An 838,383-nucleotide genomic window follows, 5' to 3' on the forward strand; every position below is an offset into this window, starting at 1 on the left:
ATGTGCGACATCGAGTCGACGTCGCGCACGACGCCGTCGCGCAGCCGTGCGTCGTCCATCATTTCCGCGCGCAGGCGCATCCGCGCAAGCGGCGTGCGCAGGTCGTGCGCGACGCCGGCCAGCATCACCGCGCGATCGCTTTCGGCCTGCGACACCTGTTCCACCATCTGGTTGAAGCCGTGCGTGAGCTGGCGCAGCTCGCGCGGGCCGCGTTCGCGCAGCGGCGGCACCGGCTGCCCGCGGCCGAAACGCGCGACCGCACGTGCGAGCGAGCGCAGCGGCTGCTGCAACTGCCAGGCCGCGAACAGCGCGGCGATCACGCCGGCCGAGAAGATCGTGCCGAGCCACAGCAGCATCCGGTCGAGCGAGCGCGGCGGCCGCAGCGGCTGCACCGGCACCACGATCCAGTTGCGGTCGGCCGGCTCCTTCACCCACAGCACCGGCGGATGGCCGGGCGTACCGATCTCGACCTGCGTGCCGGGCGGCATGCGCTCGCTCACGTCGTCGCGGAACCGCTTCAGCGGCGGCGGCAACCCCGAATCGCCGCCCTTCGGCACATCGGGGCTGTCGGGCGCCACGAGCCGCACGCGCGACGGCAACGGCTGGTCGGGCGTGCGCTCGACGTGCTGGCGCACCGCATCGACGAGGAACGCGGCCTCCTCGACCGCGTAACGCGTCTGCATCTGGTTGCGCTCGAGCCGCATCGCGAAGAACCACGCGAAGTGCGACAGGAGCAGGACACCGACGACGAGCAGCGCCAGCCGCCCGAACAGCGAATCAATGGGTTTGCGCATGAGCCTCGCCGTCGGGCACGAACACGTAGCCGCGCCCGCGGACCGTCTGGATGAAGCGCGGCGTCGACGGATCCGTTTCGAGGATGCGGCGCAGGCGCCACACCTGGACGTCGATGCCGCGGTCGGTGCCGTCGTACTCGGGCCCGTGCAGCAGCTCGAGCAGCCGCTCGCGCGTGAGCGTGCGCAGCGCATGGTTCACGAATATCTTCAGCAGCGCGAATTCGCTGCTCGACAGCGTGGCCGGCTTGCCGTCGACCGACAGCGTGCGCGCCTGGAAGTCGAGCAGGAAGCGGCCGAACGCGAACGGCTCGCGCTGCTCGGGCGCGGCCGCCGACGGCGTCGCGCGGCGGCGGCGCAGCACGGCCTGCACGCGTGCGAGCAACTCGCGCGGGTTGAACGGCTTGCCGAGGTAGTCGTCCGCACCGAGCTCGAGCCCGACGATGCGGTCGACGTCGTCCGCCCGCGCGGTCAGCATGATCACGGGGATGTCGTCGCCGGCCGCGCGCAACTGGCGCAGCGCGGTCAGGCCGTCCACGCCCGGCATCATCAGGTCCAGCACGATCAGGTCGGGCCGCTCGCGCTCGAGGCGCTTCTCGAGCGTCGCCGCGTCGTGCAGCACGGACACTTCCATCCCCTGGCGCACGAGATAGTCGCGCAGCAGGTCTCGGAGTTCTTGGTCGTCGTCGACGATGAGGATCTGGGTAGTCATGGCTCGAAGTTTACCGCGCGAGGGCGGAGTCGAAGAACGAAACAAAGGGACGAAAGGGTTACTGCGGGTTACCGCGCAAGGGAACTGTAATGCTCGGTAACCGGGCCGCCACCCCGCGTAACACCCGCCGGGGCCTGCATCGCTAACCTGCGTCTTACCGGATGCGGCACCCGACTTTCCCGGCGCCGCATCGCCGGACCCTTTGGATACAAGGAGTTTCTGAAATGTATAAGAAGACTTCCCGCGTGGCCATCGCGGCCGCCACCGTGCTCGCTCTCGCATTCGGCACCGCGCATGCCGCGCCGCCCGACGACATGCCGCCGCCGGGCGGCCCCGGCATGCACCGGATGCACGGCGGGCACGAAGGCGGCCCGTTCGGCGCGATCATGAAACTGCACGACCAGCTGAAGCTCAACGCGTCGCAGGAACAGCAGTGGCAGGCGGCCGTCAACACGATGAAGCAGAACCGTGACGCGATGCGCAAGAGCCACGAGCAGATGCGCGAGCAGTTCAAGGCACAGCAGAACCAGCCGATCCTGGACCTGAGCGCGATGCATTCGGCGCGCCAGCAGGCCGAGCAGCAGAACGCGCAACTGCGCGAGCAGACGTCCGCCGCGTGGCTCACGTTCTACAACGGGCTGAACGACTCGCAGAAGACGATGGTCAGCACGGCGCTCAAGCAGCAGTTCGCGAAGATGGAACAGCGCCACGAGAAGATGAAGGAGCGCTGGGAACAGCACCGCGCGGTCGCCAAGGGCGCATCGGCGCCGGCGCAGTAAGCCGGCGGGCCGCTCCCGCAGCGGCCTCGAACGGGGACGCAGGCACCGGCCTGCGTCCCCTTTTTCATTTCAGGCGACGTCGAACAGCAGCACCTCGGCGGTCCGGCCGCGCGCGAACGCCACCGCGTCCACGCCGCCGATCCGCGCGCCGTCGCCGGCGGCCAGCGCGCGGCCGTTGACCTCGACCTCGCCGCGCGCCACGTGCACATAGACGCTGCGCCCGGCCGGCACGTCGAACGCCGCCGTCTCGTCGCCGTCGATCAGTCCCGCGAAGATGCGGGCGTCGGCCCGCATCGACAGCGCGCCGTCGCCGCCGTCGGGCGCCGCGACGAGCCTGAGCCGGCCGCGCTTCTCGTCGTCGGCGAAGCGCCGTTCCTCGTAGCCGGGCCGCCCGCCCGGCTCGGCCGGCTGCAGCCAGATCTGCAGCAGATGCAGCGGCCGGTCGCGCGATGCGTTGGTTTCGCTGTGCTGGAGCCCCGTGCCGGCGCTCATCCGCTGGATGCCGCCGGGCCGGACGATCGCGCCGCAGCCGAGGCTGTCGCGATGCGCGAGCGCGCCATCCAGCACGTACGTGACGATCTCCACGTCGCGGCGCGGCTGCATCCCGAAGCCGCGCGTCGGTGCGATCAGGTCCTCGCTCAACACGCACAGCGCACCAATGGGCGGACGTACCGGCGCATGCTCGGTGTGGCAGGCGGACGAAAAGCTGTGACTCGATTCGAGCCAGCCGTGGCGCGTGCGGCAGCGGTCTTCGGCGCGCAGGATCTGGAACATTGGGGAGGACGCTCGGGGGCGCAGATGTTCTGTTCGGGTTTACCTCCACTGTAGGGGGAGACCGAAAGCGCCACAATCCGCCGCCGGCGCACCGCATCGTTGCACCCGCGCAAACAATTGCCAAAATATTCGTTGCGAATACCACGATTGCCGCAACAGCCGAATCGAGGAATCGGTCGATCGCGCCGGATTGCCGTTTTCCGGATATCGCGTTCGGGTAAAATACCGCCCTTTTGGCGTTCGCCGTTCCGGCGGCCGCCAGCGCCAGAGCGCCGATCGGCGATTTTTGGCCGTCTAGAATACGCCGCGGCGCCCGGTCCGACCGGCCGCGAGCGCCCCCGGAAAGTCAGCAACAGAAGGATGGAAATGAAGAAGGCCGCCCTGTGCGCCGCCCTCGCCCTCGTGGCGGGCAGCGCCTTCGCGAAGGAGTGGAAGACCGTGCGGATCGGCGTCGATGCCAGCTACCCGCCGTTCGAGTCGACCGCACCGAGCGGCGAGATCGTCGGTTTCGACGTGGATCTCACCAAGGAAATCTGCAAGCGGATCAACGTGAAATGCGTGTGGGTGGCGCAGGATCTCGACGGGATCATTCCGGCGCTGAAGGCGAAGAAGTACGACGTCATCGTGTCGTCGCTGACCGTCACGGACAAGCGCCGCGAACAGATCGACTTCTCCGACAAGGTGTACGACGCGCCCGCGCGGATGATCGCGAAGACCGGCTCGCCGCTGCTGCCGACGGTCGCGTCGCTGAAAGGCAAGCGCGTCGGCGTCGAGCAGGGCTCGACGCAGGAGACCTTCGCGAAAGCGTACTGGGAACCGCAGGGCGTGACGATCATTCCTTACCAGAACCAGGACCAGGTCTATGCCGATCTCGGCTCGGGGCGCCTCGACGCGACGCTGCAGGACGAGTTGCAGGCCGACTACGGCTTCCTGCGCACGCCGCGCGGCAAGGGTTTCGCGTTCGCCGGCCCGGAAGTGAAGGATCCGAAGACGATCGGCGACGGCACCGCGATCGGCCTGCGCAAGGAAGATACCGATCTGAAGCTCAAGATCAACCGGGCGCTGGCCGACATGCACAAGGACGGCACGTACGACCGGCTGTCGCACAAGTACTTCTCGTTCAGCGTCTATTCGGCGCCGGCCCGCTGAACGCCGACGACGAGAAGCAGCGGATGCGGGGGCGGCCCCGCGGCCGCGCAGTACAGGCAGTCAACCACGCGCCGCCCGCCCCCTTGCCCGCCGCTCGCGCGACGGGCAGGCCTGGCACCGTTGCCGGGGCGGACGGTCATGATACGTACGGGGCGTTCCGCGCAGCTTGGCGGGCGCGTCTTTCGCGGCGCACTGCGTGCGCCCTCAGGGACCACACCAGGGACCACATATGTTTCTACAAGGTTACGGCCCGCTGATCCTCGCTGGCACCTGGCAAACCGTCAAGCTGGCGGTGCTTTCGCTTGCGCTGTCGTTCCTGCTGGGGCTGCTCGGCGCCGGCGCGAAGCTGTCGCGCAACCGCGTGACGAACGGCGTCGGCACCATCTACACGACGCTGATCCGGGGCGTCCCCGATCTGGTGCTGATGCTGCTGCTGTTCTACAGCCTGCAGATCTGGCTGAACATGGCGACCGATGCACTCGGTTGGGACCAGATCGACATCGACCCGTTCCTCGCCGGCGTGCTCGTGCTCGGCTTCATCTACGGCGCGTACTTCACCGAGACGTTCCGCGGCGCATTCCTGTCCGTGCCGCGCGGCCAGCTCGAGGCCGGCAGCGCGTACGGGATGACGAACTGGCAGGTGTTCACGCGGATCATGTTCCCGCAGATGATGCGCTTCGCGCTGCCGGGCATCGGCAACAACTGGCAGGTGCTCGTGAAGTCGACCGCACTCGTGTCGATCATCGGCCTGGCGGACGTCGTGAAGGCGTCGCAGGACGCCGGCAAGGGCACGCTGCGGTTCTTCTTCTTCACGCTGATCGCGGGAGCGGTCTACCTCGCCATCACGACGATCTCGAACTTCGTGCTGATGTGGCTCGAAAAGCGCTACTCGACCGGTGTCCGCAAGGCTGACCTATGATCGAACTCATCCAAGAATACTGGCGCAACTATCTCTACACCGACGGTTATCGCATCACCGGTGTCGCGATCACGCTGTGGCTGCTGGTCGTGTCGATCGGCCTCGGCTTCTGCCTGTCGGTGCCGCTCGCCGTCGCGCGCGTGTCGAAGCGGAAGTGGCTGTCGGGCGCGGTGTGGCTGTACACGTACGTGTTCCGCGGCACGCCGCTCTACGTGCAATTGCTGCTCTGCTACACAGGCCTCTACAGCCTGCAGGCCGTGCGCGGCACGCCGATGCTCGACGCGTTCTTCCGCGACGGGATGCACTGCACGCTGCTCGCATTCACGCTGAACACCTGCGCGTACACCACCGAAATCTTCGCGGGCGCGATCAAGGCGACGTCGTACGGCGAGATCGAAGCCGCGCGCGCATACGGAATGTCCACGTTCACGATGTATCGCCGCGTGATCCTGCCGTCGGCGCTGCGCCGCGCGCTGCCGCTCTACAGCAACGAAGTGATCCTGATGCTGCACGCGACGACGGTGGCCTTCACCGCGACCGTGCCGGACATCCTGAAGATCGCGCGCGACGTGAACTCGGCGACCTACATGTCGTTCCACGCGTTCGGCATCGCCGCCCTGCTCTACCTCGTGATCTCGTTCACGCTCGTGTGGCTGTTCCGCCAGGCCGAGCGCCGCTGGCTCGCGTATCTGCGCCCGCAAGGCAAGTAAGTTTTCGCAGGACTATTGATGAATTCCCAGACCCAGAAGCTTTTCGTCGACGATCTCCACAAGCGGTACGGCGACAACGAGGTGCTCAAAGGCGTGTCGCTGAAGGCGAACTCGGGCGACGTGATCAGCGTGATCGGCTCGTCCGGCTCCGGCAAGAGCACGATGCTGCGCTGTATCAACTTCCTCGAGCAACCGAACGCGGGCCGCATCTTCGTCGACGGCGAGGAAGTACGCACCGCGCTCGACAAGACGGGCGCGCTGCGCGCGGCCGACTCGAAGCAACTGCAGCGCGTGCGCACCAAGCTGTCGATGGTGTTCCAGCACTTCAATCTCTGGTCGCACATGAACGTGATCGAGAACGTGATGGAAGCCCCGGTGAACGTGCTCGGCATTCCGAAGAAGGAAGCGGAAGACCGTGCGCGCGAGTATCTCGAGAAGGTCGGCCTCGCGCCGCGCGTCGAGAAGCAGTATCCGTCGCATCTGTCGGGCGGCCAGCAGCAGCGCGTGGCGATCGCGCGGGCGCTCGCGATGCATCCGGACGTGATGCTGTTCGACGAACCGACGTCCGCGCTCGATCCGGAGCTCGTCGGCGAAGTGCTGAAGGTCATGCAGAAGCTGGCCGAGGAAGGCCGCACGATGATCGTCGTCACGCACGAGATGGGCTTCGCGCGCAACGTGTCGAATCACGTGATGTTCCTGCACCAGGGCCGCGTCGAGGAAGAAGGCGTGCCGGCCGAGGTGTTCGCCAATCCGAAGAGCGAGCGCCTGCGCGGGTTCCTGTCAGGCAGCCTCAAGTAACGCGTCCGTCACGCACGACGCCCGAACGGGCGCCTCGCGGTTCGCCGCGCGGCGCCCGTTTCGCGTTTACGCGGCGCTCACCGGCGTGCCGTCGGCAAACGCGCGCAGTGCGTCGCCCGCCAGCCGGTAACGCACCCATTCGCTCTGCGGCGCCGCGCCGACGCGCTCGTAGAAGCGGATCGCCGGCTCGTTCCAGTCGAGCACGCTCCATTCGAAACGCCCGCAGCCCGACTCGACCGCGATCCGCGCGAGCGCCTTCAGCAGCCGCAGCCCCGCGCCGGCGCCGCGAAAACGGGGCGACACGTACAGGTCCTCCAGATACAACCCCTGCCGCGCGAGCCACGTCGAATACGAGAAGAAATACACGGCGAAGCCGGCCGGCTCCCCATCGACCTCGCACATCAGCGCACGCGCCGGCGAGCCTTCGCCGAACAGGCTGCGTTCGAGCGATGCGGGCGTCGCGACGACTTCGTGCTCGGCCTTCTCGTAGACGGCCAGTTCGGTGATGAAGCGCAGGATCAGCGGCACGTCGGCGACGGTGGCGGAACGGATATCGATTTGCACGGGTTGAGCCCTCCTCCGGCCCGGATATGAAAAGGGAAAGCGGCGCCGCGCACCCGCGCTGGCGCCGTTCGAACCAGCATGCTACGTTCACGTCCTGCCTGCAGGAAGTGCAGTTTCTTCATCCAGACCTGAACATGATGCATCCCGATCTGCGCCGCCTCGACCTGAACCTGCTGCTCGTATTCGACGCGCTGTATCGCCACCGGTCGGTCGCGGCGGCCGCGCACGAGCTCGCGTTGAGCCCGTCGGCGTTGAGCCACGCGCTCGCACGGCTGCGCGACGCGATCGGCGATGCGCTGTTCGTGCGCCTCGGCAACGAGATGCAGCCGACCGTGCGCGCCGACGACATCGCCACGTGGGCCGGCGACGCGCTCGACGCGATGTCGAAGGGGCTCGCCCGCGCACGCCGCTTCGATCCCGCGCAAAGCGACCGGACGTTCGTGTTCGCCGCGACCGACTACACCGCGTTCGCGGTACTGCCGGCGTTCCTGGCCCGCATCCAGCACGTCGCGCCGCGCCTGCGGATCCGCGTCGTGCATTCGGACCGCAAGATTTCCGTCGACGCGCTCGCGGCCGGCCGGATCGACTTCGCGCTCGGCTACCACGAGGAAACGGCCGCCGACGCGCCCGGCATCGAGGATTTCGACTGGTTTTCCGACGACTACGTCGTGATCGCGAGCGCCGCGCATCCGGAGATCCGCCGGCGGCTGACGCTCGACCAGTATCTGGCGGCCCGCCACGTCGTCGTCACGCCGTGGAACGAGTCGCGCGGCGTGGTCGACTACGTGCTCGACCGGCTCGGCCTCGCACGGCACGTGGCCGTGCAGTTGCCGACCGTGCTGGCCGCGCCGTTCGTGATCGCGGAGTCGGCACTCCTGATGACCGTGCCGAACCGCGCCGCGCAGGCGCTGCGGCATGCAGCGCCGATCCGCATCTTCCCCGCACCATTCGAGATCCCGCGCTACACGGTGAAAATCTACTCGCACGCGAAGCATGCGCGCACCGATGCGCACCGCTGGATTCGCGCGCAGCTGCTCGACGCGCGGCCGAGCCCCGACTAAGCGCGGCGCGTGGCGGAACGGGCATCGCCAGCGTCGATCGGCGCTGACGGCAATCGCCCGAATCATTACGAAATACTTACCAATTTCGCGACTTTCGCGCTTACGCCGGCGCCTTTGGAACGTCAATAGTGGCAATCCTTGACCCACGCCCGCGGAATCCATGTCTCCCTTGTGGCACAAGGGTTTTCCGGTAATCGGGAACCCTTGGGTCCGCTGTCGCGCACCGTGTTGCATGGCAATTTGGCGACAGCGGTTAGTCAAACAACGATTTCCATCGCCACAAAATTGTATTTTTGCTAAATTAGTAACCAAAGTAGCAAAACGAAGTTCGTGAAATGTAGTTTAGCTTCACGACACTACAAGGAGACCCGCAGGCCGACCCGGCTGCGCGGGACCGCTCAACGGGTTTTCCGTCCGCTTGCCCGCGTGCCGCGCTTACCGGCCCTGCACGAGGTCTCCCTGGTTATCCCGCTTTTGCCCGGTGCGTGCCGCGCCGGGCATCTCGTGCAGTTCTGGGTTGACTTTTTGACAGGGTATGGAGGAGACGATGAAGAAAGCTTTGGTCGCGGCCGCGCTGATGGCTGCTGGGGTGGTGACGGCGCACGCACAGAGCAGCGTCACGCTGTATGGCCGCCTGGACGCAGGCCTTGAGTACCTGAACGGCCTGCAAAACGGCCACCAAGTGCGCGCGGAAAGCGGCGACTGGGGCACGAGCCTGTGGGGCTTGAAGGGCAGCGAAGACATCGGCGGCGGCAACAAGATCCTGTTCCACCTCGAAGGTGCGTTCAACACGATGAACGGCGGCTTCAGCGGCTCGATCTGGGATCGTTTCGCGACCGTCGGTATCTCGAACGACCGCTACGGTACGCTGCTGTTGGGTCGCGAGCTCGCGATCGCCAACGGCGTGTGGGACTTCGACCCGTTCGGCCAGTCGGCCTGGTCGACGGCCTCGCTGGTGCGCGGCCGCAACTGGAACAAGACCAGCAACAACGTGTCGTACCAGTCGCCGTCGCTGTACGGCCTCGACTTCTACGGCCAGTTCTCGTTCTCGAACTCGACCAGCTTCAACGGCAACACGACGGCCGGCCAACCGGGCCGTGCAATGGGCGGTCAGGTTACCTACACGAATTCGCTGTTCCAGTTGCGCGGTATCTATGACGAAACGCGCGACAGCAACGGCCGCTTCTCGGACGTGTTCAACTACTCGCGTGAATACTTCGCGGGCGTGAACGTGTTCCTCGGCCAGTTCAAGGTCCAGGCGGCCTACCAGGCATCGCGCGCCGACGGCAGCGGCGGACCCGCAGTGAACGCCGGCGTGACGGGTACGCAACAGGTCTGGGGCGGCGTGACGTGGCAGGCCACGCCGGCGGCGGCGCTGATCGCAGCCGTGTATCACGTGAACGCGAACCATGGCGGCGGCAACGCGAACATCTACACGGTCGGCGGCTCGTACAACATCTCGAAGCGCACGCTGTTCGACGTCCAGGTCGCGACGGTGCGCAACAGCTCGACGGCCAACTTCGGCCTGAACGCGAACGGCGCCGGTACGGCCGTGTCGACCGGCAACCCGCATCCGGGCGGCAGCCAGACCGGCGTCTACGCCGGTATCCAGCACCTGTTCTGATCAGGCGCCGTCAAAGAACGATTCGACAACACTTTCCACGCTGCTGCGAGAGGCGCGTATCGGTGCGGTACCCAGACGGGTATCCGCACCGTTTTTTCTTGGCGGGCCGGCTCGGGCCTGCCGCGCCGATCGACGAATGCGGCGCTCAGACGGCCGCTTCGTTCTCTTCGCCGGTGCGAATGCGGATCACGCGCTCGACGTCCGACACGAAGATCTTGCCGTCGCCGATCTTGCCGGTGCGCGCCGCACCGATCACCGCGTCGATCACCTGATCGACCTGCGCTTCCGCGACGACCACCTCGATCTTCATCTTCGGCAGGAAGTCGACGACGTATTCGGCGCCGCGATACAGCTCGGTATGGCCCTTCTGGCGGCCGAAGCCCTTCACTTCCGTCACGGTCAGGCCCGTGAGACCCACTTCGGCGAGCGCTTCGCGGACTTCGTCCAGCTTGAACGGCTTGATGATGGCGGTGATGCGTTTCATGATGGTTGTCCCTCAATGCTCGTTTGGATGAAAAATCGCGATCCCGATTGTAAGCCGGCGGGCCGCATCCGGCCCAGCACCGCTCAATCGAGCCGTTCGGTGAAGCGTGACGTGATCGGGTAGCGCCAGTCGCGCCCGAATGCGCGATGCGTGACGCGGATGCCGATCGGCGCCTGGCGGCGCTTGTATTCGTTGATCTTGATGAGCCGCGTCACGCGCTCGACGTCGGCCTGCGCGTAACCGGCCGCGACGATCTCGGCGAGCGGCCGGTCTTCTTCCATGTACATCCGCATGATCGCGTCGAGCACGTCGTACGGCGGCAGGCTGTCCTGGTCGGTCTGGTTCTCGCGCAGCTCGGCCGACGGCGCGCGCGTCAGGATCCGCTCGGGAATCACGTCGCGCAGCCCGTAGTCGGCCGTTGCGTTGCGATAGCGGCACAGCCGGTACACGAGCGTCTTCGCGATGTCCTTGATCACCGCGAAACCGCCGGCCATGTCGCCGTACAGTGTGCAGTAGCCGACCGCCATCTCGCTCTTGTTGCCGGTCGTCAGCACGATCGAGCCGAACTTGTTCGACAGCGCCATCAGCAGCGTGCCGCGAATGCGCGCCTGGATGTTCTCCTCCGTCGCGTCTTCCGCGCGGCCCGCGAATTCGCCGGCGAGCGCGGCGCGGAACGCATCGAACATCGGCGCGATCGCGATCTCGTCGTAGCGCACGCCGACGCGCCGCGCCATCTCCGCCGCGTCCGTCGTCGAGATGTCGGCCGTGAAGCGCGACGGCATCATCACCGCGCGCACGCGCTCGGGCCCGAGCGCATCGCATGCGACGGCCAGCACCAGCGCCGAATCGACGCCGCCCGACAGCCCGATCAGCACGCCGGGAAAACCGTTCTTGCCGATGTAGTCGCGCACACCGGTCACCAGCGCGCGATACACCTGCGCGTCCGTCGACAGCTCGGGCGCGATCGCGCCGGGCAGCGGCCGCGCGCCGTCGAATTCGACGATCGCGTGCCCTTCGTCGAACTGCGGCATCTTCGCGACGAGCGCGCCCGCGCCGTCGAGCACGAACGACCCGCCGTCGAACACGAGCTCGTCCTGGCCGCCGACGAGGTTCACGTACACCATCGGCAAGCCGGTCTCGCGAATCCGCGCGCGCAGGATGTCGATGCGCACCGCCTCCTTGTTCAGGTGATACGGCGAGCCGTTCGGGATCAGCAGCACCTGCGCGCCGGCCGCCTTCGCGATCTGCGCGGCCGACGCATGCCACGCGTCCTCGCAGATGATCACGCCGTATTTCACGCCGTTCAGCTCGAACACGAGCGGCTCGGTGTCGGTCGCGAAGTAGCGCTTCTCGTCGAACACCTCGGCGTTCGGCAGGTCCTGCTTGCGGTAGGTGCCGACGATCTCGCCGCCGACGATCAGCGACACCGCGTTGAAGGTGTCGGTGGGCGGCACGCCGCGCTCGATCGGGCGGTTTGCATTACCATCGACGGCTGACGCGCCCGGACCGCTGCCCGCACCGCTGCCCGCACCGCGCAACGGATGGCCGACCAGCACCGCGAGCCCGTCGAACGCCTTCAGCGCGTCGGCGAGCGCGTCGAGCGCGGCGGCGGCGGCCGCGTAGAACGCGGGCCGCAGCAGCAGGTCTTCGGGCGGATAGCCGGACAGCGCGAGTTCGGGGGCGACCATCAGTTGCGCACCATCGTTGTGCGCGGCGCGTGCGGCCGCGACGATCCGCGCGACGTTGCCGGCGAAATCGCCGACGGTGACGTTGATCTGGGCGAGAGCGAGTCGGGTCTTCATGGCGGGAGCGGCGCAACCCGGCGGCGCGCCTTGAACGGCTGACGAAATCGATCCGGGCGCGGGCCACGGCGGCCCGCATCCGGCAACATCCAACGGTACGGATTCACGCTTGAAACACGAACGCATCGATTATCGCACGGGCATCCTGTCGTCCCCCGCCGAGGTGCCGGCCGACGAATGGAACGCACTGCTCGCGCGCGACGCGCAGCCCACGCCGTTCCTGCGCCACGAATTCCTCGACGCGCTGCACGTCGCGCGCTGCGCGGTGGACGACACCGGCTGGTCGCCGCACTTCGTCACGCTGACCGACGCGGGCACCGGCCGCCTCGCGGCCGCCGCGCCCGTCTACGCGAAACAGCATTCGTACGGCGAATACGTGTTCGACTGGGCGTGGGCCGACGCGTACCAGCGCAACGACCTGCCCTATTACCCGAAGCTGCTGTGCGCGGTGCCGTTCACGCCGGTGCAGGGCACGCGGCTGCTCGCGGCCGACGACGACGCGCGCCGCCGGCTCGCGGCCACGCTGCTCGCGTTCGCCGAGCAGAGCGACGTGTCGTCGTTGCACGTGCTGTTCCCGACCGGCGACGAAGCGCGGCTGCTCGAATCGATGGGGATGATGCTGCGCGAGGGCGTACAGTTCCACTGGCTCAACGACGGCTACCGGCACTTCGATGATTTCCTCGGCACGCTCGAGCAGAAGAAGCGCAAGAACATCCGCGCGGAGCGGCGCAAGGTGCACGACGCGGGCGTGACCTTCCGGCGGCTCACCGGCGACCGCATCACCGATGCCGACTGGCGCTTCTTCTCGCGCTGCTACCGGCAGACCTACCGCGAGCACTATTCGAGCCCGTACCTGAACCTCGACTTCTTCCGCACGATCGGCGCGACGATGCCCGAGAACCTGCTGCTCGTGATCGCGGAAGCCGACGGCCAGCCGATCGCGAGCGCGCTTGCCGTGTATCGGCGCGGCCAACACGGCGGCGGCACGCTGTACGGACGCTACTGGGGCGCGATCGAGCACGTGCCCTGCCTGCATTTCGAAACGGCCTATTACCAGTTGCTCGAATTCTGCATCGAGGCCGGGCTCGACACGTTCGAAGGCGGCGCGCAGGGCGAGCACAAGCTTGCGCGCGGTTTCCTGCCGACCGTCACGCATTCCGCGCACTGGCTCGCGCATCCGGCGTTTTCCGACGCGGTCGCGCGCTTTCTCGAACGCGAGACCGCGCATATCCACGCATACGTCGACGAACTGCGCGAACACGATCCGTTCCGGCGCAGCACCGGCTAGCGCGATCCGGCGCGCCGGCATGCGGCGAAGCCACGCATGGCCTCGCCGCATACGGCACGATCGTCGCCGGTTCAGTGCGCGGCGAGCGTCACCGTCTGCGACAGCGCCTGCGGGTCACGCGACGACGCGGCCGCCGACAGCCCATACGTGCCCGCGCCGATCCGCCATGCGTGCGCGCTCGCATCCCACACCGCGAAGCGCTGCGCCGGCACCGCGATGCTGACCGTGCGCGCCTCGCCCGGCTGCAGCGCGACCTTGGTCCAGCCGACGAGCCGCTTCGGCGGCTCGCCGAGCGACGCGGGCAGCGCCGCGTAGATCTGCACCGTTTGCGTACCGGCGCGCGCGCCCGTGTTCGTCACCGTCACGCCGACCGTCACGTTGCCCGCTGCGTCGGCCTGCGCGGACATCGCCGACAACGCATACGTCGTGTACGACAGCCCGTAGCCGAACGGGAACAGCGGCTCGATCGCCTTCGCGTCGAACCAGCGATAGCCGTACGCGAGCCCTTCCGCATAGACGTTCCGCAGGTTCGACGGATCGATCGTCGGCTGCGGCAGGTCGGCCTCCTGCTTCGGGAACGTCAGCGGCAGCCGGCCCGACGGGTTCGCGTCGCCGAACAGCAGGTCGGCGATCGCCTGGCCGCCCTGCGCGCCCGGATACCACGCGTCCAGCACGCCGTGCACGTTCGCGAGCCACGGCATCAGCACCGGGCTGCCGTTCTCGAGCACGACGATCACGCGCTTGGCCTTCGCGGCGACCGCGGCGATCAGCGCGTTCTGGTCGTATTGCTGGTTGGACGGGTCCGCCTTCGCATCGGGCAGCGACAGGCTCGCGAGGTCGAGCCCCTCAGTCTGCCACTGCGTGGCGAACACGATCGCGACATCGGCCAGCGCGGCCGCGCTGGCCGCGGCGTTCGCGTCGGTGCCGTCGAGATAGCTGACCGATGCATTCGGCGCCTTCGCGCGGATCGCCGCGAGCGGCGCGGACTTGTACCAGGTCGCGCACCCGCCGAACAGCGTGTCGGCCGGTTGCTGGCAGGTCGTCACCGCGTTGCCGTCGATCGCCGGCACCGCACCCGAGCCGCCGCCCGACAGCACGCCCGCGTCCGCATGCCCGCCGATCACGACGACCGACTTGAGCGTGCCGGCGGCCAGCGGCAGCACCGGCTGCGTGTCACCCGGCGCGGCCGCGTTCTTCAGCAGCACCGCCGCTTGCCGCGCGATCGCGAGCGCGTCGGCATTGCCGGCGGCCTCGTCGATCGCGCCGCCCGGCTTCGGCGGCGCATCCATCACGCCGATGCGGATCAGCGTGCGCAGCTTGCGCTGCACCATGTCGTTCAGCCGCGCGACCGACACGCTGCCGGCCTGCAGCGCCGCGCGCAGCTTCGAATTGAAATACGAGCCGAGCGGCGCGTTGCCGTCGTCGGCCGCGCCCGGCTGCTCCTCGTCGAGCCCGGCCTGCACGGCCGCGACCGTCGAATGCGTCGCGCCCCAGTCCGACTGCACGACGCCCTTGAAGCCCCACTCGTTCTTCAGCACCGTCGTCAGCAAATACGGGTTCTCGCACGCATACACGCCGTTCAGCTTGTTGTACGCGCACATCACGTTGCCCGGCTGGCCGTCCTTCACGCCGATCTCGAATGCGAGCAGCTCGGCCTCGCGCATGGTCCGCTCGTCGACGACCGAATCGACCGTCATCCGGTTGGTTTCCTGGTCGTTGAACGCGAAATGCTTGATCGTCGCGATCACCTTCTGCGCCTGCGTGGCCTGCGTGCGCGCGGCGCTCAGCGTGCCCGCGAGCACCGGGTCCTCGCCCATGTATTCGAAGGTGCGGCCGTTGCGCGGCTCGCGCGCGAGGTTCACGCCGCCGCCGAGCCCTTCCGCGAAACCGAGCGCGCGCAGTTCGAGCGCGATGCGCGTGCCGTAGGTGCCCGCGAGCGCCGGGTCCCACGTCGCCGCGAGCGCGACGGGCGCGGGCAGCGCGGTCACGCGCGCATTCTTCACGTTCACGCCACCTGCCGAATCGGCGCTGCTGACGGCCGGAATGCCGAGCCGCGGCACGCCCGGGATGTAGCTCGCGCCGTTCAGCGCGTCGGCCGGAAACGGGCCGCCCAGGCTGAGCGCGGGCATGCCGGTGCCATGCACGAGCTGCAGTTTCTCGTCGGTCGTCAGTTGCGCGACGAGCGCGGCCGCGCGCTGGTCGGCTGCCGCGTCGGGGTCGGTCGGCGCATGGATGTCGTCGCCACCGCACGACGCGAGCAGGACCGTGAGCGCGCACGCGGACGCAATCGTCGAACACCGGAACAGCGAAGTTTTCATTGATCCTCCAGAATCGTTCTGTTGTACTTGTCGCCTCACTCCAGCGTCCGAGTCTAAAAATCAACCGGTCACCACGCTTGACCGGCAGGAGCATGCGTTGACCTCTCGCAGCGGGGACAAACCCGAACGGCATGACGACAGGGAGACAGACATGGAGTTGCAACAGAAATCGGTATCGGTCCGGATCTACCGCTGGCTGTGCGAAGACGCGCGTGCGAACGGCATCGATCCCGCACCGCTTTACGAGACGCTCGGCATCGGGCCGGCCGAACTCGCCGACGACACGCGCCGCATCGCGGGCGACCGGCACGTGGCCGCGATGCAGTTGACGAGCGGCTGGCCGCTGTCGTGGCATCGCCCGCCGCCGGAGGTCGTGCCGTGGCTCGTGCCGTTTCCCGAGCTCGCCGGCATCACCTGCAACGCGGCGACGCTGCGCGACGCGTTGCACGGCTACCTGCGCTATCGCGAGCTGATCGGCAACGTCGACTGGGTCTTCGCGCACGAGAACGGCGACGCGATCGCGATCGACTACGTGAACGAAGGAGACGGCCGGCACGCGGGCAGCGCGTTCGCGAACCTCGCGATCCTCGCGGCGCTCGCGCGCCTGTACGACCCGCAGGTGCGCATCGACGACGCCGAATTCGCCGGCCGCGCGTTCGCGCCCGTTGCCGCGCTGCGCGACATGCTCGGTGCGCCGGTCTCGTTCGATGCCGCGCACAACCGCATCGTGCTGCGCTCCGCGCACATCGACACGCCGTTCGAGCGCTACAACGCACCGCTGGCCGGCATCCAGCGCCATGCCGCCGATGCCGCGCGCGAGCGCGTGCGCGCCCGCTCGACGTTCGGCTCGTCGGTCGAGCAATGCGTGCGCGACTGGCTGCGCACCGCCGACGACGCCGACGTGCCGACCGATACGCTGATGCAGCACGTGTGCACGCGCTTCGCGATGTCGCGCTGGACGCTGCGCCGGCGGCTGCATCGCGAAGCCGTCGGCTTCCATGCGCTCGTCGCGCAGGCGCGGCTCGGCGAGGCACGCGACCTGCTGCTCAATACGCGGTTGCCGATCGGCGAGATCGGCGTGCGCGTCGGCTTCCGTTCGACGAGCGCGTTCACGCGCTTCTTCACGCGCGAACTCGGCGCGGCGCCAAGCCGCTTTCGCGACGGGCACGGCGACCGGTGGCGTTGACGCCGGTTTTTTCTGAGACACTGGCGGCTTCGCATCCCGCCGCTCCGCCATGTCCTGGTTTCTGTATCTGATCGAATGCGCCGACGACAGCGTCTACACGGGCATCACGACCGATGTCGCCGCGCGCTTCGACGAACACGCGTCCGGCAAGGGCGCGCGCTACACGCGCTCGCGCAAGCCGCGCGCGGTGCTCGCGTCGTTTCCACTGCCCGACCGGTCGAGCGCGTCGCGCGCCGAATACTGGGTGAAGCGGCTCACGCCCGCGAAAAAGCGCGAGCTGGCGGCGGGTTTGCGTACGCTGGAATCGGTGTTGCCGGCGGCGGTCGCGCTCGACGAGCGCGGAGATACGGCCGGGACGAAGGCCACGGCGCGCGGGCGGAAGAAAGAGCCGACGGAAAACACCGACGATGCGGCGAAGACTGCGGCAACGGAACAGGTCGCCGGGAAAAAGCCGAAGGCCGGGAAAGTTGCCGGGTCTGCAACGGCCGCGAAGACGGCGAAGCCCGCAAAGGGCACACCAGCGTCGAAGTCGAAGTCGAAGTCGAAGTCGACGCAATCAAATCAAGCCGCACCGGACGCGAAACGTGCAAAAGCCGACGGCAACGCTGCTGCAAAAAAGACCTCGTCGCGTGGCGCACCGGTAAAGAAAACCGGCTCGCCCTCTTCCGCGTCGTCGAAAAGGAAGGTACCGGCCACTGCCGGCAAGCCGACCGCGAGCGTACGCGACGAGGCCGCTTCCGCACCGGCCCGGCGCCGTCCAGCGGCCAAGAAAGCGGCCGCTGCGAGCGCTCCGTCCGTTGCCCCGCCGCGCGCGAAACGCGCGAAGAATGCACCGGCCACCCCGCCCCTGCCTGCGTCCCCGCCGGCCCGCCGGAAAACCGCACGCGCAAAACAAAACCGCGCGGCCTCCTGAGGAGACACGCGCGGTTTGCGTTCCGTACGAACCGGCCGTCGGCCGGCACGCCGCTTACTTCTTGTAGTTCGCGGCGCCGTCGGTGATTTCCTTGTGCGCGGCTTCGATGCCGGCCCAACCTTCGACCTTCACCCACTTGCCCTTCTCGAGCGCCTTGTATTGCTCGAAGAAGTGCTTGATCTGGTCCTTCAGGTACTCGGGCACGTCGTCGATCGTCTTCAGGTTCGCCGTCATCGGGCAGATCTTGTCGTGCGGCACCGCGACCAGCTTCGCGTCGACGCCCGACTCGTCGGTCATCTGCAGCATGCCAAGCACGCGCGAACGCACGATCGAGCCGGCCAGCAGCGGGAACGGCGTGATCACCAGCACGTCGACCGGATCGCCGTCGCCCGACAGCGTCTGCGGAATGTAGCCGTAGTTCACCGGGTAGCGCATGCCCGTGCCGATGAAGCGGTCGACGACGAGGAGGCCCAGTTCCTTGTCCGCCTCGTACTTCACCGGATCGCTTTGCGCGGGAATCTCGATGATCACGTTGAAATCTTGCGGCAGGTCCTTGCCGGCCGGAACATGATTGAAGCTCATGAGCACTCTCTGTAGGTCGATGGGAATTCGGGACAGGGCGCCGCGGCCGATGCCGCCGCGGGCGTCCCCCAAAAGGAATGCGCCATTATAGCCAATCGACCGGTGGCGTCCGGATGACGATCGGCGCGATAATCGTTCCGGATGTCCGGGCGTCGGGCCGGCTGCGTTGCACGTCAATCACAAGGTATGGAACCCGAGCAAGCGCTGAAGCGCCAACCTGGGTCGACCGCGATGCATGGGACCCGAGTAACCGCTGAAGCGCTAACTCGGGTCGACCGCGATGCATGGGACCCGAGTAACCGCTGAAGCGCTAACTCGGGTCGACAGGAGGAGACATGGAAGAAGCGAAGCACTTCATCGCGGGCGAATGGACGTTGCCCGCGCAACTGGAAACCATCCCGGTCGTCGATCCGTCCGACGGCCAGCCGTTCGCGACGATCGCGCGCGGCACCGCGCCCGACATCGAGCGCGCGGTCGCCGCGGCCCGCGACGCATTCGCAGGCCCATGGGGCGCCGCGAGCGCCGCCGAGCGCGGCCGCGTGCTGATGCGGCTGTCGGCGCGCGTGACCGATTCGATCGAGGAACTCGCCGCGATCGAGGCGCGCGATACCGGCAAGCCGCTGAAGCAGGCGCGCGCCGATGCAGCCGCGCTCGCACGCTACTTCGAGTTCTACGCGGGCGCGGCCGACAAGCTGCACGGCGAAACCCTCCCCTACCAGGCCGGCTACACGGTGCTGACGGTGCGCGAACCGCACGGCGTCACGGGCCACATCGTGCCGTGGAACTACCCGATGCAGATCTTCGGGCGCAGCGTCGGCGCGGCGCTCGCGGCCGGCAACGCGTGCGTGGTCAAGCCGGCCGAGGACGCGTGCCTGTCCGTGCTGCGCGTCGCCGAACTCGCCGTCGAGGCCGGGCTGCCGGCCGGCGCGCTCAACATCGTCACCGGCTACGGCCATGAAGCGGGCGCCGCGCTCGCCCGCCATCCGGGCATCGACCACATCTCGTTTACGGGTTCGCCGGCCACCGGCAAGCTGGTCACGCAGATGGCCGCCGAGAACCACGTGCCGGTCACGCTCGAACTCGGTGGCAAGTCGCCGCAAATCGTGTTCGCCGATGCCGACCTCGACGCCGCGCTGCCCGTGCTCGTGTCCGCGATCGTGCAGAACGGCGGGCAGACCTGCTCGGCCGGCAGCCGCGTGCTGATCGAGCGCGCGGTGTACGAGCCGCTCGTCGAGCGTCTCGCCACCGCGTTCAACGGGCTGCGCGTCGGCCCGAGCCGCGCCGATCTCGATTGCGGCCCGCTGATCAACGCGAAGCAGCAGCAACGCGTGTGGGATTTCCTGTCCGACGCGCAGCACGACGGCATTCCGATGGCCGCGCACGGGCAGGTCGTCGCCGATGCGCCCGAAAGCGGCTTCTATCAGGCGCCCGCGCTGTTGCGCGACGTGCCGCCGTCGCACCGGCTCGCGCAGGAGGAAGTGTTCGGCCCGGTGCTCGCGGCGATGCGTTTCGTCGACGAGGACGAAGCCGTCGCGCTCGCGAACGGCACGCCGTACGGCCTCGTCGCGGGCATCTGGACGCGCGACGGCGCGCGCCAGATGCGTCTTGCGCGGCGCCTGCGCGCGGGCCAGGTGTTCATCAACAACTATGGCGCGGGCGGCGGCGTCGAGCTGCCGTTCGGCGGCGTCGGCCATTCGGGCCATGGCCGCGAGAAAGGCTTCGAGGCGCTGTACGGCTTCACCGCGCTGAAGACGATCGCGATCCGGCACGGCTGAACGCACGGCACGCGACGGGCGGCCGCTAGCACCCGGCCGCCCGCCGACACACGACGACTCGCACTACCTGCACAGGAGACACACCATGCGGTTGACCGGCAAGACGGCCATCGTCACGGGCGGCGGCTCGGGGTTCGGCGAAGGCATCGCGAAGACATACGCGCGCGAAGGCGCGAACGTCGTCGTCAACGACCTGAACGGCGCGGCGGCCGAGCGCGTCGCGAGCGAGATCGCGCTCGCGGGCGGCAAGGCGATCGCGGTGGCCGGCGACGTGTCGAAAAAGGACGACTGGCGCACGCTGCTGCAGGCCGCGCTCGACGATTTCCACGCGGTGCAGATCGTCGTGAACAACGCCGGTACCACGCACCGCAACAAGCCCGTGCTCGACGTGACGGAGGCCGAATTCGACCGCGTGTACGCGGTCAACATGAAAAGCCTGTTCTGGTGTGTGCAGACCTTCGTCCCGTATTTCCGCGCCCAGGGCGGCGGCGTGTTCGTGAACGTCGCGTCGACGGCCGGCGTGCGGCCGCGCCCGGGCCTCGTCTGGTACAACAGCACGAAGGGTGCGATGATCACCGCGAGCAAATCGCTCGCGGCCGAGCTCGGCGCCGACCGCATCCGCGTGAACTGCATCAACCCGGTGCTCGGCGAAACCGCGCTGATGACCGAGTTCATGGGCTGCGAGGACACCCCGGACAATCGCCGCCGCTTCCTCGCGACGATCCCGCTCGGCCGCTTCTCGACGCCGCAGGACATCGCGAACGCCGCGCTTTACCTGGCATCCGACGAAGCGGAATTCATCACCGGCGTCTGCCTCGAAGTCGACGGCGGACGCTGCATCTAGTCGTACCCGGCCGCACGATCGCCCCGTATTGCTTCGCACGAAACCGGATCGGGCATCACCGCGCCCGATCCGGCCACTACAAGGACAGCGGTGCATCCGATCCAGGCAATCGCGCAAGCGCTCATCCGGATCGACAGGAGACAACATGGCAACATCGACGCAGTCGCTGCCGGGCTCGTCCGGCGCATTCGAGGAAGCAACCTACCGCAAGGTGTCGTGGCGGCTCGTGCCGCTCCTGCTGCTGTGCTACGTGGTCGCGTATCTCGATCGCGTGAACGTCGGGTTCGCGAAGCTGCAGATGGCGAGCGACCTGCACCTGAGCGATACCGTGTACGGGCTCGGCGCCGGGATCTTCTTCTTCGGCTATTTCCTGTTCGAGGTGCCGAGCAACATCATCCTGCACCGGGTAGGCGCCCGCGTGTGGATCGCCCGCATCATGGCGACGTGGGGCGTGATCTCGATCCTGACGATGTTCGTCACGACGCCCGCGATGTTCTACGTGATGCGCTTCCTGCTCGGCGTCGCCGAAGCAGGCTTCTTCCCCGGCGTGATCCTCTATCTCACCTACTGGTATCCCGCGCACCGGCGCGGCCGGATGACGACGTTCTTCATGACGGCCGTCGCGCTGTCCGGCGTGATCGGCGGGCCGATCTCGGGCTTCATCCTGAAGGCGTTCGACGGCGTCAGCGGCTGGCACGGCTGGCAATGGCTGTTCCTGCTCGAAGGCATCCCGTCGGTGCTCGCCGGCGTGCTCGTGTTCTTCACGCTCGACGAGCGGATCGCGAAGGCGACGTGGCTGACCGACGAAGAAAAGGCGCTGCTCGCCCGCAACGTCGACGCGGAGGAAGCCACCAAGGAGGACCTGCCGCTCGGCGCCGTGATGTCGAGCCCGCGCGTGTGGCTGATGGCGTTGATCTATTTCTCGTTCGTGATGGGGCTGTACGGCGTCGGCTTCTGGTTGCCGACAATCATCAAGGCGACGGGCGTGACCGACACGTTCATGATCGGCCTGCTGTCCGCGATTCCGTATGCGGCCGCGGTGGTCGCGATGATCCTGATCGCGCGCAGCGCGGACAAGCACCGCGAACGCCGCTGGCACCTCGCGATTCCGGCCGCGATCGGCGCGATCGGCCTCGTGCTGTCGGTGATCTGGGCGCACCAGACGGCGCTCGCGATGCTCGGCCTCACGCTCGCGACGATCGGCATCCTGACGACGCTACCGCTGTTCTGGAGCCTGCCGACCGCGTTCCTCGGCGGCGCGGCGGCCGCCGCCGGCATCGCGATGATCAACTCGATCGGCAACCTCGCCGGCTTCCTGAGTCCGTACCTGATGGGCTGGCTCAAGCAGGTGACGGGCGCCAACGATGCGGGCATGTACATGCTGGCCGGGTTCCTCGTGCTCGGCGGGCTGCTGGCGCTGTCGGTGCCGAAACGGCTCGTCGACAAGTGACGACGCGCGGCGCGTAAACGCGCGCCCGGATCGATCGAACATGCCGGCCGATTTCCGGCCCGTTTTTCCCCGATACGCCCCGCCGTCCGGCATTGCCGGTCGCCGGGGCGTTTTCGATTCCGGACAGGCACACCCCGGATCGGCTGAACGTCTCGCCCATCCGGCGACATCCCATTAATGACAAAATTGTTCCCTTATAGTCCTTTTTATATGGAACAATAAAGACAGCCAAAGGAATCTCCTACCCTACAATTCATGTTCCACACCGTCGAAGACACCGCCGCCCGCCTGCGCGTCCATCCGAAGACCGTCCTGCGGTTCATTCGCGACGGCAAGCTGCGCGCGACGCGGGTCGGCCGTGCATACCGCATCCTCGACGCGGACCTCGCCGCGTTCGCCCGGACGGAGCCGGCCTCGCCCGCGCCGCGTGCGGTGCGTGTCACCAGCATCGTCGACATTCCCGATGCGTCGCAGTCGCTGCACCAGTACCTGTCGCGGTCGCTGCACGCAATGGCGTCAGGCCGCGCATCGTACGTCGACCCCGTGCGAATCGACGTCACGTTCGATCCCGCCTCGAGCGTGGTCAAGATCATCGTGACCGCGACACCGGCGGACACGGCCGCGCTGATGTCGTCGCTCGACATGCTGCTCCAGCAAAGCGGGACATGAGCGCAATCTTCAAGTCGCCCCGCCATGCCCGTGCGATTCGCGCCGCGTACGCGGCCGCGCTGTCGCACTGGCCGGCCGGGCATCGGCGCGTCACCGTGCAAACGCGTCATGGCGCGACGCACGTCATCGTCTGCGGCCCCGAACACGCGCCGCCGGTCGTGCTGATCCACGGCGCACAGACGACGGCGGCAAGCTGGCAGCATCACGCGGCCGACTGGTCGACGCACTTCCGGCTCTACGCGATCGACGTGATCGGCGAAGCGGGACCGAGCGCGCCGGCGCGGCCGCCGCTCGCAGGCGACGCCTATGCGCAGTGGCTCGACGACGTGCTCGACGGCCTGCAGGTGTCGCGCGCCGCGTTCGTCGGCATCTCGCTCGGTGCGCGAACGGCGCTCGACTTCGCGTTGCGGCGGCCGCCGCGCGTCACCCGGCTCGCGCTGCTCTGCCCGTCCGGCATCGGCAGGCAGAAGCCGTTTCTGTGGTGGGCGCTGCCGCTGATGCTGCTCGGCGATGCCGGGCGTGCATGCGTGCGGCGGCGCGTGCTGGGTCGCCTGCCCCCCGCATCGACGCCGGCCGAACGGGACGCGCTCGCCCTGATGCGCGCCATCGATCGCGGCTTTCGGCCGCGCATCGAGCCGGTTCCGGTATTCGACGACACCATGCTCCGCACGTTGTCGATGCCCGTGCTGGCGATCGTCGGAGGCCGCGACGTGATGCTCGATTCCCGCGACACGCGGGATCGCCTGACGCGCCTCGTGCCGCACGCGCAGGTGCGGTTTCTTCCCGAACAGCCTCACTTCATCCGCGGGCAACGCGACACCCTGCGCACTTTTCTCTCATCGACGGACACGTTCGACATGCCCCATCGAATCGTTCAGGCCGCCGGCAGCCGCGTGCTGGTCCGCGATCCTTCCGCCGGCCTCGTGCAACGGGAAAGCGACGCGCTCGATCTCGTCGCGCTCGCGCGCGAGCATGAAGCCGACTGGATCGCGGTCGCCGCGGACATGCTGCACGACGACTTCTACCGGCTCGACAGCGGGCTGGCCGGCGCCGTGCTGCAAAAGCTGACCAACTACGGCGTCCGGCTCGGCGTGGTCGGCGACATCGACCGCCGGCTCGCGCGCAGCGAAGCGCTGCGCGCGCTCGTTCGCGAGTGCAATCGCGGAAAATCGGTCTGGTTCGTCCCGAGCGAGGACGACCTGCTGCGCAGGCTCGGCGCGTAACGCGCCGCGGGCCGCCCGCGCCTCGCTACGGGCAAAAAAAAGCCCCGAAGGCCGATCGGCGTTCGGGGCTTTTTACGCTGCGCGGCGCAGCGCCGCGTCACACCACGGTGATCGCGAGCGCGCTTTCGCGGTAGTGCTTCGCGGCCTTGTCGGTTTCGCCGAGATGCTCGAACAGACGGGCGAGCGCACGATGCGCCCGCACCTTCAGCGCCTCGTTGTCGGCCAGCTTCAGCGCCGATTCGAGGAACGACTGCGCCTTGCCCCACAGCTGCTGCTGCTGGCAGAGGCGGCCGAGCGCGAACAGCAGGTCGGCATCTTCCGGATGATCCTTCTTCCAGCCTTCGGCCTTCTGGATCAGCGGCAGCGCATCGGCGCCGGCCGTGTCCGGGTAACGGCGCAGCAGGCGTGCATCCCAGTTGTGCGCGAGCGCGTCCTCGACGATGCGGCGCGCTTCGTTGCGGCGATCGAGCGGCACGAGCAGTTCGGCCGCGAGATCGGCGAGACGCGGCGACTGGCGCTCGACCGGCGACAGCGACTGCCACACTTCGAGCAGCGCGTCCGGATCGTGCCGGCGTTCGCGCAGCAGGTTTTCCGCCGCCTGCTGGCGCAGCCGCACGGCCGCGGCCGGATGCAGCGCCTCGCGCTTTTCGAGCGCCTTCGCGAGCTTCAGCACCTCGGCCCAGTTCTTCAGTTGCTGCTGCGCCCGCAGCGCGACCTGCTGCGCATGAATGCGCTTGCCGCCGGCCTGCATGTCGGCCAGCGCGGCGAGCGCGCCGTCGGCGTCGCGGGCGTCCGCGCGCATGTCGGCGGCGGCGAGCAGCCGCGCATCCTGCCATTCGGGCGCGTCGATCTTCGACAGCCAGTCGTCGCGGCGCGTGTACTCGTGCATCCGGTGCGCGGCGGTGGCCGCGACGAGACTCGCGGCGCCCAGGTTCGCGTCGACGGTCAGCGCTTCACGCGCGGCCTTCTCCGCACGCGAGAAGCGGCCCGCGTACAGGTTCGCGATCGCATCGCGCAGCGATGCCTGCGCCTTCTCGTTGCGCGCACGCGCCCGATACGCGGCGACCCGCTGCGGCATGCGCCAGATATTGCGCACGATGCGCAGCAGTGCGTACACGACGATGAACAGCACGACGATGGCGATCACGAACAGGTTCAGCGACACGTCGATCCGGTACGGCGGATAGACGAGCAGCACCTGCCCCGCGTCGAAACGGCCGACGGTGGCGAGCGCCGCGGCGATCGCGAACAGGACCGCGAGCCAGACGATTCCTCGAAGCGTCATCGTTACCCCCGGCTCTTGAACTGCTGAACGGCGGTCAGGCTCGTGTTCAGGTTCGGCACCGCGACCGTCAGCGACGCGCCGTCAACCTGCTTGAGCAGATCCTCGACGGTCTGCGTGTCCTTCGATGCCTGATCGAAATACTTGCCGAGCGATGCCTGTGCGGCGTGCAGGTCGGCCTTCATCGCGCTGTCGTTGCGCGCCAGCAGCGACAGCCGTGCGGTGAGCAGGCGCAGCTTCACGTTCTCGCGCACGAAGTAGCCCTGGTCGGGCGACGCGAGCATCGCGTCCGCGTTGTCGATCCGGCGCACCTGCACGAGCCCCTTCAGTTGCTGGCCGAGGCCGGCCGAGAAGTCGTGCCACCACACCTTCCAGCGCGGCTCGCCGGCGGCGACCGACGACGCGGCGTCGACCGGCGCGGCCTTCGGCGCCGCGTGCGGCACGATCGCCTCGCCGGACAGCGGCAGCGCGTCGATCTTCGCGATCGCGTCGTCGAGCTTGATCGCGAGGCCGGTGAGATCGGCTGCCGGCGCGGCCTTCAGCTTCTCGATGTCCTGCGCGAGCGCCTTGCGCACCGTGACGGCCTGCGCGCTCTGCGACGTCGCGAGACGCGCGTCGGCGTTCTGCAGCGCGATCAGCGCGAGCTGCGTGTTGCCGGTCAGCTGAAGCTGCTGGCTCGCGCTCGACAGCATCTGATCGACTTCCTCGAGCATCCACGCATCGCGGTTGCGCGACAGGTCCTGGTATTGCTGCTGCAGCGCCTGCTGCGCGCTCTGCGCATCGGCCAGCTTGCCGTCGAGCTGCGCGAGCTGCGTGTCGACCTGGTGCGTGCTGGCGAGCGCCTGCTCGGTCTTCATCCGCGTTTCGGCCGTCTGCGCGTCGAGCGCCTTCTGGCGCGCGACGAACGTACCGTCGAGCCGGTCGATCTTGCGGTTCAGCGCGTAGCCGCCGACCCCTGCCGCGCAGCCGAGCACGACGACGACGAACCACAGCACCGCGCTGCCGCCGCGGCGTGCGGGCGGCTCGGGCGCGAGATAAGGGGGGCTGGTCGGCGGTGCGGATGCAGCGGCCGGCTGGGAAGCGACGCTTTTGGAATCGTTGGTATCTGTCATGCGTTTAGTCACCGGAGCGGCTGTCGCCGGTTGGACGGCCTCGTCGGCCATCGTTCGAAACGCGCGGACGATGCGCTCATCGCCCGCGCCGGTCAGCGTAATCCTATCAAAACCCAATGCGCGCGCGGACTGCTCGATCCGCGGGTGCGGCGTCACGAGCGGCGCATGCTTCAATGCGTCGATCTCGGCATCGTTCAGGTGGGCCCGCGCGAGCTCGTGCAGGTTGCGCACGCCTTCCGAGCTCGTGACGAGCCACGCGTGCGGCTGGCCGTCGAGCAGCGCGTGCACGCGCTCCCACGCGCCGACACGCGGCTCCGGCACGACGCGCCGGTACGCGGCGACGAGCGTGACGTCGGCCCCGGCCTCGCGCAGCCGCTCGGCGAGCCATTCGCGCCCGCCGTCGCCGCGCACGATCAGCACGCGCTTGCCTGCCAGCGCCGGCGCGCCGCCGAACGCGGCCTCGATGCTCGCGAACAGGCTTTCCGAATCGTAATGAGGCACGCCGCCGTCGGCCGGCGCCTGCGGCGCGATCACGCGATGCGCGGGCGCCGCGATGCCGTGACGCTCGAGCGCCGCGACGCTGCCGGGCCCGACCACGCCGACCGGCAGCGCATTCGGCCAGATCGCGCCGTACCGCGCGAGCGCGCGGTCGATCGCGTTCGGCGACACGAAGATCACCAGCGCGTAGTCGGCCAGCGCCGCGAACGCAGCGTCGAGCGGCGCCGGATCGTCGACCGGCGCGATGTCGATCAGCGGGAATTCGAGCACGTCGCAACCGGCATCGGCCAGTTGCGCCGCAAGCGCGTCGGACTGGCCGTCCGGACGCGTCAGGACAGCGGTGAACGCGCGCGCGCCGCCCGCCATCAGGCGTCGCCCTTGCCGGCGGCCTGCGAGCCCGCGAGCAGCGCCTGGACGATGTCGAGCGCGCCTTGCGCCTCGAGCTCGTCGGACACCGCGCGGCCGAGCGCGAGCGCATCGGCGACGGTCACGACCGCGCCGCACTCCTCGGCCGTCAGCACGCGCTTGCCGTCGGTGGTCGACACGCGGCCCGTCAGGTACAGCTCGCCCGCGCGCCACACCGCATGCGCGGCAAGCGGCACCTCGCAGCTGCCGCCGAGCGCGCGCGACACCATCCGCTCGGCCTCGACCGCGAGCGCGGTCCGCGGGTCGTGCAGCGGCGCGAGCCACGCGGCGACGTCGTCGCGGTGCGCGGCGATCTCGATGCCGAGCGCGCCCTGGCCCGCTGCCGGCGGACTGGCTTCGACGTCGAGCAGCGCGCGGATCCGCGCTTCGAGGCCGAGGCGTTTCAGGCCAGCGGCCGCGAGGATGATCGCCGCGTAGTCGCCGCGGTCGAGCTTGGCGAGCCGCGTATCGAGGTTGCCGCGCAGCGGCAGCACCTCGAGATGCGGGTAACGCGAACGCAGCATCGCTTCGCGGCGCAGGCTCGACGTGCCGACGACCGCGCCGGCCGGCAGCGCGTCGAGCGACGCGTAGTCGTTCGACACGAACGCATCGCGCGGGTCTTCGCGCTCCATGATCGCGGCGAGCGCGAAGCCGTCGGGCAGCGCCATCGGCACGTCCTTCAGCGAATGCACGGCGAGATCGGCGCGACCGTCGGCCAGCGCGGCCTCGAGTTCCTTCACGAACAGGCCCTTGCCGCCGACCTTCGACAGCGTGCGATCGAGAATCTGATCGCCGCGCGTCGTCATCCCGAGGATTTTCACGTCACAAGCTGGATATAATTTGCGCAGCGCATCACGCACATGTTCGGCTTGCCACATCGCCAGGCGGCTCTCGCGCGAAGCAATCGTCAACGTCGCGGGCGGCTGTGCCTGTTGCGGCCCGGCCGCGGGGGTCTCGGAATTCATTGCTGGAACATCGAAGGACGGGATTGAAGATCGAACAATGGTAGCACGCACGCCCCAGCCCGCCCGGGCCCGGAGCCTGCGCCCGGCCTGCCTCCGTGCGGGTCGCGGCGCCGTTGTGCGGATGTGCCGCACGTAGCTGGTTGCTTGACCGCAGTTCCCGCAGTTTCCGCAGTTCCTTTTGACTCGAGCTTTCCCAAGGAAACCCATCGTGAAGTCTTCCGGATCGGCGCGTACGGCGCGCCGCAATGCTGCCTTGCCCTCCCCCGACGCCCCGACGGGCACCCTCGCCACCGCCGCGAACGGCCGTGCGAAAACGGCAACGAAACCGAAAGACCCGATACATCAGACAAAATCCGCGACGAAAGCCGCCGGCGCCCCCGCCCGCAAGGCCGTCGCACCGAAGGCCGGCACCCGCACGCGCGACGACAAGGACGGCCCGCTGTTCGAGGACATCCGCTTCCTCGGCCGCCTGCTCGGCGACGTCGTGCGCGAACAGGAAGGCGATACGGTGTTCGACGTGGTCGAGACGATCCGCCAGACCGCGGTCAAGTTCCGCCGCGAGGACGACAGCGAAGCCGCGCAGACGCTCGAGAAGAAGCTGCGCAAGCTGACGCCGGAGCAGACGGTGAGCGTCGTGCGCGCGTTCAGCTATTTCTCGCATCTCGCGAACATCGCGGAAGACCGCCACCACAACCGCCGCCGCCGCATCCACGCGCTGGCCGGGTCCGCGCCGCAGCCCGGCACGGTCGCGTACGCGCTCGACCAGCTGAAAACCACCGGCAACGCGTCGAAGCGCCTGCTGCAGCGCTTCTTCGACGATGCGCTGATCGTGCCGGTGCTGACCGCGCACCCGACCGAAGTGCAGCGCAAGAGCATCCTCGATGCGCAGCACGACATCGCGCGCCTGCTCGCGGAGCGCGACCAGGAGCTGACCGCGCGCGAACGCCAGTACAACGAAGCGATGCTGCGCGCGCGCGTGACCGCGCTGTGGCAGACGCGGATGCTGCGCGACTCGCGCCTGACGGTCGGCGACGAGATCGAGAACGCGCTGTCGTACTACCGCGCGACGTTCCTCGACGAACTGCCCGCGCTGTACGGCGACATCGAGGCCGCGCTCGCCGAGCACGGCCTGTCGGCCCGCGTGCCCGCGTTCTTCCAGATGGGCAGCTGGATCGGCGGCGATCGCGACGGCAACCCGAACGTGACCGCGGCGACGCTCGACGAGGCGATCAACCGCCAGGCCGCGGTGATCCTCGAACATTACCTGGAACAGGTGCACAAGCTGGGCGCCGAGCTGTCGGTGTCGAACCTGCTGGTCGGCGCGAACGACGCGGTGAAGGCGCTCGCGGCCGCATCGCCCGACCAGTCGCCGCACCGCGTCGACGAACCGTATCGCCGCGCGCTGATCGGCATCTACACGCGGCTCGCCGCGAGCGCGCGCGTACGTCTCGGCGAAGGCACGGTGCCGGTGCGCAGCGCGGGCCGCGGCGCGCCGCCCGTGCGTGCGATTCCATACGAGGATTCCGAAGCGTTCGTCGCCGATCTCAAGGTGCTGACCGCGTCGCTCGACGAGCACCACGGCGCGTCGCTCGCCGCGCCGCGCCTCGCGCCGCTCGTGCGCGCGGCCGAAGTGTTCGGCTTCCATCTCGCGAGCATCGACCTGCGCCAGAGTTCCGACATCCACGAGGCGGTGGTCGCCGAACTGTTCGCGCGCGCCGGCGTCGAGGCCGACTATGCGGCGCTCGCGGAGGAAGACAAGCTGCGCGTGCTGCTCGCCGCGCTCGCCGATCCGCGCCCGCTGCGCTCGCCGTACCTCGAATACTCGGCGCTCGCGCAGAGCGAGCTGGGCGTGTTCGAGAAGGCGCGCGAGGTCCGCACGCAGTTCGGTGCGCGCGCGGTGCGCAACTACATCATTTCGCATACGGAAACCGTCAGCGACCTCGTCGAGGTGCTGCTGCTGCAGAAGGAGACGGGCCTGCTCGAAGGCACGCTCGGCGTGCCGGGCCGCGACGCGAAGAACAGCCTGATGGTGATCCCGCTGTTCGAGACGATCCCCGACCTGCGCGACGCGTCGCGCATCATGCGCGACTACTTCGCGCTGCCGGGCATCGACGCGTTGATCGCGCATCAGGGCGCCGAACAGGAAGTGATGCTCGGCTACTCGGACAGCAACAAGGACGGCGGCTTCCTCACGTCGAACTGGGAGCTGTATCGCGCGGAACTCGCGCTCGTCGACCTGTTCCGCGAGCGCAAGATCACGCTGCGGCTGTTCCATGGCCGCGGCGGCACGGTCGGCCGCGGGGGCGGCCCGACCTACCAGGCGATCCTGTCGCAGCCGCCGGGCACCGTGAACGGCCAGATCCGCCTGACCGAACAGGGCGAGGTGATCGCGAGCAAGTTCTCGAACCCGTCGATCGGCCGGCGCAACCTCGAGACGGTCGTCGCCGCGACGCTCGAGGCGTCGCTGCTGCCGCAGTCGAACGCACCGGCGCAGTTGCCCGCGTTCGAGGCCGCGATGCAGACGCTGTCCGACTCGGCGATGGCCGCGTACCGCGCGCTCGTCTATGAAACCCCGGGCTTCACCGACTACTTCTTCTCGTCGACGCCGATCACCGAGATCGCCGAGCTGAACATCGGCAGCCGGCCGGCGTCGCGCAAGCTGCAGGACCCGAAGCAGCGCAAGATCGAGGATCTGCGCGCGATTCCGTGGGGCTTCTCGTGGGGCCAGTGCCGGCTGCTGCTGACCGGCTGGTACGGCTTCGGCAGCGCGGTGAGCGCGTATCTCGACGGCGCGCCGGACGCCGCCGAACGCACGAAGCGCGTCACGCTGCTGAAGAAGATGAACAAGACCTGGCCGTTCTTCTCGAACCTGCTGTCGAACATGGACATGGTGCTCGCGAAGACCGATCTCGCGGTCGCGTCGCGTTATGCGCAACTCGTGTCCGATCGCAAGCTGCGCAAGCACGTGTTCGAGCGGATCGTCGCGGAATGGGAACGCACGTCGCAGGCGCTCGCGGAAATCACCGGGCACGAAGGCCGCCTCGCGACCAACCCGCTGCTCGCGCGCTCGATCAAGAACCGCTTCCCGTATCTCGATCCGCTGAATCACCTGCAGGTCGAGCTGATCAAGCGTCACCGCGCGGGCGACACGAACGCGCGGCTGCGCCGCGGGATTCACCTGACGATCAACGGGATCGCGGCCGGCCTGCGCAACACCGGCTGATCCGCGGGCGGCGCGGGCACGCTCCGCGCCGCCCGGGATAACGAAAGCCGCGATACGCGTCGATGCGTATCGCGGCTTTTTTCATGCGACGACAAACGGCGCAGCGTGCGCCGCGCCGCACGCTCAGTGCGCGTCGATCAGCAATGCGTCGTGCTCGAACGAGCCGTCGGCCTGCACCGCGTAGTAGCCGCGCACCTCGTCCGGTGCATGCGCCCACAACGCGCGAATGCCGGCGACGCTGTCGGCCGGCGTGCGAATGCGCGCGACCCACGTGTCGAAATCGATCGGCAGCCGCCAGCGGCTGTGCACCTGCGCGTCGAAACCGGCTGCGCGGAACATCGCGAGCCATTCGTCCGCACGGTAGTCGCGCACGTGCGACGCGTCGCGCAGCACTTCCGCGGCCTGCAGGTACGTATCGAGGAGCGGATGATCGTTGCCCGCGATGTCGATCATCAACACGCGGCCGCCCGGCTTCAGCACGCGACGCACCTCGGCCAGCGCCGCATGCATGTCGTGCCAGTGGTGCGCGCTCATCCGGCTCACGACCCAGTCGAACGTCGCGGTGTCGAACGGCAGCCGCTCGGCCGGCCCCTGCTGCGTGCGGACGTTCGCGAGCCCGCGCTCGCGCGCGGCCGCGTCGACGGTCGCGAGCATCGGCGCGGCGAGATCGTACGCGACCACGTCGCGCACGTGCGGCGCGACCGCGAAGCTCGCGTGACCGGCGCCGCAGCCCAGATCGAGCACCGCGGCGTCGGGCGTCGCGCTCACCGCGTCGGCGAGCGTCTGCAGGTCGGCGCCCGTCGCATGAACCGTGCTCGTCAGATAGGCGGCGGCCGTCGTGCCGAAGGCGTCGGCGACCTGGTCGTGGTGTTTCATCGTTCGCTCCTTTCCTTGATGCAGTCGGCCGGCCCCGGCGCTTCAACGCCCGATCCGGCCCCGTGCATCGCATTGTGGGGGACGCCCGCTGCCCTGCCAGCGCGCGAGCCGCTACAATAGGCCTGCGTGTGTACCAGTACAAGTTAAGCAGTTATTCTGGTATTTGATCCACCTGTCTGATCGTTGCCGCGTTTTCGCCTTCACTTCGCCGTTTCCGCATGAACCAGCCGTCCTCCGCCTCCGTCCCGCCACTCGACGCCACGCCCGCCCGCGCGCTCGGCGAATTCATCCGCGCCCACCGCGAGCGGCTGTCGCCGCAGGCCGTCGGCCTGCCTCCCGGCCCGCGCCGCCGCACGCCGGGGCTGCGGCGCGAGGAAGTCGCGCAACTGTGCGGCGTCAGCCCGACCTGGTACACGTGGATCGAACAGGGCCGACCCGTGTCGGCGTCGGCCGACGCGCTCGCGCGGATCGCCGTCGCGCTGCAACTGTCGAAGGCCGAGCGCGCATACCTGTTCGAGCTGGCCGCGCAGCGCGACCCGGCCGAGCCCGACGTCGCGGGCGGCGACCTGCCGCCGACGCTCGCCGCGACCGTCGCGGCGATCGCGACGCCCGCCTACGTGCTCGACCGCCAATGGAACGCGCTCGCATGGAATGCGCCGGCCGCCGCGCTCTTTTCCGGCTGGCTCGATGGCGAGCACGACCGCAACCTGCTGCGCTTCACGTTCATGGCGCCGGCCGCCCGCACGCTGATCGTCGACTGGGAAACCCGCGCGCGGCGGCTCGCGGCCGAATTCCGCGCCGATGCGATCCGCCACCTGACCGACGCGCCGACGCGCGCGCTGATCGACGCGCTGACGGCCGGCAGCGACGCGTTCGCGCAGTACTGGGCGTCGCAGGACGTGTTCGAGCGCGAAGGCGGGCTGCGTGAATTCGACCATCCGGCCGACGGCCGTCTCGTGTACCAGCAGATCACGCTGAAGCCCGCGCACCGCGAGGACCTGAAGCTGGTCGTGCTGGTGCGCGACTGAGCGCGGCTCAGAAGCTGATCGTCGCGGTAATCGTGTCGCTGTAGTTGCCGGGCGCCGGCGTCGCTTGCGCGGGCACGCGGCCGTACACGGTGATTGCCTGCGCGAACCCGCTGCCGGTGCCGGTCGCCATCGACGTGCCGGCGGTGCCGTCGCCCCATGGCTGCGTGAAGCCGCTGTCCTGATAGAGCTGATAGCTGACCGACCCGCCACCCGCGCGCTGCATCGTGCGAGCGGCGACGTTGCCGCTGCCGCCGCCGTTCAACGCGATCCGGAATGCGTCGCCGTTCGTGCAGCGCGCGCTGATCGAGCCGCTCGCGGTCAGCGCCGACGCCAGCACGCCTGCCGCCGGAAACGCCACGCCGGTCGCGCTGATGATGCAGTTGTTGATGACGGTGGCGGTCGTGGTAACCGTCATCGTGCCAGCCGTCGACTGCGACGCACACGGCGTCGGCAGCACGCCGAGCAGCGAAAAACTGTAGCTGTACGCGGCCTGGTTGCCGCTGAAACTCTGCGTGTAGACGGTGCTGCCGTTGTTCACGGTCGGCACGGTCGGCTGGTTCGGCGCGATGCGACCATAGATGGTCACGTTCGCACTCGCGGACGTGCCGAGCACCGGTTTCGTCAACGTCACCGATATCGGCGTCGTGCCGCTGCTCACGGCGCCCCAGGCTTGCGAGTAGCCCGCGTCCTGATACAGGTCGTACTGCATCTGGTTCGTCCCGTTGCTCAGGTAGCGCGGACTGGTGCCGCCGAGGTTCACGCACACGAGCACGCCGGTGTTCAGGCTCAGCGTGTCCCACGTGCAGTTCACGGTCATCGTCGCGGTCGTCGTATAGGCCTGTTGCGTGATCGGACTGACCGAGCCGAAGCTCGGCACCGGCGGCGTCACCGTGCACGTATCCGCACGCGCCGACATCCACGGCATGCCGAGTACCGCTGCCAGCAGCAGGTACGCGAGCGCGCGCATCCAGCGGCGCGCCAGGTCGAAGCGGTCATCCGCCATGCGCCTCCCCGAAAAAAACCGTCCGCCCGATCGGGTTCGCGGATCGGGCCGCGCCATCATCGTATCGGTCTGCGCATCGATCGTTCGCACTGTTACTTGATCCATGTCAAATAGGCCGATGGAATCCGTCCGCTCCCCGGACAATGCACGCCAGGTCGGCGTTTTCTCCATTGCGCGCGACCGAACCCGTGGAGTAGTCTTCCACCAACGACAGAGCGGTAACGGCGACCGGCGACAGACCACGCGGCAGGCACTCCGCGGCCGGGCGACCCCTTGAACGGCAGGAGACAATCATAATGACAGATTCCCGACGTCGTGTTTTTTCAGCCATGCTCGCAGCCACGTTCGCATTCGCGCCGGTGCTGCAGCCCGTCACCGTTGCCGCAGTCTATTCGAACGGCACGGCCACCGCGCAATTCAACGTCACGCTCACGATCCAGGCGAACTGCACGATCGCCGCGAACCCGCTTGCATTCGGCACGACCGGCGTACTCGCATCGACGGTCAACCGGCAGACGACGGTCTCCGTCACCTGCACGAACTCGACACCCTACAACGTCGGGCTCGACGCCGGAGCGGTAACCGGCTCGACCGTCGCCAGCCGGCTGATGGGCGGTACCACGGCCGGCAATACCGGCACGACGGTCGGCTACCAGCTCTACCAGGACTCGGGCCACTCGACGATCTGGGGCAACACGCAAGGCACCGACACGGTCGGCGGCACCGGCACCGGTTCCGCGCAGGTGCTGAACGTGTACGGCCAGGTGCCCGCGCAGGCGACGCCGAAGCCCGACACCTACGAGGCCTCGGTCACCGCCACCGTCTATTTCTGACGGGCCGTGCGATTGTTCCCGCGCGCCTTTGCCGCGCTGTGCGTCGGGTGGGCGGCGGCCGTCTCGCATGCCGCCACGCTGCAGATCACGCCCGTGACGATCGAACTGCCGCCATCGGCGGCCGCCGCGAGCATGACGCTCAGCAACCCGGGCGCCCGGCCGATCTACGGCCAGGTCCGCACCTATCGCTGGACGCAGGAAAACGGTACCGACGTGATGACGCCGACCGACGCGCTCGCCGCGTCGCCGCCGCTGCTGCAGATCGACGCGAACGCCGAGCAGTTGATCCGGCTCGTGCGCACGAGCCGCGGCTCGCCGGCCGCCGAGGAGAGCTATCGCGTGCTGATCGACGAACTGCCCGCGCCGGGCACGCCGGTCGACAACGGCGTGACGATCCGGCTGCGCTATTCCGTGCCCGTATTCATCGAGCCCGATGCCGCGCAAGCGTCCCCGCGCCTCGACTGGCGCGTCGAACCCGACGGGACCGGCATGCAGCTCACGGTCGACAATCGCGGCGGACGGCGGGCGCAGATTTCCGCGGTCCGGTTGGTCGATGCGCGAGGCGGCGTCCACGAGATCACGCGCGGGCTGCTCGGCTATGCGCTCGCGAGCAGTACGCGACGCTGGCCGCTCAAGCTCGACGCCGGCACGCGCTTCGTCAAGATCCAGGCGACCGTCAACGCGCAGCCGGTCGAAGCCCGGTTGACGCCGCCCTGAGCCCCCCGAGCAGGATCGCACGACGTTGCCCGTGCCGCCGCCGAGCAAGACCCTCCGGACCGACTGCCCCGTGCGACACGCCGGGCCGGCCCGGCCCACCGCCGCGCCGCTCGCGCTGGCGTTGATACTGGCGCTGCGCGCACTCGCCGCATGCGCGCAGCCGGTACCGCCCACCGCCGTGTCCGACGCCGCGGCGCAAGCCGACGGGTTGTATCTCGACGTGTCGCTCAATGGCGAACCGACGCACCGGATCGCCCGGTTCCGGCAGATCGACGGGCGGCTGTACGCGGCCTCCGCCGACCTGAACGATCTGGGCATCGCGACCGGCGGCCCCGCGAACGCACCGTCGAACACGCTCGTCGCACTCGATACGCTCGCGGGGCTGCACTACGCTTACGACGCCGGCCGGCAAACGCTCGACCTGCGCGTGCCCGACGCACTGCGCATTCCGCACACGTTCGATACGCGCGCGCTCGCCGCCGCGCCGCCGGCCACGTCCGGCCGCGGCTTCGTGCTGAATTACGATGCCTACGCGCAAACCATCGCGCGCGCACCGCTCGCGGTCTGGAGCGAGGCGCGCTATTTCGATCCGGCCGGCGTACTCAGCAGCACCGGCATCGCGTACCTGTACGACGACCGTCGGCGCTACGTGCGCTACGACACGTCATGGACCCGTTCGAATCCCCGCACGCTCACGACGACCCAGATCGGCGACACGATTTCGTCGTCGCTGTCCTGGACGCGCTCGCTGCGCCTGGGCGGCGTGCAGTGGCGCAGCAATTTCGGCCTGCGCCCCGACCTCGTCACGTTTCCGGTGCCCGCGCTGTCCGGCAGCGCGGTCGTGCCGACGTCGGTCGACCTGTACGTGAACAGCGTGCGCCAGTTCAGCGGCGACGTGCCGAGCGGGCCGTTCGTGATCAACAGCGTGCCGGGCATCACCGGCGCGGGCAACGCGACGGTCGTCACGCGCGACGCGCTCGGCCGCTCGATCGCGACGTCGATTCCGCTGTACGTCGATACGCGCCTGCTGGCCCCCGGCCTCGTCAGCCATTCGCTCGAAGCCGGTTTCCTGCGCCGCGCGTACGGCACCGATTCGTTCGACTACGCGCGCACGCCGGCGGCGAGCGGCTCGCTGCGCTACGGGATCAGCGAGCGGCTGACCGTCGAAGCGCACGGGGAAGCGACGGCCGGCGTCTACAACGCCGGCGCCGGCGTGCTCGTGCGCCTCGGCGAACGCGGCGTGGCGAACGCGTCGCTGGCGCTCAGCGCGCCGGGCAGGACCGGCGTGCAGGCGGGCGTCGGCTACCAGTACGTGACGTCGCGCTTCTCGATCGACGCACAGACGCTGCGCGCATTCGGCGACTACGTCGACCTGGGCAGCCGCGAAGGCGTGCCCGTCTCGCGCGCCACCGATCGCGTGACGGTATCGTTCCCGTTCCTGCGCGCGCAAACGCTGTCGTTCAGCTATCTGGCCCTCAAGTATCCGGGCATCGCCGCGTCGCGGATCGGCTCGATCGCTTATCTCGTCAATCTCGGCGGGCTGACCTCGATCGCGTTCAGCGGCTTCCAGGACTTCCGGCAACGCGACGCGCGCGGCTTCTTCGCGAGCCTGAGCATCGGGCTCGGCGGCAACACGTCCGTCTCCGCGAACGCCGGGCGGCAGAACGGCGAATCGACCTACGCGCTCAATGCATCGCGGCCGCCCGACTACGGCGGCGGCTTCGGCTGGAACGTGCAGGCCGGCACCAACGCGGGCACGCGCTACGGGCAGGGCCAGTTGCAGTATCTCGGCCGCGCCGGCCAGGTCACGCTGCTCGCGCAATCGTTCGACGGGCGCAGCAACGCGGCGGTCGACGTCACGGGCGCGTTCGTGCTGATGGACGGCCGGGTGATGACGGCGCGCCGCGTCGACGACGGCTTCGCGCTCGTCTCGACCGACACGGGGCGCGTGCCCGTGCTGCACCAGAACCGGCTGATCGGCGCGACGGACCGGGCCGGCTACCTGCTGGTGCCCGACCTGAATGCGTACCAGAACAATCGCGTCGCGATCGACGGCAGCGCGCTGCCGGCCGACGCGCGGATCGCCGACACGACGCTCGACGTCGTGCCGCAGGCCCGCTCCGGCGTGCTCGCGCACTTCGCCATCACACGCTACAGCGCCGCGTCGATCGCACTGCGCGCGCCGGACGGCACGCCGCTTCCGCCGGGGCTCGAGGTCCGCCACGTCGAAAGCGGCCAGCGCACGATCGTCGGCTACGACGGCCTGACCTTCGTCGACGGCCTCGTCGCGAACAACCACCTGCAGATCTCCGGCGGCGGCCGCGACTGCACCGTCGAATTCGCGTACCGGCGGCCGGACGACGGCACGCTGCCGCGCATCGGCCCGCTGACCTGCGGCCCGCGGTAGCGCGCGCCGGCCGCCCGCGTCGCGAATGTTAGAATCGCAAGATTCCCTCGGCGGCGCCCAGCCGCCCAACTCCCCTTCGAAGAATCGCCATGACGTCCCAACTGCACAAAAAGGGCGAGGCCTGGTCGGCCCGCTTCTCGGAACCGATGTCGGAGCTGGTCAAGCGCTACACGTCGTCGGTGTTTTTCGACAAGCGCCTCGCGCTCGTCGACATCGCCGGCTCGCTCGCGCACGCGAACATGCTCGCCGCGCAGAAGATCATCAGCGCCGACGACCTGGCCGCGATCGAACGCGGGATGGCGCAGATCAAGGGCGAGATCGAGCGTGGCGAATTCGAATGGCAGCTCGACCTGGAAGACGTCCACCTGAACATCGAGGCGCGCCTGACCGCGCTGATCGGCGATGCCGGCAAGCGCCTGCACACGGGCCGCTCGCGCAACGACCAGGTCGCGACCGACATCCGCCTGTGGCTGCGCGGCGAAATCGACCGCATCGGCGGCCTGCTGAACGACCTGCGCGGCGCGCTGATCGATCTCGCGGAACAGAACGCCGACACGATCATGCCGGGCTTCACGCACCTGCAGGTCGCGCAGCCCGTCACGTTCGGCCACCACCTGCTCGCGTACGTCGAGATGTTCACGCGCGACGCGGAACGCATGCGCGACTGCCGCACCCGCGTGAACCGCCTGCCGCTCGGCGCGGCCGCGCTCGCGGGCACGAGCTACCCGATCGACCGTCACGCGGTCGCGAAAACGCTCGGCTTCGACGGCATCTGCGCGAACTCGCTCGACGCAGTGTCCGATCGCGACTTCGCGATCGAATTCACGGCCGCGTCCGCGCTCGTGATGACGCACGTGTCGCGCTTCTCCGAGGAACTCGTGCTGTGGATGAGCCCGCGCGTCGGCTTCATCGACATCGCCGACCGCTTCTGCACCGGCAGCTCGATCATGCCGCAGAAGAAGAACCCGGACGTGCCCGAGCTCGCACGCGGCAAGACCGGCCGCGTGAACGGCCACCTGATGGCGCTCCTCACGCTGATGAAGGGCCAGCCGCTCGCGTACAACAAAGACAACCAGGAAGACAAGGAACCGCTGTTCGATACGGTCGACACCGTCGCCGACACGCTGCGGATCTTCGCCGAGATGGTCGCCGGCATCACCGTGAAGCCGGACGCGATGCGCGCGGCCGCGCTGCAGGGCTTCTCGACCGCCACCGACCTCGCCGACTACCTCGTGAAGCGCGGCCTGCCGTTCCGCGACGCGCACGAAGCGGTCGCGCACGCGGTGAAGATCTGCGACGACCGCGGCATCGACCTCGCCGACCTGACGCTCGACGAAATGAAGCAGGAACTGCCGAACGTCGCGCACCTGATCGGCGACGACGTGTTCGGCTACCTGACGCTCGAGGGTTCGGTCGCGAGCCGCAACCATCCGGGCGGCACCGCGCCCGACCAGGTGCGTGCGGCCGTCAAGGCGGCCCGCGCCGCGCTCGGCAAGTAACGGCTTGCGATTCCGGACGGACGCCTTCGGCGTCCGTTTTTCATTCGGGCAGCCAGCGCGCCGCCCGTCGCCTTCCCCGCTTCACGGACGCCCCCGATGACCTTTTCCGCCGCGCTCTTCGACATGGACGGCCTGCTCGTCGATTCCGAGCGGACCATCATGAACACGTGGATCGACGTGTCGAATGCGCACGGCGTCGTGCTGACCGAGATCGATTACCTGCAGATCGTCGGCCGTTCGTTCGCCGAAGGCCAGGTGATCCTGGCACGGCTGATCGGCGACCCCGCTACGTTCGACGCGGTGCGCATCCGCGTGCGCGAACAGCTCGCGGCGCCCGAGCCGCATCCGAAGTTTCCGCTGAAACCCGGCGCATTCGCGCTGCTCGACGCGCTCGCGCAGGCCGGCATTCCGTGCGCGGTCGCGTCGTCGTCCGCGGGCGACGTGATCCGCGCGCGGCTCGGCGCGGTCGGCGTGCTGCCGTTCTTCCGCGCGATCGCGGGCGGCGACGAAGTCGCGCGCGGCAAGCCCGACCCGGCCGTCTACCGGCTCGCGGCCGAGCGCCTCGGCGTGCCGGCCCACGCGTGCGTCGCGTTCGAGGACAGCGACTTCGGCGCGCAGTCGGCCGCAGGCGCAGGCGCGGCGGTCGTCACCGTGCCCGATCTGAAGGCGCCGACGCCCGAGATCGTCGCGCTGAGCCTGCACGTGCTTGCGTCGCTCGACGACGCGATCGCGCTCGTGCCGTCGTGGTTCGGGTTGCAAGGCACGTCGCAGCCCGCGTAGGCAGCCCACCGCGCCATGCAAAACGGGCACCCGAGGGTGCCCGTTCCGTCGTGTCGCCCACTCGAAAGCGGCGCGCCGTTACCGGTTGCCGGCCGTCTCCGACAGCCGCTTCATCGTCGCGATGCGCGCGCCGATCAGGTCGACGCGGCCATCCTCGCCGACGAGCGGCGCCGTCGCATCGCGGAACGCCACCCACGCGCGCTGCGCGCGCACGAGCGTCCCGGCCGAATGCGCGGGCATCTTGCGGCGCAGCTTCTGGTAATAGCGGTTCAGGTCGAACAGCGCATGCTCGCACGCGGCATCCTGCACGCACGGTCGCACGCGGCGCACCGCCGGCTCGCGCGGCGCGTTCGCCGGCTTCGTACCGGCCGGCGCGGCCGCCGCAGCCGCACCGCCCTGCGCACCGCTCGTCGCCGCAACCGGCACGGCGGCGGGCGGCGGCGCATAGCGATCGGCCGCCCCGCGCAACGCCAGCGCGCGATCGCGCACCGGCTGCAGCTGCAGGTCGGCGCTCGACATCGCATACGCGGTGCCGCGCGTCGTGTCGTACACGGCCTTCAGCAGCAGCACTTCGTCCTTGCGCCACGTGAGCCAGCGGCGCTGGCTGTCCTGCCAGCCGCGCTTCGCGTCGGCCGGCGCGTCCTTCAACAGGCGCTGGTACGCGCCGTCCATCACTGTCTGCCACTGCTGCTGCGCTTCGCCCATGCACTGGATCTGGCCGGCCGGCGACGACCGGTCGCGCCGCGCGAGACACTGCCGCATCGCGACGTCGATCGGGTCGGCCGCCGCGACTTCCGCATGGGCGACGCCCGCGCCCGCGAGCCCCGCCAATCCTGCCGTCCAGACGACGAGCGCGGCCAGCGCCGCGCGCATCGCCCGGAGTCGTCCGTGCGTCGCCATCAGTCGCGCACGCAGTCGACGAAGTACTCGACGCGGCCGTTCACCTCTTCCGCGACGAGGCCGTGGATGTCGGTGTGGAAGCCCGGGAAGCGCTCGTTGAAGTCGCGCGCGAACCGCAGGTAGTTCACGATCGTCTTGTTGAAGCGCTCGCCCGGAATCAGCAGCGGAATACCCGGCGGGTACGGCGTGAGCAGGATGCTCGTCACGCGGCCTTCGAGCTCGTCGAGCGGCACGCGGTCGATCTTGCGGTGCGCGAGCTTCGCGAACGCGTCCGACGGCTTCATCGCCGGCTCCATGTCCGACAGGTACATCTCCGTCGTCAGGCGGGCGATGTCGTTCGCGCGGTACACGTCGTGGATCTGCGTGCACAGGTCGCGCAGGCCGACACGCTCGTAGCGCGGATGCTGCGCGACGAATTCCGGCAGCACGCGCCACAGCGGCTGGTTGTTGTCGTAGTCGTCCTTGAACTGCTGCAGCTCGGTCACCATCGAGTTCCAGCGGCCCTTCGTGATGCCGATCGTGAACATGATGAAGAACGAGTACAGGCCGGTCTTCTCGACGATGATCCCGTGCTCGGCCAGGTACTTCGTGACGATCGCGGCCGGAATGCCGGTCTCGCCGAACTCGCCGTCGACGTCGAGCCCCGGCGTGATGATCGTCGCCTTGATCGGGTCGAGCATGTTGAAGCCTTCCGCGAGCGGGCCGAAGCCGTGCCAGTGGTCGTTCGGCTTCAGCATCCAGTCCTCGCGCGAACCGATGCCTTCCTCGGACAGGTTGTCCGGGCCCCACACGCTGAAGAACCAGTCGTCGCCGTATTCGGCGTCGACCTTGCGCATCGCGCGACGGAAGTCGATCGCCTCGGCGATCGATTCCTCGACGAGCGCGGTGCCGCCCGGCGGCTCCATCATCGCGGCCGCGACGTCGCACGACGCGATGATCGCGTACTGCGGGCTCGTCGACGTGTGCATCAGGTACGCCTCGTTGAAGCGGTGCTTGTCGAACGTGCGGTTCTCCGAATCCTGCACGACGATCTGCGACGCCTGCGAGATGCCCGCGAGCAGCTTGTGCGTCGAGTGCGTCGCGAACACGAGCGCGCCCGTGCGCGGCCGGCCGTCGCCGATCGCGTGCATGTCGCGGTAGAAATCGTGGAACGTCGCGTGCGGCAGCCACGCTTCGTCGAAGTGCAGCGTGTCGAGCAGGTCGCCGAGCAGGTCCTTGATCATCTCGACGTTGTAGACCACGCCGTCGTACGTGCTTTGCGTGATCGTCAGGATGCGCGGCTTCATGTCCGGGTTCTCGCGCAGCGCCTCGCGCGCGAACGGGTTCGCCTCGATCTTCTTGCGGATGTTCTCCGGCTTGAATTCGTCGCGCGGGATCGGCCCGATGATGCCGAAATGGTTGCGCGTCGGCGTGAGGAACACGGGGATCGCGCCCGTCATCGTGATCGCGTGCAGGATCGACTTGTGGCAGTTGCGGTCGACCAGCACGATGTCGCCGGGCGCGACCGTCGCGTGCCAGACGATCTTGTTCGACGTCGACGTGCCGTTGGTCACGAAGAACAGGTGGTCGGCGCTGAAGATGCGCGCCGCATTGCGTTCGGACGCCGCGACCGGGCCGGTGTGGTCGAGCAGCTGGCCGAGTTCGTCCACCGCGTTGCACACGTCCGCGCGCAGCATGTTCTCGCCGAAGAACTGGTGGAACATCTGGCCGAGCGGGTTCTTCAGGAACGCGACGCCGCCCGAGTGGCCCGGGCAGTGCCACGAGTACGAGCCTTCGTCCGCGTACTTGACGAGCTCCTTGAAGAACGGCGGCGCGAGCGAATCGAGATAGACCTTCGCTTCACGGATGATGTGGCGCGCGACGAATTCCGGCGTGTCCTCGAACATGTGGATGAAGCCGTGCAGTTCGCGCAGGATGTCGTTCGGCAGATGGCGCGACGTGCGCGTCTCGCCGTACAGGAAGATCGGGATGTCCGCGTTGCGGCGGCGCACTTCGGTGACGAACGCGCGCAGCTCGATGATCGCGGTCGCGAGCTCGGGCAGCTCGCCGTCCGGGCCGGTTTCGCCGAGCATGAGTTCGTCGTCGTCGATCGACAGGATGAAGCACGACGCGCGGCTCGATTGCTGCGCGAACGACGTCAGATCGCCGTAGCTCGTGAGGCCGAGGACTTCGACGCCCTCCTTCTCGATCGCTTCGGCCAACGCCCGGATGCCGGAGCCCGAGATGTTCTCGGAGCGGAAATCTTCGTCGATGATGACGACGGGGAAACGAAACTTCATGGGCGATTCTCCAAAAAGAACGACCGCGGCGCGTCACGCGCAGCGGTCACCCGGAAACTGGTGAGACGTTATGCAACCAGATCAGGTTTTCGGCAGCGTGACACCGCGCTGCCCCTGATACTTGCCGCCGCGATCGGCGTACGACACGTCGCACACCTCGTCGCTTTCGAAGAAGAGCACCTGCGCGACGCCTTCGTTCGCGTAGATCTTCGCGGGCAACGGCGTGGTGTTCGAGAATTCCAGCGTGACGTAGCCTTCCCACTCGGGTTCGAACGGCGTCACGTTGACGATGATCCCGCAGCGCGCGTAGGTCGACTTGCCGAGGCAGACGGTGAGCACGGTGCGCGGGATGCGGAAATATTCGACGGTGCGGGCCAGCGCGAACGAGTTCGGCGGGATGATGCACACGTCGCCCTTGAAATCGACAAACGAACCCTCGTCGAAGTTCTTCGGATCGACGATCGTCGAGTTGATGTTGGTGAAGATCTTGAATTCGTCCGCGCAGCGGATGTCGTAGCCGTAGCTCGACGTGCCGTAGCTGACGATCCGGCGGCCGTCCTCGGACGCGCGGACCTGATCGGGCACGAACGGCTCGATCATCTTGTGCTCTTCGGCCATGCGCCGAATCCATTTGTCGGACTTGATGCTCATGCCAGCCTCCGCAGGGCCGTCCCGAGGAGGCTGGCCGTCCCCTCGGGGGACAGCGAACGAAGTGAGCGTTGGGGTCGTTTCATATCAGGGCGCCTGGAAACGCTGCGTGACGGTCAGGGAGGGCCGCTCGCGCAAGGCGGCGGCCGGGAAAGGCGGACATTTTACGCGATCATCGGCTCGCGCACGCGGCGGCCGTCAACGGATCACGCCGCAGGCCAGCGCGGGCCCCGCGCCATGCTGCGCAAACGCCGGGTCGCTCGCGTCGCGATGCACCAGCGCCGCACGGTTCATCGCCGAGCGCACGCCATCGAGGGCCAGATCGGGTGCGACGATGAAGCCGGCCGCGACGCCGTTCGCATCCGCATGGATGTTGCCGAGATCGCCGGCAACGCGCGCGCCGGCGCGCAGCCGGTCGGCGGCCGGCGCGAACACCTGGCCGGCGCTCGAGCCGTCGCCCGCATTGCAGTCGCCGCGTTCGTGCACCTGCAGCGCGTGATCGCTGTTCGGCGGCAGGCCGACCAGGTTGTAGGTGACCTGCACGCCGTCCGGGCGCTCGACGAACGTCACCGCACCGCGCGCCTGCGAGCCGACCGTCGGCTGCAGCTGGGCGTCGGCCCGTTTTTCGTGCGACGAGGAAAAGGAGGTACAGCCGGCCAGCAGGCCCAGCGCGGCGGCGGCCAGCAGCGCGCGCTGCGCGCGGCCGGCGCGCACGCCGTGATGTCGTTGTTTCATTCGATCCTCATGCCGGCTGACGGCCGTTTGACACGGCGGCCGCGCCGGGCGGGTAAAGGGACCCGGGAAAAGTCGCCATGATACCGCGCCTCGCGGCGCCGTAAACAGCGTGAGGCCCCGCCCCGCAAGGGTTTTACGTATTTTGAACAACGATCGACGGGAACTTCGACGTCATGTCGCGCGATCGCTCGGCAATCGCCAGCGCCACCCCGCGCGCGATGTCGCGGTAACGACGCGCGAGCGCGCCGTCCGGCTCGGCCGCGACCGTCGGCGTGCCGCTGTCGGCGCGCTCGCGGATCGCGATGTCGAGCGGGAGGCTGCCGAGCACGTCCACGCCGTAATCCTGCGCCATCCGCTCCGCCCCGCCCGCGCCGAAGATGTGCTCTTCGTGGCCGCAGTTCGAGCAGATGTGGATGCTCATGTTCTCGACGATGCCGAGGATCGGAATCCCGACCTTCTCGAACATCTTCAGCCCCTTCTTCGCGTCCAGCAGCGCGATGTCCTGCGGCGTCGTGACGATCACCGCGCCGGTGACGGGCACGCGCTGCGCGAGCGTGAGCTGGATGTCGCCCGTGCCGGGCGGCATGTCGACGATCAGGTAGTCGAGCTCGCGCCAGTTGGTCTGGCGCAGCAGCTGCTCGAGGGCCGACGTCGCCATCGGGCCGCGCCACACCATCGGGTTGTCTTCCTCGATCAGGAAGCCGATCGAGTTCGCCTGCAGCCCGTGGCCCACCAGCGGGTTCATCGACTGGTTGTCGGGCGACTCGGGGCGCTGGCCGTGGATGCCCAGCATCGTCGGCAGCGACGGGCCGTAGATGTCGGCGTCGAGAATGCCGACCGACGCGCCTTCCGCGGCCAGCGCCAGCGCGAGGTTCACGGCCGTCGTGCTCTTGCCGACGCCGCCCTTGCCCGACGCGACCGCGACGATGTTCTTCACATTCGGCAACAGCTTCACGCCGCGCTGCACCGTATGCGCGACGATCTCCTGCGACACGGCGACGCGCGCGTCGCGCACGCCCGGCACGGCCTGGAGCGCCGCGGCGACGCGTGCACGCACGTCGTCGTGCTGGCTGCGCGCCGGATAACCGAGCACCACGTCGAGCGCCACGACATCGCCGTCGATCGCGACGTTGCGCACGCCCTTGTTCGCCGCGTACGGGCGGCCGGTATTGGGGTCGACGACTGCCGCCAGCGCGGCGTCGACTTGTGCCCGGTCAATGCTCATCGAAACTCCGTGAAAACGTTTTTCTCGCGCGCAAACGTCAAAAAATATCAAATTACGCTGCGAAAATCGGGAAAAGTGAAAGAATCTGTTGCACGCCATTGCGCGAACGCGCGACCCGGCGCACTCTTCGCGTGCGGCACGCTATAGGGCCAAATCGGCCACTAACCGCCTATATTGTAGAGGCTGACGCGTCGCGCTGTCCGAACAGCCACGCTGACGGACAGGGCATGCGACCGCCTCGGCGGCTGCCGCGAGCGCAGGCTGGCCTTCCTTTTTCGGACGGCCCGCGCAGGGAGCCGTAACTGTTGTTTGTCGTCGTTGTCGACTCGTTCAACCAAGAGAGGAATCCAAGATGAACATGAAAATCGCGACTCGCCTGTCCGTATTCGCACTCGCCGGCGCACTGCTGGCAGGCTGCGCCACGCAGCAAGGCAACAATACGGCCGTCGGCACCGGCACGGGTGCGGCGCTGGGCGCGGGGATCGGCGCGCTGGCCGGTGGCGGCAAGGGCGCGGCGATCGGCGCGGGCGTCGGCGCACTGGTCGGTGGCGTGACGGGTTACAACTGGCAAGCGATCAAGAACAAGCTCGCACCGTCGGCAGCGCAGACGGGCACGCAGGTGACCGAGCAGCCGGACGGCTCGCTGAAGCTGAACGTGCCGAGCTCGGTCACGTTCGCGACGAACCAGTACGCGATCACGCCGGCGTTCACGCCGCTGTTGAACGACCTCGCGACGACGCTGAACCAGAACCCGCAAGTGACGGCATCGATCGTCGGCTACACGGACAGCACGGGCTCGGCCCAGCTGAACCAGACGCTGTCGCAGAATCGCGCGCAAAGCGTCGTGAACGCGCTCGTGCAGCGCGGCGTGAACGGCGGCCGCCTGTCGGCGCAAGGCATGGGCGCATCGAACCCGATCGCGGACAACGCGACCGAAGCCGGCCGCGCACAGAACCGCCGCGTCGAGATCTACCTGCGCGCACCGCAACAGCATCAGTAAGCGCGACCACGAGAGGAATCGTGCGGGCAGCCTGCCCGCACAGCCCCGCCTGGCAAGGCTTTGGGCGGGGCCGGTAACAAATCGAAAAAATTTTCGAACTTCTGTCGCAGGCCGTGGTCAGTATTTACGGTACGCGGCTGGTGTTGCCGGCGCGTCACCATTCTCCTCTTGTCGTTGTTGCTCCGGGGCCGTATCCGCCCCGGTTTTTTTTGCCCGGAGAATTCGTGCTGCGCTGCAGCACAACGTCGCCGGGCATGCCGCGTGTGCGCCCTCGCCCCTTCCGCCGCCCGGTCCGCGGCGCGGGCCCGCCGCGCTGGCCCGCGCCCCTGCTAGAATCGCAGTTTCCCGTCGTTTTTCCCGCTGTTCTTCTCCAGATCCTATGTCCGCATCCGACCTCACTTCCGTGCAGGCTGCGGCGCCGCAAGGCAGCCGCCAGATCCTCGTTACGTCCGCACTGCCCTATGCCAACGGGCAGATCCACATCGGCCACCTGGTCGAGTACATCCAGACCGACATCTGGGTGCGGGCGCTGCGAATGCATGGCCATGAGGTCTACTACATCGGCGCCGACGATACGCACGGCACGCCGATCATGCTGCGCGCGGAGAAGGAAGGCCTGACCCCGAAGCAGCTGATCGACCGCGTCTGGACCGAGCACAAGCGCGACTTCGACAGCTTCGGCGTGTCGTTCGACAACTTCTACTCGACCGATTCGGACGAGAACCGCGTGCTGAGCGAGAAGATCTATCTCGCGCTGCAGGAAGCCGGCCTGATCGCCGAGCGCGAAATCGAGCAGGCGTACGATCCGGTCAAGGAAATGTTCCTGCCGGACCGCTTCATCAAGGGCGAGTGTCCGAAGTGCCACGCGAAGGACCAGTACGGCGACAACTGCGAAGTGTGCGGCTCGACCTACCTGCCGACCGAACTGCTGAACCCGTATTCGGTCGTGTCCGGCGCGACGCCGGTGCGCAAGACCTCGAAGCACTACTTCTTCCGCCTGTCCGACCCGCGCTGCGAATCGTTCCTGCGCGAATGGGTGAGCGGCCTCGCGCAGCCCGAAGCGACCAACAAGATGCGCGAATGGCTCGGCGACGCGGGCGAAGCCAAGCTCGCCGACTGGGACATCTCGCGTGACGCGCCGTACTTCGGCTTCGAGATCCCGGGCGCGCCCGGCAAGTATTTCTACGTGTGGCTCGATGCGCCGGTCGGCTACTACGCGAGCTTCAAGAACCTGTGCGAGCGCAACGGCATCGATTTCGATGCGTGGATCCGTCCCGGCTCGAACGCCGAGCAGTACCACTTCATCGGCAAGGACATCCTGTACTTCCACACGCTGTTCTGGCCCGCGATGCTCGAGTTCTCGGGCCACCGCACGCCGACCAACGTGTTCGCGCACGGCTTCCTGACCGTCGACGGCGCGAAGATGTCGAAATCGCGCGGCACGTTCATCACCGCGCAGAGCTACATCGACACCGGCCTGAACCCGGAGTGGCTGCGCTACTACTTCGCCGCGAAGCTGAACGCGACGATGGAAGACATCGACCTGAACCTCGACGACTTCCAGGCGCGCGTGAACAGCGATCTCGTCGGCAAGTATGTGAACATCGCGAGCCGCGCGGCCGGCTTCCTGATCAAGCGTTTCGACGGCCGCGTGCAGGACAGCGCGATGAATCATCCGCTCGTCGCGAAGCTGCGCGATGCGATTCCACAGATCGCCGCGAGCTACGAAGCGCGCGAATACGGCCGCGCGCTGCGCCACACGATGGAGCTCGCGGACGAAGTGAACGCATACGTCGACGGCGCGAAGCCGTGGGATCTCGCGAAGGATCCGGCCAACGCGGTCGCGCTGCACGAAACCTGCAGCGTGAGCCTCGAGGCCTTCCGCCTGCTGTCGCTCGCGCTGAAGCCGGTGATGCCGCGCGTCGCCGCAGCGGTCGAGGCGTTCTTCGGGATCGCGCCGCTCGCGTGGGCCGATGCCGCGAAGCCGCTGTCGTCGGCGCAGCCGATCAAGGCGTACCAGCACCTGATGACGCGCGTCGATGCGAAGCAGATCGAAGCGCTGCTCGCCGCGAACCGCGATTCGCTGCAGGCCGATGCAGCCGGCGCGGCCGCCGGCGGCGCCAATGCTGCGAAGGACGCGAAGAGCAACGCCAAGGCGAACGCGAAGCCGGCCGTCGTGAACGGCGCCGACGACGCGCCGATCTCGATCGACGATTTCGCGAAGATCGACCTGCGCATCGCGAAGATCGTCGCGTGCCAGGCGGTCGAAGGGTCGGACAAGCTGCTGCAGCTCACGCTCGACGTCGGCGAGGAAAAGACCCGCAACGTGTTCTCGGGCATCAAGTCCGCGTACCAGCCCGAGCAGCTCGTCGGCAAGCTGACCGTGATGGTCGCGAATCTCGCGCCGCGCAAGATGAAGTTCGGCCTGTCCGAAGGGATGGTGCTCGCCGCGTCGGCCACCGACGAGAAGGCGGAACCGGGCCTCTACATCCTCGAACCGCACAGCGGCGCGAAGCCCGGCATGCGCGTGAAGTAAGCAGAACGCACTGCTGCCGCCGCAAAAAGCCCCGCACGATGTCGAATCGTGCGGGGCTTTTTTATCGCTGCCCGGTAAGCCGCATCCGCCGTCACCGCTGCCCGAACCAGCGATCGAAGCGCCGCGTGTAGTTCAGGTCGACGCCCTGGAACGTGCCGCCGTACGCGGACACCGACCAGAAGCGCGTCAGGTTGATCGTCGCCTTGAACGCGTTGCTCGCCGATTGCAGCCCCTGCTCGAAGCCGAGCACGAACCGCTCGTTGATCGCCTTCGACACCAGCACGACCTGCGGATCGGTCAGGCCGACTTCGCTACGGCCGACCGACACCTCGTCGAGGCCGAAGGTCTGCGCGACGCGCTTGCCGGTCACGCTGCCGAGCAGCCCGAGCGCCGCCGTCATCGCGCCCTGCTGGCCGACGTTGTTGCCCTGGTCGGTGCCGTGCCCGAACAGCAGCCACGACAGCTTTTCGTTGTCGGTGACGTTCGGCTCCGACACGAGCTTGACGGTCGGCGACTGGATCGTGCCCGTCACCTGCACGCCGGCCTCGACCTCCTGGTTGCGCCGCATCGCGAGGATGTTGACGCCCGGGTTCGATACCGGGCCGTTGAACGTGAAGAAGCCGTTCTCGATCGCGAGCTTGCGGCCGAACGTCGTGTACGTCGAACCTTCGGTCACACGCACGTTGCCGACCGCGCGCAGCGGCACGCCCGGCGCGCTCATCACGGTGATCGTGCCGCGCAGCCCCAGATCCGCGCCGTGCCCCTTGAAGCGGAAGTTGTTGCCGAGCCCGACGTCGATGTTCGCGCGCGGCGCGAGCGATGGCGCCGGCTTGTCCTCGACCGCCTTCGGCTTCGCGACCGCGGTGCCGGTCGGCGTCTCGCCGCGCACCGTGCCGTCCGGCTGCACGATCACGACGTCGTCCGACAGGTGCGGCGCCGATTGCTCGGGCAGGTCGAACAGCGCGCGGTCGACCACGAACTTGCCGTCGATCGACAGCGCGCCGCGCGGCCCGTCGTTCGCGACGGTGGCCTTGCCCGACAGCGACAGCTTGCGATCGGGCGCCGCGAACAGTTCGAGCTTGTCCGCGACGATGCTCGCGGTCAGGTCCGGCGCCTCGCCGTCGAGGCGCACGCGGCCGAGCGCGCGCAGCGTGCCGTCGCCGCCGTGAAATTCGACCTGCTGGAATTCGACGAGGTTGTCCGACAGCTTCACGCGCACGATGCCGTCCTTCAGCTGCACGCCCTGGTCGATCAGCGTCGCGGACAGCTCGTCGCCCGTCAGCGTCCCCGACAGGTTCGGTTTCACCGGCGTGCCGGAAACCGTCAGCTTCAGCGCCGCGCGCCCGCCGAGCAGGTAGCTCGGCCCGAACAGGTTGCCGGTGGTCTTCAGCGCCGGGATGTCGGCATCGATGCGGCCCGACAGCGGACCGTCGTCGACGATGCCGAACACGCCGTCGCGCAACGCGAACGGCACCGTGACGTTCGCGTCGAGCGTGCCGATCCGGCTCGCCTTCGCGAGCGCCGTCACGTTGAGCCGGTTGCCGGGCGCGAAGCTCGCCCGGGCGGACAGATCGGTCAGGCCGAGCGACGCGATGCCGCGCCCGCTCTCGATCGTCACGTCGCCGCCGCGGCGCTTCACCTGCACGTGGCCCGTCGCGTTCGCACCGAGCGAGAAATCCCAGTCGGCATCGACCACGACGTCGGTCCGCACTGGCGGCCGCTGGCTGGTCAGCGTCTGGCGCACCTCGAGGAAACGCGCGACCGATGCGCCGGTCACGGTGCCCGCCGAGCGCATCTGGCCGCGATCGAACACGAACGATTTCAGGTCGATCGCCGCGCCTTCGAGCGTGAGCCGCGTCGCGCCGAGCGTCACGCGACCGGCGCCGGCCGATATCGTCAACGGCGCCTGCAGCGCGAGCGCCGGCGTGCCGCGATTCGCGAGACGCGTGACGGTGCCGTCCCAGCGCATGCCGTCGCGGTTCTCGACCACGCCGCCGTTCGCCGCGAGCGTCAGGTCGATCACGCGGCCGCTGGCCATCCCGAGCGCCGACGCGTCGAGCGTGTGCTTCGCGCGCGTGCCGTCGAGGTTCGCGCGCAACGACTTCAGCTTGAACGAGCCGAGCGCGATGTCGGCCGCGTCGGCCGTGAACACGAGCGCGCCGTGCGCGCCGTCGCGGATGTCCGCGCGGCCCTGGGCGGTGCCGATCCGGTTCGAGCCGACGACGACGTGCTCGGCCTTGTAGGTCGCCGTCACGTTCGGATGCGCGAAGCTGCCGGTCAGGTCGCCCTGCGCCTGCACGAGCCCTTCGATGCCGAAGCCGAGGCGGTCGAGCTGCGGCGCGTCGACGACGAAGCGCAGCCGGTCGCCGGGTGCGCCGAAGCTGCCGCGCAGGTCGACGTGGTTGCCGGCGATCGACAGGTTCGCGTTGCTCGGCAGGATGCGCGAGCCGGCGAGCTGCACGACGCCGGCGCCGGTCAGCGGCACGCCGTCGTACAGGCTGTCGGCGAGCTTGAAGGTCGCCTTCGTCGAGACCTGCGGCGCGAACGCGCCCGACGCGGTCAGCGTGCCCGACACGCGCGTTTCGCCGCGCTTGGCCGGGGCCTTGGCGGCCTTCGCCGGCGCCTTGCCGCCGCCCGCCTTCGGCGCGCTCATCGCGGCGAGCAGCAGCGGATCGAACGCGGTCAGCGTCGCCTTCGCGTCATAGCTCGAGTGCGCGTCGTGGCGGAACACGCCCGTCAGGTCGATGCGCCCCTTGGCCGCAGTCACGCGCGTATCGGTCAGCACGGTCTGCTGCCGCGTGAGCGCGATCTTGGCGCGCGCGCCCAGCGCGAGCTTCGGATCGTTCAGGTTGAAATCGACGGTCGTCACGTCGCCCGCGAGCGTCACGCCGAGCGGGCCGCCGAGGCGCATCGGCCGCAGTTCGGCGACGAACGCGTTCAGGTCGAGGTTCGCGACCTTCAGGTCGAAGCGGCCCTTGCCGCCCGTGAGCGTGCCGCCGCCCGTCACGCTGCCGTCCCGGATCAGCTTCAGCGCGAGGCCGTCGATCCGCTGCGCGTGCGCGTCGAGATGCACGGTCGCATGCGCGTCGATCACCGGCAGCAGATGGTCGCCGAGCGTACCGGGTTTCGCGTTGACGATCGACACCGGGCCCGTCACCGCGAAGCCCTTCGCGGGCGCCGAGCCTGCCGGCGCGGTCACTGGTGCGAGTTCGGCGCGCACCGCGAGATCGGCTGCCGGCGCGCCGGGCGACAGTGCCTGCGGATTCACGTGGTCGAACGCGAGCGACGCACGCGTGAGCGGCACCGTGCCGAATGGCGCGGCCTCGACGTGCGCGCGCCCGTTCAGCTTCATCCCGCTCGCGTCGACCTCGGCGACGAGCGCCTCCAGCGAGCCCGACACACGGGCCCGCGCGTCGACCGCTTCGTCGGACAGCTTGCCTGCGTAGGTGGCTTCGCCCGTCAGCGCGAACGGCTTCACCCCGTCGAGCTTCGCGCGCGCGGTCAGCGCGCCGTACGGCGTATCGACGCCGTCGAGCACGAGTTCATGGTGACGGCCGTCGCTGCGGCCGTTCAGCGCGAGATGGTCGAGCTGCGTCGTCGAGCCGCCTTCGTGAATCGCGAGGCGATCGACGCGCAGGTCGTCGATCCGCACCTGCAGCGGCAGGCTCAGGTCCTGCGGCGTCGTACTCGGCGTCGACGGCCCCGGCGCGATCCGCACGTCGATCGTGCCGGCGCGCAGATAGGCGATGGACAGCCGCCACGGCGCACGCGTCAGTGCCCAGCGGCCGTCGAGCCGGTCGATGCGGACCTCGGTGCCGGTGCCGTCGGGGCTGGTCCACGCGAACCCGCGCAACCGCACGCCGGTCGCGAGCGAGCCGCCTTCGAGCGTGCCCGCGAGCCGTGTCCCGAGCACCTTGCCGGCCACCTGCCACGCGAGTCGCGTCCCGCGCTCGGTCGTCACCACGCCGGCCACGAGCCCCACTGCCAGCACGACGAGCAGCACGACCGTCGCAAGCGTCCACGCGACGACACGCCACGCACGGCCACGGCGCGGCGCGCGCGGCGGCGTGTCGGGCGCACCGTCGGGCGAATCCGGATCGTGAGGCGGCGGCGTGTCGTTCGGGTCCTTCGTCATGCGGTTCGTCGTGCGGGTCGTCAGGTCGTCAATAGGGCGGCAGGTTCAGAAAGCGATGCCGAGCGTCAGGTACGGGCGCACGCTGTGGTTGCGCAGGCCGTACGCGACGTCGACGTTGATCGGGCCGACCGGGCTGCGCCAGCGCGCACCGACGCCCACGCCCGGGTAGAACACGCGCTCGCCCCACGCATCGGTCGCGGTGCCGATGTCGAAGAACGTCGCGGCGCCCCAGTCGCGGTTGAACCAGTGCTGGTATTCGGCCGTACCCGTCATCAGGTACTTGGTCGGCAGAACGGAGCCGTCGACGCTGTTGCCGATGCTCTGGTAGCCGTAGCCGCGCACCGAGTTCGAGCCGCCGGCGCGGAACAGCAGCGACGCCGGCACGCCGGTCGAGCTGCCGCTCGTAAACACGCCGCCGAGCTCCGCGCGGAACACGAACAGGTCGCGCTTGCCGATCGGCAGGTATTGCTGCCCGCGCGCGTAGCCGCGGATGAAGGTCTCGTCGGCCAGCACGCCCTTGACCGCGACGCCGGCCTCCGCATGAATCAGGTTGCCCGAGCGCGGAAACAGCGGATCGTCGACGTTGCGGCGGGTCCACGCCCATTGCGGCACGAGCGCGCGGCTCGTGGTCGGCCCCGCGCCGTTCTGGTCGAGCCGATCCTGGTAGTACATCAGCGAATACGAATAGTCGATGAACTGCCCGGTGCGCGTACGCTGCACGCCGACCCGCGCGCTGTAGATGCGGGTGTCCGACACGTTGGTGTTCGTGTACGACGCGAGCACGCTGTTGGTCCAGCCCTTCTCGCCCGGCGGCATCGACAGCTGGACCTGCCCGTACTGCTGGATCTGGTCGAGCCGGCCCGAGACGGTCAGCGGCCACGCGGCGCCGAACGTGTCGAGATACGTATAGGAGCCTTGTACGTGCGGCCCCGTATCGGTGGCGAAGCCGACGCCGCCGCGGATGTTGTTGTACGGGAATTCGCTGACCTTCACGTGCACGGGCGTGCGCTCGGGCTTCGACGTATCGTCGCCGACGTCGATCGCGACGCTCGCGTAGTACGGCGTGTTCTGCAGCTGCCGCTGCAATTCCGCGATCCGCTGCACGTCGTAGATCTCGCCTTCCGACAACGGATTGACGTTCGTGACGATCTTTTCCGGATAACGACGCACGCCGTCGACATCAACCTTGCCGATCGTGAACGTCGGGCCGCTGTCGAACGTGACCGCGAGCGTCGCACGCTGCGTGCGCGGATCGATGCGCGCCTCGGACGACGCGATCTTCGCGCCGAGATAGCGGCGCGCCTGCAGTTGCCGCAGCGCCGCGTCCTTCGCGCTGTCCCAGTCGGACTGCGTGAACGGGTCGCCCGGCTTCATCGAGAACGCGAAACGGGTGGCGGTCTCCTGCTTCGGATCCTCGGTCTCGACCGGCCCCTTGAACGTCAGGTCGACCGTCGACACGACGGTCTGCTTGCCCGGGTCGACGGCGATGCGCACGTCGCGCTTGCCGTCGCGCGTGCGCACGTCGGTGCGCACGACCGGCGAGAAATAGCCGGCCGTCGCGGCCAGGTCGCGCACCTGCTGCGGCGTGGCGGTCACGAGGAAGTCGAACTGGTCGTCGCTGATGTCGTCGCGCTTCGCGAAGCGCGCGATGTCGAGATGGGTCTTGAGGAGCTTGCGGATCGAGCGCGGCGCGTCGATGTCGACGTCGTACTTCGCGTGGGCCGGCACCGCGAAGCACGCGGCCAGGCAACCCGCGAGGGCCGCCCGCGCGACGCGGGCCGCGGCGCCGGCGCGAGCGCGTGCCGCGCGCGGGCCCGCGTCATGCGCCGTGTGTGCTTGCTGGTTCGACTGCCCCGCCAAATATGACCTCGCCGTCCTGGATTGTCACGGTTTCGTGGAAAACCCTGTATTTGACCACAGGGCGCGGGCGTCACAGCCAAACGATTGTGAAAGAGTGCTAGGCACCGGCCCGCGGTTTCGACGCGCGATTGGCGCCGGCTGTTCCCCGTGATGCGGTAAAATCCCGCCATCGCGAATCCGGCGCGTCGTGCGCCGCCCGAAACGGAAGATCCAGCCATGCCGTACCAGTCCGACGTCACGCAGTTCCTGAACCAGCTCAAGCAGCAGAAGCCGACGCTCGAAGAAGAGCAGCGCAAGGGCCGTTCCCTGCTGTGGGACAAGCAGCCGATCGATCTCGAAGAGCGCGCCGAGCAGCAGGAATCGCGCGTGAAGCAAACGCCGTACGTCTACTACCAGAACTTCTGACGACGTGAGCGCCGCCGACGAGGCCAGCGCCGCCCGGCAGGACGACGCGATCGCCGCGCCCGCGGGCGCCGATTCGACGCCCGACACGGTCGACGGTGTCGCGGCGTTCGCACGCCTGTACGGCGAGCCGCTCTTCAAGCTGCCGCAGGACCTCTACATCCCGCCCGATGCGCTCGAGGTGTTCCTCGAGACGTTCGAAGGCCCGCTCGACCTGCTGCTGTACCTGATCCGCAAGCAGAACTTCAACGTGCTCGACATCCCGATGGCGCAGGTCACCGCGCAATACCTCGGCTACGTCGACCAGATCCGCGCGTCGAACCTCGAGCTCGCGGCCGAGTACCTGCTGATGGCCGCGATGCTGATCGAGATCAAGTCGCGGATGCTGCTGCCGGTCAAGAAGGCCGACACCGGCGAGGAAGCCGAGGATCCGCGCGCCGAACTCGTGCGCCGGCTGCTGGAGTACGAGCAGATGAAGCTCGCCGCGCAGCGGCTCGACCAGCTGCCGCAGCTCGGCCGCGATTTCCTGCGCGCCGAGGTGTACATCGAGCAAAGCGTCACGCCACGCTTTCCCGACGTGAATTCGGACGACCTGCGCGCCGCGTGGGCCGACGTGCTCAAGCGCGCGAAGCTCGTCCAGCACCACAAGATTTCCCGCGAGGAGCTGTCGGTGCGCGAACACATGAGCCTGATCCTGCGCCGGCTGCAGAACGCGCGCTTCATGGAGTTCGCCGACCTGTTCGACACGTCGCGCGGCGTGCCGGTCGTCGTCGTGAACTTCATCGCGATGCTCGAACTCGCGCGCGAATCGCTGCTCGAGATCACGCAGGCCGAGCCGTTCGCGCCGATCTACGTGCGTCTCGCGTACCTGCCCGCATAAGGGCCGCCCCCGTCGCCTCCCGTTCCCGGTTCGCTCCGACGCTCGCCGCTTCGCCGCGGCGGGTGGCCGTCCGGCGCGTATCCGACACGTATCCGGCAAGCCTCGATAAAAAGTGAACGATCGTTCTTTTATCGATGCGTCGCGCGGCCAAATCCTCTACAATCCGCCGACGCCCGATGCGCCGCCCGCGCGCCGGCGTTCTCCGCTTCGACCCCGACGCCGCTGCTGCGGCGCCAACGCGCGCCTGCGCGAGGAACCCGCTACCCGATCATGAAAGTCATCAGCTCGATCCAGGAACTGCGCGACCAGCTGCGCGGACAGAACCGCACGGCGTTCGTGCCGACCATGGGCAACCTGCACGAAGGGCACCTGTCGCTGATGCGCCTCGCGCGCCAGCACGGCGACCCGGTCGTGGCGAGCATCTTCGTCAACCGGCTGCAATTCGGCCCGAACGAGGATTTCGACAAGTACCCGCGCACGCTCCAGGACGATATCGAGAAGCTGCAGCAGGAAAACGTGTACGTGCTGTTCGCGCCGACCGAGCGCGACATGTACCCTGAGCCGCAGGAATACCGCGTGCTGCCGCCGGACGATCTCGGCGGGATTCTCGAAGGCGAGTTCCGGCCCGGCTTCTTCGCCGGCGTGTGCACGGTCGTCACGAAACTGATGTCCTGCGTGCAGCCGCGCGTCGCCGTGTTCGGCAAGAAGGATTACCAGCAGTTGATGATCGTGCGCCGCATGTGCCAGCAGCTCGCGCTGCCGGTCGAGATCATTGCGGCCGAGACCGTGCGGGATGAGGACGGCCTCGCGCTGTCGTCGCGCAACCGCTACCTGACGCCCGACGAGCGCAGGGAAGCGCCCGAGCTGGCGAAAACGCTGCAGCGCGTGCGCGACAGCGTGCTCGGCGGCGAGCGCGACCTCGGCAAGCTCGAGCAGCACGCGCACACGCACCTGGCCGAACGCGGCTGGGCGCCCGACTACATCGCGATCCGCCGCCGCGCGAACCTGATCGCACCGAGCGCCGCCGAACTCGAAGCCGGCGAGCCGCTCGTCGTGCTCGCGGCCGCGAAACTCGGCGCGACGCGCCTCATCGACAACCTGGAAATCTGACGGGCGGCCCGCCCGCGCCTCTCACGACGCATCACGGAGACACCATGCAGCGCCACATGCTCAAATCGAAGATCCACCGCGCGGCGGTCACGCACTGCGAACTGCACTACGAAGGTTCGTGCGCGATCGACGAAGACCTGCTCGAAGCGGCGGGCCTCATCGAAAACGAACGGATCGACATCTGGAACATCAACAACGGCGAGCGTTTCTCGACGTACGCGATCAAGGGCGAGCGCGGCAGCGGGATGATCTCGCTGAACGGCTCGGCCGCGCGCCGCGCGCAGCTCGGCGACCTCGTGATCATCGCGGCGTTCGCGATGGTCGACGAGGCCGAACTGCAGGCCGGCTGGAAGCCGAAGCTCGTGTTCATCGACGAAGGCAACAAGATCAAGGGCCACCGCGATCATGTGCCGACGCAGAACTGGACGTGACCTGAGCGGCATGCCCGCGTGCCGTGGCGCGCGGTGCAGCGATGCCGCTGGCGACCGAAGGGCCGGATACCGCACGCGACGGGATCCGGCCCTTTCTCATTGGAGGTCGCGCCGGCCGGACGGCCGGGCGTTCAGGACGCTGCCTTGGCGGCTTTCTCGGCCTTCGGCGCGCGGCGTTCGGCCCATTCGACGATCGGCCGCCACTGTTCGAGATCCTTCTCGACGCGGCTTTTCGCGACGTCCCACAGCGTCAGGCCGTGCGCGGCGATCTGCACGTAGTTCTGCGTGTCGCGCACGTAGCCGAGCACCGGCAGGCCGAGCCCCTCGACGAACCGGTGCAACTGGTCGGACGAGCGCGTGCGCGCGTCGACCCGCATCCCGACGATCCCGACCTCGACGCTGCCCTTGCGCACGGCCTTCTCGCCGGCGAGGCGCTCCAGAAACTGCTGGGTCGCAAGAATATCGAACATCGACGGCTGCAGCGGCACGATCACCTTGTCGGCCAGTTGCAGCGCGACGTTGAGCCGCGTGCCGTGCAGGCCGGCCGGCGTATCGATCACCGCATATTCCAGCCCGCGCGGCGGCTTCGATGGCGCCTCCGGATCGAGATCCCACGCCTCGATCGCCGGCAACCCGGCCGGCCGCAGGTCGAGCCACGCATGCGCGGACTGCTGCCGGTCCAGGTCGGCCAGCGCGACCCATGCGCCTTGCGCCGCGAAATAGCCGGCTAGATTGGTGGACAGCGTGCTCTTGCCCACGCCGCCCTTCGGATTCGCCACCACGATGACCGTCATGAATTCCCCCGAAAAAGCCGCGCGGCGCCGGCCGCATGGCAGGCGCCGCTCGATTGCGGATACAGGGAGCGATGATATCGGCAAACGGGGTGTCACCGGAACCGGTCACGCCGAACCGCGTGCCGGTTTCGTCGGCTTTCCGTCAGGTCATGCGCGCTGGAGCGCGGCCTCCCGCGTGCCGAGCGCGAACGCGCCGCCGCCCAGCAGGGCCTGCACGGCCAGCGTGACGGCCCAGAACGCCGGATATTCCCAGCCGCCGTGCGGCGATGCGAAGCTCCAGCCGTTCGGCAGATGCGCGGCGACCGCGCCGAGCATGAACGGCAGCAGCACCAGCGCGGCGATGCGCACGCGGACCCCCGCGAGCAGCGCCAGGCCGCCCGCCAGTTCGACGAACGTGGTCAGGTAGGCGAGCCAGCCCGGCAGGCCGATCGACGCGAAGAACTGCACGGTGCCGGGCAACGTGAAAACAAAGACCTTCTGTGCGACGTGCGCGAGGTACAGCACGCCGAGGGCGACGCGCAGCAGCGTCGCGGCGAAATCGTTCAGGCGGTTGGCGTTCATGACGGATTCCTTCGTGAGTGGATGGGAGTGAATCGCACTCTATTCGAATCGATTCAGCCGATAAACACGCAATCTCGCTTAAATTGATTCCATTTAAGAACGAATTGAATCGCAAAAAAGAGCATGACCGATCATGCCCCGCATCCCGCTCAGTAACCGCTCTTGCCTTGCGTGGCGTCGCCGCCGGACTGGCCACCGCCCGGCGCATACGAATCGCACGCCTGCGCCACCGCCGACACGCCCAGCAGCACCGCGAGCAGGACGCCCCACCACCGTCGAGCCCTCTCGTCGCCCTCCTTCGGGCGGACCTCCGCCCTCCTCTGTTGTACGCGATCGAGCGGAAAAAGCGAGGGCCGGCCTCAACGAAACTCGGCGTACAGCGCGTCGAGGTCGAGGTGCGCGGCGAACGTGTCGGCCAGCCGTTCCAGCGAAGCCTCGCGCAGCGCCGGGTAGTCGATGCGGGCCGCGCCGTCGAGCCCCGCCCACGCGAGCAGCGCCGCGCAGGCGTCGGGCGCGTCGAACAGCCCGTGCACGTAGGTCGCGAGAATCTGGCCGTCGGCCGACAGCGCGCCGTCGGGACGCACGCCCTCCCGCACGCCGTCCCGCGCGGCATCGGCGGCCAGCATCAGCGCGGGCGTCTCGAGCGCCGGCCCGCGCGTGTCGCCCATGTGAATCTCGTAGCCGCGCACGGCGGCCGCGCCCGGCAGCGCGAGTTGCCCGGTCACGTTCTTCAGCGTCTTGTCGGGTTGCAGCGTCGTGTCGAAATCGAGCAGCCCGAGCCCCGGCACGCTGCCGGGTGCGCCTTCGAGGCCGAGCGGATCGTCGAGCGTGCGGCCGAGCATCTGCATGCCGCCGCAGATGCCGATCACCTTGCCGCCGTAGCGCAGATGGCGCCGGATCAGCGCGTCCCAGCCCGCGTCGCGCAGCCACGCGAGGTCGCGCTGCACGCTCTTCGAACCGGGCAGGATCAGCAGGTCGGCGTCGGGCACGGGGCCGCTCTTCCAGTACGTGAATTCGACCTGCGGATGCGCGCGTAGCGGATCGAAATCGGTGTGGTTGCTGATGCGCGGCAGCGCGGGCACCACCACGCGCAGCACGCCGGCATCGCCCCGTGCGGCGGCGCTGCGCGCCTGCGCGGGCAGCATGTCCTCCGCGTCGAGCAGCAGCCCGTGCAGATACGGCAGCACGCCGAACACCGGCTTGCCCGTCCGCGCGCGCAGCCAGTCGAGCCCTGGTTCGAGCAGCTTGAGGTCGCCGCGGAAGCGGTTGATCACGAAGCCGCGCACACGTGCGCGCTCGCTGTCCGACAGACATGCGAGCGTGCCGACCAGATGCGCGAACACGCCGCCGCGATCGATGTCGGCGACGAGCACGACCGGGCAGTCGACCCGCTCGGCAAACCCCATGTTCGCGATGTCGCCATCGCGCAGGTTGATCTCGGCCGGACTGCCGGCGCCTTCGACGATCACCGTGTCGTAACCGGCGCGCAGGCGCGCGTACGATTCGAGCACCGCATCGAACGCGACCGGCTTGTAGTCGTGATACGCCCGCGCGTCGAGGTTCATGCGCGCCTTGCCGTGAATGATCACCTGCGCGCCGCGGTCGCTCGTCGGTTTCAGCAGCACCGGATTGAAATCCGTATGCGGCGCAACGCCGGCGGCCAGCGCCTGCAGCGCCTGCGCACGGCCGATCTCGCCGCCATCGGCCGTCACCGCGCTGTTGAGCGCCATGTTCTGCGGCTTGAACGGGGCCACGCGCGCGCCGCCGCGGCGCGCGAGGCGGCACAGGCCCGCGACGAGCGTGCTCTTGCCCGCGTCGGACGTCGTGCCCTGGATCATCAGCGTGCCGCGCGGCCGCGGCTCGGGTGCATTCATCGTGTCAAAGGTCGTCGCGAAGCAAAGGCGGCATTATCGCCCGCGCCGGGTCGTGCGCGCCGTTACAATCACGCGATGATTCCGCACGACCTCACCTTCGTCCTCGGCGGCGCGCGCTCGGGCAAGAGCGCGCATGCCGAGCGGCTCGCCGCCGACAGCGGCCGCCCCGTTACCTACATCGCGACCGCCACCGCCGCCGATGCCGATGCCGAATTCGCGCAGCGCATCGCGCATCACCGCGCGCGCCGGCCGGCCGAATGGGGGTTCGCCGACGCGCCCATCGATCTCGCGGGCACGCTCGCGCGGCTCGACGATCCGCACGCGTGCCTGCTCGTCGACTGCCTGACGCTGTGGCTCACGAACCTGCTGTGCCCCGCCGACGGCGAACCGCTCGACGATGCGCAATACGCGGCGCAGGTCGAGCGGCTCGAGCACGCGTTGCGCGGCGCACGCGCGAAGGTGATCGTCGTCAGCAACGAGATCGGGCTCGGCGTCGTGCCGCTCGGGTCGGTCACGCGCCGCTACGTCGACGAGCTCGGGCACCTGAACCAGCGCGTCGCCGCGCTCGCGACGCGCGTCACGCTGCTGGTTGCCGGGCTGCCGCTCGACCTCAAGGCGGGAGCCCGGTCATGCTGATGCTGTCGCTGCCGGTCGTCGCGATGCTCGCGGTCGCGGCCGCGATCGTCGACCGCGCCATCGGCGAGCCGGCCGGCTGGCATCCGCTCGTCGCGTTCGGCCGCCTCGCCGCGCGCATCGAAGCCGCGTTGAACACGGGCCGGCGCGGCCGTGTGATCGGCGTCGCCGCGTGGCTCGCGGCGGTCGTGCCGCCGGTGGCCGTCGCGGCATGGCTCGTCGCCGTGCTGCCCTGGCCGTTCGCCGCTGCGCTGCACGTCGCGCTGCTGTGGTTCGCGCTCGGCGCGAAGAGCCTCGCCGAACACGTCGCGCCGATCGCTGCCGCGCTGCTGCGGCGCGACCTCGACGCGGCACGTGCGCTGACCGCGCGCATCGTGTCGCGCGACACCAGCAACGCGGACGAAGGTGCGCTGTCGCGCGCGGCCGTCGAATCGGCGCTCGAAAACGGCAACGACGCGATCTTCGGCGCGCTCTTCTGGTTCGTCGTCGCGGGCGGCCCCGGCGCATTGCTGTTCCGGCTCGCGAACACGCTCGACGCAATGTGGGGCTACCGCACGCCGCGCTTCCTGACCTTCGGCTGGGCCGCCGCGCGCCTCGACGACGCGCTGAACTGGATGCCCGCGCGGCTCACCGCCGCGAGCTACGCGCTGCTCGGCGACACGGCCGCCGCATGGCGCTGCTGGCGCACGCAGGCGCGCCACTGGGACAGCCCGAACGCGGGCCCCGTGATGGCCGCGGGCGCCGGCAGCCTGAACGTGCAGCTCGGCGGCCCGGCCGTCTATCACGGCGAAATCGAGGATCGCCCGGTGCTCGGCACCGGGGCCACGGCCACCGCCCTTCACATCGTCGCCGCGCTGTCGCTCGTCACGCGCACGCTCGCGCTGTGGCTCGCGCTGCTGGTCGCGAGCGGCGCACTCGTCATGGCCACCCATCATGTCTGATTCATCCATCGCGCACGGCGGCAACCTGCATGAAGCCGCCCGCCGCCACGGCATTCCGTACGACGCGTGGCTCGATCTGTCGACCGGCATCAATCCGGTCGGCTACCCGGTGCCCCCCGTGCCGGCCAACGCCTGGCGCCGGCTGCCCGACGACGGCGACGGCCTCGCGGCCTGCGCCGCGCAGTACTACCACGCGCCCGATCCCGCGCACGTGCTGCCGGTCGCCGGCAGCCAGGCCGCGATCCGCGCGTTGCCGGCGTTGCTGCCGGCCGGCGACGCCGGCGTCGCGGCGCTCGCGTACGGCGAATACGCACCCGCGTTCGCGCGCCACGGCCATCGCGTCGTCGCGCTCGACATCCACGCGGATACGCTGCCCGCGACGCTGCGTCACGTCATCGTCGGGAATCCGAACAATCCGACCGCCGAATTCGTGCCGACCGCGCGCCTGCTCGGCTGGCATGCGCAACTGGCGGCACGCGGCGGTACGCTGATCGTCGACGAAGCGTTCGCCGACACGGGCGCCGCCCCATCGCTCGCGCCGCACGCCGATCGTCCGGGGCTCGTCGTGCTGCGCTCGGTCGGCAAGTTCTTCGGGCTCGCCGGGATTCGCGCGGGCTTCGTGCTCGCGTGCCCGACTCAGATCGTCGCGTTGCGCGACACGCTCGGCGCGTGGACCGTCGGCGGCCCCGCGCGCCACGCGGTCGCCGCGGCATTCGCCGATCGCGCGTGGCAAGCTGCCGCCCGCGAGCGACTCGCGGCAGACGGCGAACGACTGGCCGCGCTGCTGCGCGCGCACGGCTTCGCGGTCCGCGCGACACCGCTCTTCAGCTGGACCGACGACCCGCGCGCCGCGGCGCTGCATGCGGCGCTCGCAACGCACGGGATCTGGACGCGGCACTTCCCGGCCCCGTCGAGCGTGCGCGTCGGCTTGCCGGGCAGCGAAGCCGAATGGCAGCGCCTCGGCGACGCGCTCGCGCAATGCGTACCCCTGCTGCAGGCGTCCGCATGAGTCCGCGCATGTTCCGTCGGCTCGCGCCGGCCGCGCTGCTGACCGCGCTCGTTCATGCGCCGCTCGTCCACGCCGACGTCTCGACGCGCGACGACGCCGGCAATACGGTCACGTTACCCGCGCCTGCCCAACGCGTGATCAGCCTCGCGCCGCACGCGACCGAACTCGTCTACGCGGCCGGCGGCGGTGCGAAGCTCGTCGGCACCGTCACGTACAGCGACTATCCGCCCGCCGCGCAAGCGGTGCCGCGCGTCGGCGACAACAAGGCGCTCGACCTCGAACGCATCGCCGCGCTAAAGCCCGACCTGATCGTCGTCTGGCGGCACGGCAACGCCCAGCGGCAGACCGACGCGCTGCGCGCGCTGCACATTCCGCTGTTCTTCAGTGAACCGAAGCATCTCGACGACGTATCGTCGTCGCTGCGCCGGCTCGGCACGCTGCTCGGCACGCAACCGACCGCCGATGCCGCCGCGGCCGCCTTCATGCGCGACATCGCGGCCCTGCGCGCACGCTACGCGGCACGCCCGCCCGTCTCGATGTTCTTCCAGGTGTGGGACCGCCCGCTGACGACGCTCAACGGCACGCACCTGATCAACGAAGTGTTCGAACTCTGCGGCGGCCGCAACGTATTTGCGTCGCTCAAGCCGCTCGCGCCGACCGTGACCGACGAAGCCGTGCTCGCGGCGAATCCGGAAGCGATCGTGACAACGAGCGCCGGGGCGACCCGTTCGAACGAACCGCTGCCGAGCCTCGCGCGCTGGCGTGCGTGGCCCGCGCTGACGGCCGTGGCGCGCAACAACCTGTTCGCGATCGACGGCGATCTGCTGACGCGGCCGTCGCCGCGCATCGCGCAGGGCGCGGCCGCGCTGTGCGAGGACCTGGATGCCGCGCGTGCGCGGCGGCCGGCGCGCTGATGTCCGGCGGCGGGCGGGTGCATCGCGCGTCGATATCGGATGCGCCGGGCGAGCGCGACGGATCGGTCCTGCGCGGCGTCGGTCATCTGCAGACGCAACCGCGCCTACGCGTCCCAGTGCACGACTTCCGCTGCATGTGCGTCGTCGTCCGCGCGCAGCCAGACGGCCCCGCCCGTCGGCACCGGCCGCGACAGCAGCGTATCGAGCGGCACACGCAATAGATGCGACGCGAACGCGCGGATCACGCCCGCATGCGTGACGACCCATTGCGGGCCGTCGAGCTTCGCCATCGCATCGGCCTGCCGCGCAATCCGCGCGACGAATCGCGCCACGCTTTCGCCGCCGTGCGCGCACGCATGCATCAGGTCGGCCGCCCATGCATCGAGTGCCGCGCGGTCGATATCGTCCCAGCGCTGCATTTCCCACGCGCCGAAATCCATTTCCTGCCAGTCGGCATCGCGCCGCAGCGGCACGTCGAGTGCCCGCGCGAGCCGTTCGGCAATCGACGCGCAACGCGTCAGCGGGCTCGTCCAGACCTGTTCGGGCAACGGCGCACCGAGTGTCGACAGATGCGCACGCACGGCCTGCGCGCCGCCATCGGCCGATTCGGCGAGCGGCACGTCGCTGCGCCCGTAGCAGATGCCCGGCTCGATGCCGACGGCCGGATGGCGGATCAGGACGATGTCCATCCGAGCACCACGAGATAGATCGCCAATTCGCCCAATTGCTGCGCGAAACCGAGACAGTCGCCCGTATAACCGCCGATCCGCTTCACGAAGTAGCGGGCCAGCCACGCGCGCACCAGGACGAGCGCCACGCATGCGGCAACGCCCATGCGCCAGTCCGGCCAGAACAGCCACGGCAGTCCGAACACCGCCGCGACGCACGCCGCGCGTGCGTCCATCCGTTGCGCGACCGGCTTCGCCTTGCCTTCGGGCCGCACGTAGTCGAGCGTCATCAGCAGGCTCACGGCCATCGCGCGGCTCGCCGCATGCGCGGCGATCATCGTCCATGCGGCGCGCAGCGGCAGCATCGACGTCAGCGCCTGCCATTTCAGCCCGAGCGCGATCAAGAGCGCGACCGCACCGAACGTGCCGATCCGCGAATCGTGCATGATGCGCAGCACGTCGTCGCGCGTGTAGCCGCCGCCGAACGCGTCGCAACTGTCGGCGAGGCCGTCTTCGTGGAAGGCGCCGGTCGCGAGCAGCGTCGCGGCCATCGACAGCCCGACCGCGATCGACGGTGGCAGCGCGCGCAGCGCGACGAGATAGACCAGCGCGCCCCATGCGCCGACGCAAGCGCCGACGAGCGGGAAATAGCGCGCGGCCTGGTCGAGATCGCCGGCCGCATAGCCGATCGAGCACGGCACGGGCACGCGCGTGAAATAGCCGAGCGCGACGAAGAAGTAGCGCAGTTCGGCCCGCATGCCGCGCGCGCGCTCAGGCGTCACGATTGTCGACACCGGCGGATTCGAAACTCGCCATCTCGCTCAGGAACGCGGCCGCCGCGCGCACCAGCGGCAGCGCGAGCGCGGCGCCCGTGCCTTCGCCGAGCCGCAGGTCGAGCGCGAGCAGCGGCTTCGCGCCGAAATGCTCGAGCATGCGCCGATGGCCGGCCTCGTGCGACGTATGCGAGAACACGCAGTAGTCGCGCACGCCGGGCGCGATGCGCTCGGCGACGAGCAGCGCGGCGGTCGCGATGAAGCCGTCGACGAGGATCGTCATCCGCTCGCTCGCGGCCGCGAGGTACGCGCCCGTCATCATCGCGATCTCGAAGCCGCCGAACGTCGCGAGCACGTCGAGCGGCGCGATCGCATGCGAATGCTTGACGAGCGCGCGGCCGAGCACCGCGCGCTTGTGCGCGAGGCCCTGATCGTCGAGCCCCGTGCCGCGGCCGACGCATGCGTCGATCGGCACGTCGAGCAGACGGCTCATCAGGCACGCGGCCGACGACGTGTTCGCGATCCCCATCTCGCCGAAGCCGATCACGTTCGTGCCGAGCGACGCGTGCAGGCGAACGCGCGCCGCGCCGGCGGCCAGCGCGGCCATCGCCTCGTCGCGCGTCATCGCCGGCTGCGCCGCGAAGTTGCGCGTGCCGCGCGCGACCGGCAGCGACACCAGCCGGTCCGACAGCGGCAGCGGCGACGCGACGCCCGCATCGACGATCTCGAGCGTGCTCTGCGCGACACCCGAAAACGCGTTGATCGCCGCACCGCCGGCCAGGAAGTTCGCGACCATCTGCGCGGTCACCGCCTGCGGATAAGGACTGACGCCCTCGGCCGCGATCCCGTGGTCGCCCGCGAACACGATCGTCGCGGGCCGCTGCACGACCGGCCGCTCGGTGTGCTGGATCAGGCCGATCTGCAGCGCGACCGCCTCGAGCTGACCGAGGCTGCCGGGTGGCTTGGTCTTGTGGTCGATCACATGTTGGAGACGCTTGCGCAGTGCGTCGTCGAGCGGCGCGATCGCGGGCGGGAATTGGGTCGGAGTCGTCATCGAGGAGCCGTGTCGTGCGCGCGGCATGCGCCGCGCATCGGAAAAATCGGAACGGGAAACGTCATTGTCGCGCAGGCCATGCGGGCAGCAGCGCATCGCGGCCGTTCTCGCGGATCAGCACGAGCGGATAGCCGAACGCGTCGCTCGCGCGCTCGGGCGTCAGCACGTCGTGCACGCGGCCGGCCCACGCTTGGCCGCGGCCGTCGAGCAGCAGCGCATGCGTCGCGAAACGCCGCGCGAGATTCAGGTCGTGACACGAAAACACCACCGTGCGCGGGCCTGCCGCGAGCCACGCGGCGAGCGCGGTCAGGCAGTCGATCTGGTGATGCAGGTCGAGATGCGCGAGCGGTTCGTCGAGCAGCATCAGCGGCGCATCCTGGCACAGCGTCGCGGCCAGCGCGACCCGCTGCCGCTCGCCGCCCGACAGCGACATCACGTCGCGCGCCGCGAGCGGGCTCAGGTCGAACGTCGCCAGCGCATCGCGCGCGGCCGCGCGGTCGTCGTCGCGCTCCCAGCCCCAGCCGCCGAGATACGGAAAGCGGTTGAGCAGCACCGTGTCGAACACCGTCGCGCTGAACGCATCGTGCAATTGCTGCGGCATCAGCGCGCGGCGCTGCGCGAGGTGCTCGGGACGCCACGCGGCAAGCGGCCGGCCGTCGATCTCGACGTGTCCGCCAGCGGGCGGCTGCAATCCCGCGAGCGTGGCGAGCAGCGTCGTCTTGCCCGCGCCGTTCGGGCCGGCGACGCACCAGATCTCGCCGGGGCGGAACGCGTGCGTGAAGCGATCGAGCAGCGTGCGCGCGCCGGCCTTCAATGTCAGGTCGACGGCCCTGTAGTGCATGTCGCCGGCGGCGGCGTACGATGTGGCGCCCGTCATCGCATCGGCCTCCTCAGCAACATCCACAGGAACACCGGCACGCCGATCAACGCGGTCATCACGCCGACCGGCAGTTGCGCGGGCGCGATCGCGGTGCGCGCGAGCAGGTCGGCCGCCATCACGCCGCCACCGCCCGCGAGCATCGCGGCCGGCAGCAGCATCCGCTGGTCGTTGCCGAACGCGAGCCGCAGCGCATGCGGCACGACGAGCCCGACGAAGCCGATCGTGCCGGCCGTCGTCACGGCAGCGGCGGCGGCCAGCGACGCGACGAGATAGATCCGCACGCGCAGCCGCGCGACCGGCACGCCGAGCGCCTGCGCGGTCGCGTCGCCGCGCAGCAGCACGTTCAGTTGCGACGCGGCCGGCAGCGCGACGCACGCGCTCAGCAACAGCGCGCCCCACGCGAACCACGGCGCCGTCGCGCCGTTCAGGTCGCCCGTCAGCCAGAAGATGATGCCGCGCAGCCGCGCATCGGGCGCGAGCGACAGCAACAGCGTGACGAGCGCGCCCCATCCCGCCGCGATCACGACGCCGGTGAGCAGCAGCCGCGGCGATGCGTCGCGCGATTCGCCGCGCCACAGCTCGCGTCTGGCGAGACCGAGCACGAGCGCGACCGAGACGAGCGAACCGGCGAACGCGGATGCGTCGACGAGCCACCACGCGCCGCCCGCGATCATCGCGACGAGCGCGAAGCCGGCCGCGCCGCCGGACACGCCCAGCACGTACGGCTCCGCGAGCGGATTGCGCAGCAGCACTTGCAACAACGCGCCGGCCAGCGCGAGCAGCGCGCCGCACGCGAAACCCGCGAGCGCGCGCGGCAGGCGCAGCGTGCGGACGATATCGGCAAACAGGGTATCGCCGCCGTGCGGCACGAGCGAAGCGAGTGCCTGCCACGGCGACATCGGCACGCTGCCGATCGACAGCGACGCGACGAACAGCAATGCGACCACGGCGGCCAGCGCGGCCCAGATGACAGTGGCGCGTGCGGCGCTCATGCGGCGCACGGCCGCGCGCCCGACGCACGGCGCATCCGCTTGCAGGGGCCGGCCGGGCGCGACGGGGGCGCGTGGCGGACGATTGGGGTCGGCATCGAAGAACGTTCCGTGAAGCATTGCGCGCCCCGCTTCCCCGCAGGCCGCGCGTCATGGAGCCCGTGCGGGCTCCCCGTCTCGGCCGGTATCCGGGCTGGCGGCGGTCCGGCTCGCCTTCCCGCGCGATGACGCGCAGTGGCCCGCGCCCGCGTGCGACCTGCACGCGAAACGCGCCCGAGCCGGCCTGCGTCATGCGACGCGGCCGCTTACCGTTGCGGGGGCAGCGCAGGTTGACGCGCTCGCGGAGCCCGCACCCTGCTTCCCGTTTAACCGCGCGTCCTGCGCGCGAGCACCGAGGCGGCGCCAGTTTAGGAGCCGGTCGCGCGAGCGTCAAGGAAGCGTCCGGAGACACGCGGGACGCGCCTATTCGCGGCAAGAAGCAGGGGTGTTACGACTGGAAACGTTACAGATGTCGGATTGCGCGTTATTCCGCGCTAAAATGCTGGGTCTTTAGAGGACGCAGCAAATGCTCAACGAACTCGAAACCCTATCTCAAAATATTGGCCGTCTGATTTCGCTGAACAAGCGCTATCACTCGGAACGGCTCGCGCTCGAGGAGCAGGTCGCGCAATTGCGCGCGGAAGCGGACACGGTCCGCGCGGAACTCGCGCAGCTGCGCGACGAACGCAATGCGCTCGCGGCCGAGCGCGACACGCTGTCGGCGAAGATCGACGACGCCCAGGTGAAACTGAACGCGATTCTCGAAAAGCTGCCGCGCTCGAAGAGCGCGGAGCAAGCCGACAACCAGCTCGACCTGCTGGATGCGCAGGCGCGCACGGATGGCGATGACGCGGCCAGCCACGGAGAACATGCATGAGCACCAAGCAGATCGAAGTCTCGATTCTCGGTCAGCCCTATCGGCTCGCCTGTTCGGCCGAGACCGAAGCGGCGCTGCTCGAAGCGGTCGCGCGCGTCGACGCCGAAATGTCGAAAATCCGCTCGAACAGCTCGGTACGCGGCACCGATCGCATCGCGGTGATGGCGGCGCTGTCGCTCGCATCGGAATTGCTGCGGCTGCAAACGAGCGTGCGGCATGGTGAAGCATTTCCGGCGGAGGAAATCCGTCGTACAATGCACCAGATGAACGAACAACTCGGTGCGGTGCTCGCACAGCACGAGACGCAGTAACGTTTCAAACGATGCGTCGATTCCCCTTGATCTCGACGGTCAACGGTGGTCAAATTGGCGCATCGAATCACAGTTCAGTCAGCTTCCCTGCCTGGTTCGCCAAGGTCATATATTCCTTGAACCAATGCCATGTGCACGGTTGCGGAAATTTGTAGCACGGGCGCGCGCGTCACTCTGTCTGATGTACCCGAAGTGCTGCTAACTGCGACCAATTCTGAACCTCAGGTTCAGGATGCCGGCCTAGCGGCCAAGGCGGGGGCCTATCCAACGGCATCGGGAACTTCCGATGCCGTTTCCTTTTGAGGGTCTGTTTGCATGCGGAACGCGCATGCGAATGCCCGAAATCGCTCGTCCCCCGAGGGGACGTCCTTGCGGGGCGCAGGCAAGAAGCGAGGAGCGCCGTTTGGCCGAGCCAAACAAGTGACGAGCGACGCCGCCATACGGGCGATTTCGGGCATTCCCGTGGATTGAATTTTTAGTTTGGGTTGCCACGAGAACGGCCGTCCTCGTGGCAACGCATGCGCGTTCCGCATGCAAACAGACCCTCATGCCCATTCTGCGTCGATTACGATCCATGCAATACTGGCTGATGAAGTCCGAACCGGACGAAGCAAGCATCGACGATCTCGCCAACGCACCGCAGCGCTCGCTGCCGTGGACCGGCGTGCGCAACTATCAGGCGCGCAATTTCATGCGCGACACGATGAAGATCGGCGACGGCGTGCTGTTCTATCACTCGAGCTGCCCCGAGCCGGGCATCGCGGGCCTCGCCGAAGTATCGTCGACGCCCTACCCCGATCCCACGCAGTTCGATCCGAAAAGCCCCTATTACGATCCGAAATCGACGCAGGAAGCGCCACGCTGGCTGCTCGTCGACGTGCGCTTCGTGAAGAAGTCGCCGCTCGTGCCGCTCGCCGCGCTGCGCGAGCACGACGAGCTGGCCGACATGCGCGTGCTCGCCCGCGGCAACCGGCTGTCGATCACGCCGGTCACGCGGGCGGAATGGCGCTTCATCACCGAAAAGTTGATGAAGTAGGCCGCGCGCCAAAGGTCAAATCTGGTCAGTACACGCCGCCGCGACGGAACTCGCGGCCGGTTCGCACGGCCTAAGCAACCGCTGTCGGCCGATCGGGCCGGCTGTCGTTTTTTTCGTCGCGCGGTACGCCCGCGTCGTGCACGCGTGATCCGCGTGCGCGCCCTCGCACAAGGAGTCCAACAATGACCAAGAAATCCGCACTCGCGCTGTCGCTCGCCCTTGCCGCCGCCGTTCCCGTCGCGCTGACGCTCGCGTCGCCCGCCGCGCACGCCCAGACGGCGAACCCGCACTTTCCGGAGCCGGCGGGCGTGCTGTCGCTTTCGTCGCAGGCCAGTGCCGACGTGCCGCAGGACATCATTCATATCACGCTGTTCTACGAGCAGCAGGCCAAGGATCCGGGCAGCCTCACCGCGCAGCTGAACCAGCGCGCGGACGCGGCGCTGTCGCAGGCGAAGGGCGTGTCGGGCGTCACCGCGCATACGGGTGCGTTCTCCGTGTATCCGAGCACCGATCGCGACGGCAAGATCTCCGCATGGCGCGGCCGCACCGAGGTCGCGCTCGAATCGCGCGATTTCGCCGCGGCGTCGAAGCTGGCAGGCCAGTTGTCGAACCTGATGCAGGTCGCGAACGTCGAGTTCTCGTTGTCGCCGGAAGCGCAGCGCGCGGCCGAGCAAAAGCTCACGACGGAAGCGATCAAGTCGTTCCGCGCCCGCGCGGACGAAGCCGCGAAGGCGTTCGGCTACAGCAGCTACACGATCCGCGACGTGAACGTCGGCAGCGGCCGCAACGTGCAGCCGTACACGCGCATGATGGCGATGGCCGCGGCGCCGATGGACAGCGCGAAGATGAGCGCGCCGATCGCGGTCGAAGGCGGCAAGGCCACCGTGTCGGTCACCGTCAACGGCTCCGTGCAGATGAAGTAACGCGCGTCGCGCAGTTGTCGGAAACGAAAACGCCGGCCCGAGGGCCGGCGTTTTTCATGTACCTCCGTGCAGCCGATGCACGCGCCGATCACGCGTGCATCGATACCGCGTCACGTAATCACTTCATGCAGCCGCATTCGCGTTCGCCGCGCGGCGGCGATACGCCCAGACCATCATCGCGATCCCCGCGACGATCATCGGCAGCGACAGCCACTGCCCCATCGACAGGCCGAGCGCCAGCAGACCGAGGAAGTCGTCGGGTTCGCGCGCGAACTCGACCGTGAAGCGCGCGAGGCCATAACCGATCAGGAACAGTGCCGATATCGCGCCCATCGGCCGCGGCTTGCGCGCGAACAGGAACAGCACGAAGAACAGTGCGATACCTTCGAGCGCGATTTCATAGAGCTGCGAAGGATGGCGCGGCAGCATCTGGTATTGCATGAACACGTCGGCGAGATGCCACTTCTCGACGAGTGCCGGGTGCTTCGGCAGCCATGCCGCATCGTCGCGCATCGCGCCCGGGAACAGCATCGCCCACGGCGCCGTCGGATCGGTCACGCGGCCCCACAGTTCGCCGTTGATGAAGTTGCCGAGCCGCCCCGCCGCGAGCCCGGTCGGCACCATCGGCGCGACGAAATCGGTGACCTGCAGCCAGTGCCGCTTGCGCTGCCACGCGAACAGCATCATCGCGAGCGTCACGCCGAGGAAGCCGCCGTGAAATGACATGCCGCCTTCCCACACCTTGAACACGTCGAGCGGGTGCGAGAAGTAGAAATCGGCCTTGTAGAACAGCACGTAGCCGAGCCGGCCGCCGAGCACGGTGCCCAGCACGCCGTAGAACATCATGTCGTCGATGTCCTTCGCGGTCCAGCCCTGCGCCGCGACGTACGGCAGCTTCAGGCGGATCCGGCCGACGACGATCGCCGCGATGAAGCCGACGAGATACATGAGGCCGTACCAGCGCACGGCCAGCGGCCCGAGATGGATCGCAACGGGGTCGAAATTCGGGTGAATGATCATGGGTTAGCGAAGAAGTTTTCGAATACGGTACGGCCGTCGCACGCGCAGCACCGCGCGTTGGACGGCGCCCGCGCGCCATCGTTCACGTCACGCGGCAAGACCTTGTGCGCGCACGACGTCGATGAAGCCGGCGAGCACAGGGCTCACGTCGCCGGTGCGCCACACGAGCCCCGTCTCGACGACCGGCGCAGAGCCGGCGAGCGGCCGGTAGACCACGCCGGTGCGCCGCAGGTTACGCAGCGATTGCGGCACCAGTGCGACGCCCATGCCGGCCGACACGAGGCTGACGATCGTCTGCATCTGGATCGCCTCCTGGCCGATGCGCGGGGTTGCCCCCGCCGCGCCGTAGCAGCCCGTAATGATGTCATAAAAGCCGGGCGCCAAACGGCGCGGAAAGATCACGAGCGGCAACGCGGCGACATCGGCAAGCTGCACGGGCGCGTCCTCGGGCGCATCGGACGCCCCGGCCGGCATCGCGACCACCAGCGGCTCGCGCACGACCGGCAGGTACGACAGCCCGGCCGCGTGACGCGGCGGCACGGGCGGAATGACGAGCCCGGCGTCGATGCGCCCGGCGACGAGTTCGTCGATCTGCACGTCGCTCGTCGCTTCGGCGAGCTGCAACCGCACCTGCGGGTAGCGCGCGCCGAACGCACGCAGCAAAGACGGCAACAGCCCGTAATCGGCGGTCGACACGAATGCGAGCGACAGCGAGCCGGCCTCCCCGCGTGCGAGCCGTCGCGCGAGCGGCGGCAGTGCATCGGCCGACGCCAGCAGCCGGTGCACGTCCGGCAACAACGCCGCGCCGACCGCCGTCAGCGCCACCGAGCGCTTGGTGCGCACGAACAGCGCGACGCCCAACGCGTCCTCGAGCGCGCGGATCGCCTGCGACAGCGGCGGCTGCGTCATCGACAGGCGCTCGGCCGCGCGACCGAAGTGGCGCTCGTCGGCGACGGTCGCGAAATAGCGCCACTGGCGCAGGTCGGGGATCGGATCGGCCATGTTCGACTCATTCGAAAAACGACTTAATAGGCGACAAATAATATATTGGACATCCCAATCGGGAAACTCCATGCTTGTTCGATCCGAACCGGCGCGCCCTTCAGGGTGACGCCCATACAACGATGGAGTCCCCCATGTCGTACAACCGCCGCTCGAAGCACATCACGCAAGGCGTGGCCCGTTCGCCGAACCGCTCGATGTATTACGCCCTCGGCTACCAGAAGGACGATTTCGACAAACCGATGGTCGGCATCGCGAACGGCCATTCGACGATCACGCCGTGCAATTCCGGCCTGCAGCGCCTGTCGGATGCGGCCGTGGCGGCCGTGAAGGCGGCCGGCGCGAATCCGCAGATCTTCGGCACGCCGACGATTTCGGACGGCATGTCGATGGGCACCGAAGGGATGAAGTATTCGCTCGTGTCGCGCGAAGTGATCGCCGACTGCATCGAGACCTGCGTGCAGGGCCAGTGGATGGACGGCGTGGTGGTGGTCGGCGGCTGCGACAAGAACATGCCGGGCGGCATGATCGCGCTCGCGCGCCTGAACGTGCCGGGCATCTACGTGTACGGCGGCACGATCCGCCCGGGCAACTGGAAAGGCCGCGACCTGACGATCGTGTCGTCGTTCGAGGCCGTCGGCGAATTCACCGCGGGCCGGATGTCGCAGGAGGATTTCGAAGGCGTCGAGAAGAACGCGTGCCCGACGTCGGGTTCGTGCGGCGGCATGTACACCGCGAACACGATGAGCTCGTCGTTCGAGGCGCTCGGGATGTCGCTGCTGTATTCGTCGACGATGGCGAACCCCGACCAGGAGAAAGTCGATTCGGCCGCCGAATCGGCGCGCGTGCTGGTCGAGGCGGTGAAGCGCGATCTGAAGCCGCGCGACATCATCACGAAGGAATCGATCGAGAACGCGGTGTCGCTGATCATGGCCACCGGCGGGTCGACCAATGCGGTGCTGCACTATCTCGCGATCGCGCACGCGGCCGAGGTCGACTGGACGATCGACGACTTCGAGCGCATCCGCAAGCGCGTGCCGGTGATCTGCGACCTGAAGCCGTCCGGAAAGTACGTCGCGACCGACCTGCACCGGGCCGGCGGGATTCCGCAGGTGCTGAAGATCCTGCTCGATGCGGGGCTGCTGCACGGCGACTGCATGACGATCACGGGCCGCACGATCGCCGACGAGCTGAAGGACGTGCCGAGCGTGCCGCGCGCGGACCAGCACGTGATCTTCCCGATCGACCGCGCGCTGTACAAGGAAGGCCACCTGGCGATCCTGAAGGGCAATCTCGCGGAAGACGGTGCGGTCGCGAAGATCACCGGCCTGAAGAACCCGGTGATCACGGGCCCGGCGCGCGTGTTCGACGACGAGCAGAGCGCGATGGACGCGATCCTCGGCGACCGGATCCGCGCGGGCGACATCCTCGTGCTGCGCTACCTCGGCCCGCAGGGCGGCCCCGGCATGCCGGAAATGCTCGCGCCGACTTCCGCGATCATCGGCAAGGGGCTCGGCGAATCGGTCGGCTTCATCACGGACGGCCGCTTCTCGGGCGGCACCTGGGGCATGGTGGTCGGCCACGTCGCGCCGGAGGCGTTCGTCGGCGGCACGATCGCGCTGGTGCAGGAAGGCGATTCGATCACGATCGACGCGCACCGGCTGCTGCTGCAACTGAACGTCGACGAGGCGGAACTCGCACGCCGCCGCGCCGCGTGGCGGCAACCGGCGCCGCGCTATACGCGCGGGGTGCTCGCCAAATTCGCGGCGCTCGCGCGGCCGGCGAACCAGGGGGCGGTCACGGGCTGAGGCAGGGACACCATCGCATGCGGCCCCGATAAAGGGGGGCCGCCTGGGGAACGCGCAAAACCTGCTTCCCCTTTGCTTCTATAATGCGCGGACCATGAAGCCGGCCGTCCCCGCCGGCGGAGAACCGCATGAAACAGACGATATTGCGCGTGCTGCTCGCGATGCTGCTGACCGGCAGCGCGGCGGCGGCGCGTGCCGACCAGGCCGACGGGCTCGCCCTGGCGCAGCGCAGGAACTGCATGGCCTGCCATGCGATCGGCAAGCCGCTGATGGGCCCGGCGTTTCGCGACATCGCCGGCAAGTACGCGGCGCGTGGCGATGCGGTCGATTACCTCGCGCAATCGATCGTGAAAGGCAGCGTCGGCGTGTGGGGCAGCGTGCCGATGCCCGCCAATACGCAACTGACGAGCACCGAAGCGCACACGCTCGCGCAGTGGGTGCTGTCGGTACGCTGAACCGGATAGCGGCGCGGCGCCCCCCCGTCGTGTGCAGGGCGCCGCAAGAAGGCAGCCCTGTAACGACTGGCCAGCGCCTTCCCGGCGGCTTCACAGGCGCTTACCGCACCTGCTCCCCGTTCGCGAACGATGGCCCGTTCAGCCGGAATGACCGGCGCGACGACGGGCGATCTCTTCATCGACCGCATCGCGCACCCAGTCCATCACCTCGGTTTCCAGCGCGAGCGCGACTTCGCGCGTGACCTGGCCGACCAGCCAGGCCGAATGCTCGTGCAGCGCATCGCGACAACGCGCTTCGATGGCCTCGCGCCCGGCCCCGGTCAGATAATTCGTCAGGCGATTGCGCAGCCGTTCGGCGATGTGCTGTGCATCTTCCGGCGTCAGCCCGTCCGCGGCCTGCGCGTCCGGCTGCGGCGCTGCGCTCGGCAGGACCGCCTCCGGCATCGCCGTATCGGGCGCGTGCCCGGCCGCTTCGTGCGCCATCGCGGCGAACGTGGGCTGCGGCAGGTCGTCATTGACCAGCGACGAGCGCAGCGGCGCCATCGTCGCCCCGGCCTCTTCGGCGACCACGCGCTCCGCGGCGCCGGGTTCGGCCGGCGCATCGGTCTCCCCCGCCGCGGCCGGCGTCGCCACGTCGCCCGGCAGCTCGACGGCCGGCACGTGCGGCGTCGGGACGCGTTCGACCACGACGGAATCGGGGTCGGCTTCGGTTTGACGGGAATCGGCCGGCGCGGCAGCGGCGGCGCCCGGTGCGATCACGTCGGTGAGCACCGGAATCGCCGCGCGGTCGTGCGGCGCGGCGGCGGCGGACGCGGACGAACGCGCCGACGCCGGCTTGCCCGGCACCAGCACGTCGGTCAGTGTCGGGATCGAGGATGAATCGGCTTCTGTCACGGGAACACTCCGTCGACGGTTGCGGCTAGCCGCCCTGCTTGTAGTTGTTCAGCGCGTAGCCGCGGTCGCGGTAGAACCGGTAGCGGGCGCGGCCCGCGGCCAGCTCGTCCGGCGCGTTGCCGACCACTTCGAGCAGGCGCTCGAAGCGGGCGAACTGCGCGGGCACGGTCGCGCCGAGGTTCAGCAGCACGTGATGATGCGGCGCGCGATCGAGATCGGCGGCCAGCACGATCGGCGTGCCGGCTGCATGCTCGCTGTCGACGCCGCAATGCGGGATGAAATCGAGCGGCGAGAACGTCCAGAGCCGCTCGTCGAGCGCGCGCAGGCGCGCGGGCTCCGCGAGCACGACGACCGGCTGCCCGGCCTGATAGGCCTTGCGCAGCAGCCGGCACGCGTACGCGAGCGAATCGCCGACGTTCGAGTGGAAATCGATCCGCGTCATGGCCCGCGCACCCGCAGCGTCGTCAGCCCCGCCATCACTGGCCGGCGCGGTCGATCAGGAACTGCGCGAGCAACGGCACCGGACGGCCCGTCGCGCCCTTCGCGGCACCGCCCTTCCACGCGGTGCCCGCGATGTCGAGGTGGGCCCACGGGTAGCTCTCGGTGAAGCGCGACAGGAAGCACGCGGCCGTCACGGCGCCGGCCGGGCGCCCGCCGATGTTCGCGAGATCCGCGAAATTCGACTTCAGCTGATCCTGGTACTCGTCGTCGAGCGGCATGCGCCATGCCGGGTCGTTCGCCTCGCGCGACGCGTCGAGCAGTTCGCCCGCGAGCGCGTCGTTCGTCGAGAACAGCCCGCTGTTGTGGCCGCCCAGCGCGATCACGCAGGCGCCCGTCAGCGTCGCGACGTCGATCACGGCGGCCGGCTTGAAGCGCTCGGCATACGTGAGTGCGTCGCACAGGATCAGGCGGCCTTCGGCGTCGGTGTTCAGCACCTCGATCGTCAGCCCCTTCATGCTGGTGACGATGTCGCCCGGCTTCGTCGCATTGCCGCCCGGCATGTTCTCGCAGGTCGGCACGATCGCGACGACGTTGATCTTCAGGCCCATCTCGGCGACCGCGCGGATCGTGCCGAGCACCGAGCCCGCGCCGCACATGTCGTACTTCATCTCGTCCATGCCCTCGCCCGGCTTCAGCGAGATGCCGCCCGTATCGAACGTGATGCCCTTGCCGACCAGCACGACCGGCGCGGCCTTCGCGGCGGCGCCCTGGTAGTGCAGCACGATGAACTGCGGCGGCTCGACCGACGCGCGCGCGACCGACAGGAACGACCCCATCTTCAGCGCCTGGATCTGCTTGAGCCCGAGGACTTCGGCCTTCAGGCCCCAATCCTTCGCGATCTTCTTCGCGGTGTTGCCGAGATAGGTCGGCGTGCAGACGTTGCCCGGCAGGTTGCCGAGGTCGCGGGTGAGATCCATCCCGTTCGCGAGCGCGACGGCCTGCTTGACCGCGACCTTCGCGGCCTTTTCGTCCGCCGGGTCGACGCTGAACACGACCCGCTTGAGCGTGTGCGACGCCGGTTCCGGCTTGCTCTTCATCTGCGTGAAGCGGTAGGTCTCGTTGCGCAGCGCGAGGATCGCGGCGCGCACGCCCCAGTCGGAGCTGCGCTCGTCGACCGGCAGTTGCGCGAGCGAGAACGTGACCTGGACGACCTTGGTCGCCAGCAGCGCGCGCCAGGCGGCCGTCACCGCATCGTTATAGGCTTTCTGATTGAAAGCATCCTGCTTGCCGAGCCCGACCAGCAGCACGCGCGACGCGCCGATGCCCGACACTTCGTGCAGGAACAGCGTCTTGCCGCGCTTGCCGTCCATGTCGCCGGCCTTCACCACGCGCGAGATCAGTCCCTTGGTGGCCGTGTCGATGTCGAGCGCCGCGCCCGACAGGGTCTGCGCCTCGAAGATGCCGAGCACGATGCAGTCGGACTTCCCGGTCAGGAACCCCTTGGCCTCGCCTTTGCTCCAATCACAGCCTTTTATGCTAAAGTCCATCGCGCTTGTCCTCGGATAAAATCTGGGCTAAGGATGAAAGCCGCAATTATCCGCTATTTTTCCCGTGGCGGCGCGAGCGCTCCACCACGCGTGCGCAGCCTCCCGCCCTCTTCTCATCAAGAATGATCTTCGAACGCTCCCTCCAGCGCGAGCTTGCGTATACGGCTGGCGCCGTGTTCATGGTGCTGCTCACGATCATGCTCACGACGATGATGATTCGCATCGTCGGCTACGCCGCGTCCGGCGAAATCGATCCGCGGGACGTGCTCGTGCTGATCGGCCTGACCGTGATCGGCTATCTCGCCGTGATGCTCGTCGTCACGCTGTTCGTGTCGATCCTGTTCGTGCTGACCCGGTGGTACCGGGACTCCGAAATGGTGGTGTGGCTCGCGTCCGGCGTGAGCCTCACGCGCCTCATCAAGCCGATCGGCGTGTTCGCCGCGCCGATCATCCTGCTGATCACCTTCTTCGCGTTCGTCGGCTGGCCGTGGTCGAACCAGCAGAGCAAGATGATCAAGGCGCGCTTCCAGCAGCGCGACGAAATCTCGCTGCTCGCGCCGGGCCAGTTCCGCGAATCGGCCGCGAACCATCGCGTGTTCTTCATCGAGAAGATGTCGCCGGACCAGAGCAAGGTCCAGAACGTGTTCGTCACGTCGACGGAAAACGGCAAGGTCAACGTGGTCGTGTCGCAGACGGGCCATACGGAAACCTCGAAGGACGGCGATCGCTTCGTCGTCCTCGAGGACGGCCGCCGCTACGACGGCACGCCCGGCCAGCCGAACTTCAAGATCATGGAGTTCGAGCGCTACGGCGTGAAGATCACGAGCAAGCCGGTCACCAACGTGCAGACCACCAACAGCACGCCCACGCCCGACCTGTTGCGCAACCCGACGCGCGACAACCTCGCGGAATTCGCGTGGCGCGCGGGGCTGCCGCTGATCGCGATCAACCTGATGGTGCTCGGCATCCCGCTCTCGTACCAGAACCCGCGCCGCAGCCGCACGATCAACCTCGTGATGGCCGTGCTGATCTACCTCACGTACTCGAACCTGCTGAACGTCGTGCAGGCGCAGATCGAGCAGGGCAAGATGTCGTTCGGCGTCGGGCTCGTCGGGCTGCACGTCATCGTCGCGGCGATCGTCGCGTTCATTTTCTGGTTGCGCGTGCGCAATCGTCCGTTGTTGACACGCGCGCTGTTCGGCCGCTCGGGAGCATGATCGATGCGGCTCTATGAAAAGTACTTCGCGCGACAGATCTACATCACGTTCATCTTCATCCTGTTCGCGTTCTCGGGTCTGTTCTTCTTCTTCGACCTGATCAGCGAGCTGAACTCGGTCGGGCACGGCAACTACAAGTTCGGTTACGCGGTGCTGCGCGTCGCGCTGCAGACGCCGTCGCGCTTCTACGAGATCATCCCGGTCGCCGCGCTGATCAGCGCGATCTACGTGTTCGCGCAGATGGCCGCGAACTCGGAATTCACGATCTTCCGCGTGTCGGGCCTCGCGACCAACCAGGCGCTGCGCTCGCTGCTGAAGATCGGCGTGCCGCTCGTGATCGTCACCTACCTGATCGGCGAATTCGTCGGCCCGTACGCCGACCAGTTGTCCGAACGCGTGCGGCTGCAGGCGCTCGGCGCATCGGTGTCGTCGAACTTCCAGTCGGGCGTGTGGGTGAAGGACACGCTCGCGGCCCGCGAGAACGGCGAGCAGGTCACGCGCTTCGTCAACGTCGGCAGCCTGTCGCCCGACTCGACGATCAGCAACGTGCGCATCTACGAATTCGACTCGAAATTCCAGCTGCGGAACGTGCGCATCGCGCAGACGGGCCGCTACGAGCCGCCCGGCCACTGGCTGCTGAAGGGCGTCACCGAGACGGAGCTGACGCCGATCAAGCCGATCAGCGGCCAGCCGGCCGATGCGCTGAACCCCGTGTACCGGTCGCAGCAGGTGTCGCTGCCCGAATACCGGCTGCGCTCCGACCTGACGCCGCAGATCCTGTCGGTGCTGCTCGTGTCGCCGGAGCGCATGTCGATCATCAACCTGTTCCGCTACATCCAGCACTTGCGCGAGAACCAGCAGGACACGCAGCGCTACGACATCGCACTGTGGCGCAAGCTGCTGTATCCGTTCGCGGTGTTCGTGATGCTCGTGCTGTCGCTGCCGTTCGCGTACCTGCATACGCGCGCCGGCGTGGTCGGCGTGAAGGTGTTCGGCGGCATCATGCTCGGCATGAGCTTCCAGCTGCTCAACACGCTGTTCTCGCACATCGGCACGCTGAATACGTGGCCCGCGCCGCTCACCGCGGCGACGCCGGGCCTCATCTATCTCGCGCTCGGCCTGTTCGCGCTCAAGTGGGTCGACCGGCACTGAGCGCCGCGTCGCGACGGAGGCTTCGACATGCATTCGCACGGTATCGTCCTGTTCGGCCACGGCGCCCGCGACCCGCGCTGGGCCGAGCCGTTCGAGCGGCTGGCCGCGCGGCTGCGCGGCGCCGGCTCCCCTGCCGCGCAGGTGTCGCTCGCCTTCCTCGAACTGATGACGCCGTCGCTCGGTGACGCCGTGGCCGCGCAAGTCGCGGCCGGCTGCACGCGCATCACCGTGGTGCCCGTATTCTTCGGCCAGGGCGGCCATGTCCGCCGCGACCTGCCGCAGCTCGTCGACGCATGCCGCGCCGCGCATCCGGGCGTCGAGATCCGCTGCGCGACGGCCGTCGGCGAAGACGACGGCGTGCTCGACGCGGTCGCGCGCTATTGCGTCGGGCAACTCGGCGGCGACGCGTAGGCCGCGCTTTCCGCGCAGCCAAAGAAAAAGCGCTGGCGGTTGCCAGCGCTTTTTTCGTTTCGGACCGCGTTCGAGCCGCGCTCAGGCGGCATTGCGCACCGGAGCCCCCCCCCTGCGCCAGCCGTGCGCGTTCGGCGAATGCATCGCCGATCATCAGCAGGCTCGGTTCCGCCGGATCGAGCCACGCCTGCGCGTCGCCGGCCGCCATCTGCGCGAGCGTGAGCGTCAGCGTGCGTTCGCGCGCGGTGCTGCAGGCCTCGACGATCGCCACCGGCGTCGCGGGCGCACGGCCGGCGTCGATCAGTTCCTGCGCGATGCCGGGCGCGCTGTCGCGGCCCATGTAGTAGACGATCGAATCGGCACGCGCGGCTTCGCGGATCTCGTCGCTGCCCGGCGCGCGGCTGTGCGTCGCGAACGCGACGCTGCGCGACACGCCGCGCAACGTGAGCGAACGCTTGAGCGTCGCCGCGCCGGCCAGCGCCGCGGTGATGCCCGGCACGACCTCGTAGTCGATGCCGGCCGCCTCGAGCGCGCGCATTTCCTCTTCGGCGCGGCCGAACAGCATCGGATCGCCACCCTTCAGCCGCACGACGCACGCGTGCTCGCGCGCCGCGTCGACGATCTGCTTGTTGATGAAATGCTGCGCGGTCGAGCGCTGCCCGCAGCGCTTGCCGACCGCGATCTTGCGCGCGTTCGGCGCATAGTCGAGCATCGCGGGCTCGACGAGCGCGTCGTGCAGCACGACGTCGGCCTGCTCGAGCAGCCGCATGCCGCGCACCGTGATGAGGTCCGCGGCGCCCGGCCCTGCTCCGATCAGATACACCTTGCCCATGTTTGTCGCTTCGTTAGGGTCCTGCCGCGGCGGCCGGTTCGCCGCCGCGCCGATTGACGATTACGCCGAGAACGCGCGGATCATGCCCGCGGCGACCGTGTGGTGGGTCGCCTCGTCGATCAGCACGAACGCGCCCGTACCGGGATGCGCATCGTAGGTGTCGCAGACGATCGGCTTCTGCAGCGTTAGCGCCACGCGGCCGATGTCGTTCATCTTCAGTTCCTGACGGTCGGTCGCGTGCGACAGCGTATGCACGTCGAGCACCTGCTTGACCGCGCCGATCTTCGCGAACACCGTGCTGGTGGTCTGCTTCAGCAGGTACTTGCGCTGCGGCGACAGCGGCGCCTCGTCGAACCAGCACAGGTCGGCCTCGAGCTTCTTGGCCGGCTCGACCGGCTCGGCGGTCGTGACGAGCATGTCGCCGCGCGACACGTCGACATCCTGTTCGAGACGGATCGTCACGGTCTGGCCCGCGAACGCGTGCGCAACCGCCGCGGTGCCGCCGGGCACCGGCGCGACGATCTCGGCCACCGTCGCGGTGCGGTTCGACGGCAGCACGACGATCTCGTCGCCGACCTTCACTTCGCCCGACTCGATCCGGCCCATGTAGCCGCGGAAATCGTCGGCCGAGCTGCCGTCCTGGCGCGCGACCCACTGCACCGGGAAGCGCAGCGCGTCATGCGCCTGCGTCTCGACCGGCAGCGATTCGAGCACGTCGAGGAGCGGCTCGCCCGCGTACCACGGCATGCGCTCGCTCGCGCCGACGATGTTGTCGCCCTTGAGCGCCGACACCGGCACGAAGCGCACGTCGGTCAGGCCGAGTTGCTTCGCGAGCGCGACGTACGCGTCGCGGATCTCGTTGAAGCGCGCCTCGCTGTAGTCGACGAGGTCCATCTTGTTGATCGCGACGATCACGTGCTGCAACCCGAGCAGCTTGACGATCGCGCTGTGGCGCTTGGTCTGCGGCAGGAGTTGCACGACGCCGTTCTCGACCGTGATGCGCGTCGCGTCGACCAGGATGATCGCCGCGTGCGCGGTCGACGCGCCCGTCACCATGTTGCGCGTGTACTGCTCGTGGCCCGGCGTGTCGGCGATGATGAACTTGCGCTTCGCGGTCGCGAAGTAGCGGTACGCGACGTCGATCGTGATGCCCTGCTCGCGCTCGGCTTCCAGACCGTCCGTCAGCAGCGCGAGGTCCAGTTCGTCGCCGACCGTGCGCTTGTTCTTCGCGCGCGACAGCGCGGACAGCTGATCGGACAGCACGGCCTTGCTGTCGTACAGCAGGCGGCCGATCAGCGTGCTCTTGCCGTCGTCGACGCTGCCCGCGGTGATGAAGCGCAACACGCCGAGGTCTTCGGTGTTCTCGATGATGCTCATGATGTGAATGTCCTCGTGTGCTTCAGAAATAACCTTGCTTCTTGCGCTGTTCCATCGCGGCTTCGGAGGCCTGATCGTCCATCCGGGTCGCGCCGCGCTCGGTGATCTCGGTCACCGCCGTCTCGGCGATGATCTTCTCGACGTCGTCCGCGTCGCTCTCGACCGGGCACGTGCAGCTGATGTCGCCGACCGTGCGGAAGCGCACCTGCGCCAGCTCGCTCGTCTCGCCGTCACGCATCGGCGTGAGCGGCGTGACCGGCACGAGCAGCCCGTTGCGGCGCACGATCTCGCGCTGGTGCGCGTAGTAGATCGACGGCAATTCGAGGTTCTCGCGCGCGATGTACTGCCACACGTCGAGCTCGGTCCAGTTCGAGATCGGGAACACGCGCAGGTGCTCGCCCTTGTGCAGGCGGGCGTTGTACAGGCTCCACAGCTCCGGGCGCTGCGCCTTCGGGTCCCACTGGCCGAATTCGTCACGGAACGAGAAGATGCGCTCCTTCGCGCGCGCCTTCTCTTCGTCGCGGCGCGCGCCGCCGATCAGCGCCGTGTAACCGTGCTGCTCGATCGTTTCCAGCAGCGTGACGGCCTGCGCGGCGTTGCGCGAATCGGTTTCGCGGCGCAGCACGACCGTGCCGCGCTTGATCGAATCCTCGACGTGGCCGACCACCAGCTCGGCGCCGAGCTCTTGCGCACGGCGGTCGCGGAAGTCGATCACTTCCTCGTAGTTGTGGCCCGTGTCGATGTGCACGAGCGGGAACGGCAGCGTCGTCTTGCGGTTCGCGCCGAGGCCGAACGCCTTCAGCGCGAGGTGCAGCACGACGACCGAGTCCTTGCCGCCCGAGAACAGCAGTGCCGGCTTGCTGCATTCGGCAACCAGTTCGCGCAGGATGTGGATCGACTCGGCTTCGAGCCAGTCGAGGTGGCCCATGCGGCTGTCGGCGCCGGTGGGCGGGGCAAAGGCGGATTGCTCGAGCGTCGTGCTCATGATTTCAGTCCTTCTCTTCTGGGTTCGTGCCGCCCGCTGTCGCGGGCGACGCAATATTCAGTTTCTTGTCGGCTTTCAGTGCGCGGCGCCGGCTTCGGCATTCGCGGGAATCGGCGTGATCGTCGTGATGTGCAGCCCGCATTCCTTCGTGTCGCGCGACTCCCACCACCAGCGGCCCGCGCGGCTGTCCTCGCCGGGGCGGATCGCACGCGTACACGGCTCGCAGCCGATGCTCGGGTAGCCGCGCGCATGCAGCGGATTGACCGGCACGTCAAACGCCTTAAGGTACGCCCACACGTCGGCTTCCGTCCAGTCGGCGAGCGGGTTGTACTTCGCGATCCCGCGCGCTTCGTCCTGTTCTTCCTCGTGCAGCTCCGCGCGCGTGACCGACTGCTCGCGGCGCTGGCCGGTCACCCACGCGCCGACGTCGGCCAGCGCACGGTTCAGCGGCTCGACCTTGCGGATGTGGCAGCACGACTTGCGCAGCTCGACGCTCTCGTAGAACGCATTCAGGCCGTGCTCGGCAACGTACCGGTCGACCGCGTCCTGCTGCGGATGGAACTGCTCGATCTCGTAGCCGTAGCGCTCGCGCACCCGGTCGATCATGCCGAGCGTTTCCGCGTGCAGGCGGCCCGTGTTCAGCGAGAAGATGCCGATCGGCACGCCCTTCGACAGGATCGCGTGCGTGAGCAGCATGTCTTCCGCGGCGAGGCTGCTCGCGAACTTCACCTTGTCGTGACGCTCGCCGATCTGCGCGAGCAGCGCGTCGAGGCGCTCGACCTTCGCGGCGAGTTCCGGCGTCAGCGCGGTGGCGGTCGCGGTGCTCATGCGTTCACCTTGGCGTCGGACGCGGCCTCGCGGCGGCGGAACAGCGGCGCCGGCTCGTCGAATGCGCCCTGGTAACGCTGCGTGAATTCGGTGAACGCATTCAGCGCGTCGTGGATGTCCTTGTCGGCACGCACCGCGAACGCGTCGAAGCCGCAACGCGACATGTACAGCAACTGGTCGCGCAGCACGTCGCCGATCGCGCGCAGCTCGCCGGTCCAGCCATGACGCTCGCGCAGCAGGCGCGCGATGCTGTAGCCGCGGCCGTCCGCGAAGCGCGGGAAATCCACCGCGATCAGCGAGATCGCGTCGAAGTCGGCCACGAGATCGGCCGGCTCGCTGTCCGGCGCGAGCCACACGCCGAGTTCGTCCTTCGTCTTCGCGGCGACGAGCGCCGCACGCTCGGCCTGCCACAACGCGAACGGCACCAGCACCTTGCCGGCCGGCAACGCGTCGACCGCGGGCAGCGCACCGTCTTCCGCCGCGCGCACGACCTGCCATGCATCGTCGATCACTGCGCGGTTCTTGATAATCGAAGCCATCTGCAAATTCCTTCTACCCGGTTGGTTACGCGTTCACTGCCTGGCGCGCCGCATACACGCGCTCCTTGAACGGCGCGATGCCGATGCGGTCGTACGTGTCGACGAAGCGCTCGCCGTCGAGGCGCGCCTCGACGAACGTATCGATCAGCTTCGCGATCACGTCGGGCACTTCCTCGGCCGAGAACGACGGCCCGATCACGCGGCCGAGGCGCGCGCCGTTCTGGCCCGTGCCCTGCTCGCCGCCGAGCGACACCTGGTACCACTCGGCGCCGTCCTTGTCGACGCCGAGGATGCCGATGTTGCCGACGTGGTGGTGACCGCACGAGTTCATGCAACCGGAAATGTTCAGCGACAGTTCGCCGAGGTCGTACACGTAGTCGAGATCGTCGAAACGCTGCTGGATCGCCAGCGCGATCGGGATCGACTTCGCGTTCGCGAGCGAGCAGAAGTCGCCGCCCGGGCACGCGATGATGTCGGTCAGCAGGCCGATGTTCGGCGTCGCGAAACCGGCCGCCTTCGCCTTTTCCCACAGCGCGAACAGGTCGCGCTTCTTCACGTTCGCGAGAATCAGGTTCTGCTCGTGCGACACGCGCAGCTCGCCGTACGAGTACGCGTCGGCCCAGTCGGCGACCAGATCCATCTGCGCGTCGGTCGCATCGCCCGGCGCCACGCGGTGATCCTTCAGCGACAGCGTGACGGCTGCGTAACCGGGCACCTTGTGCGGCGCGACGTTACGCTCGACCCAGCGCGCGAACGCCTTGTTCTCGAGCAGGTGCTGTTCGAACGACGCGTCGGTGTCGGCCAGCTTCTCGTAGACCGGCGGCTTGAAGTACTGCGACACGCGATCGAGCTCGGCCTGCGTGAGCGTCGACGGGCCGTCCTTCAGGTGCTGCCATTCTTCCTCGACCTGCTGCGCGAACTTCGCCGGCGACAGCGCCTTCACGAGGATCTTGATCCGCGCCTTGTACAGGTTGTCGCGGCGGCCGTAACGGTTGTACACGCGCAGCACGGCTTCGCAGTACGTGAGCAGGTGCTGCCACGGCAGGTCTTCCTTGATCACCGCGCCGATGATCGGCGTACGGCCGAGGCCGCCGCCCGCGAGGATGCTCGCGACCACCTCGCCCTGCGCGTTCTTCTTCAGGTACACGCCGAGGTCGTGGATCTGCACGGCCGCACGGTCACGCTTCGAGCCCGACACCGCGATCTTGAACTTGCGCGGCAGCCACGCGAATTCGGGGTGGAACGTCGACCACTGGCGCAGGATCTCGGCCCACGGGCGCGGATCGATCTCTTCGTCCTGCGCGACGCCGGCGAACTGGTCGGCCGTGATGTTGCGGATGCAGTTGCCCGACGTCTGGATCGCGTGCATCTGCACCGACGCGAGCTTCGCGAGGATCTCGGGCGTCTCTTCGAGCTGCACCCAGTTGAACTGGATGTTCGAGCGCGTCGAGAAATGGCCGTAGCCGCGGTCGTGTTCGCGGGCGATGCGCGCCAGCATCCGGAGCTGGTCGCTGCGCAGGTTGCCGTACGGAATCGCAATGCGGTGCATGTACGCGTGGCGCTGCATGTACAGGCCGTTCTGCAGACGCAGCGGACGGAATTCGTCTTCGCTCAACTCGCCCGACAGCCGGCGGCGCACCTGATCGCGGTACTGCGCGACTCGCTCGTCGACGATCGTCTGGTCGTATTGGTCGTACTGATACATTCGGGGACCCCAGGGTTTTCGTGGTGACCGCGCGACGTCCTAGCCACGTCGCGCCCGAATCTCCGTTCCGCCGCACCGCCGCATCCGCTGCCGGCTGGATTGCTAATGACGAAAACAGATATCCATATTTGAAAAACTCCGGTGAATCGTAATAAACTCGCCTTATATTTCAAACGACTAAAAAATTCTGTTGATATGCGGAAGGGTTATAAATGAACCTGCACCAATTTCGCTTCGTGCGCGAGGCCGTCCGGCAGAATTTCAACCTCACCGAGGCCGCCAAGGCGCTCTACACGTCGCAACCGGGGGTATCGAAGGCGATCATCGAGCTCGAGGACGAGCTGGGCGTCGAGATCTTCACGCGGCACGGCAAGCGCGTGCGCTCGCTCACCGAGCCGGGCCGGATCATCCTCGCGTCGGTCGAGCGGATTCTTCAGGAGGTTGAAAGCCTCAAAAGGGTCGGGAAGGATTATGCGGCGCAGGACCAGGGCAACCTGACCATCGCGGCGACCCACACGCAGGCCCGCTACTCGCTGCCGGCCGCGATCGCCGAGTTCAAGAAGCGCTTCCCGAAGGTGCACCTGTCGATCCTGCAAGGCAGCCCGACGCAGGTGGCCGAGATGGTGATCCACGACCAGGCCGATCTCGCGATCGCGACCGAGGCGATCTCCGACTACAAGGAACTCGTGTCGCTGCCCTGCTTCCAGTGGCACCACGCGGCCGTCGTGCCGGCCGACCACCCGCTGCTCGAACGCAAGCCGGTCACGCTGGACGATCTCGCGCAGTACCCGCTGATCACGTACGACGACGCGTTCGCTGGCCGCAAGAAGATCAACCATGCGTTCGCGCTGCGCGGGCTGTCGCCGGACATCGTGCTCGAGGCGATCGACGCCGACGTGATCAAGACCTATGTCGAGCTCGGCCTCGGCGTCGGCATCATGGCCGACATCGCGTTCAACCCCGAGCGCGACCGCGGCCTGCGGCTGATTCCGGTCGGCCACCTGTTCGGCAGCAACGTGACGCGCGTCGCGCTCAAGCAGGGCGCCTACCTGCGCAGCTATGTGTATACGCTCGTCGAACTGCTGTCGCCGACGCTGAACCGCAAGCTGATCGAGCAGGCGCTCAAGGGCGAAGCCGAATCGTACGAGCTTTGACGGACAGGTATGAACACGGGGGCGCGCATTGCGCCCCTTTTCGTTGCCCGACGGAGATGGAGATTCCCGCATGACGCTTCCCGCCCTGTTGCGCCGCACCCGCCTCGCCACCGGCGCCGCCCTCGTGCTGGCATGCGCGGCCGCGCATGCCGACCTGAAGGTCGGCGTCGACCTGTCGTCGACCGGCCCGGCCGCCGCGATCGGCATCACGAGCAAGAACGCGATCCTGATGTGGCCGAAGACGATTGCCGGACAGCCCGTGCAGGTCACGGTGCTCGACGACGCATCCGACCCGGGCGCCGCGGTGCGCAACATCCGCAAGCTGGTCGACGAGGATCACGTCGACGTCGTGGTCGGCCCGAACATCACGCCGGCCGCGCTCGCGGCGCTCGACGCAGTGGCCGCCGCGCAGACGCCGATGATCACGCTGGTCGGCTCCGGCTCGATCGTCGAGCCGCAGGAAGGCGCGCGGACCTGGGCGTTCAAGATGGCGCAGAGCGACCGCGCGATGGCCGACGTGATGACGCGCTACATGGCCAACCACGGCGTGAAGACGGTCGGCTTCATCGGCTTCGCGGACAGCTACGGCGACAGCTGGCTCAACGAATTCACGCGCTTCGCGGACCTGCGCAAGATCCGCGTGATCGCGACCGAGCGCTTCAACCGCACCGACGCGAGCGTCACGGGCCAGGCGCTGAAGCTGATCGCGGCGAAGCCCGACGCGATCCTGATCGCCGGCGCGGGCACGCCGACCGTGCTGCCGCAGCGCACGCTGATCGAGCGCGGCTACAAGGGGCCGATCTACCAGACGCACGGGATCGCGACGCCGGAATTCATCAAGCTTGGCGGCAAGGACGTCGACGGGACGCTGTTCCCGACCCAGCCGGTGGTCGTCGCGCGCACGCTGCCGGCCGACCACCCGGCCCGCCAGGCCGCGCTCGCGTTCGTCGATGCGTACGAGGCGAAGTACGGCGCCGGCACCGTCACGCAGTTCGCGGGCGATGCGGCGGGCGTGTACCCGCGCCTCGCCGACGCGGTCGGCCGCGCGCTGAAAGCCGCGCAGCCCGGCACGCCGGCGTTTCGCGCGGCGCTGCGCCGCGAGCTGGAACGCGCGCATGAGCTGGTCGTACCGAACGGCGTCGTCAACACGAGCGACAAGGATCATGTGGGGCTCGATCAGCGCGCGAGCGTGATGGGGATCGTGAAACAGGGCCGCTTCGTCTACCTGAGCCAGTAATGTGCGTGCCGGGCATCGGCGCAGCTTGCCCGGCATCCGGATTTCCGCCATAATCCGCGTTTCGCCGCGCACCACCGCATGCGCGGCCAGGATCAAGCCCAGGTGGTGAAATTGGTAGACGCAGGGGACTCAAAATCCCCCGCCGCAAGGCGTGCCGGTTCGATTCCGGCCCTGGGCACCAGTATTTCGCAGCGTCACGCGCTGCATCTGTCGAAACCCGCGCAAGCTGCCGCTTCGCGGGTTTTTTATTTTTGCCGCGCGTTCCGCCCCGCACCGGGCGACCGACGGTGGCCTGCCGCCGATCTCCCTCCCACGATACGCTCAGACCGTCAGCTCGCGGACGAAGTCGAGAAACACCCGCACCTTCGCGGCCACGAGGTTCGACGCGTGGTGATACGCGTAGAGCGGAAATGTCTCGTCCGTCCACTCCGGCAGCAGCAGGACCAGTTTCCCGTCGGCAACGATGTCCCGCGCGTAGAGTTCCAGCAATTGCGCGATGCCCGCGCCACCGACGCACGCGCCGAGCAGGCCGCCCGTATCGTTGACCATCAATCGTCCACCGGCATCGAACGGCACCACTTCCTTGCCCCGATGAAATTCCCATTCGTACGGCCGCCCCGTTACCGGGTCGCGGATCAGCACGCAACGATGCCCGTGCGCGAGATCGCGCGGATGACGCGGTTCGCCGTGACGCTCGACATAGGCCGCCGATGCGCAGGTCAGCACGCGCGTCTCGAGCAGTAGCCGCGCACGGTATGACGACGGCTCGGGCACGCCGAAGCGCACGGCCACGTCGAATCCGTCGGCGACGAGGTCGCCCATCCGGTCGCGCACGCTGATCTCGACGGACAGGTCGGGAAAGCGGTCGAGAAACTCCGCCATCCTCGGCGCCAGCACGTAGTGGCCGAACGTGCCGTCCACGTTGACCCGCAGCCGCCCCCTGACGCGTGCCTTCGATCGGCCGGCGTCGATCGCCGCGTCCTCGATGCCGGCCAGCAGCGGCGCGACCGCCTCGTAGAAGCGCCGCCCTTCGTCGGTCAACGTGATCGCGCGCGCCGTCCGGTTGAAGATCCGGATGCCGACCCGCTCTTCCAGCCGCGCGACGGCACGGCTCACCGCCGGCTGCGTCAGGCCCATCGCCTCCCCGGCACGCGCGAAGGTGCCCGCCTCGATCACCGCCGAGAGCACGCCGATTCCGCTCAGAAGCCTGCTGTCGAATGCCATAAGACATACTTTTAGTCATGTATTAACTGAGCATTATTCATTATTTTTATTGATCGCAGAAGCCTACATTTGTCCCTGTCGCCGGATCGAACGGCATTCATCCATTCACCAGGAGCAGGACATGAACACATCGGAACAGGTCGCCCTCGTCACGGGTTCGTCGCGCGGCATCGGCGCGGAAATCGCCCGCCAACTCGCCCGGGACGGCTTCCGGGTCGTCGTCAACTATGCCGGCAGCGCCGGCCCGGCCCGCGAAGTGGTCGACGCGATCGTGGCCGACGGCGGCCATGCCGTCGCGGTGCAGGCGAACGTCGCCGACCCGGCGGCCGTGGCCGCGCTGTTCGATGCCGCCCGCGACGCATTCGGCAGTCTGGATGTGGTGGTCAATTCCGCGGGCGTGATGAAGCTCGCGACCATCGCCGACTGCGACGATGCGCTCTTCGACGAAACGTTCGCCATCAACGTGAAGGGCACCTTCAACGTCTGCCGCGAAGCGGCAAAGCGGGTGCGCGACGGCGGACGCATCATCAACCTGTCGACCAGCGTGATCGGCATGCGCATGCCGACTTACGGCGTGTACGTCGCCAGCAAGGCAGCGGTCGAAAGCCTCACGCAAGTGCTCGCGCAGGAAATGCGCGGGCGCGGCGTCCGCGTGAATGCCGTCGCGCCGGGACCGGTCGCGACCGAGTTGTTCCTGCAGGGCAAGAGCCCGGAACTCGTCGACCGGCTCGCGAAGCTGAACCCGCTCGAGCGGCTCGGCCAGCCCGACGACATCGCGCGCGTCGTCGCGTTCCTCGCCGGCCCGGACGGTGCGTGGATCAACGGCCAGATCCTGCGCGCCAACGGCGGCATGTGCTGACGGCCGCTCGCTGCCACCCTATCTTTCCGCCAGGAGATCGCTCATGAAGGAAGTCGTCCTCGTCACCGGCGCGTCCAGCGGCTTCGGCTTGCTGACGGCCCAGGCGCTCGCCCGCGCCGGTCACACGGTCTACGCGTCGATGCGCGAGAGCGCCGGGCGCAATGCGCCGCGCGCCGCCGCCGTCGCGGCCTATGCGCAAGAACACGGCGTCGACCTGCGCAGCCTCGAACTCGACGTCGGCGACGATGCGTCGGTCGACGCCGCCATCGAGCGCGTGATCGCCGACCACGGCCGTCTGGACGTCGTCGTCCACAACGCCGGCCACATGGTGTTCGGGCCGGCCGAAGCGTTCACGCCCGAACAGCTTGCGCAGCTCTACGACGTCAACGTCGTGTCGACCCAACGCGTGAACCGCGCGGCGCTGCCGCACCTGCGCGGCCAGCGCCGCGGCCTGCTCGTCTGGGTATCGTCCTCGTCGGCGCGCGGCGGCACCCCGCCGTTCCTCGCGCCCTACTTCGCTGCAAAGGCCGCGATGGATTCGCTCGCCGTGTCCTACGCCGCCGAACTCGCCCGCTGGGGCATCGAAACGTCGATCGTCGTGCCGGGCGCGTTCACCCGGGGCACGAATCACTTCCTCCATGCGGGCAAGCCGGCCGATACCGCCGTGCAGGCCGCCTACGACAGCGGGCCGTACGCGGGCGTCGCCGATCAGGCGTTGCGCGGTCTCGCCGCGCTCGAACCGGCGGACGCCGACGCGGGCGCCGTCGCCACGGCGATTGCCGAGCTCGTCGCGGCGCCGGCCGGCAAGCGCCCGTACCGCGTGTTCGTCGATCCGTCGCAGGACGGCGCCGAGGAAGTGTTCCGCGTCGGCGATCGCATCCGCCGCGAGATGTTCAGGAACATCGGGCTCGCCGACCTGCTCGCGCCGCGCGTCGGCGGTTGATCCTTCGCGCGCCGGGCCGGCCGGCGCGCGTCACCCGCGCCCGCAGAACCGGAGAATCGCGTCCGCGACCGCCGCCGCGGATTCACGCTGCGGGAAGTGCCCGATTCCGTCGAGCACCTGCCGCTCGTAGCGCCCGGAGAAGAACCGCTCGCGCCCGGCCGAGCTGTCCGGATGATTGCAGGTGTCCGCGCCGCCGTGCAGCACGAGCGTCGGCACCGCCAGCACGGGCGCCGGGTTCAGCCGCGCGTCGTCGTCGGCATAGGCCGGCGTGCCCGGCGCGAAGCCCCAGCGCTGCCGGTACGAATGCAGCACGACGTCGATCCAGTCGGGTCCGTCGAACGCAACGGCCGCCGCGTCGAAATCGCCGTCGCGATACCAGCCCGGCGGCGACCACGTATCCCACATCAGGCGCGCGAACGCACGGCGGTCGTCGCGCAGCGCCTGCTCGCCGCGCGGCGTCGCCATGAACCAGTGATACCAGTAGTTGCGCGCCTGCTGCAGCGACAGCGGCTGAGCGGGATCGTTGGTGCCGTACCCGACCGACAGCATCACGAGCTGCGATGCGACACCGTCGCGCAACCCGCACGCGTTCGCGGCCGCGCGGGCGCCCCAGTCGTGTCCGACCAGCAGCGGCCGCTCGATGCCGAGCGCATCGACGAATTCGAGCAGGTCGCGCCCGAGCGCCGCGAGCTGGCCGCTGCGCGGCACGGACGCGTCGCGAAAGCGCGTCGGCGCGAAGCCGCGCAACGCGGGCGCGAGCACGCGGTAGCCGCGTGCGGCGAGCGCCGCGGCCACCGCTTCCCAGCCGACCGGGCTGTCCGGCCAGCCGTGCAGCAGCACGGCCGCGCGTTCGCCGCGCGGGTTCCATTCCAGATAGGCAATATCGAGCGACGCGGTGGCCGCATGCGCGTAGGTCGTCATCGTGTACTCCGTGAGGTCAGCCTGAACCTACGATGGTAGGCCGGTCTTTCATCACGATTCACGGAGTATCATGATTCATTCCTCATATTTCGCGTCGAATCGATCCATGGAACCGCCGACCGATCCCGCGTCGACCGCGCTCGACATCGCACTGCTGCGCACCTTTCTCGAAGTCGTCGACCGCCGCGGGTTCGCGCCGGCCGCGGAGCGCCTCGCGCTGACGCCGTCCGCCGTCAGCGGCCACATCAAGCGGCTCGAACAGGCGGCCGGCACCGTGCTGCTGGCGCGCACGACGCGCCGTATCGCGCTCACGCAGGCCGGCGACACGCTGTACGCCTACGCGCGCAACATCGTCGACATGGAGCGGGAGGTGCGCGCGCGGCTGCGCGGCGCGCCGGCGCACGGACCGTTGCGGGTCGGCGCGTCGGAGGACTTCGCCGGCGCGTGGCTGCCGCACGTGTTGCGCACGTTCCGCGACCGCCACCCGCACACGTCGATCGAGCTGAAGGTCGGGATCACCGCGTCGCTGCTGCGCGAGCAGATGCTCGGCCGGCTCGACGTCGTATTCGGCAAGCAGTGCCGGCAGGTCGACGCGCCGGGCGAGCTGCTGTGGGAAGAGCCGCTCGTGTGGGCGTTCGCAGCGGACCGCCCGCTCGACGCAGGCGGCGAAGTGCCGCTCGCGCTGTTTCCGCAGCCGTGCGTCTATCGGGAAGCCGCCGTCGCGGCGCTCGCCGCCGCGCTGCGGCCGTTTCGCGTACTGTTCGAAAGCGGCAGCATGGCCGGTTGCGTGTCGGCCGCGCTCGCCGGCTTCGCGGTCACCGCGCTGGCGCGCAGCCAGCTGCGCGACGGCTTGCGCGAATGCGGGCCGCAGGACGGCTTGCCGGCGCTGCCGGCCGCGCGCTTCCATGCGTTCGCGGCGAAACCGGACGGCCCCGGCGCGGCGTTGATCGAGGCCGTGCGGGACATCGGGCGCGACCGGCGGTTCGCCACGCAGCCCGACTGAAGAGCCGCGCGCGCCGGCCTGCCGGTCAGTCGCCGTCCGAACTCGCTGCTTCGCCGGTCCCCGTCAGCGCATCGGCCATCAGTTCCCCGAACCATTCGATGAACGCATTGAGCCGCCTCGACCGGTGCCGGCGGTGCGGATACACGGCCGACACGTCCATCGGCTCGGCGCGATGGCCGGGCATCACGTCGACGAGCGCGCCGCTTGCCAGCAGATGCTCGACGTCGAAGCGCGGAATCTGGATCAGCCCCATGCCCGCGATGCAGCTGGCGATATAGGTTTCGGCGTTGTTGACGATCACGCGGCTCGGCAGCGTCAGCACGCGCCGCTGCCCGTCCGCGCAGTATTCCCAGCCGAGTTCGCGCCCCGTCGTCGGCGACGCATAGCCGATCGCCCAGTGCCCGTGCGCGAGCGCGTCCGGATGCTCGGGCACGCCGCACTCGCGCAGGTAGTCGGGGCTCGCGCAGTTGATCAGCGTGAACTGCCCGAGCGGCCGCACGACGAGGCTGCTGTCCGCGAGCCGCCCGACGCGAATCGCGCAATCGACGCCCTCCTGCACGAGGTCGATCGAGCGGTCCGTGGAGCCGAGCGACAGCTGCAGCTTCGGATAGCGGCGAAACAGCGACGGCAGCGCGGGCGCCACGACGCGCCGCGCGATCCGGCTCGGCACGTCGACGTTCAGCCGCCCGACCACGTCGTGGTCGCGGCGCCGAAACAGGCGGTCGAGTTCATCGGCCTCCGCGAGCAGGCGCCGGCCGCGCTCCAGCAGCAGCGCGCCGTCGGCAGTCAATTGCACCTGGCGCGTCGTACGGTGCAACAGACGCGTGCCGAGCGCCGTCTCCAGTTGCTGGACGGCCGCCGACACGGTCGCGCGCGGCGCGTCGAGCGCATGCGCGGCCTTGATGAAGCTGCCCATCTCGGCAACCTGCAGGAAGATCCTGACCTGATCCAGCTTGTCCATCGGCGGGAAACCCGGGTTCGAACGACGGTCACCGCCGGCCGCCGCGCATCGCGACCGGCTTCGGCGGCACAGAGAAAACGGGCGCGCGGCCTCGTGGCTGCGCGCCCGTCCATTGTCCACGCAAACGCGCCAGTGCGGTGCGCCGCGCGGCCGCGAGCGGCCCGGTTACTTGGTCGTGTAGCCGCCGTTGATCAGGATCGTCTGGCCGGTGATCCACCAGCCGTCGGTCACCAGATGGCGGATGAACGGGACGACGTCCTCGATGTCGGTCAGCCCCGTCTTGCTGAACGGCGACAGCGCGGCGGCCGTCTTGTGATACGCGACCGCGTCGGCGCCTTCGGCCGGATAGAAGAACGGCGTGTCCATCGGGCCCGGCCCGACGGCCGTCACCGAGATCCCGCGCGCGCCGTACTCCTTCGACGCCGCGCGCGTGAAGTGCTCGACCGGCGCCTTCGACCCTTCGTACGCCGCGTAGAACGGCGTGAACGCGCCGAGCAGCGACGTCACGAGCGTGACGAGCTTGCCGTGATCCTCGAGATGCCGGCCTGCTTCCTTGATGAAGAAGAACGCCGACTTGCTGTTGACCGCGAACATCTCGTCGTACTCGGCCTCGCTGATCTCGGTGAACGGCTTCTTCAGCACCTTGCCGACCGTGTTGATCGCGATGTCGATCTTGCCGAAGCGCTGCTTCGCGTCGTCGAACAGCTTCTCGACCGCGGCGGCCGTCGTCAGGTCCGCCTGGAACGTCGCGGCTTCCGCGCCGGCCGCACGGACCGCCGCGGCGGTCTCCTCGGCCTGCGCCTGCGATGCCGCGCTGTTGTAGTGAATCGCCACCGCCTTCGCGCCGTGGCCCGCCAGGTCCCGGGCGATCAGGCCACCGAGATTCTTTGCCCCGCCTGCGATCAGGACGACCTTGTCTGCGAGCGTATGAGTTGCCACGGTTGACTCCTTTTTTCGTTGGACGAAGCTAGGAGTGTAGGCATCCGCGCCCGGTCGATCAGCCGGCTGCGGCTGGATGGATTATCCAGAAAACCGATCCAATCCGAGCCGCGCAATGTGGCGTGCCGCACCGACGGCGGCGCCGGATTCCGGCATGCCAATGCGCGAGCGCCGGCCGACTCAGCGCGCGTACAGCGCCGCGTCGATCTTGCCGAGCAGCCACTGCATGCCGGCCAGGTGCTGCTGATCGTGGCTGCACAGGTAATGGACCAGCCCGCGCACGGTCAGCGAACCGTAGCCGTCGAACTCGCCGGTACGCGCGAACTGTTCGGGCGTGAGGCGCGACAGCAGCGCCAGCGTCTCGCGTCGTGCGTCGCGAATCGCCGCGAGCACGTCGGACGCATACGCGTCGTCGTAGCGCCGCTCGATCGCGAGTGCGTCGCCGTCGAGCGAGACCAGCAGCGGCCGGTCTTCGTCGAGCATGCGTCGCAGCCGTACGTGATAGCCGTCGATCTCGATGTCGCGCACATGGCAGAGTTGCCCGAGCGGCGAGAAATGCTCGCTCGGCATGCCGGACCAGTCGTCGGGGGTCCAGCGCGCATAGCCGTCGGGCACGGCCGCGAAATGCGCTTCGAGCTGACGGGGAAAATCGGCGAGTGCGTCGAGCGTCGTCGGATTCATGCGGGAGACTCCCTGTCGGATAAAGGCGGGCGGCAACCCTGGCACGGGCCTGCCGCCGCCGTTGCGTCACTTCACGCTGAAGCCGTACGCGCCCTGCGTGCGATGCCCGTCGGTCGCGACGGCCACCCACTTCACCGTGTACGCGCCCGTACCGGGCGCCGCGAGCGGCACCGTCATCCGCTTGCGGTTCGACGCGTCGATGCGCGCGCGGCCGTCCGACACCGTCTTGCCGGCGCCGTCGACGACGACGATCGAGCTGAATGCCGGCTCCAGCGGCTCGGTGAAGTCGATCGTGACGGCGGCCGGTGCGGCAGCCAGCGCCGCGCCCGCCACCGGGTCGCTGTGCGCGAGATGCGCGTGCGCGAACGCGGCCGACGAAACGGTCGCGGCCACGATGACGGCGGCAACGTGTCGGCCGAACGGGAACGAATCGAAAGGCATGGACTTTCCGTGAAGAATGAACGGGGCGCCGCGCACCGCGCAGCGTTCCGGCAGCTTACCAGCGCACGCGCGTTCATGCCGGCCGGGCGCCGGTGCTTGATAGAATGCGCGCGCTATGGATCTCGAAAGCATTCTCTACACCCAGGGCTTCGGCTCGCGTCGCCAGTGCCGCGGCCTGATCGAAGCCGGCCGCGTCGCCGTCGCGGGCGCCGCCGCGACCGACCCGGACGCCGCGTTCGACACCGACGGCCTCGTGTTCTCGGTCGACGATGCGGCATGGCCGTTCCATGCGCGTGCGTATCTCGCGCTCAACAAGCCGGCCGGCTACGAGTGTTCGCGCGATCCGCAGCACCATGCGAGCGTGTTCAGCCTGCTGCCCGCGCCGCTCGTCGCGCGCGGCGTGCAGTGCGTCGGCCGGCTCGACCAGGACACGACCGGCCTGCTGCTGCTGTCCGACGACGGCCAGTTCGTGCACGCGTACACGTCGCCGAAGCGCAAGGTGCCGAAGACCTACGTCGCGACCGTGCGCCACCCGCTCGACGACACGCAACTGCACGCGCTGCGCACCGGCGTGCAACTGCACGGCGAGCCGAAGCCGATCGCGGCCGTCGCGGCCGACGCCCGCGCCCCGCACGCGCTCGCGCTGACCGTCCTCGAAGGCAAGTACCACCAGGTCAAGCGGATGGTCGCCGCGGCGAGCAACCGCGTCGAATTGCTGCATCGCGAAAGCATCGGCGGCTTCACGCTGCCGGCCGACCTCGCGCCCGGCGCATGGCGCTGGCTCGACGAAGCCGACCTTGCCGCACTGCGCAATCCCGTCAAAACCCTGTAAGGGAAAATCCGCACGACCGTTCGGTGTCCGGCCGCCTCTTTGCCGCAGGTTCCCCCGCTATACTGAAATCACAAGCTGCAAGAGCAGCGATGCAGGGGAGACATCATGAACATCGACCATTCTTTCGAACTGTCGTCCGTGATGATCGCGTTCGCGGTCATCGGCGTCATCGTGATCGGCGGCCTGCTGGCCGCGATGCATCTGAAGCACAAATATCACCCGAACCTGATCGGCGCGCTGATCGGTGCGCTGCTGTGCTTCCTGCTGATCGAGGCGTTACCGGCGCTCACCTGACGCGCTGCCCGGCGCGAGCGTTTGAAGGAAATCGTCTACGGTCGGATAGCGCAACGTCACGCACAATTCGGCCTTGAGCCGTGCGTTGGACAGGCGCCGCGACTCGCGCATGAACGACAGCAGCGTCGGCTCGAGCAGACGCTCGGCGTCCGCGCGGCTGACGCGCGGCGGCCTCGGCAGGCCGAGCACCTGCGCGACCCGGTCGAAATACTCTCCCATCCGCAGTTCCGTGTCGTCCGACGCGTGCACGACGCGCGCCGGCTTGCCGCGCACGGCCGCACGACGCAGGATCGCCGCGAGATCGTCCGCGTGGATGTGGTTCGTGTATACGTCGTCGGCCGGCTCGAGCGCCGGCGTGCCGCGCTCGAGCCGCGCGACCGGCAGGCGGTTCGCCGCGTAGATGCCGGGGATGCGCACGATGCGCGCGGACAGCACGCCGCGCACCGTCGCCGCACGCAGTTGCCGCTCGGCCGACACGCGCCGGAACGCGCGCGGATTCGCCGGGCGCAGCGGCTGCGTTTCGTCGATGCGCGCGCCGCCGCAGTCGCCGTAGACGCCCGTCGTACTGGCGTAGACGAGCGTCGGCGCGCGAAGACCGTCGGGTACAATACGCGCTGCCCGAACGGGCGCGCCGGCCTGTCGGGCCGCGGTGCGCAGCGTTCGGAGCCGGCCGACCGCCGGGGCCGGCGGTGCCGCCGGCCGACGCGCGGGCATGGACGTTGCGGCGATCAGCGCACGCGTGCGCCGGTCGTCGCGGCCGTCGGATGGCGGCGGGGCGAGATGCAGGATCGTGCGGGCGAGGCCCGCGAGACGGCCGAGCGTCGCCGGGCGATCGAGGTCGCCGACGATCGGCGTCGCGCCCGCGGCGCGCAGTTCGTCGCGGCGGGCCGAGTGGCTCGTCAGCGCGAGGATGCGCAGATTGCGGCGCGCGTCACGCCATTGCGCGACGCAGCGCATGCCGACGTCGCCGCAGCCGACGATCAGTACGCGCGGCCGGCGCAGGATTCGTGTCGCGATCATGTTGGTTGCGAAATCAGTAGCCGCCGTTGCGCGACGCGCAGCGGTTTTGCATTGTAGCTGCCGTGCGCGACATGCACGGTCCCCCCATTTTGTTCTAGTTTGGTTCTATGGCATTCAACGTCACTCTCAAGCAAAGCGGCCGGCAATTCCAGGTCGAGTCGGACGAAACCGTGCTGGCGGCCGCGCTGCGCCAGAACGTCCATCTGCCGTACGGCTGCAAGAACGGCGCGTGCGGCTCCTGCAAGGGCCAGATCGTGTCGGGCCAGATCGAACAGGGCCCGCACGCCGCGTCGGCGCTGTCCAACGACGAACGCACGCGCGGCCTGGCGCTGCTGTGCTGCTCGAAGGCGCAATGCGACCTCGAGATCGACGTGCGCGAGATCGCCGGCGTCGACGGCGTGCAGGTCAAGAAGCTGCCGTGCCGGATCGCCGCGCTCGAACGCAAGGCGGACGACGTGATGGTCGTGAAGCTGCAGTTGCCCGCCAACGAACGCCTGCAGTACCTCGCGGGCCAGTACGTCGAATTCATCCTGAAGGACGGCTCGCGCCGCAGCTACTCGATGGCGAACGCGCCGCACGAGGAAGGCCCGATCGAGCTGCACATCCGCCACATGCCGGGCGGCAAGTTCACCGACCACGTGTTCGGTGCGATGAAGGAGCGCGACATCCTGCGCTTCGAAGGCCCGCTCGGCACGTTCTTCCTGCGCGAAGACTCCGACAAGCCGATCGTGCTGCTCGCGTCGGGCACCGGCTTCGCGCCGATCAAGGCGATCATCGAGCATGTGAAGCATTCGGGCATCACGCGCCCGATGACGCTTTACTGGGGCGCGCGCCGCAAGAAGGACATCTACCTCGCCGAGCTCGCCGAGCAGTGGGCGCGCGAGATCCCGAACTTCAAGTACGTGCCGGTGCTTTCCGAGCCGGACGACGCCGACCAGTGGACGGGCCGCACGGGCTTCGTCCATCGCGCGGTGATCGAGGATCTGCCCGACCTGTCCGGCCACCAGGTGTACGCGTGCGGCGCGCCGGTGATGGTCGAATCCGCGCAGCGCGACTTCACGCAGCACCACGCGCTGCCGGCCGACGAGTTCTACGCGGACTCGTTCACGAGCGCCGCCGATCTCGCGCATCCGGTCTGAACACCGGGCGCGACCGCACCCCGCCGTGCGCCGCCGCGTCACATCCGTGGCATCGCGGCGGTTTACAGTGGGGCGCGGGATGCCTTATGCTTGCGCACATGAACCGCTTCCTGTCCGCTCTCCGACGTCGCCGCTCGCCGCTCCGCCCGGATGCCGCCGGCTCGTCACGGACTCGCGCGTAACCCTCCTCCGCTTCATCGGTTACGCACAAGCTGTTCGACCCACCAGCCACGGCCTTCCGTGGCTTTTTTATTGCCCGTTTCCCTTTCAACGCCCGCTGGAGTCTGCTGCCATGCCCCTGAACGATTATCCGATCGACTCGCTGATGTACATCACGAACCGCCCCGACATCGTGTTTACGCACGGCAAGGGTTCGTGGCTCTACGATCACACGGGCAAGCGCTATCTGGACTTCATCCAGGGCTGGGCCGTCAACAGCCTCGGCCACTGCAACGACGGCATCGTCGAGGCGCTGAAGACGCAGGCCGACAAGCTGCTGAACCCGTCGCCCGCGTTCTACAACGAGCCGATGGCGAAGCTCGCGGGCCTGCTCACGCAGCACAGCGTGTTCGACAAGGTGTTCTTCACGAACAGCGGCGCGGAAGCGAACGAAGGCGCGATCAAGCTCGCGCGCAAGTGGGGCCGCAAGTTCAAGAACGGCGCATACGAGATCATCACGTTCGACCACAGCTTCCACGGCCGCACGCTCGCGACGATGTCGGCCAGCGGCAAGCCGGGCTGGGACACGATCTACGCACCGCAGGTGCCGGGCTTCCCGAAGGCCGAGCTGAACAACATCGCGTCGGTCGAGAAGCTGATCACCGACAAGACCGTCGCCGTGATGCTCGAACCGATCCAGGGCGAAGGCGGCGTGATTCCGGCGACGCGCGAATTCATGCAGGCGCTGCGCGCGCTGACGAAGCAGCACAACCTGCTGCTGATCGTCGACGAAGTGCAGAGCGGCTGCGGCCGCGCGGGCACGCTGTTCGCGTACGAGCTGTCCGGCATCGAGCCGGACGTCATGACGCTCGCGAAGGGCATCGGCGGCGGCGCACCGCTCGGCGCGCTGCTGTCGAAGGCCGACGTCGCGGTGTTCGAGGCCGGCGACCAGGGCGGTACGTACAACGGCAACCCGCTGATGACGGCGGTCGGCTATTCGGTGATCTCGCAGCTCGTCGCGCCCGGCTTCCTCGAAGGCGTGCGTGCGCGCAGCGAATACCTGAAGCGCAAGCTGCTCGAACTGTCGGAGGAGCGCGGCTTCGAGGGCGAACGCGGTGAAGGCCTGCTGCGCGCGCTGCTGCTCGGCAAGGACATCGGCCCGCAAATCGTCGAGAAGGCGCGCGACATGCAGCCCGACGGCCTGCTGCTGAACGCCGCACGCCCGAACCTGCTGCGCTTCATGCCCGCGCTGAACGTGACGACCGAAGAAATCGACCAGATGATGGCGATGCTGCGGTCGATCCTCGACACGCTGTAAGGAGACCGCCGCGATGGATGCCGCCGCCGATGCTGTCGCTATCCGCCCGTTCGAACGCGCCGACACCGATGCCGTGCTCGCGGTATGGCGCGACGCGTTCCCGCACTACGACGAAGCCGGTGCGCCGCCGCACCGCGATCCGCTGCGATCGATCGAGCTGAAGCTCGCGACCCAGCCGGAACTGTTCTTCGTCGCGACCAGCGGCGCGCGGGTCGTCGGCACGCTGATGGCCGGTTTCGACGGACATCGCGGCTGGCTCTACTCGTTCGGCGTCGCGAACGACGCGCGCCGGCTCGGCGTCGGCCGCGCGCTGATCGCGCATGCGGAAAGCGCGCTCGCCGCGCGCGGCTGCCTGAAGATCAACCTGCAGGTGCTGCCCGGCAACGACGACGCATGCCGCTTCTATGCGGCGCTCGGCTATCGCGTCGAGGAACGCATCTCGTTCGGCAAGACGCTGCCGGCCGCGTAAGACCGCCGCCGGCCGATTCAGCGCGTGATCGGCCCCGCGCCCGGCAGCGGATTGCCGAGCGCGTCGGTCGGCACGGCCTGCTGCTCGAACGCCGCGAAATACGCGGCCCACTGCGATTCGCTCACGCGCACCAGCAGCGCGCCGTCCTGCCACACGTCGTTGTGGTCGTTGTGGTCGTCGCCCGCGCGATGCAGGTAGTGCGGGCCCGTCGAGCCCTGGTTCATGTGCGTGTCGTGGATGCCGTTGCCTTGCGCATAGGTGCGTCCGAACACGACGACGTCGAGGCCCTGCGACTGCGCGGCGCTCACCAGCCGCAGCAGCGACGGGATCGGCTCCGGATGCTCGGTGCCGTCCATCACCGCGCTCGCGCGCCACGCGCCCGTCTCGTTCAGGATGTCGCTGCGCAGGTAGTCGAGCGCGGGCAGCGCGGTCTGCCCCGTCAGATCGGTATAGCCTTCGGCCGCGGCGGCGAGCGTCTGCGTGACCGGATGGTGGAAATCGTAGACGAGCTTGTAGTTCAGCAGGTCGTCCGCGTCGTTGGTGCCGACGTTGATCGCGACATCCCAGTCGCCCGCCGGCAGCGCCAGCGTCAGGTGAACGTGATACTGGATCTCGCTGCCGTGCGGCGAGCCCTTCAGCTTCGCCACCGACGTCACCTTCGCCTTCACGAAACCGTAGTCCAGACTCATGCGTGTTCTCCGTGTCCCGATGGGTCATCGATGCTACGCAGCCCGTGTGTCGGTTTGCCGACGGCCGGCCGCGGTGTCGCCGGCACGCGATGCAGCCTGCGCAGTGCAACAGTCGAATGGAGTCGCCTTTGCGCGCACAGTTCGACGCGAATCGCGCACGACGAAAAAAACCGTCACGGTTTCCCGTGACGGTTTTTCGACAGCCCGGATGCGCCATGCGCAACCGGGCCCGCGCGTTCGATCGCTTACTCGCCCAGATACGCGGCGCGCACCTTCGGATCGTCGAGCATCTGCTTCGCGTCGCCTTCCATCGTGACCGTGCCCGAATCCATCACGTAGCCGCGGTCGGCCGCCTGCAGCGCGAGGCGTGCGTTCTGCTCGACCAGCAGCACCGTGATCCCCTCCTTCGAGATCTCGCGCACCACTTCGAAGATCTTCTCGACCATGATCGGCGACAGGCCCATCGACGGCTCGTCGAGCAGCAGCAGCTTCGGCTTGGAGAGGATCGCGCGCGACATCGCCAGCATCTGCTGCTCGCCTCCCGACAACGTGCCCGCGAGCTGCGTCGCCCGCTCCTTCAGGCGCGGGAAGAAGCCGAACATCCGGTCGACGTCCTTCTTGATCTGCTCGTTGTCGTTGCGCAGGTACGCGCCCATCTGCATGTTCTCGATGATCGACATCCGCGCGAAGATCCCGCGGCCTTCCGGCACCATCGCGAGGCCGCGCTTGAGCAGTTCGTGCGGCGGGATGCCCTTGATCGACTTGCCGTCGTACTCGATGTCGCCCGCCGAGTACGGCTTCAGGCCGGTGATCGCCTTCATCGTCGTGGTCTTGCCGGCGCCGTTCGCACCGATCAGCGTCACGAGCTCGCCCTGACGGACTTCCATGTCAACGCCCTTGACGGCCTGAATGCCGCCGTAGTTGACCTGCAAGCCCTTGATTTTCAACATTGCCGCTGCCATCAGTGCACCCCTGCGCCGAGATATGCCTCAATCACCTTCGGATTCTTCTGCACGTCCTGCGGCAGACCCTCGGCGATCACCTTGCCGTAATCGAGCACCGTCATCCGGTTGCACAACCCCATCACGAGCTTCACGTCGTGCTCGATCAGGAGAATGGTGCGGCCGTCCGAGCGGATCTTGTCGAGCAGGCGCGTGAGTTCGACCTTCTCGGTCGCGTTCATCCCGGCCGCCGGCTCGTCGAGCGCGAGCAGCTTCGGGTCGGTCGCGAGCGCGCGGGCGATTTCGAGACGACGCTGGTGACCGTACGACAGGTTGCGCGACGTGTAGTCCGCGTACTGCAGCACGCCGACGTATTCGAGCAGCTCGATCGCGCGCTCCTTGATCTCGCGCTCTTCCTGACGTTCGGCCGGCGTCTGGAACACCGCGCCCAGCAGACCGTGCTTGGTGCGCACGTGGCGGCCCACCATCACGTTCTCGAGCGCCGTCATCCCGCCGAACAGGCGGATGTTCTGGAACGTGCGCGCGATGCCGGCCTTGGCCACCTGGTGCACGGCCGTCGGCGTGTAGTTCGTGCCGTCCAGCTTGAAGTCGCCGGAGTCCGGCGTGTAGAGGCCCGTGATCACGTTGAAGAACGTCGTCTTGCCGGCCCCGTTCGGGCCGATCAGACCGTAGATCTCGCCTTCGCGGATCTGCAGGCCGACGTCGGACAGTGCCTGCAGCCCGCCGAAGCGCTTGTTCACGCCCGAGACGGACAGTCGGATTTGCTTGTCGCTCATGTGTGTATCCCCTTGTCCGTAGGTTAAGCGCGCACCGGCTTCTTGCTGTTGCGCTTCGCCAGTTTCGCGATCTTGTCCTCATGCTTCGGCGCGGGCCACAGGCCTTCCGAGCGGTACAGCATGATGATCACCATCGCGAGGCCGTACAGCGCCTGACGGATCACTTCGGTATCGACGATGTCGTGACCGAACAGCGCGTGCTGCAGCGGGCTCATCGTCGAGCGCAGGAATTCCGGGAAGATCGCGAGCAGCACCGCGCCCAGGATCACGCCCGGGATGTGGCCCATGCCGCCGAGCACCACGCAGGCGAGCACGACGATCGATTCCCAGAACGTGAACGACTCGGGCGACACGAAGCCCTGGAACGCGCCGAACATCGAGCCCGACAGGCCGCCGAACGACGCGCCCATCGCGAACGCGAGCAGCTTCACGTTACGGGTGTTGATGCCCATCGCCTTCGCGGCGATTTCGTCTTCGCGGATCGCGGCCCACGCGCGGCCGATACGCGAGTGCTGCAGACGCGTACACACCCAGATCACCAGCAGCGAGCAGAGCACGAACAGGTAGTAGTACATGTACACCGACGGCAGCTGGAAGCCGAACAGCGTATGCGTCTGCGACAGGTTGAAGCCGCCGACGTGCACCGGATCGATGCCCGTGATCCCCTTCGGGCCGTTGGTGATGTTCACCGGACGGTCGAGGTTGTTCATGAAGATCCGGACGATTTCACCGAAGCCGAGCGTGACGATCGCCAGGTAGTCGCCGCGCAGGCGCAGCGTCGGCGCGCCGAGCAGGATCCCGAAGGTCGCCGCCAGCGCCATCGCGATCGGCACGATCAGCAGGAACGGCACGTGCAGGCCGTTCGGCGCGAGCGCCGCGATCCACTCGAACTGCGAGGTCAGGTGCGGCGAGCTCAGCAGCGCCGCCGTGTAGGCGCCCACCGCGTAGAACGCGATGTAGCCCAGGTCGAGCAGGCCGGCGAAGCCGACCACCACGTTCAGGCCCAGCGCGAGCATCACGTACAGCATCGCGAAGTCGAGCACGCGGACCCAGTAGTTGCCGCCGGCCGAGCCGATCACGATCGGTGCGGCGATCACGAGGACGGCAGTGAGGAGGCCGATGACGACGGTCTTGGCGGTGTTGCGCTCTTCGACCAGCGACGTCGACGATTCGATCGGTTGAATGGATGTCATGTTGTTTGCTCCCCTTCCGTTACGCGCGGTCCGCGACACGTTCGCCCAGCAGGCCCGACGGACGGAACACCAGCACGATGATCAGCACGATGAAGGCGAACACGTCCTGGTAGTTGCTGCCGAATACGCCACCCGTAAGGTTGCCGATGTAGCCGGCCCCGAGCTGCTCGATCAGGCCGAGCAGCACGCCGCCGACCATCGCGCCGCCGAGGTTGCCGATCCCGCCGAGCACCGCCGCGGTGAACGCCTTCATGCCGGGGATGAAGCCCATGTAGAAGTGCACGTTGCCGTATTCGGACGCGATCATCACGCCGGCCAGCGCGGCGAGCGCGGAGCCGATCATGAACGTCGCCGAGATCACGAAGTTCGGGTTCACGCCCATCAGGCTTGCCGTATTCGGGCTTTCGGCGATCGCGCGCATCGCGCGGCCGAGCTTGGTCTTGTGCACGAGCAGCAGCAGGCCGCCCATCACGATGAACGCGACCGCGATGATCACGATTTCCGTGACCGAGATCACGGCGCCGGGCGTCGTGTCGGTCGCCTTGATCACGTTGATCGGGTCGGTCGGCAGCAATTGCGGGAACGGCAGCGGGTTGCGCGACCAGATGATCATCGCAGCCGTCTGCAGCAGGATCGACACGCCGATCGCGGTGATCAGCGGCGCGAGACGCGGCGCGCGGCGCAGCGGCCGGTACGCGACGCGTTCGATCGTGAAGCCGACGAACGCACAGACGACCGCGGCGATGCCCAGGCCGATCGTCAGCGTCGCGACGTTGCCGAGTCCGGGAAAGTGGTTCTGCAGCACGGTGATGGCCGACAGCGCAACCATCGCGCCGATCATCAGCACGTCGCCGTGCGCGAAGTTGATGATGCCGAGAATGCCGTACACCATCGTGTATCCCAACGCGATGATGGCGTACACACTGCCGAGCACCAGCCCGTTGAGAACCTGCTGGACGAAAATATCCATTTAAAGCTCCTTGGCCCGTGCTGCCGGAGGACGTTGCGCCCCGCGGGTAAGCGAGGAATCGCGCCTTCTCGGCGACACTGCGGGTACTAGTCGATACCGGTAAGGGTGGATCGTCCCGGCGCGCGCCGCCCGGCCTGTACGGCCGGACCTGCCGCCGGAGCGGATACAAAAACGGCACCGCACTGTTCCGGTGCCGTCATGAGTCCCGTCGCTAAATCGTCACGACATCGAGGACGGTGTTCGTGGCCTCCTTGAAGTCGTGGGGCAGCATGCCGAGACGGCCGTCGTCCGGTTTCCCGGCATCCGTGCCTTGGCCCGTCCGGCGCCGCGCAAGCAGCGCGCCCGGACGGATCGGATTCCGCGCCGCGTCGCCCGGCAGGGCGTTGCGGCAGTCGCGCCCGACTTTCGTCAGGACTGCATCGGAATCCATCGTACGAACCAGACTGCGCGTCACGACACGGTCGGTCGCGGCGGCGCGCTGTTTCGTCGAATCGAATTGAAGGGGGGACAGTGGCTTCGGCACGCTGCCGGCAACGCCGCGATCATCCGGCATCCGTCGACCGGCGGCTTGCCGCGACGCAGTCTGCATGCCCGCTGCCCGGCCCGTCGTCAGGCCAAGCGCGTTGATGTCCTCGATCGTCAAACCTGCCCCGTTTTCCTTGTCCCTGCCCAGTTGCGCGATACGGCGCGCCGATGGCGCCGCACGTCCGGCTCCGGCGACGCGCACGCCGCTGGCCGATGATGCCGCGATTACCGCAGCGTCCCTGCCCGCCCCGTCGTCGCTCTTTTTGCTGCAGCCGGCAAGCATTGCAACCGGTGCGGCGACGGACACGGCGTAAGCCAACTTCACATGCATTGAATGGTCTCCCGCGCCTTGCCAAAACCCGATTTCAAAGCCATTCCGGCTTGAAAACGGGCGCATTGTAACTCCATTTATAGGACGCCAATAATCCTGATTCGATGGGGTTTTCCTGCATTGCAACCAATTTTGAGAAACGATTGGATGAGGCGGGAGCAACCGGGTTGCACCATGATTGGGAATAATGGTTGCGATTACAATTTCGAGACACCAAAAAAAAGCGCGCCGGGAGGCGCGCTTCGGTGTTCCGCGGGTGCGATGCGGCAATCAGGCGGCGGGCGGCAGGTTCAACCCGCGCGGCAGCGGAAACGACACGTTTTCCTCGATGCCGTCGAGTGCGCGGACGTTGCGCACGCCGAGCTCGCGCAGCCGCGCGATCACGGCCTGGGCGAGCACCTCGGGCGCCGACGCGCCGGCCGTCACGCCGATGCGGCGCTTGCCGGCGACCCACGCCGGATCGATCTGGTCCGGTGCATCGACCATGTACGCGGCCACGCCGCGCTTCTCGGCCACTTCGCGCAGCCGGCTCGAGTTCGAGCTGTTCGGACTACCGACCACGATCACGACATCGCATTGCGGCGCCATGAACTTCACCGCGTCCTGGCGGTTCTGCGTCGCGTAGCAGATGTCCTGCTTCTTCGGCTCGCGGATCTTCGGATACTTCGCCTTCAGCGCGCCGATGATCTCGGCCGCGTCGTCGACGGACAGCGTCGTCTGCGTGACGAGCGCGATGCGCTCGGGATCGGCGAGCTCGAGCTTCTGCACGTCCTCGACACTTTCGACGAGGTGCATGCCGCGCTCGACCTGGCCCATCGTGCCTTCGACTTCGGGATGGCCCTTGTGGCCGATCATCACGATGTCGACGCCGTCCTGGCGCATCTTCGCCACTTCGACGTGCACCTTCGTGACGAGCGGGCAGGTTGCGTCGTAAATGCGCAGCCCGCGCACGTCGGCCTCGTCGCGCACGGCCTTCGACACGCCGTGCGCACTGAAGATCACGGTGTTGCCGGCCGGCACTTCCTCGAGTTCCTCGACGAAGATCGCGCCCTTCTTTTTCAGATCCTCGACCACGTACTTGTTGTGGACGATTTCGTGACGCACGTAGATCGGCGCACCGTGCATCGCGATGGCGCGCTCGACGATCTCGATCGCGCGATCGACACCCGCGCAGAAACCGCGCGGCTGGGCCAGCAGGATTTCGGCGTCGGCGGCGACGGTCTGCCCGGACAGCGTATCGGTGGTACTCATGATTACAGGATTCCGATGATTTTCACTTCGAACGTGAGCGCCTGGCCCGCGAGCGGATGATTGAAGTCGAACAGCGCCGAGGTCTCGCTGACTTCCTTCAGCACCCCCGCGTAGCGACCGCCATCCGGTGCGTTGAACTCGATGAGTTCGCCCGGCGTGAAATCGTCGCCGACCATCCCGTTCTCGCGCAGCGTCGCCAGCGTCACGCGCTGGAGCATGTCGGGATTGCGGGGGCCGAACCCCTGATCGGGGGCTAGCTGAAAAGTCGAATGGTCGCCGACCCGGAGCCCGAGCAGAATCTGTTCCAGCGACGGCGCCAGCTGCCCCGCGCCCAGCAACAGCGTGGCCGGCTTGTCCGAAAAGGTGTTGACGATGTCGGCGCCGTCGGCCAGTGCCAGCCGGTAATGCAACGTGACGTGGGAACCGGGCTTCACTTCGGATAGATCGATGAGGCTCATGAATTACTCGTTCAGTCGGCGCCCGCTACGGCCGAATGGCCCGGCGCAAAGCCAATATTGTAAGTCACCTGAGCGTGCAAGGCGGAAAGTGCGACGACGTTGCGCACGCCGCCCGCCGCCAATGGAGTTCCGACCATGCTGTCACCCTGCCTCATCGCGCCGCCGGCCGAATGCCGCGACACCGCCGACACGCCGGCCGATCCGCCCGGCCGCGTGATCCCGATCAACCGTCGCAGGCGCCGCCCGGGCGACTGGCGGCCCGAGCGGCCACGCGAGCGATTGCTGGAGCGCGGGCCGGCCGCGCTGACCGACGACGAGCTGATCGCGCTGCTGCTCGGCACCGGCAAGCCCGGTCACGACGTCTTCGTCACCGCCCGCGCACTGGTCGAGCAGTTCGGCACGTTGCGCGGGCTGCTCGAAGCGAGCGCCGACGATTTCGAGGCGTACCCCGGCATCGGCCCCGCACGCTCCGCGCGACTCGTCGCGGTCACCGAGATCGCGCGGCGCATGCTGGTGGAGAAAGCGGAAGAACGGATGCCGATCGACTCGCCCGGCGCGGTCGAGGATTGCTTGCGACTGAAGATCGGCACGCGCCAGTACGAAGTGTTCATCGCGGTCTATCTGGATGCGCGCAACCGCCTGATCGACATGGAGGAAATCGCGCGCGGCTCGCTCACGCGCATGGCCGTCTATCCGCGCGAGATCGTGCGCCGCGCGATGAAACACAACGCCGCGGCGCTGATCGTCGCGCACAATCATCCGTCGGGCGCGGTACAGCCGAGCGCGGAAGACCGCCGCCTGACCCGCGTGCTGAAAGACGCGCTCGAGCTCGTCGACGTGCGACTGCTCGATCACGTCGTCGTCGGGGTCAGCGATACTTTCTCGTTCGCGCGGGCCGGTTGGCTGTAGACTGTGGCGCGGCGGCCCGTCCCAGGGCGCCGCAACGACGAAGCGAAATTGGGTTTGATTTTTCTGAACTTTTTCTGCTAGAATCGTCGTCTGTCTTTTTTCCAACCAGTTCTAGCCATCGAAGGGCCTTGTCTGTAAGGGCTACGGCGTTCTGAGTGCAGCCATGGATCACGTGGCGGTGCGATGGAACCTTCACCGGCGATCGAACCCCGAATTTAGCGTATTAGGAGTGCTCTCATGGCACGCGTATGCCAAGTAACTGGGAAAGCGCCGATGAGCGGCAACAACGTTTCCCACGCCAACAACAAGACGAAGCGTCGCTTCCTCCCGAACCTGCAGAACCGCCGGTTCTGGGTTGAGAGCGAAAACCGCTGGGTGCGCCTGCGCGTCTCGAACGCCGGCCTGCGCCTGATCGACAAGAACGGCATCGATTCCGTGCTCGCTGACCTGCGCGCACGCGGCGAAGCCTAAGCCCAAGGAGCACAATCATGGCAAAAGGCGCCCGCGACAAGATCAAGCTCGAGTCGACCGCTGGTACGGGTCACTTCTACACGACCACGAAGAACAAGCGCAACATGCCGGAAAAGATGGCGATCAAGAAGTTCGATCCCGTCGTCCGCAAGCACGTTGAATACAAAGAAACCAAGATCAAGTAATCTCCGGTTTCTGCCAGCCTGACGGCGACCGAAAAGCCCCGCACATGCGGGGCTTTTTGTTTTGCGCGGTTTTTGCGCGCACGCGTGAGCCCGACGCGGTATGCTCTCCCCTTTCCGCGGCCGCGGTCGACGGAACGCAAGATCAAAAGCGTAACGATGGAGATGCAGCATGAAATTCGACGTGGCGATCGTCGGCAGCGGCCTGGCAGGGCTGTCGGTCGCACTCAATCTGGCCAGCACGCGACGTGTCGCGCTGATCGCGAAACGTTCGATGATGGAGGGGGCGAGCGATAACGCGCAGGGCGGCATCGCGGCGGTCCTCGACTCGGCGGACAGCATCGAGAACCACGTCGACGACACGCTGGTCGCCGGGGGCGGCCTCTGCGACGAAGGCGCGACGCGCTACATCGTCGAGCACGGCCGCGAAGCCATCGAATGGCTGATCTCGCAAGGCGTGCCGTTCACGAAGGACGACGCGGCCGAACTCGGCTTTCACCTGACGCGCGAAGGCGGCCACAGCCATCGCCGGATCATCCATGCGGCCGATGCGACCGGCCATGCGGTGCTCGCGACGCTGTCGGCGCGCGCGCGCCAGCATCCGAACATCACGTTCTTCGAAAATCATCACGCGATCGACCTGATCACGTCGGATCGGCTCGGCCTGCCCGGCCGCCGCTGCCACGGCCTGTATGCACTCGACGTCGACAACGACCGCACGATCACGATCGAGGCGCCGCACACGGTGCTCGCCACCGGCGGCGCCGGCAAGGTCTACCTGTACACGACGAACCCCGACACCGCGACCGGCGACGGCATCGCGATGGCGTGGCGTGCCGGCTGCCGCGTGTCGAACATGGAATTCATCCAGTTCCACCCGACCTGCCTGTTCCATCCGTACGCGAAATCGTTCCTGATTTCGGAAGCCGTGCGCGGCGAAGGCGGCCTGCTGAAGCTGCCTGACGGCACGCGCTTCATGCCGTCGCACGATCCGCGCGCCGAACTCGCGCCGCGCGACATCGTCGCGCGCGCGATCGACTTCGAGATCAAGAAGCGCGGGATCGACTGCGTGTATCTCGACATCAGCCATCAGCCGGAAGCGTTCCTGCGCGAACATTTCCCGACGATCCATGCGCGCTGCCTCGAATTCGGCATCGACATCGCGAAAGAACCGATCCCGGTCGTGCCGGCCGCGCACTATACGTGCGGCGGGGTCGTCACCGATCTCGCCGGACGCACCGACCTCGCCGGCCTGTACGCGGTCGGCGAAACCTCGTACACGGGGCTGCACGGCGCGAACCGGCTCGCGAGCAACTCGCTGCTCGAATGTCTGGTGATCGGCCGCGCGGCAGCCGAGGCGATCGAGGCGGCCGGCTTCGACGTCGACACGCCGGCCGCGCTGCCCGCGTGGGACGAAAGCCGCGTGTCGGACGCGGACGAGGAAGTCGTCGTGGCCCACAACTGGGACGAACTGCGCCGCCTGATGTGGAACTACGTCGGCATCGTGCGCACCGACAAGCGCCTCGAGCGCGCGAAACATCGCCTGTCGCTGCTGCGCGACGAGATCCACGAGTACTACGCGAACTTCCGCGTGACGCGCGATCTGCTCGAACTGCGCAACCTCGTCGACGTGGCAACGCTGATCGTGAAAAGCGCGCACTCGCGCCGCGAAAGCCGCGGGCTGCACTACAGCCGCGACTGGCCGCATACGCTGCCGAAAGCATTGCCGAGCGTGCTCACGCCGCGCGTGCGCCGCTGAGCGGCGCGCCGCCCTTCCGCGGCCGCGGCAGCACAAGAAAAAAGCCGTTGGCGCTTGCGCGCCAACGGCTTTTTGTCTGATCGGATGATGTTCGGTCAGTCGACGATCCGCATCGAATAATCGGTCGCCCGCACATCCTTCGTCAGCGCGCCGATCGAGATGCGATCGACGCCCGTCTCCGCGAACGTGCGGACCGTCTCGAAATTGACGCCGCCCGAGACTTCGAGCACGGCCTTGCCATCCGCCACGCGCACCGCTTCGCGCATCATGTCGAGCGTGAAGTTGTCGAGCAGCACCGACTGCGCCCCGTGCGCGAGCGCCGTGTCGAGCTGCGCGAGCGTCTCGACTTCGACCTGCACGGGCACGCCCGATTTCAGCGCGAACGCCGCATCGAGCGCCTCGCCGACACCGCCTGCCGCCGCGATGTGGTTCTCCTTGATCAGGATGCCGTCGTACAGCGCGAGACGCTGGTTCTCGCCGCCGCCGACCCGGACCGCATACTTCTGCGCGAGCCGCAGCCCCGGCAACGTCTTGCGCGTATCGAGGATCTTCGCGCGCGTGCCTTCGACGCGGTCGACGTAACGGCGCGTCGCCGTCGCGACGCCCGACAGCAACTGCAGGAAGTTCAGCCCGTTGCGCTCGGCCGTCAGCAGCGCGCGTGCCGGCCCTTCGAGTTCGCAGACGGTCGAATCGGCCGTCATCCGGTCGCCTTCGCGATAGCGCCAGTGCACGACGATCGACGGATCGATCCGTGCGATCACGGCCTCGAACCACGGTACGCCGCACAGCACGGCTTCCTCGCGCACGATGATCCGCGCGCGGCGGTGCTCGCCGGCCGGCACGAGCCGCCCGGTCTGGTCGCCGGCACCGACGTCTTCGGCGATCGCATCGGCCACGTTGCGCGCGATCGCTTCGTCGAATGCCGCGCCGTACTGCGCGCGGACGGCTTCGAACAGCGGGGATACGGCGTTGCTCATGCGGCCCCCACGTTCGCGAACAATTGCTGGTCGCGCTGCAGGTCGCCGCTCGCCTGCACGCGCTTCTTGTGCGCAGCCGCGAATTCGAGCATCCGGTCGATCGGCAAACGCGCGCGCTCGCCGATCGCGGGATCGACGAAGATCTCGTTGTGACCGCGTTCGAGCACGTCGGCGAGGTTCGCGAGGCCGTTCATCGCCATCCACGGGCAATGCGCGCAGCTCTTGCAGGTCGCGCTGTTGCCGGCCGTCGGCGCGGCGATGAAGGTCTTGCCGGGCGCGGCAAGCTGCATCTTGTGCAGGATGCCGAGATCGGTCGCGACGATGAAGCGGGTCGCGTCGAACTTGACGGCCGCGTCGATCAGCTGCGTGGTCGAGCCGACGACATCGGCCTGCGCCACGACGTTTTCCGGCGACTCGGGATGGACGAGCACCTTCGCGTCCGGATATTCGGCGCGCAGCAGGTCGAGCTCGATGCCCTTGAACTCGTCGTGGACGAGGCACGAGCCCTGCCACAGCAGCATGTCCGCGCCGGTTTTCTTCTGGATGTAGCTGCCGAGATGGCGGTCCGGCGCCCAGATGATCTTTTCGCCGCGCGCGTGCAGGTCGGCCACGATCTCGAGGCCTATCGACGACGTGACCATCCAGTCCGCGCGCGCCTTCACGGCCGCGCTGGTGTTCGCGTAGACGACGACGGTACGGTCGGGATGCGCATCGCAGAATGCCGAGAATTCGTCGACCGGGCAACCGAGGTCGAGCGAGCAGGTCGCGTCGAGATCGGGCATCAGGATCCGTTTGTTCGGGCTCAGGATCTTCGCGGTTTCGCCCATGAAGCGCACGCCGGCGACGACCAGCGTCTGCGCGTCGTGATCGCGGCCGAAGCGGGCCATTTCGAGCGAATCCGCCACGCAGCCGCCCGTTTCGTCGGCCAGTTCCTGCAGTTCGGCGTCCACGTAGTAGTGGGCGACCAGCACGGCCTTTTCACGGGCAAGCAACGCCTTGATGCGTGCTTTCAGCGCAGCGCGTTCCTCGGCGGACGGCGCATCGGGCACCTTGGCCCATGCCTGCCCCACGCCGCACACGGTCCCGGCTGCGACGGGCCGGTCGTACTCGACGGGTTTGATCGTCGATTGCATCTCCATATCTCCTGTCGATCAGCGTTGGCGCTTGAGCGCTTACCCTGATCCCATGCTACGCGGTCGATCGGCGTTGGCGCGTTCGCGCCTGCCCCGATCCCATCCCTTTCATTCGCCCCGGGACACCACCCGCCACGGCCCCAAGCGTCAGACAAATCCCGGCCCGCCGACGCGCTTCACAAACCGGCGGCCCAAATGAAAAAACCCCGCCAACGCGGGGTTTGTGACGTCCTGAGATTCTAATCGATTTCGAATCAGGCGTAGCGACGCAGGCGCGTCGCGAATTCCTGCAGCGCCTTGATGCCGCTTTGTTCTGCGCGATGGCACCAATCCTGCAATTGCGCGAGAAGCTGTTCGCGCGACGCGGTCGAACGATCCCAGATCGCGGCCAGATCCTGGCGCAGCTGGAAGTACGTATGCAGCTTCTGGCTGTTCGCGAAGATTTCCGGCAACAGCTTCTTCTGCGGCTCGTCGAGACCGTCGGCGTCCTTGTGGAACCACTTGCGGGCACCGCGCATCAACTGGTACTTCTCGCTCGAACCGAGTTCCTTCAGGTGCGCGAGCTCCTGGCGGTACGCACGCTTCACGGCCTTGCCGTAGCTCGCCATCACTTCGTAGCGGTTCGACAGCACGGCCTGCAGCGTTTCCTGATCGAGCACCGTCTTCGGCTTGTTCAGGCGCGGCGTCGGCGCGACCTTCTTCACCTTCGCGAGACCGAAGGCCGACATGATGCGGATGTACATCCAGCCGATGTCGAACTCGTACCACTTGTTCGACAGCTTCGCCGACGTCGCGAACGTGTGGTGGTTGTTGTGCAGCTCTTCGCCGCCGATCACGATGCCCCACGGGAACAGGTTCGTGCTCGCGTCGGCCGAGTTGAAGTTGCGATAGCCCCAGAAGTGACCGAAGCCATTGACGACACCGGCCGCCCAGAACGGGATCCACACCATCTGCACGGCCCAGACGGTCAGGCCGAGCACGCCGAACAGCGCGACGTCGATCACCATCATCAGGCTCACGCCGAGGATCGGGTACTTCGAATAGAGGTTGCGTTCGATCCAGTCGTTCGGCGTGCCGTGGCTGAACTTGCGCATCGTCTCTTCGTTCTTCGCTTCCGCGCGATACAGCTCGGCGCCCTCGAGGAACACCTTCCAGATGCCGCGCGTCTGCGGGCTGTGCGGATCTTCCTCGGTCTCGCACTTCGCATGGTGCTTGCGGTGAATCGCGGCCCACTGGCCGGTCAGCATGCCGGTGGTCATCCACAGCCAGAGACGGAAGAAGTGGCTCGCGATCGGATGCAACTCCAGCGCGCGGTGCGCCTGGCAGCGATGCAGGTAGACCGTCACACCGATGATCGTGACGTGCGTGACGGCGAGCGCGAACAGCGCGACCTGCCACCACGAAAAATGCAGGAGCCCGTGGGAAAGAAAATCGAGCAGGGAATTCAACAAGGCAGTTACCTGTGATGAGAGCGACGCCGCACCGGCGTCAGAAGAATGAAAGCATACCGCGTGTAGACCAGAATTTTACTTCAACCGTTCCAAGTCTTTGTAAAAAATGAATATTTTCTTGCCCTGACGCAATCCGCGCGGTCCACGGCCGGACTGGGAAAGGCCCGCGATCCGGTTCCGACCGCGGAATCGGTACGATTGACCGCCCGCACCCGCTACGCGGCCGGCGCGCGCCCGTCCAGCGCACCGTTGGCGGCGGCCGAATCGTGCCCGGCCGCCACGCCGGCCGCGGCGAAGCCGTCCGGCAACCCGACCACGCGCACTTCGCGCTGCGGAAACGGAATCGAAATCCCGTGCTCGCTGAAGAGCCGCCAGATGTTGCGGTTCACGCTCGAACGCACGCCCGACGTGCCCTTCGCCGAATCCTCGATCCAGAAGCCGAGCTCCAGGTCGATCCCGTCCGCGCCGAAACTCACGAGGTACGGGGTGGGCGCCGGCTCGGCCAGCACGCGCGGCACGTCCTTCGCCGCGTCGGCGAGCAACGCGAGCGCCTGCTCGACGTCGCTCGTGTACGCCACCTGCACCGCCACCTTCGCATAGCCGCGCGTCAGGTACGACGACTGGTTCTGCACAACGTCGGTGATCAGCTTCTCGTTCGGGATCAGCGTCTCGTTGCCGTCGAGGCCGCGCACGACCGTGTAGCGCGTGCGGATCTGGGTGACCACGCCCTGCAGCCCGCCGACGCTGATCGCATCGCCGAGCCGCAGCGAGCGGTCGAGCAGGATGATGAAGCCCGACACGTAGTTGCTGGCGATCTTCTGCAGCCCGAACCCGAGGCCGACGCCGACCGCGCCGCCGAACACGCCGAGCACCGTCACGTCGATGCCGACGAGCGACAGCCCGATCAGGATCGCCGCGAACACGAGCAGCGCGCGGCCGACCCGCGACAGCACGACCTTCAGGTTCGCGTCGAGCGTGCTCGCGCGCGACAGGCGATCCTCGAGCACCGAGCCGAGCCACATCGCGACCATCAGCGTCACGCACACCCACAGCGCGCCGGAAATCACCGACAGCAGCGTGAGGTGCGCGGTCGCGACGCGGAACTGCACGCTGTCGAGCCAGCCGAGCACGTCGCGCTGGATGCCGAGCACGGTCATCACCATCGCGGCCCACACGACGGTCGACACGATCTTCTCGACGATCGACAGCCATGCGTGCGTGTGGCCGTCACGCGCGAACACGCGCCGCGCGAAGAAGAACAGCACGTAGATCAGCCCGATGCCGAACAGCGGCACGAGCGCGAGCGACAGCAGCGACGTCGACATGAACGGGTCGAACGCGAGCTGCGCACCGCCGACGAACACGCTGCCGAACAGCGGAAACAACGCGCGCTTGAGGCTTTGCGCGCCCGCGCCCGGCGCGCGTCCGGCCGCCCGGCGCCGCGCATCGATCCGGCCGTGCACGAAGCGCGCGGCGACCCACGCGAAACACAGCGCACCGACGAGGATCGCCGCCTGCCAGATCATCACCGGCTGGTGGAAATCGCGAATCACCGAGGCCAGCCGGTGCGACAGCAGGCGGCTCTGCAGGTTCTCCATCGTCCGTCCGGGCGGTCGTTACTGCGCCGCGCGGCGCTCGAGCACCGCGGCGAAGAAGCCGTCGGTCGCGTGACGGTGCGGCCACAGCGACAGATAGTCGCCCGTCTCGAGCTCGATGCGCTGGTCGGCCAGCACCTTCTGCGCCGGCACCAGCACGAATTCCGGATGGTCGGCCAGGAACTGTTCGACGATGCGCTCGTTCTCGGCATCCAGCACGCTGCAGGTCGCGTAGACGAGCCGGCCGCCCTTCTTCACGAGCCGCGCGGCGCTCGCGAGGATCGACGCCTGCTTCGGCGTCAGTTCGTCGATCGCGGTGCGCGTCTGGCGCCATTTGAGGTCCGGATTGCGACGCAGCGTGCCGAGGCCGCTGCACGGCGCATCGACCAGCACGCGGTCGATCTTGCCGGCGAGGCGCTTGATCTTCGCGTCGTGCTCGCTGTCGATCAGCACCGGGTTCACGTTCGACAGCCCGCTGCGTGCGAGGCGCGGCTTCAGCTTCGCGAGACGCTTCTCCGACACGTCGAACGCATAGAGGCGCCCGGTCGAGCGCATCATCGCGCCGAGGGCGAGCGTCTTGCCGCCCGCGCCCGCGCAGAAATCGACGACCATCTCGCCGCGGCGCGGCGCGACCAGCGAGCACAGCAGCTGGCTGCCTTCGTCCTGGACCTCGATCGCGCCCTCCTCGAACAACTTGAGGCGCGTCAGCGCCGGCTTGCCGACCACGCGCACGCCGAACGGCGCGAACGGCGTCGCGCCCGCATCGATGCCGCTCACGCGCAGCGCTTCGATCACCTGGTCGCGGCTTGCCTTCTGCGCGTTGGCACGCAGGTCGAGCGGCGCCGGGTAGTTCAGCGCGGCGGCGAGCTGCGCGAGCTCCTCGGCATCGAAACGCTCCGACAGCGCCTGGTGAATCCAGTCGGGCAGGTTGGTGCGAATGCGCACCGGCAGGCTCGCCGGATCGATCTTCGACACGTGCTCGAGCCACGCGGACTCGGTGTCGGACAGGAACGGCTTCAGCGCATTGCGGCCGACCGTCTGCATCAGGCCGAGCAGCGTGAGGCGTCGCGCAGGCGTGCCGGTGCCGCTCTCGGCCAGGTGCGAAAACTCCATCTTCCGGCGCAGCACCGCGAACACGGCCTCGGCGATCACGCCGCGCTCCGCATGCCCGAGCTTCGGGTGCGCGCGGAAGAACCGGCTCGTCGTCGCGTCGGCGGGGCCGGCGAACTTCAGCACCTCGGCCAGCAAAGTCTCGGTCTGGCCGATCAGGAATCCGTGCAGCTTCATACGCCCTCACTCGTTTCGGTTTGCGGTTGGTCCGCGAAAATCCAGCGCGCCTCTTCGGGCGCCACCACTGCGCGGCCGTTCTCGAGGCGCAACCGCCCGTCGACGAACCAGCGCACCGCACGCGGATACAGCACGTGCTCGACCGCCAGCACGCGCTGCGCGAGCGCGGCCGCGTCGTCGCCGGCGCGCACGGGCACCGCGCCCTGCGCGACGATCGCCCCGCTGTCGAGCTCGGGAATCACGAAATGCACGCTCGCGCCATGCAGCGCGACGCCGGCGTCGAGCGCCTGCTGGTGCGTGTGGATGCCCTTGAAGCTCGGCAGCAGCGACGGATGGATGTTCAGCAGCCGGCCTTCGTATCGTCTGACGAATGCGGGCGTGAGGATGCGCATGAAGCCGGCGAGGACGACGAGATCGGGCGAGAAGCGGTCGATCTCGGCGGCGAGCGCCGCGTCGAAGCTGTCGCGGCCGTCGAACGACCGGTGGTCGACCACCGCCGTCGCCACCCCGTGCGACGCGGCAAAAGCCAGTCCGGCCGCATCGGGCCGGTTGGCGATCACGGCGGCAATCTCGGCCGGCCAGCGTTCCTGCGCGCACGCGCGGACGATGGCCTCCATGTTGCTGCCGCGACCGGAAATCAGGATCACGAGTTTTTTCATCCGCGAATTTTACCATTCGCCCCCGCGTTTCCCGCCTTCTCGGCCGCCGGCCCGCCCGAACGTTTATAATCTTCTGCTTTGCGGCATCCCACCGCCCATTCCCCCGACGCTGCATCCGCTATCGTGAAAGTCTTCCGCGGCCTGCCCAACGCCGAGAGCCGCGCCCCGTGCGCGCTGACGATCGGCAACTTCGACGGTGTCCATCGCGGCCACCAGGCCCTGCTCGCGCGCGTGCGCGCGGCAGCGGACGCGCGCGGCCTGCCCGTGTGCGTGATGACGTTCGAGCCGCACCCGCGCGAATTCTTCAATCCGGCCGGCGCGCCGCCGCGCATCGCGATGCTGCGCGACAAGCTCGAAGCGCTGCGCGATCACGGTGTCGACCGCGTCGTCGTCGAGCACTTCAACCACACCTTCGCGAGCCAGTCGCCGCAGGCGTTCGTCGAGCGCACGCTGGTGAACGGGCTGCATACGCGCTGGATGATGGTCGGCGACGATTTCTGCTATGGCGCGAAGCGCGCGGGCACCTTCGACACGCTGAAGGCGGCCGGCGAGCAGCACGGCTTCGAGGTCGAGCAGATGGGCACGGTGGCCGGCAGCGACGGCACGCGCATTTCCAGCTCCGGCGTGCGCGCGGCGCTCGCCGCGGGCGATCTCGACGCGGCCGCGCAGGCGCTCGGCCACGGCTACGCGATCAGCGGCCACGTCGCGCACGGGCTGAAGCTCGGCCGCGATCTCGGCTTCCCGACGCTGAACCTGCCGATCGCGCACAAGCGGCCGGCGCTCGCGGGCATCTTCGTCGTGCAGGTGCACGGCCTCGGCCCCGAGCCGCTGCCGGGCGTCGCGAGCCTCGGGCTGCGCCCGACCGTCGACGATTCGGGCCGCGTGCTGCTCGAAGTTCACCTGCTCGACTGGCACGGCGATGCGTACGGCAAGCTGATCCGTGTCGAATTCCTGAAGAAGCTGCGCGACGAGGCGAAGTTCGACGATCTCGAGGCGCTGTCGCGCGCGATCGCGCTGGACGTCGCGAATGCGCGCGCGTACTTCATCGAACGCGACCGTGCGCCGGGCAGCCGCGCGACGGGCTTCGCGACGTCGGCTACCGACCGAATTAGCTGATCCGGACGGCGGCGCGCGGGCGCCGCCCCCCTCGCGCCGCCCCCTCGCGCGCATCCCCGATTCACGACGCCCGAGCGTCCCCCGATTGAGATAGCGATCCCATCATGAGCAACAAGAAAGCCGATTCGAAACCGCAGGCCAAGTATCCGGTCAACCTGCTCGACACGCCGTTCCCGATGCGTGGCGACCTGCCCAAGCGCGAGCCGCAGTGGGTCAAGGAGTGGGAAGAGCGCGGCATCTACGACAAGATCCGCGCGGCCAGCCAGGGCCGGCCGAAGTTCATCCTGCACGACGGCCCGCCGTATGCGAACGGCGACATCCACCTCGGCCATGCGGTCAACAAGATCCTGAAGGACATCGTCGTCAAGTCGCGCAACATGGCCGGCTTCGACGCGCCGTACGTGCCCGGTTGGGATTGCCACGGGATGCCGATCGAGATCCAGATCGAGAAGCAGTTCGGCAAGTCGCTGCCGGCGGCCGAAGTGATGAGCAAGGCGCGCGCATACGCGACCGAGCAGATCGAGAAGCAGAAGGTCGGCTTCAAGCGCCTCGGCGTGCTCGGCGACTGGGCGAATCCGTACAAGACGATGAACTTCGTGAACGAGGCGGAAGAAATCCGCGCGCTCGGCAAGATCATCGAGAAGGGCTACGTGTACCGCGGGCTGAAGCCGGTGAACTGGTGCTTCGACTGCGGCTCGGCGCTCGCGGAAGCGGAAGTCGAGTACAAGGACCGCACCGATCCGACGATCGACGTGATGTTCGCGTTCGCGGAACCGGAAAAGACCGCGCAGGCGTTCGGCCTGCCGGCGCTGCCGCGCGCCGACGGCGGCATCGTGATCTGGACCACCACGCCGTGGACGATTCCCGCCAACCAGGCGCTGAACCTCCATCCGGAAATCGTCTACGCGCTGGTCGACACCGAGCGCGGGCTGCTGATCATCGCGGAAGAGCGCGTCGAAGCCTGCATGAGCGACTTCAAGCTGACGGGCCGCATCATCGCGACCACACCCGGCGTGAAGCTCGCGAACCTACGCTTCCACCACCCGCTCGCATCGGCCCACCCCGGCTACAAGCGCACCGCGCCCGTCTACCTCGGCGACTACGTGACGACCGACACCGGTACCGGCGTCGTGCACTCGTCGCCCGCGTACGGTATCGAGGACTTCATGTCGTGCAAGGCGCACGGGATGACCGATTCCGACTTCATCAACCCGGTGATGGGCGACGGCCGCTATATCGAATCGCTGCCGCTGTTCGGCGGCCTGTCGATCTGGGATGCGAACCCGAAGATCGTCGACGCGCTGAACGCGGCCGGCTCGCTGCTGCGCAGCGAGAAGTACACGCACAGCTACATGCACTGCTGGCGCCACAAGACGCCGATCATCTACCGCGCGACGTCGCAATGGTTCGCCGGCATGGACGTGACGCCGCGAGACGGCGGCAAGACGCTGCGCGAAACGGCGCTCGAAGGCGTCGACGCGACCGCGTTCTACCCGTCGTGGGGCAAGCAGCGCCTGTTCAGCATGATCGCGAACCGTCCGGACTGGACGCTGTCGCGCCAGCGCCAGTGGGGCGTGCCGATGGCGTTCTTCGTGCACAAGGAAACCGGCGAGCTGCACCCGCGCACGCTCGAGCTGCTCGAGGAAGTCGCGAAGCGCGTCGAGCAGTCGGGTATCGAGGCGTGGCAATCGCTCGACCCGCGCGAGCTGATCGGCGACGACGCGAACCTGTACGAAAAGAACCGCGACACACTCGACGTGTGGTTCGACTCGGGCACGACGCACTGGCACGTGCTGCGCGGCTCGCACAAGGATCAGCTGCAGTTCCCGGCCGACTTGTACCTCGAAGGCTCGGACCAGCATCGCGGCTGGTTCCACTCGTCGCTGCTGACGGCCTCGATGATCGATGGCCGCGCGCCGTACAAGGGCCTGCTCACGCACGGCTTCACGGTCGACGGCGAAGGCCGCAAGATGAGCAAGTCGCTCGGCAACGGCATCGACCCGCATGAAGTCGCGAACCGCCTCGGCGCGGAAATCATCCGCCTGTGGATCGCGTCGACCGACTACTCGGGCGAGCTCGCGATTTCCGAGGAAATCCTGAAGCGCGTGACCGAAGGCTATCGCCGCATCCGCAACACGCTGCGCTTCCTGCTCGCGAACCTGTCGGACTTCGACTTCGCGCAGCACGCGGTGCCGGTCGACGAATGGCTCGAGATCGACCGCTATGCGGTCGCGTTCTCGCAGCAACTGCAGACGGAACTGCTCGGCCACTACGAGAAGTACGAATTCCACCCGGTCGTCGCGAAGCTGCAGACGTACTGCTCGGAAGACCTCGGCGGCTTCTACCTCGACGTGCTGAAGGATCGCCTGTACACGAGCGCCGCCGATTCGCGCGCGCGCCGCTCCGCGCAGACCGCGCTGTACCACCTGACGCACGGCTTGCTGCGCGTGCTCGCGCCGTTCCTGTCGTTCACGGCGGAAGAAGCGTGGAAGGTGTTCCAGCCGGCGAGCGACACGATCTTCACGGAAACCTACTATGCGTATCCGGAAGTCGCCAGCTCGGCCGCGCTGATCGACAAGTGGGCGCTGCTGCGCGACGTGCGCGGCAACGTGACGAAGGCGCTCGAGGAAGCGCGCACCGCGAACCGCATCGGTTCGTCGCTGCAGGCCGAAGTCACCGTCCATGCGAGCGGCGCGCGCTACGACGCGCTGACGAGCCTCGGCGACGACCTGAAGTTCGTGCTGATCACGTCGGCCGCGACGGTCGTCAAGGTCGACGACGAAGCGCAGGAAAGCGTCGACGTGGCCGCGTCGAAGTACCAGAAGTGCGAGCGCTGCTGGCACTACCGCGAAGATGTCGGCGCGCACGCCGAGCATCCGACGCTGTGCGGCCGCTGCTTCTCGAACCTGTTTGAAAACGGCGAAATCCGGAGCGCTGCGTAAATATGGCGAAGACCCTGTCGAAACCGGCCAGCGGCGCGCTCGCGCCCTGGCTCGGCATTTCGCTGATCGTGATCCTGTTCGACCAGCTGTCGAAGATCGCGATCCTGAAAACGTTCGCGTACGGCGCGCAGCATGCGCTGACGTCGTTCTTCAACCTCGTGCTGGTGTACAACCGCGGCGCCGCGTTCGGCTTCCTGTCGACCGCGAGCGGCTGGCAGCGCTGGGCGTTCACCGCGCTCGGCGTCGGCGCGACGCTCGTGATCTGCTTCCTGCTGAAGCGCCACGGCCACCAGCGGCTGTTCAGCGTGTCGCTCGCGCTGATCCTCGGCGGCGCGCTCGGCAACGTGATCGACCGGCTGGTCTACGGTCACGTGATCGACTTCCTCGATTTCCATCTCGGCGCGTGGCACTTCCCGGCGTTCAACCTTGCCGATTCCGCGATCACGATCGGCGCGGTGCTGCTGATCTACGACGAGCTGCGGCGCGTGCGCGGTTCGCGCTGAGCGCGCATACTCCGTGTCGACGGCCGGCTTCGCGCCGGCCGTTCCGTTTGACCCCAGGAGGCCTGAGTTGGCACACGCAGAACTCGCAGGAAAACACCTCGTTCTCGGCCTGACGGGCGGCATCGCCTGCTACAAGATCGCCGAGCTCACGCGGCTGCTCGTGAAGGCCGGCGCGACCGTGCAGGTCGCGATGACCGACGCCGCCACCCAGTTCATCACGCCCGTCACGATGCAGGCGCTGTCGGGCCGGCCCGTCTATACGAGCCAGTGGGACGCGCGCATCGACAACAACATGGCGCACATCGACCTGTCGCGCGAAGCCGACGCGATCGTGATCGCGCCCGCGTCGACGGATTTCCTCGCGAAGCTCGCGCACGGGTTCGCGGACGATCTGCTGTCGACGCTGTGCGTCGCGCGCGACTGTCCGCTGCTGGTCGTCCCCGCGATGAACCGCCAGATGTGGCAGAACCCGGCCACGCAACGCAACGCCGCGCAACTGCGCGCGGACGGCGTGTCGGTGCTCGGCCCGGATTCGGGCGCGCAGGCGTGCGGCGAAGTCGGCGACGGCCGCATGCTCGAGCCCGAGGCGATCTATGAGGCGATCGTCGCGCACTTCGCGCCGAAGGTGCTCGCGCACCGGCGCGTGCTGATCACGGCCGGCCCGACGTTCGAACCGCTCGATCCGGTGCGCGGCCTGACGAACCGCTCCAGCGGCAAGATGGGTTTCGCGCTCGCGCGCGCCGCGCAACAGGCCGGCGCCGACGTCCATCTGGTCGCCGGGCCGGTCGCGCTCGACACGCCGTGGGGCGTGTACCGCCAGGACGTGCAGACCGCGCAGCAGATGTACGACGCGGTGATGCATGCGGTCGCCGATGCCGACATCTTCATCGCGGTGGCCGCGGTCGCCGACTGGCGCGTCGACCAGCCGGCCGAGCAGAAGATGAAGAAGACGGCCGACCGCAAGATGCCGGCGCTCGCGTTCGTCGAGAATCCCGACATCCTCGCGTCGGTCGCGGCGCTGCCCGATGCGCCGTTCTGCGTCGGCTTCGCGGCCGAAAGCGGCGACCTCGACGTGCACGGCGACGAGAAGCGCAAGCGCAAGAACGTGCCGCTGCTCGTCGGCAACCTCGGCCCGCTGACGTTCGGCCGCGACGACAACGAAGTCGTGCTGTTCGAGGCCGCCGGCCTCACGCGCCTGCCCCGCGCGCCCAAAGACGAACTCGCGCATGCGCTCGTCGCGGAAATCGCGAAGCGCCTGCCCGACAACCGCCTGATCTGATCACCCGCGCGGCGGCGCGTGCCGCTGCGCCCTTCCCGACCGATTCGACGACCGCATGAAACTCGACCTGAAGATCCTCGACGCGCGCATGCGCGACTACCTGCCCGCCTACGCGACCACCGGCAGCGCGGGCCTCGACCTGCGCGCGTGCCTCGACGCACCGGTCACGCTGCAGCCGGGCGAGACCACGCTCGTGCCGACGGGCCTCGCGATCCACCTTGCGGACCCCGGCTATGCGGCGCTGATCCTGCCGCGCTCGGGCCTCGGCCACAAGCACGGGATCGTGCTCGGCAACCTCGTCGGCCTGATCGACTCCGACTACCAGGGCCAGTTGATGGTCTCGACATGGAACCGCGGTCAGACCGAGTTCGTGCTGAACCCGTTCGAACGCCTCGCGCAGCTCGTGATCGTGCCGGTCGTGCAGGCGCAGTTCAATATCGTCGACGAATTCACCGAGAGCGATCGCGGCGAAGGCGGCTTCGGCAGCACCGGCCGCCACTGAACCTGAGCCACGCAGCACGAAAAAAGGGGCCTCGCGGCCCCTTTTCTTTGGCACGCACCCGTCACTTGCCGGCTGGTTGCGCGATCCGCGCGGGCACCGGTTCGCGACGCCGCGCCTGCGTGATGCTCGCATAGGCGACCATCGCGACCAGCACGCCCGACAGCACCACCGACGAGCCGACCGTGCCGAGCGCGAGGCCGCCCTTCGCGACCGGCTTCGTCAGCAGGTCGCCGACCGTCGCGCCGAACGGCCGCGTGAGCACGAACGCGGCCCAGAACAGCAGCACGCCGGAGAGGTGCGTGAAGTAGTGCGCGAGCACGATCGCCGCGAGCAGGCCGCCGATCAGCAATGCGCCGCCGCCGAAGCCGAGCCCCGAGCTGTCCGCGAGGAAGTCGCCGAGCGCGGTACCGAGCGTGTTTGAGAACAGGATCGCGATCCAGTAGAGCAGCTCGACCTTGCGTGTACGGATCCGGTCGACCGACAGCGATTCACCGCTGACGCGCCAGACCGCGAAGATCGCCAGCAGGATCGCGACGAGGATCGACGAGCCGGCCGCATAGCCGAGGCCGAGCGTGCGATCCATGAAATCGGACATCGTCGTGCCGGCCGTGCTCGTCGCGACGATCACCGCCCAGTAGATCGCCGGGCGATAGCGCGTCGTCCTGAGCTGGGCGCCCAGCGTCACGAGAAAGAAACCGAACAGCAGGATCGAGCTGACCGCGTAGCCGACGTTCAGCGTCATCGACAGCAGATCGCCGCCGGTCTCGCCGAGCGTCGTCGCACAGATCTTCATGATCCAGAACGCGAGCGTGATTTCGGGAAGTTTGTTCATTCGAACCCCTTTTTGCAGGAAGCGGCGTGCCGGTGCGGACCGGCACGCATTGCAGACAGGATCGAATGTAGTCGCCGCTCGCTTAACGGAACCTTAGCGACTGGAGAACGGCGTGGGCGGCCGCCCCGGCGCGGTCAGCGCGCGTGCTGGTGCCGGTAATGCAGTGCGTAGGCGAGCGTCAGCAGCACGACGAACACGACGCCGACCACCATCGTCATCCGGAATTCGCGCGTGAAGGCGGTCGTCAGCAGGATCGCCGCGACGAGCCCCGCGCCGAGCAGGCTGCCGAACGGGTGCCCCCACATCCGGAATGCGAGTGCGGGGCCGCGATACTGCGAGCGGAACCGCAAGTGCGTGACGAAGATCATCAGCCACGTGAACAGCGCGCCGAACATCGCGATCGCCATCATCACGGTGAACGCGGTGTCGGGCGCCACCGCGACCAGCACGGCCGCCACCGCGACGCCGCTCGTCGAGATCCACAGCGCCGCGCGCGGCACGCCGTTCGCGCCGAGCCGGCCGAACACTGCGGGCGCGAGGCGCGCGCGCGACAGGCTGAACATCATCCGCGTCGTCACGTAGAGCTGGCTGTTCATCGCCGACAGCGCCGCGATCAGCAGCACGAAATTGATCACGCCGGCCGCATACGGCACGTGCGTCGCGGCCATCACCTTCACGAACGGGCTTTCGTCGGTGCCGGCCTGCGTCCACGGGACGATCGCGAGCATCAGCGACAGCGTCAGCAGGTAGAACAGCACGAGCCGGAACACGGTCGAGCGGAATGCGCGCGTGACCGCGTGCTGCGGATCGCGCGCTTCGCCGGCCGCGATCGCGACGGCTTCGATGCTCATGTAGCTGAAGATCGCGACGATCACCGCGACCCAGGTGCCCCACGGTCCCTTCGGCATGAAGCCGCCGTGCGCGGTGTAGTTCGCGAAACCGATGCCCGACGCGGCCGGCGCCGCCCACACGAGATAGGCGCCGAGCACGATGAACACGACGATCGCCGCGATCTTCAGCAGCGAGAACGCGTATTCGACCGTGCCGTACAGCGTGACGCTCGCGAGGTTAACCGCGATCAGCAGCGCGGAGAAGCCGATCACCCAGTACCAGCCGGGCACCGCCGGGAACCAGTACTTCATGAACACGGCGATCGCGCTGATCTCGGTGCCGATCGCGAACACGACCGCGAACCAGTACGCATAGCGCACCAGGAAGCCCGCGAGCGGGCCGACGTAATGCTCGGCATACGCGCCGAACGAGCCGGCCGTCGGATGCGCGACGGTCATTTCCGCGAGCGCGCCCATCAGCAGCAGCGCGATCAGCGCGCCGATCGCATAGGAAACCAGCACGCTCGGGCCGGCGAGCCCGATCGCGAACCCGCTGCCGAGGAACAGCCCCGTGCCGATCGCGCCGCCGATCGCGATCATCGCCATCTGCCCCGACGTCAGCGCGTGGCGCAACCCTTGTTCGCGCGCGACGATAGCGTCGAACGACCGTTGTTGTTGTGTCACTGCGTTACCACTCCCCTGCACCACCATCGCGCCGCCGGCGCCGGATAAAACGAAACGGCGCGGAGACCTTCCCGCGCCGTTCGCATGAACAACGAATTATCGCTTACTCGACTTCGACCGTCTCTTCGTTCGGCTTGTGCGGCGGATTCGCCAGCTTGTCGAACGACAACTGCACCTTGTCGCTTTCGTCGACGTCGACCGTCACGTGGCCGCCGTTGAGGAGCTTGCCGAACAGCAGTTCGTCGGCCAGCGCACGCCGGATCGTGTCCTGGATCAGCCGCTGCATCGGCCGCGCGCCCATCAGCGGGTCGAAGCCGTGCTTCGCGAGATGCTTGCGCAACGCGTCGGTGAAGAGCGCGTCGACCTTCTTCTCGTGCAGCTGTTCCTCGAGCTGGATCAGGAACTTGTCGACCACGCGCATGATGATCTCCTCATCGAGCGAGCGGAAGCTGATGATCGCATCCAGGCGGTTGCGGAACTCCGGCGTGAACAGGCGCTTGATGTCGGTCATCTCGTCGCCCGTTTCGCGGCGCGTCGTGAAACCGATCGTCGCCTTCTGCATCGACTCGGCGCCCGCGTTCGTCGTCATGATGATGATGACGTTGCGGAAATCCGCCTTGCGGCCGTTGTTGTCCGTCAGCGTGCCGTGGTCCATCACCTGCAGCAGCACGTTGAAGATGTCCGGATGCGCCTTCTCGATTTCGTCGAGCAGCAGCACGCAATGCGGCTTCTTCGTGACGGCTTCGGTCAGCAGGCCGCCCTGGTCGAACCCTACGTAGCCCGGCGGCGCGCCGATCAACCGGCTCACCGCGTGACGCTCCATGTATTCCGACATGTCGAAGCGGATCAGCTCGATGCCGAGCGTGAACGCGAGCTGGCGCGCCACTTCGGTCTTGCCGACGCCCGTCGGGCCGGAGAACAGGAACGCGCCGATCGGCTTGTCCATCTTGCCGAGACCCGCACGCGCCATCTTGATCGAGGCCGCGAGCGCGTCGATCGCCGGATCCTGGCCGAACACGACGCTCTTCAGGTCGCGGTCGAGCGTCTGCAGCTTGCTGCGATCGTCCTGCGACACGCTTTGCGCCGGCACGCGCGCGATCTTCGAGATGATTTCCTCGATCTCGCTCTTGCCGATCGTCTTCTTCTGCTTCGACTTCGGCAGGATGCGCTGCGCGGCGCCCGCCTCGTCGATCACGTCGATCGCCTTGTCCGGCAGGTGACGGTCGGTGATGAAGCGTGCCGACAGCTCGGCCGCGGCCGACAGGGCGCCCGACGAATACTTGACGCCGTGATGCTCCTCGAAGCGCGACTTCAGCCCGCGCAGGATCGCGACCGTCTGCTCGACGCTCGGCTCCGTCACGTCGACCTTCTGGAAGCGCCGCGACAGCGCCGCATCCTTTTCGAAGATGCCGCGATATTCGGTGAACGTCGTCGCGCCGATGCACTTGAGCGTGCCCGACGACAACGCCGGCTTCAGCAGGTTCGACGCATCGAGCGTGCCGCCCGACGCGGCGCCCGCGCCGATCAGCGTATGGATTTCGTCGATGAACAGGATCGCGTGCGGGCGCTCCTTCAGCTCTTTGAGCACCGTCTTCAGGCGCTGCTCGAAATCGCCGCGATACTTGGTGCCCGCGAGCAGCGCGCCCATGTCGAGCGAGTACACCTGCGCGTTCGCGAGGATGTCCGGCACTTCGCCGCGCGTGATCCGATACGCGAGCCCTTCGGCGATCGCGGTCTTGCCGACGCCGGCTTCGCCGACGAGCAGCGGGTTGTTCTTGCGGCGACGGCACAGCACCTGCACGACGCGCTCGACCTCGGGCTCGCGACCGATCAGCGGATCGATGCGGCCGTCCTTCGCCATCTGGTTCAGGTTCTGCGTGAACTGCGCGAGCGGCGTTTCCTTCTGCGCATTCGCGTCTTCGCTTTCCGCGTTCGCGTCGGTCGACTTCGCGGCTTCGCCGTTGTTCGTCTTCGCGATGCCGTGCGAAATGAAGTTCACCACGTCGAGGCGCGTGACGCCCTGCTGCTGCAGGTAGTACACGGCGTGCGAATCCTTCTCGCCGAAGATCGCGACCAGCACGTTCGCGCCGGTGACTTCCTTCTTGCCGTTCGACGTCGACTGGACGTGCATGATCGCGCGCTGGATCACACGCTGGAAACCGAGCGTCGGCTGGGTATCGACATCGTCGGTGCCCGGGACGGTAGGTGTGTTGTCGTGGATGAAATTGCGCAGGTTCTGACGCAGGTCCTCGATGTTGGCCGCGCACGCGCGCAACACCTCGGCTGCCGTCGGATTATCCAGCAGGGCCAGCAGCAGATGCTCGACCGTAATGAACTCATGGCGCGCCTGGCGTGCTTCCATGAACGCCATGTGCAGGCTGACTTCCAATTCCTGGGCAATCATGCTTCCTCCATCACGCACTGCAGCGGATGCCCTGCCTGCCGCGCATGGGTAACGACTTGCTCAACCTTGGTCGACGCGATGTCCCGCGTATAGACCCCACAAACCCCTCGCCCTTCGCGATGGACCTTCAGCATGATCTGCGTGGCCGTCTCGCGATCCTTCTTGAAATACTCCTGGACCACCATCACGACGAACTCCATCGGCGTGAAGTCGTCGTTGAGCAGCACCACCTTGTACATCGAAGGCGGCTTGAGCTTCTGCTGCTTGCGTTCCAGGACGGTACTGTCCTGCTTGTCCGGGATAATCGCCATACACCCATTCTAAACAACTCGGACAGGCCCGCAATCCTGCCATTACCCGACCGACCGGCCGGCGCCCTCCCCGGTATCCCGGAACACGCGCTCGTCTTCGCGCCATACGAAAGCCGGCTGCGGTGCCGGCTTTCACGCATGGCGCGGAACACGAACCGTCAGGGGGAATCGCACCGGAACGTCGTGTCCGCATCCAGTATCCCACAAGCCGGGACGACTCGAACGCGTGTCACTCGAGCCTGGTATATGAGCCGATTATGCGGCTTTTCAAGCCCCCGCGCTTGGCCGCATGCTGCAAAGCAAAGCCGGAAAAACCCTGAAAATGGGTTCTTTACAACGACCCTCTAAACGTCTAAAAATTCCACTTGACACTCCAATAAAGAGCGCCAACAATCAAGCTGGCACTTTTTTCAATTTGCCGGTTGGCGAAACGAAAGAGGCCGAGGTGAGCTTGTGAGGGGGGAACGGCTGCATTTTCCGGTCGTTTAGCTTTTCGAGCGTGCTCGTGGTAAGTAGCAGCGACTGTGTGACAGGGGAAGTAGGAAATGGCAACTGGTATCGTTAAGTGGTTCAACGACGCGAAGGGCTTCGGTTTCATCACTCCCGATGAGGGCGGTGAGGATCTGTTTGCGCACTTCTCGGCTATCACCATGAATGGCTTCAAGACGCTGAAGGAAGGCCAGAAGGTGAGCTTTGACGTCGTCCAAGGGCCGAAGGGCAAGCAAGCGTCGAACATCCAGGCCGTATAAGGCATCGGATATCTGACGAAGAAACCCGGCGCATTTGCGCCGGGTTTCTTTTTTTGTGGCCGGCCAATCGATAATCGATTGGCCGGCCTTTTCGTTCAATCCCGATAATTGAACACACATTGTCTTGTCACGCATGCAGATCGGATATCGAATCCGCACGTGAAACAGTTTCGCGGCTTCGTTACACGACCTTCAGCGTCCCCATCATCCCGAGATCCTCGTGTTCGAGAATGTGGCAGTGAAACATGCGCTCGCCGGGCATGTCTTGGGTGACCAGAATCGACACGGTTTCACCGCTGCGCACGTTCACGGTATCGCGCCACGCGCGGAACGGTTCGCTCGTGCGCGAACCGGCCGACGCCCGCTCGATCACCTGGAACTGCGTGCCGTGCAGATGGAACGGATGGTCCATGTCCGTCGTATTGCGGATCTCCCAGCGCTCGACGTCGCCGCGCCGGCTCGTCAGCGTCGCACGGTGCGGCGCGTAGGTGTCGCCGTTGATCGTGAAGCGCATGCCCGCCGGCCGGCCGTGCGCCGCGCCCTTCATCATCGCGTCCATGTCCATTTCCTCGCCGAACGCGACCGTCTTGTGCGCCACCGGTTCGCCCAGCGGCGCCACCGCGCGCAACGTGGCAGGCAGCGCGCGGGCCTCGGCGGGCGCGAACGCGACATCGGCCAGCGCCAGCGCCGGATCGGGCGGCAGGCTGCCGTGGCCGGCGTCGTGCGACATCGCCATCTTGCGGCGGTCGTACTCGGCCGCCTGCAGCACCGCGCGCGACGCGCGGTCGCCGGCACGCACCAGCAGTTCCGCGCGCTCGCCCGGCGCGATCAGCAGCGACGTCACGCGCCGCGGCGCGTCGAACAACCCGCCGTCGGTGCCCACGTGCTCGAACGCGCGGCCGTCGTCGAACGCGATGCGCAGGTAGCGCGCGCTGCACGCGTTCCAGACCCGCCAGCGTTCGTCACCCGCGACGTCGATGCGCGGCCGGCGCGCGCCGTTGACCAGCACGAACTGGCCTTCACGGCCGTTCATCCAGTCCATCATGTCGTTCGGCGCAATCGTGCCGTCGCGTGCAAGCTTCAGGTCCGACACGAACAAGTGGCGCTCGGGCCAGCCGGCAAGCGGATCGTCCGCGGCGCGCACGACGAACGGGCCCGCCAGCCCGCGGAACACCTGCTCGGCGGTCATCATGTGCGGATGCGGGTGGTACCAATAGGTACCGGCGCTGCCCTTCGGCAGCGTGAAGCGATACACGCGCGACGCGCCGGGCGCGACGGGATCGGACGGATTGCCGTCCTGGTCGGGCGGCACAGGCAGGCCGTGCCAGTGAATCGTCGACGGCTGCGGCAGCTTGTTGACGAACCTGATCTCGACCGTATCGCCCTCGCGCACGTCGATCAGCGGGCCGACGACGGGGCCTTGCGTGCCTGCGCCGAACTGCCAGAACAAGGTCGGCCGCGCGCCGTGCAGCAGCGGTCGCGCCACCGGTTGAGCAACCAGCGTGGCCCGGAACGTGCCGGGCTCGCGGCTTTCGTTGGCGAGCGTGCGCAACGTCGCGAGCGGCGCGCCGGCCGGCAGCGCGTCGGCGGCCGCCAGCGCGGCCGGCGCGGGCTGGCCGTGCGCCGACATCCCCGACATGCCCGGCATGTCGTCCATCGCATCCATGCCGGCCATGCCCGCGTGACCGGCATGCTGCGCCCACGCGGTGCGCGCGAACAGCGATGCGGCCGCGACACTGACGGCACGCGACAGGAAAGTTCTCCGTCTCATCAATCGATCCTCGTTGTTCATGCAGCGCCGCGCGACAGCCGCGGCGGTCGCGTCATCATAACCGCAGGGCCGGATCGGAAAACGCCGTCGCCGGGCGGGCGGCGATACGCCGCAGCGAGCATCGCCACCGTGCCGGATGCGGCGCCACCCTGGGCATCGCCGAGCGGCGCCTCGCCAGCGGTCGCTCCTCGTCCGCCGTCCCCTTGCGCGTTGCCCCCGCCCCCACGTTTCCACCCGCTGCATCGACGATCCGCAAACCCGTTAATTTTTCACGATGCGGAACAAGTCACTGCGTTATAAAAATTCGTGGTGCAGGGCACAAATTTCCCGTTTCGCGATGCCGAAAAACGTTCCGCAATACAAAACGATCGAAATAATTATTTGTTTTTAAAAGAGAATTTTTGCTTCGAGAAGCCGTTCTACATGCACCATCCGGGCGGGTCGCGGACGTAGACTTTGTTCCATGCACTGACGCTTCGCCACGACGGTCCGACACGGAACGCGGCGCAGGCAGCCAGTCGGGCCACCGCCGGCCGAGCCGGCAGGCGGCACAACAGAATCGCTCGTCATCAGAAAGGGAGAACGGAAATGAAGGGATTTCGCTTTGGTTCAGCGCTCGGGTCGTTCTACATCCTGCCGGGTAACGGCGGCTGGGAAGCGACGTTCGGCAACGCCCTGCTCGGCGCATTCTCGTGCCCCGAAGTGGCGGCCGACCACATCTCCCGCGGCGACTGCGAGCAACTGTCCGAACTCGACACTGCAACGCTCGAAGTGCCGCACGAAATCGCCGAATGGGAAATCGTTCACGTCTGAATGGCACGCCTGCAACGAAAAACGCCCCGGGCGACCGGGGCGTTTTCATTGGATGTCGGGCGGCGAACGGCTGACCGCGCCGCGTCGACACGCGCATCGGCTCGCGCGAGTGCGCGCCCGGCGTCAGGCGACCGCGTCGACGATGCCGTTCAGCGTCGCGCTCGGGCGCATGGCCTGGCTCGTCAGGTCGACGTTCGGACGGTAGTAGCCGCCGATCGCCTGCGGCTTGCCCTGCGCGGCCGCCAGTTCCTCCAGGATGCGCGCTTCGTTGTCGGACAGCGCCTTCGCCACGCCCTCGAACTGCGCCTTCAGCGCGGCGTCCTCGGTCTGCTCGGCCAATGCCTGCGCCCAGTACAGGCACAGGTAGAAGTGGCTGCCGCGGTTGTCGAGGCCGCCGACCTTGCGCGCCGGCGACTTGTTCTCGTCCAGGAACTTGCCGGTTGCCTGGTCGAGCGTCTTCGCGAGCACGAGCGCCTTCGGGTTCTGGTACGCGTTGCCGAGGTGCTCGAGCGACGCGGCCAGCGCGAGGAATTCGCCGAGCGAATCCCAGCGCAGGAAGCCTTCCTCGACGAACTGCTGCACGTGCTTCGGCGCGGAGCCGCCCGCCCCCGTTTCGAACATCCCGCCGCCGGCCATCAGCGGCACGATCGACAGCATCTTCGCGCTGGTGCCGAGTTCCATGATCGGGAACAGGTCGGTCAGGTAATCGCGCAGCACGTTGCCGGTGACCGAGATCGTGTCCTTGCCCGCGCGGATGCGCTCGAGCGAGAAACGCGTGGCGTCGACCGGCGTCATGATCCGGATGTCGAGGCCGTTCGTGTCGTGATCCTTCAGGTAGCGTTCGACCTTCGCGATGATCTGCGCATCGTGCGCGCGCGCCGGATCGAGCCAGAACACGGCCGGGGCGCCGGTCGCGCGGGCGCGGTTGACCGCGAGCTTGACCCAGTCCTGCACCGGTGCGTCCTTCGTCTGGCACATGCGCCAGATGTCGCCCGCCTCGACCGCGTGCTCGAGCAGCACGTTGCCGGCTTCGTCGGTGACGCGCACGACGCCGTCCGCCGGGATCTGGAACGTCTTGTCGTGCGAACCGTATTCTTCGGCCGCCTGCGCCATCAGGCCGACGTTCGGCACGCTGCCCATCGTGACCGGATCGAACGCGCCATGCTGCTTGCAGTCCTCGATCACGGCCTGGTACACGCCTGCGTAGCAGCGGTCCGGAATCACGGCCTTCGCGTCGTACAGTTGACCGTCCGGGCCCCACATGCCGCCCGAATCGCGGATCATCGCCGGCATCGATGCATCGACGATCACGTCGCTCGGCACGTGCAGGTTCGTGATGCCCTTGTCCGAGTTGACCATCGCGAGGCGCGGGCGCACCGCGTACTCGGCCTTGACGTCGGCCTCGATCGCTTCGCGCGTGTCGGCCGGCAGGTCCTTCAGGCGCGCGTACAGGTCGCCGATCCCGTTGTTCGGATTGAAGCCGGCCTTCGCCAGCACGTCCGCGTGCTTCGTGAGCGCGTCGCGGTAGAACACCGACACGAAGTGACCGAACAGGATCGGGTCCGAGACCTTCATCATGGTCGCCTTCAGGTGCACCGAGAACAGCACGTCCTGCGCCTTCGCATCGGCGATCTGCGCTTCGATGAAGCTGCGCAGCGCGTTGCGGCTCATCACCGATGCGTCGATCACTTCACCGGCCTTCACGGCCGTCTTCTCCTTCAGCACCTTCTTCGCGCCGTCGGTCGTCGTGAGTTCGATCTTCACGCTGCCGGCCTCGGCGATCAGCGCCGACTTCTCGCTGCCGTAGAAGTCGCCTTCGCTCATGTGCGCGACGTGGGCCTTCGACGTGGACTTCCACGCGCCCATCTTGTGCGGATGCTTGCGTGCATAGTTCTTGACCGACAGCGGCGCGCGACGGTCGGAGTTGCCTTCGCGCAGCACCGGGTTCACCGCGCTGCCCTTGATCTTGTCGTAGCGCGCCTTGACGGCCTTCTCTTCGTCCGTCGACGGATCTTCCGGATAGGCCGGCAGCGCGTAGCCCTGCGCCTGCAGTTCGGCGATCGCGGCCTTCAGCTGCGGCACCGATGCGCTGATGTTCGGCAGCTTGATGATGTTCGCTTCCGGCTTCAGCGTGAGCTGGCCCAGCTCGGCCAGATCGTCGGAACCCTTCTGCTCCGACGGCAGGACGTCTGCGAATGCCGCGATGATGCGGCCGGCGAGCGAGATGTCGCGCGTTTCGACGGCGACGCCGGACGAACGCGTGAAGGCCTTGACGATCGGCAGCAGCGAATAGGTCGCGAGCGCCGGCGCTTCGTCGGTGAGGGTGTAGATGATCTTGGGCGAAGTGGACATGGTGGTCAAAGCATTGCTACGTAATGGTGGGACTGAAGAGCGCCGGCGGTAACCGGCGGGGAGCGACCGGGTCGATCGCGAAAGGGGCGCGCCGGCTCAGCCGGGCGGAGGTGTTGCGAGGGCCGTCATGTTCTACCTTGCAGGGCATGCGGGCCGCATCGCGGCGCCGCGGCCCGCATGCCGGACCGCCCTGCCAACAAACCTGCCATCCACGAAACGCTCCGGCGCCGGCAGTCAGCGCCGGGGCGGCCGGCAACGTGCCGGCCCACCCCGGAAGGGGTCTTACATGTTCTCGATCAGCACTTCGCCGAAGCCGGAGCACGACACCTGCGTCGCGCCTTCCATCAGGCGCGCGAAGTCGTACGTGACGCGCTTCTGCAGGATCGACTTCTCCATCGCGGCGATGATCGTGTCGGCTGCTTCCGTCCAGCCGAGGTGGCGCAGCATCATTTCCGCCGACAGGATCTCGGAACCCGGGTTCACGTAATCCTTGCCCGCGTACTTCGGCGCCGTGCCGTGCGTCGCCTCGAACATCGCGACCGAATCCGACAGGTTCGCGCCCGGCGCGATCCCGATGCCGCCGACCTGCGCGGCCAGCGCATCGGAGATGTAGTCGCCGTTCAGGTTCAGCGTCGCGATCACGTCGTATTCGGCCGGGCGCAGCAGGATCTGCTGCAGGAACGCGTCGGCGATCGAATCCTTGATCACGATCTCGTTACCCGTCTTCGGGTTCTTCACGCGCATCCACGGGCCGCCGTCGATCAGCTCGCCGCCGAATTCCTTCTGCGCGAGCGCGTAGCCGGCGTCACGGAACAGGCCTTCCGTGAACTTCATGATGTTGCCCTTGTGCACCAGCGTGACCGACTTGCGATCGTTGTCGATCGCGTACTGGATCGCCTTGCGCACGAGCCGCTCGGTGCCTTCCGTCGACACGGGCTTCACGCCGATCCCGGAGGTTTCCGGGAAACGGATCTTCTTCACGCCCATCTCGTCCTGCAGGAACTTGATCACCTTCTTCGCCTGCTCGGAGCCCGCGGCCCATTCGATGCCCGCGTAGATGTCTTCCGAGTTCTCGCGGAAGATCACCATGTCGATCTTCTGCGGTTCGCGCACCGGCGACGGCACGCCCTTGAAGTACTGGACGGGGCGCAGGCACACGTAGAGATCGAGCTCTTGGCGCAGCGCGACGTTCAGCGAACGGATGCCGCCGCCGACCGGGGTCGTGAGCGGCCCCTTGATCGACACCACGTATTCCTTCAGGACCTGCAGCGTTTCGTCCGGCAGCCACACGTCCGGACCGTACACCTTGGTCGCCTTCTCGCCCGCGAAGATCTCCATCCAGTGGATCTTGCGCTTGCCCTTGTACGCGTGCGCGACCGCCGCGTCGACGACCTTGATCATGACCGGCGTGATATCGAAGCCCGTACCGTCGCCTTCGATATAGGGAATGATCGGCTGATCGGAAACGTTGAGCGAGAAGTCCTTGTTGACGGTGATCTTGTCACCGCCCTCCGGAACCTTGATGTGCTGATACGGCATGATCGACTCCAGTGACGTGGCTGAGCAGGTGATGCTGGTCGAAGCTGCGCGCGCGGCGGGGGCGCGGCATGGCCACCCCGTGACGGCAACAGCGAGCCGCTATTCTAGCGCCCCAACCGGGCACTTCGGCGTGAACCGCGGCACTGCGTATCAAGACCTCACTTATGTCTTATATAAGACAGAGGACTTGCCGTTCCGTATTATGCATTAAGATTCCGCCATTTGCCATAGACCGCCCGCTCCCGCCTCCCGCGGTGCGCCGGGCGGGCGCCCTGCCATGAACCTCATCGCCCTCAACAAGCCGTTCGGCACGATTTGCCAGTTTTCCGCGCACGAGACGCGGCCCTCGCTCGGCGACTGGGTCAAAACGCCCGGCGTGTACGCAGCCGGCCGGCTCGACGCGGACAGCGAGGGGCTGCTGCTGCTCACCGACGACGGCGCGCTGCAGGCGCGCATCGCGGAGCCGCGCCACAAACTGGTGAAGCGCTACTGGGCGCAGGTCGACGGCGCACCCGGGCCGGCCGACCTGAAGGCGCTCGCCCGCGGCGTCGACCTCGGCGACTACGTGACCCGCCCGTGCCGCGCCGAATTCATCGAGCCGCCCGACACGCTATGGCCGCGCAACCCGCCGATCCGCTACCGCGCCGCGATTCCGACCACGTGGATCGAGCTGGCGATCACCGAGGGCAAGAACCGGCAGGTGCGCCGGATGACGGCGGCCGTCGGGTTTCCGACGTTGCGCCTCGTGCGCGTCGGCATCGGCGCACTCGATATATTCGCGCTCGGCATTGCGCCAGGCGAAACAATTGCCCTGCCGCCGCGCGCGCCATGGGACGGTTTCGCGCCCGCCGGATGACGCATCCGGGACGCGCGAATTTTTCGTCATCTTTTTCGTCAACCGCCTGCGGAGATCGTGCGTTAAACCACGCAGATGCCAACCTTAGCTATCCGGCATTGGCAGCCGAACCCGTGTTTGCGTCACGAAAGCGACGTTTTATTCGAATACGATTCGGCGCCCGCAGCGCAAAGAGAAATTTCTCGAAGCGTCTGTCAACCGAAAGGTGGATGGCACCGTTAGACGACATGACTCCTATTGCCGGGTCATTTGGTTAATTAACTAAAGCTGAGGAACACAACATGAACAAACTGATCGCCGCTCTGGTCGCTGGCCTCTTCGCAACGGCTGCTTTCGCACAAGCTTCGGCTCCGGAAGCTGCTCCGGCAGCAGCAGAAGCTGCTTCGGCACCGGCTAAGCACGCTGCCAAGAAGCACCACGCTGCCAAGAAGCACCACAAGGCATCGAAGAAGGCTGCAGCAAGCGACGCAGCAGCACCGGCAGCTGCTTCGAACTAAGTAAGCAAGCTGTAATAACGCAGTCAAGAACACGCAGTCTTGCCGTTCTTACGGCGTTGAAAGGCAGATCACCGCAAGGCGATCTGCCTTTTTCTTTTTTGTGCCCGCCGGCGCGCATCGCGTACCATGCGGGTCTTGTTTTCCAGACAGGAGCCATGCTGTGCACTTCTCCCTGCGCCCGTCGCTCGGCCGCCTTGCGCGTGCCGCCGTGTTTCCCGCCGCGCTCGCCGTCCTCGCGCTCGGCATGCAGGCCGCCGGCGCGCAAGTGCCGTCCGGTGCCAAGCAGCCGAGCGAGTTCCCGCGCGTGAAGCTGCGCGCCGGCATGTACGTGATCGACGCGGCCGTCGCCGCGAACGACGCCGACCGCGAACAGGGGCTGATGTACCGTTCGCAGCTCGCGCCGAACGAAGGCATGCTGTTCGTCTTCAACGAGAACGCCGTGCACTGCTTCTGGATGAAGAACACGCTGATTCCGCTGTCGATCGCGTTCATCCGTGCCGACGGCACGATCACCGACATCGACGAGATGCGCGCGGAAACCACCGACAACCACTGCCCGCGCAACAACGGCGTCTATGCGCTCGAAATGAGCAAGGGCTGGTTCGCCGCGAAGGGCATCAAGCCCGGCATGAAGCTCGACGGCCTGCCGCGGGCCCAGTAACCGCCCCGGCGCGCGCGGCGGCACCGCGCCGCGCACCGACCGAAAGCCGGCCGCCCGTCATTTGTCGTCGGGCGCCGGTTTTTTTTCGCCCGCCGGCGGCGCCCGCCTTGATTCGGCACCCGCTGCCCGCATCTGCAAAAGCCACGGACAAGCGCTATCCTTTAAATCTCGCTAGTTCCAGCCCGGGCCGGCACCCAATCAGACGGCCCGCTTACGATCCGAACCACCAGGAGGTTCACGTGCCCCGCAAAACCCCCATCGAGCGCTATCGAAATATCGGGATCAGCGCTCACATCGATGCCGGCAAGACCACGACGACCGAGCGCATCCTGTTTTACACCGGCGTGAGCCACAAGATCGGTGAAGTGCACGACGGCGCGGCCACGATGGACTGGATGGAGCAGGAGCAGGAACGCGGCATCACGATCACGTCGGCGGCGACCACCGCCTTCTGGAAGGGCATGGCCGGCAACTATCCGGAACACCGGATCAACATCATCGATACGCCCGGGCACGTCGACTTCACGATCGAGGTCGAGCGCTCGATGCGCGTGCTCGACGGTGCGTGCATGGTCTACGACTCGGTCGGCGGCGTGCAGCCGCAATCGGAAACCGTGTGGCGCCAGGCGAACAAGTACAAGGTGCCGCGCATCGCGTTCGTCAACAAGATGGACCGGATCGGCGCCGACTTCTTCCGCGTGCAGAAGCAGATCGGCGAGCGGCTGAAAGGCGTCGCCGTGCCGATCCAGATTCCGATCGGCGCGGAAGACCATTTCCAGGGCGTCGTCGATCTCGTGAAGATGAAGGCGATCGTGTGGGACGACGAAAGCCAGGGCGTGAAGTTCACCTACGAGGACATCCCCGCGAACCTCGTCGAGCTCGCGCACGAATGGCGCGAGAAGATGGTCGAGGCCGCGGCCGAAGCGAGCGAGGAACTGCTCGAGAAGTATCTGCACGACCATGAATCGCTGACCGAGGACGAGATCAAGGCCGCGCTGCGCAAGCGCACGATCGCGAACGAGATCGTGCCGATGCTGTGCGGCAGCGCGTTCAAGAACAAGGGCGTGCAGGCGATGCTCGACGCGGTGATCGACTACCTGCCGTCGCCGGTCGACGTGCCCGCGATCCTCGGCCACGACTTCGCCGATCCGGAAAAGCCGGCGGAACGTCATCCGAGCGATGACGAGCCGTTCTCGTCGCTCGCGTTCAAGATCATGACCGACCCGTTCGTCGGCCAGCTGATCTTCTTCCGCGTGTATTCGGGCGTCGTCGAGTCGGGCGACACGGTGCTCAACGCGACGAAGGACAAGAAGGAGCGGCTCGGCCGGATCCTGCAGATGCACGCGAACGAGCGCAAGGAAATCAAGGAAGTGCGCGCGGGCGACATCGCGGCGGCCGTCGGTCTGAAGGAAGCGACCACCGGCGACACGCTGTGCGATCCGGCCAAGCCGATCATCCTGGAAAAGATGGAATTCCCGGAACCGGTGATCTCGCAGGCCGTCGAGCCGAAGACGAAGGCCGACCAGGAAAAGATGGGCCTCGCGCTGAACCGTCTCGCGCAGGAAGATCCGTCGTTCCGCGTGCAGACCGACGAAGAGTCCGGCCAGACGATCATTTCGGGGATGGGCGAGCTCCACCTCGAAATCCTGGTCGACCGGATGAAGCGCGAGTTCGGCGTCGAGGCGACGGTCGGCAAGCCGCAGGTCGCGTATCGCGAAACGGTGCGCACGACGGCGGCCGACGTCGAAGGCAAGTTCGTCAAGCAGTCGGGCGGGCGCGGCCAGTACGGTCATGCGGTGATCACGCTCGAGCCGAACCCGGGCAAGGGCTACGAGTTCCTCGACGAGATCAAGGGCGGCGTGATTCCGCGCGAGTTCATCCCGGCCGTCGACAAGGGCATCACCGAGACGCTGAAGAGCGGCGTGCTCGCGGGCTACCCGGTCGTCGACGTGAAGGTGCACCTGACGTTCGGTTCGTACCACGACGTCGACTCGAACGAAAATGCGTTCCGGATGGCCGGCTCGATGGCGTTCAAGGAAGCGATGCGCAAGGCGAAGCCGGTGCTGCTCGAGCCGATGATGGCCGTCGAGGTCGAGACGCCCGAGGAGTTCATGGGCAACGTGATGGGCGACCTGTCCAGCCGGCGCGGCATCGTGCAGGGGATGGAGGACATCGCGGGCGGCGGCGGCAAGCTCGTGCGCGCCGAAGTGCCGCTCGCGGAGATGTTCGGCTATTCGACGTCGCTGCGCTCGGCCACGCAGGGCCGCGCGACGTACACGATGGAGTTCAAGCAGTACGCGGAAACGCCGGCCAACGTATCGGAAGGCGTGATCAGCGCGAAGACGAAGTAAGCGCCGTTCGCCCGCGCGCTGTCGCAGGCACGCAAGGCCCGTCCGGTTCCGGACGGGCCTTTTTTTCATCCGGCGCACCACGGCGTGCGCGGCTTTTTGATCGGCACGCCGGACATTTTTTTCGCGTGCCACAATGGATCGCGATTCGTCCGATGGAACCCGCCCGATGCCGCCCACCCCTGCCCTGCGCCGCCTGCTGACTCTCTATGCCGGCCTGATCGCCGCGAACGTCGCCGTCTGGCTGTGGGCGCTCGCGGTGCTGCGCGATCATCCGCTGCTGCTCGGCACCGCGGCGATCGCGTACGGGCTCGGGCTACGTCACGCGGTCGACGCGGATCACATCGCCGCGATCGACGTCGCGACGCGCAAGCTGATGCAGGACGGCCAGCGTCCGGTGAGCGTCGGCCTGTTCTTCTCGCTCGGCCATTCGACGATCGTGATCGCCGCGACGCTCGGCATCGCGCTGACTGCGTTCGCGCTGCGCGACCGGTTCGATGCGTTCCGCGATATCGGCGGCACGATCGGCACGGCGGTATCGGCCACGTTCCTGCTGGTGCTCGCGTGCGTGAACCTGATGATCCTGCGCGACGTGTGGCGACGCTATCGCGGCGTATCCGCGCCCGCGCACGACGGCGCGCATGATCATCGCCCCGCCGGCCTCGTATCGCGGCTGCTGCGCCCGCTGTTCCGGTTCGTGTCGAAGAGCTGGCACATGTACCCGGTCGGCGTGCTGTTCGGGCTCGGTTTCGATACTGCAACCGAAATCGGCCTGCTCGCGATTGCCGCCGCGCAGGCGAGCCAGGGGCTGCCGATCTATACGGTCATGCTGTTTCCCGCGCTGTTCACGGCCGGCATGACGCTGATCGACTCGACCGACAACGTGCTGATGATTCACGCATACGGCTGGGCGATGGACGATCCGCAGCGCAAGCTGCTCTACAACGCGAGCATCACGTTCGTGTCGGCGGCCGTCGCGCTGGCGATCGGCGGGATCGAGGCAGCCGGACTGCTGGCCGACAAGCTGTCGCTGACGGGCCCCGTGCGCGACACGCTCGATGCGCTCGGCGAACGCTTCGGCTCGATCGGCTACGGCATCGTCGCGCTGTTCCTCGTCTGCTGGATCGCGTCGATCCTGTTTCACCGCTGGCAGCGCGCGGCCGACGCGCCGGCGCGCTGAACGACGCCCCGACGTTTCATTCCGGAAACAAAACCCTCCCCAACGACGTTGCATGCGTGGTCACGCGACTGCGCCCGCCTTGCGCCACGGCCCCGCGCGGCCGATGGCACGAATCTCGCAGAGTGGGATGCGCACGGCGGGCCCGCGTGCCGATCCGCGTTCGCGGCTAGCGTCAAGCGCTGGCCAGGAGGTCATCGGCTGACGATAGGACAACGAATCTTTTAAGCCCCCCCTGCACCACACGTGAATAGTCGCGCGGCAACGAGACATCGCGCGCATGGGGAGGCCATGATGCATAAGACGAAACAACCGTTCCGCGCGGCGGGACGGCGCCCTCGTGCAACCTTGCTGGCCGCGGCCGCGTTTGCGTGCTGCTGCTCGTATGCCGTCGCACAAAACACCACGCCCGACACCGCGTCCGCCGCGAACGCCAGCGCGGACACCATCATGACGCTGGTCGAGAATGCCTCGCCGTGCGCCGCCAATCCGGCCGCGTGCGCGGTGCACGTTTATGCCGGCCGGGGCGTCGGCAACAGCGGGGCCGGTGCGAGCGGCAGCGGTAATGGGAATGGAAGCGGCAGCGGCACCGGTAATGGCAGTGGCAACGGGACCGGTAGCGGCGGAAATAACGGGAACGGGGCCGTCGGACCCGCCGGTGTCGGTGGAACGACAGGTGGAACTTCAGGCAGTACGAGCGGCACCGGCCGCGGAGGCAATGCGTCGGGTAACGGTGGTTCGGGTGGCGGCACTTCCGGTGGTGGTACTTCCGGTGGCGGCACCTCAGGTGGCGGCACCTCGGGCGGAGGCACTTCGGGCGGTGGCACTTCAGGCGGCGGCACCTCAGGTGGCGGCACCTCAGGTGGCGGCAATTCCGGTGGAGGCACCTCAGGTGGCGGCACTTCGGGCGGTGGCACTTCAGGTGGCGGCACCTCAGGTGGCGGTGGGCACGGTGGTGGCGGCGATGGTGATGGCGGTGGTCACGGCCATGGTGGCGGCCACGGCGATGGCGACGGTGATGGCGGCGGTCACGGCCACGGTGGTGGCCATGGTGACGGCGGCGGTCACGGCAATGGCGGCGGCCATGGTGACGGCGGCGGTCACGGCAATGGCGGCGGCCATGGTAACGGCGGTGGCGGTGGCGGTGGCGGTGGCGGTGGCGGTGGCAACGGCGGCGGCGGCGGCAACGGCGGCGGCGGCAACGGCGGCGGCGGCAACGGCGGCGGCGGCGGCGGCGGCGGCGGCGGCAACGGCGGCGGCGGCGGCGGCAACGGCGGCGGCGGCGGCGGCAACGGCGGCGGCGGCGGCGGCAACGGCGGCGGCGGCGGTCACGGCGGCGGCAATGGCGGCGGCAACGGCGGCGGTCACGGCGGCGGTCACGGCGGCGGCGGTCACGGCAATGGTGGCGGCAACGGCAATGGCAACGGCAGCGGCGGTGCCGGCAATGGCGGCGCCAACGGTGTCGGCAACGGCCGTGGCAATGGCGGCAATAGCGGCGGTGCCGGCGGAGGCAACGGCGGAAGCGGCGGCGCCAATGGCACCGGTGGCCACGGCAATGGCGGCGGCAACGGTAACGGCAATGGCAGTGGTGGCGCCGGCAATGGCGGGGCCAACGGCGTCGGCAACGGCCATGGCGCCGGCAACGGCGGCGGTCACGGCAACGGCGGATCGTCCGGCGGCAACCACTGACCCGACACGTTGCGCGGCCGACTCCGGTCAGAGCATCTCGAGCGCGCGCTTGCTGCGCGGCGGACGGAAATACGCGTCAAGCTGCGCGCGCTCGTCATTGCTCAACACGAAATCGAGCGCGGCGCGGTTGTCGCGCACGTGTTCGATCCGCGACGCCTTCGGAATCGCGAATACCCCCGGCTGCGCGAGCACCCATGCCAGGGCGACGCGCGTCACCGACACGCCGCGCAACCGTGCGATCTCGTCGAGCGGCGAGCGTTTCGGCAGCCGTCCGTGATCGACCGGGCTGTACGCCATCGCCGGTATCCGGTGGTCGGCCAGCCACGGCAGCAGGTCGAATTCCGGGCCGCGTCGCGCGATGTTGTAGAGAATCTGGTTGGTGGCGCATGCACCGCCGCCCGCCTCGTCGACGAGTTCGGCCATGTCGGCCGTATCGAAATTGCTGACGCCCCAGTGGCGGATCTTGCCCGCGCGCTGCAACGCGTCGAAACCCGCGACGGTTTCCTCGAGCGGCACCGACCCGCGCCAGTGCAGAAGGTACAGGTCGACGCGATCGGTGCGCAGGCGCTTGAGGCTCGCGTCGCACGCGGCGACGACGCCGCGCCGGCTCGCATGATGCGGATAGACCTTGCTGACGAGGAACACGTCGTCGCGCAGGCCCGCAAGCGCGTCGCCGACGAGTTCCTCGGTCGCGCCGTCGCCGTACATCTCGGCGGTATCGACCAGCGTCATCCCGAGTTCGATGCCTTCGCGCAACGCGGCAATCTCGTCCGCGCGCCGCGCCGGCCGCTCGCCCATTTCCCAGGTGCCCAGGCCCAGCTTCGGAATCGTCTCGCCGTTTGGCAAAACGACCGTGGCGATCGTGTCTGTCATGCGTTTCCTCGTTGCGGGTTCGTGGCCGCACACCGCGGCCGAAGCATCGAATACGACGCATCAGTGTAGTCAATCGGTGCGCCCCCGGCCTATTACACGGCAAAAACCGGCTATAACGGCGCGGCATGATGACTTAGAATGGCCGCAACCTGATCGATACCCATTGTATGAAGGCACCCACGGACGACCGCTGGCAGGACCTGCGCCCCGACCCCGACAACGATACGCCGCTCTACCTGCAGCTCGCCCGCAAGCTCGGCGATGCGATCCACGACAACCGCTGGACGGCCGGCGAAGCGCTGCCTTCCGAGCGTGTGTTGTCCGAAGCGCTCGGCGTGTCGCGCATCACCGCGCGCAAGGCGATCGCGCTGCTCGTCGAGCAAGGCTTGATCCGCCGCACGCAAGGCGCGGGCAACTTCATCCAGCCGCGCTACGAGGATCCGCTGTCGCGACTGTCGAGCTTCAGCGAAATGCTCGAGCGCCGCGGCTTCAAGCCGAGTTCGCAGTGGCTCGCACGCGAAATCCAGCCCGCCAACCGCGACGAAGTGATCCAGCTCGGGCTGTCGCCGGCCGCATCGGTTACACGCCTGAAACGCCTGCGCCTCGCCGACGGCATCGTGATGGCCGTCGAGAACTCGACGTTCCCCGCGACGCTGATTCCCGATCCGCAGGCGATCGTCGGCTCGCTGTACAGCTATCTCGAAGCACGCGGCACGCCGATCGTGCGCGCGCTGCAGCATTTCCGCGCGGTCAACGCGACCGACGAGATCGCCGAGCAGATGGGCATCGCCCCGCACGACGCACTGCTGCTGATCACACGGATCGGCTATACGTCCGACCAGCGCGCGATCGAACTGACCGATACCTACTGCCGCAACGACTACTACGATTTCGTCGTCGAGCTGCGCAAGTAACGCGAGCCGCGCCAGCGGCCCTCACAACCAGCGCGCGTCGTCGGTGCCGAGCGGCACGGGCGGCCGCGCGAACGCCGGCGGCGTTGCCGACAACCACTCGGCCGGCCGCACGGTGTCGAGCACGCCGAACGGCGACGCGACGCGATCGATCCGGTCGCGCACGTCGGCCAGCGCGAGATCGGGCGCCTGCAACCCGTCCGGCACGGCGCCGAACGACTGCAGCCAGCGCCCCGTCTGAGCGAGCGACATCCGCACGTGCCAACTGCCCCCTTCGCGCGCCCGCCGCGCGAGCGCGATCATCGCGCCGAACGCCGCGAGATACCCCGTTGCATGATCGAGCGCCTGGCACGGCAGATGGCGCGGCCCGCTCGCATGCGCGGCCTGCTGCTCCTGCCAGGCGATTCCGCTCGCCGATTGCACGAGGCTGTCGAACCCGCGCCGCTTCGCCCACGGCCCCGCGCGCCCGTACGCCGACACCGACACGTAGACGATGCCGGGCCGCCGCGCCGCCAGTGCCTGCGGCGTGAAGCCGCGCGCCGCGAGCGCGCCGGGCCGGTACGACTGCAGAAACACGTCCGTCTCGCGTGCCAGCGCGTGCAGCGTATCGACGCCCGCCGCGTCGCGCAGATCGATCCACGTCGAGCGCTTGCCGCGTCCGTTGTCGATCACGAGCGGCGCGATGTTGGGCAGGTGCGGACCGTTGACGAGCAGCGTCTGCGCGCCGTGCGACGCCAGCGTGCGGCCCGCGACCGGCCCAGCGATGATGCGCGTGAGATCGAGCACGCGCACGCCGGCCAGCGGCCGATCGGCCTCGCCGCGGCCGATCGGCTCGGCCGGCGCGTCGCCGATCCGCTCGATCTCGAACAGCGGCAGCGACGCGATCGCGCGCGCCTGCTCGTGCGCCGCCCATTCGTCAGGGGTTCTGATCAATGCCGCGCACAGACCGGCGTCGGCCAGCGCGGTATCGAGTGCCGCGCCGTCCCACGTACGGATCGCCGCGGCGACGTCGGGCGGCTGCGGGCCGCAGCCGAGCACGTCGAGGATGCCGCGCAGGTGATGCGGGAAATTCGCGTGCAGTTGAATCCATCGTCCGTCGCCCGTCTCGAAGAAACCGGTCACCGGATGACGCAACTCCGGCGGCGGCCCGTCGTCCACGCGCAGGTAGCGCTCGCTGCGAAACGCGACGAGCGCGTCGCGCACCGACACGTCGACCGATTGCGCGATGCCCGTGCGCAGCCGATGACATTCGGCTGCCGCGAGCCCGGCCGCGGCGATCGTCGCGGCGGCGAGCGTGCCGACATGAAACGTCGACGGCAACGCCGGGTCCTGCCCGGTCACGGTCGTGCGGGCCAGCGCGTCGGGTTCGCCGTCTGCGAGTTGCCATAGATGCGTCAATGCGCGTTCGGGTGTCATGGTCATGGTGAAGAGGATGCCGTCGAGGAGACGGAATCGAGTCTAGAATTCGCGACAGCCGCGATCAATCTTGATTGCGCGAATCAATACATAACGAATAGTTGTAGCGGGCCCGCGCTTCATGCGCGCCGCCAGGAGCAACCGGCATGACATCCCTCAGTGCGCAGGAAGCCGCCGGCATGCTCGGCGTCAGCGTGAGCACCCTTTACGCGTACGTGAGCCGCGGCCTGCTGCGCTCGCTGCCCGACGGCGCGACCAAGCGCCGCCGCTACGACGCCAACGAAGTGCGCCTGCTCGCGCGCCGCCGCGCCGATGCGAAACGCGCGGGCGGTGTCGCCGAACGTTCGCTCGACTGGGGCGTGCCGGTGCTGGAATCGCGGATCACGCAGATCGCCGACGGCCGCCTGCGCTACCGCGGCGCCGATGCGATCGCGCTGGCCGATGCAGCGACCCTCGAAGAAACGGCCGCGCGGCTCTGGGACTGTCCGCCCGCGCGGCTGGCCGCCACGTCGCTCGCGTCGACCGGTTTCGACGCGGCGCAGTGGGACGACTGGGCGCGTCGCTGGGCGCACCTCGCCCCGCTCGAACGCGCGCTGGTGCTGCTGCCGGCCGCCGCCGCGTCGCTGCCGCGCCTGTGGGCGCAGGGGCGCGACGCCCAGCTCGATGCCGCGGCGCTGCTGCTGCGCGTCGCGACGGCCGCACTCGCCGGCATCGCGCCGGGCGACGCGCCCGTGCACCGCCAGCTCGCGTCCGCGTGGCGCGTGCGGCGGCGCAATGACGCCGACCTGCTGCGGCGCGCGCTCGTGCTGTGCGCCGATCACGAACTGAATCCGTCGACCTTCGCGGTGCGCTGCATCGCGTCGACCGGCAGCCACCTGTTCGGCGCGATCTCGGGCGGGCTCGCGGCGCTGTCGGGGCCGCGCCACGGCGGCGAGACGTTCCGGGCCGGCACGCTGCTCGACGAAGCGGCCCGCGCCGCCGATCTCGATCGCTACCTCGCGCTGCGGCTGGCGCACGACGAACGCGCGGACGGCGGCCGCACGGCCCTGTCCGGCTTCGCGCACCCGCTGTATCCCGACGGCGACCCGCGCGCGCGGGCGCTGCTCGATGCACTGCACGCGACGGCGCCCGAGCGGCCGGCGCTGCGCATGGCGCGCGCGCTCGCCGCACGCGTCGAAGCGGCGACGGGCCTGCGGCCGACGATCGATTTCGTGCTCGCGGTGCTGGAGCGCACGCTCGCGCTGCCCGACGGCGCGGCGTTCACGCTGTTCGCGGCCGGCCGCACGGCCGGCTGGATCGCGCATGCGCTCGAACAGTACGCGGAAGGAAAGCTGATCCGACCGCGGGCCCGCTACGTCGGCAGCGATGCGGCCGGGTGACGCCGGCCGTCGCGCCACACGGCGAACGGGCGCCACCATGCAGGCGCGGTGCGCACGGCCGACACCGCGAGCGGGCCGAACGCGAACGTCGCGCCGCGCGGCCCGGCGCTGACCCACGCATGGGTGCCGGGCAGCAAGGTCAGCGACGCACCGGCGCCCAGCCAGTGATCGTCTGGCCGGCCCTCGACGGTCACCCACACGTCGCCTTCGGCCACCTCGAGCAGCGTGCGATCGACGATCCGCCACCGTCCGGCCGGCTCGTCGCCGTCCATCACGTAAAGTCGCAGTTCGCGCATGGCAGCCTCCTGGTCACACGGGTTCGATCACACCAGTATTTCGGACGGCGGCGGTACACGGACAGATACGGCCGCAGACGCTTTTGACCGAACTGTACTGGCCGCCCGACGAGGACAGGCCTCCGGCGGCCGGGCCGGCCGAGGTCGCGCCGAATCGGGTCGGGTCGTCGAGGCCACATGAGTGCCGCCCGAACCTGCACGGCGCGGCGGCTTTCCCTACAATGTCGGCTGTCCCGCGCCACCGCCCCGCCGTCATGTTCCAACGCCCGCCTGCCGCCGCTCCCGGCGAAAAGAACCTCACCGTGATGCTCTGGCTCGTTGCGACGGGCTTCTTCATGCAGACGCTCGACGCGACGATCGTCAACACGGCGCTGCCGTCGATGGCCGCGAGCCTCGGCGAATCGCCGTTGCGGATGCAATCGGTCGTGATCGCGTACTCGCTGACGATGGCGGTGATGATCCCCGTGTCGGGCTGGCTCGCCGATACGTTCGGCACGCGGCGGGTGTTCTTCAGCGCGATCCTGGTGTTCTCGCTCGGCTCGCTGCTGTGCGCGAACGCCCATACGCTGACGCAACTGGTCGCCTTCCGCATCGTGCAGGGCGTCGGCGGCGCGATGCTGCTGCCGGTCGGGCGGCTCGCGGTGCTGCGCACGTTCCCGGCCGAACGCTACCTGCCCGCGCTGTCGTTCGTCGCGATTCCGGGCCTGATCGGCCCGCTGATCGGGCCGACGCTCGGCGGCTGGCTCGTGAAGATCGCGTCGTGGCACTGGATCTTCCTGATCAACGTGCCGGTCGGCGTCGCGGGCTGCATCGCGACCTTCTATTCGATGCCCGATTCGCGCAACCCGGCCGCCGGCCGCTTCGACCTGAAAGGCTATCTGCTGCTGACGATCGGCATGGTCGCGATTTCGCTGTCGCTCGACGGGCTCGCCGATCTCGGCATGCAGCACGCAGCCGTGCTCGTGCTGCTGATCCTGAGCCTCGCGTGCTTCGTCGCGTACGGACTGTACGCGGTGCGCGCGCCGCAGCCGATCTTCTCGCTCGAGCTGTTCAAGATCCACACGTTCAGCGTCGGGCTGCTCGGCAACCTGTTCGCGCGGATCGGCAGCGGCGCGATGCCGTACCTGATCCCGCTGCTGCTGCAGGTGAGCCTCGGCTACTCGGCGTTCGAGGCCGGGCTGATGATGCTGCCGGTCGCGGCGGCCGGCATGTTCTCGAAGCGGATCATCACGCGCCTGATCACGCGGCACGGTTACCGCAAGGTGCTGCTCGCGAACACGATCATGGTCGGCGTGATGATGGCGAGCTTCGCGCTGATGCGCGACACGGTGCCGGTGTGGGTGAAGGTCGTGCATCTCGCGCTGTTCGGCGGGTTCAACTCGATGCAGTTCACCGCGATGAACACGCTGACGCTGAAGGATCTCGGCACCGGCGGCGCGAGCAGCGGCAACAGCCTGTTCTCGCTCGTGCAGATGCTGTCGATGAGCCTCGGCGTCACGGTCGCCGGCGCGCTGCTCGCGACGTTCACCGGCATGCTGCGCACCGTGACGCCGAGCAACACGCTGCCGGCGTTCCATGCGACGTTCGTCTGCGTCGGGATCATCACGGCCGCGTCCGCGTGGATCTTCGCGCAGCTCGCACCCGAGATCCGCAGCACCGCGCGCAAGACCGATCCGTCCGAGCGCGCGTGAGCGCGGCGCGCGCCGAATCGGGCCGGCGCGCACCATCGCGGTGCAACGCGACCCGGCCCCGTGCGCGTGCCAAGCGCGACGGGCGGCCGCACGCAGCGCGCAGCCGTGCATGCTTCTTGCTCGCCTATTCTGTAGGTAAACTGGCAGTCTCCCTTCGGCCGACATCATGAGCATGATCGAAATCGATCCCCCCGGCTTTCAGCCGCCCCGCCCCGTCGCCGGCGACGACGGGAACCGGCGCACCGTGCTGTACGGCGGCTACACCGTGTTCAGCGTGTTCCAGCCCGTGTTCTCGGTGTCGCACCGGCGCGCGATCGGCTATCACGCGTCGCTGCGCGCGCACGACGAGGAAAGCCGCCAGGTGGCGTCGCACGAGGTGTTCACGCAGGCGGCGCGGCGCGGCGACCTGCTCGAGCTCGGCCGGCTCGCCGAATCGTTGCATCTCGGCAACTTCCACGCGTTCGACAGCCACGACGAATGGCTCTTCCTGAGCCTGCATCCGGCCGCGCTGATGGACACCATCTACGGCGACGCGCTGCTCGCGAACCTGAAGGCGCTCGGGCTGCCGCCGCACCGCGTGGTGCTCGAGGTGCCCGAACAGGCCGGCGGCGAGACGCCGCGCTATGCGGCGATCATCGACGGGCTGCGCAAGGCCGGCTTCCTGATCGCGCTCGTCGGGTTCGGCGCGAAGCATTCGAACGTCGATCGCGTGTGGCACCTGCATCCGGACATCGTCACGCTCGACCGCGGCATCCTCGCGCAGGCGAGCGAGCACTCGCATCTCGAACGCGTGCTGCCGGGGCTCGTGTCGCTGCTGCACGAATCCGGCCAGCTCGTGCTGATGGGCGGGCTCGCGACCGAACGCGACGCGCTGATCGCGCTCGAATGCGACGTCGATTTCGTGCAGGGCCAGTACTTCGCGGGGCCGAGCGTCGATCCCGTACAGCCGCAGGCCGCTGCGGGCTGCATGGACACGCTGTCGGCCGCGCTGCGGCTGCGCGTCGCGCAGCGCGAGCGCACGCAGGCGGAACGGCTCGCGCCGTACGTCGCCGCGCTCGAGGAAGCGAGCCGCCGGCTCGGCGCGGGCGAGTCGCTCGTCGATGCGGCCGCCGCCGTGCTCGGGCTGCCCGAGACCGCGCGCTGCTTCCTGCTCGACGCATCGGGCCGCCAGATCGGCGACAACGTGCTCGCGCGCGGCAGCGTATCGCAACGCGCGAAGCGTTTCCGGCCGCTGCTGCATTCCGAAGGCGCGAGCTGGGAACGCCGCCCGTACTTCATCGATGCGATGCGCGCGCCGGGCGGCGTGCATCTGACGGCGCCCTACCTGTCGATCAACGAGGCCCACCTGTGCGTGACCGCGTCGATCGCCGCACCGGCCGCGACGGGCATGCAGGTGCTCTGCGTCGACATCAACTGGGAAGCGGCCCTCAGCCGCGAGTAACTGCGCCGGCGCGGCGCGCTCACGCGTCGCCGCCCGCCTTGCGCACGATCAGCCGGTGCACGCGCTTGCCGGACGACGCACTGACCACCTCGTGTTCGTCGATCACATGCACGCCGGCGCCCAGCGCCGCATGCATCCGCGCCGAATCGAGCGGCGTATAGAGGCGGCCGCGCTCGTCGCGCAACATGCCGCTTCCGGCCACCCGCCAGCTCAGGTACAACGTGCCGCCCGGCATCAGCAGATCAGCCAGCCGCGCGGCAGCCGCCGCGGCGTCCGCCTGTTCGAGATGCATGACGACGGTTTCGCACAGCACGTTGCGAAACGCGCCGGACGGCACGCCGGCCAGCGCCGGCAGCGCGGCCAGTTCGAACGTCAGACCGCGATGGCGTCGCCGCGCCTCGTCGAGCAGCGCGGCGCTCGCGTCGTAGCCGCGCACGTCGAAGCCGCGCGACGCGAGCCAGGCCGTGTCGCGCCCCGCGCCACAGCCGACGTCGGCGGTCAGCCCCGGCGAGAAATGCTGTTCGAGCAGCGCATACATGTCGTCGGGCGCGGCCTGGTCGAGCCAGTCCTGCGCGTATTGCGCGGCATGCGCGTCGTAGGCATCGAGGGTCGGGCGATCCACCATGGCGATTGCTCCGCAAAGGCGTCGTATGACGCACTCCGCATCTTAGTCGTTGCGCACGGCCCGCGCCGCCGCGTGGTCGACGCCGGGAGCACCGCCAGCCTACGCGGCCGGCACATGGCCCGCATGCGGCGCCCGCGCGGCGAGGTCGGCCCACAGCGCATCGCCGCGCCACGCCGGACGCACCGCCGCACGTTCCGCGTCGTGGACGAGCGCGCACAGCCGCGCATTGACCGGCGCCGGCGCACCGAAGCGCCCGGCCAGCCGCACGATTTCGCCGTTGATCCACTCGACTTCCGTCGCGCGGTGCGCGGCGAGATCGTCGGACATCGACGACCGCGCCAGCGGATCGATCGCGAGCATGCGGCCGCCGACCACGCGAAACGCCGCATCCGGCAGGTCGAGCACGGCCGGGATCCACGCGGCCGGCAGCGGCGTCAACCGCGCGGGCCGGATCGCGGCCCGCGCCAGCCAGTGCAGCGCCTCGCGCTGGGCCAAGGCGACGCAGCGCCGGTACGTGCGTTGGGCAAGTTCGTCGCGCAGCGGCACATTCGCGAGCGCATTGACCGCGTTGTTCAGGTTGAGCAGGAGCTTCGCCCACTGCACGGCACGCATGTCGCGATGCAGCACGAGCGGCAGCCCGGCGCGCGCGAACGGGCCAATGAACGGCTGCAGCGCGGCCGACGCGTCGGTCGCCAATGTGCCGGCCGAACCCTGGTGAAACGCGCCGGGACCGCGCTCGATCACGTTGAACGGCACCATGCCGGCCAGCACCGTCGCTTGCGGGAGCGCGTCGCGCAGCACGTCTGCGTTGTGCAGGCCGTTCTGGAAGCTGATCACGATCGTGCCGGGCCGCAGCACGCCGGCCAGTTGCGCGGCGGCCTCGCGCGTGGCCGCCGACTTCACCGCGACGAATACGAGCCGTGCGTCGGCCGCGGCGGCCGGCTCGGTGGCGAATCCGACATCGGCCGGCGCAAGCGCGGCGCGATAACCGCGCCGATCGGTCAACGTGAGCCCGTGCAGCTGAATCGCGTCGCCGATCCGCGCGCGGCCGACGAGCGTCACGTGCGCGCCGGCCGCCGCGAGACGGCCGCCGAGATAGCAGCCGACCGCGCCCGCGCCAAACACGCAGACCGGCCCGGCCGGCGCATCAGACATGCGAATGCGCGCCGCCATGCACCGGGCCGGCGCGCCGCTCGACTTCGCGGCGCACGTCGGCGCGCAGCCCCGCGAAAAACGCGACCTCGGCGACGACGAACAGCGGCCCGACGACCAGGCCGACCAGATCGTCGACGAACGCGGGCTTGCGGCCTTCGAACCAGTGCCCGACGAACTGCACGATCCAGCCGACGACGAACGCGCCGATGCCGATCGCGAGCCATTGCGCGGTCGGCAGCGGCGCCAGCGACTGCGCGGCCCACAGGCCGAGCGCGAGCAGCACGGTCATCACGATCCCGAACCGCAGGTCGAGACGCAGGTAGAACAGCGCCGACACGACGGCGAGCAGCAGCGCCGGCGACAGCGCGATACCGGCCGGCATCCCGAGCGCCGGCCGCGACAGCAGCACCTCGACCGCGAACACGATCATCGGGATGCCGACCAGATGCGTCGCGATGTTGCGCGCGTCGCGATGGTAGGCCGCATACTGGGAAAGATGGTCTTCGAGGGTCTTCATGGTGTCTCCTGATCGGTCATCGAGCGCTATGATGCGCGTCACGCCCGAGAACCTCTGTCAGCTACCCGACATCGCGTGCCCATGCCTTCTTCGCTCGCCCCGTACCTGCCGCAGATCGAAGCGAACCCGTGGTTCGCCGGGCTGCCGCCCGCGCTGCGCGCCGACCTGATCGCCCGCGCGACGCTGCGCCGCCTGCCGTCCGGCCATGCGCTGTTCCGGCGCGGCGACCCGCCGTGCGGGCTGTACGCGGTACTGGCCGGTTCACTCACGATAGGCGCGGTCGATCCGCACGGCAAGGAAGCGCTGCTGACGGTGGCGGAGCCCGTCACGTGGTTCGGCGAGATCGCGTTGTTCGACGGCCAGCCGCGCACGCACGACGCCGTCGCGCTCGACGACACGCTGCTGCTGCACGTGCCGCAGGCTGCACTGCTCGCGATCCTCGATGCGACGCCGCAATACTGGCGGCAGTTCGCGCTGCTGATGGCGCAAAAGCTCCGCCTGAGCTTCCTGACGGTCGAGTCGATGAGCGTGATGCCGGCCGCGCAGCGGCTCGCCGCGCGGCTGTTGATGATCGCCGAGGGCTACGGCGGCATCAGCGCCGGGCGCACGCATATCCGGCTGTCGCAGGAAACGCTCGCGTCGATGCTGTCGCTGACGCGGCAGACCACCAACCAGTTGCTGAAGGCGCTGCAGGCCGACGGCGTCGTGCGGCTGCACGTCGGCGAGATCGAGCTCGTCGACATCGATGCGTTGCGGCGCGCGAGCGGGCTCGGCGACGGCCCGTACTGAACCCCGCACAACGGCCCCGACCGGCCGCTACGCGCTGCCCCGCGGCCGCCGAGTTGCGCTATCGTGGCGGCTCGTTCCGTCCGCCGCGCGCACCGCCTTGAACACGTCGCCCCTCCCCGCCCCCGCCCGTCATCCGTGGCCCGTCTTCATCGCGTTCCTGCGGCTCGGTCTCACGTCGTTCGGCGGGCCGGTCGCGCATCTCGGCTACTTTCGCGCGGAATTCGTCACGCGGCGCGGCTGGCTCACGGAGCGCACCTATGCCGATCTGGTCGGGCTGTGCCAGTTCCTGCCGGGGCCGGCGAGCAGCCAGGTCGGGATGGCGATCGGGCTCGCGCGCGCCGGCTACGCCGGCATGTTCGCCGCGTGGCTCGGTTTCACGCTGCCGTCGGCGCTGCTGATGATGCTGTTCGCGCTCGGCGTTCACGCGACGGGCGCACCGATCGAAGCCGGCGCGCTGCACGGGCTGCGCATCGTGTCGGTCGCGGTGATCGCGCAAGCCGTGTGGGGCATGGCGCGCACGCTGTGCCCGGATGCGCGGCGCGTCACGCTGATGGCCGCGGCCGCGTGCGTCGCGCTGCTCGCGCCGGCCGCGTGGACGCAGATCGCGGTGATCGTCGTGGCTGGCGCGGCCGGTCTCGTGCTGCTGCCGCAACCGGCGCGCGACGCGCACGAACCGTTGCCGCTGCACGTGTCGCCCCGCGCGGGCGTGCTGTGGCTTGCGCTGTTCGCGGCGCTGCTCGTCGCGCTGCCGTTCGCGGCCCGCGCGCTGCGCTCCGATACGCTCGCCGTCGTCGATGCGTTCTTCCGCACGGGCGCGCTCGTGTTCGGCGGCGGCCATGTGGTGCTGCCGCTGCTGCAGGCGGCCGTGGTCGCGCCCGGCTGGGTCGGCGATTCGGCTTTCCTGGCCGGGTATGGGGTCGCGCAGGCCGTGCCGGGGCCGCTGTTCACGTTCTCGGCGTTCCTCGGTGCGTCGCTGCGCGATGCGCCGAACGGCTGGCCCGGCGGCACGATCGCGCTCGCGGCGATCTTCGCGCCGTCGTTCCTGCTGATCGCCGGCACCGCGCCATTCTGGGAACGCCTGCGCCGCAGCGCGCACATGCAGGCCGCGCTCGCCGGCGTGAACGCGGCCGTCGTCGGGCTGCTGCTCGCCGCGCTCTATCACCCGGTCTGGACCGACACGATCGTCGCGCCGCGCGACCTGGCCGCCGCGCTGGTCGCGTTCGTCGCGCTGGTGTTCTGGCGCGTGCCGCCATGGGCCGTGGTGATCGCGAGCGCCACGTTCGGCTGGGTGCTGGGCATGGCCGGCTGATCCGGCCGATTCGACGCGTTCGGGGCGAGACAAAAAACAAAAAGCCCTCGAAACGAGGGCTTTTTTTCGATGCCGCGCGCCGTGGCGGCGCGCAGGCGGCGGACTTATGCGAAGTTCTTCGCTGCGAAGTCCCAGTTCACGATGTTCCAGAACGCCTCGACGAACTTCGGACGGGCGTTGCGGTAGTCGATGTAGTACGCGTGTTCCCACACGTCGATCGTCAGCAGTGCCTTGTCGGCGGTCGTCAGCGGCGTGGCGGCGTTGCTCGTCGACACGATGTCGAGCGAACCGTCGGCCTTCTTCACGAGCCATGCCCAGCCCGAACCGAACGTGCCGACCGCGGCCTTCGTGAACGCTTCCTTGAATGCGTCGTACGAACCCCACTTCGCGTTGATCGCGTCGCCCAGCGCGCCCGTCGGTGCGCCGCCGCCGTTCGGCGACAGGCTGTTCCAGAAGAACGTGTGGTTCCAGATTTGCGCGGCGTTGTTGAAGATGCCGCCCGACGACTTCTTCACGATCTCTTCCAGCGGCAGGTTTTCGAATTCCGTGCCCGGGATCAGATTGTTCAGGTTCGTCACATAAGCCTGATGGTGCTTGCCGTAGTGGTACTCGATCGTCTCTTTCGAGATGGTCGGCGCGAGTGCGTCTTCAGCGTACGGGAGCGGCGGGAGCGTATGAGCCATGGCGATTCCTTCGTTGAGTATGTAGGGAGGCTGTGTTGGATGCTGCCGAGCGTCCGATTGTAGGCGAGGACGAATAACCCCGCAAACTCACGGGCCATTTATCCGCGGTATGCGGAAAAGCGATGCTGGCGCAACGTCCGGCAGGACGAACCCGACGATGCGCAGCATCCGTGCCCGCCCGCGTCGCGTTCGTTGCGACGATCGCCGCGTGTCGCTCGCGCCGGTTACGTCAGATCGTATCGGTCAGCCGCGGCTGCACGTCGGCGAGCGACACGTCGGCCGAGCCTTCGGCGAGATGCACGGTCAGGCGCCGCTGCGGCTTCAGCGCGTTCGGCGCGCGCACCGCGCGGCCCGTCTGCGCATCGATCAGCGCCGCATAGCCGCGCTCGAGCGTGCGCTGCGGGCTCAGCACCTCGAGCCGCGCCGCACAGGCCGACACACGCGCCGTGTCGCGTTCGTGACGGCGCTGCAACGCACTGGCCAGACGTTGCGACAGCCCCGCGAGCGCATGGCGCGCCTGTGACGCATCGGGCCGCGCGCGCTGCCAGCGCAGTTGCGCGAGCGCGAAACGCGCGCGTGCATCGCGAACCGGCCGCGACGCCGCCGACGCCAGCCGCGCCGCGAGCTGCTCGACGTGCGTGCGTTGCCGCTGCAGCCGCTCGGCCGGGCTCACGAGCCGGCGTGCAAGCCAGTCGAGCTGCTGCGCGCGCTGTTCGAGCCGGCGCGCCATGCCGCGCGCGAGCGCACGCTGGCGCTCGTCGACCTCGCGCAGCAGCAGCGCGCGTTGCGGGCTCGCGAGTTCGGCCGCGCCGGTCGGCGTCGGCGCGCGCAGGTCGGCCGCGAAGTCCGCGATCGTGAAATCGGTTTCGTGGCCGACACCGCTGACGACCGGCAGCTCGCTCGCCGCGATCGCACGCGCCAGCGCTTCGTCGTTGAACGACCACAGATCCTCGATCGAGCCGCCGCCGCGACACACCAGCAGCACGTCGACCTCGCGCCGCGCATTCGCGGTCGCGACGGCCGCGACGAGCTTCTCGGCGGAACCGGCGCCCTGCACGGGGGCCGGATAGACGATCACCGGAATGTGCGGCGCGCGCCGGGCGAGCGTGGTGAGCACGTCGCGCAGCGCGGCGGCCTGCAGCGACGTGACGATGCCGATCGCGCGCGGGTGGGCCGGCAACGGCCGCTTGCGCTCGGGGGCGAACAGACCCTCGGCTTCGAGCTGCGCCTTCAGCCGCAGGAACGCTTCGTACAGGCGCCCCTGCCCGGTGCGTCGCACGGCTTCGACGTTGAGCTGCACTTCGCCGCGCGGCTCGTACATCGTGACGACCGCGCGCACTTCGATGCGGTCGCCTTCGCGCGGCGTGAATTCGGCGTATTGCGCGCGGCCGCGGAACATCACGCAGCGCATCTGCGCCTGCTGGTCCTTGATCGAGAAATACCAGTGGCCGCTCGCGGCGCGCGTGAAATTCGATACTTCGCCCGAAATCCACAGCAGCGGAAACGAGCGCTCGAGCATCGTCGAAATCGCGCGATTGAGCGCCGAAACGGGAATCACTTCGTCGCCGCCGCGCGTGGCGCCGGGCGCGGAAAAAGGAGAGTCGGAAAGCATGGACGGTCGGATGAATGCTGGCGGCGTCACGATAGTCCGACACGCGTGCGGCGTCCAGCGCCGCCGCATTCGCCGCCACGCGCGGAAAGTGTCCACACTCTGGCATTCGTCCGCGTAAAACGCGCGGAAACCGCTAAAAAAACCAGACAATTCTTCGTAACACCTTGATTTTTATAGTTTTTTAAACCTTTCAAAATAATTCACATCCGATTCGATGCCCGCCGGGCGGGCGTTTGAGGCAATCGACCGGGGAGTTTTTCACAGAGTTATCCACAGGGCGCCACGATCCGGCCCCGGGCGCTGCGGCGGCCGGTCGCGCTTGCCGCGCCGGCGTGCGGCGCGCTAGAGTGCCGCCTTCCACGGACCCTGCGGCATGCGCCGCCCAACGGAGAATCCGCCTTGACGAATCCGTCCCTCGCCGCGGCGCACGACGCGCCGCGCCCGGCCCGATGAGCGCGCCCGGCGGCCCGCTCGCGCGACTCGAAGCGCGCCTGACACGCGAATGGCAGCGCCGCGGCGCGCTCGCGTGGGCGCTCACGCCGTTCGCCTGCGTGTTCGGCCTGTGCGCGGCGCTGCGGCGCACCGCTTACGCGCAAGGCTGGAAGCAGCCGGTCGACGTCGGCGTGCCGGTCGTCGTGGTCGGCAACGTGACCGTCGGCGGCACCGGCAAGACGCCGACCGTGATCGCGCTCGTCGACGCGCTGCGCGCGGCCGGCTTCACGCCCGGCGTCGTGTCGCGCGGCTATGGCGCGAACGTGAAGGCGCCGACCGCCGTCACGCCGGCGTCGCGCGCGGGCGCGGCCGGCGACGAACCGCTGCTGATCGCGCGCCGCACCGGCGCGCCCGTGTGGGTGTGCCCCGATCGCGTCGCGGCCGCGCAGGCGCTGCGAGCCGCGCATCCGGACGTCGACGTGATCGTCAGCGACGACGGCCTGCAGCACTACCGCCTCGCGCGCACCGTCGAGCTCGTCGTATTCGACCACCGGCTCGGCGGCAACGGTTTCCTGCTGCCGGCCGGCCCGCTGCGCGAGCCGCTGTCGCGGCACCGCGACGCGACGCTCGTCAACGACCCGTACAGTAGCGCGCTGCCGCCCTGGCCCGACACCTACGCGCTCGCGCTGACGCCGGGCGCCGCGTGGCACCTCGACCAGCCCACGCTGCGCCGCCCGCTGTCGCAGTTCGCGAACGAACGCGTGCTCGCCGCAGCCGGCATCGGCGCGCCGGAGCGCTTCTTCGCGACGCTGCGCGCGGCCGGTCTCGCGCCGGCGACCCGCGCGCTGCCGGACCATTACGCGTTCGCGGACAATCCGTTCGTCGACGATGCCGTCGATGCGATCCTGATCACCGAGAAGGATGCAGTAAAATTGGGCGCTTCCTGGCGCGACGCCCGACTGTGGGTGGTCCCCGTCGAAGCCGCGCTCGACCCTCGCCTCATTGCCCTCGTTGTGGAGAAACTCCGTGGACGCTCGCCTGCTTGAAATCATTGTGTGCCCTATCTGCAAAGGCCCGCTCCACTACGACCGTGCCGCGCAGGAGCTGATCTGCAACGCGGACAAGCTCGCCTACCCGATCCGCGACGGCATCCCCGTGATGCTGGTCGACGAAGCGCGCCAGACCGTCGAAGGCACGCCGGTCGACCCGGCCGGCCGCTGAACCGCCGCGCCGCTCGTCCGGCGCACCGAATCGACACAGGCGGCCCGGCCCCGGCCGGGTCGCCGCACTTCGCCGGGCGACCGGCTTCCGGCGTCGCCCGCCCCGTCCTTCTCAACGCTCCCCGATGACTCACCCGCAACCCTTCATCGCCGTCATTCCCGCCCGGCTCGCGTCGACGCGGCTCCCGAACAAGCCGCTCGCCGATCTCGGCGGCAAGCCGATGGTCGTGCGTGTCGCCGAGCGCGCGCGCGAAGCGGGCGCGCAACAGGTGCTCGTCGCATCCGACGCGCAGAGCGTGCTCGACGCGGCGCGCGATCACGGCTTCGAGGCGGTGCTCACGCGCGCCGATCATCCGTCCGGCACCGACCGGCTCGCGGAAGTCGCGGCGGCCTTCGGCTGGCGCGACGACACCGTGGTCGTCAACGTGCAGGGCGACGAGCCGCTGATCGACCCCGTGCTCGTGCGCGACGTAGCGTCGCACCTCGCCGCGCATCCGGCGTGCGCGATCGCGACCGCGGCCCATCCGATCCACGACGCGGCCGACGTGTTCAACCCGAACGTCGTGAAGGTCGCGCTCGACGCGCAGAGCGTCGCGCTGTACTTCTCGCGCGCGCCGATTCCGTGGAGCCGCGATGCATACCAGCCGCACTGGCCCGACGTCGCGGCCATGCCGGCGCCGGCCTTCCCGGTCTACCGGCACATCGGCCTCTATGCGTATCGCGCGCGTTTCCTGCGCACCTATCCGTCGCTCGCGCAGGCGCCGATCGAACAGGCCGAGCAGCTCGAACAGCTGCGCGCGCTGTGGCACGGCGAGCGCATCGCGGTGCTGATCACCGAATCCGCGCCCGAAGCCGGTATCGACACGCCGGCCGATCTCGCGCGCGTGCAGGCCCTTTTTCAGCCGGGTTCAAAATAACCCGTGGCATAATCAGGCGATTGTGCGAGCCGTCCGCGACCAGCGCGTCCTCGCTTGACCCCGCCCGTGGCCCTGCCGGCAGCCGCGCGTCGCCCAAGCCGACGCGCCGCATCAGACCGGTCCGCCGCGCGCCGGGCAAGCCCCGCGCCCGCCGTCGCCGACGCCTTTGTGTCTCGCCACACGAATCTACATACTTGGAGATATCACCATGCGTTTGATCCTGTTGGGCGCGCCCGGCGCGGGAAAGGGCACCCAGGCAAACTTCATCAAGGAAAAATTCGGCATCCCGCAAATCTCGACGGGCGACATGCTGCGCGCGGCCGTGAAGGCCGGCACGCCGCTCGGCGTCGAGGCGAAGGGCTACATGGATGCCGGCAAGCTCGTGCCGGACGCGCTGATCATCGGCCTCGTCAAGGAGCGCCTGAAGGAATCCGACTGCGCGAACGGCTATCTGTTCGACGGTTTCCCGCGCACGATCGCGCAGGCTGACGCGATGAAGGAAGCCGGCGTCGCGATCGACTACGTGCTCGAGATCGACGTCCCGTTCTCGGAAATCATCGAGCGCATGAGCGGCCGTCGCACGCACCCGGCATCGGGCCGTACGTACCACGTCAAGTTCAACCCGCCGAAGGTCGAAGGTCACGACGACGTGACGGGCGAACCGCTGATCCAGCGCGACGACGACAAGGAAGAAACTGTCAAAAAGCGTCTCGAAGTATACGAAGCGCAGACCAAGCCGCTGATCACGTACTACGGCGACTGGGCGCAGCGTGGCGAGGAAAACGGTCTGAAGGCGCCGCAGTATCGCAAGATCTCGGGCCTCGGCACCGTCGACGAAATCCGCGAGCGCGCGTTCGACGCACTGAAGTAAGCAGCGCGTCGCGCACCCGCGAGCCGCCCGTTCCGGGCGGCTTTTTTTTGCCTGCCGCGATTGGCACGATCGCGCGCGTGTCGCCGCCGCCCGGCGGCGCCCCGTACAATCGGTCGAACGCGTGGGTCGTGCGAGCGGCGCACCGGAGTTTCAGCCGATCGCTCGGGGCCGGCACGCGCACGCGCAAGAAAAAACGCCCGCGATGCGGGCGTTTTTTTCGTGTGCCGGTGGACGTGCGCCGATGGCTCGGCTCACTCCTCGCCGTCGCGCTGCATCCGTTGCCGCAGTTCGCTCACCTGCGATTCGACGACGGTCGCATCGTCCGCATCCGGTCGCTCGCCGAGATACTGCTCGAGATCCTCGAGCGCGGGGCGCAGGTAGTCGAGCCGCGCATACGCGAAGCCGCGGTCGCGCACTTCGTCGAGCTGCTCGGGCAGCAGGATCACGAGCCGCTGCTGCACCGCGAGCAGCCGCTGCCAGCGTTCCGTCTGCAGATAGATCGTCTTCAGGTTGCGCAGCATCCGCGCGATGATCTCGCGGCTCGTCGCCGGCTGCAGCAACGCGCGCAACGCGCTGTCGACCGCGCCGGCCGCACGCGCGACGTACGGCTCGAGCATCTCGACCATCTCGGCTTCGGACAGCGAATGGCCGTTGGTCGGATCGATGATCAGGTCACCGTCCGGCAGCGTCACGCGCAGCAGGAAATGGCCGGGGAACGATACGCCGCGCGCCGGCACGCCGATCTGCTCGGCGAGTTCCAGGTACAGCACCGACAGCGAGATCGGGATCCCGCGCCGCCGTTTCAGCACGGCGTTCAGGTGGCTGTTATCGGGGTCGTAGTAATCGTTGTGATTGCACGCGAAGCCGAGCTCGCGGAAGAAGAAGTCGTTCAGCGCGGCGACGCGGCCCTTCAGGTCCGTATCGTCGGCGAGCCGCCGGCGCAGCCGCGCCGCCAGCATGTCGAGTTCGGCCAGCGTGCCCTGCAGGTCGAGGTCGGGATACGCGTCCTGCGCCAGCGACAGCGCGGCTTCCGTGACGGGCAGACTGTCGTCGTCCGCCACGAGCGTGCTGAAGTAGTCGAGGACGCGGGTCATTGCGGTCGTCACTTGGCGCGCCTTCTGAAGTAAGCGTATTTGAAGCCCATCACCCACAACATACCGAAATATAGTGCAGCAAACAGCACGAGGCACGCGGCCATCAACGCAATGCGATCGAGCGGCTGCGCGCGCATCCCGGTCCAGTCGAAATTGATCGCGCACCAGTGCATCAGGCCCGCGAGCACGAGCGCCGCGCCGACGAGCTGCACGAAAAAGCGCAGCCAGCCCGGCGACGGCTGGTAGATGCCGCGCTTGCGCAACCCGAGGAACAGCAGCAGCGAATTCAGGCACGCACCGACGCCGATGCTCAGCGTGAGCCCCGCGTGGCCGATCAGCGGCACGAACACGTAGTTCGAGAGCTGCGTGACGATCAGCACGCCGATCGCGATCTTCACCGGCGTCTTGATGTCCTGCTTCGCATAGAAGCCCGGCGCGAGGATCTTGATCAGGATGATGCCGACGAGGCCGATTCCGTACGTCGCGAGCGCGCGCGCGACCATCGTGACGGTATGCGCGTCGAACTTGCCGTAGTTGAACAGCGTCGCGGTGAGCGGCGTCGCGAAGAAGAACAGCGCGAGCGCGCTCGGCGCCGCGAGCAGGAACGTGACGCGCAGCCCCCAGTCGAGCAGCGCCGAATATTCGTGCGAGTCGGCGTCGACGTGCGCCTTCGACAGGCTCGGCAGCAGGATCGTGCCGAGCGCGACGCCGAGCAGCGCCGTCGGGAACTCCATCAGGCGGTCGGCGTAATTGATCCACGACACCGCGCCCTGCCCGAGCCGCGACGCGATGTTGGTGTTGATGATCAGCGACAGTTGCGCGACGGACACCGCGAACGTCGCCGGCACCATCTTCGCGAGCACGCGCTTCACGCCCGGATGACGCAGCGCGCGCAGCGGATTCAGGCCGATCAGCGGCACCATGTCGACCTTCTTCAGGCCCGGCAGTTGCACGAGAAACTGCAGCACGCCGCCGACGATGACGGCCCACGCGAGCGCGTAGACCGGCACCTTCAGGTGCGGCGCGACGAACACGGCCGCGGCGATGAACGCGACGTTGAGCAGCACCGGCGCGAACGCGGGCAGCGAGAAGCTCTTGTACGTGTTCAGCACGCCCGACGCGAGCGTGGTCAGCGAAATGAACACGATGTACGGGAACATGATCCGCGTCATCGTGACCGCGAGCGGGAACGCCTGGCCGTCGCTGTGCAGGCCGGACGCGACCGCGAACACGACCCACGACGCGCCGGCGATCCCGACGACCGACAGCACGGCCAGCGCCCACGCGAGCACGGTGGACATCGCGTCGACGAGCGCCTTCGTCGCATCGTGCCCCTGCTGGTTCTTGAACTCGGCGAGGATCGGCACGAACGCCTGCGAGAACGCGCCTTCGGCAGACAGGCGGCGCAGCAGGTTCGGAATGCGGAAGGCGACGTAGAACGCGTCGGTGTATTGACTGGCGCCGAACGCACGGGCGATCAGCGTCTCGCGGGCCAGTCCGGTCACGCGCGACAGCAGCGTGAAGCCGCTGACCGTCAGCAGGGCTCGGAATAGATTCATGGGGCGCTTATTATACGGACGTTGCGCGACCCGGCCACCGGCCGATACCGAAAAGCGCGGCCGCCGCCGGCGCCCCGCCCGGCGGGCGTTAAGTCGAACTTGCCACTCGCTTGATTTTGTTGCTATAATCGCCGGTTTCTGGGCTCGTACATGCACGGCAACTGCCGTTTTCATGTCCCGGCCTCGGTTAAAATCACCGTTTTTTTATGCGCCCCTGGGCAATCGTTCTCAGGGGACGGATCGAAAAGCAGCGCTTGGCCGTCAGGCTCCAAGCTCTGGAAACAGGACAGGATAAGGAACCGTCATGGCTAACTCCGCACAAGCACGCAAGCGCGCCCGCCAGGCCGCGAAGGCAAACTCGCACAACTCGGCGCTGCGCTCGAAATTCCGTACCGCGATCAAGTCGGTTCGCAAGGCTGTTGAAGCCGGCGACCAGGCAAAGGCTGCCGAGCTGTTCAAGGCTGCCGTGAAGACGATCGACACGATCGCCGACAAGAAGATCGTTCACAAGAACAAGGCCGCTCGCAGCAAGAGCCGCCTGGCCGCAGCCGTCAAGGGTCTGCAGGCAGCAGCGTAAATCCGGTGCGCCCGCTCGCGCGGGCGTTCCTGTTTCCTGCGATCACGAAAAAGCCCGCCTAGGCGGGCTTTTTCGTTGCCGGTCGCTCGCGCATCACGCGCGGCGGCGACCTGTACGCGGGCGGGCACGGCACGCGCCCTCGCCCGCCGGCATCACTTCTTCGCGTTGTAGTCCGGCAGCTCGCACGCCTCGGTCACGACGAGGTTGTTGTCCTTCGCGAAATTCAGCACGAAATCGAAAGCCATCGGCTCGATGTCGCGCAACCGCGAATCGAGGATCACGCATTTCAGGTCGCCGAGCATCGTCGGACGCACGTACAGCGAATACTTGAGACGCGCGTTCGGCCCGCTCGCCCCCGGCCCGAAGCAGGCCATCACACCGGCCAGACGTTCCGACCAGTCGCTCGGGCGAAACTTTTTCCCGTCTTTCGTGATGCCCTGGATGAAAAATTCGGTCGGAGGGGTTTCAGCCATGTGGTTACCCAAGTGACGGCCCGGCGATGTCCAGGCAACGGCGCCTGGATACGCGAACACAAAGCTGGAGGGTCGGCGGCACAAGCTCATCGATATCCCGAAAACGGGGCGTCGAGGCGCGCCGCCGGTGGACTGCACCGGATGTGTGCAGCGCACGGCTTGTGTCCGGCAGAGCGCGAAAAGCCTTGCCTGCCGGGCTGGAGAAAACTTTCGAATTATACCGCAGCGCGCCATCGCGCGTCGTCCCGACGCCCGTCTTCCCGCACTGCGGATCGCGCGCGGCGATCCTGCCCCGCGTCGCTCCACGGCTCGTCAAAGCACAGAAAATCCTTTATGCTGCTTTGAGTTATCCACACCCGACGGCGGCGCCGTCCGGCCTCGCTGCCGGGTGAGACCCGCCGTATTTCGTTTCATGACCGCCAAAACCATTCGTCACTACCTGCAGTTCAAGGATTTCTCGCTGGAAGACTACGAGTACGTGCTCGAACGCACGGGTATCCTGAAGCGCAAGTTCAAGAACTACGAGACCTATCACCCGCTGCACGACCGCACGCTCGCGATGATCTTCGAGAAGAGCTCGACGCGCACGCGCCTGTCGTTCGAGGCCGGGATCTTCCAGCTCGGCGGTCACGCCGTCTTCATGAGCACGCGCGACACGCAGCTCGGCCGCGGCGAGCCCGTCGAGGATTCCGCGCAGGTCATCTCGCGAATGGTCGACATCATCATGATCCGCACGTTCGAGCAGGACGTGATCACGCGCTTCGCGCAGAACTCGCGCGTGCCGGTGGTCAACGGCCTGACGAACGAATACCACCCGTGCCAGGTGCTCGCCGACATCTTCACGTACTACGAGCACCGCGGCCCGATCGCCGGCAAGACCGTCGCGTGGGTCGGCGACGCGAACAACATGCTCTACACGTGGATCGAAGCCGCGCAGATCCTCGGCTTCAAGCTGCGCCTGTCGACGCCGCCCGGCTACGCACTCGACATGAAGCTCGTGTCGCCCGACAGCGCGCCGTTCTACGAGGTGTTCGACGATCCGAACGAAGCGTGCAAGGGCGCCGATCTCGTGACGACCGACGTGTGGACGAGCATGGGCTTCGAGGCCGAGAACGAGGCGCGCAAGCAGGCATTCGCCGACTGGTGCGTCGACGAGGAAATGATGGGCCATGCGAATCCGGACGCCCTCTTCATGCACTGCCTGCCCGCGCACCGCGGCGAGGAAGTGACGGCCGGCGTGATCGACGGCCCGCAGAGCGTCGTGTGGGACGAAGCGGAAAACCGCCTGCACGTGCAGAAGGCGCTGATGGAGTTCCTGCTGCTCGGCCGCCTCAAGCACTGACGCGCCGCAACGCACACGCGTAAAAAAAGCGCCGATCGACGATCGGCGCTTTTTGTTTGGATGCGCGACAACCGGCGCACGCCTGCGTTACAGGCAGACCGGTTCCGCCTCCAGCTCGACACCGAACTGCGCGCGCACGTCGGCCTGGATCGCCCGCGCCAGCGCCAGCACGTCGGCACCGGTGGCGCCGCCGCGATTGACCAGCACGAGCGCCTGGCGATCGTGCACGGCCGCCGCCCCGAGCGCGCGCCCCTTCCAGCCGCAGCGGTCGATCAGCCAGCCGGCCGCGAGCTTCACCTGCCCGTCCGGCTGCGGATACGACACGACCTCCGGCGCGCGGGCGCGCAGCGCATCGAACTGCGCGGCGTCGATCACCGGATTCTTGAAGAAACTGCCCGCATTGCCGAGCACCAGCGGATCGGGCAGCTTCGCGCGGCGGATCGCGACGACCGCATCGAACACGTCGCGCGGCGTCGCCGCATCGGGCGTGATGCCGCGCGCGTCGAGCTCGCGTGTGACGTCCGCGTAGCCGAGCCGCGGCGTCCATTGCTTCGGCAGCCGGAACGTCACCGCGACGATCGCGAACCGGCCGCGCCCTTCCCGCTTGAAGAAGCTGTCGCGGTAGCCGAATGCGCAGCGCGCGGCGTCGAAGCGCTCGCGGCGCCCCGTCGCCAGCTCGACCGCGACCAGCGAATCGAAATACGCCTTCATCTCGAGGCCGTACGCGCCGATGTTCTGGATCGGCGCGGCGCCGACGGTGCCCGGGATCAGCGCGAGATTCTCGAGGCCCGGCATCCCGTGCTCGAGCGTCCACGCGACGAACGCGTGCCAGTTCTCGCCGCCGCCGGCCTCGACGTACCACGCGTCGTCGTCCTCGCGCAGGATGCGGCGGCCCGCGATCTGGTCGAGCAGCACGACGCCGTCGAAATCGCGCGTGAACACGATATTGCTGCCGCCGCCGAGCACGAGTTGCGGCAGGGTCGCGACCCGCGGGTCGCGATGCAGCGCCTCGAACTGCGCCGCCTGCGTGATGCGCGCGGCGAAGCGCGCACGCGCGGCGATGCCGAACGTGTTGTGCGCGGCGAGCGGATGGTCGGGAAGCAGCGACAGGGCGGAATCGTCAGGGGGCATCGGCACTCGCGGTCACGTCGGCCCGGGCGGCGCATGGCCGGCCTTGGGCAAACGGAGGGGCATCGGTAAAATGGCAAACAGTCCGCAATTATAGCGAGTGCCCGCGCGCGAGCCGGGTGCCCGCATCTCAAGGGAGAATGCCATGCCATCGTTCGACGTCGTTTCCGAAGCGAACATGATCGAAGTGAAGAACGCCATCGAGCAGTCGAACAAGGAAATTTCGACGCGCTTCGACTTCAAGGGCTCCGACGCACGCGTCGAGCAGAAGGAACGCGAGCTGACGCTGTTCGCCGACGACGATTTCAAGCTCGGCCAGGTCAAGGACGTGCTGATCGGCAAGCTGGCCAAGCGCAACGTCGACGTGCGCTTCCTCGACTACGGCAAGGTCGAGAAGATCGGCGGCGACAAGGTCAAGCAGATCGTCACCGTGAAGAAAGGCGTGACGGGCGACCTCGCGAAAAAGATCGTGCGCCTCGTGAAGGACAGCAAGATCAAGGTGCAGGCAAGCATCCAGGGCGACGCGGTGCGCATCTCGGGCACGAAGCGCGACGACCTGCAGAGCACGATCGCGATGCTGCGCAAGGACGTGACCGACACGCCGCTCGACTTCAACAACTTCCGCGACTGACCGGCCGCCGGCCCGTCGCGTCATCCGGCCGGGCCCCGCACACGCGGCGCGCCCGGCGCGCGGCCAGCGCCGCACGTTCTCAGGCCTTCCCGCCGTCCTGCGCGCCGCCGTCCGCGGCCGCCTTCTTCTTGTCGCCGATCCGGCTCTCCTGCCCCGCGAGCAGCTTCGAAATGTTGCCGCGGTGACGCCACACGAGCAGCACGCTCATCGCGAGCACGGCCCACGCGACCGGGTTATGGCCCGGCGTGCCGAACAGGAACACGTCGAACACCGGCGCGAACACGGCCGCCACCAGCGCCGCGAGCGACGAATAGCGGAAGAAGAACGCGACGATCAGCCAGGTCAGCGCGGTCGCGAGCCCGAGCACCGGGTGCACGGCGAGCAGCACGCCGGCCGCGGTCGCGACGCCCTTGCCGCCCTGGAAGCGGAAGAACACCGGGTACAGGTGGCCGAGGAACACGGCGATCGCGACCCACGCGACCGCGACGTCGGGCAGGCCGAAGTGACGGGCGAGCCAGACGGCGATCCAGCCCTTGAACGCGTCGCCGACGAGCGTCAGGATTGCGGCCTTCTTGTTGCCGCTGCGCAGCACGTTGGTCGCGCCCGGATTCTTGGATCCGTACGAACGCGGGTCGGCCAGGCCCATCACGGAACTGACGACGACGGCGAACGACACCGAACCGATCAGGTAGGCAACGAGGGCGGCGAGCAGGATCTGCATGCGGAGGACTCTTCTTTCAACGTATCGGGAAAGGGATGGCCGTGCGCGGCAAGCCGGCAGGCCGAAACGGCGCCCATTCTACCGAACGGGCGCGGCGTGCCACGAAGGTGAAACCCTCAGTCGACGCTCGCGCACTGCACGGGCCGCGCGCCGAGCAGCGACGACGTGAGCACCGCCGGCGCGAGGCTGACCAGGTAGCCGCGCCGGCCGCCGTTCAGGTAGATCGTCGGCAGGTCGAGGATCGTCGCCTCGACGTAGACGGGCATCGTCTTGCGCGTGCCGAACGGCGACGTGCCGCCGACGAGATAGCCCGAATGGCGATTCGCGACCTCGGGCTTGCACGGCTCGACCCGCTTCGCGCCGATCTGCCGCGCGAGATTCTTGGTCGACACCGTGCGGTCGCCGTGCATCAGCACGATCAGCGGCTTCGCGTGTTCGTCTTCCATCACGAGCGTCTTCACGACGCTGTGCTCGTCGACGCCGAGCTGGCGCGCCGATTCGCCGGTGCCGCCGTGCTCGACGTATTCGTACGGATGCTCGCCGAATGCGACGCCATGACGGCGCAGCAGTTGGGTCGCGGGGGTTTCGGACACGTGTCTGGATTTGCTCATGGCGGCATTTTAATGGCGAACGATCGACGCTCGCGCAATCGCGTGCCGGCGCCGACGGTATACTCGCGGCCCGTTTTCCGCCGGCCCGCCGCATCGCGGTCACGATCTCGCCCATCATCATTGCAGACATCGTGAAGCGCTATTGCCCGATTGGCCAATTGTGGCGCGCGCGCCGTCATGGCACGATCGTTCGCAAATATCGTCGGCCCGCCGCCGGCCCCTCATCTGGAGACGCCATGTCCTCGCCCGTCCGTTCATCCGAATCGCTCGATGTCGATGCGCTGCTCGCCGCGCTGCCGCGTCGCATCGCCGACGTGCCCGCGCGCCGGGCCGCGCAGTCGCCCGCGCAGCCGGCGCTGATCGAGGATGCGCGCCGCCTGTCGTACGGCGATCTGGCGCAGGCCGTCGATGCGGCGGCCGCGCGGCTGGCGAGCCTCGGCGTGCAAGGCGGCGACCGCGTGATGATCGTCGCGGAAAACTGCGTCGCGCAGATCGTGCTGCTGTTCGCGGCCGCCCGCCTCGACGCGTGGGCGCTCGTGTCGAACGCACGGCTGTCGGCCGCCGAACTCGATGCGATCGCCGCGCATGCACGCCCTAAGCTGACCGCGTTCACGACGGACGCCTCACCCGACGCCCGCGCCCACGCCGAGCGGATCGGCGCAATGCCGGCCGGCGCGCTGCCGGTCGACATCGGCGCGTGGTCGTATCGCGTCGACGCGAGCGCGCCCGCCGAACCGGTGGCCGCCGACGGCGCCGCCCAATGCGCGGCGCTGATCTACACGACCGGTACGACCGGCACGCCGAAAGGCGTGATGCTGTCGCACCGCAACCTGCTGTTCATCGCGGCGACGTCGAGCGCGCTGCGCCGCGTGTCGCCGGATGACGTCGTCTACACGGTGCTGCCCGTGTCGCACGTGTACGGGCTCGCATCGGTGTGCCTGGGCAGCCTGTATGCAGGCGCGACGCTGCGGCTCGCGCCGCGCTTCTCGCCGGAAGCCGTCCGCGTCGCGCTCGCCGACGAAGGCGTGACGATCTTCCAGGGCGTGCCCGCGATGCACGCGAAGCTGCTCGAACACCTGCACACGCACGGCCACGCATGGCGCGCGCCGCGGCTGCGCTTCGCATATTCGGGCGGCTCGCCGCTCGATGCGAACCTGAAGGCGCGCGTCGAGCGCCTGTACGGCGTGCCGCTGCACAACGGCTACGGGATGACCGAAAGCAGCCCGACGATCACGCAGACGCCGCTCGACGCGCCGCGCACGGACAGTTCGGTCGGCGTGCCGATTCCGGGCGTCGACGTGCGGATCGTCGCGCCGGACGGCACCGACGTGCCGCCGGGCGAAGTCGGCGAGATCCGCGTGCGCGGGCCGAACGTGATGCTCGGCTACTACCGCAACGCGGATGCGACGCGCGCGGCCGTGTCGCCGGACGGCTGGCTGAGCACCGGCGATCTCGCGCGGCAGGACGCGGACGGCGCGGTGACGATCGCGGGCCGCAGCAAGGAGCTGATCATCCGCTCGGGCTTCAACGTGTATCCGGTCGAGGTCGAGCAGGTGCTGAACGCGCATCCGGACGTCGTGCAGGCGGCCGTGATCGGCCGCGCGATCGACGGCAACGAGGAAGTGCTCGCGTTCGTCGAGCGCGTGCCGGGCGCGGCGGTCGACGAGGCGGCATTGCACGCATGGTGCGCGGACCGGCTCACCGCTTACAAACGCCCTGCGCACATCCGCGTGCTCGATGCGTTGCCGGCCGCATCGACCGGCAAGGTGCTCAAGCACCGGCTGCGCGAGCTCGTCTGACGCGCCCTGCGATGCGCGGCGCAGTCCGCATCGGCGCCCCGCCCCACCACGCTGCGTCGAACGCCCGCGTCGCGCGTCAGCCGCGCGGGTGATGCTGCGCGTGCAGCGTCTTGAGCCGCTCGCGCGCGACGTGCGTATAGATCTGCGTGGTCGAGATGTCGCTGTGGCCAAGCAGCAACTGCACGACGCGCAGGTCGGCGCCGTGGTTCAGCAGGTGCGTCGCGAACGCGTGCCGCAGCGTGTGCGGCGACAGGTGCGCGCGCACGTCGGCCTGCTGCGCGTGACGCTTGATGATGTTCCAGAACTGCTGGCGCGTCATCCCGTCGCCGCGCGCGGTCACGAACAGCGCATCGGCCGCGCGTGCGCCGAGCAGCGCGGGCCGCGCGTCGCGCAGGTAGCGTTCGATCCAGGCGTGCGCGACTTCGCCGAACGGCACGAGCCGCTCCTTCGAACCCTTGCCCATCACGCGCACGACGCCTTCGTTGAGGCCGACTTCGACGGTCTTCAGCGTCACGAGCTCGCTCACGCGCAGCCCGCTCGCGTACATCAGCTCGAGCATCGTGCGATCGCGCAGGCCGAGCGGCGTGCCGATGTCCGGCGCGCCCAGCAGCGCCTCGACCTGCGCCTCCGACAATGTCGACGGGAACCGGGCCGCCTGTTTCGCGGACGTGATCCGCAGCGTCGGGTCGGCGCTCGCGCGATGCTCGCGCACGGCCCAGCCGTAATAGCGACGGAACACGGACAGTCGCCGGTTCGACGACGTCGCCTTGCCGTCGCTGCGCGCGGCGATGTAGCCGGTCACCATCGCCTCGTCGGCGCCGTCGAGCGGCGCGGCGTGCGTCGCGGCCAGCCATTGGGAAAACAGCACCAGATCGCGCCGGTACGCATCGAGCGTGTTGCGCGCGAGGCCGTGTTCGAGCCACAACGCATCGCAGAACACGTCGATCGACGCGCGGCTCGCGAGCAGCGCGGGCGATGCCGCGACGGCATCGTCGTCGGCTTCGGGGATCGTCACAGGTTCGCTCATCGGTACGGCACACCCTCGTGCGTCAGCAGCCAGCGCTTCACTTGCTGGTAATAGCCGTTGTCGTCGTGGTTCGCGAACCCGCCGAGGCCACCCGCCGCGACGACGCGATGGCACGGGATCACGAGCGGGAAGTAGTTCGCGCCGCACGCCTGGCCGACCGCGCGCGGCGCGCTGCCGATCCGCTTCGCGACCTGGCCGTAGGTGAGCACCGTGCCGGGCGGGATATCGCTGATCACGTCCCACACGCGATGCTGGAATGCGCTGCCGACATCGGCGAGCGGCAGGTCGAAGCGTGCGGACGCGCGCTCGAAATAACGTTCGATCTGCTTGACCGCGCGCTTCGCGAGCGCCGAATCCGGATCGACCGACTTCATCGATTCGGGCAGATAGACGATCTCGCGCACCACCGCGGCATCCGTACGGATGCCGACCTTGCCGAACGGCGCGTCGATGACTGCGTTGAACATTGCCTTCTCCTGACCGGGGATGCGCGCGGCCCTGCCCGCGCGCCGACGACACTTTACGCCGCCTTCACGCGGCCCGCAGCGCCCATTCGACATGCTCGCGCACGAGCGGCGACGGATCGTCGGCCCGGGCGCGCAGCGCGGCGACGATCGCGTCGCGCGCCGCCGGCGAGAGCCGGTCCGCACCCGCGCGCAGCGCATTGCCGAGCCCGACCGCGAGATTGCGCAGCCAGCTTTCGTAGCCGATGCGCCGGATCGCGCTGCCCTGCATCCGCGTGTCGAACGTGTCGGCATCCCACGCGAACAGCTCGACGAGCGTCGCGCGATCGAGACCGTGCCGCACGTCGAAATCGGCGACGGGCGCAGCCTGCGCGAACTTGTTCCACGGGCACACGAGCTGACAGTCGTCGCAGCCGTACACGCGATTGCCGATCATCGGCCGCAGCGGCTCGGGAATGCTGCCTTTCAGCTCGATCGTCAGGTACGAGATGCAGCGGCGCGCATCGACGCGGTACGGCTCGACGATCGCGCCGGTCGGGCACGCGTCGATGCAGCGCGTGCAGTTGCCGCAATGCGCGCCGGGCGTCTCCGGCGCGCGGTCGGGCGCCGTATGCGCGTCGGTCGGCAGCGGCAGGTCGACGTAGATCTCGCCGAGAAAGAACAGCGAGCCGGCATCGCGCTGCAACAGCAGCGTATGCTTGCCGCGCCAGCCGACCCCGGCCTTCTGCGCGAGCTCGACCTCGAGCACCGGCGCCGAATCGGTGAACACGCGGTAGCCGAACCCGCCGATCTCGTGCTCGATACGCTCCGCGAGCGTCTGCAGCCGGTTGCGCAGCACCTTGTGATAGTCGCGGCCGCGTGCATAGATCGACACGACGGCCGCCTGCGGATCGTCGAGCCGTGCCCGTTCGCGGGCGCGCCAGTCGTGCGGCACGAGCGCGCCGGGCTCGCCGCCGGACGCGCCGTCAGCGAGCGTTTGGGCCGGCAAATAAGCGAGCCGCACGGAAATCACGCGTCGCGTACCGGCCACAAGTTCGGCCGGCCGCGCGCGTTTCATCCCATGTTTCGCCATATAATCCATTTCGCCGTGGTATCCGGCTTCCAGCCAGGCGGCGAGGCCCGCTTCGGCATCCGAGAGATCGGTATCGCTGATGCCGATCGCCCCGAAACCCAATTCGCGCCCCCACGCCCTGATGCGAGCGGCGAGCGCAGTCAACGCCGCATCGTCGAGCGCGCACGGCGCCGCGCCTTCGTCACGAGTCGAAGGCCTGTCGGATGCGGCGCGTTCCGGTAGTCGGTTCATCGCACTATTTTACGAGAATGCCAGCCACGCCCAGCCAACCGCCTCACGACGCCACGTTGCCCGCCCCGCTCGCGGAGCGCGTGATCGCGCTCGCCGACGAAGCGGCAACCGAGGCCTTCGGCACCCGCTTCGCGCACGCGCTCGACGCGGCGCGCCTCGAACTCGACCGCGCGCATGTGTTCGACGGGCTGCAGATCCAGCTGGTCGGCGATCTCGGCGCGGGCAAGACCACCCTCGTGCGCGCGATCCTGCGCGGCCTCGGCCACCAGGGCCGCGTGCGCAGCCCGACCTATACGCTCGTCGAGCCGTACGCGCTCGAACGCAGCGATGGGGAACTCGAGGTCTATCACTTCGATCTGTATCGATTCAACGATCCGGCCGAATGGTCCGATGCAGGCTTTCGCGAATATTTCAATTCCAGCGCGATCTGCCTCGTCGAATGGCCGCAACAGGCGGGCGCCCTGCTCGGCGTGCCCGATCTGGTTTTCTCGCTCGACGTGGATGGCGACGGCCGTGCCCTCACCGTCCGGGCGTACAGCGCTTCAGGAAAGGCATGTCTCGAAAGATGTTGATCAAACCGTTCCGCTCGATCGAATCGGCGGCCACCGCGACGCACAACTGGCGGCGCCGCCAGATCCTGTGCGCGGGCGCGTCGACGCTGGTGCTCGGCCTCGTCGCGCCGCGGCTCGCGCACGCGTCGTCGGTGCTCGGCGTGCGCGTGTGGCCCGCACGCGATTACACGCGCGTCACGATCGAATCCGACCAGCCGCTGCAGAATAGCCAACAACTGCTGCAGGGTCCCGACCGTCTCGTCGTCGACCTGAGCGGCCTCGACCTCGACCAGGCGCTGCGCGACCTCGTCTCGAAGATCGCGCCGAACGATCCGCAGATCCAGTCGGTGCGCGTCGGCCAGTATCAGCCGCACGTCGTGCGGATGGTGTTCGATCTGAAAGGCTCGGTGAAGCCGCAGGTGTTCACGCTGCCGCCCGTCGGCACGTACAAGTACCGGCTGGTGTTCGACCTGTATCCGGCCGTCGCGCCCGATCCGCTGTCCGACCTGATCGCGCAGACGGAACGCAAGGAACAGGCGCTCAACGACACCGCGCGCGCGCAGCAGATGCAGCCGCCGTCCACGCTGGCGGGCCCCGGCACCCCGCCGCCCGGCGCGGGCGACAACAGCGACGCATTCTTCCAGCGTTTCGCGCAGAACACGCCAACCACGCCGCACACGCCGCCGGCGGCCGGCACGCCGTCGACGCCCGCGAAGCCGGCCGTCAAGCCGCCGCCCGTCATCGCGCGCCGCGACGACGGCGACGACGACGGCGACACCTACAAGTTCACCGCGCCGAAATCCGCCAAGGGCGGCACCGTGCGTCTGCTGACGGTCGCGATCGACCCGGGCCACGGCGGCGAGGATCCGGGCGCGATCGGCGGCAACGGCACGTACGAGAAGCACATCGCGCTCGACATCGCGAAGAAGCTGCGCGCGAAGATCGACGCCGCGCCGAACATGCGCGCGATGATGACGCGCGACGCCGACTTCTTCGTGCCGCTGAACGTGCGCGTGCAGAAGGCGCGCCGCGTCGGCGCGGATCTCTTCGTGTCGATCCACGCGGATGCGTTCACGACGCCGTCCGCGCGCGGCTCGTCGGTGTTCGCGCTGTCCGACCACGGCGCGACGAGCGCCGCGGCGCGCTGGATGGCGAACAAGGAGAATTCGTCGGACCTGATCGGCGGCATCAACATCAAGACGGCGGACGCGGCGGTGAACCGCGCGCTGTTCGACATGTCGACGACCGCGCAGATCCGCGACTCGCTGCGCTACGGCAACTACGTGCTGAAGGAAGTGGGCGGTATCAACAAGCTGCACAAGGGCTCGGTCGAGCAGGCCGGGTTCGCGGTGCTGAAGGCGCCCGACATTCCGTCGATCCTCGTCGAGACCGCATTCATCAGCAACCCGGACGAAGAGCGCCGGCTCAACGACGACAGCTATCGCGACGAGATGGCCGACGCGATCTTCCGCGGCATCAAGCGTTATTTCGCCGCGAATCCGCCGCTCGCGAAGAGCCGGATGGCCTGAGCGCCACCGCTCCCCCCGCCGGCACGCAGCGCGTGCCGGCGCGTCACGACGCCGCGAAGCGGCTCAGCAGTTTCCCGCCGAACACGTTCACCGCGAGCCCGCCCATCACGAGTGCGGCGCCGATCAGTTGCGTTTGCGTCAGATGCTCGTCGAGCAGCAGCGCCGACGACGCGAGCCCGACGATCGGCACCAGCAGCGAGAACTGCGCGACCTGCGCGGCCGGGTAGCGCGACAGCAGGCGGCTCCACAGCCCGTAGCCGAGCAGCGTCGCGACGAATGCGAGATAGACGACCGCGAAGATCGACGCGCCGTTCAGTCCGGCGAGCGCGGTCGCGATCCGCTGCGGCCCCTCGAACCACAGCGACAGCAGAAAGAACGGCACCGGCGGCACGAGGCTCGCCCATACGACGAGCGACACGAGGTTCGCACGCCCGACCTTCTTCGTGACGATATTGCCGAAGGCCCACATCGCGGCCGAGCAGATCGTCAGCAGGAAACCCGCGAGCGTCATCGCGCGGCCGCCTTGCGCGGCGATCACGACGAGCCCGCCCGCGGCGATCGCGAGCCCGATCAGGTTCTGCACGCGCAGCCGCTCGCCGAGGAACAGCATCGCGAACACCAGCGTGAAGAACGCCTGCGACTGCAGCACGAGCGACGCGAGGCCGGCGGGCATGCCGACGTACATGCCGGTGAACAGGAACACGAACTGGCCGAGCTGGATCGTCGCGCCGTACAGCACCAGCAGCCGCCACGAAATCTGCGGCCGGCGCACGAGGAACACCGCGGGCACGGCCGCGAGCGTAAAGCGCAGCGCACCGAGCAGCATCGGCGGCATGCCGTGCAGGCCGACCTTGATCACGACGAAGTTCACGCCCCACGCCAGGATCACGACCAGCGCGAGCAGCAAGTCCTTCGGGGCCATCATCGGTGTCTCCCTCGATTGTCGAATCATTGTTGTGAAGCCGGCCAGTCTACCGGGTTTCGCCGGCCGGCCCGATACCCGCACGGCGCGCATGGAATCGGCGGCGCGCGCAGCGGCTTGCGCCACGCCGCGGATGCCGCACGACGCATGCCTGCCGCGGCCGCAGCGCGCGCATTTCGTGGTCCCCGCGCTCCGCGTCACGCGCGCGCGCCGCCGCACCGCCAGTACAATGACCGGCAATCCAGCCGTTCCCCACGAGGCCCGCCATGACCGACTCGATCAAAGCCCTGCTGAAGCCGCACGTCCGCGACATCGGCAACCTGCAGGTACGCCGCACGCTGCCCGCGCTCGCCGCACGCCTCGTCGGCCCGTTCATCTTCTTCGATCACATGGGGCCCGCGACGCTGCCTGCCGGCACGGGGCTCGACGTGCGCCCGCATCCGCACATCGGACTCGCGACGGTTACCTACCTGTTCGACGGCGCGATCCTGCACCGCGACAGCCTCGGCTCGCTGCAGGAAATCGTGCCCGGCGACGTGAACTGGATGACGGCCGGCCGCGGCATCGTCCACTCCGAGCGCACGCCGGACGCGCAACGCGCCAGCGGCCACACCGTGCACGGCATCCAGACCTGGGTCGCGCTGCCGCAGGCGCACGAGACGACCGAACCGTCGTTCGAGCACCATGCGGCCGACACGCTGCCCAAGCGCGACGCAGACGGCGTGGCGCTGACGGTGATCGCCGGCGACGCGTTCGGGCTGCATTCGCCCGTGACGACGTTCTCGCGCACGCTGTACGTCGCGGCCGAATTCGCGGCCGGCGGCCGGCTCGAACTCGATGCATCGCACGAGGAGCGCGCGGTCTACGTGGTCGACGGCGAGCTCGCGATCGACGGCACGCCGGTGCCGGCCGAACAGATGGCCGTACTCGTGCCGGGCGCGACGGTCACGCTGACGAGCGCCAGCGGCGCGCGCGCGATGCTGCTCGGCGGCGACCGGATCGACGGCGAACGCTACATCGAGTGGAATTTCGTCGCGAGCAGTCGCGAGGCGATCGAGCGGGCCAAAGCGGCCTGGACGCGCCAGGAAATGGGCAAGGTGCCCGGCGAGACCGAATGGATTCCGCTGCCCGAAGCGAAACCGCGTTGAAAAAGCCGCGCGCCGCCCCCATCCTGACGATATTCGAACGGAAGAGAACGCCATGGACACCACGCTTGCCACATTCGAGAAAGACGTCATCGAGGCGTCGCTGGACACGCCCGTGCTGGTCGACTTCTGGGTGCCGTGGTGCGGCCCCTGCAAGACGCTCGGCCCGCTGCTGGAAAAGCTCGAAGCCGATTACGCAGGCCGCTGGAAGCTCGTGAAGGTCAACGTCGACGAGAACCAGGAACTCGCCGCGCACTTCCAGACGCGCAGCATCCCGCACGTGATCGCGTTCGCCGACGGGCGCCCGGTCGACCAGTTCGTCGGCGTGCTGCCCGAAGGCCAGTTGCGCGCGTTCCTCGACCGGCTGCTGCCGGCCCCCGAGGAAGCCGAGCGCCGCGCCGCGCAGTATGCGATGGCCGAACAGCGCTTCGACGAGGCGCTCGCGCACCTCGAAGCGGCGCTCGCGCTGAACCCCGGCTACGACGACGCGCGCCTCGACCTGATCGAACTGCTGCTGGCGCGCAACGAAGTCGACGCCGCGCGTGCCGAGACCGAGCGCCTGTCGCCGCAAACCGTGCAGAACGGCGACCCGCGCTACCAAGCGATCAAGACCCGTTTCGACGCACTCGAAGCCACGGCCGACCTGCCGCCAACCGATGCGCTCGAAGCGCGCATCGCGGCAAACCCGGCCGATCTCGACGCACGCTTCGACCTTGCGCAGAGCCTGATCGCGCGGCGCGCGTACGAAGGCGCGCTGGAACAGTTGCTGGAAATCGTGATGCGCGATCGCACGTACGGCGATGATCTCGGCCGCCGCACGATGATCTCGGTGTTCGAGCTGGCCGGCGATCGCCCCGACCTCGTCGCCGGGTGGCGACGCAAGCTGAGCATGGCGCTCAACTGATGCACGACGCGCCGGGCCGCGCTGGCCCGGCCGACTTGCCGTATCGCTCGCGGCGCGTTACCCGCGCCGCGGCATCCGTCTTTCCTGCCCGCGCGTCGCGCGCTCAGCCGGCCGCCTGCGCCGCGATCGCACGCAGCGCATGCGCGGCCGCCGCGAACCCGAAGCTCGCCGTCACGCACACGCTCGAACCGAAGCCCGCACAGTTGAGCCCCGCGACGTGCGCGGCCGTGGACGGCTCGGCGCCGTCCTCGATGTCGCAGGCCGCCGCTTCCGGATAGATCAGCGGCTCGTCCGAATACACGGCGCTGACCTTGAAGCGCGCCTTCGGCCCGCGCGGAAAACCATGCTGCTTGCGCAACTGCGCACGCACCTTCGACAGCAGCGGATCCTGGATCGTCAGTGCGAGATCGTCGATGCGGATGCGCGTCGGGTCGAGCTGGCCGCCCGCGCCGCCGACCACGATCAACGGCTGCCGCTTCGCGACGCACCATGCGATCAGCGCGACCTTCGTGCGCACGCTGTCGATCGCGTCGATCACGTAGTCGAAGCCGCCGCCGAGCAGCGCGTCGAAGTTGTCGGGCTCGACGAAATCCTCGATCCGGTTCACGCGGCACGCGGGATCGATCAGCGCGATCCGCTCGGCCATCGCGTCGACCTTCGGCTTGCCGTAATTGCCGTCGAGCGCATGGATCTGCCGGTTCGTGTTGCTTTCCGCGACGTTGTCGAGATCGATCAGCGTCAGCGTGCCGATCGCGTTGCGCGCGAGCGCCTCGGCCACCCACGACCCGACGCCGCCGATCCCGATCACCGCGACGTGCGCCCGCTCGAACGCGGCGGCGGCCGGCGCGCCATACAGGCGCGCGACGCCGCCGAAACGCCGCGCGCGATCCACGTCAAGCTGGATTTCCGGTGTCGGGGTAAGATCAGAAGAACTGGGCGGGGCAGCGTCGGCGGAGGACATGGCAGCAAGGAAAACGTAAGTCGAGCAGCCCTCTATTTTGCCTGAACTCCCCGTCCGCACGCGCCACTGTGCACGCACGATTCTCGCGCGTTCGCTATACTGGCCCCAGATTGAAGCGTTTGCATAACATGACGACTCTCGCCGATCTCCGCATCAACTATTCACGTGCTTCGCTCGACGAAGCCGATGCCGCCCCCGACCCCTTCGCCCAGTTCGATCGCTGGTTCAAGGAGGCGCTCGCCGCCAAGCTGCCCGAGCCGAACACGATGACGCTCGCGACCGTCGGCGCCGACGGCCGGCCGTCGGCCCGGATCGTGCTCATCAAGGGCGTCGACGAACGCGGGTTCGTCTTCTTCACCAATTACGAAAGCCGCAAGGGGCACGATCTCGCCGTGCATCCGCAGGCCGCGCTGCTGTTCTACTGGATCGAGCTCGAGCGCCAGGTGCGCATCGAAGGCCGGATCGAGAAAACCAGCGCGGAAGAAAGCGACCGCTATTTCGCGTCGCGCCCGCTCGGCTCGCGCATCGGCGCGTGGGCGTCGGAGCAGAGCGCCGTGATCGACAGCCGCGCGACGCTCGAAGCGCGCGAGAAGGCCGTCAGCGAACGCTACGGCGACAACCCGCCGCGCCCGCCGCACTGGGGCGGCTACCGCCTCGTGCCCGACTCGATCGAGTTCTGGCAGGGGCGCCCGTCGCGGCTGCACGACCGCCTGCTCTACACGCGCGACGCCGCGGCGTCGCCGGGTTGGACGATCTCGCGCCTGTCGCCGTAAGCGCGGCGCCGGCGCACGCCGGTCGTGTCTCGTGTTGCATCCGGGTGCCCGCGCCGCAAGCGGCGGGCGCCGGTCAGGATACTTGGCTGTATTCGATTCAACGAACAAACGGAGAATCCAAATGTTCTGGGAAAAGAAGCTGGCACAGTGGGCGGATGAAGTACGGGCAAAAGCGAACATACCGGCGCGCCTCGTGCTGTGGAACGGCGATCAACTCGATTTCGGCACCTTCAGCGCACCGCAGGTCACGCTGAAGGTGAACAGCGCGTCGGCATTGCCGCTGCTGCTCGAACCGAGCCTCGACAATCTCGGCGAGGCGTACGTGAAAGGCAAGATCGACATCGAAGGCAAGCTGTCGGACATCATCAACATCGGCTACTCGCTCGCGCGCAGCACCGTGACCAGCGCAAGCAAGCTCGCCCGCGTGAAGCGCTACTTCAATCACACGAAGAGCACCGACAAGAAGGCGATCCAGTACCACTACGACGTCTCGAACGAGTTCTACCAGCTGTGGCTCGACGAGAACATGGTGTACTCGTGCGCGTACTTCGAGAACGGCGACGAGGATCTCGCCACCGCGCAGATCAAGAAGATCGACCACATCCTGACGAAGATCCAGCTGCAGCCCGGCCAGCGCCTGCTCGACATCGGCTGCGGCTGGGGCGCGCTCGTGCTGCGCGCCGCACAGAAGTTCGGCGCGACGTGTCTCGGCGTGACGCTGTCGCAGAACCAGTTCGACCTCGCGACCGCCCGCGTGAAGGCCGCGGGGCTCGAAGACAGGATCGAGATTCGTCTGCAGGATTATCGCGAGATCGAAGGCCAGTTCGACCGCATCACGAGCGTCGGGATGTTCGAGCACGTCGGCCGCAAGAACCTGCCGCTCTATTTCTCGCGCATCCGCGAGCTGCTGACCGACGACGGCATCGCGATGAATCACGGGATCACGTCGACCGACGCGGAAAGCGGCGAAACGGCGCTCGGCGGCGGCGAATTCATCGATCGCTACGTGTTTCCGGACGGCGAGCTGCCGCACATCAGCCTCGCGCTCGAAGCGGCGCAGCGCGGCGGACTCGAGGCGGTTGACGTCGAAAGCCTGCGCCGGCACTATGCGCGCACGCTCGATATCTGGACGGAAAATTTCGAAGCAAAAGCCGAAGAGGCGCGAAAGCTCGTCGACGACGAAAAATTCCGCATCTGGCGCGTGTATCTGGCCGGCTGCGCGTATGCGTTCGAGCACGACGACGTGTCGATCTTCCAGATCGTGTGCCGCAAGGCCGGACGCAGCGCGAAAACGCTGCCGTGGTCGCGGCGCTACATGTACGAACACGCGCTGCCGCGCTAGGCGGCGCCTTACGCTGGGCATGCATGGGTGACGGCAGGACGCGGCGCAAGGCGCCGCCGCAACGACAGCAGCACGACGACGCCAACGAGTCGCACGCCGACGGACAGTTCGACCTGTTCGGCGTGCCGACGGACGCCGCACGCGCGTCGCCCGCGCACGACGACAACGCCGATGAATCCGTGACGCCGGACGCACCGGACCACGCACGACCGCCCCCGCCCGCCCGTTCGACCTCCCGCCCCGCCGCCGACGACGACGCGCCTGCCCCGTCGTCCGGTTTGCTGTGGGACGAACCGCCCCCGCCGGCCGCCGCGCCGAAAAAAGGCCGCCGCAAGCGCGGCGTGCTGCCTGCGCCGATCCCGGCCGACGTGGCCGCCGCCGCGGCCGGCCTGCCGCCGAACGTGCGGCTCGGCACGTCGTCGTGGTATTTCCCCGGCTGGAACGGCATCGTCTACGACGGCGATTTCGCGCAGACGAAGCTGTCGCGCGAAGGGCTGCAAGCGTACGGCGCGCATCCGCTGCTGAGGAGCGTCAGCCTCGACCGCTCGTTCTACGGCCCGCTGTCGGTGGCCGACTACCTGCGCTACGCGCAGCAGGTGCCCGACGATTTCCGCTTCGTCGTGAAGGCGCCGGCCGCGGTGACCGACGCGGTGATCCGCGGCCGGCGCGGCGAGCCGTCCGGGCCGAACCCGACCTTCCTCGACGCACCGCTCGCGACCCGCGAATTCGTCCAGCCGTGCCTCGACGGGCTCGGCCGGAAAGCCGGCGTGCTCGTGTTCCAGTTCTCGCCGCTGCCCGATCAACTGCTCGCGGCGCCGGCCGCGCTGATCGACCGGCTCGCGGCGTTCTTCGCGGCGCTGCCGCCGCTGCCGCCGGATGCCGACGGCCCGCGTTACGCGATCGAGATCCGCGACGCGAGCCTGCTCACGCCGCGCTTCATCCGCGCACTGGCCGCGCTCGGCGTGCGCTACTGCGTCGGCCTGCACGCGCGGATGCCCGACCCGCTGCGCCAGGCCGCCGCGCTCGCACTGCTCGACGGCGACGCGCCGGGCCCGCTGATCGTGCGCTGGAGCCTGCACGGCGGGTTCAAGTACGAGCAGGCGAAAGCGAAATACGAGCCGTTCGACAAGCTCGTCGACGAGGATCCCGCCACCCGCTCGGCGCTCGCCGAACTGGCCGCGCGCTACGCACTGGCCGGGCAGCCGGTGATCATCACGATCAACAACAAGGCGGAAGGCTCCGCGCCGCTGTCGTGCATCGCGCTCGCGCGCGAAATCGCCGCCGCGTGCGCGCAGTGGCGCAACGAGGCGGCGTGATCGCGGCGTGCGCCGTCGACGCTCACGCGCCGCGCAGCGACTTCAGCCGGTGCGCGAACTTCTGCCGGAATTTCGCGAGCTTCGGCCCGATCACGACCGAGCAGTAGCCCTGCCCCGGATTGCGCGCGTAATAGTTCTGATGATAGTCCTCGGCCGGCCAGTAATTGCCGTCGAGCGGCACGACCTGCGTGACGATCGGCTGGCCGAACACCTGCTCGCGCTCGAGCTCGCGGATCACGTCGAGCGCGGTATCGCGCTGCGCATCCGAATGCGTGAACACGACCGACCGGTACTGCGTGCCGACGTCGTTGCCCTGCCGGTTCAGCGTGGTCGGATCGTGCGTCGCGAAGAAGATCTCGAGGATCTCGCGATAGCCGATGCGCGCCGGATCGAACGTCACGTTGACGACTTCCGCGTGGCCCGTGTCGCCTTCGCAGATGTCGCGATAGCCGGGATTGCGCGTATGGCCGCCCGCGTAACCCGACTGCACGGCCGTCACGCCGTCGACGTCGAGAAACACGGCCTCCGTGCACCAGAAACACCCGCCTCCGAGCGTCGCGGTTTCAAGCATCTCGTTCCCCATGAAATCAGTCCCTCGTGGATGACGGCAGCCGGCACGCCCGTGCCGGCGCCATCGTTTCGCGTCGCCGTTGCCCGCCCGCGAGGGGGAGGCAGCGGCACTTCGTCAAGTATCTCACTCGCGCGCGCAACTGGCAGATCGGACAGGGCGCCGCACGCGCCCCGCCGCGTGTTTCTCGTCTACACTTAGGCACGCGCAAGCGACGGCCAACCCGTCGCGCCCGCCCAGCGTCCGATGCATGCCCGACCCCGATGCCACCATCATCTGCCGGAACATCGATATGCACGCCTTAACAGACATCGCCTGCGTCGCGGGCCCGGTCGCCGCTCCGTCGATCGCACCATCGCAGTGGCACGTGCCGGTTTCGCGGAGCGCGCCGCGCGGCACCCCCTCGCCTTTTCCCGCTTTCACGACCTGATGCACGGCATCGCGCGCGTCGCCGACGCGCGCGGCCACCGCAGTCCGCACGTCCGCAACGAACGGCCGTGCGTCCACGATCCGACACCATCCGGAGGACATCACCATGAGCATGCGGCCCGACCCGACGTTTCACGCTTCGCCCGAACTTGCGATGCAGGCGCCGGCGGAGGAGTTTGCCTATACGTTGTTGCTGAGCCCCGATTTTTCCAGACCCGACGCGCTTGCCGTGATCGACGTGAAGCCCGGTTCGTCGACGTACGGCAAGATCGTGCACACGGTGACGATGCCGAACACCGGCGACGAGTTTCACCACTTCGGCTGGAATGCGTGCTCGTCGTCGCTGTCGCCGCTGACCGGCCATGCGTTCCTCGAGCGCCGCTTCCTGATCATTCCCGGCCTGCGCTCGTCGCGCATCTACGTGATCGACACGAAGCCGCATCCGACGCAGGCGCGCATCCACAAGATCATCGAGCCCGACGAAATCTTCGCGAAGACCGGCTATTCGCGGCCGCACACCGTGCATTGCGGACCCGAGGGCATCTACGTGAGCACGCTGGGCGGCGCGGGCAAGGACGGCACCGACGGCGCGCCTGGCATCTTCATCATGGATTGCGAGACCTTCGACGTGCTCGGCCGCTGGGAGATCGACCGCGGCCCGCAGGACAAGCATTACGACTTCTGGTGGAACCTGCCGCGCGACTACATGGTGTCGAGCGAATGGGCGCTGCCGCCGCAATTCGAGAACGGGATCGTCCCGGAGGATCTGCTCGCGAACAAGTACGGGCACCGGCTGCATTTCTGGGACCTGCGCGCGCGGCGCAACGTGCAGACGATCGATCTCGGCGCGCAGCACCAGATGGCGCTCGAGGTGCGGCCCGCGCACGACCCGGTGCGCGAATACGGATTCGTCGGCGTCGTGGTCGATACGACCAATCTCGAAGGCTCGATCTGGACCTGGTGGCGCGAAGGCGGCAAGTTCCATGCGAAGAAAACCGCGACGATCCCGGCCGAACCGGCCGCGGCCGACGAGCTGCCGCCGCTGCTGCAAGGATTCGGCGCGGTGCCGCCGCTCGTGACCGACATCGACCTGTCGCTCGACGATCGCTTCCTGTACGTGTCGTGCTGGGGCACCGGCGAGATGCGCCAGTATGACGTGTCGGACCCGCACCACCCGGTGCTCGCGGGGTCGGTGCGCATCGGCGGCATCGCGCGCCGTGCGCCGCACTCGAACGGCCGCACGTTCGCGGGCGGCCCGCAGATGGTCGAGATCAGTCGCGACGGCCGGCGCGTGTACTGGACCAACTCGCTCTATTCGACGTGGGACGACCAGTTCTATCCGGACGGCGTGCCGGCCGCGCAGGTGCTCGCGCACGCGGGGCCGGACGGCGGGCTGACGCTCGCCGACGACTACTGGGTCGAGTTCCCCGACGGCTACCGCGCGCACCAGATCCGGCTCGAAGGCGGCGACTGCTCGACCGACTCGTTCTGCTATCCGTCGGTCAAGCGTTGAGCACCGGCCTTCACGCGTCGTTCGCGCTGTGGGCGGCCGTGCTCGCGAGCGGCGTCTATCACGGACTCAACCCGGCGATGGGCTGGCCGCTCGCGGTGTCGAACGCGCTGATGACGCGCCGCGGCGGCGCGCTCGTCGCGGCGCTCGGCTATCTCGCGCTCGGTCATGCGCTGGCCGTTTTCGCGGTGATGCTGCCATTCGGGCTGCTCGCCGCGCTGCTCGCGTGGCAGTCGGCGATCCGGATCGGCGCGAGCGCGCTCGTGATCGGCTTCGGCGCGGTACTGCTGATCCGGCGCCGGCATCCGCGGGCGCTCGCACGGATTCCGCCGGCGCGGCTCGGCCTGTGGTCGTTCGCGGTCGCGCTCGCGCACGGCGCGGGGCTGATGCTCGTGCCGATCTACCTCGGCCTGTGCGGGCTCGACCGGGATGCCGGCCACCGCGCGGCGGCGCTGCTCGTCGATGCGCACCTCGGCATGGCGCTCGTCGTCGCCGCCGTGCATGCGGCCGCGATGATCGCCGCCGGCGGCGGGCTCGCGTGGCTCGTGTACCGTTATCTCGGGCTGAAGTTCGTGTCGCGGAGCTGGTTCAATCTGGATGCGGTGTGGGCGTCGAGCCTGATCGTGACGGGAGCGTTGTCGCTCGGGCTAGCGGCGGCGCGATAGCGCGGGCAGCGATGGCTCGCTGGCGCAGCGAGGTGCCGGGCGCAACGGCCGCACCGTTAAAAAACGTGACGGAACGGCGCTGCCGGCCGCGCGCCGCAGTGTTCGCTACGCCACCCTGCCGTCGCGATGCGCCGCCCGACCGGGTCCGGCGACTTCGATTCCGTTAAAATCGGGCCATGCGCACCCCTTTCCAATCGACCGCCTCGTCGTCTTTCGTCCGCCGCGCCCGTCACGCCCGTGCCGTGTCGCGCCCGCCCGTCCCGTTCCGGATGGCTGCCCGATGAGCCACGCCAATCCGCCGGATTTCGACTCGGCCGCCTTCCGGCAGGCGCTCGGCCAGTTCGCGACGGGCGTGACGGTGATCACGACGCGCGCGCCGTCCGGCCAGCTGATCGGCATCACCGCCAGTTCGTTCAATTCGGTGTCGCTCGATCCGCCGCTCGTGCTGTGGAGCCTCGCGCACAAATCGGCGTCGACGCCGGTGTTCCGCGGCAACAGCCATTACGTGGTGAACGTGCTCGCGGCGTCGCAGTTGGACCTGTGCAAGCGCTTCTCGACCTACAAGGGCGACCGCTTCGAAGGGATCGCGCATGCGGCCGGCAACTCGGGGATGCCCGTGCTCGACGGCGCGCTCGCATGGTTCGAATGCCACAACCGCAGCCGCTACGACGAAGGCGACCACGTGATCTTCGTCGGCGAAGTGGAACGCTGCGGCGTGCGCGCCGTAACGGAAACGGCGCCGCCGCTCGTGTTCCACGGCGGCGGCTTCCACGGCCTCACACCGCTTTGATCGCCCCCGTGCGCGCCAGCCCGACCGGCGCGCCGGCTTCGTCCTTCAGCGTCTGCAGCACGATGTTCGACCGGATGTCCATCACGCCCGGCGCCTTGTAGAGGCGGTTCAGCACGAAATCCGAATAGTGCTTGAGGTTGTGCGCGAGCACGCGCAGCAGATAGTGGCTCTCGCCCGTCACGACGAACGCGCCGACCACCTCCGGCCATTCGCGCAGCGCTTCCGCGAAGCGCTCGTGCCATTGATTCTCTTCGTTGCGCATCGACACCTGCACGAACGCCTCGAGCTCGAAGCCGAGCTTCTCGCGGCTCAGGCACGCGCGATAGTGCTCGATCACGCCCTGCTCCTCGAGCAGGCGCATGCGGCGCAGGCAGGCGGATGGCGAAAGCGAGATGCGTTCGGCCAGGTCGAGATTGCTGATTCTGCCCTCCTCCTGCAGTACCGCCAGAATCCGGCAGTCGGTGGCATCGAGCGTGATCGCGTGCATTTTTGGTCCCCGTTTTCCCTCTGAGTCGAATTATCTGCCAATCCGGCGGATTGTCCATGTTTATTTCGCAAGCACTTTCTGCGAGCGTCCACCTATCATTCGAAGGATCGACTCACGCTTCGTCATGCCATGGACACACTCTGGGACATCTCGCCGCCGGTCAGCCCCGCCACCCCCGTGTGGCCGGGCGATACGCCGGTTGCCGTCGAACGCGTATGGCGGATGGAGGCCGGCTCGCCGGTCAACGTCGCACGCCTGACGCTGTCGCCGCACACGGGCGCGCACTGCGACGCGCCGCTGCACTACGACGCCGACGGCGCGCCGATCGGCGCGGTGCCGCTCGACACCTATCTCGGCCCGTGCCGCGTGATTCATTGCATCGGCGCATCGCCGGTCGTGCGGCCGGCCGATGTGGAAGCCGCGCTCGACGGCGTACCGCCGCGCGTGCTGCTGCGCACGTATGCGCGCGCCGCGGTCGAGCAATGGGACAGCAATTTCTGCGCGGTCGCGCCCGACACCGTCGACCTGCTCGCCGCGCACGGCGTGAAGCTGATCGGCATCGATACGCCGTCGCTCGACCCGCAGGAATCGAAGACGATGGATGCGCATCGCCGCGTGCGCGCGCACCGGATGGCGATCCTCGAAGGCATCGTGCTCGACGACGTGCCGCCCGGCGACTACGAACTGATCGCACTGCCGCTGAAATTCGCGACACTCGACGCGAGCCCCGTGCGTGCGGTGCTGCGCGCGCTGCCCGCGCAGGCTTCCTGATTACCCGACCTACGACCTCACATCATGATGATCAAGACCCGTGAAGACGCGCTCGCGCTCGACCGCGACGACCCGCTGGCCCCGCTGCGCGACCAGTTCTCGCTGCCCGACGGCGTGATCTATCTCGACGGCAACTCGCTCGGCGCGCAGCCGCGTGCATCGGCCGCCCGCGCGCAGCAGGTGATCGGCGCCGAATGGGGCGAAGGCCTGATCCGCAGCTGGAACACGGCCGGCTGGTTCGCGCTGCCGCGCCGCCTCGGCGACAAGCTCGCGACGCTGATCGGCGGCGCGCCCGGCGAAACGGTCGTCACCGACACCATCTCGATCAACCTGTTCAAGCTGCTGTCGGCGATGCTGCGCCACCAGGCCGAGCGTGCGCCCGAGCGCCGGGTGATCGTGTCGGAGCGCTCGAACTTCCCGACCGACCTGTACATCGCGCAGGGGCTGATCGACCAGCTCGGCGGCGGCTACACGCTGCGCCTGATCGACGATCCGGCCGACCTGCCCGGCGCGCTCGGCGCGGACACGGCCGTCGCGATGATCACGCACGTGAACTACCGCACCGGCTACATGCACGACATGCCGGCCGTCACACAGCTGGTGCATGACGCCGGCGCGCTGATGCTGTGGGATCTCGCGCACTCGGCCGGCGCAGTGCCAGTCGACCTGAACGGCGCGCGCGCGGACGGTGCGGTCGGCTGCACGTACAAGTACCTGAACGGCGGCCCCGGCTCGCCCGCGTTCGTGTGGGTGCCGCAACGCCATCTCGCGCATTTCTCGCAGCCGCTGTCCGGCTGGTGGGGCCACCGCGCGCCGTTCGCGATGCAGCCGGGCTTCGCGCCCGATCCGGGCATCGCGCGCTTCCTGTGCGGCACGCAGCCGATCGTGTCGATGTCGATGGTCGAATGCGGGCTCGACGTGTTCCTGCAGACCGACATGGACGCGATCCGCCGCAAGTCGCTCGCGCTGACCGATGCCTTCATCGCGCTCGTCGAAGCGCGCTGCGCGGGCCTGTCGCTGAAGCTCGTCACGCCGCGTGCGCATCACCAGCGCGGCTCGCAGGCGAGCTTCGAGCATCCGCACGGCTACGAAGTGATGCAGGCGCTGATCGCGCGCGGCGTGATCGGCGACTACCGCGAGCCGTACGTGCTGCGCTTCGGCTTCACGCCGCTCTATACGCGCTTCGCCGACGTGTGGGATGCGGTCGAGACGCTGCGCGATATCCTCGCCACCGACGCGTGGAAGGCGCCCGAGTTCGCCGAACGCGGCGCGGTGACCTGACCGGTTCTGCGCGGCGCGCCGCCGTTGCATGCGGTGCGCGCGCCGCGCATTCATCATTCAAATCTGGAGAAAGTCGTGAATTCTGGTCATATGCAGCCCCCCGGCGGCGACGCGCCGGCAGGCTGCCCGTTCTCGGGCGCACGCGCCGCACAAACGGCGCAGGCCGCGCACGAAGCCCCGCACGTGCCGGGCGAGGCCGACGCTCAAGCCGGCTGGCACAACGCGCAGCTCGATTTCTCGAAGTCGATGAGCTATGGCGACTACCTGTCGCTGAATTCGATCCTCGACGCGCAGCATCCGCTGTCGCCCGATCACAACGAGATGCTGTTCATCATCCAGCATCAGACGAGCGAGCTGTGGATGAAGCTCGCGCTGTTCGAGCTGCGCGGCGCGCTCGATGCGGTGCGCACGGACGCGCTGCCGCCCGCGTTCAAGATGCTCGCGCGCGTGTCGCGCATCCTCGAGCAGCTGGTGCAGGCGTGGAACGTGCTGTCGACGATGACGCCGTCCGAGTATTCGGCGATGCGGCCGTATCTCGGCCAGTCGTCGGGCTTCCAGTCGTACCAGTATCGCCAGCTCGAATTCCTGCTCGGCAACAAGAACGCGCAGATGCTGCAGCCGCATGCGCACCGGCCCGACATCCTCGAACAGGTGCGCGCGACGCTCGAGGCGCCGTCGTTCTACGACGAGGTCGTGCGCCTGCTCGCGCGGCGCGGGTTCCCGATCGCGCCCGAGCGGCTCGAGCGCGACTGGACGCAGCCGATGCGGCACGACGAGACGGTCGAAGCCGCGTGGCTCGAGGTCTATCGTCATCCGCAGCAGCACTGGGAGCTGTACGAGATGGCCGAGGAACTGGTCGATCTCGAGGATGCGTTCCGTCAGTGGCGCTTCCGTCACGTGACGACGGTCGAACGCATCATCGGCTTCAAGCAGGGCACCGGCGGCACGAGCGGCGCGCCGTACCTGCGCAAGATGCTCGACGTCGTGCTGTTCCCCGAGCTCTGGCACGTGCGCACCACGCTGTAACGCACGTCACGCGCCCGCCGTCACGACGACGGGCGGGCGAGTTCCTCCCCTTCGCGCGGCGGCGCGGGCACGCGCGACAGCCGCGGAATGTGCCGCCGCACCGCGAGCAGCGCGACGCACACCACGCCCATCGCCACGGCCAGCATCGTCAGATACGCGCCCGCGCCGCCCGCCGTGATCACGATCGCGCCCGCGAATGCGCTGAGAATCGCGCCGAGCCGGCCGAACGCGAGCGCACTCGCGGTGCCTGTCGCACGCACGGCCGTCGGATAGATGTACGCGCACAGCGCATACATCGTCGACTGCACCGCGTTGACGAATAGCCCGTGCAGGCCGAGCCCGACGATCAGCCAACCCGTATGGCGGCTCGCATCGACACCCATCAGCCACACCGCGCTCGCCGCGCCGCCGATGCTGCACAGCGCGAGCGGCCAGCGCGAGCCCGCATGCGCGATCGCCCATGCGCACAGCAACGCGCCGATCACGCCGCCGAGGTTGTACGCGGTGAGCCCCGAGCCCGCGACCGACACGCTCAACCCGCTCGCCGCGAGCATCGTCGGCAGCCAGCTGAACGCCGCGTACACGGCGAGCAGGCACATGAAGAACGCGCACCACAGCGCGATCGTGTCGCGCGCCTGGCCGCTCGCGAACAGCGCGCCGAAGCCGCCGCGACTGCCCGGCGCGCGGGCGTCCTTCGTATCGGTGAACACGGTGCCCGGCGCGACCGGCCGCTGCATCCGCGCGAGCAGCGCGCCGAGTTCCGGCCAGCGTGCGGGGCGTCGCGCGAGATAGCGCGGCGACTCGGGCAACGCGCGCACCAGCACGAAGCCGAGCACGAGCGGCAACGCGCCGCCCGCGAAGAACAGCCCGCGCCAGCCGTAGCGCGGCAGCACCTCGTGCGCGAACAGGCCGGCCAGCATCCCGCCGAGCGGCACGCAGACGATCGTCGCGGTCACCATCATCGTGCGGCGCCGCGCGGGCGTGTATTCGGCGGTCATCGTCGTGGCCGTCGGCAACGCGCCGCCGATCCCGAGCCCGGCGCAAAAGCGCAGCATCGCGATCGTCGCGACGTCGGGCGCGAACCCGATCGCGCAGGTCGCGAGGCCGAACAGGAACACGCTGCCGATCACGGCCTGGCGGCGGCCGAAGCGGTCCGCGACGAGCCCCGCGCACGCGCTGCCGATGCCCATCCCGACCAGCCCCGCCGCGACGGCCGGCGCGAACGCGCCGCGCGTGATACCCCATTCGCGGATCAGCACGGGAATCGCGAAGCCGATCAGCTGGCCGTCGAACCCGTCGAGCACGATCGCGAGCGCGGCGAGCAGCACCACGCAGCGCTGCATCAGCGTGAACGGCCCGTCGTCGAGCGTCGTGCCGATGTCGATCGACGGCGGCCGCCGGCCATCCAGTGCGTCGTGCGTGCTCATGCGGCCTCCCGGGCGCCGCACGTCGGCGGCAACGTGCGCGAACGGCGCGCGGCAAGACAACGGCATTCGATGGTTTTCATGGCGTCTCCGGTTGTCCGGGCTGGCGCGCATGCGTGCCCGGATCTCGTGCTGTGCATCGACCGGCGCCCGTGCATCGGCGTCGGCGTCTTGTTCCACCCTTCACGACCCGGCGCCGTCGCCCCGCGGGCACGGCCTCCGTATCGTCATGCGGCGCGAGCCGGCCGCCGGCCTGTGGCTCAGTTCGTCCGTGCGTCGATCAACCGGACGAGCGCGAGCAGCGTCTCGGCATGCGGCACCGCGACGCCCGCTTCGCGCGCGGCCGCGACGACCTTGCCGCTGATCGCGTCGATTTCGGTGCGGCGGCCCGCGAGCACGTCCTGCAGCATCGACGGGCGATGGCCGCGATGGTCGCGGATCGCATGCTCGACGTTGCGTGCGACGCGCTCGCCGTCGACCGCAATGCCCTTCGCGCGCGCGACGGCGGCCGTCTCGGCCGCGATCGCCAGCGCGAGCCGCGGCCCGTCCTGATGATGGCCGAGCTGATCGACGGTGCAACCCGTCGTCGCGCACAGCGTGTTGAGCGCCGCGTTGAACGCGACCTTCTCCCAGATCGCGGCCCACACGTCGGCATCGAGCGTGCAGGCGAGCCCCGCGCGCGACAGCGTGTCGGCCACGGCCGTCGCGAACGGGCGTGCCGCGCCGTCGGCCGTCATCATGCGGATCGTGCCGGCGCCGTGCGAGCGCACGTGCGCGGGCCCGGCCGCATCGGCCGGCCACGTCGTCACGCCGACCAGGATGCGCTCGAGCGGCACGAACGCATTCAGCGTCTCGACGTTGCCGAGCCCGTTCTGCAACGTCAGCACGAACGTGTCCGGCGTCAGCAGCGCGCGCACGCCGTCGAGCGCGGCGCGCGTGTGCAGCGATTTGGTGAAAACGATCAGCAGATCGAACGGTGTGTCGGGCGCGGCGGCCGCGGCCGCATTCGCGGCGTCCGGCCGCACGGCCTGCAGCGTGCGAATGCGCCGCTCGCCGCGGTCGTCGTCGATGCGCAGCCCGTCGCGACGGATCGCATCGAGATGCGCATCGTTCACGTCGATCAGCGTGACGGCTTCGCCGCTTTCGGCCAGCCGCGCGCCGAACAGCGAGCCCATCGCGCCGGCGCCCAGAATTGCAATTCTCATCGTCGGCGGCCTCGTCAGAACGGATAGTGGCGCGGCGCCGTCTGCACGGTGATCCAGCGCAGGTCGGTGAACGCGGCGATGCCTGCCTTGCCGCCGAAGTGGCCGAAACCGCTGTCCTTCACGCCGCCGAACGGCATCTGCGCCTCGTCGTGCACGGTCGGGCCGTTCACGTGACAGATGCCCGATTCGATGCGCGCCGCGACGCGCAGCGCCCGCGCGACGTCGCGGCTGAACACGGCCGACGCCAGCCCGAACGCGTTGTCGTTCGCGCAACGGATCGCGGCCTCCTCGCCGTCGACGCGCACGATGCCCTTCACCGGGCCGAACGATTCTTCCGCGTAGATGCGCATCGCCGGCGTCACATGGTCGAGCAGCGTCGCCGGGAACAGCGTGGTGTCGGCCTTGCCGCCGCACAGCAGCGTCGCGCCGTGCGCGAGCGCATCGTCGATCAGCGCGTTGCAGCGCTCGACCGCCTTCGTGTCGATCAGCGAACCGAGCACGACGGGCCCGTTGCGCGGATCGCCGAGCGGCAGCGACGCGGCCTTGTCGGCGAGCTTCGCGACGAACGCATCGGCGATCGCCGCGTCGACGACGATGCGCTCGGTCGACATGCAGATCTGCCCGGAATTCGCGAATGCGCCGAATGCGGCCGCGGCGACCGCCGCGTCGAGATCGGCATCGTCGAGCACGACGAACGGCGCCTTGCCGCCGAGTTCCAGCACCGACGGCTTCAGGTGACGCGCGCACGCTTGCGCGACGAGCCGCCCGACCCGCGTCGAGCCGGTGAAATTCACGCGGCGCACGGCCGGATGCGCGATCAGCGCATCGACGACGGCGCCCGCATCGTCGGGCGCGTTCGTCACGAAGTTGACGACGCCCGGCGGCAGTCCGGCCTCCTGCAGCGCCTCGACGATCAGCCCGTGCGTGACGGGACACAGCTCCGAGCCCTTCAGCACGACCGTGTTGCCGCACGCGAGCGGCAGCGCGAGCGCGCGCGTCGCGAGGATCACCGGCGCGTTCCACGGCGCGATGCCGAGCACGACGCCGGCCGGTTGCCGCACGCCCATCGCGAGCGAGCCCGGCACGTCGGACGGAATCAGCTCGCCGCCGACCTGCGTGGTGAGCGACGCGGCCTCGACGAGCCCGCTCGCCGCGAGGTGAACGTTGAAGCCGGCCCACAGCGCGGACGCCCCCGTCTCGGCCGCCATCGCCGCAACGAACTGGTCGTGCTTCGCTTCGAGCGCGGCGGCCGCCTTCAGCAGCAAGGCGCGCCGCGCGCCGGGCCCGAGCGCGGCCCAGTCGGGAAATGCACGGGCAGCCGCATCGGCCGCCGCGCGCGCATCGTCGACGGTGCATGCGGGCGCTTCGGACGCGACTTGGCCGTCGAGCGGGTTGCGGCGCACGAAGGTCGCGCCGCCGGACGAGTGGCGGCGTTCGCCGCCGATCAGCATCGCTACGGTTTGCATGGCATCTCCGGAAGGACGCGCGCGGCGCGTCACGCAATCTCGACTTCGACGACGACCGGCGTCGCGGCACGCAGCGCGTCGGTCAGCGTGTCGCGCAGCTTCGCCGCTTCGGCGACGCGCACGCCGCGGCAGCCCATCCCTTGCGCGAGCGCGACGAAATCCAGGTCGGGCAGCTCGGTGCCCTGCACCGGGTCGCCCGGACCAAAGCCGAACACGGGCGCGAAATCCTGCAGCGCCGCGTAACGCCGGTTGTTCAGGATCACGAACGTGATCGGCAGTTTCAGCTGCGCGGCGCTCCACAACGCCTGGATCGAATACAGGCTCGAGCCGTCGCCGATCAGCCCGATCACGCGCCGGCCCGGCTGCGCGAGCGCGACGCCGACCGCGGCCGGCATCCCGTAGCCGAGCCCGCCGCTGTCCATCGTGTAGAACGTGCCGCTGCGCGTGAACGGCAGATGCTCCTGCATCACCGGCCGCGCGCTCGGCGCCTCCTCGACGACGATGTCGGACGCGTCGCGCACGTCGGCGAGCGTCTGCAGCGCGAACGCGACCGACATGCGCTCGCCGGCGGCGGGCGCGTCGACGCGTACCCGCGGCGCGCGCGCCGCGGGCATCGGCCGCTCGGGCGGCGCCGGTCGCGCGAGCAGGTCGCGCGCGGCGAGCCGCAAATTGCCGACGACCGCATCGCCCGACGGCGTCCACGCGGCGACGCCCGGATCGTCGACGAGCTGCACGAGCGTCGCGCCCGGCGGCAGGTGCGGGCCGAAGCCTTCGATGTGATAGGTGAACGCGGGCGCGCCGAACGCGAACACGAGATCGTGCCCGTCGAGCCGCGCGACGATCTTCTCGCGAATCGCGGGCAGGAAGCCGGCGAACAGCGGATGGTCTTCCGGAAAGCTGCAGCGCCCCGACATCGGCGCGACGTACACGCGCGCCCGGTGCCGCTCGGCGAGGCGCACGACGTCGTCCCATGCTCCCGCGCGATCGACTGCCGCGCCGACCACGAACGCCGGGCGCCGCGCGGCGTCGAGCGCGTCGCCGAGCCGCGCGAGCGCGTCGGGATCGGGCCGCACGATGCTGCTGACGTCGCGCCGCGGCAGCCGTTCGGCCGGCTGGTCCCAGTCGTCGACCGGGATCGACACGAACACGGGGCCGCGCGGCTCCTGCATCGCGATGCGGTACGCGCGCGCGATCGCGGCCGGCACGTCCTGCGCCCGCGCCGGCTCGATGCTCCATTTCACGTACGGCTTCGGCAGCTCGGCGGCCTGCGTCGCGCCGAGGAACGGATCGAACGGCAGAATCGCGCGCGCCTGCTGGCCCGCGGTGACGATCAGCGGCGTGCGGTTCTTGAACGCGGTAAACAGATTGCCCATCGCGTTGCCGACACCCGCCGCCGAATGCAGGTTGACGACCGCCGCATTGCCGGTGGCCTGTGCATGGCCGTCGGCCATCCCGACCACGACGGCTTCGTGCAGGCCGAGCACGTAGCGGAAATCGTCGGGGAAGTCGCGGAACATCGGCAGCTCGGTCGAACCGGGATTGCCGAACACGCGGTCGATGCCGAACTGCCGGAGCAGGTCGACGACCGCGTCGCGGACGGTGATCGATGCGGAAAGGGGCGGATGGCCGGACATGCTCGGGTGTCTCCTCGATGACTGGGCGGTTTCCACAGTATCGAAGTGCAAGCCATTCTCGGATACTGTATTTTCTGCAAAAAGCCATTACGATCCGGCATGACTTTCGATCTCCGACAATTACGCGCGTTCACGACGATCGTCGCGTCCGGCAGCCTCGGCCGCGCGGCCGACGCGCTGCACGTCACGCAGCCGGCGTTGAGCCGGATCCTGAAGCGGCTGGAGGAACAGGTCGGCGCGCCGCTGTTCGAGCGCCATTCGAAGGGCGTGCAGCTCACCGCGTTCGGCGAGGCGCTGCTGCCGCATGCGACGCTGCTGCAGCACGAGGCCGAGCATGCGCGCGAGGAGCTCGACGCGATGCGCGGGTTCGCGAAGGGCACGATCAAGGTCGGCGCGGTGGGCAGCATCGCGAGCCTCGTGCTGCCGATCGCGGTCGGCCGCGTGCTCGACCGCTGGCCGAACCTGCGCGTCGAGATCATCGAAGGCGTGTGGGACCGGCTCGCGGAAGGGCTGATCAAGCACGAGATCGACCTCGCGCTGTCCGCGCACGGGCCCGATACCGACGAGATCGTCGCGATTCCCGAGTGCCGCTGGGAAGACCGGAGCCATATCGTTGCGGCGCCGCACCATCCGCTGCGCGCGCTCGGCCGCCCGCCGACGCTCGCCGATACGCTGCACGCGCGCTGGGCGATTCCGCCGCGCGGCACCGCGCCGTTCGACCACATGCGCGCGACCTTCGACGCGCACGGGCTGCCGCTGCCCGACATCGCGGTCGAGACGCGCTCGGTCACGACGCTCAAAAGCCTGGTCGCGCACGCCGGTTTCCTGAGCTGGATGGCCGAGCCGATGGTCGGCGCCGAGCAGCGCGCCGGCACGATCGACACGCTGCCCGTGCGCGAAGTGGTCGCGGTGCGTACGCTCACCGCGTTCCGGCGCCGCCACGGCATCCTGCCGGGGCCGGCCGGCAAGCTGCTCGACGAACTCGTCGCGCTCACGCGCGAAGGACGCTGACGTTCGTTTCCTGCCGGCTCCGCGTCCGCCCTGCCCGCGCGCCGCCGCAGCGCACCATCGAAATGCCGCGTCCCCGCCTTGACTTTCGTTCGCCCGAATACGATCATTCGCTCACATAAAGAGCAAATGATCGTATTCGACAGGACAGACAGGCAGGAAAAGGAGACACCGGATGAGCGAATCGCCCTCCGCCCACGCGCCCGTGCTGCTGCACATCGGCGCCGGCTCGTTTCACCGCGCGCATCAGGCGTGGTATCTGCACCGCGTGAACGCCGCCGTGCCGGCCGACGAGCGCTGGTCGCTGACCGTCGGCAACATCCGCGACGACATGCGCGCGACGATGGACGCGCTCGCCGCGCAGCACGGCGCGTACACGCTCGAAACCGTCACCCCGCAGGGCGAGCGCGCGTACGAGACGATCCGCGCGATCACGCGCGTGCTGCCGTGGTCGATCGACCTTGCCGCACTGATCGACGCCGGCGCCGATCCGGCCTGCCGGATCGTGTCGTTCACCGTCACCGAAGGCGGCTACTACCTCGACGAACACAACCGGCTCGACGTCGCCAATGCCGATCTCGCCGCCGACCTGCAGGGCGCGCGCACGACGCTGTACGGCGCGCTCGCGGCGCTGCTCGCCGAACGCGTGAAGCGCGGCGCGGGCCCGCTCACGCTGCAAAGCTGCGACAACCTGCGCAACAACGGCGCTCGCTTTCGCGCCGGCATGCGCGAATTCCTCGAACGGCGCGGCGAAGGCGGCCTGCTCGCGTGGTTCGATGCGCACGTCGCGACGCCCAGCGCGATGGTCGACCGCATCACGCCGCGCCCGACCGCCGACGTGCGCGAGCGCGTCCTCGCGGCCACCGGCGTCGACGATGCGTGCCCGGTGATGGGCGAATCGTTCATCCAGTGGGTGATCGAGGACCGTTTCGCGGCCGGCCGGCCACGCTGGGAGCTGGCCGGCGCCGAACTCGTCGACGACGTGCATCCGTACGAGGAAGCGAAGATCCGCATCCTCAACGCGACGCACAGCTGCATCGCATGGGCCGGCACGCTCGCGGGCCATACCTACATCCACGAAGGCACGCACGACCCGGCGATCCGCCGCTTCGCGCACGACTACGTGACGCAGGACGTGATCCCGTGCCTCACGCCGAGCCCGCTCGATCTCGCGCGCTACCGCGACGTCGTGCTGGAGCGCTTCGGCAATCCGTACGTGCTCGACACGAACCAGCGCGTCGCGGCCGACGGTTTCTCGAAGATCCCCGGTTTCATCGCGCCGACGCTCGTCGAATCGTTCGCGCGCGGCGCGGCACCCATTGCCACCGCCGTGCTGCCCGCACTGTTCCTGCGCTTTCTCGAACGCTGGGCGCGCGGCACGCTGCCGTATGCGTACCAGGACGGCGTGATGGACGACAGCAGCGCCCGCGCGATCGTCGGGGCCTCAGACCCCGTTGTCGCGCTCGGCGCGAACCGCGCGCTGTGGGGCTCGCTCGCCGGCAACGCGGCGCTGTTCGACGCGCTGCGCGCCGGGCTCGCGCGCGTCGACGCATGGCTCGCCGCACGCTGATGACCCGCGCGCGGCGCCCGGCCGCGCCACCGGGCGAACCCGCTTGGCACATGCCGTGCGGCACGGCTAAAGTAGCGGCTCCTCTCTGACGGAACGGATCGCTCATGTATCTCGGCATCGACCTCGGCACCTCGGAAGTGAAGGTGCTGCTGCTCGCCCCGGACGGCGCGGTCGTCGGCACCGCCGGCTCGCCGTTCAGCGTGTCGCGACCGCATCCGCGCTGGGCCGAACAGCATCCGGACGACTGGTGGCGAGGCACGCTCGCCGCGCTCGCCGCGCTGCGCGAACGGCACCCGCAGGCGTTCGCGCAGGTACGCGGCATCGGCCTGTCGGGCCAGATGCACGGCGCCGTGCTGCTCGGCCGCGACGATCGCGTGCTGCGCCCCGCGATCCTGTGGAACGACATGCGCAGCGCCGACGAATGCGCGCTGCTCACCGAACGCGCGCCCGATCTCCACGCACTGGCCGGCAACCTCGCGATGCCCGGCTTCACCGCGCCGAAACTGCTGTGGGTCGCGAAGCACGAGCCCGACGTGTTCGCGGCGACCGCGTGCGTGCTGATGCCGAAGGACTACCTGCGATTCCGGCTGACCGGCGCGAAAGTGTCCGATCCGTCGGACGCGGCCGGCACGCTGTGGCTCGACGTCGCGCGCCGCGACTGGTCCGATGCGCTGCTCGACGCGTGCCGGATGACGCGCGGGCAGATGCCGCGCATCGTCGAAGGCAACGCGCCGTCCGGCACGTTGCGCGCGGACGTCGCGCGCGAACTGGGGTTGTCCGAGGCCGTCGTGGTCGCGGGCGGCGGCGGCGACAACGCGACGAGCGCGCTCGGCATCGGCGCGATCCACGCGGGCGACGGCTTCGTGTCGCTCGGCACGTCCGGCGTGCTGAGCGTGGTCGGCGACCGCTTCATGCCGAACCCCGCGTCGGCCGTGCATGCGTTCTGTCATGCGATTCCCGACCGCTGGCAACTGATGAGCGTCGTGCTGTCGGCCGCGAGTTGCCTGCGCTGGGTCTGCAAGCTGACCGGCACCGACGAGCCCGCGCTGCTCGCCGAAGTCGAGGCGCTCGACGCCGACGCACTCGCGGCGGCGCCGCTGTTCCTGCCCTACCTGTCGGGCGAGCGCACGCCGCACAACGATCCGTACGCGCAAGGCGCGTTCTTCGGCATGACGCACGCAACCGACCGCGCGCACCTCGGCTACGCGGTGCTCGAAGGCGTGACGCTCGGCCTCGCCGACGGTCTCGACGCGCTGCACGCGGCCGGCGTCGAGACCGACCAGTTGTCGCTGATCGGCGGCGGCGCCCGCAGCGCGTTCTGGGCGCAACTGATCGCGGACGCGCTGAACGTGCGCACGCGTCAGCACGGCGGCGGCGAAACCGGCGCGGCGCTCGGCGCGGCACGGCTCGGCTGGCTGGCCGTCGGCGGCGATCCGCATACGGTGCTGACCAAGCCGCCGGTACGCGCCGAATACGCGCCGGACGCCGCCCGCCATGCGCGGCTGCGCGAACGCCTCGACGCGTTCCGCACGCTGTACCGCCACGTCCGGCCGCTGTACGAACCGTCGCGCGCACGACTCGCGTAGGCGCCGCGCTCGCGCGACCGGCCGCCGGCCGCGCGCGCGACATGCGGTACAGTGGATGCCGTCATGCGGCCCGCCGGCCGGTCCGCGGGGCGGCCCCCAGATCCGAACCGAATCGCTATCGTGTCCAAGTCCTCAGAAAAACTCGATCTCGCCACGCGCGCCGCGTGGCTCTATTACGTCGCGGGCGACACGCAGAACGAAATCGCCGAAAAGCTGCAGGTGTCGCGCCCCGTCGCACAGCGCCTCGTCGCGTTCGCGGTCGAGAAGAACCTGATCCGCGTGCGCGTCGACCATCGGCTCGCCGACTGCCTCGATCTCGGCGCGCAACTGTCGAAACGCTACGGCCTCGCGATGTGCGAAGTCGTGCCGGTCGACGCCGATGCGCCCGACGCGATCGACCGCAAGCTCGCGGTCGCCGGCGCGCAGGTGATGGAGCGCTACCTGAACGAAACGCGGCCGATGGTGATCGCGGTCAGCAGCGGCCGGACGCTGAAGGCCGCGGTCGCGCAGATCGCGCAAATCGACCGCCCGCAGCACCGGCTCGTATCGATGGTCGGCGCGATCGCGGCCGACGGCTCGTCGAACCGCTACGACGTCGCGCAGTACATCTCCGAGAAAACCGGCAGCAAGCACTTCCTGCTGCCTGCGCCGCTGTTCGCGGACAGCGACGCCGAACGCGCGCAGTGGTGCAATCACCGGCTGTACCGGATCGTCGAGGCGCTGTCGGGCAAGGCCGACGTCGCGTTCGTCGGGATCGGCAACATCGGCCCGCACTGCCCGCTCTACGAAGACGGCTTCATCACCGAACAGGAGCGCGACGAGATGACCGCGCTCGGCGCGGTGGCCGAACTGCTCGGCGTGCCGATCGACGCGCAGGGCACGCAGATCACCGTGTCGACCAGCGCGCGCGTGACGAGCGTCGCGCTCGCGACGCCGCCGAAGCTGCCGACGATCGCGTTCGCCGGCGGCCCGAAGAAACACGACGCGGTGATTGCCGCGCTGCGCGGCGGCTGGCTGTCGGGGCTCGTCACCGACGAAACCTGCGCGCGCGCCGCGCTCGCCGCGAAGGCGGCCTGACGCCGACGTCGCCATCGCGCACGCCGGCTCAGGCCGCGCGCGGTGCCGGAAATGCATGGCGGCGGGCGCGCCACGCGCCGACCCACGCCAGCGCCAGCAGCACGACGAGCACCCACGGAATCGCGCCGGCGCCCGTCGCGCCGAGCAGCATCCCGCCTGCGATGCCGCCACCGGCGATCGCGAGATTCCAGACCGTCACGAGCATCGACTGCGCGACGTCGGCCGATTCCCCCGCCGCGTTCGCGGTGGCCGTCTGGAACAGCGTCGGCGCGCCGCCGAACGCGAGCCCCCACAGCACGACGCCCGCATAGACGACCGTCATCCCTGAGCCGGCGCCGAGCATCGCCGCCGCCAGCGCGAACAGCGCGATGCTGGCGAGCGTCAGGCGTCGCTGCGCGGCGCCGATCCACGCGCCCGTCAGCGCGATGCCGACCAGCGACGCGACGCCGAACACGAACAGCACCACGTCGACCTGCGCGCCCATCCGCACGCCCGCGAGGAACGGCGCGACGTACGTGTACAGCAGGTTGTGCGCGAGCACGTACGCGAACATCACCGCCAGCACCGGCCGCACGCCGGGCAGCGTCATCACGCCGAGCACCGGCTCGCGCGCGCCGGCCGCCTGCCCCGGATAGTCGGGCACACGCAGCCGGATCCAGCCGATCAGCACGAGCGCCGCGAGCGTGATGCCCGCGAACGCGATGCGCCAGCCGAACATCGCGCCGAGCGCGGTGCCCGCCGGAATGCCGATCGACATCGCCGCCGGTATGCCGAGCATCGCGATCGCGATCGCACGGCCGCGCAGCGACGGGTCGACCAGCCGGCTCGCGTAGCCCGCGAGCAGCGCCCACAGCAGCCCGGCCGACATCCCCGCGACGAACCGCGCCGCCAATGTGAGCGCGTAATACGGCGACCCGGCCGTCAGCGCATTCGAGACGACGAAGCCGGCCAGCGCCGCGAGCAGCAGCCGGCGCCGGCGCATCGCACGGGTCGCGGCGACGAGCGGGATCGCCGCGACGATCGAGCCGAGCGCGTAGACGGTCACCAGTTGGCCGATCAGCGCCTCGGTCACGTGCAGGTCGGCGCTCATCAGCGGCAGCAGGCCGGCCGGCAGGGCTTCGGTGAGCACCGTGATGAAGCCGGCGGTGGCGAGCGCGAGCAGGTTCGCGACGGGCAAGCGTGCGCGGGCCGGCGTGGACGGATCTGCCACACGATCGATGGCGCGGTCGGAGACGGATGCGCACTCGCTCATCGCGCGCTCCGGTCGCCGACGCCATACACCGCATCGCGCACGTCGGTGACGATGCGCCCGTGCATCCCTTCGTACAACGTATTGGTCAGCGCGACGACCGTCAGCCCGGCCGCGCGGTCGACGAACCACGCATGCCCGTACGCACCGCCCCAGCGCCAGGTGCCGACCGATTCCGGTGATTGCGCGGCCACCGGGTCGTGCAGCACGGAAAAGCCGAGCCCGAAGCCAAACCCCGGCGCGTCGGGCAGGTCGTGCGCACCAGGCTGCACCCGCGCCATCTCGTCGATCCAGCGCGGTGCGAGCCAGCCGTCGAGGCCCGTGCGCAGCGTATCGAGCAGCGTCAGGCAATCGTGCGCGGTGCCGACCATGCCCGCGCCACCCGACGGCCACGCGGTCGCATCGAACGCGCGCGCCGGCTCGAAGCGGATGCCCACCGTGCCGTCGAATACCGGCACGAGATCGTCGTCCGCCATCCGGCGCGGCACGTCGGGCGTACTGACGTAAGGCGTCGCCAGACGCGCCGCGTCATGCGTGAAAAATGCCGTGTCGGTCATCCCGAGCGGCGTCGTCACGAGCGCCGCCACGGCGTCGGCGAGCGGCCGGCCGTCGACCGCCTCGATCAGCGCACCGACCACGTCGGTCGCAAGCGAGTAGCCCCACGACGTGCCGGGCGCGAACTGCAGCGGCACGCCGGCGATGCGCCGGACGTTCTCGGCGAGCGACAGGCTCGCGCGGTCCATCCCGTCGGACACGCCCGCGCGCGCATACGGGCCGTCGGCGTCGGCTTCGAGAAAGCGATAGCCGAGCCCGGCCGTATGCGACAGCAGATGCCGCAGCGTGATGTTCGCCGGCGTGCCGTCCGCGAGCGTCGGCGTGAACGCGGGCAGCCAGCGCGCGACCGGCTCGTCGAGCCCGATCTTCGATGCCGCGACCAGCCGCATCGCGGCGGCCGTCACGATCGGCTTGGATACCGACGCGAGCCGGAACAGCGTGTCCTCGCGCATCGGCGTGCCGGCTTCGCGATCGGCCAGCCCGGCCGCGCGTGCATAACGCAATTCGCCGTCGCGCGCGACCAGCACGACCGCGCCGACCGCGCGCGCATCGGCCAGCGCGCGGTCGAGCACGGCATCGAGCCGGGCGCGCAGCGCGGCATCCGGTTCGGCGCGGCGGGCGGTGACAGGCAGTGATGACATGGCGTGACCTCGAACAGTGAAGGAACGCCCATCGTAGGGAGCCGGCACGAGAAGAAAAATCGGGTTAGAGTTCCGGACACTCCGGACATGGGTGTCCGTAATCGAGAACCTGCATGGAAAATCTTGGCGGCTTCGTCGTGTTCGTCCAGGTCGCGGAAACGCGCAGCTTCGTCGCGGCCGGCCGTGCGCTCGGACTGTCGGCGTCGGCGATCGGCAAGCGCATCGCGCGGCTCGAGGCACGCCTGAACGTGCGGCTCTTTCACCGCAGCACGCGCAGCATCACGCTGACGGCCGAAGGCGCGCGCTTTCTCGAACGATGCCGGCGCGTGATCGCCGAAATCGACGCGGCCGAGCGGGAACTCACGCAGAGCGTCGAGGCGCCGCGCGGGCGGCTGCGCGTGAGCCTGCCGACGATCGGCACGTTGCTGTTGCCGGTGCTCGCCGACTTCATGGCCGCGTATCCGGAGATCGAGCTGGACATCGATTTCAGCGACCGGATCGTCGACGTGATCGACGAAGGCTTCGACGTGGTACTGCGCACCGGCCATCCGACCGATTCCCGACTGTCGTCGCGGCTGCTCGGCCACTTCCGCCAGCACCTGGTCGCGTCGCCCGACTATCTCGAACGGCACGGCACGCCGCGCACGCCGGCCGACCTCGCGCAGCACCGCTGCCTGCATTACCGATTCCCGAGCAGCGGCAAGCTCGAGATCTGGCCGCTGCGCGCGCCGCGCGCCGGCACGCCGCCGGAGGTACCCGTCTCGATGGTCAGCAACAACGCCGAGACGCGCCTGTGCTTCGCGCTGCGCGGGCTCGGCATCGCGTGCCTGCCCGAGTTCTTCGTGCGCGACACGCTCGCCGACGGCAGGCTGCGCGCAGTGCTCGACGATCACGTCGCGAGCCGCACGCCGTTCTACGTGCTGTGGCCGTCCGGCCGCCATCCGCTGCCCAAGCTGCGCGCGTTCGTCGACTACATGGCCGAGCATTTGCGGCTGTAACCGGCGCGCCGCCGTCACGCCGCCTTCGCGTGCGCGCTCAGCCGCCGGAACGCCTGCCCGTTTTCGTCGAACAGGTGGCAGTGCTCGGGCTGCGCATGCACGCGCAGCGCCTCGCCGGTGCGGTACGTGTCGAGCGGCGGAATCCGCGCGATCAGCCCGTCCGGCGCGACGGCCGACTCCGCATACAGATACGCGGCATCGCCGAGCGATTCGACCGCCATCGTCCGCGCGGCGACGCCGGCCGCCGCCGCATCGACCAGCAGGTGCTCGGGCCGCACGCCGACGGTCACCGCCGCGCCGCGCTGCAGCCCCGCCGCGTCGACCGCCACGCGCTGCGTCTCGCCGCTGTCGAAGCGCACCAGCACGCCGCCCGCATCGGCCGATTCGACCGCGCCCTTCAGGAAGTTCATCTTCGGCGAGCCGATGAAGCCCGCGACGAACAGGTTCGCCGGTGCGTGATACAGCGCATTCGGCGTGCCGACCTGCTGTACCGCGCCGCCCGACAGCACGACGATCTTGTCGGCGAGCGTCATCGCCTCGACCTGGTCGTGCGTCACGTAGATCATCGTCGTCTTCAGCTCGTCGTGCAGCCGCGCGAACTCCAGCCGCATCTTCACGCGCAGCGCGGCGTCGAGGTTCGACAGCGGTTCGTCGAACAGGAACACCTTCGGCTTGCGCGTGATCGCGCGGCCGATCGCGACGCGCTGCCGCTGGCCGCCCGACAGCTGCTTCGGCTTGCGATCGAGCAGGTGGTCGATGTGCAGGATCTTCGCGGCCTGCTTCACGGCCTGGTCGATCTCGGGCTTCTTCGCACCCGCGAGCTTCAGGCCGAACGCCATGTTGTCGTACAGCGTCATGTGCGGATACAGCGCATACGACTGGAACACCATCGCGATGCCGCGCTTCGCGCTCGGCACGTCGTTGACCTTCGCGCCGTCGATCAGCAGGTCGCCGCTCGAGATGTCCTCGAGGCCGGCGATCATCCGCATCAGCGTGGATTTGCCGCAGCCGCTCGGGCCGACGAACACGACGAATTCGCCGTCGGCGATGTCGAGGTTCACGTTGCGCAGCACTTCGGTGTCGTCGTAGCGCTTCGCGATGTTGCGCAGGAGCACGCTTGCCATGATCTGTCTCCGTTCGTTCGTGATGCGCCGCCGTGCAGGCAGCGCCTGATCGTTGCTAGTGGGGCAGCACCGCGCCCGTCGCCTGCCAGCGCGCGACGTAGCCGGGCAGTTCGTGCATGTCGTCGAATACGTGACGCGCGCCGATGCTGCGCAACGCGTCGATCTGGGCCGCCGATGCGTGCCCGCCGCCGACGAAGCCGAGCACGGTCATGCCGGCCGCCGCCGCCGCGGTGATGCCGGTCACGCTGTCCTCGACGACCAGGCAATTCGCGGGCGCCGCGCCGAGCGTGCGCGCGGCCGCCAGATACACGTCCGGCGCCGGCTTCGGCCGCGCGACCGAATCCGCGCAGAACAGCCGGTCGCCGAAAAAGCGCGCGAGGCCGGTGCGTGCGAGCGCCGCCTCGACGTACGCGCGATAGCTGTTGCTCGCGCAGGCCGTCGTCAGTCGAATCGCGGCCAGCGCCGCATCGATGCCGTCGACCATCGGCGCGTTGACGGCCGCGGCCTCCACCGCGCGGCGGATCGCGTCGACGTCGTCGGCCGACAGCGTGCGGCCGACCGCATCGGCCGCCCCGGCCAGCACGCGCTCGATGCGCAGCCCGAGCAGCGGCATCACGGCCGGCCGCGCGTCGACGCCCGGCCAGCGCGCATCGAGTTCGCGCACGATCACGTCGGCGGCCACGGCCTCGCTGTCGATCAGCACGCCGTCGCAGTCGCAGATCAGCACGTTCACGCCATGATTTGCCGCGCTCATTTGACCGCCCCGAACGTGAGCCCGCGCACGAGCTGCTTCTGCGACAGCCAGCCGACGATCAGGATCGGCGCGACCGCGAGCAGCGACGCGGCGGACAGCTTCGCCCAGAACAGCCCTTCGGGGCTCGAGTACGACGCGATGAACACGGTCAGCGGCGCGGCGTTCGAGCTCGACAGGTTGATGCTCCAGAACGCCTCGTTCCACGACAGGATCACGAGCAGCAGCGCGGTGGACGCGAGCCCCGGCAGCGCCATCGGCATCAGCAGGTAGACGATTTCCTGCCACGTCGACGCGCCGTCGATGCGCCCGGCCTCCAGGATGTCCTTCGGGATCTCGTTGAAGTACGTGAAGGTCATCCACACCGCGATCGGCAGGTTGATCAGCGTGTAGACGATCACGAGCCCCGACACCGTATCGAGCAGCCCCGCGTTCTTCCACAGCAGGTAGATCGGCACCAGCACGCCGACCGACGGCATCATCTTGGTCGACAGCATCCACAGCAGCACCTTCTGCGTGCGGTGGTTCGGGAAGAACGCCATCGCGTACGCGGCCGGCACCGCGAACAGCAGCGAGATCACCGTGACGCCGGCCGAGATCAGGATCGAATTCCACGCGAACGCGAAGTAGTTGCTGCGCGCGAACACCTCGCGGAAGCTGTCGAGCGTCGGCATGAAGAACAGCGTCGACGCGTACGCCTGCTGCTCGGTCTTGAACGCGGTGATCGCCATCCAGAAGATCGGGAAGAACAGCAAGAGCGCGATCAGCCACGCGAGCGTGCCGGGCAGCACGCGCCGCACGAGGTCGAACGCGGCCGGCGCGCGCCGGCCCGAGAAGGTCAGGTCGCTCATTTCTCGTATTCCCCTTTCAGATTGCGCGCGAGCATCCGCACGAGGAAGAACGACACGACGTTCGCGACCACGACGGCGATGATGCCGCCCGCGGATGCGAGGCCGACGTCGAACTGCTGCAGGCCGAGCGCGTAGATCAGGTACGACAGGTTGGTCGTCGCGTCGCCGGGGCCGCCGCCGGTCGTCGTGTAGATTTCCGCGAAGATCGACAGCAGGAAGATCGTCTCCATCATCACGACCACGGCGATCGCGCGCTTCAGGTGCGGCAGCGTGATGTAGAAGAACATCGCGATCGGGCCGGCGCCGTCGATGCGCGCGGCTTCCTTCTGCTCCTGGTCGAGCGACTGGATCGCGGTGAACAGGATCAGGAACGCGAACGGCAGCCATTGCCACGCGACGATGATGATCACCGCGGTCAACGGGTAATCGGCGAACCAGTCGATCGGCGTCATCCCGAGCGCGCGCATCGCGTTCGCGACGAGCCCGTACACCGGATGCAGGATCATGTTCTTCCAGATCAGCGCGGAGACGGTCGGCATCACGAAGAACGGCGCGATCGCGAGCAGGCGCGCGACGCCCTGCCCGTAGAACTTGCGGTCGAACAGCACGGCCATCAGCACGCCGCCGACCACGGTGATCGCGAGCACCGCGCCGATCAGCACGAGCGTGTGCCAGATCGCGGGCAGGAACGACGGATCGGTCGCGAGGAAGCGGTAATTGTCGAACCCGGCGAAGCCCTTCACGTCCGGGTTCAGCAGGTTGTAGCGCGAGAACGAATACCAGATCGTCATCGCGAGCGGAATCGACATCCACAGCAGCAGCACCGCGACGGACGGCGACACGAGCCAGCTCGCGCCGCCGCGCGCGCGGCGCGGCGCGCCGGGCGGCGACGACGCGTCGCCGACCGACGGCGCGTGAGCGTGACTCAGGGGAAGACGCAGGTGACGCATGATCGGAGTCCCTCCGGTTGATGCGCGGGCGCGAACGGCCGCCCGCCTGTCCGCCTCGCCGGCCCGCGCCGTGTGCCACGGCGCACGACGCGGGCCGCGCGACGGCTTGCGCGTTACTTCTTGTAGCCGGCCTGCCGCACCGCGCGGTCGGCCGCGGCCTGGCCCGCGGCGAGCGCCTGGTCGACCGACATCTGGCCCGCGACCGCGCCCGCGATCGACTGGCCGACCACCGTGCCGAACGACTGGAATTCAGGAATCCCGACGTACTGCACGCCCGTGTACGGCACCTTCTTCAGCGACGGATCGTTCGGGTCGGCCGTCTCGATCGCCTTCAGCACGAAGTCCGAGAACGGCGCGGCGGACTTGTACTCGGCGCGCTGATACGTCGACGTGCGCGTGCCCGGCGGCACCGACGCCCAGCCTTCGTCCTTGCCGACCATCTCGATGTACTGCTTCGACGTCGCCCATGCGATGAACTTGCGCGCGGCGTCCTGCTGCTTCGACGTCTTCGGCACGGCGAGCGCCCATGCCCACAGCCAGTGCGAGCCCTTCGGCGTCGCGGCGACCGGCGCGGCCGCGAAGCCGATCTTGTCGGCCACCTGCGACTGCTGCTTGTTGTAGAGCATCCCAGCCGCGACCGTCGCGTCGATCCACATCGCGCACTTGCCGGACGCGGTCAGCGTCAGGTTCTCGTTGAAACCGTTCGAGCTCGCTCCGGGCGGGCCGTTCTTCTTCAGCAGGTTCACGTAGAAATTGATCGCCTTCTTCCATTCGGGCGACGTGAGCTGTGCGTTCCAGTTCTCGTCGAACCAGCGCCCGCCGAACGTGTTCACGACCGTCGACACGTACGCCATGTTCTCGCCCCAGCCGGCCTTGCCGCGCAGGCAGATCCCGTAGGTGCCCTTCGACTTGTCGGTGAGCTTGTCCGCGAATTCGGCGATCTGGTCGTAGGTCGGCTGGTCAGGCATCTTCAGCCCCTTCGCCGCGAACAGGTCCTTGCGGTAGAACGTCATCGAGCTTTCGACGTAGAACGGCAGCGCGTAGAGCTGGCCGTTGTACGACAGGCTGTCGCGTGCGGTCTTCACGATGTCGTTCAGGTCGTAATCGGCCGGCAGGCCCGTGATCGGCGCGAGCCAGCCGCGCTTGCCCCACTGCGGCGTTTCATAGGTGCCGATCGCCATCACGTCGAACTGGCCGCTGCCGGTCGTGATGTCGGTCGTCGCGCGCTGGCGCAGCACGTTCTCCTCGAGGATCACCCAGTTCAGCTTGATGTCGGGGTTCGCCTTCTCGAACGCCGGCGACAGCTTCTTCAGCTCGATCATGTCGGGGTTGTTCAGCGTCGCGATCGTCAGCGTGCCGGCGGACGCCGCGCAGGCCGCCGTCGCGAGCGCGGCTCCGGCGAAACAGCGGGCGGCGGCGTCGAGCATCTTTCGTTGCATGGCATGTCTCCTGTGATTGTTCGAAATGTCGTCGGTCTTGCGTCGGTGTTGCGTCGTTTCCTTCGCGGCCCGTCATGCCGGCCGCTGCATGCCGCACGCGCGCGCATAGTGCGCGATCACGTCGCGTATCCGGTGGCGCACCCATGCGCGCGGCGCCTTCGCGAGGCCGCCCGCGCGGCATGCCGCGTAGACATCCGGCAGCCACTGCGCGACGAGCGTCTCCGGCACCGGCTGCCGCGCGAGGTTGTCGAACAGCTGCTCGACCGCGGCCGCGACGGCCGGCTGCAGCCAGTAATAGCGGATGCGGTCGCTGTAGCTGAACTGGCGCGCGAGCCGCTGCGCGGTCTCGTCGCCGCGGTAGTACGGCGCCCAGTGTTCGGGCAGCGCGCGCATCGCCGCATCGACGACGTCGCGCAATCGCGAGCGCTGCGCGACGTCGTCGATCAGCGCGTCCTCGATGAACGTCAGCGCGAACAGCGCCTCGCGCAGCGCGAACGTCAGCGCGGGGCCGACCTTCAACACCGCGAAGTGGTCGCGCACCAGCGCGGCGAGCGCCGCCTCGGTCTGGTAGTCGGTCGAATGCGCTTCGAACACGAGGCGCGGTGTCTGCAGGATACTCGCGCCCAGTGACGCTGCCTTGGCACTGTCGTAATCAAGCACGTGGCGATCGTCGAAGTCGACGCCCGGCTGTGCGACGACCGCGACGACGCGCGTCCACGCATCGTCGAGCCCGGCCGCGGAGAACGCGCGGCGGTGCGCATCGAGCGTCGCCGCGATGCTGTCGCTGCGCGTGACCGCGATCCGTGCGATCGCGTCGTTACTTGCGTCGCCGCTCACCTCGCCGCCCGGCGTCGGCACCTCGGTGCCGATCACGTAGACCGGCGCGATGCCGACGCGCGCGGCCGCGTCTTCCGCGACGCGGCACAGCTCGGCCGCGCGCGCGGCGATCGTGCGATCGTCGAGCTGTGCCGGATCGTCGGCGCACGCCATGCTCGCATCGAGGTGGATCTTTTCGAAGCCGGCTTCGACGTAGGCCGCGACCATCGCGGCCGCTTCACGCATCGCGTCGGCCGCGCGACGGTGCCGCCACGGATTCGGGCCGAGATGGTCGCCGCCGAGCACGAGCGCCGACGGCGCGAGCCCGCAGCGCGCGGCGATCGCATCGACGTCGCGACGAAAATCGGCCGGCGTCATGCCCGTATAGCCGCCGAGATGGTTCACCTGATTGCAGGTCGCCTCGATCAACAGCGGCGAGCCGTCCGCGCGCGCCGCTTCGCACGCGGCCTCCAGCACCAGCCGGTGCGCGCTGCAGACCGAATAGATGCCGCGCTGCGCGTCCGCGCGGTTCGCGTCGAAGATCATCCGCAGCACGGTGTCCGCATGCGCGGTGCGCGTGCGTTCGGCAACGGTCGTCAGGCCGGACATGCGATCCCCCGTTCGGTCAGGAAGCGGTCGATCTCGGCCGCGCTGCTGTTGCCCTCCATCGGGCCGCGCCGCGTGACCGCGATCGCGCCGGCCGCGTTCGCGCGACGCAACGCGACGTCGACGGCCAAGCCCGCGACGAGGCTCGCGACCAGCGTGCCGCCGAAGCAGTCGCCGGCGCCGGTCGGATCGACTTCGTCGACCGCGAACGCCGGCGCGTCGGCCCGGTGCGCGCGCTCGAACGCGACGCTGCCTTGCGCGCCGCGTTTGAGCACGACCCGCTCGAGCAGCGGATGGGTCGCGAGCAGGCCGGCGATCGCGCGCTCGGCCGGCTGCGGCCCGCAGAAGAACGGCAGGTCGGCTTCGCTCGGCAGGAACAGGTGGCACGCGGCGAGCATCTCGTCGAGGGCCGCGCGCATCGGGCGGAAACTCAGCATTTCGGGCCGCACGTTCGGATCGAACGACACCTTGGCGCCGGCGCGCGCAGCCTCGATCACGCCGCGCTGCACCGCGGCGATCGCCGATTCGCTCGTCAGCGACGAGCCCATCACGTGGAAGTAGCGGCAGCCGTCGAACATCGCGGTGTCGACGTCGGACGCATCGACGCACGCGGCCGCGCTGGTGGAAAGCGTGAAGACGAAACTGCGCGAGCCGTCGTCGCGATACGCGACGAACGCGGTGCCGGTCGGGCGGGCGACGCGGCGGATGCGCGCGACGTCGACGCCGTCGCGGGCGAGCCGCGCGACGATCGCGTCGCCGAACGCATCGCGGCCGACACAGCCCGCATACGCGACGCGCGCGCCGAGCCGGGCGGCCTGGTCGGCGAAGATCGCCGGCGCGCCGCTCGGGAACGGCCCGGCGAACAGGCCCGGCGTATCGAAACCCTGGCCGCGCTCGGCGGCGACGAATTCCGCCAGCAGTTCGCCGGCGACGACGATCTCGGCCATCAGGCGAGCCCTCCTCGTGCGACGGCGGCCGCGGCGTCGCGGGCCGGCCGGCGGGTGGCGCGTGCGAGCGGCGCCACGTCAGCTCATCCAGTTGCCGCCGTCGACGTTCAACGTCTGGGCGGTGATGTAGTCGGCGTCGGCCGACGCGAGGAACAGCGCGGCGCCCGTCAGGTCGCCCGGCACGCCCATGCGGCCGAGCGGCACGGCTTCGCCCACGAGCCGCTTCTTCTCGCCGAGCGGCCGGTTCTCGTAGCGCGCGAACAGCGCATCGACCTGCTCCCACATCGGCGTGTCGACGACGCCCGGCGCGATGCCGTTCACGTTGATCCGGTGCGGCGCGAGCGCGAGCGCGGCCGACTGCGTATAGCTGATCACCGCGGCCTTGGTCGCGCAGTAGTGCGAAACGAGCGCCTCGCCGCGACGGCCGGCCTGCGACGACATGTTGACGATCTTGCCGCCGCGCCCCTGCTCGACCATCCGCTGCGCGACCGCCTGCATCAGGAAGAACAGCCCTTTCACGTTGACCGAGAACAGCCGGTCGAACACGTCCCACGATTCGTCGAGGAGCGGGCGCATGTCGAACAGCGCCGCGTTGTTGAACAGGATGTCGACGCCGCCGAAGCGCTCGACCGCCGTGGCGACGATCCGCGCGATGTCGTCGCGGCGCGTGACGTCGGCCGTGACGGCCACCGCGCGGCCCGGGTTGGCCTCGATCAGCCGCGCGAGCGAGCCGCCTGCCGGCTTCACGTCGACGAGCACGCAGCGCGCGCCCTCGTCCAGATAGCGTTGCGCGACCGCCTCGCCGATGCCGCTTGCGGCGCCCGTCAGGATCGCGACCTTGTCTTCCAGTCTCACTGGCTGTCTCCGGTTCGTTCTGCTGTACGACGGTCACGAGGTGAGCGAACGCTCGCAAACCGATCAATTGCTCTGTTGGTGATCGAATGATCGGATACGCGATACGCGCTGTCAAGACGACGCGACGGCTTTCTATGACGCGCTGCGGCACGGCGGCGCATGGCGACGCCCGGTCGCGCCCGCGCGGCAAGGTGCGGCGCGCACGGTGCGGCGCAGTGGGAGCGGTCATGAAGGGGACGGAGCGACGCGGAACGCGGAATTCGCGCTGCACGGCGCGGCGATACGTTATATCATCGCCGTACTGTGTTTCATCGCCTGCTTCACGCCATGGCTACCTCATCGCCCATTGACGCCCGGCTGTCCCGGGCCGACGCATTCGCCGCCGAACACGGGCTCGCGTGGACACCGCTGCGCCGCCAGGTCTACGAACGCGTGCTGGCCGCGCAACGCCCGATCGGCGCGTACGACCTGCTCGCCGAACTCGAACCGCAGCGCGGCCGGGTGCCGCCGACGACCGTCTATCGCGCGCTGGATTTCCTCGTCGAGCACGGCTTCATCCACCGGATCGAATCGAAGAACGCATTCTTCGCGTGCTGCGAGATCGGCGTGCCGCACGAAGGCCAGTTCCTGATCTGCGATTCGTGCGGCGACACCGTCGAGATTCCCGGCGGCGACCTCGCGAAGCAGTTGTCCGCGAGCGAGCCCGCGCACGGTTTCGAAGTCCACCACCAGGTCGTCGAGCTGAGCGGCCTGTGCGGACACTGCAAGCGCAAGCCCGCACAGCGCTGACGCCGAATCGCGGCGTACGCGCCGCCCTTCCAACGAGGAGTTCCATGTCCATTGCCCTGAAGCGCGCGCCGCGGCGCGCCCTGTCGCCTGTCCGCTGGCTGGCCGCCGCCGTCGCCGCGCTGTCGTTCGCCGCGCCCGTGGTCGCGCAGGCCGCGACCGTCAACGTCGTCGCCGCCGAGAATTTCTACGGCGACGTCGCGTCGCAGATCGGCGGCCGCCACGTCGCGGTCACCAGCATCCTCAGCAATCCGGATCAGGATCCGCACCTGTTCGAAGCGAGCCCGAAGACGGCCCGCGCGCTCCAGCACGCGCAGGTCGTGATCTACAACGGCGCCGACTACGATCCGTGGATGGGCAAGCTGCTCGGCGCGTCGAAACAGGCGAAGCGCGCGACGATCGTCGTCGCCGATCTCGTCGGCAAGAAGGCCGGCGACAACCCGCACCTGTGGTACGACCCGGCGACGATGCCGGCGGCCGCACGCGCGATCGCGGCCGAACTCGGCCGCGCCGACCCGGCGAACAAGGCCGAATACGAGGCGAACCTGCAGAAGTTCGTCGCATCGCTGAAACCCGTCGACGACCAGGTCGCCGCACTGCGCGCCAAGTTCAAGGGGGTGCCCGTGACGGCCACCGAGCCCGTGTTCGGCTACATGTCGGACGCGATCGGCCTCGACATGCGCAACCAGCGCTTCCAGCTCGCGACGATGAACGACACCGAGGCGAGCGCGCAGGACGTCGCCGCATTCGAGAACGATCTGCGCAAGAAGCAGGTGCGCGTGCTGATCTACAACAGCCAGGCCGAGGAGCCGATGACCAAGCGCATGCTGAAGGTCGCGCGCGACGGCGGCGTGCCGACCGTCAGCGTCACCGAGACGCAGCCGGCCGGCAAGACCTTCCAGCAATGGATGAGCGGCCAGCTCGCCGCGCTCGGCAACGCGCTCTCAGCCGGCAAGTAACCGACAACCGTAACGTCATGACCGCCACTCCCCACGCCCTCGCCGTCGATCGCGTCACGCTCGAACTGGGCGGCCGCACGATCCTGCGCGACGTCAGCTTCTCGATCGAGCCCGGCGAATTCGTCGGCGTGCTCGGGCCGAACGGCGCGGGCAAGACGACGCTGATGCGCGCGGTGCTCGGCCTCGTGCCCGTGTCGGCCGGCACGCTGTCGGTCGGCGGCGTGCCGGTCGTGCGCGGCAACCCGTCGATCGGCTACATGCCGCAGATCCGGAGCGGCCTCGCGAACCGCCGGATGCGCGGCTACGACTTCGTCGCGATGGCCGCCGACGGCCACCGCTGGGGCCTGCCGCACACGAACGCGGCCACGCGCTGCGACGTCGATCGCGTGCTCGACCTCGTCGGCGGCCCGTCGCTCGCGCGCCGCCCGCTGTCCGAACTGTCGGGCGGCGAGCGGCAGCGGCTGCTGCTCGCGCAATGCCTGCTCGGCGACCCGAAGCTGCTGCTGCTCGACGAGCCGCTGATCAGCCTCGACCCGAACCACCAGCGCGGCGTCGTCGAGCTCGTGCGCAACGTGCAGCGCGAGCTCGGCATCACCGTGCTGTTCTCCGCGCACGAATTGAATCCGCTGCTGAACGCGCTCGACCGCGTGCTGTATCTCGGCAACGGCGTGGCGGCGCTCGGCACCGTCGACGAGGTGATCACGAAACCCGTGCTGTCGCGGCTCTACGGATCGCCGATCGACGTGATGCGCGTGAACGGCAAGATCTTCGTGATGTCGGGCGACGTCGAGATCGAGAAGCACGATCACGAACACGAGGACGACGACGGCCATTCGCACGGCGGCGGCCACGGCCACCACCACCACGGACACGCTCATCCCGGGCATTCGCACGATGTTTGAATACGACTTCATGATCAACGCCTTCGCGGCGTCGGGAATCGTCGCGGTGCTCGCGGGCATCGTCGGCTACTTCCTGGTGCTGCGCGGGCAGACCTTCGCCGGCCACGCGCTGTCGCACGTCGGCTTCACCGGCGCGACGGGCGCGGTGCTGCTCGGCGTCTCGCCGATCTGGGGGATGGTCGGCTTCACGCTCGCGGCCGGGATCGGTATGGGCGCGCTCGGCGAAAAGCTCGCGGGCCGCGACGTCGCGATCGGCGTGATCCTGTCGGGCGCACTCGGCTTCGGCCTGTTGTTCCTGCACTTCTACACGTCGTTCGCGACGCAGGTCACCGCACTGCTGTTCGGCAACGTGCTCGCGGTCAGCCACGACACGCTCGCGGTGCTCGCGGGCATCGGCGCGGTGAGCCTCGCCGCGCTCGCGCTGATCGCGCGGCCGTTGCTGTTCGCGTCGCTGCAGCCCGAACTGGCCGAAGCCAAGGGCGTGTCGCTGCGCACGGTGTCGATGCTGTTCCTCGCGGTGTGCGCGCTCGCGGTGGCCGCGGCCACGCAAATCGTCGGCGTGCTGCTCGTGTTCACGCTGCTGGTCGGGCCGGCGGCGGCCGCGCAGAATGTGTCGACGCGACTGTCGACGGGCGTGCTGCTCGCCGCGCTGTTCGCGCTGTTCGAAGCGTGGGCCGGCATCGTGCTCGCGTATCACACCGACTGGCCGACGAGCTTCTGGATCACCGCGCTGTCGGCGCTCGTGTACGGCGCGAGCCTGTTGCGACGCAACTGATCGCGGCCCGGCGCATCGCCGCCCGATGCCGATCAAAGAAAACGCCGGCGTGCCCGAGGGCAGCGCCGGCGTTTTTTCATGCGCTCGCAATCGCGTGCGGCGCGCCGTGTGCGTTACCGGCTTGCGCCCCTGCTCACCGCGCCAGCACGCGCGCGTGATGCGCGAGGTGATCGGCGATGAACGTCGAGATGAAGTAGTAGCCGTGGTCGTAGCCCGGATGGCGGCGCAGCGTCAGCGGCTGGCCGGCCTTCGCGCACGCGGCTTCGAATACGTCGGGATTCAGCTGGTTCGCGAGGAACTGATCGGCCAGCCCCTGATCGACGAGGATGCCGTCCGCGAACTTCGGCGCATCGGCGCGCGCGACCAGCTCGCTCGCGTCGTGCGCCTTCCACACGTCGCGATCGGCGCCGAGATAGCCGGAGAACGCCTTCTCGCCCCACGGGCAGCGCGTCGGCGCGGCGATCGGCGCGAACGCCGACACCGACCGGTACAGCCCCGGATGACGCAACGCGAGCGTCAGCGCGCCGTGCCCGCCCATCGAGTGGCCGAAGATGCCGAGCCGCGCGCCGTCGATCGGCAGTTCGGCCGCGACGAGCTCGCGCAGCTCGCCCGTCACGTACGACTCCATCCGGTAGTGCGTCGACCACGGCGCTTCGGTCGCATCGACGTAGAAGCCCGCGCCGACGCCGAAGTCCCACGCATCCGTCTCGCCCGGCACGCCCGCGCCGCGCGGGCTCGTATCGGGCATCACGAGCGCGATGCCGTGCTGCGCCGCGTATTGCTGCGCGCCGGCCTTGATCGCGAACGTCTCGTCGGTACTCGTGAGCCCGGCGAGATAGAACAGCGCCGGCACGCGGCCGTGCGCGGCCTGTGGCGGCAGGTACACCGAGAACTTCATCGGCAGGCCGATGACTGCCGAATCGTGACGGTAGAAGCGCTGCTCGCCGCCGTGGCACGCATGCGAGGAAACGAGTTCGAGCATGACGATTCGCTCCCGGTCAGTACAGCACGACCGAGCGGATCGACTCGCCGGCCTTCATCAGGTCGAAGCCTTCGTTGATCCGCTCGAGCGGCAGCGTGTGCGTGATCAGGTCGTCGATGTTGATCTTGCCTTCCATGTACCAGTCGACGATCTTCGGCACGTCGGTGCGCCCGCGTGCTCCGCCGAACGCCGAGCCCTTCCATTCGCGGCCCGTCACCAGCTGGAACGGGCGCGTGCTGATTTCCTCGCCCGCTGCCGCCACGCCGATGATGAACGACTGGCCCCAGCCCTTGTGCGTGCACTCGAGCGCCTGGCGCATCAGCTTCACGTTGCCGACGCATTCGAACGAGTAGTCGGCGCCGCCGTCGGTCAGCTGCACGATGTGGTCGACGATGTTCTCGACCTCGTTCGGGTTGATGAAGTGCGTCATCCCGAACTTCTTCGCGAGCTCGACGCGCTTCGGGTTGATGTCGACGCCGATGATCTTGTCCGCGCCGACCATCTTCGCGCCCTGGATCACGTTCAGGCCGATCCCGCCGAGGCCGAACACGACCACGTTCGCACCGGCCTCGACCTTCGCCGAGTACACGACCGCGCCGACGCCCGTCGTCACGCCGCAGCCGATGTAGCAGATCTTGTCGAACGGCGCGTCCTCGCGCACCTTCGCGACCGCGATCTCCGGCACGACGATGTAGTTCGAGAACGTCGACGTGCCCATGTAGTGGAACAGCGGCTTGCCGTCGAGCGAGAAGCGCGACGTCGCGTCCGGCATCAGGCCCTTGCCCTGCGTCGCGCGGATCTTCTGGCACAGGTTGGTCTTGCGCGACAGGCAGAACTTGCACTCGCGGCATTCGGGCGTGTAGAGCGGAATCACGTGGTCGCCCTTCCTCACGGTGCCGACGCCGGGGCCGACGTCGACCACCACGCCCGCGCCTTCATGGCCGAGGATCGCCGGGAAGATCCCTTCCGGATCGGCGCCCGACAGCGTGTAGTAGTCGGTGTGGCAGATGCCCGTCGCCTTCACTTCGATCAGCACTTCACCGGCGCGCGGCCCTTCGAGATCGACTTCCTCGATCGTGAGCGGCGCACCGGCCTTCCATGCAATCGCGGCTTTCGTCTTCATCGTGTCACTCCTGTATGTCTGTGAGATCGGCCCCGGCCCGCGGGTCGGCGCCGGCCGGGGTTTCGTGCAAAGCGGTCGAAGCCGTGCCGCGTGGCACGGCGAAAGAATCTCGTGCTCGCCATGATGGCCGCTCCCGCCGCGCATCGCGTGCGGGAAACGGTCGCCGGCTTGCCAGGATGCGTCATCGCTGACGCAAAAGAACAAGTGTTCGAGTTTAAACGCCCGTCGTGAACCATGCATCCGTGCGAACGTACAGATCGACGAAGCGCGCGTGGCGGGCCGCCAGCCGGCGATCGTCGTGCGGGGCCGCGACCGGCGACGCAGTCGACGCCAGCGCGCGCAACGCATCTTCACGCCAATGTCCGATCGCGACGCCCGCGAGCAACGCGGCGCCGCGCGTCGCGGCGTTCGGGCAATCGATCGCGTGCAGCGACGCGCCGAGCGCGTCGGCGAGCAACTGGCGCCAGCGCGGATCGACCGAGCCGCCGCCCGCGAGACGCAGCGTCGTCACGGCATCACGGCGATCGGCGTCGCGGATCGCATCGAGCCCCGCGCGCAACGCGAACGCGACGCCTTCGAACGCGGCGCGCATCATCGCGCCGCGCGTGTCGCCGAGCCCGAGGCCGAGCCAGCCGCCGCGCGCATCGGGGTTCATCCATGGCGAACGTTCGCCGGTCAGGTAAGGCAGGAAGCACAGCCGCTCCGACGCCGGCTGCGCGAACGCATCGTCATATGCATCGGCCCATCGCGCGTAGCCGAGCCAGCCGCGCACGGCTTCGAGCGCGAGCCCGACGTTCTGCATCGCGGCCATCGTGTAATAGCCGCCGCCGGCCGCCTCACGATAGCGATGCAAGCCGCGCCGCGCGGGCGGCAACGCGTCCGCGAGCACGACGATCTGCCCGCCGCTGCCGGTCGTCAGCAGCGCGTCGCCTGCGACGGCCAGCCCGCTGCCGAGCGCCGCGCACGCGGTATCGGCCGCGCCCGTCGCGAGCGGCACGCCGGCCGGCAGGCCGAGCGCGGCGGCAGCCTGCGCGCCGAGCACGCCGCAGCGCGCGGTGGACGCACGCACCGGCGCGAAGCGGTCGGTCGGCAAGCCGAGCGTGTCGATCAATGCGTTGTCCCACGCGCCGTCGGGCGTCGCGAGCGCGGTTGCGCACGCGTCGCTCGGATCGGCCGCGACATCGCCGCCGAGCGCGATGCGCAGCCAGTCCTTCGGCTGCACGGCCCAGCGCGCGGCGCGCAGCGCAGCGGGTTCGTGCGTGGCCAGCCAGCGCAACAGCGGGCCGGCCATGCCGGGCGCGACGGGATTCGGGGCGACGGGCAACCCGGCGACGGGCACTCCGGCGACGGGCGATCCGGACGCCGGCCAGCTCGCTGCATCCGCCTCCCGCACCGCGCGCGTGTCCGGCCACAGCAGCGCGGGCCGCACCGGCTGGCCGGCCGCGTCGATCAGCACGACGCCATGCATCTGGCCCGAAAAGCCGATCGCCGCGACCTGCGCCCGCTCGTCGGCCGGCAGCCGCGCGGCCGCGCGCACCAGCGCCTGCCACCAGGTGTCGGGCGCGATTTCCGCCCAGCCCGGCTGCGGCGACGACAACGCATAAGGTTCGCTCGCGACCGCCCGTTCGACGCCGTCGGCATCGAGCGTGACGAGTTTGACGGAGCCGGTGCCGAGGTCGATTCCGAGCAGGCGCATGACGTGAGGGGGATTCGTATGAACGGATGTCGATGATAACGGGATCGCGATGTGCGCCCCGTTTTTTGCCGTCACGTCGACGCGTCGAAACGGCGCTCGGCCGGCGGGTTTGACCGGGCTGCACCTTGCACGCAAAAGCGGCCGCTCGCGGGTTAACCCGGCACGCTTTCCGCCCCCCCCTTTTTGCCACTATGCGGCCGACCCGATACACACCATAAAGCGGCCCATATTTGACATGGGGGCCGGCGCTATTTTGAAGCGCTATAAAACCGGTGAACCTCACTCCTGCGGCAGTTTCCCGATGATCGCCCCCCTGCTCCATGCCGAAATGGCATATCGAACCAGCAAAGAACGGAATAGAACCCAGTGCTCTTGTTGCATGGATTCATTCCGAATAACTTCGTATCACCCCGAAAACAAGATCATGGAGTGAGACAGATGCAATCGAACACGGTCCATCCGTGCGATGAGGTGCTGCCGACCGGCAAGCTGGTAACGCTTGGCCTGCAACACGTCCTCGTCATGTACGCCGGCGCCGTCGCCGTGCCGCTTATCGTCGGCGCCGCGCTCAAGCTGCCGAAAGACCAGATCGCGTTCCTGATCAGCGCCGATCTGTTTTCGTGCGGCATCGCCACGCTGATCCAGACGCTCGGCCTGTGGATCTTCGGGATCCGCCTGCCCGTCATCATGGGCTGCACGTTCGCGGCCGTCGGCCCGATGATCGCGATCGGCACGAACCCCGGCCTCGGCATTCTCGACATCTTCGGCTCGACCATCGCGGCCGGCATCATCGGCATCGTGCTCGCGCCGATGATCGGCAAGCTGTTGCGGTTCTTCCCGCCGGTGGTCGTCGGCACGGTGATCGCCGTGATCGGGCTGTCGCTGATGGAAGTGGGCATCAACTGGGCAGCCGGCGGCGTCGGCAACCCCGAGTACGGCAGCCCGGTCTATCTCGGCCTGTCGCTGCTCGTGCTCACGCTGATCCTGCTGATCAACAAGTACGGCCGCGGTTTCGTCGCGAACATCTCGGTGCTGCTCGGCATCGTCGCCGGCTTCGCGATCGCCTTCGCGATCGGCCGCGTGAACACCGACGGCGTCGCGCATGCGCCGTGGGTCGGCTTCGTGATGCCGTTCCACTTCGGCCTGCCGCACTTCGATCCGCTGTCGATCGTGACGATGGTCACGGTGATGTTCGTCACGTTCATCGAATCGACCGGCATGTTCCTCGCGGTCGGCGACATGGTCGATCGCCCGGTCAATCAGGAGCGCCTCGTGCGCGGCCTGCGCGTCGACGGCCTCGGCACGCTGATCGGCGGCATCTTCAATTCGTTCCCACATACGTCGTTCTCGCAGAACGTCGGCCTGATCGGCGTGACGGGTGTGAAGAGCCGCTTCGTGTGTGCGACGGGCGGCGTGATCCTCGTGCTGCTCGGCCTGTTCCCGAAGATGGCGCAGGTCGTCGCGTCGGTGCCGCCGTTCGTGCTCGGCGGCGCAGGCATCGTGATGTTCGGGATGGTCGCCGCGAACGGCATCAAGGTGCTGTCGAAGGTCGACTTCGTGAACAACTCGCACAACCTGTTCATCGTCGCCGTGAGCGTCGGCATGGGCCTCGTGCCGGTCGTGTCGCCGCACTTCTTCTCGAAGCTGCCGCCCGCGCTGGCACCGATCCTGCATAGCGGCATCCTGCTGGCATCGGCCTCGGCCGTGATCCTGAACATCGTGTTCAACGGCGTGAAAGGCGAAAAGGATGCGCGCTGCGACATCCGTCGCGCCGGACACGACTTCGACGGACGGCCCGCCGACGTGCACCACTGATCGCGCCGCGCCGGACGATGGCGCGAAGCGGTGACGGCGGTAACGAGAAACGCCACGGCATGCCGTGGCGTTTTGTTTTGGGGGTGCGGGACCACGCGTGATGCGGGGGTGAACGCGCTTCGCGCGAGCAGATGGATCGCCGGCGCATGACGCGGAATGCCGACTGACCGCCAGGCGTGACGCGGTTGGTGCGGTCGGCGTGATCGGCACCAGCGGAACGCCGCGCACGCATCGTCACGACGACAGCGCCCGTCCCCCGCCCGATCCGGCAGCGCAAAAGAAAACGCCACGGACCTTCGTCCGTGGCGTTCTCGCTTCCGCATACAGCCGCTTCGAAGCGCAAGCGCGATAACCCGCGCCTGCCTTCTCGGTGCTTACCCGTTCGTCGCAGTTGCCGACGCGGGCGCCGGTGCAGCCGCCTTGTCGTAATCGACCGGCGCATCCGGCGCGCGCGGCGTCTCGCCGGCGCGCTGGATCCAGCCGCCGCCCAGGGCGCGGTACAGGTCGACCAGGTTCGTCCAGCGTGCCAGACGTGCGCTGATCAGCGACTGCTGCGCGGCGTACAGATCCGTCTGCGCGGTCAGCACCGACAGGTAGCTGTCGACACCGTTCTTGTAGCGCAGGTCCGACAGATCGAAGCGTCGCTGTTGCGCGTGCTCGTTGCGCTCGAGCGCCGCGATCTGCTGGTCGTACGTGCCGCGTGCGGCCAGACCATCCGACACTTCGCGGAACGCCGACTGGATCGCCTTCTCGTAGTTCGCGATCTCGATGCGCTTCTGCACGTTCGCGAGATCGAGGTTCGCGATGTTCTGCCCGCCTTCGAAGATCGGCAGCGCGATGCTCGGCGCGAACGACCACGCCGCCGTGCCGGCCTTGAACAGGCCGCCCAGCGTCGGGCTCGCGGTGCCGAACGCGCCCGTCAGCGAAATCTTCGGGAAGAACGCCGCGCGCGCCGCGCCGATGTTCGCATTCGCGGCCAGCAGCGTCTGCTCGGCCTGCATCACGTCAGGACGACGCGTCAGCAGGTCCGACGGCAACCCGGCCGGCACGTCCGTCAGCAGGTTCTGCGCATCGAGCGGCATGCCCGCCGGCAGATCGTCCGGCAGCGGCTCGCCGATCAGCAGCACCAGCGCGTTCAGCGCCTGCGCGCGGGCTCGCGCCTGCGCCTGCTGGTTCGCGAGCGCCGTCTCGACCACCGTCTGCGCCTGACGCAGCTCGAGCTCGGAGCCCGTGCCGTTGTCGAACTGCAGCTTGGTCAGGTCGTACGATGCCTGCGCGGTCTTCAGCGTGTCCTCCGTGACCTTCAGCAGATCATCGGTCGACAGCAGCGTCAGGTATTGATCCGCGACCTGCGACACCAGCGAGATCTCGGACGCCTGCCGCGCGTACGACGTCGACAGGTATTGCGCGAGCGCCTGGTCCTTCAGGCTCTGCACGCGGCCGAACAGGTCGAGTTCCCATGACGCGGACAGCCCGACGTTGTAGGTCGTCGTGATGTTCCGGCCCGGCACGGCCGTCAGCGAATTCGGCAAACGCTGACGGTTGCCCGTACCCGTACCGTCGAGCGTCGGAAACAGCCCCGCACGCGTGATCTGGTACTGCGCACGCGCGGCCTCGATATTGAGCACCGACACGCGCAGGTCGCGGTTGTTTTTCAGCGCGATCTCGATCAGCCGCTGCAGGCGCGGATCGACGAAGAACTCGCGCCAGCCGATGGCAGTCGCCGCCTGGCCATTCGCGCTGCGCGCGCCGGCCGCGCCCGGCTGCGTCGCGTAGACGCCGCTGGCCGGGTACGCCTGCGCGACGGGTGCGTCGGGCCGCTTGTAATGCGGCGCCATCGTGCAGCCCGTGGCAAAGAGCGCGACTGCGATTGCAGTCAAAGCGTGTTTTTGCATCATCACTGTCCCTTGTTGCCTTCGTCGCCGTTGCCCGGCTTCTCTTCGTGGTGCGAGTGCTCCTGAGCCAGGCGCAGCGCCTCGTCGACGTCTTCCTTCTCGCCGCTGAAGATCGCGCGGATCTTCACGAAGAACATCGGGATCATGAAGATCGCGAGGAACGTCGCCGTGATCATCCCGCCGATCACGCCCGTACCGATCGCGTGCTGGCTGGCCGAACCCGCGCCGTTGCTGATCGCGAGCGGCATCACGCCGAGAATGAACGCGAGCGACGTCATCAGGATCGGACGCAGCCGCAGGCGCGCCGCTTCCAGCGCGGCCTCGATCGGCCCCATCTTCTCCGTCTGCTGCAGTTCGCGCGCGAACTCGACGATCAGGATCGCGTTCTTCGCGGACAGGCCCACGGTGGTCAGCAGGCCGACCTGGAAGAACACGTCGTTCTCGAGGCCGCGCATCGTGGCCGCGAGCAGCGCACCGATCACGCCGAGCGGCACGACCATGATCACCGAGAACGGGATCGACCAGCTTTCATACAGCGCCGCGAGACACAGGAACACGACGAGGATCGAGATCGCGTACAGGATCGGCGCCTGCGAACCGGACTGGATTTCCTGGAACGACAGGCCCGTCCACGAATAGCCGATACCGACCGGCAGCTTCTTCGCGAGCGTTTCCATCGCGGCCATCGCCTGACCGGTCGACTTGCCCGGTGCGGCCTGACCCTGGATTTCCATCGCCGACACACCGTTGTAGCGCTCGAGCTTCGGCGAACCGTACGTCCAGTGACCGGTCGCGAACGCGCTGAACGGCACCATCCCGCCCGACCCGTTGCGCACGTACCAGATGTTCATGTCTTCCGGCGTCATCCGGAACGGCGCATCGGCCTGCACGTACACCTTCTTGATCCGGCCGTCGGTGTCGAGGAAGTTGTTCACGTACTTCGACGCCCACGCGATCGAGAACGTCTGGTCGATCGCATCCGCCGTCACGCCGAGCGCATTCGCCTTCTCGCGGTCGATGTTCACCTTGTACTGCGGCGTATCGTTCAGGCCGTTCGGACGCACACCCTGCAGCGTCGGGTCCTTCGATGCCATCCCGAGCAGCTGGTTACGTGCGGCCATCAGCGCGTCGTGGCCGAGACCGGCGTTGTCCGTCAGCTCGAAGTCGAAGCCGGCAGCCGTACCGAGCTCAGGAATCGACGGCGGGTTGAACGGGATCACGAGCGCGTCCTTGTAGCTCCCGTAGCGCCCGAACATCCGGCCGATCAGCGCCTGCACCTTCTGGTTCGCATGCTGACGCTGCGAGTAGTCCTTCAGGCGGACGAACACGAGACCCGAGTTCTGGCCGCGACCCGCGAAGCTGAAGCCGTTGACCGTGAACGCCGATTCGACGATTTCCTTCTCGTCCTTCAACAGGTAGTCGGAAATGTTCGCGAGCGTCTTCGCGGTCGTTTCCTGCGTCGAGCCCGACGGCGTCTGCACGATCACGAACATCAGGCCCTGGTCTTCATCGGGCAGGAACGACTTCGGCAGGCGCACGAACAGCAGCCCGACCGCGACGATCACGACCAGATAGATGATGAGCCAGCGGCCCGAGCGCTTGATCACGTGGTGCACGCCGACGTGGTACTTGTCGCGGCTGTTGTTGAACGTGCGGTTGAACCAGCCGAAGAAGCCCTTCTTCTCTTCGTGATGCCCTTGCGGGATCGGCTTGAGGATCGTCGCGCACAGCGCCGGCGTCAGAATCAACGCGACCAGCACCGACAGCACCATCGCCGACACGATCGTCAGCGAGAACTGACGATAGATCGCGCCGACCGAGCCGCCGGAGAACGCCACCGGCACGAACACCGCCGACAGCACGAGCGCCACGCCGACGAGTGCGCCGGTGATCTGGCCCATCGCCTTGCGGGTCGCTTCCTTCGGTGACAGCCCCTCTTCCGCCATCACGCGCTCGACGTTCTCGACCACCACGATCGCATCGTCGACCAGCAGGCCGATCGCGAGCACGAGGCCGAACATCGACAGCGTGTTGATCGAGAAGCCGACCATCGACATGATCGCGAACGTACCGAGCAGCACGACCGGCACCGCGATCGTCGGGATGATCGTCGCCCGCAGGTTCTGCAGGAACAGATACATCACGAGGAACACGAGCACGATACCTTCGAGCAGCGTCTTGACCACTTCCTCGATCGACAGCTTCACGAACGGCGTCGTGTCGTACGGATACTTCACGACGAGGCCGTGCGGGAAGAACGGTGCGAGCTCGTCGATCTTCGCGCGCACGGCCTTCGCGGTCGCGAGCGCGTTCGCGTTGGTCGCGAGCTGGATACCGAGTGCCGCGGTCGGCTGACCGTTGTACTTCGTGTCGAAGTTGTAGTTTTCGCCGCCGAGGCCGATCTGCGCGACGTCCTTCAGGCGAACCTGCGAGCCGTCCTGGTTGACCTTCAGCAGGATGTTGCCGAACTGCTCGGGCGTCTGCAGCAGCGTCGATTCGGTGATCGTCGCCTGCAGCACGGTGCCCGGCGTGGCCGGCGTGCCGCCGATCTGGCCGCCCGCGATCTGCACGTTCTGCGCGGTGATCGCCGAACTGACGTCGACCGGCGTGAGGCCGTAGTTGGTCAGGCGGTTCGGGTCGAGCCAGATCCGCATCGCGTACTGCGAGCCGAACAGCGTGACGGTACCGACGCCGTTCAGCCGGCTGATCGGATCCTTCACGTGCGACGCCACGAAGTTCGCGAGGTCGTACTTGTTCATGCTGCCGTCTTCGGAGTTGAAGGCGAGCACCAGCAGGAAGCTGCTGCTCGACTTCGTGACCGACAGACCGAGCTGCTGCACGACCTGCGGCAGAACCGGCGTCGCGAGCGACAGCTTGTTCTGCACCTGGACCTGCGCGATGTCGGCGTTGGTGCCCGGCGCGAAGGTCAGCGTGATCGTTGCGTTGCCCGAGTCGTCACTCGTCGACGACATGTACAGGAAGTTGTCGAGACCGCTCATCTGCTGCTCGATCACCTGCGTCACCGTGTCTTCCACCGTCTTCGCGGAAGCGCCCGGGTAGTTCGCGGTGATCTGGATCGATGGCGGCGCGATCGTCGGATACTGCGAGATCGGCAGCGTGAAGATCGCCGCAACCCCGGCCAGCATCAGGATGATGGCGATCACCCACGCGAAGATCGGGCGATCGATAAAAAACTTTGCCATGAAACAGGCTCCCTGTTATTTCGCGCTCGAAGCAGCGGCAGCACTCGCCGGCGCGGCGCCCGATGCGGCGGCACCGGAAGCGGCAGCGGCGCCGGACCCGGCAGCGGCCGGCGCGGCGGGGGCAGCAGCGCCCGAAGCGGCATCGGCCGCCGGGGCGAGCTGCGCGGGGACCGTCTTCACGGTCGCGCCCGGGCGCACCTTGTCGACGCCTTGCACGATCACGTGATCGCCCGCCTGCAGACCGCCTTCGACGACCCAGTTCTGGCCCTGCATGCCGGTGGTCTTCAGCGGACGCGGCTCGACCTTGTTGCTGGCGTTCACCACCATCGCGATCGCCTGGCCCTTCTGGTCGTGCGTGACGCCGATCTGCGGCACCAGGAACGCGTTCTCGTTCACGCCTTCCTCGATCCGTGCACGCACGAACATGCCCGGCAGCAGCACGCGATTCGGGTTCGGGAACACCGCGCGGATCGTCACCGAGCCGGTGGTCTGGTCGACCGTCACGTCCGAGAACTGCAGCTTGCCCGGCTCCGAATAGGTCTTGCCGTCTTCGAGAATCAACGACACCTTCGCCGCGCCCGGACCGGTCGTCTTCAGACGGCCGCTCTGCACGTCCTGACGCAGCTTCAGCCCTTCGAGGCTCGACTGCGTGAGGTCGACGTACACCGGATCGAGCTGCTGCACGGTCGACATCAGCGTCGCCTGGCTCGCCTGCACGTAGGCGCCCGGCGTCACTTGCGAGATGCCGACGCGGCCGGTGATCGGCGACACGACATCCGTGTAGCCGAGGTTGATCTGCGCGGTGTCGACCGCCGCCTTGCCGGCCGCGACGTCCGCCGCGGCCTGCCCTTGCGTGGCGACCGCGTTGTCGTAGTCCTGCTTGCTGACCGCGTTCGCGGCGACCAGCACCTTGTAGCGCGCGACCAGCGCGTTCTGCGTGACGAGGTTCGCCTGCGCCTTCGCGAGCGTCGCCTTCGCGCTGTTCAGGGCCGCGATGTACGGCGCCGGATCGATCTTGTAGAGACGCTGGCCGGCCTTGACGTCGGTGCCCTCGGTGAATTCACGACGCAGCACGATGCCGTCGACCCGCGCGCGCACCTGCGCGACGAGGAATGCACTGGTGCGGCCCGGCAGGTCGGTGAAGACCGGTACGGATTGCGGCTGGACGGTGACGACGCCGACTTCCGGCGTTTGCGGCGGCGGTGCCGATTCTTTTTTCCCGCACGCGGCCAGGAAAACGGCGGCCGTCGCGACAGTGATTAAGCGGTATGGAACCCGTTCGACGCGCATGGAGCGACCTCTGTGTATAACCAATGGAATAAGTGCCACGCCCGACCGGAGCGCAACACGGATGCGCCTCGCGGCGCAGATCGAACACCTGAATTACTGGACTGCCAGATACAGCACGTCGGCACGAGACCTCCGTGCCGACGGGGATGCCGCGAACTGCGGACTGGTACTAGGGCGGGAATCAGCAGAGTGGGATATTAACTGATTGCCACTTGGGTCATTCGATCGTAGGGTGGTATTGTATATACATTCACGAATGTATGTAAAAAGCCCGTTTGTACTCCGCCCGCTGTCCAGTCTTACAGATTGTTACCAGCAGCAAGCATAGCCCGTCTGCGTGACGGCGACGAGGGGTTGCGGACCCTATATTCACCTACGATCGATCCAATCAGGCCTGCACATGGTCAGACGTACCAAGGAGGAGGCGCTCGAGACGCGCAATCGCATTCTCGACGCCGCCGAACACGTGTTCTTCGAGAAAGGCGTGTCGCACACGTCGCTCGCGGACATCGCGCAGCACGCCGGCGTGACGCGCGGCGCGATCTACTGGCATTTCGCGAACAAGAGCGAACTGTTCGATGCGATGTTCGACCGCGTGTTCCTGCCGATCGACGAGTTGAAACGGATGCCGCTCGACGCGCCGGGCGGCAATCCGCTGGAGAAGGTGCGCCAGATCCTGATCTGGTGCCTGCTCGGCGTGCAGCGCGACCCGCAGCTGCGCCGCGTGTTCAGCATCCTGTTCATGAAGTGCGAGTACGTCGCGGACATGGAGCCGCTGCTGCAGCGCAACCGCGCGGGGATGAGCGAGGCGCTGCACATGATCGACGCCGATCTCGCGGTGGCCGTGGGGCTCAAGCTGCTGCCCGAGCGGCTCGACACGTGGCGCGCGACGCTGATGCTGCACACACTGGTCAGCGGCTTCGTGCGCGACATGCTGATGCTGCCCGACGAGATCGACGCCGAGCAGCATGCGGAAAAGCTCGTCGACGGCTGTTTCGACATGCTGCGCTACAGCCCGGCGATGCTGAAGGACCGCGACTGACGGCACGGCGCATCGCGCGCCGCGTCGCCGTGCCGGGTCAGGCCGCCTTCGCGCGCCGCGCGCGGGCCCGCCGGTTCGACGCGGCGACCGAATCGCGCGCCGGCATCGGTGCGCCAGCGAGCCCCGCGATCCACGCGTCGGTCGACATCACCGCCGCGAAATTCGACTGGAACACCACCGCGTACGTGCGGTGAATCTCTTCGGCGCTCACCGCCCCCGCTTCGTTCTCGTAAGGCAGCGCGCCCGTCGCGTCGTTCAGGTATTCGACCTTCAGCCCCGCATGCGCCGCGTGATAGACCGTCGACGCATTGCAGTTGTGCGTCATGTAGCCGGTCACCGCGAGCGTGTCGATTCCGTGCGCGTCGAGCCACGCGGCGAGATCGGTGCCGGCGAACGAGCTCGCTTGCGCCTTCTCGATCAGGTGCGCGTACGGGCGGCTGGTGACCACCGTGTGCAGCGCGACGCCGTCGGTACCGGGCGCGAAGATCGGCGCACCGGCCGGCGCGACGTGCTGAACCACGATCACCGGCACGCCGGCCGCGTGCGCGGCGTCGATCGCCCGGCCGATGTTCGCGAGCGACACGTCGAGCGGCGGATATTCGATCGGCAGGTTGCCCGTCACGTATTCGTTCTGCACGTCGATCACGATCAGTGCGCGGCGGGCAGCGGGACGGGAAGCGGATTGCGGGACGGCGGGCGACGCGGCGGCAAGCATGGCGGACTCCTGGTCGGGAGGCGCTGCCCCGCCCCGGAGCAGGGCGGCCAGCAGTGCGATGGGATGCATTGTCGGACCGCAGCGCGTATGCCGATAGTGGCCCGATAGCCATTCTTCGATAAAATCGGGCCATCGCCTTTCCGGAATCCGCCATGCTCGCCGCCGCGTCGCCCGCCCCGTCCGTTCCGACCATCGTCGCCGTGATCGCGTACGACGGCATCAGTCCGTTCCACCTGTCCGTGCCATCGGTCGTGTTCGGCAAGGAACGTGATGCGGCCGCGTCGCCCGCGTTCGAGTTCCGCGTCTGCTCGGCCGAGCGCGGCCCGCTCGCGACGACGGGCGGCTTCACGATCACCGCACCGTACGGGCTCGACGCGCTCGACGACGCGGACATCGTCATCGTGCCGTCCTGGCGCGACCCGGACGAAGCGCCGCCCGACGCGCTGCTCGATGCGGTCCGCGCGGTCGCCGCGCGCGGCGCGGAGCTCGTGGGCCTGTGCCTCGGTGCCTACGTGCTCGCCGCGGCCGGCCTGCTCGACGGCCGTCCGGCCACCACGCACTGGGCGTGGGCCGACGATTTCGCCCAACGCTTTCCGCGCGTGAAACTCGATCCCGACGTGCTCTACGTGGACGACGGCAACCTGATGACGTCGGCCGGCACGGCCGCCGGCCTCGACTGCTGCCTGCACGTCGTGCGGCGGCGCTTCGGCTCGGACGCCGCGAACCGGATCGCGCGCCGCCTCGTGATCCCGCCGCACCGCCAGGGCGGACAGGCCCAATACGTGCCGCAGCCGGTCGCCGCGCACCCGCGCGATGCACGGCTCGCGGGCCTGCTCGACTGGGTGCGCGCGCATCTCGACGCCGCGCACAGCGTCGATTCGCTCGCCGAACGCGTGCTGATGAGCCGCCGCACGTTCACGCGCCACTTCCGCCAGGCGACGGGCACGACCGTCACCGCGTGGCTGCAGGCCGAACGGCTTGCGCGTGCGCAGCATCTGCTCGAAACCACCGGGCAGTCGATCGACGCGATCGCGCAGGCGGCCGGCTACGGCTCGAGCGTGTCGCTGCGCCAGCATTTCGCGGGCGCGCTCGGCACGTCGCCGTCTGCGTATCGAAGGGAATTTCGCGGCGCCGGAGCCCGTGCCGACGCGGGACAGTGACGCCGGCCGCTCGCGTGGCGGGCAGGCCTCGAAGCGGAACCGGGCAGCCGCTCAGCCGCCGTTGATCCAGCGCGCCGCGTAAAGCAGCAACGCGACGAACACGATCATCGCCGCCCAGGCCCATACGGGCACGGTGCCCGAATCGCGATGCGGAAGCGCGCTCGCCGCCCGCCCGCTCAGCGCGCCGCCGAGGTGCGGCGGCAGCGAACGCTTCGTCGCGGCCACCAGCGACGCCGGCCGCAGGAAGACATGCTGGCGGCGCTGCGCCGGGGGGCGCGCGCGATTCGGCGCGAGACCGTGCTTCACCTGCACGACCGCGCAGAACTCGCGAAAGAACGTGTCGGTCCATTCGCGCAGCGCATTGTCGATCTGCCGCGCCGGCAACTCCGCGAGCGGCCCGCTCGCCGTCGCCCAGACCACGTATTCGATCCGCGTGGCGTTCGCATCGTCATCCGGCGTCAGCACCAGTTCGACCTGGCCGCGCAGCGCGCCGAGGCCGTCGGCCCGCGCCTTGAAGTTGAGCACCCGGCGCGGCCGACCTTCGGCGTCGCCCTGCTCGGCGGCCGCATGCGCGCGCACGTCGTAGCGGGCGCGCAGCGGGCCAAGCGGCACCGTGATCGTCAGCGCGAACTCGCCGTGCGCGAGTTTCACGAACGATTCGCAATGGTCGAAGCTCGCCCGCAGCAGCGCGAGATCCTCCAGCGCATCCCGCACGACAGGCGGCGCGAGCGGTACGCGTAACGTGTCGTTCAGTTCCATGACGCCTCCCCGATGAACGCGCGCCGCATCAGGACGTCTCGACGAGACTGTCGACCCGTGCGACATCGAAGGCGACGTAGTGCGCGAGCACGGCCGCCGCCTCCTTCGGTTCTTCGTAACTCCATGCGGCGTTCTCGATCACGCCGTCTTCCGTCTGCAAGTCGAAATGCACGGCTTGCCCCCTGAACGGGCAGGCCGACGTGACGCCCGATTTCACGAGCCGGCGCATGTTGACGTCGCCGCGCGGCAGGTAATGAATGTCCGGGAGCCCCGCCTCGCGCACGGTCAGCGCGCCGTGCGAATCGGCATAGGTGATGCCGCGATGAATCACGCGCACGCGATGACGGTTCGGCACGATTTCGAGTCGGGGGTCGGCTGCATCGGACATCGTTTCTCCTTCGGGCGGCGTCAGGCCGGGGGCAGGAAACGAAAAAGCCACGGCACGCATGCCGTGGCTTTCATTATGGGCGAAACTTCGTCCGATTGCGCGACCGGGAGCCCGGCCGCGCGCGACGGGCTACTGCGCACTCCACTGGAACGCGGCTTTCGCGCCGCCCTTCGCGCCGACCGTGACGGCGCGCGATTCGTCGCTGCCCTGGTACGACGCGTGCACCGTATAGCGCCCCGGCGGCACCTTCACGAGCATGTACGGCCCGCGCGTGTCGGTTTTCAGCACTTCGGCGCCCTTGCCGTCGACGATCCGGACATGGACGTCGGCCAGGAACTCGCCGCCCTTGCCGGTGAAGCGCAGCGCCAGCGGCCACTGCGACTCGTTGCGCTGGAACGCCGTCGATTCGTCCTGCCCGACACCGCCGGACACGAAGGTGACATCGCCTTGCTGGCGCGCGGCGGGCAAGCCGTCCGACTGCGCGTACGCGCCGGTCGCACCGGCTGCGAGGCCGGCGGTCAGCGCCGCGGCGACGGCAAATCGGGACACGTTGCGTAGATATTGCATGGCTCTCTCCTTGGGGTCGGAACACATACGGGGCGCGGCGTCACGCGTTCGTTCGATCGAGCGGCGGCGGCGGCGGCGGCGCCCGCCACGGCCGGCCAGGCCGGCCGTCGGCCGTTGCCGGTCAGCTCAGGTCGACCGGCACGAAGATCTGTGCATTATCGCGCTGGATCAGCAGAGCAAGACTGTTGCCCGCGCCCTTCACCGCGTCGCGCAACTGCTCGGGGCTCGTGACCGGACGGCCGTTCACCGCGAGGATCACGTCGCCGGGCTGGATGCCCGCGTTGGCGGCCGGCCCGCCGGCCTGCTGCACGATCAGCCCGTGCGAGAGGTTGTCGGCGCTGCGTTCCTGCGGCGACAGCGGCCGCACCGCGACACCCAGGCGGCCCTGTTCGACCGGCCCGCCGTCGTTCGATGCGAGCTTCGCGTCGGCCATCGCGCCGAGCGTCACGGTGATCGACTTCTTCGACTTGTCGCGCCAGATCTGCAGGTCGGCCTTCGAACCCGGCTTCAGGTTCGCGATCTGCGCGGGCAGCGACGTCGAATCGGCGACCGGCGAACCGTTGACCGACAGGATCACGTCGCCCGGCTGCAGGCCGGCCTTCGCGGCCGGACCGTTGGCGTCGACCGAGCTGACGAGCGCGCCGTCCGGCTTCTGCAGCCCGAACGAGCTCGCGAGCGTCTGGTTCAGCCCCTGCACGGCCACGCCGAGCCGGCCGCGGCTCACGTGGCCCGTCTTCACGAGCTCGTCCTTCACCTTGATCGCCTCGTTGATCGGGATCGCGAACGACAGGCCCTGGAAGCCGCCCGTCTGCGAGTAGATCATCGAGTTGATGCCGATCACCTCGCCCTGCAGGTTGAACAGCGGGCCGCCCGAGTTGCCGGGGTTCACCGGCACGTCGGTCTGGATGAACGGCGTGTAGTTCTCGTCCGGCAGCGCGCGCGACTTCGCGCTGATGATGCCCGACGTGACCGTGTTGTCGAAGCCGTACGGCGAGCCGATCGCGACGACCCACTGACCGACCTTGCTCTGCGCCGGATCGCCGATCTTCACGGTCGGCAGGCCGCTCGCGTCGATCTTCAGCACGGCGACGTCGGACTGCTTGTCGGAGCCGACGACCTTCGCCTTGTATTCGCGCTTGTCGGTCAGCTTGACCGTGACGACGTTCGCGCCGTCGATCACGTGCGCATTGGTGAGGATGTACCCGTCGGAACTGACGATGAAGCCCGACCCGAGGCTGGCACTCGGCTGGTCGTCCGGCTGCGCGTCGCCGCCCATGCCCGGCACCTGGCCGTAGAAGTGCTTGAAGAACTGGTAGAACGGGTCGCTCGGATCGATCGGCAGTTGCGGCTGCGGCGCGCGCCGCGCCACCTGCTTCACGACGTGCTTCGCGCTGATGTTCACGACCGCCGGGCCGTAGGTCTCGACGAGCCCGGAGAAATCGGGAATGCCGGTCTTGGCGGCAGCTTCGGCCGGCATCAATGCGGCCGCCTGCGCGGGCGTGATGATCTGCGGATCGGCGCGGCGGGTGCCGGCGAAATAGCCGGCCGACAGGGCGGCCGCCACGGCGACCGCGACGGCGCCGCGCGCAAGGAATCGGGTGTTCATCGTAGGACCTCCTCTTTGTTAGGACGCAGCGTAACGACCCTGACTTAAAGGAGGCTTAATCAGCCTTAAGCGGGGCTTAAGCGGCTGCCCGCGCCGCCCCTTCAGACGGTTTCGGACGGCTGCGAAGCCGGGGCCGGCATCTCGGCATCGCGGAACACGACGCTGACGAGCAGGCCGCCCGCGGCCGCATCGCCGAGCGACACCGTCGCGCCCTGCTGCGCCGCCACGCGCTTGACGATCGCGAGCCCGAGCCCGCTGCCCGACACGTCGGTGCGTGCCCGCGCCGTGCTGTCGCGATAGAAGCGGTCGAACACGCGCTCGCGCTCGTCGGCCGGAATGCCCGGCCCGCTGTCGCCGATCTGCACGCAGGCGCGGCCGGCCGCGTCGCGCGTCAGCGATACGTCGATGCGGCCGCCGTCCGGCGTGTATTTCACCGCGTTGTCGAGCAGGTTGCCGAACATCACGCGCAGCGCGCCGACGTCCGCGACGACGCTCGCCGCGCGCGTTTCCTCGAAGCCGAGATCGATGTCGCGCCGCTGCGCGAGCGGCGCATGCGCGGCCACGCATTCGGCGAGCAGCGCCTGCAGGTCGACCGGCTCGCGCATCGTCGCGCCGTCCGGCTCGGCGCGCGCGAGCGCGAGCAGTTGCTCGGTGAGCCGCGTCGCGCGCGACACGCCGTCCTGGAGATCCGCGATCGCCTCGCGGCGCGACGCATCGTCCTTCGCGCGCGCGACGAGCTGCGCCTGGATCTGCACGGCCGCGAGCGGCGTGCGCAATTCGTGCGCGGCGTCGGCGACGAACGCCTTCTGCGTGTCGAGCGCCGCCGACAGGCGCGCGAGCAGCCCGTTCAGCGCCCGCACGAGCGGCTGCACCTCGAGCGGCAGGCGCGCGTCGGGCAGCGGATCGAGCGCTTCCGGCCGGCGCGCCTCGACCGCGCGCGTCACGCGGCCAAGCGGCGCGAGCCCGCGCCCGACGATCCCCCACGCGGCCGCGCCGAGGAACGGCAGCAGCACGATCAGCGGCCACAGCGTGCGCAGCGCGACGTTCGCCGCGAGCCGGTTGCGCACCGACAGCGGCTGCGCGAGCTGCACGACGTTGTCGCCGACGATCGCGCCGTACACGCGCCATTCGCCGCGATCGGTGCGTTCGGTCGAGAAGCCGAGCTCCGCGCGCGGCGCGATCGGCGCACGCGGATGCGAGAAGTACATCAGCACGCCGTTGCGATTCCAGATCTGGATCACGATGCCTTCGTCGCCGTTGGTGCGCGAGCCGAACACCTGCGAGAACGGCTCCGACGGCAGCGCCGCGGCGATTTCCTGCAACTGGTAGTCGAACAGCTCGTTCGCCTCGGCGAGCGCCTGCCGGTAGATGAGCCAGCCCGCGGCGCCCACGCCCGCGACGACGATCGCGAGCAGCCAGATCAGCAGTTGATGACGAATCGACCGCACGCGTCAGCTTTCCTTGACGACCATGTAGCCGAGCCCGCGCACGTTGCGGATCAGGTCCGAACCGAGCTTCTTGCGCAGCGCGTGGATGTAGACCTCGACCGTGTTGCTGCCGATCTCCTCGCCCCAGCCGTACATCTTCTCCTCGAGCTGGCTCTTCGACAGCACCGCGCCCGGCCGCGCGAGCAGCGCCTCGAGCAGCGCGAACTCGCGCGCGGACAGCGCGACGGGCGCGCCGTCGAGCGTCACCTGGTGCGACGCGGGATCGAGCGTCAGCGCGCCGTGGCGGATCAGCGACTCGCTGCGCCCCGCTTGACGGCGGATCAGCGCGCGCATCCGTGCGCCCAGCTCGTCGAGATCGAACGGCTTGACGAGGTAATCGTCGGCGCCCGCGTCGAGCCCCTTCACGCGATCGGCGACGGCGTCGCGCGCGGTGACGATCAGCACCGGCAGCGCGAGCCCGCGCCCGCGCAGCGTGCGCAGCACGTCGATGCCGTCGCGCTTCGGCAGGCCGAGATCGAGCAGCAGCAGATCGTACGTCTCGCCGCCGAGCGCCGTCAGCGCGGCGTCGCCGTCCTGCACCCAGTCGACCGCAAAGCCGTCCGAGCGCAGCGCCTTGCGCACGCCCTCGGCAATCATTCGATCATCTTCGACAAGCAGAATCCGCATCGGGCCACGCATCCATGGGGCGAGTCAAACACGGCGACCATTGTAGCGCCGCGAATCGGGTGCGCGGCACCGTGCAATGCAACAGTAAGGCGGATTGCAAGGGGCCTGCCCCGACTTGTCTCTACAATGTGCGCTTCGGCGCCCCCGCGCGTCCTGCCCGAGCCCCCTGCTTTTCCCGTATTCGCCCATGCCGATTTCCGATCTTTCCGCCCGGTTCGCCCCCCGCGCCCGCGTCTGCCTGCGCGCGGCCGCCGTCGTCGCCACCTGCACGGCCCTCGCGTTCGCGCCGTCCGCCCAGGCCCGCAAGAAATCCCACAAGGAAGCACGCAAGACCGCCGTCGTGTCGCCGGCCGCACGCGCGGCCGGCCTGCCGGCCTCCGTGCTCGTCGCGCTGCAGCGTGCGAAGGTGCCGGCGTCGGCGATGAGCGTGGTGGTCGAGCGCGTCGGCGATCCGCAGCCGCTGATCGCGTGGAATGCGAGCCGGCCGATGCTGCCGGCCTCGACGATGAAGCTCGTGACGACCTTCTCGGGCCTGTCGATCCTCGGCCCCGACTACCGCTGGCGCACCACCGCGTACACGGACGGCACGGTCGACCCGGACGGCACGCTGCAGGGCAACCTGTACATCAAGGGCACCGGCGATCCGAAGCTCGTGCCCGAGGAGCTGATCGACCTCGTCGACAAGCTGCGCAAGGCCGGCGTCAAGCGCGTGGCCGGCGGCCTCGTGCTCGACAAGAGTTATTTCGCGGCGTCGACGCGCGACCTGCCGTCGTTCGACGACGATGCCAGCGCGCCGTACAACGTCGGCCCCGATCCGCTGCTGTACGCGTTCAAGGCCGTGTCGTTCACGGTCACGCCGGGCGACGACGGCAAGGTCGCCGTCGACGTGTTGCCGCCGCTCGCGGACTTGTCGATCGACAACCAGCTCGTCGAAGGTTCGGGCTCGTGCAGCGCGGCCGCCGCGGCCGCGCGCCCGACGCTGACGGCCGGCGGCGGAATCATGACGGCGTCGTTCGCCGGCGACTACCCGCTGCGCTGCGGCGCGCACACGACCAACCTCGCGATCCTCGATCACACGACCTTCTTCGCGCGCGGCTTCCTCGCGCTGTGGCAGCAGGACGGCGGCACGATCGCCGGGCCCGTGAGCGAAGGCAAGGTGCCGACCACCGCGCGGCCGCTCGCCGTGCATCACAGCCCGGTGCTCGGCAGCATCGTCTACGACATCAACAAGTTCAGCAACAACGTGATGGCGCGCAACCTGTTCCTGACGATCGGCGCGGTCAGCGGCAAGCCGCCCGCGACGCCCGAGCAGTCGAGCCGCGCGATCCAGGCGTTCCTGCAGAAGAACGGCATCGCGATGCCCGACCTCGTGCTCGAGAACGGCTCGGGGCTGTCGCGCGAAGAGCACGTGAGCGCGCTGTCGCTCGCCGCGCTGCTGCAGGCCGCGAACGCGAGCCCGGTCGCGCAGGCGTTCATCGATTCGCTGCCGATCGCGGGCATCGACGGCACGATGAAGAACCGCCTCACCAACGCGGGCGTGCTCGGCAACGCGCACATCAAGACCGGCACGCTGCGCGACGTGCGCGCGATCGCCGGCTACGTCGCCGGCTCGGACGGCCAGAGCTACATCGTCGTCAGCTTCATCAACAACGATCACGCGGAAGCCGCGCGCGCCGCGCACGACACGCTGCTCGAATGGATCTACGCGGGCGCGCACTGACGATCCGTACACCGCGCGGCGGGCCGTCGTGACACGGCGGCCCGTGCGGCCCCGCAGTGCGTCACCCGCGAAATTTCGCGCCGCGCGGTTTGAAACGCGCGCCGCTACCGTCGCGCGGCGCCTCGCGCGCTCGCCGCATCCTCAAAACGGGGCCACACCGCCCGGCCCCGTGCAGTACGGATTCCGTAGAAACCCTGTCCTCAGAGGGAACCCTCTACGCTGCCCCCTCGCCTAGCGCGTAGCGATTGCGTAGGCTGTTGGCCTGACGATATCTACAACGGGCCACACGCCCGGCCTGATGGCTTGCAGGGGAACGAAGGAGACACACGCCCATGCGATTCGACGTCGAATTGCTTCTGCTCGCGCTGGCGCCCGTCTTCCTGCTCTGCATCGCGTGGGAGGCCTGGCACCTCGCCCGCACCCGTGCGCAGGACCGTATCTACGCGTGGCGCGACACGCTGTGCAACGCGGCGCTCGCGCTGATGCACCAGGGCGCCGACAAGATCGCGTGGCTGTTCGTGATTCCTGTCTATGCGTACTGCTACCGGCACTATCGCGTCTACACGTGGCACGACGGCTGGCTGTCGTTCGCGGTGCTGTTCGTCGCGCAGGACTTCCTCTACTACGTGTTCCATCGCGCGAGCCATCGCGTGCGCTGGCTGTGGGCCGCGCACGTCGTGCACCACTCGTCCGAGCGAATGAATTTCTCGACCGCGTTCCGCCAGAGCCTGATGTATCCGGTCGCAGGCATGTGGCTGTTCTGGCTGCCGCTCGCGTTCGCCGGCTTTCCGCCGCAACAGGTCGTCGGCGTCGTGCTGATCAACCTCGCGTTCCAGTTCTTCGTGCACACGCAGGCGATCGGCAAGCTCGGCTGGCTCGAATACGTGCTCAACACGCCGTCGATCCACCGCGCGCACCATGCGCGCAACGCGCGCTACATCGACCGCAATTACGCAGGCGTCCTGGTGATCTGGGATCGCCTGTTCGGCAGCTATGTCGAGGAAACGCCCGACGATCCGCCGCAGTACGGCATCGTCGAGCGGCTCGGCTCGAACAACCCGCTCGTCGCGACGTTTCACGAGTGGGTGTCGATGGCGTCCGACGCGTTGCGCGTCGGCGGATGGCGCAACAAGCTGCGCGCGATTTTCGGCCCGCCCGAATGGGCGAGCGCTTATCATGCGCAGATTGCCGAGGCCGCGAACCAGGATCCGCGCACCGTGCCACTGGCGGCTGCGCGCGATCGATAAACCGTTTCAGCCAACGGCCGCCGCGCAGCCCGGAACCGAGCAGGCGCGCGGCAGATGAGCAACACATCAGGCCATATCTACGAGGAGATCGAACGATGCAGACACAACAACACGCACCTTCCCGCACCCGGCAGCGCATGCTGCGCACCGCGCAGGTCGCGATCGCCGGCGCCGCGCTCGCGCTGCTCGCCGCATGCGGCGGCGGTGACGACAACAACAACAGCAGTGCGTCGAACACGCCGCCGTCGGGCGTGAAGATGCAGATCGTGTCGTTCGGCGACAGCCTGTCCGACGTCGGCACCTACTCGCAGATCAAGCTCGGCTTCGGCGGCGGCCGCTTCACGACCAACCCGGGCCAGGTATGGACGCAGAACGTCGCGCAGTACTACGGCGACACGCTGCAGCCCGCCAACCAGGGCGGCTTCGGCATCCCGCTGCAGGCCACCGGCGGCCTCGGCTACGCGCAGGGCGGCTCGCGCGTGACGCTGCAGCCGGGCATCGGCCATGCGGACGCGAGCGTGCCGAATCCCGACTACGCGCAGGCGACGACCACGCCGATCGCCGACCAGGTCAAGCAGTACCTGTCGCAATACGGCAGCTTCAACGCCGGCCAGATCGTGCTGATCAACGGCGGTGCGAACGACATCTTCTACCAGGCCCAGGTCGCGCAGGCGCAAGGCAACACGCCGGCCGCGCAGCTCGCGGCGGCGCAGGCGATCGGCCTGGCCGCGCAGCAGCTCGGCGGGATCGTCCAGCAGATCGTCGCGGCCGGCGCGACCCACGTGTTCGTCGCGAACGTGCCGGACATCGGCGGCACGCCGCTCGCGCTGCAAGGCGGCACGCAGGCCGCGTTCACGCAACTGTCCGGGCTGTTCAACAAGACGCTCGTCGGTACGCTCGCCGCGCTGAAGGTCGACCCGACGAAATATGCGGTGATCGATTCGTTCACGTGGCAGGACGGCATCGCGGCCAACTACCAGTCGAACGGTTTCAGCGTGTCGAACACCGACACCGCATGCAACCTGAAGGCGATGGTCCAGGCCGCCACGCAGTACGGCGTCGCGAACGCGACCGCGTTCGGCTCGTCGCTGTTCTGCTCGCCGCAGACCTACACGGTCGCGAACGCGGACCAGACCTACATGTTCGCCGACACGGTCCACCCGACGACGCGCCTGCATGCGCTGTTCGCGCAGTACGTCGAACAGCAGATCGCAAAGTCCGGCGTCGGCAAGTAAGCCGCCCACTACGCGCCCAAACGAAAACGCCTGACCGGTTCGCGCCGGTCAGGCGTTTTTTGTTTGCGTGGACGGATGCGCGTGGCTGCGTCAGTCGCGCGCTTCGAACGCCGCGGCCGCGCGGCCGAGGCGATCGTTGACCGCGATCCATTCGACGGTCTCGGGCAGCTTCTCGACGAGAATGCGCGCGACCTGCGCCCGGTCGAGCGCGCGCAGCATTCCGTACAGGTCGCGCGCATAGGCTTGCGGATCTTCCGGCGCCGCGACGAAGTGCACGCCGTCAGCCTGCGCCCAGCGTCCCGCACGCGACGCGCGGGCGACGAGCGCGATGCGTTCGCCGTCGGTTTGCGCGGCCGCGAGCAGCGGCTCGAGCGCGTCGAACGGCAGCAGCGCGAGCGGCGTGCGCGGCGCGTAATGCGCTTTCAGCGTGCCCGACGCGCGTGGGGCCGTCGCATCGCTGCCGTCCGGCAGCTTCGGGGCGCGGCCGAGCACGTCGGCGATCTGTTGCGGCGTCACGTGCCCCGGGCGCAGCAGCGCCGGGAAACCACGCGACAGGTCGAGAATCGTCGACTCGATGCCGACTTCGGATGCGCCGCCGTCGAGCACGTGCACGGTATCGCCGAATTCGTCGCGCACGTGTTGCGCGGTCGTCGGACTCACGTGGCCGAACCGGTTCGCGGACGGCGCAGCCACGCCGCCGTGGCCGCCGCGCCGCGCGCTGAACGCGGCCAGCAGCGCCTGCGCGACCGGATGCGACGGGCAGCGCAGCCCGACCGAATCCTGCCCGCCGCTCACGGCATCCGGAATGCGCGCGTGGCGCTTCAGGATCAGCGTCAGCGGGCCCGGCCAGAACGCGTCGATCAGCGCGTGCGCGTCGGCCGGCAGGTCGTCGGCCCAGTAACCGGGATCGCCGCCCGGCGGCAGATGCACGATCACCGGATGGTTCGCGGGCCGCCCCTTCGCCGCGTAGATGCGTGCGACGGCCTCGGGGTTCGCCGCATCGCCGCCGAGCCCGTAGACGGTTTCGGTCGGAAACGCGACGAGCTGGCCCGCGTCGAGCAACGCGGCGGCCGCGTCGATCTGCGCGGGCGTCACGTGCTTCGGGAGATCGCTGGACATCGGCCGGCGCCTCAGTCGAGCGGCACGCGCAGCAGTTGCGCGCACGCGGTGGCGGCGGCGACGGCTTCGTCGCGCGTCTCGGCCGTGAAGTTCACGTGGCCCATCTTGCGGCCGACGCGCGCTTCTTCCTTGCCGTACAGGTGCAGGTGGGCGGCCGGCATCGCGGCGACCGTGTCCCACGGCGGCGTGACGGCATCGGCCGCCGCACCGTTGGGGAACCACACGTCGCCGAGAATGTTCAGCATCGCGGCCGGCGAATGCTGGCGCGGGTTGCCGAGCGGCATGCGCGTCATCGCGCGCACCTGCTGCTCGAACTGGCTCGTTGCGCACGCATCGACCGTATAGTGGCCGGAGTTGTGCGGGCGCGGCGCCATTTCGTTCGCGACGAACGAACCGTCCTCCAGCACGAAGAATTCGACGCACAGCACGCCGACGTAGCCGAGCGTATCGGCGATCCGGATCGCCGCCTGCTGCGCTTCCTCGACGCGGGCCGCATCGGCGGCCGGCGCCGGCACGACCGTCAGCGCGAGGATGCCGTTGTGATGCACGTTCTGCGCGAGCGGGAAGGCGGCCGAACGGCCGTCCGCGCCGCGCGCGATCAACGCCGACACTTCGTATTTCAGCGGCAGGCGCTTCTCCAGCACGCACGGCACGCCGCCGAGCGCGGCATGCGCGTCGCGCGCTTCCTGCGCGGTGGCGACCCGCACCTGGCCCTTGCCGTCGTACCCGAGGCGCGCCGTCTTCAGGATGCCCGGCAGCACCGCGTCGAGCGCGGCATCGTCGAGCGCGGCGAGCGCCGCCGCCGATTCGATCACGACGTGCGGCGCGACCGGCACGCCCGATGCCGCGATGAAACGCTTCTCCGCGATCCGGTCCTGCGCGACCGCGACGCAGCGGCCGGCCGGCGCGACGAACGTCGTGCGCGCGAGGAAATCGAGGCTCGCGGCCGGCACGTTCTCGAACTCCGTCGATACGGCCTCGCACAGGCCGGCCAGTTCGGCGAGCGCAGCTTCGTCGTCGTACGCCGCGCGCAGGTGGCGATCGGCGACCGCGCCGGCGGGGCTCGTCGGATCGGGATCGAGCACCGCGACGCGATAGCCCATCGACTGGGCGGCAAAGCAGAACATGCGGCCGAGCTGGCCACCGCCGACCATGCCCAGCCACGCGCCGGGCAGGATCGGGGAAACGGAATCAGGAGTTGCGGTCATGTCAGTGGTCGGTCGCGGCGGAACGCGGAACGGCCCGCCGCAGTGGGAAAATCCGGCGCCGGCCGCGTCGTGCGGCCGCGCGCCATGCCGTCATTCCAGCGGCGGCAGCACCATCGCGTGCGCGGCTTCGTTCTGGCGCACGCGGAACGCGGCGAGCCGGTTCGCGTAGTCGACCGAGTTGCCGGACAGGATCGACACCGCGAACAGCGCGGCGTTCGCGGCGCCGGCCTCGCCGATCGCGAACGTCGCGACGGGCACGCCCTTCGGCATCTGCACGATCGAGTGCAGCGAATCGACACCCTTCAGGTACTTGCTCGCGACCGGTACGCCGAGCACCGGCACCGTGGTCTTCGCGGCCAGCATGCCGGGCAGGTGCGCGGCGCCGCCGGCGCCCGCGATGATCGCACGCAGCCCGCGCTCGCGCGCCTTCTCCGCATAGTCGAACATCTCGTCGGGCATCCGGTGCGCGGACACGACCTTCGCTTCGTACGGCACGCCGAATTCCTGCAGGATGGCGACCGCATGCTTCATCACGTCCCAGTCGGAACTCGAGCCCATCAGCACGCCGACGAGCGGCGCGCTGTGCGTGTGGGCAGTCTGGATTTCGCTCATGTCGTATCTGTCCCGATCAGGCGAGCGACTGGCCCGTGATGCGCTCGAGCGCTTCCTGGTACTTCGCGGCCGTCTTCTCGACGACGTCGGCCGGCAGCGCCGGCGCCGGCGCCGTCTTGCCCCACGGCTGCGCCTCGAGCCAGTCGCGCACGAACTGCTTGTCGAACGACGGCGGGTTGGTGCCCACTTCGTACTGGTCGGCCGGCCAGAAGCGCGACGAATCGGCGGTCAGCACTTCGTCCATCAGGTACAGCTTGCCGTGGTTGTCGAGGCCGAATTCGAACTTCGTGTCGGCGATGATGATGCCGCGCGTCGCCGCGTAGTCGGCCGCTTCCTTGTACAGCTTGATCGAGATGTCGCGGATCGTCGCGGCCAGCTCGGTGCCGATGCGGCGCTCGGTTTCCTCGAACGTGATGTTCTCGTCGTGCTCGCCCATCTCGGCCTTCGCGGCCGGCGTGAAGATCGGCTCCGGCAGCTTCTGCGCGTTCTGCAGGCCTGCCGGCAGCTGCACGCCGCACACGGCGCCCGACGCCTGGTATTCCTTCCAGCCGCTGCCGGCCAGGTAGCCGCGCACGACCGCTTCGATCATGATCGGCTCGAGGCGCTTGACGACCACGCCGCGGCCCTTCACCTGCTCGACTTCGTCGGCCGCGACGACCGCTTCCGGCGCGTCGCCCGTCAGGTGGTTCGGCACGATGTGCGCGAGCTTGTCGAACCAGAAGTTCGCCATCTGGTTCAGCACGCGGCCCTTGTTCGGAATCGGCTCGCCCATCACCACGTCGAACGCCGACAGGCGATCGGTCGTGACGATCAGGAGCTTGTCGTTGCCGACCGCGTAGTTATCGCGAACCTTGCCGCGACCGAGGAGCGGCAGCGAACGGAGCGTGGATTCGTAAAGGGTAGACATCGTCTTTTCGCAGATAAGGAGCCAAACAAAAAGGGAAACGCCGTTCCCCGCGGCAGGCGGGAACGGCGGTCTTGCAATACGTCGGCGAACCGGCGGGCGCAGCGCCCCGACGGCTGCCGGCCGGCCCTTGTTCGGCCGGACGGAACGGCTGCCGGGGCCGGATCGGATCCGGCCCGCCGGGCGGCCAGCCCATGCCCGGCGGCAGAACCGGGCGGGGCAAATCGTACTACAGTCTCAGCGCACGACCTGTGCGAGCGCGCCCGACTTGTACTGCTCGGCGATCTTGTCGAGCGACACCGGCTTGATCTTGCCGGCCTGGCCTTCGCAGCCGAACGCGAGGTAACGGTCGACGCACACCTTCTTCGCCGCTTCGCGCGCGGGCTTCAGGTAGTCGCGCGGATCGAACTTGCCCGGGTTCTCGAACAGGTAGCGGCGGATCGCGCCGGTGATCGCGAGACGCAGGTCGGTGTCGATGTTGATCTTGCGCACGCCGTGCTTGATGCCTTCCTGGATTTCCTCGACCGGCACGCCGTAGGTTTCCTTCATGTCGCCGCCGAATTCGCGGATCTCGGCCAGCAGTTCCTGCGGCACCGACGACGAACCGTGCATCACGAGGTGCGTGTTCGGGATGCGCGCGTGGATTTCCTTGATGCGCTGGATCGACAGGATGTCGCCCGTCGGCTTCTTCGAGAACTTGTACGCGCCGTGCGACGTACCGATCGCGATCGCGAGTGCATCGCACTGCGTGAGCTTGACGAAGTCGGCGGCCTGCTCCGGATCGGTCAGCAGCTGCTCGCGGGTCATCGTGCCTTCCGCGCCGTGGCCGTCTTCCTTGTCGCCCTTCATCGTCTCGAGCGAGCCGAGCACGCCGAGTTCGGCTTCGACCGTCACGCCGATCGAGTGCGCCATCTCGACGACCTTGCGCGACACGTCGACGTTGTACTCGTACGACGCGACCGTCTTGCCGTCGGCTTCGAGCGAACCGTCCATCATCACGCTCGTGAAGCCGCTGCGGATCGCGGCCGTGCAGACGGCCGGCGACTGGCCGTGATCCTGGTGCATCACGACCGGGATGTGCGGATACGATTCGACCGCCGCTTCGATCAGGTGGCGCAGGAACGGCTCGCCCGCATACTTACGCGCGCCGGCCGATGCCTGCATGATCACGGGCGCGCCGACCTGGTCCGCCGCCGCCATGATCGCCTGGACCTGCTCCAGGTTGTTCACGTTGAAGGCCGGCAGGCCGTAACCGTGCTCTGCCGCGTGGTCCAGCAATTGACGCATTGATACGAGAGGCATTGTGGAACTCCTTGGAATGAAAACCGGTGCGCCCTGACGCCGGCGCGGCACCTGCCCGGGTCTGGACCGGGGCAGCGCGGCGCGGCTGAGCGTCGAATAGCCGCATTTTATCGCGAAGCGCCTCCGATTCCGACCGCCCGGTGGCCCCCGCTCGCAATTTGTTACGTTCGCACGGCACAATGCGGCCAAAAAGGAGAAAAAAAGCCGCGCGGGGCTTCGGACCCCGCGCGGCTTTTTGCGCAAAAATGGTGCCGGATCAGCCTCGACCGATCCGGGTCGCCGGCTCGCAGGCCGGCTCAGCGAGGCTCAGCCGGCGCTCAATAGTGCTCGCCGACCCGCACGATCTTCAGCGTGTTGGTGCCGCCCGCCTGCCCCATCGGCTCGCCGACGGTCAGCACGACCATGTCGCCATGCTGCACGTAACCCTGCTTGACGACGATCTCGAGCGCCGCCTGCAGTGCCGAATCGCGGTCGCTGTTGAAGTCGACGTGCAGCGGCGTCACGTTGCGGTACAGCGCCATCGTGCGCTCGCTGCCGACGCGCGGCGTCAGCGCGAAGATCGGCACGTGCGTGTAGTGACGCGACATCCACAGCGCGGTCGCGCCCGATTCGGTCAGCGCGACGATCGCCTTCGCGCCCAGGTGGTACGCGGTGAACAGCGCGCCCATCGCGATCGACTGGTCGATCCGCGTGAACGTCCGGTCGAGAAAATCCTTGTCCAGCTCGACTTCTTCGGATTTTTCCGCTTCGACGCACACGGCCGCCATCGTCTCGATCGTGACGACCGGGTACTTGCCGGCGGCCGTCTCGGCCGACAGCATCACCGCGTCGGTGCCGTCGAGCACCGCGTTCGCGACGTCCGACACTTCCGCGCGGGTCGGCACCGGTGCGTGGATCATCGATTCCATCATCTGCGTCGCGGTGATCACGAGCTTGTTCGACTCGCGCGCCATCCGGATCATGCGCTTCTGCAGCGCCGGCACGGCCGCGTTGCCGACTTCCACCGCGAGGTCGCCGCGCGCGACCATGATGCCGTCGGACGCGTCGAGGATGCTCTGCAGCGCCGGAATCGCCTCCGCGCGCTCGATCTTCGCGATCATCTTCGGCTTGATGCCGTACGGCGCGCCCGCGATGTTCGCGAGCTGGCGCGCCATTTCCATGTCGGTCGCATTCTTCGGGAACGACACCGCGACGAGGTCCGCGCCGAGCGACATCGCGGTGCGGATGTCTTCCATGTCCTTCGCGGTCAGCGCCGGCGCCGACAGGCCGCCGCCCTGGCGGTTGATCCCCTTGTTGTTCGACAGCTCGCCGCCCACCTTGACGATCGTGTGGATTTCGTCGCCGAGCACGCGCTCGACGGTCAGCACGATCAGGCCGTCGTTCAGCAGCAGCAGGTCGCCCGGCTTCAGGTCGCGCGGCAGTTCCTTGTAGTCGAGGCCGACGCGCTCGTCGTTGCCGAGCTCGCAGCCCGCATCGAGGATGAACGGCTGCCCGGGCACGAGCGTGGTCTTGCCGTTCTCGAACTTGCCGACGCGGATCTTCGGGCCCTGGAGGTCGGCCATGATCGCGATCTCGCGGCCAACCTTGCGGGCGGCCTCGCGCACCATTTCGGCGCGCTGGCGGTGATCGTCGGCCGTGCCGTGCGAAAAGTTGAGCCGCACGACGTCGAGGCCCGCCTGCATCATCTGCAGCAGAATCTCCGGCGAACTGGAAGCCGGGCCGATCGTGGCGACTATCTTGGTGGCGCGCTGCATGAAACTCCTCATCTGGATCAAGGTGGATGCGCTGGGTGAAACGCTGCGAGAGCCGGAATCGGCGGGCCCAGCGGCGGCCGTTCCGGGGGGCGTGCCGGTGCTTGCGCCCGGCATCGCTTTGTTCTGAATCTCGTGGTGCTGTGCGGCCGCGTCGCCGGCAGCCGCCGGTGCGCGCGGGGCGGTGTTCGCCCGCGCGGGCGCGCGTTTGCGCTTGCCCGCGCCGGCCGGCTGCTCCGCTTTCGCGGAGCGCGCGGCCTTCGTCACCCCTGCGCGCGCCGCCACGCTCAGGCCGCCCGCGTTTCGAGCACTTCCACCGCCGGCAGCTTCTTCCCCTCGAGGAACTCGAGGAAGGCGCCGCCGCCCGTCGAGATGTAGCTGACCTGGTCGTGAATGCCGTACTTCGCGATGGCCGCGAGCGTGTCGCCGCCGCCCGCGATCGAGAACGCGGACGATTTGGCGATCGCTTCGGCGAGCGTCTTGGTGCCGTTGCCGAACTGGTCGAACTCGAACACGCCGACCGGGCCGTTCCACACGATCGTGCCGGCCTTCTCGAGCTGGCTCGCGAGTGCCTTGGCCGTATCGGGGCCGATGTCGAGGATCATGTCGTCCGCTTCGATGTCGGCGACCTGCTTCACCGTGGCCGCGGCCGTCGGCGAGAATTCCTTGGCGGTGACGACGTCGGTCGGGATCGGCACCGACGCGCCGCGCTCGCGCGCTTCGTCGATGATCGCCTTCGCCTCGGCGACGAGATCGGCTTCCGCGAGCGACTTGCCGATCGACAGGCCGGCCGCGAGCATGAACGTGTTCGCGATGCCGCCGCCGACGATCAGTTGGTCGACCTTGCCGGCCAGCGACTTCAGGATCGTCAGCTTGGTCGACACCTTCGAGCCGGCGACGATCGCCACCAGCGGGCGCGCCGGGTTGCCAAGCGCCTTGCCGAGCGCGTCGAGTTCGGCGGCCAGCAGCGGGCCCGCGCACGCGACGGGCGCGTACTTCGCGATCCCGTGCGTGGTCGCTTCCGCGCGGTGCGCGGTGCCGAACGCGTCGTTCACGTACACGTCGCAGAGCTTCGCCATCTTCTGGGCGAGCTCGTCCGAATTCTTCTTCTCGCCCTTGTTCACGCGGCAGTTCTCGAGCAGCACGATCTGGCCCGGTGCGACGTTCACGCCGTTCTCGACCCAGTTCGACACCAGCGGCACGTCGCGGCCGAGCAGCTCGGCGAGACGCTTGGCGACCGGCGCGAGCGAGTCTTCCGGCTTGAACTCGCCTTCGGTCGGACGGCCGAGGTGCGACGTGACCATCACGGCCGCGCCGGCGTCGAGCGCGGCCTGGATGGCCGGCACGGACGCACGCACGCGGGTGTCCTCGGTGATGTTGCCGTGATCGTCCTGCGGGACGTTGAGGTCGGCGCGGATGAACACCCGCTTGCCGGCGAGCTGGCCGGCGGCGATCAGGTCGGTAAGACGCTTGACTTGGCTCATGTTGGACAGATTGAAGTAGTGGATGGGGAAAGGGGGTTCACGCTGGACGTGCGCGGGCTGCCGCGAAAGGGCGCCGGATGCGGCCGTGGCTGGCGGTTCGCATGACGCGCACGGGTAAAAAATCTCGAACGGGCATTCTAGCCGATCCACCCGGCAGACTGACCCGTGCGGCGGCGAATTCCGCCTATTTGGGATCGCGCGCCGGAACCGACATATTGCCGCAACGCAGCAATTCGCCGACGCAACCGGGCGGCGCCGGGCGAGCCGGAACGGCGGCCCATCAGAAGATCAGGCGCAACGCGGTGAAGACGAGCATTCCGACGACGATCGTACCGAGCATGCTGCGCCGCCACAAAAACCAGCCGAGGCCGGCGAGCGCCGCGTAGAACGGATGGTTGGACAGCGCGAACGACAGGCCGGCCGGCGTTTCGAGCACGTCGGGCAGCACGACGGCGACCAGCGCGGCGGCCGGCGCGTAGCGCAGCGCGCGCTGCGCGCGTTCGGGCAGCACGGTGCGCTCGCCGCCGATCAGGAACAGCGCGCGCGTGACCGCCGTGACGATCGTCATCCCGACGATGACGATCCAGATCTCGGTCGCGCTCATTCGATCTCCTTTTCGTGCACGGTTTCGGTACGGATGCGCCGCCAGTCGGCCCGCTCGACGAAGAAGTCGGCCGTGCAGCCGGCCGCGAGCGCGGCGAGCACCGCGAGCGGCAGCGCAAGCCGGTACGGCAGGTCGAACGCGACGAGCGACACGATCCCGGCGACCGCGACGGCCGCGAGCGTCGAGCGGTTCGCGACCGCCGACACCATGATCGGGATCAGCGCGAGCGTGCCGGCCAGCTCCAGCCCCCAGCTCGCGGGAAAGAAGCTCGCGAGCAGGATGCCGGCGAGCGACGACACCTGCCACGACGCCCAGCTCGCGAGCGCCATCCCCCAGAAATAGGCTTCCTTGCCCGGCACGCGGCCGTACGCGAAGCCCTGTTTCTGGAACAGCAGGTAGATCACGTCGCCGTTGAAATAGCCGATCGCGAGACGCCGCCACAGCGGCAGGTAGGAAAAATGCGGCGCCAGCCCGGCGCTGAAGATCACGAAGCGCATGTTGACCATCGCGGCCGTGAGCAGCACGGTCCAGATCGGCAGCTTCGCCGCGAGGAGCGGCAGCACCGCGAGCTGCGACGAGCCCGCGTAGACGAACAGCGACATCGCGCTCGCCTGCCCGAGCGTCATCACGGACTTGCTCATCGCGATGCCGGTGACGAGCCCCCAGGACAGGATCGCCATCAGTGTCGGGGAATAGTCGCGCGCGCCCTGGATCAGCGCGAAGCGGTCGGTGGCGGACAATCGAGCGAGCATGGGAAAGCGGGCCGCAGCGGGCGGTTCGTCGGGACGCCGGCGCCTCCTGCCGGTGCGACCCTTCGTTATTGGAATCGGTACCGGACGATTATAGCGCCGGCCCCGCGCCGTCCGACCGGATCGTCGCCAAATGACGCTAAAATACGCGTCTTTCCGGCTCAACGCTGCATACAACCCGCAGCACCTCACCGCTTCCAGGAGAATCCTATGTCAATGGCCGACCGCGACGGCAAGATCTGGATGGACGGCAAGCTGATCGACTGGCGCGACGCCAAGATCCACGTCCTGACCCACACGCTGCACTACGGCATGGGCGTCTTCGAGGGCGTGCGCGCGTACAAGGCGGCCGACGGCAGCACCGCGATCTTTCGCCTGCCCGAGCACACCAAACGTCTGCTGAATTCGGCGAAGATCTTCCAGATGGACGTGCCGTTCGACCGCGAAACGCTCGAAGCCGCGCAACTCGCGGTCGTGCGCGAGAACCGGCTCGAGTCGTGCTACCTGCGCCCGATCATCTGGGTCGGCTCGGAAAAGCTCGGCGTGGCGGCGAAGGGCAACACGATCCACGTCGCGATCGCCGCATGGCCGTGGGGCGCGTACCTCGGCGAAGACGGTCTCGCGAAGGGCATCCGCGTGAAGACGTCGTCGTTCACGCGCCACCACGTGAACGTGTCGATGGTGCGCGCGAAGGCGTCGGGCTGGTACGTGAACTCGATCCTGGCGAACCAGGAAGCGACGGCCGACGGCTACGACGAAGCGCTGCTGCTCGACGTCGACGGCTACGTGTCGGAAGGCTCGGGCGAAAACTTCTTCCTCGTGAACAACGGCAAGCTGTACACGCCCGACCTGTCGTCGTGCCTCGACGGCATCACGCGCGACACGGTCATCACGCTCGCGAAGGACGCCGGCATCGAGGTGATCGAGAAGCGCATCACGCGCGACGAGGTCTACACGGCCGACGAAGCGTTCTTCACCGGCACGGCCGCCGAAGTCACGCCGATCCGCGAGCTCGACAACCGCACGATCGGCAGCGGCGCGCGCGGCCCGATCACGGAAAAGCTCCAGTCGGCGTTTTTCGATATCGTGTCGGGCAAGAACGCGAAGTACGCGCACTGGCTGACGAAGGTCTGAGCGCGCCGCGCGACCGACCGCCCCACACAAGAGTGATAAGAGAAAGTCTCATGAGTGAAATCAAGGAAATGCCGCTGGTCGAGCTGACGGCCAAGGATCTTCCCGCCTACTGCCCGAACCCGGCCATGACCCGCTGGAACGCGCACCCGCGCGTCTTCATCGACGTGTCGCACGGCGAGGCGCGCTGCCCGTACTGCGGCACGCGCTACAAGCTGCGCGACGGCGAGGTCGTCAAGGGCCACTGAGCCCGGCGGCCGGGCCTGAAGGCCCACCGACCCGCAAGGCGGCGCAGCCGGAAGTCCGGTGCGCCGCCGTTCCCCATTCTGGCAACCCGAACGCGGCGCCCGAGCGCCGTGCTTCATTACGACATCGGAAGTCGACCTGATGCGTCGAGCGCTGGTTATCGCACCGAACTGGATCGGTGACGCATTGATGGCGCAGCCGCTTTTTGCGCTGCTGAAGAAACTCCATCCCCGCATCGCCATCGATGCCGTCGCACCCTCGTGGGTCGCGCCCGTGCTCGAGCGGATGCCCGAGATCCACGATGTCCACGCGACCGATCTCGCGCACGGCAAGCTGCAGCTGCTGCGCCGCTGGCAGCTCGCGAGCGACCTGCGCGACGTCGGCTACGACGCGGCGTACGTATTGCCGAATTCGCTGAAGTCCGCGGTGATCCCGTGGCTCGCGAACATCCCGCTGCGGATCGGCTATACGGGCGAGCACCGCTACGGCTTGCTCAACGTGCGCCACGCGAACCCCGACAAGTCGGGCGAGCGGCCGCCGATGACGACCCACTACGCGGCGCTCGCGTACGCGCCGGGCGCGAAGCTGCCCGAGTCGATGAAGACGCTGCCCGCCCCGCGCCTGGACGCCGACCTGAACGAAACGGCGCGGGTGTCCGCACGTTTCAATCTCGATACACGCAAGCCGCTCGTCGTGTTCTGCCCCGGCGCCGAATACGGCCCGGCCAAGCGCTGGCCGCCCGAGCACTTCGCGTCGCTCGCGACCATCGTGCACCAGTCGTTCCCGTATACGCAGATCGTCGCGCTCGGCTCGCAGAAGGATGCCGCGGCCGCGCAGGCGATCGCCGACCACGCGCCGAACGTGCGCAACCTGTGCGGGCAGACGTCGTTGTCCGAGGCGTGCGCGCTGATCGCGCGCGCGAACGCGGTCGTCACCAACGATTCCGGGCTGATGCACGTCGCGGCCGCGCTGCGCCGGCCGCTCGTCGCGTTGTACGGATCGACCGATCCGCGCCACACCCCTCCGCTGTCGGAGCTGGCGAAGGTACAATGGTTGCATCTCGAATGCAGTCCCTGCTTCGAACGCGAGTGCCCGCTCGGCCACCTGAAGTGCCTGCGCGAACTCGGTCCGGAGCAGGTATTCGGCGATTTGCGCGGCATGCTCGTCGGGCAGCGCTGACCCTGACCGGCAGCGTCGCACGGCGCGCCGGGCAATCCGATTCACCGGTGTGCGGCGGCTCGATCCGGGCCGCCGTGCTGAATACGGCGCGCGACGCGCGCGAGAGACAACCCCGATGCCACGTTTTGCCCGCCTCTTCGAAGCCGCTGCCGATACGCTGAACGCCTACTACCAGGCCGTCGCGGATGCCAATCTCGACGCGCTGCTGGCGTTGTGGATCGACGAGGATTTCGCCAGCTGCGTGTGGGCGGACGGCGAGCATCTGCACGGCCTCGACCAGATCCGCGGCGGGCTCGCCAACCGGCTCGCGACGCGCCCGGTCACGATCGAGCCGCTCGACATCCGCGTGTACGACAGCCTCGGCACGGTCGTCTATACGATCGCCGAAGCGCATCAGCAGGCCGACCTGACGGCCGAACCCGACATGGTTTTCGCGACGTACGTGATGATCCACGAACGCGGCGAATGGCGCATCGCGCACATCCACGCGAGCCCGATTCCTGAACAGGCGGCCGGACAATTCGCCGCGAAGATCCGTCACGGGCAGGGTCCGCTGCACTGACGAAGAACGAAGCAACGCATTAGCGGGGCGATCATGAGTACGGCTTCTCCGCCCACCTCGCCGCTGACCGGGGCCCCGGCCCCCGACGACGACACACTGCGCTATCGCGCACCGCGCTGGCTGCCCAACAGCCATGTGCAAACCATCGTGCCCGCGCTGTTCGCGCGGCGTCCGGTTGTCGCTTACCGGCGAGAGCGATGGGAAACCCCCGACCACGACTTCATCGACCTCGACTGGGTCGCGCACCTCGACAGCGCGGCGCCGGCGCCCGACGCGCCGCTGTTCGTGCTGTTCCACGGTCTCGAAGGCAGCTCCGCGTCGCACTACGCGCTCGCGATGATGGCCACCGCGCGCGCGAACGGCTGGCACGCCGTGGTGCCGCACTTCCGCAGTTGCAGCGGCGAGATCAACCGCCAGCCGCGCTTCTACCATCTCGCCGACAGCGCCGAGGTCGACTGGATCCTGCGCCGGCTCGCCGCGCAGCATCGCGGGCCGCTGGTCGCGGCCGGCGTATCGCTCGGCGGCAACGTGCTGCTGCGCTGGCTCGGCGAGCATCGCAGCGACACGTCGATCGTGCGCGCCGCCGCCGCGATCTCGACGCCGATCGACGTGCATGCGGGCGGCCGCGCGCTGTCGCAGGGGTTCGCGATGGTCTACACACGCAGCTTCCTGAAGACGCTCAAGCGCAAGGCGCTCGCGAAGCTCGACCAGTATCCGGGGCTGTTCGACCGCGACGCGATGCTGCAGGCCGTGACGATGCGCGACTTCGACGAGGTCGTGACCGCGCCGCTGCACGGTTTCGCGAACGCGGACGACTACTGGACGCAGGCGACCACGCGGCCGCTGCTGCCCGCGATCGACGTGCCGACGCTGATCCTCAACGCCCGCAACGACCCGTTCCTGCCGGAATCGGCGCTGCCGGGCCCGGCCGACGTGTCGCCCGCCGTCGAGCTCGACCAGCCCGCGCACGGCGGCCATGCGGGTTTCATGACCGGGCCGTTCCCCGGCCGCCTCGACTGGCTGTCGGCGCGGGTGTTCGGCTATTGCTCGAAATTCGTCGACCATGGATGACATCGTCAGGCAGGCGCTCGCCAAATGGCCGAACGTGCCGCATTGCACCGGCTGGCTGCTGCTCGACCGGCGCGGCGCATGGCGGCTGCGCGACGACGCGGCGCAGGCGGCCGGCGAGCTCGGCTCGCCGATCCGGCATGCGGCGCTGAACGCGTTCATCGGCCGCAACTACGAATGCGACGCGCAGGGCCAGTGGTTCTTCCAGAACGGGCCGCAGCGCGTGTACGTCGAACTCGCCTATACGCCGTGGATCGTGCGGCTCGCCGAACGCGACGGGCAGCTCGCGCTCACCGACCAGACGGGCGCCCCGTTCGAACCGGACGCAGCGTGGCTCGATGACGGCGGCGGCGTGCTGTTTCGCGATGCCGGCACACCGCCGCGCATCGCGGCACTGCACGATCACGATCTCGGGCTGTTCGCCGACCACGCGGATTTCGACGCGGAGCCGCCCGTGCTGCGCTGGCGCGACGGCCGCTCGCTGCCACTTGGCAGCATCGCGTGCGCCGACGTGCCTGCGCGGTTCGGCTACATTCCCAGCCCGGCGCGCCACGCACGCGATGCCGCCGACAGCGGCAACTGACCCGCCGCGGCGCCTTCGGCGTTCGCTGCGCGACGGCCGCTACCCGCGGCCGTTCTTCTCGTCGTCGCGCTCTTCCTTGTAGCGCGCCTCGAATTCCAGCAGCCGTGCGCCGATGATCGACTGCTCGTAAAACGACACATCCTTCGCGTCGCGCGCTTCCTTCAGTTGCCGGATCGCCGACGGCCACGCGCCGTCGAGCGCCAGCTTCTCCGCCAGCGCGCGACGCCGCGCGAGCACGTCGCCCTTGCCGTCGCTCGACTTCGCGAGGTAATCCCACCAGTCCGGCTGTTCGGGGTCGGCCTTCGCCTGCGCCCGCGCGAGCGTCTGCGCTTCGGCGAAGCGGCGCGCGGCGATCAGCGCCTGCAGGTGCGCGACGATCGCCGCGTGCGACGCCGGCCAGCGCCGCTGCGCGAGCGCCGACAGCCGTACCGCGTCGTCGGTCCGGCCCGCGCGGCGAGCGAGGTCCGCGGCCAGCACGTCGAGGCTCGGCGAGCTGGTCGCCGGATCGTCGTCGCGCCGCTCGCGCGCATCGAACGCGCTGCGCGCCGACGCGAGCGCCTTGTCCGCCGCATCGTACTGGCCGAGCAGCGTGTTCGCGAGCGCGATGCCGTACCAGTTCGCCGCGACGTTCGGCGCCGTGCGATCGTCGATCTCCAGCTGCATCCGCCGCGCCTCGGCCGAGATGTCGGTCGGCGCCCGGTTCTGCAGGACGCGCAGCCGCGCACGCACGAACCCGTATTCGGCCGACTGGCGTGGCTGCCGGTATGGCGCGCGACGTGCACGATCTTCCATGTCGGCGATCCGCTCGCCGGTCAGCGGGTGCGTGCGCGCATAGGCCGGCACGCCCGCATCGCCCATCGACGCGCGGTCCAGCCGCTCGAAGAAGCCGGGCATGCCGTACGGGTCGTAGCCGGCTCCCGCGAGCAACTGGAAGCCGACGCGATCGGCCTCGCGCTCGGCCGACCGCGAGAAGCGCAGCTGGTTGTCGACCGCGTACGCCTGTCCGCCCATCGCGATCGCGCTGCCGAGATCGCCGCTGCGCGCGAGCACGCCGGCCAGCACGCCGAGCAGCATCGTCGCAAGCGCCGTGTAGCCGGTCTTCTCGCTCGCGCCGATCATCCGCGCGATGTGCCGCTGCAGCACGTGGCCCATCTCGTGGCCGACCACCGACGCGAGCTCCGACTCCGTCTGCGTCGTGACCACCAGCCCGCTGTTGATTCCGATGAAGCCGCCCGGCATCGAGAACGCGTTGATCTGCGGATCGCGCACCGGGAACAGGTCGAAGTCCGGCGCGTAGCCGCCGATGTAGCGCGCCGCCGCCGCGGCCGCGAGCCGCGCCGCCATCGCGTTCAGGTAGTCGCGCACGAGCCAGTCGTCGAGATAGTCGGGATCGCGCCGCACTTCGCGCATCACGCGCTCGCCGAGCCGGCGCTCGGCCCGCGGCGTCAGCGCACCGCCGGAGCCGTCGCCTAGATCGGGCAGCTCCAGTGCCCGCAGCGGCGCGCGCAGGCTCGCGACCGGCGCCGACGCACCGCCCGCGCCCGAGAACCGGCTCTCCGCGCCGCCGTACGTGCCGAACACGCCGGTCGCGATGCCGGACGGCACGGTGGAAATCGACGTCGCGCCGCCGGCCGCCGGCTCGAGCGGCGGCGCGGAGGCGCTCTGCGCATGGCCGCCCGGCGGTAGCGCGAGCGCCGCCGACAGCGACACGGCAAGCAACTGTTTGACACGCATGGCAGGATGAAAACGACGCCGTCCCGCGCGAGCGGCGCGCATCGCGGCGTTTGGTCTGAATATTCGGGTCATTGTACCGGCGCCGCGATGACTGTCCCGTACCGCGCGTGCGTCATCTGCGCCTCCGGCAACGCGAACGCCGCTGCTATGATAGGCGCCCGTTGAGCGGTTGGATCGGTTCGTCGCGCCGGTATGGCATCCGGTGGCCTGCCGATCGCGAAGCAGGATCGACGCACGTGCACGCGTACTCCGTTCCACCAGAGGAAGACATGTCAGGACTCACCCATTTCGACGCCGCCGGCCACGCCCACATGGTCGACGTCGGCGGCAAGCAGGAAACGCAACGCATCGCGATCGCGCGCGGCACGATCCGGATGCTGCCGGCCACGTTCGCGCTGATCCGCGACGGCAAGGCGAAGAAAGGCGACGTGCTCGGCGTCGCGCGCATCGCGGCGATCCAGGGCGCGAAACGCACGGCCGATCTCATTCCGCTGTGCCATCCGCTCGCGCTGACGCGCGTGGCCGTCGACTTCGAACTCGACGACGCGCTGCCGGGCGTCCACTGCGTCGTGCAGGTCGAGACGTTCGGCCGGACCGGCGTCGAGATGGAAGCGCTGACGGCCGTCCAGGTCGGGCTGCTGACCGTCTACGACATGTGCAAGGCGGTCGATCGCGGGATGGTGATCACCGACGTGAGCGTGCGGGAGAAGCGCGGTGGGAAGTCGGGGGACTGGAAGGCGGAAGACGTCGCCGGTTGAGCGCCCGCCGCGACGCACTCGCGCGCAGCTCGTGGAGAATCGATGGTTGTCGTGATTTCCCGGTCGGACGACAGACCATCAGGAAACCACGTCGCCGATGGGGAGCGATTCGGTGAAATGCGTTGCGCCGCTGCCGTATGCGTGCCCCGGTGCGCCACCGTACCGGCAGCTATCCGTTCCCATGTGAACCGGCCCTGACGGGCAAGCGCGGGAAAACACCGTCACGATGCGTTGATCGACGGACGCGCGACGGGTTCGCGCCATTCGTGCCCCGCCGGACTGTCGCGGCACGAACCCGATACCCCGGAACTGAATCTGGACCGCGCGCCACGGCGCGGCGCCCGCCCCGCGTCACTGCCCGCGCTGCGGCTCGAACACGAACGGTTGGGTCAGCAAGAAAGGATTCGCGGTCGCGCCGGTCTGCACGCAGGTCGCGTGCGTCATCGCTTCGACGGCCGCGCGATCGGCCGCCGCATTGCGGCTGCTCGTCGTCACGGTGACGTTCTGCGCTTCGCCGGACGTCGTCATCAGCGCGCGCACGAGCACCGTCGCCGGACGCGTGAGCGGCTTCGCGGTATCCGGATAGACGGCCCGCGGAATGTGGCAGGTCAGCTTGCTTTCCTGCGATGACGACAACATCGCGCAGCCGGAAAACAGCATCGCGGCGGCAGGCAGGATCAGGTATGTCGAGCGAATGGCCATGGTCGAATATCGTTCTTCAGCACTGTTCTGGGCACACGCGCCGCAGGCCGGCAGCCTTCCCCGGCCGCATCGCATGTGTCGCACTGCGCCGCGGCCATCGGACCGGCGCCCCGTTACGGCCGCACGACCGAGCGATGCTCGGCCGCGATCCTGCTCGGCGCAATGCCCGGATAGCCGGGAAATCTGCCGTATTCGCACCGGCGATGCCCGGCGCCTGCGGGCACGCAAACGCTTTCGCGCATTGTGCACGCGCCGCCAGGTCAGCGGCGTCAATTTGACAATGGTTGACGCGAATCGCCGCTCGTTCGGCCGGAATCCGCGCGATCCGCGAGGTAATCGAGATCCGACGGATTGCCGCACGACAGGCCACGTCGTGTGGCTCCGACGTCAACCACCTCAAGCCCGCCGCGATCGACGCCGGAATTCCCCGTTCCGGCGCGCACGACAGGCGTCAATCCGAATCGTCGTCGTCCGAGTCGTCGCCCTCGTCGGCCGGCGCTTCCCCGTATTTCGCGACGACGGCCGCCCTGAACGTCTTCAGCGCGGGCTCCTGGTCGCACAGCTTGTACAACGCGGCCAGCTGTTGCGGCCAGTCCTTCAGTTCCTTCGCGAACACATGCAGGCGTGCGACGGTATCGAGCGCGTCGGCTTCGCGGCCGGCCAGCGCCTGCAGCACCGCGTAGCGACGCAGCACCGTCTCGCCGGGCAGCAGCGCGATCGCGCGCTCGTGCGCGGCGAGCTTGGCCGGCAGATCGTCCGGCGAAATCGGCAGCAGCGTCGCCGCACCGTAATCGCCCCACGCGCCGAACAGCAGCGACGGCGCATCGCGGTACTGCGCGGCCGGGCTGCTGCCGTAATAGAGCACTTCCGCGCGCTGGTAGTCGCGCAGCACGGGCACCGCCGCCAGCACGCCGCCGAACGACAGCACCGCGAACAGCCCGAAGGCCGCCCGCCCCGGCAGGATGCGCAGCGGCTTCACGTCGAGCAGCCCGATCACGAACATCGCCGGCAGCAGGAAGAACATGTACTGCTGCGGATACTCGACCAGCGCATGCATCAGCAGGATGCCGATCAGCGCGAAGCCGAACACGCGCATGCTCGACTGCGGCGCACGCACCGCGCGCACGAACCACGCGACGAGCGTGACGGCGAGCACACCGAGCCCGACGAGACCGGACTTCGCGAGCAGGTCGATGAAGATGTCGTGCGAGTTGTTCGCGATCTCGACGCCGCCGAGCGTGCGCACCAGCGCAAACTGGTGCGACGGGAATTCGCCCCAGCCGACCCCGAGCAGCGGATGCTCGCGGAACATCGCGAGCCCGTACTTCCACAGCGCGAGGCGCGGCGCGATCTGCCCGGCGTCGCGCATCCGGTCGGCGGCCGACTCCGCGAGATTCAGGTGATAGTGCACGTTGGCCCAGCGCACCGCGACGTTCACCGCGATGAAGGCGGCCGCGAGCACGACCGGGATCAGCCACGCGCGTGCATTGCCCGGCGTGCGGCGCGATTCGACCCACGCCATCCAGAAGCCCGCGACGACCATCACCGCGACCTGCAGCCACGGCCCGCGCGACACCGTGAGCGCGAGACCGACCGACAGCACGAGCGACAGCGCAAGCCATGCCCACACCGCGAGCCGGCGCGTCTGCACCAGATACAGCGCGCCCGCGAGCGCGAAGGCGATGTAGCTGGCCAGATGGTTCGCCTGCGCCATGTTGCCGTATGGACGGCGGTCGACCGCGATGTTGTACACCACGACGAACGGCGAGACGGCCGACTCGAGGTGGAACAGCTGCACGATCTGGGTACCGACCGCGAACACGCCGCCGACGAGCAGCGCACCGGCCATCATCGGCCACACCGTTTCCGCCATCCCGTCGCGCGCCAGTGCATAGCCGGCCTGCATCGCGACCAGCGCAGCGGCCAGATACCCGAGCGCGAGCCAGTTCATCGACGGCACCTTGAGCGGGATCAGTGCAACCTGCGCGAGCAGCACCACCGCAAAGCCGAGCGGCACCGCGAACGCGGCCGGCGCGGCAAACGGCTCGGCCGGACGGCCGGTGCGCGCGAGCAGCACGACGGACACGCCCACCAGCAGATACAGCACCAGCGCGGAAAACTCGGAATAGAAGGTCGGAATCGGATACGTGTGATTCGTGATCGCGTACGGCACGATCAGGGCGACAGCCAGCGCAACGAGCGACAACGAACGGGAAAAAGTAGAAGGCATGAGCGAACCGGATGTCAGCAACCGGCGCACTATACAAAACTTTCCCTGCTCTGTGCGGGGCTGTCGCTCCGCGAGCCGGCGCGGGGCCGGCGCCCCGCCGGCCGAAGCGGCGGACGGCCGGCCGCATGCCCCGGCGCCATCGTTCCGCGCCGGACCTATGCGCGGCACTCCGCAGGCGCATATTTCGCGGGCAACGTCGCGGCGTTACTCGGCAACGGCCCGGCTCCCGGTGCCGGCAGCGACGACGCATCCTTGCCGGCGGCGAAGCATTCCCACGCGATCGTGCCGGCTTGTATCGTGCCCTTTTTGAGCGGCACGCGCGCGGTGGGCGTATCGGCCTTGTCGGGCGCGGACGGCACGAGCACCAGCGTATTCGTGCCGGCGGCGGCGACGCGGGTGGTGAACGCGACCGTGATCTGACCGGTCACGCCGTCGATCGCGACCGACTCGACGTTGCGGGTCGCGGCAGGCGGGCTGTAGCCGCCGTCGAGGCTCGTGCCGCTCGCCGCGTTGTCAGCGACCGCGAGCCGCGCCGACGATGCGAGCGCCAGCCCCTCGCCGACGCGCGACCGCGCGAGGTAATCCTGGTACGCGGGAATCGCATAGGCCGCGACGACGCCGACGATCGCGAGCACGATCATCAGTTCGATCAGCGTGAAGCCGGCCGGCCGCCAGCGCGGCGATGGCCGGTTCGCGCGCCGCAGGTCGGCGGCCACGCGACGGAACAGGGAAACGGAAAAGGCTTCGAACATGGACAGGCTCCGGAAACGAAAAACGCCTGCCGATACAGGCAGGCGTCTCGATCGTAGCCAGCGGGCGGCGAAGCCGGCAGTCGGCCGGATGGCCTAGTCAGTGCGCATGCGGCGCGCTGCGGCGTTTTCTGAGTGCGTAACCGATCGCCACGACGAACAGCGCGCCGGCGATGCTCGCGCCGTAGACCACCGGCGGCGTATCGAGCACCGGCCAGCGATCGCCGACCGGGTCGTTCACGATCAGCCCGCCCGCGATCCAGCCGAGCAGCCCGGCGCCGAACGCGACGACGACCGGGAAACGGTCGAGCAGCTTCAGCACCAGCGTGCTGCCCCACACGATGATCGGCACGCTGACGACCAGCCCGAAGATCACGAGCGCGATCCGGTGCGACGGGTCGGCCTGCTCGGCCGCGCCGGCGATCGCGATCACGTTGTCGAGGCTCATGACCGCATCGGCGATCACGATCGTCTTCACGGCGTCCCACAGCCGGTCGGCCGGCTTGATGTTGTCGTGCGCGTCGGCGGCCGGCGCCATCAGCTTGATGCCGATCCACAGCAGCAGCAGCCCGCCGCCGAACTTCAGGAATGGCACGTCGAGCAGCGCGACCGCGAACGTGATCAATGCGACACGCAACAGGATCGCCCCGGCGGTGCCCCAGACGACGCCGCGCAGCCGCTGGTTCGCCGGCAGGTTGCGGCAGGCCAGCGCGATCACGACCGCGTTGTCGCCGCCGAGCAGGATATCGATGATGACGATCTGGAGAATCGCGCCCCAGTGCAGCGAGGTCAGGAATTCGAGCATGGCGGTGAGGAAAGGACAGCGGCCGCTCCGAGGGCGACCCGGTTCATCGCCGGCACATGCAGGACGCATGCCCGGTGCTTACGAATTCATTGCGGCAGCATAACAAAAAACGCCGGCAAAGCCGGCGTTTTCTGCAGGACGAGCCCGGGGGAAATGATTACAGCGCCTTCTTCAGCAGACGGCCCATTTCCGACGGGTTGCGCGTGACGGTGATGCCGCACGCTTCCATGATTTCCAGCTTCGCTTCGGCCGTATCCGCACCGCCCGAGATCAGCGCGCCGGCGTGGCCCATGCGCTTGCCCGGAGGCGCCGTGACGCCCGCGATGAAGCCGACGACCGGCTTCTTCATGTTGTCCTTGATCCACTCGGCCGCGTTGGCTTCGTCCGGACCGCCGATTTCGCCGATCATCACGACCGCGTCCGTATCCGGATCGTCGTTGAACATCTTCATCACGTCGATGTGCTTCAGACCGTTGATCGGGTCGCCGCCGATACCGACTGCCGACGACTGGCCGAGGCCCAGGGCCGTCAGCTGCGCAACGGCTTCATACGTCAGCGTGCCCGAACGCGACACGACGCCGATGCGGCCCTTGCGGTGGATGTGACCCGGCATGATGCCGATCTTCAGCTCGTCCGGCGTGATGGTGCCCGGGCAGTTCGGCCCGAGCAGCAGCGTCTTGCGGCCTTCGCGACGCATGCGGTCCTTCACTTCGATCATGTCACGGACGGGAATGCCTTCCGTGATGCAGATCGCGAGATCCAGGTCGGCTTCGACCGCTTCCCAGATCGCAGCCGCCGCGCCTGCCGGCGGAACGTAGATGACCGACACGGTCGCGCCGGTTTCCGCCTTCGCTTCCTTGACGCTCGCGTAGATCGGAATGCCTTCGAAGTCTTCGCCGGCCTTCTTCGGGTTCACGCCCGCGACGAATGCTTCGCGGCCGTTTGCGTATTCACGGCAGGCGCGCGTATGGAACTGACCGGTTTTGCCGGTAATGCCCTGCGTGATGACCTTCGTGTCCTTGTTGATCAGAATCGACATGTATTTTGACCTCTGTTCGATGGGCGTCGCGTGCAAACCGCGCCGCCATGCGTATTCGATAGCGTTACTTGCCTGCGGCAGCCGCGACGACCTTCTGCGCAGCCTCTTCCATGCTGTCCGCCGAGATGATCGGCAGGCCCGAATCGGCCAGCATCTTCTTGCCGAGGTCCTCGTTCGTGCCCTTCATGCGCACGACGAGCGGCACGTTCAGGTTCACGGCCTTCGAACCGGCGATCACGCCTTCCGCGATCACGTCGCAGCGCATGATGCCGCCGAAGATGTTCACGAGGATCGCCTTCAGGCCCGGGTTCTTCAGCATCAGCTTGAACGCTTCCGTGACCTTCTCGGTCGTCGCGCCACCGCCGACGTCCAGGAAGTTCGCCGGTTCGCCGCCGAACAGCTTGATGGTGTCCATCGTCGCCATCGCGAGGCCCGCGCCGTTCACGAGGCAGCCGATGTTGCCGTCGAGCGAGATGTACGCGAGGTCGAACTTCGACGCTTCGATTTCAGCCGGATCTTCTTCGTCCAGATCGCGGTACGCGACGATTTCCGGGTGGCGGAACAGCGCGTTCGAGTCGAAGTTGAACTTCGCGTCGAGTGCGGTGACCTTGCCGTCGCCGGAGACGTTCAGCGGGTTGATTTCAGCCAGCGATGCGTCGGTTTCCCAGAATGCCTTGTACAGGCCTTGCAGGATCGCGCGCGCTTGCGGGATCGAAGCAGCCGGCACGCCGATCTTCGCGGCGAGGTCGTCGGCCTGCGCGTCCAGCAGGCCCGTCGACGGCTCGACGATGACCTTGTGGATCAGTTCCGGGTGCTTTTCGGCGACTTCTTCGATGTCCATGCCGCCTTCGCTCGAACCCATCAGAACGATCTTTTGCGACACGCGATCGACGACGAGGCTGACGTACAGTTCCTGCTTGATGTCGGCGCCTTCTTCGATCATCAGACGGTTGACCTTCTGGCCTTCCGGACCGGTCTGGTGCGTGACGAGTTGCATGCCGAGGATCTGGTTCGCGTATTCGCGGACCTGCTCGATCGACTTCGCCACCTTCACGCCGCCGCCCTTGCCACGGCCACCCGCGTGAATCTGAGCCTTCACGACCCATACCGGGCCGCCGAGCTCTTCCGCCACCTTGACGGCCTCGTCAACCGAGAACGCCGGCTTGCCGCGCGGTACCGCGACTCCGAATTTCCGCAGGATTTCCTTACCCTGGTACTCGTGAATCTTCATGCGTGATTCCCTTCAGTCTGAGAGTTGGATGAAAAGTCGCTTAAGACGCTTCTTCGAATGATTTCCGTTCATTCCTTCGTGCTGCCTTCACCGGGCAAATCCGGCCGAAGCGGGCCATACCACTTCGGGTAGTACTGCCGCACGACCTCGCCGTCGAATCGCAGCGCCCGGCAGCGGCCGAGCTGGAAAGGCGGTTCGGCGTGCGCGTCGTCATGATCCGGCCCTTCGCCGCCCTCCTCGCGCACGTTCCACACATCACCGGCGAACGCCTGGATCGCGGCCGTCGGCAGCACGGCGCACAGTTCGGTGAGATGGGAGCAGCCTGCGACGCCGGCGAGCAGCCGGTTCGCGTTGCGGCGGAAATTGCGGAAGAGATTGAGCCCGATGAGGGCCCGATAGGCAGGCGGGGCGGACTGACAGTGACCGGGATAGGGCACCCATTCCGAAGACGCTTCGGCGTCGACGACATTGAGGTCACGATCGATGGTCACGCGCAGCCAGAGTTCGTGGATCGGCAGGCCCTGGGGCCGGATGCCCGACGCAAGCGCGACATCGCGCGGCTTGTGGTCGGTCAGGCAGGCTTCGATGTCCCACAAGCCGTCGCCGCGCTCGTAGGCTTCCGCTCGGATTGCGCGTCGATGTCGCAACTGACGGGGCACGGGCTCGGATAGCGGCATGCTGGAGGTTGAGGCCGAAGAGGAAAACCCGTGGATTTTAGCATATTGGGTATTTGAGACAGTTTGCCGCGACGGCGGGTATTCCCGCCTGTCCGGAAGCGGTTGCAATGCAGCAAAATCGCGCGCCACGCGCGCGACCGGGCCCGTCAGTCGTCGATCGGGAAATCGTCGCCGACCTTCAGCAACTTCACGATGGTCGCGCTCGAGAAGCCGCGCGCGGCCAGGAAGCGCGCCTGCTTCGCGCGCTCGGCGGGCGTTTGCGGCAGTGCACCGAATTTCTTGCGCCAGATGGCCTGCGCGCGCGTCAACTCGGTCTCGCGCAATTGTGCATTCACCGCTTCGACGAGACTGTCGCCGACCGCGTGGCGCTTCAGCTCGCCGACGATGCGCGCGACGCCGACACGCGACGCGCGGCGATGCACGAGGCTCTCGGCGAAACGGGCGTCGGATAGCCAGCCTTCCTTTTCCAGCGCATCGAGCACCGGCTCGACGGATTCGTCCTCGCCGACGTAGGGTGCGAGCTTGCGCGCGAGCTCCGCGCGGCTGTATTCGCGCCTCGACAGATAGCCGAGCGCGCGGCCCTTCAACGACCGCGGCGGCTTCGACGACTTGCGCTCGCGGGCGCCCGGCGCGTCACTCGAGGCATCGCCGGAAGACGCGCCGGCTGCACGGCGTGCGCGGCGCGGATGTTGGCTGCTGCGCGTATAGACATCTTCCGTCGCCGGCGCATCGGCTGTGCGATCGACCGGGAAGCGGACACCGGACACGCGACGGCGGGACCGATCGTGCGCGTCGAACGACTCATCGTCGTCGAACGGATCGTCCGGTGCGGCAATCTCAAACGAAACGAGGGCATCGTCGGATGCCCTCGTCGCGGTGCGGTTCGCGGCGTTGCCGCCTGCGCTCCGCCGGTCGGCGCCCGAGGATCCGCCTCGCCGGCCGGAGCGACCCGCCGTTTCGGGCGTGTCGTGCTCCTCCGGCTCGCCGGCCTGACCTCGGCGCGCAACCATCACTCTTCTTCGTCCATCGCCTCGGCTTCGTTGCCTGCGCCATCGGGCATTGCGACGACGCCGAGCGATTCGCGGATGCGGTTCTCGATCTCGCGCGCGATTTCCGGATTTTCGCGCAGGAATTCGCGCGCGTTGTCCTTGCCCTGGCCGATCTTCTCGCCGTTGTAGCTGTACCAGGCGCCCGCCTTGTCGACGATCTTCGCCTGCACGCCGAGATCGATGATCTCGCCCTGACGCGAAATGCCTTCGCCGTACAGGATGTCGAAGATCGCTTCGCGGAACGGCGGCGACACCTTGTTCTTGACGACCTTCACGCGGGTTTCGTTGCCGATCACCTCGTCGTTCTTCTTGATCGAGCCGATCCGGCGGATATCGAGACGCACCGACGAGTAGAACTTCAGTGCGTTACCGCCCGTCGTGGTTTCCGGGTTGCCGAACATCACGCCGATCTTCATCCGGATCTGGTTGATGAAGATCACGAGGCAGTTCGTGCGCTTGATCGTACCGGTCAGCTTGCGCAGCGCCTGCGACATCAGGCGGGCCTGCAGACCCGGCAGCGAATCGCCCATCTCGCCTTCGATTTCGGCCTTCGGCACGAGCGCCGCGACCGAGTCGATGACGATCATGTCGATCGAGCCCGAGCGCACCAGCGCATCGGTGATTTCGAGGGCCTGCTCGCCGGTGTCCGGCTGCGAGATCAGCAGCTCCGGCACGTTCACGCCGAGCTTCGCGGCATATTGAACGTCGAGCGCGTGCTCGGCGTCGATGAACGCCGCGGTGCCGCCCAGCTTCTGCAGCTCGGCGATGACCTGCAGCGTGAGCGTGGTCTTACCGGACGATTCCGGACCGTAGATCTCGACCACCCGGCCGCGCGGCAAGCCGCCGACGCCCAGCGCGATGTCGAGACCCAGCGACCCCGTGGAGACGACCTGGATATCCTCGGCCGCTTCGCCGTCGCCCATCCGCATGATCGAGCCCTTGCCGAACTGCTTTTCGATCTGCGCGAGCGCGGCCGCCAGCGCCTTGCTCTTCTCGGCGGTCATCCCGGAGCCCTTCTTGCTATCTTCCATGAATCGTCCTTTGCTATGATGAGCAGCGTCTGTTGGAGGCGCGCCCCTTTCAAGCGCTGCCCACGAATGCAGACACTGTATAAAAAAACAGTGTTTTGTGCAAGCCCGCAATGCAGCGCGTTGTGCACGAATAACTTCGGAGACAGCCGCACCGGCGCGAACGCCCTGCCGGCATCGGTCAGCAACATGCGAATTCTCATCGCCGAAGACGACAGCATACTCGCGGACGGCCTCACCCGGTCACTCCGCCAATCGGGCTATGCCGTCGATCACGTGAAGAGCGGCGTCGACGCCGACACCGCGCTGTCGATGCAGACTTTCGACCTGCTGATCCTCGATCTCGGGCTGCCGAAAATGTCCGGGCTCGACGTGCTCAAGCGCCTGCGCGCGCGCAATTCCAATCTCCCCGTGCTGATCCTGACCGCCGCCGACAGCGTCGACGAACGCGTGAAGGGACTCGACCTCGGCGCCGACGACTACATGGCCAAGCCGTTCGCGCTCAACGAGCTCGAGGCGCGCGTGCGCGCGCTGACCCGGCGCGGCGCCGGCGGCGGCCCGACCGTCGTGCGCCACGGCTCGCTCGCGTTCGACCAGGTCGGCCGCATCGCGTATGCGAACGATCACGTGCTCGATCTCTCCGCGCGCGAACTGGGCCTGCTCGAGGTGCTGCTGCAGCGAATCGGCCGGCTCGTGTCGAAGGAACAGCTCGTCGATCACCTGTGCGAATGGGGCGAGGAAGTCAGCAACAACGCGATCGAAGTCTACGTGCACCGGCTGCGCAAGAAGATCGAACCGAGCGGCGTGCGGATCTCGACCGTGCGCGGCCTCGGCTATTGCCTCGAGAAGGTCGCGCCCGCGACGCCGGCCGACACGGCGGCGCCCCAGCCCGCGGCGGCCGGCACGCCGCTGCGCTGACGCCGGGCGTCGCCGCGATGGCCACGCCGGCCCAATCCCGCCACCCGACCGGCGCGCCGTCCTCGGCCGCCGACGAGGCACGCGACGCGCGCTACGAGAACCCGTTCGCGCCGCCCGACGAAACCGAATCGCCCGAAACGCCGCGCCCGCGCTCGCTGTTCGGCGAAATCCTCGACTGGATGCTCGCGCCGCTGCTGCTACTGTGGCCGATGAGCATCGCCGTCACCTATCTCGTCGCGAAAACGATCGCGAACAGCCCGTTCGACCGCGCGCTCGAGACCAACGCGTACGTGCTCGCGCGCCAGATCCATCCGGTCAACGGCGTCGCCGAGCTGACGCTGCCGGAGCAGACGCGCGACTTCCTGCGCGCGGACAACATCGACAGCGTCTACTTCCAGGTGCTCGGCACGCGCGGCGAGCTGGTCGCGGGCGAAGCCGACATGCCGCTGCCGCGCGACGAGGACCGCCCGCCGCCGGGCGTCGTCGTGTTCCGCGACGACCTGCTGCGCGGCAACGACGTGCGGGTCGCGTATACGACCGTCGCGCTGCCGCAGACGAGCGGCGCGCAGCCCGTGCTGGTGCAGGTCGGCGAGACGCTCGACAAGCGCAACGCGCTCGCGAACGACATCATCAAGGGCGTGATCCTGCCGCAATTCGTGATCCTGCCGCTCGCGATCCTGCTCGTCTGGTTCGGGCTGTCGCGCGGGCTCGCGCCGCTCAACGCGCTGCAGGCGCACATCCGCGCGCGCCGGCCCGACGACCTGTCGCCCGTCGAGGCGCAGCGCGCGCCGCCCGAGATCGAACCGCTCGTCACGTCGTTCAACGACCTGCTCGCACGCCTCGAACAGAACATGGCGCTGCAGAAACGCTTCATCGCCGACGCCGCGCACCAGATGAAGACGCCGCTCGCGGGCCTGCGCACGCAGGCCGAGTTCGCGATGCGCCACCCGGTCCCGCCCGACGTGCAGCGCTCGCTCGAGCAGATCGCGACGAGTTCCGAGCAGGCCGCGCGGCTCGTCACGCAACTGCTTGCGCTCGCGCGCGCCGAGAACCGTGCGAGCGGATTGACGTTCGAGCCGGTCGAGATCGCCGCGCTCGCGCGGCGCGCGGTGCGCGACTGGGTGCAGGCCGCGCTCGCGAAACGCATGGACCTCGGCTACGAAGGCCCGGACGACGACGCGCCGCTCGACGTCGACGGCAACCCGGTGATGCTGCGCGAGATGCTCGGCAACCTGATCGACAACGCGATCCGCTACACGCCGGAAGGCGGACGCATCACGGTGCGCGTGCGGGCCGAGCGCGCGGCGCGGCGCGTGCATCTCGAAGTCGAGGATACCGGCCCCGGCATCCCGGCCGGCGAGCGCGAGCGCGTCGTCGAGCGCTTCTACCGGATCCTCGGCCGCGAAGGCGACGGCAGCGGCCTCGGGCTCGCGATCGTGCGCGAGATCGCCACGCAGCACGGCGGCACGCTGACGCTCGACGATCACGTCTACCAGCATGCGCCGCGTCTCGCCGGCACGCTCGTGCGCATCAGCCTGCCGCTGACCGACACCGCCCCGGATTAACCCTGACGTACGCCGCCGCGGCTCGGCTGCAGATACGTCGAAACCGGCGCTTTACCGGACGTTCGCGTCACGATCCGCGCGCGAAGCCGCCGATTCGACACGGGTTAACGCGCAGTCGTTTTGTGCGCGCGAGTCAGTGCGCCGTAAGTTTCCGTGCCAATAATCGTCGACAGGCCCGCCCCTCCCAAGGCGGCCGCACATCTATATCAAGGGACTTGGAGACGATTCATGGCAACGTTAGGCGGGCAAATTTCGCACTCGCCGATGACGGGCGAAGAGAAGAAGGTGATCTTCGCGTCGTCGCTCGGCACCGTGTTCGAGTGGTACGACTTTTACCTGGCCGGCTCGCTCGCGGCCTACATCAGCAAGAGCTTCTTCTCCGGCGTCAATCCGACCGCCGCGTTCATCTTCACGCTGCTCGGCTTCGCGGCCGGTTTCGCGGTGCGGCCGTTCGGCGCGATCGTGTTCGGCCGGCTCGGCGACCTCGTCGGCCGCAAGCACACGTTCCTCGTGACGATCGTGATCATGGGCGTCTCGACGTTCGTGGTCGGCTTCCTGCCCGGCTACGCGTCGATCGGCATCGCCGCTCCCGTGATCTTCATCGCGATGCGGCTGCTGCAGGGCCTCGCGCTCGGCGGCGAATACGGCGGCGCGGCGACCTACGTCGCCGAGCATGCGCCCGCCAACCGTCGCGGCTTCTACACCGCGTGGATCCAGACGACGGCCACGCTCGGCCTGTTCCTGTCGCTGCTCGTGATCCTCGGCGTGCGCACGTTCATCGGCGAGGAAGCGTTCGGCAATTGGGGCTGGCGCGTGCCGTTCGTCGCGTCGATCCTGCTGCTCGGGGTATCGGTGTGGATCCGGCTGCAACTGAATGAATCGCCGGTGTTCCTGCGCATCAAGGCGGAAGGCAAGACGTCGAAGGCGCCGCTGACCGAAGCGTTCGGCCAGTGGAAGAACCTGAAGATCGTGATCCTCGCGCTGATCGGCCTGACGGCCGGCCAGGCGGTCGTGTGGTACACGGGCCAGTTCTACGCGCTGTTCTTCCTCACGCAGACGCTGAAGGTCGACGGCGCCAGCGCGAACATCCTGATCGCGATCGCGCTCCTGATCGGCACGCCGTTCTTCCTGTTCTTCGGTTCGCTGTCGGACAAGATCGGCCGCAAGCCGATCATCCTTGCCGGCTGCCTGATCGCCGCGCTGACCTACTTCCCGCTGTTCAAGGCGCTCACGCACTACGCGAACCCGCAGCTCGAACTCGCGACGCAGAAGGCGCCGATCACGGTCGTCGCCGATCCGGCTACCTGCTCGTTCCAGTTCAACCCGGTCGGCACGTCGAAGTTCACCAGCTCGTGCGACATCGCGAAAAGCGCGCTCGCGAAGGCCGGCCTGAACTACGAGAACGTCGCGGCCCCGGCCGGGACGCTGGCCGAAATCAAGGTCGGCGACACGGTGATCCAGACCTACGACGGCAAGGCGGCCGATGCGAAGACGCAGGGTGCGGCGTTCGACAAGACGCTCGCGTCGACGCTGAAGGGGGCCGGCTATCCGGCGAAGGCCGACCCGGCGCAGCTCAACTGGCCGATGACGATCGTGATTCTGACCATCCTCGTGATCTTCGTGACGATGGTCTACGGCCCGATCGCCGCGATGCTGGTCGAGATGTTCCCGACGCGGATCCGCTACACGTCGATGTCGCTGCCCTATCACATCGGCAACGGCTGGTTCGGCGGCTTCCTGCCGGCAACCGCGTTCGCGATCGTCGCGGCGAAGGGCAACATCTACTCGGGGCTCTGGTATCCGATCGTGATCGCGCTGGCCACGTTCGTGATCGGCCTGCTGTTCGTCAAGGAGACGAAGGACTCGGACATCTACGCGCAGGATTGATGTCGGGTCCGCGGCGGGGACGGCCGGCGGAGGATCGCCTTCCGGCGCCCGGCTCCCGCCCGCGACGGAGGCCGGCACGAGCCGCCGGCAACTTTTTTCGGGAAAGATGGAAAAAGGTATTGACAGCTGACCGGCCGATCGACATAATTCAAGTCTTCACGGCGAATTAGCTCAGTCGGTTAGAGCGACGGAATCATAATCCGCAGGTCCGGGGTTCGAATCCCTGATTCGCCACCAAATGCGAAAAGCCGCTGTTTCGAAAGAAACAGCGGCTTTTTTCATTGCCTCATCCGGCCCACGCGGTGTCGCGCGCTGCCCGCCTTCAGGCCGCGCGCTGCGCCGCGACTACGCCACCACCGCGCCGCGCTGCGCATCCGGCGTCTGCGCCCGCAGCTTCCCCCGCCAGTTCTCCCCGCCCTCCAGCGCCGGCGTCGACTCGAACACCTCCGCGATCCAGTCGGCGAACACGCGCACCTTCTGCGACAGATGCCGGTTGTGCGGATAGACGATCGAGATCGGTTTCGGCTTCGGATTGCAGTCCGGCAGCACCTCGACGAGCGATCCGTCGAGCAGGTTCGGCAGCACCATGAACAGCGTCGGCTGGATCATCCCGAAGCCTTCGAGCCCGCACGTCACGTACGCATCCGAGTCGTTGACCGTCACGCTGCCGTTCATCCGCACCTCGAACGGCTTGCCGTCGATCATGAACACCCACGGAATCGCCCGCGCGCCATGGCTCGACCGGAAATTCACCGCATGATGTTCGACGAGATCGGCAATCTCGTTCGGCTCGCCGTGACGGGCGAGGTAATCGGGCGACGCGCACGTCACGCGCTTGAGCATCCCGATGCGCCGCGCGACCATCGACGAATCCTCGAGCGGGCCGACCCGGATCATGCAGTCGATGCCTTCCTCGACCGGATCGACGTAACGGTCGGACAATCCCAGCTCGAGCGTGATGTCCGGATAGCGCTGCCGGAAGATCGACAGCGACGGCAGCACGATGCGCCGCCCGAGCGAACTCGGCATGTGGACGCGCAGCACGCCGCTCGGCTTGCGGTTGCCGGTCTGGAAACTCGCGTCGGCCTCGGCGATCTCCGCGATGATCTTCATGCAATGCTCGTAGTACGCGGCGCCCTCCGGCGTCAGCGACAGCCGGCGCGTCGTCCGGTGCATCAGGCGCACGCCGAGCAGCGCCTCGAGATTCTGGATGATGGTCGTCACCGACGCGCGCGGCATCGCGAGCGTGTCGGCCGCCCGCGTGAAGCTGTTCGCGTCGACCACGCGGGTAAAAACTTCCATTGCCTGGATTCGGTCCATGCTGCTTCCCCCTTCGAATCGCCAACGGAACAGAATAGAGCGCGCGGCAAGCGCGGCACAAGCCCCCGTCTATTGTTCTCCAATGCCGAATAGTTTCGACGCTTCGGACTGGAAATCGCGTCGTTTCCGTGCAGTTCCGGGCGAGCCCGCTCATCCGTCGTACGTTACCGCACGAACCGCTCGCGATATCCCTGCGGCGACACGCCCAGCACGCGCACGAAACTGCGCCGCAGCGTCTCCTCGGAACCGAAGCCGCAACGCCCGGCGATCCGCTTGACGGACCACGCCGTTTCGCCGAGCAAGCGTTGCGCGGCCTCGACACGGATCTGTTCGACCGCGCGCGCGGGCGTGCGGCCGGTTGCCGCGCGATAGTGGCGCACGAAACTGCGCTCGCTCATGCTCACGCGCTCGGCCAGCGCGGGCACCGACAGGTCGGCCGTCAGGTGCTCGGCCATCCATGCGTGCAGCTCGCCGAACCGGTCGGCGGTGCGCTGCATCGACAGCATCGTGCTGAACTGCGCCTGCCCGCCCGGACGCTTCAGGAACACGACGAGTTCGCGCGCGACGTCGAGCGCGGTCGCCCGCCCGAGATCCTCCTCGACCAGCGCGAGCGCGAGATCGATGCCAGCCGTCACACCGGCCGACGTCCACAGCGCGCCTTCGCGGATGAAGATCGGGTCCGGTTCGACGCGCACGTTCGGATAGCGCGCCGCGAATTCGTCGCAGCGCGCCCAGTGCGTGACCGCGCGCCGCCCGTCGAGCAGGCCGGCTTCGGCGAGCAGGAACGCACCGGTGCAGACCGACGCCACGCGCCGCGCGCGCCCGGCCTGCTGCCGCACCCAGCGCACCATCCGCGCGTCCTTCGACGCCGCATGCACGCCCTTGCCGCCGGCGACGATCAGCGTATCGGGATGGCGCGCGGCCGCGCGCAGCGACTCGGCCATCACGACGAGGCCCGACGACGTCTCGACCGGTCCCGCTTCGACGGCCACGACGCGCGGCGCATACGGCGCCGGCTGCCCGCGCTCCAGCGCGAGCTCGTTGACGGACGCGAATACCTGCAGCGGGCCCGTCACATCGAGCAGTTGCGCACGGGGAAACGCGAGGACCAGGATCGAACGCGGGGCAATGGCTGGCATGGCGATTGGCTGAAAACGTGGGGGATATGGCAATTTCGCCAAACACTACGCGCCTAGAATCGATCTGTCCATCCCGTGCCGAACGGCGCGCGTTCCCTTCCTCTCGGAGTCTTCGCATGACCCTGCATATCGGCCTTCTCGTCTTTCCGGGTGTCCAGCAACTCGACCTCACCGGCCCGCACGACGTGCTCGCGTCACTGCCGGACGCAGCCGTCCATCTGGTGTGGAAGTCGCGCGACGCGGTCGCGTCGAGCAGCGGCCTCGCGCTCGCACCGACCTGCACGTTCGACGACTGCCCGCCGCTCGACGTGATCTGCATCCCGGGCGGCATCGGCATCAACGAGCTGCTGCTCGATGCCGAAACGATCGCGTTCGTGCAGCAGCGCGCGGCCACCGCGCGCTACGTGACGTCGGTCTGCACGGGTTCGCTGTTGCTCGGCGTGGCCGGCCTGCTGCGCGGGCGGCGCGCGACGACGCACTGGGCCTTCCATGCGCTGCTCGAACCGCTCGGTGCGATACCCGTGCGCGAGCGCGTCGTGCGCGACGGCAACCTGGTCACGGGCGGCGGCGTGACGGCCGGCATCGACTTCGCGCTGACGATCGCCGCGGAGCTGGTCGGCGAAGAAGAAGCGCAGGCGATCCAGCTGCAACTCGAATATGCGCCGGCGCCGCCGTTCGACGCCGGCTCGCCCGACACCGCGCCGGCCGCGGTCGTGAAGCGCGTCACCGAACGTTCGGCCGCCGGCTTCGCGAAACGCAAGCAGATCGTCGAGCACGCGCTGCGCGCGACGCCGCGCTGAATGCGGATGTCGGAACAATCATGGGAAAGCAACGCGCACGCGTGCGGGAGACCATCTCGATGAACATCATCCGGAGCGCCGCATTCACCGCGGACCGCGCGTGGGGCGCCCTCGACATCGCGAACCTGAACGGCATCACGGTCCGGCTGCACTGGACCGATCAGCCGTATCGCTGGCACGTGAACGACGGCGAGGAGGTATTCGCGGTGCTCGACGGCCGCGTCGAGATGCGCTACCGCGAGGCAGGCGTCGAGCATGCGACGGTGTTGGAGACGGGCGACGTCTTCCACGCGACGGTCGGCACCGAACACGTCGCGCATCCGCTCGGCGTCGCGCGCATCCTAGTGATCGAGACCGAAGGCAGCGTCTGACGGCGAGCCTCGGAGGCTCGACGCCGCGCGGTGGGCGTTACCCCGAGATCGTGCCGGTTGCCTGCGATGCGATCAGTTTCGGCAGCGGCGTGCACTGGCACTGACACAGGTCGTGCTCGAGGGCGACGACCTTGCCCATCACGGTCATCGTGCGCTCGCCGCCGTCCGACACGATCACGCCCGGCGACTTGCACGCCGCGCAGAACACGGCTGCGCCGAGATACGCGAGTTCGCGCCCGTCGAACGACGAATTGGCGATCCCTTCGAGCACGACGCCGCCATGATCGGTCGTGTCGCCCTTCAGAATGAATTTGCGGCTCATGATGTCGGTTCTTCCCTCGGAAACGCCGCGCAACGCAACCGCGCACGGGTATCGTGATACTGCCGGTCGGTCGCGGGCGTCCCGCGAGCATATCACCGCTCGCCACGGCCGCGACGCAGGCCCTCCGCATCGGGCGGCCGTCACAACACGCCTTCGCCGCACACGGCTATTCGGCGTCGCGGTGTGCTCACACACCATGACGCGTCGAACCCGCCTGCCTGCGACGACCCGTTCCCCTGTTCCATCGGAGCCGTGCGCCGGCACGATCGCATGAAGTCGTCATGGCGATCAGGACACAGCCGGTTCGACATCGCATTGCATCGATAATGCTGATGCTTTAATGAAAAAAATAGCCTATATTTTCGTACAAGTACTAAATACAAATACATCAAAAAGGCTTAATAGCAAGCCGATTCGAATCATTCATTCGACGCCCTTCCCACCTCAAAACCTACCATTCTCCGACCGTTCGCACACCCGATAAACACGCTATTCCATAATAAACATTCATTAAAACGGGGCGTTAAAATTCAGCAAACCGATAGATAGAATTCAATCAATGCCTTCTGTTTATCGATAAGAAAATGGACGAACTCCTACCGATGCGACTATTCGTCAAGGTCGCCGAACTTCGTAGTTTCGCGCGCGCCGCCACGGAACTGAACATCTCCAATTCATCGGCCACCCGCCTCGTCATGAGCATCGAGGACCGGCTTGGCGCCCGCCCGCTGAATCGCACCACCCGCAGCCTGTCGCTGACCGACGCAGGCCACCTCTATCTGGCGCAGATCCGTCACGTGATCGACGAAATCGACCGGGTCGAGGAAACCATCGCGTCGATGCATCACGAACCGATCGGATCGCTGAAAATCGCCGCGCCGGTCATGTTCGGCATGCACGTGCTCGCGCCGGCCATCGACGCGTTCAAGATGCGCCACCCGGCCATCGTGCCGGAGGTCACGATCGTGGATCGTCACGTCGACCTCGTGTCGGAGGGCTTCGACGTCGGGCTGCTGCTGTCCCAGCACATCAGCAACAACACGCTGGTGAAGCGCCCGCTCACGCGGCTCAAGCAGATCGTCTGCGCCGCACCGCACTATGTCGACCGGCATGGCGCGCCCGCGCATCCGCACGACCTCGCGTCGCACGCGTGCCTGTCGTTCCATGCCGACTTCATGGGCGAATACCTGTCGTTCGATCACGACCAGACGCGCATCACCGTGCGCCCGAACAAGTCCGCGTCGTCGAACAACGTCGGGCTGATCCGCAACTGGGCGCTGTCCGGCATGGGCATCGCGGTCCTGCCGGACTTCCTCGTCCAGTCGGATCTCGACGACGGCCAACTGCTCGCGCTGCTGCCCGGCTATCGGCTCGAGACGCTCGAGATGAACGTCGCATACCCGAGCCGCCGTCACTTTCCGCGCAAGGCCCGGCTTTTCGTCGATCACCTGATCGACCATTTCGTCGGTTGAATGAAGGGTGGCATCGCACACCATTTTTCACACCGATTCGCCGCCGCCCGCGCGGCCCTCGCCTGGTCGCGGCGGCGCGCCGGCAGGCGCCCCGACGGCCCGCGAGCCGCCGCGCGGCTCGCGTGGGCACGCCTGTTGCGCCGGCGCATCTCGGTAGTCAACCGCCCTTGGCAGCCCGCCGCGGAGGACTACACTAATCCTTAATGGGGTGCGGCCGGATAACCGCGCCCTCAGGGAGACGCCGCCATGAATCGGCCGCTGAATCGTATCCTGCCGCGCGTGACCGGTCCCGCCTCGGTGTGGACGTGGGTCAAGTGGTCCTTGCTCGCCGCACTGTTGATCGCGGTCGCGATCGTCGCACGGCTCGTGCAGACCGAGATCGAAACGTCCCGGTTGCAGGCGCACTACCTGTCCGAGCTCACCCGCGACGTCGGCTACACGGTCGAGGCGGGGCCGAGCGATCACATCCGCTTCCCGGCAAACGGCCCGTACGACCAGCGCTTCGGCTACGCGATGATTCCCGCGTTCCAGCAGCGGCTGCTCGCACGCGGCTTCGTCGTCAGCGAGCAGGCGCGCGATTCGCAGCGGATGCTGTCGCTCGGCGAGCGCGGGCTGTTCCTCCCTTACGAAGAGAAAGACCAGACGGGCCTGATGCTGTTCGATTCGACCGGCTCGCCGCTGTTCGCGACCGTGTTTCCGCAGCGCGTCTATGCCGATTTCGACACGGTGCCGCGCGTGATCACCGATTCGCTGCTGTTCATCGAGGATCGCTACCTGCTCGATGCGAACGAGCCGAACCGCAACCCGGCGATCGACTGGGGACGCTTCAGCCGCGCGCTCGCCGACCAGGCGCTGCACGTCGTCAACCGCCACCAGGCGCGCCCGGGCGGCAGCACGCTCGCGACGCAGATCGAGAAGTTCCGCCATTCGCCCGAGGGCCGCACCGCGACGCCGCCCGAAAAGCTGCGGCAGATCGCCTCCGCGTCGGTGCGCGCCTACCTGAACGGTCCGCAGACGATGCTCGCGCGCCGCACGATCGTCGTGCGCTACCTGAACTCGGTGCCGCTCGCCGCGCGGCCGCACGTGGGCGAAATCACCGGCATCGGCGACGGTCTCGCCGCGTGGTACGGCCGCGACTTCAACGACGTGAATCGCGTACTGTCCGCGCCGACGACCGGCGACAACGTCGATCAGCAGGGCAAGACGTTCCGCGAGGTGTTGTCGCTGCTGATCGCGCAGCGCGCGCCGTCGTACTTCCTGAACCGCGGCTATCCGGCATTGCAGAAGCTGACCGACAGCTACCTGCGGCTGCTGTCGAACGGCGGCGTGATCTCGCCCGCGCTGCGCGATGCCGCGCTCGCCGCGCAGATCGAACGCAGCGCGCCGCCGGCCGCCGCGCGCGTGCAGTCGTTCGTGTCGCGCAAGGCCGTCACGTCCGCGCGCGCGTCGCTGCTGTCGGCGCTCGGCATCAGCGACCTGTACCAGCTCGACCAGCTCGATCTCCAGGCGACCAGCACGCTCGACAACGGCGTGCAGCAGGCGGTCGCCGCGCGGCTCGCGCAAGCGTCGACGCGTGAAGGCGCACAGGCCGCCGGCCTGTACGGTTTCGAAATGCTCGCGCCGAAGGACGACCCGTCGCACCTCACGTACAGCTTCACGCTCTACGAACACCGCAACGGCGCGAACCTGCTGCGCGTGCAGACCGACAGCGTGAACCAGCCGTTCGACGTGAATCGCGGCGGCCGCATCAATCTCGGCTCGACCGCGAAGCTGCGCACGCTGATCACGTACCTGCAGATCGTCTCCGACCTGCATGCGCGCTACGCGAACCTGTCGAACGCGGAGCTCGCGCGCGTGAAGCCCGATCCGATCGACGGGCTGTCGCGCTGGGCGCTCGACTATCTGTCGCATACGCGCGACCGCTCGCTGCAGGCGATGCTCGACGCCTCCGTCGAACGCAAGTATTCGGCGAGCCCGGACGTGTTCTACACGGGCGGCGGCGCGCAGGTGTTCTCCAACTTCGAGAAGTCGGACAACGGCCGCATCATGACGCTGCACGCGGCATTCGAGCATTCGGTGAACCTGGTGTTCGTGCGGCTGATGCGCGACATCGTCCACTACGAGACGCTGCAGGCGGCCGGGCCGTCGTCGTCGTGGCTCAACGATCCCGCGCAGCGCCAGCACTACCTGCAGCAATTCGTCGACGGCGAAAGCCAGGTCTACGTGAAGCGCTACTACACGCGCTATGCGGGCAAGGCGCCCGACGACGCACTCGCGCTGATGCTGCGCGACGTCCGCAAGTCGCCGCCGAAGCTCGCGACGGTGCTGCGCAGCGTCGCGCCGAACGAATCGCCCGCATGGTTCAATGCGCAGATGCGTGCGCAACTGAAGGGCACGCCGGCCGCGACGCTGTCCGACGACGATCTCGCCGCGCTCTACGCGAAATACGCGATCGACCGCTTCAATCTCAACGATCGCGGCTATATCGCGAGCGTCCATCCGCTCGCGCTGTGGACACTCAACTACCTGCGCGCGCATCCGGGCGCATCGCTCGCCGAGGTTCAGCGCGACAGCCGCGATGCGCGTTTCTACACGTATTCGTGGCTGTACAAGACCCGCTACCACGCGACGCAGGACCGGCGCATCCGCCGCATGGTCGAGCTGCGTGCGTACGCGGAGATCACGAAGTCGTGGCGCGCGCTCGGCTATCCGTTCGCGGAAGTGACGCCGTCGTATGCAGCCGCGATCGGCGCATCGGGCGACCAGCCCGACGCGCTCGCGAAACTGATCGGCCTGATCGCCAACGGCGGCCAGAAGGCGCCGACCGAAACGATCACGCGGCTCGATTTCGCGAAGGGCACGCCGTACGAAACGCGCTTCGTGCGCGCGGCCGCGCAGCCGCAGCCGATGCTGGCGCCGGAGATCGTCAACGTGACGCACACGCTGCTGCGCGACGTCGTGCTCAACGGCACCGCGCGCCGCCTCGCAGGCGGGCTCACGCTGCCGGACGGCAAGACGCTCGACGTGTACGGCAAGACGGGGACGGGCGACCAGCGCTTCAACGTCTATGCGCGCGGCGCGCGGCTGATCGAGTCGCGCAAGGTCAATCGCAGCGGCACCTTCGTGTTCGCACTCGGCGACCGGTTCTTCGGCGTGCTGACGGCGACCGCGCATGAGCCGTATGCGGCGCGCTACGACTTCACGAGCGCGATGGCCGTGCAGTTGCTGAAGTCGATGGCGCCGGCGCTCGCGCCGCTGATCGAACGCCCGGCCAGCGCCGGCACGCGCACCGCCGGACCGGCGCCGCAAGCGGAAACGCCCGCGCCGAACGCGGCGGCCGTGCAACCGTCGTGACGCGATCGCGGCCCGCAGGCGCCCGCGCCGATGCGCCGCTCAGAGCGAGCGGCCGTCGTAGTGCGTGACGGGCAGCGCGTCGAGGTCGACGCCTTCCAGGCAGCGCACGTTGATCGCGGCCATCGCGGTGCCGTCCGGATGGACGCCTTCGCCGAACGCATGAATCCCGCAGCGCTTGCAGAAGCGATGCTGGATCACGTGCTTGTTGAACATGTAGGTCGCGAGATGCTCGTCGGGCGTCAGCAGCTTCATGTGATCGCGCGGCACGAACCACATCAGCGCGCCCTTGCGCTGGCAGATCGAGCAGTTGCACGCCATCACGCCCTGCAGGTCACCTTCCGCCTCGAACGTCACGTCTCCGCAATGACAGCTTCCGCGATAAAGCATGGTCGTCTCCCGGTGCAGCCCGTGCGCATCGCCGGCGCCCGGGCGGGACACCGTTGGCCGGGCCGATCCAAGCGCGTACAGTAGCGCTCGCATGCGCCGCACGCAATGCCCGGGCGGCGCCCATCCCTCACCGACCCAGGAGACCGTCATGCTCGAACTGCGCCCCGGCTGCGAATGCTGCAACAAGGACCTGCCGCCCGATTCGGCGGAAGCGCGCATTTGCACATTCGAATGTACGTTTTGCGCGACCTGCGCGGACGACGTGCTGAAGGGCCGCTGCCCGAACTGCGGCGGCGACCTGGTCGCCCGCCCGCGGCGGCCGGCGAGCCTCCTCGCGAAGTACCCGCCGTCGACGGAACGCATCCACAAGCCGGGCGGTTGCGCGAACGCCTGACGGCACGCCGCCGGCGCCGCCCGCCTCGCGTCCGTCACGACATCTCGATCCGCGCGCGCGTCACCGCGAGCAGCATCGCCATCGCGTGGCGCGCGCCGTCCTCGTCGCGCACGCGGATCGCGTCGCTGACGGCCGTGTGCTCGGCAAGCGACGCGTTGTACACCTCGGCCCGGCGCGCGTTCAGCTGCAGTTGCGCCTCGAGCGTGCGATCGATCAGCGCGCCGAGCGGCACCAGCAGCTCGTTGCCGCCGGCCTCCAGCACGCTCAGGTGAAAGCGCAGGTCGGCGCGCACCCATTCGTCGACGTTGCGCGCGGCGGCCATCGCCCGCACCGCGTCGTCGATCGCGTCGAACGCTTCGGGCGTATGGGTGCGCGCGGCCAGCGCGGCCGCGTGCGGCTCGATCATCTCGCGCATCTCCTGCAGCTTCAGCGCGAACGCGAGCGGCGGCGCGACGCGCGCATACCAGTCGAGCAGGTCGGCATCGAGCAGGTTCCACGCACGACGCGGCCGCACGCGCGTGCCGACCTTCGGCCGCGATTCGACCAGCCCCTTCGACGTCAACGTGCGCAGCGCCTCGCGCATCACCGTGCGGCTCACGCCGTACATCTCCATCAGGTCGGGTTCCCTCGGCAGCAGCGATTCGGGCGGATAGTCGCCGCGCAGGATCGCCGTCGCGAGCCGGAAGGCCGTCTGTCCATGCAGGTCGCGTTGAATGATCGTTCTCCGTCGGGCGGGCTGCCCACTATCTGCACATTAATGCTATTAATACTATTTTTTATTCGACTACGCTAGGATAACCGCGAAAGCACGGATCGTGCGCCCCGGCCGCGCCGGTCAATCATGGAGACTCGCGTCATGAAAATCACCCGCCTCGAAACTTTCGTCGTTCCGCCCCGCTGGCTGTTCCTCAAGATCGAAACCGACGAGGGCATCATCGGCTGGGGCGAGCCGGTCGTCGAAGGCCGCGCGCACACCGTCGAGGCCGCCGTGCAGGAACTGGCCGACTACCTCGTCGGCCGCGACCCGCTGTTGATCGAGGATCACTGGCAGGTGATGTACCGCGCGGGCTTCTACCGCGGCGGCCCGATCATGATGAGCGCGATCGCGGGCGTCGACCAGGCGCTGTGGGACATCAAGGGCAAGCATCACGGCGTGCCCGTGCACGCGCTGCTGGGCGGCCAGGTACGCGACCGCATCAAGGTGTATTCGTGGATCGGCGGCGACCGCCCGAGCGACGTCGCGAACAATGCGCGCGCGGTCGTCGAGCGCGGCTTCAAGGCCGTGAAGATGAACGGCTCCGAAGAGCTGCAGATCGTCGACACCTACGACAAGGTCGAGCAGGTGATCGCGAACGTCGCGGCGGTGCGCGACGCGGTCGGCCCGCACGTCGGGATCGGCGTCGACTTCCACGGCCGCGTGCACAAGCCGATGGCGAAGGTGCTCGCGAAGGAACTCGACCCGTACAAGCTGATGTTCATCGAGGAGCCGGTGCTGTCGGAGAACGCCGAAGCGCTGCGCGACATCGTCAACCAGACCAACACGCCGATCGCGCTCGGCGAACGGCTGTACTCGCGCTGGGACTTCAAGCACATCCTCGCGGGCGGCTACGTCGACATCATCCAGCCGGACGCGTCGCACGCGGGCGGCATCACCGAGTGCCGCAAGATCGCGACGCTCGCGGAAAGCTACGACGTCGCGCTCGCGCTGCACTGCCCGCTCGGGCCGATCGCGCTCGCCGCGTGCCTGCAGCTCGACGCGGTCAGCTACAACGCGTTCATCCAGGAACAGAGCCTCGGCATCCACTACAACCAGGGCAACGACCTGCTCGACTACCTGCGCAACCCCGAAGTGTTCCGCTACGAGGACGGCTTCGTCGCGATCCCGCAGGGCCCGGGGCTCGGCATCGACGTGAACGAGGAGAAGGTGCGCGAGATGGCGAAGACCGGCCATCGCTGGCGCAACCCGGTGTGGCGCCACGCGGACGGCAGCGTCGCCGAATGGTGATGAACGCGTGAGATGACGAAGCCGGGTGGCGCGGCACGCGCGCCGCGCCACACGTTCGACACGGCCGCCCCGACCAGGCGGCCGTTCTTGCATCCGCGCCACGCCCGCCGCGCGCCGGCATCTCGCGTCGGGCCGCGCCGTTCGGTCGTCAGCCGAGCGCCGCGAACCCCGGCACGCTGAACGACAGCACGGCCGCCGCGACGAACACGCCGATCATCGTCATCCCTTCGAGATGCAGGATGTTGCGGAACGTGTGCGCGTCCTCGGTCGACGCGGTGCGGCGCAGACGCGGCAGCGCCGAGAAGCGGTTGAGCCCGCCGAGCACCAGCGCGAGCGCGACGAGCAGCAGCTTCAGCAGCAACACGCGTCCCCACGTGCTGCCGTCGAGCGGCGCGAGCGAGCCGCCGAGCCCGCGGATCGCGTTGAGCACGCCCGTCCCGAGCACGAAGACCACCGCGACGATCGACGTGCGCGACAGGTGCTGGCCGATGCGGATCAGCGCGCCGCGCGCGACCGACGACCCGAGCGCCGGCAGCACCGCGAGCCCGCCCGCGAGCACGAGGCCGCCCCAGACGGCGGTGGCCAGCAGGTGCAGCGTCTGCACGCCGACCGCCGCGGACACCACGCCGCTGTCGGCCGCATGGCCGAGCGACGCCTTGCCGGCCGCGACCACGATCACCGCGAGCCACAGCACCGCATGCGCGAGCGGGCCATCCGGCTTCGCGAGCGCGACGATCGCGAGCACCACCGCGCCGGCGAACGCGACGCTCCACGCGAAGCCCGTGTGCGTCTGCATCAGCATGACGGGGATCGCGGCGAACGCGCCGCCGAGCCCCGCGCCGCTCATCGTCGCGGCCTCGTAGACGAGCCAGCCGAGATCGGCGAGCACCAGCGCCAGCGCCGCCGCGACCAGCGAATGTTGCGCGCGCAGCCATGCGGGGTGCGACGGCGCGACGACCGGCCGCGCGCCGTCCTTGCCGAGCCACGCCTTGAGCAGCGCCGAGCCGACCGCCATCGCGAACGCCGCATCCATCAGCGCCGCGAGCGCGACCTGGCCGATCCACAAGCTGTCGAACTTCATCGCGCGCACCCTCCCGCAAGCGGCAGGCCGGCAATGCGGCGGCAACGGGACGGACAGCGTGAGGCAGGCAACGGCACGGTAAAAAACGTCATCGATGAATCCGGAAACGGGAGAAATGACTGGACCTGCGGCGCAGGCGCCGCGCGACCCGCGAGTGTACGGTCTTCGATGGTGAAAACGCACGCCGGTTCACACGGCCCCACCGCAATGCGCGTCAAATTGTCGCAAGTCGCAAACAGACAGGAACCGATGTCCTTTCGTCAAATAGCCGTCATTACCCATCGATGATAGAATGCCGCGTCGCAGCAGCCCGGCTGTCCTGCCGTCCATGCGCCGAGCCGATCGTAGCCCGGACAAGGTCCCCGACGAATAAACATGGAGTCTCGTGTGTCTTCAAGACGCCTCTTCCGTCCGCTGCTCGCCGTTCTGATGATCGGCGGCGCGGGCCTTATGAGCGCTGCCCAAGCGCAGACCAAGCCCACGGAGCAAGCGCACGCCCAGCAGGCGCCGCTCAAGGCACCCGATACCATGGCCGAGCGCGTGCGCGGCTGTACCGCATGCCACGGCGTCCACGGCCAGGGCACGGACAACGACTATTTCCCGCGTCTTGCCGGCAAGCCGGCCGAGTACCTGTACAACCAGCTCGTCAACTTCCGTGACGGCCGGCGCAAGTACCCGCCGATGAACTACCTGCTGACGTACCTGAGCGACGACTACCTGCGCGAAATCGCCGAGCATTTCTCGGCCGAACGTCCGCCGTACCCGACGCCGGCGAAGCCGACGCTGCCGGCCGCGACGCTCGCACGCGGCAAGCAGCTCGTCACGCAGGGCGACCCGTCCCGCAAGCTGCCGGCTTGCGTAGCCTGCCACGGCGCTGGGCTGACCGGCATGCAGCCGGCGATCCCGGGCCTCGTCGGCCTGCACGCCGATTACCTGAGCGCGCAGCTCGGCGCATGGCGCTCGGGCAACCGCCACGCGAAGGCACCCGATTGCATGCACGACATCGCCGCGAAGCTTTCCGACGAAGACGTGACGGCCGTGACCGCATGGCTCGCCGCGCAACCGGCGCCCGCCAACCCCGTGCCGGCCCCGGCGCGTTCGATGAAGACTCCGCTCGCCTGCGGCAGCGAACCGCAATAAGGCAAGGGAGACAGACACAATGAAACGCAAGTCCCTGTTTGCACTCTCGGCCGTCGCGATCGTCGCGGCTGCCGCCCTCGTGCCGGTCCTGTGGCCGGGCAACGACACACTGCACGGCGCTGCCGCCGTCGCGGCCACGCCGGCCGACCAGGCCGCGCTGATCAAGAAGGGCGAATACCTCGCGCGCGTCGGCGACTGTATCGCGTGCCACACCGTGCGCGGCGGCAAGTCGTTCGCGGGCGGCCTGCCGATGGCGACGCCGTTCGGCACGATGTACACGCCGAACATCACGCCGGACGACCAGAACGGTATCGGCAAGTGGACGTCGGACGACTTCTACCGCGCGATGCACACGGGCCGCTCGAAGGACGGCAGCCTGCTGTACCCGGGCTTCCCGTTCGCGAGCTACACGAAGGTCACGCGCGCCGATTCGGACGCGATCTACGCGTACCTGCGTTCGGTCCCGCCGGTGTCGGTGCCGAGCCGTCCGCACGAACTGAAGTTCCCGTTCAACAACCGCAACCTGCTGATCGGCTGGCGCACGCTGTTCTTCAAGGAAGGCGAATACAAGCCGGACCCGACGAAGTCGGTCGAATGGAACCGCGGCGCGTATCTCGTCGAAGGCCTCGGCCATTGCTCGATGTGCCACACGTCGATCAACATGATGGGCGGCCCGGTGAGCTCGTCGGCGTTCGCCGGCGGCCTGATCCCGCTGCAGAACTGGTATGCGCCGTCGCTGACGAACGACAAGGAACTCGGCCTCGGCGACTGGCACGTGCAGGAGCTGTCCGACCTGCTGCAGGCCGGCGTGTCGCAGAAGGGTGCGGTATTCGGCCCGATGGCGGACGTGGTCCACAACAGCCTGCAGTACATGACCGACGAAGATACGCGCGCGATGTCGACGTACCTGAAGTCGATCCCGCAGAAGGCTGAAGCGCCGAAGAACATGCAGTACGAGCCGTCGAAGCAGTTCGGCAACGCGCTGTTCGACCAGGGCAAGAAGATCTACGCGGACAACTGCGCGACCTGCCACGCCGAAACCGGCGCCGGCAAGCCGCCGGCCTATCCGCCGCTCGCGGGCAACCACTCGATCATGATGGAATCGGCCGTCAACCCGATCCGCATGGTGCTGAATGGCGGCTATCCGCCGAGCACGTTCAAGAATCCGCGTCCGTACGGGATGCCGCCGTTCGCACAGTCGCTGTCGAACCAGGAAGTCGCGGCGGTCGTCACGTATATCCGGATGTCTTGGGGTAACAACGGTACGCCGATCTCGCCGCAACAGGTGAGCGACCTGCGTTCCGCGCCGCTCGACTAAGAAGCGGCTCACACAAACGGGGCGCGGCTGCGGGAAACCGCGGCCGCGCCCTTTTGCTTTTTGGCTGTTTTGCGATGCAGGTTTGCCGCGCGGGCCGCGCGACGCATCGCCGATCATAAAACTCAAGAGTGGTATCTATGTCTTTCGAATCTCTCGGCCTGGCCGAACCGCTGGTCAAGGCGGTCAACGAGCTCGGCTACACGTCGCCGACCCCGATCCAGCAGCAGGCGATCCCGGCCGTCCTCGGCGGCGGCGACCTGCTCGCCGGCGCACAGACCGGCACCGGCAAGACCGCCGGCTTCACGCTGCCGATCCTGCAACGCCTGCACACGTTCTACGCCGAGCACCGTGGCGCGAAGCGCGCGGTGCGCGCGCTGATCCTCACGCCGACGCGCGAACTCGCCGCCCAGGTCGAGGAAAGCGTCCGTGCGTACAGCAAGTACCTGAAGCTGCGCTCGACCGTGATGTTCGGCGGCGTCAGCATCAATCCGCAGATCGATGCGCTCAAGCGCGGCGTCGACATCGTCGTCGCGACGCCGGGCCGCCTGCTCGATCACATGCAGCAGAAGACCATCGACTTGTCGGATCTCGACATCCTCGTGCTCGACGAAGCCGACCGGATGCTCGACATGGGCTTCATCCACGACATCAAGCGCGTGCTCGCGAAGCTGCCGCCGCAGCGTCAGAACCTGCTGTTCTCGGCCACCTTCTCCGATGAAATCAAGGCGCTCGCCGACAGCCTGCTCGACTCGCCCGCCCTGATCGAAGTCGCGCGCCGCAACACGACCGCCGAGAGCGTCGCGCAGAAGATCCACCCGGTCGATCGCGACCGCAAGCGCGAGCTGCTCACGCACCTGATCCGCGAACACAACTGGTTCCAGGTGCTCGTGTTCACGCGCACCAAGCACGGCGCGAACCGGCTTGCCGAGCAGCTGACGAAGGACGGCATCAGCGCGATGGCGATCCACGGCAACAAGAGCCAGTCGGCCCGCACGCGCGCGCTGGCCGAGTTCAAGAACAGCACGCTGCAGGTGCTCGTCGCGACCGATATCGCCGCGCGCGGGATCGACATCGACCAGTTGCCGCACGTCGTCAACTTCGACCTGCCGAACGTGCCCGAGGATTACGTGCACCGGATCGGCCGCACGGGCCGCGCGGGTGCGACCGGCGAAGCCGTGTCGCTCGTGTGCGTCGACGAGAAGCAGTTGCTGCGCGACATCGAGCGGCTGATCAAGCGCGAGATCCCGCAGGAAGTGATCGCGGGCTTCGAACCCGATCCGAACGCGAAGCCGGAGCCGATCCAGCAGCGCCGCGGGCAGCAGCAACCGCGTGGCGGTGGCGGCGGCGGCAATCGCCAGCCGCGCGCCGGCGGCTCAGGCCAGCCGGCCGCGAAACGCGACGGCCACGCGCAACCGAAGGCCGCGCAGCAGAAGGCCGCGAAGCCGCGCACGCAAGGCGGTGCCGGCGCCGGTGGTAACGGCGGCGGACGTCCGGCGGGCGGCGGCAACGGCGCCCGCCCGGCGAACGGCAACGCCGCGCACGCGAACCGCAACCGTTCGTCGCGCAGCGGCCAGCGCGGTCACTGAAGCCGCGCGGCCGCGCGCCGCAGGTGCTCGACCTGGCGTTGCCAGCGTGCGAGCACCGCGGCGCGCTCCCCTTCCAGCGTGAACGTGACGCCTGTCGCGAGACGCGCATAGCCGACCCGCTGCGCATCGCCGTGCGCGATCGTCGCAGCGAATCCGGCCAGTCCGCCGAAGTCTCCTTCGAGCGGCGCCATCTCCAGTTGCGCCTGAAAGAACGCACCGTCCGCGACGAGCGTCAACGCGGCCGTGCGCCGCTGCGCGATCGCGCGCGCCGCCCGCGACTGCGGCCAGAGCGCGATCAGCAGCGTGCGCGCATCGCGTGCATAGATCTCGCCGACGCCGAGCAGCGTCGTGCGCAACTGGCCGTCGTCGGTCGCGACGATCAGCGATGCGGCCATGTCGGCATGACGCTCGAGTGCGGTGCCGTCGAACCGCGACACGACGGTGGGCGGCCACGCGTCGAACGTCCATTGTTCGAGCGCGTGGCGATGGGTATCGGTCATGATGGCGTGGCCCCGGTGCGGATCGGATGAGGATGCGCCAGCATACGCGCGACGGGCCGTGCCGCGGCGATCAGCGCAGGAAAACGTGCCGCGTGATCTTCGTGAGCGGATAGTGGACGCCCGGCTGGATCTTCGCGGGCAGGTCGAGCGGCTTGAGCAGCATCTTCACGCACATGTCGGCCGACAGGTTGCGCCGGACGAGCGAATTGATGCGCGCGGCGCGCTCGCGGTTGTACTGGCTGTCGCCGACGCGATCCGGATAGCGGATCGCGAACACGTGGCGCAGCGCGATCTCGGAGTCCTCGTTCTTGATTTCCATCACGCGGCGCGCGAGCGCGCCGAGCACCGCGAGCCGGCCGTTGCCTTCGACCTGGTTGTACTTCTTGAAGAACTTGAAGAAGTGCTTGTAGTGACGCACTTCGTCCGTGCGGATGTTGTCGGTGATTTCCTTCAGCACCGGCTCGTCCGAGCATTCGTTGATCGCGCGATAGAGCGTGGCCGTGCCCGTCTCGACGACGCAGCGTGCGACCATTTCGAGCGCGCGGGTTTTTTCGAACGCCTCGACCGAGCAGGTCTTCGAATACTCGGCAAAGAAATTCGCGAACGCGGTATCCCAGTCGAACTCGGGCCACACGTGCGCGATGTACGCCTTCAGCGCGCGGCCGTGCTGCAATTCTTCGTGCTCCCATGCATTGTTGAGCCATGCGGAGACTTCCGGATCGTCATTGAAGAATTCGCTCAGATTGCTCGTATAGAGATCCGAGCCGCTCTCGATGAACGACGACGCGCACAGCAGCAGCAGCAGATCCTCGTTCGCGGCGGCACGCTGACGATCGATCCGGTTCAGGTCGATGTCCTCGATACGCCACGGCATCACATGCGTCGTTTTGGTGTCCATGGTAGTGCGCTCCCAGTCGTCGCGCGGAGGCCGGCCCATGCCTGGGGCACAGGCGCCAGCCGATCCGCAGGCGGCGTTTTACTTGCGTTTATAGTGAATCGGTCCGGCCGAACCATCTTGGCATCTTAGCCGGACTTTGATGTTCGTGCTCCAGAGCACTGACCATACCCGACGAGCGCAGTTCCACGGCGCCTGTTGCCGTGCGTTAGATGAGTCCTTCAAACCGCTTGCGCGTGCTCGACGGCAGGCGCCGCGCCAAATGAAAACGGGCGGCCGTCGGGCCGCCCGTCATGCCGGGACACTGCCAAGCAGGCTGGAAGCGATCCGTCAGAAACCGGCCGCCAGCCCGTCGCGCCGGCTGTCGCTCGCGGCCACGTAGCCGCGCTCCGGATCGTCGGGATCGAGGCGCCAGACGAACTGCCCCGATCCGAAATCCATGTAAGGATCGTCGATCGACTTGATCGTATGGCCGCGCGCGGCCAGCGCGTCGACCGTCGCGCGGTTCATCGTCGCCTCGACGTCGAGCGTGAAGTCGCGGTTGACCTTCCAGCGCGGCGCGCAACACGCGGCCTGCGGTTGCTGGCCATAGCCGAGCATCCGCACGATGGTCTGCAGGTGGCCTTGCGGCTGCATGTCGCCGCCCATCACGCCGAAGCTCATCACCGCCTCGGTGCGGCCATTGGCTTCCTCGGTGACGAACGCCGGGATGATCGTGTGGAACGGCCGCTTGCCGCCCGCGACGACGTTCGGCGAAGCCGGGTCCATCGAGAAGCCGTGCCCGCGGTTCTGCAGCGCAATGCCCGTGCCGGGGACGACGAGCCCCGAACCGAAGCCCATGTAGTTCGACTGGATGAAGCTCACCATCATCCCGCGCTCGTCGGCCGCCGACAGGTAGATCGTGCCGCCCGAATGCGGACGGCCGGCGGCGAAGTGCGTCGCCCGCGCGCGATCGATCAGCTTCGCGCGTTCGGCGAGATACGCATCGTCGAGCATCTGTTCGGGCGTGACCTCCATCGCGCGCGGATCGGCGACGTAGCGATAGACGTCCGCGAACGCAAGCTTCATCGCCTCGATCTGCAGATGCTGCGAATCGACCGAGTCGACCGGCCATTCGGTCACGCCCGCATGCTCGGCGATGCCGAGCGCGATCAGCGCGGCGATACCCTGCCCGTTCGGCGGAATCTCGTGAATCGTGTGGCGGCCGAAGCGCTTGCCGATCGGCTCGACCCATTCCGGCCGGTACGCGCGCAGGTCGGCTTGCGTCAGCGCGCCGCCGCCTTCGCGCGCGAACGCGGCGATACGCTCGGCGAGCGCCCCTTCGTAGAACGCACGGGCGCCGTCCTTCGCGAGCGTGCGCAGCGTCTGCGCATGACCGGGCAGGCACACGCGTTCGCCGACGAGCGGTGCGCGGCCGCGCGGCATGAAGGTGTCCGCGAAGCCCGGCAGGCCCTGCAGTTCGGGAACGGCCGCCGCCCACTTGTGCGCGACGATCGGCGGCACCGAATAGCCGCGCTCCGCGATCTCGATCGCCGGCTCGAGCAGGTCCGCGAACGGCAGCGAACCGAACTTCGCGTGCAGCGCTTCCCAGCCCGCGATCACGCCCGGCACCGTGACGGTGTCCCAGCCGCGCGTCGGCTTGTTCGCGATGCCGTGCGCGTCCTCGCCGTGGCGCTTGCGAAAGTAGTCGACGTTCCAGGCGGCCGGCGCCACGCCCGATGCGTTCAGCCCGGACAGCCGCTCGCCGTCCCACACGAGCGCGAATGCATCGCCGCCGAGCCCGCACGACACGGGCTCGACGACCGTGATCGCGGCGGCGGCGGCCAGCGCCGCGTCCACCGCGTTGCCGCCCTTCCACAGCATCCGCAACCCGGCCTGCGCGGCCAGCGGGTGCGACGTCGACACGACGTTGCGCGCGAACACCGGAATGCGGGTCGTCGGATACGGGTTGTGCCAGTTGAAGCCACTCATCGATACCACCTCGTCGAAAGCTGAATGAACGTGCCCCGCGTGAACGGGCAATCCGCCATTGCAGCGCGATCCGCGCGATCGCACAAATTCATTTGTCAAATGAATCCATGCGTTTTCTACATGAATCGCGCGCGGCGATGTTCCGCAGGCCGGCCGAACGCCGTTGCCGCCCTTACAATACCCGCTCCGTCTCACGACACGACCATCGAGCCATGACCCGAGATCCCCGCCTCACCCTCAACGCGCGCCAGCAGGAATTGCTCGAATGGGTGCAGCGCGACGGCTTCGTGACCGTCGACGATCTCGCCGCGCACTTCGCGGTGACGCCGCAGACGATCCGCCGCGACGTGAACTGGCTCGCCGACCTGAACCTGCTGCGCCGCTACCACGGCGGCGCGAGCCTGCCGACCAGCTCGGAGAACGTGTCGTACACCGCGCGCCAGCGGATGTTCCACGACGAGAAGCGGCGCATCGCGGCGCTCGCGGCGTCGCACATCCCCGACCAGGCGTCGCTGTTCATCAACCTCGGCACGACGACCGAGGAAGTCGCGCGCGCGCTGAACCGCCATCACGGGCTGCACGTGATCACGAACAACCTGAACGTCGCGTCGATGATGAGCGGCTACCCCGACTGCGAGGTGCTGATCACGGGCGGCATCGTGCGGCCGTGGGACAAGGGCATCGTCGGCGAGCTCGCGATCGACTTCATCCGCCAGTTCAAGGTCGACTACGCGATCATCGGCACGTCGGCGATCGAAGCCGACGGCACGCTGCGCGATTTCGACACGCGCGAGGTGCGCGTCGCCGAGGCGATCATGCAGCATGCGCGCACGGTCTACCTCGTGACCGACCATTCGAAGGTCGGCCGCCCGGCGCTGGTGCGCCAGGGCCATCTGAGCCAGGTGCATGCGCTCTTCACCGACAAGCCGCTGCCGCCCGAAATGGCCGATACGGTGGCGGCCGCCGGCACCCAGGTGTACGTCGCGGAATGACCGTTGCGATGCTGCACCGCACCTGAAACTTCAAGTGAAATCAAGAAGTTGGCGCCGCGCGCAAACCGCTTGTGGCGGGCCCTTCTGTCAAACGGAAAATTAACGGGGCACGATTTGTCGTTGCCTGCGCGCTCGACTAGACTCCAGTTCCCCGGCCCGTTCGCCGATCCGCCTGTGCCAGGGCGGTGCGAATCGCAGGGCCGGCGAAGACAGCTTTCCCCCCAAGCCATACCCCGCGGGGTATCGCGCGTCGGCGGTGCGCCGGCCGCGCGGGCAGTCCGATTGCCATGGAGAGAAACGATGCTGAGTCCGCATGAATTCGCCACGCTATTGCTTGTGAAGGACGCGCCTGATCAGCGCGACATGGATCGGGATGAACTGGACATCCTGCTCGAACAACAGCTCGTCCGCCTGGAAGGGCTCGGCTCGGGGCGCAAATACTGCGTGACCGAGACCGGCGACGCCGCGCTGCGATCCATCAAATACCGCTATTCGTAAGCTCCGCCGTTCCCTGACCTGAACCTGCTCGCGCGGCCGGAATCGGCCGCGCGGTCGTTCCTGCCTCCCGCCTGTCCGTTCGTCGCCGTCGGCCTCAACCGCCGCGCAGCGTCGGATCGACCGCCGCCCGCCAGCTGATGGCCTGCGCGCGCGCGCCGTTGAAATACGCGATCCAGCCGGCGCGTGCCGCCGCGTCAGGCGCCACATAGTGGGTCGAAAGTTCGTTTACGAACGCACAATAGTTCGCTTCGGTCAGCCCGCGATACCGTTTCGCCACGTACGCGTCGTACAGCGTCGAGTAGACCGGCTGCGCGTCCGCGCCCCAGTCGCGCGCCGCGCCGCCGCACGACGTCTGCAGGTCGACGAACGACGGCGCCCGCCAGTTGCCGGCGAGCGGCGGCATACCCGCGCCGCACCCCGCCAGAAGGACGGCGCACACGCCGGCCCACATCCCAATACGCATGATTCACCTCGCGAAACGGTCGATTCCGCCAGTATCGTCCGGGATCGTGTCGCGCGCTACTGGCCCCGCTTTTTCGAACTTTACTTTTTCGATTCCGTTCGTTAAATTTCGAATTCGAACATTTCATGTTCGCCCCATTTCAACAGACGATAAGGACAGCAGGTGACCCAACCGAATCGCTACGATCTGCTCGTCGTCGGCGGCGGCATCAACGGCGCGGGGATCGCGCGCGATGCGGCCGGCCGCGGCCTGTCGGTCATGCTCTGCGAGCAGGACGACCTCGCGTCGCATACGTCGTCGTCCAGCACGAAGCTGATTCACGGCGGCCTGCGTTACCTCGAGTACAACGAGTTCGGACTGGTGCGCAAGGCGCTGCAGGAGCGCGAAACGCTGCTGCGCGCGGCGCCGCACATCATGTGGCCGCTGCGCTTCGTGATGCCGCACATGCCGAACCTGCGCCCGGCCTGGCTGATCCGCATCGGCCTGTTCCTCTACGATCACCTCGCGAAACGCGAGCTGCTGCCCGGCTCGCGCGGCATCGACATGCGCCGCCATGCGGCCGGCGCGCCGCTGATCGACTCCATCAAGCGCGGCTTCGTGTATTCCGACGGCTGGGTCGACGACGCCCGCCTCGTCGTGCTGAACGCGATGGACGCGAAGGAGCGCGGCGCCGAGATCCTGACGCGCACGAAGCTCGTGTCCGCCGAACGCCGCGGCGACGAATGGGAAGCGCGGCTGCAGCAGGCCGACGGTTCGATCCGCGTCGTGCAGGCGCGCGCGATCGCGAACGCGGCCGGCCCGTGGGTCGGCGACGTGCTGCACGGCGCGCTCGGCCGCGGCGCGCATCACAGCGTGCGGCTCGTGAAGGGCAGCCACATCATCACGCGCCGCCTGTTCGATCACGATCACGCGTACATCTTCCAGAACCCGGACAAGCGGATCATCTTCGCGATTCCGTACGAGCACGACTTCACGCTGATCGGCACGACCGACGTCGAATACACGAGCGATCCGGCGAAGGTCGCGATCGATCGCGACGAGACGCAGTACCTGTGCGATTCGATCAATCGCTATTTCAAGCGCAAGATCTCGCCGGCCGACGTGCACTGGACCTATTCGGGCGTGCGCCCGCTGCTGGAAGACGAGAACGCGGCGAACGCATCGGCCGTCACGCGCGACTATCGCCTTGAACTCGACGACGGCGCGGGCGCGCCGCTGCTGTCGGTGTTCGGCGGCAAGATCACGACGTTCCGCAAGCTCGCGGAAGAAGCCGGCGACATGCTGTGCCGCGCGCTCGGCCGCGACGCGAAGACCTGGACGGCCGGCGTCGCGCTGCCGGGCGGCGACATCGCGGACGCGAAGTTCGACGGGTTCGCCAGCGCGTTCGCGAAACGCCATCCGTGGCTGCCCGCCGCGCTCGCGCGCCGCTATGCACGGGCGTACGGCACGCGTGCGGAGCGCGTGGTGGCGGACGCGAAGTCGCTCGCCGATCTCGGCGCCGAAATCGCGCCGGGCATCCACGATGCGGAACTGCGCTACCTGCGCGACGCCGAATGGGCGACCTGCGCGCAGGACGTGCTGTGGCGCCGCTCGAAGCTCGGGCTGCACGTCGCGCCCGGCACGCTCGACGCCGTGACCGCCGCGGTCGACGCATGGTTCGCCGCCGCGCATGCGCCGCACGCCTGATCCGAATGCAGTTGCAGTTGCCTGACCGACGTTGACTCACCGACGCGCCGCTCACATGCGGCGCGCATCACAACTAAGCCAATCCACGGATGGAGATGAGAGACATGCAGGACCAGTACATCCTCGCGCTTGACCAGGGCACCACGAGTTCCCGCGCGATGCTGTTCGATCGCCAGGGCAATATCGTATCGATCGCCCAGAAGGAATTCGAACAGATCTACCCGCAACCCGGCTGGGTCGAGCACGACCCGCAGGAAATCTGGTCGACGCAAGCCGGCGTCGCCGCGGAAGCCGTCACGCGCACGGGCCTGAACGGCACGTCGATCGCCGCGATCGGCATCACGAACCAGCGCGAAACCACGATCGTCTGGGATCGCGAGACGGGCCAGCCCGTCTACAACGCGATCGTCTGGCAGGATCGCCGCACGGCCGACTTCTGCGACTCGCTGAAGAAGCAGGGCCTCGAAGCGAAGGTGCGCGCGAAGACCGGCCTGCCGATCGACTCGTACTTCTCCGCGACGAAGATCCGGTGGATCCTCGACAACGTGCCAGGCGCGCGCGACAAGGCGCGCCAGGGCAAGCTCGCGTTCGGCACCGTCGACAGCTGGCTCGTGTGGAACTTCACGAAGCATGAGCTGCACGTGACCGACGTGACCAACGCGTCGCGCACGATGCTGTTCAACATCCATACGCGCGAGTGGGACAGCGAGCTGCTCGAACTGCTCGACATCCCGCGCAGCATGCTGCCCGAAGTGAAGGCGTCGTCGGAAATCTACGGCCACACGAAGACCACCGTGTTCGCATCGAAGATCCCGCTCGCGGGCATCGCCGGCGACCAGCATGCGGCGCTGTTCGGCCAGATGTGCACGACGTCGGGCATGGTGAAGAACACCTACGGCACCGGCTGCTTCCTGATGATGAACACCGGCGACAAGCCGATCGAGTCGAAGAACAACCTCGTCACGACGATCGCCTGGCAGATCGGCGACGACGTGCAGTACGCGCTCGAAGGCAGCATCTTCATCGCCGGCGCGGTCGTGCAGTGGCTGCGCGACGGCGTCGGCCTCATCAAGACGGCCGCGGAAATCGAGGCGCTCGCCGCCAGCGTGCCGCATACCGACGGCGTGTATCTCGTGCCGGCCTTCGCCGGCCTCGGCGCGCCGCACTGGAACGCGCGGGCGCGCGGCTCGGTGTTCGGCGTCACGCGCGGCACGAGCGCCGCGCATCTGGCGCGCGCGGCGCTCGATGCGATCGCGTACCAGTCGCTCGACGTGCTGGCCGCGATGGAAGCCGATTCCGGCATCAGCATCGGCGAGCTGCGGGCGGACGGCGGCGCGAGCGCGAACGACCTGCTGATGCAGTTCCAGGCCGACCTGCTCGGCGTCGACGCGGTGCGCCCGCAGATCACCGAGACGACCGCGCTCGGCGCGGCCTACCTCGCGGGCCTCGCGATCGGCTACTGGAAGAACCTCGACGAAGTGCGCGACCAGTGGCAGCTCGATCGCCGCTTCGCACCGTCGATGCCGAAAGAGCAGGTCGAGCAGCGCATGGCCGGCTGGCAGCGTGCGGTGCGCGCCGCGAAGGCATGGGCCGACGACGCCCAGTAATCCGAATCAGTCCGGACGACATACAACAACACCGGCGGACCGCGCGATGCGCGAGTCCGCCGTGACATACGAGAGACAATCATGTCACCTTACATTGCAGAATTCATCGGCACAGCGATCCTCGTGCTGCTCGGCAACGGCGCGGTCGCAAACGTGCTGCTTGCAAAGACCAAGGGCAAAGGCGCGGACCTGATCGTGATCGTGATGGGCTGGGCGATGGCGGTGTTCGTCGCGGTCTACGTGACCGCGTCGTTCAGCGGCGCGCACCTGAACCCGATCGTCACGATCAGCCTCGCGCTCGCGGGCAAGTTCGCGTGGTCGAAAGTCGGCGGCTACGTCCTCGCGCAGATGCTCGGCGGGATGGCCGGCGCGTTGCTCGTGTGGCTCGCGTATCGCCAGCACTTCGCGAAGGAAGCCGATGCGGACCTGAAGCTCGCGGTGTTCTGCACGGCGCCGGCGATCCGCAGCGTCACGCACAACGTGCTGACCGAAGCGATCTGCACGTTCGTGCTGATCCTCGGCGTGCTGTATCTCGCGTCGCCGCAGGTCGGCCTCGGCGCACTCGACGCGCTGCCCGTCGGCCTGCTGGTGCTCGGCATCGGCATCTCGCTCGGCGGCCCGACCGGCTATGCGATGAGCCCCGCGCGCGACCTGTCGCCGCGCATCATGCATGCGCTGCTGCCGATTCCCGGCAAGCGCGACAGCGACTGGCGCTATGCATGGGTGCCGGTCGTCGGCCCGCTGCTGGGCGGCGCCGCGGCGGCCGGCCTGTATCTGCACCTGCACACCACGATCTGATCGCGGTTTGAACGAAGCGCGCGGCCTGCACTGCCGCGCGCTTCACGCCCCTGCGTCGTTCTACCGGTCATTCACGGCCGTCACCAGCGATTTCAGCTTCACGTCGACGTCCGCGACCGCCGCCGGCGTCACGTCGGTCCCGCGCTCGACCAGCATTCTCGCCACGCGCATGTCCTTCACGAATCCCGCTGCACGGCCGAAGCCGCTCGCCGCGACGAGCCGCGCGCGCGCGTCGAAGTGGAAATGGATTTCCGCATCGTCGCCGAGCACGCGCGCGACCGACCGCGTGCCGAGCGCCGGCTCCCCAGCCACCTGCAACTGCGCATCGTATTGATCGGACCAGAACCACGGCGTATCGCGATACGGCTCGCCCGCGCCGAGCATGTTGCGGGCGGCGACGTGCGCTTGCGTCTCGGCGCCGTGCCAGGTCTCCTGTCGAACCAGCTGGCCCGATAACGCGCTCGGAAACACGGCGACGTCGCCGGCCGCGTAGATGCCGCGCGCCGACGTCTCGAGCTGCGCATTCACGACGATCCCGCGCTCGACCGCGAGGCCCGCATCGCGCGCCAGCTCGTCGGCCGGTTCGATGCCGATGCCGGCCACGACCGTGTCGGCGATCAGCGTGTCGCCGTCGTCGAGCACGACGGCCAGCGCCCCGCCCGCGGTCCGCTCGATCGCCACCGGCGTCCGGTTCAGACGAATCGCCACGCCCCGTGCGTCGTGCAGCGCATGCACGCGCGTCGCGATGGTGGCCGGCACCGCGCGGCCGAGCAGTCGCGGCGCCGCATCGAGCACGGTCACGCGGCAGCCGCGCTGCCGCGCCGACGCCGCGACTTCGAGACCGATGAAGCCACCGCCGATCAGCACGATCCGCGCGTCGGGAACGAGCCGCGCGCCGAGCGCCGCCGCATCGTCGAGCGTGCGCAAGGCGAATACCCCGTCGAGCGCCGCGCCCGGGACGGCCAGGCGACGCGCACGGCCGCCCGTGGCCAGCAGCAGCGCGTCGTAGCCGAACACGTGCCCGCCGGACACCCGCACTTCGCGTGCGTGCGATTCGATGCGCTCGACGGTCGCGACGATCCGTTCGATGCGATCGGCCGCCCAGGCTTGCGCATCGCGCAACCGGCATTGCGCCGCGCTGCGCTCGCCCGTCAGCACGCCCTTAGACAACGGCGGCCGCTCGTACGGCGGATGCGGCTCCGCGCCGATCAGCACGATGCGCCCGCGCCAGCCGCACGCGCGCAGCTCCTGCGCCGCGCGGCCGCCCGCATGGCCCGCACCGACGATCGCCATCACCCGGTCGCTGTTCATTGCGTCATACCTCGATCAGGATGCGGCCGTCTTCGATCTTCGCGCGGTACGTGCGCAGCTTCTCGCACGCGGGCGCCGACAGCGGCCGGCCGTCGCGCACGTCGAAGCGGCCGTTGTGCTTCGGGCATTCGATCACGTGATCCATCACGAGCCCGTCCGCGAGATGCACCTGCTCGTGCGTGCACAGGCCATCGCTCGCATACACGTGGCCGTCGATCCGGTAGATCGCGTACGTGCGGCCGTCGCGGTCGAAGCGTGCGACGTCTTCATCGTCGATATCGTCGAGCGCGCCGGCGTCGATCCATTGCGTCATGGTGTGTGTCTCCTTCGTCGGGATATTGGATAACGGCTAGGCGCGCGCGGCATCGGGCACCGGCCGCACGACGCAAGCGGACGGGTCGCGCGTCTGCCGGACCAGCGCCGGCACGATCTCCGCGTACGCGGCCAGCGTGCTGCGGTACGGCGGCGGCATGTCGGCCTTCACGGCTTCATGCAGCTTCGGCAACGCATGGAACGGCACCATCGGGAACATGTGGTGCTCGACGTGATAGTTCATGTTCCAGTACAGGAAGCGGAAAACCGGATTCATCATCACGGTCCGGCAATTGCGCCGGTGATCGAGCACGTTCTCCGGCATGCCCGCGTGCTGCGTGAGGCCGAAATACAGGTACAGCCACGCGCCGTAGAGGCTCGGCAGCCCGATGTAGAGCAGCGGCAGGAGCGTGTGCCAGTACAGCGCGGCGCCCGTCACGAGTGCGTAGATCGCGAGATGGATGCGCGACTCGCGCACGACCTTCCGCCACTCCGATTCGGGCACGTAGGTGCGCTCCTCGTCGTCGAGCCGGCCGGTGAACGACACCGCGATCATCTTGCGCAGTTCGCCGGCCACGTGCTTCAGCGCGACGACGTTCAGCGCGAGCGCGAGCCAGTCGGTCGGCTTCGGCGCGGCGATTTCCGGATCGCGCCCGACGATCAGCGTATCGGTGTGATGGCGCGCATGGCTCCAGCGCCAGGCAGTCGCGCAGCGGAACACCTGGAACGACGCGACCTGGTACAGCACGTCGTTCATCCAGCGCGTGCGGAACGCGGTGCCGTGCCCGCATTCGTGCCAGCGCGAATCGGCCGGGCTGCAGTACAGCGTGCCGTACACGAAGAATGCGGGGACCGCCCACGCCGAGTGCGCGCGCCACGCCAGCCACGCGAGCACGCCGCTGATTGCAATCGCCGCGTACCAGATCAGCGTGTCGCGAATCGCACGCGCATCGCCGCGCTGCATCAACTGCTTCATCAGCGGCCGCGGCACCGCGCAGCGGTACCACGCGGCGTTGACGAGCCCGGCCGCGTGCGCGCGCTCGCCGGCGCCGCCAATCATTCGGTATGCCTGACGGCGCGCCGCCGTGGGTTCGCGTGCCGGGTCGTCGGGTTGGGCCACGTCTGTCTCCTGGGGTTCTTGTGCGGGGGAAGCGCGGCAAGCGCTTCGCCATAGGAACGAAATTAGGCGAGCGGCCGCCCCACCTCAATCGAAACGTTGACGAAATTTCGCCACCGCTTTAGCGTTCCCGACAACGCCACGCGATCGATGGCGACCCTCACGATGGAGACGACCATGGCAGGTGAATCCGGGCCGCGCTGGCGCAAGCGTACCGCGCGCTTCGACGAGATCGCGGCGCTCGCCGGCGTCAGCACGACCACCGTCGACCGCGTGCTGAACGAGCGCGGCAGCGTCTCCGCGCAGGCGCGCGAACGCGTGGTGGCGGCCGCGCGGCAGCTCGGCGTGCCGCGGCAGCTGCCCGACACCCGGCACGGGCTGATCCACGTCGACGTGCTGCTGCCGGACACCGACGCGCCATTCTTCCGACGCTTGCAGCAGGCGCTGCAGCGCTCGCTGCAGATGCTCGACCGGCGCGTGGTCGTGCACCGGACGATCCTGCCCGCCGCGGACGACGCGCGCGCCGCGACGCTGATCGAACGGCCCGCGTACCGGCGCGCGGCGCTGATCGTCACCGCGCACGACACGGCCCGCGTGCGCGACGCGCTGGCCGGCGCGATCGCGCGGGGCGAGACCGTCGTCACGATGGTCACCGACATCGGCGGCATCGACCGCACGCACTTCGCCGGCATCGACAACTATCGCGCCGGGCGCACGGCCGGCTACTACATCGGCCGCCTCGCGGCGCGCCCCGGCCGCGTGCTGCTGCTGGGCGGGCGCATGGGCTACCGCGCGCACGTCGACCGGATGGCCGGCTGCCGCGACCAGCTCGCCGACGCGTTCGCCGCCGTGCGCTGCGACGACGCGCCGGTCGAGACGCTCGACCAGGACGACCGCTGCTACCGCGCGGTGTCGAAGGCGCTGCAGGCGCACGACGACGTGGTCGCGATCTACAACAGCGGCGCCGGTTCGGCCGGCATCGAAGCGGCGCTGCGCAAGGCCGGCGCGATCGGGCGCGTCGTGTGGATCGGTCACGAGATGATCGACCAGCATCGCGCCTTCATCGAAGCCGGCGCGATGGATCTCGCGATCGACCAGGATCCGGACGGACAGGCGATTTCCGCGCTGCAGCACGTGCTGCATGCATGCGGCATCGTCGAACAGCCGCCGCCGGACGATCCGGTCGAATTCCGCGTGTTCTGTCCGGCGAACGTGAGGACGAGCGCGTACCTGCAGCCGTGAATCGCGCCGCGCGGCGGGCCGCGTGCTCGCGGCGAAAAAATCGACCGTCGCGTTGGCGATTTTTCGCCAACGTTTGTCATGCGGGTCGCGCCGCGCCTCCGTACATTGGTCAGCCATCGATAACCGACAACGGACAGGAGACGATGGCTGAACCGATCCTCATCGGCGTGAACCTCGACGGCGTGCTCGAACACGACGGGCTGCCGCCGCCCACGCCCGCCGAGCGCTTCCGGCGGGTCGCCGCTGCCGGCGTGTTCGATTACATCGAAAAGAACCCGGTACGCGGCGAGGACCTGTCGCCGTATTTCGCGCTGGTCGACCGCCACGCGCTGCCGATTCGCGTGATCGGCGGCATCTGGTGCGCCGGCCGCGACGAAGCGCATGTCGCCGAGATCGTCGCCGCGGGCGCGCGCTTCGGCAGCACGGTGCTCAACTGCCAGCTGTTCGCGCATCACGCGGACGGCCATCCGCTGTCGGACCGCGAAGTCGCCGATTTCTACCTGCGCGCCTACGCATCGGGCGAGCCGGTCGGCTGCCTGCCGAGCCTCGAAGTGCACGTCGACATGTGGAGCGAGGATGTCGCCCGCGTGGCGCGCGTCGCGCGGCTGGTCGAGGAGGCCGGCGCGCCGTTCCGGATCACGCTCGATCATTCGCATCTGCTGTTCAAGATCGGCAACCGCGCCGAGCTCGACGCGTCGGGGCTGCGCGAATCGGCCGACGGCGGCTGCGCGATGCTCGACCCGGCGTCGCCCGCCGCGATCTACACCGACTGGATCGCGCGCGGCTGGGTCCGGCATGCGCATGCGCGCAGCGTGACGCCGAACAATCCCGCCAACCGCTGGATGCGCCGCGCGGACGGCCGGCCCGGGCGCGGTATCCAGTACCCGTTCGTCGAACCCGCGCCGGGCGCCTATCACGGCGAATGGCGTGCGGCGTCGCTCGATCCGTGGAAAGCCGCGCTGCGCCAGTTGCTGCACGCGCAAGCGCAGGCCGAGGTTCACGCTCCCGCTCCCGCGCAGCCGGCACGACTCGAGCAGATCAGCTGCGAGTTCATCCCGTTTCCCGACTACGGCGGCGGCGCACGCTATTCGATCTTCGACAACAACGTCGCGTGCGCGCAATGGCTGCGCGACACGTGGCAAGCATTCGCCGCGCATGCCGGCACCTGATTCGCCCCCACGCCCCACTCAAGCTCCAAGGACAGAACGATGAAGCAAGCCTGCCACTTTTCGCTGAACCGGATGAGCGCGCCGCGCTTGCCGTTCGACCGCTACGTCGCGCTGTGCCGGCGCCTCGGTGTCGACACGATCGAGATCCGCAACGATCTCGACGGCGTCGAGCTCGCCGACGGCACGCCGGCCGCCGCCGTGCGCGCAACCGCCGAGGCCGGCGGCGTGACGATCCTGACGATCAACGCGCTGCAGCGCTTCGAGCAGTGGAACGCCGAGCGCGCGGACGAGGCGACCGCGCTGGCCGACTACGCGGCGCAATGCGGCGCGCGTGCGCTGGTGCTGTGCCCGACCAACAGCCGCGCCGACACGCGCAGCGCGGACGCCCGCCACGCGGATCTCGTGACGGCGCTGCAGGCGCTGAAGCCGATCCTCGCGGCCCGCGGCCTGCTCGGCTTCATCGAGCCGCTCGGTTTCGAGCAATGCGCGCTGCGCCGCAAGTCGGACGCGGTAAAGGGCATCTACACGGCGGCGGGCGAGCCGGTGTTCCGGCTCGTGCACGACACGTTCCACCATCATCTCGCCGGCGAGGACATCTTCTTCCCGAACCTGACGGGCCTCGTGCACATCTCGGGCGTCGAGGAAGCCGACCTGCCGATCGAGCGGATGCGCGACGGCCACCGCGTGCTGGTCGGCGGCGCCGACCGGCTCGGCAACATCCGGCAACTGCGCGAACTGCTCGCGCGCGGCTACCGCGGCGCGCTGTCGTTCGAGCCGTTCGCGAGCGAGATCGCCGAAGCCGACGACATCGAAGACCGGCTGCGGGCGAGCATCGACTACGTGCGCGGCGAGCTGGCGGATCGCTGAGCGCATCGGCAAGACAACGCAATCCACAGGAGAACGGAATGATCGAATTCGCTTTGTTCGGCGCGGGCCGCATCGGCAAGATCCACGCGGCGAATCTCGCGCGCCAGCCGGGCGCGAAACTGACATACGTGATCGACCGGCACGCGCCGTCGGCGGAAGCGCTCGCCCGCACGCACGGCGCGCAGGTCGCCGACGTCGAGCGCGCGCTCGGCGACGCGTCGGTGCAGGCTGTCGTGATCGCGTCGAGCACCGACACGCACGCGGATCTCATCGTCGCCGCCGCGAACGCGGGCAAGGCGGTGTTCTGCGAGAAACCGGTCGACCTCACCGTCGAACGCTCGCGTGCATGCGCGGACGTCGTGCGGCGCGCCGGTGTGACCTGCATGATCGGCTTTCAGCGCCGCTTCGACCCGACCTTCGCGGCGCTGAAGGCGCGCGTCGAGCGCGGCGAGATCGGCGCGCCGGAAATGCTGGTCGTCACGAGCCGCGATCCGGGCGCGCCGCCCGCCGACTACATTCGCAGCTCGGGCGGCATTTTCAAGGACATGCTGATCCACGACTTCGACGTGTTCCGCTGGATCCTCGGCGACGAAGCGCAGACGCTGCACGCGACGGGCAGTTGCCTGACCGATCCGGCCGTGCACGACGCGGGCGACATCGATTCGACCGCCGTGACGATCCGCACGCGGCGCGGGTTGCTGTGCCAGATCAACACGTCGCGGCGCGCGGCCTACGGTTACGACCAGCGCTTCGAGCTGCTCGGCAGCCAAGGGATGCTGCAGGCCGGCAACGTGCGGCCGACCGAGGTGAGCGCCTGGCTCGCGGGCGGCATCGCGACGGACGTGCCGGAGCCGTTCTTCCTCGAACGCTACCGGCACGCGTACGCGGCCGAGATCGCGCACTTCGTCGACGCGCTGCGCGACGGCACGCCGGTCCGGACGACGATCGACGACGGGCTCGCCGCGCTCGAGCTGGCCGAAGCCGCGATGACGTCGTGGAAAACGGGGCGCGTGATCGCGCTGTGACGCCGTGAACGGCGGCGGCCCGCGCAACCGGGTCGCCGCAGCCGCACGACCGGCGGCACTCGGGCACGCGTTGCCGCAGTAGCACGGCCGCATCGGGCAAATTTGCCGCCACGTCGCGCGGCAGGCGCATGAAAGCACGTATGATGGCGAATCGATCGGCGTCGCCGATATCCCGCGTTTTCATCACCATGCTCGATCACCTCATCTGCGACTGCGACGGCGTGCTCGTCGACAGCGAAGTCATCGCCGACCGCGTGCTGCTCGACACGCTGTCCGCCACGTTCCCCAACCTCGATTTCGAAGCCGCCGCGAAGTCGGCATTCGGCCAGCAGACGTCGCGCTTCCTCACCGGCATCGAATCCCGCTTCGGCATCGAGATGCCCGCCAACTTCATCGAGACCATCGAGCACAACATCGAAATCGCGCTCGCGCAATCGCTCGCGCCGATCAGCGGCGTGCGCGACGCATTGCTGAAGGTCACGCTGCCGGCCGCCGTCGTGTCGAACAGCCGGCTCGTGCGCGTGCGCAATTCGCTGAAGCGCGCGTCGCTCACCGAGATCTTCGGCGAGCGCGTGTTCAGTTCCGAACAGGTCGCGCGGCCGAAGCCCTACCCCGACGTCTACCTGCATGCGGCGCACACGCTCGGCGTCGAGCCGGCGCGCTGCGTCGTCGTCGAGGACAGCATCTCGGGGCTGAATGCCGCGCGGGCGGCCGGGATGAAGACGATCGCGTTCGTCGGCGCGAGCCACATCCCCGACAACTACGCGGACGCGCTGCGCGCGATGGGCATCACGCGGATCATGCGCCGGATGGACGAACTGCCGGCGCTCGTCGAAGCCGGCATGCGCGGCGAATTCGGCGACGTGCAGTCCTGATCGTCATTCGGGCCGGACCGGGTCGATCCGGCCATGCCGCGGGCGCGCGTACGCGCCCGCCTTCCTTCGCTCAGGCCGGCTCGCAGCAGCGTTCGCGCGCCGCGGCCAGCGACTCGCGGAACTCGACGAGTTCCGCGATCGTCAGCATCGGCAGCCCGTGCCGCTGCGCGAAGCGCTCGACATCGTCGCCGCGCGTCATCGTGCCGTCCGGATTCATCAGCTCGCACAGTACGCCGGCCGGCTTCAGGCCCGCGAGGATCGACAGGTCGACCGTGCCTTCGGTATGACCGCGGCGCGCCAGCACGCCGCCCGGTTGCGCACGCAACGGAAACACGTGGCCGGGGCGCACGATGTCGTGCGGCTTCGCGCCGTCGGCGATCGCCGCGCGGATCGTCGTCACGCGATCGGCGGCCGACACCCCGGTATGCACGCCTTCGCGCGCCTCGATCGACACGGTGAACGCGGTGCCGTTGCGGCTTTCGTTGGTCTGCACCATCGGCGGCAGCTCGAGCGCGCGCACCGTGTCGTCGGTCAGGCACAGGCAGACGATGCCGCTGCACTCGCGGATCAACAGCGCCATCGTCTCGGGCGTGATGCGCTCGGCGGCGACGATCAGGTCGGCTTCGTTCTCGCGGTCGTGGTCGTCCTGCAGCACGACCGCGCGGCCTGCGCGCATCGCGTCGAGCGCAGCGGCGATGCGCGGCGGCACCGGTTCGGAATCCAGCAACGGGAGATCGGCAAAGGCGTCGGCAGGCGCCGACGAAACGGACATCAAGGACATGTGAAACGCTCCTCGCAAATACGATTTGGGCGAAAAACGTTTCAGGGCATTGCAAACAGACAGAACGACAACCCGCTTCGCACGCAGCGCGAAGCGGCCCTGACGGACATGACTATCTGCACATCTTCTCTCATCCGGACTGTGACCGTCGGCTCTGGCATTCGACCAGATCTGCTGACCCCGCGCGAATGCGCGGGCGCTCGCGGGCTCGCCGGCTTACGCCAGCCTACCGCCGGTGGGGAATTTCGCCCCGCCCTGAAGACGCACTGATTGCCGGACGGGAACGCCCCGTCACCGGCGGGCCAAGCATACAACAGCCGCGCGCGACGCGCAGCCCACTACCGGTAAAACCTTACTGACGACCCTGTCTAACGGCATCGTCCGAACGGCCGACGCACCCGCCCGCGATCCCGCGAGAATCCGGGAGCGCAGTCGCGCCGCGCGCACCCGCGCGATCAGTTGGCGGCCGCCGTGTGCGCCGCGTCGGGCACAAGCCAGCGCGGCGGCACCTCGGGGCTCACCGTCACGCGAAACGCCCGCGCTTCGCTGTCGCCCGGGTTGCGCAGGCTGTACGGCTGGTCGGCATCGAACACGATCGCGTCGCCGGTTGCGAGCAACTGGCGGCGATCGTGCACGCTGACTTCGAGCGTGCCTTCGCTGACGACGAGGTTGACCGTCGTGCCGGGGGCGCGACGCGCGCCGGGCTCCGTATGCAGCGGCGCGATGCGCAGCTCGTGGAATTCGGCCGCGGCCGGCTCGCCTTCCGGATACAGCGCACGCGCCGAGAAACGGCCGTTCGAGCTGACGACGCGCGACGCGCGCTCGGCCGCCAGGTGCTCGAAACCGTTCACCGCGTGGCGCCGCAGGAACGCGGCGACCGACACCTTCAGCGCCGCGGCGATCTTGCAGAGCACCTTGATCGACGGCACGCTGCGCGCCGATTCGATCTGCGCGAGCATCGCGCGCGACACGCCGGACAGCCGCGCGAGCGCATCGAGCGACAGTTGCCGCTCGGCGCGCAAGCGCGCGAGGTTCACGCCGACGACCTGCTCGAGCACGTCGAGCGACGCGGACGCGCGCAGGTCGGCGGCATGGCCGGACTCGAAGGAAGACACGTCGCGCACGAGCGCCAGGGATGAAGACATAGCATTGCCTCCGGGCCGCCGCGCGGCCCTGCGTAGGGGGTAAGCCGGAATCGGAATCGGGTTGCGCCGGTCATTGGCGCGTATCGAGACGCTATCACCCGGCCTGGCACGGGCAAACGAAGTTATCTTCACACCGTTATCAGCATCGCGGAGGAATGCGTTTCTCGCGAACCTTTTCCTGCCGCTATGGCGTCGCCGTCGGCGCGCCGGGGCCGACGCTCACTGGGCCGCCGGCGCGGCGCCGCGGGCCGGGCCGCGCGCGTCGAGCCGCATCGCGAGCCACGTGACGATCAGCGCCGCGAACGTCACCGCGACCGCGACCCACGGCAGCGCATCGAGCGCGAAGCCGTGTTCCAGCGCGAGGCCGCCGAGCCACGCACCGCCCGCATTGCCGACGTTGAACGCGCCGATGTTCAGCGTCGACGCGAGATGCGGCGCGCTCGCGGCCTTCTCGACCACGCGCGCCTGCAGCGGCGGCACCGTCGCGAACGCGGCGATCCCCCAGACGAATACGGTGACGGCCGCCGCGACCGGCAGGTGGCTCGTCTTCGCGAACACGGCCATCACGGCCATCAGCGCGACGAGGATCGCGATCAGCGACGGCATCAGCGCGCGGTCGGCGAGCTTGCCGCCGATCGTATTGCCGATCGTCAGCCCCGCGCCGAACAGCACGAGGATCAGCGCGACCGCGCGCGGCGAGTAGCCCGACACGGTCTCGAGAATCGGCGCGATGTACGTGAACACCACGAACACGCCGCCGAAGCCGAGCACGGTCATCAGCAGCGCGAGCCACACCTGCGGCTCCTTCAGCACGCGCACTTCGTGGCCGAGGCCGACCGGCCCGCTGTCGTGGCGGTTCGGCACCAGCGCGGCCACGCCGCCGAGCGCCAGCACGCCGAGCGCGGCGACGATCCAGAACGACGCGCGCCAGCCGAGCAACTGGCCGACGAACGTGCCGAACGGCACGCCGAGCACGTTCGACAGCGTAAGTCCGGTAAACATCAGCGCGATCGCGCTCGCGCGCTTGTCGGCCGGCACGAGCGACGCGGCGACCACCGCACCGATGCCGAAGAACGAACCGTGCGCGAACGACGTGACGACGCGCGCGACCATCAGCATCGCGTAGCCGGACGCGGTCGCGCACAGCACGTTGCCGACGATGAAGATCGCCATCAGCAACTGCAGCGCGGCCTTGCGCGGCATGCGGCTCGTCAGCACCGCGAGCAGCGGCGCGCCGACCGCGACGCCGAGCGCGTAGCCGGTGACGAGCAGGCCGGCCGACGGCAGCGACACGGCCAGGTCGTGCGCGACTTCGGGCAGCAAGCCCATGATGATGAATTCGGTGGTGCCGATGGCGAAGGCGCTGATCGCGAGCGCCAGGAGCGGAATGGGCATGACGTTCTCCGGAAGGCGGCGGCCGCGGCGCCCGATCGGTGCCGCACCGCACAAAAAAGCGGGATGTGCGCGCATTGTCCCGAAGACGCCTATATTTGATAATTGGCGTGGCATTTGAACCATTTTCAAATATTTCTGGAAAATCGCATGGACCGACTGGGCGACATCCGGCTGTTCGTCGAGGCGGCGGAGCTCGGCAGCCTGTCCGCCGCCGGGCGCAAGCTGAACCTCACGCCGGCCGCCGCGAGCGCGCGGCTCGCGAAGCTCGAGGCGAAGATCGCGACGCGGCTGTTCGAACGCTCGACGCGGCAATTGCGGCTCACCGACGAAGGCAAGCTGTACCTGAACTGCTGCCGCCAGGCGCTGCAGGCGCTCGACGACGCGGACGCGATGCTGCAGGAAGGCCGCAATGTCGTGAGCGGCAAGGTGCGGCTGTCGTCGACGTCCGATTTCGGCCGCCATCAGCTGCTCGACTGGCTCCACGAATTCACGACGCTGCATCCGGGCGTCACGTTCTCGCTGACGGCGTCCGATTCGTCGTCGAACCTGTGGCAGGACGAGATCGACCTCGCGATCCGCTTCGCCGCGCCGCCCGACGGCGCGCTGATCGCCCGCCGGCTCGCGACCAACCGGCGCGTGCTGTGCGCGGCGCCGTCGTTCGTCGAGCGCCATGGCGTGCCGGCCGATCCGCACGATCTGGCCCGCTTTCCGTGCAACGTGATCACGATCGCGTCCGGCCCGATGAACACCTGGCACTTCACGCGCGGCGACGAAGTGCAGATCCACACGGTGCCCGTGTCGACGGCGTTCGAGACCAACGACGGCGGGCTCACGCGCGAATGGACGCTGCGCGGCCACGGCATTGCACTGAAGTCGCTGTGGGACATCGCCGACGACGTCCGCGCGGGCCGGCTGCGCGTGCTGCTGCCCGAGTGGCGGCACCAGGACGCGCCGCTGCACGCGATCTATCACAGCAAGCGCTACATGGCGCCGCGCGTGCGCGTGCTGCTCGACTTTCTCGCCGAACGCTTCGCGCGCGAGGAAGCCGCGCTCGACGACCTGCTGAACGCGTGTCGCTGACGGCCGGGCCGTCACCACTCCGGGGTCGGAACGCGAAAACCGGCGTCGCGCGCCCGCAACCGGCCGCCCGTCCGTCTTGGCATGGAAAGCTATAATGGAAGGCTTTCCCGACGGCCTTTCCTGTCCGTGCGCGCGATTCGCGTGCCGCGCACGGCCGTCCCGACTCACCCTTGACGACGCCCCCAGGTCAACCACTGCGAACGGCGAATCCCCATGACCAAGAAAGTTTACGTAAAGACCTTCGGCTGCCAGATGAACGAGTACGACTCGGACAAGATGGTGGACGTGCTCAACGCGGCCGAAGGCCTCGAAAAGACCGACACGCCGGAAGACGCGGACATCATCCTGTTCAACACGTGCTCGGTGCGTGAAAAGGCGCAGGAAAAGGTGTTCTCCGATCTCGGCCGCGTGCGCGAGCTGAAGGAAGCGAAGCCCGGCCTGCTGATCGGCGTCGGCGGCTGCGTCGCGAGCCAGGAAGGCGCGTCGATCGTGTCGCGCGCGCCGTACGTCGACCTCGTGTTCGGCCCGCAGACCCTGCACCGCCTGCCGCAGATGATCGACGCGCGCCGCGCGAGCGGCCGCGCGCAGGTCGACATCACGTTCCCCGAAATCGAGAAGTTCGACCACCTGCCGCCCGCGCGCGTCGAGGGGCCGAGCGCGTTCGTGTCGATCATGGAAGGCTGCTCGAAGTACTGCAGCTACTGCGTGGTGCCGTACACGCGCGGCGATGAAGTGTCGCGCCCGCTCGACGACGTGCTGACCGAAGTGGCCGGCCTCGCCGACCAGGGCGTGCGCGAAGTCACGCTGCTCGGCCAGAACGTGAACGCCTACCGCGGCGCGCTGGCGGCCGGCTCGTCCGAGATCGCCGATTTCGCGACGCTGATCGAATACGTCGCCGACATCCCCGGCATCGAGCGGATCCGCTACACGACGTCGCATCCGAAGGAATTCACGCAGCGCCTGATCGACACCTACGCGAAGGTGCCGAAGCTCGTGAACCACCTGCACCTGCCGGTCCAGCACGGTTCCGACCGCATCCTGATGGCGATGAAGCGCGGCTACACGGTGCTCGAATACAAGTCGGTGATCCGCAAGCTGCGCGCGATCCGCCCCGACCTGTCGCTGTCGACCGACATGATCGTCGGCTTCCCCGGCGAGACCGAGGACGATTTCGACAAGATGATGGCGCTCGTGCACGAGATGAGCTACGACACCAGCTTCTCGTTCATCTACAGCCCGCGCCCCGGCACGCCGGCCGCGAACCTCGCCGACGACACGCCGCGCGACGTGAAGCTCAAACGCCTGCAACATCTGCAGGCGACGATCGAGGAGAACGTCGCGCGCATCAGCCAGTCGATGGTCGGGAAGGTCGAGCGGATCCTCGTCGAGGGCCCGTCGCGCAAGGACCCGAACGAACTCGCAGGCCGCACCGAGAACAACCGGGTCGTGAATTTCCCGGCGCCGCTCGCGTCGCACCCGCGCCTGATCGGCCAGATGATCGACGTGAAGATCAACCATGCGTACCCGCACTCGCTGCGCGGCGAGCTCGTGATCGTCAGCGACGACGCGAGCGCGGCCACCCACTGATTGACGCCCGACAGGAGCCCGACGCTACTTTGAAGACCGTCCAAGCACTGGAATTCACCGCCCCGCGCGACGACAACGCGCGCCTCGCCAACCTCTGCGGCCCGCTCGACGAGAACCTGCGGCAGATCGAACAGGCGCTCGACGTCACGCTCGCGCGGCGCGGCCACCGGATCACGATCCGCGGGCGCGGCGCCAAGCTCGCGCTCGCCGCGCTCGAAAACTTCTACAACCGCGCGCGCGATCCGCTGTCGGTCGACGACATCCAGCTCGCGCTGGTCGAGGTGCGCCACACGGCCGGCAACGGCCGCCAGGACACGCTCGACGTGCGCTTTCGCGGCGACCCCGATCATCCGTTCGACGAACCGGTCGTGCAGCTCGACGCGGACGCGCCGGACGAAGAGCCGGCGCCGAAGCTCTACACGCGGCGCGCCGACCTGCGCGGCCGCACGCCCGCCCAGCGCGAATACCTGAAGCAGATCCTGTCGCACGACGTGACGTTCGGCATCGGGCCGGCCGGCACCGGCAAGACCTACCTCGCGGTCGCGTGCGCGGTCGACGCGCTCGAGCGCGACCAGGTCAAGCGGATCGTGCTGACGCGCCCGGCCGTCGAGGCCGGCGAGCGGCTCGGCTTCCTGCCCGGCGATCTCGCGCAGAAGGTCGACCCGTACCTGCGTCCGCTGTACGACGCGCTGTACGACCTGCTCGGCTTCGACAAGACGGCCAAGATGTTCGAGCGCCAGATGATCGAGATCGCGCCGCTCGCGTACATGCGCGGCCGCACCCTGAACCACGCGTTCATCATCCTCGACGAGGCGCAGAACACGACGCCCGAGCAGATGAAGATGTTCCTCACGCGGATCGGCTTTGGCTCGAAGGCGGTCGTGACGGGCGACACGAGCCAGGTCGACCTGCCGCGCGGCCACAAGAGCGGCCTCGTCGAGGCGCAGCAGGTGCTCGGCGGCGTGCGCGGCATCGCGCTCACCCGCTTCACGAGCGCGGACGTGGTGCGCCATCCGCTCGTCGCGCGCATCGTCGAGGCGTACGACGAATTCCACGCGCAGCACCAGGACGGCTGAGCGGCGGCGCCCGTGCGCTGCCCCAGGCCTGCCGGCCCGGCCCGCCGTCATGGCGCGCCGGGCTTTTTTTCACCCGCGCGCAGCCCGGCCGAATTCGGGCGCGATCGGCCGTTTGGTGTATCCTCAACGCGTCCCAATCGCCGCACGCGTCATGAAATCCTCCCGTTCCCGCAAGTCCGGTCGCGCCCAGTCCGCTGCGTCCGAATCCCCCCGCCTTTCGCTGTTCGACGCGAAGGGCAAAGCCCGCACCGTCAACGCGCAAGGGCTGCGAATCGACTTCCCGGACGGCCGCAGCCTGATGTTCGACCTGTCGGGCAGCTCGGGCGACGCGGCCGTCGCGATCGTCGCGCAGCACAACGATCCGGCGATGCGCGCGAAGCTCGCGCTGCAACCCGAGCATTACGACAGCGTGACGCTGCACGTCGGCGCCGAGTTCGCGCCGCGCGACGACGATCCGGAAGACGAGCCGCGCGCGCTGGAACTCGACCTGTCGGTGCAGTACGGCGACGAGATCACGAGCGACGTGCGCAAGACGCTCCCCAAGCGCAAGCTGATCGCCGAATGGCTCGAGCCGGCGCTGTTCGCGAGCGCGCAGCTCACCGTGCGCTTCGTCGGCGAGAACGAAGGCCGTACGCTGAACGCCGGCTACCGCCACAAGGACTATCCGACCAACGTGCTGACCTTCGCGTACGACGCGGCGCCCGACGGCACCGTGATCGGCGACCTGGTGCTGTGCTGCCCGGTGGTCGAGAAGGAAGCGCACGACCAGGGCAAGCCGCTCATGGCCCATTACGCGCACCTGCTGGTGCACGGCGCGCTGCACGCGCAGGGCTACGACCACGAGACCAGCGACGAGGACGCGGCCGAAATGGAAGCGCTCGAAGTCGACATCCTCGCTAAACTGGGTTTCCCGAACCCGTACCAGTAAGCCGTCCGCCCGATGCGTAACGCCGCGATGCTGCCGCCCGCCTACCCGCCGTCGATCGGCGAAGGCCGTCTGCTGACGGAAGACGAGCTCGCGGCGTCGCTCGCGCATACGATGCGCGACTGGGACGGCCGGCAGGATCTGTGGCTGTTCGGCTATGGCTCGCTGATCTGGAACCCCGGGCTGCCGACCGTCGCCGCCGTGCGCGGCAAGGTGCACGGCTATCACCGCGGGCTCTACCTGTGGTCGCGCGTGAACCGCGGCACCCCCGAACGGCCGGGCCTCGTGCTCGCGCTCGATCGCGGCGGCTCGTGCTCGGGCATCGCGTTCCGGCTCTCCGGCCCGACCGCGCAGCCGCATCTCGAGACGCTGTGGAAGCGCGAGATGCCGATGGGCTCGTACCGGCCCGCGTGGCTGCCGTGCTCGCTCGAGACCGGCGAACGCGTGAACGCGCTCGCGTTCGTGATGCGCCGTGATGCACCGACCTATACGGGCAAGCTGACCGATCCCGTCGTGAAGGAAGTGTTCAGTTGCGCGGCCGGCCGCTACGGCACGACGCTCGACTACGTGAGCCGCACGGTCGACGCGCTGCGCGCGAGCGGCATCCCCGACCGCGCGCTGGAAGGGCTGCTGGCGCGATGCCGGTGATGCGACACCACGCCGCCCGCGCATCCGAACGAGGACATCCCCGATGAAACCGTCAAACTGGTCGCGCGGCAGGATCGCCGCGCTGCTCGTCGCCGCGAGCGTCGCGCTGTCCGGCTGCGGAATCCTCGGCTGCGGCGGCGCCGCGACCAACGGCGCGGCCGCCGGCGGCTGCTCGGCCGGCATGCGGTTCTGAACCGCGCGCCGGCGGCGCCCGCCTGCGGCAGAATGCCGCGCTCACGACCGATGTCCCGCGTCGGGCCGCGCCGCCCTTGCCGCCGCCGTTTTTTTGCCGCCGCGCCCCGCCGACTCTTTCTGCGCTAGGATGGACCCGAGGACGACGTCGCGCCGGGCGCGGCCGTCCGCGAGCGGGCCCGCGCGAGCCGCCCATCCTGGCCGTGCGGCCGGGTTGACACGGTCGCGTCGTGCCCTTGGTGTATCCTTGCCTACTCCGTGACCGCGCGCCCCGGCATGACCCGGGCGCACCACCATGAACGATTCGTATCCCAGTCGTAAGTCAACCGACAAACCGCAAGAAAAGCGCTCGCTGCTCGAGCGCCTGACCGACTTCATCTCGCCCGAGCCCGAATCCCGCGGCGAGCTGCTGGAAATCCTCCAGGACGCCCACGAACGCAACCTGATCGACGCCGATTCGCTGTCGATGATCGAAGGCGTGTTCCAGGTATCCGATCTGTGCGCCCGCGACATCATGGTGCCGCGCGCGCAGATGGACGCGATCAACATCGCCGACAAGCCCGAGGATTTCATCCCGTTCGTCCTCGAAAAGGCGCACTCGCGCTACCCCGTGTACGAGGAGAACCGCGACAACGTGATCGGCGTGCTGCTCGCGAAGGACCTGCTGCGCTTCTACGCCGAGGAAGAGTTCGACGTGCGCGGGATGCTGCGCCCGGCCGTGTTCATTCCGGAATCGAAGCGCCTGAACGTGCTGCTGCACGACTTCCGCGTGAACCGCAACCACCTGGCGATCGTCGTCGACGAATACGGCGGCGTCGCGGGCCTGATCACGATCGAGGACGTGCTCGAACAGATCGTCGGCGACATCGAGGACGAATACGACTTCGACGAGGAAGCCGGCAACATCATCGCGGGGCCGGACGGCCGCTACCGCGTGCGTGCGCTCACCGAGATCGAACAGTTCAACGAGGTGTTCGGCACCGATTTCCCCGACGACGAAGTCGACACGATCGGCGGGCTGATCACCCATCATTTCGGACGCGTGCCGCACCGCGGCGAGAAGCTGCAGCTCGGCAACCTCGCGTTCGAAATCCAGCGCGGCGATGCGCGCCAGGTTCATGTGCTGCTGGTGCGCCGCAACCCGCTCGCCAGCCGTCGCGCCGAAACCTCGCACGAAGACTGACCGTTCCGCGCCAGCCGCGCCTCCTTCAACCGCTCGCCCACTTCCGCTTCACATGGACGATCCGATCCCGTCCCGCCCGGCTGGCGGCCTTCTCGCGCCGGCCCCCGGCCGCGCGCTGCCGCGCTGGCATTATCCGGCCGCGCTGCTCGCCGGCGCCGCCAATACGCTCAGCTTCGCGCCCACGCCGCACGGCGGCTGGCTGCAGCTCGTCGTATTCGTCTGGTTTTTCGCGCAGCTGACGCGCACGTCGAGCTGGCGCGGTGCCGCGCTCACCGGCGGCGCGTTCGGCTTCGGCAACTTCATCAGCGGCGTCTGGTGGCTCTACATCAGCATGCACGTGTACGGCGAGATGGCCGCGCCGCTCGCGGGCGGCGCGCTCGTGCTGTTCTCGCTGTACCTGTCGCTGTACCCGGCATTCTCGGCCGGGCTGTGGTCGTTCTGCGCGGGCCATGCGTGGCATCGCCGCGCGCCCGACCCGCGGCCGTTCTCGCCGACCTGGCACGGCGCGTTTGCGTTCGCGAGCGCGTGGGCGCTCGGCGAATGGCTGCGCGGCACCGTGTTCACCGGCTTTCCGTGGCTCGGCAGCGGCTACCCGCAGGTCGACGGCCCGTTCGCCGGCTTTGCGCCGGTGGTCGGCGTGTACGGGATCGCGTGGGTGCTCGCGCTGTTCGCCGCACTGGTCGTGCAGGCGCTCGTCGCCGCGCGTCCGTCGCCCGTGCGTGACAACGGAGCCGGTGCATCCGGCGGCAACGCCCGCGTGCGCGTCGCCGCGCCGGCCGGCATCGCCGTCGCGCTCGTCGCGGCCGGCCTCGGACTGTCGCAGGTCACCTGGACCGTGCCCGCGAACGCGCCGCTCACCGTGCGGCTGCTGCAGGGCAACGTGAAGCAGGACATCAAGTTCGAGCAGGAAGGCATCGACGCAGCGATCAAGATGTATCAGCAGATGATCGTCGAGAAACCGGCCGACCTGATCGTCACGCCCGAGACCGCGATCGCGGTGATGATCCAGGAGCTGCCCGAGCCGTTCGCGGTCGCGATCCGCAAGTTCAGCGACACGACCGGCTCGGCCGTGCTGTTCGGCGCGGTCGGCGCGTCGGTGACCGAGGACGGCCACTACGTCGACTACACGAACAGCCTGTACGGCGTGACGCCGAACTCGCGCGACATCTATCACTACGACAAGCACCACCTCGTGCCCTTCGGCGAGTTCATTCCGTGGGGCTTCCGGTGGTTCGTCGACCTGATGAAGATGCCGCTCGGCGACTTCGCGCGCGGCGCGCCCGTGCAGAAGCCGTTCCTCGTGCACAACCAGCCGGTGATGGCCGACATCTGCTACGAGGACTTGTTCGGCGAGGAAATCGCCGCGACGATCCGCGACAACCCGCAGCCGCCGGGCGTGCTCGTCAACGTGACGAACCTCGCGTGGTTCGGCGACACGATCGCGCTCGACCAGCACCTGCAGATCGCCCGGATGCGCTCGCTCGAAACGGGCCGGCCGATGCTGCGCTCGACCAACACCGGGATGACGGCCGCGATCGACGCGCACGGCCGCGTGCTCGGCCAGTTGAAGCCGTTCACGATCGGCTCGCTCGACGTGCGGATCGAAGGCACGAGCGGCTTCACGCCGTACGTGACGAGCGGCAACAATATCGTGCTCGCGGTGTCGCTCGTGTTGCTCGCGTTCGGCTTCACGTTCGGGCCCGGGCTGCGGCGACGCAACGGCCGCAAGCCCGGCGACGACGAAGCGGCATGATGCAGCGGGCCGCTGCCGCGCGCGGCGGCCCGTGACCACGAACCGGCCGGCCGCTCAGGCGGGCCGGGACGATCAGTTCGATCGATCCTGTTGCGCCGGCTGCGCGGCAAGGCCGCGCAGATCGCGGCTCACTTCCTCCATCACCGGCGCCCACGCGCCGAACGTCGGCTGCCGGTACAACGTCGCGGTCGGATACCACGGGCTGTCCGCGCGATCGAGCAGCCACGGCCAGTGCGGATTCACGTCGAGCAGCACCCAGGTGCGCGCACCGAGCGCGCCGGCCAGGTGCGCGACCGACGTGCACACGGTGATCACGAGATCGAGCGCGCCGATGAACGCGGCCGTATCGTCGAAGCTCTTCAACTCGGCCGTGTAGTCATCGATCGCGAAGCCCGCCGCGCGCGCGGCGGCGACATCCGCATCCGCACCCGGCTGCAGCGAATAGAACGCGACGCCGTCGATGCCGCGAAACGCGTCGGCATAGCGCTCGAGCCCGACGCGCCGGAACGGATTGCGCTGATGGCCCGCGCTGCCCGTCCACACGAGCCCGACCTTCAGCCGGCCATCGCCCGCGAGCCGCGCGCGCCATGCATCACGTGCGCGTGGTTCGGCCCGCAGGTAAGGCACCGACGCGGCGAGCGTCGACGCCTCCATCCCGAGCATCAGCGGCAGGCCGATCAACGGCACTTCGTAATCGAATGCCGGCAACGCATCGATGCCGCCGCCCGCGCCGAACACGTCCGCGTGCGCGCCGAGGCTGCGCTGCATCAGCGTGCCGAGCGCCGGAAACGTATTCCACGCGAGCCGGCCGCCTTCGCGATGCACGCGTTCGGCGAGCGGCACGACGAAGCGGCAGAACTGCAGCACGTCGCCGAGCCCCTGCTCGCCCCACACCAGCAGCGTCTTGCCGGCGAGCGGCTCGCCCTGCCAGCGCGGGCCCGGCAGCGCCGGCCGGCGACCGCGCAACTCGCCCGCGCCGTCCCAGCGCGCCTCGTGGCCACGCCAACCGGCCGCGTGGTTGCCGCGCACCAGCTGGATGATCGCGAGATTGAAGCGGAACGACGCATCGTCGGGCGCGAGTTCGCAGGCGCGCGCCGCATGGCGCTCGGCCTCGTCCCAGCGCTGCGCCTCCTTCATCGCCATCGCGACGTTGTTCATCGCGAGCGCGTTGTCGGGCGCGAGCTCGACGAGCCGCGCGGCGCACGCGAGCGCACCGTCCAGGTCGTGCGTCGCGATCCGCGCGACGACGAGGTTGATCCATGCCTGCACGTCCCGCGGATCGTGCTGCACGGCCGCGTCGAGCAACGCGATCTCTTCCGCGCGATCGGCGCCCGACAAGCGCAGCGCGATCGCGAGGTTGTTGCGCAGCGACGGCCAGCCGGCATCGATCGCGAGCGCCGCGCGGTACGGCGCGACCGCGTCCGCGTGACGGCCGGCCATCTGCAGCGCATAGCCATGGTTGAAGTGTGTGGCCGCGCCCGGCTGCACGCGCACCGCGCATTCGGCGAGCGCGAGCGCGTCGGCCGTGCGCTGCCGCGCGACGAGCGCCGTCGTGAGCCGCACGAGCGCGTCGGCATCGACCGCATGCAGATGGGCGGCGGCGGCCAGCCACAGATCGTGCGCGGCGCGCTCGCCGCGCGCCTGCGCGTCGGCGGCCTGGCCGAGCAACGCGAGGAACGGCGGAAGCAGCGGAATCAGAATGTCGGTCGGTTCATCCATGCAATCGGCATCGGCAAGCGGTGACGCGGCACGCGTGGCGCGCCGCAATACGCGCATCTTACCGCCCGCGCGACGCGCCGCGGCAGGGGCGCCGCGCGCGTGCGCGCAGGCCGCGGGAGCGGTGCGGCGATGCCCGCATCGGCCTTCCGGCCGCATCCGGTCGCCGATCCGGTAAAATTACGCGTTTCAGCACACTAACAAGCCGCGCCGCCGCGCGAGCCGACCCTCCGGGCCCGCCCGGAGCGCCGTCCGCAACGGAGCGCCAGCGCCACGAAGGCTCTTCATGCTTACGTTTCAGCAAATCATCCTGACGCTGCAGTCCTACTGGGACAAGCAGGGTTGCGCCCTGCTCCAGCCCATCGACATGGAAGTCGGCGCGGGCACGTCGCACGTCCACACGTTCCTGCGCGCGGTCGGCCCCGAGCCGTGGCGCGCCGCGTACGTGCAGCCGTCGCGCCGCCCGAAGGACGGCCGCTATGGCGAAAACCCGAACCGCCTGCAGCACTACTACCAGTACCAGGTCGTGCTCAAGCCGGCGCCGGAAAACATCCTCGACCTGTACCTCGGCTCGCTCGAGGCGCTCGGCTTCGACCTGAAGCAGAACGACGTGCGCTTCGTCGAGGACGACTGGGAGAACCCGACGCTCGGCGCGTGGGGCCTCGGCTGGGAAGTGTGGCTGAACGGGATGGAAGTCACGCAGTTCACGTATTTCCAGGAAGTCGGCGGGCTCGAATGCAAGCCGGTGCTCGGCGAGATCACGTACGGCCTCGAGCGCCTCGCGATGTATCTGCAGAAGGTCGAGAACGTGTACGACCTCGTGTGGACCGAGTGGGAAGAGCAAGGCCCGAACGGCCCCGAGCTGCGCCGCCTGTCGTACGGCGACGTGTACCACCAGAACGAGGTCGAGCAGTCGACCTACAACTTCGAGCACGCGAACGTCGACCTGCTGTTCACGTTCTTCAACAGCTACGAAGCGGAAGCGAAGAAGATGATCGACGCGCAGCTCGCGCTGCCCGCGTACGAGCTCGTGCTGAAGGCCGGCCACACGTTCAACCTGCTCGACGCGCGCGGCGCGATCTCGGTCACCGAGCGGGCCGCGTACATCGGCCGCATCCGCGCACTGTCGCGTCTCGTCGCGCAGGCTTACTACGACTCGCGCGAGAAGCTCGGCTTCCCGATGCTCGGCAACCCGCCGGGCGTGCCGGGCCTCACCACCGACGCCCAGGACGCCGCCCAGCCGGCATGGGCGCCGCCGCTCAAGGTCGAACGCAAGATCGATCAGGTCTGACGAGACGAGATTCAATCCAACCATGACGCACAATCATCCCGCCCCCCTGCTCGTCGAACTGCTGACCGAAGAGCTGCCGCCGAAGGCCCTCGCGCGCCTCGGCGACGCATTCGCCGAAGGTCTCGCGCAACGCCTCGCGGCGCGCGACCTCGTCGAAGGCGAACTCGTGTTCGAACGCTACGCCACGCCGCGCCGCCTCGCGGTCGTCGTGCAGAACGTGCGCGCCGTCGCGCCTGACCGGCAGGTCCGCGAAAAGGTCCTGCCCGTGTCGGTCGCGCTCGACGCCGAAGGCAAGCCGACGGCCCCGCTCGCGAAGAAGCTCGCGGCGCTCGGCCACCCGAACCTGTCGATCGCCGATCTCGAGCGCGCGCAGGACGGCAAGGCCGAAGCGTTCTTCATCAATTACTCGGCGGCCGGCGCCACGCTCGCCGACGGCCTGCAGGCCGCGCTCGACGAGGCGCTCGCGAAGCTGCCGATCCCGAAATTCATGACGTACCAGCGCCCGGACGGCTCGGACGTGAAGTTCGTGCGCCCGGTGCATCGCCTGACGGTGCTGCACGACGACCGCATCGTGCCCGTCACCGCGTTCGGCGTCGACGCCGGCGACACGACGCTCGGCCACCGCTTCCTGTCCGACGGCCTGGTCGCGATCCAGCACGCCCGCGCGTACGCCGACACGCTGCGCGACAAGGGCCGCGTGATCGCGCACTTCGCCGATCGCCGCGAAACGATCCGCACGCAACTGAACGAACATGCGAACGGCGACACGGTCGTGATGCCCGAATCGCTGCTCGACGAAGTCACGTCGCTGGTCGAATGGCCGGTCGTCTACCCGTGCCGCTTCGAGGACGAATTCCTGCAGGTGCCGCAGGAATGCCTGATCCTCACGATGCAGACGAACCAGAAGTATTTCGCGCTGACCGACGTCGCCGGCAAGCTGCGCTCGCGCTTCCTGATCGTGTCGAACATCGAGACGAAGACGCCGGGCGAGATCATCGAAGGCAACGAGCGCGTCGTGCGCCCGCGCCTCGCCGATGCGAAGTTCTTCTTCGAGCAGGACAAGAAGAAGCCGCTCGCCGACCGCGTGCCGCAACTCGCGAACGTCGTCTATCACAACAAGCTCGGTTCGGCGCTCGCCCGCGTCGAGCGCCTCGAGGCGCTGGCCGGCGAAATCGCCCCTGCGATCGGCGCCGACACCGCGCACGCGAAGCGCGCCGCGCGCCTCGCGAAGGCCGACCTGCTGACCGACATGGTCGGCGAGTTCCCGGAACTGCAGGGCACGATGGGCACGTACTACGCGCGCCACGACGGCGAAGCCGACGACGTCGCGCTCGCATGCGCCGAGCACTACCAGCCGCGCTTTTCCGGCGACGCACTGCCGACCACGCCGGTGTCGACCGCCGTCGCGCTCGCGGACAAGCTCGAAACGATCGTCGGCATCTGGGGCATCGGCCTCGCGCCGACCGGCGAGAAGGATCCGTTCGCGCTGCGCCGCCACGCGCTCGGCGTGCTGCGCCTGCTGCTCGAAAAGCAGTTGCCGCTCGATCTCGTCTCGCTGCTGCGCACGGCCCATGCACGCTTTAACGGCGTGCCGGGCGTTGCCGAATCGACCGACGCGATCTTCGCGTTCTTCATGGATCGCCTGCGCGGCCTGCTGCGCGAGCGCGGCTATTCGGCCGGCGAAATCGACGCGGTGCTGAGCCTGAATCCGACGCGCATCGACGATCTCGTCGCGCGTCTCGACGCGGTGCGCGAATTCACGCGCCTCGCGGAAGCCGAAGCGCTCGCGGCCGCGAACAAGCGGATCTCGAACATCCTGAAGAAGTCGGAAGGCGGCGCGAACGGCGCGGTGCAGCCGACGCTGCTCGTCGAGGCCGCCGAGAAGGCGCTGCACGAACAGCTCGCGGCCGTCACGCCGCACGTGCAGTCGCAGCTCGAGGCGCGTGCATACACGGGCGCGCTGTCGGCGCTCGCCGCGCTGCGTGCGCCGGTCGACACGTTCTTCAACGACGTGATGGTCAACGCGGAAGATCCGGCCCTGCGCGCGAACCGTCTCGCGCTGCTGTCCGCGCTGCACCAGCAGATGAACTGCGTCGCCGACATCTCGAAGCTCGCCGCATAAGGGCCGCCCGATGCCGACCAGCCCCAACCGAAAGCTCGTCGTCCTCGACCGGGACGGCGTGATCAACGTCGATTCGGACGCGTTCATCAAGACGCCCGACGAATGGATCGCGCTGCCCGGCAGCTTCGAGGCGATCGCCCGGCTCAACCACGCGGGCTACCGCGTGGTCGTCGCGACCAACCAGTCCGGCATCGGTCGCGGGCTGTTCGACATGGCCGCGCTCAACGAGATGCACCTGAAAATGCATCGCGCGGCGGCCGCGGTCGGCGCGCGCATCGACGCGGTGTTCTTCTGCCCGCATACGGCCGAAGATCATTGCGACTGCCGCAAGCCGAAACCCGGCATGATGCAGATGATCGCCGAGCGCTTCGAGATCGATCCCGATCACACGCCGGTCGTCGGCGATTCGCTGCGCGACCTGCAGGCCGGCGTCGCGGTCGGCTTCCAGCCGCACCTCGTGCTGACCGGCAAGGGCAAGAAAACGCTCGCCGCGGGCAATCTGCCGCCCGGCACGAAGGTCCACGACGACCTGCGCGCGTTTGCGCTCGATTTTCTTTCACACGAACACGAGTGATGCGGCTGCCGCGCGCATCCTCCCCAACGCCAGACTCACGCCGATGCGCTTCGTCCGCTCCCTGCTGCTGCTGATCTACTTCATCCTGTACACGGTGCCGTACGCCACCGCGTGCTTCATCGCGTTTCCGTTCATGCGCCCCGACGCGCGCTACTGGATGGCGGCCGGCTGGTGCAAGTCGACGCTGTGGGTCGTGCGCTGGCTGAACGGCATCCGCTACCGGATCGAAGGGATGGAAAACCTGCCCGACGGCCCGGCCGTGCTGCTGTCGAAGCACCAGTCCGCGTGGGAGACGCTCGCGTTCCCGGCGCTGATGCCCAAGCCGCTCTGCTACGTGTTCAAGCGCGAGCTGCTGTACGTGCCGTTCTTCGGCTGGGCGCTCGGGCTGCTGCACATGGTCAACATCAACCGCAAGGAAGGCAAGAACGCGTTCAATTCGGTGATCCGCCAGGGCAAGAAGCGCCTGTCGGAAGGCGCATGGATGATCATGTTCCCCGAAGGCACGCGCACGCCGGTCGGCAAGCAGGGCAAGTACAAGACGGGTGGCGCGCGCTTCGCGATCGAAACCGGCACGCCGGTCGTGCCGATCGCGCACAATGCAGGGCGGGTGTGGCCGCGTAACTCGTTCACGAAATTCCCGGGCGTCGTCACGGTGTCGATCGGCAAGCCGATCGCGAGCGAAGGGCTGACGCCCGATGCATTGAACTCGCAGGTCGAAGCATGGATCGAAGCGGAAATGCGCCGCATCGATCCCGATGCGTATCGTCAGGCGGGCAACGCCGGCACACGCGATGCCGCGCGCGCCTGAAGCCCCGGATTGCAGCCGTTGCGTACGACAAAAAGAAGCGAACTGATGAAACAGCGTCCGCGGCCACGGCCTGCCGTCGTGGCCCTCGATCATCGCCAGATGGATCTGCCGCTCTTCGACGGGCCGGCCGCGGCGCCGTCGGCGCCCGCCGCCCCGCCGGCGCCGCCTGAAGTCGCACCCGCCGCACCGCTCGATCCGGGCCCGGCGCCCGATCGCTCGCGCGTGCGCACGTTCGCGCTCGACAGCCGCGTGCTCGAATACCGGCTGAAGCGCTCGGCGCGCCGTACGATCGGCTTCACGATCGACGGCAGCGGGCTGTCGATCACCGCGCCGCGCTGGGTCACGCTCGCCGACATCGAAGCGGCGATCGCGGAGAAACAACGCTGGATCTTCGCGAAGCTCGCGGAGTGGAAGACGCGCACCGAGCAGCGCGCGCTGCCGCAAATCGACTGGCGCGACGGCGCGCAGCTGCCGTATCTCGGCAAGACGGTGACGATCGCGCTCGGCGCGGGCGCCGTCGCGTTTGATGCCGATGCGCTGCGGCTGTCGCTGCCGCTGCCCGTGCAGGCCGACATGCAGCAGATCAAGGATCGCGTGCAGGGCTGGCTGCAGGGCGAAGCGAAACGCATCTTCGGCGAACGCCTCGTCGTCTACGCGGAAAAGCTCGGCGTCACGTATTCGATGTATGCGCTGTCGTCGGCCGCGACGCGCTGGGGCAGTTGCTCGAGCGACGGCAAGATCCGCCTGAACTGGCGGCTGATCCATTTCCCGATGTCGATCATCGACTACGTCGTCGCGCACGAGCTGTCGCACCTGCGCGAGATGAACCACAGCCCGGCCTTCTGGCAGACCGTCGAATCGATCTTCCCCGAGTTCCGCGAAGCGCGGCATACGCTCAAGCATCATCCGCCCGAGTTGCTGCCGTCGCTTTGACGCGCGCGGCTTCGGCTCCAACGAAAAAGGGCGATGCGGATTACCCCGCATCGCCCTTTTTCGCTGCCGCGGCGCACATCGCACGCCGCGGCCCGGTTCATCCCGCGCTTACTTCTTCTGGATGAACTCGATCTTGTAGCCGTCCGGATCCTCGACGAACGCGATCACGGTCGTGCCGTGCTTCATCGGGCCTGCCTCGCGCGTGACCTTGCCGCCTTGCGCCTTGATCTTCTCGCAGGCCGCGTACGCATCGTCGACCGCTACCGCCAGATGGCCGAAGCCGTTGCCGAGATCGTAGGACGGCGTCTCCCAGTTATGGGTGAGTTCGATCACGGTGCCCGTGCTCTCGTCTTCGTAGCCGACGAACGCGAGCGTGAACTTGCCTTCCGGATAATCCTCGCGACGCAGCAGCTTCATGCCGAGCAATTCGGTGTAGAACTTGATCGAGCGGTCGAGATCGCCGACTCGCAGCATCGTATGCAGCAAACGCATGTGTTGTACTCCTGTGGGGACTTTCCAGAACCGGAAATTCTACCGGAGACGGGTGAATTTCGCCGGGGGCGCCTAGCCGGGGGCGCCTAGCCGGGGGCGCCCAGCCGGGGGCGCCTAGCTGGATGCGCCCCGCCCGGCGCACGGCCGAGGCGGCGCATCGGTTGACCCGACGCAAGCGCAACGGCAGAAAACGTCACACTCCGGCCCGCCCGACCACCGCGCCGATCGGGTAACATCCTTCCACTTCGCACCAAAAGCGGGCATGCGTCCCGCCGCCCGACCGCGACCACCCACTCTTCCCTACCCCACACTGCCGTGCGAAACCGCCGATTCGAGCGCGCCGGACGCGCCGCCCGCCTGACCTCGCCGCCGTCATACCGGACCCGCGAGGCGCGCCGATGACCGCGCTTGCCGCCGCCCCCGTGCGCCGCGCGCTCGATACGCGCGCGGTCGGCCTGATGCTGCTGCTGTGCGCGATCTGGGGCTTCCAGCAGGTCGCGATCAAGAGCACGAACGCCGCGATCGCACCGATGTTCCAGGCCGGGCTGCGCTCGGTGATCGCGGCGGTGCTGCTATGGGGCTGGGCCCGCACGCGCGGCACGCCGCTGTTCCAGGCGGACGGCACGTTCGGCGCGGGGCTCGCCGCCGGCGCGCTGTTCGCCGGCGAATTCATCTGCGTGTTCTTCGGACTGACGCTGACGAGCGCGTCGCACATGGCGATCTTCCTGTACACGGCGCCGTGCTTCACCGCGCTCGGCCTGCACCTGTTCGCCCCGGGCGAGCGGCTGCAGCGCACGCAATGGGCCGGTGTCGGTCTCGCCTTCGCCGGCATCGCGCTCGCGTTCGCGGACGGCTTCCTGAAGCCGCGCGCGCCCGGCGCGTCCGTGCTGGCCGGGCTCGCCGGCGACGCGCTCGGGATCCTAGGCGGCGCGATGTGGGCCGCGACGACGGTCGTCGTGCGCTCGACGGCGCTCGCGCGGGCCAGCGCGAGCAAGACGCTGTTCTACCAGCTCGCGGTATCGGCGGTCGTGCTGGTCGCGCTCGCCGCGCTGTCCGGCCAGATGTCGTTCGCGCACGTGACGCCGGTCGCGCTGGCGAGCCTCGCGTACCAGTCGGTGATCGTCGCGTTCGTCAGCTACCTGTCGTGGTTCTGGCTGCTGACGCGCTACAGCGCGTCCCGGCTGTCCGTCTTCACGTTCCTGTCGCCGCTGTTCGGCGTCGCGTTCGGCGTGTTGCTGCTCGGCGAATCGGTCGGCTGGCGCTTCATGTCCGCGGCCGCGCTCGTGCTGACCGGCATCGCGCTCGTCAACGCGCCGCCGCGCCGGCGGGCGTGACGACCGACGCGAGATGCGCGGGCAATAAAAAAGGCCGCCGGTCAGGCAGCCTCTTCGATACAGCCGGTGGCGCGCGCGACCCGCGTCATCCGGCCTTGCGCACCGCCGCAAGCGCCTGCGCGACGCCGACGTACTCGGCCACGCTCACGTCCTCCGCACGGCGCGCGAGATCGAAGCCGAGCGCGTCGAAATCGATCGTCTCGCGGTAGTCGCCGAGCGTATTGCGCAGCATCTTGCGGCGCTGCGAGAACGCGGCGGTGACGATTTCGCCGAGCAGCACGGGATCGACGTCCGGCAGTTCGTGCGGCTCGTACGGAATCATCCGGACGATCGCCGAATCGACCTTCGGCGGCGGCTGGAACGACTCCGGCGGCACGTCGAGCATCTTTTCCATCACGTAGCGGTACTGCAGCATCACCGACAGCCGCGAAAACGCCTTCGTGCCCGGCTCCGCGACCATCCGCTCGACGACTTCGTTCTGCAGCATGAAATGCTGGTCGATGACCGCATCGGCGAACGTCATCAGATGAAACAGCAGCGGGCTGGAAATGTTGTACGGCAGGTTGCCGACGATCCGCAGCGACGGCTTGTCGCCGGGCGCCGCGAGCGAGCGGAAGTCGAATGCGAGCGCATCGCCCGCGTGCAGTTCCAGCAGCGCGCCGAAGCGTTGCTGCAGGCGCCCGATCAGGTCGCGGTCGAGCTCGACCGCGTGCAGCGGCGACTCGGGCGTCGCGAGACGCTCGATCAGCGGCTCGGTCAGCGCGCCGAGCCCGGGCCCGATCTCGACCATCCGCTGGCCGCGCGCGGGGCCGATCGTCGCGACGATCGAATCGATCACGCCGTGATCGACGAGGAAGTTCTGCCCGAAGCGCTTGCGCGCGAAATGGCCTTGGTGCTGTCTGCTGTTCGACATCGACTGAGTAAAACGAAAAATACGACGAATGGGGTAAGCCGGCAGCGTCAGGCTGCGCGGCGATGGCGCGCCATCGTGACGGCCGTATCGAGCGCGGCGATCATGCTGCCCGGATCGGCGCGGCCCGTGCCGGCCAGATCGAGCGCGGTGCCGTGATCGACCGACGTGCGGATGATCGGCAGCCCGAGCGTCACGTTGATGCCCTCGCCGAACGTCGCGTACTTCAGCACGGGCAGGCCCTGGTCATGGAACATCGCCAGCACGCAATCGGCATCGGCCAGATGGCGCGGCTGGAACAGCGTGTCGGCCGGATACGGGCCGCGCGCATCGATGTGTTGCGCATGCGCACGGGCCAGCGCCGGCGAGATCACGTCGATCTCCTCGCGGCCGAGATAACCGTTCTCGCCCGCGTGCGGGTTCAGGCCCGTCACGAGGATGCGCGGCGTGGCGAGACCGAAGTCGCGCCGCAGGTCACGATCGATGATCGCGAGCGTCTCGACGAGCCCGTCGATCGTCAGCGCGGCCGATACGTCCTTCAGCGGCAAGTGGGTGGTCGCGAGCGCGACACGTAGCGGCCGCTGGCCGGTGCCGGCCAGCATCATCACGACGCGCGGCGTATGCGTGCGCTCGGCCAGGTATTCGGTATGGCCGGTGAACGGCACGCCCGCATCGTTGATCGTGCTTTTCTGCAGCGGCGCGGTGACGATCGCGTCGTACCGGCCCGCCAGCGCGCCGTCGATCGCCGCGTCGAGCAGCCCGAGCACGTAGCGGCCGTTCGCCGCGTCGAGCTTGCCCGCCTGCGCGGGCACGGCCAGCGCGCGATGCGCGACCGACACCTGCGCGCCGCCGGCCAGCGTGGCCGGGTCGATGCCGACCGCCGCGGCCCGCGCGTCGAGCAACGCCGCATCGCCGAGCACGGTGAAATGCGCGTCGGGCCAACGCTGCGCGGCGTCACGCAGCGCCTGCACGGTCAGCTCCGGGCCGACTCCCGCGGGTTCGCCGGTCGTGATCGCGATCTGCAGCGCGGGCGTGGTCATTCGATGCTCGCTCAGTTCGCCGGGCCGACGCCGCCGATCTTGTACTGCACGTACGACGAATCGCGCAGCTCGCGCAGCCAGTCGGCGTAGGCCTGTTCGGCCTTGCGCTGGCCGATCGCCTGGCGGGCGATGTCCATCTGCTGCTGCACCGACCCTTCCGCTTCGCGGCGGTTCAGCACCTGGATCAGGTGGTAGCCGTACTCGGTACGAATCGGCTGGCTGATCTGGCCGTCCTGCAGGTTGTTCATCGCACGCTCGAATTCCGGCACGGTCTCGCCCGGGCTGATCCAGCCGAGATCGCCGCCCTGCGACGCCGACCCGTCCTGCGAGTAGGTGCGCGCGAACTTCGCGAAATCGCCGCCGGCCTCGACCTGGTTGCGGATGTCAACGAGTTGCTGGCGCGCCTGGCCTTCCGACTTGCCTTCGCCGACGCGCAGCAGGATGTGGCGCACGTGCGTCTGGACGATCTTCGGCGCCGCGGCGCTCGCGCCCTGGCTCTGGCGGCGATCGACGAGGCGCACGATCTCGAAGCCGTCCGGCACGCGGATCAGCGTCGGGTTGACCTGGCCCGGGCGCAGCTTCGACGCGGCCTCGACGACGTCGGCCGGCAGCGCGCTCGGCGACTTGAAGCCGAGATCGCCGCCCTTCTTCGCGTCGTTCGCTTCGGAGTTGTTCTTCGCGAGCCGCTCGAAATCGGCGCCCGACTTCGCCTGCTGCAGCAGCGCTTCCGCCTTCTTCTGCGCGGCTTCGATGTCGGCCTGCGGCGCGTTGGTGGGCGCCTTGATGAAGATGTGCTGGAAGCGCAGGTCCTGCTGCTGCGACGCGTTCGGCCCGCGCTGGCTCGCGATGTAGTTCGCGACCTCGGCGTCCGACACCGTGATCTTGCCGTCGACCTCGCGCTCGCGCAGCTTCGACAGCGTCAGCTCGGTGCGCGCGTCGTTCGTGAAGATGCTCCAGGGCACGCCTTGCGCCTCGAGACGCGCGCGGTACTGGTCGAGCGTCATCCCGTTCGCCTGCGCGAGACGCTGCAGCGTGGCCTGCACGGTCGCGTCGTCGACACGGATCCCGTCATCCTTGGCCTTCTGCACCTGGATACGTTCGAGCACCATCTGGTTCAGCACCTGCCCGCGCAACTGGTCGGCCGGCGGCACCGGCGCGTTCTGCTGCTGCAGCCGGCGCGCGATCAAGCCGACACGCTGGTCGAGTTCACGGCCCGTGATCACGTCGTTGTTGACGACCGCGACGACTTCGTCGGCGAGCTGCGCACCTTGCGAACCGAGCGCCTGCGCCGCGGCCGGCGCGGCGGCGAGCAGCGCGGCGGACGCGGCAAGGCTGGACACGACTGCCGCGAAACGAAGGGTTTTCTTCATTGCCACTGAAACTCCATTGAAATCGTGCTGACCGGTGCAGACATGCCGGCGTTACTCGTAGTTGCTGAAGCGGGACATCGGCGGCGGCGGCGGCGGCAACGGCGTGTAGCCCGGCACCCCGGCGCGGAACGCGGACACGAGGCCGTTGTCGACGGTCGACAGGCCCTTGAGCGTCAGCTGCATCATGAATCGCGTCGACGAGTTCTGCTGTCCCGACGTATTGATGCCGTTCGCAAATCGCTGGACCCCGACCCCGAGCGCCCAGCAGTCCGCGTCGTATTGTAAGCCGACCAGACCGTCGACCACGCGATCTCCGGCGAGGTCGTAGTTGAAACGGCCGATCGCATACAGGCGGCGCGTGAGCGGCCATTGCGCGGACACCAGGAACTGGTTGATCGGCTGGTTGTCGAGCGTGGTGTTCGCGCGCGTATAGCGGTAGCCGACGTTGATCACGCGGCGCTCGCCCGGGCTGTAGCCGAAACCGACGCTCGACTTCACGAGCTGGTTGTTGTTCTGGTTGTACTGGAACGCCGTTTCCGACATGAAGCCCGAGCCGAGCTTCAGCGCGGCGCCGACGATCAGGTCCGAGTGGCGCGCCAGCACGGCGCTCTGCCCCGGCGTCAGCGTGACGCGCTGATCGGCGAAGTAGTACTGCTGCGCGATCACGAAGCGCGCGCGCTCGTCGCCGGTGCGCGGATCGATGAAGCGCGACGTCAGGCCGGCCGTGATCCGGTTCGCATCGGCGATCCGGTCGTTACCGACGAACGTGTTCGGCTGGTAGATCTCCGCGAGGCCGAAGTCCGATTCCGCGGTGTCGAACAGCGGCGCGTTCGACTGGTCGCGATACGGCGTGTACACGTAGTACAGGCGCGGCTCGAGGGTCTGGATGAAGTCCTGGCCGAACAGGCGCACCGAACGGTCGAAGATCAGGCCCGAATCGACGCTCACGGTCGGGATCGACTCGGTGAAGCGCTTCGGGTTGTTCGGCGTGGTCGACGACAGGTAGCCCAGGTCGTACGACGCGAAGTGATACTGGACCTTCGGCACGACGAAGTAGCCGGGGCCGTACACGCCGTACGAGATGTACGGGTTGAAGACGATCCGGTCGCCCTGGGTCGCATCGGCGGTCGTGATGCGGAACCGCGAATAGTCGGCTTCCGCGCCGAAGTCGAAACCGCCGACGTTGTACTTCGTGTATTTCACGTTCAACTGCGGCTCGCGGCTGTACGGCGCGATCGACGGCGGCAGCGTCTGCCAGTGCTGGTAGCGCGCGAGTACCGACCACGGGCCGTTGTTGTACGTGAGGCCGGCTTCCTGCTGGTACAGCGTCTGCGTCCCGTTGACGAACTGGTTCGTCGACCCGAGGTCTTCCGGATACGTGTTGTCCGAGACCTTGTTGAAGTAGACGTAGCCGCCGAAACCGCCGCCGAAATTCTGCTGGTGCTGCCAGTAGATCGCGTAGCGGTTGCGGTGCGCGAGCCGGTCATCCGGCAGGTAATTGGCCGTAAACGTGCCCGAATACGACGGCGACAGGTAGCGGAACGTCGCCTCGGTCATCACGCCGCGCCGCGAGATGATGCGCGGCGTGAGCGTCAGGTCGCGGTTCGGCGCGATGTTGAAGTAGTACGGCAGCGACAGCTCGAAGCCGTTGTTCGAGTTCATCGAGAACGTCGGCGGCAGCAGGCCGCTGCGCCGCTCGCCCGACAACGGGAACGTCATCCACGGGCTCGCGAAGATCGGCACGCCCTGGAAGAACAGCACGCCGTTGCGCGCGGTGCCCTCGTCGGCGCCCGTATCGAAGTCGAAGCGGCTGCCCTTGATGTACCACGCGGGGTTCGTCGAGCACTGGCACGCCGTATACGTGCCGTTGACGAACACCGAGCGCTCGTTGTCGACCATGTCGACGCGCTCCGCGCTACCCGACCCGCCCGTCACGTTGAAGTGATACTTCGGCGCGGTCATGAAGCCCTGGCTCGCCTCGATCTTCATGTGCGCCTCGGGGCCCGCGAACGACATCCCGCCATTGACCACCTTGACCTGGCCGTACGCATCGGCCATGTCGGTATCCTGATCGTAGTGGATCGCGTCGGCCTTCACGACGGCGTCGCCGCGCCGCAGCTCGGCGGAGCCCTTCGCGGCGAGATCCTGCTCGGCGGTGCCGCTCGTGTGGTCGGCGATCACGAAGGCGGCCGGCTTCGCGCCGTCCTTCAGCGGATGATCCTCGAGCTGGGGTGCGAGACGCAGATCCCACGGCGAGTCGAGCGGCTGCGGCTGCGCAGCCGCGCCCGACAGCTGCGCGTACGACACGGCCGGCACGAGGCCGGGCACGGCCAGGAGCGCGAGCGCGAGCCGCCGTTTGCGCGGCGCCCCGTCACCGGGGAAAACATTCGGGAATAGCGGTTTGGGCGGCATCTATCGTTTGGCGAATCGCCCCTTGTCAACCGCGCCTGCACGGCACCTTCGCGCGCGGCGGGCCGCGCCGTCGAGCCGCGACTGCGGCTCTTCGCAAACCGGGGAGGCGATCGGGCGGACGGCGCGACAGGCGGCGGGCCTGCACGGCGGAAGCTGACGCGGGGGCGCGTCAAAAAAGTCGTGGGGTATTATATGGCAAGACGTTCCCCCCTCCGCCGAGTTTCATGACGCCCCCATCCGCCGCATCCCAGCCCGACGCCCGCCTCGAAGCGCTCACCGCGTGGCTGCACCCGCTCGCCGGGCGCTACGCCCTCGATCTGTCGACCCTCGCGCCCGCGTCGTCGGACGCCAGTTTCCGCCGCTATTTCCGGGTCGCGTCGGCCACCAGTGCCGGCGGCACGCTGATCGCCGTCGATGCGCCGCCGCCCGAGAAATGCCGCGAGTTCGTCCAGGTCGCGCAGCTGCTCGCCGCGGCCGGCGACCACGTGCCCGACGTGCTGGCTCACGATTTCGACGCAGGCTTCATGCTCGTGACCGACCTCGGCCGCAAGTCGTACATCTCGGTGCTCGACCCGGCCGACCCGGCCGCCGCACGTCCGCTGATGCGCGCCGCGCTCGATGCGCTGATCCGCTTCCAGCTCACGTCGAAGCCCGACGTGCTGCCGCCGTTCGACGAAGCGTTCCTGCGCCGCGAAATGGAGCTGCTGCCCGAATGGTTCGTCGGCCGCCACCTCGGCAAGCCGGTCACCGACGCGATGCGCGGCACGCTCGAGCGCACCTTCGCGCTGCTGGTCGCGAGCGCGCACGCGCAGCCGCAAGGCTTCATGCTGCGCGACTTCATGCCGCGCAACCTGATGGTCTGCGAGCCGAATCCGGGCGTGCTCGACTTCCAGGACGCCGTGTACGGGCCGCTGACGTACGACGTCGTGTCGCTGCTGCGCGACGCGTTCATCAGCTGGGACGAGGAGTTCGAGCTCGACTGCTTCGCGTACTACTGGGAAAAGGCGAAAAAGGCCGGCCTGCCGGTCGATCCCGATTTCGGCGAGTTCTACCGCCAGCTCGAATGGATGGGGCTGCAGCGCCACATCAAGATCCTCGGCCTGTTCGCGCGCATCAACTACCGCGACGGCAAGCCGCACTACCTGAACGACCTGCCGCGCTTCCTCGCGTATGCGCGCAAGGTCGCGCTGCGCTACCGCCCGCTCGTGCCGTTCGCGAAGCTGCTCGACGAGCTCGAGGGCAATGCGCCGGCCGACGTCGGCTATACATTCTGACCGTCCCCACACCCAGTCGAACATGAGCACTACCCTGACCACGGCGATGATCTTCGCCGCCGGACGCGGCGAACGGATGCGCCCGCTGACCGACACCCGCCCGAAGCCGCTGCTCGAAGCCGGCGGCAAGCCGCTGATCGTGTGGCAGATCGAGGCGCTCGCGCGGGCGGGCATCGAGACCATCGTGATCAACCACGCATGGCTCGGCGAGCAGCTCGAGGCCGCGCTCGGCGACGGTTCGCGCTGGGGCGTGCGGATCGCCTATTCGGCCGAGGGCGACGCACTGGAAACCGCCGGCGGCATCGCGCAGGCGCTGCCGCTGCTGGAGCGCGACGGGCAGCCGGCCGTGTTCGCGGCGGTCAGCGGCGACGTGTATTGCGCGTTCGACTACCGGACGCTCGCGCCGCGCGCGGCCCGGATGGCCGCGCTCGACACGCCGGCGATGCACCTCGTGATGGTGCCGAACCCGCCGTTCCACCCGGCCGGCGACTTCGCGCTCGGCGACGATGGCCGTCTGGCGCTCGACGGCGCCGCGCGCTTCACGTTCGGCAACATCGGCCTGTACGACACGCGGATGTTCCGCGACCTCGCGCCCGGCACGCGGCGCGCGCTGACGCCGTACTATCGCGCGGCGATCGAAGCCGGCCACGCGAGCGGCGAACTGTACGAAGGCATCTGGGAGAACGTCGGCACGCCCGCGCAGCTCGGCGAGCTCGACGCGCGGCTGCGCGCCGCCGCGGGCTGATCGTCTCGTGGCCGGGCGCCGGTCGTCGGGTAGCCGGCGCGGCGCCGACGGCCTGACGGGCCGATGAATGCCCGGCCGAGCCCGGATCACGTGCCCGCGGGCATCCGCCCGGTCACCCGACCGCGACGCCGCTACACCGCCCGCTACCGGACGGACGCCCACCATCCATTCCCGCCGCCCGTCGTGTCGCGCGGCGCCTGCGCGCTCACGCGGCCTCGGCCTCTTCCCCGCCAGCCGCCGCGCGCTGCTGCTGCAGCGCCCACATTTGCGCATACAACCCGTCGGCGCGCACGAGTTCGTCGTGCGTGCCGCGCTCGACGATCCGCCCGTGGTCCATCACGAGGATCTGCTGCGCGTGCACGACCGTCGACAGCCGGTGCGCGATCACGAGCGTCGTGCGATGCCGCGCGATCTGGTCGAGTTCGTGCTGGATCGCGCGTTCCGAGCGCGAATCGAGCGCCGACGTCGCTTCGTCGAACAACAGCACCGGCGGGTCCTTCAGCAGCGTGCGCGCGATCGCGACGCGCTGCTTCTCGCCGCCCGACAGCTTCAGCCCGCGCTCGCCGACCGGCGTGTCATAGCCCTTCGGCAGACTTTCGATGAAGTCGTGGATGTGCGCGGCGCGCGCTGCCGCGACCACCTCGTCGCGGGTCGCGGTCGGCCGCCCGTACGCGATGTTGTAGTAGATCGAGTCGTTGAACAGCACGGTGTCCTGCGGCACGATCCCGATCGATGCGCGCAGCGATTCCTGCGTGACGTCGCGGATGTCCTGGCCGTCGATCCGGATCGCGCCGCCCGCCTGCCGGCCGAGATCGTAAAAACGGAACAGCAGCCGCGACAGCGTCGATTTCCCCGACCCGCTGTGGCCGACCACCGCGGTCGTCGTGCCGGCCTCGATCGTAAACGTCACGTCGTGCAGGATCGGCCGCGACGGCTCGTACGCGAAGTTCACGTGCTCGAAGCGCACCTGCGCGCCGGTCACCGCGAGCGGCGGCGCATCGGGCCGGTCGGCCACTTCCTTCGGCGCGGACAGCAGCCCGAACATCCGGTCCATGTCGGTCAGGCTCTGCTTCAGCTCGCGATAGACGACGCCGAGGAAATTCAGCGGAATGTACAGCTGCAGCATGAACGTGTTGATCAGCACGAGATCGCCGAGCGTCAGCTTGCCCGCGAGCACGCCCTGCGTCGCGCGCCACAGGATGAACACCAGCCCCGTGCCGATGATCGCCTGCTGGCCGAAGTTCAGCACCGACAGCGAGTTCTGCGAGCGGATCGCGGCCTTCCGGTAGCGCTTCAGGTTCTCGTCGTAGCGCTGCGCTTCCCACTCCTCATTGCCGAAGTACTTGACCGTCTCGTAGTTGATCAGCGAATCGATCGCCCGCGAGTTCGCGCGCGAATCGAGCTCGTTCATCGTGCGACGGAAATGCGTGCGCCAGTTGGTGACCTTCACGGTGAACACGATGTACGTGACGAGCGCCGCGAACGTCACGTACGCGTAGTAGGCCTCGTACTTGACGACGAAGAAGCCGAGCACGAGCCCGACCTCGACGAGCGTCGGCAGGATGCTGTACAGCGAATACGAAATCAGCTGCTGGATGCCGCGCGTGCCGCGCTCGATGTCGCGCGACATGCCGCCCGTCTGGCGTTCGAGATGAAACCGCAGCGACAGCCCGTGCAGATGCCGGAACACCTGCAGCGCGAGCTGGCGCACCGCGCTCTCGGTGACCTTCGAGAACAGGATTTCGCGCAGCTCGGTGAACAGCGACGTCGACAGCCGCACGAGCGCATACGCGACGACCAGCAGCCCGACGCCGCCCGCGAGCACGATGCCGGCCGACTGTTCGGCACGGCCGAGCGCGGTGAGCTGCTGCACGTAGGACAGGTGGTCGACGATGCGCTTCATCACGACCGGCACGCCGAGGTTCGCGACCTTCGCCCCGATCAGGCAGCCGAGCGCCAGCGCGACACGCCATTTGTAGGTGGTCAGGTACGGCAGCAGCGACCGGATGGTCTGCCAGTCGTTGCGTGGCCCGGTCGAAGCCGGCGCGGGCTCGCCGGAAGCGGGAAATCGACGCATGGGGGAAGGATTGCGCGGCGATGCCGGATCCGTTTTCCGACGGCCGGCTCGCGCGCTTTCTCGTACAATTTGTGAACGTTGTATTGTCGCAGAAGCCGCTTCGCGCCGCTGCCGGCGCCCTCGCCGGCCAGCCTGCGCGCGGCGGTCCATTTATTACAGGATGAAAGCCCCCGCCATGACCGATTCGACCCTCGAACTTCCGCAGAAGCAGCCCGCGCTGCGCGTCGTCCCGCAACCGCACGACGCGAACGTCCACGGCGACGTGTTCGGCGGCTGGATCATGTCGCAGGTCGACATCGCCGGCTCGATCCCCGCGAGCCAGCGCGCGAACGGCCGCGTCGCGACGGTCGCGGTCAATTCGTTCGTGTTCAAGCAGCCGGTATTCGTCGGCGATCTGCTGAGCTTCTACGCCACGATCATGCGCACCGGCAACACGTCGATCACGGTCGACGTCGAGGTATACGCGCAGCGCATGCGCCTGATGGGCGAAGTCGTGAAGGTCACCGAAGCGACGCTCACGTACGTCGCGACCGGCCCGGACCGCAAGCCGCGGCAACTGCCGCCGCTCTGACGGGCACGCGCCGCGCCACCGCGCGGCAGATGGCCGTCAGTGCGTGGCCGTCAGCCCGAACTCCCGCATCGCGGGCAGGAAATCGTGATTCAGCGTCGGCTTGCGCGACAGCTTGACCAGCACGTAGCGCTGGAACGGCGCGAGCCGCTGCCACTGCGCGAGCGCGGGCGCCGGCAGCCCGGCCAGCGCGCTCTGCTGCACGAGCGACTCCGGCACCGTGTCGACCGCGCGCCAGGCCGGCTGCTCGTCCGGCTGGAACCACGACGGCTCCAGATCGGCGTGCGTGCGCAGCATTTCGAACAGCGCATGATCGAAATTGGGCTCGATCGCGGTGTCGTCGTCGGCCGGAAAGCGCGCGAGCAGCTTGCGGTCCTCGAGCGGCAGCAGTTGCCACTGGTCGAGCGAAATCCGCAGGCCGAAGCGGTCGAGATTGAAACGCACGATCATCGGGATGTACGTGAAGTTTTCCGACGAATCGTGTTCGAAGTTGAAGAGCAACGGAGCGTCGCTGAGTCCCATGGTCGTTACCTGACGTGGCGGATGCCGGCGCGGCCGGCTTGCCTGGGGTATTTTAGAACCTCTACGCGCGGGCGGCGGCACGATCGTCGCCGGCCGTGCTTCGAATCAACGGGAGTGCTCGTGAATCCGACCCAATCAGACGAACTGCGCGACGAACTTCGCGACGAACCGCGCGGCGCGATCGAGCTGCCCGTCAGCCGCACGCGCGGCGGCGCGGTCGACACCGCGCACGACTTCGTCGGCCAGGAATGGCCGGTCGCACTTGTCTTCAACGGCATCTCGCACGCGGTGATGATGTGTACGCCATGCGACCTCGAAGCGTTCGCGGTCGGCTTCGCGATCTCGGAAGGGATCGTCGCGCGCGGCAGCGACATCAAGGACATCGAGGTGATCCTGCACGCCGACGCGCCGCTGCCGCATGCGGAAGTCCATCTGGACGTGGTCCAGCAGGCGTTCGCCGCGCTGAAGGACCGGCGCCGCGCGCTCGCGGGGCGCACCGGCTGCGGCGTGTGCGGGATCGAAAGCATCGACCTGCTCGACCTCGCGCCCGAGCGCGTGCCCGATACGGGCTTCCTCGCGCGCCTCGCGCCCGACGCGCTCGCGCGCGCGGCTCATGCGCTGCCGGCGCACCAGGCGCTCACGCAGCTCACCGGCGGCCTGCACGCGGCCGCGTGGTGCGATGCAACAGGCGCGATCCGGATGGCGTTCGAGGACGTCGGCCGCCACAACGCGCTCGACAAGCTGATCGGCTCGCTCGTGCTGTCGCGCGCGGACGCGACCGACGGCTTCGTGTTCCTGTCGAGCCGCGCGAGCTACGAGCTCGTGCGCAAGTCGGCGCGGGTCGGCATTCCGATGGTCGCGACCATTTCCGCGCCGTCGTCGCTGGCGATCGCGATCGCGAGGACGGCCGGCCTGCGGCTCGTCAGCTTCTGCCGCGAGACCGGCCACGTGGATTACGGCACGGCCTGATGCCGTCCCGTGCGGACGCGCCGGCGTGTGAGCGCCGGCGCGGGCCGCTGCGTCAGTCGAACTGACGGAAATCCGGCTTGCGCTTCTCGAAGAACGCGGTCATCGCCTCGCGCGCCTCGGGTGCGCGCAGCATCGCCGAGAAGTGCGCGGCTTCCTCGGCCATCCGCGCGGCAACCGCCACGCCGCCCGTTTCCTTCAGCAGCGCCTTCGTCACGCGCAGCGACGACGCCGGCAGCGCCGCGAGCTTCGCCGCATGCTTCGCCGCGAACGCGTCGAGTTCGGCCGCCGGCAGCACGCGGTTGACGATGCCGATCCGGTGCGCTTCCAGCGCGTCGAACGGCTCGCCCAGCAGCAGCTTCTCGGCCGCGACCTGATGGCCGGCCAGACGCGGCAGCAGCGCGCTGGATGCGGCCTCCGGGCACAGCCCGAGCTGCACGAACGGCAGCGAGAACGTCGCGGTATCGGCCGCGTAGACCAGATCGCAGTGCAGCAGCATCGTCACGCCGACGCCGACCGCGATGCCCGGCACCGCCGCCACGACCGGCTTGCTCGCGCTGCTGATCCGTGCCAGGAATTGGAAGACCGACGCGGTGTCGTCCTTCGGCGGCGACTTCAGGAAATCCTCGAGATCGTTCCCCGCGCTGAAATTGCCGTCGCTGCCGCGCAGCAGGATCACGCGAACCGCCTTGTCTTCCTGCGCATCGGCGAGCGCATCGGCCATCGTCTGGTACATCGCCGCCGTCAGCGCATTCTTCTTCGCCGGGCGCGCGATCGTGATCGTCATCACGCCGTCGGCGCGTTCCACTTGAATGTCGGCCACAACCGTCTCCTTTGACTGTCTCTACCGGAATGAAAAAACGGTGCGCGAGCTCGTGGCCCGCGCACCGTCGTCGCTTGTCGTCGCGTCCCGCTTACAGGCGTTCGATGATGCCCGCCGCACCCATGCCGGTGCCGACGCACATCGTGACCATCCCGTACTTCAGGTTGCGGCGGCGCAGGCCGTGCACGACGGTCGCCGCGCGGATCGCGCCGGTCGCGCCGAGCGGGTGGCCCAGCGCGATCGCGCCGCCCATCGGGTTGACCTTCGACGGATCGAGGCCGAGGTCGCGCATCACCGCCAGCGATTGCGCGGCGAACGCTTCGTTCAGCTCGATCCAGTCGAGATCGTCCTGCTTCAGGCCGGCGGCCTTCAGCGCGGCCGGAATCGCTTCCTTCGGACCGATGCCCATGATTTCCGGCGGCACGCCACGCACCGCGAAGCTCACGAAGCGCGCGAGCGGCGTCAGGTTGAATTCCTTGAGCACCTTCTCCGACACGACGAGCAGCGCGCCCGCGCCGTCCGACGTCTGCGAACTGTTGCCGGCCGTGACCGAGCCCTTGTTCGCGAATACCGTGCGCAGCTTCGCGAGGCCTTCGAGCGACGTATCCGCGCGCGGACCTTCGTCGAGCTTGATCTCGCGCGTCTTCACGTCGATTTCGCCCGTCGCGAGATTCGGGAAACGCTCGCTGATCGTGTAGGCGGCGATCTCGTCGTTGAACTCGCCGGCCTGCTGCGCGGCGAGCGCCTTGCGGTGCGACTCGACCGAGAACGCGTCCTGGTCTTCGCGGCTCACCTTCCACTGCTCGGCGACGCGCTCGGCGGTCAGGCCCATCCCGTATGCAATGCCGAAATCTTCATTGCGATCGAAGATGTGCGGCGACATCGACGGCTTGTTGCCCATCATCGGCACCATGCTCATCGATTCGCAGCCGCCCGCGAAGATCGCGTCCGATTCGCCGACGCGGATGCGGTCGGCCGCCATCGCCAGCGCGGTGATGCCCGACGCGCAGAAGCGGTTGACCGTCACGCCGCCGACCGTCTGCGGCAGGCCGGCGAGCAGCGCGCCCATGCGCGCGACGTTCAGGCCCTGCTCCGCTTCCGGAATCGCGCAGCCGATGATCGCGTCCTCGATCACCTTCGTGTCGAGGCCGGGCACCTGCGCGACCGCCGACTTGATCGCGTGGACCAGCAGCTCGTCCGGCCGCGTGTTCTTGAAGACACCGCGCGGGGCCTTGCCGATCGGCGTGCGGCTGGCGGCGACGATGTATGCGTCTTGCAGTTGTTTGCTCATTTCAGACTCCTGTCGACCCGAGCGGGCGCTTCAGCGCCGGCCCGGGCCCCATACAAAGTTATCCGCTCGCTCAGTTACGCACCGGCTTGCCGGTCTGCAACATGCCCATGATCCGTTCCTGCGTCTTCTGCGTGCCGAGCAGTTCGACGAATGCGCGACGCTCCAGCGCGAGCAGCCATTCTTCGTCGACCAGGCTGCCGGCTTCGACGTCGCCGCCGCACACGGCTTCTGCGATGCGGCTCGCGATCAGGTAGTCGTGGTCGCTGATGAAGCGGCCGTCACGCATGTTGACGAGCGATGCCTTGATCGTCGCGATCGCCGAACGGCCTGCAACCGGCACGTCCTTCGCACGCAGCGGTGCGCGGTAGCCGGTGTCGGCCAGCGCACGCGCTTCCTTCTTCGCGGTGTCGAGCAGTTCGAACACGTTGAAGACGATCGTGTCGGACGGCTTCACGTAGCCCATCGCACGGGCGTCGTGCGCGGACGCCGACACCTTCGCCATCGCCGCGTTCTCGAACGACTTCGTGACGAACTTCAGGATGTCGGTGGTCGCGTTCGCGGCCGTCGCGGCGTCCGCCGCGCGCAGCGCCGCTTCCTTCAGGCCGCCGCCCGCCGGCACGAGGCCGACGCCCACTTCGACGAGACCGATGTAGCTCTCGACGTGCACGACGCGCTTCGCGCTGTGCAGCATCAGCTCGCACCCGCCGCCGAGCGCGATGCCCGACACGGCCGCGACGACCGGCACGTTCGCGTACTTCACGCGCAGCATGCCTTCCTGGAACTTCTTCACGAACGGCTCGATGCCCTTCGCGCCGCCCATCATGAACGCGGGCATCGCCTCCTCGAGGTTCGCGCCAGCCGAGAACGGGCCGCCCGGCGTGCCGAGCTTCAGCGACGTCGGCTGCCAGATCACCACGCCCTTGTAGTCCTTCTCCGCGAGTTCGATCGCCTGCACGAGGCCGTCGATCACGCTCGGTCCGATCGTGTTCATCTTCGACTTGAACGACACGATCACGACGTCGTCTTCACCGGCGCGGTCGTCGACCCATGCGCGCACCGCGTCGGTCTCGAACAGCGTCTTGCCGTACGTCTTCGGATCGGCACCCGCTTCGCCGAGCAGCGGCGCACGGAATACCTGCTTGCCGTAGACCGCGAGGTCCGAGCGCGGCACGAAGCGCTTCGCGGCCGGCGCCCACGAGCCTTCGGCCGTGTGCACGCCGCCCTTCTCGGCGACCGGGCCTTCGAGCACCCACGACGGCAGCGGCACGTTCGCGAGCGCCTTGCCGGCCGCGATGTCTTCCTGCACCCACTCGGCGACCTGCTTCCAGCCGGCGGCCTGCCAGCCTTCGAACGGACCTTCGTTCCAGCCGAAGCCCCAGCGGATCGCGAGGTCGACGTCGCGCGCGTTGTCGGCGATCGACTCGAGATGCACGCCGATGTAATGGAACACGTCGCGGAAGATCGACCACAGGAACTGGGCGTGCGGATGATCCGTCTCGCGCAGCAGCTTCAGGCGTTCCGCCGGCGGACGCTTCAGGATGCGGCCGACCGTTTCGTCCGCCTTCGCGCCCGAATCGACGTAGGTGCCCGTCTTCGCGTCGAGCACCTTGATCGCCTTGCCTTCCTTCTTGTAGAAGCCGCCGCCCGTCTTCTGGCCGAGCGCGCCCTGCTTCACCAGCTCGGCGAGCACGGCAGGCGTCTGGTAGACCGGGAAGAACGGATCGTCGGCGAGGTTGTCCTGCATCGTCTTGATCACGTGCGCCATCGTGTCGAGGCCGACCACGTCCGCGGTGCGGAACGTCGCCGACTTCGCGCGGCCGAGGCGGCTGCCCGTCAGGTCGTCGACTTCGTCGAAGCGCAGGCCGAACTTCGCGGCCTCGGTGATCACCGCGAGGATCGAGAAGATGCCGACGCGGTTCGCGATGAAGTTCGGCGTGTCCTTCGCGCGTACGACGCCCTTGCCGACGACGCTCGTCAGGAAGGTCTCGAGCTGGTCGAGGATCTCCGGGCGCGTATGCGCGGTCGGGATCAGCTCGACGAGGTGCATGTAGCGCGGCGGATTGAAGAAGTGCACGCCGCAGAAGCGCGACTTCAGCTCGTCCGAGAAACCTTCGGACAGCTTCGTGATCGACAGGCCCGACGTGTTGGTCGCGAAGATCGCGTGCGAAGCGATGTGCGGCGCGACCTTCTTGTACAGGTCGTGCTTCCAGTCCATCCGCTCGGCGATCGCCTCGATCACGACGTCGCATTCGGCCAGCTTCGCGATGTCGTCTTCGTAGTTCGCCGCCTCGAGGTACTTCGCATCGTCCTTCACGCCGAACGGCGCGGGCGACAGCTTCTTCAGGTTCTCGATCGCCTTCAGCGCGATCGCGTTTTTCGGGCCTTCCTTGGCCGGCAGGTCGAACAGCAGCACCGGCACGCGCGCGTTGATGAGATGCGCGGCGATCTGCGCGCCCATCACGCCGGCGCCCAGCACGGCGACCTTGCGAATCAGGAAATTGCTCACGGGATGTCTCCGGATAGTGTCGTGCAGCGCGGAATGTGAGGGCTGCACGGCGAAGTGAGTACCAGGAACCGTTGCGTCCGGGCGGCGCGCGGCGCGCACCGCCCTGAATCGCGTCAGAACAGCGATTCGTCGACTTCCATCAGCGTCTTCGAACCGGCGCGCGCGGCGCGGATCGTCGATGCCGTTTCAGGCAGCAGACGCGCGAAGTAGAAGCGGGCGGTGGCGAGCTTCGACTTGTAGAACGGATCGCCCGACGCTTCCTTGTCGAGTGCGAGACGCGCCATGCGCGCCCAGAAGTACGAGAACACCAGGTGGCCGACGGTGCGCAGGTACGGCACGGCGGCCGCGCCGACTTCGTCGGGGTTCTGCATCGCCTTCATGCCGATTTCCATCGTCAGCTTCTGCACCTTTTCACCGATGTCGGCGAGCGGGTTGATGAACTCGGCCATCTCCGGCTTCACGCCTTCGGCTTCCGCGAATTCGGTGACGAGCTTGCCGAACTTCTTCAGCTTCGCGCCCATGTCGCCGAGCACCTTGCGGCCCAGCAGGTCGAGCGACTGGATCGAGTTCGTGCCTTCGTAGATCATGTTGATCCGCGCGTCGCGCACGTATTGCTCCATGCCCCACTCGGAGATGAAGCCGTGGCCGCCGTAGATCTGCATCGCGTGGTTGGTCGACTCGAACGCGTTGTCGGTCAGGAACGCCTTGATGATCGGCGTGAGCAGCGCGACGAGGTCGGCCGCTTCCTTGCGCACCGCTTCGTCGGCGTGCGACAGCTCCTTGTCGATCTGCAGCGCGGACCAGTACGTGAATGCGCGCGCGCCTTCCGCGTAGGCCTTCTGCGTGAGCAGCATGCGGCGCACGTCCGGGTGCACGATGATCGGGTCGGCCGGCTTGTCCGGTGCCTTCGGGCCCGTCAGCGAGCGCATCTGCAGGCGCTCCTTCGCGTACGTCAGCGAGTTCTGGTACGCGACTTCCGTGAGGCCGAGGCCCTGCATGCCGACGCCGAGGCGCGCGGCGTTCATCATCACGAACATCGCGTTCAAGCCCTTGTTCGGCTCGCCGACCATCCAGCCCTTCGCGCCGTCGAGGTTCATCACGCACGTCGAGTTGCCGTGGATGCCCATCTTGTGTTCGATCGAGCCGCACTTGATGCCGTTGCGCTCGCCCGGCTCGCCCGCGGCGTCCGGAATGAACTTCGGCACGATGAACAGCGAGATCCCCTTCGTGCCTTGCGGCGCGTCCGGCAGGCGCGCGAGCACGAGGTGGATGATGTTCTTCGACATGTCGTGCTCGCCGCTCGAGATGAAGATCTTCGTGCCGCTGATCGAGTACGAGCCGTCGCCGTTCGGTTCGGCCTTGGTGCGCAGGATGCCGAGGTCGGTGCCGCAGTGCGGCTCGGTCAGGCACATCGTGCCCGTCCATTCGCCCGACACGAGCTTCGGCAGATATTGCTGCTGCAGTTCCGGCGCGCCGTGCGCGTGCAGGCATTCGTACGCGCCGTGCGACAGGCCCGGATACATCGTCCACGCCTGGTTCGCCGAGTTCAGCATTTCGTAGAGTGCGTTGTTCACGAACGCGGGCAGGCCCTGGCCGCCGTAGTCCGGATCGCAGCCGAGCGCCGGCCAGCCGGCCTCGACGTATTGCTGATACGCTTCCTTGAAGCCGGTCGGGGTCTTCACGACGCCGTCGCCTTCATACGTGCAGCCTTCGCGGTCGCCGACCTGGTTCAGCGGGAACAGTACCTCGGAGCAGAACTTGCCCGCTTCCTCGAGGACCTGGTTGATCGTGTCGGCGTCGAGGTCCGCATGCTTGGGCATTTGCTTGACTTCGGCTTCGACGTTCAGAAGCTCGTGCAACACGAATTGCGTGTCGCGCAGCGGCGCGGCGTACTGTCCCATGACTCTCTCCAAAGGTGGGCAAAACGGCTCGAGCTCCTGGCGGGCGGGTCACGCGCCGCTAACGGCTCTCGCTCTGATACGAAACAATCGTCTTTTCCAGCGCGGCCCACGTGAGGCGCACGGCGTCCGGCGAATGCAGGAAGCGTGCGTCGTGATGCAGGCCGAGCGTGAAGCTGTACAACTCGAAGAGCATCAGTTCCGGATCCGTGTCCGTGCGCAGATGCCCTTCTTCCATCGCCTGCGAAATGGCGCGCAGCAACGCGGCACGCCAGGCGGTCACGCTCGCGATCAACTGCTCGCGCACGGGGCTGTCCGGCCGGTCGTCGTACTCCACTGCGCCGCTGATGTAGATGCACCCGGTCGTCACCTCCTGGATGCGCTTCTCGATCCAGCGCGCCAGCATCGCCCGAAGACGCGGCAGACCGCGCGACTCGCGCAGGCTCGGAAAGAACACCTCGTTTTCGAAACGATGGTGGTACTCGCGGACGACCTCGACCTGCAGGTCTTCGCGCGATCCGAAGTGCGCGAACACGCCGCTCTTGCTCATCTGCATGCGCTCGGCCAGCAGGCCGATCGTCAGCCCCTCCAGCCCGTCACGGCTGGCGAGGTCCAAAGCAGCTTCAAGTATCGCGGCACGCGTCTGTTCGCCTTTTCGCATAGCTATTTCTGTAACCGTTCGGGGGTTCGAATAAAATCGAACGGCCGTACTATTATTGAGTGCGACCGCTCGCGAAACAAGGAAATTATTAGAAACCGGTGTCTAACCGAGCCGCTATTTTGCGCGATTCCGGCGGGACCGGAGCGGCTTTTCCGCACGAACGTGCGGACAGATTTTTTGAAGCGAATACTTAGTCGGCGTCAGTCGTAACCGCCGACCGTCAGCGCCTTCATCACGACACGGTAGGTCGTGTACGCGAGCCAGTTCAGCAGCCGCTCGACGCGCGGGCGCGCCGCGTAGTGCGCGGCATCGATCTCCCGGCCTTCTGCGAACGCGGTGGCGATCGCGTCGCGCAACTGGTTGGTCACTGCATCGTAGCGCACCAGCACGACGTTCGCTTCATTGTTCAGCATCAGGCTCAGCGCGTCCAGATTCGACGAGCCGACCGTCGCCCAGTTGTCGTCGATCACGGCGACCTTGCCGTGCAGGATCGTCTTGTCGTATTCGGCGACGCGCACGCCCGCGCGCAGCAGCGTGTGATAGAGGAACGGTACGGCCGTATCGAGCGCCGCGAATTCCTTGCGGCCGATCAGCACCTGCACGTCGACACCCCGCCGCGCCGCGCCCGTCAGCGCGCGACGCAGCTTGCGGCCCGGCATGAAATACGGATTCGCGAGCAGGATCCGCTGGCGCGCCTGGCCGATTGCCGCGAGATAGGCCTTCTCGATCGCGCGGCGGTTCACGACGTTGTCGCGCGCGACGAACGCGACGCTCGGCTCCGTCACGACCCGCAGCGCGCCGGCCTTGATCCACCGGTGGCTGCGCATCCAGCGCCGGAACATGTCCGGGAACGCTTCGCCGCCGTGCAGCCCGGCCGCGTACTGCGCGTACGGCTTGTGGCCGAACTGGATCCGGTGCCACTGCAGCTCGAACGCGGCGCGCACGTCGGACACCGCGGGCCCGGCCATCTCGACCGCGAAATCCCAGCGTGGGAACGGCAGCGTCGCGCTGCCCTGCGTGTAGTCGTCGACGATGTTGATGCCGCCGCAGAACGCAACCGCATGATCGATCACCGCGAGCTTGCGGTGCGTGCGCGAGAAGCCGAAGCGGCCGAACAGGAAACGGTTGTAGATGCAGTGCTCGACACCGGACTCGGCCCACGTGTCGAACAGCGGCAGGCGTGCGGTGCCGATGCCGTCGGTGATCACCCGCACGCGCACGCCGCGCTGCGCCGCGCGGATCAGCGCGTCCGACACCGGGCGGCCGGCCGCGTCGTCGCAGAAGATGTAGGTTTCGAGCATCACCTGCTCGCGGGCGGCGTCGATCCGCTCGATCAGCGCGTGGAAGAATTCGCCGCCGGTTTCGCACAGCCGCACCGTGTTGCCGGCCGTAAACGCGAGCCGCGACGCGGAGCCGCGCTCCTGCAGGAACATCTGCCGCAATTGCGCGAAGCGCTTGCGGGTCTCCGCATTCATGCGGACGAGCCGTGCGGCGCACGCGCGAGGGCCACGCGCGCGGGCAATTGCAGGATCGCCTCGGCGTTCGACGGCGAGAAGCAGCGCGCGGCCGCCTCGCGGAACGGCAGCCACGCATGGTCGACATGCTCGCGCGGCGACAGCGTCACGTCGACGCGATGCGGCACGCACAGGCCGAACCAGTGCTCGACGTTGCGCGTGACGCCCGGCGCATAGCGATGCAGGTATTGCGGATAGATCGTGTATTCGATCCGGTGGTGCCAGTCGACGAGCGCGCTGGCCGGCACGTCCGGCGTGCCGACCGCGATGCCGGTTTCCTCGGCCACTTCGCGCGCGGCGGTGAGCGCGAGCGGCTCGTCGAGCGCGTCCTTCGAGCCGGTGACTGATTGCCAGAAATCGGGCTGGTCGGCACGCTTGATCACGAGCACATCGAGGTCGGGCGTGTAGATCACGACGAGAACGGATTCGGGGATTTTCGGCGGCTTCGTCATCTTTGTTTCATGCGGCACAGGGCCGTGCGCCGGGCCTGCGCCCGAACGTGCGGCAAGTGCTGCGACTGTACCGCAAAAAATGAAAAAGGCGCATCACTGCGCCTTTTTCATGGGCGTCGTGTGCGCGTGACCACACACGACCGGGGCGAGAAGCGCGTTACGCCTTCGGCTGCTCCGGCTGACGCAGACGGATGTGCAGCTCGCGCAGCTGACGCTCGTCGACCGGGCTCGGCGCCTGCGTGAGCAGATCCTGCGCACGCTGCGTCTTCGGGAACGCGATCACGTCGCGGATCGAATCGGCGCCGGCCATCATCGTGACGATGCGGTCGAGACCGAACGCGATACCGCCGTGCGGCGGCGCGCCGTACTGCAGCGCGTCCAGCAGGAAGCCGAACTTCGCCTGCGCTTCTTCCGCGCCGATCTTCAGCGCGCGGAACACCTTGCTCTGCACTTCCTCGCGGTGGATACGCACCGAGCCGCCGCCGATTTCCCAGCCGTTCAGCACCATGTCGTACGCCTTCGCGAGGCAGCGGCCCGGGTCGGTCTCGAGGTACTCGAGGTGCTCGTCCTTCGGGCTCGTGAACGGATGGTGCGCGGCGACGTAGCGCGCATCTTCGTCGTCGTATTCGAACATCGGGAAGTCGACGACCCACAGCGGCTTCCAGCCGGCCTGGACGAGACCGTTCGCCTTGCCGAATTCCGAGTGGCCGATCTTCAGGCGCAGCGCGCCGAGGCTGTCGTTGACGACCTTCGCGCGATCGGCCGCGAAGAAGATGATGTCGCCGTCTTCGGCGCCGGTGCGCTCGAGGATCGCCGCGATCGATGCGTCGTGCAGGTTCTTGACGATCGGGCTCTGCAGGCCGTCGCGGCCCTTCGCCTTCTCGTTGACCTTGATCCACGCGAGGCCCTTCGCGCCGTAGATGCGCACGAATTCCGTGTAGCCGTCGATGTCGCCGCGCGACAGCTCGCCGCCCTTCGGCACGCGCAGCGCCGCAACCCGGCCGTCCTTCGCGTTGGCCGGCGTGCTGAACACCTTGAAGTCGACGTCCTTCATCGCGTCGGTCAACTCGGTGAATTCGAGCTGCACGCGCAGGTCCGGCTTGTCCGAACCGAAACGCGCCATCGCTTCCGAGTACGGCATCACCGGGAATTTCGCGTCGAGCTCGACGTCGATCGTCGTCTTGAAGATGTGACGGATCATGTCTTCGAACAGGTCACGGATTTCCTGCTCGCCGAGGAACGACGTCTCGCAGTCGATCTGCGTGAATTCCGGCTGACGGTCCGCGCGGAGGTCTTCGTCGCGGAAGCACTTGGTGATCTGGTAGTAACGGTCGAAGTTCGCGACCATCAGCAGCTGCTTGAACAGCTGCGGCGACTGCGGCAGCGCGAAGAACTGGCCCGCGTTCACGCGCGACGGCACGAGGTAGTCGCGCGCGCCTTCCGGCGTGCTCTTCGTCAGCATCGGCGTCTCGATGTCGATGAAGCCCTGCTCGTCGAGGTACTTGCGCGCCTCGATCGCGACGCGGTAGCGCAGGCGCAGGTTGTGCTGCATCTGCGGGCGGCGCAGGTCGAGCACGCGGTGCGTGAGACGCGTCGTTTCCGACAGGTTGTCGTCGTCGAGCTGGAACGGCGGCGTGACCGACGCGTTCAGCACGTTCAGTTCGTGGCACAGCACTTCGATCTTGCCGCTCTTCAGGCCGGCGTTGACCGTGCCTTCCGGACGGTTGCGCACGAGGCCCTTGATCTGCACGCAGAACTCGTTGCGCACGCCTTCGGCGGTCGCGAACATCTCGGCGCGATCCGGGTCGCACACCACTTGCACGAGGCCTTCACGATCGCGCAGGTCGATGAAGATCACACCGCCGTGATCGCGGCGGCGCTGCACCCAGCCGCACAGCGACACGGTTTGGCCCAGCAGGTGTTCGGTCACGAGACCGCAGTATTCAGTACGCATCGACATGATGTTTGCTTTCGTTCGGTTTGATCAACGGGCGCCGCAACGCGCGGCCCGGGCGATGATTCTTTACTTACAGCGGCGGCTCGACGGGACGGCGGGCGGGCGCCGGAGCCGGCGCCGAAGGCGCCACGACGCCCATCGAGACGATGTACTTGAGCGCGGCATCGACCGACATGTCGAGTTCGATGACTTCGCTCTTCGGCAGCATCAGGAAGAAGCCCGACGTCGGGTTCGGCGTCGTGGGCACGTACACGCTCACGTACTCTTCCGTCAGATGGTTGACCACGTCGCCGCCGGGCGTGCCGGTCAGAAACGCGATCGTATACGAGCCGCGGCGCGGGTATTCGATCAGCAGCGCCTTGCGGAACGCATTGCCGCTGCTCGACAGCAGCGTGTCGGACACCTGCTTGACGCTCGTGTAGATCGGCCCGACGACCGGGATGTGACGCACGACCGCGTTCCACCACGTGACGAGCTTCTGGCCGATGAAGTTCTGCGTGGCCAGCCCGACGACGAAGATGAACGCGAGCGTCAGCACCGCGCCGATCCCCGGCAGATGGAAGCCGAGCATCCGCTCGGGCTGCCAAGATTCGGGCAGCAGGAGCAGCGTCTGGTCCATCGTGCCGATGATGAGGCCGAGCACCCACAGCGTGATCGCGAGCGGGACGAGAACCAGCAGGCCGGTCAGGAACACCGTTTTCAGGGTCGTCTTTTTCATCATCTGCCGTCAATGAACCGCGCCGGCGGCGCGGGTTGGTCGCGACCCGGACGGGCCGCGACGGTCAACTACCGGCGGCGGGCGCTGCGGCCGGAGCCGGCGCGGCGCTCGTCGTCGAGGTACTGCCCGAACTGCTCGCCGCAGCCGGCGCGGCCGCGGCGGGTGCGGCTTCAGCCGCCGGTGCGGCCGGCGCCGCGTCGCCCGACGCCGTCGCCGGCGCGCTGGTACCGCCCGAGCCGCCGCGGAAATCGGTGACATACCACCCCGAGCCCTTCAGCTGGAAACCGGCGGCGGTCACCTGTTTGCGAAAAGCATCCTTCCCGCATTCAGGGCATTGCGACAGCGGCGCGTCGCTCATCTTCTGGAGCACGTCCTTCGCGAAACCGCACGCTTCGCATCGATAGGCGTAGATCGGCATGATATTTTTCCCGCAGAAACTGGAAACGGCTTGCAAAACCTTGAATTATAGCCGAAACCCTGGCGCGCTCCGGCAATGGCCGCGACGCCCGCGCATCAGCGGCGACGCCACGTGAGCCAGCGCTCGTGCCCGTCGAACACGGCCAGCGAATCGGTCACGGGCAAATCCTCGACCAGCTCGAAGTGCGGCGCGAGCAGCGCATCGAGTTCCGCGTGCTCGATCCCGAACGGCGGCCCCTTCGGTTTCGCCACCACGAAGAAATAGCCGGCCAGCAATCCGCCCGCGGGCAGCAGCTCGGCCATCCGCGCCGCATAATCGGCACGCAGGCTCGGCGGCAACGCGCACAGGAACGCACGCTCGTACACCCACTGCACGTCGAACGGCGGCCGGTACTGAAAAAAATCGGCCTGCTCGACGACGTCCGCATGCGCGCCGAGCTGCGCCTTCGCCGCAGCGACCGCCTGCGCGGCGAAATCGATCGCCCGCACCGGCCAGCCGGCCTGCGCGAGCCAGCCGGCCTCCTGCGCGCTGCCGCAGCCGGGAATCAGCACCGCGCGCGGCGCCAGCCGCTGCGCGAACACGCGAAAGCCGTCCGGCACGCCGCCGAATTCCCACGGCGTCACGCCGCGCTCGAAGCGCTCGTTCCAGAACGACGCGCTGCCCGGGTCGCGTGTCGCGAAATCGGTGGCCGACGGTGCGGCCGGTTGCTTCGGATCGGACATCGCCGTGCTCCTTTCGATCAAGCGCCGTACGCGAGCGCGAGCAGCACGCGCGCGACGAGCGCCCCGACGCCGACGGCCAGGCCGAAGATCAGCAACGCCTGCAGCAGCCGGTTCGTCCGTTTCTGCTCGACGAGGACCTGACGCATCAGTTCCTCGCTCGCGGCGCGCGGCGCATCGTGGCGCGCGGCCAGCGCATGGTGGATGAGGCGCGGCAGTTGCGGCAGCGTCTTGCTCCACTGCGGCGCCTCGACCTTGAACCGCTCGTACCAGCCGCGCAGGCCGATCTGCTCGGTCATCCAGCGCTCGAGATACGGCTTCGCGGTCTTCCACAGGTCGAGTTCGGGATCGAGCGAGCGGCCGAGCCCTTCGACGTTCAGCATCGTCTTCTGCAGCAGCACGAGCTGCGGCTGGATCTCGACGTTGAAGCGACGCGACGTCGAGAACAGGCGCATCAGCACCTGGCCGAGCGAGATGTCCTTCAGCGCGCGGTCGAAATACGGCTCGCACACCGCGCGGATCGCGCTTTCGAGCTCCTCGACGCGGGTCTCCGGCGGCACCCAGCCCGATTCGAGGTGGAGCGTCGCGACACGGTGGTAGTCGCGCTTGAAGAACGCGAGGAAGTTCTGCGCGAGGTAGTTCTTGTCGAAATCGGACAGCGCGCCGACAATCCCGAAATCGAGCGCGATATAGCGGCCGAACGTGTTCGGGTCGAGGCTCACCTGGATGTTGCCGGGGTGCATGTCCGCGTGGAAGAAGCCGTCGCGGAACACCTGCGTGAAGAAGATCTCGACGCCTTCGCGCGCGAGCTTCTTGATGTCGACGCCGGCCGAGCGCAGCGTTTCGACCTGGCTGATCGGCACGCCGGTCATGCGCTCCATCACGAGGACCTGCGACGTCGAGAAATCCCAGAACATCTCGGGCACGAGCAGCAGGTCGAGGCCCGCGAAGTTGCGGCGCAGCTGGCTGCCGTTGGCGGCCTCGCGCATCAGGTCGAGCTCGTCGTGCAGGTACTTGTCGAATTCGGCGACGACCTCGCGTGGCTTCAGGCGCCGGCCGTCGGCCCACATGCGTTCGGTCCACGTCGCGATGTCGCGCATCAGCGCGAGGTCGGAATCGATCACCGGCAGCATGTTCGGGCGCAGCACCTTGACGGCGACGGCCTTGCCCGCATGCACGCCCTGCTTCAGCTTCGCGAAATGCACCTGCGCGATCGACGCGCTCGCGATCGGCTCACGCTCGAATTCGTCGAACAGCTCGTCGACCGGCGCGCCGAGCGACTTCTCGATGATCGCGATCGCGACGGCCGAATCGAACGGCGGCACCTGGTCCTGCAGCTTCGCGAGTTCGTTCGCGAAATCGACCGACAGCAGGTCGCGGCGCGTCGACAGCACCTGGCCGAACTTCACGAAGATCGGGCCCAGGCTTTCGAGCGCGTGACGCAACCGCACGGCCGGCGGATCGGAGAAGCGGCGACCGATCGTCGTGATCCGCAGCAGCAGCTTCACCCGCCGGTCGTCGATCCGGGACAGCATCACTTCGTCGAGGCCAAAGCGGATGACGGTGTAGACAATCTTGATGAAACGGAAAATGCGCATGCCCTGCGGCCCTCAGTGCGCGCCGCGCGGGCCGGAGCCCGTGCGCGCGCCGATTTTTTGTTCGAGTCGCTCGACCCGCTTTTCGACCCGCGCGAGCGCATCGCGTGCGCGCGCCAGCTCGGCGTCGAAGCCGCCGAGCGACGTGCGCCGGACGACTTGCGGGTTCTCGTCGAGCCAGTATTCGGCGACGGAATCGAGCACGTTGCGGCCGGTGCGGCGTGCGCGCGCGCCGGCGTCGCGCACGACCGTCGCGATCCGGTACGCCGCCGCGTCGCCGACCAGCTTCGCGAGATCTTCTTCCGGTTCCCAGCGCAGGTGCTCGGCCAGCTTCGCGATCTGCGTCGCGAATTCCGCGTCGCCTTCGATCTTCACGTGCTTCATCACGGCCGCCTGGCCGCCCTGCAGGAACGCGGCGACCGTGTCGCCGGCGAGCGCGATCGACACGTCGACCTGTTGCGCATCGTGCGCGTCGACGGCCGACAGATAACCGTCGGGCTGCACCAGCAGCGTGAGCGTGACGGGAGGCACGTCGATCCGGGCGGTCTTGCCCGCATAGGGAATCAGGCGGTCGCGTGCCCACGATTCGCGCGCGAGCAGGTGATTGACGGCAGCAGCAAAAGGCTTGGCGGCAAAGGTCATCGGGCTGGGAAAGAAAAAACCCGCGCAGGCCGGGCGCCCACGCGGGTTTCTATTGTAACGTCGGATCGATGGCGGACCGTGCCTGACCGTACACCCGGGCGGCAAGCGGTCGCAGTGCGGCGGCCGTCGCCCGGGTGCCCGGCGGCGCGGGCCGCCGGCCACGCTCAGTGCGTGTTGATCTGCTGGATACCCGCGAGCAGCCAGCCCTGGCTGCCCGACTTCGACAGGTTCCACACCTCGTCGAACGGCGCCGCCGACGTATTCGCCGATTCGCGGATCAGGCCGTGGAAGCGCACGCTCGCCGACTGCTCGATGCCGCGATCCTCGATCGCGACCAGTTCCGCGTCGAGCTGTACGACGTCGGTCTGGTTCGCGTCGTTGCCGCGCGAATCGAGGTCGATCTTGATCTCGGCGAACATTTCGGGCGTCGTGAACTCGCGGATGTCGGCCAGGTTGCCCTGGTCCCACGCGGCCTGCAGGCGCACGAAATAGACTTTCGCGCTGCGCAGGAACGCTTCGGTGTCGAAGCCGGCCGGCACCTGCAGGGGCGCCGCTGCCGCCGCAGCCGCGCCGGCGGCCGCCGCACCGCCGCCGAACACGCCCTGCGCTTCGTTCGCATAGCTGCTGCCGCTGCCCGCGTAGTTGCTGCCGGCATTGCCTTGCTGGAACGACGGGCTTTGCGAGTAGCCGCCCGACGACGATGCGGCGCCGCCGACCGAATACGCCGGCTCCTGCGGGCGACGGCGGTTCATGAACTTGCGGATCAGCCAGATGCCGACCATCGCGAGCAACGCAATCACGATGACGTTCGCCATCATGCTCGCGAATGCGCCGCCGAGACCGAAGTGCGACAGCAGCGCCGCGATACCGAGACCGGCCGCGAGGCCGGCGATCGGCCCGAGCCAGCGCGAGCGGTTGGGCTGCGCGGCCGGCGTGGGGGCAGCCGGGTTCGTGCGCTGCGCCTGCGACGGCGCGGCCTGCTGCATCGGCTGCTGCGCGGGCGGCGTGGCCTGGCGCTGCGTGACGGTGGAATTCTGGCGGCCGATGCTGCGCCCGCCGCCCATGCGCTTGGCTTCAGCGTCGAGCGATGCGAACGTGCCGGCCGTGAGCAGGCCGACCATCAGCAGCGTGCCGACCCGTCGAGCCCACGGCTTCGACGGTTTGCTACGGTTGAACAACGAACGCGATTCAGACATCAGCTTCTCCGAATGTAAGACGAATGTAGGGAAAGAACCCCTTAGTACTTGGTCCCTAGGTGTAAAGCTACCACGCCACCTGACAAATTGTAATATTTGACGGCGTCGAGGCCCGCTTGTTCCATCATCGTCTTCAGCGTGTCCTGATCGGGGTGCATCCGGATAGATTCAGCAAGATACCGATAACTTTCAGCATCTTTCGCGAACTTGTCGCCAAGCCACGGTAATACTTTGAAAGAATACAGATCGTACGCTTTTTTCAGCGGATCCCAGACTTTCGAGAATTCCAGCACCATCACGCGGCCGCCGGGCTTCGTCACGCGGCGCATCTCGGCCAGCGCGGCATCCTTGTGCGTCATGTTGCGCAGCCCGAACGCGACCGTGACCACGTCGAAGTAGTTGTCCGGGAAGGGAATTTTCTCGGCGTCGCACAGCAGCGACGGCGTCACGACGCCCTTGTCGAGCAGCCGGTCGCGGCCCACGCGCAGCATCGATTCGTTGATGTCGGTATGCCAGACCTCGCCCGTCGGCCCGGCCGCCTTCGCGAACGACTTCGTCAGGTCGCCGGTGCCGGCCGCGATGTCGAGCACCTTGAAGCCGGGGCGCACGTTCGCCTGCGCGATCGTGAACGCCTTCCACGCGCGGTGCATGCCCGCCGACATCAGGTCGTTCATCAGATCGTAGTTGCTCGCGACCGAATGAAACACGCCCGCCACTTTCTTCGCTTTTTCGTTTTCCTCGACGCTCTCGAAGCCGAAGTGGGTTTTGCTCATCGCGTTGATCCTCAGTAAATGGCAAGACGGCGCCGAGCGGGCGCCGTCGATTTCAGTGGCAGTGGCCGTGCGGCGCGCCGGCCGCCTGCATCGGCGCGTCGCGCTCGACGCCCGCCGCCTTCAGTTTGTCGAAATAGTCGCGCCACAGCGCGTCCTGCTGCGTCGCCAGCTCGTACAGCAGGTCCCACGAGTAGATCCCGGTCGAATGGCCGTCGGAGAACGTCGGCTGCAGCGCGTAGTTGCCGACGCCCTCGAGCGCGGTGATCGTCACTTCGCGCTTGCCGGTCTGCAACGTTTCCTGGCCGGGCCCGTGGCCGCGCACCTCGGCCGACGGCGAATAGACGCGCATCAGCTCGAACGGAATCCGGTAACTCTCGCCGTTCGGGTACTGCAATTCGAGCACGCGCGACACCGCGTGCACGACGACGCCGGACGGAATCGGCGTCGTGGAAGTCAAACCGCTCATGCTTGCCTCGAATCGGTCATGCGTTGAATTTCCTCGCGCACCGCATTGTGCAGCAGCGAGGCCTGCGCCGCGCGCGAACGCAGCAGCGCCTCGGACACGCTGCGCTGGCGCGGCGCCCACACGGGCTGCGGAAAATGGGCGTCGTTGGAAAAGCGCGGAATCACGTGCCAGTGCACGTGCGGGACCATGTTGCCGAGGCTCGCGAGATTCACCTTGTTCGGCTGCATCACGCGGCGCACGGCCCGCTCGACCGCGTAGACCACGCGCATCAGATGTGCCCGCTCGGGCTCGCCGAGATCGGAGAACTCGGCCACGTGCGCGGCCCAGATGACCCGGCAGAAGCCCGGATACTCGTGCTCGCCGGTGGCAAGCACGACGCGCAGCGCATCGTCCTGCCAGAGCACCTCGCCGCCGTCTTCACGGCAAAACACGCATTCCATCGTCGCTCCCATGTGGACGGGCGCCGGCATGCCGCGCCGGCGCCCGCTCATTCCCGGCCCGGTCGGGCGCTCGTCATGCCCGCATTAGACCAGCACGCGCTCGATCCCGCCATGGTTCGCGCGTGCGACATAATCGGCCATCCAGTTCTCGCCGAGCACCTGACGCGCGATTTCGACCACGATGTAGTCGGCTTCGAGGTTCGCGTCCTCGCTGTAGCGCGACAGGCCCTGCAGGCACGACGGGCAGCTCGTCAGGATCTTCACGTCCGGGCCGTTCGCGGCCGCGGCGGCCGGCGCCGGCGCGTCGCCCGCGACCACCGGAATCGCGCGCAGCTTCGCGGCGCCCTTGCGGATCTCTTCCTCCTTGCGGAAGCGGACCTGCGTCGAGATGTCCGGCCGCGTGACCGCCAGCGTGCCCGATTCGCCGCAGCAGCGATCGTTCTTCTCGATCTTGTAGCCGTCCTTCTCGGCGCCCATCAGCTCGTTGACGAGCTTCACCGGGTCGATCGTCTTGATCGGCGTGTGGCACGGGTCGTGATACATGTAGCGCGTGCCCGTCACGCCGTCGAGCTTCATCCCCTTCTCGAGCAGGAACTCGTGGATGTCGATGATCCGGCAGCCCGGGAAGATCTTGTCGAATTCGTAACCCGCGAGCTGGTCGTAGCAGGTGCCGCACGACACGACGACCGTCTTGATGTCGAGGTAGTTCAGCGTGTTCGCGACGCGGTGGAACAGCACGCGGTTGTCCGTGACGATCTTCTCGGCCTTGTCGTACTGGCCCGAACCGCGCTGCGGATAGCCGCAGCACAGGTAGCCCGGCGGCAGCACCGTCTGCACGCCCGCTTCCCACAGCATCGCCTGCGTGGCCAGCCCGACCTGCGAGAACAGGCGCTCGGAGCCGCAGCCCGGGAAGTAGAACACCGCCTCCGAATCGACGGTCGTCGACTTCGGGTTGCGGATGATCGGCACGATCTTGTTGTCCTCGATGTCCAGCAGCGCGCGCGCCGTCTTCTTCGGCAGGTTGCCCGGCATCTTCTTGTTGACGAAGTGGATCACCTGCTCGACCACCGGCGGCTTGCCGGTCGTCGCGGGCGGGTGCTGCGTCTGCTTCGTCACGACCTTCTTCAGCATGTCGTTCGCGAAGCGCTGCACCTTGTAGCCGACGCCCATCATCACGCCGCGCGCGACGTTGATCGTCTGCGGATTGGTCGCGTTCAGGAAGAACATGCCCGCCGCGTTGCCGGCGTTGAACTTCTTCTTGCCCATCTTGCGCAACAGGTTGCGCATGTTCATCGTGACGTCGCCGAAATCGATCTTCACCGGGCACGGCGTCGCGCACTTGTGGCACACCGTGCAGTGGTCGGCCACGTCGTTGAACTCGTCCCAGTGCTTGATCGACACGCCGCGGCGCGTCTGTTCTTCGTACAGGAACGCCTCGACTAAGAGCGACGTCGCGAGGATCTTGTTGCGCGGGCTGTACAGCAGGTTCGCGCGCGGCACGTGGGTCGCGCACACCGGCTTGCACTTGCCGCAGCGCAGGCAGTCCTTCACCGAATCGGCGATCGCGCCGATGTCGGACTGCTGCATGATCAGCGATTCGTAGCCCATCAGCCCGAAGCTCGGCGTGTACGCGTTGCGCAGGTCGGCGCCGTCGAGCAGCTTGCCCTTGTTGAAGCGGCCGTTCGGGTCGACGCGCTGCTTGTACGCGCGGAATTCGGCGATCTCGTCGTCGGTCAGGAATTCGAGCTTCGTGATGCCGATCCCGTGTTCGCCGGAAATCACGCCGTCGAGCGAGCGCGCGAGCGTCATGATGCGGGCGACCGACGCGTGCGCGTCCTGCAGCATCTCGTAGTTGTCGGAGTTGACCGGGATGTTGGTGTGGACGTTGCCGTCGCCCGCGTGCATGTGCAGTGCGACGAACACGCGGCCGCGCAGCACGCGCTTGTGGATCGCCTGCGCCTCGTCGAGGATCTGCTTGAATGCGCCGCCGTTGAAGATCGCGCGCAATTCCGCGCGGATTTCCTGCTTCCACGAGATGCGGACCGTGCGGTCCTGCGTGATGTGGAACACGGTCGCGCCCGGCTGTTCGTCCGCACGATCCGCGAACTTCTCGGCGAGCGCCTCGTAGCCGAGCTGCACCAGGTAGTGCTGCGCCTCGCGCAGCGGCTGGTCGAGCCGGTCGCGCACGAATTCCCAGCGCGCACGCACGCGCTTGAGCAGTTCCAGCGCCTGCTGGACGCGATCCTCGAGCAGTTCCGCGCTCGGGATCTCGTTCGCGTCGTCGGTCTTGCCGAGCGGCAGGTTGCCGCCGCGGAAGAACGCTTCGAGCGCATCGACCAGCTGCAGCTTGTTCTTCAGCGACAGCTCGATGTTGATCCGCTCGATGCCGTCGGTGTACTCGCCCATCCGGTTCAGCGGGATGACGACGTCCTCGTTGATCTTGAACGCGTTCGTGTGCTTCGCGATCGCGGCCGTGCGGCTGCGGTCGAGCCAGAAGCGCTTGCGCGCCTCCGCGCTGACCGCGACGAAGCCTTCGCCGCTCTTGCCGTTCGCCATCCGGATCACTTCGGACGTCGCGTGCGCGACCGCGTCGGCGTCGTCGCCGACGATGTCGCCGATCAGCACCATCTTCGGGAATGCGTTGCGCTTGCTCTTGGTCGCGTAGCCGACCGCGCGCAGGTAGCGCTCGTCGAGGTGCTCGAGGCCCGCGAGGATCGCGCCGCCCTGCTTCGACGTCTCGAACAGGTAATCCTTGATCTCGACGATGCTCGGGATCGCCTCGCGCGCCTGGCCGAAGAATTCGAGGCAGACGGTGCGCGTGTGCGCGGGCATCTTGTGCAGCACCCAGCGCGCGGACGTGATGAGCCCGTCGCAGCCTTCCTTCTGCACGCCCGGCAGGCCGGCGAGGAACTTGTCGGTCACGTCCTTGCCGAGCCCTTCCTTGCGGAACCGGCGGCCTTCGATCTCGAGCATCTCGCTCTTGAGCAGCTTCTCGCCCGGCGCATACGCGCCGTCGAACCACTTCAGCTCGAAGCGCGCGACCGCGATGTCGTGGATCTTGCCCTGGTTGTGCTCGTGGCGCGTGACTTCGAGCCAGTTGCCGTCCGGGTCGACCATCCGCCACCAGGCCAGGTTGTCGAGCGCGGTGCCCCACAGCACGGCCTTCTTGCCGCCCGCGTTCATCGCGACGTTGCCGCCGATGCACGAGGCGTCGAGCGACGTCGGATCGACCGCGAACACGTAGCCGGCCGCCTCGGCCGCTTCCGTCACGCGACGCGTGACGACGCCCGCGCCGGAGAAGATCGTCGGCACCTTGTGCGCGACGCCGGGCAGCTCGGTCAGCTCGACCGCGCCCAGTTGTTCGAGCTTTTCGGTGTTGATCACCGCGGAGAACGGCGTGAGCGGCACCGCGCCGCCCGTGTAGCCGGTGCCGCCGCCACGCGGGATCACGGTCAGGCCGAGCTCGAAGCACGCCTTGATCAGGCCGGCGATCTCGGCTTCGGTATCGGGCGTCAGCACGACGAACGGGTATTCGACGCGCCAGTCGGTCGCGTCGGTCACGTGCGACACGCGCGACAGCCCGTCGAAGCGGATGTTGTCCTTCTGCGTGCAGCGGCCGAGCGCCTTGGTCGCGCGGCGGCGCAGCTCGGCCATCTTGTCGAATTCGTCCGCGAACTCGTTGACCGCACGCTGCGCGGCGGTCTCGAGCATCTCGACGCGCGACGCGCGCTCGCGGCCCGCGTCGTCGCGATGCTCGGTGAGATCCGCGCTGCGGCGCTTGCCGATCTCGGTCAGACGGTGGTTCAGCGCCTCGATCAGCAGCGCGCGGCGCTTCGGGTTGTCGAGCAGGTCGTCCTGCAGGTACGGGTTGCGACGCACGACCCAGATGTCGCCGAGCACTTCATACAGCATCCGCGCCGAGCGGCCCGTACGGCGCTCGGCGCGCAGCTCGTCGAGCACCGACCACGCCTCTTCGCCGAGCAGGCGGATCACGATCTCGCGATCCGAGAAGGACGTGTAGTTGTAGGGAATCTCGCGCAAGCGGGGCGCGGGGTCGGCGGCGACGGCGGCGGCCGCGCCATGCGGATCGAAAACTTGTGGTGCGTTCATGTTCGGACGACTCGGAGGGCCGATACACCGTGCACGGGCGTCGGCAAGCGCGTGGGCGCAATCTTGGGGAAATCTGTTCTGTTACCAGGCGCGCGGCTGTCCTTCATGGGGCCGGAGCGGGCGACTCGCCCCTCCTGGCCGGCGACAGGGCCTGGCGGCACTCGGGATCATCAGCACGATCGCGCGCGGCGCGCATGCCGTTCGGCCGCGGGGCTGGCTGCGCGCGGCGTCGGCTTCAACGGTGCGATCCGAGGGTGCCTCTGCATCTTCCGAATCCTTGATTCAAAACGGAATTCTAACCCATGATCGGGCGGTCCGTGACACGCCGGACAGGTCGTGGGGCTATCGCCGCGAGCCGCGCCGGGCGGGGCTCGGCGCGGTTTCATGTGATCATTCGCCGTCCGTCCGGTCGGTAACCACGCGGTTAAGCCGATAAAAAGCGGCGCCCGGCGGCGCGCCTCCCCTGCCGGCACGCCCACCCGGCCGCCCGCAGCTGCCCGCCCGGCATGCCGCTTGCGTACGGGCGGACCCTTGGCGCTATCATTGACCCTTTACCGTCTGCATCCGCACTGCACGCGAGCGCCCATGGCATCCCACGATTACCTGAAGAAAATCCTCACCGCGCGCGTCTACGACGTCGCGATCGAGACGGAACTCGAACCCGCCCGCAACCTGTCGGCCCGGCTGCGCAACGCCGTTTACCTGAAGCGCGAGGACAACCAGCCGGTGTTCTCGTTCAAGCTGCGCGGCGCGTACAACAAGATGGCGCACATTCCGACGGATGCGCTCGCGCGCGGCGTGATTACGGCGTCGGCCGGCAACCACGCGCAGGGTGTCGCGTTCTCGGCGGCCCGGATGGGCATCAAGGCCGTGATCGTCGTGCCGGTCACGACGCCGCAGGTGAAGGTCGACGCGGTGCGCGCGCACGGCGGCCCGAGCGTCGAGGTGATCCAGGCGGGCGAATCGTACAGCGATGCATACGCGCACGCGGTGAAGGTCCAGCAGGAGCGCGACCTCACGTTCGTTCACCCGTTCGACGATCCGTACGTGATCGCCGGCCAGGGCACGATCGCGATGGAGATCCTGCGTCAGCACCAGGGCCCGATCCATGCGATCTTCGTGCCGATCGGCGGCGGCGGGCTCGCGTCCGGCGTCGCCGCGTACGTGAAGGCGGTGCGTCCGGAGATCAAGGTGATCGGCGTGCAGGCCGAGGACTCGTGCGCGATGAAGCAGTCGCTGGACGCGGGCGAGCGCATCGAGCTGAGCGAGGTCGGCCTGTTCGCGGACGGCACCGCGGTGAAGCTCGTCGGCGAGGAAACCTTCCGGCTGTGCCGCGAATTCCTCGACGGCGTCGTGACGGTCAACACCGACGCGCTGTGCGCGGCGATCAAGGACGTGTTCCAGGACACGCGCAGCGTGCTCGAACCGTCGGGCGCGCTCGCGGTCGCGGGCGCGAAGCTGTACGCGGAACGCGAAGGCATCGAGAACCAGACGCTCGTCGCGGTCACGTCCGGCGCGAACATGAACTTCGACCGGATGCGCTTCGTCGCCGAGCGCGCCGAGGTCGGCGAAGCGCGCGAAGCGGTGTTCGCGGTCACGATCCCCGAGGAACGCGGCAGCTTCAAGCGCTTCTGCTCGCTGGTCGGCGATCGCAACGTCACCGAGTTCAACTACCGGATCGCCGACGAGAAGTCCGCGCACATCTTCGTCGGCGTGCAGATCCGCCGTCGCGGCGAATCGGCGGAGATCGCCGCGAACTTCGAGTCGCACGGTTTCAAGAGCGTCGACCTGACGCACGACGAGCTGTCGAAGGAACACATCCGCTACATGGTCGGCGGCCGCTCGCCGCTCGCGCTCGACGAGCGCCTGTTCCGCTTCGAATTCCCGGAACGGCCGGGCGCGCTGATGAAGTTCCTGTCGTCGATGGCGCCGCACTGGAACATCAGCCTGTTCCACTACCGTAACCAGGGCGCGGACTACAGCTCGATCCTCGTCGGGCTGCAGGTGCCGCAGGCCGATCGCGCCGAATTCGAACGCTTCCTCGCGGCGCTCGGCTATCCGTATGTCGAAGAGAGCGCCAACCCGGCTTACCGCCTCTTCCTGTCGTAAAGGCTGCGTGCAATGAATCCCGAACAATCCCCGCTCGGCAAGGCCACCGTCTACGCGGCGCAATACGATGCGTCGCTGCTGTTCCCGATCCCGCGCGCCGGCGCGCGCGAGCAGCTCGGCATCACGTCGGCGCTGCCGTTCTTCGGCACCGACATCTGGAACGCGTACGAACTGTCGTGGCTCAACGCGCGCGGCAAGCCGCAGGTCGCGATCGCGACGTTCTACGTGCCGGCCGAATCGCCGAACATCGTCGAATCGAAGTCGTTCAAGCTGTATCTCGGCTCGTTCGCACAGTCGAAGTTCGACTCGGTCGACGCGGTGCGCGACGTGCTGAAGCGCGACGTGTCGGCCGCGTGCGGCGCGAGCGTGTCGGTCCAGCTGGTGTCGGCGCACGATTTCCGCAAGCTGGAGATGGACGAGCTCGACGGGCTGTCGCTCGACCGGCTCGACCTCGACGCCGACGTGTACGAACCCGATCCGTCGCTGCTGTCGGCGGCCGACGGCGAGGACGAAGCACCGGTCGAGGAGACGCTCGTGTCCGACCTGCTGCGCTCGAACTGCCCGGTCACGGGCCAGCCCGACTGGGGCAGCGTGCAGATCCACTACGTCGGGCCGCAGATCGACCACGCGGGGCTGCTGCGCTACATCATCTCGTTCCGCAATCACACGGGCTTTCACGAGCAGTGCGTCGAGCGGATCTTCCTCGACATCCTGCACGCGTGCAAACCGGTGAAGCTCGCGGTGTACGCGCGCTATACGCGCCGCGGCGGGCTCGACATCAACCCGTTCCGCACCAACTACAACCAGCCGATGCCGGACAACGCGCGGACCGCGCGGCAGTAAATGAAGCGATGCTGGCGGGCATGTTGAAGCCCGCCAGTAGATCGATGCGCACCGTGGTGCAATCTTTCACGGCAGCGCGGCTAATAGCGCGGCGTCCCATTTCCCTTCTACGGCGGCACGATGCAACATCCCGAGCGTAATCGGTTCACGCTTGAGATCATGTGGCTTCCGAAGCACCCATCGCCGGAATAACGAATAGAGCAACCCTTCGCCTTCCATCAGAAAATATCTGTGGAAATCGAAATCACCCGTGTCGACGGCAAACCGTTCGAAAAAATGCCCGATGAAATCGTTGGCTTCGTCGCCGGTTTGACCCAGGTCTTCCCAGAGCCGAGTGTCAGCGGCGAGCGGCTTCGATGGACCGAGCCCTACCTCCGACCTGACAAACGCCTCGATTTTGTCCCAACTCACGTTTTCCATCAGAACACTCTATCCTCGCGTTTGACCAGGCTGTTGTACCTGGAGACCGTGCCGTGAACGATCGCGAACACGTCACGCGCAAGCAGCGCCCAACCCACGCCAGGAACGGCACGCCCGACGAACACGCTGAGCTTCCGGGTCAGGATAATCCGGAACGACTTGATACTCTGCAGCGTCACGGTGGGTAAAACATTCCTGTTCAACTGGTAGCGGAAAATCGATCGCGCCATCACAGATGCGACGGACGTTCCTTTCGTCGCGCCACCGAATTTCTGCCGTGTCGGCAAAATGGGCCAGCCCGCCAGAATCAGGATCACGGCTTCGACATCGTCGATCCCGACCCGTGCGCACGTCTCCTCTACGGCAACGAAAAAGAAAAGCTCGGCGGGCGTGAGATCCGAATGAACGCCGTAGCGGTATGTATGGCTCGTCATAGTGCGACTTCACGAAATCGTTGTTCGGGAAGAAGACCATACCCAGCAATCCACTTAATCTGCTCGTTCGAATTTCACGATGCCCGTCGCGAATTACGCGCCAATCACTTCCACCGCCCGCCAGACGTACGTATCGTGTCGCGCTCTCGTCGACACGATCTCATTCGAAGTGTAAAAATCGAGTGCCAACGCAACGAGGCCGGCGCACACCACTACGCCGGCCTCGTCACACAACAAATCGCCCTCGCCGCGTTACTTCGCCGGCGCCTTGTAAGCGATGCAATCGACCTCGACCTTGCAGTCGATGACCATGCTCGACTGCACGCACGCGCGCGCCGGCGGGTTCTCGCCGAAGTACGAAATGAACACCTTGTTGAACGACGCGAAATCGCGTGCGTCGTCGAGCCATACGCCGCAGCGCACGACGTGCTCGAGGCCGTAGCCGGCTTCCTTCAGGATCGCGATCACGTTCTCGATCGCCTGCTTCGACTGCGTGACGATCCCGCCTTCGACGACCTCGCCGTTCACCATCGGCGTCTGGCCCGACACGTACAGCCAGCCGTCGGCCTCGACCGCCCGTGCAAACGGCATCACCTGGCCGCCGGTGCCCTTCGCTTCGCCTACGCCATATCGCTTCATCGTTTCACTCCTCACATTTCGGTTACGGATGCACGCGCCGGCTGCTGCGGCGCGCACGGAAGATCGGAATGCGTGCGTTCAGAACGCCGCATCGGCACTGGCCGGCACGCGCTCGCCGCGCGCGACGAAACCGCCGGCGCGCTCGCCGGTCGGTTGGCCGTTTTCATAGGTCAGCACGCCGTTCACCCACACGGCGTCGATCCCGTGCGCGGGCTGCTGCGGCTGCTCGAACGTCGCGGCGTCGATCACGCTCGCCGGATCGAACAGCACCAGGTCCGCGTGATAGCCGACATGTACCTCGCCGCGCTTCGGGATGCCATAGCGACGCGCGGACAGCGACGTCATCTTGCGGATCGCCTCCTCGAGCGGCAGCAGGTTGGTGTCGCGCACGTAATGGCCGAGCACGCGCGGAAACGCGCCCCACAGCCGCGGATGCGGCAGCGGATCGTTCGGCAGGCCGTCCGAACCGACCATCGTCGCCGGATGCGACAGGATCCGGCGCACGTCGTCCTCGGACATGTTGTGGTACACGGCGCCGGCCGGACGGATGCGCTGCGCGGCTTCCTGCTCGGTCACGCCCCAGTCGGCCGCGATCGCCTTCAGCAGCTTGCCCGCGACTTCCGGGTGCGGCTCCGACCACGTGATCGTGATGTCGATGTCGCCCGTCACCTGCTTCAGGTCGAGCGTCGACGAACTGCGGCTGTACGGATAGCAGTCGCAGCCGACCGGCTGGTAGCGGCGCGCGCCTTCGAGCGACGCGAGCACCTCGGTGCTGCGCCCCCAGTTCGACGGGCCCGCGCATTTCAGGTGCGAGATCACGACCGGCACCTGCGCGTGACGGCCGACGCGATAGGCTTCGTCCATCGCGTCGAGGATCGCGTCGAACTCGGTGCGCATGTGCGTCGTGTACAGCGCACCGGAGCGGGCGAGCGGCTCGGCGAGCGCCATCACTTCCTCGGTCGGCGCCGCGAACGCGGAACCGTACGCGAGACCCGACGACAGGCCGAGCGCGCCGTTCGCGAGCGCCTCCTCGAGCTGCGCGCGCATGCCGGCGATCTCGCCGTCGGTCGCCGCGCGGTCGAGGCGGTCCATCTGGTTGTTGCGCAGCGCCGTGTGGCCGACGAGCGCCGCGACGTTCACGGCCGGGCGCGCGTCGTTCACGGCCGCGACGTAAGCGGCGAAGGTCGGGTACTGGAACGCGCCGCGCTCGCCGAGCAGGTTCATCGGGTCGGGCGGGTCGCCCGCGAGCGTCACTGGCGATGCGCTGATCCCGCAGTTGCCGACGATCACGGTCGTCACGCCCTGCGAGATCTTCGGGATCATCTCCGGCGCACGGATCACGTGCGTGTCGTCGTGGGTATGCACGTCGACGAAACCCGGCGCGAGCGCCCGGCCGTTCGCGTCGACGACGTGCTCCGCGAGCCAGTTCGACAGGTTGCCGATCGCCGCGATCAGGCCGTTGCGGATCGCGACGTCGCGCGTGACGGGCGGCGCGCCGGTGCCGTCGTACAGTTGCGCGCCGACGATCAGCGTATCGGCCGCTTCGGGATGCGAATGCATGGTCAGTCTCCTACCGGTTGACGGTCGCCGCCGCCGCGGTGCGCGTCAAGCGCGTGTTTGATGCGGCGCAGCGATTCCCGGCCCGCATCGCCGAGCCGCAATGCGACGCCGGTGACGAGCACGTCGATCGCCATCATCATCGCGTAGCGCGAGGTCGACGGCTTGTAAATGAAATCGGTTTCGAACGCGACGACCGGGATCAGGTGGTCGGCGAGCTTCGCGAGCGGCGACGCCGGCGCGGTGATCGCGATCAGCTTCGCGCCGTAGCGCTTCGCGAGCCGGCAGCTCTCGAGCAGCTCGGGCACGCGCCCGCTCACCGACAACGCGACGACGACGGTGTCCGCCGACAGCGTCGCGGCCACCATCCGCTGCAGCAGGCTGTCCTGGTAGCTCGCGACCGGCCGGCCGAAGCGCACGAGCCGGAAGCGCAGCTCGTCGGCGAGCGCGGTCGAGCCGCCGCCCTGCCCGTACACGTACGTCATCTTCGCGCCGGCGAGCAGGTCGGCCGCCGCGTCGAACGACGTGTTGCGCAACAGCTGGTGATTGTGGGCGAGCGCCACGCGGATCTCGTCGTAGACCATCGACGCGGGACTCGCGTCGTCGGCCGGCGTGTCGTCGGACGGCACCAGGAAGCGCTGGCCGACGGCCGCCGCCTGCGCGACGAGCACCTTCAGTTCGCGCACGTCGCGACAGCCGACGGCCTTCGCGAAACGCGTGACCGTCGCGACGCTGACCTCCGCGTCGCGCGCGAGCGCCCCGATGCTCGCATGCGCGGCGCGGGCCAGATCGGCGAGGATGAACGCGGCGACCTTGCGCTCGGCCTCGCGCAACTCGGGCGCGCATTCGGCGATCCGCGCGACGATGTCGAGGACCGGCGGAGCGGCCTGAGCCGGATAGGGCTCGGCGGCTGGCGGAGCGGACGGGGAAGCGGGCGTATTCATCTGCGGAAAAGGGTGCGAAGCTGGATGTTATTAAATAACATCACCGCGCCGATGCTACTTTCTGTACCATCTGCATGTCAACTTCAGTGCAATGCATAGTGATGATGGAGCGGGATGACATGAAAGTTACAAACTATCAGGAAGCGACGATCGATCCGTTCGGCAAGGGCCTGGGCAATCTGCCGAGCGCGAGCGTGCCGCTCGGCGACGCGGGCCGGCTCGAATGGAACCTGCTCGCGGAAGACGTCAGTCTGCCGGCCGCCGTGCTTTACGAGGATCGCGTCGAGCACAACCTGAACTGGATGCAGGCGTTCGTGCAGAAATACGGCGTCAAGTTCGCGCCGCACGGCAAGACGACGATGGCGCCGCAACTGTTCCGCCGCCAGCTCGACGCCGGCGCGTGGGGCATCACGCTCGCGACCGCGCACCAGACGCAGGCCGCGTATCACGGCGGCGTGCGGCGCGTGCTGCTCGCGAACCAGCTGGTCGGCCGCCAGAACATGACGATCATCGCGGGGCTGCTGTCCGATCCCGATTTCGAGTTCTTCTGTCTCGTCGATTCCGCGGAGAGCGTCGACCAGCTCGGCCGCTTCTTCGGCGCCGCGCAGAAATCGCTGAACGTGCTGATCGAGCTCGGCGTGCCGGGCGGCCGCGCGGGCGTGCGCGATGCCGCGCAGCGCGAGGCCGTGCTGGCCGCGATCGCGCGCTATCCGGACACGCTGAAGCTGGCCGGCATCGAGCTCTATGAAGGCGTGCTGAAAGAGGAAGGCGAGATCCGCGCGTTCCTGCAGCAGGCGGTCGCGCTCACGCGCGAGCTGGCCGAAGCCGGCCGCTTCGCGCGCACGCCGGCGATCCTGTCCGGCGCCGGTTCGGCGTGGTACGACGTGGTCGCGGAAGAATTCCGGAAGGCGTCCGACGCGGGCTTCGCGGAAGTCGTGCTGCGTCCCGGCTGCTACCTGACGCACGACGTCGGCATCTACAAGAAGGCGCAGAGCGACGTGTTCGCGCGCAACCCGATCGCCCGCTCGATGGGCGAAGGGCTGCTGCCGGCGCTGCAGCTGTGGGCGTACGTGCAGTCGGTGCCGGAGCCCGATCGCGCGATCGTCGCGCTCGGCAAGCGCGACGCGGCGTTCGACGCGGGCCTGCCCGAGCCGGCGCGCCACTTCCGCCCGGGCCGCGACAGCGCGCCGCGCGACGTCGCCGCCACCGAAGGCTGGGCCGTCACCGGGATGATGGACCAGCACGCGTACCTGCAGATTCCGCCGGGCGCGGACGTGAAGGTCGGCGACATGGTCGCGTTCGACATCTCGCACCCGTGCCTGACGTTCGACAAGTGGCGCCAGGTGCTCGTGCTCGATCCGCAATTCCGCGTGACGGAAGTCGTCGAAACGTTCTTCTGACGCACGCCGCGCGCGACGCCGCCCAGCCGCTCGCGCGGGGCGGCCGTCACGCGCGCTTCAATCTGCCGGAGTACACTGCGCTTTCGTCCTCGGGGCCCGTCGCCGCCGTCATGCACGGCGCGACCGGGCCTTCAACGCTGCTTCACTGGAGAAAGCCATGGCCGCGAAGAAGATCCTGTTCCTGACCGGCGATTTCGCCGAAGACTACGAAACGATGGTGCCGTTCCAGGCGCTGCAGGCCGTCGGCCACCACGTCGATGCAGTCTGCCCGGGCAAGCGCGCGGGCGACAAGATCAAGACCGCGATCCACGATTTCGAAGGCGACCAGACCTACACCGAGAAGCCCGGCCACCAGTTCACGTTGAATGCGGCATTCGACGACGTCGATGCGGCGCGCTACGACGCGCTCGCGATCGCGGGCGGCCGTGCGCCCGAATACCTGCGACTCGATCCGAAGGTGATCTCGCTCGTGCGCGAGTTCGCCGAGGCCGGCAAGCCGATCGCGGCGATCTGCCACGCGGCGCAACTGCTCGCGGCCGCCGACGTGATCCGCGGCAAGCGCATTTCGGCCTACCCGGCCTGCGCGCCGGAAGTGAAGCTCGCGGGCGGCGAATACGCGGACATCCCGGTCGACGCGGCCGTGACCGACGCGCCGTTCGTCACCGCGCCCGCGTGGCCTGCGCATCCGGCCTGGCTCGCGCAGTTCCTCGCGTTGCTCGGCACGCGCATCGAGCTGTAAACCGTTACCTGATCAGAATGAAATGAAGCGGGGCCGGCGGCGCTCAAGTACCGCCGGCCCCGCGCATCAACGCGCGACCGGCGTCGACCCGACGTCCGCGATCCGCGATTCCAGCATCGCGAGCGCACCCGACAGCGCATTCAGCACATCGTCCGGCAACTGCGCCATCGTCTGGTCGAGAAACGCCTTGCGGCGCGGCAGGCACGCGTCGAACGCCGCGCGGCCGGCTTCCGTCAGCGTGACGTTGGTCACGCGGTTGTCCCGTGCGTCCGATTCGCGCTCGATCCAGCCGAGCGCGTCGAGCGACTTCAACTGGCGCGTGAGCGCGCCCGGATCGATGCGCAGCACTTCGACGAGCTTCTTCTGCGACGCATGCCCGTCCATCGTGTGCAGCGCGACCATGATGCGCCAGCGCGGCATCGGCTGCCCGACGTGCGCTTCGAACGCGGTCATGAAGGCGCGATACGTGCGTCCGAATTGCTGCAAGATCGCGACGCGGTCCTGTTCTTCCATGCGCTGATTTCGTTCCGGTGAATCGTTGAGTCGTCGAATCGCTCGATCGCCTGACCGGTCAGTCGGCCGCGACGTGCGGTTCGATCTTGCGCCGCAGCGCGATCGGCGGCACGCGACGGCACTGCCACACCGACACCACGGCGACGACGGCCGCCATCGCGACCCCCAGGTGAATCGCGCCGACCAGCGATTCGCGGGCCGCTTCCAGCAGCAGCGCGCCATTATGCCCGGCACGCGTCAACTCCGCGACGAGACCGCCCTGCGCCGCGCGATCGATCAGGATCTGCGGATCGGCGAGCCGCGCGTGCCACTGCATCGCGTGGTCGGCCGACAGCGCGTTGCGCACACCGCTCGAATACATCTGGTTGACGAGCGTGCCCGTCAGCGCGGTGCCCAGCATCCCGCCGACCATCCGCAGCGACTGCAAGAGCGCCGTCGCGATGCCGAGATGCTCGCGGCCGGCCGTCTGCTGCGCGAACACGGTGAGGTTCGGCAACACGAAACCGAGCCCGATGCCGCCTGCGACCATCAGCGCCATCAGCATCCAGGCCGGCGTCGTGTGGGTCGCCACGACGATGCCCGCGCACGCGACGGCGAACAGCACGAAGCCGACGTGCAGCATTGCGTTCGGGTTGCGGATGCGCGTGACGACGCGGCCGTTCATGATGCTGCCGATCGTGATGAACACGACGAGCGGCGTGATCACGAGCCCGGCCTCCTTCGGCGACATCCCGAAGCCGCCCTGGAACAGCAGCGGCGCGTAGAACAGCAGCGAGAACATCGAGAAACCGGCGAGGATCGCGAGCACGAACAGCGCCGACAGCGCACGGTTGCCGAACATGTCGAACGGCAAAATCGGTTGCGCGCAGCGTTTCTCCCAGTGCCACAGGCCGACGCCCGCCGCGACCGAGACGACGAGCAGCAGCGACGCCCAGCTCATGACGCCGTACTTCGGCAGCCATTCGACGAACAGTTGCAGCGCACCGAGCGACAGCGCGATCAAGAGCGCGCCCGGCCAGTCGAGCCGCATCTTGCGATCGTGTTCGACGTGGCGCAGGTGCGGCAGGTAGCGCCACACGAAAATCAGCGACAGGATGCCGATCGGCAGGTTGACGTAGAACACCGAGCGCCAGCCGAACGACTGGGTCAGGAACCCGCCGAGCGACGGGCCGACCGCGTTCGCGATGCCGAACGCGGAACTCATCAGCACCTGCCAGCGCAGCCGCACGACGGAATCGGGGAACAGATCGGGAATGCACGCGAACGCGGTGCCGACCAGCATCCCGCCGCCGATTCCCTGCAGTCCGCGCGCGAGCACGAGGGTCAGCATGTCGTTGGCCATCCCGCACAGCACCGACGCGCCGGTGAACACGACGATCGACGCGATCACGAACGGCTTGCGGCCGTAATAGTCGCCGAGCCGGCCGAAGATCGGCACCGTGATCACGGAACTGAGCAGGTACGAGGTCGCGACCCACGCGTACAGGTCGAAGCCGCGGAGTTCGGCGACGATGGTCGGCAGCGCCGTGCCGACGACCGTCTGGTCCAGCGCGACCAGCATGGTGACGAACGAGATCCCGATCATCGCCAGCAGCGACTCGCGGAACGGCAGGACTTGCCCGCTCGAATGGTGGGCGGCGGTGTGAACGGCCATTTTTTGTCGATGCAACTTTTGCCGAGTCAAAGAATCTCAAAATTCTAGCATGCCGGAGTAATCTAGGCTGGCGATGGTTCAGGGCCCGCTCAGGCCAAGGAGAAAGATGGAACCGATTTCAATCACCCCCGCGACGGCGCTGTCGCCGGAGGATCGGGACGCGCTGCGGCGCGCGAAACAGGTGCTGGAAAGCCCGTCGCTGACGATGAAGCTGACGGGCGTGCTCGGCGCGCCGGTCGAGAAGATGATCGCGCGGCTGCCGGACTTCGCGACCGGCAAGATCAACGACGCGACGCAGCTCGCGCTGCGCAAGTGCCTGAACATCGCGCTGCGCACGCTCGGCAAGCCGCAGGCGCCGGACGCGGAGCCCGAGAAACCCAGTAACCTGCTGCACAAGCTCGCGGTCGCGACGACCGGCGCGGCGGGCGGCGCGTTCGGTTTTCTCGCGCTGCCGGTCGAGCTGCCGGTGACGACCACGCTGATCTTCCGCTCGGTGTGCGACATCGCGCGCAGCGAGGGCGAGGACCTGACGTCGGTCGATACGCAGTTGCAGTGCCTGGCCGTGCTCGGCATGGGCGGCAACCCGGACAAGCAGGAGGAAGACGCCGATCTCGGCTATTTCGTGCTGCGCGGCGCGCTCGCGCAGGCGATCTCGAAGGCGTCGTCGGACATCACGGCGAAAGGCATCGCCGCGCACAGCTCGGCGGCCGTGTTCAAGCTCGTGCAGACGGTGGCCTCGCGCTTCTCGGTGCAGGTGACCGAACAGATGGCCGCGAAGTCGATCCCGGCGATCGGCGCCGTGCTCGGCGCGACCGTCAACACGCTGTTCATCGACCACTTCCAGCAGATGGCGCACGGCCACTTCACCGTGCGCCGGCTCGAACGCAAGTACGGCTCGGTGGCCGTCAAGGCCGCCTATCAGGCGATCGACGCCTCGCCCACGCGCTGAACCGCGCGCTCGACCGCGACGCGGCGCAGGAACGCGGCCGCGCGATCGAGCGCGTCGCGCGCTTCCGGCACCATCGGTGCGTACAGCTGCCACACGTGCGGCATGTCGGGCCACACCTCGATTTCGACCTGAACGCCGGCCGCCTTTGCCTTCTCGGCGACGCGGCGTGAATCGTCGAGCAGCACTTCTGTGCTGCCGGCCTGGATGTACAGCGGCGGCAGGCCCGTGAAGTCCGCGTAGAGCGGCGATGCGTACGGATTCGTCGCGGGCTCGTCGCCGAGATACAGCTTCGCCGCCTTCGGCAGCGCCGCGGCCGCGAACATCGGATCGACGCCGTCGTTGCTGCGCATCGTGCCGCCGGTGCCGGCCAGGTCGGTCCACGGCGAGAACAGGATCGCGCCGGCCGGCAGCGGCTCGCCGCGATCACGCAGCGCGACGAGCGTCGCGAGCGCGAGGCCGCCGCCCGCCGAATCGCCGCCGAGCACGATCGATTCGGGCGGCGTGCCGAGCGCCAGCAGTTGCCGATAGGCGGCGAGCGCATCGTCGAGCGCGGCGGGGAAACGGTTTTCGGGTGCGAGCCGGTAGTCGAGCGAGAACGAACGGACGCCCGCGCGCTTCGTCAGGCCGAACACCAGTGGTCGGTGGGTCTTCGTCGAACAGAAGTAGTAACCGCCGCCGTGGAAATACAGCAGCGTACGGCCGGGCCCGCGGCCCGCGCCCGTGTCGGTGCGCTCGAGCCATTCGCCGCGCAGCGGCGCGTCCCCGGCGCCATAGCACTGCCGCAGCCGGTAGCCCGACGGCGGGCGGCGCGGCACGAACATCCGCAGGTCGGTGAAGCGCCGGGCACGCGCGGGGTCGAGCACCTCGCGCATGGTTTCCGGACGAAACTGCCAGCGCAGCAGCCAGCAGGCGAACTTGCTTTGCCAACTCATCGGACGCACTCCGTCATCGCAGTGTGACGATGGTACGTGCGAACGCTCCCGCGTCGCTCGACAGGTGCCTCTATATCAAACGCCGGCGCTCAGTTCGCCGGCATCACCTGGCCGCGGATCTCGCCGGACGGGTGTTCCTTCGTATGAATGTTGAAGTACCACTTGCCGCCCATCAGGTCGGTGACCTGCGCGTCGGTGAGCGCCTTCGAACCCTTGATCGGGCTCGCCAGCTCGTCCTTCGGAATCGGCACCTGCACGCCGGCGTTCTGGCCGACCGGCGCGGGCCCGTGGAAATGCGCGGCCGTGGCCGGCCCCGTGAGGTGTTCGTAAGTGACCGTCCACTGCAGCATGTGGGTGGCCGTGTCGTAGGTGGCGGCGACGGCGCCCGAGCCCTTGGTCGCCGTCGGCGGCACTTCGCTCGACGGCTGCAGGCTGGCGGACAGGCGCACCGTTTCGGCAGCGGCGCTGCCGGCCGCCAGCACGCCCGCGCATAACGCGACCTGGAGCAAACGCAGCTTGAGCATGGATTCTCCTTGTACGACGTGGTACGCCGCCCGGGCGGCGGCGTCACCCGTGATGGTAGTCGATCGGCGCCCGCTCCGGCAGCCTGCCGAAACCTGGAAGAGACCTTTGCAGCACGGCCCCTGAATCCGTGCACGGGCTTTCGCTACACTTCGTTTCACAGTTGCTTGTTTCCTTCGTCCGAAGGAGTCTGCGAGTATTCACGCGGCCACCCCGGCCGCGTTTTTTTTGTGTGTCTCGAACGGCAAGCGGAATGCCGCGCGCGAACGCCGCGCTTTGGCCCTGCTCATCATCAAGCAGGACGAATCATGCTTCGTCGCGCACACGTCGCGATCGAAACGCGTGTCGACCAGTACCGCAACCCGCATGTTGTCCCGATGTGCGTAATACGTTATTGCGCGCAGCCGGGTCGACACGTGTTTTCGTGCGCAGGACAATGACCGCGTGTTGTCGTGACTGGAAAGAAGTGAACCGTGCCGGCCCGTCTCCCGATGCCCTGCCCGACCCGCCCCGCCCGTGTCCGCCCGCTGGTGGCCGGTCTCTGCTCCGTCGCCGCGCTCTACGGCGCGCCCGCCGACGCACAGGAATTCGCGCTGTTCACCGGCCCGCTGTGGGGTGGCGGCCAACGCACGTATTCCTGGGCGTTCGATTACCAGGAAGGCTTGAGCCCGCATACCGCGCTCGGCTTCACGTGGTACAACGAAGGGCACATTCCGAATCATCACCGCGACGGCCAGGCAGTGCAGTTCTGGGGCCGCGTGCCGCTCGCGAACCGCCGCCTGGTGCTGTCGGCCGGCGCGGGCCCGTATCGCTACTTCGACACGGTGCCGGCCGCCGAAGGCCGCGGCTACTCGAATACGCATGGCTGGGGCGTGCTGATGAGCGTGCGCGCCGCGTACTACACGTCGCACCGCTGGATCGCGCAGCTTCAGGTCAACCGCGCGCAGGTGTTCGGCGGGCCCGACACGACGTCGGTGATGTTCGGCGTCGGCTATCAGCTCGATGCGCCCGACACGCCGGGCCCGCGCGACACCGCGTTGCCGCGCACGCGCAAGGTCACGCACAACGAAGTCACGGCGATGCTCGGCGAGACGATTCTGAACAGCCGCTCATCGCCGTCGACGCTCGGCGGCAGCATCGAATACCGGCGCGGCCTCACGCGTTCGCTCGACTGGACCGCGACGTGGATGTACGAAGGCGCGAAGCAGTCGGTTCGCCGCAACGGGATCGCGTCCGAGCTGTGGCTCACGCGCGCGTTCCTGAACGACAAGGTCACGCTGTCGGCCGGGGCCGGCGCGTATTTCACCGTCAACCAGCGCAACCGCGAAGGCCAGCCGGGCCCGGGTGACGGCCGGTTCTCCGGCATCGTGTCGATCTCGGCCAGTTACCGGATCTCCGACCGCTGGCTCACGCGCGTCACCTGGAACCGCGTGGTCACGCGCTACGACCGCGACACCGACGTGATCCAGGCCGGCGTCGGCTACCGGTTCTAGCCCGGTGCCCTCACCGGGCTACCGCCCGCGTCACGCGCGGTAGCCCGGATCGATCCGGTCGACGATACGCTGCAGCGCGTCGAACGCGTCCTGTCCCGCGCCATGCTTCGGATCGAAATTCAGCGAATCGCGCACGCACCCTTCGAGCACCGGCGGCGCGATCGGCAATGCGTCGCCGATCGCATGCGTCGCGACCTGCACCTCGCATGCGCGGTTGAGCAGCCACATCAGCGAAAACGTCTGCGCGAGCGTCGCGCCGATCGTCACCGGTCCGTGGTTGCGCAACAGCAGCACGGGCCGCCCGCCCGCACTCCCGACGATGCGCCGGCCTTCCTCGAGATGCACGGTGATGCCTTCGAAGTCGTGATACGCGATCTTCCCGTACAGCTGCGCCGAATAGAAATTCGAGAACGACAGCCCGTCGCGCGAACAGCACACGGCCATCGTCGGCGTCGTGTGCACGTGCATCACGCAGTGCGCATCGGGCAGCGCCGCATGGATCGCGCTGTGGAACGTGAAGCCGGCCGGATTGATCGGCCAGTCGGAATGACCGATCACGTTGCCGTCGATGTCGATCTTCACGAGATTCGACGCGCATACCTCGCGGTAATGGAGCCCGAACGGGTTGATCAGGAAATGACCGTCCTCGCCCGGCACGCGCAACGAGATGTGGTTGTAGATCAGCTCGGTCCAGCCCAGATGATCGAAGATGCGGTAGGCGGCCGCGAGCTGCACCCGCGCCTGCCATTCGGCTTCGGAGAAGCGCGCGGGACGCGTGAACGGCTGGTTCGGTACACGTTGCATGAGGAACTCCGGTTGCGGGGCGCGCGGCCCCGGGGCGAATGGCGGCGCGCATCGTCCATCGTGTGCCGGCGCCGCGCGCGGTGCGTACACGCCCGTGCGGCGGCACGCCGTTCGCGCGTTCCCGCCCGCATGGTGCGAGCGGACCGGCGGCACCCTCACGATTCACATATCGTTGCGCACACAACCATATCACCTTTCCCCACGCACCGGTATCGCGGGTTTTGCCGGGGCCGTTCCCGCCCTTACAACTGGTCGTCGACCGGCAGCAGCGTGAAGATGCCCGTCATCACGTTGCGCAGCAGCCCCGCATGCGGGTCGACGTGATAGGTGGTGGGCTGGCCGCCGTCGGTGCCCGTCCATTCGAGCGCGGGCGGGCTGCCGTCGGTCCGCTTCGCGAGCGTGACGCGGTAGCTTTCGTCCGGCTGCGTCACGCGCGCGAAGATCGCCGCGGCCTGCTGCGCGAGCACCGGGCTGTGGATCACGAGCGCGAGCTCGGTGTTCAGGTACGCTGAACGCGGGTCGAGGTTCAGCGAGCCGATCACGAGGATTTGCCGGTCGATCACGTACGCCTTCGCATGCAGGCTCGCGCGCGAGCGCGAACCGAACAGCCGCGCGGGCTGCTGGTCCGGCTGCGACTTGAACTCGTACAGCTCGACGCCGCGCTGCAGCAACGGCACGCGATACGGCGCATAGCCGGCCTGCACCGCGACCGCGTCGGTCGCCGCGAGCGAATTCGTGACGATCGCGACGCGCACGCCGCGCGCGGTCGTGTCGCCGAGGATCTTCACACCGGCGTCGTGCGGCACGAAGTACGGCGAGAACGCGAGGAATTCCTTCTGCGCGCCGCGCGTCAGCTCGGCCAGCCGCTGCATCGGCGGGCTCACGTAGGTGCCGGTCGGCCGCGCGACCTTGTCCGGCGCATCGACCTCGAATTCGGCCGGCGCCCACACGAGCTCGAGTTCGTCGCGCGCGATCTGCCGGGCGAGCGGCGTCGCGTTCAGCGGTTTCGCGTTGTACGGATCGGCGTTCTTGCGCCAGTGGTCGCGCAGCTCGTCGCGCATCGCGTCGAGATCCTTCGGATCGAACGTCTGATGATTGAGCACGCGCAACGGATAGCTGCTCGCGCTCGCCCAGTAGTCGTCGAAGCTCTTCGAGATGTCGTTCGTCACCGGGCCGGCCGCGAGCACGTCGAGATCGCGGAACTGCAGCGTCGGGCTCGCGCTGAAGTATTCGTCGCCGAGATTGCGGCCGCCGACGATCGCGATCTGGTTGTCGGCGATCATCGCCTTGTTGTGCATCCGGCGCGTGAAGCTGTCGATCCGCGTGAAGAAGTTGGTCGTGCGCTCGACCATGCCGCGCTGCGACGCGCCGAACGGGTTGAACACGCGGATCTCGATGTTCCGGTGCGTATTCAGCGCGGCCATCACGCGGTCGATATCGTCGAAGTTCAGGTCGTCGACCAGCATCCGCACGCGTACGCCACGATCGGCCGCGTACAGCGCGGCGCCGAGCAGCAGCTTGCCGGTCGTATCCTCGGTCGCGATGTAGTACTGCATGTCGAGCGTCTTCGTCGCCGCTCGCGCGAGCGCGATGCGCATCTGCAACGCGATGGCGCCGTCGGCCAGCAGCCGGAAGCCCGACTGCCCCGGATGCGCGGCTTCCGGCGCGGCCAGCGCATCGCGCAGCGGCGTCGCGGTATCGGCGGACAACGCGTGGGAGACCGGGCGATCGAGCGAGGTGGCGGGCGGATGCGTCGCGCACGCGGCGAGCGGCAGCAGCGCGCAGACGACCAGCGCGCGGGCCTGGCGGCAGGCGGCGCGCCACGACAGCGCGACCGGTGCGCGCCGGATCAAGGACGTGAGCACGGAAGCTTCCTCGACAGTCGGATCAATGGGCACGTCATCGCCGCGGCGCGCGGCTGACAAGCGGTTCCGGTCGATTCTAGTAGGCGCCCGACGAACCGGTCAATCGCGCGGGCCGCGCAGCCGCACCGCGCGCCGGGCAGGGTGGCGCGCGATGCGCGACCGGCCGCCGCGCGGGCTGCCGCCGTCACTGGTCCGACCAATCTCACGACGTATCGCCGCTGCGTTCGAAATGGCTGCGCACGTAGTCGATATGCGTCTGCATCGCGGTGCGCGCCTCCTCGGGCCGCTGCGCGCAGATCGCCTCGCACACGACCCGGTGCTGCAGCAAGAGCAACTCGGATGCCTGCTCGTCCTCCATCGTCATCCCGGCCACGTTGATCGAAATGTGCTCGCGCAACATTCCGATCACGCTCGTATGCAGGTGCAGGAACATCGTGTTGTGCGACGCGAGCGCGATCGCCTCGTGCAGCTTCGCGTCGGTCGCGGCCTCGACGGCCGCGTCGTCGTTCGCGTGCGCGGTTTCGAGCTCGCGCAGCAGCGCGCGGATCCGGCGCCGGTCGTTCGCATCGGCCCGCAGCGCGGCGAAATAGGCGGTCGCCCCTTCCAGCACGCGGCGGAATTCGAGGATGTCGTCGCGCAGCGCCGGATGATCGGCGACCAGCTGGCCCCACGGCGACGCGATGCCGGCGCGCAACTGGTCCGTCGCGTAGACGCCCGCGCCGCGCCGGCTCTGCAGCAGCCCGCGCGCGACGAGCCGCTGGGTCGCCTCGCGCACCGTATTGCGCGCGACGCCGTACTGCTGCGCGAGCACGCGCTCGGCCGGCAGCCGCGCGCCGGCCGGCCACGTGCCGTCGAGCAGCGCCGTCTCGATCTTGCGCATCACCACTTCGGTCCGGCCCCGTGCCGTCATCGCTGCCATCGTCGCGTCTCCCCGCGGAATGCGTGCCGCGCCGATTGGCCCAACCAATTTGAGCTACGGCGCGGACGCGGGAATTATGCAGCGAAATCGACGCTCCGCATGCCGGGCCGTCGCCTCTGGAGCGAGACATGAACCCAAGGCCGTACCCCACCGCCCCCGCGCACGTCTATCTGTTCGCGACCTGCCTGGTCGACCTGTTCGTCCCCGAAGCGGGGCTCGACGCGGTCCGCCTGCTGGAACGCGAGGGCCTGACGGTCCACTATCCACGCGGCCAGAGCTGCTGCGGGCAACCGGCCTACAGCAGCGGCAACCCCGACGAAGCGCGCCGCGTCGCGGCCGCGCAGCTCGACCTGTTCGCGCAACCGTGGCCGGTGATCGTGCCGTCCGGCTCGTGCGCGGGCATGATCCGGCACCACTGGCCGGCGCTGTTCGCCGACGATCCCGTTCACGGCCCGAAGGCGCGCGCGATCGCGGAGCGGACCTACGAACTCGCCGAATTCCTCGTCCACGTGCTCGACGTACGGCTCGACGCGATCGCGACCGGCGCCGGGCCCGACGAACGCGTCGTGCTGCACACGTCGTGCGCGGCGCGGCGCGAGATGGGCACGCGCGTGCACGGCGTCGCGCTCGTCGACGCGCTGCCGGGTGTGACGCGCATCGAACACGAACGCGAGTCCGAATGCTGCGGCTTCGGCGGCACGTTCTCGCTGAAGCATCCGGACATCTCCGGCGCGATGGTGCGCGACAAGGTCGCGTCGGCCTGCGCGACCGGCTGCGACCGGCTCGTGTCGGCGGACTGCGGCTGCCTGCTGAACATCGGCCACGCCGCGGCCAAGGCCGGCGCGCCGCTGCCGGTCGAGCATCTCGCGAGCTTCCTGTGGCGCCGCACGGCCGGCGCCGGCTCGCTGCGCGGAGAGTCGCAATGAGCGCGCGCAACGCGATCCTCGCGCGGCTGCGCGCGGCCGCCCCGGGTGTCGCGACGAACGCGGCCGCTGCACTCGACGCGCGCATCGACACACACTACGCGGCACGGCGTACGCGAGTCGCGCCCGATCCTCTTGCACTCGCGCAGACGATGCAGACCGCGCTCGCCGCCTCGCACGCGGACGTCTGGTGCGCGAGCGCCGACGCATGGCCCGCGCAGCTGGCCGCGCGGCTCGCCGACGCCGGCGTGCGCCGCCTGCTGCTCGACCCGGCCCGCGCCGAATCCGCGGCGCTCGCCCGCGCGCTGCCCGAGACGGTCGCACCCGTACCGTTCGACCGGCCGATCGACGCATGGAAGGCCGAACTGTTCGACACGATCGACGCCGGCTTCACCGTCGCGCGCTCGGGCATCGCGGCCACCGGCACCGTCGTGCTCGCGCCCGATGCCGGCACGCCGCGCACGGTGTCGCTGGTGCCGCCGCTGCACATCGCGCTCGTTCACGCGAACACGGTGCATGCGGACCTGCACGCCGCCGTGCACGCGGAACGCTGGCAAGCCGGCATGCCGACCAATCTCGTGCTGGTATCGGGCCCGTCGAAGACGTCCGACATCCAGCAGACGCTCGCCTATGGCGCACACGGCCCGCGCCGCCTGTGGGTCGTGATCGTCACCGATTCGGCCGCGCCGCCGGCCGCCCCCGCCTGCGAGGACCTGCCGCGATGAGCAACCACCCGCTGCAATTCGTCGCCCCCGGCGACTTCAAGACCCGTGCGCGCGCCGCGCTCGACGATCCGGCGCTGCGCCAGAGCTTTCGCGGCGCGATGGACTTCCTGCAGGGCAAGCGTGCGACGCAGTTCCCCGACGACACCGAGCTGCAACGGTTGCGCGATCTCGGCGAAGCCGTGCGGCAGCATGCGCTCGCGCAACTGCCCGTGCTGCTCGAACGGCTGGAGACGAAGCTCACCGAAGCCGGCGTGCACGTGCACTGGGCCGAGACCGCCGCCGACGCGAACGCGATCGTGCTCGGCATCGCGCAGGCAAAGAAGGCGCGCCGCGTGATCAAGGGCAAGTCGATGGCGAGCGAGGAAATCGAGCTGAACCATTACCTCGCGGAGCACGGCGTCGACTGCATCGAATCCGACATGGGCGAATTCATCGTGCAGCTCGCGGGCGAAAAGCCGTCGCATATCGTGATGCCGGCGATCCACAAGACCCGCGGCGACATCGCCGAACTGTTCGCGGCGCACCTGCCCGGCACGCGCTACACGGAAGACGTCGACGAACTGATCCAGACCGGCCGGCGCGCGCTGCGCCGTGCGTTCGCCGAAGCCGACATCGGCCTGTCGGGCGTGAACTTCGCGGCCGCCGACACGGGCACGCTGTGGCTCGTCGAGAACGAAGGCAACGGCCGCCTGTCGACGACGGTGTCCGACACGCACGTGGCGATCATGGGAATCGAGAAGGTCGTCGAGAAGCTCGAGCACATCGTGCCGCTGTCGAGCCTGCTCACGCGCTCGGCCACCGGCCAGGCGATCACGACCTACTTCAACCTGATCTCCGGCCCGCGCCGCGACGGCGAACGCGACGGCCCGCGCGAGCTGCATCTCGTGCTGCTCGACAACGGCCGCACGCAGGCGTACGCGGACGAACAACTGCGCGCGACGCTGCAGTGCATCCGCTGCGGCGCGTGCATGAATCACTGCCCCGTCTATACGCGCATCGGCGGCCACGCGTACGGCACGACCTACCCGGGCCCGATCGGCAAGATCATCTCGCCGCACCTGCTCGGCCTCGACGCGACGGCCGACCTGCCGACCGCGTCGACGCTGTGCGGCGCCTGCGGCGAGGTGTGCCCGGTGCGGATCCCGATCCCGCAACTGCTCGTGCGGCTGCGCACCGAAGCGAACCGCAAGCCCGACGAGCCGGTCGCGCATCCGTTGCGCGGCCAGGGCGCGAACTACCACCGCGCGGAAGAACTCGTGTGGCGCTTCTGGTCGGGTGCGTTCGCGCATCCGCGTGCGTACCGCGCCTTCCGCTGGACCGCGACGCGCCTGCGCGCGCTGACGCCCGCGAAACAGATGGGCTGGACGCAGCACCGCACGCCGCTCGAACCGGCGCCGCGCAGCCTGTCCGACCTGCTGCGCGCACGCGGCCAGCCCGAATAGCACCCGCTTTCAAACCCGTACCCCGATAAATCCATGGAGGAGACACCCATGCAGGTTTGGCACCAGATCTACACCCCGCTCGGCAGCCTCGGGCTGTCGGCGTTCGTCGCCGCGATTCCGATCATCTTCTTTTTCGTCGCGCTGGCCGCGCTGCGGATGAAGGGCCACGTCGCGGCCGCGATCACGCTGCTGTTGTCGCTCGGCGTCGCGATTCTCGCGTACGGGATGCCCGTGCCGCAGGCGCTCGCGGCCGCCGGCTTCGGCTTCGCGTACGGCCTGTGGCCGATCGCGTGGATCATCGTCGCGGCCGTGTTCCTGTACAAGATCGTCGTGAAGACCGGCCAGTTCGACATCATCCGCGCGTCCGTGCTGTCGATCACCGACGACCAGCGCCTGCAAATGCTGCTGATCGGCTTCTCGTTCGGCGCGTTCCTCGAAGGCGCGGCCGGCTTCGGCGCGCCCGTCGCGATCACCGCCGCGCTGCTCGTCGGCCTCGGCTTCAAGCCGCTGCACGCGGCCGGGCTGTGCCTGATCGCGAACACCGCGCCGGTCGCGTTCGGCGCGATGGGCATCCCGATCATCGTCGCCGGGCAGGTGACGGGCATCGATGCGTTCCACATCGGCGCGATGGCCGGCCGCCAGTTGCCGCTGCTGTCGCTCGCGGTGCCGTTCTGGCTCGTGTTCATGATGGACGGGCTGCGCGGCGTGCGGCAGACCTGGCCGGCCGCGCTCGTGGCGGGCGGCAGCTTCGCGGTGACGCAGTACTTCACGTCGAACCACATCGGGCCCGAGCTGCCGGACATCACGTCGTCGCTCGTCAGCCTCGTCGCGCTCGCCGCGTTCCTGAAGGTCTGGCAGCCGAGCCGCGCGAAGCAGACGGCGGGCGGCATCGTCGCGTCCGGCGGCGGTGCGGCGCTCGCGGGGTTCGGTACAGGCGGCAACGGCTCCGGCACGAGCCGCCAGCCGTCGCCGTACACGCTCGCGCAGACCGTGCGCGCGTGGTCGCCGTTCCTGATCCTGACGGCCGTCGTCACCGTGTGGAGCATCGCACCGTTCAAGGCGCTGTTCGCCGCGCACGGCGCGCTCGCGTCGACCGTGCTGAAATTTCACGTGGCCGGGCTCGACCAGCTCGTCGTGAAGACCGCGCCGATCGCCGCGACGCCGAAGGCGCTCGACGCGGTGCTGAAGATCGATCTCGTGTCGGCGGTCGGCAGCGCGATTCTCGTGACCGCGCTGATCTCGATGGCGCTGTTGCGGATGAAGCCGCGCGACGCCTGCGTCACGTTCGGCGAGACGCTGACTGAACTGACGCGCCCGATCCTGTCGATCGGCCTCGTGCTCGCGTTCGCGTTCGTCGCGAACTACTCGGGGATGTCGTCGACGCTCGCGCTGATGCTGGCCGGGACCGGCGCCGCGTTCCCGTTCTTCTCGCCGTTCCTCGGCTGGCTCGGCGTGTTCCTGACCGGCTCGGACACGTCGTCGAACGCGCTGTTCTGCTCGCTGCAGCAGGCCACCGCCCATCAGCTCGGCGTGCCGGAGACGCTCGCGGTCGCCGCGAACACGACGGGCGGCGTGACCGCGAAGATGATCTCGCCGCAATCGATCGCGGTCGCGTGCGCGGCGACGGGCCTCGTCGGCAAGGAATCCGAGCTGTTCCGCTTCACGGTGCGGCACAGCCTGCTGTTCGCGGTGATCGTCGGGCTGATCACGCTCGTGCAGGCGTACGTGCTGCCGGGGATGGTGCCGTAAGCGGCGCGCAGGCACGGCCCAAAACAAAACCCCACGCCCGAACCACGAGCGTGGGGTTTTTCATGTCGCTTGCCGATCGCCGGCGCGAACGGCCGGCGCTCCGCCGCGCGATCAGCTGCCCTTCGCGATGCGATCCTGGATGTGCTGCGCGCGGCTCGCCGACGACGGGTGCGAGCTCATCATCGAGCTCTGGCCGCCGTCCATCTGCGCGAGCTTCTGGAAGCCGGTGACGAGGCCCTTCTGGCTCATGCCCTTCTGCTTCATCAGGTCGAACGAGTAGTCGTCGGCCGCGCTTTCCTGCGACTGCGAGAACTGCGCGTTGATGAACTTCTCGGTGATGTCGCCGAGCTGCGAGCTCGACAGTGCCGCCACGCCCGGCGAGGCCGCGCCGGCCGCGCTGCGCGCCGCGCTCACCGCGTATGCGGTCTGCATCGCCTTCTTCGAGTGGCCGAGCGCGACGTGGCCCATTTCATGGCCGATCACGCCGCGCAGCTCGTCGTCGTTCATCATGTCCATCAGGCCGCTGTACACGCGCACGCAGCCATTGCCCATCGCCCACGCGTTGACGTCCTTGGTCAGGTAGACCTTGTAGTTGATCTTCTGGCCGTTCAGCGTCATGTCGCCGAAGCCCTTCATCACCTTCGTCAGGCGCTTCGCGTAGGCGCTGTTCGCCGGCGCGATCTTCGATTCGGCGTCGCTCGACTTGCACGATTCGTTCGACAGCGCGGCGATGTCGCTGTCCGACAGCGTCGCTGCCTTGTACAGGTTGGTCCCCGCCGACGTCAGGCTGTTCGCGTCAAGGCTCTGTACCCCGCCGCATGCGCTCAACAGGAACGCCACGCCACACGCCGCCACCGCTTTCTTGAGTTGCATCCCGGAATCCCTCGATAGTTGTATTTGGGAGCGGCGATTTTGCATAATCCGGCAGAAAATTACCAGATGTTTACATCGGATGACACGTTCATTACTCGGTGGATTGACATGACGCGGCGATCCGGCACCGGATTGGCGACGAAAAGCAGGGTAATCGCCGCACGCGGGGCGGCGACCGCGAAGGAAACGGCCGGCTCTTCGCTCAGGCCGTCTGGTCGTGCCGCCGCGTCAGACGCCGGGCGACCAGCATCGGCAGCCGCATCGCGAAGCCGGCGAACAGGCGCAGGTGCATCCACGCGAGCAGCGCGTTGTCGCGGCCGTAGTGAAAGTGCGACACGCCGCCTTCGTCCCGGCCGAAATAGCGCACCGGCGCGTCGATGCGGATCGGCCGCACGCCGGCCCAGCACAGCCGCACGGCGGCTTCGGGATCGAAGTCGAAGCCGCGCATCCACGGCTGGCGCCGCATGATCGCCGCCAGCGGCGCGACCGGATACACGCGAAAACCGTACAGCGAATCGCCGATCCCGGCCCACAGCGTCTCGAGGTCGGCCCACGCGTTCGACAGCCGGCGCCCCTGCACGCGCAACTGCGGCGCGCTCGCGTCGAACTTCGGCACGCCGAGCACCATCGCGTCGGGCGCGGCCTGCGATGCCGCCATGAAGGCGGGAATCAGGTCGGCCGGATGCTGGCCGTCGGAATCCATCGTCAGCACGTGCGTGAAGCCGCTCGCGGCCGCCGCGTCGAGCCCCGCGAGCACCGCGGCGCCCTTGCCGCGATTCTCCGGCAGCACGATCACGCGCAAGCCGGGATCGCGCTCGGCCATCGCCTGCAGCCGTTCGGCGCTGCCGTCGGTGCTGCCGTCGACGACGACCCACACCGGGTTCCACTGCGCGCGCGCATGGCGCACGGTCGTGTCGACCTTGGCGCCCGGGTTGTAGCTCGGAATCAGGACGAGATGAGTGGGCGACGCGTGCAGCTTGAACATGGAAACAGCCGATGACGAAGACGGGGATCCTGACAAAAGTGTATGACCGGCCGACGAACGCCGGCACGCTTCGTCGACCCCGGCCGCCTGCCCGACCGGTGGCCGGATCGTGAGGCTCTCGCGCTTCATGACAGCCACTCCATCGCATGCCCGGCGCTGGCCTCGATCTCGACCAGCAGGTCGTCGCGGCACACGTCCGCATGCACGAACAGCGGCCGCACGTGAGGACCGGCGGCCTCGCGCAGCACGCGGCCGATCGCGGCCAGCGCCGCGGTGTCGCCTGCATCGCGCACGTAGACGCGATAGCCGAGGTCCGCGAGCGAGAACGGGCCGTGCCCCTGCCGCGCGGCCTGCTCGAGCACCGCCGCGAGGTTCGCGACCGTCTCGCGCGTCTGCGCGACGACGTCGCCGCGATGCACGGTGCGGTGCCCGACGATGCTCGCGGTGCCCGAGACGAACAGCACCGGCGTCGCGTCGCCGTCGGCCCACGCGGCGGCGCGCGCGAACGTCGGCGCGCGCGGGCCGTACTGCGCCGGATAGTGATAGGCGCTCACCTGGCGCGGATTCTCGATGGAATCGGCCGGCGTGCGGCTCGCGAGGAAATGGATCGCGAGCGGCGCGGCCGGCGACGCATCGCCGGCGACCGGCACGACCGAGCCGAGCGCGCACGCGGCCGGCACGCCGCCCGTCAGTGCGCGGCGGCACGCGTCGAACGCCTGCTGACGGCCGATATTGAACTGACGATAGCGCTCGATCCCGAACTGCACCGCATTGATTGCCGGCACGGTGTTCCAGATCCGCAGCGGATGCGGCATGCCCAGCGTATCGAGCAGCTCGAACAGCGCGCGGTACGCGTCGAACGTCGCGCGTTCGAGCGGCGTGCCGCCGTCGCGCGGCGCGTCGTCCGCCGCGTCCGTCTCGTGCACGACGAGGCTGCCGAACACGAGCCCCGCCGCTTCGCTGTAGCGGTAGTGCAGCGCACCGCGCCGTTCGCTGCGCAGGTCGTGCGCATCGCATTGCCACACTTCGCAGACCGCATCGTCCGGTGCGACGTCGGCGCCGAGCAGCGCCATCTGTACCGGTGCGACCGGCAGGCCGGGCGCGGCATCGGTCAGCATCCGCGCCATGGCGGCCGCGCGCGATGCGTCCGGTGTTCCCGCCGCGCCGATGCACACCGCGCCCAGCGCGCCGGGAAACACGCGATCGAATCCGTCAGCCCGGCCGCGCGCATCGTGCAGCAGCGCGACGAGCCTCGCATGGCTCGCCTGGACGAGCCGCAGCGCGCGGCCGCCGCCGTGCGCGAACGGCGCGGCCGCAGGCGCGGCGGCGGGCAACATCGGACACGGACGCCGTTCGGCGTCGACTGGATGCACGGACACTTCGATTTCCTCACGATGCGGCACGGGCCGCGCGATCACGCGGCCCTGCACCGCGTTGCGTTACGTCAGGCCCACGCGGCGCGCTTCGTCATGCGAGCCCGCCGTTGACGGACAACACCTGCCCCGTCACATAGGCCGCGGCGTCGGACACGAGATACGCGACCATCGCCGCGACTTCGTCGGGCCGGCCCGCGCGCTGCGCGGGCACGAGCTGCTTGATGCGTTCGGCGGGAAACGCCTGTTCGGCCATCGGCGACGCGATGATGCCCGGCGCCACCGCGTTCACGGTGATGCCGCGCGACGCGAGCTCCAGCGACAGCGACTTCGTCGCGCCGATCAGCCCCGCCTTCGCGGCCGCGTAGTTGGCCTGCCCGCGATTGCCCGTCACGCCGGCCACCGATGCGATGTTGACGATCCGTCCGCGCCGCGTGCGGATCATCGGCAGCAGCAACGGCTGCGTGACGTTGAAAAAGCCGTTGAGCGTCACGTCGATCACGCTGTGCCATTGCCGGCGCGACATGCCGGCCATCGGCGCGTCGTCGTGGATGCCAGCGTTGTTGACGAGGATCTGCACCGGCGCATCGTCGATGAACGGCTGCAGCGCGGCGAGCGTCGCGTCGGCGTCGGTCACGTCGAACGCGATCGCGTGCGCGGCGCCGCCGGCCGCGACGATCTGCTGCGTGACCGCCTCCGCCTGCGCGAGATGGCGGTTCGCATGCACCCACACTTCATGGCCGGCCTGCGCGAGCGCCGTGCAGATCGCCTGCCCCAGCACACCGCTGCCGCCCGTCACGAGCGCCCGCATCGCCTTGCTCCGTTCATCGCGTTTTCCCCTCGATCGATGCCGTCGCGCATCGTCCGCCGAGCGACGCCGTCACTTCGTGCGATGCGCGGCGACGTAGGCAGCCAGCGCACCGAGCGTCGCAAAGATCGTCTGGTTGTCCGGATTGTCCGAGCGCAGTTCGAAGCCGTATTTCTTCGAGATCAGCAGCGCGATTTCCAGGATGTCGATGGAGTCGAGCCCGAAACCTTCGCCATACAGCGGGGTGTCGGCCGTCACTGTTTCGAGCGGGACGTCTTCGAGATTCAGTTCGCCGATGATCAGCGTGGCGAGCTCTTGTTCCAGTGCGTTCATCATGCGTGCGGGCAGGCGGCCCATGGCAGCGGGAGGCGCCCGGAAACGGCAACCGTCGTGCACGCCCGGCGCGTGCAAATCTCCGTCCCTCCGGCGTCTGCCGGCTTCCCCGCCTGCGTCATGTGGGGATCGTTTGTAAAAGTTACGCGGATTCTAGACGATGGGTATCGGGTCGTATACCGCGAATGGTTACAGACTCGCTAGCCGGCGCCGCGGCCCGTTGCGCACGGGAATGGACGAGACGCTTGAGCCGCTTTGGATGGAAATGGACCGACCCCGCGAAACCGTTCGCCCGGTGCCATACAATCGGTTACAAAACCCGGTCGCGGGCGGCCCGAAGCCGCCCCGCCGCGGCCCTAAAATGAGCGTGCCCGACCATCGGCCCGGACTCGCGTCCCGGCCGCCATTCATATGATGTTTGACGGCCCGACCCCGCGTCCGGCCACGATCCGCCCGATGTTTCCAGTGATGCCGCGTCCGCCCTTGCGCCCCGTTCCGGTTCGCCCGCCCGTCAGCCGCTGCAGCCCGGCCGCCGGCCGGTGCGCGCGCCGTGCGCCCGGAGGCCGTCGATGAGCCGGCTGCTGCCCGTCGTGCGCGGCGTCGCAGCGGTCGGCGCCGTGGCCGCGTACCAGATTGGCGCGCACTACGCGAGCGCGACACCGGGCGCGCACGGCGTCGGCCTCGCGATGGCGCTCGTGCCGCCGCTGCTGCTCGCGCTCGGCGTGGCGCTGCGCTCGCCCCGGCGCGCGTGGCTCGTGCCGGCATGGCTGCTGGCCGCCGCCGCGTTGTGGGCCGCGCGCGCGCCGCTCGCTCAGCACTTCGAATGGGGCCTGTATCTGGAGCACGCGAGCTTCAACGTCGCGATGGCGCTGCTGTTCGGCCGCACGCTCGTGGCCGGCGACGTGCCGCTGTGCACCCGCTTCGCCGCGATGATCCACGGCACCGTCACGCCGGCCGTCGCGCGCTACACGCGCCGGATCACGCTCGCGTGGACGCTGTTCTTCGTCGCGACCGCCGCCGTGTCGACGCTGCTGTTCGCGACCGCGCCGATCGTCACGTGGTCGACTTTCGCGAACTACCTGTCGCTGCCGCTCGTCGCCGTGATGTTCGCCGCCGAGCATGCGTGCCGGCGTATCGCGCTGCCGCACGAGCCGCGGCCGCGAATGGTCGACGCGGTGCGCGCGTATCGCGCGTCGACCCACGCATCGCAGGCCTCGCGATGAATTCATGACCGGCGCGGCTCCATGGCCGCGCCGGCCTTCGTTCCCGTCTTGACCGATTTATGCCGACTCACCCGCTGGTATTCCATTCCTCGCCCGACCGGACGATCGCCTGGCGCGACGGCTCTCCCGTCACCGTGCGCGCGTTCGTCGCCGACGTCGCGCGCGTGGCCGCCGCGCTGCCCGCCGGCGGCCACGTGTTCAACGTGTGCCGCGACCGCTATCGCTTCGCGGTCAGCCTGTGCGCGGCGCTCGTCGCCGGCAAGATCAGCCTGCTGCCGTCGACGCACACGCCGGAAATGGTCCGCCAGCTCGCGTCGTTCGCGCCCGATGCGTTCTGCCTGCACGATGCGCCCGACTGCGCGATCGACCTGCCGCGCTTCGCGTATCCCGACGCCGCGCCGGGCGAACCGGCGGCCGATGCGCCGTTCGCCGTCCCGCAAATCGACGCCGCGCGGATCATGGCCTACGTGTTCACGTCCGGCTCGACCGGCGCGCCGGTGCCGCACCGCAAGACCTGGGGCTTCCTGGTCGGCTGCGTGCGCGCGGCGGCCGAGCGGCTCGGGCTGCTCGACGGCCGTGCGGCGACGCTGATCGGCACGGTGCCCGCGCAACACATGTACGGTTTCGAGTCGACGGTGCTGCTCGCGCTGATCGGCGGCCTCGCGTTCAGCAACCGCCAGCCGTTCTACCCGAGCGACATTCGCGACGAACTCGACGCGCTCCCGCAGCCGCGCGTGCTCGTCACGTCGCCGATCCACCTGCGCGCGCTGCTGTCCGCCGGCCATGCGCTGCCGCGCGCGGCGCTGGTGCTGTCGGCCACCGCGCCGCTGTCGGAAAAGCTCGCGCGCGAAGCCGAGGCCGCGCTCGACGCGCCGCTCGTCGAGATCTACGGCAGCACCGAGACCGGTCAGATCGCGACCCGTCGCACGTCGCAAGGCGCGGCGTGGGAACGGTTCCCGGACATCCGGCTCGATGCCCGCGACGCACCGGACGGCGACGACAGCGGGCCGACCGTGTGGGTATCGGGCGGGCACGTCGAGGCGCCCGTGCCGATGGGCGATGCGCTCGAACTGCTCGGCGACGGCCGGTTCCTGCTGCACGGCCGCAAGGCCGACCTCGTCAACATCGCCGGCAAGCGCACGTCGCTCGCGTACCTGAACCATCAGCTCAACGCGATCGCGGAGGTGGTCGACGGCGTGTTCTTCATGCCGGACGAAGCCGCGCCGGCGCACGGCGACACCGCCCTCGAGCCGGTCACGCGGCTCGTCGCGCTGGTCGTCGCGCCGACGCTCTCGGCCGCCGATCTGCAACGCGCGCTGCGCGAGCGGATCGATCCGGCGTTCATGCCGCGCCCGCTCGTGTTCGTCGATGCGCTGCCGCGCAACGAAACGGGCAAGCTGCCGCGCGACGTGCTGGCGGCGCTCGTGGCGCAACATGCGCGTGCCTCGGGCGCGACGCCCACGCCGCCGGCCGGGCGCGACCCGGCCCGCACGCCCTCGTCCGCGCTCGCGTTCACGATTGCCGCCGACCACCCCGCGCTGCCCGGCCACTTCCCCGGCCATCCGGTCGTGCCGGGCGTCGTGCTGCTCGATCACGCGATCCACATGATCGGCGCGGCGATGAACCGTCCGCTGCATGCGTGGCGGCTCGGGTCCGCGAAATTCCTGAGCCCGGTCGCGCCCGGCGAACCGCTCGATCTCGCGTACGACGCGGCGGCCAGCGGCGCGATCCGTTTCACGGTGCGCACCGGGTCGCGCGAGGTCGCGACCGGCGTGCTGTCAGCACCACCGTCCGTGCAGGATGGCGCGCAGCCATGAAGCGCACCGCATGGGCCGAACGCCAGGAGCGCAGCAACGCGGGCTTGCTGCGCGTGATGACGTGGATCTCGCTGCGCTTCGGCCGGCCGCGCGCGCGTATCGTGCTGCACCTGATCGCGACGTATTTCGTGCTGTTCTCGCCGGCCGCGTGCGCGGCGTCGCGCGACTACCTGCGCCGCGTGCTCGGGCGCCCCGCGCGCTGGCGCGACGTCTATCGGCACGTGTTCACGTTCGCGGCGACGATCCACGATCGCGTGTACCTGATGAACGGGCGCTTCGACCTGTTCGACATCCGGCTGCACGGCGAAACGCTCGTCGACGATGCGCTCGCGGGCGGACGTGGCGCGTTCCTGATGGGCGCGCATCTCGGCAGCTTCGAAGTCGTGCGCGCGATCGGCCGCACGCATCCGGACCTGCGCGTGGTCGTCACGATGTACGAGAAGAACGCGCGCAAGATCAACGCGACGCTCGCGGCGGTGAACCCGGCCGCGCAGCCGGAGGTGATTCCGCTCGGCCAGGTCGACTCGATGCTGAAGGTGCGCGAGCGCCTCGACGCGAACTGCATGGTCGGCATGCTCGCCGACCGCACGCTGCTCGACGACGCGGCCGCGTCGCTGCGGCGCGTGCCGCTGCTCGGCGCGCCGGCCGCGTTCCCGCTCGGGCCGCTTTACATGGCCGCGATGCTGAAGCGCCCGGTGATCTTCATGACGGGCCTCTATCGCGACGGCAACCGCTACGATGTGCACTTCGAGACGCTCGCCGATTTCTCCGACGTGCGGCGCGATGCGCGCGCGGCGGCGGTCGACGCGGCGCTCGCGCGCTACGTCGCGCTGCTCGACCGGTACTGCCGCGCGGCGCCGTACAACTGGTTCAACTATTTCGATTTCTGGCAAGGCGGCGATGCCGTGGCCGCAACCGCGCGCCGCGAGGCGGCGCACGCCGGCGCCGACCTGCCCGCCACGAGGGATTCCGACGCATGACCGCCGTTCGCCGCTGCCTGCTCCCGTTTTCGTCGCCCCGCATCGCCGGTGTTATCCGCGTGGTCGCCGCCACCGCCGCCGCGATCGCGCTGGCCGTGCCCGCGCACGCGGCCGATACCGGAACGGCCTGGACCCTCGACCGGCTGATGTCGACGCTCGCGCAGCACAAGTCGGGCCGCGCGACCTTCACCGAGACGAAGACCCTGTCGATCGCCACGCAGCCGATCGAATCGTCGGGCGAACTGGTGTTCGTCGCGCCGGATCATCTGGAAAAGCACACGCTGCGCCCGACGCCCGAACACCTCGTCGTCGACGGCGACATGCTCACCGTCGAGCGCAACAACCGCAAATACACGCTCGCGCTCGCGCGCTATCCGGAACTCGGCGCGTTCATCGACAGCATCCGCGCGACGCTCGCCGGCAACCGCTTCGCGCTCGAACAGGTGTACAAGGTCGCCCTTGCCGGACGCGGCGACGACTGGACGCTGACGCTCACGCCGCTCGACTCGCGGATGCTGAAGGTCGTCAGCACGATCACGCTCGACGGCACGCGCGACGTGTTGCGCAGCGTCGCGATCCGGCAGGCCGACGGCGATCGTTCGGTGATGCGCCTGCAACCCGTCGCGGCGCACGCGAACTGATGGACGATCGTACGCGCCCCTCGCCCGTCACGCGTCGCCCACCCGCGTGGCGGCAGCGCGCGGTGCTCGTGTGGCTGCTCGCGCTCGTCGCGTGCGGCGTCGCGATCGGGCGCGCGCAGTTCACGGCCGACCTGTCCGCGTTCCTGCCGAATGCGCCGAGCGCCGGGCAGCGCGTGCTCGTCGACCAGTTGCGCGACGGCATCGTGTCGCGCCTGATCCTCGTCGCGATCGACGGCGGCGATGCCGGCACGCGCGCCGCGCTGTCGCGGCGCGTCGCCGGCACGCTGCGCACCGATCCGCGGTTCGCGGCCGTGCACAACGGCGAAGCCGCGAACGACGCGCGCGACCGGCAATTCGTCTTCGCTCATCGCTACCTGCTGAGCCCGGCCGTCACGCCGCAGCGCTTCAGCGCCGACGGCCTGCACCAGGCGCTCGGCGACAGCCTCGACCTGCTGAGTTCGTCGGCCGGCCTCGTCGCGAAGGCGATGCTGCCGCGCGACCCGACCGGCGAAGTCGCCGCGCTCGTCGACGGGCTCGACAGCGCGGCCGAACCGGCGAGCCGCGACGGCGTGTGGGCGTCGCGCGACGGCACGCGCGCGGTGCTGGTCGTGCAGACGGCCGCCGCCGGCTCCGATACCGATGCGCAGGCCCGCGCGATCGACGCCGTGCGCCGCGCGTTCGCGGCCGCGACGCAGGCCGTGCCGAATGCGGCCGGCACCACGCTCGCGATGACCGGCCCCGGCGTGTTCTCGGTCGACACGCGGGACACGATCCGGCACGACGTCGAGCGGCTGTCGACGGCGAGCGTCGTGCTGATCGTCGCGCTGCTGCTCACGCTGTACCGGTCGCCGCGCACGCTCGCGCTCGGCCTGCTGCCGGTGCTGACGGGCGTCGCGGCCGGGATCGCGGCGGTCAGCATCGCGTTCGGCACGGTCCACGGGCTGACGCTCGGGTTCGGTACGACGCTGATCGGCGAAGCCGTCGACTATTCGATCTACCTGTTCGTGCAATCGGCGCAGGCCGGCACGCGCGGCACGGCACGCCCGGCCGACGCGACGCGCGCGTGGGTCGCCGCGTACTGGCCGACGATCCGGCTCGGCGTGCTGACGTCGGTGTGCGGGTTCGCGTCGATGCTGTTCTCCGGCTTCCCGGGCCTCGTGCAGCTCGGGCTGTATTCGATCGTCGGCCTGACGGCCGCCGCGCTCGTCACGCGCTTCGTGCTGCCGCACCTGCGCGGCGAGCATGTCGCGATCCGCGACGTCTCGCGCGTCGGCGCCGTGCTCGCGCGCGCGGCCGACGCCGCGCCGCGGCTGCGCTGGCCGCTCGCGGTGCTCGTGGTCGCCGCCTGCGCGACGCTCGCGCTGCATCGCGACGGCCTGTGGAGCCGCGAGCTCGCCGCGCTCAGCCCCGTACCGGCACCGGCGCAGGCGCTCGACGCCCGGCTGCGCGCCGACGTCGGCGCGCCCGACGTGCGCTACCTCGTCGTGATTACCGCGCCGACCGAACAGGCCGCACTAGAAGGCGCGGAAAAAGTGGCCGCGCAATTGCAGCCGCTCGTCGAGCGCGGCACGCTCGGCGGTTTCGACAATCCGGCCCGCTACCTGCCGAGCGACGCCGCGCAGCGCGCCCGCCAGGCGAGCCTGCCGGATGCGAACACGCTTGCCGCGCGGATGCGCGATGCCGTCGCGCACCAGCCGATCGCGGTGAAGCCCGACCTGTTCGCGCCGTTCCTCACCGACGTCGACGCCGCGCGTCACGCGCCGCTGCTGACGCGCGCGGACCTGCACGGCACGTCGATGGCGCTCGCCGTCGACGCGCTGCTGACCGAACGCGACGGCCGCTGGAGCGCGATGCTGCCGCTGCGTGCGCCGGACGCCGCACGCACCGCGCAACCGGCGTCGAGCCTCGATGCGACGCCGATTCGCGCCGCCGTCGCGCGCGCGGGCGTGCCCGATGCGCTGTTCGTCGACATGAAGGCCGAAGCCGATCGCCTGTACGTGAGCTACGTGCACGAGGACATCCGGCTGTCGCTCGCGGGGTTCGCCGCGATCGCCGTGCTGCTGCTGATCGCGCTGCGCTCGCCGCGCCGCGCCGCGCGCGCCCTTGCGCCACTCGTCGCGGCCGTGCTGGTCGTGACGGCCGGCTTCGCGCTCGCCGGCGTGCAACTGACGATCCTGCACCTGGTCGGGATGCTGCTGATCGTCGCGGTCGGCTCGAACTACGCGCTGTTCTTCTGCCGGCGCGCGGATGCGCAGCCCGTCACGCCGTACACGCTGGTATCGCTGCTGATCGCGAACCTCGCGACGGTCGCCGGCTTCGGGCTGCTCGCGCTGTCGCGCGTGCCGCTGCTCGAAACCTTCGGGCTGACCGTCGGCCCCGGCGCGATGCTCGCGCTCGCGTTCGCGGCGATTCTCGCGCCGCGCGCCGCGACGACGATCGGTCATGGCGAACGCGGAGGCCGCGCATGAACGCGTCGTCGTCCATGCCGCCGCGCCACGCCGGCGACGCACGCCGCTGGAAGCCGACGCCGCTGATCGCGGGCGCCGCGGCACTGCACGCGGGCGCGGCCGCCGCCGTGGTCGCGCAACCGGCCACGTGGCCGTGGGCCGTCGGTGGCGCGGTCGCATCGCATCTCGCGCTGACCGCGGCGGGCCTGTGGCCGCGCAGCACGCTGCTCGGCCCGAACTGGACGCGCCTGCCGGCCGGCGCGGGCCGCCGCATCGCGCTGACGATCGACGACGGCCCGGACCCGGACGTCACACCGCGCGTGCTCGACCTGCTCGACCGTTACGACGCGCGTGCGACGTTCTTCTGCATCGGCGATCTCGCGCGCCGCCATCCGCGGTGGATCGAGGCGATCGTCGCGCGTGGTCACGCGGTGGAGAACCACAGTCAGCGGCACCGCCATACGTTCTCGCTGTCGGGGCCGGCCGCGCTGCGGCGCGAGATCGCGGCCGCGCAGCAGACGCTGACCGACATCGCCGGCACGCGCCCGCTGTTCTTCCGCGCGCCGGCCGGCCTGCGCAATCCGTTTCTCGAACCGGTGCTGTGCGAATTCGGGCTGCAACTGGCGAGCTGGACGCGGCGCGGCTTCGACACGCGGGCGCGCGACGCCGCGACCGTCACGCGCCGCCTGCTGCACGGCCTCGAGGCGCGCGACATCCTGCTGGTCCACGACGGTCATGCCGCACGCGATGCGCGCGGCGAACCGGTCGTGCTCGACGTGCTGCACGCGGTGCTGCGCGCGGCCGCCGACGCGCAGTTGCACTGGACCACGTTGCGCGCGGCGCTCGCGCCTGAACCGCCCGAACCGCCCGGCCAGCCGCGCGTGCCGGCACCCCCGTTTGATAAAATCTGACCGCGAACGGCGCGCCTGCCAGCCCTGCTGCGGCGCCCGTTCCGGCCACCGGATGCGACCCTCGTGAACCCTCTCCTGCTCTCGCACTTCACCGCCACCAGCTGCATCGGCCGCGGCCTCGACGCGACCCTCGGTGCGCTGCGCCGCGCCCGCGGCGGGCTCGTGCCGTGCAACTTCGAGCGCGCGGATCTCGACACGTGGATCGGCGCGGTGGACGGCGTCGATGCGCACCCCGTGCGCGCCGATCTCGCCGACTTCGAATGCCGCAACAACCGCCTCGCGCAACTCGGCCTGACGCAGGACGGCTTCGACGCCCGCGTCGCGGCGGCCGCCGCGCGCTACGGCGCCGCACGCATCGGCGTGTTCGTCGGCACGAGCACGGCCGGCATCCTCGAAACCGAACGCGCGTACCAGCGCCGCGATCCGGCGAGCGGCGCGCTGCCGGCCGATTTCCGCTATGCGCACACGCACAACCCGTATTCGCCGGCCGCGTTCGTGCGCGCGTATTTCGCGCTGCGCGGGCCGGCGATGGCGATCTCGTCCGCGTGTTCGTCCGGCGCGAAGGCGTTCGGCTCCGCGCGCCGCATGATCGAGGCCGGACTGATCGACGCGGCCGTCGTCGGCGGCGTCGATTCGCTGTGCCTGACGACGCTGTACGGCTTCAATTCGCTCGAACTGCTGTCGCGCCGGCCATGCCGGCCGTTCGACACGGCACGCGACGGCATCTCGATCGGCGAGGCCGCCGCGTTCGCGCTCGTCGAACGTGTGCCCGACCCGCCCGCTGCGCTCGACGACGACGCGATCCTGCTGCTCGGCATCGGCGAATCGAGCGATGCGCATCACATGTCGTCGCCGCATCCGGAAGGGCTCGGCGCGCGCGCCGCGATCGAGCAGGCGCTCGCATCCGCCGGCCTCGGCGCGCACGATATCGACTACGTGAACCTGCACGGCACCGCGACCCCGAGCAACGATGCAGCGGAAAGCCGCGCGCTCGGCGCGCTGTTCGCCCGCACGCCGTGCAGCTCGACGAAGGGCGCGACCGGCCACACGCTGGGCGCGGCCGGTGCGCTGGAGGCGATCGTCGCCGCGCTCGCGCTGCGCGAGCAATTCGTGCCGGCCGGCGTCAACACGACGCAGCCCGACCCGGCGCTCGTCGCCGACTACGTGCTCGCGAGCCGCGACACGCGCGTGCGCGCCGTCCTCTCCAATTCGTTCGGCTTCGGCGGCACGAATTGCAGCCTGATCCTCGGCCGCGCCCGGCACGTGGCCGGTCGCGCCCGCCGTTGAGGCCCGCCATGACACTCACCGCGTTCATCGAGAGCATCGGCCTCGTCGGGCCGGGATTGACCGACTGGCCGCACGCGGCCGACGTGCTCGCGGGCCGCGCGCCCTACGCGGCCGCCCGCACCGAACTGCCGCCGCCCGCCGGGCTGCCGTCCGCCGAGCGGCGTCGCACGGGCCCCGTCGTGCGCGCCGCGCTCGCGGTCGGCCACGCGGCGGTGGCCGCGAGCGGCCGCGACGCCGCGACGCTCGCGACCGTGTTCAGCGCATCCGGCGGCGACGGCCAGAACTGCCACGCGATCTGCGAAACGCTCGCCGGCGACGATCGCCAGCTGTCGCCGACCCGCTTCCACAACTCGGTGCACAACGCCCCGGCCGGCTACTGGAGCATCGCGACCCGCGCGATGGCGACGTCGAACGTGCTGTGCGCGCACGACGGCAGCTTTGCCGCCGGCCTGCTCGAAAGCCTGTGCCAGGTCGTCGTCGATCGCGTGCCGAGCCTGCTGATCGCGTACGACACCGACTATCCGGAACCGTTGCGTGCGGTGCGGCCGATCGGCGACGCGTTCGGCGTCGCGCTCGTGTTCGCGCCGGAAGCGAGCCAACGCACGCTCGCCCGCATCGACGTGCAGCTCACCGATGCGCCCGCCACGACGCTCGCGCATGCCGAGCTCGACGCACTGCGCGCCGGCAATCCGGCCGCCCGCGTGCTGCCGCTGCTGGACGCGCTCGCCACGCGGCAATCGACGCGCGTCGTGCTCGATTACCTGGCCGATACGCGCGTGCAGGTCGACGTCGCGATGCCCGACTCTTTCGCGGAGCGCGCGCGATGACCACGACGGTCGTATTGACCGCGCCGCTCGACCACGCGTGGATTGCCGCGCACATTCCGCACGCCGGCACGATGTGCATGCTCGATTCGGTCGATGCGTGGGATGCCGAACGAATTCGCTGCACCGCGACGAGCCACCGCGATCCGCACAACCCGCTGCGCGCGCACGGGCGGCTCGCGTCGGTCTGCGGCATCGAGTACGCGGCGCAGGCGATGGCCGTACACGGCGCGCTGCTCGGTGCGCATGAGGCGCGCCCGCGCGTCGGCTATCTCGCGAGCGTGCGCAACGTCGACGCGTTCGTCGACCGGCTCGACACCTTCGAGCAGCCGCTCACCGTCGACGCGGAACGCATGAGCGGCGACGGCCGCTCGGTGCTGTACGGCTTCGCGCTGCGCTGCGGCGAGCGCGTGCTGCTGTCCGGCCGCGCGGCGGTGATGCTCGACGCATCGGCCGCTGGCGCGTTTCAACCGGCGCCCGCCGGCAACACGAATCCTCGATGAAGAGGCTTACCTCAAGGAAACCGGTCGTGAAAGTTCGTCAGTTCATTGGCGCCGCGCTCGTTCTGGCGCTGCTCGGCCCGCTCGCCCACGCGGACATGTCGGAAGTGAAGCAGGACATCAAGCGCGATTCGAAGGAAGCCGCGCACAAGACCGGCGACGCGGCGCGCAGCTTCGGCCACGCGACCGCGAGCGCCGCGAAGGCGGTCGGGCACGGCGTCGCGCATGCGTCGCGCGAAGGCTGGGAAGCCACCAAGCGCACGACGAAGCGGATCTTCCACAAGAACGACTCGGGCGAGTCGGCCGGAAAGAGCGAAAGGAACGACTGATCGCGCATCCCGCGCGCGTGGCCGACGGCATGCGCGCGGGGCATGACCGCCCATCGATCGCCGATCGAGCGTTCACCGATCGCGACGCGTCGGCGCCGCGCTCAGCGTGCACCGCGCATGCGGCGCAACGACCGCGCCGGCCTGCGCGCGAAGCACTTGCCGTACGCGACGAGCCAGCAATCGCGATGATCGAAATTCCGCAGCAGCCGCGCGCGGCGCCGCTCGAGCCAGTAGAGCGCGATCGCCATCGTCAGCGCGACGGCCAGTGCCGAGCCGCCGATCACGAGTCCCATCCAGGTGTCGCCCATGCGTTCTCCGGAATGCGAGGCCGAAGCGGCGCGCCTGCCGCTTCGGCACGGAGTGGTGCGGAACGCGGCCCGCCCGGGCGCGAACGCCGTGCGGGCCGCCGCGCGTCAGTGCATGTGCTGACCGCCGTTGATCGCGATGTTGGAGCCCGTCACGAAGCCGGCCTCCTCCGAGCACAGATAGGCCACCAGCGCCGCGACTTCCTCGGGCTTGCCGAGCCGGCCCGCCGGAATCTGCGGGAGGATCTTCGTGTCGAGAATGTCCTGCGGGATCGCGGTGACCATCTTCGTCGCGAGATAGCCGGGCGACACCGTGTTCACCGTCACGCCCTTGCGCGCGATCTCCAGCGCGAGCGATTTCGTGAAGCCGTGCATGCCGGCCTTCGCGGCCGCATAGTTGGTCTGGCCGACCGACCCCTTCGAGCCGTTCACCGACGAGATGTTGACGATGCGGCCCCAGCCGCGCTCGACCATGCCGTCGCAGACCGGCTTCGTCATGTTGAACACGGAGTCGAGGTTGGTGCGGATCACGGCATCCCAGTTGACCTTGTCGAGCTTGCGCAGCGTCATGTCGCGCGTGATGCCCGCATTGTTCACGAGAATGTCGACCGGGCCGACGTCCCGCACGATCTTCTCGATGCATTGCTGGCATGAATCGTGATCGGCCACGTCCACCGGATACGCATGGAATTCGCGGCCGGCCGCATGCATCTCGGTCAGCCAGCGGTCCGCGCCGGTGTTGTTCGGCGAATACGTGACGACTACCCGATGACCCGCGTCGTTCAACCTGATGCTGACCGCTTCGCCGAGGCCGCCCATCCCACCCGTCACAACTGCAATTCGCTTAGTCATACTATGAATTACCGACAAAAAAGTAATCGATGAAAGGCGGGGCGACGGCATCGGACATGCTGCCGCCCCACCGCTTCGATGCGCAGCCCCCGCCCGCTTCGCGGACGCGTCGCGCATCGGCACCGCGCTTTGTTGTTGACTGCCTGTGTTGCGCGAAAACCGTCCGGCTCGCCCGCGGCACTGGCCCACGCCGCAAGCGAACCGTGTCGTCAGGCCGCTGCTCCGACGCGCTCGACCGCGAGCGCGACGCCCATTCCGCCGCCGATGCACAGCGACGCCAGCCCGCGCTTCGCATCGCGCTTGACCATCTCGTGCAGCAGCGTCACCAGGATCCGGCAGCCCGACGCACCGATCGGGTGACCGATCGCGATCGCCCCGCCGTTCACGTTCACCTTCGACGTGTCCCAGCCCATCTGCTTGTGCACCGCCAGCGCCTGCGCCGCGAACGCCTCGTTGATCTCCATCAGGTCCAGGTCGCCCGGCGTCCAGCCCGCGCGCTCCAGCGCACGGCGCGATGCCGGCACCGGGCCCATGCCCATCACGCTCGGGTCCACGCCCGCGTTCGCATACGCCTTGATCCGCGCCAGCGGCGTCAGGCCCAAGGCGGCTGCCTTCTGCGCCGACATCACCAGCACCGCGGCCGCCCCATCGTTCAGCCCCGACGCGTTCGCCGCCGTCACCGAGCCGTCCTTCGCGAACGCCGGCTTCAGCCCCGCCAACGACTCCGCCGTCACGCCGTGACGCACGAACTCGTCCGTCGCGAACTGCAGCGGCTCGCCCTTGCGTTGCGGAATCGACACCGGCACGATCTCGTCGTTGAAACGCCCGGCCTTCTGCGCGGCTTCCGCCTTGTTCTGCGACAGCGCCGCGAACGCGTCCTGCTCTTCGCGCGTGATCCCGTATTCCTTCGCGACGTTCTCCGCCGTGATGCCCATGTGGTACTGGTTGTACACGTCCCACAGCCCGTCGACGATCATCGTGTCGACCAGCTTCGCGTCGCCCATCCGGAACCCGTCGCGCGAGCCCGGCAGCACGTGCGGCGACGCGCTCATGTTCTCCTGGCCACCCGCGATCACGATCTCCGCGTCGCCCGCGACGATCGCGTTCGCCGCCAGCATCACGGCCTTCAGGCCCGAGCCGCACACCTTGTTGATCGTCATCCCCGGCACGGCGTTCGGCAGCCCCGCCTTGATCAGCGACTGCCGCGCCGGGTTCTGCCCGGAGCCGGCCGTCAGCACCTGGCCCATGATCACTTCGCTGACCTGCTCGGGCTTCACGCCCGCACGCTCCAGCACTGCGCGGATCACCGTCGCGCCCAGTTCGGGCGCCGCAATCTTCGCCAGCGAGCCGCCGAATTTGCCGACCGCGGTCCGCGCGGCCGATACGATCACTACATCCGTCATGTTCAATTCCTGCATCGAAATCAGTTCGTCGTGGTGACGCCGGCACGGGGCGACGGCGCGCGTCGGGCCAACCGGTGCGATCGCGGTCGCGGTCGCGCGCCGTGTTGGCGGGCGGCGCCTGTTCGCACCGGCGGCACGACACACCGCCGCACGGGCAACCGTGCACGGGCGTCTTGCGGCGCATCGGACGCTCGCCGGCCCCCGCGTGGCACACGCGGCGCCGGCGCCGTCCGGCGCCGATCAAGCGTGTCGCGCCTGCGCGCGACACGCGTTCAGCACGCGTTCAGATCACGCAGCCGATTCGCGCGCAGCCGCGGCGTCCTTGCGGGCGGCCGCAGCCGTCTGCTTGGCACCGCGCGTGGCCGTTTCGCTGACTGCATCGAAACCGCTCTGCGCCGCTTCGATCGCCTGCCCCGTCGCTGCACGCACGGAGTCGGCCGCGGCGGTCGCCGCGGACAACGCCGAATTCAGCGCGGCCACCACCGGCGCCGAGCCGGCCGGTGCGTGCTTCGACAGTTCGCCGAGCACGTCCTTCAGGCGCTTGTCGTTCTGTTCGTACTGGGCCTGCGCGACCTTCGCCCATTCGGATTGCGTCGATACCGCGATGTCGAACAGATGGCGGCCATACGACACGACCTTGCCGGCCGCTTCCTGCGGCGCGGCGACCTGCTGCGCGAAGCCCGCGGCCGGGTTGTTGCCGTTGAACGCGTTCTTCAGCTTGTCCTCGTATTCCTCGAGCGCCGTGCGGGCCGCTTGCAGGTTGAGTTCGACGACGGCCTCGAAACCGTGGATCGCCGGACGGGCGATCGCGAACCAGGCGGCGATACCGGATTGATAATCGGCGGCGAGTTTTTCGGGGGCAAATACGGACATCGGGCACGCTCCTGTTAGCAATGCGAGAGACGACGTAAAGAAAAATGGAAGCTTGATCGACAGCGCTTCCTTATTGACGACCCGTACCTGTTTGAGCACGAGCGGTTGAAGGAAGTCATTCTAGAGCGATTAATTGTCAATTAAATGGCATTAATGATAGGTATAAACCCTTATTACCCTTTAGAGCGGCCGCCGCAGCCCGGCGTGCCGACATCGCGGGCAGGATGCCCGCACGCTCCGACCCGCAATGCCTTTTTACCTTTTTACAGCATAGCGCATCGTGACGTCGCGCAATATTTACCAATCCATTATTCCGTTTATTAGAAAACCGGCCCTCATTAAAAATGGAGTGGTCGCCGATGTAATCGTTTTTTCGGGATTTATTATGAAATCGTTTTCTGGATTATTAATGACGAATTCAATGATCGGATGAATTACGGTCGCGATAAAAACGAGGCCGCTCGAAGCGGCCTTGGCGGATGCGGTGAAGCGCGGGGTCAGCCGGCCAGTTCGCGATGCAGCGCGCGGAATTCCTGCGCGAGCTTGTGGGTCGGTTCGAGATGGATCACCGGCGTCGACTGCTGATGCGATTCGCGGATCTTCACCGACGCGGACAACCGCGACGCGAGCACCGGCAGCCCTTCGTCGACGAGTTCGTCGACCAGCCGTTGCGGCAGGCTCGCGCGCGGCTGGAACTGGTTGATGACGATCCCTTCGACTTCGAGCGCCGCGTTGTGGTCCTGCTGGATTTCCTTCACGTTCTCGAGCAGCGTGTACAGCGCGCGGCGCGAGAAATCGTCGCAGTCGAACGGGATCAGGCAGCGCTCGACCGCGATCAGCGCCGAGCGCGTATAGAAATTCAGCGCGGGCGGCGTGTCGATGTACACCGCATCGTAAGTGTCGAGCTCGTTGAGCGCGTCGCGCAGCTTGTAGATCTTGTAGCGCGATTCGAGCTTGCCGTGCAGCGTGTCGAGATCCGGATGCGCGGGCATCACGTCGAGTCCGTCGAACGGGGTCGCGTGGATGAACGACGCGACGTCGACCGGCCGGAAGTTGAAGGTCAGCGCGGTTTCGAAGAAACCGGCCACGCCCGGTTGCGCGTCGGCCGCCGCGTCGCCGAGCAGGTAGCGCGTCGAGTTCGCCTGCGCATCGAGATCGATGACGAGCGTGCGCAATCCTTCGCTCGCGCTGATCGCCGCCAGGTTGCAGACGATCGTCGACTTGCCCACGCCGCCCTTCTGGTTGAACACGACCCGCCGCATGGTGTCCCCTCGCTCGAAACGTCGAAACGGCCAGCTTAGCGGGTCAATCATGGCGACCGCGTGACGCAGGTCGAATTGGACGCGACAGTGCGCGCCACGCGTCACACGCGCGGCACCGCGCCCGATACGTAGCGGTTGCCGGGCACGCTCCACCGCCACGGGAGATCCTGGCCGACGCGAATGCCGATGCGCGGCCCGCCCGCCAGACCGGCGGGCGGCGCCAGCCCGTCGTCGACGATCGCGAACCCTTGATGCGCGCCGGCCAGGTCGACGCCATCCTGCGCGCCGCCGATCCCCATCGCCTGCGTCAGCCGGGCCGGCCCGCGGCACAAGTCGCGATCGCGCGTGCGCGGCGGCCGCGCCGCACGCATCTGTTCGAGTCCGTGCAGCGGCTCCAGCGCCCGGATCAGCACGCCCGTTCCCGCGCCGTCCGGGCCGCACACGCAGTTGCAGCACCAGTGCATGCCGTACGTGAAATAAACGTAGAAGTGCCCGGGCGGCCCGAACATCGTCGCGTTGCGCGGGGTCTTGCCGCGATAGGTGTGCGCCGCCGGATCGAGTGCGCCCGCATACGCTTCCACTTCGACGATGCGGCCGGCCCGGCCGTCCGCGGCCGCGAGGATCTTGTTGAGCAGTTGCGGCGCGACCTCGGTGGCCATGCGGTTGAAGAATGCGCGTGGCACGATGGCGCCCGGCCACGGAGCCGCCGTCTTACTGCGTCGCATCGTGTCCCTCCGTGATCGCCGCGGAATGAAGCTCGCGATACGCATCGATCAGATCGTCGAGCCCGAATGCGCGGTTTCTCCCGCTGGGATTCGGCAGCACCCACACCCGCGCATGCTCGATGCGGGCCGACTGCAATCCCCACGCGACTTCGCGCTGCCCCGACAGCGCCGAATAGGCCGCCTTGCCGAGAAACGCGACGAAGCGCGGCGCATGCTGCGCGACTTTCTGCTGGAACGCGGCGCCGGCGACCGCGAATTCCGCGCGCGAAAGCTGATCGGCACGCGCGGTCGGCCGCGGCACCACGGCTGTCAGCCCGCAGCCGTAACGGAGGATCTCGCGATCGTCCAGCGGCGAAATTTCCGTCGGCGTGAAGCCCGCGAGATGGAGCACGCGCCAGAAGCGGTTGTTTCTCCCCGCGAAGTGATGGCCGGTCGCGGCCGCGAGCAAGCCGGGATTGATCCCGCAGAACAGGACGTCGAGATCGGGCGCGATGAGGTCGGGGAGTGCGTCAGCCACGGTTCATCCGGCGTGCGACCGGCGGGAACGACGTAAACGAAACAAGGCCCGAAAACCCGGGCCAAGCGACTGGCTTGACTCGGATATTCGGGCCCATCGTGATGCGAGGGTGCGACTGGCGATCAGAACGGGATATCGTCGTCCATCTCGTCGAAGCCGCCGCCTGCCGGTGCGCTCGGACGGCTCTGGCCGCCACCACCCGCACCGCCACGCGCCGCGCCGCCGCCGCCGGCACGACCGCCGCCGCCACGCTCCGCCTGCTCGCCGCGACCGCCGCCACCACCACCGTAGCCGCCGCCATAACCGCCTTCGTCACCGCCGCCACCGCCGCCGCCCGAACCGCCGCGGCCGCCGAGCATCTGCATCTGTTCGGCGACGATTTCGGTCGAGTAACGGTCCTGGCCGTCCTGGCCCTGCCACTTGCGCGTGCGGATGCGGCCTTCGATATAGACCGACGAACCCTTCTTCAGGTATTCGCTGACGATTTCCGCCAGACGGCCGAAGAACGCGACGCGATGCCACTCGGTCATTTCCTTGAAATCGCCGCTCGCCTTGTCCTTGTAGCGATCGGTCGTCGCGAGACGGATGTTCGCAACCGCGTCGCCGCTCGGCAGGTAACGGACTTCAGGATCGGCGCCGAGATTGCCGACGAGGATGACCTTGTTGACGGATGCCATGTGTTTCTCCAGTAAATTCGATGCCGGGCCGCCCGCGTGTGTCGCCGGAACGGCCCGCCGGGCACGCCGGCGCGCTGCCGATGCCTGCCCGAGTGAGGTTCAGGCCTTGCGCGGCGGCGCCTTCATATTGGCCGCGATTATAAGCCACGCGGCCACGAGCCCCGAACACGTGTAGAACACCGTGTTCGCGCCCCCATGCTTCAGCAGCCAGCCGCCCACGATGCCGCCGAGCGCGAGCCCGATCGACTGCGTGGTGTTGTAGACGCCCGTGGCCGCGCCCTTGCGCGAACCCGGCGCGAGCTTCGACACGAGCGACGGCTGCGACGCTTCCAGGATGTTGAACCCGAGGAAGTAGACGAAGAGAATCGCCGCCACAATCAGGATGGTATGCGGCGCGCTGCCCAGCAGCAATTGACCGATCAGGATAGCCAGAATGCCGCCGAGCAGCACCGGCTTCATCTTGCCCCGTTTTTCCGCGACGATGATCGCCGGCACCATCATCACGAACGCGAGCCCCATCACCGGCAGGTAGACCTTCCAGTGCGCGGCGACCGGCAGCCCGCCGTCGACCAAGAGGCGCGGCACGACGAGGAACAGCGCCGTCTGCGTCGCATGCAGCACCAGCACGCCGAAGTTCAGGCGCAGCAGCTCGACGTTGTGCAGCACCTCGGCGAACGGCGCGGGCACGTGCACGGGCTTCGCCGCATCGGGCACGATCCACAGCACGACGCCGATCGCGAGGATCGACAGCACGCCGACGATCGCGAACAGCCCGCTCATCCCGACCCAGTGGAACACGATCGGCGCGCCGACGATCGCGACCGCGAACGACACGCCGATCGACCCGCCGACCATCGCCATCGCCTTCGTGCGGTTCTGCTCGGAAGTCAGGTCGGCGATGAACGCGAGCACCGCCGACGACACGGCGCCCATCCCCTGGATCACGCGGCCGACGATGATCCACGTGATGTCGTGCGCGAACGCGGCGACGAAGCTGCCGAGCGCGAAGATCACGAGGCCGGTGGCGATCACCGGCTTGCGGCCGAACTTGTCGGACGCCCACCCGTAGAAGATATAGAACAGCGACTGCGTGACGCCGTAGGCCCCGAGCGCGATCCCGACGAGCAGCACGTTGTCGCCGCCCGGGATGGTTTTCGCGTAGACGGAGAACACCGGCATGATCATGAACAGGCCGAGCATGCGCAACGCGAAGATCGCCGCGAGCGACGTGGTCGCGCGCAGTTCGGGCGCAGTCATGCGGGAAGACGTGGCAGACGGATTGGACATCGGGAATGAATTTCGAATGATCGGAATGTCCGCCCGGCGGCGGGCGGCGGAAGATCAGGACCGGCGGCCTGGCGGCCTTTCGGGCGACGCGTCGGGGCCGGATGCAGACGGCCTGCGGGCCGCCCGGAACCGTGCGGCGCGACCGCATTCCCCGGCGCAGGTGTCGCCTTGCTGCCACCTGCTGTAAAGGCTGGGGGCCGTAAACGACGGTCTCGAAAAGCCGTTATAGTAGCAGGTTTGGTTCCCTCCATTTTCGCCAGGTTCATGGAACAGATCCGTATCCGTGGGGCACGCACCCACAACCTGAAAAACGTCAATCTCGACCTGCCGCGCCACAAGCTGGTCGTGATTACCGGGTTGTCCGGGTCGGGCAAGTCGTCGCTCGCGTTCGACACCCTTTATGCCGAAGGCCAGCGCCGCTACGTGGAAAGCCTGTCCGCGTACGCCCGCCAGTTCCTGCAGCTGATGGAGAAGCCCGATGTCGACCTGATCGAGGGGCTGTCGCCGGCGATCTCGATCGAGCAGAAGGCCACGTCCCACAACCCGCGTTCGACCGTCGGCACGGTCACGGAAATCCACGACTACCTGCGACTTTTGTACGCACGTGTCGGCACGCCGTACTGCCCCGACCACGACATCCCGCTCGAGGCGCAGAGCGTGTCGCAGATGGTCGACGCGGCGCTCGCGCTGCCCGAGGAAACCAAGCTGATGATCCTCGCGCCCGTCGTCGCGAACCGCAAGGGCGAGCACGCCGAGCTGTTCGAGGACATGCAGGCGCAGGGCTTCGTGCGCTTTCGCGTGCGCTCGGGCGGCGGCGCCGCGAACGAAGGCGTCGCGAAGATCTACGAGGTCGAGTCGCTGCCGAAGCTGAAGAAGAACGACAAGCACACGATCGACGTCGTCGTCGATCGCCTGAAAGTGCGCCCGGACATGAAGCAGCGGCTCGCCGAATCGTTCGAAACCGCGCTGCGCCTGGCCGACGGCCGCGCGATCGCGCTCGAGATGGATACCGATCACGAGCACCTGTTCAGCTCGAAGTTCGCGTGCCCGATCTGCTCGTACTCGCTGCAGGAGCTCGAGCCGCGCCTGTTCTCGTTCAACAACCCGATGGGCGCGTGCCCGGAATGCGACGGCCTCGGCCAGATCACGTTCTTCGACCCGAAGCGGGTCGTCGCGCACCCGTCGCTGTCGCTGGCCGCGGGCGCAGTGAAGGGCTGGGACCGCCGCAACCAGTTCTACTTCCAGATGCTGCAGAGCCTCGCGGCGTTCTACGAGTTCGACATCGACGCCGCATTCGAGGATCTCCCCGAAAAGATCCGCAAGGTGCTGTTGTTCGGCTCGGGCAAGCAGACGATCCCGTTCTCGTACATCAACGAGCGCGGCCGCACGACGATCCGCGAGCACGTGTTCGAAGGGATCATCCCGAACCTCGAACGCCGCTACCGCGAGACCGATTCGGTCGCGGTGCGCGAAGAGCTGTCGAAGTACCAGAACAACCAGCCGTGCCCGTCGTGCGACGGCACGCGCCTGCGCCGCGAGGCGCGCCACGTGCGGATCGGCACCGGCGACTACGCGCGCGGCATCTATGAAATCAGCGGCTGGCCGCTGCGCGACGCGCTCGGCTACTTCGACGGGCTGACGCTCGACGGCGCGAAGCGCGAGATCGCCGACAAGGTGATCAAGGAAATCGTCGCGCGCCTGACGTTCCTGAACAACGTCGGCCTCGACTACCTGTCGCTCGAGCGCAGCGCCGAGACCTTGTCGGGCGGCGAGGCGCAGCGCATCCGGCTCGCGTCGCAGATCGGCTCGGGGCTCACGGGCGTGATGTACGTGCTCGACGAGCCGTCGATCGGCCTGCACCAGCGCGACAACGACCGCCTGATCGCGACGCTCAAGCACCTGCGCGACCTCGGCAACTCGGTGATCGTCGTCGAGCACGACGAGGACATGATCCGCACGGCCGACTACGTGGTCGACATGGGCCCCGGCGCGGGCGAGCACGGCGGCGTCGTGGTCGCCGAAGGCACGCCGAAGCAGGTGCAGTCGAATCCGCAGTCGCTGACCGGCCAGTACCTGCTCGGCAAGCGCGTGATCGAGTATCCGGACGAGCGGCTCGCGCCCGATCCGGAGCGGATGCTGCGCATCGTCGACGCGCACGGCAACAACCTGAAGCACGTCGATCTGGAACTGCCGGTCGGCCTCCTGACCTGCATCACCGGCGTGTCGGGCTCCGGCAAGTCGACGCTGATCAACGACACGCTGTATCACGCGGTCGCGCGCCACCTGTACGGCTCGGCCGCCGAGCCGGCGCCGCACGAGGCGATCGAGGGCCTCGAGCACTTCGACAAGGTGATCAACGTCGACCAGTCGCCGATCGGCCGCACGCCGCGCTCGAACCCGGCCACGTACACGGGCCTGTTCACGCCGATCCGCGAGCTGTTCTCGGGCGTCCCGACGTCGAAGGAGCGCGGCTACGATCCGGGCCGCTTCTCGTTCAACGTGAAGGGCGGCCGCTGCGAATCGTGCCAGGGCGACGGCGTGCTGAAGGTCGAGATGCACTTTTTGCCGGACGTCTACGTGCCGTGCGACGTGTGCCACGGCAAGCGCTACAACCGCGAAACGCTCGAAGTGCAGTACAAGGGCAAGAACATCAGCGAAGTGCTCGACATGACGGTCGAGCACGCGTACGAGTTCTTCAGCGCGGTGCCGGTCATCGCACGCAAGCTGAAGACGCTGCTCGACGTCGGCCTCGGCTACATCCGCCTCGGCCAGTCGGCCACGACGCTGTCGGGCGGCGAGGCGCAGCGCGTGAAGCTGTCGCTGGAGCTGTCCAAGCGCGACACCGGCCGCACGCTGTACATCCTCGACGAGCCGACCACCGGCCTGCACTTCCACGACATCGCGCTGCTGCTGGAAGTGATCCACCGGCTGCGCGACCAGGGCAACACGGTCGTGATCATCGAGCACAACCTCGACGTGATCAAGACGGCCGACTGGGTGATCGACCTCGGCCCCGAGGGCGGCGCCGGCGGCGGCCAGATCATCGCGCAAGGCACGCCCGAGCAGGTCGCGAAGACGAAGGCGAGCTTCACCGGCAAGTACCTCGCGCCGCTGCTCAAGCGTCCGACCCGCAAAGTCGCGGCCGGCTGACGCCGCTCCACCCTGCCCGCGCGCGGCCGTCCGGCCGCGCGCCTCCTCGTTTTCCCTTCTGCGTTTACACCACGCGCCAAACGGCCCGTTTGCGGACCATAATGGCAGCTATACTTTACGGTCGTAAGGTTCGCCATCCGCACCAATCCGGTGCGGCGCCGGGCGGCCCGCACGCTGCCGCGCGCTGCGCGGCACGACACACGGACGACAGGAATCCACGATGGAGAAGCAACAAGAGTCGCGCGACACGCAGAACCGCGAGCCGCACCTGCGCAGCGTGCGGCTGACGAGCGACTTGAGCCTGCCGAAGCTGTCGGCGCTCGAGATCGGCAGCTATCTCTTCGCGCTCGTCATGATGTGGCTCGTCCTCGAGCTCCGGCTGCTCGGCGGGATGCTCGCCGGCCTGCTCGTCTACCAGCTGATCCACACGATCGCACCCGTGATCGAACGTCACACCACCAGCATGCGCGCGCGCTGGGTCGCCGTCGTGCTGTTATCGATCGCGATCGTCGGCGCGCTCACCGGCCTGACGATCGGCATCATCGAGCATTTCGAGCACACGGTGCCGAACCTGCAGAGCCTGCTCGACCAGCTGATGCAGATCGTCGAGCAGACCCGCGCACGCACGCCGGCGTGGATCGCCAATCTGCTGCCCGTCGACGTCGAACAGATGAAGACGAAGGCGGTCGTGCTGATGCACTCGCACATGGACCAGCTCCAGCAAAGCGGCAAGAGCGTCGCGCGCGGCTTCGGCCACGTGCTGTTCGGGATGATCATCGGCGCGATGATCGCGATCGGCGTCGAGCAGGGCAAGGTGCGCCGGCCGCTGTCGACCGCGCTCGTCATGCGCGTGTCGCGCTTCTCCGACGCGTTCCGCCGCATCGTGTTCGCGCAGATCAAGATCTCGGCGATCAACGCGGCATTCACCGGCATCTATCTGCTCGTCGCGCTGCCGATCTTCCACCAGCGGCTGCCGCTGTCGAAAACGCTCGTGCTCGTCACGTTCATCGTCGGCCTGCTGCCGGTGATCGGCAACCTGATCTCGAACACGCTGATCGTCGCGGTGTCGCTGTCGGTCAGCATGGGCACCGCGATCGCGTCGCTCGCGTTCCTCGTGGTCATCCACAAGCTCGAATACTTCCTGAACGCGAAGATCATCGGCGGTCAGATCGAGTCGCGCGCGTGGGAGCTGCTGCTCGCGATGCTGATCATGGAAGCCGCGTTCGGGCTGCCGGGCGTGATCGCCGCGCCGATCTTCTATGCGTACCTGAAACGCGAGCTGTACCTGCTGCGGCTGATCTGAAACCGCCCGCCAGCCAGCGGAAAGCAAAAACGCCGCGCCCCGTGAAGGGCGCGGCGTTTTTGCTTGTGGAGCCGGCCGTTCGCGGCCGACGGATCAGCGGAACACGACCGTCTTCGTCCCGTTCAGCACGATCCGGTGCTCGACGTGCCACTTCACCGCCCGCGCGAGCGTCACGCACTCGACGTCGCGGCCGATCGCGGTCAGCTGGTCGGGCGTCATGCTGTGATCGACACGTTCGACTTCCTGCTCGATGATCGGGCCTTCGTCGAGATCGGTCGTCACGTAGTGCGCGGTCGCGCCGATCAGCTTCACGCCGCGGTCGAACGCCTGGTAGTACGGCTTCGCGCCCTTGAAGCTCGGCAGGAACGAATGGTGGATGTTGATCGCGCGCCCGGCGAGCTGCTCGCACATATTCGGCGACAGGATCTGCATGTAGCGCGCGAGCACGACGAGATCGGCCTGGTGCTCGTCGATCACTTCCAGCACGCGCGCTTCCTGCGCGGCCTTCGCGGCATCGGACGAACCGCCGATCAGCGGGAAGTGATGGAACGGAATGTTGTAGCTCGCCGCGAGCTGGTAGAACTCCTTGTGGTTCGACACGATCGCCGGAATCTCGATCGGCAGCTGGCCCGTGCGATAGCGGAACAGCAGGTCGTTCAGGCAGTGGCCGATCTTCGACACCATGATCACGACGCGCGGCTTCACGGCCGCATCGTGCAGCTCCCAGCGCATCGAGAACTGTTCGGCGAGCGGCGCGAATTCCTTGCGAAGCGTGTCGAGCGCCGACGCGGCATCCACGCCGCCGCCGTCCTGCTCGAAGTGCACGCGCATGAAGAACTCGCTGGTGCGGCTGTCGCCGAACTGCGCGGAATCGAGGATGTTGTTGCTGCGCTCGAACAGGAAGCCCGAGACCGCATGGACGATGCCGTGCCGGTCGGGGCACGACAGTTTCAAGATAAAGCTGTGATCGGTCGGCATGACCGCTACTCCCATTGTTTCCGTATTCGTCAAATTGCCCGTTCGCGCCGCGCGGCTGCGCGCTCGGCGCGCGTCACGCCGCCGGTACGAACAGCGCGTCGATGCCGGCCGCGTCGGCCGCCGCAATCCAGCGGTGGCGCAGCAGCGTATCGAGCGTCGCGAGGCTCGCATCCATCGTCGCGCGGCCTTCGCGCAACCAGCCGATCACCTCGGGCACGCTGGCCAGCAGGTGCTCGGCCACTTCGCCGTCCTGGTTGCGTGGCGCGAAGTCGTGCGGCAGCGGCAGGTCGTACACGAAGATCAGTTCGGATTGCGTGCCTTCCGGCAGCGAATTCAGCACCTGCACCGTGCGGCCCGCGATCGCGCGCGCCGCCAGGTCGGCCGGAATGCCGGCTTCTTCCCAGCATTCCTTCGCGAGCGTCTCGTGAACGCCCAGCCCCCAGCCGATCCCGCCCGCGACGACGTTGTCGAGCATGCCGGGGTCGGTGGCCTTGGTCGCGCTGCGGCGGCCGAGCCACATCTTCGGCGCAGCCGCGGCGGGCGGCTCGCCCGGCGTAACCGCATATTCTACGATGCCGTTCACGTGCACCGCATAGGTCTGCGTGCCGAAGAAGCGCGACGCGGCGCGCTCGATGTACGCGAGCGGCGGATCGTCGAAGCGGTTGCGGATCGCGTAGATCTCGTCGCGCCAGCCGGGAATCGCGCCTTCGGCGGCGAGCGCGCCGATCGCGCTGGCCAGCGCCATGCTGCGCGCGTCGACCGAATCGTAGCGTGCCGACAGCACGACGCGCTCGCCGGTCAGCTCGAACACGTCGGGCCAGCGCGCGAGCTTCGCGACGTCCTGGCGGCGCACCCAGCCGACCGCCTGGCCGGCGATCTCGAAACGCAGGTGCGCGGCCGGATCGAAGCGGCGCGCGGCCGCGATGCACGGAAACGTCATCGTCATCAATCCTTCAGCGCGACGCGAATGCCGATCGCGATGAACGTCGCGCCGGCGATCCGGTCGAGCCACACGCCGGCCTTCGGGCGGCGCTTCAGCCACGTGCCGATCATGCCCGCGCCGACGCCGAACAGCGAGAAGACCGCGGCCGTCTGCAGCATGAACAGCGCGCCGAGTTCGAACATCTGCAGCGTCACGCTCTGCGCGCCGTGCGGATCGACGAACTGCGGCAGGAACACGACGAAGAACAGCGTGACCTTCGGGTTCATCAGGTTGCCGATCACGCTCTGCCGGAAGATCGTGCCGAGCGGCTGCGGCGGCCGCGCATGCGCGTTCGCGAGGCCCTGGCTGCGCAGCGCCTTGATGCCGATCCACACGAGGTACGCGGCGCCCGCGAGCTTCAGGATCTGGAACGCGACCGGCGACGAACGCAGCACGGCCGCGACGCCGAGCGCCGCGAGCGTCGTGTGGAACAGGATCCCCGCCGTGAAGCCGAGCGCGGCGACGAAGCCGGCCGCGCGACCCTGCGAGATGCCGCGGGCGAGCACCTGCAGGTTGTCGGGACCCGGCGCGAACGTGATCGCGATCGACGTGGCGAGAAACAGCATGAAGTTGGGCATCGTGACCTCGCTGCGGAATGTGAACCAGGCGTGAATCAGCGCAAGCCGGGGCGGCCCGCCCCGGGGGACCGGCGTTCAGTGGCCGGAGAATTCGGTAACGGTGTAGACCGGCAGTCCGGCGTTGCGCAGCAGCGCCGAGCCGCCGAGATCGGGCAGGTCGATGATCGCCGCGCCCTCGACGACCACCGCGCCGAGCCGCTGCAGCAGGTTGCGCCCCGCCATCATCGTGCCGCCGGTCGCGATCAGGTCGTCCATGATGATCACGCGGTCGCCGGGGCGGCACGCATCTTCGTGGATCTCGACCGTCGCGCTGCCGTATTCGAGGTCGTACGATTCCGAACGGGTCTTGTACGGCAGCTTGCCGACCTTGCGGATCGGCACGAAGCCGACGCTCAGCTCGTACGCGACGATCGGCGCGATGATGAAGCCGCGCGCGTCGAGGCCCGCGACGTAGTCGAGCTTCGCGTCGACATAGCGTTCGACGAACAGGTCGACGAGGATGCGCAGCGCCTTCGGGCTCTGCAGCAGCGTCGTGATGTCGCGGAACTGCACGCCCGGCTGCGGCCAGTCCGGCACCGTGCGGATCTGGCTATGGATGAAGGCGACCGGATCGAGCGGTGCGCCCGACGACGAATGCGGCATGAAACTCTCCGAAAAAAACGGTGCGCGAAGATCGGGCACCGTTTCTGATCAATACGGGTCAGGTTGTGAATCGTGGCTCACGCGGCCGCGGCCGGCGGGTCGCGCCGATGGCGCGACAACCGCTCCTCCGCGAGCGCGAGCGCCTCGGGCAGCCCGCGCAGCACCACGATGTCGCTCGCGCGCAGCTTGGTCTGCGGATCGGGTTCGACGCCGCGGATGCCGTGCCGGCGGATCGCCGTGACTTCCAGCCCGAGCGCGTACAGCCCGAGTTCTTCCAGCGAACGCCCGACCGCGTCCGCGCGCGCATCGACCGGCACCGATTGTAGCCGCACCTGCTCGTGATCGTCGTCGTCCGCGTCGTCGGCGCCGCGGAAATAGCCGCGCAGCAGGCTGTAACGCTCGTCGCGCATCTCCTCGACGCGCCGCACGACCTTGCGCATCGGCACGCCGACCAGCACCAGCGTATGCGACGCCAGCATCAGGCTGCCCTCGACGATCTCCGGAATCACCTCGGTCGCGCCGGCCGCGAGCAGTTTCTCCAGGTCGGCATCGTCCACGGTACGCACGATCGCGGGCAGCGTCGGTTCGAGCTCGTGCACGTGGTGCAGCACGCGCAGTGCGGACGGCGTGTTCGCATAGGTGATCGCGACGGCCGCCGCCCGGTGGATACCGGCCGCGAGCAGCGACTCGCGGCGCGCCGCGTCGCCGAACACGACCGATTCGCCGGCGGTCGCCGCCGCGCTCACGCGATCGGGGTCGAGGTCGAGCGCGACGTACGAAATGCCTTCCTGTTCGAGCATGCGCGCGAGGTTCTGGCCCGCGCGGCCGTAGCCGCAGATGATCACGTGGCCGCGCTGCTTCAGGCTTTGCGTCGCGATCCGCGTCATCTGCAGCGACTGCTGCATCCATTCGGTCGACGACAGCCGCATCACGATGCGGTCGGCGTTCTGGATCAGGAACGGCGCGGCGAGCATCGACAGCAGCATCGACGCGAGGATCGCCTGCAGCAGCGTCGAATCGACGAGATGCCGGTCGAGGATCAGGTTCAGCAGCACGAAGCCGAATTCGCCGGCCTGCGCGAGGCCGATGCCCGTGCGCATCGCGACGCCCGGCGTCGCGCCGAACAGCCGCGCGAGCCCGGCGATCATCGTCGCCTTGAACAGGATCTGCCCGACGAAGAAGCCGAGGACGATCAGCGGATGCTCCCAGATCACGCGCGGGTCGAGCAGCATCCCCGTCGTCACGAAGAACAGGCCGAGCAGCACGTCGCGGAACGGCTTGATGTCCTCCTCCACCTGATGGCGGAACGGCGTCTCGGAAATGAGCATCCCGGCGATGAACGCGCCGAGCGCGAGCGACAGCCCGAAGCGGTCGGTGATGAACGCGGCGCCGAGCGTGACGAGCAGCAGGTTCAGCACGAACAGCTCCTGCGAGCGGCGCCGCGCGACGACGTTGAGCCAGCGCGTCATGAAGCGCTGGCCGATGACGAGCAGCAGCGCGAGCGCGATCACGATCTTGACCGCCGCGAAGCCGAGCGTGAGCGCGAGATCCTTCGACGACTCGGCGCCGAACGCGGCGATCACGATCAACAGCGGCACCACCGCGAGATCCTGGAACAGCAGCACGCCGAAGATGTTGCGGCCGTGCTCGGTCTCGATCTCGAGCCGCTCGGCGAGCATCTTCGACACGATCGCCGTCGACGACATCGCGAGCGCGCCGCCGAGCGCGATACTGCCCTGCCACGTGATGTGCACCCAGCGCTCGAACAGCGCGCCGAGCACGAGCGCGAGCACGAGGGTCGCGACGACCTGCAAGAGGCCGAGTCCGAACACGAGCCGCTGCATCGCCCTCAGCTTCGCGAGCGAGAATTCGAGGCCAATCGAAAACATCAGGAACACCACGCCGAATTCCGCGAGGTGCTCGGCCCGTTCGAGATCCGCCGCGACGCCGAAGGCGTGCGGGCCGACCAGGATGCCGACGGTCAGATAGCCGAGCATCGGCGGCAGGTTCAACGAGCGGAATACGACGACGCCCACCACCGAGGCCAGCAGCAGCAGCAGGGTCATTTCGAGCGGGGAAATCACAGGCGAAGCGTCCTCGTTCGTCGGGGCCACGGCAATGCGGGCGCGGGTGGTGGCGGTGGACAGGCGACCTCGGACGAGTCCGAAGGCGCGGCGCGGCGAACAAACGCCTTTGCTATACTCCGCGCATGATAGCGAAAATCAATGATGATCGGGCGCTCGCGCTCGCCCGCGACGTGCTCGACATCGAGGCGGACGCCGTGCGCGCGCTGCGCGACCAGCTCGACGGCGGCTTCGTCCAGGCCGTGGCGCTGCTGCTCGGCTGCCGCGGCCGCGTCGTGGTCTCCGGGATCGGCAAATCGGGGCATATCGCCCGCAAGATCGCAGCCACGCTGGCCAGCACCGGTACGCCGGCCTTCTTCGTCCACCCCGCCGAGGCCAGCCACGGCGACCTCGGGATGGTCACCTCCGACGACGTCTTCATCGGCATCTCCTATTCCGGCGAGTCGGAAGAACTCGTCGCGATCCTGCCGCTCGTGAAGCGGATCGGCGCGAAGCTGATCGCGATCACGGGCCGCGCGGGGTCGAGCCTCGGCACGCTCGCCGACGTGAACCTGAACGCCGCGGTGTCGAAGGAAGCGTGCCCGCTGAACCTCGCGCCCACCGCGAGCACGACCGCGGCGCTCGCGCTCGGCGACGCGCTCGCCGTCGCCGTGCTCGACGCGCGCGGCTTCGGCTCGGAAGATTTCGCGCGCTCGCATCCGGGCGGCGCGCTCGGCCGGCGCCTGCTCACCTACGTGCGCGACGTGATGCGCTCGGGCGACGACGTCCCGTCCGTCGGGCTGAACGCGACGCTGTCGGACGCGCTGTTCCAGATCACCGCGAAGCGCCTCGGCATGACGGCCGTGGTCGACGCCGACGGCAAGGTCGCCGGCATCTTCACGGACGGCGACCTGCGCCGCGTGCTCGCCCGCGACGGCGATTTCCGCACGCTGCCGATCACCGAAGTCATGACGCGCGACCCGCGCACGATCGCGCCGGATCACCTGGCCGTCGAGGCCGTGGAACTGATGGAGCGCCACCGGATCAACCAGATGCTGGTCGTCGATGCCGACGGTGCGCTGATCGGCGCGCTGAACATGCACGACCTGTTTTCGAAGAAGGTGATCTGATGAGCGCAGCGCTGACTGCGGCCGAACGCGCGAGCCGCGTGAAGCTGATGATTTTCGACGTCGACGGCGTGCTGACCGACGGCGGCCTGCTGTTTACCGCGGCCGGCGACGCGATGAAGTCGTTCAATTCGCTCGACGGCCATGGCGTGAAGCTGCTCGGCGAAGCCGGCATCGCGACCGCGATCATCACGGGCCGCCGCTCGGACATCGTCGCGGCGCGCGCGAAGGAAATGAAGATCGCGCACCTGTTCCAGGGCGTCGAGAACAAGCTCACCGTGTTCGCCGACCTGATCGCGTCGCTCGGCCTGACGGCCGACGCCTGCGGCTACATGGGCGACGACTGGCCCGACCTGCCGGTGATGCTGCGCTGCGGCTTCGCGACGGCCCCCGCGAACGCGCACCCCGAGGTGATCGCCCGCGCGCACTGGGTCGCCGAGGCCCGCGGCGGCCACGGCGCCGTGCGCGAGGTCTGCGATGCGATCCTGCGCGCGCAGCGCCGCTACGACGCGCTGCTCGCCGCCGCCTGCGGAGCCTGACCGATGAGCACGCATTTCCGCTGGACCCAGATGCTGCCGCTCGTCGCGGTCGCCGCGCTCGCGGGCGTCACGTGGTGGCTGCTGCAGGCCACGCTGCCGCCGCCCGGCGAGGGCGCCGTGCAGCCGAAGCGCCATACGCCCGACTATTTCGCCGACAACTTCTCGGTCACCGAGCTCGACCAGACCGGCACGACCCAGTACCGGCTGACGGCCGCGAAGCTGGTCCATTACGAAGACACCGAAGGCAGCGACCTGACCGATCCGGCCATGCGCGCGTTCCAGCCCGGCAAGCCGGTCGTGACGACCACCGCGAAGCGCGGCACCGTCAACGGCGACGTGTCGATCGTCGATTTGTACGACGATGCGCGCATCCTGCGCGCGGCCGGCGGCGGCGATCCGCAGATGCAGGCCGATTCCCAGCATTTCCGGATCTTCGTCAATGACGATGTGATCCAGACCGAAAAGCCGGTTAAACTTCAGCGCGGCCTGTCGCTCGTCAACGCGACCGACGGCATGAAGTACAACAACGTCACCCGGGTCATCGAGCTCTACGGCAACGTGCGCGGCACGATCGCCGCGGCGGACACGTCCGGCGGCTCGAAAGGTCAACCCAGGTGACGCATCCCTCACGTGACTGCATGAACGAACCGTTCCCTCGACAGATTTCCGGCGGCGCTGCGCGCGCCGTCCGCGCCGCGCTCGCCGCGACGCTCGTGGCGCTCCCGCTCGTCGGGCTGGCGCCGCTCGCCCATGCCGAGAAGGCCGACCAGAACAAGCCGATCAACGTCGAGGCCGACAACCTGACCTATGACGATCTGAAGCAGGTCACGGTCGCGACCGGCAACGTCGTGATCACGAAGGGCACGATCATCATCAAGGGCGATCGCGTCGAAGTGCGCCAGGACCCGGAAGGCTATCAGTACGCGACGTCGTTCGGCAGCGGCAAGAAGCACGCGACGTTCCGCCAGAAGCGCGAAGGCCTCGACGAATACATCGACGGCGACGCCGAGCGCATCGACTACGACGGCAAGCAGGATCTCACCACGCTGACCACCGCCGCGACCGTGCGCCGCCTGCAGGGCACGTCGACGGTCGCCGATACCGTGCACGGCAGCGTGATCACGTACGACGGCCAGCGCGACTTCTACACCGCGAAGGGCGGCAAGGACGTCGCGGCGCCGGGCAACCCGAACGGCCGCGTGCGCGCGATGCTGTCGCCGAAGAACGGCGGCCCCGCGCCGCTGAACGGGGCGCCGGCCAAGCTGTCGCCGTCGACCACGATCCAGGGAGCGCCGGGCCAATGAACACGCTTCCGAACCGCCAGCCGGCCGGCACGACGAGCTCGCTCGTCGTGCGCAACCTGAAGAAGCGCTACGGCTCACGCACGGTCGTCAAGGACGTGTCGCTCGACGTGAAGAGCGGCGAAGTCGTCGGCCTGCTCGGCCCGAACGGCGCCGGCAAGACCACGTCGTTCTACATGATCGTCGGCCTCGTGCCGACGGACGCGGGCGAAATCACGCTGAACGGCAGCTCGATCAGCCTGCTGCCGATCCACAAGCGCGCGTCGCTCGGCCTGTCGTACCTGCCGCAGGAAGCGTCGGTGTTCCGCAAGCTGACCGTCGAGGAAAACATCCGCGCGGTGCTCGAGCTGCAGCACGACGAGGACGGCAAGCGGCTGTCGAAGGACGCGATCTCGTCGCGTACCGAAGCGCTGCTCGACGAGCTGCAGATCGGCCACCTGCGCGAGAACCCCGCGCTGTCGCTGTCGGGCGGCGAACGGCGCCGCGTCGAGATCGCGCGCGCGCTCGCGACCAACCCGAGCTTCATCCTGCTCGACGAACCGTTCGCCGGCGTCGATCCGATCGCGGTGCTCGAGATCCAGAAGATCGTCAAGTTCCTGAAACAGCGCAACATCGGCGTGCTGATCACGGACCACAACGTCCGCGAAACGCTCGGCATCTGCGACCACGCGTACATCATCAGCGACGGTTCGGTGCTGGCCGCCGGCGCGCCGAGCGAAATCATCGAAAACGAAAGCGTGCGCCGCGTGTACCTCGGCGAACACTTCCGCATGTAACGTCCTCCTCGTGGCTGGCTGCACCCCGCCCGGCATCGCCGCGCGGGGCTGCGCCCCGCTTTGCATCCACGCCCGCGGGCATGCCCGCGGCCGGGCGGCGCGCCGCGCGTAATCGCGGATGGCTCAATGCGCCTGGGTCGTGGCAAACTGCCGGTATGACTCCCTCCTTGCCATGAAAGCCAGCCTTCAACTCCGCCTGTCGCAACATCTTGCGCTGACGCCTCAGCTGCAGCAGTCGATCCGGCTCCTGCAGTTGTCGACGCTCGAACTGCAGCAGGAAGTCGCGATGGCCGTCGCGCAGAACCCGCTGCTCGAGAACGACGACGAATGGATCGCGAGCCCGCTGCGCGTCGCGGCGGACGGATCGCTGATCGCGCAGACGCCGCCCGCACAGAACACCGAGCCTGCCGCGACCAACGGCAGCAGCCCGTCCAGCGATCGCGCGGAGCGCGACGAGCCGGCCGGCGCCGACGAATACGACGGCTACGGGTCCGGCGACGGCAACGACGGCCCGCAGTGGAACCTCGACGAATACGGCCGCTCGAGCGGCGCGTCCGACGACGACGACCTGCCGCCGCTGCAGGTGCAGGAAGCCGCGACGTCGCTGCGCGACCACCTCGCCGCGCAGTTGCGCGTCACGCAGGCCGGCCCGCGCGATCGCGCGCTCGTGATGTTCCTGATCGAATCGCTCGACGACGACGGCTACCTGACCGCCACGCTCGACGAAGTGCTCGCCGACCTGCCGCCCGAACTGGAAATCGACTGCGACGAACTGAACGCGGCGCTCGCGCTGCTGCACAGCTTCGACCCGGCCGGCGTCGGCGCGCGCTCGGCGTCCGAATGCCTGAAGCTGCAGCTGCTGCGTCTCGATCCGTCCCCGACGCGCACGCTCGCGCTCGAGATCGTGTCGCAGCACCTCGAACTGCTCGCCGCACGCGACTTCACACGGTTGCGCAAGCACCTGAAGGCGAGCGACGACGCGCTGCGCGACGCGCACGCACTGATCCGCTCGCTGGAGCCGTTCCCCGGCGCCGCATACGGCAAGGCCGAGGCCGACTACGTCGTGCCCGACATCATCGTGAAGAAGGCCGGCCAGGGCTGGCTCGCGGAGCTCAATCCGGAGGTCGTGCCGCGCCTGCGGATCAACAACCTGTACGCGAACATCCTGCGCAACAGCCGCGGCGATCCGTCGGCCGGATCGCTGAAACAGCAGCTCCAGGAAGCGCGCTGGCTGATCAAGAATATCCAGCAGCGATTCGACACGATCCTGCGTGTCGCGCAGGCTATTGTCGAGCGTCAGAAGAATTTCTTTGCGCACGGTGAAATTGCCATGCGCCCCTTGGTTTTGCGGGAAATAGCTGATACGCTGGGCCTACACGAGTCGACTGTCAGCCGTGTGACAACCGGGAAGTACATGCTGACCCCGTTCGGGACGCTTGAATTTAAGTACTTCTTCGGATCTCACGTCTCGACCGACACCGGTGGCGCCGCCTCGTCGACCGCCATCCGAGCCCTCATCAAGCAACTGATAGGAGCTGAAGACCCAAAATCGCCACTTTCGGACAGCCGCATTGCCGAGCTGCTGGCAGAACAGGGTTTCGTGGTCGCGCGCCGCACGGTTGCGAAATATCGCGAAGCCCTCAAGATCCCGGCAGTGAATCTGCGCAAGTCTCTTTAAGCCTGCTGCCTGCCCGGCGGCAGGCGTGTCCCGGCCACCGCGCACACGGGGAACAGGCCGGACGATCTGTCCGCGATACGCCGCTTCGTGCGGCACGGGCAAGTCGACCGGAGCGCCGCCTCGATGCGGCCGGGTGGCCACTCGCTTGGAGAAGCACTATGAACCTGAAGATCAGTGGACATCATCTCGAAGTCACGCCTGCGATTCGCGAATACGTGATCACCAAGCTGGACCGGGTGCTACGGCATAGCGATCAGGTGATCGATGGCACTGTGATCCTCTCGGTCGACAACCACAAGGAAAAGGACAAGCAGCAGCGCGCGGAAATCAACCTGCACCTGAAGGGCAAGGACATCTTCGTCGAAAGCGCGAACGGCAACCTGTATGCCGCGATCGATCTGCTGATCGACAAGCTGGATCGCCAGGTCGTCAAGCACATGGAGCGCCTCCAAACGCACGCGCACGACCCGATCAAGCTTCAGCCGTCGATCGACCAGATCGAGCTGCCGCCGCAATAACCGTCACCGCAACACGCACGCCGCCCGGTTCGCCGGGCGTTTTTTTTGTGACTCCGCGCGAAGGTGCAACCGGTCCGTCCGTGCTGCGCCACGCACGCGGCTGTGCTCTATAATGTTCCGGTTATCGCCGGGGGGCGTTGGATGCGGTAGCTGCGCTGCAGGTTGCCGATGCCACATGCCTTGATATCGCCGAACATGGAAAATCAGTCCGCCGCCGCAAGGAGACCCCAGGCCGCCCAATCGCCTGCCAACATGAATCGCCTAGCCAAAATCCTGCCCATAGAGAACGTCGTCATCGACCTCTCCGTCACCAGCAAGAAACGCGTCTTCGAACAAGCCGGGCTGATGTTCGAGAATCAGAACGGCATCGCCCGCAGCACCGTCACGGACAACCTGTTCGCGCGCGAGCGCCTCGGTTCGACCGGGCTCGGCGAAGGTGTCGCGATTCCGCACGGCCGCATCAAGGGCCTCAAGCACCCGCTCGCCGCGTTCGTCCGCCTCGCCGATGCGATCCCGTTCGAAGCGCCCGACGGCCAGCCGGTCGGCCTCCTGATCTTCCTGCTCGTTCCCGAGCAAGCCACCCAGCAGCACCTCGAGATCCTGTCGGAAATCGCGCAACTGCTGTCCGATCGCGACGCCCGCGAGCGTCTGCACAACGAAACGGATATCGCCGAGTTGCATCGCCTGCTCACTCAGTGGCAACCTTGAGTTGTTCCGGGCGGAATATTTCCCCGTACGAGGCGGCCTACGCCGCCGTCCAGGGCCGCCCGGCGCCGGCCCGGCATGGCGACGTCCGTCGCCGCGCGCCCGCACCGGCCCATTGGAGTGACGAGAGTCATGGATACGTCCAGCATCAACGCCCAGAGCATCTTCGACGACAACGCAGCCACGCTGAAACTGAGCTGGCTGACGGGGCATGAAGGCTGGGAACGCGGCTTTTCGGCCGACACGGTCGGCAACGCCACGTCGAGCGCCGACCTCGTCGGCCACCTGAACCTGATCCACCCGAACCGGATCCAGGTGCTCGGCGAAGCCGAAATCGACTACTACCAGCGCCAGACCGACGAAGACCGCTCGCGCCACATGGCCGAGCTGATCGCGCTCGAACCGCCGTTCCTCGTCGTCGCCGGCGGCGCCGCGGCGCCGCCCGAACTGGTGCTGCGCTGCACGCGCTCGTCCACTCCGCTGTTCACGACGCCGATGTCGGCCGCCGCGGTGATCGACAGCCTGCGGCTCTACATGTCGCGCATCCTCGCGCCGCGCGCGACGCTGCACGGCGTGTTCCTCGACATCCTCGGGATGGGCGTGCTGCTGACCGGCGATTCGGGCCTCGGCAAGAGCGAGCTCGGCCTCGAGCTGATCAGCCGCGGCCACGGCCTCGTCGCCGACGACGCGGTCGATTTCGTCCGTCTTGGCCCCGATTTCGTCGAAGGGCGCTGCCCGCCGTTGCTGCAGAACCTGCTCGAAGTGCGCGGCCTCGGCCTGCTCGACATCAAGACGATCTTCGGCGAAACCGCCGTGCGGCGGAAAATGAAGCTGAAGCTGATCGTTCAGCTCGTGCGGCGCCCCGACGGCGAATTCCAGCGCCTGCCGCTCGAAAGCCAGACCGTCGACGTGCTCGGCTTGCCGATCAGCAAGGTCACGATCCAGGTCGCGGCCGGCCGCAACCTCGCGGTGCTCGTCGAGGCGGCCGTCCGGAACACGATCCTGCAGTTGCGCGGAATCGACACGTTGCGCGATTTCATGGATCGGCAACGACTCGCGATGCAAGATCCCGACAGTCAGTTCCCCGGCAAACTCGTGTAACCCGCACGCGCCGGCCGCGCAACGCCGACGCGTCGAGCCGGTGCTATGATGAAATGTCAGGATTCTCCGTTCCCATGCGCATCGTCCTCATCACCGGCATCTCCGGCTCAGGCAAGTCCGTCGCGCTGAACGCGCTCGAAGACGCAGGCTATTACTGCGTCGACAACCTGCCGCCGCACGTGCTCCCCGAACTCGCCCGCTACCTTGCCCAGGACGGCCAGCGCCGGCTCGCGGTCGCGATCGACGCGCGCTCGAGCGCGTCGCTCGACGAGATGCCCGGCCTGATCCGCGAGCTGTCCCGCGAACACGACGTGCGCGTGCTGTTCCTCAACGCGAGCACCCAGGCGCTGATCCAGCGCTTCTCCGAAACGCGCCGCCGCCATCCGCTGTCCGGCTCGCTGTCGCACGATGCGGATGTCGGCCTGCTGTCGTCGCTCGAGGAAGCGATCGAGCGCGAGCGCGAACTCGTCGCGCCGCTCGCCGAATTCGGCCACCAGATCGATACCAGCACGCTGCGCGCGAACGCGCTGCGCACCTGGGTCAAGCGCTTCATCGAGCAGAAGAACAACGATCTGATGGTGATGTTCGAATCGTTCGGCTTCAAGCGCGGCGTGCCGCTCGACGCCGACCTGATGTTCGACGTGCGCGCGCTGCCGAATCCGTACTACGACCACCAGTTGCGCCCGCTCACCGGGCTCGACCAGCCGGTCATCGCCTTTCTCGACGCACTGCCGATCGTCCATCAGATGATCGACGACATCCATGCGTTCCTGATGAAATGGCTGCCGCACTTCCGCGATGACAACCGCAGCTACCTGACCGTCGCCATCGGCTGCACGGGCGGCCAGCATCGCTCGGTGTTCATCGCGGAAACGCTCGCCGCGCGCCTGGCGCGCGAGGCGAACGTGATCGTGCGGCATCGTGACGCGCCAGTGGATGTCGACGCGTCGTCGCGGCTCGTCTCCGAGGTCGACCGACCCTAGCGACACCCGCCCAACGCCCGCGCGCCATGTCCTCCCTATCGACCACCCTGATCGACCTGCCGTTGTTTCCGCTGCACACGGTGCTGTTTCCCGGAGGCCTGCTCCCGCTCAAGGTGTTCGAGGCGCGCTATCTCGACATGTCCCGCGCGTGCCTGCGCGACGACGCCCCGTTCGGCGTGTGCCTGCTCAAGAGCGGACCCGAAGTCGCGCAGGACGGCGCGGTGTCGGTGCCCGAAACCATCGGCTGCATGGCGCGCATCACCGAGTGCGACACCGGCGAATTCGGGATGCTGTATCTGCAGGCGATCGGCACGCAGCGTTTCGAGCTGCTGTCGTATCGCGTCGAAGGCAACGGGCTGCTGGTCGGCATCGCGGAGCCGCTGCCCGACGACATCCCGCTCGAAGGCGAACAGGCGCTCGCACAGTTCGGTTCGTGCGCCGAGGTGCTCGAGCGCATCATCGACGCGTTGAAGAAATCCGATCCGGAAAAAATGCCGTTCGGCGAACCATTCCGCCTCGACGATCCGAGCTGGGTATCGAACCGCCTCGCGGAATTGCTGCCGCTCGACCTGCGCGCGCGACAGAAGCTGATGGAGTTTCCGGACGTCGGTGCGCGCATCGACGCCGTGCACCACGTGCTCGACCGGCACGGCTGGCTGTAAGGCCGGCTTGACTATCGCGGCTGATTCGTCGCGCATCGCACGTCCGAAAGCCTTTCCCACGCGCAGTGGGCCGCCGCCCTGTCGAACGCCGCCCGCGCCGCGCCTTTCCCCGGTTCGTTACAGCAGCGGCCCGCTCAGCGCATCGAGCAGCTTGCGCACGGGCGCCGGCACGCCGTACGCGTCGAGCCGGCTCAGCGGCACCCAGGCGGTGTCCGCGTCCCGCGCCTGCGACGGCAGGCCGCCGCCGTCCGCCAGATCACTCAGCCGCGGCTCGATCTCGAGCCGGAAATGCGTGAACGTATGCGTGAGCGGCGCGAGCGGCACCGTGCGGCCGCCACCGAAACCGCGCGCGAGATCCGCGAGCGCGGCATCGCCGTCCGCTTGCGGCAGGCTCCATAGTCCGCCCCAGATGCCGGTCGGCGGCCGGCGCTCGAGCAGCACGGCGTCGCCATCGCGCAGCACGAGCATCCAGGTCTTGCGCGTCGGCACGGCCTTCTTCGGCCGTGCGGCCGGCAGTTCGCGCTGGCGGCCGGTCGATTGCGCGACGCAGTCGCCCGCGAACGGACAGCGCGCGCAATCGGGCTTGCCGCGCACGCACAGCGTCGCGCCCAGATCCATCAGCCCCTGCGTATACGCGCTCACGTCGGCCGCGTTCGCGGCATCGGGCAGCAGCGATTCGGCGAGCGCCCACATGTCGTTCTCGACACGCTTCTCGCCCGGAAAGCCCTCGACGCCGAATACCCGCGCAAGCACGCGCTTCACGTTGCCGTCGAGGATCGTCGCGCGCGCACCGTACGCAAACGACGCGATCGCGGCGGCCGTCGAACGGCCGATGCCCGGCAGTTCGGCCAGCGCGTCGGGCGTCGCCGGAAACACACCGCCGTGCTCGGCGACGACGACCTGCGCGCAGCGGTGCAGGTTGCGCGCGCGCGAGTAGTAGCCGAGGCCCGCCCACAACGCCATCACGTCGTCGCTCGGCGCGGCCGCGAGCGCGGCGACGTCCGGGAAGTGGTCGAGAAAGCGCGTGTAATACGGAATGACGGTCGATACCTGCGTCTGCTGCAGCATGATTTCCGACAGCCAGATCCGGTACGGATCGCGGGTGTTCTGCCACGGCAGGTCATGGCGGCCGTGCGCGCGCTGCCACGCGACGAGACGCGTGGCGAACGTGCGGTGCAGCGGCGTGGCGGGGAACGGAGCGGGGGCGATGCGGGGCGGCTTCAAGTTATCGAATTGTGGAAAAGGGTTTCAACGCTGGCACGTCGGGCAGTAATAGGTCGACCGCTGGCCCTGCACGATCTGGCGAATCGGCGTGCCACATACGCGGCACGGCTGGCCGGCGCGATCGTAGACGAAACAGTCGAGCTGGAAGTAGCCGCTTTCGCCGTTGCTGCCGACGAAATCGCGCAACGTGCTGCCGCCGCGCTCGATCGCGTCCGCGAGCGTCGCGCGCACCGCGTCGGCCAGCCGCTCGTAGCGCGGCAGCGAAACCTTGCCGGCGGCCGTCGTCGGCCGGATGCCGGCGCGAAACAGGCTCTCCGACGCGTAGATGTTGCCGACGCCGACGACCATGTCGCCCGCGAGCAGCGCCTGCTTGACCGACACCGTGCGGCCACGCGTGCGCGCATGCAGCAGCGCGCCGGTGAACGCCGGCGAAAACGGCTCGACGCCGAGGCTCGCGAGGAGCGGATGCGCATGCACGTCGCCGGCTTCGCGCGGGTGCCACAGCACGGCGCCGAAGCGGCGCGGATCGCGGAACCGCAGCACGAATTCGTCGAAGATCCAGTCGATGTGGTCGTGCTTCGCGGCGACCGGCACGCCGGCCGCGGGCAGCACGCGCAGCGTGCCCGTCATCCCGAGGTGGACGATGAACCAGCCCGCATCGACCTCGAACAGCAGATATTTGCCGCGGCGCTCGACGGCGAGCACCTCGCGCGCGCGCAACTGCTCGGCGAGCCCCGCCGGCACGGGCCAGCGCAGCATCGCGGTACGGACGTCGACACGCTCGACGCGGCGGCCCGCGACAAAGGGCTCGATGCCCCGGCGCGTGACTTCGACTTCTGGCAACTCTGGCATGTTTTGCGGGTCTGAGGCTACGGTCTGCTTACAGAAAGAATGCGCATGCGGCGCCACGAGAACGGCCGTTCTCGCGGCGACCCCGAATTAAACACGGGAATGCCCGAAATCGCCCGGCCTGGCAGCACGCGAGGCGGGCGATTTCGGGCATTCGCATGTGGGTTCCACAGGTAAACGGACCCTATCACGATCGTGCGTGTATTGTAGCGAGCGCGTTACAATCGGTTGAAACATCGAACGGATTTCCATGACCCTGCCCTCGAAGCTGCTTCAGAAGCGCCCCGCCGCCGTGCGCGGCGCGCGCGCCTTCCCGGTCCGCCGTGCACTCGGTGCCGCGCTGTTTGCCGCCTGGACCCTCACCGCCTTTCCGGCCCACGCGCAGGATCCGGCCTCGGACGACGCGGAGCCGCAGGGTGCGTTCGAGCATGTGATGCCGGACGAGCAGAAAAATCTCCCCGCTGTGCCGCTGACGAGCCAGATCGTCTATCAGGTGCTCGCCGCCGAGGTCGCGCTTCAGCGCAACCAGCCGGCACCGGCCTACCAGACCTACCTCGCGCTGGCCCGCGACACGCGCGACCCGCGCATGGCGCAGCGCGCGACCGAAATCGCGCTCGGCGCGCAGAGCCCGGCCGACGCACTGTCCGCCGCGAATCTGTGGCGCCAGTACGCACCGGATTCGAACCGGGCATCGCAGGTCGACGCCGCGCTGCTGGTGCTCGCCGGCAAGCCGGCCGATGCGCAGCCGATGCTCGCGCGCGAGCTGGCCCGCGCGACCGGCGACACGCGCGGTCCGGCGATCCTCGCGCTGCAGGCGCTGCTGGTACGCGGCCCCGACCGCGTCGGCGGCCTCGCGGTGCTGAAGGACATGCTGAAGAACGACATGAATCGCCCCGAGGCGCAGCTCGCGATCGCGCGGCAGCAGCTCGCGGTCGACGACAAGGACGGCGCCGCGCAGTCGCTGAAGCAGGCGCTGCAGATCCGCCCCGACTACCTGCCGGCGGCGCTGATGCTGTCGCAGATGGGGCCGGCGGAACGCGCGGCGGGCATCGCGTCGTTCGAGAAATATGTTCAGCAGAATCCGAAGTCGCGTGACGCGCGGCTCGCACTGTCGCAGCTCTATCTCGCCGACGACCGCCTCGATGACGCGCAGAAGCAGTTCGAGACGATGCGCAAGCTCGACTCGAAGGATCCGACGCCGCTGATGGCGCTCGCGCTGATCAAGATCCAGCAGAAGAAACTCGACGAGGCGACCGGCTACCTGAAGCAGTACGTGCAGCTCGGCGACAAGCAGCCGAACCTCGACGTCGGCCAGGGCTACATCTACCTCGCGCAGATCGCGATCGACCAGAACAACGACGCGCAGGCGTCGCAATGGCTCGACAAGGTCGACCAGACGAGCCAGCACTACCTGCCCGCGCAGATCACGCGCGCACAGCTGCTGCAGAAACAGGGCAAGACCGACGAGGCGCGCAAGGTGCTCGACAACCTGCCGATCACGGATCCGCGCGACGCGGCCGTGGTGGCGCGCACCGATGCGTCGATCCTGTTCACCGCGAAGCGCTATCCGGAAGCGGAGGCGCGGCTCGGGCAGGCCGTCCAGGACTTCCCGGACGATCCCGACCTGCGCTACGACTACGCGATGGCGGCCGAAAAGACCGGCCACTACGCGACGATGGAAAAGCAGTTGCGCGAACTGATCCGCACGCAGCCCGACAACCCGCAGGCCTACAACGCGCTCGGCTATTCGCTCGCCGATCGCAACCAGCGCCTGCCCGAGGCCAGCAAGCTGATCGACAAGGCGATGGCGCTCGCGCCGAACGACGCGTACATCATGGACAGCCTCGGCTGGGTGAAGTACCGGATGGGCGACACGGCCGGCGCGACGAAGGTGCTGCAACGCGCGTACGAATTGCAGCCGAACGCCGAAATCGGCGCGCATCTCGGCGAAGTGCTGTGGAAGAGCGGCGCGCAGGACGACGCGCGCAACGCGTGGCGCGCCGCGCAGAAGCTCGAGCCCGACAACGAAACGCTCGTGCAGACGCTGAAACGCCTGCAGATCAACGGCCTCTGATGCGGATGTTCCCGATGTTTTCCCTGTCCTTCCGCACGCAGCGCACGCAGCGCACGCTGGCCGCGGCCGGCGCGGCGCTCGCGCTCGCCGGCTGCGCGAGCACGCCGCCGCCGGCCGGCACGTCGACGCGCGCCGCACTGCAGACGGCCGCGACGCATGCGTACCATGGCCGCTTCGCGGTGCGGTACGACGATCGGCTCGGCAACCCGCAGAACGTGTACGGCAACTTCGACTGGCAGGAGCACGGCGACGACGTGTCGCTCGAGCTGCGCAGCCCGCTCGGCCAGACGCTCGCGGTCGTGAAATCGACGCCGCGCGCGGCATCACTCGAATTGCCGAACCGTCCGACCCAATATGCGCCCGACGTCGGCGACCTGATGCAGAAAACGCTCGGCTTCGAGCTGCCGCTCGCGGGCCTGCGCTACTGGCTGCTGCCGACCGTTGCCCCCGCGACGCCGGCGGAAACCGTGCGCGACCCGGCCGACGGCACGCGCGTCAAGCAGATCCGTCAGGACGGCTGGACGATCGACTACCTTGCCTACGCGGATGCCCCGGCCACGGGCGTCAAACGCGTCAACCTCGTGCGCGCGACGCCGCCGCTCGACATCAAGCTCGTGCTCGATCAGTGAGCACGCGCGCCTAGCCCCGATACCCGCATGACCGATTCGACCCGCTCGCTGCGCAACTGCCTTGCGCCCGCGAAACTCAACCTGTTCCTGCACATCACCGGCCGTCGTCCGAACGGCTATCACGATCTGCAGAGCGTATTCCAGCTGCTGAACTGGGGCGACACGCTGCACTTCACGCGGCGCGACGACGGCCGCGTCGCACGCGTCACCGACGTGCCCGGCGTGCCCGAGGAAAGCGACCTCGTCGTGCGCGCGGCCAACCTGCTGAAAACGCATACGGGCACCGCGCACGGCGTCGACATCGAGATCGACAAGATCCTGCCGATGGGCGCCGGCCTCGGCGGCGGCAGCTCCGACGCGGCGACGACGCTGCTCGCGCTGAACCGCCTGTGGCAACTCGATTTGCCGCGCGCCGAACTTCAATCGCTCGCGGTCAAACTCGGCGCCGACGTGCCGTTTTTTATTTTTGGAAAAAATGCGTTCGCAGAGGGTATCGGAGAAGAATTAGCTGAGGTACAATTGCCGACTCGCTGGTTCTTGGTTGTGACGCCACGCGTTCATGTCCCGACCGCTGAAATATTTTCAGATGAGTTGTTGACAAGAGATACGAAGCCCGTCACAATTGCTGACTTTCTTGCACAGCAAACCAGCGATGCGGGATGGCCGGATAGCTTCGGCCGGAACGATATGCAGGAAGTTGTAACAAGGAAGTACGCGGAAGTTGCGCAGGTGGTCAAATGGTTGTATGATGTGACCCCCGCGAGGATGACCGGCTCCGGAGCAAGCGTGTTTGCAGCGTTTCACAGCAAGCACGAGGCAGAAGCGGCGAAAGCCAAACTGCCCGCCAGTTGGAATGGCGCAGTTGCCGAGAGTCTGAACGAGCATCCGCTCTTCACTTTCGCGTCATGAAGTTTTACTTTGCCGAACGGCCTACACGAGTTCGGTGAAGTTATCAGTTAAGTGTAGGGGAGTCGCCAAGTTGGTCAAGGCACCGGATTTTGATTCCGGCATGCGAGGGTTCGAGTCCTTCCTCCCCTGCCAAAAATTTTCCCGCATTTCCCGCCCAAGCCTGAAGCAGGTGCACGATGAGCAGCCACAGCCATGATGGCCTGATGGTCTTTACTGGCAACGCGAATCCCGCGCTCGCCCAGGAAGTCGTCAATATCCTTGGTATCCCCCTCGGCAAAGCAATGGTCAGCCGTTTCTCCGACGGCGAGATCCAGGTCGAGATCCAGGAAAACGTGCGCGGCAAGGACGTCTTCGTCCTGCAATCCACGTGCGCACCGACGAACGACAACCTGATGGAACTGATGATCATGGTCGATGCGCTCAAGCGCGCATCCGCTGGCCGGATCACTGCTGCCATCCCCTACTTCGGCTATGCCCGTCAGGATCGCCGCCCGCGTTCGGCGCGCGTCGCGATCTCGGCGAAGGTCATCGCGAACATGCTGGAAATCGCCGGCGTCGAGCGGATCATCACGATGGATCTGCACGCCGACCAGATTCAAGGCTTCTTCGACATCCCGGTCGACAACATCTACGCCACGCCGATCCTGCTGGGCGACCTGCGCAAGCAGAACTACTCGGATCTGCTCGTCGTGTCGCCGGACGTCGGCGGCGTCGTGCGTGCCCGTGCACTCGCGAAGCAGCTCAACTGCGATCTCGCGATCATCGACAAGCGTCGTCCGAAGGCGAACGTCGCCGAAGTGATGAACATCATCGGTGAAGTCGAAGGCCGCACCTGCGTGATCATGGACGACATGGTCGATACGGCCGGCACGCTGTGCAAGGCCGCGCAAGTGCTGAAGGACCGCGGTGCGAAGCAGGTGTTCGCGTACGCGACGCATCCGGTGCTGTCCGGCGGCGCCGCCGATCGCATCGCCGCGTCGGCACTCGACGAGCTGGTCGTCACCGATACGATTCCGCTGTCGGCCGAATCGCTGGCCTGCTCGAAGATCCGCTCGCTGACGAGCGCGAGCCTGCTGGCCGAAACGTTCTCGCGGATTCGCCGCGGCGATTCGGTGATGTCGCTGTTCGCGGAATCCTGATCGCGAATCGACTGAACAAAGCATGCGCAGAAAGCGAAGCGGCGACGCTTCGCTTTTTGCACAATCGGACGGGATAGACGAAACCCCGGCCGTTTCATCGGGGGCCGCCAGTTGATGGCCCCGTTTTACTGCCTGGTCGCGGGCAGCCATTGGAGAATCACATGAAAGTCGTCGCTTTCGAGCGCCAACAGCAAGGTACGGGTGCGAGCCGCCGCCTGCGCAACGCCGGTAAGACCACGGGTATCGTTTACGGTGGCGAAGCAGCCCCGCAAAAGATCGAACTCGATCACAACGCCCTGTGGCACGCCCTGAAGAAGGAAGCTTTCCACTCGTCGATCCTCGACCTCGAAGTGGCCGGCCAGTCGCAACAGGTTCTGCTGCGCGACGTGCAATACCACCCGTTCAAGCAACTGGTGCTGCACGTGGACTTCCAGCGCGTCGACGCGAAGAAGAAGCTGCACACGAAGGTGCCGCTGCACTTCCTGAACGCTGAAGTCAGCCCGGCCGTGAAGCTGTCGAGCGCGATCGTTTCGCACGTCGCGACGGAAATCGAAGTCGAGTGCCTGCCGGCTGCCCTGCCGGAGTTCCTCGAAGTCGACCTGTCGAAGATCGAAGCCGGTCAGTCGCTGCACGCGAAGGACATCGCACTGCCGAAGGGCGTGACGCTGGTCGCGCACGTCGACGCGGAAAACCCGGTTGTCGCCTCGGCGACGGTCCCGGCTGGCGCCGTGTCGGACGCAGCAGAAGGCGAAACGCCGGCTGCCTAAGCGGCTGCGTACGCGCCCCCTCGATCCGTTTCACGAAACGGTCGACGCAACCCGCCGCGGCTTGCCCGGCGGGTTTTTCTTTTTCTGCGCCCAGGCGGCCGTTGCCGCCTTCGAAACGTCATGATCAAACTGATCGTCGGCCTCGGCAATCCCGGGGCGGAATACACCGCGACGCGCCACAACGCCGGCTTCTGGCTGATCGACCAGCTCGCCCGCGAAGCCGGCACGACGCTGCGCGACGAACGCCGCTTCCACGGCTTCTATGCGAAAGCGCGCCTGCATGGCGAGGAAGTCCATCTGCTCGAGCCGCAGACCTACATGAACCGCTCCGGCCAGTCGGTCGTCGCGCTCGCGCAATTCTTCAAGATCCTGCCCGACCAGATCCTCGTCGCGCACGACGAGCTCGACCTGCCGCCCGGCACCGTGAAGCTGAAGCTCGGTGGCGGCAGCGGCGGCCACAACGGCCTCAAGGACATCACCGCGCACCTGTCGTCGCAGCAATACTGGCGGCTGCGGATCGGCATCGGCCATCCGCGCGACCTGATTCCGGAAAGCGCGCGCGCCGGCGCGAAGCCCGACGTCGCGAACTTCGTGCTGAAGCCGCCGCGCCGCGAGGAGCAGGACGTGATCGACGCATCGATCGAACGCGCGCTCGCCGTGATGCCGATGGTCATCAAGGGCGAACTCGACCGCGCGACGATGCAGCTGCATCGCAACTGACGCCCGTCGCACCCGCCTGGTGCATCGGCCGTCCGGCGCAACCGGGCGGCCTCGTCCGCCCCACCGCGACGCGCACATGCGGTAATCTTGACGTTTTGCCCGACAGGAGCCAAGCGGTGAGCCGTTACTGGAGCGACGTCGTTCAGCAACTCGTGCCTTACGTGCCGGGCGAACAGCCCGCGCTTGCGCACCCCGTCAAGCTGAACACCAACGAGAATCCCTATCCGCCGTCGCCGCGCGTCGTCGCGGCGATCGCCCGCGAACTCGGCGGCACCGGCGACACGCTGCGCCGCTATCCGGACCCGGTCGCGCGCGCGCTGCGCGAGACGGTCGCGGCCCATCACCGCATCAAGCCCGAACAGGTGTTCGTCGGCAACGGCTCCGACGAGGTGCTCGCGCACACGTTCCAGGGGCTGCTCAAGCACGACCGGCCGCTGCGCTTCCCCGACATCACGTACAGCTTCTATCCGACCTACGCGCGCCTGTACGGCGTCGAGACCACGGTCGTGCCGCTCGCGGACGATTTCTCGATCCGTGTCGACGACTATCTCGACGACGCCGGCGGCGTGCTGTTTCCGAACCCGAATGCACCGACCGGGCGCGCGCTGCCGCTCGCGGACGTCGAGCGGATCGCGGCCGCGAATCCGTCGTCGGTCGTCGTGATCGACGAAGCGTACGTCGATTTCGGCGCGCAGTCGGCCATTACGCTGATCGATCGCCATCCGAATCTGCTCGTCGTGCATACGACGTCGAAGGCGCGCTCGCTCGCGGGCATGCGCGTCGGCTTCGCGTTCGGCGATGCGGCGCTGATCGACGCGTTGAACCGCGTAAAGGACAGCTTCAACTCGTATCCGCTCGACCGGCTCGCGCAGGTCGCCGCGCAGGCCGCGTACGAAGACACCGACTATTTCAACGCCACCTGCCGGCGCGTGATCGACAGCCGGGCGCGGCTCACGCAGGCGCTCGACGCACTCGGCTTCGAGATCGTGCCGTCGGCCGCGAATTTCGTGTTCGCGCGCCATCCCGCGCACGATGCGGGCGCGATCGCGGCGAAGCTGAAGGAACGGGAAATTTTCGTGCGGCACTTCCGGCTGCCGCGGATCGACCAGCATCTGCGCATCACCGTCGGCACCGATGCCGAATGCGACGCGCTCGTCGCGGCGTTGCGCGAGCTGCTGGCCTGATACGGAAGAACCGGCGCCGAATGGCGCCGGGCTGAAAGCGCGACGCGCGCGCCACACAAAGCGCGCGTCAGCGCCGGATCACGACGCGTCGCCACCCTTCACGGCGATCAGCGCGTGGTACTTCTCCATCAATTGCGCATGCGATTCGTCATGCTGCGGATCGCGCGGAATGCATTCGACCGGACACACCTGCTGGCACTGCGGTTCGTCGAAATGGCCGACGCACTCGGTGCACTTGTTCGGGTCGATCACGTAGATGTCCGGGCCCATCGAAATCGCGCCGTTCGGGCACTCGGGCTCGCACACGTCGCAATTGATGCACTCGTCGGTAATCATCAAAGCCATACTGATCTCACTTCTTCAGGCCGGCGGCCGGCTTCGCAACGAAACCGGCCGGCGCCGCATCACGCGGCAGGGCCTCCCATCGCGGTGACCTTCTCGGTCAGCCATTTCTCGACGGACGGAAACACGAATTTGCTGACATCGCCGCCCAATTGCGCGATTTCGCGCACGATCGTCCCCGAGATGAACTGGTACTGGTCGGACGGCGTCATGAACATCGTCTCGACGTCGGGCAGCAGATAGCGGTTCATCCCCGCCATCTGGAACTCATATTCGAAATCGGACACCGCGCGCAGCCCGCGCACGATCACGCGCGCATTGTTCACGCGGACGAAATCCTTCAGGAGGCCGGTGAAACTCATCACCTTCACGTTCGGGTAATGGCCGAGCACCTCGTTCGCAATCGTCAGACGTTCCTCGAGCGAGAAAAACGGCTTTTTCGCGCGGCTGTCGGCAACGCCCACCACCAGCGTATCAAAAATGCTCGACGCACGCCGCACGAGGTCTTCGTGCCCGCGCGTCAGCGGATCGAACGTACCGGGATACACGGCGACTACCATGTCGCTCCTCCTGTCATCACGCAAACGGGATGGCAGCCGTGCGATGCACGCGCCGCTGCCGAGATGGGCATGCGTCGCCTTTGCGGCGCGCCGCCTCGTATGGAACGCGCATTATTCATCATTTTCGCGCCGCAGCAAATGATAGTGAACCGCACCGGCCTTGCCGTGCTTCACCACCTGCCAGCCTGCGAGCGCGTCGTGCGCGGCCGGATCGAGTTCCGCCCCCGTTTCGACGTACAACGCGCCACCCGCCGCGACGAGCGGCGCCGACAGCGCGATCGCACGCTCGAGCGCGGCCAGGTCGTCGAACGGCGGATCGAGGAACACGACGTCGAACGCGCCCGGCGTCAGGCCGGCCGCGAGCCGCAGCGCATCGGCTTCGGCGATCTCGACCGAACGGGCGCCGAGCTTGTCCTTGATCGCCCGCAACTGCTGCGCGGCGCGCGGATGACGCTCGACCATCACGACGCTCGCCGCGCCGCGCGACGCGGCCTCGAAGCCGAGCGCGCCGGTGCCCGCGAACAGGTCGAGGCAGCGCCGGCCTTCGAGATCCTGGCCGAGCCAGTTGAACAGTGTCTCGCGCACGCGATCGGGGGTCGGACGCAAGCCGTCGAGATCGAGCACCGCGAGCGGCGTGCGTTTCCAGTCGCCGCCGATGATGCGGATCGTGTGCGGCTTGCCGCGGCCGGGAGAGGCCGCGGGGCGGCCGGAAGAGGAACGGGACATACGGGATATCGACAACGGAGGGACCGGGCGCGCGCAGGGGCGCGCCGCCAAACAGGCGCACGTTACCACAGCGGCGACGCGCACTGACGCGAGCGCCACGCCGCACTGATAAAATGCACGGTTTCGGCCGCCGTGCGCCGCGCCCGCGCGAACGCAGAACGGCCCGTCCGGCGCCCCGCTCCCGGCGGCGGCCCGCCCTCTTCCCGACGTCAGACCATGTTCAGTTTCTTCAAACGATTCAAGAAAACGCAGGAGCCCGATCCGGCGGAATCGCAATCGGCCGACGCGCAGCAAGCGGACGAAGCGTCCGACGCCGACGCGCCCGTGCTCGACGCGCCGCCCGCGGCCAGCGTGCCGCCGGCGCCCGCGCAACCGGCTGCGCCGGCCGTCGTGATGACCGTCACGCCGACCAACGACGGCCGCGACGAAGTCGTCGAGACGGTCGAGATCGTGCCGCCGCCGCTGCAGGACGCGTCCGCGAAGAAGTCGTGGCTCGCGCGCCTGAAGACGGGGCTCGCGAAGACGGGCTCGAGCATCACCGGCGTCTTCGTCAACACGAAGATCGACGAGGATCTGTACGAGGAGCTCGAAACCGCGCTGCTGATGTCCGACGCGGGCGTCGACGCGACCGAATACCTGCTCGACGCGCTGCGCGAGAAGGTGCGCGCGGGCCGGCTCACCGATCCGCAGCAGGTGAAGGCTGCGCTGCACGACCTGCTCGTCGAGCTGCTGACGCCGCTCGAGAAATCGCTGATGCTCGGCCGGGCGCAGCCGCTCGTGATGATGATCACCGGCGTGAACGGCGCAGGCAAGACGACCAGCATCGGCAAGCTCGCGAAGCACCTGCAGAGCTTCGACCAGTCGGTGCTGCTGGCTGCCGGCGACACGTTCCGCGCGGCCGCGCGCGAACAGCTGGCGGTCTGGGGCGAGCGCAACAACGTGACGGTCGTGCAGCAGGAGAGCGGCGATCCGGCCGCGGTGATCTTCGACGCGGTCAGCGCCGCGCGCGCGCGCAAGATCGACGTGATGATGGCCGACACGGCCGGCCGCCTGCCGACGCAGCTGCATCTGATGGAGGAGCTGAAGAAGGTGAAGCGCGTGATCGCGAAGGCGCACGACGGCGCGCCGCACGAAGTGCTGCTGGTGATCGACGCGAACACCGGCCAGAACGCGCTCACGCAGGTGAAGGCCTTCGACGACGCGCTGGGCCTGACCGGCCTGATCGTCACGAAGCTCGACGGCACCGCGAAGGGCGGGATTCTCGCCGCGATCGCGCGGCAACGGCCGGTGCCCGTCTACTTCATCGGCGTCGGCGAGAAGGTCGAGGACCTGCAGCCGTTCAGCGCGGTGGAATTCGCGGACGCGCTGCTCGGCTGAACGCCGCCGGCCTGCATCGCACGGGGCGCCTTCGGGCGCCCTTTTTCATGCGCGCCCGATCATGCTCGCCACGGGCGCGCCGCGCTCATTCCGCGTCGGGCTGCGCGCCCGGCTCGGCGGCCTTGAACGCGTCGATCGTCGCCGCATGGTCGACGATCCGCTGGATCGTCGGGAAGCGCGTCGTGTCGATCGAGAAGCGGTTCGCGTTGAACACCTGCGGCACGAGGCACACGTCGGCGAGCGTCGGCGTGTCGCCGAAGCACAGCTTGCCGGTGCGCGGGTCGTTCGCGAGACGCGCCTCGAGCGTTTCGAAGCCCGCCTCGATCCAGTGCCGGTACCACGCGTTCTTTGCGTCCTCGGGCACCTTCAGCGTGTGCTTCAGGTACTTGAGCACGCGCAGGTTGTTGAGCGGGTGGATTTCGCACGCGATCTGCAGCGCGACCGCGCGCACGTACGCACGATCGACCGGCTGCTTCGGCAGGAGCGCGGGCTCGGGATGGGTTTCGTCGAGATATTCGATGATCGCGAGCGACTGCTGCAGCGTCGCGTCGCCATCGATCAGCGTCGGCACGACCGCATCCGGATTCAGCGCGCGGTACGCGTCCTTCAGTTGCTCGCCGCCATCGCGCAGCATGTGCACGGGCGCATAGTCGAACGGCAACTGCTTGAGGTTCAGGGCGATCCGCACGCGGTACGACGCGGAACTGCGGAAATAGCTGTAGAGCTTCATGGGATGTCTCTCGTAGTCGTATTCGGTCGGCAGCGGCACGGGCGCGGCGCAGCCGGTGCGCGCGCCGCCGGGAACCAGAGTGTAGCGCGGCACGATGCGCGCCCGCGCCCGTGCGATACTCGGGACATTCCTCACCGCTCACCGCGCGGCCCGATGCCGGCCGCCCGCCCCACGTTCCGATGACCGCTTCCCACGATCCCGCCGCCGCTCCGTTCCCTTGCGCCCGCTTCATCAAGGAAATCGGCCGCGGCCCGCACGGCGCGCGCGCCCTGTCCGCCGAGGACACGTTCACGCTCTATCGCGCGATGCTCGATGCGCGCGTGTCGGACGTCGAACTCGGCGCGATCCTGATCGCCTATCGGCTGAAGGGCGAATCCGCCGACGAACTGGCCGCGATGCTCGCCGCCGCGCAGGCGTCGTTCGAGCCGGTGCACGTGCAGGACGCCGCGTTCCGCCCGGTGTCGATTCCGAGCTACAACGGCGCGCGCAAGCAACCGAACCTCGTGCCGCTGCTCGCGCTGCTGCTCGCGCGCGAAGGCGTGCCGGTGCTCGTGCATGGGGTCGAGCAGGATCCGGGCCGCGTGACGAGCGCCGAGATCTTCTCGGCGCTGTCGCTCCCGCCGTCGACGTCGCACGATGCGATCGAGGACACGCTCGCCGAACGCCGCGTCGCGTTCGCGCCGATCGACGTGCTGGCGCCGCGCATCGCGCACCTGCTGTCGATGCGCAGCGTGCTCGGCGTGCGCAACTCGACGCATACGCTCGTGAAGATCCTGCAGCCGTTCGCGCCGGCCGGCCTGCGGCTCGTCAACTACACGCACCCGCCGTACCGTGACAGCCTCGCGCAGCTGTTCCGCGATCATCCGGACGCCGCGCTCGGCGGCGCGCTGCTCGCGCGCGGCACCGAAGGCGAAGCGGTGGCCGACACGCGGCGCCAGGTGCAGGTCGACTGGCTGCATGACGGCGTGTGCGACACGCTGATCGAGGCCGAGCGTTCGTCGACCGACGCACCGCCCGTCGCGCTGCCCGAGTCGCGCGATGCGGCGACCACGGCCGCGTGGACGGACGCCGTGCTGCGCGGCGAGGTGCCGGTGCCCGACACCGTGGCGCGCCAGGTCGCGACGATCGTGCAGGTCGCCCGCATCGCGCGCTGACGACCTGCCCCTTTATCCCGACATTTGACACGCGAGCGCATCCTGGCATAGAGTGGCCGTCATGCGTTCCTTTCCGAACACCCTCCGAATTACCTCCGGCCGCCTAGCGCGGCCGCTATCGCTACGACTAGCCTAAGGCTGTCGTAGCGCCGTGTGCTGTTCGCACGGTCCTCCCAGCAGTTTCTCGCAGTACCCCTCTCGCAGTTTTTACAACCCGAAGTCGTCAGCCTTCGTCCGTCTATCCGTCGGCCGATTCGCGAAGATCATCCGCATCCGCGGCGCCATCGTGCGCCGGGATGCGAGGCAGCGCCAACCGTCGCCCATGCCGCCCCGTCTTCGCTCGCGACTTGAGACCCGAGGTCCAGAAGATGATGCGCAATCCGCAAGACAAGTACCGTCCGTTCGAGCCCGTTCGCCTCAATGGCCGCCGCTGGCCGGCCCGCACCATCGAGCGTGCGCCCGTGTGGATGAGCACCGACCTGCGCGACGGCAACCAGTCGCTGATCGAGCCGATGAGCATCGAGCAGAAGCTCGAGTTCTTCGAAATGCTGGTCGCCATCGGGTTCAAGGAGATCGAAGTCGGTTTTCCGTCGGCGTCGCAAACCGACTTCGATTTCGTCCGCAAGCTGATCGACGACAAGCGGATTCCCGACGACGTGACGATCGAGGTGCTCGTGCAGTCGCGCGAAGACCTGATCGCCCGTACGTTCGATGCGCTCGAAGGCGTGCCGCGCGCGATCGTGCACCTGTACAACGCGGTCTGCCCGTCGTTCCGCCGCATCGTGTTCGGCATGTCGAAGAACGACGTGAAGGCGCTCGCGATCGACGGCACGCGCATCATCAAGGCACACGCGGCCGCGCGCCCGGAGACGCACTGGACCTTCCAGTACTCGCCGGAAACCTTCAGCATGACCGAGCTGACGTTCGCGCGCGAGATCTGCGACGCGGTCGCGCAGACGTGGCGCCCGACCCGCGACCACAAGATGATCGTCAACCTGCCGGCCACCGTCGAGGCCGCAACCCCGAACGTGTTCGCCGACCAGATCGAATGGATGGACCGCAACCTCGCGTATCGCGACAGCATCGTGCTGTCCGTGCATCCGCACAACGATCGCGGCACCGCGGTCGCGGCGGCCGAACTCGCGCTGCTCGCGGGCGCCGACCGCATCGAAGGCTGCCTGTTCGGCAACGGCGAGCGCACCGGCAACGTCGATCTCGTCACGCTCGCGCTGAACCTCTACACGCAAGGCATCGACCCGGGCCTCGACTTCTCCGACATCGACGCCGTGCGCCGCGTCGTCGAACGCTGCAACCAGATTCCCGTGCATCCGCGCCATCCGTACGCGGGCGACCTCGTGTTCACCGCGTTTTCCGGCTCGCACCAGGACGCGATCCGCAAGGGCTTCGCGCAGCAGCGCCCCGATGCGATCTGGGAAGTGCCGTACCTGCCGATCGACCCGGCGGATCTCGGCCGCAGCTACGACGCGGTGATCCGCGTGAACAGCCAATCCGGCAAGGGCGGCGCGACCTTCCTGCTCGAACGCGGGATGGGCTTCACGCCGACGCGCCGCGTCCAGATCGAGTTCAGCCATGCGGTGCAGACGCTCGCCGACGCATCGGGCGAGGAAGTGACGGGCGACACGATCTGCGCGCTGTTCGCGCGCGAATTCTTCGAGACGGACGGCCCGGCCGCGCGCCACGGCATCGGCGCGCGCTGGCAAAACCGCGAGATCGCGCTGGCGCCCGCCGCCGACGCGACGCCCGACGACGCCGTGCGACGTTTCGCCGCGGCATTCGCGAGCGCCGCCGGCGCCACGATCGACATCGCGTCGTGCGAATCCACGCGCACGGCGGACGGCCGGGTCGCGGTATCGGTCGGCTGCCGGGTCGGCGACGCGCCGCTGCGGCACGGTGTCGGCGTGCACGCCGATGCGGCGAGTGCGGCGCTCGATGCGGTCGTCAGCGCGATCAACCGCTCGGCATGGCACTGCGCGGATCGCCGCGCGGCGGCCTGAACGCGGGGCTTCGATGCAGGGTTGAAACGTCAGCGAGCGGGGCGTGACCGCCCGTGCGCCGCGCGATCCGCGCCGCACGCGGCAACAAAAAGCGGCTCAGAAGGCCGCTTCGGTCGGGGCATGAAAAAGGCGCGTTACCCGCGCTCACGCCTCGGTCGCGCACCGCGTCGCCTGCCACGCGAACAGGCTCCAGCGACCGTGGTCGTGCGTGTGGACGGACGTATAGGCAATCGGGAACACGAGGCCGCCGTTGTTGGTTTCCATCTCGATCAACGCGCGCCCCGTGACGACGCAGGTCTCGTCGCCGACCGGCAGCACGTCCTGCGACTGGATTTCGATCTGGCGATAGCGGCGGCGGCCGGCGACGATGGCGTCGATGAACTGCTGCTTGGTTTCGCGTTTGCCGTTGGTATGGACGAAAAACACCTTGTCCGACAACAGCGCGTCGAGCGCCTCGCCGTCGCCGTCCACCATCGCCCGGAACCGGTCGCGCTCGAGCGCGCGGATCGCATCGACCACCTTCGCCATCGCCTGACTCCTCGGCAACGCGCCCGCCTTGCACGGGCGTACGGATCAGAAGTTGTACTGCAGGTAGAACTGGTGGAAATTTATACCAGGATTCGGCTCTTTGATACCCGCGTTAGACACATGTTCAAAACGGTAGCCGACCTGATACTGTTGCCGTTGGCCGAACTGCACGCCCACGCCGCCCGTCGGCGCGAACTGGAACGCGGTCGACAGCGAGAAATTGTCCGAGATCGTCGGGTGCGTCAGGAGCCGGACGCCGCCGCCCGCCTCGATGAACGGGCGAATCTGCCCGCTGCTCTTGATGAAGCGGAACATCGGCGTCACGCCGAACTCGCCGATGCTGCTGTGGACGTTGCCGCCCGTGTGCCAGTAGCCGGCGTGCCCTTCGACGACGAACGCGAAGTGCCAGCCGCCGATTTCCCACCAGTTCCAGCCCGGATCCCACACCACGCCGATATCGGCCTTGTCGACCCCGTGACGATCCGAAAACCCGCCGCCCGCCTGGATCCCCCAGCGATCCGCGAAAGCCGCACCCGATCCGCCCAGAAGAGACGCTGCCAGCATCGCATGCAGCACCAGCCGGCTGCGGGGCCGGCGATTCTTCTTATTGTTCATCTGACACTCCAACTTTGTGGGTTGAATGGAGCCTGCCGCAACGGCCGGGCCCGAGCGAACTGAATGGTATGGTAAAGGACTTTTCGGATCGGCATCACGAAACGAAATGGCTTCCTTCCAAAACGACAAAAATCGAAATCGTCTACTGATTCCCATCAGAAACAACGGCTTACGGAACTTCGTGGCGCCACCCTGGTCGCAGAATAGACTATCGGCTCGACTGGTTCGATAGAAAAATGGGAACTCCGATGCCCCCGCCCGCTCTAAGGAATTAGCACTCACCTTGCGGGAGTGCTAAGATGATCCACGGAATCTCATTCGAGACCGGGGGTTTGTCCCTGATTCCAAAGGAGTTTTTAGTGAGCAACGCCCTGACCCTCCCGAACACCCTGAGCCCGACGCCGGCCAAGGCCGAATCGGCAGGCTCGCTGGCGCTCGCAGCCCAATCGATGTTGCCCGGCCAGCTCGGCAACATCGACGCGTACATCCAGGCCGTCAACCGCATCCCGCTGCTGACCGCCGAGGAGGAACGCCGCTACGCAACCGAATTCCGCGACGACAACAACCTCGACGCGGCGCGCCGCCTCGTGCTGTCGCACCTGCGTCTCGTCGTGTCGATCGCGCGCAACTATCTCGGCTACGGCCTGCCGCACGGCGACCTGATCCAGGAAGGCAACATCGGCCTGATGAAAGCCGTGAAGCGATTCGACCCGGCGCAAAACGTGCGCCTGGTGTCGTATGCGATTCACTGGATCAAGGCCGAGATCCACGAGTACATCCTGCGCAACTGGCGCATGGTGAAGGTCGCGACGACGAAGGCGCAGCGCAAGCTGTTCTTCAACCTGCGCAGCCACAAGAAGAGCATGCAGGCGATGACGCCCGAGGAAATCGACGGCCTCGCGCAGGAGCTCAACGTCAAGCGCGAGGAAGTCACCGAGATGGAAACGCGCCTGTCGGGCGGCGACATCGCGCTCGAAGGCCAGGTGGAAGACGGCGAGGAGTCGTACGCGCCGATCGCCTACCTGGCCGACTCGCACAACGAGCCGACCGCCGTGCTCGCCGCGCGTCAGCGCGACATGCTGCAGACGGACGGCATCGCGCAGGCGCTCGACGCGCTCGATGCACGCAGCCGCCGCATCATCGAGGCGCGCTGGCTGCACGTCGACGACGACGGCTCGGGCGGCTCGACGCTGCACGATCTCGCCGCCGAGTTCGGCGTGTCGGCGGAACGCATCCGCCAGATCGAAGCGAGCGCGATGAAAAAGATGCGCACGGCGCTCGCCGAATACGCGTAAATCGCGGCAATTTAGAGCGCTTCGTCGAAAACCGCTGCCTGACCGGCAGCGGTTTTTTTTCGTCCGTTTTTCCGCTGCTTTTCACCCGCTTTTCAACGCGTTTCACACGCCGTTTCTACGCCGATTAATTGACCTGATTCATCGGATATTGCGTCATTTGCACCGCCCTTCCGCATAACCTTGATCCACCTCAATTTTTACCCCACGCTTCGCGACGGTCTGCCGCAGCGCAGCACTCGGCAGCGGAAAGCCGTCCTTTTAAAATTGGCATGTCAGGCGCAAAAGGATTAAAACAGCTTCACGGCCGTCACCAATCCGACGTAAAGTCGCCCCCAATCCGATCTCAATCGATTCAGGATAATCGCCTTGATCTCGATCAATAAAGAGCCTTCGCGGCCGGCCGGCACGATCGGCTGGCGCGCGCGCATCGCCGCGTGGGCACGCGGCCCCACCCTCGCCCGCGACATCGCGCTGGTGCTGATCGTCAAGCTGATCCTCCTGACGTCGCTCAAATACGCATTCTTCAATCATCCGCAGGCCGAGCACATGTCGTTGCCGCCTGCCGCCGTGGCCGAGAAGCTGCTCTCGGTGCCGGCGCCTGCATCTACCGAGGGAGACCACCATGATAAGTAGCGAAGTCGTCGATCTGTCACGTCTGCAGTTCGGCATCACGGCGCTCTACCACTTCCTGTTCGTGCCGCTGACGCTCGGCCTGTCCTGGCTGCTCGTCATCATGGAAGCCGTCTACGTGATGACCGGCAAACAGGTCTACAAGGACATGACCCAGTTCTGGGGCAAGCTGTTCGGGATCAACTTCGCGATGGGCGTGACGACCGGCATCACGCTCGAATTCCAGTTCGGCACGAACTGGTCGTACTACTCGCACTACGTCGGCGACATCTTCGGCGTGCCGCTCGCGGTCGAAGGCTTGATGGCGTTCTTCCTCGAATCCACGTTCGTCGGCCTGTTCTTCTTCGGCTGGAACCGCCTGTCGAAGGTCAAGCACCTGGTCGTCACGTTCCTCGTCGCGCTGGGCTCGAACCTGTCCGCGCTGTGGATCCTCGTCGCGAACGGCTGGATGAACAACCCGGTCGGCGCCGAGTTCAACTACCAGACGATGCGCATGGAGCTGACGAGCCTGTTCGACGTGCTGTTCAACCCGGTCGCGCAGGTGAAGTTCGTGCACACCGTGTCGGCCGGTTACGTGACGGCCGCGATGTTCGTGCTCGGCATTTCGTCGTGGTACCTGCTGAAAAAGCGCGACGTCGACTTCGCGCTGCGCTCGTTCGCGGTCGCGGCCGGCTTCGGCCTCGCGGCCACGCTGTGCGTGATCGTGCTCGGCGACGAATCGGGCTACACGACCGGAGAAGTGCAGAAGATGAAGCTCGCCGCGATCGAATCGGAATGGGAAACCCAGCCGGCGCCGGCATCGTTCACGCTGATCGGCATCCCGAACCAGAAGGAAGAACGTACCGACTACGCGATCAAGATCCCGTACGCGCTCGGCCTGATCGCGACGCGCTCGATCGACGAGCCGGTGATCGGCCTGCGCGAGCTCGCGAAGCACAGCGAGGAACACATCCAGAGCGGGATGGTCGCGTACGGCGCCTTGCAGAAGATCAAGGAAGGCGACACGAGCGACGCGACCCGCGCGCTGTTCGACCAGCACAAGCAGTATCTCGGCTACGGACTGATGCTCAAGCAGTTCACGCCGAACGTGGTCGATGCGACGCCCGAGCAGATCAAGGCCGCGGCGAAGAAGACGATCCCGCCGGTCGCGCCCGTATTCTTCTCGTTCCGGATCATGGTGTTCCTCGGCTTCCTGTTCCTCGCGACCTTCGTCGCCGCGTTCTGGTTCTGCGCGCGCCGGCAGCTGCTGCAGGACAACCGCCGCTGGTTCCTGCGCTATGCGGTGTGGGCGATCCCGCTGCCGTGGCTCGCCGCGGAATTCGGCTGGGTCGTCGCCGAGCTCGGCCGCCAGCCGTGGACGATCGCGGGCATCCTGCCGACGCATCTGTCCGCGTCCAGCCTGACGTCGACGGACCTGTACCTGAGCCTCGCCGGTTTCATCGCGTTCTACACGGTACTGTTCATCATCGAGATCAAGCTGATGTTCAAGTACGCGCGCCTCGGCCCGTCGTCGCTGCATACCGGCCGCTATCACCACGAACTCGCCGCCGCCGGCGAGCGGGCCGCGGTCTGAGCACGCCCTCGCAACCGAACAAGGAATCGCTATGGACTATGCAACTCTCAAGCTGATCTGGTGGCTGCTCGTCGGCGTGCTGCTGATCGGCTTCGCCGTCACCGACGGCTTCGACATGGGCGCGACCGCGCTGCTGCCGTTTCTCGGCAAGACCGACGAGGAGCGCCGCATCATCGTCAACACGGTCGGCGCGACGTGGGAAGGCAACCAGGTGTGGCTGATCACGGCCGGCGGTGCGATGTTCGCCGCGTGGCCGCTCGTCTACGCAGCGTCGTTCTCGGGCTTCTACTTCGCGATGCTGCTCGTGCTGTTCGCGCTGTTCTTCCGGCCGGTGGGCTTCGACTACCGCAGCAAGCGGCCCGACCCGCGCTGGCGCGCGGGCTGGGACTGGGGCCTGTTCGTCGGCGGCTTCGTGCCGGCGCTGGTGTTCGGCGTCGCGTTCGGCAACCTGCTGCAGGGCGTGCCGTTCAAGTTCGACAGCGACCTGCGCGTGACCTACTACGGCGGCTTCTGGGCGCTGCTGAACCCGTTCGCGCTGCTGTGCGGGCTCGTCAGCCTCACGATGCTCGTCGCGCACGGCGCCGCGTTCATCAAGATGAAGACCGACGGCGTGATCGCGCGCCGTGCGTCGATCGCGCTGCGCGTCGCGTCGTTCCTCGCGGTCGTGCTGTTCGTGCTGGCCGGCGTGCTCGTCGCTTCGTATATCGGCGGCTTCCACATCACCCACGCCGCGCCGACCGACACCGTCGCGAACCCGCTGCTCAAGGACGTCGCCGCCGGTTCGGGCCTCTGGCTCGCGAACTACGGCGAGTATCCGTGGATGATCGCGGCGCCCGTCGTCGGGATCGCGGGCGGCGTGCTCGCGCTGCTGCTCGCCGGCTCGAAGCAGGAGAAGACGGCGTTCTTCTGCACGGGCCTGATGATCGTCGGCGTGATCCTGACCGCCGGCTTCTCGATGTTCCCGTTCATCATGCCGTCGTCGCTCGACCCGCGCAGCAGCCTGACCGTGTGGGATTCGACGTCGAGCCACATGACGCTGCAGGTGATGCTGTTCGCGGTGATCGTGTTCCTGCCGATCATCCTGCTCTACACGAGCTGGGTGTATCGCGTGATGCGCGGCAAGGTCACGCACCAGACGCTCGAAGAGAACAAGCACTCGATGTATTGACGCACTGAACCGGGCCGGAGCGCGCAGGCGCCCTCGCCCACCGTTTCGCAAGGAGTCGGATCATGTGGTATTTCAGCTGGATTCTCGGTATCGGCGTCGCGCTGTCGTTCGGCATCGTCAACGCGATGTGGCTCGAAGCGCGGCAGAAGCCGCAGGAAGCGCCGGTGCGTGCGCGCCGCGACTGACGCAGTGACGCACCGCGCGCGATACGCGCGGCCGCCGTCCGACAACGGAAAGAACCTCGCTTCGCGCGAGGTTTTTTTTCGTCACGGCCGCGCCGGCGAGACGTCGCACGGCGATGCCAATTTAGCGCCAGATTGATACCACTTGAATACCAATAAAAGGTTTCATAAGATCGTTGGACACGGCCGCTGACAGGCCGATTCCTTCTGGGTGGGGGAGACATGCGAATCCCGTGTGTGGCGTGCGCGTGCGCGCCGTGTCGATGTCCGCGTGCCACGGCGCGTGCCGTCGTCGCGCTCGTGCGCGGCCAACCGTGCGCCGTCGATTGCGGCCGTCTCGCCGCTGCAGCGAACGCCGCGAGCCGCCGATGATTCCGCGCACGCCGCCGCGCCGCGCCGACCGGCACGCATGCCCGCCTCCCGTTCCGTAACGCACGCGCCCGCGTGCCGAATGCGCGCGGCGCAGCCGCATCGCTCCGCGTGCTGGTATCTCCCGCAGCTCCACTGAAAGACCCGATCGCAGCGACGTCGCGTCACGGCGCCGCTACGCCCCCTTTTTCTCAGGAGTTCGAATTGAAGCGTACCTTGCCCTCCCTCATTGCCGGCCTGCTGATCGCCGTGCTGTCGCCGGCGGCGATCTCCGCGGCGCCGGCGTCGGCCGCCGCTGGCGCGAACGCCGGCACCGCGCAAGCGGCCGCCGCCCAGGCGGCCAGCCTCGCGATGCTGCTGTCGAACGGCCTCGCGTTGCGCGTGGCCGTCGACAACAACCACGCGGCCGCGGCCGGCGTACCGTGCGCCGATCTCGGCGCCGACGGCGCCGCCTGCGCGACCGGCCGCCTGATCCTGCAGAACCGCGGCCATGCGGCGATCGCCGACGGCGGCTGGAAGCTCTACCTGCACAGCATCCGCCGCCTGCTGCGGATCGACCGGCCGGGCTTCGCGCTGCGGCGGCTCACCGGCGACCTGTACGAGCTGACGCCGCAGCCGGGCTCGGTGCGGCTCGCGCCCGGCGAGCGCATCGAGCTGCCGTTCGTCGCCGAATACTGGCTGCTGCGTTACAGCGACGTGATTCCGCGTCCGTACGTCGTCGTCGACGGCGCGCCGCCGGCCGTGCTGCGCTACGACGACACCGACAACGAGCTGCGCTACGTCGAATCGCTGCCGGCCGACGCGCAGAACAACTCGACCGGCAACGCGCCGCCCGTGGCCGCGCGGCCCGATCCCGGTCGCGCGCTGCCGAGCGTGAAGCGCGAGCTGCCGCTGCCCGGCACGCTCGAGCTGCGCGGCGTCGAACTCGCGCTGCCGGACCTGCCGGACGCGCAGGTCGCGGCGCTGCGCGAGCGCGCGACGACCCTCGGACTCGACGGCGCACGCGTGCCGGTACGCGGCTTCGTCGCGCCGCGCCGGCTGCCGGCCGACCTCGCGACACCGGGTGGCTACCGGCTCGCGATCGGGCCGCGCGGCGTGCTGATCGAAGGCTACGATCGCGCGGGCCTCTACTACGGCGTGCAGACGCTCTACTCGCTCGCGCCGGCCGGCGGCGGCCCGATCCCGGCGATGCTCGTCGAGGATGCGCCGCGCTTCACGCATCGCGGGATGCACGTCGACCTCGCGCGCAACTTCAAGCAGCCGGCGACGCTGCGCCGCCTGATCGACCAGATGAGCGCGTACAAGCTCAACCGCCTGCACCTGCATCTGTCCGACGACGAAGGCTGGCGCATCGAGATTCCCGGCCTGCCCGAGCTGACCGAGATCGGGGGACGCCGCTGCCACGACCCGAGCGAGACGCGCTGCCTGCTGCCGCAACTTGGCTCCGGGCCGGACAATCGCTCGGGCGGCGGCTACCTGACGCGCGACGACTACGTGGCGCTCGTGCGCTACGCGGCCGCGCGCTTCGTTCAGATCATTCCCGAGATCGACATGCCCGCGCATGCGCGGGCGGCCGTCGTGACGATGGAGGCGCGCTACCGGCGGCTGCATGCGGCGGGTCGCGAGCAGGAAGCGAACGCATACCGGCTGCTCGACCCGCAGGACACGACGAACCTGACGACGGTGCAGTTCTACGACCGGCGCAGCGACCTGAACCCGTGCGTGCCGGGCGCGCTCAACTTCGCGTCGAAGGTGATCCGCGAGATCGCGGCGATGCACGCGGACGCGCAGGCGCCGCTGCAGACCTGGCACTACGGCGGCGACGAAGCGAAGAACATCTTCCTCGGCGGCGGCTTCCAGCCGCTGAACGGCACCGACCCGAACAAGGGGCGCATCGATCTGGCCGCGCAGGACAAGCCGTGGGCGCGTTCGCCCGCTTGCACGGCGCTGCTCCAGCGCGGCGAGATCAAGTCGATCGACGAGCTGCCGACGCGTTTCGCGAAACAGGTGAGCGCGGCGGTCAACGCGAACGGGATCGGCACGATGGCCGCGTGGCAGGACGGCATCAAGCATGCGAACGGGCCGCAGGATTTCAGCACGCGCCACGTGATGGTGTCGCTGTGGGACACGATCTTCTGGGGCGCGTCGGACAGCGCGCGCGACCTGAGCGGCAAGGGCTACCAGACGGTGCTCGCGCTGCCCGACTACCTGTACTTCGACTTCCCGTACACGCTCAATCCGCGCGAGCGCGGCTACTACTGGGGCTCGCACGCGACCGACGAGTACAAGGTGTTCTCGCTCGCGCCGGAGAACCTGCCGCAGAACGCCGAAGTGATGGGCGACCGCGACGGCAACCCGTTCGAGGTGACGGGCACGGGCCCCGCGCCGCGCATCGAAGGCATGCAGGGCCAGGCGTGGGGCGAGGTGATGCGCAACGACACCTTTCTCGAATACATGACCTATCCGCGACTGCTCGCGCTCGCCGAGCGCGCATGGCACCGGGCCGACTGGGAGCTGCCGTATGCGGCCGGCGTGCGCTTCAAGCGCGGCGACACGCATCACGTCGACATCGCCGCGCTGCAGCGCGACTGGGCCGGCTTCGCGACGCTGCTCACGCAACGCGAATTGCCGAAGCTCGACCGCGCCGGCGTCGGCTACCGGAAGCCGACCTTCACGCTGACGAATCCGTGATCGGCTGACCGGCCAGGCAGTCGAGCGACAAGCGATGCGGCGCAACGCATCGCGTATCGCGCACCGCCGTCTCCAAAGCAAAAACGGCTTGCGACATCGTCGTCGCAAGCCGTTTTCTTTTGGCCTCTCTTGACCGCCGACCCGCATCCGCCGCGCGGATGTCAGGCCGGCTTCACCGCATCACGCCGGTTGGGCTGCCGCCCCGCCGCCCGACGGCGGCAGGCGCGCGCCGAGTTGTTCGGCATAGCGTGCGGCCGCGTTGCCGCAGACGATGTGGAACGTGTCGAGCGACACCCACGCGACGTCGAGCGTGCCGAGACGCTCGCGATCGACCGCCGACGGATCGCGCACGACCACGCGCAGGCGCGTGGTGGCCACCGCATCGAGCGACGCGACGTTGGTCGCACCGCCGAACACCGCGAGCCAGCGGGTCGGTTCCGGATCGAGCGGGCCGGCGGCCGCGCCCGTGACCGGCTGCGCGGCGGCCGTCGCCGGCGCGGCCGCACCGGTCGCGCCGCCGCCGATCGCGGCGCGCATCTCGTCGGCAATGATGTCGGCCTCGGGCCCGATGATCACCTGCACGCTGTTGCCGCCGCGCTTGAGCACGCCGCGCGCGCCGATCGACTTCAGTTCCGGCTCCGACACCTGCTCCGGATCGACCACGGTCAGGCGCAGGCGCGTCGTGCACGCGTCGACGACCGACAGGTTGGCCGCGCCGCCGAGCGCGGCGATGTAGCGTTGCGCGCGCGGTGCGGCAGCCGTTGCAGCCGCGCCCGCGGCCGGTGCGACGAACCCGCCCGATGCGTACGATTCCGTGGCCGCATCGGTCGCTGCCGGCTCGCGGCCCGGCGTGGCCATGTTGAACTTGCGGATGAAGAAGCGGAACAGCCCGTAGTACGCGGCGCCGTACGCGATGCCGAGCGGAATCGCGATCCAGCCCTTCGTCGACAGCCCGTAGTTCAGCACGTAGTCGATCGCGCCGGCGGAGAACGTGAAGCCGAGCTTCACGCCGAGAATCTGGCAGATCGCGAGCGACAAGCCCGTCAGCACCGCGTGGATCACGTACAGCACCGGCGCGAGGAACATGAAGCTGAACTCGATCGGCTCGGTCACGCCGGTCAGGAACGACGTCAGCGCCATCGAGAACAGCAGGCCGCCGACCATCGCGCGGCGCTCCTTCGGCGCCTCGTGCAGCATCGCGAGACACGCCGCCGGCAGGCCGAACATCATGATCGGGAAGAAACCGGCCATGAAGGTGCCCGCGGTCGGGTCGCCCGCGAAGAAGCGGTGCAGGTCGCCGTGCACGATCTCGCCGCCGGCGGGCGGCGTGAAGTTGCCGAACACGAACCACGCGAGCGAGTTGATGATGTGGTGCAGGCCGGTGACGAGCAGCAGACGGTTCAGGAAGCCGAACACGAACGCACCGATCGCGCCCGCCGTCGTCAGCCACTGGCCGGCCGCGTCGATCGCATGCTGGATCGGCTGCCACACGTACCCGAACGCGATGCCCAGTATCACGCAGACCAGCCCGGTGATGATCGGCACGAACCGCTTGCCGCCGAAGAACGCGAGGTAGTCCGGCAGCTTGATGTCCTTGTAGCGGTTGTACAGCAGGCCCGCGACGACCCCCGCGATGATCCCGGACAGCACGCCCATGTTCAGCTTGGGATCGATGTCCTTCATGATCGCGGTTTCGATCAGGTAACCGATCGCGCCCGCGAGCGCCGCCACGCCGTTGTTGTCCTTCGCGAAGCCGACCGCCACGCCGATCGCGAACAAGAGCGGCAGGTTGTCGAAGATCGCGCCGCCGGCGTCGGCGATCATCTTGATGTTGAACACATCCGGCTGGCCGAGTCGCAGCAGGATGCCGGCGACCGGCAATACCGCGATCGGCAGCATCAGTGCCCGGCCCAGGCCCTGTATTTTCAGAAACGGATTCCCGTTCATTCAGTCCTCCAATCCTTGTCTCGTCATTAATCGTCGTTGAGCGAATGCCTTCGTCGTGAAACCGGTCGCGAACCTGCCGTCGACGCTCAGTCGAGCGGCCAGACCTCGCGGCTTGCTGCCCTTACCGCCTGTGCCGAGTCGAGCGCGAGCAGATCCTGCGCGCGCTGACGGCACAACTGGTAATCGAGACGGCGCACACGCGCCTTGATGCCCGGCACTGACACCGGATCGACCGACAGTTCGGTCACGCCGAGGCCCACCAGGACCGGCACCGCGAGCGGATCGCCGCCGAGCGCGCCGCATACGCCGACCCACTTGCCGTGCTTCGCGGCGCCGCGCACCGCGATGTCGATCAGGCGCAGCACGGCCGGATGCAGGCCGTCGGACTGCGCGGCCAGGTCGGCCTGGCAGCGGTCCATCGCGAGCGTGTACTGGGTCAGGTCGTTGGTGCCGATCGACAGGAAATCCGCGTGCTGCGCGAGCTGGTCGGCCAGCAGCGCGGCCGACGGCACCTCGATCATCACGCCGACCTCGATCGGCTCGGTGCGGCCCTGCGCGCGCGCGAATTCGTCGATGCGCTTGCGCAGCCGCACGAGCTCGCCCGCGTCGGTCACCATCGGCAGCAGGATGCGCACCGCGCCGAACGGCTTCACCGCGAGCAGGCCCTGCAACTGATCGTCGAGCAGATCGGGGCGCACCTGCGCGAGACGGATGCCGCGCAGGCCGAGCGCCGGGTTCGGTTCGGGCGGCAGCGTCAGGTAGTCGACTTCCTTGTCCGCGCCGACGTCGAGCGTGCGGATGATCGCCGTGCGGCCCTGCAGCGCGTCGACGATCGACTGGTAGCTCTGCTGATGCTCGACCACCGTCGGCGCGGCCTGGCGATGGATGAACATCAGTTCGGTGCGCAGCAGGCCGACCGCGTCCGCGCCGTTGTCGACCGCGGTATTCGCGTCGTCGAGCGTCGCGATGTTCGCGGCGACCTCGATCGCGCGACCGTCGACCGTCGCGGCCGCCTCGCCGGCCTGTTGCCGGTTCGCCTCGCGCACGCCGTCCAGGCGCTGGCGCTCGTGCCGCGCGCGCTCGACGTCGAGCGCGGTCGGGGCATGTTCGAGCCGGCCCGCGCTCGCATCGACGACGACCTGCGTGCCGTCCGGAATCGCGTACAGTGCATCGCCGACCGCCACCAGCGCCGGGATGCCGAGCTGCCGCGCGATGATCGCCGCGTGCGACGTCGCGCCGCCGCGCGCCATCACGAGCGCGGTCACGCGTTCGCGATCGAGCGACGCCAGGTCGGACGGCGTGAATTCCTCGGCCGCGAGCACGGCCTCGTCGGGCAGCGCGCGCGCGGCGCCGTTCGTATGGCCGAGCGCGCGCAGCACGCGCTTCTCGATGTCGCGCAGGTCGGCCGCGCGTTCGGCGAGCAGCGCGTCGTCGAGCTTCGACAGCGTGTCGATCTGCGTGCGGATCGTCGCGCGCCACGCGAAGCCCGCGCCCTTGCCGAGACTGATCAGGTCGCGCGCCGCGTCGACCAGCGTCGGGTCCTCCAGCAGCACGCGATGCACCGCGAAGATGCCCGCCTCGCCCACCGCGCCGCGCGCCGAGGCGTTGCGCACCGTTTCGCCGAGTTCGGCGTCGACCGCCTTCAGCGCCTGGTCGAGGCGGCGGCTTTCCGCGGCCGGCGTGCCGGACGCCTGCTCGGGCGGCACGATGTCCGCATCGTCGAGACGCACCAGCGTGCCAACCGCGATGCCGGGCGCCGCGCATACGCCGGCGAGCGTGTTCGGGTCGAGCGTCGCGCCGGGTGCGTGTGCGATGGCTTGCGGCGCGGGCGACTTCAGCCGCGCCGGCTTTTCTTCCACTTCGCCGTGCGCCTCGCGCAGCAGCTCGCGCTCGACCGCATCGACGGCCTGCTGCGCGTGCGCGCCGCGCCCGACCAGTTCGACCGTCGCGCCTTCGCCGGCGCCGAGGCCGAGCAGGCCGACGACGCTCGCGATCGACGCCTTGCGGCCGTCGAACAGCACGTCGACGGTCGCATCGAACCCGCGCACGGCTTCACGCGCCCGTGCGGCCGGCCGCGCATGCAGCCCGCCCGGCTGCGCGAGCACGATCTCGCGGCGCACTTCGTTCTGCGCGGCAGCACCGGCCTGCGCCGCCTGCGCGGCGGCTTCGCCCTTGCCGCGCAGCGCGAGCAACGGCGTCTCGCCGGCGGTCGCGAAACCGCTTGCGCGCTCGACCACCTCGAACGCGTCGGAATTCGCGATCGCGATCACCGACACGAGCGAATGCGCGTGGCGCGCCACCGCGTCCTGGTCGAACTCGATCAACAGCGCGCCCGCCTCGACACGCGCGCCGGCTTCGACGTGCGCGATGAAGCCCTGCCCGTTCAGCTCGACGGTGTCGATGCCGATGTGCAGCAGCACTTCCGCGCCTTGCGGTGTCGTGATCGTGACCGCATGGCCCGTGCGCGCGAGATGCGACACGACGCCCGCGCACGGCGCGACGAGCCGGCCCGCGAGCGGGTCGATGCCGATGCCGTCGCCGAACATCCCGCCGGAGAACACCGGATCGGGCACGTCGGCCAGCGCGACGATCGGCCCCGTCAATGGGCTGAGCAGAACGATCTGATCGTGGGTGGGGCTCTTCAACTGGGATTCCTCGGCGCGTCTCATCGGCTTTCTCGGCTATCAGTGCGTTTCGGTGACTTTGTTCAGGTGGCGCGGCGTGTCGGGATTGCGCCCGCGCGCGACGGCGAGATCCGCCGCCATCACGTAGAACGAAAGAATGGCGGCGATCGGGTCGAGCGCCGAATGGGCGGACTGCGCGAGCGGCAGCACGGTGCCGGATACGCCGGGCGTCGATACGCCGGGCGTGCCGGCCGGCGCCGCGAGCAGCACGGCGGCGCCGCGGGCGCGCATGTCCGCAGCGAGCTGCAGCAGGCCGGCCTGTTCGGGCCCCGGCGGCGCGAACACGAGCAGCGGATAGTCGCGGTCGATCAGCTCCATCGGGCCGTGACGGACTTCGGCGCTCGAGAATGCCTCGGCCTGGATGCCGGACGTTTCCTTCAGCTTCAGCGCGGCTTCCTGCGCGATCGCGAGGCCCAGACCACGGCCGATGACGATCATCCGCTCGACGCCCGCGAGCGCCGCGACGGCTTGCGACCAGTCGAGCCGGCCGGCCTGCGCGAGCACGTCGGGCAGCCCGCGCAACGCGGTCATCAGCGCGGCGTCGCGCTGCCAGTACGCGACGATCTGCGCGGACAGCGACAGCATCGCGATATAGCTCTTGGTCGCGGCGACCGACAGTTCGGGGCCGGCCAGCAGCGGCAACTGGTGCTCGCACGCATCGGCGAGCGGCGACGGCAGCACGTTCACGGCGGCGACGGTGCGCGCGCCGGCTTCGCGCAGCGCGGCCATCGTATTGACGAGATCGGGGCTCTTGCCCGACTGGGAGAACGCGATCGCCAGCTGGTCCTGCACCTTCAGCGGCGCCTGCTGCAGCGTCGCGACCGACATCGGCAGCGACGCGACCGGCACGCCGAGGCGGCTCATCGTCAGGCTCGCGAAATAGCTGGCGGCGTGATCCGAGCTGCCGCGCGCGACCGTCAGCGCGACGGCCGGCGGGTGATCGAGCAATTGGCCGGCGAGCGCTTCGACGCGCGCGGTGTCGGCGATCTGCGCGGCGACGACCTGGGCGGACTCGCGCGCTTCCTTAAGCATATTCGACAATCGATTCTCCTTCGACGTAGGTCGCGGTGAGGTTCAGGTCGCGATCGAACACCGCGAGGTCGGCCCATGCGCCGCGCTCGAGGCGGCCGCGATCGGTCACGCCGAGGTAGTCGGCCGCGTAGCGCGACATCCGGTTCGACACGTCGGCGATCGGCAGGCCGAGCGACACGAGGTTGCGCAGCGCCTGGTCCATCGTCAGCGTGCTGCCGGCGAGCGTGCCGTCGGCGAGCCGCACGCCGCCGAGGCACTTCGTCACGTGCTGGCTGCCAAGCCGGTATTCGCCGTCGGGCATGCCGGTGGCGGACGTGCTGTCGGTCACGACGTACAGGCGCGGAATCGCGCGCAGCGCAGCACGAATCGCGCCCGGGTGGACGTGCAGCAGATCGGGGATGATTTCCGCGTATTCGGCATGCGCGAGCGCCGCGCCGACGAGGCCCGGGTTGCGGTGATGCAGCGGCGACATCGCGTTGAACAGGTGCGTGAAACCGCATGCGCCGTGCTTGAGCGCGGCGACCGCGTCGTCGTAGGTCGCGAGCGAGTGGCCGAGCTGCACGCGCACGCCGCGCGCGGCCATCTCGCCGATGATCTCGATGTGGCCCGCGATTTCCGGCGCGAGCGTGACGACGCGGATCGGCGCGATCGACAGGTACTTGAGCACCTCGTCGAGCACGGCCGACACGGCCGCGTCGGGCTGCGCGCCGAGCTTGCCGGGGTTGATGTACGGCCCTTCGAGATGCACGCCGAGCACGCGGGCGCCGCCCGGCGTGCGGGCCCGTGCGGCGGTGCCGAGATTCGCGACGACTTCCATCAGTTCGTCGCGCGGCGCGGTCATCGTCGTCGCGAGCAGGCTCGTCGTGCCGAATTGCGCATGCGTGCGGACGATCGTTTCGATCGCGTCGCCGCCTTCCATCACGTCGGCGCCGCCGCCGCCATGCACGTGCAGGTCGATGAAGCCGGGCAGGATGTACGGCGCGTCGTTCTTCGCGGGATCGACGGGCGCGCCGTCGAGCGTGGTGATGCGGCCGTTCTCGCTATCGAGCGAACCGTGAATCCAGCCGTCGGGGGTGAGGATGTTTCCAGTCAGCATGACGTTCTCTTGATGATCTGGTGACGCGGGCATCCGCGTCGTGATTTGCAAATCCGTTGCATGTGCTGCGCGGGCAGTCTCGCGCGTCAGCGTTTCAGTTCGGCGACGAAGTCGTAATAGTCGTCGCGGCAATACGTTTCGCTCATTTCGATCGCGCGCTGGTCGACGCCGTAGCCGATCCGCGTGATCACCAGCAGCGCCGAGCCCGGCTTCACCGCCATCCATTTCGCGATCGCGTGCGTCGCGTTCGCCGCGCGAAAGTGCTGCAGCGCGCGCACGACGGTCATGCCGCGCGCCTCCAGGTATTCGTACAGCGATGCACCGAGCACCTGCGGATCGGGCACCACCGCCGCGGGCAGCGTCGAATGCTCGACCGCCATCACGATGCCGTCCGCGCGGCGCAGCCGTTCGAGCCGCGCCACCGTCGCGCCGGGCGCGAGGCCGAGATGCGTGAGCTCGTCGCGGCTCGCGGTGCGCAGCGTGCGCGACAGCCACACCGAATCGGGCACGAAGCCGCGCTGGCGCATCTTCGCGGTGAAGCCGACGAGGCGCGACAGCGGATCGGCGACGCGCGGCGTGATGAAGCTGCCCGCGCCGCGCGCCCGCTTGATCAGGCCCTGCTCGACCAGCAGCGCGAGCGCGCGACGCGCGGTGATCCGCGACACGCCGACCGACACCGACAGCAGCCGCTCCGACGGCAGCGCCTCGCCGGCCTGCCACGCGCCCGCGTGGATCGCGCTCGCCAGATTGCGGGCGAGCTGCAGATAGAGCGGCGTATCGTCGAGGGGATCGGGCGCCAGTTCGGCCCAGCCGGTTTCCATGTGCCTCCGCGTGTCGGACGACGATCTCCGACCGTCGAAAGTGAACGCATTATATAACCACCATAATACCAGTCAACGAACTGGTATTAGCGCCGCGGAAATCGCCGAAAGCCTTGCGCGGCAAGCGTTTTAGTATCGGCAAAGCCTTTGTTTACAATGCAGTGCGAGATAGGGATTTACCCGAAGTGGTATGCAAGGGGACAATTCCAGTGCGTGGACCGGCCGGATTGCCGGCACGAATACGAGACCAGAATAGAACCAATTTGGCTGACTGGTATGCATCGACGACAGCGCGCCGGTGCGACACGCGGATCAGTGGAATTCCCGGCTCGACGTGCGCAGGCCGCCGAGCAGCGGCGTCAGATCCTCGAAATGCTGCGCGACGAGGTGCCGCACGTCGCTCACGACCTGCCACACGCCGGACGCCGCGAGCAGCCGCGAATCGAGTGTTTCGCGGCGCTGCCGCGCGAGCAGCTCGGGCCGGACGATCACGTTCACGCAGCCCGTTTCGTCCTCGAGCGTCATGAACATCACGCCCTTCGCGGTGCCCGGCATCTGCCGGGCGATCACGAGCCCGCATGCGCGTGCGAGCCGGCCGTCGGGACGGTCGCGCAACTCGGCCGACGACGACAGCCGCTGCGCGCGCAAGGCCGGACGCAGCAACGCGACCGGATGGCGGTTCAGCGTGAGGCCGGTGGTGTGATAGTCGGCGAGGATGTCGTCGGCTTCCGACGGCGCGCCGAGCGCAGGTTGCTCCACCTCGTCGATCGGCGCGGCGGCGAGCAGGTCGCGCTCCGGCGCCGCGGCGACGGCCTGCCACAACGCATCGCGACGATGGCCGGCGAGCGTCGCGAGCGCATTCGCGGCGGCGAGCGCTTCGAGATCGCGACGTTCGAGTTGCGCGCGGCGCGCGAGGGTGTCGACGTTGTCGAACGGGCCGGCGGCGCGTGCGGCTTCGATGCGCCGCGCGGCGGCTTCGCTCAGGCCGCGCACGAGCGACAGGCCGAGCCGCACGGCCGGCTGACCGTGCGGCGGCGGCTGGTCGGGCAGTGCTTCGAGCGACGCTTCCCAACCGCTTTGCGTGACGTCGATCGGCAGCACCTTCACGCGATGACGCTTCGCGTCCTGCACGAGCTGCGACGGCGGGTAGAACCCCATCGGCTGGCTGTTCAGCAGCGCGGCGAGGAAGATCGCGGGTTCGTGGCATTTGAGCCAGCTGCTCGCGTACGCGAGTTTCGCGAAGCTGGCGGCGTGGCTCTCGGGGAAACCGTATTCGCCGAAGCCCTTGATCTGCTCGAAGATCTGTTCGGCGAATTCGCGCGTGTAGTTCCGTTTGAGCATCCCGTCGACGATCTTGTCGTAATACTTCTCGAGATTGCCCTTGCGTTTCCACGCGGCCATCGCCCGCCGCAACTCGTCGGCCTCGCCAGGCGTGAAGCCCGCCGCGACGATCGCGATCTGCATCACCTGTTCCTGGAAGATCGGCACGCCGAGCGTGCGTTCGAGCACGGTCTTGAGCGCGTCGCTCGGATACGTGACCTCCCCCTTCTCTTCGCCGGCCACGATCCTGCGCCGCTTCAAATACGGATGCACCGCGCCGCCTTGAATCGGACCGGGCCGCACGATCGACACCTGGACGACGAGGTCGTAGTAGTTGCGCGGCCTCAACCGCGGCAGCATCGACATCTGCGCGCGCGATTCGATCTGGAACACGCCGACGGTATCGGCACGGCAGATCATGTCGTAGGTGGCCTTGTCATCCTGCGGAATGTGTTTCAGCGTGAATGGCTTGCCGTCCTTCGCTGGTCCGCGCCACGCGGTGCGCAGGTCGAACGCGCGATGCAGCGCCGACAGCATGCCGAGCGCGAGCACGTCGACCTTCATCAGCCCGAGCGCTTCGAGATCGTCCTTGTCCCACTGAATCACGCGCCGCCCGTCCATCGCCGCGTTCTCGACCGGCACGAGCCGCGTGAGCTTGCCGCGGCTGATCACGAAGCCGCCCGAATGCTGCGACAGGTGGCGCGGGAAATTGAGCAGGCGCCCCGCCAGTTCGGCCCATGTCTGAATGATCGGTGTCGCCGGATCGAGCCCGGTCGACGCGAATTGTTGTAGCAGGTCGCGGCTGCCGTCGAACCAGCGATGGCCCTTCGCGACGCGGTCGACCAGCATCGGATCGACACCGAGCGCCTTGCCGGTTTCGCGCAGCACGCCGCGCGGACGATACGTCGAGACGGCGGCCGCGAGTGCGGCGCGGTCCTTGCCGTATTTTTCATAGATGTGCTGGATCACCTCTTCCCGGCGCTGATGCTCGAAGTCGACGTCGATGTCGGGCGGCTCGCCTCGCTTCTCGCTGATGAAGCGCTCGAACAGCATCGTGCTCTGATCGGGATCGACCTCGGTGATGCCGAGGCAATAGCAGACGACCGAATTCGCGGCCGAGCCGCGGCCCTGGCACAGGATATTCTGGCTGCGCGCGTATTTGACGATGTCGTAGACGGTCAGGAAGAACGGCTCGTATTTCAGTTTCGCGATCAGGGCAAGTTCATACCGGATCTGCTTTGCCACCTTCTCCGGCACACCATTCCAATAGCGTCGAGCGACACCTGCCCACGTCTCCTGCTTCAAGTAACTGGTCGGCGTGTGTCCGCGCGGCACGAGTTCGAGTGGATATTCATACTTCAAATCGTCGAGATCGAAATCGCACGCATCGAGCATCGCGCACGTCTCGCCAATCTCTTCCGCCGAAAACAACTTCGCGATCCGCCCGCGCGAACGCAGATGCTGCTCCGCATTCGGCGCGAGCGCATAGCCGCACTCGGCCACCGGCATCCCGACACGAATCGCCGTCATCACGTCCTGCAGCGGCTTGCACGAGCGCACGTGCATCGTCACGTCGCCGAGCGCGACGAGTCGCACGCCGCGCCGTTTGCCGGCCGCACGAATCTCGTCGCGCTGCACGCCGTCGAGCGCGCGCTGCAACTGCACGAGCCCGAGCCGCGCACGCTCGCCGAACGTCGCGCGAAACCACGCGACCTGCGCATCGAGCACGTCCGCCCGCACCGGATACGTCGGCACGAGAATCGCGAAGCAGTCGGGCATCCCGCGCAGGTGTGCAAACTTCGCCGGCGGCGCCGACAGTATCCGCGACGTCAGCTTGTACGTCCCCTTCGGAGCCTCCATCCGCCGCCACGAAATCAGCTCGGACAGATTGCCGTACCCTTCGCGGTTCTGCGCGAGCAACACGAGCCCGAACGCACCGGGGCCCGGGTCGTGGCCGGGGGCGACTTCATCCGGCGTGACGTCGAAATACGAACCGATGACGAGCGGCAGCCCTTTCTCTTTAGCGGCGACATGCATGCGCGGCGCGCCGGCGAGCGAGCATTCGTCGGTGATCGCGATCCCGCGATAGCCGAGTTTCACCGCACGCTCGACCAGTTCCTCCGCATGCGATGCGCCATGCAGGAACGAAAAATTCGAGCGGCAGAACAATTCCGCGTAATCGGGCAGCAAGCTGAATTCCGCAACCATCTTCGTTCACCCGAACAGGCCGTGCAGGAACCAGTGCGGCGCAGCCTGACTGCTCGTCCGCTCCCTGAACACCCAATAGCACGCGCCCTCTTCGTCCTGCGCGACGTGGTAATCGCGTGCAGCGAGCTGCCCGTCGAACCACCCGGCTTCGATCCGCTCGGCCGACGACATCATCCGGAGCGGCGTATGAAATACCGGCCGCTCGCCGCGCATCAGCAACGGCAGCGGCTCGGCCAGCAGCCACGCGGGACGCGGCGGCGCGGCGGATGAAACAGCAGCGGGCTTGCCTGCCTGCGCATCGAGCGGTAGCCAACGATTCGCAGCTTCGGGCCGGTAATCGGCGACAGGCGCCGCGCGCAGCACGTTGTCCGCGCCCAGCCGCGCGACCAGCAGTTCGAACAACCGCTCGCGCGTCTCGCGCGTACCGCCCGGCTCGGGAAAAAGATCGTCGGCCGGCGGCGCGACCGATTCGACGCGCGTGGCCTTCAGACGCACCGCGATCACCGCGGCCGGCAGCTCGACGCGCGCGAGCCGCTCGCCGAGCAGCCGCATGAAATGCCCCTCGTCGCGCACGGGGGCGGCGAACGCGAGCGCGAGCGGGGTCGGCGGCACGGCCTGGCGGCCGCGTTCGTGCTCGAGATCGAACGTCATCGCGGCGAGCGACAGGTGCCGCGCGGCCAGCCAGCCGCACAGCTGCACGACGAGCCGCCGCGCGGCGAACAGCACGGCTTCCGCGTATTCGACGCGCTCCGGCAACTCGAGCCGCACGTCGAACACGGGCGGCACCGCCATCCACGCCAGCGGCTCGACCGCTTCGCCGTACGCACGATCGAGCGCGGCCAGCAACGCGGGACCGCAGCGTCGCTGCAGCCCTGCGCGCGGCAGACGGCGCAGATCGGCGAGCGTGCGGCAGCCGAGACCGTCGAACCAGCCCGCATACGGACGCGCATCGGGCAGCAGCACACACGGCAGCCGGTCGAGCGTGCGGACGAGCGAGGCCTGGCGTGCGACGCGGCGCAGGCTACGTGCGCGGGCCGACGTGCGCGCGAGCAGCCATGCGCCGCGCCCGGTCGGCGCGGCGGACAGGCGCGCCGCGTAGCCGAGCGCCGCGAGCGTCGCACGCACCTGGCGGCACAGCGACGGCAGCCCGCCGAACAGCCGCAGGCTCGGGCCGACGTCGACGATCAGCGTGGCTTCGTCGTCGAGCGCGACGCACGGCGAGAAACGCAGCAGCGCGAGCGCGACCGCGCGCAGCGCATCGGCTTCGCGCGCGGGATCGCGTTCGACGAGTTGCGTATCGGGCGCGAGCGTGAGCACGCCGCCGCGCTTCATGCCCGCGCGCACGCCCTGCCGGCGCGCGGCCGCGTCGGCGATCAGCACGACGCCCTGCTCGAGCACCGCGCAGCCGGCCTCGCCGGCCGCCGCGTCAGACGGCGGCGGGGCGCACACGTCGAGCGGCAGGCGCGGCAGATGGATGCCGAGCAAGACGCGCATAGCGGCTCTCCACGATGGGCGACGGCAAATCGAGCACGAGCGGCTCGCTGCGCGCGGGCCCGCGACGCTTGACGATGTCGAGCGACACGCCGCCCGGCACCGGATACAGCGCGACGCGCAGCACGGCCGGCGACGGCTGCCGCGCGGCCGACAGCGGACGCAGCATCACGAACAGCGTGTCGCCCGTGCGCGCGGCCGCGAGATGCAGGCGCCGCAGCGCATCGGGCCGCGCGTCCTGCCAGAGCAGCAGCGCGCCGCAACAGCCGGTCTTGAGCGCCTGCTCGGCGGCCCACAACGCATCGGTACGGCTACCGGCGCGCAGCCACAGCAGCGTGTCGGCCGGCACGCCGAGACTGGCGAGCGCGGTGGCATGCGGCGACTGCGGCGGCGCGACGAGCGCGAGCGGCCGCCGGACGCTGACGGTGCGGGCAAGCGCCGGCGCGAGCAGTCGCATCTCGCCGCAGCCCGGCTGCGCGGCCAGCAGTTCGACGAGGCCGCCGACCGGCCAGCCGCCGCCCGGCAGCTCGGCCGACAGCGGCGCGAAGCCCGTGTCGATCGTGCGCGGGCCGCCGCGCGCGAGCTGCGAGCCGCGCCAAAGGGACGGATGAAGGGATTCGGGAGTAATGGAGGATGCGAGCATGACGCCACCCACAACTGTATGGATATACAGTATATGGCAATGCGCGCGCGTCGCACAGCACCGGTGCAAAACCGGTTTTCGTCGGAAGAAACCGGGGAGAAGCCGGCGCGCCCGTCATGTCACGGCGCGCCGGCCCGTCAGCCGTCGGTCAGCAGCCCGTCAACCGAGCAGCAACGCGTCGTCGTCGAGCTGCTCGTGCCGCACCTTCTCGAACATCTGCAGCAGATCCGGCACGTCCAGCCCCTTGCGCGCGTCGCCCGACACGTCGAGCACGACCTGCCCCTGGTGCAGCATCACCGTGCGGTCGCCGTAGTCGAGCGCCTGCCGCATGCTGTGCGTGACCATCATCGTCGTCAGCTTGCTCTCGGCGACGATGCGCGCGGTCAGCTCCAGCACGAACGCGGCCGTCTTCGGATCGAGCGCGGCCGTGTGCTCGTCGAGCAGCAGGATCCGCGACGGCCGCAGCGACGCCATCAGCAGGCTCACGGCCTGCCGCTGGCCGCCCGACAGCAGCCCGATCCGGTCGGTCAGCCGGTTTTCCAGCCCGAGGTTCAGCAGCCGCAGCTTGTCGCGGAACAGCTCGCGCGACGGCCGGTCGAGCGCCGCCCGGAAGCCGCGCCGCGCGCCGCGCGCCATCGCGAGCGCCATGTTCTCCTCGATCGTCAACGCCTCGCAGGTGCCGGCCATCGGATCCTGAAACACGCGCGCGACGAGGTGCGCGCGGTCCCACGCAGCCTTGCGCGTCACATCCGTGCCGTCGATCGCGATGCGTCCCGCATCGACGCGCTGGTCGCCGCTGACCGCATTGAGGAAGGTCGACTTGCCGGCGCCGTTCGAGCCGATCACCGCGACGAACTGGCCGTCGGGAATCTCGAGCGACAGCCCGCGCAGCGCGCGCGTCTCGATCGGCGTGCCGGGATTGAACGTGAGTTTGAGATCGTGTGCGGACAGCATGTCATGCCCCTCCGTTCTTGCGCGCGAACAGCTTCTTGCGCGTCGCCGGCAGCACCAGCGCGATCGTGACGAGCGCGGCCGTCACGAGGTTCAGATCCTGCGCCTTCAGGCCGATGAATTCGCTGTTCAGCGCGAGCGCGATGAAGAAGCGGTAGACGATCGCGCCGAGCACGACGGCAAGCGTCGTCAGCACCAGCCGGCGCGCCGGCAGCAGCGTCTCGCCGATGATCACGGCGGCCAGCCCGATCACGATCGTGCCGATCCCCATCGAGATGTCCGAGCCGCCCTGCGTCTGCGCGAACAGGGCGCCCGCGAGCGCGACGAGCGCGTTCGACAGCGCCATCCCGGCGAGCGTCGCCCGGCCGGTCGCGATGCCCTGCGCGCGCGCCATCCGCGGGTTCGCGCCGGTCGCGCGCATCGCGAGGCCGAGCTGCGACGAGAAGAACCAGTCGAGGCCGAGCTTCGCGATCACGACGACGATCGCGAGCAGCGCCGGGCGCAGCACGTAATCGGGCATCCAGTCGGGCTGCAGCACGGTGAAGAGCGTCGGCTCGGTGATCAGCGGCACGTTCGGCCGGCCCATGATCCGCAGGTTCACCGAGTAGAGCGCGATCATCATCAGGATACTGGCGAGCAGATCCATGATCTTCAGGCGCACGTTCAGCCAGCCGGTGACGAAGCCGGCTAGCGCGCCCGCAACGATCGCGAGCAGCGTCGCGGAAAACGGGTCATGGCCGGCCGAGATCAGCGTCGCGGCGACGGCGCCGCCGAGCGGAAAGCTGCCGTCGACGGTGAGGTCGGGGAAGTTGAGGATGCGAAACGAGATCAGCACCCCGAGGGCGACGAGACTGAAGATCAGGCCGATCTCCAGTGCGCCCAGAAACGAGAACAGAGACATGATGGGGAAATCCTGTTGCTTCCCGGCCGGACGTGTACGGCCGGGCGAAGCGAACGGGCGGCCCCGGGTGGGAGCCGCCCGTCCGGCGATGTCGTCGAGGCCCGGATCGGGCCTGCAAGCGCGGCGGTCGGGCCGCGGCTTACTTGATGACCGTCTTCGCTTCCTTCACGAGATCCGGCGACAGCGTGACGCCCTGCTTCGCGGCCGCGCCCGTATTGACGAACAGTTCGAGGTTGCTGCTCGTCTCCGACGCGATCGCGCCCGGCTTCTCGCCCTTCAGGATGCGCGCGACGACCCTGCCCGTCTGGCGGCCGAGGTCGCCGTAGTTGATGCCGAGCGCCGCGATGCCGCCGCGCTTCACGCTGTCGGTGTCGCCGGCGACGAGCGGAATCTTCGCTTCGTTCGCGACCTTCACCAGCGCTTCGTACGCGGACACGACGTTGTTGTCGGTATTCGTGTAGATCACGTCGACCTTGCCGATCAGGCTCTTCGCGGCCGGGCCGATGTCGACGGTGCGCGGCGCGGCCGCTTCCTTCAGCGTCATCCCCTGCTTCGCGAGGATCTCCTTGAGCTCCTTCACGACGACGACCGAATTCGCCTCGCCCGGGTTGTAGACCATGCCGACCGTCTTCGCATTCGGCACGACGCGCTTGATCAGCGCGACCTGGCGATCGAGCGGCAGCTTGTCGGACACGCCCGTCACGTTGGTGCCCGACGGGCCCCAGCCCTTCACGAGCTGCGCGGCGACCGGGTCGGTGACGCCCGAGTAGACGACCGGCACGCTCTTCGTCGCGGCGACGACCGACTGCGCGGCCGGCGTTGCGATCGCGACGATCACGTCGGGCTTGTCGCCGACGAACTTGCGCGCGATCTGCGCGGCCGTGCCGGTGTTGCCCTGCGCGCTCTGGTATTCCCACTTGAGCTTGTCGTCGCCGTAACCTTCCGCCTTCAGTTCGGCGCGCACGCCGTCGCGGATCGCATCGAGCGCCGGATGGTCGACGATCGACAGCACCTTGACGGTCTGTGCATGCGCGGCGCCTGCCAGCGCGAGTGCGGCGACGCCGGCCGTGATCGAACGGATCGCGAAAGTCTTGAATCGCTTCATGGGTGAGTCTCCCCCGTATTGTGTCGGTTCTGGATGATGGATTCCCGCCGCCGTCGGGCGGGCGCCGCCCGTGCGTACGAGACGCGGGCGATCGGCCCGCGCACGCTCCGGGAAAGCGTGCAGCGGCGAACGCACGAGGATACCATTTCCGCAGACCACCGCCTGACTCCGTGCTTTCGCGCGGCGCGCCGGGCACCACCTCGCCGAGGCCCCGAGAAAGCGCGCCAAGCCTTGCCGGTGGCGGCGCCGATCCGCGTCGGCCAATGCGTCGGCCGCGCATGCGGCTTTACGCTATGCTGTCGGCCGACCCAATCCACTCCACCGGAGGGCAGATGAAACGGGGTATCCGAGCCGCCGCATTCGCAGCATTCACCGCCGTCGCGCTGACGCCGCCGGGCGCGGCGTTCGCGCTGACCGACGGCAACGCGCAATACGACGACTGCATGCTCAACGCGCTGCGCGAAAGCCGCAACGGCGCGGCGGCCCAGTTGATCCAGCGCTCGTGCGACGCGCTGTACCGCAACAACGCGATGCTGCTGCCGCGCGAACGGCGCTTTCACGAGTGCGTCGTGCAGTCGCTGCCCGGCGTGCGCGACAACTACGCGATCCAGCAGATCATGTCGATCTGCTCGCGGCGCGGGGAGATGTAGGCATAGGCGCGCGTGCCGCGCCAATGAAAAAAGGGCCTGCGCGATGCAGGCCCTTTTCGTTCAGCGGTCCGACCGGTGAGCGGCGTTCAGAACGACGCGACCATCGAGCCCTTGAACTGCTTCTTGATGAATTCCTTCACTTCCGGCGACTGGTACGCCTTGACCAGCTTCTTCACCCACGGCTGATCCTTGTCCTTCGCGCGCACGGCGATCAGGTTCGCGTACGGGCTCGTCAGCGATTCGAGCGCGATCGCGTCCTTGGTCGGCTGCAGGTTCGCGGCCAGCGCGTAGTTCGTGTTGATCACGGCCGCGTCGACGTCCGACAGCACGCGCGGCAGTTGCGCGGCGTCGAGTTCGGAGATCTTCAGCTTCTTCGGGTTCTCCGCGATGTCGAGCACCGTCGCGTTGTTGCCGCCCGTGCCGGCGCCGGCCTTCAGCTTGATCACGCCTTGCGTCTGCAGCAGCAGCAGCGCGCGGTTCTCGTTCGACGGATCGTTCGGCACCGCGAGCTTCGCGCCCTGCGGCAGATCCTTCAGCGACTTGAACTTCTTCGAGTACACGCCGATCGGCGAGATGTAGGTCAGGCCCGCGCTGACGATCTTGTAGCCGCGCTGCTTCACCTGGCTGTCGAGGTAGGGCTGGTGCTGGAAGCTGTTCGCGTCGAGATCGCCCGAATCGAGCGCCGCGTTCGGCTGCACGTAGTCGTTGAACTCGATGACCTTCACGTTCAGGCCTTCCTTCTCTTTCGCGACCTTCTGCACGACTTGCCACACTTCCGAATCCGGGCCGGCGACCGTGCCGACCTTGATCACCTTGTCTTCGGCGTGCGCGCCTGCCGACAGCGTCAGCGCGGCGCCGGTGGCCAGCACGGAAAATACCTTCAGGAGACTGCGACGCTTCATCTGTTTCTCGCTTTCTTGCTTACTGGAAATGGGGCGCGATACGGGTATGCCCGGACTCGCAGGAAGGGCCAAATGGTGTCACAGGATCGGCGGGAAGTGAAATACATCCCGCTCATATGGGTATGCACCAGCGCAGTGCCGGCGGCCACCGCACAACTCGGCCGTTAGTTGCATTTTTCCTCGACGCATCGGCCCATTGGTCCATCGGCCGATCGGCCGATACACGTCACGCCGCCACCGTCCCGTCGGCCGCCTTCGTGCCGAAAGCCGGCTCGGCCGCCCGCGCACCGGTCCCGCGCGGCGACGGGCCGCCGGTATTGGCGACCCGGAACGCGCCGACCGCGTCGCGCAGCCGCGCGGCCTGTTCCTGCAGCGACGCAGCGGCCGCGGCCGCTTCCTCGACCAGCGCCGCATTCTGCTGCGTCACCTGGTCCATCTGCGTGACCGCGCGGCCGACCTGCGTGATGCCGCTCGCCTGCTCCTCGGACGCCGCCGCGATCTCGCCCATGATGTCGGTCACGCGTGCGACCGCCTGCAGGATCTCGCCCATCGTCGTGCCGGCCTGACCGACCAGCGTCGAGCCGTTGCGCACGCGCTCGACCGAATCGACGATCAGCGCGCGGATCTCCTTCGCGGCCGTCGCGCTGCGCTGCGCGAGCGAGCGCACCTCGCCCGCGACCACCGCGAAGCCGCGGCCCTGCTCGCCCGCGCGCGCGGCTTCGACCGCCGCGTTCAGCGCGAGGATGTTGGTCTGGAACGCGATGCCCTCGATCACGCCGATGATGTCGGCGATCTTGCGCGAGCTGTCGTCGATCTCGCCCATCGTGCCGATCACGCGGTTCACGACGTCGCTGCCCGCACGCGCGATGTCCGACGCATTGTTCGCGAGCCCGCTCGCCTGCCGCGCGTTGTCCGCGTTCTGCTTCACCGTCGCGGTCAACTGCTCCATGCTCGCGGCGGTTTCCTCGAGCGACGCGGCCTGCTCCTCGGTGCGCTGCGACAGGTCGTCGTTGCCGGCCGAAATCTGGCGGCTCGCCGACGCGATCGATTCGGCCGACTGGCGAATCCCGCCGATCGTCGCCTGCAACCGTGCCTGCATGTCGTGCATCGCGGCCATCATGCTGGTGCGATCGCCCGCGCGCACCGGCACCGGCTGCGTCAGGTCGCCCTGCGCGATGCGCGTCGCGAGCGCGGCCGCTTCGTCCGGCTCGCCGCCGAGGCTGCCGCGCACGTTGCGGATGATCACCAGCATCGCCGCGCTGATCACGAAGCCGATCACGAACACCATGGCCAGATGGCCGAACAGCGTCCGGTAGTACACGGTGTCGATGTCCTTCAGGAACACGCCGCTCGAGATGTTCCAGTCCCACGGCGCGAACCGCGTGACGTAGCTGATCTTCGGCACGGCCGTCTCGCTGTGCGGCAGCCGCCCGCGATATTCGGCGAAGCCGCTGCCGGTCGCCTTCGCCGCGTTCAGGATCGTCACGAACAGCGGCTTGCCGTCCGGATCGAGATAGTCGCCGACCTGCGTGTTGACGAGTTTCGGCAGCGTCGGATGCATCAGCACGACCGGCTTCGAATCCATCACGAACACGTAGCCCGAATCGCCGTAGCGCATCGCGGCGAGGCTCGCGAGCGCGTCGCGCTTCGCGTCGGCCTCGGGCAGCGTGCCGCTCTGCGCGAGCGCGTGATAGGCCTTCACGATGCCCGCCGCCGAGTCGACGAGATTCGCGATGCCGGCCTTGCGTTCGGCGAGCATCGTCGCGCGCGTTTCGTAGGCGCTCCATGCGCCGACGCCCAGAAGACCGATCCATACCAGCGCAAGCGCGAGCCACAGCTTGCGGTTCAAACTCATTCTGCTCATCTGCGTGCCTCTGTCGATGTCGATGCATCCGACGCGCGAACGGCCGGCCGCGCGCAAACGGTTGCTCTTTTATTTACGGCAACGAGGCTTACATCTTGAATACGCGTCGCCGCGGCGAACCGGCGATCGACAGGCCCCCACGCGGCGCGCCGGCGCGACAGCCCGCATCCGCTGTGCTAAAAAGACCGGCTGGCCGGCGCGCGAAGCGCCGGCATCATTCCAGGGGCATCCATGTACGTCATCGACATCCACTACACCGCGTCGCTCGAGCGCATCGACGACGCGCTCGAACGCCATCGCGCGTACCTGCAGCCGCAGTTCGACAAGGGCATCTTCATCGCGGCGGGGCCGAAGGTGCCGCGCGCAGGCGGCATGATCCTCGCGGCCCGCATCGATCGCGACGCACTCGACGCGATCCTCGAGACCGACCCGTTCGTCACCGAGGGGCTCGCCACGTATCGCGTGACGGAATTCCGGATCACCCGCGCCGCGTCGGGCTTCAACGTGCCGGCGCTGCCGTAACGCGGCTTCGGCGCAATACGTGCGCAATACGCGCGCATGCCGACGCGCCGCCCGGCGGGCAGCGCATGCGCGCAAAGATGAGAGCGGGGAAACGTGACGGCGCGAACACGGCCGTCACGCGAAACGCCGGGCGGGCGCCCGGCGGCGGCCGGTCAGTCGACCAGCAGCTTCAGGTCGTGGACCCACGGGGCCGGGCCCTGGCCGTCGCGCACGAACAGGCGCAGCTTGCCGTCGCGGTCGAACACGTAGCTCGCGGCCGTGTGATCCATCGTGTAGCTGCCGGGCGTCTTGCCGGGCACCTTCGCGTAGTACACGCGGAAATCCTTCGTGACCTTCTTGAGCTGCGCTTCGTCGGCCGGCCGCAGGCCGATGAACGACGGATCGAACGCGGGCACGTACTGGCCGAGCAGCGCCGGCGTGTCGCGCTCCGGATCGACGGTGACGAACAGCACCTGCACGCGATTCGCGGCATCCGGCCCGAGCTGCTTCAGCGCTTCGGACAATTCCGCCATCGTGGTCGGGCACACGTCCGGGCAATGCGTATAGCCGAAGAACATCACGACGGCCTTGCCCTTGAAGTCGGCGAGCGTGCGGACCTTGCCGCTCGTATCGGGCAGCGCGAAGTCGCTGCCGAACTGCGTGTTGCCGGTGATGTCGAGATTCTGGAATTTCGGCGCGTTGTCGCATCCGGCGAGCAGCAGCGCTGCCGTGAATGCGCACGCGAGCATCCAGCCTTGGCGCGCGCGGCGCCCGAACCGTGATGGGAGCATTGCGTTCAAACCGTGCGGTTACACGCCGAGCAGCGGGCGTGCGTAGTGATCGACGAGCAGCGCGGCAAACAGCAGCGACAGATAGACGATCGAGTAGCGGAAGGCCTTGCGGGCGAGTTCGTCCGAATAGTCGCGATGGATCTTCCACGCATACGCGAGGAACACCGCGCCGAGCAGTACCGCGCTCGTCAGGTAGACGGCCCCGCTCATCCCGGAAATGAAGGGCATCAGCGTGACCGCGAACAGGATCACCGTGTACAGCAGGATGTGCAGCCGCGTGAACTTCTCGCCGTGCGTGACGGGCAGCATCGGCAGCCCCGCGTTCTCGTAATCCTTGCGGCGATAGAGCGCGAGCACCCAGAAATGCGGCGGCGTCCACACGAAGATGATCAGCACGAGGATCCACGCGTCGCCCGGCACCGCGCCGGTGACGGCGGCCCAGCCGAGCGCCGGCGGCATCGCGCCCGACGCGCCGCCGATCACGATGTTCTGCGGCGTCATCGGCTTGAGCAGCAGCGTGTAGATCACCGCGTAGCCGACGAACGTCGCGATCGTCAGCCACATCGTCAACGGATTCGTGAACGTATAGAGCGTCCATGCGCCGACGCTGCCGAGCACGGCCGAGAACAGCAGGATCTGCGGCGTCGTGATCTCGCCGCGCGCGGACGGGCGCCATGCGGTGCGGCGCATCATCGCGTCGATCTTCTGTTCGACGAGGCAGTTGATCGCGAACGCGGCGCCGGCCAGCAGCCAGATGCCGACGGTGCCGCCGATCAGCACATGCCACGGCACCATGCCCGGCGTCGCGAGGAACATGCCGATCACCGCGCAGAACACCGCGAGCTGCGTGACACGCGGCTTCGTCAGCGCCATGTACTGGGAAAAGCGGCTACCGGGCGATTGGGAGAGGGTGCTTTGCATGGGGGCGGTCACGCCGGGGCGGCGTCGCGCGCAGGCTGCGCGACACGGCCGGGGCGGCTTGAAAGGATGCGAAAGTTTAACATGACGACGAGCAGCAGCAGGATTGCGGCCCCGCCGTTGTGCGCGACGGCGACGGGCAGCGGCCACTGCAGCACGATGTTGGTCAGGCCCGTCACGAACTGCAGCAGGACGACCAGCAGCACGCCGTTCGCGGGCCGCCGCAGCGATTCGAAGCGGCGCATCTTCAGCGCGAACGCGACCAGGTACGCGACCACGACGAACGCGAACGTGCGGTGCGTCCAGTGGATCGCGACCAGCGCGTCCTGCGTGATCGCGTCGCCGTCCTTCGTCATCCCGAGCGCGCGCCACAGGTGGAAGCCATGCTGGAAGTCCATCGGCGGAATCCACTGGCCGTTGCAGGTCGGGAAGTCGGTGCACGCAAGCACCGCGTAGTTCGTGCTCACCCAGCCGCCGAGCGCGATCTGCACGACCAGCAGCACGAGCGCCGCGAGCGCGGCCGCACGGTAACGCCCGGCCTCGGGGTCATACGACGGCAGCGGCGTCTGGCGCGCCGCGAGCCAACCCAGCGTGCCGAGCAGCGTGAGGCCGAGCAGCAAGTGGATCGTGACGATCACCGGTTGCAGCTTCATCGTGACCGTCCATGCGCCGAACGCGCCCTGCACGAGAATCAGCAGCAGCAGGCTCGTCGGCCACCACGGCGACACGTGCAGCGGGCGGCGACGCAGCCGCGCGGCCCATGCGATCACGGTCTGCGCGATGATCAGCACGCCGATCGCCATCGCGAAATAGCGGTGGATCATCTCGATCCACGCCTTCGTCATGCTGACCGGCCCGGTCGGCATCGCCTGGTGCGCGGCCGTGATCGCCGCGTGCGCGATGAACGGCGACGACGTGCCGTAGCAGCCTGGCCAGTCGGGACAGCCGAGCCCCGAATCGGTCAGCCGCGTGAAGCCGCCGAACATCACGAGGTCGAGGGTCAGGAAGGTGGTGATCCACACGAGCTTGCGAAACTTGTCGTCGTCGGCCTTCACCCACACGTACGACAGCGGCAGCAGCGCGATGCACAAGCCGATCAGGCCGAGTTGCAGTAGATACGACATCGGAATGGTGCCTCGTTCTCTCGCCTTAACCGATGCTCGACCACTTCAGCAGCTTCGTCACGTCCGACTTGATCTTGCTGGGATTCGGGTCTTTCGGGAAACGCATCATCAAGTTGCCGTTCGGGTCGACCATGTAGATGTGGTCGCTGTCCTTCGTGCCGGCGTCGGCCGGCAGCCACGCGGCCACCGCGGCCGGATCGGCAACGAGCCGGCGCGTGTCCGGATACGCGTCCAGCACCTTCTGCGGCACCGCGCCCGCATCGCTGCGCAGCCACACCATCGTGATCCGGTGCCGTTCGCCCGCCTGCGTGACGCGGATCTGGCGCATGAAATAGAGCTTCTGCGCGCACGCGTCGTCGCACGCGCTGCGGTCGGTCATCACGAACAGCCAGACGCCGCGCAGCGACGACAGCGGCACCGTCTTGCCGGCTTCGTCGGTGACCTGCAGATCCGCCGGGATCGGGCGCTGCGGCTCGATCAGCGTGCCGTAGTTGGTCGACCCGCCCTTCGGCTTGATCACGTAATAGGTGAAGTACGACGCGATCATCGGCGCGGCGCACACGAGACCCAGCAGCACGAGCATCCAGCGGCCGCGCTTACGGGCCGCGGGCGACATCGGCGCAGCGGCCGGACCCTGACGGGGAGATTGCATGGACAAATCAGACCTCTCGAAACAAACCCGCGGCGCGCTCGCCGCGTCCTGGCATGACGCTCACGCGCCGGCCGACTTCTTCGCCGCACGCCGCGCGGCGTACAGCCCGAAGCCGAGCGCGGCCGCCGCCATCGCCCACCACTGAAACATGTAACCGTAATTGCGCTCGACGCCGGTCGTCGCCGCCGGCCAGTCGCGCACGAGCTTGTCGCCGTCGTCGCTCGTCTGCTGGATCACGAACGGCTGCAGCGGCAGCCCGGTTTCCCGCGCATACGCGGCGACGTCGAGGTTCTGGCGGATCTTCTGATGCGCGGCCGACCCGCCTTCGCCGAGCTCGAACGCGCGCGACGCATCGGCGCGCGCGATGCCGACGATCTCGACGTCGCCCGCCGGCGTCGCGAACGGCTCGATCGCCGTGCGATCGGCGATATTGCGCGGCAGCCACCCGCGGTTCACGAGCACGACGCCGCCGCCCGTGAGTTTAAACGGCATCACGACGTAAAAACCCGGCTGGTCGTTATACGGCCGATTGTCGAGGAACACCGCTTGCTCGGGCATGAAACGGCCCTTTGCCCGCACGCGATGAAACTCGATCGACGCGAGCGGAACCGGCTGCGCGCCGATGTCGACAGGGGCCGCCTGCTCGTAGCGCTCGATGCTCGCCTGCAGCGCTTCCTTCTGGTGCGCGCGGTCGCGCTGCCAGAAACCGAGACGGATCGTGACGGCGACGACGACGAGGATCAGCAACGCGGGCAGCCAGCGGATCTTCATCATGCGGCCCGCCCGGCACCTGCGCGAAAGCGAAGTGCGATAATTATCCTCTTCCTTTCGAATTGCCGTCGTCCGGTTCGTGTCATGCACATACTCGTTCCCATCGCCTTCGTCCTCATCATTGCCAGCATGGGCTCGGCGCTCTACTTCATGATGCACGACCGCGGCCATACGAAGCGCATGGTCTGGTCGCTCGCCACCCGCGTCGGGCTGTCGGTGTCGCTGTTCCTGCTCATCCTGTTCGCAAACTGGATGGGCTGGATCCATTCGACCGGCCTGCCGATCGGGCGTTGATGCCGTTGCCGCGCCGGCCGCTGTGACATTTCGCCGCACGGCCGCGCCACCAAGCAAAAGCGCCGCCTGACTGAGTCGCGGCGGCGCCAGGGTGGTGTCGGTCGCGGCTTCGCCGCCGCGCGCTCAACACCAATGAAAACGGCCCGCGCATTGCTGCGCGGGCCGTCGTTCCATTTACAGCCAGTAGACGACGACGTACAGGCCGAGCCAGACGACGTCGACGAAGTGCCAGTACCACGCGGCGCCTTCGAAGGCGAAGTGGTGATCGGGCTTGAAGTGGCCGCGGATCATCCGCACCAGCACCACCGCGAGCATCGTGCCGCCGAGGAACACGTGGAAGCCGTGGAAGCCCGTCAGCAGGAAGAACGTCGAACCGTACACGCCCGAGTTCAGCGTCAGGTTCAGTTCGTTGTACGCGTGGTAGTACTCGAAACCCTGCAGGAACAGGAAGCAGATACCGAACACGAGCGTCGCGGCCAGCCAGGCGATCGCCTTCTTGCGATGATCGTCACGCAGCGCGTGGTGCGAGATCGTCAGCGTCACGCCCGACGACAGCAGGAACGCGGTGTTCAGCGTCGGGACCGGCCACGGGCCCATCGTCTTGAAGTGACCGGCGAGCGCGGCGGGGCCTTCGTTCGGCCACACGGCGGAGAAGTCCGGCCAGATCAGCTTGTAGTCGAGGCTGCCGAGCTGGTGCAGCGCGATTTCACGCGCATAGAACAGCGCGCCGAAGAACGCGCCGAAGAACATCACTTCCGAGAAGATGAACCAGCTCATGCTCCAGCGGTACGACTTGTCGACGTTCTTGCCGTAATGACCGCCTTCCGATTCGGCGATCGCGTCGCCGAACCAGTGATACAGCGTGAAGAGCAACCACAGCAGGCCGAGCAGCGCCGTAAACGGCGCCCAGTCGTGACCGTTGATCCACAGCGCTACCGAGCCGAGCATGACCAGCAGGCCGATGGCCGCGCTGATCGGATGCTGCGACGGATGCGGCACGAAATAGTACGGGGTCTGGTTTTGACCGCTCATGCTTGATTCTCCACTTCAGTCCAATTTGTGTACCGGAAACCGCTCCGGCTTTATTTCTTGCGCGGCGAGACCGCCACCGCTCTTTCCTGCACGCCGCGCCGTGGCGCCGCGCACTGCATTCTTTCGTCGCCGCGGGCCGCTAGCCGCTAACTGCGCCCTCAGCCCACGACGGCACGCACGATCAGGATCAGCACGCCGATGAACACGCCGGCCGCGATCAACGCGACGATCAGCACGTGCAGCGGATTGAGCTGCGTCGCGTCGGCCTCCAGGTCGCGCCGCTTGCGCACCCCGAAGAACGACCACAGCACCGCTTTCAGCGCCTGACCGAACGTACCGCTCCGCTTGACCTCCGTCATCGCCCCGCCTCCGTCGTCATGCATCCGGCTTCGCCGCACCCTGCGCCGCCGCCGTACTGCGCTGCGCCGGGGCCGGCGTGGCCGGGGTATTCAGCTCGAAGAACGTGTACGACAGCGTGATCGTCTTCACGTCCTTCGGCAATTTCGGGTCGATCACGAACACCACCGGCATCTTGCGCGACTCGTTCGCGGTCAGCGTCTGCTGCGTGAAGCAAAAGCACTCGATCTTCTTGAAGAACTCCGTCGCCTGCTTCGGCGCGTAGCTCGGAATCGCCTGCGCGACGACCGGCCGGCCCTGCCCGTTCGTCACGTCGTACACGATCGTCGTCAGTTCGCCCGGATGCACGTCGAGACTGTTGTGCTCCGGCTTGAAGCCGAGCGGCCCGCGCGCGTTCGCATCGAACTCGACCGACACCGTGCGGCTGTAGTCGACCTGCGAGTTCTTCACCTCGCGCTCGCTGACATCGCGCTGCACCAGGTTGTTGATGCCGGTGATCTGGCAGATCGCCCGATACATCGGGATCAGCGCGAAGCCGAAACCGAACATCAGCCCGGCCACGACGAAGAGCTTCACCAGCATCGAACGATTGAACGCGCGATCCGCGGCGCCCTCTTCCGGCTTCGACATACGACGACTTCCTCGCTACTGCGTCAGTTACTGCATCAGTGGGTGGACAGCCACCACTGTTTGATCACGACACCCACAAAAAAAACGGCGGCGATGACGAGCAGGGTGAGGCCGAGCCGCTTGTTGCCCGCGCGGATCTGCTCGGGCGTTCGTCTTTCTTGTGGATTCCGGGTCATCTGAAACTTCGCTGAAACTTCCGTTTCGCGCCCGCCGCGCCTGCCTGCGCGGCAGGCAGCGGCGGAACGCTAGGTGAAACTTATTCGACGTGCGGCGGTTGCTCGAACGTGTGGAACGGAGCCGGGCTCGGGACCGTCCACTCGAGGCCCGTCGCGCCATCCCACGGCTTGTCCGACGCCTTTTCCAGCTCGCCGCCGCCACGGTAGGCCGGCAGCGCGACCGCGAACAGGAAGTACACCTGCGCGAGGCCGAAGCCGAATGCGCCGATCGTCGCCACCTGGTTGAAGTCCGTGAACTGCGCCGGGTAGTCCGCATAGCGGCGCGGCATGCCCGCGAGACCGACGAAGTGCATCGGGAAGAACGTCAGGTTGAAGAAGATCATCGACGCCCAGAAGTGGATCTTGCCGCGCGTCTCGTTGTACATCCAGCCCGTCCACTTCGGCGCCCAGTAGTACCAGCCCGAGAACAGCGCGAACAGCGAGCCGGCCACCAGCACGTAGTGGAAGTGCGCGACCACGAAGTAGGTGCCGTGATACTGGATGTCGAGCGGCGCCATCGCGAGCATCAGGCCCGTCAGGCCGCCGAACGTGAACACGAACAGGAAGCCGATCGCGAACAGCATCGGGGTTTCGAACGTCATCGAGCCGCGCCACATCGTCGCGAGCCAGTTGAACACCTTCACGCCCGTCGGCACCGCGATCAGCATCGTCGCGTACATGAAGAACAGCTGGCCGGTGACCGGCATGCCCGTGGCGAACATGTGGTGCGCCCAGACCATGAACGACAGGATCGCGATCGACGCCGTCGCGTACACCATCGAGCTATAGCCGAACAGCGTCTTGCGTGCGAACGCCGGGATCACCTGCGACACGATCCCGAACGCCGGCAGAATCATGATGTACACCTCGGGGTGGCCGAAGAACCAGAAGATGTGCTGGTACATCACCGGGTCGCCGCCGCCTGCCGCATTGAAGAACGACGTGCCGAAGTGGCGGTCGAACAGCACCATCGTGATCGCGCCTGCCAGAACCGGCATCACGGCGATCAGCAGGTACGCGGTGATCAGCCACGTCCACGCGAACATCGGCATCTTCATCAGCGTCATGCCCGGTGCGCGCATGTTCAGGATCGTCACGACGATGTTGATCCCGCCCATGATCGACGATGCGCCCATGATGTGGACCGCGAAGATCGCGAAGTCCATGCCCGGGCCCATCTGCGTCGACAGCGGTGCGTACAGCGTCCAGCCGGCCGCCGTCGCGCCGCCCGGCGCGAAGAACGAACCGACCAGCAGCACGGCCGCGACCGGCAGCAGCCAGAAGCTGAAGTTGTTCATCCGCGCGAACGCCATGTCGGATGCGCCGATCTGCAGCGGAATCATCCAGTTCGCGAAGCCGACGAACGCCGGCATGATCGCGCCGAACACCATGATCAGGCCGTGCATCGTCGTGAGTTCGTTGAAGAACTCCGGACGCATGATCTGCAGGCCCGGCTCGAACAGCTCGGCACGGATGCCGAGTGCCATCACGCCGCCCGACAGGAACATGATGAACGAGAACAGCAGGTACAGCGTACCGATGTCCTTGTGGTTGGTGGCGAACAGCCAGCGACGCCAGCCGTGCGGGGCTTCGTGCGCGTGGTCGTCGTGCGCGTGGTCCGCGGCTACGTCGTGCCCGATGCTAGACATGAGAATCTCCTAATGCGAATACGTCGACTAACTCAGCGACACGTCAAGCCGCCGGGCCGATCTCGACACGCCGGGCTTCCTTCGCGTCAGCCCCGCCCGTGATCGTTTCCGGCTTTTTGAGAATAATGTGGTCTTCCGCCACGCCTGCTGCCTTCAGCGCATCGCGCACGGCCTGCGCCCGATGCTTCGCCAGTTCGGCGTTCGCGTCGGCCGAGCCCGTCTTGTCGGTGAAGCCCGACAGCGCGAGCTTCGCGTCCGGATGTGCCTTCGCATAGTCGGCCGCGGCGGCGATCGCCGCCTTCGCGTCGGCCGGCAGCACGCTCTTGCCCGTCTCGAAGTAGATCGTCGACAGCGCGGCCGATGCCGCTGCCGCCGGCTGCTCGGCGCCCGACGCGGCTTGCGCCGGCGCCGAAGCCGCTTCCGCCGGGGCCGCTGCCGTTGCCGCGCCTGCCGTGTCTTCCGGCAGCTTGCCGTTGCGTGCGTCGGCCACTTGCTTCGGCTGCAGCAGGTCGTTCTTGTGGTTGCCCCACGAGTTGCGTTCGTACGTGACGACCGAAGCGATGTCGAGGTCCGACAGCGACGCCCACGACGGCATCGCGCCCTTGCCGTGCAGCACGCGCTCGACGTGCGCGGCGATCGGGCCGTTCACGATCGGGCTGCCGTCCATCGCCGGGAATGCGCCGAGGCCCTTGCCGTTCACCTGGTGGCAGGCCGCGCAGTTCGCCTTGTAGACTTCCTCGCCGTGCGCGACGAGTTCGGCCATCGTGTAGACCTTGTTCGGGTCGACCGCCGCGCTGGCCAGCTTGGCCTTCTGCGCGGTGACCCACTTCGCGTAGTCGTCGTCCGACAGGACTTCGACGACGACCGGCATGTACGCGTGCTCCTTGCCGCACAGCTCGGTACAGAAACCGCGGAACGTGCCAACCTTGTCGGCCTTGAACCACGTGTCGCGCACGAAGCCGGGGATCGCATCCTGCTTCACGCCGAACGCGGGCACGTACCACGAGTGGACGACGTCGTTCGCTGTCGTGATGATGCGGATCTTCTTGTTGACCGGCACGACGAGCGGGTTGTCGACTTCCTGCAGATAGGTGTCGGTGATCGGCTTCTTGCCCATCACTTCGTCGCGCGGGGTGGTCAGCGTCGACAGGAAGCCGATGCCCTCGCCCGGGCCCTTCACGTAGTCGTAGCCCCACTTCCACTGGTAGCCGGTGACCTTGATCGTGAGATCGGCGTTCGTCGTGTCCTTCATCGCGACGACGGCCTTCGTCGCCGGCAGCGCCATCAGCACGACGATGACGAACGGCACGATCGTCCAGATGATCTCGACGGTCGTGCTTTCATGGAAATTGGCGGCCTTGTGGCCCTTGGATTTGCGGTGCGCGAAGATCGAATAGAACATCACGCCGAACACGCCGACGAAGATCACCGTACACAGGATCAGCATCATCGTGTGGAGATCGTAGAGCTCCTCGGCGATCTTCGTGACAGGCGGCTGAAAGTTGATCTCGTTGACACGGGGGCCGCCCGGGCTATCACCGACCGCCAGGGCCGCACCGGCAAAGAGCAATCCGCTGCATGCCAGCACGCCCGTGAGGGCTCGCTTGATTGTTTTCATAGCATCCTTACCCAAAATTTCCATTCAAACCCTCCCCCGTCGCAAGCCACCGGCCTCGTCCGGCCGATGACCGCGCCTCGTCAGCCGCAGCGCCTGAGCGACACGCGCAGTTCGTCGGCGAACTGCGCACGCTTGTACTGCGCGAGATGCTGCCCGATTACGACGGTCTGCCCGCGCGATACCAGCCGAATCGGATCGCGTGGCGTCGCACCCGGCTCGACCCGCACCCAGCGCGGGTTGAATTCGATCTGCGTGAGCCGCTCCGCATCCATCCGCTCGATCACGAGCCGGTGCGGAAACAGCCTGATGCGCTCGTAATCGACCGCATGGCGAGCATAGATCGCAAATGCGACACCCACCGCCAGCAACTCGATTCCGGTGAAGGGCATGACGAGCCAGACCCCTCTCCACATCAGCAACGCCGCGATCGCCAGCGAGAAGCCCGCGAGCGACGCATAAAACAGCACGAACTGGCGTGGCGACACCGAACAGTTGCGTTTCATGAGCCAGTCTTCGAGGACCGGTTCGCTGTCCGCCGTCTCCGCCAAAACCCTCGCTGCTTCCATCGCCGCCTCACGCGAATGGCATGCGATGCATGCCTGCATCGGACTCGTCGCCCCGTATTGCGGGGACCCCGGGACGACAAGCTGACGCATTATAGGCGGGTTCAATGGCATCCACAAGCAAGCGCCTATCGCCCGCCAAGCCAAGTGCGACAAGCTTTCCGGCCGTTTTTGGCGCCAATTCGACCCCGCTTTGCGCCGCTAATTTCAGACATAACAAAACCCCTCTTTACCGCTTTACCGATTCTTCGGACGCCCCTTGCCGATGTCCTCGATGCGCACGATCCCGTGGCCTTCTGCGGTCGTGCGCGGCACGGCCTTCCACGCGTGGCCGTAGATCACCTCGAAGGTCAGCGGGATCGTGCCGTCCTCGCGCCGGCGCGCGTCCAGCGCGTCGCCGAGCGCCGCGCGAAAGCGTCGCGTCGCGTGCTGCGGCGCCGTGCGCTCGAACGGATAGGCGCCCCAGCGGCGCACGTCGGCCAGCAGGGAGTCGGGGGATTTGTAGGTGACGGTCAGCACTTCCTGGTCCATCACGGGAATCTCGAAGCCGCTCTCGACGAGCATGTCGCCGAGGTCGTGCATGTCGACGAAATCGATCACGCGCGCGGCGGGCGGCGCGATGCCGAGCGCCGCTTCGGCGTCCGCGCAGGCCGCGCGCAGCTCGCGCAGCGTGTCCGGGCCGAGCGTGCTGAACATCAGCAGGCCGTTCACGCGCAGCACGCGCTGCCATTCAGGAAACACCGTATCGGGACGCGAATGCCAGTGGAGCGCGAGATTCGACCAGATCAGGTCGAACGCGCCACCGGGAAACGGCAGCGCCGCGAAGTCGGCCTGCGCGACGCGCGGGCCGCGCTGGCCCAGCGCCCGGCCGAGCGACGCCGGCAGCCAGCGGCGCCAGTTGGTCTGCTCGACCTCGCGCTGGCCGGCCCGCGCGAGCATCGCGCCGGACAGGTCCACGCCGAACACAGGTGCCTCCGGAAAGCGCGCGCGCAGCGCCGGCAGGTCGTCGCCCGGGCCGCAGCCCGCGTCGAGTACGGCCGCGGGGCTCACCTTGATGTATTCGAGACGCTCGTTCATCCGCTGCGCGATCTCGCGCGGCAGGAACGCGACCGCATCGAACGTGGCGGCACGGCGGTCGAAGATCCGCCGCAGGCGCCGGGTGTCATTGGCCGGACGGCCGGTTGAAGTCGAAGCTGGGGACATGTCGGGCACACTGGCGAAGAGCCCGAAGTATACTCGCTCGCCTCGCAAGCTTCATTGAGGCGGCGTGCCAGGAGTGTTGCGATGGTCCGCGGTTCCGCCGAGCGCACGATGCGCGTCGTTTTGTCGCAGGTTCGAACGCTGGTCGTGCGCGTTGCCGCGGTCGCATTGCCGAATCGCTGCGCGTTGTGCGGCAATTTGTCACACGGAGTGATTTGCGGCGCCTGCGATGCCGCGTACTGGAATGAAGCGAGGCTGCGCTGCGCGGTCTGCGCGCTGCCGCTCGGTGTCGGGCATGCGCGATCGCTTGGCGGTCGTCGTACCGGCGCCGGCCGCGCGGCCGCGTACCGGTGCGACGCGTGCCGCACCGCGCCGCCGCCGTTCGATGCGACGCTCGCGCTTGCCGATTACCGCGCGCCGCTCGACGGGCTCGCGCGCGGCCTGAAGTTTCACGCGCGACTCGCGCTCGGCGGCGAATTCGCGGCCCGGCTCGCCCGGCTGGTCGACGATACGCACGGCGCGAGCGGCTTCGACCTCGTCGCGCCGGTGCCGCTGTCGCACCGGCGGCTCGTCGCGCGCGGGTACAACCAGGCATGGGCGATCGCGCGTCCGCTCGCGCGCCGGCTCGGCGTGCAAGCGGACGCAGCCTTGCTCGCGCGCGTCGCCGACACCGCGCCGCAGTCGCGGCTCGACCGGCACGCACGGCGCGACAACGTGATGGCGGCTTTCGCGGTGGCCGGCGGCGTCGCCGGCCGCCACATCGCGCTCGTCGACGACGTGATGACGTCCGGCGCGACGCTCGCGGCGGCCGCGCAGGCGCTGAAGGCGGCGGGCGCCGCGCGCGTGACGAATCTGGTTGCGCTGCGCACCGCCAGGGATTAATTAGAGAGAGAGGCCGGCCGCCGCGAATGCGGCCGTCACGAACCGGTCAGCCGGGAGCCCGCGCGCGTTGCGCGGCTCCGGCCGGCCCAGCCAAACCGAAACATGTTCAACGTCGTCCTCGTCGCCCCCGAAATTCCGCCGAACACCGGCAACGTGATCCGCCTGTGCGCGAACACCGGCGCGCACCTGCACCTGATCGAGCCGCTCGGCTTTCCGCTCGACGACGCGCGCATGCGTCGCGCCGGCCTCGACTATCACGAGTATGCGCAAATGCGCGTGCACCGCGACTGGGACGCATTCGTCGCCTCCGAAGCGCCCGATCCCGCGCGAATGTTCGCGTTCACGACGCGCGGCTCGGGCCGCTTCCACGATCGTGCGTTCCTGCCCGGCGACTGGTTCGTGTTCGGCTCGGAAACGCGCGGCCTGCCGGCCGAGCTGCTCGAACGCTTCCCGAACGAACAGCGCGTGCGCCTGCCGATGCGACCCGACAACCGCAGCCTGAACCTGTCGAACACGGTCGCGGTGGTCGTGTTCGAGGCGTGGCGCCAGGCCGGCTTCGAAGGCGGCGCCTGACGCTCGCCGCGCGCGGCGTCGAACGCGTCAGGTTCGCGCGAGCCGTGCGCGGTACAGGTCGTAGATATCGGGGGAAAAGCACGCGAACACCACGCGTGTGAGGTTTGGCGCCTGCGCGAGCATCTCGGCGACGGTGCCGACCGCGATATCGACGGCGGCTTCGGCCGGATAGCGGTAGACCCCGCAACTGATCGCCGGGAACGCGATCGACGTCGCGGCGACTTCCTCGGCCAGCTCGATCGCGCGCCGGTAGCAGGACGCGAGCAACTCGGCCTCGCCACGCGCGCCGCCGTACCAGACCGGCCCGACCGCGTGGATCACATAGCGCGCCGGCAGCCCGTGGCCGCGCGTGAGCTTCGCGTCGCCGGTGTCGCAGCCGCCGAGCGTGCGGCACTCGGCGAGCAGGCCGGGGCCGGCCGCGCGGTGAATCGCGCCGTCGACACCGCCCCCGCCGAGCAGCGAGCCGTTCGCGGCGTTGACAATCGCGTCGACCTCGAGCGTCGTGATGTCGACGACTTGCGCATCGAGCGTGGTGGAATGGATCTGCAGCATGACGACCTCGCGGAACGCCGGAGATTGTTCAAGCGTAGTCCGCTTTGGCGCCGCGCGCCCGGCGCAACCGTGCCGGGCGAACCCGGCTCGCGCTACTCGGCGCGCGCGTCGCGGCGCAACAGGCCGCTGACGGCGTCGCGCGGCGCGATGCCGTCGAACAGCACCCCGCACACGGCTTCCGTGATCGGCATTTCGATCGATTGCGCGCGCGCGAGCGCCAGCACGGCCTGCGCGCAGCGCACGCCTTCGGCCACGTGGCCGAGCGCGCCGAGGATGTCGTTGAGCGTGCGGCCGGCCGCCAGTTGCAGGCCGACCGTGCGGTTGCGCGACAGGTCGCCCGTCGCGGTGAGGATCAGGTCGCCGAGGCCCGTGAGGCCCGTGAAGGTTTCCGCGCGGCCGCCGAGCGCCACGCCGAGCCGCGACATTTCGGCGAGGCCGCGCGTGATCAGCGCGGCGCGCGCGTTCAGCCCGAGGCCGAGGCCGTCGGAAATGCCGGTCGCGATCGCCAGCACGTTCTTCACCGCGCCGCCGACCTCGACGCCGACCACGTCGTCGCCCGTATAGATCCGCATCGCGCCGTGATGGAACGCGGCGAGCGTGCGCTCGCGGCATCCGGCCGACGTGCTCGCCACCGTCAACGCGACGGGCAGCGACTGCCCGACCTCGCGCGCGAAACTCGGGCCCGACAGCACGCCGTTGCTCTGCTGTCCGGGCAGCTCGGCCGCGATCACCTGATGCGGCAGCAGGTGCGTGTCGGCCTCGAAGCCCTTGCAGACCCAGACGATATGCGCGGGCACGCAGCCGGCGTCGCGCATCGCGTGACACAGCGTGCGCAGCCCGGCCACTGGCGCGGCGATCACGCACAGCGCGTCGTCCGCGGCGCCATGCGCGAGCGCGACGCCGAGATCGGCGTCGTAGCGCAGCGCGTCAGGCAACGCGATGCCGTCCAGATAGCGGGAATTTTCGTGCCGGGCCTGCAGCCCGGCGATGAGCGCGGCGTCGCGCGCCCACAAAAGCGTATCGTGCCGCGCGGCCAGATGGCCCGCGAGCGCGGTGCCCCAGGCACCGGCGCCGAGAACGGCTACTTTCATACCCAGCACCGGTCCGAGCGAAACGTCAGTTCAGCGTCGTGCCATTCGGCGCGCCGTTCGGTGCGCCTGCCGCACCAGCCTGCTGCTGGAGCTGCGCGAGACGCTGCTCGTACAGCGCCTGGAAGTTGATTTCCGCGAGGTGGATCGGCGGGAAGCCGGCGCGCGTGATCGCGTCGGCGATGTTCGAGCGCAGGTACGGGAACAGGATCGTCGGGCATGCGATGCCGACGAGCGGGTCGAGCTGTTCGTCCGGAATGTTGCGAATGTCGAAAATGCCGGCCTGCTTCGCTTCGATCAGGAACGCGACCTTGTCCTTCACCTTCGCGGTGACGGTACCCGACACGACGACTTCGAACACGCTTTCCGCGAGGCGGTCGGCCTTGACGTCGACTTCGACTTCAACCGACGGCATGTCCTGCTCGAGGAAGATCGCCGGCGAATTCGGCTGCTCGAGCGACATATCCTTCAGGTAGACGCGCTGGATGTTGAAGAACGGTTGGTTTTCGACGTCGGACATGGTGTTTCCCTAAAAGTGGTGACGGGGCGGCCCGGCTGCTCGCCGGCCGCCACGGATGAATCCTGCGCGCCCAAGCCGCGGCGCGGCCGGCGGCCATTCTGCCCTAATCAGGCCGCTTGCAGAAGCGGCACGAGGCCGCCTTCGCGGTCGAGCTTCGACAGATCGTCGTAGCCGCCGACGTGCGTGTCGCCGATATAGATCTGCGGCACCGTGCGGCGCCCCGTGCGCGTCATCATTTCCTCGCGGCGGGCCGGATCGCGATCGATCAGCACCTTTTCGATCTGCTCGACGCCGCGCAGCTTCAGCAGGCGCTCGGCCTGCATGCAATACGGACACACCTGCGTGCTGTACATCAAAACCTTGTTCACTTCGCCACTCCTTGTTTGACGACCGGCATCCCGGCCTGCTGCCAGGCGGCCACGCCGCCTTCGAGCACGTGCACCTCCGCGTAACCCGCCGCCTCGACCTCGCGCGCCGCCTTCTGCGACTGCTGGCCGTTCTGGCAGACGAGCAGCACCGGGGTGCTCTTGTTCTTCGCGACCTGCGCAATTTTCGCGCCGATCTCGCCCGCCGCGACCTGACGCGCCGACGGCAGGTGACCGGCGGCGAAGTCGGACGCGGCGCGCAGGTCGATCACGACCGCGTTGCGGCGATTGATGAGCTGCGTCGCCTCGGCGGCCGACAGGCCGCCGCGGCCGCGGCGCAGGGCCGGCCATGCGAGCAGGCCGCCGGAAACCAGCAGGATCGCGATAAGGGCCAGGTTCGTGTAATTGGTAAAGAACGTCACGGAATGCCGCCGGAAAAAGAGAAATCGGATGAGGACAATCCCGCCATTATAAAATAACCGTCTTGCGCGATGTCGGGCCCCGGTTCGGTCCCGTGCGACGCGCCCCGCTTCCCTATCACTACCGACCGCAAGATCCATGTACAAACTCGTTCTCATCCGCCACGGCGAATCGACGTGGAACAAGGAAAACCGCTTCACCGGCTGGGTCGACGTCGACCTGACCGAACAGGGTCGCAACGAGGCCTACCAGGCCGGCGAATTGCTCAAGGAGGCCGGCTACACGTTCGACATCGCGTACACGTCGGTGCTCAAGCGCGCGATCCGCACGCTGTGGCACGTGCAGGACAAGATGGACCTGATGTACCTGCCGGTCGTCCATTCGTGGCGCCTGAACGAGCGCCACTACGGTGCGCTGTCGGGCCTGAACAAGGCGGAAACGGCCGCCAAGTTCGGCGACGAGCAGGTGCTCGTGTGGCGCCGCAGCTACGACACGCCGCCGCCCGCGCTCGAGCCGACCGACGAACGCGCGCCGTTCAACGACCCGCGCTACGCGAAGGTGCCGCGCGAGCAGCTGCCGCTCACCGAGTGCCTGAAGGACACGGTTGCGCGCGTGCTGCCGCTGTGGAACGAGTCGATCGCGCCGGCGGTGCGCGCCGGCAAGCAGGTGCTGATCGCCGCGCACGGCAACTCGCTGCGCGCGCTGATCAAGTACCTCGACGGCATCTCGGACAGCGACATCGTCGGCCTGAACATCCCGAACGGCGTGCCGCTCGTCTATGAGCTCGACGAAAACCTGAAGCCGATCAAGCACTATTACCTCGGCGACCAGGAAGCGATCGCGCAGGCGCAGGCCGCCGTCGCGAAGCAAGGCAAGGCGGGCTGACGCCCGACGCGGCGGGCAGGCCCGGTTCCGGCGCGGCGCGCCCGGCCCCGGTCGCCCGCTGCACGCTGCACGCCGCGCGAACCTTCGCGGCCCCGCTGCGGTCGAACCCGCTTTCGAACCGCAGCGCCCCCGCCGGGGCCTCTGCGGCCTTTTCGACGCTTTTCGCGCCGTTCCACTGAGTTATCGGACGAACAGTTATACTTGTCCGCTACATCCCCGCTACCGCCACGCGCTTCCCGACCGCACCAGACTCTCTATGCGAATGAATTTGAAGAACATCGGCCTGATTGCCGCGGGCCTCGCCACGGGCGTGTTCGCCACGCTGCAGGTTTCCGCATCGGCCGAGCAGACCGCCACGGCGCCGCTTCCCCTCGACCAGCTCCGCCTGTTCGCGGAGGTATTCGGGCAGATCAAGCGCGAGTACGTCGAACCGGTCGACGACAAGAAGCTGCTGACGGCGGCGATCAAGGGCATGGTGTCGAGCCTCGATCCGCACTCGTCGTTCCTCGACAAGACCGACTATGACGAGCTGCAGGAGCAAACGAAGGGCCGCTTCGCGGGTCTCGGCATCGAGATCTCGCAGGAAGACGGCCTCGTCAAGGTGATCTCGCCGATCGAGGACACCCCCGCGTTCCGCGCCGGCATCCGTCCGGGCGACCTGATCACGCGCATCAACGACAAGCCGGTGCGCGGCATGACGCTCGACAAGGCCGTCAAGCAGATGCGCGGCGAGCCGGGCACCAAGGTCACGCTGACGATCTTCCGCAAGAGCGACGACCGCACGTTCCCGGTCACGGTCACGCGCGCGATCATCAAGGTCCAGAGCGTGAAGATGAAGATGCTCGATCCGGGCTACGCGTATGTCCGCATCACGAGCTTCCAGGAGCGCACGACGCCCGATCTCGCGCAGAAGCTGCAGGACATCGCGCGCCAGCAGCCGAACCTGAAGGGCCTCATCCTCGACCTGCGCAACAACGGCGGCGGCCTGCTGCAGAGCGCGGTCGGCGTGGCCGGCGCGTTCCTGCCGCCCGACTCGGTCGTCGTGTCGACCAACGGCCAGATCCCCGATTCGAAGCAGGTCTACCGCGATACGTACGACAACTATCGCCTGCCGTCCTTCGACGGCGATCCGCTGAAGAACCTGCCGCCGATCTTCAAGACCGTGCCGATGATCGTGCTGACGAACGCGTATTCGGCGTCCGCGTCGGAAATCGTCGCCGGTGCGCTGCAGGATTCGAAGCGCGCGCAGATCATGGGCAAGACGACGTTCGGCAAGGGTTCGGTGCAGACGGTGCGCCCGATGACGGCCGACACCGCGCTGCGTCTGACCACCGCGTACTACTACACGCCGAGCGGCCGTTCGATCCAGAACAAGGGCATCACGCCGGACGTGCCGGTCGATCAGTACGCGGACGGCGATCCGGACGACGTGCTCGTGACGCGCGAGGTCGACTACACGAACCACCTCGCGAACACGCAGGATCCGAACGAGAAGAAGGAGCAGGAAGAACGCGAACAGCGCCGGATGGATCAGCTGCGCATTCTCGAAGAGCAGAACGACAAGAAGACGCCGGAGCAACGCCAGAAGGATCGCGATCGCAAGCCGATCGAGTTCGGCAGCGCCGACGACTTCATGATGCAGCAGGCGCTCAACAAGCTCGAAGGCAAGCCGGTCCAGGAATCGAAGTCGCTGCTCGCCGAGAGCACGACCAAGAGCCCGGCCGCGAAGGCGGCGACGGCGTCGAAGGCATCGGGCGCAAGCGCCGCGAAGCCGGCTTCCGCACCGAAGCCCGCATCCGCGCCGAAGTAAGCGCCGGCCGCATCGAACGGGCCATCGCGGGAAGACCGCGATGGCCCGTTTTTCATGCGCGCCTAAAATAACGAACGTCCGCCCGCCTCGCTCACGACTCCCCATGAACGACGATCAACTCCTTCGCTACTCCCGCCACATCCTCGTCGACGAGATCGGCATCGAGGCGCAGCAGCGCTTTCTCGATGCGCATGCGATCGTCGTCGGCGCGGGCGGCCTCGGCTCGCCGGCCGCGATGTATCTCGCGGCGTCCGGAGTCGGCACGCTCACGCTCGTCGACGCCGACACGGTCGACCTCACGAACCTGCAGCGGCAGATCCTGCACGTGACGGCCTCGGTCGGCCGCAGCAAGGTCGAGTCGGGGCGCGACGCGCTCGCGCAACTGAACCCCGAGGTGACGGTGAACGCGGTCGCGGAGCGCGTCGACGATGCGTGGCTGGACGCGCACGTGCCGCATGCGAGCGTCGTGCTCGACTGCACCGACAACTTCGCGACGCGGCACGCGATCAATCGCGCGTGCGTCGCGCACGGCGTGCCGCTCGTGTCGGGCGCCGCGCTGCGCTTCGACGGCCAGATCAGCACGTTCGACTTCCGCGACGCGGCCGCGCCCTGCTATGCGTGCGTGTTCCCGGAAGACCAGCCGTTCGAGGAAGTCGCGTGTTCGACGATGGGCGTGTTCGCGCCGACCGTCGGGATCATCGGCGCGATGCAGGCGGCCGAGGCGCTGCGCGTGATCGGCGGCATCGGCAAGACGCTCAACGGCCGGCTGATGATGCTCGATTCGCTGCGGATGGAATGGACGACGATGAAAATCGCGCGCCAGGCCGACTGCCCCGTGTGCGGGGGTCGGCACTGACGCGCGACGGGCATGCGCTGGACGCGCATGCGTGACACTTCGCTACAGTTGGCGGCGACGAAAACGCCTACGCGGCCGCGTCCGCCCGCGGCTCGGCGACCGACAGCCGCTGCAGCGCCGCCTGCACTTCCTCCGGCTCGAACGCGGCCAGCACGTCGGCCGTCGGCTTTTCGAGCGCCTTCAGGTGCGCGCGCAGGATCTCCTGCTTCACGACGAGCAACTGGCTCGGGTGCATCGAGAACTCGGTGAGCCCCATCCCGAGCAACAGGCGCGTGAGCGCCGGGTCGCCCGCCATCTCCCCGCACACCGACACCGACACGCCCGCGCGCTTCGCTTCGCGCAGCGTGTACGCGATCAGATGCAGCACGGCCGGATGCAGCGGGTCGTACAAGTGCGCGACCGCGTTGTCCGCGCGATCGATCGCGAGCGTGTACTGAATCAGGTCGTTCGTGCCGATCGACAGGAAGTCGAAGCGCTTCAGGAACAGCGGCAGCGCGATCGCCGCGGCCGGGATCTCGATCATCGCGCCGAGGCGCACGTTCGGATCGTATGCGAGCCCCGCGTCGTCGAGCTGGCGCTTCGCCTCGCGGATCAGGTCGAGCGTCTGGTCGATCTCCTGCGCATGCGCGAGCATCGGGATCAGGATCTTCACCTGGCCGAACGCGGACGCGCGCAGGATCGCACGCAACTGCGTGAGGAACATCTGCGGCTCGGACAGGCTCCAGCGGATCGCGCGCAGCCCGAGCGCCGGGTTCGGCGCCGTTTCGTAGCCTTCGTCGAGCGCCTCGAGCGGTTTATCGGCGCCGACGTCGATCGTGCGGATCGTCACCGGCATGCCCTTCATCCACTCGACGGCCCGCTTGTACGCGGCGAACTGCTCCTCCTCTTCCGGCATCTCCTTCTGATGCATGAACAGGAACTCGGAGCGGAACAGGCCGACGCCGACCGCGCCGGCCTCGACGGCCGCCTTCGCGTCGTCGGGCAGCTCGATGTTCGCGTACAGCTCGATCTTCGTGCCGCACAACGTTTGCGTCGGCGAGAACTTCAGGCGCTGCAGCTTGCGTTGCTCCAGCAGCTTCTCGGACTGGCGGTACGAATATTCCTCGAGGACGATCGGCGCCGGATCGACGATCACGATGCCCTGGTCGCCGTCGACGATGATCAGGTCGTCCTGGCGGATCAGCGAGCTCGCATGCTGGACGCCGACCGCGGCCGGAATGCCGAGACTGCGCGCGACGATCGCCGTGTGCGACGTGCGCCCGCCGAGATCGGTGACGAACGCCTGGAACGACTGCGTCTTGAACTGCATCATGTCGGCCGGCGCGATGTCGTGCGCGACGACGATCATGTCGTTCGTGCCGTTCCTGGCCGCGCCGTCGAGCGCCTGCGACGCGGACGGCGCACCGGCGAGCGCCTTCAGCACGCGCTCGACCACTTGTTCGATGTCGGCCTTGCGCTCGCGCAGGTACTCGTCCTCGATGTCGTCGAAATGGCGCGTCAGCAGTTCGAGTTGCTCGGTCAGCGCCCATTCGACGTTGTAGCGGCGCGTGCGGATCAGGTCGATGGTTTCCTGCACGAGCATCTCGTCGCTCAGGATCATCGTGTGGACGTCGATGAATGCGCCGACTTCGCTCGGGGTGTCGTCGGTCAGGTCGGCGCGCAGCGCTTCGAGCTCGCGACGCACGACGTCGAGCGCCGTGCGGAATCGCTCCACTTCGGCGTCGATCTGGTTGGCCTCGATCAGGTAATGGGCGACGTCGAGCGCCGCCGGCGCGATCAGATACGCTCGCCCGATCGCGATACCTCGTGAGACGGGAATGCCATGCAGCGTGAAGGACACGCGCACCTCCTCTGTACAAGTAAAGCCGCGGCACACTGCTGCGATGCGCTTATGACCCCGGTTAGCGATTATAAATTCCGCGACTCCCTGCTGACTGCATGCAGCGCAGCATTGCGCATTCCGCATCAATGCTTCCGACGAAAAAAATGCCGCGAAATCCGCGGCATTCTGACTGGAAACGGCAATGATTCCGCGTGGCGATCACTGGCCTTCGCCGAACTTGTCGGCGATCAGCTTCAGCAGCGCGTCCATCGCTTCCCGCTCGTCGGGCCCTTCGGTTTCGATCGTCACGGTGCTGCCGATGCCGGCCGCCAGCATCATCACGCCCATGATGCTCTTCGCATTGATCTTGCGCCCGTTGCGTGTCATCCAGACTTCGGACTGGAAGTTGCCGGCCAGTTGCGTAAGCTTGGCCGATGCGCGCGCATGGAGCCCCAATTTATTGACGATGGTGGTTTCTTGTTGAAGCATGATTCTCGGTCGGGTCGGTCTGGACCGCCGGCGGCACGCGTCGGCGGGTCGGTCTAAAACGGAAAACGGCGGCTCAGTGCGATTCGGTGCGCGGTTGCGGCTCCGGCGGAATCGGCGCGCACTGGCCGCAGCCGGTTTCCGTCGGCGGCGGCGGCGTGCCGGACGACACCTCGTGGACGCCCTTCGCGCCGCCGGACAGCGCCTTGTCGACCAGCTTGTCGAGCGGCACGGTGCGGTAGCAGACGGCTCGCACGAGCATCGGCAGGTTCACGCCGGCCAGCACGCGCACGTTGTCGAGCTTCGCGAGCTGGCCCGCGATGTTCGCGGGCGTCGCGCCGTACATGTCGGTCAGTACGACCACGCCGTTTTCTTCCCGCAGCCGCGCGAGTTCCGCGTGCGCAAACGCCATCACCTGGGTCGGATCACTGTCCGCCATCACGTCGATGCAGCCGATGCGGGCAGGTACGCCGCCGTAGATGTGCGCGATACAGTCCCGCAGCGCGGTGGCGAGCGGGGCGTGCGCGATGATCAGGATCCCGGCCATGTCAGATCGCTCCCGGCCGCCCCTGGCGGGCCGATACCCCGCGGCGGGGCAATGAGCGTAGCGAGTGTGGGGAACGTTTCATGTTCAGCCTTGCAACAGTGTCGGCCCGACCGCCGGGCCTTCGGTGCGCCGATCACGGCACCGGGCGAGCGGGCATTGTAGCAGGCCGGTCAAGCTGCTCCGGCGACGGGGGACCTGCGCGGCCGCCGCCGGGGTTGCGCGGGAAACGGGTCGGGCCTACGCGGCCGCACGCTCCAGCGCGTCGATGAACATCGCGGCGACGTCGAAACCCGTCTGCTCCATGATCTCGCGGAAGCACGTCGGGCTCGTGACGTTCACCTCGGTCAGCCAGTCGCCGATCGCGTCGAGCCCGACCAGCAGCAGCCCGCGCGATGCGAGCACGGGCCCGAGCGTGTCGGCGATCTCGCGGTCGCGGGCCGTCAGCGGCTGCGCGACGCCGAGCCCGCCCGCGGCGAGATTGCCGCGCACCTCGCTGCCCTGCGGAATCCGCGCGAGCGAATACGGCACCGGCTCGCCGCCGATCAGCAGGATGCGCTTGTCGCCGGCCTTGATCTCGGGAATGAACTTCTGCGCCATCACCGAGCGCGTGCCATCGTGGCTCAGCATCTCGACGATCGAACCGAGGTTCATGCCGTCCGGCTTCACGCGGAACACGCCCATCCCGCCCATCCCGTCGAGCGGTTTCAGGATCACGTCGCCGTGCTCGGCGTGGAACGCGCGCAGCCGTTTCGCGTCGCGCGTGACGAGCGTCGGCGCGACGAACTGCGGAAACTCGCCGATCGCGAGCTTCTCCGAATGGTCGCGGATCGACTGCGCCTTGTTGAACACGCGTGCACCCGCGCGCTCGGCCAGCTCGAGCAGCCACGTCGACGTCACGTACTCCATGTCGAACGGCGGATCCTTGCGCATCAGCACCGCGCCGAACGATTCGAGACGGCGCGCGTCGACCGGGCCCGCGTCGAACCAGGTGTCGCGATGCAGGTCGTCCAGCTCGCCGACGAACGTGATGCGCCGCACGTCGGCCTCGACGGCCGAGCCCGTCCACGCGAGGTGGCGCGGCTCGCACGCGTACACCGCATGCCCGCGCCGGGCGGCCTCCGCCATCATCGCGTAGGTCGAATCCTTGTAGATCTTGAAATGCTCGAGCGGGTCGGCGATAAAAAGAATGTCCATGCGGGTCCTGTACGTAGCGAAGCCGTCACACCTGGATGGCTTCGGGATCGGTCTTTTCCAGTTCGATCGACGACGCGATCAGCGACAGCCGCGCGACGACGCCGTACATGTAGAAACGGTTCGGCGGCGCGGCGCCCGGCTTGGCGCCTGCATCCGGCAGCGCGGTGTGCTCGAAGCCGAGCGGCACGTAGTGCATGCCCGGCGCGTTCAGGTTCTGGTCGCGCTCGCGGCCGCCGTGCGTGCGGTAGAAGCCGCCGACCACGTAGCGGTCGATCATGTAGACGACCGGCTCGGCCACTTCGTCGCCGACGCGCTCGAACGTGTAGACGCCTTCCTGCACGATCACGTCGCGCACCGCGAGGCCGGCCTTCGATTCGGCCATCTGCGCGCGCTCGGCCTTCGTCATGCGGCCGATCTCGGCCGCGTCGTGCACGGTCATCACGCCACGGCCGGCGGTGCCCGCGTCGGCCTTCACGACGACGTACGGCTTCTCGCTGATCCCGTATTCGCGATACTTGCGCGCGATCTTCTTCAGCACGCCGTCGATCGCGTCGGCGAGCGCCTGCTCGCCTTCATGCGCCTGCCAGTCGACGCCTTCCACGTGCGCGAAATACGGATTCACCATCCACGGATCGACGCCGACCATCTTCGCGAACTTCTTCGCGACGTCGTCGTAGCACGAGAAATGCGTCGACTTGCGGCGCACGGCCCAGCCTGCGTGCAGCGGCGGCAGCAGGTACTGCTCGTGCAGGTTTTCCAGCACGGCCGGGATGCCGGCCGACAGGTCGTTGTTCAGCAGGATCGAGCACGGATCGAAATTCTTCAGGCCGAGGCGGCGCTGCGAACGCTCGAGCGGTTCGAGCACGATCTTCTGGCCGTCGGCCAGCGTGATCGGCGTCATGTCGGTGATGCTCGGGTCGAGCGAGCCGAAGCGCACGTTCAGGCCGGCCTGGCGCATGATCGTCGCGAGGCGCGCGACGTTTTCCAGGTAGAACGCGTTGCGGGTCGGCAGCTCGGGAATCACGAGCAGATTCTTCGCGTCCGGGCAGATTTTCTCGATCGCGGCCATCGCGGCCTGCACGGCGAGCGGCAGCACTTCGGACGGCAAATTGTTGAATGCGCCGGGAAACAGGTTCGCGTCGACGGGCGCCAGCTTGAAGCCGGCATTGCGCAGGTCCACCGAACAATAGAACGGCGGGGTGTGTTCCTGCCATTCGAGCCTGAACCAGCGTTCGATCGCAGGCGTCGCGTCGAGGATCTTCTGCTCGAGTTCGAGCAGCGGACCGTTCAACGCGGTAACGAGGTGGGGAACCATGAATCACTCGCGAGCGGGAGAATGAAGATTGTAGAGCAATTGCCTTGCCCATTTGGGGATTGTTCCCGGCTTCGCAAGGATATCGAGGAACTTTTCGGCTATTGACCCGATAGAGTGAAGGGTTATCCGCTACGGCAGCGGGTGGCAGGAGAAAAAAAGCCCGCCGGGTAGGCGGGCCGAAGTCGCTGCGCTCATTCGGGGCGGGCGCCGTCGTCGCGGCGGCCCGCCGTTGATTCGTGTGACTTATTCCACGTGCTCGCCGTGCAGGATCACGTCGAGACCTTCGCGCTCTTCCTCTTCGGTCACGCGCAGGCCGATCGTCAGGTCGATCAGCTTCAGCAGCACGAAGCTCAGCACGCCGCTGTAGACCAGCGTGATCAGCACGCCCTTGGCCTGCAGCAGCAGGCTGCCGTCGAAGCCGCCGATGTCCTTGACCGCGAATACGCCCGTCAGCAACGCGCCGAGAATCCCGCCGATGCCGTGCACGCCGAACGCGTCGAGCGAATCGTCGTAGCCGAGCTTGGACTTGAGCCAAGTCGCCGACCAGAAGCAGACGACGCCCGCCGCGATACCGATCACCAGTGCGCCCGCCACGCCGACGAAACCGGCGGCCGGCGTGATCGCCACGAGACCCGCGACCGCGCCCGACACGATGCCGAGCACCGACGGCTTGCCCTTCGCGATCCACTCGGCAAACATCCAGCCGAGCGCCGCGCAGGCGGTCGCCACTTGCGTGGTCAGCATCGCGAAGCCGGCACGGCCATCGGCCGCGACCGCGGAGCCCGCGTTGAAGCCGAACCAGCCGACCCACAGCATCGAGCCGCCGATCATCGTCAGCACCAGGTTGTGCGGCGCCATCGATTCACGGCCGTAGCCGACGCGCTTGCCGAGCACGAGGCACGACACGAGGCCCGCGATACCGGCGTTGATGTGCACCACCGTGCCGCCCGCGAAGTCGAGCACGCCGTCGGCCGACAGCCAGCCGGTCGGCTCCCACACCATGTGCGCGATCGGCACGTAGACGATCAGCGACCAGAGCGTCATGAACACGAGCATCGCCGAGAACTTCATCCGGTCGGCGAACGCGCCGCAGATCAGCGCCGGCGTGATGATCGCGAACGTCATCTGGTAGACGAAGTAGACCGATTCCGGAATCGTCGTCGCGAGATGGCTGACCGTCAGCGTCGTCGCCTTGTCGCCCTTGATGTAGTTCATGCCGTGCAGGAACGCGCGCGACAGGCCGCCGATGAAGCCGTTGCCCGGCGTGAACGCGAGGCTGTAGCCGACCACCGTCCACAGCACCGTGATCACCGCGGTGATCGCGAAGCTCTGCATCACGGTCGCGAGCACGTTCTTCTTGCGGACCATGCCCGCGTAGAACAGCGCGAGGCCCGGGATCGTCATGAACAGCACGAGCGCGGTCGACGTCAGCATCCACGCGGTGTCGCCCGCGCTGATCTTCGACGAATCGACCGAGAACGGGGCGGTGGGCGCGGCCGGGGCGGCCGGCGCGGACGCGGCGGCGGCAGCCGATGCGTCGGTCACGCCCGAAGCCGGTGCGGCCGCAGCGGCGGTGGCGGATGCGTCGGCGCTCGGCGCCGAAGCGGCCGGTGCGGCGGCAGCCGATGCGTCGGAAGCGGTGGCGGCAGGCGCGGAACCGGCCGCGGCGGACGCCGCGTCGTCCGCGAGCGCGGAGCCGACGCCGGCCGCGATCAGCGAGCCGGCCATCAGCAGGGACATCAGAAGTTTGCGCATCTTGGGTTTCCTCTTGTCGCTTGTCTTGTGTGTTCTGTTACAGCGCGTCCGCGCCCGTCTCCCCGGTGCGAATCCGGATCACCTGTTCGATCGGCGTGACGAAGATCTTGCCGTCGCCGATCTTGCCCGTGCGCGCGGCCCGCTCGATCGCTTCCACCGCCTGGTCGACGAGATCGTCGGACACGGCCGCCTCGATCTTCATCTTCGGCAGGAAATCGACCACGTATTCGGCGCCGCGATACAGCTCGGTGTGCCCCTTCTGGCGCCCGAACCCTTTCACCTCCGTCACCGTGATGCCCGAGACGCCAAGCGCCGACAGCGCCTCGCGCGTCTCATCGAGCTTGAACGGCTTGATGATTGCGGTAATGAGTTTCATGAAGTCCTCTCGCTGGGTTGTCCCGTCGAATGAGTTGGAATGTTGTAACGGACTCTTCTCAGCAACTCGCATGCCATGTTCGTCCGAACACCGTCTCGAAGGGCTTCGAAGCGGGGTCGCATCCCGTGGTGTAAGGCGCGGAAGCCCGGCCGAATGGCCAACATGGCCCGGTTTGCTGGCGCGGCGAAAGGATCGTTGCTAGAGTGCACGCACGTCCCGGATCGCCGGGCCATTCACCCATGCGGGCGCCATGCCCGGAATTCGCGCCCCGCGCGCACCATTTCCGGTCATGCGTGCATCATGGGCACGTACGCAACTGAAGATGCACATTTTTTGTGCAAGGAAGGGAAATCACATGAAGCAACCCAGCGACGTTTTCAACGATCTGCAGTCGCGCGTCAGCGATTTGCTGAAAAACTCGCCGGCCAAGGACGTCGAGCGCAACGTGAAGGCCATGCTGTCGCAAGGCTTCTCGAAGCTCGATCTCGTCACGCGCGAGGAATTCGACACCCAGGCACAGGTGCTCGCCCGCACCCGCGTGCGCCTCGAGGAACTCGAAAAGCGCGTCGCGGAACTCGAGCAGAAGCTCGCCGCCCCGCAGGCCTGACGCCCCACCCGGCCAAACGGTCCGGGCGCGGGCCGCCTCGTGCGGCCCGCGCCCGCCGCCCCCGAGGCCGATCCCGCTCTTCGTCGTCCGTCGTTCTTCGCAGCACCCTCCGCTCTTCGCAGTCCATCGCTCTTCGCAGTGCGTCGTTCCGCAACACCTCGTTCTTTCCCCGCGCCACGCCGGCAAGCGCGCACCCGATTCCTCCGATTCCCGCGGCATGCGGCCCCGAACGGCCGTCGTCCGCCCGTTCACAGGAGCCTCGCCATGTCGCTCGCCGTGGTGCGCAGTCGCGCGCCCGCCTCCGGCCGCGCGCCGGACGTCACCGTCGAAGTCCATCTCGCCAACGGATTGCCGTCGTTCTCGATCGTCGGGCTGCCCGATCTCGAAGTCCGCGAAAGCCGCGAGCGCGTGCGCGCCGCGCTGCAGAACTGCGGATTCGAATTCCCGGTACGCCGCATCACCGTCAATCTCGCGCCGGCCGACCTGCCGAAGGAATCGGGCCGCTTCGACCTGCCGATCGCGCTCGGCATCCTCGCCGCGAACGGCCAGATCCCGGCCGACGCGCTGGCCGGCCGCGAATTCGCGGGGGAGCTGTCGCTGACGGGCGCACTGCGGCCGATGCGCGGCGCGTTCGCGATGGCGTGCGGCGCCGCGCGGGACTGGCGTGCGGCGGAATCCGGCGCGGGCCTCGCCGGCGGCCCGGGCCCGGATTCCGGCGCCGCGCGCGATTCCGTCGCGACCTCGCGGCCGCCCGAGCTGTACCTGCCGCTCGACAGCGCCGCCGAGGCCGCGCTCGTGCCGGGCGTGACCGTATTCGGTGCGCGCGACCTGCCCGCGCTGTGCGCGCACCTCGCGGATGCGCCGGACGGGCGGCTCACGCCGGTCGCGGCGCCCTGTCTCGACGGCCTGCCGGCGCCCGCCGCGCCCGACCTCGCGGACGTCGTCGGCCAGCGCGGCGCCCGGCGCGCGCTGGAAGTCGCGGCCGCGGGCGGCCATCACATGCTGATGGTCGGGCCGCCCGGCGCCGGCAAGTCGATGCTGGCCGCGCGGCTGGCCGGGCTCCTGCCGCCGCTGACCGACGACGAGGCGCTGACCTCGGCCGCGCTGCTGTCCGCGAGCCGGCTCGGCTTCTCGCCCGCGCAGTGGCGCCGCCGGCCGTTCCGCGCGCCGCATCACTCGTCGAGCGCCGCCGCGCTGGTGGGCGGCCGCAATCCGCCGCAGCCGGGCGAAATCACGCTCGCGCACCTCGGCGTGCTGTTTCTCGACGAACTCCCGGAATTCGACCGGCACGTGCTGGAAATGCTGCGCGAGCCGCTGGAAGCCGGCCGCATCACGATCTCGCGCGCGGCCCAGCAGGCCGACTTCCCCGCCGCGTGCCAGTTGATCGCCGCGATGAACCCGTGCCCGTGCGGCTGGCACGGCGATCCGTCCGGGCGCTGCCGCTGCTCGCCGGACGTGGCCGCCCGCTATCTGCGCAAGCTGTCGGGGCCGCTGCTCGACCGCATCGACATCCAGATCGACCTGCCCGCGCTGTCGCCGGCGGAACTCGCGACCCGCGCGACGGCACCCGGCGAGCCGAGCGCGGCGGTGGCCGCCCGGGTCGCACAGGCGCGGGCGCTGCAGCTCGATCGGCAAGGCAAGACGAATCACATGCTGAGCGGCCGCGAAACCGACGACCTGTGCCGGCCGACCGACGAAGGCGAGCGGCTGCTGCGCGAGGCCGGCGAGCGCTTCGGCTGGTCGGCGCGCGCGTATTTCCGCGTGCTGAAAGTCGCGCGGACGATCGCCGACCTGGCCGGCGACCCGCTGCCGACGGCCGCGCAGATCGCCGAGGCGATCCGCTACCGGCGCGCGCTGACGGCGCTGTGAGCGCGCTGGGAGGACAAAATCAGGCTGTCAAGACTTGACTTATGCACAATTTCGCGAATCCGGCCCCGGTTCGCGACTCGCCGCGGCCTTTGCCGGACGGAATTCGTATCCCGTTGTTTTGATTGATTTTTCTCAAAGGGCGTACGGACGGCCAAACGGGCCGGAAGGCCGTCCGGCGCGGCTCTGCGGGAAATGCGCGCGACTTTTCAACAAAGTTATCCACATGCGCTGTGGATAGCCGAAAAACCCTCGCAAAATCCGGCGATTAGCGTCGAAAGCTGCGAACGAACTTTCAGTTGTCACAGTGTGTCCGGGCGCCGCGCCGGCCGTCGTCAATCGAGTTTGAACGAGCCGAAAAACTGGTCGAGTTGCTCCTGCGCAAGCGGCCCGTCGGCGATCACGACGGCCTGGTACGCATGCCGGCCGCGCGCGGCGAGCCGCGCGACGATCGTCTTGCGCGCGCGATCGCCGCCGGCGGCGGCACCCGTGACGCGCAGCTCGAGCCCGTTCACCGCGCCGCCGGCCGCGAGCGGCACGGGCACCGACGCCGTCTGCGGCACGCCCTCGAGGTTGCGCGACAACCCGGCGCGCAGGAAGTCGAGCGCCGCGCGGCGCGTGTCGTCGCGGTCGTCGGGCAGCGTCAGCGTGCCGACCGCGAACACCGCGCCGTCGACGTGCGCGGCCTGCATCCGCATCGGCATCGACGCGCCGCCGAGCACCACCGGCTGCTGCTCGACGGTCGGCTTCGCCGGCAGGTCGATCGTATAGCCGGCGTCGTTGTGCAGCGTGCGCCAGTCGTACGACGGCGAGCACGCGGCCAGCGCGGCGCTCAGGCAGGCGAGCGCGGCGAAGTGTCGCAGCGGGCGAAAAAGGGGGCGCAACGAATCGGTGACTTCCTTCGGCATGGCGTGGATCGCGGCAGGCAAAACGGCCATTATCCGCCGAACCTGACAACCGGGATGCGGGGCCGCCGCCGGTGCGCGCGCCGCATTCGCGCTAAAATGAGCGCCGAATTTCGACGTCCCTTGCATCGATCCGCGTCATCGACTCCGAGAGCACCAGATGAACACCACGCCCCCCGCCCGCCGCAATACCGGCCCCGTCCGCTATATCGTCGCGGCCGCCGTCGTCGCGGCGATCGCCGTCGCCGGCTTCCTCGCGTTCAACGGCAAGTCCAGCGTGCCGGACGCGACCTTCACGCTGCTGTCGGGCCAGAAGGTCTCGACCGCCGGCGACCTGAAAGGCAAGGTCTATCTCGTGAATTTCTGGGCGACGAGTTGCGCGACCTGCATGCAGGAAATGCCGCAGATGGTCGATACCTACAATCGCTTCAAGGGTCAGGGACTGGAATTCGTCGCGGTCGCGATGAACTACGATCCGCCGATGTACGTCGCGAACTACGCGCAGACGCGCCAGTTGCCGTTCAAGGTCGCGCTCGACGACGGCAGCGTCGCGAAGCAGTTCGGCAACGTGCAGCTCACGCCGACGACCTTCGTCGTCGACAAGGACGGCAAGATCCTGAAGCGCTACGTCGGCGCGCCGCAATTCGCGGAGCTCGACGCACTGCTCAAGAAGGCGCTCGACGGCAACGCGGCCTGAGCGCCGCCCGATCCGGCTCGCAGGCGCGCGCACCGCGCCCTTCCGGCAAGACAACGGACCGCATGACCGGGCAACCCGGTTCCGCGGTCCGTTTGCTTTTCAGCGCTCGGTATCGCCTTTCGCCGACAGCCCGTAGCGCTTCATCTTCTCGTACAGCGTCGCCTTGCCGACGTGCAGCCGGTCGGCCGTTGCCGCGACCGCGCCGCCCGTCTGGTTCAGCGCCTCGGCGATCACCGCGCGCTCGAACTGCTCGATGCGCTCCTTCAGCGTCTGGTCGTTGTCGGCGTCGTCGCCCGCGCCCGTTTCCTGCGGCATGTCGGCCACGCCGAGCACGAAGCGGTCGGCCGCATTGCGCAGTTCGCGCACGTTGCCCGGCCAGTCGCGCTGCATCAGGCTCGCGCGCTGCCGGTCGGTCAGCACCGGCGCGGGCCGCCCGTAGCGCACGGCCGCGTCGAGCATGAAATGCTCGAACAGCGGCACGATGTCCTCGCGGCGCTCGGCGAGCGGCGGCAGCGCGATCGTCACGACGTTGAGCCGGTACAGCAGGTCGCGCCGGAACGTGCCGGCCGCGACGAGTTCGCTCATGTCGCCCTTCGCGGCCGCGACCACGCGGCAGTTCACGCGGATCGGCTGGTTCGAGCCGAGCCGCTCCAGCACACCGTCCTGCAGCACGCGCAGCAGCTTGACCTGCAACGCGAGCGGCATGCTTTCGATTTCGTCGAGAAACAGCGTGCCGCCGGACGCGTATTCGAGCTTGCCGACGCGCCGCTTCGCCGCGCCGGTGAACGCGCCGGGCTCGTAGCCGAACATCTCCGATTCGAACATCGGCTCGGGCAGCGCGCCGCAATTGACCGCGATGAACGGCTTGTCGCGGCGCGGCGACAGCTCGTGCAGGCTGCGCGCGATCAGCTCCTTGCCGGCGCCCGTGTCGCCGTTGATCAGCACCGACGCGTCGGTCGGCGCGACGTTCGCGATCAGCTTGCGCACCTGCTCGATCGCCGGGCTGCGGCCGATGATGCGCGGCGCGACCACGTGCTGCCCGGCCAGTTCGCGCCGCAGCGCGTGGTTCTCGAGCACGAGCTCGCGGCGCTCGAGCGCGCGGCGCACCGTCTCGATCAGGCGCTCGGCCGCGAACGGCTTTTCGATGAAGTCGTACGCGCCGTCGCGCATCGCCTGCACGGCCATCGAGATGTCGCCGTGCCCGGTGACGAGGATCACCGGCACGTCGGGCACGCGCTCGCGGCACTGCGCGAGCACGTCGAGCCCGCTCGCGCCGGGCAGCCGGATGTCGCTGACGACCGCGCCGGCGGTATCCGCGACGATCGCCTTCTCGGCCGCTTCGGCCGACTCGAAGCCGGCGACGTCGAAGCCCGCCAGTTGAAGGCTCTGCACGCTCGCCCGACGCACGAGCGCATCGTCTTCGATATAGATCACTTGCAGCCGGTTGGCCATCTTGGTCACTTGCTCCTGACAGGCCGCGCGGCGCTCGCACGCGGCTCTCGATTGATGCCGGTCGGTCGCCGACCGGGCCTGTTCACGCTAATGCGAACCCGCCGGCTCGGACACGGAGTCCGGATGATGCGTGCGGGCGCGCCGCAGCGTCAAGACGAACAGCGCGCCGCCCGACGGGGCGTTGCGCGCGGTCAGCGCACCGCCCGCGTCGCTCGCGATCGACGACGAGATCGCGAGGCCGAGCCCGAGCCCGCGCCCCATTTCCTTGGTCGTGAAGAACGGCTCGAACAGGCGCGGCAGCAGATCGGGCGCGATCCCGGAGCCGTTGTCACGCACCTCGACCGCGAGCGTCGCGGCCGACACCGCGATCGTCACCTCGATCGCCGGCGCCGCGACGCCGGCCACCGCGTCGAGCGCGTTGCCGAGCAGGTTGATCAGCACCTGTTCGAGGCGCAGATCCTCGCAGCGCGCGACGAGTTCCGGATAGTCGCGCGCCAGGTCGAGCGGCGCATCGCGCGCGGGCGACACGGTCGCGTCCTGCAGCGTCAGCGTGAGCGCGACGCCGCGCAGGCGCTCGTCGAGCAGCGACAGCACGCTGCGCAATGCGCGCACGACGAGGGCCTGCTCGTTGCGCGGCTTCGCGCGGCCGACGAACAGCTTCAGCTGGTTGGTGATCTTGCCCATCCGCTCGGTCAGCGCGGCGATCGCCTCGAGATTCTCGCGCGCGGCGGCCTGCTCGCCGCGATCGAGCAGCACGCGCGTGTTGTCCGAGAAGCTGCGCAGCGCCGCGAGCGGCTGGTTCAGTTCGTGCGTGATGCCGGCCGCCATCTGGCCGAGCGCGGCGAGCTTGCTCGCCTGGATCAGTTCGTCGTGCGCGGCGCGCAGCTCCTGCTCCGCGCGGATCCGGTCGCCGACTTCCTTCTGCAATTGCTCGTTCGCTTCCGACAAATCGGCCGTACGCTCCTCGACGCGCCGGTTCAGCTCCGCGTACGCCTGCTGCAGCAGCGCGCGGCCGCGGATCATCTCGCGCACGCGGGCGCGGCGCATTCGCCAGTAGAACGCCAGCAGCGCGACCGACACGAAGCCGAAGCCGGTGACGATCGTCGCGTTGCGCGCATCGGCATCGATCGGCGCGATCGGCGCGAGCGTGACGAGCAGCCAGTCGGGCTCGCCGATCCGCCGCTTGCTGGCGAGAAAGCGCGGCGCGCGCCGGCCGGCGCCGAGGCGCACGATCTCCGCGTCGGCGCCGAGCGTCTGCTCGACACGCAACGGCAGCGGCGTGACCGGTTGCTGCGCGTACTGGCGCGTTTCGTAGATCGACGCGGCGACCGGTCCCGTGAGCGGGCGCAGCGTGTGGTACTTCCACGCGGGCACCGACGACAGGAACACGACGCCGTGATCGTCCACGACGACGAGCGGCTCGGACGCGTCGGCGCCCTGGAACCATTCGAGGTTGAGCTTCACGACGACGACGCCCGCGATCTTGCCGTCGTGCCACACGGGCTGCGAGATGTAGTAACCGGGGTCGCGCGAGATCGTGCCGATCCCGAAAAAACGGCCGACCTGGCCGTTCATCGCGTCGAGAAAATACGGGCGGAAACGGTATTCGATTCCGACGAAGCTGTCGGGCGCGCGCCAGTTGCTGGCGGCGACGCACAGGCCGTCCGCGCCGATCACGTAGGTGACGGTCGCGTGCGCGTGTTCGTTGAGGTCTTCGAGATAGCGGTTGACGCGCGCGGTGTAGTCGCCGCGCTTGGGCTCCGCGAGCAGATCCTGCACGTACGGATGGCTGCCGAGCAGGTAAGGCAGCGATTCGTAGCGGTCGAGCGTGCTCTTGAGCGCGTTGGTGGTGCGATCGACGCGCACGGCGGCATTGCGCTGCAGCTCGGCGACGCCGCGCTGCCAGGTGAGCGTCCACGTGAGCGCGCACGCCGCGACGAGCGCGGCGGCAAGCACGACGAGGATGAGCAGGCGGCGCGTCACGGTCGAGGCTTCCTGGCGATGCGGATCGCCTATTGTGTCATAGGCCTCCGCCTCGATGCCCCGGGCGCCGCGGGCCGCACGGCCGGCGGGCGGCGCCGCCGCCTGCTCGTTCATCGCGTCAGACGCCGGCCGTCTCGGTCGGCGCGACTTCGCTGCCGCCCTTCAGCGCCTGGCGCAGCTTGTTGCGGTCGAGCTCCTTCTCCCAGGCCGACACGACGACCGTCGCCACGCCGTTGCCGACGATGTTGGTCAGCGCGCGGCATTCGCTCATGAAGCGGTCGATGCCGAGGATCAGCACCATGCCCGACAGCGGGATCGTCGGCACGACGGCCAGCGTCGCGGCGAGCGTGATGAAGCCCGCCCCGGTCACGCCGCTCGCGCCCTTCGACGTCAGCATCGCGACGGCCAGCAGCGTGAGCTGCTGCATCCAGGTCAGCTCGATGTTGGTCGCCTGCGCGATGAACAGCACGGCCATCGTCATGTAGATGTTGGTGCCGTCGAGGTTGAACGAATAGCCCGTCGGCACGACGAGGCCCACGACCGAACGCGAGCAGCCGGCCTTCTCGAGCTTTTCCATCAGTTGCGGCAGCGCGGCTTCCGACGAGCTCGTGCCGAGCACGATCAGCAGCTCTTCCTTGATGTACGACACGAAGCGGATGATCGAGAAGCCGGTGAAGCGCGCGATCGCGCCGAGCACGACGAGCACGAACACGACCGACGTCAGGTAGAACGTGCCGATCAGCTTGAGCAGCGGCACCAGCGAGCCGACGCCGTACTTGCCGATCGTGAACGCCATCGCGCCGAACGCGCCGATCGGGGCCAGCTTCGTGACGATGTGCACGATGCCGAACAGCACCCGCGTCAGGCCGTCGATGAAGTCGGTGACCACACGGCCGCGCTCGCCGAGGTGCGCGAGCACGCTGCCGAACAGCAGCGCGATCAGCAGGATCTGCAGGATTTCACCCTGCGCGAACGCGTCGACCATCGTGTTCGGGATGATGTGCATCAGGAAGTCGACCGTCGACTGCCCGTGCGCCTTCGCCGCGTACGACGCGACGGCCTTGCCGTCGAGCGTCGCCGGATCGATGTTGAAGCCGACGCCCGGACGCAGCAGGTGCGTGGCCGCGAGGCCGAGCAGCAGCGCGAAGGTCGACACGATCTCGAAGTACAGCAGCGCCTTGCCGCCGACGCGGCCGACCTTCTTCATGTCCTCCATGCCGGCGATGCCGGTGACGACCGTACAGAAGATGATCGGACCGATCACCATCTTGATCAGCTTGATGAACCCGTCGCCGAGCGGCTTCATGTCGGTGGCGAGCGCCGGGTAGTAGTGGCCGAGGATCACGCCGACGATGATGGCGAAGATCACCTGCACATAGAGCACTTTGTAGAAGGGTTTCTTCTTCACGATGGTTCCTGCTGAAGTAGATGATGAGCCGGTGGAAACGGCGTCACGCGCGCAGGCGAATGTCTCAGGGGAAAGTCACTCGCCCGCGCGGCTGCCGTGCCGCAACAAGCGATGCCTCAGAACATCCGGAGGGGGAGGAAGGCAGTGGTCATCGGTTGTCTCCTTGGTTTAATAGTCAGGCCGGGGGCCGGCCATGCGCTTTATATTGCAAGGTCGATGCCAGGTTTCCGGAACCCCTCAAGCCGTTGTTTTCATTGTATTTCTCATAATGCGGCAGGCAAGAAAATCCGGGATTCCGGATTTCCGGAAAATATCCGTCCGGCGATCCGGACGGATGTGTCGCTTCGTCAGACGAATCAGTGCCGCACGGCCTGGCTGGCCAGCACGCCGGTCTGCGCGTAGAACTCCTGCTGCGCGAACGCGTCGCGCTCGCGGCGTGCGCGCTCGCCGCGATCCGCGAGCGAACCGATGACGATCCCGACGAACGCGAGCGGCACCGACACGAGCGCAGGGTTGTCGAGGAACACCGGCGCATGCGCGTGGTGCAGCACGTCGACCCACACCGACTTCGACAGCACCGTGAGCGCGACCGCCGACACGAGGCCGAGGCCGCCGCCGAGCACCGCGCCGCGCGTGGTCATCCCGCGCCAGAAGATCGACATCGCGAGCACCGGGAAATTGGCGCTCGCGGCCACCGCCGCGACGAGCCCGACCATGAACGCGACGTTCACGTGCTCGAACAGGATCGACAGCCCGATCGCGACGGCCGACAGCACGATCGTCGCCGCGCGCGAGATCCGCATCTCCAGCCGTTCGTCGGGCTTGCCGCGCGCCCACATCTGCGCATACAGGTCGTGCGAGATCGTCGTCGCGCCGGCGAGCGTCAGGCCCGCGACCACCGCGAGGATCGTCGCGAACGTGACGGCCGCGATGAACCCGTAGAACCAGTTGCCGCCCACTGCCTGCGCGAGCTTCACCGCGACCATGTTGGAGCCGCCGAGCAGGTCGCGCGTCAGGTTGAACGTGCCGTTCGCGCCGAGCCGAAAGAATTCCGGATGCTGCGCGAGCAGCACGATCGCCGAGAAGCCGATCACGAAGGTCAGCAGGTAGAAGTAGCCGATGAAGCCCGTCGCGTAGAGCACCGACTTGCGCGCCTCCTTCGCGTTCGGCACCGTGAAGAAGCGCATCAGGATGTGCGGGAAGCCGGCCGTGCCGAACATCAGCGCGATGCCGAGCGACAGCGCGTTGGCCGGGTCGCGGATCAGCTTGCCGGGCCCCATGATCGACAGCGCGCCCGGATGCACGGCCACCGCGCGGCGGAACATCGCGTCGATGCTGAAGCCGAACTCGCCGAGCGCGAGCACCGCGAGCAGCGACGCGCCGCACAGCAGCAGCACGGCCTTGATCACCTGCACCCAGGTGGTCGCGGTCATCCCGCCGAAGAACACGTAGACGACCATCAGCACGCCGACGATCAGCTCGGCCGTGCCGTACGACAGCCCGAACAGCAACTGGATCAGCTTGCCCGCGCCGACCATCTGCACGACGAGGTACAGCACGACGATGGTCAGCGCGTTCGCCGACGTCAGCAGCCGGATCGGCCGCTGCGCGAAGCGGTACGCGACGACGTCGACGAACGTGAACTTGCCGAGGTTGCGCAGCGGTTCGGCGATCAGGAACATCACGAACGGCCAGCCGACCAGGAAGCCGATCGAATAGATCAGCCCGTCGAAGCCGAACATGAACACCATCCCCGACAGCCCGAGGAACGACGCGGCCGACATGTAGTCGCCGGCGATCGCGAGCCCGTTCTGCAGCCCGGTGATGCCGCCGCCGGCCGTGTAGAAGTCGCGCGTCGAGCGGGTGCGGCGCGCGGCCCAGCGCGTGAGCGCGAGCGTCGCGAACACGAACACGAAGAACATCGCGATCGCGACCGGGTTCAGCTCGACCTTGTCGGGCATCGGGCCGGCGACACCGGTCGCATGGGCGATGGAGGAGACGAGAACGGTCAGCGCGCCGAGCGCGCGCGCAATGCGTCGCATGCGGGCCTCCGTCACGAACGTTGCAGGATCGCGTCGACGCGGCGGTCGAACGCACGGTTCGCGCGCAGCACGTAGCACGCGGTCAGGCCGATCGCGATCAGGATGATCGCGACACCCGCGGCGATCCCGACCGTCGTCGTCGCGCCGCGGTACAGCGGCGCGGCGAGCACGTGCGGCGCAAGCGCGACGAGCAGGATGAAGCCGTAGTAGGTGGCGATCATCAGCGCCGTCAGCGTGAAGCTGAAGCGGCGCCGTGCCCGCACGAGCTGCTGGTAGTCGCGGCGCGCCGTGACCGATTCGATGACGGAAAGCTCCATGGTGTCTCCATTTCCAGCTCGTCATGGCGAGCGGTGTTTTGTGGAATGGTCGGCGCGCGTCGACTGTTCCGCCCGCGCCGCGGCGGTAAATTGAATTACACGACGCGATCCGCGCGCAGCCGCGCGACGTCCTCCGCCGACATCCCGAGCCAGCCGCCGAGCACCGCCTCGGTATCGGCGCCGAGCACCGGCGGCGCGCCGCGCACCGGCAGCCGCGCGCCGTCGAAGCGGTACGGCGGCGCAAGCACGTCGACGCCGCCCGCGACCGGATGCGGCTGCCGCGTGACGAGCCCGGCACTCGTCGCACGTTCGGACGTCAGCGCTTCGTGCAGCCCGAGCACTTCGCCGCACGGGATGCCCGCATCGGCGAGCGCGGCGAGCAGCGTCGCGCGCGACCGGCGTGCCAGTTCGCGACGAATCTCGGGCAGCAGGTCCGCACGATTCTCCGAGCGGCCGAGGTTGGTCCTGTAGCGTTCGTCCGCCGCCAGGTCGGGACGCTCGATCGCGTCGCAAAAGCGTGCGAACTGCGTGTTGTTGCCGACCGTGATCACGAGCGGGCCGTCGGCCGCGTCGAACACGCCGTACGGCACGATCGACGGGTGCGCGTTGCCGTAGCGCGGCGGGTCCTCGCCCATCAGCAGCGCGTCGAGCCCGTAGTACGCGGTGATCATCAGCCCGCAGTCGAACAGCGCCATCTCGATGCGCCGCCCGCGCCCGGTCGCATGGCGTTCGTACAACGCGGCCAGGATCGCCTGCGCCGAATACATGCCGGTGAACAGGTCGACCGCCGCGACGCCGAACTTCAGCGGCGGCTGGCCGGCCTCGCCGTTCAGCGCCATCAGCCCGGCCTCGCCCTGCACCACGAGGTCGTAGCCGGGCCGCGCGGCCTCGGCGCCCGATCGGTCGTAACCCGAAATCGCGCAGTGCACGAGGCGCGGGTTCAGCCCGGCCAGCGCGTCGTAGCCGAGGCCGAGCTTCTCCGCGCCGCCGAGCTTGAAGTTGTGGATCAGCACGTCGGCCTGCGCGGCCAGCTCGCGCGCGATGCGCTGGCCGGCTTCCGTCTGCAGGTCGACGCAGATCGACCGCTTGCTGCGGTTCACGCTGTTGAAATACGTGGTTTCGGTGTCGCCGATCCGCAGCCCCCAGTCGCGCGTATCGTCGCCGCGCGCCGGGTGCTCGACCTTGATCACTTCCGCACCGAAATCGGCCAGCACCATCGCGCACCACGGGCCGGCCAGCACGCGCGAGAAATCGAGCACCTTCACGCCCGCCAGCGGCAACGCGCACCGTTCGTTCGTCATCCTTGTCTCCTCCATTCGCGTTTTCGCCGTTACTGTTTCGACAGCGCGATGTAGCGCGCGAGATGATGATCCTCGTCACCGAGCTGGTGATCGATCATCACCAGCCGCTTCGCGTAGTGCGACAGCGGCAACTCCCACGTCATCCCGATCCCGCCGTGCAGCTGGATGCTTTCCTCGGCGACGAGCGTGCCGATCCGGCCGATGCTGTATTTCGCCGCCGCGAGCGCGCGCTCGCGCACCGCGCGCGGCGCGTCGAGCTGCGCGGCCGCGTTGATCACGGCCGAGCGCGCCTGCTCGACTTCGAGCAGCAGGTCGGCCATCCGGTGCTGCAGCGCCTGGAAGCTGCCGATCGGCAAACCGAACTGCTTGCGCGTGCGCAGGTAGTCGAGCGTGTGCTCCTTCGCGACGTCCATCGCGCCGAGCGCTTCCGCCGACAGCGCGAGCAGCCCGTAGCCGAGCACGCGTTCGAGCAGCTCGGCGCCCGCTTCGCCGTCGAGCGCCTCCGGCGCGCCGAGCGCGGCGTCGGCCGGCAGCGCGACACGCTCCAAGCGCACTTCGGCCGCGCGGCCGCCGTCGATCTTCCGGTAGTCGCGCAGCGACACGCCCGGCGCATCGGCCGGCACGACGAACAGGCCGATGCCGGCCGCGTCGTCGTCGTTGCCGGACACGCGCGCGCTGACGACGAAGAACGCCGCCTGCGCGGCCTGGTCGACGACACCTTTCGCGCCGGTCAGCACCCAGCCGTCGCCGGACCGTTCGGCGCGCGTGCGCACGGTCGTCAGTTCATAGTGCGAGCCCGGTTCGTCGTGCGCGAACGCGGCGCTCGCGCTGCCGTCGATCAATGCGGCGAGCCGGTCGCGATGCGCATCGCCGCCGGCGAGCGACAGCGCGCGGCCCGCGAGCAGCGCGCCGAGGAACGGCTCGACGACGAGCCCGCGCCCGAGGCATTCGAACACCACGGCGATGTCGAAGCCCGCGCCGCCGAAGCCGCCGTCGGCTTCGGCAAACAGCGCGCCGACCGTGCCGAGTTCGGCGAAGCGCTGCCACATCGCGCGGTCGAAGCCTTCGGCCGACTGCGCGATGCGGTCGCGCACCGGGAACGCGTACTGTTCGGCGATGAAGCGGTTCAACGTGTCCGCCAGCATCCGGCGGTCTTCTGTGTGCTGGAAATCCATCGTCGCGTCCCTCGTTACAGCCCGAGCATCATCTTCGCGATGATGTTCTTCTGGATCTCGTTCGAGCCGCCGAAGATCGACAGCTTGCGGTTGTTGAAATACTGCTGCGCGGCGCTCGCGGCTTCTTCCGGGCCGACCGGTTCGCCGTCGTAATCGGCGTCGAGCGCGTCGTCGACGAACGGCTGCGCGTACGGCCCCATCGCGCGCCGCATCAGCGCGGTGATCTCCTGGCGGATCTGCGTGCCGCGAATCTTCAGCATCGAGCTTTCCGCGCCCGGCACGCCGCCGCCCGCGACCGCGGCCAGCACGCGCAGGTTGGTCGTGCGCATGTTTTCCAGCTCGATCTCGACGCGCGCGAGCCGCGCCGCGAAGAACGGATCGTCCGCGAGCGGCCGGCCGTTCTTGGTGACCTTCGCGGCCACCGCGCGCAGCCGGTCGAGCGCGGCGGTCGAGAAGCCGATCCCCGCGATGTTGGTGCGCTCGTACGTGAGCAGGTATTTCGCGTAGGTCCAGCCGCGATTCTCTTCGCCGACCAGGTTCTCGACCGGCACGCGCACGTCGGTGAAGAACACTTCGTTCACCTCGTGCTCGCCGTCGAGCGTGATGATCGGACGCACGTCGACGCCCGGCGTATTCATGTCGATCAGCAGGAAGCTGATGCCTTCCTGCTTGCGCACGTCGGTCGCGGTGCGCACGAGGCAGAAGATCATGTTCGCGTAGTGGCCGAGCGTGGTCCACGTCTTCTGGCCGTTCACGACGTAGTGATCGCCGTGGCGCACCGCGCTCGTCTTCACCGACGCGAGATCGGAGCCGGCGCCCGGCTCCGAGTAGCCCTGACACCACCAGTCGGTGCCGTCGAGGATGCGCGGCAGCCAGTGGCGCTTCTGCGCGTCGTTGCCGTACTTGATCAGCACCGGGCCGAGCATGTTCACGCCGAACGGCACGATGCGCGGCGCGCCGGCGAGCGCACATTCGTTGTCGAACAGGAATTTCTGCGCGACGCTCCAGCCGGGGCCGCCGTATTCGCGCGGCCAGTGGCTCGCGAGCCAGCCGCGCGCGTTGAGGATCGCGTGCCATTCGCGCATGTCGTCGCGCGTCAGGTGCAGGCCGCCCTTCACCTTGCGCGCGGTGCACGCCGGCAGTTCGGCGGCGAGGAAGCGCTGCACTTCAGCGCGAAAGGCTTCCTCTTCGGGAGTGAAATCGAGGTCCATCTTCGGTCCGTGGCAAATGCGGTTGGCGTTCAGTCGATGTGGTTCAGGCTCGCGAAATCCGCGCCGCGCGCGACGAGATCGACGAGCAGCGGCGACGGCTTCCAGAACAGCGGATCGTCCTTCGCGAACGTGCGGATGTCGGCGAGCACGTTCGCGAGGCCGAGCGTGTCCGCGTAGTGCATCGGGCCGCCGCGATAGCGCGGGAAGCCGTAGCCGTGCAGGAACACCGCGTCGACGTCGAGCGGGCGCAGCGCGATCTTCTCGTGCACGACGTTCGCGCCTTCGTTGATCATCGCGGCGAGGTAGCGGCGCAGGATCTCGTCGTCGGTGAACGTGCGCGGCGTGATGCCCTTCTTCGCGCGTTCTTCCGCGACGATCGCGTCGACTTCCGGGTCGGGCGTGCCGACGCGCGCGCCGTCCAGATACAGGTAGTAGCCGCGGCCGGTCTTCTGCCCGAACCAGCCGCGCTCGCACAGCCGGTCGGAAATCTCCACGTAGCGCGCATTCGGATCGCGCGTCGCCGCGCGGCGCTTGCGGGTCGCCCAGCCGATGTCGCCGCCCGCGAGGTCGACGACCTGGAACGGCCCCATCGGGAAGCCGAATTCGCGCACCGCGCGATCGATCTGGTACGGCGACGCGCCGTCTTCCATCAGGTAGTCGGCCGCCGTCCGGTAGACGGCGAGGATCCGGTTGCCGATGAAGCCGTCGCATACGCCCGCGCGCACCGGCGTCTTCTTCAACTGCCGGGCCAGCGCGAACGCGGTCGCGACGACGTCCGGGCTCACGCGCGCCGGCACGACGATCTCGAGCAGCTTCATCACGTTGGCCGGCGAGAAGAAATGCAGGCCGATCACGTCGGCCGGCCGGTCGATGCTCGCGGCGAGCGCGTCGATGTCGAGATACGACGTGTTGGTCGCGAGCACCGCGCCCGGCTTGCACACGCGGGCGAGTTCGGCGAACACGGCCTGCTTCACGGCCATGTCCTCGAATACGGCTTCGATCACGACGTCGACCTGCGCGAGCGCGTCGTACGACGTGCTGCCCTTGAAGCGCGCGAGGCGCGCCGCGTGCGCGGCGGGCGTCATCCGCCCTTTCGCGACGAGGCCGTCGTACACCTTCTCGACGTGCGCCCGGCCGCGCGCGAGCGAGGCTTCGTCGCGCTCGATCATCGTCACCGGCAGCCCGGCGTCGAGCGCCGCGACCGCGATGCCCGCGCCCATCGTGCCGCCGCCGACCACGCCGATCCGCCCGACCGGCCGTGCGCTCGCGCGTCGCGCCTCGGGCGCCTTCGCCGCCTCGCGTTCCGCGAAGAACGCATGCACGAGGCCCGCGCGCTGCGGGCTGTCCAGACATTGCAGGAACAGGCTGCGTTCGAACTTCATTCCCGCGTCGAACGACTGCGTGAGCGCGGCCTCGACCGCGTCGACGATCTTCGCCGGCGAGAACAGGCCGCGCGACTTCTTCGGCAATTCGGCGCGGGCCGCGTCGATCGCCGCCTGCGCGGCCGTGCGGTCCGCCAGGCCCTGCGCATCGCGCGTGCGGCGCACCGGTGCGCCGAGCGACACGAGTTCCTGCGCATAGGCGAGCCCTTCGGCGAGCGTGTCGTCGCTGTGCGCGACGCGATCGACGAGGCCGAGCGCGAGCGCTTCCTCCGCGCTCGCATGACGGCCCGTCAGCATCAGGTCGAGCGCGGCCTTCGCGCCGATCAGGCGCGGCGCGCGCTGCGTGCCGCCCGCGCCGGGCAGCAGGCCGAGCGTCACTTCGGGCAGCCCGAGTTTCGCGCCGGGCACCGCGAGCCGGTAATGCGCGGCCAGCGCGACTTCGAGGCCACCGCCGAGCGTCGCGCCGTGCAGCGCGACCACGACCGGCTTCGTGCCGGACTCGATCCGCTCGCACACGTCGGGCAGCGACGGCGGCACCGGCGGCTTGCCGAATTCGCGGATGTCGGCGCCCGCGATGAAGTTGCGGCCGGCGCCGACGATCAGCACCGCGCGGATCGCGTCGTCGGCCTGCGCGGCGTCGATCGCGTCGGCGAGGCCGCGCCGCACGTCGGCGGACAGCGCGTTGACGGGCGGATGGTCGATCGTGACGACGAGCACCTTGTCGCGCCGCTCGCGCGTGACGGTGCCGGTTGGGGGCGTGGCGGGGGAATTCATGGCGTCTCCTGTCGAAGCTGTCGATGCAGCAGGCATGACCCGATTCTCGATTGATCGAGATTCATTGACAATTCCCGCACGCCTTTACAAGCTGTCAAGTCTGACTTGACACTGGATGCTTTCCGACCGTTAAAAGGGCCGGATCAGGAGAACACGGGCATGGACCTGAACGCGCTGACGCTGCTCGTCGAGATCCTCGACGCCGGCAATCTCAGCAAGGCCGCGCAGCGGCTCAAGATGAGCCGGGCGAACGTCAGTTACCGGCTCAACCAGCTCGAGCGCTCGATCGGCCAGCAACTGGTGCGGCGCACGACGCGGCGCATGGAGCCGACCGAGATCGGGCTGAAGCTGTACGAACACGGCCGGCGCATCCGCAACGAACTGCTCGCCGCGCAGGAATCGGTGACGACGCTCGGGCAGGACCTGCAGGGCCGCGTGCGGCTGTCGGTGCCGAGCGGCTACGGGCAGATCGTGATGTCCGAATGGCTGCTCGCGTTCAAGCGGCGGCATCCGGGCATCGTGCTCGACGTGGTGTTCGAGAATCGCGTGGAAGACCTGATGCGCGACGAAGTCGACATCGCGATCCGCGTGATGTCCGAGCCGCCGCAGAACCTGGTCGCGCGCGACATGGGCGCGGTGCGCTACGTCGCGTGCGCGTCGCCCGCGTTCGCGGCCGCGCACGGGATGCCGGCGAGCCTCGGCGCGCTGGCCGCCGCGCCGGTCGTCACCGCGACGGTGATGGGCCGGCAGCTCCGCATCGCCGCCTATCTCGGCGACGAACGCCACGAGGTGCTGCTCGAACCGACGCTGATTTCGGAGAACTTCCTGTTCCTGCGCCAGGCGATCCTCGCGGGGATCGGCGTCGGCATCGTGCCCGACTACGTGATGCAGGACGACCTGCGGCACGGCGCCGTCGTCACGTCGCTCGACGCGTACCGGCTCAGCATCTTCGGCACCCACATGTACATGCTGTACATGCCGAATCGCCACCACACGCGCGCGACCTCGACGTTCATAGAGTTCATCCTCGAACAGGCCGGAAAGACCGGCCGGGGCGGGCCCGGCGGGATGCGTCAGGGTTTCCTGTCGGATGACAAGCCGCCGGGCGCGCGGCGACAATAGCGCGCCGGGGCGGGCAGCGCCGTTGCGCCCGCGCCGACGTCCACGCCGCCGTCTCCTTCGAATTCACTGCTGCCGAGGGTTCAATGTTCGACCGGATTCGTCCGTATTCGCGTCCCTGGACGCTGCTCGCCGCCGTCGCGCTCGTCGCGTTCAACGCCGGCTGCACGTCCCCGTCCGCGCCATCGGGCGCCGTCGTCCCGGTCACCGCCGCATCGGGCGCGGCCGTCCCGCTGCCGGGCGTTCACGCGCCCGAACTGTCGTCCGGCTGGACGGACAAGTCGGGCTGGACCTCGCAGCATTTCATGATCGCGGCCGCGAACCCGCTCGCGACGCAAGCCGGCTACGACATGCTGAAGGCCGGCGGCACCGCGATCGACGCGGCCATCGCGACGCAGATGGTGCTGGCGCTCGTCGAGCCGCAATCGTCGGGCATCGGCGGCGGCGCGTTCATGCTGTACTTCGACGGCCGTGCAACGCAGGCGTACGACGGCCGCGAAACCGCGCCGGCCGCCGCGACCGACCGGCTGTTCTACGGGCCGACCGGCCAGCCGATGAGCTTCTACGAAGGTGTCGTCGGCGGGCGCTCGGTCGGCACGCCGGGCGTGCTGCGCATGCTCGACGCCGCGCACCGCGCGCACGGCAAGCTGCCGTGGCGCCGGCTGTTCCAGCCCGCCATCCGGCTCGCCGAGCGCGGCTTCACGATCAGCCCGCGGCTCGCGATGCTGATCGCGAACGACAAGTACCTGAAGAACGACCCGGCGGCCCGCGCGTACTTCTACAACGCGGACGGCACCCCGAAGGCCGCCGGCACGGTGCTGAAGAACCCGGCGCTCGCGACCGTGCTGCGCCAGGTCGCCGACCGCGGCGCGAACGCGTTCTACAGCGGCGCGATCGCGCGCGACATCGTCACGAAGGTGCGCAAGCACCCGACCAACCCGGGGCTGCTGTCGCTGCAGGATCTCGCGCGCTACAAGGCGAAGGTCCGCGCGCCGCTGTGCGCCGACTACCGGCGCTCGATCGTGTGCGGGATGCCGCCGCCGTCGTCGGGCGGCCTCGCGATCGCGCAGATGCTCGGCATGCTCGAAGCGATGCCCGACTGGCAGCAGATCGGCGCGCAGAAGCCGGTGCGCAACGACGTCGGCTACGAGCCGACGCCGTTCGCCGCGCACCTGTTCAGCGAAGCCGGGCGCCTCGCGTATGCGGACCGTGCACGCTACGTGGCCGATCCCGATTTCGTGCCGCTGCCGGGCGGCACCTGGGCGAGCCTCACCGACAAGACCTATCTCGCACAGCGCGCGCGGCTGATCGGCGACACCAGCATGGGCGTCGCGCAGGCCGGCACGCCGCAGGGTGCGACGCTCGCGATGGCCGATGACCGCAGCCCCGAATGGCCGTCGACCTCCGACATCGCGATCGTCGACCGCTACGGCCAGGCGCTGTCGATGACGACCAGCATCGAGGACGCGTTCGGCTCGCGGCTGATGGTGCGCGGCTTCATGCTGAACAACCAGCTCACCGATTTCTCGTTCGTGTCGAACGACAACGGCCGGCCGGTCGCGAACCGCGTGCAGCCGGGCAAGCGGCCGCGCTCGGCGATGTCGCCGGAGCTCGTGTTCGACAAGAAGACGAAGCAGGTGACGATGATCGTCGGCTCGGCCGGCGGCCCGGCGATCATCAATCACGTCGCGAAGACGCTGGTCGGCGTGCTCGACTGGGGCATGACGATGCAGCAGGCGATCGCGCTACCGAACTTCGGGTCGATGAACGGGCCGACGCAGCTCGAACGGGGCCGCGTGTCGGACGCGCTCGTGGACGGGTTGAAGGGACGCGGGCACGACGTGCAGATCGTCGAGATGAACTCGGGGCTGCAGGGAATCCAGCGGCTGAACGTGCAGGGGCAGACGGTGTGGTTCGGCGGCGCGGATCCGCGACGCGAAGGGATCGCGATGGGCGATTGAGCGTGAAAGGCGCGGGCGGCGCGTACGCGCCCGTTGCCCGTGCCGTCAGTGTGACGTCACCCTCTCCCCTTCCACGGCACCACCCGCCGCTCGACCCACCGCATCGCGAGATCGAACAGCCACGCGATCGCGCCGATGAGCAGGATGCCCATCACGACGATGTCGGTGCGCAGGAAGCTCGACGCGTTGAGCACCATCTGCCCGAGCCCGGCCGTCGCGGCGACCATCTCGGCCGCGACGAGCGTCGTCCAGCCGAACCCGATCGCGATCCGCAGCCCGGTGAGGATTTCCGGCAGCGCGGCCGGCAGCACGACATGGCGCACGATCTGCGCGAAGCTGCCGCCGAGCGAATACGCGGCGTTGATCTGCTCGACGGTTGCAGCACGCACGCCGGCGCGCGCGGCCATCGCGATCGGCGCGAAGCACGCGAGAAAGATCACGACGAGCTTGGCCGTCTCGTCGATGCCGAACCAGATCACGACGAGCGGCAGATACGCGAGCGGCGGCAGCGGCCGGTAGAACTCCAGCAGCGGATCGAGCACGCCGCGTGCGATGCGGCTCACGCCCATCAGGATGCCGGCCGGCACGCCGATCGCGGTCGCGAGCGCGAACGCGCCGAACACGCGGGCCGCGCTCCACAACAGATGGTCGGACAACGGCAGGCCGCCCTGGATGCGGCCGTGCCACGCATCGACGAACGCGGTCCACACCGCTTCCGGCGCGGGCAGGAACAGCGGCGGCAGCCACTGCAGATGCGTCGCGACCCACCACAGCACGGCCAGCGCCGCGACCGTCGCGGCGCTCAACCCGGCCGTCTTCCCCTGCCCCGGCAACCGGTAACGGCGCGACGACGGCGCACGGCGCTGCGCCGCCCGACGCGGCGTGCGATCGTCCCGTTCGAAATCGGCGGCCGCACGATCGGCCGTCCAAGAATCCTGTGTGCTCATGCTGTCCTGCCTGTGCAAAGTGCTGTTCCGGCCGCGCCCCACGGCCACCCCGTGCCGTGCGAGTTCACTCATCACGCGGGCTCCGCCGCCGCCTCGTCGCGATGCAGGTACGCGATCAACCGCTCGCGCCACGCGATGAAGTCCGGCGACGACTTCACCGCGCGCGCATCGCGCGATTCGACGTAGCGCCGCGCGAACGGCAGCTCGAAGGTTTCGGCAATGCGACCGGGGCCCGGCGTCATCACGATCAGACGCGTCGCGAGGAACAACGCCTCCTCGACGTCGTGCGTGATGAAGAACACCGTCTTGCCGGTGCGCGCCCACACGTCGAGCACGAGCGCCTGCATCGTGCCGCGCGTCATCGCGTCGAGCGCGCCCATCGGCTCGTCCATCAGCAGCACGCGCGGGTCGCTCGCGAGCGCACGCGCGATGCCGACGCGTTGCTGCATCCCGCCCGACAGCTCGTACACGCGCGCACGCGCATGACGCTCGAGGCCGACGAGTGTGAGCATCTCGCGCGCCCGTGCATCGCGTTCGGCCTTCGACACGCGCGCGAAGCGCAGTCCGAGCGCGACGTTGTCGAGCACGTCGAGCCACGGCAGCAGCGCGTATTTCTGGAACACGACGCCGCGATCGGCGCCGGGGCCCGTGACCGGCACGCCGTCGACCCGCACGTCGCCCGTCGTCGGTGCGACGAAGCCGGCCATGCAGTTCAGCAGCGTGGTCTTGCCGCACCCAGACGCGCCGAGCGCGACGACGAATTCACCGGCATCGATGCGCAGGTCGACCTGCGCGAGCGCCTGCGTCGTCGGCCTGCCGCGCTCGCCCGGATAGGCGACCGATACCTGACGAACTTCCAGCGTGCTCATGATCGGGGCTCCGCGATGAGTGGGCTGAATGGCCGCGCTCAGCGCGCGGCCTTCTGCACGAACTGCGGATCGACGCCGGCCGAATAGTCGGACAGCACCGTCTGGATCGTGCCTTGCGATTTGAGGAACGTGGCCGTGGCCGCAAGCGACTTCGCGGCGCCCGATTGCGCGCCGCCGCCGAGCCACGTCGGCGATGCTTGCTCGGCCGCCGTCGGGAACGCGTAGAGCGCGAGGCTGGCCGGCACGTCCTGCGCGTTCGCGCCGGACACCTTCGCCACCGCCGCGACCTGCGGCGAGCCGACCTTCCACGCCGCCGCATGCGCGCGGTAGTCGGCGTCTGCCGCCGCGAGCACCTTCACGAAACGCGTGACGAACTCGGGGTTCTCGCGCGCGAACTTGCGGCTCACGACGAAGCCGTCGAAGGTCGCCTTGCCACTTTCCTTCGCAACCTGGCCGGACGTCGTCAGCACCGTGCCCGACTGCTTGACCTTCGCGAGCACCGGATCCCAGATATAGGTCGCGTCGATGTCGCCGCGCGCCCACGCCGCCGCGACTTCGGGCGGACGCAGGTTGACGATCTTCACGTCGTTCGGATTGACGCCCGCGGCCTGCAGCGCGACGAGCGTATGGAAGTGCGACGTCGACACGAACGGCACGCCGATCTTCTTGCCCTTCAACGCGGCGATGCTGGTCACGCCCGAGCCGTTGCGCGCGACGAGCGCCTCGGCATCGTTGATGTTGTCGAGCACCCAGAACAGCGAAATGTCGAGCCCCTGCGACAGGCCAGCCGCGATCGGGCTCGAGCCGGCTTCGCCGAGCTGCACGGAGCCCGACGCGAGCGCGCGGATCACGTCGGCGCCGCTGTCGAGCTTGCGGAACGTGACCTTGTAGCCGGTCGCCTTTTCGACTTCACCGCTCGCCTGCGCGTAGCGCCACGGCACGACCATGTCCTGGTACGCGATCACGACTTCGCGCGATTCGGCGTGCGCCGCGCCGAGCGCGGCAAAGGCGGTCAGCGCGACGACGGCGCGGCGGATGAAGCTGAAACGGGACATGCGGCTCTCCTTCGGAATGCGGGCATTGCTGCGGGAGAGCCGACTTTACGGGCTTTGCGCGCGGCGGGAGCGAACTTATCCTGCGAAGCTATCGATGCCGTTTCAGCTTTGCTTTCCACGCTGAAATGGATCGCGCGTCCGGTCCGGCGACGATTGTCGTGCGGTGGCGGGTCGTTGCCGCGCGTACCCCCCCGCTCGTCAGTCGATGCAAAGTCTTAGCGAACTTGCAAGACTTCCAAGCTCCACACATTCGCTGTGAAAAATAGATAAACCCGGAAGATTTCTAAAAAATTCGGATTGCAGATTTTTCAGTACCTGTCTGATTGCTGCGCACTATGCCACCATGATAATTCTTCGCCTGTTGCGAAAACAGGTGAGGAGCATGAAACGGTACTTGCTTAAAGTTGGCGACAAGTCGACTACCGGCGGCATCGTCATCGAGGGGGTAGACAGTTGCACGCATCACGGCACAGCCCTGACTTTTGTTGGCGCTCAGGTCGTTTGTAACGCGTGCCGGTCCACGGGTGTGATCGCGGCACAAGGTCCTCGTTGGCCGGATCATTTGATGGGTAAAGAACAGGCGCTTGATGGCGACTTGTGCCTTTGCAAATGCCACCCTCCTCCTGTAATGATCGCTTCCCAAACCGATAGCTTTCATAGCTTCGAGTCTCATAACCTCGCCGAGATGGGATACGGATCTCCAGTGCAATCTCTGACGGAAGAGTATCGAGGCAACTACGATGAGCGCGTCCGCGTACTCGACGCCAATAGTCAACCTGTTTGCAGTTCGCCCTATCACATTCGCACGTCAACAGGGGCAGTCTATAAGGGGCTGACGGACGCCCAAGGTTATTGTCCTCGCGTCTACACGAAAGATGTGTCAAAGCTGGACATTGCAGTCGGCCTGCAAGCTCTGGAGCGGTGGGAGCAATGAGCAGCTTCGTATATCGAACAACGACAAACACTACCGCTGACTCCAAGTATGATGTCCTCGGGCATCACATGCCTGCTCGCATTTTCTTCTTTGTTACTGTTGAAGAAGTCGGAAAGGACGGCATGTTGGTCCGTCGCACGTACAGCACGATCAACGATCCATATCTCAAGCAACTTGAACTCTCACCGCTTGGTGAGATGCGCGAAGTCTATCCAGAGAAATATGGTCTGTGGAGCAAGGGCGGTCCCAAAGCTCCAGGCAGCGTGGTTGAGCACGTGCTGGAATACGACAAGCTAACTTCCTATGCCTCTGCCAGTCGCACCTACCCTGAAGGCGCGGGCAGAATGGCGGGCAAGACTGTGTATGTCGACATCGCCAAAGCCAGGCGAGCAGGAGCGAGGCTCGTGACGACCGACGAAATCGTTCGAGCCATCGATGAATATGCCGCCAAGGCTCGCTCAAAAGACAGGCGGTGGGCGGAACATATCAAACAAAAAGTCCTGGTCATGGACAAGGAGGTTCTGGTTCAACCACGGCCAATGGTGCCCGGTGAAGGTGTGTTCTCGCAGCGTGGTTTGGCTATCAGCCTCGGCATCGTCAAATATGCTCGGGTTGTGCGGGTTGTCGGCCTCGCTTTTACCGGCTATGACCTCTCGGTGGCATCCAATGAATCCATTCGTCTAAAGTCCATTCGTCCTCTGGAAAAGGAAGTCATTCGCCAGGCTGGTGGATGGGCAGGTAGTTGGGCCGGCGCCGTTGCTGGAGCCAGGGTGGGGGCTACAGCGGGTGCGATGGTTGGTATTGAACTTGGGCCTGGTGCCGTAATAACCGGCGCCATCGGTGGCATCGTCTTTGGCGCCATCGGCTATTTCGGCGGTTCTATGCTTGCCGGCCAGATCCCGGATAAATGATGAGGGAGGAGATGTGTCTTTCTTCAAGCGCAAGGTTGAAGAGTTGCAAACGAAGCGTGCGGAGCGGGAAAGTCTGAAGAGTCTGGAAGATGCCTTTGGAAGGTCGCTCGGTGAATTGCAAGCTATTTTCGGCTCAGGCGCGATCGATCTGGAACAGCAGCAACTTCCCACCTATCCCAAGCCGATATATCAAGGCGATGCAGGTATCAATGCTTTTGGTCTGGTTCATCATGTTCAGCCTGGCCAGTTTCCAGCTTTGCTCAATCTCGTGCGGCAAGGCAGGGACGAGGTTGCGTATTTCCATTTCATCCGCGAAGTCGACGGGCAGTCGCTGAGCACCATCATCTCCCCCACATGGAGGTTTGCAGAGCGAGTCGTGCGCTTGCTCTCCAACGATATTGAACTGATTGCGAAGCTCTCGGAACAAGGCTTCCACCCCACCCCGCCGTGGATCGCGTTGTATGAGTTCGGACCGGTTCTGCATATCGGTCGGGGCGACCCTCACTACTGGCTGAACTATGTATGGGACTCGTTCTGGGAAAGCCTGAGCCTGGATGAACAGACGAGCTTTCTGAAAGAAGGAAGGGAAGAGGCTGGCGCCTATATCTCGGCCGAGGACTGGAAACTGTGGATCCAGAGTATCAGAATGCGCGATGCCCGTTTTCGCGAGCTTGAAGACTAAGAGCCCGTGTCCGGTAATGGCACGATGCGACGTGATGGCAGCGCGCTTACCCGATCTGGTCTCTTCAGCTATGGCTGATTCACGTCAATCAGTAACGGATCGCGACACTTTGCCATGACCAGCAGGAGTGTGAAGGCGGAATGACGCAAGATCGACCGAATGCTGACTGCTGCTGGAGGCACTGACGAAATTGTGCTGCGCTAGAAGGCGATGCTTCGCTTCGTCAGGACAGCGAGACAAAGAAATGCATAAAAAAACCCGCAAAGCGGGTCTTTTTATGCGTGGAGTGTCAGCGAGCGATCAGACCACCCCGGCCCCATGCGCCTGCAGATCGGCGTGATAGCTCGAACGCACCATCGCACCGACGGCCGCGTGCGTGAAGCCCATCTTGTACGCTTCTTCCTCGTACATCTTGAACGTATCCGGATGCACGTACGCGCGCACCGGCAGGTGGTGCTCGGACGGCTGCAGGTACTGGCCGATCGTCAGCATGTCGACGTCGTGCGCGCGCAGGTCGCGCATCACCTGCAGGATTTCCTCTTCCGTCTCGCCGAGGCCGACCATCAGGCCCGACTTCGTCGCGACGTCCGGATGCTGCGCCTTGAAGTCCTTCAAGAGCTTCAGCGAATGCGCATAGTCCGAACCCGGGCGCGCTTCCTTGTACAGGCGCGGCACCGTTTCGAGGTTGTGGTTCATCACGTCCGGCGGCGCGGCGTTCAGGATCGAGATCGCGCGGTCGAGACGGCCGCGGAAGTCCGGCGTCAGGATTTCGATGCGCGTGTCCGGCGACTGCTCGCGCACTTCGCGGATGCACTCGACGAAGTGAGCCGCACCGCCGTCGCGCAGGTCGTCGCGGTCGACGCTCGTGATCACCACGTACTTGAGCTTGAGCGCCGCGATCGTGCGCGCGAGGTTCTTCGGTTCGTCGGCGTCGAGCGGATCGGGACGACCGTGGCCGACGTCGCAGAACGGGCAGCGGCGCGTGCACTTGTCGCCCATGATCATGAACGTCGCGGTGCCCTTGCCGAAGCATTCTCCGATGTTCGGGCAGCTCGCCTCCTCGCACACGGTGTGCAGGTTGTGCTCGCGCAGGATCGTCTTGATCTCGTTGAAACGCGAGCTGCCGGTGGCCGCCTTCACGCGAATCCACTCGGGCTTCTTCAGCTTTTCGATCGGAATGACCTTGATCGGGATGCGCGCCGTCTTCGCCTGCGCCTTCTGCTTGGCGGTCGGATCGTAGGCAGGGGTCGCGGCCGTATCGGCCGGTGCGGGAGAAGCGGTAACGTCAGTCATTCGATTGTTCCAGTGCGTGCGGCTTGTCGGCGGCCGCGGATGCGCCGTCGAGGTTGGCGATCAGACGGCGCACCAGCGTGCGGGCGACGTCGTTCCAGTCGGCGGCAACCTCAAGGCTCGCCATGTCGACGGTTTCCAGTCCGGCATAGCCGCACGGGTTGATCGCAAGAAACGGGCGCAGATCCATCTTCACGTTCAGGCTCAGCCCGTGATAGCTGCAGCCGTTACGGATCTTCAGGCCGAGGGCCGCGATTTTCGCGCCCTCGTGCACGCCGGATGCCACGTAGATCCCCGGCGCGCCCGCCTTGCGGACCGAAGCGAGATTATACGCCGCGAGGGTTTCGATCACGGCCTCCTCGATCTTCGTCACGAGCGTGCGCACCATCAGCTTGCGCCGGCGCAGGTCCAGCAACAGGTAGACGACGATCTGGCCGGGGCCGTGGTAAGTGATTTGTCCGCCGCGGTCGACCTTCACGAGCGGCACGCCGCTGTCGGCCACCAGCAGGTGCGCCGGGTCGCCGGCCTGGCCGAGCGTGTAGACGGGCGGATGCTCGACCACCCAGATCTCGTCGCCGGTGTCGGCCGTGCGCGTATCGGTGAACGCGCGCATCGCGTCGAAGCTCGCCTCGTACGCCTCGCTGCCCCGCCAGCGCACGGTGACCGGCTGGACCGGCTGATCCGGGGCTCCGGCGGACGATGCGGAAACGGCGACAGGCGTGGACACGATGGAAACCGGCGAAACGGACATGGGCGGTAGTTTACCGAAAACCCGTGGGTCTCGCCGGCCTGGGGAGGGGGACGGATCGCCGGTATCCGTCGGATGAAATGATGGTCAGACGGTGCGCCAGCCGTCATGGAACAGCGCGCTCACGCGTTGGCGCAGCCGGGTCAGCCCGCCGAGCGCGACTTCCCGCGGCGGCCGCGACACCGAGAACGCGACGCACGCGCCCTCGCGGCCTTCCGCGCTGAGCCACAGCCGCTCGCCGCGGCGCAGCTTCAGCGTCTCGCCGTCGGCCAGGAAGTAGTCGTCGACGTCGTTGCTGCGCGTCGCCCAGACCGGCCCGCACTGGACGACCAGCCGCGTGCTGCGTTGCACCCTCATCGGCACGGTCTCGCCCGGGGGAATTTCGAAGGTGATGCTTGAAGAGATTTCTTGCATGATCGACTCCGCCAATAAGTGCTCCGATGGCTACAATCGTAGTCACTCGAAGGCGTCCGACCAAACGACCAATTTTCACGTCGATGTGAGGAAAATTAGCAAATGGACCTCCGCCAGCTCCCCGCGCTGAACGCGATTCGCGCGTTTGAAGCCGCCGCGCGCCACGAGAACTTCTCGCGCGCCGCCGACGAGCTGTTCGTCACGCACGGCGCGGTCAGCCACCAGGTGCGCGCGCTCGAGGAAGAGCTCGGCGTGCAGCTGTTCACGCGCAACGGCAAGCGGCTGTGCCTGACCGACGCCGGCATGCGGTACGCGCAGCAGATCCGCACCGCGCTGATGGTGATCGCCGACGCGACGCGCGACGTGCGCGCGAGCGACCGCGACCGGCGGCTGGTGGTGTCGATGCTGTCGTCGTTCGCCGCGCGCTTCATCACGCCGCGCATCGGCACGTTCATCGAGCGGCATCCGGAAATCGACGTCGAACTGCAGTCGACCAACTCGCTCACCGATTTCGCGCGCGACGACGTCGATCTGGCGATCCGCTTCGGCTTCGGCAGCTATCCGGGGCTGCACGTGGAGCCGCTGTTCGAGGAAGTGTTCTTTCCGGCGTGCGCGCCGACGCTGAACGGCGGCAAGCTGCCGCAGACGCCCGCCGATCTCGTGCACTACCCGCTGCTGCGCTCGGACGACGAGCTGTGGCGGCCGTGGTTCGACGCGGCCGGGCTCGATACGCTGACCGAGCCGAAACGGGGGATCCTGTACCAGGATTCGTCGAACCTGCTGCTGGCCGCGATCGAGGGCCAGGGCATCGCGCTGGTGCGCCGCTCGCTCGCGGTCCACGACCTGCTCGACGGGCGCATCGTGCGCCTGTTCGACATCGACGGGCCGAGCCCGTGGCACTATTTTTTCGTGTGTCCGCCGCCGCTGCTCAACACGCCGCGCGTGCAGGCGTTCCGGACCTGGTTGTTCGAGGAGGTCGCCGAATACAAGCGGCTGTGCGACGAGCTGGACGCGCGGCGCGCGGCGGGAAAATGCCCCGCCGAGTGCGCGCTGGAGGGAGGATGGAAAGGGATCAGCGGCCGTTTGCGCTGATCCCGGGCCACCGGAACGGCCCCTTAGAGCACGACCTTGACCATCGGATGGCCGGTCAGCGCGCGGTAGATGTTGTCGAGCTGTTCCTGGCTCGTCGCGCGCACGGTGATCGTGAGGCCCGTGTAATTACCGCCGCTCGACGCGCGCTCCTCGATCTTCTCGACGTCGATCTCGTTGTCGTGAACGGCCACGACCTTGAAGATCGTGTCCTTGAACTCGGGGTGCGCCTTGCCCATGATCTTGATCGGGAAATCGCACGGAAACTCCAGCAGCGACTCCTTCCGGGTCTCGATCGCGCCGGTGACCTCGACGGTTTTGGTCGGTTCGCTCATCATTTTCTCCGGGTTAGGTCAAACTGTTCAAACTCGCGTGCCTTCGCACGCTGGTACGCGTCATACAGCGCCGCGAACACGGGGCCCGGCTTGCCGCCCTGCACGGGCAGATCGTCGAGCGACGTCACAGGCAGGATTTCCTTCGTGGCCGACGTCAGCATGATCTCGTCGGCCGAGCGCAGTTCGACCTCGCTGATCTCGCGCGCGACGAACCGGATCCCGCATTCGTCGGCCAGCTGCTCGACCAGCGCGTAGCGGATCCCTTCGAGGATCTTGTTGCTGCGCGGCGGCGCGAACAGTTCGCCGTTCTTCACGATCCACACGTTCGACGACGAGCCTTCCGTCACGTTTTCGTCGCGCAGCTGGATCGTCTCGAACGCATCGCGCTCGGCCGCATGCTGCGCCATCAACACGTTGCCGAGCAGCGAGATCGACTTGATGTCGCAATGCAGCCAGCGACGGTCCTCGGCCGTCACGCAGCGCACGCCCTTCGCGCGCTCCTCTTCCGACGGCAGGCGCAGCGGGCTCGTCATCGCGAACACCGTCGGCACCGCGTTCGCCGGGAACGCGTGGCCGCGCTTCGCGACGCCCCGCGTCACCTGCAGGTAGACGAGCGCGTTGCCGTCGCCGAGGCCTTCGGCGTTCGCCGCGACCACCCGCTCGATCAACGCGCGCCAGCCCGCCGCATCGTGCGGGTTGTCGATGCCGATCTTCTTCAGGCTGCGCGCGAGCCGGTCCAGATGCTGTTCGATCCGGAACGGCACGTGCGCGCCGTCGTGCGCATAAACGGGGACGACTTCATACACGCCGTCGCCGAAGATGAATCCGCGGTCGAGCACCGGCACACGGGCTTCGGACAGCGGCACCAGTTCCTCCTGCGCCGAGACGCTGAGGTAGACGATCGGTTCGAATTCGGCTTGGCTCATGGCTATGACAGATGGGGATGAAGTCGTGAAAACAAAGGCCCGTCGTGCTTACTTCTTCTTGCTGAACATCAGCAGGATCGAGTCCCAGATACGTCCGAAGATACCCGCTTCCGGCACGGCCTGCAGCGCGACGACCGGGAATTCGGACAGCGTCTTGCCGTCGGCGACGATCTTCACGGTGCCGACCTGCTGGCCTTCCGCGAGCGGCGCGATCAGCGGCGCGTTCACGTCGACTTCGGTCTTGACCTTGTCGCCGAGGCCGCGCGGCACGGTCGCCCACTGGTCGCCCTTCACGCCGACCTGCACGGTGTTGTCCTTGCCCTTGTAGATGCGCGGCGTCGAGATCGCCTGGCCGCCCTTGAACAGGCGCACCGAATCGAACGCGCTGTAGCCGTAGTTCAGCATCTTCATGCTGTCCTGCGTGCGGTCGTTTTCCTTCTGCTCGCCCATCATCACCGACACGAGGCGGCGCTGGCCGTCGACACCCGGGATCGCGCGCTTCGCCGATGCGATCAGGCAGAAGCCGGCCGCCTGCGTATGGCCCGTCTTCAGGCCGTCGACCGTCGGGTCGAGCCACAGCAGCCGGTTGCGGTTGCCCTGGCGGATGTTGTTGTACTTGAATTCCTTCTCCGAGAAGATGCCGTAGTACTGCGGAAAATCGCGGATCAGGTGCGCGGACAGCTTCGCGAGGTCGCCGGCCGTCGTGTAGTGGTTCGGGTCGGGCATGCCGTTCACGTCGGCGAAGTGCGTGCCCTTCATGCCGAGACGCGCCGCCTCGTCGTTCATCAGCGTGACGAACTGCCCTTCGCTGCCGCCGACGAGTTCGGCCAGCGCGATCGCGGCATCGTTGCCCGACTGGATGATCATCCCGTACACGAGGTCGTGCACGGACACCGGCTTGTTCGCCTCGATGAACATGCGCGACTCGTCGCGGCCGACGCGGCGCACCGCGTCGCTCGGCGTGACGATCTGCTCCATCGAGATCTTCTTCTTGTCGAGCGCCTCGAACACGAGGTACGCGGTCATCAGCTTCGTCAGCGACGCCGGCTCGACGCGTTCGTCCGCATTGCCCGATGCGAGCACCGTGTTGCTCGTCGCGTCGACGAGCACCCACGAGCGCGCGTTCACGCCCGGCGGCGGCACCGCGCCCGGCATGTAGGTCGCGGGCGCGCCGGTGAACTGCTCGGCGGCCGGCGCCGCATGCGCGGCCTTGGCCTTGGCGGCCGGCTTCGCCTCGGCGACGACGATCGTCGACGCGAGCGCGACGGGCAGCATCACGCCGAGCGCTACGTTGCGCGCGGCGGTGCCGAAGGCGATGGAGGAAGCGAGGGACTTGAGGCCTTGGGAAGACAGACGCATGATCGATTCAGGCTGATGGCAGAAAGTGCGGTGCGAAACGCGCAGGGTTGAACGGCAAGGCGACGGGCGTGTCGGGCACTCGCCCGACACCGTCGGGCGACGCGAAACGCGCCGGTTGGACTCGTGCGGACGCGTTCGGTTCGCGGCCGTCGCGAGCGGGCGGACAGGCGGCGAAACGAGCGCGGCATGGGCCCAGCCGGGCCGCGGGCGACGCGGAATGCGGCCATTATACGTGGCCGCGAACGGCGTTTTCGCGAACCTGGCAGCGGACGCCCGCATACCGGCTGCGAGAGCATAGCGTGGAGACGCGGCGGGCACGTGCGCTCGAAGCCGCGCGAAAGGCATGCGCAGGCGGTGTGCAAGTCGGGTTGCGCCACGATGCCGTAGGCGGCGCACCGCGCTGTGCGGCGCGCTGTCGCGTGAAGTTTCGGGAAGGGTCGCGCATCGTCCGGCCGAGGCCGATGCGCGGTACGGGCCGCCGGCGCCTACGCCGACGCCCGCATGGCGGCTAGCGCCACGCGTCGACGATGATGCGCTTCAGCACGTGCAGCTTGCGATGGAGGAAATGCTCGGCGCCGGGGATCACGACGACGGGCAGCTCCTGCGGCCGCGCCCAGTCGTACACCGATGCGATCGGCACCGTGTCGTCGGTTTCGCCGTGGATCACGAGCGTGTTCTCGGGCACGTCGGCCACTTGCCAGCGGCTCGCGGCCGTGCCGACGAACACCATCCGCTCGATCGTCTCGCCCGCATCGCGCAACCGCTTCGCGACGTGCGACAGCACGAAGGTGCCGAACGAGAAGCCCGCGAGCACGAGCGGCAGGTCCGCATACGCGGGCTGCGCGCGCATGTGCGCGAGCACCGCGAGGAGATCGTCGGCCTCGCCCGTGCCGTTGTCGTGCACGCCTTCGGTCGCGCCGACGCCACGGAAATTCGACCGGTAGACGACGTAGTTCAGCTGCACGAGCGTGCGCGCGAGCGTCTGCGCGACCTTGTTGTCCATCGTGCCGCCGAACAGCGGATGCGGATGCGCGACGAGCGCGATGCCGCGTGGCGCGGCGCCGCCTTCGCGCACGGCGTCGGGCAGGTCGACCGCGATTTCGATCTGGCCGATCGGGCCCGCGATCAGCGATTTCTGCGTATGAACGTTCATTCGGCCGGCCCGCTCAGATCTTCAGGCGGTCGACGACCTTGCCGTCGCGCAGGTGCGATTCGACGATCTCGTCGATGTCGGCCTGATCGACGTACGTGTACCACGTGCCCTCCGGATACACGACCATCACCGGCCCTTCCTCGCAGCGGTCGAGGCAGCCGGCCTTGTTGATGCGGACCTTGCCCGGCCCCGCGAGGCCAAGTTCCTTCACGCGCTTTTTCGCGTATTCCTGCATGGTCTGTGCATCGCATTGCGCGCAGCTCGGACGTTCGGCGCCCGGGTCGCGCTGGTTCAGGCAGAAGAAAACGTGGTGCTGGTAGTAGGAATCCATGATGGTGACGAGCGGCCCGGCACGAGGCCGTGCGGAAAGAGGGGCGATGGATTGCCGTTGCGCGAGGCGGCAACGGAGGATGCGGACGATTATAGCGACCGGCGCACGCGGCTGCCCGCGGCACGGCCGCCGCCGCACGGCCCGGACTGCGGCGTCAGCGGCGCAGCGCGGCCGGCAGCCACGCGTGCTCGACGCGCTGGCCGAGCCAGATCAGCGCCGCGTAGGGCCAGATCCACGCGAGCCAGCGCGCGAGGCTGTTGAAGTGCACGTAGCGCCCCTGCCGCCAGCCCGACAGCGTGAAGTCGAAGAACGGATTGACCGGCAGCAGGTTCACGAGCGCGACGCCGGCCAGCAGCGCGAGCGCCGCGAGCAGCGCGCGCCACGTCGCCGGCACGCGCAAGGCGACGAGCGCCGCCGCGAAGCCGAGCTCGATGCCGAGCCGCGCGCCGGGCGTCGCCCACACGACGACGAGGCCGGTGGCCGACTGCATGAAGGTCGCCGCGGCCTTCAGCACGAGCGTGGCGACCACCAGCGCGACCAGCAGCCGGATGCGCGGCGCGTGCGGGCGCATCGCGAGCGACGCGATCGCCAGCGCGGCGAACAGCATCAGCCCGCCGAGCATGGCTTCCCACGCCGAATCGGACAACCAGCCGTCGACCCGCTCGGGCCATTCGCTGACGCGCCAGGCGGCCGGCAGCCACGCGAGCACCGCGTCCTGCATCGACGCGTCGGCGCGCTCCCACAGCGCGGCCGGCCAGTCGCCGATGCCGAACAGGAACGGCGACGGAAACACGATCGCGAACGGCCACAGCGCGGCGAGCAGCAGCGGCGTCGACCCATCAGCTTCCAGCCACGCGAAGCGCAGCCGGCGCAACACGCCGCGGTCGAGCAGCGCGCCGGTGGCCGGCGCGGCGAGCGCCGCGCCCAGCAGCGCGCCGAACGCGTTGGCGCCGAGATCGAGGTTCGACGCGACACGCGTCGGCAAATAGGTCTGCAGCGCTTCCATCGCGCCCGACAGCAGCACGCCGAGCCCGCCCGCGATCAGCGTCGCGGCCACGCCGCGCCAGCGCGGATGCAGCGCGAGCACGCCGAGCGCGCCGAACGGCAGATAACCGAGCACGTTCGTGACCACGTCGAACGTCGTCACGTAGCGCTGCATCGGCGCGAACAGGTAATCGAACGGGCCGATGCCGAGCGCCGCCCAGCCTTCGAACGGATACAGCGACGCATAGACGATCAGCGCCGCATAGGCGGCAAATGCCTGCCGTGCGAGCGGTGACGCGCGATGCGGGCCCGGCACGTTCATCGCGGCTGCACGGCCTGCGTCACGGCGTGCCCGCGTACGCCTGCACGCCGACCCACGCGGCGATCTGCGACACGAGTTCGTCGCTGGCCGCCGCGAGCGCGCGTGCACCGCCGGCGGCGTCGGGCGTGCTCGACGGCGCGCGCGCGACGAACGTGCGCTGGCCGAGCACCTTGCCGTCGAGCATCAGCGTCGCGCGCGCGGTCACCGCGCCGTGGCTTTGCGACTGGCCGTCGAAGACCTGTTCGAATTCGCTGAGGTCGACCTTGAGGGTCGGCGCACGCACGCCGTCGGCGCCTTCGAGCACCGTGCCACGCGACGACAGCGCGCCGCGCAGCCGCTGCGTGAGCAGTTGCGCGGGCGGCGCGGTCCAGCGGCTGTCGCGATAGACGGCCACGTGCTGCGCATCCGCGTACGCGAGCCGGTACGCGAACTTGTCCGAGTCGAGCGCGTCGGGCGCGGCGACGTCGAGCACCTTCAGCGCGGGGCCCGAACCGGTGGTCGTCACCGACGACGCAGGCCCGAGGTCGTAGCGGATGTTCGACAGCACCGCGTCGTTGCCGGCGCAGCCGGCCGCCAGTGCGAGCGTCAGCACGGCCAGCGCGGCCGCGGCCGGGCGCAGCGCGCGGTCAAGGATTCGTGGCATGGCGTATTCCTGCATGATGTTTCCGGTTTCGATGGGCGTCATGACCCGGCCGTTTCCGGCTGGACCCTCGATGGGTTTTTCACTTCCCGGCCGCGGCACCCGGCCACACGAAGCCCGCTTCGCCGGGCCCCGGCGCCGCGCCGGGCGAACCGAACAACAGACTGCGCGGGTTGCGGCCGAGTTCACCGGCGACGTCCTTCAATTGCCGCGACGCGTCGCCGACGCTGTCGGCCAGCGCATTGAAGCGCGGCAGCGTGTCGTACTGCACGCGCGCATTGAGGCCGTTCAGCGCGACGCCGACCTGCTCGGCGGCCGTGCCGGCCTTGTTCAGGTTCGACACGAGGGGCCCGTTCGGCTGCATCAGCGTGTTCGCCGACGCCATCGCGCGGTTCACCTCGTGCATCGTCTCCGGCAGCGCGGTGACCGCCGGGCCGAGCTGCTTCGTCAGCGTCGCGGCGCCGTCGGCCGCGTGCTGCAGGCTTTCGGCGGTCGCGCGCAACTGCTCGCGCATCTCGGGCGACATCAGCGCGTTCGCGCTCTTCGCGGCCAGCTCGAGCTGCCGCAGCAGCACGTCGCCGCGCTCCTGGATCTGGTCGAACAGGCTCGGCCGCATCGGGATCTGCGCGATCGCCTTCGGCGACGACGGCAGCGGCGACAGATCGCGCCCCGTATCCTCCAACTGCACGAATGCGATGCCCGTCACGCCCTGGAAGCCGAGGCTGCCGTAGGTCGACTGCGTGATCGGCGCGTCGTGATCGACGAGAATGCGGATCCGGATCTGACCCGGATGCGTGCGATCGAAGCCGATCGACTGCACCTTGCCGACGTCGAGGCCGCGAAAGCGCACGGCCGCGTCCGGGAACAGCCCCGTCACGTTGGTGCGCGCGAGCAGGTCGTACGGCACGCGCACGGTGCGGTCGACGTTGAACCAGAACACGGTGCCCGCGATCGCGAGCGTCAGCGCGATCGTGAACAGGCCGGCCCAGAACGCATGTGATTTGTTTTCCATTCGCGGGTTCCTTGCTTCTACAGCTCGACGCTCGACAGCGCCGGTTCGAGGGCCGCCTTCGGCAGCTTCGCGCGCCGCTCGGGCGGCAGCGCCTGCAATGCGCGGCGCCCGCGCAGCCCCAGGAAATATTCGTGGATGAACGGATGGTCGACGTTCGCGGCCTCCTCGACGGGCGCGGCGACCAGCACCTTGCGGTCGGCCAGCACCGCGACGCGCGTCGACAACGCGACCATCGTGTCGAGGTCGTGCGTCACCATCACGACGGTCAGCCCGAGCGTGCGGTGCAGCGTCGCGATCAGCTCGACGAATTCGTCGGACGCCTGCGGATCGAGGCCGGCCGTCGGCTCGTCGAGGAACAGCAGTTCGGGCTCCAGCGCGATCGCGCGCGCGATGCCGACCCGCTTGACCATCCCGCCCGACAGCGCGGCCGGCATCTTCGACGCGTGCTTGCACGGCAGCCCGACCATCTCGAGCTTCAGCATCACGATGTCGTGCAGCAGGTCCGGCGGCACGCGGCCGAGCTCGCGCAGCGGCTGCGCGACGTTGTCGAACACCGTCATCGACGAGAACAGCGCGCCCTGCTGGAACAGCATCCCCGAGCGCGTGCGCATCATCCGCGCGCTGGCGTCGTCGATCGTCGCCGTATCCTCGCCGAACACCTTGATCGTGCCCGACGTCGGCCGCTCCAGGCCGAGGATCTGGCGCACGAGCGTCGTCTTGCCGGAGCCCGAGCCGCCGACGATCGACACGATCTCGCCGCGCCGCACGTCGAAGTCGAGCTTCTGGTGAATGATGTTGCGCCCGTAGCGCTTGGTCAGGTTGCGCACCTCGATCACGAGGTCGCCGGCATCGTCGGCCACTTCGGGCCGGGCGCCGACCGACCCGGCGCCGATGGCCGCGGCATGCGCGGTCGTTTCGTTCGATGCGTTCATCCGAGCCCCACGTTCTGGAACAGGATCGCGAACACCGCGTCGGCGAGGATCACGACCGTGATCGACGACACCACCGACGTGGTCGTGCCTTCGCCGAGGCTCTGCGAGTTCGCCTTGATCCGGAAGCCGAAATGGCACGCGACCAGCGCGATCAGCATGCCGAACACGACGCCCTTGCCGAGGCCGATGTACAGGTTCGCGATCGGCACGACGCCCGGCAGCGAGCGCACGAAGTAATTGACGTCGATGCCGAGCACGAACTTCGCGGCGATCGCGCCGCCCGTCAGCGCGATGATGTTGGTCCACATCACGAGCAGCGGCATCGCGACGCCGAGCGCGAGCACGCGCGGCAGGACCAGCCGCAGCCCGTGCGGGATGCCCATCACGCGCATCGCGTCGAGTTCCTCGGTCACGCGCATCACGCCGATCTGCGCGGTGATCGCCGAGCCCGAGCGGCCCGCGACGAGGATCGCCGACAGCACGGGGCCGAGCTCGCGAATCACCGACAGCCCGAGGATGTTCACGATGTAGCGGTTCGCACCGAACGTCTGCAACTGCTGCGCGGACAGGTAGCTCAGCACGATGCCGATCAGGAACGCGACGAGCGCGGTGATCGGCAGCGCCTGCGCGCCGGCGCTGTAGATGTTCGCCGAGGTTTCCCTCCACGGCATCGTCTGCGGGCGGCGCAGCACCGACAGCGCATCGAGGATCACGAGGCCGAACATCGCGATGCCGCCCTGCAGGTGTTCGCCGAACGAGAAGATCGCCTGGCCGAGCCGCGTGACGGGATCGACGCGCACCACGCGCTCGGGCGCCTCGCGTTCACTGTCGAGCCGCTCGATGCGCTCGAAGATCGTGCGCTGCGTGGCGCTCAGCGCGACGCCGGCCGGCAGCTTGCGGCCCCATACGCGCCACAGCGCCTGGCCGCCGACGTGGTCGAGCCGCTCGATGCCGGACAGATCCCATTCGCTCACGCGCCCGGTGGCGATGCTCGCGACGCGGCGCGCCACGGCGCCGCGATTGCGCGCGAGCGCGAGCGCGGTCCACTGACCGGTCAGGCGCACCGTCTGGCCCTGGCCGCCGACGTCGACCGACAGGCCGGGAGGAGTCTCGAAGTCCAAGGGCAGGTTGTTTGCAAAAGGATGACAGCGGCCATTGTAGCGAACCGCCCGGCGCCGCGACGTGAGGATTTCCGTGTGGGCGGCGAGCTCGGGGCGCGAGCGGGGGCGCGCAGCTGGGGCCGCCGCGCTCGGCGCGCGTGGTCGAGAGCGCCGGGCCGGGGCGCCGGCCGATCGGCCCGAAGCCGCCACGAGCCTGCCCGCCGCCGGCATCGCGACCTTTCATTGTTCCGTCACGTTTCCTTTCGATACTCTCACGCGCCGCACATCAGGCCGTCGGCGCGCCGCGCCGCCATTCGTGCGTATCTCGCGTTTCATAAAACAGAACACCGAACAGGACAACCGATGCGTCTCCCCCCGCTTTCCCGCCGCCACGTACCGGCCGCCGCCGCGCTCGCCAGCCTCGCCTTCGTCCTCGCCGGCTGCGGCGGCGACGACGTCACCGCCACGCCGCCGTCGCAGCCCGAGGCCCAGGCGCCCGTCGGCACGACGGCCACGCTCGCGCTGCTCGAGACGACCGACCTGCACACCAACGTGCTGTCGTACGACTATTTCAAGCTCGCCGCCGACAATTCGCTCGGCTTCGAGCGCGTGTCGACGCTGATCGCGCAGGCGCGCAAGCAGTACCCGAACACGCTGCTGCTCGACAACGGCGACACGATCCAGGGCACCGCGCTGTCGGACTACCAGGCGCTCGTGAAGCCGGTCGGCTGCGACCAGACGCTCGCGATCTACAAGGTGATGAACGCCGCGAAATTCGACGGCGGCGGGATCGGCAACCACGAGTTCAACTACGGGCTGCCGTACCTGTCGCAGGTGACCGGCAACACCTTCGAGGTCGACGGGCTGCCCGCGCCCGCCCAGCAGAAGAAGTGCGCGGGCCCGAACTTCCCGCAGGTGCTCGCGAACGTGATCAGCGCGAAGACCAACGCGCCGCTGTTCACGCCGTACACGATCCTGACGCGCACGGTGACGGCCACGACGCCGGACGGCAAGACGGTCAGCGCGCCCGTGAAGATCGGCATCATCGGCTTCACGCCGCCCGCGATCATGAACTGGGACAAGCGCTGGCTCGACGGCAAGGTCTATACGACCGGGCTGAAGGAAGCGGCCGAGAAGTACATCCCGGAAATGCGCGCGAAGGGCGCCGATCTCGTCGTCGCGATCTCGCACGGCGGCCTCGACAATTCCGCGTATTCGCCGACGATGGAAAACGGCAGCTGGTGGCTGTCGAAGGTGTCCGGCATCGACGCGATGCTGATCGGCCACTCGCACCAGGTGTTCCCGGACGCGAACAGCACCGTGTCGCAGTTCAACCTGCCGGGCGTCGACAAGGTCAAGGGCACCGTCAACGGCGTGCCGACCGTGATGGCCAACTACTGGGGCAAGCATCTCGGCGTGATCAAGCTCGGCCTGAAGTTCGACGGCAAGACGTGGATCGTCGACAAGTCGCAGACGACCGTCGAGGCACGGCCGATCCAGAACGCCGACAAGAGCTACGTCGCGGCCGACCCGTCGGTGTCCGCCGCGATCGCGGCCGAGCACCAGGCGACGATCGACTACGTGAAGACGCCGATCGGCTCGACCGACTACCGGATGAACTCGTACTTCGCGGACGTCGGCGATCCGGGCGCGATCCAGATCGTCAACGAGGCGCAGGCCGACTACGTGAAGACCTACGTGCAGGCGAACCTGCCGCAATACGCGTCGCTGCCGGTGCTGTCGGTCAGCGCGCCGTTCAAGAGCGGCTTCGGCGGCGGTACCGACTACACCGACGTCGCGCCGGGCGCGCTCGCGATCAACAACGCGGCCGACCTGTACCTGTATCCGAACACCGTGTACGCGGTGAAGGTGAGCGGCGCCGACGTGAAGAACTGGCTGGAGACGGCCGCCAAGCGCTTCAACCGGATCGACCCGACCAAGGCGACCGTGCAGCCGCTCGTCAGCACCTTCCCCGGCTACAACTTCGATATGTTCACGTCGGCCGACCTCGCGTATGAAATCGACGTCACGCAGCCGGTCGGCAGCCGGATCAGGAACCTGACGTACAAGGGCGCGCCGATCGACCCGAACGCGCAGTTCATCGTCGCGACCAACAACTACCGCGCGAGCGGCGGCGGCAATTTCCCGGGCCTCGACGGCAGCAAGACGATCTTCGCGTCGCCCGATGCGAACCGCGACGTGCTGATCGCGTTCATCAAGAAGCGCGGCGCGATCACGCGTGCGGCCGACGGCGCGCAACGCAGCTGGCGCTTCACGAAACTCGCGAGCTCGGTCGCGCACGTGCAGTTCGCGTCCGCGCCGAACCGCCTCGGCGACGCGGCGGCGGCCGGCCTGACCGGCATCACGCAGGTCGCGGCCGACGACGGCTCGGGCAAGAACCTCGCGACCTACGAGATCGACCTCACGCAATGAGACACGCGATGCAACCGATCCGGACGATGCGGCCCGCCGAAACCGGCTTCGCCGCCGCCGCGCGGCGCGTGCTGCGCGCGAAACTCCCGCCCGCCGCGCTGCTCGCGGCGGCGGCCGTGACCGTCGCGGCCGTCGCGGCCGTCGTCACGATGACCGGCCTGCGCGGCGCCGGCCCCGCGCCGAGCGCCGCGCAGCTCGACGAATGGCAGGCGATGGTCACGCAGGCGAACGAGCCGCATGCGCTGGCCCAGTTGCGCACGCTCGCGCGCCGCGGCTCGGGCGCCGCGCAGGCGGCGCTCGGCATCGCGCTCGTCGATGCGCACGAGCCGGAGCTGCGCGACGAGGGGCGCGGCTGGCTGGAAACCGCCGCGTCGGCCGCCGGCAAGGCCGACGCGCCGGCTGCGCGGCGCGCGCAGCTCGCGCTCGGCAAGGCGTTGCTGCTCGGCAGCGGCGACCTCCCGAAAGACTATGCACGCGCCCGCGCGCTGCTCGGCGCAGCCGCCGAACAGGGCGATCCGGCCGCCGCGTATTACCTCGGGCTGATCTACCGCAGCGGCTACGGCATCGCGGCCGACCCGGTGCAGGCCGCGCACTGGTTCGACATCGCGTCGCGCGCGGACATCCCGGCCGCCGACTTCATGCTCGCGAACGCGTACCGCGACGGCAGCGGCGTGCCGCGCGACGAAGCGCGCGCGCTCGCGCTGTATCGCCGGGCCGCCGAACACGAGTTGCCCGAAGCCGTGCAGACGCTTGCGATGGCTTATCGCAACGGCGAACTCGGGCTTCGGCCCGACGCGGACGAGTTCCACGCGCAGTGGATCGAGACCGCGCATGCGCTGAAGCACCCGGTCGTCGCGCCGTGATGGCCGTTCGGCCAGGGGACGCGCGAGCGTGACCTGGCCGAACGGTGGTTGCTTCGCATGCGTCGGCCGCGCGGCGTCGGCGGCGCACCGATCCTCGTTTCGACCCGCCAAGGCCCGGCGCTGAAGGGCAAGACGCTGCTCGCTTGCGAGATGACGTCGGAAGCGGGCATCGAGGCGCTGGAGCGGATAGCGATGCCGCGCCAAGCCACGCCGTGTCGTCCCGCAGGTTGCGTGCGCCGTCCGGCGCGCGCCAACGCCCCCTGTCGCTACAATAGGCGCCATGAACGCCCCCACCTCCTCCGACACGCCCGAATCCGGCGACGCGCACATCGCGCGCAACCGGCTCGAGGCGCACCTGGACGCCACGCCGCGCGCGTGGCCGCTCGACATCGTCGCCGCCACCGGCTCGACCAACGCCGACGTCGCGACCCGGCTCAAGGCGCTGCCGCGCACCGCGAGCGCGTTGCCCGCGCCGCTCGTGCGCGTCGCGTTCGAGCAGACGGCCGGCCGCGGCCGGCAGGGCCGCCCGTGGTTCGCGCAGCCCGGCAATGCGCTGCTGTGCTCGGTCGGCTGCATCGTGCCGCGCGCCATCGATGCGCTCGGCGGCCTCAGCATCGCGATCGGCGTCGCGCTCGCCGAAGGGCTGGCCACGCTGCCGCTCGACGCCCGCATGCGGGTCGCGCTCAAATGGCCGAACGACCTGCTGCTGACGACCGACGACGACGGCACGCCGCGTATCGTCGGCAAGCTCGCCGGGATCCTGATCGAAACCGTCTGGACCACCGCCGACGCCACCGCGGTCGTGATCGGCTTCGGCATCAACGTGCGCGGCGCGGAAGCCGTGGCCGCGCAGGTCGACGCGCTGCGCGCGCGCGAAGCGACGCTCGCGAGCGGGCTGCCGCCCGCCGCGCTGTCGATCGCGTGCGCGTCGGCGAACCTCACCGATACGCTCGCCGCGTCGCTGAACGCGCTCACGCCCGCGCTCGCACAGTTCGGCACCGACGGCCTCGCGCCGTTCCTGCCGCGCTGGCACGCGCTGCACGCGTACGCCGGCCGCGAAGTCGTGCTGCTCGAACAGGGCGTCGAACGCGCGCGCGGCATCGCGACGGGCATCGACGCGACCGGCCAGTTGCTGCTCGACACGCCGAACGGCGTACAGACGATCGCGGCCGGCGACGTGTCGCTGCGCGAAGCGCAATGAGCGAACCGCACCTGCTGATCGACGCCGGCAACAGCCGGATCAAGTGGGCACTCGCCGACGCGCGGCGCACGCTCGTCGACACGGGCGCGTTCGGCCACACGCGCGACGGCGGCGCCGATCCCGATTGGTCGCGCCTGCCGCGGCCGCGCGGCGCATGGATCTCGAACGTCGCGGGCGCCGACGTGGCCGCGCGGGTCGATGCGCTGCTCGACGCGCGCTGGCCGGGCCTGCCGCGCACGACGATCCGCTCGCGGCCCGCGCAATGCGGCGTGACGAACGGCTATACGACACCCGAGCAGCTCGGCAGCGACCGGTGGGCCGGCCTGATCGGCGCGCACGCGGCGTTTCCGGGCGAGCATCTGCTGATCGCGACGTTCGGCACCGCGACGACGCTCGAGGCACTGCGCGCGGACGGCCGCTTCACGGGCGGGCTGATCGCGCCGGGCTGGGCGCTGATGATGCGCGCGCTCGGCACGCACACCGCGCAGTTGCCGACGCTGACCACCGACATCGCCAGCGGCCTGCTCGCGGGCGCGCAGGCCGAACCGTTCCAGGTCGATACGCCGCGCTCGCTGTCGGCCGGGTGCCTGTACGCGCAAGCCGGTCTGATCGAACGCGCGTGGCGCGATCTCGTCGCGGCGTGGCAGGCGCCCGTGCGGCTCGTGCTGGCAGGCGGCGCGGCGGACGACGTCGCGCGTGCGCTGACGATCGCGCATACCCGGCACGACACGCTGATCCTGTCCGGGCTCGCGCTGATCGCCGCGGACGCGGCCGACCCGGCAACGGCGCCGGATTGATGCAAAGGCGCCGGCATCGCGCCGGCGCGTGACGACGCAAGCCCAAACGGGCCGGCTTCACGCCGACGATGCCATCCGCGCGGTGCCGCGCCAGCGGCCCGCACGGACGATCCACGGAAGCCATGAAAAAAGCCGGCCCTGCGGCCGGCTCGACTGAACGACGTGAACCACGTCAATGACGACAAGGAGTTTCGACGATGCTGCGCTGGCTGATCGCTGTTCTCTTTCTCGCCAACATGCTCGCGTTCGTGGTGGCGCGCGGCGTGTTCGGGCCGCTGCCGGCGGCCGGCCCGCGCGAACCCGGCGTGCTGTCGCGGCAGGTACGGCCCGACGCGCTGCATGTGACGCCGCTCCTGCGGGCGACCGATCAGCCCGTCGTCGGCGGCCCGATCGCGGCGCCAGCCGTCACGACCGCACCGCTCGCGGCGTCCGCCCCGTGACGACGCCGCGTCGCGCTCAGGGCTGTTGCGCGCGCACCTTCTTCAGCAACGCGGTGGTCGAGCGATCGTGCTCGAACGGGATCGCCAGCGCACGGCCGCCCCAGCCGCGCACGAGCGCCGATTCCGGCAGCGCATCCATGTCGTAATCGCCGCCCTTCACGAGGATGTCCGGACGGACGGCCTCGATCAGCGACACCGGCGTCTTTTCCGCGAACGTCACGACCCAGTCGACGCTTTCCAGCGCTGCCAGCAATGCCGCGCGATCCTCTTCGCGGTTGATCGGCCGGTCGTCGCCCTTGCCGAGCATGCGCACCGACGCATCGCTGTTCACGCCGACGATCAGACAGGCGCCGAGCGCTTTCGCATCGGCGAGATACGTGACGTGGCCACGGTGCAGGATGTCGAATACGCCGTTGGTGAACACGACGGGCGACGGCAGCGACGCGCGCAGCGCGACGAGGGCATCACGGGTGATCAGCTTGCGTTCGAAAGTGGCGGACATGATGAAGAGCGGACGGAATGGACAACGGCTCGCGCGACGGCGGCACCCGATAAAAAGCCCGCCGGACCGGCCGGGCGGGCTTCATGCGATGAACGCAACACGGTGCCGCGCGCCGGGCGCGAATCGGGTGCGACTCGCGCCGACGGCGGCCCCTGCCGGCCTCAGGCCGGCTGCGCGGCCGACGACGGGCCGCTTTCTGCCTGCAGGCGGCCGGTGACTTCCTTGCGATAGCGGTTCAGCTCCTGCGCGGTCGCGAACGTGCGCTCGAACAGGATCGACAGGTTGTGCAGGATCCGCTCGACGACCTTCTTCTCCCACTCGCCGTCGAACCGGATCTGCTCGTCGAGCCAGCGCTCGAGCCATTCCGGATCCGGCAGACGCGACTGCACGGTGTCGCGCGGGAACAGCGCCTGGTTCACGTGCAGGTTGGTCGGGTGCAGCGGTTTTTCGGTGCGGCGCGCCGACGCCATCAGCACGCCGATCTTCGCGAATGCGGCACGGGCGACGTCGCCGCAGTTGTTCAACGCCTTCTTCATGTAGCGCAGGTACGCGCCGCCATGACGCGCTTCGTCGCGCGAAATCGTTTCGTAGATCTGCTTGATGACGGGCTCGGTGTGCCAGTCGGCCGCGCAGCGGTACCAGTGGTTCAGGCGGATCTCGCCGCAGAAGTGCAACATCAGCGTCTCGAGCGGCGGCGCCGGATCGAACTGGAAGCGCACCGCGTGCAGTTCCTCTTCGGTCGGCACCATCTCGGGCTTGAAGCGGCGCAGATATTCCATCAGCACCAGCGAATGCTTCTGCTCCTCGAAGAACCACACGCTCATGAACGCGGAAAAGTCGCTGTCGTGCTGGTTGTCGCGCAGGAACATTTCCGTCGCGGGCAGCGCCGACCATTCGGTGATCGCGTTCATCTTGATCGTCTTCGCCTGCTCGTCGGTGAGCAGCGAAGCGTCGAACTTGTCCCACGGAATGTCCTTCTCCATGTCCCAACGGACAGCTTCGAGCGACCTGTAAAGTTCCGGATAAAGCATGGTGTTCATGATGGTCCCACCCCTGTTCTGCGCAATGCGACTTCTCTAAACGTGACTGTTGCCGCGCAAGCACGCCACGCGCGCTTTTTGCAGCCAAGACTCTAATTTTACGCGGGAAACCGGCCCGCCGGACGCTGATTCCTCGTCCGGCTGCCTGGCGGCCGCGTTGCCGCCGTTGGGCATGCCGCAACCCCGCTCCGTTCGGACGGAGCCGGCCGCGCTTGCCTGAGTGGGGGCCGGCGCTGGCCGGCTCGGTGGCGCGCCCGTCCCCTGCCCCAGGCGGGTCCCCGAAAGGTCCCGTGCGGATGCCGGATCGGCGGGCTGCTCGATATGGTGTATACGGCGGCGGCCATGATAGCACGCGTGCATGACGGTTCCGAGACGCTCGCCCCGTCGCGTGCCGCCAGCCACGGTGCGGCGATCGGTCGCGGCCGACCGTCGCGAAAACGCAACCTTACATTGCGCCTGCGCGTGTCAGACCCGTATTTCGCCGGTCGCGAGACCGTCTTCCGGCGGCGTGCCGGCCGCCGGCGCACTGCTGCCGTCGGCCTGCGCGATCCAGCCGGCGAGCGTCTCGCGCTGCGCCCGGCCGTCGCGGTAGCCGAGTTCGATCAGCTCGCGCGTGAAGGCTTCCTCGAACAGCAGATAGCTCGCGAACGACGCGCCGGCCGGCTGGCTGCCGCCGATCGCACCGAGCAGCCCGCGCATCGTCGCCGGCATCTGCTTCAGGTGTTTCGCGGCGATCAGCTCGATGCGCTCGGACGGCGCGATCGCGAGCACGTCGACGTGCCGCCAGCCGCTGTCGACCTCGACCTGGTGCGGCAGATGCTCGATCATCCGGTTGATGTGCTCGATCCGTTCGATGTCCGAGCCGATCGAGTCGAGGAACACGCTCGCGAGCACCTGCTGACCGATCTGCGCGAGCGTCGGATAACCACGGGCCCGTCCCGCGCCGTTCGCGGCCGGAATCTCGGGCCGCGGATCGGCCGCGCCGATGACGACGATCCGGTCCGCGCCGAAGTGGATCGCCGGCGACAGCGGCGCGATCTGCCGGATCGAGCCGTCGCCGAAGTACTCGATCTGCCCGTCGAGCACGAGCGGCACCGCAGGGAACACGAACGGAATGGCCGACGACGCGAGCAGGTGCGACGCCGACAGGTCGACGAGCCGCGCGGTGCGCTGCGCGCGCCGCCACGCCTGGATCGGCTGGGCGGCCTGGTAGAAGGTGAGGTGCCGGCCGCTCGAATAGCTGAGCGCGGTGATCGCGAGCGCGTGCAGCAGGCGCGCCTCGAGCATCTGCTCGATCCGGTGGAAGCTCAGCTCGCGCTGCAGCAGGTGCGCGAGCGGCGTGTTGTCGAGCAGCCCGCGCGGCGAGCGGCGCGCCGCCCAGCCGAACGTCATCGTCGCGAGCCAGCGCGCGCCGGCGGCCGCGATGCCGAGCCAGTCGGTGCGATACACGTAATCGGCGCGCAGCGGCTCCCAGAATTCGAGCAGGCGGCGCACGCCATGGGAAAAGTCGTCCGCGTGGCTCGCGATCGACGTCGCGTTGATCGCGCCGGCCGACGAGCCGCACACGATCGCGAACGGCAGCGTGTGCCGCTGCGGATCGGCCTCGCGCGCGATCTCGGCCAGCGCCTTCAGCACGCCGACCTGGTATGCGGCGCGCGCGCCGCCTCCCATCAGAACGAGCGCGAGTCGCATGATCGACCTGCTACCTGCGCCGCATCACGTCGAGCGCTTCGGCGGACGCGTTTCGGGCGACGAAGCGGCCGCCGCGCGCGCCGCGGCCGAACCGGACGGCTTCGCGCGCTTCGCGGCGGGCTTGCGCGGCGCGGCAGCGACCCCGGCCGGCTTCGCGGCCGGCTCCGGCGCGGCGGCGTCCGGCGGCGCGGCGCCCGGCGCGGCAGGCTGCATGCCCGGCTGCGCCATCGCGAGGCTCGCGAGCTGATTGAATTGCGTCTGCAGCAGGTTCCACCAGCCGGCCGGATCGAACGGCTGCTGCGCGGGGTCGCCCGCCGGCGCATCCCCCGCGGACGCCGCGGCATCGGGCGCGGGCTCGCCCGCCGACGCGGGCTTCGCGGCCTGGGCGGCGGCCACGGCCGCTTCCTCGGCCGCCGACATCGAGCTTTGCGCGAACGCGCCGAACGCACGCAGCGTCGCGAGCGTCGCGCGCTGCACCTCGAGCGCCTGGATCGCGGACTGCAGCATCCCGAGATTGAGCTTCAGCCATTGCTCGACCGCGCGCAGATCGGTGATCCGCTTGTCGAGCTCCTCGACGTTCGTGAGCGGCGACATCATGTCGGACATGCTCGACAGCGACGGCGGCAGCCCGTGCGCGGCGCCCGGAAACGGCGCCATCCCGCCGAACGGCGACATCCGGATCATGTCCCACATCCGGTCCATCATGTCGGCGGGCTGGAACCCGGCAAAGCCGGCGAAAGGGTTGGCGCCGGAGGCATCGGTCGTCATACGGGCATCCTGGTTGACTGGGGGAGCGAGGCGGCCGCCGTGCGTCGCGCAGCCGCGCGTGATTCGATCATAGCGCGCACGTCAGAACGGCGCCTCGCCGGGGAACGCGGGCGGGCGCCGCTCGCGCAGCGAACGGATGCCCTCCCGCACGTCGGGCCCCGAAAAACCCATGAATTCGAGCGCGAGCGACGTATCGAAGGTCGGGCCGGCCGTGCGCAGCCAGTTGTTCAGCGCGTACTTGGTCCAGCGGATCGCCGACTGCGAACCGTGCGCGAGCCGCTCGGCCACTTCGTATGCCTTCGGCAGCAGGTCGGCCGGCTCGACCGCGAGCGACACCAGGCCGATCCGCTCGGCCTCCTCGCCGCTCACGGGCTCGCACAGCATCAGGTAGTACTTCGCCTTCGCCATCCCGCACAAGAGCGGCCACACGATCGCCGCGTGATCGCCGGCCGCGACGCCGAGCCGCGTGTGGCCGTCGATGATGCGCGCATCCTTCGCGGCGATCGAGATGTCGGCGAGCAGCCCGGCGACGAGCCCCGCGCCGACGGCCGGGCCATGCATCGCCGACACGATCGGCTTGCTGCAATTGATCACGTTGTAGACGAGGTCGCGCGCCTCGCGCCACACGCGGGCGCGCACGTCGAAATCGTTCGCCATGTCCTCGACGAGCGCGAGATCGCCGCCCGCCGAAAAGCCCTTGCCTTCGCCGCGGATCACCGCGACGCGCGTGTCGGGATCGCGATCGACGTCGCGCCAGATGTCGGCGAGCTCGCGATGCATGCGCGCGTTCGCGGTCGCGAGGCCGCTGCGGTTCGCGCCCTCGCCGCTCATCACGATGTCGAGCACGCCATGGTCGCGGCGCGTCACCTTCAGTGCTTCGTAACCGCCGTACGCGGCAAGATCGGCCATCTGCTGCTCCTTGTGCGAGGCGCTCGAACGCCTGAATCGAGTGTAGCCAAGCCCGCGCGGTCAAACATCGGGCGAAACCCGGCGCGCGGGCCGAAGCCGGGTTTCGCCGCTGCGTTGCTTGCCCCGCGCCGCTTACGCCGCGCCGTCGGGCGGCGCGACCGACTGCTCGATCGCGCCGAAGATCGACTTGCCGGCCGCGTCGAACATCTCGATGCGCACGGTGTCGCCGTAGCGCATGAATTCGGTCTGCGGCGCGCCGTGCTCGATCGTCTCGAGGCAGCGCTTCTCGGCGATGCAGCAGTAGCCGCGCTTCGCGTCCTTGTTCGAGACCGTACCGGAGCCGACGATCGAGCCGGCACGCAGGTTGCGCGTCTTCGCCGCGTGCGCGATCAACTGGCCGAAGTGGAACACCATGTCGGTGCCCGCGTCGGGCTGGCCGACCTTCTTGCCGTTCCAGTGGACGATCATCGGGCGGTGCACGCGGCCTTCGCGCCACGCGTCGCCGAGCTCGTCGGGCGTGACGGCGACCGGCGCGAACGCGGTGGCCGGCTTGCTCTGGAAGAAGCCGAAACCCTTCGCGAGTTCGGCCGGAATCAGGTTGCGCAGCGACACGTCGTTCACGAGCGTGACGAGCCGCACGGCCTTCAGCGCGTCGTCGGGCGACGCGCTCATCGGCACGTCGCCGGTGATCACCGCGACTTCCGCCTCGAAATCGATGCCCCATTCCTCGGACGGGCACACGACGTCGTCGCGCGCGCCCAGGAAATCGTCGCTGCCGCCCTGGTACATCAGCGGATCGGTCCAGAACTCGGGCGGCATCTCCGCGCCGCGCGCACGGCGCACGAGCTCGACGTGATTCACGTACGCGGAGCCGTCGGCCCACTGGAACGCGCGCGGCAGCGGCGCCATGCAGTTGGCCGGGTCGAACGCGAACGCGTTGCGCGCGCGGCCGTGGTTCAGCGCGTCGTACAGGTCGCGCAGTTGCGGCGCGTAGAACGCCCAGTCGTCGAGGACGCGCTGCAGCGTCGGCGCGATCGCATCGGCAATCGCCGCGGTGTGCAGGTCGCGCGACACGACGATCAGCTGGCCGTCGCGCGTGCCGTCCTTCAGCGAAGCAAGTTTCATAGGGGGATCTGCCGTTGTAGTGACGATGGAGGGAATCTATTTTACGATGGTGAATCCCTGCGGCGCGCCACGATCGCGCACGCCGTTTTCGCCCCGTTTCCTGTCGCATTTTCGCGCACCCGCTGCCCATGCCCGCCAGCCTGCTTCCCGACGACGATCTCGCCGACTCCGATACCGACGACGCCGCCTCCGGCGAACCCGGCGAGAAGGTCCGCTCCGGCATCCAGTCGATCGAGGTCGGCTTCCGCCTGCTCGACGTGCTGACGAGCGAGCCGCGCGCGATGATGCTGCGCGATCTCGCGCAGCGCGCGGGCATGAGCCCGGCGAAGGCGCATCGCTATCTGGTCAGCTTCTCGCGGCTCGGCGTCGTGTCGCAGGACCCGGTCTCGGGCCGCTACGAGCTGGGCGGCTTCGCGCTGCAAATGGGGCTCGCGCGGCTCGCGCGCGTCGACGGCGTGAAGCTCGCGCGGATCGCGCTCACCGAATTCCGCGACCGCCTCGACCAGACGGTCGGCATCGCGGTGTGGGGCAACCAGGGGCCGACGATCGTGCACTGGATGGAATCGAGCCATCCGGCGAAGGCGTCGCTGAAACTCGGCGACGTGATGCCGCTGCTCGGCTCCGCGACGGGCTTGCTGTTCGCCGCATACCTGCCGCGCAGCAAGACCGCCGCGATGCTGGAGCGCGAACTCGCCGATACGCGCCGCTCGCCACACCACGGCGGCCCGCGCACCCTCGACGAAGTCGAGACGGTGCTCGCCGACGTGCGCCAGCACCAGGCCGCGCGCGTCGAAGGGATGCTGCTGCCGACGATCCATGCGTTCTGCATGCCGGTGTTCGACGCGGTCGGCGAACTCGCGCTCGCGATCGTCGCGCTCGGCCAGGAAGGCTCGTTCGACATCGCATGGGGCGGCGAGATCGACACCGCGCTGCGCGCCTGCGCGCAGAAACTGTCTTACGAACTCGGCTATAGTCCCGACGCACGCGACGCCTGACGCATCCGGTTCACGCCACGTCACGCATCGCGAACGCGCGGCCCATCCGACGGTCCGATTCCTGTGGCGCGCGCCGCGCGCCCGACGTCACGCCAGCGCCCCCGACCCTGTTCCGATGCCCATGCAGCCTGCCGATCTTCGCCCGCGTCACGCCCTGCCCCGCCGCTGGCTGCGCGTGGGCGTCGCGCTCGTCGCCGTGCTGGTGCTGCATGCGCTCGCCGGGTTCTGGCTGATGCGCAACCGCGAATCGTTCACGCCGCCGCCGGCCACGGAGATCCCGGTGCAGATCGAGCTGCTGAAACCGCAACCGATCGAGCGTCAGCCGGCCCCGCCGGCGCCGAAACCGGTCGAACGTCCGGCCGAATCGGCGGCGCCCAAGGCCGCCGCACCGAAGGTGGCCCCGCCGAAACCCGCGCCGTCGCACGAGCCGGTCCTCACGTCGACGCAGACCGCCGAGCACGGCGAACCGCCGGCTGCCGCCGCGTCCGCGGCGAGCGGCACACCGGGGGCTTCGGGCGCGCACGCCGCATCGGCCGCGGGCGCCAGCGCCGCGACACCGGGCCCCGCGACGAGCGGCGTGAAGTTCGCGGCGCCGCCGTCCGGCGACCTGCAGTACGACACGTTCTACAACGGCATGCAGAACATGATCGGCACGATCCACTGGCGCACCGACGGGCATACCTACGACTTGTCGGTGTCGATGCCGGTGCCGTTCGTCGGCCCGTTCACCTATCGCAGCGAAGGCCGCATCGACGCCTTCGGCGTCGCACCCGATCGTTACGTCGAGAAGCGCGGCAAGCGGCCGGAAGACATCGCGATCTTCAACCGCGAGATCCGGCAGGTCGTATTCACGCGCACGCCGAACAACGCGCCGCTGCCGGACGGCGTGCAGGACCGCTTCAGCATGCTGATGCAGTTGTCGGGGCTCGTGCGCGGCAATCCCGCCGCCTACAAGCCGGGCGTCACGCAGCAGTTCTTCGTGATCGACAACAACAGCGGCGAGACCTGGCCGATCACCGTGATCGGCGACGAACAGGTGCAGACGCAGGCCGGCATCGTCGCGGCGCGGCACTTCATGCGCCTGCCGCGCCGCGACGGCGACACGCGCCGCATCGACATGTGGCTCGCGCCGTCGCTCGGCTGGCTGCCCGCGCGGCTCGTGCAGAGCGAGCCGAACGGGGCGCAGATCGAACTGCTGTGGCACGGCCGGCTCGCCGCACCGAACGTGCCTGCCGACGCCGCGCCCAGCGGCGCAACGAACGCGCCCGCCGTCGCTCCGGCGCCCGATGCATCGGCCGTGCCGCCCGCGGAACCCGCGCCCTCCACGCCGCCCGCCGCCGTGCAACCACCGGCGTCATCGACTGTCACACAGTGAACGCACGCACATGAACGCGCACGAATCGGCAATTTCGACCGATTACAGATTTCCCGAAAATGGCCGATGACACTCTTTAACAACTATTTCAGTCCACCGGCTCACAATAAGAAACGTTTGATAGACATCGGCTTCTAACCGATACACCCCACGCAAACGGGAGAACGGGGTGTGCAGCGCAAGCCCCTTGAAACCGGCAAGGCTCGCCCCACCTAGGGGACAACAAGGCCAGATGCCACTGCGAAGAGGAGTGCCGCCATGCAAATGATCTACAACAGCCCCAACTACTGCGTCGTCGAATTTGCGCCGCAGGCCGGCCATCACCTGATGAATGCCGGCGGATACGAAATCGTCGACAAGAACGCGCAGCGCGAAATCTTCATCGACGGCGAACTTGCCGAACGATTCCGCGCGCACGTGAAGCAGCTGATCGAGGATGAACCGTCGCTCGACGAAGTCGACGAATTCCTCGGACAATTCGACAGCCTGATGATGATGCCCGTCGTGCTGCACTGACGACTCGCGGCCCGGCGCGTCACGCGGCCGGGCCATTCGCCGCGCATCGACGCGGCGCCGCGTGCACTCCGATCCTGCCCCCGTCCGGTTCGCCTGCGGGGGCTTTCATTTGACGGGCCGTCCGGCCGGCGCGGCGAGGGTCGGCGACCGCTTGACGCACCGGCTACAATGACGGTTTTCCGTCTTCGCCGGTCTTCCGCCCATGTCTGCGACTCCCCTCGCCGCTTCCGCCCCGCTCGACGCGCGCTACACGCGCGGCGCCGCCCTGCCCGCGCTGCTGAAATCGCGCATCCTGATCCTCGACGGCGCGATGGGCACGATGATCCAGCGCTACAAGCTCGACGAAGCCGCGTATCGCGGCGAGCGCTTCAAGGATTTCCCGCGCGACATCAAGGGCAACAACGAGCTGCTGTCGCTCACGCAGCCGCAGATCATCCGCGAGATCCACGATCAGTACTTCGCGGCCGGCGCCGACATCGTCGAAACCAACACGTTCGGCGCGACGACCGTCGCGCAGGCCGACTACGGGATGGAAGATCTCGTCGTCGAGATGAACGTCGCATCGGCGAAGCTCGCGCGCGAATCGGCCGCGAAATACGCGACGCCGGACAAGCCGCGCTTCGTCGCCGGCGCGATCGGACCGACGCCGAAGACGGCCAGCATCTCGCCGGACGTCAACGATCCGGGCGCCCGCAACGTCACGTTCGACGAGCTGCGCACGGCGTACTACCAGCAGGCGAAGGCGCTGCTCGACGGCGGCGTCGACCTGTTCCTCGTCGAGACGATCTTCGACACGCTGAACGCCAAGGCCGCGCTGTTCGCGCTCGACGAGCTGTTCGAGGACACCGGCGAGCGCCTGCCGATCATGATCTCGGGCACCGTCACCGATGCGTCGGGCCGGATCCTGTCGGGCCAGACCGTCGAGGCGTTCTGGAATTCGCTGCGCCACGCGAAGCCGCTCACGTTCGGCCTGAACTGCGCGCTCGGCGCGGCGCTGATGCGCCCGTACATCGCCGAGCTCGCGAAGCTGTGCGACACCTACGTGTCGTGCTACCCGAACGCGGGCCTGCCGAACCCGATGAGCGACACCGGTTTCGACGAAACCCCCGATGTCACGTCGGGCCTGCTGAAGGAGTTCGCGCAGGCCGGGCTCGTGAACCTCGCGGGCGGCTGCTGCGGCACGACGCCCGAGCACATCGCCGAGATCGCGAAGGCGCTCGCCGGCGTGAAGCCGCGCCGCTGGCCGAACCAGTACAGCGACAACGCCTGACCCGACCCGCCCCACGTCCTTCCTCAAAAGAATTCGCACCGCCATGACCGATCACATGATGCGCCTTGCCGGCCTCGAGCCGTTCAACGTCACGCCCGGGACGCTCTTCATCAACGTCGGTGAACGCACCAACGTCACCGGCTCGAAGGCGTTCGCACGGATGATCCTCAACGGCCAGTTCGACGAGGCGCTCGCCGTCGCGCGCCAGCAGGTCGAGAACGGCGCGCAGGTGATCGACGTCAACATGGACGAGGCGATGCTCGATTCGAAGGCGGCGATGGTGCGCTTCCTGAACCTGATCGCGTCGGAGCCGGACATCGCGCGCGTGCCGATCATGATCGACTCGTCGAAGTGGGACGTGATCGAAGCCGGCCTCAAGTGCGTGCAGGGCAAGGCGATCGTGAACTCGATCTCGCTGAAGGAAGGCGAGGACGCGTTCCGCCACCACGCGAACCTGATCCGCCGCTACGGCGCGGCCGCGGTCGTGATGGCGTTCGACGAGACCGGCCAGGCCGATACCTACGCGCGCAAGACCGAGATCTGCAAGCGCTCGTACGACTTCCTCGTGAACGAAGTCGGCTTCCCGCCGGAAGACATCATCTTCGACCCGAACATCTTCGCGGTCGCGACGGGCATCGAGGAGCACAACAACTACGCGGTCGACTTCATCGAGGCGACCCGCTGGATCAAGCAGAACCTGCCGCATGCGAAGGTGAGCGGCGGCGTGTCGAACGTGTCGTTCTCGTTCCGCGGCAACGACCCGGTGCGCGAGGCGATCCACACCGTGTTCCTGTATCACGCGATCCAGGCCGGGATGGACATGGGCATCGTGAACGCGGGCCAGCTCGGCGTGTACGCCGATCTCGACGCGGAGCTGCGCGAGCGCGTCGAGGACGTGATCCTGAACCGCCGCGCGGATTCGACCGATCGCCTGCTCGAGATCGCCGACAAGTTCAAGGTGGGCGGCGCGAAGAAGGAAGAGAACCTCGAGTGGCGCAACCAGCCGGTCGAGAAGCGGCTCTCGCACGCGCTGGTGCACGGCATCACGACCTTCATCGTCGAGGATACCGAAGAAGTGCGCGCGAAGATCGCCGCGGCCGGCGGCCGTCCGATCAACGTGATCGAAGGCCCGCTGATGGACGGGATGAACATCGTCGGCGACCTGTTCGGCCAGGGCAAGATGTTCCTGCCGCAGGTCGTGAAGTCGGCGCGCGTGATGAAGCAGGCGGTCGCGCACCTGATCCCGTTCATCGAGGAAGAAAAGCGGCTGCTCGCGGAAGCGGGCGGCGACGTGCGCGCGAAGGGCAAGATCGTCATCGCGACCGTGAAGGGCGACGTGCACGACATCGGCAAGAACATCGTGTCGGTCGTGCTCCAGTGCAACAACTTCGAAGTGGTCAACATGGGCGTGATGGTCCCGTGCAACGAGATCCTGGCGAAGGCGAAGGTCGAAGGCGCGGACATCATCGGGCTGTCGGGCCTCATCACGCCGAGCCTCGAGGAAATGGCGTACGTCGCGTCCGAAATGCAGCGCGACGACTACTTCCGCGTGAAGAAGATTCCGCTGCTGATCGGCGGCGCCACGACGTCGCGCGTGCACACGGCGGTGAAGATCGCGCCGCACTACGAAGGCCCGGTCGTCTACGTGCCGGATGCGTCGCGCTCGGTGTCGGTCGCGTCGAACCTGCTGTCCGACGAAGGCGCGGCGAAGTATCTCGACGAGCTGAAGTCCGACTACGAACGCATCCGCGACCAGCACGCGAACCGCAAGCAGCAGCCGATGGTCACGCTCGCCGACGCGCGCGCGAACAAGACCAAGATCGACTGGGCCGGCTACCAGCCGGTCAAGCCGAAGTTCATCGGCCGCCGCGTGTTCAGGAACTACGACCTGAACGAGCTCGCGAACTACATCGACTGGGGTCCGTTCTTCCAGACCTGGGATCTCGCGGGCCCGTACCCGGCGATCCTGAACGACGAGATCGTCGGCGAATCGGCGCGGCGCGTGTTCTCCGACGCCAAGTCGATGCTCGCGCGCCTGATCCAGGGCCGCTGGCTGACCGCGAACGGCGTGATCGCGCTGCTGCCGGCGAACACCGTCAATGACGACGACATCGAGATCTACAGCGACGAGTCGCGCTCCGAGGTGCTGCTCACGTGGCGCAACCTGCGCCAGCAGAGCGTGCGCCCGGTGGTCGACGGCGTGATGCGGCCGAACCGCTCGCTCGCCGATTTCATCGCGCCGAAGGAATCGGGTGTGGCCGACTACATCGGGATGTTCGCGGTGACGGCCGGCCTCGGCGTCGACGCGAAGGAAAAGCAGTTCGAAGCCGACCATGACGACTACAGCGCGATCATGCTGAAGGCGCTCGCCGACCGTTTCGCCGAAGCGTTCGCCGAAGCGATGCACGCGCGCGTGCGGCGCGAGCTGTGGGGCTATGCGAGCGGCGAGACGCTCGACAACGACGCGCTGATCGCCGAGAAGTACGCGGGCATCCGCCCGGCGCCCGGCTACCCGGCCTGCCCGGACCACCTCGTGAAGCGCGACATGTTCGACGTGCTGCACGCGGACGAGATCGGCATGAGCGTGACCGACTCGCTGGCGATGCTGCCGGCGGCGAGCGTGTCGGGTTTCTATCTCGCGCATCCGGACAGCCGCTACTTCTCGGTCGGCAAAATCGGGCAGGATCAGCTCGAGGACTATGCGCGGCGCATGGCGCTGTCGCTCGACGACGCACGTCGCGCGCTCGCGCCGCAACTGTAACCGCGTCGACCTACCGTTTCCATCGCCACGCGCCCCGATCCAGGGGCGCGTCGCACAACAGCTCAATTCATCAGGATACCTAATCTCAATAATCAAGATCGAAGCCGCTGTAACGCCGAGCTTTCGGGCCAACGCGCGTGGGCGACATGACGCGCCCTTCTCTCTAAATCATTCCCGCCATGTCGACCTTCGAGATCCGGATCACCGAAACGCCAGCGGACAGCGCAAGCCCGTTCCCGCCGACGATTTACCGCGGCGAGCGCTGGGATCTGGACCATCTGCGTCCATTGACCTTCACCTGCGATCTGGAAACCGGCTTCGATGTGACGGTTCTTGTCCTGTTCTCGTGTCACTGCTTCACACGCAGCTTCAAATGGGACGGACGCAGCCGCGACACCATTCCGGACGGCGAGATCTACGACGACAGCCGCGAGACACGCGTGCTTTGCGCGGACCGGTATCGCGCGTCACGGGAGCTGTTGCGCGGCGTGATCGTGGGGCTGGCGACGCGCCGGATCGTCGTCGCGGATGAACGGCAACCCAATTTCGTCACGGTGGAGGCGGTCGCATCGGACGGCACGCAACGCGTGTATGCCGTGTTCTTCGAGGTGTCGAAGGACCGGATCAGGAAACGCCGGCTCATCCTGCGCGTACAGTCGGCCTACATGCTGGACGGCGGCCTGAACCGGCGCCAGCGGGAAGCCCGGAAAGTCGCGTTGCGCACGTTGCTGCGCGCGAGCCTGGAAGGCCGCAAGATCCGGGCGTAGAAAAACCAACGGCCGCCTTTCGGCAGCCGTCGCATGCAGGATTCTCTTTCCGTCTTTCGACGAAATACCCACTCCAGGTGGGACCCGGTTGTCCGGGCGGCGCTATGTTTTCGCACCCGCTTTCACATAGTCTTGCGTTGAATTATAAGGAATTTCATCTTTCGGTCAAGGCAAGTGCCACGCTGCCGCCCCGATTTCGCGCCCGCCTTCCGCTGAGCGCAACTTTCATCAGACAAAAGAAAAAGCCCGCTCGAAAGCGGGCTTTTTCCTGTCTGGCGAACCTTTCGATCCGCCAAGCAAGGGAAGCTCAGAAGCCCCAGTGGACGTCGGCCTGGCCGGCCTTCGCTTCGCGCAGCATCGTCAGGAACGGCGCGACGCGCTGGGCCAGGCTCGGCGGCACTTCGTGGTGCGCGTGGTCGGCTTCGTCCTCATGGAAATGGCCGGCGTGCTCGGCGCGTTCCTGCTTCGCCTGCGCGACCGCGCCTTCCAGCTTGGCGATCGCGTGGTCCAGTTCGTCGTGCGTAATCACACCGCGCTCGCCCAGCTGCTTGCCGACGAGACCCAGCACATACACGGCGAAATCCTTCAGCACGTCGAGATCCTGTGCCGCCTTGCTCTTGAACGTAATCATGACAATTCCCTTTTCATCTTGTTGTGCCTGCGCGGCGCGGTTGGGGAACGCCGGCAGACCGGCGTCCGGCCTCGCGGACGCGGGCCGCCTGAGCGGCATATTAGCACCTGTTAAAATTCTGCGATCCCTGAAACGCGCGCTTAAAAAGCGTGCCGGCGGGCCGGCGTTTCCGGCCGCCACCAACGAAGCCTTCTACCAGCATGCTGCCAGCACACAAACAGACCCTCGAAGCCCTGCTCGCGGATAGCGTCAAGCAGGTCGCACACGCGCTGAAAGGCGCCGACGCAGCATTCGTCGCCCCGGCCATCACGCTGGAGCGCCCGAAGGTCGCCGCGCACGGCGACGTCGCGTGCAACGTCGCGATGCAGCTCGCGAAGCCGCTCGGCACGAACCCGCGCCAGCTCGCCGAGCAGATCGTCGCCGCCCTCACCGCGCAGCCGGCCGCGCAAGGCCTCGTCGAAGCCGCCGAGATCGCCGGCCCCGGCTTCATCAACCTGCGCCTGTCGGCCGCCGCGAAGCAGGCCGTGATCGCCGCCGTGTTCGACCAGGGCCGCGCGTTCGGCACGTCGGATCGCGAGAAGGGCAAGCAGGTGCTGCTCGAATTCGTGTCGGCCAACCCGACCGGCCCGCTGCACGTCGGCCACGGCCGTCAGGCCGCGCTCGGCGACGTGCTCGCGAACGTGATCGCGAGCCAGGGCTACGCGGTGCACCGCGAGTTCTACTACAACGACGCGGGCGTGCAGATCGGCAACCTGGCGATCTCGACGCAGGCCCGCGCGCGCGGCCTGAAGCCGGGCGACGCGGGCTGGCCGGAAGCCGCGTACAACGGCGAGTACATCGCCGACATCGCGCGCGACTACCTGAACGGCGAAACGGTCGCCGCCTCGGACGGCGAGCCGGTCAAGGGCACGGGTGACGTCGAGGATCTCGACGCGATCCGCAAGTTCGCGGTCACCTACCTGCGTCGCGAGCAGGACATGGACCTGCAGGCGTTCGGCGTGAAATTCGACCAGTACTACCTCGAATCGTCGCTGTACAGCGAAGGGCGCGTCGAGAAGACGGTCGACGCGCTGGTCAAGGCCGGCATGACCTACGAGCAGGACGGCGCGCTGTGGCTGCGCACGACCGACGAAGGCGACGACAAGGATCGCGTGATGCGCAAGTCGGACGGCACGTACACGTACTTCGTGCCGGACGTCGCGTACCACGTGACGAAGTGGGAGCGCGGCTTCACGAAGGTGATCAACATCCAGGGTTCGGACCACCACGGCACGATCGCGCGCGTGCGCGCCGGCCTGCAGGGGCTGCACATCGGGATCCCGAAGGGCTATCCCGACTACGTGCTGCACAAGATGGTCACGGTGATGCGCGACGGCCAGGAAGTGAAGATCTCGAAGCGCGCGGGCAGCTACGTGACGGTGCGCGACCTGATCGAATGGTCGGGCGGCGCGGCGGCGGGCCAGGAAGCGGCCCCCGACCTGATCGACGAGGCGACCATCACGCGCGGCCGCGACGCGGTGCGTTTCTTCCTGATCTCGCGCAAGGCCGATACCGAGTTCGTGTTCGACATCGACCTCGCGCTGAAACAGAACGACGAAAACCCGGTCTATTACGTCCAGTACGCGCATGCGCGGATCTGCTCGGTGCTCAACGAACTGAAGTCGCGCTACAACGTCGACGTCGCGCAACTGCCGGGCGCCGACCTGTCGCAACTGACGAGCGCGCAGGCGACATCGCTGATGCAGAAGCTGGCCGAGTATCCGGACATGCTCACGCACGCGGCAAACGAGCTGGCGCCGCACGCAGTCGCGTTCTACCTGCGCGATCTCGCTGGCGAATTCCACTCGTTCTACAATGCGGAGCGCGTGCTGGTCGACGACGCAGCGCCGCGCAATGCGCGCGCCGCGCTGCTCGCCGCGACCCGGCAGGTGCTCGAGAACGGCCTGGCGGTGCTCGGCGTGTCCGCACCCGCCAAGATGTAAGGATGTAAGCGCGGCCCCGAACCGGGCAGCGAATGGCCGCGGCAGCGCCCGCCGCAGGAGAGCCTGCCTCGGCCTTTTCACGATTCTTTTTGCAGGTGACTCAAGCAATGGCACAACCACGCCGAACTTCGAAGCAATCGAAACAAGCCGGAGGGACATTTCTTGGAATCGTGCTGGGCCTGATCGTCGGCCTCGCGATCGCCGTGGTGGTGGCGCTCTATATCACGCGTTCGCCGTCGCCGTTCGTGTCGAAGGTCGCGCCGCCGCCGGCCGACAACGGCGCAAGCCAGCCGCAGCAGTTCGATCCGAACCGCGCGCTGCAGGGCAAGACGCCCGGCCAGCCGGTGCCGCAAGCCGCGCAGCCCGCCCCGCCGAACACGGCGCCGGGCCAGGCCGCGAACCAGACCCAGGGCGGCCTGCTGCCCGAACCGCAGATCGTCGAAGTGCCGCCGTCGGGTAACACGAACGGCGCGACCGGCTCGAGCAACACCACCGCGTCGAACACTCCGTCGTCGGGCAACGGCGTCGCCGTCGCGCCGAAGCCGGCCGACACCACGCCGCCGCCGAAGAAGACGCAACAGGCGCAGCAACAGCAGCAAGGCGGCGAGGACGACCTCGCCCGCTTCGCCGCGCAGAAGCAGGCGCAGCAAGCCGCCGCGCAAAAACAGCAGCAACAGCAGCAGGCCGCGAACACGCCGAAGCCGACGTCGTCGGCCACGGCCGCAGCGGCAGCGAAGCCGCCGACCGCGAACGACGCGAACACCGGCTACTTCCTGCAGGTCGGCGCATACAAGACGGAAGGCGATGCCGAGCAGCAGCGCGCGCGCCTCGGCTTCCAGGGCTTCGAATCGAAGGTGTCGAAGCGCGACGTCAGCGGCGTGACCTATTTCCGCGTGCGCGTCGGCCCGTTCTCGAAGTTCGAGGATATGAACTCGGCCCGTCAGCGCCTGTCCGATGCAGGTGTCGACACGGCGGTGATCCGCTTCACGAAGCAGTAAGCCAACCGGCCGAGCCCACGCAGAACCCGTTACGTTCCGTAACCCGAGCAACTGATTCGACGTTCACAACATGAAAAAACTGCTTAGCACGCTCCTTCTGTCCCTGGGCCTGGCCGCCGGCTTCGCGCAGGCTTCGCCCGCCGCGCCGGCCGCCGGCAAGGACTTCGAGGTGATGAAGTCGCCGCAGCCGGTATCCGCGCCGGCCGGCAAGGTCGAGGTGATCGAGTTCTTCTGGTACGGCTGCCCGCACTGCTACGAATTCGAGCCGACGATCGAGGCCTGGGTGAAGAAGCAGGGCAACAACATCGACTTCAAGCGCGTGCCGGTCGCATTCCGTGACGATTTCGTCCCGCACTCGAAGCTGTACTACGCGGTGTCCGCGCTCGGCATCTCCGAGAAGGTCACGCCGGCGATCTTCAACGCGATCCACAAGCAGAAGAACTACCTGCTGACGCCGCAGGCGCAGGCCGACTTCCTGGCCACGCAGGGCGTCGACAAGAAGAAGTTCATGGATGCGTACAACTCGTTCAGCGTGCAGGGCGAGGTGAACCAGTCGGCCAAGCTGCTGAAGGACTACGCGATCGACGGCGTGCCGACGGTCGTCGTCCAGGGCAAGTACAAGACGGGCCCCGCTTACACGAACAGCATCCCGGGTACCGCCCAGGTGCTCGACTTCCTCGTGAAGCAGGTCCAGGACAAGAAGCTCTGATCCCCGCCCGCGCGCCGGCATGACTACTCCGCTGAAGGTCTTCATCACCGGCGCGTCGAGCGGCCTCGGCCTCGCGATGGCCGAGGAATACGCCCGCCAGGGCGCCACGCTCGCGCTCGTCGCGCGGCGCACCGATGCACTCGATGCGTTCGCGCGGCGTTTCCCGAAGCTGTCCATCTCCGTCTATTCCGCCGACGTGCGCGACGCCGATGCGCTCGCGACGGCCGCCGCGTCGTTCATCGCGACGCACGGCTGCCCGGACGTCGTGATCGCGAACGCAGGCATCAGCCAGGGCGCCGTCACGGGCCAGGGCGATCTCGCGGCGTTCCGCGACGTGATGGACATCAACTACTACGGGATGGTCGCGACGTTCGAGCCGTTCGTCGGCCCGATGACGGCCGCGCGCCACGGCACGCTGGTCGGCGTCGCGAGCGTCGCCGGCGTGCGCGGGCTGCCCGGCTCCGGCGCGTACAGCGCGTCGAAGTCGGCCGCGATCAAGTATCTCGAAGCGCTGCGCGTCGAGCTGCGTCCGGCCGGCGTCGGCGTCGTGACGATCGCGCCCGGCTACATTCGCACGCCGATGACCGCGCACAACCCGTACCGGATGCCGTTCCTGATGGACGCCGACCGCTTCGCCGCACGGGCGGCGCAGGCGATCGCCCGGCAGCACGCGTTCCGCGTGATTCCGTGGCAGATGGGCGTCGTCGCGAAGGTGCTGCACGTGCTGCCGCGCTGGCTGTACGACCGCCTGTTCGAAAAGGCGCCGCGCAAGCCGAAGGCCGGCGCGCACTGACGCTCCGCCGACGCGGCCCGCGCGACACGCGCCGGGCCGTATCGCTGCGCCGGAGCGTCGACGCGCCGGTTTTGCGACACCTGCCGCGGCACCTTCGCCGCCCCCCCGCCCGCCGGCTCCGCCGCCCCGGCGCCCGCCCCGCCCGCCGCCTCCACCGCACCTTTCGCCGCATCAACACCCGTTCCGTCGCGAACGCAGCCGTTTTTCGGCCAATTCGCCGCGTTCCGGCGCCTTTTTTCACGCGTCGCGCGCTTTGACGGTATGCTATTCGCCAGCCGCGCCGGCCCTGCCGCTTCCAGGCCGCGCCTGCCTCCATCATCCAGCGAAAAACACAAGCCACGTGGGAGATCCTATGCACGTCAAGCTGTTCGCCGCGGCCGCCATCGCCGCCGCCCTTGCCGCCCCCGGCCTCGCCGCCGCCAAGCCGCTCACCGTTTGCACGGAATCGAGCCCGGACGGCTTCGACGTCGTGCAGTACAACTCGCTCGTCACGACCAACGCATCGGCCGACGTGATCTTCAACACGCTCGTGTCCTACGACGAGGCCGCGAAAAAGGTCGTGCCCGCGCTCGCGGACAAATGGGAGGCCAGCGCCGACGGCCTCACGTACACGTTCCACCTGCGCCCGAACGTCGCGTTCCAGACCACCGACTATTTCAAGCCGGGCCGCGCGCTCGATGCGGACGACGTCGTGTTCACGTTCACGCGGATGCTCGACGATGCGAACCCGTGGCACAAGGTCGCCGGCGCGAGCGGCTTCCCGCACGCGCAGTCGATGGGCCTCGTGAAGCTCGTGAAGTCGGTCACGAAGGTCGACGACAGCACGGTGAAATTCGTGCTGAACGAGCCGAACGCGACCTTCGTGCCGATCCTGACGATGGGCTTCGCGTCGATCTACTCGGCCGAATACGCGGATCAGTTGCTGAAGGCCGGCAAGCAGGCCGACCTGAACGCGAAGCCGGTCGGCACCGGCCCGTTCGTGCTGAAGAGCTATACGAAGGACGCGCTGATCCGCTACGACGCGAACCCGACGTACTGGGGCCCGAAGCCGAAGGTCGACCGGCTGATCTATGCGATCACGCCCGACCCGTCGGTGCGCCTGCAGAAGGTGAAGGCCGGCGAATGCCAGATCGCGCTGTCGCCGAAGCCGCAGGACGTGCTCGCCGCGAAGGGCGAAAGCGCGCTGAAGGTCGTGCAGACGCCCGCGTTCATGACCGCGTTCGTCGCGCTGAACACGCAGAAGAAGCCGCTCGACAACGACAAGGTACGCGAGGCGCTGAACCTCGCGTTCGACCGCGCGACCTACCTGAAGGTCGTGTTCGACAACACCGCGACGGCCGCGAACAACCCGTATCCGCCGAACACGTGGAGCTACGCGAAGGACATCGCGCCGTACCCGCACGATCCCGCGAAGGCGAAGCAGCTGCTCGCGCAGGCCGGCTTCCCGAACGGCTTCTCGACGACGATCTGGACGCGCCCGACCGGCAGCGTGCTGAATCCGAATCCGAAGGTCGGCGCCGAACTGCTGCAGGCCGACCTCGCGAAGATCGGCGTGAAGGCCGAGGTCAAGGTGATCGAATGGGGCGAGCTGATCAAGCAGGCGAAGCTCGGCCAGCATGACATGCTGTTCATGGGCTGGGCCGGCGACAACGGCGATCCGGACAACTACCTGTCGCCGCTGTTCAGCTGCAACGCGGTGAAGTCGGGCATCAACTTCGCGCGCTTCTGCGATGCGCCGCTCGACAAGCTGATCGCCGACGGCAAGGCGACCGCCGACCAGGCCAAGCGCGCGAAGCTGTACGAAAGCGCGCAGAAGATCATCCACGATCAGGCGCTGTGGATTCCGCTCGGCTACCCGACCGCGGCCGCGCTCACGCGCACCAACGTGAGCGGCTATCACGTCAGTCCGTTCGGACGACAGAACTTCACGACGGTCGCCGTGCAGTAACCGTGCGTGGCGCGCAAGCGACGGCGCACGCGCCGCCCGCTTGCGGCCCGCACGCCGCGCTTGCTACACTGCGCGCCTATTCCTCATACCGGACGCCAGCCAAAGTGAACAACTAAGCCTTCCCGAAATGTTTTCGCCGCCCGTGCCACGCACGCCGCGCGCGAAGGTCTTCACGCATTTTTGGAGGTGCTTATGGCTGCAGCCACGCCCACCGGCGCGCTCGTCGCGCTTCATCACGTTTCCTTCCGCTTCGACGACGGCGTCACGCTGTTCGATTCGCTCGACCTGTCCATCGATCGCACGCCGACCGGCATCGTCGGCCGCAACGGCATCGGCAAGAGCCTGCTCGCGCAACTGATCGCGGGCCGCCGCGCGCCCAGCGCGGGCACGATCGAGCGGCATGCGCAGGTGGTCTACGTCGCGCAGCAGCACGACGACGACGCAATGGCCATCCCGCGGACCGTCGCGCAGATCATCGCGCTCGATGCCCCGCTCGGCGCCCTCGCGCGTCTCGCGGACGGCCGCGCAACGCCGCACGACTTCGAGCTGATCGGCGATCGCTGGGATCTCGCGGAACGGCTGCGCACGACGCTCGACGCGGCTGGCCTGCACGACGTCCACGCCGACACGCCTGCGCACGCGTTGAGCGGCGGCCAGCTCGCGCGCGTCGCGCTGATCGGCGCGCTGCTGTCCGGCGCCGGCCTGCTCGTGCTCGACGAACCGACCAACCATCTCGACGCACCAGGCCGCGCGTGGCTGCGCGCGGCGCTCGACGGCTGGCGCGGCGGCGTCGTCATCGTCAGCCACGACCGTGCGCTGCTCGCCGGCGTGCAACGCATCGTCGAGCTGACGCCGCACGGCGCGCGTTCATATGGCGGCAACTATGCGCGCTACCGCGCGCAGCGCGACGCGGAACAGGACGCCGCGCACGCGGCGCTCGACCATGCGCGCACCGAGCGCGGGCGCGCACGGCGCCGGCTCGAACAGGAACACGACACGATCCAGCGTCACGCGGCCGCGTCGCTGCGCGACGCGAAGACGGCCAACCTGTCGTCGATGGCGCGTCAAAGCCGCAAGGGCGCCGCGCGCGCGATCATGGGGACCGTCCGGCGTCATCAGAGCGACTTCAAGGCGATGCTCGACGCGCGCGTGCAGGAAGCGGCCGCGCGCGTCGAAGCCGACGCGCCGGTGCTGGTATCGCTGCCGGGCACCGAGGTCAGCGCGCGCCGCCAGCTGTTCACGCTCGAACGCGCGCAACTGCCGTGGCGCGTCGCGGGCGACGCCGACGCGATCACGTGGTCGGCGAGCGGCCCCGTGCGCATCGCGCTGACGGGCCCGAACGGCTGCGGCAAGTCGACGTTGCTGAGAATGCTCGCGGGCGAGCTGGCGCCGCGTTCGGGTATCTGCACGACGCACGTGAGCACCGCGTATCTCGACCAGCGGCTCGCGCTGCTCGACGCCGAGCGCTCGATCGTCGACCAGTTGGGCCTGCTCGATACGCCGCTCGCCGAAGGCGACCTGCGCAGCCGTCTCGCGCTGCTGCAGCTCGACGCGACGCGTGCGACGCAGCCGGCGCGGCAACTGAGCGGCGGCGAACGGCTGAAGGCCGCGCTCGCGTGCGCGTTGTGGCGCGGCACGCCGGCGCAACTGCTGCTGCTCGACGAGCCGACCAATCACCTCGATCTCGAATCGGTGCGCGCGATCGAAGCGGCGCTGGCCGGCTTCCCGGGCGCGATCGTGGTCGCGTCGCACGACGCCGCGTTTCTCGCGGCGCTCGAACCGACGCACACGATGCAGTGGCAGCGCGACGGGTGGCGCTACGAACCCGTCGCGTGACGGCGACGCAGCGTCGTGCTCAGCCGGCGGTGCGGAACCGCAGCACGCCGTCGTCGCCCTGCTCGCGCACGAGTTCGCCCGCGAGCCACAGCAGGTTCAGGTGCGCGAGCGCCTCGCCGAGCGCGAACGTCATCTGGTGGATGTCGAGCTCGCGGCGGCGGAACATGATCGGCACGATGTCGGCCGCGCTCATCGGCTGCTCCGCGCACGCGACACGCACTTCGGCCAGGCGCGCATCGTGGTGTTCGCGCAGTTGCGCGATGCGCGTGCGCACGCCGCGGAACGGCTTGCCGTGCGACGGCAGCACGAGCGTGTCGGGCGCCATCGTCTCGTAACGGCCGAGCGATTCGAGGTACAGCGCGAGCGGGTTCGCTTCCGGCTCGAGGTCGAACACCGACACGTTCGTCGAGATGCGCGGCAGCACCATGTCGCCGGAAATCAGCACGCCGTCCGCTTCGCTGTGGAGCGCGCAATGTTCAGGCGAATGGCCAAAACCGGTGACGACGCGCCATGTCCGCGCGCCGATCGTCACCGCGTCGCCTTCGCGCAGGCGCCGGTAGCGCGGCGGCACGGCCGGCACGAGGTCCGAGTAGTAGCTGCGGCGGTTGCGCAGCTTGTCGAGCGCGGCCGGATCGGTCAGGCCGTGGCGCGCGAAGTGATCGGCGGCGGCCGCGCCGCCCGCGTTCGAACCGTTGCCGGCCGCCATCAGGCAGCCGAACATATATTCGCCGAGCGTCATCCACAGTCGCACGTTCCAGCGGCCTTGGTCGCCGCCTTCGCACAGCCAGTTCGCGAGGCCGAAGTGATCGGGGTGGCAGTGCGTGACGAGCACGCGCAGCACGGGCAGGCCGTCGAGCTGCGTGTCGAAGATCTGTTCCCAGTGCGTGCGGATCGCGTCCGACGAGATCCCGCAATCGACGACCGTCCAGCCGGCCTGCCCGTCGATCTCGTCGCGCAGCAGCCAGAGATTGATGTGATCGAGCGAGAACGGCAGCGGCATGCGCAGCCAGCGCACGCCGGGCGCAACCTCGAACGTGTCGCCCGCGGCGGGCAGCGTATCGGCGAAGGGGTAGTCGAGTTGGTGTTCCAGGGCGTTCATCGGTGGGGTGTCTCGTCGTTATCGGTGCGAATGCGCGCCGGCGGCGGGCGCGGCGGGCGGTGCGTCGATTCTATCGCCGTCGCGAAAAACGCGTGCCCGGCGGGCGCCGGCCCGCCAAAAAAAGTTCGTGTCAGAATCGGTTCCGTACCCGTATCTTTACGCGAAGATGCACCGAACGGCCCCTAACGGCGAGCAACACGCCGATTGACGACCGCTCGCGCGCCCCGCCGAAAGTCATTGAAACGCCGACTTGGGCGCTAAAATGGCGAGTGCTTACAGCCCCTCCCGAACGAGCCTGCACGCAATGAATCACTTCCCCAAACTGCTGTCGTCGCAGATCGGTTTCGACGTCGCGCAGACGATGCTCGAATACTTCGATCGCCATTACCGGATCTTCCGCGAAGCGGCCGTCGAAGCGAAGACGCTGTTCGAGCGCGGCGACTGGCACGGGCTGCAGCGGCTCGCACGCGAGCGGATCACGTCGTACGACGAGCGCGTGAAGGAATGCGTGGAGGTGCTGGAAGACGAATACGACGCGGAGAACATCGACGACGAAGTGTGGCAGCAGATCAAGCTGCACTACATCGGCCTGCTCACGTCGCACCGCCAGCCCGAGTGCGCGGAGACCTTCTTCAATTCGGTGTGCTGCAAGATCCTGCACCGCTCGTATTTCAGCAACGATTTCATCTTCGTGCGCCCGGCGATCTCGACCGAGTACCTGGAGAACGACGAGCCGGCCGCGAAACCGACCTACCGCGCGTACTATCCGGGCACCGACGGGCTCGCGGTCACGCTCGAGCGCATCGTCACGAACTTCCAGCTCGAGCCGGCGTTCGAGGATCTCACGCGCGACATCGGCTGCGTGATGCAGGCGATCGACGACGAATTCGGCCACTTCGACGCAGCGCCGAATTTCCAGATCCACGTGCTGTCGTCGCTGTTCTTCCGCAACAAGAGCGCGTACATCATCGGCCGCATCATCAACGCCGACCGCGTGCTGCCGTTCGCGGTGCCGATCCGCCACGTGCGCCCGGGCCTGCTCGCGCTCGACACCGTGCTGCTGCGCCGCGACCTGCTGCAGATCATCTTCAGCTTCTCGCATTCGTACTTCCTCGTCGACATGGGCGTGCCGTCCGCGTACGTCGAGTTCCTCTGCACGATCATGCCGGGCAAGCCGAAGGCCGAGATCTACACGTCGGTCGGGCTGCAGAAGCAGGGCAAGAACCTGTTCTACCGCGACCTGCTGCACCACCTGTCGCATTCGAGCGACCGCTTCATCATCGCGCCCGGGATCAAGGGCCTCGTGATGCTCGTGTTCACGCTGCCGTCGTTCCCGTACGTGTTCAAGATCATCAAGGATCACTTCCCGCCGCCGAAGGAAACGACGCGCGCGCAGATCATGGAGAAGTACCAGCTCGTGAAGCGCCACGACCGGCTCGGGCGGATGGCCGACACGCTCGAGTATTCGAGCGTCGCGCTGCCGCTCGCGCGGCTCGATCACGCGCTCGTGCGCGAACTCGAGAAGGAAGTGCCGTCGCTGCTCGAATACGAGGACGACAAGCTGGTGATCAAGCACCTGTACATCGAGCGCCGGATGACGCCGCTCAACCTGTACCTGCAGAACGGCAGCGACGCGGACGTCGAGCACGGCGTGAAGGAATACGGCAACGCGGTGAAGGAGCTGATGAAGGCCAACATCTTCCCCGGCGACATGCTGTACAAGAACTTCGGCGTCACGCGCCACGGCCGCGTCGTGTTCTACGACTACGACGAGATCGAATACCTGACCGACTGCAACGTGCGGCGCGTGCCGCCGCCGCGCAACGAGGAAGACGAGCTGTCCGGCGAACCGTGGTATACCGTCGGCCCGCACGACATCTTTCCGGAGACCTACGGGCCGTTCCTGCTCGGCGACCCGCGCGTGCGCAGCGTCTTCATGAAGCACCACGCGGACTTTTTCGATCCCGCGCTGTGGCAGGCGAGCAAGGACAAGCTGATGCAGGGCGAATTGCCCGATTTTTATCCGTACGACGCGACCCTGCGCTTTTGCGTGCGCTACCCCGCGCGCTTCGGCGCGACGGGCCGCAACGACGGCGAAGGCGATGCGCAGCGCGCCGCCTGACGCCGGCAACACCGAATCCGATATCGACCCGATTTCCGCCAACGGAAGCCACCCCGATGACTACCCAAGACAATCCGCTTTCACATCTGTTCGACAACAACGACGCGTGGGTCAAGCGCCAGCTCGCCGACGATCCCGATTTCTTCGCCCGGCTCGCCGACCAGCAGGCGCCGGAATATCTGTGGATCGGCTGCTCGGATTCGCGCGTGCCGGCAAACCAGATCATCGGCCTGCCGCCGGGCGAAGTGTTCGTGCACCGCAACATCGCGAACGTCGTCGTGCACAGCGACCTGAACTGCCTGTCGGTGATCCAGTTCGCGGTCGACATCCTGCGCGTGAAGCACATCATGGTCGTCGGCCACTACGGCTGCTCGGGCGTGAACGCGGCGCTGCACAACCGCCGCGTCGGCCTCGCGGACAACTGGCTGCATCACGTGCAGGACGTGCGCGAGCGCCACGCGGCGCTGCTCGACGAATGGCCGGTCGGCGAAGCGCGCTATCGCCGCCTGATCGAGCTGAATTCGATCGAACAGGTCGTCAACGTGTGCCGCACGACGATCGTCAACGACGCGTGGGCGCGCGGCCAGTCGCTGACCGTGCACGGGCTCGTGTACGGCGTGCACGACGGCCGGATGCGCAATCTCGGCATGTCCGTGTCGAGCTTCGACGCGCTCGACGCAACCTACAAGCGCTGCGTGGCGGCGCTGACCGCGCGCGGCCAGCACGCGCCGGACAACGACATGGTCGCGGCGGACGCCGCACGGCTCGACGGCGTCGCGCAGGCGGTCGCCGCCACGCTGAAGCCGTGCGACGACGCGCAGTAACGTGAGGTGCGCGCCGGCCGCCCGGCGGCGACTGCCGCGCGGGCGCGGCACGCATCGAACGGATCTGACACCGGCACTGCCGCGGCGGCGCCAACCCAAGGAGCGACGAGCATGAAAACCGTATTGATCGTCGGTGCATCGCGCGGCCTCGGCCGCGAATTCGTCCGGCAATACCGGCGCGACGGCTGGAACGTGATCGCCACCGCGCGCGACGCCGCGTCGCTCGACGCGCTGCGCGCGCTCGGCGCCCAGGCGCATGCGCTCGACATCGCGCAGCCCGAGCAGATCGCGGCGCTCGGCTGGAAGCTCGACGGCGAGCGGCTCGACGCGGCCGTGCTCGTGTCGGGCGTGTACGGGCCGCGCACCGAAGGCGTCGAGACGATCACCGCCGAGGATTTCGACGCGGTGATGCATACGAACGTGCGCGGGCCGATGCAGTTGCTGCCGATCCTGCTGCCGCTCGTCGAGGATGCGCGCGGCGTGCTGGCGGTCGTATCGAGCCGGATGGGCAGCATCGCCGAGGCGACCGGCACGACCGGCTGGCTGTACCGCGCGAGCAAGGCCGCGCTGAACGACGCGCTGCGCATCGCGTCGCTGCAGACGCGCCATGCCGCGTGCATTTCGCTGCATCCCGGCTGGGTACGCACCGACATGGGCGGCGCGCAGGCCGCGATCGATCCGGAAACGAGCGTGACCGGCATGCGTCGCGTCATCGCCGAATCCGGTTCGGACGTGTCTCAGGCGAACGGCCGGTTCTTCCAGTACGACGGCATCGAGCTCAGTTGGTGAGTGCGCCGACAACCCAGCGTTGTTAATTCACATTTCGCATGATTTTGAACCGACCTGACGCGTGCCCGTGCGGCGGCGCGTCCCCCGCGCCCGCCAGGACGTCCGCGCCGCGCTATGCGGCCTGCTGCGGCCGCTTCATCGACGGCGGCGAGGCCGCGCCGACCGCACTCGAATTGATGCGTTCGCGGTACAGCGCGTACGTGCTCGGCGCGACCGATTACCTGCGCGCGACGTGGGCCGCGCGCACCTGCCCGCCCGATCTCGACACCGACCCCAGCGCGCCGGACGCGCCGCGCTGGCTGGGCCTCGCGGTCAAACGCCACGCGCCGCTCGACGACCGGCACGCGGAGGTCGAATTCGTGGCCCGCTACAAGGTCGGCGGACGCGCCTACCGGCTGCACGAGACGAGCCGTTTCGAGCGCGACGAGCACGGTTTCTGGCGCTATGTCGACGGCGAAGTAAGTGAACGCTGACAAATAGTTGCTGTGTCAGACGCCGGGTTATTCCCGCATTGCACAACCCGATTTTGTCGGGCTACGATGACCTCGAATTGGTCATGTTGCATGGCAGGGCTTACGGATGGCGTTCAGCAAGGTATTGGTGGGATGGATGGCGGCCTGTGCGCTGTCGGCCGCTCAGGCCGGTACGCTGCCGAGCGCCAATACGGGTGCGGGCACCAGCGGCTCGCTCGCCCATGCCGAGCACTTCGACTACGCCGACGCGAACCTGCCGCAGGTTGCCGCCGACCTCAACGAGCAGATCCTCCGCATTCCGGCCGACGCGTCGGGCGCCGTCACGCTCGAGGCCACGCTGTTCAAGCCGAACGGCCCCGGCCCGTTCCCGCTCGTCGTCTTCAACCACGGTAAAAACACCGGCGATCTCCATCTGCAGCCGCGCAGCCGGCCGCTCGCGTTCGCGCGCGAATTCGTGCGCCGCGGCTATGCGGTGATCGCGCCGAATCGCCAGGGCTTCGCCGGTTCGGGCGGCACGTACCAGCAGGAAGGCTGCAACGTCGGCAAGAACGGCCTCGCGCAGGCCGCCGACGTCGACGCGACGGTGCGCTACATGTCGCGCCAGCCGTACGTCGATGCGTCGCGCATCGTCGTCGCCGGCACGTCGCACGGCGGCCTCGTGTCGGTCGCCTACGGCACCGAAGCCGCGGCGGGCGTGCGCGGCATCATCAACTTCTCCGGCGGGCTGCGCCAGGACCTGTGCGACGGCTGGCAGCGCAACCTCGTCGACGCGTTCGACCAGTACGGCGCGCATACGGCCGTGCGGTCGCTGTGGCTGTACGGCGACAACGATTCGGTGTGGACGCCCGCGCTCGTCGCGCAGATGCACGATGCGTACGTGTCGCATGGCACGCAAGCGCAGTTCATCGATTTCGGCCGCTACAAGGACGACGCGCACCGGCTGATCGTCGATCGCGACGGCGTGCCCGTGTGGTGGCCGGCCGTGCACGCATTCCTCGCCGAACTGAACCTGCCGACCGCGGTGCGCTATGCGGTCGCGAACCCGCACGAGCCGAAGGCCACCGGCTATGCGTCGATCGATGCGGTCAACGCGGTGCCGTACGTCGACGAAGCCGGCCGCGAAGGCTATCGCCGCTTCCTGAACCAGCATCCGAGCCGCGCGTTCGCGGTGTCGTCGGAAGGCGCGTGGTCGTGGGCCGAAGGCGGCGACGATCCGATGGCGCTCGCGCTCGACAACTGCGCGAAGCAAGGCGCGGGCGCATGCCGGTTGTATGCGGTCAACGACCGTGTCGTGTGGAACGACAACGCGACGCAGACGGCCGACAACGGCGACGCCCCCGCCCGCGACACCGATACGCGCGCACTGGCTTCGCGCTGACGTCCGACGCGCGGCGGATCGTACGCCGCGCGCGTTTTTCGTCTTTTCCCCGCTTCCTTTTCTTTTCTCCTGAGCGCGTGTCCGTCGCGCGGCGCCGCCTGCCGTTCCGGCTGCCCGATTGCGTTCCGGTGCGCCCCCACCGCTGTGCCGCCGCCTGTCGGTCGCGACATCGCCCCGCACGCCCGTATTGCGCTTCGATCCCCGATTTTTCGCCCGCGCACCGCGCGCCGCCCCGCGATTTTTTTCTGTCGGGGGGTGTCACTCGAACGTCGTCATCTGCGCGCATTTCGCCCGATCCGTCGCGTTCCGTTCCGAGCCCCCGCGAACTGCGCCGAACTCCCGCCCGACAAGGCTTTGCGGCACTTGTAACCGCTAGTGCAACGTCCGGCGGAACACGCTAATCTCAGCGCGTTTCGTATCCCGCCGCGCGGCATCCCGTCGATGCCGCGCGGTCGTTTTACCCCCGGAGTCGCCTTGAGTACGCCAGCCACCGACGACTGGGTCGCGCGCAGCCTGCGCGCGGTCTGGCACCCCTGCACCCAGATGAAGCATCACGAGCGCCTGCCGCTCGTCCCCGTCGCGCGCGGCGCGGGCGTGTGGCTGTACGACCGTGACGGCCGCCGCTACTTCGACGCGATCAGCTCGTGGTGGGTCAACCTGTTCGGCCATGCGAACCCGGACATCAACGCGGCGCTGAAGGACCAGCTCGACACGCTCGAGCATGCGATGCTCGCCGGCTGCACGCACGCGCCCGCGATCGAGCTCGCCGAACGGCTGCACGCGCTCACCGGGCGCACGCTCGGCCATGCGTTCTTCGCGTCGGACGGCGCGTCGGCCGTCGAGATCGCGCTGAAGATGAGCTTCCACGCGTGGCGCAACCGCGGCCGCGCGAACAAGCAGGAATTCGTCTGCGTCGCGAACAGCTATCACGGCGAGACGATCGGCGCGCTCGGCGTGACCGACGTTGCGCTGTTCAAGGATGCGTACGACCCGCTGATCCGCCACGCGCACGTGGTCGCGTCGCCCGATGCGCGCGGCGCGCTGCCGGGCGAGACGGCCGCCGACGTCGCCGGCCGCGCGCTCGCGGACGTGCGGCGTCTGTTCGTCGAACGCGGCGACCGGATCGCCGCGCTGATCGTCGAGCCGCTCGTGCAGTGCGCGGCCGGCATGGCGATGCACGATCCGTCGTACGTGCGCGGGCTGCGCGCGCTGTGCGACGAATTCGGCGTGCACCTGATCGCCGACGAGATCGCGGTCGGGTGCGGACGCACCGGCACCTTCTTCGCGTGCGAGCAGGCCGGTGTCTGGCCCGATTTCATGTGCCTGTCGAAAGGGATCAGCGGCGGCTACCTGCCGCTGTCGCTGGTGCTCACGCGCGACGACGTGTTCGCGGCGTTCTACGACGACGACACGACGCGCGGCTTCCTGCACTCGCATTCGTACACCGGCAACCCGCTCGCGTGCCGCGCGGCGGTCGCGACGCTCGACCTGTTCGCGCGCGACGACGTGCTCGCGCGCAACGCCGGCAAATCGGCGACGCTGCGCGCGGCGCTCGCGCCGCTCGACGCTCATCCTCAGGTGCGCCATCTGCGCGAGCGCGGCACGCTGTTCGCGTTCGACGTCGCGCTCGACGGCGACGCGGCGCGCGGTTTCTCGCGGCGCTTCTTCGAACATGCGCTGGCGCGCGAACTGCTGCTGCGCCCGATCGGCACGACCGTGTACCTGATGCCGCCGTACGTGATGAGCGACGACGACATCGCGTGGCTCGCGCAGCGCACGCGCGACACGCTCGACGCGACGCTGGAGGACCTCGGCCGATGAGCCTGCTCGACACCCTGCAACGCGGCCTCGCCGATCTCGACGCGCAAGGGCTGCGCCGCGTGCGCCGTATCGCCGACACCGCGTGCGACGCACGCATGACCGTAAACGGCCGCGAGATCGTCGGCTTCGCGAGCAACGACTACCTCGGCCTCGCCGCGCATCCGGCGCTCGTCGCCGCATTCGCGGAAGGCGCGCAGCGCTACGGCTCCGGCAGCGGCGGCTCGCACCTGCTCGGCGGCCATTCGCGCGCGCACGCGCGGCTCGAGGACGAGCTCGCGGGCTTCGCGGGCGGCTTCTCCGACGCGCCGCGCGCGCTGTACTTCAGCACCGGCTACATGGCGAACCTCGCCGCGATGACGGCGCTCGCGGGCAAGGGCGCGACGATCTTCTCCGACGCGCTGAACCACGCGTCGCTGATCGACGGGATGCGGCTGTCGCGCGCGAACGTGCAGGTCTATCCGCACGCCGATACGGCCGCGCTCGCCGCGCTGCTCGACGCATCGGAGGCCGAAACGAAGCTGATCGTCAGCGACACCGTGTTCAGCATGGACGGCGACGTCGCGCCGCTCGCCGAACTCGTCGCGCTGGCCGAGCGCCACGGCGCGTGGCTCGTCGTCGACGATGCGCACGGCTTCGGCGTGCTCGGCCCGCAGGGGCGCGGCGCGCTCGCGGCCGCCGCGCTGCGTTCGCCGCACCTGGTGTACGTCGGCACGCTCGGCAAGGCGGCCGGCGTCGCCGGCGCGTTCGTGATCGCACACGAAACCGTGATCGAATGGCTGATCCAGCGCGCGCGCAGCTACATCTTCACGACCGCCGCGCCGCCGGCCGTCGCGCATGCGGTCTCCGCGAGCCTGAAGGTGATCGCGGGCGACGAAGGCGACGCGCGCCGCGCGCACCTCGCCGCGCTGATCGAACGCACGCGTGCGCTGCTGCGCAACACGCGCTGGCAGCCGGTCGATTCGCACACGGCCGTGCAGCCGCTCGTGATCGGCAGCAACGATGCGACGCTCGCGGCGATGCGCGCGCTCGACGCGCACGGCCTGTGGGTGCCCGCGATCCGGCCGCCGACGGTGCCGGCCGGCACGTCGCGACTGCGCGTGTCGCTGTCGGCCGCGCATTCGTTCGACGATCTCGCCAGGCTCGAAGCCGCGTTGATCGAAGCTAGCGAGGCAGCAGCATGACCGCCCCGCTCTCGCTGTTCGTCACCGGCACCGATACCGAAATCGGCAAGACCTTCGTGTCGGCCGCGATGCTGCACGGCTTCGCGCGGCACGGGCTGCGCGCGGCCGCGCTGAAGCCGGTCGCGGCCGGCGCGTATCAACGCGACGGCGTCTGGCGCAACGAGGATGCCGATCAGCTCGACGCCGCCGCGAACGTCGTGCTGCCGCCCGAGCTGCGCACGCCGTTCCTGCTGAAAGCGCCGGCCGCGCCGCACATCGTCGCCGCGCAGGAAGGCGTGACGCTCGATCTCGACACGATCGTCGCGTGCCATCGCGAAGCGCTGACGCGCGCGGACGTCGTCGTCGTCGAAGGCGTCGGCGGCTTTCGCGTGCCGCTGAACGACACGCAGGACACCGCCGATCTCGCGGTCGCGCTCGGCCTGCCCGTCGTGCTCGTCGTCGGCATCCGGCTCGGCTGCATCAGCCACGCGCTGCTGACGGCCGATGCGATTCGCCAGCGCGGGCTCGCGCTCGCGGGCTGGGTCGCGAACCACGTCGACCCGGCCATGTCGTTCGCCGACGAGAACGTCGCGACGATTCGCGACTGGCTCGCGCGCGAGCACCGCGCGCCGCTCGTCGGCCGCATCGCGCACATGACGCCGGCCGCCCCCGAATCCGCCGCGGCGATGCTCGACATCGCCGCGCTCGTCGAGTCGCTGCGCGCCGCGCGGCCTTGACCCAACCGATCCCCCAATCCCGCCCAGGACAGGAAAACGAAATGACCCAAGCCCAGACCGTCGCCGTGCAATCCGACGCGATTCCCATGGCTGCACCGGCGCCGCAGCGCTGGCGCGTCGCCGACGTCGTCGCGCTGTTCGAACTGCCGTTCAACGACCTGATGTTCCGCGCGCAGCAGGTGCATCGCGAGCACTTCGACGCGAACGCGGTGCAGCTGTCGACGCTGCTGTCGATCAAGACGGGCGGCTGCGAGGAAGATTGCGGGTACTGCTCGCAGTCGTCGCATCACGACACGGGCCTGAAGGCCGAGAAGCTGATGGACGTCGACACGGTGCTCGACGCCGCGCGCGCGGCGAAGGCGAACGGCGCGAGCCGCTTCTGCATGGGCGCCGCGTGGCGCAACCCGAAGGAGCGCCACATGCCGGCGCTGACCGAGATGGTGCGCGGCGTGAAGGAGCTCGGCCTCGAGACCTGCATGACGCTCGGCATGCTCGAAGACGAACAGGCTCGGCAGCTCGCCGACGCGGGCCTCGACTACTACAACCACAACCTCGACACGTCGCCGGAGTTCTACGGCCAGGTGATCTCGACGCGCACCTACCAGGATCGCCTCGACACGCTCGACCGCGTGCGCGACGCGGGCATCAACGTGTGCTGCGGCGGCATCATCGGGATGGGCGAATCGCGTCGCGAACGCGCGGGCCTGATCTCGCAGCTCGCGAACCTGAACCCGTATCCGGAATCGGTGCCGATCAACAACCTCGTCGCGATCGAAGGCACGCCGCTCGAAGGCACCGCGCCGCTCGATCCGTTCGAATTCGTGCGCACCATCGCGGTCGCGCGCATCACGATGCCGAAGGCCGTCGTGCGCCTGTCGGCCGGGCGCGAGCAGCTCGACGACGCGATGCAGGCGATGTGCTTCCTCGCCGGTGCGAACTCGATGTTCTACGGCGACCAGCTGCTGACGACGAGCAACCCGCAGACGCAGCGCGACCGCGCGCTGTTCGAGCGCCTCGGCATCCGCGCGAGCCAGGCCGACGCGCTGTCGGACAACGCGTAAGCGGCAACGGCCGGCGCGCCGCGCCCGTCAACGAAAAAGCCGGGGCGCGCCCCGGCTTTTTCACGCCCGCGCGCACGGCTCAGGTCGCGCCGCCCAGTGCGCGCGGCTCCATGAACGTGTGCCGGAAATAGTCGCGCACCGCGTGCATCGCGGGACTCAGCTCGATGTTCTTGCGCCACGCGAGGCCGACGCTCATCGGCGGCACCGGGTCGCGCAGCACGATCGTCTCGATGCGCCGCCCTTCGAGCGACCACGGGCGATACACCATGTCGGACAGGATCGCGACACCGCTGCCGTTCGCGACCATGCTGCGCACCGCCTCGACCGACGAGGTGCGCAGGATTACGTTCGGCCGGTACGGCGTCTCGTTCCAGTAACGCAGCGCGGTCTGCCCGGCCTCGTCCACCGTCAGCATCACGAACGGCTCGTGCGCGACCTCCGCGAACGTGACGCTCTCGCGCCGCAGCAGCGGATGATGCGCGCCGACCCACAGCCTGCGCACCGAATGGATCACCGGCTCCAGCACGAGCTCCGGATTCGACACGTTCGACGTGAGCAGCACGGCCATGTCGTAGCGGCCCGCGATCAGCCCTTCCTCGATCGACTCGCGGTTCAGCTCGTGCAGGTGGATCGTCAGGCGCGGATAGAGCGTATTGAGCCGCAGCACGTGATGCGGCAGGAAGTAGCCGAGCACCGTGTAGCTCGCGGCGATCGCGAGCGTGCCGGTCAGCGTGCTTTCGAGATTCGGGATCCGCATCGCCTCGTCGACCGACGACAGGATCGTGTACGCGTGATTGAGAAAACGCCGCCCGGTATCGGTCAGCGTCACGCCCGCCGACGTGCGCACGAACAGCTGCGTGCCGAGACTGTCCTCCAGTTCCTTGATCGCACTCGTCACGGCCGACTGCGAGATGGTGAGCTGGATCGCGGCCTGCGAGATCTGTCCGAGCTCGGCGGTCGCGACGAAGTACTTGAGCTGTCTGAGCGTCAGGGCCATGCGCGGTGGAAAACTGATGGGGGCATGGCAACCATCATATCAACCGTCCGTTTCGCGGCAATCCGGGCCCGCCCGACCCGCGCGCATCCGCCTGCCGCGGCGCCGGGCAGCCGCTTCCCGCGATATCTGAAAAATCGATACGCTCGCATATAAAAATAGAACTATTTTGACGCACCCCGCACGGCTAACCTGCGTTCAACACGGTATCGACACGCGCTGCGGCGCACGCGAAACCGGAGAACCTGGAGGAACGAACCGTATGAGGAAGCACAGTGTCGACCTGAATTCGGACATGGGCGAAGGTTTCGGCCCGTGGACAATCGGCGACGGCGTCGACGAGCAGATCATGCCGCTCATCAGCTCGGCGAACATCGCCACCGGTTTTCATGCCGGCGACCCGAACATCATGGCGCGCACGGTGCAGCTCGCGCGCGACGCCGGCGTCGGGATCGGCGCGCATCCGGGCTTTCGCGATCTGGCGGGCTTCGGTCGCCGCACGATCACCGAAACGCCGCAGGCGCTCGTCCACGACATCCTGTATCAGCTCGGCGCGCTGCGCGAGTTCGCGCGGCTCAACGGCGTGAGCCTGCAGCACGTCAAGCCGCACGGCGCGCTCTACATGCACGCGGCGGCCAACGAGGCGTTCTCGCGGCTGCTGATCGAGACGCTGCAGCGCGTCGATCCCGGCCTGTGGCTGTACTGCATGGAAGCGTCGGTCACGTATCGCGTGGCGAGGGAGTACGAACAGCCGGTGATCCGCGAGTTCTACGCCGATCGCGACTACGACCGCAGCGGCTCCATCGTGTTCACGCGCCGCGTCGGGCGCCTCGACCCGCAGCAGGTGGCCGACAAGGTGCTGCGTGCGTGCATCGACGGCAAGGTGCGCACGATCGACGGCGACGACATCGACATCGATTTCGATTCGGTCTGCATCCACAGCGACACGCCCGGCGCGCTCGAACTCGTGCGCGAAACGCGCGACGCGCTGGTCCGCGAAGGCATCCGGACCGCCGGCCCGCAACCGCTCGCCGCTCATCACTGAACCCGATTCAAGGAGACGCAAGATGGCATTGCACGACATCGTCAGCCCGCTGCCGGGCACGTTCTACCGACGCCCGTCGCCCGAGGCGGACTACTACGTCGCGGTGAATGCGACGGTCGCGGCCGGCGCGGTGGTCGGCCTCGTCGAAGTGATGAAGCAGTTCACCGAGATCGAAGCCGATGCGGCGGGCCGCGTCGTCGAGCTGCTCGTCGACGATGGCGAGCCGGTCGACGCCGGCCAGGTGCTGATGCGGATCGAGGGGTGATGCGATGAAGCCGGCAAACGCCCCCGACACCTTCTATCGACCGTCGCGGATCAAGACCGTGCTGGTCGCGAACCGCGGCGAAATCGCGGTGCGCGTGATCCGCGCGGCACGCGAGCTCGGCATGCGCGCGGTCGCCGTGGTCAGCGACGCGGACCGCGACAGCCTCGCCGCGCGCATGGCCGACGAAGCGATCCACATCGGGTCGTCGCATGCGGCGAAGAGCTATCTGAATCCGGCCGCGATCCTCGACGCCGCGCGGCAATGCGGCGCGGACGCGATCCATCCGGGCTACGGCTTCCTGTCCGAGAACGCGGCGTTCGCCGCGCAGGTCGAGGCGGCCGGGCTGATCTTCGTCGGCCCGGCCGCGCAGGTGATCGCGACGATGGGCGACAAGGCCCGCGCCCGCGACACCGCGCGGCGTGCCAATGTGCCGACCGTGCCCGGCAGCGACGGTGTCGTGCAGTCGCTCGACGAGGCGCGGGAAGTCGCCGCGCGCATCGGCTACCCGATCATGATCAAGGCGGCCGCGGGCGGCGGCGGGCGCGGCATCCGCGTCGCGCACGACGCCGCGCAGCTCGACGCCGAACTGCCGCTCGCGCAGCGCGAGGCGCAGGCCGCGTTCGGCGACGGCGGCGTCTATCTCGAACGCTTCATCGCGCGAGCGCGGCACATCGAGGTGCAGGTGCTCGGCGACGGCCGCGACGTCGTCCACCTGTTCGAGCGCGAATGCTCGCTGCAGCGGCGCCGCCAGAAGATCCTCGAGGAAGCGCCGTCGCCGTCGCTCACGCCGGCGCAGCGCGACGCGCTGTGCGCGTCGGCCACGCGGCTCGCGCGCGAGGTCGGCTACCGCAGCGCGGGCACGCTCGAATACCTGTTCGACGATGCGCGCGGCGAGTTCTACTTCATCGAGATGAACACGCGCATCCAGGTCGAGCATCCGGTGACCGAGGCGATCACCGGCATCGATCTCGTGCGCGAAACGCTGCGCATCGCCGACGGCGAGCCGCTGCGGTTCGCGCAGGCCGACATCGCGATGCGCGGCGCCGCGCTCGAATGCCGGATCAACGCGGAAGATCCGCTGCAGGATTTCCGCCCGAATCCGGGCCGGATCGACGCACTGGTGTGGCCGACCGGCCCCGGCGTGCGCGTCGATTCGCTGCTCTACCCGGGCTACGTCGTGCCGCCGTTCTACGATTCGCTGCTCGCGAAGCTGATCGTGCACGACGAGAGCCGCGCGGCCGCATTGCGGCGTCTGTCTCGCGCGCTCGGCGAGCTGCAGGTCGGCGGCCTGAAGACCACCGCGCCGCTGCACGTCGCGCTGCTCGCGGACGACGACGTGCGCGCGGGCCGCTATCACACGAATTTTCTCGAAGCGTGGATGCCGTCATGGCGCGAGGCCGCGACGGCCGCCGCCCGGCAGCACGAAACCGCGGACGCCGCGCGCGTCGGGGAGGCCCTGTGACGACCCGTTATACGTTCGGCGGCGACGAATTCGTATTCGTCGAGATCAGCGAGGCGATGTCGCTCGACGCCTTCTTCAAGGGCACGGCGATCACGCGCGAACTGCAGCGGCGCGCGGTGCCGGGCATCACCGAGATCTGTCCGGCGAACGCGTCCTACCAGGTGCGCTACGACCCGGACGTGATCGAGCCCGACACGCTCGTCGCGCTGCTCAAGGCGATCGAGGCCGAGGTCGGCGACGCGCCGCTCGAACTCGATACGCGCATCGTCGAGGTGCCGGTGCTGTACAACGACCCGTGGACGCACGAGACGCTGATGCGGTTTCGCGAGCGTCACCAGGACCCGTCGTCGACCGACCTCGAATATGCGGCGCGGATCAACGGCAAGCGCGACGTCGACGACTTCATCGCCGCGCACTCGGGCTCGCCGTGGTTCGTGTCGATGGTCGGCTTCGTCGCGGGCCTGCCGTTCATGTACCAGATGGTCGAGCGCGCACGCCAGCTCGAAGTACCGAAATACCTGCGGCCGCGCACCGACACGCCGAAGCTGACGGTCGGCCACGGCGGCTGCTTCGGCTGCATCTACTCGGTGCGCGGCGCGGGCGGCTACCAGATGTTCGGCGTGACGCCGGCGCCGATCTTCGATCCCGCGCAGCGGCTCGACTACCTGCGCGATTTCATGGTGTTCTTCCGGCCCGGCGACATCGTGAAGTTCCAGCCGATCGGTCGCGACGCCTATGACGCCGCGGTGGCGGCCGTCGAAGCGGGTACCTTCTCGCTGCGCGTGCGCCCCGTGAAATTCTCGCTCGACGCGTTCCGGCGCGATCCCGATGCGGTCAACCGTTCTCTCGTCGAGGTGCTGCATGCCCGCTGACGCGCACAACCTGATCGAGGTCGTGAAACCCGGCCTCGCGACGTCGGTCCAGGATACGGGCCGGCAAGGCTACTACCACGTCGGCATCCCGCCGTCGGGCTCGCTCGACCAGTACGCGTCGCGCGCGGCGAACCTGCTGGTCGGCAATCCGGAACAGGCGGCCGTGCTCGAATGCACGCTGCTCGGCCCGGAGCTGCTGTTCCATGCGGACGCGCTGGTCGCCGTCACGGGCGCCGAGATGACCCCGAAGATCGATGGCGTCGGGCAGCGCTGCAACGTCGCGCTGTGGATTCGCGCGGGCAGCGTGCTGTCGTTCGCCTACGTGAAGGGCGGCGCCCGCGCGTACCTGGCCGTCGCGGGTGGCATCGACGTGCCGGTCGTGCTCGGCAGCCGCTCGACCTACACGCTCGGCGCGATCGGCGGCCACGCGGGCCGGCGCCTGCAGAAAGGCGACCGTTTGCCGATCGGCGCGGCGCGCGGCACGCTTCGCGAAGGGCGCGAGCTGCCGGCATCGGTCAGCCGGCCGCTGGACAGCCAGGTCGAACTGCGCGTGCTGCCGGGGCTGTACCACTACCGGCTCACCGACGCGTCGGCGCACACGTTCTTCGATGACGAATGGACGGTCGCGCCCGAGGCGGACCGCATCGGCTACCGCTACAAGAACGGCCGGCCGCTGCAGTTCCGGCCGCGCGAGCAGCCGTTCGGCGCCGGGGCCGATCCGTCGAACATCGTCGACGCGTGCTATCCGATCGGCTCGATCCAGGTGCCGGCCGGGGTCGAGCCGATCATCCTGCATCGCGATGCGGTGTCGGGCGGCGGCTACGCGACGATCGGCACGGTCATCAGCGCCGACATGGACCTGATCGGCCAGATGCAGCCGAACCATCGCGCGCGCTTCGTGCGCGTGACGATGGCCGACGCGCTCGCCGCGCGCCGCGAGTATCAGCGGCGCCTCGCGCTGCTGCGCGCCGTACTGAAGGACTGAGCGCCACGCGCCCGGCCGTCGCGCCGGGCGCCGTGCGCCGCCATCCGTTTTCATCCTTCGCTTCCGTTTCCCGTCCGTGCGGCCGCGCGCGGCGCGGCGGGGACGCCTGCGCGCCGTTTTCGCCGGACCGGTTGCCCGCCCCGACGTCGGGGCAACCCCGCGGCTCGCATGGGCCGCGGCCCAGACGTCGTCCGCTGTTTCGCTCATCGAGGAGCACGCTCATGGCCAACCTGGCTCAGGCCCGCACCGACGAGGATCTCGACCTGTCGACGCTCGCCATTCCCGATCACGCACGCATGCCGCCCTTTGCGCTGACGATGGCGTGGTGGGCCGTCTGCAGCGCGGTGTTCTACATCGTCGTCGGCGCGACGCTCGCGCTCACCTACGGCGCGCGCAACGCGCTGATCGGGATGGCGCTGTCGGTCGTTTCGTACGGCATCGTCAATTCGATCATCAGCCGCTACGCGATCCGTACCGGCCTGTCGGTCGCGCTGTTCTCGCGCGTGCTGTTCGGCAGCGCGGGCGCGGCGCTCGCGACGCTGATCTTCTTCGCGACGGCGATCTACTACGCGGTGTTCGAGGGCTCGGTGATCGCGGTCGCCGCGCATCACCAGTTTCCGGCGCTCGACTACAAGTGGGCCGCGCTGATCGTCGTCTGCTACAGCGTGCCGCTCGTGTTCGGCAGCGTGCAGCACTGGCTCGACAAGTTCAACGGCGTGCTGCTGCCGTTCTACCTGTTCGGGTTGCTCGCGGCGGTCGGGCTCGCGACGGCCGAGTACGGCTATCACGCCGCGTGGCTCGATTTCGGGCCGGCGGGCGGCGCCCCGGCCGGCGGCTGGTGGCAGTGCTTCGTCTACTACATGGGCGTATGGGTGCTGATGATGTTCACGTTCGACTACGCGCGCTTCGGCCGCAAGGCCGACGCCCGCTATCACGGCCGCTTCAACTTCGGGATGCCGTTCTACCTCGTCACGTTCCTCGTCAACGGCGCGGCCGGCATCTATCTCGTCAGCACGATTCCCGGGCTCGGCACGCTGTCGGAAGTGTCGGTCGTGCTCGCGCTGCTGAAGCTGATGGGCGTGTGGGGGCTGCTGTTCGTGTGGGTCACGCAGTCGCGCATCAATACCGCGAACTACTACCTCGCGACCGTCAACATGCAGGCGTTCTTCCAGAAGGTCGCGGGGCTGCGCGCGCCGAAATTCGTGTGGGCGGTCGTGGTCGGCGCGGTCGTCTATGCGCTGATGATGGCCGACATCTTCTCGCGGATCCTGCAAGCGCTCGCGTACCAGGGCATCTTCGTCGTCGCGTGGGTCGGCGTCGCGCTCGCGCACATCCTGTCGGCGCGCTACGGGCAGCTCGTCGGCGACGACGTCGAATGCCGCGACGCGCACGTGCCGGTGTTCAATCCGGGCGGCCTGACCGCGTGGTTCGCGGGCGCGTTCGCGGGGCTCGCGCTGAACCAGGCGACCGGGTTCGCCGCGTCGCTGTCGGCGCCGGCCACCTTCGTCGTGTCGTGGCTCGTCTATCGCGCGCTGCTCGGCACCGCGAAGCGGACCTGGTTCGTGCGCAACACGTGACGCGCCGCGGCTCGGGCGCCGGCCCTAGCCGATCGTCTGCACCGGATGGCCCTGCGCGTCGCGGATCACCGTCGGCTCGACCCGCCAGCGCACGCCGTCGAGCCCGTCGATCGCATACTCGCCGGCGCGCGGCTTCAGCGTGCGCGCCAGCGCCTGCACCGTCGCGTCGGTGAGCCGCAGCGTCAGCGTGCCGTCTTCGTCGCTCACGCCGTTCGCGTCGCCGCGCACGAACCGCACCGCGCCGTCGTGACCGACGAGGCGAAACGGCCGGTCGAACGGCAGCCGCAGCGGCAGTAGCGTGACGAGTTCGTCGACCTGCCGCGCGCCGACGGTGATCTCGATCACCGGCGCGCGCAGCAGCCGCTTGCGGGTGCCCCAGCCGAGCACGTCGGTGAACAGGTAACCGCTCGCCGAGCCGTCGCGCTGCGTGCCCGCGTCGACCTGCTCGCGCACGTCCGCGCGTTCGAGCAGCGACGCGCGGCCGAGATCGGTCACCCACAGCGGCATGTGCGGCAGCAGCGTGTCGAGCAGCGCACGCGTGCGCCAGCGCTTCGCGGCGCGTTCCTCGTCGAGCGTCAGCCCGACGACCTGCAGGAACGCGAGACGGCCGTGCGGCGTGTCGATCGCCGGCAGCTCCGGATCGAACGCGAAGCCCATCGAGCAGAGCGCCGTATCGGTATCGAGCGCGATCGGGCCGTTGGCCGTCATCCAGTGGCCATCGTCGAACGCGTTGCCGCTCTGGAACACGTAGCGCGCGAGATTCTGCAGGAAGCTGAACACCCAGCGCGGCGGCTCGTCGTCGCCAGCCACGCACGCGACGCGCATCGTCAGCTCGAAGCCGAAGCCGCTGACGGCCGGATCGTCCGACTCCTTCGCATACAGCTCGCTCAGCCCGTACGTGACGAAATGCCAGTGCGGCACGGGCGCCGCGCGCCGCCACACGCTGATCCCGTCGAGCGGATCGGGGCCGCCGAGCCGCCACTTGACCAGCGTGCCGTAGTGCTTCGGCTCCTGGCCCGGATAAAGGCGCGCGAGCGCGGCGTCGATCGCGTCCCAGCCGGGCGCGGCATCGTCGTCCGCGCCGTCGTGCGTGTCGTGCGTGGCGTCCGTCATGTGGCCCGCTCTCCCCGATGATGTCGTGTCGTGTTTGTGTCGTGCGGTGTCGGGACGTGCGTCACACGTGCGACGCCGCGCCGTCGAGCGCCGCGCGCACGCGCTCGACGCGTTGCCCGTCGACGGGCGCCAGCACCTCGCCGCGCGGCCGCACGCCCGAGCCGAAATGCACCGCACGCACGCCGGTGGCGCGGACGAAATCGCCGACCGCGTCGATCGTGAGCCCCGAGCCGGCCAGCACCGTGCAAGTCGTGCCCGCCGCCTGCCGCACGAGCCGCGTGATCGTCGCAACCGCGTCGAGCACCGACGGATGACCGCCCGACGTCAGCACGGACGTGACGGCCGGCACGCGCAGCAGCGCGTCGAACGCGGCGTTCAGATCGCGCGCGACGTCGAACGCGCGGTGAAACGTGAGCGCGCGCCCGTCCGCGGCGGCCGCGATCCGGGCCAGCGCGCCGAGATCGACGTCGCCGCGCGAGTCGAGCGCGCCGAACACGACGCCGTTCGCGCCGGCCGCGACGGCCGCGCGCACGTCGCGCTCGATCACGCGCAGGTCGTCGGCGTCATAGACGAACGAGCGGCTGTGCGGACGCACGATCACGTTGACGGGAATCGGCACGGCGGCCACGACGGCCTCGATCAGGCCGACGCTCGGCGTCAGCCCGCCTTCGGTGATCGCGGTCACGAGTTCGAGGCGGTCGGCGCCCGCGCGGGCGGCGGCCTGGGCATCGCCGACGGTCGTGGCGATCACTTCGAGGAGGACGGAAGAAGCGGCATGTCGGTTCATGGGCGGCCCGCGAATCGTCTGGATAATTCGCGCATCCTAGCCGAGCCGCGTGACGGACGCCAGCGTGCCGGCGGCCGCGTATTTCAGTCGCGCATTTCAGCCATGTCCTTCAGCCGCGCCGCACGAGCCAGACGCCGACGAGCGCGGACAACGCCGTCACCGCGGTGCCGGACACGAACCGGAACATGCGCGCGTCGAAGTACGCGCCCTGCTGCTGCATCATGTCGACGATCGCCGGTGTGAGCAGGAGCATTCCCCAGCCGATCATCCCGAGCGCGGTGGTCGCGGCCGCGGCCAGCAGCGTGATGCCCGCGCCGCGCGCACGCGGCCGGAATGCGCCGGCAAACGCGCCCGCAGCCAGCAGCACGGCCGACGCCGTGAACAACACGGCGACGAATACGACCGTCACACCCGCCTGCCCGACTTTCAGGAACGCGGCCATCTGCGCGGCCATCACGCCGAAGCCGGCGATCGTGAACAGCACGATCGCCAGCGCGTTGCGCACGACGTTCACGCGAGGGCGTGCCGGAAATACGCGGTCGCGGGACGCCGGAACAGCAGGTAGATGAACAGCGCGAACAGCAGGAAGCCGGGGATCAGCACCGCGAACATCGACTTCGGCATGTTGATGAACGAAAACGCGAAGCCGAACACCGACGTCGCGACGTAGGCCTTGCGCGACCACTCGCGCCCCTTGAGGATCGCGATGCCGATCACGACGTTCGCGGCTTCGATGATCACGCTGATGCCGAGCGTCGCCCAGACGGGCAGCAGGTAGTGCGACAGCAGCGCCTGGGTGGTCGGCATGCCGATCGAGAACGGCGTATACACGCAGGTGATCGCGTTGGTCACGATGATGACCCACGCGAGGATGGTCAGCGAAATCGGTCGTTTCATGGTTTTTTTCCTTTTTTATTCGCCGCCATGGTGGCCCCCGGGACGGCGCGCGCGGTCACGATGGCCGCGGTCGCGCCATTGTCGGGGAAGCCCGCGGTGAACGCAACGGCCGCCCCGCGCCCCGCTCGCTGCTCACCGCATGCGCGCCGTGCGTCGCTACGCGACTGGCGCGTCGTCGTCGACCCAGTCGATGTCGCCGCACAGCACGCGCTGCGCATCGCCGACGCGCACGGCCACCGACAGCGTCACGCACGGCTGCGCCTCGTTGATCGACAGGTACGGCCGCGTGACCTGCACGCGCCCCGGTTCGGCGATCGCCGAGCGGAAATACGGCCGGCGCAGCCAGTTCGCGCCCTGCGCGTCCGCCAGCGGCGAAAAGCGCGCCTCGGCCAGCGCGCGATCCGCGCGCAGCACGACGTTGCGGCCCGACTGCCGGCCCTGCGCATCGAGCAGGAAACAGCGCGCGGCCGCGTCGAGCGCGAGGAAGTTCCAGCACACCTCGTCGAGCGGCTCGCCGGCCTCGAGGCGCTCGGCCGCCCGTTCGAACGCGCGCAGGTACGGCGCGAGCCGCTGCGTGTCGCGCCGCTCGCGCGCTTCGGTCTGCTGACGAAAGCGCTCGGTCAGCTCGCCGATGCAGCCGGTCGCGGCCGCGCTGTCGGGCAGCCCCGGCGCCGGCCGGCCGAAGTAGTAGCCCTGCACGAAATCGGCCTCGCACGACAGCGCGATCTGCGCTTCGTGCTCGGTCTCGATCCCTTCGACGAGCACCAGCTTGCCGGCCTCGTGCAACAGCGTCACGAGCCCGTGCAGGATCGCGGTCAGTCCCGTGCGATGTGCCGCGTGCGACAGCATGATCCGGTCGAGCTTCACGATGTCCGGGTTCAGCTGCCAGATCCGCTCGAGGTTCGAATGGCCCGCGCCGAAATCGTCGAGCGCGATCAGGAAACCCTGCGTGCGGAACGCGCGCACGGCCTCCGCGAGCCGCTCGACGTCCTCCGCGCGCTGTTCGAGCACTTCGAGCACGATGCGCCGCGGCGGCATGCCGAGCCGCTTCAGGTTCGCGAGCAGCGCGGCCGCCTGGAACGGGTCGGTGAGCACGCCCGGATGGACGTTGAGAAACAGCCACTCGCGCTCGGCGCCGAGCAGCGCGAAGTTCTCCAGATGCAGCGCCTGCGCGAGCCGGTCGAGCTGCAGCAGTTCGCCCTGGCGCGCGGCTTCGCCGAACACGTCGAGCGGCGACACGGCGCGGTCGAGCGCATCGTGCGCGCGCAGCAGCGCCTCGTAGCCGACCGCACGCTGGTGCGACAGGCTGAATATCGGCTGGAACACGGTCGTGAGCGTCAGGTCGCGGTGCTGCGTCGCCAGCCGTTCGAAGCCGGAGCTCATCTCCCGCTCGAACCGGTACGGCGACGCGGCGGCCGGACGCTCCTGTTGCACGATCGTCATGCCCTTCTCCTGGTGATGCACTCGAACGCGCCGTCCGGCGTCACGGACGACGACCGGGACGGCGCGCGCAATGTCATGGTTGGACCCTCGGTTGCCCGGCGCGGGCCGGGCGGCTGCTCTCCCTCAAGCAAGCTCCGTGCAAGGTGCGCATGAGCCGTGCGCCGCAGGGTCGCGCCGGGCTGCCGCACCACCGTGGCGCGCCGTCGATGCACCATTTCCGTGCGCACGCACCGCCCGTTCGAGCGCATCCGTCACGTCGGCACGCTACACTCCGTACGATCGTTTCATTCTGCCTATCCGCCGTATCGATGGAAATCGTCTTCACCGTCCTCATTCTGCTGCTGACCGTCGCGCTGTCCGGCGCCGTCACGCGCCTCCTGCCGTTGCAACTGCCGCTGCCGCTGATGCAGATCGCGTTCGGCGCGATGCTCGCGTGGCCGAAGCTGAACCTGCACGTCACGTTCGATCCCGAGATCTTCATGCTGCTGTTCATTCCGCCGCTGCTGTTCGCGGACGGCTGGCGGATTCCGAAACGCGAGCTATACCTGCAGCGCCGCGCGATCCTGATGCTCGCGTTCGGGCTCGTGTTCATGACGGTACTCGCAGTGGGCTACTTCGCCCACTGGCTGATTCCCGAGTTACCGCTGCCAATCGCGTTCGCGCTCGCGGCCGTGCTGTCGCCGACCGATGCGGTCGCGCTGTCGGGCATCGCCGGCAAGGGTCGCATCCCGCCGCAACTGATGCACATCCTCGAAGGCGAGGCGCTGATGAACGACGCGTCGGGCCTCGTCGCGCTGAAGTTCGCGATCGCGGCCGCGCTGACCGGCGTGTTCTCGCTGCGCGCCGCGTCGGTCACGTTCGTGATCGTCGCGGCCGGCGGGCTCGCGACGGGCGCGATCGTGTCCTGGCTGTTCAGCGCGCTGTCGACACGCTTCCTGAACGCCGAACAGGAAGGCGACCCGGCGCCCGGCATCGTGATGACGCTGCTGGTGCCGTTCGCGGCCTACCTGTTCGCCGAGCACCTCGACCTGTCGGGCGTGCTCGCGGCCGTGTCGGCCGGGATGATGATGAATTACACGAGCTTCTCGCGCAAAAGCACCGTCGCGTCGCGCGTGCGCGCCGAAAGCACGTGGGCGATGATCGAGTTCGTGTTCAACGGCATGGTGTTCATCATGCTCGGGCTGCAGTTGCCGCACATCATCGGCCGCGCGCTCGTCGACGCGCACCATACGAGCGACGCGCTGGTCGGCCGCATGATCTTCAACGTGTGCGCGATGATGCTCGCGCTGTATGCGATCCGCTTCCTGTGGGTATGGCTGCTGCGCTGGTTCGCGAGCCGCCGCGCCGCGCGCCAGGGCCTCGCCGGCACGATGGCCGGCGTGCGCACGATCGCGGTGATGACGGTCGGCGGCGTGCGCGGCGCGGTCACGCTCGCCGGCGTGCTGTCGATCCCGGTCGCGCTGTCCGACGGCGCGCCGCTGCCCGGCCGCGACACCGCGATCTTCATCGCGTCGGCCGTGATCCTCGGCTCGCTGATCGTCGCGGTGATCGGCCTGCCGCTGCTGCTGCGCGGCGTGCGCTCGTCGCGCAACCCGCTCGGCGACGAGGAGCGCACCGCGCGCTCGGCCGCCGCGCAGGCCGCGATCCGCGCGATCGATTCGTCGCACGACGCGATTTCGGCCGATCTCGACGAATCGGGCGCGGCGCGCTGCGCGGACATCTCCGCACGCGTGATGGACCAGTATCGCCGCCGGCTCGCCGCGCTGGCCGAGGACGGCCCCACGCCGCGCGCGGAAGCGAAGCAGGCCGAAACGATGGAGCTGCAGATGCGGATCGCGGCCGTGCGCGCGGAGCGCTCGGCGCTGTACCGGCTGCGCAGCGACAGCAAGATTTCCGACGAGACGCTGACGAAGCTGATTCGCGAGATCGACCTGTCGGAAACCGCGCTGTCGACGCGCAAGAAAGGCATTCTTTGACGGGCCTGCAACGGCCTGCGCGCGGCAACCGGCATGCATGAAAAAACGGCGACGCACCCGCGTCGCCGTTTTCGCATCCACTCGCGTTCGCGTTACTTTGCGACGACGACCGGAATCCCCTTCAGCATCCCCGCGCCCTTCATCTCGTCGAGCGCGTGCTGCACGGCCGCGCTCGTCGCCGCGTCGATGCCGAGCTGCAACGCGAGCTCGCGTTCCGCGCGCTTCACGCCGGCCAGGTTGCGCACCTTCACGTGACCGAAGCCGCGCACGCGGGCGTGCAGGTCGGCCAGTTGCGCGACCTGCGTCGCATTGCCGGGGGTCATCGCGGCGAACGCGCGCGTGAGCGTGGTCTCGTAGTCGTCGGCCAGCGCGCGCTCCATCTTGCGCTCGACGGTGCGGCCGAACGGATCGAGCCACGTGCCGCGCAGGCTGCGCACGCGCGCCAGTAGGCCGAGCACCGGCCACATCCACTGGCCGAACACGCGCTTCTTCGGCGTGCTGCCGTCGCTGCCGGCCTTCGCGACCGTCGGCGGCGCGAGGTTGAACTTCACGCGGTACGCCTGGCCCGGCACGCCTTCGAACTGCGCTTCGAGCGCGGTGCGGAACGCGTCGTCCGTGTACAGCCGCGCGACTTCGTATTCGTCCTTCACCGCGAGCAGCCGGTAGAACGTCGTCGCGACCGCGCGCGTCAGCGTGTCGTCGCCCTTCGCGCGCGCCGCACTCACCAGCGCCCGGTAGCGCTCGACGTAGCGCGCGCCGCCGTAGGCGTCGAGGCGCGCTTCGCGATCGGCGATCAGCTCGGCGAGCGTCTCCGGCGCGGCATGGACGGCCACCGCATGGCGCGCGTTCCACAACGCGTCGAGGCCCGCCGCGTCGCCGGCCGCCATCCGGCCGATCGAGAACGCGAGCTTGTTCATCGGCACCGCGACGTTGTTCAGCTCGATCGCGCGCATCATCGCGGCGAGCGACACCGGCACGAGGCCGAGCTGCCATGCGTAGCCGAGCATCAGGATGTTCGCGCCGATCGAATCGCCGAGGAACTTCGCCGCGAGCGCCTGCGCGTCGCAGCTCGACAGGTAGCCGTCGCCGGCCGCGTGGCGCATCTTCTCGAGCAGTGCGTCCGCATGCAGGTTCGCGTCGGGGTTCTGCACGAACGACGCGTTCGGGATCCGGTGCGTGTTGACGACGATCCGCGAACGCTCGTGACGCACCGTCTGCAGCGCCTCGGCGCTCGCGCCGACGACCATGTCGCACGCGAGCAGCACGTCGGCCTGCTGCGTGTCGATGCGCACCTGGTTCAGCCAGCGGTCGCTCGACGCGATCCGCACGAACGACAGCACCGAGCCGCCCTTCTGCGCGAAGCCCATGAAGTCGAGCACCGACGCGCTCTTGCCTTCGAGATGCGCGGCCATGCTGATCAGCGCGCCGACCGTCACGACGCCGGTGCCGCCCACGCCCGTCACGAGCATGTCGAACGGCGCGGCATCGAGATGCGTCGCCGGCACCGGCAGCGCGTCGACGCGCGCGGCGAGCGCCGCTTCGTCGAACGCGGCGCCGGCGGCCTTCTTCAGCGCCGCGCCTTCGACCGTCACGAAGCTCGGGCAGAAGCCGTTCACGCACGAATAGTCCTTGTTGCACGACGACTGGTCGATGCGGCGCTTGCGGCCGAGCGGCGTCTCGAGCGGCTCGACCGACAGGCAGTTCGACTGCACGCCGCAGTCGCCGCAGCCTTCGCAGACCGCGTCGTTGATGAACAGGCGCTTGTCCGGGTCGGGGAATTCGCCTTTCTTGCGGCGGCGGCGCTTCTCCGCCGCGCAGGTCTGGTCGTAGATCAGCACGGTGACGCCCGGCGTCTCGCGCAATTCGCGCTGCACCGCATCGAGTTCGCTGCGGTGATGGAACGTCGTGCCCGTCGGGAACTGCCCGTGATGGCCGTCGTACTTCTCCGGTTCGTCGGACACCACGACGAAGCGCGACACGCCTTCCGCCTCGACCTGCCGCGCGATCTGCGGCACCGAGATGCTGCCGTCGACCGGCTGGCCGCCCGTCATCGCGACCGCGTCGTTGTAGAGGATCTTGTACGTGATGTTCGCTTTCGCGGCGACCGCCTGGCGGATCGCGAGGATGCCCGAGTGGAAGTAGGTGCCGTCGCCGAGGTTCTGGAACACGTGCTTCGTGTTCGTGAACATCGCGTGTGCGGCCCAGTCGACGCCCTCGCCGCCCATCTGGATCAGGCCCGTCGTGTCGCGCTCCATCCACGACGCCATGAAGTGGCAGCCGATGCCGGCCTGCGCGATCGAGCCTTCGGGCACCTTCGTCGACGTGTTGTGCGGGCAACCCGAGCAGAAGTACGGCGTGCGCTTCACCGCGTCGGCCTCGTTCGACAGGATCTGCGGCGCGACGAGATCGACGACGCGCTCGCGGCGGTCGAGCGCCGGCTTGTGCCGCGCGAGCCAGTCGGCGAACACCGGCAGGATGCGCGACGGGCGCAGCTCGCCCAGCTCCGACAGCAGGCACCCGCCGGCCGCGTCGTGCTTGCCGAGCACGCGCGGGCGCGCGCCTTCGGTGCGGTTGTACAGGTAGTCCTTGATCTGCTGCTCGATGACCGGACCCTTCTCCTCGACCACCAGCACTTCAGCCAGCCCGTCGACGAAGGTCTCGAGCCGCGTCATTTCGAGCGGATACGACAGGCCGACCTTGTAGATCCGCACGCCGGCCGCGTCGAGATCGGCGACCGTCAGGTCGAGGCGGCGCAGCGCCTCCATCAGGTCGAGGTGCGCCTTGCCGCAGGTGACGATGCCGACGTTCGCGTGGGTGCTCGGCGCGATCCATTTGTCGATGCTGTTGGCGCGCGCGAAATGGCGGACCGCGTCGAGCTTCGCGGCGAGGCGCGCCTCGATCGTGAGGCTCGGCAGGTCGGGCCAGCGGTTGTGCAGGCCGCCCGCCGGCGGCGTGAAGCCGGCCGGCGCCGGCCAGCGCGTCTGCAACGCATCGAGGTCGACGGTGGAGCCCGACTCGACCGTTTCCGAGATCGCCTTGAAGCCGACCCACGCGCCCGAGTAGCGCGACAGCGCCCAGCCGTACAGGCCGAATTCGAGCATGTCGGCGATGTTCGACGGGTTCACGACCGGCATGTGCCACGCCATCATCGCGAAGTCGCTCTGGTGCGGCATCGACGACGACACGCAGCCATGGTCGTCGCCCGCGACGACCAGCACGCCGCCGTGCGGCGACGAACCGTACGCGTTGCCGTGCTTCAGCGCGTCGCCCGCGCGATCGACGCCCGGGCCCTTGCCGTACCACATCGCATACACGCCCTCGACCGTGCGCTCGGGGTCGGCCTCGACCCGCTGCGTGCCGAGCACGGCCGTGCCGCCGAGTTCCTCGTTGATCGCCGGCAGGAAGCGCACGCCGCTGGTGTCGAGCAGTTTCTTCGCCTTCCACAGCTGCTGGTCGACCATGCCGAGCGGCGAGCCGCGATAGCCGCTGACGAAACCGGCCGTGTTGAGCCCCTGTTCGGTGTCGACCGTGCGCTGCATCAGCAGCAGGCGAATCAGCGCCTGCGTGCCGGTCAGGAAGATCCGGCCGCGCGTCGCGGTCAGGTTATCGGTCAGGCGGTAGTCGGACAGGGCAGGCGTGCCGTCGACGGGCAGGCGGGCGGTCATGAGGGGATGTCTCCGGATTGTGCTGTTCTGGGCCGTGCGCGGCGGAGCGTCGGATGACGCGCGGGTGCCGGCAGCGAATGGCTCTATTTTTTCGCGCGCCGGCGAGAATGTTTTTTCTCATCTTGCGCGGACCGGCCCGTGGCGAGAAAAACTGCGCAGCTTTTTGCCGTGATTTGAGAGAGTTTTCGCGCGGGTGGCGGGAGCGTGACGGGCGGCGCGTCAGGGCGGTCGAGTGGTTCGGCAGAAAAGCCGGTGCGTGCCGCAACGCTCGCCGCCAGCCGGGTGGAGGGCGCTCGAACCCCGAGCGGCAAGGGTTTCGGCGGCATCGGGACGTCACGCTCACCGTCGAAATGCACAGCGTTCCGATTGGTCGGTGGCGGCGGATGTCCACAACGACGCGTCCTTCGGCCGGTCGGGCAAGCGCGCTCACCGTTCGATTGCACAGCGTTTCGAGTGGCGTCGGGGGCGGGATGTCCACCTCCGGAATCGGCATGCAGGGCGCTCGGAGGCCGACGCTCACCGTTGAAATTCACAGCGCGGCGAGTCGGTTTGTGGGCGGATGTCCACATTGGAGCCTGCGCATTTCGTCGCTCGGCTGCTCGCCCTCACCGGTCGGATACACAGGCGCGCGAGTACGTCCGTCCGGCGGACGGTCGCGCCGGAATACGCCGGTCGAGGGACTATCGCTTCACCCTCACCGTTGAAATACACAGGACTTCGAGTGGTTGCCGCGACAGTTTTCCACGCCCGGACCAGCGTTGCCCGCCGGCCTGGCGCGCACCCTCACCGTCGAAAAACACAGCGCTTCGAGTGGTCCCGGGAACCGGATATCCACATGGACGAATGTGCCTGGATCGACGGAGGATGCACGCGTCGAAACCCATCGGCGACCGGCAATCCGTACCGGAAGCAGCACCGCGCCCGACGAAGCGCCGATGCTCACCGTCGAAAGTCACAGTGGCGAGCGTCGTTTCGGCGGCCGGATATCCACACGGGAATGCGTAGACGCCTCGCTCGCAACCTCGCGTCCAGGCGTGACACGGACGGTGCTTCGCGTGGCTTCATCGGTCGAGTTGCCGCTTCTTCGCGCGCTGCGCGCAGATCACGGGCCCAGATTCACCATTGGGTTACACGATGCGTCGAGTCCGGCGAACAGGCGAAGACGCGCACCGAAACCCGCATGTTGCGAACCACGCGCCGGCGCTCACCGTTAGAATGCACAGCCCTTCGATTGGGGCCGGAGCCGGATGCATACGTCCCCGGGCGCGTATGCGGCAGTCACGCGCTCGCGACAGTCGGCTAGAATGCGCGGCGCGCCGAACCGCGGCAAACGGCGCGAAACCCGCGCCGCTGCAGGCGCCCCGCGTGATCGGGCGCGACACTCACCATCGAATTTCACAGCATTTCGCTTCGTCTTGCCGCGAGTTGTCCACAACCTGCGTCATCTATCGCGCCGCATCCGGTCACCCTCACCTGTGAAAACCACAGCGCGCCGAGTCGTTTCGCGGCGCGGATATCCACAACCCGGCACGCGACCGGATTTTCATCCGCCGGTCGGCGGATGCGTGGTTGGACGAAAGCAGCGGAAAGCCCGGAGGGCTTGTCCGGTCGGCCTCGGCGGCACGCTCACCGTTCAGGTGCACAGCGTTTCGAGTGGCTGGGGCGACGGGTTGTCCACATCCGTTCGACGACGCCTCACCGCACCGGCACGCGCGCCCGGACGACGTTATTCGGCGATCGACCGGATGACCTTCGCCGGATTGCCGCCGACCAGCGTATTCGGCGGCACGTCCCGGGTGACGACGGCCGCGGCCGCGACGACCGCGTTCTCGCCGATCGTCACGCCGCCGATGATCGTCGCGCCCGCGCCGATCCACACGTTGCGTTCGATCACGATCGGCTTCGCGACCACGCCATCGCGCCGCCGCGAAGGTTCGACCGGATGACCGGACGTGATCAGGCTGACGTTCGGGCCGATCATCACGTCGTCGCCGATCTCGAGTCCGCCCAGATCGTAGAACGTGCAGTTCTGGTTGACGAACACGTTGCGCCCGAGCTTCATGCCGGTGCCGCCGGTCGCATGGAACGGCGGGATCAGCACGAAGCCGTCGTCGACCTGCGTGCCGATCAGTTCACCGAACAATGCGCGCACGTCGGCCGCATCGTCGAACGTCAGGCGGTTGAGCCGCGCGGTGATCGCCATCGCCCGTCTGACCTCAGCCACCATGGCCGCCGATTCGGGCGTTCTGCGCGGAACGAACGTGGTGCGATCGTCGTTTGTCATGCGTGACTTGTCTCCTCGTTATTGCGGCGGCGCGTTTCCGGTCGCAGCCGGACGATCGCGTTGCAGTATGCGCGGGTACGGCGGAATGCGGCCGGGCGCATCGTAACGATGCGGATTTGCGTTGAGACCTCTCGATTTTTATAACTAGTTTATAAATAACTAGTCATTCATTGAACTCCCGTTGCCGAAGGCTTCACGAGGCATTTCGCCCGGTTCATCCGTGCTCCCGCGCACCGAATCAGGCACACGCAACCGACCGGCGCCCATGGCCGGGTTCCTCTGTCCGAACCTCCCGCGCTCGGGTACGCTTGAGCATCCACCGGATCGACAGCAGCACCCAAACGCGGAGGCGCGATGAAGCTCTACTACTGGCCGAAGACCCGGGCATTCCGGGCGCTGTGGATGCTCGAGGAACTCGGTGTGGTGTACGAACTCGTGCCGATCGACCTGCGCTCGCACGAGCAGGGCAGCGATGCGTTCGTGCAGGTCAACCCGATGGCCAAGCTGCCCGCGCTCGACGACGGCAGCGCGCCGTTCGCCGAATCGGGCGCCGTGCTGCTCTATCTCGCCGACCGTTGCCCCGGCGCCGGGCTCGGCGTCGCGCCCGACGATCCGCTGCGCGGCCGTTTCCTTCAGTGGATGTTCTTCACACCGACGTGTCTCGAACCGGCGATGGCCGAGAAATTCACCGGCGCGTCCGGCAATCCGGTCGCGTTCGGCTGGGGCAACATCGCGCGCGTGCAGCGCGCGCTCGCGCAAGCGCTCGCCCACAGCCGCTGGCTCGTCGGCGACCGCTTCACCGCGGCCGACCTGCTGCTGGCCAGCACGCTGAAGATCGCGTTCGACGCACATCTGCTGCCGCACGAAGGCGTGCTCGGCGACTACGTCGCGCGCGCCGAGGACCGCGACGCGTTCCGCCGCGCGGTCGCGATCGAACAGCGCGAAGCGGCGCGTCTGCTGCACGCGTGACGCCCGAACGGGCGGCGCCCCGCCGCCCTCGATCACGCCTGCGCGGCCGGCCCCGGCGATGACGCGTCCGCGTCGATCACCACGCCCGGCGAACCACGCTCGTCCGTGTCGACGTCGATCGGCACGACTTCGTGAAAATGCGTGTAATCGATGTGCGTGATGCCGTCCTCGTCGTGCATCAGGTCGACATAGCGGTGGCGCCAGCGGATCTCGCCATGCGCCCACGCATGACGCGCCTGCATGACCTGCGCGGTGGTCTCGTCCGAGCCCTCGATCGTGATCAGCAATTGCGCGTCGCGCGCGGCGAGCGATTCGGGTGTCTCGCCGAACAGCGCGCTCGACTCGTCGATCACGTGCATCAGGTTCCAGCCGAGCAGGAAGATCGGATGCTCGCTGCGCACGAGCGGCAGGTCGTGAATCTTGCGCAGCGAGTAGCCCTCGTGCGTGCCTTCGACGCGCATCAGCCGCAGTTTCGCCTGCGCCTCGGCAATCACGTTCTGGCGGGCATTCGCGGCGCGCACCATCAGCGTCATCCGGCCGTTCAGCGGCCGCACGATCGCGTAGCGCGCGAACAGGATCTTCGCCTGCGGCCGCGAAAACCGCGCGAACACGAGCCCGGTGGCCAGCGCGATGCCCGACATCCCGACGAAGATCTCGAACGTCGCGACGAGGTGCGCATAGACCGTCTGCGGATGCATGTCGCCGTAGCCGACGGTCGCGAGCGTCTCGACGCTGAAGAAGAACGCGCCGCCGAAGCCCGCCGGCGACTGGTTCGCGATCGGCGCATGGCCGAGCAGATAGAGCGTCGCGAAGCCGCCGTTGAGCAGCAGGAACAGCACCGCAAGCGACAGGAAGAACACCGGCCAGCTCACCGTCAGCGCGCGATGGTAGAAGTCGCGCCAGCCGAGCGGCGGCATCCCGTACGCGATCACCGGGCGGGTGCCCGACCAGATCTTGCGGCCACGGCCGCGGGAGGCTGGGGAGGACGAATCGACGTTCATCGCGCGGCGCCGGTTGCAGGGAGGCGATGAGCGTAGCACGCGCGGCGGCGGCCGGGAATGCGGGCCGGCTCGGAACGGAAATCCGCCGCGCAGGCACAAAAAAAGCCGGCCGCGGGAGCGGCCGGCTGCGTCGTCATGCGAGCGCGCGCGTCGTGCGCGCCGCGCTCACTTCCGGTCGACGATCACCTGGTCGAACGTGCCGCCGTCGGCGAAATGGGTCTTCTGCGCGTTCGCCCAGCTGCCGAAGACCTGCTCGACGCTGAACGTCTTCAGCGCCTTGAACTCGGCCGCATGCTTCTTCAGCACGGCCGCGTCGCGCGGGCGCAGATGGTGCTGCGCGATGATCTCCTGCGCTTCCGGCGTGTACAGGTAATCCAGATACGCCTGCGCGACCTTGCGCGTGCCTTTCTTGTCGACCACCTTGTCGACGACGGCGACGGGCGGCTCCGCGAGGATGCTCGCCGACGGATACACCGCGTCGAATTGCGCGCCCGATGCGCCCGTGTCCATCAGCGCGACCTCGTTCTCGAACGTGACGAGCACGTCGCCGATGCCGCGCTGCGTGAACGTCGTCGTCGCGCCGCGGCCGCCCGAATCGAGCACCGGCACGTTGCGGAAGATCGCCTTCTCGAAGTCGAGCGCCTGCTGGTCGGTCGCACCCTTCTGCTTCTGGAAGCCCCATGCGGCGAGATACGCATAGCGGCCGTTGCCCGACGTCTTCGGGTTCGCGATGATCACCTGGACGCCCGGCTTCGCGAGATCGCTCCAGTCCCTGATCGCCTTCGGGTTGCCCTTGCGCACGAGGAACACCATCGTCGTCGAGTACGGCGAGCTGTTGTCCGGGAAGCGTGCGCGCCAGTCCTTCGGCAGCAACTGGCCGCGCTCGGCGAGCAGGTCGATGTCGTTCGGCTGGTTCATCGTCACGACGTCGGCCTGCAGCCCCTGCAGCACCGACAACGCCTGTGCGCTCGATGCGCCGTGCGACTGCTTGATCGTGACCGTCTCGCCGGTCTTCTGCTTGTAGGCGGCGGCAAAGCTCGCGTTGATGTCCTTGTACAGCTCGCGCGTCACGTCGTACGACACGTTCAGGATCGACGTGTCCGCGTGCGCGGCCGTCGCCGCCACGACCAGCGCCGCCGCCGCGCCCGTGTGCAGCCAGCGGCCGATCCCCTTGATGCTTGCCATCGTGATATGCCCCGTTTCCAGTGGTGGTGAATGTGCGTGACCGCACGCGTACGCGCTGTCATCGAAACGTAAGCGGGCATTCTAGCGGCCGGGCGCGGCGCGCTTTCCAATCAGTCGTGGAAAGCAAATCTCGAATCATGCTAAGCGGCGGCCGGGGCTCGCGCGCGCCGCCGCTCCGGTGTTAAGATCGCCGCTCAGCCCATTCACGGTTCATCCATGTCCGCTACCCTGCGCTCGCCCTCGATCCTCGCCGCCGTCGCGGCAGGCGCGCGCGCGGCCGGGCTGAAACTGAAAAAACGACTCCTCGACTGACGGGGGCGTCGCGTCCCGTCAGGCGAATGCCGGACGGGATGCCCGCAGGTCGTTTCATTCTCCTTGCACGCACGCCTCGCTCCGGCACGCCGCCGGCGGAACGGTTCCTTCCCACTCCGTTTCCACCCTGAGGTTTTGCATGAACACACGTTTCGAAGGTATCTGGCTGCCGATCATCACGCCGTTCCACCACGGCGAGGTCGACCATGCGGCGCTCGCGCGGCTTGCGCGCCACTATGCGGCCGCGGGCATCGCGGGTTTCGTCGCGGGTGCGACGACCGGCGAAGGCGTGCTGCTCGACGCGCGCGAACAGGACGCGGTGTTCGCGACGCTGCGCGACGCGGCGCCCGGGCTGCCGATCGTCGTCGGGCTGACCGCGAGCGCGACGCATTTCGCGGCCGCCCGCGCACGGGAACTCGCGGCGCTGCGCCCGGACGGGCTGCTCGTCACGCCGCCCGTCTACGTGCGGCCGACCCAGGACGGCATCCGCCGCCATGTCGAGGCGGTCGTCGACGCGGCCGACCTGCCGGTGCTCGTCTACAACATCCCGTACCGCACCGGCGTGAACGTCGAACTGGACACGCTGCAGGCGCTCGCCCGCGATCCGCGCGTCGCGGGCATCAAGGAATGCGGCGGCACGCTCGACCGGATGAGCCGGCTGGTGCACGACACGCCGCTCGCGATCCTGTCCGGCGACGACAACCAGAACTTCGCGGCGATGTGCGCGGGCGCGCACGGCGCGATCGCGAGCAGTGCGCACGTGCTGCCCGACTGGCATGTGCGGATTCACGCATGGCTGCGCGACGGGCGGCTCGCCGATGCGCGGCGCCTGTCGGTCGCGCTGCAGCCGCTCGTCGCGGCGCTGTTCGCGGAACCGAACCCGGCGCCGGTGAAGGCCGTGCTCGCCGCGCAAGGGTGGTGCGAGGACGGATTGCGGCTGCCGTTCGTGCCGGCGAGCGAAGGGTTGCGAGCACGGTTGGACGCGCTTTGCGCGGCGCTCGAAGCAATCGAGCCGGACGTCGCCACGGCATAGGCCGCTAAGCCACGCATGGCGCTGGCGGCAGATGAATCCCGCCCCGACGGATTATTTCAAACTGTCAAAACCAGGGACCGGTCATACCGAGCCAGATGCGCGTCGGCCGTCACAAGCCGAAGGGGTTCATGTCGCGCCTGCGCGACCAGCAATCGATCGAAAGGATCGCGATGGTGATGAGGCAAATCGCGCACCGCGGCTCCATGTACGGCGCGAACCGGTAACTCGCGAATCCCGCTTGCGCTGATTGCGCGGATCAGCTCGCCAACGTCGATGTCGAGCTTCCCAAGGCCGGCCTTGATGGCGGCCTCCCAGATGCTCGCGCTGCTGACGAAGCGTTCGTCAGCAGCCGAGATCAGTCTGCGCGCACGCGTGCTGAGCCTCGGATCGTTGGTCGCGATCCACAGGAAGATGTGCGTATCGAGCAACAGGCGCATCACCGTCCTTCGAAAGCATCCAGCAGATAATCGGGCAGCGGCGCATCGAAGTCGTCCGCGATCCGGACCTGTCCCTGCAGGACCCCGAACCGAACGGGTAGCGAGGCAGGCGCGGACTGATCGGCGGGTTCCCCGTCACTGCGGATCGAACCATCCGTCCGATGCGCAGGATCGATCGCGCCGGCACCGGGAACATTCGCTTTTTGCATGATGACCTCCGTTTCAGATGATCATCACTGTAGTCAGGTTCGCCCGATCGATCCATTCGGCCAATCGGCAGAGGGGCTGTCGGATAACCGGCAGTGACCATCGCGAACGTGTCGTCAGGCCGCCAACGCCGCGCCTTCCGCCCCCGTCGCCCCCCGCACCGCCTGCGTCACGATCCGCGCAAGCCGGTCGACCGTCGGCGTCGCCGACGACGTGCGCCGCAGCAGGATCAGCGGCAGGCCAGGCAGCGCCGGCAGCCCGCACGACGCCGCATCGAGCACGCGCACCGACGCGGGCAGCCCGTAATGCGAGCGCACCGTCAGCCCGAGGCCGGCCGCCGCGGCCGCCCATAGCCCGGCCAGGCTCGGCGTCGTGAACGCGACGCGCCACGGCACCCCCGCGCGGTCGAGCGCATCGGTCGCCGCGCCGAAGAACCGGCACGGCCGGTCGAACACGACGAGCGGCAACGCCTCGCCCGTCGCGTGCACGGCGCGACCGCCGGTTTCGTCGACACGGCCCGTCACGCCGGCATCCCCGCCGCCATCCGGCACACCGGCACCACCACCCGCCGCCGCGCCGATCCATTGCATCGGCACCTGCGCGATCGCTTCGCTGTCGATCCCCGCCCGCGACACGAGCGCCGCCGACGCCGGATCGCCCCACACGAGCGCCAGATCGAGCTGGTTCGCGTCGAGCCGGTCGAGCAGATCGGCGTTGCGCGCCACGCGCGCCTCGATCTTCACTTTCGGATGCGCACGCGCGAACCGCCCGAGCACGTCGGGCAGGATCGCTTCGCCGAAATCCTCCTGCAACCCGACGCGCACCCAGCCGTCGAGATTCACGCCACGCACGGCCGCGGCCGCTTCGTCGTTCAGCTCGATCATCCGCCGCGCGTAGTGCAGCATCGCGTTGCCGGCGTCGGTCAGCGCGAGCCCGCGTCCGGCCTTCACGAACAACGGCGTGCCGGCCTGCTCCTCGAGCTTGCGGATCTGCGCGCTCACCGCCGACGACGAGCGCGCGACGCGGTCGGCCGCCTTGGCGAAACTGCCGAGATCCACGCCCGCGACGAGGCTGCGCAGCGCCGCGACATCGAAGTTGGGCCGCGCCAGCGCGGCATCGGCCCCCGCGAGCGGCTCGCCGCCGTCGCGCGGCAGGTCTTGTCCAGGCATTTCAACCATCCTGTTTCATCGAACGATTCATCAAAAACTTTCCGATTTTCAGGATGAATGTAGGCCGCCAGACTGTGGACGTCAACTTCGAACCGGGCCTGCCGTCATGGACACTTCGTGCATCGTTTCTCCTGCTTCGCCAGCCCGCGACGTGCGCGGGCCGGCCCATCGCTGGCGCGTGCTGGCCGCCGGCGTCGCCGCGAACATGAGCTTTTCGGCCGCCGCGGCCGGCATTCCGACCACGGCCGTGTGGATGCGCTCGGCCTATCACCTCGACAACGGCGCGCTCGGCCTCGTGCTCGGCGCGCTCGGCTTCGGCGTCGCGCTGTCCGAGCTGCCGTGGGGCATCGCCGCCGACCGCTTCGGCGACCGCCGCGTGCTGCTGACCGGGCTCGTCGCGACGGCCGCGATGCTCGCGCTGATGGTGGGCACGGTCGTCCCGACCGCGCACGCGGCGCCGCCGCTGATGCGGGTCGTCGCGGCCATGTGCTGCATCGGCCTGCTCGGCGGCAGCGTCAACGGCTCAAGCGGACGCGCGGTGATGCGCTGGTTCGGCGAGCGCGAACGCGGGCTCGCGATGAGCATCCGCCAGACGGCCGTGCCGCTCGGCGGCGGTCTCGGCGCGGCGCTGCTGCCGTCGCTCGCGTCGCATGCCGGCTTCGCCGCGGTGTTCGGGGCGCTGATGCTGCTGTGCGCGGGATCGGCCGCGCTCACCTGGCGCTGGCTGCACGAACCGCCTGCCGAGCCGGCCGCGGCGCCCGTCGCGACGCGCCGCATCGCCCAACGGCCACCGACCGCCGGCCACGCGCGCAACCCGCTCGCGAGCGGCCCCGTGTGGCGCATCGTGCTCGGCATCGGCCTGCTGTGCGCGCCGCAATTCGCGGTGCTCACGTTCGCGACGGTGTTCCTGCACGACTTCGGCCGGCTCGGCCTGGCCGGCATCAGCGCGGCGATGGTCGCGCTGCAGCTCGGCGCGATGGTGATGCGGGTGTGGAGCGGCCGCCATACCGACCGGCACGGCAATCGACGCGCGTACCTGCGCGGCTCCGTGTTCGTCGCGGCCGGGGCGTTCACGCTGCTCGCGGCGGCGACGGCCGGCAGCCCGCATGTGCCGCTCGCCGCGATCGTCGCGATTCTCGTGTTCGCCGGCATCTGCGTGTCGGCGTGGCATGGCGTCGCGTACACGGAGCTCGCGACGCTCGCGGGCGCGGACCACGCGGGCACCGCGCTCGGGATGGCGAACACGATCGTCTACCTCGGACTGTTCGCGACGCCGCTCGCGATTCCGCCGCTGCTCGCCGCGAGTTCGTGGAGCGTGGTGTGGCTCGCGGCCGCGCTGGTCGCGGGCGCGACCTATCCGCTGTTCGCGGCGAAATAACCACCGCCCGTTTCACTCGGACGTCGCGGCAAGGACCCGCGACGCCCGCTCCCCCGTCAGGCCGCCTCGCGCGCCAGCGCGCGCCGCGCGGCCGGCCGTTCGGCCTCGCGCTGCGCATGAGCGGTCCATGCGGGATGCCGCGTCATGTCGAGCCCGATCGCGACGCCCCACCGATACAGCACGAGCAGGAACGGATCGACGATCGAATGCGCGCCCGGCTCGGCCCACGTGCGCCCGTCGGCCAGCAGGGCTTCGATCGACGCGTTCGCGACCTCGATCGTGCCGCGCCCATGCGCGCTGATCGCGCCGTGCAGCGCCGGATCGTCGATGAAGCGCCCCGGCCGCCACAGCGCGCCATACCCGACGCCGTGCACCCAGCCGACCAGCCACGCGAGCCATTCGTGGCAGCGCGCCTCGCGCAGCGGATCGTCGAGCGGCAGCAGTTGCGCGTCCGGATAGCGGCGCGCGAGATACGTGAGGATCGCCGGCGTTTCGGTCAGCACGCGCGGCTCGCCCGGAATCGCGAGCACGGGCACGCGCGCCTTCGGGTTGATCGCGAGATAGCGCGCTTCGAGGTTCTGCTGTTCGCGCACGGACACGATTTCGACGTCGAACGGCGCGCCGGTTTCCTCCAGCGCGATGTGGGCGGCAAGCGAGCAGGCGCCCGGCGAAAGGTAGAGACGATAGGCGTTCATGGCGGTGTGGCCCGATGGGGCTGTGGAAGACGGAACCGAGTGTAGGAACGCGTACCGATACGCGGCAAACGATGAATTGTCGTGCTCGGACATTAGTGTTACTAATACCCGTATGCGACGCATCCACCTCCCTCCGCTGCAGACGCTGCGCGCGTTCGAAACCGCCGTGCGGCTGCAGAGCTTCACGCGCGCGGCCGACGAGCTCGCGCTCACGCAAGGCGCGGTCAGCCAGCACATCCGCGCGCTCGAGGCGCAGCTCGGCTATCCGCTGTTCACGCGCGAGCGCAACGGTGCGACGCCGACGCACGCCGCGCATGCCCTCGCACTGCAGGTTCGCCAGGGCCTGAGCGTGCTCGAACGCGCGTTCGAACCCGCGCTGGCGGTGCGCCGCCGCCCGCGCACCTGCGACGTGACGCTGAACGTCAGCGTGCTGCCGAGCGTCGCCGAGCGCTGGCTCGCGCCGCGCCTGCCGCGCTTCTCCGCCGCGCATCCGCACATCTCGATCGCGCTGCATCCGGACGTGGCGCTCGCGCCGCTGCGCAAGCGCGACCGCATCGGCGTCGCGCTGCGCTACGGGCCTGGCACCTGGCCCGGCGTCGTCGCCGAGAAGCTGATGAACGAGACGATCTTTCCGGTCGCGAGCCCCGCCTACCGCAATCGCGACGGCATCGCCCCGCGCACGCCGGCCGACCTCGTCCGCGCGACACTGCTGCGCCATCCCGCGCAACCGTGGGAACCGTGGTTCCAGGCCGCGCGGCTCGACCTCACCGAATCCGCGCGCGCGCCCCGTTTCAGCGATACGAACGCGCTGATCGACGCGGCGCGGCAAGGCCGCGGCGTCGCGCTCGCGCGCCGCTCGCTGATCGAGCCCGAACTCGCGGACGGCACGCTCGTGCGCGTGTCGACGGTGCGCATCGCCGACGTGTATGCGCACTACGTCGTATGGCGCCCCGGCCATCCGCACGAGGCGGCGATCCGCACCTGGCTCGACTGGCTGCGCAGCGAAGTGCGGCGCAGGACGCCGCGGCGCTGACGTCGCGGCTCACGCACGCGTCGGCATCGCCACCTTGTCGAGCGTGATCGGCAAGTCGCGCACCCGCACGCCGGTTGCGTGATAAACCGCATTGGCGATCGCGGCCGGCACGCCGGTGATGCCGATCTCGCCGATGCCGCGAATGCCGAGCGGATTGAAATGCGTGTCGCTTTCGTCGACGAAACTCACGTCGAGCGCGCCGATGTCCGCGTTCACGGGCACGTGATATTCGGCAAGATTCGCGTTCGTGAAGCGGCCGCGGCGCACGTCGAGATGCGAACCCTCCTCGAGCGCGGTACCCAGTCCCCACACCATTCCGCCGATCAACTGGCTGCGCGCGGTCTTCGCGTTGAGCAGACGCCCGACGCTGTACACGCCGACGATGCGCGGGACGCGGATCGTGCCGAGCTCGGCGTCCACGCGCACTTCCGCGAACACCGCGCCGAACGAATGAGACGCGTAGCGCGACTTCTCGTCGCCCGGCTTCGTCGTCGCCTGCGCGTCGATCGGTCGACCGCCCGCGCGCGCGAGCACCGCCGCGGCCGGATCGCGCCGCGACGGCGCGCCGCGATGCACGATCCAGCCGTTGTCGACCGTCACGTCATCGGCCGCGGCGCCGTGCAGCGGCGACCCCGGATCGGCGATCGCCAGCGCGATCAGCTTCGCGCGCGCCTGCCACGCGGCCTCGCGCACGGCCGGCGCCACGCTCGCCGCCGACTGCGAGCCGCCCGATACCGGCGCGCGCGGCAGGCTGGAATCGCCGAGCACGAAGCGCACGTTCCGCGGCGCGAAACCGAGCGCATCGGCCGCGACCTGGGTCATCACGGTGTAGGTGCCGGTGCCGATGTCCTGCGTGCCCGACGCGACTTCGGCCGTGCCGTCCGGCAAGATCCGCGCACGCGCCGACGCCTCGCTGCGGTTCGCCGGATACGTGGCGGCCGCCATCCCGAGGCCGATCAGCGTGTCGCCGTCGCGCATCGTGCGCGGCGCGCCGGCACGGCGCGACCAACCGAAGCGCTGCGCGCCGACGCGGTAGCATTCGCGCAGCGCGTTGCTCGACCATGGCTTGCCGTCCTGCGGATCGACTTCCGCGTAATTCGCGAGCCGCAGCGCGACCGGATCCATGCCGAGCCGCCACGCAAGCTCGTCCATCGCCGATTCCAGCGCGAACGAGCCGGACGCCTCGCCGGGCGCGCGCATGAACGTCGGCGTGCCGACGTTCAGCGACACGATCCGGTGCGTGGTCGCGTGGTTCGGCACCACGTACAGGATGCGCGACGGCATCCCGCAGGTCTCCATCCAGTCCTCGAACGTCGACGTGGTGGCGATCGTGTCGTGGCGCATCGCCGTCAACGTCCCGTCCTGGCGCGCGGCCAGCACGATGCGCTGCTCGGTGAACGGCCGCCCGCCGACCGGGCCGAACATCTGCGGCCGCGTCAGCGCGAGCCGAACCGGGCGCCCGACCTGCTTCGCCGCCATCGCGCACAACGACACGTGCGACCACGACGAACCCTTGCAGCCGAAGCCGCCGCCGAGGAACGGCGAAATCACGCGCACCTGCTCCGGTGCGATGCCGAAGACCGCGGCCACCGCCGCGCTCGCGCCCGACACGCCCTGCGTCGCATCGTGCAGCGTGAGCATCGGGCCGTCCCAGCGCGCCATCGTCGCGTGCGGCTCGATCGGGTTGTGGTGCTGCATCGGCGTCGTATAGGTTGCGTCGATGCGCACCGCGCCTTCGCGCAGGCCGGCATCGAGGTCGCCGCGCTGCGTGTCCATCGCACGCCCCTGCTGTTTCGGCGGCACGCGCGCGCCGTGCTTCGCCTGCGCGAAATCGAGCACGGCCTCGCTCGCGCGATAGCGCACCTGCACGGCGTTCGCGGCGTCGGTCGCCTGCTCGAGCGTCTCGGCGACGACGACCGCGACGGGCTCGTTGCTGTAGCGCACCGTGTCGTCCTGCAACAACGTGAGCCGGCGCCCGGCGGGCGGCGACAGCGGCGGCCGGCCGCCGTCGGGCAGCCGCATCGCGTTCTCGTGCGTGATCACGATCAGCACGCCCGGCATCGCGCGGGCGCGCGCCGCATCGATCGATTCGATGCGCCCGGATGCGATCGTGCTCGTCACGAGCACCGCGTGCGCGAGCCGCGCATCGGCAAACTCGGCCGCGTAGTGCGCGCCGCCCGTCACCTTGAGTACGCCGTCGACACGGTCGAGCGGCTGTCCCGTCAACGTGTTCATGCGACACCTCCCGTCGTGGCGGCTGCCGTTGCGACCGCACGGACGATCGCCCGCTGCGCGAGCGCGACCTTGAATCCATTGCCGTCGAGCGGCCGCGCATCGCGCAACGCCAGCGCGGCCGCCTCGCGCAGCGTCGCGTCGGTCGGCGTGCGGCCCGCGAGATGCGCTTCCGCCTCCAGCGCCCGCAACGGCTTGTGGGCGACGCCGCCCAGCGCGATCCGCGCGTCGGCAACGTGCGGGCCGTCCATCCGCAAGGCGGCCGCGACCGACACCAGCGCGAACGCGTAGCTCGCGCGATCCCGCACTTTCAGATAGTGCGCATGGTCGGCGAAGCGCGGCGGCGGCAAGTCCACCGCGGTGATCAGCTCGCCCGGTTCGAGCGTCGTGTCGAGATCGGGACGATCGCCCGGCAAGCGGTGAAACGACGCGATCGGAATCTGCCGTGCGCCGCGCGGGCCGCTCACCTGCACGACGGCGTCGAGCGCGGCGAGCGCGACGCTCATGTCCGACGGATTCACCGCCACGCAGTGCGGACTGGCGCCGAGGATCGCGTGCATCCGGTTGTGGCCGCCGATCGCCGCGCAGCCGCTGCCCGGCTCGCGCTTGTTGCACTGCGCGAACGCGGGGTCGTAGAAATACGGGCAGCGGGTGCGCTGCATCAGGTTGCCGCCGACGGTCGCCATGTTGCGCAATTGCGCGGACGCCCCGGCGAGCAACGCCTGCGACAGCAGCGGATAGCCGGCGCGCAGGCGCGGATGATCGGCCGCATCGCTGTTGCGCACGAGCGCACCGATGCGCATACCGCCGCCGGGCAGCGCATCGACCGTATCGAGGCCCGCGATCCGCGTGATGTCGATGAGCGTGACGGGCCGCGCGACGCCGCCCTTCATCAGGTCGAGCAGGTTCGTGCCGCCGCCGATGAAGGCCGTGCCGGGCCGCTGCGCCGCGCGCACGGCGCCGGCGACGTCGGTCGCGCGCTCGTAGGAGATCGCTTCCATTGCGGTGCCCTCCGTCGGCTAGCCGTGCGCCGCATGCGCGGCGCGCACGGCGGCGACGATGTTCGGGTACGCGCCGCACCGGCACAGGTTGCCGCTCATGCGCTCGCGGATCTCGTCGTCGGACAGGCGCGCGGGGCGACGCCGCACGTCGTCGGTGGCGGCGCTCCCGGCGCCGGCCGCGAACTCGTCGAGCAGCGCGGTCGCGGAGCAGAGCTGGCCGGACGTGCAGTAGCCGCACTGGAACGCATCGTATTCGACGAACGCGCGCTGCACCGGGCTCAGCACGCCGTCGCGCGCCAGCGCTTCGACGGTCGTGATCCGCTCGCCTTCGTGCATCACCGCGAGCGTCAGGCATGCGTTGATGCGCCGCCCGTCGACGAGCACCGTGCACGCGCCGCACTGCCCGCGGTCGCAGCCCTTCTTCGTGCCCGTGAGGCCGGCGTATTCGCGCAGCGCGTCGAGCAGCGTCACGCGCGGTTCGAGCTGCAGCGTGTACGCGCGCCCGTTGATGTCGAGACGCACGGGCTGCGCCGGCGCCGTATCGCGGCGCGGCGCGGCCGGCTGCGCTGCCGCGTGCGGCGGCTGCGAATGAACGTGCGATGCGGCGCTGACGGTCGCGGCAGCCGCCGCGGATTGCAGGAAGCGGCGCCGCGCGGCGCTGGACGGCGTATCGTGCGGCAACGGCGGCGCCACGGGATGGCCGGGCCCGAGCGGCGACGGGGCGGCATCGCGCGCCGGTTCGGCGGACGGAGAATCGGATCGATCGCTGGACATGGCTTGTGCTCGCTCCATGGTGGAGGGACGCGGATGTGCCGCTCGTACCCGGAAGGCAGCGCGGTCGGCACGCGGATCGGCAAACGAGCAATTCCGGTGCCGCGCCACCGCGGGAAGCCGCGCCCCTGCAGCGTGCCGGCGCCGGGCCGCGGCGCGCACATGCGACCGCCAGGCTCGGGCGCCCGAGATCGCGCGTTCATGACGCCACGCTGGCGCGCGGCTGGCAGTTCACCGACGAAGCGGCAATAACGCCCGGTTTTCGGGCGAAACCGGCCGCCCGTCGATCGCAAGTTGCCGATCGCATCGCTGATGGCGCGCATGGCGGCCGCTTCGCGGTGGCCGGGTTGGGAAGTTGCGCGCCGTGTAAATGCGCGCAGCATCCGCGTCTGCTGGAAAATTCCGCCATGCGTGCAGGCGGATCGCCGCGAAGGCGCGCGGTCGGCCTGACGAAAACATGTCGCGATCGCGCCCCGATCGCCAACGATTCACCGAAACGTCGCATCGCGGCGGCATACTCGAAAACGTTTCCCGATCAGCCTGCCAGGAGAGAGAAGTCATGCGTCGCGTTTCCGTCGCCGTCGTTCTGTGTGCCGCCGTATTCGTCGCCGCCTGCAGCGACGACGCACCGCCCGACGCTCACGCGACCGACGCCGCGCCGCAGGCCGGCGCATCGAGCGGCGCCGCCAGCGCGTTCAACAGCGACGCGCCCGCGAACGCCGCCGCATCCGATGCCGCGCCGCTCGCGCCGCCCGTCGTGCACTACCCGCCCGATGACGACGACGATGCGAAGCCCGCCACGAACGCGGCCGCATCGAGCGCCGCCGCCTCGTCGCCGGGTTGATTCCTTCGTAACCTGACAGGAGTCGGCACCGCTCGCACAGAGCAGCAGGCGCTCGTGCGGAGGCGTGACGGGTATGACGTGACGGTGGGGTGGACGGCGGCGCAAACGGCACGTTCGCGCGCCGCTTCGCGAGCCACATCGAGAACGGCCGGCCGAGCGATTCAGCGCCGGCCGGCGTCAGGCCGGCGCGTCATCGGCGCGACGGTGCCGCATGCCGCGGCAGCCGCCGCGCAGCCTGCCCGTCAGACCGCGTGCGCGAGCGCGCGATCGACGAGCGCGGCCTCGAAGCCGTCGTCCGCGTCGCGAAAGCGCAGCGGCGCCGCGCAATGCACCAGCGTGTCGATGAAGTATTTCGCGCGCGGCCACGGCCCGAAGCCGGCCGCGGTGTTGATGTGCCCGGCGTCGCCGAGGTTCACGAACGCGCTGCCCAGGCGCTGCGCGAGCGTGCGCGCATCGGCGAGCGGCATCCACGGATCGGTCTCGCTGCCGATCACGATCGACGGCACCGCGAGCCGGCGCGCGTCGAACGGCCCGGCAAACGTGAATTTCTTCGGGCTGGCCGGCGCGACGAACAGCACGCCCGCGACATCGCCCACGTGCGGCCACTGCGCGAGCGCATGCGCGGCCGCGAGGCAGCCGAAGCTGTGCGCGGCGAGCACGAACGGGCCGCGCTCGCGATCGAGCAGCGCCCGCACCGATTGCGCCCAGCCCGCGAGATCGGGCGCATCCCAGTCGTGCTGCTCGACGCGCAACGAGCGCGGGAACTGCCGCTCGAGCCAGGTCTGCCAGTGGGCGCCTTCGCTGCCGTGCAGGCCCGGAACGGTGACGAGCCGCGGCGGCCACGCCGATTTGCTGCATGCGCGCATGATTGCCCTCGCTTGCTTGAAGACGAGGTTCGATTGTGGCGCCGGGTACGCGGCGGCCGAACCAATATTTTGTGCTTTGCTTTTGCACGACCGGTGCCGCGGTGGCGGCCGGTGGCCGCGTGACGGCGGCCCGCACCGGCCGCCCGTCCCGCACGACGGCGCGATGTGCCGCGAAACCGTAGAATGTGGGCTTCCCGTCAGCTTCACACGGAACCGGTCCCCGCGCCGACGCGCCGGGCCGCTCGTCAGGAGACGCCCGATGTCCGCTACGTCCGCCGGTGCGCTGCACCCGGCTTCGCTTGCCGTTCCCGCGGCGCGCCTTGCCGGCGCGCGCGCCCTCACGCAATGAAGATCCTGTTCTACTCGCCGCATCAGGACGCCGGCGCATGGCGCGACGAGATCGCGCATGCGCTGCCGGAAGCCGAACTGCGCGCATGGCAGCCGGGTGATACGGCCGCCGCCGACTACGCGCTCGTGTGGCGCCCGCCGCGCGAGTTGTTCGCGCCGCGCGACGGCCTGCGCGCGATCTTCAACCTCGGCGCGGGTGTCGATGCGCTGCTCGCGCTCGACCGCGCGCATCCGGGCACGCTGCCCGCGCACGTGCCGCTGGTGCGGCTCGAGGATTCGGGCATGGCGCGGCAGATGGTCGAATACGTGACGCACGCGGTGCTGCGCTACCTGCGCCGTTTCGACGAATACGACCTGCAGCAGCACGAGCGCCGCTGGCAGCCGCTCGAGCCGCATGCGCGCGCGAACTTCACCGTCGCGGTCCTCGGGCTCGGCGTGCTCGGCGCCGAGGTCGCCCGCGCGCTCGCCGCCCTCGGCGTGCCGGTGCGCGGCTACAGCCGCAGCGCGAAGCAGCTCGACGGCGTCACGACCTTCGCCGGCGACGGCGCGTTCGACGCGTGCATCGACGGCGCGAAGGTGCTCGTCAACCTGCTGCCGAGCACGCGCGACACCGACGGCATCCTGTCGTCGCGCGCATTCGCGCGGCTCGCGCCCGGCGCGTACGTCGTCAACGTCGCGCGCGGCGCGCATCTCGTCGAAGCCGACCTGCTCGACGCGCTCGCGAGCGGCCAGGTCGCCGCGGCCACGCTCGACGTGTTCCAGCACGAACCGCTGCCGGACGACCATCCGTTCTGGCGTACGCCGCGCATCACGATCACGCCGCACAGCTCGGCCGAGACGCTGCGCGCGGAAGCCGTCGAGCAGATCGCCGGCAAGATCCGCGCGTTCGAGCGCGGCGCGCCCGTCAGCGGCATCGTCGACTACGCGCGCGGCTACTGAATTCCGCCACAAAGAGAGAAACCAGGAGACAACCATGACGTTCCCCACCGCCGTCAAGATCGTCGAAGTCGGCCCGCGCGACGGGCTGCAGAACGAGAAGACCTTCGTGCCGACCGACGTGAAGATCGCGCTCGTCGACCGGCTGTCGCGCGCCGGCTTCCGCAACGTCGAGGCCGCGTCGTTCGTGTCGCCGAAATGGGTGCCGCAGATGGCCGACGGCGCCGACGTGATGGCCGGCATCGAGCGTCGCCCGGGCACCGTGTACTCGGTGCTCACGCCGAACCTGAAGGGCTTCGAGAATGCGGTCGCGGCACGGGCCGACGAAGTCGTGATCTTCGGCGCGGCGAGCGAGGCGTTCTCGCAGCGGAACATCAACTGCAGCATCGCCGAGAGCATCGCGCGCTTCGAGCCCGTCGCGAAAGCCGCGAAGGATGCGGGCCTGCGGCTGCGCGGCAGCGTGTCGTGCACGCTCGGCTGCCCGTACCAGGGCGAGGTGCCGGTCGCGTCGGTGGTCGACGTCGTCGAACGGTTCGCCGCGCTCGGCTGCGACGAGATCGACATCGCCGACACGATCGGCGTCGGCACGCCGAAGCGCACGCGCGAAGTGCTCGCGGCCGTCACGCGCGTGTTCCCGCGTGAACGGCTGTCGGGTCACTTCCACGACACCTACGGCCAGGCGCTCGCGAACATCTACGCGGCGCTGTTCGAAGGGATCGAGATCTTTCACGCATCGGTCGCGGGCCTCGGCGGCTGCCCGTACGCGAAGGGCGCGACCGGCAACGTCGCGACCGAGGACGTGCTGTACCTGATGCAGGGCCTCGGCATCGAAACCGGCATCGACCTCGCGCAGGTCGTCGCCGCCGGCGATTTCATCTCGAACGCGATCGGCCGCGCGAACGTGTCGCGCGCCGGTCGTGCACTGCTCGCGAAAGCACGGAGCGCGGCCGACGCCGCGAACTGCGTCTGATCGCGCCACTCCACGGATTCATCAACATGACGACACCCGCTTCATTCGATTCCCTCCCCGATTCCGCGCGACGCGTCGCGCTGCTGCTGCGCGAGCGCGGCCATGCGAAAGGCATCGTGATGCTCGCCGAAACCGGCAAGACGTCGGCCGAGGCCGCGGCCGGGCTCGGCTGCTCGGTCGCGCAGATCGCGAAGTCGATCCTGTTTCGCCGGCAGGCCGACGGCGCGCCCGTGCTGGTGATTGCGAGCGGCGTCAACCGCGTGGACGAAAGGAAGGTCGCCGAACAGGTCGGCCCGGTCGGCCGCGCGGACGCGAAGTTCGTGCGCGACAACACCGGCTATGCGATCGGCGGCGTCTGCCCGATCGGCCATCTGGTCGAACCCGTCACGCTGATCGACGCCGACCTGCTCGCGCTCGACAGCCTGTGGGCCGCCGCCGGCCATCCGCACGCCGTGTTCAACCTGTCGCCGCACGAACTCGTGTCGCTCACCGGCGCGCCGGTCGCGGACGTCGCGTTGCGGGAGTCCGCGTGAGCAACGTGACGATGCCGGTCGCCACGGTCGCGTCGCCGTGCACCGACGTCTGCCGGATCGATCCGCGCACCGACTGGTGCGCGGGCTGCCTGCGCACGCGCGGCGAGATCAAGGGATGGCGTACGTCGGACGACGACGCGCGGCGCGCGCTGCTCGCGCGGCTCGACGCACGGCGGCGCCTGATCGCGGGCAGCGAGACATAAAAAAAAGCCGTTCAGCCTCACGGGCGAACGGCATCGAGATCGGAATCCTGTGAACGTGATCAACGTCACAGCCCGCATCATACGAGCGACGCGGCCGCATCGCATCGGGTGTTTCCCTACAACTTCTTACAGCGCTTTTCCGAGTGCGCGCGGCGTCCGCTGGGCGTCGTTTCAACCGCAATCTCCGTTCCCCACTCGCCCCTTCGACGGCCGCTGCATGAGCCCGCCACGGCGCCGAATCGTCTGACCGTATCAGTTGCCGACCGCCGTGCGACGCGCCGGCACGATGCGCCAGCCGAGGTTCACGCCGGCCGCCGCGAGCAGGATCAAGAGCGCGCCGACCACCTGCGTCCACGCGAGCGTCTGCCCGAACGCGACGCGATCGACGACGATCGCAACGACCGGATAGACGAACGACAGCGCGCCCGTCATCGCGGTCGGCAGCTTCTGGACCGCGCCGTACAGCAGCACGTACATCAGCCCGGTGTTGACGATGCCCAGCACGATCAGGTCGGCCCATTGCCCGACCGTCGCCGGCAAGGTGTCGAAGTGTGCGAACGGCGCAAGCAGCAGGACGCCGAGGCCGACCTGCAGCAGTGCGAGCAGATGCGGCGGCGTGCCCTTCAGGTGCTTCGTGATGATCGACGAGATCGCATACAGGAACGCCGCACCGAGCGACAGCGCGACCCCTTCCAGGTATTCGCCGGGCACCGCGAGCACGGCCGGCTCCACGCGCACCACGAACACCAGCCCCGCGAACGCGAGCACGAGCCACGCGACCGTCGACGCGGTGATCCGCTCGCGGAACACGATGGCGCCGAGCGCGACGAGCATGAACGGCTGGGTGTTGTAGACAGCGGTCGCCATCGAGATCGACGCGCGCGAATAGGCGGCGAAGAGCAGCAGCCAGTTCGCGACGATCGCGAGGCTGCCGAACATCGTGAGCACGAGCATCCGCGGCGAGAACAGCGAACGGCGCAGGAAACCGAACGCCGCACAGACGATCGCGAGCGTCGCCGTGCCGAATACGCAGCGGAAGAACACGACATTGGTCAGCGGCTGCTGCGACGACATCACGAGCCAGCCGATCGTGCCGGACATCAGCATCGCGACGATCATCTCGGCGGCGCCGCGGCGAATTTCATTCGTGGCCATCAGGAACTCCGTTGAAGAGAGTGGATGACTTCGATTCTAGAAACTTGCTTTCGCCGCAACCACGGCTAAACTGAAGTGAATCAGCCGATTCACCTTCGAAAGCAAAGCAATCATGCCGAAACGCCTTTCCCCGCCTGCCGTCGCGTCGCTCGACGCGACCGACCGCGCGATCGTCGCCGCGCTGGCCGACGACGCCCGCATCGCGACCAGCGAACTCGCCCGGCAGATCGGGTTGTCGGCGCCCGCGACCGCCGACCGCGTGCGGCGGCTCGAGGCGCAAGGCGTGATCGCCGCGTTCACAGTCGAGCTCGACCCGCGCGCGCTCGGCTACACGCTGCAGGCGATCGTCCGCGTGAAGCCGCTGCCGGGCCAGTTGCATCTGGTCGAGGAGTTGCTGCGGCGGATTCCCGAATTCGTCGAATGCGACAAGGTCACCGGCGACGACTGCTTCATCTGCCGGCTCTACCTGCGCACGATCGAGCATCTCGACGACATCCTGTCGAAGGTGACGGAGCGCGCGGAGACGAGCACCGCGATCGTGAAATCGACGCCCGTGCCGCGCCGCCTGCCGCCGCTCGTCGAAGACGAGCACGCGCACCGCTGAGCCGCGAGCGGCACGCCCCGCCGAGGCGCGGGCGACCCGCGCCGGCCGCCTGCAGGCACCGTCACGCAGCCGCGTCGCGCGCGTCGAAGAACGCGAGCAGTTCGTCGATCAGCGCGGCGGGCGCCTCTTCCGGAATGTAGTGCCCGCACTCGAGCGCACGGCCGCTGACGTCGCGCGCGACGCGCCGCCATTCGTCGAGCGGATCGAAGCAGCGGCCGACGATCCCGTGCTCGCCCCACAGCACGCGCAGCGGGCACGCGACCTTGTTGCCGCGTTCGAGATCCGCACGGTCGTGCTCGAGATCGATCGTCGCCGACGCGCGGTAGTCCTCGCACATCGCGTGCACGGCGCCCGGCTGCGCGAGCGCCGCCCGGTACGCGTCGAGCGCCTCCGGCGCGAACGGCGCCAGCCCGGCCGACCGGTTGCCCATCACGCGCTCGATGTACGCATCGGTGTGCGCGCCGACCAGCGTCTCGGGCAGCGGCTCGGGCTGGATCAGGAAGAACCAGTGGAAATACGCGGTCGCGAACGCGCGATCGGTTTTCTCGTACATCGCGAGCGTCGGCGCGATGTCGAGCAGCATCATCCGCTCGACGGCATCCGCGTGATCGAGCGCGAGCCGGTGCGCGACCCGCGCGCCGCGATCGTGCGCGCATACGTGGAAATGCTCGAAGCCGAAATGCCGCATCACGGCGACCTGGTCCGCCGCCATCGCGCGTTTCGAATACGGCGTGTGCCGCGCGTCGCTCGGCGGCCGGCCCGATGCGCCGTAGCCGCGCAGGTCGGTGGCGATCACCGTGAAGTGATTCGCGAGCGTCGCGGCAACGCGATGCCAGATCATGTGGGTCTGCGGATGGCCGTGCAGCAACAGCAGCGGCGGCCCCGTGCCTCCTTTGACACCGAAAATGTCGGTGTCCTGCACCGTCACGCGAAACGGTGCAAACGCCTCAAACGACATGGTTTGTTTCTCGTTGGTTTGTTATGGCGGCTATTTTAGGAGCGCCGGCGCGTCTTCACAGCGGGGTAAGCACCCGAAACCATAGAAAGAGAACACTCACTCGATTGCCGGCACACCGCGCAGTTTGTTAAGCTCGCGTAGAATCGCACGACCGTTCGTATTAATATGAACGAACGCATTCCACAGCTACACTCGAATCACCGTCCGACCGCAACGCCCCCGGAGACTGGAGACATCACATGGCATTGCCCACCGTCCTGCAGAACCTGACGCTCCCCGTCATCGCGTCGCCGATGTTCATCGTCAGCTACCCCGAACTCGTGCTCGCGCAATGCAAGGCGGGCATCGTCGGCTCGTTCCCCGCGCTCAACGCGCGCCCGGCCGAACTGCTCAACGAGTGGCTCACGCAGATCCAGTCGGAACTCGCCGACCACAAGGCGAAACATCCCGATGCGGTGATCGGCCCGATCGCGGTCAACCAGATCGTCCACCAGTCGAACGCGCGGCTCGAACACGACGTGCGCGTGTGCGTCGAGCACAAGGTGCCGATCTTCATCACGAGCCTGCGCGCACCGGCGCGCGAGATCGTCGATGCGGTGCACAGCTACGGCGGCATCGTGCTGCACGACGTGATCAACCTGCGCCACGCGCAGAAGGCGCTCGAAGCGGGCGTCGACGGGCTGATCCTCGTCGCGGCCGGCGCCGGCGGCCACGCGGGCACGACGTCGCCGTTCGCGCTGGTCGGCGAAGTCCGCAAGATCTTCGACGGTCCGATCGTGCTGTCCGGCTCGATCGCGAACGGCGGCTCGATCCTCGCCGCGCAAGCGATGGGCGCCGACTTCGCGTACATGGGCACGCGTTTCATCGCGACGCAGGAAGCGCACGCGATCGACGACTACAAGCACGCGATCCTGAACGCGAAATCGTCGGACATCATCTACACGAACCTCTTCACGGGCGTGCACGGCAACTACATCCGCGAGAGCATCGAGAAGGCCGGCCTCGATCCGGACGCGCTGCCGGAATCCGACAAGACCAAGATGAATTTCGGCAGCGACAAGACGAAGGCGTGGAAGGACATCTGGGGTGCGGGCCAGGGCGTCGGCCTGATGGACGACCTGCCGAGCGTGGGTGCGCTCGTCGAGCGGCTCAAGCGCGAATACGACGACGCGAAGGCGCGGCTCGGCATCCCGCGCTGACGGAGGCGGCGGCCATCGCGGCCGCCATCGACGCGAAATCGTCGAGCCAGGCAAAAAGCGCGAACCGCAGCGGTTCGCGCTTTTTTTATTGCCCCGCCGCGGCGGACGATGCGGGTCAGACCGCGCGCTTCATCCGCGTGATCGGCAGCACGCGCAGACGCGCTTCGATGGACGGGCACAACGACTGCCCTTCGAAGCGCGCAGCCAGGAAGTCGACGAACGAGCGCACCTTCGCGGACACGTGACGACGGCTCGCGTACACCGCGTAGATCGGCGCCTCGTGCGGCGGCACCGAATCGAGCAGCACCGGCACGAGCCGGCCCGACTCGATGTCGTCGCCGACGACTTCGGTGCCGAGCAGCGCGATGCCCGCGCCGGCGAGCACGGCCGCGCGCAGCCCTTCGAGATGGTTCACGATCAGGTTGCCGTTCAGGCTCACGCGCGACGCGGCGGCCGCGTCGATCACCAGCGAATCGAGCATCGTCGAATTCGAATCGCGCCGCAGGTAGTTGTGGTTCGCGAGGTCGGCGATCGTCTGCGGCGTGCCACGCTTCTCGAGATACTCGGGCGACGCGACCAGCAGGATGTGCGCGGTCGCGATCTGGCGCGCGACCAGCGACGACGATTTCAGGCCGTTCGGCGCCGCGCGCACCGCGACGTCGTAGCCCTCCTCGATCAGGTCGACCACGCGATCGGAGAGCGTCATGTCGACCGTCACGTCCGGGAACCGACCCGCGTAATCGGTGACGGCCTGCATCACGTGCCGCAGCCCGAACGCGGACAGCGACGTCACGCGCAGCCGGCCCTGCGGCACCACGCTCGCGGCGCCGACGGCCTGACCGGCTTCGTCGAGTTCGGACAGCGCCTGCACGAGGCGCTCATAGTATTCACGTCCGGCCTCGGTGGGCGCGACGCGTCGTGTCGTGCGATGCAGCAGCCGCGCGCCGAGCTGCTGCTCGAGGTGCATCACGTGCTTGCTCGCCATCGCCGCCGACATCTGCATGCGCTCCGCCGCGCCGACGAAGCTGCCCACTTCGACGACGTAGCGAAACACATTCATGCTGACGAGGGTATCCATCGAACTAGCTCGCAATCCCGGGGGAATCAACCAATTACGAGATAGGGTAACAAAGGCGAGGAAACAGAAAGGTCAAGAAAGGCAAAACGGCGCCGCGGGTGGCGGCGCCGTTTCGGGCGGGAAAACATGCAGCCAAAACGCGCGATTGACGCGCGCGGCCGGCGCGCCGATCGCGCGTGCGCGTCAGAACTTCGCGCGGATGCCTGCGCCGAACGTGTTGCCGGTCGACAGGCCGCTGATGTGGTCGTTCATGTAGGCCGCGTAGACGTCGGTGCGCTTGGACAGCGGATAGTCGTAGCCGACGGCCCAGGTCTGGCGCGTCTGGTCGAGGCCGCCCGCGTCGCGCGAGTACGCATACGACGCCATCGCGTTGCCCACGCCGAGCGGCACCGACACGCCGCCCTGCGCGGTGTTCACGTGCCAGCTGCCCGCGACCTGGTCGTTCTTCGTGTACATGTACTGGCCGAACAGCTTCACGAGCTTCAGGTCGTAGGTCGCGCCGACCAGCGCGATGCCCTGGCTCTTCATGCCGGTCACGAGCGCGCTCAGATCCTGCGGGCCGTTGTTGAAGTTCACGTACTGATAGACGGCGGTCGCCGCGAACGGGCCGTTCGCATAGTTGAACTGCGCGCTCCACTTCTTCGAACGGTTGTCGCCGGCCTGGTTGCCGAGTGCGTACATCGCGCCGAAATTCAGGCCACCGAACGAAGGCGACGTGTACGACAGCGCGTTGTTCCAGCCCGAATCGCCGACCGCGCCCTGGTCGCTCGGATAGGTCGGGAACGTGCCGAGGCCGAGGAACACGTGGTACACCATCGGCGAGAAGGTGTACGAGTCGTAGAACGGGTTGAACAGGATCGTCGACAGGAACAGGTGCGTCGTCAGGCGGCCTGCCGTCACCGTGCCGTACGGCGAGCTGATGCCGACGTACGCGTTGCGCGCGAAGAACGTGTCGCCCTGGAAGCGGCCGTACTGGCCGTTCTGCGCGCGGAAGAAGCTCTCCATCGTGAAGATCGCCTTGTAGCCGCCGCCGAGGTCCTCCGCGCCGTGCAGGCCCCAGTACGACGTCGACATGCCGCCACCCGACACGTTCCACGCACGATTGCCGCCCGGGAACTTGGTGGCGCCGACCCATTCGTCGACCTGACCGTAGAGCGAGACGCTCGACTGCGCATGGACGGGGGCGGCCGCCACGCAGGCGGCTGCGGCGATCAGCTTGACGGACGTGCGCGACGCACGGCGAGCGAATGCTTTCATGGGATCTCCAGGTTTTGTCGAATAGTCGATAAGTGGCGCGAGCGTTGTTTTTTGGAGCCGAGTGCTTGCGTCGTATGGGGCGCAGCCATCTTTACGGATCATTCGTCCGGTCAAAATTGCGCACACTTATTGCTGGTATAGCGCCAGCCTTAACTTCGCGGAACGTATCCATGGCCGGATGCACGGCGGCGGCCCGGCGCGAACGCGGTCGCACGGGCGGGCGGCGGCGTGGCATGCGCGTGCCGGGCGCGAAAGATAGCGCAATGCGGCGGGAAAATCAGCGGAAATCTGCGCGCGACTGTGGCGAATTCGCATCAGCCGGCGGGGGGACGCGCGCCGGGGCGCTCAGTTTCGGTAGAACGGGGAGAAAAACGGCGAGTGCGCAGGCTCTTCCTGCGAGCGGGGCGGCGGCATCGGACGACCGCCGCGCTCCTCGTTGTAGCGGGCGACGTCGGCGCGGATCGAACCGGCGCGCAGCGGGACGTTGCCGCCGCCCGGCGGGCGCGGCATCTGGCGGACCTCGGCGCTGATCGGCCGATACGGGCTTTGCGCGGCGTAGTGGCCGTACGACGGCGTCGGGCGCAGCCCCCAGCGGGAGCCGGAGCCGCTGACGCCGCCGGGACGTACGCCGGCAGGCGGCGCGGCGCGGCGCCAGACGGGACCGCCGGCGGCCGCCTGGCCGTACGCGCGCATGTCGCCGCCACCGAAGCCGTGGCCGCCGAACCCGTGACCGCCATGGGGCGGCTGGGCGAGCGCGAGCGGCATCAGCAGCGTGCCGAGCACGCCTGCCACCCATCGTCCGATCTTCCGTTTCACCCGTTCCGTCATCGTTCCGTGCCCATCGACGCCCGCCGTCGGCTCCTTTCGGCCGACCCAAGGCTTTCAGCAGTAATTTATGAGCGGGCGGAAAGTGTGTCGAGCCAAAAAGTGTTATGTCGCCGGCATCGGTGTAACACCATGTTACTGCTAGGTTTTTTCACTTCGGGGCGCGATCGCGGCAGAACATTCTTCTGCCGTTTTGCGGGGGCCGGACAGGTGTGGCGGACGCCATTGCATGCAACGGATTCATCAATCGATTCACACAATGAATTTGTGTAGTGAATCGCCAACCGGGACAATGACGCCATCCGCGCGCGCGACGCGCGCCTTTGCCGCCCGTGCTGTTTCCGAATCGAGTTCCCGATGGCCCGTCCCCGTTTTCTTCCCGACAACTTCACGCTCGCGCTGGTCGGCACCGTCGTGCTCGCGAGCCTGCTGCCCTGCCGCGGCCCGGCCGCCCATGCGTTCAACTGGGCGACCAACATCGCGGTCGGCCTGCTGTTTTTCCTGCACGGCGCGAAACTGTCGCGCGAAGCCGTCGTCGCCGGCGCGACCCACTGGCGGCTGCACGCGGTCGTGCTGCTCAGCACGTTCGCGCTGTTCCCGCTGCTCGGCCTCGCGCTGAAGCCCGTGCTGCAGCCGCTCGTCACGCCGACGCTGTATGCGGGCGTGCTGTTCCTGTGCACGCTGCCGTCGACGGTCCAGTCGTCGATCGCGTTCACGTCGATCGCGAAGGGCAACGTGCCGGCCGCCGTGTGCGCGGCATCCGCGTCGAGCCTGCTCGGGATCTTCGTCACGCCGGCGCTCGTCGGGCTGATGATCACGTCGCAATCGGCCGCCGCCGCGTCGCCGTGGAGCACCGTCGGCAGCATCGTGATGCAGTTGCTCGTGCCGTTCATCGCCGGCCAGTTGCTGCGGCCCGTGATCGGCGGCTGGATCGACCGCAATCGCGGCGTGCTGCGCTTCGTCGACCAGGGTTCGATCCTGCTGGTCGTCTACGTCGCGTTCAGCGAGGCCGTCAACGAGGGGCTGTGGCACCAGATTCCGCCGCGCGCGCTCGGCGGGCTGCTGGCCGTCAACCTCGTGCTGCTCGCGATCGCGCTGCTGCTGACCGCGTTCGTCAGCAAGCGGCTCGGCTTCAACCGAGCCGACCAGATCACGATCATCTTCTGCGGCTCGAAGAAGAGCCTCGCGGCCGGCGTGCCGATGGCGAAGGTGATCTTCTCGGCGAACGCGGTCGGCGCGATCGTGCTGCCGCTGATGCTGTTCCATCAGATCCAGCTGATGGCGTGCGCGGCGCTCGCGCAGCGCTGGGGCGCGCGCGACACGAGCGGCGAGCAGGACGAGGGTGATGCGACGGCCACGTCGGGCGCGTTGAGTACCGGCAAGCGCTGACGTGTCTCCGGGGGGCCGGATGGCCGCCGCTGGCGGCCTCCTGCCTCCTGCCTCCTGCCTTCCGCCCCTTCCAGCCACACCCCAACGCGCTCGCAGCGCGATGCACCAACAACGCCCATCGCGTCACGAAATCTTCATTCAATTCTCCGCGAGCGATGCCGTTAAGTCGGGCGTCCCGTCGATTCGGCTGCCCTCGCCCATGCCCGCGCTTCCCTCCGATTCCGCTGTCGCCCGCACCACGCGCCTGATCGCGGATCGCGCGCTCGCCGCCGTGTTCCAGCCGATCGTCGACCTCGGGTCGGGGACGGTCGTCGGTTACGAGGGGCTGATCCGCGGCCCGCGCGGCACCGACCTCGAACCACCCGCCGCGCTGTTCGCGCAGGCCGCGCGCGAAGGCGAAACCATCGCGCTCGAACGGGCCGCCGCGCTCACCTGCCTCGACGCGTTCGCGGCGCTCGGCTGCGACGGCAAGCTGTTCCTCAATTTCAGCGCGGGCACGATCCTCACGCTCGCCAGCGAACGCGAGCGCACCCGCCAGTTTCTCGGCCGTGCGCGCGTCGGCGCCGAGCGCATCGTGATAGAGCTCACCGAGCAGAACGCGATTCCCGACGTCGCGCACATCGGGCCGGCGGTCGCGTCGCTGCGCGACGCCGGCATCCAGTTCGCGCTCGACGACTACGGCACCGCGAACGCGAGCATGAACCTGTGGCTGCGCCTGCATCCGGACGTCGTGAAGATCGACCGTTTCTTCATCCACGACATCGCGCGCGACCCGCTCAAGTTCGAAGCGGTGAAGGCGATGCAGCACTTCGCGCAGGCGAGCGGCGCGCAGCTGATCGCGGAAGGCATCGAGAACGAATGCGACCTGATCGTCGTGCGCGACATGGGCATCTGCTGCGTGCAGGGCTTCCTGCTCGGCCGGCCGAACGCGCAGCCGTCGCGGGTGGTCGCGCCGGCCGCGCGCGACGCGATCCGCGCGCCGCACATCGCGGTGTTTCCCGGCGTGACGCGCGCGGTGCGGCCGGCCGGCACGATCGCCGGGAAGATGCTCGTACCCGCCCCGGCGCTGCCGCGCGACGCGACCAGCAACGACGTGCTCGAGCTGTTCAACCGGATGCCCGACCTGCACGCGGTCGCGCTCGTGGAACGCGGGCGGCCGGTCGCGCTCGTGAATCGGCGCGGCTTCATCGACCGCTTCGCGCTGCCGTATCACCGCGAGGTGTTCGGCAAGAAGCCGTGCCTGCAGTTCGCGAACGATGCGCCGCTGATGATCGACGTCGCGACCACCTTCGAGCAGCTCGCGATGCTGCTCGCGAGCCACGACCAGCGCTATCTCGCGGACGGCTTCGTGATCACCGACCACGGCCGCTATGTCGGGCTCGGCACCGGCGAGAGCCTCGTGCGCGCGGTGACCGAGATGCGCATCGAGGCCGCGCGCTACGCGAATCCGCTGACGTTCCTGCCCGGCAACATCCCGATCAGCGCGCACATCGACCGCCTGCTCCAGCGCGACGCCGGCTTTCATGCGTGCTACGTCGACCTGAACCAGTTCAAGCCGTTCAACGACCAGTACGGCTACTGGCAGGGCGACGAAGTGCTGAAATTCGCCGCGACGGTGCTGGCCGGCGTGTGCGACCCGCAGCGCGACTTTCTCGGCCACGTCGGCGGCGACGATTTCCTCGTGCTGTTCCAGCGCGACGACTGGCGCGAGCGCGCCGCCGACGCGATCGCGCGCTTCAACGACGGCGCGCAGCTCTTCTACACGCAGGCCGACCGGCAGGCGGGCGGGCTGCGCGGCGAGGATCGCCACGGCAACCCGGCGTTCTTCGGCTTCGTGACGATGGCGATCGGCGCGGTCGGCGTGCCGGCCGGCGCGCACGGCGCCAAACGCTACGGCAGCGACGAGATCGCGTCGGTCGCGGCGCTCGCGAAGCGGCGGGCGAAGCAGCAGCCGGACGGGCTCGCGGTCGTCGATCTCGATGCCGGCCGCGCCGCGCTGCGCCATCGCGGCGAACCGCCGGCCGTGGCGGTGGCGGCAGGCTGAACCGCGCGCTGCCGCGGACGCACGGAACAGCTAGACGCCTGCGCACCGTGCGAGGAAACCGATGCCGGTGCGACGCAAGGTTCGGCGGTTGCGCCGCCGGCCCTCATCGTCGCGCGCGAAGTCCACGGGGCAGCACGCCTTCATGCGCGCCGCCGGCCCGCGCTCCTTCCGCTGTTTCCCGCGGCACCGTCGATGCCGCCCGATACCCGCACACGCACCTTGCCTTTTTCGCGTTTTGTTTAGTATTTTTAGTAACGGCGTTTTCGCAGATTAGCGCTTAAAAACCCGTTATTTTCGGGTATTCCCCGGTTATCCGGCCCGAATTCGGCGATGTGTTTTACTATACAATCGCTTTCACCCTAAACAAACCGGACCCCGAACGATGGGTACGACCATTCGCGATGTGGCGCGGGCGGCAGAGGTCTCGATCGGCACCGTCTCCCGCGCGCTGAAAAACCAGCCGGGCCTGTCCGAAGCGACGCGTGCGCGCATCGTCGAGATCGCGCAGCAGCTCGGCTACGATCCCGCGCAGTTGCGGCCGCGCATCCGCCGGCTCACCTTCCTGCTGCACCGCCAGCACAACCGCTTTCCGGCCAGCCCGTTCTTCTCGCACGTGCTGCACGGCGTCGAGGACGCCTGCCGCGAGCGCGGCATCGTGCCGACGCTGCTCACGGTCGGCCCGAACGACGACGTGCTGCGCCAGATGCGTCCGCACGCGCCCGACGCGATCGCGGTGGCCGGCTTCATCGAGCCCGAGACGATCGAGGCGCTCGCCGCCACCGGCCGGCCGCTCGTGCTGATCGACCTGTGGGCGCCCGGGTTGCGCTCGGTCAACATCGACAACGCGACGGGCGCGGCGCTCGCGATGCGCCACCTGCTCGCCACCGGCCGCTCGCGGATCGCCTTCATCGGCGGCTCGCCCGCGCACTACAGCATCGCGCAGCGCGCGATCGGCTACCGGCGCGCGTTCTTCGAAGCCGGGCGGCTGTTCGATCCCGCCTACGAAGTGACGATCGACGCGGGGCTCGACCCGGACACGGGCGCCGCGCGCGCGATGGAGCAACTGCTCGACGCGCCGGGCCCGCGCCCCGAAGCCGTGTTCGCGTACAACGACGCGGCCGCGCTGGCCGCGCAGCGCGTGTGCACCGCGCGCGGCCTGCGGATTCCGGACGACATCGCGATCGTCGGCTTCGACAACATCCCGGCCGCCGCGCACGCGAGCCCGCCGCTCACGACGCTCGCGGTCGACAAGGAAGCGCTCGGCCGCCGCGGCGTCGAGCTGCTGCTCGCCGAAGCGCCCGAGCGCACCGAGATTTCCCTGCCCGTCGAGCTGATCGTGCGGGCCAGCAGCCAGCCCGCCGGCTCCCCGGCACTCGATACCGTAACGGCCACCGAATCATGAACATGCCTCCGGTCCAACCCTGCACGGCCGCGCCGGCCGCCCACACGCAAGCCGCACCGTTCGTCGCGAGCTTTCGCGATCCGTCGTTCCTGCTGTCGCACATCGAAGACACGCTGCGCTTCTACGCGACCCACGCCTTCGACCCGACGGGCGGCTTCTACCATTACTTCCGCGACGACGGCAGCATCTACAACCGCACGTCGCGCCACCTCGTCAGCAGCTGCCGGTTCGTCTTCAACTACGCGATGGCGTACCGCCATTTCGGTGATCCGCGTCACCTCGACTACGCGCGCCACGGGCTGCGCTTCCTGCGCGACGCGCACTGGGACGACACGCTGCAGGGCTACGACTGGGAACTCGACTGGCGCGACGGCGCGAAGCGCGCGACGCTCGACGGCACGCGCCACTGCTACGGGCTCGCGTTCGTGCTGCTCGCGGCCGCGCACGCGACGATGGCCGGCATCGACGAAGCACGCCCGCTGATCGCCGCCACCTACGAACTCGCCGAGCACCGCTTCTGGGATGCGGCCGCGGGCCTGTATGCGGACGACGCGACGGCGAACTGGAACGTGTCGTCGTATCGCGGCCAGAACGCGAACATGCACATGACGGAAGCGCTGCTCGCCGCGTACGAGGCGACCGGCCACCTCACGTACCTCGATCGCGCGGAAAAGCTCGCCACCCACATCACGCAGCGCCAGGCCGCGCTGTCGGGCGGCCTCGTGTGGGAGCACTACCATGCGGACTGGTCGATCGACTGGGACTACAACAAGGAAGACAGCTCGAACATCTTCCGTCCGTGGGGCTTCCAGCCCGGGCACCAGACCGAATGGGCGAAGCTGCTGCTGATCCTCGAGCGGCACCGCCCGCTCGACTGGCTCGCGCCGCGCGCGGCCGAGCTGTTCGACGCGGCGCTCACGCACGCGTGGGACGCCGATCACGGCGGCCTGTACTACGGCTTCGGCCCCGACTTCACGATCTGCGACCACAACAAGTATTTCTGGGTGCAGGCGGAAACCTTCGCGGCGGCCGCGATGCTCGGCGCGCGCACCGGCAGCGAACGCTTCTGGGACTGGTACGACGAGATCTGGCGCTACAGCTGGGCGCATTTCGTCGATCACCGCTACGGCGCGTGGTATCGAATCCTCACCTGCGACAACCGCAAGTACAGCGACGAGAAAAGCCCGGCCGGCAAGACCGACTATCACACGATGGGCGCCTGCTACGACGTGCTCGCGACCCTCGCGCGCGCGCAACGCAGCGAGCCGACGCAATGAGCGGCGGCACGTTTCCGGCTTTCGTGTCGGCGGGCGACATCCTGACCGACATGGTGCGCGCGGGCGATGCGCAGTGGACGTCGGTGCCGGGCGGCGCCGGCTGGAACGTCGCGCGCGCGGTCGCGCGGCTCGGCGTGCCGAGCGCGCTCGCCGGCGCGATCGGCGAAGACTGCTTCTCCGACGTGCTGTGGCACACGAGCGAAGCGGCCGGGCTCGACCTGCGCTTCCTGCAGCGTGTCGCGCGGCCGCCGTTGCTCGCGATCGTCCACGAGACGCGCCCGCCCGCGTACTTCTTCATCGGCGAAGCGAGCGCCGACCTCGCATTCGATCCCGCCCGGCTGCCGGCCGGCTGGACCGAACACGTGAAATGGGCGCATTTCGGCTGCATCAGCCTCGTGCGCGAACCGCTCGCGGGCACGCTGGCCGCGCTCGCGGCCGACCTGCACGCGCGCGGCGTGAAGATCAGCTTCGATCCGAACTGCCGGAACCTGATGACGGCCGCGTACCGGCCGACGCTCGAGAAGATGGCCGCCCTCGCCGACCTGATCAAGGTGTCCGACGAGGACCTGCGGCACCTGTTCGGCGGCGACGGCCCCGACGCGATCGCGGCGGTGCGCGCGCTGAATCCGCGGGCGGCCGTGCTGGTCACGCGCGGCGCGCAGGCGGCGACGCTCTACGCGGACGGCGACGTGCACGAAGCCAGCCCGCCGCGCGTCGAGGTGGCCGACACGGTCGGCGCGGGCGACGCGTCGATCGGCGGGCTGCTGTTCAGCCTGATGGCCGCGCCGCAGCGCGGCTGGCGCGAGCATCTCGCGTTCGCACTGGCGGCCGGCGCCGCCGCGTGCCGGCACACGGGCGCGCACGCGCCGACGCTCGACGAGGTCGTCGCGCTGCTCGAAGGTTGAAGGGACGTTGAAGGAACGGTGACCGGTCGCTGATCGGTCACCGATAAACCGCACTCACCATGCTGCGCCGCAGTGCTACGATGAAGCGTCCTATTGCGGGAGAGGCACGATGGACACGAACACGTTCACCAAAGGCATCTATACGGCCAAGGCGCATACGCACCGCGCGGACAACGGCGAGTTTCAGGGCTACGTGATCCTCGCGCGGGACGACGGCGACGAGACGGAGAACATGCGCTACGACGTTCACACGACGAGTTCGAGCGAGGAAGAAGCGTTCGAGGAAGCGAAGGCGCTCGCGCACCGGATTCTCGGCGAAATCGAACTGTAAGGCGCGAGCCGTCATGCGCGCGTCGCGGCCCGGCCGCGACGCGCCGCCTGCGGCTCAGAGCAGCCGCGCCACCATCGATACCAGCATCGTCAGCACCAGCGTCGACATGAACGGGAACGGGTAGCGCCGCCCGCCGAGCGTCAGCGTGACGTCGCCCGGCATCCGGCCGATGCCGAGCTTGCCGAGCCACGGCCAGCAGCGCATCAGGATCATCACCGCGACAAACGACGCCATCAGCCAGCGCAACATGAGGGATGCCTCGTCAGAGCGCGTGCGAGCGGTCGCCGCGCGCGAACGCGTCGAGCGTGCCGTCGATCCCGCGCGAAAACGCGATCACCTTGAACAACTCGCCCATCTCGGCTTCCGAGATCAGCTTCTGCACCGCGTTCGCGGCCGGCAGGAAGGCGTGGATGTCGGACGGATCGATCGCGGCCAGCGCGTCGGTGATGCCCGCGTTCAACAGGAAGCGCGCCTGAGACGTATAGCCGAGCAGCTCGGCGCCGGCGGCGATCGCGGCCTCGTAGATGCCGGTGAATTCGACGTGCGCGGTGATGTCCTGCAGGCCCGGGTACACGAACGGGTCGTCGTGCGCGTGATGGCGGTAGTGGCACATCAGCGTGCCGCGGTCGCGCTGCGGGTGGTAGTACTCGTGCGCGGGGAAACCGTAGTCGACCAGCAGCACCGCGCCGCGGCCGAGCATCGTGCAGACGGTGCGCGTGAACGCGAGCGCCGCCTCGTGCGTTTCGGTCACGTAGCCGTCGCCGACGTCGAGCGCCGCGAGCACCGCCGGCAGGCCGGCCGCGCCGACCGGCCGGTCGTCGAACACGAACGCGTGCCGCGCGTCGAGCGCGACGCCGCGCTCGCGCCATGCGCCATCCGCCTTCGCGAACAGCCGCACCGGCATCGCATCGAGCACCTCGTTGCCGACCACGACGCCGTCGAACCGCTCGGGCAGCGCGTCGAGCCAGCGCACCTTGGCGGCCAGCGCCGGCACCGCGGCTTCGATCGTGTCGCGCTGCCGTTCGCGCAGCTCGCCGGACAGGTCGACGATCAGGTATTCGTCGAGCTCGACGCCCGGCGCGTCGAGCGCCGCGAGCAGCCCGGCCGCGAGCTTGCCCGTGCCGGCGCCGAATTCCATCACGCGGCGCGTGCCGCTCGCCGCGAGCGCCTCGGCCACCGGTTGCGCGAGCGTCTGCGCGAACAGCGGCGACAGTTCGGGGGCGGTGACGAAGTCGCTGCCGTCGTCGGCGCGGCGCCCGAACTTGCGCGCGCCGCCGCTGTAGTAACCGAGGCCCGGCGCATACAGCGCGCGCTCCATGAAACGGTCGAACGGCAGCCAGCCGCCGGCCGCCGCGATCTCGTCGCGCAGTTGCGCGGCAAGGGTTTCGGACTGCGCGAGCGCGTCAGGGCCGGGAGCAGGTAAACTAGCGGGTTCGTGAGCTTTCGGGTTCATCCCGGCATTGTAAATGACCGTTTCAGCCGATACGTCGACCCCACGCGTGGTGCTCGTCACGGGCGCCCTGGGCAGCGCGGCCGACGCCGCGTCGATCGGCCGTGCGCTCGCGACGGGCTTCGCCCGCCGCGGCTGGGACGTCGCGCTGCAGCGCAGCCACGGCGCGCCGCGCGCGGCCGCCGACGCGCTCGTCGCCGAAGTCGCGGCGCTCGGCCGCCGCGCGGCCGTGCTCGACGCCGATCTGGCCCTGGAGGCCAATGCCGCGGCCCTCGTCGCCGCGTGCGGCGAAGCGCTCGGCCGGCCCGCATGCGCGGTGTTCGTCAGCGCCAGCGCAGGCGCCGACGACGCGCACACGGTGGACGGCGCGTCGCTCGCCGCCGCGCTCGCGCGCAACGTGACCGCGCCGCTCGCGCTGGCCCGCGCACTCGCCGATGCGACGCCCGACGCCGCGCGCGAGCACGAAGCGCTGCGCGCGTGCGCGATCCACGTACTGGATCAGGCGCTGTTTCACCCCGCACCGGCGCAGCTGTCGCACGCGCTGATGCAGGCCGCGTTGAACCGCGCGACGTCGGCGCTCGCGCTGGCGCTCGCACCGAAGGTGCGGGTCGCGGCGCTCGTGCGCGGCCACGCGCCGCACGCGGACGACATCGCGGCGGCCGCGTGCTATCTCGCGAGCGCGCCCGGCGTCACGGGCGCGACGCTGACCGTCGACGGCGGCGAGCACCTGGTGCCGCCGGCCGCCGGCCCGAATGAATGAACCGCGCGGGCGCGGCCTGACCGCCGCCGCCCGCGCCGCTTTGCGTGCGCGCACGCCAATTTGACTGGGACGACCATGTTTTCCGCTCTCCTGCACCCCCGCCTCGCGGATTGCCGCAGGCTCTACCTGCGCGACTACGAGGTGCACATCAACATCGGGGCCTTCGAACACGAGAAGCGCGGCGAGCAGCGCGTCGTCATCAACGTCGACTTGTTCGTGCCGCTCGCGCTGTCCACCCCGGTCGACGACCGGCTGCACGAAGTCGTCGACTACGATCTGATGAAGCAGAGCGTCGCGCAATGCGTGGCGCGCGGCCACATCCACCTGCAGGAGACGCTGTGCGATTCGATCGCCGCGCACCTGCTGGCGCACGATGCCGTGCGCGCGGTACGCGTCCGTACCGAGAAACCGGACGCCTATCCGGACTGCGACGCCGTCGGCGTCGAAGTCTTTCGCATCAAGGACGAGGAGCGCGCATGAACGCCCCCCACATGAACGACACGGCGGCCGACGCCACGACCGCCGAAACCGGCCGCCCCGCGCTGACGCGCCGCGAGCAGAAGGAAGCGTACGAGAACAACAAGCTGTTCAAGCGGATCGTGCGCCAGGTCGGCCAGGCGATCGGCGACTACAACATGATCGAGCAGGGCGACAAGGTGATGGTGTGCCTGTCGGGCGGCAAGGACAGCTACGCGATGCTCGACGTGCTGCTGCGCCTGCGCGAGCGCGCGCCGATCGACTTCGACATCGTCGCGGTGAACCTCGACCAGAAGCAGCCGGGCTTCCCCGAGCACGTGCTGCCCGAATACCTGAAGCAGGTCGGCGTGCCGTTCCACATCGAGAACCAGGACACCTACAGCATCGTCAAGCGGCTCGTGCCCGAAGGCAAGACGACCTGCTCGCTGTGCTCGCGGCTGCGCCGCGGGATCCTGTACCGCGTGGCCGGCGAGCTCGGCGCGACCAAGATCGCGCTCGGCCATCACCGCGACGACATCGTGCAGACGCTGCTGCTGAACATGTTCTACGGCGGCAAGCTGAAGGGAATGCCGCCGAAGCTGCAGTCGGACGACGGCAAGAACATCGTGATCCGCCCGCTCGCGTACGTGAAGGAAACCGATCTCGAGAAATACGCGGAGTTGCGCGAATTCCCGATCATCCCGTGCAACCTGTGCGGCAGCCAGCCGAACCTGAAGCGCGCGGAAATGAAGGCGCTGATCCGCGACTGGGACAAGCGCTTCCCGGGCCGCGTCGACAACATGTTCAACGCGCTCGCGAAGGTCGTGCCGTCGCACCTGATGGACACGACGCTGTACCCGTTCCAGTCGCTGCGCGCGACGGGCGAAGCCGACCCGCAGGGCGACATCGCGTTCGACGAGGAACCGTGCGCATCGGGCGACGACACCGCGACGCCGGGCGCGTCCAAACCGATCTCGATCGTCCAGTTCGACGACCTGTAAGCAGGGCCGGAACACCCGCCGGAACCGGGCGCCGGCCGCCCTTTCCGGCGTCGCGCGCCCGCCGCGGCAGGCCCGGAACGGCGGGGGCCGCATGCTAAAATGGACGGCTTCGAACTCCTCTGACAAGCTGGCGCCATGAATATCGTGATTTTGGCGGCAGGCACCGGCAAGCGCATGCGTTCCGCGCTGCCGAAAGTGCTTCACCCCCTGGCCGGCAGGCCGCTCCTCTCCCACGTCATCGACACCGCGCGCGCACTGCAGCCGTCCCGGCTCGTCGTCGTCGTCGGCCACGGCGCCGAGCAGGTCCTGGCCGCGGTCGCCGCGCCCGACGTCCAGTTCGCGGTGCAGGCCGAGCAGCTCGGCACCGGCCATGCGGTCCGCCAGGCGCTGCCGCTGCTCGATCCCGCGCAACCGACGCTCGTGCTGTACGGCGACGTGCCGCTCACGCGCGCGTCGACGCTGCAGCGTCTCGTCGATGCCGCGCGCGAGGGCCGCTACGGGATCCTGACCGTCACGCTCGACGACCCGACCGGCTACGGCCGCATCGTGCGCGACGCGTCCGGCTTCGTCACGCGCATCGTCGAGCAGAAGGATGCGTCGCCGGAAGAGCTGAAGATCGCCGAGATCAACACCGGCATCATCGTCACGCCGACGGCGCAGCTGTCGATGTGGCTCGGCGCGCTGAAGAACGAAAACGCGCAGGGCGAGTACTACCTGACCGACGTCGTCGAACTCGCGATCGAGGCCGGCTTCGAGGTCGTCACGTCGCAGCCCGACGAGGAATGGGAAACGCTCGGCGTGAACAGCAAGGCGCAACTCGCGGAGCTCGAACGCATTCACCAGCGCAACGTGGCGGACGCGCTGCTCGTCGACGGCGTCACGCTCGCCGATCCGGCGCGCATCGACGTGCGCGGCACGCTGCGCTGCGGGCGCGACGTGTCGATCGACGTGAACTGCGTGTTCGAAGGCAACGTGACGCTCGATGACAACGTGACGATCGGCGCGAACTGCGTGATCCGCAATGCGTCGGTCGGCGCCGGCACGCGCATCGACGCGTTCACGCACATCGACGGCGCCGCGCTCGGCGCGAACACCGTGATCGGCCCGTACGCGCGGCTGCGCCCCGGCGCGCAGCTCGCGGACGAAGCGCACGTCGGCAACTTCGTCGAGGTGAAGAACGCGGTGATCGGTCACGGTTCGAAAGCGAACCACCTCACGTACATCGGCGACGCCGACATCGGCGCGCGCGTGAACATCGGCGCTGGCACGATCACCTGCAACTACGACGGCGCGAACAAGTTCCGCACCGTGATCGAGGACGACGTGTTCGTCGGCTCCGACACGCAGCTGGTTGCCCCCGTGCGGGTCGGCCGCGGCGTGACGATCGCCGCCGGCACGACGATCTGGAAGGACGTGGCCGAAGGCGTCCTCGCGTTGAACGAGAAGACGCAGACCGCGAAGAGCGGCTACGTCCGGCCGGTCAAGAAGAAGAGCTGAACCTTTTGCGGGCGCCCCGCGGCGCCCGCGTCGACTTACAGGATTGACCATTCATGTGCGGCATTGTCGGCGCAGTTGCGCAACGTAATATCGTTCCGGTGCTGATCGAAGGTCTGCGGCGCCTCGAATACCGCGGCTACGACTCGTGCGGCGTCGCCGTGCTCGAGCCGGGCGCCCCGAAGCGCGCGCGCAGCGTCGCACGCGTCGCCGATCTCGACACGCAGGTTCGCGAGACGCACCTCGAAGGCACGACGGGAGTCGCGCACACGCGCTGGGCCACGCACGGCGCGCCCGTCACGCACAACGCGCACCCGATCTTCTCGTCGAACGCGCTCGCGCTCGTGCACAACGGCATCATCGAGAACTTCGAGCCGCTGCGCGAAACGCTGCGCGCGAAGGGCTACGAATTCGTGTCGCAGACCGACACCGAAGTGATCGCGCACCTCGTGCACAGCCTGTATCGCGGCAACCTGTTCGACGCGGTGCGCGAGGCCGTGCAGCAGCTGCACGGTGCCTACGCGATCGCCGTGATCCACAAGGACCAGCCGCACACCGTCGTCGGCGCGCGCCAGGGTTCGCCGCTCGTCGTCGGTCACGGCGACGGCGAGAACTTCCTCGCATCCGATGCGCTCGCGCTCGCCGGCAGCACCGACCGCTTCACGTTCCTCGAGGAAGGCGACGTGTGCGAGCTGTCGCTCGACGGCGTGACGATCGTCGACCGTCACGGCGCCACCGTGCAGCGCGAAATCCGCGTCGTCAGCGCGTACGGCGGCGCGGTCGAGCTTGGACCCTATCGCCACTTCATGCAGAAGGAAATCTTCGAGCAGCCGCGCGCGATCGGCGACACCGTGCCGCAGACGGACGCCTTCGACGCGACGCTGTTCGGCGATGCGGCCCCCGCCGCGTTCGCGGAGATCGACAGCCTGCTGATCCTCGCGTGCGGCACGAGCTACTACTCGGGCCTCACCGCGAAATACTGGCTCGAATCGATCGCGAAGATCCCGACCCAGGTCGAGATCGCCAGCGAATACCGCTACCGCGAGTCGGTGCCGAACCCGCGCCAGCTCGTGCTCGTGATCTCGCAGTCGGGCGAGACGGCCGATACGCTCGCGGCGCTCAAGCATGCGCAGTCGCTCGGCCACACGCATACGCTCGCGGTGTGCAACGTCGCGACGAGCGCGATGGTGCGCCTGACCGAAATGCAGTTCCTCACGCACGCGGGCACCGAGATCGGCGTCGCGTCGACGAAGGCGTTCACGACGCAGCTCGTCGCGCTGTTCGTGCTGGCCGCGACGCTCGGCAAGCTGCGCGGGCACGTCGACGCCGCGCAGGAAGCGCAATTCCTGAAGGAGCTGCGCCACCTGCCGGCCGCGCTGAACAGCGTGCTCGCGCTCGAGCCGCAGATCATCGCGTGGTCGGAGGAATTCGCACGCAAGGAAAACGCGCTGTTCCTCGGCCGCGGGCTGCACTACCCGATCGCGCTCGAAGGCGCGCTGAAGCTGAAGGAAATCTCGTACATCCACGCCGAGGCCTATCCGGCCGGTGAACTGAAGCATGGGCCGCTCGCGCTCGTCACGGAAGCGATGCCGGTCGTCACGGTCGCGCCGAACGACACGCTGCTCGAGAAGCTGAAGTCGAACATGCAGGAAGTGCGCGCGCGCGGCGGCGAGCTGTACGTGTTCGCCGATGCCGATACGCAGATCGTCAACGACGACGGCCTGCACGTGATCCGGATGCCGGAGCACTACGGCCAACTGTCGCCGATCCTGCACGTCGTGCCGCTGCAGCTGCTCGCGTATCACACCGCGTGTGCACGCGGCACCGACGTCGACAAGCCGCGCAACCTCGCGAAATCGGTGACGGTGGAGTAAGGCCGGACGTCGGGATGGCCCCTCGCCGGACCGTCCCGACCGTATGCGGATGCGAGGTCGGCCATTCGGCCAGGTCGAAATATGTACCACGTAGTGGTATATAATCCTGTGCTAACTCGACCGGCTCGACATGTCTGCTTCCGTACGACGCGTCTTCAAGACGAAGTGGTTTCACACGGCAGCCGGGAAAGCGGGAATCGCCGATGACGAACTCTGCCGCGCGGTGCGGGATCTGGCCCGCGGCCAGGGCCTCGATCTCGGCGGCAACGTGTGGAAGAAGCGCCTCGGCGGCAATCGGCAGCGCGGGATCGTGCTGGGCAAGGTCGGGCACACGTGGGTGTTCGTGTTCCTGTTCGCGAAATGCGACCGCGAGAACATCGACGCACGCGAACTGCGCGCCTTCAGAAAGCTCGCCGCGGATGTCGGCCGACACACCGACAGCGACATCGCGACGCTGGTTACCCTGAAAGAGTGGGTGGAGATGTGCAATGGCTAAGAGTCGATTCAAGAGCGACGCAACGGAGGCGATCCACAGCGCCGCGTCCGGCCTTTATCGTGCGCAACTGATCGACAAGAAGACGATGCGGGAATACGACGATCTCTGCATCGAAGCCGCCCCGCAGTTCGATCCGGAAGCGATCGCCCGCATTCGCAAGTCCGTCAACGTCAGCCAGAGCGTGTTCGCGCTCTACCTGAACACGACGACCTCGACGATCCGCCAATGGGAACAGGGCGACAAGCGGCCGAGCGGCATCGCCGCGCGCATGCTCCAGATCGTCGAGAAACACGGGCTCGAGGTGTTCTCCTGAGCCGGCTTCCCCGAGTGCAGAGGCACGGCCCCGGCCGGACGCGCGCCGCAACGAATATGACGGAGAGACAATGGTAAGACTGTTTGGATGCGGATTGCTGGCGCTGACGTTCGCGTCGACGGGCTGGGCCGCCGAGCACTATGTCGAGGTCTGGAACCCGCCCGAGGCGCGGCAGCCTGCTGCCCGTACGCCGGACGCCCGTACGCCGGATGCCCGTATGCCGGATGCCCGTATGCCGGCCGCCCACACAAGCGCCGACGCACGCACCGGCAAGAGCGCGGAGAAGCACGCGAGCGCCACCACGCCGAAAGCCGCGGCGAAACCGCACAAGCGCCGCGTCGCGCAGGCCGTGAAGGCCGGCCCGCACCGCCCGGCCGCCGCCGCGCCCGACACGCCGGCCGCGCCGCGCCCGGTTGCGCAGCCGGCACCCGGGCGTCTCACGGTGATGCAACCCGCCGCACCGGATGCGACGCACGCGCCCACCTTCTCCAACATCCCGCGTCAATACACGCCGGACGGCAACGTGCTGCAGGTCGGCACGCACGGCCGCGCGGCGGAGGTGACTCGATAATGGAAGCGCAGACCTACCACGGCTACCAGATCTGGGGCCACGCGATCCTGCAGCAGGACGAGATCATGCAGCCCGAGCGCTTCGCGGCAAGCGGCACGATCACGCAGAACAATCGGCTCGTCGAGGCGTCGGGCGTGCTCGGCGTGTTCGACACCGAAGACGACGCGCGCGATGCCGGGCTCGAATGGGCGCGCGCGTGGATCGACAACCACAGCTGACGCACGCAACGCGCGCATCCGCGGCCGCCGTCAGCAAGGCCGCGCAGGTGCATCGCGCACCGCACATGAAAAAGGGGCGTCCATGACGCCCCTTGTTTCATTCGAACCGGGAAACCCGGAAACACTCACGCCGCGGCGCGCGGCGGCCTCACCGTCTCCTGCGGCCGGCCGACGAACCGTGCCAGCACGAGGATCGCCACCAGCGTCGCGACGTACGCGGCGATCTGGATCCCCGCCGGGCGCGCGGTATAGCCGATCAGCGTATGCAGCGCCTTGCCGACGATGCTCGTTTCCTTGAGCAGCCACGACGTGTCCCAGACCGCATCGCCCCACGACGGCACGAGCCCGGCCGCCAGCAGGAAGCCGACGCACTGGCTCGCCATGCCCGCGGCGAGCAGCACGATCAGCCCGTTGGTGACGGAGAACAGGCGCTTCAACGGAATCTGCAGCAGGCCCGCGTACATCGCATAGCCGAGCCCCGCACCGCCGAGCACGCCGAGCAGCCCGCCGGCGATCATCTGCGGCGTCTGGCCCGGATCGCCCGCGGCGATCCCGTACAGGAACAGCACGGCCTCGGAGCCCTCGCGCAGCACCGCGACGCCGACCACGATCGCGAGCCCCGTCAGCGGCCGGCTGCCGGCCGCGACCGCGCGGCCGACCTCGCCCATGTGCAGCGCCATTTCGCGACCGTGCCGGCTCATCCAGATGCAGTGCCACGCGAGCATCAGCGTCGCGACGAACATCACGCCCGCGTTGAAGACTTCCTGGCCCATGCCGGACGCCCATTGCGAGATCACGTCGGCGAACGCCGCGATCAGGCCGGCGCCGACCACGCCGCCGACCACGCCGCCGACCAGCCCGCCGCCCACCCACCAGCCGCGCCGCGGCACGCCCTTCGTGGCAGCCATCACGATCGAGACCACCAGCGCGGCCTCGAGCACTTCACGAAAGACGATCAGGGCAGTAGACAGCATGTCGGTATCGGCTTACTTGACGGTCAGGTGCGTCTTCGACTGCGCTTCGTGATACTCGTCGTGGAACTCGTAGGTCCCGGCCTTCAGCGGCCCGACCAGGATCTCGACCGACTTGCCGGCCGGCACGACCTTCTCCGCCTTGAAGTCGTCGCTCTCGAATTCCGCCGGCGTCGCGTCGAGGTTCTTCACGACGAATTTCACTTTCTTGCCGGCGGGGATCGTCACGCCATCGGGCGAAAACTTGTGGTCCTTCAGCGTCAGGTTGACGACGTCGTCGGCCGCGAAGGCGGACGTGGCCGAGGCGCCCAGCAGGGCCAGTGCGAAACCGATAGCGAAACGGGTCATGTGCGTAATGAACGGAAATATCGAAGGGAATCGATACTAAGATCGATTCGCATTTTCACCTCGGAGTACCCTTACTCCGAACATGGAGATCGTACGCGATCGACGTGACACGCCCGTTGCCGCGCAAGGCTCCGCCAGATTTCGTCGACAATGGATGGCCGTCAATCGGGAAAAATTCGGACTGACGCACGCGCGCGAATCACGATTCGTCAGACCTCAGCATTACAAATGGCTGATGCCGTACACCTCGTTGCGTGCGGCGCTTGACCTTCCCACCATGGCAAGCTTCATGCTGCATGTATTCGTCAACCATCCATCCGGGAGAACACGATGGAATTCGAAGTCCAGGACATGACCTGCGGCGGCTGCGCCAACGCAATCACGCGTGCGGTGACGGCCGCCGACCCCGCCGCGAAGCTCGACATCGACGTCGCGGCGAAGATCGTCAAGGTCGACTCGGCGCAAGGCGCCGAGCGCGTGCAGTCGATCATCGAAGCCGCCGGCTTCCATCCCGCGCTGCGCACCGCGTAACGCGCACCGAAGGCTAGGCGCGTCGCCGGACGGCGACACGCCCGCGCCCGGCCGCGCGTCAGCGCAGCCGGATCAGCGTCGACTTCAGTTCGGTGTACTTCTCGAGCGCGTGCAGCGACTTGTCGCGGCCGTTGCCCGACTGCTTGTAGCCGCCGAACGGAAAGTTCATGTCGCCGCCCTCGTCATAGCAGTTCACCCACACGGTGCCCGCCCGCAGCCGGCGCGACACGTCGTGCGCGGTCGTCAGGTTCGACGTCCACACGGCCGCGGCCAGCCCGTATTCGGTGTCGTTCGCGATCCGCACGGCCTCGTCGACGTCGTCGAACACGATCACCGACAGCACGGGCCCGAAGATTTCCTCGCGCGCGATCTTCGCGTCGGGCTTCACCTCGAACACCGTCGGCTCGACATAGAAGCCGCCCGTTTCCGCGTTCACGCGCGCACCGCCCGTGACGAGCCTGCCCTCGCCGCGCCCCGCTTCGATATAGCCGAGCACGCGTTCGAGCTGGATGCCGTCGACGATCGCGCCCATCGACACCGACGGATCGAGCGGATTGCCGGGCACGTATGCGCGGGCGGCCGCGACGAGCTTCTCGATGAACGCGTCCTTGATGTCGCGATGCACGAGCAGCCGCGAGCCAGCCGTGCACATCTCGCCCATGTTGTAGAAGATCGCGCCGGCCGCCGTCTGCGCCGCGCGGTCGAGATCGGGACAGTCGGGCAGCACGATGTTCGGTGACTTGCCGCCGAGCTCGAGCCACGCGCGCTTCAGGTTCGACTGCGCCGCATACTGCATGATCAGCTTGCCGACCGCCGTCGAGCCCGTGAACGCGATGCAGTCGACGTCGCGATGCAACGCGAGCAGCTTGCCCGGTTCGCCCGCGCCCGGCACGACGTTGAATACGCCGGCCGGGATGCCGGCCTCGAACGCGAGCTGCGCGACGCGGATCGCGGTCAGCGGCGACTTCTCCGACGGTTTCAGCACGACGCTGTTGCCGGCCGCGAGCGCGGGGCCGAATTTCCATGCGGCCATCAGGATCGGGAAGTTCCACGGCACGACGGCGGCCACCACGCCGACCGGCTCGCGCGTGACGAGACCGACGAGATGATGATCGGCCGGCGCGACCTCGCCGCCGACCTTGTCGATCGCCTCGGCGAACCATTCGACGCAGTACGCGGCGCCCGGCACGTCGACCGTCGTCGTGTCGCCGATCGGCTTGCCCGCGTCGAGCGTCTCGAGCAGCGACAGTTCGTCGAGATGCTCGCGCATCAGCGCGGCCCAGCGCAGCAGCACGGCCTTGCGCGCGCGCGGGTTCAGGCCGGCCCATACACCTGCGTCGAATGCGCGGCGGGCTGCCGCGACGGCCGCGTTCACGTCCGCTTCGCCGCAATCGGCGACCTTCGCCAGCACGCGGCCGTCGATCGGGCTCACGCAGTCGAACGTCCTGCCGCCATGTGCGTCGCGCGACGCGCCATCGATGAATGCGCGCCCTTCGATCTCGAGCGACGCCGCCTTGTGTTGCCAGTCAGCCAAAGTCAACTTGTTCATCAGGATGCCTCAATGTTGTGGCATTCGCGATGCGGCGCGCCGCGCGCGAGGCATGCGGCCGGCCTGCAGCGAATGCGGTGACGCGCGGTCAGAAGGTCGCCGGCGAATTGGCCGACACGACCTCGCAGATCAGTTCCGCGCTGGGATTGCGAAAACGATGCGGCAAACGGCTTTCGAAGTAGTAGCCGTCTCCGGGGTCGAGCAGCCACGTCGCGCCGTCGACGGTCAACTCGAGCCGGCCCGACACGACGACGCCGCCCTCGTGTCCCGCGTGCACCAGCATCTCGGGCCCCGTGTCGGCCAGCGGCTGGTAGGTCTCGCGCAGGATGCACATGTTGCGATCCTTCACGTTCGCGCCGACGAGCTGAAACGCGAGCGACTCGTTGCCGAGGTTCGGCATCTCGTCGCGGCGCGACACGACCGCGCGCGATTCGACGAGCTCGAACGTGAAGAACTCCGCGAGACTCATCGGGATGCATTCGAGCAGTTTCTTCAGCGAGCCGACCGACGGGCTCACGCGGCCCTGTTCGATCAGCGAGATCGTGCCGTTGGTGACGCCGGCGCGTTTCGCGAGTTCGCGCTGCGACAGGCCATGCTTGTTGCGCACGAAACGCAGGCGCTCGGCGACTTCGGTGGACATCGATTCGGTTTCGGACACGATAAGTGCGATGACAAAGTGAAACGACGCATGGGACAGCCGTTGAATATTCTAATCACTTTATGCCGCACATCAGCGGGGAAAACCCTGAAAGCCGTTCGAAATAATGAACGGCATGCCGATTATTCCTTTTGCGAATCTTTTGTTCGCACTGCTCGGGAAAGCCCTGATGCAGGACCATTAAAAAACATTTGACGCCGTTATTGGCTCGTATATGCTGGCTCTCAGGTCGGCGTCATCAGGCTTTCATAGGCATCGAAAAGCGTTATCGCAACGCAACAATTGATGCCCGTCAATGTAAATGACGCAGGACCGGCGCCTCGATTATTTTAAACGCCCCGTGCGTCGAAACGATCAGGTGTTCAATACTTTCAACAAACCAGTCGAGTGTAATCGTGAGAGTCCGTGGCCCTCTGGTGAGGTGGGATCGAGGCGATGTGCGAAGTTTGCGCAGCGCCGTTCCCGCTTCCGACGGCAGTTGCGGCTGGCATAGTCCTCGCCTGCTTCACCTGTCGATCTACACCATCCTGTCCCGTCGTTCCGTTCGGCGTCACAACGCCGTTTCCGCACGCGCATTCGTCGCCGTCGATACCGACGAAGTGGCGTCGCTGCTGCCGTAGCGCCTCTCCTTTCTTCACGTCGTTCGTTTCATGTGCCGATTCGCCAACCGCATCTTCCGTGCGGTGACGGAACGCGTTCGCGCATACGTTGCCGCGTCGCGTATCGCGAGGAAACGAACGACGGCCTGATCGTCGCGCGCAGCGCGGATCGCCACGCCATCCCGTTGCGCCCATTCACCAGCGGCCGTGCGCCTCGCGCCCGGCTGCGGGGCCGTGTCGCGCCTGCGTTTTGCCGCATCCGGCTCGATGCACGTCACGTCCCTACGGATTACTGATTGACGTCATGGAAAGGAAACCTCTCGTCGGCATCACCGCCGACCTCACCCAGATCGGCGCCCACGCGTCGCATACGGTCGGCGACAAATACGTCGCCGCGATCGTCGACGGCGCGCAGGCGCTCGCGATGGTGCTGCCCGCCCTCGGCGAGCGTCAGTCGACCGCCGACGTGCTCGACGCGGTCGACGGGCTGCTGTTTACCGGCAGCTACTCGAACGTCGAGCCGCATCTGTATGGCGGCGAACCGAGCGCACCGGGCACGAAGCACGACCCGGCGCGCGACGCGACGACGCTGCCGCTGCTGCGCGCGGCCATCGTCGCGGGCGTGCCCGTGCTCGCCGTGTGCCGCGGCTTCCAGGAGCTGAACGTCGTGTGCGGCGGCACGCTGCATCAGCGCGTGCACGACGTGCCCGGCTTCGCCGACCACCGCGAGGACGACGACGCGCCGATGGATACGCAATACGGCCCCGCGCACGTCGTGCGCCTGACGCCCGGCGGCCTGCTGCATGCGCTCGCCGGCGGCCGCGACGAAGTACAGGTGAACTCGCTGCACAAGCAGGGCGTCGCGCAACTCGGCTCCGGCCTCGCGGTCGAGGCCGTCGCGCCGGATGGCCTGATCGAGGCCGTGAGCGTCGTCGACGCACCGGCGTTCGCGCTCGCCGTGCAGTGGCATCCGGAATGGCGACATGCGCAGGACCCGCTGTCGAGCGCGATCTTCCGCGCGTTCGGCGACGCGTGCCGCGCGCGCCGCGCCGCCCGCACTAGCGCCACGGCCGCCGCCGCGCTCGCCTGAGCGCGCCCACCAGACAACGAGAACAGACATGCAAGACATCGAAGACTTTCTGAAGCAGCACCGGATCACCGAGATCGAAGCGATCATTCCCGACATGGCCGGCATCGCGCGCGGCAAGATCACGCCGCGCAACAAGTTCACGTCCGGCGAATCGATGCGCCTGCCGCAGGCCGTGATGGTGCAGACCGTCACCGGCGAATATCCGGAAGACGGCTCGCTGACCGGCGTGACCGACCCCGACATGGTGTGCGTGCCCGACACGTCGACGATCCGCCTGATTCCGTGGGCGGTCGACCCGACCGCGCAGGTGATCCACGACTGCGTGCACTTCGACGGCTCGCCGGTCGAGATCTCGCCGCGCTACGTGCTGCGCCGCGTGCTCGACCTGTACAAGGCGAAGGGCTGGAAGCCGGTCGTCGCGCCGGAACTCGAGTTCTACCTGGTCGACATGAACAAGGACCCCGACCTGCCGCTGCGTCCGCCGGTCGGCCGCACGGGCCGCCCCGAAACGGGCCGCCAGTCGTACTCGATCGAGGCCGTCAACGAGTTCGATCCGCTGTTCGAGGACATCTACGAGTACTGCGAATCGCAGAACCTCGACATCGACACGCTGATCCACGAAGTCGGCGCCGCGCAGATGGAGATCAACTTCATGCACGGGGACGCGCTGTCGCTGGCCGACCAGGTGTTCCTGTTCAAGCGCACGGTGCGCGAGGCCGCGCTGCGCCACAACATGTACGCGACGTTCATGGCCAAGCCGATGGAAGACGAACCGGGTTCGGCGATGCACGTGCACCAGAGCATCGTCGACGAGGAAACGGGCCAGAACCTGTTCACGTCGCAGGAAACCGGCGGCGCGACGTCGATGTTCTACAACTATCTCGCGGGGCTGCAGAAGTACACGCCGGCGCTGATGCCGATCTTCGCGCCGTACATCAACTCGTACCGCCGCCTGTCGCGCTTCATGGCCGCGCCGATCAACGTGCAGTGGGGCTACGACAACCGCACGGTGGGGTTCCGCATTCCGCATTCGGGTCCGGCCGCGCGCCGCATCGAAAACCGCATCCCCGGTGTCGACTGCAATCCGTACCTCGCGCTCGCGGCGACGCTCGCGGCCGGCTATCTCGGCATGACGCAGCGCCTGGAGCCGACCGAGCCGCTGGTGAGCGACGGCTACAGCCTGCCGTACCAGCTGCCGCGCAACCTCGAGGAAGGGCTGACGCTGATGGCCGCGTGCGAGCCGCTCGGCGAGATCCTCGGGCACAAGTTCCTGAAGGCGTATTTCGCGCTGAAGGAAACCGAATACGAAGCGTTCTTCCGCGTGATCAGCTCGTGGGAACGCCGCCATCTGCTGCTGCACGTGTAAGCGTGCCAACCGCATACGGAATCACGGAGGAAACATGACTTACCGCAACGAATCTGCCTGGATCCAGCCGGCCGCACCGACCGCCACGGCCGCCGCGCCGCGCGCGACGCAGGCACGCTCGACCGCCGAATACCGCGCGCTCGACGCCGCGCACCACATCCATCCGTTCTCGGACATGGGCGCGCTCAATCGTGCCGGCAGCCGCGTGATCGTGAAGGCCGACGGCGTCTACCTGTGGGACTCGGACGGCAACAAGGTGATCGACGGGATGGCCGGCCTGTGGTGCGTGAACGTCGGTTACGGGCGCAAGGAACTCGCCGACGCCGCGTATCGCCAGATCCAGGAACTGCCGTTCTACAACACGTTCTTCAAGACCACGCATCCGCCGGTGATCGAGCTTTCCGCGATGCTCGCGGAAGTGACGCCGGCCGGCTTCAACCACTTCTTCTATTGCAACAGCGGCTCGGAAGGCAACGACACCGTGCTGCGACTCGTGCACCAGTACTGGCGCGTGCAGGGCAAGCCGCAGAAGAAATACGTGATCTCGCGCAAGAACGGCTATCACGGCTCGACGATCGCGGGCGGCACGCTCGGCGGGATGGGCTACATGCACGAGCAGATGCCGTCGAAGGTCGAGCACATCGTGCACATCGACCAGCCGTACTTCTTCGGCGAAGCGCAAGCCGGCGAGACGCCCGAAGCATTCGGCCTCGCGCGCGCGCAGCAGCTCGAAGCGAAGATTCTCGAACTCGGCGCGGAGAACGTCGCGGCCTTCATCGGCGAGCCGTTCCAGGGCGCGGGCGGCGTGATCTTCCCGCCGTCGACGTACTGGCCGGAAATCCAGCGGATCTGCCGCAAGTACGACATCCTGCTGGTCGCCGACGAAGTGATCGGCGGTTTCGGCCGTACCGGCGAATGGTTCGCGCACCAGCACTTCGGCTTCGAGCCGGACCTGATCACGATGGCCAAGGGCCTCACGTCGGGGTACGTGCCGATGGGCGCGGTCGGCATTCACGAGCGCGTCGCGCGCCCGATCATCGACAACGGCGAATTCAATCACGGCCTCACGTATTCGGGTCACCCGGTGGCAGCCGCCGTCGCGGTCGCGAACCTGAAGCTGCTGCGCGACGAGGGCATCGTCGAGCGCGTGAAGACCGATACCGGCCCGTACTTCCAGGCGCTGATGCGCGAAACCTTCGCGCGTCATCCGATCGTCGGCGAAGTGCATGGCCACGGGATGGTCGCGAGCCTGCAACTGGCCGAAGCGCCGGCCGAACGCCGCCGCTTCGCGAACGGCGGCGACGTCGGCACGATCTGCCGCGACTTCTGCTTCAACGGCAACCTGATCATGCGCGCGACCGGCGACCGGATGCTGCTGTCGCCGCCGCTCGTGATCTCGCGCCAGGAAATCGATGAACTCGTGTCGAAGGCGAAGAAGGCCGTCGATGCCACCGCCCAGCAACTGGGTATTTCGTAACGGTTTTTGCCTACAGGCGTGCGGCGGGCGCCGCACGCCGCCATCATCCAGGGGAATTCCACCATGCGTGCCTGCATTCTTCGCCAAGCCTGTTCCGTCGCCGCCCTCGCCGCCGCGGCCGCGCTCACGTCGGTCGCCAGCCCGTCGGCGCATGCCGACGAACTGAACGTCTACAACTGGTCCGACTACATCGCGCCGGACACGATCCCGAACTTCCAGAAACAGACGGGTATCCACGTCAAGTACGACAACTACGACAGCGACGACACGCTGCAGGCGAAGCTGCTGGCCGGCAGCTCGGGCTACGACGTCGTCGTGCCGACGTCGAACTACATGGCCAAGCAGATCCAGGCCGGCGTGTACCAGAAGCTCGACAAGTCGAAGATTCCGAACCTCGCGAACCTCGACCCGCTGCTGATGAAGATGATCGCCGACGCCGATCCGGGCAACCAGTACGGCGTGCCGTGGGCCTACGGCACGGACGGCATCGGCTACAACGTGCAGGCGGTGAAGAAGGCGCTCGGCGACAAGGCGCCGGTCGACAGCTGGGCGCTGGTGTTCGACCCGGCCAACATGGAGAAGCTGAAGGGCTGCGGCGTGTCGTTCCTCGACCAGGCCGTCGACGTGTTCGCCGCCACGCTGCAATACATGGGCAAGGACCCGAACAGCAAGAACCCCGGCGACTACCAGGCTGCCTTCGAAGTCCTGAAGAAAGTCCGCCCGTACATCACCCAGTTCAACTCGTCCGGCTACATCAACGATCTCGCGAACAACGACGTGTGCGTCGCGCTCGGCTGGTCGGGCGACATCGGCATCGCGCACCGCCGCTCGTCGGAAGCGAAGCGCTCGTACGACATCAAGTTCGCGAATCCGAAGGAAGGCGGCCTGCTGTGGTTCGACGTGATGGTGATCCCGAAGGATGCGCCGCACCCGGAAGCCGCGATGAAGTGGATCAACTACGTGTCCGATCCGAAGGTCAACGCGGCGATCACCAACACGGTGTTCTACCCGACCGCGAACAAGGCCGCGCACCCGTTCGTCACGCCGGCCGTCGCGCAGGACCCGACCGTCTACCCGCCCGAGGACGTGCTGAAGAAGATGGTGCTGATGAAGCCGATGCCGGCCGACATCCTGCGCCTCGAGAACCGTCTGTGGGCCCAGTTGAAGACGGGCCACTGACCGCCATGCATCACGGCGGCGCAGGCATCGCGGTACGCCTGACCGCCTGAGATCCGCGGACGTCCGTCCGCTCGCGCGCCCCGCGCGCGCTGTTCCATCCGGCACGAGCCGTCGTCCGCGAGTCGCGTTGCGCGCCTCGCGCGGGGACGCTCACGCCTGCAATCCGTGAAGAACGAATGGTGACTCCCATGCAATCGATACCCTCTTCCGCTGCTGCACGACAGACCCAACCGGCCACGGCGCCCCGCACGCAAAACGACGCGTTCGTGCGCATCGAAAACGTCGTGAAGAAATTCGGCGACAGCACGGCCGTCGACAACGTGAACCTGACGATCGCGAAGAACGAGCTGTTCGCGCTGCTCGGCAGCTCGGGCTGCGGCAAGTCCACGCTGCTGCGCATGCTCGCCGGGCTGGAAACGGCGACCTCCGGCAAGATCTTCGTCGACGGCGAGGACCTCGCGTCGCTGCCGCCGTACCGCCGCCCGGTCAACATGATGTTCCAGTCGTATGCGCTGTTTCCGCACATGACGGTCGAATCGAACGTCGCATTCGGCCTGAAGCAGGAAGGCACGCCGAAGCACGAGATCAAGGAGCGCGTGGCCGACGCGCTCGCGCTCGTGCAGATGAGCAAGTACGCGAAGCGCAAGCCGCATCAGCTGTCCGGCGGCCAGCAGCAGCGCGTCGCGCTCGCCCGCTCGCTGGTGAAGCGCCCGAAGCTGCTGCTGCTCGACGAGCCGATGTCCGCGCTCGACAAGAAGATCCGCCAGAAGACCCAGCTCGAACTGGTCAACATCATCGAGAAGGTCGACGTGACCTGCGTGATGGTCACGCACGACCAGGAAGAAGCGATGACGATGGCGAGCCGCCTCGCGGTGATGAGCGAAGGCAAGATCGTGCAGATCGGCTCGCCCGGCGAAGTCTACGAATACCCGAACAGCCGCTTCTCGGCCGAATTCATCGGCTCGACCAACCTGTTCGAGGGGCGCGTCGTCGAGGACGAGCCCGATCACATCTTCGTCGAAAGCGACGATCTCGAAGCGCGCATGTACGTGAGCCACGGCGTGACCGGCCCGCTCGGGATGCCGGTCGGCATCTCGGTGCGCCCGGAGCGCGTGCACGTGTCGCGCGAGAAGCCGGGCTCGAAGCACAACTGGGCGCGCGGCGTCGTCACCGACATCGCGTACATGGGCAGCTATTCGCTGTACCACGTGCGTTTGCCGAGCGGCAAGACGGTGGTGTCGAACCTGTCGAGCTCGCACCTGATGAACGACGGCGCGCCCGCGTGGAACGACGACGTGTTCGTGTCGTGGTCGCCGGCCAGCGGCGTCGTGCTGACGCAGTGAGGACGCCACGATGAGAACCTCCGCTTCCACGCCTTCCGCGCCGGTGCCGACCGGCGCTACCGCTGTCACCCAGGCTCATCAACGCCGCAGCCGCTTCTCCGTGCTGTCGCGCTTCCTGCCGTCGGGCCGCAACGTCGCGATCGGCGTGCCGTTCATGTGGCTGGCCGTGTTCTTCGCGCTGCCGTTCGTGCTGGTGCTGAAGATCAGCTTCGCCGACCAGGTGATGGGCATCCCGCCGTACACGTCGCTCGTCGAGATCAAGGACGGCGTCGTGCACTTCGCGCTGCAGCTGTCGCACTACGCGTTCCTGCTGCAGGACGACCTGTACATCGCGACCTACCTCAGCTCGCTGAAGATGGCCGCCGTGTCGACGGTGCTGTGCCTGCTGATCGGTTACCCGATGGCGTACTACATCGCGCGCTCGGAGCCGAACCGTCGCAACGTGCTGATGATGGCCGTGATGCTGCCGTTCTGGACGTCGTTCCTGATTCGCGTGTACGCATGGATCGGCATCCTGAAGGACGACGGCCTGCTGAACCACACGCTGATCGCGCTCGGCATCATCCACACGCCGCTGCGGCTCTATCACAGCGACGCGGGCGTCTACATCGGGATGGTCTATTCGTACCTGCCGTTCATGGTGATGCCGCTGTACGCGCACCTCGTGAAGATGGACCTGACGCTGCTCGAAGCCGCGTACGACCTCGGCGCGAAACCGTGGGTCGCGTTCACGCGCATCACGCTGCCGCTGTCGAAGAACGGGATCATCGCCGGCAGCCTGCTCGTGTTCATCCCGGCGGTGGGCGAGTACGTGATTCCGGAGCTGCTCGGCGGCGCCGACACGCTGATGATCGGCCGCGTGATGTGGGATGAATTCTTCAACAACATGGACTGGCCGATGGCGTCCGCGGTGACGGTCGCGATGGTGATGCTGCTGCTCGTGCCGATGGCGCTGTTCCAGTACTACCAGGTCAAGGAACTGGGAGACGCGAAATGATCAAGCCGAGCAAACCGCTGTCGACGGGCGTTCTCGCCTTCGGCTTCCTGTTCCTCTACATCCCGATCATCAGCCTGATCGTGTACTCGTTCAACGAATCGAAGCTCGTGACGGTGTGGTCGGGCTTCTCGCTGAAGTGGTACGCGGCGCTGCTCGACGACGACGAGCTGCTGACCGCCGCGTGGCTGTCGCTGAAGATCGGCCTGCTGACGGCCACCGCGTCGGTCGTGATCGGCACGTGGGCCGGCTTCGTGCTCGCGCGCTTCGGCCGCTTCAAGGGCTTCACGCTGTACACCGGGATGATCAACGCACCGCTGGTGATTCCGGAGGTGATCCAGGGGATTTCGCTGCTGTTGCTGTTCGTCGCGCTCGAGCAGATGTTCGGCTGGCCGAAGGGGCGCGGGATGGTGACGATCTGGATCGGCCACGTGATGTTGTGCGTGTCGTACGTGGCGATCATCGTGCAGTCGCGCGTGAAGGAGATGAACAAGTCGCTCGAGGAGGCCGCGCTCGACCTGGGCGCGACACCGCTGAAGGTGTTCTTCGTGGTGACGCTGCCGCTGATCTCGCAGGCGCTGCTGTCGGGGTGGCTGCTGTCGTTCACGCTGTCGATCGACGATCTGGTGCTGTCGGCGTTCCTGTCCGGGCCGGGGTCGACGACGCTGCCGCTGGTGGTGTTCTCGCGCGTGCGGCTGGGGCTGAACCCGGAGATGAACGCGCTGGCGACGCTGTTCATCACGGCCGTGACGATCGGCGTGATCGTCGTGAACCGGATGATGATCGCGCGCGAACGACGCCGGATGGCCGACCTGAAGGCCGCGTTCGCGGTGGCCTGACGGCCGGCCTCCTGCTTCGACGATAACAAGCACTGCAGACAAGCAAGACGCGCTGCCCCAGGGGGGCGCGCGATTCGATCCCGATTTGACAGGCGCACGACTAGGAGAATCCGCAATGAAGAAGAAACTGATCTGCCTGCTGGTGGCCGGCGCGTTGCCGGGCATCGCGCTGGCCGGTTCGACATCCGCCGAAATCAAGGCGCTGCAGGCGCAGGTCGCCGCGCTGCAGAAACAGATGAAGGCCATGCAGGCGCAGCTCGCCGCGAAGCCGGGCGGCGCAGGGGGGGGCGCGACGTCCGGCGCGAGCGGCGGCATGGCCGGCGGCGGCAACGCCGTCGCGGTCGCCGCCGACCCGGGCTCGCCGGATTACGGCAAGGCACGCGCGACGCTGACCAACGACGAGGTCAGCGAGATGAAGCAGCAGATCGCGAACCAGCAGCTGAAGGTCGATTCGCTGACCGACGCGGCCAACACCGGCCCGCTCGCCGGCCTGTCGGTCACCGGCTACATCGATCCGACCTACATCTACAACCGCGCGGCCGGCACGTCGTCGTTCCTGTTCGCGAACCACGAGAACGCGTACAACTACTTCAACAGCACGTTCGGCGATCTCTACCTCGACATCAAGAAGACTTTCGGCGTCGGCCCGATGGCACCATCGGCCGAGATCACGTTGATGCCGAACCGCGGCAACGGCATCACGCTGCTGCAGAACTCGCGCGGCTCGATCACCGACAACCTGCTGAACACGGCGGTGATCAACGTGCCGATCACCGCGGAAACGACGCTGGTCGCCGGCCTGATCCCGAGCTTCGGCGGCTACGAAGTGCAGCAGTCGAACCAGATGCTCACGCTCACGCACAACCTGCTGTACGATTTCTCCGATCCGGGCAGCTACGTCGGTGTCGGCGCGAACTACACGAAGGGCGCCTGGGCGTGGAAGTTCTTCCTCGGCAACGAGCAGTACCGCACCTACGGTTCGGTCACGCAGACGGGCACCAATGCGCTCGGCGACCCGATCACCACCAGCAACAAGGTGCCGACCTTCACCGCGCGCGCGGACTACACGTGGTCGAGCGCGCTCGATCTCGGCGGCTCGTTCAACATCGGCCGCCAGACGCTGTCGAGCGCGATCGACGCGGACGGTGTCGTCCACTACGGCCCGGGCGGCGCGGCGCCGAGCGGCTACGGTTCGTTCTTCTTCGGCGAACTCGACGCGACCTACACGCTCGCCGACGTGCAGTACAACGCCGAAGTCGACTACGGCCGGCAGCAGCATGCGGCGTTCAACGGCGGGCTCGCGCAGTGGTACGGGCTGTCGCTGCTCGCGCACCGCAAGTTCAACGCGCCGGTGGTCGGCCGCATGGGCGTGACGCTGCGCTACGACCTGCTCGCGAACTCGAAGAACGGCGGCGGCGGCGGCGGCATCGCGCTGAACGGCAACGGGATGGACCCGAGCAACGGTTTCGGCGTCGACGCGGACTGTCTCGCGCAGTCGAAGGCCGGCGGCGGCCTGGGCTTCGAGTGCAAGGGCGCGGTGCGCCAGGACGTCGCGCTCGACCTGCTGTTCTATCCGACCCAGCAGATCACCGTGAAGGTCGAATACCGGCACGACTGGGCGAACAACAAGGTGTTCCTGCGCAACGACGGGTCGTACGGCAAGTCCAACGACCTGCTCGCGACGCAGTTCATCTATTCGTTCTGATGCAGCACGCGCGGGGCGACGTGCCGCACGCACGGCGTCCCGCGCCGTTTTCCGGGTGGCTGCGCGCCGTTGCAGCCTTGTCGAGGGAGTCGGTTTCATGACGCAGTCTTTCACCCGCCGCGCCGATGCGCTCGCGCGCGACTCGTACTACGAAGCCACGGCCACGCGGCCCGTGGCGGACGATCCGATGCTCGACGCGGCGATCGACGTCGACGTCTGCGTGATCGGCGCCGGCTTCGCCGGCCTGTCGACGGCGCTCGACTGCCGCGCGCGCGGGCTGTCGGTCGCCGTGATCGATGCGCAGCGGCCCGGCTGGGGCGCGTCGGGCCGCAACGGCGGCCAGGCGATCACCGGTTTCGCGAAAGACGAGGTGATCGAGCAGCAGCTCGGCCCCGACGGCGCGCGCGCCGCGTGGTCGCTGTCGCTCGACGGCGTCGCGCTGATCGCCGAGCGCATCGCGCGCTACGGGATCGACTGCGACTTCACGCGCGGCTACCTGACGGTCGCGACGAAGCCGCGCCGCATCGACGACCTGCGTGCGTGGATGAACGCCGCGACGTCGCGCTGGGGCCATCCGTCGCTCGCCTGGCTCGATACCGGCGAGATCCACGCGCGCATTGCATCGACGCGCTATCTGGCCGGCGTGCACGATCCGCTGTCGGGCCATCTGCATCCGCTCAAGTACTGCCTCGGCCTTGCCGATGCCGCACGCCGCGAAGGCGTCGCGCTGTACGCGCACACGCCGGCGCTCGACGTCGTGCGCGGCGCCCGGCCCGTCGTGCGCACGCCGTCGGGCGAAGTGCGCTGCCGCTTCGTCGTGTCGTGCTGCAACGCCGGGCCCGGCGGCGTGCTGCCGGCCGCGACCGCCGCGCGCATCGCGCCGATCGCGTCGTACATCATCGCGACCGAGCCGCTCGGCCGGGCGCGCGCCGATGCACTGATCGCCCGGCGCGAAGCCGTGTGCGACAACAACTTCTTCCTCGACTATTTCCGGCTGTCGGCCGACAACCGGATGCTGTTCGGCGGCCGGGCGAATTCGGCCGGCGCATCGCCCGCGGCGCTCGCCGAAGCGATCCGGCAGCGCATGGTCGACGTGTTCCCGCAGCTCGGCGACGTGCGCGTCGACCACGCGTGGGGCGGCTTCGTCGACGTCACGCGCAACCGCGCGCCGGATTTCGGCGCGATCGATCCGAACTTCTTCTACGTCCAGGGCTTCAGCGGCCACGGCGTCGCGCTCACCGGCATCGCCGGACGCGCGGTCGCCGGCGCGATCGCGGGCGACACGCACGCGTTCGACCTGTTCGCCCGCCTGCGTCACCGACGCTTTCCCGGCGGCGATGCATGGCGGCAACCCGCGCTCGAACTCGGGATGCTGTACCACCGCGTACGCGAGCTGTTCTGAGCCCTTTCACTCCGCTTTCCTGATCATGCAGACATTCGCCAACCAGCCGCACGTCGCGTCGTACTACGCGGCGACCGCCAACGATACGACCCGCCACGCGCCGCTCGCCGGCACGATCGACGCCGACGTGTGCGTGATCGGCGCGGGCCTCACGGGCCTGTCCGCCGCGCTCAATCTCGCCGAGCGCGGCCATTCGGTGACCGTGCTCGAAGCGTCGCGGGTCGGATGGGCGGCGAGCGGCCGCAATGGCGGCCAGTTGATCGGCGGCTTCGCGTGCGACATCGACACGTTCGCGCGGTTCATGCCGGAAGGCGACGTGAAGCGCATCTGGGACATGGGGCTCGAGACGCTGTCGCTCGTGAAGTCGCGCATCGCGCGGCACGACATCGACTGCGCGCTGGTGCCCGGCTATCTGACCGCGGCCAACACCGAGCGCGACGCGGATGCGCTGAAACGCTGGCGCGACGAAGCCGCGAAGCGCTTCGGCTACGACCGCTTCCACTTCGTCGAAGCCGACGAACTCGGCGACTACGTGCAGTCGGCCCGCTATTGCGGCGGCCTGTACGACCCCGATAGCGGCCATCTCCATCCGCTCAACTACACGCTCGGCCTCGCGCGGGCAGCCACCGACGCGGGCGTGCGCATCCACGAGGACAGCTGCGTGACGCGCGTGCGCGACGTGGCCGGCGGCCGCGTCGTCGAGACGAGCGGCGGCAACGTGCGTGCGCGCTTCGTCGTGCTCGCCTGCAATACCTACGTCGGCACGCTCGCGCCCGCGCTGTCGAGGAAGATCATGCCGGTCGGCACCTACGTGATCGCGACCGAGCCGCTCGGCGAAGCGCGCGCCGCCGCGCTGATGCCTGCCCGCGCGGCGATCTGCGACAGCCGCTTCGTGCTCGACTACTTCCGGCCGGCGCCCGACACGCGGCTCGTGTGGGGCGGCAAGGTCAGCTATTCGACGCGCGCGCCGCGCGATCTCGCGGCGGCGATGCGCGCCGACATGCTGAAGACGTTCCCGCAGCTCGCGGACGTGAAGGTCGACTATGCGTGGGGCGGTTTCGTCGACATCACGATGAACCGCGCGCCGCATTTCGGCCGCATCACGCCGACCACGTACTTCGCGCAGGGGTTCTCGGGGCACGGCGTGAACACGACCGCGCTCGCGGGCAAGCTGATCGCCGAGGCGATCGACGGCCAGGCGAGCCGCTTCGACCTGTTCGACAAGATCCGGCATCGCGACTTCCCCGGCGGCGCGGCGCTGCGCACGCCGGCGCTGGTGCTCGCGATGAGCTGGTATCGGCTGCTGGATGCGTTCGGCGTGCATTGAGCGCGCGCAGCGTCACCGCGCAAAAGCAGAACGGCCGCTCGTTCGTGAACTGACCCCACGAAGTTGGACGGTTAAAATCTAAGCGGCCAAGGGCTGAGTCCTGTATTGCACGGGACTCAGCCCATTTAATTTCAGCTTGATGCGTTCGTGGTTGTAGTAGTGAATGTAGCGGCTCAACGCATCTCGCAACTGCTCCACGCTGGCAAAGCGCGTCAGCCGATAGCACTCGGATTTCAGCGTGCCGAAGAAGCTCTCCATGGCTGCGTTATCAAGGCAGTTGCCTCTGCGCGACATGCTCTGGGTGAGCGCATGCTGCTTCAACAGCCGACGGTAGGCGGGCATCTGATACTGCCAGCCTTGATCCGAATGCAGTAACGGCCGTCCTTCATCATCGAGCTTGGCCAACGCCTTCTTCAACATGCAGCTGACCAACTCGAAGCTCGGGCGCTCATCCATTTGGTAAGCGACGATCTCCCCGTTGTACAAGTCCATCACCGGCGATAGATAGAGCTTTTGGCCCTCTACATTGAATTCGGTCACGTCGGTCACCCACTTCTGATTCGGGCGTTCAGCATCAAACTGACGCCGCAGTAGATTCGGGGCAACGCGGCCGACTTCGCCTCGCCAGGAACGATATCTCTTTGGGCGCACCAGAGATTTCAATTGCAGCTGTCCCATCAACCGTTGCACGGTCTTGTGGTTGATCGCATCTCCGGTCTGCCGGATCGCCGCCGTGATTCGCCGATAGCCGTAACGGCCCTTGTGGTGGTCGTATACGGTCTGGATCTTCGCTTTGAGATTCGCATACCGATCGCCGGCAGCCAATGCCTTGAGCTGGTAATAGAACGTGCTGCGCGCCAGGCCTGCCGCCTTCAGGAGCGCAGCTACCGGATGACACTGCCTGAGCTCACGCACTATTTGCGCTTTTTCCTGGGCGCTGCCTGCTTCTTGGATTGCAGCAGCGCATCGAGCTTTTTTAGGTATGCCACCTCCGCGCGCAAATACACGATTTCCTTGAGCAGTTCCTCGCGGCTCGGCTCTTTCTGCACGGTATCGTCGAGGGATTTCGGTGGTGGTGAGGTGGTCATTTTCGGGGGGCGCCCTCGGCGACGAGGCGCCAACGCATCTATACCGCCCTCATGATACAGACGCTCCCAGATCGGGATGCTTCGTTCATTGCGGATGCCGAATAGCGCTGCCACCTGCGCATACGACAGCTCATCGCGCCGCATCCGCTGAAGGACTGACAACTTGAATCGCGCGTCGTAGTGGCTGTGCTTCTTGCGCAGCCCCTGTTCACCATGCTCGCGATAGCTCGCCACCCAACGTCGCACCATCGTCCTGCCCACTCCGTAACGGTGAGCAAGTGTCTTGGTGCCGGCCTCTCCAGCCAGGTACGCCTGAACCACTCGACGCCGAAAACGTTCGTCGTACTTCGTCATGAAAAACACCCCAAAGGTTGGATCTAGTCCAACTTTTGGGGTGCAGTTCATTCGAGCGGCCGTTCGGTCCGGCGGCAGGATTCGGGAGAAGCCGCCGCGCGTCAGTCGGTACCGTACTTCGGCGAGCGCGGCCCGTACAGCAGCCCGTTCGGCGGGCCCGCCGACAACAGCCGCGTGCTCGTCAGCCCGGCCACGTCATGCGCTTCGTCGGTCAGCGAATGCGCGACCTGCTTGACGGCTGCCTGCACGAGCGCCCCGACGATCCCGAACGCATTGACGCTCATGTTGTTGCCGACTTCCTTGCCGGTCGCGCGGCCCTCGCCCTGCCACAGCACGTCGCCGCTCTTCAGGTCGACGAGCTTCGCCGACGCGGCAACGGTCGTCGTGCTGTCGACCAGCTGGTAGACGGAGCCGTACTGCGTGACCTTCGAATACAGCACGGCGTCCGCGCCGAAGATCTCGCGCAGCTTCGCCGGCGACGTAGCCTGGATGTCGGTCGCATTCGTCAGGCCGTTCTGCTTGAACGTCTCGTCCATCACCGCGACGGGCACCACGTAGTAGCCCGACTCGGCGAGCGGCAGCGTCATTTGCGACAGCACGCCGTAAGTCGCGCCGACGTCGGTGGTTTCATTGACCGGCGGCAGCACGAGGATCGAGCGCGGCTGGCTCTTCTTGAACGCCGTGTAGTCGGGACGTTGCACCGGCTGCGCGCACGCGCTCAGCAGCGCGGCGATCGACAGCGCGAACAGCAGCTTGAATGAAAGTGTCTTGAACATGGCGGGCGTGTCACTGTTTGGCAGGATTCGAATCGGCATTCTTCCGATCGGCAACGGTCTGGCCGGCGGCCGCCGGATTCGCGGCTTTCGACGCACCGGCCTTCTTCTTCATCAGGAAATCCATATACGACGCGGATTCCGGGAACAGCTGCTTCTCGGCCTGCAGTTCCTGCTCGGCCTGCTGCTCGTTGCCGACGCTCGCATACAGCATCCCGAGATGCGCATGGAAACCCGGCGGCGGCGTATGGCCCTTCGCGCGGATCTCCTGCAGCGCTTTTTCGAGCGCATCGATCTGCTGCTGCGGCGCTTGCTGCCCCTTGAAGTATTCGTACACCTGCGGCTGATAGCCGGTCCACTGATACAGCGGCGGCGTGGTCGGCGCCGCGCAGCCCGCGAGCAGCAAGGCGGCCGCCGTCGCCGGCAGCCAGATTCCCCGTTTCATGGTCTTGTCTCTTCTGGTTGGTGAAATGATGCGTGCGCGCCGTATCGCGCGCGGCACTTACTGCGCGGCCTTCAGCACGCCGGCGTCGACCTGGTCGACGAGATGGTTCACGGCTTCCTGGATCGCGAGGTCCAGCACCTTGCCGTTGAGCGTCGAGTCGTAGCCGGCGGTGCCGCCGAAGCCGATCACCTCGCGGTTCGACAGGCTGAACTCGTCCGCGCCCTGGCTCGATGCGACGACTTCCGACGTCGTCGTGTCGACGATGTTCAGGTTGACCTTCGCATACGCGACCTGCGTCTTGCCGCGGCCGAGAATGCCGAACAGCTGATGATCGCCGACGTCCTTGCGGCCGAACTCGGTCACGTCGCCGGTCACCACGTAGTTCGCGCCCTTCACGGCCTGCGCCTTCTTCATGAAGCCCGCTTCCTGCCTGATCTCGTCGAGATTCTCGCGATCGAGCACGTTGAAGCGGCGGCTCTGCTGCAGGCGCGTGACGAGGATCGTCTTCGCCTGTCCGCCGAGGCGGTCGATGCCGTCGGAGAAGATGCCGCGCATGTAGCTCGAGCGGTTGTCGAACTTGCCGACGGCGATCGCGACGGGCTTGCCCGCGTACGGCTTCTGCGCGCTGCTGACGGCCGGCACGTCGAGCGTGCGCGACGATTCGGTCGCGCAGCCGGACAGCGCCGCGACGACCGCGGCCGCCACGAGGACGGTGCGTCGTGTCTGAATGTTCACTGCTGGTCTCCTTGCTGGAAAAGATGGCACTGCGCGGGGCACACGCACGCGTTCATCGCCGATTCGGCGATCGCTGCAAGTCATGGAGGAGCGCGCGCAACGGATGCGTCACGGCGAAAAGCGGATCGATAATGCGATACGCGCCTGCATCGCGCGCACGGATGATTCCGTTATTCTGATTACTACGCTGTTGATCGCGCATGGTCGGCCCCGTATATGATTTTTCGCGATCATATCAAGCCTGTTTATCAAGACGGCTTATCTTGATAATAATTGACGATTTTCATGCTTATTTTTATTCGGCGACCCATTCGCGCGCAAAGCCCTGCAGGCAAGGGCTCGCGCGACATGCGCTCGATACTCGCCGGTCTTCCGTGTCGATATCGGCGGATTAACGGTCGATCCGCCGATATCGACACGCGTTAATTCATACCGTCGATCCGAACAATCGATATCTCTAAAATACGACGTTCGGCATTCCGGCCGCACACGCGCGTGCAGCGATGCACACGCGCGTGCCATTCTGCTAATCGGCCACCTTCTGCCGCATCGTCACGAACTCCTCGGCCGCGGTCGGATGAATGCCGATCGTGTCGTCGAACTGCGCCTTCGTCGCGCCCGCGCGAATCGCGATCGCGATGCCCTGGATGATCTCGCCCGCATCGCGGCCGACCATGTGCGCGCCGACCACGCGCTGGCTGTCGCGCGCGACGACGAGCTTCATCAGCGTGCGCTCGTCGCGGCCCGACAGCGTGTGGCGCAACGCCTTGAACGACGTGCGGTAGATGTCGACGTCGCCGTGCGCGTGCCGCGCATCGGCTTCGGTCAGGCCGACCGTCGCGACCTCCGGCTGGCTGAACACGGCCGACGGCACGTACGCGTGATCGACCGCCACGCGCCACCCGCCGAACAGCGTGCGCGCGAGCAGCGCGCCGTCGCGCGTCGCGACCGGCGTGAGCTGCGGCCGCGACGTGACGTCGCCGATCGCGTGGATCGACGGCACCGACGTCGCCGAATACGCATCGACGGCAATCGCGCCGCGTGCATCGAGCAGGATGCCCGCCTGCTCGAGCCCGATTCCGTCGACGTTCGGCACGCGCCCCGTCGCATAGAGCACCTGATCGTACGGCCCGTGCCGCGCGTCGCCGACGCGCACGAACAGCGCGCCGTCGTCCGCGCGTTCGATCGATTCGATCACCGCGCGCGCGTGAATCGTGACGCCCTGCTTCGTCATCTCGTCGGTCAGGAACTGGCGCACGTCGTCGTCGAAGCCGCGCAGGATTTTTTCGCCGCGATAGAACACGTCGACGTGGCTGCCGAAACCGTTGAAGATGCCCGCGAACTCGACCGCGATATAGCCGCCGCCGACCACCGCGATGCGTTTGGGCAGCGCCGCGAGCGACAGCGCCTCGCGCGACGTGATCGCGTGCTCGATGCCGGGCCGCGGCGGCAGCGACGGCCGCGAGCCGGTCGCGATCGCGAGGTGGCGCGCGCGGATCGTGCGCGTGCCGATCGCGACCGTGTGCGCATCGACGAGCGTCGCGCGGCCGGCGTGCATGTCGACGCCCGACTGCCGCAGCAGGTTGATGTAGATGTCGCTCAGCCGGTTGATCTCGCGATCCTTCGCGGCGATCAGCGCGGACCAGTCGAGCGTGCCGGCGCCGAAGGTCCAGCCGAAGCCCTTCGCGTCGTCGACCTCGTGCGGATAGTGCGACGCATAGACCAGCAGTTTCTTCGGGATGCAGCCGCGCAGCACGCAGGTGCCGCCGATCTGCTCTTCTTCCGCTATGCCGACGCGTGCGCCGTAGGACGCCGCCATGCGTGCGAGCCTCACGCCGCCCGAGCCGGCGCCGATGACGAACAGGTCGTAGTCGAAATCCATCGCATTCCCTCATCGCAGTTCGGATGGAGGGACGATAGCAAGATTCGGGGATTCGTGCGGCGCGTGGTGCGTGCCGCGCGCCCCATAAAAAACGGCGAGAGACGAGGCCTCTCGCCGGTCAAACCGGCTGGCGGTTGTGCCATGCGTCACCGATCGACCGCATGCCCGACCTGCCGATTGCGCGGCACCGGCCGGCCCTGGCGCGCGAAGGGCGCGCCCGCGGCCGACCGGCCGCCATGCTCATGCCTGCGACGTGTCGCTGCCGTCCGTCGCCTGCGTATCGTCCGCCTGCTGCGGCTGCTCGTCCTTCTTCTCGAGCATGCCTTCGATCGCCTCGGCACCCTTGAAACCCGCGACGGCCGCGGCCGCCTTGGTCAAGAGGCCCGCATCCGGATCCAGCTTTTCCGCGCCTTCGACGGCGGCGACTGCGCCGGCGATTTCACCCACGACGTTCAGGATACCCATCGTCATCCCCTTTCAAGAAAATCGTGAGCGCATCGTCCCACGAAAGAAACCGGCGGACCGTGTTTGTCATCGCCGGATACACAAGTTACGCATCAGGCCGGCCGCGCTCGCGGAGCGCCACCGGAACGACGCACGCGCACGCCTGACGGCATGCCACGAGCGTTGCACGCAGCGTAGCGGAAAGCCTGCGCGCGCACTGTAAAAGTATGTTCTGGATTGCCGACGGATCGCTTACGGCGCGGGACTTCCGCAATGGAGCGCCCGCCGAATAGTCGTGCGCGCGTATGAAGGTCGCGTGACGAAAAAAAAGAGGCTCCTCGCGGAGCCTCTTCGATGTGCGCCGGACGAAGCCGGCGCATGCGTTCCGACGTTCGTCAGAAGATATTGCGCAGGCCGATCGCGATGCCCGTCTGGTTGCTGCGGCCAGGCAGCTCGACGTTCGCCGCGCCGGTCGTCTTGTTGAAGTCGACGGTGCCGTAGATTTCGGTGCGCTTGCTCAGCGCGTACTCGGCGATGCCGACGACCGCGTAGCGGTTGCCGCTCGCGAGCGTGCCGTTCGTGGTCATCGCGTTGCGCATGTGGTCGTAGTAGAACGCGCCCGTCAGCGTCAGCGGCGCGCTGACCTGCCAGCTCACACCCGCGAACGGACCGTCGTCGATGCGGCCCGTGCCCTTCGCGACCGGAATCGTCTGCTGCGCGAGCAGGCTGTCGACGAAGCCCGTGTCGTCCTTCGAACGCAGGTAGCCCGCGTAGATCTTCGCCTTGCTGAACGCGTACACGATGTTCGCGTGGTAGATCGTCTGCTTGCGCGCCGAGTTATCGCTGTTCTGCTGCGCGCCGGCCGCGATGCTGAGCGGACCCATCACGTACGACAGCGACACGCCCCACGCATTGCCCTTGCCGAGCGAACCCGGAATCTGGCCCGAGAAGCCGCCGGCGCCGGTCGATTCGTAGTTGGTGCCGGTCGAGTACATCGCCTTCGCCGTCAGGCCCTCGAACTTGCCCGTGTACTTGATCTGGTTGTCCGCATACAGGCCGCCGCCGAGGGCGACCGGCAGCCACGCGTTTTCGAGGTAGTTGCCGACGGTGAGCGGATCGTACGTATCCGACAGCAGGTCGAACAGCGGCGTCTTCTGGCGGCCGAGGGTCACCGTGCCGTACGGGCTCTGCAGGCCGACGTACGCCGCGCGGTTGAACAGGCGGCCGCTGTCGGCGAATGCGCCGTTCTGCAGGTTCACGCCGCTCTCGAGGTTGAACACGGCCTTCAGGCCGCCGCCGAGGTCTTCCGTGCCGTAGATGCCGAAGCGGCTGTTGGTGATCGCGCCGTTGCTCATCGACAGCAGGCCGTCGTTCTTGGCGTTGGCGTTGGTCAGGTAACGGATGCTGGCGTCGGCGACGCCCCAGAGCGTGACCGAGCTTTGTGCGGCCGCGTACTGGCTGGCGAATGCGAGCGCGGCGCCCCCTGCGATGGCTGCGAGTCGGGTGGTCTGCTTCATGAGCTTTCCTTTTTGTAGGTGTCTCCATTCATGGCCGGCCGCGTGCGCAGCCGGGTGGCGATCGCACGCGTTCATGGCGCGCACGATGTGGGCTGAATCATATGACGAGTGCGAACGCTGAAAGAAATTGAAATACGCGGTAATCGCGCGATTGTCGTCCGGGAACAACGTTTCCCGCGCCGGGCCTGGCTCGCGCGGCGGCAGGGCGCGGTGCGACGGCGCCGGCGAGCGCACATGGCGCCGCAAGGTCCGGCGAGGGTGCGGCGCGGTAGCGCGGATCGGGCGAAACAGTCGGGGCGATCGTTGCGATCGGCTACCGCGGGCTGCGGGCGGGCTGAGTGCCGTCAGGCGGTTTGCGCCGCGCCGTCGCTGCCGCTGCCCGCGTCGCCGCTGCCGCCCTCGCCGCCCGCACCGCCGTTCCCCGCGCGACGCCTGGCCCGTCGCACGATCTCCGCGAACGCGCCGACGAGCAGCAGCACGGCGCCCCACAGCGCGACGTCCGGCACCAGCCGCGTCACGAGGCCGCCGACCACCGCGCCCGCCAGGAAGCAGAAACTGATCGTCGCGAGCAGCGCCGAGTCGTGCAGCGCGCCCACGTCGTAGCGTGGAATCAGCCCGACGAACAGTTTCTGCGCGGCGCGCCGCAGGTTGCCGGTCGTCATCACCGACGTGTACGACAGTGCCTCGAGATGGGTGAACGACAGCGTCTGCAGCGTCGCGACGAACGAGATGCCCGGAATCAGCCACGCGCTCGACGCGCCGACGAGGCCGCTCGCGGCGACGCCGAGAAACGCGATCTCGACGATCAGGCTCACGAACGCCGTATGCCGCATCCAGCCGCGCTGCGCGGCGAGGCCCAGCAGGTGCGCGACGAACACCGCGAGCACGAAGCCGCCGAGCGGCGGCACGTGGTGCAGCGCGGCGGCCCATTCGCCGGCCGACAGGTTGATGCCGAGCAGCGCGACGTTGCCGGTCATCGTGTTCGCGAACACATGGCCGTGGCCGACGTACGTGTACGCGTCGAGATAGCCGCCGGACAGCGTCAGCAACGCGGCGACAGTGAGATTGCGGCTGGCGCCGTCGAGATCCATCGATCCTCCGTGGTGCGCCCCGCCCGGCCGCGCGCGGCGGGCGGTGCGCAGGTCAGTCGTGCCGGCACGCGCGGGGCGCCGCCGGCACTGCGCGGCCGGGCTTCGCCACCTGCCGCGCGCCAATATAATGTCCGTCGTCGGGGGACGGCCGAGCGCCGCACATCGCAGCCGGCCGGTACAGGTCCAACGCGCGGGTTTCACCGCCGCAAGACCGGCCGAGTATACCGGCCGGCCGCCACCGGCCGCGGCCAAGCGCGCCGCCCCGCCGTTCTTCACCGGGCCTTCGAATGACACTCGCGAAGTTCTTCCTGCGCTACACGGTCATCCCGTTCGCGGCGATCGTGCTGGTGGCCGTCTGGGCGTTCAACCGCGAATCGGACGAGATCGATGCGCGCCAGTACGCGGCGCTGGTGGCCGCCTATCCGTCGTTCACGCCGACGCTCAAGCACGAGGTGGCGGACGCGTTGCGCGGCGGCCGGCTCGCGAAGGCCGACTACGGCGCGATCATGCGCGATGCGCTCGACGCGGGGTTCGTGGTCGACTGGCCGGCCCCGACGGACGACGTCGGCGGCGAGCGCGGCCGGCTGCTGGGCCTCGTGAACGGCGACCTGCCGGCATCGCGGTAACCTGCAACCGCCGCCGCGGGCAACGGCGGGCGGCACGACGGACCGCTCATTGCCCGATGCCCGTGAGCCCGATCAGCGCGCCGCCCGCGAGCAGCCACAGCGGGTGGATGCGCGTGCGCCACGCCAGCACCGCGCACGCGGCCGTGATGCCCCACTGGATCGCGGTGCGGTTCGACGCCTCGGAAATCAGCACCGCGCTCGCCGCGACGAGCCCCGCCGTCACCGGCATCATTCCCTGCTGCACGTAGCGCCGCCACGGCCGGTCGCGAAAACGCTCCCACGCATGCAGCGCGAGCACGGTGACGATCGACGACGGCCCGAATTTCGCGAGCGACGCGACGAGCAGCCCGGCCCAGCCGGCCACGTGCCAGCCGACCAGCGACACGATCATCATGTTCGGCCCCGGCGCCGCCTGGGCCAGCGCGAACAGCGCGGTGAACTCGTGCGCGCTCATCCAGTGATGCACGTCGACGACCTGCCGCTGCATCTCCGGCAGGATCGTGTTGCCGCCGCCGAACGCGAGCAGCGACAACTGGCTGAAGATCGTCGCGATGGCGATCAGCGTATCGCTCATGGCCGGCGCTCCTGTTGCGTGTCGGACGTACCGTGCGCGCGATGCGCGGCAGCCGGCACCGGCCGCGGCGTGCCCGCGTCGCGGCGGCGCGACGCGAGCCATACGCTGACGGGCGTCAGCACGAGCATCGTGGTCAGCAGCGGAACGCGCAGCACCGCGATCGCGACGAACGCGAACACGGCGATCGCAGCCGCCGCGCGCGGCGCCCGAAGCAGCGGCTTCGCGACCTTGATCGCCATCGCGACGAGCAGGCCGGCCGCCGCCGCCGCGAGCCCCGCGAACAGGTGCTGCACGTGCGGATCGTTCTGCGTCTTCGCGTACAGCACGCCGAGCGCGACGACGACCAGCGTCGGGCCGGCGATCAGCCCGAGAATGCCGGCGAATGCGCCGGCGACGCCGCGAAAGCGCATGCCGACGGCGACCGACAGGTTGATCACGTTGCCGCCCGGCAGGAACTGGCACAGGCCGAGCAGATCGGTGAATTCGTCGGCGGAGAGCCATTTGCGCTCGTCGACGATGGTGCGCCGCGCGAACGGCAACGCGCCGCCGAACGACATCAGGCCGAGCGACAGGAAACCGGTGAACAGCTCGGCGAGGCCGACGCTGCGGGGCGGCGCGCCGGACGGCGGGGGGGCGGGCGGCGAAGCGGATTGCATGGGGCTCCTCATCAAACGGTGAAGCGAGGTTACCGCCGTTCAGGATGCCGGCAAAACGATTTTATCGGCGCGCCCTTGTGATCTAGAATCACAAGCATGGCACGCGATCTCCCGCCCTTTTCCGCGCTTCGGGCCTTTGAAGCCGCGGCACGACATGAAAGCTTCAGCGCCGCCGGCGACGAGCTGCATGTGACTCACGGTGCCATCAGCCGGCAGATCGCCGGGTTCGAGGCGTGGCTCGGCAAGCCGGTGTTCCACCGCTACGGCAAGCGCGTGAAGCTCACCGACGAAGGCCGCCGCTACCTGGACACCGTGCGCGCGGCGTTCGACAGCATCGCGCTCGCCACCGAGCAGTTGCGCCACACCGGCGCGGCGCGCGTGCTGCGCATCAACGCGCTGCCGACCTTCGCGATGAAATGGCTGCTGCCGCGTCTGTCGCGGTTCCAGCGCGACGTGCCGAACGTCGAGCTGAAGCTGTCGACGTCGAACGCGCCGCTCGACACGCTGAACGGCTTCGACGTCGCGATCCGCCGCGGCCCCGGCCACTGGCCGAACTGCACGAGCGGCCACTTCCTCGACGAAAGCGTGATTCCGGTGTGCAGCCCGGCGCTGCTCAAGCGCGCGCCGATCACGCGCGCGGACGATCTCGCGCGGCACGTGCTGCTGCATTCGGATACGCGGCCGGAAGGCTGGCGCGACTGGTTCGCGGCGGCCGGCGTCGCGATGAAGGGCCGCAAGCGGCAGTCGTTCGACCACTTCTACCTGGCGCTGCAGGCGGCCGTCGACGGGCTCGGCGTCGCGCTCGGCCCGTTGCCGCTGATCGACGACGAGCTCGCGAGCGGGCGCCTGGTGATGCCGCTCGACGGGCCGCGCATCGCGACGCGCAGCTACTGGTGGATCGCGCCGGGCGCGCCGGCCGACGATCCGCTCGTCGCGCAGTTCTGCGGGTGGCTGCAGGGACAGTCGAATACCGGCGCATAACGCGCACGCGCCGCCGGGATCGACAGGACGGCGGCGGGCGGCATGGCACCGCCCGCGCCCGAATCAGACCACCGGGCCCGGTTCCTTTTCCTTGCGCAGGATCGCGTACAGGATGATCGCGCCGAACGTCGCGGTGCCGATCCCGCCGAGCCCGAAGCCGCCGATCTTCAGCGAGAAGTCGCCGGCGCCGAGCACGAGCGTGACGGCAGCGACGATCAGGTTGCGGTTGTCGGAGAAGTCGACCTTGTTGACAACCCAGATCCGCGCGCCCGTCACCGCGATCAGCCCGAACACCACGATCGACACGCCGCCGAGCACGGGGCCCGGGATCGTCTGGATCACCGCGCCGAACTTCGGCGAGAAGCCGAGGCCGATCGCGATCAGCGCGGCGAGCGCGAACACCAGCGTCGAATAGATCCGCGTGACGGCCATCACGCCGATGTTCTCCGCGTAGGTGGTGACGCCCGTGCCGCCGACGCTGCCCGACACGATCGTCGCGAGCCCGTCGCCGATGAACGCCCGGCCGACGTAGCGGTCGAGGTTGGTGCCCGTCATCGCGCTGACGGCCTTGATGTGGCCGAGGTTCTCCGCGACCAGGATCACCGCGATCGGCGCGAGCATCAGCATCGCGTGCGGATCGAACACCGGCGCGCGGAAGCTCGGCACGCCGAACCACGCCGCATGCGCGACGATCGCGAAATCGATCGGCTTGCCGAGGCCCATCCCGTTGGTCGCGATCGCGTAGATCACGTACGCGATCACGAGCCCGACCAGGATCAGCAGGCGCTGCATCATTCCGCGCGCGAACACCGCGACGCCGCCGACGCACAGCACCGTGACGAGCGCCATCACCGATTCGAAGGTGGAGCCCGACACGCCCTTGACCGCGATCGGCGCGAGGTTCAGCCCGATCACCGCGACCACCGCGCCGGTCACGACGGGCGGCATCAGCGTCTCGATCCAGCGCGTGCCGATCGCCTGCACCAGCGCGCCGAGCGCGACGTACACGACGCCGCACGCGACGATCCCGCCGAGCGCGACCGGAATGTTCGGGTTCGGGCCGCTGCCGCCGTAGCCCGTCACCGCGATCACGAGGCCGATGAACGCGAAGCTCGAGCCGAGATAGCTCGGCACGCGGCCGCCGACCAGCACGAAGAACAGCAGCGTGCCGATGCCCGACATGAAGATGCACAGGTTCGGGTCGAAGCCCATCAGCAGCGGCGCGAGCACGGTCGAGCCGAACATCGCGACGACGTGCTGCACGCCCATCGCGACCATCTGCGGCCACGCGAGGCGCTCGTCGGGGCCGACCACGCGCGAGCTCGCGCCGGTCGGCTGGACCCGCCAGCGCGGGAAATAGGAATCGGACATGGGAAAGCGCTCCTGTCGGTCGTCGGTCGCCGGCTGCCAGGGATGCGCCGGTCTGGAATCTGGCGCGAGTTTACGGAGCGGAAATGGGGCTGGCAAGCGAACCGGTACGCGGCGTCGGCGGGCGGAACAGCCAGGTGCGGGGCGGCAGGCCGCGCGAGAGAACCGGTGCGCGACCGCGCGGGCCGGCGACGTGCCCGCCCGCGCACGATGCGCGTGCGGCGGCGAGCGCCGGCCGTGAAGTATGCGTGCGCTCACATCGCGGCCGGCACGTCGTGCATCAGGGGTTGATGTACTGGAACAGCGACAGGTTCTGCAACTGCGCGTAAGCCTTCTGCGAGCCCGTCAGCGCGTTCTGCATCTGCAGGAACTGGCTGATCGTCGCGACCATGTTGGTGCTCGTCAGGTCGGCCAGGTTGCTGCTGACCTGCAGCGTGTTGGTCTGGTTCACGGCCTGCATCGCCTTGATTTCCTGCTCGCGGCCGCCGACCGACGCCTGTACCGTGAGCACGTTCGTCATCATGTTGTTCAGCTTCGTCGTGCCGGTGGTCATCGCGTTCGCGAGCGCGGTCGCGGCGGTCGTGTTGCTGCTGATCGGCACCTTCAGCGCGGCGATCATCGTGTCGAGCGCCGCGAACACGTCGGTGCCGGCCTGCGGCGCGGGCGTGACCGTGAACGTGTCGCCCGGCGCCGGCTTGCCCGACACGGGCACCGACAGGCCGTTGCCGAGCGCGATCCCGGCGCCGTCCGAATACGGTTGCGCGGGGGTCGTGGTCGGCGGCACGACGGTGTTGTCGGTCACCGTGTAGGTCGGCGCGGCGGCCGTGCCGCCGAACGCGATCGTGAACTGGTGCGCGTTGGACGCGGCCGACGGGCTCGTGATCGTCACGCCGCCGATCGTGCCGGTGCCGGTGTTGCCGGTGCCGGCGAGCGGCACCGGCTGGCTGCCGAGCATCGGCACCGACAGGAACACGTTCGCGCCGTTGTCGCCCTGCGCGATCGAGCGCGTGTCGGCGATCTGCACCTCGCGCGAGCCGGTGTCGCCGCTGTAGGTCACGCCGCCGCCCGGCGCGTTCGAGAACGGCGCGGTGGCCGTCTTGAAGCCGGCGAACAGGTAGTTGCCCGCGCCGTCCGTCGAGTTCGCGAGCGTCAGCAGCTGGTCGCGATAGCCCTGCAGCTGCGTCGACAGTGCCGAACGATCGCTGTCCGACAGCGAGCCGTCGCCGGCCTGGATCACGACCGTGTGGATGCTGTTCAGCAGGTTGTTGACGCTGATGAGCGTCTGGTCTTCCTTCTGCAGCGACGACAGCGCGGCGTTCTGGTTCGCCGCGTACTGCGACAGCGTCGCCGACGTCATCGACAACTGCACGGCCTGCGCCGCGCCGAGCGGGTTGTCGGCCGGCGTCGCGAGGCTCACGCCGCTCGAGATCTGCTGGTACAGCTGCGAGAGCTGCGCCTGCTGGTCGCTCATCTGGGCGACGTTCATCTGGTAGAACTGCGCAGTGGAAATCCGCATCGCTTCGAACCCCGAAATCAGTTGAACAGGCCCAGCACGGTCTGGAACAGCGTCGACGCGGTCTGGATCACCTTCGCGTTCGCCTGGTAGAGCTGCTGGTACTGCATCAGGTTGGCCGCTTCCTCGTTCTGGTTCACGCCCGACACCGACTGCTGCGCCTGCGTGATCTGGCCGACCAGCGCGGTCTGCGCGGCGCTCGACGACTTCAGCTGGCTCGCCGTGTTGCCGATGCCGTTCACGTAGTTCGCGTACGCGCCCGTCAGCGTGGTCGAGCCGTTGCCGAACGCCTTCGAGTTGACGAGCTTCGACAGCGCGAGCGCGTTGCTGCCGTCGTTCGTGCCGCCCGTGTTCGGCGCGACCTTGAACGTGTCGCCGGCCGCCGGCGTGCCCGACACCGTCACCGTGACACCCGCCGTCAGCGTGATCGGCGAGCCCGACTGGTACGGCTGCGCGGCGCTGGTCGTCGGCGGCACGGCCGTGTTGTCGGTGACCGTGTAGGTCGGCGCGGCCGCGGTGCCGCCCATCGTGATCGTGTAGTTGTGCGCGTTGGCCGCGGCCGTCGCGCTCGTGACGGACAGCCCGCCGATCGTGCCGTTGCCGGTGTTGGTCGTCGTGGCCGACGGCACGTACGGCGCGGCCGCCGCGATCGCGGAGCCGTTCGACGTCGCGAGGCCGAAGCCGTTCAGCGCGCCGCGCGTCGGCTGCACGGTGAACTTGTCGCCGGCGCTCATCGAGCCGGACGAGAACGAGAAGTTCAGCCCGCCGATCGAGGCCGGCATCGACTTCGACGTCCCCACCACCGTGCCGGTCGCACGGTCGGTCAGCGTGTAATTCGTGCCGTCGTACGCGAGCGTGTAATCGCTGGTGGTCGGCTGCGCGGCGTTCGCGAACGACACGGACAGCGTCGCGTTGCCGGTATTGCCCTGGTTCGCGTAGGTGATCGGCGCGCCGGTCGAAAACAGGTTGCCGCCGATCTTGCCCGACAGGTCGATGCCGAGCGCGTTCTGCGCGTTGACCTGCGCGGCGAAGCTGGTCGCGATCGCGCCGAGCTGGGCCTGGGCCGGGTCGAGCGTCTGACTGCGGAACGCGAGCAGGCCGCCGAGCGTGCCGCCCGACAGCGACGCGTCGGACAGGAACTGGTTCGGCCCCTGCGGGTTCGCGCCCGCGATGCCCTGCGACACGACGGTCAGCTCGCTCGGATCGGACGGCGACGTGACGGTCGCGAGCTGGTAGCTCTTGTCCGCGACGACGAGCGGCGTGCCGCCCGACATGAACACGCTGTAGCCGTCGCTGTTGCGCACGACCTGCACGCCCGCGAGATTCGACAGGTTCGACACCGCGAGGTCGCGCTGGTCCATCAGCTGGTTCGGCGGCTGGCCCTGGCTGCTCGCCGCGGCGATCTGCTGGTTCAGTTGCGCGATCTGCGCGGTGTACGCGTTGATCTGCGTGACGGTGCTCGTGAGCTGCGTGTTCACGCTCTGGCGCAGCGCGTCGTACTGCTGGCCGGCCGCGGTGATCTGATTCGCGAGCGTCTGCGCATTGCTCATCGCGGTCTGCCGCACCGACGAGTCGGACGCGCTGTTCGCGACGTTCTGCATCCCGGTGAAGTAGCTCGTGATCGCGGTCGAGATGCCGGCCGTCGGGCTGCCGATGTAGTTGTTCAGCTGCGTGACGAGCGAGTACCACGTCGACAGCGCGCCGCCCTGCGTCTGCGCGCCGTTCAGCTGGTCGCTCAGGTACTGGCTGTACTGCCGCTGCACGGTGACGGTGTTCACGCCCTGGGGCATGTAGCCGCTGCTGGTGTACTGCCCGCTTGCCTCCGCATAGACGGGGCGTTCGACCGAATAGCCCGGCGTCGCGGCGTTGCTGATGTTCTGGCCGGTCGTCGTGAGGCCCCAGAGCGCGGCATTCAGGCCGCTGACGCCGAGGTTCATGAGTGTGTTGGACATGCGCGATCCTGATGAGCCGGCCGCGCTGCGGCCGCCGGGTTGCGTGACTCCCGGTATAACGGCCGCGGATCGAAAAAATTGAGGAAAAAATGCACGTGCGACGCACGGGCGTGCGTCGCCGGTCGAAGCGGCCGGCGGGGGCGCCGGCGTTGCTGCGCGGGCGGCCCGGGCCGGCCCGCCAGGTGCGCGTCAGGCCCGCGCGAGCGAGCGGCGCTTCATTTCGAGCTGCGTGATCAGCCGCTGCAGCGTGTTCTCCGCACTGCCCGGCAGCGACATGTAGCGAAAGCCGAGCTGGTAGCGCCGCGACCCGTTCGGCATCTGGGTCGAACGCTGCGACACCAGTTGCAGGTCGAGCGACAGCTTGCCGTGGCCGGTCAGCTCGAGTTCGACGTCCGGCAGCAGCGTGCCGACCTCGAGCGCCTCGACGCGCTCGTCGGCCGTGCGCAGCCCCACGCCGCCGAGCGACAGGTTGTGCACCTCGAACAGGAAGCTTTCGCCGTCCGGCAGCTTGCCGCGGCACAGGAACGGATCGACGACCGGCGCGTCGACGCGGAAATATTCGCGGCGCTGGATGCAGACCAGCACGTCGGGGAAATCGGCGACGAACGCGGGCAGCCCCTCGTAGCGCGTCTCGCGCGGCGTGCCCGTGGTGAATTCGACGCGCACGCCCTCCGGCGAGGCCGCGAACGTGCAGTGCGACGCGCCGAGGATGCCGGCGTTCTGCTCGGACAGCGCGCCCCAGTCGAACGTGAACGTCCGCGCGCCGACGTCGACCTCGAGCAGGCGCGTGACGAGCTGGCCGCCCGGATACTGGACGGTCAGGAAATCGCCGCGATTCACCAGGTTGCGCAGCTGCACGCCGATTTCCAGCGGATTGCGGCGGGCATAGTCGGGCCCGGAGTGGCCTGCATCCAGGCTGGGGTCCGTCGACGTTTCGATATTCATGGCTAGCCGGTCTTTCTTGTCATGGGCGCCCGGGGCAACCGGTGCGCAATAAAACCGGGCCAGAACGGGGGCCCGGTCGCAGGTCTCTCACACTTAGCGGCAGTGCTGACCGAAAGTTTAGATCGAAACGGCGATTTTTTTCGCGCAAACGTTGAAACCGCGCGCGGCGGGGTGCCGGGCGCGGTCCGAAGGGGGACAAATCGGTGGCGGGCGGGCCCGTCAGCCGATCTGCTGCATGATCGAGATCAGCTTCTTCGCGTAATTCGGGTCGGTTGCGTAGCCGGCCTTCTGCATGCCGTGCGCGAAGCCTTCGACGCTGCGGCTCGCGCTCAGCACGCCCGCATAGCGCGGATTGTTCTTCAGCAGGTTCGCGTAGTCGGTCATCGCGTGCTCGTACGAGTCGTACGCGCGGAATTTCGCGACCACGCGGCGCGGCGTGCCGTTCACGTATTCGGTGGTCAGCGCCGACACGGTGCGCCCGGTCCAGCCCTTGTTCGCCTTGATGCCGAACACGTTGTAGCTGGTCGAGCCGTCCGCCGCGCGGATCTCGCGCTTGCCCCAGCCGGATTCGAGCGCGGCCTGGCCGACGATGAACCGCGCCGGGATGCCGGTCGTCGCACTGGCCGCCTGCGCGGGGCCCGCGAGCCGGTCGACGAACGCGTCCGCGTCCTGCACGCCGCTCGCGCCCTTCAGCGGCGGCGTCAGCGCGCTGCCGGCCGAGTAGCCGCGCGCGCCGGCGAGCGCGCCGTTGTTCGCCGCGTTCGCATAGGCCTTCGCCATCGCGTTCATCGCGGCGAGGCTGCCTTCGTTGCCGGCCGTGCCGAGGCCGCCGATGCCGCCCGCGCCGATGTCGGCCGCCGTGTCGCTGCCCGCGCCGACGCCCGCGTTGCGCAGCAACTGCTTCATCAGCGCGTCGGCGACGCCGATCCCGCGCGTCGACATCTGCTGCGCGAGCTGCTGGTCGAGCATCGACGTGTACATCTTCGACGTATGCGAATCGAACAGCCCGCCGTCCGGCGACGCGTCGCGCATGCTCTTGAGCATCATCTGCGTGAACATCGCGTCGAACTGGCCGGCCACCGCCTTCGCGCCGGCCTGCGGCGACTGCTTCGCCTGCGCGCGCAGCGCATCGAAACCCTGCACGTCGAGCGCGAAGCGCTGCGTCAGGTCGTTTGCGTTCGGAAGGTTCGCCGCCATTTAGATGATCTCCAGATCCGCACGCAGCGCGCCCGCCGCCTTCATCGCCTGCAGGATCGACATCAGGTCCGCGGGCGTCGCGCCGAGCGTGTTCAGCGCCTTCACGACGTCGGCGAGATTCGCGCCGGCCGTCACCATCTTCAATGCACCGTTGTCCTGCTTCAGCTGGATCTGCGACTGCTGCGCGACCACCGTCTGCCCGTTCGAGAACGGCCCCGGCTGCGACACCACCGGCTGCGTGTTGACGACCACCGACAGGTTGCCGTGCGCGACCGCGCAGCTCTGCAGCGTGACCATCTGGTTCATCACGATCGAGCCGGTGCGCGCGTTCAGGATCACCTTCGCCGCGGCCTTGTCCGGGCTCACGTCGAGGTTCTGCAGCCGCGCCATGAACGCGACCTGCTGCGCGGAATCGGCCGGCGCCGCGAGCTGGATCGTGCGGCCGTCGAGCGCCGTCGCGGTGCCCGGGCCGAAGCTCGAGTTGACCGCGGACACGATACGTTGCGCGGTGCCATAGTCCATGTCGTTCAGTTGCAGCTGCAGCACGCCGTTCATCTGCGCGATCGCGTTCGGCACCGCGCGCTCGACGATCGCGCCGCCGACGATCCGGCCGGCCGCGAGCTGGTTCACCTGCACGCGGCTGCCGTTCGCGCTGGCGCCCGCGCCGCCGACCGCCATGTTGCCCTGCGCGAGCGCGTACACCTGCCCGTCCGCGCCCTTCAGCGGCGTGAGCAGCAGCGTGCCGCCGCGCAGGCTCTTCGCGTTGCCGAGCGACGATACGGTCACGTCGAGCGCCTCGCCGGGCCGGGCGAACGGCGGCAGCGTGGCCGTCACCATCACGGCCGCGACGTTCTTCAGCTGCATGTTGTTCAGCGACGACGGGCCGCCGTTGGCCGAACCGTTGTTGATCGAGATGCCGAGGTTCGCGAGCATGTTCGCGAGCGTCTGCGTCGTGAACGGCGTCTGCATCGTCTGGTCGCCCGTGCCGTCGAGGCCGACGACGAGGCCATAGCCGATCAGCGGGTTGTCGCGCACGCCCTGGATCTGCGCGAGATCCTTCAGGCGTTCCGCGTGCGCGGGCGCGGCGCCGAGCACGCAGGCGGCCGCCACGGCCGCGAACGCGACGGCGAGCCGCGCGGCCGCATGCGTGCGGGCCGACAGGCGGTGGAACAGGGTCGTCTGCATCGTCATCACCACGGCGCGATGTTGAGGAAGAAGCGCTGCAGCCAGCCCATCGTCTCCGCTTCGTTGATGTAGCCCTTCGACGAGTATTCGATCTTCGCGTCGGCGACCTGCGTCGAGTAGACGGAGTTCGCGCCCGAGATCGTGTTCGGGTTGACGACCCCCGAGAAACGCACGAATTCGTTGCCCTGGTTGATCAGCATCTGCTTCTCGCCGCTGACCACGAGGTTGCCGTTCGGCAGCACGTTGGTGACGGTCACCGTGATCGTGCCGTTGAACGTGTTCGCCGCGCTCGCGCCGCCGGTCGCCGCGAACTTGTTCGCGCCGGTCGCCGACAGGTTCGCCTTCGCGAACAGCCCGCCGAGGAAGCCGGCGGTCGGCACGTTGAAGTCGGTGTTGCCCTGCCGGTTGGTGTTCGCGCCCGACGACTTGGTCGCGTTGATGTTCTCCGCGATCATGATCGTCAGGATGTCGCCGATGTTGCGCGGCCGCTGATCCTCGAACAGCGGCCGCCCCGCGAAGCCGGGGTTGTAGATCGAGCCGGGCGCCTGCATCGACATCGGCATCGGCGGCTGCGCCGTCATCGGCTGCTGGATGATCGGATCGCGCGGGATCTGCGCGCAACCGGCGAGCGCCGCCACCGCGACCGCGCACGCGGCGCGGACGGTGGCTGACGAGGGGAGGCGAACCTGCTTCATGGCGACGGCGGGACTTCCGGTTAGCTCTTCATCTGCGTGACGGTCTGCAGCATCTGGTCGGACGTCGTCACGGCCTTGCTGTTGATCTCGTAGGCACGCTGCGTCTGGATCATGTTGACGAGTTCCTGCACGACGTTCACGTTCGACGCCTCGACGTAGCCCTGGTTGAGCACGCCCGCGCCGTTCAGCCCCGGCTGCGACACGTTCGGCGCGCCCGACGACGTCGTTTCCGCGAACAGGTTCTCGCCCTTCGCCTCGAGGCCGGCCGGGTTGATGAAGGTCGCGATCTGCAGCGAGCCGATCTGGACCGCGTTGCTCGAGCCCGGCTGCGTGACCGACACGACGCCGTCCTTGCCGATCGTCAGCGACTGCGCGTTCTGCGGCACGGTGATCGCCGGCAGCACCTGGTAGCCGCTCGACGTGACGAGCTGGCCCTGCGCGTTGGTCTGGAACGAGCCGTCGCGCGTGTACGCGTTGGTGCCGTCCGGCATCAGCACCTGGAAGAAGCCCGCGCCGTTGATCGCGACGTCCTTCGAGTTGCCGGTCTGCGTGAGGCCGCCCTGCGTGTACAGGCGCTCGGTCGCGACCTGCTGCACGCCGGTGCCGAGCTGCAGGCCCGACGGCAGCTCGGTCTGCTGCGTCGAGTTCGCGCCGGGCTGGCGGATGGTCTGGTACAGCAGATCCTCGAACACCGCGCGCGACGCCTTGAAGCCGTTCGTGCTGGTGTTCGCGAGGTTGTTCGAAATCACGTCCATCTGCGCCTGCTGCGCATTCATGCCGGTGGCGGCGATGTAGAGCGAACGATTCACTTGTCTGGTCTCCTGCTTAGGCTGGCGCGGGCGCTCAGCTGAAATTGAGCAACTGGTTCGCCGTCTGCTCGTTCTGGTCGGCCGTCTGGATCAGCTTCGACTGCAGCTGGAACGCCCGCGCGTTGTCGATCATCGCGACCATCGCAGTCACCGGGTTCACGTTGCTGCCTTCGAGAGAATTCGGCGTGACGACCACGTTCGGGTCGACGTCGGCCGGATTGCCGTCGGCGGTGCGGAACAGCCCGTCGTTGCCGCGCGTGAGCGTGGCCGGATCGGGATTGACGAGCTTCATCTGGTCGACGATCGCGACGGCCGTCGGCGGGTCGCCCGGCATCAGCGCGGACACCGTGCCGTCCTTGCCGATCGTCACTTCCGCGTTCGGCGGCACCGAGATCGGGCCGCCGTTGCCGATCACCGGCAGGTTGCTCGCGTTGACGAGCTGGCCATTCTCGTCGACATGCAGGTTGCCGGCGCGCGTGTACGCCTCGCTGCCGTCGGCCGTCTGCACCGACAGCCAGCCCGGGCCCTGCACGGCGACGTCGAGCGGATTGCCGGTGCGCGTGATCGGACCCGGCGCGTAGTCGGCGCCGGGCGTCGACGACAGCACGTAGGTGCGCGTCGTCGTCGGATCGATCTTGCTGCCGTCGCCGAAATTCATCGGCACCGCGCGATACGTCGCGAGTTGCGCGCGAAAGCCCGTCGTCGATGCGTTCGCGAGGTTGTTCGCGACCACCGCCTGCTGGTCGAGCGACTGCGACGCGCCCGTCATCGCCGTATAGATCAGTCGGTCCATGGCTGCCGGTTATCCGCGCTTACAGGTTGATGAGCGTCTGGTCGACGGTCTGCTGCGTCTTGATCGTCTGCGCGTTCGCCTGGTAGTTGCGCTGCGCGGTGATCAGGTTGACGAGCTGCGACGTGAGGTCGACGTTCGAGTTCTCGAGCGCGCTGCCCTGCAGCGTGCCGTGGTTCGTGCTGCCCGGCGCGGAGACCTGCGGCACGCCCGACGCGGCGGATTCCACATACTGGTTGCCGCCGAGGTTCACCAGCCCGTTCGGGTTGTTGAAGTTCGCGAGCGCGATCAGGCCGAGCACGGCGGTCTGGCCGTTCGAGTAGTTGCCGGTCAGCTTGCCGTCGGCGCCGATCGAGTAGGTCGTCAGCGTGCCGCTCGCGTAGCCGTCCTGCGCGAGGTTGTTCACGCCGTCCTTGCCGCCGTACTGCGTCGTGCCGGTCAGGTCGAGCGTGAGTTTCTGCGGCGTCGCCGAACCGTCGGTGTTCGGCACGGTGAACTGGAACTGGCCGAGCGACGCGGTCGGCGTGGCCGGCGTGCCGGTCGTCGTGCTCTGGATCGCGCCGGACGTATCGAACGTGATCGTGCCGAGATCGGTCGTCGCGCCGCCCTGCACGCCCGCGTACGCTTCCCACGTGCCGGCCGCCGACTTCACGAAGTACATGTTGACCGCCTGCGAGCCGCCGAGCGAGTCGTACACCTGGATCGACGTCGTGTAGTTGTACGTCGTGTTGTCGGTCGCGCTGAACGGCGTCTTGGTCGGCACCGTGTCCTGCGAGTTCAGGTTGAACTGGCCGGTGATCTTGGTCGTCGCGGTCGGCGCGATGTTGGTGGTCGGCGCCTGCAGCGGCACGGTCTGCGCGGTATTGATCACGCCGCCCGCGTTGGCCGCGTAGCCCATCAGGTTACGGCCCTGCGAGTCGACGATGAAGCCGTTCTTGTCACGCTGGAACGTGCCGTCGCGCGAGTACGTCGTCACGCCGTTGTTCGACATCTGGAAGAAGCCGTTGCCGTTGATCGCGACGTCGAGCGACGAGTTCGTCGTATTGATCGTGCCCTGGCCGAACTGCTGCTGCACCGAGTTCAGCGACGTGCCGATGCCGATCTGCGTGTTGACCGACGTCGCGACCGAGTTCGCGTACATGTCGGCGAATTGCGCGGTGCTCGACTTGAAGCCGACCGTGTTCGCGTTCGCGATGTTGTTGCCGATCACGTCGAGCGCGTTCGATGCGCCGGCGAGGCCGCTCAGACCCTGTTGATAACCCATTTCGGTCTCCGTTACGAGAAAGCTCGATCAGTTGGTAGTGGTGTCGCCGGACGTGGACGACTTGGTGTTCGGGAAGATCGACGCAACCTGGGTGAGCCCCACCGTCGTGCCGTTCGACAGCACGAGCCCCGCGGTGCCGTCCGCCTGCTTGACCACGCTCTGCACCGTCGCGGCCGCGAGCGTCGTGGCCGCCTGCGGCGTGCCGGCGCTGTTGGTGTACGACGCGCTGACCGTGTACGTGCCGTCCGGCAGCGCGTTGCCGGCCGCGTCGGTCGGCGTCCAGTTGAACGGCACGGTGCCGGCCGACTGCGCGCCCGCGTTGATCGTGTTCACGACGGCGCCCGCCGAGTTCTTCACGGTGATCGTCAGGTTCGACACCGAATTCGCGAGCGACACGCCGAACGGCGACGCCGCGCCGCCCTTCACCGCGACGCCGTTGCCCGGCGCGAGCACGTTGGTGCCGATCAGCAGCGCGGCCTGCGTCTGCTGGCCGGCCGCGAGCTGCGTCGACAGCGACGTGAGCGACGTGTTCAACTGCGCGATGCCGCTCACCGTGTTGATCTGCGCGAGCTGCGACGTCATCTGCGAGCTGTCGACCGGGCTGGTCGGATCCTGGTTCTGCAACTGCGTGACGAGCAGCTTCAGGAACGTCGCCTGCAGGTCGCTCGCCGACGTGCCGTTGGTCGACGACACGTTGTTGGTGTTCATCGTGTCGGTCGGCAGCGTCGACACGTTGGTGCCGTTGCTGCCGATCGTCGTGTTGGAGGAAGTCATCCTGGGTGGCCTTCTGTCGGAACTGTCGGGTCGGTAAGGTCGGGCCGCGCGCGGCTTACGAGCCGATCGTCAGCGTCTTGAGCATCAGCGTCTTCGCGGTGTTCAGCGTCTCGACGTTGGCCTGGTACGAGCGCGACGCCGAGATCATGTTCACCATCTCCTGCACCGGATCGACGTTCGGCATCTGCACGTAGCCGTTCGCGTCGGCGGCCGGGTTCGCCGGGTCGTAGGTCGATTTCATCGGCGACGGGTCGTCCATCACCTTGGTCACCCGCACGCCGCCCACGCCCTGGCCGGACGCGGTGCGCGCGCCGCCCATCGGGTCGGTCGCGAACACGACCTGCTTGGCCTTGTACGGCTTGCCGTCGGGGCCGGTCGCGCTGTCGGCGTTCGCGAGGTTCGACGCGGTGACGTTCAGGCGCTGCGATTGCGCGGACAGCGCCGAACCGGCGACGCCGAAGATGTTCATCAACGAAGGCATGGAAGCTCCTTGTGCTGGGCGAGGTTCGGAAGCGGCGCTTACGAGTTGGTCGTGATCGCGGCGATCATCGCCTTGATCTGCTGGGTCATCACGGTCATCCCGGTCTCGTAGTGCAGCGCGTTGTTCGCGAACTGCACGCGCTCGACGTCGAGATCGACCGTGTTGCCGTCGAGCGACGGCTGCAGCGGCATCCGGTATTGCGCACGGCCGTAGTCGTCCGCCGGGCCGCCGGTCGGGATCAGCTTCGCGGTGCCGGCCATGTGCCCGGGCGCCGTCGACACCATCGACATGCCGCTCGTCACGCCGGCCGGCTGCGTCATCGGCAGTTGCGCGGCGTTGCTCGGCGCCAGGCCGCCGCTGGTCTGCTTCAGCGAGCGCGCGAGCGTCGACGCGAAATCGACGTCGCGGGCCTGGTAGCCGGGCGTGTCGGCGTTCGCGATGTTCGACGACAGCAGTTCCTGCCGATAGGCGCGCACGTCGAGCGCCTGTCGGCCGAACGCGAATTCCGCATCGAGTTTGTCCAGCATGTGTGCGTCTCTCCGTATGAAGCGCTGCACGCCCCTCGCGCCGGATGGCGACGCGAGAGGCTTTTTTCCATGACAGCGATGGTAGGCGCGGGACGCAACCGGCAATCGGGCGAATAACGCGGCAAAGGCCCCCTCTATTCATCGTTTGCGCGACGCCCCCGCTCCCTAGAATGCGAAGCGGATCAACGGATCGGAGGCATGGCGATGACTGGCGGCGCACTTCGCGACAGGAACGGGCGGCTCGCGCACGTCCGGCGTGCGTTCGCGCTCGCCGCGGCGCTGTGGATCGCCGCGCCTGCCGCCCACGCCGACGACGGGATGATCGTGATTCCCGGGCGCGGCGAAACGGCAGAAACCGCGCTCGCGCATGCCAATGCGGCGAGCGGCGGGCAGTTCGGCGGGAATGCGGGCGCCGCTTCGGTTCCGGGTGCGCAGCGCGCGGCCGGCGGGGCGAGCGCCTCGACCGGCGCCGGCTACGCGGCGCAACCGGCCGGCCAGATGGTCGTGACGAGCGTCCCGCCGCCGGCCGCTGCGGCGGCCCACGCCTACGCAGCCGCCCGCCCGCACGCCGGTTACGGTGCGCCGTCGCGCGCAGTCGATCCTTCCGCGATCGCGACGGTCGTCGCCGGCACGGCCGAGCCTGCATCGAATCCCGCGCGGCCGGCGCCGCAACCGGCCGCCGCCGCCCGCCTCGCGGCAGCCCGTGCGGCATCCGCGGCGGCGCCGCGCACGGCGACCGCTTCTGGCAATCCGGCCCCGGCCGCCCCTGCCGCCCGGCCCGCGACGGCGCCCGGCCAGCAAGATCCCGAAACGATCCGGCGCGCGGCGCTCGCGTTCCTGCAGCAGCAGATCGCCGGCCTGCCCGGCAAGACCACCGCGACCGTCACGACCGCCTTTCCGCGCGGGCTCGCCGCGTGCACGACGCTCGAACCGTTTTTGCCGACCGGCGCGCGCCTGTGGGGCCGCACGACGGTCGGCGTGCGCTGCGCGGGCGAGCGGCCGTGGACCGTCTACCTGCAGGCGAAGGTCGCCGTGCAGGCCACCTATTACGTCGCCGCGCGCCAGATCGCGCCCGGCGAGCCGCTCTCCGCGGCCGACCTGGTCGCGCGCGACGGCGACCTGACGGTGCTGCCGCTGGCGGTGATCACCGATCCGGCGCAGGCGATCGGCGCAACCGCGCTTGCGCGCATCTCGGCCGGGCTGCCGCTGCGGCAGGACATGCTGAAGAGCGCGGCGTCGGTGTCGGCCGGCCAGACGGTGCGGGTCGTCGCGGCCGGCCCCGGCTTCACGATTTCGGCCGAAGGCAGCGTGCTCGCGAATGCGGCGCCCGGCCAGTCGGTGCGGGTACGGATGGCGGCCGGGCAGATCGTCACGGCGATCGTCAAGGACGCCGGCACCGTGGAAATTCCGCTGTAGGGACGGATCTGCCGCAAGAATGTAAAGAATTGTTTATTCGGAGCATTTCGGGCTCGCGATGCTAAAGTTCGGGCCGACCCGGCCGTTATCTGGGTCAAACCGTACAGGAAACCCATCGTGAAGATCGATTCCACTCCGAAACCGAGCCCCCTCGCGCCGACCGGCAACGGCGCGGCCCGTGCGCCGTCCGGCACGGCCCAGTCGTCCGCGCAGGCAGGCGACGCCGGATCGACCGGCGGCGACACGACCGTGAACCTGTCGGGTCTGTCCGGCCAGCTGCGTTCGGTATCCGCGTCGGGCGACGCCGATATCGACACGGGCCTGGTCCAGTCGATCAAGGACGCGCTGAACAACGGCACGCTGACGATCGACGCGAACAAGATCGCCGACGGCGTATTGAACACCGCCCGCGAGCTGCTCCAGCAGCAGCGCCCGGGCAGCTAACTCCCGGCCTCGTGGCCGGGTCACCCGGTTTGCCGGCGTGTGCAGCACTGCACGCGCCGGCGTGACGAGCATGACGCGATGAGAGAAGAGCTGCTGGCCACGGTCAACGACGAACACGCGACGGTCGAAGCGTTCGCGTCCCTGCTCGTCTACGAGGAAAAGGCGCTGACGACGGCCGAGCCGCTCGAGATGCTGCCCGGGATCGTCGAGAAGAAAAGCGCATTGATCGACCGGCTCGCGCAGCTCGAACGCACGCGCGACACGCAGCTTTGCGCGCTCGGCTTTCCGGCGGGCAAGAAAGGCATGGACCAGGCGGCCGAGCGCGATGCGCGCCTCGCCAGCCGCTGGCAACTGCTGCAACAGGCCGCCGAACGCGCGCGCCAGGCCAACGCGAACAACGGAATGCTGATCCGGATCCGGATGGACTACAACGAGCGCGCGCTCGCGGTGCTGCGCTCGGCGCCCGCGCCGGCCGGCGTGTACGGCCCCGACGGGCGCGTGTCGGCGCTCACGCGCTGACGTCGCGCCGCGCGGCCGCCCGGCGGCCGCGCTCCCGCCTCTCCCTTCGTTACAACAGCGGACACGCGGTGACCTGCGTGCCGCGCGCCACGCACAGCCGCTCGTAGTCGCGCAGGTACGCGCGCTCGGCGTCGTCCAGCAGGTCGAGATCGATCAGGTCCCAGTCGTAGCCGACCGTCACGATGTTCTCGAACGTCACGGTGTCCGGCTGCGCGTCGTCCGCCCGCACGATCACGATGTTCTCGATCCGCACGCCGCCCTTGCCCGGCAGGTAGATGCCCGGCTCGACCGAAATCACCGCATTCGGCACCAGCCCGTAGGTCGCGCCCGGCGCGAACCGCACGCCGCCCTCGTGCACGTGAATCCCGACGCCGTGCCCGGTGCCGTGGCCGAAATCGTAGCCATGGTCGCGGCACACCTGCCGCACCAGCGCATCGACGTCGCCGCCCGTGGCGGTGGCCGGAAAGCGCGTGACGAGCCCCTTGATGCACGCCTTCAGCGCGACCGTGTAGATCTCGCGCTGCCACGGCTGCGCGACCGTGTCCGGCCGCGTACGACGCAGCACGACGCGCGTGCAGTCCGTCGCGAAGCCCGCTTCGTAGTACGCGCCGCTGTCGAGCAGCACGAGTTCGCCTTCGGTCAGCTCGACGTCGGCGCTCGCCGCCGTGTAGTGCGCGAAGGCGCTGTTCGCGCCGTTCGCCGCGATCGACGGAAACGTCAGCGCGACCGCCGAACGGGCGCCGTACGCGTCGTTGATCGTGCGCGCGAGGTCGTACTCGGTGTGGCGCACGCCCGGCTCGCCGTTCTTCGCCCAGCGCATCGTCTCGGCGATCGCCGCGGAGCTGCGCGCGAACGCGTCGCGGAAGCGGTCGAGCACGGCCGACGTCTTGCTCGCCCGCAGCGCCTCGACCGGGTTGAAATCGGCATGCCGCGCATGCGGCCACACCCGGTTCACCGCGTCGACGAGCGCGCAGTTCACCGATTCGAAGCCGTAGCACACGTGCTCGGCCGCGAACCGTGCGAGGAAGCACTCGAGCGCCGCCACGTCGCGCCGGATCACCTGCAGCGCCGGATACGAATCGAGCGCGACCTCGCAGCGGTCGCAGCCTTCCGGCAAGAACAGCACCACCTGCTCGCCGATCGCGAACAGGAAGCCGAGGTGCGACGACACGTTCGGGATGTGATAGCCGCGGCTGTTCAGCAGATACGCGAGATCGTCCGACGCGCAGGTGAAGAACGCGGTCTTGCCGTCGGCCGCGCCGGTATGCGCGGCGAGCCGCCGGTTCAGCGCGTCGAGGTTCTGCGCGACGCTCAGGCCCGTCATCGCTGCCGGGAGCTCGAAGATCGGCCGTTCGACGTTCCAGCCCGGCAGCGCGATCGCGCGGTCGATCTCGCGATCGGCGAGGCTCGTCCAGTCGAGCGACGCTGCCTGCGTCTGCTCGAACAGCCGGTTGCGCTGCCCGACGCTGATCCGCCGCGCGTCGTAGCCGACCCGCGCGAGCCGGCTCGCGTGCGCGAGCAGCCAGTCGGCCATCGCCTGCCAGATCGTCACGTTCATGCCGAGCTTCTCGACGCGCACGCGCGCCGGATCGCACTGCTCGTCGGCCTGGAAGTGATAACGGCCATCGACGAACAGCACGAACGGCGGCAGATCGAGCGCCTGCGCGGTCGCCGCGCTCAGGAAGATCCCGCAGCCGGCCGAGCCGTCGAAGCCGGACACCGCGTAGCGCGGGTTGTTGCTGCGCGGCAGGTATTCGGTCACGTATTCGTCCTGCGACGTGATCACCACCGCGTCGAGTCGCGCGGCATCGAGCAGGCGCGACAGGCCGGCCTGCGTGTCGGCGACGGACGCGTCGTACGGGGGAAGGCCGGAGAAGCTGTATTTCAGTCGATCGATCATCGGATGCCCGTTATTCGTTGTTGTCGGCGGCCGGCGGCGTGGCGCGGCATCGCGCGCCGGGCACGGCACGTCGTTGCGGCGCAGGTCACGCGCGGCACGACGCGCGGCCGGACCGCGCCGCCGGCCGGGAGGCAGGCCTTCGGTAAAATTTTTGTCTTACTTAACTTTGTTTGATGCGCGACAGAATCTAGAGCACGTCGAAATCGAGGTCAAGCCAAGATTTTCGTAGGACTAAAATCGGCGTGCCGCATGCGGATCCCCGCACAACGCCGATTCGCCCCCGCGACGCTGCGCGGTACAATGCGCCGGCCTCGCCGCCCCGGGCAGCCGCACGGCCCCTGCCTGCACCCCGACTCGTTGCCACGAAAGAGATTCATGGATTCAGACCTCATGCGTATCGGCCAGCGCATTCGCCGCCTGCGCCGGGAAGCGAAGAAGACGCTGCTGGAAGTGGCGACCGAAGCGAACCTGTCGGTCGGGTTCCTGTCGCAGGTCGAGCGCCATCTGACGGGCATCTCGCTGTCGTCGCTCGTCAACGTCGCGAAGGCGCTGGGCGTGCCGCTCGGCACGCTGATCGAGCAGCCGCGCCAGGCGCAGCCCGATTCGCACGAGGGCAGCCGCAAGCCGTACGCGCTCGACGCCGCGTCGCAGTGGTACGAGCGGCTGTCCACCACGTTCGACGGCAGCCAGATCAACGCGCTGAAGGTGCAGATGATGGAGGGCTACCGGTCGGAATGGGTCGCGCACGGCGGCGACGAATTCGTGTACGTGCTGGCGGGCCGCATCTGCTACACGGTCGGCAAGAAGAATTACCCGCTGACGCCCGGCGACTCGCTGCACTTCGACGCGCGCAAGCGGCATCGCGTGGCCAATGTCGGCGACGGGCCGGCCGAGCTGATCACCGTCAGCACGCTGCCGCTGTTCGACGACAGTGGTGCGGAATTCGTGTCCGCGACGACGGAAATCAGGCAATCGAAGCCCGGCGAGCCGCGCGTGAGCCGGCGCGCGCCGGCGTCCAAACGGGATGACCGCGACGCCGCCGCGGCACGGCCGTCCAGGGCCGGGTCAGCCGAAAAGAAGGGAGCGGCGAAGCCGCGCGCCGCCGCCGGCAAACGCCCGGCGGCCGCGACTCCGGCACGTAAGAAGAAACCGTAACGGCTGGCCGCGCGCTGTTCCGCGCCTGCTACCTGCCGGCTATTCGCCGATCGCGAGCGCCTGCGCGACGGCCTGGATCCGCGCGCGATGCACGGCTTCCTTGATCTTCTCCGTGTCGCTGCCGATGCCGCGTGCGATCGCGCCGGCATCGACGCTGCGCGCGGCCGCGAGCGCGACGCGCAACCGCTCGGCCTGCGGATACGGCTGCGCATCGAGTCCGAGCCGGCCGCGCGCATCCGATTCGCAGGCCTGCAGCAGCTCGGCGAAGCGCGCCGGCTTGCGCAGCGCGTCGCTGCGCTCGAACAGCCGCACCAGCGCGGCCGCGCCCATTTCCATCACGCGATGCAGGTTGCCGTGCTCGCGCGCGACCACCAGCGCGAGATCGCGGCATTCGTTCGGCACCCGCAGCCGCTCGCACAACGGCTTGAGCAGCTCGACGCTGCGGCTTTCGTGGCCGACGTGGCGCGGCAGCACGTCCGCGGGCGTCGTGCCCTTGCCGAGATCGTGCGTGAGCGCCGCGAAGCGCACCGCCAGCGAATAGCCCTGCTTCGCCGCGTAGTCGACCACCATCATCACGTGCACGCCGGTATCGACTTCCGGGTGGTAATCGGCGCGCTGCGGCACGCCCCACAGCGCATCGACCTCGGGCAGGATGCGCGCGAGCGCGCCACACTCGCGCAGCACCGCGAACATCCGCGACGGCTTCGCCTCCATCAGCCCGCGCGCGATTTCCTGCCACACGCGTTCGGGGACGAGCGCGTCGACCTCGCCCGCGTCGACCATCCGCCGCATCAGCGCGAGCGTTTCGTCCGCGACCGTGAAATCCGCGAACCGCGCGGCAAAGCGCGCGATCCGCAGGATCCGCACCGGATCCTCGACGAACGCGTCGCTCACGTGCCGGAACACACGCGCACGCAGGTCGGCCTGCCCGTCGAACGGATCGATCACCGGGCCGACCAGCGCGCCTTCCGGGCTCACCTCGCGCGCCATCGCGTTGATCGTCAGATCGCGCCGCGCGAGATCCTCGTCGAGCGTGACGTCCGACGCGTAGTGGAACTGGAAGCCGTGATAGCCGGCTGCGGTCTTGCGCTCGGTGCGCGCCAGCGCGTACTCCTCCTGCGTCTGCGGATGCAGGAACACCGGGAAATCCTTGCCGACCGGCCGGAAGCCCTGCGCGGTCATCTGCTCGGGCGTCGCGCCGACCACCACGTAGTCGCGGTCCTGCACCGGCACGCCGAGCAATTCGTCGCGGATCGCTCCGCCTACTGCGTAGATGTTCATGGCTGCGGCTCGTATTCGGCGATCACGTTGGTTTCACGGCGTGCAGCGTCGATCCACTGCTGCACGGCCGGCAGCGCGGTCACCCGCGCCGCATAGCCGGCCGCCTCCGGCGACAGCGCCGGCGCATACGTGTTGAAGCGCATCACGACCGGCGCATACATCGCATCGGCGATCCCGAATTCGCCGAACAGGAACGGCCCGCCCGACGCCTCGATGCATTCGCTCCACAGCGCGTCGATGCGCGCGACGTCGGCGAGCGCGTCGGGTGTCGCGCCGCGCCCCGGCATCGACGCGCGGATGCTCATGCCCATCTGCGTGCGCAGCGCCATGAAGCCCGAATGCATCTCGGCGGACACGCAGCGCGCATGCGCACGCGCGAGCGGGTCGGCCGGCCACATCGGGAATTGCGGATAGCGCTCGGCGAGCGTCTCGGCGATCGCGAGCGAATCCCAGATCGCGAAGCCGTGATCGTCGACCAGGCACGGCACCTTGCCGGTCGGCGAATAGTCGCGGATGCGCGCGGCCGTGTCGTCGCGGCGCAGCTCGACCACGATCTCGTCGAACGGGATGCCGAAATGCGCGAGCAGCAGCCACGGCCGCATCGACCACGACGAGTAGTTCTTGTCTCCAATGACGAGCTTCATGACGGGGTTCCGGAAAATGCGAAAAAGGAAAAGAAGCGCCGGCCGGCGGCGCCCCGCGGGTATTAGCGACGCGAGCGGAACCAGTCGAACCGCGAGCGCCTGGCCGCTTCGCCGAGATACGCGGGCGCAATGCTTTCGAGACTCGCGGGCGAGAGCCCGAGTTCCGGCGCGAGCGGCCCCGACAGCACGTTCGGCACCGACATCGTCGCGAGATTGTCGCGCGTGAGCACCGGTTCGCCCGGCAGGCATTCGAACACGCTCGCCTGCAGCCGCGCAAGCGCGTCGGGCAGCCGCACGATGCGTGCCTGCCGGCCGACCAGCGTGCCGCAATAGCGCACCAGTTGCTCGAGCGTGTAGACCGTCGGGCCGCCGAGTTCGTAGGTCTTGCCGTGCGCGCCCGCGAGATCGAGCGTGTTGACGAACGCGCGCACGACGTCGCCGACGAATACCGGCTGGAAGCGCGCGTCGGGCATCGCGAGCGGCAGCACGGGCACCGTGCGCTGCAGGTTCGCGAACGTGTTGAGGAATGCGTCGCCGGGGCCGAACACGACCGACGGACGGAAGATCGTCAGCGCGAGCGAATCGGTGGCCGCGACCGCATGCAGCGCGGCCTCGCCGTCGCCCTTCGAGCGCTGGTACATGCTCGCGCCGTGCGGATCGGCGCCGAGCGCACTCATGTGCAGCAGGCGCCGCACGCCGACCTCGGTGCAGGCCGTCGCGAGCGCGGCCGGCAGCGCGACGTGCGCGCGCGCGAAACCCGGCCCGTACGGCGTGCCGCGGCCGCCGTGCAGCACGCCGATCAGGTTGATCGCCGCGTGCGCGCCGGCGACGAAGCGCGCGAGCGTGCGCGTATCGAGCGCGTCGAGTTCGACGATGTCGACCGGCAGCATCTGCAGGTGGCGCGCGTGCTCGCGCCGCCGCGTACCGATCCGCACCTGCTTGCCGGCATCGATCAGCGCATTGACGAGCCGGCTGCCGATGAAGCCGGTGCCGCCCAGCAGCGCAACGGTCTGGCGATCCATGTTCGGGTCCTAAAAAGAACACTGCCGCGTCTCGCGCGGCAGTTCGTGCATCAGGGCGAGATCATGCCTAGACGTTTCTTCAACGACTGCGGTTTGCCCTCGAAGAGCGCCGCGTAGTAGACGGTGTTCGACAGCACGTTCTTCACGTAGTCGCGCGTCTCGTTGAACGGAATCGTCTCCGCGAAGATCGCGCCTTCGACCGGCTGCGTCAACACCTGGCGCCACTGGCGCGGCCGGCCCGGGCCCGCGTTGTAGCCGGCGGTGGCGAGCACCGGCGAGCTGTCGAAGTTGTTGTAGATGTCCGCCAGATACCAGGTGCCGAGCTGGATGTTGGTATCGATGTCGTGCATCTGCGCCCGCGAGATCGTGCCCATGCCGAGCTTCTTCGCGACCATCTGGGCCGTCGCCGGCATCAGCTGCATCAGGCCGCCCGCGCCGACCGACGAACGCGCGCTGATGATGAAGCGCGATTCCTGGCGGATCAGCCCGTACGCCCACTCGACGTCGAGGCCCGTCGACTGCGCATAGCGCTCGACGGTCGTGCGGTACGGCGACGGATAGCGCAGCGTGAAGTCGTGCTCGGCCTTCGTGCGGTCGGCGGTGTTGACCGTGCGGTCGAGCAGCTCGACGCGCTTGCCGTATTCGGCGGCCGCGAGCAGCTGGCGATCGGTCATCCCGCGCAGCGGCCAGTTCCATTCGCGATTGCCTTCGAGGCGCAGGTTCAGCGCGTAGAAGCGCTGCGCGAGCGCGAAGCCCGGGATCTTGCCCATCGCGTCGATCTCGGCGTCGCTCACCTTCGTGCGCGGCGGGATCGTCGTGCGCTGGCCCAGCTCTTCGCCGGCCAACTGCCCGTAGAAGTTGAACTGGCCGGCGACCTGCTCGAATTCCTGGTTCGCCTGCAGCGTGTCGCCGCTCTGCTTGAGCGCGCGCGCATGCCAGTAGATCCACGCCGGATCGTTGCGCAGCGACGGCGGCATCTGCTCGATCGACCAGCGCACCATCGGCCAGTTGCCGGCGAGCAGCGCGGCGCGCGTGCGCCATTCGTAGCCCGGGTTCGACAGCGGCGCGTTCGCCGATTTTGCATACCAGACCGATGCCATCGGCGAGCGCTTGATCGCGCCCTGGTAGCCGATCGCGCCCCACGCGATCGCCTGTTCCTGCTTGGTGAGCGAAGGCGCGACCGTCGTCAGCATCCCGGCGGCGGCGTCCGGATCGTTGCGCGCCATGCGGCCGAGCGCGATCAGCGCGAGCTGATGCGACGCGGCGTCGGGCCCGACGCCGCGCGCGAGATACAGCGGCGGCGCGCTCGTCGCCTGGTCGAAGCCGACCGGGCGCGGACCGAGCGCGTCGACGATCTTGCCGCCGAGCGTCGTGTAGTTCTGCTCGTACGCGAGGCGCGCCTGCTGCCACACGTCGTCGCTCGTGAACTGCTGGTTGACGGTGAGCGCGGTGATCAGGTCGACGCATGCATCGCCGTAGTTCTTCGGCTCGACGAGCAGCGCGCGCGCCGCATCGGCGACGTTCTCGTTGCGCGCCGCGCGCGATTCGAGCGCATAGCACTTGACCTGCGTGTCGTCGTCGAGCACGAAACGCTTGTACTGATCGTCGAAATTGCGCCAGTCGTGGCGCGCGCCGAGCACGAGCAGGTAGTCGTTGCGCAGGCGATCGGCGATCGCCTGGCCGTCGTAGCGCTGCAGGAACGACTGCACGGGCGCGTCCGGCGCATCGACGCGCGCGCGACCGGTCGAATCGAACAGCTGCGGCTTGATCTGGAAATACTCGACGTAGGACGGAACCGGATAGTTCGGGATCATCGACGCGAGCTGGGCGGCCTTCGCGGCGTCGTTGCGGCGTGCGGCTTCGCGAAGCTGCACGAAGATCTGGTCATCCCCGGGGAGCGTGTCGTCGTTCGGTGCGGCGCACGCGGCCGTGCCCGCGACGAGCGCGGCGGCCGAAAGCGTCAGCGCGACCGCGCGATATACTCGGAAAAGGCTGTTCGACATCGTTTTGAATGGAGCACGAAGTGAGCGAAAGCATAGCACGCAACCCTGTGCCGAACCCGAAGGTTGCGCTGCGCAAAACGCTGTCCGGCGCCCGTCGCGACGCCGCGTCGCAACCTGCCGCGAACGCCGCGCTCGACGCGCGGCTGCGCATGCTGCTCGACCGTCTCGCGCCGCGCACGGTCGGGTTCTACTGGCCGCTGCCGGGCGAATTCGATGCGCGCGATGCGGTGCTCGCATGGTGCGCGGCAGGGGCCGGCCGCTGCGCCGCGCTGCCGGTGATCGGCGAGCGTCACACGCCGCTCGCGTTCCACGCATGGGACGCGCACACGCCGATGCGCGAAGGTCATCACCGGATTCCCGAACCGGCGTCGGGAATCGTCGTCGTGCCCGATCTTTTGCTGATTCCCTGTGTGGGATTCGATCTGCAGCGCTACCGGCTCGGCTACGGCGGCGGCTACTACGACCGCACGCTCGCCGCGTGGCCGGGCGACACGCTGCCCGTGACGGTCGGCATCGCGTACGAAGCGTGCCGCGTCGATGCGCTGCCGGCCGAGGCGCACGATCTCGCGCTGCGCTGGATCGTCACCGACGGCGCGCTTTACCCGGCCGCCGGATAATGCCGCGCGGCGACGCCGCGCTCGGCGCCGCCTGCCCGTGAGCGCGTCGCCGCGCCCGACCGTGCCGCAATCGTTTACAGCGATGCCGCCGCGCGCGCGGCCGTGTCGTACAGGCCCGATGCGTGGCGCAGCAACTGCGCCGCGTCACCGATCTGCTCGTTGGTGAGGCCGCTGTCCTTCAGCGTCTCGATCAGGCAATGCTCGCGGACCTCGCGGTACTTCAGGCACAGGTCGCGGCCCGCGTCGGTCGCGAAGAAGAACACTTCCTTGCCGTTCTTCTCGCTCTTCACATAGCCGCGGGCGATCAGTTTTTTCAGCGCATAGGTCGCGACGTGCGTATCCTCGATATTGAGCACGAAGCAGATGTCGGCGAGCTTCTTCTTGCGTTCGCGATGGCTGACGTGATGCAGCAGCGAAACCTCGACCGCCGTCATGTCCTTCGCGCCGGCCGCCGACATGCAGCGCACCATCCAGCGGTTGAACGCATTGCCGGCCATGATGAGCCCGTATTCGAGCTCCGACAGCTCCGCGCTCGAATCGGAAACGAGGTGTTCGGATGACACGATCTTGGTCGCAGGACGCTTCATGGACAGGCGCAAGCCGGATGACAGGATGTGCCCGAGTGTACGCCAGAAGCCCCGGCCGGCGAGCTAGGCGAAAACGCTTATTGAGAAGTTGTCGATATTTTATTGACAATGTGCGCTAACATTGCCGTCCGAACCGTGCCAGTCCGATGACGCCACCCCGCATTTATCCGCTCGGCGATGCCGCCCTCGTCTGCGAGGTGCCGCCGCCCGCCACGCTCGATTGCCAGCGCCGCATCTGGGCCGTGGCCGAGGCCGCGCGCGCGTGGCCCGACGTGATCGACGTCGTTCCCGGCATGAACAACCTGACCATCGTGTTCGACGCGCTCGCCGCGACGGCCGAGTCGCTCACGCCCGCGCTGCTCGACGCGTGGGAGACGACCGACGTCGAGCACGCGGACGGCCGCGAGGTCGAGATCCCGGTCGAGTACGGCGGTGCCGCCGGCCCCGACCTGGCTGCCGTCGCCGCCCACACGGGCCTGTCGGCCGACGAGGTCGTCGCGCGCCACGCGGCCGGCGCCTACGTCGTGTTCTTCGTCGGGTTCCAGCCCGGTTTCGCGTATCTCGGCGGCCTCGACGCGTCGCTGCACACGCCGCGCCGCGCGGCGCCGCGTCTCGAGGTGCCGGCCGGCTCGGTCGGCATCGGCGGTGCGCAGACGGGCATCTACCCGGCCACGTCGCCCGGCGGCTGGCAACTGATCGGCCGCACGTCGCAGGTGCTGTTCGATCCGGCGCGGCCCCAGCCGACGCTGCTGCTGCCCGGCGACCGCGTGCGCTTCACCATCGCCGGAGTCGACGCACGATGACCCAGAACCACGCACCGGGCACCATCGAGGTCGTGCGGGCCGGCCCGCTGTCGACCGTGCAGGATCTCGGCCGCCGCGGCACGCGCCATCTCGGCGTCGCGCAGGGCGGCGCGCTCGACGGCCTCGCGCTCGAAGTCGGCAACCGGCTCGTCGGCAACCGCCCCGACGCGGCGGCCGTCGAAATCACGATCGGCCCCGCCACGTTCCGCTTCACGCGCGCCACGCGCATCGCGATCACCGGCACCGAGTTCGGTGCGACGCTCGACGGCAAGCCCGTGCATTCGTGGTGGAGCCTGCCGGTCGCCGCCGGGCAGACGCTCGTGCTGCCGGCCGCGAAACGCGGCATGCGCGGCTACCTGTGCATCGCGGGCGGCATCGACGTGCTGCCGATGCTCGGCTCGCGCAGCACCGATCTCGCGTCGCGCTTCGGCGGCCTCGGCGGCCGCACGCTGCGCGACGGCGACCGGCTCCCGGTCGGCGTGCCGCCGGCCGGCGCCGGCTGCCTCGCCGCCGATGCGCCCGAATTCGGCGTGAAGGCGCCGGCATGGTGCGCGTTCGTGCGCGTCGACGAGCCGCCGCGCCGTCACCGCCCCGCGCATGCGCCGTGGGCGATGCCCGTGCGCGTGCTGCCGGGCCCCGACTACGCGTCGTTCGCGGCCGATTCGCAGCAGGCGTTCTGGGACGAGGAATGGCTCGTCACCGCGAACAGCAACCGGATGGGCTATCGGCTCGCCGGCGCCGAGCTCGTGCGCGCGCGCCCGGTCGAGCTGCTGTCGCATGCGGTGCTGCCCGGCACGATCCAGGTGCCGCCGAACGGCCAGCCGATCGTGCTGATGCACGACGCGCAGACCACCGGCGGCTATCCGAGGATCGGCACGGTGATCCGCGCCGACCTGTGGAAGCTCGCGCAGGCGCGGCTCAACCTGCCGATCCGCTTCGTGCGCACGACGCCCGACGCCGCGCGCGCCGCCCTCATCGCGGAACGGGCGTACCTGCGGCAAATCGACGTCGCGATCGAGATGCGCGAGGAAGCGCGCCGCCGCGCCCAATCGCGCGCGGCGTGACAATGGCGGAAGCAGCAACGAAAGACGCGCCACGCAACCAGTGGACGAGGAACATCATGGAAATCGATCTGAATGCCGATCTCGGCGAAGGATGCGGATCGGACGAGGCGCTGCTCGACCTCGTCACGTCGGCGAACATCGCATGCGGCTGGCATGCAGGCGGCGCGAACGCGATGCGCGACTGCGTGCGCTGGGCCGTGCAGAAAGGCGTGTCGATCGGCGCACACCCGAGCTTTCACGATCCGGAGAATTTCGGTCGCAAGGAAATGCAGCTGCCGGCCAGCGACATCTATGCGGGCGTGCTGTACCAGCTCGGCGCGCTGTCGGCGATCGCGCAGGCCGAGGGCGGCCGCATCGCGCACGTGAAACCGCACGGCGCGCTGTACAACCAGGCCGCGCGCGATCCGCTGATCGCCGACGCGGTGGTGTCGGCGATCCACGACTTCGATCCGTCGCTCGCGGTGTTCGGGCTCGCGAACAGCGTGTTCATCGCGGCCGCGCGGCAGGCGGGGCTCGCGGCGGTGGAGGAGGTGTTCGCCGATCGCGGCTACCGCGCGGACGGCTCGCTGGTGCCGCGCAGCCTGCCCGGCGCGCTGATCGACGACGAAGACGCGGTGCTCGCGCGCACGCTCGACATGGTGCGCAACCGGCAGGTGCGCGCGCTGAGCGGCGAATGGGTGCCGCTCAATGCGCAGACCGTCTGCCTGCATGGCGACGGGCCGCATGCGCTGGCGTTCGCGAAGCGGATCCGCGCGGCGCTCGAAGCCGCCGGCGTCGACGTCGTCGCGCCCGGCGCACTGCAGGCCGACGAAGGCGCGTAACGCCGCAGCGGGCGCCTTGCCCGCGCCCCGCACGTTTTCGTCGCACCAAAGAAAAAAGCGCCCTCGTGGCGCTTTTCCGTTGGTGCAATCGGTGCGGCTTCGCCGTCTGTCGATTCACCCCCCGAAACCGTCTTTCGACGGTGACCGGAAAAACATTCCGGATTAAAAAACGTCCGCCGCCGCCCGATCACTGCCTTCCCCGGTCAGACGACGGAACGTCGCTTATGTGCAAGTCGGCCTGCATGCATGTGTTGTTCGACGACGATTGGCCCCGCCGTGCATGCAGACTCTCCGCGGCCGGCACGCGCTTCACGTGCCGGCGACGCTCACCCCGCGCTTTATTTCTGCTACCCCGTAGAACTTATCTATTCTTTTCATTTTTTCAACTTGTGGGGTGAAGAATAGATATCGGCCGAACGGGATGTCAATCGTTTTAAACGCTATTTTCCGACGATTCAAGGGTTTTCCTTATCGACCGACACCGCCGTGCAGGCGCGGCGCGCGGCGCGCGCGACGTCGATCAAACAGGGGACGATCAGCGCATGCAGCCGGGCGCGATCAGTTCGCGTCGACCCGGTATCCTTGCTGGCGCAACAATTCGAGCACGCCGCGCGGGCCACCCAGATGCAGCGCGCCGATCGCGACGAACAGCGGCCGGTTCGGCGCGGCGATTGCCGTCATCCGTGCAACGAAGCGCCGGTTGCGCTCGTACACGATCTTGTTGTCGAGCGACGCCGACAACGCCTTCGAACGGGCAAGCCGTTCGCTCTTCGCGACCGCCCACGCGGAGATCGCATCGGCGTCGCCAATTCGCCACAGCCGGTGCAGCGCCTTGATGTCGTCGGCGTTCTGCGCGGGGGTCTGCACCATGTCCTGCGCGAGCATCTCGCGCTGCTCGGCCAGCGTCAGCCCGGTGAACGCGCGCATCTGTTCGGCAAGCGTCTCGAGCCCGATCACGCGGCCGCCTTTCTTCTTCAGGAACACGTTCTGCAGTTGCGCCTCGGTGCCGTATTCGGTCTGCAGGCCGGCGGACAGCGAATCGTAGGTCTCGACGACGAGCGCCGCGAGCCACGGCCGCATCTTGCGGATCTCGGCGAGCGCGGCCGGGTTGCCGCGCAGGCGCGCCGCGAGCCGCTGCCACAGCGGCTCCGGCAGCAGGCGCTGCAGGCACGGATAGCGGCACACGCCGTATTTCGACACGTCGTCCTGCGATTCGAGCAGATCGTCGGGCGACAGCTCGAGCGCGAGCGTCGGCGACGCGGCGAGCGCCGCGAGGATGCGCGGCCGGAACGGCTGCGCGCTCGGGTAATCGGACGGATCGCCCGTATGCAGCGTGCCGAGCACGTAGAGCGTGACCTTGCCCTTGGTCGCGACGTAGAACGGCATGCGCGCCGGCTGCACGCGCACGGTGCCGCGCGACACCGTGCCGTCCGAGACGGCCGGCGCATGGAAGCCCGGCAGGCTCATGCCGGGCGGCGGGACCTGCGACGGATGAATCGGCGAAGTCGCCGGCGCACGCCCTTCGGCGCGCGCCGGTTCGACGGAGACCACGACGCTGGCCGCCGCGCACGCGCCGGCCAGCGCCGCGCCCGTGACGGTACGCACGCTCCAGCGCCGCGCGTAGCGGTACGCGCGCATCACGCGCGCACTGCCGGTCCCCACACGGCGCACGCCGGACACGCGCGCCGCCAACGCTTCAGGCATTCGCCTCCCCTACCTCCTCGGCGCGATGGCAGGCCACGCGCCGGCCGTCCACTTCGCGCAATTGCGGCTCCTCGACGCGGCACCGCTCGACCGCGTACGGGCAGCGCTGATGGAACGCGCAGCCCGACGGCGGATTGAGCGGCGACGGCAGTTCGCCCTGCAGCTTGATCTGCACGCGGCGGTCTTCCTCGAAGATCGCCGGCGTCGCCGACATCAGCGCCCGCGTGTACGGATGGCGCGGCCGTGCGTAGATCGTCGCCTTGTCGCCGAGTTCGGCGACGCTGCCGAAGTACATCACCATCACGTCGTCCGCGACGTGCTCGACCACCGACAGGTTGTGCGAGATGAACACGTAGCTCGTCTTGAACTGCTCCTGCAGATCCATGAACAGGTTCAGGATCTGGGCCTGGATCGACACGTCGAGCGCGGACACCGGCTCGTCGGCGACGACGATGCGCGGATCGAGGATCATCGCGCGCGCGATCGCGACGCGCTGGCGCTGGCCGCCCGAGAACATGTGCGGATAGCGCTTCGCGTGCTCGGGCCGCAGGCCGACCGTGCGCATGATCTGCGCGATGCGCGCGGCGCGCTCGGCGGCCGTCAGGTTCGCGTTGATCTCGAGCGGCTCGGCGAGCGTCTGCTCGACGGTCTTGCGCGGGTTCAGCGACGCGAACGGGTTCTGGAACACCATCTGCACGCGGCGGCGCAGGTCGGCGACCGTGTCGCGGCTCGCGCCGGCCACGTTCTTGCCGTCGATCGTCAGGCTGCCCGACGTGGGCGTCTCGATCATCGTGAGCTGGCGCGCGAGCGTCGACTTCCCGCAGCCCGATTCGCCGACGACGGCGAGCGTCTTGCCGCGCTTCAGCGAGAACGACACGCCGTTCAGCGCCTTCACCGTGCCCTGCCCGAACATCCCGCGCTTCACCGAGTAGTGCTTCGCGAGGCCGTCGGCCACCAGGACGTCCTCGTCGTGCGACGCGTGGCGCGTATCCTGGACTGCGTTCATCGTGCGCCTCCCGTCAGGTCGAGGTTGGAAACATTGAGCGGCTTGATGCAGCGCGCGCGCATCGCATCGTTGGCCGGCACCAGCGTGTCGAGCGCCGGCCGCGCCTTGCGGCAATCGTCGACCACGTACTTGCAGCGCGGCGCGAACAGGCAGCCGGACGGGCGATCATCGCGGCCCGGCACCATGCCGGGCAATGCGGCAAGGCGACGCGCCCCCTTATTGTGCTCGGGAATCGCCGCGAGCAGCGCTTCGGTGTACGGATGATGCGGCGCGCGGAAGATGTCGGGCACGCGATTGGTTTCGATGATCTCGCCCGCGTACATCACCGCGACGCGATGCGCGACCTCCGACACCACGGCCAGATCGTGCGAGATCAGCACGAGCGCCATCCCGCACTCCTTCTGCAGCTTCACGAGCAGATCCATGATCTGCGCCTGGATCGTCACGTCGAGCGCGGTGGTCGGCTCGTCGGCGATCAGGAGCTTCGGGTTGCACGCGACGGCCATCGCGATCATCACGCGCTGGTTCATCCCGCCCGACATCTGGTGCGGGAACGACGCGATGCGGTTCTTCGCATCGGGAATGCCGACCTGGTCGAGCAGTTCGAGCGCGCGCCGGTGCAGCGCGTCGCCGCGCAGCCCTTCGTGCAGCTTCAGCACTTCCTTGATCTGGTAACCGACCGTGTAGCTCGGGTTCAGGCTCGTCAGCGCGTCCTGGAACACCATCGCGATGTCCTTGCCGACGATCTTGCGGCGCGCCTTCGGCGACGCCTCCAAGAGATCCACGCCGTTGAACGTGACTTCGTCCGCCGTCACCTTGCCGGGCGCGTCGATCAGGCCCATCAGCGCCATCATCGTCACGCTCTTGCCCGAGCCCGATTCGCCGACGACGCCCACCACCTCGCCCGGTGCGACCGACAGGTTGATCCGGTCGACCGCGGGCAGGCCGTTGAAGTTCACCGCGAGATTGCGGATGGTCAGTAGGTTCTGGGTCATGGTCATGCCATCCGTTTCAGCTTGGGATCCAGCGCGTCACGCAGCCCGTCGCCGAGCAGGTTGATCGCGAGCACCGAAATCAGGATCGACAGGCCGGGCATCGTCACGATCCACCACGCGTTGTCGATGTAGTCGCGCGCGGAAGCGAGCATCGCGCCCCACTCGGCGGTCGGCGGTTGCACGCCGAGGCCGAGGAAGCCGAGCGCGGCCGCGTCGAGGATGGCCGACGAGAAGCCGAGCGTCGCCTGCACGATCAGCGGCGCCGTGCAGTTCGGCAGCACCTGCGAGAACATCAGGCGCAGCGTGCCGGCCCCGGCCACGCGCGACGCGGTCACGTATTCCTTCTGCAGCTCGCCGAGCGCCGACGCGCGCGTGAGACGCACGTAGGCCGGCAGCGCGACGATCGCGATCGCGAACATCGTGTTGGTGAGGCCCGGGCCGATGATCGCGACGACCGCGACCGCGAGCAGCAGCGACGGCAGCGCGAGCAGCACGTCCATGATGCGCATCACCGGCGTGTCGGCCCACTTCTGGAAGAACGCGGCGACGAGCCCGAGCACGATGCCGGGGATCAGCGCGAGCACGACCGACACGAAGCCGATCCAGAACGACATCCGCGCGCCGAACATCAGCCGCGAAAGGATGTCGCGGCCCGCTTCGTCGGTGCCGAGGATGAACTGCCAGTTGCCGCCGGCGAGCCACGCGGGCGGAATCTTCACGTAGTCGCGGTATTGCTCGACCGGGCTGTGCGGCGCGATCAGCGGCGCGAGCAGTGCGACTGCGATCAGCACGATCACGACGACGCCCGCGCCGACGGCGCCGCGGTTGCGCGAGAAGTTGGCCCAGAACTCGCGCAGCGCGAGCGCACGGCCGCCGGCCGGCGCGGATTCGGTCGGCAGGGTATTTTGCAGATTGCTCATGGGATTACCTCGTGTGGCGGATGCGCGGATTCAGCACGCCGTACAGCAGGTCGACGACCAGGTTCACGACGATCACGAGCGTCGCGATCAACAGGATGCCGCCCTGGACGACCGGATAGTCGCGGCGGCCGATCGCATCGATCAGCCACTTGCCGACACCGGGCCACGAAAAGAGCGTCTCGGTCAGCACCGCACCCGCAAGCAGCGTGCCGATCTGCAGGCCGATCACGGTGACGACCGGGATCAGCGCGTTGCGCAGCGCATGCACGACGACCACGCGCACGGGCGACAGCCCCTTCGCGCGGGCGGTGCGGATGTAGTCCTCGCGCAGCACTTCGAGCATCGACGAGCGCGTCATCCGCGCGATCACCGCGAGCGGAATCGTGCCGAGCACGATCGCGGGCAGGATCAGGTGGCTCACCGCCGACTTGAACGCGCCTTCGTCCGGCGCGAGCAGCGCGTCGATCAGCATGAAGCCGGTCGGGTGCGGGAAATCGTATTCGACCGCGATGCGCCCGGACACGGGCGTCCAGCCGAGATACGACGAAAACACCATGATGAGGATCAGCCCCCACCAGAAGATCGGCATCGAGTAGCCGGTGAGCGCGGTGCCCATCACGCCGTGGTCGACGACCGAGCCGCGCCGCAGCGCGGCGATCACGCCGGCCGGCAAACCGACCGCGAGCGCGAACACGAGCGCGCACAGCGACAGTTCGACGGTCGCCGGGAAGCGCGCGAAGAATTCGCCGCCGACGCTCGTGTTGGTGATGATCGACGTGCCGAGGTCGCCATGCAGCGCACGGCCGACGTAGTGGAGGTACTGCAGCGGCAGCGGCTGGTCGAGCCCGAGGCGCTTCATCGCCTCTGCGTGCATCGCGGGATCGACGCCGCGCTCGCCCATCATCACTTCGATGGGGTCGCCCGGTATCAGGTGAATCAGCGCAAACGCCAGGATGGTGATGCCGATGAAAGTCGGGATCACCATCCCCACGCGGCGCAACACGAATCTGAACATGATGCGTCTCGTATTTTCTTGTGGGAAATGTGCGACCGGCGACGGGAAGCTCTTGGCCTCCCGCCGCCGGATGAGTTAGCCGGTCTTCGCGACAGCTTATACGGGCCGTATTACTTCACGCCGACACCGTCGAAGCGAGCATAGCCGAGCGGCTCGATACGCATGTCGACCACGTTCTTGCGCACCGGCTGGTAGACCGTCGAGTTCGCGATCGGCGAGAACGGCAGCTGTTGCGCGAAGATCTGCTGGGCCTGCGTGTAGAGCTTCGTGCGCGCGTCCTGGCCCGTCGTCGTGCGGCCCTTCTGGACCAGCTCGTCGAACGGCTTATAGCACCAGTGCGAGAAGTTGTTGCCCTTGATCGCTTCGCAGCCGAGCAGCGTGCCGAGCCAGTTGTCCGGATCGCCGTTGTCGCCCGTCCAGCCGATCAGCATCGTGTCCTGCTCGCCCGCGTGCGCACGCTTGATGTACTCGCCCCACTCGTACGTGACGATCTTCGCCTTCACGCCGATCTTCGCCCAGTCGGCCTGGATCATCTCGGCCATCAGGCGGGCGTTCGGGTTGTACGCGCGCTGCACGGGCATCGCCCACAGCGTGATCTCGAACCCGTTCGGGAAGCCGGCCTTCGCGAGCAGCGCCTTCGCCTTCGCGGTGTCGTAGGCCGCCATCTTCAGGTTCTTGTCGTACGACCATTGGGTCGGCGGCATCGGCGCGCTCGCGGCCTGGCCGGCGCCCTGGTAGACGGACTCGAGGATCGCCTTCTTGTTGATCGCCATGTCGAGCGCCTGACGCACTTCGAGCTTGTCGACCGGCTTGTGCTCGACGTTGTACGCGAGGTAGCCGAGGTTGAAGCCGGCCTGCGACGGCATGTCGACGTTCGAATCGGCCTTCAGCGTCGCGATGTCGGCCGGGCGCGGATAGCTCATCACCTGGCATTCGTTGCGCTTGATCTTCTGCACGCGCACGCCCGGGTCCGGCGTGATCGAGAAGATCAGCTTCGACAGCTTCACTTCGCCCTTCTTCCAGTAATCAGGATTGCCATCGAAGCGGATCGTCGCGTCCTTCGTGTAGCTGCGGAAGATGAACGGCCCCGTGCCGACCGGCTTCTGGTTGATGTCGGCGGCTTTGCCGGCCTTCATCAGCTGGTCGCCGTATTCGGCCGACAGGATCGACGCGAATTCCATCGCCATGTTCTGGATGAACGGCGCGTTCGGCTCGGCCAGCGTGAACTTCACGGTGTACGGATCGACCTTCTCGACCTTCGTGATCAGCTTGTCGAGACCCATGTCGGTGAAGTACGGGAACGACACCGGGTACGCCTTGCGGAACGCATTGTTCGGATCGAGCATGCGCTGGAACGAGAACAAGACGTCGTCCGCATTGAATTCACGCGTCGGCTTGAAGAAGTCGGTCGTATGGAACTTCACACCGTGGCGCAGGTGGAACGTGTACACCTTGCCGTCGGACGACACGTCCCACTTCTCGGCGAGGCCGGGCTCGACCTTCGTGCCGCCGCGCTCGAATTCGACGAGGCGGTTGTAGACGGTGAACGTGGCGGCGGTGAAGTCGACGCCGGTCGTAAATTGCGCGGAATCGAAACCCGCCGGGCTGCCTTCTGAGCAGTAGACGAGCGTTTTGTTCGGGATCTGTGCGAATGCAGAACCCGCGACGCCGAGCGATGCCGCTGCCACGCCTGCCATGGCGGTAACACGCAGGGTGTGCAACAGACGGTTGTATTCCATGTTTCCTCCAGGTCTCCAGATCGGAACCGGTCCCGCCAGGGAGCCGGCGTACGCGGATATTACTTGAGCTAACGATGCTGCAACAAGCTGGAGAAAAAACTCTTCTATACGCCCGCCGGGTTTTTGCCGATTTTTAGTGTGGGTAAAAAATGCAACCACGCGCGCGAGCGACAATTCCGTCCATTTCGCGGCATGTTTCGTTCGACGACTAAACAATTCGGGTGCGAACGCGAAGGGGCGACACACCGTTTCCCCGCGTTCTGCATCACATCATTGCGTTTGGCGAAACGATTCGATGACCGTCCTCAAATCGTCATGTCGTCACGCCGGCGCATCGAGGTCGGCGCTGCGCGCGGGCACGAACGCGACCGCGACGATCGACAGCGCGAGGCCCGCCATCACGTAGTAGGTCGGCGCGAGCGGCGTGCCGGTGACCTTGATCAGCCACGTGACGATGAACTGGCCGAAGCCGCCGAACAGCATCACCGCGACGTTGTACGCGATCGACAGCCCGGTCGAGCGCACGTTGGCCGGGAACAGCTCGGCGATCATCGCGCCGAACGGCCCGTAGTAGCCTGCCAGCGTCACCGACAGCACGGCCTGCACCGCGATCAGCCGCCCGATGCTCGGCGCCGCGTCGAGCCATGCGAACAGCGGGTACATCAGCGCGAGCGTCAGCACGAGCGACCACAGCGACAGCCCCTTGCGGCCGATGCGGTCCGACCACGCGCCCGCGATCGGCGACAGCACCATCAGCAGCAGGTTGCCGATGATCACCGCGTAGAACGATTCCGCATACGGCAGCTTCAGCTGCTTCACCGCGAAGGTCGGCAGGTAGCTGATCAGCACGTAGATCGTCACGGTGAGCGCGATCACCGAGCCGAGCCCGCACAGCACCTCGCGCGGGTGGCGCGTGAACACTTCGCCGAGCGTCGCGCGGCGCGCGTTCTGCTGCGCATGCAGGAACGCTTCGGAATCGGCGAGATGGCGGCGGATGTAGAAGCCGATCGGGCCGATCAGCAGCCCGAGGACGAACGGCACGCGCCAGCCCCAGCTGCGCAGCGCGTCGTGCGACAGCCCGCGCGTGACGGCCGCGCCGACGAGCGCGCCGATCAGCAGCGCGGCCGCCTGGCTCGCCATCTGCCAGCTGCCGTAGAAACCGCGTTTCGAGAACGGCGCCGCTTCGATCAGCAGCGCGGTCGAGCTGCCGAATTCGCCGCCCGCCGAGAAGCCCTGCAGCAGGCGGCCGAGCACGATCAGGATCGGCCCGCCGATGCCGATCGCCGCATAGGGCGGCGCGATCGCGAGCAGGAAGATGCCGGCCGTCATCAGCAGGATCACGAGCGACAGCGCGGCCTTGCGGCCCGCGCGGTCCGCGTACAGCCCGAACACGATGCCGCCGATCGGGCGCATGAAGAACGCGACGCCGAACGTCGCGGTGGTCAGCAGCAGCGACGAGTATTCGCTGGAGGTGGGGAAGAACAGTTCGGCGATCACGACCGTCATGAAGCCGAACACCGTGAAGTCGTACCACTCGAGTGCATTGCCGATCACGGCGGCCGCCACCGCGCGCCGGTTCAGCGCACGCTCGGGCCGGATCGTTTTCGTTGAATTCGCAATCGTCGCCATGCGTGCCTCGTCCTCGTGAATTCGCCGTGTCGGGCGGCGCGGCGCGCGGGCATGCCGCGCCGCGCAGGTGTGCAGCGAGTGTAGAAAGCGCCGGAACCGTTTTCAAGCAATAAAAAACGCTCGCCATCGAACGACAGCGAGCGTTTTGCGGTTTTCGCCACAATGCGGCATCGCACGATGCCGCACCGGCCTCAACCCATCTTCGAGAATGCGCTGCACCAGCCCTTCGCCGCGACCTGCTTGCCGGGGAAGGCGCCGCACGGGCCCGACGTCGAGCCCTTCTTGCCCTGGTACAGCATGCAGGCCGCGCAATCCTGGCCCGCTGCGTATTTCGGATACTTCGTCTTGTCGACCTTGGTGGCATCGGCCTTGTAGCCGAGCGCCGCCGCGGTCGGATCGGTTTCCGACAGCATCGGCGCATCGGCCAGCGCTTCACGCGACAGTGCCAGCGCGGACACGGCACCAATACTCGTAATCAGGAAACTCCGACGGGTTGCTTTCATAGGGGGACTCGCTCCAACGTTATTGGTTTGAAAGCCGTTCTGGCGACGGCCGTTCGACAGAATAACGCCCAAGCGAATAAATGTGCGCGCCGAAATGCCGGAGATAAGGGATTTCACACGGGTTTCGCGCGGCCGGCCCGCACGGACGCGGGCCGCGCATCATGCGCGCGACACCATGTCGCCCACCCGCTGCGCGAGCGCGAGCGACGCGGTGAGCCCCGGCGACTCGATGCCGAACAGGTTCACGAGCCCGCGCACGCCGTGCTGCGCGGCCCCCTGCACGATGAAGTCGGCCGGCGGCTCGCCGGGCCCCGCGAGCTTCGGCCGGATGCCCGCGTACGCCGGCTGCAGCGCATCGTCGGGCAAGCCCGGCCAGAACGCGCGGATCGACGTGTAGAACGCGCCCGCGCGCGCCGGATCGACCTCGTAGCGCAGCGAATCGCACCACTCGACGTCCGGGCCGAAGCGCGCCTGCCCGCCAAGATCGAGCGTCAGGTGCACGCCGAGCCCCGCGCGATCGGGCATCGGATAGATCAGGTGCGAGAACGGCGCACGGCCCGACAGGCTGAAATAATTGCCGCGCGCGAAATAAAGCGGCGGCACCCAGCGCGGATCGAGGCCCCGCGTGCGGCGCGCGAGCGCCTGTGCGCCGAGCCCCGCGCTGTTGATCACGCAGGTGGCGTCGATCTCGGCCGGCGCGCCGCCGCCGGTGCGCACGATGAAGCGGCCGCCACGCAGCACGTCGATCGACTCGACCGGAGCGTGCAGCGCGCACACGGCGCCGTCGCGCTCCGCGTCGCCGAGCAGCGCGAGCATCAGCTGGTGGCTGTCGACGATGCCGGTCGACGGCGAGAACAGCGCCTCCACGCATTCGAGCGCGGGCTCGAGCGTCTGCGCCTCGGCGCGCGTGAGCGGCAGCAGGTCGAGCACGCCGTTTTCGGCGGCGCGCGCGGCGATCGCCTTCAACTGCTTCACCTGCGCGGCGCTCGTCGCGACGAGCAGCTTGCCGGTACGCCGGTGCGGCACATGATGGGTCTCGCAGAATTCGTACAGCAGGTCGCGCCCGTGCACGCACGACATCGCCTTCAGCGACCCGCGCGGATAGTAAAGCCCCGCGTGAATCACCTCGCTGTTGCGCGAACTCGTGCCCGTACCGATCGCGTCGGTCGCCTCCAGCACGATCGTTTCACGCCCGCGCGCGGCCAGTTCGCGCGCAATCGCCAGACCGACGACACCCGCGCCGATCACGACACAATCCGTCTGCTCCATGGCTTTTCGCGCTGCTCGCGCGTCGAAGGGAGAGAGAAGAATTGTACGTCCCGGTTCGCCCGCTTGCCGAACGCCGACGTATCGCGTCGCGACGATGCGGACGGTGGCGCAGACAACGATGCGGCCACGAATGCGACGAATGCCACGCGCGCCGCGGCCGGGCGCGCGTGGCCGCGTCAGAAGCCGATCGGCCGGCGCTTCGCCGCGCCTTCGTCGGCGCGGATGTCGGCCGGCCCGATCGCGTCGCGGCCGTCGAGCCGCGCGGCGCCGAACGCGTGCAGCAACGCGCGGCGCATCGTGCGCGGCGGCGTCGCGGCCAGCACGTCGAGCGCATCGTCGCCGAGCGTCTCGGGGAAGCGCCGCCCCCACGCATGCGACGTGCGGATCTCGTCGTAGATCGTCTGCGCGATCCGGCGTGCGCCGGCCGCATCGGGCGGCGCGATCTCGTACACGTTCATCCGGTTGAGCAGCGGCTCCGGAATCGCCTGCGCGTCGTTCGCGGTCGCGATCCAGATCACGTTGCCCGCGTCGATCGGCACTTCCGCGAATTCGTCGACGAACGCGCGCGCGGTGTCGTGCTCGAGCAACGCATACAGCGCGCCGAGCGGATCGTATTGCGCATCGCTGCCGGCCTTGTCGATCTCGTCGACCGCGATCACCGGATTCGCGTAGCTGCCGTTCACGAGCGCGTCGAACACCTTGCCGGGCTTCGCGTTCTTCCATTGCGACGACGCGCCGGACAGGATCCAGCCGGCCGTCAGCGAACTCATCGGCACGTAGTGGTACGCGGTGCCGAGCAGTTGCGCGAGCGCCTTCGCGAAATGCGTCTTGCCGATCCCGGGCGGCCCGAGCAGCAGGATCGGCATCAGTTCGAGCCGGTCATCCGTTTCGAGACACAGCGCGATCTGCTTGCGCACGTCGTCGAGCGGCTCGCCGAAATTCGGCAACGCCTCGCCGAGCGCGTCGAACGACGGCATCCGGTTCGGCTTCACGCAAAAGCGCAGATTCCCCGTCTTGAGCATCTTCTCGTAGGTCGAGCGCAGTGCGTCGCTTGCGCTCTCGTTCAGGTCGCCCAGCGCCGTCTCGACCTGCTCGAGGTCGTACACCGTGCTGAAGGACGCCACCGCCAGTTCCTGTTTCACCATCGCCGTCGTCATACCAACCTCGCTGCCTTGCCGTCACACACTCATCAGACCCTTACGATTTCAGTGTAGCGATCCCGCATCGCCGTGCAAGCAAGCAGCCGGGGGAGTCTGCTGCTAACAGCGCGCCCGCGCTGCACGGTCGTGCGCCGCGGCGTATGATCGACAGTTCACGACGCTCGCGCCGGGTGCGCCGCTGGCGTTCGCGCGCCGCGCACACGCTGCTCCCGCACCGCGCCAGACGCCTCGCCCGAAGAGTTGCCGATGTCCGTCCCCACTGCTTCCCCGCGCGTCGACGCCGATGCGATCCGTTCCGTCGATACCGTCGACGCCGCGCTCAAGTCGCGCCGCGCGATCCGCGCATTCCTGCCGACGCCGGTGCCGCGCGACACGCTCGAGGCGATCCTCGAAGCCGCGAGCCGCGCGCCGTCGGGCACCAACATCCAGCCGTGGCGCGTGTACGTCGCGACGGGCGCCACGCGCGACTCGCTCGCCGCCGCGCTCACCGCGGCCTACGACGATCCCGCGCGCGACGAGAAATACGTCGCCGAATACGACTACTACCCGCGCGAATGGGTGTCGCCGTATATCGACCGGCGCCGCAAGGTCGGCTGGGACCTGTACGGCCTGTTGAACATCGGCCGCGACGAGAAGGCGCGCATGCATGCGCAGCACGCGCGCAATTTCCGTTTCTTCGATGCGCCGGTCGCGCTGTTCTTCACGCTCGACCGCGTGATGACGTTGGGAGCCTGGCTCGACTGCGGGATGTTCCTGCAAGGCGTGATGACGGCCGCGCGCGCCCGCGGCCTCGACACCTGCCCGCAGGCCGCGTTCGTGCCGTTTCACCGGATCGTCGCCGAACATCTCGACATTCCGGCCAACGAGCAGCTCGTCTGCGGCATGTCGCTCGGCCATGCGGACCCCGACGCGATCGAGAACCGCCTCGTCACCGAGCGCGCGAGCGTCGCCGAGTTCGCGCGCTTTTTCGCTTGAAAACGCATGACGCGTCCTTACCTGTCGAGCAGGACCGCATCGTGCTGCGAACCCGTCGCGGCGCGTCCCGTTACATCGCGACCGAAATCGATCGGGCGTAAGATGTGCGTCCGTTCCCCGCTATCCCGCGTTTCCGGAGACGTTTCATGCTGAAACACGGCCTGGCCGTCCTGCTTGCGAGCGTCGTGCTCGCCGCCCATGCGCAGAGCCCCGCGCCGGCCGTCGTCGCATGGGAAATCCAGGTGGTGCGCGACGGTCAGACGATCGACACGTTCCAGCAAAACACCACCGTGGGCCAGTCCCGCACCGATACCCATCGCTATCCGGCCGCCGTGCCAGTGGGCTGCGGCAATGCCGCGCGCGTCGTGCCGACCGAGCGCTCGCGCTCGGTGACGGTCGCCCCGCTCGCCGTCGACGCCAACGCGAACACCGTGTCGCTCGGGCTCGACGTGCAGGAAACGCTCGACGACGAAAACGCGACGCGCGGCGATCCGTGCGTGCCCGCGTCGCCGCGGCAAATCGTCGCGAGCCACCCCGGTCTGTCGGTCGGCGGCGAGGCGTGGACCGACTGGACGCTCGTCGAGCAGCATCCGCATCTCGTGTACCGCGTGCGCGCGCACGCCGCGAAGGACTGAGCGTCATGTCCGCCGACGCTCTCTCCCTGCCGTTCGCCGAACCGCACGCCGCGCCCGACGAAATCACCGCCGTCAGCTGGAACCTGCACAAGGGCCGCTCGCCGCTCGGCTTCACCGCGTGGAACGCGATGCGCGACTGGATGCAGTCGACCCACGCCGACGTGTACTTCCTGCAGGAAGCGATGGCGCGCCGCATGCCGCGCCCGATGCTCGCACCGGGCTTCGGCGCGCCGATGGACGACACGGTCGACGACGTGTGGCATTGCCAGGCCACCGAGATCGCGCAGGCGCTCGACTGGCAGATCGCGCTCGGGCCGAACGTGTTCAAGCCGTCGTGGCGGCACGGCAACGCGATCCTGTCGCCGCATCCGCTCGACCTCGGCGGCCGCTGGGACATCTCCGCGCACCGCTTCGAGCGGCGCGGGCTGCTCGTCGCCCGCGCGACGCTCGCGGGCGCCCGCCCGGTCACGCTGCTGTGCGCGCACCTGGCGCTCACGCGCGCCGCGCGGCTGCGCCAGATGCACTGGATCGCGCACTGGATCGTGCGCAACGCGGGCGACGATCCGCTCGTGCTCGCCGGCGATTTCAACGACTGGCGCAACGATTCGGTCGCGCTGTTCGGCGAGATCGGGCTGTCCGAGGTCGCGACGCTGCTCGGCGAATCGGGCCGCACGTTCCCCGCGTTCTCGCCGGCGCTCGCGCTCGACAAGATGTTCGTGCGCGGGCTGACGCCGCTCGAATGGCGTGCGCCGTCCGGCGAAGCCGCGTGGCTGTCGGACCACCTGCCGTACATCGCGCGCCTGCGCCTCGATCCGCAGTAACGCCCGCGGTCCCGCGGCGCCCCCGGTCACGGCGCTGCCGGAGCACGCCGCAGTCGCCGCGACACGCGCGGCCGATCATGGAAAGCATGTTGAAAGGATCTGTTGCGCCAAATCCGCGCAGCCGCGGGGGTCAAGCCCGCGATCCGCGTCAACAGGGTAAAATAACGAGTTCCTCAAACGTCTGTCATCGAGAAGGCGCGTGTCCGACGCGCCGGCCGGCCGATCCGCGATCGGGCCGTCGCACTCGGTTTTTTGCCCGTTTTTGGGCCCGTTACACGCGTTCGCCACGCGCGTCCGTTTTCAAAGCCATGAGCAAATACGACACCGCCACCGTCCAATCCGTCCATCACTGGACCGACACGCTTTTCAGCTTCACCTGCACCCGTGAGGCGAGCCTGCGCTTCAACAACGGCGAATTCACGATGGTCGGCCTCGAAGTCGACGGCAAGCCGCTCGCGCGCGCCTATTCGATCGTCAGCCCGAACTACGAGGAGCATCTCGAGTTCTTCAGCATCAAGGTGCAGAACGGCCCGCTGACGTCGCGCCTGCAGCACCTGAAGGTGGGCGACACGGTGCTGATCGGCAAGAAGCCGACGGGCACGCTGGTCGCCGACAACCTGCTGCCGGGCAAGACGCTGTGGATGCTGTCGACGGGCACGGGCCTCGCGCCGTTCATGTCGATCATCCGCGATCCGGACATCTACGACCGCTTCGACAAGGTGATCCTGACCCACACGTGCCGCCTGAAGGGCGAGCTCGCGTACATGGACTACATCAAGCACGACCTGCCGGGCCACGAGTACCTGGGCGACATCATCAAGGAAAAGCTCGTCTACTACCCGACCGTCACGCGCGAAGCGTTCGACAACGAGGGCCGGATCACCGACCTGATCGCGACGGGCAAGCTGTTCACGGATCTCGGCGTGCCGGCCTTCTCGCCGGAAAACGACCGCGTGATGCTGTGCGGCAGCACCGCGATGCTGAAGGACACGACCGACCTGCTGAAGCAGGCCGGCCTCGTCGAAGGCAAGAACAGCGCGCCGGGTCACTACGTGATCGAGCGTGCATTCGTGGACTGATCGATCCCCGAATTTGTGCCGCATCAAGAACCGGAGCGAAAGCTCCGGTTTTTTTTCGTCCGGACTTGGCGAATTCGTAACAAACTGGGACCATTCCATCTCAAATAGTTACATTTGGATACGTCATCGCCCGGTGTTCGGGTGTCAGTGTTTTTCCTACAACAGGTTCATTCCGATTATTCACATTTACCCTTAAATGTCCGCCCGACATGACCTTTTCAGAAATTTTGAGATATTATTCGCCGCGCGTGGTTGCCGTTCGGATGAGAGTGGAAGGGTCGGATGCAGGTGTTACAAGACGTAACTTTTGTTACCTCGGCATGGAGCGATTCTCTGGCGGCGACCGTCATCGAAACGGCAGCCGGTGCACGCAACCAGCCGGTGTCTGAACCGCTTTCTGACAGCAGGGAGAGTCATGGATACGTCGCTTAACGCGCCCTCGGGCGCCCACGCCCCGTTCCCGTCGCGGCAGCGCATGCCCGGCTGCGCCGCGACTTCGCCCCTGGCCGACGTCGCATCGAAACGCGACGCGTCCGCCGCACGGATCGCGGCACTTTCCGCCCAGTTGCTCGCCGCCGACGAAGCGGCCCGCCGCCATCTGGCCGGCGAGCTGCACGACGGGCTCGGCGCCGAATTGACCGCTGCCCGCTTCGCGCTCGCAAACGTTCAAACGTGGCTGCCGGCCGATGCGCCGGAAGGCTGCCTGCGCGCGCTGGCGCTGGCGCAGCAGGCGCTCGACGCCGCGACCGACGCGAATCGCCGGCTGATCGACGAGCGCGACACGCCGGCGCTCGACGCAGGCGTGGTCGGCGCGCTGTCGTCGTGGATCGACACCCATGCGGCGCGCACCGGCCTGCGCACGAGCTTCGTGTGCGCGGCCGACGCGCGCCTCACGCAAATCGCCGGCGCCGGCGCGCTCGCGGTGTTCCGCGTCGCGCAGGAAGCGCTGTCGAACGTCGCGAAACACGCCCGCGCGACGTCGGTCGACGTGCGGATCGTCACCGACGGCACGCACCTGTCGCTGAGTGTCACCGACGATGGGACCGGTTTCGCGCGCAATCGCCGCAGCGGCTACGGCCTCGCCGGCATGCGCGCGCGCTGCGAGGCGTTCGGCGGCAGCTTCGAGACGGCCACGCCGGCAACCGGTCGCGGCACGCGCGTCACCGCGCGCTTCGCGTGGGATTCGCTGCTCGCGGTGCCCGTCGCGGCACGCCGCACGTCGCTTTCGTGAGGTCGCGATGAGCCTGAACATCCTGCTCGTGGACGATCACGCGATCGTCCGGCAAGGGATCCGCCAGTTGCTGATCGACCGCGGCGTCGCGCGCGACGTGACCGAGGCCGAGAACGGCGGCGACGCGATGGCGGCCGTCGACAAGCAGGAATTCGACGTGATCCTGCTCGACATCTCGCTGCCCGACACGAACGGCATCGAGGTGCTCAAGCGCCTCAAGCGCAAGCTGACGCGCACGCCGGTGCTGATGTTCTCGATGTACCGCGAGGACCAGTACGCGGTGCGCGCGCTGAAGGCCGGCGCGGCCGGCTACCTGTCGAAGACGGTCAACGCCGCGCAGATGATCGGCGCGATCCAGCAGGTCGCGGCCGGGCGCAAGTACGTGAGCCCCGCGATGGCCGAGGCGCTCGCCGAATACGTGTCGTTCGAGAACGAACCGCTGCCGCACGAGAAGCTGTCCGATCGCGAATATCAGACGCTCTGCATGCTCGCGTCCGGCAAGCGGCTCACCGATATCGCGAACACGCTGTCGCTGTCGGTGAAGACGGTGAGCGTGTACCGGTCGCGGCTGCTCGAGAAGATGCGGCTGTCCAACAACGCGGAACTCACGTTCTACGTGATGAGCAACCGGCTCGTCGACATGGCGCCCACGGCCGGCGCCTGAGCCCCCCCGGCCCATTCGAATTCGTCCGATCCCGCGACGCGGCGCACGCCGCGCCGCGCCCAACCGCGCCCGCTCCGGGCGCAAGCGCTTGTTTTATCGGACGATTCCACGGCGCACCGCGGCGCCGCAGCGGGGTTTGCACGCCAAATCAGCTAAAATTATGGGTTTTCACTCAGTCAACGCGCCGTGCCTGCGCGCGCTGGCGATTCATCCGCAATGTCTCTCTTCCGCAAGAAAAACGTCGATCGCATGATCGCCGGCGCGCAAGCCGCCGGGCTCAAGAAAGCGCTCGGCGCGATCGACCTCACCTTCCTCGGCATCGGCGCGATCATCGGCACCGGCATCTTCGTGCTGACCGGCACCGGCGCCGTCCAGGCCGGCCCCGCGCTGACGCTGTCGTTCGTGATCGCCGCGATCGCGTGCGGCCTCGCCGCGCTGTCGTACGCGGAGTTCGCGTCGACGATCCCCGTCGCCGGCTCGATCTACACGTATTCGTACGCAACGCTCGGCGAGCTGGTCGCGTGGATCATCGGCTGGGACCTGATGCTCGAGTACGGCCTCGCGTCGTCGGCCGTGTCGGTCGGCTGGTCAGGCTACCTGCAGTCGCTGCTGCAGGGCTTCGGGCTGTCGCTGCCGACCGTGCTGACGGCCGCGCCCGGCGCGGTGCCGGGCGTCACCACGTGGTTCAACCTGCCCGCGTTCCTCGTGATGATCGTGATCACGACGCTGCTGTCGATCGGCATCCGCGAATCGACCCGCATCAACAACATCATGGTGTTCATCAAGGTGTCGGTCGTGCTGCTCGTGATCGCGGTCGGCCTGTTCCACGTGACGCCCGCGAACTGGAAGCCGTTCATGCCGCACGGCTGGAACGGCGTGTTCGGCGCGGCCGCCGTGATGTTCTTCGCGTTCATCGGCTTCGACGCGGTGTCGTCGGCAGCCGAGGAAGTGAAGAACCCGAAGCGCGATTTGCCGATCGGCATCATCGCGTCGCTCGCGGTGTGCGCGGTGCTGTACGTGACGGTCGCCGCGGTCGCGACCGGCATCGTGCCGTCGGCCCAGTACGCGAACATCTCGCACCCGATCTCGTACGCGCTGCAGGTCGCCGGCGAGAAGTGGGTCGCGGGCTTCATCGATCTCGGCGCGGTGCTCGGCATGCTCACCGTGATCCTCGTGATGAGCTACGGCCAGACGCGCGTGATCTTCGCGATGTCGCGCGACGGGCTGCTGCCGGCCGCGCTGTCGCGCGTGCATCCGCGCTATGCGACGCCGTTCCTGACCACCTGGCTGGTCGGCCTGTTCTTCGGGCTGATCGCCGCGCTCGTGCCGCTCAACGTGCTCGCCGAGCTGATCAACATCGGTACGCTCGCGGCGTTCTCGATGGTGTCGATCGCCGTGCTCGTGCTGCGCCGCACCCACCCCGAACTGCCGCGCGCGTTCCGCTGCCCGGGCGTGCCGGTGGTGCCGATCCTCGCGGTCGCATCGTGCCTGTTTCTGATGCTGAACCTGCAGCCCGTCACGTGGGCCGCATTCGGCATCTGGCTCGTGATCGGCCTCGTGATCTACGCGCTGTACTCGCGACACCACTCGAAGCTCGCGCACGGCCGCCCCGACGCGCACTGAGCGCCGTCATCGCGCGCCGCCGCGGCGCGCGATGACGAACCCCACGCGGAGCCGCCCCGGCTCCGCACGCACCCTCTCCCGAACCCTCGGCCGCCGCGCGATCAGTGTCCGATCGTCGCGATCTCTTGCCCGATCGTCCGGATTTGCCCGCCCCCGCCGCCGCGCCGCCTGCACGCGCGCGCCGGGCGGTTCATAATCCGGCCATCGAATGACGGCGCCGCGCGGCGGGCCGTCCGGCAACAGGAACAAACGATGGAAAGCGTCGATCTCGATGTACTGAAATCCAGCGCGCGCTGGCTCGAAGAAGGGCGCCGCGTGCTGCTCGTGACGGTCGTGAAGACGTGGGGCTCGTCGCCGCGCCCCGAAGGCGCGATGCTCGCCGTGCGCGAGGACGGCCTGGTGGTCGGCTCCGTGTCCGGCGGATGCATCGAGGACGACCTGATCGCCCGCGTGCATGCGAGCGGCATCGCGGCCGATGCGCGCCCGGAAGCGCTCAAGTACGGCGTGACCGCCGAGGAAGCGCACCGCTTCGGGCTGCCTTGCGGCGGCACGATCCAGCTGGTGCTCGAACCGCTCACGCGCGACAGCGGGATCGCCGCACTGTGCGCGGAAGTCGAGGCCGGCCGCCTCGTCACGCGCACGATGACGCTCGCGACCGGCCGCGCGTCGCTGTCGCCCGCGCAGGCGACCGACGGGCTCGCGTTCGACGGCGAACGCCTCGTGACGATCCACGGGCCGCGCTACCGGATGCTCGTGATCGGCGCCGGCCAGTTGTCGCGCTATCTGTGCCAGATCGCGGTCGGGCTCGACTACCAGGTGACGGTCTGCGATCCGCGCGACGAATACACGGATGCGTGGGACGTGCCGGGCACGCGGGTCGTGCACACGATGCCCGACGACACGGTGCTCGACATGAAGCTCGATGCGCGTTCGGCCGTGATCGCGCTCACCCACGATCCGAAGCTCGACGATCTCGCGCTGATGGAGGCGCTGAAGACGCCCGCGTTCTACGTGGGCGCGCTCGGCTCGCGGCGCAACAACGCGGCGCGGCGCGAGCGCCTGCGCGAATTCGATCTGAACGAAGTGGAACTGGCCCGGCTGCACGGGCCGGCCGGCATCTACATCGGCAGCCGGACGCCGCCGGAAATCGCGATCTCGATCCTCGCCGAGATCACCGCCGCGAAGAACAACGTGTCGCTGCCGACGATCCTGCAGGTCGAAGGCGCGAAGGCCGCGCGCGAAATCGCGGCGAACAGCGGCGCGGCCTGCGGCCTCTGACCCGCGACGGCGGCGGGCGATCACGCCCGCCGGCCGCTACCCCGGCGCGACCCGCGCTCAGGTCAGGCCGGCGGCCAGCGCCGCGGCAACCGAACCGACCACCAGCACGACGCCGACCGTGCGGCGCTTGTTCAGCTCGGTCCACAGCAGCACGCCGGTCAGCGACAGCAGGATCAGCGAGCCCGCGATCGTATCCATCAGCAGCACCCAGCCCAGATTCATCCCGACACCGCGATGCAGGTTGTTCAGCGTCGTCAGGAACGTGTTGCCGGTGCGCTTCACCGACACGTAGCCGTTGCCGACCCAATACTCGGCCTGCAGGTTCTGGTGCGGCCCGAACACGCCGAATTGCCAGTGCTCGGGCTGCATCACGCGCTTGTCGCCCCATGCGACGGCCTGCGCGGGCTCCTTGCGCATGCGGCCCGGCTTGCCGTCGAACTGCAGCTCCTGCTGCAGCCACTTCGTCATCGCGGCGGGCGTCTTCGGCACCGGATCGGGCAGCGCGATCTGCATCTCCTCGACCTGCGGCTCACCGGTCGAAATTTTCAGCGGCGGCGCGCGATGGTTCAGCAGCACGCCGGTCACGCCGAACAGCAGCCCGAGCACCGCGCCCCACAGCCCGACCCAGCCGTGCACCTTGCGCAGCCACTTGATGAAGGTCGCACGGCGCGAGCGCTGGCGGCGCGCGGCCAGTTCGTCGTCGCTCAGCGGGCGGCCCGCCGGGTGCAGCACGGTGACGCCGGCGCGCGGCATGCCCGTCTTGGGCGGGTCGATCGTTTCGGGCGCGTTCACGCGAAAGTATCCATTCGTTCAAAACGACGGGCGGCGCGCAGGGAGTGCGCGCCGCCCGGGCAGCATGAAAATGAGAATGGATATCATTACATAAATCGACCGCCGGCTCAATCCATACGCATACGAAGCGACAAGGCCGGGGTGCGCGAGAACGAGAAGGAAAGGCGTGCGTTGCCTTGCGATGACGATCGATCGATGGCAGATACCGACAGAATGATCCCGCAAGCATCGGACAGCATTTCGTAATAATCCGCCCGTCGGCGGGCCGTTCAGCGCAACGGCGGCAGCGGGAAACGCGGCGCGGCGTCGTCCGGCGCGGGTTCGGCGCGATCGAGCGCGTACAGCCACGCGAGCAGGTCAGCGACCGCCTGGTAAAGCTGCGGCGGAATCCGGTCGTCGAGATCAACCTGCATCAGCAGCGACACCATCTCCGGCGCCGTATGCACGTACAGCCCCGCATCGTGCGCGCGCGCGACGATCATCTCGGCGAGCACGCCGTAGCCCTTCGCGACCACGCGCGGCGCCGCATCGCCGCCTTTCGGGTCGTAGACGAGCGCGGCCGCATGCTTGCGGGACGTCGTGCTCATGGCAGCGCCTCGTCATCGTCGCCCGGCACCCGCACGTCGGCGCCGCCGGCCGCGCCGCGCGCATACGCGGCGGCGGCGGCCTGCGCGGCGAACAGGTCGAAGCCGTCCGGCCCGTCGTCGACCGCACGGATCGACAGCCCGCCCACCTTGAGCCCCGAGCCTTCGAGCCGCTGCCGCAGCGCGGCTTCGTTACGCGTGAGACGGTCGGCGCCCGTCTGGTTCGCGCGCAGCCGCGCGACGAGTTGCGCGCCGTTCAGCACCAGCTCGGCATCGACCGTGCCGAGCGACGGCAGCGTCAGCGTCAGGCGCGTGCGCCACGCGATGCCGTCGCCCGCGTCGTCGTCCCCGCCGCCGCGCGGCGCACGGTGGCCGGGCTCGTCGGGTTCGATCGTCCAGTCGAGCCGCGCGCCGGGCCACGCCTCGCCGGTCCAGCGAAACTGGTCGGTCGCGAGCGCGTCGAGCTGTTGCCGAACGAGCGGCACGGCGGCCGGATGCACGGTTGCGAGCGGCGGCTGCGGATCGGGTGACGCGGCGGCCAGCTCGGCACGCGCGGGCGTCCAGCGCGCATCGGCGTGCGCAGCCAGCGGATCGGCCGGGTCGGACGGCAGCGACGCGCCCTGCCGGGCCGCCGCAGGTGCGGGCTGCGCGGGGTCGCGCGCAGGTGCGCCGCCCTGCGCCGGCGGTTGCGCGCTTGCCCGCGCGGCGGCCGGCAGCGGCGGGCGCTGCGCGAGCAGTTCATCGAGCACGTCGGTCGACGCGTGCGAGACGGCTTCCGGGTCGACCGGCGCGAGCGCGGTCGCGAGGCGTGCCTGCGGCTCCCGCATCAGCGCCGCGAGCGGACGCTGGCCGGCCAGCCACTGTGCGAGATGGGATTCGTAGAACAGGCCGCTTTCGCTCACGGCCTGCGCGAGCGCCGCCCGCAGCGCCGCGACCGGCGGCGGCGCGAGCGCATCGCGCGCGGCCGCGGCGGACGACGCTTGAGCCGAAGCCGGCGTGGCAGGCGCGGCGGGACCGGACGCCGCCGGCGCACGCGCCGGCACGGGCGTATCGGTGAGCAGCACGGCGGGATCGGCCAGCAGCGGCAGCCGGCCGACGATCGCCGGTGTCGCATCGCCGCCCGAGCGCGAGATCGCGTCGAGCACGCGCCCGACCTCGGACAGCGCGGTCTGCGTGGAAGCCGGCGGCGCGGCGGGCGGGCTGCCGGCCGGCGGCGCGGACGATGCGCCGGCGCCCGGCGTGCCGACCTGCGCGGTCGCGCCGCCGCCGGCGGGCGCCGAAACGGTGCCGGTCAGCAGGCTGTCGAGGCGGCTCGCCAGCAGCGCGGCCGCAACGGAGTCGATACCGGTCATGATCGGAGCCTGCTTATATCAGCCACATCGTTGCGAATCCGGGTGCGGCACGCCGGTGCCGCTGCGGGAACAGCGCGCGCCGCGTGCGGCACCGGGCCCGGACGCTTCGCACCCGTCTCCCGGAACCCGGCCCTACCCGCGCGCGCGGTAGAGATCGGTCAATACCTGGGTCGAGCGCCGCGCCTCGAACAGCGCGGACAGCCGCGCGACGTCCGGGCTCGCGAGATCGCGGATCGCGGCGTCGTCGGCCAGGATGCGGCGGATCAGGTCGAGCTTGCGGCCGAGATCCGATTCGTCGAGCGCGACGCCCGGATCGGCCTCCTTCAACCCGTCGACAAGCTGCATGAATTCGGCCTGCAACCCCGGCAACGCGCTCCAGTCGGCGCCGCGCGCGGCGCACAGCATCCGGCCCGACACGGCGGCGAGCGCCTCGTAACGCGCGAAGTATTCGGCCTTGTGATTCATCGTGATGCTTCCGCTACCTGTTGCGCGGCCATCCGCGCGACTTCCGGGGCGATGCCCGTCCATGCTTCCTCGAGCGTCGCGAGCAAGCCGTCGACCTCGACCAGCATCGCGTCGCTCGCCTGCGCGTTCGCTTCCAGCAGGCGCCGGCCGATATACGCGTACAGCGCATTGAGCCGGTCGGCGATCTCGCCGCCCGCGTCGCGGTTCAGCGACGCCTGCAGGCCGCTCTCGACGATCCGGATCGCCTTGCCGATCGCCTCGCCGCGCCCGGCCACGTTGTCCTGCTGCAGATGCATGCGCGCCAGCGCGATCGCCTGCCGCGCGCCCTGGTACAGCATCGCGATCAGCCGGTGCGGGGAGGCGCCCATCACCCCGGTCTCGACGCCGACACGCGCGTACGCACTGGCTCCAGCGTGTCCTGGGGAAAACATGCGCTTCTCCTTGTTATTGCCTGCTATACGGGAGCCGCCGCCGTGCGTTGCACGGCGCGGCCTTCACCGGAGTTATCGGAAGGGATTTGAAAAGCTTTAGGTGCGCGGGGGGCCGCCGCCGGGCCTGCGATGCCGGCTCGCCGGACTCGTTCGGCAGGCCCTGAACCGTCCGCGGATGACCCCGGATGGCCGTCGCCGGATGGCCGTCCCCGGATGGCCGTCCCCGGATGCCCGTCGCCTCACACCGACATCTGCATGATGTCGTTGTAAGCGCTCACTAGCTTGTTGCGGACCTGAAGCCCGAACTGGAAGCCGATATTGGCTTTCTGCATGTCGACCATCACGTCGTTCAGCGAGATGTTCGGCGCGCCGACCTCGAACGCCTTCGCCTCGCCGAGCGCGTGCTGCTGGTCGCCGCTGATCTTGTCGAGCGATGCCTTCATCGCGCTCGCGAACGTGCCGGCCGTCGCCGCGCCCGAGCCGGCCAGCGCCGCCGTCGGGCTCGCGACGCCGCCGGACGCCTGCGCGGCCATCGACTGCATCTGTTGCAACACCGAACCGATTCCGCTGACGTTCGCAGTCATGCTGTCCCCAGACATAGAGAAGAGACCCGGACGCACCGGGCGACCCGCCGGCGCCGCACCACGCGCACCATGCCGGATCGCGAAAAAGGATAGCAGCGCGGCGCGCGTCAAAGCCGCGAAAGTACGGGGGAAACCCCGCTCTTTTCGGTCGATCGGAGTGCGCCCCCGGTCACGATAATCGCATCGTGTCATTGTCCGCCCGCTCGTCCGAGCGAGCTCAGTCGTCCCGCTCCGGAGAAACTCGACGCATGGATTCGCAGGCCAACTCGCTGATCAACCCAGACGCCCGCGCGGGCCTCAGCCCGGCGCCCGGCGCCGCCGCGGCCGCCGCGTTGCCGGGCGCGGGTGGCGCAGGCGCGGACTTCGGGCTGGGCGGCTTCGCGGAACGCATTCCCGGCATCTCGCGGATGAAGGGCAACCCGAAGCTGCCGTTCGTGATCGCCGTCGCGTTCGCGATCGCCGCGATCACCGCGCTCGTGCTGTGGAGCCGCGCGCCCGACTACCGCGTGCTGTACAGCAACCTGTCGGACCGCGACGGCGGCGCGATCATCGCCGCGCTCCAGCAGGCAAACGTTCCCTACAAGTTCGCCGATGCCGGCGGCGCGATCCTCGTGCCGTCGAACCAGGTGCACGAGACGCGCCTGAAGCTCGCCGCGATGGGGCTGCCGAAGGGCGGCTCGGTCGGCTTCGAGCTGATGGACAACCAGAAATTCGGCATCAGCCAGTTCGCCGAGCAGATCAACTACCAGCGCGCGCTCGAAGGCGAGCTGCAGCGCACCATCGAATCGATCAACGCCGTGCGCGGCGCGCGCGTGCATCTCGCGATCCCGAAGCCGTCGGTGTTCGTGCGCGACAAGGAAGCGCCGAGCGCGTCGGTGTTCGTCGACCTCTACCCGGGCCGCGTGCTCGACGAGGGCCAGGTGCAGGCGATCACGCGGATGGTGTCGTCCGGCGTGCCCGACATGCCGGCCAAGAACGTGACGATCGTCGACCAGGACGGCAACCTGCTGACCCAGACCGCGTCCGCTTCCGGCCTCGACGCGAGCCAGCTCAAGTATGTGCAGCAGGTCGAGCACAACACGCAGAAGCGCATCGACGCGATCCTCGCGCCGATCTTCGGCGCCGGCAACGCGCGCTCGCAGGTCAGCGCCGATCTCGATTTCTCGAAGATCGAGCAGACGTCGGAAAGCTACGGCCCGAACGGCACGCCGCAGCAAGCCGCGATCCGCAGCCAGCAGACCAGCAGCGCGACCGAGCTCGCGCAGGGCGGCGCGTCGGGCGTGCCGGGCGCGCTGTCGAACACGCCGCCGCAGCCGGCCTCCGCGCCGATCGTCGCCGGCAACGGCCAAAACGCGCCGCAGACCACGCCGGTCAGCGACCGCAAGGACCAGACGACCAACTACGAGCTCGACAAGACGATCCGCCATACCGAACAGCCGATGGGCAGCGTGAAGCGGCTGTCGGTCGCGGTCGTCGTCAACTACCAGCCGGTCGCCGACGCGAAGGGCCACGTGACGATGCAGCCGCTGCCGCCCGCGAAGCTCGCGCAGGTCGAGCAGCTCGTGAAGGACGCGATGGGCTACGACGAGAAGCGCGGCGACTCGGTGAACGTCGTGAACAGCGCGTTCTCGACCGTGAGCGACCCGTACGCCGACCTGCCGTGGTGGCGCCAGCCCGACATGATCGCGATGGCGAAGGAAGCCGCGAAGTGGCTCGGCATCGCGGCGGCCGCGGCGGCGCTGTACTTCATGTTCGTGCGCCCGGCGATGCGCCGCGCGTTCCCGCCGCCCGAGCCGGCCGCGCCGGCGCTCGCGGCGCCGGAAGACGCGGTCGCGCTCGACGGCCTGCCAGCGCCGGACAAGGCGGCGGAGGAACCGGACCCGCTGCTGCTCGGCTTCGAAAACGAGAAGAACCGCTACGAACGCAACCTCGACTACGCGCGCACGATCGCCCGCCAGGATCCGAAGATCGTCGCCACCGTCGTGAAGAACTGGGTGTCCGATGAACGCTGAAGGCTTGACCAAGAGCGCGCTGCTGCTGATGTCGATCGGCGAGGAAGAGGCCGCGCAGGTATTCAAGTTCCTCGCGCCGCGCGAGGTCCAGAAGATCGGCGCCGCGATGGCCGCGCTGAAGAACGTCACGCGCGAGCAGGTCGAGGACGTGCTGCAGGACTTCGTGAAGGAAGCCGAGCAGCACACCGCGCTGTCGCTCGATTCGAGCGAGTACATCCGCTCGGTGCTGACGAAGGCGCTCGGCGAGGACAAGGCCGGCGTGCTGATCGACCGCATCCTGCAGGGCAGCGACACGAGCGGCATCGAGGGCCTGAAGTGGATGGATTCGGGCGCGGTGGCCGAGCTGATCAAGAACGAGCATCCGCAGATCATCGCGACGATCCTCGTGCACCTCGACCGCGACCAGGCCTCGGAGATCGCGTCATGCTTCACCGAACGGCTGCGTAACGACGTGCTGCTGCGGATCGCGACGCTCGACGGCATCCAGCCGGCCGCGCTGCGCGAACTCGACGACGTGCTGACGGGCCTGCTGTCCGGCAGCGACAACCTGAAGCGCAGCCCGATGGGCGGCATCCGCACCGCGGCCGAGATCCTGAACTTCATGACGAGCGTGCACGAGGAAGGCGTGCTCGAAAGCGTGCGCCAGTACGACGCCGATCTCGCGCAGAAGATCATCGACCAGATGTTCGTGTTCGAGAACCTGCTCGACCTCGAGGACCGCGCGATCCAGATGGTGCTCAAGGAAGTCGAGTCGGAAACACTGATCGTCGCGCTGAAGGGCGCGCCGCCCGCGTTGCGCCAGAAGTTCCTCGCGAACATGTCGCAGCGCGCGGCCGAACTGCTCGCCGAGGATCTCGACGCGCGCGGCCCGGTGCGCGTGTCCGAAGTCGAGACGCAGCAGCGCCGCATCCTGCAGATCGTGCGCAACCTCGCCGAGAGCGGCCAGATCGCGATCGGCGGCAAGGCGGAAGACGCGTATGTCTGATTCGGCGAGCGATCGCGTGGGCACCCTCACCGCGTACCAGCGGTGGGAGATGGCGTCGTTCGACCCGCCGCCGCCCCCGCCGCCGCCCGACCACGCGGCGGCCGCTGCCGCCGCGCTCGCCGAGGAACTGCAGCGCGTGCGCGACGCCGCGCACGCCGAAGGCCATGCGGCCGGCCACGTCGAAGGCCAGGCGCTCGGCTACCAGGCCGGTTTCGAGCAGGGCCGCGAACAGGGTTTCGAGGCCGGCCAGGCCGACGCCCGCGAACAGGCCGCGCAGCTCGCGGCGCTCGCCGCGTCGTTCCGCGAAGCCGTGTCCGCCGTCGAACACGATCTCGCGTCCGAGCTCGCGCAGCTCGCGCTCGACATCGCGCAGCAGGTCGTGCGCCAGCACGTGAAGCACGACCCGGCCGCGCTGGTCGCCGCCGTGCGCGACGTGCTCGCGGCCGAACCCGCGCTGTCCGGCGCGCCGCATCTCGCGGTGAATCCGGCCGACCTGCCCGTCGTCGAAGCGTATCTGCAGGACGATCTCGACACGCTCGGCTGGACCGTGCGCACCGACGCGTCGATCGAGCGCGGCGGCTGCCGCGCGCACGCCGCGACCGGCGAGGTCGACGCGACGCTGCCCACGCGCTGGCAGCGCGTCGCCGCCGCGATCGGCAAGGTGAGCACGTGGTGACGCGCTCGCCCGACGCGTTCGCGCACGACGGCATGACGCCGCTCGAACGCGAGCTCGCGCTCGCGTCGTTCGGGCCGGCGGCCGCGCACGATCCCGCGGACGACGCCACGCCGCACGCCGCATCCGCGGCTGCCGACGCCGCCCCGCGCGCGCCGCACAATCCGCATCTCGCGCACTGGCGCACGCACCTGAACGGGCTCGCCGCGCGCAGCCACCGCGCGCTGCCGCTGCGGCCGTGCGGACGCCTCACGCGCGCGGCCGGCCTCGTGCTCGAGGCGATCGGGCTGCGCCTGTCGGTCGGCGCCGAATGCACGATCGAACTGCCGCCCGGCAGCACGCTGCCGCACGCGGAAGCCGAAGTCGTCGGCTTCGCCGGCGACCGCCTGTTCCTGATGCCGACCACCGACGTCGCCGGCGTCCTGCCCGGCGCCCGCGTGTGGCCGCGCGAAAGCGCGCCCGTCGCCGATCCGCTCGCGGGCGCGAAGCGGCTGCCGGTCGGCTGGGAGATGCTCGGGCGCGTCGTCGACGCGTCGGGCCGCCCGCTCGACGGCCTCGGCCCGCTCGCGTCGAAAGTCGATGCGCCGCTGTCGGCGCCGTCGATCAACCCGCTCGATCGCGAGCCGATCCACCACGTACTCGACGTCGGCGTGCGCGCGATCAACGCGCTGCTCACCGTCGGCCGCGGCCAGCGAATGGGCCTGTTCGCCGGCTCCGGCGTCGGCAAGTCGGTGCTGCTCGGCACGATGGCGCGCTATACGAGCGCGGAAGTGATCGTGATCGGCCTGATCGGCGAACGCGGCCGCGAAGTGAAGGAATTCATCGAACAGATCCTCGGCGAGGACGGGCTCGCGCGCTCGGTCGTCGTCGCGGCGCCGGCCGACGTGTCGCCGCTGTTGCGGATGCAGGGCGCCGCGTACGCGACGTCGCTCGCCGAGTATTTCCGCGACCAGGGCAAGCACGTGCTGCTGCTGATGGATTCGCTGACGCGCTATGCGATGGCGCAGCGCGAGATCGCGCTGGCGATCGGCGAGCCGCCCGCGACGAAAGGCTATCCGCCGTCGGTGTTCGCGAAGCTGCCCGCGCTCGTCGAGCGCACCGGCAACGGCCCCGAAGGCGGCGGCTCGATCACCGCGTTCTACACGGTGCTGACCGAGGGCGACGACCAGCAGGACCCGATCGCCGATTCGGCGCGCGCGATCCTCGACGGCCACATCGTGCTGTCGCGTGCGCTCGCCGAGGCCGGCCACTATCCCGCGATCGACATCGAGGCGTCGATCAGCCGCGCGATGACCGCGCTGATCGACGAAACGCATCTCGACCACGTGCGGCAGTTCAAGCAGATGCTGTCGCGCTACCAGCGCAATCGCGACCTGATCGCGGTCGGCGCCTACGCGCCCGGCCGCGACGCACAGCTCGACCGCGCGATCGCGCTCTACCCGCGCATCGAAGCGTTCCTGCAGCAGGGCTTTCGCGAATGCGCGCCGTTCGCATCGAGCCTCACTGCGCTCGATGCGCTGTTCGACGCTTACGGAGGCTGATCCCGATGGCCCACGGCTTTCCCCTTCAGCTGCTGCTCGACCGCGCGCAGGAAGACCTCGACTCGGCCGCGAAGCAGCTCGGCGCCGCGCAGCGCGACCGCACCGCGGCGGCCGAACAGCTCGACGCGCTGCTGCGCTATCGCGACGAATACCACGCACGCTTCGCGCAATCCGCGCAAAGCGGGATGCCGGCCGGCAACTGGCGCAATTTCCAGGCGTTCATCGACACGCTCGATGCCGCGATCGCGCAGCAGCGCAGCGTGCTCGCCGCGGCCGAAGTCCGCATCGACGAGGCACGCCCGAACTGGCAGCAGAAGAAGCGTACCGTCGGCTCGTATGAAATCCTGCAGGCGCGCGGCATCGCGCAGGAAGCGCAGCGCGACGCCCGGCGCGAACAGCGCGACGCCGACGAACACGCCGCGAAGATCCTGCGCATGCGGGCCGACGCGGCCCGCTCGTCGTAACCGACCACCGCCTTCGAACGAGAGGACCGTCATGCCTCCCCTGCCCCTGCTCGGCGCGCTGCTCGACACCGCCGGCGCCGCACTCAAGGCCGCCCGCGGCTCGGGTGCGTCCGCCGCCGGCGCCGATGCGGCCGCTGCCACGAGCGCCGTGCCGTTCGCGCAGACGCTCAAGCAAAGCGTCGCCACGCGCGGCGATACGGCCAACGCCGGTACGCCGGACGCGTCGACCAGACCGGCTTCGTCGAAGCCGGCCGCCGGCGCGAAACCGTCCGGCACCGACGACGACAAGGCGACCGACGACACGCCCGCGAACGCCGCCACCGCGAACCCCGATGCCGCCGCCCTCGCGGCCGCCGCGGCCGTGCAGGCGCAACTGCAGGCGCGCCCGGACACCGCGACGCCGGCCGACGCGGCGACCGCCGCCGCGGCCACCACCACGCAAAAGACGGCCGTGTCCGGCCAGCCGGACGCCACGGCGACGCTCGCCGATCATGCGGCCAAGGACGCGACCGCGCAGCCAACCGACCCGGCATCGAGCCGCGACGCGCTGCAAGCGGCGCTCGCCAAGCTGACGGGTGGCGCGGGCGCGATCACGATGCCGGCGACCGGCACGAGCGCCGCCGCCACGACTACGACGCCGGCAGCGACCGCGTCGAACGCCGCCGCCCCGCTGACACCGAAAGTGCCGACGTTCGACCGCACGCTCGCCGACGCGAAAGGCGCGCTCGCCACCCAGCCCGCGCCGACCCAGGTCACGCCGCAAACGCTGCAGGCCGACGCGAACGCGCAGTCCAGCGCCCAGCACGCGCTCACGGCAGCCAGCAACGCGACGGACCCGGCCGCCAGCGCGACGCTCGCGGCGGGCGCCACGGCTGCCGCCGCCGCGCAGGCAAACCTGCAACTGTCGCCGGCCGCCGGCGCGATCGCCGCCGCCAACGCACACGCGCTCGCGCCGCACGTCGGCACGGCCGACTGGACGGATGCACTAAGCCAGAAAGTGGTGTTCCTGTCGAACGCGCACCAGCAGAGCGCCGAGCTGACGCTCAACCCGCCCGATCTCGGGCCGCTGCAGGTCGTGCTGCGCGTTGCGGACAACCATGCGCACGCGCTGTTCGTGTCGCAGCACGCGCAGGTGCGCGACGCGGTCGAAGCCGCGCTGCCGAAGCTGCGCGAAGCGATGGAAGCAGGCGGACTCGGGCTCGGCAGCGCGACCGTCAGCGACGGCGGCCTCGCGTCGCAGCAACAGCAGCCCAACCCGCAGCAGACTTTCGCCGGCGGCCAGTCGTCGCGACGCGGGAACGGCGGACCGTCAGCCGTCGATGCACCTGTCGACGCCGCGCAATCCGCACCGGTCGCCGCGCGCGCGAGCCGCGCCGGCCTCGTCGATACGTTTGCCTGAGCATGGCCGCTGCCGTGCCGTGCGCGCGCCGCGCCTAGCGGCCGTGCACCGCGGTAGCCGCCTCGCCGCGCGGCACACCGCCGCGGCGCGCCGCGACGATGAAGTCCGCCGCGCGTTCGCCGATCATCACCGACGGCGCATTCGTGTTCCCGCCCACCAGCGTCGGCATCACCGACGCATCCACCACGCGCAACCCGTCGACGCCGCGCACGCGCAGTTGCGGATCGACGACCGCGCGCGCATCGGAGCCCATCCGGCAGGTGCCGACCGGGTGATAGATCGTGTCCGCATGCGCGACGATCGTCGCGCGCAGCTCCGCTTCGCTCTGGTCCGGCCGCGTGTACAGCTCGCGCCCGCCCTGCGACGCGAGCGGCGCCTGCGACAGGATGCGGCGCATCGCCTGCGCGCCGCGCACCAGCAGGTCGAGATCGCGTGAATCGCTGAAGAAGCGCGGATCGATCAGCGGCGCGTCGCGCGCATCGCCGCTCGCGAGCGCGACCGTGCCGCGGCTGAACGGCCGCAGCGCGCACACGTGCAGCGAATAGCCGAAGCCCCAGTGCATCTTGCGGTTGTGGTCGTCGACGAGCGCCGTGCAGAAATGCAGTTGCAGGTCGGGACGCGCGAGCGACGGATCGCTCTTGATGAAACCGCCGGCCTCCGCGACGTTGCTCGTCATCATCCCGGTGCGGCTCGAGAAATAGCGCGCGAGCGCCGGCGTCATCTTCGCGATGCCGCGCACGCACACGCCGACCAGCTCCGACGAATTCACGCGCGTGTTGATGATGAAATCGATGTGGTCGATCAGGTTCGTGCCGACGTCCGGCGCATCCTGCACGACCGCGATCCCGTGGCGGCGCAGTTGCTCCGCCGGGCCGATTCCCGAACACATCAGCAGTTGCGGCGAATTGAACGCGCCGGCCGACAGGATCACTTCCGCGCGTGCGCCGAGCGTCTCGACCCGCCCGTTGCGCGACACCACGACGCCGACCGCGCGCTTGCCGTCGAAGCCGACGCGCAGCACCGTCGCATCCGTGAGCACGTGCAGGTTCGGCCGGTTGCGGCCGTAGATATACGCGCGCGCCACGCTGCAGCGCGAACCGTCGCGATGCGTGACCTGATAGAAGCCGACGCCTTCCTGCGTCGCGCCGTTGAAGTCGTCGTTCAGCGGATAGCCGGCGGCATGCGCGGCCTGGATGAATCGTTCGGAGAACGGATTGCGAAAGCGCAGATCGGAAACGGTCAACGGGCCGTCCGCGCCGTGCCACGCGTCGGCGCCGCGTTCGTTGCCTTCCGCGCGGCGGAAATACGGCAGCACGTCCTGCCAGCCCCAGCCCGTCGCGCCGAGCTGCGCCCACTCGTCGTAATCGCCCGGGTGGCCGCGCGTATAGATCATCGCGTTGATCGCGCTCGAGCCGCCCATCCCGCGCCCGCGCGGCTGGTAACCGCGCCGCCCGCCGAGGCCCGGCTGCGGCACCGTCTCGTAGCCGTAGTTCGTGCCGAGCTTGAACGGCACCAGCGCCGCGATGCCGACCGGCATGTTGACCAGCAGGTTGCGCTCCGTATGCGAGCCGGCCTCGATCAGTGCGATCGTCGCATCGGGGCAGGCATCGGCGAGACGGCCGGCCAGGCTCGAGCCGCCCGAACCGCCGCCGACGATGATGTAGTCGTATTGCATGTCACGTCTCCGTCGTGTCATGGAAGGCGCGCCGGCACCGCCGCGCGACCGCGTCCCCTCTTGTGTTCGGGCATTGTAGGAATGGCCGTCCCGTGCGCGGCGCGCGGATTCAAGAGCGATTCCTCTAAACGCCCGCGTGAACTAAATTTAAGATGTATCGAATCGCTTCGCGCGATGCACCGGCCACGAGAAGCCGACTCGTCGCGAAACGGGAGGAACGACGATGCAGCGCCAGATCCTGCAGGCCGCGTGTCGACCGGATGATCCGGAGGTCACGCGCGCGGCCCGCATTTCATTTCAAACGGCGGCCTGTGCGACGACGTACGGCGTCATGCGCGCAGTCGGTGGAAATCGAACGGCACGCGCCATCGCCGACCGTTTGGACGGTGTGTCGACGTCGCTGCACGATGAGCGGCGACGGGTCGTCGCGTACCCGTCGCGCGGCCCTGCTGCGGTGCACCGGCAGGCGTGCGCGCAACGGCATCGCGCGCCCGCTCGTCACCGTATCGGATCGTGCGCGCCTGCCGTGCGGCGCACTTTTCGGACGGGGACACCGTCGCGCGGATACGACGCTTGCCGCATACCGCAACCGGCTTTCGAACACCCGTCGCATCCGGCCCCGTGCCGCGCGACCCGCATCACCCGATCCGCGTCGCCGCGCTCGCCGAGCGTGCGCGTGCGGCGTGACGGCCGGCCGATCAGCCAGGCCCAACTGGAGGAGACGACATGAAGAACGACCTGCCCGAACTGGCCCCGCAAGCACTGCCGTCGGTCGATGCGCTGACGTCGCTGCTGCACGACCAGCGCGCGGCGTACCTGCGCGCACCGTACCCGGCATGGGACACGCGTGCGCAGCACCTGCGCGCGCTGCGCACGATGCTGATCGATCACGCGGATGCGCTCGCCGACGCGATCAGCGCCGATTTCGGCCATCGCGCGAAGCAGGAAGTGCTGCTGTCGGAAATCTGGATGGCGAAGGAAGAGATCGACGACGCGCTGAAGCACGGCAAGCGCTGGATGAAGCCGATCCGCAAGCCGATGAACAAGTGGCTGCGCCCGGCGCGCGCGAAGGTGATTCCGCAGCCGCTCGGCGTGGTCGGCATCGTCGTGCCGTGGAACTATCCCGTGCTGCTCGCGGCGGGCCCGCTGATCTGCGCGCTCGCCGCCGGCAACCGCGCGATCATCAAGATGTCCGAACTGACGCCGCGCACGTCGGCGCTGTTCGAGCAGCTCATCGGCAAGACCTTCACGCGCGACCACGTCGCGGTCGTGAATGGCGACGCGGAGATCGGCGCCGCGTTCAGCGCGCTGCCGTTCGATCACCTGTTGTTCACCGGCTCGACGCAGGTCGGCCGCCACGTGATGCGCGCGGCCGCGGACAACCTCACGCCCGTCACGCTCGAGCTCGGCGGCAAGTCGCCGGCGATCGTCGGCCCGAATGCGCGCTTCGACGCGGCCGTCGATGCGATCGTCGCCGGCAAGACGCTGAACGCCGGCCAGACCTGCATCGCGCCCGACTACGTGCTGCTGCCGCGCGGGATGGAAGGCGCGTTCATCGAACGCGCGCGGACCCGCTTCGCGAAGCTGTATCCGGACCTGTCGGCCAACGGCGACTACACGACGATCGTGTCGCCGCGCCACTACGCCCGCCTGCAGCAACTCGCGAGCGGCGCGCAGGCGGCCGGCGCGCAGTTGCATCCGCTGTCCGATGCGCAGTCCGATCCCGCATCGCGCCGCTTCGTGCCGTGCGCGCTCACGCAGGTGCCCGCCACGTCGCAACTGATGCAGGAGGAAATCTTCGGGCCGCTGCTGCCGCTCGTGCCGTACGAGCGGCTCGACGAAGCGATCGCGTACGTCAATGCGCGCCCGCGTCCGCTCGCGCTGTACCTGTTCGACGAGGATGGCGGCACGATCGACCGCGTGATGCGCGAAACGATCTCGGGCGGCGTCTCGATCAACGAAACGCTGATGCACATCGCATGCGGCAGTTTGCCGTTCGGCGGGGTCGGGGCGAGCGGCATGGGTGCGTACCACGGCTACGATGGCTTCGTGACGTTCTCGAAGATGAAGCCGGTGCTCACGCAGGCGCGCCTGAACGCGCGCAACCTGCTCGCGCCGCCGTACGGCAAGCGCTTCGCCGCGCTGATCAAGCTGATGCTGAAGTTCTGAGCCGGACGGGCCGCGTCGCGGCCCTGTCCAACCTGCCGCGCGGCAGGGATGCCGCGCGCGCAACGGTCACACGGGCCAGAGCGGCCCTTCCTGCATCGCGCCGATCTGCTCGCGCAGTTCGAGCACGCGCGCTTCCCAGTAACGATGCGTGTTGAACCACGGGAACGCGGCCGGAAACGCCGGATCGTCCCAACGCCGCGCGAGCCACGCCGCGTAGTGGATCAGCCGCAGCGTGCGCAGCGCTTCGACGAGATACAGCTCGCGCGGCTCGAATTCGCAGAAATCCTCGTAGCCGGCGAGCAGGTCCGCCAGCGCGCGCGACGCGCCTTCGCGATCGCCCGGCAGCAGCAACCACAGATCCTGCACGGCCGGCGCCATCCGGCTATCGTCGAAGTCGACGAAATGCGGGCCGGCATCGGTCCACAGCACGTTGCTCGGATGACAGTCGCCATGCGTGCGCAGCAGGCGAATCTCGCCCGCGCGCTCGAACGCCGCCTCGACGCCTTCGAGCGCCAGCGCGACCGCGGTCTCGTACGCCGGTCTTACGTCATCCGGAATGAAATCGTGCGTGAGCAGGTAGTCGCGCGGCTCGTAGCCGAACGTGCCGATGTCGAGCACGGGACGCGCGACATACGGCTGCGTCGCACCGACCGCATGAATGCGGCCGATGAAGCGGCCGAGCCACTCGAGCGTGTCGCTGCGGTCGAGATCGGGTGCGCGCCCGCCGCGCCGCTCGAAGATCGAGAAGCGGAAACCGTCGAACGCGTGCAGCGTGCGGCCGTCGAACGATCGCGCGGGCACCGCCGGAATCTCGCGCGCGGCGAGTTCGGCGACGAACGCATGCTCTTCGAGAATCGCGTCGTCCGACCAGCGCGCCGGGCGATAGAACTTCGCGACGACCGGCGGGCCGTCTTCGATACCGACCTGGTAGACGCGGTTTTCGTAGCTGTTGAGGGCAAGCAAGCGCCCGTCGGTGCGCAGGCCGGCCGGCATCAGCACGCTGTCGAGCGCGTCGAGCACGCATTCGGGCGTGAGGCCGGCGAACGGCGGGCTGGCGGGAGAAGCGGGAGCGGAGGTGGCGTCTGTCATGCCCCGCATTGTGCCGCCTGCCGGACCGAAAGACGAGCGTCCGGTGCGATGGGTGCTTAGTGAAGCGCCGCGCCGGCCGGCAGAACGGATTCGCCGGTGTCGATCAGGTCCTCGAGAAAGAACGGCTCGGTGTTGAGTTCTTTCGACTCACCCGGCACGCCCGCGTACCAGGTCACCATGGCCATGTCGCCCAGGATGCGCTGGACGATGCCGCGCGCGCCTTTCGGCACCGCGATATGGGTAGTGCAGACGATCGACCCGATATGCATGATGGTTCCCCACTCTTGAATCTTGAAACCCGGCCCGCTGGCGAGCCGGCAAATGCACGATCTGCGCCGCTCTCGGCGGAGCGTTGCGCGTGATCCCATTGTTCACGGTTTATCGAAGCGCGAAAAGAAGAAGAAGCAGGCGAAGTGCCGCGAATTCGTCGAATGTCTCCAATCAACCACTGCGTCGGGCACGTACTTGCCCGCCCGGTTACCCCCATCATACCCTGTCGAATGTGACTGACCACCGAAACGGTACCGCGCCACCACACGCCCATGATTGACGCAACGCGCGTGCCGCTTCGCTTCGCCGCTGCCGAATCATCGGAACACTGCACGCGACCGACCGGAATCACGTCGCGTGCGTCGCATGTCGATCGCTTTCCACCGTTCGTCGAACGCTTGCGTGCGTACCGGCATCGGCCTGCATCGACGCACGACGCCGCTCGCGATATGCAGTCGCCGACAAGAGTTGCGCTCGATGGCTGCCTTGCGGTACCTTAAGCTTTCATTCGCGTTCAACCGCACTCCGACACGATGTATCCGCTCACGTCCGCCCTCGCAAAATCCCGGCCGCAGTTCGACTCGCGGCCGCAGGCGTGCGTGCATCCGTCGGTCCTTCCTCCTCCTGTCGCACCGCCGCTCGTCTGCGCCGCGCCGCCCCCTCCGGCGGCACGCGCCGGCTGACTCGCCGGCTTTTCGTTTTCGTCTTCCCTTCGCGCCGTGGGCTGCAGGTGCGTGCGTCATGACGCACGGCACGTTGCCGCGCGCGCGGATGGAACGTTTCGATCCGTTCGACAGGTGGATTCACATGGTTTCGTTCAAACGCGCGCTGGCCGCGCATGGCGCGACGTCGCTCTTCGTACTGCTGTGGAGCAGCGGCGCGATCTTCGCTGAACTCGGTCTGCGTCACGCGTCCGCGTTCGCCTTTCTCACCGCCCGTTTCGCGCTCGCATCGCTCGTGCTGCTCGCGCTGGCGTTCATGCGCAAACGCTGGCTGCCGCCGCGCGGCGAGCGGCGCATGGCCGCGCTGACCGGCTTGCTGATGATGGGCGGCTATTCGATCTTCTATCTGCTCGCACTCGAGCGCGGCATCGCGCCCGGGGTGCTCGCGACGATCCTCGGCGTGCAGCCGATCCTCACGCTCGCGATCGTCGAGCGTCGTTGGCAACCGGTGCGCATCGCGGGGCTCGCGCTGTCGCTCACCGGCCTCGCGCTCGTCGTGGGCCGCGGCGTGAGCGGCGGGACGGGCGGCCTGTCGGCGGGCGGCATCGCGTGCGCGCTGACGGCGCTCGTCGCGCTGACCGTCGGCTCGCTGCTGCAAAAGCGCGTGCGCGCGGCGCCCGCCGACGTGCTGCCGCTGCAGAACGCGATCGGCCTCGCGCTGTGCGTCGCGATCGTGCCGTTCCGGCCGGTGTCGTTCGACATCAGCTGGGCGTTCGTCGTGCCGCTGCTGTGGCTCGGCATCGTGATTTCGGTGATCGCGCAACTGCTGTTCTACCGCTTGATGCAGCGCGGCGATCTCGTCAACGTGACGAGCCTGTTCTATCTCGTACCGGTCGTCACCACGCTGATGGACGCCGTGTGGCTCGGCAACCGGCCCGAGCCGCTCGCGCTCGCCGGCATGGGCGCGATCATCGCCGGGCTCGCGCTCGTGTTCCGCGCACCGGCCGCCCGCCCGCACCCCGACCGCGCCTGAGCGGCGGGCCGCCGCGCCCACGGGTGCGGCGGCCCGTATCGGACACATACGACGATTCCGCGAAAATCGAAAGGAACGGGAAAGATACGCGCAAGGCGTTCGTCTTGTTCGCACGAAAAACGCGTGATTCGCGGGGCTTTCTACTGATTTTTAATGGTTCGGATAGCGAAAAACGCCGCCGGTTGCCTATACTCGAATTGACCGGCCTGCTCGTAACGGGCCGGACCAACTAGAAACACCCGGCATGGGGCCGGGGTGAGCGCACGCGTGCCGTTTCAGGCCGATATCCCGCAGGGATGGAGCCGCCCAGGCAAGCACCGAAGCGCCCACTTCGGCCGACACTGGAGACACGCATGACGACCTATTTCACGATCGGCGACTTCATCCTGTTGATTCCGATGGCGCTGGCCGGAGCGCTATTTCTCGGCGCGGTACCGTGCGCCACCCAGTTCCGTCACAACCTGCTGCGCGTACTCGGCGTCATTCTCGGCGTCGGCGTCGCGGTATTGCTCGTTGAAGGCCTGCCTGCGCTGATCTAGCGCCTCGCCGTGCGCGACGCCCATCGCTGCACCGCAGCGATGGGCCTCATGGCGTGTGCGGCGACGATACGGGACACGATATTTCGCATCCCGTATCGACTTCCGGTCAGATCGCCTGATCGGTGGACGGCTTTTCCCACAGATTGATGCCGCCTTCCGTCGCGTAACGATCGATCTCCGCGAGTTCCTCCGCCGAGAATTCGAGGTTCTGCAACGCACCGACGTTCTCGCGCACCTGCTCGGCCCGGCTCGCGCCGATCAGCGCGGAGGTCACGCGGCCGTTACGCAGCACCCACGCCAGCGCCATCTGCGCAAGGCTCTGCCCGCGCCGTTCGGCGATCGTATTGAGCTTGCGCACGTGCTCGAGGTTGTCCGCACTCAGGTGCTCCTGCTTCAGCGAGCCGCCGCCCGGCTTGTTCACGCGCGCGTCGGCCGGCACGCCGTTCAGGTACTTCGACGTGAGCAAGCCCTGCGCGAGCGGCGTGAACGCGATGCTGCCCGCGCCGACGTCGTCGAGCGTACCGAGCAGATCCTCTTCGATCCAGCGGTTCAGCATGTTGTACGACGGCTGGTGAATCAGCAGCGGCACCTTGTATTGCGCGAGCAGCGCGGCCATCTCGCGCGTCTTTGCGGCCGAATACGACGAAATGCCGATGTAGAGCGCCTTGCCCTGCTGCACGGCCGACGCCAGCGCGCCCGCCGTTTCCTCGAGCGGCGTGTGCGCGTCGAAACGGTGCGAATAGAAGATGTCGACGTAGTCGAGCCCCATCCGCTGCAGGCTCTGGTCGAGGCTCGCGAGCACGTACTTGCGCGACCCGCCGCCGCTGCCGTACGGCCCCGGCCACATGTCCCAGCCGGCCTTCGTCGAGATCAGCAGCTCGTCGCGATACGGCCGGAAATCCTCCTTCAGCAGCCGGCCGAAGTTGGTTTCGGCGCTGCCGTACGGCGGCCCGTAGTTGTTCGCGAGGTCGAAGTGGTTGATGCCGAGGTCGAACGCGGTGCGCAGGATCTCGCGCTGCGTCGAGATCGGCGTCGAATCGCCGAAGTTGTGCCACAGGCCGAGCGACAGGGCGGGCAGTTTGAGCCCGGACTTGCCGCAGGTGCGGTATTGCATGCCGGCATAACGTTCGGAAGCTGCTTCGTAGGCCATGAGTCTGTTCCGTCAGGACATCGGGGAAAGGGACGCGCGCCGGCCACGCCAATGACGCGACGGCGGCGAAGGAGTCATACGACGACTATGGTAGCGAAAGCGGCCGGATCACGCACGGCGGCGCGACGATGGACGCGACCGCGGCGCTCGCCTACACTGCGGCGTCTCGAATCACCGTTTCAGCGAGGTTGGTATGTCCCGGGTCATCTCGGTTGCACTGCTCGTCGGCGGCGTCGTGCTGCTGTATTTCGGCGGCCAGTCGTTCCATTCGATCAACGACAACGTGTCGCGCTTCTTCACCGGCTCACCCGCGACGAAGACGATCCTGCTGATCGCCGGCGGCGCCGTGGCGTCGTTCGTCGGCCTGATCGGCCTCGCGATGCCGGGCGGCAAGCGCTGATCGCGCCGCAGCGCGACGCACGTACGACTCGCATCACGCGCGCGGGCCGCATCAAACGAAACGGGCGGCCTGGCCGCCCGTTGCTTCATTCTCGTTCGCCCGCGATGCACCCGCATCGCCTGCGCATCGCGACCGCGCCCGCGCCGCGCCGCCGGAGCCGCGCCTAGAACTGCACTTCCGGCTTCGACGCCGAGCGCGTGCCGGGCACCGGCCGGTTGCTTGCGCCGTGGTACGTGTACACGAGCGAGAACTTCACCTGGTCGGAACGGTTCTGCCCGGCCGAATGCAGCGTGTTGCAGTGGAAGAACACGACGTCGCCCGTCTGCAGCGGCGGACAGGTGGCCGCTTCGATCATCCTGCGGTTCTCCGGCACATCACTGCGGAAGAATTTCGCGTCATCGAAGGCTTCCGGCCCGAATTCGGCCGTATGCGAACCCGGCACGAGCCACAGCGCACCGTTCTCGTTGGTTTCGGGCCCGAGCGCGAGCCACACCGACACCATGTCCGGGCGCTCGAACGCCCAGTAGCGGAAATCGCGATGCCAGCCGGTCAGGCTGCCGTACGCCGGATGCTTCGTCATCATGCAGTTGTGATGCGCACGCGACAGCACCGGCTCCTCGCCGAAATACGCGCGCATCCACGCGCCGATTTCGGGCGCGATCGCGCGCTCCGCAAACGCCGGATCGCGCGAATACGCATCGAGCAGCCGCCGCACCGTATGCCCGCCCGGCGCGTGCTTCGATTCGGGCGCGCCCGGGTAGCGCAGGTCGGCCTCGAACTCGATCGGCTCGGCGGCCTCCCGCAACTGGCGCTCCGCGATCTGCCGGAGCGCCGCGCACTGCGCTTCGCCGACGAGGCCGCGCGCGACGACGAAGCCGCGCTCGCGCAATTCCGCGACTTGCGCGCGGATCGATTCCGACTGCAATGGAGACGACATGGGATGCCAGACGTTTATTGTGTGAATGTGACGATTGTAAATCGGCGCCGGATACCGCGAACAGCACCATTGTCGTGCGCAGGGGCATGCCAATCGCGGATTTGATCCAGCTCAAGGGAACTGTGCGGCGCGGCACCTGCCTGAGCGACAGGCGGTATGCGGCACACGCCTTGCGGCACAAGGGTTTATCGCGACTTTTGCCCGTCATGAATCCCCTGTAGCCTGACGCGGCCTGTCAATTCTGGCGGGCGCGGCGCGCAACGGGTTTCGGTAAGATCCGTTGTGCCATCCGAGGCCGTTCATACCAGTGCGCTCTCCAGGGCGCCACCCATACAAGCGAAGCATCGTTCACATGCCATTCCGTCTGACTTCCCGTTTCAACCGCGCTGCGAAGCGCGTCGTGCCGTCCGCTCCTGCCCGCTCGCTGCGCCATCACCGCGCACGCACGCAGGCGCTGGCCGAGCGTACGCACACGCACAGCCGGCTGGACGGCATCCGCGCGTGGTTCCACGCGTTTTTCTCGATGATGAGCGCGCAGGCGTTCGCCCGCCGCGCCGGCCTGCGCTCGCTGCTGCAGAAGCCGTCGTCGCTGCGCGCGCTCGCGCTGCGCCGCACGCTCGGCCCGCAGCGCCGCGTCAACCGCCCGCGCCGCCTTGCCGCGAGCAACGGCTGGTTCGGGTTCGGCGCGCGCTGAGCGAGTGTCTGGCGGGCACGGCCCGCCCCGATCGCCGCCATTGCTTCGACGATCGAAACCCATAAAAAAACCCCCGGCTTGGCCGGGGTTTTTCATTTCGGGCGGACGACGCTTACGCGACGCGTGCCGTCGGCTCCACACCGGCCGCTTCGGCCAGTGCGAGCGCCTTGTCGGTCGCTTCCCACGAGAATTCCGGCTCTTCGCGACCGAAGTGGCCGTAAGCTGCCGTCTTCTCGTAGATCGGGCGCAGCAGGTCGAGCATCTTGATGATGCCCTTCGGACGCAGGTCGAAATGCTCGCGCACGAGCTTCGTGATCACCGCATCCGACACGCGGCCCGTGCCGAACGTGTTGACCATCACCGAGGTCGGCTCGGCCACGCCGATCGCGTACGACACCTGGATCAGCGCGCGCGACGCGAGGCCGGCGGCGACGATGTTCTTCGCGACGTAACGGCCGGCATACGCTGCCGAACGGTCGACCTTCGACGGATCCTTGCCCGAGAACGCGCCGCCGCCGTGCGGTGCGGCGCCGCCGTAGGTATCGACGATGATCTTGCGGCCGGTCAGGCCGCAATCGCCCTGCGGGCCGCCGATCACGAACCGGCCGGTCGGGTTCACGAGGAACTTGATGTCGCCCTTGATCAGGTCGGCCGGCAGCGTCGGCTTGATGATTTCCTCGATCACGGCTTCGCGCAGCGCGGGCAGCTCGATGTCCGGTGCGTGCTGCGTCGACAGCACGACGGTGTCGATCGAATCGGGCTTGCCGTCGACGTAGCGCACGGTGACCTGCGACTTCGCGTCCGGACGCAGCCATTGCAGGCGGCCGTCGCGGCGCAGGCTGGCCTGGCGCTCGACGAGGCGGTGCGACAGGTAGATCGGCAGCGGCATCAGTTCCGGCGTTTCGTCGCACGCATAGCCGAACATCAGGCCCTGGTCGCCCGCGCCTTGATCGAGGTTGTCGTCGTGTGCACGATCGACGCCCTGCGCGATGTCCGGCGACTGCTTGTCGTACGCGACGAGCACCGCGCAACCCTTGTAGTCGATGCCGTAGTCGGTGTTGTCGTAGCCGATGCGCTTGATCGTATCGCGCGCGATCTGGATGTAGTCGATGTTGGCCGTCGTGGTGATTTCACCGGCCAGCACGACGAGACCCGTGTTGCACAGCGTTTCCGCCGCAACGCGGGAATATTTGTCCTGCTCGAGGATGGCGTCGAGAATCGCGTCCGAGATTTGGTCCGCGACCTTGTCCGGATGGCCTTCGGAGACGGATTCGGACGTGAAGAGATAATCGTTTGCCACTTTTTCAGGCTCCTGTGTGGTTACGGTTGGTTTCACGTAGCCAGCTTCGTTGGGCCTGAAGCGGCGACGCTTTAGCGGATTACCAGGACCGGGCAGCGCGTGTCGCGCCAACCGGCTTCGCCCCGCAAGTTGTCAGTTAACTCGGCGAAGCCCGTATTATAGCGGCTTTCCTGAATTGTCACAGAGCGCCGCCCGTGCTGCATCTTCCGCTGTCTTACCACCCTGTTCGCAACGTGCCGGCCAGCCGGCCCTACGGAGATTCCGCATGCTAGGCCGCCTCGGCACGCACCTCGCCATCGGCTTGCTGAAGCTGCTCGCCCTGCTGCCGTACGGTCTGACCGCACGGTTCGGCGATGGCCTCGGCTGGCTGCTGTATCAGATCCCCAGCCGGCGAAAGCGCATCGTACATACGAATCTGAAACTCTGCTTCCCGGACTGGAGCGACGAGCGGCGCGAGGAAGTGGCGGGCCAGCATTTCCGTCATGCGATCCGCAGCTACGTCGAGCGCAGCGTGCAGTGGTTCGGCTCGGAGAAGAAGCTCGCGAAGCTGATCCGGGTCGACAGCGCGGTCGATCTCACCGATCCCGACCTGCCGCCGACGCTGTTCCTCGGCCTGCACTTCGTCGGCATCGAGGCCGGTTCGATCTGGCTCAACCGTTCGCTGCACCGCCGCTGCGGATCGCTGTACCAGCCGTTCTCGAACGCGGTGCTGGAGGAAGAGGCGAAGAAGGCGCGCGGGCGCTTCGACGCCGAGATGGTCGGCCGCGCGGACAGCGCGCGCGTCGTGCTGCGCTGGCTGCGCGACCGCAAGCCGGTGATGCTCGGCGCGGACATGGATTACGGGCTGCGCAACTCGACGTTCGTCCCGTTCTTCGGCGTGCCGGCCTGCACGCTGACGGCCGTCGGCCGGCTCGCGAAGACGGGCCGCGCGCAGGTCGTGCCGTTCATCGGCGAGGTGCTGCCGAACTACAAGGGCTATCGTCTGAGGGTGTTCAAGCCGTGGGATCACTACCCGACCGGCGACGACGATCTCGACGCGCGGCGGATGAACGAATTCCTCGAGGAGCAGATTCCGCTGATGCCCGAGCAGTATTACTGGGTGCACAAGCGCTTCAAGACGCGCCCGCCCGGCGAGCCGAGCCTGTACTGACCCTGCCGCGAAACATGCGCGGGTGCGCCGTCATGTGCGTGCCTGCGCTCTCGCCGCCTTCGGCGCCCTTTGCGCGCCCGCCTGCCGCACCGCCCCCCTGTCGATCCGGCCGCTCGTCGTTCGCGCGGCCAGTCGGCCAATCGGCCAATCGGCAGATTGCGCCCCCTTCCATCTGCACGACGGACGCGCGGCCCCGCCCGCGCAGGACGCCCCTGCCGGCTGCATGTATCATTTGCGGTTGAGATCAGCACGACGAACGAGGCTGCCCCGGCATGGCCGCCGGCCGTCCGTGTCGTGCCGACCGCCTCGTTCGCCATGGAATTCCGGACCCAGTGAAACTCTCGTTCACCAAGATGCACGGCGCGGGCAACGACTTCGTCGTGCTCGACGGCTATTCGCGCGCGCTGCCGCCGCTCACCGACGCGCAGGTGCGCGCACTCGCCAACCGCCATTTCGGCATCGGCGCCGACCAGTTGCTGCTGGTCGAGAAACCGACCGTCGACGGCGCGGATTTCAAGTACCGGATCTTCAATTGCGACGGCGGCGAGGTCGAGCACTGCGGCAACGGCGCGCGCTGTTTCGTGAAGTTCGTCAGCGACCGCGGCCTGACCGACAAGCGCAGCGTGCGCGTGCAGGTCATGAAGGGCCTGATCACGCTGACGCTGCAGGACAACGGCGAAGTCGTCGTCGACATGGGCGCGCCCGTGTTCGCGCCGGCGCAGGTGCCGTTCGACGCAGCGGGGCTCGACGGCCGTCAGGAAGGCCGCGACACGCTGTGGCCGCTCGACGTCGGCGGCGCGACGCGCTGGATCTCGACGGTGTCGATGGGCAATCCGCACGCCGTGCAGGTCGTCGACGATGCCGAAGCGTATCCGGTGCTGGAAGAAGGCCCGCTGATCGAGCGTCATGCGCGCTTCCCGCAGCGCGTGAACGCCGGCTTCATGCAGATCGTGTCGCGCCGCGAAGTGAAGCTGCGCGTGTACGAACGCGGCGCGGGCGAGACGCTCGCGTGCGGCACCGGCGCATGCGCGGCGGTCGCGGCCGGCATCCGGCGCGGCCTGCTCGATTCGCCCGTGACCGTGCACACGCACGGCGGCACGCTGACGATCGGCTGGGACGGCGCGCGCGACGAAGCCGCCGCGCTGATGATGGCCGGCCCCGCCACGACCGTGTTCGAAGGCGAGATCGACCTGAACGCCTGACCCTGCAACGTCCTTGATAACTGAACGCTCCAGCCACATGAACGATCGCGAAGTCGCCGACTACCTGCTCGCCAATCCCGAATTCTTCGCGCAGCACGCCGAGCTGCTCGCGACGATCCGTCTCGCGAACCCGCACGGCAAGGCCGCGATCTCGCTGCAGGAGCGGCAGATGGAGATGTTGCGCGACAAGAACAAGCACCTCGAGCGCCGGCTCGCCGAACTCGTGCGCTACGGCCACGAGAACGACAGCCTGTCCGCGAAATTCAGCCGCTGGACCGCGCGCGTGATCGCGGAGCGCGATCCGTACGCGCTGCCGCGCACGATCGCCGACGGCATCGCCGACGTGTTCGACGTACCGCAGACGGCGCTGCGCGTGTGGGACGTCGCCGACACCTACGCGCAAGCCGACTTCGCGCGCCAGGTCGGCGAGGAAGTGCGCCTGTTCACGAACGGCCTGTCGACGCCGTACTGCGGTGCGAACACGGGCTTCGAAGCCGCCCAGTGGCTCGCGCCCGCGCTCGCCGCCCCGGCCGCGAGCGCCGCGGAAGGCACCGAAGCCGCGCCGGCCGGCGACGGCTCGGCCGCGTCGGTCGCACTGCTCGCGCTGCGCGCGCCGCTCGCCGGCAACGATGCGCCCGCGTTCGGCCTGCTGGTCCTCGGTTCGCCCGATCCGCGCCGCTTCCACGACGGGATGGCCACCGACTTCCTCGCACAGATCGCGACGCTCGCGAGCGCCGCGCTCACGCGCCTGCTGCCGCACTGATCCGCCGCACGCGATGACCGACGATCCGATCGCCGCCTACCTGTCGAACCTGAAGCACGTCAGGCAGCTGTCGGAACACACGCTGCGCGCGTACACGCACGAACTCGACGAACTGAAGAAGCTCGCGGCCGGCCGGCCGCTCGACGCGCTGACCGCCGCCGACATGCGCGGCGCGGTCGCCCGCGCGCATGCGGGCGGGCTGTCCGCGCGCTCGATCTCGCACCGGCTCTCCGCGTGGCGCGCGTTCTACCGCTGGCTCGCGCAACGCATCGAGATGCCCGCGAACCCGGTGGCCGCGGTGCGCGCGCCGAAGCGCCCGAAAACGCTGCCGAAGGCGCTGTCGGTCGACGACGCATCCGCGCTGATGGACGCGCCGCTCGCCGGCACGACCGAAGGCATCCGCGATCACGCGATCCTCGAGCTATTCTATTCGTCGGGGCTGCGCCTCGCCGAGCTGATCGGGCTGGACGTGACGTACACGCAGGCCGACGGCTACCGCTCGGCCGGCTGGCTCGATCTCGCCGAAGCCGAAGTCACCGTGCGCGGCAAGGGCAACAAGGAGCGCAAGGTGCCGGTCGGCCGCAAGGCGATCGACGCGCTGAACGCGTGGCTCGCGGTGCGCGGCGAATTCGTGAAGCACGATCCGCATCCGTTGTTCGTGTCGGTGCGCGGCAACCGAATGTCGCCGGGCGTCGTGCGCGAGCGCGTGAAGCGCGCGGCGCTCGCCGCCGGCATCCCCGCCAACGTCCACCCGCACGTGTTGCGCCACTCGTTCGCGACGCACGTGCTGCAGTCGAGCGGCGACCTGCGCGCGGTGCAGGAACTGCTCGGCCACGCGAGCGTCGCCGCGACGCAGGTCTATACGTCGCTCGACTTCCAGCATCTCGCGAAGATTTACGACAGCGCGCATCCGCGCGCGAAGAAGCGCGACTGACGCGCGTCCCGTGTTACCCGCCACGCGCGGCGGCCGGCACCGGCCGGCGCCGCGCCCGGCCCATTTCGATCTCATCATGCAAACCGTCACCCTCAAGCCGTCCAAGGAAAAATCGCTGCTGCGCCGCCATCCGTGGATCTACGCCAATGCGATCGACCGCGTCGACGGCAAGCCCGCGCCCGGCGCGACCGTGCTCGTGCGTGCGCACGACGGCCGCTTCCTCGCGCGCGGCGCGTACAGCCCGCAGTCGCAGATCCGCGTGCGGGTGTGGAGCTTCGACGAGCACGAGCCGATCGATCACGCGTTCTTCAAGCGCCGCGTGCAGCGCGCGGTCGCGCACCGCACGACGATGGTGTCGGGCACGGGCGCGGTGCGGCTCGTGTTCGGCGAAGCCGACGGGCTGCCGGGGCTGATCGTCGACTACTACGTCGCGGACACCGCCGAGGCCGGCGCCGCGCCGCGCGGCCAGCTCGTCTGCCAGTTCATGGCCGCGGGCGTCGAAGCGTGGAAGGACGCGATCGTCGCGGCGCTCACCGGCGCGACCGGCTGCCCGAACGTGTACGAGCGCTCGGACGTGTCGATCCGCGACAAGGAAGGGCTCGAACAGACGACCGGCGTGCTGGCCGGCGACGCGCCGCCCGCGACGCTGATCTCGAACGAAAACGGCGTGCGCTATCACGTCGACGTGCCGAACGGCCACAAGACGGGCTTCTACGTCGACCAGCGCGACAACCGCGCGCTCGTCGCGCAGTACGCGACCGACCGCGACGTGCTGAACTGCTTCTGCTACACCGGCGGCTTCTCGCTCGCGGCGCTCAAGGGCGGCGCGAAACGCGTCGTGTCGATCGACTCGTCAGGCGATGCGCTCGCGCTCGCGCAGCAGAACGTCGTGGCCAACGGCTTCGACGCCGAACGCGCGACCTGGCTCGACGCCGATGCATTCAAGACGCTGCGCCGCCTCGTCGACGAAGGCGAACGATTCGACCTGATCGTGCTCGATCCGCCGAAGTTCGCGCCGACCCGCGACAGCGTCGATCGCGCGGCGCGCGCGTACAAGGACATCAACCTGAGCGGTTTCAGGCTGCTGCGTCCGGGCGGCCTGCTGTTCACGTACTCGTGCTCGGGCGCGATCGACATGGACCTGTTCCAGAAGATCGTCGCGGGCGCGGCCGCCGACGCGAAGGTCGACGCACGGATCCTGAAGCGGCTCGGCGCGGGCGTCGATCATCCGCTGCTCGCCGCGTTCCCGGAAGGCGAATATCTGAAGGGCCTGCTGTTGCAAATTGTCTGATCGCCCCGATCTTGGCGGACACCCGGTCCGCCAGCTCCGCCTGTCGGGCCGCGCCTCGCCCCTGTCGTCCGGACGATGGGCGGGGGCTTGACAGGTATGTTTCAATGGATGGTTGTGCGCCCCGGCTCGCAGCGCGAGGGCGCGACGCACATCCTGGTTTTGACCCCGATTCACGAACCACAGGCGACCGACATGGCCACTCCCGTCACCATCCTTACCGGCTTCCTCGGCAGCGGCAAGACGACGCTGCTCAAGCGCATCCTGAACGAACAGCACGGCATGAAAATCGCCGTGATCGAGAACGAGTTCGGCGAAGAGAACATCGACAACGAAATCCTCGTGCAGGATTCGAACGAGCAGATCATCCAGATGAGCAACGGCTGCATCTGCTGCACGATCCGCGGCGACCTCGCCCGCGCGCTCGGCGATCTGGCCGCGAAGAAGCGCGAAGGCAAGCTCGACTTCGACCGCATCGTGATCGAGACGACCGGCCTCGCGAACCCGGGCCCCGTCGCACAAACGTTCTTCATCGACAGCGAAATCGCCGACGATTTCCTGCTCGACGCGGTCATCACGCTGGTCGACGCGAAGCACGCGAACGCGCAGCTCGACGAACACGAAGTGGTGCAGCGTCAGGTCGGTTTCGCCGACCGCCTGTTCATCACGAAGTCGGACCTCGTCGACGACCAGACCGTCGCGGGCCTGAAGCACCGCCTGATGCACATGAACCCGAAGGCCGCGATCAAGGTCGTGAATTTCGGCGAAGCGGACATCAAGGAAATCTTCGACCTGCGCGGCTTCAACCTGAACGCGAAGCTCGAGATCGATCCCGATTTCCTCGCCGAGGACGATCACGCGCACCACCACCACGATCACGACCATGATCACGATCACGCGAATTGCGACCACGATCACGGCCAATGCGCGCACGATCACGACCACGGCCACCACAACCATCACCACGCGCACCACGACGACAAGATCAAGTCGTTCGTGTACCGCAACGACCGCCCGTTCGATCCGAACAAGCTGGAAGACTTCCTCGGCGGCATCCTGCAGATCTACGGGGAGCGCATGCTGCGCTACAAGGGCGTGCTGTACATGAAGGGCGTCGACCGCAAGGTCGTGTTCCAGGGCGTGCACCAGATGATGGGCAGCGACCTCGCGGCGAAGTGGCTGCCGGTCGAGAAGAAAACCAACAAGATGGTGTTCATCGGCGTCGACCTGCCGCAGGACCTGATCACCGACGGCCTCGACGCCTGCCTCGCCTGACCCGCGCGGGCGCCTGCCGCACCCCGCTGCCGGCCGCCTTCGCAGGCGGCTGCGGCAGCCGCGCGACGCCTTTTCCGGGCAGGGTTTCGCCGTCATCGCTTTTTCGCGATTTGCGCGTTATATTTTCTAGATATTGGCGCGGCCGACGGGGATCGACCCGATACGGCGGCCGCTTGCGATTCAGTTACAATACGTGCCCGCTGGAGTACGGCAACAAACAGGCCCGGTTCTTGCTGAACCAGTTTTCCGGGCATCGCAACCGCGCCGGATCGCCCATCCGCCTCCCGGCCGCGGCCGATGCGATCTGCCGCGCAGCACACCGGTTCGCAGCGCGCGCAAATCCGCGCCAGGCCTATCCTGGTATTTGAGAACCGGTTTTCCAGAGGCTTTCGGCCCCGCGGCGGCAAATCGCAAATGATTGCAAGCGCGGTTGCGGGTAATCCCAAAGTGCAGGCAATATCTCTTGATTTGCCGCACATTGAAGAAGCAAGCAGATGACGAAGAAACTCTTGACCGAAGCCGAAATCCTGAAGATGAGCGACAAGGATTACATGAATGAGGATCAGCTCGCCTTCTTCAAAAATCGGCTCGAACAGTTGCAGGCGGACATCCTCAAGAATGCAGGCCAGACGACCGAGAACCTGCGCGAGACGGTGATCGTCCCCGATCCCGCCGACCGCGCGACGATCGAGGAAGAGCATGCGCTCGAGCTGCGCACGCGCGATCGCGAACGCAAGCTCCTCAAGAAGGTTCAGCAGTCGCTCGCCCGCATCGATTCCGGCGATTACGGCTGGTGTGAGGAAACCGGCGAGCCGATCGGCATTCCGCGCCTGCTCGCGCGTCCGACCGCCACGCTGTCGCTCGAGGCGCAGGAGCGCCGCGAGCTGCGCCAGAAGCTGTTCGGCGACTGATCGAGCGGTATTCCGCTCAGACACGCTGCTTCCCGAAAGCGCGCGGCCTGCCGCGCGCTTTTTGTTTTCCGGCACCGGTTCCCGGCTGCCGGCCGATTTGCCTCCCCCTCTTGATATCCCGGCGCCCGCCCTAAAATGAAACGGACGCGCGCCGGGCCGCTCCCCGGCGCACTGCGGATTCACGCGGCGGCGCGTCGCGCCGCCCGACTCTTCCCCGTTTTTCTCAAGGAACGCAGATGGAGCAATTTCACGGCACGACCATCGTTTCGGTCCGGCGCGGCGACAAGGTCGCGCTCGGCGGCGACGGCCAGGTAACCCTCGGCAACATCGTCATGAAGGGTGGCGCGCGGAAAGTGCGGCGGATCTACAACAACCAGGTACTGGCCGGATTCGCGGGCGGCACCGCCGATGCGTTCTCGCTGCTCGACCGCTTCGAGGCGAAGCTCGAGAAGCACCAGGGCAACCTGACCCGCGCGGCCGTCGAGCTCGCGAAGGACTGGCGCACCGACCGGATGCTGCGCCGCCTCGAGGCGATGCTGATCACGGCCGATGCCACCACCACGCTCGTGATCACCGGCAACGGCGACGTGCTCGACCCCGAAGGCGGCATCTGCGCGATCGGCTCGGGCGGCGCGTACGCGCAGGCCGCGGCCCGCGCGCTCGTCGAGAACACCGACCTGTCGCCGCGCGAAATCGTCGAGAAGTCGCTCGGGATCGCCGGCGACATGTGCATCTACACGAACCACAACCGCATCATCGAAACGATCGAGTAAGGACACCCCATGAGCACCATGACCCCTGCCGAGATCGTCTCGGAACTCGACAAGCACATCATCGGCCAGGCGAAGGCGAAGAAGGCCGTCGCCGTCGCGCTGCGCAATCGCTGGCGCCGCCAGCAGGTCGCCGACCCGCTGCGCCAGGAAATCACGCCGAAGAACATCCTGATGATCGGGCCGACGGGCGTCGGCAAGACCGAAATCGCGCGCCGCCTCGCGAAGCTCGCCGACGCGCCGTTCATCAAGATCGAAGCGACCAAGTTCACCGAAGTCGGCTACGTCGGCCGCGACGTCGACAGCATCGTGCGCGACCTGATCGAGATCTCGGTCAAGCAGACGCGCGAAGCCGAAATGCGCAAGGTGCGCAGCAAGGCGACCGACCAGGCGGAAGACCGCATCCTCGACATCCTGCTGCCGCAACCGCGCGCGGTGGGCTTCGGCGGCAACGCCGAGCACGCGAACGACGACAACAACGCGACGCGCCAGACCTTCCGCAAGCGCCTGCGCGAAGGTCAGCTCGACGACAAGGAAGTCGAGCTCGACCTCGAGCAGCCGTCGGTCGGCATGGACATCATGGCGCCGCCGGGGATGGAAGAGATGACCGAGCAGATTCGCTCGATGTTCTCGAACCTCGGCAGCGGCAAGAAGCAGCGCCGCAAGGTGAAGATCAAGGAAGCGCTGAAGCTGCTGACCGACGAGGAAGCGGCGAAGATGCTGAACGAAGAGGAAGTGAAGACGAAGGCCGTGCAGAACGTCGAGCAGAACGGCATCGTGTTCCTCGACGAGATCGACAAGATCACGTCGCGCAACAACGAAGGCAGCGGCGGCGAAGTGTCGCGCCAGGGCGTGCAGCGCGACCTGCTGCCGCTCGTCGAAGGCACGACGGTCAACACGAAGTACGGGATGGTGAAGACCGATCACATCCTGTTCATCGCGAGCGGCGCGTTCCACCTCGCGAAACCGAGCGACCTGATTCCCGAACTGCAGGGCCGCTTCCCGATCCGCGTCGAGCTCGATTCGCTGTCGGTGAACGACTTCGAGGCAATCCTCGTCGCGACCGACGCGAGCCTCGTCAAGCAGTACCAGGCGCTGCTCGCGACCGAAGACGTGCAGCTCGAATTCGCCGACGACGGCATCCGGCGCCTCGCCGAGATCGCGTTCGCGGTCAACGAGAAAACCGAGAACATCGGCGCGCGCCGGCTGTACACGGTGATCGAGAAGCTGCTCGAGGAAGTGTCGTTCTCGGCGGGCAACCACGCCGGCGAGCGCGTGACGATCGACGCGAAGTATGTCGACCGCGCGCTCGGCGAAGTGTCGCAGGACGAAGACCTGTCGCGCTACGTGCTGTAACGCGCGCGGCGCCGGATGAGAAGCGGGCGGCCCCTTCGGGGGTCGCCCGTTTTCGTTGGTGCGCCGCTTACTGCCGCACCGGCTTCTTCGCGAGCTTGCGCTGCAGCGTGCGGCGGTGCATGTTCAGCGCGCGCGCGGTCGCCGAGATGTTGTTGTTGTTCTCGGCCAGCACGCGCTGAATGTGCTCCCATTCGAGCCGGTCCACCGACAGCACGACCGGATTCTCAAGCGCTTCTTCGGCCTGCACTTCGGTCGCGTTGGTCTGCAGCGCGGCCAGGATCGACTCGACGTTCGCCGGCTTCGCCAGATAGTTGTCGGCGCCTTCCTTCACGGCCTGCACGGCGGTCGCGATGCTCGCGTAGCCGGTCAGCACGAGAATGCGCGCATCGGGCTGCAGGTCGCACAACGGCGCGATCAGGCTCAGCCCCGAATCCTCGCCGAGATGCAGGTCGACGGTGATGAACTGGAACTTGCCGCCTGCGGCGAGCCGGAGCGCCGCCTCCTTGTCGTGCGCCTGCTGGACCGCGTAACCGCGGCGCTCGAGGCCGCGCGCGAGCGTGCCCGCGAACACCTCGTTGTCGTCGATCACCAGGAAATTGTTCTCGCTCATGGGGTTTCTCCGTCTACGTGTTGGTTGAGGCCGCCGGCATCGCGACGCGCACGACCGGCAGGCGCAGCACGGCCCGCGTGCCGCGCCCGGCCGCGGCGCCGGCCGGGCGGCTGTCCGGCGTGCCGGCTGGCCGTTCGGCTGCCGGTGCACCCGTGCGTGATCCCGCGCGTTGTCCCGAGGCCGCCGCCGCGTGGCCATTTGCCGCACCGCCGGCGCGCCCGTTGCCGCCCGCCGCGCGCGGCGTGACATCGGACAGTTCGATCTCGCCGCCGAGCCGCGCGGCCGCACTGAACGCGAGATACAGGCCGACGCCGTGCCCGCCCTGCGTGCTGTCGACCGGCATCGCGCCGAGCGATTCGCGCAGCGCGGCCGGAATGCCGGGCCCATCGTCGCATACCTCGAATTCGATTTCGTCGGCCGCGCGATCGTGCGCGACCTTCGCGGCAAGCGTCACGCGCTGCGGGCTCGCGCGCGCGGCGTTGTCGAGCAGGATCGTCAGGATCTGGCCGGCCGCGACCGTATCGTCGAGCGCGACGCCGGCCGGGCGCGCGCCGAGCAGTTCGAACTGCACGTGCGGATGCCGCAGGCGCCAGTGCTCGACGAACGTGTCGAGCCAGTCGTCCACCGGCTGGCGGCTCGCCGGCGCGCTCGCGCGGCTGCGCAGGCGCGCGAGCGCCGACGTGCACAGCGTCATCTGTTCCTCGAGCACCTTCAGGTCGGCCTCGTAGCGCGCCAGCCCAGGATCGGCGCGCGCCGCGTCGCGCAACTCCTCGGCGAGCATCGCGATCGTCGACAGCGGCGTGCCCATTTCATGCGCGACGGTGGCGGCCTGCACGCCGAGCGCGACGGCCCGCTCGTCGCGCAGCAGATGCGCCTGCGCCTCGCCGAGCGCCGCGTCGCGCTGGCGCAGCGCATTCGACATGCGCGCGACGAACCACGCGATCAGCCCGACGCTGACCATGAAGTTCGCCCACATGCCGGTACGGTAGTAATCGAACAGGTTCGCCGGGTTGTCCATGTTGAGCGGCACCGAGTCGAAGCCGAGCGCCGCGTAGCAGGCGACCGCGAACGCCGCGAGCCAGATCATCAGGTGCCACGGCAGCACGGCCGCCGCGATCGCGAGCGACGGCAGGTACAGCGACACGAACGGGTTGGTCGTCCCGCCCGACAGGAACAGCAGCGCGGACAGCGCACCAAGGTCGACCCACAGCTGGCCGAGCAGCTCGAAATTGGTCTCGGGCCGCGCACGCAGCACGCGCACCCAGGTCAGCGCGTTGAAAACGATTTCGAGCGCGATGACCATCAGCATCGCCGGCAACGGCAGATGCACGCCGAAATAGGTCTGCACAACGCCGATCGTCACGAGCTGGCCGATGATCGCGAGATTACGGAGCCAGAACAGGTGACTGAGGTTGACGCGCCCGGTGGTGGTGATTCGTTGCATCCGAGCAGTTTACCCGTTTAGCGCCCGGCGCCTCTAGCGGGGCCGGATCGGCGCACGCGAACGGGCGAGGCGCGTGCGTGGCGCGGCACCGTCAACCGGCCGCGCCGGCCATGCGCTGCGCGATCTCGTCGGCCAGACACTCGGGGCACCGGCACCGCGCGCCGGCCGCGGGCGGCGTACCGCCGGGCGGCACCGGCATCGACGCGCACCAGCAGTCGAACGGCTGCGTGTGCGCGCCGCAGTCGAAGCCGCGCCCGCAGCGCGGGCAGCGCGCACGGCGCGGAGCGGAACGGGCGTCGGCGGCGGAATCGGTCATGGCGCAATCGCGGAAGCGGGCGGGACATCGCCCCACGCGACAAGCATAGCGCGGCGGCCGGATTTTGCACGTCGGCCGCCTGACCAGGCTCCACCGCAAACACGCGCGCGCCAGCCCGCCGGTGTCGCCCGTGCGAGCGCCGCCCGAATCGCGCCGCGCCATAGCCGGCGGGCCGCCGCGTGCGATGCCGCGGCGCGCCGCCGGTGTTCCGATCGGCCCAAAAACCCGATGCTGCGCTGCGCCACTCCTGTACAATTCGGCCTGTTTCAACCGTTCCCAGCCAGAGCCGCCGCCATGTCCGAGCCCATCGACCTCTCGCAGATCGCCCCCACGCTGAAAGCAGAAATCCTCGCGGAGGCGCTGCCGTACATCCGTCGTTACCACGGCAAGACCGTGGTCATCAAATACGGCGGCAACGCGATGACGGAAGAGCGGCTCAAGCAAGGCTTCGCGCGCGACGTGATCCTGCTGAAACTGGTCGGCATCAATCCGGTGATCGTCCACGGCGGCGGTCCGCAGATCGATCACGCGCTGAAGAAGATCGGCAAGGCCGGCACCTTCATCCAGGGCATGCGCGTCACCGACGAAGAGACGATGGAAGTCGTCGAATGGGTGCTGGGCGGCGAAGTGCAGCAGGACATCGTGATGCTGATCAACCACTTCGGCGGCCACGCGGTGGGCCTGACGGGCAAGGACGGCGGCCTGATCCACGCGCGCAAGCTGCTGATGCCGGACCGCGACAACCCGGGCCAGTACATCGACATCGGCCAGGTCGGCGAAGTCGAGGCGATCAACCCGGCGGTCGTGAAGGCGCTGCAGGACGACGCGTTCATCCCGGTGATCTCGCCGATCGGCTTCGGTGAAGACGGCCTGTCGTACAACATCAACGCGGATCTGGTCGCAGGCAAGCTCGCCACGGTGCTGAACGCCGAGAAGCTGCTGATGATGACCAACATCCCGGGCGTGATGGATAAGGACGGCAACCTGCTGACCGACCTGTCCGCGCGCGAGATCGACGCGCTGTTCGAGGACGGCACGATCTCCGGCGGCATGCTGCCGAAGATCTCGTCGGCGCTCGACGCCGCGAAGAGCGGCGTGAAGTCGGTGCACATCGTTGACGGCCGGATCGAGCATTCGGTGCTGCTGGAAATCCTGACCGAGCAGCCGTTCGGCACGATGATCCGCTCGCATTGAGCGCGCGCCGCCCGCCTGCCCGCCCCGACCTGCCGGCCCCGCTGCGGCGCCGGCGCATCTCGCGCAGCCGGCCGCGCGCCGGCGCGCCGGTCTGGTTGTTCGATCTGGACAACACGCTGCACCACGCATCGCATGCGATCTTTCCCGAGATCAACCGTGCGATGACGCAATACATCATCGACGCGCTGCAGGTCGGGCGCGCCGAAGCCGACCGCCTGCGCACCGACTACACCGAGCGCTACGGCGCCGCGCTGCTCGGTCTCACGCGCCATCACCCGATCGACCCGCACGATTTCCTGCGCGTGGTCCACACGTTTTCCGACCTGCCCGCGATGGTGCGGGCCGAGCGCGGCCTCGCGCGGATCGTCGCCGCGCTGCCGGGCCGCAAGCTGATCCTGACCAACGCGCCGGAAAACTATGCGCGTGCGGTGCTGCGCGAGCTGGGCATCGAGCGGCTGTTCGAGCGCGTGATCGCGATCGAGCACATGCGCGACCGCCGCACGTGGCGCGCGAAGCCCGATCACACGATGCTGCGCCGGACGCTGCGCGCCGCGCACGCACGGCTCGCCGACGCGATCCTCGTCGAGGATACGCGCGGCCACCTGAAACGCTACAAGCGTCTGGGCATCGGCACGATATGGATCACCGGCCACTTGCCCGGCCATCTGCCGGCGACCGGACGTCCGCATTATGTCGACCAGCGCATTCGTTCGTTAAAATCGCTGCGACTGGGCACACGATCGGGGCGACAAAAATGCAGCCGACTTACCCGCAGGACCAAGCCGTAACGGAAGGCCAGGCCACACCCTCGCGCCCGCGCCCGAAGCCAGGCGAGCGCCGCGTCATGATCCTGCAGACGCTCGCGGCGATGCTCGAGGCCCCGAAACCCGAGAAAATCACCACCGCCGCGCTCGCGGCCCGGCTCGACGTGTCGGAGGCCGCGCTGTATCGGCACTTCACCAGCAAGGCGAAGATGTACGAAGGGTTGATCGAGTTCATCGAACAGGCGCTGTTCGGGCTCGTCAACCAGATCGTCGCGAAAGAGCCGAACGGCGTGCTGCAGGCCCGCACGATCGCGTTGACGATGCTCAATTTCGCCGCGAAGAACCCCGGCATGACGCGCGTGCTGACCGGCGAGGCGCTGGTCGGCGAGGACGAGCGGCTCACCGAGCGCGTGAACCAGCTGCTCGACCGGATCGAGGCGACCGTCAAGCAATGCCTGCGCGTCGCGCGTACCGAGGCGAATGCGCCGCAGGACGGCGCGACGCCGTTCGTGCTGCCCGCCGACTACGATCCCGGCGCCCGCGCGAGCCTGCTCGTCAGCTACGTGATCGGCCGGTGGCATCGGTTCGCGAAAGGCGGGTTCCAGAAGCCGCCGGGCGAGCAGGCCGATGCGCATCTGCGGCTGATCCTGCAGTGACCGACGCATGACGGCGCGCCCCGCCATGCGCCCGAATCCGGGCCTCGCAATTTCCGCTATACTTTGCCGACTGTCGCCCCACGGGCGGCAGGTCGGAAGCGCGCCGATTTGCTGACTCGATTGCGGGCGCGCGAACCGGCCAGGGCGTGGCTGTGCGTTCGCCCTGGCGGTTCACTACAAATGCGGCTAAAGAGGTCGTCAGCCGCGCACCTTCGCCTCCGCGCATCGCCGACACCATTTAGCCGCCCAGTCATAAGGCGGAACGAATGGAATCGATCGGCATCGTCGCTCCACAGACCATGCACTTCGCCGAACCGCTGCGCTTGCAAAGCGGCAGCGTGATCGGCAACTATCAGCTCGTCGTCGAGACGTACGGCGAGCTCAACGCCGCGCGCTCGAACGCGGTGCTCGTCTGCCACGCGCTCAACGCGTCGCACCACGTCGCCGGCGTCTACGCGGACGATCCGCGCAGCACCGGCTGGTGGGACAACATGGTCGGCCCGGGCAAGCCGCTCGACACCAACCGCTTCTTCGTGATCGGCGTGAACAACCTCGGCTCGTGTTTCGGCTCGACCGGACCGATGAGCATCGATCCGTCGACCGGCAAGCCGTACGGCGCGAAGTTCCCGGTGGTCACCGTCGAGGACTGGGTGCATGCGCAAGCGCGCGTCGCCGACGCATTCGGCATCGAGCGCTTCGCCGCGGTGATGGGCGGCAGCCTCGGCGGCATGCAGGCGCTCGCGTGGAGCCTGATGTATCCGGAACGCGTCGCGCACTGCATCGACATCGCGTCGACGCCGAAGCTGTCCGCGCAGAACATCGCATTCAACGAGGTCGCGCGCTCGGCGATCCTGTCCGATCCCGATTTCCACGGCGGCGACTACTACGCGCACGGCGTGAAGCCGAAGCGCGGCCTGCGCGTCGCGCGGATGATCGGCCACATCACGTACCTGTCCGACGACGACATGGCCGAGAAATTCGGCCGGGCGCTGCGCCGCGCCGACGGCGCGCTCGACGCGTACAACTTCAGCTTCGACGTCGAGTTCGAGGTCGAGTCGTACCTGCGCTACCAGGGCGACAAGTTCGCCGACTACTTCGACGCGAACACCTACCTGCTGATCACGCGCGCGCTCGACTACTTCGATCCGGCGAAGGCGTTCGACGGCAACCTGACGGCCGCGCTCGCGCACACGCAGGCGAAGTACCTGATCGCGAGCTTCTCGACCGACTGGCGCTTCGCGCCCGCGCGCTCGCGCGAGATCGTGAAGGCGCTGCTCGACAACAAGCGCACGGTCAGCTACGCGGAAATCGATGCGCCGCACGGCCACGATGCGTTCCTGCTCGACGATGCGCGTTATCACAACCTGATCCGCGCGTATTACGAACGAATCGCCAACGAGGTAGGAGCATGAACCAGCAAGCGCTGAATTCCCTGTCCGCGCGCGCGGACTTCCGCGCGATCGCGCGCTGGGTCGAGCCGCGTGCGACCGTGCTCGACCTCGGCTGCGGCGACGGCTCGCTGCTGTCGCTGCTGATGGAAGAGCTGGACGTCACCGGCTACGGGATCGAGCTGAACGACGCGGGCGTGCTCGCGAGCACGAAGAACGGCATCAACGTGATCCAGCAGAACCTCGAGGACGGCCTGCGCCTGTTCGAGGACCACAGCTTCGACATCGCGATCCTGTCGCAGACGCTGCAGACGATTCACCAGACCGCCGCGATCCTGCGCGAAACCGCGCGGGTCGGGCGCGAATGCATCGTGTCGTTCCCGAACTTCGGCTACTGGGCGCACCGGCTGTCGGTGCTGCGCGGCCGCATGCCGGTGTCGAAGTCGCTGCCTTACCAGTGGCACAACACGCCGAACGTGCGGGTGCTGACGATCAAGGATTTCGAGGCGCTCGCGCCCGAGGTCGGCGTCACGATTCTCGACCGCATCGTGCTGCACGAAGGCCAGCCGATTCGATGGGGAGCGAACTGGCGTGGTAGTCTTGCTGTCTACCGCGTCAAGCGCAGCTGAGCCGGGGGGCCGTTGACGGAAGCTCCGGTCCGCACGCGCGAGCGGTCGCCCCTCGTGCGCCGCTCGCGCCGCCTGCGCTGCCGCCGCCATCAGTCAACGCTACCCAGTTCCAGTCCATGTCGAAAACGCCACACGAGGCGCCCGCACTCACCGCTCACGAGGATCACCCCGGCTGGCGAGCCTATCTGAACACGCACATGCTGATCTGCGTGTTCCTGGGCTTCACGTCGGGTCTGCCCCTCTTCACGCTCGTCTACCTCGTGCAGGCATGGCTGCGCTCCGAAGGCGTGAACCTGAAGGAAATCGGCCTGTTCGCGCTGATCCAGTTCCCGTATACGTGGAAGTTCCTGTGGGCGCCGCTGATGGACCGCTACATCCCGCGCCTGCCCGGCTGGCGGCCGGGCCGCCGGCGCGGCTGGCTGCTGCTCACGCAGCTGCTGGTCGCGGGCGCGATCGCCGCGCTCGGCTTCGTGTCGCCGCGCGACTCGATCTGGACGGTCGCCGCGCTCACCACGCTCGTCGCGTTCTTCGGTGCGAGCGCCGACATCGTGATCGACGCGTACCGCCGCGAGCTGCTGCGCGACACCGAGCAGGGCCTCGGCAACGCGGTGCACGTGAACGCGTACAAGCTCGCCGCGCTGATCCCCGGCTCACTGGCGCTGATCCTGTCCGACCACATGCCGTGGGACGCCGTGTTCGCGATCACCGGGGCGTTCATGCTGCCGGGCATCCTGATGACGCTCGTCGTGCGCGAGCCGGAAGTGGTCGGCGCGCCGCCGCGCAACCTGCGCGACGCGATCGTGCTGCCGTTCCGCGAATTCATCCAGCGCGACGGCTGGGCCGGCGCGCTGCTCGTCATCGCGTTCATTTTCCTGTACAAGATCGGCGACACGATGGCCACCACGCTGTCGACGTCGTTCTTCCTCGACATCGGCTTCACGCGCACCGAGATCGGCATCGTCGCGAAAACCACCGCGCTCGTCGCGAGCGTGCTGGGCGGCATCATCGGCGGCATCTGGCTCGTGAAGATCGGCATCGGCCGCGGGCTGTGGATCTTCGGCGCGCTGCAGCTGGTGTCGACGCTCGGCTTCGCGTGGCTCGCGCAGCTCGGCCCCGGCTCGCCGGTGCTCGCGATGCTGTACGACTTCACCGTGTCGACGAGTCACGCGATCGCGTCCGCGCTGTCGGTGTTCGGCATCGCCGTCACGCCGCAATTCAGCCCGATGACGGTCGCGCTCGCGATCGTCTACGGCTTCGAAACCTTCACGACCGGCCTGACGATGGCCGCGTTCGTCGCCTATATCGCGAGCACGACCGACCCGCGCTATACGGCCACGCAGTTCGCGCTGTTCACGAGCCTCGCGTCGGTGCCGCGCACGCTCGCGTCGGCCGCGAGCGGCTTCATCGTCGCGAAGATCGGCTGGTTCGACTACTTCATCGTGTGTACCGCGCTCGCGATTCCCGGCATGCTGCTGCTGTTCAGGATCGCGCCGTGGAACGGTACCGCACGCGACGGCGAGGCGAGCCGTGCGCAGTAACCGCCTGCATCGTCTCGCCCGCGTCGCGGCTGCGTTGAGCATCGGCGCCGCGGCACTGGCCGCGATGGACGCCTGCGCGAGCGACACCGGCGCGACCGCGGCGGGCTCCGCGCCGGCGACGCCGCCCGCGCCTGCGACGGCGGCCGCGCCCGCCGCGCCGTCCATCGCGGAAGGCGCGCAGCCGACCGGCGCCGCGGCGCCCGCGAAGGCCTATACGCCGACGCCGCAGCAGGTCCGTTACGGCAACGCGATCGCATTCCGCACGCTGATCCCGTCGCCGCTGCTCGAACAGCTCACCGCGAACGAGTACGCACAGATCGTCCAGGCGGCCGCCGACAGCAACCGGCTGCTGAGCGCGAACCAGCCGCGCGTGAAGCGGCTGCGCGCGATCGTCGCGAAGCTCGCGCCGTATTCGGTGAAGTGGAACGACCGCGTGAAAAGCTGGGCCTGGGACGTGAACGCGATCCGCTCGCGCGACATCCGCCTGACCTGCCTGCCGGGCGGCAAGGTGCTCGTGTACGGCGGCATGCTCGATCGGGTGCGCCTGAACGACGACGAGCTCGGCGTGCTGCTCGCGCACGGCATCGCCCATGCGCTGCGCGAACACGCGCGCAGCAACTTCAGCGTGACCTCGCAGACGTCGCTGCGCGCGGCCGCGCTGCCGCCGCTGTTCGGCGTCGGCGATCCGCTGCCGCAGGCGCTGAACCTCGGCGAGCGCCTGCAATCGCTCCACTACGACCCGACCGACGAGACCGAGGCCGACGTGATCGGCGGCGACATCGCCGCCCGCGCGGGCTTCGATCCGCGCGCGGCGATCACGCTGTGGGACAAGCTCGCGGTCGCGACCCGCGCGAACAAGGCGTCGGGCTTCATCTACACGCATCCGTACAGCAGCGCGCGCCGCCAGGACCTGCTGAACCGGCTGCCGGACCTGATGCCGCTGTACGCGAAGGCGACGGGCAAGCGTGTCGAATCGCTGCCCGACTACGCGGGCATCAGCGCGCAGCGGCGCAAGATCGTGCGGCGCTGAACCGCCGCGCGGCGCCGGGACGCTACGCGTGCGCGTCGGCCATGGCCGGGCGCACCCCGCTGTCGCGCATCCAGCGCACTTCGTCTCCCGGGCTGCGGCCGAACAGCCGCTTGAACTCGCGGCTGAACTGCGACGCGCTCGCATAGCCGACCCGCGCGGCCGCCGCGCCGGCGCCGAGCCCGTCGCGCACCATCATCAGCCGCGCCTGGTGCAGCCGCGCGGTCTTCACGTACTGCATCGGCGACGTCGCCGTCACGTGCTTGAACTGCGCGTGAAACACCGCGAGGCTCATCCCGGCTTCGCGGGCGAGCGTCTCGACGTCGAGATCGGCCTTCAGCTCCGCATGGATGCGCCGCAACGCCTTCGCGATGCGGCCGAAATGATGCTGCTGCACGAGCGCCGCGCGCATCGCGTCGCCCTGCTCGCCAGTCAGCACGCGATACGCGATCTCGCGCATGATCGCCGGCCCCAGCACCCGTGTGTCGTGCGGCGACGCGAGCGCTTCGAGCAGGCGCACGACGGCATCGGCCAACGGCGCGTCGAGCGGCGTCGAATAGACGCCGAGCGGCTCGCTGACCGCCGCGCCGAGCGTCTCGTCGAGCAGGATCGCGAGTTCGGCGATCACCGCGAGATCGACGCGGATCGAGATCGCGAGAAACGGCTCGTCCATGCTCGCGAAGGTCTCGCATTCGAACGGCAGCGGCACCGACAGCACCAGATACTGCTGCGCGTCGTACACGAACGAGCGGTCGCCGAGATAGCCGAGCTTGCGCCCCTGGCACACGACGATGATGCTCGGCTCGTACAGCACCGGCATGCGCGGCGCCGGATGGGTCACACGGATGAAGCGCACGCCGTCGAGCGCCGCGAGCGTGTCGCCCTCGTTCGGCGCGAGGCGCGTGTGCAGCTCGATCATGCGGCGCTGCAGGCGCTCGCCCGCGTCGGCCAAAAGGGGTTGGAAGCTCATCGGTACGGCCCTGTCCGGCAAGAGAATCTGGCTCGCAATGTAGCACCTTGGACACATTTTGACGGCTGTTCGCGGGCAATTCGAGAGGAATAGGCAAATCTTCCAGACCTTCGTGTATTTCGCCGCGGCGCCGCGCTCCTTACGATGACGTCCTGTCTCGCCGCATCGCCACATGATGCGACGGCAGTCTGTTTCGCCGGATGTTTTCCGGACAAGGAGCCCTTGCATGAGTACGACCTATGCCTACGCGGCGACCGATGCGCAGTCGCCGCTCGCCCCGTTCGAATTCCAGCGTCGCGCGCTGCGCGACCTCGACGTCCAGATCGACGTCCTCTACTGCGGCGTCTGCCACTCGGACCTTCACCAGGCGCGCAACGAATGGCGCAACACGATCTACCCGGTCGTGCCGGGCCATGAAATCGTCGGCCGCGTGAGCGCGACCGGCCCGCAGGTGTCGCGCTTCAAGGTCGGCGAGCTGGTCGGCGTCGGCTGTCTCGTCGATTCGTGCCGCACCTGCGCGAGCTGCGAAGAAGGCCTCGAGCAGTATTGCGAGAACGGCTTCGTCGGCACCTACAACGGCCAGGACCGCGTGACGGGCGACATCACGTACGGTGGCTATTCGACGCAGCTCGTCGTCGACGAGGCGTTCGTGCTGCGCGTGCCGGACACGCTCGACCCGGCCGGCGCGGCGCCGCTGCTGTGCGCGGGGATCACGACCTACTCGCCGCTGCGGCAGTGGAACGTCGGCCCCGGCAAGAAGGTCGGCATCGTCGGTCTCGGCGGCCTCGGCCACATGGGTGTGAAGCTGGCGCGCGCGATGGGCGCGCACGTCGTGCTGTTCACGACGTCGCCGTCGAAGATCGAGGACGGCAAGCGGCTCGGCGCGCACGAAGTCGTGATCTCGAAGGATGAAGCGCAGATGAACGCGCACCTGAACAGCTTCGACTTCATCCTGAACACGGTCGCCGCGCAGCACGACCTGAATCCGTTCCTGCACCTGCTCAAGCGCGACGGCACGATGACGCTCGTCGGCGCGCCGGAGCACGACCATCCGTCGCCGCAGGTGTTCAACCTGATCTTCAAGCGCCGCCGCCTCGCGGGTTCGCTGATCGGCGGGATCGCGGAAACGCAGGAAATGCTCGATTTCTGCGCGGAACACGGGATCACGTCCGATATCGAGACGATTCCGATGCAGCAGATCAACACGGCCTACGAGCGGATGCTGAAGAGCGACGTGAAGTACCGGTTCGTGATCGACATGGCGTCGCTCAGGCAGTAAGCGCCGCCCCAAGCGAAACGGGCCGCCTGTCGGAACAGGCGGCCCGTTTTGCATCCGGCGACCGGGATGAATGGCCCGGCGGCTGCGCGCGCGGCGCAGCCGCCGGCCATCACTTCTGGTAGTCGTAGTCGACCGTCAGCGGCGCATGGTCGCTGAACTTGATGTCCTTGAAGATCGACGTGCTTTTCGCGGTCCCGGCCACGCCCGGCGTCGCGATCTGGTAATCGATCCGCCACCCGACGTTCTTCGCGTACGCCTGGCCGCGGTTGCTCCACCACGTGTACTGCTCGGGACGCGGGTCGAGCGTGCGGAACACGTCGACGTAGCCGACGTCGTCGAACAGCTTCGTGAGCCACTCGCGCTCTTCCGGCAGGCAGCCCGAGTTCTTCTGGTTGCTCTTCCAGTTCTTGATGTCGATTTCCTTGTGGACGATGTTCACGTCGCCGCACAGGATCACCTCGCGCTTCTTCTTCAGCGCGGCGAGGTGCGGCATGAATTCGGCCATGAAGCGGTACTTCGCCTGCTGGCGCTCCTCGCCGCTCGAGCCGGACGGCACGTACACCGACACGACCGACAGCTTGCCGTAGCGCGCCTCGACGTAACGCCCCTCGGGATCGAATTCGCTGCTGCCGAAACCGATGATCACGTCATCGGGCTCGCGGCGGCTGTACACGCCCGCGCCGCTGTAGCCCTTCTTCTCGGCGTGGTGGAAATAGCTCTTGAAGCCGTGCGGCTCGACGAATTCGGCCGGCAGGTCGTCGGCCGATACCTTGATTTCCTGCACGCACACGCAATCGGCGTTCTGTTCGCCGAGCCAGTCGAAGAAGCCCTTCTTCGCGGCGGAGCGGATGCCGTTCAGGTTGGCGGTGATCACTCGCATCATGTCGGGTTCCGTTCAGTTCGATATTTTTACAGGGGGCAGCTTAACGGATCTTCACGCCTTCGAGCTCGGGCTTCGGCGGCGGGAATTCCAGCTTCATGTCGGTCATCGTGCGCAGCAGCAGCTCGGCGATCATCACGTTGCGGTGCGTCTTCGAATTCGCCGGGATCACGTACCACGGCGCATGCTCGGCCGACGTCGCGGCGAGCGCGTCGCGGTACGCGGACTGGTAGGCGTCCCAGTGCTTGCGCGCGTCGAGATCGGCGATGTCGAATTTCCAGTGCTTGGTCGGATCGTCGATGCGCGCCTGCAACCGCGCGCGCTGCTCGTCCTTCGAGATGTGCAGGAAGCACTTGATGATGGTCGTGCCGTTCTCGAACAGCATCGTCTCGAAATCGCGGATCTGCCGGTAGCGGCGCTCGCACTCCTTGTCGCCGATCGCGCCGAGCACGCGCGGCACCAGCACGTCTTCGTAGTGGCTGCGGTTGAAGATCGCGAGCTCGCCGGCCGCCGGCACCTGCGCATGCACGCGCCACAGGAAGTCGTGCGCGGCCTCGATCGGCGTCGGCGCCTTGAACGGCACGATGCGCAGGCCGAGCGGATCGACCTCGCGAAACACCGCGCGCACGGTGCCGTCCTTGCCGCTCGTATCCATCCCCTGCAGCACGAGCAGCACGCGCTTCTTCTGCTGCGTGTGCAGGCGCTCCTGCTGCACGTCGAGCTCGGTCGACACGACCGACAGCCGTTCACGGTCGGCCTCCTTCGAGCCGGACGAAAACGGCTTCGCGGCCGGGTCGAACGCGTCGAGCCTGAATGCGGCGGCTTCCTTCTCGCGCGTGCTGTACGGCACGCGGAAATCGTCGAGCGACGGTTGTTTCGCCATTCGTTCCTCCGTTGGACGGTGCGATGCATACGATAACGCATCCACCAAACGCGACGGGCCGCCCCGAACTGGTCGGGAGCGGCCCGTCGTCAAGCGCGGTTCAGGCGCGCGCGCATGCTCAGCCGAGCTTCTTCTTCAGCAGCTCGTTGACCTGCTGCGGATTGGCCTTGCCCTTGGTCGCCTTCATCGCCTGGCCGATCAGCGCGTTGAACGCCTTTTCCTTGCCCGCGCGGAATTCCTCGACCGACTTCGCGTTCGCCGCGAGCACTTCGTCGATGATCGCTTCCAGCGCGCCGGTGTCGGAGATCTGCTTCAGGCCCTTCGCGTCGATGATGCGGTCGGCCGCACCTTCGTCGGTCGCCTTCTCGTCCCAGATCGTCGCGAAGATTTCCTTCGCGATCTTGTTCGAGATCGTGCCGTCGGCGATGCGCTGCAGCAGCAGCGCGAGCTGCGCGGCCGAGACGGGAATCGCGTCGATCTCGATGCCGTCGCGGTTCAGTTGCGACGACACGTCGCCCATCAGCCAGTTCGCGGCGATCTTCGCATTCGCCGCGCCGGCCTTCGCGACCACCGCCTCGAAGTACGCGGCCATCGCCTTGCTCGACGTCAGCACGCCCGCGTCGTACGCGGACACGCCGTACTCGTCGACGAAGCGCTGCTGCATCGCGGCCGGCAGTTCCGGCATGCCGGACTGCACGCGCTCGATCCAGTCCTGGCCGATCACGAGCGGCATCAGGTCGGGATCGGGGAAGTAGCGGTAATCGTGCGCGTCTTCCTTGCTGCGCATCGAACGCGTCTCGCGCTTGTCCGGATCGTAGAGGCGCGTTTCCTGCACGACTTCGCCGCCGTCCTCGATCAGCTCGATCTGCCGACGCACTTCGTAGTTGATTGCTTCCTCGAGGAACCGGAACGAGTTCAGGTTCTTGATTTCCGCGCGCGTGCCGAACTTCTCCTGGCCGACCGGGCGCACCGACACGTTCGCGTCGCAGCGGAACGAGCCTTCCTGCATGTTGCCGTCGCAGATGCCGAGCCACACGACGAGCCCGTGCAGTGCCTTCGCGTACGCGACGGCCTCGGCCGCGCTGCGCATTTCCGGCTCGGTGACGATCTCGAGCAGCGGCGTGCCCGCGCGGTTCAGGTCGATCCCCGTCATCCCGGCGAAGTCTTCATGCAGCGACTTGCCCGCATCTTCCTCGAGGTGCGCGCGGGTCAGGTTGACCGTTTTCTCGTACGCAGCCTTGCCGGCCTTTTCGTTGGCCGGCACCTGGATCGTGATCTGGCCGCCCTGCACGACCGGAATCTCGTACTGGCTGATCTGATAGCCCTTCGGCAGATCGGGGTAGAAATAATTCTTGCGCGCGAAGATGCTGCGCGGCGCGATGGTCGAGCCGATCGCGAGGCCGAAGCGGATCGCCCGCTCGACCGCGCCGCGGTTCAGCACCGGCAGCACGCCCGGCAGCGCCAGGTCGACCGGGCACGCCTGCGTGTTCGGCTCGGCGCCGAACTGCGTCGATGCGCCCGAGAAAATCTTCGAGACGGTCGACAGTTGCGCGTGCGTCTCGAGACCGATAACGACTTCCCACTGAGTAGCCATGTGCTTACACCCCTGCCGGAACTTGCTTGTGCCAGTCGGTCGCGCGCTGGAACGCGTCGGCGACCTGCAGCATCCGGGCTTCGTTGAAATAGTTGCCGATGATCTGCAGGCCGACCGGGCGCTGCGCGTTCGCGCCCGCGCCGAAGCCGCACGGCACGCTCATGCCGGGCAGACCGGCGAGGCTCACCGACAACGTGTAGATATCCGCGAGATACATCTGCACCGGATCGTCGCCCTTCGCGCCGAGATCCCATGCGACCGTCGGCGACGCCGGGCCCATGATCACGTCGCAGGACTTGAACGCTTCCTGGAAATCGTTCGCGATGATGCGGCGGATCTTCTGCGCCTGCAGGTAGTACGCGTCGTAGTAGCCGTGCGACAGCACATACGTGCCGACCAGGATCCGGCGCTTCACTTCAGGCCCGAAGCCTTCGGCGCGCGACTTCTTGTACATGTCGAGCAGGTCGCCGTACTGCGCGGCGCGGTGGCCGAAGCGCACGCCGTCGAAGCGCGACAGGTTCGACGACGCTTCCGCCGGCGCGATCACGTAGTACACGGGGATCGACAGCTCCGTCTTCGGCAGCGACACCGGCACGAGCGTCGCGCCGAGCGCTTCGTATTGCTTGAGCGCCGCGTCGATCGTCGCGCGCACGTCGTCGGCAAGGCCGGCGCCGAAATACTCGTTCGGCAAGCCGATGCGCAGGCCGGCGAGCGGCTTGCCCGCGTCGTTGCCGGCCGCCCACGGCTGCCCGAGGTGGCGCGTGAAGTCTTCGTCGTCGCGCTCGAGGCTCGTCGAGTCACGCTCGTCGAAGCCGGCCATCGCGTTCAGCAGCAGCGCGCAGTCGGACGCGCTCTGCGCCATCGGGCCGCCCTGGTCGAGCGACGACGCGAACGCGATCATCCCGTAGCGCGACACGCGGCCGTAGGTCGGCTTGATGCCCGTCACGCCCGCGAACGACGCGGGCTGGCGGATCGAGCCGCCGGTGTCGGTGCCGGTCGCGGCCGGCGCGAGGCGCGCGGCGACGGCGGCCGAGCTGCCGCCCGAGCTGCCGCCCGGCACCGCGTTCGTGTCCCACGGGTTCTTCACCGCGCCGAACGCGGAATTCTCGTTCGACGAGCCCATCGCGAACTCGTCCATGTTGGTCTTGCCGAGCGTGACCATGCCGGCCGCCTGCAGGCGGGCGACGACGGTCGCGTCGAACGGGCTCTCGTAATTCGCGAGCATCTTCGAGCCGGCGGTCGAGCGCCAGCCGCGCGTGACGAACACGTCCTTGTGCGCGATCGGCAGGCCGGTCAGCGCGCCGCCCGCGCCGCGCGCGAGTTCGGCGTCGGCGGCTTTCGCCTGCGCGAGGGTGAGGTCGGCGTCGACTTGAACGAACGCGTTCAGGTCGCGCGCGGCGTCGATCCGTTTCAGGTAGTGCTGCGCGAGCTCGACGGCCGAGCATTCCTTGGCGGCGAGCGCGGCGCGCAGTTCGGTCAGGCTTTTTGCGTGCATTGAGTGGTTTTCCTGGGAATTCTGGGTCGCGCGCGGCGCTGGACGGCCGGCGCGCTTGTCATCGAATGCTTACTCGATCACCTTCGGCACGAGATAGAGGCCGTCCTGGACGGCCGGCGCCGGACGCTGGTTGTCGTCGCGATTGACGACTTCCGTCACGGCGTCGTCGCGCAGGCGCTGCGCGACTTCCTGGATCTGTTCGATCGGGTGGGCGAGCGGCGCGATGCCGGCGGTATCGACCGCCTGCATCTGCTCGACGAGGCCGAAGAATTCATTGAGCTGGCCGAGCATGTGCTCGGCGTCGGCGTCGGCCATTTCGAGTCGCGCCAGGTGCGCGATGCGTTTCACATCGGTCAGGGTCAGGGCCATGCGATCACCGGAAAAACAAGGCTGCGCAGTGCATCGAAAGCAGCACTGCGGCGGGGGGTTGGAGGGTGCGATCCCACCCTCAAAAATCGGGGCCGAAGCGGCAAAAATACCGCCCGTTTCGATTCAAATACCGTGAAATTATAAGGTATCATTACGCGTTCGACCCAAACCCGGCAGCCTTTTCCCGCACCGTTTCGCCCCACTTCGGCAAGCCGTGCGTGCTTCGTGCGATCCCCGGTAGACATCACTCGCAGCTTCGTGCGCCGCGGCGGCCGCTTCCGCCACGCTTCCCGAGGCTGTTATTTTTTCCGCTGCCGCCCTCAGCGCTCGCTATGCAGGGCCGGCCCAGAGCGAAACAGGATTCTGAATGTTCGGTTTTTTGCGCAGCTACTTCTCCAACGATCTCGCGATCGACCTCGGCACCGCAAACACCCTGATCTACATGCGCGGCAAGGGCATCGTGCTCGATGAGCCGTCCGTCGTGTCGATCCGCCAGGAAGGCGGCCCCAACGGCAAGAAGACGATCCAGGCGGTCGGCAAGGAAGCCAAGCAGATGCTCGGCAAGGTGCCGGGCAACATCGAGGCGATCCGCCCGATGAAGGACGGCGTGATCGCCGACTTCACCGTCACCGAGCAGATGATCAAGCAGTTCATCAAGACGGCCCACGAGTCGCGCATGTTCTCGCCGTCGCCGCGCATCATCATCTGCGTGCCGTGCGGCTCGACCCAGGTCGAGCGCCGCGCGATCAAGGAAGCCGCGCACGGCGCCGGCGCGTCGCAGGTCTACCTGATCGAGGAGCCGATGGCGGCGGCGATCGGCGCGGGCCTGCCGGTCTCGGAAGCCACCGGCTCGATGGTCGTCGACATCGGCGGCGGCACGACCGAAGTCGGCGTGATCTCGCTCGGCGGCATCGTCTACAAAGGCTCGGTGCGCGTCGGCGGCGACAAGTTCGACGAGGCGATCGTCAACTACATCCGCCGCAACTACGGGATGCTGATCGGCGAGCAGACCGCCGAGGCGATCAAGAAGGAAATCGGCTCCGCGTTCCCGGGCTCCGAAGTCAAGGAAATGGAAGTGAAGGGCCGCAACCTGTCGGAAGGCATCCCGCGCAGCTTCACGATCTCCAGCAACGAAATCCTCGAAGCGCTGACCGATCCGCTGAACCAGATCGTGTCGTCGGTGAAGATCGCGCTCGAACAGACGCCGCCGGAACTCGGCGCCGACATCGCCGAACGCGGGATGATGCTGACGGGCGGCGGCGCGCTGCTGCGCGACCTCGATCGCCTGCTCGCGGAAGAAACCGGCCTGCCGGTGCTCGTCGCGGAAGATCCGCTGACCTGCGTCGTGCGCGGTTCGGGCATGGCGCTCGAGCGCATGGACAAGCTGGGCAGCATCTTCTCGTACGAGTGATCGCCCAGTGATCGCCTAGGCAGTCCCGTTTGATATGACGCACCCGCGGCGTGGCCGGATCGCTCGTTCAGAACGAACCGCCGCGCCGTTTGCGCGTCTGAGCATTATTTAACCGATCACACGCGCCCGGCGCCGACCATGGAATACAGTCCGCCGCCCCTCTTCAAGCAAGGTCCGCCCGCGCTCGCGCGGCTCATCTTCTTCGTCGCCCTCGCCATCGCGCTCCTCGTGTCGGACGCGCGCTTCAGCACGCTCGAAATCGTGCGCGGCGTGCTCGGCACGGTGCTCTACCCGCTGCAACGCGCGGCGCTCGTGCCGCGCGACCTGTTCATGGGCGCGGCCGACCTCGCCGTCACCGGCGCGGCGCTGCGCCACGAGAACGACGATCTGCGCAAACGCAACCTGCAACTGTCCACGCAGGCCAACCAGGCCGCCGTGCTCACGCAGGAAAACGCGCATCTGCGCGCGGTGCTCGAACTGCGCCAGCACATCGCGACGCAATCGACGCCGGTCGAGATCCAGTACGACACGAGCGATCCGTTCACGCAGAAGATCGTGGTCGGGCAAGGCTCGCAGCAAGGCATCCAGGACGGCTCGCCCGTCGTCAGCGAGGACGGCGTGATCGGGCAGGTCACGCGCGTGTTCCCGCTGCAATCCGAAATCACGCTGGTCACCGACCGCGATCTCGCGATTCCCGTGCAGGTGCTGCGCACCGGCCTGCGCAGCGTGATCTACGGCACGCCGAAGGGCGATTCGCTCGACCTGCGCTTCGTGCCGACGAGCGCGGATCTCGTCGCCGGCGACGAACTCGTCACGAGCGGCCTCGACGGCGTCTATCCGCCCGGCCTGCCGGTCGCGAAGGTCGTGCGCGTCGACAAGCTCGCCGATACCGCGTTCGCCCGCGTGACCTGCGCGCCGGTCGCGGCCGTGCGCGGCGCGCGCCAGATGCTCGTGCTGCATTACCGGAACGACATCCCGCCGCGCCCGGCCGAGCCCGATCCCGCGGCCGAGAAGAGCGCGAAGGGCAAGAAGGGCAAGGCCGCCGCGAAGGCCGAGAAAGCCGACAAGGCCGACGCGAACGCGAAGCCGGCCGCCGCGGCCCCGCCCGCCGGTGCGAACCCGGCGCCGGCCCCTGCCGCGCCGGCCAAGCCCGCCGTCGCGCCCGCGAAGCCCGCTGCCGGGCAATCAGGAGCCCAGCGATGAACCGCCCGCAATACATCCTGCAGCCGGTCAATCCGTACTTCATCGTCTTCAGCCTCGCCGCCGCGTTCCTGCTGAACCTGATGCCGTGGGGCCGCCTGCCCGGCGTGCCCGACTTCGTCGCGCTCGTGCTGCTGTTCTGGAACATCCACCAGCCGCGCAAGGTCGGGATGGGCGTCGCGTTCGCGCTCGGCATCCTGATGGACGTGCACGACGCGGGGCTGCTCGGCGAGCACGCGCTCGCCTATACGCTGCTGTCGTACGGCGCGATCACGATCCACCGCCGCGTGCTGTGGATGCCGATCGGCGTGCAGGTGCTGTACGTCACGCCGCTGCTCGTCGTCGCGCAGCTCGTGCCGTTCGTGATCCGCCTGCTGATGGGCGCCGCGTTCCCCGGCTGGCGCTACCTCGTCGACGGTTTCGTCGAAGCCGCGCTGTGGCCGATCGCGAGCCACCTGCTGCTGATGCCGCAACGCCGCCCGGTCGACCCGGACGATACGCGCCCGATCTGAGCCGGACCGACCTTGAATACCCGCCGCCCCCACGCCCGCCGCGCGCCGCGCTCCGGGGCGGCACCTCGCCCGCGTCCGCGCGCGGGCCAGATTGCCCTTAAATGACCGAATTCAACGACACCCAACAGCAGCTCTCGAAGTTCCGCCTGCGCGTCGCGGCGGCGGGCGTGTTCGTGTTCGTCTGCTTCGGGCTGCTCGCGAGCCGCTTCTTCTATCTGCAGCTGATGCAGCACGGCAAATACGCGCTGCAGGCCGAGGAAAACCGCATCTCGGTCGCGCCGATCGTGCCGAACCGCGGGATCATCACCGACCGCAACGGCGTGATCCTCGCGAAGAACTACTCGGCGTACACGCTCGAGATCACGCCGTCGAAGCTCGACGACACGCTCGACAACACGATCGACAAGCTGTCCGAGATCATCCCGATCGACGCGCGCGACCGCCGCCGCTTCAAGAAGCTGCAGGAAGACTCGAAGAACTTCGAGAGCCTGCCGATCCGCACGCGGCTCACCGATGCCGAAGTCGCGCGCTTCACCGCGCAGCGTTTCCGCTTCCCCGGCGTCGACGTGCGCGCGCGGCTGTTCCGCCAGTACCCGCTCGGCATGACGGCCGCGCACGTGATCGGCTATATCGGCCGGATCTCGAAGCGCGACCAGGATCGCATCGACGCGATGAGCGACGACAACGACAGCGACCAGGAGCACTACGACCCGCGCCGCGACGCGAACAACTACAAGGGCACCGACTACATCGGCAAGATCGGCGTCGAGCAGAGCTACGAGACCGAGCTGCACGGGCTGACGGGCTTCGAGGAAGTCGAGGTGACGGCCGGCGGCCGGCCGGTGCGCACGCTGTCGCGCACGCAGGCGACGCCCGGCAACAACCTCGTGCTGTCGCTCGACATCGGGCTGCAGCAGGTCGCCGAGCAGGCGTTCGCCGGCAAGCGCGGTGCGCTCGTCGCGATCGAGCCGAAGACGGGCGACGTGCTCGCGTTCGTGTCGTCGCCGAGCTTCGACCCGAACTCGTTCGTCGACGGCATCGACCAGCAGACCTGGGACGAGCTGAACAACTCGCCCGACAAGCCGCTCCTGAATCGCCCGCTGCACGGCACCTACCCGCCGGGCTCCACCTACAAGCCGTTCATGGCGCTCGCGGGCCTGACGCTCGGCAAGCGCACGCCGGGCTGGGGCTTCCAGGACCCGGGCTACTTCACGTTCGGCGGCCACACGTTCCGCAACGACGTGCGCTCGGGCCAGGGCTGGGTCGACATGAACAAGGCGATCATGGTGTCGAACGACACCTACTTCTATATGCTCGCGCGCGACCTCGGCGTGAACGCGATCGCGAACTTCATGAAGCCGTTCGGCTTCGGCCAGATCACCGGGATCGACATCCAGGGCGAGGCGCGCGGGATCCTGCCGTCGACCGACTGGAAGAAGAAGGCGTTCAAGAAGGCCGCGCAGCAGAAGTGGTTCGACGGCGAGACGATCAGCCTCGGAATCGGCCAGGGCTACAACTCGTTCACGATCCTGCAGCTCGCGCACGCAACCGCGACGCTCGCGAACAACGGCGTCGTGATGAAGCCTCACCTCGTGAAGGAAGTCGAGGATCCGATCTCTCGCGCGCGCCACCTGACCGTGCCGAAGGAAAGCGAGGTGATCCCGCTCAAGCAGGCCGACATCGACGTCGTGAAGCGCGGGATGGAGAACGTGATCGAGAACCCGTCCGGCACCGCGTACAAGGTGTTCCGCGGCGCGCCGTACCTCGCCGCCGGCAAGACTGGTACCGCCCAGGTGTTCTCGCTGCAGGGCTCGAACTACAAGGGCCACCTGCTCGCCGAACACCTGCGCGACCACGCGCTGTTCATCGCATATGCGCCGGTCGACCATCCGCAGATCGCCGTCGCGCTGGTCGTCGAAAACGGCGGCTGGGGCGCCCAGGCCGCCGGCCCGATCGCGCGTCGCGTGCTCGACTACTACCTGGTCGAGCGCCAGAACCCGAAGAACGAAGCCGCGGCCGTGGCCGCCGCGGCGTCGGCCACTGAGCCGGTGAGCGCGCCGGTGGTCGGCGACACATCCAAACCGGCCACGATCGCGGCCGGCTTCACCGCACTGCCGCAGCCGGTCGTGCCGTCGGCGGCCAGCGCGGCCGAAGCGGCATCCGCCGCATCGGGGGCCTCGGGCGCCAGCGCCACGGCGCCGGCCGACACGAGCGCCGCGGCGCCGATGGCCGCGAGCCTGCCGCCGATCCGGCGCCCGCACCGGCCGCGCCGGCCCGCCAGCGACGCGCAGCCGGTCGTCGCCACGCCGCGGGACGACAACCATCGTGCGACGGCCCCCGCGAAAGCGGCGGACGCCGGCACCGCTCATTAACGGAGAAAGGCATGCAATTCGACAAGCGCGCCTGGCTCGACAAGATCAAGCAGATGTTCGCGGGCTTCGACCGTCCGCTCGCCCTCATCGTGTTCCTGCTGCTGTGCGTCGGCATCGTCACGCTGTACAGCGCGTCGATCGACGTGCCGGGCCGCGTCGAGGACCAGTTGCGCAACATCCTGCTGACGTTCGTGCTGATGTGGGTGATCGCCAACATCCCGCCGACCACGCTGATGCGCTTCGCGGTCCCGCTCTACACGTTCGGGGTCACGCTGCTGATTGCCGTCGCGCTGTTCGGGATGACCAAGAAGGGCGCGAAGCGCTGGCTGAACGTCGGCGTCGTGATCCAGCCGTCCGAAATCCTCAAGATCGCGACGCCGCTGATGCTCGCGTGGTACTACCAGCGCCGCGAAGGCGGGCTGCGCTGGTACGACTTCATCGCCGCGTTCGGGATCCTGCTGGTGCCGGTCGGGCTGATCGCGAAGCAGCCGGACCTCGGCACGGGCCTGCTCGTGTTCGCGGCCGGCTTCTTCGTGATCTACCTCGCCGGCCTGTCGTTCAAGCTGATCGTGCCGGTGCTCGTCGCGGGCGTGATCGCGGTCGGCTCGATCGCGGTGTTCGAGGAACGCATCTGCCAGCCTGAAGTGCAGTGGCCGCTGATGCACGACTACCAGAAACACCGGGTGTGTACGCTGCTCGACCCGACGTCCGACCCGCTCGGCAAGGGCTTCCACACGATCCAGGCCGTGATCGCGATCGGCTCGGGCGGCGTGCTCGGCAAGGGCTACCTGAAAGGCACGCAGGCGCACCTCGAATTCATTCCGGAAAAGCACACCGACTTCATCTTCGCGGTGTTCTCGGAGGAATGGGGGCTCGCCGGCGGGCTCGTGCTGCTGACGCTGTACATGGCGCTGATCGCGCGCGGGCTCTACATCGCCGCGCAGGGCGCGACGCTGTTCGGCCGGCTGCTCGCGGGCTCGCTCACGCTCGCGTTCTTCGTCTACGCGTTCGTCAATATCGGGATGGTGAGCGGCGTGTTGCCGGTCGTCGGCGTGCCGCTGCCGTTCATGAGTTACGGCGGCACCGCGCTCACGACGCTCGGCATCGCGATCGGGATGATCATGAGCGTCGGGCGGCAGCGGCGGTTGATGAAGAGTTGACCGCGCGGCCTGCGCTGCGGCACACGACAACGGCGCCTGCGGGCGCCGTTTTGCATCGGGCGGACCGAATGCAGCCGCTTACTGCGGCGGCGCGTGCGGTTTGCCCGGCTCCGCGCCGGTCCCCGATGCCGGCCCCGGCGCCTTCAGCCGCGCGCTCAGCTCCTTGAATTTCATCCCGGCCGTCTCGTCGCCCTGCGCGGCCGCCGCCGCGTAGTACGCGCGTGCGATGTTCAGGTTCTGCGCGACGCCGTCGCCGCCGCGCTCGTAGAACGACGCGGTCACGTACTGCGCGGTCGGCTCGCCCGCGTCGGCGGCCTGCTTGTACCACACGAACGCCTGCCGGTTGTCGCGCGGCGTGCCGCGCCCGTCGAGGAACTGGTTCGCGAGCGACAGCTCGGCCTGCACGTGCCCCTGCTTCGCGGCCCGCAGGAACCAGCGATGCGCTTCCGCCGGATTGCGCGCGACGAACTCGCCATCGTCGAACATCCGGCCGTACACGTACTGCGCATGCGACATGTTCGCTTCCGCCGCGCGCTTGAGCCAGCGCAGCCCTTCGTCGACGTTCGCGGTCACGCCTTCGCCCGTCAGCAGCATCATCGCGTAGTTGAACTGCGCGAGGCGATCGCCGCGCTCGGCCGCATCGTGGAATTGCACCAGCGCCGCGCGATAGTCGCCGGCGTTGTAGTCGGCGACCGCCGATTGCGTCTCGCGCGACGGGTCGGGCTTCGCTTGCGGCGCGCCCTGCGCGACGGCCGCCGCCCACACGACCCACAGGCCGACCATCGCCCCGATCCGCGCGCGCCCGCGGCACGCACCGTCTGCGCCGTTCATGACCGTACCTCCTGCAACGCCTGCCGCGTCGCGCGCAACAGCCAGCTCACGTCGGCCGACACCGTGATCATCCGGTAGCCGGCCTCGCGATACTGGCGCGCGGCCGCCGTGTCGCCCGCGAAGATGCCGACCGCGACGCCCGCCTGCTTGCCCGCCGCGAGCACGCGCGCCATCGCGGTTTCGACGTCCGGGTGGCGGATATCGCCGAGATGCCCGAGGCTCGCCGCGAGATCGGCCGGGCCGACGAACAGGCAATCGACACCGGGCGTCGCCGCGATCCGCTCGACTTCGTCGACGCCGCGCGCCGATTCGACCTGCACGATCACCGCGACTTGCGCATTCGCCGTCTGCAGGTAGTCGCGGCGCATGCCGAACGCCGCCGCGCGCACCATGCCCGCGACGCCGCGCAGCCCGTCCGGCGATTCGGGCGACGGGAAGCGCGTGAGCCGCACCGCGTGCGCGGCGTCGTCGGGCGTCTCGATACACGGAAACATCAGCGTGCGGGCGCCGGCGTCGAGCGCACGCTTCACGAGCCACGGCTCGCGCGCCGGCACGCGCACGACCGGCTCGCTCGGCAGGTGCGCCGCGGCGATCGCGCGCAGTTGCGACGCCACGTCGCGACTGTCGTTCGGCGCATGCTCCATGTCGATGCAGAGCCAGTCGTAACCGGCATGCGCGAGCGCTTCCGCGGCCGAGTCGCTGCCGAGCGACAGCCACAGGCCGTACAGCGGCTCGTCGCCGTCGCGCAGGCGTTGTTTGAGGGAATTGGTGAGCGTGCTCATCGATACGGCCTCCGGAACGGAACGGCAATCGAACGGGACAAGCAACTGGCGAAGCGGAAAGCGGAATGCATACCGCCGGGCAACCGAAGCACGGTGGCGGCGGCAGATCGCACGCCAGAGAACGTGAGTCGGCCCGGGACGACCGATCTGACAAAGCGGGCCGCGCAATGGCTCACGCGCGCGTTTTTCCGTGCCGCACGACGATCATAGCGCGGCCGGATGCTCGATGCGGGAACCGACGGGGAAAGCCGTACCGGCGCGGGACGCGGCGGCTGGCGGCGACGGCCAGCCCGCGCCGAACGGCGGGGCTGCCGGGAAAGACAGGATCAGCGGCCGGGCTGGCGCTCGACGTCGGCCCAGCAGTTCGGCGTTTCGTACAGACGCACGCGCTCGAGGCGCAGATTCACGCCGTAGTGTGCGTCGTACACGTTCGCGAGCAGGTCGAACGCGATCGCCGCGAGGTTCTCGACAGTCGGGATCCGGTCGATCACGACCGTCTTGTGGTCGGCCATCTGCTCGAGGAACGAACGCACGACCTCGTCGCGCGCATAGACCAGGAACGCGTGATCCCACTTGCTGACGAGGTGCTCCATCGCGAGCGCCTTCACGTCGGCGAAATCCATCACCATGCCGCGGTCGGGCGCCCCCTCGGTATCGACGAGATCGCCGCGCAGCGTGATTTCGAGCACGTAGCGATGGCCGTGCAGGTTCCTGCACTGGCTGCGGTGATCGGGGATGCGGTGGCCCGCGTCGAATTCGAGTTTTCGGGTAATCAGCACGATGTCAAAAGCCGTGGCTCAGGGAATGTTCAGATATTTGTGGGTCTGCATCGACAGCCGCCACTGCGGATGACGCTTGCACCAGTCGATCGCGAGCTTCGTATTGAGGTCGCGCGACGGGCCGTCCATCGGCTGGACCAGGAAATACTCGAAGTCGAGCTTCGCGTAGTCGGCCAGCCGCTGGTTGTCCTGCGGCACGACGACCTTCAGTTCGTTGCCCTTCGTGACGACGAGCGGCGCATCCGCCTTCGGGCTCACGCAGATCCAGTCGATCGATTCGAGCACCGGCAGCGAACCGTTGGTTTCGATCGCGATCTCGAAGCCGGCCGCATGCAGCGCGTCGACGAGCGGCTGGTCGAGCTGCAGCATCGGCTCGCCACCCGTGCAGACGACGAAGCGGTGCGCTTCGCCCGCCGGCCACAGGCCGGCGATCGTCGCGACGAGCGCGGCGGCGTCCTTGAACTTGCCGCCGTTCTCGCCGTCGGTGCCGACGAAGTCCGTATCGCAGAAGCGGCACACGGCCTCCGCACGATCCTCTTCGCGGCCCGACCACAGATTGCAGCCGGCGAACCGGCAGAACACGGCCGGCCGGCCCGCATTCGCGCCCTCGCCCTGCAACGTGTAGAAAATTTCCTTGACCGCGTAAGTCATCGTCCTTCGTCCGGCTCGCGCCGCTCGTTGTCGATCAGAATCCGTTGTCCATCAAGCGCCGCCGGCGCAGCCGCGTCACAGCGGCGCTTCGGTCACCCGCTCGCCCTTCAGGTAGGCCTCGTAGCCGCGCTTGCGCAGCTTGCAGGCCGGGCATTCGCCACAGCCGAAGCCCCAGTCGTGCAGTTCCGCGCGCTCGCCCACGTAGCAGGTGTGCGTCTCGACGCGGATCAGTTCGACGAGCGCGTCGCCGCCGAGCTGTTCGGCGAGCTGCCAGGTCTGCGCCTTGTCGAGCCACATCAGCGGCGTCTCGAGCACCATGCGCGTATCCATCCCGAGATTCAGCGCGACCTGCAGCGCCTTCATCGTGTCGTCGCGGCAATCGGGATAGCCCGAGAAATCGGTCTCGCACATCCCGCCGACCAGCACGCGCAGCCCCCGGCGATAGGCGATCGCCGCGGCGATCGTCATGAACATCAGGTTGCGGCCCGGCACGAACGTGTTCGGCAGGCCGTTGGCCGTCGTCTCGATCTCGATCGTGCGCGTCATCGCGGTATCGCTGATCGCGCCGAGCACCGACAGGTCGATCATGTGATCGTCGCCGAGCCGGTCCGACCACGCGGGAAACTTGCGCTTCAGCGCTTCGCGCACGCCTTCGCGGCACTCGAGTTCGACGCGATGACGCTGGCCGTAATCGAAGCCGAGCGTCTCGACCGTCTGGTAGCGTTCGAGGGCCCATGCCACGCACGTGGCGGAATCCTGCCCGCCGGAAAACAACACGAGCGCGCCGTCTTTAGCGTCTGTCCGAATCACCGTGATACTCCGTGAATGTGTAGGCTCGCGTCGCACTGCGCCCCGAGGCCGGCTGCCGCCGGGCGGCCCGACGCGGCCGGCCTATGCCGGCTCGACCAGTATAGGCAGCGCGCTCGGCCGCGAATGCGGCGGCGCGCTTATACCGCTCATCGCACGGCATCGTTGCCGCGCGCCACGGCAGGCGCACCGCGAGCAGCCTGCCATGCGCATGAAGCGATGCGCTAAGTCATTGAGCGGGCACGGATTTTATCATGCCCCGGCGAATGCTGCCGGGCCCGCGGCCCACGACACGCGATACCCACCACAAACGAAAAACCCCAAGAACCTTCCGATTCTTGGGGTTTTAAATACTGGTGGCCTGGGACGGAATCGAACCATCGACACGCGGATTTTCAATCCGCTGCTCTACCAACTGAGCTACCGGGCCAACGAAGAATGAAAGTATATCGAGCTATTCGCCCCCGAGCAAGTGCTTTCGCAAAATATTTTACAGCGCGCCTTCGGACGGCTTCTTGCCGAGCTCGACGCCGAGTTGCTTGAGCTTGCGATACAGGTGCGTGCGCTCGAGGCCCGTCTTCTCCGCGACGCGCGTCATGCTGCCGTTCTCGCGCGCGAGGTGATATTCGAAGTACGCGCGCTCGAACGCATCGCGCGCTTCGCGCAACGGGATGTCGAACGGGATCGCGGCCGTCTGGCCCGCGAGGCCGAGCGCCGACGCCATGTCGTCGCCGAGCGTCGGCAGCGCCGCCGCGGACGCGACCGCCGCCGGCCCCGCGGCCTGCCCGCCGCCCGCCTTCGCCGCCGCGTTCGCGGACACCGGCGCCGCGCCGCGGGCGAGACCGTGCTCGACCGACTTCAGCAGCTTCTGCAGCGCGATCGGTTTCTCGAGGAAATCGAGCGCGCCGATCTTGGTCGCCTCGACGGCCGTATCGATCGTCGCGTGCCCGGACATCATGATCACGGGCATCGTCAGCAGCCCCTGCGCCGCCCATTCCTTGAGCAGCGTGACGCCGTCGGTATCGGGCATCCAGATATCGAGCAGCACGAGATCGGGCGCCTGATTCAGCCGGTATTCCCGCGCGGCCTGCGCGTTCTCCGCCGCCTCGACGACATGTCCTTCATCGCTGAGGATCTCCGAGAGCAATTCCCGGATGCCCATTTCATCATCTACCACCAGGATGGTTGCCATTTACGCTGCCTTTGTCTGCTCACTTGCTTTTGTCTTGGCGGGTGTCGTCCCGTCCTGTGCGCCCGGTCCGGCGCCTGGCGTATCGCTCGCCATCTGCAGGAAGAGGATCGACACCTGCGCACCCTCGACGGTCTCGCCGTGCATGCGATTGCGCAGATCGATCCGCGCGCCGTGCTCGTCAACGATTTTCTTGACCGTGGCCAGCCCGAGCCCCGTGCCCTTCGCCTTGGTCGTCACGTAAGGCTCGAACGCACGGGTCAGGATGCGTGCCGGAAAACCGGGCCCGTTGTCGGACACGGTAAGACGTACCGCGACGCGCGTTTTGCCCTCGGCGTCGGGGTCGCCATATTCTACTGTCTTGGTTTCGATCAACACACGCGGATGCGCGGACTCCGCGACCGAATCCTGCGCATTCTGCAGCAGGTTGTGAATCACCTGGCGCAATTGCGTCGCGTCGCCGCGAATCACCGGCAGCGACGGCGCGAGCTCGGCGACGATCGGGCTCTTGCCCTCGCCGACGCCGTACAGCCCGAGCACCTCGCTCGCCAGTTCGTTCAACTGCAGGTTCGCGAGCACCGCCGGCGGCGTGCGCGCGTATTCGCGAAAATCGTCGACCATCCGCTTCATCGCGGCCACCTGGTTCACGATCATCGTCGCGCCGCGCTTGAGCACGTCTGCGTCGGGCGGCGCAAGCTTGTCGGACAGCTTCATCTGCAGCCGCTCGGCCGACAGCTGGATCGGCGTCAGCGGATTCTTGATCTCGTGCGCGAGCCGCCGCGCGACCTCGCCCCACGCGACCGAACGCTGCGCGGAAATCACGTCGGAAATGTCGTCGAACACGACCACGTAGCCGGACGTCTGCGGATCGTCGGCCTGCCCTTCGACCGTCGACACGAGCCGCGTACCGCGTACGAGCAGCGTCAGCGGATCGGTTTCGCCCGGCACCTCGATCGCGAACTGCTGCTGCCAGTGGCCGCGATCGCCGCTGCCGCCGTCGGACGCCGCCTCGCGATCGGCGAACGCCTTGCGCACCATCGCGCCGAACCCGGCGGCCACGCCGATCCGGTCGAGCGTCGTGCCGATCAGCGTGTTGAACGGCTGCCGGAAGATCCGCTCGGCGCCGCGATTGGCCGTCGTCAGCCGGAACTGGCGATCGAGCACGAACACGCCGGCCGTCAGGTTCGCGAGGATGCTCTCGAGATACGTCTTCGAATGCTCGAGCGCGATGCGGTTCTTCTCGACCGCGAGCCGCGCCTCGGACAACTGGCGCGTCATCGCGTTGAACGACTGCGTGAGGAAGCCGAGCTCGTCGCGCGTCTTGATCTCGCGCTTCGGCGTGTAGTCGCCTTCCGTGATCTCCTTCGTGCCCTGCGCGAGCAGGAACAGCGGCCGTGCGAGCTGCTGGCCGAGCGCGAGCGCGAGCATCATCGCGATGAAGGTCGCGAGGAACAGCGCGAGCGTCAGCGTGCCGATGTACATCTTGCGCAGCCCCGTGCGGCCGAGCGACTTTGCCTGGTACTCGCTGTACGCGCGCTGCACGGCGTCCGCGTTGTGCGCGAGCGTCGGCGGCACCGGCTGCGTGAGCTGCAGGAACCGCTCCGCCGGCTGCAGCAGCGACGTCGTCGCGTCGGGAATCGGCCGCACGACGCGCAGCCGCAGCGCGCCCTTCGCGCCGTGTGCGCGCGGGTCGCCGTCGACTTCGCCCTCGATCGCCGCATACGCGCCGTGTTCGCGCGCCTGGCTCAACATCAGCGGCGTCGGCAGGTCGTCCGGAATCAGCGCCGCGAAATTGCCCGACGCCTGCGCGACGATGTGCAGGTCGGGCGCGGCGCCCGAGCCGCCGCGGCTCGGCTCGACGATCGTCGCGTCCTGCACGCCGAACTGGTCGCGCAGCCGCAGCAGCGTGAGCGTCGTGCCGTTCGTGTTCGCATCGACGCTCGCGAGCTGGTCGGACATCAGCCGCGCCTTCGTCTGCAGATCGGACAGCGACGCATCGAGCATCCCGCGGCCGAGGTTCAGGCCGGCCGTCAGCGCCGTCTCGACGTTCACGTCGAACCACGACTCGATACTGCGCGACACGAACTGGTACGACACGATGTAGATGATCCCGCCCGGCACCACGCCGACGAGCGCGAAGAACACCGCGAGCTTCGCGAGCAGCCGTGTGCCGAACTTGCCCTTCCTCAGGCGCACGACGATCATCCCGATCAGCCCGAGCACCACGAGCAGGAACACGAGCGCGACGACGATGTTCGTCGCGTACAGCCACGAGTAGTAGCGATCGAAGAATTCGGTGTTCGCGCTCGCGGCCGCCAGCAGCACGAGCAGCAGCAGCGCGGTCAGCGCGACGGTCGAGACGATCACGCGGACGAGGAGGCTCTTCCCGCTGGCCGCGCGGCGTACTTTATTTAGCACGTTCGGTCACCGTGAAGTTGAAGCGCTTCCAGTCCGACCCGAGCGTCCAGTCGCGATTGTTTACCGCGTCGACCTGGAACGGCTTCGGCATCAGCGCCGTATCGAGCTGCATCCGCACCGACGCCGTGTAGGTTTCGCCGGCACGCACCTGGTTACGGTCGATCACGTGCCACGACGTGATGTGCCGGACCACCGCGAGCGCATCCTTCAGCGACGGGAAGCCGAGCTGCAGGCCGCCCGTCGACACGCGGTACTCGCGCGTGAGCGGCTGGAACGACAGGCGGATCGTCTGCGTGACCGCTACCGGCTGCTCGTCGAACCAGTACCAGCGCGCGCGGCTCAGCTCGAAGTCGGTCGTGAAATAAAGCGGGATGCCCTTGTTGACGGCATCCTCGAGGTTCGGATTCAGCTCGAAGTCGAACCGTGCGTCGAGGCTCCAGCCGCTTCCGTCGGACTGGAGCGACGCGCGTTGCACGGCGATCGATTCGGCATGCACCGGCCGCACGACGGCCAGGCACAGCGTCAACGCGACCAGCAAGACGGCCGCGAGCCGAAAGGGAAAAAGGTGTTTGATCGTCACCGTTTCTGAAACCGCGCGTAGAAAAATCCGTCGTGATCGGTGTTCTGGTCGAGTGCGCCGGCGGCCGCCCGTCCCTGCACGCCGCCCGGCAGCAGTTGGCCGGGGGCGTCCAATCGTACCGCATCTTCACAGGCCGCTTCAAACCAGCGGGCCTGCCCTTCGCCTTCTTCGGGGAAGATCGAACAGGTCACGTAAAGCAGTTCGCCGCCCGGCTTCACGAGCGGCCACAGCGCCGACAGGATGCGACGCTGCTCCGCGACCAGCGCCGGGATGTCGGCCTCGCGGCGCAGCCAGCGGATGTCGGGGTGCCGCCGCACGATGCCGGACGCCGAGCACGGCACGTCGGCCAGGATGCGATCGAACGGACGCCCGTCGTACCACGCGTCCGGCGCGCCCGCGTCGCCGACGCACACGTTCGCCGCGAGCGACAGGCGCACGAGATTCTCGCCGATGCGCGCCGCGCGCGTCGCGTCGCTTTCGAGCGCCACGACTTCCGCGTCGGCGAGTTCGAGAATATGGCCGGTCTTGCCGCCGGGCGCCGCGCACGCGTCGAGCACGCGCATGCCGTCGCGCGCGCCGAGCCATTCGGCCGCGAGCTGCGCGCCGGCGTCCTGCACCGACACCACGCCGTCGGCGAAGCCCGGAATGCGGTCGACCGGCAGCGCCGACGCGAGCCGCACCGCATGCCGGCCGATCGCGACCGCTTCGATTCCGCTCGCACGCAGCGTGTCGAGATACGCATCGACGTTCGCGCGACGCGCGTTCACGCGCAGCGTCAGCGGCCCCTGGCGCTCGCCGGCCGCGAGGATCGCCTGCCACGCGTCGGGCCATGCGCGCTTCACCGCATCGACCCACCACGCACGGTAGTTCCAGCACGCAACCGGATCGTCCTGCATCGCCGCGACGAGTGCGTCGCGCTCGCGCAGGAAACGGCGCAGCACCGCGTTGACCATCCCCTTCGCGAACGCGAATTCGCGCCGCGCACCGATGACGGTGACGGCCTGGTCGACCACCGTGAACGCCGGGTACGCAGCTTCGTCAGGCGGGTCGAGCAGCAGCGCGAACGCGCCGGCGAGCACCGCGTGCACGTGCGCGGGCGGCGCCTTGCTGACGAACTTGCCGATCAGCCAGTCCGCGCTGCCGAGGCGACGCATCGTCCGGTAGGCGACGTCCTGCGTCGCGCCGCGTGCGAGCGCCTGCGCGCCGGACGGCATCTGCGCGAATACCGTCGACAGTGCCGCCGGCAACGCGGTGCCGCGTCGCACCGCATCGACCGCCTGCGCGGCCGCGTCGAGCGCGAAGCCGAGCGAATCGGGCGCCAGGTGCAGCGCAGCCAGGCGCGCCGGGCGGCCGGAAGAAGTCGGAGCGGAAGAACGGGGTCGTGTCATCGGTACGGAATCGGCAAGCAGGCGCGGCAAACAAATGCGGCAAACGGCGGGATCGCAGTCGCCGGATGGCCCGGCGATCCCAAACCGCGCATTGTAGCGTGCGACCATGCTGCCCCTTTGGCCCCTTTACGGCGAGCGCAAATGAAACACCCCGCAGCACGGCGCATGCGGGGTGGCAAGGGGGCCTCCGCGCGACATCAGCCGCGCGGTACACCGGAGGTCAATCGAAGCGGCCGGTGCGCGCCATCTCCATCAGGCGCGCGATGCGTTCCTCGGTGGCCGGGTGCGTCGAGAACAGGTTCTGCAGGCCGCCGCCGTGCAGCGGGTTCATGATCATCATCTGCGCGGTGGCCGGATGGGCCTCGGCCGCCTGGAACGGAATGCCCGCCGCATAGCGATGAATCTTGTCGAGCGCGGTGGCGAGCGACTGCGGATCGCCGGAAATCTGCGCGCCGCCGCGGTCGGCCTCGAACTCGCGGGCCCGCGAAATCGCCATCTGGATCAAGGCGCCCGCGATCGGCGCGAGCAGCGCGACCGCGATACCCGCGATCGGATTGGCCGGCCGGCCGTTCTCGTCGCGCCCGCCGAAGAACATCGCGAAGTTCGCGAGTGCCGAGATCGCACCCGCCATCGTCGCGGTGATCGTCGAGATCAGGATGTCGCGGTGCTTCACGTGCGCGAGCTCGTGCGCCATCACACCGCGCATCTCGCGCTCCGACAACACGCGCAGGATACCCGTCGTCGCGGCGACCGCCGCGTGCTCGGGGTTGCGGCCCGTCGCGAACGCGTTCGGCGCATCCTCGTTGATCAGGTAGACGCGCGGCATCGGCAGGTTCGCGCGCGTGGCCAGCTCGCGCACCATCCGGTAGAACTGCGGCGCCGTGTTCTCGTCGACTTCCTGCGCGTTGTACATGCGCAGCACCATCTTGTCCGAGAACCAGTACGAGAAGAAATTCATGCCGAGCGCGAACAGCAGCGCGATCGTCATGCCGCGCGAGCCGCCGATCATCCCGCCGATCACGATGAACAGGGCCGTGATCGCGGCCATCAGCATCGCCGTTTTGACCCAATTGAACATACCCACTCCTTATCCGTCAGGGGACCGCCGCGCATCACAGGGCGCGGCGGAAAATTGTAAGCGATTTGTTAGATAAGGTCTTGCCGGAAAAATTCAATCTCAGCGTTGCGACGTTGCAAGACGAAGTCCGAGGCCGACGAACGCGCTGCCGACCGTGCGGTCGAGCCACTTCTTGACGCCCGGCTTGCCGGAAAAGCGCTGTGTGACGCTGCCCGCCACCCACGCGACCAGGCTCGTCCAGACCGTGCTCATCGCGACGAACACCGCGCCGAGGGTCAGGAACGCCCATGCCTTGTGCGGACTGTCGGCCGAGACGAACTGCGGGAAGAACGACACGAAGAACAGCACGACCTTCGGATTCAGCACGTTGGTCCAGAAGCCCTGCATGAACAGCTGGCGCAGCGGCTTGGCGGCCGCGGCCTGCGCGGCTGCGGCGCCCGACGGCGCGCCGGCCTGCTTCGCGATGATCATCCGCACGCCGAGATAGATCAGGTAGGCGGCGCCGACCAGCTTGATCACCGTGAACGCGGTGGCCGACGCGGCCAGCAGCGCGGTCAGGCCGAACGCGCAGGCGAGCGCGTGAACGCAGCAGCCGGCCGAAATGCCGAACGCCGACATCAGCCCCGCGCCGCGCCCCTGCGCGACGCTGCGGCCGACGATGTAGGCCGTATCAGGGCCGGGCGTGACGTTCAGCAGGAAAACCGCGAACACGAAGAAGCCGAAATGGGTGATGCCGAACATGAAAACCTCGAAACCGGAGAGCGCAGGGAAATTCTACGCGCGCCTGCCGCACCGCGCGACTCGGCCGTCCGGCCAGTTGCGCCGGGCCGGCAGACCGGGTCGAATGGCGCTCAGGCCGTGTCAGTCGACGTCGGGCAGCGCGAACCGCTGGCCCGCGGCGAGCGGCGAACCGGCGAGGAATTCGCGCGCGGGCAGCCGCTTGCCGCCCGGCTTCTGCAACTGAGTGACGCGCAGCGCGCCGCTGCCGCATGCGACCACCACGCCTTCCGGCGCGGCTTCGACGATCGTGCCGGGCGCCGCGTTGGCCATCGTGCCGCGCGCCGCCACGGGCTCGGCCGCCCACAGCTTGATGGCCGCGCCGTCGAGCGTCGCGACGCCGCCCGGGAACGGATCGAATGCACGCACCTGGCGCGCGAGTACGTCGGCCGGCTTGCGCCAGTCGAGCGCCGCTTCGTGCTTGCCGATCTTTTCCGCGTAGGTCACGCCGTCGGCGGGCTGCGGCGTCGCCGGCAGCGTGCCGTCGCGCTCGAGCCGCACGAGCGCGTCGACGATCAGCCGCGCGCCGTCGGCGGCGAGGCGGTCGTGCAGCGTCGCGGTCGTATCGTCGGGCGCGATCGCGATGCGCGCCTCCTCGATCATCGCGCCGGTGTCGAGGCCGACGTCCATCTGCATCAGCGTGACGCCCGTCTCGGCGTCGCCGGCCTCGATCGCCCGATGGATCGGCGCGGCGCCGCGCCAGCGCGGCAGCAGCGACGCGTGGATGTTGATGCAGCCCGCGCGCGGGATGTCGAGCACCTCCTGCGGCAGCAGCAGGCCGTACGCGGCCACCACCATCACGTCGTGCGGCGTCGTGCGCAGCAGTTCGATCGCGTCGGCCGCCTCCGCCGGGTACTTGCCGGCGCGACGCAGCGACGGCGGTTGCGCGACGGTCATCCCGTGCTCGACGGCGTAGCGCTTCACGGCACTGGCCTGGAGTTTCATCCCGCGGCCGGCCGGGCGATCGGGCTGGGTAAGCACGAGCGGCACCGGGAAACCGGCCTCGTGGATCGCGGCAAGGGCAGCCGCGGCGAATTCCGGCGTGCCGGCAAAAATCACGCGCAACGTATGGGTCATGACAGCGTTCGGGGTCGGGCTGGGTGCACGCGCATCACATCGCGCGTTCGAGTTTCTTCATCTTCGTCTTGATGCGCGTCTGCTTGAGCGGCGACAGGTATTCGACGAACACGCGGCCCATCAGGTGATCCATCTCGTGCTGGACGCACACGGCGAGCAGGCCCTCGCAGTCGAGCTCGAACGTCTCGCCCTGCTCGTTGAGCGCACGCACGCGCACGTGGTCGGGACGCTCGACTTCGTCGTAGATGCCGGGCACCGACAGGCAACCTTCTTCATAAGTCTGCTTCGCGTCGCTCGACCACACGATTTCCGGGTTGATGAACGCGCGCAGCTCGTTCTTCTCCTCGGAGACGTCGATCACGATCACGCGCTCGTGCACGTCGACCTGCGTGGCCGCCAGGCCGATGCCGGGCGCCGCGTACATGGTCTCGGCCATGTCGGCGACGAGCTTGCGGATCCGGTCGTCGACCTTGTCGACGGGCTTCGCGACCTTGTGCAGCCGCTTGTCGGGGTAATGAAGAATATTGAGCAAAGCCATGGTGTTCGGTATTCGGTGGAGCGGCGTGCCGCATCGGCCATCCGGCCGGCTGGCGCCGCCGCCGGGATGCAATGAAGATGAGGCGGATGCGTGGCATATCAATGCCGCGGATCGCGCCTCCTGCAATCGGCCGGGCGCCTGCGCGCACGGCCCTGTCGAGTATTTCGGATGATGAAAATTTTATCATGGCGCCACGCGCTTCGCTGGCCGCCGCATTCGAGGGCCGCCTCATGTCGCCGCAAGCGCTGACGCCCGCCGCGCTGCGCGCATGGCTGCAGTTCGCGCATGCGCCCGGCCTCTCGCCTGCCGTGCTGCAACTGCTGCTCGCGGCATTCGGCTCGCCGGAGGCGTTGCTGCGCGCGTCCGACGAGGCGATCGCCACCGTGAGCAGCCCCGCCGCCGCGCAGGCCGTGCGCATGAGCGAACGCGACGATCTCGATACGCGCACCGCCGCCGCGCTTGCGTGGCTCGACGGGCCGGGCAACGTGCTCGTCACGCTGAGCGATCCGGCCTACCCGCCGCGGCTGCGCGACCTGCACGATCCGCCGCCGCTGCTATATGTAAAGGGAGGGCTCGAACTGCTGCACGCACGCGGCCTCGCCGTGGTCGGCAGTCGCCATGCGACGCCGCAAGGGCTCGCCGACGCCACGCAGTTCGCCCGCACGTTGTCCGACGCGGGCCTCACGATCGTCTCCGGCCTGGCGCTCGGGATCGACGGCGCCGCGCACCGTGGCGGGCTCGACGGCCGGTCGGGCACCGTCGCGGTGATCGCGACGGGCGCCGATCTCGTCTATCCGGCGCGGCACCGCGCGCTCGCCCACGAGATCGCCGCACGCGGCGCGATCGTGTCGGAATGGCCGCTCGGCACGCCGGCCCGCGCCGCGCATTTCCCGCAGCGCAACCGGCTGATCGCCGCGCTCGCGATCGGCGCGCTCGTCGTCGAGGCCGCTCCGCGCTCGGGCTCGCTGATCACCGCGCGGCTCGCGAACGAATTGGGGCGCGACGTGTTCGCGATACCCGGTTCGATCCACGCCCCGCTCGCGCAGGGCTGCCACGCGCTGATCCGCGACGGCGCGAAGCTCACCGCGGCGCCGCTCGACGTGCTCGAGGAATACGGGCTGGACGAACCGGCGGCGCGCGCAACGAGCGGCGCAATGCGAGCCGGCAATCAGGGCTCGAACACCGACGCGCTCCGCGAACCTGAAACTGCCGGCATCGCGCAAGCGAATCGCACGGCGGCGACCACCGCACCGGCCTCAATCGAAGCCGCTCCACCAGGCAATCCGTCGGAACGAGCGGTGCTCGCCGCCCTGGGATACGGCCCCGTGACATACGAATGGCTGGCCGAACACAGCGGCCTGTCCGACGACGTGCTGCATGGCGCACTGCTCGCGCTGGAACTGGCCGGCCGCGTCGCGAGCGTCGCCGGCGGCCGCTTCGCGCGGCTTGACGCAGCGCCCACCCCCTCCACGCGGGGCGTGCTACATTCCCCGGCATAGGGGCGGCCCGGCCGCCGACGCTACCCAAGGAATGCCATGCCCGCGCTGAATCTCGACACCGATGCCGATCGGATCGCCGAGCGCCTCGCCGATCCCGGCACGTTGCTGGTCGCCTGCCTGTGCGCCGAGTGGTGCGGCACGTGCCGCGACTACCGGACCGCCTTCGACCAGCTCGCCGACGCGCATCCGGACGCCTGCTTCGCCTGGATCGACATCGAAACCCATGCCGACCGGCTCGACGATCTCGACGTCGAGAACTTCCCGACCATCCTGATCGAGGATGCCCACACCGCGCGCTTCTTCGGCACGGTGCTGCCGCACGCGGCGATCGTCGAGCGCATGCTGTCCGACCTGAGCGCGGTGCCAGGTGCGCCGCACGCACCGAAATTGCGCGACGTCCTGAACGTCGAAGCCTAATTCGCGGCTGGCCCGGCGGTTTTGCGCCCGTTTGCGCGCGCCGCCGCGTCGGACGCTTGCCGCCGTTGCGGCCCCCCTCTATGATGAGCCGCTTTTTACACGCCGAGCCGCCGTCGCTGCGGCGTGTGCTATAAAGCGGTCGTAAAAGGGACCCACAACCGGCGAACCCGGTCTACCAACACACACCTGTCATGTCCAAAGCACTGATCATTGCGGAAAAGCCTTCTGTCGCGAACGACATCGCACGCGCTTTGGGCGGCTTTACCAAGCATGACGAGTATTACGAGAGCGACGATTTCGTCCTTTCGTCCGCTGTCGGCCACCTGCTGGAAATCGCCGCCCCGGAAGAGTACGAGGTCAAGCGCGGGAAATGGAGCTTCGCGCATCTGCCCGTCATTCCCCCGCATTTCGACCTGAACCCGATCGCAAAAAGCGAGTCGCGCCTCAAGGTGCTCACGAAGCTGATGAAGCGCAAGGACGTCGACCGCCTGATCAACGCATGTGACGCGGGGCGCGAAGGCGAGCTGATTTTCCGCCTGATCGCGCAGCACGCGAAGGCCAAGCAGCCGGTCCAGCGCCTGTGGCTGCAATCGATGACGCCGCAGGCGATCCGCGACGGTTTCGCGAACCTGCGCAGCGACTCCGACATGCAGCCGCTCGCCGACGCCGCACGCTGCCGCTCGGAAGCCGACTGGCTCGTCGGGATCAACGGCACCCGCGCGATGACCGCGTTCAACAGCAAGGGCGGCGGCTTCTTCCTGACCACCGTCGGTCGCGTTCAGACGCCAACGTTGTCGATCGTCGTCGAACGCGAAGAGAAAATCCGCCGCTTCATCCCGCGCGACTACTGGGAAGTGAAAGCCGAATTCGCGTGCGCGGGCGGCTTCTACGAAGGCAAGTGGTTCGACCCGAAATTCAAGCGCGACGAATTCGATCCGGAAAAGCGCGACTCCCGCCTGTGGAGCCTGCCGGCCGCCGAAACGATCGTCGCCGCCTGCCGCGACCAGGTCGGCACGGTGTCCGAGGAATCGAAGCCGTCGACGCAGCTGTCGCCGCTGCTGTTCGACCTGACGAGCCTGCAGCGCGAGGCGAACAGCCGCTTCGGCTTCTCCGCGAAGAACACGCTCGGCCTCGCCCAGGCGCTGTATGAAAAGCACAAGGTGCTGACCTACCCGCGTACCGACGCGCGCGCGCTGCCGGAAGACTACCTGTCGACGGTCCAGTCCACGCTCGAGATGCTCAAGGAGAGCCACAACTACCTGCCGCATGCCAAGCAGGTGCTCGACAAGGGCTGGGTGAAGCCGAACAAGCGGATCTTCGACAACTCGAAGATCAGCGATCACTTTGCCATCATCCCGACGCTGCAGGCGCCGAAGTCGCTGTCCGAGCCGGAGCAGAAGCTGTACGACATGGTCGTGAAGCGCTTCCTCGCGGTGTTCTTCCCGGCCGCCGAATTCCGCGTGACGACGCGCATCACCGAAGTCGCCGGCCATCACTTCAAGACCGAAGGCAAGGTGCTCGTCGAACCGGGCTGGCTGCAGGTGTACGGCCGCGACGCCGAAGGCGCGGACGCGAACCTCGTGCCGGTGCAGAAGGACGAGAAGGTGAAAACGGACGAAATCGCCGCCGTCGCGCTCGTGACCAAGCCGCCCGCACGCTACTCGGAAGCGACGCTGCTGTCCGCGATGGAAGGCGCCGGCAAGCTGGTCGAGGACGACGAGTTGCGCGAGGCGATGGCCGCGAAAGGTCTCGGCACGCCGGCGACGCGCGCGGCGATCATCGAAGGCCTGCTCGGCGAGAAGTACCTGCTGCGCGAGGGCCGCGAACTGATCCCGACCGCAAAGGCATTCCAGCTGATGACGCTGCTGCGCGGCCTCGGCGTGAAGGAACTCACCGCGCCCGAGCTCACCGGCGAATGGGAATACAAGCTGTCGCAGATGGAGCGCGGCAATCTCGGCCGCGACGCGTTCATGCAGGAAATCGCCCGCATGACGCAGCAGATCGTCAAGCGCGCGAAGGAATACGATTCCGACACGATCCCCGGCGACTACGCGACGCTCGAGACGCCGTGCCCGAACTGCGGCGGCCAGGTGAAGGAAAACTACCGCCGCTTCGCGTGCACGAAGTGCGACTTCTCGATCTCGAAGATCCCGGGCAGCCGGCAGTTCGAGATTCCGGAAGTCGAGGAGCTGCTGCAGAAGAAGGAAATCGGGCCGCTGTCCGGGTTCCGCAGCAAGATGGGCCGCCCGTTCTCGGCGATCCTCAAGCTGTCCTTCGACGACGAGACGAAGAACTACAAGCTCGAGTTCGATTTCGGCCAGGACCAGGGCGGCGAGGAAGGCGAAGCGCCCGACTTCTCCGCGCAGGAACCGGTCGGCGCGTGCCCGAAGTGCAAGGGCCGCGTGTTCGAGCACGGGATGAGCTATGTGTGCGAGCACTCGGTCGCGAACCCGAAGACCTGCGACTTCCGCTCGGGCAAGGTGATCCTGCAACAGGAAATCACGCGCGAGCAGATGGGCAAGCTGCTGGCCGACGGCCGCACGGATCTGCTGCCGAACTTCAAGTCGTCGCGCACCGGCCGCAACTTCAAGGCGTTCCTCGTGAAGCAGCCGGACGGCAAGATCGGTTTCGAGTTCGAGAAGAAGGAGCCGAAAACCGCCGCCGCGAAGAAGACGGCCAAATCGGCGACGAAGGACGCCGAAACCGTGACGGAAGGCGCCGAGGAGAAACCGGCACCGGCCCGCAAGACCGCCGCCCGCAAAACCACGGCGCGCAAGACGGGTTCGTGACGGCCCGGCCGCCGGGCGGCGCGTCCGGCGCCGGCACGCAGCCATAAAAAAACGCGGATCGAACGATCCGCGTTTTTTCTTTGTGCCGGCTGGGGCGCTGCCGGGCCTGGGCCGCCGAGCCGTTACAGCGGCGACGGCACCGCCACGCGCGTGCGCGGCGAACGCGCCAGACGCGGCTGCAGGTTCGGATCGGTCGATTCGGGCTGCTCGGCACGCATCTCGACGCCGATCGGCGGCAGCGTCGCGCCCTGCGCGGCCCACTGTTCGCCCATCATCGCGTCGGTCGAATGGCTGAAATGCTCGACGAGATGGTCGATGAACGTGCGCACCTTCGCCGGCAGATGGCGCCGGCTCGGGTAGGCGATGTTGATCTCGACCTGCGGCAGCCGGAAATCCGGCAGCAGCCGCACGAGCGCGCCGCGCGCGATGTCGCTGCCGATCAGGTAGCTCGGCAGGATCGCGACCCCCATCCCGAGCAACGCGAACTGGCGCAGCATCGCGGTGTTGTTCGCGACGATCACGTTGGTCGGGCGCACGCGCACTTCGCCGTCCGGCCCCGTGAACACGCGCTCGTCGCCCCAGTATTCGGTCGGCAGGCTCAGCGCCGGATGCTCGGCGAGCTGTTCCGGATGCGTCGGCACGCCGTGCTTCTCGAGATAACTCGGCGTCGCGCACACGGTCATGCAGCCGGTGGTCAGGCGCCGCGTGACGATGCTCGCGCTGCGCATCTGGCGCGTGACGACGATGCCGACGTCGAAGCCTTCCTCGACGAGATCGACCTGCCGGTCGACCAGCGTGAGATCCGGCACCACCTTCGGGAAATTCTCCGTGTACGACTGCAGCACGGGCGCGAGGTTGTGCAGGCCGAACACGACCGGCGCAACGATGCGCAGCGTGCCGACCGGCTCGTGATTGCGTGCGACGACCATCTGCTCGACATCCTCGAGCTCGTCGAGGATCTGGCGGGCACGCTCCAGATAGACCTGACCCGACTCCGTCAGGGAGAGGCTGCGCGTGGTGCGGTTAAGCAAACGCGTGCCGAGCCGGCCTTCCAGATCGGCGACGTGGCGCGTCGCGACCGCGTTGGAGATATCCATTGCGCTCGCGGCCCGCGCGAAACTGCCGAGATCTGCAACCTTGACGAACACGCGCATCGACTGCAAATGATCCATAAACGACTCCTGCCGCTGTTACAACTTCAAAAAGATGAAGCAAATGCGTAATTCTCCTACGACAGCGGAAATGATGCAGAGTTGCTCAACAAGGGGCCGGTTGACGATAAAAATAGTCAAAAATCCTCGGCTTCCGCGGATAGTTGATCCAATTATTCTGCTTGGAGCAACAATTGGGTGAACCTCGTCGAGGAAGTGGCCGAATCAGGAAGGACCTATTTGATGCGACACAACAGCGCACCCCGTCGCACGGCGCAGGAGCGGCGCCGGGTGTAGCCGGCGCCGATTGCGGCGGAGCGTAACAACCTGTTAAAAAGACACCACGAAGGCGGCCGACGTTGCATCATGTCGGCCCCGGCCGGGCGGGACGGGCGCGCAACGTGCGCCACCGCCACGGCCGCTTTCAACGCGCGACACCCCGTTCACCATGAAAATTGCCATCCTCGACGACTACCAGGACGCCGTCCGCAAGCTGAACTGCTTCGAGATGCTCGCCGGCCACGACGTAAAGGTCTTCAACAATACGGTGCGCGGCCTGGGACAGCTCGCCAGCCGTCTGGCGGAAGTCGAGGCGCTCGTGCTGATTCGTGAACGGACCCCGATTACCTCGCAGCTGCTGTCGAAGCTGCCGAACCTGCGCATGATCAGCCAGACCGGCCGCGTGTCGAGCCACATCGATCTCGACGCGTGTACCGACCGCGGCATCGCGGTGCTCGAAGGCACCGGTTCGCCGGTCGCGCCGGCCGAGCTGACCTGGGCGCTCGTGATGGCCGCCCAGCGCCGCATTCCGCAATACGTCGCGAACCTGAAGCAAGGCGCGTGGCAGCAGTCGGGCCTGAAGACGTCGGCGCTGCCGCCGAACTTCGGCCTCGGCCAGGTGCTGCGCGGCCAGACGCTCGGCATCTGGGGCTACGGGAAGATCGGCCGGCTCGTCGCCGGTTACGGCAAGGCGTTCGGGATGAACGTGCTGGTGTGGGGCCGCGAGCATTCGCTCGAAGCCGCACGCGCCGACGGCTACGCGGCCGCCGACAGCCGCGAAGCGCTGTTCGAGCAGAGCGACGTGCTGTCGCTGCACCTGCGCCTGCATGACGACACGCGCGGCATCGTGAAGCAGGAAGACCTGATGCGGATGAAGCCGACGTCGCTGCTCGTCAACACGAGCCGCGCCGAGCTGCTCGAGGAAAACGCGCTCGTCAACGCGCTGTCGCACAACCGTCCAGGGATGGTCGCGATCGACGTGTTCGAAAGCGAGCCGATCCTGCAGGGCTACAGCCTGCTGCGGATGGAAAACGTGATCTGCACGCCGCACATCGGCTACGTCGAACGCGAAAGCTACGAACTGTATTTCAGCGCCGCATTCCGCAACATTCTCGCGTTCGACGACGGCGACATGTCGAGCGTCGCCAACCCGGAAGCGCTGACGCCGATCCGCAAGCGCTGATCGCACGGGCCGCGCGCCGCGCGGCCCCACCGTTTCATTCCCCGCTCGTCAGGCGGCCACGCGGCCGCCCGTCATCGCGCCGACGCGCGCAAGGAAGTGCTCGCCGTCGCGCCGTCCGAGATCGTACGCATGCCGCATCTGCGACGGGCTCGTGTAGTCCCAGCTCGAAATCGGTACCTTGCTCGACGGCTGCACATACAACCGCCGCTGGTCGCCATGCGCGACCGTGAACATCTGCGGACGCGGGTACAGCCGGGTGACGAGCACCAGCACGTCACCCGGCGACGGATCGAGCGCATCGACCGGCACGTTGTCGACCATCCCGCCGTCGAGCACCGGCCGGCCGCCACGCCGCAGCACCGGCGTGAACGGCGGCGTGCAGGACGACTGCAGGATCAGGTCGACGAGCTCGTCGACTTGCGTGCAGGCCTGCGCCCGCACGAATTCGGGCCGGAAACCGAGCGTGCGCCCGAGCGTCGGGTGCAGCGTCATGCGCACGTACTTCTCGATGTTGTATGCGACGAGGCCGGCCGCGACGGCGCTGCGCGCGCCGAGCCAGCGCGGCACGTGCGACACGCCGATGCGGATCTCCGGCGCCGTGGCGAGCTTCGCGAACGGCTCGCCGTAAATGTCGAGCAGCGCCTGACGATAGATCCGGTAATGCGGAAACACGGGCTCGCGCCCGAACAGGTTGCCCCAGTACGCATTCTTCCGGTTGTGGCGCAGCGCTTCTTCGTAATAGCGCATCACCCACGCGGCGTCGCGTGTATACAGCATGCAGGCGGTGGCCGCGCCGGCCGAGATGCCGGTGATCACGCGCGGGCGCAGGTCGAGGGCCGGCCGCGCGACGTCCCAGAAGCCGGCCTGCCACCAGCAGCGATTGCCGCCGCCCGCGAATACGATCTGGTCGAACATCGCGCCGCTCAGCTGACGAGCGCGTAGGTCGACGTCGCGTGAACGGCCATCTTGCCGTCCTCGTCGAACAGCTCGACTTCGCCGAACACGAGGTTGCGGCCCATCCGCAGCACACGCGCGGTGACGAGCACGTCGCCCTTGCGCACGGGACGCATGAAGTTCGTGTTCAGCGACACCGTCGTCATCGGCCGGAATTCGCCGAGCGCCGACGAGATCGCGACCACCATCGCGGTGTCGGCGGCCGCCGTGAACACCTGGCCGCAGATGATGCCGCCCGAATGGCGGAACTCGCCGGAAAACGGCAGGCGCAGCGTGACGCTGTCATCGCCGATCGACACGGGGACCAGACCCAGCGAGCGGACCCACGGGGCCAGCAGGCGATCCAGCAATTCGCGGACTGCGTTTTCGTCCATCTTCGGATGTCCAGAAAACGTTGCGCGACCGCCGCGCAACGCGTGTGGCGTCATCATACCGGGAGCGCGCAAACTGCGATCGCTCGTTACCGCGCTGACAGCCGCGGTTGTCTTGACGAAATATTTTCAGGAAATTTGCACAAAGGGCTTGCCATGTCCTGAAAACCCCGGCATAATCTTTCTTCTGTTGGGGGCGTTAGCTCAGTTGGTAGAGCAGCGGACTCTTAATCCGTAGGTCGAGTGTTCGAGTCACTCACGCCCCACCAAGCATTTTGAAGCCCGGTTAGCGCAAGCTGGCCGGGCTTTTTGCTTTGTTCCGGTGAGGGTCGATTGCCTTGGCTTGAACCGCAGACAGACATCTGGCCGACGCGCTCCTTCCAACCAGCCGAATCCCCCCGGCAACAGCCTTGTCTTTCATCGATTGGACTCGCGACGGATCGGAATCGCACTGATTTCCGTGCTTATGCCGATGAAATGCGCCAATTGCTCAAACTGATGTGGTGTTCCACCTCATCTCCGCGCTTTGAGACTCGGCATCTCCCCAGATAATTGGCCAGATGCCGCTATCTGCCCGAACCAGGCGCACCTTCATCGCCGATGCGTACACAGCGGGGGCAAAGCGGTGAAACACGCTCCATCGCAATGAAATCACCCATGAACCAGTTTGCCAGCCGCCATCAGGTTGAACTCGAAACCCAAGGGTGGACGCTCGTGCCGGACATCGTCACCCCCGCCCTGGTCGACGAGCTCAACGCCGCGCTCGTCCCGTCGCTGGCGCGGCGCGACGCGATCCGGATACGCAACGGCCTGATGGACAACTGCAATGGGACCGCGCACCATGTGCTGGCGGATGCCCCTTGCTACGTCGATCTGCTCGCGAATTTCGAAAAACTCGACTCGCTGCTGATCGAATTTTTCGGCGGCAAGTACATCCTGAATTCGTACGGCGGGTTCATCAACGATACGGATCTGTCGACTTACGCGCATCACACGCACCGCGACATTCGCTTTCATTCGACGGCGAAGCGCTTCATGCTCAATACCCTCGTCATGCTGGACGACTTCACTGTCGAAAACGGCGCAACCCTCATTCTGTCCGGTTCGCAAAATCAACCGGAGAAACCCGCCGACGACACTTTCCGCGCGCATGCCGACCCGATCACCGGGCGCTGCGGCGCGGTTCTGCTATTCGACTCGCGCATCTGGCACGCGGCGGGAACGAACCGGACAGCGTTTCCCAGGCGCGCACTGACGTTGACCTTCACCTGCCCGTTCTTCAAACAGCAACTCGACTATCCGCGGCTGTTCGGCTATGCCAACGCCGCCGACTGCAGCGACTATCTGCGGCAGGTAATCGGATTCAACGCACGGACTCCAGCCTCCCTTGACGAGTATTACCGCCCGGTAGAGCAGCGCTTTTACCAACGTGGACAGGACTGACATCGTGACCAGAGACTACAACGCGGAAGCGAAAGACCATCCAGAGCATCGTTACGCATACGATTTCGACTATCTGGTGCATGAATACATGCTCAAGACTTTTGCGCCGTACTACTTGACTGGCAACGCGCTGGAACTCGGCTGCTTCGAAGGAAACTTCACGCAACGACTCCTGCGCCGTTTCGCGTCTGTCGAAGTAGTCGAGGCGTCATCGGACTGCATTGCGGTCGCTTCGGAAAAGGTGCGGGGCGAGGCCAAGTTCCATCACTCGACGTTCGAGACGTTCGAACCGACATACGGCTACGACAACATCTTCCTGATCCATACGCTCGAGCATCTCGACGACGCCGTCGACGTGCTGGGCCGCATCCGCGGTTGGCTGACCGAACGTGGCCGCCTATTCCTCGCCACGCCGAACGCGCACGCCGCGTCGCGACAGATCGCGGTCAACATGGGTTTGATCGAGCATGCGGCAGCAGTAACGCCGGCCGAAGCCGCGCACGGTCATCGCAAGACCTATTCGCTCGACACACTGCGTGCCGAAGCGCGTGCGGCCAAGCTGCAGATCGTCGACCACGGCGGAATCATCTTCAAGGGCCTCGCCAACTTCCAGATCGATGCAGCGCTCAAGGCTGGCATCATCTCGCGGGCGTATATCGACGGCTGCTATGAACTCGGCCGCGTGTATCCCGACCTGTGTTCGAGCATCTACGTGGTCGCCGAACGCGGCTCGACCGACTGAGGCCGCGGCTCCCGGCTGACGACGGCCGGGTCCCGCCCCACTCGCGCGAGTCCGCGCTCGATCGCCACGCATCGACCGCATCGCGCGCCTGCCCGTTGGCGCCTACCGGCTCGGGCGCTGAATCCGCATCCCCGCGGCGAAATAACGTGCAATTGAACATCCGGGTTTGGCTCAATGCGCGAGCCGGCGGCAACGCAAACCGGAATCCCTGGCACATTACCCCCCTGATGGCAGAGAATCGCCAGGGCGCGTTGCCGCAGCACGCCGTTTCGTTTTGTGCGATGTGTCCCTTGAGCCGCCCGATTCCGACGCGCACACCATCTGCCCGAATCTCAGTACGCAACCCCACGCCCGTCATCCATCGTTTCCGCTAGAATCCTCCGACAAATATCACACGACCGGCGCAGGGTTCGTCGTTTGCCCGCCGGCACTGAGAGAACATGGGACGTCAGACATGGAAGCATGTGAACGAGACGCGACCATTCAGAGGGCATGGTTGCGCCGATATCGGCCCGTCCGTCGCGATGGGCCGTGCATCCGGACACACCCGACTCCGCACGGCGCACGAACCGGATCGCGTCATGCCCGGTAAGGACGCGCTGCTCGCACTGATGATCGGCGTCGTCCTGTTCGTGCTGGCCGGCGTGCTCGCCATCACGGCCGGCCGGGAACCGGGCAATCTGGTCCGCGCGCCGGGCACGGTCGTGCGCATCGTCCAGGACAGCGACACGATGCACGCGTACCGGCCGATCGTCGCGTACCTCGCGAACGACGGCCAGCGCCGCGAAGTCGCCGGCAATACCGCGTCGGCGGTCCCCGCCTACGACATCGGCGAAAACGTCGACGTCCTGCTCGACCCCGATCACCCCGAGCGCCCCGCGCTGATCGACGATTTCACGCAACGCTGGTTTCCGGCGGCCGTGCCGGCGCTGCTCGCCGTCGCGTCGTTCGCGATCGGCGGCCTGCTGATTGCCCGCGAGCGTCGCCACCGGCAATCGGACCCGGCGCCGCGCCGCGTCGCGCACACGCCGGCACGGCGTCGCTGGGATGTCGCGATCGTGCTGATTCCGATCGCGATCGGCACGGGCTTCCTCGCCGGCGCCGGCGCGGCCGGCCTGCGTCAGTGGCAGATCGTCCATCACTATGCGCGCTCGACCGGCCATGTGGTCGAGATCGCGAAAAACGGGCGGTCGTCACGGTCGCGCACGTCACTGTATTCGGCCGTCGTCGCGTTCACGACCGACAGCGGGCGGCTGATCACGTTCGCGCAGGGCTCGGCGTCGTCGCACCCCGGGCTGCACGAAGGCGACGCGGTCAACGTGCTGTACGACCCCGTCACGCCCGAGCGTGCGCTCGTCGACCGCTTCTGGGATCGCTGGGGCCTGACGGCCATCCTGTTCGCGATCGGTGCGCCGTTCCTGGCGGCCGGGCTGTTCGTCGCCGCGACGCTATGGCCCGACCATCGGCCCCACGGCACTGCTCAATGACGCACGCGCGGCGCGGCCACCGCCGCAGCGCGCGTGTCACCGCTCCCTGAACGCCTCCACCTTCGCGCGGTTCCCGCACGTGCGCATGTCGCACCACCGTCGCCCGACGCCGCGGCCGCGATCGACGAAGAACCACGTACACCGGCCGCACTGCCGCACCCGCGCGAAATCGTCGCTGCGCATCAGATCCTCGAAACCGAGCGCGATCGCATCGACCCAGCGCGACGCGGCCCGCGCATCGGGCCGCCACGCGAAGCGGCCGCCGACCGCATCGAATGCGCTGCGCCCGATCGCATCGCGGATCGCCACCGCGAGCCGCTCCGCCGCGCGCGCGCCCGCGCTGCCGCCACCTTCGGCCGTCAGATGTGCGATCGCGACGTACGTGTCTTCGCGAAAGCGGCGCAGCGCCGCGAGTTCGTCGGGGCCGTCCTGCCGCGGATGACGTAGCAGCCGCGCCAGATCGTCCGGCGCCGGCAACCCCGCTTTCCCGGCCCATGCGCGCACGGCCGGCCAGTCGACGAGCTTGTCCTCGGCGCGCGTCTTGCCCGTGTCGGCCACCGTGTTGAGGAAGTCGAGCGCCGGATGGCCGCCGACGAAATCGGCCGCGCGCCATTCGTGCCGGGGTCGCACCGGGTCGGATCGAGTAACCATTTATTTTCGCCTATTCGGTTTCACATCCGGACAATCCGGCGTAACCTGTTAACAACTGAAACAGGTTAGCACGGAGAAGCCGATGCTCGAACTCCCGAACCGCTTCAATTTCGAAGGCCACCGGATTGCATGGGGCACGCTCGGCGAAGGGCCGCCGCTCGTGCTGGTGCACGGCACGCCGTTTTCGTCGCAGGTATGGCGCCGGATCGCGCCGTGGCTCGCGCGGCGCCATCGCGTGCATTTCTACGACCTGCTCGGCTACGGGCAGTCCGACATGCCGGACGCGGACGTGTCGCTGGGTCGCCAGAACGCGCTGTTCGGCGCGCTGCTGAATGAATGGAAACTCGCGCGGCCGCGCGTGCTCGCGCACGACTACGGCGGCGCAACCGCACTGCGCGCGCACTTTCTCGACGGCATCGCATATGCGGATCTCACGCTGGTGAACCCGGTCGCGATCGCGCCGCAAGGCTCGCCGTTCGTCCGCCACGTCGCGCAGCACGAAGCCGCGTTCACCGGCCTGCCCGCGTACGCGCATCACGCGCTTCTGTCGGCCTATCTCGGCAATGCGGTCGCGCGCCCGCTGAGCGACGACGCGCTGTCGATCTACCGTGCACCGTGGCTCACGCCGGCCGGCCAGGCCGCGTTCTATCGGCAGATCGCGCAGATGCGCCAGCGCTACATCGAGGAAGCGGAGGCCCGCTACGCGCCGCCGGACTTTCCGGTGCGCATCGTGTGGGGCGAGGACGACGCGTGGATTCCGCTCGAGCAAGGGCAGGCGCTCGCCGATCGCATCGCGAACGGCCAGTTGATCCGGGTGCCGCACGCGGGCCATCTGGTTCAGGAAGATGCGCCCGAAGCGATCGTCGCCGCGGTGCTCGACGCGCACGCGCAACGCTGAGCGCGCCCCCATCGCGCCGCGTCGTCAGAACGCCGGCACGCCTTGCGCGAGCGTCGCGACGAACTTCGCGGTGCGCGGGTCGCGCGGCCGGCCGAACAGGTCGCGCGATGCGCCGGCTTCGACGATGCGGCCATCGGCGAGAAACACCGCATCGTGCGCGATCGACGCGGCGAGGCGCAGGTCATGCGTGGCCATCAGCATCGTCGTGCCTTCACGCGCGAGCTGGCGCAGCACCTCGACCACTTCGACGGACAGCTCCGGATCGAGCGCCGACGTCGGTTCGTCGCACAGCAGCACCTGCGGCGACGGCGCGAGCGCCCGCGCGATCGCCACGCGCTGCTGCTGGCCGCCCGACAGCGTGGCCGGCCATGCGTCGGCCTTGTTCGCGATGCCGACCTTGTCGAGCAGCGCGAGCGCGCGCTCCCGGGCCCGCTCGCGCGGCCAGCGCTGCACGGTCACGAGCCCCTCCATCACGTTCTGCACGACGCTCAGGTGCGGAAACAACTGGAAGTTCTGGAACACCATGCCGGTCTGCTTGCGCACCGCGAACACCGCGTCGCGCGACGGCCGGCGCGCCGGCACGAAGTCGATGCGCGCGTCACCGACAACCAGCGCACCCGCCTCCGGCACTTCGAGCAGGTTCACGCAGCGCAGCAGCGTGCTCTTGCCGCTGCCGGACGGCCCGATCAGCGCGGTCACGCTGCCCGGCTGCAACGCGAGGTCGATTCCGCTCAGCACGCGATGCGCGCCGAACGACTTGTCGATGCGTTCGAGGCGGATCATCGCAACTCCGCGTGGAACAGCGCGTGCCGGCCGAAGCGGGTTTCGAGGCGACGTTGCAGCGTGGACAGCACCGAGCTGAACAGCAGATAGATCAGCGCGGCTTCGGTATAGAGAATCAGCGGCTCGTAGGTCACGGCCGCGATGCGTTGCGCGGCCTGGAAGATCTCGGGCACCGTCAACACGGCCGCGAGCGACGTGTCCTTCACGAGCGAGATGAACGAGTTCGACAGCGCGGGCAGCGCGACGCGCGCGGCCTGCGGCAGGATCGCGCGACGCAGCGCCTGCGCGCGCGTCATCGACATCGAGTACGCGGCCTCCCACTGCCCCTTCGGCATCGATTCGATCACGCCGCGAATCACTTCCGCGTTGTACGCGCCGACGTTCAGCGAGAAACCGATCACGGCGGCCGTCAGCGGATCGAGCACGATGCCGACGTTCGGCAATCCATAGAAGATCACGAACAACTGCACGAGCAGCGGCGAGCCGCGGAACAGCCAGATGTAGAACCGCACGACGGCCTGCGCCCAGCGCGGCCCGAACAGCCGCGTGAGCGCCGCGCCGAACGCAAGCAATAAACCGATCGCGAACGACGCGAGCGTGAGCGGAACCGTGAACACGAGCCCTGCGACGAGCAGGGGCCGCAGCGATTCCGCCATCAGGTGCAGCCAGGCCGGCATCGTTCAGCCTCGCGTCACGGCTGCGACACGTCGCGGCCGAAGTACTTCTGCGAGATCTTCGCGTAGGTGCCGTCCGCCTTGATGTCCGCGAGCGCCTTGTCGATCGCGGCCACCAGCGCCGGGCTGCCCTTGCGCAGCAGCACGCCGGACGCGTCGCCCGCGCCGGTCTGGTCGGTCGCCGCGATCTTCAGTTTCGCGTCGGGCTTGTGCTTGCGGAAATCGAGGTACGACAGCGAATCGTTGATCGTCGCATCGACGCGCCCCGACGTCAGCAGGTCGATCGATTCGTTGAAGCCCTGCACGGGCACCACGTCGGCGCCGTGCGCGGCCGCGAGCTTGCCGAAATTGCTGGTCAGCGTGTTCGCGGATTTCTTGCCCTTCAGGTCGTCGAACGAGCGGATCGTCGTGTTGTCCGCGCGCACGATCAGCACCGCGTGCGACGTGATGTACGGCGTCGAGAAATCGTATTTCGCCTTGCGCGCATCGGTGATCGAGACTTCGTTGACGACCGCGTCGTAGCGGTTCACGTCGAGGCCCGCGATCAGCCCGTCCCATTTGCCTTCGACGAACTGCGGCTTCACGCCGAGGCGCTGCGCGATCGCGGTCGCGATGTCGACGTCGAAGCCTGTCAGCTTGCCCGTCTCGTCGTGGTACGTGAACGGCGCGTAGGTGCCTTCGGTGCCGACGCGGAACACGCCGGCCGACTTGATCTGCGACAGGTCGTCGGCAGCCAGCGCACTGGTGGCCGCGGTGGCCTGCAGCAGCGCGACGACCAGGAGGGAGCGGAGGAATTTCATGGTGCGGACCCCGAATGATTGGAGAGAATCATCCCGCCGGCATGCGTGCGCCGTTCGAGAGGTCCGCGAATTCTACCGACGCGTCGAGGCGCGGCAAAAACGCAAATCGGCTAACGATATGAGCCGATCGAATAACGCCCGCACCGGCCGCCAGGCCAGCGCGGGATCTTACACACCGCTTACCAGGGCAGCGAATACGTCTTCGTATTCGTGAAGCTCTTCATCGCTTCCTGCACGCCCTCCTTGTAGCCGAGCCCCGAATCCTTCACGCCGCCGAACGGCGTCAGTTCGAGCCGATAGCCGGGCACCTCGCGCACGTTCACGCTGCCGACTTCCAGCTCGGTGATGAAGCGCGTGATGTGGTCGAAGCGGTTCGTGCACACCGACGACGACAGCGCGTAGTCGGTGCTGTTCGACATCCGGATCGCCTCGTCGATGTCGCGAAAGCGCATGATCGGCGACACCGGCCCGAAGGTTTCGTGCTTGACCAGCGGCATGTCGGGCGTCACGCGATCGACGACGGTCGGCGAATACAACGCGCCGTCGCGCACGTTGCCGACCAGCAGCCGCGCGCCGCGCGCGATCGCGTCGTTGACCTGCTGCTCGCAGAACTTCGCCGCCGCTTCGTCGATCACCGTGCCCATGTCGACCGACGGATCGGACGGATTGCCGTACGACCAGGCGCGCGTCTTCTCGACGACGAGCGCCGTGAAGCGATCGGCCACCGCCTCGTGCACGAGCATCCGCTTGATCGCCGTGCAGCGCTGCCCCGAATTCTTGTACGAGCCCGATACCGCGAGCGTGCTCGCTTCGTCGAGATCGGCATCTTCCATCACGATGATCGGATCGTTGCCGCCGAGTTCGAGCACCGCGCGCCGGTAGCCCATCCGCGCGGCGATCGACTTGCCGATCGACACGCCGCCGGTGAACGTGATCAGGTCGATCGCCGGGTTCGTGATCAGCTCGTCGGCGATTTCCTTCGGGTCGCCGGTGATCACCTGCAGCATCTGCGGCGGCAGGCCGGCTTCATATAGGATGTCCGCGAACAGATAACACGACAGCGGCACCTTCTCCGACGGCTTCACGACGATCCGGTTGTTGGTCGCGACCGACGGCACGATCTTGTGCGCGACCTGGTTCATCGGGTGGTTGAACGGCGTGATCGCCGAAATCACGCCGAGCAGCGGATCGCGCTGCGTGTACACGCGGCGCTTCTTGCCGTGCGGCGTCAGATCGCACGAGAAGATCTGCCCGTCGTCCTTCAGCACTTCGCCGGCGCCGAACGTGAGCACGTCGGCCACGCGGCCGGCTTCGTAAGTCGAATCCTTGATGCACAAACCGGCCTCGGCCGTGATCAGCGCCGCGATCTCCGCGGTGCGCGAGCGCACGATGTCGGCCGCGCGGCGCAGGATCGCCGCGCGATCGTGGCGCGTGAGCGTCGGCCGGTACGCGCGCGCGACCGCGAATGCACGGCGCACGTCGTCGAGCGTCGCCTTCGGCACGGTGCCGACCAGCGCGCCGTCGTACGGGTTGCGCACGTCGATCACCGCGTCGCGGTGAATCCGTTCGCCGTCGATTCGCAGTGCTTCGCGACGAATCTCGCGGACGGCCGTCGATGCTGCAATGGCGTTCATGACTGTATCCCCCCAAGGATGCGCGTGCATCACTGCAGATGGTTGAGCGCGATGTCGATGATGTCGAAGTTGCGCAGCCGCGCGCGACCGGTGACGTCGGTCGCGACCGGCTTGCTGAAGATCAGCGGCACGATCTGCTCGGAGATCCCGCCGTGCGAACGCAGCGGCACGTCGAGGCCCGACAGGTCGTGTTTGATGCGGCGCGTGCCGAGCACGACGTCCTGCTTCGAGATCACGATCAGGTCGCCCATCCGCGCGGGCGGCAACTCGAAGCGCGCGCAGCCTTCGGCGCCCGTCAGCACGACCTCGATGCCGTCGACCGCCGCGAGCCGCGCGCGCAGCGCGTCGGCATCGGCGGTGGCCGGCACGTAGACGGTCGCGAACGAGCCGAGCGCACCGTGGTGCACGACGTACGGATCGGTGATCGGCAGGATCACGCGCGCCGCATCGTGGCCGAGCCATTCGTCGAACAGCTCCTGCAGGTAGATCACGTTCGGCTCGCCGGTCGCGTCGTCGTGCTTCGCGTTCATCCCGTGATCGGCCGTGATCGCGACGATCGCGCCGAGTGCGTCGAGACGCTGCAGGTACGTGTCCATCATCGCGTAGAACGCGTTCGCGCCTTCGGTGCCGGGTGCGCACTTGTGCTGCACGTAATCGGTGGTCGACAGGTACATCAGGTCGATCGGGCGCGTCTCGAGCAGGCGCACGCCGGCCGCGAACACGAATTCCGACAGGTCCGCGCTGTACACGCTCGGCACCGGCTTGCCGACCAGCTCGAGCACGTTGTCGATGCCGTTTTCCTCGACGCTCGCCTCGTCGGCCTTTTCCGACGAGAAGCAGATGCCCTTCAGCCCCTTGCCGAGCAGACGGCGCAGCTTGTCCTTCGCGGTGACGACCGCGACGCGCGCCCCTCGTTCGGCAAAGGTCGCGAGCACGGTGGGCGCGACCAGATACTTCGGATCGTTCATCAGCACTTCGGCGCCGGTGTCGCGATCGTAGAAGTAGTTGCCGCTTATCCCGTGGATCGCCGGCGGCACGCCGGTGACGATCGACAGGTTGTTCGGGTTCGTGAAGCTCGGCACCACGCACTCGCCCTTGAGCGCGGTGCCCGGCTTCAGCAGCGTGCGCAGGAACGGCGCGACGCCGGCCTCGGCGGCTTCCTCCAGATATTCGTATGCGCAGCCATCGACGCACACGACCACCACGGGCCGGCTCATCCAGTTGTAGCGGCGGCCGTTCACTTCCACGGATACAGGCGTTTCAGTCATGACGTTCATTCCTTTCAGGTCGAAGGGTGTGAGCCGTCGGCGCCCGCGCCGCGCCGAAGGGAGGTGTTTTCCATGCTTGACATTAAAATTGATGATTTGTAGATTGTCAACAACATGCAGAGAACAGAAAGCAAAACAACGAAGCAGCAAGAGGGCTGGTCTCCACTCATCCGCCGTGTGCCGCGGCGCCACAGTCAAGGGGTCTGAAGATGAACGAAGTGCCGGTAAACAAGCGTTTGAACGCATGGGCGGCGGGCGCGGCCCGCGTCGCGCTGGCTGCCGCGGTGGCGCTCGGCGCCGCGCACGCGGCGCACGCGAAGACGTCGCTGCTGGTCTACACCGCGCTGGAAGACGAGGCGATGAAGCCCTACAAGGACGCGTTCGAGAAGGCGAACCCCGATCTCGAGATCCGCTGGGTGCGCGACTCGACCGGCTCGGTCACCGCGAAGCTGCTCGCGGAGAAGAACAATCCGCGCGCGGACGTCGTGCTCGGCCTCGCCGCGTCGAGCCTCACGCTGCTCGACCTGCAGGGCATGCTGATGCCGTACACGCCGAAGGGCTTCGACCAGCTCACGCGCAAGTACAGCGACGCGAACACGCCGCCGCACTGGGTCGGCATGGACGTGTGGGGCGCGACGATCTGCTACAACCGCGTCGCCGCGCAGGCGAAGAACATCCCGAAGCCGACGTCGTGGGAAGACCTGACGAAGCCCGTCTACAAGGGCGCGATCGTGATGCCGAGCCCCGTTTCGTCGGGCACCGGCTATCTCGACGTGACCGCTTGGCTGCAGACCTTCGGCGACGATCGCGGCTGGAAATTCATGGACGCGCTCGACAAGAACGTCGCGCAGTACGTGCACTCGGGCTCGAAGCCGTGCACGCTCGCCGGCACCGGCGAATTCCCGATCGGCATCTCGTTCGAGTTCCGCGGCCACGAACTGCAGGCGCAGGGCGCGCCGATCGATCTCGTGTTCCCGAAGGAAGGGCTCGGCTGGGACATGGAAGGCACGGCGATCATGAAGACGACGAAACAGCCCGACGCCGCGAAGAAGCTCGCCGACTTCATGGCGAGCAAGGAAGCGAACCAGATCACCGCGCGCTGGTGGGCGATCGTCGCGTATCCGGGCGTCGCGCGGAAGCTGGCCGGCATCCCCGACAACTACTCGGACCTGCTCGTGAAGAACGACTTCGTGTGGTCCGCGAAGAACCGCCAGTCGATCCTCGATACGTGGCAGAAGCGCTACGGCGCGAAAGCGCAGCAGTAACGCCGCGACCGGCTGCGGGGCCGCGCCGCGCGCCGCCCCGCATCACCCTTTCCGTCGTCGAATCCGGCCCCCGGGCCGCCCCTCCATGGAGGCGCGCATGGCACCTTATCTGAGCGTAGAACGCATCGAGAAGCGGTACAACGACACGCAGGTCCTCACCGACATCAACCTGAGCGTGATGAAGGGCGAGATGATCTGTTTCCTCGGGCCGTCCGGCTGCGGGAAGACCACGCTGCTGCGGATCATCGCGGGGCTCGAGACACAGAACGCCGGCCACATCATGCAGGACGGCCGCGACATCTCGCGGCTGCCGCCGCAACTGCGCGACTACGGGATCGTGTTCCAGTCGTATGCGCTGTTCCCGAACCTCACCGTGTACGACAACGTCGCGTACGGGCTCGTGAACCGCAAGATGAAGCGCGACGCGATCCACGAGCGCGTGCATACGCTGCTGGCGCTGGTCGGTTTGCCCGACAGCCATCGCAAGCATCCGGGCCAGTTGTCCGGCGGCCAGCAGCAACGCATCGCGCTGGCGCGCGCGCTCGCCACCTCGCCCGGCCTGCTGCTGCTCGACGAGCCGCTGTCGGCGCTCGACGCGCGCGTGCGCGTGCGGCTGCGCCAGGAGATCCGCGCGCTGCAGCAGCGGCTCGGCGTGACGACGATCATGGTCACGCACGATCAGGAAGAAGCGCTGTCGATGGCCGATCGCATCGTCGTGATGAACCACGGCGTGATCGAGCAGATCGGCACGCCGCTCGAAATCTACCGGCAACCGGCATCGCCGTTCGTCGCGGACTTCATCGGCCGCGTCAACACGATTCCCGCCGAGGTCGCGCAGGACGGCACGCTGCGCGCGGGCGGCATCGGCTTCGACTGCCGCCACGGCACCGCGCAAGGCGCGGCGGTGTCGGTCTACGTGCGGCCCGAGGACCTGCGCATCCGCGTGCCGGGCGAGACGGCCGACAACGTGCTGGCCGGCCGCGTCGAGAAGCTCGAATTCCTCGGCGCGTTCTGCCGCGTGAGCTTCCGGATCGACGGGCTCGACGGCCAGGAGATCGTCGCCGACCTGTCGTATCACGACGTCGACCGCACCGGCGTGCAGGCCGGCGCGCGCATCGACCTCGCGCTCGATCGCGAGCATGTCCGCGTGTTCCCGTGCGCGAAGGAGCGACTCCAATGAGCACCGTCCTGACCGAGCGCCGCCGCGGCGCGTCCGCCCCCGCCGACGTGCGGCAGCTCACGCACTGGCACGATCGCCTCGCGCAGCTCGCGCTGGTCGCGATGGCCGCGCTGATGTCGCTGTTCCTGCTGCTGCCGCTCGCGCTCGTCGTGCAGAAATGCTTCGTCGACGCGGACGGGCGCTTCGTCGGCGCGCACAACTTCGTCGAGTATCTGGAGGACAGCGGCGTGCTGCGCTCGATGCTGCATTCGCTGACGGTCGGCGCGCTCGTCACGACGATCGTCGTGCCGATGGCGTTCACGTTCGCGTATGCGCTGACACGCTCGTGCATGCCGCTGAAGAACGCGGCACGCACGATCGCGCTGCTGCCGCTGCTCGCGCCGACGCTGCTGTCGGCCGTGTCGTTCATCTACTGGTTCGGCAATGCGGGGCTGCTGAAGCCGCTGCTGCACGGCCATTCGATCTACGGGCTGCCGGGCATCGTGCTGAGCATGGTGTACGCGTCGTTCCCGCACGTGCTGATGATCCTCGTCACCGCGCTGTCGCTCGCGGACGGCCGGCTCTACGAAGCCGCCGACGCGATGGGCACGGGCCGCCTGCGCAAGTTCTTCACGATCACGCTGCCCGGCGCGAAGTACGGGCTGATCAGCGCGACGATGGTCGCGTTCACGATGTGCATCAACGACTTCGGCGTGCCGGTCGTGATCGGCGGCGCGTACAACGTGCTGTCGACCGACATCTACAAGCTGATCATCGGGCTGCAGGATTTCAACCGCAGCGCGGTCGTGAGCCTGATGCTGCTGTGCCCGGCGCTCGTCGCGTTCGGCGTCGACTACTTCATCCGCCGCCGCCAGCAGTCGCAGCTCGGCGCGCGCTCGACGCCGTACCAGCCGAAGCCGTCGCGCGGCTTCGACGCCGCGATGCTCGCGTACTGCGCGCTCGTGTGCGCGTTCTTCATCGCGGTGGTCGGCATCTCGGTGTTCGCGTCGTTCGTCAAGTTCTGGCCGTACCAGATGACGCTCGGGCTGCAGCATTACGAGATGGGGTTGATCGCGGCCGGCATCTTCGACGCGTACAAGAACAGCTTGCGGATGGCCGCGACGGTGGCGCTCGGCGGCACGATCGTCGTGTTCGGCGGCGCCTACCTGATCGAGAAGACCCGCGGCGCACGCTGGCTGCGCGGCTTCATCAGCCTGTGCGCGATCCTGCCGATGGGCGTGCCGGGGCTCGTGCTCGGCATCAGCTACATCTTCCTGTTCAACGCGCCCGGCAATCCGCTGAACGGGCTGTACGGATCGCTGTGGCTGCTCGCGATCGTCACGGTCGTCCACTACTACGCGTCGAGCCACCTCACCGCCGTCACCGCGCTCCGGCAGATCGACAGCGAGTTCGAGGCGGTATCCGCGTCGCTGAAGGTGCCGTTCTACAAGACCTTCCTGCGCGTGACGGTGCCCGTGTGCCTGCCCGCGATCCTGCTGATCGCGCGCTACCTGTTCGTCAACGGGATGACGACGGTGTCGGCCGTCGCGTTCCTGTACTCGCCGGACACGCAGCCCGCGTCGGTCGCGATCCTGAACCTCGACGACGCGGGCCAGATGGGCCCGGCCGCCGCGATGGCCACGCTCGTGCTCGCGACCTCGTCGTTCGCGTGCGTACTGTTCGCCTGCATCTCGCACCGCCTGCTGCGCCGTACGCAGGCATGGCGCAACCCGCATCGCCGTTGATTCCCTGCCGCATTCACGTGACGTCCCGACTTCATCGAGGAGACACCATGACGCTCGCTGCCCAGCCCATCCTGCTGACCCCCGGCCCCCTGACGACCTCCGAGCGCACGCGCGACGCGATGCTGCGCGACTGGGGCTCGTGGGACGGCGATTTCAACGCGATCACCGCGCGGCTGCGCGAACGCCTGCTGCAGATCGTGCACGGCGAAGGCACGCACGAATGCGTACCGCTGCAAGGCAGCGGCACGTTCTCGGTCGAAGCGGCGATCGGCACGCTGGTGCCGCGCGACGGCCACGTGCTGGTGCCGAACAACGGCGCGTATTGCCAGCGCCTCGCGAAGATCTGCCGCGTGCTCGGCCGCCGGCTCACGACGATCGACTACCGCGAGGATCGCCGCGTCGATCCGGCCGACGTCGAGCGCGCGCTCGCCGCCGATCCGTCGATCACGCACGTCGCGCTCGTGCACTGCGAAACCGGCGCCGGCGTGCTGAACCCGCTGCACGACGTCGCACAGGCCGTCGCGAAGCACGGGCGCGCGCTGATCGTCGACGCGATGAGCTCGTTCGGCGCGATCGACATCGACGCGCGCACGACACCGTTCGACGCGGTGATCGCCGCGTCCGGCAAATGCCTCGAGGGCGTGCCGGGGCTCGGCTTCGTGATCGCCAAGCGCAGCGCGCTCGAACGCTGCGAAGGCAACAGCCACTCGCTCGCGATGGACCTGTACGACCAGTGGGTCTACATGCAGCGCACGACGCAGTGGCGCTTCACGCCGCCGACGCACGTGGTCGCCGCGCTCGACGCGGCCGTCGCGCAATACATCGACGAAGGCGGGCTCGCCGCGCGCGGCGGCCGCTACCAGCGCAACACCCGCGCGCTGCTCGACGGGATGCGCGCGCTCGGCTTCCGGCCGTTCCTCGATCCGGCGATCCAGGCGCCGATCATCGTCACGTTCCATGCGCCGGACGATCCGAACTACGACTTCAAGCGGTTTTATCAGGAGGTCAAAAAGCGCGGCTACATTCTGTATCCGGGCAAGCTGACCGAAGTGGAGACGTTCCGCGTCGGCTGCATCGGCCATTTCGGCGAGGCCGGGATTCCGGGCGCCGTCGCCGCGATCGCCGACACGCTGCGCGCGATGGGCGTACGCCGCGTGTCGGCCGAAGCGGCGGCATGACGATGTGACGCGATGCCCCGGCCGCGTGCGCAGGCGCAGGCGGCCGCCCGTTTTCCCGGCCGTGCGCCGCACGGCCCCTTATCGACGACTCTCCGATGCGACCCTTCTGGATCGAACAAGCGCTGTTCAACGACGGCGATCTCGCCCCCGCGCTGCAAGGCGCGACGCAGGCCGACGTGTGCATCGTCGGCGGCGGCTTCACGGGCCTCTGGACCGCGATCCAGGCCAAGCAGCAGCATCCCGCGCTCGACATCGCGATCCTCGAAGCCGACCTGTGCGGCGCCGGCGCGAGCGGCCGCAACGGCGGCTGCCTGCTCACGTGGTCCGCGAAGTTCCTGACGCTGCGGCGCCTGTTCGGCGAAGCCGAGGCAATCCGGCTCGTGAAGGCGTCGGAAGCGGCCGTGCAGCACATCGCCGATTTCTGCCGCGCGCACGACATCGATGCGGAACTGCGGCTCGACGGCACGCTGTACACCGCGACGTCGCGCGCGCAGGTCGGCACGCTCGCGCCGGTGCTCGATGCGCTTGCCGCGTGCGGCATCCACAGCTACGAGCCGCTGCCGCCCGCCGAAGTCGCGCGCCGCTCGGGCTCCGCGCGCAATCTCGACGGCGTCTACTCGCCGATCGCCGCGACCGTGCATCCGGGCAAGCTCGTGCGCGGGCTGCGCCGCGTCGCGCGCGCGATGGGCATCCGGATCTACGAGCGCACGCCGATGCTCGACTTCACGCCCGGCCAGCCGGCCGTCGTGCGCACGCCGTCCGGCAGCGTCACGGCGGGCAAGCTCGTATTCGCGATCAATGCGTGGATGGCGAGCCGCTTCCCGCAGTTCGAGCGGACGATCGCGGTCGTGTCGAGCGACATGGTGATCACCGAGAAATGCCCGGAGCTGCTCGAGCGGACCGGGCTCGTGGACGGCGTGTCGGTGCTCGATTCGCGGATCTTCGTCTACTACTACCGCACGACCGCCGACGGGCGGCTGATGCTCGGCAAGGGCGGCAACACGTTCTCGTGGCGCAGCCGCATCGCGCCGGTATTCGACCGCCGCTCGCCGTACGAGGCGCAGCTCACGCACAGCCTGCGCGAGTTCTTCCCGTCGCTCGCGGGCGTGCCGGTCACCGCGAGCTGGAACGGGCCGTCCGATCGTTCGGTGACGGGCTTCCCGTTCTTCGGCCGCCTCGACGACGCGCCGAACGTATTCTACGGCTTCGGCTATTCGGGCAACGGCGTCGGGCCGACCTACATGGGCGGACAGATCCTGTCGTCGCTGGTGCTCGGCCTCGACAACGCGTGGACGCGCAGCCCGATCGTGCGCGGCCCGCTCGGCCATTTCCCGCCGGAGCCGATCCGCTATGTCGGCGCGCACGTCGTGCGCAACGCGATCCGCCGCAAGGAGCGCGCGGAGGACGAGAGCCGGCGGCCGTCGGTGGTCGATACGTGGCTCGCGAAGTTTGCGAGCGCGGCGGGGAAGGCCGACAAGGCATGACGACGGGTTGATCCGCTGAACCGAAGCGCAACGAAAAAGGGACGCGGCGACGCGTCCCTTTACCTGTGCGCGACAGCTCCCGCGGGCGTTGCCGGGCTTTTATGCGCCGGCCTTCTCCCGCGCCGCCTTGCCCGTCGCAGGCAGCCCCTGCTCGTGCGTACGGCGCATCCGCGCGAGGCCGTGCGCGACGTGCTCGCGCACGAGCGCGACGGCCTTGTCCTCGTCGCCGGCCGCGAGCGCCTGCACGATCTTGTCGTGCTCGGCCGCCGACACCGCGATCGCATCCTCCTCGGCCTCGATCGCCGCCTGGCGCAGCAGGCCGAGCTGGCGCACGAGCCGCCGGTAGGTATCGGTGAGATGGGTATTGCCGACGCCGACGACCATCGCGTCGTGGAACTGCACGTTCAGCTCGGTATAGCGCGTGACGTCATGCGTCTTCGCGGCGTCCTTCATCGACTGGATGATGCCCTTCAGCACCTTCAGCGTCTCGGGCGAGATACGCTTCGCGAGCGCGCGCGCGACCGACTCGTCGAGCATCGCGCGCACTTCGTAGATTTCCTCGGCCTCGCGCAGCGGCACGACGCGCACGGTCACGCCGCGATTCTTCTCGTTGCGCAGCAGGCCGGCCTGTTCGAGCGCGCGGAACGCTTCGCGCACCGGGCCGCGCGACACGTTCAGCCGGGTCGCGATCTCGACTTCGTTGAGCTTTTCGCCCGGCGCGTATTCGCCGGAGACGATCGCGCGCTCGAGCATGTCCTGGACGATCATCGCGAGCGACTGGCTTTGCAGGAGTTCGATGGCGCTGAGCGCGTTCGGGGCAGTCATGGTCGGGCAGGCAGCGGGCTATGGATGAAAACGAGGGCGCCATATCGGCGAATGATCCTTGTATACCCTCGGCCCGGCATATTGTCAACAGTTTTCAGTTTCCAAAATCCAATCCGGCGTGCCGGAATGCGGCCGGCACGCGAGGGTCGCGCGCGGCGGGCGAACCGCCCCGCTTCGCGCGACCCTGCGCAACCGTCAGGCCGTGTGCTTCACCGGCCCCGGATCGCTGTGGCTCGGCCGGCCCGTCTCGACGTGGCCCGCGAAGCGACGCACGACCTTGTCGTCGCCGCCGCGCAGCGTGGTCGCGGTGATCGTCAGATCGTACCAGCCGTGGCTCGACGACAGCTCGAAGTGCGCCTCGATGCGCTCGCCCGGCGCCAGCGTGTAGGTGCGTGCATGCGCATGGCTGTACGCGTTGTCGACCGTCACGCGGCAGCTCGCGCGCCCGCTGTTGCGCAGTTGCAGGTAGACGTGGCGATTGCGCACGTCGTAGCCGATCTTCGCTTCGGGGTTCGCGTGGCGGCCGTCCGCGGCGAGCCGCGTGTTGCCCTGGAACTCGCACAGATAGCCGTTCGGGCCGTAGGCCGCGAGATGGTAGTCGCCGCGCGCGGCCGACGTGCTCCACGTGTCGACGAAGCGGTCGCGCGCGGACACCGCGTAGCGGCGCGGCGGCGTCGCCGGGTTGCGGCGGTCGTACACGTAGAACGCGGCGCCCGCGTCGCCGGTGTTCGCGAAGTCGAGCGACACGGTGTCGTCATGCGCGCCCACGCGGCTGTGCACGAACAGCTCGTACGGCAGCGCACGCGCCGGCCGCGTGCCCGGCTCCTGCGCCGGCATCGACTGTTGCGCGGGCACCTGGTACGCCTGGCCGGCCGTCGCGAGGTGCTGCGGCACCGTGAAGCTCACCGTGCGCGTGTCGGGGCGCGCGGAGAAGTCGAACGCCGACGTGAGGTCGCCGCAGATCGACCGGCGCCACGCGCTGATGTTCGGTTCCTTCACGCCGAAACGCGCTTCGAGGAAACGCAGCACCGACGTATGGTCGAACGTCTCCGAGCAGACCCAGCCGCCCTTCGTCCACGGCGAGATGATGATCAGCGGCACGCGCGGCCCGAGGCCGATCGGCTGGATGCCGCCCGGGTCGGCGCCCGGCACGAGCGGGCTCATTTCGCCCGGATACTTGTTCAGGTCGAGCAGCTCGTCGCCGAGGGTCGACAGCAGGTTCGACGACACGATCCCCTGCCCGCCCACGCCGCTCGTGACCGGCGGCACCGGCGGCACGACGTGATCGAACAGTCCGTCGTTCTCGTCGTAGTTCAGGATGAACACCGTCTTCGCCCACACTTCCGGGTTCGACGTCAGCGCCTCGAGCACCATGTTGATGTAGAACGCGCCGTCGGTCGGCGACGCCTGCGGGTGCTCGCTGTACTTGTACGGCGACACGATCCACGACACCTGCGGCAGCCGGTTCGCCTGCACGTCGGCCTTCAGCTCCGCGAGCGTGTGGTTCGATGCGCCCTTGTCGACCAGCGGGCCGCTCGCGCCTTCCTTCACCTGGAAGCGCTTGAAGAACATCAGCGAGTTGTCGGTGTAGTTGTCGGTCGGGTCGCCCGGGATGCCGGTGCCGCCCTGGTACACCTTCCAGCTGATCTTCGCGTTCTCGAGGCGTTCGGCGTAGGTCGTCCACGTGTAGCCGTTCACGTCGTTGCGCTCGCCGATGCCCGGGCCGTTCGGCGCGCTGCCGTAGACGTTGCGCGAATCGATCGTGCCGGTCCACAGGTAGATGCGGTTCGGCGCCGTGTCGGCGTGCGCGGAGCAGAAGTACGAATCGCAGATCGTGAACGCGTCGGCCAGCGCGTAGTGGTACGTGAGATCCTGGCGCTTCAGGTAGCCCATCGTCAGCACGTCCTGCTTCTGGTTCACCCACTGATCCCACTGGCCGTTGTTCCAGGACAGGTGGCCGCTGCTCCAGCCGTGGTTGGTGCCCGGCTGGAATTCGGTCGTCTGCTTCGGATCGAGGTAGAACGGCAGCACGTACGGCGCGGACGGATCGAGCCCGCGCGAGTGGTAGTTCTTCGTGAACACAGATGCCGGCGGCTGCTGCCACACCGGTGCGCCGTTCGGCAGCAGGTGCGGACGCGGGTCGTCGAAGCCGCGCACGCCGCGCAGCCCGCCGAAGTAATGGTCGAACGAACGGTTTTCCTGCATGAAGATCACGACGTGCTCGACGTCACGGATCGTGCCGGTGCGATAGGCGGCCGGCATCGCCAGCGCATTGCGGATCGCGGGCGGAAAGCCCGCGTAGGCGGCCATCGCGCCGGCCGACTGCGCGGCGAGGCGCAGGAAATCGCGTCGATTGTTCGAGGACATGAAAAGCACCCTGTGGTCGGTGGGAGTGGGGTCGCCGGACGAGCGGGCCGGCGATCTGCGTCGCCGTTATTACCCCGCACCGGCATGTCCCGGCCGTGACCGGTTCCCGCAGGTTTCTTTGGGTGACCCACAGGATTTTTTTGGAAGCGGCGCACGGCGCGCCTTTCATGCGGCCGACATATGCGTGCGCTACGCTGACGCGCGATGAAGAGGGGGGAGAAGCCGAGTCGTGTTCGATCAGCTGAAGGCGTTCCACGCGACCGTCCGGCAGGGCAGCATCACGCGCGCCGCGCGCCACCTCGGCGTGAGCCAGCCGACGATTGCCGCGCAGATCCGGCAGGTCGAGCAGGTGTACGGCGTCGAGCTGTTCTACCGCAGCGGCCGCAAGCTCGAGGTGACCGACACGGGCATCGAGCTGCTGCCGCTCGTCGAGCAGATGATCGCGCTCGAGGCGCAGGCCGACATCATGCTGCGCAACGTCGGCGGCCTGTTCGAAGGCCACCTGCGGATCGGCGCGACCGGCCCGTACTACATCATGGACGCGGTCGGCCGTTTCTCGAGCGCGCACCCGTCGATCGCGCTCACGTGCCGGATCGGCAACTCCGAGGAAATCCTGCAGGCGCTGCAGGAATTCCGCATCGATCTCGCGGTCTCGTCGCAGCGCAACGACGCCGACGGCCTGGAACGCAAGGTGATCTCGACCGATCCGCTGGTGCTCGTCGTGCATCGCCATCATCCGCTCGCGCGGTTCGATTCGATCGACCCGGCGCAGCTCGCCGACGTGCGGCTGCTGATCCGCGAGGAAGGGTCGGTCACGCGCCGCTGCACGGAGACGATCCTCGCCGCGGCCGGCGTCGCGGCCCCATCGGTCGCCGAGATCGGCAGCCGCGAAGCGATTCGCGAGGCGATCCTGCATGGCGTAGGCGGCAGCCTGTTTCCGCTCGGCGAGGCCGAGCGCCATCCGGACCTGCGCGTGATCGCGCTGCGCGGCGTCGACACGACGATCGACGAATACGTGTACTACCTGAAGGCGCGCCGCCAGAGCCCCGCGATCGACGCGTTCCTCGCGTGCATCCTGCCGGGCGACGGCGAAGCGGCCGATGCGACCGATGCGGCCGACACGGTTGAAACCGGACGAACGATGCGGCGGGTGAACGCGCGCTGAGCCGCCGCGCGTTCACCGCTTCCGCACACTACGTGGCGCTTTTCCCGGGCGCCTTCCCTCGTTGCTTTCCTCGTGCCTTCTTCTGTCGCGGCGCCGCGTCACTTCGGCAGCGCCGGAATCATCCAGGTCAGCACGTGCTGCTGCAGGAACACCAGCACGCCGAGCAACAGCGTGAGGATCACGCTGTGCCAGAAGGTGCGTGCGAACACGACGCCCTCCTGCCCTTTCAGGTCCGTCGTCGATACGCCCGTCGCGATGTTCTGCGGCGAGATCATCTTGCCCATCACGCCGCCCGACGAGTTGGTGGCGGCCATCAGCACCGGATCGAGGCCGAGCTGGCGCGCGGCGACGACCTGCAGGTTGCCGAACAGCGCGTTGCCCGACGTGTCGCTGCCGGACAGGAACACGGCGATCCAGCCGAGCGACGCGGACACCAGCGGGAACAGCGCACCGGTCGACGCGACGCCGGTGCCGAGCGTATAGCTGATGCCCGAGTAGTTCAGCAGGTACGCGAGCCCGACGATCATCATCACCGTGACGATCGCGATCCACGTCTGCCGCCACGTCTTCACCACGCATTCGACGAACGCGCCGGGGCCGGTACGCGTCAGCGCGGCCGTGACGATCGCCGACAGCAGGATCGCGGTGCCCGTGCCGAGCGGCTGGAAATCCCAGATCGCCGCATACGGCTTGTGGTACAGCGACACGTACACGGCGTTGTGCAGGCCCGGCCACTTGATCTTCACGTCGCCGATCGCCGCGACGTTCGCGTGCACCCACACGATCACGACCACCGACACGACGAGCCACGGCAACCAGCCGCCGAAGCCCGCGCGCGCGGCGCCGGCGGCGGCCGGCACGCTGCGCGCCAGCGCGTATTGCGGATCGGGCTGCGGCTTCCACAGCTGCAGGAAGCCGATCGTCACGATCAGCGACGTGAGCGACGACAGCACGTCGGTGAGCTGGTAGCCGAGGAAGTTCGACGTGACGAACTGCGCGAGCGCGAAGCTGCCGCCCGACACGAGCAGCGCGGGCCACAGCTTCGCGATCGAACGCAGCCCGCCGTATGCGCCGACCACGTAGAACGGCAGCAGCAGCGCGAAGAACGGCAACTGGCGGCCGACCATCTGCGCGAGCGTCGCGGGCGGCAGCGACGTGACCGCGCCGAGCACGGTGATCGGCACGCCGAGCGCGCCGAACGCGACCGGCGCCGTGTTGAACAGCAGCGTGTAGGTGAGCGCTTCGAGCGCGGGGAAGCCGAGCGCGATCAAGAGCGCGCTCGTGATCGCGACCGGCGTGCCGAATCCGGAGATCCCTTCGAGCAGACAACCGAACGAGAACGCGACGACGAGCAGCACGAGGCGGCGATCGTCGGGCAGGTTGTCGAGCATCCACTGCCGGAACTGGTCGAAGCGGCCCGACTTCACCGCGATGTTGTAGAGCAGCAGCGCGTTGAAGACGATCCACATCACCGGCACGACCGCGAGCGCCATGCCGGCGCCGACCGCGTTGAACGCGAGCCCGGCCGGCATCCCCCACGCGCCGATCGCGACCGCGAGGCCCGCGACGAGCCCGGCCAGCGACGCCTGCCACGCGGGGCGACGCAGCACGCCGAGCGCGATCAGCGCGACCGCGATCGGGATCGCGGCGACGAGGAACGACAGGAGCAGCGAGTGGGCGACGGGCGTCAACGGTTGCGCGAAGACGATGCCGGGCGGTAGGGCGTCGGTGGGATTCATCGTGTCTCCAGAGTCGACCCGGGCGCGCAAGTCGATGTGCCGGGTTCGGGTCAAGGCGATGTCCTGCGGTCACGACCACGATCGGGCGCTTGCGTACGCAACGACGTTGCGCGGCCAACCGATCGGTCGCTTAAAAGAGGTTAGGAGGCGCGACGCGCTTGCACAAGGGGGGAGAAGCCCGATGCGGGCGAGCCGATGCGGACCGTCCACCGCACGATGACCGGCAGATGGCGCACAGCTGTCGCGTTCGACAGGCAACCCGTCGCGGCCGGCTCACTGGTGCGCGCGCAATGTTGCGCGACCGGAAAAGGTGACTGCCAGCCACGAGGATGTTTCGTTTGGCCTCCGAAGCCTAGACTGGCTGCATCGCTTCCGCCCGCGCCAGCAACGGCGCGGCACCGGAACCTCACGGAGCACACACGATGAAGACGATGAAACACGCGGCATGCGCGTTCGTGCTGATCGGCGCGGCGTTCGCCGCTCACGCGCAAGCCGCGTCGACGCTCACGCGCGCGCAGGTCCGCCAGGAGCTCGTGGAGCTGCAGGCCGCCGGCTACCGGACGAGCCTCGCAAGCAGTCCGGACTTTCCGGAAAACATGCAGGCGGTCATGCAGCGCGCGGCGCAGGCGCGCAGTGAGGGCGACGCGGCCGGTTACGGCAGCGACGGCCGGTCCCACACGGAATCGGGCAAGCCGGCGCTGCCGCACGCGGCCGATCGCGGCACGTACGCGCATCACTGACCGGATCACCGACCCGATCACCGACGGAATCGGACGGATCGCGCGGCAGCGGCGCGGCGCACCCTGCGCCGGCCGCATGCGCGAGCGTCACACGCTGAAGCGGTTCAGCGTATAGGCGCGATAGGCGGCGACGAATGCGTCGAACGATCCGGCCTCCTTCGCTTCGAGCTCGGCCTGCTCGGCCAGCGACTTCGCGGCGAGCGCCTGCTCGGTGCGCAGCGTCTCGGCCGACGGCGGATGCGCGCGGAAATGCGCGGCATGCGCTTCGCTCTGCGCGAGCGCGAACGCGAGGAACGACTGGCCGTTCTCGCGCATCGTGCGCAGCACCCGCGCGGACGGCGTGCGTTCGGGATCGGCGAGCTTGTCGCGCTGCGCGGCGATCGCGCGCGCATGTTCGTCGCCGCCGCGGATTTCGTCGAGCCGGCGACCGACGATCTCGATATCGGCCATCAGTTCGTCGGCCCACTGCCGCAGCGTGATCGATTGGCCGTCGCGCGTCAGCGTGAGCCCCGGCTTGCGGCCGTCCATCGTCACGCTGCCGAAGTTCGCGTTCGCTTCCTTGTATGCGTCGCAGTCGAGCGGCGCGCTTTCGTCGAGTGCGCACGCGAGCAGGAACGCGTCGATGAAGCGCGCGGTCTCCAGCGCGATGCCGGTCGGCTCGAACGGATCGATGTCGAGGCAGCGCACTTCGATGTACTGGACGCCGCGCGACGCGAGCGCATGCAGCGGCCGCTCGCCCGAATACGTGACGCGCTTCGGCCGGATCGTCGAGTAGAACTCGTTCTCGATCTGCAGCACGTTCGTGTTGATCTGGATCCACTCGCCGTCGCGATGCGTGCCGATCGCCTCGTACGCCGGATACGGCTCGCTCACGGCCTTCGACAGCGCGTCGAGATAACCGGGCAGCGTGTTGTAGTCGACATGCAGCGCGGCCTGGGCCGTCGTGTTCGAGTAGCCGAGATCGCTCATCCGCAGGCTGGTCGCGTACGGCCGGTACAGCGTATCGGCGTCGAACGTGTCGAGTTTGTGCGGCTTGCCGCGCAGGAACCTGGTGTCGAGCACCGGCGACGCGCCGAACAGGTACATCAGCAGCCAGCTGCGGCGGCGGAAGTTGCGGATCTGCGCGAGATAGCGTTCCGACTGGTAATCGACGAGCGTCGCCGTGGACCCTTCTTCCGCATGCAGGCGCCGCCACACTTCCTCGTGCAGCGAGTAGTTGTAGTGGATACCGGCGATGCACTGCATCGTGCGGCCGTAGCGATACGCGAGGCCGCGCCGGTACACCGTCTTCAGGCGGCCGATGTTCGACGTGCCGTAATCGGCGATCGGGATCTGGTCGTCGGCCGGCAGCAGGCCCGGCATCGAGTCGTTCCACAGCATCTCGTCGCCGAGCGATGCATAGACGTAGCGATGCAGATCGTCGAGGCGCTCGAGCGTGAGCGCGGCGTCGCGCTCGGCGGGCGTGATCAGTTCGATCAGCGCTTCGGAATAGTCGGTCGTCAGCGCCGGATGCGTGAGCGCCGAACCGAGCGCGCGCGGATGCGGCGTGAACGCGATCATCCCGTCGCGCGTCACGCGCAGGCTTTCCTTTTCGATGCCGCGCAGGCCGTCGGGCAGATGCTGCCGCGTCGGGCCCGAGCTCAGCGCGTCGAGGCGATTCAGCAGCAGTTCGGACTGGCGGTGAGTCATGGTGTTCGACATGGAGACGCAAGTGCGTGACGGCCGCGCGCAGAACGCCGCGCGCGGCCGGCTGGATTGTTGGTCGCTTCGTTGGTAGCGGGCACTTTAACATCTCGCCGGAACCCGCGCTTGAGGTGGCTCCGGGCATGGCGCACGGGCCTGAGCGGGCGATCGGACGGGCCGGACGCGGCAGCGCCGGCCCCGATCGCCGGGTCGGGACGAGGCCGATCGGCACGCCGGTCAGCGGAATTCGTCGGATGGAACGGGCGCGGCGAACGGGGGCGGCAGGTGCAACCATGTCGCGGAATGGATCGGGAAACGACGCATACGGAGACGTCGCACGCGCGGCATCCGGCCGTTGCCGGAGGCGAGGCATCGCCATGACGGGCCACATCACGCCGGCACTTGTCGCATGCCGGCGCCGCCTGCGCACCGGGTTGCAGCCCCGCCTTCCGGCGGTCGCACCCGGCCGCGGGCCGCCGCGCTTACCCGCCGCGCGCGCCGCCTGCCCGGTCGGCCACTTCGTTCCACAGATGCAGCGCCGCATACGCACGCCACGGCCGCCAGCCTTCGGTGCGGCGCTTCTGGCTGGCGAGCCGGTCGAGCGCCGGGTCGCGCGCGGCGATCGACTGCATCAGCACGAGATCGGATGCCGGCCACGCGTCCGGGTCGCGCCATGCACGCATCGCGATGTATTCGACGGTCCACGGGCCGATGCCGGGCAGGTCGAGCCACGCGCTGCGCAGCGTCGCGAGATCGGCATGCGCGCGATCGACCGGCACGTCGCCGGCCGCCACCGCGCGCGCCACGCCGGTCAGCGCGGCCACCCGCTTGCCGGGCATCCCGATCTTGTCGAGATCGCACGCAGCCAGCGCGTCGGGTGTCGGAAACCGCCACGCGGGCGCGCCGTCGTCGTCCTGCATCACGCGTTCGCCGGCCCGTTCGACGAGCCGGCCGACGATCGTCGTCGCGGCCTTCACGCTCACCTGCTGGCCGACGATCGCGCGCACGGCCAGCTCGAACCCCGACCACGCGCCCGGCACGCGCAGCCCCGGCGCGGCGTCGACGAGCGGCGCGAACCACGGATCGCGCGCGAGCCCGTCGCCGATCGCGGCCGGATCGGCGCCGAGGTCGAACATCGTCGCGACGCGCGCGGCGAATGCATCGTCGACGTGACGCGCGACCGCCCCTTCGACGGTCGCGATCAGGCAATGCTTGCGCGGGTGTTTCGTGACGGTGAGCCGGCCCGCATCGCCGTGCAGATCGACGATGCGGCGATATACACCGTCGGCGACCTGCTCGACACCCGGAATCGCGCGCCCGCTGAAGAAGCGCAGCACGCGCGCCCAGTCGTACGGCGCCTTGTAGCGCAGCTCCATCTGCGCAGACGGCGGCACTGGGCCGCCGTTCGCGAGGGACTTGATCGTTGTCGTCTCGATGCTCAAACCGCACTGCCCTCCGTCTCGGCTTCGGCTTCATCGTCATGAACGTGGCGCGCCTCGGCCGCGAGCAGCGTCGCCTTGCGGCGCACGCCCCAGCGATAGCCGGCGAGCGCGCCGCCCTTCTGCACGACGCGGTGGCACGGGATCGCGAGCGCGACCGGATTCGACGCGCACGCGGACGCGACCGCCCGCACCGCGCGCGGCGAGCCGAGCGCCTCCGCGATCTCCGAATAGCTGCGCGTCTCGCCGTATGGGATGTGCGTCAGCGCTTCCCATACGCGCTGCTGGAACGCGGTCGGCGCGATGTCGAGCGGCAGGTCGAATGCGTGCCGCGTACCGTCGAGATACGCGCGGATCTGCGTGACGAACGGCGCGAGCCGCGCGGACGATTCGACCAGTTCGGCACGCGCGAACGTGTCCTTCAGTTCGCCGACGAGCGACGCCGGGTCGTCGCCGAACGCGATCCGGCAGATGCCCTGTTCGGTGGCGGCGACCAGCACCGTGCCGAGCGACGTCGACGCGGTCGCATAGTCGATCCGCAGGCCCGCGCCCTGGCGGCGGAACGCGGACGGCGCCATCCCCAGCTCGCGCGGCACCGACGCATAGAGCCGCGACGGCGAGTTGAACCCGGCGTCGACAGCCGCCTGCGTGACCGGCTGCCCGCTTTGCAGCGCCTGCCGCAACGCCGCGCCGCGCTGCGCGGCCTGGTACTGCCGCGGCGACACGCCGACCACGCGCTTGAAGAGCCGCTGCAGGTGGAACGGGCTCACGTGCACGGCGTCGCTCAACTGCTGCAGCGTGAGCCGCTCGGCCTGCGCGTCGAGCACCGCGCATGCGCGATTGACGATGTCCAGTTCGCGCGGCAACCCTTCCGGCTGGCAGCGCTTGCAGGGCCGGAAGCCGGCCGCGCGCGCGGCCGCCGGATCGGTGAAAAAGGACACGTTCTCGCGGCGTGGCTGCCGCGACGCGCAGGTCGGGCGACAAAACACGCCGGTCGTGCGGACACCATAGAAGAACGCGCCGTCCGCATGCGGATCGCGCTCGGTCACGGCGCCCCAGCGGGCATCATCGGTCGGATAGGCGGTTTTCATTTGAACCTCGCACTCTCTAGTGTAGATGGTGCCTACTCTAGCCATCGGCACATGCCGTCGCGCCCTGAATCTTGCTCTGTGATTCATGCCGACGAATCGGGGCCACATCGATCGAGATAAATCCGACGAAACCCGCGCGGCGGCCGCTCCAGCGCGGTTTTCGTCATCGTCCCGTCACCATTTTGCTGCAGTGCGGATGCGACAAATCGCCGTCCTGACGTTTTTTTGCAATCGGAATATTGCGTCGCACCATCGCCGTGTGTATAGTTGGAATTGTCTCCTCCATGTCTCCTCCTGATATGGATTAAGCCCGTTCCGCACTGCGTGAACGGGCTTTTTTTCGTCCGTCGATTGTGCCGCGTTCCGGCCGGCGGCGCAGGCGCGATGCGTCTACACTCGATGCTCGTCGACTGCGAAGGAGTCCCCCGCTCATGAAACCCACCATCCGCGGAATCGATCACATCGTGCTGCGCGTGACCGACATGGCGGCGATGACGCGCTTTTACTGCGACGCCGTCGGTTGCCATGTGGAGAAGGAACAGCCCGATCTGGGCCTCGTGCAACTGCGCGCCGGCGACGCGCTGATCGACCTGCTGACGGTCGGCGGCCCGATCGACCGGCCCGACAGCGGGCCGCCCGGCACCGGGCGCAACCTCGACCACCTGTGCCTGCGCGTCGAGCCGTTCGATCCCGACGCATTGATCGCCCATTTCGCCGCGCATGGCGCGCGCCCCGGCGCGCCGGCCGAACGCTACGGCGCCGGCGGCTACGGGCCGTCGATCTACCTGTTCGATCCCGAAGGGAACATGGTCGAATTCAAGGGGCCGCCGGCCGCGCTCGGCTGAATGCGGCCGGCGCGCGGGCCGTTACGCGTCCGCGCGCGCCTTCAGCACCGTCCATTCGACCGCGACCGGATCGTGATCGGCGCTCGAGATCCACGCGGCGCCGTCCTGCACCGTGCACTGCAGGCGCATCGTGCGCTCGGCGAGCCGCCCGAGCGCGGCCGCGACGCCGTCGGCGAGCGACAGCACCTGCACGTTGCGCAACCGTTCGACCTTGCTGCGCACGCCCTGCCACCAGATATCCGACGTCTTGCCGCCGTACGCGATCACCGTGACCTGTCCGGCGCGGCCGGCCGCCTTCGAGATGCGTCGTTCGTCCGGCTGGCCGGCCTCGATCCACACGTCGATCGCGCCCGTCAGATCCTTCTGCCACAGGTCGGGCTCGTCGACGTCCGACAGCCCCTTGCAGAACTCGAGCCGCTCGTGCGCGAACAGCGCGAACGCGACGATGCGCACCATCATCCGGTCGTCGGTTTCCGACGGATGGCGCGCCACCGTCAGCGCGTGATCGGCGTAGTAATGCCGATCCATGTCGGCGATTTGCAGCTCGGCTTTGTAGATCGTGGATTTCAGCGCCATGCGGATGCGGCCCGGGCGGGCATTCGGTTCGGTCGGGCCGTGATGATACCGAATGCGCGCCGTCCGGCGTGCGTGATGCGCGATCCACAGCGCAACGGCCCGGCATGCGCCGGGCCGTGATCGGTTCGCGCCGCCGGCTCCTCGAGCCGGCGCGCTCGCGCGTCGTGCGACTGCGCGGGAATGGACGGTTATTGCTTGACGAAGCGCGAATCGGTCCAGAGGCCTTGCTGGTCGCTGTTGTCGGCGCTGACGAACTGCACGTCGCCCTGATCGACCGACACCACGCGGAAGCGCTGGCCTTCCGGCACCGACAGGCAGCGGAAGTCGTCGAAATACTGCTGCTTCGCCTGCGACTTGCCGTCACGCTCGTGACTCAATACGGAGTCCAGATTGTCTTTCGACAGACAGCCCCATGCGTTCTTCGTCAGCTGGATTTCCTGCTTCGGCTTGACGGCCGAATCGCCGCCGGCCTGCGCAATCGACACAGCGCAAAATGCGCCGACAAGGGCAAAGAGGACACCGGTACGCTTCATCATGTTCTGTCTCCAGGCTTGCGGGCACCAGGCTGGGTTAGCTATGTGTTTAAAGGTGATCGTGAACCCGCGTTTTTCACTTTAGAAGACCGGTAAACGATAGCAAGCACATTTGTTGTGCGACCGCAATAGCGGCGGATTGTCGCATCCCGTGCGCAGCCTGTTTTCGCGCAGTGTGCGCGACGGGTAAAAGCGGGCTGCCCGGCGGACAGCCTCGTCATGCCGGGCGGAAAGCGTTATCCGGCAAGGCTTTCATCCCAGTTACATTGCAGCGATTGAACGGTTTGGATAATCCATTTCGATATCCGGATCATTTTGATGCGCCGCACATAAAGTCATCCGAAACGATTCCACTTTACCGCAGCGCGCAATCGCATTTACCTGATACAAGAAAAATGCCAGGTATAAGCGGATCCGTATTTATCCGTAGTTCCCCGTGTCTATTCGGCGCCCGCGAAGCCCTGTCGCAAGCGCCTTTCACCGATGGTGTTTACCCTGCGTTATTCACACCGGCCCGCTGCCGCTCGAAATAATCGCGCTGGAAGATGCACATCCGATAAGCGTTGTGATACGCGCCATTCCCGAAAAATTCTTCCTTCAATTCGGCCTCGTGCTGGAATCCGCATTTCTCGTACACGTGAATCGCCGCCGCATTCGACGTATCGACGATCAGGTACAGCTTGCGCATGTTCAGCACCTTGAACGCGTACTCGATCGCGAGGCGCGTCGCCTGGCCCGCATAGCCGCGCCCCTGGCACTGCGGCGCGATGATGATCTGGAACTCGCCGCGGCGGTGGATGTAGTCGAGCTCGATCAGCTCGACGAGGCCGACGAGTTCATCTTGCGCATCGACCGCGACGAAACGGCGCTCGCGCTGGTCGTGTACGTGGCGGTCGTACAGTTGCGACAGTTCCGAGAAGGTTTCGTACGGCTCCTCGAACCAGTAGCGCATGATCTTCGCGTCGTTGTTCAGCTCGTGGACGAAGCGCAGGTCCTGGCGCTCCAGCGGCCGCAGCGCGAGCGTGTTGGTATCGTTCTGGAGTTGCATGTTCGTGTCCTTTTTGAGGCCGGCGCACGTGCGGAACGCCTGCGCGGCGCGGCCGCGCTCGGGCCCGTTTCGCACTGTAAGAAATTGAACGCGGGCGAAGTTCAGAGCCTAGAATGGGAGCAAGGGTTCCTGCCACCGCAAGGAGGCTATCGTGATCGAGCAAGTCATCCTCGGAATTTTCCTCGTGCTGCCGCTCGTCATCGTGGCTGCGCTGTTTTCCGACGAACTCTGGCAGGAGCACCGTCGCCAGCATCCGCGCGACGAGAACGCACCGCACATCGACTGGAAGCATCCGTGGCGCCGCGTGCGACGCGGGCATTGACGTCGATCGTCGCCATCCGCAAACCCGCGCCGGCCGGGGCACCGCGGGCCCGCGTAACATGCCGGGCACGGCCTTTGCGCTTCGATCCGATTCCCGCCCTACCCGCGAGACGCCGACGTGAACGACAAGCCCACCATTCCTCCGCACGATATCCCGAACGAAACGATCGACCTGCAGATCGCCGATGTCCTGGCGGCCGTCCGCTATCCGGTGAACAAGGACGCGATCGTCGATGCCGCGCGCGACGCCGGCGCCAGCAACGAAGTGCTGTCGATGCTCGACGGCCTGCCCGAGCAGGACTACGCGGACGTCGATGCCGTCACGCGCTGGGTCGCCGGCAACTTCGGCCCCGGGCTCGGCATTTGAGCGCAGCCCGATAACGCGATAGGATCGGGCCGCACCGGTCGCGCCGCGATCGGCAGGCGTGCCGCCCGGCGCAAGATCGGGTGCGTCGCACGCGTGTCCGGGGGACTCCATGGAAGGCATCCTGATCCAGCACACGACGCAACGTCAGCTGTGGTTCGGCGCGCTGACGGCGCTCGTCATCCTGCTCACGCTCGGGATCGCCGCGCCGCATGCGAACGTCGCGCTGCCGCCCGTCGAGCCCTTCATGCCGATGTGCGCGCTCACCGTGTTCACGACCGCGAGCATCGCCGCGTTCTTCCTCGGCGCGCAGTTCACCGTGACACGCCAGCCCGTGCTCGGTGCGCTCGGCGGCGCCTATGCGTTCACCGCGCTCGCCGTCGCGCTGCAACTGCTCACCTTTCCCGGCGTGTTCGCGCCACATGGCCTGCTCGGCGCGCGCCCGCAAAGCGCCGCATGGATGTGGGTCTTCTGGCATGCCGGCTTTCCGTGTTTCGTGATGGGCGCGCTGTTCGCACGCGAACGGCTGACGCGCGCCCCGGTCGGCGCGAAAGAGACGCGCCGCTGGACCCTCGCGCTCGTCGGTGGGCCGGCCATCGCGGCGGCGCTGCTGTGCGTGCTCGCGCTCAACGTGTCGCTGCCGCCCGCGTTCCATCCGCCGCGCGACGCGGCCGTGCTGCCCGTCAACGGCATCGCGCTCGTCGTGTGGATCCTCAACGCGCTCGCGCTCGTGGCCGTGCTGGTCACGGGCCGGCTGCGCACGACGCTCGACCTGTGGCTCGCGATCGCGGTGCTCGCCTGTCTCACCGATACGACGCTGAACCTGCTGTCCACCAACCGCTTCACGGTCGGCTGGTATGTCGCGCGCGTGTTCAGCATGTTCACGCCCGGCGTGCTCGTGTGCGTGCTCGCGTGGGAAGTGACGATGCTGTATCAGCAGTTGTTCGAAGCGCACGCGACGCTGATCCGCTCTTCCGCGCGCGACGGTCTCACGGGCGCGTTCAACCGCAGCCACTTCAACGACCATTTCCATACGCTGTTCCTGCAGGCGCGGCGGCAAGGCGAACCGCTGTCGCTGCTGATGGTCGACGTCGATCGCTTCAAGGCGTACAACGACGCGTTCGGTCACGTGAAGGGCGATGCGTGCCTGATCGCCGTCGCGAATGCACTGGCCGGCGCGGTGCGGCGGCCGGCCGACATCGTCGCGCGCTACGGCGGCGAGGAGTTCGCGATCGTGCTGCCGAACACCGGCGCGCGCGGTGCGCGGGTGGTGGCCGACGAAGTGCGCGAAGCCGTGCTGCGGCTCGACCTCGCGATGCCCGACTCGCCGGCCGGGCGCGTGAGCGTCAGCGTCGGCTGCGCGACCGTGTCGGCCGACGATCTGTCGACCCCCGACGCGCTGATCGAAGCTGCGGATGCCGCGCTGTATCGCGCGAAGGATGCGGGGCGAAACCGGGTCGTCGTCGCCTGAAAACGTCTGCTGTTTGGCGAATTGTTACGGTCAATGTGACCGGAATAATCCGCCGTTACGGATTGCGGCGCGGGGATACGATCGCTTACAGCCCGGGCCGGAGCCGCTCGCTATGCTGGGTTTCATATTGAACCCGAGCAGGTGAACGCGATGAAGAAGGCCCTTTTGCTGATTGCCGGCGTCGCCGTGTTGTTGAGCGGCTGTATCGTCGTGCCTGATGGTGGCGGGTATTACGGTGGGGGTGGGTATTACCATCATCATCGTCATTGGGATTGACGTCTTCCGACCGAGCACTGCGTGATCATTCCGGATGTTTGAATTCGTTTCGGCATCCGGCAATGACGATGCGTGAGCGCCCATGCCGTTCGTACTCGATGGCACGCCGCTGGCAGCGGCAACGGACAGTTCCGTGCCCGCTCACTTCCCGATACAAAACCTGCTGAAAATCACCCCCAGCAGATCATCCGACGTGAACTCCCCGGTAATCGCATTGAGCTGCTCCTGCGCGAGCCGCAGCTCTTCGGCAAACAGATCGAGCGACTGCGCACGCTGCTCCGCATGATCCGCCGCCTGCGCGAGATGTTCCTGCGCGGCCCGCAGCGCGATCAGATGCCGCTCGCGCGCGAGATACACACCCTCGGCCCCCGCCTGCCACCCCGCGATCCGCAACAACTCCGCGCGCAGCATGTCGATCCCGTCGCCGCGTTTCGCCGACAGATGCACCTCGGTCAGATCGCCTTCCGCCGCCGGATGCTCGACGCATGCCGGCACGCCGGTCAGATCCGTCTTGTTCAGCACGCGCACCACCGGCACGCCGGCCGGAAACCGCGCGGCGATCGTTTCGTCGTCCGCCGTCATCCCCGTGCGCGAATCGAGTAGATGCAGCACGACGTCCGCGCGCTCGATCTCGCTCCACGTGCGCGCAATGCCGATCCGTTCGACTTCGTCCTCCGTCTCGCGCAACCCGGCCGTATCTATGATGTGCAGCGGAATCCCTTCGACCTGGATCGTCTGCGCCACCTTGTCGCGCGTCGTGCCGGCAATCGGCGTGACGATCGCCAGCTCGGCGCCCGCCAGCGCATTCAGCAGCGATGACTTGCCGACGTTCGGCTGCCCCGCGAGCACGACCGACAGCCCTTCACGCAACAACGCGCCCTGCCGCGCATCGCCGAGCACGTGCGCGAGTTGCGCGCGGATCTTCGCGAGCTTGCCGCGCGCGTCGGCCGCTTCGAGGAAGTCGATTTCCTCTTCCGGAAAATCCAGCGTCGCCTCGACCAGCATCCGCAGCGTGATCACGTCGTCGACGAGCGCATGGATCTGCCGCGAGAACGCGCCGTCGAGCGAACGTCCGGCCGAGCGCGCCGCGGCCTCGGTGCTCGCCTCGATCAGGTCGGCGACGGCCTCGGCCTGCGCGAGGTCGAGCTTGTCGTTCAGGAACGCGCGCCGCGTGAATTCGCCCGGTTCCGCCAGCCGCAGCCCGAAGCCGCGCCCCGCATCCAGGCAGCGCTGCAACAGCAGCTGCATCACGATCGGCCCGCCATGCCCCTGCAGCTCGAGCACGTGCTCGCCGGTGTACGAATGCGGCGCGGGGAAATACAGCGCGATCCCGCGGTCGAGCGGCGCGCCGTGCTCGTCGAGGAACGGCACGTAGCTCGCATGGCGCGGCGCGAGCTTCTGCCCGCACAACGCGTCGATCAGCGGCAGCGCGGCCGCCTCGCCGCCACGCCCGAACGACACGCGGACGACCCCGATGCCGCCCCGGCCGGCAGCGGTGGCAATGGCGACGATCGGATCGGAATCGGTAGCGAGCATGGGAATCGGAGAAATCGGGTAATCAGCGAGTCAATGGTGCGCCCGCGCAACAGTTCGGGCACCGGAACGCCGGCATTGTAGCGTGCCGGCTCACACGCAACCGGCCGCGCCGCCGGATTCGGACACGCCCGAATTTATCCCGCCGGGGATAAGCCGAGTATCAGTTCGGCGTCATGACACACCGACCATTTCGGACGAGTATGCGTGCCCGAGGGGCTTGGCACTACGTCCCTCAATTTCGTTCCCCATCCTGATCAAGGCTGAGATTCGTCCGAACGAGATACGTTTATCCTATATGGTTGTCTGGGACGCGGCGATGGAATTGCACAATCTCCCCATGCCGACATCCGAAGAAAAAGCCGCGTTCTCGGAACGCCTGAAATTCGCCCTGCGGCGCAGCCCGGAGAAGGTCACGGGCGCGACGGAACTGGCGAACCGATTCAATCTGCGTCATCGCGGAACGCACCCCGTTTCGCCGCAAACCGCGCACAAATGGCTGACGGGCCGCACGATCCCGACGTCGGACAAACTCGAAACGCTCGCCGAATGGTTGCGCGTCGAAGTGCACTGGCTGCATTACGGGCCGTCGCCAAGCGTAATCGAACATCCGACGCCGCAACCGCTGCCGCGCGACGAACGTTATCCGCCGACACCCGAGACGATCGAACTCGCATCGAAGATCGAGGCCTTGTCGCCGCATCAGCGCTACCTCGTGCAGGAACTGGTCGAGCAGTTCTACGGCGATCCGAAACTCGAAGCGAAGAAAGCCTGAACGGCAGCAGCCGCACGCGCCGCCGGCGTCGTCGCCGCGAAACAAAAAAGCCGCATGGTCACGAACCATGCGGCTTTTTTTGCGAGCATCGCGGACGGCGGGCCGCCCGCGGCTGCAACGCGCGTCAGGCCGGCTTCTTCTTGACGCCGCCGAGCTTGCGCGTGATGTAGTACTGCTGCGCGATCGACAGCACGTTGTTCACGACGTAGTACAGCACGAGACCTGCCGGGAAGAAGAAGAACATCACCGAGAACGCGATCGGCATGAACTTCATCATCTTCGCCTGGACCGGGTCCGGCGGCGTCGGGTTCAGGCTCGTCTGCACGAACATCGACACGGCCATCAGCACCGGCAGGATGAAGAACGGATCGCGTTGCGACAGGTCGTGAATCCACAGAATCCACGGTGCGCCGCGCATTTCCACCGACGCGAGCAGCACCCAGTACAGCGAGATGAACACCGGGATCTGGATCACGACCGGCAGGCAGCCGCCGAACGGATTGACCTTCTCGGTCTTGTACAACTCCATCAGCGCGGCGTTCATCTTCTGCGGATCGCTCTTGAAGCGTTCGCGCAGCGCCTGCATGCGCGGCGTGATTTCCTTCATCCGCGCCATCGACTTGTAGCTCGCAGCCGACAGCGGGAAGAACACGGCCTTGATCAGCACCGTCAGCAGCACGATCGCCCAGCCCCAGTTGCCGACATAGCCGTGGATCTTCTCGAGCAGCCAGAACAGCGGCTTCGCGATGATCGTCACCCAGCCGTAGTCCTTCACGAGCTCCAGGCCCGGCGCGATGCCTTCGAGCATGCGCTCTTCTTCCGGACCGGCGAACAGGCGCGCCTGCACGTCGGCCGACTGGCCCGGCGCGATCGCGGCGACCGGCTGCTTCACGCCGACGCGGTACAGCGCCGGATCGATCTTTTCAGCGTAGATGTCGCGCTTCGCGCCCTGCTGCGGGATCCACGCCGACGCGAAGTAGTGCTGCACCATCGCGACCCAGCCGTTGTCCGCGGACTTCTCGAAGTTCGCCTTGTTCTTGTCGAGGTCGCTGAAGTCGATCTTCTGGAAGTGCTTCGCGTCCGTGTAGACCGCCGGCCCGAGGAACGTGTGCGAGAACATCGGCGTTTCGACGGCCGTGTTGTCGCGAACGAGTTCCATGTAGACCGTCGGCGTGACGGGCGCCGTGCCGACGTTGTCGATCTTGGTGTCGACGCCGATCACGTAGCTGCCGCGCGTGAACGTGTAGGTCTTCACGACCTTCACGCCGCCCTTCACCGGCGATTCGAACGACAGCTTCAGCGTGTTCTGGTCGCCCGTCAGCGACGTCGAGCCGGGGTTCAGCTGCGTGTAGACGTCGTTGTGGTTCGGGAAATCGCCGCCGAGCAGGCCCGTGCGTGCGAGGTACGTGTGGCCGGCCGTGTGGTCGAACAGCGTGATGTACAGGTCGGGCTGCTTGCCGTCGCCCTGCTTCTTCAGCGTCAGCTTCGCGAGCGTGCCGCCGCGCGTGTCGATTTCGCCGTCGTACACGTCGGTCGAGAACTTCACGAGCTGCGCCTGCGCGGCCGGGGCCGTCGTCGACGGCGCGGCGCCGGCTGCGGCGGCAGGCACGTCACCTGCGGTCGTCGTCGCGCCCGTGCCCGATGCGCCGCCGGCAGCGGCCGGAGCCGTGTGCGTGGCGCTCGGGAAGAACATCGACGGGCGTCCATGGTCCCGCTGCCAGTTGTCGTACAGCATGACAGCTGACATGAAGAAGATCACCCATAGGACGGTGCGTTTGATATCCATGCGTTGTCTCAGAGTCGATGGGACCGCGCGTCGGCTTCGCCGCGAGCGCGAGTGTCGGAGTTGGGCGGCGGGACGAGGTCGATGCCGCCCGCGGAAAACGGATGGCATCGGCACACGCGCCTGACGGCGAGATACGTGCCGCGCGCGGCGCCATGATACTGGATTGCCTCGCGCGCGTAATCCGAACAGGAAGGATAAAAACGGCAACGGTTGCCGAGCATCGGGCTCACGGCAACCTTGTAGAAGCGCAGCAAGGCGATCAATACCGTTTTCATACCTTGGGCGGCGCCGTACGACGCCGCGTCAAAACCGGCCGGGCGGGCGCGAACGCCGCGCGGGGCACGGATGCGTCACTCGGACGCGGGCTTCGACGCACGGCGGGCGATTTCCCGGACTGCCCTGTCGAGCAGTTCGCGGATCTCGGCCGCGCACATCGCCGCGAGCGGGGCGGAAGCCGCGCTCGGCAGCGCTTTCTTGTCGAAGCGCGTGTGCTGCCGCAGCAGCAGGTCGTAACCGGCGAATTCGGCGCGGCGCAGGCGAAACTGATCGCGCGCCAGCCGCTTCACGAGGTTACGGGTGACCGCTCGCGGCGCATACTTCTTGCCGATGACGAGCCCCAGGCGTGCGGGCTGACCGGTCGGCTTGCCGTAAATCACGAAGTGCGCGGAGCGCCGCCAGGGGCGCAAACGAAAAACGGATGAAAATTCATCCGTTTTCAGAAGTCGCGCAGCTTTCGGGAAGGCGGCTTTCGTCTGCGACGGATTCGCACCCGGCTCGACGGCACCTTCCGCAGGACTGCGGACGGCGGACACAGCGCGCAACCTGCCTTAGATGGCGAGGCGCTTGCGGCCCTTCGCGCGGCGAGCGTTGATGACCTTGCGGCCACCTGCCGTCTTCATGCGGACACGGAAGCCATGGGTGCGCTTGCGGCGCGTCACGGACGGTTGGTAAGTACGTTTCATGATGTTCTCACTTGTTCGAGAATGTCGAAATTCAGGGGACCGCGTGCCCTTAACCGGAGGCATTCGGGCGAACGCAATCGCCGGGAATACAGGATTGGTTTTCGCGGAACCCGCTATTTAAACCGTTTTTCTCTTGACGGTCAATACTTTACGAGTCGTCCGCCTGTGCCGGCCCGCACCGATCCGGCCCCGCGACCCACACAACCGGCCTGTGGATAAGTCCCGCTGTGGCCGCGTTTGGCGTTAGAATCTCGCCTTATCTCCAAGAATCCCGCACGCCGCTTCGGCTCGCGCCTGCCCCTCCAAGACCGTGACGCAGGCGTCCGAGGCACGCTCGCACGACCGCTTCGGGCCTTGTTGCGCAACCGCGACAAGGGCGCCGGCGAGCCGCGCTGTGCACGCAAAAAACGACAGCTACTTG

784 protein-coding genes, 5 tRNA genes, 1 other RNA gene, 1 pseudogene and 2 riboswitches (1 of these 793 only partly in view) are annotated in these 838,383 nt (G+C 68.2%); of the genes and pseudogenes, 375 read left to right on the forward strand and 416 right to left on the reverse strand.

Annotated features, from left to right (window positions below):
- Both KU887_RS12845 and KU887_RS12850 read right to left on the reverse strand, forming a co-directional pair.
- Positions 1–794: the 5' portion of an ATP-binding protein gene (locus tag KU887_RS12845; protein ID WP_058901692.1), read on the reverse strand. The gene continues 523 nt to the left of window position 1, outside the view; 794 of the gene's 1,317 nt are visible here — the first part of the coding sequence; its start codon is at positions 792–794; its stop codon lies off the left edge, out of view.
- On the reverse strand, positions 778–1,503 hold the full coding sequence (locus tag KU887_RS12850; RefSeq protein WP_006493394.1) for a response regulator: 726 nt from the start codon (positions 1,501–1,503) through the stop codon (positions 778–780). Before KU887_RS12850 ends, KU887_RS12845 begins: the two co-directional genes overlap by 17 nt.
- Positions 1,504–1,727: 224 nt before the next feature.
- On the opposite strand from KU887_RS12850, the gene KU887_RS12855 reads away from it, so the two are divergent.
- Positions 1,728–2,282, forward strand: a complete 555-nt coding sequence (locus KU887_RS12855; RefSeq protein WP_060264717.1) for a periplasmic heavy metal sensor — start codon at positions 1,728–1,730, stop codon at positions 2,280–2,282.
- Between the two features lie 69 nt (positions 2,283–2,351).
- Here the strand turns inward: KU887_RS12855 and KU887_RS12860 are convergent, their stop codons facing one another.
- Positions 2,352–3,056 carry a pirin family protein gene (locus tag KU887_RS12860; RefSeq protein ID WP_006497153.1) on the reverse strand — a complete coding sequence of 235 codons (705 nt, stop codon included), beginning with the start codon at positions 3,054–3,056 and terminating at the stop codon, positions 2,352–2,354.
- A gap of 366 nt (positions 3,057–3,422) precedes the next feature.
- On the opposite strand from KU887_RS12860, the gene KU887_RS12865 reads away from it, so the two are divergent.
- The 4 genes from KU887_RS12865 (at position 3,423) to KU887_RS12880 (ending at position 6,632) form a co-directional block, all read left to right on the forward strand.
- A complete protein-coding gene (locus KU887_RS12865) occupies positions 3,423–4,205 on the forward strand; it encodes an ABC transporter substrate-binding protein (protein ID WP_012492809.1) in 783 nt (260 codons plus the stop codon).
- Between the two features lie 229 nt (positions 4,206–4,434).
- The gene (locus tag KU887_RS12870; protein WP_034201477.1) at positions 4,435–5,124 is read left to right on the forward strand and encodes an ABC transporter permease; all 690 of its coding nucleotides are present in this window, start codon (positions 4,435–4,437) and stop codon (positions 5,122–5,124) included.
- Positions 5,121–5,834, forward strand: a complete 714-nt coding sequence (locus KU887_RS12875; protein ID WP_006489646.1) for an ABC transporter permease — start codon at positions 5,121–5,123, stop codon at positions 5,832–5,834. Before KU887_RS12870 ends, KU887_RS12875 begins: the two co-directional genes overlap by 4 nt.
- 18 nt (positions 5,835–5,852) lie before the next feature.
- Complete coding sequence (locus KU887_RS12880; RefSeq protein WP_006489654.1) at positions 5,853–6,632, forward strand: ABC transporter ATP-binding protein; 780 nt, start codon at positions 5,853–5,855, stop codon at positions 6,630–6,632.
- Positions 6,633–6,698: 66 nt separating this feature from the next.
- Here KU887_RS12880 and KU887_RS12885 read toward each other — a convergent pair whose 3' ends face one another.
- On the reverse strand, positions 6,699–7,196 hold the full coding sequence (locus KU887_RS12885) for a GNAT family N-acetyltransferase (protein ID WP_006489651.1): 498 nt from the start codon (positions 7,194–7,196) through the stop codon (positions 6,699–6,701).
- Positions 7,197–7,330: 134 nt separating this feature from the next.
- On the opposite strand from KU887_RS12885, the gene KU887_RS12890 reads away from it, so the two are divergent.
- On the forward strand, positions 7,331–8,257 hold the full coding sequence (locus KU887_RS12890) for a LysR family transcriptional regulator (protein WP_012492810.1): 927 nt from the start codon (positions 7,331–7,333) through the stop codon (positions 8,255–8,257).
- Positions 8,258–8,804: 547 nt separating this feature from the next.
- Positions 8,805–9,881 carry a porin gene (locus tag KU887_RS12895; protein ID WP_006491862.1) on the forward strand — a complete coding sequence of 359 codons (1,077 nt, stop codon included), beginning with the start codon at positions 8,805–8,807 and terminating at the stop codon, positions 9,879–9,881.
- Between the two features lie 145 nt (positions 9,882–10,026).
- Here the strand turns inward: KU887_RS12895 and KU887_RS12900 are convergent, their stop codons facing one another.
- Both KU887_RS12900 and KU887_RS12905 read right to left on the reverse strand, forming a co-directional pair.
- Positions 10,027–10,365, reverse strand: a complete 339-nt coding sequence (locus tag KU887_RS12900; RefSeq protein ID WP_006398637.1) for a P-II family nitrogen regulator — start codon at positions 10,363–10,365, stop codon at positions 10,027–10,029.
- Between the two features lie 83 nt (positions 10,366–10,448).
- Positions 10,449–12,167 (reverse strand): NAD+ synthase, encoded by a 1,719-nt coding sequence (locus tag KU887_RS12905; protein WP_006489649.1) that lies wholly within the window; start codon positions 12,165–12,167, stop codon positions 10,449–10,451.
- A 109-nt stretch (positions 12,168–12,276) separates the two neighbouring features.
- Between KU887_RS12905 and KU887_RS12910 the strand changes: the two genes are divergently transcribed.
- Positions 12,277–13,455, forward strand: a complete 1,179-nt coding sequence (locus KU887_RS12910) for a GNAT family N-acetyltransferase (protein WP_048985782.1) — start codon at positions 12,277–12,279, stop codon at positions 13,453–13,455.
- Between the two features lie 71 nt (positions 13,456–13,526).
- Here KU887_RS12910 and KU887_RS12915 read toward each other — a convergent pair whose 3' ends face one another.
- Positions 13,527–15,773, reverse strand: coding sequence for a glycoside hydrolase family 3 C-terminal domain-containing protein (locus KU887_RS12915; RefSeq protein WP_060210803.1), 2,247 nt, complete (start codon positions 15,771–15,773; stop codon positions 13,527–13,529).
- 151 nt (positions 15,774–15,924) lie between these two features.
- Here KU887_RS12915 and KU887_RS12920 point away from each other — a divergent pair, with 151 nt between their 5' ends.
- Both KU887_RS12920 and KU887_RS12925 read left to right on the forward strand, forming a co-directional pair.
- Positions 15,925–16,959: an AraC family transcriptional regulator gene (locus tag KU887_RS12920; RefSeq protein ID WP_006497160.1), complete on the forward strand. Its 1,035-nt coding sequence runs from the start codon at positions 15,925–15,927 to the stop codon at positions 16,957–16,959.
- Between the two features lie 49 nt (positions 16,960–17,008).
- A complete protein-coding gene (locus tag KU887_RS12925) occupies positions 17,009–17,872 on the forward strand; it encodes a GIY-YIG nuclease family protein (RefSeq protein WP_258250197.1) in 864 nt (287 codons plus the stop codon).
- 54 nt (positions 17,873–17,926) lie between these two features.
- Here KU887_RS12925 and ppa read toward each other — a convergent pair whose 3' ends face one another.
- A complete protein-coding gene (ppa, locus tag KU887_RS12930; RefSeq protein ID WP_006489643.1) occupies positions 17,927–18,454 on the reverse strand; it encodes an inorganic diphosphatase in 528 nt (175 codons plus the stop codon).
- A gap of 335 nt (positions 18,455–18,789) precedes the next feature.
- On the opposite strand from ppa, the gene KU887_RS12935 reads away from it, so the two are divergent.
- The 5 genes from KU887_RS12935 to KU887_RS12955 all read left to right on the forward strand — a co-directional run bounded on the left by KU887_RS12935 (position 18,790) and on the right by KU887_RS12955 (position 24,415).
- Complete coding sequence (locus KU887_RS12935) at positions 18,790–20,229, forward strand: aldehyde dehydrogenase family protein (protein WP_006497163.1); 1,440 nt, start codon at positions 18,790–18,792, stop codon at positions 20,227–20,229.
- Positions 20,230–20,314: 85 nt separating this feature from the next.
- A complete protein-coding gene (locus KU887_RS12940; protein WP_212150782.1) occupies positions 20,315–21,073 on the forward strand; it encodes an SDR family oxidoreductase in 759 nt (252 codons plus the stop codon).
- Between the two features lie 145 nt (positions 21,074–21,218).
- The gene (locus KU887_RS12945; RefSeq protein ID WP_006489648.1) at positions 21,219–22,523 is read left to right on the forward strand and encodes an MFS transporter; all 1,305 of its coding nucleotides are present in this window, start codon (positions 21,219–21,221) and stop codon (positions 22,521–22,523) included.
- 255 nt (positions 22,524–22,778) lie between these two features.
- The gene (locus KU887_RS12950; RefSeq protein WP_006489657.1) at positions 22,779–23,192 is read left to right on the forward strand and encodes a helix-turn-helix domain-containing protein; all 414 of its coding nucleotides are present in this window, start codon (positions 22,779–22,781) and stop codon (positions 23,190–23,192) included.
- On the forward strand, positions 23,189–24,415 hold the full coding sequence (locus tag KU887_RS12955) for an alpha/beta fold hydrolase (RefSeq protein ID WP_258250198.1): 1,227 nt from the start codon (positions 23,189–23,191) through the stop codon (positions 24,413–24,415). Before KU887_RS12950 ends, KU887_RS12955 begins: the two co-directional genes overlap by 4 nt.
- A 97-nt stretch (positions 24,416–24,512) precedes the next feature.
- Here the strand turns inward: KU887_RS12955 and KU887_RS12960 are convergent, their stop codons facing one another.
- Genes KU887_RS12960 through hemC form a run of 3 tightly spaced genes read right to left on the reverse strand, consistent with a single transcriptional unit; the run spans position 24,513 to position 28,677 of the window.
- On the reverse strand, positions 24,513–25,700 hold the full coding sequence (locus KU887_RS12960) for a heme biosynthesis protein HemY (protein WP_077055725.1): 1,188 nt from the start codon (positions 25,698–25,700) through the stop codon (positions 24,513–24,515).
- A 2-nt stretch (positions 25,701–25,702) separates the two neighbouring features.
- Complete coding sequence (gene hemDX, locus KU887_RS12965; RefSeq protein ID WP_084750568.1) at positions 25,703–27,673, reverse strand: fused uroporphyrinogen-III synthase HemD/membrane protein HemX; 1,971 nt, start codon at positions 27,671–27,673, stop codon at positions 25,703–25,705.
- A complete protein-coding gene (gene hemC, locus KU887_RS12970) occupies positions 27,673–28,677 on the reverse strand; it encodes a hydroxymethylbilane synthase (RefSeq protein WP_043205620.1) in 1,005 nt (334 codons plus the stop codon). Before hemC ends, hemDX begins: the two co-directional genes overlap by 1 nt.
- 208 nt (positions 28,678–28,885) lie before the next feature.
- On the opposite strand from hemC, the gene ppc reads away from it, so the two are divergent.
- Positions 28,886–31,900, forward strand: a complete 3,015-nt coding sequence (gene ppc, locus KU887_RS12975; RefSeq protein ID WP_258250199.1) for a phosphoenolpyruvate carboxylase — start codon at positions 28,886–28,888, stop codon at positions 31,898–31,900.
- A gap of 123 nt (positions 31,901–32,023) precedes the next feature.
- Here the strand turns inward: ppc and KU887_RS12980 are convergent, their stop codons facing one another.
- Positions 32,024–32,776: a class I SAM-dependent methyltransferase gene (locus KU887_RS12980; RefSeq protein ID WP_006497169.1), complete on the reverse strand. Its 753-nt coding sequence runs from the start codon at positions 32,774–32,776 to the stop codon at positions 32,024–32,026.
- 218 nt (positions 32,777–32,994) lie between these two features.
- Here KU887_RS12980 and KU887_RS12985 point away from each other — a divergent pair, with 218 nt between their 5' ends.
- A complete protein-coding gene (locus KU887_RS12985) occupies positions 32,995–33,804 on the forward strand; it encodes a helix-turn-helix transcriptional regulator (RefSeq protein WP_006492931.1) in 810 nt (269 codons plus the stop codon).
- A gap of 7 nt (positions 33,805–33,811) precedes the next feature.
- Here the strand turns inward: KU887_RS12985 and KU887_RS12990 are convergent, their stop codons facing one another.
- A complete protein-coding gene (locus KU887_RS12990; RefSeq protein WP_012492815.1) occupies positions 33,812–34,807 on the reverse strand; it encodes a spore coat protein U domain-containing protein in 996 nt (331 codons plus the stop codon).
- A gap of 296 nt (positions 34,808–35,103) precedes the next feature.
- On the opposite strand from KU887_RS12990, the gene KU887_RS12995 reads away from it, so the two are divergent.
- The 5 genes from KU887_RS12995 to KU887_RS13015 all read left to right on the forward strand — a co-directional run bounded on the left by KU887_RS12995 (position 35,104) and on the right by KU887_RS13015 (position 41,043).
- The gene (locus KU887_RS12995; protein WP_006484009.1) at positions 35,104–35,640 is read left to right on the forward strand and encodes a spore coat U domain-containing protein; all 537 of its coding nucleotides are present in this window, start codon (positions 35,104–35,106) and stop codon (positions 35,638–35,640) included.
- Positions 35,641–35,646: 6 nt separating this feature from the next.
- Positions 35,647–36,357, forward strand: coding sequence for a molecular chaperone (locus tag KU887_RS13000; RefSeq protein ID WP_058901704.1), 711 nt, complete (start codon positions 35,647–35,649; stop codon positions 36,355–36,357).
- A 70-nt stretch (positions 36,358–36,427) separates the two neighbouring features.
- On the forward strand, positions 36,428–38,764 hold the full coding sequence (locus tag KU887_RS13005) for a fimbria/pilus outer membrane usher protein (RefSeq protein ID WP_258250200.1): 2,337 nt from the start codon (positions 36,428–36,430) through the stop codon (positions 38,762–38,764).
- 89 nt (positions 38,765–38,853) lie between these two features.
- Complete coding sequence (argH, locus tag KU887_RS13010; RefSeq protein ID WP_006484010.1) at positions 38,854–40,263, forward strand: argininosuccinate lyase; 1,410 nt, start codon at positions 38,854–38,856, stop codon at positions 40,261–40,263.
- Positions 40,264–40,359: 96 nt separating this feature from the next.
- Positions 40,360–41,043 (forward strand): HAD family phosphatase, encoded by a 684-nt coding sequence (locus KU887_RS13015; RefSeq protein WP_006497173.1) that lies wholly within the window; start codon positions 40,360–40,362, stop codon positions 41,041–41,043.
- A gap of 78 nt (positions 41,044–41,121) precedes the next feature.
- Here the strand turns inward: KU887_RS13015 and KU887_RS13020 are convergent, their stop codons facing one another.
- The 5 genes from KU887_RS13020 to apbC form a co-directional block, all read right to left on the reverse strand.
- Complete coding sequence (locus KU887_RS13020; RefSeq protein WP_012492816.1) at positions 41,122–41,943, reverse strand: lysozyme inhibitor LprI family protein; 822 nt, start codon at positions 41,941–41,943, stop codon at positions 41,122–41,124.
- A complete protein-coding gene (locus KU887_RS13025; protein WP_006497175.1) occupies positions 41,943–44,222 on the reverse strand; it encodes an arginine/lysine/ornithine decarboxylase in 2,280 nt (759 codons plus the stop codon). Before KU887_RS13025 ends, KU887_RS13020 begins: the two co-directional genes overlap by 1 nt.
- 81 nt (positions 44,223–44,303) lie before the next feature.
- Positions 44,304–44,873, reverse strand: a complete 570-nt coding sequence (gene dcd / locus KU887_RS13030) for a dCTP deaminase (protein WP_006398615.1) — start codon at positions 44,871–44,873, stop codon at positions 44,304–44,306.
- A 195-nt stretch (positions 44,874–45,068) separates the two neighbouring features.
- Positions 45,069–45,605, reverse strand: a complete 537-nt coding sequence (sodC, locus tag KU887_RS13035; RefSeq protein WP_006493653.1) for a superoxide dismutase [Cu-Zn] — start codon at positions 45,603–45,605, stop codon at positions 45,069–45,071.
- A 133-nt stretch (positions 45,606–45,738) separates the two neighbouring features.
- Positions 45,739–46,830, reverse strand: coding sequence for an iron-sulfur cluster carrier protein ApbC (gene apbC, locus KU887_RS13040; RefSeq protein ID WP_058901705.1), 1,092 nt, complete (start codon positions 46,828–46,830; stop codon positions 45,739–45,741).
- 352 nt (positions 46,831–47,182) lie between these two features.
- On the opposite strand from apbC, the gene KU887_RS13045 reads away from it, so the two are divergent.
- Together KU887_RS13045 and metG are read left to right on the forward strand one after the other, a co-directional pair.
- Entirely contained in the window at positions 47,183–47,830 is a 648-nt protein-coding gene (locus KU887_RS13045) for an OmpA family protein (RefSeq protein ID WP_006485420.1), read from the forward strand.
- Positions 47,831–48,209: 379 nt separating this feature from the next.
- On the forward strand, positions 48,210–50,366 hold the full coding sequence (metG, locus tag KU887_RS13050; RefSeq protein ID WP_258250201.1) for a methionine--tRNA ligase: 2,157 nt from the start codon (positions 48,210–48,212) through the stop codon (positions 50,364–50,366).
- A 91-nt stretch (positions 50,367–50,457) separates the two neighbouring features.
- On the opposite strand, the gene KU887_RS13055 is transcribed toward metG, so the two are convergent.
- Both KU887_RS13055 and KU887_RS13060 read right to left on the reverse strand, forming a co-directional pair.
- Complete coding sequence (locus KU887_RS13055) at positions 50,458–54,501, reverse strand: translocation/assembly module TamB domain-containing protein (RefSeq protein WP_258250202.1); 4,044 nt, start codon at positions 54,499–54,501, stop codon at positions 50,458–50,460.
- A 45-nt stretch (positions 54,502–54,546) separates the two neighbouring features.
- Positions 54,547–56,361 carry an autotransporter assembly complex family protein gene (locus KU887_RS13060; RefSeq protein ID WP_258250203.1) on the reverse strand — a complete coding sequence of 605 codons (1,815 nt, stop codon included), beginning with the start codon at positions 56,359–56,361 and terminating at the stop codon, positions 54,547–54,549.
- Between the two features lie 216 nt (positions 56,362–56,577).
- On the opposite strand from KU887_RS13060, the gene KU887_RS13065 reads away from it, so the two are divergent.
- The 4 genes from KU887_RS13065 (at position 56,578) to panD (ending at position 59,184) form a co-directional block, all read left to right on the forward strand.
- On the forward strand, positions 56,578–56,766 hold the full coding sequence (locus KU887_RS13065) for a DUF3460 family protein (protein WP_006484044.1): 189 nt from the start codon (positions 56,578–56,580) through the stop codon (positions 56,764–56,766).
- Between the two features lie 4 nt (positions 56,767–56,770).
- Positions 56,771–57,643 (forward strand): ScpA family protein, encoded by an 873-nt coding sequence (locus tag KU887_RS13070; RefSeq protein WP_006478106.1) that lies wholly within the window; start codon positions 56,771–56,773, stop codon positions 57,641–57,643.
- 270 nt (positions 57,644–57,913) lie between these two features.
- Positions 57,914–58,753, forward strand: a complete 840-nt coding sequence (gene panC, locus KU887_RS13075) for a pantoate--beta-alanine ligase (protein WP_006496102.1) — start codon at positions 57,914–57,916, stop codon at positions 58,751–58,753.
- Positions 58,754–58,797: 44 nt separating this feature from the next.
- Positions 58,798–59,184 (forward strand): aspartate 1-decarboxylase, encoded by a 387-nt coding sequence (panD, locus tag KU887_RS13080; protein ID WP_006484038.1) that lies wholly within the window; start codon positions 58,798–58,800, stop codon positions 59,182–59,184.
- A 131-nt stretch (positions 59,185–59,315) separates the two neighbouring features.
- On the opposite strand, the gene KU887_RS13085 is transcribed toward panD, so the two are convergent.
- The 3 genes from KU887_RS13085 to KU887_RS13095 all read right to left on the reverse strand — a co-directional run bounded on the left by KU887_RS13085 (position 59,316) and on the right by KU887_RS13095 (position 62,413).
- Complete coding sequence (locus KU887_RS13085) at positions 59,316–59,978, reverse strand: ParA family protein (RefSeq protein WP_006484037.1); 663 nt, start codon at positions 59,976–59,978, stop codon at positions 59,316–59,318.
- Between the two features lie 147 nt (positions 59,979–60,125).
- The gene (locus KU887_RS13090) at positions 60,126–60,539 is read right to left on the reverse strand and encodes a DoxX family protein (protein ID WP_058901710.1); all 414 of its coding nucleotides are present in this window, start codon (positions 60,537–60,539) and stop codon (positions 60,126–60,128) included.
- 359 nt (positions 60,540–60,898) lie between these two features.
- A complete protein-coding gene (locus KU887_RS13095) occupies positions 60,899–62,413 on the reverse strand; it encodes a cobyric acid synthase (RefSeq protein ID WP_058901711.1) in 1,515 nt (504 codons plus the stop codon).
- Positions 62,414–62,488: 75 nt separating this feature from the next.
- On the opposite strand from KU887_RS13095, the gene cobU reads away from it, so the two are divergent.
- From cobU to KU887_RS13115, 4 genes are read left to right on the forward strand one after another with little or no spacing between them, the layout of a single operon-like run.
- On the forward strand, positions 62,489–63,049 hold the full coding sequence (cobU, locus tag KU887_RS13100) for a bifunctional adenosylcobinamide kinase/adenosylcobinamide-phosphate guanylyltransferase (RefSeq protein ID WP_258250204.1): 561 nt from the start codon (positions 62,489–62,491) through the stop codon (positions 63,047–63,049).
- Entirely contained in the window at positions 63,043–63,987 is a 945-nt protein-coding gene (cbiB, locus tag KU887_RS13105) for an adenosylcobinamide-phosphate synthase CbiB (protein ID WP_006496108.1), read from the forward strand. The genes cobU and cbiB overlap by 7 nt, the downstream gene beginning before the upstream one ends.
- Positions 63,980–64,996: a threonine-phosphate decarboxylase CobD gene (gene cobD, locus KU887_RS13110; protein ID WP_077055730.1), complete on the forward strand. Its 1,017-nt coding sequence runs from the start codon at positions 63,980–63,982 to the stop codon at positions 64,994–64,996. The genes cbiB and cobD overlap by 8 nt, the downstream gene beginning before the upstream one ends.
- A complete protein-coding gene (locus tag KU887_RS13115; RefSeq protein WP_080324370.1) occupies positions 64,993–65,910 on the forward strand; it encodes a cobalamin-binding protein in 918 nt (305 codons plus the stop codon). Before cobD ends, KU887_RS13115 begins: the two co-directional genes overlap by 4 nt.
- Positions 65,911–66,014: 104 nt before the next feature.
- Here KU887_RS13115 and cobC read toward each other — a convergent pair whose 3' ends face one another.
- The 5 genes from cobC to KU887_RS13140 form a co-directional block, all read right to left on the reverse strand.
- Entirely contained in the window at positions 66,015–66,599 is a 585-nt protein-coding gene (gene cobC / locus KU887_RS13120; protein ID WP_048989042.1) for an alpha-ribazole phosphatase, read from the reverse strand.
- On the reverse strand, positions 66,584–67,336 hold the full coding sequence (locus KU887_RS13125; RefSeq protein ID WP_258255575.1) for an adenosylcobinamide-GDP ribazoletransferase: 753 nt from the start codon (positions 67,334–67,336) through the stop codon (positions 66,584–66,586). The genes cobC and KU887_RS13125 overlap by 16 nt, the downstream gene beginning before the upstream one ends.
- A gap of 13 nt (positions 67,337–67,349) precedes the next feature.
- Positions 67,350–68,405 carry a nicotinate-nucleotide--dimethylbenzimidazole phosphoribosyltransferase gene (gene cobT / locus KU887_RS13130; protein WP_006496112.1) on the reverse strand — a complete coding sequence of 352 codons (1,056 nt, stop codon included), beginning with the start codon at positions 68,403–68,405 and terminating at the stop codon, positions 67,350–67,352.
- 61 nt (positions 68,406–68,466) lie between these two features.
- The gene (locus KU887_RS13135; protein ID WP_006484439.1) at positions 68,467–69,282 is read right to left on the reverse strand and encodes an ABC transporter ATP-binding protein; all 816 of its coding nucleotides are present in this window, start codon (positions 69,280–69,282) and stop codon (positions 68,467–68,469) included.
- Positions 69,279–70,394 (reverse strand): iron ABC transporter permease, encoded by a 1,116-nt coding sequence (locus KU887_RS13140; RefSeq protein ID WP_048989041.1) that lies wholly within the window; start codon positions 70,392–70,394, stop codon positions 69,279–69,281. The genes KU887_RS13135 and KU887_RS13140 overlap by 4 nt, the downstream gene beginning before the upstream one ends.
- A 41-nt stretch (positions 70,395–70,435) precedes the next feature.
- A riboswitch (cobalamin riboswitch) is annotated at positions 70,436–70,685 on the reverse strand.
- Between the two features lie 154 nt (positions 70,686–70,839).
- Between KU887_RS13140 and KU887_RS13145 the strand changes: the two genes are divergently transcribed.
- The 5 genes from KU887_RS13145 (at position 70,840) to KU887_RS13165 (ending at position 73,460) form a co-directional block, all read left to right on the forward strand.
- Positions 70,840–71,190, forward strand: coding sequence for an ATPase (locus KU887_RS13145; protein WP_006478092.1), 351 nt, complete (start codon positions 70,840–70,842; stop codon positions 71,188–71,190).
- Positions 71,187–71,501 carry a cell division protein ZapA gene (locus tag KU887_RS13150; protein ID WP_006478091.1) on the forward strand — a complete coding sequence of 105 codons (315 nt, stop codon included), beginning with the start codon at positions 71,187–71,189 and terminating at the stop codon, positions 71,499–71,501. Before KU887_RS13145 ends, KU887_RS13150 begins: the two co-directional genes overlap by 4 nt.
- An 81-nt stretch (positions 71,502–71,582) precedes the next feature.
- Positions 71,583–71,764, forward strand: a non-coding RNA gene (gene ssrS, locus KU887_RS13155) — 6S RNA.
- Between the two features lie 311 nt (positions 71,765–72,075).
- Positions 72,076–72,537 carry an EVE domain-containing protein gene (locus KU887_RS13160; RefSeq protein ID WP_006478090.1) on the forward strand — a complete coding sequence of 154 codons (462 nt, stop codon included), beginning with the start codon at positions 72,076–72,078 and terminating at the stop codon, positions 72,535–72,537.
- Between the two features lie 182 nt (positions 72,538–72,719).
- Positions 72,720–73,460: an SIMPL domain-containing protein gene (locus KU887_RS13165; RefSeq protein ID WP_006484449.1), complete on the forward strand. Its 741-nt coding sequence runs from the start codon at positions 72,720–72,722 to the stop codon at positions 73,458–73,460.
- 123 nt (positions 73,461–73,583) lie between these two features.
- Here the strand turns inward: KU887_RS13165 and lgt are convergent, their stop codons facing one another.
- On the reverse strand, positions 73,584–74,480 hold the full coding sequence (gene lgt / locus KU887_RS13170; protein WP_034201458.1) for a prolipoprotein diacylglyceryl transferase: 897 nt from the start codon (positions 74,478–74,480) through the stop codon (positions 73,584–73,586).
- An 87-nt stretch (positions 74,481–74,567) separates the two neighbouring features.
- Complete coding sequence (locus tag KU887_RS13175; RefSeq protein WP_006484440.1) at positions 74,568–75,482, reverse strand: LysR substrate-binding domain-containing protein; 915 nt, start codon at positions 75,480–75,482, stop codon at positions 74,568–74,570.
- A 134-nt stretch (positions 75,483–75,616) separates the two neighbouring features.
- Here KU887_RS13175 and ilvD point away from each other — a divergent pair, with 134 nt between their 5' ends.
- Positions 75,617–77,290: a dihydroxy-acid dehydratase gene (ilvD, locus tag KU887_RS13180; protein WP_034201456.1), complete on the forward strand. Its 1,674-nt coding sequence runs from the start codon at positions 75,617–75,619 to the stop codon at positions 77,288–77,290.
- A gap of 128 nt (positions 77,291–77,418) precedes the next feature.
- Positions 77,419–77,745, forward strand: coding sequence for a c-type cytochrome (locus KU887_RS13185; protein WP_006484446.1), 327 nt, complete (start codon positions 77,419–77,421; stop codon positions 77,743–77,745).
- A 138-nt stretch (positions 77,746–77,883) separates the two neighbouring features.
- On the opposite strand, the gene KU887_RS13190 is transcribed toward KU887_RS13185, so the two are convergent.
- From KU887_RS13190 to KU887_RS13200, 3 genes are read right to left on the reverse strand one after another with little or no spacing between them, the layout of a single operon-like run.
- Positions 77,884–78,639 (reverse strand): DUF2486 family protein, encoded by a 756-nt coding sequence (locus tag KU887_RS13190; RefSeq protein ID WP_006496119.1) that lies wholly within the window; start codon positions 78,637–78,639, stop codon positions 77,884–77,886.
- Positions 78,640–78,664: 25 nt separating this feature from the next.
- Positions 78,665–79,081: a DNA polymerase III subunit chi gene (locus KU887_RS13195; protein WP_006496120.1), complete on the reverse strand. Its 417-nt coding sequence runs from the start codon at positions 79,079–79,081 to the stop codon at positions 78,665–78,667.
- Positions 79,082–79,115: 34 nt separating this feature from the next.
- The gene (locus KU887_RS13200; protein WP_006484797.1) at positions 79,116–80,627 is read right to left on the reverse strand and encodes a leucyl aminopeptidase; all 1,512 of its coding nucleotides are present in this window, start codon (positions 80,625–80,627) and stop codon (positions 79,116–79,118) included.
- A gap of 122 nt (positions 80,628–80,749) precedes the next feature.
- On the opposite strand from KU887_RS13200, the gene lptF reads away from it, so the two are divergent.
- The 3 genes from lptF to KU887_RS13215 are packed head-to-tail and all read left to right on the forward strand — an operon-like array spanning position 80,750 to position 83,407.
- Entirely contained in the window at positions 80,750–81,844 is a 1,095-nt protein-coding gene (gene lptF, locus KU887_RS13205; RefSeq protein WP_006484800.1) for an LPS export ABC transporter permease LptF, read from the forward strand.
- A 3-nt stretch (positions 81,845–81,847) separates the two neighbouring features.
- A complete protein-coding gene (lptG, locus tag KU887_RS13210; protein WP_006496121.1) occupies positions 81,848–82,996 on the forward strand; it encodes an LPS export ABC transporter permease LptG in 1,149 nt (382 codons plus the stop codon).
- A gap of 27 nt (positions 82,997–83,023) precedes the next feature.
- On the forward strand, positions 83,024–83,407 hold the full coding sequence (locus KU887_RS13215) for a sirohydrochlorin chelatase (RefSeq protein WP_006484798.1): 384 nt from the start codon (positions 83,024–83,026) through the stop codon (positions 83,405–83,407).
- A gap of 81 nt (positions 83,408–83,488) precedes the next feature.
- Here KU887_RS13215 and cobA read toward each other — a convergent pair.
- From cobA to KU887_RS13245, 6 genes and pseudogenes are all read right to left on the reverse strand, one after another.
- Positions 83,489–84,239 (reverse strand): annotated as a pseudogene (cobA, locus tag KU887_RS13220) (uroporphyrinogen-III C-methyltransferase).
- A 60-nt stretch (positions 84,240–84,299) separates the two neighbouring features.
- Positions 84,300–85,616 (reverse strand): sulfate adenylyltransferase subunit 1, encoded by a 1,317-nt coding sequence (locus tag KU887_RS13225; protein ID WP_006484806.1) that lies wholly within the window; start codon positions 85,614–85,616, stop codon positions 84,300–84,302.
- Positions 85,617–85,638: 22 nt separating this feature from the next.
- Entirely contained in the window at positions 85,639–86,601 is a 963-nt protein-coding gene (cysD, locus tag KU887_RS13230) for a sulfate adenylyltransferase subunit CysD (RefSeq protein ID WP_006478076.1), read from the reverse strand.
- Between the two features lie 75 nt (positions 86,602–86,676).
- Positions 86,677–87,429: a phosphoadenylyl-sulfate reductase gene (locus tag KU887_RS13235; protein ID WP_006484803.1), complete on the reverse strand. Its 753-nt coding sequence runs from the start codon at positions 87,427–87,429 to the stop codon at positions 86,677–86,679.
- Positions 87,426–87,968: a DUF934 domain-containing protein gene (locus tag KU887_RS13240; protein ID WP_212267973.1), complete on the reverse strand. Its 543-nt coding sequence runs from the start codon at positions 87,966–87,968 to the stop codon at positions 87,426–87,428. Before KU887_RS13240 ends, KU887_RS13235 begins: the two co-directional genes overlap by 4 nt.
- Positions 87,969–87,993: 25 nt before the next feature.
- Positions 87,994–89,673, reverse strand: coding sequence for a nitrite/sulfite reductase (locus tag KU887_RS13245; protein ID WP_006484802.1), 1,680 nt, complete (start codon positions 89,671–89,673; stop codon positions 87,994–87,996).
- Between the two features lie 212 nt (positions 89,674–89,885).
- Between KU887_RS13245 and KU887_RS13250 the strand changes: the two genes are divergently transcribed.
- The 3 genes from KU887_RS13250 (at position 89,886) to KU887_RS13260 (ending at position 92,245) form a co-directional block, all read left to right on the forward strand.
- Positions 89,886–90,827, forward strand: a complete 942-nt coding sequence (locus KU887_RS13250; protein ID WP_006478072.1) for a CysB family HTH-type transcriptional regulator — start codon at positions 89,886–89,888, stop codon at positions 90,825–90,827.
- Between the two features lie 70 nt (positions 90,828–90,897).
- Complete coding sequence (locus KU887_RS13255; protein WP_060264761.1) at positions 90,898–92,064, forward strand: ABC transporter substrate-binding protein; 1,167 nt, start codon at positions 90,898–90,900, stop codon at positions 92,062–92,064.
- A gap of 96 nt (positions 92,065–92,160) precedes the next feature.
- Positions 92,161–92,245 (forward strand) — tRNA-Leu (locus KU887_RS13260).
- A gap of 140 nt (positions 92,246–92,385) precedes the next feature.
- Here KU887_RS13260 and KU887_RS13265 read toward each other — a convergent pair.
- Positions 92,386–93,288, reverse strand: a complete 903-nt coding sequence (locus KU887_RS13265; protein ID WP_006482979.1) for a LysR family transcriptional regulator — start codon at positions 93,286–93,288, stop codon at positions 92,386–92,388.
- A gap of 121 nt (positions 93,289–93,409) precedes the next feature.
- Between KU887_RS13265 and KU887_RS13270 the strand changes: the two genes are divergently transcribed.
- Both KU887_RS13270 and KU887_RS13275 read left to right on the forward strand, forming a co-directional pair.
- The gene (locus KU887_RS13270) at positions 93,410–94,147 is read left to right on the forward strand and encodes an SDR family oxidoreductase (protein ID WP_212252373.1); all 738 of its coding nucleotides are present in this window, start codon (positions 93,410–93,412) and stop codon (positions 94,145–94,147) included.
- Positions 94,148–94,190: 43 nt separating this feature from the next.
- Positions 94,191–95,090 carry an SDR family oxidoreductase gene (locus KU887_RS13275; protein WP_258250205.1) on the forward strand — a complete coding sequence of 300 codons (900 nt, stop codon included), beginning with the start codon at positions 94,191–94,193 and terminating at the stop codon, positions 95,088–95,090.
- 30 nt (positions 95,091–95,120) lie between these two features.
- Here KU887_RS13275 and KU887_RS13280 read toward each other — a convergent pair whose 3' ends face one another.
- Entirely contained in the window at positions 95,121–96,011 is an 891-nt protein-coding gene (locus KU887_RS13280) for an alpha/beta fold hydrolase (RefSeq protein WP_034201447.1), read from the reverse strand.
- A 106-nt stretch (positions 96,012–96,117) separates the two neighbouring features.
- On the opposite strand from KU887_RS13280, the gene KU887_RS13285 reads away from it, so the two are divergent.
- Positions 96,118–97,014, forward strand: coding sequence for a LysR family transcriptional regulator (locus KU887_RS13285; protein ID WP_060264769.1), 897 nt, complete (start codon positions 96,118–96,120; stop codon positions 97,012–97,014).
- Positions 97,015–97,039: 25 nt separating this feature from the next.
- On the opposite strand, the gene KU887_RS13290 is transcribed toward KU887_RS13285, so the two are convergent.
- From KU887_RS13290 to copC, 4 genes are all read right to left on the reverse strand, one after another.
- Positions 97,040–97,975 carry a LysR family transcriptional regulator gene (locus KU887_RS13290; protein WP_006482774.1) on the reverse strand — a complete coding sequence of 312 codons (936 nt, stop codon included), beginning with the start codon at positions 97,973–97,975 and terminating at the stop codon, positions 97,040–97,042.
- 165 nt (positions 97,976–98,140) lie between these two features.
- The gene (locus tag KU887_RS13295) at positions 98,141–98,914 is read right to left on the reverse strand and encodes an SDR family oxidoreductase (RefSeq protein WP_006478064.1); all 774 of its coding nucleotides are present in this window, start codon (positions 98,912–98,914) and stop codon (positions 98,141–98,143) included.
- A gap of 180 nt (positions 98,915–99,094) precedes the next feature.
- Positions 99,095–99,595, reverse strand: a complete 501-nt coding sequence (locus KU887_RS13300) for a DinB family protein (protein WP_034201446.1) — start codon at positions 99,593–99,595, stop codon at positions 99,095–99,097.
- A 66-nt stretch (positions 99,596–99,661) separates the two neighbouring features.
- Positions 99,662–100,036 carry a copper homeostasis periplasmic binding protein CopC gene (gene copC, locus KU887_RS13305; protein ID WP_006496132.1) on the reverse strand — a complete coding sequence of 125 codons (375 nt, stop codon included), beginning with the start codon at positions 100,034–100,036 and terminating at the stop codon, positions 99,662–99,664.
- 115 nt (positions 100,037–100,151) lie between these two features.
- Here copC and KU887_RS13310 point away from each other — a divergent pair, with 115 nt between their 5' ends.
- Positions 100,152–100,868, forward strand: coding sequence for a 16S rRNA pseudouridine(516) synthase (locus KU887_RS13310; RefSeq protein WP_006482773.1), 717 nt, complete (start codon positions 100,152–100,154; stop codon positions 100,866–100,868).
- Between the two features lie 105 nt (positions 100,869–100,973).
- Positions 100,974–101,162 (forward strand): hypothetical protein, encoded by a 189-nt coding sequence (locus KU887_RS13315; RefSeq protein WP_006496133.1) that lies wholly within the window; start codon positions 100,974–100,976, stop codon positions 101,160–101,162.
- Here KU887_RS13315 and KU887_RS13320 read toward each other — a convergent pair.
- The gene (locus KU887_RS13320) at positions 101,145–102,182 is read right to left on the reverse strand and encodes an NAD-dependent epimerase/dehydratase family protein (RefSeq protein WP_258250206.1); all 1,038 of its coding nucleotides are present in this window, start codon (positions 102,180–102,182) and stop codon (positions 101,145–101,147) included. The genes KU887_RS13315 and KU887_RS13320 overlap by 18 nt on opposite strands.
- A gap of 107 nt (positions 102,183–102,289) precedes the next feature.
- On the opposite strand from KU887_RS13320, the gene KU887_RS13325 reads away from it, so the two are divergent.
- From KU887_RS13325 to KU887_RS13335, 3 genes are all read left to right on the forward strand, one after another.
- Positions 102,290–103,321, forward strand: coding sequence for a CDP-6-deoxy-delta-3,4-glucoseen reductase (locus tag KU887_RS13325; protein ID WP_006478058.1), 1,032 nt, complete (start codon positions 102,290–102,292; stop codon positions 103,319–103,321).
- A 292-nt stretch (positions 103,322–103,613) separates the two neighbouring features.
- On the forward strand, positions 103,614–104,798 hold the full coding sequence (locus KU887_RS13330) for an acetylornithine transaminase (RefSeq protein ID WP_006488944.1): 1,185 nt from the start codon (positions 103,614–103,616) through the stop codon (positions 104,796–104,798).
- Between the two features lie 13 nt (positions 104,799–104,811).
- Positions 104,812–105,267 (forward strand): GNAT family acetyltransferase, encoded by a 456-nt coding sequence (locus KU887_RS13335; protein WP_006488959.1) that lies wholly within the window; start codon positions 104,812–104,814, stop codon positions 105,265–105,267.
- Between the two features lie 17 nt (positions 105,268–105,284).
- On the opposite strand, the gene KU887_RS13340 is transcribed toward KU887_RS13335, so the two are convergent.
- From KU887_RS13340 to KU887_RS13375, 8 genes are all read right to left on the reverse strand, one after another.
- Positions 105,285–105,956 (reverse strand): DUF2278 family protein, encoded by a 672-nt coding sequence (locus tag KU887_RS13340; protein ID WP_062884361.1) that lies wholly within the window; start codon positions 105,954–105,956, stop codon positions 105,285–105,287.
- Positions 105,957–106,201: 245 nt separating this feature from the next.
- Complete coding sequence (locus tag KU887_RS13345) at positions 106,202–106,918, reverse strand: ABC transporter ATP-binding protein (RefSeq protein WP_012492822.1); 717 nt, start codon at positions 106,916–106,918, stop codon at positions 106,202–106,204.
- Positions 106,918–107,694, reverse strand: coding sequence for an ABC transporter ATP-binding protein (locus KU887_RS13350; RefSeq protein ID WP_006478053.1), 777 nt, complete (start codon positions 107,692–107,694; stop codon positions 106,918–106,920). Before KU887_RS13350 ends, KU887_RS13345 begins: the two co-directional genes overlap by 1 nt.
- Positions 107,695–107,717: 23 nt before the next feature.
- Complete coding sequence (locus KU887_RS13355; RefSeq protein ID WP_006488940.1) at positions 107,718–108,887, reverse strand: ABC transporter ATP-binding protein; 1,170 nt, start codon at positions 108,885–108,887, stop codon at positions 107,718–107,720.
- 19 nt (positions 108,888–108,906) lie between these two features.
- Positions 108,907–109,857: a branched-chain amino acid ABC transporter permease gene (locus KU887_RS13360; RefSeq protein ID WP_006488946.1), complete on the reverse strand. Its 951-nt coding sequence runs from the start codon at positions 109,855–109,857 to the stop codon at positions 108,907–108,909.
- A gap of 211 nt (positions 109,858–110,068) precedes the next feature.
- A complete protein-coding gene (locus KU887_RS13365) occupies positions 110,069–110,779 on the reverse strand; it encodes a hypothetical protein (protein WP_006488963.1) in 711 nt (236 codons plus the stop codon).
- 204 nt (positions 110,780–110,983) lie between these two features.
- Entirely contained in the window at positions 110,984–111,964 is a 981-nt protein-coding gene (ispH, locus tag KU887_RS13370; protein WP_006488968.1) for a 4-hydroxy-3-methylbut-2-enyl diphosphate reductase, read from the reverse strand.
- A gap of 2 nt (positions 111,965–111,966) precedes the next feature.
- Complete coding sequence (locus tag KU887_RS13375; protein ID WP_006496137.1) at positions 111,967–112,422, reverse strand: peptidylprolyl isomerase; 456 nt, start codon at positions 112,420–112,422, stop codon at positions 111,967–111,969.
- A 135-nt stretch (positions 112,423–112,557) separates the two neighbouring features.
- Between KU887_RS13375 and radC the strand changes: the two genes are divergently transcribed.
- The 4 genes from radC (at position 112,558) to nadB (ending at position 115,743) form a co-directional block, all read left to right on the forward strand.
- Positions 112,558–113,331 (forward strand): DNA repair protein RadC, encoded by a 774-nt coding sequence (radC, locus tag KU887_RS13380; RefSeq protein ID WP_048984577.1) that lies wholly within the window; start codon positions 112,558–112,560, stop codon positions 113,329–113,331.
- A 237-nt stretch (positions 113,332–113,568) separates the two neighbouring features.
- A complete protein-coding gene (gene rpmB, locus KU887_RS13385) occupies positions 113,569–113,802 on the forward strand; it encodes a 50S ribosomal protein L28 (protein WP_004186391.1) in 234 nt (77 codons plus the stop codon).
- Positions 113,803–113,819: 17 nt separating this feature from the next.
- Complete coding sequence (gene rpmG, locus KU887_RS13390) at positions 113,820–113,987, forward strand: 50S ribosomal protein L33 (protein ID WP_006478046.1); 168 nt, start codon at positions 113,820–113,822, stop codon at positions 113,985–113,987.
- A 169-nt stretch (positions 113,988–114,156) separates the two neighbouring features.
- Positions 114,157–115,743, forward strand: coding sequence for an L-aspartate oxidase (nadB, locus tag KU887_RS13395; RefSeq protein WP_258250420.1), 1,587 nt, complete (start codon positions 114,157–114,159; stop codon positions 115,741–115,743).
- A 95-nt stretch (positions 115,744–115,838) separates the two neighbouring features.
- Here nadB and nadC read toward each other — a convergent pair whose 3' ends face one another.
- The 6 genes from nadC to purN form a co-directional block, all read right to left on the reverse strand.
- Entirely contained in the window at positions 115,839–116,720 is an 882-nt protein-coding gene (gene nadC / locus KU887_RS13400) for a carboxylating nicotinate-nucleotide diphosphorylase (protein WP_006488948.1), read from the reverse strand.
- A complete protein-coding gene (gene nadA / locus KU887_RS13405; protein WP_048984591.1) occupies positions 116,717–117,853 on the reverse strand; it encodes a quinolinate synthase NadA in 1,137 nt (378 codons plus the stop codon). Before nadA ends, nadC begins: the two co-directional genes overlap by 4 nt.
- A 254-nt stretch (positions 117,854–118,107) precedes the next feature.
- Entirely contained in the window at positions 118,108–119,304 is a 1,197-nt protein-coding gene (locus tag KU887_RS13410; RefSeq protein ID WP_006491832.1) for an acyl-CoA desaturase, read from the reverse strand.
- 215 nt (positions 119,305–119,519) lie between these two features.
- Positions 119,520–120,902, reverse strand: coding sequence for a mechanosensitive ion channel family protein (locus KU887_RS13415; RefSeq protein WP_006488952.1), 1,383 nt, complete (start codon positions 120,900–120,902; stop codon positions 119,520–119,522).
- Between the two features lie 18 nt (positions 120,903–120,920).
- Positions 120,921–122,186 (reverse strand): RsmB/NOP family class I SAM-dependent RNA methyltransferase, encoded by a 1,266-nt coding sequence (locus tag KU887_RS13420; RefSeq protein ID WP_212126554.1) that lies wholly within the window; start codon positions 122,184–122,186, stop codon positions 120,921–120,923.
- Positions 122,183–122,845 carry a phosphoribosylglycinamide formyltransferase gene (purN, locus tag KU887_RS13425; protein ID WP_006496140.1) on the reverse strand — a complete coding sequence of 221 codons (663 nt, stop codon included), beginning with the start codon at positions 122,843–122,845 and terminating at the stop codon, positions 122,183–122,185. Before purN ends, KU887_RS13420 begins: the two co-directional genes overlap by 4 nt.
- Positions 122,846–122,968: 123 nt before the next feature.
- Here purN and KU887_RS13430 point away from each other — a divergent pair, with 123 nt between their 5' ends.
- The 5 genes from KU887_RS13430 (at position 122,969) to dut (ending at position 129,187) form a co-directional block, all read left to right on the forward strand.
- Positions 122,969–123,961 (forward strand): bifunctional riboflavin kinase/FAD synthetase, encoded by a 993-nt coding sequence (locus tag KU887_RS13430; RefSeq protein WP_006488971.1) that lies wholly within the window; start codon positions 122,969–122,971, stop codon positions 123,959–123,961.
- A gap of 104 nt (positions 123,962–124,065) precedes the next feature.
- Positions 124,066–126,903 (forward strand): isoleucine--tRNA ligase, encoded by a 2,838-nt coding sequence (gene ileS, locus KU887_RS13435; RefSeq protein ID WP_062884357.1) that lies wholly within the window; start codon positions 124,066–124,068, stop codon positions 126,901–126,903.
- A 2-nt stretch (positions 126,904–126,905) separates the two neighbouring features.
- Complete coding sequence (gene lspA, locus KU887_RS13440; protein ID WP_006488949.1) at positions 126,906–127,406, forward strand: signal peptidase II; 501 nt, start codon at positions 126,906–126,908, stop codon at positions 127,404–127,406.
- Positions 127,407–127,473: 67 nt separating this feature from the next.
- Positions 127,474–128,685 (forward strand): bifunctional phosphopantothenoylcysteine decarboxylase/phosphopantothenate--cysteine ligase CoaBC, encoded by a 1,212-nt coding sequence (gene coaBC, locus KU887_RS13445; RefSeq protein ID WP_048984467.1) that lies wholly within the window; start codon positions 127,474–127,476, stop codon positions 128,683–128,685.
- Between the two features lie 55 nt (positions 128,686–128,740).
- A complete protein-coding gene (gene dut / locus KU887_RS13450; protein WP_006488961.1) occupies positions 128,741–129,187 on the forward strand; it encodes a dUTP diphosphatase in 447 nt (148 codons plus the stop codon).
- A 61-nt stretch (positions 129,188–129,248) separates the two neighbouring features.
- Here dut and KU887_RS13455 read toward each other — a convergent pair whose 3' ends face one another.
- The 4 genes from KU887_RS13455 to clpS all read right to left on the reverse strand — a co-directional run bounded on the left by KU887_RS13455 (position 129,249) and on the right by clpS (position 134,248).
- A complete protein-coding gene (locus KU887_RS13455) occupies positions 129,249–130,019 on the reverse strand; it encodes a membrane protein (protein ID WP_048984465.1) in 771 nt (256 codons plus the stop codon).
- A gap of 134 nt (positions 130,020–130,153) precedes the next feature.
- On the reverse strand, positions 130,154–131,533 hold the full coding sequence (locus KU887_RS13460; RefSeq protein ID WP_006488957.1) for an amino acid permease: 1,380 nt from the start codon (positions 131,531–131,533) through the stop codon (positions 130,154–130,156).
- A gap of 103 nt (positions 131,534–131,636) precedes the next feature.
- Positions 131,637–133,937 (reverse strand): ATP-dependent Clp protease ATP-binding subunit ClpA, encoded by a 2,301-nt coding sequence (gene clpA, locus KU887_RS13465; RefSeq protein ID WP_006496143.1) that lies wholly within the window; start codon positions 133,935–133,937, stop codon positions 131,637–131,639.
- Positions 133,934–134,248, reverse strand: coding sequence for an ATP-dependent Clp protease adapter ClpS (clpS, locus tag KU887_RS13470; RefSeq protein ID WP_006398529.1), 315 nt, complete (start codon positions 134,246–134,248; stop codon positions 133,934–133,936). The genes clpA and clpS overlap by 4 nt, the downstream gene beginning before the upstream one ends.
- Before the next feature lie 289 nt (positions 134,249–134,537).
- On the opposite strand from clpS, the gene KU887_RS13475 reads away from it, so the two are divergent.
- Together KU887_RS13475 and KU887_RS13480 are read left to right on the forward strand one after the other, a co-directional pair.
- A complete protein-coding gene (locus KU887_RS13475) occupies positions 134,538–134,705 on the forward strand; it encodes a hypothetical protein (RefSeq protein WP_153260047.1) in 168 nt (55 codons plus the stop codon).
- An 88-nt stretch (positions 134,706–134,793) separates the two neighbouring features.
- Positions 134,794–134,997: a cold-shock protein gene (locus KU887_RS13480; protein WP_006488945.1), complete on the forward strand. Its 204-nt coding sequence runs from the start codon at positions 134,794–134,796 to the stop codon at positions 134,995–134,997.
- 181 nt (positions 134,998–135,178) lie between these two features.
- On the opposite strand, the gene KU887_RS13485 is transcribed toward KU887_RS13480, so the two are convergent.
- Entirely contained in the window at positions 135,179–136,768 is a 1,590-nt protein-coding gene (locus KU887_RS13485; RefSeq protein ID WP_258255576.1) for a multicopper oxidase family protein, read from the reverse strand.
- A gap of 588 nt (positions 136,769–137,356) precedes the next feature.
- On the opposite strand from KU887_RS13485, the gene KU887_RS13490 reads away from it, so the two are divergent.
- Positions 137,357–137,581, forward strand: a complete 225-nt coding sequence (locus KU887_RS13490) for a hypothetical protein (RefSeq protein ID WP_006490888.1) — start codon at positions 137,357–137,359, stop codon at positions 137,579–137,581.
- A 123-nt stretch (positions 137,582–137,704) separates the two neighbouring features.
- Here KU887_RS13490 and KU887_RS13495 read toward each other — a convergent pair whose 3' ends face one another.
- Entirely contained in the window at positions 137,705–139,933 is a 2,229-nt protein-coding gene (locus tag KU887_RS13495) for an NADP-dependent isocitrate dehydrogenase (protein ID WP_048984425.1), read from the reverse strand.
- 282 nt (positions 139,934–140,215) lie between these two features.
- Complete coding sequence (gene icd, locus KU887_RS13500; RefSeq protein ID WP_006478026.1) at positions 140,216–141,472, reverse strand: NADP-dependent isocitrate dehydrogenase; 1,257 nt, start codon at positions 141,470–141,472, stop codon at positions 140,216–140,218.
- Here icd and KU887_RS13505 point away from each other — a divergent pair.
- The 7 genes from KU887_RS13505 (at position 141,471) to KU887_RS13535 (ending at position 148,700) form a co-directional block, all read left to right on the forward strand.
- On the forward strand, positions 141,471–141,683 hold the full coding sequence (locus tag KU887_RS13505) for a hypothetical protein (protein ID WP_034178370.1): 213 nt from the start codon (positions 141,471–141,473) through the stop codon (positions 141,681–141,683). The genes icd and KU887_RS13505 overlap by 2 nt on opposite strands.
- A gap of 66 nt (positions 141,684–141,749) precedes the next feature.
- Complete coding sequence (locus tag KU887_RS13510; protein WP_006490892.1) at positions 141,750–142,328, forward strand: pseudouridine synthase; 579 nt, start codon at positions 141,750–141,752, stop codon at positions 142,326–142,328.
- 281 nt (positions 142,329–142,609) lie between these two features.
- Positions 142,610–142,825, forward strand: coding sequence for a hypothetical protein (locus KU887_RS13515; protein WP_011352970.1), 216 nt, complete (start codon positions 142,610–142,612; stop codon positions 142,823–142,825).
- 160 nt (positions 142,826–142,985) lie between these two features.
- On the forward strand, positions 142,986–143,486 hold the full coding sequence (locus KU887_RS13520; protein WP_006496146.1) for a DUF192 domain-containing protein: 501 nt from the start codon (positions 142,986–142,988) through the stop codon (positions 143,484–143,486).
- Between the two features lie 239 nt (positions 143,487–143,725).
- On the forward strand, positions 143,726–145,837 hold the full coding sequence (fusA, locus tag KU887_RS13525) for an elongation factor G (RefSeq protein ID WP_006496147.1): 2,112 nt from the start codon (positions 143,726–143,728) through the stop codon (positions 145,835–145,837).
- Positions 145,838–146,003: 166 nt separating this feature from the next.
- On the forward strand, positions 146,004–147,014 hold the full coding sequence (locus KU887_RS13530) for a HoxN/HupN/NixA family nickel/cobalt transporter (RefSeq protein WP_034201438.1): 1,011 nt from the start codon (positions 146,004–146,006) through the stop codon (positions 147,012–147,014).
- A gap of 291 nt (positions 147,015–147,305) precedes the next feature.
- Positions 147,306–148,700, forward strand: coding sequence for a hypothetical protein (locus tag KU887_RS13535; RefSeq protein ID WP_258250422.1), 1,395 nt, complete (start codon positions 147,306–147,308; stop codon positions 148,698–148,700).
- 27 nt (positions 148,701–148,727) lie between these two features.
- Here KU887_RS13535 and KU887_RS13540 read toward each other — a convergent pair whose 3' ends face one another.
- Entirely contained in the window at positions 148,728–149,573 is an 846-nt protein-coding gene (locus tag KU887_RS13540; RefSeq protein ID WP_077055740.1) for an aldo/keto reductase, read from the reverse strand.
- 167 nt (positions 149,574–149,740) lie between these two features.
- Here KU887_RS13540 and KU887_RS13545 point away from each other — a divergent pair, with 167 nt between their 5' ends.
- Positions 149,741–150,487 (forward strand): GntR family transcriptional regulator, encoded by a 747-nt coding sequence (locus tag KU887_RS13545; protein WP_006489667.1) that lies wholly within the window; start codon positions 149,741–149,743, stop codon positions 150,485–150,487.
- Between the two features lie 21 nt (positions 150,488–150,508).
- On the opposite strand, the gene KU887_RS13550 is transcribed toward KU887_RS13545, so the two are convergent.
- Positions 150,509–151,900 carry a CoA transferase gene (locus KU887_RS13550; protein ID WP_058902286.1) on the reverse strand — a complete coding sequence of 464 codons (1,392 nt, stop codon included), beginning with the start codon at positions 151,898–151,900 and terminating at the stop codon, positions 150,509–150,511.
- A gap of 146 nt (positions 151,901–152,046) precedes the next feature.
- Here KU887_RS13550 and KU887_RS13555 point away from each other — a divergent pair, with 146 nt between their 5' ends.
- A complete protein-coding gene (locus KU887_RS13555; RefSeq protein ID WP_062884356.1) occupies positions 152,047–153,279 on the forward strand; it encodes a citrate/2-methylcitrate synthase in 1,233 nt (410 codons plus the stop codon).
- Here KU887_RS13555 and KU887_RS13560 read toward each other — a convergent pair.
- Complete coding sequence (locus KU887_RS13560; protein ID WP_058901753.1) at positions 153,252–153,575, reverse strand: DUF2917 domain-containing protein; 324 nt, start codon at positions 153,573–153,575, stop codon at positions 153,252–153,254. The genes KU887_RS13555 and KU887_RS13560 overlap by 28 nt on opposite strands.
- Positions 153,576–153,829: 254 nt before the next feature.
- Between KU887_RS13560 and mdtD the strand changes: the two genes are divergently transcribed.
- The gene (gene mdtD / locus KU887_RS13565) at positions 153,830–155,266 is read left to right on the forward strand and encodes a multidrug transporter subunit MdtD (protein ID WP_006490788.1); all 1,437 of its coding nucleotides are present in this window, start codon (positions 153,830–153,832) and stop codon (positions 155,264–155,266) included.
- A 166-nt stretch (positions 155,267–155,432) separates the two neighbouring features.
- Positions 155,433–156,707, forward strand: coding sequence for an EAL domain-containing protein (locus KU887_RS13570; protein WP_006496463.1), 1,275 nt, complete (start codon positions 155,433–155,435; stop codon positions 156,705–156,707).
- Positions 156,708–156,726: 19 nt separating this feature from the next.
- Here the strand turns inward: KU887_RS13570 and KU887_RS13575 are convergent, their stop codons facing one another.
- The 3 genes from KU887_RS13575 to KU887_RS13585 all read right to left on the reverse strand — a co-directional run bounded on the left by KU887_RS13575 (position 156,727) and on the right by KU887_RS13585 (position 159,004).
- On the reverse strand, positions 156,727–157,332 hold the full coding sequence (locus KU887_RS13575) for a bifunctional 2-polyprenyl-6-hydroxyphenol methylase/3-demethylubiquinol 3-O-methyltransferase UbiG (RefSeq protein WP_006496464.1): 606 nt from the start codon (positions 157,330–157,332) through the stop codon (positions 156,727–156,729).
- 99 nt (positions 157,333–157,431) lie between these two features.
- Positions 157,432–158,487 (reverse strand): 2-dehydropantoate 2-reductase, encoded by a 1,056-nt coding sequence (locus tag KU887_RS13580; RefSeq protein WP_048988985.1) that lies wholly within the window; start codon positions 158,485–158,487, stop codon positions 157,432–157,434.
- Positions 158,480–159,004: a DUF962 domain-containing protein gene (locus KU887_RS13585; protein WP_058901754.1), complete on the reverse strand. Its 525-nt coding sequence runs from the start codon at positions 159,002–159,004 to the stop codon at positions 158,480–158,482. The genes KU887_RS13580 and KU887_RS13585 overlap by 8 nt, the downstream gene beginning before the upstream one ends.
- Before the next feature lie 81 nt (positions 159,005–159,085).
- Here KU887_RS13585 and KU887_RS13590 point away from each other — a divergent pair, with 81 nt between their 5' ends.
- Together KU887_RS13590 and chrA are read left to right on the forward strand one after the other, a co-directional pair.
- Positions 159,086–159,793 (forward strand): Crp/Fnr family transcriptional regulator, encoded by a 708-nt coding sequence (locus KU887_RS13590; RefSeq protein WP_006491070.1) that lies wholly within the window; start codon positions 159,086–159,088, stop codon positions 159,791–159,793.
- A 97-nt stretch (positions 159,794–159,890) separates the two neighbouring features.
- A complete protein-coding gene (chrA, locus tag KU887_RS13595) occupies positions 159,891–161,102 on the forward strand; it encodes a chromate efflux transporter (RefSeq protein WP_258250423.1) in 1,212 nt (403 codons plus the stop codon).
- 104 nt (positions 161,103–161,206) lie between these two features.
- On the opposite strand, the gene sodB is transcribed toward chrA, so the two are convergent.
- Positions 161,207–161,785, reverse strand: a complete 579-nt coding sequence (gene sodB / locus KU887_RS13600; RefSeq protein WP_006489396.1) for a superoxide dismutase [Fe] — start codon at positions 161,783–161,785, stop codon at positions 161,207–161,209.
- A 229-nt stretch (positions 161,786–162,014) separates the two neighbouring features.
- Complete coding sequence (xseA, locus tag KU887_RS13605; RefSeq protein ID WP_006496469.1) at positions 162,015–163,397, reverse strand: exodeoxyribonuclease VII large subunit; 1,383 nt, start codon at positions 163,395–163,397, stop codon at positions 162,015–162,017.
- A 449-nt stretch (positions 163,398–163,846) separates the two neighbouring features.
- Between xseA and lpxK the strand changes: the two genes are divergently transcribed.
- The 4 genes from lpxK (at position 163,847) to adk (ending at position 166,837) form a co-directional block, all read left to right on the forward strand.
- The gene (gene lpxK, locus KU887_RS13610; RefSeq protein ID WP_006496470.1) at positions 163,847–164,875 is read left to right on the forward strand and encodes a tetraacyldisaccharide 4'-kinase; all 1,029 of its coding nucleotides are present in this window, start codon (positions 163,847–163,849) and stop codon (positions 164,873–164,875) included.
- Positions 164,856–165,050 (forward strand): Trm112 family protein, encoded by a 195-nt coding sequence (locus KU887_RS13615; RefSeq protein ID WP_006482216.1) that lies wholly within the window; start codon positions 164,856–164,858, stop codon positions 165,048–165,050. Before lpxK ends, KU887_RS13615 begins: the two co-directional genes overlap by 20 nt.
- Positions 165,051–165,174: 124 nt before the next feature.
- The gene (gene kdsB / locus KU887_RS13620; protein WP_006482208.1) at positions 165,175–165,966 is read left to right on the forward strand and encodes a 3-deoxy-manno-octulosonate cytidylyltransferase; all 792 of its coding nucleotides are present in this window, start codon (positions 165,175–165,177) and stop codon (positions 165,964–165,966) included.
- A gap of 208 nt (positions 165,967–166,174) precedes the next feature.
- Complete coding sequence (gene adk / locus KU887_RS13625; RefSeq protein WP_006482212.1) at positions 166,175–166,837, forward strand: adenylate kinase; 663 nt, start codon at positions 166,175–166,177, stop codon at positions 166,835–166,837.
- Positions 166,838–167,088: 251 nt separating this feature from the next.
- On the opposite strand, the gene KU887_RS13630 is transcribed toward adk, so the two are convergent.
- The gene (locus tag KU887_RS13630; RefSeq protein WP_060210756.1) at positions 167,089–167,931 is read right to left on the reverse strand and encodes a SirB1 family protein; all 843 of its coding nucleotides are present in this window, start codon (positions 167,929–167,931) and stop codon (positions 167,089–167,091) included.
- Positions 167,932–167,939: 8 nt separating this feature from the next.
- Positions 167,940–169,490, reverse strand: a complete 1,551-nt coding sequence (murJ, locus tag KU887_RS13635; protein ID WP_006482209.1) for a murein biosynthesis integral membrane protein MurJ — start codon at positions 169,488–169,490, stop codon at positions 167,940–167,942.
- A gap of 304 nt (positions 169,491–169,794) precedes the next feature.
- Here murJ and rpsT point away from each other — a divergent pair, with 304 nt between their 5' ends.
- Positions 169,795–170,067, forward strand: a complete 273-nt coding sequence (gene rpsT, locus KU887_RS13640; RefSeq protein ID WP_006482211.1) for a 30S ribosomal protein S20 — start codon at positions 169,795–169,797, stop codon at positions 170,065–170,067.
- A gap of 152 nt (positions 170,068–170,219) precedes the next feature.
- Here rpsT and KU887_RS13645 read toward each other — a convergent pair whose 3' ends face one another.
- Positions 170,220–170,540 (reverse strand): DUF3579 domain-containing protein, encoded by a 321-nt coding sequence (locus KU887_RS13645; RefSeq protein ID WP_006482210.1) that lies wholly within the window; start codon positions 170,538–170,540, stop codon positions 170,220–170,222.
- 412 nt (positions 170,541–170,952) lie between these two features.
- Between KU887_RS13645 and argF the strand changes: the two genes are divergently transcribed.
- The gene (gene argF, locus KU887_RS13650; protein ID WP_258250425.1) at positions 170,953–171,882 is read left to right on the forward strand and encodes an ornithine carbamoyltransferase; all 930 of its coding nucleotides are present in this window, start codon (positions 170,953–170,955) and stop codon (positions 171,880–171,882) included.
- 87 nt (positions 171,883–171,969) lie between these two features.
- On the opposite strand, the gene murB is transcribed toward argF, so the two are convergent.
- On the reverse strand, positions 171,970–173,019 hold the full coding sequence (murB, locus tag KU887_RS13655) for a UDP-N-acetylmuramate dehydrogenase (protein WP_258250426.1): 1,050 nt from the start codon (positions 173,017–173,019) through the stop codon (positions 171,970–171,972).
- Between the two features lie 136 nt (positions 173,020–173,155).
- On the opposite strand from murB, the gene KU887_RS13660 reads away from it, so the two are divergent.
- The gene (locus tag KU887_RS13660; RefSeq protein WP_006482217.1) at positions 173,156–173,641 is read left to right on the forward strand and encodes a YajQ family cyclic di-GMP-binding protein; all 486 of its coding nucleotides are present in this window, start codon (positions 173,156–173,158) and stop codon (positions 173,639–173,641) included.
- 79 nt (positions 173,642–173,720) lie between these two features.
- Here the strand turns inward: KU887_RS13660 and plsY are convergent, their stop codons facing one another.
- Together plsY and ybaK are read right to left on the reverse strand one after the other, a co-directional pair.
- Positions 173,721–174,362, reverse strand: coding sequence for a glycerol-3-phosphate 1-O-acyltransferase PlsY (gene plsY / locus KU887_RS13665; protein ID WP_006482488.1), 642 nt, complete (start codon positions 174,360–174,362; stop codon positions 173,721–173,723).
- A gap of 116 nt (positions 174,363–174,478) precedes the next feature.
- The gene (ybaK, locus tag KU887_RS13670; RefSeq protein ID WP_060264792.1) at positions 174,479–174,973 is read right to left on the reverse strand and encodes a Cys-tRNA(Pro) deacylase; all 495 of its coding nucleotides are present in this window, start codon (positions 174,971–174,973) and stop codon (positions 174,479–174,481) included.
- Between the two features lie 236 nt (positions 174,974–175,209).
- On the opposite strand from ybaK, the gene KU887_RS13675 reads away from it, so the two are divergent.
- On the forward strand, positions 175,210–176,772 hold the full coding sequence (locus KU887_RS13675) for a class I adenylate-forming enzyme family protein (protein WP_048988974.1): 1,563 nt from the start codon (positions 175,210–175,212) through the stop codon (positions 176,770–176,772).
- A gap of 76 nt (positions 176,773–176,848) precedes the next feature.
- On the opposite strand, the gene xerD is transcribed toward KU887_RS13675, so the two are convergent.
- The 3 genes from xerD to queG all read right to left on the reverse strand — a co-directional run bounded on the left by xerD (position 176,849) and on the right by queG (position 179,566).
- Entirely contained in the window at positions 176,849–177,799 is a 951-nt protein-coding gene (gene xerD, locus KU887_RS13680; protein ID WP_258250427.1) for a site-specific tyrosine recombinase XerD, read from the reverse strand.
- Positions 177,796–178,266 (reverse strand): methylated-DNA--[protein]-cysteine S-methyltransferase, encoded by a 471-nt coding sequence (locus tag KU887_RS13685; RefSeq protein ID WP_006496476.1) that lies wholly within the window; start codon positions 178,264–178,266, stop codon positions 177,796–177,798. Before KU887_RS13685 ends, xerD begins: the two co-directional genes overlap by 4 nt.
- Before the next feature lie 64 nt (positions 178,267–178,330).
- Positions 178,331–179,566, reverse strand: a complete 1,236-nt coding sequence (gene queG, locus KU887_RS13690) for a tRNA epoxyqueuosine(34) reductase QueG (protein WP_080330916.1) — start codon at positions 179,564–179,566, stop codon at positions 178,331–178,333.
- A 17-nt stretch (positions 179,567–179,583) separates the two neighbouring features.
- On the opposite strand from queG, the gene KU887_RS13695 reads away from it, so the two are divergent.
- Both KU887_RS13695 and KU887_RS13700 read left to right on the forward strand, forming a co-directional pair.
- Positions 179,584–180,138 carry a bifunctional tRNA (adenosine(37)-N6)-threonylcarbamoyltransferase complex ATPase subunit type 1 TsaE/phosphotransferase gene (locus KU887_RS13695; RefSeq protein WP_012492836.1) on the forward strand — a complete coding sequence of 185 codons (555 nt, stop codon included), beginning with the start codon at positions 179,584–179,586 and terminating at the stop codon, positions 180,136–180,138.
- Positions 180,120–181,646: an N-acetylmuramoyl-L-alanine amidase gene (locus KU887_RS13700; protein ID WP_058901759.1), complete on the forward strand. Its 1,527-nt coding sequence runs from the start codon at positions 180,120–180,122 to the stop codon at positions 181,644–181,646. The genes KU887_RS13695 and KU887_RS13700 overlap by 19 nt, the downstream gene beginning before the upstream one ends.
- 43 nt (positions 181,647–181,689) lie before the next feature.
- On the opposite strand, the gene KU887_RS13705 is transcribed toward KU887_RS13700, so the two are convergent.
- A complete protein-coding gene (locus tag KU887_RS13705) occupies positions 181,690–182,568 on the reverse strand; it encodes an EamA family transporter (protein WP_171984013.1) in 879 nt (292 codons plus the stop codon).
- Positions 182,569–182,834: 266 nt separating this feature from the next.
- Between KU887_RS13705 and KU887_RS13710 the strand changes: the two genes are divergently transcribed.
- Together KU887_RS13710 and trxA are read left to right on the forward strand one after the other, a co-directional pair.
- Positions 182,835–183,716 carry a pirin family protein gene (locus tag KU887_RS13710; protein ID WP_006482482.1) on the forward strand — a complete coding sequence of 294 codons (882 nt, stop codon included), beginning with the start codon at positions 182,835–182,837 and terminating at the stop codon, positions 183,714–183,716.
- Positions 183,717–183,768: 52 nt separating this feature from the next.
- Positions 183,769–184,617 carry a thioredoxin gene (gene trxA, locus KU887_RS13715; RefSeq protein ID WP_258250428.1) on the forward strand — a complete coding sequence of 283 codons (849 nt, stop codon included), beginning with the start codon at positions 183,769–183,771 and terminating at the stop codon, positions 184,615–184,617.
- 103 nt (positions 184,618–184,720) lie between these two features.
- Here trxA and tcdA read toward each other — a convergent pair whose 3' ends face one another.
- Positions 184,721–185,578, reverse strand: a complete 858-nt coding sequence (gene tcdA / locus KU887_RS13720) for a tRNA cyclic N6-threonylcarbamoyladenosine(37) synthase TcdA (RefSeq protein WP_059721407.1) — start codon at positions 185,576–185,578, stop codon at positions 184,721–184,723.
- Positions 185,579–185,706: 128 nt separating this feature from the next.
- Here tcdA and pdxH point away from each other — a divergent pair, with 128 nt between their 5' ends.
- The 3 genes from pdxH (at position 185,707) to KU887_RS13735 (ending at position 189,009) form a co-directional block, all read left to right on the forward strand.
- Positions 185,707–186,351: a pyridoxamine 5'-phosphate oxidase gene (gene pdxH, locus KU887_RS13725; RefSeq protein WP_006482475.1), complete on the forward strand. Its 645-nt coding sequence runs from the start codon at positions 185,707–185,709 to the stop codon at positions 186,349–186,351.
- A 121-nt stretch (positions 186,352–186,472) separates the two neighbouring features.
- Positions 186,473–187,693 (forward strand): cyclopropane-fatty-acyl-phospholipid synthase family protein, encoded by a 1,221-nt coding sequence (locus tag KU887_RS13730; RefSeq protein WP_006482480.1) that lies wholly within the window; start codon positions 186,473–186,475, stop codon positions 187,691–187,693.
- A gap of 23 nt (positions 187,694–187,716) precedes the next feature.
- The gene (locus tag KU887_RS13735; RefSeq protein ID WP_258250429.1) at positions 187,717–189,009 is read left to right on the forward strand and encodes a DUF72 domain-containing protein; all 1,293 of its coding nucleotides are present in this window, start codon (positions 187,717–187,719) and stop codon (positions 189,007–189,009) included.
- Between the two features lie 22 nt (positions 189,010–189,031).
- On the opposite strand, the gene msrA is transcribed toward KU887_RS13735, so the two are convergent.
- Positions 189,032–189,592: a peptide-methionine (S)-S-oxide reductase MsrA gene (msrA, locus tag KU887_RS13740; protein WP_006482471.1), complete on the reverse strand. Its 561-nt coding sequence runs from the start codon at positions 189,590–189,592 to the stop codon at positions 189,032–189,034.
- A gap of 111 nt (positions 189,593–189,703) precedes the next feature.
- On the reverse strand, positions 189,704–190,120 hold the full coding sequence (locus KU887_RS13745; RefSeq protein WP_226245078.1) for a hypothetical protein: 417 nt from the start codon (positions 190,118–190,120) through the stop codon (positions 189,704–189,706).
- On the opposite strand from KU887_RS13745, the gene KU887_RS13750 reads away from it, so the two are divergent.
- The 3 genes from KU887_RS13750 (at position 190,113) to KU887_RS13760 (ending at position 192,971) form a co-directional block, all read left to right on the forward strand.
- Positions 190,113–191,519 (forward strand): selenium-binding protein SBP56-related protein, encoded by a 1,407-nt coding sequence (locus KU887_RS13750; RefSeq protein WP_006482492.1) that lies wholly within the window; start codon positions 190,113–190,115, stop codon positions 191,517–191,519. The two genes, KU887_RS13745 and KU887_RS13750, sit on opposite strands and share 8 nt — an antisense overlap.
- Complete coding sequence (locus KU887_RS13755) at positions 191,516–192,181, forward strand: hypothetical protein (protein WP_006482477.1); 666 nt, start codon at positions 191,516–191,518, stop codon at positions 192,179–192,181. The genes KU887_RS13750 and KU887_RS13755 overlap by 4 nt, the downstream gene beginning before the upstream one ends.
- 280 nt (positions 192,182–192,461) lie before the next feature.
- Entirely contained in the window at positions 192,462–192,971 is a 510-nt protein-coding gene (locus tag KU887_RS13760) for a flavin reductase family protein (RefSeq protein WP_006482487.1), read from the forward strand.
- Here KU887_RS13760 and KU887_RS13765 read toward each other — a convergent pair.
- Positions 192,958–193,458: an Lrp/AsnC family transcriptional regulator gene (locus KU887_RS13765; RefSeq protein WP_006477992.1), complete on the reverse strand. Its 501-nt coding sequence runs from the start codon at positions 193,456–193,458 to the stop codon at positions 192,958–192,960. The two genes, KU887_RS13760 and KU887_RS13765, sit on opposite strands and share 14 nt — an antisense overlap.
- A gap of 129 nt (positions 193,459–193,587) precedes the next feature.
- Between KU887_RS13765 and kynB the strand changes: the two genes are divergently transcribed.
- The 3 genes from kynB (at position 193,588) to kynA (ending at position 196,536) form a co-directional block, all read left to right on the forward strand.
- Complete coding sequence (kynB, locus tag KU887_RS13770) at positions 193,588–194,229, forward strand: arylformamidase (RefSeq protein ID WP_060210750.1); 642 nt, start codon at positions 193,588–193,590, stop codon at positions 194,227–194,229.
- A gap of 27 nt (positions 194,230–194,256) precedes the next feature.
- Positions 194,257–195,510, forward strand: a complete 1,254-nt coding sequence (gene kynU, locus KU887_RS13775) for a kynureninase (RefSeq protein ID WP_012492839.1) — start codon at positions 194,257–194,259, stop codon at positions 195,508–195,510.
- Positions 195,511–195,600: 90 nt separating this feature from the next.
- A complete protein-coding gene (kynA, locus tag KU887_RS13780) occupies positions 195,601–196,536 on the forward strand; it encodes a tryptophan 2,3-dioxygenase (RefSeq protein WP_060210748.1) in 936 nt (311 codons plus the stop codon).
- Between the two features lie 20 nt (positions 196,537–196,556).
- On the opposite strand, the gene KU887_RS13785 is transcribed toward kynA, so the two are convergent.
- The 4 genes from KU887_RS13785 to mdlC all read right to left on the reverse strand — a co-directional run bounded on the left by KU887_RS13785 (position 196,557) and on the right by mdlC (position 202,265).
- Entirely contained in the window at positions 196,557–197,963 is a 1,407-nt protein-coding gene (locus tag KU887_RS13785; protein ID WP_034201905.1) for an MFS transporter, read from the reverse strand.
- Between the two features lie 257 nt (positions 197,964–198,220).
- A complete protein-coding gene (locus tag KU887_RS13790; protein ID WP_006482478.1) occupies positions 198,221–199,165 on the reverse strand; it encodes a ketopantoate reductase family protein in 945 nt (314 codons plus the stop codon).
- 14 nt (positions 199,166–199,179) lie between these two features.
- Entirely contained in the window at positions 199,180–200,631 is a 1,452-nt protein-coding gene (locus KU887_RS13795) for an aldehyde dehydrogenase (RefSeq protein WP_034201421.1), read from the reverse strand.
- Positions 200,632–200,660: 29 nt separating this feature from the next.
- Entirely contained in the window at positions 200,661–202,265 is a 1,605-nt protein-coding gene (gene mdlC / locus KU887_RS13800) for a benzoylformate decarboxylase (RefSeq protein WP_060264804.1), read from the reverse strand.
- 99 nt (positions 202,266–202,364) lie between these two features.
- Between mdlC and KU887_RS13805 the strand changes: the two genes are divergently transcribed.
- The 4 genes from KU887_RS13805 to KU887_RS13820 all read left to right on the forward strand — a co-directional run bounded on the left by KU887_RS13805 (position 202,365) and on the right by KU887_RS13820 (position 207,506).
- Positions 202,365–203,276 (forward strand): LysR family transcriptional regulator, encoded by a 912-nt coding sequence (locus tag KU887_RS13805; protein ID WP_006485519.1) that lies wholly within the window; start codon positions 202,365–202,367, stop codon positions 203,274–203,276.
- Between the two features lie 172 nt (positions 203,277–203,448).
- Complete coding sequence (gene dalD / locus KU887_RS13810) at positions 203,449–204,843, forward strand: D-arabinitol 4-dehydrogenase (protein ID WP_060264806.1); 1,395 nt, start codon at positions 203,449–203,451, stop codon at positions 204,841–204,843.
- A gap of 104 nt (positions 204,844–204,947) precedes the next feature.
- Positions 204,948–206,429 carry a xylulokinase gene (xylB, locus tag KU887_RS13815; RefSeq protein ID WP_006485856.1) on the forward strand — a complete coding sequence of 494 codons (1,482 nt, stop codon included), beginning with the start codon at positions 204,948–204,950 and terminating at the stop codon, positions 206,427–206,429.
- A 63-nt stretch (positions 206,430–206,492) separates the two neighbouring features.
- Complete coding sequence (locus KU887_RS13820; protein WP_077019627.1) at positions 206,493–207,506, forward strand: sugar-binding transcriptional regulator; 1,014 nt, start codon at positions 206,493–206,495, stop codon at positions 207,504–207,506.
- Between the two features lie 28 nt (positions 207,507–207,534).
- Here the strand turns inward: KU887_RS13820 and KU887_RS13825 are convergent, their stop codons facing one another.
- Positions 207,535–208,758 (reverse strand): MFS transporter, encoded by a 1,224-nt coding sequence (locus KU887_RS13825; RefSeq protein WP_006484672.1) that lies wholly within the window; start codon positions 208,756–208,758, stop codon positions 207,535–207,537.
- Positions 208,755–209,951 (reverse strand): serine hydrolase, encoded by a 1,197-nt coding sequence (locus KU887_RS13830; protein ID WP_258250430.1) that lies wholly within the window; start codon positions 209,949–209,951, stop codon positions 208,755–208,757. The genes KU887_RS13825 and KU887_RS13830 overlap by 4 nt, the downstream gene beginning before the upstream one ends.
- A gap of 113 nt (positions 209,952–210,064) precedes the next feature.
- Here KU887_RS13830 and KU887_RS13835 point away from each other — a divergent pair, with 113 nt between their 5' ends.
- Complete coding sequence (locus tag KU887_RS13835) at positions 210,065–210,949, forward strand: LysR family transcriptional regulator (RefSeq protein ID WP_006484673.1); 885 nt, start codon at positions 210,065–210,067, stop codon at positions 210,947–210,949.
- A gap of 14 nt (positions 210,950–210,963) precedes the next feature.
- Here the strand turns inward: KU887_RS13835 and KU887_RS13840 are convergent, their stop codons facing one another.
- The 8 genes from KU887_RS13840 to KU887_RS13875 all read right to left on the reverse strand — a co-directional run bounded on the left by KU887_RS13840 (position 210,964) and on the right by KU887_RS13875 (position 219,288).
- Positions 210,964–212,073, reverse strand: coding sequence for an ABC transporter ATP-binding protein (locus KU887_RS13840; RefSeq protein ID WP_006496494.1), 1,110 nt, complete (start codon positions 212,071–212,073; stop codon positions 210,964–210,966).
- 55 nt (positions 212,074–212,128) lie between these two features.
- Positions 212,129–212,827 (reverse strand): HAD family phosphatase, encoded by a 699-nt coding sequence (locus tag KU887_RS13845; RefSeq protein WP_006496495.1) that lies wholly within the window; start codon positions 212,825–212,827, stop codon positions 212,129–212,131.
- Positions 212,824–213,675 carry a carbohydrate ABC transporter permease gene (locus tag KU887_RS13850; RefSeq protein WP_258250431.1) on the reverse strand — a complete coding sequence of 284 codons (852 nt, stop codon included), beginning with the start codon at positions 213,673–213,675 and terminating at the stop codon, positions 212,824–212,826. The genes KU887_RS13845 and KU887_RS13850 overlap by 4 nt, the downstream gene beginning before the upstream one ends.
- Positions 213,672–214,625, reverse strand: a complete 954-nt coding sequence (locus KU887_RS13855; protein WP_006496497.1) for a carbohydrate ABC transporter permease — start codon at positions 214,623–214,625, stop codon at positions 213,672–213,674. Before KU887_RS13855 ends, KU887_RS13850 begins: the two co-directional genes overlap by 4 nt.
- A 113-nt stretch (positions 214,626–214,738) precedes the next feature.
- A complete protein-coding gene (locus KU887_RS13860; protein WP_048988958.1) occupies positions 214,739–216,064 on the reverse strand; it encodes a sugar ABC transporter substrate-binding protein in 1,326 nt (441 codons plus the stop codon).
- 72 nt (positions 216,065–216,136) lie between these two features.
- Complete coding sequence (locus KU887_RS13865) at positions 216,137–217,489, reverse strand: D-tagatose-bisphosphate aldolase, class II, non-catalytic subunit (protein WP_258250432.1); 1,353 nt, start codon at positions 217,487–217,489, stop codon at positions 216,137–216,139.
- Entirely contained in the window at positions 217,477–218,433 is a 957-nt protein-coding gene (locus KU887_RS13870) for a sugar kinase (protein ID WP_006496500.1), read from the reverse strand. Before KU887_RS13870 ends, KU887_RS13865 begins: the two co-directional genes overlap by 13 nt.
- 78 nt (positions 218,434–218,511) lie before the next feature.
- Positions 218,512–219,288, reverse strand: coding sequence for an L-iditol 2-dehydrogenase (locus KU887_RS13875; RefSeq protein ID WP_006483759.1), 777 nt, complete (start codon positions 219,286–219,288; stop codon positions 218,512–218,514).
- Between the two features lie 327 nt (positions 219,289–219,615).
- Here KU887_RS13875 and KU887_RS13880 point away from each other — a divergent pair, with 327 nt between their 5' ends.
- Genes KU887_RS13880 through KU887_RS13895 form a run of 4 tightly spaced genes read left to right on the forward strand, consistent with a single transcriptional unit; the run spans position 219,616 to position 222,710 of the window.
- A complete protein-coding gene (locus KU887_RS13880) occupies positions 219,616–220,077 on the forward strand; it encodes a Fur family transcriptional regulator (protein ID WP_006483754.1) in 462 nt (153 codons plus the stop codon).
- Between the two features lie 44 nt (positions 220,078–220,121).
- Positions 220,122–221,033, forward strand: coding sequence for a metal ABC transporter solute-binding protein (locus KU887_RS13885; RefSeq protein ID WP_048988956.1), 912 nt, complete (start codon positions 220,122–220,124; stop codon positions 221,031–221,033).
- A gap of 17 nt (positions 221,034–221,050) precedes the next feature.
- On the forward strand, positions 221,051–221,935 hold the full coding sequence (locus KU887_RS13890) for an ABC transporter ATP-binding protein (RefSeq protein WP_080323804.1): 885 nt from the start codon (positions 221,051–221,053) through the stop codon (positions 221,933–221,935).
- On the forward strand, positions 221,928–222,710 hold the full coding sequence (locus KU887_RS13895; protein WP_006483758.1) for a metal ABC transporter permease: 783 nt from the start codon (positions 221,928–221,930) through the stop codon (positions 222,708–222,710). The genes KU887_RS13890 and KU887_RS13895 overlap by 8 nt, the downstream gene beginning before the upstream one ends.
- 133 nt (positions 222,711–222,843) lie before the next feature.
- Here KU887_RS13895 and fghA read toward each other — a convergent pair whose 3' ends face one another.
- From fghA to KU887_RS13910, 3 genes are all read right to left on the reverse strand, one after another.
- Positions 222,844–223,692, reverse strand: a complete 849-nt coding sequence (gene fghA, locus KU887_RS13900) for an S-formylglutathione hydrolase (RefSeq protein ID WP_034201415.1) — start codon at positions 223,690–223,692, stop codon at positions 222,844–222,846.
- A gap of 16 nt (positions 223,693–223,708) precedes the next feature.
- On the reverse strand, positions 223,709–224,815 hold the full coding sequence (locus KU887_RS13905) for an S-(hydroxymethyl)glutathione dehydrogenase/class III alcohol dehydrogenase (RefSeq protein WP_059824848.1): 1,107 nt from the start codon (positions 224,813–224,815) through the stop codon (positions 223,709–223,711).
- A 214-nt stretch (positions 224,816–225,029) separates the two neighbouring features.
- On the reverse strand, positions 225,030–226,511 hold the full coding sequence (locus KU887_RS13910; RefSeq protein WP_258250433.1) for a xylulokinase: 1,482 nt from the start codon (positions 226,509–226,511) through the stop codon (positions 225,030–225,032).
- 438 nt (positions 226,512–226,949) lie between these two features.
- On the opposite strand from KU887_RS13910, the gene KU887_RS13915 reads away from it, so the two are divergent.
- Positions 226,950–228,326, forward strand: a complete 1,377-nt coding sequence (locus KU887_RS13915) for a nucleobase:cation symporter-2 family protein (RefSeq protein WP_006496806.1) — start codon at positions 226,950–226,952, stop codon at positions 228,324–228,326.
- 374 nt (positions 228,327–228,700) lie between these two features.
- Here KU887_RS13915 and KU887_RS13920 read toward each other — a convergent pair whose 3' ends face one another.
- The 3 genes from KU887_RS13920 to KU887_RS13930 are packed head-to-tail and all read right to left on the reverse strand — an operon-like array spanning position 228,701 to position 234,714.
- Positions 228,701–230,224: an efflux transporter outer membrane subunit gene (locus KU887_RS13920; protein ID WP_012492848.1), complete on the reverse strand. Its 1,524-nt coding sequence runs from the start codon at positions 230,222–230,224 to the stop codon at positions 228,701–228,703.
- Positions 230,224–233,424, reverse strand: a complete 3,201-nt coding sequence (gene bpeB, locus KU887_RS13925; RefSeq protein WP_006482626.1) for an efflux RND transporter permease BpeB — start codon at positions 233,422–233,424, stop codon at positions 230,224–230,226. The genes KU887_RS13920 and bpeB overlap by 1 nt, the downstream gene beginning before the upstream one ends.
- 15 nt (positions 233,425–233,439) lie before the next feature.
- Positions 233,440–234,714, reverse strand: coding sequence for an efflux RND transporter periplasmic adaptor subunit (locus tag KU887_RS13930; RefSeq protein WP_006497328.1), 1,275 nt, complete (start codon positions 234,712–234,714; stop codon positions 233,440–233,442).
- A gap of 400 nt (positions 234,715–235,114) precedes the next feature.
- Here KU887_RS13930 and KU887_RS13935 point away from each other — a divergent pair, with 400 nt between their 5' ends.
- Positions 235,115–235,756 carry a TetR family transcriptional regulator gene (locus KU887_RS13935; RefSeq protein ID WP_006486802.1) on the forward strand — a complete coding sequence of 214 codons (642 nt, stop codon included), beginning with the start codon at positions 235,115–235,117 and terminating at the stop codon, positions 235,754–235,756.
- 37 nt (positions 235,757–235,793) lie between these two features.
- Here KU887_RS13935 and KU887_RS13940 read toward each other — a convergent pair whose 3' ends face one another.
- Positions 235,794–236,471, reverse strand: a complete 678-nt coding sequence (locus KU887_RS13940; protein WP_006497329.1) for a cysteine hydrolase family protein — start codon at positions 236,469–236,471, stop codon at positions 235,794–235,796.
- 152 nt (positions 236,472–236,623) lie between these two features.
- Here KU887_RS13940 and KU887_RS13945 point away from each other — a divergent pair, with 152 nt between their 5' ends.
- On the forward strand, positions 236,624–237,631 hold the full coding sequence (locus tag KU887_RS13945; RefSeq protein ID WP_048989254.1) for a helix-turn-helix domain-containing protein: 1,008 nt from the start codon (positions 236,624–236,626) through the stop codon (positions 237,629–237,631).
- Between the two features lie 51 nt (positions 237,632–237,682).
- On the opposite strand, the gene KU887_RS13950 is transcribed toward KU887_RS13945, so the two are convergent.
- The 6 genes from KU887_RS13950 to KU887_RS13975 form a co-directional block, all read right to left on the reverse strand.
- On the reverse strand, positions 237,683–238,390 hold the full coding sequence (locus tag KU887_RS13950; protein ID WP_069353157.1) for a CoxG family protein: 708 nt from the start codon (positions 238,388–238,390) through the stop codon (positions 237,683–237,685).
- Positions 238,391–238,418: 28 nt separating this feature from the next.
- Positions 238,419–238,778, reverse strand: coding sequence for a DUF427 domain-containing protein (locus KU887_RS13955; protein WP_006497332.1), 360 nt, complete (start codon positions 238,776–238,778; stop codon positions 238,419–238,421).
- Between the two features lie 129 nt (positions 238,779–238,907).
- Positions 238,908–239,345 (reverse strand): carboxypeptidase-like regulatory domain-containing protein, encoded by a 438-nt coding sequence (locus KU887_RS13960; RefSeq protein ID WP_006490101.1) that lies wholly within the window; start codon positions 239,343–239,345, stop codon positions 238,908–238,910.
- Positions 239,346–239,466: 121 nt separating this feature from the next.
- Positions 239,467–240,951: a DegQ family serine endoprotease gene (locus tag KU887_RS13965; protein ID WP_006497333.1), complete on the reverse strand. Its 1,485-nt coding sequence runs from the start codon at positions 240,949–240,951 to the stop codon at positions 239,467–239,469.
- Positions 240,952–241,052: 101 nt separating this feature from the next.
- Positions 241,053–242,399, reverse strand: coding sequence for an ATP-binding protein (locus tag KU887_RS13970; protein WP_006493399.1), 1,347 nt, complete (start codon positions 242,397–242,399; stop codon positions 241,053–241,055).
- A 3-nt stretch (positions 242,400–242,402) separates the two neighbouring features.
- Positions 242,403–243,065, reverse strand: coding sequence for a response regulator (locus tag KU887_RS13975; protein ID WP_006481728.1), 663 nt, complete (start codon positions 243,063–243,065; stop codon positions 242,403–242,405).
- Between the two features lie 187 nt (positions 243,066–243,252).
- Between KU887_RS13975 and dacB the strand changes: the two genes are divergently transcribed.
- The 3 genes from dacB (at position 243,253) to KU887_RS13990 (ending at position 247,267) form a co-directional block, all read left to right on the forward strand.
- Entirely contained in the window at positions 243,253–244,785 is a 1,533-nt protein-coding gene (gene dacB / locus KU887_RS13980; RefSeq protein WP_059720703.1) for a D-alanyl-D-alanine carboxypeptidase/D-alanyl-D-alanine-endopeptidase, read from the forward strand.
- Positions 244,786–245,117: 332 nt separating this feature from the next.
- Positions 245,118–246,032: a sterol desaturase family protein gene (locus KU887_RS13985; RefSeq protein ID WP_006497335.1), complete on the forward strand. Its 915-nt coding sequence runs from the start codon at positions 245,118–245,120 to the stop codon at positions 246,030–246,032.
- Positions 246,033–246,127: 95 nt separating this feature from the next.
- On the forward strand, positions 246,128–247,267 hold the full coding sequence (locus KU887_RS13990; RefSeq protein ID WP_196432944.1) for an SGNH/GDSL hydrolase family protein: 1,140 nt from the start codon (positions 246,128–246,130) through the stop codon (positions 247,265–247,267).
- 90 nt (positions 247,268–247,357) lie between these two features.
- Here KU887_RS13990 and KU887_RS13995 read toward each other — a convergent pair whose 3' ends face one another.
- The 6 genes from KU887_RS13995 to pyk all read right to left on the reverse strand — a co-directional run bounded on the left by KU887_RS13995 (position 247,358) and on the right by pyk (position 254,166).
- On the reverse strand, positions 247,358–248,386 hold the full coding sequence (locus tag KU887_RS13995; protein WP_006481731.1) for an L-threonylcarbamoyladenylate synthase: 1,029 nt from the start codon (positions 248,384–248,386) through the stop codon (positions 247,358–247,360).
- An 11-nt stretch (positions 248,387–248,397) separates the two neighbouring features.
- The gene (locus tag KU887_RS14000) at positions 248,398–249,594 is read right to left on the reverse strand and encodes a 5-(carboxyamino)imidazole ribonucleotide synthase (RefSeq protein ID WP_006481737.1); all 1,197 of its coding nucleotides are present in this window, start codon (positions 249,592–249,594) and stop codon (positions 248,398–248,400) included.
- A gap of 90 nt (positions 249,595–249,684) precedes the next feature.
- Positions 249,685–250,206, reverse strand: coding sequence for a 5-(carboxyamino)imidazole ribonucleotide mutase (gene purE, locus KU887_RS14005; protein ID WP_006481724.1), 522 nt, complete (start codon positions 250,204–250,206; stop codon positions 249,685–249,687).
- 16 nt (positions 250,207–250,222) lie between these two features.
- Entirely contained in the window at positions 250,223–251,113 is an 891-nt protein-coding gene (locus tag KU887_RS14010; protein ID WP_006477945.1) for a phosphoribosylaminoimidazolesuccinocarboxamide synthase, read from the reverse strand.
- Between the two features lie 234 nt (positions 251,114–251,347).
- Positions 251,348–252,412: a class II fructose-bisphosphate aldolase gene (gene fba, locus KU887_RS14015; RefSeq protein ID WP_006481730.1), complete on the reverse strand. Its 1,065-nt coding sequence runs from the start codon at positions 252,410–252,412 to the stop codon at positions 251,348–251,350.
- 317 nt (positions 252,413–252,729) lie between these two features.
- Positions 252,730–254,166, reverse strand: coding sequence for a pyruvate kinase (gene pyk / locus KU887_RS14020; RefSeq protein WP_006493398.1), 1,437 nt, complete (start codon positions 254,164–254,166; stop codon positions 252,730–252,732).
- Between pyk and KU887_RS14025 the strand changes: the two genes are divergently transcribed.
- Positions 254,165–254,293 (forward strand): hypothetical protein, encoded by a 129-nt coding sequence (locus tag KU887_RS14025; RefSeq protein WP_256097633.1) that lies wholly within the window; start codon positions 254,165–254,167, stop codon positions 254,291–254,293. The two genes, pyk and KU887_RS14025, sit on opposite strands and share 2 nt — an antisense overlap.
- 157 nt (positions 254,294–254,450) lie before the next feature.
- On the opposite strand, the gene KU887_RS14030 is transcribed toward KU887_RS14025, so the two are convergent.
- The 3 genes from KU887_RS14030 to KU887_RS14040 all read right to left on the reverse strand — a co-directional run bounded on the left by KU887_RS14030 (position 254,451) and on the right by KU887_RS14040 (position 257,003).
- Positions 254,451–255,647 (reverse strand): phosphoglycerate kinase, encoded by a 1,197-nt coding sequence (locus KU887_RS14030; protein ID WP_034201409.1) that lies wholly within the window; start codon positions 255,645–255,647, stop codon positions 254,451–254,453.
- A 280-nt stretch (positions 255,648–255,927) separates the two neighbouring features.
- Positions 255,928–256,251, reverse strand: coding sequence for an AzlD domain-containing protein (locus KU887_RS14035; RefSeq protein WP_006477942.1), 324 nt, complete (start codon positions 256,249–256,251; stop codon positions 255,928–255,930).
- Positions 256,248–257,003 carry an AzlC family ABC transporter permease gene (locus KU887_RS14040; protein WP_006481734.1) on the reverse strand — a complete coding sequence of 252 codons (756 nt, stop codon included), beginning with the start codon at positions 257,001–257,003 and terminating at the stop codon, positions 256,248–256,250. Before KU887_RS14040 ends, KU887_RS14035 begins: the two co-directional genes overlap by 4 nt.
- Positions 257,004–257,210: 207 nt before the next feature.
- On the opposite strand from KU887_RS14040, the gene KU887_RS14045 reads away from it, so the two are divergent.
- The 6 genes from KU887_RS14045 (at position 257,211) to KU887_RS14070 (ending at position 261,769) form a co-directional block, all read left to right on the forward strand.
- Positions 257,211–258,134 carry a branched-chain amino acid transaminase gene (locus KU887_RS14045; protein WP_006481735.1) on the forward strand — a complete coding sequence of 308 codons (924 nt, stop codon included), beginning with the start codon at positions 257,211–257,213 and terminating at the stop codon, positions 258,132–258,134.
- A gap of 50 nt (positions 258,135–258,184) precedes the next feature.
- Positions 258,185–258,379, forward strand: a complete 195-nt coding sequence (locus KU887_RS14050; RefSeq protein ID WP_006482499.1) for a zinc-finger domain-containing protein — start codon at positions 258,185–258,187, stop codon at positions 258,377–258,379.
- 139 nt (positions 258,380–258,518) lie between these two features.
- Positions 258,519–259,556, forward strand: coding sequence for a lipopolysaccharide heptosyltransferase II (gene waaF / locus KU887_RS14055; protein ID WP_006482498.1), 1,038 nt, complete (start codon positions 258,519–258,521; stop codon positions 259,554–259,556).
- A gap of 115 nt (positions 259,557–259,671) precedes the next feature.
- Positions 259,672–260,118: a nuclear transport factor 2 family protein gene (locus KU887_RS14060; RefSeq protein WP_006477934.1), complete on the forward strand. Its 447-nt coding sequence runs from the start codon at positions 259,672–259,674 to the stop codon at positions 260,116–260,118.
- A 33-nt stretch (positions 260,119–260,151) separates the two neighbouring features.
- The gene (locus KU887_RS14065) at positions 260,152–261,189 is read left to right on the forward strand and encodes a hydrolase (protein ID WP_006482501.1); all 1,038 of its coding nucleotides are present in this window, start codon (positions 260,152–260,154) and stop codon (positions 261,187–261,189) included.
- Complete coding sequence (locus tag KU887_RS14070) at positions 261,182–261,769, forward strand: DUF2946 family protein (RefSeq protein WP_006497341.1); 588 nt, start codon at positions 261,182–261,184, stop codon at positions 261,767–261,769. Before KU887_RS14065 ends, KU887_RS14070 begins: the two co-directional genes overlap by 8 nt.
- A gap of 39 nt (positions 261,770–261,808) precedes the next feature.
- Here KU887_RS14070 and KU887_RS14075 read toward each other — a convergent pair whose 3' ends face one another.
- Positions 261,809–263,503, reverse strand: coding sequence for a M48 family metalloprotease (locus tag KU887_RS14075; protein WP_060210828.1), 1,695 nt, complete (start codon positions 263,501–263,503; stop codon positions 261,809–261,811).
- 269 nt (positions 263,504–263,772) lie between these two features.
- Here KU887_RS14075 and moaC point away from each other — a divergent pair, with 269 nt between their 5' ends.
- On the forward strand, positions 263,773–264,261 hold the full coding sequence (moaC, locus tag KU887_RS14080; protein ID WP_006482362.1) for a cyclic pyranopterin monophosphate synthase MoaC: 489 nt from the start codon (positions 263,773–263,775) through the stop codon (positions 264,259–264,261).
- Positions 264,262–264,612: 351 nt separating this feature from the next.
- Here moaC and KU887_RS14085 read toward each other — a convergent pair whose 3' ends face one another.
- From KU887_RS14085 to KU887_RS14130, 10 genes are all read right to left on the reverse strand, one after another.
- On the reverse strand, positions 264,613–264,963 hold the full coding sequence (locus KU887_RS14085; protein WP_006482365.1) for a TonB family protein: 351 nt from the start codon (positions 264,961–264,963) through the stop codon (positions 264,613–264,615).
- A gap of 451 nt (positions 264,964–265,414) precedes the next feature.
- Positions 265,415–267,193, reverse strand: coding sequence for a Wzy polymerase domain-containing protein (locus KU887_RS14090; RefSeq protein WP_034201903.1), 1,779 nt, complete (start codon positions 267,191–267,193; stop codon positions 265,415–265,417).
- A gap of 155 nt (positions 267,194–267,348) precedes the next feature.
- Entirely contained in the window at positions 267,349–267,945 is a 597-nt protein-coding gene (locus KU887_RS14095) for a pilin (protein WP_006486698.1), read from the reverse strand.
- Between the two features lie 97 nt (positions 267,946–268,042).
- A complete protein-coding gene (locus KU887_RS14100; protein ID WP_006486690.1) occupies positions 268,043–268,747 on the reverse strand; it encodes a TerC family protein in 705 nt (234 codons plus the stop codon).
- 157 nt (positions 268,748–268,904) lie between these two features.
- Positions 268,905–269,786: a succinate--CoA ligase subunit alpha gene (gene sucD / locus KU887_RS14105; RefSeq protein WP_006477916.1), complete on the reverse strand. Its 882-nt coding sequence runs from the start codon at positions 269,784–269,786 to the stop codon at positions 268,905–268,907.
- Positions 269,787–269,850: 64 nt separating this feature from the next.
- Positions 269,851–271,017, reverse strand: a complete 1,167-nt coding sequence (gene sucC / locus KU887_RS14110) for an ADP-forming succinate--CoA ligase subunit beta (protein WP_006491644.1) — start codon at positions 271,015–271,017, stop codon at positions 269,851–269,853.
- A 68-nt stretch (positions 271,018–271,085) separates the two neighbouring features.
- Positions 271,086–271,694, reverse strand: coding sequence for a DUF2889 domain-containing protein (locus KU887_RS14115; RefSeq protein WP_034178260.1), 609 nt, complete (start codon positions 271,692–271,694; stop codon positions 271,086–271,088).
- A gap of 146 nt (positions 271,695–271,840) precedes the next feature.
- Entirely contained in the window at positions 271,841–272,704 is an 864-nt protein-coding gene (recX, locus tag KU887_RS14120; protein ID WP_060263454.1) for a recombination regulator RecX, read from the reverse strand.
- Positions 272,704–273,774: a recombinase RecA gene (gene recA, locus KU887_RS14125; protein ID WP_006486701.1), complete on the reverse strand. Its 1,071-nt coding sequence runs from the start codon at positions 273,772–273,774 to the stop codon at positions 272,704–272,706. The genes recX and recA overlap by 1 nt, the downstream gene beginning before the upstream one ends.
- Positions 273,744–273,962, reverse strand: a complete 219-nt coding sequence (locus KU887_RS14130) for a hypothetical protein (protein WP_125332991.1) — start codon at positions 273,960–273,962, stop codon at positions 273,744–273,746. The genes recA and KU887_RS14130 overlap by 31 nt, the downstream gene beginning before the upstream one ends.
- Between KU887_RS14130 and KU887_RS14135 the strand changes: the two genes are divergently transcribed.
- The 4 genes from KU887_RS14135 (at position 273,961) to KU887_RS14150 (ending at position 278,378) form a co-directional block, all read left to right on the forward strand.
- On the forward strand, positions 273,961–274,689 hold the full coding sequence (locus KU887_RS14135) for a response regulator transcription factor (RefSeq protein ID WP_006497347.1): 729 nt from the start codon (positions 273,961–273,963) through the stop codon (positions 274,687–274,689). The genes KU887_RS14130 and KU887_RS14135 overlap by 2 nt on opposite strands.
- Positions 274,690–274,706: 17 nt before the next feature.
- Positions 274,707–276,254, forward strand: coding sequence for a sensor histidine kinase (locus KU887_RS14140; RefSeq protein WP_006497348.1), 1,548 nt, complete (start codon positions 274,707–274,709; stop codon positions 276,252–276,254).
- A gap of 228 nt (positions 276,255–276,482) precedes the next feature.
- Positions 276,483–278,141 (forward strand): MFS transporter, encoded by a 1,659-nt coding sequence (locus KU887_RS14145; RefSeq protein WP_006483562.1) that lies wholly within the window; start codon positions 276,483–276,485, stop codon positions 278,139–278,141.
- A gap of 160 nt (positions 278,142–278,301) precedes the next feature.
- A tRNA-Met gene (locus tag KU887_RS14150) sits at positions 278,302–278,378 on the forward strand.
- A gap of 108 nt (positions 278,379–278,486) precedes the next feature.
- Here the strand turns inward: KU887_RS14150 and KU887_RS14155 are convergent.
- The gene (locus tag KU887_RS14155; RefSeq protein WP_006483560.1) at positions 278,487–279,461 is read right to left on the reverse strand and encodes a LysR family transcriptional regulator; all 975 of its coding nucleotides are present in this window, start codon (positions 279,459–279,461) and stop codon (positions 278,487–278,489) included.
- A gap of 164 nt (positions 279,462–279,625) precedes the next feature.
- Positions 279,626–280,600 carry a GlxA family transcriptional regulator gene (locus KU887_RS14160; RefSeq protein WP_258250434.1) on the reverse strand — a complete coding sequence of 325 codons (975 nt, stop codon included), beginning with the start codon at positions 280,598–280,600 and terminating at the stop codon, positions 279,626–279,628.
- A 116-nt stretch (positions 280,601–280,716) separates the two neighbouring features.
- Between KU887_RS14160 and KU887_RS14165 the strand changes: the two genes are divergently transcribed.
- Together KU887_RS14165 and KU887_RS14170 are read left to right on the forward strand one after the other, a co-directional pair.
- Complete coding sequence (locus KU887_RS14165) at positions 280,717–281,400, forward strand: DJ-1/PfpI family protein (protein ID WP_006483566.1); 684 nt, start codon at positions 280,717–280,719, stop codon at positions 281,398–281,400.
- A gap of 59 nt (positions 281,401–281,459) precedes the next feature.
- A complete protein-coding gene (locus tag KU887_RS14170; protein WP_006497351.1) occupies positions 281,460–281,771 on the forward strand; it encodes a cupin in 312 nt (103 codons plus the stop codon).
- A 37-nt stretch (positions 281,772–281,808) separates the two neighbouring features.
- Here the strand turns inward: KU887_RS14170 and KU887_RS14175 are convergent, their stop codons facing one another.
- The gene (locus KU887_RS14175; RefSeq protein ID WP_006483555.1) at positions 281,809–282,093 is read right to left on the reverse strand and encodes a PAAR domain-containing protein; all 285 of its coding nucleotides are present in this window, start codon (positions 282,091–282,093) and stop codon (positions 281,809–281,811) included.
- A 584-nt stretch (positions 282,094–282,677) separates the two neighbouring features.
- Here KU887_RS14175 and KU887_RS14180 point away from each other — a divergent pair.
- Together KU887_RS14180 and KU887_RS14185 are read left to right on the forward strand one after the other, a co-directional pair.
- Positions 282,678–283,565, forward strand: a complete 888-nt coding sequence (locus KU887_RS14180) for a LysR family transcriptional regulator (protein WP_258250435.1) — start codon at positions 282,678–282,680, stop codon at positions 283,563–283,565.
- A 246-nt stretch (positions 283,566–283,811) separates the two neighbouring features.
- A complete protein-coding gene (locus tag KU887_RS14185) occupies positions 283,812–286,919 on the forward strand; it encodes a transglycosylase domain-containing protein (protein WP_006497354.1) in 3,108 nt (1,035 codons plus the stop codon).
- A gap of 39 nt (positions 286,920–286,958) precedes the next feature.
- On the opposite strand, the gene KU887_RS14190 is transcribed toward KU887_RS14185, so the two are convergent.
- Complete coding sequence (locus tag KU887_RS14190) at positions 286,959–287,306, reverse strand: GFA family protein (RefSeq protein WP_043205698.1); 348 nt, start codon at positions 287,304–287,306, stop codon at positions 286,959–286,961.
- A 148-nt stretch (positions 287,307–287,454) separates the two neighbouring features.
- Here KU887_RS14190 and KU887_RS14195 point away from each other — a divergent pair, with 148 nt between their 5' ends.
- A complete protein-coding gene (locus KU887_RS14195) occupies positions 287,455–287,700 on the forward strand; it encodes a DUF1272 domain-containing protein (protein ID WP_048989297.1) in 246 nt (81 codons plus the stop codon).
- A gap of 34 nt (positions 287,701–287,734) precedes the next feature.
- Here KU887_RS14195 and KU887_RS14200 read toward each other — a convergent pair whose 3' ends face one another.
- Positions 287,735–288,418 carry a FadR/GntR family transcriptional regulator gene (locus tag KU887_RS14200; protein WP_034178258.1) on the reverse strand — a complete coding sequence of 228 codons (684 nt, stop codon included), beginning with the start codon at positions 288,416–288,418 and terminating at the stop codon, positions 287,735–287,737.
- Between the two features lie 138 nt (positions 288,419–288,556).
- Here KU887_RS14200 and dgoD point away from each other — a divergent pair, with 138 nt between their 5' ends.
- Entirely contained in the window at positions 288,557–289,705 is a 1,149-nt protein-coding gene (gene dgoD, locus KU887_RS14205) for a galactonate dehydratase (RefSeq protein ID WP_006483258.1), read from the forward strand.
- Positions 289,706–289,853: 148 nt separating this feature from the next.
- Here the strand turns inward: dgoD and KU887_RS14210 are convergent, their stop codons facing one another.
- On the reverse strand, positions 289,854–290,786 hold the full coding sequence (locus KU887_RS14210; protein WP_059720733.1) for a CopD family protein: 933 nt from the start codon (positions 290,784–290,786) through the stop codon (positions 289,854–289,856).
- Between the two features lie 375 nt (positions 290,787–291,161).
- On the opposite strand from KU887_RS14210, the gene KU887_RS14215 reads away from it, so the two are divergent.
- The 3 genes from KU887_RS14215 to KU887_RS14225 all read left to right on the forward strand — a co-directional run bounded on the left by KU887_RS14215 (position 291,162) and on the right by KU887_RS14225 (position 294,830).
- Positions 291,162–291,926, forward strand: a complete 765-nt coding sequence (locus KU887_RS14215) for a c-type cytochrome (RefSeq protein WP_006483254.1) — start codon at positions 291,162–291,164, stop codon at positions 291,924–291,926.
- Positions 291,927–291,945: 19 nt separating this feature from the next.
- Positions 291,946–293,244: a cytochrome c gene (locus tag KU887_RS14220; RefSeq protein WP_006477897.1), complete on the forward strand. Its 1,299-nt coding sequence runs from the start codon at positions 291,946–291,948 to the stop codon at positions 293,242–293,244.
- A gap of 137 nt (positions 293,245–293,381) precedes the next feature.
- Entirely contained in the window at positions 293,382–294,830 is a 1,449-nt protein-coding gene (locus KU887_RS14225; protein ID WP_034201401.1) for a DEAD/DEAH box helicase, read from the forward strand.
- Here KU887_RS14225 and KU887_RS14230 read toward each other — a convergent pair.
- The 3 genes from KU887_RS14230 to KU887_RS14240 all read right to left on the reverse strand — a co-directional run bounded on the left by KU887_RS14230 (position 294,824) and on the right by KU887_RS14240 (position 298,196).
- A complete protein-coding gene (locus tag KU887_RS14230; protein ID WP_006484466.1) occupies positions 294,824–295,330 on the reverse strand; it encodes a hypothetical protein in 507 nt (168 codons plus the stop codon). The genes KU887_RS14225 and KU887_RS14230 overlap by 7 nt on opposite strands.
- 70 nt (positions 295,331–295,400) lie before the next feature.
- Positions 295,401–296,228: a ferritin-like domain-containing protein gene (locus tag KU887_RS14235; protein WP_006484464.1), complete on the reverse strand. Its 828-nt coding sequence runs from the start codon at positions 296,226–296,228 to the stop codon at positions 295,401–295,403.
- Positions 296,229–296,555: 327 nt separating this feature from the next.
- Positions 296,556–298,196 carry a gamma-glutamyltransferase family protein gene (locus KU887_RS14240; protein ID WP_258250436.1) on the reverse strand — a complete coding sequence of 547 codons (1,641 nt, stop codon included), beginning with the start codon at positions 298,194–298,196 and terminating at the stop codon, positions 296,556–296,558.
- A 212-nt stretch (positions 298,197–298,408) separates the two neighbouring features.
- Between KU887_RS14240 and KU887_RS14245 the strand changes: the two genes are divergently transcribed.
- Positions 298,409–299,188, forward strand: a complete 780-nt coding sequence (locus tag KU887_RS14245) for a DeoR/GlpR family DNA-binding transcription regulator (protein ID WP_006493999.1) — start codon at positions 298,409–298,411, stop codon at positions 299,186–299,188.
- A gap of 300 nt (positions 299,189–299,488) precedes the next feature.
- Complete coding sequence (locus KU887_RS14250; protein ID WP_006477892.1) at positions 299,489–299,686, forward strand: hypothetical protein; 198 nt, start codon at positions 299,489–299,491, stop codon at positions 299,684–299,686.
- Between the two features lie 94 nt (positions 299,687–299,780).
- Here KU887_RS14250 and KU887_RS14255 read toward each other — a convergent pair whose 3' ends face one another.
- Positions 299,781–300,149 (reverse strand): hypothetical protein, encoded by a 369-nt coding sequence (locus KU887_RS14255; RefSeq protein ID WP_196432949.1) that lies wholly within the window; start codon positions 300,147–300,149, stop codon positions 299,781–299,783.
- A gap of 162 nt (positions 300,150–300,311) precedes the next feature.
- On the opposite strand from KU887_RS14255, the gene glpD reads away from it, so the two are divergent.
- The 3 genes from glpD to KU887_RS14270 all read left to right on the forward strand — a co-directional run bounded on the left by glpD (position 300,312) and on the right by KU887_RS14270 (position 304,240).
- Positions 300,312–301,835 carry a glycerol-3-phosphate dehydrogenase gene (glpD, locus tag KU887_RS14260; RefSeq protein WP_124675366.1) on the forward strand — a complete coding sequence of 508 codons (1,524 nt, stop codon included), beginning with the start codon at positions 300,312–300,314 and terminating at the stop codon, positions 301,833–301,835.
- Between the two features lie 104 nt (positions 301,836–301,939).
- Positions 301,940–303,442 carry a glycerol kinase GlpK gene (glpK, locus tag KU887_RS14265; RefSeq protein WP_258250437.1) on the forward strand — a complete coding sequence of 501 codons (1,503 nt, stop codon included), beginning with the start codon at positions 301,940–301,942 and terminating at the stop codon, positions 303,440–303,442.
- A gap of 81 nt (positions 303,443–303,523) precedes the next feature.
- Positions 303,524–304,240, forward strand: a complete 717-nt coding sequence (locus tag KU887_RS14270; RefSeq protein ID WP_006484467.1) for an MIP/aquaporin family protein — start codon at positions 303,524–303,526, stop codon at positions 304,238–304,240.
- 60 nt (positions 304,241–304,300) lie between these two features.
- Here KU887_RS14270 and KU887_RS14275 read toward each other — a convergent pair whose 3' ends face one another.
- From KU887_RS14275 to KU887_RS14285, 3 genes are read right to left on the reverse strand one after another with little or no spacing between them, the layout of a single operon-like run.
- The gene (locus tag KU887_RS14275; RefSeq protein WP_006494001.1) at positions 304,301–305,551 is read right to left on the reverse strand and encodes an NAD(P)/FAD-dependent oxidoreductase; all 1,251 of its coding nucleotides are present in this window, start codon (positions 305,549–305,551) and stop codon (positions 304,301–304,303) included.
- 4 nt (positions 305,552–305,555) lie between these two features.
- Complete coding sequence (locus tag KU887_RS14280; RefSeq protein WP_048989294.1) at positions 305,556–305,864, reverse strand: non-heme iron oxygenase ferredoxin subunit; 309 nt, start codon at positions 305,862–305,864, stop codon at positions 305,556–305,558.
- A gap of 36 nt (positions 305,865–305,900) precedes the next feature.
- Complete coding sequence (locus KU887_RS14285) at positions 305,901–306,983, reverse strand: fatty acid desaturase family protein (RefSeq protein WP_258250438.1); 1,083 nt, start codon at positions 306,981–306,983, stop codon at positions 305,901–305,903.
- Between the two features lie 174 nt (positions 306,984–307,157).
- On the opposite strand from KU887_RS14285, the gene KU887_RS14290 reads away from it, so the two are divergent.
- From KU887_RS14290 to KU887_RS14310, 5 genes are all read left to right on the forward strand, one after another.
- Complete coding sequence (locus KU887_RS14290; RefSeq protein WP_048987471.1) at positions 307,158–308,222, forward strand: LacI family DNA-binding transcriptional regulator; 1,065 nt, start codon at positions 307,158–307,160, stop codon at positions 308,220–308,222.
- 143 nt (positions 308,223–308,365) lie between these two features.
- Positions 308,366–309,391, forward strand: a complete 1,026-nt coding sequence (locus KU887_RS14295) for a xylose isomerase (protein ID WP_069353148.1) — start codon at positions 308,366–308,368, stop codon at positions 309,389–309,391.
- A 39-nt stretch (positions 309,392–309,430) separates the two neighbouring features.
- Positions 309,431–310,258, forward strand: coding sequence for a TIM barrel protein (locus KU887_RS14300; RefSeq protein WP_062884334.1), 828 nt, complete (start codon positions 309,431–309,433; stop codon positions 310,256–310,258).
- Between the two features lie 38 nt (positions 310,259–310,296).
- Entirely contained in the window at positions 310,297–311,283 is a 987-nt protein-coding gene (gene iolG, locus KU887_RS14305; protein WP_062884333.1) for an inositol 2-dehydrogenase, read from the forward strand.
- Positions 311,284–311,471: 188 nt separating this feature from the next.
- Positions 311,472–312,158, forward strand: a complete 687-nt coding sequence (locus tag KU887_RS14310) for an HAD family phosphatase (protein ID WP_034178337.1) — start codon at positions 311,472–311,474, stop codon at positions 312,156–312,158.
- Between the two features lie 70 nt (positions 312,159–312,228).
- Here KU887_RS14310 and ribB read toward each other — a convergent pair whose 3' ends face one another.
- The 3 genes from ribB to KU887_RS14325 all read right to left on the reverse strand — a co-directional run bounded on the left by ribB (position 312,229) and on the right by KU887_RS14325 (position 315,479).
- On the reverse strand, positions 312,229–312,939 hold the full coding sequence (ribB, locus tag KU887_RS14315) for a 3,4-dihydroxy-2-butanone-4-phosphate synthase (protein ID WP_034201392.1): 711 nt from the start codon (positions 312,937–312,939) through the stop codon (positions 312,229–312,231).
- Between the two features lie 118 nt (positions 312,940–313,057).
- Positions 313,058–313,206, reverse strand: a riboswitch (FMN riboswitch).
- 188 nt (positions 313,207–313,394) lie between these two features.
- Positions 313,395–314,084, reverse strand: a complete 690-nt coding sequence (locus KU887_RS14320; protein ID WP_006489265.1) for a helix-turn-helix domain-containing protein — start codon at positions 314,082–314,084, stop codon at positions 313,395–313,397.
- Positions 314,085–314,303: 219 nt separating this feature from the next.
- Entirely contained in the window at positions 314,304–315,479 is a 1,176-nt protein-coding gene (locus KU887_RS14325; protein ID WP_006497370.1) for an MFS transporter, read from the reverse strand.
- A 147-nt stretch (positions 315,480–315,626) separates the two neighbouring features.
- On the opposite strand from KU887_RS14325, the gene KU887_RS14330 reads away from it, so the two are divergent.
- From KU887_RS14330 to lnt, 8 genes are all read left to right on the forward strand, one after another.
- The gene (locus tag KU887_RS14330) at positions 315,627–316,559 is read left to right on the forward strand and encodes a LysR family transcriptional regulator (RefSeq protein ID WP_006486591.1); all 933 of its coding nucleotides are present in this window, start codon (positions 315,627–315,629) and stop codon (positions 316,557–316,559) included.
- Positions 316,560–316,772: 213 nt separating this feature from the next.
- Positions 316,773–318,146, forward strand: a complete 1,374-nt coding sequence (gene miaB / locus KU887_RS14335; RefSeq protein ID WP_006497371.1) for a tRNA (N6-isopentenyl adenosine(37)-C2)-methylthiotransferase MiaB — start codon at positions 316,773–316,775, stop codon at positions 318,144–318,146.
- Between the two features lie 29 nt (positions 318,147–318,175).
- Positions 318,176–319,222, forward strand: coding sequence for a PhoH family protein (locus tag KU887_RS14340; RefSeq protein ID WP_058901790.1), 1,047 nt, complete (start codon positions 318,176–318,178; stop codon positions 319,220–319,222).
- A gap of 151 nt (positions 319,223–319,373) precedes the next feature.
- Complete coding sequence (gene ybeY, locus KU887_RS14345) at positions 319,374–320,150, forward strand: rRNA maturation RNase YbeY (protein WP_205672596.1); 777 nt, start codon at positions 319,374–319,376, stop codon at positions 320,148–320,150.
- A 12-nt stretch (positions 320,151–320,162) separates the two neighbouring features.
- Entirely contained in the window at positions 320,163–320,795 is a 633-nt protein-coding gene (locus KU887_RS14350; RefSeq protein ID WP_006486595.1) for a gamma-glutamylcyclotransferase, read from the forward strand.
- 43 nt (positions 320,796–320,838) lie between these two features.
- Positions 320,839–320,988 carry a hypothetical protein gene (locus KU887_RS14355; RefSeq protein ID WP_006497373.1) on the forward strand — a complete coding sequence of 50 codons (150 nt, stop codon included), beginning with the start codon at positions 320,839–320,841 and terminating at the stop codon, positions 320,986–320,988.
- A 294-nt stretch (positions 320,989–321,282) separates the two neighbouring features.
- Positions 321,283–322,170, forward strand: a complete 888-nt coding sequence (locus tag KU887_RS14360) for an HlyC/CorC family transporter (protein ID WP_006487531.1) — start codon at positions 321,283–321,285, stop codon at positions 322,168–322,170.
- Positions 322,171–322,222: 52 nt separating this feature from the next.
- Positions 322,223–323,923, forward strand: a complete 1,701-nt coding sequence (gene lnt, locus KU887_RS14365) for an apolipoprotein N-acyltransferase (protein WP_006497374.1) — start codon at positions 322,223–322,225, stop codon at positions 323,921–323,923.
- Between the two features lie 72 nt (positions 323,924–323,995).
- Here lnt and KU887_RS14370 read toward each other — a convergent pair whose 3' ends face one another.
- Complete coding sequence (locus KU887_RS14370) at positions 323,996–325,642, reverse strand: hypothetical protein (RefSeq protein WP_062884332.1); 1,647 nt, start codon at positions 325,640–325,642, stop codon at positions 323,996–323,998.
- A gap of 283 nt (positions 325,643–325,925) precedes the next feature.
- Between KU887_RS14370 and glyQ the strand changes: the two genes are divergently transcribed.
- Genes glyQ through KU887_RS14395 form a run of 5 tightly spaced genes read left to right on the forward strand, consistent with a single transcriptional unit; the run spans position 325,926 to position 331,367 of the window.
- The gene (glyQ, locus tag KU887_RS14375; protein WP_006488593.1) at positions 325,926–326,930 is read left to right on the forward strand and encodes a glycine--tRNA ligase subunit alpha; all 1,005 of its coding nucleotides are present in this window, start codon (positions 325,926–325,928) and stop codon (positions 326,928–326,930) included.
- 22 nt (positions 326,931–326,952) lie between these two features.
- The gene (gene glyS / locus KU887_RS14380; RefSeq protein ID WP_006488597.1) at positions 326,953–329,052 is read left to right on the forward strand and encodes a glycine--tRNA ligase subunit beta; all 2,100 of its coding nucleotides are present in this window, start codon (positions 326,953–326,955) and stop codon (positions 329,050–329,052) included.
- A gap of 10 nt (positions 329,053–329,062) precedes the next feature.
- Complete coding sequence (gene gmhB / locus KU887_RS14385) at positions 329,063–329,626, forward strand: D-glycero-beta-D-manno-heptose 1,7-bisphosphate 7-phosphatase (protein WP_006488591.1); 564 nt, start codon at positions 329,063–329,065, stop codon at positions 329,624–329,626.
- A gap of 43 nt (positions 329,627–329,669) precedes the next feature.
- Positions 329,670–330,434 carry a 1-acyl-sn-glycerol-3-phosphate acyltransferase gene (locus KU887_RS14390; RefSeq protein WP_006488592.1) on the forward strand — a complete coding sequence of 255 codons (765 nt, stop codon included), beginning with the start codon at positions 329,670–329,672 and terminating at the stop codon, positions 330,432–330,434.
- A gap of 45 nt (positions 330,435–330,479) precedes the next feature.
- The gene (locus KU887_RS14395; RefSeq protein WP_034201389.1) at positions 330,480–331,367 is read left to right on the forward strand and encodes a M48 family metallopeptidase; all 888 of its coding nucleotides are present in this window, start codon (positions 330,480–330,482) and stop codon (positions 331,365–331,367) included.
- Between the two features lie 108 nt (positions 331,368–331,475).
- On the opposite strand, the gene gloA is transcribed toward KU887_RS14395, so the two are convergent.
- The gene (gene gloA / locus KU887_RS14400; protein ID WP_006477863.1) at positions 331,476–331,859 is read right to left on the reverse strand and encodes a lactoylglutathione lyase; all 384 of its coding nucleotides are present in this window, start codon (positions 331,857–331,859) and stop codon (positions 331,476–331,478) included.
- A gap of 398 nt (positions 331,860–332,257) precedes the next feature.
- Between gloA and KU887_RS14405 the strand changes: the two genes are divergently transcribed.
- The gene (locus KU887_RS14405) at positions 332,258–333,193 is read left to right on the forward strand and encodes a DMT family transporter (RefSeq protein WP_006491616.1); all 936 of its coding nucleotides are present in this window, start codon (positions 332,258–332,260) and stop codon (positions 333,191–333,193) included.
- Positions 333,194–333,278: 85 nt separating this feature from the next.
- Here the strand turns inward: KU887_RS14405 and rsmA are convergent, their stop codons facing one another.
- Genes rsmA through KU887_RS14425 form a run of 4 tightly spaced genes read right to left on the reverse strand, consistent with a single transcriptional unit; the run spans position 333,279 to position 338,925 of the window.
- The gene (gene rsmA, locus KU887_RS14410; protein ID WP_034201387.1) at positions 333,279–334,106 is read right to left on the reverse strand and encodes a 16S rRNA (adenine(1518)-N(6)/adenine(1519)-N(6))-dimethyltransferase RsmA; all 828 of its coding nucleotides are present in this window, start codon (positions 334,104–334,106) and stop codon (positions 333,279–333,281) included.
- Positions 334,107–334,153: 47 nt separating this feature from the next.
- Positions 334,154–335,143 (reverse strand): 4-hydroxythreonine-4-phosphate dehydrogenase PdxA, encoded by a 990-nt coding sequence (gene pdxA, locus KU887_RS14415; protein WP_006491615.1) that lies wholly within the window; start codon positions 335,141–335,143, stop codon positions 334,154–334,156.
- Positions 335,144–335,154: 11 nt separating this feature from the next.
- Positions 335,155–336,513, reverse strand: a complete 1,359-nt coding sequence (locus KU887_RS14420; protein ID WP_034178516.1) for a peptidylprolyl isomerase — start codon at positions 336,511–336,513, stop codon at positions 335,155–335,157.
- A gap of 51 nt (positions 336,514–336,564) precedes the next feature.
- Positions 336,565–338,925, reverse strand: coding sequence for an LPS-assembly protein LptD (locus KU887_RS14425; RefSeq protein WP_006485743.1), 2,361 nt, complete (start codon positions 338,923–338,925; stop codon positions 336,565–336,567).
- A gap of 224 nt (positions 338,926–339,149) precedes the next feature.
- Between KU887_RS14425 and KU887_RS14430 the strand changes: the two genes are divergently transcribed.
- Both KU887_RS14430 and murU read left to right on the forward strand, forming a co-directional pair.
- Positions 339,150–340,199: an aminoglycoside phosphotransferase family protein gene (locus tag KU887_RS14430; RefSeq protein WP_006497380.1), complete on the forward strand. Its 1,050-nt coding sequence runs from the start codon at positions 339,150–339,152 to the stop codon at positions 340,197–340,199.
- Between the two features lie 22 nt (positions 340,200–340,221).
- Positions 340,222–340,944 carry an N-acetylmuramate alpha-1-phosphate uridylyltransferase MurU gene (gene murU, locus KU887_RS14435; protein ID WP_012492416.1) on the forward strand — a complete coding sequence of 241 codons (723 nt, stop codon included), beginning with the start codon at positions 340,222–340,224 and terminating at the stop codon, positions 340,942–340,944.
- 205 nt (positions 340,945–341,149) lie between these two features.
- On the opposite strand, the gene KU887_RS14440 is transcribed toward murU, so the two are convergent.
- Positions 341,150–343,021: an ABC transporter ATP-binding protein/permease gene (locus tag KU887_RS14440; protein WP_258250439.1), complete on the reverse strand. Its 1,872-nt coding sequence runs from the start codon at positions 343,019–343,021 to the stop codon at positions 341,150–341,152.
- A 175-nt stretch (positions 343,022–343,196) separates the two neighbouring features.
- On the opposite strand from KU887_RS14440, the gene KU887_RS14445 reads away from it, so the two are divergent.
- On the forward strand, positions 343,197–343,592 hold the full coding sequence (locus KU887_RS14445) for an acyl-CoA thioesterase (RefSeq protein ID WP_006485741.1): 396 nt from the start codon (positions 343,197–343,199) through the stop codon (positions 343,590–343,592).
- Between the two features lie 36 nt (positions 343,593–343,628).
- On the opposite strand, the gene KU887_RS14450 is transcribed toward KU887_RS14445, so the two are convergent.
- Positions 343,629–344,111, reverse strand: coding sequence for a nitrate reductase associated protein (locus KU887_RS14450; RefSeq protein WP_012492415.1), 483 nt, complete (start codon positions 344,109–344,111; stop codon positions 343,629–343,631).
- Positions 344,112–344,225: 114 nt separating this feature from the next.
- On the opposite strand from KU887_RS14450, the gene fdhD reads away from it, so the two are divergent.
- Positions 344,226–345,080, forward strand: a complete 855-nt coding sequence (fdhD, locus tag KU887_RS14455) for a formate dehydrogenase accessory sulfurtransferase FdhD (protein ID WP_258250440.1) — start codon at positions 344,226–344,228, stop codon at positions 345,078–345,080.
- A gap of 52 nt (positions 345,081–345,132) precedes the next feature.
- Here the strand turns inward: fdhD and KU887_RS14460 are convergent, their stop codons facing one another.
- From KU887_RS14460 to KU887_RS14545, 18 genes are all read right to left on the reverse strand, one after another.
- A complete protein-coding gene (locus KU887_RS14460; RefSeq protein WP_258250441.1) occupies positions 345,133–345,900 on the reverse strand; it encodes an enoyl-CoA hydratase in 768 nt (255 codons plus the stop codon).
- A 91-nt stretch (positions 345,901–345,991) separates the two neighbouring features.
- Entirely contained in the window at positions 345,992–347,191 is a 1,200-nt protein-coding gene (locus KU887_RS14465) for an acetyl-CoA C-acyltransferase (protein ID WP_006485733.1), read from the reverse strand.
- Between the two features lie 70 nt (positions 347,192–347,261).
- The gene (locus tag KU887_RS14470; protein ID WP_006497386.1) at positions 347,262–349,697 is read right to left on the reverse strand and encodes a 3-hydroxyacyl-CoA dehydrogenase/enoyl-CoA hydratase family protein; all 2,436 of its coding nucleotides are present in this window, start codon (positions 349,695–349,697) and stop codon (positions 347,262–347,264) included.
- A 113-nt stretch (positions 349,698–349,810) separates the two neighbouring features.
- Positions 349,811–351,598 (reverse strand): acyl-CoA dehydrogenase C-terminal domain-containing protein, encoded by a 1,788-nt coding sequence (locus KU887_RS14475; protein ID WP_258250442.1) that lies wholly within the window; start codon positions 351,596–351,598, stop codon positions 349,811–349,813.
- A gap of 58 nt (positions 351,599–351,656) precedes the next feature.
- Complete coding sequence (locus tag KU887_RS14480; RefSeq protein ID WP_006485742.1) at positions 351,657–352,256, reverse strand: TetR/AcrR family transcriptional regulator; 600 nt, start codon at positions 352,254–352,256, stop codon at positions 351,657–351,659.
- 200 nt (positions 352,257–352,456) lie between these two features.
- Positions 352,457–353,731, reverse strand: coding sequence for a cardiolipin synthase ClsB (clsB, locus tag KU887_RS14485; protein WP_006485739.1), 1,275 nt, complete (start codon positions 353,729–353,731; stop codon positions 352,457–352,459).
- Complete coding sequence (gene nudB, locus KU887_RS14490; RefSeq protein WP_006485748.1) at positions 353,728–354,222, reverse strand: dihydroneopterin triphosphate diphosphatase; 495 nt, start codon at positions 354,220–354,222, stop codon at positions 353,728–353,730. Before nudB ends, clsB begins: the two co-directional genes overlap by 4 nt.
- A gap of 157 nt (positions 354,223–354,379) precedes the next feature.
- Positions 354,380–356,182 carry an aspartate--tRNA ligase gene (gene aspS, locus KU887_RS14495; protein ID WP_006485737.1) on the reverse strand — a complete coding sequence of 601 codons (1,803 nt, stop codon included), beginning with the start codon at positions 356,180–356,182 and terminating at the stop codon, positions 354,380–354,382.
- A gap of 67 nt (positions 356,183–356,249) precedes the next feature.
- Complete coding sequence (locus tag KU887_RS14500; protein ID WP_006477842.1) at positions 356,250–356,900, reverse strand: DUF502 domain-containing protein; 651 nt, start codon at positions 356,898–356,900, stop codon at positions 356,250–356,252.
- Between the two features lie 61 nt (positions 356,901–356,961).
- Positions 356,962–357,315, reverse strand: coding sequence for an FmdB family zinc ribbon protein (locus tag KU887_RS14505; protein WP_006497387.1), 354 nt, complete (start codon positions 357,313–357,315; stop codon positions 356,962–356,964).
- A gap of 95 nt (positions 357,316–357,410) precedes the next feature.
- Complete coding sequence (locus tag KU887_RS14510) at positions 357,411–358,037, reverse strand: SAM-dependent methyltransferase (protein WP_212252272.1); 627 nt, start codon at positions 358,035–358,037, stop codon at positions 357,411–357,413.
- Between the two features lie 17 nt (positions 358,038–358,054).
- Positions 358,055–359,632 (reverse strand): ubiquinone biosynthesis regulatory protein kinase UbiB, encoded by a 1,578-nt coding sequence (ubiB, locus tag KU887_RS14515; RefSeq protein WP_006487907.1) that lies wholly within the window; start codon positions 359,630–359,632, stop codon positions 358,055–358,057.
- 12 nt (positions 359,633–359,644) lie between these two features.
- A complete protein-coding gene (locus KU887_RS14520; protein ID WP_034201379.1) occupies positions 359,645–360,271 on the reverse strand; it encodes an SCP2 domain-containing protein in 627 nt (208 codons plus the stop codon).
- A gap of 164 nt (positions 360,272–360,435) precedes the next feature.
- On the reverse strand, positions 360,436–361,467 hold the full coding sequence (locus KU887_RS14525; RefSeq protein WP_006487901.1) for a Tim44 domain-containing protein: 1,032 nt from the start codon (positions 361,465–361,467) through the stop codon (positions 360,436–360,438).
- Positions 361,468–361,508: 41 nt separating this feature from the next.
- Positions 361,509–362,240 carry a bifunctional demethylmenaquinone methyltransferase/2-methoxy-6-polyprenyl-1,4-benzoquinol methylase UbiE gene (gene ubiE, locus KU887_RS14530; RefSeq protein ID WP_006477837.1) on the reverse strand — a complete coding sequence of 244 codons (732 nt, stop codon included), beginning with the start codon at positions 362,238–362,240 and terminating at the stop codon, positions 361,509–361,511.
- 52 nt (positions 362,241–362,292) lie between these two features.
- Positions 362,293–362,706 (reverse strand): gamma-butyrobetaine hydroxylase-like domain-containing protein, encoded by a 414-nt coding sequence (locus KU887_RS14535; RefSeq protein ID WP_006487879.1) that lies wholly within the window; start codon positions 362,704–362,706, stop codon positions 362,293–362,295.
- Entirely contained in the window at positions 362,703–363,146 is a 444-nt protein-coding gene (locus tag KU887_RS14540) for an HIT family protein (protein ID WP_006487903.1), read from the reverse strand. Before KU887_RS14540 ends, KU887_RS14535 begins: the two co-directional genes overlap by 4 nt.
- 84 nt (positions 363,147–363,230) lie before the next feature.
- On the reverse strand, positions 363,231–367,256 hold the full coding sequence (locus tag KU887_RS14545) for a DUF3683 domain-containing protein (RefSeq protein WP_006487887.1): 4,026 nt from the start codon (positions 367,254–367,256) through the stop codon (positions 363,231–363,233).
- Between the two features lie 585 nt (positions 367,257–367,841).
- Here KU887_RS14545 and ilvA point away from each other — a divergent pair.
- Together ilvA and queF are read left to right on the forward strand one after the other, a co-directional pair.
- A complete protein-coding gene (ilvA, locus tag KU887_RS14550) occupies positions 367,842–369,365 on the forward strand; it encodes a threonine ammonia-lyase, biosynthetic (protein WP_258250443.1) in 1,524 nt (507 codons plus the stop codon).
- 12 nt (positions 369,366–369,377) lie between these two features.
- Complete coding sequence (queF, locus tag KU887_RS14555) at positions 369,378–370,208, forward strand: NADPH-dependent 7-cyano-7-deazaguanine reductase QueF (RefSeq protein WP_048987453.1); 831 nt, start codon at positions 369,378–369,380, stop codon at positions 370,206–370,208.
- 66 nt (positions 370,209–370,274) lie between these two features.
- Here the strand turns inward: queF and KU887_RS14560 are convergent, their stop codons facing one another.
- From KU887_RS14560 to KU887_RS14580, 5 genes are all read right to left on the reverse strand, one after another.
- Positions 370,275–370,628, reverse strand: coding sequence for a DUF1493 family protein (locus KU887_RS14560; RefSeq protein WP_043888285.1), 354 nt, complete (start codon positions 370,626–370,628; stop codon positions 370,275–370,277).
- The gene (locus KU887_RS14565) at positions 370,628–371,062 is read right to left on the reverse strand and encodes an STM2901 family protein (protein ID WP_059720725.1); all 435 of its coding nucleotides are present in this window, start codon (positions 371,060–371,062) and stop codon (positions 370,628–370,630) included. The genes KU887_RS14560 and KU887_RS14565 overlap by 1 nt, the downstream gene beginning before the upstream one ends.
- Before the next feature lie 252 nt (positions 371,063–371,314).
- On the reverse strand, positions 371,315–371,701 hold the full coding sequence (locus KU887_RS14570) for a RidA family protein (protein ID WP_006497391.1): 387 nt from the start codon (positions 371,699–371,701) through the stop codon (positions 371,315–371,317).
- Between the two features lie 78 nt (positions 371,702–371,779).
- Positions 371,780–373,261 carry an amidohydrolase family protein gene (locus KU887_RS14575; RefSeq protein WP_062911186.1) on the reverse strand — a complete coding sequence of 494 codons (1,482 nt, stop codon included), beginning with the start codon at positions 373,259–373,261 and terminating at the stop codon, positions 371,780–371,782.
- A 2-nt stretch (positions 373,262–373,263) separates the two neighbouring features.
- A complete protein-coding gene (locus KU887_RS14580) occupies positions 373,264–374,202 on the reverse strand; it encodes a MurR/RpiR family transcriptional regulator (RefSeq protein ID WP_258250444.1) in 939 nt (312 codons plus the stop codon).
- Between the two features lie 119 nt (positions 374,203–374,321).
- Here KU887_RS14580 and KU887_RS14585 point away from each other — a divergent pair, with 119 nt between their 5' ends.
- Together KU887_RS14585 and KU887_RS14590 are read left to right on the forward strand one after the other, a co-directional pair.
- Positions 374,322–375,602, forward strand: coding sequence for an amino acid deaminase (locus tag KU887_RS14585; RefSeq protein ID WP_020979402.1), 1,281 nt, complete (start codon positions 374,322–374,324; stop codon positions 375,600–375,602).
- A 157-nt stretch (positions 375,603–375,759) separates the two neighbouring features.
- On the forward strand, positions 375,760–376,341 hold the full coding sequence (locus tag KU887_RS14590; RefSeq protein ID WP_006487930.1) for a DJ-1/PfpI family protein: 582 nt from the start codon (positions 375,760–375,762) through the stop codon (positions 376,339–376,341).
- A 66-nt stretch (positions 376,342–376,407) separates the two neighbouring features.
- Here the strand turns inward: KU887_RS14590 and KU887_RS14595 are convergent, their stop codons facing one another.
- Both KU887_RS14595 and KU887_RS14600 read right to left on the reverse strand, forming a co-directional pair.
- Positions 376,408–376,854: a MarR family winged helix-turn-helix transcriptional regulator gene (locus KU887_RS14595; protein ID WP_006487928.1), complete on the reverse strand. Its 447-nt coding sequence runs from the start codon at positions 376,852–376,854 to the stop codon at positions 376,408–376,410.
- A gap of 58 nt (positions 376,855–376,912) precedes the next feature.
- On the reverse strand, positions 376,913–378,508 hold the full coding sequence (locus KU887_RS14600) for an MDR family MFS transporter (protein WP_006497393.1): 1,596 nt from the start codon (positions 378,506–378,508) through the stop codon (positions 376,913–376,915).
- Between the two features lie 106 nt (positions 378,509–378,614).
- Between KU887_RS14600 and KU887_RS14605 the strand changes: the two genes are divergently transcribed.
- Entirely contained in the window at positions 378,615–379,457 is an 843-nt protein-coding gene (locus tag KU887_RS14605; RefSeq protein WP_006497394.1) for an EcsC family protein, read from the forward strand.
- Here the strand turns inward: KU887_RS14605 and KU887_RS14610 are convergent.
- From KU887_RS14610 to KU887_RS14620, 3 genes are all read right to left on the reverse strand, one after another.
- Positions 379,427–380,389 (reverse strand): alpha/beta hydrolase, encoded by a 963-nt coding sequence (locus tag KU887_RS14610; protein WP_006497395.1) that lies wholly within the window; start codon positions 380,387–380,389, stop codon positions 379,427–379,429. The two genes, KU887_RS14605 and KU887_RS14610, sit on opposite strands and share 31 nt — an antisense overlap.
- Before the next feature lie 89 nt (positions 380,390–380,478).
- Positions 380,479–380,913 carry a CHRD domain-containing protein gene (locus tag KU887_RS14615; protein WP_006487921.1) on the reverse strand — a complete coding sequence of 145 codons (435 nt, stop codon included), beginning with the start codon at positions 380,911–380,913 and terminating at the stop codon, positions 380,479–380,481.
- 198 nt (positions 380,914–381,111) lie between these two features.
- On the reverse strand, positions 381,112–381,327 hold the full coding sequence (locus tag KU887_RS14620; RefSeq protein ID WP_249189061.1) for a hypothetical protein: 216 nt from the start codon (positions 381,325–381,327) through the stop codon (positions 381,112–381,114).
- A gap of 75 nt (positions 381,328–381,402) precedes the next feature.
- On the opposite strand from KU887_RS14620, the gene KU887_RS14625 reads away from it, so the two are divergent.
- On the forward strand, positions 381,403–382,404 hold the full coding sequence (locus KU887_RS14625) for a hypothetical protein (protein WP_012492412.1): 1,002 nt from the start codon (positions 381,403–381,405) through the stop codon (positions 382,402–382,404).
- Between the two features lie 30 nt (positions 382,405–382,434).
- Here KU887_RS14625 and KU887_RS14630 read toward each other — a convergent pair whose 3' ends face one another.
- The 3 genes from KU887_RS14630 to KU887_RS14640 form a co-directional block, all read right to left on the reverse strand.
- Positions 382,435–383,208, reverse strand: coding sequence for a class II aldolase/adducin family protein (locus tag KU887_RS14630; protein WP_006487919.1), 774 nt, complete (start codon positions 383,206–383,208; stop codon positions 382,435–382,437).
- Between the two features lie 242 nt (positions 383,209–383,450).
- Positions 383,451–385,073 carry a phospholipase D family protein gene (locus tag KU887_RS14635; protein WP_006497399.1) on the reverse strand — a complete coding sequence of 541 codons (1,623 nt, stop codon included), beginning with the start codon at positions 385,071–385,073 and terminating at the stop codon, positions 383,451–383,453.
- Positions 385,074–385,275: 202 nt separating this feature from the next.
- Positions 385,276–385,992 carry a FadR/GntR family transcriptional regulator gene (locus KU887_RS14640; RefSeq protein WP_012492411.1) on the reverse strand — a complete coding sequence of 239 codons (717 nt, stop codon included), beginning with the start codon at positions 385,990–385,992 and terminating at the stop codon, positions 385,276–385,278.
- Between the two features lie 128 nt (positions 385,993–386,120).
- On the opposite strand from KU887_RS14640, the gene KU887_RS14645 reads away from it, so the two are divergent.
- The 4 genes from KU887_RS14645 to KU887_RS14660 are packed head-to-tail and all read left to right on the forward strand — an operon-like array spanning position 386,121 to position 390,831.
- Complete coding sequence (locus tag KU887_RS14645) at positions 386,121–386,918, forward strand: (Fe-S)-binding protein (protein ID WP_058901806.1); 798 nt, start codon at positions 386,121–386,123, stop codon at positions 386,916–386,918.
- On the forward strand, positions 386,915–387,640 hold the full coding sequence (locus KU887_RS14650; RefSeq protein WP_077055788.1) for a lactate utilization protein C: 726 nt from the start codon (positions 386,915–386,917) through the stop codon (positions 387,638–387,640). Before KU887_RS14645 ends, KU887_RS14650 begins: the two co-directional genes overlap by 4 nt.
- Positions 387,637–389,082: a LutB/LldF family L-lactate oxidation iron-sulfur protein gene (locus KU887_RS14655; RefSeq protein WP_258250445.1), complete on the forward strand. Its 1,446-nt coding sequence runs from the start codon at positions 387,637–387,639 to the stop codon at positions 389,080–389,082. Before KU887_RS14650 ends, KU887_RS14655 begins: the two co-directional genes overlap by 4 nt.
- A gap of 48 nt (positions 389,083–389,130) precedes the next feature.
- The gene (locus tag KU887_RS14660; protein ID WP_060214820.1) at positions 389,131–390,831 is read left to right on the forward strand and encodes a lactate permease LctP family transporter; all 1,701 of its coding nucleotides are present in this window, start codon (positions 389,131–389,133) and stop codon (positions 390,829–390,831) included.
- 111 nt (positions 390,832–390,942) lie between these two features.
- Here the strand turns inward: KU887_RS14660 and KU887_RS14665 are convergent, their stop codons facing one another.
- From KU887_RS14665 to KU887_RS14685, 5 genes are all read right to left on the reverse strand, one after another.
- Positions 390,943–391,704: a M48 family metalloprotease gene (locus tag KU887_RS14665; protein WP_006477817.1), complete on the reverse strand. Its 762-nt coding sequence runs from the start codon at positions 391,702–391,704 to the stop codon at positions 390,943–390,945.
- A gap of 202 nt (positions 391,705–391,906) precedes the next feature.
- Positions 391,907–392,689, reverse strand: coding sequence for a glycosyltransferase family 2 protein (locus tag KU887_RS14670; RefSeq protein ID WP_059720728.1), 783 nt, complete (start codon positions 392,687–392,689; stop codon positions 391,907–391,909).
- Between the two features lie 125 nt (positions 392,690–392,814).
- Positions 392,815–394,119, reverse strand: coding sequence for an endoribonuclease L-PSP (locus KU887_RS14675; protein ID WP_258250446.1), 1,305 nt, complete (start codon positions 394,117–394,119; stop codon positions 392,815–392,817).
- Positions 394,120–394,156: 37 nt separating this feature from the next.
- Entirely contained in the window at positions 394,157–394,873 is a 717-nt protein-coding gene (gene fabG, locus KU887_RS14680) for a 3-oxoacyl-ACP reductase FabG (protein ID WP_258250447.1), read from the reverse strand.
- Between the two features lie 69 nt (positions 394,874–394,942).
- Positions 394,943–395,227: a phosphopantetheine-binding protein gene (locus KU887_RS14685; protein WP_006490634.1), complete on the reverse strand. Its 285-nt coding sequence runs from the start codon at positions 395,225–395,227 to the stop codon at positions 394,943–394,945.
- 545 nt (positions 395,228–395,772) lie between these two features.
- On the opposite strand from KU887_RS14685, the gene KU887_RS14690 reads away from it, so the two are divergent.
- The 10 genes from KU887_RS14690 (at position 395,773) to KU887_RS14735 (ending at position 406,162) form a co-directional block, all read left to right on the forward strand.
- Positions 395,773–396,426 (forward strand): hypothetical protein, encoded by a 654-nt coding sequence (locus KU887_RS14690; RefSeq protein ID WP_060263662.1) that lies wholly within the window; start codon positions 395,773–395,775, stop codon positions 396,424–396,426.
- 59 nt (positions 396,427–396,485) lie between these two features.
- Positions 396,486–398,243, forward strand: coding sequence for an acyl-CoA synthetase family protein (locus tag KU887_RS14695; protein WP_258250448.1), 1,758 nt, complete (start codon positions 396,486–396,488; stop codon positions 398,241–398,243).
- Positions 398,240–399,223 carry an acyl-CoA synthetase gene (locus KU887_RS14700; protein ID WP_006497410.1) on the forward strand — a complete coding sequence of 328 codons (984 nt, stop codon included), beginning with the start codon at positions 398,240–398,242 and terminating at the stop codon, positions 399,221–399,223. The genes KU887_RS14695 and KU887_RS14700 overlap by 4 nt, the downstream gene beginning before the upstream one ends.
- Positions 399,220–399,864, forward strand: a complete 645-nt coding sequence (locus tag KU887_RS14705; protein WP_034201364.1) for an outer membrane lipoprotein carrier protein LolA — start codon at positions 399,220–399,222, stop codon at positions 399,862–399,864. Before KU887_RS14700 ends, KU887_RS14705 begins: the two co-directional genes overlap by 4 nt.
- Positions 399,864–402,332, forward strand: coding sequence for an MMPL family transporter (locus KU887_RS14710; RefSeq protein WP_258250449.1), 2,469 nt, complete (start codon positions 399,864–399,866; stop codon positions 402,330–402,332). The genes KU887_RS14705 and KU887_RS14710 overlap by 1 nt, the downstream gene beginning before the upstream one ends.
- Positions 402,329–403,222: a polysaccharide deacetylase family protein gene (locus KU887_RS14715; protein WP_006497413.1), complete on the forward strand. Its 894-nt coding sequence runs from the start codon at positions 402,329–402,331 to the stop codon at positions 403,220–403,222. Before KU887_RS14710 ends, KU887_RS14715 begins: the two co-directional genes overlap by 4 nt.
- A 63-nt stretch (positions 403,223–403,285) precedes the next feature.
- The gene (locus KU887_RS14720) at positions 403,286–404,509 is read left to right on the forward strand and encodes a beta-ketoacyl-[acyl-carrier-protein] synthase family protein (protein ID WP_258250450.1); all 1,224 of its coding nucleotides are present in this window, start codon (positions 403,286–403,288) and stop codon (positions 404,507–404,509) included.
- An 8-nt stretch (positions 404,510–404,517) separates the two neighbouring features.
- Positions 404,518–405,336, forward strand: a complete 819-nt coding sequence (locus tag KU887_RS14725) for a beta-ketoacyl synthase chain length factor (protein ID WP_200062168.1) — start codon at positions 404,518–404,520, stop codon at positions 405,334–405,336.
- Positions 405,333–405,836, forward strand: coding sequence for a hotdog family protein (locus KU887_RS14730; protein ID WP_258250451.1), 504 nt, complete (start codon positions 405,333–405,335; stop codon positions 405,834–405,836). The genes KU887_RS14725 and KU887_RS14730 overlap by 4 nt, the downstream gene beginning before the upstream one ends.
- Positions 405,833–406,162, forward strand: coding sequence for a hypothetical protein (locus KU887_RS14735; protein WP_012492404.1), 330 nt, complete (start codon positions 405,833–405,835; stop codon positions 406,160–406,162). Before KU887_RS14730 ends, KU887_RS14735 begins: the two co-directional genes overlap by 4 nt.
- A gap of 101 nt (positions 406,163–406,263) precedes the next feature.
- Here KU887_RS14735 and KU887_RS14740 read toward each other — a convergent pair whose 3' ends face one another.
- From KU887_RS14740 to KU887_RS14780, 9 genes are all read right to left on the reverse strand, one after another.
- Positions 406,264–406,470 carry a hypothetical protein gene (locus KU887_RS14740; RefSeq protein WP_006481510.1) on the reverse strand — a complete coding sequence of 69 codons (207 nt, stop codon included), beginning with the start codon at positions 406,468–406,470 and terminating at the stop codon, positions 406,264–406,266.
- A 105-nt stretch (positions 406,471–406,575) separates the two neighbouring features.
- On the reverse strand, positions 406,576–407,319 hold the full coding sequence (phbB, locus tag KU887_RS14745; RefSeq protein WP_012492403.1) for an acetoacetyl-CoA reductase: 744 nt from the start codon (positions 407,317–407,319) through the stop codon (positions 406,576–406,578).
- Positions 407,320–407,528: 209 nt separating this feature from the next.
- Entirely contained in the window at positions 407,529–408,722 is a 1,194-nt protein-coding gene (locus KU887_RS14750; RefSeq protein WP_046337637.1) for an acetyl-CoA C-acetyltransferase, read from the reverse strand.
- Between the two features lie 288 nt (positions 408,723–409,010).
- Complete coding sequence (gene phaP, locus KU887_RS14755; protein WP_006491043.1) at positions 409,011–409,595, reverse strand: TIGR01841 family phasin; 585 nt, start codon at positions 409,593–409,595, stop codon at positions 409,011–409,013.
- A 497-nt stretch (positions 409,596–410,092) separates the two neighbouring features.
- Positions 410,093–410,857: a ParA family protein gene (locus KU887_RS14760; RefSeq protein ID WP_034201359.1), complete on the reverse strand. Its 765-nt coding sequence runs from the start codon at positions 410,855–410,857 to the stop codon at positions 410,093–410,095.
- A 101-nt stretch (positions 410,858–410,958) separates the two neighbouring features.
- The gene (locus KU887_RS14765) at positions 410,959–411,582 is read right to left on the reverse strand and encodes a DNA-3-methyladenine glycosylase (RefSeq protein WP_058901815.1); all 624 of its coding nucleotides are present in this window, start codon (positions 411,580–411,582) and stop codon (positions 410,959–410,961) included.
- Positions 411,569–412,099: a G/U mismatch-specific DNA glycosylase gene (gene mug / locus KU887_RS14770; RefSeq protein ID WP_060210961.1), complete on the reverse strand. Its 531-nt coding sequence runs from the start codon at positions 412,097–412,099 to the stop codon at positions 411,569–411,571. Before mug ends, KU887_RS14765 begins: the two co-directional genes overlap by 14 nt.
- A gap of 122 nt (positions 412,100–412,221) precedes the next feature.
- The gene (locus tag KU887_RS14775) at positions 412,222–412,776 is read right to left on the reverse strand and encodes a single-stranded DNA-binding protein (RefSeq protein WP_034201356.1); all 555 of its coding nucleotides are present in this window, start codon (positions 412,774–412,776) and stop codon (positions 412,222–412,224) included.
- A 99-nt stretch (positions 412,777–412,875) separates the two neighbouring features.
- Positions 412,876–414,063, reverse strand: coding sequence for an MFS transporter (locus KU887_RS14780; RefSeq protein WP_006483141.1), 1,188 nt, complete (start codon positions 414,061–414,063; stop codon positions 412,876–412,878).
- Between the two features lie 264 nt (positions 414,064–414,327).
- Between KU887_RS14780 and uvrA the strand changes: the two genes are divergently transcribed.
- Both uvrA and KU887_RS14790 read left to right on the forward strand, forming a co-directional pair.
- Positions 414,328–417,213, forward strand: coding sequence for an excinuclease ABC subunit UvrA (uvrA, locus tag KU887_RS14785; protein ID WP_006483142.1), 2,886 nt, complete (start codon positions 414,328–414,330; stop codon positions 417,211–417,213).
- A gap of 220 nt (positions 417,214–417,433) precedes the next feature.
- Positions 417,434–418,516 (forward strand): AI-2E family transporter, encoded by a 1,083-nt coding sequence (locus tag KU887_RS14790; protein WP_258250452.1) that lies wholly within the window; start codon positions 417,434–417,436, stop codon positions 418,514–418,516.
- Positions 418,517–418,609: 93 nt separating this feature from the next.
- Here KU887_RS14790 and purU read toward each other — a convergent pair whose 3' ends face one another.
- From purU to KU887_RS14815, 5 genes are all read right to left on the reverse strand, one after another.
- Positions 418,610–419,494, reverse strand: coding sequence for a formyltetrahydrofolate deformylase (gene purU / locus KU887_RS14795; protein WP_006483149.1), 885 nt, complete (start codon positions 419,492–419,494; stop codon positions 418,610–418,612).
- Positions 419,495–419,567: 73 nt separating this feature from the next.
- On the reverse strand, positions 419,568–420,434 hold the full coding sequence (locus KU887_RS14800; RefSeq protein WP_006483154.1) for an NUDIX hydrolase family protein: 867 nt from the start codon (positions 420,432–420,434) through the stop codon (positions 419,568–419,570).
- Positions 420,435–420,439: 5 nt separating this feature from the next.
- On the reverse strand, positions 420,440–421,054 hold the full coding sequence (locus KU887_RS14805; RefSeq protein ID WP_006483140.1) for a LysE family translocator: 615 nt from the start codon (positions 421,052–421,054) through the stop codon (positions 420,440–420,442).
- A gap of 75 nt (positions 421,055–421,129) precedes the next feature.
- Positions 421,130–421,696, reverse strand: a complete 567-nt coding sequence (locus tag KU887_RS14810; RefSeq protein WP_034178636.1) for an adenine phosphoribosyltransferase — start codon at positions 421,694–421,696, stop codon at positions 421,130–421,132.
- A 77-nt stretch (positions 421,697–421,773) separates the two neighbouring features.
- Positions 421,774–423,780: a monovalent cation:proton antiporter family protein gene (locus tag KU887_RS14815; protein ID WP_006491635.1), complete on the reverse strand. Its 2,007-nt coding sequence runs from the start codon at positions 423,778–423,780 to the stop codon at positions 421,774–421,776.
- A 125-nt stretch (positions 423,781–423,905) separates the two neighbouring features.
- Here KU887_RS14815 and kdsD point away from each other — a divergent pair, with 125 nt between their 5' ends.
- The 11 genes from kdsD to KU887_RS14870 all read left to right on the forward strand — a co-directional run bounded on the left by kdsD (position 423,906) and on the right by KU887_RS14870 (position 433,149).
- Complete coding sequence (gene kdsD / locus KU887_RS14820) at positions 423,906–424,889, forward strand: arabinose 5-phosphate isomerase KdsD (protein ID WP_006483136.1); 984 nt, start codon at positions 423,906–423,908, stop codon at positions 424,887–424,889.
- The gene (locus KU887_RS14825) at positions 424,889–425,425 is read left to right on the forward strand and encodes an HAD family hydrolase (protein ID WP_006483148.1); all 537 of its coding nucleotides are present in this window, start codon (positions 424,889–424,891) and stop codon (positions 425,423–425,425) included. Before kdsD ends, KU887_RS14825 begins: the two co-directional genes overlap by 1 nt.
- A gap of 3 nt (positions 425,426–425,428) precedes the next feature.
- The gene (lptC, locus tag KU887_RS14830; protein WP_006483145.1) at positions 425,429–426,043 is read left to right on the forward strand and encodes an LPS export ABC transporter periplasmic protein LptC; all 615 of its coding nucleotides are present in this window, start codon (positions 425,429–425,431) and stop codon (positions 426,041–426,043) included.
- 20 nt (positions 426,044–426,063) lie between these two features.
- Positions 426,064–426,729, forward strand: coding sequence for a lipopolysaccharide transport periplasmic protein LptA (gene lptA / locus KU887_RS14835; RefSeq protein WP_006483139.1), 666 nt, complete (start codon positions 426,064–426,066; stop codon positions 426,727–426,729).
- A complete protein-coding gene (lptB, locus tag KU887_RS14840; protein ID WP_258250453.1) occupies positions 426,726–427,502 on the forward strand; it encodes an LPS export ABC transporter ATP-binding protein in 777 nt (258 codons plus the stop codon). The genes lptA and lptB overlap by 4 nt, the downstream gene beginning before the upstream one ends.
- A gap of 172 nt (positions 427,503–427,674) precedes the next feature.
- Positions 427,675–429,180 (forward strand): RNA polymerase factor sigma-54, encoded by a 1,506-nt coding sequence (locus KU887_RS14845; protein ID WP_006483132.1) that lies wholly within the window; start codon positions 427,675–427,677, stop codon positions 429,178–429,180.
- A gap of 158 nt (positions 429,181–429,338) precedes the next feature.
- Entirely contained in the window at positions 429,339–429,698 is a 360-nt protein-coding gene (gene hpf, locus KU887_RS14850) for a ribosome hibernation-promoting factor, HPF/YfiA family (RefSeq protein ID WP_006477786.1), read from the forward strand.
- Between the two features lie 195 nt (positions 429,699–429,893).
- The gene (locus KU887_RS14855) at positions 429,894–430,406 is read left to right on the forward strand and encodes a PTS sugar transporter subunit IIA (protein WP_034195643.1); all 513 of its coding nucleotides are present in this window, start codon (positions 429,894–429,896) and stop codon (positions 430,404–430,406) included.
- 129 nt (positions 430,407–430,535) lie between these two features.
- A complete protein-coding gene (hprK, locus tag KU887_RS14860) occupies positions 430,536–431,504 on the forward strand; it encodes an HPr(Ser) kinase/phosphatase (protein WP_006483133.1) in 969 nt (322 codons plus the stop codon).
- Positions 431,505–431,578: 74 nt separating this feature from the next.
- On the forward strand, positions 431,579–432,487 hold the full coding sequence (rapZ, locus tag KU887_RS14865) for an RNase adapter RapZ (protein ID WP_006483144.1): 909 nt from the start codon (positions 431,579–431,581) through the stop codon (positions 432,485–432,487).
- 26 nt (positions 432,488–432,513) lie between these two features.
- The gene (locus KU887_RS14870; RefSeq protein WP_006499012.1) at positions 432,514–433,149 is read left to right on the forward strand and encodes an LON peptidase substrate-binding domain-containing protein; all 636 of its coding nucleotides are present in this window, start codon (positions 432,514–432,516) and stop codon (positions 433,147–433,149) included.
- Between the two features lie 117 nt (positions 433,150–433,266).
- Here the strand turns inward: KU887_RS14870 and mutY are convergent, their stop codons facing one another.
- Positions 433,267–434,373: an A/G-specific adenine glycosylase gene (gene mutY / locus KU887_RS14875; protein WP_059721053.1), complete on the reverse strand. Its 1,107-nt coding sequence runs from the start codon at positions 434,371–434,373 to the stop codon at positions 433,267–433,269.
- 24 nt (positions 434,374–434,397) lie between these two features.
- On the reverse strand, positions 434,398–435,225 hold the full coding sequence (gene mutM / locus KU887_RS14880; protein WP_006483152.1) for a bifunctional DNA-formamidopyrimidine glycosylase/DNA-(apurinic or apyrimidinic site) lyase: 828 nt from the start codon (positions 435,223–435,225) through the stop codon (positions 434,398–434,400).
- A gap of 247 nt (positions 435,226–435,472) precedes the next feature.
- Between mutM and KU887_RS14885 the strand changes: the two genes are divergently transcribed.
- The 8 genes from KU887_RS14885 (at position 435,473) to hisC (ending at position 442,644) form a co-directional block, all read left to right on the forward strand.
- On the forward strand, positions 435,473–437,296 hold the full coding sequence (locus KU887_RS14885) for a tetratricopeptide repeat protein (protein ID WP_006483151.1): 1,824 nt from the start codon (positions 435,473–435,475) through the stop codon (positions 437,294–437,296).
- Complete coding sequence (gene lolB / locus KU887_RS14890) at positions 437,296–437,925, forward strand: lipoprotein insertase outer membrane protein LolB (RefSeq protein ID WP_034201351.1); 630 nt, start codon at positions 437,296–437,298, stop codon at positions 437,923–437,925. The genes KU887_RS14885 and lolB overlap by 1 nt, the downstream gene beginning before the upstream one ends.
- A 27-nt stretch (positions 437,926–437,952) precedes the next feature.
- The gene (ispE, locus tag KU887_RS14895; RefSeq protein ID WP_258250454.1) at positions 437,953–438,834 is read left to right on the forward strand and encodes a 4-(cytidine 5'-diphospho)-2-C-methyl-D-erythritol kinase; all 882 of its coding nucleotides are present in this window, start codon (positions 437,953–437,955) and stop codon (positions 438,832–438,834) included.
- 55 nt (positions 438,835–438,889) lie between these two features.
- A tRNA-Gln gene (locus tag KU887_RS14900) sits at positions 438,890–438,966 on the forward strand.
- Positions 438,967–439,010: 44 nt separating this feature from the next.
- A complete protein-coding gene (locus tag KU887_RS14905) occupies positions 439,011–439,973 on the forward strand; it encodes a ribose-phosphate pyrophosphokinase (protein WP_006483739.1) in 963 nt (320 codons plus the stop codon).
- Positions 439,974–440,134: 161 nt separating this feature from the next.
- On the forward strand, positions 440,135–440,740 hold the full coding sequence (locus KU887_RS14910) for a 50S ribosomal protein L25/general stress protein Ctc (RefSeq protein ID WP_006483734.1): 606 nt from the start codon (positions 440,135–440,137) through the stop codon (positions 440,738–440,740).
- Positions 440,741–440,860: 120 nt separating this feature from the next.
- Positions 440,861–441,460, forward strand: coding sequence for an aminoacyl-tRNA hydrolase (gene pth / locus KU887_RS14915; RefSeq protein ID WP_034201350.1), 600 nt, complete (start codon positions 440,861–440,863; stop codon positions 441,458–441,460).
- A gap of 116 nt (positions 441,461–441,576) precedes the next feature.
- Entirely contained in the window at positions 441,577–442,644 is a 1,068-nt protein-coding gene (gene hisC, locus KU887_RS14920; protein WP_258250455.1) for a histidinol-phosphate transaminase, read from the forward strand.
- 78 nt (positions 442,645–442,722) lie between these two features.
- Here hisC and KU887_RS14925 read toward each other — a convergent pair whose 3' ends face one another.
- From KU887_RS14925 to rsmD, 3 genes are all read right to left on the reverse strand, one after another.
- The gene (locus KU887_RS14925; RefSeq protein ID WP_043206196.1) at positions 442,723–442,989 is read right to left on the reverse strand and encodes a YfhL family 4Fe-4S dicluster ferredoxin; all 267 of its coding nucleotides are present in this window, start codon (positions 442,987–442,989) and stop codon (positions 442,723–442,725) included.
- A gap of 59 nt (positions 442,990–443,048) precedes the next feature.
- Positions 443,049–443,546, reverse strand: coding sequence for a pantetheine-phosphate adenylyltransferase (gene coaD / locus KU887_RS14930; protein WP_006477773.1), 498 nt, complete (start codon positions 443,544–443,546; stop codon positions 443,049–443,051).
- 111 nt (positions 443,547–443,657) lie between these two features.
- Positions 443,658–444,272 carry a 16S rRNA (guanine(966)-N(2))-methyltransferase RsmD gene (rsmD, locus tag KU887_RS14935; protein ID WP_006483748.1) on the reverse strand — a complete coding sequence of 205 codons (615 nt, stop codon included), beginning with the start codon at positions 444,270–444,272 and terminating at the stop codon, positions 443,658–443,660.
- A gap of 216 nt (positions 444,273–444,488) precedes the next feature.
- On the opposite strand from rsmD, the gene ftsY reads away from it, so the two are divergent.
- Entirely contained in the window at positions 444,489–445,649 is a 1,161-nt protein-coding gene (ftsY, locus tag KU887_RS14940) for a signal recognition particle-docking protein FtsY (RefSeq protein WP_069353457.1), read from the forward strand.
- A gap of 85 nt (positions 445,650–445,734) precedes the next feature.
- Here ftsY and maiA read toward each other — a convergent pair whose 3' ends face one another.
- Positions 445,735–446,379: a maleylacetoacetate isomerase gene (maiA, locus tag KU887_RS14945; RefSeq protein WP_006499022.1), complete on the reverse strand. Its 645-nt coding sequence runs from the start codon at positions 446,377–446,379 to the stop codon at positions 445,735–445,737.
- Positions 446,380–446,558: 179 nt separating this feature from the next.
- Here maiA and ybiB point away from each other — a divergent pair, with 179 nt between their 5' ends.
- Complete coding sequence (gene ybiB / locus KU887_RS14950; protein ID WP_006483732.1) at positions 446,559–447,533, forward strand: DNA-binding protein YbiB; 975 nt, start codon at positions 446,559–446,561, stop codon at positions 447,531–447,533.
- Positions 447,534–447,901: 368 nt separating this feature from the next.
- Positions 447,902–449,548 (forward strand): 2-isopropylmalate synthase, encoded by a 1,647-nt coding sequence (leuA, locus tag KU887_RS14955; RefSeq protein WP_006499025.1) that lies wholly within the window; start codon positions 447,902–447,904, stop codon positions 449,546–449,548.
- Positions 449,549–449,692: 144 nt separating this feature from the next.
- Here leuA and KU887_RS14960 read toward each other — a convergent pair whose 3' ends face one another.
- On the reverse strand, positions 449,693–450,076 hold the full coding sequence (locus tag KU887_RS14960; RefSeq protein ID WP_006483747.1) for a nuclear transport factor 2 family protein: 384 nt from the start codon (positions 450,074–450,076) through the stop codon (positions 449,693–449,695).
- Between the two features lie 45 nt (positions 450,077–450,121).
- Positions 450,122–450,691: a lipid A 3-O-deacylase PagL gene (gene pagL, locus KU887_RS14965; protein WP_124675583.1), complete on the reverse strand. Its 570-nt coding sequence runs from the start codon at positions 450,689–450,691 to the stop codon at positions 450,122–450,124.
- Between the two features lie 359 nt (positions 450,692–451,050).
- On the opposite strand from pagL, the gene rpoH reads away from it, so the two are divergent.
- The 6 genes from rpoH (at position 451,051) to KU887_RS14995 (ending at position 458,599) form a co-directional block, all read left to right on the forward strand.
- Positions 451,051–451,986 (forward strand): RNA polymerase sigma factor RpoH, encoded by a 936-nt coding sequence (gene rpoH / locus KU887_RS14970; RefSeq protein ID WP_006483735.1) that lies wholly within the window; start codon positions 451,051–451,053, stop codon positions 451,984–451,986.
- A 360-nt stretch (positions 451,987–452,346) separates the two neighbouring features.
- Positions 452,347–452,619, forward strand: coding sequence for a cytochrome oxidase putative small subunit CydP (gene cydP, locus KU887_RS14975; RefSeq protein WP_375167900.1), 273 nt, complete (start codon positions 452,347–452,349; stop codon positions 452,617–452,619).
- Positions 452,609–454,189, forward strand: a complete 1,581-nt coding sequence (locus tag KU887_RS14980; RefSeq protein WP_006483728.1) for a cytochrome ubiquinol oxidase subunit I — start codon at positions 452,609–452,611, stop codon at positions 454,187–454,189. Before cydP ends, KU887_RS14980 begins: the two co-directional genes overlap by 11 nt.
- Before the next feature lie 31 nt (positions 454,190–454,220).
- A complete protein-coding gene (gene cydB / locus KU887_RS14985; RefSeq protein ID WP_006483746.1) occupies positions 454,221–455,357 on the forward strand; it encodes a cytochrome d ubiquinol oxidase subunit II in 1,137 nt (378 codons plus the stop codon).
- A gap of 62 nt (positions 455,358–455,419) precedes the next feature.
- On the forward strand, positions 455,420–455,542 hold the full coding sequence (gene cydX, locus KU887_RS14990) for a cytochrome bd-I oxidase subunit CydX (RefSeq protein ID WP_006483737.1): 123 nt from the start codon (positions 455,420–455,422) through the stop codon (positions 455,540–455,542).
- Positions 455,543–456,112: 570 nt separating this feature from the next.
- Positions 456,113–458,599, forward strand: coding sequence for a family 20 glycosylhydrolase (locus KU887_RS14995; RefSeq protein WP_034201344.1), 2,487 nt, complete (start codon positions 456,113–456,115; stop codon positions 458,597–458,599).
- A gap of 180 nt (positions 458,600–458,779) precedes the next feature.
- Here KU887_RS14995 and nagE read toward each other — a convergent pair whose 3' ends face one another.
- From nagE to KU887_RS15050, 11 genes are all read right to left on the reverse strand, one after another.
- On the reverse strand, positions 458,780–460,546 hold the full coding sequence (nagE, locus tag KU887_RS15000) for an N-acetylglucosamine-specific PTS transporter subunit IIBC (protein ID WP_194130955.1): 1,767 nt from the start codon (positions 460,544–460,546) through the stop codon (positions 458,780–458,782).
- An 86-nt stretch (positions 460,547–460,632) separates the two neighbouring features.
- Positions 460,633–463,215 carry a phosphoenolpyruvate--protein phosphotransferase gene (ptsP, locus tag KU887_RS15005; RefSeq protein ID WP_258250456.1) on the reverse strand — a complete coding sequence of 861 codons (2,583 nt, stop codon included), beginning with the start codon at positions 463,213–463,215 and terminating at the stop codon, positions 460,633–460,635.
- Between the two features lie 15 nt (positions 463,216–463,230).
- Positions 463,231–464,262: an SIS domain-containing protein gene (locus KU887_RS15010; protein WP_006499033.1), complete on the reverse strand. Its 1,032-nt coding sequence runs from the start codon at positions 464,260–464,262 to the stop codon at positions 463,231–463,233.
- Positions 464,255–465,358, reverse strand: coding sequence for an N-acetylglucosamine-6-phosphate deacetylase (gene nagA, locus KU887_RS15015; RefSeq protein WP_012492393.1), 1,104 nt, complete (start codon positions 465,356–465,358; stop codon positions 464,255–464,257). Before nagA ends, KU887_RS15010 begins: the two co-directional genes overlap by 8 nt.
- Before the next feature lie 86 nt (positions 465,359–465,444).
- Positions 465,445–466,179, reverse strand: coding sequence for a GntR family transcriptional regulator (locus KU887_RS15020; RefSeq protein WP_006487014.1), 735 nt, complete (start codon positions 466,177–466,179; stop codon positions 465,445–465,447).
- Between the two features lie 312 nt (positions 466,180–466,491).
- Positions 466,492–469,707, reverse strand: a complete 3,216-nt coding sequence (locus KU887_RS15025; protein ID WP_258250457.1) for an error-prone DNA polymerase — start codon at positions 469,705–469,707, stop codon at positions 466,492–466,494.
- 6 nt (positions 469,708–469,713) lie between these two features.
- Positions 469,714–471,201, reverse strand: coding sequence for a DNA polymerase Y family protein (locus KU887_RS15030; protein ID WP_258250458.1), 1,488 nt, complete (start codon positions 471,199–471,201; stop codon positions 469,714–469,716).
- A complete protein-coding gene (gene imuA, locus KU887_RS15035) occupies positions 471,134–471,841 on the reverse strand; it encodes a translesion DNA synthesis-associated protein ImuA (RefSeq protein ID WP_048986787.1) in 708 nt (235 codons plus the stop codon). The genes KU887_RS15030 and imuA overlap by 68 nt, the downstream gene beginning before the upstream one ends.
- 159 nt (positions 471,842–472,000) lie before the next feature.
- The gene (locus KU887_RS15040; RefSeq protein ID WP_006486391.1) at positions 472,001–472,795 is read right to left on the reverse strand and encodes an ABC transporter ATP-binding protein; all 795 of its coding nucleotides are present in this window, start codon (positions 472,793–472,795) and stop codon (positions 472,001–472,003) included.
- A gap of 1 nt (position 472,796) precedes the next feature.
- Positions 472,797–473,693, reverse strand: a complete 897-nt coding sequence (locus tag KU887_RS15045) for an ABC transporter permease (protein WP_006486373.1) — start codon at positions 473,691–473,693, stop codon at positions 472,797–472,799.
- Between the two features lie 139 nt (positions 473,694–473,832).
- Complete coding sequence (locus KU887_RS15050; RefSeq protein WP_059721064.1) at positions 473,833–474,798, reverse strand: ABC transporter substrate-binding protein; 966 nt, start codon at positions 474,796–474,798, stop codon at positions 473,833–473,835.
- 332 nt (positions 474,799–475,130) lie between these two features.
- On the opposite strand from KU887_RS15050, the gene KU887_RS15055 reads away from it, so the two are divergent.
- A complete protein-coding gene (locus KU887_RS15055) occupies positions 475,131–475,448 on the forward strand; it encodes a VF_A0006 family four-cysteine protein (protein ID WP_006486375.1) in 318 nt (105 codons plus the stop codon).
- Between the two features lie 86 nt (positions 475,449–475,534).
- Here KU887_RS15055 and KU887_RS15060 read toward each other — a convergent pair whose 3' ends face one another.
- Positions 475,535–476,350 (reverse strand): MetQ/NlpA family ABC transporter substrate-binding protein, encoded by an 816-nt coding sequence (locus KU887_RS15060; protein ID WP_006486394.1) that lies wholly within the window; start codon positions 476,348–476,350, stop codon positions 475,535–475,537.
- A gap of 226 nt (positions 476,351–476,576) precedes the next feature.
- A complete protein-coding gene (locus KU887_RS15065) occupies positions 476,577–478,214 on the reverse strand; it encodes a methyl-accepting chemotaxis protein (RefSeq protein WP_060265690.1) in 1,638 nt (545 codons plus the stop codon).
- A gap of 231 nt (positions 478,215–478,445) precedes the next feature.
- Between KU887_RS15065 and KU887_RS15070 the strand changes: the two genes are divergently transcribed.
- Positions 478,446–478,736, forward strand: a complete 291-nt coding sequence (locus tag KU887_RS15070; protein ID WP_006486398.1) for a YciI family protein — start codon at positions 478,446–478,448, stop codon at positions 478,734–478,736.
- Between the two features lie 152 nt (positions 478,737–478,888).
- On the opposite strand, the gene KU887_RS15075 is transcribed toward KU887_RS15070, so the two are convergent.
- Genes KU887_RS15075 through KU887_RS15095 form a run of 5 tightly spaced genes read right to left on the reverse strand, consistent with a single transcriptional unit; the run spans position 478,889 to position 482,971 of the window.
- Complete coding sequence (locus tag KU887_RS15075; protein ID WP_062911169.1) at positions 478,889–479,506, reverse strand: SCO family protein; 618 nt, start codon at positions 479,504–479,506, stop codon at positions 478,889–478,891.
- 18 nt (positions 479,507–479,524) lie between these two features.
- Positions 479,525–480,427 (reverse strand): heme o synthase, encoded by a 903-nt coding sequence (cyoE, locus tag KU887_RS15080; protein WP_006477738.1) that lies wholly within the window; start codon positions 480,425–480,427, stop codon positions 479,525–479,527.
- Between the two features lie 8 nt (positions 480,428–480,435).
- On the reverse strand, positions 480,436–481,548 hold the full coding sequence (locus KU887_RS15085) for a heme A synthase (RefSeq protein ID WP_006486378.1): 1,113 nt from the start codon (positions 481,546–481,548) through the stop codon (positions 480,436–480,438).
- A 25-nt stretch (positions 481,549–481,573) separates the two neighbouring features.
- A complete protein-coding gene (locus KU887_RS15090; protein WP_012492387.1) occupies positions 481,574–482,200 on the reverse strand; it encodes a cytochrome c oxidase subunit I in 627 nt (208 codons plus the stop codon).
- Positions 482,201–482,260: 60 nt separating this feature from the next.
- Positions 482,261–482,971 carry an SURF1 family protein gene (locus tag KU887_RS15095; RefSeq protein WP_034201899.1) on the reverse strand — a complete coding sequence of 237 codons (711 nt, stop codon included), beginning with the start codon at positions 482,969–482,971 and terminating at the stop codon, positions 482,261–482,263.
- A gap of 84 nt (positions 482,972–483,055) precedes the next feature.
- Here KU887_RS15095 and KU887_RS15100 point away from each other — a divergent pair, with 84 nt between their 5' ends.
- The gene (locus KU887_RS15100; protein ID WP_006477735.1) at positions 483,056–483,265 is read left to right on the forward strand and encodes a twin transmembrane helix small protein; all 210 of its coding nucleotides are present in this window, start codon (positions 483,056–483,058) and stop codon (positions 483,263–483,265) included.
- A gap of 174 nt (positions 483,266–483,439) precedes the next feature.
- On the opposite strand, the gene KU887_RS15105 is transcribed toward KU887_RS15100, so the two are convergent.
- The 8 genes from KU887_RS15105 to KU887_RS15140 all read right to left on the reverse strand — a co-directional run bounded on the left by KU887_RS15105 (position 483,440) and on the right by KU887_RS15140 (position 490,532).
- Positions 483,440–484,297, reverse strand: coding sequence for a cytochrome c oxidase subunit 3 (locus KU887_RS15105; RefSeq protein WP_006486364.1), 858 nt, complete (start codon positions 484,295–484,297; stop codon positions 483,440–483,442).
- A 158-nt stretch (positions 484,298–484,455) separates the two neighbouring features.
- Positions 484,456–484,656: a DUF2970 domain-containing protein gene (locus tag KU887_RS15110; RefSeq protein ID WP_006486367.1), complete on the reverse strand. Its 201-nt coding sequence runs from the start codon at positions 484,654–484,656 to the stop codon at positions 484,456–484,458.
- Positions 484,657–484,672: 16 nt separating this feature from the next.
- The gene (locus tag KU887_RS15115; RefSeq protein ID WP_006486387.1) at positions 484,673–485,284 is read right to left on the reverse strand and encodes a cytochrome c oxidase assembly protein; all 612 of its coding nucleotides are present in this window, start codon (positions 485,282–485,284) and stop codon (positions 484,673–484,675) included.
- Positions 485,285–485,319: 35 nt separating this feature from the next.
- Positions 485,320–485,460 (reverse strand): cytochrome oxidase small assembly protein, encoded by a 141-nt coding sequence (locus KU887_RS15120; RefSeq protein WP_006486385.1) that lies wholly within the window; start codon positions 485,458–485,460, stop codon positions 485,320–485,322.
- Positions 485,461–485,540: 80 nt separating this feature from the next.
- Positions 485,541–487,148 (reverse strand): cytochrome c oxidase subunit I, encoded by a 1,608-nt coding sequence (ctaD, locus tag KU887_RS15125; protein WP_006477731.1) that lies wholly within the window; start codon positions 487,146–487,148, stop codon positions 485,541–485,543.
- 43 nt (positions 487,149–487,191) lie between these two features.
- On the reverse strand, positions 487,192–488,790 hold the full coding sequence (gene coxB, locus KU887_RS15130; protein WP_006477730.1) for a cytochrome c oxidase subunit II: 1,599 nt from the start codon (positions 488,788–488,790) through the stop codon (positions 487,192–487,194).
- A 56-nt stretch (positions 488,791–488,846) separates the two neighbouring features.
- On the reverse strand, positions 488,847–489,371 hold the full coding sequence (locus KU887_RS15135) for a DUF2244 domain-containing protein (RefSeq protein ID WP_006486400.1): 525 nt from the start codon (positions 489,369–489,371) through the stop codon (positions 488,847–488,849).
- Between the two features lie 195 nt (positions 489,372–489,566).
- The gene (locus KU887_RS15140; RefSeq protein ID WP_048986797.1) at positions 489,567–490,532 is read right to left on the reverse strand and encodes a methyltransferase domain-containing protein; all 966 of its coding nucleotides are present in this window, start codon (positions 490,530–490,532) and stop codon (positions 489,567–489,569) included.
- An 81-nt stretch (positions 490,533–490,613) separates the two neighbouring features.
- Here KU887_RS15140 and KU887_RS15145 point away from each other — a divergent pair, with 81 nt between their 5' ends.
- Together KU887_RS15145 and trmL are read left to right on the forward strand one after the other, a co-directional pair.
- Entirely contained in the window at positions 490,614–491,411 is a 798-nt protein-coding gene (locus KU887_RS15145) for a ComF family protein (RefSeq protein WP_258250459.1), read from the forward strand.
- Between the two features lie 102 nt (positions 491,412–491,513).
- A complete protein-coding gene (gene trmL, locus KU887_RS15150; protein ID WP_034201336.1) occupies positions 491,514–491,984 on the forward strand; it encodes a tRNA (uridine(34)/cytosine(34)/5-carboxymethylaminomethyluridine(34)-2'-O)-methyltransferase TrmL in 471 nt (156 codons plus the stop codon).
- A gap of 27 nt (positions 491,985–492,011) precedes the next feature.
- Here trmL and KU887_RS15155 read toward each other — a convergent pair whose 3' ends face one another.
- The 5 genes from KU887_RS15155 to KU887_RS15175 form a co-directional block, all read right to left on the reverse strand.
- The gene (locus tag KU887_RS15155; RefSeq protein WP_006481556.1) at positions 492,012–492,536 is read right to left on the reverse strand and encodes an O-acetyl-ADP-ribose deacetylase; all 525 of its coding nucleotides are present in this window, start codon (positions 492,534–492,536) and stop codon (positions 492,012–492,014) included.
- Positions 492,537–492,628: 92 nt separating this feature from the next.
- Positions 492,629–493,627: an NAD(P)H-dependent glycerol-3-phosphate dehydrogenase gene (locus KU887_RS15160; protein WP_006499050.1), complete on the reverse strand. Its 999-nt coding sequence runs from the start codon at positions 493,625–493,627 to the stop codon at positions 492,629–492,631.
- Between the two features lie 25 nt (positions 493,628–493,652).
- Positions 493,653–494,144, reverse strand: a complete 492-nt coding sequence (secB, locus tag KU887_RS15165; protein WP_006481561.1) for a protein-export chaperone SecB — start codon at positions 494,142–494,144, stop codon at positions 493,653–493,655.
- A 107-nt stretch (positions 494,145–494,251) separates the two neighbouring features.
- On the reverse strand, positions 494,252–494,512 hold the full coding sequence (gene grxC / locus KU887_RS15170; protein ID WP_006477722.1) for a glutaredoxin 3: 261 nt from the start codon (positions 494,510–494,512) through the stop codon (positions 494,252–494,254).
- Positions 494,509–494,931, reverse strand: a complete 423-nt coding sequence (locus KU887_RS15175; RefSeq protein ID WP_006481558.1) for a rhodanese-like domain-containing protein — start codon at positions 494,929–494,931, stop codon at positions 494,509–494,511. Before KU887_RS15175 ends, grxC begins: the two co-directional genes overlap by 4 nt.
- A gap of 136 nt (positions 494,932–495,067) precedes the next feature.
- Between KU887_RS15175 and gpmA the strand changes: the two genes are divergently transcribed.
- From gpmA to KU887_RS15190, 3 genes are all read left to right on the forward strand, one after another.
- Entirely contained in the window at positions 495,068–495,814 is a 747-nt protein-coding gene (gpmA, locus tag KU887_RS15180) for a 2,3-diphosphoglycerate-dependent phosphoglycerate mutase (protein ID WP_006481562.1), read from the forward strand.
- 256 nt (positions 495,815–496,070) lie between these two features.
- Positions 496,071–497,624 carry a S41 family peptidase gene (locus tag KU887_RS15185; RefSeq protein ID WP_006487071.1) on the forward strand — a complete coding sequence of 518 codons (1,554 nt, stop codon included), beginning with the start codon at positions 496,071–496,073 and terminating at the stop codon, positions 497,622–497,624.
- Positions 497,625–497,727: 103 nt separating this feature from the next.
- Positions 497,728–498,480, forward strand: coding sequence for a molybdopterin-synthase adenylyltransferase MoeB (locus KU887_RS15190; RefSeq protein WP_006487067.1), 753 nt, complete (start codon positions 497,728–497,730; stop codon positions 498,478–498,480).
- Between the two features lie 67 nt (positions 498,481–498,547).
- Here the strand turns inward: KU887_RS15190 and ptsP (KU887_RS15195) are convergent, their stop codons facing one another.
- The 7 genes from ptsP (KU887_RS15195) to KU887_RS15225 all read right to left on the reverse strand — a co-directional run bounded on the left by ptsP (KU887_RS15195) (position 498,548) and on the right by KU887_RS15225 (position 505,975).
- Positions 498,548–500,320: a phosphoenolpyruvate--protein phosphotransferase gene (gene ptsP / locus KU887_RS15195; protein WP_006487070.1), complete on the reverse strand. Its 1,773-nt coding sequence runs from the start codon at positions 500,318–500,320 to the stop codon at positions 498,548–498,550.
- 201 nt (positions 500,321–500,521) lie between these two features.
- Positions 500,522–500,791 carry an HPr family phosphocarrier protein gene (locus KU887_RS15200; RefSeq protein WP_006477716.1) on the reverse strand — a complete coding sequence of 90 codons (270 nt, stop codon included), beginning with the start codon at positions 500,789–500,791 and terminating at the stop codon, positions 500,522–500,524.
- Between the two features lie 73 nt (positions 500,792–500,864).
- Positions 500,865–501,335, reverse strand: coding sequence for a PTS sugar transporter subunit IIA (locus KU887_RS15205; RefSeq protein WP_006487073.1), 471 nt, complete (start codon positions 501,333–501,335; stop codon positions 500,865–500,867).
- A 237-nt stretch (positions 501,336–501,572) separates the two neighbouring features.
- A complete protein-coding gene (gshB, locus tag KU887_RS15210; protein WP_006499053.1) occupies positions 501,573–502,529 on the reverse strand; it encodes a glutathione synthase in 957 nt (318 codons plus the stop codon).
- Between the two features lie 25 nt (positions 502,530–502,554).
- On the reverse strand, positions 502,555–503,844 hold the full coding sequence (gene gshA / locus KU887_RS15215) for a glutamate--cysteine ligase (protein ID WP_006477713.1): 1,290 nt from the start codon (positions 503,842–503,844) through the stop codon (positions 502,555–502,557).
- A gap of 243 nt (positions 503,845–504,087) precedes the next feature.
- Positions 504,088–505,599, reverse strand: coding sequence for an ammonium transporter (locus tag KU887_RS15220; RefSeq protein WP_062911164.1), 1,512 nt, complete (start codon positions 505,597–505,599; stop codon positions 504,088–504,090).
- 37 nt (positions 505,600–505,636) lie between these two features.
- Positions 505,637–505,975 (reverse strand): P-II family nitrogen regulator, encoded by a 339-nt coding sequence (locus KU887_RS15225; protein ID WP_006398175.1) that lies wholly within the window; start codon positions 505,973–505,975, stop codon positions 505,637–505,639.
- Positions 505,976–506,330: 355 nt separating this feature from the next.
- Here KU887_RS15225 and KU887_RS15230 point away from each other — a divergent pair, with 355 nt between their 5' ends.
- Entirely contained in the window at positions 506,331–506,582 is a 252-nt protein-coding gene (locus KU887_RS15230; RefSeq protein ID WP_006489451.1) for an accessory factor UbiK family protein, read from the forward strand.
- A 264-nt stretch (positions 506,583–506,846) separates the two neighbouring features.
- A complete protein-coding gene (locus KU887_RS15235; RefSeq protein ID WP_069353184.1) occupies positions 506,847–508,451 on the forward strand; it encodes a YifB family Mg chelatase-like AAA ATPase in 1,605 nt (534 codons plus the stop codon).
- Positions 508,452–508,783: 332 nt separating this feature from the next.
- Here the strand turns inward: KU887_RS15235 and KU887_RS15240 are convergent, their stop codons facing one another.
- Entirely contained in the window at positions 508,784–509,356 is a 573-nt protein-coding gene (locus KU887_RS15240) for a hypothetical protein (protein WP_080323073.1), read from the reverse strand.
- Between the two features lie 157 nt (positions 509,357–509,513).
- Here KU887_RS15240 and KU887_RS15245 point away from each other — a divergent pair, with 157 nt between their 5' ends.
- A complete protein-coding gene (locus tag KU887_RS15245) occupies positions 509,514–510,050 on the forward strand; it encodes a peroxiredoxin (protein WP_258250462.1) in 537 nt (178 codons plus the stop codon).
- A 99-nt stretch (positions 510,051–510,149) separates the two neighbouring features.
- On the opposite strand, the gene KU887_RS15250 is transcribed toward KU887_RS15245, so the two are convergent.
- The 9 genes from KU887_RS15250 to KU887_RS15290 form a co-directional block, all read right to left on the reverse strand.
- Positions 510,150–511,502 carry a sigma-54 dependent transcriptional regulator gene (locus tag KU887_RS15250; RefSeq protein WP_006499057.1) on the reverse strand — a complete coding sequence of 451 codons (1,353 nt, stop codon included), beginning with the start codon at positions 511,500–511,502 and terminating at the stop codon, positions 510,150–510,152.
- Positions 511,503–511,589: 87 nt separating this feature from the next.
- A complete protein-coding gene (locus tag KU887_RS15255) occupies positions 511,590–513,599 on the reverse strand; it encodes an ATP-binding protein (protein WP_034201332.1) in 2,010 nt (669 codons plus the stop codon).
- Positions 513,600–513,603: 4 nt separating this feature from the next.
- Complete coding sequence (locus KU887_RS15260; RefSeq protein ID WP_006490818.1) at positions 513,604–514,893, reverse strand: dicarboxylate/amino acid:cation symporter; 1,290 nt, start codon at positions 514,891–514,893, stop codon at positions 513,604–513,606.
- 356 nt (positions 514,894–515,249) lie between these two features.
- Entirely contained in the window at positions 515,250–516,935 is a 1,686-nt protein-coding gene (locus tag KU887_RS15265; RefSeq protein ID WP_258250463.1) for a cation acetate symporter, read from the reverse strand.
- Positions 516,936–516,946: 11 nt separating this feature from the next.
- Positions 516,947–517,252, reverse strand: a complete 306-nt coding sequence (locus KU887_RS15270) for a DUF485 domain-containing protein (protein WP_006477703.1) — start codon at positions 517,250–517,252, stop codon at positions 516,947–516,949.
- 95 nt (positions 517,253–517,347) lie between these two features.
- Positions 517,348–518,553, reverse strand: coding sequence for a CaiB/BaiF CoA-transferase family protein (locus tag KU887_RS15275; RefSeq protein ID WP_258250464.1), 1,206 nt, complete (start codon positions 518,551–518,553; stop codon positions 517,348–517,350).
- A gap of 29 nt (positions 518,554–518,582) precedes the next feature.
- Positions 518,583–519,728 (reverse strand): acyl-CoA dehydrogenase family protein, encoded by a 1,146-nt coding sequence (locus KU887_RS15280; protein WP_006499061.1) that lies wholly within the window; start codon positions 519,726–519,728, stop codon positions 518,583–518,585.
- A 14-nt stretch (positions 519,729–519,742) separates the two neighbouring features.
- A complete protein-coding gene (locus tag KU887_RS15285; protein WP_060210978.1) occupies positions 519,743–520,939 on the reverse strand; it encodes an acyl-CoA dehydrogenase family protein in 1,197 nt (398 codons plus the stop codon).
- Positions 520,940–520,968: 29 nt separating this feature from the next.
- Positions 520,969–523,095 carry a 3-hydroxyacyl-CoA dehydrogenase NAD-binding domain-containing protein gene (locus KU887_RS15290; protein WP_062911161.1) on the reverse strand — a complete coding sequence of 709 codons (2,127 nt, stop codon included), beginning with the start codon at positions 523,093–523,095 and terminating at the stop codon, positions 520,969–520,971.
- Positions 523,096–523,254: 159 nt separating this feature from the next.
- On the opposite strand from KU887_RS15290, the gene KU887_RS15295 reads away from it, so the two are divergent.
- Both KU887_RS15295 and ggt read left to right on the forward strand, forming a co-directional pair.
- Entirely contained in the window at positions 523,255–524,217 is a 963-nt protein-coding gene (locus tag KU887_RS15295; protein ID WP_006485246.1) for a LysR family transcriptional regulator, read from the forward strand.
- Positions 524,218–524,300: 83 nt separating this feature from the next.
- Positions 524,301–526,175 (forward strand): gamma-glutamyltransferase, encoded by a 1,875-nt coding sequence (gene ggt / locus KU887_RS15300; protein ID WP_034201325.1) that lies wholly within the window; start codon positions 524,301–524,303, stop codon positions 526,173–526,175.
- Positions 526,176–526,231: 56 nt separating this feature from the next.
- Here the strand turns inward: ggt and KU887_RS15305 are convergent, their stop codons facing one another.
- From KU887_RS15305 to tauA, 3 genes are read right to left on the reverse strand one after another with little or no spacing between them, the layout of a single operon-like run.
- Complete coding sequence (locus KU887_RS15305) at positions 526,232–527,194, reverse strand: ABC transporter permease subunit (RefSeq protein ID WP_059723985.1); 963 nt, start codon at positions 527,192–527,194, stop codon at positions 526,232–526,234.
- Positions 527,194–527,991 carry a taurine ABC transporter ATP-binding protein gene (locus tag KU887_RS15310; RefSeq protein WP_048986825.1) on the reverse strand — a complete coding sequence of 266 codons (798 nt, stop codon included), beginning with the start codon at positions 527,989–527,991 and terminating at the stop codon, positions 527,194–527,196. Before KU887_RS15310 ends, KU887_RS15305 begins: the two co-directional genes overlap by 1 nt.
- 38 nt (positions 527,992–528,029) lie before the next feature.
- Positions 528,030–529,046 carry a taurine ABC transporter substrate-binding protein gene (gene tauA, locus KU887_RS15315; RefSeq protein WP_006485234.1) on the reverse strand — a complete coding sequence of 339 codons (1,017 nt, stop codon included), beginning with the start codon at positions 529,044–529,046 and terminating at the stop codon, positions 528,030–528,032.
- A 382-nt stretch (positions 529,047–529,428) separates the two neighbouring features.
- On the opposite strand from tauA, the gene KU887_RS15320 reads away from it, so the two are divergent.
- From KU887_RS15320 to KU887_RS15330, 3 genes are read left to right on the forward strand one after another with little or no spacing between them, the layout of a single operon-like run.
- On the forward strand, positions 529,429–529,980 hold the full coding sequence (locus KU887_RS15320; RefSeq protein WP_258250465.1) for a PAAR domain-containing protein: 552 nt from the start codon (positions 529,429–529,431) through the stop codon (positions 529,978–529,980).
- Entirely contained in the window at positions 529,977–530,891 is a 915-nt protein-coding gene (locus KU887_RS15325; RefSeq protein WP_258250466.1) for a glycine zipper family protein, read from the forward strand. The genes KU887_RS15320 and KU887_RS15325 overlap by 4 nt, the downstream gene beginning before the upstream one ends.
- A 13-nt stretch (positions 530,892–530,904) precedes the next feature.
- Positions 530,905–531,573: a hypothetical protein gene (locus tag KU887_RS15330; protein WP_258250467.1), complete on the forward strand. Its 669-nt coding sequence runs from the start codon at positions 530,905–530,907 to the stop codon at positions 531,571–531,573.
- 300 nt (positions 531,574–531,873) lie between these two features.
- Here KU887_RS15330 and lipA read toward each other — a convergent pair whose 3' ends face one another.
- The 3 genes from lipA to KU887_RS15345 form a co-directional block, all read right to left on the reverse strand.
- On the reverse strand, positions 531,874–532,866 hold the full coding sequence (gene lipA, locus KU887_RS15335; protein WP_006485242.1) for a lipoyl synthase: 993 nt from the start codon (positions 532,864–532,866) through the stop codon (positions 531,874–531,876).
- A complete protein-coding gene (lipB, locus tag KU887_RS15340) occupies positions 532,859–533,614 on the reverse strand; it encodes a lipoyl(octanoyl) transferase LipB (protein ID WP_006499068.1) in 756 nt (251 codons plus the stop codon). The genes lipA and lipB overlap by 8 nt, the downstream gene beginning before the upstream one ends.
- A gap of 84 nt (positions 533,615–533,698) precedes the next feature.
- On the reverse strand, positions 533,699–534,025 hold the full coding sequence (locus tag KU887_RS15345) for a DUF2917 domain-containing protein (protein ID WP_006485239.1): 327 nt from the start codon (positions 534,023–534,025) through the stop codon (positions 533,699–533,701).
- A 102-nt stretch (positions 534,026–534,127) separates the two neighbouring features.
- Between KU887_RS15345 and KU887_RS15350 the strand changes: the two genes are divergently transcribed.
- Positions 534,128–535,117 (forward strand): transcriptional regulator GcvA, encoded by a 990-nt coding sequence (locus tag KU887_RS15350; protein WP_006485238.1) that lies wholly within the window; start codon positions 534,128–534,130, stop codon positions 535,115–535,117.
- A 23-nt stretch (positions 535,118–535,140) separates the two neighbouring features.
- Here the strand turns inward: KU887_RS15350 and KU887_RS15355 are convergent, their stop codons facing one another.
- From KU887_RS15355 to KU887_RS15400, 10 genes are all read right to left on the reverse strand, one after another.
- Positions 535,141–535,449 (reverse strand): YbeD family protein, encoded by a 309-nt coding sequence (locus KU887_RS15355; RefSeq protein ID WP_011546305.1) that lies wholly within the window; start codon positions 535,447–535,449, stop codon positions 535,141–535,143.
- On the reverse strand, positions 535,449–536,375 hold the full coding sequence (locus KU887_RS15360; RefSeq protein ID WP_006485237.1) for a D-amino acid aminotransferase: 927 nt from the start codon (positions 536,373–536,375) through the stop codon (positions 535,449–535,451). The genes KU887_RS15355 and KU887_RS15360 overlap by 1 nt, the downstream gene beginning before the upstream one ends.
- A gap of 48 nt (positions 536,376–536,423) precedes the next feature.
- Positions 536,424–537,734, reverse strand: coding sequence for a D-alanyl-D-alanine carboxypeptidase family protein (locus tag KU887_RS15365; protein WP_006485243.1), 1,311 nt, complete (start codon positions 537,732–537,734; stop codon positions 536,424–536,426).
- A 508-nt stretch (positions 537,735–538,242) separates the two neighbouring features.
- Positions 538,243–538,887 carry an alpha/beta hydrolase gene (locus KU887_RS15370; RefSeq protein WP_006485236.1) on the reverse strand — a complete coding sequence of 215 codons (645 nt, stop codon included), beginning with the start codon at positions 538,885–538,887 and terminating at the stop codon, positions 538,243–538,245.
- A 13-nt stretch (positions 538,888–538,900) separates the two neighbouring features.
- Entirely contained in the window at positions 538,901–539,218 is a 318-nt protein-coding gene (locus KU887_RS15375) for a ferredoxin (RefSeq protein WP_006485233.1), read from the reverse strand.
- 154 nt (positions 539,219–539,372) lie between these two features.
- Entirely contained in the window at positions 539,373–540,524 is a 1,152-nt protein-coding gene (locus KU887_RS15380) for a VanZ family protein (RefSeq protein WP_034201321.1), read from the reverse strand.
- A 19-nt stretch (positions 540,525–540,543) separates the two neighbouring features.
- On the reverse strand, positions 540,544–541,167 hold the full coding sequence (locus KU887_RS15385) for an ABC-type transport auxiliary lipoprotein family protein (protein WP_011546311.1): 624 nt from the start codon (positions 541,165–541,167) through the stop codon (positions 540,544–540,546).
- Between the two features lie 79 nt (positions 541,168–541,246).
- Positions 541,247–542,176 carry an MlaD family protein gene (locus KU887_RS15390; protein WP_006481551.1) on the reverse strand — a complete coding sequence of 310 codons (930 nt, stop codon included), beginning with the start codon at positions 542,174–542,176 and terminating at the stop codon, positions 541,247–541,249.
- A 17-nt stretch (positions 542,177–542,193) separates the two neighbouring features.
- On the reverse strand, positions 542,194–543,108 hold the full coding sequence (locus KU887_RS15395) for an ABC transporter ATP-binding protein (RefSeq protein ID WP_034201320.1): 915 nt from the start codon (positions 543,106–543,108) through the stop codon (positions 542,194–542,196).
- Positions 543,105–544,229 (reverse strand): ABC transporter permease, encoded by a 1,125-nt coding sequence (locus KU887_RS15400; protein WP_012492376.1) that lies wholly within the window; start codon positions 544,227–544,229, stop codon positions 543,105–543,107. The genes KU887_RS15395 and KU887_RS15400 overlap by 4 nt, the downstream gene beginning before the upstream one ends.
- 342 nt (positions 544,230–544,571) lie before the next feature.
- Here KU887_RS15400 and KU887_RS15405 point away from each other — a divergent pair, with 342 nt between their 5' ends.
- From KU887_RS15405 to KU887_RS15425, 5 genes are all read left to right on the forward strand, one after another.
- Complete coding sequence (locus KU887_RS15405) at positions 544,572–546,641, forward strand: bifunctional 2',3'-cyclic-nucleotide 2'-phosphodiesterase/3'-nucleotidase (RefSeq protein ID WP_058901841.1); 2,070 nt, start codon at positions 544,572–544,574, stop codon at positions 546,639–546,641.
- An 8-nt stretch (positions 546,642–546,649) separates the two neighbouring features.
- The gene (locus KU887_RS15410; RefSeq protein WP_258250468.1) at positions 546,650–547,504 is read left to right on the forward strand and encodes a tetratricopeptide repeat protein; all 855 of its coding nucleotides are present in this window, start codon (positions 546,650–546,652) and stop codon (positions 547,502–547,504) included.
- A gap of 280 nt (positions 547,505–547,784) precedes the next feature.
- Entirely contained in the window at positions 547,785–548,705 is a 921-nt protein-coding gene (locus KU887_RS15415) for a biotin--[acetyl-CoA-carboxylase] ligase (RefSeq protein ID WP_006482094.1), read from the forward strand.
- Positions 548,702–549,502: a type III pantothenate kinase gene (locus KU887_RS15420; protein ID WP_258250469.1), complete on the forward strand. Its 801-nt coding sequence runs from the start codon at positions 548,702–548,704 to the stop codon at positions 549,500–549,502. The genes KU887_RS15415 and KU887_RS15420 overlap by 4 nt, the downstream gene beginning before the upstream one ends.
- Positions 549,503–549,699: 197 nt before the next feature.
- Positions 549,700–549,942, forward strand: a complete 243-nt coding sequence (locus tag KU887_RS15425; protein WP_006482093.1) for a hypothetical protein — start codon at positions 549,700–549,702, stop codon at positions 549,940–549,942.
- 16 nt (positions 549,943–549,958) lie between these two features.
- Here KU887_RS15425 and rfaE2 read toward each other — a convergent pair whose 3' ends face one another.
- The 6 genes from rfaE2 to KU887_RS15455 all read right to left on the reverse strand — a co-directional run bounded on the left by rfaE2 (position 549,959) and on the right by KU887_RS15455 (position 555,978).
- Positions 549,959–550,444 carry a D-glycero-beta-D-manno-heptose 1-phosphate adenylyltransferase gene (rfaE2, locus tag KU887_RS15430; RefSeq protein ID WP_006497810.1) on the reverse strand — a complete coding sequence of 162 codons (486 nt, stop codon included), beginning with the start codon at positions 550,442–550,444 and terminating at the stop codon, positions 549,959–549,961.
- 161 nt (positions 550,445–550,605) lie between these two features.
- The gene (locus KU887_RS15435) at positions 550,606–551,484 is read right to left on the reverse strand and encodes a diiron oxygenase (RefSeq protein WP_011353352.1); all 879 of its coding nucleotides are present in this window, start codon (positions 551,482–551,484) and stop codon (positions 550,606–550,608) included.
- Between the two features lie 465 nt (positions 551,485–551,949).
- The gene (locus tag KU887_RS15440) at positions 551,950–553,176 is read right to left on the reverse strand and encodes a patatin-like phospholipase family protein (RefSeq protein WP_006482098.1); all 1,227 of its coding nucleotides are present in this window, start codon (positions 553,174–553,176) and stop codon (positions 551,950–551,952) included.
- Positions 553,177–553,200: 24 nt separating this feature from the next.
- Positions 553,201–553,944, reverse strand: a complete 744-nt coding sequence (locus KU887_RS15445) for a PhaM family polyhydroxyalkanoate granule multifunctional regulatory protein (protein WP_258250470.1) — start codon at positions 553,942–553,944, stop codon at positions 553,201–553,203.
- Positions 553,945–554,025: 81 nt separating this feature from the next.
- A complete protein-coding gene (locus tag KU887_RS15450) occupies positions 554,026–554,853 on the reverse strand; it encodes an enoyl-CoA hydratase/isomerase family protein (protein ID WP_034201315.1) in 828 nt (275 codons plus the stop codon).
- 132 nt (positions 554,854–554,985) lie between these two features.
- Entirely contained in the window at positions 554,986–555,978 is a 993-nt protein-coding gene (locus KU887_RS15455) for a fumarylacetoacetate hydrolase family protein (RefSeq protein ID WP_006490901.1), read from the reverse strand.
- Positions 555,979–556,106: 128 nt separating this feature from the next.
- On the opposite strand from KU887_RS15455, the gene KU887_RS15460 reads away from it, so the two are divergent.
- The 6 genes from KU887_RS15460 to KU887_RS15485 all read left to right on the forward strand — a co-directional run bounded on the left by KU887_RS15460 (position 556,107) and on the right by KU887_RS15485 (position 563,662).
- Complete coding sequence (locus KU887_RS15460) at positions 556,107–556,973, forward strand: IclR family transcriptional regulator (protein WP_006490900.1); 867 nt, start codon at positions 556,107–556,109, stop codon at positions 556,971–556,973.
- 115 nt (positions 556,974–557,088) lie between these two features.
- Positions 557,089–558,348: a DUF3108 domain-containing protein gene (locus tag KU887_RS15465; RefSeq protein ID WP_059721697.1), complete on the forward strand. Its 1,260-nt coding sequence runs from the start codon at positions 557,089–557,091 to the stop codon at positions 558,346–558,348.
- A 258-nt stretch (positions 558,349–558,606) separates the two neighbouring features.
- Positions 558,607–558,864, forward strand: a complete 258-nt coding sequence (locus tag KU887_RS15470; protein ID WP_006477667.1) for a DUF3567 domain-containing protein — start codon at positions 558,607–558,609, stop codon at positions 558,862–558,864.
- Positions 558,865–559,066: 202 nt separating this feature from the next.
- Entirely contained in the window at positions 559,067–560,134 is a 1,068-nt protein-coding gene (locus tag KU887_RS15475) for a homocysteine S-methyltransferase family protein (protein WP_059721698.1), read from the forward strand.
- A 43-nt stretch (positions 560,135–560,177) separates the two neighbouring features.
- Complete coding sequence (gene metH, locus KU887_RS15480; RefSeq protein ID WP_006495430.1) at positions 560,178–562,895, forward strand: methionine synthase; 2,718 nt, start codon at positions 560,178–560,180, stop codon at positions 562,893–562,895.
- 179 nt (positions 562,896–563,074) lie between these two features.
- On the forward strand, positions 563,075–563,662 hold the full coding sequence (locus KU887_RS15485; protein WP_258250471.1) for a hypothetical protein: 588 nt from the start codon (positions 563,075–563,077) through the stop codon (positions 563,660–563,662).
- A gap of 307 nt (positions 563,663–563,969) precedes the next feature.
- On the opposite strand, the gene KU887_RS15490 is transcribed toward KU887_RS15485, so the two are convergent.
- Positions 563,970–564,293, reverse strand: a complete 324-nt coding sequence (locus tag KU887_RS15490; RefSeq protein ID WP_006489103.1) for a DUF1840 domain-containing protein — start codon at positions 564,291–564,293, stop codon at positions 563,970–563,972.
- A gap of 200 nt (positions 564,294–564,493) precedes the next feature.
- Between KU887_RS15490 and argS the strand changes: the two genes are divergently transcribed.
- The 6 genes from argS to KU887_RS15520 all read left to right on the forward strand — a co-directional run bounded on the left by argS (position 564,494) and on the right by KU887_RS15520 (position 572,559).
- On the forward strand, positions 564,494–566,275 hold the full coding sequence (gene argS, locus KU887_RS15495) for an arginine--tRNA ligase (protein ID WP_006495432.1): 1,782 nt from the start codon (positions 564,494–564,496) through the stop codon (positions 566,273–566,275).
- A 107-nt stretch (positions 566,276–566,382) separates the two neighbouring features.
- Positions 566,383–567,273, forward strand: coding sequence for an SPOR domain-containing protein (locus KU887_RS15500; RefSeq protein ID WP_034201311.1), 891 nt, complete (start codon positions 566,383–566,385; stop codon positions 567,271–567,273).
- Positions 567,274–567,343: 70 nt separating this feature from the next.
- Positions 567,344–567,982: a thiol:disulfide interchange protein DsbA/DsbL gene (locus KU887_RS15505; protein ID WP_006489101.1), complete on the forward strand. Its 639-nt coding sequence runs from the start codon at positions 567,344–567,346 to the stop codon at positions 567,980–567,982.
- Between the two features lie 19 nt (positions 567,983–568,001).
- Entirely contained in the window at positions 568,002–568,775 is a 774-nt protein-coding gene (locus KU887_RS15510) for an SDR family oxidoreductase (RefSeq protein WP_006489097.1), read from the forward strand.
- Between the two features lie 352 nt (positions 568,776–569,127).
- Complete coding sequence (locus KU887_RS15515) at positions 569,128–570,723, forward strand: ABC transporter substrate-binding protein (protein WP_060214896.1); 1,596 nt, start codon at positions 569,128–569,130, stop codon at positions 570,721–570,723.
- 192 nt (positions 570,724–570,915) lie between these two features.
- Positions 570,916–572,559, forward strand: coding sequence for an ABC-F family ATP-binding cassette domain-containing protein (locus KU887_RS15520; protein ID WP_258250472.1), 1,644 nt, complete (start codon positions 570,916–570,918; stop codon positions 572,557–572,559).
- Between the two features lie 19 nt (positions 572,560–572,578).
- Here the strand turns inward: KU887_RS15520 and KU887_RS15525 are convergent, their stop codons facing one another.
- Complete coding sequence (locus KU887_RS15525; protein ID WP_006483650.1) at positions 572,579–573,658, reverse strand: MBL fold metallo-hydrolase; 1,080 nt, start codon at positions 573,656–573,658, stop codon at positions 572,579–572,581.
- A 304-nt stretch (positions 573,659–573,962) separates the two neighbouring features.
- Between KU887_RS15525 and aceK the strand changes: the two genes are divergently transcribed.
- The 9 genes from aceK (at position 573,963) to bioB (ending at position 584,023) form a co-directional block, all read left to right on the forward strand.
- Complete coding sequence (gene aceK / locus KU887_RS15530; protein WP_034201308.1) at positions 573,963–575,780, forward strand: bifunctional isocitrate dehydrogenase kinase/phosphatase; 1,818 nt, start codon at positions 573,963–573,965, stop codon at positions 575,778–575,780.
- A gap of 56 nt (positions 575,781–575,836) precedes the next feature.
- Positions 575,837–576,604 (forward strand): carbonate dehydratase, encoded by a 768-nt coding sequence (can, locus tag KU887_RS15535; protein WP_058901849.1) that lies wholly within the window; start codon positions 575,837–575,839, stop codon positions 576,602–576,604.
- 111 nt (positions 576,605–576,715) lie between these two features.
- Positions 576,716–577,393 carry an SDR family oxidoreductase gene (locus KU887_RS15540; RefSeq protein WP_006495437.1) on the forward strand — a complete coding sequence of 226 codons (678 nt, stop codon included), beginning with the start codon at positions 576,716–576,718 and terminating at the stop codon, positions 577,391–577,393.
- 38 nt (positions 577,394–577,431) lie between these two features.
- Positions 577,432–577,866 (forward strand): YchJ family protein, encoded by a 435-nt coding sequence (locus tag KU887_RS15545; RefSeq protein ID WP_006495438.1) that lies wholly within the window; start codon positions 577,432–577,434, stop codon positions 577,864–577,866.
- 106 nt (positions 577,867–577,972) lie between these two features.
- The gene (locus KU887_RS15550; RefSeq protein WP_006487605.1) at positions 577,973–579,244 is read left to right on the forward strand and encodes a dienelactone hydrolase family protein; all 1,272 of its coding nucleotides are present in this window, start codon (positions 577,973–577,975) and stop codon (positions 579,242–579,244) included.
- Between the two features lie 474 nt (positions 579,245–579,718).
- On the forward strand, positions 579,719–581,065 hold the full coding sequence (bioA, locus tag KU887_RS15555; protein WP_012492369.1) for an adenosylmethionine--8-amino-7-oxononanoate transaminase: 1,347 nt from the start codon (positions 579,719–579,721) through the stop codon (positions 581,063–581,065).
- On the forward strand, positions 581,062–582,246 hold the full coding sequence (gene bioF, locus KU887_RS15560) for an 8-amino-7-oxononanoate synthase (RefSeq protein ID WP_034201305.1): 1,185 nt from the start codon (positions 581,062–581,064) through the stop codon (positions 582,244–582,246). Before bioA ends, bioF begins: the two co-directional genes overlap by 4 nt.
- A complete protein-coding gene (bioD, locus tag KU887_RS15565; RefSeq protein WP_006483466.1) occupies positions 582,243–582,962 on the forward strand; it encodes a dethiobiotin synthase in 720 nt (239 codons plus the stop codon). Before bioF ends, bioD begins: the two co-directional genes overlap by 4 nt.
- A 41-nt stretch (positions 582,963–583,003) precedes the next feature.
- Positions 583,004–584,023, forward strand: a complete 1,020-nt coding sequence (gene bioB, locus KU887_RS15570; protein WP_006483467.1) for a biotin synthase BioB — start codon at positions 583,004–583,006, stop codon at positions 584,021–584,023.
- Positions 584,024–584,102: 79 nt separating this feature from the next.
- On the opposite strand, the gene KU887_RS15575 is transcribed toward bioB, so the two are convergent.
- Positions 584,103–585,020, reverse strand: a complete 918-nt coding sequence (locus KU887_RS15575) for a LysR family transcriptional regulator (protein WP_006483476.1) — start codon at positions 585,018–585,020, stop codon at positions 584,103–584,105.
- A 259-nt stretch (positions 585,021–585,279) separates the two neighbouring features.
- Here KU887_RS15575 and KU887_RS15580 point away from each other — a divergent pair, with 259 nt between their 5' ends.
- From KU887_RS15580 to KU887_RS15605, 6 genes are all read left to right on the forward strand, one after another.
- The gene (locus KU887_RS15580; RefSeq protein WP_006483471.1) at positions 585,280–586,062 is read left to right on the forward strand and encodes a 5-oxoprolinase subunit PxpA; all 783 of its coding nucleotides are present in this window, start codon (positions 585,280–585,282) and stop codon (positions 586,060–586,062) included.
- 22 nt (positions 586,063–586,084) lie between these two features.
- A complete protein-coding gene (locus KU887_RS15585; RefSeq protein ID WP_006483474.1) occupies positions 586,085–586,327 on the forward strand; it encodes an acetyl-CoA carboxylase in 243 nt (80 codons plus the stop codon).
- A 4-nt stretch (positions 586,328–586,331) separates the two neighbouring features.
- Positions 586,332–587,789: an acetyl-CoA carboxylase biotin carboxylase subunit gene (locus KU887_RS15590; RefSeq protein ID WP_048984865.1), complete on the forward strand. Its 1,458-nt coding sequence runs from the start codon at positions 586,332–586,334 to the stop codon at positions 587,787–587,789.
- Positions 587,786–588,661 (forward strand): allophanate hydrolase subunit 1, encoded by an 876-nt coding sequence (locus KU887_RS15595; RefSeq protein WP_060214906.1) that lies wholly within the window; start codon positions 587,786–587,788, stop codon positions 588,659–588,661. Before KU887_RS15590 ends, KU887_RS15595 begins: the two co-directional genes overlap by 4 nt.
- Entirely contained in the window at positions 588,651–589,646 is a 996-nt protein-coding gene (locus KU887_RS15600) for a biotin-dependent carboxyltransferase family protein (protein ID WP_006483468.1), read from the forward strand. The genes KU887_RS15595 and KU887_RS15600 overlap by 11 nt, the downstream gene beginning before the upstream one ends.
- Before the next feature lie 221 nt (positions 589,647–589,867).
- Positions 589,868–591,223, forward strand: a complete 1,356-nt coding sequence (locus KU887_RS15605) for a cytosine permease (protein ID WP_006484074.1) — start codon at positions 589,868–589,870, stop codon at positions 591,221–591,223.
- 24 nt (positions 591,224–591,247) lie between these two features.
- Here the strand turns inward: KU887_RS15605 and KU887_RS15610 are convergent, their stop codons facing one another.
- From KU887_RS15610 to KU887_RS15630, 5 genes are all read right to left on the reverse strand, one after another.
- Positions 591,248–592,336 (reverse strand): suppressor of fused domain protein, encoded by a 1,089-nt coding sequence (locus KU887_RS15610; protein WP_006484078.1) that lies wholly within the window; start codon positions 592,334–592,336, stop codon positions 591,248–591,250.
- 61 nt (positions 592,337–592,397) lie between these two features.
- A complete protein-coding gene (locus KU887_RS15615) occupies positions 592,398–593,123 on the reverse strand; it encodes a copper homeostasis protein CutC (protein ID WP_006495447.1) in 726 nt (241 codons plus the stop codon).
- Positions 593,124–593,232: 109 nt separating this feature from the next.
- Positions 593,233–593,637, reverse strand: coding sequence for a hypothetical protein (locus KU887_RS15620; RefSeq protein ID WP_006484079.1), 405 nt, complete (start codon positions 593,635–593,637; stop codon positions 593,233–593,235).
- Positions 593,634–594,020 (reverse strand): hypothetical protein, encoded by a 387-nt coding sequence (locus KU887_RS15625; RefSeq protein WP_006484062.1) that lies wholly within the window; start codon positions 594,018–594,020, stop codon positions 593,634–593,636. Before KU887_RS15625 ends, KU887_RS15620 begins: the two co-directional genes overlap by 4 nt.
- Before the next feature lie 156 nt (positions 594,021–594,176).
- Positions 594,177–595,463 (reverse strand): EAL domain-containing protein, encoded by a 1,287-nt coding sequence (locus KU887_RS15630; RefSeq protein WP_006484063.1) that lies wholly within the window; start codon positions 595,461–595,463, stop codon positions 594,177–594,179.
- A 308-nt stretch (positions 595,464–595,771) separates the two neighbouring features.
- Between KU887_RS15630 and KU887_RS15635 the strand changes: the two genes are divergently transcribed.
- Positions 595,772–597,439, forward strand: a complete 1,668-nt coding sequence (locus KU887_RS15635; RefSeq protein ID WP_043204969.1) for a Na+/H+ antiporter — start codon at positions 595,772–595,774, stop codon at positions 597,437–597,439.
- 92 nt (positions 597,440–597,531) lie between these two features.
- Here the strand turns inward: KU887_RS15635 and KU887_RS15640 are convergent, their stop codons facing one another.
- Entirely contained in the window at positions 597,532–601,104 is a 3,573-nt protein-coding gene (locus KU887_RS15640) for an indolepyruvate ferredoxin oxidoreductase family protein (RefSeq protein ID WP_258250473.1), read from the reverse strand.
- A 1,726-nt stretch (positions 601,105–602,830) separates the two neighbouring features.
- On the reverse strand, positions 602,831–603,388 hold the full coding sequence (locus KU887_RS15645; RefSeq protein ID WP_048984858.1) for a DapH/DapD/GlmU-related protein: 558 nt from the start codon (positions 603,386–603,388) through the stop codon (positions 602,831–602,833).
- Positions 603,389–603,742: 354 nt separating this feature from the next.
- Between KU887_RS15645 and KU887_RS15650 the strand changes: the two genes are divergently transcribed.
- Positions 603,743–604,357, forward strand: coding sequence for a glutathione S-transferase family protein (locus KU887_RS15650; RefSeq protein WP_006484065.1), 615 nt, complete (start codon positions 603,743–603,745; stop codon positions 604,355–604,357).
- 32 nt (positions 604,358–604,389) lie between these two features.
- Here KU887_RS15650 and KU887_RS15655 read toward each other — a convergent pair whose 3' ends face one another.
- Together KU887_RS15655 and KU887_RS15660 are read right to left on the reverse strand one after the other, a co-directional pair.
- On the reverse strand, positions 604,390–605,358 hold the full coding sequence (locus tag KU887_RS15655; protein ID WP_006484077.1) for an ion channel: 969 nt from the start codon (positions 605,356–605,358) through the stop codon (positions 604,390–604,392).
- Between the two features lie 165 nt (positions 605,359–605,523).
- Positions 605,524–606,543, reverse strand: a complete 1,020-nt coding sequence (locus tag KU887_RS15660) for a sulfate ABC transporter substrate-binding protein (protein WP_060265589.1) — start codon at positions 606,541–606,543, stop codon at positions 605,524–605,526.
- A 451-nt stretch (positions 606,544–606,994) separates the two neighbouring features.
- Here KU887_RS15660 and dapA point away from each other — a divergent pair, with 451 nt between their 5' ends.
- On the forward strand, positions 606,995–607,888 hold the full coding sequence (dapA, locus tag KU887_RS15665) for a 4-hydroxy-tetrahydrodipicolinate synthase (protein WP_258250474.1): 894 nt from the start codon (positions 606,995–606,997) through the stop codon (positions 607,886–607,888).
- Positions 607,889–607,944: 56 nt separating this feature from the next.
- Here dapA and KU887_RS15670 read toward each other — a convergent pair whose 3' ends face one another.
- From KU887_RS15670 to KU887_RS15680, 3 genes are all read right to left on the reverse strand, one after another.
- Complete coding sequence (locus KU887_RS15670; protein WP_006484069.1) at positions 607,945–608,325, reverse strand: type II toxin-antitoxin system VapC family toxin; 381 nt, start codon at positions 608,323–608,325, stop codon at positions 607,945–607,947.
- On the reverse strand, positions 608,325–608,534 hold the full coding sequence (locus KU887_RS15675; RefSeq protein WP_006484075.1) for a hypothetical protein: 210 nt from the start codon (positions 608,532–608,534) through the stop codon (positions 608,325–608,327). Before KU887_RS15675 ends, KU887_RS15670 begins: the two co-directional genes overlap by 1 nt.
- Positions 608,535–608,648: 114 nt before the next feature.
- Positions 608,649–609,701 carry a LysR substrate-binding domain-containing protein gene (locus tag KU887_RS15680; protein WP_060265587.1) on the reverse strand — a complete coding sequence of 351 codons (1,053 nt, stop codon included), beginning with the start codon at positions 609,699–609,701 and terminating at the stop codon, positions 608,649–608,651.
- A 106-nt stretch (positions 609,702–609,807) separates the two neighbouring features.
- On the opposite strand from KU887_RS15680, the gene KU887_RS15685 reads away from it, so the two are divergent.
- Positions 609,808–611,079, forward strand: a complete 1,272-nt coding sequence (locus KU887_RS15685) for an MFS transporter (protein ID WP_258250475.1) — start codon at positions 609,808–609,810, stop codon at positions 611,077–611,079.
- 56 nt (positions 611,080–611,135) lie between these two features.
- Here the strand turns inward: KU887_RS15685 and KU887_RS15690 are convergent, their stop codons facing one another.
- Positions 611,136–611,774, reverse strand: a complete 639-nt coding sequence (locus KU887_RS15690) for a glutathione S-transferase family protein (protein WP_006495458.1) — start codon at positions 611,772–611,774, stop codon at positions 611,136–611,138.
- Between the two features lie 112 nt (positions 611,775–611,886).
- On the opposite strand from KU887_RS15690, the gene KU887_RS15695 reads away from it, so the two are divergent.
- Positions 611,887–612,807: a LysR substrate-binding domain-containing protein gene (locus KU887_RS15695; RefSeq protein ID WP_062911146.1), complete on the forward strand. Its 921-nt coding sequence runs from the start codon at positions 611,887–611,889 to the stop codon at positions 612,805–612,807.
- A gap of 9 nt (positions 612,808–612,816) precedes the next feature.
- Here KU887_RS15695 and KU887_RS15700 read toward each other — a convergent pair whose 3' ends face one another.
- The 3 genes from KU887_RS15700 to KU887_RS15710 are packed head-to-tail and all read right to left on the reverse strand — an operon-like array spanning position 612,817 to position 616,814.
- On the reverse strand, positions 612,817–615,042 hold the full coding sequence (locus KU887_RS15700; protein WP_258250476.1) for a xanthine dehydrogenase family protein molybdopterin-binding subunit: 2,226 nt from the start codon (positions 615,040–615,042) through the stop codon (positions 612,817–612,819).
- Positions 615,039–616,040, reverse strand: coding sequence for a xanthine dehydrogenase family protein subunit M (locus tag KU887_RS15705; protein ID WP_006495461.1), 1,002 nt, complete (start codon positions 616,038–616,040; stop codon positions 615,039–615,041). The genes KU887_RS15700 and KU887_RS15705 overlap by 4 nt, the downstream gene beginning before the upstream one ends.
- A gap of 18 nt (positions 616,041–616,058) precedes the next feature.
- Positions 616,059–616,814 carry a (2Fe-2S)-binding protein gene (locus KU887_RS15710; protein ID WP_258250477.1) on the reverse strand — a complete coding sequence of 252 codons (756 nt, stop codon included), beginning with the start codon at positions 616,812–616,814 and terminating at the stop codon, positions 616,059–616,061.
- Between the two features lie 556 nt (positions 616,815–617,370).
- Here KU887_RS15710 and KU887_RS15715 point away from each other — a divergent pair.
- Positions 617,371–617,655 carry a hypothetical protein gene (locus tag KU887_RS15715; protein ID WP_006493376.1) on the forward strand — a complete coding sequence of 95 codons (285 nt, stop codon included), beginning with the start codon at positions 617,371–617,373 and terminating at the stop codon, positions 617,653–617,655.
- A 242-nt stretch (positions 617,656–617,897) separates the two neighbouring features.
- On the opposite strand, the gene KU887_RS15720 is transcribed toward KU887_RS15715, so the two are convergent.
- Positions 617,898–618,521 (reverse strand): alpha/beta hydrolase, encoded by a 624-nt coding sequence (locus tag KU887_RS15720; protein ID WP_006488647.1) that lies wholly within the window; start codon positions 618,519–618,521, stop codon positions 617,898–617,900.
- A gap of 345 nt (positions 618,522–618,866) precedes the next feature.
- Here KU887_RS15720 and KU887_RS15725 point away from each other — a divergent pair, with 345 nt between their 5' ends.
- Genes KU887_RS15725 through KU887_RS15740 form a run of 4 tightly spaced genes read left to right on the forward strand, consistent with a single transcriptional unit; the run spans position 618,867 to position 621,511 of the window.
- The gene (locus tag KU887_RS15725; RefSeq protein ID WP_077055829.1) at positions 618,867–619,808 is read left to right on the forward strand and encodes a glyoxylate/hydroxypyruvate reductase A; all 942 of its coding nucleotides are present in this window, start codon (positions 618,867–618,869) and stop codon (positions 619,806–619,808) included.
- Positions 619,809–619,842: 34 nt separating this feature from the next.
- On the forward strand, positions 619,843–620,775 hold the full coding sequence (locus tag KU887_RS15730) for a hydroxymethylglutaryl-CoA lyase (RefSeq protein ID WP_034201288.1): 933 nt from the start codon (positions 619,843–619,845) through the stop codon (positions 620,773–620,775).
- 26 nt (positions 620,776–620,801) lie between these two features.
- The gene (locus KU887_RS15735) at positions 620,802–621,308 is read left to right on the forward strand and encodes a YbaK/EbsC family protein (protein ID WP_006488642.1); all 507 of its coding nucleotides are present in this window, start codon (positions 620,802–620,804) and stop codon (positions 621,306–621,308) included.
- Entirely contained in the window at positions 621,305–621,511 is a 207-nt protein-coding gene (locus KU887_RS15740) for a DUF1289 domain-containing protein (RefSeq protein ID WP_060214925.1), read from the forward strand. Before KU887_RS15735 ends, KU887_RS15740 begins: the two co-directional genes overlap by 4 nt.
- A gap of 252 nt (positions 621,512–621,763) precedes the next feature.
- Here the strand turns inward: KU887_RS15740 and KU887_RS15745 are convergent, their stop codons facing one another.
- Positions 621,764–622,666 (reverse strand): DMT family transporter, encoded by a 903-nt coding sequence (locus KU887_RS15745; RefSeq protein WP_006488637.1) that lies wholly within the window; start codon positions 622,664–622,666, stop codon positions 621,764–621,766.
- A 112-nt stretch (positions 622,667–622,778) separates the two neighbouring features.
- Between KU887_RS15745 and KU887_RS15750 the strand changes: the two genes are divergently transcribed.
- On the forward strand, positions 622,779–623,270 hold the full coding sequence (locus KU887_RS15750) for an Lrp/AsnC family transcriptional regulator (RefSeq protein ID WP_006495467.1): 492 nt from the start codon (positions 622,779–622,781) through the stop codon (positions 623,268–623,270).
- A gap of 61 nt (positions 623,271–623,331) precedes the next feature.
- On the opposite strand, the gene KU887_RS15755 is transcribed toward KU887_RS15750, so the two are convergent.
- Entirely contained in the window at positions 623,332–624,228 is an 897-nt protein-coding gene (locus KU887_RS15755; protein WP_258250478.1) for an alpha/beta fold hydrolase, read from the reverse strand.
- A 239-nt stretch (positions 624,229–624,467) separates the two neighbouring features.
- Here KU887_RS15755 and KU887_RS15760 point away from each other — a divergent pair, with 239 nt between their 5' ends.
- Positions 624,468–625,427: a nitronate monooxygenase family protein gene (locus KU887_RS15760; RefSeq protein WP_062911142.1), complete on the forward strand. Its 960-nt coding sequence runs from the start codon at positions 624,468–624,470 to the stop codon at positions 625,425–625,427.
- Positions 625,428–625,542: 115 nt separating this feature from the next.
- On the opposite strand, the gene KU887_RS15765 is transcribed toward KU887_RS15760, so the two are convergent.
- From KU887_RS15765 to KU887_RS15775, 3 genes are all read right to left on the reverse strand, one after another.
- Complete coding sequence (locus tag KU887_RS15765; protein ID WP_006488650.1) at positions 625,543–626,505, reverse strand: LysR family transcriptional regulator; 963 nt, start codon at positions 626,503–626,505, stop codon at positions 625,543–625,545.
- A gap of 183 nt (positions 626,506–626,688) precedes the next feature.
- A complete protein-coding gene (locus KU887_RS15770) occupies positions 626,689–627,762 on the reverse strand; it encodes a porin (protein ID WP_077189585.1) in 1,074 nt (357 codons plus the stop codon).
- Positions 627,763–628,107: 345 nt separating this feature from the next.
- On the reverse strand, positions 628,108–628,590 hold the full coding sequence (locus KU887_RS15775; RefSeq protein WP_034201267.1) for a hypothetical protein: 483 nt from the start codon (positions 628,588–628,590) through the stop codon (positions 628,108–628,110).
- A 354-nt stretch (positions 628,591–628,944) separates the two neighbouring features.
- Here KU887_RS15775 and KU887_RS15780 point away from each other — a divergent pair, with 354 nt between their 5' ends.
- The 6 genes from KU887_RS15780 (at position 628,945) to KU887_RS15805 (ending at position 635,935) form a co-directional block, all read left to right on the forward strand.
- Complete coding sequence (locus KU887_RS15780) at positions 628,945–629,976, forward strand: bile acid:sodium symporter family protein (protein ID WP_006482179.1); 1,032 nt, start codon at positions 628,945–628,947, stop codon at positions 629,974–629,976.
- 199 nt (positions 629,977–630,175) lie between these two features.
- The gene (locus tag KU887_RS15785) at positions 630,176–632,020 is read left to right on the forward strand and encodes a phosphodiesterase (protein WP_080322958.1); all 1,845 of its coding nucleotides are present in this window, start codon (positions 630,176–630,178) and stop codon (positions 632,018–632,020) included.
- A gap of 382 nt (positions 632,021–632,402) precedes the next feature.
- The gene (locus tag KU887_RS15790) at positions 632,403–633,422 is read left to right on the forward strand and encodes a LacI family DNA-binding transcriptional regulator (protein WP_006482178.1); all 1,020 of its coding nucleotides are present in this window, start codon (positions 632,403–632,405) and stop codon (positions 633,420–633,422) included.
- On the forward strand, positions 633,419–634,699 hold the full coding sequence (locus KU887_RS15795) for an AGE family epimerase/isomerase (RefSeq protein WP_034201266.1): 1,281 nt from the start codon (positions 633,419–633,421) through the stop codon (positions 634,697–634,699). The genes KU887_RS15790 and KU887_RS15795 overlap by 4 nt, the downstream gene beginning before the upstream one ends.
- Positions 634,696–635,604 carry a carbohydrate kinase gene (locus KU887_RS15800; protein ID WP_006495474.1) on the forward strand — a complete coding sequence of 303 codons (909 nt, stop codon included), beginning with the start codon at positions 634,696–634,698 and terminating at the stop codon, positions 635,602–635,604. The genes KU887_RS15795 and KU887_RS15800 overlap by 4 nt, the downstream gene beginning before the upstream one ends.
- Positions 635,605–635,713: 109 nt before the next feature.
- Positions 635,714–635,935, forward strand: a complete 222-nt coding sequence (locus KU887_RS15805; RefSeq protein ID WP_006484657.1) for a hypothetical protein — start codon at positions 635,714–635,716, stop codon at positions 635,933–635,935.
- A 54-nt stretch (positions 635,936–635,989) separates the two neighbouring features.
- Here KU887_RS15805 and KU887_RS15810 read toward each other — a convergent pair whose 3' ends face one another.
- Positions 635,990–636,184 carry a DUF2905 domain-containing protein gene (locus KU887_RS15810; RefSeq protein ID WP_069353162.1) on the reverse strand — a complete coding sequence of 65 codons (195 nt, stop codon included), beginning with the start codon at positions 636,182–636,184 and terminating at the stop codon, positions 635,990–635,992.
- Between the two features lie 13 nt (positions 636,185–636,197).
- Positions 636,198–637,388, reverse strand: coding sequence for a class I SAM-dependent methyltransferase (locus tag KU887_RS15815; RefSeq protein WP_077055833.1), 1,191 nt, complete (start codon positions 637,386–637,388; stop codon positions 636,198–636,200).
- Between the two features lie 13 nt (positions 637,389–637,401).
- Between KU887_RS15815 and KU887_RS15820 the strand changes: the two genes are divergently transcribed.
- From KU887_RS15820 to KU887_RS15860, 9 genes are all read left to right on the forward strand, one after another.
- Positions 637,402–638,145: an SDR family oxidoreductase gene (locus KU887_RS15820; RefSeq protein WP_034201264.1), complete on the forward strand. Its 744-nt coding sequence runs from the start codon at positions 637,402–637,404 to the stop codon at positions 638,143–638,145.
- 75 nt (positions 638,146–638,220) lie between these two features.
- Positions 638,221–638,625, forward strand: coding sequence for a dihydroneopterin aldolase (locus tag KU887_RS15825; protein ID WP_006488695.1), 405 nt, complete (start codon positions 638,221–638,223; stop codon positions 638,623–638,625).
- On the forward strand, positions 638,622–639,602 hold the full coding sequence (gene ttcA, locus KU887_RS15830; protein ID WP_034178390.1) for a tRNA 2-thiocytidine(32) synthetase TtcA: 981 nt from the start codon (positions 638,622–638,624) through the stop codon (positions 639,600–639,602). Before KU887_RS15825 ends, ttcA begins: the two co-directional genes overlap by 4 nt.
- A gap of 135 nt (positions 639,603–639,737) precedes the next feature.
- Positions 639,738–641,099 carry a bifunctional UDP-N-acetylglucosamine diphosphorylase/glucosamine-1-phosphate N-acetyltransferase GlmU gene (gene glmU / locus KU887_RS15835; protein ID WP_258250479.1) on the forward strand — a complete coding sequence of 454 codons (1,362 nt, stop codon included), beginning with the start codon at positions 639,738–639,740 and terminating at the stop codon, positions 641,097–641,099.
- A gap of 53 nt (positions 641,100–641,152) precedes the next feature.
- Positions 641,153–642,970 (forward strand): glutamine--fructose-6-phosphate transaminase (isomerizing), encoded by a 1,818-nt coding sequence (gene glmS / locus KU887_RS15840; RefSeq protein WP_006495479.1) that lies wholly within the window; start codon positions 641,153–641,155, stop codon positions 642,968–642,970.
- 130 nt (positions 642,971–643,100) lie between these two features.
- Entirely contained in the window at positions 643,101–643,466 is a 366-nt protein-coding gene (locus KU887_RS15845; RefSeq protein WP_258250480.1) for a type II toxin-antitoxin system RelE/ParE family toxin, read from the forward strand.
- Complete coding sequence (locus KU887_RS15850; protein ID WP_006477596.1) at positions 643,459–643,779, forward strand: DNA-binding transcriptional regulator; 321 nt, start codon at positions 643,459–643,461, stop codon at positions 643,777–643,779. The genes KU887_RS15845 and KU887_RS15850 overlap by 8 nt, the downstream gene beginning before the upstream one ends.
- A gap of 70 nt (positions 643,780–643,849) precedes the next feature.
- Positions 643,850–644,350, forward strand: a complete 501-nt coding sequence (locus KU887_RS15855) for a hypothetical protein (protein WP_125332958.1) — start codon at positions 643,850–643,852, stop codon at positions 644,348–644,350.
- Positions 644,350–644,568: a hypothetical protein gene (locus KU887_RS15860; protein WP_006477594.1), complete on the forward strand. Its 219-nt coding sequence runs from the start codon at positions 644,350–644,352 to the stop codon at positions 644,566–644,568. Before KU887_RS15855 ends, KU887_RS15860 begins: the two co-directional genes overlap by 1 nt.
- Before the next feature lie 125 nt (positions 644,569–644,693).
- On the opposite strand, the gene KU887_RS15865 is transcribed toward KU887_RS15860, so the two are convergent.
- Together KU887_RS15865 and KU887_RS15870 are read right to left on the reverse strand one after the other, a co-directional pair.
- Entirely contained in the window at positions 644,694–645,542 is an 849-nt protein-coding gene (locus KU887_RS15865) for an FTR1 family protein (RefSeq protein WP_258250481.1), read from the reverse strand.
- A gap of 12 nt (positions 645,543–645,554) precedes the next feature.
- A complete protein-coding gene (locus tag KU887_RS15870) occupies positions 645,555–645,887 on the reverse strand; it encodes a cupredoxin domain-containing protein (protein WP_006488047.1) in 333 nt (110 codons plus the stop codon).
- Between the two features lie 330 nt (positions 645,888–646,217).
- Between KU887_RS15870 and KU887_RS15875 the strand changes: the two genes are divergently transcribed.
- Complete coding sequence (locus tag KU887_RS15875; RefSeq protein ID WP_006477591.1) at positions 646,218–646,418, forward strand: heavy-metal-associated domain-containing protein; 201 nt, start codon at positions 646,218–646,220, stop codon at positions 646,416–646,418.
- Positions 646,419–646,476: 58 nt separating this feature from the next.
- Here KU887_RS15875 and KU887_RS15880 read toward each other — a convergent pair whose 3' ends face one another.
- Positions 646,477–647,967, reverse strand: coding sequence for an aldehyde dehydrogenase (locus KU887_RS15880; protein ID WP_006488053.1), 1,491 nt, complete (start codon positions 647,965–647,967; stop codon positions 646,477–646,479).
- An 88-nt stretch (positions 647,968–648,055) separates the two neighbouring features.
- Positions 648,056–648,607 carry a cupin domain-containing protein gene (locus KU887_RS15885; RefSeq protein ID WP_034178391.1) on the reverse strand — a complete coding sequence of 184 codons (552 nt, stop codon included), beginning with the start codon at positions 648,605–648,607 and terminating at the stop codon, positions 648,056–648,058.
- A 455-nt stretch (positions 648,608–649,062) separates the two neighbouring features.
- Between KU887_RS15885 and KU887_RS15890 the strand changes: the two genes are divergently transcribed.
- From KU887_RS15890 to KU887_RS15940, 11 genes are all read left to right on the forward strand, one after another.
- Entirely contained in the window at positions 649,063–649,245 is a 183-nt protein-coding gene (locus KU887_RS15890; RefSeq protein WP_006488040.1) for a hypothetical protein, read from the forward strand.
- 283 nt (positions 649,246–649,528) lie between these two features.
- Positions 649,529–650,314: a gamma-glutamyl-gamma-aminobutyrate hydrolase family protein gene (locus tag KU887_RS15895; RefSeq protein ID WP_258250482.1), complete on the forward strand. Its 786-nt coding sequence runs from the start codon at positions 649,529–649,531 to the stop codon at positions 650,312–650,314.
- A gap of 28 nt (positions 650,315–650,342) precedes the next feature.
- Positions 650,343–651,680: a glutamine synthetase family protein gene (locus KU887_RS15900; protein ID WP_006485614.1), complete on the forward strand. Its 1,338-nt coding sequence runs from the start codon at positions 650,343–650,345 to the stop codon at positions 651,678–651,680.
- A gap of 34 nt (positions 651,681–651,714) precedes the next feature.
- Positions 651,715–653,157 (forward strand): aspartate aminotransferase family protein, encoded by a 1,443-nt coding sequence (locus KU887_RS15905; RefSeq protein ID WP_077197560.1) that lies wholly within the window; start codon positions 651,715–651,717, stop codon positions 653,155–653,157.
- A gap of 63 nt (positions 653,158–653,220) precedes the next feature.
- Entirely contained in the window at positions 653,221–654,336 is a 1,116-nt protein-coding gene (locus KU887_RS15910) for a polyamine ABC transporter substrate-binding protein (protein ID WP_258250483.1), read from the forward strand.
- A gap of 188 nt (positions 654,337–654,524) precedes the next feature.
- Positions 654,525–655,679 carry an ABC transporter ATP-binding protein gene (locus tag KU887_RS15915; protein WP_006495488.1) on the forward strand — a complete coding sequence of 385 codons (1,155 nt, stop codon included), beginning with the start codon at positions 654,525–654,527 and terminating at the stop codon, positions 655,677–655,679.
- Positions 655,680–655,689: 10 nt separating this feature from the next.
- On the forward strand, positions 655,690–656,676 hold the full coding sequence (locus KU887_RS15920; protein WP_006495489.1) for an ABC transporter permease subunit: 987 nt from the start codon (positions 655,690–655,692) through the stop codon (positions 656,674–656,676).
- Positions 656,673–657,512, forward strand: coding sequence for an ABC transporter permease subunit (locus tag KU887_RS15925; RefSeq protein WP_006485612.1), 840 nt, complete (start codon positions 656,673–656,675; stop codon positions 657,510–657,512). Before KU887_RS15920 ends, KU887_RS15925 begins: the two co-directional genes overlap by 4 nt.
- Positions 657,513–657,627: 115 nt before the next feature.
- A complete protein-coding gene (locus KU887_RS15930; RefSeq protein WP_006495490.1) occupies positions 657,628–659,217 on the forward strand; it encodes a DUF3138 family protein in 1,590 nt (529 codons plus the stop codon).
- A gap of 97 nt (positions 659,218–659,314) precedes the next feature.
- Complete coding sequence (locus tag KU887_RS15935) at positions 659,315–660,619, forward strand: FAD-binding oxidoreductase (RefSeq protein WP_258250484.1); 1,305 nt, start codon at positions 659,315–659,317, stop codon at positions 660,617–660,619.
- A 25-nt stretch (positions 660,620–660,644) separates the two neighbouring features.
- Positions 660,645–661,946, forward strand: a complete 1,302-nt coding sequence (locus KU887_RS15940; RefSeq protein ID WP_258250485.1) for an FAD-binding oxidoreductase — start codon at positions 660,645–660,647, stop codon at positions 661,944–661,946.
- 78 nt (positions 661,947–662,024) lie between these two features.
- Here KU887_RS15940 and KU887_RS15945 read toward each other — a convergent pair.
- The 8 genes from KU887_RS15945 to KU887_RS15980 all read right to left on the reverse strand — a co-directional run bounded on the left by KU887_RS15945 (position 662,025) and on the right by KU887_RS15980 (position 670,275).
- Positions 662,025–663,388, reverse strand: a protein-coding gene (locus KU887_RS15945; RefSeq protein WP_258250486.1) for an IS3-like element ISBcen10 family transposase whose coding sequence is annotated in 2 segments (ribosomal slippage) — positions 662,025–662,926 and positions 662,926–663,388 — 1,365 coding nt in all. Because the reading frame shifts where the segments join, the coding sequence is not laid out codon by codon here.
- 101 nt (positions 663,389–663,489) lie between these two features.
- Positions 663,490–664,164, reverse strand: a complete 675-nt coding sequence (locus KU887_RS15950; RefSeq protein ID WP_006492460.1) for a DUF799 domain-containing protein — start codon at positions 664,162–664,164, stop codon at positions 663,490–663,492.
- A gap of 10 nt (positions 664,165–664,174) precedes the next feature.
- Positions 664,175–664,606: a DUF4810 domain-containing protein gene (locus tag KU887_RS15955; protein WP_034201258.1), complete on the reverse strand. Its 432-nt coding sequence runs from the start codon at positions 664,604–664,606 to the stop codon at positions 664,175–664,177.
- A gap of 57 nt (positions 664,607–664,663) precedes the next feature.
- The gene (locus KU887_RS15960; RefSeq protein ID WP_258255577.1) at positions 664,664–665,335 is read right to left on the reverse strand and encodes a CsgG/HfaB family protein; all 672 of its coding nucleotides are present in this window, start codon (positions 665,333–665,335) and stop codon (positions 664,664–664,666) included.
- A 532-nt stretch (positions 665,336–665,867) separates the two neighbouring features.
- Positions 665,868–667,223: a glutathione-disulfide reductase gene (gor, locus tag KU887_RS15965; protein ID WP_212268053.1), complete on the reverse strand. Its 1,356-nt coding sequence runs from the start codon at positions 667,221–667,223 to the stop codon at positions 665,868–665,870.
- 240 nt (positions 667,224–667,463) lie between these two features.
- A complete protein-coding gene (locus tag KU887_RS15970; RefSeq protein ID WP_011546403.1) occupies positions 667,464–667,688 on the reverse strand; it encodes a hypothetical protein in 225 nt (74 codons plus the stop codon).
- 374 nt (positions 667,689–668,062) lie between these two features.
- Complete coding sequence (locus tag KU887_RS15975) at positions 668,063–669,184, reverse strand: porin (protein ID WP_012492356.1); 1,122 nt, start codon at positions 669,182–669,184, stop codon at positions 668,063–668,065.
- 344 nt (positions 669,185–669,528) lie between these two features.
- On the reverse strand, positions 669,529–670,275 hold the full coding sequence (locus tag KU887_RS15980; RefSeq protein WP_006495495.1) for a YoaK family protein: 747 nt from the start codon (positions 670,273–670,275) through the stop codon (positions 669,529–669,531).
- A 287-nt stretch (positions 670,276–670,562) separates the two neighbouring features.
- Here KU887_RS15980 and KU887_RS15985 point away from each other — a divergent pair, with 287 nt between their 5' ends.
- The gene (locus tag KU887_RS15985; protein ID WP_006483072.1) at positions 670,563–670,901 is read left to right on the forward strand and encodes a hypothetical protein; all 339 of its coding nucleotides are present in this window, start codon (positions 670,563–670,565) and stop codon (positions 670,899–670,901) included.
- A 46-nt stretch (positions 670,902–670,947) separates the two neighbouring features.
- On the opposite strand, the gene KU887_RS15990 is transcribed toward KU887_RS15985, so the two are convergent.
- Complete coding sequence (locus KU887_RS15990; RefSeq protein WP_006477572.1) at positions 670,948–671,475, reverse strand: chromate transporter; 528 nt, start codon at positions 671,473–671,475, stop codon at positions 670,948–670,950.
- A complete protein-coding gene (locus KU887_RS15995; protein WP_258250487.1) occupies positions 671,472–672,131 on the reverse strand; it encodes a chromate transporter in 660 nt (219 codons plus the stop codon). The genes KU887_RS15990 and KU887_RS15995 overlap by 4 nt, the downstream gene beginning before the upstream one ends.
- A gap of 96 nt (positions 672,132–672,227) precedes the next feature.
- On the opposite strand from KU887_RS15995, the gene KU887_RS16000 reads away from it, so the two are divergent.
- Positions 672,228–673,112 (forward strand): transcriptional regulator GcvA, encoded by an 885-nt coding sequence (locus KU887_RS16000; protein WP_006483074.1) that lies wholly within the window; start codon positions 672,228–672,230, stop codon positions 673,110–673,112.
- Between the two features lie 63 nt (positions 673,113–673,175).
- Here the strand turns inward: KU887_RS16000 and KU887_RS16005 are convergent, their stop codons facing one another.
- The 13 genes from KU887_RS16005 to flgB all read right to left on the reverse strand — a co-directional run bounded on the left by KU887_RS16005 (position 673,176) and on the right by flgB (position 686,612).
- A complete protein-coding gene (locus KU887_RS16005) occupies positions 673,176–674,483 on the reverse strand; it encodes a solute carrier family 23 protein (protein ID WP_034201255.1) in 1,308 nt (435 codons plus the stop codon).
- A gap of 277 nt (positions 674,484–674,760) precedes the next feature.
- Positions 674,761–675,996 (reverse strand): flagellar hook-associated protein FlgL, encoded by a 1,236-nt coding sequence (gene flgL / locus KU887_RS16010; protein WP_006495499.1) that lies wholly within the window; start codon positions 675,994–675,996, stop codon positions 674,761–674,763.
- Between the two features lie 17 nt (positions 675,997–676,013).
- The gene (gene flgK / locus KU887_RS16015) at positions 676,014–677,945 is read right to left on the reverse strand and encodes a flagellar hook-associated protein FlgK (RefSeq protein ID WP_258250488.1); all 1,932 of its coding nucleotides are present in this window, start codon (positions 677,943–677,945) and stop codon (positions 676,014–676,016) included.
- A gap of 189 nt (positions 677,946–678,134) precedes the next feature.
- Positions 678,135–678,890, reverse strand: a complete 756-nt coding sequence (locus KU887_RS16020) for a flagellar brake protein (RefSeq protein ID WP_048986140.1) — start codon at positions 678,888–678,890, stop codon at positions 678,135–678,137.
- Between the two features lie 219 nt (positions 678,891–679,109).
- Positions 679,110–680,087 carry a flagellar assembly peptidoglycan hydrolase FlgJ gene (gene flgJ, locus KU887_RS16025; RefSeq protein ID WP_006493513.1) on the reverse strand — a complete coding sequence of 326 codons (978 nt, stop codon included), beginning with the start codon at positions 680,085–680,087 and terminating at the stop codon, positions 679,110–679,112.
- The gene (locus tag KU887_RS16030; protein WP_258250489.1) at positions 680,088–681,272 is read right to left on the reverse strand and encodes a flagellar basal body P-ring protein FlgI; all 1,185 of its coding nucleotides are present in this window, start codon (positions 681,270–681,272) and stop codon (positions 680,088–680,090) included.
- A 5-nt stretch (positions 681,273–681,277) separates the two neighbouring features.
- Entirely contained in the window at positions 681,278–681,967 is a 690-nt protein-coding gene (flgH, locus tag KU887_RS16035) for a flagellar basal body L-ring protein FlgH (RefSeq protein ID WP_006495504.1), read from the reverse strand.
- Between the two features lie 20 nt (positions 681,968–681,987).
- The gene (gene flgG / locus KU887_RS16040) at positions 681,988–682,776 is read right to left on the reverse strand and encodes a flagellar basal-body rod protein FlgG (RefSeq protein WP_006485706.1); all 789 of its coding nucleotides are present in this window, start codon (positions 682,774–682,776) and stop codon (positions 681,988–681,990) included.
- Between the two features lie 34 nt (positions 682,777–682,810).
- On the reverse strand, positions 682,811–683,569 hold the full coding sequence (flgF, locus tag KU887_RS16045; RefSeq protein ID WP_006485699.1) for a flagellar basal-body rod protein FlgF: 759 nt from the start codon (positions 683,567–683,569) through the stop codon (positions 682,811–682,813).
- Positions 683,570–683,588: 19 nt separating this feature from the next.
- Positions 683,589–684,830 (reverse strand): flagellar hook protein FlgE, encoded by a 1,242-nt coding sequence (gene flgE / locus KU887_RS16050; RefSeq protein WP_258250490.1) that lies wholly within the window; start codon positions 684,828–684,830, stop codon positions 683,589–683,591.
- A gap of 27 nt (positions 684,831–684,857) precedes the next feature.
- A complete protein-coding gene (locus tag KU887_RS16055) occupies positions 684,858–685,604 on the reverse strand; it encodes a flagellar hook assembly protein FlgD (RefSeq protein ID WP_006495505.1) in 747 nt (248 codons plus the stop codon).
- A 55-nt stretch (positions 685,605–685,659) separates the two neighbouring features.
- Entirely contained in the window at positions 685,660–686,085 is a 426-nt protein-coding gene (flgC, locus tag KU887_RS16060; protein WP_006485701.1) for a flagellar basal body rod protein FlgC, read from the reverse strand.
- A 38-nt stretch (positions 686,086–686,123) separates the two neighbouring features.
- On the reverse strand, positions 686,124–686,612 hold the full coding sequence (flgB, locus tag KU887_RS16065) for a flagellar basal body rod protein FlgB (RefSeq protein ID WP_006485705.1): 489 nt from the start codon (positions 686,610–686,612) through the stop codon (positions 686,124–686,126).
- Between the two features lie 204 nt (positions 686,613–686,816).
- Here flgB and flgA point away from each other — a divergent pair, with 204 nt between their 5' ends.
- From flgA to KU887_RS16080, 3 genes are all read left to right on the forward strand, one after another.
- Positions 686,817–688,028, forward strand: coding sequence for a flagellar basal body P-ring formation chaperone FlgA (gene flgA, locus KU887_RS16070; protein ID WP_258250491.1), 1,212 nt, complete (start codon positions 686,817–686,819; stop codon positions 688,026–688,028).
- A gap of 117 nt (positions 688,029–688,145) precedes the next feature.
- Positions 688,146–688,472 (forward strand): flagellar biosynthesis anti-sigma factor FlgM, encoded by a 327-nt coding sequence (flgM, locus tag KU887_RS16075; RefSeq protein ID WP_006495507.1) that lies wholly within the window; start codon positions 688,146–688,148, stop codon positions 688,470–688,472.
- 78 nt (positions 688,473–688,550) lie between these two features.
- Positions 688,551–688,991, forward strand: a complete 441-nt coding sequence (locus tag KU887_RS16080) for a flagella synthesis protein FlgN (protein WP_006495508.1) — start codon at positions 688,551–688,553, stop codon at positions 688,989–688,991.
- Positions 688,992–689,040: 49 nt separating this feature from the next.
- Here KU887_RS16080 and KU887_RS16085 read toward each other — a convergent pair whose 3' ends face one another.
- Complete coding sequence (locus tag KU887_RS16085) at positions 689,041–690,891, reverse strand: M24 family metallopeptidase (RefSeq protein WP_258250492.1); 1,851 nt, start codon at positions 690,889–690,891, stop codon at positions 689,041–689,043.
- Positions 690,892–691,266: 375 nt separating this feature from the next.
- On the opposite strand from KU887_RS16085, the gene KU887_RS16090 reads away from it, so the two are divergent.
- Positions 691,267–692,046, forward strand: coding sequence for a helix-turn-helix domain-containing protein (locus KU887_RS16090; RefSeq protein ID WP_043204979.1), 780 nt, complete (start codon positions 691,267–691,269; stop codon positions 692,044–692,046).
- A gap of 39 nt (positions 692,047–692,085) precedes the next feature.
- On the opposite strand, the gene KU887_RS16095 is transcribed toward KU887_RS16090, so the two are convergent.
- From KU887_RS16095 to KU887_RS16110, 4 genes are all read right to left on the reverse strand, one after another.
- A complete protein-coding gene (locus KU887_RS16095) occupies positions 692,086–693,327 on the reverse strand; it encodes a multifunctional CCA addition/repair protein (protein WP_258250493.1) in 1,242 nt (413 codons plus the stop codon).
- Positions 693,324–693,971, reverse strand: coding sequence for a glutathione S-transferase family protein (locus KU887_RS16100; protein ID WP_034201248.1), 648 nt, complete (start codon positions 693,969–693,971; stop codon positions 693,324–693,326). The genes KU887_RS16095 and KU887_RS16100 overlap by 4 nt, the downstream gene beginning before the upstream one ends.
- A gap of 62 nt (positions 693,972–694,033) precedes the next feature.
- Positions 694,034–694,993: a complex I NDUFA9 subunit family protein gene (locus tag KU887_RS16105; RefSeq protein ID WP_006483181.1), complete on the reverse strand. Its 960-nt coding sequence runs from the start codon at positions 694,991–694,993 to the stop codon at positions 694,034–694,036.
- Between the two features lie 50 nt (positions 694,994–695,043).
- A complete protein-coding gene (locus tag KU887_RS16110; protein WP_048986130.1) occupies positions 695,044–696,996 on the reverse strand; it encodes a lytic transglycosylase domain-containing protein in 1,953 nt (650 codons plus the stop codon).
- 8 nt (positions 696,997–697,004) lie between these two features.
- On the opposite strand from KU887_RS16110, the gene KU887_RS16115 reads away from it, so the two are divergent.
- Positions 697,005–697,613: a 5-formyltetrahydrofolate cyclo-ligase gene (locus KU887_RS16115; protein ID WP_258250494.1), complete on the forward strand. Its 609-nt coding sequence runs from the start codon at positions 697,005–697,007 to the stop codon at positions 697,611–697,613.
- A 74-nt stretch (positions 697,614–697,687) separates the two neighbouring features.
- Here KU887_RS16115 and KU887_RS16120 read toward each other — a convergent pair whose 3' ends face one another.
- Positions 697,688–698,200: a winged helix DNA-binding protein gene (locus KU887_RS16120; RefSeq protein WP_006483173.1), complete on the reverse strand. Its 513-nt coding sequence runs from the start codon at positions 698,198–698,200 to the stop codon at positions 697,688–697,690.
- 146 nt (positions 698,201–698,346) lie between these two features.
- On the opposite strand from KU887_RS16120, the gene pxpB reads away from it, so the two are divergent.
- The 3 genes from pxpB to pxpA are packed head-to-tail and all read left to right on the forward strand — an operon-like array spanning position 698,347 to position 700,888.
- Complete coding sequence (gene pxpB / locus KU887_RS16125) at positions 698,347–699,003, forward strand: 5-oxoprolinase subunit PxpB (RefSeq protein WP_258250495.1); 657 nt, start codon at positions 698,347–698,349, stop codon at positions 699,001–699,003.
- The gene (locus KU887_RS16130; RefSeq protein ID WP_077055844.1) at positions 699,000–700,067 is read left to right on the forward strand and encodes a biotin-dependent carboxyltransferase family protein; all 1,068 of its coding nucleotides are present in this window, start codon (positions 699,000–699,002) and stop codon (positions 700,065–700,067) included. The genes pxpB and KU887_RS16130 overlap by 4 nt, the downstream gene beginning before the upstream one ends.
- 56 nt (positions 700,068–700,123) lie before the next feature.
- Positions 700,124–700,888 (forward strand): 5-oxoprolinase subunit PxpA, encoded by a 765-nt coding sequence (pxpA, locus tag KU887_RS16135; RefSeq protein WP_058901888.1) that lies wholly within the window; start codon positions 700,124–700,126, stop codon positions 700,886–700,888.
- 558 nt (positions 700,889–701,446) lie between these two features.
- On the opposite strand, the gene KU887_RS16140 is transcribed toward pxpA, so the two are convergent.
- The 10 genes from KU887_RS16140 to KU887_RS16185 all read right to left on the reverse strand — a co-directional run bounded on the left by KU887_RS16140 (position 701,447) and on the right by KU887_RS16185 (position 712,825).
- Positions 701,447–702,592 carry a TraB/GumN family protein gene (locus tag KU887_RS16140; protein WP_006492839.1) on the reverse strand — a complete coding sequence of 382 codons (1,146 nt, stop codon included), beginning with the start codon at positions 702,590–702,592 and terminating at the stop codon, positions 701,447–701,449.
- Complete coding sequence (locus KU887_RS16145; RefSeq protein ID WP_006489146.1) at positions 702,585–703,598, reverse strand: peptide ABC transporter ATP-binding protein; 1,014 nt, start codon at positions 703,596–703,598, stop codon at positions 702,585–702,587. Before KU887_RS16145 ends, KU887_RS16140 begins: the two co-directional genes overlap by 8 nt.
- Positions 703,595–704,593, reverse strand: coding sequence for an ABC transporter ATP-binding protein (locus tag KU887_RS16150; protein WP_258250496.1), 999 nt, complete (start codon positions 704,591–704,593; stop codon positions 703,595–703,597). Before KU887_RS16150 ends, KU887_RS16145 begins: the two co-directional genes overlap by 4 nt.
- Before the next feature lie 2 nt (positions 704,594–704,595).
- Positions 704,596–705,513: an ABC transporter permease subunit gene (locus KU887_RS16155; protein ID WP_034201242.1), complete on the reverse strand. Its 918-nt coding sequence runs from the start codon at positions 705,511–705,513 to the stop codon at positions 704,596–704,598.
- 4 nt (positions 705,514–705,517) lie between these two features.
- Complete coding sequence (locus KU887_RS16160) at positions 705,518–706,528, reverse strand: ABC transporter permease subunit (protein WP_006495518.1); 1,011 nt, start codon at positions 706,526–706,528, stop codon at positions 705,518–705,520.
- Between the two features lie 110 nt (positions 706,529–706,638).
- Positions 706,639–708,267 carry an ABC transporter substrate-binding protein gene (locus KU887_RS16165; RefSeq protein ID WP_258250497.1) on the reverse strand — a complete coding sequence of 543 codons (1,629 nt, stop codon included), beginning with the start codon at positions 708,265–708,267 and terminating at the stop codon, positions 706,639–706,641.
- A 321-nt stretch (positions 708,268–708,588) separates the two neighbouring features.
- Positions 708,589–709,896, reverse strand: a complete 1,308-nt coding sequence (locus KU887_RS16170) for an MFS transporter (RefSeq protein WP_006489148.1) — start codon at positions 709,894–709,896, stop codon at positions 708,589–708,591.
- 191 nt (positions 709,897–710,087) lie between these two features.
- Entirely contained in the window at positions 710,088–710,399 is a 312-nt protein-coding gene (locus KU887_RS16175; RefSeq protein ID WP_012492346.1) for a high-potential iron-sulfur protein, read from the reverse strand.
- A gap of 159 nt (positions 710,400–710,558) precedes the next feature.
- A complete protein-coding gene (locus KU887_RS16180) occupies positions 710,559–711,668 on the reverse strand; it encodes an NAD(P)/FAD-dependent oxidoreductase (RefSeq protein ID WP_006489140.1) in 1,110 nt (369 codons plus the stop codon).
- A gap of 176 nt (positions 711,669–711,844) precedes the next feature.
- Positions 711,845–712,825, reverse strand: coding sequence for an AAA family ATPase (locus KU887_RS16185; protein WP_006495523.1), 981 nt, complete (start codon positions 712,823–712,825; stop codon positions 711,845–711,847).
- Positions 712,826–713,074: 249 nt separating this feature from the next.
- Between KU887_RS16185 and KU887_RS16190 the strand changes: the two genes are divergently transcribed.
- From KU887_RS16190 to KU887_RS16225, 8 genes are all read left to right on the forward strand, one after another.
- Positions 713,075–713,803 (forward strand): nitroreductase, encoded by a 729-nt coding sequence (locus tag KU887_RS16190; RefSeq protein WP_034201241.1) that lies wholly within the window; start codon positions 713,075–713,077, stop codon positions 713,801–713,803.
- A gap of 146 nt (positions 713,804–713,949) precedes the next feature.
- Positions 713,950–714,438 (forward strand): hypothetical protein, encoded by a 489-nt coding sequence (locus KU887_RS16195; protein ID WP_006495525.1) that lies wholly within the window; start codon positions 713,950–713,952, stop codon positions 714,436–714,438.
- Between the two features lie 5 nt (positions 714,439–714,443).
- The gene (locus KU887_RS16200; RefSeq protein ID WP_006482036.1) at positions 714,444–715,259 is read left to right on the forward strand and encodes an endonuclease/exonuclease/phosphatase family protein; all 816 of its coding nucleotides are present in this window, start codon (positions 714,444–714,446) and stop codon (positions 715,257–715,259) included.
- Between the two features lie 308 nt (positions 715,260–715,567).
- On the forward strand, positions 715,568–716,338 hold the full coding sequence (locus KU887_RS16205) for a ferredoxin--NADP reductase (RefSeq protein ID WP_006482027.1): 771 nt from the start codon (positions 715,568–715,570) through the stop codon (positions 716,336–716,338).
- Between the two features lie 415 nt (positions 716,339–716,753).
- On the forward strand, positions 716,754–717,569 hold the full coding sequence (rqpS, locus tag KU887_RS16210; RefSeq protein WP_043204981.1) for a quorum system sensor histidine kinase RqpS: 816 nt from the start codon (positions 716,754–716,756) through the stop codon (positions 717,567–717,569).
- 7 nt (positions 717,570–717,576) lie between these two features.
- Positions 717,577–718,233 carry a response regulator transcription factor RqpR gene (rqpR, locus tag KU887_RS16215; protein ID WP_006477530.1) on the forward strand — a complete coding sequence of 219 codons (657 nt, stop codon included), beginning with the start codon at positions 717,577–717,579 and terminating at the stop codon, positions 718,231–718,233.
- Positions 718,234–718,449: 216 nt separating this feature from the next.
- Positions 718,450–719,856: an amino acid permease gene (locus KU887_RS16220; RefSeq protein WP_258250498.1), complete on the forward strand. Its 1,407-nt coding sequence runs from the start codon at positions 718,450–718,452 to the stop codon at positions 719,854–719,856.
- A gap of 252 nt (positions 719,857–720,108) precedes the next feature.
- The gene (locus tag KU887_RS16225) at positions 720,109–721,134 is read left to right on the forward strand and encodes an XdhC family protein (protein ID WP_006482029.1); all 1,026 of its coding nucleotides are present in this window, start codon (positions 720,109–720,111) and stop codon (positions 721,132–721,134) included.
- Positions 721,135–721,191: 57 nt separating this feature from the next.
- Here the strand turns inward: KU887_RS16225 and KU887_RS16230 are convergent, their stop codons facing one another.
- From KU887_RS16230 to fliE, 6 genes are all read right to left on the reverse strand, one after another.
- A complete protein-coding gene (locus KU887_RS16230; RefSeq protein WP_006482034.1) occupies positions 721,192–721,926 on the reverse strand; it encodes a PepSY-associated TM helix domain-containing protein in 735 nt (244 codons plus the stop codon).
- Positions 721,927–722,195: 269 nt separating this feature from the next.
- Positions 722,196–722,513, reverse strand: a complete 318-nt coding sequence (locus KU887_RS16235; RefSeq protein WP_258250499.1) for an EscU/YscU/HrcU family type III secretion system export apparatus switch protein — start codon at positions 722,511–722,513, stop codon at positions 722,196–722,198.
- Positions 722,510–723,862, reverse strand: coding sequence for a flagellar hook-length control protein FliK (locus tag KU887_RS16240; protein ID WP_258250500.1), 1,353 nt, complete (start codon positions 723,860–723,862; stop codon positions 722,510–722,512). The genes KU887_RS16235 and KU887_RS16240 overlap by 4 nt, the downstream gene beginning before the upstream one ends.
- Before the next feature lie 132 nt (positions 723,863–723,994).
- On the reverse strand, positions 723,995–724,327 hold the full coding sequence (locus KU887_RS16245) for a flagellar protein FliT (protein WP_006486993.1): 333 nt from the start codon (positions 724,325–724,327) through the stop codon (positions 723,995–723,997).
- Entirely contained in the window at positions 724,324–724,758 is a 435-nt protein-coding gene (fliS, locus tag KU887_RS16250) for a flagellar export chaperone FliS (protein WP_006486995.1), read from the reverse strand. The genes KU887_RS16245 and fliS overlap by 4 nt, the downstream gene beginning before the upstream one ends.
- A gap of 239 nt (positions 724,759–724,997) precedes the next feature.
- Positions 724,998–725,342, reverse strand: coding sequence for a flagellar hook-basal body complex protein FliE (gene fliE / locus KU887_RS16255; RefSeq protein WP_006486991.1), 345 nt, complete (start codon positions 725,340–725,342; stop codon positions 724,998–725,000).
- Positions 725,343–725,590: 248 nt separating this feature from the next.
- Here fliE and fliF point away from each other — a divergent pair, with 248 nt between their 5' ends.
- Genes fliF through KU887_RS16285 form a run of 6 tightly spaced genes read left to right on the forward strand, consistent with a single transcriptional unit; the run spans position 725,591 to position 732,416 of the window.
- The gene (gene fliF / locus KU887_RS16260) at positions 725,591–727,354 is read left to right on the forward strand and encodes a flagellar basal-body MS-ring/collar protein FliF (protein ID WP_006495531.1); all 1,764 of its coding nucleotides are present in this window, start codon (positions 725,591–725,593) and stop codon (positions 727,352–727,354) included.
- Positions 727,344–728,339 carry a flagellar motor switch protein FliG gene (fliG, locus tag KU887_RS16265; RefSeq protein WP_006484813.1) on the forward strand — a complete coding sequence of 332 codons (996 nt, stop codon included), beginning with the start codon at positions 727,344–727,346 and terminating at the stop codon, positions 728,337–728,339. The genes fliF and fliG overlap by 11 nt, the downstream gene beginning before the upstream one ends.
- Positions 728,332–729,015, forward strand: a complete 684-nt coding sequence (fliH, locus tag KU887_RS16270) for a flagellar assembly protein FliH (RefSeq protein ID WP_058901896.1) — start codon at positions 728,332–728,334, stop codon at positions 729,013–729,015. Before fliG ends, fliH begins: the two co-directional genes overlap by 8 nt.
- Before the next feature lie 32 nt (positions 729,016–729,047).
- The gene (gene fliI / locus KU887_RS16275; RefSeq protein WP_012492343.1) at positions 729,048–730,553 is read left to right on the forward strand and encodes a flagellar protein export ATPase FliI; all 1,506 of its coding nucleotides are present in this window, start codon (positions 729,048–729,050) and stop codon (positions 730,551–730,553) included.
- A gap of 5 nt (positions 730,554–730,558) precedes the next feature.
- Complete coding sequence (fliJ, locus tag KU887_RS16280) at positions 730,559–731,017, forward strand: flagellar export protein FliJ (protein ID WP_006495534.1); 459 nt, start codon at positions 730,559–730,561, stop codon at positions 731,015–731,017.
- A gap of 31 nt (positions 731,018–731,048) precedes the next feature.
- Positions 731,049–732,416 (forward strand): flagellar hook-length control protein FliK, encoded by a 1,368-nt coding sequence (locus KU887_RS16285; protein ID WP_080331657.1) that lies wholly within the window; start codon positions 731,049–731,051, stop codon positions 732,414–732,416.
- Positions 732,417–732,450: 34 nt separating this feature from the next.
- Here KU887_RS16285 and KU887_RS16290 read toward each other — a convergent pair whose 3' ends face one another.
- A complete protein-coding gene (locus KU887_RS16290) occupies positions 732,451–734,091 on the reverse strand; it encodes a GMC family oxidoreductase (RefSeq protein WP_006485445.1) in 1,641 nt (546 codons plus the stop codon).
- A gap of 223 nt (positions 734,092–734,314) precedes the next feature.
- Between KU887_RS16290 and KU887_RS16295 the strand changes: the two genes are divergently transcribed.
- Together KU887_RS16295 and KU887_RS16300 are read left to right on the forward strand one after the other, a co-directional pair.
- Positions 734,315–734,821, forward strand: a complete 507-nt coding sequence (locus KU887_RS16295; RefSeq protein WP_154817278.1) for a hypothetical protein — start codon at positions 734,315–734,317, stop codon at positions 734,819–734,821.
- A complete protein-coding gene (locus tag KU887_RS16300; RefSeq protein ID WP_058901898.1) occupies positions 734,818–736,260 on the forward strand; it encodes a coniferyl aldehyde dehydrogenase in 1,443 nt (480 codons plus the stop codon). The genes KU887_RS16295 and KU887_RS16300 overlap by 4 nt, the downstream gene beginning before the upstream one ends.
- A gap of 66 nt (positions 736,261–736,326) precedes the next feature.
- Here KU887_RS16300 and KU887_RS16305 read toward each other — a convergent pair whose 3' ends face one another.
- Together KU887_RS16305 and KU887_RS16310 are read right to left on the reverse strand one after the other, a co-directional pair.
- The gene (locus KU887_RS16305) at positions 736,327–737,349 is read right to left on the reverse strand and encodes a serine/threonine protein kinase (protein WP_124675691.1); all 1,023 of its coding nucleotides are present in this window, start codon (positions 737,347–737,349) and stop codon (positions 736,327–736,329) included.
- Between the two features lie 56 nt (positions 737,350–737,405).
- Positions 737,406–737,618, reverse strand: a complete 213-nt coding sequence (locus KU887_RS16310) for a hypothetical protein (RefSeq protein WP_006477514.1) — start codon at positions 737,616–737,618, stop codon at positions 737,406–737,408.
- A gap of 808 nt (positions 737,619–738,426) precedes the next feature.
- Here KU887_RS16310 and KU887_RS16315 point away from each other — a divergent pair.
- Together KU887_RS16315 and KU887_RS16320 are read left to right on the forward strand one after the other, a co-directional pair.
- A complete protein-coding gene (locus KU887_RS16315) occupies positions 738,427–739,314 on the forward strand; it encodes a DMT family transporter (protein ID WP_062884749.1) in 888 nt (295 codons plus the stop codon).
- 353 nt (positions 739,315–739,667) lie between these two features.
- Positions 739,668–739,853: a hypothetical protein gene (locus KU887_RS16320; RefSeq protein ID WP_006482800.1), complete on the forward strand. Its 186-nt coding sequence runs from the start codon at positions 739,668–739,670 to the stop codon at positions 739,851–739,853.
- A 106-nt stretch (positions 739,854–739,959) separates the two neighbouring features.
- Here the strand turns inward: KU887_RS16320 and mgrA are convergent, their stop codons facing one another.
- Positions 739,960–741,003: an L-glyceraldehyde 3-phosphate reductase gene (mgrA, locus tag KU887_RS16325; RefSeq protein ID WP_006482799.1), complete on the reverse strand. Its 1,044-nt coding sequence runs from the start codon at positions 741,001–741,003 to the stop codon at positions 739,960–739,962.
- Between the two features lie 193 nt (positions 741,004–741,196).
- Here mgrA and KU887_RS16330 point away from each other — a divergent pair, with 193 nt between their 5' ends.
- Positions 741,197–741,403, forward strand: a complete 207-nt coding sequence (locus tag KU887_RS16330; protein WP_006482797.1) for a DUF3185 family protein — start codon at positions 741,197–741,199, stop codon at positions 741,401–741,403.
- Between the two features lie 163 nt (positions 741,404–741,566).
- On the opposite strand, the gene KU887_RS16335 is transcribed toward KU887_RS16330, so the two are convergent.
- Positions 741,567–742,340: a phytanoyl-CoA dioxygenase family protein gene (locus KU887_RS16335; protein WP_006482801.1), complete on the reverse strand. Its 774-nt coding sequence runs from the start codon at positions 742,338–742,340 to the stop codon at positions 741,567–741,569.
- Positions 742,341–742,692: 352 nt separating this feature from the next.
- Here KU887_RS16335 and KU887_RS16340 point away from each other — a divergent pair, with 352 nt between their 5' ends.
- Positions 742,693–743,034 (forward strand): hypothetical protein, encoded by a 342-nt coding sequence (locus KU887_RS16340; protein WP_006492161.1) that lies wholly within the window; start codon positions 742,693–742,695, stop codon positions 743,032–743,034.
- A 112-nt stretch (positions 743,035–743,146) separates the two neighbouring features.
- Here the strand turns inward: KU887_RS16340 and metK are convergent, their stop codons facing one another.
- A complete protein-coding gene (gene metK, locus KU887_RS16345) occupies positions 743,147–744,334 on the reverse strand; it encodes a methionine adenosyltransferase (RefSeq protein ID WP_006482984.1) in 1,188 nt (395 codons plus the stop codon).
- Between the two features lie 265 nt (positions 744,335–744,599).
- Here metK and lpxL point away from each other — a divergent pair, with 265 nt between their 5' ends.
- The 9 genes from lpxL to hslU all read left to right on the forward strand — a co-directional run bounded on the left by lpxL (position 744,600) and on the right by hslU (position 753,983).
- Complete coding sequence (gene lpxL / locus KU887_RS16350) at positions 744,600–745,484, forward strand: lauroyl acyltransferase LpxL (protein WP_062911129.1); 885 nt, start codon at positions 744,600–744,602, stop codon at positions 745,482–745,484.
- Positions 745,485–745,816: 332 nt separating this feature from the next.
- On the forward strand, positions 745,817–746,686 hold the full coding sequence (gene dapF / locus KU887_RS16355; protein ID WP_006482985.1) for a diaminopimelate epimerase: 870 nt from the start codon (positions 745,817–745,819) through the stop codon (positions 746,684–746,686).
- A gap of 37 nt (positions 746,687–746,723) precedes the next feature.
- Positions 746,724–747,449 carry a DUF484 family protein gene (locus tag KU887_RS16360; protein WP_006495540.1) on the forward strand — a complete coding sequence of 242 codons (726 nt, stop codon included), beginning with the start codon at positions 746,724–746,726 and terminating at the stop codon, positions 747,447–747,449.
- A gap of 13 nt (positions 747,450–747,462) precedes the next feature.
- Positions 747,463–748,383 (forward strand): tyrosine recombinase XerC, encoded by a 921-nt coding sequence (xerC, locus tag KU887_RS16365; RefSeq protein ID WP_006483686.1) that lies wholly within the window; start codon positions 747,463–747,465, stop codon positions 748,381–748,383.
- Between the two features lie 76 nt (positions 748,384–748,459).
- Positions 748,460–749,674, forward strand: coding sequence for a class I SAM-dependent rRNA methyltransferase (locus KU887_RS16370; protein WP_059720855.1), 1,215 nt, complete (start codon positions 748,460–748,462; stop codon positions 749,672–749,674).
- Between the two features lie 96 nt (positions 749,675–749,770).
- Positions 749,771–750,946, forward strand: a complete 1,176-nt coding sequence (locus tag KU887_RS16375) for a GTP-binding protein (protein WP_171984008.1) — start codon at positions 749,771–749,773, stop codon at positions 750,944–750,946.
- Between the two features lie 494 nt (positions 750,947–751,440).
- On the forward strand, positions 751,441–751,857 hold the full coding sequence (dksA, locus tag KU887_RS16380) for an RNA polymerase-binding protein DksA (RefSeq protein WP_006477498.1): 417 nt from the start codon (positions 751,441–751,443) through the stop codon (positions 751,855–751,857).
- Between the two features lie 236 nt (positions 751,858–752,093).
- Complete coding sequence (gene hslV, locus KU887_RS16385) at positions 752,094–752,630, forward strand: ATP-dependent protease subunit HslV (RefSeq protein ID WP_258250501.1); 537 nt, start codon at positions 752,094–752,096, stop codon at positions 752,628–752,630.
- 9 nt (positions 752,631–752,639) lie between these two features.
- The gene (gene hslU, locus KU887_RS16390; protein WP_006483681.1) at positions 752,640–753,983 is read left to right on the forward strand and encodes an ATP-dependent protease ATPase subunit HslU; all 1,344 of its coding nucleotides are present in this window, start codon (positions 752,640–752,642) and stop codon (positions 753,981–753,983) included.
- A gap of 67 nt (positions 753,984–754,050) precedes the next feature.
- Here hslU and KU887_RS16395 read toward each other — a convergent pair whose 3' ends face one another.
- The 3 genes from KU887_RS16395 to KU887_RS16405 all read right to left on the reverse strand — a co-directional run bounded on the left by KU887_RS16395 (position 754,051) and on the right by KU887_RS16405 (position 756,353).
- The gene (locus KU887_RS16395) at positions 754,051–754,593 is read right to left on the reverse strand and encodes a response regulator transcription factor (RefSeq protein ID WP_006483687.1); all 543 of its coding nucleotides are present in this window, start codon (positions 754,591–754,593) and stop codon (positions 754,051–754,053) included.
- Positions 754,594–754,606: 13 nt separating this feature from the next.
- The gene (locus KU887_RS16400) at positions 754,607–756,037 is read right to left on the reverse strand and encodes an ATP-binding protein (protein ID WP_006495543.1); all 1,431 of its coding nucleotides are present in this window, start codon (positions 756,035–756,037) and stop codon (positions 754,607–754,609) included.
- A gap of 91 nt (positions 756,038–756,128) precedes the next feature.
- Entirely contained in the window at positions 756,129–756,353 is a 225-nt protein-coding gene (locus KU887_RS16405; protein WP_006495544.1) for a cysteine-rich CWC family protein, read from the reverse strand.
- A gap of 294 nt (positions 756,354–756,647) precedes the next feature.
- On the opposite strand from KU887_RS16405, the gene argB reads away from it, so the two are divergent.
- The 7 genes from argB to KU887_RS16440 all read left to right on the forward strand — a co-directional run bounded on the left by argB (position 756,648) and on the right by KU887_RS16440 (position 763,552).
- On the forward strand, positions 756,648–757,547 hold the full coding sequence (argB, locus tag KU887_RS16410; RefSeq protein ID WP_006490510.1) for an acetylglutamate kinase: 900 nt from the start codon (positions 756,648–756,650) through the stop codon (positions 757,545–757,547).
- A complete protein-coding gene (locus tag KU887_RS16415) occupies positions 757,544–758,335 on the forward strand; it encodes a pyrimidine 5'-nucleotidase (protein ID WP_258250502.1) in 792 nt (263 codons plus the stop codon). Before argB ends, KU887_RS16415 begins: the two co-directional genes overlap by 4 nt.
- Complete coding sequence (gene slmA, locus KU887_RS16420; protein WP_012492337.1) at positions 758,302–758,967, forward strand: nucleoid occlusion factor SlmA; 666 nt, start codon at positions 758,302–758,304, stop codon at positions 758,965–758,967. The genes KU887_RS16415 and slmA overlap by 34 nt, the downstream gene beginning before the upstream one ends.
- Positions 758,968–759,233: 266 nt before the next feature.
- On the forward strand, positions 759,234–760,379 hold the full coding sequence (locus KU887_RS16425) for a homoserine O-acetyltransferase (protein WP_006484643.1): 1,146 nt from the start codon (positions 759,234–759,236) through the stop codon (positions 760,377–760,379).
- Positions 760,376–760,984, forward strand: a complete 609-nt coding sequence (gene metW / locus KU887_RS16430; RefSeq protein ID WP_006484645.1) for a methionine biosynthesis protein MetW — start codon at positions 760,376–760,378, stop codon at positions 760,982–760,984. The genes KU887_RS16425 and metW overlap by 4 nt, the downstream gene beginning before the upstream one ends.
- 116 nt (positions 760,985–761,100) lie before the next feature.
- On the forward strand, positions 761,101–762,522 hold the full coding sequence (locus KU887_RS16435; protein ID WP_006484646.1) for an AmpG family muropeptide MFS transporter: 1,422 nt from the start codon (positions 761,101–761,103) through the stop codon (positions 762,520–762,522).
- Positions 762,512–763,552 (forward strand): M48 family metallopeptidase, encoded by a 1,041-nt coding sequence (locus KU887_RS16440; RefSeq protein ID WP_034201229.1) that lies wholly within the window; start codon positions 762,512–762,514, stop codon positions 763,550–763,552. The genes KU887_RS16435 and KU887_RS16440 overlap by 11 nt, the downstream gene beginning before the upstream one ends.
- Before the next feature lie 22 nt (positions 763,553–763,574).
- Here KU887_RS16440 and KU887_RS16445 read toward each other — a convergent pair whose 3' ends face one another.
- On the reverse strand, positions 763,575–764,519 hold the full coding sequence (locus tag KU887_RS16445; protein WP_048986109.1) for an AraC family transcriptional regulator: 945 nt from the start codon (positions 764,517–764,519) through the stop codon (positions 763,575–763,577).
- Positions 764,520–764,745: 226 nt separating this feature from the next.
- Between KU887_RS16445 and KU887_RS16450 the strand changes: the two genes are divergently transcribed.
- Entirely contained in the window at positions 764,746–765,798 is a 1,053-nt protein-coding gene (locus tag KU887_RS16450) for an NAD(P)-dependent alcohol dehydrogenase (RefSeq protein WP_062911127.1), read from the forward strand.
- Between the two features lie 109 nt (positions 765,799–765,907).
- Here the strand turns inward: KU887_RS16450 and KU887_RS16455 are convergent, their stop codons facing one another.
- From KU887_RS16455 to gatC, 5 genes are all read right to left on the reverse strand, one after another.
- A complete protein-coding gene (locus tag KU887_RS16455) occupies positions 765,908–766,681 on the reverse strand; it encodes an exodeoxyribonuclease III (protein WP_006494378.1) in 774 nt (257 codons plus the stop codon).
- A 40-nt stretch (positions 766,682–766,721) separates the two neighbouring features.
- The gene (locus KU887_RS16460) at positions 766,722–767,561 is read right to left on the reverse strand and encodes a polyphosphate kinase 2 family protein (protein WP_060210644.1); all 840 of its coding nucleotides are present in this window, start codon (positions 767,559–767,561) and stop codon (positions 766,722–766,724) included.
- A gap of 118 nt (positions 767,562–767,679) precedes the next feature.
- Positions 767,680–769,155: an Asp-tRNA(Asn)/Glu-tRNA(Gln) amidotransferase subunit GatB gene (gatB, locus tag KU887_RS16465; protein ID WP_006482505.1), complete on the reverse strand. Its 1,476-nt coding sequence runs from the start codon at positions 769,153–769,155 to the stop codon at positions 767,680–767,682.
- Between the two features lie 4 nt (positions 769,156–769,159).
- Positions 769,160–770,650: an Asp-tRNA(Asn)/Glu-tRNA(Gln) amidotransferase subunit GatA gene (gene gatA, locus KU887_RS16470; protein WP_058901905.1), complete on the reverse strand. Its 1,491-nt coding sequence runs from the start codon at positions 770,648–770,650 to the stop codon at positions 769,160–769,162.
- A 69-nt stretch (positions 770,651–770,719) separates the two neighbouring features.
- The gene (gatC, locus tag KU887_RS16475; RefSeq protein WP_006477478.1) at positions 770,720–771,019 is read right to left on the reverse strand and encodes an Asp-tRNA(Asn)/Glu-tRNA(Gln) amidotransferase subunit GatC; all 300 of its coding nucleotides are present in this window, start codon (positions 771,017–771,019) and stop codon (positions 770,720–770,722) included.
- A 367-nt stretch (positions 771,020–771,386) separates the two neighbouring features.
- Between gatC and KU887_RS16480 the strand changes: the two genes are divergently transcribed.
- From KU887_RS16480 to rodA, 5 genes are all read left to right on the forward strand, one after another.
- Positions 771,387–772,430, forward strand: a complete 1,044-nt coding sequence (locus KU887_RS16480; RefSeq protein ID WP_004189550.1) for a rod shape-determining protein — start codon at positions 771,387–771,389, stop codon at positions 772,428–772,430.
- Between the two features lie 138 nt (positions 772,431–772,568).
- Positions 772,569–773,633, forward strand: a complete 1,065-nt coding sequence (gene mreC / locus KU887_RS16485) for a rod shape-determining protein MreC (RefSeq protein WP_060267856.1) — start codon at positions 772,569–772,571, stop codon at positions 773,631–773,633.
- On the forward strand, positions 773,630–774,142 hold the full coding sequence (gene mreD, locus KU887_RS16490) for a rod shape-determining protein MreD (protein WP_006482567.1): 513 nt from the start codon (positions 773,630–773,632) through the stop codon (positions 774,140–774,142). Before mreC ends, mreD begins: the two co-directional genes overlap by 4 nt.
- Positions 774,143–774,243: 101 nt before the next feature.
- Positions 774,244–776,514 (forward strand): penicillin-binding protein 2, encoded by a 2,271-nt coding sequence (gene mrdA / locus KU887_RS16495; RefSeq protein ID WP_059720854.1) that lies wholly within the window; start codon positions 774,244–774,246, stop codon positions 776,512–776,514.
- A gap of 11 nt (positions 776,515–776,525) precedes the next feature.
- Positions 776,526–777,674: a rod shape-determining protein RodA gene (gene rodA / locus KU887_RS16500; RefSeq protein WP_006482564.1), complete on the forward strand. Its 1,149-nt coding sequence runs from the start codon at positions 776,526–776,528 to the stop codon at positions 777,672–777,674.
- 78 nt (positions 777,675–777,752) lie between these two features.
- On the opposite strand, the gene KU887_RS16505 is transcribed toward rodA, so the two are convergent.
- The 14 genes from KU887_RS16505 to def form a co-directional block, all read right to left on the reverse strand.
- Positions 777,753–778,505 carry a tetratricopeptide repeat protein gene (locus KU887_RS16505; RefSeq protein WP_212158372.1) on the reverse strand — a complete coding sequence of 251 codons (753 nt, stop codon included), beginning with the start codon at positions 778,503–778,505 and terminating at the stop codon, positions 777,753–777,755.
- A complete protein-coding gene (locus KU887_RS16510) occupies positions 778,502–779,287 on the reverse strand; it encodes an HpcH/HpaI aldolase/citrate lyase family protein (protein ID WP_006495381.1) in 786 nt (261 codons plus the stop codon). The genes KU887_RS16505 and KU887_RS16510 overlap by 4 nt, the downstream gene beginning before the upstream one ends.
- Before the next feature lie 326 nt (positions 779,288–779,613).
- Entirely contained in the window at positions 779,614–780,066 is a 453-nt protein-coding gene (gene queD / locus KU887_RS16515) for a 6-carboxytetrahydropterin synthase QueD (RefSeq protein ID WP_006482561.1), read from the reverse strand.
- Between the two features lie 18 nt (positions 780,067–780,084).
- Positions 780,085–780,717: a 7-carboxy-7-deazaguanine synthase gene (gene queE / locus KU887_RS16520; protein ID WP_006495383.1), complete on the reverse strand. Its 633-nt coding sequence runs from the start codon at positions 780,715–780,717 to the stop codon at positions 780,085–780,087.
- Positions 780,718–780,792: 75 nt separating this feature from the next.
- Positions 780,793–781,527: a 7-cyano-7-deazaguanine synthase QueC gene (gene queC, locus KU887_RS16525; RefSeq protein WP_006495384.1), complete on the reverse strand. Its 735-nt coding sequence runs from the start codon at positions 781,525–781,527 to the stop codon at positions 780,793–780,795.
- 351 nt (positions 781,528–781,878) lie between these two features.
- A tRNA-Phe gene (locus tag KU887_RS16530) sits at positions 781,879–781,954 on the reverse strand.
- A gap of 60 nt (positions 781,955–782,014) precedes the next feature.
- Positions 782,015–782,716 (reverse strand): response regulator transcription factor EsaR, encoded by a 702-nt coding sequence (gene esaR, locus KU887_RS16535; protein ID WP_006495385.1) that lies wholly within the window; start codon positions 782,714–782,716, stop codon positions 782,015–782,017.
- Positions 782,717–785,131, reverse strand: a complete 2,415-nt coding sequence (gene esaS / locus KU887_RS16540) for a sensor histidine kinase EsaS (protein ID WP_258250626.1) — start codon at positions 785,129–785,131, stop codon at positions 782,717–782,719. It abuts the gene before it with no gap.
- Positions 785,121–785,711, reverse strand: a complete 591-nt coding sequence (locus tag KU887_RS16545) for a DUF4390 domain-containing protein (protein WP_060267852.1) — start codon at positions 785,709–785,711, stop codon at positions 785,121–785,123. Before KU887_RS16545 ends, esaS begins: the two co-directional genes overlap by 11 nt.
- Complete coding sequence (gene rsmB, locus KU887_RS16550; protein WP_006485768.1) at positions 785,708–787,099, reverse strand: 16S rRNA (cytosine(967)-C(5))-methyltransferase RsmB; 1,392 nt, start codon at positions 787,097–787,099, stop codon at positions 785,708–785,710. The genes KU887_RS16545 and rsmB overlap by 4 nt, the downstream gene beginning before the upstream one ends.
- Before the next feature lie 220 nt (positions 787,100–787,319).
- On the reverse strand, positions 787,320–788,177 hold the full coding sequence (gene htpX / locus KU887_RS16555; RefSeq protein ID WP_006485774.1) for a zinc metalloprotease HtpX: 858 nt from the start codon (positions 788,175–788,177) through the stop codon (positions 787,320–787,322).
- A gap of 99 nt (positions 788,178–788,276) precedes the next feature.
- Entirely contained in the window at positions 788,277–788,918 is a 642-nt protein-coding gene (locus tag KU887_RS16560; RefSeq protein WP_006495387.1) for a LysE family translocator, read from the reverse strand.
- Positions 788,919–789,038: 120 nt separating this feature from the next.
- The gene (gene fmt / locus KU887_RS16565; protein ID WP_006495388.1) at positions 789,039–790,031 is read right to left on the reverse strand and encodes a methionyl-tRNA formyltransferase; all 993 of its coding nucleotides are present in this window, start codon (positions 790,029–790,031) and stop codon (positions 789,039–789,041) included.
- A 34-nt stretch (positions 790,032–790,065) separates the two neighbouring features.
- A complete protein-coding gene (gene def, locus KU887_RS16570; RefSeq protein WP_006485794.1) occupies positions 790,066–790,569 on the reverse strand; it encodes a peptide deformylase in 504 nt (167 codons plus the stop codon).
- 185 nt (positions 790,570–790,754) lie between these two features.
- Here def and dprA point away from each other — a divergent pair, with 185 nt between their 5' ends.
- From dprA to KU887_RS16585, 3 genes are all read left to right on the forward strand, one after another.
- Positions 790,755–792,068, forward strand: coding sequence for a DNA-processing protein DprA (gene dprA / locus KU887_RS16575; protein ID WP_179148690.1), 1,314 nt, complete (start codon positions 790,755–790,757; stop codon positions 792,066–792,068).
- Between the two features lie 36 nt (positions 792,069–792,104).
- On the forward strand, positions 792,105–792,485 hold the full coding sequence (locus tag KU887_RS16580; protein WP_006485786.1) for a thioredoxin family protein: 381 nt from the start codon (positions 792,105–792,107) through the stop codon (positions 792,483–792,485).
- Positions 792,486–792,676: 191 nt separating this feature from the next.
- Entirely contained in the window at positions 792,677–795,274 is a 2,598-nt protein-coding gene (locus KU887_RS16585; protein WP_109342225.1) for a DNA topoisomerase III, read from the forward strand.
- 122 nt (positions 795,275–795,396) lie between these two features.
- Here KU887_RS16585 and KU887_RS16590 read toward each other — a convergent pair whose 3' ends face one another.
- Positions 795,397–796,446, reverse strand: a complete 1,050-nt coding sequence (locus KU887_RS16590) for a LysR family transcriptional regulator (protein WP_006485796.1) — start codon at positions 796,444–796,446, stop codon at positions 795,397–795,399.
- A 427-nt stretch (positions 796,447–796,873) separates the two neighbouring features.
- Between KU887_RS16590 and KU887_RS16595 the strand changes: the two genes are divergently transcribed.
- Complete coding sequence (locus KU887_RS16595) at positions 796,874–797,887, forward strand: D-2-hydroxyacid dehydrogenase family protein (protein WP_059720849.1); 1,014 nt, start codon at positions 796,874–796,876, stop codon at positions 797,885–797,887.
- Between the two features lie 48 nt (positions 797,888–797,935).
- On the opposite strand, the gene KU887_RS16600 is transcribed toward KU887_RS16595, so the two are convergent.
- Both KU887_RS16600 and KU887_RS16605 read right to left on the reverse strand, forming a co-directional pair.
- Positions 797,936–798,802, reverse strand: coding sequence for a patatin-like phospholipase family protein (locus KU887_RS16600; RefSeq protein ID WP_258250651.1), 867 nt, complete (start codon positions 798,800–798,802; stop codon positions 797,936–797,938).
- 8 nt (positions 798,803–798,810) lie between these two features.
- Entirely contained in the window at positions 798,811–799,215 is a 405-nt protein-coding gene (locus KU887_RS16605; RefSeq protein ID WP_034201217.1) for a PaaI family thioesterase, read from the reverse strand.
- A 190-nt stretch (positions 799,216–799,405) separates the two neighbouring features.
- Between KU887_RS16605 and KU887_RS16610 the strand changes: the two genes are divergently transcribed.
- The 4 genes from KU887_RS16610 (at position 799,406) to KU887_RS16625 (ending at position 802,884) form a co-directional block, all read left to right on the forward strand.
- Positions 799,406–799,481, forward strand: a tRNA-Lys gene (locus KU887_RS16610).
- A gap of 388 nt (positions 799,482–799,869) precedes the next feature.
- Positions 799,870–800,655 carry a phytanoyl-CoA dioxygenase family protein gene (locus KU887_RS16615; RefSeq protein ID WP_034201216.1) on the forward strand — a complete coding sequence of 262 codons (786 nt, stop codon included), beginning with the start codon at positions 799,870–799,872 and terminating at the stop codon, positions 800,653–800,655.
- A gap of 4 nt (positions 800,656–800,659) precedes the next feature.
- Positions 800,660–801,397 (forward strand): bifunctional 2-polyprenyl-6-hydroxyphenol methylase/3-demethylubiquinol 3-O-methyltransferase UbiG, encoded by a 738-nt coding sequence (locus KU887_RS16620; protein ID WP_258250657.1) that lies wholly within the window; start codon positions 800,660–800,662, stop codon positions 801,395–801,397.
- 440 nt (positions 801,398–801,837) lie between these two features.
- Positions 801,838–802,884: a DUF3592 domain-containing protein gene (locus tag KU887_RS16625; RefSeq protein ID WP_258250660.1), complete on the forward strand. Its 1,047-nt coding sequence runs from the start codon at positions 801,838–801,840 to the stop codon at positions 802,882–802,884.
- Positions 802,885–802,920: 36 nt separating this feature from the next.
- Here KU887_RS16625 and KU887_RS16630 read toward each other — a convergent pair whose 3' ends face one another.
- Positions 802,921–803,535 (reverse strand): CGNR zinc finger domain-containing protein, encoded by a 615-nt coding sequence (locus KU887_RS16630; RefSeq protein WP_258250662.1) that lies wholly within the window; start codon positions 803,533–803,535, stop codon positions 802,921–802,923.
- Positions 803,536–803,617: 82 nt separating this feature from the next.
- Here KU887_RS16630 and KU887_RS16635 point away from each other — a divergent pair, with 82 nt between their 5' ends.
- The gene (locus KU887_RS16635; protein WP_124675737.1) at positions 803,618–804,433 is read left to right on the forward strand and encodes an alpha/beta fold hydrolase; all 816 of its coding nucleotides are present in this window, start codon (positions 803,618–803,620) and stop codon (positions 804,431–804,433) included.
- Between the two features lie 24 nt (positions 804,434–804,457).
- Here the strand turns inward: KU887_RS16635 and KU887_RS16640 are convergent, their stop codons facing one another.
- From KU887_RS16640 to phnA, 5 genes are all read right to left on the reverse strand, one after another.
- On the reverse strand, positions 804,458–805,216 hold the full coding sequence (locus KU887_RS16640; protein WP_258250666.1) for an amino acid ABC transporter ATP-binding protein: 759 nt from the start codon (positions 805,214–805,216) through the stop codon (positions 804,458–804,460).
- The gene (locus KU887_RS16645) at positions 805,213–805,893 is read right to left on the reverse strand and encodes an amino acid ABC transporter permease (protein ID WP_006485773.1); all 681 of its coding nucleotides are present in this window, start codon (positions 805,891–805,893) and stop codon (positions 805,213–805,215) included. The genes KU887_RS16640 and KU887_RS16645 overlap by 4 nt, the downstream gene beginning before the upstream one ends.
- 14 nt (positions 805,894–805,907) lie before the next feature.
- Positions 805,908–806,690, reverse strand: a complete 783-nt coding sequence (locus KU887_RS16650; RefSeq protein WP_006485790.1) for an amino acid ABC transporter substrate-binding protein — start codon at positions 806,688–806,690, stop codon at positions 805,908–805,910.
- Positions 806,691–806,869: 179 nt separating this feature from the next.
- Positions 806,870–808,324, reverse strand: coding sequence for a phosphonoacetaldehyde dehydrogenase (gene phnY / locus KU887_RS16655; RefSeq protein WP_006485777.1), 1,455 nt, complete (start codon positions 808,322–808,324; stop codon positions 806,870–806,872).
- A 29-nt stretch (positions 808,325–808,353) separates the two neighbouring features.
- Entirely contained in the window at positions 808,354–809,592 is a 1,239-nt protein-coding gene (phnA, locus tag KU887_RS16660) for a phosphonoacetate hydrolase (RefSeq protein ID WP_006485766.1), read from the reverse strand.
- A gap of 209 nt (positions 809,593–809,801) precedes the next feature.
- Between phnA and KU887_RS16665 the strand changes: the two genes are divergently transcribed.
- From KU887_RS16665 to KU887_RS16685, 5 genes are all read left to right on the forward strand, one after another.
- Entirely contained in the window at positions 809,802–810,857 is a 1,056-nt protein-coding gene (locus KU887_RS16665; RefSeq protein WP_077055863.1) for a putative 2-aminoethylphosphonate ABC transporter substrate-binding protein, read from the forward strand.
- A 97-nt stretch (positions 810,858–810,954) separates the two neighbouring features.
- Positions 810,955–812,037, forward strand: a complete 1,083-nt coding sequence (locus KU887_RS16670) for a putative 2-aminoethylphosphonate ABC transporter ATP-binding protein (protein ID WP_006485771.1) — start codon at positions 810,955–810,957, stop codon at positions 812,035–812,037.
- Positions 812,034–813,761, forward strand: a complete 1,728-nt coding sequence (locus KU887_RS16675; protein WP_006498682.1) for a putative 2-aminoethylphosphonate ABC transporter permease subunit — start codon at positions 812,034–812,036, stop codon at positions 813,759–813,761. Before KU887_RS16670 ends, KU887_RS16675 begins: the two co-directional genes overlap by 4 nt.
- A gap of 47 nt (positions 813,762–813,808) precedes the next feature.
- Positions 813,809–814,939 carry a 2-aminoethylphosphonate--pyruvate transaminase gene (locus KU887_RS16680; protein ID WP_006485770.1) on the forward strand — a complete coding sequence of 377 codons (1,131 nt, stop codon included), beginning with the start codon at positions 813,809–813,811 and terminating at the stop codon, positions 814,937–814,939.
- Positions 814,940–815,034: 95 nt separating this feature from the next.
- Complete coding sequence (locus KU887_RS16685; RefSeq protein WP_060212265.1) at positions 815,035–816,423, forward strand: FAD-dependent oxidoreductase; 1,389 nt, start codon at positions 815,035–815,037, stop codon at positions 816,421–816,423.
- A gap of 99 nt (positions 816,424–816,522) precedes the next feature.
- Here the strand turns inward: KU887_RS16685 and KU887_RS16690 are convergent, their stop codons facing one another.
- Positions 816,523–817,248: a phosphonate utilization associated transcriptional regulator gene (locus tag KU887_RS16690; protein ID WP_006485791.1), complete on the reverse strand. Its 726-nt coding sequence runs from the start codon at positions 817,246–817,248 to the stop codon at positions 816,523–816,525.
- Between the two features lie 195 nt (positions 817,249–817,443).
- Entirely contained in the window at positions 817,444–819,615 is a 2,172-nt protein-coding gene (locus tag KU887_RS16695; RefSeq protein ID WP_012492328.1) for a phosphocholine-specific phospholipase C, read from the reverse strand.
- A gap of 229 nt (positions 819,616–819,844) precedes the next feature.
- Here KU887_RS16695 and KU887_RS16700 point away from each other — a divergent pair, with 229 nt between their 5' ends.
- Positions 819,845–820,780, forward strand: a complete 936-nt coding sequence (locus KU887_RS16700; RefSeq protein ID WP_006498685.1) for a LysR family transcriptional regulator — start codon at positions 819,845–819,847, stop codon at positions 820,778–820,780.
- Positions 820,781–820,878: 98 nt separating this feature from the next.
- Here the strand turns inward: KU887_RS16700 and KU887_RS16705 are convergent, their stop codons facing one another.
- On the reverse strand, positions 820,879–822,519 hold the full coding sequence (locus KU887_RS16705; RefSeq protein WP_006498686.1) for an L-lactate permease: 1,641 nt from the start codon (positions 822,517–822,519) through the stop codon (positions 820,879–820,881).
- 422 nt (positions 822,520–822,941) lie between these two features.
- Between KU887_RS16705 and KU887_RS16710 the strand changes: the two genes are divergently transcribed.
- The gene (locus tag KU887_RS16710) at positions 822,942–823,259 is read left to right on the forward strand and encodes a DUF4148 domain-containing protein (RefSeq protein WP_058901922.1); all 318 of its coding nucleotides are present in this window, start codon (positions 822,942–822,944) and stop codon (positions 823,257–823,259) included.
- Positions 823,260–823,346: 87 nt separating this feature from the next.
- Here KU887_RS16710 and gshA (KU887_RS16715) read toward each other — a convergent pair whose 3' ends face one another.
- The 3 genes from gshA (KU887_RS16715) to ada all read right to left on the reverse strand — a co-directional run bounded on the left by gshA (KU887_RS16715) (position 823,347) and on the right by ada (position 827,472).
- On the reverse strand, positions 823,347–824,960 hold the full coding sequence (gene gshA / locus KU887_RS16715; RefSeq protein WP_193759724.1) for a glutamate--cysteine ligase: 1,614 nt from the start codon (positions 824,958–824,960) through the stop codon (positions 823,347–823,349).
- Positions 824,961–825,424: 464 nt separating this feature from the next.
- A complete protein-coding gene (locus KU887_RS16720; RefSeq protein WP_006492382.1) occupies positions 825,425–826,384 on the reverse strand; it encodes a DNA-3-methyladenine glycosylase in 960 nt (319 codons plus the stop codon).
- Positions 826,381–827,472, reverse strand: coding sequence for a bifunctional DNA-binding transcriptional regulator/O6-methylguanine-DNA methyltransferase Ada (gene ada, locus KU887_RS16725; RefSeq protein ID WP_006489944.1), 1,092 nt, complete (start codon positions 827,470–827,472; stop codon positions 826,381–826,383). Before ada ends, KU887_RS16720 begins: the two co-directional genes overlap by 4 nt.
- Positions 827,473–827,903: 431 nt before the next feature.
- Here ada and KU887_RS16730 point away from each other — a divergent pair, with 431 nt between their 5' ends.
- On the forward strand, positions 827,904–828,317 hold the full coding sequence (locus KU887_RS16730; RefSeq protein WP_006498690.1) for a VOC family protein: 414 nt from the start codon (positions 827,904–827,906) through the stop codon (positions 828,315–828,317).
- Positions 828,318–828,338: 21 nt separating this feature from the next.
- Here KU887_RS16730 and KU887_RS16735 read toward each other — a convergent pair whose 3' ends face one another.
- The 3 genes from KU887_RS16735 to speG all read right to left on the reverse strand — a co-directional run bounded on the left by KU887_RS16735 (position 828,339) and on the right by speG (position 830,474).
- The gene (locus tag KU887_RS16735) at positions 828,339–828,893 is read right to left on the reverse strand and encodes a YaeQ family protein (protein ID WP_006498691.1); all 555 of its coding nucleotides are present in this window, start codon (positions 828,891–828,893) and stop codon (positions 828,339–828,341) included.
- A 188-nt stretch (positions 828,894–829,081) separates the two neighbouring features.
- A complete protein-coding gene (gene sap1 / locus KU887_RS16740) occupies positions 829,082–829,429 on the reverse strand; it encodes a surface attachment protein Sap1 (protein WP_006489950.1) in 348 nt (115 codons plus the stop codon).
- 487 nt (positions 829,430–829,916) lie between these two features.
- A complete protein-coding gene (speG, locus tag KU887_RS16745; RefSeq protein WP_058902297.1) occupies positions 829,917–830,474 on the reverse strand; it encodes a spermidine N1-acetyltransferase in 558 nt (185 codons plus the stop codon).
- A 151-nt stretch (positions 830,475–830,625) separates the two neighbouring features.
- Here speG and KU887_RS16750 point away from each other — a divergent pair, with 151 nt between their 5' ends.
- From KU887_RS16750 to KU887_RS16765, 4 genes are all read left to right on the forward strand, one after another.
- Positions 830,626–830,796, forward strand: coding sequence for a hypothetical protein (locus KU887_RS16750; RefSeq protein WP_006489933.1), 171 nt, complete (start codon positions 830,626–830,628; stop codon positions 830,794–830,796).
- 117 nt (positions 830,797–830,913) lie between these two features.
- Positions 830,914–831,162 carry a DUF2795 domain-containing protein gene (locus KU887_RS16755; protein ID WP_258250740.1) on the forward strand — a complete coding sequence of 83 codons (249 nt, stop codon included), beginning with the start codon at positions 830,914–830,916 and terminating at the stop codon, positions 831,160–831,162.
- A gap of 109 nt (positions 831,163–831,271) precedes the next feature.
- Positions 831,272–832,630 (forward strand): sensor domain-containing diguanylate cyclase, encoded by a 1,359-nt coding sequence (locus KU887_RS16760; RefSeq protein WP_006498694.1) that lies wholly within the window; start codon positions 831,272–831,274, stop codon positions 832,628–832,630.
- Positions 832,631–832,780: 150 nt separating this feature from the next.
- Complete coding sequence (locus KU887_RS16765) at positions 832,781–832,906, forward strand: hypothetical protein (protein ID WP_256097665.1); 126 nt, start codon at positions 832,781–832,783, stop codon at positions 832,904–832,906.
- Between the two features lie 141 nt (positions 832,907–833,047).
- On the opposite strand, the gene mnmE is transcribed toward KU887_RS16765, so the two are convergent.
- Complete coding sequence (gene mnmE, locus KU887_RS16770) at positions 833,048–834,442, reverse strand: tRNA uridine-5-carboxymethylaminomethyl(34) synthesis GTPase MnmE (protein ID WP_048989075.1); 1,395 nt, start codon at positions 834,440–834,442, stop codon at positions 833,048–833,050.
- Between the two features lie 337 nt (positions 834,443–834,779).
- Between mnmE and KU887_RS16775 the strand changes: the two genes are divergently transcribed.
- A complete protein-coding gene (locus KU887_RS16775; protein ID WP_006489946.1) occupies positions 834,780–835,214 on the forward strand; it encodes a transcriptional regulator in 435 nt (144 codons plus the stop codon).
- A 124-nt stretch (positions 835,215–835,338) separates the two neighbouring features.
- Here KU887_RS16775 and yidC read toward each other — a convergent pair whose 3' ends face one another.
- The 4 genes from yidC to rpmH all read right to left on the reverse strand — a co-directional run bounded on the left by yidC (position 835,339) and on the right by rpmH (position 837,962).
- Entirely contained in the window at positions 835,339–837,000 is a 1,662-nt protein-coding gene (yidC, locus tag KU887_RS16780) for a membrane protein insertase YidC (protein WP_012329458.1), read from the reverse strand.
- Positions 837,001–837,008: 8 nt separating this feature from the next.
- Positions 837,009–837,275: a membrane protein insertion efficiency factor YidD gene (gene yidD / locus KU887_RS16785; protein WP_006489939.1), complete on the reverse strand. Its 267-nt coding sequence runs from the start codon at positions 837,273–837,275 to the stop codon at positions 837,009–837,011.
- A 75-nt stretch (positions 837,276–837,350) separates the two neighbouring features.
- Positions 837,351–837,812: a ribonuclease P protein component gene (rnpA, locus tag KU887_RS16790; protein WP_006489941.1), complete on the reverse strand. Its 462-nt coding sequence runs from the start codon at positions 837,810–837,812 to the stop codon at positions 837,351–837,353.
- Positions 837,813–837,827: 15 nt separating this feature from the next.
- Entirely contained in the window at positions 837,828–837,962 is a 135-nt protein-coding gene (gene rpmH / locus KU887_RS16795; protein WP_004198824.1) for a 50S ribosomal protein L34, read from the reverse strand.
- Positions 837,963–838,383: the final 421 nt, after the last annotated feature.

The organism is Burkholderia sp. EMB26 (genome assembly GCF_024730645.1).
Lineage (GTDB): Bacteria > Pseudomonadota > Gammaproteobacteria > Burkholderiales > Burkholderiaceae > Burkholderia > Burkholderia cenocepacia.

Excerpts from the sequence above, each read along its gene's own strand:
- KU887_RS14885 (WP_006483151.1), top strand. The coding sequence starts at position 435,473 with ATGACCCTGCCCTCGAAGCTGCTTCAGAAGCGCCCCGCCGCCGTGCGC.
- KU887_RS14085 (WP_006482365.1), bottom strand. The coding sequence starts at position 264,963 with ATGGCCATTCGCTCGACATACCTGATCCTGCCTGCCGCCGCGATGCTG.
- KU887_RS16665 (WP_077055863.1), top strand. The coding sequence starts at position 809,802 with ATGAACGAAGTGCCGGTAAACAAGCGTTTGAACGCATGGGCGGCGGGC.
- nadC (WP_006488948.1), bottom strand. The coding sequence starts at position 116,720 with ATGAGCAACGCCGTATCCCCGCTGTTCGAAGCCGTCCGCGCGCAGTAC.
- KU887_RS16155 (WP_034201242.1), bottom strand. The coding sequence starts at position 705,513 with ATGAGCAATCTGCAAAATACCCTGCCGACCGAATCCGCGCCGGCCGGC.
- KU887_RS15625 (WP_006484062.1), bottom strand. The coding sequence starts at position 594,020 with ATGAAACGACCGATTTCGCTGACCATCCTCGCGTGGGTCATCATCGTG.
- rpmB (WP_004186391.1), top strand. The coding sequence starts at position 113,569 with ATGGCACGCGTATGCCAAGTAACTGGGAAAGCGCCGATGAGCGGCAAC.
- KU887_RS13055 (WP_258250202.1), bottom strand. The coding sequence starts at position 54,501 with ATGACGAAGGACCCGAACGACACGCCGCCGCCTCACGATCCGGATTCG.
- KU887_RS16130 (WP_077055844.1), top strand. The coding sequence starts at position 699,000 with ATGACCCAGAACCACGCACCGGGCACCATCGAGGTCGTGCGGGCCGGC.
- kdsB (WP_006482208.1), top strand. The coding sequence starts at position 165,175 with ATGACTCACCCGCAACCCTTCATCGCCGTCATTCCCGCCCGGCTCGCG.
- KU887_RS12870 (WP_034201477.1), top strand. The coding sequence starts at position 4,435 with ATGTTTCTACAAGGTTACGGCCCGCTGATCCTCGCTGGCACCTGGCAA.
- iolG (WP_062884333.1), top strand. The coding sequence starts at position 310,297 with ATGATCGAATTCGCTTTGTTCGGCGCGGGCCGCATCGGCAAGATCCAC.
- KU887_RS15895 (WP_258250482.1), top strand. The coding sequence starts at position 649,529 with ATGGAAAGGAAACCTCTCGTCGGCATCACCGCCGACCTCACCCAGATC.
- KU887_RS16165 (WP_258250497.1), bottom strand. The coding sequence starts at position 708,267 with ATGGAATACAACCGTCTGTTGCACACCCTGCGTGTTACCGCCATGGCA.
- metW (WP_006484645.1), top strand. The coding sequence starts at position 760,376 with ATGAACCAGCAAGCGCTGAATTCCCTGTCCGCGCGCGCGGACTTCCGC.
- KU887_RS13455 (WP_048984465.1), bottom strand. The coding sequence starts at position 130,019 with ATGAACAAACTTCCCGAAATCACGCTCGCGTTCTGGATCATGAAGATC.
- xylB (WP_006485856.1), top strand. The coding sequence starts at position 204,948 with ATGTATCTCGGCATCGACCTCGGCACCTCGGAAGTGAAGGTGCTGCTG.
- KU887_RS14730 (WP_258250451.1), top strand. The coding sequence starts at position 405,333 with ATGACCACGACGGTCGTATTGACCGCGCCGCTCGACCACGCGTGGATT.
- KU887_RS14480 (WP_006485742.1), bottom strand. The coding sequence starts at position 352,256 with ATGCGAAAAGGCGAACAGACGCGTGCCGCGATACTTGAAGCTGCTTTG.
- mdlC (WP_060264804.1), bottom strand. The coding sequence starts at position 202,265 with ATGTCCGGCCATCCGCCCCTTTCCGCATCGATCACCGTCCGCGACGCG.
- KU887_RS16685 (WP_060212265.1), top strand. The coding sequence starts at position 815,035 with ATGCGACCCTTCTGGATCGAACAAGCGCTGTTCAACGACGGCGATCTC.
- ileS (WP_062884357.1), top strand. The coding sequence starts at position 124,066 with ATGAGCAACAAGAAAGCCGATTCGAAACCGCAGGCCAAGTATCCGGTC.
- KU887_RS14245 (WP_006493999.1), top strand. The coding sequence starts at position 298,409 with ATGACCCGAGATCCCCGCCTCACCCTCAACGCGCGCCAGCAGGAATTG.
- KU887_RS15355 (WP_011546305.1), bottom strand. The coding sequence starts at position 535,449 with ATGAGCGAACCGACCAAAACCGTCGAGGTCACCGGCGCGATCGAGACC.
- KU887_RS14570 (WP_006497391.1), bottom strand. The coding sequence starts at position 371,701 with ATGAAGCGATATGGCGTAGGCGAAGCGAAGGGCACCGGCGGCCAGGTG.
- KU887_RS16480 (WP_004189550.1), top strand. The coding sequence starts at position 771,387 with ATGTTCGGTTTTTTGCGCAGCTACTTCTCCAACGATCTCGCGATCGAC.
- KU887_RS14505 (WP_006497387.1), bottom strand. The coding sequence starts at position 357,315 with ATGCCGATCTACGCCTATCGATGCGAAGCGTGCGGTTTCGCGAAGGAC.
- KU887_RS14000 (WP_006481737.1), bottom strand. The coding sequence starts at position 249,594 with ATGACCGCAACTCCTGATTCCGTTTCCCCGATCCTGCCCGGCGCGTGG.
- KU887_RS13890 (WP_080323804.1), top strand. The coding sequence starts at position 221,051 with ATGACCGCCACTCCCCACGCCCTCGCCGTCGATCGCGTCACGCTCGAA.
- KU887_RS14790 (WP_258250452.1), top strand. The coding sequence starts at position 417,434 with ATGGAGAAGCAACAAGAGTCGCGCGACACGCAGAACCGCGAGCCGCAC.
- KU887_RS14690 (WP_060263662.1), top strand. The coding sequence starts at position 395,773 with ATGAGCCGGCTGCTGCCCGTCGTGCGCGGCGTCGCAGCGGTCGGCGCC.
- KU887_RS14250 (WP_006477892.1), top strand. The coding sequence starts at position 299,489 with ATGCTGAGTCCGCATGAATTCGCCACGCTATTGCTTGTGAAGGACGCG.
- KU887_RS15870 (WP_006488047.1), bottom strand. The coding sequence starts at position 645,887 with ATGACCCGTTTCGCTATCGGTTTCGCACTGGCCCTGCTGGGCGCCTCG.
- KU887_RS15875 (WP_006477591.1), top strand. The coding sequence starts at position 646,218 with ATGGAATTCGAAGTCCAGGACATGACCTGCGGCGGCTGCGCCAACGCA.
- KU887_RS16245 (WP_006486993.1), bottom strand. The coding sequence starts at position 724,327 with ATGAATCACAAGGCCGAATACTTCGCGCGTTACGAGGCGCTCGCCGCC.
- trxA (WP_258250428.1), top strand. The coding sequence starts at position 183,769 with ATGGACACCACGCTTGCCACATTCGAGAAAGACGTCATCGAGGCGTCG.
- KU887_RS14925 (WP_043206196.1), bottom strand. The coding sequence starts at position 442,989 with ATGGCTTTGATGATTACCGACGAGTGCATCAATTGCGACGTGTGCGAG.
- KU887_RS14045 (WP_006481735.1), top strand. The coding sequence starts at position 257,211 with ATGTCAATGGCCGACCGCGACGGCAAGATCTGGATGGACGGCAAGCTG.
- KU887_RS15325 (WP_258250466.1), top strand. The coding sequence starts at position 529,977 with ATGAGCAGCTTCGTATATCGAACAACGACAAACACTACCGCTGACTCC.
- KU887_RS16625 (WP_258250660.1), top strand. The coding sequence starts at position 801,838 with ATGGGACGTCAGACATGGAAGCATGTGAACGAGACGCGACCATTCAGA.
- metH (WP_006495430.1), top strand. The coding sequence starts at position 560,178 with ATGACCGATCACATGATGCGCCTTGCCGGCCTCGAGCCGTTCAACGTC.
- KU887_RS14225 (WP_034201401.1), top strand. The coding sequence starts at position 293,382 with ATGTCTTTCGAATCTCTCGGCCTGGCCGAACCGCTGGTCAAGGCGGTC.
- KU887_RS13495 (WP_048984425.1), bottom strand. The coding sequence starts at position 139,933 with ATGTCCACTTCGCCCAAGATCATCTACACCCTCACCGACGAAGCGCCG.
- KU887_RS14905 (WP_006483739.1), top strand. The coding sequence starts at position 439,011 with ATGAGCAGCCACAGCCATGATGGCCTGATGGTCTTTACTGGCAACGCG.
- KU887_RS16305 (WP_124675691.1), bottom strand. The coding sequence starts at position 737,349 with ATGACAGACGCCACCTCCGCTCCCGCTTCTCCCGCCAGCCCGCCGTTC.
- mreC (WP_060267856.1), top strand. The coding sequence starts at position 772,569 with ATGGAATACAGTCCGCCGCCCCTCTTCAAGCAAGGTCCGCCCGCGCTC.
- KU887_RS16400 (WP_006495543.1), bottom strand. The coding sequence starts at position 756,037 with ATGCAACGAATCACCACCACCGGGCGCGTCAACCTCAGTCACCTGTTC.
- ubiB (WP_006487907.1), bottom strand. The coding sequence starts at position 359,632 with ATGCGCATTTTCCGTTTCATCAAGATTGTCTACACCGTCATCCGCTTT.
- KU887_RS13920 (WP_012492848.1), bottom strand. The coding sequence starts at position 230,224 with ATGATGCAAAAACACGCTTTGACTGCAATCGCAGTCGCGCTCTTTGCC.
- radC (WP_048984577.1), top strand. The coding sequence starts at position 112,558 with ATGCTGTCACCCTGCCTCATCGCGCCGCCGGCCGAATGCCGCGACACC.
- KU887_RS15265 (WP_258250463.1), bottom strand. The coding sequence starts at position 516,935 with ATGCGACGCATTGCGCGCGCGCTCGGCGCGCTGACCGTTCTCGTCTCC.
- KU887_RS15500 (WP_034201311.1), top strand. The coding sequence starts at position 566,383 with ATGGCACAACCACGCCGAACTTCGAAGCAATCGAAACAAGCCGGAGGG.
- KU887_RS14420 (WP_034178516.1), bottom strand. The coding sequence starts at position 336,513 with ATGAAGAAAACCCTTCGTTTCGCGGCAGTCGTGTCCAGCCTTGCCGCG.
- KU887_RS14870 (WP_006499012.1), top strand. The coding sequence starts at position 432,514 with ATGTCCTCCCTATCGACCACCCTGATCGACCTGCCGTTGTTTCCGCTG.
- KU887_RS13245 (WP_006484802.1), bottom strand. The coding sequence starts at position 89,673 with ATGTATCAGTACGACCAATACGACCAGACGATCGTCGACGAGCGAGTC.
- KU887_RS14450 (WP_012492415.1), bottom strand. The coding sequence starts at position 344,111 with ATGGGACTCAGCGACGCTCCGTTGCTCTTCAACTTCGAACACGATTCG.
- KU887_RS15940 (WP_258250485.1), top strand. The coding sequence starts at position 660,645 with ATGCAGACATTCGCCAACCAGCCGCACGTCGCGTCGTACTACGCGGCG.
- KU887_RS16320 (WP_006482800.1), top strand. The coding sequence starts at position 739,668 with ATGACGACCTATTTCACGATCGGCGACTTCATCCTGTTGATTCCGATG.
- rpmG (WP_006478046.1), top strand. The coding sequence starts at position 113,820 with ATGGCAAAAGGCGCCCGCGACAAGATCAAGCTCGAGTCGACCGCTGGT.
- KU887_RS15250 (WP_006499057.1), bottom strand. The coding sequence starts at position 511,502 with ATGGCCAACCGGCTGCAAGTGATCTATATCGAAGACGATGCGCTCGTG.
- KU887_RS14650 (WP_077055788.1), top strand. The coding sequence starts at position 386,915 with ATGAGCGCGCGCAACGCGATCCTCGCGCGGCTGCGCGCGGCCGCCCCG.
- ptsP (WP_258250456.1), bottom strand. The coding sequence starts at position 463,215 with ATGAGACGCGCCGAGGAATCCCAGTTGAAGAGCCCCACCCACGATCAG.
- KU887_RS16020 (WP_048986140.1), bottom strand. The coding sequence starts at position 678,890 with ATGAATATCGAAACGTCGACGGACCCCAGCCTGGATGCAGGCCACTCC.
- KU887_RS14190 (WP_043205698.1), bottom strand. The coding sequence starts at position 287,306 with ATGCTTTATCGCGGAAGCTGTCATTGCGGAGACGTGACGTTCGAGGCG.
- flgL (WP_006495499.1), bottom strand. The coding sequence starts at position 675,996 with ATGCGGATTTCCACTGCGCAGTTCTACCAGATGAACGTCGCCCAGATG.
- KU887_RS15730 (WP_034201288.1), top strand. The coding sequence starts at position 619,843 with ATGACGTTCCCCACCGCCGTCAAGATCGTCGAAGTCGGCCCGCGCGAC.
- KU887_RS14235 (WP_006484464.1), bottom strand. The coding sequence starts at position 296,228 with ATGGACACCAAAACGACGCATGTGATGCCGTGGCGTATCGAGGACATC.
- bioF (WP_034201305.1), top strand. The coding sequence starts at position 581,062 with ATGAGCCTGCTCGACACCCTGCAACGCGGCCTCGCCGATCTCGACGCG.
- KU887_RS15550 (WP_006487605.1), top strand. The coding sequence starts at position 577,973 with ATGGCGTTCAGCAAGGTATTGGTGGGATGGATGGCGGCCTGTGCGCTG.
- KU887_RS14220 (WP_006477897.1), top strand. The coding sequence starts at position 291,946 with ATGAAACGCAAGTCCCTGTTTGCACTCTCGGCCGTCGCGATCGTCGCG.
- KU887_RS16115 (WP_258250494.1), top strand. The coding sequence starts at position 697,005 with ATGGAGCACGAAGTGAGCGAAAGCATAGCACGCAACCCTGTGCCGAAC.
- KU887_RS15240 (WP_080323073.1), bottom strand. The coding sequence starts at position 509,356 with ATGCCGAAGGAAGTCACCGATTCGTTGCGCCCCCTTTTTCGCCCGCTG.
- KU887_RS13310 (WP_006482773.1), top strand. The coding sequence starts at position 100,152 with ATGGATCTCGAAAGCATTCTCTACACCCAGGGCTTCGGCTCGCGTCGC.
- KU887_RS15735 (WP_006488642.1), top strand. The coding sequence starts at position 620,802 with ATGACGACACCCGCTTCATTCGATTCCCTCCCCGATTCCGCGCGACGC.
- KU887_RS15880 (WP_006488053.1), bottom strand. The coding sequence starts at position 647,967 with ATGAACAAGTTGACTTTGGCTGACTGGCAACACAAGGCGGCGTCGCTC.
- KU887_RS14075 (WP_060210828.1), bottom strand. The coding sequence starts at position 263,503 with ATGCGTGTCAAACAGTTGCTTGCCGTGTCGCTGTCGGCGGCGCTCGCG.
- flgE (WP_258250490.1), bottom strand. The coding sequence starts at position 684,830 with ATGGGTTATCAACAGGGTCTGAGCGGCCTCGCCGGCGCATCGAACGCG.
- KU887_RS15585 (WP_006483474.1), top strand. The coding sequence starts at position 586,085 with ATGGCATTGCACGACATCGTCAGCCCGCTGCCGGGCACGTTCTACCGA.
- argF (WP_258250425.1), top strand. The coding sequence starts at position 170,953 with ATGACCGCCAAAACCATTCGTCACTACCTGCAGTTCAAGGATTTCTCG.
- KU887_RS14370 (WP_062884332.1), bottom strand. The coding sequence starts at position 325,642 with ATGGATGAACCGACCGACATTCTGATTCCGCTGCTTCCGCCGTTCCTC.
- KU887_RS16335 (WP_006482801.1), bottom strand. The coding sequence starts at position 742,340 with ATGTCGTCTCCATTGCAGTCGGAATCGATCCGCGCGCAAGTCGCGGAA.
- copC (WP_006496132.1), bottom strand. The coding sequence starts at position 100,036 with ATGCCTTTCGATTCGTTCCCGTTCGGCCGACACGTTGCCGCCGTCATC.
- KU887_RS15690 (WP_006495458.1), bottom strand. The coding sequence starts at position 611,774 with ATGAACGCCTATCGTCTCTACCTTTCGCCGGGCGCCTGCTCGCTTGCC.
- dacB (WP_059720703.1), top strand. The coding sequence starts at position 243,253 with ATGCCGATTTCCGATCTTTCCGCCCGGTTCGCCCCCCGCGCCCGCGTC.
- KU887_RS16080 (WP_006495508.1), top strand. The coding sequence starts at position 688,551 with ATGAGAGAAGAGCTGCTGGCCACGGTCAACGACGAACACGCGACGGTC.
- KU887_RS15720 (WP_006488647.1), bottom strand. The coding sequence starts at position 618,521 with ATGCGCGCATGCAGCAAATCGGCGTGGCCGCCGCGGCTCGTCACCGTT.
- KU887_RS15705 (WP_006495461.1), bottom strand. The coding sequence starts at position 616,040 with ATGGAAGCGATCTCCTACGAGCGCGCGACCGACGTCGCCGGCGCCGTG.
- KU887_RS16090 (WP_043204979.1), top strand. The coding sequence starts at position 691,267 with ATGGATTCAGACCTCATGCGTATCGGCCAGCGCATTCGCCGCCTGCGC.
- KU887_RS15280 (WP_006499061.1), bottom strand. The coding sequence starts at position 519,728 with ATGGATTTCCAGCACACAGAAGACCGCCGGATGCTGGCGGACACGTTG.
- KU887_RS13555 (WP_062884356.1), top strand. The coding sequence starts at position 152,047 with ATGACATCCCTCAGTGCGCAGGAAGCCGCCGGCATGCTCGGCGTCAGC.
- KU887_RS14655 (WP_258250445.1), top strand. The coding sequence starts at position 387,637 with ATGAGCAACCACCCGCTGCAATTCGTCGCCCCCGGCGACTTCAAGACC.
- nadB (WP_258250420.1), top strand. The coding sequence starts at position 114,157 with ATGAAATTCGACGTGGCGATCGTCGGCAGCGGCCTGGCAGGGCTGTCG.
- KU887_RS13505 (WP_034178370.1), top strand. The coding sequence starts at position 141,471 with ATGATCGACTCCAGTGACGTGGCTGAGCAGGTGATGCTGGTCGAAGCT.
- KU887_RS13015 (WP_006497173.1), top strand. The coding sequence starts at position 40,360 with ATGACCTTTTCCGCCGCGCTCTTCGACATGGACGGCCTGCTCGTCGAT.
- KU887_RS15350 (WP_006485238.1), top strand. The coding sequence starts at position 534,128 with ATGGACCTCCGCCAGCTCCCCGCGCTGAACGCGATTCGCGCGTTTGAA.
- KU887_RS15470 (WP_006477667.1), top strand. The coding sequence starts at position 558,607 with ATGCAAATGATCTACAACAGCCCCAACTACTGCGTCGTCGAATTTGCG.
- KU887_RS15615 (WP_006495447.1), bottom strand. The coding sequence starts at position 593,123 with ATGAACCGACATGCCGCTTCTTCCGTCCTCCTCGAAGTGATCGCCACG.
- KU887_RS13485 (WP_258255576.1), bottom strand. The coding sequence starts at position 136,768 with ATGAGACGGAGAACTTTCCTGTCGCGTGCCGTCAGTGTCGCGGCCGCA.
- KU887_RS15040 (WP_006486391.1), bottom strand. The coding sequence starts at position 472,795 with ATGCTGTCCGCACACGATCTCAAACTCACGTTCAATCCCGGCACGCCG.
- KU887_RS14590 (WP_006487930.1), top strand. The coding sequence starts at position 375,760 with ATGGCCGCGAAGAAGATCCTGTTCCTGACCGGCGATTTCGCCGAAGAC.
- KU887_RS13910 (WP_258250433.1), bottom strand. The coding sequence starts at position 226,511 with ATGCGCCTGCTCGGAATCGACCTCGGCACCGGCTCCGTCAAACTCGTC.
- KU887_RS16100 (WP_034201248.1), bottom strand. The coding sequence starts at position 693,971 with ATGAAGCTCGTCATTGGAGACAAGAACTACTCGTCGTGGTCGATGCGG.
- KU887_RS13140 (WP_048989041.1), bottom strand. The coding sequence starts at position 70,394 with ATGCTTCACGGAACGTTCTTCGATGCCGACCCCAATCGTCCGCCACGC.
- dksA (WP_006477498.1), top strand. The coding sequence starts at position 751,441 with ATGACGAAGAAACTCTTGACCGAAGCCGAAATCCTGAAGATGAGCGAC.
- KU887_RS15155 (WP_006481556.1), bottom strand. The coding sequence starts at position 492,536 with ATGCTGCAGATCCATTCCACCACGCTCGATGCGCAAGTCGTCGACATC.
- KU887_RS15455 (WP_006490901.1), bottom strand. The coding sequence starts at position 555,978 with ATGAAACTTGCTTCGCTGAAGGACGGCACGCGCGACGGCCAGCTGATC.
- KU887_RS15910 (WP_258250483.1), top strand. The coding sequence starts at position 653,221 with ATGCGTGCCTGCATTCTTCGCCAAGCCTGTTCCGTCGCCGCCCTCGCC.
- KU887_RS16235 (WP_258250499.1), bottom strand. The coding sequence starts at position 722,513 with ATGAGCACGACGTCCCGCAAGCATGCGGCCGCGCTCGTCTACGACCCG.
- KU887_RS14475 (WP_258250442.1), bottom strand. The coding sequence starts at position 351,598 with ATGGGACAGTACGCCGCGCCGCTGCGCGACACGCAATTCGTGTTGCAC.
- KU887_RS15575 (WP_006483476.1), bottom strand. The coding sequence starts at position 585,020 with ATGGCCCTGACGCTCAGACAGCTCAAGTACTTCGTCGCGACCGCCGAG.
- KU887_RS13515 (WP_011352970.1), top strand. The coding sequence starts at position 142,610 with ATGAACAAACTGATCGCCGCTCTGGTCGCTGGCCTCTTCGCAACGGCT.
- KU887_RS14630 (WP_006487919.1), bottom strand. The coding sequence starts at position 383,208 with ATGCAACGTGTACCGAACCAGCCGTTCACGCGTCCCGCGCGCTTCTCC.
- KU887_RS13825 (WP_006484672.1), bottom strand. The coding sequence starts at position 208,758 with ATGAGCGAGTGCGCATCCGTCTCCGACCGCGCCATCGATCGTGTGGCA.
- KU887_RS13995 (WP_006481731.1), bottom strand. The coding sequence starts at position 248,386 with ATGTCCAGCGATCTCCCGAAGCACGTGACGCCCGCGCAGATCGACGCG.
- KU887_RS14765 (WP_058901815.1), bottom strand. The coding sequence starts at position 411,582 with ATGCGACGCAGTAAGACGGCGGCTCCGTGGCCGGGCGCCATCGTGCCA.
- KU887_RS15285 (WP_060210978.1), bottom strand. The coding sequence starts at position 520,939 with ATGGACCTCGATTTCACTCCCGAAGAGGAAGCCTTTCGCGCTGAAGTG.
- KU887_RS14640 (WP_012492411.1), bottom strand. The coding sequence starts at position 385,992 with ATGGCAGCGATGACGGCACGGGGCCGGACCGAAGTGGTGATGCGCAAG.
- KU887_RS16775 (WP_006489946.1), top strand. The coding sequence starts at position 834,780 with ATGCCGACATCCGAAGAAAAAGCCGCGTTCTCGGAACGCCTGAAATTC.
- KU887_RS14215 (WP_006483254.1), top strand. The coding sequence starts at position 291,162 with ATGGAGTCTCGTGTGTCTTCAAGACGCCTCTTCCGTCCGCTGCTCGCC.
- KU887_RS15975 (WP_012492356.1), bottom strand. The coding sequence starts at position 669,184 with ATGAAGCAGACCACCCGACTCGCAGCCATCGCAGGGGGCGCCGCGCTC.
- KU887_RS12955 (WP_258250198.1), top strand. The coding sequence starts at position 23,189 with ATGAGCGCAATCTTCAAGTCGCCCCGCCATGCCCGTGCGATTCGCGCC.
- KU887_RS14510 (WP_212252272.1), bottom strand. The coding sequence starts at position 358,037 with ATGTCCGATCCGAAGCAACCGGCCGCACCGTCGGCCACCGATTTCGCG.
- KU887_RS16095 (WP_258250493.1), bottom strand. The coding sequence starts at position 693,327 with ATGAACATCTACGCAGTAGGCGGAGCGATCCGCGACGAATTGCTCGGC.
- lipB (WP_006499068.1), bottom strand. The coding sequence starts at position 533,614 with ATGTCCGTTTCGCCGGTTTCCATCGTGTCCACGCCTGTCGCCGTTTCC.
- KU887_RS16340 (WP_006492161.1), top strand. The coding sequence starts at position 742,693 with ATGCCATTCCGTCTGACTTCCCGTTTCAACCGCGCTGCGAAGCGCGTC.
- uvrA (WP_006483142.1), top strand. The coding sequence starts at position 414,328 with ATGGAACAGATCCGTATCCGTGGGGCACGCACCCACAACCTGAAAAAC.
- KU887_RS14615 (WP_006487921.1), bottom strand. The coding sequence starts at position 380,913 with ATGCTCAAGCTGCGTTTGCTCCAGGTCGCGTTATGCGCGGGCGTGCTG.
- KU887_RS13945 (WP_048989254.1), top strand. The coding sequence starts at position 236,624 with ATGCTCGCCGCCGCGTCGCCCGCCCCGTCCGTTCCGACCATCGTCGCC.
- rqpS (WP_043204981.1), top strand. The coding sequence starts at position 716,754 with ATGGATACGTCGCTTAACGCGCCCTCGGGCGCCCACGCCCCGTTCCCG.
- KU887_RS15385 (WP_011546311.1), bottom strand. The coding sequence starts at position 541,167 with ATGCCACGAATCCTTGACCGCGCGCTGCGCCCGGCCGCGGCCGCGCTG.
- imuA (WP_048986787.1), bottom strand. The coding sequence starts at position 471,841 with ATGCTCGCATCCTCCATTACTCCCGAATCCCTTCATCCGTCCCTTTGG.
- flgJ (WP_006493513.1), bottom strand. The coding sequence starts at position 680,087 with ATGGCGGCGAACCTTCCGAACGCAAACGACCTGACGCAGCGCTTCGCG.
- KU887_RS15925 (WP_006485612.1), top strand. The coding sequence starts at position 656,673 with ATGATCAAGCCGAGCAAACCGCTGTCGACGGGCGTTCTCGCCTTCGGC.
- KU887_RS13275 (WP_258250205.1), top strand. The coding sequence starts at position 94,191 with ATGAAGGAAGTCGTCCTCGTCACCGGCGCGTCCAGCGGCTTCGGCTTG.
- KU887_RS15360 (WP_006485237.1), bottom strand. The coding sequence starts at position 536,375 with ATGAGCCAAGCCGAATTCGAACCGATCGTCTACCTCAGCGTCTCGGCG.
- dcd (WP_006398615.1), bottom strand. The coding sequence starts at position 44,873 with ATGAGCATCAAGTCCGACAAATGGATTCGGCGCATGGCCGAAGAGCAC.
- KU887_RS12850 (WP_006493394.1), bottom strand. The coding sequence starts at position 1,503 with ATGACTACCCAGATCCTCATCGTCGACGACGACCAAGAACTCCGAGAC.
- KU887_RS16510 (WP_006495381.1), bottom strand. The coding sequence starts at position 779,287 with ATGAGCACGCTCACCAATTCCCTCAAACAACGCCTGCGCGACGGCGAC.
- KU887_RS12960 (WP_077055725.1), bottom strand. The coding sequence starts at position 25,700 with ATGACGCTTCGAGGAATCGTCTGGCTCGCGGTCCTGTTCGCGATCGCC.
- KU887_RS13225 (WP_006484806.1), bottom strand. The coding sequence starts at position 85,616 with ATGAGCATCATCGAGAACACCGAAGACCTCGGCGTGTTGCGCTTCATC.
- KU887_RS14825 (WP_006483148.1), top strand. The coding sequence starts at position 424,889 with ATGAGCGCAGCGCTGACTGCGGCCGAACGCGCGAGCCGCGTGAAGCTG.
- KU887_RS12945 (WP_006489648.1), top strand. The coding sequence starts at position 21,219 with ATGGCAACATCGACGCAGTCGCTGCCGGGCTCGTCCGGCGCATTCGAG.
- hslV (WP_258250501.1), top strand. The coding sequence starts at position 752,094 with ATGGAGCAATTTCACGGCACGACCATCGTTTCGGTCCGGCGCGGCGAC.
- KU887_RS13185 (WP_006484446.1), top strand. The coding sequence starts at position 77,419 with ATGAAACAGACGATATTGCGCGTGCTGCTCGCGATGCTGCTGACCGGC.
- coaD (WP_006477773.1), bottom strand. The coding sequence starts at position 443,546 with ATGGTAGTCGCCGTGTATCCCGGTACGTTCGATCCGCTGACGCGCGGG.
- KU887_RS12890 (WP_012492810.1), top strand. The coding sequence starts at position 7,331 with ATGATGCATCCCGATCTGCGCCGCCTCGACCTGAACCTGCTGCTCGTA.
- KU887_RS13940 (WP_006497329.1), bottom strand. The coding sequence starts at position 236,471 with ATGCTTGCCGCCGCGTCGCCCGCCGTCCCGCAATCCGCTTCCCGTCCC.
- aceK (WP_034201308.1), top strand. The coding sequence starts at position 573,963 with ATGAATCACTTCCCCAAACTGCTGTCGTCGCAGATCGGTTTCGACGTC.
- bioD (WP_006483466.1), top strand. The coding sequence starts at position 582,243 with ATGACCGCCCCGCTCTCGCTGTTCGTCACCGGCACCGATACCGAAATC.
- KU887_RS15905 (WP_077197560.1), top strand. The coding sequence starts at position 651,715 with ATGACTTACCGCAACGAATCTGCCTGGATCCAGCCGGCCGCACCGACC.
- KU887_RS16710 (WP_058901922.1), top strand. The coding sequence starts at position 822,942 with ATGAAGACGATGAAACACGCGGCATGCGCGTTCGTGCTGATCGGCGCG.
- fliE (WP_006486991.1), bottom strand. The coding sequence starts at position 725,342 with ATGACTGCGAACGTCAGCGGAATCGGTTCGGTGTTGCAACAGATGCAG.
- KU887_RS15220 (WP_062911164.1), bottom strand. The coding sequence starts at position 505,599 with ATGCGCAAACTTCTGATGTCCCTGCTGATGGCCGGCTCGCTGATCGCG.
- KU887_RS14440 (WP_258250439.1), bottom strand. The coding sequence starts at position 343,021 with ATGCGTCGATTTCCCGCTTCCGGCGAGCCCGCGCCGGCTTCGACCGGG.
- ispE (WP_258250454.1), top strand. The coding sequence starts at position 437,953 with ATGACCGATTCGACCCGCTCGCTGCGCAACTGCCTTGCGCCCGCGAAA.
- pdxA (WP_006491615.1), bottom strand. The coding sequence starts at position 335,143 with ATGACCACGCCCGCGCTGCAGATCGCGATCACGACCGGCGAACCCGCG.
- KU887_RS13950 (WP_069353157.1), bottom strand. The coding sequence starts at position 238,390 with ATGGAACTGAACGACACGTTACGCGTACCGCTCGCGCCGCCTGTCGTG.
- KU887_RS13135 (WP_006484439.1), bottom strand. The coding sequence starts at position 69,282 with ATGACGGGCGCCACATCGTACGCCGCCGCCGGCGACATGCACTACAGG.
- KU887_RS13850 (WP_258250431.1), bottom strand. The coding sequence starts at position 213,675 with ATGAGCGACCTGACCTTCTCGGGCCGGCGCGCGCCGGCCGCGTTCGAC.
- KU887_RS13560 (WP_058901753.1), bottom strand. The coding sequence starts at position 153,575 with ATGCGCGAACTGCGACTTTACGTGATGGACGGCGACGAGCCGGCCGGA.
- KU887_RS13535 (WP_258250422.1), top strand. The coding sequence starts at position 147,306 with ATGCATAAGACGAAACAACCGTTCCGCGCGGCGGGACGGCGCCCTCGT.
- KU887_RS16455 (WP_006494378.1), bottom strand. The coding sequence starts at position 766,681 with ATGATGCGAGTGATCACCGCCAACCTGAACGGCATCCGCTCCGCCGCG.
- kynU (WP_012492839.1), top strand. The coding sequence starts at position 194,257 with ATGATCAAGACCCGTGAAGACGCGCTCGCGCTCGACCGCGACGACCCG.
- cobU (WP_258250204.1), top strand. The coding sequence starts at position 62,489 with ATGATTCCGCACGACCTCACCTTCGTCCTCGGCGGCGCGCGCTCGGGC.
- KU887_RS16690 (WP_006485791.1), bottom strand. The coding sequence starts at position 817,248 with ATGACTGCCCCGAACGCGCTCAGCGCCATCGAACTCCTGCAAAGCCAG.
- KU887_RS15185 (WP_006487071.1), top strand. The coding sequence starts at position 496,071 with ATGCGAATGAATTTGAAGAACATCGGCCTGATTGCCGCGGGCCTCGCC.
- rpsT (WP_006482211.1), top strand. The coding sequence starts at position 169,795 with ATGGCTAACTCCGCACAAGCACGCAAGCGCGCCCGCCAGGCCGCGAAG.
- KU887_RS13255 (WP_060264761.1), top strand. The coding sequence starts at position 90,898 with ATGACGCTTCCCGCCCTGTTGCGCCGCACCCGCCTCGCCACCGGCGCC.
- KU887_RS15995 (WP_258250487.1), bottom strand. The coding sequence starts at position 672,131 with ATGCAATCCGCTTCGCCGCCCGCCCCCCCGCCGTCCGGCGCGCCGCCC.
- murJ (WP_006482209.1), bottom strand. The coding sequence starts at position 169,490 with ATGAATCTATTCCGAGCCCTGCTGACGGTCAGCGGCTTCACGCTGCTG.
- KU887_RS15110 (WP_006486367.1), bottom strand. The coding sequence starts at position 484,656 with ATGACGGAGGTCAAGCGGAGCGGTACGTTCGGTCAGGCGCTGAAAGCG.
- KU887_RS14395 (WP_034201389.1), top strand. The coding sequence starts at position 330,480 with ATGAAACAGCGTCCGCGGCCACGGCCTGCCGTCGTGGCCCTCGATCAT.
- KU887_RS16600 (WP_258250651.1), bottom strand. The coding sequence starts at position 798,802 with ATGTTCGACCAGATCGTATTCGCGGGCGGCGGCAATCGCTGCTGGTGG.
- KU887_RS14275 (WP_006494001.1), bottom strand. The coding sequence starts at position 305,551 with ATGAACAGCGACCGGGTGATGGCGATCGTCGGTGCGGGCCATGCGGGC.
- lptB (WP_258250453.1), top strand. The coding sequence starts at position 426,726 with ATGAACACGCTTCCGAACCGCCAGCCGGCCGGCACGACGAGCTCGCTC.
- KU887_RS14030 (WP_034201409.1), bottom strand. The coding sequence starts at position 255,647 with ATGAGCCAAGTCAAGCGTCTTACCGACCTGATCGCCGCCGGCCAGCTC.
- KU887_RS13300 (WP_034201446.1), bottom strand. The coding sequence starts at position 99,595 with ATGAATCCGACGACGCTCGACGCACTCGCCGATTTTCCCCGTCAGCTC.
- cysD (WP_006478076.1), bottom strand. The coding sequence starts at position 86,601 with ATGAGCACGACGCTCGAGCAATCCGCCTTTGCCCCGCCCACCGGCGCC.
- KU887_RS16200 (WP_006482036.1), top strand. The coding sequence starts at position 714,444 with ATGTCCGCCGACGCTCTCTCCCTGCCGTTCGCCGAACCGCACGCCGCG.
- KU887_RS15725 (WP_077055829.1), top strand. The coding sequence starts at position 618,867 with ATGAAGATCCTGTTCTACTCGCCGCATCAGGACGCCGGCGCATGGCGC.
- KU887_RS14710 (WP_258250449.1), top strand. The coding sequence starts at position 399,864 with ATGGACGATCGTACGCGCCCCTCGCCCGTCACGCGTCGCCCACCCGCG.
- glyS (WP_006488597.1), top strand. The coding sequence starts at position 326,953 with ATGACGCACAATCATCCCGCCCCCCTGCTCGTCGAACTGCTGACCGAA.
- KU887_RS14040 (WP_006481734.1), bottom strand. The coding sequence starts at position 257,003 with ATGCTCGCTCGATTGTCCGCCACCGACCGCTTCGCGCTGATCCAGGGC.
- lgt (WP_034201458.1), bottom strand. The coding sequence starts at position 74,480 with ATGATCATTCACCCGAATTTCGACCCCGTTGCGATCCATCTCGGGCCG.
- ubiE (WP_006477837.1), bottom strand. The coding sequence starts at position 362,240 with ATGAGCAAAACCCACTTCGGCTTCGAGAGCGTCGAGGAAAACGAAAAA.
- KU887_RS15695 (WP_062911146.1), top strand. The coding sequence starts at position 611,887 with ATGCGACGCATCCACCTCCCTCCGCTGCAGACGCTGCGCGCGTTCGAA.
- KU887_RS13790 (WP_006482478.1), bottom strand. The coding sequence starts at position 199,165 with ATGAGAATTGCAATTCTGGGCGCCGGCGCGATGGGCTCGCTGTTCGGC.
- KU887_RS15980 (WP_006495495.1), bottom strand. The coding sequence starts at position 670,275 with ATGGATCTCGACGGCGCCAGCCGCAATCTCACTGTCGCCGCGTTGCTG.
- KU887_RS14725 (WP_200062168.1), top strand. The coding sequence starts at position 404,518 with ATGACACTCACCGCGTTCATCGAGAGCATCGGCCTCGTCGGGCCGGGA.
- KU887_RS16220 (WP_258250498.1), top strand. The coding sequence starts at position 718,450 with ATGTCTCTCTTCCGCAAGAAAAACGTCGATCGCATGATCGCCGGCGCG.
- fliJ (WP_006495534.1), top strand. The coding sequence starts at position 730,559 with ATGGCCCACGGCTTTCCCCTTCAGCTGCTGCTCGACCGCGCGCAGGAA.
- KU887_RS15815 (WP_077055833.1), bottom strand. The coding sequence starts at position 637,388 with ATGAACCCGAAAGCTCACGAACCCGCTAGTTTACCTGCTCCCGGCCCT.
- KU887_RS13820 (WP_077019627.1), top strand. The coding sequence starts at position 206,493 with ATGCGGCCCGCCGGCCGGTCCGCGGGGCGGCCCCCAGATCCGAACCGA.
- KU887_RS16730 (WP_006498690.1), top strand. The coding sequence starts at position 827,904 with ATGAAACCCACCATCCGCGGAATCGATCACATCGTGCTGCGCGTGACC.
- KU887_RS15810 (WP_069353162.1), bottom strand. The coding sequence starts at position 636,184 with ATGTTGCGCTGGCTGATGGCGTCGTTTGTCGCGGTGATGATCCTGATG.
- KU887_RS15790 (WP_006482178.1), top strand. The coding sequence starts at position 632,403 with ATGGGTACGACCATTCGCGATGTGGCGCGGGCGGCAGAGGTCTCGATC.
- KU887_RS14320 (WP_006489265.1), bottom strand. The coding sequence starts at position 314,084 with ATGTCTTCATCCCTGGCGCTCGTGCGCGACGTGTCTTCCTTCGAGTCC.
- KU887_RS15745 (WP_006488637.1), bottom strand. The coding sequence starts at position 622,666 with ATGGCCACGAATGAAATTCGCCGCGGCGCCGCCGAGATGATCGTCGCG.
- ispH (WP_006488968.1), bottom strand. The coding sequence starts at position 111,964 with ATGAGTACCACCGATACGCTGTCCGGGCAGACCGTCGCCGCCGACGCC.
- KU887_RS15860 (WP_006477594.1), top strand. The coding sequence starts at position 644,350 with ATGGAAGCGCAGACCTACCACGGCTACCAGATCTGGGGCCACGCGATC.
- kynB (WP_060210750.1), top strand. The coding sequence starts at position 193,588 with ATGGACACACTCTGGGACATCTCGCCGCCGGTCAGCCCCGCCACCCCC.
- KU887_RS14210 (WP_059720733.1), bottom strand. The coding sequence starts at position 290,786 with ATGAAGTTCGACAGCTTGTGGATCGGCCAGGTCGCGCTCGCGGCGCTG.
- hprK (WP_006483133.1), top strand. The coding sequence starts at position 430,536 with ATGGATACGTCCAGCATCAACGCCCAGAGCATCTTCGACGACAACGCA.
- KU887_RS13085 (WP_006484037.1), bottom strand. The coding sequence starts at position 59,978 with ATGACGGTCATCGTGGTGGCGAATCCGAAGGGCGGCGTGGGCAAGAGC.
- nudB (WP_006485748.1), bottom strand. The coding sequence starts at position 354,222 with ATGACGAAGCCGCCGAAAATCCCCGAATCCGTTCTCGTCGTGATCTAC.
- KU887_RS16735 (WP_006498691.1), bottom strand. The coding sequence starts at position 828,893 with ATGGCGCTGAAATCCACGATCTACAAAGCCGAGCTGCAAATCGCCGAC.
- KU887_RS14700 (WP_006497410.1), top strand. The coding sequence starts at position 398,240 with ATGAAGCGCACCGCATGGGCCGAACGCCAGGAGCGCAGCAACGCGGGC.
- KU887_RS14695 (WP_258250448.1), top strand. The coding sequence starts at position 396,486 with ATGCCGACTCACCCGCTGGTATTCCATTCCTCGCCCGACCGGACGATC.
- KU887_RS15235 (WP_069353184.1), top strand. The coding sequence starts at position 506,847 with ATGTCGCTCGCCGTGGTGCGCAGTCGCGCGCCCGCCTCCGGCCGCGCG.
- clsB (WP_006485739.1), bottom strand. The coding sequence starts at position 353,731 with ATGAATGCGGAGACCCGCAAGCGCTTCGCGCAATTGCGGCAGATGTTC.
- KU887_RS15675 (WP_006484075.1), bottom strand. The coding sequence starts at position 608,534 with ATGCAAAAAGCGAATGTTCCCGGTGCCGGCGCGATCGATCCTGCGCAT.
- KU887_RS16310 (WP_006477514.1), bottom strand. The coding sequence starts at position 737,618 with ATGCATATCGGGTCGATCGTCTGCACTACCCATATCGCGGTGCCGAAA.
- KU887_RS16190 (WP_034201241.1), top strand. The coding sequence starts at position 713,075 with ATGTCCGTCCCCACTGCTTCCCCGCGCGTCGACGCCGATGCGATCCGT.
- ybaK (WP_060264792.1), bottom strand. The coding sequence starts at position 174,973 with ATGAGCAAATCCAGACACGTGTCCGAAACCCCCGCGACCCAACTGCTG.
- KU887_RS15050 (WP_059721064.1), bottom strand. The coding sequence starts at position 474,798 with ATGAAGCGATTCAAGACTTTCGCGATCCGTTCGATCACGGCCGGCGTC.
- KU887_RS14805 (WP_006483140.1), bottom strand. The coding sequence starts at position 421,054 with ATGCCCAACTTCATGCTGTTTCTCGCCACGTCGATCGCGATCACGTTC.
- can (WP_058901849.1), top strand. The coding sequence starts at position 575,837 with ATGACTACCCAAGACAATCCGCTTTCACATCTGTTCGACAACAACGAC.
- hslU (WP_006483681.1), top strand. The coding sequence starts at position 752,640 with ATGAGCACCATGACCCCTGCCGAGATCGTCTCGGAACTCGACAAGCAC.
- ilvD (WP_034201456.1), top strand. The coding sequence starts at position 75,617 with ATGTCGTACAACCGCCGCTCGAAGCACATCACGCAAGGCGTGGCCCGT.
- KU887_RS16640 (WP_258250666.1), bottom strand. The coding sequence starts at position 805,216 with ATGATCCGCCTCGAACGCATCGACAAGTCGTTCGGCGCGCATCGCGTG.
- KU887_RS12940 (WP_212150782.1), top strand. The coding sequence starts at position 20,315 with ATGCGGTTGACCGGCAAGACGGCCATCGTCACGGGCGGCGGCTCGGGG.
- pth (WP_034201350.1), top strand. The coding sequence starts at position 440,861 with ATGATCAAACTGATCGTCGGCCTCGGCAATCCCGGGGCGGAATACACC.
- KU887_RS13350 (WP_006478053.1), bottom strand. The coding sequence starts at position 107,694 with ATGAGCGACAAGCAAATCCGACTGTCCGTCTCGGGCGTGAACAAGCGC.
- KU887_RS13250 (WP_006478072.1), top strand. The coding sequence starts at position 89,886 with ATGAACCTGCACCAATTTCGCTTCGTGCGCGAGGCCGTCCGGCAGAAT.
- argH (WP_006484010.1), top strand. The coding sequence starts at position 38,854 with ATGACGTCCCAACTGCACAAAAAGGGCGAGGCCTGGTCGGCCCGCTTC.
- KU887_RS15085 (WP_006486378.1), bottom strand. The coding sequence starts at position 481,548 with ATGTCGTATCTACTGCAACTCGGCCTGATCGGCTTGTGCATCGCGCTG.
- KU887_RS15450 (WP_034201315.1), bottom strand. The coding sequence starts at position 554,853 with ATGGCCGATCTTGCCGCGTACGGCGGTTACGAAGCACTGAAGGTGACG.
- KU887_RS15605 (WP_006484074.1), top strand. The coding sequence starts at position 589,868 with ATGGCCAACCTGGCTCAGGCCCGCACCGACGAGGATCTCGACCTGTCG.
- KU887_RS14050 (WP_006482499.1), top strand. The coding sequence starts at position 258,185 with ATGAGTGAAATCAAGGAAATGCCGCTGGTCGAGCTGACGGCCAAGGAT.
- KU887_RS13645 (WP_006482210.1), bottom strand. The coding sequence starts at position 170,540 with ATGGCTGAAACCCCTCCGACCGAATTTTTCATCCAGGGCATCACGAAA.
- KU887_RS15425 (WP_006482093.1), top strand. The coding sequence starts at position 549,700 with ATGCTGCGCTGGCTGATCGCTGTTCTCTTTCTCGCCAACATGCTCGCG.
- KU887_RS14660 (WP_060214820.1), top strand. The coding sequence starts at position 389,131 with ATGCAGGTTTGGCACCAGATCTACACCCCGCTCGGCAGCCTCGGGCTG.
- KU887_RS14130 (WP_125332991.1), bottom strand. The coding sequence starts at position 273,962 with ATGTTGCTGACCGATGCCGGCAGGGCGTTCGCGCCGGTGCGGCTGTCT.
- KU887_RS14035 (WP_006477942.1), bottom strand. The coding sequence starts at position 256,251 with ATGAGCGCGACCGAGATCTGGATCGTCATCGTCGGGATGACGATCGTC.
- KU887_RS14070 (WP_006497341.1), top strand. The coding sequence starts at position 261,182 with ATGGATGACATCGTCAGGCAGGCGCTCGCCAAATGGCCGAACGTGCCG.
- KU887_RS12905 (WP_006489649.1), bottom strand. The coding sequence starts at position 12,167 with ATGAAGACCCGACTCGCTCTCGCCCAGATCAACGTCACCGTCGGCGAT.
- argS (WP_006495432.1), top strand. The coding sequence starts at position 564,494 with ATGCTGCCAGCACACAAACAGACCCTCGAAGCCCTGCTCGCGGATAGC.
- KU887_RS14445 (WP_006485741.1), top strand. The coding sequence starts at position 343,197 with ATGACCGATTCGACCCTCGAACTTCCGCAGAAGCAGCCCGCGCTGCGC.
- pyk (WP_006493398.1), bottom strand. The coding sequence starts at position 254,166 with ATGCAGCGCGCCACCAAGATAGTCGCCACGATCGGCCCGGCTTCCAGT.
- KU887_RS16110 (WP_048986130.1), bottom strand. The coding sequence starts at position 696,996 with ATGTCGAACAGCCTTTTCCGAGTATATCGCGCGGTCGCGCTGACGCTT.
- KU887_RS16240 (WP_258250500.1), bottom strand. The coding sequence starts at position 723,862 with ATGACCGGTATCGACTCCGTTGCGGCCGCGCTGCTGGCGAGCCGCCTC.
- KU887_RS16180 (WP_006489140.1), bottom strand. The coding sequence starts at position 711,668 with ATGGAGCAGACGGATTGTGTCGTGATCGGCGCGGGTGTCGTCGGTCTG.
- KU887_RS16195 (WP_006495525.1), top strand. The coding sequence starts at position 713,950 with ATGCTGAAACACGGCCTGGCCGTCCTGCTTGCGAGCGTCGTGCTCGCC.
- KU887_RS15885 (WP_034178391.1), bottom strand. The coding sequence starts at position 648,607 with ATGTCCACCGAAGTCGCCGAGCGCCTGCGTTTCGTGCGCAACAAGCAT.
- purN (WP_006496140.1), bottom strand. The coding sequence starts at position 122,845 with ATGAAAAAACTCGTGATCCTGATTTCCGGTCGCGGCAGCAACATGGAG.
- KU887_RS16225 (WP_006482029.1), top strand. The coding sequence starts at position 720,109 with ATGGAAAGCGTCGATCTCGATGTACTGAAATCCAGCGCGCGCTGGCTC.
- purU (WP_006483149.1), bottom strand. The coding sequence starts at position 419,494 with ATGCCGACCGATCACAGCTTTATCTTGAAACTGTCGTGCCCCGACCGG.
- plsY (WP_006482488.1), bottom strand. The coding sequence starts at position 174,362 with ATGCAGATCCTGCTCGCCGCCCTCGTTGCCTACCTGATCGGTTCGGTG.
- KU887_RS15045 (WP_006486373.1), bottom strand. The coding sequence starts at position 473,693 with ATGTCTCTGTTCTCGTTTCTGGGCGCACTGGAGATCGGCCTGATCTTC.
- KU887_RS13935 (WP_006486802.1), top strand. The coding sequence starts at position 235,115 with ATGGTCAGACGTACCAAGGAGGAGGCGCTCGAGACGCGCAATCGCATT.
- KU887_RS14545 (WP_006487887.1), bottom strand. The coding sequence starts at position 367,256 with ATGAACGCACCACAAGTTTTCGATCCGCATGGCGCGGCCGCCGCCGTC.
- KU887_RS15955 (WP_034201258.1), bottom strand. The coding sequence starts at position 664,606 with ATGAAACGGGGAATCTGGCTGCCGGCGACGGCGGCCGCCTTGCTGCTC.
- KU887_RS15245 (WP_258250462.1), top strand. The coding sequence starts at position 509,514 with ATGAACACCACGCCCCCCGCCCGCCGCAATACCGGCCCCGTCCGCTAT.
- KU887_RS16590 (WP_006485796.1), bottom strand. The coding sequence starts at position 796,446 with ATGGATCATTTGCAGTCGATGCGCGTGTTCGTCAAGGTTGCAGATCTC.
- KU887_RS15230 (WP_006489451.1), top strand. The coding sequence starts at position 506,331 with ATGAAGCAACCCAGCGACGTTTTCAACGATCTGCAGTCGCGCGTCAGC.
- KU887_RS15545 (WP_006495438.1), top strand. The coding sequence starts at position 577,432 with ATGATTTTGAACCGACCTGACGCGTGCCCGTGCGGCGGCGCGTCCCCC.
- nagA (WP_012492393.1), bottom strand. The coding sequence starts at position 465,358 with ATGCTGACTGGAAACATCCTCACCCCCGACGGCTGGATTCACGGTTCG.
- KU887_RS16760 (WP_006498694.1), top strand. The coding sequence starts at position 831,272 with ATGGAAGGCATCCTGATCCAGCACACGACGCAACGTCAGCTGTGGTTC.
- nagE (WP_194130955.1), bottom strand. The coding sequence starts at position 460,546 with ATGAACGGGAATCCGTTTCTGAAAATACAGGGCCTGGGCCGGGCACTG.
- KU887_RS14140 (WP_006497348.1), top strand. The coding sequence starts at position 274,707 with ATGGCCACGCCGGCCCAATCCCGCCACCCGACCGGCGCGCCGTCCTCG.
- KU887_RS13990 (WP_196432944.1), top strand. The coding sequence starts at position 246,128 with ATGCAGACACAACAACACGCACCTTCCCGCACCCGGCAGCGCATGCTG.
- queF (WP_048987453.1), top strand. The coding sequence starts at position 369,378 with ATGAATCCCGAACAATCCCCGCTCGGCAAGGCCACCGTCTACGCGGCG.
- slmA (WP_012492337.1), top strand. The coding sequence starts at position 758,302 with ATGCAGCCGACTTACCCGCAGGACCAAGCCGTAACGGAAGGCCAGGCC.
- KU887_RS15755 (WP_258250478.1), bottom strand. The coding sequence starts at position 624,228 with ATGTCGTTTGAGGCGTTTGCACCGTTTCGCGTGACGGTGCAGGACACC.
- KU887_RS15370 (WP_006485236.1), bottom strand. The coding sequence starts at position 538,887 with ATGAACGTTCATACGCAGAAATCGCTGATCGCGGGCCCGATCGGCCAG.
- yidC (WP_012329458.1), bottom strand. The coding sequence starts at position 837,000 with ATGGATATCAAACGCACCGTCCTATGGGTGATCTTCTTCATGTCAGCT.
- KU887_RS15460 (WP_006490900.1), top strand. The coding sequence starts at position 556,107 with ATGCCCGCCAGCCTGCTTCCCGACGACGATCTCGCCGACTCCGATACC.
- KU887_RS14560 (WP_043888285.1), bottom strand. The coding sequence starts at position 370,628 with ATGGAAAACGTGAGTTGGGACAAAATCGAGGCGTTTGTCAGGTCGGAG.
- KU887_RS13700 (WP_058901759.1), top strand. The coding sequence starts at position 180,120 with ATGTCTCGAAAGATGTTGATCAAACCGTTCCGCTCGATCGAATCGGCG.
- KU887_RS15660 (WP_060265589.1), bottom strand. The coding sequence starts at position 606,543 with ATGGCAAGCATCAAGGGGATCGGCCGCTGGCTGCACACGGGCGCGGCG.
- KU887_RS14300 (WP_062884334.1), top strand. The coding sequence starts at position 309,431 with ATGAAGCAAGCCTGCCACTTTTCGCTGAACCGGATGAGCGCGCCGCGC.
- dalD (WP_060264806.1), top strand. The coding sequence starts at position 203,449 with ATGAGCGAATCGCCCTCCGCCCACGCGCCCGTGCTGCTGCACATCGGC.
- KU887_RS14025 (WP_256097633.1), top strand. The coding sequence starts at position 254,165 with ATGAAACTCCTCATCTGGATCAAGGTGGATGCGCTGGGTGAAACGCTG.
- KU887_RS16175 (WP_012492346.1), bottom strand. The coding sequence starts at position 710,399 with ATGAAAGCAACCCGTCGGAGTTTCCTGATTACGAGTATTGGTGCCGTG.
- tauA (WP_006485234.1), bottom strand. The coding sequence starts at position 529,046 with ATGTCCCGTTTCAGCTTCATCCGCCGCGCCGTCGTCGCGCTGACCGCC.
- KU887_RS13795 (WP_034201421.1), bottom strand. The coding sequence starts at position 200,631 with ATGCAAACCGTAGCGATGCTGATCGGCGGCGAACGCCGCCACTCGTCC.
- KU887_RS15765 (WP_006488650.1), bottom strand. The coding sequence starts at position 626,505 with ATGGATACCCTCGTCAGCATGAATGTGTTTCGCTACGTCGTCGAAGTG.
- miaB (WP_006497371.1), top strand. The coding sequence starts at position 316,773 with ATGACCAAGAAAGTTTACGTAAAGACCTTCGGCTGCCAGATGAACGAG.
- KU887_RS15365 (WP_006485243.1), bottom strand. The coding sequence starts at position 537,734 with ATGCGTCTGTCTTCCCAAGGCCTCAAGTCCCTCGCTTCCTCCATCGCC.
- fabG (WP_258250447.1), bottom strand. The coding sequence starts at position 394,873 with ATGCGGGCGCTCGTGACGGGCGGCAGCGGTGTGCTGGGGCAGGCGATC.
- KU887_RS15225 (WP_006398175.1), bottom strand. The coding sequence starts at position 505,975 with ATGAAACTCATTACCGCAATCATCAAGCCGTTCAAGCTCGATGAGACG.
- KU887_RS13045 (WP_006485420.1), top strand. The coding sequence starts at position 47,183 with ATGAACATGAAAATCGCGACTCGCCTGTCCGTATTCGCACTCGCCGGC.
- KU887_RS15475 (WP_059721698.1), top strand. The coding sequence starts at position 559,067 with ATGTCTGCGACTCCCCTCGCCGCTTCCGCCCCGCTCGACGCGCGCTAC.
- KU887_RS12935 (WP_006497163.1), top strand. The coding sequence starts at position 18,790 with ATGGAAGAAGCGAAGCACTTCATCGCGGGCGAATGGACGTTGCCCGCG.
- KU887_RS13685 (WP_006496476.1), bottom strand. The coding sequence starts at position 178,266 with ATGTTCAACGCAGTCATCGACGCGCCGTTCGGCAAGGTCGGCATCCGT.
- KU887_RS15715 (WP_006493376.1), top strand. The coding sequence starts at position 617,371 with ATGCGTCGCGTTTCCGTCGCCGTCGTTCTGTGTGCCGCCGTATTCGTC.
- metG (WP_258250201.1), top strand. The coding sequence starts at position 48,210 with ATGTCCGCATCCGACCTCACTTCCGTGCAGGCTGCGGCGCCGCAAGGC.
- KU887_RS13215 (WP_006484798.1), top strand. The coding sequence starts at position 83,024 with ATGCATTCGCACGGTATCGTCCTGTTCGGCCACGGCGCCCGCGACCCG.
- KU887_RS14575 (WP_062911186.1), bottom strand. The coding sequence starts at position 373,261 with ATGCATTCGCATCCCGAAGCGGCCGATACGCTGATCGTCGGCGCGCAA.
- KU887_RS15415 (WP_006482094.1), top strand. The coding sequence starts at position 547,785 with ATGAACGCCCCCACCTCCTCCGACACGCCCGAATCCGGCGACGCGCAC.
- KU887_RS14185 (WP_006497354.1), top strand. The coding sequence starts at position 283,812 with ATGAATCGGCCGCTGAATCGTATCCTGCCGCGCGTGACCGGTCCCGCC.
- fmt (WP_006495388.1), bottom strand. The coding sequence starts at position 790,031 with ATGACCCATACGTTGCGCGTGATTTTTGCCGGCACGCCGGAATTCGCC.
- KU887_RS15310 (WP_048986825.1), bottom strand. The coding sequence starts at position 527,991 with ATGAGCACGCTGGAAGTTCGTCAGGTATCGGTCGCCTATCCGGGCGAG.
- KU887_RS16670 (WP_006485771.1), top strand. The coding sequence starts at position 810,955 with ATGGCACCTTATCTGAGCGTAGAACGCATCGAGAAGCGGTACAACGAC.
- KU887_RS13335 (WP_006488959.1), top strand. The coding sequence starts at position 104,812 with ATGGATGCCGCCGCCGATGCTGTCGCTATCCGCCCGTTCGAACGCGCC.
- KU887_RS13855 (WP_006496497.1), bottom strand. The coding sequence starts at position 214,625 with ATGCGTCACCTGCGTCTTCCCCTGAGTCACGCTCACGCGCCGTCGGTC.
- KU887_RS13200 (WP_006484797.1), bottom strand. The coding sequence starts at position 80,627 with ATGGACTTTAGCATAAAAGGCTGTGATTGGAGCAAAGGCGAGGCCAAG.
- pdxH (WP_006482475.1), top strand. The coding sequence starts at position 185,707 with ATGACGACTCTCGCCGATCTCCGCATCAACTATTCACGTGCTTCGCTC.
- KU887_RS14295 (WP_069353148.1), top strand. The coding sequence starts at position 308,366 with ATGGCTGAACCGATCCTCATCGGCGTGAACCTCGACGGCGTGCTCGAA.
- KU887_RS15445 (WP_258250470.1), bottom strand. The coding sequence starts at position 553,944 with ATGACGACCGATGCCTCCGGCGCCAACCCTTTCGCCGGCTTTGCCGGG.
- gshA (WP_193759724.1), bottom strand. The coding sequence starts at position 824,960 with ATGTCGAACACCATGACTCACCGCCAGTCCGAACTGCTGCTGAATCGC.
- KU887_RS15805 (WP_006484657.1), top strand. The coding sequence starts at position 635,714 with ATGGACACGAACACGTTCACCAAAGGCATCTATACGGCCAAGGCGCAT.
- KU887_RS14500 (WP_006477842.1), bottom strand. The coding sequence starts at position 356,900 with ATGATGAAAAAGACGACCCTGAAAACGGTGTTCCTGACCGGCCTGCTG.
- moaC (WP_006482362.1), top strand. The coding sequence starts at position 263,773 with ATGTCAGGACTCACCCATTTCGACGCCGCCGGCCACGCCCACATGGTC.
- KU887_RS13020 (WP_012492816.1), bottom strand. The coding sequence starts at position 41,943 with ATGGCGACGCACGGACGACTCCGGGCGATGCGCGCGGCGCTGGCCGCG.
- sodB (WP_006489396.1), bottom strand. The coding sequence starts at position 161,785 with ATGGCTCATACGCTCCCGCCGCTCCCGTACGCTGAAGACGCACTCGCG.
- KU887_RS15270 (WP_006477703.1), bottom strand. The coding sequence starts at position 517,252 with ATGGAGCTTTCCGTCATCGAATCGGTCACGGCGCGCCGCGACTACCAG.
- KU887_RS12875 (WP_006489646.1), top strand. The coding sequence starts at position 5,121 with ATGATCGAACTCATCCAAGAATACTGGCGCAACTATCTCTACACCGAC.
- KU887_RS13835 (WP_006484673.1), top strand. The coding sequence starts at position 210,065 with ATGGAAAATCTTGGCGGCTTCGTCGTGTTCGTCCAGGTCGCGGAAACG.
- gatB (WP_006482505.1), bottom strand. The coding sequence starts at position 769,155 with ATGGCTACTCAGTGGGAAGTCGTTATCGGTCTCGAGACGCACGCGCAA.
- KU887_RS14290 (WP_048987471.1), top strand. The coding sequence starts at position 307,158 with ATGGCAGGTGAATCCGGGCCGCGCTGGCGCAAGCGTACCGCGCGCTTC.
- KU887_RS14760 (WP_034201359.1), bottom strand. The coding sequence starts at position 410,857 with ATGCGGCGGGTCGTGTTCAACCAGAAGGGCGGCGTGGGCAAGTCGACG.
- KU887_RS14180 (WP_258250435.1), top strand. The coding sequence starts at position 282,678 with ATGGACGAACTCCTACCGATGCGACTATTCGTCAAGGTCGCCGAACTT.
- KU887_RS14175 (WP_006483555.1), bottom strand. The coding sequence starts at position 282,093 with ATGAGCCGCAAATTCATTCTGAAGGGCGACACGACCGATCATGGCGGC.
- KU887_RS15785 (WP_080322958.1), top strand. The coding sequence starts at position 630,176 with ATGCCCGCGCTTCCCTCCGATTCCGCTGTCGCCCGCACCACGCGCCTG.
- KU887_RS15520 (WP_258250472.1), top strand. The coding sequence starts at position 570,916 with ATGGCTGCAGCCACGCCCACCGGCGCGCTCGTCGCGCTTCATCACGTT.
- KU887_RS12900 (WP_006398637.1), bottom strand. The coding sequence starts at position 10,365 with ATGAAACGCATCACCGCCATCATCAAGCCGTTCAAGCTGGACGAAGTC.
- KU887_RS13415 (WP_006488952.1), bottom strand. The coding sequence starts at position 120,902 with ATGGAGAACCTGCAGAGCCGCCTGCTGTCGCACCGGCTGGCCTCGGTG.
- KU887_RS13545 (WP_006489667.1), top strand. The coding sequence starts at position 149,741 with ATGAAGGCACCCACGGACGACCGCTGGCAGGACCTGCGCCCCGACCCC.
- KU887_RS15600 (WP_006483468.1), top strand. The coding sequence starts at position 588,651 with ATGCCCGCTGACGCGCACAACCTGATCGAGGTCGTGAAACCCGGCCTC.
- aspS (WP_006485737.1), bottom strand. The coding sequence starts at position 356,182 with ATGTCGATGCGTACTGAATACTGCGGTCTCGTGACCGAACACCTGCTG.
- KU887_RS14845 (WP_006483132.1), top strand. The coding sequence starts at position 427,675 with ATGAAAGCCAGCCTTCAACTCCGCCTGTCGCAACATCTTGCGCTGACG.
- KU887_RS13510 (WP_006490892.1), top strand. The coding sequence starts at position 141,750 with ATGAACCTCATCGCCCTCAACAAGCCGTTCGGCACGATTTGCCAGTTT.
- KU887_RS16435 (WP_006484646.1), top strand. The coding sequence starts at position 761,101 with ATGTCGAAAACGCCACACGAGGCGCCCGCACTCACCGCTCACGAGGAT.
- KU887_RS14155 (WP_006483560.1), bottom strand. The coding sequence starts at position 279,461 with ATGGACCGAATCCAGGCAATGGAAGTTTTTACCCGCGTGGTCGACGCG.
- murU (WP_012492416.1), top strand. The coding sequence starts at position 340,222 with ATGAGCACTACCCTGACCACGGCGATGATCTTCGCCGCCGGACGCGGC.
- mrdA (WP_059720854.1), top strand. The coding sequence starts at position 774,244 with ATGACCGAATTCAACGACACCCAACAGCAGCTCTCGAAGTTCCGCCTG.
- KU887_RS13965 (WP_006497333.1), bottom strand. The coding sequence starts at position 240,951 with ATGAACACCCGATTCCTTGCGCGCGGCGCCGTCGCGGTCGCCGTGGCG.
- secB (WP_006481561.1), bottom strand. The coding sequence starts at position 494,144 with ATGTCCGACGTCGAAAACCAACCGTTCTTCAACATCCAGCGCGTCTAC.
- KU887_RS15305 (WP_059723985.1), bottom strand. The coding sequence starts at position 527,194 with ATGAGTGAACTCGCACGGCACGGGGTGGCCGTGGGGCGCGGCCGGAAC.
- KU887_RS16370 (WP_059720855.1), top strand. The coding sequence starts at position 748,460 with ATGCAAACCGTCACCCTCAAGCCGTCCAAGGAAAAATCGCTGCTGCGC.
- KU887_RS15635 (WP_043204969.1), top strand. The coding sequence starts at position 595,772 with ATGGAAATCGTCTTCACCGTCCTCATTCTGCTGCTGACCGTCGCGCTG.
- KU887_RS14810 (WP_034178636.1), bottom strand. The coding sequence starts at position 421,696 with ATGCCGCATTCGTCGTCGGGCGCACCGCTCGATCCGGTCGCCTTCATC.
- KU887_RS14715 (WP_006497413.1), top strand. The coding sequence starts at position 402,329 with ATGAACGCGTCGTCGTCCATGCCGCCGCGCCACGCCGGCGACGCACGC.
- KU887_RS13845 (WP_006496495.1), bottom strand. The coding sequence starts at position 212,827 with ATGAGCGCGGCAAATCATGGCGTGAACGTGCTGATCTGCGACTGCGAC.
- KU887_RS13985 (WP_006497335.1), top strand. The coding sequence starts at position 245,118 with ATGCGATTCGACGTCGAATTGCTTCTGCTCGCGCTGGCGCCCGTCTTC.
- ybeY (WP_205672596.1), top strand. The coding sequence starts at position 319,374 with ATGAAATCCTCCCGTTCCCGCAAGTCCGGTCGCGCCCAGTCCGCTGCG.
- KU887_RS13480 (WP_006488945.1), top strand. The coding sequence starts at position 134,794 with ATGGCAACTGGTATCGTTAAGTGGTTCAACGACGCGAAGGGCTTCGGT.
- lnt (WP_006497374.1), top strand. The coding sequence starts at position 322,223 with ATGGACGATCCGATCCCGTCCCGCCCGGCTGGCGGCCTTCTCGCGCCG.
- esaR (WP_006495385.1), bottom strand. The coding sequence starts at position 782,716 with ATGGCAACCATCCTGGTGGTAGATGATGAAATGGGCATCCGGGAATTG.
- panD (WP_006484038.1), top strand. The coding sequence starts at position 58,798 with ATGCAGCGCCACATGCTCAAATCGAAGATCCACCGCGCGGCGGTCACG.
- KU887_RS16425 (WP_006484643.1), top strand. The coding sequence starts at position 759,234 with ATGGAATCGATCGGCATCGTCGCTCCACAGACCATGCACTTCGCCGAA.
- rpmH (WP_004198824.1), bottom strand. The coding sequence starts at position 837,962 with ATGAAACGTACTTACCAACCGTCCGTGACGCGCCGCAAGCGCACCCAT.
- glpK (WP_258250437.1), top strand. The coding sequence starts at position 301,940 with ATGCAGGACCAGTACATCCTCGCGCTTGACCAGGGCACCACGAGTTCC.
- KU887_RS14090 (WP_034201903.1), bottom strand. The coding sequence starts at position 267,193 with ATGCCTTCTACTTTTTCCCGTTCGTTGTCGCTCGTTGCGCTGGCTGTC.
- KU887_RS13765 (WP_006477992.1), bottom strand. The coding sequence starts at position 193,458 with ATGCACGCGATCACGCTCGATGCCACCGACTGCCGGATTCTGGCGGTA.
- KU887_RS13315 (WP_006496133.1), top strand. The coding sequence starts at position 100,974 with ATGAACATCGACCATTCTTTCGAACTGTCGTCCGTGATGATCGCGTTC.
- kdsD (WP_006483136.1), top strand. The coding sequence starts at position 423,906 with ATGATAGCGAAAATCAATGATGATCGGGCGCTCGCGCTCGCCCGCGAC.
- ppa (WP_006489643.1), bottom strand. The coding sequence starts at position 18,454 with ATGAGCTTCAATCATGTTCCGGCCGGCAAGGACCTGCCGCAAGATTTC.
- KU887_RS15845 (WP_258250480.1), top strand. The coding sequence starts at position 643,101 with ATGTCTGCTTCCGTACGACGCGTCTTCAAGACGAAGTGGTTTCACACG.
- KU887_RS15060 (WP_006486394.1), bottom strand. The coding sequence starts at position 476,350 with ATGAAGCGTCGCAGTCTCCTGAAGGTATTTTCCGTGCTGGCCACCGGC.
- KU887_RS14115 (WP_034178260.1), bottom strand. The coding sequence starts at position 271,694 with ATGCCGCTATCCGAGCCCGTGCCCCGTCAGTTGCGACATCGACGCGCA.
- ctaD (WP_006477731.1), bottom strand. The coding sequence starts at position 487,148 with ATGTCTAGCATCGGGCACGACGTAGCCGCGGACCACGCGCACGACGAC.
- KU887_RS15090 (WP_012492387.1), bottom strand. The coding sequence starts at position 482,200 with ATGCAATCTCCCCGTCAGGGTCCGGCCGCTGCGCCGATGTCGCCCGCG.
- htpX (WP_006485774.1), bottom strand. The coding sequence starts at position 788,177 with ATGTTCAATTGGGTCAAAACGGCGATGCTGATGGCCGCGATCACGGCC.
- tcdA (WP_059721407.1), bottom strand. The coding sequence starts at position 185,578 with ATGTCCTCCGCCGACGCTGCCCCGCCCAGTTCTTCTGATCTTACCCCG.
- KU887_RS13675 (WP_048988974.1), top strand. The coding sequence starts at position 175,210 with ATGTCCTCGCCCGTCCGTTCATCCGAATCGCTCGATGTCGATGCGCTG.
- KU887_RS13365 (WP_006488963.1), bottom strand. The coding sequence starts at position 110,779 with ATGCGCCCGTTTTCAAGCCGGAATGGCTTTGAAATCGGGTTTTGGCAA.
- KU887_RS16300 (WP_058901898.1), top strand. The coding sequence starts at position 734,818 with ATGAAGAACGACCTGCCCGAACTGGCCCCGCAAGCACTGCCGTCGGTC.
- KU887_RS12880 (WP_006489654.1), top strand. The coding sequence starts at position 5,853 with ATGAATTCCCAGACCCAGAAGCTTTTCGTCGACGATCTCCACAAGCGG.
- bpeB (WP_006482626.1), bottom strand. The coding sequence starts at position 233,424 with ATGGCAAAGTTTTTTATCGATCGCCCGATCTTCGCGTGGGTGATCGCC.
- KU887_RS14750 (WP_046337637.1), bottom strand. The coding sequence starts at position 408,722 with ATGACGGATGTAGTGATCGTATCGGCCGCGCGGACCGCGGTCGGCAAA.
- KU887_RS13355 (WP_006488940.1), bottom strand. The coding sequence starts at position 108,887 with ATGACATCCATTCAACCGATCGAATCGTCGACGTCGCTGGTCGAAGAG.
- queG (WP_080330916.1), bottom strand. The coding sequence starts at position 179,566 with ATGAACCGACTACCGGAACGCGCCGCATCCGACAGGCCTTCGACTCGT.
- argB (WP_006490510.1), top strand. The coding sequence starts at position 756,648 with ATGTCCGAGCCCATCGACCTCTCGCAGATCGCCCCCACGCTGAAAGCA.
- KU887_RS14525 (WP_006487901.1), bottom strand. The coding sequence starts at position 361,467 with ATGTCTGAATCGCGTTCGTTGTTCAACCGTAGCAAACCGTCGAAGCCG.
- lptC (WP_006483145.1), top strand. The coding sequence starts at position 425,429 with ATGAGCACGCATTTCCGCTGGACCCAGATGCTGCCGCTCGTCGCGGTC.
- KU887_RS16105 (WP_006483181.1), bottom strand. The coding sequence starts at position 694,993 with ATGGATCGCCAGACCGTTGCGCTGCTGGGCGGCACCGGCTTCATCGGC.
- KU887_RS15700 (WP_258250476.1), bottom strand. The coding sequence starts at position 615,042 with ATGAACACGTTGACGGGACAGCCGCTCGACCGTGTCGACGGCGTACTC.
- KU887_RS13095 (WP_058901711.1), bottom strand. The coding sequence starts at position 62,413 with ATGAATGCACCCGAGCCGCGGCCGCGCGGCACGCTGATGATCCAGGGC.
- trmL (WP_034201336.1), top strand. The coding sequence starts at position 491,514 with ATGTTCAACGTCGTCCTCGTCGCCCCCGAAATTCCGCCGAACACCGGC.
- KU887_RS16315 (WP_062884749.1), top strand. The coding sequence starts at position 738,427 with ATGGTTTCGTTCAAACGCGCGCTGGCCGCGCATGGCGCGACGTCGCTC.
- KU887_RS13240 (WP_212267973.1), bottom strand. The coding sequence starts at position 87,968 with ATGGCTTCGATTATCAAGAACCGCGCAGTGATCGACGATGCATGGCAG.
- flgF (WP_006485699.1), bottom strand. The coding sequence starts at position 683,569 with ATGGACCGACTGATCTATACGGCGATGACGGGCGCGTCGCAGTCGCTC.
- KU887_RS14060 (WP_006477934.1), top strand. The coding sequence starts at position 259,672 with ATGCCACGTTTTGCCCGCCTCTTCGAAGCCGCTGCCGATACGCTGAAC.
- rqpR (WP_006477530.1), top strand. The coding sequence starts at position 717,577 with ATGAGCCTGAACATCCTGCTCGTGGACGATCACGCGATCGTCCGGCAA.
- KU887_RS15200 (WP_006477716.1), bottom strand. The coding sequence starts at position 500,791 with ATGCTTCAACAAGAAACCACCATCGTCAATAAATTGGGGCTCCATGCG.
- KU887_RS13270 (WP_212252373.1), top strand. The coding sequence starts at position 93,410 with ATGAACACATCGGAACAGGTCGCCCTCGTCACGGGTTCGTCGCGCGGC.
- KU887_RS15630 (WP_006484063.1), bottom strand. The coding sequence starts at position 595,463 with ATGACGATCGTGCAACAGGAGCGTCCGGCCGCCGCGTCGCCGTACCGG.
- ttcA (WP_034178390.1), top strand. The coding sequence starts at position 638,622 with ATGAACGCCCCCCACATGAACGACACGGCGGCCGACGCCACGACCGCC.
- mutM (WP_006483152.1), bottom strand. The coding sequence starts at position 435,225 with ATGCCAGAGTTGCCAGAAGTCGAAGTCACGCGCCGGGGCATCGAGCCC.
- KU887_RS13175 (WP_006484440.1), bottom strand. The coding sequence starts at position 75,482 with ATGGCCGATCCGATCCCCGACCTGCGCCAGTGGCGCTATTTCGCGACC.
- KU887_RS13730 (WP_006482480.1), top strand. The coding sequence starts at position 186,473 with ATGTTCTGGGAAAAGAAGCTGGCACAGTGGGCGGATGAAGTACGGGCA.
- KU887_RS13575 (WP_006496464.1), bottom strand. The coding sequence starts at position 157,332 with ATGGTGGATCGCCCGACCCTCGATGCCTACGACGCGCATGCCGCGCAA.
- KU887_RS14350 (WP_006486595.1), top strand. The coding sequence starts at position 320,163 with ATGCGTAACGCCGCGATGCTGCCGCCCGCCTACCCGCCGTCGATCGGC.
- KU887_RS15465 (WP_059721697.1), top strand. The coding sequence starts at position 557,089 with ATGCCCATGCAGCCTGCCGATCTTCGCCCGCGTCACGCCCTGCCCCGC.
- KU887_RS15345 (WP_006485239.1), bottom strand. The coding sequence starts at position 534,025 with ATGCAAGAAATCTCTTCAAGCATCACCTTCGAAATTCCCCCGGGCGAG.
- KU887_RS15410 (WP_258250468.1), top strand. The coding sequence starts at position 546,650 with ATGCAACCGATCCGGACGATGCGGCCCGCCGAAACCGGCTTCGCCGCC.
- bioB (WP_006483467.1), top strand. The coding sequence starts at position 583,004 with ATGACCCAAGCCCAGACCGTCGCCGTGCAATCCGACGCGATTCCCATG.
- lpxK (WP_006496470.1), top strand. The coding sequence starts at position 163,847 with ATGAGCGCGCCCGGCGGCCCGCTCGCGCGACTCGAAGCGCGCCTGACA.
- fliS (WP_006486995.1), bottom strand. The coding sequence starts at position 724,758 with ATGTTTTCCCCAGGACACGCTGGAGCCAGTGCGTACGCGCGTGTCGGC.
- lspA (WP_006488949.1), top strand. The coding sequence starts at position 126,906 with ATGGCGAAGACCCTGTCGAAACCGGCCAGCGGCGCGCTCGCGCCCTGG.
- ribB (WP_034201392.1), bottom strand. The coding sequence starts at position 312,939 with ATGTCCTTGATGTCCGTTTCGTCGGCGCCTGCCGACGCCTTTGCCGAT.
- KU887_RS13125 (WP_258255575.1), bottom strand. The coding sequence starts at position 67,336 with ATGCGGGCCGAACTGCGCTACTTCTTCGTCGCGCTCGGCTATTTCACG.
- fba (WP_006481730.1), bottom strand. The coding sequence starts at position 252,412 with ATGCCTCTCGTATCAATGCGTCAATTGCTGGACCACGCGGCAGAGCAC.
- KU887_RS15275 (WP_258250464.1), bottom strand. The coding sequence starts at position 518,553 with ATGACGAACGAACGGTGCGCGTTGCCGCTGGCGGGCGTGAAGGTGCTC.
- KU887_RS13975 (WP_006481728.1), bottom strand. The coding sequence starts at position 243,065 with ATGCGGATTCTGCTTGTCGAAGATGATCGAATGATTGCCGAGGGCGTG.
- KU887_RS14585 (WP_020979402.1), top strand. The coding sequence starts at position 374,322 with ATGAAAGTTACAAACTATCAGGAAGCGACGATCGATCCGTTCGGCAAG.
- KU887_RS13340 (WP_062884361.1), bottom strand. The coding sequence starts at position 105,956 with ATGAGTCTGGACTACGGTTTCGTGAAGGCGAAGGTGACGTCGGTGGCG.
- xseA (WP_006496469.1), bottom strand. The coding sequence starts at position 163,397 with ATGCTTTCCGACTCTCCTTTTTCCGCGCCCGGCGCCACGCGCGGCGGC.
- KU887_RS15610 (WP_006484078.1), bottom strand. The coding sequence starts at position 592,336 with ATGACGGACGCCACGCACGACACGCACGACGGCGCGGACGACGATGCC.
- dapA (WP_258250474.1), top strand. The coding sequence starts at position 606,995 with ATGAACACACGTTTCGAAGGTATCTGGCTGCCGATCATCACGCCGTTC.
- KU887_RS13915 (WP_006496806.1), top strand. The coding sequence starts at position 226,950 with ATGCAATCGAACACGGTCCATCCGTGCGATGAGGTGCTGCCGACCGGC.
- KU887_RS14310 (WP_034178337.1), top strand. The coding sequence starts at position 311,472 with ATGCTCGATCACCTCATCTGCGACTGCGACGGCGTGCTCGTCGACAGC.
- KU887_RS15010 (WP_006499033.1), bottom strand. The coding sequence starts at position 464,262 with ATGCTTAAGGAAGCGCGCGAGTCCGCCCAGGTCGTCGCCGCGCAGATC.
- KU887_RS15800 (WP_006495474.1), top strand. The coding sequence starts at position 634,696 with ATGAGCGGCGGCACGTTTCCGGCTTTCGTGTCGGCGGGCGACATCCTG.
- phaP (WP_006491043.1), bottom strand. The coding sequence starts at position 409,595 with ATGTCCGTATTTGCCCCCGAAAAACTCGCCGCCGATTATCAATCCGGT.
- KU887_RS16170 (WP_006489148.1), bottom strand. The coding sequence starts at position 709,896 with ATGGCGACGATTGCGAATTCAACGAAAACGATCCGGCCCGAGCGTGCG.
- KU887_RS15920 (WP_006495489.1), top strand. The coding sequence starts at position 655,690 with ATGAGAACCTCCGCTTCCACGCCTTCCGCGCCGGTGCCGACCGGCGCT.
- KU887_RS13025 (WP_006497175.1), bottom strand. The coding sequence starts at position 44,222 with ATGAAGTTTCGTTTCCCCGTCGTCATCATCGACGAAGATTTCCGCTCC.
- KU887_RS15850 (WP_006477596.1), top strand. The coding sequence starts at position 643,459 with ATGGCTAAGAGTCGATTCAAGAGCGACGCAACGGAGGCGATCCACAGC.
- KU887_RS15650 (WP_006484065.1), top strand. The coding sequence starts at position 603,743 with ATGAAGCTCTACTACTGGCCGAAGACCCGGGCATTCCGGGCGCTGTGG.
- KU887_RS15590 (WP_048984865.1), top strand. The coding sequence starts at position 586,332 with ATGAAGCCGGCAAACGCCCCCGACACCTTCTATCGACCGTCGCGGATC.
- KU887_RS16140 (WP_006492839.1), bottom strand. The coding sequence starts at position 702,592 with ATGCCTGAAGCGTTGGCGGCGCGCGTGTCCGGCGTGCGCCGTGTGGGG.
- lptG (WP_006496121.1), top strand. The coding sequence starts at position 81,848 with ATGCGGCTCTATGAAAAGTACTTCGCGCGACAGATCTACATCACGTTC.
- KU887_RS13195 (WP_006496120.1), bottom strand. The coding sequence starts at position 79,081 with ATGACGCGGATCGATTTCCACTCGAACGTCGGCGATTCGCTCGCGTAC.
- KU887_RS13265 (WP_006482979.1), bottom strand. The coding sequence starts at position 93,288 with ATGGCATTCGACAGCAGGCTTCTGAGCGGAATCGGCGTGCTCTCGGCG.
- flgH (WP_006495504.1), bottom strand. The coding sequence starts at position 681,967 with ATGAAGCAGGTTCGCCTCCCCTCGTCAGCCACCGTCCGCGCCGCGTGC.
- KU887_RS14280 (WP_048989294.1), bottom strand. The coding sequence starts at position 305,864 with ATGACGCAATGGATCGACGCCGGCGCGCTCGACGATATCGACGATGAA.
- KU887_RS16705 (WP_006498686.1), bottom strand. The coding sequence starts at position 822,519 with ATGAATCCCACCGACGCCCTACCGCCCGGCATCGTCTTCGCGCAACCG.
- KU887_RS12985 (WP_006492931.1), top strand. The coding sequence starts at position 32,995 with ATGAACCAGCCGTCCTCCGCCTCCGTCCCGCCACTCGACGCCACGCCC.
- KU887_RS15935 (WP_258250484.1), top strand. The coding sequence starts at position 659,315 with ATGACGCAGTCTTTCACCCGCCGCGCCGATGCGCTCGCGCGCGACTCG.
- KU887_RS16605 (WP_034201217.1), bottom strand. The coding sequence starts at position 799,215 with ATGGACGAAAACGCAGTCCGCGAATTGCTGGATCGCCTGCTGGCCCCG.
- KU887_RS13585 (WP_058901754.1), bottom strand. The coding sequence starts at position 159,004 with ATGAAGACCCTCGAAGACCATCTTTCCCAGTATGCGGCCTACCATCGC.
- KU887_RS14670 (WP_059720728.1), bottom strand. The coding sequence starts at position 392,689 with ATGTTCAAGCTGCACGCGTCGCCCACTCATCTCGTCCTGATTCCGAGC.
- KU887_RS13475 (WP_153260047.1), top strand. The coding sequence starts at position 134,538 with ATGCTGCAAAGCAAAGCCGGAAAAACCCTGAAAATGGGTTCTTTACAA.
- KU887_RS14230 (WP_006484466.1), bottom strand. The coding sequence starts at position 295,330 with ATGACCGATACCCATCGCCACGCGCTCGAACAATGGACGTTCGACGCG.
- KU887_RS16395 (WP_006483687.1), bottom strand. The coding sequence starts at position 754,593 with ATGAGCGAGAACAATTTCCTGGTGATCGACGACAACGAGGTGTTCGCG.
- pagL (WP_124675583.1), bottom strand. The coding sequence starts at position 450,691 with ATGAACAATAAGAAGAATCGCCGGCCCCGCAGCCGGCTGGTGCTGCAT.
- KU887_RS15135 (WP_006486400.1), bottom strand. The coding sequence starts at position 489,371 with ATGCAGGCATGCATCGCATGCCATTCGCGTGAGGCGGCGATGGAAGCA.
- mnmE (WP_048989075.1), bottom strand. The coding sequence starts at position 834,442 with ATGCTCGCTACCGATTCCGATCCGATCGTCGCCATTGCCACCGCTGCC.
- dprA (WP_179148690.1), top strand. The coding sequence starts at position 790,755 with ATGGCGCCACGCGCTTCGCTGGCCGCCGCATTCGAGGGCCGCCTCATG.
- fliI (WP_012492343.1), top strand. The coding sequence starts at position 729,048 with ATGACGCCGCTCGAACGCGAGCTCGCGCTCGCGTCGTTCGGGCCGGCG.
- KU887_RS12950 (WP_006489657.1), top strand. The coding sequence starts at position 22,779 with ATGTTCCACACCGTCGAAGACACCGCCGCCCGCCTGCGCGTCCATCCG.
- KU887_RS13840 (WP_006496494.1), bottom strand. The coding sequence starts at position 212,073 with ATGGCAAGCGTGCTCCTGCGCAACATCGCGAAGCGCTACGACGACACC.
- panC (WP_006496102.1), top strand. The coding sequence starts at position 57,914 with ATGAAAGTCATCAGCTCGATCCAGGAACTGCGCGACCAGCTGCGCGGA.
- KU887_RS13580 (WP_048988985.1), bottom strand. The coding sequence starts at position 158,487 with ATGTCTGATGCGCCGGCCGGGCCGGTCTGCGTGTTTGGCGCGGGCGCG.
- KU887_RS16205 (WP_006482027.1), top strand. The coding sequence starts at position 715,568 with ATGAGCAAATACGACACCGCCACCGTCCAATCCGTCCATCACTGGACC.
- KU887_RS13540 (WP_077055740.1), bottom strand. The coding sequence starts at position 149,573 with ATGACAGACACGATCGCCACGGTCGTTTTGCCAAACGGCGAGACGATT.
- KU887_RS13145 (WP_006478092.1), top strand. The coding sequence starts at position 70,840 with ATGCTCAACGAACTCGAAACCCTATCTCAAAATATTGGCCGTCTGATT.
- mgrA (WP_006482799.1), bottom strand. The coding sequence starts at position 741,003 with ATGGCCTACGAAGCAGCTTCCGAACGTTATGCCGGCATGCAATACCGC.
- adk (WP_006482212.1), top strand. The coding sequence starts at position 166,175 with ATGCGTTTGATCCTGTTGGGCGCGCCCGGCGCGGGAAAGGGCACCCAG.
- sucD (WP_006477916.1), bottom strand. The coding sequence starts at position 269,786 with ATGTCGATTCTGATCAACAAGGACACGAAGGTCATCACGCAGGGCATT.
- KU887_RS15760 (WP_062911142.1), top strand. The coding sequence starts at position 624,468 with ATGGCATTGCCCACCGTCCTGCAGAACCTGACGCTCCCCGTCATCGCG.
- KU887_RS14430 (WP_006497380.1), top strand. The coding sequence starts at position 339,150 with ATGACGCCCCCATCCGCCGCATCCCAGCCCGACGCCCGCCTCGAAGCG.
- KU887_RS13235 (WP_006484803.1), bottom strand. The coding sequence starts at position 87,429 with ATGAGCACCGCGACCGCCACCGCGCTGACGCCGGAACTCGCCGCGAAG.
- KU887_RS15775 (WP_034201267.1), bottom strand. The coding sequence starts at position 628,590 with ATGACGGAACGGGTGAAACGGAAGATCGGACGATGGGTGGCAGGCGTG.
- cydB (WP_006483746.1), top strand. The coding sequence starts at position 454,221 with ATGGACTATGCAACTCTCAAGCTGATCTGGTGGCTGCTCGTCGGCGTG.
- KU887_RS15580 (WP_006483471.1), top strand. The coding sequence starts at position 585,280 with ATGAGGAAGCACAGTGTCGACCTGAATTCGGACATGGGCGAAGGTTTC.
- KU887_RS14855 (WP_034195643.1), top strand. The coding sequence starts at position 429,894 with ATGGAAAATCAGTCCGCCGCCGCAAGGAGACCCCAGGCCGCCCAATCG.
- hemDX (WP_084750568.1), bottom strand. The coding sequence starts at position 27,673 with ATGGCGGGCGGCGCGCGCGCGTTCACCGCTGTCCTGACGCGTCCGGAC.
- xerC (WP_006483686.1), top strand. The coding sequence starts at position 747,463 with ATGACCGACGATCCGATCGCCGCCTACCTGTCGAACCTGAAGCACGTC.
- KU887_RS13280 (WP_034201447.1), bottom strand. The coding sequence starts at position 96,011 with ATGACGACCTACGCGCATGCGGCCACCGCGTCGCTCGATATTGCCTAT.
- KU887_RS15985 (WP_006483072.1), top strand. The coding sequence starts at position 670,563 with ATGACACTCGCGAAGTTCTTCCTGCGCTACACGGTCATCCCGTTCGCG.
- lolB (WP_034201351.1), top strand. The coding sequence starts at position 437,296 with ATGCGGATGTTCCCGATGTTTTCCCTGTCCTTCCGCACGCAGCGCACG.
- KU887_RS16085 (WP_258250492.1), bottom strand. The coding sequence starts at position 690,891 with ATGATCGATCGACTGAAATACAGCTTCTCCGGCCTTCCCCCGTACGAC.
- KU887_RS13880 (WP_006483754.1), top strand. The coding sequence starts at position 219,616 with ATGGCTACCTCATCGCCCATTGACGCCCGGCTGTCCCGGGCCGACGCA.
- KU887_RS16185 (WP_006495523.1), bottom strand. The coding sequence starts at position 712,825 with ATGACGACGGCGATGGTGAAACAGGAACTGGCGGTGGCGTCCTTCAGC.
- ggt (WP_034201325.1), top strand. The coding sequence starts at position 524,301 with ATGTTCGACCGGATTCGTCCGTATTCGCGTCCCTGGACGCTGCTCGCC.
- KU887_RS16405 (WP_006495544.1), bottom strand. The coding sequence starts at position 756,353 with ATGACCGATTCCGCCGCCGACGCCCGTTCCGCTCCGCGCCGTGCGCGC.
- phnY (WP_006485777.1), bottom strand. The coding sequence starts at position 808,324 with ATGAACGCCATTGCAGCATCGACGGCCGTCCGCGAGATTCGTCGCGAA.
- KU887_RS16120 (WP_006483173.1), bottom strand. The coding sequence starts at position 698,200 with ATGAAGCGTCCTGCGACCAAGATCGTGTCATCCGAACACCTCGTTTCC.
- KU887_RS14390 (WP_006488592.1), top strand. The coding sequence starts at position 329,670 with ATGCGCTTCGTCCGCTCCCTGCTGCTGCTGATCTACTTCATCCTGTAC.
- KU887_RS14800 (WP_006483154.1), bottom strand. The coding sequence starts at position 420,434 with ATGACGTTTCCGTGCATCGCGGCCGCGCGCCGCTTCGATCCGGCCGCG.
- KU887_RS12920 (WP_006497160.1), top strand. The coding sequence starts at position 15,925 with ATGGAGTTGCAACAGAAATCGGTATCGGTCCGGATCTACCGCTGGCTG.
- KU887_RS15190 (WP_006487067.1), top strand. The coding sequence starts at position 497,728 with ATGAACGACGATCAACTCCTTCGCTACTCCCGCCACATCCTCGTCGAC.
- gshB (WP_006499053.1), bottom strand. The coding sequence starts at position 502,529 with ATGGACATTCTTTTTATCGCCGACCCGCTCGAGCATTTCAAGATCTAC.
- KU887_RS12925 (WP_258250197.1), top strand. The coding sequence starts at position 17,009 with ATGTCCTGGTTTCTGTATCTGATCGAATGCGCCGACGACAGCGTCTAC.
- KU887_RS13375 (WP_006496137.1), bottom strand. The coding sequence starts at position 112,422 with ATGAGCCTCATCGATCTATCCGAAGTGAAGCCCGGTTCCCACGTCACG.
- leuA (WP_006499025.1), top strand. The coding sequence starts at position 447,902 with ATGATGCGCAATCCGCAAGACAAGTACCGTCCGTTCGAGCCCGTTCGC.
- KU887_RS15710 (WP_258250477.1), bottom strand. The coding sequence starts at position 616,814 with ATGTCCAGCGATCGATCCGATTCTCCGTCCGCCGAACCGGCGCGCGAT.
- KU887_RS16630 (WP_258250662.1), bottom strand. The coding sequence starts at position 803,535 with ATGGTTACTCGATCCGACCCGGTGCGACCCCGGCACGAATGGCGCGCG.
- KU887_RS15440 (WP_006482098.1), bottom strand. The coding sequence starts at position 553,176 with ATGCGACTCGCGCTCGTTCTGATGGGAGGCGGCGCGCGCGCCGCATAC.
- KU887_RS15375 (WP_006485233.1), bottom strand. The coding sequence starts at position 539,218 with ATGGATTCCTACTACCAGCACCACGTTTTCTTCTGCCTGAACCAGCGC.
- pxpA (WP_058901888.1), top strand. The coding sequence starts at position 700,124 with ATGGAAATCGATCTGAATGCCGATCTCGGCGAAGGATGCGGATCGGAC.
- KU887_RS14540 (WP_006487903.1), bottom strand. The coding sequence starts at position 363,146 with ATGGAATGCGTGTTTTGCCGTGAAGACGGCGGCGAGGTGCTCTGGCAG.
- KU887_RS15865 (WP_258250481.1), bottom strand. The coding sequence starts at position 645,542 with ATGCTGTCTACTGCCCTGATCGTCTTTCGTGAAGTGCTCGAGGCCGCG.
- KU887_RS14580 (WP_258250444.1), bottom strand. The coding sequence starts at position 374,202 with ATGAATACGCCCGCTTCCCCGTCCGCTCCGCCAGCCGCCGAGCCCTAT.
- KU887_RS14520 (WP_034201379.1), bottom strand. The coding sequence starts at position 360,271 with ATGACCTTTGCCGCCAAGCCTTTTGCTGCTGCCGTCAATCACCTGCTC.
- KU887_RS12855 (WP_060264717.1), top strand. The coding sequence starts at position 1,728 with ATGTATAAGAAGACTTCCCGCGTGGCCATCGCGGCCGCCACCGTGCTC.
- KU887_RS13325 (WP_006478058.1), top strand. The coding sequence starts at position 102,290 with ATGGCATTCAACGTCACTCTCAAGCAAAGCGGCCGGCAATTCCAGGTC.
- KU887_RS16005 (WP_034201255.1), bottom strand. The coding sequence starts at position 674,483 with ATGTCCGATTCCTATTTCCCGCGCTGGCGGGTCCAGCCGACCGGCGCG.
- KU887_RS13150 (WP_006478091.1), top strand. The coding sequence starts at position 71,187 with ATGAGCACCAAGCAGATCGAAGTCTCGATTCTCGGTCAGCCCTATCGG.
- ada (WP_006489944.1), bottom strand. The coding sequence starts at position 827,472 with ATGAAAACCGCCTATCCGACCGATGATGCCCGCTGGGGCGCCGTGACC.
- KU887_RS15680 (WP_060265587.1), bottom strand. The coding sequence starts at position 609,701 with ATGCCTGGACAAGACCTGCCGCGCGACGGCGGCGAGCCGCTCGCGGGG.
- KU887_RS12915 (WP_060210803.1), bottom strand. The coding sequence starts at position 15,773 with ATGAAAACTTCGCTGTTCCGGTGTTCGACGATTGCGTCCGCGTGCGCG.
- KU887_RS14565 (WP_059720725.1), bottom strand. The coding sequence starts at position 371,062 with ATGACGAGCCATACATACCGCTACGGCGTTCATTCGGATCTCACGCCC.
- sodC (WP_006493653.1), bottom strand. The coding sequence starts at position 45,605 with ATGAAACAACGACATCACGGCGTGCGCGCCGGCCGCGCGCAGCGCGCG.
- KU887_RS13805 (WP_006485519.1), top strand. The coding sequence starts at position 202,365 with ATGACTTTCGATCTCCGACAATTACGCGCGTTCACGACGATCGTCGCG.
- KU887_RS14960 (WP_006483747.1), bottom strand. The coding sequence starts at position 450,076 with ATGGCGAAGGTGGTCGATGCGATCCGCGCGCTCGAGCGCGACCGGTTC.
- KU887_RS14360 (WP_006487531.1), top strand. The coding sequence starts at position 321,283 with ATGAACGATTCGTATCCCAGTCGTAAGTCAACCGACAAACCGCAAGAA.
- KU887_RS13660 (WP_006482217.1), top strand. The coding sequence starts at position 173,156 with ATGCCATCGTTCGACGTCGTTTCCGAAGCGAACATGATCGAAGTGAAG.
- recA (WP_006486701.1), bottom strand. The coding sequence starts at position 273,774 with ATGGAAGATAGCAAGAAGGGCTCCGGGATGACCGCCGAGAAGAGCAAG.
- KU887_RS14355 (WP_006497373.1), top strand. The coding sequence starts at position 320,839 with ATGAAACCGTCAAACTGGTCGCGCGGCAGGATCGCCGCGCTGCTCGTC.
- hpf (WP_006477786.1), top strand. The coding sequence starts at position 429,339 with ATGAACCTGAAGATCAGTGGACATCATCTCGAAGTCACGCCTGCGATT.
- yidD (WP_006489939.1), bottom strand. The coding sequence starts at position 837,275 with ATGAAAACGGTATTGATCGCCTTGCTGCGCTTCTACAAGGTTGCCGTG.
- KU887_RS13905 (WP_059824848.1), bottom strand. The coding sequence starts at position 224,815 with ATGAAGACGAAAGCCGCGATTGCATGGAAGGCCGGTGCGCCGCTCACG.
- KU887_RS16460 (WP_060210644.1), bottom strand. The coding sequence starts at position 767,561 with ATGGCGAAACAACCGTCGCTCGACGATTTCCGCGTGCCGTACAGCACG.
- KU887_RS15510 (WP_006489097.1), top strand. The coding sequence starts at position 568,002 with ATGACTACTCCGCTGAAGGTCTTCATCACCGGCGCGTCGAGCGGCCTC.
- KU887_RS14145 (WP_006483562.1), top strand. The coding sequence starts at position 276,483 with ATGGCAACGTTAGGCGGGCAAATTTCGCACTCGCCGATGACGGGCGAA.
- KU887_RS16360 (WP_006495540.1), top strand. The coding sequence starts at position 746,724 with ATGAACGATCGCGAAGTCGCCGACTACCTGCTCGCCAATCCCGAATTC.
- KU887_RS14775 (WP_034201356.1), bottom strand. The coding sequence starts at position 412,776 with ATGGCATCCGTCAACAAGGTCATCCTCGTCGGCAATCTCGGCGCCGAT.
- KU887_RS13290 (WP_006482774.1), bottom strand. The coding sequence starts at position 97,975 with ATGGACAAGCTGGATCAGGTCAGGATCTTCCTGCAGGTTGCCGAGATG.
- KU887_RS14625 (WP_012492412.1), top strand. The coding sequence starts at position 381,403 with ATGCCCTGCCCGACCCGCCCCGCCCGTGTCCGCCCGCTGGTGGCCGGT.
- KU887_RS16585 (WP_109342225.1), top strand. The coding sequence starts at position 792,677 with ATGTCCAAAGCACTGATCATTGCGGAAAAGCCTTCTGTCGCGAACGAC.
- KU887_RS15020 (WP_006487014.1), bottom strand. The coding sequence starts at position 466,179 with ATGGAAACCGGCTGGGCCGAACTGGCGCCCGATCCCCTCGACGATACG.
- KU887_RS16580 (WP_006485786.1), top strand. The coding sequence starts at position 792,105 with ATGCCCGCGCTGAATCTCGACACCGATGCCGATCGGATCGCCGAGCGC.
- ybiB (WP_006483732.1), top strand. The coding sequence starts at position 446,559 with ATGACCGCTTCCCACGATCCCGCCGCCGCTCCGTTCCCTTGCGCCCGC.
- KU887_RS15670 (WP_006484069.1), bottom strand. The coding sequence starts at position 608,325 with ATGCGCCTGTTGCTCGATACGCACATCTTCCTGTGGATCGCGACCAAC.
- KU887_RS13115 (WP_080324370.1), top strand. The coding sequence starts at position 64,993 with ATGAGTCCGCGCATGTTCCGTCGGCTCGCGCCGGCCGCGCTGCTGACC.
- KU887_RS16295 (WP_154817278.1), top strand. The coding sequence starts at position 734,315 with ATGCAGCGCCAGATCCTGCAGGCCGCGTGTCGACCGGATGATCCGGAG.
- KU887_RS15380 (WP_034201321.1), bottom strand. The coding sequence starts at position 540,524 with ATGAACGTGCCGGGCCCGCATCGCGCGTCACCGCTCGCACGGCAGGCA.
- KU887_RS14195 (WP_048989297.1), top strand. The coding sequence starts at position 287,455 with ATGCTCGAACTGCGCCCCGGCTGCGAATGCTGCAACAAGGACCTGCCG.
- rsmA (WP_034201387.1), bottom strand. The coding sequence starts at position 334,106 with ATGTCGAACAGCAGACAGCACCAAGGCCATTTCGCGCGCAAGCGCTTC.
- KU887_RS12895 (WP_006491862.1), top strand. The coding sequence starts at position 8,805 with ATGAAGAAAGCTTTGGTCGCGGCCGCGCTGATGGCTGCTGGGGTGGTG.
- clpS (WP_006398529.1), bottom strand. The coding sequence starts at position 134,248 with ATGGCGATTATCCCGGACAAGCAGGACAGTACCGTCCTGGAACGCAAG.
- KU887_RS14330 (WP_006486591.1), top strand. The coding sequence starts at position 315,627 with ATGGACCGACTGGGCGACATCCGGCTGTTCGTCGAGGCGGCGGAGCTC.
- rfaE2 (WP_006497810.1), bottom strand. The coding sequence starts at position 550,444 with ATGTCCGCCACTTTCGAACGCAAGCTGATCACCCGTGATGCCCTCGTC.
- KU887_RS15780 (WP_006482179.1), top strand. The coding sequence starts at position 628,945 with ATGGCCCGTCCCCGTTTTCTTCCCGACAACTTCACGCTCGCGCTGGTC.
- KU887_RS16000 (WP_006483074.1), top strand. The coding sequence starts at position 672,228 with ATGGCACGCGATCTCCCGCCCTTTTCCGCGCTTCGGGCCTTTGAAGCC.
- KU887_RS13490 (WP_006490888.1), top strand. The coding sequence starts at position 137,357 with ATGAAGGGATTTCGCTTTGGTTCAGCGCTCGGGTCGTTCTACATCCTG.
- KU887_RS12995 (WP_006484009.1), top strand. The coding sequence starts at position 35,104 with ATGACAGATTCCCGACGTCGTGTTTTTTCAGCCATGCTCGCAGCCACG.
- KU887_RS15070 (WP_006486398.1), top strand. The coding sequence starts at position 478,446 with ATGTACGTCATCGACATCCACTACACCGCGTCGCTCGAGCGCATCGAC.
- KU887_RS13760 (WP_006482487.1), top strand. The coding sequence starts at position 192,462 with ATGAGCCACGCCAATCCGCCGGATTTCGACTCGGCCGCCTTCCGGCAG.
- KU887_RS13930 (WP_006497328.1), bottom strand. The coding sequence starts at position 234,714 with ATGCGCGTCGAACGGGTTCCATACCGCTTAATCACTGTCGCGACGGCC.
- KU887_RS15855 (WP_125332958.1), top strand. The coding sequence starts at position 643,850 with ATGGTAAGACTGTTTGGATGCGGATTGCTGGCGCTGACGTTCGCGTCG.
- KU887_RS15100 (WP_006477735.1), top strand. The coding sequence starts at position 483,056 with ATGCACATACTCGTTCCCATCGCCTTCGTCCTCATCATTGCCAGCATG.
- KU887_RS14740 (WP_006481510.1), bottom strand. The coding sequence starts at position 406,470 with ATGGGCGACACCTGGATGGGACTCGTGATCGGCGGCTCGGCACTGGCC.
- KU887_RS14780 (WP_006483141.1), bottom strand. The coding sequence starts at position 414,063 with ATGTCCAATCCGTCTGCCACGTCTTCCCGCATGACTGCGCCCGAACTG.
- KU887_RS14270 (WP_006484467.1), top strand. The coding sequence starts at position 303,524 with ATGTCACCTTACATTGCAGAATTCATCGGCACAGCGATCCTCGTGCTG.
- KU887_RS15950 (WP_006492460.1), bottom strand. The coding sequence starts at position 664,164 with ATGTTCAAGACACTTTCATTCAAGCTGCTGTTCGCGCTGTCGATCGCC.
- gloA (WP_006477863.1), bottom strand. The coding sequence starts at position 331,859 with ATGCGTTTGCTGCATACGATGCTGCGAGTCGGCGATCTCGACCGCTCG.
- KU887_RS15025 (WP_258250457.1), bottom strand. The coding sequence starts at position 469,707 with ATGGTTGCGGAATTCAGCTTGCTGCCCGATTACGCGGAATTGTTCTGC.
- KU887_RS15515 (WP_060214896.1), top strand. The coding sequence starts at position 569,128 with ATGCACGTCAAGCTGTTCGCCGCGGCCGCCATCGCCGCCGCCCTTGCC.
- fghA (WP_034201415.1), bottom strand. The coding sequence starts at position 223,692 with ATGCTCGAACTCGTTTCCTCGCATGCGTGCCACGGCGGCGAGCAGCGC.
- KU887_RS16055 (WP_006495505.1), bottom strand. The coding sequence starts at position 685,604 with ATGACTTCCTCCAACACGACGATCGGCAGCAACGGCACCAACGTGTCG.
- KU887_RS13165 (WP_006484449.1), top strand. The coding sequence starts at position 72,720 with ATGACCAAGAAATCCGCACTCGCGCTGTCGCTCGCCCTTGCCGCCGCC.
- KU887_RS16445 (WP_048986109.1), bottom strand. The coding sequence starts at position 764,519 with ATGAGCTTCCAACCCCTTTTGGCCGACGCGGGCGAGCGCCTGCAGCGC.
- KU887_RS12865 (WP_012492809.1), top strand. The coding sequence starts at position 3,423 with ATGAAGAAGGCCGCCCTGTGCGCCGCCCTCGCCCTCGTGGCGGGCAGC.
- KU887_RS14595 (WP_006487928.1), bottom strand. The coding sequence starts at position 376,854 with ATGGAAGAACAGGACCGCGTCGCGATCTTGCAGCAATTCGGACGCACG.
- KU887_RS14910 (WP_006483734.1), top strand. The coding sequence starts at position 440,135 with ATGAAAGTCGTCGCTTTCGAGCGCCAACAGCAAGGTACGGGTGCGAGC.
- KU887_RS14010 (WP_006477945.1), bottom strand. The coding sequence starts at position 251,113 with ATGTCTACCCTTTACGAATCCACGCTCCGTTCGCTGCCGCTCCTCGGT.
- KU887_RS14600 (WP_006497393.1), bottom strand. The coding sequence starts at position 378,508 with ATGGCCGTTCACACCGCCGCCCACCATTCGAGCGGGCAAGTCCTGCCG.
- KU887_RS14735 (WP_012492404.1), top strand. The coding sequence starts at position 405,833 with ATGAAGAGGCTTACCTCAAGGAAACCGGTCGTGAAAGTTCGTCAGTTC.
- KU887_RS13785 (WP_034201905.1), bottom strand. The coding sequence starts at position 197,963 with ATGAGCACGCACGACGCACTGGATGGCCGGCGGCCGCCGTCGATCGAC.
- KU887_RS13360 (WP_006488946.1), bottom strand. The coding sequence starts at position 109,857 with ATGGATATTTTCGTCCAGCAGGTTCTCAACGGGCTGGTGCTCGGCAGT.
- KU887_RS13090 (WP_058901710.1), bottom strand. The coding sequence starts at position 60,539 with ATGAACGCCAACCGCCTGAACGATTTCGCCGCGACGCTGCTGCGCGTC.
- KU887_RS15295 (WP_006485246.1), top strand. The coding sequence starts at position 523,255 with ATGGACCTGAACGCGCTGACGCTGCTCGTCGAGATCCTCGACGCCGGC.
- KU887_RS15030 (WP_258250458.1), bottom strand. The coding sequence starts at position 471,201 with ATGCGCGTCTTGCTCGGCATCCATCTGCCGCGCCTGCCGCTCGACGTG.
- KU887_RS15115 (WP_006486387.1), bottom strand. The coding sequence starts at position 485,284 with ATGTCGAAGCCGGAAGAGGGCGCCGCGGATCGCGCGTTCAATCGTTCG.
- KU887_RS14685 (WP_006490634.1), bottom strand. The coding sequence starts at position 395,227 with ATGGGCCGCCTGCCCGCACGCATGATGAACGCACTGGAACAAGAGCTC.
- KU887_RS14405 (WP_006491616.1), top strand. The coding sequence starts at position 332,258 with ATGACCGCGCTTGCCGCCGCCCCCGTGCGCCGCGCGCTCGATACGCGC.
- KU887_RS14465 (WP_006485733.1), bottom strand. The coding sequence starts at position 347,191 with ATGAGCAAACAACTGCAAGACGCATACATCGTCGCCGCCAGCCGCACG.
- KU887_RS15930 (WP_006495490.1), top strand. The coding sequence starts at position 657,628 with ATGAAGAAGAAACTGATCTGCCTGCTGGTGGCCGGCGCGTTGCCGGGC.
- gshA (WP_006477713.1), bottom strand. The coding sequence starts at position 503,844 with ATGGTTCCCCACCTCGTTACCGCGTTGAACGGTCCGCTGCTCGAACTC.
- KU887_RS15820 (WP_034201264.1), top strand. The coding sequence starts at position 637,402 with ATGACCGTTTCAGCCGATACGTCGACCCCACGCGTGGTGCTCGTCACG.
- KU887_RS16765 (WP_256097665.1), top strand. The coding sequence starts at position 832,781 with ATGAAGAAGGCCCTTTTGCTGATTGCCGGCGTCGCCGTGTTGTTGAGC.
- KU887_RS16160 (WP_006495518.1), bottom strand. The coding sequence starts at position 706,528 with ATGTTCAGATTCGTGTTGCGCCGCGTGGGGATGGTGATCCCGACTTTC.
- lptF (WP_006484800.1), top strand. The coding sequence starts at position 80,750 with ATGATCTTCGAACGCTCCCTCCAGCGCGAGCTTGCGTATACGGCTGGC.
- KU887_RS15255 (WP_034201332.1), bottom strand. The coding sequence starts at position 513,599 with ATGAACGAGCAGGCGGCGGCGCCGCCCGCCGGCCGTGCGGCCCGCGGC.
- KU887_RS16635 (WP_124675737.1), top strand. The coding sequence starts at position 803,618 with ATGCTCGAACTCCCGAACCGCTTCAATTTCGAAGGCCACCGGATTGCA.
- KU887_RS13830 (WP_258250430.1), bottom strand. The coding sequence starts at position 209,951 with ATGTCATCACTGCCTGTCACCGCCCGCCGCGCCGAACCGGATGCCGCG.
- apbC (WP_058901705.1), bottom strand. The coding sequence starts at position 46,830 with ATGAGCATTGACCGGGCACAAGTCGACGCCGCGCTGGCGGCAGTCGTC.
- KU887_RS14095 (WP_006486698.1), bottom strand. The coding sequence starts at position 267,945 with ATGTTCGAAGCCTTTTCCGTTTCCCTGTTCCGTCGCGTGGCCGCCGAC.
- KU887_RS14425 (WP_006485743.1), bottom strand. The coding sequence starts at position 338,925 with ATGCCGCCCAAACCGCTATTCCCGAATGTTTTCCCCGGTGACGGGGCG.
- KU887_RS16615 (WP_034201216.1), top strand. The coding sequence starts at position 799,870 with ATGAACCAGTTTGCCAGCCGCCATCAGGTTGAACTCGAAACCCAAGGG.
- flgA (WP_258250491.1), top strand. The coding sequence starts at position 686,817 with ATGACTGGCGGCGCACTTCGCGACAGGAACGGGCGGCTCGCGCACGTC.
- KU887_RS15645 (WP_048984858.1), bottom strand. The coding sequence starts at position 603,388 with ATGACAAACGACGATCGCACCACGTTCGTTCCGCGCAGAACGCCCGAA.
- KU887_RS13420 (WP_212126554.1), bottom strand. The coding sequence starts at position 122,186 with ATGAAGCTGCACGGATTCCTGATCGGCCAGACCGAGACTTTGCTGGCC.
- dut (WP_006488961.1), top strand. The coding sequence starts at position 128,741 with ATGAAACTCGACCTGAAGATCCTCGACGCGCGCATGCGCGACTACCTG.
- coxB (WP_006477730.1), bottom strand. The coding sequence starts at position 488,790 with ATGGAAATTTTGGGTAAGGATGCTATGAAAACAATCAAGCGAGCCCTC.
- KU887_RS13735 (WP_258250429.1), top strand. The coding sequence starts at position 187,717 with ATGGGTGACGGCAGGACGCGGCGCAAGGCGCCGCCGCAACGACAGCAG.
- flgC (WP_006485701.1), bottom strand. The coding sequence starts at position 686,085 with ATGCCTTCGTTGATGAACATCTTCGGCGTCGCCGGTTCGGCGCTGTCC.
- sucC (WP_006491644.1), bottom strand. The coding sequence starts at position 271,017 with ATGAAGATTCACGAGTACCAGGGTAAGGAAATCCTGCGGAAATTCGGA.
- KU887_RS15145 (WP_258250459.1), top strand. The coding sequence starts at position 490,614 with ATGGTCCGCGGTTCCGCCGAGCGCACGATGCGCGTCGTTTTGTCGCAG.
- phbB (WP_012492403.1), bottom strand. The coding sequence starts at position 407,319 with ATGACTAAGCGAATTGCAGTTGTGACGGGTGGGATGGGCGGCCTCGGC.
- def (WP_006485794.1), bottom strand. The coding sequence starts at position 790,569 with ATGGCTTTGCTCAATATTCTTCATTACCCCGACAAGCGGCTGCACAAG.
- KU887_RS14325 (WP_006497370.1), bottom strand. The coding sequence starts at position 315,479 with ATGCCCATTCCGCTCCTGGCGCTCGCGATCAGCGCCTTCGCCATCGGC.
- KU887_RS15055 (WP_006486375.1), top strand. The coding sequence starts at position 475,131 with ATGAAACGGGGTATCCGAGCCGCCGCATTCGCAGCATTCACCGCCGTC.
- sap1 (WP_006489950.1), bottom strand. The coding sequence starts at position 829,429 with ATGATGAAGCGTACCGGTGTCCTCTTTGCCCTTGTCGGCGCATTTTGC.
- lptA (WP_006483139.1), top strand. The coding sequence starts at position 426,064 with ATGAACGAACCGTTCCCTCGACAGATTTCCGGCGGCGCTGCGCGCGCC.
- msrA (WP_006482471.1), bottom strand. The coding sequence starts at position 189,592 with ATGGGGAACGAGATGCTTGAAACCGCGACGCTCGGAGGCGGGTGTTTC.
- KU887_RS16145 (WP_006489146.1), bottom strand. The coding sequence starts at position 703,598 with ATGAACGCAGTCCAGGATACGCGCCACGCGTCGCACGACGAGGACGTC.
- KU887_RS16150 (WP_258250496.1), bottom strand. The coding sequence starts at position 704,593 with ATGACCCAGAACCTACTGACCATCCGCAATCTCGCGGTGAACTTCAAC.
- KU887_RS15405 (WP_058901841.1), top strand. The coding sequence starts at position 544,572 with ATGCGTCTCCCCCCGCTTTCCCGCCGCCACGTACCGGCCGCCGCCGCG.
- KU887_RS15065 (WP_060265690.1), bottom strand. The coding sequence starts at position 478,214 with ATGAGCAGAATGAGTTTGAACCGCAAGCTGTGGCTCGCGCTTGCGCTG.
- KU887_RS13750 (WP_006482492.1), top strand. The coding sequence starts at position 190,113 with ATGAGCATGCGGCCCGACCCGACGTTTCACGCTTCGCCCGAACTTGCG.
- KU887_RS14240 (WP_258250436.1), bottom strand. The coding sequence starts at position 298,196 with ATGAGTGGCTTCAACTGGCACAACCCGTATCCGACGACCCGCATTCCG.
- KU887_RS14605 (WP_006497394.1), top strand. The coding sequence starts at position 378,615 with ATGGAACCGATTTCAATCACCCCCGCGACGGCGCTGTCGCCGGAGGAT.
- gatC (WP_006477478.1), bottom strand. The coding sequence starts at position 771,019 with ATGGCCCTGACCCTGACCGATGTGAAACGCATCGCGCACCTGGCGCGA.
- KU887_RS14100 (WP_006486690.1), bottom strand. The coding sequence starts at position 268,747 with ATGCTCGAATTCCTGACCTCGCTGCACTGGGGCGCGATTCTCCAGATC.
- KU887_RS15075 (WP_062911169.1), bottom strand. The coding sequence starts at position 479,506 with ATGCTCCCATCACGGTTCGGGCGCCGCGCGCGCCAAGGCTGGATGCTC.
- glyQ (WP_006488593.1), top strand. The coding sequence starts at position 325,926 with ATGCTTACGTTTCAGCAAATCATCCTGACGCTGCAGTCCTACTGGGAC.
- gmhB (WP_006488591.1), top strand. The coding sequence starts at position 329,063 with ATGCCGACCAGCCCCAACCGAAAGCTCGTCGTCCTCGACCGGGACGGC.
- KU887_RS16505 (WP_212158372.1), bottom strand. The coding sequence starts at position 778,505 with ATGAACGGCGCAGACGGTGCGTGCCGCGGGCGCGCGCGGATCGGGGCG.
- KU887_RS13870 (WP_006496500.1), bottom strand. The coding sequence starts at position 218,433 with ATGGCCGAGATCGTCGTCGCCGGCGAACTGCTGGCGGAATTCGTCGCC.
- cyoE (WP_006477738.1), bottom strand. The coding sequence starts at position 480,427 with ATGCAAAGCACCCTCTCCCAATCGCCCGGTAGCCGCTTTTCCCAGTAC.
- KU887_RS13530 (WP_034201438.1), top strand. The coding sequence starts at position 146,004 with ATGCCGCCCACCCCTGCCCTGCGCCGCCTGCTGACTCTCTATGCCGGC.
- xerD (WP_258250427.1), bottom strand. The coding sequence starts at position 177,799 with ATGAGCGAACCTGTGACGATCCCCGAAGCCGACGACGATGCCGTCGCG.
- KU887_RS15990 (WP_006477572.1), bottom strand. The coding sequence starts at position 671,475 with ATGAGCGATACGCTGATCGCCATCGCGACGATCTTCAGCCAGTTGTCG.
- KU887_RS13330 (WP_006488944.1), top strand. The coding sequence starts at position 103,614 with ATGCCCCTGAACGATTATCCGATCGACTCGCTGATGTACATCACGAAC.
- speG (WP_058902297.1), bottom strand. The coding sequence starts at position 830,474 with ATGCAACTCCAGAACGATACCAACACGCTCGCGCTGCGGCCGCTGGAG.
- glmS (WP_006495479.1), top strand. The coding sequence starts at position 641,153 with ATGTGCGGCATTGTCGGCGCAGTTGCGCAACGTAATATCGTTCCGGTG.
- rapZ (WP_006483144.1), top strand. The coding sequence starts at position 431,579 with ATGCGCATCGTCCTCATCACCGGCATCTCCGGCTCAGGCAAGTCCGTC.
- KU887_RS15770 (WP_077189585.1), bottom strand. The coding sequence starts at position 627,762 with ATGAAAGCATTCGCTCGCCGTGCGTCGCGCACGTCCGTCAAGCTGATC.
- cobC (WP_048989042.1), bottom strand. The coding sequence starts at position 66,599 with ATGGACATCGTCCTGATCCGCCATCCGGCCGTCGGCATCGAGCCGGGC.
- KU887_RS14535 (WP_006487879.1), bottom strand. The coding sequence starts at position 362,706 with ATGAGCGGTTTGACTTCCACGACGCCGATTCCGTCCGGCGTCGTCGTG.
- mdtD (WP_006490788.1), top strand. The coding sequence starts at position 153,830 with ATGTTCCAACGCCCGCCTGCCGCCGCTCCCGGCGAAAAGAACCTCACC.
- maiA (WP_006499022.1), bottom strand. The coding sequence starts at position 446,379 with ATGAAGCTCTACAGCTATTTCCGCAGTTCCGCGTCGTACCGCGTGCGG.
- dgoD (WP_006483258.1), top strand. The coding sequence starts at position 288,557 with ATGAAAATCACCCGCCTCGAAACTTTCGTCGTTCCGCCCCGCTGGCTG.
- KU887_RS13160 (WP_006478090.1), top strand. The coding sequence starts at position 72,076 with ATGCAATACTGGCTGATGAAGTCCGAACCGGACGAAGCAAGCATCGAC.
- clpA (WP_006496143.1), bottom strand. The coding sequence starts at position 133,937 with ATGATTGCCCAGGAATTGGAAGTCAGCCTGCACATGGCGTTCATGGAA.
- KU887_RS14135 (WP_006497347.1), top strand. The coding sequence starts at position 273,961 with ATGCGAATTCTCATCGCCGAAGACGACAGCATACTCGCGGACGGCCTC.
- KU887_RS13285 (WP_060264769.1), top strand. The coding sequence starts at position 96,118 with ATGGAACCGCCGACCGATCCCGCGTCGACCGCGCTCGACATCGCACTG.
- cobD (WP_077055730.1), top strand. The coding sequence starts at position 63,980 with ATGTCTGATTCATCCATCGCGCACGGCGGCAACCTGCATGAAGCCGCC.
- KU887_RS16330 (WP_006482797.1), top strand. The coding sequence starts at position 741,197 with ATGTCCCGGGTCATCTCGGTTGCACTGCTCGTCGGCGGCGTCGTGCTG.
- KU887_RS16450 (WP_062911127.1), top strand. The coding sequence starts at position 764,746 with ATGAGTACGACCTATGCCTACGCGGCGACCGATGCGCAGTCGCCGCTC.
- KU887_RS15825 (WP_006488695.1), top strand. The coding sequence starts at position 638,221 with ATGTTTTCCGCTCTCCTGCACCCCCGCCTCGCGGATTGCCGCAGGCTC.
- KU887_RS15205 (WP_006487073.1), bottom strand. The coding sequence starts at position 501,335 with ATGGCCGGGATCCTGATCATCGCGCACGCCCCGCTCGCCACCGCGCTG.
- KU887_RS14065 (WP_006482501.1), top strand. The coding sequence starts at position 260,152 with ATGAGTACGGCTTCTCCGCCCACCTCGCCGCTGACCGGGGCCCCGGCC.
- KU887_RS15105 (WP_006486364.1), bottom strand. The coding sequence starts at position 484,297 with ATGAGCGGTCAAAACCAGACCCCGTACTATTTCGTGCCGCATCCGTCG.
- ftsY (WP_069353457.1), top strand. The coding sequence starts at position 444,489 with ATGTTCAGTTTCTTCAAACGATTCAAGAAAACGCAGGAGCCCGATCCG.
- KU887_RS15390 (WP_006481551.1), bottom strand. The coding sequence starts at position 542,176 with ATGGAAAACAAATCACATGCGTTCTGGGCCGGCCTGTTCACGATCGCG.
- gor (WP_212268053.1), bottom strand. The coding sequence starts at position 667,223 with ATGGATTTCGACTACGACCTGTTCGTCATCGGCGCCGGCTCGGGCGGC.
- KU887_RS14665 (WP_006477817.1), bottom strand. The coding sequence starts at position 391,704 with ATGCAACTCAAGAAAGCGGTGGCGGCGTGTGGCGTGGCGTTCCTGTTG.
- KU887_RS13345 (WP_012492822.1), bottom strand. The coding sequence starts at position 106,918 with ATGGCAGCGGCAATGTTGAAAATCAAGGGCTTGCAGGTCAACTACGGC.
- KU887_RS13895 (WP_006483758.1), top strand. The coding sequence starts at position 221,928 with ATGTTTGAATACGACTTCATGATCAACGCCTTCGCGGCGTCGGGAATC.
- purE (WP_006481724.1), bottom strand. The coding sequence starts at position 250,206 with ATGAGCGAAATCCAGACTGCCCACACGCACAGCGCGCCGCTCGTCGGC.
- KU887_RS13865 (WP_258250432.1), bottom strand. The coding sequence starts at position 217,489 with ATGTCCGGCCTGACGACCGTTGCCGAACGCACGCGCACCGCGCATGCG.
- KU887_RS13745 (WP_226245078.1), bottom strand. The coding sequence starts at position 190,120 with ATGCTCATGGTGATGTCCTCCGGATGGTGTCGGATCGTGGACGCACGG.
- KU887_RS14645 (WP_058901806.1), top strand. The coding sequence starts at position 386,121 with ATGAACCCAAGGCCGTACCCCACCGCCCCCGCGCACGTCTATCTGTTC.
- KU887_RS15485 (WP_258250471.1), top strand. The coding sequence starts at position 563,075 with ATGTCGACCTTCGAGATCCGGATCACCGAAACGCCAGCGGACAGCGCA.
- queE (WP_006495383.1), bottom strand. The coding sequence starts at position 780,717 with ATGACTTACGCGGTCAAGGAAATTTTCTACACGTTGCAGGGCGAGGGC.
- KU887_RS15915 (WP_006495488.1), top strand. The coding sequence starts at position 654,525 with ATGCAATCGATACCCTCTTCCGCTGCTGCACGACAGACCCAACCGGCC.
- lipA (WP_006485242.1), bottom strand. The coding sequence starts at position 532,866 with ATGACTGACGTTACCGCTTCTCCCGCACCGGCCGATACGGCCGCGACC.
- KU887_RS15395 (WP_034201320.1), bottom strand. The coding sequence starts at position 543,108 with ATGAACGCATCGAACGAAACGACCGCGCATGCCGCGGCCATCGGCGCC.
- glmU (WP_258250479.1), top strand. The coding sequence starts at position 639,738 with ATGAATATCGTGATTTTGGCGGCAGGCACCGGCAAGCGCATGCGTTCC.
- fliF (WP_006495531.1), top strand. The coding sequence starts at position 725,591 with ATGGATTCGCAGGCCAACTCGCTGATCAACCCAGACGCCCGCGCGGGC.
- KU887_RS14255 (WP_196432949.1), bottom strand. The coding sequence starts at position 300,149 with ATGCGTATTGGGATGTGGGCCGGCGTGTGCGCCGTCCTTCTGGCGGGG.
- KU887_RS15095 (WP_034201899.1), bottom strand. The coding sequence starts at position 482,971 with ATGAAGATCCGCTGGCTGCCCGCGTTGCTGATCCTCGTCGTCGTCGCC.
- KU887_RS13955 (WP_006497332.1), bottom strand. The coding sequence starts at position 238,778 with ATGTCCGATGCAGCCGACCCCCGACTCGAAATCGTGCCGAACCGTCAT.
- KU887_RS13705 (WP_171984013.1), bottom strand. The coding sequence starts at position 182,568 with ATGGCCCCGAAGGACTTGCTGCTCGCGCTGGTCGTGATCCTGGCGTGG.
- flgB (WP_006485705.1), bottom strand. The coding sequence starts at position 686,612 with ATGCTGGACAAACTCGATGCGGAATTCGCGTTCGGCCGACAGGCGCTC.
- KU887_RS15655 (WP_006484077.1), bottom strand. The coding sequence starts at position 605,358 with ATGAACGTCGATTCGTCCTCCCCAGCCTCCCGCGGCCGTGGCCGCAAG.
- KU887_RS15540 (WP_006495437.1), top strand. The coding sequence starts at position 576,716 with ATGAAAACCGTATTGATCGTCGGTGCATCGCGCGGCCTCGGCCGCGAA.
- KU887_RS13960 (WP_006490101.1), bottom strand. The coding sequence starts at position 239,345 with ATGCAATATCTACGCAACGTGTCCCGATTTGCCGTCGCCGCGGCGCTG.
- cobT (WP_006496112.1), bottom strand. The coding sequence starts at position 68,405 with ATGACGACTCCGACCCAATTCCCGCCCGCGATCGCGCCGCTCGACGAC.
- fliG (WP_006484813.1), top strand. The coding sequence starts at position 727,344 with ATGAACGCTGAAGGCTTGACCAAGAGCGCGCTGCTGCTGATGTCGATC.
- waaF (WP_006482498.1), top strand. The coding sequence starts at position 258,519 with ATGCGTCGAGCGCTGGTTATCGCACCGAACTGGATCGGTGACGCATTG.
- KU887_RS15970 (WP_011546403.1), bottom strand. The coding sequence starts at position 667,688 with ATGGGTATCCTGAACGTCGTGGGTGAAATCGCCGGCGCAGTCGCCGCC.
- rodA (WP_006482564.1), top strand. The coding sequence starts at position 776,526 with ATGCAATTCGACAAGCGCGCCTGGCTCGACAAGATCAAGCAGATGTTC.
- KU887_RS15525 (WP_006483650.1), bottom strand. The coding sequence starts at position 573,658 with ATGAACGCCCTGGAACACCAACTCGACTACCCCTTCGCCGATACGCTG.
- KU887_RS16695 (WP_012492328.1), bottom strand. The coding sequence starts at position 819,615 with ATGTCCTCGAACAATCGACGCGATTTCCTGCGCCTCGCCGCGCAGTCG.
- KU887_RS16595 (WP_059720849.1), top strand. The coding sequence starts at position 796,874 with ATGAAAATTGCCATCCTCGACGACTACCAGGACGCCGTCCGCAAGCTG.
- KU887_RS14610 (WP_006497395.1), bottom strand. The coding sequence starts at position 380,389 with ATGAGTTGGCAAAGCAAGTTCGCCTGCTGGCTGCTGCGCTGGCAGTTT.
- KU887_RS15640 (WP_258250473.1), bottom strand. The coding sequence starts at position 601,104 with ATGACCGCCCGCCTGCCCGTCGACGGCACGCCTGCCCTGTCCGACTAC.
- pxpB (WP_258250495.1), top strand. The coding sequence starts at position 698,347 with ATGACGCCACCCCGCATTTATCCGCTCGGCGATGCCGCCCTCGTCTGC.
- KU887_RS13570 (WP_006496463.1), top strand. The coding sequence starts at position 155,433 with ATGAGCATGATCGAAATCGATCCCCCCGGCTTTCAGCCGCCCCGCCCC.
- KU887_RS13860 (WP_048988958.1), bottom strand. The coding sequence starts at position 216,064 with ATGCAACGAAAGATGCTCGACGCCGCCGCCCGCTGTTTCGCCGGAGCC.
- KU887_RS14980 (WP_006483728.1), top strand. The coding sequence starts at position 452,609 with ATGATAAGTAGCGAAGTCGTCGATCTGTCACGTCTGCAGTTCGGCATC.
- KU887_RS13885 (WP_048988956.1), top strand. The coding sequence starts at position 220,122 with ATGTCCATTGCCCTGAAGCGCGCGCCGCGGCGCGCCCTGTCGCCTGTC.
- cbiB (WP_006496108.1), top strand. The coding sequence starts at position 63,043 with ATGCTGATGCTGTCGCTGCCGGTCGTCGCGATGCTCGCGGTCGCGGCC.
- KU887_RS16285 (WP_080331657.1), top strand. The coding sequence starts at position 731,049 with ATGCCTCCCCTGCCCCTGCTCGGCGCGCTGCTCGACACCGCCGGCGCC.
- rsmB (WP_006485768.1), bottom strand. The coding sequence starts at position 787,099 with ATGACACGACCCCGTTCTTCCGCTCCGACTTCTTCCGGCCGCCCGGCG.
- KU887_RS12860 (WP_006497153.1), bottom strand. The coding sequence starts at position 3,056 with ATGTTCCAGATCCTGCGCGCCGAAGACCGCTGCCGCACGCGCCACGGC.
- KU887_RS15750 (WP_006495467.1), top strand. The coding sequence starts at position 622,779 with ATGCCGAAACGCCTTTCCCCGCCTGCCGTCGCGTCGCTCGACGCGACC.
- fliH (WP_058901896.1), top strand. The coding sequence starts at position 728,332 with ATGTCTGATTCGGCGAGCGATCGCGTGGGCACCCTCACCGCGTACCAG.
- KU887_RS16375 (WP_171984008.1), top strand. The coding sequence starts at position 749,771 with ATGTTTCAATGGATGGTTGTGCGCCCCGGCTCGCAGCGCGAGGGCGCG.
- rsmD (WP_006483748.1), bottom strand. The coding sequence starts at position 444,272 with ATGTCCCGTTCCTCTTCCGGCCGCCCCGCGGCCTCTCCCGGCCGCGGC.
- icd (WP_006478026.1), bottom strand. The coding sequence starts at position 141,472 with ATGCCGTATCAGCACATCAAGGTTCCGGAGGGCGGTGACAAGATCACC.
- KU887_RS15505 (WP_006489101.1), top strand. The coding sequence starts at position 567,344 with ATGAAAAAACTGCTTAGCACGCTCCTTCTGTCCCTGGGCCTGGCCGCC.
- KU887_RS15120 (WP_006486385.1), bottom strand. The coding sequence starts at position 485,460 with ATGACCCGGAATCCACAAGAAAGACGAACGCCCGAGCAGATCCGCGCG.
- KU887_RS15290 (WP_062911161.1), bottom strand. The coding sequence starts at position 523,095 with ATGAATTCCCCCGCCACGCCCCCAACCGGCACCGTCACGCGCGAGCGG.
- KU887_RS12990 (WP_012492815.1), bottom strand. The coding sequence starts at position 34,807 with ATGGCGGATGACCGCTTCGACCTGGCGCGCCGCTGGATGCGCGCGCTC.
- KU887_RS15420 (WP_258250469.1), top strand. The coding sequence starts at position 548,702 with ATGAGCGAACCGCACCTGCTGATCGACGCCGGCAACAGCCGGATCAAG.
- KU887_RS15140 (WP_048986797.1), bottom strand. The coding sequence starts at position 490,532 with ATGTCCCCAGCTTCGACTTCAACCGGCCGTCCGGCCAATGACACCCGG.
- KU887_RS16650 (WP_006485790.1), bottom strand. The coding sequence starts at position 806,690 with ATGAAATTCCTCCGCTCCCTCCTGGTCGTCGCGCTGCTGCAGGCCACC.
- gatA (WP_058901905.1), bottom strand. The coding sequence starts at position 770,650 with ATGCACGCAAAAAGCCTGACCGAACTGCGCGCCGCGCTCGCCGCCAAG.
- KU887_RS15490 (WP_006489103.1), bottom strand. The coding sequence starts at position 564,293 with ATGATTACGTTCAAGAGCAAGGCGGCACAGGATCTCGACGTGCTGAAG.
- KU887_RS15900 (WP_006485614.1), top strand. The coding sequence starts at position 650,343 with ATGCAAGACATCGAAGACTTTCTGAAGCAGCACCGGATCACCGAGATC.
- recX (WP_060263454.1), bottom strand. The coding sequence starts at position 272,704 with ATGGTTGCGCGCCGAGGTCAGGCCGGCGAGCCGGAGGAGCACGACACG.
- KU887_RS14160 (WP_258250434.1), bottom strand. The coding sequence starts at position 280,600 with ATGCCAGCCATTGCCCCGCGTTCGATCCTGGTCCTCGCGTTTCCCCGT.
- KU887_RS16560 (WP_006495387.1), bottom strand. The coding sequence starts at position 788,918 with ATGTTCGGCATCACCCATTTCGGCTTCTTCGTGTTCGCGGTTTTCCTG.
- mreD (WP_006482567.1), top strand. The coding sequence starts at position 773,630 with ATGAACCGCCCGCAATACATCCTGCAGCCGGTCAATCCGTACTTCATC.
- KU887_RS15685 (WP_258250475.1), top strand. The coding sequence starts at position 609,808 with ATGGACACTTCGTGCATCGTTTCTCCTGCTTCGCCAGCCCGCGACGTG.
- hemC (WP_043205620.1), bottom strand. The coding sequence starts at position 28,677 with ATGAATTCCGAGACCCCCGCGGCCGGGCCGCAACAGGCACAGCCGCCC.
- KU887_RS14705 (WP_034201364.1), top strand. The coding sequence starts at position 399,220 with ATGACCGCCGTTCGCCGCTGCCTGCTCCCGTTTTCGTCGCCCCGCATC.
- KU887_RS16290 (WP_006485445.1), bottom strand. The coding sequence starts at position 734,091 with ATGCAATACGACTACATCATCGTCGGCGGCGGTTCGGGCGGCTCGAGC.
- KU887_RS15435 (WP_011353352.1), bottom strand. The coding sequence starts at position 551,484 with ATGAACACCATGCTTTATCCGGAACTTTACAGGTCGCTCGAAGCTGTC.
- KU887_RS16675 (WP_006498682.1), top strand. The coding sequence starts at position 812,034 with ATGAGCACCGTCCTGACCGAGCGCCGCCGCGGCGCGTCCGCCCCCGCC.
- KU887_RS13710 (WP_006482482.1), top strand. The coding sequence starts at position 182,835 with ATGACCGACTCGATCAAAGCCCTGCTGAAGCCGCACGTCCGCGACATC.
- ilvA (WP_258250443.1), top strand. The coding sequence starts at position 367,842 with ATGGCATCCCACGATTACCTGAAGAAAATCCTCACCGCGCGCGTCTAC.
- KU887_RS15795 (WP_034201266.1), top strand. The coding sequence starts at position 633,419 with ATGAACATGCCTCCGGTCCAACCCTGCACGGCCGCGCCGGCCGCCCAC.
- flgK (WP_258250488.1), bottom strand. The coding sequence starts at position 677,945 with ATGTCCAACACACTCATGAACCTCGGCGTCAGCGGCCTGAATGCCGCG.
- KU887_RS13550 (WP_058902286.1), bottom strand. The coding sequence starts at position 151,900 with ATGACACCCGAACGCGCATTGACGCATCTATGGCAACTCGCAGACGGC.
- KU887_RS16680 (WP_006485770.1), top strand. The coding sequence starts at position 813,809 with ATGACGCTCGCTGCCCAGCCCATCCTGCTGACCCCCGGCCCCCTGACG.
- phnA (WP_006485766.1), bottom strand. The coding sequence starts at position 809,592 with ATGACTGAAACGCCTGTATCCGTGGAAGTGAACGGCCGCCGCTACAAC.
- KU887_RS13320 (WP_258250206.1), bottom strand. The coding sequence starts at position 102,182 with ATGATCGCGACACGAATCCTGCGCCGGCCGCGCGTACTGATCGTCGGC.
- KU887_RS13065 (WP_006484044.1), top strand. The coding sequence starts at position 56,578 with ATGCCGTACCAGTCCGACGTCACGCAGTTCCTGAACCAGCTCAAGCAG.
- KU887_RS16645 (WP_006485773.1), bottom strand. The coding sequence starts at position 805,893 with ATGCCGGCCTGGCTGCACCTGATGGCGGAATCGCTGCGGCCCCTGCTC.
- KU887_RS13590 (WP_006491070.1), top strand. The coding sequence starts at position 159,086 with ATGCCTTCTTCGCTCGCCCCGTACCTGCCGCAGATCGAAGCGAACCCG.
- KU887_RS14170 (WP_006497351.1), top strand. The coding sequence starts at position 281,460 with ATGAACATCATCCGGAGCGCCGCATTCACCGCGGACCGCGCGTGGGGC.
- KU887_RS13695 (WP_012492836.1), top strand. The coding sequence starts at position 179,584 with ATGCCAGCCACGCCCAGCCAACCGCCTCACGACGCCACGTTGCCCGCC.
- nadA (WP_048984591.1), bottom strand. The coding sequence starts at position 117,853 with ATGCAATCGACGATCAAACCCGTCGAGTACGACCGGCCCGTCGCAGCC.
- gpmA (WP_006481562.1), top strand. The coding sequence starts at position 495,068 with ATGTACAAACTCGTTCTCATCCGCCACGGCGAATCGACGTGGAACAAG.
- KU887_RS15160 (WP_006499050.1), bottom strand. The coding sequence starts at position 493,627 with ATGAAAGTAGCCGTTCTCGGCGCCGGTGCCTGGGGCACCGCGCTCGCG.
- KU887_RS15320 (WP_258250465.1), top strand. The coding sequence starts at position 529,429 with ATGAAACGGTACTTGCTTAAAGTTGGCGACAAGTCGACTACCGGCGGC.
- KU887_RS13630 (WP_060210756.1), bottom strand. The coding sequence starts at position 167,931 with ATGACCCGCGTCCTCGACTACTTCAGCACGCTCGTGGCGGACGACGAC.
- lpxL (WP_062911129.1), top strand. The coding sequence starts at position 744,600 with ATGCTAGGCCGCCTCGGCACGCACCTCGCCATCGGCTTGCTGAAGCTG.
- KU887_RS14165 (WP_006483566.1), top strand. The coding sequence starts at position 280,717 with ATGACCCTGCATATCGGCCTTCTCGTCTTTCCGGGTGTCCAGCAACTC.
- KU887_RS12980 (WP_006497169.1), bottom strand. The coding sequence starts at position 32,776 with ATGAAACACCACGACCAGGTCGCCGACGCCTTCGGCACGACGGCCGCC.
- kynA (WP_060210748.1), top strand. The coding sequence starts at position 195,601 with ATGCAGCCCCCCGGCGGCGACGCGCCGGCAGGCTGCCCGTTCTCGGGC.
- cydX (WP_006483737.1), top strand. The coding sequence starts at position 455,420 with ATGTGGTATTTCAGCTGGATTCTCGGTATCGGCGTCGCGCTGTCGTTC.
- KU887_RS16030 (WP_258250489.1), bottom strand. The coding sequence starts at position 681,272 with ATGCAGACGACCCTGTTCCACCGCCTGTCGGCCCGCACGCATGCGGCC.